The 922,746-nt window shown below is 53.6% G+C and carries 828 protein-coding genes, 21 tRNA genes, 3 rRNA genes, 2 other RNA genes, 7 pseudogenes, 1 riboswitch and 1 other annotated feature (2 of these 863 only partly in view); of the genes and pseudogenes, 416 read left to right on the forward strand and 445 right to left on the reverse strand.

Annotated features, from left to right (window positions below; genetic code table 11):
• The 4 genes from ACUY4S_RS14505 to ACUY4S_RS14520 form a co-directional block, all read left to right on the forward strand.
• On the forward strand, positions 1-259 hold the 3' end of the coding sequence (locus ACUY4S_RS14505; protein ID WP_458022336.1) for a Kdo(2)-lipid IV(A) acyltransferase. 662 nt of this gene lie to the left of the window's left edge; only the last 259 of its 921 coding nucleotides appear in the window; its start codon lies off the left edge, out of view; it ends in the stop codon at positions 257-259.
• Positions 260-409: 150 nt separating this feature from the next.
• Positions 410-1,672, forward strand: a complete 1,263-nt coding sequence (gene mdtG, locus ACUY4S_RS14510) for a multidrug efflux MFS transporter MdtG (protein ID WP_458022337.1) — start codon at positions 410-412, stop codon at positions 1,670-1,672.
• A gap of 164 nt (positions 1,673-1,836) precedes the next feature.
• Positions 1,837-3,219 (forward strand): glycoside hydrolase family 28 protein, encoded by a 1,383-nt coding sequence (locus ACUY4S_RS14515; protein ID WP_312685603.1) that lies wholly within the window; start codon positions 1,837-1,839, stop codon positions 3,217-3,219.
• 187 nt (positions 3,220-3,406) lie between these two features.
• Entirely contained in the window at positions 3,407-3,781 is a 375-nt protein-coding gene (locus tag ACUY4S_RS14520; protein ID WP_312686781.1) for a MysB family protein, read from the forward strand.
• Here ACUY4S_RS14520 and ACUY4S_RS14525 read toward each other — a convergent pair whose 3' ends face one another.
• From ACUY4S_RS14525 to mdoG, 3 genes are all read right to left on the reverse strand, one after another.
• The gene (locus ACUY4S_RS14525) at positions 3,782-3,985 is read right to left on the reverse strand and encodes a YceK/YidQ family lipoprotein (protein ID WP_458024272.1); all 204 of its coding nucleotides are present in this window, start codon (positions 3,983-3,985) and stop codon (positions 3,782-3,784) included. It abuts the gene before it with no gap.
• Between the two features lie 94 nt (positions 3,986-4,079).
• Positions 4,080-6,608 carry a glucans biosynthesis glucosyltransferase MdoH gene (mdoH, locus tag ACUY4S_RS14530; protein WP_312685601.1) on the reverse strand — a complete coding sequence of 843 codons (2,529 nt, stop codon included), beginning with the start codon at positions 6,606-6,608 and terminating at the stop codon, positions 4,080-4,082.
• Positions 6,601-8,136, reverse strand: coding sequence for a glucans biosynthesis protein MdoG (mdoG, locus tag ACUY4S_RS14535; RefSeq protein ID WP_312686779.1), 1,536 nt, complete (start codon positions 8,134-8,136; stop codon positions 6,601-6,603). The genes mdoH and mdoG overlap by 8 nt, the downstream gene beginning before the upstream one ends.
• A 272-nt stretch (positions 8,137-8,408) precedes the next feature.
• Here mdoG and mdoC point away from each other — a divergent pair, with 272 nt between their 5' ends.
• Positions 8,409-9,557, forward strand: coding sequence for a glucans biosynthesis protein MdoC (gene mdoC, locus ACUY4S_RS14540; protein ID WP_458022339.1), 1,149 nt, complete (start codon positions 8,409-8,411; stop codon positions 9,555-9,557).
• Between the two features lie 35 nt (positions 9,558-9,592).
• Here the strand turns inward: mdoC and ymdB are convergent, their stop codons facing one another.
• From ymdB to ghrA, 6 genes are all read right to left on the reverse strand, one after another.
• On the reverse strand, positions 9,593-10,132 hold the full coding sequence (ymdB, locus tag ACUY4S_RS14545) for an O-acetyl-ADP-ribose deacetylase (protein WP_458022340.1): 540 nt from the start codon (positions 10,130-10,132) through the stop codon (positions 9,593-9,595).
• Positions 10,133-10,215: 83 nt separating this feature from the next.
• Positions 10,216-10,512: a YmdA family protein gene (locus ACUY4S_RS14550; RefSeq protein ID WP_458022341.1), complete on the reverse strand. Its 297-nt coding sequence runs from the start codon at positions 10,510-10,512 to the stop codon at positions 10,216-10,218.
• Positions 10,513-10,672: 160 nt separating this feature from the next.
• The gene (locus ACUY4S_RS14555; RefSeq protein ID WP_312685593.1) at positions 10,673-11,155 is read right to left on the reverse strand and encodes a DUF1097 domain-containing protein; all 483 of its coding nucleotides are present in this window, start codon (positions 11,153-11,155) and stop codon (positions 10,673-10,675) included.
• Between the two features lie 103 nt (positions 11,156-11,258).
• A complete protein-coding gene (locus ACUY4S_RS14560; RefSeq protein ID WP_312685591.1) occupies positions 11,259-11,813 on the reverse strand; it encodes a TorD/DmsD family molecular chaperone in 555 nt (184 codons plus the stop codon).
• A 19-nt stretch (positions 11,814-11,832) separates the two neighbouring features.
• Complete coding sequence (locus ACUY4S_RS14565) at positions 11,833-12,570, reverse strand: phosphatase (protein ID WP_458022342.1); 738 nt, start codon at positions 12,568-12,570, stop codon at positions 11,833-11,835.
• A gap of 84 nt (positions 12,571-12,654) precedes the next feature.
• A complete protein-coding gene (ghrA, locus tag ACUY4S_RS14570) occupies positions 12,655-13,593 on the reverse strand; it encodes a glyoxylate/hydroxypyruvate reductase GhrA (RefSeq protein ID WP_458022343.1) in 939 nt (312 codons plus the stop codon).
• A 263-nt stretch (positions 13,594-13,856) separates the two neighbouring features.
• Here ghrA and ACUY4S_RS14575 point away from each other — a divergent pair.
• The 3 genes from ACUY4S_RS14575 (at position 13,857) to ACUY4S_RS14585 (ending at position 14,527) form a co-directional block, all read left to right on the forward strand.
• Positions 13,857-13,944 (forward strand) — tRNA-Ser (locus ACUY4S_RS14575).
• Positions 13,945-14,258: 314 nt separating this feature from the next.
• A tRNA-Ser gene (locus ACUY4S_RS14580) sits at positions 14,259-14,346 on the forward strand.
• 46 nt (positions 14,347-14,392) lie between these two features.
• Positions 14,393-14,527, forward strand: a non-coding RNA gene (locus ACUY4S_RS14585) — RtT sRNA.
• Positions 14,528-15,025: 498 nt separating this feature from the next.
• Here ACUY4S_RS14585 and ACUY4S_RS14590 read toward each other — a convergent pair.
• The 5 genes from ACUY4S_RS14590 to efeU form a co-directional block, all read right to left on the reverse strand.
• On the reverse strand, positions 15,026-15,724 hold the full coding sequence (locus tag ACUY4S_RS14590; protein ID WP_312688733.1) for a hypothetical protein: 699 nt from the start codon (positions 15,722-15,724) through the stop codon (positions 15,026-15,028).
• 173 nt (positions 15,725-15,897) lie between these two features.
• A complete protein-coding gene (gene phoH / locus ACUY4S_RS14595) occupies positions 15,898-16,686 on the reverse strand; it encodes a phosphate starvation-inducible protein PhoH (RefSeq protein ID WP_312688731.1) in 789 nt (262 codons plus the stop codon).
• Between the two features lie 539 nt (positions 16,687-17,225).
• On the reverse strand, positions 17,226-18,509 hold the full coding sequence (gene efeB, locus ACUY4S_RS14600; RefSeq protein WP_458021566.1) for an iron uptake transporter deferrochelatase/peroxidase subunit: 1,284 nt from the start codon (positions 18,507-18,509) through the stop codon (positions 17,226-17,228).
• 4 nt (positions 18,510-18,513) lie between these two features.
• Entirely contained in the window at positions 18,514-19,641 is a 1,128-nt protein-coding gene (gene efeO, locus ACUY4S_RS14605) for an iron uptake system protein EfeO (RefSeq protein ID WP_312688727.1), read from the reverse strand.
• Positions 19,642-19,691: 50 nt separating this feature from the next.
• Positions 19,692-20,525: an iron uptake transporter permease EfeU gene (gene efeU, locus ACUY4S_RS14610; protein ID WP_458021567.1), complete on the reverse strand. Its 834-nt coding sequence runs from the start codon at positions 20,523-20,525 to the stop codon at positions 19,692-19,694.
• Positions 20,526-20,802: 277 nt separating this feature from the next.
• On the opposite strand from efeU, the gene ACUY4S_RS14615 reads away from it, so the two are divergent.
• Positions 20,803-21,987, forward strand: coding sequence for a NupC/NupG family nucleoside CNT transporter (locus tag ACUY4S_RS14615; RefSeq protein WP_312688724.1), 1,185 nt, complete (start codon positions 20,803-20,805; stop codon positions 21,985-21,987).
• Positions 21,988-22,021: 34 nt separating this feature from the next.
• Here ACUY4S_RS14615 and ACUY4S_RS14620 read toward each other — a convergent pair whose 3' ends face one another.
• Entirely contained in the window at positions 22,022-22,447 is a 426-nt protein-coding gene (locus ACUY4S_RS14620; RefSeq protein WP_458021666.1) for a DUF3574 domain-containing protein, read from the reverse strand.
• A gap of 105 nt (positions 22,448-22,552) precedes the next feature.
• Positions 22,553-24,064 carry a sodium/proline symporter PutP gene (putP, locus tag ACUY4S_RS14625; RefSeq protein ID WP_312688721.1) on the reverse strand — a complete coding sequence of 504 codons (1,512 nt, stop codon included), beginning with the start codon at positions 24,062-24,064 and terminating at the stop codon, positions 22,553-22,555.
• 417 nt (positions 24,065-24,481) lie between these two features.
• Between putP and putA the strand changes: the two genes are divergently transcribed.
• Positions 24,482-28,441: a trifunctional transcriptional regulator/proline dehydrogenase/L-glutamate gamma-semialdehyde dehydrogenase gene (gene putA / locus ACUY4S_RS14630; protein ID WP_458021568.1), complete on the forward strand. Its 3,960-nt coding sequence runs from the start codon at positions 24,482-24,484 to the stop codon at positions 28,439-28,441.
• Between the two features lie 70 nt (positions 28,442-28,511).
• Here putA and ACUY4S_RS14635 read toward each other — a convergent pair whose 3' ends face one another.
• The 6 genes from ACUY4S_RS14635 to ACUY4S_RS14660 all read right to left on the reverse strand — a co-directional run bounded on the left by ACUY4S_RS14635 (position 28,512) and on the right by ACUY4S_RS14660 (position 35,290).
• Positions 28,512-29,114, reverse strand: a complete 603-nt coding sequence (locus ACUY4S_RS14635) for an SIS domain-containing protein (RefSeq protein WP_312688717.1) — start codon at positions 29,112-29,114, stop codon at positions 28,512-28,514.
• On the reverse strand, positions 29,111-30,748 hold the full coding sequence (locus tag ACUY4S_RS14640; protein ID WP_312688715.1) for an FGGY-family carbohydrate kinase: 1,638 nt from the start codon (positions 30,746-30,748) through the stop codon (positions 29,111-29,113). The genes ACUY4S_RS14635 and ACUY4S_RS14640 overlap by 4 nt, the downstream gene beginning before the upstream one ends.
• Positions 30,749-30,764: 16 nt before the next feature.
• Entirely contained in the window at positions 30,765-31,718 is a 954-nt protein-coding gene (locus ACUY4S_RS14645; RefSeq protein WP_312688713.1) for an ABC transporter permease, read from the reverse strand.
• A gap of 1 nt (position 31,719) precedes the next feature.
• Entirely contained in the window at positions 31,720-32,709 is a 990-nt protein-coding gene (locus ACUY4S_RS14650) for an ABC transporter permease (protein WP_312688712.1), read from the reverse strand.
• A complete protein-coding gene (locus tag ACUY4S_RS14655) occupies positions 32,702-34,201 on the reverse strand; it encodes a sugar ABC transporter ATP-binding protein (protein WP_458021569.1) in 1,500 nt (499 codons plus the stop codon). The genes ACUY4S_RS14650 and ACUY4S_RS14655 overlap by 8 nt, the downstream gene beginning before the upstream one ends.
• 105 nt (positions 34,202-34,306) lie before the next feature.
• Positions 34,307-35,290 carry an autoinducer 2 ABC transporter substrate-binding protein gene (locus tag ACUY4S_RS14660; RefSeq protein WP_312688709.1) on the reverse strand — a complete coding sequence of 328 codons (984 nt, stop codon included), beginning with the start codon at positions 35,288-35,290 and terminating at the stop codon, positions 34,307-34,309.
• 501 nt (positions 35,291-35,791) lie between these two features.
• Here ACUY4S_RS14660 and ACUY4S_RS14665 point away from each other — a divergent pair.
• Positions 35,792-36,187 (forward strand): lysozyme inhibitor LprI family protein, encoded by a 396-nt coding sequence (locus tag ACUY4S_RS14665; RefSeq protein ID WP_312688707.1) that lies wholly within the window; start codon positions 35,792-35,794, stop codon positions 36,185-36,187.
• Here the strand turns inward: ACUY4S_RS14665 and rutR are convergent.
• The 3 genes from rutR to ACUY4S_RS14680 all read right to left on the reverse strand — a co-directional run bounded on the left by rutR (position 36,184) and on the right by ACUY4S_RS14680 (position 38,174).
• Positions 36,184-36,822 carry an HTH-type transcriptional regulator RutR gene (gene rutR, locus ACUY4S_RS14670; RefSeq protein ID WP_312688705.1) on the reverse strand — a complete coding sequence of 213 codons (639 nt, stop codon included), beginning with the start codon at positions 36,820-36,822 and terminating at the stop codon, positions 36,184-36,186. The genes ACUY4S_RS14665 and rutR overlap by 4 nt on opposite strands.
• A 130-nt stretch (positions 36,823-36,952) precedes the next feature.
• Positions 36,953-37,867 (reverse strand): DMT family transporter, encoded by a 915-nt coding sequence (locus tag ACUY4S_RS14675; RefSeq protein ID WP_458021570.1) that lies wholly within the window; start codon positions 37,865-37,867, stop codon positions 36,953-36,955.
• A gap of 130 nt (positions 37,868-37,997) precedes the next feature.
• Complete coding sequence (locus tag ACUY4S_RS14680; RefSeq protein ID WP_071889987.1) at positions 37,998-38,174, reverse strand: con-10 family general stress protein; 177 nt, start codon at positions 38,172-38,174, stop codon at positions 37,998-38,000.
• 394 nt (positions 38,175-38,568) lie between these two features.
• Between ACUY4S_RS14680 and wrbA the strand changes: the two genes are divergently transcribed.
• Complete coding sequence (gene wrbA / locus ACUY4S_RS14685) at positions 38,569-39,165, forward strand: NAD(P)H:quinone oxidoreductase (protein ID WP_312688698.1); 597 nt, start codon at positions 38,569-38,571, stop codon at positions 39,163-39,165.
• Positions 39,166-39,184: 19 nt separating this feature from the next.
• A complete protein-coding gene (locus tag ACUY4S_RS14690) occupies positions 39,185-39,412 on the forward strand; it encodes a YccJ family protein (protein ID WP_312688696.1) in 228 nt (75 codons plus the stop codon).
• A 36-nt stretch (positions 39,413-39,448) separates the two neighbouring features.
• Here the strand turns inward: ACUY4S_RS14690 and agp are convergent, their stop codons facing one another.
• Positions 39,449-40,687: a bifunctional glucose-1-phosphatase/inositol phosphatase gene (agp, locus tag ACUY4S_RS14695; protein WP_458021571.1), complete on the reverse strand. Its 1,239-nt coding sequence runs from the start codon at positions 40,685-40,687 to the stop codon at positions 39,449-39,451.
• A 170-nt stretch (positions 40,688-40,857) separates the two neighbouring features.
• Positions 40,858-42,243 (reverse strand): diguanylate cyclase, encoded by a 1,386-nt coding sequence (locus ACUY4S_RS14700; protein ID WP_312688693.1) that lies wholly within the window; start codon positions 42,241-42,243, stop codon positions 40,858-40,860.
• Between the two features lie 595 nt (positions 42,244-42,838).
• Between ACUY4S_RS14700 and ACUY4S_RS14705 the strand changes: the two genes are divergently transcribed.
• Positions 42,839-43,432 carry a helix-turn-helix transcriptional regulator gene (locus ACUY4S_RS14705; RefSeq protein WP_312688692.1) on the forward strand — a complete coding sequence of 198 codons (594 nt, stop codon included), beginning with the start codon at positions 42,839-42,841 and terminating at the stop codon, positions 43,430-43,432.
• Positions 43,433-43,643: 211 nt separating this feature from the next.
• On the opposite strand, the gene ACUY4S_RS14710 is transcribed toward ACUY4S_RS14705, so the two are convergent.
• Positions 43,644-44,633: a ShlB/FhaC/HecB family hemolysin secretion/activation protein gene (locus ACUY4S_RS14710; protein ID WP_458024225.1), complete on the reverse strand. Its 990-nt coding sequence runs from the start codon at positions 44,631-44,633 to the stop codon at positions 43,644-43,646.
• A 122-nt stretch (positions 44,634-44,755) separates the two neighbouring features.
• Positions 44,756-45,370 (reverse strand): annotated as a pseudogene (locus ACUY4S_RS14715) (POTRA domain-containing protein); the annotation flags it as partial.
• A 931-nt stretch (positions 45,371-46,301) separates the two neighbouring features.
• Here ACUY4S_RS14715 and ecpA point away from each other — a divergent pair.
• The 8 genes from ecpA to ACUY4S_RS14755 all read left to right on the forward strand — a co-directional run bounded on the left by ecpA (position 46,302) and on the right by ACUY4S_RS14755 (position 54,858).
• A complete protein-coding gene (ecpA, locus tag ACUY4S_RS14720; RefSeq protein WP_458021573.1) occupies positions 46,302-46,877 on the forward strand; it encodes a common pilus major fimbrillin subunit EcpA in 576 nt (191 codons plus the stop codon).
• Between the two features lie 69 nt (positions 46,878-46,946).
• The gene (locus ACUY4S_RS14725; protein ID WP_312688686.1) at positions 46,947-47,615 is read left to right on the forward strand and encodes an EcpB family pilus assembly chaperone; all 669 of its coding nucleotides are present in this window, start codon (positions 46,947-46,949) and stop codon (positions 47,613-47,615) included.
• Between the two features lie 24 nt (positions 47,616-47,639).
• Entirely contained in the window at positions 47,640-50,168 is a 2,529-nt protein-coding gene (locus ACUY4S_RS14730) for a CS1-pili formation C-terminal domain-containing protein (protein ID WP_458021574.1), read from the forward strand.
• On the forward strand, positions 50,158-51,789 hold the full coding sequence (ecpD, locus tag ACUY4S_RS14735; RefSeq protein ID WP_458021575.1) for a fimbrial adhesin EcpD: 1,632 nt from the start codon (positions 50,158-50,160) through the stop codon (positions 51,787-51,789). Before ACUY4S_RS14730 ends, ecpD begins: the two co-directional genes overlap by 11 nt.
• Positions 51,779-52,456: a fimbrial biogenesis chaperone gene (locus tag ACUY4S_RS14740; RefSeq protein ID WP_458021576.1), complete on the forward strand. Its 678-nt coding sequence runs from the start codon at positions 51,779-51,781 to the stop codon at positions 52,454-52,456. The genes ecpD and ACUY4S_RS14740 overlap by 11 nt, the downstream gene beginning before the upstream one ends.
• A gap of 294 nt (positions 52,457-52,750) precedes the next feature.
• A complete protein-coding gene (locus ACUY4S_RS14745) occupies positions 52,751-53,593 on the forward strand; it encodes a winged helix-turn-helix domain-containing protein (RefSeq protein ID WP_458021577.1) in 843 nt (280 codons plus the stop codon).
• Complete coding sequence (locus ACUY4S_RS14750) at positions 53,586-54,077, forward strand: YqeJ family protein (RefSeq protein ID WP_312688681.1); 492 nt, start codon at positions 53,586-53,588, stop codon at positions 54,075-54,077. The genes ACUY4S_RS14745 and ACUY4S_RS14750 overlap by 8 nt, the downstream gene beginning before the upstream one ends.
• Positions 54,078-54,627: 550 nt before the next feature.
• A complete protein-coding gene (locus ACUY4S_RS14755; protein ID WP_312688679.1) occupies positions 54,628-54,858 on the forward strand; it encodes a hypothetical protein in 231 nt (76 codons plus the stop codon).
• A 372-nt stretch (positions 54,859-55,230) separates the two neighbouring features.
• Here ACUY4S_RS14755 and ACUY4S_RS14760 read toward each other — a convergent pair.
• Positions 55,231-55,318 (reverse strand) — tRNA-Ser (locus ACUY4S_RS14760).
• Between the two features lie 143 nt (positions 55,319-55,461).
• Positions 55,462-57,090: an ABC transporter substrate-binding protein gene (locus tag ACUY4S_RS14765; RefSeq protein ID WP_458021578.1), complete on the reverse strand. Its 1,629-nt coding sequence runs from the start codon at positions 57,088-57,090 to the stop codon at positions 55,462-55,464.
• A 271-nt stretch (positions 57,091-57,361) separates the two neighbouring features.
• Here ACUY4S_RS14765 and yccA point away from each other — a divergent pair, with 271 nt between their 5' ends.
• Positions 57,362-58,021 (forward strand): FtsH protease modulator YccA, encoded by a 660-nt coding sequence (gene yccA / locus ACUY4S_RS14770; RefSeq protein WP_312688676.1) that lies wholly within the window; start codon positions 57,362-57,364, stop codon positions 58,019-58,021.
• Between the two features lie 88 nt (positions 58,022-58,109).
• Positions 58,110-58,439, forward strand: a complete 330-nt coding sequence (gene tusE, locus ACUY4S_RS14775; RefSeq protein ID WP_312688675.1) for a sulfurtransferase TusE — start codon at positions 58,110-58,112, stop codon at positions 58,437-58,439.
• Here the strand turns inward: tusE and yccX are convergent.
• Positions 58,436-58,717, reverse strand: a complete 282-nt coding sequence (gene yccX / locus ACUY4S_RS14780) for an acylphosphatase (RefSeq protein WP_458021667.1) — start codon at positions 58,715-58,717, stop codon at positions 58,436-58,438. The genes tusE and yccX overlap by 4 nt on opposite strands.
• A 92-nt stretch (positions 58,718-58,809) precedes the next feature.
• Between yccX and rlmI the strand changes: the two genes are divergently transcribed.
• Together rlmI and hspQ are read left to right on the forward strand one after the other, a co-directional pair.
• Entirely contained in the window at positions 58,810-60,000 is a 1,191-nt protein-coding gene (rlmI, locus tag ACUY4S_RS14785; protein ID WP_312688674.1) for a 23S rRNA (cytosine(1962)-C(5))-methyltransferase RlmI, read from the forward strand.
• A 60-nt stretch (positions 60,001-60,060) separates the two neighbouring features.
• On the forward strand, positions 60,061-60,378 hold the full coding sequence (gene hspQ, locus ACUY4S_RS14790) for a heat shock protein HspQ (RefSeq protein WP_312688673.1): 318 nt from the start codon (positions 60,061-60,063) through the stop codon (positions 60,376-60,378).
• A gap of 25 nt (positions 60,379-60,403) precedes the next feature.
• Here hspQ and ACUY4S_RS14795 read toward each other — a convergent pair whose 3' ends face one another.
• Positions 60,404-60,817, reverse strand: a complete 414-nt coding sequence (locus ACUY4S_RS14795; RefSeq protein ID WP_312688672.1) for a CoA-binding protein — start codon at positions 60,815-60,817, stop codon at positions 60,404-60,406.
• Positions 60,818-60,951: 134 nt separating this feature from the next.
• Here ACUY4S_RS14795 and mgsA point away from each other — a divergent pair, with 134 nt between their 5' ends.
• Complete coding sequence (gene mgsA / locus ACUY4S_RS14800) at positions 60,952-61,410, forward strand: methylglyoxal synthase (RefSeq protein ID WP_312688671.1); 459 nt, start codon at positions 60,952-60,954, stop codon at positions 61,408-61,410.
• A gap of 26 nt (positions 61,411-61,436) precedes the next feature.
• Here the strand turns inward: mgsA and helD are convergent, their stop codons facing one another.
• Positions 61,437-63,491: a DNA helicase IV gene (gene helD / locus ACUY4S_RS14805; RefSeq protein ID WP_458021579.1), complete on the reverse strand. Its 2,055-nt coding sequence runs from the start codon at positions 63,489-63,491 to the stop codon at positions 61,437-61,439.
• 122 nt (positions 63,492-63,613) lie between these two features.
• Between helD and ACUY4S_RS14810 the strand changes: the two genes are divergently transcribed.
• Both ACUY4S_RS14810 and yccS read left to right on the forward strand, forming a co-directional pair.
• Positions 63,614-64,060: a YccF domain-containing protein gene (locus ACUY4S_RS14810; protein WP_312688667.1), complete on the forward strand. Its 447-nt coding sequence runs from the start codon at positions 63,614-63,616 to the stop codon at positions 64,058-64,060.
• 17 nt (positions 64,061-64,077) lie between these two features.
• Positions 64,078-66,207, forward strand: a complete 2,130-nt coding sequence (gene yccS, locus ACUY4S_RS14815; RefSeq protein WP_458021580.1) for a YccS family putative transporter — start codon at positions 64,078-64,080, stop codon at positions 66,205-66,207.
• Here the strand turns inward: yccS and ACUY4S_RS14820 are convergent.
• On the reverse strand, positions 66,201-66,821 hold the full coding sequence (locus ACUY4S_RS14820; RefSeq protein ID WP_312688664.1) for a TfoX/Sxy family DNA transformation protein: 621 nt from the start codon (positions 66,819-66,821) through the stop codon (positions 66,201-66,203). The two genes, yccS and ACUY4S_RS14820, sit on opposite strands and share 7 nt — an antisense overlap.
• Positions 66,822-67,038: 217 nt before the next feature.
• Here ACUY4S_RS14820 and sulA point away from each other — a divergent pair, with 217 nt between their 5' ends.
• Both sulA and ompA read left to right on the forward strand, forming a co-directional pair.
• Positions 67,039-67,548, forward strand: a complete 510-nt coding sequence (gene sulA, locus ACUY4S_RS14825; protein WP_312688662.1) for an SOS-induced cell division inhibitor SulA — start codon at positions 67,039-67,041, stop codon at positions 67,546-67,548.
• A gap of 367 nt (positions 67,549-67,915) precedes the next feature.
• The gene (ompA, locus tag ACUY4S_RS14830) at positions 67,916-68,968 is read left to right on the forward strand and encodes a porin OmpA (protein ID WP_312688661.1); all 1,053 of its coding nucleotides are present in this window, start codon (positions 67,916-67,918) and stop codon (positions 68,966-68,968) included.
• 73 nt (positions 68,969-69,041) lie between these two features.
• Here ompA and matP read toward each other — a convergent pair whose 3' ends face one another.
• Positions 69,042-69,494, reverse strand: coding sequence for a macrodomain Ter protein MatP (gene matP / locus ACUY4S_RS14835; RefSeq protein ID WP_312688659.1), 453 nt, complete (start codon positions 69,492-69,494; stop codon positions 69,042-69,044).
• A gap of 171 nt (positions 69,495-69,665) precedes the next feature.
• Between matP and ACUY4S_RS14840 the strand changes: the two genes are divergently transcribed.
• Complete coding sequence (locus tag ACUY4S_RS14840; protein WP_312688657.1) at positions 69,666-71,426, forward strand: AAA family ATPase; 1,761 nt, start codon at positions 69,666-69,668, stop codon at positions 71,424-71,426.
• Between the two features lie 69 nt (positions 71,427-71,495).
• Complete coding sequence (gene fabA, locus ACUY4S_RS14845) at positions 71,496-72,014, forward strand: bifunctional 3-hydroxydecanoyl-ACP dehydratase/trans-2-decenoyl-ACP isomerase (RefSeq protein ID WP_312688655.1); 519 nt, start codon at positions 71,496-71,498, stop codon at positions 72,012-72,014.
• Positions 72,015-72,083: 69 nt separating this feature from the next.
• Here the strand turns inward: fabA and rmf are convergent, their stop codons facing one another.
• From rmf to rlmKL, 6 genes are all read right to left on the reverse strand, one after another.
• On the reverse strand, positions 72,084-72,251 hold the full coding sequence (gene rmf / locus ACUY4S_RS14850) for a ribosome modulation factor (RefSeq protein ID WP_071889965.1): 168 nt from the start codon (positions 72,249-72,251) through the stop codon (positions 72,084-72,086).
• Positions 72,252-72,506: 255 nt separating this feature from the next.
• Positions 72,507-73,079, reverse strand: a complete 573-nt coding sequence (pqiC, locus tag ACUY4S_RS14855) for a membrane integrity-associated transporter subunit PqiC (protein ID WP_312688652.1) — start codon at positions 73,077-73,079, stop codon at positions 72,507-72,509.
• Positions 73,076-74,716, reverse strand: coding sequence for an intermembrane transport protein PqiB (gene pqiB, locus ACUY4S_RS14860; RefSeq protein WP_312688650.1), 1,641 nt, complete (start codon positions 74,714-74,716; stop codon positions 73,076-73,078). Before pqiB ends, pqiC begins: the two co-directional genes overlap by 4 nt.
• The gene (pqiA, locus tag ACUY4S_RS14865; protein ID WP_458021581.1) at positions 74,706-75,974 is read right to left on the reverse strand and encodes a membrane integrity-associated transporter subunit PqiA; all 1,269 of its coding nucleotides are present in this window, start codon (positions 75,972-75,974) and stop codon (positions 74,706-74,708) included. The genes pqiB and pqiA overlap by 11 nt, the downstream gene beginning before the upstream one ends.
• A gap of 11 nt (positions 75,975-75,985) precedes the next feature.
• Entirely contained in the window at positions 75,986-77,893 is a 1,908-nt protein-coding gene (locus ACUY4S_RS14870; protein ID WP_312688646.1) for an ABC transporter ATP-binding protein, read from the reverse strand.
• Positions 77,894-77,905: 12 nt separating this feature from the next.
• Positions 77,906-80,014 carry a bifunctional 23S rRNA (guanine(2069)-N(7))-methyltransferase RlmK/23S rRNA (guanine(2445)-N(2))-methyltransferase RlmL gene (gene rlmKL, locus ACUY4S_RS14875; RefSeq protein ID WP_458021582.1) on the reverse strand — a complete coding sequence of 703 codons (2,109 nt, stop codon included), beginning with the start codon at positions 80,012-80,014 and terminating at the stop codon, positions 77,906-77,908.
• Positions 80,015-80,114: 100 nt separating this feature from the next.
• Between rlmKL and ACUY4S_RS14880 the strand changes: the two genes are divergently transcribed.
• Complete coding sequence (locus ACUY4S_RS14880; protein WP_312688642.1) at positions 80,115-81,224, forward strand: YcbX family protein; 1,110 nt, start codon at positions 80,115-80,117, stop codon at positions 81,222-81,224.
• Here the strand turns inward: ACUY4S_RS14880 and zapC are convergent.
• The gene (zapC, locus tag ACUY4S_RS14885) at positions 81,221-81,763 is read right to left on the reverse strand and encodes a cell division protein ZapC (protein WP_312688640.1); all 543 of its coding nucleotides are present in this window, start codon (positions 81,761-81,763) and stop codon (positions 81,221-81,223) included. The genes ACUY4S_RS14880 and zapC overlap by 4 nt on opposite strands.
• 168 nt (positions 81,764-81,931) lie before the next feature.
• A complete protein-coding gene (pyrD, locus tag ACUY4S_RS14890; RefSeq protein ID WP_458021583.1) occupies positions 81,932-82,942 on the reverse strand; it encodes a quinone-dependent dihydroorotate dehydrogenase in 1,011 nt (336 codons plus the stop codon).
• Between the two features lie 250 nt (positions 82,943-83,192).
• Here pyrD and ssuE point away from each other — a divergent pair, with 250 nt between their 5' ends.
• From ssuE to ssuB, 5 genes are read left to right on the forward strand one after another with little or no spacing between them, the layout of a single operon-like run.
• Positions 83,193-83,768, forward strand: a complete 576-nt coding sequence (gene ssuE, locus ACUY4S_RS14895; RefSeq protein WP_312688638.1) for an NADPH-dependent FMN reductase — start codon at positions 83,193-83,195, stop codon at positions 83,766-83,768.
• Positions 83,761-84,732, forward strand: a complete 972-nt coding sequence (locus tag ACUY4S_RS14900) for a sulfonate ABC transporter substrate-binding protein (protein WP_312688637.1) — start codon at positions 83,761-83,763, stop codon at positions 84,730-84,732. Before ssuE ends, ACUY4S_RS14900 begins: the two co-directional genes overlap by 8 nt.
• Positions 84,729-85,874, forward strand: a complete 1,146-nt coding sequence (gene ssuD / locus ACUY4S_RS14905) for an FMNH2-dependent alkanesulfonate monooxygenase (RefSeq protein WP_458021584.1) — start codon at positions 84,729-84,731, stop codon at positions 85,872-85,874. The genes ACUY4S_RS14900 and ssuD overlap by 4 nt, the downstream gene beginning before the upstream one ends.
• A gap of 9 nt (positions 85,875-85,883) precedes the next feature.
• A complete protein-coding gene (gene ssuC, locus ACUY4S_RS14910) occupies positions 85,884-86,672 on the forward strand; it encodes an aliphatic sulfonate ABC transporter permease SsuC (protein ID WP_312688634.1) in 789 nt (262 codons plus the stop codon).
• A complete protein-coding gene (ssuB, locus tag ACUY4S_RS14915) occupies positions 86,669-87,445 on the forward strand; it encodes an aliphatic sulfonates ABC transporter ATP-binding protein (RefSeq protein ID WP_458021585.1) in 777 nt (258 codons plus the stop codon). The genes ssuC and ssuB overlap by 4 nt, the downstream gene beginning before the upstream one ends.
• Positions 87,446-87,483: 38 nt before the next feature.
• Here ssuB and pepN read toward each other — a convergent pair whose 3' ends face one another.
• A complete protein-coding gene (gene pepN, locus ACUY4S_RS14920) occupies positions 87,484-90,096 on the reverse strand; it encodes an aminopeptidase N (RefSeq protein ID WP_458021586.1) in 2,613 nt (870 codons plus the stop codon).
• Positions 90,097-90,361: 265 nt separating this feature from the next.
• On the opposite strand from pepN, the gene pncB reads away from it, so the two are divergent.
• From pncB to ACUY4S_RS14940, 4 genes are all read left to right on the forward strand, one after another.
• Positions 90,362-91,564: a nicotinate phosphoribosyltransferase gene (pncB, locus tag ACUY4S_RS14925; RefSeq protein ID WP_312688630.1), complete on the forward strand. Its 1,203-nt coding sequence runs from the start codon at positions 90,362-90,364 to the stop codon at positions 91,562-91,564.
• 159 nt (positions 91,565-91,723) lie between these two features.
• On the forward strand, positions 91,724-93,124 hold the full coding sequence (asnS, locus tag ACUY4S_RS14930) for an asparagine--tRNA ligase (RefSeq protein WP_263097271.1): 1,401 nt from the start codon (positions 91,724-91,726) through the stop codon (positions 93,122-93,124).
• Positions 93,125-93,724: 600 nt separating this feature from the next.
• Positions 93,725-94,819, forward strand: coding sequence for a porin OmpF (gene ompF, locus ACUY4S_RS14935; RefSeq protein WP_312688627.1), 1,095 nt, complete (start codon positions 93,725-93,727; stop codon positions 94,817-94,819).
• A gap of 187 nt (positions 94,820-95,006) precedes the next feature.
• Positions 95,007-96,197, forward strand: coding sequence for an amino acid aminotransferase (locus ACUY4S_RS14940; RefSeq protein WP_312688625.1), 1,191 nt, complete (start codon positions 95,007-95,009; stop codon positions 96,195-96,197).
• Positions 96,198-96,247: 50 nt separating this feature from the next.
• Here ACUY4S_RS14940 and ACUY4S_RS14945 read toward each other — a convergent pair whose 3' ends face one another.
• The 7 genes from ACUY4S_RS14945 to cmoM all read right to left on the reverse strand — a co-directional run bounded on the left by ACUY4S_RS14945 (position 96,248) and on the right by cmoM (position 106,882).
• Positions 96,248-96,895 carry an MBL fold metallo-hydrolase gene (locus ACUY4S_RS14945; protein WP_312688623.1) on the reverse strand — a complete coding sequence of 216 codons (648 nt, stop codon included), beginning with the start codon at positions 96,893-96,895 and terminating at the stop codon, positions 96,248-96,250.
• Positions 96,896-96,922: 27 nt separating this feature from the next.
• Positions 96,923-97,471 carry a peptidoglycan L,D-endopeptidase MepK gene (mepK, locus tag ACUY4S_RS14950; protein WP_458021587.1) on the reverse strand — a complete coding sequence of 183 codons (549 nt, stop codon included), beginning with the start codon at positions 97,469-97,471 and terminating at the stop codon, positions 96,923-96,925.
• Between the two features lie 186 nt (positions 97,472-97,657).
• Positions 97,658-99,460 (reverse strand): L,D-transpeptidase, encoded by a 1,803-nt coding sequence (gene ldtD / locus ACUY4S_RS14955; RefSeq protein ID WP_458021588.1) that lies wholly within the window; start codon positions 99,458-99,460, stop codon positions 97,658-97,660.
• Positions 99,461-99,639: 179 nt separating this feature from the next.
• Positions 99,640-104,088 (reverse strand): chromosome partition protein MukB, encoded by a 4,449-nt coding sequence (mukB, locus tag ACUY4S_RS14960; protein ID WP_312688617.1) that lies wholly within the window; start codon positions 104,086-104,088, stop codon positions 99,640-99,642.
• Positions 104,088-104,792: a chromosome partition protein MukE gene (gene mukE / locus ACUY4S_RS14965; RefSeq protein WP_312688615.1), complete on the reverse strand. Its 705-nt coding sequence runs from the start codon at positions 104,790-104,792 to the stop codon at positions 104,088-104,090. Before mukE ends, mukB begins: the two co-directional genes overlap by 1 nt.
• Positions 104,773-106,095: a chromosome partition protein MukF gene (gene mukF / locus ACUY4S_RS14970; protein ID WP_312688613.1), complete on the reverse strand. Its 1,323-nt coding sequence runs from the start codon at positions 106,093-106,095 to the stop codon at positions 104,773-104,775. The genes mukE and mukF overlap by 20 nt, the downstream gene beginning before the upstream one ends.
• Complete coding sequence (cmoM, locus tag ACUY4S_RS14975; RefSeq protein WP_312688611.1) at positions 106,088-106,882, reverse strand: tRNA uridine 5-oxyacetic acid(34) methyltransferase CmoM; 795 nt, start codon at positions 106,880-106,882, stop codon at positions 106,088-106,090. Before cmoM ends, mukF begins: the two co-directional genes overlap by 8 nt.
• A gap of 118 nt (positions 106,883-107,000) precedes the next feature.
• On the opposite strand from cmoM, the gene elyC reads away from it, so the two are divergent.
• Positions 107,001-107,780, forward strand: coding sequence for an envelope biogenesis factor ElyC (gene elyC / locus ACUY4S_RS14980; RefSeq protein WP_458021589.1), 780 nt, complete (start codon positions 107,001-107,003; stop codon positions 107,778-107,780).
• Here elyC and ACUY4S_RS14985 read toward each other — a convergent pair.
• From ACUY4S_RS14985 to ACUY4S_RS15050, 14 genes are all read right to left on the reverse strand, one after another.
• Positions 107,757-108,650 carry a YcbJ family phosphotransferase gene (locus ACUY4S_RS14985; RefSeq protein ID WP_312688607.1) on the reverse strand — a complete coding sequence of 298 codons (894 nt, stop codon included), beginning with the start codon at positions 108,648-108,650 and terminating at the stop codon, positions 107,757-107,759. The two genes, elyC and ACUY4S_RS14985, sit on opposite strands and share 24 nt — an antisense overlap.
• 136 nt (positions 108,651-108,786) lie before the next feature.
• Complete coding sequence (gene kdsB, locus ACUY4S_RS14990) at positions 108,787-109,533, reverse strand: 3-deoxy-manno-octulosonate cytidylyltransferase (protein ID WP_312688605.1); 747 nt, start codon at positions 109,531-109,533, stop codon at positions 108,787-108,789.
• A complete protein-coding gene (gene ycaR, locus ACUY4S_RS14995; RefSeq protein WP_312688603.1) occupies positions 109,530-109,712 on the reverse strand; it encodes a protein YcaR in 183 nt (60 codons plus the stop codon). The genes kdsB and ycaR overlap by 4 nt, the downstream gene beginning before the upstream one ends.
• Positions 109,713-109,765: 53 nt before the next feature.
• The gene (locus tag ACUY4S_RS15000; protein ID WP_458021590.1) at positions 109,766-110,995 is read right to left on the reverse strand and encodes a winged helix-turn-helix domain-containing protein; all 1,230 of its coding nucleotides are present in this window, start codon (positions 110,993-110,995) and stop codon (positions 109,766-109,768) included.
• A gap of 45 nt (positions 110,996-111,040) precedes the next feature.
• A complete protein-coding gene (gene lpxK, locus ACUY4S_RS15005) occupies positions 111,041-112,018 on the reverse strand; it encodes a tetraacyldisaccharide 4'-kinase (protein ID WP_312688601.1) in 978 nt (325 codons plus the stop codon).
• On the reverse strand, positions 112,015-113,763 hold the full coding sequence (gene msbA / locus ACUY4S_RS15010) for a lipid A ABC transporter ATP-binding protein/permease MsbA (RefSeq protein ID WP_312688599.1): 1,749 nt from the start codon (positions 113,761-113,763) through the stop codon (positions 112,015-112,017). Before msbA ends, lpxK begins: the two co-directional genes overlap by 4 nt.
• A gap of 36 nt (positions 113,764-113,799) precedes the next feature.
• Positions 113,800-116,064, reverse strand: a complete 2,265-nt coding sequence (locus ACUY4S_RS15015; RefSeq protein WP_458021591.1) for a ComEC family protein — start codon at positions 116,062-116,064, stop codon at positions 113,800-113,802.
• A 216-nt stretch (positions 116,065-116,280) separates the two neighbouring features.
• Positions 116,281-116,565, reverse strand: a complete 285-nt coding sequence (gene ihfB, locus ACUY4S_RS15020; protein ID WP_007374142.1) for an integration host factor subunit beta — start codon at positions 116,563-116,565, stop codon at positions 116,281-116,283.
• 175 nt (positions 116,566-116,740) lie between these two features.
• A complete protein-coding gene (rpsA, locus tag ACUY4S_RS15025; RefSeq protein ID WP_017456188.1) occupies positions 116,741-118,414 on the reverse strand; it encodes a 30S ribosomal protein S1 in 1,674 nt (557 codons plus the stop codon).
• Positions 118,415-118,527: 113 nt separating this feature from the next.
• Complete coding sequence (cmk, locus tag ACUY4S_RS15030) at positions 118,528-119,211, reverse strand: (d)CMP kinase (RefSeq protein WP_312688593.1); 684 nt, start codon at positions 119,209-119,211, stop codon at positions 118,528-118,530.
• Positions 119,212-119,375: 164 nt separating this feature from the next.
• Positions 119,376-120,140: a metalloprotease LoiP gene (loiP, locus tag ACUY4S_RS15035; RefSeq protein ID WP_312688591.1), complete on the reverse strand. Its 765-nt coding sequence runs from the start codon at positions 120,138-120,140 to the stop codon at positions 119,376-119,378.
• A 136-nt stretch (positions 120,141-120,276) separates the two neighbouring features.
• Positions 120,277-121,560: a 3-phosphoshikimate 1-carboxyvinyltransferase gene (aroA, locus tag ACUY4S_RS15040; RefSeq protein ID WP_458021592.1), complete on the reverse strand. Its 1,284-nt coding sequence runs from the start codon at positions 121,558-121,560 to the stop codon at positions 120,277-120,279.
• A gap of 69 nt (positions 121,561-121,629) precedes the next feature.
• Positions 121,630-122,715: a 3-phosphoserine/phosphohydroxythreonine transaminase gene (gene serC / locus ACUY4S_RS15045; protein ID WP_458021593.1), complete on the reverse strand. Its 1,086-nt coding sequence runs from the start codon at positions 122,713-122,715 to the stop codon at positions 121,630-121,632.
• Positions 122,716-122,877: 162 nt separating this feature from the next.
• Positions 122,878-123,570 (reverse strand): DUF421 domain-containing protein, encoded by a 693-nt coding sequence (locus tag ACUY4S_RS15050; protein ID WP_312688585.1) that lies wholly within the window; start codon positions 123,568-123,570, stop codon positions 122,878-122,880.
• Positions 123,571-123,707: 137 nt separating this feature from the next.
• On the opposite strand from ACUY4S_RS15050, the gene ycaO reads away from it, so the two are divergent.
• The 4 genes from ycaO (at position 123,708) to pflA (ending at position 130,000) form a co-directional block, all read left to right on the forward strand.
• On the forward strand, positions 123,708-125,468 hold the full coding sequence (ycaO, locus tag ACUY4S_RS15055) for a 30S ribosomal protein S12 methylthiotransferase accessory factor YcaO (protein WP_312688583.1): 1,761 nt from the start codon (positions 123,708-123,710) through the stop codon (positions 125,466-125,468).
• A gap of 405 nt (positions 125,469-125,873) precedes the next feature.
• Complete coding sequence (gene focA / locus ACUY4S_RS15060; RefSeq protein WP_458021594.1) at positions 125,874-126,731, forward strand: formate transporter FocA; 858 nt, start codon at positions 125,874-125,876, stop codon at positions 126,729-126,731.
• Between the two features lie 51 nt (positions 126,732-126,782).
• The gene (gene pflB, locus ACUY4S_RS15065; protein ID WP_312688579.1) at positions 126,783-129,065 is read left to right on the forward strand and encodes a formate C-acetyltransferase; all 2,283 of its coding nucleotides are present in this window, start codon (positions 126,783-126,785) and stop codon (positions 129,063-129,065) included.
• A gap of 194 nt (positions 129,066-129,259) precedes the next feature.
• Positions 129,260-130,000, forward strand: a complete 741-nt coding sequence (gene pflA, locus ACUY4S_RS15070) for a pyruvate formate lyase 1-activating protein (RefSeq protein WP_312688577.1) — start codon at positions 129,260-129,262, stop codon at positions 129,998-130,000.
• A 61-nt stretch (positions 130,001-130,061) separates the two neighbouring features.
• Here the strand turns inward: pflA and ACUY4S_RS15075 are convergent, their stop codons facing one another.
• The 6 genes from ACUY4S_RS15075 to lrp form a co-directional block, all read right to left on the reverse strand.
• Entirely contained in the window at positions 130,062-131,210 is a 1,149-nt protein-coding gene (locus ACUY4S_RS15075; protein ID WP_458021595.1) for an MFS transporter, read from the reverse strand.
• A 298-nt stretch (positions 131,211-131,508) separates the two neighbouring features.
• A complete protein-coding gene (gene serS, locus ACUY4S_RS15080; RefSeq protein WP_312688573.1) occupies positions 131,509-132,801 on the reverse strand; it encodes a serine--tRNA ligase in 1,293 nt (430 codons plus the stop codon).
• Between the two features lie 94 nt (positions 132,802-132,895).
• On the reverse strand, positions 132,896-134,239 hold the full coding sequence (gene rarA / locus ACUY4S_RS15085; protein ID WP_312688571.1) for a replication-associated recombination protein RarA: 1,344 nt from the start codon (positions 134,237-134,239) through the stop codon (positions 132,896-132,898).
• A gap of 9 nt (positions 134,240-134,248) precedes the next feature.
• Complete coding sequence (lolA, locus tag ACUY4S_RS15090) at positions 134,249-134,860, reverse strand: outer membrane lipoprotein periplasmic chaperone LolA (protein WP_312688570.1); 612 nt, start codon at positions 134,858-134,860, stop codon at positions 134,249-134,251.
• A gap of 415 nt (positions 134,861-135,275) precedes the next feature.
• On the reverse strand, positions 135,276-139,124 hold the full coding sequence (gene ftsK, locus ACUY4S_RS15095; RefSeq protein WP_458021596.1) for a DNA translocase FtsK: 3,849 nt from the start codon (positions 139,122-139,124) through the stop codon (positions 135,276-135,278).
• A 120-nt stretch (positions 139,125-139,244) separates the two neighbouring features.
• Entirely contained in the window at positions 139,245-139,739 is a 495-nt protein-coding gene (lrp, locus tag ACUY4S_RS15100; RefSeq protein ID WP_000228469.1) for a leucine-responsive transcriptional regulator Lrp, read from the reverse strand.
• Between the two features lie 553 nt (positions 139,740-140,292).
• On the opposite strand from lrp, the gene trxB reads away from it, so the two are divergent.
• The 7 genes from trxB to ACUY4S_RS15135 all read left to right on the forward strand — a co-directional run bounded on the left by trxB (position 140,293) and on the right by ACUY4S_RS15135 (position 147,241).
• Positions 140,293-141,258, forward strand: coding sequence for a thioredoxin-disulfide reductase (gene trxB / locus ACUY4S_RS15105; protein WP_312688567.1), 966 nt, complete (start codon positions 140,293-140,295; stop codon positions 141,256-141,258).
• Positions 141,259-141,372: 114 nt separating this feature from the next.
• Positions 141,373-143,139 carry a heme ABC transporter permease/ATP-binding protein CydD gene (cydD, locus tag ACUY4S_RS15110; protein ID WP_458021597.1) on the forward strand — a complete coding sequence of 589 codons (1,767 nt, stop codon included), beginning with the start codon at positions 141,373-141,375 and terminating at the stop codon, positions 143,137-143,139.
• The gene (gene cydC, locus ACUY4S_RS15115; RefSeq protein WP_458021598.1) at positions 143,140-144,861 is read left to right on the forward strand and encodes a heme ABC transporter ATP-binding protein/permease CydC; all 1,722 of its coding nucleotides are present in this window, start codon (positions 143,140-143,142) and stop codon (positions 144,859-144,861) included.
• 107 nt (positions 144,862-144,968) lie between these two features.
• Positions 144,969-145,670 (forward strand): leucyl/phenylalanyl-tRNA--protein transferase, encoded by a 702-nt coding sequence (gene aat / locus ACUY4S_RS15120; protein ID WP_458021599.1) that lies wholly within the window; start codon positions 144,969-144,971, stop codon positions 145,668-145,670.
• A gap of 289 nt (positions 145,671-145,959) precedes the next feature.
• Positions 145,960-146,178 carry a translation initiation factor IF-1 gene (gene infA / locus ACUY4S_RS15125; protein ID WP_001040187.1) on the forward strand — a complete coding sequence of 73 codons (219 nt, stop codon included), beginning with the start codon at positions 145,960-145,962 and terminating at the stop codon, positions 146,176-146,178.
• Between the two features lie 158 nt (positions 146,179-146,336).
• Complete coding sequence (locus tag ACUY4S_RS15130; RefSeq protein WP_312688559.1) at positions 146,337-146,780, forward strand: Xre family toxin-antitoxin system antitoxin; 444 nt, start codon at positions 146,337-146,339, stop codon at positions 146,778-146,780.
• Complete coding sequence (locus ACUY4S_RS15135) at positions 146,780-147,241, forward strand: RES family NAD+ phosphorylase (protein WP_409429808.1); 462 nt, start codon at positions 146,780-146,782, stop codon at positions 147,239-147,241. Before ACUY4S_RS15130 ends, ACUY4S_RS15135 begins: the two co-directional genes overlap by 1 nt.
• A gap of 86 nt (positions 147,242-147,327) precedes the next feature.
• On the opposite strand, the gene clpA is transcribed toward ACUY4S_RS15135, so the two are convergent.
• Together clpA and clpS are read right to left on the reverse strand one after the other, a co-directional pair.
• A complete protein-coding gene (gene clpA, locus ACUY4S_RS15140) occupies positions 147,328-149,619 on the reverse strand; it encodes an ATP-dependent Clp protease ATP-binding subunit ClpA (RefSeq protein WP_312688555.1) in 2,292 nt (763 codons plus the stop codon).
• A 31-nt stretch (positions 149,620-149,650) separates the two neighbouring features.
• A complete protein-coding gene (clpS, locus tag ACUY4S_RS15145) occupies positions 149,651-149,971 on the reverse strand; it encodes an ATP-dependent Clp protease adapter ClpS (RefSeq protein ID WP_312688553.1) in 321 nt (106 codons plus the stop codon).
• A 328-nt stretch (positions 149,972-150,299) separates the two neighbouring features.
• On the opposite strand from clpS, the gene cspD reads away from it, so the two are divergent.
• The gene (gene cspD / locus ACUY4S_RS15150; RefSeq protein WP_312688551.1) at positions 150,300-150,521 is read left to right on the forward strand and encodes a cold shock-like protein CspD; all 222 of its coding nucleotides are present in this window, start codon (positions 150,300-150,302) and stop codon (positions 150,519-150,521) included.
• A 64-nt stretch (positions 150,522-150,585) separates the two neighbouring features.
• On the opposite strand, the gene macB is transcribed toward cspD, so the two are convergent.
• Both macB and macA read right to left on the reverse strand, forming a co-directional pair.
• Entirely contained in the window at positions 150,586-152,532 is a 1,947-nt protein-coding gene (macB, locus tag ACUY4S_RS15155) for a macrolide ABC transporter ATP-binding protein/permease MacB (protein WP_458021600.1), read from the reverse strand.
• The gene (gene macA, locus ACUY4S_RS15160) at positions 152,529-153,614 is read right to left on the reverse strand and encodes a macrolide transporter subunit MacA (protein ID WP_312688756.1); all 1,086 of its coding nucleotides are present in this window, start codon (positions 153,612-153,614) and stop codon (positions 152,529-152,531) included. Before macA ends, macB begins: the two co-directional genes overlap by 4 nt.
• A 191-nt stretch (positions 153,615-153,805) precedes the next feature.
• On the opposite strand from macA, the gene ACUY4S_RS15165 reads away from it, so the two are divergent.
• Complete coding sequence (locus ACUY4S_RS15165; protein ID WP_458021601.1) at positions 153,806-154,762, forward strand: VirK/YbjX family protein; 957 nt, start codon at positions 153,806-153,808, stop codon at positions 154,760-154,762.
• On the opposite strand, the gene ACUY4S_RS15170 is transcribed toward ACUY4S_RS15165, so the two are convergent.
• Positions 154,759-156,417: an ATP-dependent endonuclease gene (locus ACUY4S_RS15170; RefSeq protein ID WP_458021668.1), complete on the reverse strand. Its 1,659-nt coding sequence runs from the start codon at positions 156,415-156,417 to the stop codon at positions 154,759-154,761. The two genes, ACUY4S_RS15165 and ACUY4S_RS15170, sit on opposite strands and share 4 nt — an antisense overlap.
• A gap of 379 nt (positions 156,418-156,796) precedes the next feature.
• Between ACUY4S_RS15170 and ACUY4S_RS15175 the strand changes: the two genes are divergently transcribed.
• From ACUY4S_RS15175 to hcr, 3 genes are all read left to right on the forward strand, one after another.
• Positions 156,797-157,696: a LysO family transporter gene (locus tag ACUY4S_RS15175; protein WP_458021602.1), complete on the forward strand. Its 900-nt coding sequence runs from the start codon at positions 156,797-156,799 to the stop codon at positions 157,694-157,696.
• Between the two features lie 150 nt (positions 157,697-157,846).
• The gene (gene hcp, locus ACUY4S_RS15180; protein WP_312688544.1) at positions 157,847-159,499 is read left to right on the forward strand and encodes a hydroxylamine reductase; all 1,653 of its coding nucleotides are present in this window, start codon (positions 157,847-157,849) and stop codon (positions 159,497-159,499) included.
• 10 nt (positions 159,500-159,509) lie between these two features.
• Positions 159,510-160,478: an NADH oxidoreductase gene (gene hcr, locus ACUY4S_RS15185; RefSeq protein ID WP_458021603.1), complete on the forward strand. Its 969-nt coding sequence runs from the start codon at positions 159,510-159,512 to the stop codon at positions 160,476-160,478.
• An 87-nt stretch (positions 160,479-160,565) separates the two neighbouring features.
• Here hcr and ACUY4S_RS15190 read toward each other — a convergent pair whose 3' ends face one another.
• Entirely contained in the window at positions 160,566-160,994 is a 429-nt protein-coding gene (locus tag ACUY4S_RS15190; protein ID WP_312688542.1) for a DoxX family protein, read from the reverse strand.
• Between the two features lie 153 nt (positions 160,995-161,147).
• Between ACUY4S_RS15190 and poxB the strand changes: the two genes are divergently transcribed.
• From poxB to ACUY4S_RS15210, 4 genes are all read left to right on the forward strand, one after another.
• The gene (poxB, locus tag ACUY4S_RS15195) at positions 161,148-162,866 is read left to right on the forward strand and encodes a ubiquinone-dependent pyruvate dehydrogenase (RefSeq protein WP_458021604.1); all 1,719 of its coding nucleotides are present in this window, start codon (positions 161,148-161,150) and stop codon (positions 162,864-162,866) included.
• A gap of 36 nt (positions 162,867-162,902) precedes the next feature.
• The gene (ltaE, locus tag ACUY4S_RS15200) at positions 162,903-163,901 is read left to right on the forward strand and encodes a low-specificity L-threonine aldolase (protein WP_458021605.1); all 999 of its coding nucleotides are present in this window, start codon (positions 162,903-162,905) and stop codon (positions 163,899-163,901) included.
• 10 nt (positions 163,902-163,911) lie between these two features.
• Positions 163,912-165,348: a DUF2867 domain-containing protein gene (locus ACUY4S_RS15205; RefSeq protein WP_458021669.1), complete on the forward strand. Its 1,437-nt coding sequence runs from the start codon at positions 163,912-163,914 to the stop codon at positions 165,346-165,348.
• A 94-nt stretch (positions 165,349-165,442) separates the two neighbouring features.
• Positions 165,443-166,456: a 3-beta-hydroxysteroid dehydrogenase gene (locus ACUY4S_RS15210; RefSeq protein ID WP_458021606.1), complete on the forward strand. Its 1,014-nt coding sequence runs from the start codon at positions 165,443-165,445 to the stop codon at positions 166,454-166,456.
• A 6-nt stretch (positions 166,457-166,462) separates the two neighbouring features.
• Here the strand turns inward: ACUY4S_RS15210 and ACUY4S_RS15215 are convergent, their stop codons facing one another.
• The 3 genes from ACUY4S_RS15215 to ACUY4S_RS15225 are packed head-to-tail and all read right to left on the reverse strand — an operon-like array spanning position 166,463 to position 168,209.
• Positions 166,463-167,023 carry a WG repeat-containing protein gene (locus ACUY4S_RS15215; protein ID WP_458021607.1) on the reverse strand — a complete coding sequence of 187 codons (561 nt, stop codon included), beginning with the start codon at positions 167,021-167,023 and terminating at the stop codon, positions 166,463-166,465.
• A gap of 35 nt (positions 167,024-167,058) precedes the next feature.
• Positions 167,059-167,889: an N-acetylmuramoyl-L-alanine amidase gene (locus ACUY4S_RS15220; protein WP_312688536.1), complete on the reverse strand. Its 831-nt coding sequence runs from the start codon at positions 167,887-167,889 to the stop codon at positions 167,059-167,061.
• Positions 167,886-168,209 carry a heavy metal-binding domain-containing protein gene (locus ACUY4S_RS15225; protein WP_458021608.1) on the reverse strand — a complete coding sequence of 108 codons (324 nt, stop codon included), beginning with the start codon at positions 168,207-168,209 and terminating at the stop codon, positions 167,886-167,888. The genes ACUY4S_RS15220 and ACUY4S_RS15225 overlap by 4 nt, the downstream gene beginning before the upstream one ends.
• 102 nt (positions 168,210-168,311) lie before the next feature.
• Here ACUY4S_RS15225 and ACUY4S_RS15230 point away from each other — a divergent pair, with 102 nt between their 5' ends.
• From ACUY4S_RS15230 to artJ, 6 genes are all read left to right on the forward strand, one after another.
• Positions 168,312-168,827 (forward strand): lipoprotein, encoded by a 516-nt coding sequence (locus ACUY4S_RS15230; protein ID WP_458021609.1) that lies wholly within the window; start codon positions 168,312-168,314, stop codon positions 168,825-168,827.
• A gap of 209 nt (positions 168,828-169,036) precedes the next feature.
• Positions 169,037-169,765, forward strand: a complete 729-nt coding sequence (artP, locus tag ACUY4S_RS15235; protein WP_312688531.1) for an arginine ABC transporter ATP-binding protein ArtP — start codon at positions 169,037-169,039, stop codon at positions 169,763-169,765.
• Between the two features lie 19 nt (positions 169,766-169,784).
• Positions 169,785-170,516, forward strand: coding sequence for an arginine ABC transporter substrate-binding protein ArtI (artI, locus tag ACUY4S_RS15240; protein ID WP_312688529.1), 732 nt, complete (start codon positions 169,785-169,787; stop codon positions 170,514-170,516).
• Positions 170,517-170,522: 6 nt separating this feature from the next.
• Complete coding sequence (gene artQ / locus ACUY4S_RS15245; protein WP_312688527.1) at positions 170,523-171,239, forward strand: arginine ABC transporter permease ArtQ; 717 nt, start codon at positions 170,523-170,525, stop codon at positions 171,237-171,239.
• A complete protein-coding gene (artM, locus tag ACUY4S_RS15250; protein ID WP_312688525.1) occupies positions 171,239-171,907 on the forward strand; it encodes an arginine ABC transporter permease ArtM in 669 nt (222 codons plus the stop codon). Before artQ ends, artM begins: the two co-directional genes overlap by 1 nt.
• A gap of 169 nt (positions 171,908-172,076) precedes the next feature.
• Positions 172,077-172,808, forward strand: coding sequence for an arginine ABC transporter substrate-binding protein ArtJ (gene artJ, locus ACUY4S_RS15255; RefSeq protein WP_312688523.1), 732 nt, complete (start codon positions 172,077-172,079; stop codon positions 172,806-172,808).
• A gap of 54 nt (positions 172,809-172,862) precedes the next feature.
• Here artJ and ACUY4S_RS15260 read toward each other — a convergent pair whose 3' ends face one another.
• From ACUY4S_RS15260 to nfsA, 11 genes are all read right to left on the reverse strand, one after another.
• Positions 172,863-175,190 (reverse strand): FdhF/YdeP family oxidoreductase, encoded by a 2,328-nt coding sequence (locus ACUY4S_RS15260; RefSeq protein ID WP_458021610.1) that lies wholly within the window; start codon positions 175,188-175,190, stop codon positions 172,863-172,865.
• 164 nt (positions 175,191-175,354) lie between these two features.
• Positions 175,355-175,786, reverse strand: coding sequence for an Sbal_3080 family lipoprotein (locus tag ACUY4S_RS15265; RefSeq protein WP_312688519.1), 432 nt, complete (start codon positions 175,784-175,786; stop codon positions 175,355-175,357).
• A gap of 66 nt (positions 175,787-175,852) precedes the next feature.
• Positions 175,853-176,983: a 23S rRNA (uracil(747)-C(5))-methyltransferase RlmC gene (gene rlmC, locus ACUY4S_RS15270; protein WP_312688517.1), complete on the reverse strand. Its 1,131-nt coding sequence runs from the start codon at positions 176,981-176,983 to the stop codon at positions 175,853-175,855.
• A 41-nt stretch (positions 176,984-177,024) separates the two neighbouring features.
• Positions 177,025-177,495 (reverse strand): YbjO family protein, encoded by a 471-nt coding sequence (locus ACUY4S_RS15275; protein WP_312688515.1) that lies wholly within the window; start codon positions 177,493-177,495, stop codon positions 177,025-177,027.
• Positions 177,496-177,569: 74 nt separating this feature from the next.
• A complete protein-coding gene (gene potI / locus ACUY4S_RS15280; protein ID WP_312688513.1) occupies positions 177,570-178,415 on the reverse strand; it encodes a putrescine ABC transporter permease PotI in 846 nt (281 codons plus the stop codon).
• Positions 178,412-179,365: a putrescine ABC transporter permease PotH gene (gene potH / locus ACUY4S_RS15285; RefSeq protein WP_312688511.1), complete on the reverse strand. Its 954-nt coding sequence runs from the start codon at positions 179,363-179,365 to the stop codon at positions 178,412-178,414. The genes potI and potH overlap by 4 nt, the downstream gene beginning before the upstream one ends.
• Before the next feature lie 9 nt (positions 179,366-179,374).
• Complete coding sequence (gene potG / locus ACUY4S_RS15290) at positions 179,375-180,508, reverse strand: putrescine ABC transporter ATP-binding subunit PotG (RefSeq protein WP_312688509.1); 1,134 nt, start codon at positions 180,506-180,508, stop codon at positions 179,375-179,377.
• 139 nt (positions 180,509-180,647) lie between these two features.
• Positions 180,648-181,760, reverse strand: a complete 1,113-nt coding sequence (gene potF / locus ACUY4S_RS15295; RefSeq protein WP_312688507.1) for a spermidine/putrescine ABC transporter substrate-binding protein PotF — start codon at positions 181,758-181,760, stop codon at positions 180,648-180,650.
• 348 nt (positions 181,761-182,108) lie between these two features.
• Positions 182,109-182,588, reverse strand: a complete 480-nt coding sequence (locus tag ACUY4S_RS15300; protein ID WP_312688505.1) for a YbjN domain-containing protein — start codon at positions 182,586-182,588, stop codon at positions 182,109-182,111.
• 86 nt (positions 182,589-182,674) lie between these two features.
• Complete coding sequence (rimK, locus tag ACUY4S_RS15305; RefSeq protein WP_312688503.1) at positions 182,675-183,577, reverse strand: 30S ribosomal protein S6--L-glutamate ligase; 903 nt, start codon at positions 183,575-183,577, stop codon at positions 182,675-182,677.
• 72 nt (positions 183,578-183,649) lie between these two features.
• Entirely contained in the window at positions 183,650-184,372 is a 723-nt protein-coding gene (gene nfsA / locus ACUY4S_RS15310) for an oxygen-insensitive NADPH nitroreductase (RefSeq protein ID WP_312688501.1), read from the reverse strand.
• Between the two features lie 175 nt (positions 184,373-184,547).
• On the opposite strand from nfsA, the gene ACUY4S_RS15315 reads away from it, so the two are divergent.
• A complete protein-coding gene (locus tag ACUY4S_RS15315; RefSeq protein ID WP_312688499.1) occupies positions 184,548-184,811 on the forward strand; it encodes a GrxA family glutaredoxin in 264 nt (87 codons plus the stop codon).
• A 31-nt stretch (positions 184,812-184,842) separates the two neighbouring features.
• On the opposite strand, the gene ybjM is transcribed toward ACUY4S_RS15315, so the two are convergent.
• Complete coding sequence (gene ybjM / locus ACUY4S_RS15320; RefSeq protein ID WP_312688497.1) at positions 184,843-185,220, reverse strand: inner membrane protein YbjM; 378 nt, start codon at positions 185,218-185,220, stop codon at positions 184,843-184,845.
• 280 nt (positions 185,221-185,500) lie between these two features.
• Here ybjM and ACUY4S_RS15325 point away from each other — a divergent pair, with 280 nt between their 5' ends.
• Positions 185,501-187,186, forward strand: coding sequence for an aspartate:alanine antiporter (locus ACUY4S_RS15325; RefSeq protein WP_312688496.1), 1,686 nt, complete (start codon positions 185,501-185,503; stop codon positions 187,184-187,186).
• A 394-nt stretch (positions 187,187-187,580) separates the two neighbouring features.
• Positions 187,581-188,519, forward strand: coding sequence for a hypothetical protein (locus ACUY4S_RS15330; RefSeq protein WP_458021611.1), 939 nt, complete (start codon positions 187,581-187,583; stop codon positions 188,517-188,519).
• 25 nt (positions 188,520-188,544) lie between these two features.
• On the opposite strand, the gene ACUY4S_RS15335 is transcribed toward ACUY4S_RS15330, so the two are convergent.
• On the reverse strand, positions 188,545-188,760 hold the full coding sequence (locus ACUY4S_RS15335; RefSeq protein ID WP_458021670.1) for an ogr/Delta-like zinc finger family protein: 216 nt from the start codon (positions 188,758-188,760) through the stop codon (positions 188,545-188,547).
• Between the two features lie 76 nt (positions 188,761-188,836).
• Between ACUY4S_RS15335 and ACUY4S_RS15340 the strand changes: the two are divergent.
• A pseudogene (locus ACUY4S_RS15340) lies at positions 188,837-189,171 on the forward strand (tyrosine-type recombinase/integrase); the annotation flags it as partial.
• Between the two features lie 123 nt (positions 189,172-189,294).
• On the opposite strand, the gene namA reads toward ACUY4S_RS15340, so the two are convergent.
• Complete coding sequence (gene namA / locus ACUY4S_RS15345; protein ID WP_458021612.1) at positions 189,295-190,374, reverse strand: NADPH dehydrogenase NamA; 1,080 nt, start codon at positions 190,372-190,374, stop codon at positions 189,295-189,297.
• A gap of 113 nt (positions 190,375-190,487) precedes the next feature.
• Between namA and ACUY4S_RS15350 the strand changes: the two genes are divergently transcribed.
• Complete coding sequence (locus tag ACUY4S_RS15350) at positions 190,488-190,892, forward strand: winged helix-turn-helix transcriptional regulator (RefSeq protein WP_458021613.1); 405 nt, start codon at positions 190,488-190,490, stop codon at positions 190,890-190,892.
• A gap of 513 nt (positions 190,893-191,405) precedes the next feature.
• Here the strand turns inward: ACUY4S_RS15350 and ACUY4S_RS15355 are convergent.
• Positions 191,406-191,774, reverse strand: coding sequence for an STY0301 family protein (locus ACUY4S_RS15355; protein WP_458021614.1), 369 nt, complete (start codon positions 191,772-191,774; stop codon positions 191,406-191,408).
• Positions 191,761-192,162: a BPSL0067 family protein gene (locus ACUY4S_RS15360; RefSeq protein WP_458021615.1), complete on the reverse strand. Its 402-nt coding sequence runs from the start codon at positions 192,160-192,162 to the stop codon at positions 191,761-191,763. Before ACUY4S_RS15360 ends, ACUY4S_RS15355 begins: the two co-directional genes overlap by 14 nt.
• Positions 192,163-192,384: 222 nt before the next feature.
• Here ACUY4S_RS15360 and ACUY4S_RS15365 point away from each other — a divergent pair, with 222 nt between their 5' ends.
• Complete coding sequence (locus ACUY4S_RS15365) at positions 192,385-193,686, forward strand: MFS transporter (protein WP_458021616.1); 1,302 nt, start codon at positions 192,385-192,387, stop codon at positions 193,684-193,686.
• Positions 193,687-193,772: 86 nt separating this feature from the next.
• Here ACUY4S_RS15365 and ACUY4S_RS15370 read toward each other — a convergent pair whose 3' ends face one another.
• The 3 genes from ACUY4S_RS15370 to ACUY4S_RS15380 form a co-directional block, all read right to left on the reverse strand.
• Positions 193,773-194,237: a hypothetical protein gene (locus ACUY4S_RS15370; RefSeq protein ID WP_458021617.1), complete on the reverse strand. Its 465-nt coding sequence runs from the start codon at positions 194,235-194,237 to the stop codon at positions 193,773-193,775.
• A 74-nt stretch (positions 194,238-194,311) separates the two neighbouring features.
• Entirely contained in the window at positions 194,312-194,785 is a 474-nt protein-coding gene (locus ACUY4S_RS15375; protein ID WP_312688491.1) for a hypothetical protein, read from the reverse strand.
• Positions 194,782-195,204 (reverse strand): type VI secretion system amidase effector protein Tae4, encoded by a 423-nt coding sequence (locus ACUY4S_RS15380; RefSeq protein WP_312688750.1) that lies wholly within the window; start codon positions 195,202-195,204, stop codon positions 194,782-194,784. The genes ACUY4S_RS15375 and ACUY4S_RS15380 overlap by 4 nt, the downstream gene beginning before the upstream one ends.
• 180 nt (positions 195,205-195,384) lie before the next feature.
• On the opposite strand from ACUY4S_RS15380, the gene ACUY4S_RS15385 reads away from it, so the two are divergent.
• On the forward strand, positions 195,385-195,603 hold the full coding sequence (locus tag ACUY4S_RS15385; protein ID WP_312688489.1) for a DUF7661 family protein: 219 nt from the start codon (positions 195,385-195,387) through the stop codon (positions 195,601-195,603).
• A 10-nt stretch (positions 195,604-195,613) separates the two neighbouring features.
• Positions 195,614-196,339, forward strand: coding sequence for a 2-phosphosulfolactate phosphatase (locus tag ACUY4S_RS15390; protein ID WP_458021671.1), 726 nt, complete (start codon positions 195,614-195,616; stop codon positions 196,337-196,339).
• Here ACUY4S_RS15390 and ACUY4S_RS15395 read toward each other — a convergent pair.
• Entirely contained in the window at positions 196,310-196,879 is a 570-nt protein-coding gene (locus ACUY4S_RS15395; protein WP_458021618.1) for a TetR/AcrR family transcriptional regulator, read from the reverse strand. The two genes, ACUY4S_RS15390 and ACUY4S_RS15395, sit on opposite strands and share 30 nt — an antisense overlap.
• 79 nt (positions 196,880-196,958) lie before the next feature.
• Here ACUY4S_RS15395 and ACUY4S_RS15400 point away from each other — a divergent pair, with 79 nt between their 5' ends.
• Complete coding sequence (locus ACUY4S_RS15400; RefSeq protein WP_312688485.1) at positions 196,959-198,161, forward strand: MFS transporter; 1,203 nt, start codon at positions 196,959-196,961, stop codon at positions 198,159-198,161.
• Positions 198,162-198,195: 34 nt separating this feature from the next.
• Here the strand turns inward: ACUY4S_RS15400 and ACUY4S_RS15405 are convergent, their stop codons facing one another.
• Positions 198,196-199,428: an MFS transporter gene (locus ACUY4S_RS15405; protein WP_312688483.1), complete on the reverse strand. Its 1,233-nt coding sequence runs from the start codon at positions 199,426-199,428 to the stop codon at positions 198,196-198,198.
• 275 nt (positions 199,429-199,703) lie between these two features.
• Between ACUY4S_RS15405 and ybjG the strand changes: the two genes are divergently transcribed.
• On the forward strand, positions 199,704-200,312 hold the full coding sequence (gene ybjG, locus ACUY4S_RS15410; RefSeq protein WP_312688481.1) for an undecaprenyl-diphosphate phosphatase: 609 nt from the start codon (positions 199,704-199,706) through the stop codon (positions 200,310-200,312).
• Positions 200,313-200,377: 65 nt separating this feature from the next.
• Positions 200,378-201,136 carry a DNA-binding transcriptional repressor DeoR gene (gene deoR / locus ACUY4S_RS15415; protein ID WP_458021619.1) on the forward strand — a complete coding sequence of 253 codons (759 nt, stop codon included), beginning with the start codon at positions 200,378-200,380 and terminating at the stop codon, positions 201,134-201,136.
• Positions 201,137-201,167: 31 nt separating this feature from the next.
• Here deoR and dacC read toward each other — a convergent pair whose 3' ends face one another.
• Positions 201,168-202,370, reverse strand: a complete 1,203-nt coding sequence (gene dacC, locus ACUY4S_RS15420) for a serine-type D-Ala-D-Ala carboxypeptidase (RefSeq protein WP_458021620.1) — start codon at positions 202,368-202,370, stop codon at positions 201,168-201,170.
• A 233-nt stretch (positions 202,371-202,603) separates the two neighbouring features.
• Here dacC and ACUY4S_RS15425 point away from each other — a divergent pair, with 233 nt between their 5' ends.
• On the forward strand, positions 202,604-203,233 hold the full coding sequence (locus ACUY4S_RS15425; protein ID WP_312688475.1) for a glutathione S-transferase family protein: 630 nt from the start codon (positions 202,604-202,606) through the stop codon (positions 203,231-203,233).
• 71 nt (positions 203,234-203,304) lie between these two features.
• On the opposite strand, the gene ACUY4S_RS15430 is transcribed toward ACUY4S_RS15425, so the two are convergent.
• Entirely contained in the window at positions 203,305-204,408 is a 1,104-nt protein-coding gene (locus ACUY4S_RS15430) for a PQQ-dependent sugar dehydrogenase (RefSeq protein ID WP_458021621.1), read from the reverse strand.
• Positions 204,409-204,524: 116 nt separating this feature from the next.
• Complete coding sequence (locus ACUY4S_RS15435) at positions 204,525-204,908, reverse strand: biofilm formation regulator BssR (RefSeq protein ID WP_312688471.1); 384 nt, start codon at positions 204,906-204,908, stop codon at positions 204,525-204,527.
• Positions 204,909-205,232: 324 nt separating this feature from the next.
• Between ACUY4S_RS15435 and ACUY4S_RS15440 the strand changes: the two genes are divergently transcribed.
• Positions 205,233-205,856: a glutathione S-transferase family protein gene (locus ACUY4S_RS15440; RefSeq protein ID WP_312688746.1), complete on the forward strand. Its 624-nt coding sequence runs from the start codon at positions 205,233-205,235 to the stop codon at positions 205,854-205,856.
• 222 nt (positions 205,857-206,078) lie between these two features.
• On the opposite strand, the gene ACUY4S_RS15445 is transcribed toward ACUY4S_RS15440, so the two are convergent.
• Complete coding sequence (locus ACUY4S_RS15445; RefSeq protein WP_312688469.1) at positions 206,079-207,128, reverse strand: NAD(P)-dependent alcohol dehydrogenase; 1,050 nt, start codon at positions 207,126-207,128, stop codon at positions 206,079-206,081.
• 111 nt (positions 207,129-207,239) lie between these two features.
• Here ACUY4S_RS15445 and ACUY4S_RS15450 point away from each other — a divergent pair, with 111 nt between their 5' ends.
• From ACUY4S_RS15450 to ACUY4S_RS15465, 4 genes are all read left to right on the forward strand, one after another.
• The gene (locus tag ACUY4S_RS15450; protein WP_458021622.1) at positions 207,240-207,617 is read left to right on the forward strand and encodes a winged helix-turn-helix transcriptional regulator; all 378 of its coding nucleotides are present in this window, start codon (positions 207,240-207,242) and stop codon (positions 207,615-207,617) included.
• Positions 207,618-207,671: 54 nt separating this feature from the next.
• A complete protein-coding gene (locus tag ACUY4S_RS15455) occupies positions 207,672-208,229 on the forward strand; it encodes a hypothetical protein (protein ID WP_312688466.1) in 558 nt (185 codons plus the stop codon).
• Between the two features lie 111 nt (positions 208,230-208,340).
• Positions 208,341-209,021, forward strand: a complete 681-nt coding sequence (locus ACUY4S_RS15460) for a DUF1963 domain-containing protein (protein ID WP_458021623.1) — start codon at positions 208,341-208,343, stop codon at positions 209,019-209,021.
• A 66-nt stretch (positions 209,022-209,087) separates the two neighbouring features.
• Complete coding sequence (locus tag ACUY4S_RS15465; RefSeq protein ID WP_458021624.1) at positions 209,088-209,666, forward strand: hypothetical protein; 579 nt, start codon at positions 209,088-209,090, stop codon at positions 209,664-209,666.
• Positions 209,667-209,678: 12 nt separating this feature from the next.
• On the opposite strand, the gene ACUY4S_RS15470 is transcribed toward ACUY4S_RS15465, so the two are convergent.
• A complete protein-coding gene (locus ACUY4S_RS15470; protein WP_312688462.1) occupies positions 209,679-210,608 on the reverse strand; it encodes an alpha/beta hydrolase in 930 nt (309 codons plus the stop codon).
• 228 nt (positions 210,609-210,836) lie between these two features.
• Entirely contained in the window at positions 210,837-211,499 is a 663-nt protein-coding gene (locus ACUY4S_RS15475) for a DUF2625 domain-containing protein (RefSeq protein WP_458021625.1), read from the reverse strand.
• A 242-nt stretch (positions 211,500-211,741) separates the two neighbouring features.
• On the opposite strand from ACUY4S_RS15475, the gene yncE reads away from it, so the two are divergent.
• Both yncE and ACUY4S_RS15485 read left to right on the forward strand, forming a co-directional pair.
• Entirely contained in the window at positions 211,742-212,800 is a 1,059-nt protein-coding gene (yncE, locus tag ACUY4S_RS15480) for a 7-bladed beta-propeller protein YncE (protein ID WP_458021626.1), read from the forward strand.
• Between the two features lie 10 nt (positions 212,801-212,810).
• Positions 212,811-214,808 (forward strand): TonB-dependent receptor domain-containing protein, encoded by a 1,998-nt coding sequence (locus ACUY4S_RS15485; RefSeq protein ID WP_312688459.1) that lies wholly within the window; start codon positions 212,811-212,813, stop codon positions 214,806-214,808.
• 96 nt (positions 214,809-214,904) lie between these two features.
• Here the strand turns inward: ACUY4S_RS15485 and ACUY4S_RS15490 are convergent, their stop codons facing one another.
• Positions 214,905-215,864, reverse strand: coding sequence for a bifunctional helix-turn-helix transcriptional regulator/GNAT family N-acetyltransferase (locus ACUY4S_RS15490; protein ID WP_458021627.1), 960 nt, complete (start codon positions 215,862-215,864; stop codon positions 214,905-214,907).
• 524 nt (positions 215,865-216,388) lie between these two features.
• Here ACUY4S_RS15490 and rimO point away from each other — a divergent pair.
• Positions 216,389-217,714: a 30S ribosomal protein S12 methylthiotransferase RimO gene (gene rimO, locus ACUY4S_RS15495; RefSeq protein ID WP_312688457.1), complete on the forward strand. Its 1,326-nt coding sequence runs from the start codon at positions 216,389-216,391 to the stop codon at positions 217,712-217,714.
• A 49-nt stretch (positions 217,715-217,763) separates the two neighbouring features.
• On the opposite strand, the gene gsiD is transcribed toward rimO, so the two are convergent.
• From gsiD to iaaA, 5 genes are read right to left on the reverse strand one after another with little or no spacing between them, the layout of a single operon-like run.
• Positions 217,764-218,675 (reverse strand): glutathione ABC transporter permease GsiD, encoded by a 912-nt coding sequence (gene gsiD / locus ACUY4S_RS15500; RefSeq protein ID WP_312688456.1) that lies wholly within the window; start codon positions 218,673-218,675, stop codon positions 217,764-217,766.
• 2 nt (positions 218,676-218,677) lie between these two features.
• Complete coding sequence (gsiC, locus tag ACUY4S_RS15505; protein ID WP_312688454.1) at positions 218,678-219,598, reverse strand: glutathione ABC transporter permease GsiC; 921 nt, start codon at positions 219,596-219,598, stop codon at positions 218,678-218,680.
• 46 nt (positions 219,599-219,644) lie between these two features.
• Complete coding sequence (gene gsiB / locus ACUY4S_RS15510; RefSeq protein WP_312688453.1) at positions 219,645-221,183, reverse strand: glutathione ABC transporter substrate-binding protein GsiB; 1,539 nt, start codon at positions 221,181-221,183, stop codon at positions 219,645-219,647.
• 33 nt (positions 221,184-221,216) lie between these two features.
• Entirely contained in the window at positions 221,217-223,130 is a 1,914-nt protein-coding gene (gsiA, locus tag ACUY4S_RS15515) for a glutathione ABC transporter ATP-binding protein GsiA (RefSeq protein WP_458021628.1), read from the reverse strand.
• Positions 223,099-224,040: a beta-aspartyl-peptidase gene (gene iaaA, locus ACUY4S_RS15520; protein ID WP_312688450.1), complete on the reverse strand. Its 942-nt coding sequence runs from the start codon at positions 224,038-224,040 to the stop codon at positions 223,099-223,101. The genes gsiA and iaaA overlap by 32 nt, the downstream gene beginning before the upstream one ends.
• A 161-nt stretch (positions 224,041-224,201) precedes the next feature.
• Here iaaA and moeA point away from each other — a divergent pair, with 161 nt between their 5' ends.
• The 6 genes from moeA (at position 224,202) to ACUY4S_RS15550 (ending at position 232,192) form a co-directional block, all read left to right on the forward strand.
• Positions 224,202-225,434: a molybdopterin molybdotransferase MoeA gene (gene moeA, locus ACUY4S_RS15525; RefSeq protein ID WP_312688449.1), complete on the forward strand. Its 1,233-nt coding sequence runs from the start codon at positions 224,202-224,204 to the stop codon at positions 225,432-225,434.
• Positions 225,435-225,436: 2 nt separating this feature from the next.
• Positions 225,437-226,189: a molybdopterin-synthase adenylyltransferase MoeB gene (gene moeB, locus ACUY4S_RS15530; protein WP_458021629.1), complete on the forward strand. Its 753-nt coding sequence runs from the start codon at positions 225,437-225,439 to the stop codon at positions 226,187-226,189.
• A gap of 177 nt (positions 226,190-226,366) precedes the next feature.
• Entirely contained in the window at positions 226,367-227,266 is a 900-nt protein-coding gene (locus ACUY4S_RS15535; protein WP_458021630.1) for a glycyl-radical enzyme activating protein, read from the forward strand.
• Positions 227,267-227,270: 4 nt separating this feature from the next.
• Positions 227,271-229,703, forward strand: coding sequence for a formate C-acetyltransferase/glycerol dehydratase family glycyl radical enzyme (locus ACUY4S_RS15540; protein WP_458021631.1), 2,433 nt, complete (start codon positions 227,271-227,273; stop codon positions 229,701-229,703).
• A gap of 210 nt (positions 229,704-229,913) precedes the next feature.
• Positions 229,914-230,729: a Cof-type HAD-IIB family hydrolase gene (locus ACUY4S_RS15545; RefSeq protein WP_312688444.1), complete on the forward strand. Its 816-nt coding sequence runs from the start codon at positions 229,914-229,916 to the stop codon at positions 230,727-230,729.
• Positions 230,730-230,926: 197 nt separating this feature from the next.
• Positions 230,927-232,192 (forward strand): DUF1479 domain-containing protein, encoded by a 1,266-nt coding sequence (locus ACUY4S_RS15550; RefSeq protein ID WP_458021632.1) that lies wholly within the window; start codon positions 230,927-230,929, stop codon positions 232,190-232,192.
• Here ACUY4S_RS15550 and ACUY4S_RS15555 read toward each other — a convergent pair.
• A complete protein-coding gene (locus ACUY4S_RS15555) occupies positions 232,189-233,262 on the reverse strand; it encodes a LacI family DNA-binding transcriptional regulator (protein ID WP_312688440.1) in 1,074 nt (357 codons plus the stop codon). The genes ACUY4S_RS15550 and ACUY4S_RS15555 overlap by 4 nt on opposite strands.
• A gap of 298 nt (positions 233,263-233,560) precedes the next feature.
• On the opposite strand from ACUY4S_RS15555, the gene ACUY4S_RS15560 reads away from it, so the two are divergent.
• Together ACUY4S_RS15560 and ACUY4S_RS15565 are read left to right on the forward strand one after the other, a co-directional pair.
• Positions 233,561-234,862 (forward strand): MFS transporter, encoded by a 1,302-nt coding sequence (locus ACUY4S_RS15560; RefSeq protein ID WP_312688438.1) that lies wholly within the window; start codon positions 233,561-233,563, stop codon positions 234,860-234,862.
• 15 nt (positions 234,863-234,877) lie between these two features.
• Positions 234,878-237,244 (forward strand): glycoside hydrolase family 31 protein, encoded by a 2,367-nt coding sequence (locus ACUY4S_RS15565; RefSeq protein ID WP_458021633.1) that lies wholly within the window; start codon positions 234,878-234,880, stop codon positions 237,242-237,244.
• A gap of 356 nt (positions 237,245-237,600) precedes the next feature.
• On the opposite strand, the gene ACUY4S_RS15570 is transcribed toward ACUY4S_RS15565, so the two are convergent.
• The gene (locus tag ACUY4S_RS15570; protein WP_312688435.1) at positions 237,601-239,193 is read right to left on the reverse strand and encodes an ABC-F family ATPase; all 1,593 of its coding nucleotides are present in this window, start codon (positions 239,191-239,193) and stop codon (positions 237,601-237,603) included.
• 207 nt (positions 239,194-239,400) lie between these two features.
• Between ACUY4S_RS15570 and ldtB the strand changes: the two genes are divergently transcribed.
• Positions 239,401-240,321: a L,D-transpeptidase gene (ldtB, locus tag ACUY4S_RS15575; RefSeq protein WP_312688433.1), complete on the forward strand. Its 921-nt coding sequence runs from the start codon at positions 239,401-239,403 to the stop codon at positions 240,319-240,321.
• A 94-nt stretch (positions 240,322-240,415) separates the two neighbouring features.
• On the opposite strand, the gene ACUY4S_RS15580 is transcribed toward ldtB, so the two are convergent.
• From ACUY4S_RS15580 to mntR, 9 genes are all read right to left on the reverse strand, one after another.
• Complete coding sequence (locus ACUY4S_RS15580; RefSeq protein ID WP_312688432.1) at positions 240,416-241,135, reverse strand: GntR family transcriptional regulator; 720 nt, start codon at positions 241,133-241,135, stop codon at positions 240,416-240,418.
• Between the two features lie 15 nt (positions 241,136-241,150).
• Positions 241,151-242,473, reverse strand: coding sequence for a PTS sugar transporter subunit IIC (locus ACUY4S_RS15585; protein WP_458021634.1), 1,323 nt, complete (start codon positions 242,471-242,473; stop codon positions 241,151-241,153).
• Positions 242,474-242,500: 27 nt separating this feature from the next.
• The gene (locus tag ACUY4S_RS15590; protein WP_458021635.1) at positions 242,501-243,877 is read right to left on the reverse strand and encodes a glycoside hydrolase family 1 protein; all 1,377 of its coding nucleotides are present in this window, start codon (positions 243,875-243,877) and stop codon (positions 242,501-242,503) included.
• 192 nt (positions 243,878-244,069) lie between these two features.
• The gene (locus ACUY4S_RS15595) at positions 244,070-245,116 is read right to left on the reverse strand and encodes an aldo/keto reductase (RefSeq protein ID WP_312688426.1); all 1,047 of its coding nucleotides are present in this window, start codon (positions 245,114-245,116) and stop codon (positions 244,070-244,072) included.
• A 102-nt stretch (positions 245,117-245,218) separates the two neighbouring features.
• Positions 245,219-246,739 (reverse strand): efflux transporter outer membrane subunit, encoded by a 1,521-nt coding sequence (locus ACUY4S_RS15600; RefSeq protein WP_458021636.1) that lies wholly within the window; start codon positions 246,737-246,739, stop codon positions 245,219-245,221.
• 1 nt (position 246,740) lies between these two features.
• Positions 246,741-248,312 carry a DHA2 family efflux MFS transporter permease subunit gene (locus ACUY4S_RS15605; protein ID WP_458021637.1) on the reverse strand — a complete coding sequence of 524 codons (1,572 nt, stop codon included), beginning with the start codon at positions 248,310-248,312 and terminating at the stop codon, positions 246,741-246,743.
• On the reverse strand, positions 248,309-249,406 hold the full coding sequence (locus tag ACUY4S_RS15610; RefSeq protein WP_458021638.1) for an HlyD family secretion protein: 1,098 nt from the start codon (positions 249,404-249,406) through the stop codon (positions 248,309-248,311). The genes ACUY4S_RS15605 and ACUY4S_RS15610 overlap by 4 nt, the downstream gene beginning before the upstream one ends.
• A gap of 100 nt (positions 249,407-249,506) precedes the next feature.
• Positions 249,507-250,616, reverse strand: coding sequence for an anion transporter (locus tag ACUY4S_RS15615; protein WP_458021639.1), 1,110 nt, complete (start codon positions 250,614-250,616; stop codon positions 249,507-249,509).
• A complete protein-coding gene (gene mntR / locus ACUY4S_RS15620; RefSeq protein WP_312688416.1) occupies positions 250,613-251,083 on the reverse strand; it encodes a manganese-binding transcriptional regulator MntR in 471 nt (156 codons plus the stop codon). The genes ACUY4S_RS15615 and mntR overlap by 4 nt, the downstream gene beginning before the upstream one ends.
• A gap of 186 nt (positions 251,084-251,269) precedes the next feature.
• On the opposite strand from mntR, the gene mntS reads away from it, so the two are divergent.
• Both mntS and ACUY4S_RS15630 read left to right on the forward strand, forming a co-directional pair.
• The gene (gene mntS, locus ACUY4S_RS15625) at positions 251,270-251,401 is read left to right on the forward strand and encodes a manganase accumulation protein MntS (RefSeq protein WP_312688414.1); all 132 of its coding nucleotides are present in this window, start codon (positions 251,270-251,272) and stop codon (positions 251,399-251,401) included.
• A gap of 279 nt (positions 251,402-251,680) precedes the next feature.
• Entirely contained in the window at positions 251,681-253,270 is a 1,590-nt protein-coding gene (locus tag ACUY4S_RS15630; protein ID WP_312688412.1) for a phosphoethanolamine transferase, read from the forward strand.
• A gap of 65 nt (positions 253,271-253,335) precedes the next feature.
• Here ACUY4S_RS15630 and ompX read toward each other — a convergent pair whose 3' ends face one another.
• Positions 253,336-253,848 (reverse strand): outer membrane protein OmpX, encoded by a 513-nt coding sequence (ompX, locus tag ACUY4S_RS15635; protein WP_312688410.1) that lies wholly within the window; start codon positions 253,846-253,848, stop codon positions 253,336-253,338.
• Between the two features lie 364 nt (positions 253,849-254,212).
• Here ompX and rhtA point away from each other — a divergent pair, with 364 nt between their 5' ends.
• The 6 genes from rhtA to ybiO all read left to right on the forward strand — a co-directional run bounded on the left by rhtA (position 254,213) and on the right by ybiO (position 260,956).
• The gene (gene rhtA / locus ACUY4S_RS15640; protein ID WP_458021640.1) at positions 254,213-255,100 is read left to right on the forward strand and encodes a threonine/homoserine exporter RhtA; all 888 of its coding nucleotides are present in this window, start codon (positions 254,213-254,215) and stop codon (positions 255,098-255,100) included.
• Between the two features lie 297 nt (positions 255,101-255,397).
• Positions 255,398-255,901, forward strand: a complete 504-nt coding sequence (gene dps / locus ACUY4S_RS15645; RefSeq protein WP_312688406.1) for a DNA starvation/stationary phase protection protein Dps — start codon at positions 255,398-255,400, stop codon at positions 255,899-255,901.
• A 362-nt stretch (positions 255,902-256,263) separates the two neighbouring features.
• Complete coding sequence (gene glnH / locus ACUY4S_RS15650; protein WP_312688404.1) at positions 256,264-257,010, forward strand: glutamine ABC transporter substrate-binding protein GlnH; 747 nt, start codon at positions 256,264-256,266, stop codon at positions 257,008-257,010.
• A 200-nt stretch (positions 257,011-257,210) separates the two neighbouring features.
• Positions 257,211-257,870, forward strand: a complete 660-nt coding sequence (gene glnP / locus ACUY4S_RS15655) for a glutamine ABC transporter permease GlnP (RefSeq protein ID WP_312688402.1) — start codon at positions 257,211-257,213, stop codon at positions 257,868-257,870.
• Positions 257,867-258,589: a glutamine ABC transporter ATP-binding protein GlnQ gene (gene glnQ, locus ACUY4S_RS15660; protein ID WP_312688400.1), complete on the forward strand. Its 723-nt coding sequence runs from the start codon at positions 257,867-257,869 to the stop codon at positions 258,587-258,589. Before glnP ends, glnQ begins: the two co-directional genes overlap by 4 nt.
• 126 nt (positions 258,590-258,715) lie before the next feature.
• A complete protein-coding gene (ybiO, locus tag ACUY4S_RS15665; protein ID WP_458021641.1) occupies positions 258,716-260,956 on the forward strand; it encodes a mechanosensitive channel protein in 2,241 nt (746 codons plus the stop codon).
• Here ybiO and rlmF read toward each other — a convergent pair.
• A complete protein-coding gene (gene rlmF, locus ACUY4S_RS15670) occupies positions 260,946-261,881 on the reverse strand; it encodes a 23S rRNA (adenine(1618)-N(6))-methyltransferase RlmF (protein ID WP_458021642.1) in 936 nt (311 codons plus the stop codon). The two genes, ybiO and rlmF, sit on opposite strands and share 11 nt — an antisense overlap.
• Positions 261,882-261,976: 95 nt before the next feature.
• Here rlmF and ACUY4S_RS15675 point away from each other — a divergent pair, with 95 nt between their 5' ends.
• The 3 genes from ACUY4S_RS15675 to ybiJ all read left to right on the forward strand — a co-directional run bounded on the left by ACUY4S_RS15675 (position 261,977) and on the right by ybiJ (position 263,481).
• Positions 261,977-262,591, forward strand: coding sequence for a flavin reductase family protein (locus tag ACUY4S_RS15675; protein WP_312688391.1), 615 nt, complete (start codon positions 261,977-261,979; stop codon positions 262,589-262,591).
• Between the two features lie 77 nt (positions 262,592-262,668).
• The gene (locus ACUY4S_RS15680) at positions 262,669-262,935 is read left to right on the forward strand and encodes a DksA/TraR family C4-type zinc finger protein (RefSeq protein ID WP_312688388.1); all 267 of its coding nucleotides are present in this window, start codon (positions 262,669-262,671) and stop codon (positions 262,933-262,935) included.
• A gap of 285 nt (positions 262,936-263,220) precedes the next feature.
• The gene (gene ybiJ / locus ACUY4S_RS15685) at positions 263,221-263,481 is read left to right on the forward strand and encodes a DUF1471 family protein YbiJ (RefSeq protein WP_312688385.1); all 261 of its coding nucleotides are present in this window, start codon (positions 263,221-263,223) and stop codon (positions 263,479-263,481) included.
• Positions 263,482-263,594: 113 nt separating this feature from the next.
• Here the strand turns inward: ybiJ and ybiB are convergent, their stop codons facing one another.
• Both ybiB and dinG read right to left on the reverse strand, forming a co-directional pair.
• Positions 263,595-264,560, reverse strand: coding sequence for a DNA-binding protein YbiB (gene ybiB / locus ACUY4S_RS15690; protein WP_312688382.1), 966 nt, complete (start codon positions 264,558-264,560; stop codon positions 263,595-263,597).
• A gap of 25 nt (positions 264,561-264,585) precedes the next feature.
• Positions 264,586-266,727 (reverse strand): ATP-dependent DNA helicase DinG, encoded by a 2,142-nt coding sequence (gene dinG / locus ACUY4S_RS15695; protein WP_458021643.1) that lies wholly within the window; start codon positions 266,725-266,727, stop codon positions 264,586-264,588.
• Between the two features lie 329 nt (positions 266,728-267,056).
• Between dinG and licT (ACUY4S_RS15700) the strand changes: the two genes are divergently transcribed.
• The 5 genes from licT (ACUY4S_RS15700) (at position 267,057) to ACUY4S_RS15720 (ending at position 273,748) form a co-directional block, all read left to right on the forward strand.
• A complete protein-coding gene (gene licT, locus ACUY4S_RS15700) occupies positions 267,057-267,896 on the forward strand; it encodes a BglG family transcription antiterminator LicT (RefSeq protein ID WP_458021644.1) in 840 nt (279 codons plus the stop codon).
• A gap of 121 nt (positions 267,897-268,017) precedes the next feature.
• On the forward strand, positions 268,018-269,856 hold the full coding sequence (locus tag ACUY4S_RS15705) for a beta-glucoside-specific PTS transporter subunit IIABC (RefSeq protein WP_458021645.1): 1,839 nt from the start codon (positions 268,018-268,020) through the stop codon (positions 269,854-269,856).
• Between the two features lie 11 nt (positions 269,857-269,867).
• Entirely contained in the window at positions 269,868-271,340 is a 1,473-nt protein-coding gene (locus ACUY4S_RS15710; protein ID WP_458021646.1) for a glycoside hydrolase family 1 protein, read from the forward strand.
• Between the two features lie 9 nt (positions 271,341-271,349).
• On the forward strand, positions 271,350-272,741 hold the full coding sequence (locus ACUY4S_RS15715; RefSeq protein WP_312688366.1) for a glycoside hydrolase family 1 protein: 1,392 nt from the start codon (positions 271,350-271,352) through the stop codon (positions 272,739-272,741).
• 65 nt (positions 272,742-272,806) lie between these two features.
• The gene (locus ACUY4S_RS15720; RefSeq protein ID WP_458021647.1) at positions 272,807-273,748 is read left to right on the forward strand and encodes an alpha/beta hydrolase; all 942 of its coding nucleotides are present in this window, start codon (positions 272,807-272,809) and stop codon (positions 273,746-273,748) included.
• Positions 273,749-273,848: 100 nt separating this feature from the next.
• Here the strand turns inward: ACUY4S_RS15720 and rhlE are convergent, their stop codons facing one another.
• The gene (rhlE, locus tag ACUY4S_RS15725) at positions 273,849-275,264 is read right to left on the reverse strand and encodes an ATP-dependent RNA helicase RhlE (RefSeq protein ID WP_312688359.1); all 1,416 of its coding nucleotides are present in this window, start codon (positions 275,262-275,264) and stop codon (positions 273,849-273,851) included.
• A 234-nt stretch (positions 275,265-275,498) separates the two neighbouring features.
• Between rhlE and cecR the strand changes: the two genes are divergently transcribed.
• The 5 genes from cecR to ACUY4S_RS15750 are packed head-to-tail and all read left to right on the forward strand — an operon-like array spanning position 275,499 to position 281,136.
• Entirely contained in the window at positions 275,499-276,173 is a 675-nt protein-coding gene (gene cecR, locus ACUY4S_RS15730) for a transcriptional regulator CecR (RefSeq protein ID WP_312688356.1), read from the forward strand.
• A complete protein-coding gene (gene hlyD / locus ACUY4S_RS15735; protein ID WP_458021648.1) occupies positions 276,173-277,168 on the forward strand; it encodes a secretion protein HlyD in 996 nt (331 codons plus the stop codon). Before cecR ends, hlyD begins: the two co-directional genes overlap by 1 nt.
• Positions 277,161-278,897: an ATP-binding cassette domain-containing protein gene (locus tag ACUY4S_RS15740; protein WP_312688351.1), complete on the forward strand. Its 1,737-nt coding sequence runs from the start codon at positions 277,161-277,163 to the stop codon at positions 278,895-278,897. Before hlyD ends, ACUY4S_RS15740 begins: the two co-directional genes overlap by 8 nt.
• On the forward strand, positions 278,890-280,020 hold the full coding sequence (locus tag ACUY4S_RS15745; protein ID WP_312688740.1) for an ABC transporter permease: 1,131 nt from the start codon (positions 278,890-278,892) through the stop codon (positions 280,018-280,020). The genes ACUY4S_RS15740 and ACUY4S_RS15745 overlap by 8 nt, the downstream gene beginning before the upstream one ends.
• A gap of 9 nt (positions 280,021-280,029) precedes the next feature.
• Positions 280,030-281,136, forward strand: coding sequence for an ABC transporter permease (locus ACUY4S_RS15750; protein ID WP_312688348.1), 1,107 nt, complete (start codon positions 280,030-280,032; stop codon positions 281,134-281,136).
• Positions 281,137-281,140: 4 nt separating this feature from the next.
• On the opposite strand, the gene ACUY4S_RS15755 is transcribed toward ACUY4S_RS15750, so the two are convergent.
• The gene (locus tag ACUY4S_RS15755; protein WP_312688345.1) at positions 281,141-281,578 is read right to left on the reverse strand and encodes a YbhQ family protein; all 438 of its coding nucleotides are present in this window, start codon (positions 281,576-281,578) and stop codon (positions 281,141-281,143) included.
• A gap of 132 nt (positions 281,579-281,710) precedes the next feature.
• On the opposite strand from ACUY4S_RS15755, the gene ACUY4S_RS15760 reads away from it, so the two are divergent.
• From ACUY4S_RS15760 to ACUY4S_RS15770, 3 genes are read left to right on the forward strand one after another with little or no spacing between them, the layout of a single operon-like run.
• Positions 281,711-282,472, forward strand: coding sequence for an endonuclease/exonuclease/phosphatase family protein (locus tag ACUY4S_RS15760; RefSeq protein ID WP_312688343.1), 762 nt, complete (start codon positions 281,711-281,713; stop codon positions 282,470-282,472).
• Positions 282,469-283,707, forward strand: a complete 1,239-nt coding sequence (gene clsB / locus ACUY4S_RS15765; RefSeq protein WP_312688340.1) for a cardiolipin synthase ClsB — start codon at positions 282,469-282,471, stop codon at positions 283,705-283,707. The genes ACUY4S_RS15760 and clsB overlap by 4 nt, the downstream gene beginning before the upstream one ends.
• Entirely contained in the window at positions 283,707-284,666 is a 960-nt protein-coding gene (locus ACUY4S_RS15770; RefSeq protein WP_312688337.1) for a lysylphosphatidylglycerol synthase domain-containing protein, read from the forward strand. Before clsB ends, ACUY4S_RS15770 begins: the two co-directional genes overlap by 1 nt.
• Positions 284,667-284,676: 10 nt before the next feature.
• Here the strand turns inward: ACUY4S_RS15770 and ACUY4S_RS15775 are convergent, their stop codons facing one another.
• The 7 genes from ACUY4S_RS15775 to moaA all read right to left on the reverse strand — a co-directional run bounded on the left by ACUY4S_RS15775 (position 284,677) and on the right by moaA (position 288,929).
• On the reverse strand, positions 284,677-285,384 hold the full coding sequence (locus tag ACUY4S_RS15775) for a Bax inhibitor-1 family protein (protein ID WP_458021649.1): 708 nt from the start codon (positions 285,382-285,384) through the stop codon (positions 284,677-284,679).
• 75 nt (positions 285,385-285,459) lie between these two features.
• Positions 285,460-286,167 (reverse strand): Bax inhibitor-1/YccA family protein, encoded by a 708-nt coding sequence (locus ACUY4S_RS15780; RefSeq protein WP_312688331.1) that lies wholly within the window; start codon positions 286,165-286,167, stop codon positions 285,460-285,462.
• Positions 286,168-286,226: 59 nt separating this feature from the next.
• Positions 286,227-286,679, reverse strand: a complete 453-nt coding sequence (gene moaE / locus ACUY4S_RS15785) for a molybdopterin synthase catalytic subunit MoaE (RefSeq protein WP_458021650.1) — start codon at positions 286,677-286,679, stop codon at positions 286,227-286,229.
• A 1-nt stretch (position 286,680) separates the two neighbouring features.
• Positions 286,681-286,926, reverse strand: coding sequence for a molybdopterin synthase sulfur carrier subunit (gene moaD, locus ACUY4S_RS15790; RefSeq protein WP_312688739.1), 246 nt, complete (start codon positions 286,924-286,926; stop codon positions 286,681-286,683).
• Entirely contained in the window at positions 286,919-287,404 is a 486-nt protein-coding gene (moaC, locus tag ACUY4S_RS15795) for a cyclic pyranopterin monophosphate synthase MoaC (RefSeq protein WP_312688327.1), read from the reverse strand. The genes moaD and moaC overlap by 8 nt, the downstream gene beginning before the upstream one ends.
• 3 nt (positions 287,405-287,407) lie before the next feature.
• A complete protein-coding gene (gene moaB / locus ACUY4S_RS15800; protein ID WP_312688325.1) occupies positions 287,408-287,920 on the reverse strand; it encodes a molybdenum cofactor biosynthesis protein B in 513 nt (170 codons plus the stop codon).
• A gap of 19 nt (positions 287,921-287,939) precedes the next feature.
• Positions 287,940-288,929 carry a GTP 3',8-cyclase MoaA gene (moaA, locus tag ACUY4S_RS15805; protein ID WP_312688324.1) on the reverse strand — a complete coding sequence of 330 codons (990 nt, stop codon included), beginning with the start codon at positions 288,927-288,929 and terminating at the stop codon, positions 287,940-287,942.
• Positions 288,917-289,052: riboswitch (molybdenum cofactor riboswitch) on the reverse strand. Its footprint overlaps the gene before it by 13 nt.
• A 227-nt stretch (positions 289,053-289,279) precedes the next feature.
• Between moaA and yvcK the strand changes: the two genes are divergently transcribed.
• The 4 genes from yvcK (at position 289,280) to pmrB (ending at position 293,687) form a co-directional block, all read left to right on the forward strand.
• Positions 289,280-290,188 carry a uridine diphosphate-N-acetylglucosamine-binding protein YvcK gene (gene yvcK / locus ACUY4S_RS15810; protein WP_312688322.1) on the forward strand — a complete coding sequence of 303 codons (909 nt, stop codon included), beginning with the start codon at positions 289,280-289,282 and terminating at the stop codon, positions 290,186-290,188.
• A gap of 111 nt (positions 290,189-290,299) precedes the next feature.
• On the forward strand, positions 290,300-291,937 hold the full coding sequence (gene eptA, locus ACUY4S_RS15815; RefSeq protein ID WP_458021651.1) for a phosphoethanolamine transferase EptA: 1,638 nt from the start codon (positions 290,300-290,302) through the stop codon (positions 291,935-291,937).
• Complete coding sequence (pmrA, locus tag ACUY4S_RS15820) at positions 291,934-292,608, forward strand: two-component system response regulator PmrA (RefSeq protein ID WP_312688316.1); 675 nt, start codon at positions 291,934-291,936, stop codon at positions 292,606-292,608. Before eptA ends, pmrA begins: the two co-directional genes overlap by 4 nt.
• Entirely contained in the window at positions 292,608-293,687 is a 1,080-nt protein-coding gene (pmrB, locus tag ACUY4S_RS15825) for a two-component system sensor histidine kinase PmrB (RefSeq protein WP_458021652.1), read from the forward strand. Before pmrA ends, pmrB begins: the two co-directional genes overlap by 1 nt.
• A gap of 201 nt (positions 293,688-293,888) precedes the next feature.
• Here the strand turns inward: pmrB and uvrB are convergent, their stop codons facing one another.
• Positions 293,889-295,910, reverse strand: a complete 2,022-nt coding sequence (gene uvrB / locus ACUY4S_RS15830) for an excinuclease ABC subunit UvrB (protein ID WP_458021653.1) — start codon at positions 295,908-295,910, stop codon at positions 293,889-293,891.
• Positions 295,911-296,660: 750 nt separating this feature from the next.
• Between uvrB and ACUY4S_RS15835 the strand changes: the two genes are divergently transcribed.
• Entirely contained in the window at positions 296,661-297,383 is a 723-nt protein-coding gene (locus tag ACUY4S_RS15835) for an ABC transporter ATP-binding protein (RefSeq protein WP_312688307.1), read from the forward strand.
• Here the strand turns inward: ACUY4S_RS15835 and bioD are convergent.
• Genes bioD through bioB form a run of 4 tightly spaced genes read right to left on the reverse strand, consistent with a single transcriptional unit; the run spans position 297,325 to position 300,967 of the window.
• A complete protein-coding gene (gene bioD / locus ACUY4S_RS15840) occupies positions 297,325-298,047 on the reverse strand; it encodes a dethiobiotin synthase (RefSeq protein WP_458021654.1) in 723 nt (240 codons plus the stop codon). The genes ACUY4S_RS15835 and bioD overlap by 59 nt on opposite strands.
• Positions 298,040-298,789 carry a malonyl-ACP O-methyltransferase BioC gene (gene bioC / locus ACUY4S_RS15845; protein WP_458021655.1) on the reverse strand — a complete coding sequence of 250 codons (750 nt, stop codon included), beginning with the start codon at positions 298,787-298,789 and terminating at the stop codon, positions 298,040-298,042. Before bioC ends, bioD begins: the two co-directional genes overlap by 8 nt.
• Positions 298,776-299,930, reverse strand: a complete 1,155-nt coding sequence (bioF, locus tag ACUY4S_RS15850; RefSeq protein ID WP_458021656.1) for an 8-amino-7-oxononanoate synthase — start codon at positions 299,928-299,930, stop codon at positions 298,776-298,778. The genes bioC and bioF overlap by 14 nt, the downstream gene beginning before the upstream one ends.
• Complete coding sequence (gene bioB, locus ACUY4S_RS15855) at positions 299,927-300,967, reverse strand: biotin synthase BioB (protein ID WP_312688297.1); 1,041 nt, start codon at positions 300,965-300,967, stop codon at positions 299,927-299,929. Before bioB ends, bioF begins: the two co-directional genes overlap by 4 nt.
• Positions 300,968-301,053: 86 nt before the next feature.
• On the opposite strand from bioB, the gene bioA reads away from it, so the two are divergent.
• From bioA to ACUY4S_RS15885, 6 genes are all read left to right on the forward strand, one after another.
• On the forward strand, positions 301,054-302,343 hold the full coding sequence (gene bioA / locus ACUY4S_RS15860; protein WP_458021657.1) for an adenosylmethionine--8-amino-7-oxononanoate transaminase: 1,290 nt from the start codon (positions 301,054-301,056) through the stop codon (positions 302,341-302,343).
• 69 nt (positions 302,344-302,412) lie between these two features.
• Positions 302,413-303,093 carry a type 1 glutamine amidotransferase domain-containing protein gene (locus ACUY4S_RS15865; RefSeq protein ID WP_312688291.1) on the forward strand — a complete coding sequence of 227 codons (681 nt, stop codon included), beginning with the start codon at positions 302,413-302,415 and terminating at the stop codon, positions 303,091-303,093.
• Between the two features lie 13 nt (positions 303,094-303,106).
• Positions 303,107-303,583 carry a kinase inhibitor gene (locus tag ACUY4S_RS15870; protein ID WP_458021658.1) on the forward strand — a complete coding sequence of 159 codons (477 nt, stop codon included), beginning with the start codon at positions 303,107-303,109 and terminating at the stop codon, positions 303,581-303,583.
• Positions 303,584-304,435, forward strand: coding sequence for a helix-turn-helix domain-containing protein (locus ACUY4S_RS15875; RefSeq protein ID WP_458021659.1), 852 nt, complete (start codon positions 303,584-303,586; stop codon positions 304,433-304,435).
• Positions 304,436-304,486: 51 nt separating this feature from the next.
• Complete coding sequence (locus ACUY4S_RS15880; RefSeq protein WP_312688285.1) at positions 304,487-304,894, forward strand: DUF2000 family protein; 408 nt, start codon at positions 304,487-304,489, stop codon at positions 304,892-304,894.
• Between the two features lie 177 nt (positions 304,895-305,071).
• On the forward strand, positions 305,072-306,355 hold the full coding sequence (locus ACUY4S_RS15885; protein ID WP_458021660.1) for a putative acyl-CoA thioester hydrolase: 1,284 nt from the start codon (positions 305,072-305,074) through the stop codon (positions 306,353-306,355).
• A 130-nt stretch (positions 306,356-306,485) separates the two neighbouring features.
• On the opposite strand, the gene pgl is transcribed toward ACUY4S_RS15885, so the two are convergent.
• The gene (gene pgl, locus ACUY4S_RS15890) at positions 306,486-307,481 is read right to left on the reverse strand and encodes a 6-phosphogluconolactonase (RefSeq protein ID WP_458021661.1); all 996 of its coding nucleotides are present in this window, start codon (positions 307,479-307,481) and stop codon (positions 306,486-306,488) included.
• A gap of 151 nt (positions 307,482-307,632) precedes the next feature.
• Between pgl and ACUY4S_RS15895 the strand changes: the two genes are divergently transcribed.
• Complete coding sequence (locus tag ACUY4S_RS15895) at positions 307,633-308,451, forward strand: pyridoxal phosphatase (protein WP_312688280.1); 819 nt, start codon at positions 307,633-307,635, stop codon at positions 308,449-308,451.
• Here ACUY4S_RS15895 and modC read toward each other — a convergent pair whose 3' ends face one another.
• The 4 genes from modC to ACUY4S_RS15915 form a co-directional block, all read right to left on the reverse strand.
• A complete protein-coding gene (gene modC / locus ACUY4S_RS15900; protein ID WP_312688277.1) occupies positions 308,452-309,510 on the reverse strand; it encodes a molybdenum ABC transporter ATP-binding protein ModC in 1,059 nt (352 codons plus the stop codon).
• Positions 309,511-309,513: 3 nt separating this feature from the next.
• Positions 309,514-310,203: a molybdate ABC transporter permease subunit gene (gene modB, locus ACUY4S_RS15905; protein ID WP_312688275.1), complete on the reverse strand. Its 690-nt coding sequence runs from the start codon at positions 310,201-310,203 to the stop codon at positions 309,514-309,516.
• Positions 310,203-310,976 (reverse strand): molybdate ABC transporter substrate-binding protein, encoded by a 774-nt coding sequence (modA, locus tag ACUY4S_RS15910; protein ID WP_458021662.1) that lies wholly within the window; start codon positions 310,974-310,976, stop codon positions 310,203-310,205. Before modA ends, modB begins: the two co-directional genes overlap by 1 nt.
• Before the next feature lie 173 nt (positions 310,977-311,149).
• A complete protein-coding gene (locus tag ACUY4S_RS15915; RefSeq protein WP_312688272.1) occupies positions 311,150-311,299 on the reverse strand; it encodes an AcrZ family multidrug efflux pump-associated protein in 150 nt (49 codons plus the stop codon).
• 164 nt (positions 311,300-311,463) lie between these two features.
• Here ACUY4S_RS15915 and modE point away from each other — a divergent pair, with 164 nt between their 5' ends.
• The 9 genes from modE (at position 311,464) to gpmA (ending at position 321,036) form a co-directional block, all read left to right on the forward strand.
• Positions 311,464-312,252 (forward strand): molybdenum-dependent transcriptional regulator, encoded by a 789-nt coding sequence (gene modE / locus ACUY4S_RS15920; protein WP_312688270.1) that lies wholly within the window; start codon positions 311,464-311,466, stop codon positions 312,250-312,252.
• 67 nt (positions 312,253-312,319) lie between these two features.
• Complete coding sequence (gene modF / locus ACUY4S_RS15925; RefSeq protein ID WP_312688267.1) at positions 312,320-313,789, forward strand: molybdate ABC transporter ATP-binding protein ModF; 1,470 nt, start codon at positions 312,320-312,322, stop codon at positions 313,787-313,789.
• Between the two features lie 170 nt (positions 313,790-313,959).
• A complete protein-coding gene (locus ACUY4S_RS15930) occupies positions 313,960-314,904 on the forward strand; it encodes a DUF2167 domain-containing protein (RefSeq protein ID WP_312688264.1) in 945 nt (314 codons plus the stop codon).
• 2 nt (positions 314,905-314,906) lie between these two features.
• Entirely contained in the window at positions 314,907-315,602 is a 696-nt protein-coding gene (locus ACUY4S_RS15935; RefSeq protein WP_458021663.1) for a site-2 protease family protein, read from the forward strand.
• 216 nt (positions 315,603-315,818) lie between these two features.
• The gene (galE, locus tag ACUY4S_RS15940; protein ID WP_312688258.1) at positions 315,819-316,835 is read left to right on the forward strand and encodes a UDP-glucose 4-epimerase GalE; all 1,017 of its coding nucleotides are present in this window, start codon (positions 315,819-315,821) and stop codon (positions 316,833-316,835) included.
• A 10-nt stretch (positions 316,836-316,845) separates the two neighbouring features.
• Entirely contained in the window at positions 316,846-317,892 is a 1,047-nt protein-coding gene (gene galT, locus ACUY4S_RS15945; RefSeq protein WP_312688255.1) for a galactose-1-phosphate uridylyltransferase, read from the forward strand.
• 2 nt (positions 317,893-317,894) lie between these two features.
• Positions 317,895-319,043, forward strand: coding sequence for a galactokinase (galK, locus tag ACUY4S_RS15950; RefSeq protein ID WP_312688252.1), 1,149 nt, complete (start codon positions 317,895-317,897; stop codon positions 319,041-319,043).
• Positions 319,037-320,077 carry a galactose-1-epimerase gene (galM, locus tag ACUY4S_RS15955; RefSeq protein ID WP_458021664.1) on the forward strand — a complete coding sequence of 347 codons (1,041 nt, stop codon included), beginning with the start codon at positions 319,037-319,039 and terminating at the stop codon, positions 320,075-320,077. The genes galK and galM overlap by 7 nt, the downstream gene beginning before the upstream one ends.
• 206 nt (positions 320,078-320,283) lie before the next feature.
• Positions 320,284-321,036: a 2,3-diphosphoglycerate-dependent phosphoglycerate mutase gene (gene gpmA / locus ACUY4S_RS15960; protein WP_312688247.1), complete on the forward strand. Its 753-nt coding sequence runs from the start codon at positions 320,284-320,286 to the stop codon at positions 321,034-321,036.
• 99 nt (positions 321,037-321,135) lie between these two features.
• Here gpmA and aroG read toward each other — a convergent pair whose 3' ends face one another.
• Positions 321,136-322,188: a 3-deoxy-7-phosphoheptulonate synthase AroG gene (gene aroG / locus ACUY4S_RS15965; protein WP_312688244.1), complete on the reverse strand. Its 1,053-nt coding sequence runs from the start codon at positions 322,186-322,188 to the stop codon at positions 321,136-321,138.
• 318 nt (positions 322,189-322,506) lie between these two features.
• On the opposite strand from aroG, the gene ACUY4S_RS15970 reads away from it, so the two are divergent.
• Together ACUY4S_RS15970 and zitB are read left to right on the forward strand one after the other, a co-directional pair.
• Positions 322,507-322,872 carry a YbgS-like family protein gene (locus tag ACUY4S_RS15970; protein WP_312688737.1) on the forward strand — a complete coding sequence of 122 codons (366 nt, stop codon included), beginning with the start codon at positions 322,507-322,509 and terminating at the stop codon, positions 322,870-322,872.
• A gap of 117 nt (positions 322,873-322,989) precedes the next feature.
• On the forward strand, positions 322,990-323,922 hold the full coding sequence (gene zitB / locus ACUY4S_RS15975; RefSeq protein WP_458021665.1) for a CDF family zinc transporter ZitB: 933 nt from the start codon (positions 322,990-322,992) through the stop codon (positions 323,920-323,922).
• On the opposite strand, the gene pnuC is transcribed toward zitB, so the two are convergent.
• The 18 genes from pnuC to cydA all read right to left on the reverse strand — a co-directional run bounded on the left by pnuC (position 323,916) and on the right by cydA (position 335,909).
• Complete coding sequence (pnuC, locus tag ACUY4S_RS15980; RefSeq protein WP_312688238.1) at positions 323,916-324,638, reverse strand: nicotinamide riboside transporter PnuC; 723 nt, start codon at positions 324,636-324,638, stop codon at positions 323,916-323,918. The genes zitB and pnuC overlap by 7 nt on opposite strands.
• Before the next feature lie 35 nt (positions 324,639-324,673).
• Positions 324,674-325,717 carry a quinolinate synthase NadA gene (gene nadA / locus ACUY4S_RS15985; protein ID WP_458021672.1) on the reverse strand — a complete coding sequence of 348 codons (1,044 nt, stop codon included), beginning with the start codon at positions 325,715-325,717 and terminating at the stop codon, positions 324,674-324,676.
• A 435-nt stretch (positions 325,718-326,152) separates the two neighbouring features.
• Positions 326,153-326,228 (reverse strand) — tRNA-Lys (locus ACUY4S_RS15990).
• 40 nt (positions 326,229-326,268) lie between these two features.
• Positions 326,269-326,344: transfer RNA gene (locus tag ACUY4S_RS15995), tRNA-Lys, on the reverse strand.
• A gap of 144 nt (positions 326,345-326,488) precedes the next feature.
• Positions 326,489-326,564, reverse strand: a tRNA-Lys gene (locus ACUY4S_RS16000).
• Between the two features lie 3 nt (positions 326,565-326,567).
• Positions 326,568-326,643 (reverse strand) — tRNA-Val (locus tag ACUY4S_RS16005).
• A gap of 123 nt (positions 326,644-326,766) precedes the next feature.
• A tRNA-Lys gene (locus ACUY4S_RS16010) sits at positions 326,767-326,842 on the reverse strand.
• Positions 326,843-327,006: 164 nt separating this feature from the next.
• Positions 327,007-327,810 (reverse strand): cell division protein CpoB, encoded by an 804-nt coding sequence (cpoB, locus tag ACUY4S_RS16015; RefSeq protein ID WP_458023463.1) that lies wholly within the window; start codon positions 327,808-327,810, stop codon positions 327,007-327,009.
• Positions 327,811-327,819: 9 nt separating this feature from the next.
• On the reverse strand, positions 327,820-328,335 hold the full coding sequence (pal, locus tag ACUY4S_RS16020; RefSeq protein WP_090133362.1) for a peptidoglycan-associated lipoprotein Pal: 516 nt from the start codon (positions 328,333-328,335) through the stop codon (positions 327,820-327,822).
• 34 nt (positions 328,336-328,369) lie between these two features.
• Positions 328,370-329,662, reverse strand: coding sequence for a Tol-Pal system beta propeller repeat protein TolB (gene tolB / locus ACUY4S_RS16025; protein ID WP_458023465.1), 1,293 nt, complete (start codon positions 329,660-329,662; stop codon positions 328,370-328,372).
• Between the two features lie 132 nt (positions 329,663-329,794).
• Positions 329,795-331,051 (reverse strand): cell envelope integrity protein TolA, encoded by a 1,257-nt coding sequence (tolA, locus tag ACUY4S_RS16030; RefSeq protein WP_458023462.1) that lies wholly within the window; start codon positions 331,049-331,051, stop codon positions 329,795-329,797.
• A gap of 39 nt (positions 331,052-331,090) precedes the next feature.
• Positions 331,091-331,519, reverse strand: coding sequence for a colicin uptake protein TolR (tolR, locus tag ACUY4S_RS16035; RefSeq protein ID WP_312692529.1), 429 nt, complete (start codon positions 331,517-331,519; stop codon positions 331,091-331,093).
• 3 nt (positions 331,520-331,522) lie between these two features.
• Entirely contained in the window at positions 331,523-332,215 is a 693-nt protein-coding gene (gene tolQ / locus ACUY4S_RS16040) for a Tol-Pal system protein TolQ (RefSeq protein WP_312692531.1), read from the reverse strand.
• Entirely contained in the window at positions 332,212-332,616 is a 405-nt protein-coding gene (gene ybgC / locus ACUY4S_RS16045; RefSeq protein WP_312692533.1) for a tol-pal system-associated acyl-CoA thioesterase, read from the reverse strand. Before ybgC ends, tolQ begins: the two co-directional genes overlap by 4 nt.
• A 148-nt stretch (positions 332,617-332,764) precedes the next feature.
• Positions 332,765-333,058 carry a cyd operon protein YbgE gene (ybgE, locus tag ACUY4S_RS16050; RefSeq protein ID WP_312692535.1) on the reverse strand — a complete coding sequence of 98 codons (294 nt, stop codon included), beginning with the start codon at positions 333,056-333,058 and terminating at the stop codon, positions 332,765-332,767.
• The gene (cydX, locus tag ACUY4S_RS16055; RefSeq protein ID WP_004100325.1) at positions 333,058-333,171 is read right to left on the reverse strand and encodes a cytochrome bd-I oxidase subunit CydX; all 114 of its coding nucleotides are present in this window, start codon (positions 333,169-333,171) and stop codon (positions 333,058-333,060) included. Before cydX ends, ybgE begins: the two co-directional genes overlap by 1 nt.
• A 14-nt stretch (positions 333,172-333,185) precedes the next feature.
• Positions 333,186-334,325, reverse strand: coding sequence for a cytochrome d ubiquinol oxidase subunit II (gene cydB / locus ACUY4S_RS16060; RefSeq protein ID WP_458023461.1), 1,140 nt, complete (start codon positions 334,323-334,325; stop codon positions 333,186-333,188).
• A gap of 15 nt (positions 334,326-334,340) precedes the next feature.
• Positions 334,341-335,909: a cytochrome ubiquinol oxidase subunit I gene (gene cydA / locus ACUY4S_RS16065; RefSeq protein ID WP_312692625.1), complete on the reverse strand. Its 1,569-nt coding sequence runs from the start codon at positions 335,907-335,909 to the stop codon at positions 334,341-334,343.
• A 730-nt stretch (positions 335,910-336,639) separates the two neighbouring features.
• On the opposite strand from cydA, the pseudogene ACUY4S_RS16070 reads away from it, so the two are divergent.
• A pseudogene (locus ACUY4S_RS16070) lies at positions 336,640-336,924 on the forward strand (winged helix-turn-helix transcriptional regulator); the annotation flags it as partial.
• A gap of 171 nt (positions 336,925-337,095) precedes the next feature.
• On the opposite strand, the gene sucD reads toward ACUY4S_RS16070, so the two are convergent.
• From sucD to sdhC, 8 genes are all read right to left on the reverse strand, one after another.
• Positions 337,096-337,965 (reverse strand): succinate--CoA ligase subunit alpha, encoded by an 870-nt coding sequence (gene sucD, locus ACUY4S_RS16075; RefSeq protein ID WP_312692540.1) that lies wholly within the window; start codon positions 337,963-337,965, stop codon positions 337,096-337,098.
• Positions 337,965-339,131, reverse strand: a complete 1,167-nt coding sequence (sucC, locus tag ACUY4S_RS16080) for an ADP-forming succinate--CoA ligase subunit beta (protein ID WP_312692542.1) — start codon at positions 339,129-339,131, stop codon at positions 337,965-337,967. The genes sucD and sucC overlap by 1 nt, the downstream gene beginning before the upstream one ends.
• A 102-nt stretch (positions 339,132-339,233) precedes the next feature.
• Entirely contained in the window at positions 339,234-340,460 is a 1,227-nt protein-coding gene (odhB, locus tag ACUY4S_RS16085; protein WP_458023460.1) for a 2-oxoglutarate dehydrogenase complex dihydrolipoyllysine-residue succinyltransferase, read from the reverse strand.
• A 14-nt stretch (positions 340,461-340,474) separates the two neighbouring features.
• Entirely contained in the window at positions 340,475-343,282 is a 2,808-nt protein-coding gene (gene sucA, locus ACUY4S_RS16090) for a 2-oxoglutarate dehydrogenase E1 component (protein ID WP_312692546.1), read from the reverse strand.
• Positions 343,283-343,655: 373 nt separating this feature from the next.
• A complete protein-coding gene (sdhB, locus tag ACUY4S_RS16095) occupies positions 343,656-344,372 on the reverse strand; it encodes a succinate dehydrogenase iron-sulfur subunit SdhB (RefSeq protein ID WP_039054861.1) in 717 nt (238 codons plus the stop codon).
• Between the two features lie 15 nt (positions 344,373-344,387).
• Entirely contained in the window at positions 344,388-346,154 is a 1,767-nt protein-coding gene (gene sdhA, locus ACUY4S_RS16100) for a succinate dehydrogenase flavoprotein subunit (RefSeq protein WP_312692550.1), read from the reverse strand.
• Positions 346,154-346,501 (reverse strand): succinate dehydrogenase membrane anchor subunit, encoded by a 348-nt coding sequence (gene sdhD, locus ACUY4S_RS16105; RefSeq protein ID WP_312692552.1) that lies wholly within the window; start codon positions 346,499-346,501, stop codon positions 346,154-346,156. Before sdhD ends, sdhA begins: the two co-directional genes overlap by 1 nt.
• Complete coding sequence (gene sdhC / locus ACUY4S_RS16110; RefSeq protein ID WP_458023459.1) at positions 346,495-346,899, reverse strand: succinate dehydrogenase cytochrome b556 subunit; 405 nt, start codon at positions 346,897-346,899, stop codon at positions 346,495-346,497. The genes sdhD and sdhC overlap by 7 nt, the downstream gene beginning before the upstream one ends.
• A gap of 637 nt (positions 346,900-347,536) precedes the next feature.
• On the opposite strand from sdhC, the gene ACUY4S_RS16115 reads away from it, so the two are divergent.
• Positions 347,537-348,823 carry a citrate synthase gene (locus ACUY4S_RS16115; protein WP_312692556.1) on the forward strand — a complete coding sequence of 429 codons (1,287 nt, stop codon included), beginning with the start codon at positions 347,537-347,539 and terminating at the stop codon, positions 348,821-348,823.
• A gap of 51 nt (positions 348,824-348,874) precedes the next feature.
• Here the strand turns inward: ACUY4S_RS16115 and nei are convergent, their stop codons facing one another.
• The 7 genes from nei to ACUY4S_RS16150 form a co-directional block, all read right to left on the reverse strand.
• On the reverse strand, positions 348,875-349,666 hold the full coding sequence (nei, locus tag ACUY4S_RS16120) for an endonuclease VIII (RefSeq protein ID WP_458023458.1): 792 nt from the start codon (positions 349,664-349,666) through the stop codon (positions 348,875-348,877).
• 14 nt (positions 349,667-349,680) lie between these two features.
• The gene (gene pxpA, locus ACUY4S_RS16125; RefSeq protein ID WP_458023457.1) at positions 349,681-350,418 is read right to left on the reverse strand and encodes a 5-oxoprolinase subunit PxpA; all 738 of its coding nucleotides are present in this window, start codon (positions 350,416-350,418) and stop codon (positions 349,681-349,683) included.
• A complete protein-coding gene (gene pxpC, locus ACUY4S_RS16130) occupies positions 350,408-351,340 on the reverse strand; it encodes a 5-oxoprolinase subunit PxpC (protein WP_458023456.1) in 933 nt (310 codons plus the stop codon). Before pxpC ends, pxpA begins: the two co-directional genes overlap by 11 nt.
• On the reverse strand, positions 351,334-351,990 hold the full coding sequence (gene pxpB / locus ACUY4S_RS16135; RefSeq protein WP_312692564.1) for a 5-oxoprolinase subunit PxpB: 657 nt from the start codon (positions 351,988-351,990) through the stop codon (positions 351,334-351,336). The genes pxpC and pxpB overlap by 7 nt, the downstream gene beginning before the upstream one ends.
• An 11-nt stretch (positions 351,991-352,001) precedes the next feature.
• Entirely contained in the window at positions 352,002-352,745 is a 744-nt protein-coding gene (locus tag ACUY4S_RS16140) for a type 2 GTP cyclohydrolase I (protein WP_312692566.1), read from the reverse strand.
• A 9-nt stretch (positions 352,746-352,754) separates the two neighbouring features.
• Positions 352,755-354,167 carry a deoxyribodipyrimidine photo-lyase gene (phrB, locus tag ACUY4S_RS16145; RefSeq protein ID WP_312692567.1) on the reverse strand — a complete coding sequence of 471 codons (1,413 nt, stop codon included), beginning with the start codon at positions 354,165-354,167 and terminating at the stop codon, positions 352,755-352,757.
• A gap of 231 nt (positions 354,168-354,398) precedes the next feature.
• Positions 354,399-354,605 carry a YbfA family protein gene (locus ACUY4S_RS16150; protein ID WP_312692569.1) on the reverse strand — a complete coding sequence of 69 codons (207 nt, stop codon included), beginning with the start codon at positions 354,603-354,605 and terminating at the stop codon, positions 354,399-354,401.
• 344 nt (positions 354,606-354,949) lie between these two features.
• On the opposite strand from ACUY4S_RS16150, the gene kdpF reads away from it, so the two are divergent.
• The 7 genes from kdpF to ACUY4S_RS16185 are packed head-to-tail and all read left to right on the forward strand — an operon-like array spanning position 354,950 to position 363,199.
• Entirely contained in the window at positions 354,950-355,039 is a 90-nt protein-coding gene (gene kdpF / locus ACUY4S_RS16155; RefSeq protein ID WP_020457044.1) for a K(+)-transporting ATPase subunit F, read from the forward strand.
• Positions 355,039-356,715: a potassium-transporting ATPase subunit KdpA gene (gene kdpA, locus ACUY4S_RS16160; RefSeq protein WP_312692574.1), complete on the forward strand. Its 1,677-nt coding sequence runs from the start codon at positions 355,039-355,041 to the stop codon at positions 356,713-356,715. Before kdpF ends, kdpA begins: the two co-directional genes overlap by 1 nt.
• A gap of 20 nt (positions 356,716-356,735) precedes the next feature.
• Complete coding sequence (gene kdpB, locus ACUY4S_RS16165) at positions 356,736-358,784, forward strand: potassium-transporting ATPase subunit KdpB (RefSeq protein WP_458023455.1); 2,049 nt, start codon at positions 356,736-356,738, stop codon at positions 358,782-358,784.
• Positions 358,785-358,797: 13 nt separating this feature from the next.
• Positions 358,798-359,373 carry a potassium-transporting ATPase subunit KdpC gene (kdpC, locus tag ACUY4S_RS16170; protein ID WP_312692579.1) on the forward strand — a complete coding sequence of 192 codons (576 nt, stop codon included), beginning with the start codon at positions 358,798-358,800 and terminating at the stop codon, positions 359,371-359,373.
• A gap of 3 nt (positions 359,374-359,376) precedes the next feature.
• A complete protein-coding gene (kdpD, locus tag ACUY4S_RS16175; RefSeq protein WP_458023454.1) occupies positions 359,377-362,064 on the forward strand; it encodes a two-component system sensor histidine kinase KdpD in 2,688 nt (895 codons plus the stop codon).
• The gene (kdpE, locus tag ACUY4S_RS16180) at positions 362,061-362,738 is read left to right on the forward strand and encodes a two-component system response regulator KdpE (RefSeq protein WP_312692584.1); all 678 of its coding nucleotides are present in this window, start codon (positions 362,061-362,063) and stop codon (positions 362,736-362,738) included. Before kdpD ends, kdpE begins: the two co-directional genes overlap by 4 nt.
• Positions 362,739-362,770: 32 nt before the next feature.
• Positions 362,771-363,199: an EamA family transporter gene (locus tag ACUY4S_RS16185; RefSeq protein WP_458023453.1), complete on the forward strand. Its 429-nt coding sequence runs from the start codon at positions 362,771-362,773 to the stop codon at positions 363,197-363,199.
• 57 nt (positions 363,200-363,256) lie between these two features.
• On the opposite strand, the gene pgm is transcribed toward ACUY4S_RS16185, so the two are convergent.
• Entirely contained in the window at positions 363,257-364,897 is a 1,641-nt protein-coding gene (pgm, locus tag ACUY4S_RS16190) for a phosphoglucomutase (alpha-D-glucose-1,6-bisphosphate-dependent) (protein WP_312692588.1), read from the reverse strand.
• A 24-nt stretch (positions 364,898-364,921) separates the two neighbouring features.
• The gene (seqA, locus tag ACUY4S_RS16195) at positions 364,922-365,476 is read right to left on the reverse strand and encodes a replication initiation negative regulator SeqA (RefSeq protein ID WP_458023452.1); all 555 of its coding nucleotides are present in this window, start codon (positions 365,474-365,476) and stop codon (positions 364,922-364,924) included.
• Positions 365,477-365,658: 182 nt separating this feature from the next.
• On the opposite strand from seqA, the gene ybfF reads away from it, so the two are divergent.
• From ybfF to fur, 4 genes are all read left to right on the forward strand, one after another.
• On the forward strand, positions 365,659-366,432 hold the full coding sequence (gene ybfF / locus ACUY4S_RS16200) for an esterase (RefSeq protein WP_458023451.1): 774 nt from the start codon (positions 365,659-365,661) through the stop codon (positions 366,430-366,432).
• A 131-nt stretch (positions 366,433-366,563) separates the two neighbouring features.
• Positions 366,564-366,845: a LexA regulated protein gene (ybfE, locus tag ACUY4S_RS16205; RefSeq protein ID WP_458023450.1), complete on the forward strand. Its 282-nt coding sequence runs from the start codon at positions 366,564-366,566 to the stop codon at positions 366,843-366,845.
• A 164-nt stretch (positions 366,846-367,009) separates the two neighbouring features.
• Complete coding sequence (gene fldA / locus ACUY4S_RS16210) at positions 367,010-367,540, forward strand: flavodoxin FldA (protein ID WP_312692596.1); 531 nt, start codon at positions 367,010-367,012, stop codon at positions 367,538-367,540.
• Positions 367,541-367,827: 287 nt separating this feature from the next.
• Positions 367,828-368,274 (forward strand): ferric iron uptake transcriptional regulator, encoded by a 447-nt coding sequence (gene fur / locus ACUY4S_RS16215; protein WP_007373881.1) that lies wholly within the window; start codon positions 367,828-367,830, stop codon positions 368,272-368,274.
• Between the two features lie 188 nt (positions 368,275-368,462).
• Here the strand turns inward: fur and ACUY4S_RS16220 are convergent, their stop codons facing one another.
• The 5 genes from ACUY4S_RS16220 to nagE all read right to left on the reverse strand — a co-directional run bounded on the left by ACUY4S_RS16220 (position 368,463) and on the right by nagE (position 377,329).
• Complete coding sequence (locus tag ACUY4S_RS16220; RefSeq protein ID WP_458023449.1) at positions 368,463-371,117, reverse strand: beta-N-acetylhexosaminidase; 2,655 nt, start codon at positions 371,115-371,117, stop codon at positions 368,463-368,465.
• A gap of 46 nt (positions 371,118-371,163) precedes the next feature.
• Positions 371,164-372,561 (reverse strand): chitoporin ChiP, encoded by a 1,398-nt coding sequence (gene chiP, locus ACUY4S_RS16225; protein WP_458023448.1) that lies wholly within the window; start codon positions 372,559-372,561, stop codon positions 371,164-371,166.
• A 453-nt stretch (positions 372,562-373,014) separates the two neighbouring features.
• Positions 373,015-374,682, reverse strand: a complete 1,668-nt coding sequence (glnS, locus tag ACUY4S_RS16230) for a glutamine--tRNA ligase (RefSeq protein WP_458023447.1) — start codon at positions 374,680-374,682, stop codon at positions 373,015-373,017.
• Positions 374,683-374,765: 83 nt separating this feature from the next.
• The gene (locus ACUY4S_RS16235; protein ID WP_458023464.1) at positions 374,766-375,197 is read right to left on the reverse strand and encodes a membrane lipoprotein lipid attachment site-containing protein; all 432 of its coding nucleotides are present in this window, start codon (positions 375,195-375,197) and stop codon (positions 374,766-374,768) included.
• 110 nt (positions 375,198-375,307) lie between these two features.
• Positions 375,308-377,329, reverse strand: coding sequence for an N-acetylglucosamine-specific PTS transporter subunit IIBC (gene nagE, locus ACUY4S_RS16240; RefSeq protein WP_312692608.1), 2,022 nt, complete (start codon positions 377,327-377,329; stop codon positions 375,308-375,310).
• A gap of 330 nt (positions 377,330-377,659) precedes the next feature.
• Here nagE and nagB point away from each other — a divergent pair, with 330 nt between their 5' ends.
• From nagB to ACUY4S_RS16305, 13 genes are all read left to right on the forward strand, one after another.
• On the forward strand, positions 377,660-378,460 hold the full coding sequence (nagB, locus tag ACUY4S_RS16245; protein WP_312692610.1) for a glucosamine-6-phosphate deaminase: 801 nt from the start codon (positions 377,660-377,662) through the stop codon (positions 378,458-378,460).
• A gap of 61 nt (positions 378,461-378,521) precedes the next feature.
• Entirely contained in the window at positions 378,522-379,670 is a 1,149-nt protein-coding gene (gene nagA, locus ACUY4S_RS16250) for an N-acetylglucosamine-6-phosphate deacetylase (RefSeq protein WP_458023446.1), read from the forward strand.
• 9 nt (positions 379,671-379,679) lie between these two features.
• Positions 379,680-380,900 (forward strand): DNA-binding transcriptional regulator NagC, encoded by a 1,221-nt coding sequence (gene nagC / locus ACUY4S_RS16255; protein ID WP_312692614.1) that lies wholly within the window; start codon positions 379,680-379,682, stop codon positions 380,898-380,900.
• Positions 380,901-380,941: 41 nt separating this feature from the next.
• Positions 380,942-381,694, forward strand: a complete 753-nt coding sequence (locus ACUY4S_RS16260; RefSeq protein WP_061494460.1) for an HAD-IIA family hydrolase — start codon at positions 380,942-380,944, stop codon at positions 381,692-381,694.
• A 287-nt stretch (positions 381,695-381,981) separates the two neighbouring features.
• Positions 381,982-383,646 carry an asparagine synthase B gene (gene asnB / locus ACUY4S_RS16265; protein WP_458024226.1) on the forward strand — a complete coding sequence of 555 codons (1,665 nt, stop codon included), beginning with the start codon at positions 381,982-381,984 and terminating at the stop codon, positions 383,644-383,646.
• A 220-nt stretch (positions 383,647-383,866) separates the two neighbouring features.
• Positions 383,867-383,943, forward strand: a tRNA-Met gene (locus ACUY4S_RS16270).
• An 8-nt stretch (positions 383,944-383,951) separates the two neighbouring features.
• Positions 383,952-384,036 (forward strand) — tRNA-Leu (locus tag ACUY4S_RS16275).
• Positions 384,037-384,059: 23 nt separating this feature from the next.
• Positions 384,060-384,134 (forward strand) — tRNA-Gln (locus tag ACUY4S_RS16280).
• A 38-nt stretch (positions 384,135-384,172) separates the two neighbouring features.
• Positions 384,173-384,247: transfer RNA gene (locus ACUY4S_RS16285), tRNA-Gln, on the forward strand.
• A 29-nt stretch (positions 384,248-384,276) separates the two neighbouring features.
• Positions 384,277-384,353 (forward strand) — tRNA-Met (locus ACUY4S_RS16290).
• A 48-nt stretch (positions 384,354-384,401) separates the two neighbouring features.
• Positions 384,402-384,476, forward strand: a tRNA-Gln gene (locus ACUY4S_RS16295).
• Between the two features lie 34 nt (positions 384,477-384,510).
• A tRNA-Gln gene (locus tag ACUY4S_RS16300) sits at positions 384,511-384,585 on the forward strand.
• A 122-nt stretch (positions 384,586-384,707) separates the two neighbouring features.
• A complete protein-coding gene (locus ACUY4S_RS16305; protein WP_458023332.1) occupies positions 384,708-385,292 on the forward strand; it encodes a hypothetical protein in 585 nt (194 codons plus the stop codon).
• Positions 385,293-385,319: 27 nt separating this feature from the next.
• Here the strand turns inward: ACUY4S_RS16305 and ubiF are convergent, their stop codons facing one another.
• Positions 385,320-386,495 (reverse strand): 3-demethoxyubiquinol 3-hydroxylase, encoded by a 1,176-nt coding sequence (gene ubiF / locus ACUY4S_RS16310; protein WP_458023333.1) that lies wholly within the window; start codon positions 386,493-386,495, stop codon positions 385,320-385,322.
• A gap of 170 nt (positions 386,496-386,665) precedes the next feature.
• Between ubiF and miaB the strand changes: the two genes are divergently transcribed.
• The 9 genes from miaB (at position 386,666) to ACUY4S_RS16355 (ending at position 395,878) form a co-directional block, all read left to right on the forward strand.
• On the forward strand, positions 386,666-388,090 hold the full coding sequence (gene miaB / locus ACUY4S_RS16315; protein ID WP_312691377.1) for a tRNA (N6-isopentenyl adenosine(37)-C2)-methylthiotransferase MiaB: 1,425 nt from the start codon (positions 386,666-386,668) through the stop codon (positions 388,088-388,090).
• Positions 388,091-388,232: 142 nt separating this feature from the next.
• Positions 388,233-389,279: a PhoH family protein gene (locus ACUY4S_RS16320; protein ID WP_458023334.1), complete on the forward strand. Its 1,047-nt coding sequence runs from the start codon at positions 388,233-388,235 to the stop codon at positions 389,277-389,279.
• The gene (ybeY, locus tag ACUY4S_RS16325; RefSeq protein WP_458023335.1) at positions 389,276-389,743 is read left to right on the forward strand and encodes an rRNA maturation RNase YbeY; all 468 of its coding nucleotides are present in this window, start codon (positions 389,276-389,278) and stop codon (positions 389,741-389,743) included. The genes ACUY4S_RS16320 and ybeY overlap by 4 nt, the downstream gene beginning before the upstream one ends.
• Positions 389,744-389,847: 104 nt before the next feature.
• Positions 389,848-390,726, forward strand: coding sequence for a CNNM family magnesium/cobalt transport protein CorC (corC, locus tag ACUY4S_RS16330; protein ID WP_312691470.1), 879 nt, complete (start codon positions 389,848-389,850; stop codon positions 390,724-390,726).
• A gap of 5 nt (positions 390,727-390,731) precedes the next feature.
• Entirely contained in the window at positions 390,732-392,270 is a 1,539-nt protein-coding gene (gene lnt, locus ACUY4S_RS16335; RefSeq protein WP_458023336.1) for an apolipoprotein N-acyltransferase, read from the forward strand.
• Positions 392,271-392,647: 377 nt separating this feature from the next.
• A complete protein-coding gene (locus ACUY4S_RS16340) occupies positions 392,648-393,577 on the forward strand; it encodes an amino acid ABC transporter substrate-binding protein (protein WP_312691381.1) in 930 nt (309 codons plus the stop codon).
• 158 nt (positions 393,578-393,735) lie between these two features.
• Entirely contained in the window at positions 393,736-394,476 is a 741-nt protein-coding gene (locus ACUY4S_RS16345; RefSeq protein ID WP_312691382.1) for an amino acid ABC transporter permease, read from the forward strand.
• A 2-nt stretch (positions 394,477-394,478) separates the two neighbouring features.
• The gene (gltK, locus tag ACUY4S_RS16350; protein ID WP_312691383.1) at positions 394,479-395,153 is read left to right on the forward strand and encodes a glutamate/aspartate ABC transporter permease GltK; all 675 of its coding nucleotides are present in this window, start codon (positions 394,479-394,481) and stop codon (positions 395,151-395,153) included.
• A complete protein-coding gene (locus ACUY4S_RS16355; protein WP_458023337.1) occupies positions 395,153-395,878 on the forward strand; it encodes an amino acid ABC transporter ATP-binding protein in 726 nt (241 codons plus the stop codon). The genes gltK and ACUY4S_RS16355 overlap by 1 nt, the downstream gene beginning before the upstream one ends.
• A 41-nt stretch (positions 395,879-395,919) precedes the next feature.
• Here ACUY4S_RS16355 and ACUY4S_RS16360 read toward each other — a convergent pair whose 3' ends face one another.
• Positions 395,920-396,402, reverse strand: coding sequence for a zinc ribbon-containing protein (locus ACUY4S_RS16360; protein ID WP_312691385.1), 483 nt, complete (start codon positions 396,400-396,402; stop codon positions 395,920-395,922).
• A 234-nt stretch (positions 396,403-396,636) separates the two neighbouring features.
• Here ACUY4S_RS16360 and leuS point away from each other — a divergent pair, with 234 nt between their 5' ends.
• The 4 genes from leuS to nadD are packed head-to-tail and all read left to right on the forward strand — an operon-like array spanning position 396,637 to position 401,471.
• Complete coding sequence (gene leuS / locus ACUY4S_RS16365) at positions 396,637-399,219, forward strand: leucine--tRNA ligase (RefSeq protein WP_312691386.1); 2,583 nt, start codon at positions 396,637-396,639, stop codon at positions 399,217-399,219.
• Between the two features lie 14 nt (positions 399,220-399,233).
• Positions 399,234-399,797 (forward strand): LPS assembly lipoprotein LptE, encoded by a 564-nt coding sequence (lptE, locus tag ACUY4S_RS16370; RefSeq protein WP_312691387.1) that lies wholly within the window; start codon positions 399,234-399,236, stop codon positions 399,795-399,797.
• On the forward strand, positions 399,797-400,828 hold the full coding sequence (gene holA, locus ACUY4S_RS16375) for a DNA polymerase III subunit delta (RefSeq protein WP_458023338.1): 1,032 nt from the start codon (positions 399,797-399,799) through the stop codon (positions 400,826-400,828). The genes lptE and holA overlap by 1 nt, the downstream gene beginning before the upstream one ends.
• Positions 400,821-401,471: a nicotinate-nucleotide adenylyltransferase gene (gene nadD / locus ACUY4S_RS16380; RefSeq protein ID WP_458023339.1), complete on the forward strand. Its 651-nt coding sequence runs from the start codon at positions 400,821-400,823 to the stop codon at positions 401,469-401,471. Before holA ends, nadD begins: the two co-directional genes overlap by 8 nt.
• Here the strand turns inward: nadD and cobD are convergent.
• Positions 401,446-402,540: a threonine-phosphate decarboxylase CobD gene (gene cobD, locus ACUY4S_RS16385; RefSeq protein WP_458023340.1), complete on the reverse strand. Its 1,095-nt coding sequence runs from the start codon at positions 402,538-402,540 to the stop codon at positions 401,446-401,448. The genes nadD and cobD overlap by 26 nt on opposite strands.
• Before the next feature lie 99 nt (positions 402,541-402,639).
• Between cobD and ACUY4S_RS16390 the strand changes: the two genes are divergently transcribed.
• From ACUY4S_RS16390 to lipA, 11 genes are all read left to right on the forward strand, one after another.
• Positions 402,640-403,254, forward strand: a complete 615-nt coding sequence (locus tag ACUY4S_RS16390) for an adenosylcobalamin/alpha-ribazole phosphatase (protein ID WP_312691391.1) — start codon at positions 402,640-402,642, stop codon at positions 403,252-403,254.
• A gap of 242 nt (positions 403,255-403,496) precedes the next feature.
• Complete coding sequence (gene rsfS, locus ACUY4S_RS16395) at positions 403,497-403,814, forward strand: ribosome silencing factor (RefSeq protein WP_312691471.1); 318 nt, start codon at positions 403,497-403,499, stop codon at positions 403,812-403,814.
• Between the two features lie 3 nt (positions 403,815-403,817).
• A complete protein-coding gene (gene rlmH / locus ACUY4S_RS16400) occupies positions 403,818-404,285 on the forward strand; it encodes a 23S rRNA (pseudouridine(1915)-N(3))-methyltransferase RlmH (RefSeq protein WP_312691392.1) in 468 nt (155 codons plus the stop codon).
• Positions 404,286-404,314: 29 nt separating this feature from the next.
• A complete protein-coding gene (mrdA, locus tag ACUY4S_RS16405) occupies positions 404,315-406,216 on the forward strand; it encodes a peptidoglycan DD-transpeptidase MrdA (protein WP_312691393.1) in 1,902 nt (633 codons plus the stop codon).
• Between the two features lie 2 nt (positions 406,217-406,218).
• Complete coding sequence (mrdB, locus tag ACUY4S_RS16410) at positions 406,219-407,331, forward strand: peptidoglycan glycosyltransferase MrdB (RefSeq protein ID WP_312691394.1); 1,113 nt, start codon at positions 406,219-406,221, stop codon at positions 407,329-407,331.
• Positions 407,332-407,347: 16 nt separating this feature from the next.
• Positions 407,348-408,553, forward strand: a complete 1,206-nt coding sequence (gene rlpA / locus ACUY4S_RS16415) for an endolytic peptidoglycan transglycosylase RlpA (protein ID WP_312691395.1) — start codon at positions 407,348-407,350, stop codon at positions 408,551-408,553.
• A 138-nt stretch (positions 408,554-408,691) separates the two neighbouring features.
• On the forward strand, positions 408,692-409,903 hold the full coding sequence (gene dacA / locus ACUY4S_RS16420; RefSeq protein WP_312691396.1) for a D-alanyl-D-alanine carboxypeptidase DacA: 1,212 nt from the start codon (positions 408,692-408,694) through the stop codon (positions 409,901-409,903).
• A 103-nt stretch (positions 409,904-410,006) separates the two neighbouring features.
• The gene (ybeD, locus tag ACUY4S_RS16425) at positions 410,007-410,270 is read left to right on the forward strand and encodes a DUF493 family protein YbeD (protein WP_312691397.1); all 264 of its coding nucleotides are present in this window, start codon (positions 410,007-410,009) and stop codon (positions 410,268-410,270) included.
• A gap of 87 nt (positions 410,271-410,357) precedes the next feature.
• Positions 410,358-410,999, forward strand: coding sequence for a lipoyl(octanoyl) transferase LipB (gene lipB, locus ACUY4S_RS16430; RefSeq protein ID WP_312691398.1), 642 nt, complete (start codon positions 410,358-410,360; stop codon positions 410,997-410,999).
• A gap of 305 nt (positions 411,000-411,304) precedes the next feature.
• Positions 411,305-412,258 carry a YbeF family transcriptional regulator gene (locus tag ACUY4S_RS16435; protein WP_312691399.1) on the forward strand — a complete coding sequence of 318 codons (954 nt, stop codon included), beginning with the start codon at positions 411,305-411,307 and terminating at the stop codon, positions 412,256-412,258.
• Positions 412,259-412,468: 210 nt separating this feature from the next.
• Positions 412,469-413,434 (forward strand): lipoyl synthase, encoded by a 966-nt coding sequence (gene lipA / locus ACUY4S_RS16440; RefSeq protein WP_312691400.1) that lies wholly within the window; start codon positions 412,469-412,471, stop codon positions 413,432-413,434.
• A 67-nt stretch (positions 413,435-413,501) separates the two neighbouring features.
• Here lipA and tatE read toward each other — a convergent pair whose 3' ends face one another.
• The gene (tatE, locus tag ACUY4S_RS16445; protein WP_458023341.1) at positions 413,502-413,702 is read right to left on the reverse strand and encodes a twin-arginine translocase subunit TatE; all 201 of its coding nucleotides are present in this window, start codon (positions 413,700-413,702) and stop codon (positions 413,502-413,504) included.
• A gap of 127 nt (positions 413,703-413,829) precedes the next feature.
• Entirely contained in the window at positions 413,830-414,618 is a 789-nt protein-coding gene (locus ACUY4S_RS16450; RefSeq protein ID WP_458023342.1) for a deaminated glutathione amidase, read from the reverse strand.
• Between the two features lie 88 nt (positions 414,619-414,706).
• Here ACUY4S_RS16450 and crcB point away from each other — a divergent pair, with 88 nt between their 5' ends.
• Complete coding sequence (gene crcB / locus ACUY4S_RS16455) at positions 414,707-415,090, forward strand: fluoride efflux transporter CrcB (RefSeq protein WP_312691403.1); 384 nt, start codon at positions 414,707-414,709, stop codon at positions 415,088-415,090.
• Positions 415,091-415,148: 58 nt separating this feature from the next.
• Here the strand turns inward: crcB and cspE are convergent, their stop codons facing one another.
• The 7 genes from cspE to ACUY4S_RS16490 form a co-directional block, all read right to left on the reverse strand.
• A complete protein-coding gene (cspE, locus tag ACUY4S_RS16460; RefSeq protein ID WP_007373839.1) occupies positions 415,149-415,358 on the reverse strand; it encodes a transcription antiterminator/RNA stability regulator CspE in 210 nt (69 codons plus the stop codon).
• 201 nt (positions 415,359-415,559) lie between these two features.
• Positions 415,560-416,123 (reverse strand): lipid IV(A) palmitoyltransferase PagP, encoded by a 564-nt coding sequence (gene pagP, locus ACUY4S_RS16465; protein ID WP_458023343.1) that lies wholly within the window; start codon positions 416,121-416,123, stop codon positions 415,560-415,562.
• A 165-nt stretch (positions 416,124-416,288) separates the two neighbouring features.
• A complete protein-coding gene (locus ACUY4S_RS16470; protein ID WP_458023344.1) occupies positions 416,289-419,408 on the reverse strand; it encodes an efflux RND transporter permease subunit in 3,120 nt (1,039 codons plus the stop codon).
• Positions 419,405-420,859, reverse strand: coding sequence for an efflux RND transporter periplasmic adaptor subunit (locus ACUY4S_RS16475; protein WP_458023345.1), 1,455 nt, complete (start codon positions 420,857-420,859; stop codon positions 419,405-419,407). Before ACUY4S_RS16475 ends, ACUY4S_RS16470 begins: the two co-directional genes overlap by 4 nt.
• Positions 420,856-422,112 carry a TolC family protein gene (locus ACUY4S_RS16480; protein WP_458023346.1) on the reverse strand — a complete coding sequence of 419 codons (1,257 nt, stop codon included), beginning with the start codon at positions 422,110-422,112 and terminating at the stop codon, positions 420,856-420,858. The genes ACUY4S_RS16475 and ACUY4S_RS16480 overlap by 4 nt, the downstream gene beginning before the upstream one ends.
• A gap of 12 nt (positions 422,113-422,124) precedes the next feature.
• The gene (locus ACUY4S_RS16485; RefSeq protein ID WP_458023347.1) at positions 422,125-422,472 is read right to left on the reverse strand and encodes a copper-binding protein; all 348 of its coding nucleotides are present in this window, start codon (positions 422,470-422,472) and stop codon (positions 422,125-422,127) included.
• Positions 422,473-422,525: 53 nt separating this feature from the next.
• Complete coding sequence (locus ACUY4S_RS16490) at positions 422,526-422,882, reverse strand: DUF2946 domain-containing protein (RefSeq protein WP_312691409.1); 357 nt, start codon at positions 422,880-422,882, stop codon at positions 422,526-422,528.
• A 395-nt stretch (positions 422,883-423,277) separates the two neighbouring features.
• Here ACUY4S_RS16490 and dcuC point away from each other — a divergent pair, with 395 nt between their 5' ends.
• From dcuC to uspG, 4 genes are all read left to right on the forward strand, one after another.
• Entirely contained in the window at positions 423,278-424,654 is a 1,377-nt protein-coding gene (gene dcuC / locus ACUY4S_RS16495; RefSeq protein ID WP_312691410.1) for an anaerobic C4-dicarboxylate transporter DcuC, read from the forward strand.
• 123 nt (positions 424,655-424,777) lie between these two features.
• Entirely contained in the window at positions 424,778-425,554 is a 777-nt protein-coding gene (rna, locus tag ACUY4S_RS16500) for a ribonuclease I (protein WP_458023354.1), read from the forward strand.
• Positions 425,555-425,691: 137 nt separating this feature from the next.
• Positions 425,692-426,102: a nucleoside diphosphate kinase regulator gene (rnk, locus tag ACUY4S_RS16505; protein ID WP_312691412.1), complete on the forward strand. Its 411-nt coding sequence runs from the start codon at positions 425,692-425,694 to the stop codon at positions 426,100-426,102.
• Positions 426,103-426,248: 146 nt separating this feature from the next.
• Positions 426,249-426,677: a universal stress protein UspG gene (gene uspG, locus ACUY4S_RS16510; protein WP_312691413.1), complete on the forward strand. Its 429-nt coding sequence runs from the start codon at positions 426,249-426,251 to the stop codon at positions 426,675-426,677.
• 95 nt (positions 426,678-426,772) lie between these two features.
• On the opposite strand, the gene ahpF is transcribed toward uspG, so the two are convergent.
• Both ahpF and ahpC read right to left on the reverse strand, forming a co-directional pair.
• On the reverse strand, positions 426,773-428,338 hold the full coding sequence (ahpF, locus tag ACUY4S_RS16515; protein ID WP_312691414.1) for an alkyl hydroperoxide reductase subunit F: 1,566 nt from the start codon (positions 428,336-428,338) through the stop codon (positions 426,773-426,775).
• Between the two features lie 238 nt (positions 428,339-428,576).
• On the reverse strand, positions 428,577-429,140 hold the full coding sequence (gene ahpC / locus ACUY4S_RS16520) for an alkyl hydroperoxide reductase subunit C (RefSeq protein ID WP_002894394.1): 564 nt from the start codon (positions 429,138-429,140) through the stop codon (positions 428,577-428,579).
• Positions 429,141-429,505: 365 nt separating this feature from the next.
• On the opposite strand from ahpC, the gene dsbG reads away from it, so the two are divergent.
• Entirely contained in the window at positions 429,506-430,252 is a 747-nt protein-coding gene (dsbG, locus tag ACUY4S_RS16525) for a thiol:disulfide interchange protein DsbG (protein WP_458023348.1), read from the forward strand.
• 30 nt (positions 430,253-430,282) lie between these two features.
• Here dsbG and ACUY4S_RS16530 read toward each other — a convergent pair whose 3' ends face one another.
• Complete coding sequence (locus ACUY4S_RS16530; RefSeq protein WP_312691416.1) at positions 430,283-431,443, reverse strand: pyridoxal phosphate-dependent aminotransferase; 1,161 nt, start codon at positions 431,441-431,443, stop codon at positions 430,283-430,285.
• Positions 431,444-431,559: 116 nt separating this feature from the next.
• Here ACUY4S_RS16530 and ACUY4S_RS16535 point away from each other — a divergent pair, with 116 nt between their 5' ends.
• From ACUY4S_RS16535 to ACUY4S_RS16550, 4 genes are all read left to right on the forward strand, one after another.
• On the forward strand, positions 431,560-432,174 hold the full coding sequence (locus ACUY4S_RS16535) for a methylthioribulose 1-phosphate dehydratase (protein WP_312691417.1): 615 nt from the start codon (positions 431,560-431,562) through the stop codon (positions 432,172-432,174).
• Positions 432,171-432,860: an acireductone synthase gene (mtnC, locus tag ACUY4S_RS16540; RefSeq protein WP_458023349.1), complete on the forward strand. Its 690-nt coding sequence runs from the start codon at positions 432,171-432,173 to the stop codon at positions 432,858-432,860. Before ACUY4S_RS16535 ends, mtnC begins: the two co-directional genes overlap by 4 nt.
• The gene (locus tag ACUY4S_RS16545) at positions 432,857-433,399 is read left to right on the forward strand and encodes a 1,2-dihydroxy-3-keto-5-methylthiopentene dioxygenase (protein WP_458023350.1); all 543 of its coding nucleotides are present in this window, start codon (positions 432,857-432,859) and stop codon (positions 433,397-433,399) included. The genes mtnC and ACUY4S_RS16545 overlap by 4 nt, the downstream gene beginning before the upstream one ends.
• A 257-nt stretch (positions 433,400-433,656) precedes the next feature.
• Positions 433,657-434,229 carry a DUF1349 domain-containing protein gene (locus tag ACUY4S_RS16550; RefSeq protein ID WP_312691420.1) on the forward strand — a complete coding sequence of 191 codons (573 nt, stop codon included), beginning with the start codon at positions 433,657-433,659 and terminating at the stop codon, positions 434,227-434,229.
• A 48-nt stretch (positions 434,230-434,277) separates the two neighbouring features.
• On the opposite strand, the pseudogene ACUY4S_RS16555 reads toward ACUY4S_RS16550, so the two are convergent.
• A pseudogene (locus ACUY4S_RS16555) lies at positions 434,278-436,196 on the reverse strand (methyl-accepting chemotaxis protein).
• Between the two features lie 460 nt (positions 436,197-436,656).
• Here ACUY4S_RS16555 and ACUY4S_RS16560 point away from each other — a divergent pair.
• The gene (locus ACUY4S_RS16560; RefSeq protein WP_312691422.1) at positions 436,657-438,195 is read left to right on the forward strand and encodes a methyl-accepting chemotaxis protein; all 1,539 of its coding nucleotides are present in this window, start codon (positions 436,657-436,659) and stop codon (positions 438,193-438,195) included.
• A gap of 152 nt (positions 438,196-438,347) precedes the next feature.
• Positions 438,348-438,800 carry a lysozyme inhibitor LprI family protein gene (locus ACUY4S_RS16565; protein ID WP_312691423.1) on the forward strand — a complete coding sequence of 151 codons (453 nt, stop codon included), beginning with the start codon at positions 438,348-438,350 and terminating at the stop codon, positions 438,798-438,800.
• Positions 438,801-438,848: 48 nt separating this feature from the next.
• Here ACUY4S_RS16565 and melR read toward each other — a convergent pair whose 3' ends face one another.
• Positions 438,849-439,766 carry a transcriptional regulator MelR gene (melR, locus tag ACUY4S_RS16570; protein ID WP_312691424.1) on the reverse strand — a complete coding sequence of 306 codons (918 nt, stop codon included), beginning with the start codon at positions 439,764-439,766 and terminating at the stop codon, positions 438,849-438,851.
• Positions 439,767-440,004: 238 nt separating this feature from the next.
• Here melR and ACUY4S_RS16575 point away from each other — a divergent pair, with 238 nt between their 5' ends.
• Positions 440,005-441,357, forward strand: a complete 1,353-nt coding sequence (locus tag ACUY4S_RS16575) for an alpha-glucosidase/alpha-galactosidase (protein WP_312691425.1) — start codon at positions 440,005-440,007, stop codon at positions 441,355-441,357.
• Between the two features lie 66 nt (positions 441,358-441,423).
• Positions 441,424-442,842 (forward strand): melibiose:sodium transporter MelB, encoded by a 1,419-nt coding sequence (melB, locus tag ACUY4S_RS16580; RefSeq protein WP_458023351.1) that lies wholly within the window; start codon positions 441,424-441,426, stop codon positions 442,840-442,842.
• Between the two features lie 69 nt (positions 442,843-442,911).
• Here melB and ACUY4S_RS16585 read toward each other — a convergent pair whose 3' ends face one another.
• From ACUY4S_RS16585 to ACUY4S_RS16595, 3 genes are all read right to left on the reverse strand, one after another.
• Positions 442,912-443,244 carry an SdpI family protein gene (locus ACUY4S_RS16585; protein ID WP_312691427.1) on the reverse strand — a complete coding sequence of 111 codons (333 nt, stop codon included), beginning with the start codon at positions 443,242-443,244 and terminating at the stop codon, positions 442,912-442,914.
• Between the two features lie 72 nt (positions 443,245-443,316).
• Positions 443,317-444,090 carry a hypothetical protein gene (locus ACUY4S_RS16590; RefSeq protein WP_312691428.1) on the reverse strand — a complete coding sequence of 258 codons (774 nt, stop codon included), beginning with the start codon at positions 444,088-444,090 and terminating at the stop codon, positions 443,317-443,319.
• 2 nt (positions 444,091-444,092) lie between these two features.
• Entirely contained in the window at positions 444,093-444,290 is a 198-nt protein-coding gene (locus ACUY4S_RS16595) for a hypothetical protein (protein WP_312691429.1), read from the reverse strand.
• 219 nt (positions 444,291-444,509) lie between these two features.
• On the opposite strand from ACUY4S_RS16595, the gene leuA reads away from it, so the two are divergent.
• Positions 444,510-446,180 carry a 2-isopropylmalate synthase gene (leuA, locus tag ACUY4S_RS16600; RefSeq protein WP_458023355.1) on the forward strand — a complete coding sequence of 557 codons (1,671 nt, stop codon included), beginning with the start codon at positions 444,510-444,512 and terminating at the stop codon, positions 446,178-446,180.
• Here the strand turns inward: leuA and ACUY4S_RS16605 are convergent.
• The 9 genes from ACUY4S_RS16605 to yiaK form a co-directional block, all read right to left on the reverse strand.
• Positions 446,167-446,931, reverse strand: a complete 765-nt coding sequence (locus tag ACUY4S_RS16605) for an AraC family transcriptional regulator (RefSeq protein ID WP_458023352.1) — start codon at positions 446,929-446,931, stop codon at positions 446,167-446,169. The two genes, leuA and ACUY4S_RS16605, sit on opposite strands and share 14 nt — an antisense overlap.
• Before the next feature lie 131 nt (positions 446,932-447,062).
• On the reverse strand, positions 447,063-447,758 hold the full coding sequence (gene araD, locus ACUY4S_RS16610; RefSeq protein WP_312691431.1) for an L-ribulose-5-phosphate 4-epimerase: 696 nt from the start codon (positions 447,756-447,758) through the stop codon (positions 447,063-447,065).
• Positions 447,752-448,612, reverse strand: coding sequence for an L-ribulose-5-phosphate 3-epimerase (locus ACUY4S_RS16615; protein ID WP_312691432.1), 861 nt, complete (start codon positions 448,610-448,612; stop codon positions 447,752-447,754). The genes araD and ACUY4S_RS16615 overlap by 7 nt, the downstream gene beginning before the upstream one ends.
• Positions 448,612-449,268: a 3-keto-L-gulonate-6-phosphate decarboxylase UlaD gene (ulaD, locus tag ACUY4S_RS16620; protein ID WP_458022502.1), complete on the reverse strand. Its 657-nt coding sequence runs from the start codon at positions 449,266-449,268 to the stop codon at positions 448,612-448,614. The genes ACUY4S_RS16615 and ulaD overlap by 1 nt, the downstream gene beginning before the upstream one ends.
• On the reverse strand, positions 449,265-450,770 hold the full coding sequence (locus ACUY4S_RS16625; protein WP_458022501.1) for an FGGY-family carbohydrate kinase: 1,506 nt from the start codon (positions 450,768-450,770) through the stop codon (positions 449,265-449,267). Before ACUY4S_RS16625 ends, ulaD begins: the two co-directional genes overlap by 4 nt.
• An 89-nt stretch (positions 450,771-450,859) precedes the next feature.
• Positions 450,860-452,179 carry an MFS transporter gene (locus tag ACUY4S_RS16630; RefSeq protein ID WP_458022500.1) on the reverse strand — a complete coding sequence of 440 codons (1,320 nt, stop codon included), beginning with the start codon at positions 452,177-452,179 and terminating at the stop codon, positions 450,860-450,862.
• Positions 452,180-452,230: 51 nt separating this feature from the next.
• Positions 452,231-453,166, reverse strand: coding sequence for a DUF4862 family protein (locus ACUY4S_RS16635; protein WP_458022499.1), 936 nt, complete (start codon positions 453,164-453,166; stop codon positions 452,231-452,233).
• A 24-nt stretch (positions 453,167-453,190) separates the two neighbouring features.
• Positions 453,191-453,658 carry a YhcH/YjgK/YiaL family protein gene (locus ACUY4S_RS16640; RefSeq protein WP_312691437.1) on the reverse strand — a complete coding sequence of 156 codons (468 nt, stop codon included), beginning with the start codon at positions 453,656-453,658 and terminating at the stop codon, positions 453,191-453,193.
• Between the two features lie 10 nt (positions 453,659-453,668).
• Positions 453,669-454,667 (reverse strand): 3-dehydro-L-gulonate 2-dehydrogenase, encoded by a 999-nt coding sequence (gene yiaK, locus ACUY4S_RS16645; protein ID WP_312691438.1) that lies wholly within the window; start codon positions 454,665-454,667, stop codon positions 453,669-453,671.
• Positions 454,668-454,911: 244 nt separating this feature from the next.
• On the opposite strand from yiaK, the gene ACUY4S_RS16650 reads away from it, so the two are divergent.
• On the forward strand, positions 454,912-455,715 hold the full coding sequence (locus ACUY4S_RS16650) for an IclR family transcriptional regulator (RefSeq protein ID WP_312691439.1): 804 nt from the start codon (positions 454,912-454,914) through the stop codon (positions 455,713-455,715).
• Positions 455,716-455,752: 37 nt separating this feature from the next.
• Here ACUY4S_RS16650 and ACUY4S_RS16655 read toward each other — a convergent pair.
• Together ACUY4S_RS16655 and ACUY4S_RS16660 are read right to left on the reverse strand one after the other, a co-directional pair.
• Positions 455,753-455,809, reverse strand: a pseudogene (locus tag ACUY4S_RS16655) ((2Fe-2S)-binding protein); the annotation flags it as partial.
• A gap of 106 nt (positions 455,810-455,915) precedes the next feature.
• Positions 455,916-456,806 carry a LysR family transcriptional regulator gene (locus tag ACUY4S_RS16660; RefSeq protein ID WP_312691440.1) on the reverse strand — a complete coding sequence of 297 codons (891 nt, stop codon included), beginning with the start codon at positions 456,804-456,806 and terminating at the stop codon, positions 455,916-455,918.
• A gap of 207 nt (positions 456,807-457,013) precedes the next feature.
• On the opposite strand from ACUY4S_RS16660, the gene ACUY4S_RS16665 reads away from it, so the two are divergent.
• The 14 genes from ACUY4S_RS16665 (at position 457,014) to ACUY4S_RS16730 (ending at position 470,020) form a co-directional block, all read left to right on the forward strand.
• Positions 457,014-457,556, forward strand: a complete 543-nt coding sequence (locus tag ACUY4S_RS16665; RefSeq protein ID WP_458022498.1) for a flavodoxin family protein — start codon at positions 457,014-457,016, stop codon at positions 457,554-457,556.
• Between the two features lie 20 nt (positions 457,557-457,576).
• Complete coding sequence (locus ACUY4S_RS16670) at positions 457,577-457,750, forward strand: alpha-aminoadipate/glutamate carrier protein LysW (RefSeq protein WP_312691442.1); 174 nt, start codon at positions 457,577-457,579, stop codon at positions 457,748-457,750.
• The gene (locus tag ACUY4S_RS16675; protein ID WP_312691443.1) at positions 457,750-458,604 is read left to right on the forward strand and encodes a RimK family alpha-L-glutamate ligase; all 855 of its coding nucleotides are present in this window, start codon (positions 457,750-457,752) and stop codon (positions 458,602-458,604) included. Before ACUY4S_RS16670 ends, ACUY4S_RS16675 begins: the two co-directional genes overlap by 1 nt.
• Positions 458,605-458,704: 100 nt before the next feature.
• Entirely contained in the window at positions 458,705-459,253 is a 549-nt protein-coding gene (locus ACUY4S_RS16680) for a hypothetical protein (RefSeq protein WP_312691444.1), read from the forward strand.
• Positions 459,250-460,563, forward strand: coding sequence for a DegT/DnrJ/EryC1/StrS aminotransferase family protein (locus ACUY4S_RS16685; RefSeq protein WP_312691445.1), 1,314 nt, complete (start codon positions 459,250-459,252; stop codon positions 460,561-460,563). The genes ACUY4S_RS16680 and ACUY4S_RS16685 overlap by 4 nt, the downstream gene beginning before the upstream one ends.
• Positions 460,560-461,600: an N-acetyl-gamma-glutamyl-phosphate reductase gene (gene argC / locus ACUY4S_RS16690; protein ID WP_458022497.1), complete on the forward strand. Its 1,041-nt coding sequence runs from the start codon at positions 460,560-460,562 to the stop codon at positions 461,598-461,600. Before ACUY4S_RS16685 ends, argC begins: the two co-directional genes overlap by 4 nt.
• Complete coding sequence (locus ACUY4S_RS16695) at positions 461,600-463,459, forward strand: M20/M25/M40 family metallo-hydrolase (RefSeq protein WP_458022496.1); 1,860 nt, start codon at positions 461,600-461,602, stop codon at positions 463,457-463,459. The genes argC and ACUY4S_RS16695 overlap by 1 nt, the downstream gene beginning before the upstream one ends.
• Positions 463,443-464,231, forward strand: a complete 789-nt coding sequence (locus tag ACUY4S_RS16700; RefSeq protein WP_312691448.1) for a thiamine pyrophosphate-binding protein — start codon at positions 463,443-463,445, stop codon at positions 464,229-464,231. Before ACUY4S_RS16695 ends, ACUY4S_RS16700 begins: the two co-directional genes overlap by 17 nt.
• Complete coding sequence (locus ACUY4S_RS16705) at positions 464,218-465,141, forward strand: transketolase family protein (RefSeq protein ID WP_312691449.1); 924 nt, start codon at positions 464,218-464,220, stop codon at positions 465,139-465,141. Before ACUY4S_RS16700 ends, ACUY4S_RS16705 begins: the two co-directional genes overlap by 14 nt.
• Positions 465,138-466,364, forward strand: coding sequence for an MFS transporter (locus ACUY4S_RS16710; RefSeq protein WP_458022495.1), 1,227 nt, complete (start codon positions 465,138-465,140; stop codon positions 466,362-466,364). The genes ACUY4S_RS16705 and ACUY4S_RS16710 overlap by 4 nt, the downstream gene beginning before the upstream one ends.
• Before the next feature lie 5 nt (positions 466,365-466,369).
• Positions 466,370-467,605, forward strand: a complete 1,236-nt coding sequence (locus ACUY4S_RS16715) for an ATP-grasp domain-containing protein (RefSeq protein ID WP_312691451.1) — start codon at positions 466,370-466,372, stop codon at positions 467,603-467,605.
• A 142-nt stretch (positions 467,606-467,747) separates the two neighbouring features.
• Positions 467,748-468,167 carry a DUF2231 domain-containing protein gene (locus tag ACUY4S_RS16720; RefSeq protein WP_458022494.1) on the forward strand — a complete coding sequence of 140 codons (420 nt, stop codon included), beginning with the start codon at positions 467,748-467,750 and terminating at the stop codon, positions 468,165-468,167.
• Positions 468,168-468,177: 10 nt separating this feature from the next.
• Positions 468,178-469,476: a PQQ-dependent sugar dehydrogenase gene (locus ACUY4S_RS16725; protein WP_458022493.1), complete on the forward strand. Its 1,299-nt coding sequence runs from the start codon at positions 468,178-468,180 to the stop codon at positions 469,474-469,476.
• Between the two features lie 61 nt (positions 469,477-469,537).
• Complete coding sequence (locus tag ACUY4S_RS16730; RefSeq protein WP_312691454.1) at positions 469,538-470,020, forward strand: tetratricopeptide repeat protein; 483 nt, start codon at positions 469,538-469,540, stop codon at positions 470,018-470,020.
• 31 nt (positions 470,021-470,051) lie between these two features.
• On the opposite strand, the gene ACUY4S_RS16735 is transcribed toward ACUY4S_RS16730, so the two are convergent.
• The gene (locus tag ACUY4S_RS16735; RefSeq protein ID WP_458022492.1) at positions 470,052-471,326 is read right to left on the reverse strand and encodes an MFS transporter; all 1,275 of its coding nucleotides are present in this window, start codon (positions 471,324-471,326) and stop codon (positions 470,052-470,054) included.
• A complete protein-coding gene (locus ACUY4S_RS16740; protein ID WP_458022491.1) occupies positions 471,323-472,747 on the reverse strand; it encodes a M20 family metallopeptidase in 1,425 nt (474 codons plus the stop codon). The genes ACUY4S_RS16735 and ACUY4S_RS16740 overlap by 4 nt, the downstream gene beginning before the upstream one ends.
• A gap of 166 nt (positions 472,748-472,913) precedes the next feature.
• Here ACUY4S_RS16740 and ACUY4S_RS16745 point away from each other — a divergent pair, with 166 nt between their 5' ends.
• Entirely contained in the window at positions 472,914-473,837 is a 924-nt protein-coding gene (locus ACUY4S_RS16745; protein ID WP_458022490.1) for a LysR family transcriptional regulator, read from the forward strand.
• Here ACUY4S_RS16745 and ACUY4S_RS16750 read toward each other — a convergent pair.
• Genes ACUY4S_RS16750 through ACUY4S_RS16760 form a run of 3 tightly spaced genes read right to left on the reverse strand, consistent with a single transcriptional unit; the run spans position 473,834 to position 476,828 of the window.
• Complete coding sequence (locus ACUY4S_RS16750) at positions 473,834-474,625, reverse strand: ABC transporter ATP-binding protein (RefSeq protein WP_312691458.1); 792 nt, start codon at positions 474,623-474,625, stop codon at positions 473,834-473,836. The two genes, ACUY4S_RS16745 and ACUY4S_RS16750, sit on opposite strands and share 4 nt — an antisense overlap.
• A complete protein-coding gene (locus ACUY4S_RS16755; RefSeq protein WP_458022505.1) occupies positions 474,622-475,650 on the reverse strand; it encodes a FecCD family ABC transporter permease in 1,029 nt (342 codons plus the stop codon). The genes ACUY4S_RS16750 and ACUY4S_RS16755 overlap by 4 nt, the downstream gene beginning before the upstream one ends.
• 59 nt (positions 475,651-475,709) lie before the next feature.
• A complete protein-coding gene (locus ACUY4S_RS16760; protein WP_312691459.1) occupies positions 475,710-476,828 on the reverse strand; it encodes an ABC transporter substrate-binding protein in 1,119 nt (372 codons plus the stop codon).
• 210 nt (positions 476,829-477,038) lie between these two features.
• Between ACUY4S_RS16760 and ACUY4S_RS16765 the strand changes: the two genes are divergently transcribed.
• The gene (locus ACUY4S_RS16765) at positions 477,039-477,467 is read left to right on the forward strand and encodes a hypothetical protein (RefSeq protein ID WP_458022489.1); all 429 of its coding nucleotides are present in this window, start codon (positions 477,039-477,041) and stop codon (positions 477,465-477,467) included.
• A gap of 71 nt (positions 477,468-477,538) precedes the next feature.
• Here ACUY4S_RS16765 and mtnA read toward each other — a convergent pair whose 3' ends face one another.
• Positions 477,539-478,555: an S-methyl-5-thioribose-1-phosphate isomerase gene (mtnA, locus tag ACUY4S_RS16770; protein ID WP_312691461.1), complete on the reverse strand. Its 1,017-nt coding sequence runs from the start codon at positions 478,553-478,555 to the stop codon at positions 477,539-477,541.
• Positions 478,556-478,659: 104 nt separating this feature from the next.
• Between mtnA and mtnK the strand changes: the two genes are divergently transcribed.
• Positions 478,660-479,859: an S-methyl-5-thioribose kinase gene (gene mtnK / locus ACUY4S_RS16775; protein ID WP_458022488.1), complete on the forward strand. Its 1,200-nt coding sequence runs from the start codon at positions 478,660-478,662 to the stop codon at positions 479,857-479,859.
• A gap of 64 nt (positions 479,860-479,923) precedes the next feature.
• Here mtnK and ACUY4S_RS16780 read toward each other — a convergent pair whose 3' ends face one another.
• From ACUY4S_RS16780 to ACUY4S_RS16795, 4 genes are all read right to left on the reverse strand, one after another.
• Positions 479,924-481,168 (reverse strand): LVIVD repeat-containing protein, encoded by a 1,245-nt coding sequence (locus tag ACUY4S_RS16780; RefSeq protein WP_458022487.1) that lies wholly within the window; start codon positions 481,166-481,168, stop codon positions 479,924-479,926.
• Positions 481,169-481,237: 69 nt separating this feature from the next.
• Entirely contained in the window at positions 481,238-482,302 is a 1,065-nt protein-coding gene (locus ACUY4S_RS16785; protein WP_312691464.1) for a sugar ABC transporter substrate-binding protein, read from the reverse strand.
• A gap of 19 nt (positions 482,303-482,321) precedes the next feature.
• Positions 482,322-483,317, reverse strand: coding sequence for an ABC transporter permease (locus ACUY4S_RS16790; protein ID WP_312691465.1), 996 nt, complete (start codon positions 483,315-483,317; stop codon positions 482,322-482,324).
• A complete protein-coding gene (locus ACUY4S_RS16795; RefSeq protein WP_458022486.1) occupies positions 483,314-484,816 on the reverse strand; it encodes a sugar ABC transporter ATP-binding protein in 1,503 nt (500 codons plus the stop codon). Before ACUY4S_RS16795 ends, ACUY4S_RS16790 begins: the two co-directional genes overlap by 4 nt.
• Before the next feature lie 161 nt (positions 484,817-484,977).
• On the opposite strand from ACUY4S_RS16795, the gene ACUY4S_RS16800 reads away from it, so the two are divergent.
• Entirely contained in the window at positions 484,978-486,066 is a 1,089-nt protein-coding gene (locus ACUY4S_RS16800) for an oxidoreductase (protein ID WP_458022485.1), read from the forward strand.
• A gap of 70 nt (positions 486,067-486,136) precedes the next feature.
• On the opposite strand, the gene ACUY4S_RS16805 is transcribed toward ACUY4S_RS16800, so the two are convergent.
• The 3 genes from ACUY4S_RS16805 to ACUY4S_RS16815 form a co-directional block, all read right to left on the reverse strand.
• The gene (locus tag ACUY4S_RS16805; RefSeq protein ID WP_312691468.1) at positions 486,137-486,331 is read right to left on the reverse strand and encodes a CPCC family cysteine-rich protein; all 195 of its coding nucleotides are present in this window, start codon (positions 486,329-486,331) and stop codon (positions 486,137-486,139) included.
• Positions 486,328-498,060: a hemagglutinin repeat-containing protein gene (locus tag ACUY4S_RS16810; protein ID WP_458022484.1), complete on the reverse strand. Its 11,733-nt coding sequence runs from the start codon at positions 498,058-498,060 to the stop codon at positions 486,328-486,330. The genes ACUY4S_RS16805 and ACUY4S_RS16810 overlap by 4 nt, the downstream gene beginning before the upstream one ends.
• A gap of 645 nt (positions 498,061-498,705) precedes the next feature.
• The gene (locus ACUY4S_RS16815) at positions 498,706-499,293 is read right to left on the reverse strand and encodes a TetR/AcrR family transcriptional regulator (protein WP_312691031.1); all 588 of its coding nucleotides are present in this window, start codon (positions 499,291-499,293) and stop codon (positions 498,706-498,708) included.
• A gap of 109 nt (positions 499,294-499,402) precedes the next feature.
• On the opposite strand from ACUY4S_RS16815, the gene ACUY4S_RS16820 reads away from it, so the two are divergent.
• On the forward strand, positions 499,403-500,146 hold the full coding sequence (locus ACUY4S_RS16820; protein ID WP_458022483.1) for an SDR family NAD(P)-dependent oxidoreductase: 744 nt from the start codon (positions 499,403-499,405) through the stop codon (positions 500,144-500,146).
• Between the two features lie 19 nt (positions 500,147-500,165).
• Here ACUY4S_RS16820 and ACUY4S_RS16825 read toward each other — a convergent pair whose 3' ends face one another.
• The 7 genes from ACUY4S_RS16825 to entC form a co-directional block, all read right to left on the reverse strand.
• The gene (locus ACUY4S_RS16825; protein WP_312691029.1) at positions 500,166-500,363 is read right to left on the reverse strand and encodes a YbdD/YjiX family protein; all 198 of its coding nucleotides are present in this window, start codon (positions 500,361-500,363) and stop codon (positions 500,166-500,168) included.
• A gap of 50 nt (positions 500,364-500,413) precedes the next feature.
• Complete coding sequence (cstA, locus tag ACUY4S_RS16830; RefSeq protein ID WP_458022482.1) at positions 500,414-502,519, reverse strand: pyruvate/proton symporter CstA; 2,106 nt, start codon at positions 502,517-502,519, stop codon at positions 500,414-500,416.
• Between the two features lie 176 nt (positions 502,520-502,695).
• Positions 502,696-503,109, reverse strand: coding sequence for a proofreading thioesterase EntH (entH, locus tag ACUY4S_RS16835; protein ID WP_312691027.1), 414 nt, complete (start codon positions 503,107-503,109; stop codon positions 502,696-502,698).
• Positions 503,110-503,865, reverse strand: a complete 756-nt coding sequence (entA, locus tag ACUY4S_RS16840) for a 2,3-dihydro-2,3-dihydroxybenzoate dehydrogenase EntA (protein ID WP_458022481.1) — start codon at positions 503,863-503,865, stop codon at positions 503,110-503,112. It lies immediately after the preceding gene.
• Positions 503,865-504,716 (reverse strand): isochorismatase, encoded by an 852-nt coding sequence (locus ACUY4S_RS16845; protein ID WP_312691025.1) that lies wholly within the window; start codon positions 504,714-504,716, stop codon positions 503,865-503,867. The genes entA and ACUY4S_RS16845 overlap by 1 nt, the downstream gene beginning before the upstream one ends.
• Before the next feature lie 10 nt (positions 504,717-504,726).
• On the reverse strand, positions 504,727-506,337 hold the full coding sequence (entE, locus tag ACUY4S_RS16850) for a (2,3-dihydroxybenzoyl)adenylate synthase EntE (protein ID WP_312691024.1): 1,611 nt from the start codon (positions 506,335-506,337) through the stop codon (positions 504,727-504,729).
• A 10-nt stretch (positions 506,338-506,347) separates the two neighbouring features.
• A complete protein-coding gene (entC, locus tag ACUY4S_RS16855; RefSeq protein WP_458022480.1) occupies positions 506,348-507,523 on the reverse strand; it encodes an isochorismate synthase EntC in 1,176 nt (391 codons plus the stop codon).
• Between the two features lie 177 nt (positions 507,524-507,700).
• Between entC and fepB the strand changes: the two genes are divergently transcribed.
• Entirely contained in the window at positions 507,701-508,669 is a 969-nt protein-coding gene (fepB, locus tag ACUY4S_RS16860) for a Fe2+-enterobactin ABC transporter substrate-binding protein (RefSeq protein ID WP_458022479.1), read from the forward strand.
• Here the strand turns inward: fepB and entS are convergent, their stop codons facing one another.
• Positions 508,670-509,905, reverse strand: coding sequence for an enterobactin transporter EntS (gene entS / locus ACUY4S_RS16865; RefSeq protein ID WP_312691021.1), 1,236 nt, complete (start codon positions 509,903-509,905; stop codon positions 508,670-508,672). It lies immediately after the preceding gene.
• 112 nt (positions 509,906-510,017) lie between these two features.
• Here entS and fepD point away from each other — a divergent pair, with 112 nt between their 5' ends.
• From fepD to fepC, 3 genes are read left to right on the forward strand one after another with little or no spacing between them, the layout of a single operon-like run.
• Complete coding sequence (gene fepD, locus ACUY4S_RS16870) at positions 510,018-511,022, forward strand: Fe(3+)-siderophore ABC transporter permease (RefSeq protein WP_458022478.1); 1,005 nt, start codon at positions 510,018-510,020, stop codon at positions 511,020-511,022.
• Entirely contained in the window at positions 511,019-512,011 is a 993-nt protein-coding gene (fepG, locus tag ACUY4S_RS16875; protein WP_458022477.1) for an iron-enterobactin ABC transporter permease, read from the forward strand. The genes fepD and fepG overlap by 4 nt, the downstream gene beginning before the upstream one ends.
• Positions 512,008-512,805, forward strand: coding sequence for an iron-enterobactin ABC transporter ATP-binding protein (gene fepC / locus ACUY4S_RS16880; protein ID WP_312691018.1), 798 nt, complete (start codon positions 512,008-512,010; stop codon positions 512,803-512,805). The genes fepG and fepC overlap by 4 nt, the downstream gene beginning before the upstream one ends.
• A 43-nt stretch (positions 512,806-512,848) precedes the next feature.
• On the opposite strand, the gene entF is transcribed toward fepC, so the two are convergent.
• Genes entF through fes form a run of 3 tightly spaced genes read right to left on the reverse strand, consistent with a single transcriptional unit; the run spans position 512,849 to position 518,190 of the window.
• Complete coding sequence (gene entF / locus ACUY4S_RS16885; protein ID WP_458022476.1) at positions 512,849-516,736, reverse strand: enterobactin non-ribosomal peptide synthetase EntF; 3,888 nt, start codon at positions 516,734-516,736, stop codon at positions 512,849-512,851.
• On the reverse strand, positions 516,733-516,951 hold the full coding sequence (locus ACUY4S_RS16890; RefSeq protein WP_312691016.1) for an MbtH family protein: 219 nt from the start codon (positions 516,949-516,951) through the stop codon (positions 516,733-516,735). The genes entF and ACUY4S_RS16890 overlap by 4 nt, the downstream gene beginning before the upstream one ends.
• A 27-nt stretch (positions 516,952-516,978) precedes the next feature.
• A complete protein-coding gene (gene fes, locus ACUY4S_RS16895) occupies positions 516,979-518,190 on the reverse strand; it encodes an enterochelin esterase (protein ID WP_458024227.1) in 1,212 nt (403 codons plus the stop codon).
• Positions 518,191-518,445: 255 nt separating this feature from the next.
• Between fes and ACUY4S_RS16900 the strand changes: the two genes are divergently transcribed.
• The 6 genes from ACUY4S_RS16900 (at position 518,446) to ACUY4S_RS16925 (ending at position 525,729) form a co-directional block, all read left to right on the forward strand.
• Positions 518,446-520,698, forward strand: a complete 2,253-nt coding sequence (locus ACUY4S_RS16900) for a TonB-dependent siderophore receptor (protein ID WP_312691015.1) — start codon at positions 518,446-518,448, stop codon at positions 520,696-520,698.
• Between the two features lie 73 nt (positions 520,699-520,771).
• Positions 520,772-521,419 carry an enterobactin synthase subunit EntD gene (gene entD, locus ACUY4S_RS16905; RefSeq protein WP_458022475.1) on the forward strand — a complete coding sequence of 216 codons (648 nt, stop codon included), beginning with the start codon at positions 520,772-520,774 and terminating at the stop codon, positions 521,417-521,419.
• Between the two features lie 131 nt (positions 521,420-521,550).
• On the forward strand, positions 521,551-522,492 hold the full coding sequence (locus ACUY4S_RS16910) for a D-ribose ABC transporter substrate-binding protein (RefSeq protein ID WP_458022474.1): 942 nt from the start codon (positions 521,551-521,553) through the stop codon (positions 522,490-522,492).
• A 12-nt stretch (positions 522,493-522,504) separates the two neighbouring features.
• Positions 522,505-523,113, forward strand: coding sequence for a DUF2291 family protein (locus ACUY4S_RS16915; protein ID WP_458022473.1), 609 nt, complete (start codon positions 522,505-522,507; stop codon positions 523,111-523,113).
• Positions 523,113-524,639, forward strand: coding sequence for a sugar ABC transporter ATP-binding protein (locus tag ACUY4S_RS16920; protein ID WP_312691011.1), 1,527 nt, complete (start codon positions 523,113-523,115; stop codon positions 524,637-524,639). Before ACUY4S_RS16915 ends, ACUY4S_RS16920 begins: the two co-directional genes overlap by 1 nt.
• Before the next feature lies 1 nt (position 524,640).
• Positions 524,641-525,729 carry an ABC transporter permease gene (locus ACUY4S_RS16925; RefSeq protein ID WP_458022472.1) on the forward strand — a complete coding sequence of 363 codons (1,089 nt, stop codon included), beginning with the start codon at positions 524,641-524,643 and terminating at the stop codon, positions 525,727-525,729.
• Positions 525,730-525,803: 74 nt separating this feature from the next.
• Here the strand turns inward: ACUY4S_RS16925 and ACUY4S_RS16930 are convergent, their stop codons facing one another.
• Together ACUY4S_RS16930 and ACUY4S_RS16935 are read right to left on the reverse strand one after the other, a co-directional pair.
• The gene (locus tag ACUY4S_RS16930) at positions 525,804-527,477 is read right to left on the reverse strand and encodes a methyl-accepting chemotaxis protein (RefSeq protein ID WP_458022471.1); all 1,674 of its coding nucleotides are present in this window, start codon (positions 527,475-527,477) and stop codon (positions 525,804-525,806) included.
• A 245-nt stretch (positions 527,478-527,722) separates the two neighbouring features.
• Entirely contained in the window at positions 527,723-528,676 is a 954-nt protein-coding gene (locus ACUY4S_RS16935; protein WP_312691008.1) for a sugar-binding transcriptional regulator, read from the reverse strand.
• Positions 528,677-528,993: 317 nt separating this feature from the next.
• On the opposite strand from ACUY4S_RS16935, the gene ACUY4S_RS16940 reads away from it, so the two are divergent.
• Genes ACUY4S_RS16940 through ACUY4S_RS16955 form a run of 4 tightly spaced genes read left to right on the forward strand, consistent with a single transcriptional unit; the run spans position 528,994 to position 533,745 of the window.
• Complete coding sequence (locus ACUY4S_RS16940) at positions 528,994-529,824, forward strand: transketolase (protein ID WP_458022470.1); 831 nt, start codon at positions 528,994-528,996, stop codon at positions 529,822-529,824.
• Complete coding sequence (locus ACUY4S_RS16945; RefSeq protein WP_312691006.1) at positions 529,817-530,761, forward strand: transketolase family protein; 945 nt, start codon at positions 529,817-529,819, stop codon at positions 530,759-530,761. Before ACUY4S_RS16940 ends, ACUY4S_RS16945 begins: the two co-directional genes overlap by 8 nt.
• 36 nt (positions 530,762-530,797) lie before the next feature.
• On the forward strand, positions 530,798-532,216 hold the full coding sequence (locus tag ACUY4S_RS16950; protein WP_458022469.1) for an L-fucose/L-arabinose isomerase family protein: 1,419 nt from the start codon (positions 530,798-530,800) through the stop codon (positions 532,214-532,216).
• A gap of 20 nt (positions 532,217-532,236) precedes the next feature.
• Positions 532,237-533,745 (forward strand): FGGY family carbohydrate kinase, encoded by a 1,509-nt coding sequence (locus ACUY4S_RS16955; RefSeq protein ID WP_458022468.1) that lies wholly within the window; start codon positions 532,237-532,239, stop codon positions 533,743-533,745.
• A gap of 68 nt (positions 533,746-533,813) precedes the next feature.
• Here the strand turns inward: ACUY4S_RS16955 and ACUY4S_RS16960 are convergent, their stop codons facing one another.
• Together ACUY4S_RS16960 and ACUY4S_RS16965 are read right to left on the reverse strand one after the other, a co-directional pair.
• On the reverse strand, positions 533,814-534,527 hold the full coding sequence (locus ACUY4S_RS16960) for a GNAT family N-acetyltransferase (RefSeq protein ID WP_312691003.1): 714 nt from the start codon (positions 534,525-534,527) through the stop codon (positions 533,814-533,816).
• A 161-nt stretch (positions 534,528-534,688) separates the two neighbouring features.
• A complete protein-coding gene (locus ACUY4S_RS16965) occupies positions 534,689-536,026 on the reverse strand; it encodes an aspartate aminotransferase family protein (RefSeq protein WP_458022467.1) in 1,338 nt (445 codons plus the stop codon).
• 181 nt (positions 536,027-536,207) lie between these two features.
• On the opposite strand from ACUY4S_RS16965, the gene ACUY4S_RS16970 reads away from it, so the two are divergent.
• From ACUY4S_RS16970 to ACUY4S_RS16980, 3 genes are all read left to right on the forward strand, one after another.
• Positions 536,208-536,975 carry an SDR family NAD(P)-dependent oxidoreductase gene (locus ACUY4S_RS16970; RefSeq protein ID WP_458022466.1) on the forward strand — a complete coding sequence of 256 codons (768 nt, stop codon included), beginning with the start codon at positions 536,208-536,210 and terminating at the stop codon, positions 536,973-536,975.
• A 688-nt stretch (positions 536,976-537,663) separates the two neighbouring features.
• Positions 537,664-538,896: an EAL and HDOD domain-containing protein gene (locus ACUY4S_RS16975; protein WP_458022465.1), complete on the forward strand. Its 1,233-nt coding sequence runs from the start codon at positions 537,664-537,666 to the stop codon at positions 538,894-538,896.
• 395 nt (positions 538,897-539,291) lie between these two features.
• Entirely contained in the window at positions 539,292-539,546 is a 255-nt protein-coding gene (locus tag ACUY4S_RS16980; RefSeq protein WP_312690998.1) for a YdgH/BhsA/McbA family protein, read from the forward strand.
• A gap of 71 nt (positions 539,547-539,617) precedes the next feature.
• Here the strand turns inward: ACUY4S_RS16980 and ACUY4S_RS16985 are convergent, their stop codons facing one another.
• From ACUY4S_RS16985 to ACUY4S_RS16995, 3 genes are all read right to left on the reverse strand, one after another.
• Positions 539,618-540,964, reverse strand: coding sequence for a heavy metal sensor histidine kinase (locus tag ACUY4S_RS16985; protein ID WP_458024273.1), 1,347 nt, complete (start codon positions 540,962-540,964; stop codon positions 539,618-539,620).
• Positions 540,965-541,002: 38 nt separating this feature from the next.
• Positions 541,003-541,695 (reverse strand): heavy metal response regulator transcription factor, encoded by a 693-nt coding sequence (locus tag ACUY4S_RS16990; protein ID WP_312690996.1) that lies wholly within the window; start codon positions 541,693-541,695, stop codon positions 541,003-541,005.
• Between the two features lie 120 nt (positions 541,696-541,815).
• Positions 541,816-542,148 (reverse strand): helix-turn-helix domain-containing protein, encoded by a 333-nt coding sequence (locus ACUY4S_RS16995; RefSeq protein WP_312690995.1) that lies wholly within the window; start codon positions 542,146-542,148, stop codon positions 541,816-541,818.
• A 561-nt stretch (positions 542,149-542,709) separates the two neighbouring features.
• Here ACUY4S_RS16995 and ACUY4S_RS17000 point away from each other — a divergent pair.
• Positions 542,710-543,561: a Vmh family MBL fold metallo-hydrolase gene (locus ACUY4S_RS17000; RefSeq protein ID WP_312690994.1), complete on the forward strand. Its 852-nt coding sequence runs from the start codon at positions 542,710-542,712 to the stop codon at positions 543,559-543,561.
• A gap of 15 nt (positions 543,562-543,576) precedes the next feature.
• Here ACUY4S_RS17000 and ACUY4S_RS17005 read toward each other — a convergent pair whose 3' ends face one another.
• A complete protein-coding gene (locus tag ACUY4S_RS17005; RefSeq protein WP_458022464.1) occupies positions 543,577-544,461 on the reverse strand; it encodes a LysR family transcriptional regulator in 885 nt (294 codons plus the stop codon).
• Between the two features lie 166 nt (positions 544,462-544,627).
• Between ACUY4S_RS17005 and ACUY4S_RS17010 the strand changes: the two genes are divergently transcribed.
• Together ACUY4S_RS17010 and ACUY4S_RS17015 are read left to right on the forward strand one after the other, a co-directional pair.
• Positions 544,628-544,861, forward strand: coding sequence for a KTSC domain-containing protein (locus ACUY4S_RS17010; protein ID WP_312690992.1), 234 nt, complete (start codon positions 544,628-544,630; stop codon positions 544,859-544,861).
• Between the two features lie 103 nt (positions 544,862-544,964).
• Positions 544,965-545,063 (forward strand): YoaK family small membrane protein, encoded by a 99-nt coding sequence (locus ACUY4S_RS17015; protein WP_458022463.1) that lies wholly within the window; start codon positions 544,965-544,967, stop codon positions 545,061-545,063.
• Between the two features lie 7 nt (positions 545,064-545,070).
• Here ACUY4S_RS17015 and ACUY4S_RS17020 read toward each other — a convergent pair whose 3' ends face one another.
• Positions 545,071-546,309 carry an MDR family MFS transporter gene (locus ACUY4S_RS17020; protein ID WP_312690990.1) on the reverse strand — a complete coding sequence of 413 codons (1,239 nt, stop codon included), beginning with the start codon at positions 546,307-546,309 and terminating at the stop codon, positions 545,071-545,073.
• A 208-nt stretch (positions 546,310-546,517) separates the two neighbouring features.
• Between ACUY4S_RS17020 and eitA the strand changes: the two genes are divergently transcribed.
• The 4 genes from eitA (at position 546,518) to ACUY4S_RS17040 (ending at position 550,415) form a co-directional block, all read left to right on the forward strand.
• Positions 546,518-547,528, forward strand: a complete 1,011-nt coding sequence (gene eitA / locus ACUY4S_RS17025) for a siderophore ABC transporter substrate-binding protein EitA (RefSeq protein ID WP_458022504.1) — start codon at positions 546,518-546,520, stop codon at positions 547,526-547,528.
• A complete protein-coding gene (locus ACUY4S_RS17030; RefSeq protein WP_458022462.1) occupies positions 547,525-548,565 on the forward strand; it encodes a FecCD family ABC transporter permease in 1,041 nt (346 codons plus the stop codon). The genes eitA and ACUY4S_RS17030 overlap by 4 nt, the downstream gene beginning before the upstream one ends.
• Positions 548,562-549,320: a siderophore ABC transporter ATP-binding protein EitC gene (gene eitC, locus ACUY4S_RS17035; RefSeq protein WP_312690988.1), complete on the forward strand. Its 759-nt coding sequence runs from the start codon at positions 548,562-548,564 to the stop codon at positions 549,318-549,320. Before ACUY4S_RS17030 ends, eitC begins: the two co-directional genes overlap by 4 nt.
• Positions 549,321-549,482: 162 nt before the next feature.
• Positions 549,483-550,415 carry a nucleoside recognition domain-containing protein gene (locus tag ACUY4S_RS17040; RefSeq protein ID WP_312690987.1) on the forward strand — a complete coding sequence of 311 codons (933 nt, stop codon included), beginning with the start codon at positions 549,483-549,485 and terminating at the stop codon, positions 550,413-550,415.
• 75 nt (positions 550,416-550,490) lie between these two features.
• Here the strand turns inward: ACUY4S_RS17040 and ACUY4S_RS17045 are convergent, their stop codons facing one another.
• Positions 550,491-551,072, reverse strand: a complete 582-nt coding sequence (locus ACUY4S_RS17045; protein WP_312690986.1) for a helix-turn-helix transcriptional regulator — start codon at positions 551,070-551,072, stop codon at positions 550,491-550,493.
• An 841-nt stretch (positions 551,073-551,913) separates the two neighbouring features.
• Here ACUY4S_RS17045 and ACUY4S_RS17050 point away from each other — a divergent pair.
• The 5 genes from ACUY4S_RS17050 to ACUY4S_RS17070 all read left to right on the forward strand — a co-directional run bounded on the left by ACUY4S_RS17050 (position 551,914) and on the right by ACUY4S_RS17070 (position 558,925).
• Positions 551,914-552,615, forward strand: a complete 702-nt coding sequence (locus ACUY4S_RS17050; RefSeq protein WP_312690985.1) for an oligogalacturonate-specific porin KdgM family protein — start codon at positions 551,914-551,916, stop codon at positions 552,613-552,615.
• A gap of 73 nt (positions 552,616-552,688) precedes the next feature.
• Entirely contained in the window at positions 552,689-554,398 is a 1,710-nt protein-coding gene (locus ACUY4S_RS17055; RefSeq protein ID WP_312690984.1) for a pectate lyase, read from the forward strand.
• Positions 554,399-554,686: 288 nt separating this feature from the next.
• Positions 554,687-556,639: a putative bifunctional diguanylate cyclase/phosphodiesterase gene (locus ACUY4S_RS17060; RefSeq protein ID WP_458022461.1), complete on the forward strand. Its 1,953-nt coding sequence runs from the start codon at positions 554,687-554,689 to the stop codon at positions 556,637-556,639.
• A gap of 273 nt (positions 556,640-556,912) precedes the next feature.
• Positions 556,913-558,562, forward strand: coding sequence for a methyl-accepting chemotaxis protein (locus ACUY4S_RS17065; protein WP_458022460.1), 1,650 nt, complete (start codon positions 556,913-556,915; stop codon positions 558,560-558,562).
• A gap of 165 nt (positions 558,563-558,727) precedes the next feature.
• Positions 558,728-558,925: a hypothetical protein gene (locus tag ACUY4S_RS17070; RefSeq protein ID WP_458022459.1), complete on the forward strand. Its 198-nt coding sequence runs from the start codon at positions 558,728-558,730 to the stop codon at positions 558,923-558,925.
• A 43-nt stretch (positions 558,926-558,968) separates the two neighbouring features.
• Here ACUY4S_RS17070 and ACUY4S_RS17075 read toward each other — a convergent pair whose 3' ends face one another.
• The 4 genes from ACUY4S_RS17075 to ACUY4S_RS17090 all read right to left on the reverse strand — a co-directional run bounded on the left by ACUY4S_RS17075 (position 558,969) and on the right by ACUY4S_RS17090 (position 562,876).
• A complete protein-coding gene (locus ACUY4S_RS17075; RefSeq protein ID WP_458022458.1) occupies positions 558,969-560,060 on the reverse strand; it encodes an NADH:flavin oxidoreductase/NADH oxidase in 1,092 nt (363 codons plus the stop codon).
• Positions 560,061-560,206: 146 nt separating this feature from the next.
• Positions 560,207-560,995 (reverse strand): phosphate/phosphite/phosphonate ABC transporter substrate-binding protein, encoded by a 789-nt coding sequence (locus ACUY4S_RS17080; protein WP_458022457.1) that lies wholly within the window; start codon positions 560,993-560,995, stop codon positions 560,207-560,209.
• Entirely contained in the window at positions 560,988-561,953 is a 966-nt protein-coding gene (locus ACUY4S_RS17085; RefSeq protein ID WP_458022456.1) for a fatty acid desaturase, read from the reverse strand. The genes ACUY4S_RS17080 and ACUY4S_RS17085 overlap by 8 nt, the downstream gene beginning before the upstream one ends.
• Before the next feature lie 173 nt (positions 561,954-562,126).
• Positions 562,127-562,876 carry an SDR family NAD(P)-dependent oxidoreductase gene (locus ACUY4S_RS17090; protein WP_458022455.1) on the reverse strand — a complete coding sequence of 250 codons (750 nt, stop codon included), beginning with the start codon at positions 562,874-562,876 and terminating at the stop codon, positions 562,127-562,129.
• A 165-nt stretch (positions 562,877-563,041) separates the two neighbouring features.
• Here ACUY4S_RS17090 and ACUY4S_RS17095 point away from each other — a divergent pair, with 165 nt between their 5' ends.
• On the forward strand, positions 563,042-563,950 hold the full coding sequence (locus ACUY4S_RS17095; RefSeq protein WP_458022454.1) for a LysR family transcriptional regulator: 909 nt from the start codon (positions 563,042-563,044) through the stop codon (positions 563,948-563,950).
• A gap of 432 nt (positions 563,951-564,382) precedes the next feature.
• Positions 564,383-566,641 (forward strand): TonB-dependent siderophore receptor, encoded by a 2,259-nt coding sequence (locus tag ACUY4S_RS17100; protein WP_458022453.1) that lies wholly within the window; start codon positions 564,383-564,385, stop codon positions 566,639-566,641.
• Between the two features lie 114 nt (positions 566,642-566,755).
• Here ACUY4S_RS17100 and ACUY4S_RS17105 read toward each other — a convergent pair whose 3' ends face one another.
• Positions 566,756-567,040 (reverse strand): hypothetical protein, encoded by a 285-nt coding sequence (locus ACUY4S_RS17105; RefSeq protein WP_458022452.1) that lies wholly within the window; start codon positions 567,038-567,040, stop codon positions 566,756-566,758.
• 382 nt (positions 567,041-567,422) lie between these two features.
• Between ACUY4S_RS17105 and bamA the strand changes: the two genes are divergently transcribed.
• The 3 genes from bamA to ACUY4S_RS17120 all read left to right on the forward strand — a co-directional run bounded on the left by bamA (position 567,423) and on the right by ACUY4S_RS17120 (position 570,900).
• Positions 567,423-569,846: an outer membrane protein assembly factor BamA gene (gene bamA, locus ACUY4S_RS17110; RefSeq protein WP_458022451.1), complete on the forward strand. Its 2,424-nt coding sequence runs from the start codon at positions 567,423-567,425 to the stop codon at positions 569,844-569,846.
• 61 nt (positions 569,847-569,907) lie between these two features.
• Positions 569,908-570,201, forward strand: coding sequence for a hypothetical protein (locus ACUY4S_RS17115; protein ID WP_312690973.1), 294 nt, complete (start codon positions 569,908-569,910; stop codon positions 570,199-570,201).
• Between the two features lie 294 nt (positions 570,202-570,495).
• The gene (locus ACUY4S_RS17120; protein WP_312690972.1) at positions 570,496-570,900 is read left to right on the forward strand and encodes an H-NS family histone-like protein; all 405 of its coding nucleotides are present in this window, start codon (positions 570,496-570,498) and stop codon (positions 570,898-570,900) included.
• A 37-nt stretch (positions 570,901-570,937) separates the two neighbouring features.
• Here ACUY4S_RS17120 and ACUY4S_RS17125 read toward each other — a convergent pair whose 3' ends face one another.
• A complete protein-coding gene (locus ACUY4S_RS17125; protein WP_458022450.1) occupies positions 570,938-572,512 on the reverse strand; it encodes a carbohydrate porin in 1,575 nt (524 codons plus the stop codon).
• A 201-nt stretch (positions 572,513-572,713) separates the two neighbouring features.
• Positions 572,714-574,600, reverse strand: coding sequence for a beta-glucoside-specific PTS transporter subunit IIABC (locus tag ACUY4S_RS17130; RefSeq protein ID WP_458022449.1), 1,887 nt, complete (start codon positions 574,598-574,600; stop codon positions 572,714-572,716).
• Positions 574,601-575,056: 456 nt separating this feature from the next.
• Here ACUY4S_RS17130 and ACUY4S_RS17135 point away from each other — a divergent pair, with 456 nt between their 5' ends.
• The gene (locus tag ACUY4S_RS17135) at positions 575,057-576,472 is read left to right on the forward strand and encodes a DUF1593 domain-containing protein (RefSeq protein ID WP_458022448.1); all 1,416 of its coding nucleotides are present in this window, start codon (positions 575,057-575,059) and stop codon (positions 576,470-576,472) included.
• A 123-nt stretch (positions 576,473-576,595) separates the two neighbouring features.
• Here ACUY4S_RS17135 and ACUY4S_RS17140 read toward each other — a convergent pair whose 3' ends face one another.
• The 6 genes from ACUY4S_RS17140 to ACUY4S_RS17165 all read right to left on the reverse strand — a co-directional run bounded on the left by ACUY4S_RS17140 (position 576,596) and on the right by ACUY4S_RS17165 (position 582,212).
• Positions 576,596-577,999 carry a glycoside hydrolase family 1 protein gene (locus ACUY4S_RS17140; RefSeq protein ID WP_458022447.1) on the reverse strand — a complete coding sequence of 468 codons (1,404 nt, stop codon included), beginning with the start codon at positions 577,997-577,999 and terminating at the stop codon, positions 576,596-576,598.
• Positions 578,000-578,129: 130 nt separating this feature from the next.
• The gene (gene licT, locus ACUY4S_RS17145; RefSeq protein ID WP_458022446.1) at positions 578,130-578,957 is read right to left on the reverse strand and encodes a BglG family transcription antiterminator LicT; all 828 of its coding nucleotides are present in this window, start codon (positions 578,955-578,957) and stop codon (positions 578,130-578,132) included.
• 238 nt (positions 578,958-579,195) lie between these two features.
• On the reverse strand, positions 579,196-580,857 hold the full coding sequence (locus ACUY4S_RS17150) for a hypothetical protein (RefSeq protein WP_458022445.1): 1,662 nt from the start codon (positions 580,855-580,857) through the stop codon (positions 579,196-579,198).
• Positions 580,858-580,952: 95 nt separating this feature from the next.
• Positions 580,953-581,447, reverse strand: coding sequence for a FlhC family transcriptional regulator (locus tag ACUY4S_RS17155; protein WP_312690965.1), 495 nt, complete (start codon positions 581,445-581,447; stop codon positions 580,953-580,955).
• Positions 581,448-581,633: 186 nt separating this feature from the next.
• Positions 581,634-581,837 (reverse strand): hypothetical protein, encoded by a 204-nt coding sequence (locus ACUY4S_RS17160; protein ID WP_458022444.1) that lies wholly within the window; start codon positions 581,835-581,837, stop codon positions 581,634-581,636.
• A 150-nt stretch (positions 581,838-581,987) separates the two neighbouring features.
• On the reverse strand, positions 581,988-582,212 hold the full coding sequence (locus tag ACUY4S_RS17165; protein ID WP_312690963.1) for a hypothetical protein: 225 nt from the start codon (positions 582,210-582,212) through the stop codon (positions 581,988-581,990).
• Positions 582,213-582,342: 130 nt separating this feature from the next.
• Here ACUY4S_RS17165 and ACUY4S_RS17170 point away from each other — a divergent pair, with 130 nt between their 5' ends.
• The 4 genes from ACUY4S_RS17170 (at position 582,343) to ACUY4S_RS17185 (ending at position 584,283) form a co-directional block, all read left to right on the forward strand.
• Complete coding sequence (locus ACUY4S_RS17170) at positions 582,343-582,723, forward strand: hypothetical protein (protein WP_458022443.1); 381 nt, start codon at positions 582,343-582,345, stop codon at positions 582,721-582,723.
• A gap of 282 nt (positions 582,724-583,005) precedes the next feature.
• Entirely contained in the window at positions 583,006-583,341 is a 336-nt protein-coding gene (iraP, locus tag ACUY4S_RS17175) for an anti-adapter protein IraP (RefSeq protein WP_312691034.1), read from the forward strand.
• A gap of 106 nt (positions 583,342-583,447) precedes the next feature.
• Positions 583,448-583,618 carry a YnfU family zinc-binding protein gene (locus ACUY4S_RS17180; RefSeq protein ID WP_458024228.1) on the forward strand — a complete coding sequence of 57 codons (171 nt, stop codon included), beginning with the start codon at positions 583,448-583,450 and terminating at the stop codon, positions 583,616-583,618.
• Positions 583,619-583,914: 296 nt separating this feature from the next.
• A complete protein-coding gene (locus ACUY4S_RS17185) occupies positions 583,915-584,283 on the forward strand; it encodes an STY0301 family protein (RefSeq protein ID WP_458022442.1) in 369 nt (122 codons plus the stop codon).
• Positions 584,284-585,106: 823 nt separating this feature from the next.
• On the opposite strand, the gene ACUY4S_RS17190 is transcribed toward ACUY4S_RS17185, so the two are convergent.
• The 5 genes and pseudogenes from ACUY4S_RS17190 to ACUY4S_RS17210 all read right to left on the reverse strand — a co-directional run bounded on the left by ACUY4S_RS17190 (position 585,107) and on the right by ACUY4S_RS17210 (position 592,443).
• Positions 585,107-585,547: a GNAT family N-acetyltransferase gene (locus tag ACUY4S_RS17190; RefSeq protein WP_312690959.1), complete on the reverse strand. Its 441-nt coding sequence runs from the start codon at positions 585,545-585,547 to the stop codon at positions 585,107-585,109.
• A 115-nt stretch (positions 585,548-585,662) separates the two neighbouring features.
• Positions 585,663-585,962 (reverse strand): annotated as a pseudogene (locus ACUY4S_RS17195) (Arm DNA-binding domain-containing protein); the annotation flags it as partial.
• A gap of 1,775 nt (positions 585,963-587,737) precedes the next feature.
• Entirely contained in the window at positions 587,738-589,000 is a 1,263-nt protein-coding gene (locus ACUY4S_RS17200; RefSeq protein WP_458022441.1) for a DUF4062 domain-containing protein, read from the reverse strand.
• A 303-nt stretch (positions 589,001-589,303) separates the two neighbouring features.
• Positions 589,304-590,719: a UvrD-helicase domain-containing protein gene (locus ACUY4S_RS17205; RefSeq protein WP_458022440.1), complete on the reverse strand. Its 1,416-nt coding sequence runs from the start codon at positions 590,717-590,719 to the stop codon at positions 589,304-589,306.
• Entirely contained in the window at positions 590,716-592,443 is a 1,728-nt protein-coding gene (locus tag ACUY4S_RS17210; protein WP_458022439.1) for an ATP-dependent nuclease, read from the reverse strand. The genes ACUY4S_RS17205 and ACUY4S_RS17210 overlap by 4 nt, the downstream gene beginning before the upstream one ends.
• 288 nt (positions 592,444-592,731) lie before the next feature.
• Between ACUY4S_RS17210 and ACUY4S_RS17215 the strand changes: the two genes are divergently transcribed.
• The 3 genes from ACUY4S_RS17215 (at position 592,732) to ACUY4S_RS17225 (ending at position 596,413) form a co-directional block, all read left to right on the forward strand.
• A complete protein-coding gene (locus tag ACUY4S_RS17215; RefSeq protein ID WP_458022438.1) occupies positions 592,732-594,174 on the forward strand; it encodes an IS1182 family transposase in 1,443 nt (480 codons plus the stop codon).
• A 790-nt stretch (positions 594,175-594,964) separates the two neighbouring features.
• The gene (locus ACUY4S_RS17220; RefSeq protein ID WP_458022437.1) at positions 594,965-595,954 is read left to right on the forward strand and encodes a glycosyltransferase; all 990 of its coding nucleotides are present in this window, start codon (positions 594,965-594,967) and stop codon (positions 595,952-595,954) included.
• 3 nt (positions 595,955-595,957) lie between these two features.
• Positions 595,958-596,413, forward strand: coding sequence for a hypothetical protein (locus ACUY4S_RS17225; protein WP_458022436.1), 456 nt, complete (start codon positions 595,958-595,960; stop codon positions 596,411-596,413).
• A 79-nt stretch (positions 596,414-596,492) separates the two neighbouring features.
• Here the strand turns inward: ACUY4S_RS17225 and ACUY4S_RS17230 are convergent, their stop codons facing one another.
• From ACUY4S_RS17230 to ACUY4S_RS17270, 9 genes are all read right to left on the reverse strand, one after another.
• Positions 596,493-596,867, reverse strand: coding sequence for a TA system toxin CbtA family protein (locus ACUY4S_RS17230; RefSeq protein ID WP_458022435.1), 375 nt, complete (start codon positions 596,865-596,867; stop codon positions 596,493-596,495).
• A 49-nt stretch (positions 596,868-596,916) separates the two neighbouring features.
• Positions 596,917-597,276 (reverse strand): type IV toxin-antitoxin system YeeU family antitoxin, encoded by a 360-nt coding sequence (locus tag ACUY4S_RS17235; protein WP_458022434.1) that lies wholly within the window; start codon positions 597,274-597,276, stop codon positions 596,917-596,919.
• A 22-nt stretch (positions 597,277-597,298) separates the two neighbouring features.
• Entirely contained in the window at positions 597,299-597,520 is a 222-nt protein-coding gene (locus ACUY4S_RS17240; protein ID WP_032938028.1) for a DUF987 domain-containing protein, read from the reverse strand.
• Between the two features lie 13 nt (positions 597,521-597,533).
• Positions 597,534-598,016 carry a RadC family protein gene (gene radC / locus ACUY4S_RS17245; protein ID WP_122051101.1) on the reverse strand — a complete coding sequence of 161 codons (483 nt, stop codon included), beginning with the start codon at positions 598,014-598,016 and terminating at the stop codon, positions 597,534-597,536.
• Between the two features lie 240 nt (positions 598,017-598,256).
• Positions 598,257-598,736, reverse strand: a complete 480-nt coding sequence (locus tag ACUY4S_RS17250) for an antirestriction protein (RefSeq protein ID WP_458022433.1) — start codon at positions 598,734-598,736, stop codon at positions 598,257-598,259.
• Positions 598,737-598,815: 79 nt separating this feature from the next.
• Entirely contained in the window at positions 598,816-599,637 is an 822-nt protein-coding gene (locus ACUY4S_RS17255) for a DUF932 domain-containing protein (protein WP_458022432.1), read from the reverse strand.
• A 110-nt stretch (positions 599,638-599,747) separates the two neighbouring features.
• The gene (locus ACUY4S_RS17260) at positions 599,748-599,960 is read right to left on the reverse strand and encodes a hypothetical protein (protein ID WP_458022431.1); all 213 of its coding nucleotides are present in this window, start codon (positions 599,958-599,960) and stop codon (positions 599,748-599,750) included.
• 80 nt (positions 599,961-600,040) lie between these two features.
• Complete coding sequence (locus ACUY4S_RS17265; protein WP_458022430.1) at positions 600,041-600,400, reverse strand: hypothetical protein; 360 nt, start codon at positions 600,398-600,400, stop codon at positions 600,041-600,043.
• Between the two features lie 76 nt (positions 600,401-600,476).
• The gene (locus tag ACUY4S_RS17270; protein WP_458022429.1) at positions 600,477-600,941 is read right to left on the reverse strand and encodes a YfjT/YkfB family phage-associated protein; all 465 of its coding nucleotides are present in this window, start codon (positions 600,939-600,941) and stop codon (positions 600,477-600,479) included.
• Between the two features lie 843 nt (positions 600,942-601,784).
• On the opposite strand from ACUY4S_RS17270, the gene ACUY4S_RS17275 reads away from it, so the two are divergent.
• Both ACUY4S_RS17275 and ACUY4S_RS17280 read left to right on the forward strand, forming a co-directional pair.
• Entirely contained in the window at positions 601,785-602,402 is a 618-nt protein-coding gene (locus tag ACUY4S_RS17275; protein ID WP_458022428.1) for an inovirus Gp2 family protein, read from the forward strand.
• 120 nt (positions 602,403-602,522) lie between these two features.
• Positions 602,523-602,744, forward strand: a complete 222-nt coding sequence (locus tag ACUY4S_RS17280; protein WP_458022427.1) for a helix-turn-helix transcriptional regulator — start codon at positions 602,523-602,525, stop codon at positions 602,742-602,744.
• Positions 602,745-603,086: 342 nt separating this feature from the next.
• On the opposite strand, the gene ACUY4S_RS17285 is transcribed toward ACUY4S_RS17280, so the two are convergent.
• The 4 genes from ACUY4S_RS17285 to ACUY4S_RS17300 form a co-directional block, all read right to left on the reverse strand.
• Entirely contained in the window at positions 603,087-604,691 is a 1,605-nt protein-coding gene (locus ACUY4S_RS17285; protein ID WP_458022426.1) for a YfjI family protein, read from the reverse strand.
• A gap of 203 nt (positions 604,692-604,894) precedes the next feature.
• On the reverse strand, positions 604,895-607,108 hold the full coding sequence (locus tag ACUY4S_RS17290) for a KAP family P-loop NTPase fold protein (RefSeq protein WP_458022425.1): 2,214 nt from the start codon (positions 607,106-607,108) through the stop codon (positions 604,895-604,897).
• Complete coding sequence (locus ACUY4S_RS17295) at positions 607,108-608,196, reverse strand: transcriptional regulator (RefSeq protein WP_458022424.1); 1,089 nt, start codon at positions 608,194-608,196, stop codon at positions 607,108-607,110. Before ACUY4S_RS17295 ends, ACUY4S_RS17290 begins: the two co-directional genes overlap by 1 nt.
• A 319-nt stretch (positions 608,197-608,515) precedes the next feature.
• A protein-coding gene (locus ACUY4S_RS17300; protein ID WP_087770335.1) for an IS3 family transposase occupies positions 608,516-609,663 on the reverse strand; the annotation gives its coding sequence in 2 pieces (ribosomal slippage) (positions 608,516-609,426 and positions 609,426-609,663; 1,149 coding nt in all).
• 94 nt (positions 609,664-609,757) lie between these two features.
• Here ACUY4S_RS17300 and ACUY4S_RS17305 point away from each other — a divergent pair.
• Positions 609,758-610,171 (forward strand): HEPN family nuclease, encoded by a 414-nt coding sequence (locus tag ACUY4S_RS17305; protein WP_458024274.1) that lies wholly within the window; start codon positions 609,758-609,760, stop codon positions 610,169-610,171.
• A 10-nt stretch (positions 610,172-610,181) separates the two neighbouring features.
• Positions 610,182-610,970, forward strand: coding sequence for a hypothetical protein (locus tag ACUY4S_RS17310; protein WP_458022001.1), 789 nt, complete (start codon positions 610,182-610,184; stop codon positions 610,968-610,970).
• Positions 610,971-611,058: 88 nt separating this feature from the next.
• On the opposite strand, the pseudogene ACUY4S_RS17315 reads toward ACUY4S_RS17310, so the two are convergent.
• A pseudogene (locus tag ACUY4S_RS17315) lies at positions 611,059-612,152 on the reverse strand (IS3 family transposase).
• A 289-nt stretch (positions 612,153-612,441) separates the two neighbouring features.
• Here ACUY4S_RS17315 and iteA point away from each other — a divergent pair.
• The gene (iteA, locus tag ACUY4S_RS17320; protein WP_222555623.1) at positions 612,442-613,596 is read left to right on the forward strand and encodes an anti-phage ATPase IteA; all 1,155 of its coding nucleotides are present in this window, start codon (positions 612,442-612,444) and stop codon (positions 613,594-613,596) included.
• Between the two features lie 52 nt (positions 613,597-613,648).
• Positions 613,649-615,835, forward strand: a complete 2,187-nt coding sequence (iteS, locus tag ACUY4S_RS17325) for a S8 family anti-phage peptidase IteS (protein ID WP_458024229.1) — start codon at positions 613,649-613,651, stop codon at positions 615,833-615,835.
• 316 nt (positions 615,836-616,151) lie between these two features.
• Here the strand turns inward: iteS and ACUY4S_RS17330 are convergent, their stop codons facing one another.
• Entirely contained in the window at positions 616,152-617,360 is a 1,209-nt protein-coding gene (locus ACUY4S_RS17330; RefSeq protein WP_458022005.1) for a tyrosine-type recombinase/integrase, read from the reverse strand.
• Positions 617,361-617,534: 174 nt separating this feature from the next.
• Positions 617,535-617,611: transfer RNA gene (locus ACUY4S_RS17335), tRNA-Arg, on the reverse strand.
• A gap of 338 nt (positions 617,612-617,949) precedes the next feature.
• Between ACUY4S_RS17335 and folD the strand changes: the two genes are divergently transcribed.
• The 5 genes from folD to ACUY4S_RS17360 all read left to right on the forward strand — a co-directional run bounded on the left by folD (position 617,950) and on the right by ACUY4S_RS17360 (position 622,525).
• Positions 617,950-618,816 (forward strand): bifunctional methylenetetrahydrofolate dehydrogenase/methenyltetrahydrofolate cyclohydrolase FolD, encoded by an 867-nt coding sequence (gene folD, locus ACUY4S_RS17340; protein WP_312690947.1) that lies wholly within the window; start codon positions 617,950-617,952, stop codon positions 618,814-618,816.
• A gap of 1 nt (position 618,817) precedes the next feature.
• Complete coding sequence (ybcJ, locus tag ACUY4S_RS17345) at positions 618,818-619,030, forward strand: ribosome-associated protein YbcJ (protein ID WP_061497011.1); 213 nt, start codon at positions 618,818-618,820, stop codon at positions 619,028-619,030.
• 232 nt (positions 619,031-619,262) lie between these two features.
• Positions 619,263-620,762: a PTS transporter subunit EIIC gene (locus tag ACUY4S_RS17350; RefSeq protein ID WP_312690946.1), complete on the forward strand. Its 1,500-nt coding sequence runs from the start codon at positions 619,263-619,265 to the stop codon at positions 620,760-620,762.
• Between the two features lie 66 nt (positions 620,763-620,828).
• The gene (gene malI / locus ACUY4S_RS17355; protein WP_458022081.1) at positions 620,829-621,845 is read left to right on the forward strand and encodes a Mal regulon transcriptional regulator MalI; all 1,017 of its coding nucleotides are present in this window, start codon (positions 620,829-620,831) and stop codon (positions 621,843-621,845) included.
• 158 nt (positions 621,846-622,003) lie between these two features.
• The gene (locus ACUY4S_RS17360; protein ID WP_312690944.1) at positions 622,004-622,525 is read left to right on the forward strand and encodes a metal-dependent hydrolase; all 522 of its coding nucleotides are present in this window, start codon (positions 622,004-622,006) and stop codon (positions 622,523-622,525) included.
• Between the two features lie 65 nt (positions 622,526-622,590).
• Here ACUY4S_RS17360 and cysS read toward each other — a convergent pair whose 3' ends face one another.
• Positions 622,591-623,976: a cysteine--tRNA ligase gene (gene cysS / locus ACUY4S_RS17365; RefSeq protein WP_312690943.1), complete on the reverse strand. Its 1,386-nt coding sequence runs from the start codon at positions 623,974-623,976 to the stop codon at positions 622,591-622,593.
• 185 nt (positions 623,977-624,161) lie between these two features.
• On the opposite strand from cysS, the gene ppiB reads away from it, so the two are divergent.
• From ppiB to purK, 4 genes are all read left to right on the forward strand, one after another.
• Positions 624,162-624,656 (forward strand): peptidylprolyl isomerase B, encoded by a 495-nt coding sequence (gene ppiB / locus ACUY4S_RS17370; RefSeq protein ID WP_312690942.1) that lies wholly within the window; start codon positions 624,162-624,164, stop codon positions 624,654-624,656.
• Positions 624,657-624,658: 2 nt separating this feature from the next.
• Positions 624,659-625,381, forward strand: a complete 723-nt coding sequence (gene lpxH, locus ACUY4S_RS17375) for a UDP-2,3-diacylglucosamine diphosphatase (protein WP_458022009.1) — start codon at positions 624,659-624,661, stop codon at positions 625,379-625,381.
• A gap of 128 nt (positions 625,382-625,509) precedes the next feature.
• Positions 625,510-626,019, forward strand: a complete 510-nt coding sequence (gene purE / locus ACUY4S_RS17380) for a 5-(carboxyamino)imidazole ribonucleotide mutase (protein ID WP_312690940.1) — start codon at positions 625,510-625,512, stop codon at positions 626,017-626,019.
• Complete coding sequence (purK, locus tag ACUY4S_RS17385; RefSeq protein WP_458022011.1) at positions 626,016-627,089, forward strand: 5-(carboxyamino)imidazole ribonucleotide synthase; 1,074 nt, start codon at positions 626,016-626,018, stop codon at positions 627,087-627,089. Before purE ends, purK begins: the two co-directional genes overlap by 4 nt.
• A gap of 50 nt (positions 627,090-627,139) precedes the next feature.
• Here the strand turns inward: purK and ACUY4S_RS17390 are convergent, their stop codons facing one another.
• From ACUY4S_RS17390 to ybbA, 6 genes are all read right to left on the reverse strand, one after another.
• Positions 627,140-627,799: a methionine ABC transporter permease gene (locus ACUY4S_RS17390; RefSeq protein WP_312690938.1), complete on the reverse strand. Its 660-nt coding sequence runs from the start codon at positions 627,797-627,799 to the stop codon at positions 627,140-627,142.
• The gene (gene sfbB / locus ACUY4S_RS17395) at positions 627,792-628,814 is read right to left on the reverse strand and encodes a virulence-associated ABC transporter ATP-binding protein SfbB (RefSeq protein ID WP_312690937.1); all 1,023 of its coding nucleotides are present in this window, start codon (positions 628,812-628,814) and stop codon (positions 627,792-627,794) included. The genes ACUY4S_RS17390 and sfbB overlap by 8 nt, the downstream gene beginning before the upstream one ends.
• A gap of 57 nt (positions 628,815-628,871) precedes the next feature.
• Complete coding sequence (locus tag ACUY4S_RS17400; RefSeq protein WP_458022013.1) at positions 628,872-629,708, reverse strand: MetQ/NlpA family ABC transporter substrate-binding protein; 837 nt, start codon at positions 629,706-629,708, stop codon at positions 628,872-628,874.
• Between the two features lie 300 nt (positions 629,709-630,008).
• The gene (locus ACUY4S_RS17405) at positions 630,009-631,157 is read right to left on the reverse strand and encodes a porin (RefSeq protein ID WP_312690935.1); all 1,149 of its coding nucleotides are present in this window, start codon (positions 631,155-631,157) and stop codon (positions 630,009-630,011) included.
• 202 nt (positions 631,158-631,359) lie between these two features.
• Positions 631,360-633,774, reverse strand: a complete 2,415-nt coding sequence (ybbP, locus tag ACUY4S_RS17410; protein WP_458022015.1) for a putative ABC transporter permease subunit YbbP — start codon at positions 633,772-633,774, stop codon at positions 631,360-631,362.
• Positions 633,771-634,457 carry a putative ABC transporter ATP-binding protein YbbA gene (gene ybbA / locus ACUY4S_RS17415; RefSeq protein WP_312690933.1) on the reverse strand — a complete coding sequence of 229 codons (687 nt, stop codon included), beginning with the start codon at positions 634,455-634,457 and terminating at the stop codon, positions 633,771-633,773. Before ybbA ends, ybbP begins: the two co-directional genes overlap by 4 nt.
• On the opposite strand from ybbA, the gene tesA reads away from it, so the two are divergent.
• The 7 genes from tesA to ACUY4S_RS17450 all read left to right on the forward strand — a co-directional run bounded on the left by tesA (position 634,428) and on the right by ACUY4S_RS17450 (position 641,166).
• Complete coding sequence (gene tesA / locus ACUY4S_RS17420) at positions 634,428-635,051, forward strand: multifunctional acyl-CoA thioesterase I/protease I/lysophospholipase L1 (RefSeq protein ID WP_505311345.1); 624 nt, start codon at positions 634,428-634,430, stop codon at positions 635,049-635,051. The genes ybbA and tesA overlap by 30 nt on opposite strands.
• 10 nt (positions 635,052-635,061) lie before the next feature.
• Positions 635,062-635,850 carry an SDR family oxidoreductase gene (locus ACUY4S_RS17425; protein ID WP_312690931.1) on the forward strand — a complete coding sequence of 263 codons (789 nt, stop codon included), beginning with the start codon at positions 635,062-635,064 and terminating at the stop codon, positions 635,848-635,850.
• A 59-nt stretch (positions 635,851-635,909) separates the two neighbouring features.
• Positions 635,910-636,764, forward strand: a complete 855-nt coding sequence (locus ACUY4S_RS17430; protein WP_312690930.1) for a co-chaperone YbbN — start codon at positions 635,910-635,912, stop codon at positions 636,762-636,764.
• An 84-nt stretch (positions 636,765-636,848) separates the two neighbouring features.
• On the forward strand, positions 636,849-637,763 hold the full coding sequence (locus tag ACUY4S_RS17435; RefSeq protein WP_312690929.1) for an SPFH domain-containing protein: 915 nt from the start codon (positions 636,849-636,851) through the stop codon (positions 637,761-637,763).
• Positions 637,760-638,221 (forward strand): NfeD family protein, encoded by a 462-nt coding sequence (locus tag ACUY4S_RS17440; protein ID WP_458022018.1) that lies wholly within the window; start codon positions 637,760-637,762, stop codon positions 638,219-638,221. Before ACUY4S_RS17435 ends, ACUY4S_RS17440 begins: the two co-directional genes overlap by 4 nt.
• Positions 638,222-638,245: 24 nt before the next feature.
• Positions 638,246-640,459: a PA5441 family protein gene (locus ACUY4S_RS17445; protein WP_409429821.1), complete on the forward strand. Its 2,214-nt coding sequence runs from the start codon at positions 638,246-638,248 to the stop codon at positions 640,457-640,459.
• Positions 640,429-641,166 carry a DUF3142 domain-containing protein gene (locus ACUY4S_RS17450; protein ID WP_312690928.1) on the forward strand — a complete coding sequence of 246 codons (738 nt, stop codon included), beginning with the start codon at positions 640,429-640,431 and terminating at the stop codon, positions 641,164-641,166. Before ACUY4S_RS17445 ends, ACUY4S_RS17450 begins: the two co-directional genes overlap by 31 nt.
• On the opposite strand, the gene cueR is transcribed toward ACUY4S_RS17450, so the two are convergent.
• Positions 641,120-641,530 (reverse strand): Cu(I)-responsive transcriptional regulator, encoded by a 411-nt coding sequence (gene cueR, locus ACUY4S_RS17455; protein ID WP_312690927.1) that lies wholly within the window; start codon positions 641,528-641,530, stop codon positions 641,120-641,122. The two genes, ACUY4S_RS17450 and cueR, sit on opposite strands and share 47 nt — an antisense overlap.
• Positions 641,531-641,758: 228 nt before the next feature.
• Between cueR and ACUY4S_RS17460 the strand changes: the two genes are divergently transcribed.
• The 6 genes from ACUY4S_RS17460 to ybaK all read left to right on the forward strand — a co-directional run bounded on the left by ACUY4S_RS17460 (position 641,759) and on the right by ybaK (position 648,050).
• Entirely contained in the window at positions 641,759-642,055 is a 297-nt protein-coding gene (locus ACUY4S_RS17460) for an NINE protein (protein ID WP_312690926.1), read from the forward strand.
• A gap of 234 nt (positions 642,056-642,289) precedes the next feature.
• Entirely contained in the window at positions 642,290-642,658 is a 369-nt protein-coding gene (locus tag ACUY4S_RS17465) for a hypothetical protein (protein ID WP_312690925.1), read from the forward strand.
• Positions 642,655-643,116 carry a YqhG/Tai3 family protein gene (locus ACUY4S_RS17470; protein WP_312690924.1) on the forward strand — a complete coding sequence of 154 codons (462 nt, stop codon included), beginning with the start codon at positions 642,655-642,657 and terminating at the stop codon, positions 643,114-643,116. Before ACUY4S_RS17465 ends, ACUY4S_RS17470 begins: the two co-directional genes overlap by 4 nt.
• A gap of 980 nt (positions 643,117-644,096) precedes the next feature.
• Positions 644,097-646,595, forward strand: a complete 2,499-nt coding sequence (gene copA, locus ACUY4S_RS17475; RefSeq protein WP_458022021.1) for a copper-exporting P-type ATPase CopA — start codon at positions 644,097-644,099, stop codon at positions 646,593-646,595.
• Between the two features lie 84 nt (positions 646,596-646,679).
• Positions 646,680-647,489 carry a TraB/GumN family protein gene (locus ACUY4S_RS17480; protein WP_458022023.1) on the forward strand — a complete coding sequence of 270 codons (810 nt, stop codon included), beginning with the start codon at positions 646,680-646,682 and terminating at the stop codon, positions 647,487-647,489.
• Positions 647,490-647,570: 81 nt separating this feature from the next.
• Complete coding sequence (ybaK, locus tag ACUY4S_RS17485) at positions 647,571-648,050, forward strand: Cys-tRNA(Pro)/Cys-tRNA(Cys) deacylase YbaK (protein WP_312689120.1); 480 nt, start codon at positions 647,571-647,573, stop codon at positions 648,048-648,050.
• Positions 648,051-648,057: 7 nt separating this feature from the next.
• Here the strand turns inward: ybaK and ushA are convergent, their stop codons facing one another.
• On the reverse strand, positions 648,058-649,710 hold the full coding sequence (gene ushA, locus ACUY4S_RS17490; protein ID WP_458022024.1) for a bifunctional UDP-sugar hydrolase/5'-nucleotidase UshA: 1,653 nt from the start codon (positions 649,708-649,710) through the stop codon (positions 648,058-648,060).
• A 173-nt stretch (positions 649,711-649,883) separates the two neighbouring features.
• Here ushA and ACUY4S_RS17495 point away from each other — a divergent pair, with 173 nt between their 5' ends.
• Both ACUY4S_RS17495 and ybaL read left to right on the forward strand, forming a co-directional pair.
• Entirely contained in the window at positions 649,884-651,083 is a 1,200-nt protein-coding gene (locus ACUY4S_RS17495; RefSeq protein ID WP_458022025.1) for an MFS transporter, read from the forward strand.
• A 227-nt stretch (positions 651,084-651,310) separates the two neighbouring features.
• Complete coding sequence (gene ybaL, locus ACUY4S_RS17500; protein ID WP_312689114.1) at positions 651,311-652,987, forward strand: YbaL family putative K(+) efflux transporter; 1,677 nt, start codon at positions 651,311-651,313, stop codon at positions 652,985-652,987.
• A 32-nt stretch (positions 652,988-653,019) separates the two neighbouring features.
• On the opposite strand, the gene ACUY4S_RS17505 is transcribed toward ybaL, so the two are convergent.
• From ACUY4S_RS17505 to ACUY4S_RS17550, 10 genes are all read right to left on the reverse strand, one after another.
• The gene (locus tag ACUY4S_RS17505; RefSeq protein ID WP_312689113.1) at positions 653,020-653,166 is read right to left on the reverse strand and encodes a hypothetical protein; all 147 of its coding nucleotides are present in this window, start codon (positions 653,164-653,166) and stop codon (positions 653,020-653,022) included.
• A 157-nt stretch (positions 653,167-653,323) separates the two neighbouring features.
• Complete coding sequence (locus ACUY4S_RS17510) at positions 653,324-654,628, reverse strand: inosine/guanosine kinase (RefSeq protein ID WP_312689111.1); 1,305 nt, start codon at positions 654,626-654,628, stop codon at positions 653,324-653,326.
• A gap of 63 nt (positions 654,629-654,691) precedes the next feature.
• Positions 654,692-655,654 carry a ferrochelatase gene (gene hemH / locus ACUY4S_RS17515; RefSeq protein WP_312689109.1) on the reverse strand — a complete coding sequence of 321 codons (963 nt, stop codon included), beginning with the start codon at positions 655,652-655,654 and terminating at the stop codon, positions 654,692-654,694.
• A 110-nt stretch (positions 655,655-655,764) separates the two neighbouring features.
• Positions 655,765-656,409, reverse strand: a complete 645-nt coding sequence (gene adk, locus ACUY4S_RS17520; RefSeq protein ID WP_312689108.1) for an adenylate kinase — start codon at positions 656,407-656,409, stop codon at positions 655,765-655,767.
• Between the two features lie 169 nt (positions 656,410-656,578).
• Complete coding sequence (gene htpG / locus ACUY4S_RS17525; RefSeq protein ID WP_458022026.1) at positions 656,579-658,453, reverse strand: molecular chaperone HtpG; 1,875 nt, start codon at positions 658,451-658,453, stop codon at positions 656,579-656,581.
• Between the two features lie 108 nt (positions 658,454-658,561).
• The gene (gene recR, locus ACUY4S_RS17530; RefSeq protein WP_458022027.1) at positions 658,562-659,167 is read right to left on the reverse strand and encodes a recombination mediator RecR; all 606 of its coding nucleotides are present in this window, start codon (positions 659,165-659,167) and stop codon (positions 658,562-658,564) included.
• Entirely contained in the window at positions 659,167-659,496 is a 330-nt protein-coding gene (locus ACUY4S_RS17535; protein WP_023478246.1) for a YbaB/EbfC family nucleoid-associated protein, read from the reverse strand. Before ACUY4S_RS17535 ends, recR begins: the two co-directional genes overlap by 1 nt.
• Positions 659,497-659,577: 81 nt before the next feature.
• The gene (gene dnaX, locus ACUY4S_RS17540) at positions 659,578-661,512 is read right to left on the reverse strand and encodes a DNA polymerase III subunit gamma/tau (RefSeq protein WP_312689105.1); all 1,935 of its coding nucleotides are present in this window, start codon (positions 661,510-661,512) and stop codon (positions 659,578-659,580) included.
• Positions 660,181-660,245, reverse strand: a sequence feature (DnaX frameshifting element). Its footprint overlaps the gene before it by 65 nt.
• A gap of 121 nt (positions 661,513-661,633) precedes the next feature.
• On the reverse strand, positions 661,634-662,185 hold the full coding sequence (gene apt / locus ACUY4S_RS17545; RefSeq protein ID WP_312689104.1) for an adenine phosphoribosyltransferase: 552 nt from the start codon (positions 662,183-662,185) through the stop codon (positions 661,634-661,636).
• 152 nt (positions 662,186-662,337) lie between these two features.
• Entirely contained in the window at positions 662,338-662,715 is a 378-nt protein-coding gene (locus ACUY4S_RS17550) for a DUF454 family protein (protein WP_312689102.1), read from the reverse strand.
• 67 nt (positions 662,716-662,782) lie between these two features.
• On the opposite strand from ACUY4S_RS17550, the gene priC reads away from it, so the two are divergent.
• Positions 662,783-663,310 (forward strand): primosomal replication protein N'', encoded by a 528-nt coding sequence (gene priC / locus ACUY4S_RS17555; RefSeq protein ID WP_312689100.1) that lies wholly within the window; start codon positions 662,783-662,785, stop codon positions 663,308-663,310.
• 13 nt (positions 663,311-663,323) lie between these two features.
• On the forward strand, positions 663,324-663,470 hold the full coding sequence (rsmS, locus tag ACUY4S_RS17560; protein WP_312689098.1) for a pleiotropic regulatory protein RsmS: 147 nt from the start codon (positions 663,324-663,326) through the stop codon (positions 663,468-663,470).
• 33 nt (positions 663,471-663,503) lie between these two features.
• Here rsmS and mscK read toward each other — a convergent pair whose 3' ends face one another.
• Positions 663,504-666,848 (reverse strand): mechanosensitive channel MscK, encoded by a 3,345-nt coding sequence (mscK, locus tag ACUY4S_RS17565; protein WP_458022028.1) that lies wholly within the window; start codon positions 666,846-666,848, stop codon positions 663,504-663,506.
• Between the two features lie 124 nt (positions 666,849-666,972).
• Complete coding sequence (gene acrR / locus ACUY4S_RS17570) at positions 666,973-667,626, reverse strand: multidrug efflux transporter transcriptional repressor AcrR (RefSeq protein WP_312689094.1); 654 nt, start codon at positions 667,624-667,626, stop codon at positions 666,973-666,975.
• A 142-nt stretch (positions 667,627-667,768) separates the two neighbouring features.
• Here acrR and acrA point away from each other — a divergent pair, with 142 nt between their 5' ends.
• From acrA to ACUY4S_RS17600, 6 genes are all read left to right on the forward strand, one after another.
• Complete coding sequence (acrA, locus tag ACUY4S_RS17575) at positions 667,769-668,962, forward strand: multidrug efflux RND transporter periplasmic adaptor subunit AcrA (protein ID WP_312689092.1); 1,194 nt, start codon at positions 667,769-667,771, stop codon at positions 668,960-668,962.
• A 22-nt stretch (positions 668,963-668,984) separates the two neighbouring features.
• Positions 668,985-672,134, forward strand: coding sequence for a multidrug efflux RND transporter permease subunit AcrB (gene acrB, locus ACUY4S_RS17580; protein ID WP_312689090.1), 3,150 nt, complete (start codon positions 668,985-668,987; stop codon positions 672,132-672,134).
• 510 nt (positions 672,135-672,644) lie between these two features.
• The gene (tomB, locus tag ACUY4S_RS17585) at positions 672,645-673,019 is read left to right on the forward strand and encodes an Hha toxicity modulator TomB (protein ID WP_312689088.1); all 375 of its coding nucleotides are present in this window, start codon (positions 672,645-672,647) and stop codon (positions 673,017-673,019) included.
• A 23-nt stretch (positions 673,020-673,042) separates the two neighbouring features.
• A complete protein-coding gene (gene hha, locus ACUY4S_RS17590) occupies positions 673,043-673,261 on the forward strand; it encodes a hemolysin expression-modulating protein Hha (protein WP_061497097.1) in 219 nt (72 codons plus the stop codon).
• 75 nt (positions 673,262-673,336) lie between these two features.
• Positions 673,337-673,903, forward strand: a complete 567-nt coding sequence (gene maa / locus ACUY4S_RS17595) for a maltose O-acetyltransferase (protein WP_458022029.1) — start codon at positions 673,337-673,339, stop codon at positions 673,901-673,903.
• 100 nt (positions 673,904-674,003) lie between these two features.
• Positions 674,004-674,483: a YlaC family protein gene (locus tag ACUY4S_RS17600; protein ID WP_312689082.1), complete on the forward strand. Its 480-nt coding sequence runs from the start codon at positions 674,004-674,006 to the stop codon at positions 674,481-674,483.
• On the opposite strand, the gene pdxR is transcribed toward ACUY4S_RS17600, so the two are convergent.
• Positions 674,449-675,897, reverse strand: a complete 1,449-nt coding sequence (pdxR, locus tag ACUY4S_RS17605; RefSeq protein ID WP_312689080.1) for a MocR-like pyridoxine biosynthesis transcription factor PdxR — start codon at positions 675,895-675,897, stop codon at positions 674,449-674,451. The two genes, ACUY4S_RS17600 and pdxR, sit on opposite strands and share 35 nt — an antisense overlap.
• A gap of 100 nt (positions 675,898-675,997) precedes the next feature.
• On the opposite strand from pdxR, the gene ACUY4S_RS17610 reads away from it, so the two are divergent.
• On the forward strand, positions 675,998-676,699 hold the full coding sequence (locus tag ACUY4S_RS17610; RefSeq protein WP_312689078.1) for a GNAT family N-acetyltransferase: 702 nt from the start codon (positions 675,998-676,000) through the stop codon (positions 676,697-676,699).
• On the opposite strand, the gene ykgO is transcribed toward ACUY4S_RS17610, so the two are convergent.
• Positions 676,696-676,836 (reverse strand): type B 50S ribosomal protein L36, encoded by a 141-nt coding sequence (gene ykgO, locus ACUY4S_RS17615; RefSeq protein WP_006818844.1) that lies wholly within the window; start codon positions 676,834-676,836, stop codon positions 676,696-676,698. The two genes, ACUY4S_RS17610 and ykgO, sit on opposite strands and share 4 nt — an antisense overlap.
• A gap of 3 nt (positions 676,837-676,839) precedes the next feature.
• Positions 676,840-677,100 carry a type B 50S ribosomal protein L31 gene (locus ACUY4S_RS17620; protein WP_312689075.1) on the reverse strand — a complete coding sequence of 87 codons (261 nt, stop codon included), beginning with the start codon at positions 677,098-677,100 and terminating at the stop codon, positions 676,840-676,842.
• A 263-nt stretch (positions 677,101-677,363) separates the two neighbouring features.
• Here ACUY4S_RS17620 and ACUY4S_RS17625 point away from each other — a divergent pair, with 263 nt between their 5' ends.
• From ACUY4S_RS17625 to ACUY4S_RS17640, 4 genes are read left to right on the forward strand one after another with little or no spacing between them, the layout of a single operon-like run.
• Complete coding sequence (locus ACUY4S_RS17625) at positions 677,364-678,389, forward strand: isopenicillin N synthase family dioxygenase (protein ID WP_312689073.1); 1,026 nt, start codon at positions 677,364-677,366, stop codon at positions 678,387-678,389.
• Between the two features lie 25 nt (positions 678,390-678,414).
• Complete coding sequence (locus ACUY4S_RS17630; protein WP_458022030.1) at positions 678,415-679,221, forward strand: MetQ/NlpA family ABC transporter substrate-binding protein; 807 nt, start codon at positions 678,415-678,417, stop codon at positions 679,219-679,221.
• Positions 679,218-680,009, forward strand: coding sequence for a methionine ABC transporter ATP-binding protein (locus ACUY4S_RS17635; protein WP_458022031.1), 792 nt, complete (start codon positions 679,218-679,220; stop codon positions 680,007-680,009). The genes ACUY4S_RS17630 and ACUY4S_RS17635 overlap by 4 nt, the downstream gene beginning before the upstream one ends.
• Complete coding sequence (locus tag ACUY4S_RS17640; RefSeq protein ID WP_458022082.1) at positions 680,006-680,665, forward strand: methionine ABC transporter permease; 660 nt, start codon at positions 680,006-680,008, stop codon at positions 680,663-680,665. Before ACUY4S_RS17635 ends, ACUY4S_RS17640 begins: the two co-directional genes overlap by 4 nt.
• A 1-nt stretch (position 680,666) precedes the next feature.
• On the opposite strand, the gene ACUY4S_RS17645 is transcribed toward ACUY4S_RS17640, so the two are convergent.
• A complete protein-coding gene (locus tag ACUY4S_RS17645) occupies positions 680,667-682,037 on the reverse strand; it encodes a PTS transporter subunit EIIC (protein ID WP_312689067.1) in 1,371 nt (456 codons plus the stop codon).
• Positions 682,038-682,314: 277 nt separating this feature from the next.
• On the opposite strand from ACUY4S_RS17645, the gene ACUY4S_RS17650 reads away from it, so the two are divergent.
• Positions 682,315-683,514 carry an enolase C-terminal domain-like protein gene (locus ACUY4S_RS17650; protein WP_458022032.1) on the forward strand — a complete coding sequence of 400 codons (1,200 nt, stop codon included), beginning with the start codon at positions 682,315-682,317 and terminating at the stop codon, positions 683,512-683,514.
• A 3-nt stretch (positions 683,515-683,517) separates the two neighbouring features.
• Here ACUY4S_RS17650 and ACUY4S_RS17655 read toward each other — a convergent pair whose 3' ends face one another.
• The gene (locus tag ACUY4S_RS17655; protein ID WP_312689064.1) at positions 683,518-684,234 is read right to left on the reverse strand and encodes a GntR family transcriptional regulator; all 717 of its coding nucleotides are present in this window, start codon (positions 684,232-684,234) and stop codon (positions 683,518-683,520) included.
• A 99-nt stretch (positions 684,235-684,333) separates the two neighbouring features.
• On the opposite strand from ACUY4S_RS17655, the gene pdeB reads away from it, so the two are divergent.
• Both pdeB and ACUY4S_RS17665 read left to right on the forward strand, forming a co-directional pair.
• Positions 684,334-685,893, forward strand: a complete 1,560-nt coding sequence (gene pdeB, locus ACUY4S_RS17660; protein WP_458022033.1) for a cyclic di-3',5'-guanosine monophosphate phosphodiesterase PdeB — start codon at positions 684,334-684,336, stop codon at positions 685,891-685,893.
• Positions 685,894-685,935: 42 nt separating this feature from the next.
• Entirely contained in the window at positions 685,936-686,481 is a 546-nt protein-coding gene (locus ACUY4S_RS17665; RefSeq protein WP_458022034.1) for a flavin reductase family protein, read from the forward strand.
• 5 nt (positions 686,482-686,486) lie between these two features.
• Here ACUY4S_RS17665 and ACUY4S_RS17670 read toward each other — a convergent pair whose 3' ends face one another.
• From ACUY4S_RS17670 to yczE, 8 genes are all read right to left on the reverse strand, one after another.
• Positions 686,487-686,840, reverse strand: coding sequence for a DUF1428 domain-containing protein (locus tag ACUY4S_RS17670; protein ID WP_312689061.1), 354 nt, complete (start codon positions 686,838-686,840; stop codon positions 686,487-686,489).
• Positions 686,841-686,899: 59 nt separating this feature from the next.
• Entirely contained in the window at positions 686,900-689,974 is a 3,075-nt protein-coding gene (locus tag ACUY4S_RS17675; protein WP_458022035.1) for a beta-galactosidase, read from the reverse strand.
• A 108-nt stretch (positions 689,975-690,082) separates the two neighbouring features.
• Positions 690,083-691,162, reverse strand: a complete 1,080-nt coding sequence (locus ACUY4S_RS17680) for a LacI family DNA-binding transcriptional regulator (protein ID WP_458022036.1) — start codon at positions 691,160-691,162, stop codon at positions 690,083-690,085.
• Positions 691,163-691,415: 253 nt separating this feature from the next.
• On the reverse strand, positions 691,416-691,634 hold the full coding sequence (locus tag ACUY4S_RS17685; protein WP_312689055.1) for a hypothetical protein: 219 nt from the start codon (positions 691,632-691,634) through the stop codon (positions 691,416-691,418).
• Positions 691,631-691,882, reverse strand: a complete 252-nt coding sequence (locus ACUY4S_RS17690) for a hypothetical protein (RefSeq protein ID WP_312689054.1) — start codon at positions 691,880-691,882, stop codon at positions 691,631-691,633. The genes ACUY4S_RS17685 and ACUY4S_RS17690 overlap by 4 nt, the downstream gene beginning before the upstream one ends.
• Positions 691,883-692,116: 234 nt before the next feature.
• On the reverse strand, positions 692,117-692,662 hold the full coding sequence (locus ACUY4S_RS17695) for a GNAT family N-acetyltransferase (protein WP_312689052.1): 546 nt from the start codon (positions 692,660-692,662) through the stop codon (positions 692,117-692,119).
• A gap of 30 nt (positions 692,663-692,692) precedes the next feature.
• Complete coding sequence (locus ACUY4S_RS17700; protein WP_312689050.1) at positions 692,693-693,160, reverse strand: hypothetical protein; 468 nt, start codon at positions 693,158-693,160, stop codon at positions 692,693-692,695.
• Between the two features lie 139 nt (positions 693,161-693,299).
• On the reverse strand, positions 693,300-693,911 hold the full coding sequence (yczE, locus tag ACUY4S_RS17705) for a membrane protein YczE (protein ID WP_312689048.1): 612 nt from the start codon (positions 693,909-693,911) through the stop codon (positions 693,300-693,302).
• A gap of 84 nt (positions 693,912-693,995) precedes the next feature.
• Here yczE and yczR point away from each other — a divergent pair, with 84 nt between their 5' ends.
• Positions 693,996-695,417 (forward strand): MocR-like transcription factor YczR, encoded by a 1,422-nt coding sequence (yczR, locus tag ACUY4S_RS17710; protein ID WP_458022037.1) that lies wholly within the window; start codon positions 693,996-693,998, stop codon positions 695,415-695,417.
• Between the two features lie 3 nt (positions 695,418-695,420).
• Here yczR and ACUY4S_RS17715 read toward each other — a convergent pair whose 3' ends face one another.
• On the reverse strand, positions 695,421-696,014 hold the full coding sequence (locus ACUY4S_RS17715; protein WP_312689045.1) for an SH3 domain-containing protein: 594 nt from the start codon (positions 696,012-696,014) through the stop codon (positions 695,421-695,423).
• A 172-nt stretch (positions 696,015-696,186) separates the two neighbouring features.
• Here ACUY4S_RS17715 and ACUY4S_RS17720 point away from each other — a divergent pair, with 172 nt between their 5' ends.
• The gene (locus tag ACUY4S_RS17720) at positions 696,187-696,597 is read left to right on the forward strand and encodes a GFA family protein (protein ID WP_312689044.1); all 411 of its coding nucleotides are present in this window, start codon (positions 696,187-696,189) and stop codon (positions 696,595-696,597) included.
• A gap of 18 nt (positions 696,598-696,615) precedes the next feature.
• On the opposite strand, the gene ffs is transcribed toward ACUY4S_RS17720, so the two are convergent.
• Positions 696,616-696,712: signal recognition particle sRNA small type (gene ffs, locus ACUY4S_RS17725), an RNA gene on the reverse strand.
• Between the two features lie 166 nt (positions 696,713-696,878).
• On the opposite strand from ffs, the gene ACUY4S_RS17730 reads away from it, so the two are divergent.
• On the forward strand, positions 696,879-697,190 hold the full coding sequence (locus tag ACUY4S_RS17730) for an MGMT family protein (protein ID WP_458022083.1): 312 nt from the start codon (positions 696,879-696,881) through the stop codon (positions 697,188-697,190).
• A gap of 33 nt (positions 697,191-697,223) precedes the next feature.
• Here the strand turns inward: ACUY4S_RS17730 and ACUY4S_RS17735 are convergent, their stop codons facing one another.
• Positions 697,224-697,793 (reverse strand): YbaY family lipoprotein, encoded by a 570-nt coding sequence (locus tag ACUY4S_RS17735; protein WP_312689042.1) that lies wholly within the window; start codon positions 697,791-697,793, stop codon positions 697,224-697,226.
• Positions 697,794-698,010: 217 nt separating this feature from the next.
• Between ACUY4S_RS17735 and tesB the strand changes: the two genes are divergently transcribed.
• Positions 698,011-698,871 carry an acyl-CoA thioesterase II gene (gene tesB / locus ACUY4S_RS17740; RefSeq protein ID WP_312689040.1) on the forward strand — a complete coding sequence of 287 codons (861 nt, stop codon included), beginning with the start codon at positions 698,011-698,013 and terminating at the stop codon, positions 698,869-698,871.
• A gap of 105 nt (positions 698,872-698,976) precedes the next feature.
• Here the strand turns inward: tesB and amtB are convergent, their stop codons facing one another.
• From amtB to ACUY4S_RS17765, 5 genes are all read right to left on the reverse strand, one after another.
• Positions 698,977-700,263 (reverse strand): ammonium transporter AmtB, encoded by a 1,287-nt coding sequence (gene amtB / locus ACUY4S_RS17745; protein WP_312689038.1) that lies wholly within the window; start codon positions 700,261-700,263, stop codon positions 698,977-698,979.
• Between the two features lie 30 nt (positions 700,264-700,293).
• Positions 700,294-700,632, reverse strand: a complete 339-nt coding sequence (gene glnK / locus ACUY4S_RS17750; RefSeq protein WP_002891893.1) for a P-II family nitrogen regulator — start codon at positions 700,630-700,632, stop codon at positions 700,294-700,296.
• A 255-nt stretch (positions 700,633-700,887) separates the two neighbouring features.
• On the reverse strand, positions 700,888-702,666 hold the full coding sequence (locus ACUY4S_RS17755) for a SmdB family multidrug efflux ABC transporter permease/ATP-binding protein (protein WP_312689036.1): 1,779 nt from the start codon (positions 702,664-702,666) through the stop codon (positions 700,888-700,890).
• A complete protein-coding gene (locus ACUY4S_RS17760; RefSeq protein ID WP_458022038.1) occupies positions 702,659-704,422 on the reverse strand; it encodes a SmdA family multidrug ABC transporter permease/ATP-binding protein in 1,764 nt (587 codons plus the stop codon). The genes ACUY4S_RS17755 and ACUY4S_RS17760 overlap by 8 nt, the downstream gene beginning before the upstream one ends.
• A 52-nt stretch (positions 704,423-704,474) precedes the next feature.
• On the reverse strand, positions 704,475-704,933 hold the full coding sequence (locus ACUY4S_RS17765; RefSeq protein WP_312689032.1) for an Lrp/AsnC family transcriptional regulator: 459 nt from the start codon (positions 704,931-704,933) through the stop codon (positions 704,475-704,477).
• A 115-nt stretch (positions 704,934-705,048) separates the two neighbouring features.
• Here ACUY4S_RS17765 and ACUY4S_RS17770 point away from each other — a divergent pair, with 115 nt between their 5' ends.
• Entirely contained in the window at positions 705,049-706,104 is a 1,056-nt protein-coding gene (locus ACUY4S_RS17770; RefSeq protein WP_458022039.1) for a PLP-dependent cysteine synthase family protein, read from the forward strand.
• Between the two features lie 56 nt (positions 706,105-706,160).
• On the opposite strand, the gene cof is transcribed toward ACUY4S_RS17770, so the two are convergent.
• Positions 706,161-706,979, reverse strand: coding sequence for an HMP-PP phosphatase (gene cof, locus ACUY4S_RS17775; RefSeq protein ID WP_458022040.1), 819 nt, complete (start codon positions 706,977-706,979; stop codon positions 706,161-706,163).
• Positions 706,980-707,076: 97 nt separating this feature from the next.
• Between cof and ACUY4S_RS17780 the strand changes: the two genes are divergently transcribed.
• Complete coding sequence (locus ACUY4S_RS17780; RefSeq protein ID WP_458022041.1) at positions 707,077-708,792, forward strand: SgrR family transcriptional regulator; 1,716 nt, start codon at positions 707,077-707,079, stop codon at positions 708,790-708,792.
• A gap of 47 nt (positions 708,793-708,839) precedes the next feature.
• Positions 708,840-709,535: a 7-cyano-7-deazaguanine synthase QueC gene (gene queC / locus ACUY4S_RS17785; RefSeq protein WP_312689025.1), complete on the forward strand. Its 696-nt coding sequence runs from the start codon at positions 708,840-708,842 to the stop codon at positions 709,533-709,535.
• 95 nt (positions 709,536-709,630) lie between these two features.
• Here queC and ACUY4S_RS17790 read toward each other — a convergent pair whose 3' ends face one another.
• The 9 genes from ACUY4S_RS17790 to bolA form a co-directional block, all read right to left on the reverse strand.
• Positions 709,631-710,038, reverse strand: coding sequence for a YbgC/FadM family acyl-CoA thioesterase (locus ACUY4S_RS17790; RefSeq protein WP_458022042.1), 408 nt, complete (start codon positions 710,036-710,038; stop codon positions 709,631-709,633).
• Positions 710,039-710,132: 94 nt separating this feature from the next.
• Positions 710,133-710,513, reverse strand: coding sequence for a helix-hairpin-helix domain-containing protein (locus ACUY4S_RS17795; protein WP_312689021.1), 381 nt, complete (start codon positions 710,511-710,513; stop codon positions 710,133-710,135).
• A 156-nt stretch (positions 710,514-710,669) separates the two neighbouring features.
• Complete coding sequence (gene ppiD / locus ACUY4S_RS17800; RefSeq protein ID WP_312689019.1) at positions 710,670-712,544, reverse strand: peptidylprolyl isomerase; 1,875 nt, start codon at positions 712,542-712,544, stop codon at positions 710,670-710,672.
• 207 nt (positions 712,545-712,751) lie between these two features.
• Positions 712,752-713,024: a nucleoid-associated protein HU-beta gene (hupB, locus tag ACUY4S_RS17805; RefSeq protein ID WP_312689017.1), complete on the reverse strand. Its 273-nt coding sequence runs from the start codon at positions 713,022-713,024 to the stop codon at positions 712,752-712,754.
• 210 nt (positions 713,025-713,234) lie between these two features.
• A complete protein-coding gene (lon, locus tag ACUY4S_RS17810) occupies positions 713,235-715,589 on the reverse strand; it encodes an endopeptidase La (RefSeq protein WP_312689015.1) in 2,355 nt (784 codons plus the stop codon).
• Positions 715,590-715,772: 183 nt separating this feature from the next.
• Positions 715,773-717,047 (reverse strand): ATP-dependent protease ATP-binding subunit ClpX, encoded by a 1,275-nt coding sequence (gene clpX, locus ACUY4S_RS17815; protein ID WP_458022043.1) that lies wholly within the window; start codon positions 717,045-717,047, stop codon positions 715,773-715,775.
• 127 nt (positions 717,048-717,174) lie between these two features.
• Positions 717,175-717,798: an ATP-dependent Clp endopeptidase proteolytic subunit ClpP gene (clpP, locus tag ACUY4S_RS17820; RefSeq protein WP_017458886.1), complete on the reverse strand. Its 624-nt coding sequence runs from the start codon at positions 717,796-717,798 to the stop codon at positions 717,175-717,177.
• Positions 717,799-718,082: 284 nt separating this feature from the next.
• Positions 718,083-719,381, reverse strand: coding sequence for a trigger factor (tig, locus tag ACUY4S_RS17825; protein WP_312689011.1), 1,299 nt, complete (start codon positions 719,379-719,381; stop codon positions 718,083-718,085).
• 350 nt (positions 719,382-719,731) lie between these two features.
• Complete coding sequence (gene bolA, locus ACUY4S_RS17830) at positions 719,732-720,049, reverse strand: transcriptional regulator BolA (RefSeq protein ID WP_312689009.1); 318 nt, start codon at positions 720,047-720,049, stop codon at positions 719,732-719,734.
• A 303-nt stretch (positions 720,050-720,352) separates the two neighbouring features.
• Between bolA and ACUY4S_RS17835 the strand changes: the two genes are divergently transcribed.
• The 8 genes from ACUY4S_RS17835 (at position 720,353) to ACUY4S_RS17870 (ending at position 729,345) form a co-directional block, all read left to right on the forward strand.
• Entirely contained in the window at positions 720,353-720,931 is a 579-nt protein-coding gene (locus tag ACUY4S_RS17835) for a lipoprotein (protein ID WP_312689007.1), read from the forward strand.
• Positions 720,932-720,970: 39 nt separating this feature from the next.
• The gene (gene ampG / locus ACUY4S_RS17840; RefSeq protein ID WP_312689006.1) at positions 720,971-722,446 is read left to right on the forward strand and encodes a muropeptide MFS transporter AmpG; all 1,476 of its coding nucleotides are present in this window, start codon (positions 720,971-720,973) and stop codon (positions 722,444-722,446) included.
• Positions 722,447-723,049: 603 nt separating this feature from the next.
• Positions 723,050-723,997, forward strand: coding sequence for a cytochrome o ubiquinol oxidase subunit II (gene cyoA, locus ACUY4S_RS17845; protein WP_312689005.1), 948 nt, complete (start codon positions 723,050-723,052; stop codon positions 723,995-723,997).
• A 19-nt stretch (positions 723,998-724,016) separates the two neighbouring features.
• Positions 724,017-726,008 (forward strand): cytochrome o ubiquinol oxidase subunit I, encoded by a 1,992-nt coding sequence (gene cyoB / locus ACUY4S_RS17850; protein WP_312689004.1) that lies wholly within the window; start codon positions 724,017-724,019, stop codon positions 726,006-726,008.
• Positions 725,998-726,612, forward strand: coding sequence for a cytochrome o ubiquinol oxidase subunit III (locus ACUY4S_RS17855; RefSeq protein WP_312689003.1), 615 nt, complete (start codon positions 725,998-726,000; stop codon positions 726,610-726,612). The genes cyoB and ACUY4S_RS17855 overlap by 11 nt, the downstream gene beginning before the upstream one ends.
• Entirely contained in the window at positions 726,612-726,938 is a 327-nt protein-coding gene (locus ACUY4S_RS17860) for a cytochrome o ubiquinol oxidase subunit IV (RefSeq protein WP_312689001.1), read from the forward strand. The genes ACUY4S_RS17855 and ACUY4S_RS17860 overlap by 1 nt, the downstream gene beginning before the upstream one ends.
• A gap of 11 nt (positions 726,939-726,949) precedes the next feature.
• Positions 726,950-727,837, forward strand: coding sequence for a heme o synthase (gene cyoE, locus ACUY4S_RS17865; RefSeq protein ID WP_263097803.1), 888 nt, complete (start codon positions 726,950-726,952; stop codon positions 727,835-727,837).
• A gap of 146 nt (positions 727,838-727,983) precedes the next feature.
• A complete protein-coding gene (locus ACUY4S_RS17870) occupies positions 727,984-729,345 on the forward strand; it encodes an MFS transporter (protein ID WP_312688996.1) in 1,362 nt (453 codons plus the stop codon).
• Between the two features lie 36 nt (positions 729,346-729,381).
• On the opposite strand, the gene ACUY4S_RS17875 is transcribed toward ACUY4S_RS17870, so the two are convergent.
• Positions 729,382-729,873 (reverse strand): YajQ family cyclic di-GMP-binding protein, encoded by a 492-nt coding sequence (locus tag ACUY4S_RS17875; protein WP_312688995.1) that lies wholly within the window; start codon positions 729,871-729,873, stop codon positions 729,382-729,384.
• Between the two features lie 139 nt (positions 729,874-730,012).
• Between ACUY4S_RS17875 and panE the strand changes: the two genes are divergently transcribed.
• Positions 730,013-730,924: a 2-dehydropantoate 2-reductase gene (gene panE, locus ACUY4S_RS17880; RefSeq protein ID WP_312688993.1), complete on the forward strand. Its 912-nt coding sequence runs from the start codon at positions 730,013-730,015 to the stop codon at positions 730,922-730,924.
• Positions 730,887-731,480 carry a protein deglycase YajL gene (gene yajL / locus ACUY4S_RS17885; RefSeq protein ID WP_312688991.1) on the forward strand — a complete coding sequence of 198 codons (594 nt, stop codon included), beginning with the start codon at positions 730,887-730,889 and terminating at the stop codon, positions 731,478-731,480. Before panE ends, yajL begins: the two co-directional genes overlap by 38 nt.
• A gap of 48 nt (positions 731,481-731,528) precedes the next feature.
• Here yajL and thiI read toward each other — a convergent pair whose 3' ends face one another.
• Positions 731,529-732,977 (reverse strand): tRNA uracil 4-sulfurtransferase ThiI, encoded by a 1,449-nt coding sequence (gene thiI / locus ACUY4S_RS17890; RefSeq protein WP_312688989.1) that lies wholly within the window; start codon positions 732,975-732,977, stop codon positions 731,529-731,531.
• Between the two features lie 213 nt (positions 732,978-733,190).
• On the opposite strand from thiI, the gene xseB reads away from it, so the two are divergent.
• Genes xseB through ACUY4S_RS17910 form a run of 4 tightly spaced genes read left to right on the forward strand, consistent with a single transcriptional unit; the run spans position 733,191 to position 737,254 of the window.
• Positions 733,191-733,433 (forward strand): exodeoxyribonuclease VII small subunit, encoded by a 243-nt coding sequence (xseB, locus tag ACUY4S_RS17895; RefSeq protein ID WP_312688987.1) that lies wholly within the window; start codon positions 733,191-733,193, stop codon positions 733,431-733,433.
• Complete coding sequence (gene ispA, locus ACUY4S_RS17900; protein WP_312688986.1) at positions 733,434-734,333, forward strand: (2E,6E)-farnesyl diphosphate synthase; 900 nt, start codon at positions 733,434-733,436, stop codon at positions 734,331-734,333.
• Between the two features lie 25 nt (positions 734,334-734,358).
• Complete coding sequence (gene dxs, locus ACUY4S_RS17905; protein ID WP_458022044.1) at positions 734,359-736,221, forward strand: 1-deoxy-D-xylulose-5-phosphate synthase; 1,863 nt, start codon at positions 734,359-734,361, stop codon at positions 736,219-736,221.
• A gap of 58 nt (positions 736,222-736,279) precedes the next feature.
• Positions 736,280-737,254, forward strand: a complete 975-nt coding sequence (locus ACUY4S_RS17910) for an aldo/keto reductase (protein ID WP_458022045.1) — start codon at positions 736,280-736,282, stop codon at positions 737,252-737,254.
• An 81-nt stretch (positions 737,255-737,335) separates the two neighbouring features.
• On the opposite strand, the gene pgpA is transcribed toward ACUY4S_RS17910, so the two are convergent.
• From pgpA to nrdR, 6 genes are all read right to left on the reverse strand, one after another.
• Positions 737,336-737,851 carry a phosphatidylglycerophosphatase A gene (gene pgpA, locus ACUY4S_RS17915; RefSeq protein ID WP_312688983.1) on the reverse strand — a complete coding sequence of 172 codons (516 nt, stop codon included), beginning with the start codon at positions 737,849-737,851 and terminating at the stop codon, positions 737,336-737,338.
• Complete coding sequence (gene thiL / locus ACUY4S_RS17920; RefSeq protein ID WP_458022046.1) at positions 737,829-738,806, reverse strand: thiamine-phosphate kinase; 978 nt, start codon at positions 738,804-738,806, stop codon at positions 737,829-737,831. Before thiL ends, pgpA begins: the two co-directional genes overlap by 23 nt.
• Before the next feature lie 75 nt (positions 738,807-738,881).
• On the reverse strand, positions 738,882-739,301 hold the full coding sequence (nusB, locus tag ACUY4S_RS17925) for a transcription antitermination factor NusB (RefSeq protein ID WP_253378922.1): 420 nt from the start codon (positions 739,299-739,301) through the stop codon (positions 738,882-738,884).
• A 21-nt stretch (positions 739,302-739,322) separates the two neighbouring features.
• Positions 739,323-739,793 carry a 6,7-dimethyl-8-ribityllumazine synthase gene (ribH, locus tag ACUY4S_RS17930; RefSeq protein WP_312688976.1) on the reverse strand — a complete coding sequence of 157 codons (471 nt, stop codon included), beginning with the start codon at positions 739,791-739,793 and terminating at the stop codon, positions 739,323-739,325.
• 89 nt (positions 739,794-739,882) lie between these two features.
• Complete coding sequence (gene ribD / locus ACUY4S_RS17935) at positions 739,883-740,986, reverse strand: bifunctional diaminohydroxyphosphoribosylaminopyrimidine deaminase/5-amino-6-(5-phosphoribosylamino)uracil reductase RibD (RefSeq protein ID WP_458022047.1); 1,104 nt, start codon at positions 740,984-740,986, stop codon at positions 739,883-739,885.
• A gap of 2 nt (positions 740,987-740,988) precedes the next feature.
• Positions 740,989-741,438 (reverse strand): transcriptional regulator NrdR, encoded by a 450-nt coding sequence (gene nrdR, locus ACUY4S_RS17940; RefSeq protein ID WP_054804396.1) that lies wholly within the window; start codon positions 741,436-741,438, stop codon positions 740,989-740,991.
• 153 nt (positions 741,439-741,591) lie between these two features.
• Between nrdR and ACUY4S_RS17945 the strand changes: the two genes are divergently transcribed.
• Positions 741,592-742,143 (forward strand): SadB/YajI family lipoprotein, encoded by a 552-nt coding sequence (locus tag ACUY4S_RS17945; protein WP_312688972.1) that lies wholly within the window; start codon positions 741,592-741,594, stop codon positions 742,141-742,143.
• Between the two features lie 290 nt (positions 742,144-742,433).
• On the forward strand, positions 742,434-743,306 hold the full coding sequence (locus tag ACUY4S_RS17950) for a nucleoside-specific channel-forming protein Tsx (RefSeq protein ID WP_458022084.1): 873 nt from the start codon (positions 742,434-742,436) through the stop codon (positions 743,304-743,306).
• A 58-nt stretch (positions 743,307-743,364) separates the two neighbouring features.
• Here ACUY4S_RS17950 and ACUY4S_RS17955 read toward each other — a convergent pair whose 3' ends face one another.
• The 7 genes from ACUY4S_RS17955 to queA all read right to left on the reverse strand — a co-directional run bounded on the left by ACUY4S_RS17955 (position 743,365) and on the right by queA (position 750,095).
• Positions 743,365-744,054 carry a helix-turn-helix transcriptional regulator gene (locus ACUY4S_RS17955; protein ID WP_312688970.1) on the reverse strand — a complete coding sequence of 230 codons (690 nt, stop codon included), beginning with the start codon at positions 744,052-744,054 and terminating at the stop codon, positions 743,365-743,367.
• 54 nt (positions 744,055-744,108) lie between these two features.
• Positions 744,109-744,474, reverse strand: a complete 366-nt coding sequence (locus ACUY4S_RS17960) for a VOC family protein (RefSeq protein WP_458022048.1) — start codon at positions 744,472-744,474, stop codon at positions 744,109-744,111.
• Positions 744,475-744,634: 160 nt separating this feature from the next.
• Positions 744,635-745,606, reverse strand: a complete 972-nt coding sequence (gene secF / locus ACUY4S_RS17965; protein WP_458022049.1) for a protein translocase subunit SecF — start codon at positions 745,604-745,606, stop codon at positions 744,635-744,637.
• A gap of 10 nt (positions 745,607-745,616) precedes the next feature.
• Positions 745,617-747,464 (reverse strand): protein translocase subunit SecD, encoded by a 1,848-nt coding sequence (gene secD, locus ACUY4S_RS17970; RefSeq protein WP_312688966.1) that lies wholly within the window; start codon positions 747,462-747,464, stop codon positions 745,617-745,619.
• A gap of 27 nt (positions 747,465-747,491) precedes the next feature.
• Positions 747,492-747,824, reverse strand: a complete 333-nt coding sequence (gene yajC / locus ACUY4S_RS17975) for a preprotein translocase subunit YajC (protein WP_312688965.1) — start codon at positions 747,822-747,824, stop codon at positions 747,492-747,494.
• Between the two features lie 21 nt (positions 747,825-747,845).
• Entirely contained in the window at positions 747,846-748,973 is a 1,128-nt protein-coding gene (gene tgt, locus ACUY4S_RS17980; RefSeq protein ID WP_312688964.1) for a tRNA guanosine(34) transglycosylase Tgt, read from the reverse strand.
• 51 nt (positions 748,974-749,024) lie between these two features.
• Complete coding sequence (gene queA, locus ACUY4S_RS17985; protein ID WP_458022050.1) at positions 749,025-750,095, reverse strand: tRNA preQ1(34) S-adenosylmethionine ribosyltransferase-isomerase QueA; 1,071 nt, start codon at positions 750,093-750,095, stop codon at positions 749,025-749,027.
• Positions 750,096-750,187: 92 nt separating this feature from the next.
• Here queA and acpH point away from each other — a divergent pair, with 92 nt between their 5' ends.
• Entirely contained in the window at positions 750,188-750,769 is a 582-nt protein-coding gene (gene acpH, locus ACUY4S_RS17990) for an ACP phosphodiesterase (protein WP_458022051.1), read from the forward strand.
• Between the two features lie 166 nt (positions 750,770-750,935).
• The gene (locus ACUY4S_RS17995) at positions 750,936-751,538 is read left to right on the forward strand and encodes a peroxiredoxin C (protein ID WP_458022052.1); all 603 of its coding nucleotides are present in this window, start codon (positions 750,936-750,938) and stop codon (positions 751,536-751,538) included.
• A gap of 55 nt (positions 751,539-751,593) precedes the next feature.
• On the opposite strand, the gene ACUY4S_RS18000 is transcribed toward ACUY4S_RS17995, so the two are convergent.
• The 7 genes from ACUY4S_RS18000 to phoB all read right to left on the reverse strand — a co-directional run bounded on the left by ACUY4S_RS18000 (position 751,594) and on the right by phoB (position 763,283).
• Complete coding sequence (locus ACUY4S_RS18000) at positions 751,594-752,970, reverse strand: DUF3999 domain-containing protein (RefSeq protein WP_458022053.1); 1,377 nt, start codon at positions 752,968-752,970, stop codon at positions 751,594-751,596.
• On the reverse strand, positions 752,967-755,642 hold the full coding sequence (locus ACUY4S_RS18005) for a DUF2339 domain-containing protein (RefSeq protein ID WP_458022054.1): 2,676 nt from the start codon (positions 755,640-755,642) through the stop codon (positions 752,967-752,969). Before ACUY4S_RS18005 ends, ACUY4S_RS18000 begins: the two co-directional genes overlap by 4 nt.
• Positions 755,643-755,697: 55 nt before the next feature.
• The gene (gene malZ, locus ACUY4S_RS18010) at positions 755,698-757,515 is read right to left on the reverse strand and encodes a maltodextrin glucosidase (protein ID WP_458022055.1); all 1,818 of its coding nucleotides are present in this window, start codon (positions 757,513-757,515) and stop codon (positions 755,698-755,700) included.
• Between the two features lie 593 nt (positions 757,516-758,108).
• Complete coding sequence (proY, locus tag ACUY4S_RS18015; RefSeq protein ID WP_312688950.1) at positions 758,109-759,461, reverse strand: proline-specific permease ProY; 1,353 nt, start codon at positions 759,459-759,461, stop codon at positions 758,109-758,111.
• Positions 759,462-759,545: 84 nt separating this feature from the next.
• The gene (brnQ, locus tag ACUY4S_RS18020) at positions 759,546-760,865 is read right to left on the reverse strand and encodes a branched-chain amino acid transporter carrier protein BrnQ (RefSeq protein ID WP_312688948.1); all 1,320 of its coding nucleotides are present in this window, start codon (positions 760,863-760,865) and stop codon (positions 759,546-759,548) included.
• A gap of 408 nt (positions 760,866-761,273) precedes the next feature.
• Positions 761,274-762,572 carry a phosphate regulon sensor histidine kinase PhoR gene (phoR, locus tag ACUY4S_RS18025; protein WP_312688946.1) on the reverse strand — a complete coding sequence of 433 codons (1,299 nt, stop codon included), beginning with the start codon at positions 762,570-762,572 and terminating at the stop codon, positions 761,274-761,276.
• A 21-nt stretch (positions 762,573-762,593) separates the two neighbouring features.
• A complete protein-coding gene (gene phoB, locus ACUY4S_RS18030) occupies positions 762,594-763,283 on the reverse strand; it encodes a phosphate response regulator transcription factor PhoB (protein WP_007373472.1) in 690 nt (229 codons plus the stop codon).
• A 198-nt stretch (positions 763,284-763,481) separates the two neighbouring features.
• On the opposite strand from phoB, the gene sbcD reads away from it, so the two are divergent.
• Both sbcD and sbcC read left to right on the forward strand, forming a co-directional pair.
• Positions 763,482-764,684, forward strand: a complete 1,203-nt coding sequence (sbcD, locus tag ACUY4S_RS18035; RefSeq protein ID WP_312688943.1) for an exonuclease subunit SbcD — start codon at positions 763,482-763,484, stop codon at positions 764,682-764,684.
• On the forward strand, positions 764,681-767,827 hold the full coding sequence (gene sbcC / locus ACUY4S_RS18040; RefSeq protein WP_458022056.1) for an exonuclease subunit SbcC: 3,147 nt from the start codon (positions 764,681-764,683) through the stop codon (positions 767,825-767,827). Before sbcD ends, sbcC begins: the two co-directional genes overlap by 4 nt.
• 70 nt (positions 767,828-767,897) lie before the next feature.
• Here the strand turns inward: sbcC and mak are convergent, their stop codons facing one another.
• A complete protein-coding gene (mak, locus tag ACUY4S_RS18045; protein WP_458022057.1) occupies positions 767,898-768,806 on the reverse strand; it encodes a fructokinase in 909 nt (302 codons plus the stop codon).
• A 99-nt stretch (positions 768,807-768,905) separates the two neighbouring features.
• Between mak and rdgC the strand changes: the two genes are divergently transcribed.
• Positions 768,906-769,817, forward strand: a complete 912-nt coding sequence (gene rdgC / locus ACUY4S_RS18050) for a recombination-associated protein RdgC (protein ID WP_312688939.1) — start codon at positions 768,906-768,908, stop codon at positions 769,815-769,817.
• A gap of 100 nt (positions 769,818-769,917) precedes the next feature.
• On the opposite strand, the gene ppnP is transcribed toward rdgC, so the two are convergent.
• The 5 genes from ppnP to ACUY4S_RS18075 form a co-directional block, all read right to left on the reverse strand.
• Entirely contained in the window at positions 769,918-770,202 is a 285-nt protein-coding gene (gene ppnP / locus ACUY4S_RS18055) for a pyrimidine/purine nucleoside phosphorylase (RefSeq protein WP_312688938.1), read from the reverse strand.
• A gap of 85 nt (positions 770,203-770,287) precedes the next feature.
• Positions 770,288-770,965 carry an AroM family protein gene (locus tag ACUY4S_RS18060; protein ID WP_312688937.1) on the reverse strand — a complete coding sequence of 226 codons (678 nt, stop codon included), beginning with the start codon at positions 770,963-770,965 and terminating at the stop codon, positions 770,288-770,290.
• A gap of 215 nt (positions 770,966-771,180) precedes the next feature.
• Positions 771,181-771,369: a protein YaiA gene (gene yaiA / locus ACUY4S_RS18065; RefSeq protein ID WP_312688935.1), complete on the reverse strand. Its 189-nt coding sequence runs from the start codon at positions 771,367-771,369 to the stop codon at positions 771,181-771,183.
• A 55-nt stretch (positions 771,370-771,424) separates the two neighbouring features.
• Complete coding sequence (gene aroL / locus ACUY4S_RS18070) at positions 771,425-771,949, reverse strand: shikimate kinase AroL (protein WP_312688933.1); 525 nt, start codon at positions 771,947-771,949, stop codon at positions 771,425-771,427.
• A 271-nt stretch (positions 771,950-772,220) separates the two neighbouring features.
• Positions 772,221-772,682: a YaiI/YqxD family protein gene (locus ACUY4S_RS18075; RefSeq protein WP_312688932.1), complete on the reverse strand. Its 462-nt coding sequence runs from the start codon at positions 772,680-772,682 to the stop codon at positions 772,221-772,223.
• Positions 772,683-772,827: 145 nt separating this feature from the next.
• Here ACUY4S_RS18075 and proC point away from each other — a divergent pair, with 145 nt between their 5' ends.
• A complete protein-coding gene (gene proC / locus ACUY4S_RS18080; protein WP_312689135.1) occupies positions 772,828-773,634 on the forward strand; it encodes a pyrroline-5-carboxylate reductase in 807 nt (268 codons plus the stop codon).
• Positions 773,635-773,668: 34 nt separating this feature from the next.
• Here proC and ACUY4S_RS18085 read toward each other — a convergent pair whose 3' ends face one another.
• From ACUY4S_RS18085 to ACUY4S_RS18110, 6 genes are all read right to left on the reverse strand, one after another.
• On the reverse strand, positions 773,669-775,192 hold the full coding sequence (locus ACUY4S_RS18085; protein WP_458022058.1) for an FAD-dependent oxidoreductase: 1,524 nt from the start codon (positions 775,190-775,192) through the stop codon (positions 773,669-773,671).
• Between the two features lie 180 nt (positions 775,193-775,372).
• Positions 775,373-775,693: a phosphate starvation-inducible protein PsiF gene (gene psiF, locus ACUY4S_RS18090; RefSeq protein ID WP_312688930.1), complete on the reverse strand. Its 321-nt coding sequence runs from the start codon at positions 775,691-775,693 to the stop codon at positions 775,373-775,375.
• Between the two features lie 91 nt (positions 775,694-775,784).
• Positions 775,785-777,200: an alkaline phosphatase gene (gene phoA, locus ACUY4S_RS18095; RefSeq protein WP_458022059.1), complete on the reverse strand. Its 1,416-nt coding sequence runs from the start codon at positions 777,198-777,200 to the stop codon at positions 775,785-775,787.
• A gap of 101 nt (positions 777,201-777,301) precedes the next feature.
• A complete protein-coding gene (gene iraP / locus ACUY4S_RS18100) occupies positions 777,302-777,562 on the reverse strand; it encodes an anti-adapter protein IraP (protein ID WP_312688928.1) in 261 nt (86 codons plus the stop codon).
• 261 nt (positions 777,563-777,823) lie between these two features.
• Positions 777,824-779,014, reverse strand: coding sequence for a multidrug efflux MFS transporter (locus tag ACUY4S_RS18105; protein ID WP_458022060.1), 1,191 nt, complete (start codon positions 779,012-779,014; stop codon positions 777,824-777,826).
• A gap of 170 nt (positions 779,015-779,184) precedes the next feature.
• Positions 779,185-779,868 carry an extensin-like domain-containing protein gene (locus ACUY4S_RS18110; RefSeq protein ID WP_312688926.1) on the reverse strand — a complete coding sequence of 228 codons (684 nt, stop codon included), beginning with the start codon at positions 779,866-779,868 and terminating at the stop codon, positions 779,185-779,187.
• Positions 779,869-779,975: 107 nt separating this feature from the next.
• Here ACUY4S_RS18110 and ddlA point away from each other — a divergent pair, with 107 nt between their 5' ends.
• Positions 779,976-781,076, forward strand: coding sequence for a D-alanine--D-alanine ligase (ddlA, locus tag ACUY4S_RS18115; RefSeq protein WP_458022061.1), 1,101 nt, complete (start codon positions 779,976-779,978; stop codon positions 781,074-781,076).
• Positions 781,077-781,079: 3 nt separating this feature from the next.
• On the opposite strand, the gene ACUY4S_RS18120 is transcribed toward ddlA, so the two are convergent.
• Complete coding sequence (locus ACUY4S_RS18120; protein ID WP_312688924.1) at positions 781,080-781,301, reverse strand: DUF2754 domain-containing protein; 222 nt, start codon at positions 781,299-781,301, stop codon at positions 781,080-781,082.
• Between the two features lie 279 nt (positions 781,302-781,580).
• Here ACUY4S_RS18120 and ACUY4S_RS18125 point away from each other — a divergent pair, with 279 nt between their 5' ends.
• Positions 781,581-781,889 carry a DUF2755 family protein gene (locus ACUY4S_RS18125; RefSeq protein WP_312688923.1) on the forward strand — a complete coding sequence of 103 codons (309 nt, stop codon included), beginning with the start codon at positions 781,581-781,583 and terminating at the stop codon, positions 781,887-781,889.
• On the opposite strand, the gene ACUY4S_RS18130 is transcribed toward ACUY4S_RS18125, so the two are convergent.
• The 3 genes from ACUY4S_RS18130 to ACUY4S_RS18140 form a co-directional block, all read right to left on the reverse strand.
• Complete coding sequence (locus tag ACUY4S_RS18130; protein WP_458022062.1) at positions 781,886-783,001, reverse strand: DUF1615 domain-containing protein; 1,116 nt, start codon at positions 782,999-783,001, stop codon at positions 781,886-781,888. The two genes, ACUY4S_RS18125 and ACUY4S_RS18130, sit on opposite strands and share 4 nt — an antisense overlap.
• A gap of 13 nt (positions 783,002-783,014) precedes the next feature.
• On the reverse strand, positions 783,015-784,235 hold the full coding sequence (gene sbmA, locus ACUY4S_RS18135; RefSeq protein ID WP_458022063.1) for a peptide antibiotic transporter SbmA: 1,221 nt from the start codon (positions 784,233-784,235) through the stop codon (positions 783,015-783,017).
• A gap of 135 nt (positions 784,236-784,370) precedes the next feature.
• Positions 784,371-784,904, reverse strand: a complete 534-nt coding sequence (locus tag ACUY4S_RS18140; RefSeq protein WP_312688920.1) for an isochorismatase family protein — start codon at positions 784,902-784,904, stop codon at positions 784,371-784,373.
• 190 nt (positions 784,905-785,094) lie between these two features.
• On the opposite strand from ACUY4S_RS18140, the gene ampH reads away from it, so the two are divergent.
• The 11 genes from ampH to ACUY4S_RS18195 all read left to right on the forward strand — a co-directional run bounded on the left by ampH (position 785,095) and on the right by ACUY4S_RS18195 (position 797,947).
• The gene (ampH, locus tag ACUY4S_RS18145) at positions 785,095-786,252 is read left to right on the forward strand and encodes a D-alanyl-D-alanine-carboxypeptidase/endopeptidase AmpH (protein WP_312688919.1); all 1,158 of its coding nucleotides are present in this window, start codon (positions 785,095-785,097) and stop codon (positions 786,250-786,252) included.
• A gap of 122 nt (positions 786,253-786,374) precedes the next feature.
• A complete protein-coding gene (hemB, locus tag ACUY4S_RS18150; RefSeq protein ID WP_312688918.1) occupies positions 786,375-787,346 on the forward strand; it encodes a porphobilinogen synthase in 972 nt (323 codons plus the stop codon).
• Between the two features lie 160 nt (positions 787,347-787,506).
• Complete coding sequence (olsF, locus tag ACUY4S_RS18155) at positions 787,507-789,225, forward strand: bifunctional ornithine lipid synthase OlsF (protein ID WP_458022064.1); 1,719 nt, start codon at positions 787,507-787,509, stop codon at positions 789,223-789,225.
• 655 nt (positions 789,226-789,880) lie between these two features.
• Positions 789,881-791,254: an ethanolamine permease gene (eat, locus tag ACUY4S_RS18160; protein WP_458022065.1), complete on the forward strand. Its 1,374-nt coding sequence runs from the start codon at positions 789,881-789,883 to the stop codon at positions 791,252-791,254.
• A gap of 9 nt (positions 791,255-791,263) precedes the next feature.
• Positions 791,264-792,652 (forward strand): ethanolamine ammonia-lyase subunit EutB, encoded by a 1,389-nt coding sequence (locus ACUY4S_RS18165; protein WP_312688915.1) that lies wholly within the window; start codon positions 791,264-791,266, stop codon positions 792,650-792,652.
• On the forward strand, positions 792,649-793,428 hold the full coding sequence (gene eutC, locus ACUY4S_RS18170) for an ethanolamine ammonia-lyase subunit EutC (protein WP_458022066.1): 780 nt from the start codon (positions 792,649-792,651) through the stop codon (positions 793,426-793,428). Before ACUY4S_RS18165 ends, eutC begins: the two co-directional genes overlap by 4 nt.
• 93 nt (positions 793,429-793,521) lie before the next feature.
• Entirely contained in the window at positions 793,522-794,022 is a 501-nt protein-coding gene (locus ACUY4S_RS18175; protein WP_312688913.1) for a hypothetical protein, read from the forward strand.
• A gap of 10 nt (positions 794,023-794,032) precedes the next feature.
• Positions 794,033-794,485: a DUF421 domain-containing protein gene (locus ACUY4S_RS18180; protein ID WP_312688912.1), complete on the forward strand. Its 453-nt coding sequence runs from the start codon at positions 794,033-794,035 to the stop codon at positions 794,483-794,485.
• Positions 794,486-794,588: 103 nt separating this feature from the next.
• A complete protein-coding gene (locus tag ACUY4S_RS18185; protein WP_312688911.1) occupies positions 794,589-795,548 on the forward strand; it encodes a D-2-hydroxyacid dehydrogenase in 960 nt (319 codons plus the stop codon).
• Between the two features lie 192 nt (positions 795,549-795,740).
• Positions 795,741-797,123 (forward strand): D-arabinono-1,4-lactone oxidase, encoded by a 1,383-nt coding sequence (locus ACUY4S_RS18190; protein WP_458022067.1) that lies wholly within the window; start codon positions 795,741-795,743, stop codon positions 797,121-797,123.
• Positions 797,124-797,128: 5 nt separating this feature from the next.
• Positions 797,129-797,947 (forward strand): glycosyltransferase family 8 protein, encoded by an 819-nt coding sequence (locus tag ACUY4S_RS18195; protein WP_458022085.1) that lies wholly within the window; start codon positions 797,129-797,131, stop codon positions 797,945-797,947.
• Positions 797,948-797,983: 36 nt separating this feature from the next.
• On the opposite strand, the gene ACUY4S_RS18200 is transcribed toward ACUY4S_RS18195, so the two are convergent.
• From ACUY4S_RS18200 to ACUY4S_RS18225, 6 genes are all read right to left on the reverse strand, one after another.
• Positions 797,984-798,562, reverse strand: a complete 579-nt coding sequence (locus ACUY4S_RS18200) for a LysR family transcriptional regulator (RefSeq protein ID WP_312688909.1) — start codon at positions 798,560-798,562, stop codon at positions 797,984-797,986.
• 70 nt (positions 798,563-798,632) lie between these two features.
• Positions 798,633-799,412 (reverse strand): heme ABC transporter ATP-binding protein, encoded by a 780-nt coding sequence (locus tag ACUY4S_RS18205; RefSeq protein ID WP_312688908.1) that lies wholly within the window; start codon positions 799,410-799,412, stop codon positions 798,633-798,635.
• Complete coding sequence (locus ACUY4S_RS18210) at positions 799,405-800,400, reverse strand: FecCD family ABC transporter permease (RefSeq protein WP_458022068.1); 996 nt, start codon at positions 800,398-800,400, stop codon at positions 799,405-799,407. Before ACUY4S_RS18210 ends, ACUY4S_RS18205 begins: the two co-directional genes overlap by 8 nt.
• A complete protein-coding gene (locus ACUY4S_RS18215) occupies positions 800,400-801,218 on the reverse strand; it encodes a heme/hemin ABC transporter substrate-binding protein (protein ID WP_458022069.1) in 819 nt (272 codons plus the stop codon). The genes ACUY4S_RS18210 and ACUY4S_RS18215 overlap by 1 nt, the downstream gene beginning before the upstream one ends.
• Positions 801,215-802,267, reverse strand: a complete 1,053-nt coding sequence (locus ACUY4S_RS18220) for a hemin-degrading factor (RefSeq protein ID WP_458022070.1) — start codon at positions 802,265-802,267, stop codon at positions 801,215-801,217. The genes ACUY4S_RS18215 and ACUY4S_RS18220 overlap by 4 nt, the downstream gene beginning before the upstream one ends.
• Positions 802,268-802,376: 109 nt before the next feature.
• Positions 802,377-804,743 carry a TonB-dependent receptor domain-containing protein gene (locus ACUY4S_RS18225; RefSeq protein ID WP_312688903.1) on the reverse strand — a complete coding sequence of 789 codons (2,367 nt, stop codon included), beginning with the start codon at positions 804,741-804,743 and terminating at the stop codon, positions 802,377-802,379.
• A 224-nt stretch (positions 804,744-804,967) separates the two neighbouring features.
• On the opposite strand from ACUY4S_RS18225, the gene ACUY4S_RS18230 reads away from it, so the two are divergent.
• Complete coding sequence (locus ACUY4S_RS18230) at positions 804,968-805,246, forward strand: Rdx family protein (protein ID WP_312688901.1); 279 nt, start codon at positions 804,968-804,970, stop codon at positions 805,244-805,246.
• Positions 805,247-805,579: 333 nt separating this feature from the next.
• Here ACUY4S_RS18230 and ACUY4S_RS18235 read toward each other — a convergent pair whose 3' ends face one another.
• Both ACUY4S_RS18235 and ACUY4S_RS18240 read right to left on the reverse strand, forming a co-directional pair.
• Positions 805,580-805,816 carry a hypothetical protein gene (locus ACUY4S_RS18235; RefSeq protein ID WP_458022071.1) on the reverse strand — a complete coding sequence of 79 codons (237 nt, stop codon included), beginning with the start codon at positions 805,814-805,816 and terminating at the stop codon, positions 805,580-805,582.
• 101 nt (positions 805,817-805,917) lie between these two features.
• The gene (locus tag ACUY4S_RS18240) at positions 805,918-806,094 is read right to left on the reverse strand and encodes a con-10 family general stress protein (RefSeq protein WP_312689132.1); all 177 of its coding nucleotides are present in this window, start codon (positions 806,092-806,094) and stop codon (positions 805,918-805,920) included.
• Between the two features lie 366 nt (positions 806,095-806,460).
• On the opposite strand from ACUY4S_RS18240, the gene ACUY4S_RS18245 reads away from it, so the two are divergent.
• Entirely contained in the window at positions 806,461-806,787 is a 327-nt protein-coding gene (locus tag ACUY4S_RS18245) for a four-helix bundle copper-binding protein (protein WP_312688897.1), read from the forward strand.
• A gap of 62 nt (positions 806,788-806,849) precedes the next feature.
• On the opposite strand, the gene ACUY4S_RS18250 is transcribed toward ACUY4S_RS18245, so the two are convergent.
• Positions 806,850-807,341, reverse strand: coding sequence for a DUF2938 domain-containing protein (locus ACUY4S_RS18250; protein ID WP_458022072.1), 492 nt, complete (start codon positions 807,339-807,341; stop codon positions 806,850-806,852).
• A gap of 75 nt (positions 807,342-807,416) precedes the next feature.
• On the opposite strand from ACUY4S_RS18250, the gene ACUY4S_RS18255 reads away from it, so the two are divergent.
• The 10 genes from ACUY4S_RS18255 to araC all read left to right on the forward strand — a co-directional run bounded on the left by ACUY4S_RS18255 (position 807,417) and on the right by araC (position 818,113).
• Positions 807,417-807,815: a helix-turn-helix domain-containing protein gene (locus ACUY4S_RS18255; protein ID WP_409429811.1), complete on the forward strand. Its 399-nt coding sequence runs from the start codon at positions 807,417-807,419 to the stop codon at positions 807,813-807,815.
• A gap of 78 nt (positions 807,816-807,893) precedes the next feature.
• Positions 807,894-808,400, forward strand: coding sequence for a hypothetical protein (locus ACUY4S_RS18260; RefSeq protein ID WP_312688892.1), 507 nt, complete (start codon positions 807,894-807,896; stop codon positions 808,398-808,400).
• A 213-nt stretch (positions 808,401-808,613) separates the two neighbouring features.
• Complete coding sequence (zinT, locus tag ACUY4S_RS18265; protein ID WP_458022073.1) at positions 808,614-809,258, forward strand: metal-binding protein ZinT; 645 nt, start codon at positions 808,614-808,616, stop codon at positions 809,256-809,258.
• Positions 809,259-809,554: 296 nt separating this feature from the next.
• Positions 809,555-810,982, forward strand: coding sequence for a glycoside-pentoside-hexuronide (GPH):cation symporter (locus ACUY4S_RS18270; RefSeq protein WP_312688890.1), 1,428 nt, complete (start codon positions 809,555-809,557; stop codon positions 810,980-810,982).
• Between the two features lie 2 nt (positions 810,983-810,984).
• Complete coding sequence (locus ACUY4S_RS18275) at positions 810,985-812,526, forward strand: glycoside hydrolase family 43 protein (protein ID WP_458022074.1); 1,542 nt, start codon at positions 810,985-810,987, stop codon at positions 812,524-812,526.
• 245 nt (positions 812,527-812,771) lie between these two features.
• Positions 812,772-813,122 (forward strand): DUF3592 domain-containing protein, encoded by a 351-nt coding sequence (locus ACUY4S_RS18280; protein WP_458022075.1) that lies wholly within the window; start codon positions 812,772-812,774, stop codon positions 813,120-813,122.
• Positions 813,123-813,188: 66 nt separating this feature from the next.
• The gene (locus ACUY4S_RS18285; RefSeq protein ID WP_312688885.1) at positions 813,189-813,734 is read left to right on the forward strand and encodes a hypothetical protein; all 546 of its coding nucleotides are present in this window, start codon (positions 813,189-813,191) and stop codon (positions 813,732-813,734) included.
• A gap of 185 nt (positions 813,735-813,919) precedes the next feature.
• Complete coding sequence (locus ACUY4S_RS18290) at positions 813,920-815,149, forward strand: oligosaccharide MFS transporter (RefSeq protein ID WP_312688883.1); 1,230 nt, start codon at positions 813,920-813,922, stop codon at positions 815,147-815,149.
• Positions 815,150-815,165: 16 nt separating this feature from the next.
• Complete coding sequence (locus ACUY4S_RS18295) at positions 815,166-817,175, forward strand: beta-galactosidase (RefSeq protein WP_312688881.1); 2,010 nt, start codon at positions 815,166-815,168, stop codon at positions 817,173-817,175.
• Between the two features lie 32 nt (positions 817,176-817,207).
• Positions 817,208-818,113 (forward strand): arabinose operon transcriptional regulator AraC, encoded by a 906-nt coding sequence (gene araC, locus ACUY4S_RS18300; protein ID WP_312688879.1) that lies wholly within the window; start codon positions 817,208-817,210, stop codon positions 818,111-818,113.
• A gap of 6 nt (positions 818,114-818,119) precedes the next feature.
• Here araC and ACUY4S_RS18305 read toward each other — a convergent pair whose 3' ends face one another.
• The gene (locus ACUY4S_RS18305) at positions 818,120-818,392 is read right to left on the reverse strand and encodes a hypothetical protein (protein WP_312688878.1); all 273 of its coding nucleotides are present in this window, start codon (positions 818,390-818,392) and stop codon (positions 818,120-818,122) included.
• A gap of 358 nt (positions 818,393-818,750) precedes the next feature.
• Here ACUY4S_RS18305 and ACUY4S_RS18310 point away from each other — a divergent pair, with 358 nt between their 5' ends.
• From ACUY4S_RS18310 to ACUY4S_RS18325, 4 genes are all read left to right on the forward strand, one after another.
• Complete coding sequence (locus tag ACUY4S_RS18310; RefSeq protein ID WP_312688876.1) at positions 818,751-819,887, forward strand: D-alanyl-lipoteichoic acid biosynthesis protein DltD; 1,137 nt, start codon at positions 818,751-818,753, stop codon at positions 819,885-819,887.
• A 129-nt stretch (positions 819,888-820,016) separates the two neighbouring features.
• Complete coding sequence (locus tag ACUY4S_RS18315; RefSeq protein ID WP_458022086.1) at positions 820,017-821,135, forward strand: membrane-bound O-acyltransferase family protein; 1,119 nt, start codon at positions 820,017-820,019, stop codon at positions 821,133-821,135.
• Positions 821,132-822,565 (forward strand): AMP-binding protein, encoded by a 1,434-nt coding sequence (locus ACUY4S_RS18320; protein WP_312688874.1) that lies wholly within the window; start codon positions 821,132-821,134, stop codon positions 822,563-822,565. The genes ACUY4S_RS18315 and ACUY4S_RS18320 overlap by 4 nt, the downstream gene beginning before the upstream one ends.
• A 17-nt stretch (positions 822,566-822,582) precedes the next feature.
• A complete protein-coding gene (locus tag ACUY4S_RS18325) occupies positions 822,583-822,804 on the forward strand; it encodes an acyl carrier protein (RefSeq protein WP_061497358.1) in 222 nt (73 codons plus the stop codon).
• Between the two features lie 109 nt (positions 822,805-822,913).
• Here ACUY4S_RS18325 and ACUY4S_RS18330 read toward each other — a convergent pair whose 3' ends face one another.
• Positions 822,914-823,750, reverse strand: a complete 837-nt coding sequence (locus ACUY4S_RS18330) for a DUF1796 family putative cysteine peptidase (RefSeq protein WP_458022076.1) — start codon at positions 823,748-823,750, stop codon at positions 822,914-822,916.
• Between the two features lie 801 nt (positions 823,751-824,551).
• Between ACUY4S_RS18330 and ACUY4S_RS18335 the strand changes: the two genes are divergently transcribed.
• Positions 824,552-825,103 carry an SMI1/KNR4 family protein gene (locus ACUY4S_RS18335; RefSeq protein ID WP_458022077.1) on the forward strand — a complete coding sequence of 184 codons (552 nt, stop codon included), beginning with the start codon at positions 824,552-824,554 and terminating at the stop codon, positions 825,101-825,103.
• A 24-nt stretch (positions 825,104-825,127) separates the two neighbouring features.
• Positions 825,128-825,691 (forward strand): hypothetical protein, encoded by a 564-nt coding sequence (locus ACUY4S_RS18340; RefSeq protein WP_458022078.1) that lies wholly within the window; start codon positions 825,128-825,130, stop codon positions 825,689-825,691.
• Positions 825,692-825,920: 229 nt separating this feature from the next.
• On the opposite strand, the gene ACUY4S_RS18345 is transcribed toward ACUY4S_RS18340, so the two are convergent.
• The gene (locus tag ACUY4S_RS18345) at positions 825,921-826,112 is read right to left on the reverse strand and encodes a hypothetical protein (RefSeq protein ID WP_312688862.1); all 192 of its coding nucleotides are present in this window, start codon (positions 826,110-826,112) and stop codon (positions 825,921-825,923) included.
• Between the two features lie 346 nt (positions 826,113-826,458).
• Here ACUY4S_RS18345 and ACUY4S_RS18350 point away from each other — a divergent pair, with 346 nt between their 5' ends.
• The 5 genes from ACUY4S_RS18350 (at position 826,459) to ACUY4S_RS18370 (ending at position 832,879) form a co-directional block, all read left to right on the forward strand.
• Entirely contained in the window at positions 826,459-826,785 is a 327-nt protein-coding gene (locus tag ACUY4S_RS18350) for an NIPSNAP family protein (protein WP_458022079.1), read from the forward strand.
• A gap of 912 nt (positions 826,786-827,697) precedes the next feature.
• Positions 827,698-828,609 (forward strand): glycosyltransferase family 2 protein, encoded by a 912-nt coding sequence (locus ACUY4S_RS18355; protein WP_458024230.1) that lies wholly within the window; start codon positions 827,698-827,700, stop codon positions 828,607-828,609.
• A 26-nt stretch (positions 828,610-828,635) separates the two neighbouring features.
• Entirely contained in the window at positions 828,636-830,120 is a 1,485-nt protein-coding gene (locus tag ACUY4S_RS18360) for a hypothetical protein (protein WP_458024231.1), read from the forward strand.
• Between the two features lie 994 nt (positions 830,121-831,114).
• Positions 831,115-832,317 carry a site-specific integrase gene (locus tag ACUY4S_RS18365; RefSeq protein WP_458023538.1) on the forward strand — a complete coding sequence of 401 codons (1,203 nt, stop codon included), beginning with the start codon at positions 831,115-831,117 and terminating at the stop codon, positions 832,315-832,317.
• Between the two features lie 106 nt (positions 832,318-832,423).
• Entirely contained in the window at positions 832,424-832,879 is a 456-nt protein-coding gene (locus tag ACUY4S_RS18370; protein ID WP_458023539.1) for a hypothetical protein, read from the forward strand.
• A 61-nt stretch (positions 832,880-832,940) separates the two neighbouring features.
• Here the strand turns inward: ACUY4S_RS18370 and ACUY4S_RS18375 are convergent, their stop codons facing one another.
• From ACUY4S_RS18375 to ACUY4S_RS18405, 7 genes are all read right to left on the reverse strand, one after another.
• The gene (locus tag ACUY4S_RS18375; protein ID WP_458023540.1) at positions 832,941-833,231 is read right to left on the reverse strand and encodes a hypothetical protein; all 291 of its coding nucleotides are present in this window, start codon (positions 833,229-833,231) and stop codon (positions 832,941-832,943) included.
• A 152-nt stretch (positions 833,232-833,383) separates the two neighbouring features.
• Positions 833,384-834,421 carry a major capsid protein gene (locus ACUY4S_RS18380; RefSeq protein WP_458023541.1) on the reverse strand — a complete coding sequence of 346 codons (1,038 nt, stop codon included), beginning with the start codon at positions 834,419-834,421 and terminating at the stop codon, positions 833,384-833,386.
• Positions 834,422-834,445: 24 nt separating this feature from the next.
• Entirely contained in the window at positions 834,446-834,787 is a 342-nt protein-coding gene (locus tag ACUY4S_RS18385; protein WP_458023542.1) for a hypothetical protein, read from the reverse strand.
• A 668-nt stretch (positions 834,788-835,455) separates the two neighbouring features.
• Positions 835,456-835,854: a hypothetical protein gene (locus tag ACUY4S_RS18390; RefSeq protein ID WP_064165078.1), complete on the reverse strand. Its 399-nt coding sequence runs from the start codon at positions 835,852-835,854 to the stop codon at positions 835,456-835,458.
• A 102-nt stretch (positions 835,855-835,956) separates the two neighbouring features.
• Complete coding sequence (locus ACUY4S_RS18395; protein WP_148720161.1) at positions 835,957-836,505, reverse strand: hypothetical protein; 549 nt, start codon at positions 836,503-836,505, stop codon at positions 835,957-835,959.
• Positions 836,502-837,377, reverse strand: coding sequence for a hypothetical protein (locus ACUY4S_RS18400; protein WP_458023543.1), 876 nt, complete (start codon positions 837,375-837,377; stop codon positions 836,502-836,504). The genes ACUY4S_RS18395 and ACUY4S_RS18400 overlap by 4 nt, the downstream gene beginning before the upstream one ends.
• A gap of 282 nt (positions 837,378-837,659) precedes the next feature.
• Positions 837,660-838,106: a hypothetical protein gene (locus ACUY4S_RS18405; RefSeq protein WP_458023544.1), complete on the reverse strand. Its 447-nt coding sequence runs from the start codon at positions 838,104-838,106 to the stop codon at positions 837,660-837,662.
• 943 nt (positions 838,107-839,049) lie between these two features.
• Here ACUY4S_RS18405 and ACUY4S_RS18410 point away from each other — a divergent pair.
• From ACUY4S_RS18410 to ACUY4S_RS18430, 5 genes are all read left to right on the forward strand, one after another.
• Positions 839,050-839,349 carry a hypothetical protein gene (locus ACUY4S_RS18410; RefSeq protein ID WP_180850317.1) on the forward strand — a complete coding sequence of 100 codons (300 nt, stop codon included), beginning with the start codon at positions 839,050-839,052 and terminating at the stop codon, positions 839,347-839,349.
• A gap of 671 nt (positions 839,350-840,020) precedes the next feature.
• Positions 840,021-840,572, forward strand: a complete 552-nt coding sequence (locus ACUY4S_RS18415; protein ID WP_162263557.1) for a tyrosine-type recombinase/integrase — start codon at positions 840,021-840,023, stop codon at positions 840,570-840,572.
• 18 nt (positions 840,573-840,590) lie between these two features.
• Positions 840,591-840,815, forward strand: a complete 225-nt coding sequence (locus ACUY4S_RS18420) for a hypothetical protein (RefSeq protein ID WP_162263558.1) — start codon at positions 840,591-840,593, stop codon at positions 840,813-840,815.
• A 135-nt stretch (positions 840,816-840,950) separates the two neighbouring features.
• Positions 840,951-841,466 carry a hypothetical protein gene (locus ACUY4S_RS18425; RefSeq protein ID WP_162263559.1) on the forward strand — a complete coding sequence of 172 codons (516 nt, stop codon included), beginning with the start codon at positions 840,951-840,953 and terminating at the stop codon, positions 841,464-841,466.
• A gap of 142 nt (positions 841,467-841,608) precedes the next feature.
• Positions 841,609-841,998, forward strand: coding sequence for a hypothetical protein (locus ACUY4S_RS18430; protein ID WP_162264019.1), 390 nt, complete (start codon positions 841,609-841,611; stop codon positions 841,996-841,998).
• Between the two features lie 85 nt (positions 841,999-842,083).
• On the opposite strand, the gene ACUY4S_RS18435 is transcribed toward ACUY4S_RS18430, so the two are convergent.
• The gene (locus tag ACUY4S_RS18435; RefSeq protein WP_162263561.1) at positions 842,084-842,494 is read right to left on the reverse strand and encodes a hypothetical protein; all 411 of its coding nucleotides are present in this window, start codon (positions 842,492-842,494) and stop codon (positions 842,084-842,086) included.
• A gap of 292 nt (positions 842,495-842,786) precedes the next feature.
• Here ACUY4S_RS18435 and ACUY4S_RS18440 point away from each other — a divergent pair, with 292 nt between their 5' ends.
• Positions 842,787-843,143: a hypothetical protein gene (locus ACUY4S_RS18440; protein ID WP_458023545.1), complete on the forward strand. Its 357-nt coding sequence runs from the start codon at positions 842,787-842,789 to the stop codon at positions 843,141-843,143.
• Positions 843,144-843,156: 13 nt separating this feature from the next.
• Complete coding sequence (locus tag ACUY4S_RS18445) at positions 843,157-843,498, forward strand: hypothetical protein (protein WP_162263563.1); 342 nt, start codon at positions 843,157-843,159, stop codon at positions 843,496-843,498.
• 129 nt (positions 843,499-843,627) lie between these two features.
• On the opposite strand, the gene ACUY4S_RS18450 is transcribed toward ACUY4S_RS18445, so the two are convergent.
• The 4 genes from ACUY4S_RS18450 to proB form a co-directional block, all read right to left on the reverse strand.
• Complete coding sequence (locus ACUY4S_RS18450) at positions 843,628-843,780, reverse strand: hypothetical protein (protein ID WP_191997239.1); 153 nt, start codon at positions 843,778-843,780, stop codon at positions 843,628-843,630.
• 665 nt (positions 843,781-844,445) lie between these two features.
• Positions 844,446-844,521: transfer RNA gene (locus ACUY4S_RS18455), tRNA-Thr, on the reverse strand.
• Positions 844,522-844,632: 111 nt separating this feature from the next.
• Positions 844,633-845,886: a glutamate-5-semialdehyde dehydrogenase gene (gene proA, locus ACUY4S_RS18460; protein WP_312688859.1), complete on the reverse strand. Its 1,254-nt coding sequence runs from the start codon at positions 845,884-845,886 to the stop codon at positions 844,633-844,635.
• Between the two features lie 11 nt (positions 845,887-845,897).
• Positions 845,898-847,001 (reverse strand): glutamate 5-kinase, encoded by a 1,104-nt coding sequence (proB, locus tag ACUY4S_RS18465; protein WP_458023546.1) that lies wholly within the window; start codon positions 846,999-847,001, stop codon positions 845,898-845,900.
• Positions 847,002-847,301: 300 nt separating this feature from the next.
• Between proB and phoE the strand changes: the two genes are divergently transcribed.
• Positions 847,302-848,375 carry a phosphoporin PhoE gene (gene phoE / locus ACUY4S_RS18470; protein ID WP_312688855.1) on the forward strand — a complete coding sequence of 358 codons (1,074 nt, stop codon included), beginning with the start codon at positions 847,302-847,304 and terminating at the stop codon, positions 848,373-848,375.
• 140 nt (positions 848,376-848,515) lie between these two features.
• Here the strand turns inward: phoE and crl are convergent, their stop codons facing one another.
• The 3 genes from crl to gpt form a co-directional block, all read right to left on the reverse strand.
• A complete protein-coding gene (gene crl / locus ACUY4S_RS18475) occupies positions 848,516-848,914 on the reverse strand; it encodes a sigma factor-binding protein Crl (protein ID WP_312688853.1) in 399 nt (132 codons plus the stop codon).
• A 57-nt stretch (positions 848,915-848,971) separates the two neighbouring features.
• A complete protein-coding gene (gene frsA / locus ACUY4S_RS18480; protein ID WP_312688851.1) occupies positions 848,972-850,216 on the reverse strand; it encodes an esterase FrsA in 1,245 nt (414 codons plus the stop codon).
• Positions 850,217-850,324: 108 nt separating this feature from the next.
• The gene (gene gpt / locus ACUY4S_RS18485) at positions 850,325-850,783 is read right to left on the reverse strand and encodes a xanthine phosphoribosyltransferase (RefSeq protein ID WP_214602298.1); all 459 of its coding nucleotides are present in this window, start codon (positions 850,781-850,783) and stop codon (positions 850,325-850,327) included.
• A gap of 259 nt (positions 850,784-851,042) precedes the next feature.
• Between gpt and pepD the strand changes: the two genes are divergently transcribed.
• Positions 851,043-852,500: a cytosol nonspecific dipeptidase gene (gene pepD / locus ACUY4S_RS18490; RefSeq protein ID WP_458023547.1), complete on the forward strand. Its 1,458-nt coding sequence runs from the start codon at positions 851,043-851,045 to the stop codon at positions 852,498-852,500.
• 42 nt (positions 852,501-852,542) lie between these two features.
• Here the strand turns inward: pepD and prfH are convergent, their stop codons facing one another.
• The 3 genes from prfH to dinB form a co-directional block, all read right to left on the reverse strand.
• Entirely contained in the window at positions 852,543-853,157 is a 615-nt protein-coding gene (gene prfH, locus ACUY4S_RS18495; protein ID WP_458023548.1) for a peptide chain release factor H, read from the reverse strand.
• Positions 853,154-854,293, reverse strand: a complete 1,140-nt coding sequence (locus ACUY4S_RS18500; protein WP_458023549.1) for an RNA ligase RtcB family protein — start codon at positions 854,291-854,293, stop codon at positions 853,154-853,156. The genes prfH and ACUY4S_RS18500 overlap by 4 nt, the downstream gene beginning before the upstream one ends.
• Before the next feature lie 208 nt (positions 854,294-854,501).
• Positions 854,502-855,557, reverse strand: coding sequence for a DNA polymerase IV (dinB, locus tag ACUY4S_RS18505; RefSeq protein WP_458023550.1), 1,056 nt, complete (start codon positions 855,555-855,557; stop codon positions 854,502-854,504).
• An 847-nt stretch (positions 855,558-856,404) separates the two neighbouring features.
• Here dinB and dpaA point away from each other — a divergent pair.
• The gene (dpaA, locus tag ACUY4S_RS18510; RefSeq protein WP_312688843.1) at positions 856,405-857,142 is read left to right on the forward strand and encodes a peptidoglycan meso-diaminopimelic acid protein amidase; all 738 of its coding nucleotides are present in this window, start codon (positions 856,405-856,407) and stop codon (positions 857,140-857,142) included.
• Here the strand turns inward: dpaA and ACUY4S_RS18515 are convergent.
• Together ACUY4S_RS18515 and lpcA are read right to left on the reverse strand one after the other, a co-directional pair.
• Complete coding sequence (locus ACUY4S_RS18515; protein ID WP_312688841.1) at positions 857,113-857,880, reverse strand: class II glutamine amidotransferase; 768 nt, start codon at positions 857,878-857,880, stop codon at positions 857,113-857,115. The two genes, dpaA and ACUY4S_RS18515, sit on opposite strands and share 30 nt — an antisense overlap.
• A 152-nt stretch (positions 857,881-858,032) precedes the next feature.
• Positions 858,033-858,614: a D-sedoheptulose 7-phosphate isomerase gene (lpcA, locus tag ACUY4S_RS18520; protein WP_430889293.1), complete on the reverse strand. Its 582-nt coding sequence runs from the start codon at positions 858,612-858,614 to the stop codon at positions 858,033-858,035.
• 240 nt (positions 858,615-858,854) lie between these two features.
• Here lpcA and fadE point away from each other — a divergent pair, with 240 nt between their 5' ends.
• Positions 858,855-861,302, forward strand: a complete 2,448-nt coding sequence (fadE, locus tag ACUY4S_RS18525) for an acyl-CoA dehydrogenase FadE (protein ID WP_458023418.1) — start codon at positions 858,855-858,857, stop codon at positions 861,300-861,302.
• Between the two features lie 118 nt (positions 861,303-861,420).
• Entirely contained in the window at positions 861,421-862,191 is a 771-nt protein-coding gene (locus tag ACUY4S_RS18530) for an amidohydrolase (RefSeq protein WP_312688835.1), read from the forward strand.
• Positions 862,192-862,370: 179 nt separating this feature from the next.
• Here ACUY4S_RS18530 and hpxK read toward each other — a convergent pair whose 3' ends face one another.
• The 3 genes from hpxK to ACUY4S_RS18545 all read right to left on the reverse strand — a co-directional run bounded on the left by hpxK (position 862,371) and on the right by ACUY4S_RS18545 (position 865,923).
• Positions 862,371-863,642 (reverse strand): allantoate amidohydrolase, encoded by a 1,272-nt coding sequence (hpxK, locus tag ACUY4S_RS18535; RefSeq protein ID WP_458023417.1) that lies wholly within the window; start codon positions 863,640-863,642, stop codon positions 862,371-862,373.
• Positions 863,639-864,880, reverse strand: coding sequence for a pyridoxal-phosphate-dependent aminotransferase family protein (locus ACUY4S_RS18540; protein WP_312688832.1), 1,242 nt, complete (start codon positions 864,878-864,880; stop codon positions 863,639-863,641). Before ACUY4S_RS18540 ends, hpxK begins: the two co-directional genes overlap by 4 nt.
• 203 nt (positions 864,881-865,083) lie before the next feature.
• Positions 865,084-865,923, reverse strand: coding sequence for a MurR/RpiR family transcriptional regulator (locus tag ACUY4S_RS18545; protein ID WP_458023416.1), 840 nt, complete (start codon positions 865,921-865,923; stop codon positions 865,084-865,086).
• Positions 865,924-866,040: 117 nt separating this feature from the next.
• Between ACUY4S_RS18545 and ACUY4S_RS18550 the strand changes: the two genes are divergently transcribed.
• From ACUY4S_RS18550 to hpxZ, 4 genes are read left to right on the forward strand one after another with little or no spacing between them, the layout of a single operon-like run.
• Positions 866,041-867,624, forward strand: coding sequence for a gamma-glutamyltransferase family protein (locus tag ACUY4S_RS18550; protein ID WP_458023415.1), 1,584 nt, complete (start codon positions 866,041-866,043; stop codon positions 867,622-867,624).
• Positions 867,625-867,633: 9 nt separating this feature from the next.
• On the forward strand, positions 867,634-867,822 hold the full coding sequence (hpxX, locus tag ACUY4S_RS18555) for an oxalurate catabolism protein HpxX (protein ID WP_312688828.1): 189 nt from the start codon (positions 867,634-867,636) through the stop codon (positions 867,820-867,822).
• Entirely contained in the window at positions 867,819-869,195 is a 1,377-nt protein-coding gene (locus ACUY4S_RS18560) for an AtzE family amidohydrolase (protein WP_458023414.1), read from the forward strand. Before hpxX ends, ACUY4S_RS18560 begins: the two co-directional genes overlap by 4 nt.
• Entirely contained in the window at positions 869,192-869,575 is a 384-nt protein-coding gene (gene hpxZ, locus ACUY4S_RS18565) for an oxalurate catabolism protein HpxZ (RefSeq protein WP_312688825.1), read from the forward strand. The genes ACUY4S_RS18560 and hpxZ overlap by 4 nt, the downstream gene beginning before the upstream one ends.
• A 37-nt stretch (positions 869,576-869,612) precedes the next feature.
• Here hpxZ and cysH read toward each other — a convergent pair whose 3' ends face one another.
• The 3 genes from cysH to cysJ all read right to left on the reverse strand — a co-directional run bounded on the left by cysH (position 869,613) and on the right by cysJ (position 873,965).
• A complete protein-coding gene (gene cysH / locus ACUY4S_RS18570) occupies positions 869,613-870,347 on the reverse strand; it encodes a phosphoadenosine phosphosulfate reductase (RefSeq protein ID WP_312688823.1) in 735 nt (244 codons plus the stop codon).
• 100 nt (positions 870,348-870,447) lie between these two features.
• The gene (gene cysI, locus ACUY4S_RS18575) at positions 870,448-872,160 is read right to left on the reverse strand and encodes an assimilatory sulfite reductase (NADPH) hemoprotein subunit (protein WP_312688821.1); all 1,713 of its coding nucleotides are present in this window, start codon (positions 872,158-872,160) and stop codon (positions 870,448-870,450) included.
• Positions 872,160-873,965 (reverse strand): NADPH-dependent assimilatory sulfite reductase flavoprotein subunit, encoded by a 1,806-nt coding sequence (cysJ, locus tag ACUY4S_RS18580; RefSeq protein ID WP_458023413.1) that lies wholly within the window; start codon positions 873,963-873,965, stop codon positions 872,160-872,162. Before cysJ ends, cysI begins: the two co-directional genes overlap by 1 nt.
• A gap of 355 nt (positions 873,966-874,320) precedes the next feature.
• On the opposite strand from cysJ, the gene queD reads away from it, so the two are divergent.
• Positions 874,321-874,686, forward strand: coding sequence for a 6-carboxytetrahydropterin synthase QueD (gene queD, locus ACUY4S_RS18585; RefSeq protein WP_312689128.1), 366 nt, complete (start codon positions 874,321-874,323; stop codon positions 874,684-874,686).
• A gap of 394 nt (positions 874,687-875,080) precedes the next feature.
• Here queD and queE read toward each other — a convergent pair whose 3' ends face one another.
• Positions 875,081-875,752: a 7-carboxy-7-deazaguanine synthase QueE gene (gene queE / locus ACUY4S_RS18590; protein ID WP_458023419.1), complete on the reverse strand. Its 672-nt coding sequence runs from the start codon at positions 875,750-875,752 to the stop codon at positions 875,081-875,083.
• Positions 875,753-875,951: 199 nt separating this feature from the next.
• Between queE and ACUY4S_RS18595 the strand changes: the two genes are divergently transcribed.
• Together ACUY4S_RS18595 and ACUY4S_RS18600 are read left to right on the forward strand one after the other, a co-directional pair.
• A complete protein-coding gene (locus ACUY4S_RS18595) occupies positions 875,952-876,908 on the forward strand; it encodes a TPM domain-containing protein (RefSeq protein WP_458023412.1) in 957 nt (318 codons plus the stop codon).
• Positions 876,909-877,295: 387 nt separating this feature from the next.
• Positions 877,296-878,405: an SDR family oxidoreductase gene (locus tag ACUY4S_RS18600; protein WP_312688815.1), complete on the forward strand. Its 1,110-nt coding sequence runs from the start codon at positions 877,296-877,298 to the stop codon at positions 878,403-878,405.
• A 56-nt stretch (positions 878,406-878,461) separates the two neighbouring features.
• On the opposite strand, the gene eno is transcribed toward ACUY4S_RS18600, so the two are convergent.
• The 5 genes from eno to rlmD form a co-directional block, all read right to left on the reverse strand.
• Entirely contained in the window at positions 878,462-879,760 is a 1,299-nt protein-coding gene (gene eno, locus ACUY4S_RS18605; protein WP_312688813.1) for a phosphopyruvate hydratase, read from the reverse strand.
• 82 nt (positions 879,761-879,842) lie between these two features.
• Positions 879,843-881,480 (reverse strand): glutamine hydrolyzing CTP synthase, encoded by a 1,638-nt coding sequence (gene pyrG / locus ACUY4S_RS18610; RefSeq protein ID WP_312688811.1) that lies wholly within the window; start codon positions 881,478-881,480, stop codon positions 879,843-879,845.
• Between the two features lie 351 nt (positions 881,481-881,831).
• On the reverse strand, positions 881,832-882,623 hold the full coding sequence (mazG, locus tag ACUY4S_RS18615; RefSeq protein WP_312688809.1) for a nucleoside triphosphate pyrophosphohydrolase: 792 nt from the start codon (positions 882,621-882,623) through the stop codon (positions 881,832-881,834).
• A gap of 64 nt (positions 882,624-882,687) precedes the next feature.
• The gene (relA, locus tag ACUY4S_RS18620) at positions 882,688-884,925 is read right to left on the reverse strand and encodes a GTP diphosphokinase (protein ID WP_312688807.1); all 2,238 of its coding nucleotides are present in this window, start codon (positions 884,923-884,925) and stop codon (positions 882,688-882,690) included.
• A gap of 52 nt (positions 884,926-884,977) precedes the next feature.
• Complete coding sequence (rlmD, locus tag ACUY4S_RS18625; RefSeq protein ID WP_458023411.1) at positions 884,978-886,279, reverse strand: 23S rRNA (uracil(1939)-C(5))-methyltransferase RlmD; 1,302 nt, start codon at positions 886,277-886,279, stop codon at positions 884,978-884,980.
• Between the two features lie 56 nt (positions 886,280-886,335).
• Here rlmD and barA point away from each other — a divergent pair, with 56 nt between their 5' ends.
• Positions 886,336-889,104 carry a two-component sensor histidine kinase BarA gene (barA, locus tag ACUY4S_RS18630; RefSeq protein WP_458023410.1) on the forward strand — a complete coding sequence of 923 codons (2,769 nt, stop codon included), beginning with the start codon at positions 886,336-886,338 and terminating at the stop codon, positions 889,102-889,104.
• A gap of 80 nt (positions 889,105-889,184) precedes the next feature.
• Here barA and ACUY4S_RS18635 read toward each other — a convergent pair whose 3' ends face one another.
• The 8 genes from ACUY4S_RS18635 to syd all read right to left on the reverse strand — a co-directional run bounded on the left by ACUY4S_RS18635 (position 889,185) and on the right by syd (position 897,739).
• Positions 889,185-890,324, reverse strand: a complete 1,140-nt coding sequence (locus ACUY4S_RS18635) for a glycerate kinase (protein WP_458023409.1) — start codon at positions 890,322-890,324, stop codon at positions 889,185-889,187.
• Between the two features lie 88 nt (positions 890,325-890,412).
• Positions 890,413-891,753 carry a glucarate dehydratase gene (gudD, locus tag ACUY4S_RS18640; protein ID WP_312688798.1) on the reverse strand — a complete coding sequence of 447 codons (1,341 nt, stop codon included), beginning with the start codon at positions 891,751-891,753 and terminating at the stop codon, positions 890,413-890,415.
• 19 nt (positions 891,754-891,772) lie between these two features.
• On the reverse strand, positions 891,773-893,113 hold the full coding sequence (locus ACUY4S_RS18645) for an enolase C-terminal domain-like protein (RefSeq protein WP_312688796.1): 1,341 nt from the start codon (positions 893,111-893,113) through the stop codon (positions 891,773-891,775).
• Positions 893,114-893,115: 2 nt separating this feature from the next.
• Complete coding sequence (locus ACUY4S_RS18650; protein WP_312688794.1) at positions 893,116-894,468, reverse strand: MFS transporter; 1,353 nt, start codon at positions 894,466-894,468, stop codon at positions 893,116-893,118.
• Positions 894,469-894,982: 514 nt separating this feature from the next.
• Positions 894,983-895,432, reverse strand: coding sequence for a flavodoxin (locus ACUY4S_RS18655; RefSeq protein ID WP_312688792.1), 450 nt, complete (start codon positions 895,430-895,432; stop codon positions 894,983-894,985).
• A gap of 5 nt (positions 895,433-895,437) precedes the next feature.
• Positions 895,438-896,232, reverse strand: a complete 795-nt coding sequence (gene truC, locus ACUY4S_RS18660) for a tRNA pseudouridine(65) synthase TruC (RefSeq protein ID WP_312688791.1) — start codon at positions 896,230-896,232, stop codon at positions 895,438-895,440.
• Complete coding sequence (locus ACUY4S_RS18665) at positions 896,232-896,561, reverse strand: YqcC family protein (RefSeq protein ID WP_312688790.1); 330 nt, start codon at positions 896,559-896,561, stop codon at positions 896,232-896,234. The genes truC and ACUY4S_RS18665 overlap by 1 nt, the downstream gene beginning before the upstream one ends.
• 632 nt (positions 896,562-897,193) lie before the next feature.
• On the reverse strand, positions 897,194-897,739 hold the full coding sequence (syd, locus tag ACUY4S_RS18670; RefSeq protein WP_312688789.1) for a SecY-interacting protein: 546 nt from the start codon (positions 897,737-897,739) through the stop codon (positions 897,194-897,196).
• 69 nt (positions 897,740-897,808) lie between these two features.
• Here syd and queF point away from each other — a divergent pair, with 69 nt between their 5' ends.
• From queF to xni, 5 genes are all read left to right on the forward strand, one after another.
• Positions 897,809-898,654, forward strand: coding sequence for an NADPH-dependent 7-cyano-7-deazaguanine reductase QueF (gene queF, locus ACUY4S_RS18675; protein WP_458023408.1), 846 nt, complete (start codon positions 897,809-897,811; stop codon positions 898,652-898,654).
• A gap of 90 nt (positions 898,655-898,744) precedes the next feature.
• Positions 898,745-900,109 (forward strand): nucleotide 5'-monophosphate nucleosidase PpnN, encoded by a 1,365-nt coding sequence (gene ppnN, locus ACUY4S_RS18680; RefSeq protein WP_312688786.1) that lies wholly within the window; start codon positions 898,745-898,747, stop codon positions 900,107-900,109.
• Between the two features lie 449 nt (positions 900,110-900,558).
• Complete coding sequence (locus ACUY4S_RS18685; RefSeq protein ID WP_312688784.1) at positions 900,559-901,848, forward strand: HAAAP family serine/threonine permease; 1,290 nt, start codon at positions 900,559-900,561, stop codon at positions 901,846-901,848.
• Positions 901,849-901,906: 58 nt separating this feature from the next.
• Positions 901,907-903,274: an L-serine ammonia-lyase gene (locus ACUY4S_RS18690; RefSeq protein ID WP_458023407.1), complete on the forward strand. Its 1,368-nt coding sequence runs from the start codon at positions 901,907-901,909 to the stop codon at positions 903,272-903,274.
• Between the two features lie 74 nt (positions 903,275-903,348).
• Complete coding sequence (gene xni / locus ACUY4S_RS18695) at positions 903,349-904,137, forward strand: flap endonuclease Xni (protein WP_458024232.1); 789 nt, start codon at positions 903,349-903,351, stop codon at positions 904,135-904,137.
• Between the two features lie 33 nt (positions 904,138-904,170).
• Here the strand turns inward: xni and puuE are convergent, their stop codons facing one another.
• The 3 genes from puuE to ACUY4S_RS18710 are packed head-to-tail and all read right to left on the reverse strand — an operon-like array spanning position 904,171 to position 906,597.
• Positions 904,171-905,112: an allantoinase PuuE gene (gene puuE, locus ACUY4S_RS18700; protein WP_312688779.1), complete on the reverse strand. Its 942-nt coding sequence runs from the start codon at positions 905,110-905,112 to the stop codon at positions 904,171-904,173.
• Positions 905,113-905,143: 31 nt separating this feature from the next.
• Positions 905,144-905,881, reverse strand: a complete 738-nt coding sequence (locus tag ACUY4S_RS18705; RefSeq protein WP_458023405.1) for an aspartate/glutamate racemase family protein — start codon at positions 905,879-905,881, stop codon at positions 905,144-905,146.
• Positions 905,878-906,597 (reverse strand): GntR family transcriptional regulator, encoded by a 720-nt coding sequence (locus ACUY4S_RS18710; protein WP_458023404.1) that lies wholly within the window; start codon positions 906,595-906,597, stop codon positions 905,878-905,880. Before ACUY4S_RS18710 ends, ACUY4S_RS18705 begins: the two co-directional genes overlap by 4 nt.
• Positions 906,598-906,743: 146 nt before the next feature.
• Here ACUY4S_RS18710 and ACUY4S_RS18715 point away from each other — a divergent pair, with 146 nt between their 5' ends.
• On the forward strand, positions 906,744-908,216 hold the full coding sequence (locus ACUY4S_RS18715; RefSeq protein ID WP_458023403.1) for an NCS1 family nucleobase:cation symporter-1: 1,473 nt from the start codon (positions 906,744-906,746) through the stop codon (positions 908,214-908,216).
• A gap of 46 nt (positions 908,217-908,262) precedes the next feature.
• Here the strand turns inward: ACUY4S_RS18715 and ACUY4S_RS18720 are convergent.
• Positions 908,263-908,339, reverse strand: a tRNA-Asp gene (locus tag ACUY4S_RS18720).
• 135 nt (positions 908,340-908,474) lie between these two features.
• Positions 908,475-909,206 carry a DNA polymerase III subunit epsilon gene (dnaQ, locus tag ACUY4S_RS18725; RefSeq protein WP_458023402.1) on the reverse strand — a complete coding sequence of 244 codons (732 nt, stop codon included), beginning with the start codon at positions 909,204-909,206 and terminating at the stop codon, positions 908,475-908,477.
• A 52-nt stretch (positions 909,207-909,258) separates the two neighbouring features.
• On the opposite strand from dnaQ, the gene rnhA reads away from it, so the two are divergent.
• Complete coding sequence (gene rnhA, locus ACUY4S_RS18730; RefSeq protein WP_505311339.1) at positions 909,259-909,726, forward strand: ribonuclease HI; 468 nt, start codon at positions 909,259-909,261, stop codon at positions 909,724-909,726.
• Here the strand turns inward: rnhA and ACUY4S_RS18735 are convergent.
• The gene (locus ACUY4S_RS18735) at positions 909,723-910,430 is read right to left on the reverse strand and encodes a class I SAM-dependent methyltransferase (RefSeq protein WP_458023400.1); all 708 of its coding nucleotides are present in this window, start codon (positions 910,428-910,430) and stop codon (positions 909,723-909,725) included. The genes rnhA and ACUY4S_RS18735 overlap by 4 nt on opposite strands.
• A gap of 33 nt (positions 910,431-910,463) precedes the next feature.
• On the opposite strand from ACUY4S_RS18735, the gene gloB reads away from it, so the two are divergent.
• On the forward strand, positions 910,464-911,219 hold the full coding sequence (gene gloB / locus ACUY4S_RS18740; protein ID WP_458023399.1) for a hydroxyacylglutathione hydrolase: 756 nt from the start codon (positions 910,464-910,466) through the stop codon (positions 911,217-911,219).
• 74 nt (positions 911,220-911,293) lie between these two features.
• Positions 911,294-912,664, forward strand: a complete 1,371-nt coding sequence (gene mltD / locus ACUY4S_RS18745; RefSeq protein WP_312688766.1) for a murein transglycosylase D — start codon at positions 911,294-911,296, stop codon at positions 912,662-912,664.
• Between the two features lie 61 nt (positions 912,665-912,725).
• Here mltD and ACUY4S_RS18750 read toward each other — a convergent pair whose 3' ends face one another.
• Entirely contained in the window at positions 912,726-913,526 is an 801-nt protein-coding gene (locus ACUY4S_RS18750; protein ID WP_312688765.1) for an endonuclease/exonuclease/phosphatase family protein, read from the reverse strand.
• 229 nt (positions 913,527-913,755) lie between these two features.
• On the opposite strand from ACUY4S_RS18750, the gene yafC reads away from it, so the two are divergent.
• Positions 913,756-914,643, forward strand: a complete 888-nt coding sequence (gene yafC, locus ACUY4S_RS18755; protein WP_458023398.1) for a DNA-binding transcriptional regulator YafC — start codon at positions 913,756-913,758, stop codon at positions 914,641-914,643.
• Between the two features lie 33 nt (positions 914,644-914,676).
• Here yafC and dkgB read toward each other — a convergent pair whose 3' ends face one another.
• Together dkgB and ACUY4S_RS18765 are read right to left on the reverse strand one after the other, a co-directional pair.
• A complete protein-coding gene (gene dkgB, locus ACUY4S_RS18760; protein ID WP_312688763.1) occupies positions 914,677-915,480 on the reverse strand; it encodes a 2,5-didehydrogluconate reductase DkgB in 804 nt (267 codons plus the stop codon).
• A 2-nt stretch (positions 915,481-915,482) separates the two neighbouring features.
• The gene (locus ACUY4S_RS18765; protein WP_458023420.1) at positions 915,483-915,758 is read right to left on the reverse strand and encodes a hypothetical protein; all 276 of its coding nucleotides are present in this window, start codon (positions 915,756-915,758) and stop codon (positions 915,483-915,485) included.
• On the opposite strand from ACUY4S_RS18765, the gene ACUY4S_RS18770 reads away from it, so the two are divergent.
• Positions 915,682-916,239, forward strand: coding sequence for a winged helix-turn-helix transcriptional regulator (locus tag ACUY4S_RS18770; RefSeq protein WP_312689125.1), 558 nt, complete (start codon positions 915,682-915,684; stop codon positions 916,237-916,239). The genes ACUY4S_RS18765 and ACUY4S_RS18770 overlap by 77 nt on opposite strands.
• A 166-nt stretch (positions 916,240-916,405) precedes the next feature.
• Positions 916,406-917,680, forward strand: a complete 1,275-nt coding sequence (fabF, locus tag ACUY4S_RS18775) for a beta-ketoacyl-ACP synthase II (RefSeq protein WP_458023397.1) — start codon at positions 916,406-916,408, stop codon at positions 917,678-917,680.
• 90 nt (positions 917,681-917,770) lie between these two features.
• Here fabF and ACUY4S_RS18780 read toward each other — a convergent pair.
• The 6 genes from ACUY4S_RS18780 to ACUY4S_RS18805 form a co-directional block, all read right to left on the reverse strand.
• Positions 917,771-917,847, reverse strand: a tRNA-Asp gene (locus ACUY4S_RS18780).
• Positions 917,848-917,902: 55 nt separating this feature from the next.
• Positions 917,903-918,018 (reverse strand): 5S ribosomal RNA (rrf, locus tag ACUY4S_RS18785).
• Between the two features lie 91 nt (positions 918,019-918,109).
• Positions 918,110-921,015: ribosomal RNA gene (locus ACUY4S_RS18790) — 23S ribosomal RNA — on the reverse strand.
• Between the two features lie 178 nt (positions 921,016-921,193).
• Positions 921,194-921,269, reverse strand: a tRNA-Ala gene (locus ACUY4S_RS18795).
• A 108-nt stretch (positions 921,270-921,377) separates the two neighbouring features.
• Positions 921,378-921,454: transfer RNA gene (locus ACUY4S_RS18800), tRNA-Ile, on the reverse strand.
• A gap of 70 nt (positions 921,455-921,524) precedes the next feature.
• Positions 921,525-922,746: ribosomal RNA gene (locus tag ACUY4S_RS18805) — 16S ribosomal RNA — on the reverse strand (it continues 318 nt past the right edge of the window).
• Together the 16S, 23S and 5S rRNA genes with 3 tRNA genes alongside form the textbook arrangement of a ribosomal RNA operon.

Consider the following 922,746-nt stretch of genomic DNA (forward strand, 5'->3'; position numbering starts at 1 on the left):
CACTTCCGGTACATGGATGCTGGCCCGTATGTCGCAAGCCTGCATTGTTCCTTTTGTTCCGCGCCGTAAACCGGGTGGAAAAGGATATGAACTGATCATGCTGGAAGCTGAATGTTCTCCGCCACTGGATGATGCGGAAACCACTGCGGCGTGGATGAATCGCGTTGTCGAGCGCTGCATTATGATGGCACCAGAGCAGTATATGTGGCTGCACCGGCGCTTTAAAACGCGCCCGGAAGGCGAGCCATCCCTCTACTGACCCCTGACAACCCGCATTGCGGGTTGTTTTCTTTTTGTCACACATAAGGTCCGCGATCGATTGCAGCATCTGTAACCCGGGCGCATAATTAGCAGGCTTACGAATAGTCTAATCACTCTCTGCGTCGCACGTGCGCTGTTACGGAAAGTTATGCCATCCTCTGATGTCCCGATAAACTGGAAACGCAATCTTACGGTTGCCTGGCTTGGGTGCTTCCTTACGGGGGCGGCCTTCAGCCTCGTGATGCCGTTTTTGCCGCTGTATGTTGAACAGCTGGGGGTTACCGGGCACGGCGCGCTTAATATATGGTCCGGGCTGGTATTCAGCATCACATTCCTCTTTTCCGCCTTCGCTTCACCCTTCTGGGGTGGGCTTGCCGACCGTAAAGGCCGGAAAATCATGTTGCTCCGCTCTGCTCTCGGGATGGCCATCGCTATGGCGTTGATGGGCGTCGCGCAAAACGTCTGGCAACTCCTGATTCTTCGTGCATTGCTGGGCATGTTAGGCGGCTTTATTCCCAATGCTAACGCGCTGATCGCAACGCAAATGCCGCGCAACAAAAGCGGCTGGGCGTTAGGGACACTCTCTACCGGCGGCGTGGCGGGTGCGCTTCTTGGCCCGCTGGCTGGCGGTCTGCTGGCAGATGCCTGGGGCCTACGCATGGTCTTCTTTATTACTGCCACGGTACTGTTTATCTGTTTCCTGTTAACCCTGTTCGCCATCCGGGAAAACTTCGTCCCGGTGCCGAAACGCGAGATGCTGCATGCCAAAGAGGTCTTCGCCTCGCTAAAAAGCCCGAAACTGGTGCTCAGTCTGTTTGTTACGACCATGATTATTCAGGTTGCCACCGGTTCGATTGCACCGATCCTGACGCTGTATGTACGTGAACTGGCAGGCAACGTCAGTAATATTGCATTTATTAGCGGCATGATTGCTTCTGTACCTGGGGTTGCGGCGCTGCTCAGCGCGCCGCGGCTGGGTAAACTGGGCGACAGGATTGGTCCCGAGAAGATCCTGATCGCGGCGCTGGTCATTTCCGTCCTGTTGCTGATCCCCATGTCGCTGGTGCAAACGCCGTTGCAGCTCGGCATCCTGCGTTTTCTGCTCGGCGCTGCGGACGGCGCTTTACTGCCTGCGGTGCAGACGCTGCTGGTGTACAACTCCACCAATCAGATAGCCGGGCGCATTTTCAGCTATAACCAGTCTTTCCGCGATATCGGCAACGTGACCGGGCCGCTGATTGGTGCAGCGGTTTCTGCCAGCTACAGTTTCCGCGCGGTGTTCTGCGTCACCGCAGCCGTGGTGCTGTTTAATGCTGTCTACTCATGGTTTAGTTTGCAACGTCCGGCACGCCGCGTGGTGAGTCAGAACGAGAAAAGATCCCCGCGCGCGCCCGTCCAGGCAGATGAGTAAGAATATGGCAATGGACATGCGCCCGAAACACACCCGTTCTGTTGCACAAAAAAATGCCAACCTTTCAGGCAAATGAACCATAATCTGCAAAGCGTGAAGTCAACCGCACAGAAAAGAACTAACAGTGTTATTTTTTAGAAACACCATTTCAATACGGAGTTTCTATGCGACAACGGATCCTGCTCTCATGCCTCGCGACCAGCGTGGTGACCCTCTCTCCCCTCAGCACGAGTTTCGCCGCCAGCAACGTTGCCTTCCCGGAAAAAATTTGTGATATCACACAATACGGCGCGGAAGGTCACCGTTTGCAAATCGATCTTAATACGTCTGCAATTCAGCGGGCCATTGATGATTGCGCCCAGGCCGGCGGTGGCACAGTCCGGGTTCCCCGGGGTAATTACCTGACAAATCCGCTATTTCTGAAAAGCAACGTGCAGTTAAAGCTGGAAAAAGATGCCACGCTTGTAGCCTCCACCGAGATTGACGCCTATCGCGCCAGTGAGCAGACGAAGTACGCTGAAGCGGAGAATGGCTGGCTGCCGTTTATTAGCATCGCGAATGCCCATAATGTTGCCATTACGGGTGAAGGGACCATCGACGGCCAGGGGGCGGTCTGGTGGGAGCGCTGGCGCGAAAACATTCGCGCGACGGGTAAAAAAGGCGGCACCGACAGGCCGCGCCTGGTCTATATTCGCCAGTCCAGCAATGTACTGGTTGACGGGATCACACTGACGCACTCCCCCAGTTTTCATATTGTGATGCGCTACTCCCACGATATCGATATCAACAACACGCGCATTTTATCGCCCTGGCATGCGCCGAATACTGACGCCATCGATCCGATTGATAGCCAGAACATTCGTATTACCAATAACTATATCGACTGTAATGACGACCATATCGCCATTAAGGCCGAGAAACCGGACAGTCGCTTCCCGGACGGCGTTGTCGATAACATCTATATTGCCAACAATACCCTCAAACAGGGGCGCGGTATCTCCATCGGTAGTGAAAGTGCCGGTGGCGTTAATAATGTGCTGGTAGAAAACAATACGTTTGAGGGTTCGATGTACGGTATCCGGATTAAAAGCCCTCGCGGAAAAGGCGGTGAGGTAAAGAATGTGACCTACCGCAATACCACTCTGCATGACGTTGAAGTACCCCTGGTGTTTTCGGCCTATTACAAAGCGGCGCCTATTGTGCAGGACGAAGTGGATAAAATGCTCAAAGCCGGAGGTTTTACGCTTGGTGAGCAGATTTATCCGCCAGACAGTGATGCAAAGCAGCCTTTCGATAAACACACTACCCCACACTTTAGCAATATTACTGTTGAGAACCTGACCTCAACCGGTAAGAGCAAAGCCGCAGCGTTTATCATTGGCACGCCGGAAGCGCCGCTAAGCGGTTTCCATTTCAGCAATGTTAATATCGCGGCGGAACGCGGTATCCGCGTACGCAATGCGGAACTGGCAACGACCGGGCTAAAAATTGAGGTCGCAGAAGGGCCGGCCATTCTGCAAGAGGCCGGGGCGAAAATCAGCCACTAAATAGTGGGGGCGTACTGTGCGTTTGGCAGTACGCCAACCTTCAGCCACCGACTCTTCTCATCGTCACTATTCTCCTGAAATCACAGATAACATTGTTAGCGATTTGACGCTGTCAGTGTCAGCGTCTATAGATTTCTGCATGTCTTTTTTCTTCCATGCAAAGGAGTCTGATATGGCCGAACCTAACCTGAATTTTTATTCGACATTGTCTGAAGCGATTGACGCTGCCCGTGAGGAGTTTCTCGCAACTAATCCTGAACTGGATGAAGAAGACGTGAATGTGCAGCAGTTTAATGTGCAAAAGTACATTCTGCAGGATGGCGATATTGCATGGCAGGCAGAATTTTTTGCCAACGAGGAAGAACCGGGAGAGTGTTTGCCCATGCTCAGTGGCGAAGCGGCGCAGAGTGTGTTTGATGGTGATTATGATGAAATCGAAATCACCCAGGAGTGGCAGGAAGAAAATACGTTGCATGAATGGGACGAAGGGGAATTCCAGCTGGAGCCCCCACTCGATACCGAAGAGGGGCAAACCGCCGCTGACGAGTGGGATGAGCGCTGATTACTCATACGGGCCATGATGGGCATCTATCGGCAGCAAGAGGGTGTCGAAAACCAGCGAAAACGGCAGATCCAGTACAGTAATATAGCGCCAGGCTGAGTCACGAACATCCCATTGCACACCCGGGTAGTACTGATTTCCATGGCCCTGCCCGGGTATGGTGCGGCTGATAATGCTCCCGCAACCGCTCAATACGCACGCCATTATAACAATCAAAACAATCCTCACCTGCCACCTCAGCTATGTTGCATGGGTAAAAAAATACCGGCCTGTGGCCGGTATTTTCCTTAATGTCGGCTTACTTCGCCTTTAACGCCAGCGGATTAAGCTTCAGCGTTTCGTAGTAGCTCACCCAGGAGAGATATCGCTCCGGGGCCGACCACACACGGTAATGCAGGCGTGAAAGCGTGACCGGATCGCTGAGCAGGACCAGACGACGATCGCGATTCAGCTTTTCTGGCGTTTCATTCAGCGCCTGCTCAACGTGACGATCGCGGGCAATTTCCAGGACATGGCTCGCACGGTGACGCGCGGTGGCCATTGCCGTCGCCAGCGCGTTAAAGGACGGGTTAAACACTGCATGCATGAAGCCGTCCTCCAGCGAGCGAGAGCGGTTCAGCTCCAGATATTTGTCCGTCGCCACCAGCACTTCCGGCGGTGAATACTCTTCCGGGATCAGGAACAGTTTCATCCGCTTGGTGCGCAAACCGGTCGTCGCACGGCTGGAAATCACTGATACAAACGGCGACAGGATCAGCGAGAAGACAATCGGCGCAAGCCAGAACAGGAAACGCAAATCCAGCCAGGCCATCCCTACTGCCCACACCAACCCGAGCAATAACTGCGAACCGTGGCGCATAAACGCTTCGCCCCACGGTGTGGAGTCATCATCACGTTGCGGCGAGTTCCAGACCACTTCCCAGCCAAGGAATGCACTGACCACAAACACCGTGTGGAATAGCATACGCACCGGTGCCAGCAGTACCGAGAACAGAACTTCAAGCAACAGCGAGAGAGTCACCCGGAAGAAGCCGCCGTACTCTTTCGGCCCTTTGCACCAGACCAGAATAATACTCAGCAACTTCGGCAGAAACAGCAGGACCATAGTCGATGCGAAAAGCGCTATCGCCAGCTCCGGACGCCACTGTGGCCACACCGGGAACAACTGACGCGGTTGCAGAAAGTACTGCGGTTCCGTCAGTGCATGTACTACCTGCAAGGCCGTTGACAGCGCGAGGAACATAAACCACAGCGGCGCAGACAAATAGGACATCACGCCGGTGAGGAACACCGCCCGGTGCACCGGGTGCATCCCTTTCACCAGGAACAGACGGAAGTTCATCAGGTTACCGTGGCACCAGCGGCGGTCGCGTTTCAGTTCATCCAGCAGGTTTGGCGGCAGCTCTTCATACGAGCCTGGCAGATCATAGGCGATCCACACTCCCCAACCAGCACGGCGCATTAATGCAGCTTCCACAAAGTCATGCGACAGAATAGAGCCGGCAAACGACCCCTCACCCGGCAACGGCGCAAGCGCGCAGTGCTCAATGAAAGGTTTCACGCGGATGATAGCGTTATGCCCCCAGTAGTGGGATTCCCCCAACTGCCAAAAATGCAGGCCGGCAGTGAACAGCGGTCCATACACGCGGGTTGCGAACTGCTGGCAACGCGCATAGAGGGTGTCCATCCCAGACGCTTTCGGCGAAGACTGAATGATCCCGGCATTCGGGTTCGCTTCCATCAGACGCACCAGGCCCGTCAGACACTCGCCGCTCATGACGGAGTCCGCATCCAGCACGACCATATAACTGTACTGGCTGCCCCAACGGCGGCAGAAGTCATCAATGTTGCCGCTCTTACGTTTCACGCGGCGGCGGCGGCGGCGATAGAAGATCTGCCCTTCCCCCTGCACTTCCGCAATCAGTTCCATCCAGGCTTTTTGTTCAGCCACGCAGATATCCGGGTTGTAGCTATCGCTCAGGATATACACGTCGAAGTGCTGTTGCTGCCCGGTGGCTTTTACGGATTCCCAGGTTGCGCGCAAGCCTGCAAAAACGCGATCTACGTCTTCGTTACAAATTGGCATGATGAGCGCAGTACGGTGTTCCGGGTTCAGCGGTTCATCGCCAACTGTCGAGGCCGAGATACTGTATTTATCACGACCAATCAACAGCTGCAGAAAGCCCATCAGCGCCGTCCAGAAACCTGCCGATACCCAGCAGAACAGAACAGCAAAAAGGATCAGGATGCCGGTTTGCAGCACATAAGGCAGCAGCTGCATAAACGAAACCCACAGATCCTGGCCCGCCATATCGGTCGGCGTGATTAACGCCCAGCCCTGATACGGCAGAATGGTTTTCATATACCAGGTGGCGACCACGGTCTGCGCCAGCGTCAGCAGCAACAAGATGTAACGACGGATGGAGCCGACGGTACGCCACTTCTGCTCCTGAACCTGCTCTTCTTTAGTCAGACGCGCAAGGTAGCGCGGCGCCACTTCGCGCCCACGCAGACGATCCCAAAAACGCCCAAGAGGGTTAGTACGCCAGGGATCCGGGAACATAGAAGAGCGCTTCGCCTTCGGCATGGCCTGCAGCTGGGCACGACCTTCGTCATCTTTTAACAACTGACCTTCCGCCAGCGCATCCGGCCAGCTGCCTTGCAGACGCGCCTCGACAGATCCTAACGGCGTGTCATCTTCACGTTTCCAGTCCGTGTGCCCGGTATCCAGCGCCTTATGCACACTCTGGATACTCTCTTTCGGCAGCGCTGCCTTTTCCGCATCCGTGAGCGGCAGCGCGTCGATATACTCGATTGTCTTATTCATTGGCAGGTAGCTGATAGCTCCAGGTTTCACTCAGGGTCTGATCGGCATTGACCAGCGCTGCGCGCATATCCGTCGTTTTCTTCGGATCTTTCACTTTCACGCGCAGCATCAAACGCCAACCTTGCGTAACCGGGTTATAACGAACGGTGTTTTCTACGATTTCACCGTTATCGCCAATGCTGGCTTGCGCTGTGACAGGGGTTTCCTTCGGCAGTTTTTTCATATCCTGGCCGGTGAAATCCACCACGAACGCAAGGGTACCGTCTGGCTGACGGATAAGATTCGACTGCTTAACATCGCCGGTAGAGCGACGCGTCTGCAGAACCCATGCGTTATCTGGCGCATGCAGTTTATCTTCGTCACGGCTAAAGGTGATGGTGTACTTGAAGTTCATCTCTTTACCGGGTTCCGGCAGTTGGTCCGGGGTCCAGTAAGCGACGATATTATCGTTGGTTTCATCGTTGGTTGGAATTTCAACCAGTTCAACTTTGCCTTTGCCCCACTCGCCTTTCGGCGTGACCCACGCGCTCGGGCGCAGATCGTAGCGGTCATCAATATCTTCAAAACGGGAGAACTGACGCCCACGCTGCAACAGGCCAAAACCCTGCGGGTTTTCCATGGCATAGCTGCTGACAGCCAAATGTTTCGGATTGTTCAGCGGACGCCAAATCCACTCGCCATTGCCTGCCAGCATCGACAAGCCGTTAGAGTCGTGCAGCTCAGGACGGTAGTTTGTCGCCGATGACGGTTGCGTCGGCCCGAACAGGAACATACTGGTCAGCGGTGCTACGCCCAGTTTGCCGACTTTATCACGCAGGTAGACTTTAGACTGAACGTCGACCACGCTGTCACGGCCAGGAATGATCACGAAACGATACGCCCCTGTGGCGCGCGGCGAATCCAGCAACGCATAAATCGTCAGGCGTTTATCGGTCGGTTTAGGACGTTCGATCCAGAACTCGCGAAAGCGTGGGAACTCCTCGCCGGAAGGCAGTGCTGTATCGATCGCCAGACCGCGCGCGGAAAGGCCATAGACCTGTCCTGCGCCAATTACGCGGAAGTAGCTTGCACCCAGCATGCTGACAATTTCATCGTTTTTGTCTTTGCTGTTGATCGGGTAAAGCACTTTAAAACCGGCAAAACCCAGATCTTTAACGGTGTCTTTATCATGCTGAACGTTGCCGAAGTTGAAATAGTCCGGACTGTATTTGATTTGGCGCACGGCGGTGCTGGTCACTTCGTTGATGGTCACCGGCGTGTCGAAGTACATACCCTGATGATAAAACTCAAGCTTAAACGGGGTGTTGGTCGCGTTCCAGTAGGCTTTGTCATGGTTAAACTGGATCTGCTGATAGTCCGCGTATTTCATCTCACGGAACACAGAGGGCAAGTTGCTTTTGGGCGCTTCGTAGCCTTTAGAGGCCAGAGATTGTGCCTGTTTTGCGACATCATCAATAGAAAAAGCCCAGCCAGATGACGTATAAAGTGACAACAGTACAGCTGCACCTACCCAACGCATTTTCATCATTCGTAATTTAGGTTTCATAATAACTAAGCACTTCCCCCTTTGTGTGCTTAAATCGATCCGATCCATTTTAATGGAAACTCAAGCAATCCGACAACTGAATCCCCGCATTGTTCTGTATGCGAGCGCAGCGAATAAGCAAATAAAACTAATCCTTTATCGTTTTGCGAGCTATCCTGGAGACAGCTTCGTAGTCATAGTGTAGGGTTACTTTCGAATGTAATCATTATTTGTCTTATGGATAAGACGAAAAGTCTGAGAATGGACAGAGCGCTATGACCAAAGCCCCTGCACAACGTGAATATTTCCTTGATTCCATACGCGCATGGCTGATGCTGCTTGGGATCCCTTTCCACATATCGCTGATCTATTCCAGCCATATGTGGCATGTCAACAGCGCCTATCCATCATGGTGGCTGACGCTGTTCAATGACGCCATACATGCGTTTCGCATGCAGGTGTTTTTCGTGATTTCCGGTTATTTTTCATACATGCTTTATCTGCGTTACCCGATGAAACGCTGGTGGACAGTGCGCGTTGAACGTGTCGGGATCCCGATGCTAACTGCTATTCCGCTTCTCACCTTGCCGCAATTTATTATGTTGCAATATGTGAAAGACAAAACCAGCGAATGGCATACCCTTTCGACTTATGACAAATTCAACACCCTTGCGTGGGAGCTGATTTCCCATTTATGGTTCTTGCTGGTGCTCGTCATATTAACGACCGTAAGCATGTGGTTGTTTAAAAAAATAAAAAACAATGCCGAACGCTTTTTAGGTTCTATTTCCATGGGCAAGCTGACCCTCTGGTTCCTGCTGTGTGGTATTGTCTGGGCAGCGATCCGTCGAATTATTCTTGTTATCTCGCCCGAAATATTACGCGATGCGTTATTTAATTTCACGGTGATGCAGTCTCTGTTCTACATCCCCTTTTTCCTTCTGGGCGCGTTAACCTTCATTAATCCGCGGCTGAAAACCTTGTTTACTACCCCATCAATTGGGTGTGCAGTCGGTTCGCTGTTGGCATTTTCCGCCTATTTGCTTAATCAACGCTACGGCAGCGGAGAGGGCTGGATGTATGAAAACGAAGCCGTAATTACCATGCTGCTGGGGCTGTGGATGGTGAATGTAGTCTTTTCGCTGGGTCACCGGTTACTGAATTTCCAGTCGGCGCGTGTCACCTACTTCGTTAACGCTTCACTGTTTATTTACCTGGTACACCACCCGCTGACGCTGCTGTTCGGCGCGTGGATAACCCCGCATATTCAGTCCAACCTGTTAGGTTTTATTACCGGGCTGGTGTTTGTGGTCGGCATCGCTATTCTGCTGTATGAAGTGCATCTGCGCATTCCGCTGCTGCGGTTCCTTTTTTCTGGCAAACCCCAGGTTACGGACGGGCAGCCTCAGGTTTCAACCCGATAACCGGCTGCCTGCTCCGGTGCGCAGTCGCTCCGGGTTTACCCCGTGGGCTGGTCGCCCAGTTGGGTTATGAGGCGCTGATAGAGATGGGTGTTTTCGTCATCAAAGCAGACAAACCAGACGTGCTGCAACTGAAGGCGTCGGATGAGGTAGTCAGAAACCGTATTCACGGCAATTTCGGCTGCCGCCGCTTTTGGGTAGCCATAAACGCCAGTGCTAATCGCCGGAAAGGCGATGGTGGTGTAACCATTGGCTTCGGCCAGCTGCAGCGAATTCCGATAAGCGTCTTCCAGTAACCGGGCTTCATGTTCATCGCCGCCTCTCCAGACGGGACCAACCGTATGAATCACCGCTTTGGCGCGCAAATTTCCCGCCGTAGTGATCACCGCATGCCCGGGCGGACATTCGCCTTGCTGCCGGACTTGTTTACACGCTTCCATTAGTGCCGGGCCGGCAGCGCGATGGATCGCACCATCCACTCCGCCCCCACCCAGTAACGATGAGTTTGCCGCATTGACTATCACATCAACATCCAGGGTTGTGATATCCCCCTGGATCACCTGTATACGTGGCTGCATATTCGTCCCCTTCAGACTGTCGCCCCTTGAACATCATTAAGTGTATCCTGGCTAACAGGAAATGGCGGAACCCGTCCATGCAATCAGTTATAGGAAACGCCAACCAGCACTTTAGAATATGGCGTATTGAGGTAACGAACCTGCACATTGGCGAGTTGCGAAGCGCCCTGGACCTGTGTGGTGCGCGTCTTAAAATCGATACGCTGATTATCTTCCACACCATCACGCGGGCAGGCAATCGTCAGCGTATGGCTGACTGTCTTCATATTGCAGCCGCCCTCAACAATCTTACCGCGTAGCAGGAGTGCTCCATCGTTAACCATTGTTGCCGACGCAGCAGAGGCGGCAAGAAAGATGCCAGCGAGAGCCAATATATACACGTTGAAAAGCCGCCTATTCACCTTTGAAACCACCTCATATACTGGTATGACCAGGATTAAAATGGCACAGCGGCGAACGTTTTAAAACCAGTGTTTGTGCAAATTTAAGCTAAGCTGCGGAAATGATGCGTAATAACACGAAAAGACTCGTGATTTGCATTTATAAAGGATTTTTTTCTGAAGACAACAGCGCCGCACGCCGTGATGCCAGCCACAGTCCGCTGTTTTTCATGGCATAGCCAAATAACAGCCCAACCGCCAACGAAGGCACAACCAGTCGCCAGTCGCCCTGCCCCGCAAACGAGGTACAAGCGCCAATAAACGTGCCAGGCACAAACGAGAGCAGAACACTTTTCGCCTGTATGCACATTAAGAAGGCGACAATACCGGTCATCATATACCCGACGATCTCAAAATGCGGTGCCAGCGCTGCGCCGTGAATAATCACCTGCGCCCAGACCACTCCGCTCATTAGGGTACAAGCAGAGATCAGCAACCCCTTCACGCCACCCTGCGGGCAAGCGAAGTACGCGGTACAACCAAGGAAACCGGCCCAGCTCAGTAAGCCAAGTGAAACAGCCACCCAGCCCCACAAGCCAGAGAGGATCCCGGTCGTCAGTGCAAGAGAAAAGAGTATGTTCATGGCGCGCATCATAGCAGATACGCGCCCTCTTTATGTGATAGCAATCAGATTATTTGAAACAACAATTATTCCGTTGCATTCAACGCGTGACGATAATCACACTTTATTCTTCTGACTCTTCCTGCAGCTCATCCCACATGGCGGCGATAGCATCACGGGCCAGCGGCGCCATGGTACGCCAGAACGGTGTAGTGGCATGAGCTTCGACTTTACCGAAGAAGGTACCGCACCAGGGCAGCAAATAGTCGGCAAACAGAGTTTCCAACGCTTCGCTCTCATCTTCTGCTGATTGATCTTCCAGCCAGGAAGCCGCCAGCAGCAAGGTGCCAATATGATCGGCAGGCACATCCGTCAGTGGCATGCCGCGACTGGATAAGAAGGAACGAATTTCAGCCTCCGTCGCGCCTTCAACCCACGCGCTGCGAAACGGTGAAACACGGCATTCATCACCCACGAACAGCGCGTTGTAATCTGCCGCCAGCGCCTGCGCGTCACAGTTTTTTTGCAAGCGTTCCAGTAATTCGTCCTGCTCCAGCGGCCAGCTTTCCGCCAGTTTCCCCTCACGGATCAGGGTATACAGCGGCACCAGCAGCGGATCTTGCGGCTGGCGATAAAACAGCGAGCCGAGCACGCGGCAGAGGATTGAAAATTCGTTCATTCAGTTATTCCAGTCAGTATTAAAGTTCTTCAAATTCAGTAATAGGTGCCATGCCGCGGGATTCGAGGAAATTCAGCAGGCGGCGAGGAGAGACATTCAGGATTCGGTCTTCCGGGAAGAAGACCTCATCAAGAATTTTTCGGCACTCGCTAAAGTCACCTAATGTGAATGCGGTATGCGAATCCGATCCCAACGCTACCCAACCGCCCGCATCTCGGACAGCCGCCGCCACTGCGCGGCAGTTTGCTTCACTTCCCTTACGTGAGTGGATAAACGAGGAGTTATTAATTTCCAGCGCGACCTGATATTTCGCCGCAGCGGCAGCAATGGCCGGGATATCCACCGGGAACTTCGGGTTACCAGGATGGCTAATAATATGCACGTTGCCGCTCGCCATGGTGGCGATCATCGCCCGGGTATGCGTCGCTTCATCCTGTGGCGGAAAAACCGGCTCATGAAAACCGGCAATGATCAGATCCAACGAAGTCAGTATTGGTCCGGTGCAGTCGATGTCACCCTCGACGTTTTTGATGTTGGCCTCAATACCGCGCAGGATCCCCACACCCTCCACCAGCCTTGGCCAGATACGCATATTGACGAAGTGCCAGTAGTGCGGCGCATCTGCCATATCGGGACCGTGATCGGTAATGGCAAACAGTTTAATGCCTTTGCGTTTGGCTTCGGCAATATAGTCATGCAGCGTACTGTAAGCGTGGGTGCTGGCGACGGTATGCATATGCAGGTCAACGGGATACATGGCTCACTCCTGTAGTTATTTCTGCAAGGATAGCAGTTATCGTGGTCTATTTTAATGACAAAACCCGGCGTCGCCGGGCTGCTGTCAGTAACCGCGCTGCCTGTCGACCCTGCCAGTGACCGGCTCGCCACGCTCCAACTGACGAATGGTATGGCTAATAAAAGCAACGGCTTCCGTTTTTCGGGTCGTTGCCGCCATATGCGGGGTAATGCCGACGCGCGGGTGCGCCCATAGCACATTATCCTGCGGTAACGGCTCCTGATGGAAAACATCCAGCATCGCCCCTTTCACTTTTCCATTCTTAAGCGCGAGGAGCAGATCACTTTCTACCACATGAACACCACGTGCCAGGTTCATCACGTAACTCCCATCAGCCAGTTGATTGAGCAAGGACTGATTGATGATCCCTGCTGTTTCCGGCGTATTAGGCAGCAGGTTAATCAACACGCGCGTACCGTGCAGAAAAGCACTCAACTCCGAATTTCCGGCAAAACTCTTTACACCGGGGAGCGACTTGCGGCTACGGCTCCAGCTACGTAGCGGGAATCCCCACGGCAGAAGGCTTTCAGCCACTTTGGCACCCAGAACGCCCGCACCAAGAATACCCACAGTGAAGTCGTCTCGCTCATACTCTTCCAGCGGCTGCCATGTGGCTTGCTGTTTCAGCATTTGGTAGTCGTCAAATCGACGGAACCAGTGCAACACCTGGCTTACGGCATACTCCTGCATTTGCAGTCCCATACCCGTATCTTCCAGGCGAAATAGCGGGATTGTTTCTGCCAGCATGTCCGGATGGTTTTTAAGCTGACTGAGAATGGCATCCACCCCGGCCCCAAGCGTAAAGACCCCTTTTAATGCGCGTCCTCTCAGCATTTCAACCGGAGGATGCCATACCAGCGCATAATCTGCGGGTGCGTTATCGCCCGCGCTCCAGACACGGACATTCGCCTGAGGCAAGGCATCGCTCAGGGCGCTAATCCAGTCGTGGCTATCAAACGAGGGGTGATAAAAGAGAATGTCCATATCAACTCCGGCGTTAAACGTGTTGTCTCCGCATGGTCCGCGGAGCTGTTGTGTATGATTTATAAGGGTTAGCAGCATAACAAATTTCTTCCGCGCGGCGCGCAGAAAGTGCCATGACGAGAAAAAAAGCGATTTCAGAACGTTTAAGAAGCATGTTGTTTGAAGTTTGTCTAAACGCGCTGATTTATTGCAAAAGATGATTGACGGCGTTAGCGGTTTTCCCTACATTAGCGCCCGTCCCGACAACATCGGGAAAACAATGTGGTGAGGTGTCCGAGTGGCTGAAGGAGCACGCCTGGAAAGTGTGTATACGGCAACGTATCGGGGGTTCGAATCCCCCCCTCACCGCCATCATTTCAGATAAGAGCCTGTACAAACGTACGGGCTTTTTTCTTTTATATTCCTCCTGCCGGGGGGATGAGAACCCACGACCGGGGTCGACAACCCGAAGTGTCCCGCTAACCTTCCTTATCAGTTGATGACCGGGCTTGATCAGACCGGTTCAGCCAGCCTCAAACATTCGCGCAGAAACCACCCCGTATTGCACATTGCTCAGACCTTAAGCGAACAATCAGCAAAGCCGAAAATCTGCTTGACCGTTTTAGCGCAACTCCCTATAGTAGCGCCCCGTTGCCCACCCCAGCTGGCAGGCAACAATACAATGTGGTGAGGTGTCCGAGTGGCTGAAGGAGCACGCCTGGAAAGTGTGTATACGGCAACGTATCGGGGGTTCGAATCCCCCCCTCACCGCCATCATTTCAGATAAGAGCCTGTACAAACGTACGGGCTTTTTTCTTTTATATTCTTCCTGCCGGGGGGATGAGAACCCACGACCGGGTTCGACAACGGGCTGCAGCCCGTTGGACAGATGACGAGTTCGCGAGGAATCTGCCCGCAGGGCGAGCAAAGCGAGTCAATCCCCCCCTCACCGCCATTATTTCAGATAAGAGCCTGTACAAACGTACGGGCTTTTTTCTTTTATATTCTTCCTGCCGGGGGGATGAGAACCCACGACCGGGGTCGACAACGGGCTGCAGCCCGTTGGACAGATGACGAGCTCGCGAGGAATCTGCCCGCAGGGCGAGCAAAGCGAGTCAATCCCCCCCTCACCGCCATTATTTCAGATAAGAGCCTGTACAAACGTACGGGCTTTTTTCTTTTATATTCCTCCTGCCGGGGGGGTAAGAGCCCACGACCGGGGTCGACAACGGGCCGCAGCCCGTTGGACAGATGACGAGTTCGCGAGGAATCTGCCCGCAGGGCGAGCAAAGCGAGTCAATCCCCCCCTCACCGCCATCATTTCAGATAAGAGCCTGTACAAGCGTACGGGCTTTTTTCTTTTATATTCTTCCTGCCGGGGGGATGAGAACCCACGACAGGGTTCGATAACGGGCGGGGAAGACAAGTCAATTCTCCCACCGCCCGCCCAATGTTATTGCAAAAACTGCTCTTTAATTTCATTAAACTCGCGCAGGCAGTTCGCCATATACGTGCGCGTAACATCGTTCACTTTCTGGTAGTTATTGGCTTCCCACTCTGCCAGCGGCAGTTTTATGGGCTCTGGCGTACAGTTCACACTGGCACCATCGTATTTTTTGGTCGGGTTATCTTTACTGCGGCTAATCATCGTTGAATAGTGCAGTTCATAATTTTCCCCACCGGACAGATTTTCGTAAACCAGCATCCAGACATAAGGTCGGATCTCAATCGGGTGCTGCAATTGCCCCGCCTTTTTCTCCGCCACTGCCGCTTTCAGTGATTCTTCTATCCCGGTGCTAAAAAATGTCACCGATGGGTTGGATAACGTTGTGATGGGCGTTCCGGTCAGTTGATCTTTGGTAAATCCGCTTTCCTGGGCGCCGCCGGCAAAAGCGCCAGCAATAAAGCTCAAGGTCTTTAACGCCACCACTTTGCTGGTATCAGCACGCGTGATGTAGCGTAGCGAGGTATCCGTCGGCGTATGGAAATCGGTTTTGAGTTGTTCATATCCTTCGATTTTTAGCGACGAACCATTGTCCGCTTTAATAATCGTGGTTTGTACTATTTTTTCCGTGGGAGGAAGGGGTTTGTTACTACACCCCGCCAGCATCAGCGGGATAACGAGCGCAGAGAATTTTCCGGGCATTTTCATTGGTTGATATCCTTACCAAAGGGCAATAAAAGTCTGGCGCAAGCGGCAAACCCGCTTAGGCCAAAGCAATTATCGGCAAAGGTATAACCAGACTTTATCTACAGGAAAGACAAATTCCAGGGGGGAGCAAAACCTGGCCCGCCAGCGGCAGGCCAGGTTTTCAGGTTAGCGAATCAATCGTAGGCTTTCAGCGTGCGCTGGCAGAGCGCAGAACGTACGCAATCGTCTTTGTTAAAGCGCACGACGCCGATCATCTCATCTTCCTCAAAACGTGCCAGTGCATCGCTCAGACCCGACTGAACGCCAGACGGCAGATCACATTGGGTAATATCACCGTTGACGATCACCGTCACGTTTTCCCCGAGGCGGGTTAAAAACATCTTCATTTGCGCAGCAGTGACATTCTGAGCCTCATCAAGAATAACCACCGCATTTTCAAATGTACGTCCACGCATATAGGCGAACGGCGCGATTTCCACCTTACCGATCTCAGGTCGCAGGCAGTATTGCATAAAGGACGCGCCCAGCCGTTTTACCAGCACGTCATAAACAGGCCGGAAATAAGGCGCGAACTTCTCGGAAATATCACCGGGCAAGAAGCCAAGATCTTCATCGGCTTGCAGGACCGGCCGGGTGACAATAATCCTTTCCACGTCCTTATGGATCAGGGCCTCTGCCGCTTTCGCCGCACTGATCCATGTTTTACCGCATCCGGCTTCGCCCGTTGCGAAGATCAATTGTTTACTCTCGATAGCATTCAGGTAGTGCTCCTGAGCTTCATTGCGCGCGGCGATGGGCGAGTTATCACGACTGTCCCGCGCCATGCCAATTGCTTCTACGCCACTCATCTGCACAAGCGAGGTGACCGACTCTTCTTCACGTTGTTTATGACTGCGTGAATCACGTCTCAGCACGCGTTTCGCTTCACGACGAGCTTTGATCACTGCTTTCTGTCTTCCCATGGATAGCACCTTGAGTTGTTGGTTTACATCACACGCGTCCTGGTTAACGCGATTATGCGCACAAACGTCTGAGGGTTGGCTTCCTTGTAAGCCATGGCTTGCCTTTGAAAATGACGTAACAGAACGGACAGCAGCATCGTCTGTCACATCGTTGGAAAGGGGAGTAAAAAAAGAAGAAGAAAATTCAGGGGCGAAGAAGTCGCTGCCGGAGGTTGCACCTCCGTGCCGGGTTTTGCGTGGTCTTTTTGATTGTCCGCTAGTGGACCTTACCATCCGCGATCTCCAGGTGACGTCATCACCGCAGGGTCTCAACGCTTTCAATAATTACATCAAAGCTTATCATATTTGCAACATTATTTTTACGTAACCATAACGTGCAAGACCACTGCGTCGTTCAAAAGAGTATCTGCAAGGAATATTACAGAATGATAACAGATACTTTCTAATACAAAAAAATGATATCTGGATGGCAGAAAAAGTATGTCTGAATACTACAGATAATAGATTATCCTGCCCGTTTGCGGGCAGGATAGGATCTTTTACGCTTCCAGCAGCGGTTGGGCAAGATAGTGATTCGACTCTTTTACCCCAGGCAAAACAAAGAAGTACCCGCCACCGATTGGGCGAATATACTCTTCCAGCGCTTCGCCGTTGAGACGTTTTTGCACCGTGAGGAAACCTTTCTCCAGGTCATGCTGATAGCAGACAAACAGCAGCCCCATATCCAGTTGGCCCGAGTTGGTCACGCCTAGCGAATAGCTATAGCCACGGCGCATCATCAGGCTTGACTGCGTCTCTTTGGTGCGCGGGTTGGCCAGCCGGATATGGCTATCCAGCGCAATCACCTCACCATCGGGATCGCTGGCGTAATCCGGAACATCATGTTCATGTTGCTGACCCAACGGTGCGCCAGACTGCTTATCACGACCAAAGATCGTCTGCTGCTCTTTCAGCGGCGTGCGATCCCAGAACTCTACATGGAATTGAATAATCCGCACTGCCTGGTAGCTACCGCCAACGGCCCATGCGGGTTCGCCCTGATCGCCCGTGACCCACACCACTTCGTTCATCAGCGCATTGTTGCTGCTGTCCGGGTTGGCTGTGCCATCTTTAAAACCTAACAGGTTAACCGGTGTCTCTTTACCTTTGCTGCGGGCCGCGTGCTCAGAGATAAATCCTTCACGCTTCCAGCGAACACTCAGTAAATCAGGCGTGTGCTTAATGATGTCACGCAACGCATGAATGACGGTATCCTGAGTATTCGCGCAAATCTGAAGAAGCAGATCGCCATGGCACAATGCCGCGTCCAACGCATCGTTGGGAAAACGCGTCATCTTCTGCAGCTTTTTCGGCATCTGCTTCTGTAAACCAAAGCGAGAATCGAACAGTGACTGACCAACGGAAACCGTCATGGTCAGATTATCTGGCGCAATAAAGGCCCCGAGAATACCGGAGTCCATCGGCGGAAGGCGCGGGTTCGGCGTCTCCGGCGCCGGGCCGCCAGCGGTAAGAAAAGCGATGCGCTGTGTCAGTAAGCGAAACAAACGTTCAAGATCCGCTTTATCTGCGGCCAGAACATCAAAGGCCACCAGCATCATGGAAGCTTGCTGCGGCGTTAAAATCCCGGCCTGATGAACACCGAGAAAAGGCTGCTTTTCCATTCGGGCATCGGGTGACAGCGTACCCGGCGCGCTCTGCGGTTTGACGGCATGCGCTACCGGGCATCCGCCTGTCAGCGCAAGCGCGCCGCCCAGCGCGCCCATTCCTTTTAATAAACGGCGCCGGGAAGGCTCGCTGACGCCGTGGTTATCATGTTGACTCATGGTGTTAGTCCAGTCCGAGCACGCCACGCAACTGGGCAAGATCTTCTGCCAGTGTGGTGATCGGCCCTTTCAGCGCGTTACGATCGGCGTCTGTCAGCTTGTCGTAGGTTTCAAAGCCCTCTTTGGTGCGGTATTTGGCAAGAATGGCATCCACTTTTTTGAAGTTAGCATCCACTTTCGCCAGCAATTCGCTGTTGTTTTTCTGCAACTGCGGACGCAGCAAATCAACAATTTTCTGGGCGCCATCCACGTTAGCCTGGAAATCCCACAAATCGGTATGACTGTAACGATCTTCTTCGCCGCTGATCTTGCTGGCTGCGACTTCTTCAATCAGACCGGCAGCTCCCCCCACCACTTTCGACGGCGGGAAGGCCAGCTCATTAATTCGGGTTTGCAGATCGACCACATCGGTGTAGAGCTGATCAGCATATTTACCCATATCTTTAGTGCTGTTATCGCCAAACAGGGCTTTTTCCAGGCGATGGAAGCCGGTAAATTTCGGATCGGCGGCCTTATGCTCGTAATCATCTTCACGCGCGTCAATACTGCCATCCAGATCGGAGAACAGCTCGGCAATCGGCTCAATGCGCTCATAATGCTGGCGCGTCGGCGCATACAGTGCTTTCGCTTTTTCGATATCGCCTGCTTTCACCGCGTCGGTAAAGGCTTTGGTTCCGGTAACCAACTGTGCCGTTTCGGCAACCACATAGGCTTTATAGTCGGTGATCGCCGTGCTGAGGCTCAGCAACGCGTCGCCTTTTGCCGCATCACCCGTCGCTTCACCTTTAACAATTAATTTGCCTTTCGGGTTGGTTAATAAACCGCAGGTCATGTCATATTCACCCGGCTGCAGGTTGGCGGTCAGTTTCTGGCTAAAACCCGGAGCAATGTTTTCGCGCTCTTCCACCACCATGACGCCTTTCAGGATCTCCCACTCCAGCGCTTTCTGGCTGTGGTTAACAATCACAAATTGCGTTTTGCCTGCGTTCACCGTCAGGTTCATCGGCTCACATTGCTTGTCCGTTACCGTGACTTTAACCTGCGGAACATCCGCAGCCTGCGCACCCAACGCACAGGCGAACAGCGCTGCGATCCCTACCTGTATTGCACTACGACGAAAATGAATCACCATGACCCTTCCCTTCAATAAGTATGTTGTAACGATGCCAACTAATAACGAGATTACGGCGCAGCACGCGACGGCTGCGAACCCGCGCGCGGAGGCCAGACAAACAGCACCAGCGCCGGAATGAGATACAGAAAATAGACGGTGACTTCGCTGACGCTCGGCGTCTCCTGATAACCAAAGATCCCTTCCAGCAACGTACCGGTCAGCGAGTGCGTAGTGAGCACATTGCTTAGGTCGAACGCCACATCCTGAAAGTGATTCCACAGGCCCGCTTCATGGAAGGCGCGGATAGCGCCCGCCGCAAGCCCTGCGGCAACCAGTAAAATAAACAGGCTGGTCCATTTGAAAAAGGCACCAAGATTAAGGCGAACCCCGCCCCAGTAGAGTAAGAAGCCGAGCACTACCGCCGTGGCGAGGCCGAGCAAGGCGCCAACCGGCGGCCAGATGCCCACATCCTGCTGGAACGCCGCCAGCAAAAAGAACACCGACTCTAACCCTTCGCGCGCAACGGCGAAAAAGACCATCATGATCAGTGCCCAGCCGTGGTTGTTCCCGCGCGCCAGCGCGTTATCCACTGCCTGCTCCAGTTGCACTTTGACGTTGCGCGATACTTTACGCATCCAGAACACCATCCAGGTCAGGATCACCACCGCAATTAACGCGACAATCCCTTCGAACAGTTCCTGCTCTCTCTGCGGGAACTCGCCGGTGGTTTCGTTAATAGCAATGCCCAACCCCAGGCAAAGTGCGGCGGCAAGGAAAACGCCGATCCACATCCCCCCAATCCAGCGCCCGCGCTGGGTGCGCTTGAGGTAGCTGGCAATCAGGCTGACGATCAGTGCCGCTTCGAGGCCTTCACGTAACATAATAAGAAATGGAACAAACATGGAGGACGCCCCTACTGTCATGCGCGGTCAAAGGTTGCAAAGAAAAGTAAATTCTAGTGATAGTGATTATCATTACGACGCAAGGAAACTCAAGCGAAATATGATGAGAATGATAAATGGATGTAAATGCGTAGCAGCCTAACTGTAAGGGCTGGCACGTTATGCAGAAGTAATTGAAATATTGCAAAAATCTTGCTTACAAATCTTTAACTTTGTATTTACCCAACGCAGCCGCTATGGCTAAATAAACGCCCTGTTTATCTGCACACATAACGCTATGATTAATTTCCTGCATTTTCTGCTGGCACTGGTAGTGATCCTTGCGCTGGCCTGGCTGGTGAGTTTCGATCGCCGTCAGATCCGTATTCGTTTTATTCTGCAATTAGTGGTGATTGAGTTAGCGCTGGCGTGGTTCTTTTTACATGCTCAGAGCGGTCTGACGCTGATTAAACATGTCTCCGGCTTTTTTGAAATTCTGCTGAAATTTGCCGGTGAAGGGACCGCTTTCGTCTTTGGCGGCATGAGTGAAAAAGGGCTGGCGTTTATTTTCCTCGGCGTGCTGTGCCCGATTGTATTTATCTCGGCATTGATCGGCATTTTGCAACACTGGCGCATTCTGCCACTGTTTATTCGCCTGATCGGCACCCTGCTGTCAAAGCTGAACGGCATGGGCAAACTGGAATCGTTTAACGCGGTCAGCTCGCTGATCCTCGGCCAGTCAGAAAACTTTATCGCCTATAAAGGCATCCTCGCCGATCTCTCCCCGCGTCGTATGTTCACTATGGCCGCCACCGCCATGTCGACCGTGTCGTTGTCGATTGTCGGCGCTTATATGACCATGCTGGATGCGAAATATGTCGTCGCCGCGTTGTTACTCAACATGTTCAGCACGTTTATTATTCTGTCGGTGATTAACCCCTCCCGCCCGGGAACAGAAAAAGAGATCAAACTGGAAAAACTTCACGAGTCGCAGAGCTTTTTCGAGATGCTTGGTGAATACATTCTCGCTGGTTTCAAGGTGGCGATGATTATTCTGGCGATGCTGATTGGATTTATTGCCCTGATCAGCGCAGTGAATGCACTGTTTTCCGCGCTGTTTGGGCTCAGCTTCCAGCAGTTGCTTGGCTACGTCTTCTACCCGCTGGCATGGCTGGTTGGCATTCCTCTGAGCGATGCGCTGCAGGCAGGAAGCATTATGGCGACAAAACTGGTGGCAAACGAATTTGTGGCAATGATCGAGTTGCAAAAAATTTCCGCCAGTATGACGCCACGCGGTCTGGGCATTCTCTCCGTGTTCCTGGTCTCTTTTGCTAACTTTGCCTCTATCGGCATCGTGGCGGGCGCCATTAAAGGGCTGAATGAACAACAAGGCAATGCCGTTTCACGGTTTGGCCTGCGCCTGGTCTACGGCGCGACACTGGTGAGTCTGCTTTCTGCCGCTTTTGCGGGGGCAGTACTGTAAGTTTTTCCCTCTCCCTGCGGGGAGAGGGAAAGCATCAGAACTGTACGCAGACCGGCTGGTCAACACGCATAACCGATTCCTGCGCAAAGCGTGACTTGTAAACCCCGCGCAATGCTTCAATATTCTTCTCGCTCTGTGCATCCGCGCTGTGGATCAGCATCAACGCTTTGCTGGCCTCGCGGGCAACGTGACCGTCATTTCCCAGCCACTGCCCCCTGGCGTCAAACACCGTTAACCCATCGCGAAAACGCGGCGTCACATCACCATCCACAAACTGTTGCCACTCCTGGGCGGTAATGGCCTTGCCCGCCGGACGGTTCAGACCAAAATACAGCGTGGTTTGCTGCATTTGATTTTCTGCTTTACAACTTTGAACGGCGGCCGTGGCCGAGGGTTTGCTGGCAGGTGCGACACAACCGGTCAGCACGCCCGCCAGTATCAGTGCGGTGACCCCTGTCATCAACTTCATAGGTTATCCTCATTGTTATGTGTCGGAAGATAACAGCCTAATTACAGTTATTTAGCAATAAAAAAACCCGCCGAAGCGGGTTTTTGCTTCAATATTTTATTGCTCTGATTGTAAACGGGATGGCGGCGCAGAGTGGTAATGCGCGTCGGCTTCGGCGAAGCGCTGCTGCATGGCCGCAGAAGGCGCTTTGCCCAGCAGGCTGAACACCACAATACCCATGCTACCGAAAATAAAGCCGGGAATAATTTCGTACAGACCCAACCACGCGTACTGTTTCCATACCAGTACCGTTACCGCACCGATAACCATCCCCGCCAGCGCGCCGTTACGGGTCATACGCGACCACAATACCGAGAACAACACCACCGGGCCAAACGCCGCGCCGAAACCAGCCCACGCGTAGCTTACCAGTCCAAGAACACGGTTTTCGGGGTTAGCCGCCAGCGCAATAGACACCAACGCCACCAACAGGACCATTGCACGCCCGACCCACACCAGCTCCGTCTGGCTCGCTCCTTTACGCAAGAAAGCTTTATAGAAATCTTCGGTGATCGCGCTGGAGCAGACCAGCAACTGACAACTCAGGGTCGACATCACCGCCGCAAGAATAGCGGACAACAAAATACCGGCGATCCACGGGTTAAAGAGGATCTGCGCCAGCTCGATAAACACGCGCTCGGCGTTTTGGTTCACCGCGCCAGCGACCGACGGGTTATTACTAAAGTACGCAATGCCAAAAAAGCCCACGGCAACCGCGCCAGCAAGGCACAGTATCATCCACGCCATACTGATACGGCGGGCATGCACAATAGTGTGATGAGAATCCGCCGCCATAAAACGCGCCAGGATATGCGGCTGGCCGAAATAGCCCAGTCCCCAGCCCATCAGCGACACAATAGCGACAAAATTCAGCCCCTTCAGCATATCGACGTTTTCAATGCTTTTCTGTTTGATCACGTCCAGGGAATCGCCGAAGCCCCCGACAGAGATAATCACAATGACCGGCGTCAGGATCAGCGCAAAAATCATCAGGCTGGCCTGTACTGTATCGGTCCAGCTAATCGCCAGGAAACCGCCAATAAAGGTGTAGAGAATGGTCGCCGCCGCCCCGGCCCACAGCGCCGTTTCATAACTCATGCCGAAAGTGCTTTCGAAGAGCCGTGCGCCCGCCACGATGCCGGAAGCGCAGTAGATAGTGAAGAACACCAAAATCACCACCGCCGAGATAATCCGCAACAGGCGGCTGTTATCTTCAAAACGGCCAGTGAAATAATCCGGTAATGTCAGCGCGTTATTGTTCACCTCGGTGTGAACGCGCAAACGCCCTGCCACCAGTTTCCAGTTGATCCACGCCCCCAGCGTCAGGCCGATGGCAATCCAGCTTTCGGAAATCCCGGAAATAAAAATCGCGCCCGGCAAGCCCATCAGCAGCCAGCCGCTCATGTCGGATGCACCGGCAGACAATGCGGTGACCAAAGCCCCAAGACGACGACCGCCAAGAATATAATCGTCAAAGTTTTTCGTAGAACGCCAGGCGATGAAACCGATCAATATCATGCCAAAGATATAAATAAAAAATGTCACCAGCATCGGTGTGCTAATTGCCATGAAGGATTCTCCAGGATTCTTTTCGGCAAAGGATTATTTTGCCGCTTTTATCCACCACCGGAACGGGGTGATGGTGCGTACTTGTTGTTTTAGGCGACCGTATCCTGCCGGAAGGCTCGCTTATGCACAATTGATTTAACACAGCATTTACATCAAATTCATCCCGTGCTTAATATCAAATTTGTATAGGTTGCACTGTGTCACACTTTTAAAGGTTGCACCTTATAAAAGTGTTACCTGCCGCATAAATCCTGGCTTAGCGGCAAGTTATGCCGCGCTTTTCCTTATTACCAACAATTAACAATCCATTCATTTTTGACGTTGCCAACCAGGTCACATTTAACAAGGTTGCACAAAGTTGCAACATGGTAGATATTTCAGCCTGAACCGCAGAACACTGTAAAAAAGGAGCAGAGCATGGGCACCACTACCATGGGGGTCAAGCTTGATGATGCCACGCGCGAAAGGATCAAAGCCGCAGCGGCGACTATCGATCGCACGCCGCACTGGCTGATTAAACAAGCCATTTTTAATTATCTGGAAAAGCTGGAAAGCAATGAACCGCTGCCGGAACTGGCAGGCGCAGCAGGGAGCAACGGCCATGACGATGAACCGCAACTTACTGCCGAAGAGATCCACCAGCCGTTCCTGGATTTTGCCGAGCAGATCCTGCCGCAGTCGGTATCACGCGCGGCGATCACGGGAGCCTGGCGCTGGGCAGAAACCGATGCCGTGCCAATGCTGTTAGAGCAGGCTCGCCTGCCGCAACCCGTCGCGGAAAATGCGCACAAACTCGCATACCAGTTAGCCGAAAAATTACGTAACCAGAAAACGGCCACCGGACGTGCGGGTATGGTGCAAAGTTTATTGCAAGAGTTCTCACTCTCGTCGCAGGAAGGCGTGGCGCTAATGTGCCTTGCCGAAGCGTTATTGCGTATTCCGGATAAAGCCACCCGCGACGCGCTGATCCGCGACAAAATCAGTAACGGCAACTGGCAATCTCATATCGGTCGCAGCCCGTCGTTATTCGTCAATGCCGCGACCTGGGGGCTGCTGTTTACTGGCCGCCTGGTTTCGACCCATAACGAAGCTAACCTCTCGCACGCCCTGAATCGCATTATCAGTAAAAGCGGGGAGCCGCTGATCCGTAAAGGCGTCGATATGGCAATGCGCCTGATGGGAGAGCAGTTCGTCACTGGTGAAACCATCGCCGAAGCGCTGGCCAATGCACGCAAACTGGAAGACAAAGGCTTCCGTTACTCCTATGACATGTTAGGTGAAGCGGCGCTGACCGCTGCCGATGCCCAGGCCTATATGGTGTCTTATCAGCAGGCGATCAACGCCATCGGCAAAGCCTCTAACGGGCGCGGCATTTATGAAGGCCCTGGCATCTCCATTAAGCTTTCGGCGCTGCACCCGCGTTACAGTCGTGCGCAATATGACCGCGTGATGGAAGAGCTCTATCCGCGTCTGAAGTCACTTACGTTACTGGCGCGCCAGTATGACATTGGCATCAACATTGATGCTGAAGAAGCCGATCGTCTGGAAATCTCGCTCGATCTGCTGGAAAAACTCTGCTTCGAACCGGAACTGGCCGGCTGGAACGGTATCGGCTTCGTGATTCAGGCTTACCAGAAACGCTGCCCGTTTGTGATTGACTACCTTATCGATCTCGCCACACGCAGCCGCCGTCGCCTGATGATCCGCCTGGTGAAGGGCGCCTACTGGGACAGCGAAATCAAGCGCGCGCAAATGGAAGGCCTGGAAGGCTACCCGGTTTACACCCGCAAGGTTTATACCGACGTTTCTTACCTCGCCTGTGCCAAAAAATTACTCTCGGTGCCAAACCTGATTTACCCGCAATTCGCAACCCATAACGCCCACACGCTGGCGGCTATTTACCAACTGGCCGGGCAGAACTACTACCCTGGCCAGTATGAGTTCCAGTGCCTGCACGGCATGGGAGAACCGCTGTATGAGCAAGTCGTCGGCAAAGTGGCCGACGGCAAGCTTAACCGCCCGTGCCGGATCTATGCGCCGGTCGGCACCCATGAAACACTGCTTGCTTATCTGGTGCGTCGCTTATTGGAAAATGGTGCCAACACCTCCTTTGTCAATCGCATCGCCGATAACACCCTGCCGCTGGATGCCCTGGTGGCAGATCCGGTCGCCGAGGTGGAAAAACTCGCGGCGCAAGAAGGTCTGGTCGGCCTGCCACACCCGAAAATACCGCTGCCGCGAGCGCTGTATGGCGAGGGGCGCATTAACGCTGCCGGGCTGGATCTGGCCAACGAACACCGTCTGGCTTCGCTCTCCTCTGCCCTGCTCAACAGCGCCGCGCAGAAATGGTACGCCCGCCCGGTACTGGAGGCGGTAGTGATGGAAGGCGAGCCACAGCCCGTTGTAAACCCAGCCGAGCCAAAAGACACTGTCGGTTATGTGGTCGAAGCCAGCCCGGACCAGGTTGAGCAGGCGCTGGACAACGCAGTAAGTCACGCGCCTATCTGGTTTGCCACCCCACCACAGGAACGTGCAGCCATTCTGCAGCGCGCCGCCGTACTGATGGAAGATCAGATGCAGTCACTGATTGGCATTTTGGTGCGCGAAGCGGGTAAAACCTTCAGCAATGCGATTGCCGAAGTGCGGGAAGCCGTCGATTTCCTGCGTTATTACGCAGGCCAGGTCAGCGCTGATTTTGACAACGAAACGCACCGCCCGCTGGGGCCGGTGGTCTGTATCAGCCCGTGGAACTTCCCGCTGGCAATTTTTACCGGGCAAATTGCCGCCGCGCTAGCCGCTGGCAACAGCGTGCTGGCTAAACCGGCGGAGCAAACGCCGTTGATTGCGGCCCAGGGGGTAGCGATTTTGCTGGAAGCAGGCGTACCGGCCGGGGTTCTGCAACTGCTGCCGGGGCGCGGGGAAACGGTCGGCGCGCAACTCACCGCCGATGCGCGGGTACGTGGCGTAATGTTTACCGGATCCACAGATGTTGCGGCCTTGCTGCAACGTAACATTGCCACCCGTCTGGATGCACAGGGTCGCCCGACGCCGCTTATCGCCGAAACAGGCGGTATGAACGCGATGATCGTCGACTCTTCCGCACTCACAGAGCAGGTAGTGGTAGATGTGCTGGCCTCGGCATTTGATAGCGCCGGTCAGCGCTGTTCTGCGCTGCGTGTACTCTGCCTGCAGGAAGAGATCGCAGAGCACACCCTCACCATGCTACGGGGCGCCATGGCAGAGTGCCGGATGGGAAATCCGGGTCGCCTGACAACAGACATCGGCCCGGTGATCGACGCGGAAGCGAAGGAAAACATTGATAAACATATTCAGGCGATGCGGGCGAAAGGCCGCCCGGTCTTCCAGGCCGTGCGTGAACACAGCGAAGACGCAGGCGAATGGCGTAACGGTACCTTTATTGCACCGACCCTGATTGAGCTGGAAAGCTTTGATGAGCTGAAAAAAGAGGTCTTCGGTCCGGTTCTGCATGTGGTGCGCTACCGCCGTCACCAACTGGATCAGCTGATCGGCCAGATTAACGAGTCGGGTTACGGCCTGACGCTTGGCGTTCATACCCGTATCGATGAGACGATCGCTCAGGTCACGGGGAATGCGCATGTCGGCAACCTGTATGTTAACCGCAATATGGTGGGCGCAGTGGTCGGGGTGCAGCCTTTCGGTGGTGAAGGGTTGTCCGGCACCGGGCCGAAAGCTGGCGGGCCGCTTTATCTATACCGCCTGCTGAGCAGCCGCCCGGAAGAGGCAGTACAAAAAACACTGGCCCGCCATGATGCCAATGCACCGCTTGATGCTCAGTTGAAAGCAATACTCCTACAGCCGCTCGAAGCCTTAAGTGCATGGGCGAATGCGCGTCCGGCGCTGCAGACGCTGTGCCGGCAGTTCGGCGAACTTGCGCAAACCGGCACACAGCGTCAGCTGCAAGGGCCAACCGGCGAACGCAACAGCTGGACGCTGGCACCACGGGAACGCGTACTGTGTGTGGCGGATAACGAGCAAGATGCGCTGGTACAACTGGCAGCAGTGCTGGCCTGCGGAAGCCAGGTACTGTGGCCGGATGATGCGCTGCATCGCGACATGGCCTCCGCATTGCCCGATAGCGTCAAACAACGGATCCAGTTCGCCAAAGCCGATGCATTAATGGCGCAACGCTTCGATGCGGTGATCTTCCACGGTGACTCGGATCAACTGGTGGCGCTGTGCGAAAACGTGGCAGCCCGCAGTGGCGCGATTGTCTCGGTACAGGGTTTTGCCCGTGGCGAAACCAATATTCTGCTGGAGCGTTTGTGGGTGGAGCGCTCGCTGAGCGTCAATACCGCCGCTGCGGGCGGGAACGCCAGCCTGATGACCATTGGCTAAGCACGCGATAAGCCGGGTAAGCGGCAATGCCACCCGGCTTATCGCAAAGCACTCGCCATAAAAAAGCGCCTTAAGGCGCTTTTTTTCTCAGGGTAAGCCCGACATCACCGCCGGGGTGCACCGACAATAATGTCTCTTTAGAATAGCCGCTTTCCCGCATCAGGCAGCTGCACGCAGCATCGAAAATCGCCAGCGTCAGCACAATCGAGGTGGTCGCGAGCATATTGAGCGGATCGATCTCGCGCTTCACGCCCGTGGAAATGACCAGCCGTGCAGCACGTGCAATCGCGGAGTCCGGATTTTCTGTGACGCTAATAATCCCAACGCCCTTTTTGGCCAGCCCAGGCAACAGGCGCGTTAACTCATCCGAATTGCCACCGCGCGACAGCATAATCATCAGATCGTGCGGTTCCAGAAAGCCTAAATCGCCATGTGCTGCATCGGTAGCGTTGAGCCAGATCGCCGGGCGTTCCACGCAGGCTAGCATATGGGCAATCTTACGGGCGGCAATGCCCGATGTGCCTACCCCCGTGACCGCAATTTTGCCCCGGCAACCTCGTAGTTCGGCCATCAATGCATTCCACAGAGTCTCATTGAGATGGCTGCTCAGCGCCGCCATCTCCTGACTGTAAATCTGCCAGGCATCGCACGCCTGACGCCAGCCTGTGCTCATGCCTCCTCCTGCATCAGGGTGCGGTACTTCATATGATCCTGATACATCTCATGGAACACGGTGTATTTACGATCGTAATACTGCTTGATGCGGTTGGTTTGTGGCGTCACCGTTTTACCAATGCGGCTCATGGCCGACATCGCTTCCGGGAAGCTGTCAAACACCCCGGCCGCCACGGTGCCCATCATCGCCCCGCCAAGCAGCATCGCTTCACTCTCTTCGGGTAACAACATGGCACAGCCGGTCGCGTTGGCATGCTCCTGAACAAAGATCGGGTTCTTCGTGCCGCCACCACTGGCCATCACCGTATCTATGCTGTAACCGCTCTGATTCATGGTTTCAATAATGTGGCGCGTACCAAGCGCAATCGCCTGGATGGTCGCCAGGTAATGTAGTGCCATATCTTCCGGTGTGCGCGACAGCTTCAGCCCGCTGATCACGCCGGTTAACGTGGGGTTAGCACGCGGCGATCGGTTCCCGTGGAAGTACGGCAGGATATGGATATCACGGGTCAGGAACGCGATGTTTTCCGGCTCACCGGCCATTTTACGCAACAGCGCATTCAGCACTTCGTAAATGGTTTGCCCCTGCGCTTTGGCCTGGCCCAGCAGCGTTTCGTAGCATGGATGTGACTGAATAATGTGATCAATTAACGCGCCCGTGGCCGACTGTCCTCCCTCGTTGAGCCAGTAGCCAGGTAACACCGCCGAATAATACGGCCCCCATACGCCACCAATAAAACGCGCCTGTGGCGAGATAGCCATGTGCCCGGTCGAGGTGCCGCCAATCAGCGCAATGCGACGATCAAAATCCGCCACATCGCCCGACACCCCACTCGCTCCCAGCGTACCGAGCGTGCCGGCATGCGCGTCAATGATCGAGACACTGACAGCCGTGCCAGGCATCAGCCCCATCTCTGTTGCTGCGCGTTGTGTCAGCCCACGGCCTAAAGGCTCGCCCATGGTTTTCACATAACGGCCGATTTTCTCTGCATCATGCTCCAGCAGATCTTCGAGTCCAATCTGGCGGAAATAGCTCGTGTCCCACTTATCTTCGTGCCCCATATAGGTCCACTTGCAGACTGTCGAACAGAGCGAGCGCGTATCATCGCCCGTCGCCCTCCAGGTCAGGAAATCCGGGAGATCAAAATAATACCCGGCATTGGCCCAGGTGTTAGGCATATGCTGTTTCAGCCACAACAGCTTTGGCGTTTGCATCTCCGGCGAAATGATCCCGCCCACGTAATCCAGTACCCGATGATGGGTCGCATTAATGCGTTCAGCCTGTGAAATCGCGCGGTGATCCATCCACACAATAATATTCTGCTCACTGCGTCCGGAAGGACTGATGGTGAGAGGCTTTCCCTCTTTGTCCAGCACCACCAGCGAACAGGTGGCATCAAACCCCAGACCTTTGACCTGAATCGGGTTAATGTCCGCCTGGTTTACCGCATCGCGAACGGCATTACAGACTGCCTGCCAGATGTTGTCGGAGGACTGCTCAACAAAATCCGCCTGCGGGCGATAGATCTCAATCGCCCTGCTTGCCTGGCTGACCATACGGCCGGTCAGATTAAATACCCCTGCGCGGGCGCTGCCAGTCCCGACATCTACACCAATGAAATAGCTCGCCATTCTTTTTCTCCTGACATCAGGCTTTACGATGTTGTAATGCGATAAAGAGGATCAGCACCGCGCCCCAGAGCGCCATGGTCAAATAACTGCTGATGCCTAACAAATTAAAGCCGCTTTCCAGCATCTGTAGCACCACCAGCGCCAGCACCAGACCGAGCACGCGCCCGAAGCCGCCGTCGGGGTTAATGCCGCCGAGTACCGAAGCCAGAATAGTGACCAGAAGATAGGATTCGCCGTAGCCTGCTTTCGCCGAGTTGAATTTCGCCATCATTAAGATGGCCGCAACCCAGCCAAGTATGGCGGAGATGACATATACCGAGATCTGTATCCGCACCGTATTCACGCCGCTGTAGCGCGTGGCCTGCTCGTTAGACCCCACCAGGTAGAGACTGCGCCCCAGCGTAGTATGCTCCAGCAGCACCCACAGCAGTATCGCCACCACAAGAAACAACACCAGCGCTACCGGGATGCCGAGCAGCGTAGCATTGCCCAGAAACTGAATGGCAGCCGGGAAACCAGAGATGACCGTGCCATTTGAGAGCAAAATATTCAGGCCGGAAATCAGCGTCATGGTGCCGAGCGTCGCAAGGATCGGCGACACGCCAATCCACGCCACCAATGCGCCATTAACAACACCAATGGCAACAGCCACCATCAGCCCTGCCAGCAACCCCAGCACCATGAACAGCGGGTTATCGGGGTGCATTACAATGACTGCCGCCATCACCAGTGAGCAGGCATTCGCCCCGGCGATGATCGACAGATTTATACCGCCGGTCAGCATGGTCATGCCCATACCCAGCGCCAGCATGCCAAGGATCGGCAGTTGCGAGCCGATGGACTGAAAGTTAGCCACGCTGAAAAATCGGCTGCCCAGCAGGGCAGAAAAGACCAGTGCCACGACGATAATAATCACGCATTGCAAGCGGATGATGGCGTCACCGGGCAGAAATCGGACGATGGATTTCATCTTAAAGTTCCCTTGCCAGTTTGCGTTTTTCGTTCCAGGCAGTAGCGCTAATGCTCACCAGAATGATCGCGCCGCTCAGTACCGTGTGCCAGTAAGAAGAGACGCCAAGTAATGTCAGGCCATTTTGAAGGAACCCCAGCAGCACAACGCCCAGCAGCGTACCGGTCAGGGTACCGCGTCCACCACTCATACTGGTGCCGCCGAGGACCACCGCCGCCAGCACGGTCAACTCAAAACCGAGTAATGAGTTTGGTGCCACTGACTGTGTAATTTGCGCCTGCACCACCGCCGCCACACCCGCCAGGATGCCCATATAGCCATAGACGTAAAAATGCAGTTTCAGCAGATTCAGCCCCAGACGGGAAGCCGCTTCGCGGTTACCGCCCATGGCATAGATCTGGCGGCCAGGCCGGGTGTGATTCATCAGCACGGCGGTAAAAATGAGGGTGGCGCCCAGGCACAGTAACGGCAATGTCAGGCCATAGTCGTAGCCGTCTGCGGCGGTGAAGGAGAACCAGTTGATGCCGTTCATAAACCAGTCGGGGAAACCATACAACCAGGTGCCTTTGGTGGCGTAAACCAGCAATCCGTAATAGACGTTGAGCGTGGCAATGGTGATGATGATCGCGGGCACGCGTAACCAGTACACCAGAAAACCATTTATCAGCCCGAGCAGCAGCCCCACCGCCACCGACAGCAGCAACGCCACCGCAAAATTACCGCCATGGGCAATGATCCAGCTGGCCATGGCGTATTGGGCTATCGCCGTCATTGCCGGAAACGAGATATCAATACCGCCGGAGATCAGCACCACAAATAAGCCGCAGGCGAGGATCCCGAGAATGGCGTAGCTGGTCGCCACATCCGTCAGATTCCCCAGCGTTAGAAATTCGTCAGTTCCGATGCTCAGTCCAATTGCCAGCGCAATCACCAGCAGACCAAGCCAGAATTCGTGTTGCCCCACGAGGCGAGCAAGGGCTGCGTTACGCATTGACCACCTCCGCGATCTCCTGTTCTGTACAGCGATGGGGATTAAACTCCGCCACCAGTTCGCCCTGACGCATCACCAGCACACGGTGACTGTTGTAATACGCTTCGGGGATTTCATCGCAAATCATCAATACCGCCATCCCCTGCTCCGCCAGATGACGGGCAATTTGGTAGATCCCCTCTTTATTGGCGATATCTACCCCCACGGTCGGCGAGTCGAGAATCAAAATCCGCGGCTGCGTTGCCACCCATTTGGCGATGGCAATACGCTGCGCGTTCCCCCCGGAAAGCGTTTTGACGGGCAGGCTGGGATCAGACACTTTTATGTTCAGTTCACGAATCAGTTCAGCGAACAGTTGCTGCGCCTTGTGGTGATCGAGTAACCCGGCGCGGGTATGCAATTTGTCGAAGACGGTCACGATGGTGTTGTCATAAATGGATTGCTCCATTATTAGCCCCTGCGTCAGCCTGTCTTCCGAAACATAGCCAATGCCATGGCGAATGGCATCGTGGTTATTGCGTAACCTGACGGCTTTGCCATTAATCAGGATGTCGCCATCCTGCGGCCGGGCCATACCAAACAGGCTCATGCACAGTTCAGTACGACCTGCGCCCAGAAGGCCGACAATGGACACGATTTCGCCGCTACGCAGTGCCAGGTTGATATTGCGGTATTTGCCTTTACGGCTGAGGTGACGCAATTCCAGCAGCGGCGGCTGATCCACCGGCGGTTTTTCCGGTAGCGGACTGTAATGAAAACGCTGACCTGTCATCAGATAAGCCAGTTCATGACTATCCAGCTCTTGCGCTGGCCAGGTGCCAATCAGCTTGCCGTCACGCATGACGCTGATGCGATCGGCCACTTCCATCACTTCATCCAGACGGTGGCTAACAAACACCACGCAAATGCCTGCCGCTTTCAGCTCGTTCACCACCCGCAGCAGGCCGTTAACCTCCTGGCGCGTCAGTGAGGCGGTCGGCTCATCCATGATCACCAGCCGCGCATCGGCGGCAATGGCCCGGCAAATCGCCACCAGCTGACGATCGGCTATCGAGAGTTTTTCCACCTTTTTATCCGGATCAAGGCGCACGCCAATTCGCGCCATTGCCGCCAGCGCCTGTGCGCGCATCGCGCTTCTGAGTACCCACAGATCGCCGCCCGGAAGATAACGGTGAACAGCAATATTTTCCGCCACGCTAAAATTGGGGAATAACGAGAGATCCTGGTAAATAACCTGAATGCCGTAATGTGCGGAGAGTTGCGGCGTAAGATGGTGGAACAATTTGCCATCCAGCGCGATGCTGGCACCCTTTTCCGGGTGATAAACCCCGGAGATGACTTTGATGATGGTGCTTTTACCGCAGCCATTTTGCCCGGCAAGGCAGTGCACCTCGCCTTTTTTCAGCGTCAGATCCACGTTATCCAACGCCAGCACGCCGGGGAATCGCTTACTGATATTCTCAAGCGTGATAAATGCGGTGGTGTCTGTCATCGACAATACCCCTGCCTGCGCCCTCGGGGACGCGATAGTTAAACGTACTGCGAAAAGAGCCGGCCTTGCGGCCGGGCTCCGGTTCCCTGATGTGGCCTGAAAAATTCAGAAGCCGAGTGATTGCGCGTTATCTTTAGTAACTTCGAGGATTTTGTTGAAGCGGATGACTTTTTTCTCCATATCGACATCGGCTTTGCCCAGCCCGTCAATCGTCAGATCGGAGGTTACTTCTTTACCCTGCAGCAGTTGATCAGCCACGGTCACCAGCGCGAAGCCGGCATCACGCGGATCCCACAGCAGTGCTTTTTTGATATCGCCACGCATTAAATACGGCGCAGCCTGGCCCGGCATGGCAATGCCCACAACCGCCAGTTTGTCTTTCGCCCTTTTCTTCTGCACGGCCTGGCCCGCGCCAATCGGTCCCAGCGATCCAAAACCAATTACCCCTTTCATTTGCGGATAGGTTTTCATTAGATCGAGGGTAGTGGCATAGGATTTGTCGATGCTTTCGGCTACCGGCAGACGCGAGGTGACTTCAAACATCTCGGGGTATTTCTCTTTTTGATACTTAATAGCGTAATCGGCCCAGGCATTGTGCAGTGGCACCGTCAGCGAACCGACGTAAATGGCATAGCCGCCTTTCCCGCCCATATCTTTTGCCAGCTCATCGACGTTGGCCTGGGCATATTTTTCGCTGTCGATGGTTTCGATATCCCACTGACCAATTTGCTGATCCGGCGATTCATGCGTCAGCACGACGATGCCTTTGTCGCGCGCTTTCTTGAGCACCGGCTCCAGGACTTTCGCGTCGTTTGGCACCACGATAATGGCATTAACATTTTTGGCGATCAGATCTTCAATCACTTTTACCTGCTGCGCCGGATCCGGCGTCGACGGCCCGGTCTGGTAAGCATTCACATCCAGTTTTTTCGCCGCCTCGTTGACGCCGGTTTCCATACGGTTAAACCATGGAATACCGGTCACTTTCGCCACCACGGCGATTTCGTACTTTTCCGCGGCAACAACCTGGCCAGATACCATGCTTGCAGAAATGAGGGCTGCGCTGAGTAATGCGAGTTTGAATTTCATAGTTGTACCTTTCTTGAGGACAGAGGAAAGTCGCGGAAGGGAGGTTAACAACGAAGGGAAGAGCTAAAACAACGTCGTTTTATGAATTGTGATCAATGCCCAAAAATGTAAATTAACAGTAAAATTTTAATTAAATTTAAGTTAAAATTAAAGGTGTTCTCATCAAGAACTTCTTTGTAAATGTTAAAATAAATGCAATATATAACATAATAGAAACAAATCATTATCATTTACACATCACAGCACGTCTCTTTCCGCCCGAACGGTCGTAGTGCCGACAAAATTAATTTACAGATTTGAGAACTGAAACGAGAAAGGTAATCCGGCCTTCCGGTAGCGTTTACCGTCGCGCATTACGGCATGGCATTACCCCGTGTTTAAGGGAGGTTTTAAGCCGTTACCCTTAGTCACGCACCAGCGCTGCGCTGACATTCAGGTGACATCGGACAGGTGCTATGTTAATTAAACGGCTGTACTGACGTTGTTAACAGGGGAACATTGATGAAACGTAGCATGCTGGCGCTGACGGCGCTGTTGCTCAGCAGCGTGGCATTTGCCGACGAGTGTGATAACGCCGCCACGCAATCCGAACTCAATAGCTGTACCGCCGGGCAGTATCAGGCAGCAGATAAAAAACTCAACCAGACTTACCAAACCGCGCTCAAACGCGCGACCCCGGCACAGGCGACACTGCTGAAAAAGGCCCAGCAAAGTTGGATCACCCTGCGCGACAGTGATTGCGCTTTCGTCAGCTCTGGGGTCGATGGTGGCAGCGCACAACCTATGGTGCAAAACCAGTGCCTGGCAGATAAAACCAACGAGCGTGAAGCCTGGCTGGCCTCGCTGTTGCAATGTGAAGAAGGTGATATGAGCTGCCCATTGCCGCCTGCACATTAACGCACGCGGATACCTTCGATAATCATCCGCTGTACGTTGTCAACGGTGCGTAAAAAGAACGCTTCATCCTGTAAGGTCGCACCGGTAACGGCTTCCACCTGGCTGGCGAAATCCGCATAGTGCTGGGTGGAGGCCCAAATCATAAAAATGAGATGGTGCGGATCGACGGCGGCAAGTTTGCCATGGGCTATCCAGTCAGCAATGATGGCTGATTTCTCATCCACCAGCGCTTTTAAATCCCCCGTCAATTCGGCTTTCAATAGCGGCGCGCCCTGCAGCATCTCCTGACAGAACAACTTTGAAGCCTGCGGATGATCGCGGGAAACCTCCAGCTTCAGGCGAATATACTCTTTGATGGCCACCAGCGGTGCAAAGTCGCTGCGGAACGCTTTCAGCGGGGCCAGCCAGATATCGAGGATCTGGCGCAGCACGGCAATATAGAGCGCCTCTTTCGACGGGTAATAATAGAGTAAATTGGTTTTGGAGACGCCTGCGCCCTCCGCCACCTGTTCCAGCCGTGCGCCATGGAAGCCCAGCCGCGAAAAGACCTCCAGTGCGGCAGCCAGAATTGCCTGCCGTTTCTCATTTACTGCTCTGCTGCGTTTACCAGCACCTTTCACTTTACCCTGTGCCATTTATGCTCTCCTTTGGTTGGCTGCAGCATAACAAATGGCACAGGACACCTCGATCCTGCGCCCTGTTTTTACGCGCTCTTACTTAGTGATAAAGACGTTTCCTGCCATGTTTTATGCCAGCAAAACGCGTTTACGGTTTTTCTTCCGCATCCGGCGCGGGCAGCGACGCGTTGTGCTTTTTCAGCTTTAGTTCGCTAACCAGCACGCCCAGCACAATCAACGCGCCGCCCAGCAGCGCCAGCAGCGGCAAGCGCTCTCCCGCCAGGCGACCAAAAACCCCGGCCCATACCGGTTCGCCGGTATAAATGACCGTTGCGCGCGTGGGAGACACGCTGCGCTGCGCCCAGTTCATTACTACCTGAATAATGGCGCTGAAAATCCCCAGCCCCAGCGCTACCCATAGCAAGCCACCGGAGAGCGGCGGCACAAATTCCCCAGTTGGGATCATCGCAAAAAATGCCACCAACGAAGCCGTCAGCAGTTGCACCACCGTTACCCGACGGACATTCACCTTCCCGGCCCAGGCGCTGATCAAAATAATTTCGGCCGCAATCGCCAGTGCGCTGGCAAGCGTAATGATCTCTCCCTTACCCAGTGCCAGCAGATGATCTTCCGGCCCAGCCAGCAGCAGCAAGCCGGTAAACCCCAGCGCGATTCCCATACAGGACATTAATCCCGGCAAACGCCCGAGGCAAAGCCACTGCAGTAGCGGCACCAGCGGCACATACATCGCGGTAATAAACGCCGATTTACTGCTCGGGATAAATTGCAGCCCCCAGGTCTGCAGACTGTATCCCAATGCAATGGCAACACCGATCACTACCCCTGCTTTCACTTCCAGCCAGGTGATGCCACGCAACACATTCAATGACAGCAAAGCCACCGCCAGCGCGGCCGTGGCAAAGCGCAACCCGACAAAGAAAAACGGGCCACTTAGCGATACGGCGTACTGTACAGCCAGAAACGTCCCGCCCCAGAACAGGGTGATCAGGATGAGTAAAGCTTCTTGTGGTTTTACGGAAAAGGCGTAGCGAGAGAAAGACATAGCACAACCAGCACAGGGAAAACGCCATAGTTTGCGGTGAGCGGGCCATCTGCGCAAGGCAATAAAAAACCGCCGGGTTACCCCGGCGGTGAGGCTGGCGACAACGGTTCAGCGTTATTCGCCACCAACGTTAGCTGCTACTGCGGCTACCATGGCTGTTTTTGCCCCCTTTTTTACCTGCTTCAGAAGCGCGCTGAGGATCATTCTTGAAGTTCCCGCCGCTCTGTTGACCGCCTTTACGACCTGCTGCTGATGCTCTTTCACGGTCTTCAGCGAAATTACCTGAACCACCACGATGGTTTGCCATCTCTCACCTCCAGATAAGTGAAATATCAGACATCATACTGCATTCAGTAAAAGAGGATCCTTTCACCTCACGGCGTTAAGGCAGAGCCTTTATCCGCGCCGCGTGAGATTAAGCTTAGTGGATGAACGCCTTTCAGCCAGTCACCGGTAATATTCTGCAACAGGTTAAGTGCCGACTGGCAACGCTTACCGAAGCGAAACAGATAAGTTCTTCTTATGTCTTTAAAAACAGTCGCGAGCCAAAATGTGTCAAATTGCAACGGCAGCGCGCATTCTGTTTATCTGCCATTTATCAAAGAAATGGCGCTCTTACTTGCACTCTTTGCGCCCCGGCATACGCTTAAATGAGTGCAGCGTTATGCGGACTGCTAACGTCAAACCGAGGAGTGACAGAAATGGCTAAAGTGTTGGTGCTTTATTATTCCATGTATGGACACATTGAAACGATGGCGCATGCTATCGCCGAAGGAGCTCAGAAGGTTGATGGCGCGGACGTCGTGATTAAGCGCGTGCCGGAAACGATGCCCGCTGAATTGTTCCAGAAATCGGGCGGAAAAACCCAAAATGCGCCTGTGGCAACGCCGCAGGAACTGGCGGACTATGACGCGATTATTTTTGGTACGCCAACCCGTTTTGGCAACATGTCCGGGCAGATGCGTACTTTTCTCGATCAGACCGGCGGACTGTGGGCCTCTGGTGCTTTGTATGGCAAACTGGCGAGCGTATTTAGCTCCACGGGTACCGGCGGTGGCCAGGAGCACACAATCTCCTCAACATGGACTACGCTTGCACATCATGGGATGGTGATTGTTCCCATCGGCTACGCTGCGCAGGAACTGTTCGATGTTTCACAAGTGCGCGGCGGTACGCCATACGGCGCGACCACCATTGCCGGAGGCGATGGTTCGCGGCAGCCCAGTGCCGAAGAGCTGGCGATTGCCCGTTATCAGGGTGAGTATGTTGCCGGTCTGGCAGTTAAATTGAACGGCTAACTTCTACAGGAGGATACCGATGCCAACTCAAGAAGCGAAAGCGCACCGCGTAGGTGAATGGGCCAGTTTACGTAATACATCGCCAGAAATTGCTGAAGCGATTTTTGAACTGGCGGAGTATGACGAAGTGCTGGCGGAGCAAATCTGGGAAGAAGGCAGCGACGAAGTCCTGCTTCGTGCTTTTGAAAAGACAGACAAGGACACGCTTTTTTGGGGTGAACAAACCATAGAGCGCCAAAACGTGTAGTGCTTCCCTCCCCCGCTGACGCGGGGGAGTCTTACTTTACTTCGCGGCGTCGCGCATAACTGCATTAAACTTCTCGATCGGACAAAATCCCGCGTTATCTACCGGGCATCCTTTCAGCGCCAGCGTAACCCGTTGTGCCGGTGATTTGAGGGTAAGAGGCTGGGTATTTCGCAGTTGTTCGCTGCTCTGATAGACATATTCAATCTTCATCAGATCCCGTTTGCCTGCGGTATCATGCCAGCGCTGGAAGACAATCTTCCCGCCAATCGGCGTGCGCTCATGCTGGTCGTGAAGCTGATAAGGGGTAAAATCCAGCGCCGTCAGTAGCGAAGCAATATTGGAATCATGGCCTACCAGCAAGGTGATTTTTGGTGCGCTCCCGACCTCTTCGACCAGCGTCTTGTCGATATATTTCACCAGCGGTTTTGCTACATTCCGCGCGACGTCCGCTGAGGTAAACAGCGTGTCCTGATAACTGTTTTTCAATTTCGATAACGTTTGCCACTGTTGCTCATTTTTAATTTCGCCCCAGGCAACCTGATCCATCGGCATCCCTTCGTAATATTGCAGGGTAAACGCATCCACCAGGGAATTTCCCACCTTGAGCGGCCCGGAGACACCGGGTTCCTGTTGGTATTTGGCGCTGAAGGTATCTTTGCCCTCCGCCAGCGAGCATTGATGCTTCTCTTTACAGGCGGGTGATTGTGCGTAGTGAACAATCTTCTCCAGCAGCTTATAGCTTTCGCCTAAGGCGTAATGCTGGCGCTGTGCTTCCATCGCGTTTACCGCCTGCTCACTGAACGCCGCAGACTCATCAGTGATCACCGGGTTGAAGGTCGGATCCATAGTACCCATTTTTTCCTGATGATGAACCGGCACATCACAGCCAGGGAAAGCGCCATTGATAAAGAATTGCGCTGTCGCAACAGTACGTTGCAAGCTGTTGGCCCAGGCGTAGACACTTTTTGACTCCGGGCACTCGCCATTCGCGACCAGCTTTTGCTCCGCCAGCCACTCGCGCATGTAGTGCCCCATATACACTTCTAGCACGCCACCTTTCGTGGTGAGTTGCCCGCCAGGTACATCCCATTCCGGCCATTTATTCGGAGTAGATTGTTCCAGCACGCTGCCATTATTTGCCAGCGGCGCGCGCAAATTATGCCGGCTCATGATCAGCACTTGTTGTAACTGATACCCTTGTGGCACGGTTTGCGCCATCACCGCAGGTGTTGCCATCGCCGCGGCGAGCGCACTGAACCAAAAGATCTTTTTCATCCTGTTTCCTCTCTATTTTTGTATCCCGGAAAAAGAGTGTGACACATTTATGACAGCGCACCGTGACACGCGCCACGGAGTGTGGACTGGCGCAAAAAGTGATGAGGCTCAGAACATATAAAAGAGAAATCAATATTCGGCAGATTATGGACGCAACGCATTTAAAGACATTATTCAGAAGGCGCTTTCCATAATTCAACGCAGTTACGCCCGCGTTTTTTTGCTACGTAGAGCGCCTCATCAGCCAGCTGGATCATGCGTTCGTAATCAGGGTGCCCCTGAAACATTGCAACACCAATCGACAACGAAAGCGGGATCGCTTGCCCATCAGGTGCTTTGATATTGGTTTTTTCAACCCGCATGCGAATGCGTTCGGCAATGCGCAATGCGTCAACCTCTTTCACCTCGGTCAGAATAATAAGGAATTCATCGCCACCGTAGCGGAACACAAAATCGCTGCTGCGCACATTATCGTAAAACGCATAGGCCACTTTACTGAGAATTTCATCGCCAGTGTGATGCCCCCATGTATCATTAATTTGTTTAAACTTATCAACATCAATTATTAAAACGGCTAAAGAGATACCGGTACGATTAGCCAGCGAAACTTCCCGCTTGAAAATGGTCGGCAAAAAGCGCCGATTGAGTAATTTGGTAAGAACGTCAATGCCCACCTCATGGCGGGAGACTTCTTCAAAGAGATCACGAAGCAAAGTCACGATTTGCGAGATGGTATTCCTGACCTGAATCATAAATTTTACGCGCTGCGCTTTGTTATTCAGGAAACGCGATGCTTGCCTGGCTGAGCGAAAAACGCCGTCAAATTCCTGTATTAAGTTTGCAATATAACCGACTTCGGCAATGCCACTAAAATAGTGCCGACCTTTATGATTAAACCATAGCCCAAAATCAGACTGACTGAGCGGGACGCTATTACCAAGATCATTATCGAGTGTCAGTTTGTAAACAATTTCAGTTTCCCACGTTAACAGCGCTGCGACCTGGCGTTCTTTTTCCTCTTCTGCATTCTCGAGTAGAGAAAAGATACGATAATTCTCATCTTCCTTTATTGCATTGTGTTCTGTAAAGGTGAAGGATCGGGACATAATCTCCATCACCAGATCGATACTGTTAATAACGTAATGGTAAACTTCCAGTTTGTCTTCAGCGTTCTGAGGGCTGGCATGAATTACCGGATAAATAGATTTCTTAAGGACGCGAAAACCCATTTCAACCAGTTCAACAGGAATACCAATACGGGCATGGACCTCTGCGACATCCTGCTGAACTTTAATAAGCCGATCGATATCCTCCGTGTTACAGGACAGAACATCGATGATCCACTCCTCCAGCGCCTTTTTCAGGTGCCGCTCCACCTGTTCATTAGACAGAAACTCTTCAGCGTGGGTATCTGCCAGCACCGTTTTATAAAATTGCATGCTCAGGTCATACGCATGACTACGGGCAAGTTCAGAGGCCATCAGACGGATCCGTGGAGCAGTCTGCTCAAGCAGCTGTAACCACTCATCTTTCATATTCTTGAAGTAAGTCTCCATCAGTGAGTTCCTTACGCTAGAGTCGGCAGAGCGCTTCATCAGGGCCGATGTCAGGACGTCAGCCCTCTGTGGCGGTTGGTATAAGATAATCCGTACGAGCAATAGAGAGATGAGTTGAACACTCGATCCGCCATGGCTCAGAACGATATCTCGTAAAACAAACGCATATGCATTTTAAATAAATAAAAGACCTGCAAATACAGAATATGAATCCAGATAAGAGCCAGTTTATACAGCACTGAAAATATTATAGACCTATAATCGTTAACATGAAAAATGCACCCATACCGCTACTGACTTGCCCTGCATGGATGACATCAGGATTTACCTGGTGGGATTAATCAACAAGGTGAGTAGTTTTCAGAAGACCGAGATACTGGATGAAACCTTTATGATCATTGTTACAGATTTGTAGCTACTCTGGCAGAGCCTTGAGTTTAACCTGATGATGTCAAGTGCCTAATAAAGCTGAATCTTAAGCTTAGCTCTTTCTTAAGCGTTTATTTCCTTATATAAGACAATTTAATTGCCAGACAGATTTCCGCCAGCATTACAATATAGAGGATCCTTTAGATAATACTGAAACGGATGGCGAATGAATATATATATAATCAGTAATAACATTTATTTCAAAAAAGGCATTATCTCATTAACCCTGCCTAAAGAATGGAATATTATCCCAGTAGAACTTGAAGGTTTAGACCTCGATAACCTGTCGTTGGATGACGTTATCATACTTCATATTGAAGCACAAAATAAGTCATATGCAAAAGAGATTGCACTAATAAGTAAATTAAGCAAAATATTAGTCATCCTTGATGTAAGCAGAAACATTATCATTAATCAAGCGGATGAAGTCCTCAAAGCTAAAGCTTCGTTAGTAGAAATCAAGAATGCTATCAAGCGGGTGGTGAAAAAGAAAAAAATCATCAAGCAAACAGAAAGTTCGCTGAATGCTATTGAGCATACGATACTGAAAGAATCGTTAAAGGGAAAAAGCATTAGCTTTATAGCCAGCGTTATGAATTTATCGCCAAAGCGAGTCTATGCCTATCGTAACAGAGCCTGTAAAAAGCTGGGTGGAAAAAAAATAAACGACCTGCTATTGATCAGTGAAAACCTCTTCGATGATGTCGGTTTTTCTCACCAGCAGGTCTTAAAACCGGAAAGACTGAAACCACACCAATGAACACTCATCATCAAAGCTGCTCCGCCTGATCCTTTCAGGCGGAGAGAAAACTGGCTTATTCCTGCGCAATATTATTACAAAGAGCATGCCGACAGCAGCGCTGGCGTCATTCATTCAAATGAATTTTGATTAATGTAGACAAAGAGTTTCCGTCAAAAGTAGTGTTTATAAAAACCACTTCATCTACCCGATAGCCGCGCAAAATACACCATTAGATTTGATAGGAAAAATTTGCACTTACCGTGAAGCGATCATTTTCAAAAGAGGCATTATTCATTAGTGGCACTGATACAGAAATATCATATCCGAACGATTCAAGGGTTCCTTTTCCACCTATAACCGCGCCTGCAAGTTTGGTGTTAATTCCAGAAACAGACAAATCAGACGTGCCTGATACTTGCCCATAATCTGCGCCCACGTAAAGCAAGGTATCGTGATAGCCTGTAATAAAGTTGAGAGTGTTTCTTATATAACTACCTGAATTGCCATCAACGCCGGTGCTATTTTCAAAGCCACGCACCGTCCATCGGCCACCTACAGAAAATTGATCCTGTAAAGTCAGTGTATCCGGAGAGTATTGTACGCCAATATTCATATTATAAAAAAATGGACGATTTAATATTTCTAACCATTTTGTATAGTCAAGATTCACGGTAATAATATTGCTGTTTGAACTTACCGAACCTGACAACATATCGGGTGTTTTCTTTCCGCCAAATAATCGGCAAAAACGTTGCCAGCCAAGTGCGACATCCAGGGTTGCATCATAGAAGTACTGCTTGTAATTGACCGCAAGCCGAAGATTCCCCATGTTTCGCTCCTGCAAAGCGAGATTGACATCACCAAGGGTATACTTCGCTTTGCGTCGTATGGCCTCAACACTGGTTGAAAGTTTCTTATCTTTATCTCTGAAGAGTGTTCTTGAAGTTTTGAAATTGAAATACTCATTCTTGCCTAAATAATCAAAAGAAAATGCTGAAACATTCACTTTTTGCCGTGAGTGGCTGGTATTGTAGAAGAGGTCGAACGCCCAAAAACCAAACGGCAGGCTATAATATGTACTCACATTGTCATATGCTCCGGTTGTACTTCGCGTGCCTGATAAATAAAAAATATCACTGACTCTGGCCAGATTATAGAGATAGCCAACCCCGCTATACAAATTTTTACCCGTGGAGCCTTCTCCCCAATTGTTATACACAAGCCTGACGTTCCATGTCTTTGCGCGCTCAATTTTAATGATAATATTGCTTTGGTTTCCCCCCCCCCCGGCACAATATCAATCTTTACCTGTGTATAGGGTGTTCTTTGTATATTTTCCAGCCCCTGCTCAATATGCCTTAAATTGAGGATATCGCCTGTTGAAAAAGGCAGGGAATTTTTCGATATGTTTGCATTTTCAATAATAATATCGCCTACTCGCCCCGGCACAATACGCATGATCAGTCTCTTTGATGATAGGTCCTGAGAGGGTATCAGCACACGTGAAGTCACATAGCCGGCCATAATCAGAGCATCTTGTAAAACTTGCGATATTTTTTCAAGCCCTTTTACCCCGAGGCACTTTCCCATGAAGAATTTTACTGTGTTGCTGATCTTCGTTAGGCGAATAAACTGATCCTCAATAATCATTTTATCTATTGGGTAACATAACGCTTCTTCAGGCAATTCAAAGGTTAACTCGCTGTCGTCAGGTAAGTCAGAAAGCACATCTTTTTTATCAATTTTGTTCTCAAAAAGATTACTGTTGTCGTTTTTTCGCTGTTCTTTAACCAACCGTTCCAGTTGAGGTTCGGCAACAGAGTCCAGACTCGTTATCAACACGATAAAAAATGTTACCCGTAGGAGATATCTCTTCATATTGTTCTCAAGCCTGGAACAGGCATGCCTTATAATTTTTCTGTCGGTGTGACTATCCACTGCTGAAAAAGATTTCATGCCTCCGTGTTTACGCGAATGCGCGTAGTCAGCCACTCTGTTCCTGGAGTTATCCCGAGGCGCCTTGTAAATAATCAGTACTTAGTTGGCCCCCCTCTCCTTGTGATTTTTACAAAAAATAACGCCCGCCCCAAATAAATCAAATGAATTCTTCCTTAATCCACATGAAAAATTCATTTCCATAAAATTCTTGTATTGGCTTAGGGAATATACAACTCAGTTTTTTATTCCATGGCTTAATAACTGTTACTACATAGTAAAGAAAAATATGGCATACCCTTATAAGAACATCAATAAAGCTGTTCATGGAAGATCATGTAGATACTATATTCAACCTGCTGACATAAAACATTTTTCAGAAAGATTTTTTCATAACATTAACTTCCTCATAGCAAGCCGAATCAAAACGCTTATACAAGACTTGATATTTTATGCAAGTTATATCTTAAATTATCACATTAATGCTCCCTAATATTTTATCGACTGACTTAAATACCCCAAACAACCCCGTAAAGCGTTAAGCCAAAATGTTAAAGAAACGCTAAAATTGCACAGCAGCACATTGAAAAATAAGATTATTTTATGATAGAAACTTTTAACACTACTAATATCATTTTTCGAACAGCTTTTTTTACTAACTGGCGACTTTTCGTGATGTTATTCTCTCTAACTCAAATTTCCATGATTTTATAAAGCTCAAAAAAGAGAATTATTATCATCGAGCAGTCATGTGAGGACCTTTATATTGATAAGCCTCACCATAATCGATAAGCGTATGATTAAGAATATGTGCAAAACAAATGCCGGCTCATTAAATAAATAAGGAGCAATGTTAACTATTCAACTAAACGTGTAGCGCTCGCATAGTTTACTCAAAAGAGAAGCAGTCGTTTTACTGCAGACATATTTAACTCACTGAGGGTAATTGACAATGAAACATAATGTAACGGCACTCATCCTTTTTTCTGCATTGGGTATTCAGGCTGCACAGGCAGCTGATATAACCGCTCAGGCAGTTGCAAGCTGGCAGGCTACGGCCAAAAAAGACACGTCAGGCAAATTGGCCGTCACGCCTCTAGGAAGTTTATCTTTCCAATATGCGGCAGGGCTAAACGCATTTAACTCGCAAAAAGGACTGTTTGATGTCTCTATTGACGGGGACACCACGGCAACGGCATTCAAACTGACTTCACGCCTGGTCGCCAACACCTTAACCCAGCTTGATGGCTCCGGATCGACGTTAGATGTCGGTGTCAATTATCAGGGAACCCCCTTAGCAAAAGGCACTGATACGACATTAATTGACACGGCAGGCGGGATCATGGGTGGAAATCTTAGCGCGTTGTCAAATGGCTACAAAACCAGTGGCAAATCTTCTGCTCAGGAGAACTTCACCTTCTCCATCATAAGTGGCACGACCAATGGAACGGCGCCCATGTCAGACTTCAGCCAGCTTCCGGAAGGAGTCTGGAGCGGTGATGTTAGTGTTCAGTTCGATGCAACCTAGACCAGTTGAACATAGTGGCGACGAAACAGGAGCATGTCATTGCTCCTGTTTAACCATACGGGTATCTCTATGAAAAAATTCATTACTGCGATGAGCCTGCTGGTAAGTTTTAATTTCCCCACGTGGGCGCTGGATGTTGGAGATATATCTTCATTCATCTACAGCGATAGCGTCATGTTAAGTAAAGAAATCAAAAATACGACGTCATCCGGTCGCCTTATCAATATTGACATAGAAAGAATCACGTCCCCCCTTGCTGAGGGGAAGATCATTCCTATGGAAAATAAAGATGAAATTCTCTACACACCAGGCAGTACTCTTTTGCCCGCACATAGTTCTGAAACAATCCGCTTTTATTATAAAGGACCTGAAGACAATCAAGAGCGATACTATCGCATTATCTGGACAGACCAGGCTCTCAGTATGGAACAACAGAATAAGAGTGTGCGTAGCGCTATGGCAACGGCTTCAGCGAGGATCAGCACGATCCTGGTCGTCACTCCGCGCAAGGCCCACTATAACTACCACTATACCAACGGCAGCGTTTCAAATACCGGCAATGCAACTCTTCGCATAATTGCTTACGGTTCCTGTCAGGAAATTGGGAAGGGTGATCAATGCCATGAAAACTATTTTTTACTTCCAGGGCGCACGCGTAAATTTACCAAAGTAAACATACTGGATCCTGAAAGTCGCATTGCGGCATGGCAAGCTGAACAATTCTTACCAATTAAATAGATAAGTTGTCATGGAGTGACGCTAATGTTCATTATGGATAGAAAAGCCATTTGTTTTTTAATAGCATTCACCACGATGACATTCAATGCAATCAATAATGCCTGTGCCAACAACCAGAATATTATAAATTTTGGCGGCGTGATAATACCCGAGACTTTTAATAAAGCTCTGCATGACGGCATGAATATACCTTTATTTATACATCTAAATAATGCGCATGATAACAAAGATGATCAGCGTATAGGTCGCGCTTTGATATTGATGGATGATAACACGTTAAAGATACGTCGAATTGAACTCGAACGCCATGACGAGAATGCTCATTTGAATGATGAAACAAGCGACAAATTAATCGACCTTACTGACGTCGCTTTTGATCAACACATGGAAATTACACTTAACAATAATGCTTTTCTGCATCTTAATTTTCAGCAACTTACGTTACAACTGGTGATAAAACCTGAGGCGTTAGCAACACTGTTGCAAAAGCATACAGCGCATATGGGCGCATCAAGCGGAAAAAAACTCAGCAGTGCGCTTAACTATGTTCTGGGCGTATATAGCAACCAGACGCCAGACGGAGATAATAATACCTCAAGTTACTTATCTCTTAACGAAGCGTTGGCGATGCGTGAACATCATATCTTTGTCGATGGCACGCTTTATGGTATGGGAACTGCGCACCAACAAACTGCCATGTATAAGGCGATGTATGAACGCGATTTTGCGGGTTACCGCTTCGCGGCGGGCATGCTTGATACATGGAATTTGCAATCTCTTGGCCCGATTACCGCTATTTCCTCCGGTAAGGCTTATGGTTTCTCCTGGGGGAATAATGCAAATTCGACTGTATTTGATTCTTCTCATTCCGTTACGCCGATCATTGCCTTTTTCCCCTCTGCCGGGGAAGCTCTCCTGTATCGCGATAATAAGTTACTGAGCATTCAGAATTTTAATATGGGTAGTCATGAAATTGACACCCGTGGGTTACCGCACGGCATTTATGACATCACTGTTGAAGTGGTAGTTAACGGTAAAACGATCAATAAAAGTATCCAGCGCGTAAATAAAATCTTCTCGCAGAATACCGGGGCTGGCATTGCTACTGGCTGGCAGATATGGGGTGGCCGGATACATATGAATGACTGGTACCCGGAAGAGGGCAATGAAAAAAAAGCACGTGACACTACCATTATTGGCGTCTCTTCCTCAGGCATGTTGAGTAATTCTCGTTGGATGGCGACAGGGTATAACTACAATTCGCTAAGCATCGTCGAAACGAATCTGTCATTGCCAGTCGACGATTTTTTAAACATAAATCTGCAGAATATGGCCTCTTCAGACCGTTCATGGAGCCTAATCAGTAATATGAGCATGGCACTGCCCGGCGGCTTCAGTTCAATATGGGTTAGCCAGGAAAAGACGAACATTGGTAATGCGTTACGTCGCAATAGGGCTAATAACCGCGCGGTTGGTCTTTCGCTAAACGGCAATATGCTGTGGTCAAGGCTCGGTTCGCTAAGTGCCAGCTATAATGAAGATCGTTATCATAAGAGTCACTACTACCTGGTTGATTACGCGCAGCCACTGTATAACGGCGTTTTCGGCTCGTTGGGCTTACGCCTCGGCGTACAACGGTATGAAACGGGACTCTACAGCAACAGTTCAAGTATTCAAAAATACGTGGCGCTAGATTTTTCTCTGCCATTGGGAAACTGGCTTCGTACTGGAATGACGCACCAGGACGGTTACACAGCGGCGAATATTGCAGTACAGAAAACGTATGACGAAGGCATTATTCGTAATGTCGGTGCTGATATTTCTCATGTGGTTTCAGGCTCGGCTCAGGGTCATCGTGCGTTCAGTGGTGGGGCTGGCGTAAGATACGAATCGAGATTGTCCTCTGGTACGGTCAATGTAAATAGTGGTGCTGACGGTTATATCAATGCTAATTTAACCTCCAGCGGTAGTATTGGCTGGCAGGGAAAAGAAATAGTGGCCAGTGGTAGTAATGAAGGCAATGCTGGCATTATTATCCGGACGGATATCGAAGACGAAGGCCAACTTTCAGCAAGGGTTAACGGACGAGCTGTACAATTAACCGGCTCACGTAATTATATCCCCTTGCAATCTTACAATACGTATGAAATTGAAATTCAAAACAGCAAAAACTCGCTGGATAGTTATGATATTTCCAGCGGCAGAAAGAGTTCGCTTACGCTTTACCCAGGCAATGTTGTCATTATTGAGCCGACAATAAAACAGATCGTCACTGTATTCGGTCGCATACACGCAGAAGATGGGACATCACTTGCCAATGCCCCAATCAACAACCATGTCGGCCGGGCACAGACCGACAATAATGGTGAGTTTGTGATGGATGTTGATAAGAAATACCCTGTCATAGACTTTTACTATGGCAATAATAAACGCTGTGAAACGGAGCTGGCTATTAGCGACGCACGGGGGGCTATTTGGGTAGGTGATGTTATTTGCCGGGGTTTAAAATCATATGCCAGTACAACGCCAACGGAGTTTAACCATGCGGGTTAAAGGATATCCTACATATCTCTTTCTTATTTTAATTGCTGTTACTTATCCCGTTTTTTCTGCCGTGACAAAAACAGTATTCAGTGATGCACCAACCCGCGAATATGTTTTTGTTGAAAATGACACCGATGATAGTTTTTTTGTGACTCCTGCAGGCGCACTGGATCCGAGAATGACCGGTTCCAATCGCTGGACCACGCTTAAAGGTTCACTTTATCAACAGAGCCTGGGTTATATCGATAATGGCTATAACACTCTCTTAAACAGCAACTGGAGATTTGACATGTGGCTCGAAAACTCCCCTGTTGCCCACCCGCTCTCGGGTTTACGCTGTATTAGCCATTACTCCGGCTGTGATGCAAATACCAGTTTGATCGAACCAGAAATGACCGATAACCAGGGGTTCTATGGCGTTGTTGTGCCTCCCGGTGGGGCGAAATGGATGCATGGGATGATGTCCGACCAATTTTACCAACAACTTAATAGCATCCCGGTTGGCAGTAACTTTTCAATGACGATTAATGGTTGTCAAACTCGCGAGAGTTACAACGCCAGTCAAGGCGAACGTTGCCAGAATATGGCGACAGGTCTCTGGTATACCCGCAAAGTCTCTTTCACGAAAGGTGCACAATTAAAACTTTATAACACATCAGCTCTGTCTGAAATCTTCATAAACAGTGATGGCAAACCAACATTAGGCGCCGATAGCTCCGGCTGCTTTCTTCAGGTAATAGGCAGAAATAGCGGTGTTGCATGCCGTATGATGAGTTATGTTTTGAATCAAAATGGCCTCAGTAATACTTCCATTCAGATTTTCCCATCCATTAAAAATGCCGCGCTTGAAGCAGCAATATCGTCCGGTGACATGCAGTTCAGCCTTGATGGCCAGTCATGGAAAACCGTTAATGGCATGATAAATTATTATACCTTCAATGATATGAAAGGCTGGTATTCGGTCTTTGTATTTTTATCTTCAAACTTTTTGAAAAAAATGGTCGATCTGGGCATCAGTGATGTGAACTCAAGAGACATCTTCAATTTCCGCCTGCGTAATATTACTGCACCTGAATCAGGCTGGTATGAATTTTCAACATCGAGTCAGCTTATCATTAAACCACGTGATTTTAGCATAAGCATCATTTCCAGCGATGCGGTTGCTAATCCAACCCGACAAGGCAATGTCGGTAACGGAAATCCTTCTCTGGATTTTGATTATACCGTTACCACGAATGGCAAAACCGCTGCAGATGAAGTCATGATTAACGTTTCAGGCCCCACCCAGTCATTACAGGGCCGTTCCTGGTGTATTTTTAGCTCCCCGGACGGCCTGACCCAAGTGCCCTTTCCTGCTTACCTCAGTTTCGCCACCCGTACCGGCGACATGAGAACCTATGATGTTGGCTGTGATGGTCAGTGGCGGGATATGACGGATGCATTCTGGGTGGAGTCTCCCTGGATCGACAGTAATGGCAACAACGGGCTCATGAACAAATCAACAGTGAGGTTTTCTGTGGCAATGGATTCCCCACAGTCCCTTTATTCATTAACGGGGGATCAATGGTACGGTGACGTAAGCGCAGCCGGGGAGATCAGAGTAAAGGCGACGTGGCGAAATGTTCCATAACGCTTTAAAAAATATATTTTTATTGATGATACTCATTCTGCCCAAGCCATCTCAGGCTATTTATGCAGGAAATCTAACTTTTTCGATGGCGCCCGAAAAGTCGGTTGTCAGTAAATATATCGTCAATAATAACGTGTCGGCTCGCCTTTACAGGGTCACTGTGTTTGGCATTGACAAACCTGGCGCAAATGAGATTCGCACGCCAGTATTTCCTGGCGAACTGCTTTACACACCAAAGCAATTGGTACTGCAACCCAGCGAGGGAGATTTTTTTAAATTTCAATACAATGGTCCTCATGACGACAAAGAACGTTACTATCGCGCTATTTTTTATGAAATTTCGCCTGAGAATCGCAATATCGCCCGCACTGCAACCAGCTCCGTAGGTATGATGCCAGTGGTTGTGTTAGATACAGTGCTTGTTGTAAGGCCGCGTAAAATAAATTTTAAGTGGGCGTATAATCGTACTAACGGGACCTTTAAAAATACCGGCAATACCTGGTTCAAACTGCTGATAAAACCGTTTTGCACCTCAACTGAAGAAGAGGGTGAATCCTGGTATCTGCGTCCGGGTGATATTCTTCGCCTCCCGGCGTTAAAACATGCTTCGAGTACAATCATTATCTACGATGAAAGATTCATCAAGACCAATAATTCATGCGAATGACTAACAACATGGCTTCTTACAAAAAATCTTAAACGTTCGCGTAGTTTAATTTAAAGCAATAAAGGGCTTGGACTTTTTTCAATAATTACATAGAGGTATGCACTTCTATTTATTGTAAATTAAATACCGAATAGAAAGCATACCTTTAGATATTAACGTTAAGACACACATTTTCTTGTAAAAAGAATGGTAATTAACACAACGGTATGTTGAAATAAATATCTGGGAAGCTATTAATCAATGAAGATTTTATTCTAAAAGGGACAGCGCCTCCGGCCTCGTCATAATCAATATATGCACTGGATTATCAACGATAACATTGAATTCAGACCGGGATCCAAAAAGCTAATTTCTGCAAATAATCCTGAGGTCAGTGTCACATTAACATCTCCGGCAAGCCGGTGTCTTCTGCTATTGCTGGAAGCCTCACCCAACGTTGTACTTCAACAAGATTTCTTTAAAAAAGTCTGGGAAGAAGAAGGAATGTTGGTGCCCGCCAATACCCTTTATCAAAACATTTCTATCGTGCGCCGTGGCTTACGCGCCGTTGGCGAAACAGACAGAAGACTCATTGCGACGATCCCTAGAAAAGGCTTTCAGATTGATGCCAGTGTGAAGGTTTACAGGCAAGCGGAAGTTATGTCTGAGTTTGTTCCAGACACTGCCAATACAACGAACAACGAGATCCCCACTAACGAAACATTACCTCATAGTACTCCATTGCTTTTGGCTGGAGTGCCGTCAATCAACATTAAAAAGCCTTCTCCGAAACGTCTGCACTGGAAAGCATTCGCTATCGTCATGCTTATTTCTTTCATTATGGGAATGCTGACCACACTACTCTTTCAACATATCAGTGGAGCCCCCGTTTTATTTCATTCGTATCGTTGGATTGAAAAAGAAAAGGGCTGTAATTTTTATGCAAACAATGATGCCTATGATGGCGATAATAATGACGGACACATTAGCAACATAATAAAAAGTACCGGTCTGGATTGCCGCACGCATCCCTGGATTTACGCTTATTTATCCAGAACGTCTCCCACCCTGACGGCATTTTTATGCAAAAATGAACTTTCACCTTCCACTTCGCCCGAATGCACCTCGCTATTTTTTCGGGGGGTGAACGATGACTAAGGGGAAAACGCTCTGCTTCTTAATATTATTTTTCATCACTGGTGCTTGCCTACCTTATTTTTATGACAGGATGAAATTACAGCTTCTCCATTCAGATGCATGCTCAGCGACTATCGTCGTTTTTCACGGTGATGCTCGTGCAGATTTAACGCTGGATTTCATGTACACACCACATGAAAAGAAAGGTGTTGTTTCGGTAAGTGGCACCTATGCACAAGGTGTTCATCAGCAAGGAAATATTCGACGAGATATTTCTTATAGCTGGACTGACAATAAAGACATCTACCATCTCAAATCCAGTGTCATTCACAAATTTGCTAATGTTGAATCATTACCCGATGAGATTATCGCTCAAATGTTACCGGACTTTTATGTTTATCCGCAAAAACAAATAACTTACTCCATTCACAACCTGGGTAATGATGGTTTTGTATTCTCTATCGGTAAGCGGCCTATTTTTTATTGCACCCGTTCACTGCGCTAAATTGCACAGCTGACACCCATTTTCACCCGTACCAGATCGAGTAAGCATTTAGCGGCTTGATCGGTATGCTTCTCTCCCCTGGAAGGTAAGTGAAAAATGGTTCGCGCTGACCGAAGGCGAGAAAATAAAAGGGTTTACTTTCGGTAGCCCTTTTTAATCAGGGATGCCCCCGGAGATTGGTACTCTGAAAGCTTTTGTGCCTTGTGGCAGTATGCAGCCATAACGGCAGACGGTGGCGTCCTTACCTGCACCGCGAACGTCTATGCGAAAACCAGGACACGGATCATCACGGGCATCCATCCCCCCAAAAAAGATCGCCTGATACGGCATGGGCGTTAATTTTCGAACCGGGGTTTTAGTAGCAGAATGGCGTTACCGCACCTATAACCGGCTTCGATGTGTCTTTCGATGGGTCCGGCCCGCTTTGGTCACGGCTTTCTCTGGTGTTATTTGTCTAACTGAACGATAGTAAATATTCATATCGCACAGGTACTCGAGACGGACATTTTTTGTCTGTGGGTGATTGTCATACTGTTCTTAAGGAGAGGTTATGAAGCCAGTAGAAGAAGTGATTAATGATCTTCAGTGTCGTGCTTTAGCATATGAAATAATTTTTCAGTCCATTTGCTCAGAACTGCCTAGAGTGTTTGTAGAAAAAGCAGTGGAGAACATTGAACTTAACTTCAAAGCATTCGAATCTGGCACACATTCCGAAGCGGGGAAAGCAAAACTTGAAGCCGCAAAAGCTGTCGCATCCAGAATTTTAGGCGCGAAGATTTAACCTTCCTGACATGCTCCTGAGGTGGAGGAAAATCAATGATATTTCTCCTCCGCTTCGTTCCCCTGCCAGCAATACTTTTATGATATGACCTGCCATCTGGCTGGTTTGCGCTTTCGAAACGCTAATCCCGCTCTTATCCCACGTGCATTGATAGTAACTGTGTAGCGCAGGGCTCGTTGTGTCGCTGCACGTGTTCTGCAACAAAGCCTATTGGTTCAAAAAAGAGGGCGAGTACAGGTTCGTGAGCGAAAAATGAAGTTGATAGCCATGCTACGACCTGCGGCGAAACAGTCAGAATTTGGAAAGCTTCGATGGATGGACTATAAACCAAAAAAACAAAGGGGTTACCTTTTGGTAACCCCTTGTTTAATCTGGCGGAAGCGCAGAGATTCGAACTCTGGAACCCTTTCGGGTCGCCGGTTTTCAAGACCGGTGCCTTCAACCGCTCGGCCACACTTCCGGAATGAGGCGCACTATAAACATCCCAGTGTCGTCTGTAAAGACCAAGAATGTTTATTTGCCTGAAAAATCATCAAAAGTGTGTTATTCGCCTGAAATATCAGCATTATGATGATTTATTCAACGCAATCGCTGTAAAAACACTCAGTGCTTTTTAATATAAATATCTTTCGTCAGGAAGAAACCAAGAGTGTCGGGGTCAAAGCCACCTACCCATGGTTTGACCAAATGGGTACGCACATAGTGATACACCGGTATGGCCGGGACATCCTGGCCCAGTAGATCTTCCGCCTGCTGGTAATATTTGCCTCGTTCCGCAATATCTTTCGCTTTTGCGGCATTATGCAAGGCTTCGTCATAAGCTGGGTTAGTGTACTGACTGGTATTTTCACTCTCCCCGGTGCGGAAATTATTCAAAAACGTCGCCGCATCATCATAATCGGCAATCCAGGCATAACGTACAACATCGAAAGTACCGTTATGCATGGTATCCAGCATCGTTTTCCACTCCTGGTTCTGCAGTTTGGCTTCAACACCCAGATTTTTCTTCCACATAGAGCTCGCGGCAATGGCAATGCGCTGGTGCGTTTCCATGGTGTTGTAAAGCAGATTAAAACTCAGCGGATGCTGCTCATTAAAGCCCGCTTCATTCAGCAGTTTTTTTGCTTCCGCCAGCCTTTTTTCACGTGGCCACGATGCGTACTCTGGCGGGACGATTTTTACACCACCAATTTCAGGCTGACTGATAACCCATGCAGGACGTTGACCTTGCGCCATCACTTTATCGGCAATGATATCTTTATCCAGCGCCATATTGAGCGCCCGGCGTACGCGCGGATCGTTAAAGGGTGGCTTGGTGGTATTGAACTCGTAATAGTAGGTCGCTAACTGCGGCACTACACTAACCTGATCGCCAAGCGTTTTTTTCAGTTGGGCAAACTGGTTCACCGGGATGGTATTCGTAATGTCAATTTCACCCGCTTTGAAACGATTTACATCTGCGGTTTCCGAATTGATTGGTAGGTAAGTCACTTTATTGATGACCGTCGCTTTGTCATTCCAATAGCGCGGATTGCGCACGGCAACGATACGTTCATTCACGACCCACTCTGTCGCTTTGTAAGCGCCGCTGGTCACAATATGTTCTGGCTTCGTCCACTTGTCGCCGTAACGGCCAATCAGTACCGGGTCCAGCGTTACCAGTGAAGGATGCCCTAACATCGGCAAGAAATACGCCGTCGGTTGCGACAGTGTTACTTCAAGTGTCATGTCATCCAGTGCTTTTACACCCAGCGTATCAGGTGATTTTTTGCCCTGTGCAATATCAACCGCATTCACAATATGCATATTGCCGGGGTAACTGGCGTAAGGGGAAGCCGTTTTCGGATCCACCAACCGCTGCCAACTCCAGACCACGTCTTTCGCCGTAATCGCGGTACCATCAGACCAGGTAATCCCAGGTCGCAGATGAAAAATCCAGACCGTGTTGTCCTTGTTTTCCCATTTTTCTGCCAGACCCGGTTCAATAGAGCCATCTTTTCTGACCGACACCAGTCCGTCGAACATGTCTCTGACAATATTGAACTCAACATCGCTTTCAACTTTATGCGGATCAAGCGATGCAGGTTCACTGCCATTGTTACGTACCAGTTCCTGTTTCTCCGCCAGCGTCGTTCCGGCTGGCACTGTCGCCGCATAAGAGGCAGCAGAGGCGCCCAACATGCTGACAGTCAAAAAAGAGAGTGCGATATGTTTTTGTGTTTGTTTTTTCATGTCCCTTCGCCTTGATAGTTAACATAATGACGATGCCATAACACTCTTAGCGCTCAAATGGTTAGAGGGCAATGGATTTCAGTGACATATAAGACACCAGTATGGATTTGCCTCACATTTATCGCTTGTGGCATCGTCTGCCCGTTTTTACGCAAAAGTCACCGTGCAAACAGACTTGCTTTATGAGTAAAGATGGGTAAAACAACTTTGTCAGGGAACCAGTCTTTTTTAGACTCCACAATTAATTACATCTGTCATAAGAGAGTGACTCATGGATCGTATTATTTCTTCATCGCGTGATCGCACTTCCCTGCTAAGCACGCACAAGGTTTTACGCAATACCTATTTCTTACTGAGCCTGACACTGGCCTTTTCCGCCATTACCGCGACAGCCAGTACCGTGTTGATGCTGCCGTCGCCGGGCTTAATCCTGACATTAGTCGGGATGTATGGTCTGATGTTCCTGACCTATAAGCTCGCCAACAAGCCGACCGGTATCCTGGCTGCATTCGCCTTTACTGGCTTCCTCGGTTATATCCTGGGGCCAATGCTGAATGCGTACCTTTCTGCCGGTATGGGCGATGTGATCGGCCTGGCGCTCGGCGGCACCGCGTTGGTGTTTTTCTGCTGCTCGGCCTATGTACTGACAACTCGCAAAGATATGTCTTTCCTCGGTGGTATGCTGATGGCTGGCGTTGTCGTTGTGCTGATTGGTATGGTAGCGAATATCTTCCTGCAGTTGCCAGCGTTGCATCTGGCTATTAGCGCAGTATTTATTCTGATTTCCAGCGGCGCTATCCTGTTTGAAACCAGCAACATCATTCATGGCGGTGAAACCAACTACATTCGCGCCACGGTGAGCCTGTACGTATCGCTGTATAACATCTTCGTGAGCCTGTTGAGCATCCTCGGTTTTGCCAGCAGAGACTAAGCCGCAAAGAACTGCCTTCAGCCCCGCTTATGCGGGGCTTTATTTTTTGCTACACTCCCGCCGTTGTTGGCTGAGGCAGTGAAAAACAATGTTGATCTTTGAAGGCAAAGAAATCGAAACCGATAGCGAAGGCTATCTGAAAGAGAGTGCACTCTGGAGCGAGCCACTGGCACAGGCTATCGCAGACAAAGAGGGAATTGCTCTCTCCCCCGAGCACTGGGAAGTGGTGCGTTTTGTGCGTGAGTTTTATCTGGAGTTCAATACCTCGCCAGCCATTCGCATGTTGGTAAAAGCCATGGCGAACAAGTACGGCGAAGAAAAAGGCAACAGCCGCTATCTCTACCGCCTTTTCCCAAAAGGGCCTGCGAAGCAGGCAACGAAAATAGCGGGCCTGCCTAAACCTGTGAAGTGTATTTAATAGCGAATACTGAAATCGCCCCATTCCCGGTCTGGTTGACAGGGTTCCGTAAGAACTCTGTCAACACGTGCGCTGCGAGGTCCTCCGGCTTTTAGCCATTCGATCAAACGGTTAACACTTTCGGCCTCACCACACGCGAGAACTTCGACGCTTCCATCATCCAGATTACGGGCGTAACCCGTCAGGCCCTGGCGTTTGGCTTCATGCTGTGTGCTATAGCGAAACCCCACCCCCTGTACCCTTCCATGTACCCAGGCTTTTGTGCAGACATGTGCCATCTTCATTCCCCTTTCCGTACTGGCGCGTTGCATTTACCGGGCGAACCCGAGACAATAGCGCCCATTTTCTTCAGTTTATAGAATAGCCAAATATGAGTGTACGTTTAGTGTTAGCCAAAGGGCGTGAGAAATCTTTATTACGCCGTCATCCCTGGGTTTTCTCCGGCGCGGTTGCCCGTATGGAAGGGAAAGCCAGCCTCGGAGAAACCGTGGATATTGTCGATCACCAGGGCAAATGGCTGGCGCGCGGTGCCTTATCGCCGGCGTCACAAATTCGTGCGCGTGTCTGGACATTCGATAAAGATGAAAGTATCGACATCGCGTTCTTCACTCGTCGCCTCCAGCAGGCACAACAGTGGCGCGACTGGCTGGCGCAGCGCGACGGACTGGATAGCTATCGTCTCATCGCCGGGGAATCCGACGGGTTACCCGGCGTCACCATTGACCGCTTTGGTAATTTTCTTGTCCTACAGTTATTAAGCGCAGGCGCAGAATATCAGCGCCCGGCTCTGCTCTCGGCACTGCAAACGCTGTACCCGCATTGCGCAATTTACGATCGTAGCGATGTTGCCGTACGTAAGAAAGAGGGTCTGGAACTGACGCAAGGCCCGGTACTGGGAGAACTGCCGCCAGCCCTGCTGCCGATTGAAGAAAACGGCATGAAATTGTTTGTCGACATTCAGGGCGGGCATAAAACGGGTTACTACCTCGATCAGCGTGACAGCCGTCTGGCAACACGCCGCTATGTGGCGGACAAGCGTGTTCTGAACTGTTTTTCTTATACTGGCGGTTTTGCGGTTTCTGCCCTGATGGGCGGTTGTCGTCAGGTTGTGAGTGTAGACACGTCGCAAGAAGCGCTTGATGTAGCAAAGCAAAACGTCACTCTGAATAAACTGGATTTGAGCAAGGCGGAGTTTGTTCGCGATGACGTTTTCAAACTGCTGCGCAAATATCGCGATCAGGGAGAAACGTTTGATGTCATCGTCATGGATCCGCCAAAGTTCGTCGAGAACAAAAGCCAGTTGATGGGCGCCTGCCGCGGCTACAAAGATATCAATATGCTGGCGATCCAGCTGCTCAACCCGGGCGGTGTATTGCTCACTTTCTCCTGCTCAGGTCTGATGACCACAGATTTATTTCAGAAAATCATTGCAGATGCCGCAATAGATGCTGGTCGTGATATACAATTTATAGAGCAGTTCCGTCAGGCCGCCGATCATCCTGTGATCGCTACCTACCCGGAAGGGCTGTATCTGAAAGGGTTTGCCTGTCGCGTCATGTAACTTGAATTTTGGAGCTTTGCCTACATATCTCGTGTTATGCAAGGCTCCCGGGAGGTGACAATGATTGCCAGCAAATTCGGTATCGGCCAGCAGGTTCGCCACTCACTGCTGGGTTATCTTGGCGTAGTGGTCGATATCGACCCCGAATATTCTCTTGACGAACCCTCCGCCGATGAACTGGCGGTGAATGACGAGTTGCGCGCACTGCCCTGGTATCACGTGGTGATGGAAGATGATGATGGGCAACCCGTCCATACCTATCTTGCAGAAGCGCAACTGACCAGCGAAGTGACGGATGAACATCCGGAACAACCCTCGATGGACGAACTGGCGCGCACCATTCGTAAACAACTTCAGGCACCGCGCCTGCGTAATTGATCTCACCCCGCTTGTGCGGGGTGTTTTATTTCGCCAGCCCGAGACGCGGGATTTCAATAGCCGGGCAACGATCCATTACCACGTTCAACCCCGCTTCACGCGCCAGCACGGCGGCCTGCTCATTAATAACACCAAGCTGCAGCCACAAGGTTTTTGCACCTACCGCAATGGCATCCTGCGCGACAGTCCACGCGGCTTCGGCGTTACGGAAGACATCAACCATATCAATTTTTTCTGGCACGTCGGCCAGTGTCGCATAACCTTGCTGCCCCAGCAGTGTCGTACCCGCGACTTTTGGCGAAACTGGGATCACATGGTAACCCTGTTCCAGAAGATACTTCATTACGCGATAACTCGGGCGATCGGGTTTATCGCTTGCCCCTACCAGCGCAATAGTCTGAGTTGATTGTAAAATACCTGCGATATCGTTTTCTTTCATGGTTTCCTCCGGGCGAATGCACAAAGTGTAAATCAAACTGTGGAACTCAACCATTTTCAGTTTTTTTTGGCGACTTCTCTTGCAGCAACAAGCGCTTCCAGTAATCTGTAGAAAAATCACTGACGGAAAAAAATATGGAATTAACGACTCGCACCCTACCCGAGCACAAACATATCGCTTTGGTCGCTCATGATCACTGCAAGCAGATGTTAATGAAGTGGGTAGAACGGCATCAATCGGTGTTAGCGCAACATCAGTTATATGCGACAGGCACGACCGGAAATTTGATCCAGCGCGCAACAGGGCTGGAAGTGAATGCCATGCTGAGCGGGCCGATGGGTGGCGATCAGCAGGTGGGCGCGTTAATTTCCGAAGGGAAAATTGATGTCTTAATTTTCTTTTGGGATCCGCTGAACGCCGTTCCACACGATCCCGATGTAAAAGCGCTTCTCCGACTGGCAACGGTCTGGAATATTCCGGTTGCGACGAACTTGTCTACTGCGGACTTTATTATCGCCTCCCCGCAGTTCAATACGCCGGTTGAAATTCTGATCCCCGATTATCAACGCTACCTTTCTGAACGACTGAAATAAGATCGGGCGGCTCGCGCCGCCTGATTTCAGGGTTTTCTTGCTACCGGGACATCCAGCGATTTAAGAATGTCGACAAAGCGCGACGGGTTCTCTTTGTCAAACAACAGCCAGACACGTTTCCGTGCGCGGGTTAACGCGACATACAGCAGGCGCCGCTCTTCCGCATCAGGAAAATCCTCTGGCTGGGGCAACAGCGCTTGTTCCATTATGGATTCGCGGGCTGGCGCAGGGAAACCATCTGTCCCTTCGTGTAACCCTAACACAATCACATAATCTGCCTGCTGGCCTTTGCTGGCATGGATTGTCATAAAATCGAGCTGTAATTTAGGCCAGCGCGTTGCAGCTTTTTCCAGGCTGGTGGGTTTGCCATGATGATAGCGGGCCAGAACAAGGATGCGGTCTTCTGGCGTGGCATAGCCGCTCAATTTATCCAACAGGGCATCCAGGTGATCTTGCCCCAGCAGCGTAACGGCATGCTTATCGCCTGCTGTCAGGCTGTTTAACGGTTTCGCCAGTTGCCATGGATTTTGCTGAACGAAGCGATTCGCCACTTCACCAATCCGCGTATTGAAACGATAAGTGGTATCCAGCGCACAGAGATCGCCCTCGCCAAAATAATCATGGAACGCCGTAGTCAGGGAGAGTTGCGCGCCACTGAACCGATAAATCGCCTGCCAGTCGTCCCCTACCGCAAATAACGTAGTCTGTGAGTTTTGTTTACGCAGCGCCGCCAATAGCAGTGCCCGCTGCGGCGAAATATCCTGAAATTCATCCACCAGGATATGTTTCCACGGGCTGATAAAACGTCCCTTCTCCAGTACATTCACCGCCTGATGAATCAGGCCAGAAAAGTCGACGGCATTTTCCGCTTTTAAGGCCATTTTCCAGGCTTTCAGCAAAGGCGCCATTAACTTAATACGCTTACTAAACAGATCACGTATCTCTTCAGGCGCACTGGCAATCATTTCTGCCTGCGCGCCACCGTGCATACGCATCAGGCCAATCCAACGATCCAGCCGCGGAGCAAGACGCCGTTGTAATTTTTCGTTTTCCCAGAAGTTGCCTTCCGGAACACTCCACGCGAGCTCCTCTTCCAGCCATTGCCGCCAACCTTTAGCCTGCGCTTTCTTTTCACTGCATTGCTGGCACCAGCTTTCGGTTAACAGCGCCAGACGGGCTGATGTATCGCCCTCCAGTTCGCTGATCTGCGGCACTTTTTTACTGCCCTGCTGAATGATATGTAGCGCCAGAGCATGAAAAGTACGAGCGGAGATTTCGTCTGTATGCAGCCGTGCGCGAATACGTTCATCCATTTCCCGTGCCGCCTTGCGACCAAAGGCTAATAGCAGGATCTGATCGGCCGCCGCTTCTCCTCTCGTCAATAACCATCCTGCTCTCGCCACCAGAACAGAGGTTTTACCGCTACCGGCACCAGCGAGCACCAGTAATGCTTGTTCACCATTGACGACCGCGCGCGCTTGCGCAGGATTTAAAGGTGAGGTTTCGATCTGATCAAAAAACGCCGAATACTCCGTCAGCATGGCATCGGTATAAGTCTGGTTATGCTGTGCCCTTCGGCCTTCAAGATCGTTAAGCCATTCCTGACACTGACGCCACAGTTCGCGGCAATTATCGAACTCATACAGGCGGCTGGTCGGTATAGGTAGCGCCGTGAATGCTTGCTGTAATTGCTGCTGAAGACCACTGACCTGTTTGCGCGTTAACCACTTTTTTTGTTCAACGCGACCGGCAATCACATCCAGTTGTCTGGATAAAACGCCTGCCGCAACTTCACTCATTTCCACGCTCCAGTTATTCCAGCGCTCGTAGAGATGGTGATAAAAACGTTGGGTTTCGCTCCATTCCGTACCATGGAGACGAACAACTTTTTTATCCGTAAGCAGGAACTCCATTTCACCCCAGACCAACCCGCGTTTGCACTCTATTGCCAGTAGCTGGTTGAAAGGAATAAGGTATTCATGTCGGTCTCCAGCCACTTTTATGCCTGCATTGAGGATCATCGCGCGATCGTAAGGATGCTGCGCCAGCCGTTTTCCCAATGACGTCGCTTTCAATTCCATGACTTATCGTTCTCAGCTTGTGACAATGTTTGTCAGTTTACCTGCCAGAGAATTGGTGCTCCAGCCAAAAAAATCGTTACAATTGCGGGGATATTTCGCTTACTGCATTGCACTGAGGTTTTATGCGTACCATTCTGAATATTCTCAACTTTGTTCTTGGCGGTTTTGCCACCACCCTGGGCTGGTTAGTGGCAACGCTGGTGAGCATTCTGTTAATTGTTACCCTGCCGTTGACGCGCTCTTGCTGGGAAATCACTAAACTCTCGCTAATCCCTTGGGGTAATGAAGCGATTCATGTCGACGAACTAACGCCTCAGGGTAAAAACGGGCTGCTGAACGTTGGCGGTACCGTGCTGAATATTCTTTGGTTTGTTCTTTTCGGCTGGTGGCTCTGCATCATGCATATCGTTGCGGGGATCGCCCAGTGCATGACCATTATTGGTATTCCCGTCGGCGTGGCGAATTTCAAGATTGCCGCTATTGCATTATGGCCGGTTGGCCGCCGGGTCGTCTCGGTCGAAACAGCCCGCGCCGCGCGCGAAGCTAACGCGCGTCGCCGTTTTCAGTAAACGGATCGTCATTCATTATGCTGAGTCCTTTTATTCGCCGTTACACATGGAACAGTGCCTGGCTCTATAATGTCAGGATTTTTATCGCGCTCTGCGGAACTGCAGTACTGCCCTGGATGCTGCAAGAGGTCAAGCTGACTATCCCGCTTACTCTGGGTGTGGTCGCAGCCGCACTGGCGGATCTGGACGACCGCCTTACCGGGCGGCTACGCAATCTTCTTATTACGCTGCTCTGCTTCTTTATTGCTTCAGCCTCTGTCGAACTTTTATACCCCTGGCCGTGGTTATTCGCCATTGGCCTGGTCAGTTCAACGATTGGTTTTATCCTGCTGGGAGGACTGGGCCAACGTTACGCCACGATTGCTTTTGGCGCGCTGCTAATCGCGATTTATACCATGCTGGGGATATCGCTTTTTGAGCAGTGGTATCAACAGCCCCTGTTACTGCTCGCTGGCGCAATCTGGTTTAACGTTTTAACGTTAGTTGGGCACCTGGTCTTTCCTGTTCGTGCCCTCCAGGACAACCTGTCGCGCTGCTACGAAGGGCTGGCGCACTATCTGGAGCTCAAAGCGCGTCTCTTTGATCCGGATATTGAAGATGAGAGCCAGGCTCCCTTTTACGATCTCGCCCTCGCCAATGGTCAACTGGTCACGACGCTCAACCAGACTAAAGCCACGCTGCTTACCCGTTTGCGCGGCGATCGCGGGCAACGTAGCACCCGTCAAACGCTGCATTATTATTTTGTCGCGCAGGATATTCACGAACGCGCCAGCTCTTCACATATTCAATACCAGACCCTGCGCGAGCACTTCCGCTATAGCGATGTTATGTTCCGTTTTCAGCGGCTACTGTCAATGCAATCTCTGGCCTGCGCCCAGTTCGCCCGCGCCATTTTGCTGCGTACGCCCTATCAGCATGACGCGCGCTTCGAGAGAGCATTTGTTCACCTTGATGCTGCGCTGGACCGCATTCGGGCGAATGGCACGACATCATCGGAACATTTGAAAGCGCTGGGTTTTCTGCTCGACAACTTACGCGCCATTGATGCTCAGCTCGCGACCATAGAGTCCGGGCAACCGCAGTTGCAACAGCCCAGCGACACAGAAGAGCAGCTTGCTGATGATCGGCTGAGTGGCTTCAGCGATATCTGGCTACGGCTTCGCAACAACCTGACACCTGAATCCGCCCTGTTCCGCCATGCTATTCGCATGTCCGTCGTGCTGTGCGTCGGTTACGCTTTTATCCAGGTGACAGGTTTACAGCATGGTTACTGGATCCTGCTTACCAGTTTGTTTGTTTGCCAGCCAAACTATAATGCGACCCGCCATCGTTTAACCCTGCGGGTGATCGGCACGCTGATTGGTGTGGCTATTGGCTTACCTGTTCTCTATTTTGTCCCCTCACATGAAGGACAACTGGTACTCATCGTGATCACCGGGGTGCTTTTTTTCGCTTTTCGCACCATACAGTATGCCCATGCAACCATGTTTATTACGTTACTTGTTCTACTCTGCTTTAACCTGCTGGGCGAAGGGTATGAAGTGGCGGTTCCCCGCATTATTGATACGCTTATCGGCTGTGCTATTGCCTGGGCTGCGGTGAGTTTTATCTGGCCGGACTGGCGTTTTCGCCACCTTTCCAGAATAACAGAGCAGGCTTTCAACGCGAATTGCCGTTACCTCGATGCCATCCTGGAACAATATCACCAGGGGCGGGATAACCGGCTGGCCTACCGGATTGCACGGCGTAATGCATATAACCGAGATGCGGAACTAGCCTCTGTGGTATCGAATATGTCTTCAGAACCGGGCGCCACGCCAGAACTTCGCGATGCAGCGTTCCGGCTCTTATGCCTGAACCATACCTTTACCAGTTACATTTCAGCATTGGGAGCACATCGCGAGCAGCTTACGCAACCGGAGATCCTTCGACTGCTTGATGACGCCGTCTGCTATGTAGATGATGCACTGCATCATTTACCGGGCAGTGAAGGGCGAGTGCAGGCCGCACTCGCCGAATTATCACAGCGTATCAAACATCTCGAACCACGACCGGACAGCAAAGCCCCTCTGGTGCTTCAGCAAATTGGGCTGTTAATCGCTTTATTGCCCGAAGTGTACCGACTGAAACGGCAAATCCTTCAGTAAGCTTTTGCTCCCTTAACCTGCAATTCATTAAGCCACTCAATTAACTCCCGGCGTTTTTGCACCGGGAGTGCTGCTTCATGTAAACCGTTGATTGCCCCTTCCAGCGCAAAAAGAACATTTACGCTAAGATGTCGGTTCACTCTTTTTAGTTTCAGCCAACAGGCCTTCGCCCCAAGCATGCGCAGCGTCTGCACATCGGTTATCCCCACTCCACATAATGAGGTTTCAAGCTGGCATGTCACGTTCGGCAAGTCCCTTAATCGCTTCTGCACAGATCGTTGTAGCGTATCGCGTCGTGCAGCGTTGAGCGACAATTCCCCCAACTGCAATAAGAGCGTCCGATCGCTCCATAAGCCCTCGTTGACGAAATAGTAATTTAACGAGACCTGACGTCCGCGTCTGTTGATGCTCAGCAGAGGTGCGGTACGGGTGATGGCATAGTGTGTACTTTCTTCACAAGCGCGGAGATAAAGTTCGCCTACAGACACCAGAGCGAAGATGGTATTGTCCACCGCCAGGCTATAGCCACCAAAATGTGCGCGATGGCGAATTTCCCCGAGCGAGGACAGGTATTTACACGATTGATGAATCCGTTGGTGTGACAGCTCTTCCATGATTATTCCTTTAAAATCACGTAGTAACGACATTAAGATAGGTAACGGATCCGTTAATCAGGAAAATAGGCAACTGTGGGCAGGACGGCAAGCAAATTTTACTTTGTGAAGCTGCGACAAAACAAAATTGCGAGTTTGTTTCAGAAAATGAGGTTGATCTTTGAACGTCCAAAGGTTACTGTATGTTTATACAGTAACTCAAAGGGCTGGATTGATTATGTACACTTCTGGTTATGCTAATCGTTCAACAACATTCGCTTCCGCACTCAGCACCGTTAAGCGTGTTGAACCCACCAGCGTCACGACAGGGTTGATTAGCGAAGTGGTCTATCGCGAAGACCAGCCCATGATGACGCAACTTCTTTTGCTTCCTTTACTGCAGCAGTTGGGCCAACAATCACGCTGGCAATTGTGGTTAACACCCCAACAAAAGTTAAGCCGCGATTGGGTACAAGCTGCAGGTCTTCCCCTAACGAAGGTTATGCAACTTAATCAGCTATCGCCTGACGTTACTCTGGAATCGATGATTCGCGCATTACGCACCGGTAATTATAGTGTTGTAATTGGCTGGCATGCTGAAGAATTAACGGAAGAAGAACACCGGCGTCTGGCAATGGCCGCAGAAGAAGGTAACGCTATTGGTTTCGTAATGCGTCCCGTTCGTCATGATCCTTTGGCTCCGAGACAGCTATCGGGGATAAAAATTCACTCAAATTTGTATCATTGAGTAAATTTAAGATTTATCCCAGGATATTTTTTATTAATAGTTGGCTTGTACCTTTTCTCTGTCAAATACAGCGACAAAGCTCGTCCAGCCTGCTTTGCGGGTAAATCATATCGACTAAAGCTTAGTCAGAAATGTTAAATAATGTGTACACAAAGCCTTTTTTTTCATATGCCTGACGGACTTCACACTTGTAAGTTTCTAACTACGTTGTAGACTTTACATCGCTAGGGGTGCTCGGCATAAGCCAAGGATATCGGTAAAGATATCTGCTGAGTTATAAATGAGCAATGCCCCCGGTGAAGGATTTAACCGTGGCTTCTCTGAGAGATTCCCATGGCGATTTTTGGATGATAACGAGGCGCAAAAAATGAAAAAGACAGCTATCGCGATTGCAGTGGCACTGGCTGGCTTCGCTACCGTAGCGCAGGCCGCTCCGAAAGATAACACCTGGTATACAGGTGCTAAACTGGGCTGGTCTCAGTTCCACGATGTTGGTAACAACCAGATCCCTAACGATGGCCCGACTCACGAAAGCCAATTAGGTGCTGGTGCGTTCGGTGGTTATCAGGTTAACCCGTACGTTGGCTTTGAAATGGGCTACGACTGGTTAGGCCGTATGCCGTACAAAGGCGATACCGTAAACGGTGCTTTTAAAGCTCAGGGCGTTCAGCTGACCGCTAAACTGGGTTACCCGATTACTGATGACCTGGATCTGTACACCCGTCTGGGTGGTATGGTATGGCGTGCAGACGCTCAGAACAACGCAGGTTTCAAAGATCACGACACCGGTGTTTCCCCAGTATTCGCTGGTGGTGTTGAGTGGGCAGTTACCCGCGACATCGCTACCCGTCTGGAATACCAGTGGACTAACAACATCGGTGATGCAAATACCGTTGGTGGACGTCCGGATAACGGTCTGCTGAGCGTTGGTGTTTCCTACCGTTTCGGCCAGCAAGAAGATGCTGCACCGGTTGTAGCAGCTCCGGCTCCGGCTCCGGCTCCGGAAGTACAGACCAAGCACTTCACTCTGAAGTCTGACGTTCTGTTCAACTTCAACAAAGCTACCCTGAAACCGGAAGGTCAGCAGGCGCTGGATCAGCTGTACAGCCAGCTGAGCAACCTGGATCCGAAAGACGGTTCCGTAGTGGTTCTGGGCTTCACCGACCGTATCGGTTCTGACGCTTACAACCAGGGTCTGTCTGAAAAACGCGCTCAGTCCGTTGTTGATTACCTGGTATCTAAAGGTATCCCGGCGAACAAAGTTTCCGCACGTGGTATGGGCAAATCCCAGCCGGTTACTGGCAATACCTGTGACAACGTGAAACCGCGCGCTGCGCTGATCGACTGCCTGGCTCCGGATCGTCGTGTTGAGATCGAAGTTCGTGGCAGCAAAGACGTGGTAACTCAGCCTCAGGCTTAAGTTTCCGTCTAAAAAACCCCGCCTGTGAGCGGGGTTTTTTATTGCCTGCTATTTGTAAAACAAACAGCACGCGTCATTCTTTGCCTAATAATGCCTGTAGATCGTGCTTTAGCGTCGACATCTGGCTGGCATATTTCTCTTTATGCTCCGCATCTTCTATCAGCTGTACAATCGTTTCTGATAATGTTTTCCCGCGCCTCTGCGCAAGCCCGGCAAGCCGTTGCCAGACAACAAATTCCAGATCGATGGATTTCTTACGCGTGTGCTGATGTTCAGCATTAAAATGCCGCTTGCGCCTGGCCCGGATGGTTTGTTTCATCTTGTTGAGCAGCGCGGGATTCATGTGCTGCACTATCCAGCTATTAACCTGTACCGGCTCATTTTCAAGGGTCAACAATACATCGACTGCTTCTTTAGCAGCACTGGCTTCTATATAGCGCGTGATTAATTCCCCTTCACGATGCTTCTTCACCAGATACTTCCATTTCCAGCCGCTTTCGAGATTTTCCAGTTGTTGATATTTCATTGCGATCTCAACGTTACCGTGTAACTCAGTTCAGAATATCAGTTTTTTGCGGCTCTGCTGAAAAGAAATCATCCACGTTGGATCGTGACCGTGGTTGCGTCGGGTAATCCGTGTGCTGTACCGGTGTTTACGGTATAATCCCCGCTTTTACACCCAACTAAAAAAACGACTTTGACCATTACAAAACTCGAATGGAACGACGTAATTCCTGATACCGATAGCTATCAGGAAATATTTGAATCGTCTGAGCTGGCGCAAGGCACCGACTTTTCACTGGCCGATACGCAACCCCGATTACAGTACGCGCTGGAGCAGTTGCTTTATCCGCTGGCAACGTCGCGCTTTTTATTAGCCAAAGCGCCAGAAGAAGCCGAATATCTCGAGCTTATCGCTAACGCTGCCGATGAAATGAGCGCTGAAGCGCGCCCGCTAACAGGCGGTCAATATCATATCAATGGCGCAGAAATCCGCTTTGAAACTACTGAAGATCCGACGGCTAATTTCGTGGGTCATCAGCGGGTCGTCATTGCTGACTGGGTGGAAGCAGAGCAATTGTTCGGTTGCCTGCGTCAGTTTAACCATGAAATCACACTGCAACCTGGTCTGGTACATCAGGCAAATGGCGGCATCCTGGTGATTTCGTTGCGCACTCTGTTAGCCCAGCCGCTGTTGTGGATGCGTCTGAAAAGCATGATCACTCGTCGTCGTTTCGACTGGGTCTCGTTTGACGAGTCACGGCCATTGCCGGTAATCGTTCCATCGATGCCGCTGGATCTGAAGGTCATCCTTATCGGTGAACGCGATTCTCTGGCTGAGTTCCAGGAGATGGAACCAGAACTCGCTTCGCAGGCCATTTACAGCGAATACGAAGAAACATTGCAGATTGCCGATGCTGAAACGATGGCAGTATGGCGCCGCTGGGTTGAGCAAACCGCGCACTGCGCACAGCTTCCCTGCCCGGCAACGGATGCATGGAAGACGCTTATACGTGAAGCGGTTCGCTATACGGGCGATCAGGAAACACTGCCCCTGTGCCCATTGTGGCTTATGCGGCAACTGCGCGAAGTTGCCGCTATGTCAACCAGCGAGACGTTTAGTGGTGAAGAACTTCAGACCATGCTTGCACAGCGTGAATGGCGGGAAGGCTTCCTGGCCGAGCGTATGCAGGATGAGATCTTACTTGAGCAGATCCTGATCGAAACTGAAGGTGAACGTATTGGTCAGATAAATGCGCTGTCGGTCATTGAGTTTCCTGGTCATCCGCGTGCCTTCGGCGAGCCCTCGCGCATTACGTGCGTTGTCCACACGGGCGACGGCGAATTCAATGACATTGAGCGTAAAGCAGAACTCGGCGGCAATATCCACGCCAAAGGCATGATGATCATGCAGGCCTTTTTGATGGCTGAGCTGGATTTAGAACAGCAACTCCCCTTCTCAGCTTCACTCACGTTTGAACAATCTTACAGTGAAGTAGACGGTGACAGTGCCTCCATGGCTGAATTATGTGCATTGATCAGCGCGTTAGCTGAAGTGCCACTGAATCAAAACCTGGCGATTACCGGTTCCGTGGATCAATTTGGTCGTGCGCAACCTGTAGGCGGACTGAACGAGAAAATCGAAGGCTTTTTCGCCATCTGCCAGCAACGTGGGTTGACGGGTGAACAAGGTGTCATTATTCCTGCGGCGAATGTCCGTCACTTATCCCTGCCACAAAGTCTGCTGGATGCCATGGAGGCGAAGCAATTTTTCATTTGGGCGGTCGATGACGTGACGGATGCACTACCCTTATTAACTGGCCTGTCATGGGATGCTGAAGGGCAGAATAACCTTAAGCAAGCCATCCAGGAACGTATCGCCCAGGCGATGCAACAAGATGCTCGTCATCGTTTTCCGTGGCCGCTTCGCTGGTTAAATTGGTTTAGTCAAAACTGATCGGACTTGTTCAGCGTACACGTGTTAGCTATCCTGCGTCCGAAACTACAAATAAGGCTTACTGAGAACATGGTAGATAAACGCGAATCCTATACAAAAGAAGATCTTCTTGCCTCTGGTCGCGGCGAACTGTTTGGTGAAAAAGGCCCGCAACTGCCGGCCCCTAGCATGCTGATGATGGACCGTGTGGTCAAAATGTCTGAGACCGGCGGTAACTTTGATAAAGGCTATGTTGAAGCTGAACTGGATATCAACCCGGACCTGTGGTTCTTTGGCTGCCATTTCATTGGCGATCCTGTGATGCCAGGCTGTCTGGGTCTGGACGCAATGTGGCAGCTGGTTGGTTTCTATCTGGGCTGGTTGGGTGGCGAAGGTAAAGGCCGTGCGCTGGGCGTAGGTGAAGTCAAATTTACCGGTCAAATCCTGCCGACCGCGAAACTCGTTACCTACCGTATCCACTTCAAGCGCATTGTTAACCGCCGTTTGATCATGGGTCTGGCTGACGGTGAAGTGCTGGTGGATGGTCGCGTTATTTATACCGCAAATGATTTGAAAGTCGGTCTGTTCCAGGACACGTCTGCATTCTGATATTGGGTTTCACTACCCTGTACAGGCGAAACCTCCGCAATGCGGAGGTTTCTTTTTTAAAGAGACAGATCAGGCAATTACGGCCCTGTCCTCCATGGCTTGCCGCCAGCCTCCCAGCCACTCGGACCTTTGATTCAGGGTTTGGTACGGACACATTTCTTTCGGGCGTCCAGTAATACCAGCCTGATAACCACGTTGATGTGCCCGTTCCAGGCGATCTCGTTTTTGTCTCTTCATGCCTCGTTTCCCTCATTATTTGATCTGGTGGAAAAGAAAACAGTGGTCACTAAATGTGCAACCACAGGTTACGAATACCTTGAATCGACTTTGCCGTCAATGCGCAAAATTCACGCCAGTGTCATAAATGTGAACTATTCGATGGTTCATTTGTACAAGAAATGTGATCGAGTACAAGTAACGTTCTGAGGCAAAAGAGATAAAAAAAACCGCCAGGGCTTACGCTTCTGGCGGTCTGTAAACCATTATATTTCGTTATGGCAGACGTTGTATTTCCGTCGCGATACTGGCGGCTTCCTGCTGCCACCCCTGCGCCAGCATTTTCACCATATCATCGTAACCATCCTGCTGCTGCTTGAGCTCAATATGAAATGGCCGTTTCACCAGCTTCCCTTGATGCTTGAGTAACCACTCGCCGCTGATAATAACCCGCCCGTCATAGCGCCCATGAAAGCCCGTTACAGTGACATTCAGCGTATCCTGCTCGCTACCCAGCGGTTGCGACGCCACAACCCAACCCGGTAGCTGGTTACTGAGGTTTGCCACCAGCGTATTGCGTAGCTGTTGATCAAGCGGGCTGGCCCACAGATTATTATTGGCGATAACGAACTGCACATCGGTGGTTTGGTAAACCACCCCGTTGCCCGCCAGATAATCCGGTACGGAAACCTGCTCAACCCACAGCTGGCGGCTTCCCTGTGCCTGCCCTGTGCTGGTCTGTACCGCAGTTTGCGTTGGCGAGGGAAGCTGGTAGTAGCGTTTATTATCGCTACCGCTATTGCACGCCGTCAGCAGCAAGACAATGCCGGTCAGAATGTATTTTTTCATTGTTTCGCCCTCTTTGGCTGCGGATCGTCTTTCCCTTTCGCTTCGAACACCAGCGCATTGCTCTTATCGTTGAGGGTTTTTAGCACTGGTTGAAGCTCTCTCAGAACCTGGTCAAGACGCTGCATATCCGCCACCATTTTGTTATAAGCCGCTGAACCGGGCTGGAAGCCTTGCATACTGCGGTTTAGCTCGCGCAGAGTGCTTTGCATATCTGCAGGCAGTTGCTGCATCGACTGACTGGCCGTTATCTTGTTCAAATTATCCAGCGTCGTTTGCAAGCGTTTAAGCGTCTGCTGACTCTCCGACAAAGTACTGGTTGCTTGTTGGATCATCGGATTCAGCGGCAGATTATTAATTTTATCCAGCGTGTCCATCAGGCGCTGCTGGATCTGCGCTAAACCACCGCTCACCGTAGGGATGATCTGATAACCAGCAAATTCATGCATGCCATTGATGGCAGGCACGTTGTTGTAGAAATCGAGATCGACATACAGTGCGCCGGTAACAATATTGCCGGTCTTCAGAGAGCCGCGCAGGCCGCGTTTTAGCAATTCATTAAGATGCGCGCTCATATCGGGATCTTCACCGAGCTGGTTAATCAAGCGCCCTGGCTCAATGCGCACGAGGATCGGAATGCGATAGTCATCATTCAACGCCTGCCGCATACCTTTAGTGAAGAATGGAACCTTACTGACGGTACCCAGACGAATACCGCGGAACTCAACGGGTGCTCCTGGCTGCAGGCCGCGGATGGAGTCTTTGAAGAACATCAGGTAGTCGATATGATCGGTATAGAGCGACTCCTGGATGCTGCGCTGATCGTCATACAGCGTGAAGGCCGTATTCTCCGCCACCGGCTGACCAAGATCGACGCCCTCCGGTACATCAAAACTCACGCCGCCGCCGAACAACGTGGCCAGCGACCCCATCTCAACCCGCATGCCGGCCGACGTGAGATCCACGGCAATGCCGCTATCTTTCCAGAAACGCACATTGCTCGTCACCAGCCGGTCATTTGGCGCATTAATAAAGAGCTGATAGCTCATAGTGCGTTTTTGCGTATCGAACGTGCTGGTTTCGACAGAACCAACGCGATAGCCACGGAACAGAACAGGATCGCCAGCGGTCAGTTGCCCGGCCTTGCTACTGTCGAGGATCACCCGGATGCCTTTAGCGTCTGGCGGTGCCAGCGGCGGAGAATCCAGTAAATTATACTGTTCCGGCTTGTTTCCTTTTACTCCCGGCTGAAGTTCGATATACGCGCCGGAAAGCAGCGTTCCCAGCCCACTGATGCCTTCGCGCCCCACTTGCGGTTTCACGACCCAGAAGACCGAATCATTATGCAGCAGCTTTTCCATCCCGGAATTGAGTCGCGCTTTAATTTCAACATGGGTTAAATCATCGGTCAGGGTGGTGCTCTCCACCACGCCAACATCCACGCTACGACTTTTAATGGTAGTCTTTCCGCCAACAATGCCCTCTGCATTGGTGGTGATCAGCGTCACTTCCGGCCCCTGATGGCTGTAATGATAAAACAGGATCCAGGCGCCAATCAGGGCGGTGACGATCGGGAAAATCCATACCGGCGACCAGTTTCTTACCTTCTGCACCTTGGCCTCCCCACTCTTATTCTCCATGCTTTAACGACTCCTCATGGTGCGTTTTTGGCGCGCGATCCCAGCTTAAACGCGGATCAAAAGTCATTGCCGCAAACATCGTGATAATAACGACCAGTGCAAACATAATCGCCCCCATCGCAGGATAGATATTCATCAATCCGCCCATACGCACCAGCGCAGACAGTACTGCGATAACAAACACGTCGATCATTGACCAACGCCCGACAAACTCAACCACTTCATAAATCAGGTGCATCCTTTCACAATCGCGTCTGCCGTGCCCCTTCGCATCAATGCATAACCAGGCGATGCCAATCATTTTTAGGGTCGGCACCATAATACTGGCAATAAAGATCACCAACGCCACGGGGTAGGAGCCTTCGCTCCAGAGCAAAATCACGCCGGCGAGGATCGTCGAGGGCATGCGATCGCCTAACAGATCCGTCACCATAATCGGCAAAATATTAGCGGGAAGATAGAGCAGAACGGCGGTGGCCAGTAATGCCATGGTCCACTGGAGGCTATTTTTACGCCGCACACGCCCGCGCGTATGGCAACGTGGGCAAACGGGATCATCCGCCGCCACAATCGCTGTGCAGCACGGGCATGAACGCAGCCCCTGACGAATGCCCGGGACGCCCACATGCAATGTTTGTTGTACAACCGGCGCCGGAGCAATGTCATCCCACAGCCAGTGGCGGTCAACAGACTGAAACGCACGCAATTGCAGCAGACAGAACAGGCACCAGGGAATAAAACTACTGCCAATGCCGACATCGCCATAAGCCATCAATTTCACAAAGCTCACCAGCACGCCAGCAAGAAAGATTTCAGCCATCCCCCAACTTTTCAGCTGAAACAGGATCCTCGCCAGCGCGATTTTCAGGCGAAAATCCATCGTAACGCGGTTGACCAGCAGCAGGATGGTGATCAGGCAGAAAGCTGGCACCAGTTGGACAAACAGCAGAAAAAACGTGCCAAGGCTGGCGTAATCTTCCGAAAACATTACGCCGGGGATCTCAAGCAGTGTGACTTCACTGGTGACGCCCGCGACCTTCATATTGATGAAAGGAAACAGATTGGAGAGCAGCAACATGAATAGCGCGACAATAGCATAAGCAGTGGGACGCTGCCTCGGCGCGTCCCACTCGGTCGTCAGTGTGGTGCCGCAGCGAGGACAAGTGGCTTTATGACCATGTTCCAGCGACGGCAACGCAACCAGCAAGTCACATTGTGAACAAAGAATGTGACGGGTAGCGTGGTGATGTTCACACATACTGACTCCCTTTATGCGCCGTTTTTCAAAGCCTCCAGATACTCCCAGCGTTCAAACGCTGTTTCCAGCGCCTGCTCCGCCGAAGCCATATCAGCCAGAACTTTTTGCGTATGATCATGAGGCTGGCTAAAGAACGCGGCATCCGCCACCTGGGCCTGCAGCGATTCCAGTTCAGCTTCCAGCTGTTCCAGCTTCTGGGGCAACTGTTCCAGCTCACGCTGCAGGTTATAGCTTAGTTTGTTGGCGCTTCGTTTGACAGTTTCTGCTTTGGCAACCGGCGTTTCCGTATTTTTTTTCACCGCGGCCTGCTTCTGCGCCTGGGAAGCAGATTGCTGCCCGCGCGCATCGTGATAACCGCCTACATACTGACCAATCCGCCCTTCTCCCTCGAAAATCCAGCACTCCGTCACCGTGTTGTCCACAAACTGACGATCGTGGCTCACCAGCAGAACAGTGCCCTGGTAGCTGTCGATCAGCTCTTCCAGCAACTCCAGGGTCTCGACATCAAGGTCGTTGGTCGGTTCATCGAGGATCAACAGGTTGCTGGGCTTCAGGAACAAACGCGCCAAAAGCAGTCGGTTACGTTCCCCACCAGAAAGCGCGCGCACTGGCGTCATTGCCCGTTTCGGATGGAACAAGAAGTCCTGCAGATAACCAAGGATATGGCGCGGCTTACCGTTGACCATCACCTCCTGTTTACCTTCCGCGAGGTTGTCCATGACGGTTCTTTCCGGATCCAGCTCGGCACGGTGCTGGTCGAAATAGGCGACTTCCAGTTTGGTACCCACATGCACGCGGCCACTATCTGCTTTCAGTTGATCAAGCATCAGCTTCAGCAGTGTGGTTTTACCGCAGCCGTTCGGGCCAATCAGTGCAATTTTGTCACCACGCTGAACCTGAGTCGAAAAGTCGCGAACCAGCGTTTTCCCGTCAACGGCATAGTTAACGTTTTCCATCTCAAAGACGATTTTGCCGGAGCGGGACGCTTCCTCCACCTGCATTTTTGCACTACCCATCACTTCGCGGCGCTCGCTGCGTTCACGGCGCATAGCCTTCAGAGCGCGCACGCGGCCTTCGTTACGGGTACGACGCGCTTTAATGCCCTGACGGATCCACACCTCTTCCTGCGCCAGTTTGCGATCAAACTCAGCGTTTTGCAGATCTTCCACGCGAAGGGCTTCTTCTTTATCCAACAGATATTGATCGTAATCCCCCGGATAAGAAACCAGTTTGCCGCGATCGAGATCGACAATGCGCGTTGCCATATTGCGAATAAAGGAACGGTCATGCGAAATAAAAATGATGGTGCCACCAAACGATTTCAGGAACCCTTCCAGCCAGTCGATGGTTTCGATATCAAGGTGGTTGGTCGGCTCATCGAGCAGCAGTACCCGCGGGCCGCTGACCAACGCGCGCCCTAATGCGGCTTTACGCAACCAGCCCCCGGACAGTGCCGACAACGACATATCCGCCGTCAGCCCCAATTGCGCCAGAACCTCATTGATCCGGTTTTCCAGCTGCCACAGGCCGTGGTGATCCAGTAACTCCTGGACACGCGCCAGTTCAGCCAGGTTTTTATCGCTGGGGTCGGTCATCACCAGGTGCGAAACATCGTGGTAACGCTTGAGGTACTCGGCCTGTTCTTCAATCCCTTCGGCAACAAAATCGTAGACGCTGCCTGTGACATCGCGCGGCGGATCCTGTTGCAGACGCGCCACCACTAAATCCTGCTCATAAACGATGCGACCATCATCCAGGTTTACTTCCCGGTTAAGGATTTTCATCAGCGTGGATTTACCGGCACCGTTACGGCCGACCAGGCAGACGCGCTCGTTTTCTTCGATATGCAGTTCGGCATTATCGAGAAGCGGCGCGTCGCTGAATGACAGCCATGCGCCATGCATACTGATTAATGACATTTACTTTTCCTTTCAGGCTGCGGTAATCAGCCAGCAGTTATGGATTTGACGGTTACGGGCGAAATCCTGCGACTGCGTTTTTTGGGTAATTTCTTGTGCCTTCAGACCCAGTTTCGCCAGCCCGTCGAGATCCATACGGAAACCGCGTTTGTTATTGGAGAACATAATGGTACCGCCCTTGCGCAGCAGACGCTGGAGATCTTCCATCAAACGCATATGATCGCGCTGCACATCAAAGGAGTCTTCCATACGCTTCGAGTTAGAGAAGGTCGGCGGATCGATAAAGATCAGGTCAAACTGTTCATCCGTCTCGCGCAGCCAGCCAAGGCAATCGGCCTGGATCAGGCGATGCGCACGGCCGCTCAGGCCATTCAGACGCAGGTTACGTTCAGCCCATTCGAGATAGGTGCGGGACATATCTACCGTCGTGGTGGAACGGGCGCCGCCCAGACCAGCATGCACGGTGGCGCTACCGGTGTAAGAGAACAGGTTGAGGAAATCTTTGCCTTTACTCATCTGCCCCAACATGCGACGCGCAATGCGGTGATCGAGGAACAGACCCGTATCCAGATAATCTGTCAGGTTAACCCACAGGCGAGCGTTATATTCGCTCACTTCCATAAAGTCGCCCTTCTCATTCATCTTCTGATACTGATTGTTGCCTTTCTGCCGTTCGCGGGTTTTCAACACCAGTTTATTTGGCGCGATCCCCAGCACATGGATCGTGGCAGCAATAATATCAAACAGACGCTGGCGCGCTTTCTGCGCATCAATGGTTTTCGGCGCGGCGTACTCCTGCACCACCACCCAATCCGCATAGCGATCCACTGCCACGTTATAATCCGGCAGATCGGCATCGTACAGGCGATAGCATTCGATCCCCTCCTGACGCGCCCATTTCTCCAGCTTTTTCACGTTCTTGCGCAGGCGGTTTGCATAATCTTCCGCCATCGCCGGGGCCTTTGCTTCACCCGTATTTTCGGCCAGATGGTAGTTTTTCTGCACACAGTCCAGCGGGCCATTCTTAGCTTTAAACTGCCGCTCAGCGCGCAGCTGCAGACAATTAAGTAAATCGACAGAAGCGCTGAACAGCGACAGATTCCAGCCGCCAAATTGCGCTTTCAGCAACCGCCCCAGCAAGCTATGGAGCGCAATCAACGCCGGCTCGCTTTCAAGACGTTCACCGTAGGGCGGGTTGCTGATAATCGTACCGTATGGGCCTTTCGGCAGCGGGTTAGTTAACTGCGCCACGTCTTTTGCTTCAAAAGCGATCAGTTCGCCCACGCCGGCGCGACGGGCATTGCTACGGGCACGTTCAATCACCCGCGCGTCAATGTCAGAACCGTAGAAGCGCGATGGGTAAGCCGCGATCCCTTCGCGCGCACGGGTTTGCGCTTCGGCTTTAACCTCTTTCCAGATGGCGTCGTCGTGCAGCGCCCAACCGCCAAAACCCCAATGACCGCGATGCAGCCCCGGAGCCCGGTCGGTTGCAGCCATCGCAGCTTCGATCAACAAAGTGCCGGAACCACACATGGGATCCAGCAGCGGCGTCCCCGGCTGCCAGCCAGAACGCATGACAATAGCGGCTGCGAGATTCTCTTTGATCGGCGCAATACCGGTACGATCGCGATAACCACGTAAATGCAGACCTTCACCGCTCAGATCCAGCGAGATATTGGCCGTTTCCTGATTCAACCACACGTTAATGCGCAGATCCGGCATGTCGCGCTCGACGTTTGGACGCGGCAAGTTTTGGCGGGTAAAGCTATCGACAATCGCGTCTTTTACTTTCAATGCACCGTACTGGCTGTTGCGAATTTCTTCATTCAGCCCGCTAAAATGGACGGCAAAGGTCGCGCCAGGATTGAAAATCTCTGTCCACGGGATCGCATGCACGCCAAGGTAGAGGTCAAGGTCGCTGTAAACCTTACACTCACCGAGCGGCAGCATAATACGCGAAGCCAGACGACTCCACATCAGGCTCTGGTACAGGAGCCGCGTGTCACCTTCAAAATGGACACCACCCTGAACCACACGGCACTCGACGGCACCGAGTTTTTCCAGTTCAGTTTTTAACAGCTCTTCCAGCCCGCGGGCCGTACTGGCAAACAGAGAAATCATAATGTCACTTATACTCAACGAAAATTGTTGCGCATTATAGCTAATCTGGCGTTCATGTCATAAAGTTGAGGGCTAATTTTCGTCTGACAGGGGGTAAGACGTGCCGACTCTCTCACGTCTTTTTATCCATCCGGTGAAATCCATGCGCGGTATTGGCCTGACGCATGCTTTTGCCGACATCAGCGGCCTTGCCTTTGACCGCGTTTTTATGATTACCCAGCCCGATGGCACCTTTATGACTGCCCGGCAGTTTCCGCAGATGGTGCGCTTTACGCCGTCGCCGCTCACCGATGGGCTGCATCTGACCGCCCCCGACGGCAGCAGCGCGCTGATCCGCTTTGGCGACTTCGCTCCTGAAGCCTCGCCAACGGAAGTTTGGGGGAACCATTTCACCGCTCTGATCGCGCCGGCGGCGATTAACCAGTGGCTTAGCGGCTTTTTTGCTCGTGATGTACAGCTACGTTGGGTGGGCGCAACCCTGACCCGCCGGGTCAAGCGGCATGAAGCGGTGCCCTTATCCTTCGCCGACGGTTTCCCCTATTTGCTGACCAACGAAGCCTCACTGCGTGATTTACAGAACCGGTGCCCGGCCAGCGTGAAAATGGAGCAGTTTCGCCCCAACCTGGTGGTAACAGGCGCACAGCCCTGGGAAGAAGATAGCTGGAAAGTGCTGCGGGTGGGTGATGTGGTGTTTGATGTGGTGAAGCCCTGCAGCCGTTGTGTTTTCACTACGGTCAGCCCGGAGCGTGGCCAGAAACATCCTTCTGGTGAACCCCTGGCGACATTGCAGAGATTCCGCACTGCACAAGATACGGGTGATGTGAATTTCGGTCAGAATTTAATTGCCCGTAATAGTGGGGTGATCCGTGTCGGTGACGAGGTCGTGGTACTGGCGACCGCACCGGCGAAGCTTTACGGTGCCGGTGAAGTGGAAGAGGCGTTAGAAACGGATATACAGCCGACCAACACGGTAGAAATTAACTGGCAGGGGCAGACTTTCCGCGGCAATAATCAGCAGGTATTGCTGGAGCAACTGGAAAACCAGGGGATTCGCGTGCCTTATTCCTGCCGGGCGGGGATTTGCGGTTGCTGTCGCATACGTCTGGTGGAAGGTGAAGTCAGCGCCATGAAAAAATCGGCCATCGCCGGAGACGGTTCAATTCTCTGCTGTAGCTGTATACCTAAAACAGCGCTTCGGCTGGAGGCTTAAACAGCCTGCTCATAGCGCAGGCTGCTGGCATGCGTTTGCGGTCTCAGGCGATCATTCATGATTTTAATCGCATCGCCGAGCTGCATCGTGCGTCCGGCGATCACCACGCACGGCTGCGCCAGCAGGCAGAGCGCAGCATTTTCGCCTGTCTCAACCACCAGCAGATTTACGCACTCTTGCGTATCGCTCAGCCAGACGCAGGCACCTTCACCGATGACAGGCGACCAGAGATCACCGTGCGCAGTGAAATGCCAGCTTTTTGGCATTTGCGGTTTCAAAAAACGAATCGCTACCAGCGCATTGAGCACCAGTTCCGCTCGCTGCTCATGAGATAAATCTAAATCGCGGCATTTTTCGTCGAAAGAGAAATAGAGCGCGGCGTCATCAACACAAAAACCGGATGGCGAAAAAGCATCGGGCGTCAGCATCTTACGGGCAAAGCGGGAACGAAATAACATGCCATTGGCTAAGTCGAGCATCATTCGATCATGCTCGTCATCAAAATACCAACGCCAATTATCGTCAGGCTTAATTCGCATTTTTCTCCCCCCGTCCCTTAAACATCCTGTTACTTTTTCATCCTGTTCTGCCGCCTCGGTTATTACCCAATAATAAAAGACTATAATGTTTAAATTAGCAACAGTGACGGAATATAAAACAACCAGGGCTGGAAATAAAGCCCTGGTGGTTCAGTAAGGAAAAAAAGATTAGATATGGGTGACGATTTCTTTAATCAGCGGTGGGCCTTTAAAAATAAAACCAGAATAGATTTGTACCAGCGTTGCGCCTGCAGCAACTTTCTCGCGCGCAGCGATAACCGAGTCGATACCGCCAACGCCAATAATCGGCAAGCGGCCATTTAATTCCTGCGACAGACGACGGATTATTTCAGTACTTTTTAATTGCAGTGGACGTCCACTTAAACCACCGGTTTCATCACAATGTTTCATTCCCTGAACGAGCGATCTTTCCAGTGTGGTATTGGTGGCGATCACACCATCAATATTGTGACGAACTAAACTGTCGGCCACCTGGATCAATTCTTCTTCAGAAAGATCCGGCGCGATCTTCACCGCCACCGGAACATATTTATGATGGATGTTTTGCAAATCGCTTTGCTTATTTTTAATCGCGGTCAGGAGATCATCCAGCGCTTCGCCATATTGTAGGGTACGTAGCCCCGGCGTGTTCGGCGAGGAGATATTGATAGCGATATAACCCGCATAGGCATAGATTTTTTCCATGCAAATCAGGTAGTCATCTTTTCCCTGCTCGACAGGTGTATCTTTATTTTTGCCAATATTAATGCCCAGTACACCATCAAAGTGGGCTTTTTTAACATTCTCGACCAGGTTATCCACGCCGAGATTATTAAAGCCCATGCGGTTGATCAAGCCTTCGGCAGCAACCAGACGGAAGATCCGCGGTTTATCATTTCCCGGTTGCGGGCGTGGCGTTACCGTGCCGATCTCAATGGAGCCAAACCCCATCGCGCCGAGTGCATCAATGCATTCGCCATTTTTATCCAGACCTGCCGCCAGTCCCAGCGGATTTTTGAAGGTCAGCCCCATGCATTGAACCGGTTTTTCCGGTACACGCTGACGCACCAGCGCCTCAAGCGGCGTGCCGGTCACACGGCGTAATTGCTGAAATGTTAATTCATGAGCGCGCTCAGGATCGAGCTGGAAAAGGGCTTTACGAACGAAGGGATAGTACATGAACTCTCCTGGATTCCCGGTGTGCAAACCGGGGGCGTATTATCTGCGAAACCCCCGGCAATTGGAATTGACCTGCGGCAAAAAAAAGCGTCTTTGGGCGCAATCGTTTCCCTGCCTGCTTTCTCTTTATGCAATTTTTAGCATTTTTTCTTCAAATAAAGCATTTAGTGGAATAAATCGGCTCTGTCACACTGACATCAATTGTTATGAATGTTACCTAAAAGCAAACAATTGGTTATAAGGAGCTTTTATGCGCGTTGTCACCCTTGCCGGAAGCCCGCGCTTCCCTTCCCGCTCCAGCGCATTGCTGGAATATGCCCGCGAGCATTTGAGTGCTCAGGATATCGACGTGTGCCACTGGCACCTGCATAACTTCGCGCCTGAAGATTTGCTTTATGCCCGCTTCGACAGCCCGGCGTTAAAAACGTTGATTGAGCAATTGAAAGAGGCCGACGGTTTGATCGTCGCCACCCCTATCTATAAGGCTTCGTTTTCCGGCGCGCTGAAGACATTGCTGGATTTACTGCCCGAACGCGCGCTGGAAGGCAAAGTGGTGCTGCCTCTGGCCACGGGCGGTACGGTGGCACATATGCTGGCGGTTGATTACGCACTCAAGCCAGTGCTCAGTGCGCTAAAAGCCCAGGAGATCCTGCACGGCGTCTTCGCCGACGACAGCCAGGTGCTGGATTATCAACACAAACCCGGCCTGAGCCCCAACCTGCAAATCCGGCTGGACAGCGCACTGGAAACGTTCTGGCAGGCGCTGCACCGCCGCGATATTCAGGCCCCTGACTTTCACCGACCACAGGGAGTGGCTCATGTTTAAATTTTTTAATCATCCCGCCCGCTGGCTGACACTGAGCGGATTATTGACGGTGGCGACCTGGACACAGGCGGCAGAACCTGCGCCAGAGGCATTACGCATTGGCTACCAAAAGGGCAGCGTCAGTATGGTGCTGGCTAAAAGCCATGGCTTACTGGAAAAACGCTACCCGAACACCAAAATTTCCTGGGTCGAGTTCCCGGCCGGCCCGCAAATGCTGGAAGCGCTTAACGTCGGCAGTATTGATATCGGCAGCACGGGCGATATCCCGCCGATCTTTGCGCAGGCGGCGGGTGCCGATTTAGTCTACGTTGGCGTTGAGCCGCCGAAACCAAAAGCCGAAGTGATCCTGGTGGCAGAAAACAGTGCTATCAAAACCGTCGGTGAGTTAAAAGGCCATAAAGTGGCGTTACAAAAAGGCTCCAGCTCCCATAATTTGCTGCTGCGCGCGCTGCAACAGGCCGGGCTGAAATTTACTGACATACAACCCGTGTTTCTGACGCCAGCAGATGCCCGCGCGGCATTCCAGCAAGGGAATGTCGATGCCTGGGCAATCTGGGATCCGTACTACTCCGCCGCCCTATTACAAGGTGGTGTGCGAGTATTAAAAGATGGATCCACGCTGAAACAGACCGGCTCCTTCTATTTATCTGCCCGCCCCTATGCAGAAAAAAACGGTGCCTTTATTCAGGGCGTACTGGACACCTTTAGCGAAGCGGATGCCCTCACCCTTAGTCACCGTGATGAAAGTGTCGCGCTGCTGGCAAAAACTATGGGATTACCGCAACCCGTCATTGCCACCTATTTTGATCACCGTCCGCCGACCAAAATTGTACCTGTCAACGAGGCCACGGCAGCGTTACAACAGCAGACAGCCGATCTTTTCTACGACAACCATCTGTTACCGAAAAAAGTCGATATTCGCACCCGCATCTGGCAGCCAACTCAACAAGGAGCGAAGTTATGAGCCTGAATCTGTTCTGGTTTTTACCCACCCATGGTGATGGTCATTATTTGGGCACTGACCACGGCTCCCGGCCTGTTGATCAAGCCTATTTGCAGCAAATCGCCCAGGCGGCGGACAGGCTGGGATTTAGCGGCGTGCTGATCCCGACCGGGCGATCCTGTGAAGACGCCTGGCTGGTGGCCGCGTCTTTGATCCCGGTTACGCAGCGCCTTAAATTCCTCGTCGCTCTACGCCCAAGCGTTACATCAGTCACCGTGGCCGCACGCCAGGCCGCCACGCTGGATCGTCTCTCTAATGGTCGCGCGCTGTTTAACCTGGTCACTGGTAGCGATCCGCAGGAGCTGGCAGGCGATGGTGTGTTTCTGAACCATACCGAGCGTTACGAAGTGTCGTCGGAATTCACACATGTCTGGCGCCGACTGCTGGAAGGGGAAACGGTGGATTTTGAGGGCAAACATGTCCATGTACGTGGCGCAAAGCTGTTTTTCCCGCCGGTTCAACAACCGCGGCCTCCGCTCTATTTCGGTGGCTCATCGGATGTGGCGCAGGATCTTGCGGCAGAGCAAGTCGATCTTTATCTCACCTGGGGTGAGCCCCCTGGAGCGGTGAAAGAGAAGATTGACCAGGTCCGCGCAAAAGCAGCAGCACACGGACGTAAAGTGCGTTTTGGCATCCGTCTGCATATTATTGTGCGCGAAACCAATGCCGAAGCCTGGCAGGCCGCAGATCGTCTGATTTCTCATCTTGATGACGAGACGATTGCAACGGCCCAGGCCGCCTTCGCCCGGCAGGATTCGGTTGGCCAGCAGCGGATGGCCGCCCTGCATAAAGGTCGGCGTAGCGATTTGGAAATCAGTCCGAATCTGTGGGCAGGCGTCGGGTTAGTACGCGGCGGCGCAGGAACGGCGCTCGTCGGCGACGGGCCAACCGTAGCGGCGCGGATTAACGAATATGCCGCGCTGGGTATCGACAGTTTTATTCTTTCCGGTTATCCGCATCTTGAAGAGGCGTACCGCGTAGGTGAATTACTGTTCCCTCACCTTGATGTCGCCATCCCGCAGATCCCGCAGCCTCAGCCATTGCAATTACAGGGCGAGACAGTGGCGAATGAATTTATTCCACGAAAAGTGGCGCAGAGCTAAGGAGCACAGATGGCTGCACAGAACAAAACGCTGTTGCGCATTGCGCCTTGGCTGTTGCCAACCGGGATTGTGATTATCTGGCAAATTGCCTCATCAGCAGGCTGGCTGTCTACGCGTATTCTCCCCTCGCCCGAAGGGGTGCTGGAAGCGTTCTGGACCCTGAGTGCCAGCGGCGAACTGTGGCAGCACCTGGCCATCAGTTCCTGGCGTGCGGCTATCGGCTTTTCCATTGGTGGCAGTATCGGTCTGGCGCTGGGTTTGATCAGCGGTTTGTCTCGCTGGGGCGAACGTTTGCTGGATACCTCCATCCAAATGCTGCGTAACGTACCGCATCTTGCGCTGATCCCGCTGGTGATCTTGTGGTTTGGCATTGACGAGAGTGCCAAAATTTTTCTCGTCGCGCTCGGTACGCTTTTCCCGATCTATATCAATACCTGGCACGGCATTCGCAACATTGATCCCGGACTGGTCGAAATGGCGCGCAGTTATGGTTTGTCCGGTTTTGCGCTGTTCGCCCATGTGATCCTGCCCGGTGCACTCCCTTCCATTATGGTGGGTGTGCGCTTCGCCCTCGGCCTGATGTGGCTCACGCTGATTGTGGCGGAAACCATCTCAGCCAATGCCGGTATCGGTTACCTGGCGATGAACGCCCGTGAATTTCTACAAACCGATGTGGTGGTGGTCGCGATCATCCTTTATGCCCTGCTCGGCAAACTCGCCGATGTCAGCGCGCAGTTGCTGGAACGCCTGTGGCTGCGCTGGCACCCCGCTTATCATGGGAAGGAGGCAAACGCATGAATACGGCAAAGCTGAATCAGGGGATCCCGCTGTTACTGAGTGGCGTAAGCAAACACTATGGCGATAAACCGGTGTTGAATGGGCTTGATCTGCATATCGCCACCGGGCAGTTTGTTGCGGTGGTCGGTCGCAGCGGTGGCGGCAAAAGCACCCTGCTGCGCTTGCTGGCGGGGCTCGAATCACCAAACCGCGGCGAACTGCTGGCGGGCACAACGCCACTGGCCAGCATTCAGAGCGACACGCGCATGATGTTTCAGGATGCGCGGCTGCTGCCGTGGAAGTCGGTTATCGATAATGTCGGGCTGGGATTAAAAGGGCCCTGGCGCAACGCGGCACAGCAGGCGCTGCAGTCTGTCGGGCTGAAACAGCGCGCATCGGAGTGGCCTGCGGCGCTCTCTGGCGGGCAGAAACAGCGTGTGGCGCTGGCGCGTGCGCTGGTGCACAAACCGGGGCTGCTGCTGCTGGATGAACCGCTTGGTGCGCTGGATGCGTTAACCCGCCTGGAGATGCAGGCGCTGATCACACAACTGTGGCAGGAACAGGGATTCACGGTGGTGCTGGTGACGCACGATGTAAATGAAGCGGTTGCCATGGCCGATCGCGTTTTATTAATAGAAGAAGGCAAAATTGGCCTGGACTTGAGTATTGATCTTCCGCGACCGCGTCGTCTGGGATCGGTACGGCTGGCGGAACTGGAAGAGGAAGTGTTGAACCGGGTAATGAAGCGCAGCGGATCGGAAAACACGGTGGTACCGCGAACCCGCCAGGCCTGATCGACAAAAAGGGGCGCGAACAGCGCCCCTCTTCTTTGTTACGCCAGTGCCTTACTGACTTTTTCGTACAAATCGCCAGAGAGGTTCGGCAACGCTTTTAACTGCTCCAGCGCCGCACGCATCATTGCCTGACGTTTGGCATCATAGCGTTTCAGGCGGATCAGCGGCTCAATCAGGCGCGAGGCCACCTGTGGGTTGCGGCTGTTCAGCTCAGTCAGCATCTCAGTCAGGAACTGATAACCGCTGCCGTCCAGCGCATGAAACGCCGCCGGGTTACTGCCGGCAAAGGCGCCAATCAGCGAACGAATACGGTTCGGGTTGCTCAGCGTAAACGAACGGTGTTTCAGCAATCCACGCACCGTCTCCAGTACGTTATCTGCCGGACTGGTTGCCTGCAAAATAAACCACTTGTCCATCACCAGACCGTCATGATGCCATTTGTCGTCGTACTCCTGCATCAGCGTATCGCGGCAAGGCAATTGCGCCGCCACGGCTGCAGACAGAGCTGCCAGCGCATCGGTCATATTATCGGCGTCGTGATACTGCTTACTGACCAGTTTGTCGCCCAGTTGTGCATCGCCAAAGGCGATATAACGCAGGCAAGTGTTACGCAATGCACGTTTGCCAATATCTGCATGCTCAACCTGATAGCTGTCGAGTTTATGTGCGTTATACACGGCAAGGAACTCATCAGCCAGTTCGGTCGCCAGCGTGCGGGTCAGCGCTTCGCGCACCGTGGCAATTGCCAGCGGATCAATCACCTCAAACAGTTCGGCAATTTCATTCGCCGAAGGCAAAGTCAGGATCTCCGCCGCCAGGGCCGGATCGATGGTTTCATCCAACAGGATCGCGCGGAAGGCATCCGCCACATGCAAAGGAAGCGACAGCGCCTGCCCCTGCTGCTGACGCGCCACATTGAGTTTAATGTGCGTCGCCAGCAGGCTTTGCGCCGCATCCCAGCGTGAGAAGTCATTGCTGGCATGGCGCATTAAGAAGGTCAGTTGTTGATCGCTCCATTTATATTCCAGTTTTACCGGCGCAGAGAATTCACGCAGCAACGACGGTACCGGCTGGAAGTAGACATTATCAAACACAAACGTCTGTTCGGCCTGCGTCACATTCAGCACGTGATGCACCGGATGCCCGCCTTTTTGCAACGGGATCACCTTGCCTTCGTTATCGTACAGTTCAATATCGAACGGGATGTGCAGCGGCAGCTTCTCCTGCTGCTCCGCCGTTGGCGGGGTGCGCTGGCTGATGGTCAGGGTGTATTGTTCGGTGTTCGGGTTGTAATCATCCTGCACCGAGACAATCGGTGTGCCTGCCTGACTGTACCAGCGGCGGAAATGAGACAGATCGATATTGGATGCATCCTCCATCGCCTGCACAAAATCGTCGCAGGTCGCTGCGCTGCCATCATGACGCTCAAAATAGAGCTGCATCCCTTTCTGGAAGTTCTCTTCACCAAGCAGGGTATGCAGCATGCGGATCACTTCAGCCCCTTTTTCGTACACCGTCAGGGTATAGAAGTTATTCATTTCGATAACTTTATCCGGACGGATCGGGTGCGCCATCGGACTGGCGTCTTCCGCAAATTGCATGCCGCGCATGGTGCGCACATTGTTAATGCGGTTTACCGCGCGTGACCCTAAATCAGAACTGAACTCCTGATCGCGGAACACGGTGAGCCCCTCTTTCAGGCTGAGCTGGAACCAGTCGCGGCAGGTCACGCGGTTACCGGTCCAGTTATGGAAATATTCATGGCCGATCACGCGTTCGATATCGAGATAATCTTTGTCGGTGGCGGTATCGGTACGGGCAAGAACATATTTCGAGTTGAAGATGTTCAACCCTTTATTCTCCATTGCCCCCATATTGAAGAAATCGACAGCCACGATCATATAAATGTCGAGATCGTACTCCAGGCCAAAACGCGCTTCGTCCCATTTCATGGAATTTTTCAGCGAGGTCATCGCCCACGGTGCGCGATCGAGGTTACCGCGATCGACATACAACTCCAGCGCCACTTCACGCCCGGAGCGGGTCGTAAAGGTGTCGCGCAGAACGTCAAAATCCCCCGCCACCAGCGCAAACAGATAACAGGGTTTCGGGAAGGGATCCTGCCATTGTACCCAGTGTCGACCCTTGTCCAGTTCGCCCTGGTCGACACGGTTACCATTGGACAGCAGGAACGGATAGCGGGTTTTGTCCGCAATCAGTTTGGTCGTAAAGCGCGCCAGCACGTCCGGGCGATCAAGATACCAGGTAATATGGCGGAACCCTTCGGCTTCGCACTGAGTGCACAGTGCTTCACCGGACTGATAAAGCCCTTCCAGCGCAGTATTCGCCGCCGGGCTGATCTCATTAACGATGCGTAGCGTAAAGCGGTCCGGCAGACCGTCGATCACCAGTTGGTTGCCTTCTTCTTTATAGTGGGTCCAGGCAGTGTCGTTAACATGGATGGAAATCAGCGTCAGATCGCCGCCATCCAGACGCAGCGGTACAGGAGAGGCGCTATGGCGTGACACTTTACTCACCGCAGTGACGACGGTTTTTGCAGCGTCGAGATCAAAGGTCAAGTCAATATCGCTAATCAGGTAATCCGGCGCACGGTAGTCGTGGCGGTATTTAGCTTGTGGCTGTTGTGTCATAAAAAACCTTTAGCATCTTCTGTGTGGTTACGACTCCAGTCTATTCCGGTTGCGTAAAACGCGCCACGCAGAATCTTCATCTTTTCAGAGGGAAACGCTCTGTTTGCTACATTTATGCAACAAGAGGCACGAACTGCCATCGACCCATTCTGTGCGATGTGGTGTGATCGGGGTTCAATAAATTGGTAAACAAGGTATACTCCAGCAACTTACCTGCTTTGTTTATTGTACTAAACGCTCCTGTAAGAGGATGCTACTGCGCGCCATGACTCAACTCGCTTTCCCTGGTCTGCAAACGCTGCTGGATACCGACGCTTACAAGTTGCATATGCAGCAGGCGGTGTTCCATCATTATTATGATGTGCACGTAACCGCAGAATTCCGCTGTCGCGGCGACGACCTGCTCGGCATCTATGCTGACGCGATCCGCGAACACGTCGATGCCATGCAACATTTGCGCTTGCAGGATGACGAGTTCCGCTGGCTGTCCAGCCTCCCTTTCTTCAAATCTGATTACCTCGACTGGCTGCGTAACTTCCGTTACGACCCGCAACAGGTCACGATCAGCAACGACAACGGCAAGCTCAACATTCGTCTTTCCGGCCCGTGGCGTGAAGTGATTATGTGGGAAGTGCCGCTGTTGGCGATGATCAGTGAAGTGGTACACCGTTGCCGCTCACCACAGATGGGTGTGCAGCAGGCTCTGCTGCATCTGGAAGAAAAGCTGGCGGATTTTGCTGTAAGAACCGCCGCGCTGGATATGTCCGGCTTCCGTCTGATGGACTTCGGCACCCGTCGTCGTTTCTCACGCGATGTGCAGCAAGCCATTGTGCAACGCCTTCAACAGGAACCCTGGTTTGTTGGTACCAGTAATTACGACCTGGCACGCCGTCTTTCCCTGACGCCAATGGGCACCCAGGCACATGAGTGGTTCCAGGCGCATCAGCAAATCAGCCCAAGCCTTGCCACCAGCCAGCGTGCTGCCCTTGCGGCCTGGCTGGAAGAGTATCCGGGTCAGTTAGGGATTGCGCTCACCGACTGTATTACGATGGATGCGTTTTTACGCGACTTTGGCCCGGAATTCGCGACCCGTTATCAGGGGCTGCGTCATGATTCAGGGGATCCGGTGGAATGGGGTGAAAAAGCCATCGCCCATTATGAAAAACTGGGTATCGATCCGCTGTCCAAAACGTTGGTGTTCTCTGACAACCTCGATCTCAATAAAGCGCTGGATCTCTACAGCCACTTTTCATCACGGGTTAATCTCAGCTTCGGCATCGGTACCCGCTTAACGTGCGATATCCCTGACGTTAAGCCGCTGAATATTGTGATTAAGCTGGTCGAGTGTAACGGCAAACCGGTGGCTAAATTATCGGACAGCCCCGGCAAAACCATCTGCCATGATAAGGCGTTTGTTCGCGCCCTGCGCAAAGCGTTTGACCTGCCGCAGGTGAAAAAAGCCAGCTAATCATCGGGGAGCCAGACGGCTCCCTTCTTTTTGCCGACAATTTATTAATTGTTCCTGCGAATTCTGCTTGTCTGATGGCGTATGCCAGGTAACATAGATATTCCCCCTTATCGGGCGGACAAGTGTTTATTTTTTCCGACTATTAACAGAGAGAATATTATGAGCGTTGTGCCTGTAGCCGACGTATTCCATAGCCGCGTTGCCGTTGACAGCGAAGTCACCGTACGCGGATGGGTGCGCACCCGCCGAGATTCTAAAGCTGGTATCTCCTTCCTCGCCGTTTATGACGGCTCCTGCTTTAATCCTGTACAGGCCGTTATTAATAATTCTCTGCCCAATTACAATGACGAAGTGCTGCGTCTGACCACCGGCTGTTCCGTAATTGTCACCGGTAAAGTGGTGGCTTCGCCGGGTGAAGGCCAGAGCCTGGAAATTCAGGCCACACACGTTGAAGTGACTGGCTGGGTTGAAGATCCGGATACCTATCCGATGGCGGCGAAACGCCACAGCATTGAGTATCTGCGTGAAGTCGCGCATTTGCGTCCGCGAACTAACCTGATCGGTGCCGTTGCGCGCGTTCGTCATACGCTGGCGCAGGCGTTGCACCGTTTCTTCGATGAGCAGGGTTTCTTCTGGGTTTCCACGCCGCTGATCACCGCTTCCGATACTGAAGGAGCTGGTGAAATGTTCCGCGTTTCGACGCTGGATATGGAAAACCTGCCGCGTACGCCAGAAGGCAAAGTGGACTATGACAAAGATTTTTTCGGTAAAGAGTCTTTCCTGACTGTATCAGGCCAGCTCAATGGCGAAACTTACGCCTGCGCCCTGTCAAAAATCTACACCTTCGGCCCGACGTTCCGTGCAGAGAACTCCAACACCAGCCGCCACCTGGCGGAGTTCTGGATGCTGGAGCCGGAAGTGGCTTTTGCCGACCTGGACGATAACGCCCGTCTGGCCGAAGCGATGCTGAAGTATGCCTTTAAAGCCGTCCTCGACGAACGTATGGACGACCTCAAATTCTTTGAAGAGCGCGTCGACAAAGATGCTATTGGCCGTCTGCAGCGCTTTATCGCAGCGGATTTTGCGCAGGTGGATTACACCGACGCGGTAGCCATCCTCGAGAAATGCGGCGAGACTTTCGAAAACCCGGTGTATTGGGGCGTCGATCTGGCTTCTGAACATGAACGTTATCTGGCGGAAAAACACTTTAAAGCGCCGGTAGTGGTGAAAAACTACCCGAAAGATATCAAAGCGTTTTATATGCGCCTTAACGACGACGGTAAAACTGTTGCCGCAATGGACGTGCTGGCACCGGGGATCGGTGAAATCATCGGCGGATCGCAGCGTGAAGAGCGTCTGGATGTGCTGGATGCCCGTATGGCCGAAATGGGTCTGAATAAAGAAGATTACTGGTGGTATCGCGACCTCCGTCGCTACGGCACTGTACCGCACGCCGGTTTTGGACTGGGTTTTGAGCGTCTTATCGCTTATGTCACCGGCGTGCAGAACGTTCGTGACGTGATCCCATTCCCGCGCACACCACGCAGCGCAACGTTTTAATGTTTGCCAAAAGGCCAGCCATCGCGCTGGCCTTTTTTATTCCAGTGCTGGTAACAATCACTAACACCCTCTTCAAACCCTTACACACTTACCTGCGCTGCGCCTTCCGCTTCTCCTGAAATTTCCCCGCTAAATACTTCTTACAGACAATTCACATGGCAAATTATTGCAAGGCGTAAAGGCAAAAGTTCGCACGTTTGGTTAAAAAAGACACGGCTATCTGGATGGCTAAACGTCGTCATAAGAAAAAGCATGATGAGAACGATTCCTGGATAAGAAAAGACATTATCTCAATTAAATATAAGTAATTCATATAAATAGGAAAGGATGTGTTGTTTTTATCAGCAGTCAGTTCTGAATTTTGAGGTGGTTCACAAAGTTCCCCAAAATTAATAAATTCTTACACAATATTTCTTTTTGTTACTGCTTTAAGACATTTGTAGCACTTTCAGGCTAGCGTAACGTGTACATGTTTGGAAAGATGCCTCTCAGACACAGAAAGACACCAAACTCTCATCAATAGTTCCGTAAATTTTTATTGACGGAATTTATTGGCGGCAGTGGCAGGTGTTCAAAAAAAACCAATGAGGGTAATAAATAATGATGAAGCGCAATATCCTGGCAGTGGTTATCCCTGCCCTGCTGGTAGCGGGTGCAGCTAACGCTGCTGAGATCTACAACAAAGACGGCAACAAAGTAGATATCTACGGTAAAGCTGTAGGTCTGCATTACTTCTCTGACAACGATGGTAACGACGGCGACAAAACCTATGCTCGTCTGGGTTTCAAAGGCGAAACCAAAATCAACGATCAACTGACTGGTTATGGTCGTTGGGAATACAACTTCCAGGGTAACAACTCTGAAGGTTCAGATGCTCAGACCGATAATAAAACTCGTCTGGCATTTGCTGGTCTGAAATTCGGCGACGCAGGTTCTTTCGACTACGGTCGTAACTACGGTCTGGTATATGACGCTATCGGTGTGACCGATATGCTGCCGGAATTCGGTGGTGATACCAGCAATAGCGACAACTTCTTCTCTGGCCGTAACGGCGGTCTGGCGACTTACCGTAACACCAACTTCTTCGGCCTGGTTGATGGTCTGAACTTCGGTGTTCAGTACCTCGGCAAAAACGAGCGTTCTGATAACGTAACGCGTTCCAACGGCGACGGCTGGGCGACTTCTGTAAGTTATGACTTCCAGGGCTTCGGCATCGTTGGCGCTTACGGCGCAGCTGACCGTACCAATGACCAGCAGGCTAACACCAATTACGGCACGTCTGGTGAAAAAGCTGAGCAGTGGGCAACTGGTCTGAAATATGATGCGAACAACATCTACCTGGCAGCACTGTACGGTGAAACCCGTAATGCTACCCGCATGAGCACCACACTTCCGGGTGCCAGCGCTTCTACTAGCGGTTACCTGAACAAAACTCAGGACTTCTCTGTTGTAGCACAGTACCAGTTCGACTTCGGTCTGCGTCCGTCCATCGCTTACTACAAATCTAAAGCGAAAGATGTTGCAGGTATTGGTAGCGAAGATTTCATCAACTACATCGAAGTGGGCGCAACTTACTACTTCAACAAAAACATGTCTACCTATGTTGATTACCAGATCAACCAGATCGACAAAGACAACAAACTGGGCATCAACTCTGACGACACCGTTGCTGTAGGTCTCGTTTACCAGTTCTAATCAGTCACCCTCGATTGTTTATATGCATATCAAACAGGGCTTCGGCCCTGTTTTTTTATATGTAAATCAGAAATACCAGCAACTTTTGAAAAGTGTCGCGCTTTTTATCGCAAACGGTTGGCAATTTGTGTCACAGCCGTTAACCTGATAGCGGATTTCCCTTCTGTCATCAAAATGGAACCTCGTCATGTTTGAAAATATAACCGCCGCCCCCGCCGACCCCATTCTGGGTCTGGCCGATCTGTTTCGCGCCGATGAACGCCCCAATAAAATCAACTTAGGGATCGGCGTCTATAAGGATGAAACCGGCAAGACTCCGGTGCTGACCAGCGTAAAAAAAGCGGAGCTTTATCTGCTGGAAAATGAAAACACCAAGAATTACCTCGGCATTGACGGTATTCCTGAATTTGGTCGTTGTACTCAGGAACTGCTGTTCGGCAAAGGCAACGCGATTATCAATGACAAACGTGCACGTACGGCGCAAACCCCTGGTGGTACTGGCGGTCTGCGTGTTGCGGCGGATTTCCTCGCCAGGAACACCAGCGCAAAACGCGTCTGGGTAAGCAACCCAAGCTGGCCGAACCATAAAGGCGTCTTCAATTCTGCGGGTCTGGAAGTATGCGAATACGCTTACTATGACGCGCAAAACCACGCGCTGGATTTCGAAGGGCTGCTGTCCAGCCTGAATAACGCGCAGGCAGGTGATGTGGTGTTGTTCCACGGCTGCTGCCATAACCCAACGGGGATCGATCCGACACTGGAACAGTGGGAAACGCTGGCTAAGCTCTCGGTAGAGAAAGGCTGGTTGCCACTGTTCGACTTCGCTTACCAGGGCTTTGCTCGCGGTCTGGAAGAGGATGCAGAAGGTTTACGCGCCTTTGCCGCGCTGCATAAAGAACTGCTGGTTGCCAGCTCATTCTCGAAAAACTTTGGCCTGTACAATGAGCGCGTGGGCGCCTGTACGCTGGTTGCTGCTGATGCAGAGAGCGCCGATCGTGCTTTCAGCCAGATGAAATCGGTGATCCGCGCCAACTACTCTAACCCACCGGCGCACGGTGCGTCTGTGGTCGCGACGATTCTCAGCAACGATGCCCTGCGCGCCATCTGGGAACAAGAACTGACCGACATGCGCCAGCGCATTCAGCGTATGCGTCTGCTGTTTGTGAATACATTGCAGGAGAAAGGGGCAGATCGTGATTTTAGCTTTATCACGCGGCAAAACGGTATGTTCTCGTTCAGCGGACTGACCAAAGAGCAGGTATTGCGTCTGCGCGAAGAGTTTGGCATTTACGCCGTCGCCTCCGGGCGTATCAATGTGGCGGGCATGACGCCGGATAACATGTCACCGCTGTGTGAAGCTATCGTCGCGGTGCTGTAATAGCCCGTGAAAGTAAAAAGGTCGCCGCGGCGACCTTTTTTGTTGCGGGTTTACCAGACCGGTAATTCGTCCTGCAGGAACGGATTATGCAATCGTTCATTTCCGAGCGTCGACATCGGCCCGTGCCCTGGAATAAAGGTCACATCGTCCCCCAGAGGCAGCAATTTGCGCTTGATCGAGTCGATCAGTTGCGCATGGTTGCCCTGCGGGAAATCGCTGCGCCCAACGCCGCCTTTAAAGACCACGTCACCAGAAACCAGCAAGCGCGACTGCGCATCAAAGAACACCACATGGCCTGGCGTATGACCAGGACAATGCAGCACCTGCAGATTCACCTTCCCGACGCTGACCGTATCGCCTTCATTCAGCCAGCGATCCGGCGTTAAAGGCTGACAATCCTCTAAACCAAACATACGGCTCTGTGCCGGTAAGCCCTGTAGCCAGAACTCATCTTGTTTTTCCGGGCCAATAATTGGCACACCATAGTGCTGCGCCAGTTCGGCTGCCGCCCCGACATGATCAAGATGACCATGCGTCAGCAATATCTGCGTCAGCGTCACGCCCGACGCTTTTACTTCGTCGATGATGCGCTGCGCATCACCACCGGGATCGACCACGGCGGCAAGTTGGGTTTGTTCACACCAGACAAGCGAACAGTTCTGGGAGAACGCGGTAACCGGAATAATGCGATAGTTCATGCTGCTCCTGTAGCTCAGGCCTGAGTTTTACCAGTGCCGTAGCGGCCCGGTATCAATATGCACAAAGTTGCTGCTGGGGTAATATCCTACACCACCAGCGCGCAGAGATAACGCAGCTTTGCGAATATTGCTCAGTGAAATCCCTTCAATATGGAAATCCATAGCCTGTCCTTTGGTGTGATAACTCTTTTTCGCCACACCGCGACTGTGCGCGCGCAGTTCATTATTGGTGTCAACAGAACGATAACCCGAAATGAGCTGTACAGGTTTGCGTGTTCCAAGCAGCCCCTGCAGACGATAAAGCTGGTCGAACAATCCCGGATCGATGCTTTTGACTTTATTCGCGCGATAATCACGGAAAAAATGGTTAAGTTTAGCTAATTCATCCTGAATATAGCCCCTGCCGTCGAAGAACTCGGCTTTAATAGATTCCCCGGTATGGAGATTATTAAGCGTCAGAATACGCGGGCGCGGAGTAGAAAGGGTGGCAAACGCCTGTACTGGCAAGAGGGATGCACCAAGGGCAACCCCACCTAGCGCAAGCAATTTGCGACGATTAGCGTCAAATTTATCCATGGTAATCAGGTCTACAGATAAAACAAAATTGAACGTAATGTATGCACTTTTGCGCACGAGAGGCACCTTACCGGGCATCAAACGCCACGTCAAGGTTGCCTCATCCCAGTAAATACGGGCTCTGTAGCCTGCAAGGCCCGTTTTTCACCTTCTCTTACGACAACGTTATTTTACGAACTGCTTCATTTACCTGATTAATTGTTCGGCTTTTGCCAGGATTTGTGCGCCCGATCGCGCCGTCAGATCATAATTGTAAATATCTGTACGATATTGCGTTCGACCATCACTCCCGACGAATGCCGTCAAATAATAAAGATTGACCGGAATATCGTGGCGAATATTAACGTAGCGGGTATCACCCTGCTTTAACGCGTCGGAAATTCGCGTATCGTTCCAGCCCGCATCCTGCAATAGCATATTCGCCAGTTCAGACGCTTTATTCACCCGTACACAGCCAGAACTCAGTGCGCGCGTCTCTCTCTGGAACAGGTTATGGTTGGGGGTATCATGCAAGTAGATGGCGTCAGAACTCGGCATATTGAACTTATAACGCCCAAGCGAGTTTTGCGCTCCCGGCGCCTGCTGGAAGCGGAAAGGCAGGTTCGACGGCGTAATCGTCGCCCAGTCGACCATGTAGGGATCGATCGCCTCGTTACTGTTCCAGCCGCGCAGCACGGTGTAGCCATGGCGTTCAAGGTATCCCGGGTCGTTCCATACTTTCGGCAGAATGTCTTTCCGTGCCAGTGTCGGCGGCACGTTCCACGGCGGGTTGACGACCACATTGTTCAGGGCGCTGCTCATCATTGGCGTCTTGCGATCCGGCCTGCCGACAATCACCCGTGAAGCCAGCACCGGGTTCCCATTGAGATAGTAAACCAGCGAATATTCCGGAATGTTAACCATAATACCGGTGGCGAGATTACCCGGCAGCAGACGCAAACGCTGGATATTTAATGCCAGCAAGCCCGCACGCTGCGCCGGGGAAACATTCAGCCAGTCACGAGTTGACTGACCAATCACGCCATCCGCATGCAGCCCCTGCCATGACTGAAAACGTTTTACCGCTTCAACCAATTGACGATCGTAGGGCCCACGCGCACTGGCCGTTTTACTCACCGGTTGCGCAGAGGGGCTAACAGCAACGTTATCTCCTGGCAGGGCTATGTTCGACCCGCCATCTAACATCCCCGAGCGTTGCAGGATCTCGCGCAAAGCAGGGATATCGTTGCTCCACTGGCCAGGACGCAGCGAAGCCTTGCCGGTCAGTTGCGGCCACGGGCGGGAATCCGCCACCAGTGACAGCAATGACTGGTGCATTACGGCATACTGCGGATGATGAGGCGCAAGAGTGTTAATAAAGGTGGGCAACGTGCCGTTATCAAGCGCCACTTGCCACTGGTTGATCACGGAAAGCGCCGGTACAGCAAGGGTGTATGGCTTATCGCTATAAAGCCAGCGCTGGCCTTTCGCCTGAATACCGGCCACAAACTGCAGGTAGCCCAGCATGGCATCTGAAAGCACAATATCGCGCGCCTGTCCGGAAACATTCGGATCGGTTAACAGCTCTACCCAGGTTGTAAATTGCGGCTGGAAACCAGCGATAGCGACTTCCGCCAGTTGTTGCTGAAATGCCTGGACGGCGTCGCGGTTGTCCCACATCGGTTTTTGCCCGCGCGCAGCATACAGCGCAGCAAGCTGATTCATATAGACCGGTGTCCAGTTAGCCGGCAATTGCGACTGCAACTGCGCCCGCACTGCCGCCACATCGACACCCGATGGATAAGGCGTGATACCGGCCATCATGGCAGTCGCCGGCGATTGCGCCAGCGGCTGTGGCAACACCGTAGGCTGTTCACCCGGCGTTGCAGAACTGTCGACAGGCACCATTTCAGGCTCATCAGCCTGCACATTAAACAGTGGAGCGAATGCAAATGCCAGACACAAACTCAGCGCTGACATCCGACGACCATACAACTTCTTAAGCAACATCCCTTGCCCCCTGTTTCTCACATTGCGCGTACGAACTTGTCATTCTCTTTCAGTATATAAACACTAAAAAGCATTTGCCTTACCTAATGTAAAGAAGTTTAAAGATAAAACCCGGTCAGGCATAGTCACAAAAATAAAAAAGGGCGACATCGCTGTCGCCCTTTCTGGTTATGCATTCGCTAGGAAGCGTCTGCCGTACCCGGCAATGTTTCCGGCAGCTGCGCGGCAAAACCCCGCAGGCCGACAACATGCACATGCTCGTTATTCTGCACGACTTTACGCACCAGTTTGTAGGTGGTGCCTTTTTCCGGACTGATATTTTCCGGTGCCGCGATGATCAGCTGCATCTCCAGGCGTTCGCAGAGTTCAAACAGTGTGGCGATAGAACGGGCATCCAGACGCGCTGCTTCATCAAGGAACAGCAGACGGCACGGGGAGATATCTTTACCACGCAGGCGACGTGCTTCATCTTCCCAGCTTTGCACCACCATCACCAGAATCGACATACCGGTACCGATCGCTTCCCCGGTCGAGAGTGCACCGGATTCCGCACGCAACCAGCCATCGGAGCCCCGGTTTACCTCTACTTCCATCTCCAGATAGTTGCGGTAGTCCAGCAGCTCTTCACCAATGGTCTGTGGCGTACGTTGCCCCATATCAATCTGCGGATTAAGACGCTGATACAGCTTCGCCAGCGCTTCCGAGAATGTCAGGCGGTTACTATTAAACAGATCCTGATGCTGCTCATGTTGTTCCGACAGCACGGTCAGCAGGGTGGCGTGGCTTTCGCGAACATTAACGTTAAGTCGCACACTGTTAACCTGGCCGAAAGAGACGCTTTGCAGCCCCTGGTTGAGCATACGGATGCGGTTCTGCTCGCGCTGGATGGTTTTACGAATAATATTCGCCACACTGCGAGAGCTGATCGCCAGTTTCTGCTCGCGGGAGGTCAGCTCTTCTGTCAGACGGCTCAGCTCGATCTCCATCTGCTCAATGGCTTCAACGGGATCGTCAGTGCGAATAATATCCTGACGGATACGCTCACGCAGATGCTGGTAGACCGCCACAAAGAACTGGATTTTGCGCTCAGGACGTTTTGGATCCTCAGACATACGCAGAACATCGCGCAGATGTTCGTTGTCTGCCACCGCCAGGCGCAGCGCACCCAGGGCCTTATCCGACATTGAACGCAACTCGTCGCCGGAGAGGTACGCCAGTTCACGTCGGTGCAGGCGGCGTTCCACGCCATTATCTTTCACCATGCGCATGACCGCGCACCAGCCTGCTTTTGCAGTCACCACCTGCTCACGCATTTCGTGGTAATCGCGCTCCAGTTTGCGTAACCGGCGGGTCAGATTGTCCATCTCCGCTTCGCAGAAGGTGAGCGCTTTTTCCAGCTGGTTACGACGTGCACGGTTAGAGGAGAGTTGCGCATGCAGCTCATCGCGGCGAATACGCGCCCGTTCCTCAGCACCGCCATCGGCGCGCACGCCAATGTCCTGCAATTCTTTTTGCAGATCGTTAAGCAGCTCTTTTTTGGTATCAAACGAACTCTTCAGTGAGGCCAGTACCTGGTTGTACTGACCGTACTGCGCGGCGTGGCTGCGCATGGCTTCGCGGGCTTTGGTACGCTCCGCTTCAGCCTGCTCCAGACGCTGGCGCAGCTTCTCGTTCAGATCGTTATTACCATTGAACATCTCCGCCGCATCCGAATAACCGAAATGCGCACGGCGCTGCACCACTTCCGCCAGCACAAAGGCTTGCTGACGCGCATCACGCTGCACTTGCTGCGACGTCGCGTAATCCGCTTTCAACTGCTCAAACTGTTCCGGGTCGCTTTGCAGCACTGACACCACCGGCTCCAGCTTCGCCAGTTGATTGCCAAACTGTTGAACAAAGCGCGCGGCTTCCTGCGCTTCGTCCAGGCGCTCCTGGATTTCGTCCACACGATCGGCCAGTGTGTCGTCCGCCAGCAGGTTGATACGTGGCAGCAAGCGGTTAAGCTGCGCCACGCCCTCTTTCGCCTGTTCGAACTGCACACGGCTTTGCTGGTTGTCGTTTTCGTGGTTATTAATAGCCCGTTCCAGCTCGCCGCGGCGGCTGTTAAGGGTACGGATTTCCGCTTCCGGATCGTCGTCAAATGCCACCGCCAGATGACTGCCAATAAAGCGGCTGAAGGCCTGATGCAGACGCTGTGTTTTTTGCACATCAAAGGAGAGCGTAGCAAAACGTTCCGCCAGCGCTTCACGCTCAGCGTGCAGACTCTCAATGCGGCTTTCACGCGCCGCGCGGCCAAACAGCGGCAGAGCCGGGAAACGGGAGTAACGCCACTGACGGTCGGCGATTTTCACCACCACCGCTTTTTCCAGCTCGTCTACGCTGAACACGCTGTCATCAAAGGATTGCGGATCGCCTTCGATTAAATAGAGATCTTCGGGGCAATCATCCAGCCCTTCCAGCATTTCGGCAATTTGCGACAGATCCGGCACCACAATCGCATGGCGTGATGGCCCATACAGCGCCGAGTAATACGGCGCATCGTCAATGCTGACATCGTCATAAATTTCCGACAGCAGCACGCCGCCAAAACGCTCCGCCAGTGCATTCAGGCGAGCATCTTCGGCCCCGCCCGGCTGGCTTAAGCGCTCAATTTCGTCATCAACCGCACGTTTGCGCGCGCCGATTTCATCACGTTCAACGATAGCTTCACGTTCCCGCTCCAGCAGTTGCTGGAGGTATTCCGTGACATCCTGACCCGATTCAAATTCTTCGCCGCTCTGCTCGCACAGTTGCGTAAGGCTGCTTTGCGCCGCCAGCCAGATGGGCGCGCGTTTGGTCAGCGACTGGATGCGCGATTGTAGCTGTTCCAGTTCCTGACGCATCGCCATACGTTGTTCGCCTGCAACGGCAACGTTATCGGACAAGGCAGCGATTTGCGCTTCCAGCGACTGGTGCAGCGCCTCAAGCTCTTCTGCGTCGTACTGTTTACCCTGGCGCTTACAGAAGTCCGCTAACATGCGTTCGGCATCCTGCTGTTCACGCAGGCGCTGTTCCAGCTCGTTCAGTCGCATACGCAACGGTTGCACCTGTTCTGCCAGATGGCGCTGGTTTACGCCGTCGCGCAGTAATTCACGGGCCACTTCCCAGGCTTCATTACGTGCCAGCGGGCCGTTGATGGCCACAACTAGCTGGTACGCCTGTTCAAACTGGCTATGGGCGGTTTGCGCTACGCTCAGTTTCTGATCCAGCGACAGCAATTTTTCCGTCGCTTCCTGCTCTTTTGCCTGGAATGTTTCCAGCCACTCGTCAGCCGTCTCCGGGGTCAGATCCGGCAGATGGCACAGCTCTTTTGCACGTTGTAAAGCCTGCAGCGCCTGGTTGTACTGGATGGCACGCGTCTGTTGCACATCCAGCGCCTGTTGGTAATCGGCAAGCTGATTTTTCAGCTCATCCACTTCCAGTTCGGCGGCTTCGGCACGCGCTTCGTTTTCTTCCTGACGTTCGGCGGCTTCCGCCACCACTTCATGTTGCTCTTCCAGGCGGATCTGCAACTCGTCGAGATCCGCCTCGTAACGCTCAATTTTTTCTTGCTGGCGCAGCGCCGTCTGCACCAGGTTCAGGTGATCGCTGGCAGCCTGATAATCGGCCTCCAGGTCCCCTTCCGATCCGGCATGCTCGGAAAGCTCCCGCGCCATATCGACATGCTTATACTGCTCCGCAGCCAGTTGCTGGCGCGAGGTAAACAGCTCCCGGCGATACTCCAGCGCTTTATCCAGATGGATCCGCCGCTCGTTGGCATGGCGCATATAATCTGCCGCCACATAGTTAGTGGCTTCGCTGATCAAATGCTTAAACAGATCGCGGTCAGACTGGGTAACACGGATGGCTTCCAGCGTCATGCGGTTTTCACGCAACGCGGCTTCCATATCCTGGAAGGCTTTACGCACGCCGCTGTTTTCTGGCAACAGGTAGTCGCGCAACGAACGGGTAATGGCGCTGGAAATCCCGCCGTATAGCGAGGCCTCAATCAGGCGATAATATTTGCTACGATCCGACGCCGAACGCAGTCGACGCGCCACTATGCCGAGATCGAACATCAGCGCATGGTAATCGGTAATGGAGTTGAACTGCTTAAACTGCACGCCCTCCATCGCATCCAGTTTGTCTTTCACTTCCTGCAACGAAAGCACGCGCGCCTGGCGCTCGTTCAGCGTTTCGGTTAACAGTTGTGTCGGCAGCATGGCCGTCGGCAACCCCTGAATGGCAAAGGGTTTGATATCCACTTTGCGATCGCGCCCGGCGACTTGCTGCAGACGCACCCCCACCAGCACGCGCTGATGCCGGGAGTTAATCACATCCAGCACCGAGTAACAGACCCCTGCTTTCAGTTTCCCGTGCAGGCCCTTATCACGCGAACCGGAGGTCGCCCCGGCTTCGGTAGTGTTACGGAAGTGCAGCAACGTCAGATCCGGAATAAGCGCGGTGACGAAGGCCGCCATGGTGGTGGATTTCCCTGCACCGTTGCCCCCGGAGAGGGTTGTTACCAGCTCATCCAGGTCAAAGGTGCGGGCAAAAAAGCCGTTCCAGTTAATCAGCGTTAGCGAACGAAATTTTCCGCGTTCAATCATTACTCTTCCTCCGAGCTATCCGGCTGATTGTCTTCCGGCTCATCATTGAGCTGCAGGTGGTTTTCCACAGGCATTGCCTCACCGTCGCGGATCATGCGCAGTTGCGCTTCACGCGGATCATCGCCAGAGCGCACATCTGCGCCGAAACGGAACACCGATTCGGTAATGCGGAACTTGCTGCTGTCATTGCCCATAAACCAAATCATGCCCAACCGGCGCAGGCGATTTAATGAGGAACGGACTTTCTCCTGCAATTTTTGTCGATCAAGATCTGAACCGGTCGAACGGTTGTTGACCAGCTTCAGCAGTTTCGGTTCATCCGCCAGCGACAGCAATTCGTCATACAGCTCTTGTTGGGTAAAGATGCCTTCATTAGCCAGACGTTCCGGGCTGAGATAGAGGTAGCAAAGGATTTTTCCGACCATCATATCCAGTTCCGACAGTACTGAGCGCGGAATAAGCGTGGTAGAACGCGGGCGCAGATAGAAAAAACCTTCAGGCGCACGGATCAGCTCGACGTTATAGCGGGCATAAAACTCTTCCAGATACTCCTGGAAATCCATCAAAAAGGCGTGATTATCCAGTTCATCCAGGCCGATATGTCTACCCGCGCGCAGCGCGCTGTCCAGCGCCGGAAAAAGAGGGTTTGCCAGCGCCTGCGCCAGTTTGACTGGCATCACTTGTTCAATATTTGTCGATGACATGCGCCTGTACCTTGGCTCCGTAATCATTAATCGGCTGCCATTTCGGCGGCAGGCCGGTGAAATCTGCTTGCGCTACGCCAAGACGTACCGCCTGATCAACCACAATGCGCGCCACGTCGAAATGACGAACGCGGGGATACTGCGCCAGATACTCGCGAGCAACCAGACCAAGATCCAGCGGCACACCTTTCGTTTTATAGATGGCCAGTTGCTGTTCGATCATTGCTGCAAGTTGCTCTCGGATCTCGTTAAACTCTTCAAATTCCAGATCCGGCGGCAATTCGCCGGTCACTTCCTCATCGCGCAGCGCCATCTCTTCATCGCGCATATCGAGCAAACGATCGGCACTGGCGTAGGTCAGCGCCCACGGCGCATCAAAATAGGACTGCACGGACTGACGCAAGCGCTGGGCGAAGACGCGGTTTTTATCCATATCGATAGCGGTACGAATGAATTTATGTACGTGACGGTCGTACCCGATCCACAGATCGATTGCCTGCTGCCCCCAGCTAACAATACGGTCGAGCTTACTTTGCAGGTTAAATACCAGCTGATCGAGGAACTCCAGGTCAGTGTGCGCCAGGGTTGCATCCTGAATGCGCAACAAGTTGGCCTGCAACTTGTCGCCGGCAGCTTCCAGCGTATCCTGCAGTTCGCGTAATGTACCGGACGTTTCTGACAACAACAGTTCACAACTGGAAATCGCGGCGCGCCAGTCTTTGTTCAGCAACTGGGCGATATCATCCTTCACCTGCTGCTGTTGTTCGTCCATCAGTCGCTGGGTCAGATCGATGCTGTCGAAGATCTCCGCCACCGAATATTTTAACGGCGCATAGACGTTACGGTGCCAGTGAAATTCATCCCCGCCCTCGTCCGCCGCATCGGCCGCGCGTTTTAATTCGCCCGCGACGATGGAAAGCTGCATTGAGAGTCGCAACGTGGAAAATTCACGCTGACGAATATAATAATCCGTGATCCCAATGCCCAGCGGCGTCAGACGGTAGATTGCATTCCCTTCCGTGATTTCGCTGGTGAAGCGATTTAACAGACGCTGACGCACCATATCGTTAATGGCATTGTTGGCGCGCTGGCTTATCGTTTCACTGGTTTGTTCGAACGCATCACTGACGTAACGAAAAGCATCTACCAGTTCACCTTCGCTCATTTCACCATCCAGGCGCTCGCCGTTAAGCGTCGCGACAGCCAGCAAAAAAGAGAGTCTGTCGACCGGCAACGAGATGGAGAAATCATTCTTTCTGGCCCAGGCAACCAGTTCGGGGACTGTCTGGGAAAATTCACTCATCGTTTATCCTTCCATCGATTTGCGGCTTAAGCGCGGTCACGTGAATATAGCGGCCGAGACTGATATACGGCTCCTGACGGCAATAGCGCGTTTCAAGTTCCAGCAAGGCGTCAAAACAGTCGCGCTGCTGGTGCTTTTCACGCAAATAGTCATGAAAAACCCGCACGCCGGTTTTGCTGGTTATCTGCCAGCCAATCTGTTCAAGCCAGCCGTAAACATCCGCAGGAACCCGGGGATAGTCCGGAGAAAGGGTGCGCTTTTTGCGTTTCGGCATGCCTGCCTGCACGTAGTCGAAATTCCCTGCCACCATGTTGTGCATTAACAGCCCGTCGGCATTGTAAAACATCAATGACAGCGCTCCGCCCGGGCGCAGCATCGACCATAAGGTCTGCAATACACTGACGGGTTCTGCGACCCATTCAAGCACAGCATGAAACAATATCAGATCAACCGGCGATTCTAAATGCTGTGATATATCCTGAGCGGCGCATTGTACAAAATGCATGTTACCGCTCACACCTTTCTCATCCGCCGCTGTCTGCGCACGTGCGATCATCTCTTTCGACACATCGCACAACGTCACATGGTGGCCGCGTTGCGCCATACCGATCGCGGTTTGCCCTTCTCCACCTCCGGCATCCAGCACCCGCAAACGGTCTGGTTCCATTGAGGCCAGTAATACGTCCAGATCCTGCCAGAGGATCGCCTGGCGCAACTGACCTTTGGTCGTGCCATAGATATTGCGTGAGAATTTCTCCGCGATGTCGTCGAAGTTTCGATCCGTCATGGCCGCTCCGCGCTTCTGACAAAACCGCTATTTTGTCACAGCCGTACCGATAATGAACCCATCTGATGTAAGATCGGCTGAAATCGCCTGCTGTATGGTCAAAAAGGAGACGGATACGGTGCTTTTTACCCTCAAAAAATACATCGGTGGCATGATGCTGCCGCTCCCGTTTTTACTTTTGTTGATAGGTCTTGGCCTCGTGCTGGTATGGTTCAGCCGCTGGCAAAAAACAGGCAAGGCATTTATCAGTGTCGGTTGGCTGGTTTTACTGCTGTTAAGCCTGCAACCTGTCGCAGACGGTTTGTTAAAACCCATTGAGGATAAGTACCCCACCTGGCGCGGTACGCAGCAGGTGAAATACATCGTGATCCTGGGGGGAGGCTACACCTGGAATGATGACTGGGCACCCAGTTCCAATCTGATCAGCAACAGTCTGCCACGGCTGAATGAAGGGATCCGCCTGTGGCAGGCAAACCCGGGGGCGAAGCTTATCTTTACCGGTGCGGCGGCCAAAACCAATCCTGTCAGCACGGCGGAAGCCGGGGCGCGCGTCGCGGAAAGCCTCGGTATTCCGCGCAGCGAAATCATCACCCTGGATAAGCCCAAAGATACGGAAGAAGAAGCGGCAGCGGTGAAAGCTGCGATTGGCGATGATCCATTCCTGTTGGTGACCTCCGCGTCACATCTTCCCCGGGCGATGATTTTCTTCCAGCATGTTGGGCTGCATCCGCTACCCGCTCCGGCGAACCAACTGGCGATTACCTCGCCGCTCAACCCGTGGGAACGCGTGATCCCCTCCCCGGTCTGGCTGATGCACAGCGACCGGGTGGGTTATGAAAGCCTGGGCAGGGTCTGGCAATGGCTGAAAGGCAGTTCAGGCGAGCCAGGGGAGCAGTGATTTTGACGCAAGGTCGAAGTGGGTGCGGCTAAATTGCCCGGTGCTCACAAGTTGCGCCACTTCGTCCCATAACAGATAGAGCCAGCGTCGCCAGAGGAAGGACTCGGCCACCGGCGCACGCTGCAAATAGTGCCAGAGCAGATCTTCCGCCTGGTTGCCATCGACCAGGCGAAACAGCTCATACTCTCGCGGCGCCCAAAGCATTATACCCGGCCCGACCATTGCCAGCAGTTGATCGCTGCGTGCATCTTTCAGCATGCTGCGTAAATTAAAACTACCGTGCACTAACACGCAGTTGTCGTTAAACCCATCAAAGAGTGCGGGCAGGCATTCACGGGTACGGAATAACACACGCTTATCCTGCATGGTCAGGCCAGTATTATGATACTGGTTAAGGGTCGTCCACAGCACTTCCACCCGCTGGCGATACCAGGATGGCCAGATATTTTCCTGGGTACTGTCGACAGTGCCCACGCAGCCGTGGCTATCCTGCCGGTGCCATGCGAGTAAGCCCTCGACGATTTGATCTTTCAACTGTTCCCAGCGTTCCGGGGTCCGTGCAGGCGCTTCGACGGGCACGCCGCGCAGCCGCTCAATCAGCAACACATCTGGCCCCGGATGCTCTTCGTGGGTCATCACACCATATACCACCGGCATGCGCACCGTACCGCTGCGCGCCAGCATCGAAATCTTCCAGGCCAGCTGTTGCGCCAGACCCGGAGTAGAAAAACTCCGTGCCAGCAATGGCATCGGGTTGCCTTTACTGTCATATAACGACCAGAGTGCCGAGTCAGGTTTCTCGCTGACGCACTCCATACGACTCAGTTTTTCCCCCAGCAGATGACTTAATTCGGCGCGCAGTTGTTCCATAGAAGATTGCCCTCATCAATACTACTGCTTTTATAATGAGCGCCAGGTTGAAAGATGTCACCCTGATGAGATCAAAACATTTTAATAATTTAGCTGTTTAGAGAGAAATCCCCTCCGCAAGGAGGGGATGGAAGGATTAATGCAGTTCTGCGCGCACGCGCTCAAGATCTTCTTGCGTATCCACGCCCGTGCCGGGCACCACGCTGGCCACCGCCACATGAATTTTCTCGCCATACCAGAGCACCCGCAGTTGCTCCAGCATCTCGATCTGTTCCAGCGGACTGGTTTGCCAGCTGACATAACGGCGGATAAACCCTGCGCGATAACCGTAAATACCGATATGGCGCAAAAATGTATCGCCGATAGCGTCACGGGAAAGCGCAAAACGATCGCGGTCCCAAGGAATGGTCGCGCGGGAAAAATAGAGCGCATACCCTTCGGCATCTGTCACGACTTTTACTGCGTTGGGATTGAACGCTTCTTCTGCACTGTGGATCGGCACTGCCAGCGTCGCCATGCCGACATTACGCGCCGCCAGATTCTCTGCAACCTGGCGGATAATGGCGGGTGGGATCATCGGCTCATCGCCTTGCACGTTGACAATGACGGTATCATCGCTAAAGCCGCATTTTTCTACCACTTCCGCCAGGCGCTCGGTGCCAGACTGATGATCGGCACGGGTCATGCAGACTTCGCCGCCGACCGCTTCCACCGCACGCTTAACATCTTCATTGTCTGTCGCCACGATAATGCGTTCGGCTCCCGATTCACGGGCGCGCTCCAGTACATGCACGACCATCGGTTTGCCATTGATATCGACCAGCGGTTTTCCTGGCAGTCGCGTGGAAGCGTAACGCGCGGGAATGATCACCACAAAACTCATGGACGGCTCTCTTCAGCAGTTAACGAACGCGCTTCGTTTTCCAGTAACACAGGAATACCGTCACGCACCGGGAAAGCAAGGCTATCGACTTTGCAGATCAGTTCCTGCTTATCCTGGGTGTAGTAAAGTTTGCCGTTACAAACCGGGCAGGCGATGATTTCAAGTAAACGGTGATCCATTTTTCCTCCTGATGCACCGACGATTAACGGGTTAAGCTTAACATATTCAATTCTTACACCGCGCCTGTTTCCAGGCCTGCGCGCGCAGCCATAAATAACCCCTCCGGCAAGCGGGAGAAGGTCACCCTCTGCGCGCCCTGCCAACGGGCAAAATCTGTTATTGCCCCTTGCAGCCCCTTTTCCAGCGAGGCGCCCGGCTTGATACCGTCTTCAAGATAGAGCGCAATGACCTCCAGTACCCCATCTTTCCGGTGCATTTTGGCGTCCATACGCCCGACCAGACGCCCCCGATGCAACAGTGGCAGGACAAAATAACCGAACTGCCGTTTAGGTGCCGGGGTATAACACTCAAGCCGGTAGCTGAAACCAAATAACTGCTCCGCGCGTTTACGATCCCAGACGACCGGATCAAACGGCGACAGCACAGCGCTGTGCGTGGCGCGAAGCTTATCAGACTGCGCCTGCTCAAGCAGCGGCAATAACCCGGCATGCAGCCAGGCTGGCCCCAGTCGTTCAACCATTACCGGGTAAATCTTCTCTTCAGCCTGCATACGCTCCAGTAAAACAGGCAAAGCGGGCCGACGCAGACGGTAATAATCCGCCAGCCATTGCGCACGAAATATCCCCAGGCTGCGGGCGCTGTTCGCCAGCATGTGGTATTCCGCCTCCGCCTGCGGCAGCAGATCGCGGTCATCGTTCCAGTGCGGCATCACCCGGTGCGTTAAATCATACACCCGCTGAAAATTTCGCCGCTCAATCACCATTACCTTTCCGGCCGTAAACAATCCCTCCAGGTGGCGCTTATGCGGCTTCCACTCCCACCAACCGCTGGTCCCTTTACGCGGGTGTTCAAAATCTGCTGAGCGTACCGGGCCATGCTGCTGAATATGGGCAATCAGTTGCGCGATTTCACCCGCATGCTCTTCCATCCAGGCCTGGCGATATTTCCAGCCCATCTTATCCGGCGACAACATCCGGTGCCGCACAAGGGGAAAATCTTCGCGTGGCAGAAAGCAGGCTTCATGCGCCCAGTATTCCATCAGTTCGCCGCCGCTTAGCGCCTGGTCAAGCCACTGCTGCGGATAGGCACCCAGCCGGCTAAATAGCACCAGATAAGGGCTGCGGGCAACAATGTTGATCGTGTCGATCTGCAATAGCGACATACGCTTAATAGTTTGCAGGATATCGCCGGGCGTTGCCCGACGGGATGGTTTACGCAGCAAGCCCTGGGCGGCGAGGTGTAAATGACGGGCAGCGGTCAATGAAAGGTGCGGCACAGACATGGGGGTTCCTGTTAAGTCAACAGGGCGCAGCCGGTGTGACGATCTTCAGCGCGCCAGAGTGAGCAATTCCTGCAGTAGCTTTTCCGCCTGTTTGCCTTCCAGCTGCGCATCGACAGGCAAATACCACCAGTTATCTTCCGCAAATGCGCGGCACTTAACGGCATCTTTTTCAGTCATGATCAGCGTCTGACCGGGCTGCACCAGCGCGCGAACATCCGCATGCGACAACGCCTGATGATCGGCCAGCGCCACGGTTTTTTCCGGCGTGATGCCGCACTCAGCAAGGGTAGTAAAAAAACGCGGAGGATGACCAATACCGGCCATGGCGACGACATGGGCCAGTGCGCTCACGTTGCGGCGCTCACCCGTTCGCAGGTTGATGGCCATACCGGGGCGCAGGCGCATCGGGATCTCACCGGTTTTCGCTACCCCGCCATTGGTAATAATCGCATTGACCGTCTTCAGGCGTGAAGCGCGCTCACGCATCGGCCCGGCAGGCAGCCACCAGCCATTACCGAAACGCCGGACCCCATCAATCACAACAATTTCAATATCTCGCGCCAGCCGATAGTGCTGTAAACCATCATCAGTAATGATGATTTGCACCGAATGTTGGGCCAGAACCGCATTCACCGCATCGGCACGCACAGGGGACACCGCGACCGGTGCTCCAGTGCGTTGATAAATCAGAACGGGCTCATCCCCGGCCTGGTCGGTTGTGGTCGTAGCCTCCAATAACAGAGGGTAACGCTCCGCTTTACCGCCATATCCGCGTGAAACAACCCCCACGCGGACACCGTGCTGCTGCAGCTGCTCCACCAGCCAGATCACCACCGGGGTTTTACCGTTGCCGCCGGCGGTCAGATTACCCACCACGACCACCGGCACTGGCGCACGCCAGGCCTTTTTCAGACCCAGGCGATAAGCATAACGGATGGCAACGCTCACCAGGCCGTAGAGCCAGGAGAGCGGTAACAGCAGCAGCCACAGTGGCGATTCACCGGACCAGATGCGGGCAATCATTCGCCAAACTGCATCTTGTGAAGTTGTGCATAAACACCGCGATGCGCCAGCAGTTCAGCATGGCTGCCACGTTCAACGATGCGCCCATCTTCCACCACGACAATTTCATCAGCCTGTTCAATGGTGGACAGGCGGTGAGCGATTACCATTGAGGTACGGTTTTTCTGTAACTCATTGAGCGCAGCCTGGATAGCGCGTTCAGATTCCGTATCCAGCGCCGAAGTGGCTTCATCAAGGATCAAGATAGGGCTATCGCGGAGCAGCGCACGGGCAATGGCAATACGCTGACGCTGGCCGCCAGAGAGCAGAACACCGTTTTCGCCAATGACCGTATCCAGCCCTTCATCCATCTTGTTGATAAAGTCGAGGGCATAAGCCATTTTCGCCGCTTGTTCAATCTCCTCGCGGCTGTACTTTTCAGTACGCGCATAGGCAATGTTATTGGCTACGGTATCGTTAAACAGGTGTACATTCTGCGACACCAGTGCGACCTGATCGCGCAAAGAGGTGAGCTTATATTCACGCAGATCGTGACCATCAATGAGGATTTCCCCCTCATCAATATCATAAAAACGCGTGATCAGGCTGGCCATGGTTGACTTACCGGAGCCAGAGCGCCCCACCAGCGCAACCGTTTTGCCCGCCGGAATGGTCAGGTTAATATTTCGCAGCGCCGGCGTTTCACGGCCCGGGTAGGTAAAGGTCACATTACGAAATTCGATATCGCCACGAGCACGTTCGATAACCCGGGTACCTTCGTCTTTTTCCTGCTCGCTATCCAGAATCGCAAACAACGTCTGACATGCCGCCATACCGCGCTGGAACTGGGCATTCACGTTGGTTAGCGATTTCAGCGGCCGCATCAGGGCGATCATTGACGAGAACACCACGGTGATGGTCCCTGCGGTAAGAGTATCCATTACTGCCGGGAAGCTTGCCGCATAGAGTACAAACGCCAGCGCCAGGGAAGCGATCAGCTGGATCACCGGATCGGAGATGGAAGAGGCAGAGACCATTTTCATGCCCTGCAAGCGCATCTTATTGCTGACTTTTTCGAAACGGCTGGTTTCCACTTCCTGACCGCCAAACATCAGTACTTCTTTATGCCCTTTTAGCATCTGCTCCGCACTGGTGGTCACCTGGCCCATCGTGTTTTGCATGTTTTTACTGATATTACGGAAACGTTTGGACACCACCCGGATGGCAATTGAGACAATCGGTGCCAGTACAATCAGGATCACCGACAGTTGCCAGCTGTACCAGAACATCATAATAAACAGGCCGATAATCGACGCGCCTTCACGCACTACAGTGATCAAAGCACTGGACGAGGAGGATGCGACCTGTTCGGAATCATACGTGATCCGTGACAGCAAGGTGCCAGTAGACTGTTTGTCAAAGAAGGAAACTGGCATTCCCATCATATGGCCGAACAAACGACGGCGCATGGTCATTACCACTTTTCCGGACACCCAGGAAATGCAGTAACTGGAGATATAGCTGGTGATACCACGCAGGATCATCAGCCCGATAACCACCAGCGGCATCCACAGCAGCACTGAACGGTCCGTTTTACCAAAACCATCATCCAGTAACGGTTTGAGCAGCGATAGCATAAACGTATCGCTGGCTGCGTTGAGGATTAACGCTATCCCCGACACGATCAGACCCGCTTTAAAAGGCGCAATAGTTGGCCAGAGGCGGCGGAAGGTCTGCCATGTGGAGAGATCTTTATCGTTCTGCATTCAAAAAACCAGCACTTGTTGAAATAGCCGCATATTCTACCTGTTATCGCTGGGGACGCCAAACCACTGATGATACCAACGAGGTAAAAGTTGATCTCGTAAGCTATGGATTTCCCAGCCGCGCGCGGTAAAAGAGACGGTGATCTGCCCCTGATGGGCCGTATCCAACCAGCGATACCCTTGCTGACGGTAGCGTTCAGCCACTTTGGGCGAAGGTAATCGCCACGCGTTATAACGCGATGTCGATACCAGCGCGGCCTCGCCTCCCACACGCTGAATAAACGCCAGCGTCGAGGAGCTATTGCTGCCGTGGTGGGGAACCTGTACCAGTGTAGCTTTAAGATGCTGCCAGTAGTGACTCAGCATGGTCATTTCGCCCTGCGCTTCGATATCACCCGTCAGCAGAATACGATACAGCCCATCATCAACGCTCACCACACATGAACCATTATTCCCCGTTCTTTTTTCGCCCGGCAGCGGCCAATGCGCACGAAAGTTTAATCCCTGCCATTGCCAGTTCTCGCCGCGAAAACAAGGCTGATGATCGCCCCATCCCAACGGACTGCGTATCCACATTGCGGGCCAGGATTTCCGCAAACTTTCAAGGCCCCCCCGGTGATCCAAATGCTCATGGCTCAGGATAACGCCTTCGGGCTCTAATGCTCGCCAACGAAGCCATGGCGCGATCAATTGTTCGCCGCTGTTTCCACCCGGCCAGGCATTCCCGGTATCAAAGAGAAGCGCTTTGCCGTTACGCTCAATCACCATAGCCAGCCCATGCCCGACATCCAGCATATGGACCGACCACTCCCCTGCCCGCTCAGACCGCCAGAAGGGGAATGCCAGAGTGACAAAGCATGCTATGCAGAGCGCGGGAGAATGGCACCACAAGCGAAAACGCGCAGCCGCTAACATAAACCAGGGTGCCCAGGCCAGCCACTGCCAACGCCTGTCTATGCTCAGCCAGCCGGCGGGTAACCCGCGCAGAAACGCAAACACGATCTCCAGCGACCTGTCTGCACCATACCAGCATGCCGTTTCTGCCAGCGACAGCCCCACCCAATGCAGCACCATACCGGCCAGGATCAATGGCACCGTAATGAATGTGATCAGCGGTAGCGCCACCAGATTGGCGATGAGTGAGCTCAGGCTGATCCCGTTGAAAACCGACAACTGGATGGGTAAAAGCAGCAGCGTCATCCCCACTTGTAGGTGCACAAGATTCAGGCATGCGCGCACCCATTTACGCTGCTGCTTCCATGGCGCGGGCACCCACTGATACCAGAACAGCAACGCTGCAACAGCAAAGGCTGAGAGCCAAAGGCTGTCGGAAAGTATCGCCAGCGGATCGGTTGCAATGATTGCTGCAACACAACACAGCCAGACTTGCCATGGCGACCATAACCGGCCAGACAACTTTAAAGCAGCCCAGACGCCAAGCGAAATTGCGGTGCGTAAAGCAGGGGGCTGCAACCCCGTAAGCCAGGCGTAACTCATCGCGCAGCCCACCCCGGTCAACAGAGGCAAATGCCAGCCAATCGCATGGGCGGGAAAGCAGAACTGTGCAACACGCACCAGCAGCCATCCCATCATCGAGGCAAGCGCGATATGCAAACCCGAGATCGCCATCAGATGTGCCGTTCCTGTTTGCCGCATGACATCTTTCACTTCGCCATCCAGTGCGGATCGCTCCCCCATACCCAGCGCCAGTATGACCTGTTGCCAGGAGTAGGAAGCCAGTCGCTCTTTCAGCGACTGTAAATACGCCGCGCGCCAGCTGCAGCGGCTATCCAGCACCTCGGCGTTAATGATCCGCCCATTGAGGGGTAAATGGGACGACAGTGCATAGCGCTGCGAGTCGAATCCCCCCTCATTCAGTTGCCCATGGACAGCCCGCACCCGGACGGTCATTGCCCAACGTTGACCGGCGCAAACTTGCTGCGGCAAATATTCGCCATAGAGCACAATACCCGGTGCCGGAAAGAGACGCTCCCCGTTCAGTCGGATGATTTTCCCCCGGTGTCGGGTCATGTTGTCGGTGTCGGTGATAGTTATCTCAACGCGACGATTGCTTCCGGGCAGGTACTGTGTTGGCCAGAGGGATTGCTGCGCGGCAAGGATCCCCCATGCAAAAAAGATCAGGGTATAGCCGGTGTACCGCAATATGGGCGCGCGGTAACAGGCAAGCACACAACCGAATGCCAGCGCACACCAGACAACGCCAATGTCGGGTAAAACGGGTAACACGAGCAGGGGCAAAATGCCCGATAAAATACAGGCGGCAAGCGCTGGTAACGTCATATCTGACTCCTTGTTGCCGGAGAGTATGTGACGCTACCGTGGTGCTGTCTGGAGTGATTTTAGAGCTTTGCGGCGCAGGCAGAGACTTTTTTGCTGCGTTACATTTTGCGCAAGTATCATTGCGATCAAGGCCGCAGGGAATACCGAACGACAGGAAACAAAAAAGCACCCTGCGGGTGCTTTTTTGCTGTGTAAGTTTTAGCGACTCGCTAAACCTTATTCATAAATATTGGCGCGGTCGCGTAATTCTTTACCCGGCTTAAAGTGCGGAACGTATTTTCCTTCCAGATCCACTTTGTCGCCTGTTTTCGGGTTACGCCCGGTACGAGGAGCACGATAGTGCAGAGAAAAACTGCCGAAACCGCGGATCTCAATGCGCTCACCCTGGGCAAGAGTAGAGGCCATATGCTCCAGCATCTCTTTTACGGCATCTTCCACAGCTTTTGCCGGGATATGAGATTGCTGGCTTGCAAGTCTTTCTATCAATTCTGACTTGGTCATGATTCCTCCGGTTTCCTTCAAGGCAAAAATTCGCTTACTAGCTTTAACAAGGGCGGCCGTAGCCGCCCTTTGTCATTGATTACAGGACGAATCCTGCAATCTGTCAAGTGACTCGTCATCCTTCGGACTGTAGCACGTTAACTTCGTCACTACAGTCCGCGAGGTTGGGAGTAACTTACTCGCCTTTCGCTGCTTTGAAAGCTTCAGCCATAGCGTTAGAGAAGTTGCCTTCTTCCTGTTTGTTGTTAACAGAAGCGATTGCATCTTTCTCGTCAGCTTCGTCTTTCGCACGAACAGACAGGCTAACTACACGGTTCTTACGGTCAACGCCGGTGAATTTAGCTTCAACGTCGTCGCCTACATTCAGAACCAGAGTTGCGTCTTCAACGCGGTCACGGGAAGCTTCAGAAGCGCGCAGGTAACCTTCAACGCCGTCAGCCAGTTCTACGGTTGCGCCTTTCGCGTCAACTGCAGTCACTTTACCGTTTACGATTGCGCCTTTCTTGTTCAGTGCAACGTAGTTGTTGAACGGATCTTCTGCGAGCTGTTTAACGCCCAGAGAGATACGCTCACGCTCTGCGTCAACCTGCAGAACAACGGCTGCGATTTCGTCGCCTTTTTTGTATTCACGTACTGCTTCTTCGCCTGCAACGTTCCAGGAGATGTCAGACAGGTGAACCAGGCCGTCGATACCGCCGTCCAGGCCGATGAAGATACCGAAGTCAGTAATAGACTTGATTTTACCTTCAACGCGGTCGCCCTTGTTGTGGGTTTCAGCGAACTGCTGCCACGGGTTAGATTTGCACTGTTTCAGGCCCAGGGAGATACGACGACGTTCTTCGTCGATATCCAGAACCATAACTTCCACTACGTCGCCAACGTTAACAACTTTGGACGGGTGGATGTTTTTGTTGGTCCAGTCCATTTCGGAAACGTGAACCAGGCCTTCAACGCCTTCTTCGATTTCAACGAAGCAGCCGTAGTCGGTCAGGTTAGTTACGCGACCAGTCAGCTTGGTGCCTTCCGGGTAACGTTTAGCGATAGCAACCCACGGATCTTCGCCCAGCTGTTTCAGGCCCAGAGATACACGGGTACGTTCGCGGTCGAATTTCAGCACTTTAACAGTGATTTCATCGCCAACGTTTACGATTTCGCTCGGATGCTTAACGCGTTTCCATGCCATGTCGGTAATGTGCAGCAGGCCGTCAACGCCGCCCAGATCAACGAATGCACCGTAGTCAGTGAGGTTCTTAACGATACCTTTAACTTCCATGCCTTCCTGCAGGTTTTCCAGCAGCTGATCGCGCTCTGCGCTGTTTTCGGATTCGATAACCGCACGACGGGAAACAACAACGTTGTTACGCTTCTGATCCAGCTTGATTACTTTGAACTCAAGCTCTTTGCCTTCCAGGTGCAGAGTGTCACGGACCGGACGAACATCTACCAGAGAACCTGGCAGGAACGCACGAATACCGTTCAGCTCAACAGTGAAGCCACCTTTAACTTTGCCGTTGATAACACCGGTAACAGTTTCAGCGTCTTCGTAAGCTTTTTCCAGCGTGATCCAAGCTTCGTGACGTTTAGCTTTTTCACGGGACAGCAGGGTTTCACCGAAGCCGTCTTCTACTGCATCCAGAGCAACGTCAACTTCGTCACCAACCTGGATTTCCAGCTCGCCCTGGGCGTTTTTGAACTGCTCAGCCGGAATGGCGGACTCAGATTTCAGACCAGCGTCAACCAGTACTACGTCTTTGTCGATAGCAACAACAACACCACGAACGATGGAACCCGGGCGGGTTTCGATTTCTTTTAAGGATTCTTCAAACAGTTGAGCAAAAGATTCAGTCATGTTTAATCTTCAGGTTTCATATTTAACGTCCACCTGGCTCCATGCCGGATGGGGTTGTTTAACATACCCGCTGTCACTCCATTGCAACGGGGGTACTGCAAATTCGGTCGCAATTATGCGAGGGCCAATTTTTGGCGAGCATATTGTAGCGCTTTCTCAATCACTTGCTCAATGCTTAAACGGGTTGAATCGAGTACTAAAGCATCGGCAGCAGGCACTAACGGCGCAACGGGGCGATTACGATCGCGATCGTCGCGTTCTTTGATCTCGGCCAAAAGGCGTTCAAAGTTAACACTAAAGCCTTTCTCCTGCAACTGCAGCATACGGCGGTGCGCACGCTCTTCAGAAGAGGCGTCAAGGAAAATTTTCACCGGGGCATCGGGAAACACAACGGTGCCCATATCGCGCCCGTCGGCGATCAGGCCCGGCGCTTCGCGGAACGCACGCTGGCGGCGCAACAACGCCTCGCGCACGCGCGGAAAGGCTGCCACCTGCGATGCCGCATTCGCCACTTCCTGAGTGCGGATTTCACCGCTAACATCTTCGCCTTCCAGAATCACTTCCAGGTTGCCATTGGTCGAGACAAAACGCACATCCAGATGCGCGGCCAGCGGAACCAGTACCTCTTCAGAGGTCACGTCAACATGGTGGTGTAACGCCGCTAACGCCAGCACACGATAAATTGCGCCTGAGTCCAACAGATGCCATTGCAACGCTTCCGCCATTGCCTTGCAAAGGGTGCCTTTACCTGCACCACTTGGCCCATCAATGGTGATTACCGGGGCAATTGCTGTCATCTTTTTCTCCTTAATCAAGGCATACCGTTACATAAACGCCGCGCATTATACGCGGCTATGCACACGATAGTTACTCCCGTGTGCGAATAACGGAATATATGAAGCTGAGTGTAGAAGAATTGTGCAGGAAGCGGGCTGATTTGCACCAGCCCGACAGGAGGGACTTATTTCTTATCAGCGGCAATGCGCTCACGGATGTGCTGAGCACGCTCCGCTGAAGGCGGGTGAGAATCAAACATCGACTTCTCAGAACCGGCATCCAGCTTCGCCAGTTTCTCAAAGCTGGTGACTAATCCCTGACGGCTGATATTACGTTTTTTCAGCAAATCATAGGAGAAATCATCAGCAGCGGATTCCTGACTACGCGAGAAAGCGGAGTTAATCATGTTCTCTGCAAGATCACCAAGCTGAGACTGAGAGAGTTGCGCACCCGCCGCACTGCTGGCGGAGATGGCGTCACGCGCAGCCAGTGTCGCATAGGCTGTCTGCATCGCTTTGCGGCTGTGGCCCAGTGCCACGTGCCCCATTTCATGACCCAGCACGGCTTCGACTTCATTGTTGGTCATCATATCCATGAGACCGCTGTAGACGCGAATACAGCCATTCGCCATTGCCCACGCGTTAACCTCTTTGGTCATATAGACTTTGTAGGTCACCGGCGTGCCATCGATATTGTTACCCAGCGCTTTGGCGATTTTGTCGAGGCGTTTCGCATAAGTGCTGGAGGCTGGCGCCACACTGTTCTGCTTGTCCATTTCCGCACAAGACTGCTCAGAGAGCGCCTTCACATCTGCATCACTAAGCGTCGCCGCTTTGTAGGCAGACATACCGGATTTAGCCAGCGCATCAGTGTTGATGCTACCCATGTTTTTACAGCCAGAGACCAGAGTTGCCGCCATCAGGCAGCTGAAAATCATTGTTTTTTTCATAGACAGTCCATGTTTAACGAGTTGAATCGCGGGAAAGAATCCCGGGCGAATAGTAACATGGCGCAAAAGGCGGGCGACACTCTCAACAATAGCGGGTAGATCCTCCCGCCCTGGTCAGGCGGGAGAGAAAAACGTCTCAGGCAAGGGTACTAATGCGGGCCAACTGTTCAAAGTAGTCCGGGAACGTTTTGGCAGTACATTTTGGGTCGAGAATCGTCACCGGTGTGTCCGACAACGCCACCAGCGAGAAGCACATCGCCATACGATGATCGTTATAGGTCCCGATTTGCGCCAGCTGCAGTTTTGCCGGCGGCGTGACGCAAATATAGTCTTCGCCCTCTTCCACCGTCGCCCCGACTTTACGCAGCTCCGTTGCCATCGCAAACAGGCGGTCCGTCTCTTTTACGCGCCAGTTATAAATGTTTCGCAGCCGGGTAGTGCCTTTGGCGAACAACGCCGCCGTGGCAATTGTCATTGCCGCATCCGGGATATGGTTCATATCCATATCAATCGCGTTCAGCTCACCGTGGGTGCAGGCAATATAATCATCGCCCCAGACCACTGTCGCGCCCATTTTTTCCAGCACATCGGCAAAGCGGATATCGCCCTGCACGCTATTGCGGCCAATACCGGTCACTTTTACCGTACCGCCTTTAATCGCGGCGGCTGCCAGAAAATAGGACGCTGATGAGGCGTCCCCTTCCACCAGATACTGACCCGGAGAGTGATATTGCTGGTTACCGCGCACAACAAAACGCTGGTACTGCTGGTTTTCGACCTCAACACCAAAGGTTTTCATCAGATGCAGGGTAATGTCGATATACGGTTTGGACACCAGATCGCCTTTAATCGTTATGACAGTGTCCTGCGGTGCCAGCGGCGCGGTCATCAGCAGTGCGGTTAAAAACTGGCTGGAGACACTGCCATCAACGCTGACATCCCCCCCCGTAAAGCCGCCATACAAGCGCAGCGGAGGGTAATTTTCCTGTTCGAGATAATCAATTTTTGCACCGCCCTGACGCAGCGCATCCACCAGATGCCCAATAGGACGCTCTTTCATGCGCGGCTCACCGGTCAGCACAATATCATTGGCGCCCAGGCACAGTGCCGCCGCCAGCGGACGCATAGCAGTACCGGCATTACCGAGAAAGAGCTCCAGTGATTTAGTCGACTGCAGCAGGCCGCCAACGCCCGTCACTTCGCAGCGGGTGCGATCGGCGGATAAGGTGTAATGAACTCCCAGCGCACTGAGGGCATTCAACATATGGCGCACATCGTCGCTGTCCAGCAGGTTGGTCAGAACGGTGGTGCCACGGGCAAATGCGGCAAGCAGCAAGGCGCGGTTAGAGACACTCTTCGAACCCGGCAGATTGATGGTGCCATCTACCCGCGCGATGGGTTGTAACGTCAGGGATTCCATGAAACTTCACTCTCTACAAAAAGAATAAAACCCCGTAGTCCAACTACGGGGGTACGCTAAACGCGGCGATTAACCGTGGCGACGTTCGAAGTCGACCATAAAGTCCGTCAGTGCCTGAACGCCAGCCAGCGGCATGGCGTTATAGATGGAAGCGCGCATTCCACCAACCACACGGTGGCCTTTCAATGCATGCAGACCTGCAGCGAAAGACTCTTCAAGGAAGAGTTTGTCCAACGCGCTGTCTGCCAGTTGGAACGGAATGTTCATGCGAGAACGGTTAGCCTTCGCCACATCATTACGGTAGAAATCGCTGTTATCGATCACACCATAGAGTAGCTCGGATTTTTGTTGGTTAAGTTTATCCATTGCGGCAACGCCACCCTGCTGTTTCAGCCACTTAAATACCAGGCCGGACAAATACCAGGCAAACGTCGGCGGCGTGTTGAACATCGAGTCGTTTTCGTTCAGCACGGAATAGTCGAGGATAGACGGGCAGGCCTGATGCGCTTTACCCAGCAGATCTTCGCGAACGATCACCAGCGTTAACCCGGCCGGGCCGATGTTTTTCTGTGCGCCGGCGTAAATCACGCCAAAGCGACTCACGTCGATCTGGCGGGACAAAATAGTCGAGGAGAAATCTGCCGCCACCACCACATCACCAAAATTGGGGGGTTCGTCAATAGCGATGCCGTCGATGGTTTCGTTCGGGCAGTAGTGGAGATAGGCCGCGTTACTGCTCAGTTGCCACTCGCGCATGGGTTTAACGCCACGCAGGCCATCAACAGTGATTTTTGCGTCAATGACATTCGGTTGGCAGTATTTTTTCGCTTCTTTTACTGCGCTTGCTGCCCAGTAGCCAGCATCAACGTAATCTGCGGTGGTTTTATCGCCCAGCAAGTTCAGCGGAACGCCGGCAAACTGGCCGCGCCCACCGCCATGACAGAACAGAACCTTATAGTTGGAGGGAATGTTCAGCAGATCGCGAAAATCCTTTTCTGCTTCTTCAGCCACCTGGATAAACGCTTTGCCGCGGTGACTAATTTCCATCACCGATGTGCCAAGCCCTTGCCAGTCGCACAGTTCCTGTTGCGCCTGTTTGAGCACATCCGCCGGTAACATTGCCGGGCCAGAACTAAAATTAAAGACCTGAGTCATTTCCCCTCACCACGCTATAAAGCAATAAGTTATTCCTGTGACATCGGTTTTATCATCCAGCGCCACAGGCCGCAACGGGTAATAGCCGCGGGGAAGAAGTTGTGCGCTAAATCACATAGCAGAAAGTTTTGTATTGCCCAAAGAGTCCCGATAAAAACCCTGTTATGTGATGCGAATTGCCCGGCTGGCCTTCGACCATTCCGGATTTGCACATCGTGGGCAATTTTTCTTTTCATTGGCGCGTAAAGAGACAATCTTACTGCAGCGCACACAGACATATTCTCCGTCTTCAGGCGCCTTTTTAAAACGCTCGCTGCAGCCTTCCGGCAAAATGCACAGGCCGGGCTTCACCTCTTCATCAGCATAATAATAAACACTGAGTTGCCCATTGGTTTCCATAATCGCCAGGCGAACCTGCCCTAGCTGTTCAACGCCATTGGTGCGCAACTCCATAAAAAACTCAAACTCCGTCAGGTTCTCTTCATGTAACTTTTCCCATGCCAGTTCACCCTCTTTCACGATCACTACGGGTTTACCCTCCAGTAAATCTTCCAACTTTTCACTGTGCGACATCAGCCACATTACCAACCGATAAAGCACTGCCAGAGTGATAAACACCACTAATACCGGCAGCATCGGTACATCATCGTAGAAGGCGACATCCCCGGCGGCTGACCCCAATGTCAGGATAATCAGCACCTCAAACAGCGACATCTGCCGCACACCGCGGCGTCCGGTAATTTTGAGAAATAAGAAGACCAGAACAAAGGTATAGAGACTACGCAGCGCGACCTCCCCCAGAAAATCAAAGGGGACCTTGTCAAGCGCCATGCGATGCAGGTCAAATGCTTTCATTTTTTGTGCCTGAACAGTGAGTTATTTTCCATAAGCATAGCCAGAAGTTTTATTTTCGCCGGGCTGGCGTCGAAGATAGCGTCAGTCACGCAAAACCCGTATCATTGCGCGCTTTACGTACGAAAAAAGTGACTGCCATGACTCAAACATTTATTCCCGGCAAAGATGCCGCGCTGGAAGATTCCATCGCTCGCTTTCAGCAAAAGCTCACCGATCTTGGTTTTAACATCGAAGAGGCCTCCTGGCTGAATCCGGTTCCGAACGTCTGGTCTGTGCATATCCGCGATAAAGAGTGCGCGCTGTGCTTTACCAACGGCAAAGGCGCCACCAAAAAAGCCGCTCTGGCTTCCGCGTTGGGCGAGTATTTCGAACGTCTGTCCACCAACTATTTCTTTGCTGATTTCTGGCTGGGTGACGCCGTCGCACAGGGTGAATTTGTTCATTACCCGAACGAAAAATGGTTCCCACTGCCGGAAGACGACAGCCTGCCGGAAGGTATTCTGGATGCTCGTCTGCGCGCCTTTTACGATCCGGAGAACGAACTTGCCGCGGGTATGCTGGTTGATTTGCAGTCCGGTAATGACGCGCGTGGGATCTGCGCCCTGCCGTTCACCCGTCAGTCCGATGAGCAAACGGTCTATATTCCAATGAATATTGTCGGTAACCTGTATGTCTCCAACGGCATGTCTGCAGGCAACACCCGCAACGAAGCCCGTGTTCAGGGGCTGTCGGAAGTCTTCGAACGTCATATTAAAAACCGCATTATTGCCGAGAGCATCAGCCTGCCAGAAATTCCGCAGGAGGTACTGGCACGTTATCCGGGCGTGGTGGAAGCCATCGCTAAACTGGAAGCGGAAGGTTTCCCAATTTTTGCTTATGACGGCTCGCTCGGCGGCAAATACCCGGTGATTTGTGTCGTACTGTTCAACCCGGCTAACGGCACCTGTTTTGCCTCTTTCGGTGCGCACCCCGACTTTGGCGTAGCGCTGGAACGTACCGTAACCGAATTGCTGCAAGGCCGTGGTCTGAAAGACCTGGACGTCTTTACCCCGCCAACCTTTGACGATGAAGAAGTGGCGGAGCATGCCAATCTTGAAACGCACTTTATCGATTCCAGCGGTCTGATCTCCTGGGATCTGTTTAAACAGGATGCCGACTACCCCTTCGTTGACTGGAGCTTTGCTGGCACCACGGAAGAGGAGTTCGCCACCCTGATGGCGATCTTCCAGGCCGAAGATAAGGAAGTGTATATCGCCGATTATGAGCATCTTGGCGTGTATGCCTGCCGCATTCTGGTACCGGGTATGTCCGACATCTATCCGGCCGAAGATCTCTGGCTGGCAAACAACACCATGGGAACGCATCTTCGCGAGACTATCCTCTCTCTGCCGGGCAGCGAGTGGGATAAAGAAGCCTATCTTGATCTTATCGCCCAGTTGGATGATGAAGGTCATGATGACTTTACCCGCGTGCGTGAGCTGCTGGGTCTGGCGACAGGCAAAGACAATGGCTGGTACACGCTGCGCATTGGCGAACTGAAAGCGATGTTAGCCCTGGCAGGCGGTGATCTGGATCAGGCGCTGGCCTGGACCGAGTGGACTATGGAGTTTAACGCCTCGATCTTTAGCGCCGAGCGCGCAAACTACTACCGTTGCCTGCAAACGTTATTGCTGCTGGCGCAGGAAGAAGACCGTCAGCCATTGCAATATTTGAATGCGTTTGTACGCATGTATGGCGCACAAGCCGTTGAAGCCGCCAGTGCGGCGCTGAGTGGTGAAGCACCGTTCTATGACCTGCAACCCGCAGATGGAACATTGCAAGCCTTCCCGGCGCATCAGTCTTTGTTAGCCGCTTACGAAAAATTACAACGCGCCAAACGTGCGTTCTGGTCGAAATAGCGACAAATAGCATGACAATCTGTAGGCTTAATGAAAGGTCTACGCTATATTACGGGGCAATTTTATTGCCCCTTTTTATTTATTTTTTGGCAATGAGCGCCGTATGTAATATTTAAGTTAAAGTTGGGTAAATATTAATATCATCCTAAACTAATATTGTTAATACCTATGGCAATTACTCCATTTTAATTAACTGTTTCCCGGGAGGCGGAATAAAAAAATTCAACTCATTTTGCAATTTTTAAAATTTATTTTTATTTGGATAATCAACAAGTTACTCCGCATTCGTAGAAAAACCACGCTCTTTGCGGTCCTATAAGCCAGGCGAGATATGATCCATATCAAATTCTCTTCTATAATGCTTTGTTAGTATCTCGTCGCCGACTTAATAAAGAGAGAGTTAGTGTGAAAGCTGACAACCCTTTTGATCTTATACTTCCAGCAGAGATGGCCAAAGTTGCCGAAGAAGCTGGTGTCTATAAAGCGACTAAACATCCGCTTAAGACTTTCTACCTGGCGATCACCGCAGGGGTATTTATCTCCATCGCTTTTGTTTTCTATATCACTGCTACCACCGGTACAGCGACGATGCCGTTCGGTATTGCTAAACTGATTGGTGGTATCTGTTTCTCACTGGGTTTGATTCTTTGCATCATTTGCGGTGCGGATCTGTTTACCTCGACCGTGCTGATTGTTGTAGCGAAAGCCAGTGGCCGTATCACCTGGGGGCAGCTGGCCCGTAACTGGATCAATGTCTATGTCGGCAACCTCGTAGGGGCACTGCTGTTTGTACTGCTGATGTGGTTATCTGGCGAGTATATGGTTGCCAATGGCGGGTGGGGCTTAAACGTGCTGCAGACCGCAGACCATAAGCTGCACCATACATTTGTCGAAGCTGTTGCACTGGGTATCCTGGCAAACCTGATGGTCTGCATGGCCGTGTGGATGAGTTATTCCGGCCGTAGTCTGATGGATAAAGCGATGATTATGGTGCTACCGGTTGCGATGTTCGTGGCCAGTGGTTTTGAGCACAGCATCGCAAATATGTTTATGATCCCTATGGGTATCGTAATTCGCAACTTTGCGAGCCCGGAGTTCTGGACCGCAGTCGGTTCCAGCCCGGAAAGTTTTTCTCACCTGACAATAATGAACTTCATCACTGATAACCTGATTCCTGTAACAATTGGGAATATCATAGGTGGAGGATTATTAGTCGGGTTGACATACTGGGTCATTTACCTGCGTGGCAACGATCATCATTAATGGTTGTTTCAGGCAGTAAATAAAAAATCCACTTAAGAAGGTAGGTGTTACATGTCCGAGCTTAATGAAAAATTAGCCACAGCCTGGGAAGGTTTTGCGAAAGGTGACTGGCAGAATGCAGTAAACGTACGCGACTTCATCCAGAAAAACTACACCCCGTACGAAGGCGACGAGTCCTTCCTGGCTGGCGCAACTGACGCGACCACCAAGCTGTGGGACAAAGTAATGGAAGGCGTTAAACTGGAAAACCGCACCCATGCGCCAGTTGATTTTGACACTTCCGTTGCCTCTACCATCACTTCTCATGACGCGGGCTACATTAACAAAGCGCTGGAGAAAATCGTTGGTCTGCAGACTGAAGCACCTCTGAAACGCGCCATCATCCCGTTTGGCGGGATCAAAATGGTTGAAGGTTCCTGCAAAGCGTACAACCGCGAACTGGACCCGGCCCTGAAAAAAATCTTCACCGAATACCGCAAAACCCATAACCAGGGTGTATTCGATGTTTACACCAAAGACATCCTGAACTGCCGTAAATCTGGCGTTCTGACAGGTCTGCCGGATGCTTATGGCCGTGGCCGTATCATTGGTGACTACCGTCGCGTTGCGCTGTACGGTATCGACTTCCTGATGAAAGACAAATATGCCCAGTTCCAGTCTCTGCAGTCTGACCTGGAAAATGGCGTTAACCTGGAAGCGACAATCCGTCTGCGTGAAGAAATCGCTGAACAGCATCGTGCGCTGGGTCAGATCAAAGAAATGGCCGCTAAATACGGTTGCGATATCTCTGGTCCGGCTACCAACGCTCAGGAAGCTATCCAGTGGACCTACTTCGGCTACCTGGCCGCGGTTAAGTCCCAGAACGGCGCTGCAATGTCCTTCGGTCGCGTATCCACCTTCCTGGACGTGTACATCGAACGTGACCTGAAAGCAGGCAAAATCACTGAACAAGACGCGCAGGAAATGATTGACCACCTGGTCATGAAACTGCGTATGGTCCGCTTCCTGCGCACCCCTGAATATGATGAACTGTTCTCTGGCGACCCGATTTGGGCAACTGAATCTATCGGCGGTATGGGCGTTGACGGCCGTACTCTGGTTTCCAAAAACAGCTTCCGCTTCCTGAACACCCTGTATACCATGGGGCCGTCTCCGGAGCCGAACATCACTGTTCTGTGGTCTGAAAAACTGCCGCTGAACTTCAAAAAATTCGCTGCTAAAGTCTCCATCGACACCTCTTCTCTGCAGTACGAGAACGACGACCTGATGCGTCCGGACTTCAACAACGACGACTATGCGATTGCTTGCTGCGTAAGCCCGATGGTTGTGGGTAAACAAATGCAGTTCTTCGGTGCGCGTGCTAACCTGGCGAAAACCATGCTGTACGCTATCAACGGCGGCGTTGATGAAAAACTGAAAATGCAGGTTGGTCCGAAGTCTGAGCCAATCAAAGGCGACGTGTTGAAATTCGACGAAGTGATGGATCGCATGGATCACTTCATGGACTGGCTGGCTAAACAGTATGTCACCGCACTGAACGTCATCCACTACATGCACGACAAGTACAGCTACGAAGCTTCTCTGATGGCGCTGCACGACCGTGACGTTATCCGTACGATGGCATGCGGTATCGCAGGTCTGTCCGTTGCGGCTGACTCCCTGTCTGCTATCAAATATGCGAAAGTTAAACCGATTCGTGACGAAGACGGTCTGGCTATCGACTTCGAAATCGAAGGCGAATACCCGCAGTTTGGTAACAACGACGCACGTGTCGATGACATGGCGGTTGACCTGGTTGAACGTTTCATGAAGAAAATTCAGAAACTGACGACTTACCGCAACGCGATCCCGACCCAGTCTGTTCTGACCATCACCTCTAACGTTGTGTATGGTAAGAAAACCGGTAACACCCCGGATGGCCGTCGCGCTGGCGCACCGTTCGGACCGGGTGCTAACCCAATGCACGGCCGTGACCAGAAAGGTGCTGTTGCCTCTCTGACCTCCGTTGCCAAACTGCCGTTCGCCTACGCTAAAGATGGTATCTCTTACACCTTCTCTATCGTTCCGAATGCGCTGGGTAAAGACGACGAAGTACGTAAAACCAACCTGGCAGGCCTGATGGATGGTTACTTCCACCATGAAGCCTCCATCGAAGGTGGTCAGCATCTCAACGTGAACGTTATGAACCGCGAAATGCTGCTCGATGCGATGGAAAACCCGGAAAAATATCCGCAGCTGACCATCCGTGTATCTGGTTACGCAGTACGCTTTAACTCCCTGACTAAAGAACAACAGCAGGACGTTATTACCCGTACTTTCACTCAGACCATGTAATGGTATTGACTGAAATCGCGAGATAAAAAGCGTACAATAAAGGCTCCACGCAAGTGGGGCCTTTTTAACACCTGAAGTAGGCTCTGTCAGCCATCTATTATTGCTGGATATCTGCCAGAACAGACTTAGTGCAGAAGGAATCAAACTGCGCAGACACAGGCCCCGGATGGGCCATATCTGGAGAAAACACCGCAATGTCAGTTATTGGTCGCATTCACTCCTTTGAATCCTGCGGCACGGTCGACGGCCCGGGCATTCGCTTTATTACCTTCTTCCAGGGCTGCCTGATGCGCTGCCTGTATTGCCATAACCGTGATACCTGGGACACGCACGGCGGTAAAGAAATTACCGTTGAAGAGTTGATGAGCGATGTCGTCACCTACCGCCACTTTATGAACGCTTCCGGGGGCGGTGTTACTGCCTCTGGTGGTGAAGCCATCCTGCAGGCAGAATTTGTCCGCGACTGGTTCCGCGCCTGTAAGAAAGAAGGTATTCATACCTGCCTCGACACGAACGGCTTTGTGCGCCGCTACGATCCAGTGATTGATGAATTGCTGGAAGTGACCGACCTGGTGATGCTCGATCTGAAACAGATGAACGACGAAATCCACCAGAATCTGGTCGGGGTTTCTAACCATCGCACGCTTGAGTTTGCCGAGTATCTTTCGAAGAAAGGCATCAAAGTTTGGATCCGTTACGTCGTGGTGCCGGGCTGGTCAGATGATGACGATTCTGCCCATCGGCTGGGGGAGTTTACCCGCGATATGGGTAACGTTGAAAAAATCGAGCTGCTGCCCTATCACGAGTTGGGTAAACACAAGTGGGTGGCGATGGGTGAAGAGTACAAGCTGGACGGTATTCACCCGCCGAAAAAAGAGACTATGGATCGCGTCAAAGGCATCCTGGAGCAGTACGGACATAAAGTGATGTACTGACAGAACCGGAGACAAAAAAGCCACAACAGCGTGTATGTTGTGGCTTTTTTATTGCTGCCGATCAGGCATGAGCCACCGGCGTCGGATGATGTCCTGCTTTGCGCATCAGCATCATCAGATAGATAAATGAAACGCCAGCAATCATAATAAACAACAGGCTGTCGGAATAACTCTGCATTAGCATCGCTGTCAGGGTCGGCCCCAGCAGACTGCCAATCGTATAGCTCAGCAGCAACGCCTGATTCATTGCCACAAGCTGGTGGTGGTCCACTTTTTCACAAGCCCACGCCATCGCCACCGGATAAAGCGTAAACCCCGCCGTACCCAGCACAAACAGCGCCGGTGCCATTGCCGCATTACTTAACATGGCGAAACAGCCCATGATCACCACAAAAACTTGTACGCGCAGCACCAGCAAACGACCAAAACGGTCGGCCAGGCGGCCAATGGGCCATTGCCCGATGATGCCCGCGCTGACCAGCAACGCCATCCAGAACCCAATGCCCGAATCGCTAATCCCCTGATGTGACAGATAGAGCGGCATCAGGCCGTAAAGCGAGCCCAGAATGATCCCGGAAATGATACAGCCGTTGACACCCAGACGAGCCTGGCGCAAACGCAGCATTGGCCACATTGAGGTCGCGCCCTGCTCTTCACTCTGCTGATTCACAATCCGGGTGAAGAGCAGCGGCAGGATGGCCGCAAGCACCAGCCCGGTGACCCACGGCAGTACGCTCATCAGGTCAGTCGGCAGTTTACTGACCATCAACTGGCCCAGCACTGTACCGACATAGTAAACCATCATATAAGCCGCCAGCAGACGCCCACGGTTACGGGAAGTGCCGCTGCACATCAGGCCGCTCTCAACCACAACCCATATCATGGCGCAGCCAACACCGGCGATAAAACGCCAAATCATCCAGCTCCAGAAGCCCACCATGAGCCCCAGCCCAACGCAACCTGCGGCAAAAATCAGCGAAGCAATGTAGTAGCTACGGTTAAAACCCAGACGGCGAATCAAACGACCGGTTAATAATGTGCCAAGCAGGTTGCCCGTAAAATAGGAGGAGCCGACCATACCGACCTGCCAGGTGGGCAAATCTTCATGAGCGAGCCAAAGGGGCACGAGCGTATTCAGCGTCGCGATCGCCAGCGTCAACAGCATCAGGCCACAGAGCAGAAACAGCACTGGCCGGGTATAGGTGGTCATGGGTAAAAACCGTGAGGAAGTTCAGAAGTCGTGCGCATCATGCCACCGGCAAAAACATTGTCAATCCACCGTTTTTAGGCACTGACACGATTTGCACCACGACGATTGATAAAATTCATCCAGCCCTGACAGCAAACAATAAAAAATCAACTCATCTCATTGATTATGAAAATAAATAGCCACCATATAACGGAAATATCGGTCGAAAAAATTCATGATGAAATTTGCGTAGAAGTCGCTGAATACCGGCCGTAAAAAAGGCGCCCGCAGGCGCCTTCAGATATTTAGCAAAAGCTGATTAACCGATGTACTCAAGACCTTTCATATAAGGTCGCAATACTTCCGGTACTTCGATACGGCCATCGGCCTGCTGGTAGTTTTCCAGCACGGCAACCAGGGTGCGCCCCACCGCAAGACCGGACCCGTTCAGCGTATGCACCAGACGGGTTTTCTTGTCGGATTTGCTACGGCAACGCGCCTGCATGCGGCGAGCCTGGAAATCCCATACGTTGGAGCAGGAGGAGATTTCACGGTAGGTATTCTGCGCCGGAACCCAGACTTCCAGGTCGTATGTTTTGCAGGCGCCAAAACCCATATCGCCAGTACACAAGAGAATTTTGCGGTACGGCAGGCCCAGCAGTTGCAATACTTTTTCAGCGTGACCAGTCATCTCTTCCAGCGCCGCCATTGAGTCTTCCGGGCGAACGATTTGCACCATTTCGACTTTATCGAACTGGTGCATGCGGATCAGGCCACGGGTATCACGACCATAAGAACCCGCTTCAGAACGGAAACATGGCGTATGCGCGGTCATTTTGATCGGCAGATCGTCTTCATCGATGATCTCATCGCGTACCAGGTTGGTCAACGGTACTTCCGCTGTCGGGATCAGCGCATAGTTGCTGCTATCAGCTTCTTCTTCCAGCGGACGAGTATGGAACAGGTCGCCGGCAAATTTCGGCAACTGACCGGTACCGTACAGCGTGTCCTGGTTCACCATATACGGCACGTAGTTTTCTGCATAGCCGTGCTCTTCGGTGTGAAGATCGAGCATGAACTGCGCCAGCGCGCGATGCATGCGGGCGATCTGACCTTTCATCACAACAAAGCGGGAACCGGTCAGTTTTACCGCTGCGGCAAAATCCAGCCCGTTGTGCATTTCGCCCAGGGTAACATGATCGCGCACTTCAAAGTCGAACTGACGCGGAGTGCCCCAGCGACTGATTTCAACGTTGTCGTTTTCATCACGCCCGGCCGGTACGCAGTCATCCGGAATATTCGGAATAGCCAGCGCGATATTGCGGATTTCGCTCAGCAGGGTTTCCAGCTCGGCTTTTGCTGCATCCAGCTCTTCACCCAGCTTGTTGACTTCCAGGCGTAATGGCTCGATGTCTTCCCCGCGTGCCTTCGCCTGGCCAATGGATTTCGATCGCGAGTTGCGTTCTGCCTGCAGATTTTCAGTATTGACCTGCAGGACTTTACGACGCTCTTCAAGCGCACGTAATTTATCTACATCCAGCTTAAAGCCCCGGCGTGCCAGTTTTTCAGCGACTGCGTCTGGCTCGGTACGCAGCAGATTGGGATCGAGCATGCTTTTCCTGTGCTTATCGAATTGAAATAAAAGAGAGTGCGACCGCAGGCTGCGGTCGGCGATATACAGCAGTAACCTTACCGCAACGCCCGCACTAGCGGTAGCGTTTTATAGGGCTTTTATGATCCTGCTCGGCGAGCCAGGCGAGCTTTTCGCCAATCTTGCCTTCAAGCCCCCTGTTCGTAGGGTGATAATAGCGCGTTTGTGCTAACTCCTGCGGGAAATACTCTTCGCCAGCGGCATAGGCATTCGTTTCATTATGCGCATAGCGATACTCCTGTCCGTAGCCCATCTCTTTCATCAGCTTCGTTGGCGCATTGCGCAGATGGACCGGGACATCATAGTCCGGCTTATCCCTCGCATCCGCCAGCGCCGCTTTAAACGCCGTGTAGACCGCGTTGCTCTTCGGCGCACAAGCGAGATAAACAATCGCCTGCGCGATAGCACGCTCCCCTTCTGCTGGCCCTACGCGGGTAAAACAATCCCAGGCGGAAAGAGCGACCTGCATAGCACGGGGATCGGCATTACCGACATCTTCTGATGCAATCGCCAGGCAACGCCGCGCAACATACAACGGATCGCCACCTGCCGTAATGATTCGCGCATACCAGTAAAGCGCCGCATCCGGCGCGCTACCGCGCACCGATTTATGCAGTGCGGAAATCAAGTCGTAAAAACGATCGCCTTTGTTATCGAAACGCGCGCTGCGTTCGCCAGCGATCTCGGTCAACAGTTCCGCTTTCAGTACGCGTTTGCCAGTGCTGCCCAGCTCGGCCATATCGGCCATCATTTCCAGCGTGTTGAGCGCACGCCGCGCATCTCCATTCACCAGCTCAGCAATCGCTCGCCGGGTCTCATCGGGCAGTACAATATCCTGACCGCCGTAACCGCGGGATTTATCTTCCATTGCCTGCGTCAATACTTGCTCAATCTCCTCAGTAGCGAGGGATTTCAGCAAATAAACACGCGCACGAGAGAGCAGTGCCGAGTTGAGTTCAAAGGAGGGATTCTCAGTGGTCGCGCCGATAAACGTGATGGTACCGTCTTCAATATGCGGCAGAAACGCATCTTGCTGGCTTTTATTAAAACGGTGGACTTCGTCAACAAAGAGGATGGTGCGCCGACCGGCATTACGATTCTGGCGCGCGCGCTCAATGGCTTCGCGGATCTCTTTTACGCCGGAGGTGACCGCCGAGATACGCTCCACGTCCGCACTGGCATAGCGGGCTATTACCTCCGCCAGCGTCGTTTTTCCGGTGCCCGGCGGCCCCCAGAGGATCATCGAGTGCAGTTGCCCGGCTTCAATCGCACGCGGCAGCGGTTTGCCTGGCGCCAGAAGATGCTGCTGGCCAATATATTGCGCTAAATTTTCTGGCCGCATACGTGCGGCCAGAGGTTGAAACGCATTATCGGAGAAATCGAGCGACATGTTGCTCATGCGCGCCTCTTACTTACGTTGATCGTCAACCGTTACGCCCTGCGGCGGGGTAAAAGTGAATTTCGAGGCATCAACGGCGCCGTTTTGCTGTGATTTCAATTGATAACTGCTGCGTTGGTCATCCTGCTCAATTGCACTGAACTGGTGGATGGTGCCATCACGGCCAACGTTGATGGTAAATTGTTTCAGATTGCCGTTGCTGCTTTTCGGTGTCAGCACAAAATCGTCGCCATTTTGCGCAATATTGTACTGCTGCCAGTCGCTGGTCTGATTGCGGGCAATCAACATAAACGGCGTGTTACCGGTGGCATCTTTCAGCCAGGTCGCCGTAGCCTGTTCCACAAACGGGTTATAGAACCACAGGGTTTTCCCGTCCGAAACCAGAATGCTTTCATCCGGCTGGGTCATATGCCAGTTAAACAGATTCGGGCGTTTTACCCACAGATCGCCCTGACCTTCCTGTACGGCAGCCCCACTGCCATCCGTCACTTTCTGGGTGAAAGTGGCGTGGAAGCTGCTGACTTTATCGAGCCGGCTTTTCAGATCGCTGGAAGCATCCGCCCAGACATTGCTGGCGGCAAAGCTCGCCACAAGGGCGCAGGTGATGGCAATTTTTTTCATCTTGATTCCTTGAGAATTATCATGCTGCCAGTCAACAGACTAATGTAAATAGCGGTCTTAACTATACCAATTTGGCTACGCAATTTCGCGGTAAAAAACCTGAAAGATCATCTGGCCACAAGGCGTTCTGGCGCCTACTTATTGTTTTTAGGAAATACGTTTTGCAGCATCCGGTACATTTGTTAACCAATTAAATAGCGTGGCAGTAACGTGCCCGCATATGAACGGATCGGAGAGAAGTGACGGTGGGGATCCGCGTTCCTGTTCGCTGCAACACAGATGCGCCTGCGTCAAACACAGGGTAGATCGCATTATTGGAGGTTTACTGAAGACATTAAAGAAAATCGTTCAGAAGCAGAACTGCCTCCCTTTTCGCGTCTCATAAAAAGGGAGGCAGAAGAGCGTGGTTATCGATTTATTCGAACGGCGGCGGCGCAAGCACCTCACGGTTACCGTTGTGCCCCTGCTCGCTGACGATCCCTTGCGCTTCCATCTGCTCGATAATGCGCGCCGCACGGTTATAGCCAATGCGGAACTGACGCTGTACGCCAGAAATAGACGCTTTACGTTTTTCCGTCACAAAATTGACAGCCTGATCGAATAACGGATCGAGTTCCTCACCGCCATCAAAGCCGCCACCTGCGCCACCTTCGCTTTCACTGTCGGAGGTAATACCATCGACATACTGTGGGCGACCACGCGCTTTCCAGTCCTGCACAACAGCATGCACTTCCTGATCGCGAACAAATGCACCGTGTACACGTACTGGCGCAGAGGTGGAGTTTGGCCCGGAATAGAGCATATCACCCATACCAAGCAGGGATTCCGCGCCGCCCTGGTCGAGGATGGTGCGCGAATCGATCTTACTCGATACAGTAAAAGCAATACGGGTCGGAATGTTCGCTTTAATCAGCCCCGTAATAACGTCTACCGACGGGCGTTGCGTTGCGAGCACCAGGTGGATCCCTGCGGCACGCGCTTTCTGTGCCAGACGAGCAATCAGTTCTTCTACTTTTTTGCCGACGGTCATCATCAGGTCGGCAAATTCGTCGACCATTACCACGATGTACGGCAGTTTCTCCAGCACCGGATGTTGGACGTCCATGCTATCACCGGGTTTCCAGTACGGATCCGGGATAGGGCGCCCCATTCGCGCAGCTTCCGCAATTTTATCGTTATAACCCGCCAGGTTACGTACACCGAGCGCGGACATCAGCTTATAGCGGCGTTCCATCTCGTTAACACTCCAGCGCAGCGCGTTGGCCGCGTCTTTCATGTCGGTGACCACTTCCGTCAGCAGATGCGGAATGCCTTCGTAAACAGAAAGCTCAAGCATTTTCGGGTCAATCATAATAAAGCGCACCTCTTCCGGCGTCGCTTTATACAGCATGCTGAGGATCATGGCATTCACACCCACCGACTTACCGGAACCGGTGGTACCGGCCACCAGCAGGTGAGGCATTTTAGCCAGGTCGGCAATCACCGGATCGCCCGCAATATCTTTACCCAGCACCACGGTTAATGGTGACGGGTTTTCGCGGAACTTAACGCAGTCCAGTACTTCTCGCAGATACACCGTCTGACGTTTCTTATTCGGCAGCTCAAGACCGACATACGGTTTGCCCGGAATAACCTCCACCACACGAACGGCCACTGTCGACAGCGAACGCGCAAGATCGCGGGAGAGGTTAGAAATTCGGGCTGCTTTAACCCCCGGCGCCAGGTTCAGTTCAAACCGGGTTATAACCGGGCCTGGCGAGTAGTTCACCACATCGGCTTTGATACGGAAATCTGCCAGACGCGCTTCAACCAGCCGTGCCATTTGCTCGAGGGCAAAGGTGTCTACCGGCTCGATTTCCGCTGGCGGCTGGGTCAGTAGATCCAGCGACGGCAACGGTGTAGTCGGTTTTTGCACCGGCCGGCTGTCGCCATTACGCATCAACAGTGGATGAATCAGGCTTTCCTGTGGCGGCGGTGAGGCCTGCTGAGGTTGCGCCGCAGCAGGTTGCTGATAATGAGGTTGCACCGGCTGTTGCGATTGCGACGCGGCCGGCTGTTGATAATGAGGATGCAACGGCTGCTGCGCGGCAGGTTGCTGATAGTGAGGCTGCACCGGCTGTTGATAAGGGTGCATCTGCTGCGGCGGTTGTTGTTGATACTGCTGCGGTTGCGCAACAGACTCATCAGATTCGGGCATTACACCCGGTGTAAACAGCGGCTCGCTCGGGCTCTCATCCACCAACGCTTTCATCGGCGAAAACGCAAAGTCTTCAGGCATAAATGCCGGCGTCGCGGTAGTCTGCTCTGCCGCATAGCGCTGCTGTTGAGAGGCAGCAAACTGACGTGCCAGTTCAGCTTCTTCAGCTTCATCTTCGCTCAAATGTGGCTGCCGGTGATATTGCGGGATGTCATGCTGATACTCATCGCCATAACGATCGTGCTGGGTAGCCGCAAACTGTCGTGCCAGCTCATCCTGTTGCAGCATATCCGCATCGTCATCCTCACCGTGACGCACTTCTTCTTCGCGGGCACGCTCTTCTGCCATCCGCTGAGACGGCAGTTTAATACCATACGAAGCCAGTTCACGGCGGGTAGGTACGCGCACGCGATTAGGGCGCGGCAGTTGCGGACCAATCCCCTCTTTCACCTGCGGGCGCGGGGCGCCGCCCGTGGCAAGGCTGAACACTGGCCCCGCAGTGGCAGCAGCAGTAGCCACATTGCCAGTGGCCTGCTGAACGCCAGCGGCAACAGGTGCGATAATATCCTGGTCGATAACCGGTGCAGACGGTTTGACTGGCTCTGCCGGTTTAGGCACCGGTGCAGCGCTCGCAGGTTCCGGGATGGGTTGATACCAGGCGGCAAGCTGCTCACGTTCACGAGCGCGTTTTTCCTCCACTTCCTCAAAATAGTAAAGCGGCGGGCGAGTCTGTTTCACTTCTTCGACAGTCGGCTCCGGTAAAGGCTCTGGCAAAGGTTCATGCACAGGGGCAGCCTGCGGCGCGTCCTGCCACGGTAAGGGATCGCTTGCCAGCGGTGCGTAGCGTTCTTCTGCGTGAGGTGTCAGCGAGGCGCCAGGCGATTCCGGCATCCAGGACGTTTCTGCCATGGGTTGCTGCCACTCTGGCGTCGCATACGGTTCAGGCTGGTAAGCTGCAGGTTCTGTATGCTGAGCATGTTGAACCGGCGCGGGTTCCTGCACAGGAACGGGTGCCTGCGCATAGGGCCACTCAACATCCTGTTGCGGCGGAATATAGGGTTCGGATGGTGCCGCATAAGCCTGTGCGGCCGTGGTTGCGGCGGCAGCGGCAACGATCGGTGCGGTGACACTGCGACCATTCAGCAGCGGATCGTACTCTTGTTCGGCTTCAGTCGCGCGATGCCCGGAAAACAGGACGTCATCCGCATCCGCGGGCACACCACGCGCACTGTACGCGATCTCTTCTTCGTCATCGTCCATCCGCTTACCGGAGAACAGTGCTTCGTCGGTTTTTCGGCCCATCGGGTTGGCGAATTTCTCAGCGATCCGTTTGCGGCGGGCCAGTGCGCCCCGCAATATACGTGCACGGCGGGACTCACGCGGCGCTGCAGAAGGTGCTTCGTCGTCCTCTTCTTCATATTCTTCATCATCAACCCAGGTATCGTCGCGTCGCGTACGATTACTGGCAAAGGTGAGAATATTCAGAATGACGCTACCGATCTTCTCGGCAATGGTGACCCAAGACCAGCCGGTGAAGAGCGTTAGCCCGGCAGCCCAGATACAAAGCAGGGCAAGCGTGCCTCCGCTACTGCGTAACAGCGGTTGCAGCGTCGTGCTAAGCAGGCTGCCAATCACGCCGCCGGAAGCAAAATACCAGATATCATCTGCATTGATGGCCGCCAGACCGCATGAGGTCAGAATAAGCGCCAGCGCGCCAATCATGCGCAGCGATACGGCAAAATAATCGATGTAATCTTCACTGGCACGGTGACGCCAGGCAAACCAACAGCCGCCGATGATGATCACCGGAATGGTATAAGCCATAACGCCAAAAATGAAAAACAGCGTATCGGCGAGCCATGCGCCAGGCTGACCGCCCAGATTGTGGATAGGCTCATGCCAGGCGGTTTGCGACCAACTGGGATCCGACGGGTTAAAGCTCAGAAGCGCCGCCATCAACCAAACGGCAAAAAGTGAAACGAGGATCAGCAACGCCTCCAGGAGTCGACGCCCGCTGCTTAATTTGGTAAGTGTGACTTCTTTGTCTTCGGTGTATTCCTGGCTCAAGACAGGCTCTCCAGGTCCTTGATGCTAAAACGGACAACAGCGCCGGGTCTCCCCGGCACTGTTGCTGTATGGATTAACAGGAGTGTAATCAAAAAACAGCGATTGTGCACCTGTTCCGTATTAGCGCGTCTTAATAACCAGACGATTGCTCTGTTTAACTTCTTCCATCACTACATATGTGCGGGTGTCGTTAACGCCTGGCAGACGCAGCAGGGTTTCCCCTAAAAGTTTACGGTATGCAGACATATCCGGCACACGCGTTTTTAACAGGTAGTCAAAATCGCCTGAAACCAGATGACACTCTTGAATTTCTTCAAGTTTTTGCACTGCGGCGTTAAATTGTTCAAACACATCCGGCGCGCCACGATTCAGAGTAATCTCAACAAAAACCAGAAGTGACGCATCCAGATAATGCGGGTTCAGCAGCGCTGTATAGCCCTGAATAAACCCTTGTCTTTCCAGCCTGCGCACACGCTCGAGGCACGGCGTCGGGGAAAGTCCCACTCGTTTAGAAAGCTCGACGTTGGAAATACGCCCATCTTTTTGCAATTCGTTCAGAATATTACGATCGATGCGGTCGAGGTCTTTACCAGGGCGCTTCTTACTATCTACCATTATTATTGTCTCTCTGTATTCCTTCCCTACTCCTGTCTTGACCCTGTGCACTTCACTGTTCAGAGTCTTTGCCCGTCGCGGTACGTCCGCGTGTTTTTAAAATGGCACGGCGCGTAATCCCAGGGGCTATATTAAGAAGACCGTTGCCCGACGGCAGCTATCGATATCACGAATGGCGTCTGTCCACGCCATGCGTAGATTTCACTAGCCCGGTAAAAATGGCATTTACATGCATGAATTAGGGTCACGCGCGAAACACTGCTTTTTTTCTTCCTCAGATGTTTTCGCAAATGCGCAGGGGATTGTCAAAGCAAAACATCTTTTTTTAGTACAACGTGCCAGATATTCATCACCGCCCTTCTCTATTCCTCATTTTATCACCTTATAACTCACCATTTTTCAGTAGAATTTGTTATGTCTCACGTCGATATGAAACCCAGCCATCGGCTATTTCTATTACACATATCGTTAACAAAATCGCCGCACCCTTTTTTTACGCCGTCAAATTCCCTACAATCCAGCCCAATGTCTGCCAAACAATAATGAGGATTTCATGGGTACGGCCAAACACAGTAAGCTGCTTATCCTTGGTTCAGGCCCTGCCGGTTATACCGCTGCGGTCTATGCTGCGCGTGCAAACCTGCAGCCCGTTTTGATTACCGGTATGGAAAAAGGCGGCCAGCTCACCACCACAACTGAAGTGGAAAACTGGCCGGGCGACCCGCATGATCTGACCGGTCCGCTGCTGATGGAGCGCATGCATGAACATGCCACCAAATTTGATACCGAAATTATCTTCGATCATATCAACAGCGTTGATTTGCAGAACCGTCCATTCCGTCTGATCGGCGACAGCGGCGAATACACTTGTGACGCACTGATTATCGCTACCGGTGCTTCCGCTCGTTATCTGGGGCTGGCATCCGAAGAGGCGTACAAAGGCCGCGGTGTTTCCGCTTGCGCGACCTGCGACGGTTTCTTTTATCGCAACCAGAAAGTCGCCGTGATCGGTGGCGGCAATACCGCCGTCGAAGAGGCGCTTTATCTGGCGAATATCGCTTCTGAAGTTCACCTTATTCACCGTCGCGACACCTTCCGCGCGGAGAAAATCCTGATCAAGCGTCTGATGGATAAAGTTGAAAGCGGCAATATCGTGCTACACACCCACCGTACGCTGGAAGAAGTCACTGGCGACCAGATGGGCGTGAGTGGCTTACGCCTGCGTGATACGCAGAATGCGGACAATATTGAGACGCTGGACGTAGCGGGTTTGTTTGTCGCCATCGGTCACAGCCCGAACACATCCATTTTCGAAGGCCAACTGGCGCTGGAAAATGGCTACATTAAAGTGCAATCCGGTATTCACGGCAACGCAACCCAAACCAGTATTCCGGGTGTTTTCGCAGCAGGCGACGTGATGGATCATATTTATCGTCAGGCGATAACATCAGCAGGTACAGGCTGTATGGCAGCGCTGGATGCGGAGCGTTATCTCGACGGACTGGCTGAAAGTAAATAATCTTTACAAGTCAGTAACAAAGGTAAAAAAGGCGACTATAAGTCGCCTTTATTTTTGCCCCGATGTAACATTGCGCAGGCTAAAAATTCGATAACTTCACCTGCAAAGCGCGCAATGAATAAAACCCGTCAACAAGAACTTACTCGCTGGTTAAAACAGCAAAGCATTATTTCCCGTCGCTGGCTGACTGCATCTCGCCTGCTTGGCGTTGTCAGCGGCGTGTTGATTGTGGCGCAGGCATGGATCCTCGCGCGGATTCTCAATCATATGATTATGGAAAACATCCCGCGCGAAGCGCTGCTGCTGCCTTTCATTCTCCTGGTTCTGGTCTTTATTCTACGCAGTTGGGTGGTATGGCTGCGTGAGCGCGTTGGCTTTCATGCGGGTGCGCATATCCGCTTTGAGATCCGTCGCCGCGTGCTTGATCGCTTACAGCAGGCCGGGCCGGCGTGGATTCAGGGTAAACCTGCGGGCAGTTGGGCAACACTGATCCTCGAACAAATCGACGATATGCATGACTTCTACGCACGTTACTTACCCCAAATGGCGCTGGCTGCCAGCGTACCGCTGCTGATCGTGATCACCCTGTTTCCCATCAACTGGGCAGCCGCGCTGATATTGCTTGCCACCGCACCGTTGATCCCGTTGTTCATGGCTATGGTCGGGATGGGCGCGGCGGATGCTAATCGCCGCAATTTTAAAGCGCTGGCACGATTGAGTGGTCATTTTCTTGACCGGCTGCGCGGTATGGAAACACTGCGTATTTTTGGCCGCGGCGCGGCAGAAACCGATAACATTCGTCGTGCTTCGCAGGATTTCCGTAGCCGCACGATGGAAGTACTGCGCCTCGCATTTTTATCATCCGGTGTGCTGGAATTTTTCACCTCACTCTCTATTGCCGTCGTCGCCGTCTATTTCGGTTTTTCCTATCTTGGGGAACTCGATTTTGGCCACTATGGCACAGGCGTTACGCTATTTGCCGGTTTTCTGGCACTGGTTCTGGCACCGGAATTTTTCCAGCCGCTGCGCGATTTGGGCACCTTTTACCATGCGAAAGCACAAGCTATTGGCGCGGCCGACAGCCTGAAAACGTTTATGGAAGCACCACTGGCCCATCCGCAACGCGGCGATATCACGCTGAAAAGCGATGAGCCAATTATGCTCACCGCTTGCGATCTGGTGCTGAAATCGCCCGAAGGCGCCGTGCTTGCCGGGCCGCTGAATTTTACCCTGCCTGCCGGGCAGCGGATCGTACTGGTCGGTCGCAGCGGCTCCGGGAAAAGTTCGCTTATCAATGTGCTTTCCGGTTTCCTGCCTTATGAAGGTTCACTGCGCGTCAATGGCATAGAGTTGCGGGATCTCGACCCCGATGCCTGGCGCGAAGCCATTAGTTGGGTTGGGCAAAACCCGCAATTGCCAGCGACCACGTTGCGCGAAAACGTGCTGCTTTCCCGCCCTGATACCAGCGAGGATGAATTGCAATCGGCGCTGGATAAAGCCTGGGTGAGTGAATTTCTGCCGCTGTTGCCGGAAGGTCTGGAAACGCAGCCTGGCGATCAGGCCGTGCGGCTTTCCGTCGGTCAGGCTCAGCGCGTCGCCGTTGCGCGTGCTCTGCTGGCACCCTGCAAATTGTTGCTGCTGGATGAGCCGTCCGCCAGCCTTGACAGCCACAGTGAGCAACGCGTCATGCAGGCACTGAACGATGCGTCCCGCCAGCAGACGACACTGATGGTGACTCATCAACTGGAAAATCTGAGCGAATGGGATGCTATCTGGGTGATGCAGGACGGGCAAATCATTGAACAAGGCCGTTATGGCGCCCTTGCCACCGCGCAGGGGGCGTTTGCTGACCTTCTTGCCCATCGACAGGAGGAGATCTAAATGCACGCATTATTGCCTTATCTCGCACTCTATAAGCGCCACAAATGGCTGCTGATGTTGGGTGTGATCCTCGCCATTATCACCCTGTTGGCCAGCATTGGTCTGTTGACACTCTCCGGCTGGTTCCTCTCCGCTTCCGCCGTAGCGGGCGTCGCCGGGCTCTACAGTTTTAACTATATGCTGCCTGCCGCTGGCGTGCGTGGCGCGGCCATTACCCGCACTGCCGGACGCTATTTCGAGCGACTGGTCAGCCACGATGCGACCTTCCGCGTACTGGAACACTTGCGCGTGACGACTTTCAGCAAGCTATTGCCGCTCTCCCCTGCCGGTTTAGCCCGTTTTCGCCAGGGCGATCTGCTAAACCGCGTAGTGGCGGATGTCGATACCCTCGACCACCTTTATTTGCGCGTGATTTCACCGCTCGTGGGCGCGCTGATGGTGATCATCGTGGTCATGGTGGGTCTGAGTATGTTGGATGTCTCGCTGGCTCTGTTGCTGGGCGGGATTATGCTGGCCACGCTGTTTATCCTGCCACCGCTGTTTTACCGCGCGGGTAAACCTGCGGGCGAAAACCTGACGTTGTTGCGCAGCGAGTACCGCCAGCAACTCACGCACTGGCTGCAAGGCCAGGCTGAACTGACGATTTTCGGTGCCAGCCAGCGTTACCGACAGGCGTTGGAAAACACAGAATTAAGCTGGCATGACGCTCAGCGTCGCCAGTCCGATCTGACGGCCGCCTCGCAGGCATTAATGTTGTTAATTAGCGGCGGTGCCGTGATCGCCATGCTGTGGTTTGCCTCTGGCGACGTGGGTGGTAACACGCAGCCAGGTGCATTGATTGCGTTATTTGTTTTCTGTGCGCTGGCAGCTTTTGAAGCGCTGGCGCCCGTCACGGGCGCATTCCAGCATCTCGGGCAGGTCATTGCCTCTGCGACACGCATTACACAACTCACCGAATGCCAGCCGGAAGTGACCTTTCCGTCGGGCAATAGCGCTGTGCCAACTCACGTTGCCGTCGATTTCGATGCACTGTCGTTCAGCTATCCAGGCCAGCCGCAACGCGTACTGGAGGCCATATCGCTCTCCGTCGCCGCAGGTGAACATGTTGCCATTTTGGGGCGCACCGGCTGCGGTAAGTCCACACTGTTGCAACTGCTGACGCGAGCATGGGATGCGCAGCAGGGCGAGATCCGTTTGAATGATCAGCCAATCGGTCATTTTTCGGAACCTGACTTACGCAATCTCATCAGTATGGTACCGCAGCGTGTGCACCTGTTTAGCGCCACCCTGCGTGATAATTTACTGCTGGCTGCGCCAGAGGCCAGCGATGAGGCATTGAGTGCTATGCTGGCCCGCGTTGGGTTGGAAAAACTTCTCGACGACAGCGGCCTGAACGCCTGGCTGGGCGAAGGTGGCCGCCAATTATCCGGCGGCGAACTGCGCCGTCTGGCGATTGCCCGTGCGCTCCTGCACGACGCGCCACTCGTTCTGTTGGATGAACCGACAGAGGGTCTGGATGCCTCTACTGAAAGTCAGATTCTTGAATTACTTGCAGAAGTAATGAAGGGAAAAACGCTGCTGATGGTCACGCACCGTCTGCGCGGCCTGGCACGTTGCGATCGGATAATTGTGATGGACAACGGGCAAATAATTGAGCAAGGTAATCACGCAGCGTTAATGGCGAAACAGGGGCGTTATTACCAGTTTAAGCAGCGTCTGTAAGTGAATATTCGTCATTTTGCCGTTCCCGTGGCGGTAACGCTAAAGTGAAACGACCAAAATGACGATATTAAGAAGGGTCCCTGGTCGCGTTGTGGAGCAGAGTTGTCATGCGTCTGGTTCAGCTATCTCGTCATTCTATCGCCTTCCCTTCGCCTGAGGCAGCACTGCGTGAACCCAACGGCTTGCTGGCACTGGGTGGAGATTTGAGTCCGGCGCGTCTGTTGATGGCCTATCAGCGCGGTATCTTCCCCTGGTTTTCGCCGGGCGACCCTATCCTGTGGTGGTCGCCGGATCCGCGCGCGGTACTGTGGCCGGACGCCTTCCATCTCAGCCGCAGCATGAAACGTTTTCATAAAACTTCCCCTTATCGCGTCACGGTAAATCATGCTTTTGGTCAGGTCATTGATGGATGCTCGCAGGATCGCGATGAAGGAACATGGATCACGCCGGATGTGGTGATGGCTTACCACCGTCTGCATGAACTGGGGCATGCGCACTCCATTGAAGTCTGGGAAAATGAGCAACTGGTTGGCGGCATGTATGGCGTAGCGCAGGGGACGCTATTCTGTGGCGAATCCATGTTCAGTCGCCGTGAAAACGCCTCTAAAACGGCGCTGTTGGTGTTCAGCCAGGCGTTCTTGCATTGTGGTGGTCAGCTCATTGACTGCCAGGTGTTGAACAGCCACACCGCCTCGCTGGGTGCGGTTGAAATTCCCCGCCGGGATTATCTCTTGTATGTCGCCGGAATGCGCAAAAAAGCGCTGCCGTCCCATTTTTGGGTGCCCAGAACGCTGTTTTCATCTCTCTGAAGAATGTTTTCGGCACATTTTTTATCAGGGTGTTATAATGGACGCTCAGCGTTGCTTTTGCCTGTTGCCCCGCCTCACCCGGGAGTTGTTCGTATCAGGGATGCCCTTCGTTATATTTCACCGCTCCCCTTATCGACTGCGCTTTTAACGCGTCGTGATGTGTGGCGTGAGGGTAATATGCAAAAGTCGTTTTGCTGTGTTTTATCAGCACAAATCTTTACTTAACAGACGAACTTCGGCATTATCTTGCCGATTCAAAAATTATGGTAGTGATACCCCCGAGGATTAGATGGCCAAAGAAGACAATATTGAGATGCAGGGTACCGTTCTGGAAACGTTACCTAATACGATGTTCCGCGTAGAACTGGAAAACGGCCATGTGGTCACTGCGCATATCTCCGGAAAAATGCGTAAAAACTACATCCGTATTCTGACGGGCGATAAAGTGACTGTGGAACTGACCCCGTACGACCTGAGCAAAGGCCGCATTGTCTTCCGTAGCCGCTAAGATCTTCCGCTGGCACCGCTGAGTGCACCTCTTTTTAAGGCCGGGTTATCCCGGCCTTTTTATTTGCGCCTTATTCATCCCCTCTGCGATTAAACTTTAAACACCTCTGCCAATTGTCTATACTAAGTGCTGACAAATGTCTGCATTCAGGAGGGATCATGAGAACCTGGAGCCCGGATCAAAAACCGGCTGAAAATGCACTCTGGCGTTTTGCGGGTTTTCCCGCTAACAGGGGCATAAAATTAGTCCAAATGCTAAATGAAGGTTTACCTGTCAGCATTCTCGATAATATTCATCAATGGACGGAAATGTCGCGATCGGACATTTTGCGGGTCACGGGTATTAACGAACGCAATGTTGCGCGGCGAAAAAGCGCAGGCCGCACCCTGACACCCGATGAGAGTGAGCGTATAGCCCGGCTGGTCAGAGTCGTAGATGCAGCAGTGCATTTTTTTGGCGATAAAAAAATGGCGTACAGCTGGCTACAAACGCCGGTGCGTGCGTTGGGGGACGTCGCCCCAATTTCGTTGATAGCAACCGAAAGTGGCGCACTGGAAGTGACCGATCTGATCGGCCGACTGGAACATGGGGTGTTTGCGTGATGTTCTACCGTCTGGTTACCCGCCGCTACGCCAGCGAAGCCTGGACCGGTAGCGGCGCAAACCTTTACGGCGGTCGATGGAACCATAAAGGCCATCCGGCGGTGTATGTCGCCTCTTCAATTTCACTGGCTGCACTTGAGATGCTGGTGCACATCCATAGCGACAGTATGTTGCGTCAGTATGGGCTGTTCAGCATAGAGATCCCGGACAAGGACATTGAGTTTCTGGACACGCAATGGCTGCCGGCGGACTGGCAGGAATACCCCGCTCCGCTCTCTACAATGGATCTGGGCACCGCCTGGCTGGAAGCCAACAGCAGTGTGGCGTTGGTCGTGCCTTCCTGCGTGGTTCCACTGGAAAACAATGCCGTTTTAAATCCGCATCACCCAGGCTTCAGTACCCTGCTGAAAACAGTGAAAGAACACCCTTTTGTTTTCGATCCGCGTCTGGCATCCTCCTGACGCATCAAATTTATGCTGAAACCGTAAATAACGGGCGTAAAAAAACCGGGCCTCTCAGAGCCCGGTTTTTACATTAACGTCAGAGATTAATGCGCAGCTTCCGGTTTGTGCTTCTGCGCACTCTGGAAGTCATACTCCAGTTCATTCTTCTCTTTATTCAGCGTCACGGTCACCTGCCCGCCATCTACCAACGAGCCAAACAGCAGCTCGTTAGCCAACGGTTTCTTCAGGTTATCCTGAATAACACGCGCCATCGGGCGTGCACCCATTGCGCGGTCATAGCCTTTATCGGCCAGCCAGTCGCGTGCTTCCTGACTGACTTCCAGCGACACACCTTTCTGATCCAGTTGCACCTGGAGTTCGACAATAAACTTGTCGACCACCTGATGGATAACCGTCGTCGACAAATGATCGAACCAGATAATGTTGTCCAGACGGTTGCGGAACTCCGGCGTAAAGATCTTTTTGATCTCTTCCATCGCATCGGTACTGTTATCCTGGTGGATAAGGCCAATGGATTTACGCTCAGTTTCCCGTACCCCGGCGTTTGTGGTCATCACCAGCACCACGTTGCGGAAGTCCGCTTTACGCCCGTTATTATCCGTTAGCGTGCCGTTGTCCATCACCTGTAACAGCAGGTTGAAGACATCCGGGTGCGCTTTTTCGATTTCATCAAGCAGCAACACCGCATGCGGATGCTTGATCACTGCGTCGGTCAACAGACCGCCCTGATCAAACCCAACATAGCCAGGAGGCGCACCGATCAAACGGCTGACGGTGTGACGTTCCATATATTCGGACATATCAAAACGCAGCAGCTCAATGCCAAGCGCTTTCGACAGCTGGACCGTCACCTCGGTTTTACCCACCCCTGTGGGGCCAGCAAACAGGAAGGAGCCGACCGGTTTATGGTCCTGACCCAGCCCTGCACGGCTCATCTTGATGGCTTCGGTTAAGGCCTCAATGGCTTTATCCTGTCCAAACACCAGCATTTTGAGGCGATCGCCGAGATTTTTCAGCGTGTCACGATCGCTCTGAGAAACACTCTTCTCAGGGATACGCGCAATACGGGCCACAACCGATTCGATATCCGCCACATTGACGGTTTTCTTGCGTTTGCTGACCGGCATCAGGCGCGCACGCGCCCCTGCTTCGTCAATCACATCTATCGCTTTATCCGGCAGATGGCGATCATTAATGTACTTCACCGCCAGCTCCACGGCTGCACGTACCGCTTTAGCGGTGTAACGTACATCGTGGTGTGCTTCGTATTTGGGTTTCAGGCCATTGATAATCTGCACCGTTTCTTCTACAGATGGCTCAGTGATATCAATTTTCTGGAAACGACGCGCCAGCGCACGATCTTTTTCGAAAATGTTGCTGAACTCCTGATAGGTAGTTGAACCCATCACGCGGATTTTACCGCTGGAGAGCAGCGGCTTGATCAGGTTCGCGGCATCCACCTGCCCACCGGACGCAGCGCCCGCACCGATGATGGTGTGGATCTCGTCGATAAACAGAATGCTGTTATTGTCCTGCTCAAGCTGTTTCAGCAGCGCTTTAAAACGTTTTTCGAAATCACCACGGTATTTGGTACCTGCCAGCAGTGACCCGATATCCAGTGAGTAAATGGTGCAGTCGGCCATCACTTCCGGCACATCACCCTGCACGATACGCCACGCCAGACCTTCGGCAATAGCGGTTTTACCCACACCGGACTCGCCCACCAGCAAGGGGTTATTTTTACGCCGGCGACAGAGCACCTGAATAGCGCGCTCCAGCTCTTTGCCACGGCCAATCAGCGGATCGATACCGCCCACGCGAGCAAGCTGATTGAGATTGGTGGTGAAGTTTTCCATACGTTCCTCCCCGCCTGCCTGCTCTTCGCTGCTCGCCTGGCTGCTGCTACTGCTGCTGCCTGCGTCAGATGATGGGCCCGGCTCGTCTTTACGCGTGCCGTGCGAAATAAAGTTCACCACATCAAGGCGGCTCACTTCATGTTTGCGCAACAGGTAAGCCGCCTGGGACTCCTGCTCGCTAAAGATGGCGACCAGCACGTTAGCACCAGACACTTCGCTGCGGCCGGAAGACTGAACGTGAAACACCGCGCGCTGAAGAACACGCTGGAAGCTGAGCGTCGGTTGTGTATCGCGCTCCTCTTCGCTCATGGGCAGAACGGGTGTGGTTTGTTCGATGAAGGCTTCGAGTTCCTGCCGCAGCGCCACCAAATCCACGGAACACGCTTCCAGCGCTTCACGGGCCGATGGGTTACTGAGCAGAGCCAGTAACAAGTGCTCGACGGTCATAAACTCATGTCGGTGCTCGCGCGCTCTGGCGAAAGCCATATTTAAACTGAGTTCCAGTTCTTGATTGAGCATAGGCACCTCCCCCAAGTTTTATTGCCTGAAATCAGGCTCTTTCCAGCGTACACAACAACGGATGTTCGTTCTCCCTGGCATACTTGTTCACCATGGCGACTTTCGTCTCCGCGACCTCTGCAGTAAAGACACCGCAAATGGCCTTCCCGTGATAGTGAACCGTGAGCATCAGTTGCGTTGCACGTTCTACATCATAAGAAAAGAACTTTTGTAGCACGTCAATAACAAATTCCATCGGCGTGTAATCATCGTTCATTAACATTACTTTATACATGGATGGCGGACTCAGCGCGTCGCGCAGTTTCTCTTCCGCCAATTGTTCGAAATCCAGCCAGCTATTGCTTTTACCCATCGTTAGCTTTTCATCTTAGGTTACAGGTTCCGGCGGCGTTTAATCGGCCGATTACATGAGTCTAGATGCATTTTCAATCTACATCAGTTGTCAGATAACTATCATCTATCGTTGCCATCCGCGACGGCTGTCACATTCTTCCTTCATACCGTTAACTGCTTCAAAATTTTGATGCGTCGCCTCCCAGAACCCCAGCCAAACGCTTGACGCGTTATTCGATTTCTCTAAATTGTACTCTCGAGAGTTGGCGAGGTTTTGAACAGCCCCCACACTCTGCCACCGGTTCATTCCATCTTACTTAAATAAGATTTACGAAGGATGTCGAAGCATGGAAACGGGTACTGTTAAGTGGTTCAACAATGCCAAAGGGTTCGGTTTTATCTGCCCTGAAGGCGGCGGCGAAGATATCTTCGCACATTACTCCACCATTCAAATGGATGGTTACAGAACGCTAAAAGCCGGGCAAACTGTCCGGTTTGATGTACACCAGGGCCCTAAAGGCAATCATGCCAGTCTCATCGTGCCCGTCGAAGTAGAGGCTATGGCCTGACGCTTCTTAATTAATTGTGTACATGCCCCGGATAAAATGCCAGCCCAATCGGCTGGCATTTTTATTACTCGCGTGCCAGCGCGTCCACCGGATCCAGTCGCGCCGCATTGCGCGCCGGCAACCAGCCAAACAATACGCCGGTAAAGGTTGAACACAAAAATGCGGTAAACAGGGCCACGGGAGAAAAACCAATTTCCCAGCCGGGCAAAAAAAGCTGCAAGGTAAATGCGATCAGCATCGACAGAACGACGCCCAGCGCACCGCCAACCAGGCACACAAACACCGCTTCGATAAGAAACTGCGACAATACATCGCCCGCACGGGCGCCCACCGCCATACGAATGCCAATTTCACGCGTACGCTCAGTCACGGACACCAGCATGATGTTCATTACGCCAATCCCGCCGACCAGCAGCGAAATCACCGCCACCAGGGTCAGGAACAATTGAAGAGTACGTGTGGTCTTTTCTGCTGTTTTCAAGACGCCGTCCATGTTCCAGACGAAGAAATCCTTCTTACCGTGGCGTAAATTAAGCAGCCGGGTAAGCTGCTGCTCGGCCTGTTCGCTGCTGTAACCGTCATTCACCCGCACGGTGATCGAATTCAACCAGGACTGCCCCATAATGCGCCCGGCGATGGTGCTATAGGGTAACCAGACGCGCAGGATTTTACTGCTGCCGAACATCGACTGTTTCTCTTCCGCCACGCCAATGACCGTGGCGGGCATATTGCCGACAAGAATGACTTCTCCCACCACTGATGCTTTATTAGGAAATAACTGACGCCGGGTATTGCTGTCGAGCACCACCACCTGCGCACGTCCTTTCAACTGTTCATCATTGAAGGAAGCCCCTTCACTGAAGGTCATGCCGTAGACGTTAAAATATTGCCCGCTCACCCCATTAGCACTGGCGGCAACATCAATGTTGTTCGAGCGTAACCGCAGATTTTGCGAGACAGAAGGTGTCGCTGAACGCACCCAGGGCTGTTTCTGAATGGCCACCAGATCGTCATATTTTAACGCCTGCCGATATTGTGGATCGTCATCGCCAAAATCCTTGCCCGGGTAGACATCAATAGTGTTGGTGCCAATCGAACGGATATCCGCCAGCACCAGTTGTTTGGCGGCATCGCCCACCACCACAATCGATACCACCGACGCGATGCCGATAATAATACCGAGCATGGTGAGAAGCGTGCGCATCTTGTTGGCCGCCATCGCCCGCCAGGCCATGGTCAGTGCCTCATTAAAACGGCTGACAAACTGACGCCAGCCGCCTGCCCACATCACACCAGCCTCCGGATACGCTGGCGTTGCAGCTTTCTCCCTCGCGGGGGGATTACTGATAAGCTCACCGTCGCGGATTTCAATCACCCGCTCCGCCTGTGCGGCAACCTGAGGATCGTGGGTCACGATTATCACCGTATGGCCGCGATCGCGGAGCTGGTGCAAAATCGCCATCACCTCGTCGCCTGAGTGGCTATCCAGCGCGCCGGTTGGCTCATCGGCAAGGATGACCTGCCCGCCATTCATCAACGCGCGGGCAATACTCACACGCTGTTGTTGGCCACCAGAAAGCTGCGATGGCTGATAATCGGCGCGTTCCTCCAGCCCCAGACGCGCCAGCAACTCACGGGCGCGAGCCAGCCGGGCTTTACGCTCGGTGCCCGCATACACCGCCGGAACTTCGACGTTTTGCGCCGCACTCAGGTGCGAGAGAAGATGGTAGCGCTGAAAGATAAAGCCAAAATGCTCACGACGCAGCTGCGCCAGTGCATCGCTATTCAGTGTGGAAACATCCGTACCCGCTACACGGTAGGTTCCGCTGGTGGGTTTATCCAGGCAACCGAGAATGTTCATCAGCGTTGATTTTCCGGAACCCGAAGCTCCGACAATCGCCACCATCTCCCCGGCCTGAATAGACAGGCTAATACCCTTTAACACTTCCACCTGCTCGTCACCGGACGGGTAACTGCGACGAATGCCGTTTAACTCAAGCAGCGCACTCATTGCGCCGCCCCCTGTTTCAGCTCACCGATGACCACTTCTTCACCCGCATCCAGCCCTTTAACAATCACCACTTCGGTATCGTTGCGGGCTCCGAGGGTCACTTCACGATCGCGGGTTTCGCCATTGCGTAATACTTTCACCTTATAACGATTGTCACCGACCGGATCGCCCAGCGCCGCCAGCGGGATCGTCAACACATTTTTCTGCCCCATTAGCTGAATATGAACCTGTGCGGTCATATCCAGACGCAGGATACCCTGCGGGTTCGGCACGGCAAAACGGGCGTAATAGAAGATGGCGTCATTGACCTTCTCCGGCGTTGGGAGAATATCTTTTAACACGCCTTCATAACGGGTTCCGGGATCGCCAAGCACGGTAAACCAGGCTTTTTGCCCCGGTTTCAAGTGGATCACATCCGCTTCGGATACCTGCGCCTTGACTAACATGGTGCTCATATCCGCCAGCGTCAGAATGTTCGGCGCTTGCTGCACCGCAATGACGGTCTGCCCTTGCAGGGTGGTGATTTGGGTGACCTCCCCCGCCATGGGCGCGAGAATACGGGTGTAATCAAGGTTAGTTTTGGCCGTGTCTAACGTAGCCTGGTTACGCTGGATCTGTGCGTCAATAGTGCCAATTTGCGCCTCTTTTACCGCGACATCGGTAATGGCGGTATCCAGATCCTGACGTGAGATCAAATTGCTTTTGACCAACTGTTGCTGGCGCGCCAGCGTCACTTTCGCCAGCCTCAATTCCGCCTGCGCCTGGCGACGCTGCGCACGCAACTCCATCAGGGTGGCATTCACTTCTTTAATCTGGTTTTGCGCCTGCTCAGGGTCAATAACACCCAGCAACTGATCTTTTTTTACCTTATCACCAATGCTGACCGACAAAGTTTTTAACTGACCGTTGACTTGCGCGCCCACGTCCACTTTGCGTAAGGCGTCAAGCTTGCCGGTGGCCAGCACACTTTGTTGCAGCTCGCCGGGGCGAACAATCAGCGTTTGATACTGTACGACAGGTGCATTGAGCTTGCCCCACAACCAGAACGCCGCCAGTAAAACCGCTACTGCCAGCACAATCATTCCCGTCCTGCGTTTTCCCTTCAGATTCATAAAAATTCCAGATTGTCGGACTGTGCGTTGTATAGAGACCAATGTTATCTAAACGAAACATCAACGAAACAGAATAATCTTAATTTCTCCATATTTCATTTAACCAGCGTTGAGACAGCCGCTGTTGCAATAACCTCCTCCCGTTTCTTCCGGATTTTATCATGTCTATTTTTGCTGATTTTTCTACTTCTGCGCCCCCTTTCCCCACCAGTGCCTGGCAACTTTTCCGCACATTAACTTCCGGAACACTGACGCCAGGCCTGGCCTGGAAAAACCCCGCCTATCGTCGAAAGTTTTTACTGCGCTCGCTAAGCACACCGATCAGCACGGCCAGCTATCTGACTCGCCTTGCGAGCCTGCCGCAATTGCCGCAGATGCTGCAGGTGCAGCCCGGTTTGCCCTGCCGGTTACACCGCCCGTGGTTGTCGATCAATATGTCCCGCAACGAAGCCAGTCATGCGCTGTGTTGGCACTATGAAAATATGATCCGCCTTTTACCTGCTGCGGTGGTAAACGGTTATTTAAGCAAAACCGGCACCGAGCTGGCAGTACTGAACGGCAAAGATGAACAAACTTACTCGCTGCACCTGTATGCCAACCCGATGCAGGATAAAGAGGGTGAGGCCACGCTGATGATCTGTGATGCCGGGCAAACCACGCTGGCAGAGCTGACCTTCACCTTCTGCCTGGTTGATGGGAAGCGCACGCTTTACATTGGTGGTTTGCAGGGGGCGAAGGCACACGTACCGCACGATCGGATCCAGTCTGCTACCAAGGCCTGCCATGGTTTGTTCCCCAAACGCCTGCTGGTAGAAACCGCGATGGCGCTGGGGCAGTGTCTGGACGTGCAAGCGATTCGCGCAGTCAGTAACGAAACGCACATTTACCGCAGCGTGCGCTACCGCCGGAAAAAACAGGACAAACTGCACGCCGATTACAACAGTTTCTGGGCATCGCTGGGGGCTGAAACCGACAGTCGCGGCGACTTTGTGCTGCCGCTGACCATGCCGCGCAAGCCAATGGAAGAGATCGCCAGTAAAAAACGCGCGGAATATCGTCGCCGTTACGAGTTGCTTGATAGCTTACATTTGCAGGCAACGAGCCGCTGCCAGCGCTAGTCAGCCCGGCCGCGTGCCAGCCACAACACGCGAGAAAACATTTTACGAAACAGATGCGGTACGGCGGAAACGCCCCGTCTGCCAGCCTCCATCGCCACTTCGATAGCCAAATCCGGTTTTGAAGAGCGATGGATGGCTTTGGTGATCACCCGACGCATATTCATCGGCACGTTTTCCGGCAATTGCGCCACACGATGATAGACATCCGCAAAGCCTTCCCGGTACATAAAGTGCTCCATATCCAGTGCGGGCAGCGTCGTTAAATGATCGCGGATCTGGTCATTATCGTTATCCAACAACCCGCGCACCGTGGCCGCATACTTTTTCCCGGCTTCATCGCCATCCACCAAAACATGCCATTCGATGCCCATCCGCCTGGCGAATTTAATCAGCGGTTTTAAACCGGACTGGGCAAATTCAATCACCTTTACCCCTTCGGCATCAAAATGGTGACCACACTGGCGCGCCAGTTCATTGATCACCCAGTTTTCGGTTTCGCCTTCTACCAGTAGCCAGCAGCGGGCAAACAACGAAGAAGGACGGTTTACACGGATGTGAAAAGCAATACGCCGACCATCTTCAGCGCTTAAGCCGCCCGGACCGAGACGCCAGGCCGCTACGCGGGAGGATTCGCGCACCAGCCGACACACTTGTTCTACCGGCGTCAGCGACAGTAATTCCCCCGAATTGGTCGTTGTCACCTGTTGTAATGGCAGCAAGTTCAGCAACTGCCACGCCACGGAAAGCATAATCGGATGCAGCCGTGTTTCCGGATCTTCCACCAGCAGTAAAGGCCGGGCATCACGATCGAGATGCACAGACCCCTTGGCCTGCAACAGGGTAGAGAAAAAGCCCAGCAAGATCACCCGGTACATCCGCCCGCCGGGTTTATCGATCATGCGGTTGATAATGTCCAGATAACGCCAGCTACGCTGCTCATCATGAGAGCGGCGACGCATCAGGCGCTGACGCGATGGACCGCTGCCTTGTTCAGAAAAGTAGTGTTCAAGGAGTTGCACCATGGCTGACAACCCGTGACGGATCTGCCCATCGGTCAGGTTTTGCGGGCGGGAAACCAACTCGCGACTCAAAAAATCAAGCTGGCGGGCCGTGGTTTCCATACCCGGCGCATCGGGGATACCGTCCGTGCGCAGGCGCCGCATAAAACGTGCATCGCGCAGGCGCAGCACTGGCATCAGCCGCACAAGATGGCGCGCCATCTCGTCAATATCCTCCAGCGGCAAGTGTTGCCCCTCGGCATCAAGAAAACCACGCAGCGTCATGACACTGCCATCTTCAGAGAGCTCGCCTTCGTGGCGATAAAACAGGCGGTGAAAACCGTCAGCGCCGGGAACCCAGCAGTCAGCCAGCGGGCGATAACGCCGAACGCGATGTCGGCCCGGCTCCGACTCACGAAAAGTCAGGATAATATGCAGGTGGTGCTCGCGCCCTTGCACATCGCCAGGCGGGAACCAGAAATCATCGCGCACAAAATGGTAGAGTTCGGTTTCGGGTGACAACAGCAGAGTGAGCGCATCCAGCAGACTCGACTTACCCCAGGCATTCTCGCCAATCAGCACATTCTTCTGTTCCAGCATCAGCGATAAACGATTGATGCCGCGAAACCCGACAATATCCACGCGCTCCAGAATCATGCGTCCTCCGATCTTCCCGAGCATTTCAGCATCCAGTGCTTGCAGTATAGCGGGGTAAAAAGCAGCAAATCACGCGCTAAGTACAAAATTTCATTGGTAAAAAGGTGACTTACTGGCAGAGGTGCGCATAAAGAGGAATTGTCACCCTTTACGCGCTCTCCTGGATGTTCCGGATGGGCCATCAGAATAACAGGTTGCCGATCGGCGGAGTGACTGGCCGTACGCGCTGCAGGAAAACGACGATCGCCTTTTTCTCACTGGCGCGAAGTAAGCGAAGCTAATGTGCATAATCTTGCTCGCTTTTCGCTGCTTTACTCATTTCACACCATTCGGTAGTGTGTTACCCGAGTGTTACATTTTGCAAGGATTCGGGCTGTTCATGCTTTCAGGATTGTTAATTATTCTTCTGCCGTTGATTGGCGGCTATCTTATTCCGCTGCGCCACCGCACCACCCTGCATTGGATTAATAAATTATTGAGCTGGATTGTTTATTTGATCCTGTTTTTTATGGGTATTAGCCTCGCGTTTCTGGATAACCTCAGCAGCAACCTGCTGTCTATTTTTCATTACAGTGCCGTGAGCGTAACGGTGATCCTGTTGTGTAATGCGACCGCGTTGCTGTGGCTGGAAAGATCCCTGCCCTGGCAACACCAGCATCAGCAGGAAAAGCTGCCCTCACGCATTGCCATGGCGCTGGAATCCCTGCGCCTTTGCGGCGTGGTGATGCTCGGTTTCGCCCTCGGTCTTAGCGGGCTGGCCTTTTTAGAGCACGCGACTGAAGCCAGTGAATATACATTGATTTTCCTGCTGTTTTTAGTGGGCCTTCAGCTGCGTAACAGCGGTATGACGCTGAAACAGATTGTCCTGAATCGCCGTGGCATGATTATCTCAGTGGTCGTTGTTGTCAGTTCACTGGCGGGCGGCGTGATCAACGCCTTGCTGTTAGGACTGCCAATGAAAACCGGTCTGGCAATGGCCTCCGGGTTTGGCTGGTATTCGCTATCCGGTATTTTGTTAACAGAATCCTTTGGCCCGGTCATTGGCAGCGCGGCGTTCTTTACCGATCTGGCGCGTGAACTGATCGCCATTATGTTAATCCCTGGACTTGTTCGCCGCAGTCGCTCCACAGCGCTGGGTTTGTGCGGCGCCACCTCTATGGACTTTACCTTACCCGTGCTGCAGCGTTCGGGTGGGCTGGAACTGGTGCCCGCAGCCATTGTGCATGGCTTTGCGCTCAGTCTGCTGGTGCCATTATTGATGGCCTTCTTCTCTGCCTGATACTCCTTTGGCGGTAGATCTCTGCCGCTAAACTTGCGCTAAATCAATCTCCCCTTAATTTGCACACAAAAGACCTTTTAAGCCTCCGCACGCCAGCATAATCTTAAACATGCATTTCAAATATAACTTTAACATAATATAGGTGTGACCATGTTCTGTGTGCAATGTGAACAAACCATCCGAACCCCGGCAGGAAATGGCTGTGCGTATGCGCAGGGGATGTGCGGTAAAACCGCCGAAACCTCCGACCTTCAGGATTTGCTGATTGCCGCGTTACAGGGGCTCTCCGCCTGGGCCAGCAAAGCCCGCGATTACGATCTGATCGACCATGAGGTTGATAGCTTCGCTCCGCGTGCGTTCTTCTCTACCCTGACCAATGTCAACTTCGATTCCCCGCGTATTGTGGGTTATGCCCGTGAGGCGATTGCCAAACGTGAGGCGCTGAAAGCGCTCTGCCTCGCGATCGATCCGCAGGCCAGCGTGAACAACCCGATGGCCGACCTGCAACTGGTAAGCGACGATCTGGGTGAACTGCAACGTCAGGCCACCGAATTTACCCCGAACAAAGATAAAGCCGCGATTGGCGAAAATATTCTCGGCCTGCGTCTGCTATGCCTGTATGGTCTGAAAGGTGCTGCGGCTTATATGGAACATGCCCATGTTCTCGGGCAGTACGACAATGATATCTACGCGCGTTACCACAAAATTATGGCATGGCTGGGAACCTGGCCTGCCGATATGAACGCGCTGCTGGAATGTTCAATGGAAATTGGCCAGATGAACTTCAGCGTGATGAGTATTCTCGACGCGGGTGAAACCAGCATGTATGGTCACCCGACGCCAACCCAGGTGAATGTTAAAGCGGTTGCCGGTAAGTGCATTTTGATTTCCGGCCATGACCTGAAAGATCTCTACAATCTGTTGCAACAAACCGAAGGCACCGGCGTTAACGTCTATACCCATGGCGAAATGTTACCGGCGCATGGTTACCCGGAACTGCGTAAATTTAAACATCTGGTCGGTAACTACGGCAGCGGCTGGCAGAACCAGCAAGTAGAATTTGCCCGCTTCCCTGGCCCGATTGTGATGACTTCTAACTGCATTATCGATCCGACCGTTGGCGCATATGACGATCGTATCTGGACCCGCAGTATCGTCGGCTGGCCGGGCGTGAACCATCTGGAAGGTGACGATTTCGCGCCGGTGATTAATCAGGCACAGCAAATGGCAGGTTTCCCGTTCAGCGAAATCGAACATCTGATCACCGTCGGTTTTGGCCGCCAGACCCTGCTCGGCGCGGTGGATTCGTTGATCGATCTGGTAAGCCGCGAAAAACTGCGTCACGTCTTCCTGGTGGGCGGGTGTGACGGCGCGCGCGGTGAACGTAACTACTTCACAGACTTTGCCACCCAGGTGCCGGACGACTGCCTGATCCTGACACTGGCGTGCGGTAAATATCGCTTTAACAAGCTCGACTTCGGCAACATTGAAGGGCTGCCGCGCCTGATCGATGCCGGTCAGTGCAACGACGCCTACTCTGCGATTATTCTCGCAGTAACGCTGGCAGAGAAACTGGGCTGCGGCGTCAACGATCTGCCGCTGTCGCTGGTGCTCTCCTGGTTCGAACAAAAGGCAATTGTCATTTTGCTGACGTTGCTCTCACTTGGCGTCACCAACATTGTTACCGGCCCGACCGCACCTGGCTTCCTGACACCGGATCTGCTGGCGGTGCTGAACGAAAAATTCGGCCTGCGCCAGGTAACGACCGTTGAACAGGATATGCAGCAGTTGCTGAGCGCATAAGGAGTTAACGATGACCATGCCAACCCCTCAATGCCCATGGCGTATGCAGGTTCACCACATCCGGCAGGAAACGCCGGATGTCTGGACGTTGTCGCTGCTGTGCCATGATTACTACCCGTACCGTGCCGGGCAATACGCGCTGGTGAGCATTCGCAACAGCGCGGAAACGCTCCGTGCTTATACCCTTTCATCCACGCCGGGCGTGAGCGAATACATTACGCTGACCGTACGTCGTATTGATGATGGCGCAGGCTCGCAATGGCTGACACGGGAGGTGAAACGCGGCGATTATCTGTGGCTTTCTGCCGCGCAGGGGGAATTTACCTGCGACGATAAGCCAAACGATAAGCTGTTGCTGCTGGCGGCAGGGTGCGGCGTGACACCAATTATGTCCATGCGCCGGTGGCTGGCGAAAAACCGCCCGCACGCGGATGTTCAGGTCATTTTCAATGTGCGTTCGCCGGAAGATGTGATTTTTGCCGACGAATGGCGTGATTTTCCGGTCACGCTGGTGGCAGAAAACAATGCGACCACCGGCTTTGCCGCTGGCCGTCTGAGCCGTGAACTGCTTACCTGTGTGCCGGACCTGGCACAACGCACTGTCATGACCTGCGGCCCGGCGCCTTATATGGACTGGGTTGAACAAGAAGTGAAAGCGCTGGGCGTGAAATATTTCTTTAAAGAAAAATTCTTTACGCCGGTGGCAGAAGCCGCAACAAGCGGGCTGAAATTCAGCAAGCTTTCTCCGCTGAAAACGTTTTATGCCCCCGTCGGTAGCTCCCTGCTGGAGGCACTGGAAAGCAATAAAATGCCGGTGGTTGCCGCCTGCCGCGCAGGCGTTTGCGGTTGCTGTAAAACGCAGGTGATCTCCGGCGAGTATACCGTGAGCAGCACGATGACACTGACAGAACAGGAGATTGCCGACGGCTATGTGCTGGCGTGCTCCTGCCACCCACAAGGGGATTTGGTGCTGGCGTAAGGCATTGATAAAGCAAAACGCCCTTTATAATGAAGGGCGTTTTTTTATGACGTGTGATCAGCGTTAACAAAGATGTGCGGGTTCGCACTACTTCCAGGCTGGCGCCACGGAATAACGGCCTGCGCCAATAAACGCAACAACCAGTGCCCCGATAAAGAAATAAACAATACTTTCAATAGCCCACGCGCCGGTTGCATCCAGCGTCCCGGTTTTGCCTATCCCAACCAGTAACCAGGCCACCACCATGGTAAACGCCAGCACCAGCGCTGACGGGCGGGTAAACACGCCAAGAATGAGCAGGATCGGACACAGCACTTCACCCACCAGCACGCCATAAGCCACAAAGCCCGGGATCCCTTTTGCTGCCAGCATACCGGCGATGCCATCAATACCGCCGATTAACTTGTGCAGACCGTGGAATAACATTAAGCCGCCCACCAGCAAGCGCAGCAATAACTTGCCGAAATCCTCATGCGAAAACATATTATTAACTGAGTTTAACAATGATTTAACCATTTGAAATGATTCCTGTTTTCATCGACCATTGTCAGAATATTCCGAACTATAAGAAAAATAAACCCCTGTTTTATTCAGGGTCAGCGCAATCTCTCACTGTCACGCATTCATTGTCTAAGCTTGTAAGCAAGATCACAAAAAGGAGCGCGTTAAATGAAACAGACAGTGGCAGCGTATATCGCCAAAACGCTGGAACAGGCCGGCGTAAAACGAATTTGGGGCGTGACTGGAGACTCCCTTAATGGCCTGAGCGACAGTCTCAATCGCATGGGCACCATCAACTGGATGCCGACGCGCCATGAGGAAGTGGCCGCGTTTGCCGCCGGGGCAGAGGCGCAGCTTACCGGCGAACTGGCAGTGTGTGCCGGCTCCTGCGGGCCAGGCAACCTGCATCTGATCAACGGTCTGTTTGATTGCCACCGCAACCATGTTCCGGTGCTGGCTATCGCGGCGCATATTCCCTCCAGCGAAATTGGTAGCGGTTATTTTCAGGAAACCCACCCACAGGAGCTGTTTCGCGAATGCAGTCATTATTGCGAACTGGTTTCCACCCCGGAGCAGATCCCGCAGGTACTGGCGATTGCCATGCGCAAAGCGGTACTCAATAAAGGGGTGTCCGTGATTGTGCTGCCCGGCGACGTGGCGCTCAAGCCCGCCCCCGAATCTGCCAGCAGCAATTGGTACAGCGCACCGCAACCCGTCGTTACCCCTACAGAAGAAGAACTGAAAAAACTGGCGCAACTGTTGCGCTATTCGAGCAATATCGCGCTGATGTGCGGGAGTGGCTGTGCGGGCGCGCATGAGGAATTGCTGGCCTTTGCCGGCAAACTGAATGCGCCGATTGTGCACGCCATGCGCGGTAAAGAACATGTGGAGTATGACAACCCTTACGATGTGGGCATGACCGGGTTGATTGGCTTCTCGTCCGGGTTCCATACCATGATGAACGCCGACACCTTAGTGCTGCTGGGCACACAGTTCCCTTACCGCGCTTTTTACCCTACCGACGCAAAAATTATTCAGATCGACATTAATCCTGGCAGTATCGGTGCGCACAGCAAAGTCGATATGGCGCTGGTCGGTGATATCAAAGCCACGCTTGCGGCCCTGTTACCCTTGCTGGAAGCAAAAACCGATCGCCGCTTCCTGGATAAGGCGCTGTCTGACTATCGTGAGGCACGGAAAGGCCTGGACGAACTGGCCAAACCGAGCGATAAAGCGATTCACCCGCAATATCTGGCCCAGCAGATTAGTCGCTTCGCCGATGATGACGCCATTTTTACCTGTGATGTTGGCACGCCAACCGTATGGGCGGCCCGCTACCTGAAAATGAATGGCAAACGCCGCCTGCTGGGCTCGTTTAACCACGGCTCCATGGCCAATGCGATGCCGCAAGCGCTGGGTGCGCAGGCCACCCATCCCGAAAGACAAGTGGTGGCGCTGTGCGGTGATGGCGGCTTCAGTATGCTGATGGGCGATTTTCTCTCAGTGGTACAGATGAAATTGCCCCTGAAAATCATCGTCTTTAATAACAGCGTGCTGGGGTTTGTGGCTATGGAGATGAAAGCAGGCGGTTACCTGACCGATGGCACGGAACTGCACGACACCAACTTTGCCCGCATCGCCGAGGCTTGCGGTATTCCAGGCATTCGCGTGGAGTCCTCCGCCGACGTGGATGATGCGCTGCAACGGGCCTTTGCTACGGATGGCCCGGTACTGGTGGATGTTACCGTCGCGAAAGAAGAGCTGGCGATCCCGCCGCAAATCAAACTGGAGCAGGCCAAAGGCTTTAGCCTGTATATGATGCGCGCCATTATTAGCGGCCGCGGCGATGAAGTGATCGAACTGGCGAAAACCAACTGGCTCAGGTAAAAAGAGGCATGACCCATCGTAAGATAAGGAAATGCCGTGATTGATTTACGCAGTGATACCGTCACCCGCCCGGGGCGCGCCATGCTCGAACAGATGATGGCCGCGCCGGTCGGGGATGATGTGTACGGGGATGACTCGACGGTGAATGAACTGCAACGTTATGCCGCAGAACTCAGTGGCAAAGAAGCTGCCCTGTTTCTGCCGACCGGTACCCAGGCCAATCTGGTTGCCCTGCTTAGCCATTGCGAACGCGGAGAAGAGTACATTGTCGGCCAGGGCGCGCATAACTATCTCTATGAGGCGGGCGGTGCCGCAGTGCTGGGCAGTATTCAGCCGCAGCCGATTGATGCCGCCGCTGATGGTACGCTGCCGCTGGATAAAGTCGCTGCCAAAATCAAAGCCGATGATATCCATTTCGCCCGCACCAAATTACTCAGTCTGGAAAACACCCATAATGGCAAAGTGTTGCCGCGCGACTACCTGCAACAGGCATGGGAATTTACCCGTGAACGCGGGCTGGCGCTGCACGTTGACGGCGCACGTATCTTCAATGCCCTGGTAGAGTATGACTGCGCGCTAAAAGACATTGCACAATATTGTGACTCGTTCACGATTTGCCTGTCGAAAGGCCTCGGTACACCGGTCGGCTCACTGTTGCTTGGCGACAACGCCTTTATTGCCCGTGCGCTTCGCTGGCGTAAAATGACCGGCGGCGGGATGCGTCAGGCAGGTTTCCTTGCGGCAGCGGGGCTGTATGCTCTGAAACACAACGTTGCCCGTCTGAAAGACGATCATCAGAACGCCGCCTGGCTGGCCGCACAGCTGCGCGAGATCGGCGCGGATGTCATGCGCCATGACACGAATATGCTGTTTATCCGCGTGGGCGAGCCGGCGAAGGCGCTGGGCGCGTTTATGCGCGAACGCGGCGTCCTGATTAACGCCTCTTCCGTCGTGCGACTGGTAACTCATCTTGATGTGGATCGTCAGCAACTGGCAGACGTCGTTCGCCACTGGCAAGCCTTTTTACAACGTTAAGGAGCAGCATGTGGCGCAGCGGATCCTGGTGCTGGGCGCCAGCGGTTATATCGGGCAACGGCTGGTCACTGCGCTGAGTCAGCAGGGCCATCACGTGAAAGCGGTGGCGAGACGCCTGAACCGGTTACAAAAACAGTCATTGCCGGGGGTGAGTTTTCACTGTGTTGATCTCTACTGGCCACAAGAGCTGCCCGCACTGTTACAGGATGTCGATACGCTCTACTATCTGGTGCACAGCATGGGTGAACGTGGCGACTTGGTAGCACATGAGCGGCAAATTGCCCTCAATGTGCGTGATGCGCTACGGGAAACGCCGGTTAAGCAGGTGATTTACCTCAGCTCATTGCAGGCCCCGGGCGCGACAGATTCCGATCATTTACTGGCCCGACAATATACTGGCGATCTGCTGCGGGCAGCGGGTACGCCGGTCACCGAGCTGCGAGCCGGGATCATTGTTGGTGCGGGCTCGGCAGCGTTCGAAGTCATGCGTGATATGGTTTTTAACCTGCCGGTGCTGACGCCGCCGCGTTGGGTACGTTCACGTACCACGCCGATTGCGCTGGAAAATCTGCTCTATTATCTGCTGGCGTTACTTAACCACCCGGCCCCGGAACACCGCGTCTTTGAAGCTGCCGGGCCAGACGTGCTGAGTTATCAGCAACAGTTCGCCCATTTTATGGCCGTCAGTGGTGTACACCGTCCGCTGATCCCCATCCCGCTGCCGACACGGCTCATTTCCGTTTGGTTTTTGCATCTGATCACCTCGGTGCCGCCCTCCATAGCGAAAGCCCTGATCCAGGGGCTTAAGCACGATCTGCTGGCGGACGACCGCGCCCTGCGTCGCCTGATCCCTCAAACGCTGATCCCATTTGATGACGCGGTTCGGCGCACGCTGCAGGAAGAGGAAAAACTGGTCAACTCCAGCGACTGGGGCTATGACCCGCAGGCATTTTCCCGCTGGCGCCCGCAGTATGGTTATTACCCCAAACAGGCGGGTTATACGGTACAAACCCGCGCCAGCCTGAGCGCATTATGGGAAGTGGTAAACCGGATCGGCGGTAAAGAGCGTTACTTTTTTGGCAATTTACTGTGGCAGGCGCGTGCCGCGCTGGATCACCTGGCTGGCCATAAACTGCCGCGTGGCCGCCCGGATCGGGCATATTTACAGACTGGCGACGCGGTAGACAGTTGGAAAGTGATCATCGTCGAACCCGAGGAACAACTGGCGTTGTTGTTTGGCATGAAAGCGCCCGGTCTGGGAAGGCTCTGTTTTACCCTTACCGACAAAGGTGATTACCGGCTACTGGATGTCCGCGCCTGGTGGCATCCACACGGTATGCCAGGGCTGGGCTACTGGCTGGCGATGTTCCCGGCGCACCTGTTCATTTTTCGTGGGATGGCGCAAAAAATTGCCCGTCTGGCAGAACAAAATGCAGAAAAAGTCTGACGTTAACCGTTTTTCTTTCATCAATCCCATTGCATAGCGGCGTAATTCACGGAAGAATGCGCGCGATAAATGCCATTCAAACTAGTGGATTGATATGAAGGTTCTGGTCACGGGCGCCACCAGCGGTTTAGGCCGAAACGCGGTCGAATATCTCCGTCAAAAAGGTATCAGCGTCCGGGCAACTGGCCGCAACGAAGCCATGGGCAAGGTGCTGAGCAAAATGGGCGCGGAGTTTGTGCATGCAGATCTGACCGAGCTGGTCTCATCGCAGGCCAAGGTGATGCTCGCCGGAATCGACACGCTGTGGCACTGCTCCAGCTTTACTTCGCCGTGGGGCACTCAGCAAGCCTTTGATCTCGCCAATGTGCGTGCCACCCGTCGCCTGGGTGAATGGGCGGTGGCGTGGGGAGTGCGGAACTTCATTCATATCTCCTCCCCTTCACTCTATTTTGATTATCATCACCACCGGGATATTCAGGAGACGTTTCGCCCTGTTCGTTTTGCTAACGAATTCGCACGCAGCAAAGCAGCCGGAGAAGAAGTGATCGATCTGCTCGCTCAGGCCAACCCCAACACCCGCTTTACTGTTTTGCGCCCGCAAAGTCTCTTTGGCCCGCACGACAAAGTGTTTATTCCCCGTCTGGCGCAAATGATGCACCACTACCGCAGCGTATTACTGCCCCGTGGCGGCGATGCGCTGGTGGATATGACCTACTACGAAAATGCGGTACATGCGATGTGGCTGGCGAGCCAGCAACATTGCGACAACCTGCCATCCGGGCGCGCATATAACATCACCAACGGTGAACCACGCTCGCTACGCAGCATTGTGCAGAAGTTGATTGATGAGCTGAATATTCACTGCCGTATCCGTTCGGTTCCCTATGCGATGCTGGATATGGTGGCACGCAGTATGGAGCACTTCGGCGATAAGCGTTCGAAAGAGCCGGCCTTTACTCACTATGGCGTGTCGAAACTCAATTTCGACTTTACGCTGGACATCTCCCGAGCCAAAGAAGAGCTGGGTTATACGCCGATTGTCACGCTGGATGAAGGCATTGAACGCACGGCGTACTGGCTAAAAGACCACGGCACGTTGCACCGCTAAGACGGGTTAAAACGGCCCTGACTTGATTTCAGAGACGCGCTGGCCGTTTTTATCAATGTAGAACCATTGACCGCCCATCAGAGCTACGTGCTCGCCATCCTTTTGCGGCGCGCAGCCATTGCAGACCAGCGCTTTTCCCGCATTAAACTGCCAGGCATAATCGAACTGCGGTGCAATCCGGTTGCGAAACGTGTCATCCCAGTAGCCAACTTTGCCATTCTGCCGGGAGCGCACCAGCCCTTCGACAAACCAGTCCGGACCGTTATCAAAGTGAACCACTGACAGGTAATTATCCGCGGAACGCACGTAATAATCCGCATCCGGCAATTGCGCATCGCGCGTGTAATCATATAACCCGACCCACGACATACCATCCACATCGTGGCTTTTGGCGAACAGATCCGGCAAGAACACCAGTTTGCCCTCTTTTACTGCTGCGCATTTGTCGAGCTTTTCCAGTGTGTCGGTTTTTTTATTCCAGTAAGAACAACCGTACACCGGCTTCAGCGCAGCCTGCGTTGAAAAAGCCGCCATCAGGAGCATGCCGGTGATGATGCGAAACATCATGTGCGTTGACCTCGTCATTAATAAACCTGCAGCGGTTATCCCGCCTGCCCATATTTTTCCAGTAATGCTTCGGCAATCGCCACACTCTCGGCATCCGCCATCCCATTCCACAATGCAGGGCGGAAATGCATTTGAAACGCCATGATCACCCGTTTCTGTTGCTCCAGCGTCATTTGCGGTTTGACCTCATAGCCATAGCGCGCCAGTAAATCGAGCAACAAAGCGTTATCAACAGCCTGATACGGCGGACGCCCTTGCAGATAAAACGCCACGCGCTCTCGATCCGGCCAGGCCCCGATGCCCTGAACAGCAAGTGCCTGCCAGGGGAACAGTGGCCCCGGATCGTCTTTACGCTGCGGGGCAATATCCGCATGCGCTACCACGTTTTGCGGGGCAATGTTGTAGCGCGCAACAATATCTTTTACCAGTGGAATCAACGCAGTAATTTGCGCTGGCGCAAAAGGCGCGAATTGTTTTCCTTGCGGAGTGTTACGCCAGCCGCGATTCTCCAGTTCAATACCGATGGAGGTATCGTTAATCCGCGTTGCCCCTCGCCAGAAGCTGACGCCAGCATGCCAGGCAAGATCCTGCTCCGGCACAAGTTGCCAGATCCTCGGTTTTCCGCCATGGCGCGGCGGGCTGGCCGGGATCAAATAGTGCGAACTGACCTGTTTATCGGTGAGTGTGGCCAGTGATACATCAAAATCGTCTGCCGTGTAGTGAATAACCAGCACTTTTACCCGGGGGTAAGCCGCCTGTGCCTGCCGTCGGGTATCAAGCTGATAATGGGCTTTATCAATAATGCCTTTTTCGCTCGCGCATCCCACCAGCAGCCACGCCAGCAGTATGACTATCCCTCTTTTCATGGGCGCGTTTTCACCGCCGTACCACTGACGCTGACCATTAACATACTGCCGTCTTTGCCGACAGTTTCATAATCAATATCAATACCGACGACCGCATTTGCTCCCAGCGCTTTGGCCTGCTCACCCAGTTCGTGGAAGGCAATTTCCCGCGCTTTGCGCAGCTCTTTTTCATACGATCCGGCGCGCCCGCCAACGATGTCGCGGATGCCGGCAAAGAAGTCGCGAAAAATATTCGCCCCGAGAATGGCTTCCCCGGTGACCACACCGCAGTATTCAACGATTGGTTGCCCTTCGAGGGTTGGCGTTGTGGAAAATTGCATCGTCTTCTCCTTTTAGTCATCAGTGCGTTACGACACACATTATCAGATCAATACACTATTCTTGAAAGGGAGTGACATCTTAAGAGAAATAAGGAAATCATCATGCGCTATTCCGTTTTGTCTGTTGTAATGCCCTGCGCGCTGTTATTGAGCGCCTGTACCACTGTCACACCGGCATTTAAGGATATTGGTACTCGTAGCGGCCCGTGTGTTGAAGGCGGCCCCGATAGTGTCGCGCAACAATTTTACGACTACCGTATTGCCCATCCCAACAGCAACCTGGACGCGCTGCGTCCCTACCTGAGCGACTCGCTCGCTAAAACACTCGCCGATGCCAGCCGCGACACGCGTAACGCTGCATTCCTGAAAGCTGACCCGTTCTCCAGCCACAGTGTTGCGCCAACCGGGGCGGATGTCGCCAGCGCGTCGAGCATTCCGAATACCGATGCACGAAATATTCCCCTGCGCGTCACGCTGAGCCAGGGCAGCCAGCAGTGGCAAGATGAAGTGCTGATGATCCGTGAAGGCCAGTGCTGGGCAGTGGATGATGTGCGCTATATGGGCGGTAAGATCAATGCTCCATCAGGCACGCTGCGCCAGTCCCTTGCCCATCGGTGACTGTATGCAAGGTGAATAAATAATCCCCGTAAAATGTCTGGCATTCCGCGACGAATGCCGACATTTATGCCTGGTTCCCTCCCGCCCCGGTATTTTGTGCTAACTTTATGTGTGAACTTGGTTTATTTTTAAGTTTTAACGCACAAATATTGCATAACTATTCTGTCAACGTTACTATTTGCGGCCTCAATTGCTATCAGACTGCTTCGATGAGTATTAAATTAAACAGCATCAATTGCTTTTATGGCGCGCACCAGGCGCTGTTCGATATCACACTGGATTGCCCTCAGGGCGAGACCCTGGTGCTGCTCGGCCCAAGCGGTGCGGGTAAAAGTTCGCTGTTGCGCGTACTCAACCTGCTGGAAATGCCGCGTTCCGGCCAGTTAAGCATTGCCGGTAATCAGTTCGATTTTGCCAAAACCCCGTCAGATAAAGCGATCCGTGAATTGCGCCAGAATGTGGGTATGGTGTTTCAGCAATACAATCTCTGGCCGCATCTGACCGTGCAGCAAAACCTGATTGAAGCACCGTGCCGCGTGCTCGGTTTAAGCAAAGATCAGGCACTGGCGCGTGCCGAAAAGCTGCTGGAACGTTTACGCCTTACGCCCTATAGCGATCGCTATCCGCTGCATTTATCTGGCGGGCAGCAACAGCGTGTGGCGATTGCCCGTGCGCTGATGATGGAACCGCAGGTTCTGCTGTTTGATGAACCCACCGCAGCGCTCGATCCGGAAATCACCGCACAGATCGTCAGCATCATTCGTGAACTGGCAGAAACCGGGATTACTCAGGTTATTGTGACCCACGAAGTGGAAGTGGCGCGCAAGACAGCCAGCCGCGTGGTGTATATGGAAAACGGTCACATTGTTGAGCAAGGGGATGCGGGCTGCTTTGCCGCGCCGCAGACCGACGCGTTTAAATACTACCTATCTCACTGAAGAATCGGGAATAATGACAATGAAAAAAGTACTGATCGCCGCGCTACTTGCAAGCATCAGCCTTAGCGCTACCGCAGCCCAGACCATCCGCTTCGCGACCGAAGCGAGCTACCCTCCGTTTGAATCCACAGACGCCAACAACAAAATCGTCGGTTTTGACGTGGATCTGGCTAACGCGCTGTGTAAAGAGATCGACGCTACCTGTACTTTTACCAACCAGGCATTTGACAGCCTGATCCCCAGCCTGAAATTCCGTCGTTTCGACGCAGTGATGGCGGGCATGGATATCACCCCGGAGCGTGAAAAACAGGTACTGTTCACCACCCCGTACTATGACAACTCTGCGCTGTTTGTTGGCCAGCAGGGCAAGTTCACCGGCATCGACCAGCTGAAAGGCAAACGTGTTGGCGTACAAAACGGCACCACGCATCAGAAATTCATTAACGATAAGCACCCGGAAATTACCACCGTACCTTACGACAGCTATCAGAACGCCCGTCTCGACCTGCAAAACGGTCGTATTGATGCGGTATTTGGTGACACCGCCGTAGTGACCGAGTGGCTGAAAGCAGATGCCAAACTGGCTGCAGTAGGCGACAAAGTGACTGATAAAGAGTACTTCGGCACCGGTTTAGGTATCGCCGTACGTCAGGGCAACACTGAACTGCAGCAGAAATTCAACACTGCGCTGGAAAAAGTGAAGAAAGATGGGACTTACCAGACCATCTATAACAAATGGTTCCAGAAGTAATACTTAATGAACGAAATGTTTCCATTAGCGAGCGCCGCCGGGATGACCGTCGGCCTTGCCGTTTGTGCGCTGATCATCGGCCTGATTCTGGCGATGATCTTTGCCGTCTGGGAGTCCGTTAAATGGCGTCCCATTGCATGGATTGGCACGGCGTGGGTCACACTGCTGCGCGGCTTGCCTGAAATCCTGGTGGTGCTGTTTATCTATTTTGGCTCCTCACAGCTGTTACTGGTGCTTTCCGATGGTTTTTCCATCAACCTGGGTGTCGTGCGCATTCCGGTACAGGTACAGATTGAGAACTTTGATGTCAGCCCCTTCTTTTGCGGTGTGATCGCCCTGTCACTGCTGTATGCAGCCTACGCTTCGCAAACGCTGCGCGGCGCGCTGAAAGCCGTACCGGATGGGCAACGCGAATCCGGCCAGGCGCTGGGTCTGTCGAAAGCGGCGATCTTCTTCCGTCTGGTGATGCCGCAAATGTGGCGTCATGCGCTTCCAGGGCTGGGGAACCAGTGGCTGGTGTTGCTCAAAGACACCGCACTGGTGTCGCTGATCAGCGTTAACGACCTGATGCTGCAAACCAAAAGTATCGCTACCCGTACGCAGGAGCCGTTTACCTGGTACATTGTGGCGGCGGCGATTTACCTGGTGATCACCCTGCTCAGCCAGTGGATCCTTAAACGTATTGATCTGCGCGCCACGCGCTTTGAACGGAGACCGGGCTGATGCTGGAATTCTTACCCGAACTGTTCAAAGGCCTGCATACCAGTTTGACGCTGACCGTGGCATCACTGGTGGTTGCGCTGGTGCTTTCACTGGTGTTCACCATTGTGCTGACCCTGAAAACACCGGTACTGACGCTGATTGTGCGCGGTTACATTACCCTGTTTACCGGCACACCGCTGCTGGTACAGATCTTCCTGATCTACTACGGGCCGGGGCAGTTTCCGACATTGCAGAACTACCCGGTAATCTGGCATTTGCTGTCGGAGCCGTGGCTGTGCGCACTATTGGCACTGTCGCTGAACAGCGCCGCCTACACCACCCAGCTTTTTTACGGGGCGATTCGTGCTATTCCGGACGGTCAATGGCAATCCTGCCAGGCACTGGGAATGAGTAAAAAAGAGACGCTGGCGATTTTGCTGCCTTATGCGTTTAAACGTGCACTCTCCTCCTACTCCAACGAAGTGGTGCTGGTGTTTAAGAGTACTTCGCTGGCCTACACCATCACGCTGATGGAAGTGATGGGGCATGGACAGTTGCTCTACGGGCGCACCTACGATGTGATGGTATTTGGTGCGGCCGGTCTGATTTATCTGGTGGTGAATGGTCTGCTGACCCTGATGATGCGTCTGATTGAACGCAAAGCGCTGGCTTTCGAACGTCGCAACTGATTGCATAAATAATAAACACGAGGCGGGTAACGCATTTATTACCCGCCTTTTTTATTGGCCACATAAAATAGTTAAGCATTTTTGTTGCATATAAATTCAGTAGATGGCATTGTTAGCCCATGCCTCAGACACGGCAACAACAATAAGATTGACAGACAGGAGTTCCATAATGAAAAAACTGATACTGGCCGCCCTTCTCGCCACTTTCGCCGCAGGTGCCTCTGCTGCTGATAAAATTAATTTTGGCGTTTCCGCCACCTACCCGCCGTTCGAATCGATGGATGCGAACAACAAAATCGTCGGTTTTGATATCGATCTGGCCAATGCGCTGTGCAAACAGATGCAGGCAGAGTGCACGTTCACGAACCACGCCTTTGACAGCCTGATCCCGGCACTGAAATTTAAAAAATATGATGCGGTGATTTCGGGTATGGATATCACGCCGGAACGTAGTAAACAGGTTGCCTTTACCGAACCGTACTATGCCAACTCTGCGCTGGTTATTGCCAAAAAAGACGCTTTCAAGTCCTTTGAGGATCTGAAAGGTAAACGTATCGGTATGGAAAACGGCACCACACACCAGAAATACCTGCAGGATAAGCACCCGGAAGTCAAAACAGTGGCCTATGACAGCTACCAGAATGCGATTATCGACCTGAAAAATGGCCGTCTGGATGGCGTCTTCGGCGATACGGCAGTAGTAAATGAGTGGCTGAAAACCAACCCACAACTGGGGGTTGCTACGCCAAAAGTGACCGACGCGCAATACTTTGGTACCGGCCTTGGCATTGCGGTACGTCCGGACAATAAAGCCCTGCTGGAAAAACTGAACGCCGCATTGAAAGCCATTAAAGCCGACGGCACGTATCAGAAAATCAGCGACCAGTGGTTCCCGCAGTAATCTGCACATAACCCGATGAGCTTCGACTCATCGGGTTTATTTCCTCACCTTCCTTCACCGCCGCGCCCCGGACGTCACTGACGGAACCTGAACACGCTCCATCGCAACAGGCACGTTTTTATACGCCGGAATACCGCTTTTGGTGTCGTGGCTGTCGAGGGGGACCAGAACATTTGCTTCCGGGTAATATGCGCCCACCGACCCCGGTGCCATATCCAGCACCACAATGGTCAGGTTTTCCATCCGCCGCGACGTCGGGTTGCCCTGCGGATCGAGTGCAACCACATTCACCTGATCACCCACACGTAGCTCACGCTTCTCGGCTTCATCGGCATTAATAAACAGCACGTCGCGACGCCCGGTCACCCCGCGATAGCGATCGTTAAGCCCGTACAACGTAGTGTTGTATTGATCGTGGCTGCGCAGTGTGGTCAGCACCAAATCGTGGCATTTCAGCGATCGCGGATCTTCGTTTATTCCCTGCATCACTTTAAATTCAGCCCGGCCCGAAGGCGTATTCCACACCCGGACGGATGCAGCGTTAGGCAGACGGAACCCGCCAGGTGTTTTTACCCGTTCGTTGTACTGGTGAAAATCGGGAAAGACCGCTTCTATCGCATCGCGAATATTATTGTAGTCGCGCACCATTTTGTCCCAATCGACCACGGTATCCGGCAGGGTTGCTTTAGCCAGAGCTGCAACCAGTGCCGGTTCAGATTTCAGGTGCGGCGAGGCGGGGGTCAGCGTACCGCGCGAGGCATGTACCATCGACATCGAGTCCTCCACCGTCACGCTCTGCGCCCCCGATTGCTGCATATCGGTTTCTGTGCGACCTAATACCGGTAGCAGATAATTGTGTTTCCCCAGCAGTAAATGCGAACGGTTGAGCTTGGTGGCCATATGCACCACCAGATCAAGCTTACGCATCGCCGGAAAGGTGGTTTGCGGATCGGAAATCGCTTCTGCCAGGTTACCCCCCAGACACAACAAAGCGTTGACTTTACCGTCGCGCATCGTCTGGATTGCCGCCACCGCACCGTGACCATGCTCACGTGGTGGCGTAAAACCGAATACATTTTCAATGCGATCCAGCAGTGCCGGAGCGGGAATTTCAGTAATGCCAACCGTGCGATCGCCCTGAACATTCGAGTGACCGCGCAGCGGGCAAATGCCTGCGCCTTGCTTGCCAATGTTGCCGCGCAGCAGCAATAAGTTAGCAATTTGCTGCACGTTTTGCGTGCCATACTGGTGCTGCGTGATGCCCATTCCATAACAAATAATGGTGCGCTCTGCATCGGCATAAAGTCGGGCAATATTCTGAATTTCTTTGCGATCCATGCCGGAGAGCTTAAGAATATGATCCCAGTCAGTGGCGTCGAGATCCGCTTTCAGCGCCTCGAACCCCTGTGTATGTTCGCGAATGAATGCCTCGTCAATCACGCCGGCGTCGCCTTTTGCCTGCGCCTCTTCGTGCATCGACAACAGGATTTTCATCACCCCTTTGAGCATCGCGGCGTCGCCGCCAACCCGCACTTTATAATAGGTGGAGGCCAGTTTGGTAGAGCCTAACGCCAGCATCTCAATGGGGCTTTGCGGCGAGGTAAAACGTTCAAGCCCCCTTTCCCGCAACGGGTTGATAGCAACGATGGTGGCACCGCGTTTGGCAACTTCCCGCAAAGTACCGAGCATACGCGGGTGGTTCGTGCCGGGATTATGCCCAATGCACAGCACCAGGTCACAATGGTCAAAATCGTCCAGTTCCACCGTCCCCTTACCCACACCGATTGACTCCGGTAACCCCACGCTGGTCGGTTCATGGCACATATTCGAGCAATCCGGGAAGTTATTTGTTCCATACTCACGCGCAAACAGTTGCCAGAGGAATGCCGCCTCATTGGAGGCCCGTCCAGAGGTATAAAACTCCACACTATTAGGGTCCTGATAACCTTGCAGATGTTCGCCGATCTCTTGCAGAGCGGTGTCCCAGTCAACGGGTTGATAGGTATCGCTGGCCGGGTCGTACTTCATCGGGTGCGTTAAACGCCCTTCGCCTTCCAGTTCGAAAGCATTCCGCTGCCACAGCTCACTGACGGTGTGAGCAGCAAAGAATTCAGGCGTGGTGCGTTTGCTGGTTGCTTCCCATGACACCGCTTTCGCGCCGTTCTCACAAAATTCAAACGAGGAGGTATGCTGTGGATCGGGCCATGCGCAGCCTGGGCAATCAAACCCTTGCGGCTGGTTAACTTTGAAAAGTGCAATCACGTCCTGTTTGACTGACATTTGGCCGCGGAGTGCGTCCGCCACCGCTTTGAGCGCGCCCCAGCCACCTGCTGAACCGCCGTATGGCGCGATACCAATCGTTGATCGTTTTTGCTCTTTCATTCTGCCCCACATTATCAGTTGACCTGCTAATGCTTAAGCCTGGTATAAAAACCAAAAATTGCGGCAGACAGCGAGAATATAATCTCGCGCAAGCGTAAATAAGCGGCAGAATGCGCGATTTAAAGCAGCCACACCCGGGTAGCGTGGCTGTGGGAGGTGTTGAATCAATCGGCGGCGCCAACCAGGCGGTCAATCACCGGGTTGATTTTGTAGTCTGTTCCGCGCCATTTCATCAGTGACAATCCACCGCCGGCGCGTAAATGGAACTCTGCCGAGGCAATCATCACGCCATCACGATTGATGGTAAATTCGGCAGAGGAGAGATACGGCACCACATCCCAGGTACGACGCGCCGTATAGTTCATGATATAGGGGCAATTATCCGGACGGTTGCCGCTGAACACCACCGACTGGATATGGTTGTACGTCAGCCGTTGCTGCACAACAGGCAACAGATCGCTGACTTTTACCGCATCATTTTTTTGAATACAAATCCGGTTAATGGCTTCTGTTTTCGCTAACGGCGTGACACGGACCGAGGTACATCCCACCAGGCCGAAGAGAATGACCGGCAATAACATTTTTATTTTCATCATTTTATCCATTGTTTATTTACGCCGGAGCATTATGCCACCAGGATCCGGATAGGGCATTGACGAAAATTAAGGATGTCGAACCAGCAACGTCAGCACTTCGTAATGGGCAGTATGCGGGAACATGTCAAACAGCTGCACGCGTTCAACACGGTAGCCCGGCAGACGGCGAATATCACTGGCCATGGTGCTGGCATTGCAGCTGGAATAAACAATGTAAGGCGGTGCCATGCGGCTTAAATAGTCACACAGGGGTGCGCCAATACCACGTCTTGGCGGATTAACCAGCACCAGCGTCGGCACGTCGCCTTGCGCGGTGGCGAACTGCGTGGAATCCAGCGCCTGGAACTGCAGATTTTTCAGCCCCAGCGCCTGGGCAGATAGCGTTGCGCAGGCAATGGCTTCCGGCGCGATTTCAATGCCAGTCAGGCGCATTTCCGGCGTGGCGCAGTGCAGGCCAAAACCACCGACACCGCAGAACAAATCCCACATATGCGCCACCGGCAACGCCCGCACCCAGTCGCGCGCCGTGGCATACAGACAACTTGCTACCGTTGGGTTGGTCTGGAAAAAACTCTGTGGGCGGATCCACAGCGGTACGCCGTTAAAATTTTCCGCCAACGCCTGTTGCGCCGTCAGGAAGATTTCATGCTCCCCTTCCATAATGGCCATATGCACTGGCTGAATATTCGCGGAGATCACTCTCAACTGCGGTAACTGAGCCTGAAGGGCCGGTAGCGCGGCGCGCAATTGCGCGAGTTTAGCTTCCGAGCGCAGAACAAAACGCAGCATCATGTCACCGCCCTGCTGGCTCTCTGTTAATAGCAGGTACTTCAATTCGCCGCGCTTACGCGCCACGTTATAGGGGGTTAATCCAGCCTGCGCAATAAACGGCTTGAGTGCGGCAAAAACCGGGGCAAATGTCGGCGGGTAGAGCGGGCACGCGGTAAGATCTTCCGGCGTACCGTCACGATGCAGCATGCCCAACAGCGGCTTTTCGACGCTGCCGCTGACCACCATTTTGGCTTTATTACGAAACCCCTGTTCCGGACCACTCACCGGCACACACCACTGCGCGACGGGTAATCCATCCAGCAGGTGGCGGAGATGGTCCATTTTCGCGGTGAGTTGCGTGGCGATGGGTTGTTCAATCCACTGACAGGAGTGGCAACGACCAGCATCGTAAAGTGCGCACTGCATAATAAAGCCTTTCGTTTTGCGGGGGCGGGATTGTACCACCGTTATTGCAAACGGAAAAAGCGTCGGCTTGGCGAGGGGATAAACAACAGGAACAGCACCAGCAAATCCGGCAGTTTTTGCATCACCAGCGAGCGAAAAATCTCGCGCCGCGACTCGCCCGGGATACTGAACAATTCCGGATAACCATAGCCCAGCGATGCAGCCCATAAATAGCCGCTGGCAACGACCTGGGCAGCAAGATAGAGCCAGCGCGCCCAGTTGCGTCCTTTCACCACGGAAAACGCACACAGGATCTCAATAAATACCAGCAGCAGGCTGCCCAGGAAAATCAGCGTCAGACTCCAGGTCTGCGCGCTGCGCTGAACAAAATCAATCATCCCGCGCACGCCCAGCACGTTTATGACCATCAGCATATCTACACAGCGAATGATAATAATGGCGATGGCCGCCACCTGCACCAGGGCAGGCACATTCAGCTTCGCATGATGCGCTGTCTTGTTAACGGATCCCAATTCGGTGTTTTCCCTGTGAAAAAATGCCGCGGCAGGCGCGGCATCAGCAACACAATTTCCCGATTCTAATAACTTCAGCCTTGCCTTGCACGCTGGATGTCACGGACACGCTGCTTTTCCGCGCGGGCCATTAAATACCAGGCGATAAAACCCACAATACCGACCACGCCGAGGATCAAAGTAGCCAGCGCGTTAATTTCGGGATTCACACCCATTCGCACGCTGGAGAAGACCAGCATTGGTAAGGTGGTCGCGCCCGGGCCGGAAACAAAACTCGCAATCACCAGATCGTCCAGCGAGAGGGTAAACGCCAGCAGCCAGCCAGAGACAATCGCGGGCATGATCATCGGCAGGGTGATCACAAAGAACACCTTCAACGGCGTTGCGCCCAAATCCATCGCGGCTTCTTCTATTGAGCGGTCCAGCTCACGAAGGCGCGAAGAGATAACGACTGCCACATAAGCCGTACAGAAGGTGACGTGCGCCAGCCAGATGGTTAGCATGCCGCGATCCGCAGGCCAGCCAATCGCATGACCAAGAGCGACAAACAACAGCAGCAGTGACAGACCGGTGATCACATCCGGCATCACCAGCGGTGCCGTGATCATAAAGGCAAAGCCGTTGGAGCCACGAAAGCGGCCAAAACGCACCATGACCACCGCTGCAATGGTACCCAGCACCGCTGCCATGGTGGCCGCACAGGCAGCAATGGTCAGACTCAGCCCCACCGCGCTCATCATCGCATCATCGTGAAACAGCTCGCCATACCAGCGCGTAGACCAGCCCGCCCACACGGTCACCAGTTTTGAGCTGTTAAACGAGTAGATGACCAGCATCAGCATTGGCGCATACAGAAAGGTAAAGCCGAGCACGAGGATCAGAATACGCCACGGCGAGCGCACTACCGGTAAGTTGTTCATGCGTGGCCCTCCCCTTGTTTCTGCTGGTGTTTATGGAACCACATGATCGGCACTATCAGCAGGAGCAGCATGATCACCGCCACCGCCGATGCCACCGGCCAGTCACGGTTATTAAAGAACTCTTGCCATAACACGCGGCCAATCATAATGCTATCCGGGCCGCCCAGCAGTTCCGGGATCACAAACTCCCCCACCGCCGGAATGAACACCAGCATCGACCCGGCAATAATTCCGCCTTTGGTCAGCGGCACAATGACGCTGAAGAAAGTTTTCAGCGGGCGGGCGCCAAGATCCAGCGACGCTTCCACCAGCGAATAATCGATACGCGTCAGCGCGGTATAAATCGGCAACACCATAAACGGCAGATAGGCATACACAATGCCAATATACACCGCCAGGTTGGTGTGCAGGATCGTCAGCGGCTGATCGATAACGCCCAGCCACATCAGGAAGTTGTTCAGCACGCCATTATTTTTCAGGATCCCCATCCATGCATAAACACGGATCAGAAATGACGTCCACGACGGCAGGATCACCAGCAACAGCAGAATGTTACGCGTTGATGGCTTACTGTGTGCCACGGCCCACGCCAGCGGGTAGCCCAACAGCAGGCAACAGAGCGTGGAAATCGCCGCCACCTGCAACGACTGGAGATACGCTTCAAAATAGAGCGGATCATCGGTCAGTTGCAGGAAGTTGCCCAGATTCAGCGTCACGGTCAGCTGACCATCAGCCCATTCAATCAGGTCAGTGTACGGCGGGATCTGCCGCGCCATCTCTGCCAGGCTGATTTTGAAAACGATCAAAAACGGCAGCAGAAACAACAGCATCAGCCAGATGTAAGGCAGCGCAATCACCAGCTTGCGCCCGTGGCGCATTTGCATACGCGCCAGCCACAGTGTCAGACCGCCCGGTTTGGCGACGCGGGACGGTGGTTCCAGTGTACTCATCATCGCTCCTTAAACCGTCAGAACCACACAACTATCCGCATCCCAACAGAGACGAACTTCATCGCCCCATGTCGGTGCGCCTTTACGGTAGCGATGCGCGTTCTGCAACTGGGCGCTGATCATTTGCCCACTTTGCAAACGCACGTGATAAATAGAGAGGTCACCCAGGTAAGCGATATGCACCACTTCACCTACGGCAAAGTTGTAACCATCAGCGGGCGGCTCGTCGCACAGCATGATTTTTTCCGGACGCAGCGCCACATAAACAGGCACGTTATCCACGACGGAAGCATCGGGATCGACTTTCAGCGGATGCACCAGCCCCGGTGACTCGATCACCAGCCCGTCATCCTGGCGGTCTTTTAACAGCCCCTCGAAAACATTCACCGAACCGATAAACTCCGCGCTGTAACGGGTTGTCGGGTGTTCGTATATCTCTTCCGGCTCGCCAATTTGCACAAACTTACCGCGATTCATGATCGCGATACGCCCGGCCATGGTCATGGCTTCTTCCTGATCGTGCGTTACCATTACGCAAGTCACGCCTACGCGCTCAAGAATATCCACCACTTCTAATTGCATGCGGTCGCGCAGTTTTTTATCCAGCGCGCCCATCGGCTCATCAAGCAGCAGCAGTTTTGGCCGCTTGGCCAGGCTACGAGCCAGCGCAACGCGCTGACGCTGCCCGCCCGAAAGCTGATGCGGTTTGCGTTTGGCAAATTCGCTCATGTGCACCAGGCTCAGCATTTCTGCCACGCGGCTGGCGATTTCCGCTTTTGGCAGCTTGTCTTGTTTCAGGCCGAAGGCAATGTTCTGTTCCACCGTCATATGCGGGAAGAGCGCATAAGACTGAAACATCATATTGATCGGTCGCAGATAGGGCGGCACATGCGCCAGATCCACACCATCAAGCATGATCTGCCCGTGAGTGGGCTGTTCAAAACCGGCGAGCATACGCAGCAGCGTCGATTTGCCACAGCCGGATGCACCGAGCAGGGCAAAAATTTCGCCTTTATAAATGGTCAGGCTGACATCATCAACAGCATGCTGGCCGTCGAAGGATTTGGTCAGATTGCGGATTTCCAGCAGCGGCGTCAGATCCTTGCGGCTCTTCGCCTGTGGGCGGGGGATAGCGTCATTCACTCAAGTGCTCTCCGGCAAAAACATCGACCCGTATCAACGGGTTGTCGTACAAATGACTGGACAGAGGGCCAACGCCTCTGTCCATTTGTGGGGCAATTGCACTGCCCCGGTGCAGCAGTTCACCCGTCAGGTGATTGAATTATTTGCCGCTTTTAACTTTAGTCCACGCGCGGGTTCTGACGCGGTCGATTTTCGGATCCTGGACTTTCAGCGTAAACAGTTTGGCGAAAACATCCGGCGGCGGGAAAATAGCCGGGTTATCACGCACTTCGGCGCTGATCAGCGGTACCGAGGCTTTGTTACCGTTAGCGTAGAACACATGATCGCTAATGTGGGCGATCACATCCGGGCGCATCAGATAGTTAAGAAACTGATAAGCCTCGTCTTTGTTTTTCGCATCCGCCGGCATAGCGAAGACATCGAAGAACGCCAGCGCGCCCTCTTTCGGAATGGTATAGGAGATGTTTACGCCATTCTTCGCTTCTTTAGCGCGGTTCGCAGCCTGCCAGACATCACCAGCCCAGCCGATAGCGACACAGATGTCGCCATTTGCCAGATCATTGATGTACTGCGAAGAATGGAAGTAACGGATATTCGGACGCAGCTTCAGCAGCAGATCGGTGGCTGCAACGCTGTAATCATCCGCCTTGCTACTGTTCGGATCTTTGCCGAGGTAATTCAGCACCGTGGCGAAAATCTCTTCCGGTGCATCCAGGAAGGAGACACCGCAACTTTTCAGTTTTTCGAGGTTTTCGGGTTTCAGCACCAGATCCCAGCTGTTCACCGGCGCATCTTTGCCGAGTGCAGCTTTCACTTTATCGACGTTATAACCAATGCCGGTCGTGGCCCACAGATACGGGAAAGCGTATTTGTTATCCGGATCGTGTTTAGCGACCATTTTCAGCACTTCCGGATCGAGATTTTTCCAGTTCGGCAGCTTGCTTTTATCCAGCGGCTGGAAAACACCGGCCGCCAGCTGGCGCTCAAGGAAGCTGGCAGATGGCACCACCAGGTCGAAGCCGGTACTGCCCGCCATCAATTTACCTTCCAGCACTTCGTTGGAGTCAAACACGTCGTAAACGACTTTAATGCCGGTTTCTTTTTCGAAATTCGCGACGGTGTCCGGCGCAATATAATCAGACCAGTTATAAACATGCAGCGTCTTTTGCTCCGCTGCGAGCGTGCTGGCAGAGACAGCCATCAACGCACCCGCAACAAGACCCGATACCCATTTTTTACTCAAGGCGGTCATATCTCATTCCTTCTGGAAAGTTCGTCAATCTACGAACTAAGTGTACGCATTTAAGATATGCAAGAATCATGCATATTTTGTCACTCTGCACAGCACCGGAGCAGAAAACGCTTCCGGCGGACGCCGCATGCTATTTTAAGCACCGCAAGAATAACTGTAGCCAGGGTTTGAGGCTATAGGTCAGATTAAAAAACGCCTTTTATCAATTTTTTATGCAAGAAGTGTCTATGTGATAAGCCGTTACGCGAGGATTGGCGGTGAATAATGCTTTAAGAAAAGGTTAATTGCAGAATAATAATATTTATTATGCAGTCGCTCTGGCAGCGACTGCGCTAATGCGACGACGAGTCAGTGAAGAAAATTGTGCGACTCTTCAGCAGCCGACAGGTCTTCTTCCCCGGAAGTGAATAACAGCTGATGCGCATTGGCTTCCATAATCACCATCGAGATCTGTTCTTCGCTTTGACGAACAAACCAGGCAAACTGCTCAAACGTGACGCCAGGGCCGACCGATAAAGATTGACAGACCACCAGCTTGGGCAGGTTATCATCCTGAATATCCAGAAACGCTTTGACCGTGAGTGAGCTGGCATTAATGGCGGACAGATCGGAGGCCAGCGCGAGCAGCGCAGAAGGCTTGACTTCAGCCATGGCGGTAAAAAGCAGAATGTCATTAACAAGGTCGACTTTGGCATCGAACACGCCGTCAAAATTCTGCATATGCGGCAGGTGCAATGCCTGGCAGTTATCACACTCAAAAAAGGTGATGCCCAGTTCGTCGAGCCAGTGACGAAGCGTGTCCAGACCAGGAACGACGAGTGAATCCATAAAGCAGTGCTCTCTTACTGAAAAAAATTGCCCATAGCTTACGCAAAAAGCGTCAGCCATACCATTAATAGCGCAGGAAAATCGACCTACCCGCCTGTTTTCAGGCAAAACCCCGGCGTGGCATGGCGTTCAATCCACTGGATCATCCGCCCTGCAATATCCACCCCGGTGGTTTTTTCTATTCCTTCAAGGCCTGGGGATGCGTTCACTTCCATCACCAGCGGCCCCCGATTGGCGCGCAGAATATCCACCCCGGCCACGTCAAGCCCCAGTGTCTGTGCGGCCTGCAACGCCATTTCGCGCTCACGCGGCGAGATAGTCGCAACCGTCGCCACGCCGCCGCGATGCAGGTTCGAGCGGAAATCGCCCTCTTTCGCCCGGCGCTCAATCGCCGCCACCACTTCATTACCCACTACCAGGCAGCGCACATCGCAGCCTTTGGCCTCTGCGATATATTCCTGAACCAGAATGTGTGCATTTAGCCCGCGAAACGCATCGATCACACTTTCGGCAGCCTGCCGGGTTTCGGCCAGTACCACGCCAATACCCTGCGTGCCTTCAACCAGTTTCACCACCAGCGGCGCACCGCCTACCATATTGATCAGATCGCTGGTGTCATCAGGAGAGTGGGCAATGCCCGTCAGGGGCAAATCAATGCCCTGCCGCGCGAGCAGTTGTAAAGAACGCAACTTGTCTCTGGCACGGGTAATCGCAACAGATTCATTCAGCGGATAACTTCCCAGCATTTCGAACTGGCGCAGGGCGGCGGTACCGTAAAAGGTGATGGCTGAACCAATACGCGGGATCACCGCATCAAAATGCGGCAGCTGGCGGCCTTTATAGTGAATCGACGATGCCGCAGGACTGATATTCATATAGCACGAAAGCGGATCGAGGATTTCGACGACGTGGCCGCGCTGCATGGCGGCTTCTCGCAGACGTTTACATGAATAGAGCGTTCCATCCCGGGATAATATGGCTATTTTCACCCTGCACCTCGCTAAGAAGACCGGTTAAAGCCCGCGTATAATACACGTAGCGACGTGCAGGATGAACGGGAATTAGCGTGTCGCCCAGCCCTGTTTATGCAAATAATCAAGAATAAACGGACGGCTCTCTTTAATGATGGTCCGCCGAATATGATCGCTCCATGTATCGGTGCGGGTGTTGCTACCACGTGTCTGATAATAGTGCGCGATTTGCCGGTCATACTCTGCCAGTACCGCTTCATCCAGCGGCTGGTAGTGATTTTCATGCACCACCAGTTGAGCAGGCAGACGCGGTTTCTGTCCCGGATCGTCCGCAGGCCAGCCAAGGCACAGGCCAAACAGGGGCAGAACGTGCCGCGGGATCTGCAACCGCTCCCCTACTGCTTCAATATTGTTACGAATGCCGCCAATATACACACCGCCCAGCCCCAGCGATTCCGCCGCCGTAAAAGCATTTTGCGCCATCAGCGCGGTATCAACCACACCTAACAGTAACTGCTCCGCCAGGCCAGGGTTAGCCTCCGGGCAGATCTGAAAATTGCGATGGAAATCTGCGCAGAACACCCAGAACTCCGCCGCCTGCGCTACATGGGGTTGCCCGCCGGTTAACGTGACCAGCTGCTGACGCAGGGCCGGATCGGTCACCCGAATAATCGAGCTGCACTGAAGGAAGCTGGAACTGGATGTCGCCTGCGCACTGGCGATGATCGCCTCACGCTGGGCTTCAGTTATGGGCTGATCGGTAAAATGGCGAATGGAACGATGGGCGCACAGCAATTCAATCGTCGGTGTCATGATGAATAATCCCCCGGATAAACAAGACCTCCAGTATAGGCCAGCTTGCCCGGCGTGTATTACCGTGCGTTGCGCTGAAAGGTTGCAAAAATTAAAGCAACAGGCATAACCTGCTTTCCCTCACCGTCGGTTATGGTCATCATAGCCGGTAGTCAATTAAAGATTGGGAGAGAGCATGTTCGCTGTAATTTTTGGCCGCCCTGGCTGCCCATATTGCGTACGCGCAAAAGAACTGGCAGAAAAACTGACCAACGAGCGCGATGACTTTAATTATCGTTATGTGGACATCCACGCTGAAGGGATCACCAAAGCGGATCTGGAAAAAACCGTGGGCAAACCGGTTGAGACCGTGCCCCAGATTTTCCTCGATCAGCAGCACATTGGCGGATATACCGACTTTGAAGCTTATGCCAAAGCGAATCTTGGCCTGTTTGCCTGATACAAGAAAAACGCCCTCTGCTGAGGGCGTTTTATTTTCTGCTACCGGCCTGAGCGTGACACAGATTTCGCAAAAAATGGCAGCCTAACCCGCCAATGCCGCACCAGAACACCGCACTGAACATCCATGCCACCAGTTGCCAGAACGGGCGAGCCGGGGCTAACAACAGATGAGCCAGTACATAGCAGACAGGCGCAGCCACAACCGCGCCCATCAGCGGCAATATGATATGGCGACGGCGCGAAACCAGGCAGCCCGCCACACCAGGAATGATGAACAGCAGTAGCCCCAATTCAGGATGCGCAGAACCCGGTAATTCAGCGCGCACCTTTAGGATCAGAAAAAGGCAAACCGCAATAAAAAGGATAAAACAGCAAATAAAACCGATCCAACTTTGTCTGTTCTTCAAACAATCCTCCTGAAACTTTCTCTGGCGTACTTATCATTCATTCAAAAAGAACGTCCGGACAGATAAAGCATGGTGGCGATCCTTGCCTAAAAAAGTACCCGAGTGAATACGCGATTCTCACTAGCCGTTGTAATCCAATACGATTAAACTAGCGGCCAGTTTTTGTTTTGTGAGGAAGTTCTGGTATGGCACTGATTTTTTACGTCAGCGCACAAACAAAACACTAGCTTAAATAACCATTTCTTTCAACAGCTTACAAGTAAACAAGAAGTTAGCCTCCGTGAATATAAACGTCGCAGATTTGTTAAACGGGAATTACATACTGTTATTGTTTGTCGTTCTGGCTCTCGGGCTTTGTCTCGGTAAATTACGCCTTGGTTCAGTACAACTCGGTAATTCCATTGGCGTTTTAGTCGTTTCATTATTATTGGGTCAGCAGCATTTCAGCATTAACACCGATGCACTAAACCTGGGCTTTATGCTGTTTATTTTCTGTGTCGGCGTTGAAGCCGGGCCTAACTTTTTTTCCATTTTTTTTCGGGATGGTAAGAATTACCTGATGCTGGCGCTGGTATTAGTCGGCAGCGCCCTGTTGATTGCGTTAGGGTTAGGCAAACTCTTCGGCTGGGATATCGGCCTGACCGCCGGGATGCTGGCAGGGTCCATGACATCAACCCCGGTACTCGTCGGTGCGGGCGATACATTGCGCCACTCAGGCATGGAAAGCGGCCAACTCTCCAGCGCGCTGGATAACCTCAGCCTCGGCTATGCGTTAACCTATTTAATTGGTCTGGTGAGTCTGATCTTTGGTGCCCGCTATCTGCCGAAGCTGCAACACCAGGACCTGCAGACCAGCGCCCAACAAATTGCCCGGGAACGCGGGCTCGATACCGATGCTCACCGTAAAGTCTATCTGCCGGTGATCCGAGCTTATCGCGTGGGCCCGGAACTGGTGGCCTGGGCCGATGGAAAAAACCTGCGAGAGCTGGGGATTTACCGCCAGACCGGTTGCTATATCGAGCGTATTCGTCGTAATGGCATACTTGCCAGCCCGGACGGTGACGCCGTTCTGCAAATGGGTGATGAGATTTCGCTGGTGGGCTACCCGGATGCGCATGCGCGCCTCGATCCGAGTTTCCGCAACGGCAAAGAAGTGTTCGACCGCGACCTGCTCGATATGCGCATCGTTACCGAAGAGATCGTGGTCAAAAACCATAACGTAGTGGGTCGCCGCCTGGCACAGCTTAAGCTTACCGATCACGGTTGTTTCCTGAACCGCGTGATCCGCAGCCAGATTGAAATGCCGATCGATGACAACATCGTGCTCAACAAAGGCGACGTATTGCAGGTCAGCGGTGATGCACGCCGGGTGAAAACCATCGCCGATCGCATTGGCTTTATTTCCATTCACAGTCAGGTTACCGACCTGCTCGCCTTTTGCGCGTTCTTTATTGTCGGCCTGATGATCGGCATGATCACCTTCCAGTTTAGTTCCTTCAGTTTCGGCGTCGGGAATGCTGCAGGCCTGCTGTTTGCCGGCATCATGCTTGGCTTCCTGCGTGCCAACCACCCGACCTTCGGCTATATCCCGCAGGGCGCGCTGATGATGGTAAAAGAGTTTGGTTTGATGGTGTTTATGGCCGGCGTTGGCCTGAGCGCGGGCAGTGGGATTGGTAATGGTCTGGGCGCGGTGGGCGGCCAGATGCTGGTGGCCGGTTTGATTGTTAGCCTGGTGCCGGTGCTAATCTGTTTCCTGTTCGGCGCGTATGTGCTGAAGATGAACCGCGCCCTGCTGTTTGGTGCCATGATGGGGGCGCGTACCTGCGCACCGGCCATGGAGATCATCAGCGATACCGCGCGAAGCAATATCCCGGCGCTGGGCTATGCGGGCACTTACGCCATCGCCAACGTGTTGCTGACGTTAGCCGGTACATTGATCATCATCATCTGGCCTGGCCTCGGATAAGTCTGAAGATGAAAAATATTTCCGTTACGCGCAGAACTTTTTTCTGGGGTGTCAGTCATAACTAGTGCCACTGCTTTTCTTTGATGTCCCCATTTTGTGGAGCCCATCAACCCCGCCACTTAGGTTCAAGGTTGATGGGTTTTTTGTTGCCTGCTATTTTATCCCTTGCAAAACTGCGTGTTAGCCCATCCCTTTTCTGTCAATGGCGATAAAATGGCGGCAGCGCAGAAACCTATGTGATAGTGAGGTATAGCACTTACACACGGGCTCATGCCCTTCAGGGATCACTAAATTTAGCAAGGACAGTTTTTTACTTGTGAATGTTACCTATTAATTTTAAATTGAATTCTATTCCAGAAAATCACCAAGATTATGATGCCCTTATGGAGTGCTAATGTCTATTTTAGAACTTTTCCGTATGAGCGAAGGAAATATTAAGTCACTTCGTGTTCTCAACCAAATAGAAGTCGATAGTATTATATCCAATTGTTCGAAGTTAATTGCTTTTCAACGCCACCATGCATTAATTGAATATGTTATATATAATTACAATGCGCTTAACGACCTTTTTGTAAAAAAAGCAATTCAATATACATCTATTGAACTTAACGATCTAGGCTATCCTTTCGACAATTTATTCCTAGAGTCAAATGCATTAATCCTTAATTTTCTTGCGTCAGCCAGAACTTTTATAGACCATATGGAAGCAAATATAAGAAAAAGCGACAACGAAAAAGGAACGAAAATTTCTTTTTTCAAAGAACTTACAGCTCATGAATTTGACAGTAAATTTTCATACAAATTTATGGGCAAACTTAGGAACTATGTCCAACATTGTGGGATGCCTCCTTTAAACTATACTATCAGTAAAAATCATGAAGATAACAATATACTAAACACTACTTTAAATGTAATGTTCAACCGAGATGCACTTTTAAGAGAGTATGATAGCTGGGGTTCCCATGTCATACCTCAACTCAAGGCACAAACACCAGAGTTTTCCATTTTCATATTGATGAATGAATACATTTACTCATTAATCAAGATATATATCACATATACAAAGCAAGATAATCTTTTAGGAACATTAAAGGCAAAACAAGAAATACTATCTATTATCAATCAAGGCGAAGGATATTACCTTAATGACTATGCTATAGGAAAGATAACACCTCAGGATGAAGGTGTAAAAATAAATCCATCAACGATACCAGCATCTTTATTGAAAAAGATAGACACGTTCTCAAAAATTGAACTTCTTCTTGAAGACCATAAAGCAACAGAGTTTTTTGATTATAATAGCTTAAAAGAAATCATCAAATACAAGCAATAAAAAACCCGCCAGCGGCGGGTCAGAATCAATAAACTAATTGCCCCTGCGTTCCTTTCGGATGAGGCGGAGCTGCACTGATTTTCTGCGGGCGGCATACAGAGCGAACATAGGTTTCATGCGTGACGAAAGTATGCCCGCATTCAATATTCGTGCACTGGTTATATCGTTCCTTGGTTTCACTGGAAACCTGAAAGCTACTGCGGGTATGCGCGGCCTGGCCACGCAGTGGACAATTCATAATTCTCTTTCGCCCTCATTCTTAACCAGTTCGCAATAATGATACCTTATGGTTCTCAGTAGGGAACTAACCGTTCAATTATGAAGAAATCATTGCGCTGGACGGCTTCAAGTTTTTCACGGATTGCTACTTTCAGTTTTTAGCGATGGTGGAGAAAACGTCGATTGTGCTTCCCTTGGGCAGCTAACCCACGCACTGCGCCACGCATTTGCAGCACACTTTATGATGTCCGGCGGCAACATTCTTGCTCTGCAAAAAATACTGGGGCACCACGATATTAAAATGACCATGCGCTATACGCACCTTGCGCCGGATCACCTTGAAACGGCTCTGCGCTTCAATCCCAATACGACAATGCGCAGTGGCGACAGAGGATTGTTTACAATATCGGAATGTATTAACCGGAAGCGATAATTGAAAAGATAAAAAAGCCCCTGCGTCAGCAAGCAGGGGCAACAGGAAGTGTCGACTGGTTATTATTATGGGTTACGTCAAGGGTCTACTTCGGGTCCAGCTTCACTACTTCGGTTTCGCTAATTAACGTTCTACAGTTACATCCAGCGGAGCTGCTGGCAAACGCGGTTGTGAACGTTGCCAGCCGGAGCCGTAGCGAGTGTACTGTGCCGGTACCGGGATCTCGACTTTCAGGTCGTCCGCAGCGGTACGTGCCCAGAAAGGATCTTTAAGCATATCGCGGCCAACCAGTACAATGTCCGCACGCCCGTTCTGAAGAATTTCTTCCGCCTGGCGGCCCGATTCGATCAGACCCACCGCACCAGTTTTGATATCCAGCTCGCGGCGCAGCAGTTCGGCTGCAGGCACCTGATAGTTCGGGTAGGTGTTAACTGGAACCATTGCGATACCGCCTGTAGAACAGTCAATCAAGTCGATACCCTGCTCTTTCATCCACTTACCATATACCAGGAAGTCTTCCGGTCGGTTGCCGCCTTCCACATAGTCGGTGGAAGAAATGCGCAGGAATAACGGGCCCTTCCATTCACTGCGGACCACGTCGATCACTTCACGCACGATACGGTAACGGTTTTCCTGACTGCCGCCATATTCATCGGTACGTTTGTTGGCCAATGGAGACAGGAATTGATTCAGCAGATACCCATGTGCACCATGAATTTCAATAACGTCGAAGTTTGCTTCACGTGCACGCCGTGCGCCCTGACGGAAAGCCTCCACGACTTCTTTAATTTGCTCAATGCTCATCGCCTGCGGTACTCGGGACTCCGGAGTAAATGGGATGGCTGAAGGAGCGATAGATGGCAGGTGATCAATGCCCAGTTGACGACCCGCGTGACCAATCTGTGCCCCGGCTTTTGCTCCGAAACGATGGATAGCCGCGGTGACGCGTGACAGCCCTTCAACGTGGCTGTCGTCCCAGATACCAATATCACCCGGGCCGATAGGACCGTTCGGCAGCACAGCTGCGGTTTCCAGCATAATCAGGCCGGCGCCGCCAAGGGCACGAGAGCCGTAGTGGACGACGTGGAAATCGTTGATGTAGCCGTCGTCAGAGGCAGAGTGCATACACATCGGGGACATAGCAATGCGGTTGCGGAATTCTACACCGTTGATAGTAATCGGTTCAAAAAGTAAGGCTGACATTTCTTCTCCAAAAGGTGTTTCATATTTGACCCGCTAAAAGTAACATATGATGATATTTTGTTTATACGCTAAAAATATGCCCATACTTACAAAAAGGTAACCATACTGAATTTATGAAGAAATTACGTAATTATGACTCGGCCCCCGGTTGCTCGATGGAGGCTGCACTTCACATAATGGGTGGGAAATGGAAAGGAGTGATCCTCTATCATCTTTTCAAGGACGGTACGCTACGTTTCAGTGAACTACAGCGATTTATGACCAGCATTAACCAACGTTTGTTGACCAAGCAGTTACGTGAGCTAGAAGAGGATGGTCTGATTATTCGCCAGATATATCCTGTCGTTCCGCCAAGAGTTGAATATTCACTGAGCGAAGAAGGACGCGAACTCAACAAGCTTGTTCTTGATTTAAGCCTCTGGGGACGAAAGTGGCTGGAGAAGAGAGGCCTCAAAACCGCAGTAGAAGAAGATCTCGACGAGCTGAAAGCAGTACTTGGCAATCCGAAAGATAAATAAAACAGAATAAGGCACGGGCTCATACTTACAGAAATGCACATGTAATATTCCTAAACTATATGAATGTATTCCTGTTATAAAAGTCCGTTTTATTTCATGTCTTAATAAATGATGGGTGTAGATGGGACAGATATTAAGCTAACATTCTTAATTATTTGCCCGTACTTATTATCTTATTAGCAGCAATAACGGATATGCAGCTTAATTTCCCCGCAAACATGCCATCGTCATGGGCAAACCACGTGGATGCTTTTTACTCTATCCTTCGCTGAATATGTAGGCCGTCTGCCAGGCACTGCCACGTTTCTGTATCAGGCCCAGGGTCACCTGGCAAAGCTTTTTTGTCGCGTAAAACCCAACAAAGTGGCGTGTTAAAGGCCCGCTGCGCATTTCAGAGCATCTGACGGCAGGAATAAAAAGTCGGCGTTAGTTGGCACTTTTTTCAGGTCTGCCCCATCTCGATGACAGCCTGAAAGAAGTTGCTCGGTGCGACGGAATCCTTACAAGAAGAGGTTATTCGCAGGCGGCATAAAATTGGTTTTTATTTTCCCCAAACCATGCTGTGCATTGTTTCGCCGACGCAGGAATTTTCAGTGTCGCTGTTTTATCTGTCCCTTTATACCGGCATACCAGGTACATAGCCGTATGCTGTGCTTTTACATTTTGCTGAGATTGTTTTAGCGTCCAGATCATGTTGTCATCGGTATCGGGCATCAAATCGACCAGTTTTTCTGGCTTACCCTCAAAAACGCTAACCATATTCATTCGGTATATTTTACCGCTATCCTTTAAGACCTCAGGACAGGTTATTTTTTCAGCGTAGACGGCTGTAGAAAATAGCGAGATAGCAGAGGCTAAAAGAATTGCCTTACTCCACAACATAATAATTTCCTCCAACGTTTTCAGCACGGTTTTTGGGAGTAAAACTTATTGTTCTTTGGCTTACAGGTTTAGGGACAGCAACCTTTGCACCACTTCTGTCAAAACCATGCCCTACCCACTGATCCAATACCTGTATACCGGTTGAATCTTGTCCCATATATATGGCCGCGTGAGAGCGTCCGTCCGAATGGTTGCCATACTGGCCATTGTCATCAAATGTCGCTATCGCTGTTCCTGGTGCGATATTCATATTTCCTTTAACCAGCGCACCGCGCTTCCAGTTTACTGTACGAGGCATATTGGCTGCTTTTTGTGTAAAAGCCACACATTGACCACTCCCAACAGATTGCCCAATATAAGCTCGGGGCGTTGCTGCGATGTACGCCATTTCCTGCTGATCTCCATAAGGTTTATCCGGTGATATTCTGTGCCGTACTGAAAGATAAGCAAGCTGGGAATGAATACGTTTTACTGATTAAGATAATTCTTAGAACCAATTTTTACTTAACGTAAACAAAGGAATATACCCTACCTTTTCTTGCGGGATGTACGTTACGTTAGCAGGACGTTATGGTGGTATTTATCTCAGTCGACTGGTTTTGAAATCACCATGAAAATCGATGGATTCATGCAACTCGGACGCAGATTTTTCCTGTTACAGATAGGCACAACGCTCAGCCTGCTGACAGCGCATGTGTTCCGTTTTGCGCTGGCGTGGTGGTGTTTACAGGAAACGCATTCCGCGGTGGCATTTTCCTCGCTGATCGCCTTTTCCGTTGCCACTGAGGTTTATCTCAAGCCTTTTTTGGCTGCGTTCGGCGATCAGTTTCATCGCGGCAAATTCATCCTCAGTGGCCAGTGCATTGTTTTCATCGTGATCGTGCTGCTTTCCCTCGCCTGTTCTGCAGGGTATTTTCATCTCGTCGCCGTAACCGCTGGCCTTGTTGTGATCAGTGCTGTCGCCTCGGCGAGGGAACCCACGATCATGGGATTAATACCCGATTTGGTCGCAGAAGGTGAGGTGTCCCGGGCGATTGCCAGCCGTTCCGCGATCAATTCTGTGATTGCGTTATCCGCTCCATTGCTTGTCGCGTCGCTTGTCGGGTTGTTTTCTGCAAGTGTGGCCCTGTATGTTGCTGTGGTTCTGCAGGGGTTTTCATGCCTGGCCTTTGCGTTGCTGATGAAAAGCGCCATGCCCGCGCACCCGGCGCACAAAAGCGCAAGCTGGTTAAGCAAAACACGGGAGGGGTTCAGGGCCATTTATCATGTTAAATCAGAGCGCTATATAGCCCTTATTTCTGCCTTGATTAATTTCACGCTGTTTCCCTTCTTTTCGGTGGCGGTGCCCTACTGGATCATCACACAATTACACCTGTCGCCCTGGTACCTGGGCGCATTTGAGTGTTCATTTGCCCTCGGATTGCTGTCTGGCAGCCTTTATTTCAACCGGGTGCTCAGCACGGGGATGGGCCGTTTTGGCACAGTCATTGTGGGGTTCGTGTGTCTGGGCGGCAGTGTTATGGGTATTGTGGTGGTGGCGAATATGACCGCTTCGATTGCACTGGCTTTTTTCAGCGGTCTGGCGTTTATTTTTATTAATGTCAATCTCAGCACGCTAAGATCAATCGCCACGCCCGGGCATTACCGGGCGCGTATGGCAGCGATGGCGGCCTTCCTTTCAAGCCTCGCCAACCCTTTTGGGGTGATTATTGCAGGCTGGTATCTTCACTGGCTTGGCGTCACGCTATTCGCTGTGGCTTGCGGAGTGGTGGTCATGCTGATGGCGCTCGTCCTGCTTTGGTCATCACATCTGAAAAAAGCGCTGTCGCTCGATGAGAGGGAAATGAAAGGCTATTACCAGAAAACGTACCCGGAGGCCTTTCGCGAAAGGGGTGAGAAACGCCCTGCATAGCGAGGGCATATAACTGATACAAACGCAGACATTGACGTTAAAATCTCAACCTGCGCACAGTGCGTATTGCCAAGGATACTTGCCGGTTAAAATGGCAGGCGGAACCAGATAGCCCACAGCATATAGACGCCGCCCAGCAGGAAGAAAAATCGATACCCCCAGACAATGGCCGACTGCCGGTTCAGGTAAAATTTCACCGGGTTACGGTTCAGGTTCCCGGCGTTATAGGTTTTATGAAAATGCGTCATCTGCTGCGCGCCCCGGCTGACCAGCGCAACCATAAAGCTCACCATAATGACCATCACCAGCACCATATAACTTTTTAACAGTACTGCCATACCCTCACGCAGCCACAGGCTATCGCTCTTATGCAGCACCACCACGCCACGTTTTTTCAGTTCAATGGCGGTAATACTAAGCGCCACGTGTACCACCAGCAGAAGACAAAAATGCTTTGCGTTGGCGGCAAAAGAACGTTTTAGAGTGATGCCGAAGATCCAGGCGAAAAAGATCATCGACGAAATTATCCACATCACTGTATTAACAATCATTCCCTGCCTGCTTATTTTCCCCTAAGGGGTGAAGAAAAAAGGGCCTTTCGGCCCTGGTTACGGCTATTTTTGCACTATTGCAGCAGGAACCGAAAGTTTTTCTCATCCGTCCCTTTGTCTTTGCATAGCAACATTCTGTTGAGTGACTTTTCACTCAGCCGAAACGTTTTGCCCGTGAAGAATACGCCCTGCCCTTGGGTTCCACACTGCATAGAGGCGGAAACATTCCAGGTTTTTTGTTCGTCTGGCGTGAGTGGCGTGCCAAGAATAATAAAAGCGGCGCTCACGTTCTGTTTTGGAAAAGCGTAATGCAAAGGCTGCGCCTCACCGCGGCGTAAAAAGTAGCAAGGTGGAGTCATGTTCAGCACATGCGTTGCTTTCTCTTTACCTGGCGAAGCGATTTCCAACTCACACTTACCCTGCGCCTGCTGCAACACCAGTTGGTGGCCTTGCCAGTCAAAGCTGTCCGTCACGGCAGAGTCGGCATAACTCTGGCAGCTCAGCAGCAGCGCAGCAATCCCGGCGGTATACTGGATTATCCTGGTCATAATAACTCCCAAAACCACACCTCTTTCCCTAAAGCAAAATAATCCGGACTTCCGCCTTTCATCATCATTTTGCTGCCATCCCAGACATCAATATGATCGGTTGAACCCCAACCATCCTGAATAAAGACGATGCCTTTTTTACCGGCATAATCTGACTGGGTAACGGATTTTTTCTTGACGGCCTGGCCGACCAGATCCTTGCGGTTTAAGAGCCAACTGGCCAGTTCCTGTGCACGAAGCACATGTTTGGGGTTATGGCCGAAGCCTGGGTAACACTTCGCCCCATGATAGATGTTGAGGTTAACGCCCGACTTCTCCAGCGCCACGCCCATTCTGATGGCACACTGGTTGACAAAAGAGCTGTCACAGGGGCTGTCCGGATAGGGATGATTATCCCAGAGTTGGCTGAACGATAGCATCACAGTTGTCCTTTATTGAGGGTTTCCCGGAGATTTAACACACCATGCTGTTCATCATTTTTGCCCCCAAAGAATAGGCGGCCTCGCTATAACTGGCGAGAATTTATTCACCATGATGATTGATTTTCGTGACAGTTCCCTCTTTTATTAACAGAACCGCAACCGGAAGGACGGCTCCCTATGCAGATTTATAACGTTTTTGGCCGCTATATAGGTGTTAAGCGCGTTGAGGGCCGCTGGCAGGTCTTTCGCGTCGACAGGAATGAAAATAAATACTCACGCTTGTATGGGATTATCATTCCTGACGATCTCAGTGAAGCCGGGATCCCCGGCTGGCTGGGCGATATTTTCCACGAAGCCGCCAGTGAGCGGCATCCCGATGTCACCCGTGTGGAATAAGAGGCGCATGATGAATGAGACGTGGTACCAACAAAGCCGCTTCGACGTTCGGCTGGAGTGGGGGCAGAACGCCGCGAAACAACTTGCCCGGCATGTGGACTGCGTGGTGATTGTCGATGTGATGTCCTTCTCCAGTTGTGTCAGCATTGCCAATGATAACCAGGCGCACATTTATCCCTGGCCGTGGAAGGATGAAAGCGCCCGGCGCTTTGCGCAGGAAAACGGGGCAGATGTCGCCAGCTTCACCCGCACCTTTGCGGGCGATCGCTACACTCTTTCGCCTGCATCACTGTTGACTATTCCTGCCGGACACCGGCTGGTGTTGCCCTCACCGAACGGATCGACACTCTCTTATCAGGCGCGCGACTGCGGGGCGGCAGTCTTTAGCGGCTGCTTTCGCAACAGAGCCGCCACCGCACGGGCCTGCGCGGCGTTTAAACGCATCGTCGTTATCCCGGCAGGAGAACGCTGGCCAGACGGCAGCCTGCGCCCGGCGCTGGAAGATCACCTTGCCGCTGGAGCGATTATCGCCGCACTGGGAAGAGAAAGTATGTCGCCAGAAGCTCGCGCTGCAATGGCGGCATTTAACGCCTGTCGGCAAGAGGATCTTTACCATTGTTCATCCGCTAACGAACTGGTGGCGCGGGGTTTTGCCGACGATGTTGCACTGTGCCTGGCAATGGATGTCAGCCCGTATGCCTGCCGGTTAAGCGACGGGTGTTATCAGCCTGTCTGACAGGCCGGCGATCCGCCCGACCATGAAACGGATCTCGTCACGGTGCAGCGGTTCGCGATCGGTAACAAAATGCAGTGTCATTCCCTCAATAAACGCATCCAGCGCGCGGGCCGTTACCGGCTCGAACCACTGTTCAAGCGTGGTCTGGCTGGTCCGCATCCAGTTTTGCATTATGCTTTTTAGCCCTGCCTGGCGAGTCGAAAAAGCATACAACTGATACATCAATTCCATATTGCGCACGGTAGTGACCTGCGCGCTATAAATCAGCTCTGCGATCGCATCGCAGGCCCGCCCGGGGCTGTCAACACCGTCGAAAAACGCCTGATATTGCGCAGACATTTGCTGTGTAAAGCAGGTAAAGGCTTCTTCGAGCAGAGCCTCAATACCCGCAAAATAATAGGTCATAGAGCCGAGCGGTACGTCCGCACAACGGGCTATTTTGCGATGCGTTACCGCATGGATGCCATGTTCAGCAATGGTGTCCAGCGTGGCTTGCAGGATGCGGTCTCTCCGCTGTGGATCGTTAGGTCGACGGGCCATAAGTCCTCTCACTCATTTATGTACAAATGTACACTTCCTTGCTAGTGTTGTCTCACCTTTTCTTGTCCGATGTGACGCTATGACTGCAAACGATACCCGCAAAGCCCTGCGAAATCGCCTATGGGCGTTATTCACCTTCTTCTTTTTGCCCGGCTTGCTAATGGCTTCCTGGGCCACACGCACGCCAGCAATTCGCGACATCCTCTCCGTCTCCACCGCAGAAATGGGGGCGGTGTTATTTGGTCTGTCGGTAGGGTCGATGAGCGGTATTCTTGCCTCTGGCTGGCTGGTGAAACGCTTTGGCGCGCGGAAAGTGATCCGCGCCAGCATGTCGGTTGCCGTGCTGGGTATGCTGATCCTCAGTGTGGCCTTGTGGTTTGCATCACCGTTGTTATTTGCCGTTGGCCTTGCCTTCTTTGGCGGCAGCATGGGTTCTGGTGAAGTGGCGATGAACATCGAAGGGGCGGTAGTTGAGCAGGAGATGAATAAGACAGTGCTGCCCATGATGCACGGTTTTTACAGCCTGGGCACGCTGGTTGGCGCCGGCATCGGCATGACATTAACAGCGCTGGGTCTGGCAGCGAACGTGCATATTCTGCTGGCGGCGTTGGTGGCCATCGTACCGATAATGCTGGCCATTGCCGCCATTCCCGACGGTACCGGGAAAGACGCCGCCGGCGATGATGCCAGCGGGAAAAAAGGGCTACCGTTCTGGCGCGATACACAACTGTTGCTGATTGGGGTGATCGTTCTGGCCATGGCCTTTGCCGAAGGTTCCGCCAATGACTGGTTGCCGCTGCTAATGGTCGACGGCCACGGCTTTAGCCCAACGTCTGGCTCGCTGATTTATACTGGCTTCACCCTGGGCATGACCGTGGGGCGTTTTACCGGCGGCTGGTTTATCGATCGCTACAGCCGGGTGGCGGTGGTGCGCGCCAGCGCCATTTTAGGAGCGCTGGGCATTGGGCTGATTATCTTTGTTGACAGCGCCTGGGTGGCGGGCGTGTCGGTTATCCTGTGGGGGCTGGGCGCCTCGCTCGGCTTCCCGCTGACGATTTCCGCTGCCAGCGATACCGGCCCGGACGCGCCTACCCGCGTCAGCGTCGTAGCAACCACCGGCTATCTGGCCTTCCTGGTGGGCCCGCCGCTGCTCGGTTTCCTTGGCGAGCACTATGGCTTACGCAGCGCCATGCTGGTGGTATTAAGCCTGGTGCTGGTTGCCGCGCTGGTCGCCCGTGCGGTTGCCAGACCGGCAACAGAAGCGGAAGCCGAAAGCTGCTGAGACATCAGCGGCATTTGCTAAGGCGAATGCCGCTTTACCCCTCGAGGGAATTTCCTACCCGTTTGTCGCGCAGGAACACCACCATCAGCCCGAGCCATAGCAGGCCATTCACCAGGTTGAAAATGCTGAACAAACCATTGCCACCCGCCAGCCAGGCATGTTTGCTGACTTCGATCCCAACGGTGAAAATAAACATCTGTAGCATCCCCATCGCCGCCGATACCGTACCTTTACTCATCTCGCTGGCAAACAGTGTCAGGCGCACCAGCCCGGCGTTCGCCAGCCCAATACCGAAGGCGTAGAGACTCAACCCGGCGGTCATCCACAAGTAAGCATGCGATGACACCATGGTCGCCACCGCTGCCAGCACCAGCCCGGCGACAATCGGCCAGCCACCCAGGATGATCAACGCCCGCACGGTACGACGTGACGTCAGGCGTGCCAGCACCAGATTACCGGCAATCAACGCACCAAAAATCGGTACCTGCAACAACCCATACTGATAGCTGCTCAACTGTTCGCCGCTGATGATGATAATCGGCGACTGGGCGATCCACGCCAGTAGCGGCAGGCTGACAAACCCGGTTGCCAGCGCTCCGGCAACAAAGCGCAGGTTTTTCATCACCTCGGCATAATCCCGCCACAGCGCTTTGAAGGAGAGCGGCTCACCCAGCCGGGTTGCGGTTTCCGGCATGGCCTTTTGCAGACCAAAAAAGGCAAACGCCGCCAGTAGCGCAAACAGAACAAACATCCCCTCCCAGGGCGCAGCATGCACCCATGCCGCCCCCACCAGGGGGCCAAGCAGAGGCGCGATTAACGCCACATTGGCCATCAGTGCGGTGATCTTAATGCACACCGCCTCTTCAAAGGACTCCTGGATTGCCGCATACCCCACCGCGCCAATAAAACAGAGGCTGATGCCCTGTAAAAAACGCAGCAAAGTAAATTGTTCAATATCCTGCGCCAGTAAAGTCGCCAGACAGGTGACGATAAACCACACCACGCCGGTCAGCATCACCGGGCGGCGCCCGATGCGATCCGACAGCGGGCCAAGCAGCCATTGTAAAAACATGCCGCCCGCCAGGTAGGCGGTCATGGAAGTCGGCACCCATTCGATCCCGGCGTTGTACTGCGCGACCACCGCTAACATACCGGGTTGGATCATATCGTTCGCGATATAGGTCGAGAATTCGTAAAGCACCAGGCAGAGGGGAAATAACAGCGCCCGTCTGCCCAGGCGTTGGCCTGAGAGGGAGTGGTTTTGCATGCAGTCTCTTCATCCTGTGAGAAATCGCGCCGAGTGTAATCAAAGCTACCCGGCGGCGATAGGGAATTCGCAGTCACTGAGTAAATAAAGCACATTTTTGTTCGTTTAAGGTTTGCTTAAGTGCGGGGGAGTAACGTGTTGCTATTCACGGTTTAACCAGGAATCGTCTAACTCTCAGCCGAGTAAGACAAAACCCCTTTACCGTTCACCGCGCCGCTTTTAAGGTGGGCGCTTTCGCATCAATTTGGATTGTTTAATCAAAGAGTAACACGAGTATGCTAGAGAGCCTGAATCACGCCCTGTTCTACTGGATTAACGCCACACCCGACTCCCCTCACTGGCTAATTGCGTTTGCCGACTTCGCGGCCAGCGATCTTATCAGCATCGTGCCGCTGCTGGCGGTGGGCCTCTGGCTATGGGGGCCGCGCAGTCAGGTCACCGCTCAACGCCAGTTGATCATCAAAGTGACAATGGCGATGTTTGTCAGCCTCTGCTGCTCACTGTTACTGGGTCATTTCTTCCCGCACGATCGCCCGTTTGCCGATCAGGTGGGTTATAACTTTCTGCATCACGCGCCGGATAGCTCCTTCCCGAGCGATCATGGCACAGTTATCTTTACTTTCGCCGTCGCCTTTCTTGCCTGGCACCGGGTATGGTCCGGTGCGGTACTGATGGGTATTGGCCTGCTGATCGCCTGGTCCCGCGTATATCTGGGCGTCCACTGGCCGCTGGATATGCTCGGTGCCCTTCTGGTCGGCATGGGCGGCTGCCTGACGGCGCAGATCCTGTGGCAAGGTTTTGGCCCGGCCCTTTATCGCAGCGTGCAGCAGTGCTATCGCCTCTGTTTTGCTACCCTGATCCGCCGTGGCTGGGTGCGTGACTAAGCCCCACGGCAAAGGTAAGATGAACGCCCTGCTCAATGCAGGGCTTTCTTTTATACAGAGGTTTTATGGAAACAAGACGTGACGAACGGATAGGCCAGCTACTGGCGGCGCTGAAGCGCAGTGACAAGCTGCATCTTAAAGAAGCGGCGGCGCTGCTGGGCGTTTCTGAAATGACCATTCGCCGCGATCTGAACGCCAACAGCGCCCCGGTAGTGCTGTTAGGCGGCTACATCGTGCTGGAGCCGCGCAGCGCCAGCCACTATCTGTTAAGCGATCAAAAAACCCGGCTGGTGGAAGAGAAACGTCGGGCGGCGGGTCTGGCCGCAGCTCTGCTGCAACCGCACCAGATGGCGTTTTTCGACTGCGGCACCACCACCCCGTGGATCATCGAAGCCATCCCTGAGGATCTGCCATTTACCGCCGTTTGCTACTCGTTGAATACCTTTCTGGCGTTACAGGAAAAACCCCTGTGCCGCGCTATTCTGTGCGGCGGCGTGTTTCATGCCAGCAACGCTATCTTCAAGCCGCTGAATTTTAAAGAGACGCTGAGTAATCTTCGCCCGGATATCGCCTTCTATTCGGCGGCAGGTGTGCATGCAGAGCAGGGCGCGACCTGCTTTAATCTGGAGGAATTGCCGGTAAAGCACTGGGCGATGTCCAGCGCGCAGTACCATGTGCTGGTCGTGGATCACAGTAAATTTGGTAAAGTGCGCCCGGCCAGCATGGGGCCAATGAGCCAGTTCGACGTGCTGGTCAGCGACTGTCGGCCGGATGAAAGCCTGGTTAACGCCGCCAAAACGCACCACATTAAGCTGGTTTACTGACCGTGCCCCTGGCGGGCACGGCCTGTTAAGGTCAGGAGAACCAGCCGCCGAACCACTGGTGGAACTTCAGTAATACAAAATCCCACATCCGGCCGATAAAGCCCGCCTCGCCTACCGCTTCCATCACCACCAGCGGCCGCTGCTCAATGGTTTTGCCGTTAAGCTGAAAATCGATAGTGCCCACGACCTGACCTTTCGCCAGCGGGGCTTCCAGCTGCGGCTGAGTTAACGTGTACGTGGCTTTCAAATCTTTCAGTTGCCCTTTTGGGAGGGTAATGGCACCGGATTCACCCGCGCCAAGCTTCGCTTCGCTGGCATCGCCAAACCAGACACGCTGATTGACGAAGGCCGCATCCGGTTTGATCGGTGAAACGGTTTCAAAGAAGCGGAAGCCCCACGTCAGCAATTTTTCCGATTCGTTAAAACGAATACGGTCGGTTTTCGCGCCCAATACGACCGAAATCAGCCGCATATCCCCCTGGGTGGCCGACGCAACCAGGTTATATCCGGCACCGTCGGTGGTGCCGGTTTTCATCCCGTCCACATTCATGCTGGTGTTCCACAGCAGGCGGTTGCGGTTAGGCTGGCGAATTTTATTAAAGGTGAACTCTTTCTCTTTGTGAATGGCGTACTCATCCGGCACGTCATGGATCAGTGCCTTGCCCAGCAGCGCCATATCCCGCGCGGTGCTGAACTGCCCCGGCGCATCCAGCCCGTGGACCGTTTTAAAGGTAGTATTGGTCAGGCCAAGCTTTTGCGCGTAGCTGTTCATCAGGCTGACAAACGAGTCCTGGCTGCCAGCTACAAAGTCCGCAATGGCGATACTGGCGTCGTTACCCGACTGGATAATCACCCCTTTGTTCAAATCCGCCACCGACACCTGATCGCCAGGTTTAAGAAACATTAACGACGAGCCGCGCAACACCGGATTACCGGTCGCCCAGGCATCTTTGCCGACGGTAACCGTATCGGTGAGGTGAATTTTTCCGGCTTTTAGCGCCTGTCCCACAACGTAACTGGTCATCAGTTTGGTCAGACTGGCAGGATCGAGCTTCTCATCGGCGTTGCCTTCTGCCAGCACTTTACCGCTGGCGTAATCCATCAGGATCCACGCTCTGGCATCAACTGGCGGCGCACCAGGCGTTTGTTCAGCTGCGTATAGAGAAGGCGTGAAAAGAACCAACAGCGCAGAGCCTGCAACCAGGCTGCGAAGGGATAAAGAGAAATGCTTCATATAGGCCACCCGAGTATCCATTCAAAAAACGTCACAATACCGTGCCGTAAGAAACGGTGAGTAATAGCGCACAAACGAACCGAAAAAAACCATCGCTGGGTAAAGTTTTTAAAGTTTACGCAATAACCGTGCGCCGTGCCCCGTTACGGCACGATTTTTCTAAGTCGTTGCCAGAACGTTAACTTTCACTCACCATAGAGCACGCTGAAACATTCACTGGCAAAGGGGTGAGCATGATAACGCTATGGGGCAGGAATAATTCGACCAACGTCAAAAAAGTACGCTGGATGCTGGAAGAGCTTGAGTTGCCATATGAGCATATTCTGGCGGGCGGGCAATTTGGGCTGAACCACGATGCCGACTATCTGGCAATGAATCCCAACGGTCTGGTGCCGCTGCTACGCGACGATGAAACCCAGGCTGTACTCTGGGAATCCAATACCATTTTACGTTACCTGGCGGCGCAGTACGGCCAGGGCCGCCTGTGGGTGGATGCGCCAGCCTCACGCGCCGTGGGCGAAAAGTGGATGGACTGGGCGCTAAGTACGCTGGCTCCGCAACACGGCCCGGTGCTGATGGGCCTGGTTCGCACACCGCCGGGGCAGCGCAACAACACCGCCATTGAGGCCGCGAAGCAGGCGCTGGACGCGCAGTTCACGTTACTGGACAGCGTGCTGGCGAACCAGCCATGGCTCTCCGGCGACGCCTTCGGCTGTGGCGATATTGCCGTTGGGCCGTTCATCTATAACCTGCATAACATTCCGGGTCTGAGCTGGACGCCGCGCCCCCACTTAGCCCGCTGGTATGCACAATTGTGCGAGCGGCCAGGGTTTCGCAATACGGTGATGATCCCGGTAACGTGAGACACAGGTCAGGCAAAGCAACGCCGCGCTCAGGCCACACTGCCGGGCAGCGGCTTTGCTTACCCGGGCTATTAATTCGGACTGACTTTCCATAATTCGCCATCTGATTCATCGGTTAGCACATATAAGTAGCCATCCGGGCCGGTGCGGACATCGCGGATACGGTGGTTGCGCTCACCGAGAATACGGCCATCTTCGCTGACGCTGTCGCCCTTCACGCTCATAACAATGACCTCTTTTTCTTTCAGCGCGCCGATGAACAGCTTCCCTTTCCACTGTGGGAAGGTCTCACTGCCATAAAATGCCATGCCGCTGATCGCGGGCGACACCTTCCAGTAGAAAAGAGGTTGCTCAGTGCCGGGGACAATGCCGCCTTTCGCTTCAGGGATTTTCAGGCCACTGTAATTAATGCCCCAGGTAGCAATCGGCCAGCCGTAGTTCTTGCCTTTCTGCGGAATGTTAATTTCATCGCCGCCGCGGGGCCCGTGCTCATTCAGCCATACGGTATGGCTCCAGGGGTTCAGCGCCATACCTTGCGGGTTTCGAATGCCGAAAGACCAAATCTCCGGACGCGCGCCCGCTTTGCCAACAAACGGATTATCCTCCGGTACCTTGCCCTGATCGGTTAACCGCACCACTTTGCCCTGTAATTTATCTGTATCCTGCGCTGTCGCGCGTTGGTTGTTCTCACCCAGCGCAATCCACAAATAGCCTTTACCGTCAAACACCATCCGGCCGCCAAAATGGTTGCCCGTCGAGAGCTTTGGCTGCTGGCGGAACACAGTACGGAAATGTTCAAGATGCTGCATATCCTCGCTGAGGCGCCCATAGCCAACTGCCGTTCCCGCTTTATCATCCTCACCGGCTTCGGCATAACTGAGCCAGACCCGTCGTGACTGGGCAAAGTCCGGTGCCAGCGCCACATCCAGCAAACCGCCCTGCCCGTGCGCCCACACCGTTGGCACACCGGTAATGGGATCGGAAAGCCCTTTGCCCTGTAGCCAGTGACGCAACTGCCCGCCGCGCAGCGTGATTAACATGCCATGGTTATCCGGCAAAAAAGCCAGTGCCCAGGGATGGTCGAGTTTGGTTTGCAGCACATTGACGTTCACTGCCGACGGGGCGGCAAACACAGAGGCGCTGATAAAAAGACCCAGCAGGAGGAAATGGCGCATACGGCGCTCCTTTATATTCCATGAACTGGATAAAGGTTAGCCTGTGGCGCGTTGGGCGAATCGGGGTTTACAAAAACTTGAATAACAAAGGGGGAGTCGCCTCCCCCTCTTCAAACTCAGATTTCTTCTAGCGGTGCATGCTCGTTCAAATACTGAATGCAATAATTCAGTACGTTCAAGGAGCGTTCGAGCTTGTCGGCATTTACCGTGATGTAAGTTGGGCAATCCTGCCGTCCACTCATCAAGCAAACTGCCGCAGAGGAGAGCGCCTCCTCTGCGCGATAAAGGGCGCCGCGCGTATCGCGGTCCGGCATCTCGCTGAGCCGTTCTCCCTTATCGCGGATCTCCTGCGCAAGTGCAAAAAAACGTTCGCGCAGACGTTCGGTTTCACTGACCGACATATATCCCTTTACTTTCAGTAACTGGCTATAGCCGGCAAGATCGGTTCTGCACGCAACCAACTTCGTCAATAAACGACGAGTGATGTCGTCAAGGGTCATACAGGTTTCCTCCCTTGTTCGCCTAAGTGGCAAATCATAATATGGTCATTTTTTGTACAAAAGCATGAGGAAGGTCAATAAATAAACAGGACCGATAATCCTTTACACCCTACGCACCAGCCATGCCCGCCGGCCGCCGTAGAGAGAACTCTCCAGGGTACTTCTAAACCATAGCTCTCACCAATGAATCACGCCAGCCAGCACCCGTCTTTCCTTTCAGCATTCGCGTAATAAGCAAAACGGCACAGACGGCCCGTAGCGGGAAAGCATTCTGCTGGTGTATTGTTTTTAAACGATCAATCAGGCGGAATGGACATCAACACGATGCTGAAAATTCTTGGTAAGACAACATCAATAAATGTGCGCAAAGTTCTTTGGACCTGTGAAGAAGCAGGACTGGATTATCTGCAGGAAGATTATGGTAGCGGGTTTGCCTCAACAGAAACCGAGGCGTTTCGCGCGCTAAACCCGAATGCCATGGTGCCGGTACTGATTGACGACGATTTTACCCTGTGGGAATCCAACTCCATTTGCCGCTATCTGGTACGTAAAGCCGGGCGTAACGATCTGCTTCCCACCGAGCCACGGGCCTGCGCGAATGTTGAACACTGGATGGACTGGCAGGCAACCGAGTTTAACAATGCCTGGCGCTATGTATTTCCGGCGCTGGGGCGCAATAACCCGGCATATAACGATCAGCATGCCATCGCTGCTGGCATCAAAGAGTGGAATCACTGTATCGGTATCCTTGAACAACAACTGCAACGAACCGGGGCCTTCGCCGCAGGCGAGACGTTTACCCTGGCGGATGTGGTGCTGGGTTTGTCCGTGAATCGCTGGAAGATGACCCCGTTTGAACACCCGCCGGTACCGGCCATTGAGGCATGGTTCGCGCGCCTTAACCAGCGCCCGGCTTTTTTGCGCCACGGCAATAACGGCATGGTGTAATACAGACGACTGCCCGGGTGATTCGCGATGATATGTCGGCCTGACCCAATCCGCGCATACTGCGCAAAGGAAAATGCACACGCGCCAGCCATGGTGATTTGCAATGGCGCGGTGGGGTGTGGGTCATCTTGCCGTCAGGCAAAGCTGGCTGGACGCCGCAGGAGTGCATCCGCCTGCTTCGTAAAGCGTGAGGGCTGCCGCAACGCACGACAGCATTTTTTTTCACCAGCGGGTTGCCTGCATGTCGATCACAAAACGGTACTTCACATCGCCCTTCAGCATGCGGGCAAAGGCGGTTTCAATCTCCTCTCCGCTGATCATCTCAATGTCTGCGGTGATAGCGTGCTCGCCGCAGAAATCCAGCATCTCCTGTGTTTCCTGAATGCTGCCAATTGACGAACCGCTGATACTCAAACGGCGAAACACCATTGGTGTGATATCTGGCGCGGCATGCGGCTGGTCAGGGATCCCCACCAATACCAGACGGCCGTTGGTTTTCAGCGTGGCCAGGTAAGGATCCAAATCGTGCGGGGCAGCGACGCAGTCAATAATCAAATCCAGCGAAGTCTGGCAGGCCGCCATTTGCGCAGCATCACGCGAGACGACAACCTGGGTTGCCCCCAGGCGACGGGCATCGGCGCCCTTTTCCGGCGAGGTGGTAAATAGCGTGACCTTCGCCCCCATTGCAGTGGCCAGTTTTACCGCCATATGGCCGAGTCCTCCCAGACCGACCACGCCAACCCTGTCGCCCGCCGTGACATTGAAATGGCGCAGCGGCGACCAGACCGTCACCCCCGCACACAGCAGCGGTGCGACACCTGCCAGCGGCAGGTTAGACGGGATCGCCACCACAAAATGCTGATCGACCCTCACGCGCTGCGCGTAGCCGCCCCAGGTGCTGTCGCCGGTGTATTTATCAATGCCGTTATAGGTGGCGGTGAAGCCCGCTTCACAGTATTGCTCTTCATGCTGCCTGCAGAAATGGCACTCGCGGCAGGCATCGACCATTACGCCCACCCCGACGATATCGCCCACGTTAAAATGGGTTACTTCTTCTCCCGCTGCCACCACACGGCCGACGATTTCATGCCCTGGCACCAGTGGATAGCGGCTGACCGCCCACTCATTACGTACCATGTGCAAATCGGAGTGGCACACGCCGCAGTAGAGGATTTCAATGTCGACATCCTTTTTTTGCAAAGGACGCAGTGCTATCTGACCGGATGTTAAAGGGCGTGCCGCGTCGTGTGCGATTAATGCGTTGATTTTCATCGTGCCTCCAAATGAACTGGCTGTGGCTAACTGAAGGCGGCAGACTATAGTCAACATGATTCTATTTTGATAGTAGTCACCATTTGGTGACCATAAACAGAGGACAGAACAATGCCCGCCTGGGTTGACGGTAAACTCTTTTTCTACGCGGATTCACCACCGCGTCGCCTGATGGATCTCTTCTCGGTGAAATGGAGCACCATGGTACTCCACGCGCTCTATCACTGGCCGGATGAACGCGCCCGCACAGGGGAGTTGCAGCGCAGCCTGCAAGGCATTTCGAAGAAGATGCTGTTCCAGACACTGAAAGAGCTGGAACAACGCGGGCTGATCGCCCGCCATGTATATGACGTGATCCCGCCGAAAGTCGACTACCGGCTCACGCCGCTTGGCAGAACGTTTGCCGAACCCATTGAGCAAATGTACCAGTGGGGACTGGAAAACCAGGCCGCGCTGGATGAAATGGAAGCGCATTACCGCGACGGTTAAAGAAAGGTCCGCCAGCGTCGATAACAGGCAAACAGATCGAATCAGGGAATAATCATGCGCGGCGATAATCGGGATTTTATAGAGATTGAAGACTCACTGGATGTTTTTTTAGCGGACGATGTCGTCATTGAAAAGATGCAAATGATCAATGGCGAGATCAACGACTGGGAAAAATGGTTGCAGATTGAATTGCAGTATTACTTTCAGCACCATCCGCTGTTTCAGTGCCAGCGTGAAAAACAGTTTTCTCTGACCCTGCCTGGCAGCGCAATCAGAAGAGTCATGTCTGTCGATTTGGTCTTAAAAAGAGAGACAACCAAAGCGATCCAGGATATTTACGTCGAACTGAAATGTGTGAAACGGCTAAGTACTCTGCGCCGCGTGCTGCAAAAAGATTACGCCAAATTGCACTTGCTGGCGCAGCATCAACCGATGCGTTCTTTCTGGTGTATCGCCTTTTACTGGAATTACGACGAAAGTGATGTCGCTATGGCACCTTTCCTTGCCGGATATAAATATGCCGTGCATAAGGCCATTGATCTCTGCGGCTGCGGCGATCCGCACTGCGAAGAAGCCAGGATGGGATATGTCATTATTGGTGGTAAACGGTAAATACATTCGCGACTGTTTATTGTCCGCCCCCTACTCTATTCCAGCCATTTCCTCTGCGGTGATATGAGGGTAAATTGCCAAGGATCACCTTAACGGCACAAGTAATATCTGATGAGTACCAAAATCACCGCGGAAATCGCACTGGAGCAGTTACGCGAAAATTTACGCCCCGCTTGCGTGGCTACCGTAGGAGGCTTTCGCCCACCGGAAGATCCCCTTACATCATGGTTCTGCCGCGGTGTTGGCTTAGCCGCAGAAGGGCTTCCGCTCTGGCAGGGAGAACCCATGTTTCCGTTGTTGCAGATCCGGGTGGCAGAATTACCCTGGATACCGGAAGCACTAAGCGATATTGCCCTGTTGGTGCTGTTTCATAATTTACGCGAACACCCTTTCGATAATAAACATGGCGACGGCTGGCTTATTCGCGAATATAAAAGCACCGACAATTTGAGCCCCTTACCCGATGTTGCCCACCCGTATAAACCTTTTCCGTTGCGCTGGACATTGCACCAGGATGCACCCGGATGGGAAGACGCATGGGACGTTGTAGACTTATCCGCCGTGAATGCCGATCCCGCCGCCACAGAAATATTTTTCAGGGAATTTAACCGCTACCCGCAGACTAAAGTGGGCGGCTACCCCTATGAAATTCAGCATGGGGTAGGCCTCGATAATTTTGTCTTCCAGGTAGGCTCGGAGGAAAAAGTGAACTGGATGTGGGCAGATAACGGCATCGGTTATTTCTTCCGCTCGCCGCAGGGTGAATGGCGATGGTCATGCCAGTTCTATTAAAAATGGCTCGCGGCCCCCTTGTGATATAGTGCCCATTCGACCCACCAGGCAAGGGAAATAAGCGAATTGAATATCACATTAATACGCCATGGGCAGCCAGAAATTACCGTTCTGCACAGTGCGAAAAGAATCAAAGCCAATGCGATGCAAGCCTGGATAGCCGGTTACGATGCCTCAGATATTGTGGGCGCGCCGACGGCGGAAATAATATCGATGGCCGGACAGAGCGATTATTGTGTTTGTAGTCCACTGCGACGCGCACACGCCTCACTGCTGGCGACAGGATACACGCCAGATGAGATCATTCATAAACTGCATGAAGTCCCTCTTGCTGTCGTGAACGTTCCCTTTCTCAGGCTGCGCCCGCAAACATGGCTGATTGTTTTTCGCCTCTGCTGGATGCTCGGCTTTATCACCGGTTCAGAGTCACGATCCGCCGCCAGAATAAGAGCCGGTGAAGCCGCTGAATATTTGATTAAGCATGCTGAAGAACACGGCTCTGTTTTCAGCATGGGTCATGGTTTTATGAACAGGCTGCTTGCCCGTGAACTGGAAAAGCGTGGCTGGAAAAGAGCAGACAATAAGGGACACAGATACTGGAGTGGCGTGAAATATCGTCATCCGCTCCCGCAAACACCACGTTGAAAGACGCGCGGTTCAGCGAATGCGGGCAGGTTTTTCGTCCTGGCCATTGCCCGCCACGTCTAATAACGCGGCCTCAAATGAACGGGCAAACATGGCGCCGTGCGTCAGACCGGGAAAAAGCCAGTAAGTGACTGGCGCGCCACCAGCACGCAGCGCGGAAGCTGTTTCACGCACGGCTTTCAGTACGTCTGGCACCTTATCCTCTTCCCGGCTTCTCTGCTCGCCATCGCCTTCCATAAACCACAGAGATTTCGTGCGGGTGTTTTGCCGGGTAACGTGCTCGACTGCATGGAGTAATGCAAAGTTATTGCGCCCTAATGACGGAACGGCAGAATAATATGCCGTAAAAAATGCCGAGGAAAGGTAGCTATCCAACACAAATAAGCCGCCGTAAGAGTGCCCCCATAGCGCGCGTTTTTGTGAATCGACAGGGAGATCTTTTTCCACGGCCGGGGCAATGGTCTGCTCCAGCAACTGGCGGAACACAACGCTACCGCCGCCGGTTCTGCCGCGCAAATTCTGCGCTTTCCCGCCGGCCGCCGGGGTGTAGTCCCAGGCCCTGGCATTGAGATCAAACGGCAGCGGTGTCTGATACCCGACCGCTACCAGCACGGGTGCATTACCCTGCGACAGTTTTTGCAGGACGTTATCCGATAACTTATCCATCACCGCATTACCGTCAAGCATATACACCACCGGGTACCCCGCTGCGGGTGGTGTGTTGCCGGGTACGCCGGTCCATACCTTGTAATGCCGTTGCCCATCTGCGGAATCAAACGTGCGAACAGAAAAGTGATAAAACGCGGACCCACGATCGGCAATGTTTGGACCCAGCGGCGTCATATCCGGTCTGGCATAAGCGGTTGTGGAACTCAGCAACAACCCCGACAGCGCCAGCAGGCGCAAACCGTTGAATCGAGACGTCGTCTTTTTTACTTGCATCAAAAACGTACCTCTCGCTGCAAAGGGAAATATTTTTTTGGGGTTATCAGCATCAGTCCTGTCCGGGAAGTGAAATGACGCGCAATAACGTAATGCGAATCATTATTAATTGCAACAGGATAAATGGACTTTCTGCCTATGTGTTCAAGGGGTTATTGGGCTTGAAGAAGTGATACATCGCCAGAGGCCCAGCCCCTACTCCCCCGGCTTTTGTAACGGTTCATGCGATTATTGCGCCAGTTGCTGTTGTAATTCCTGGCAGAGCGCCCAGTGTTCATCAACAGGCACGGCGGTTCTCGAGCGTTGCCCGGCTGTCATTTGCGGCTCAGTCCACAGAAAAGGGTAAAAAGAAAATACTTTGTCGCCCGCCAGCGCCGCAACATCATCCTGCCAGCCGGGCCAGCGCACGGTTTGGTAGAACAAAGCCAGATCGCCGCACAACGTCCACTGCACAAATGCCGAATAACCGACTTCCAGGCTTTCCCAGGCCAGGCTGTCGGGTGCAAAGTAGTAAACATTACCGACTTCTTCACCCAGTCCCCCACCGTTAATGGCAAAAAAGCCACCGCTGGCATCGTCGGCAATCAGCAGTCCGCCAAAAGCTTGCATACCGGCTACCGATTGCGTCCACGCAGCCGGGTCGCGCGGCAGTCTTGAGTGGCCCGAGCCCAGGATACGCAGCCAGCCCCCATCAATCAGCAACCCGCCCGTTTCATACACGACCGCCCCCATGGATGAACGGGTGGTCACTTGCAACTGACAGAGCGCCTGTTCGGCAAGCTGCGGATCTTTTGGCAGGATCTCATAAGGGTTAGTGGCCTCACTTAACCACGTTTCAACGACCACCCAGCCCGGATCCTGCATATCGATTAAGTCTGTTAATGGCTTCACCCTTGCTCCTTTCGTCTCGCTTGTCTGGCTGTTGATCATGGTGCGTTTTTTTGCCAGCCACGCGTCTTCGCCCGTTCTCGCGGGATAACAGTGCCAGTACGACCCGGCAATCTCAACCCGCAACGGGGCATCTTTCTGTTTAGTACTAAAAATGGTAGGTCACTTTTCATTCGACGCAATTGAAAATGATATTTGTTTTCATTAGCATTATCTTTTTGTGAATAACTGTAAAGAAAGATTACATGCCTACCATGAATCCACACAAAACTGCCCTTCGCGTGTTCGCACTTTCCTTTGCGCTCTTTTCCGCGGCTTTATACGCCCAGGAATTTACCGAGAGGGATTTCCAGTCTCAGCCTCTTGGCCACGGGGTGTACGAGCTGGCTTATGACCACGGGCAAAAAACCCTTTTTGCTGCCTCCGCGCCTTCTTTTGCAAAGGACAAAACAGACGGTCTGGTATTCCGCCTGGCAGCCGATTCCCTGAAAATTGATCAGCGCATCACGACGCAACGACGCACTTTTGCCGTCGCCCTGGATGAAGCAAACCATCTCCTGTATTTGGGTAACTCCCTGGAAGGCTCCCTCACTCTGCTGGATACCCGTACGAATAACGTCATCAAAACACTGCAACTGAGTGACGACAGCGACCCGAATAAGAAAGCCCACGTGCGTGAAGTGGTGCTCGATAAGCTGCATCAGCGTTTGTATGTCTCCGGCATTGGCGCCAAAGACAAAGGGTTACTGTGGGTCGTGGATACGCAAAAGCAGGCGCTGGAGAAAACACTGGAGAAACTGGAACCCGTCGGCTTTGCTGTGGATGAAGCCGGCAACAACGTTTATGTGGTGAACGGTAAAGGCGAGCTCATTACTCTGGACGGCGCAACATTGCAGCTCCTGTCGCGCGTGAAAGTCGATCCGGCAGAGCCGAAACACTACTTCCTGAACATTGCTCTTAATACCGCAGCGGGAGTTGGCTACATTGCCGACACCAACACCCCGGATGTGCTGGTCGTCAAACTCGATTCTGGCGAACTTGTTCAGCGTATTCCGACGCCCAACTCGATTGCCGTGCTCTATAACGCCGCGCGCGATGAAGTGTATGTCACGCACCGTAACGCCCGACAAATCAGCATCATTGACGCCAGCAGCTACCGTCTGAAACACACCATTAAAACGACCGCGATGCCAAACAGTCTCGCCCTTTCTGCCGACACCAGTACGCTCTATGCCAGCGTGAAACAGGACGAGAAAGAGACGAAAGCGGACTACGTTCTCAAAATCGATTTAAGCAAATTCTAAGGGATTTTTTGTGAAAACTAAGACACGTTTGTCCGTGGCGATTGCGCTTGCCCTCACGCCTCTCACGACCGTTGTGAATGCTGCAGATAGCGACACCGCAAAAGAAGATGAGCTGGTCGTCACGGCGACCGGTTTCAGCCAGGAACGTCGCGACGCGCCGGCAACGATCTCCGTCGTCGACGAGAAAGGGCTCAATACGCGTTCCAACCAGAACATCACCGAAGCGTTACGAGAAATGCCGGGTGTACTGGTCGGCAATGGCCACGGCACGCTGGCCACGGGCGATATTCAGATGCGCGGGATGGACTCCACGTACACCGCCTACATGGTGAACGGCATCAAACAGGCGACGCGAGAATCACGCCCGTATGGCCACAGCATAGGCACCGAAGCCGCGTTTATGCCGCCACTTGCGGCCATTGAACGGATCGAGGTGATCCGTGGGCCTATGTCCTCGCTCTATGGCTCCGACTCCATTGGAGGGGTGGTCAACGTCATCACCAAAAAAGCCTGGAACCTGGATAAATGGACCGGGGTACTAGAGGATAATTACTTCCTGCAGGAGAAAAGCGAATACGGCAACACGAATCAGACCAACGCTTTCGTGATGGGGCCGGTGATCCCCGGTAAGCTTGGGATCAGCGTCGGCGCAGATTATCTCGATCGCCGCGATGACGATAGCGCAACTAAACAGCGCTTTGTAAAGCACCAGTCCGGCAATCTCGATGCCACGATCTCGATGTCGCCAACCGACACCCAACTTTGGGATCTCAATGCCACGCGTGGGCATCAGGAAAAAAGCCATAACCAGAAAGAGTGGTACTGGGGCTTCGACCGCGAGGCCGTGTCACTGTCACAACATGCCTGGTATGGCGATGATCTGCTGGAAGCAAAAAACTTCATCAGCTATGAAAAAGCCCGTACGGAATATCGGGTACCGGGCATGGATTCACAATTCATTGAACAGCGTAACTTCGAAGCCAACAGCGCGAATACCTTCTCCCTGGGCGATCACAAGCTAACGCTGGGCGTTAACTTCACGCGCAATGAGCTCAATGACACTTTCAGCATCGAAGATAAAATGGCTCCGGGTGTTACGCCCGTGAGTAAAATCACCCGCGATGGGTGGGCGCTATTTGCCGAAGACGCCTGGATGATGGTGCCGGACTTCACGCTGACCACCTCTGCCCGTTTGGATCATGACAGCTATTTTGGCTACCACGTAACGCCAAAACTCTACGGAAACTGGACACTGGATGAGCACTGGGCGCTGAAAGGCGGGGTTTCTGCCGGGTATAAAAAACCGGATCTGCGTGAGAATAACGCGGGTTTCACCAGTGTTTATGGTTCCTATCCCTATTCCGAAATTGGTATTGGTAACGACGATCTGAAGCCGGAGCAGAGTATCAACACCGAATTGGGTGTGTACTGGCAAAAAGAGACGCTGGCGCTGGATGCGACAATTTTCCATACCCGGTTTAAAAATAAAATCAGCGATTACACCATTTGCGAAGCGACGGATACCCAACAGTGCCAGTACAACGGGTATGTGGCGGAAAGCGTCTTCCAGTATTTCAACGTCAGTGATGCCGAGATTTACGGACTGGAGCTAAACGGTGACTGGCAGGTAACGCCTTCCCTGAAGGCCAATGCGAACTATACCTACACGCACAGCGAACAAAAAAGCGGTGAGTATAAAGGCTATGCGCTGAATGATTTTCCGAGCAGTATGGCTAACCTTTCACTGACCTGGAGTGCGACAAACGATCTGGATCTGTGGGCAAGGTCGAGCTGGCGTAGCAAATCGCCAGACCTCGGTAAATCCAGTTCAACGGATGCCTATGCGCTGGTCGATCTGGGGGCGCGTTACCATCTGAATAAACAGATCACCCTGATGGCGGGCGTGTATAACTTGTTTGACGTCAACCCGATATACACCACCTCGAACAGAGAACTGGCGATGCTCGAAGGACGTCGTTATAACCTCGGTGCACGCTACGAGTTTTAAGCATGACAGTGATACCCGCTTGCAATACGCATTAAAGACGAACACCGTTCCGCATGGTTTACCAGGCATGCGGAACGGATACGAGCCGGTGAAACGTTAGCGCTGTTCACTGACTCGGTGGCGGGTGAACTGCTGCTCCAGCATGCTGCTACCCCACTGGTCTCCCTGCCACTCTTTCGCCAGCCTGAAGCCAAAAGATTCATACAGGCGTCGGGCGGCATTCAGGCCGCTGAACGTCCAGAGTTGCACGGCGGAAAACTGCTGCCGATCGCAAAATTGCATGGCACTGGCCAGCAACTGACGCCCGATGCCGGAGCCGCGGCATGCATCATCCAGGATAAACCAGCGCAGATGTGCCTCGTTATTGCCCAAATCCTCACCATCAATCGCCACCGAACCCACTACACGGTCATTCTGAACCGCGAGCCAGATGTGGTTACGTTCACTCTCGAGCCGACCCGCAAATTCAGCCAGACCCGCCGCCACTTTGCTTTCAAAGAAATAGCCAAACCCATAATGTCGCGAGTAATAGTTCGCATGCATTTCGCTGATGCGGCCAATCATCCCCGGCAGGTAACCGGTGATGATTTCCGGTTTCGTCCCCGCAGGGAGCGGCGCATCTTTACGGCACGCTTCCAGTGCTGAAGCATATGCCGCCAGTCCCCCCGCCACCATTTTCTGTCGCTCTGGTGGCAGGTAGTCCATCGCCTTCTGGACCTGTACCTCTCCGTAGTGGTTAATGCGCGCCACGCTCGCTTTTCCCTGGGCGGTCAGTTCCAGTTGTTTAAACCGCCCATCGTGGGCCAGCGGCACCTCCTTTAACTCACCGGCCTGGATAAGCCTGGCCAGCATCCTGCTGACGCTGGATTTCTCCAGGCCGAGCAACACCACCAGTTCTGCAGCGGTAATGGAACCGCGCATGCCCACTTCCAGCAGGGTGTGGACCGCGGAAGGCGAATAATCCGTCGCCGCCAGCGTGCTGTTCATAAATCCCAGTTCACGTACCATCTGCCGCGAAGCAGCACGAATGTCATTGATGAGTTGAGGTGTTGCCATGCGTTTACCCGTTTATAGTAGATAGTTGTGTAATACAACCATCTCTCAACAGGCGTGTCAATCGTCACGGTACAGGCCTCAGCGCGGGCAGTGATCTTCACGCTGCAACCAACCGATGAGTAATGAATACTCCTCAATCCAGAGGCAACGTTAATAGCGCAAAACAGTTCCAACATTTACATGTCCATTGCGGCGCTTTAAGGAACCAACACCGCGTTTTAGCTCCATCTATTTTGAGAGATTCCTGCGGGGGATGTTTAGTGGGTATACGTACTGAGTACTATTTTTCATTGAATCATGCCGTCGTTAATAGAGATTTCCTCGTTCTCCGATCAGTAATGATTGCCGGCACGATGAGCAACCCGTGAAGCCATGACGGTAAGGAGACGATGAGATAAGCAGCTGGCAATCCCTCTCCCCGACGTGCGCTAATCAACGACGTAACAGGCCCCCCCTATAAATCCAGGCAATAGACCTGTACAATCCCTGCCCTGAGATCCTATAACTGATTATTTTTTGAACATATGAGCAATGTGAACCTGCAGCCGAAAATCGGCTTTGTCTCTCTTGGCTGCCCGAAAAACCTGGTGGATTCTGAACGCATCCTCACGGAACTGCGCACCGAAGGCTACGATGTTGTCCCGAGCTATGACGATGCCGACATGGTCATCGTTAACACCTGCGGCTTTATCGACAGTGCCGTGCAAGAGTCGCTGGAAGCCATTGGCGAAGCGCTGAACGAAAACGGAAAAGTTATCGTTACCGGCTGCCTGGGCGCAAAAGAAGACCAGATCCGCGAAGTACATCCGAAAGTACTGGAAATCACCGGGCCGCACAGCTATGAGCAGGTGCTCGAACATGTTCACCACTATGTGCCGAAACCGAAGCACAATCCGTTCCTCAGCCTCGTGCCGGAACAGGGCGTTAAGCTAACGCCCCGTCACTACGCTTACCTTAAGATTTCTGAAGGCTGCAACCATCGCTGCACCTTCTGCATTATCCCGTCCATGCGTGGCGATCTGGTGAGTCGCCCGATTGGCGACGTGCTCGCAGAAGCCAAACGTCTGGTCGATGCCGGAGTGAAAGAACTGCTGGTCATTTCGCAGGACACCTCCGCCTACGGTGTAGATGTGAAGCATCGTATGGGCTTCCACAATGGCGAACCGGTGAAAACCAGTATGGTCGGCCTGTGCGAACAACTGGCCAAACTCGGCGTCTGGACACGTCTGCACTATGTTTACCCTTATCCGCACGTGGACGATGTCATTCCGCTGATGGCGGAAGGTAAGATTCTGCCGTACCTCGACATTCCCTTGCAGCACGCCAGCCCGCGCATCCTTAAACTGATGAAGCGGCCGGGAGCCGTTGACCGCCAGCTGGCACGCATTAAACAATGGCGTGAGATCTGCCCGGAGCTGACTCTGCGCTCTACGTTTATTGTCGGCTTCCCTGGCGAAACCGAAGAAGACTTCCAGATGCTGCTCGACTTCCTGAAAGAAGCGCGTCTGGATCGCGTAGGCTGTTTCAAATACAGCCCGGTAGAAGGCGCAACCGCCAACGAACTGGCGGATCAGGTGCCGGAAGAGGTGAAAGAAGAGCGCTGGAACCGCTTTATGCAGCTGCAACAGAAAATCTCAGCAGAACGACTGCAAGAGAAAGTCGGTCGCGAAATCCTGGTGATTGTCGATGAAGTCGACGAAGAAGGTGCGATTGGCCGCAGCATGGCAGATGCGCCGGAAATCGACGGTGCGGTCTACCTGAACGGCGAAACCCGCGTCAAACCTGGCGATGTGATCCGCGTGAAAGTAGAGAACGCCGACGAGTATGACCTGTGGGGCACGCGCGTTTAACCTCTTTAAAACCCGGCCATCGCCGGGTTTTTTCTTTCTGCCGCCACACTTAACCTTTGATCTTCGGATCCAGCGCGTCTCGCAGGCCATCGCCCAACAGATTAAAAGCCAGCACGGTCAGGAAAATGGCCAGTGACGGAAACAGCGCCACGTGCGGCGCAATTACCATATCTGCCCGCGCTTCATTGAGCATTGCGCCCCACTCCGGCGTGGGCGGCTGAGCCCCAAGCCCGAGAAAAGAAAGGCTGGCTGCAGAGATAATCGATGTGCCAATACGCATGGTGAAATAGACCACAATCGACGACACCGTTCCGGGCAGAATATGGTGGAACAGGATCACCGCATCGCTGGCGCCAATGCTGCGTGCGGATTCGATAAAGGTTTGTTGTTTCAGCACCAGCGTATTGCCACGCACCAGGCGTGCAAAGGCCGGCACCGAAAACACCGCCACAGCGATAATCACATTCGCCATACCGCTGCCCATCACCGCCACCACAGCAATCGCGAGCAGAATGCCGGGAAAAGCAAACAGCACATCGCAGATGCGCATAATAATCCGATCCCACCAGCCTTCGTAATAGCCTGCCAGCAGCCCCAGTACCGTACCCGTCAGCGCGCCAATCAGCACCGCAAACACCCCGGCGGCAAGTGAGATGCGCGCGCCTACCAGCACCCGGCTAAAAATATCGCGCCCCAGAGAATCCACGCCGAACAAGTGCACCAGCGACGGCCCTTCATTCAGGCGGTCATAATCAAAGTAGTTTTCAGCATCAAACGGCACAATCCACGGGGCGAAAATCGCCAGCAGGATCAACAGCAACACAAATAGCCCGGCGGTCATCGCCACCGGCTGACGGCGAAAACGTCGCCAGAATACATCCCACGGCGTGCGTACATGGCCCGGTTTTACCACGGGCATCGCATTCAATACCGCCTGTCGACGCCAGTTAAAAAGTCGCATCCTTACTTATACCTGATGGCTGGATTAATGGCGGCGTAGAGCACATCCACCACTAAATTGATAAGAATAAATTCGAGAGAGAAGAGCAACACTTCGGCCTGGATCACCGGGTAGTCGCGCATTTCTACCGAGTCCACCAGCAGTCGCCCCAGTCCCGGCCAGTTAAAGACTTTTTCCACCACGATCGAGCCGCCGAGCAAAAAACCAAATTGCAGCCCCATCATCGTCACTACCGGGATCATCGCGTTACGCAGGCCATGTTTGAGAATAACCCAGCGCTCACTCACCCCTTTGGCGCGTGCGGTACGCATATAATCTTCGTTAAGCACATCGACGAACGAGGCCCGGGTAAAACGCGCCATAACGGCTGCCACCGCCGCGCCAAGCGTCAGCGATGGCAAAATGTAGTGCTGCCAACTGTCTGCCCCGACGGTGGGCAACCAGCCCAGTTCAACAGAGAAGACCTGCATTAACAGCATACCGAGCGCAAAAGCCGGAAACGAAATGCCGGTGACTGCCAGCGCCATTCCCAGATGATCCGGCCAGCGGTTACGCCACACGGCAGCAGCAATGCCTGCGCCAAGGCCAAACAGCATCGCCCAGAACATACTGGTGAGCGTGAGCAAAAAAGTGGGCAAAAAGCGGCTGGCAATCTCTTCAACGACCGGGCGGCGAGAAGCCATCGACAAACCAAAATCGCCCTGTACGACACGGGTAATGTATTGCCAGAACTGCAACCACAGCGGCTGATCCAGTCCCAACTGGCTGCGCACCATAGCAATGACCTGCGCATCTGCTTCCGGCCCGGCAATCAACCGCGCCGGATCGCCGGGAAGTAAATGCACAAATAAAAACACCAGCACCGCCACGATCAACAGTGTCGGGATCAGGCCGAGCAGACGTTTAATAATATAATTCAGCATCGCGAGTTCCATGCCCCCTGACAGCATACAAGGAGGAATGCGTTATTTATTGCAAATCAGCGTTGTCAAAGCTGAATCCGGTATCGGGCATGATATAAAACCCGGTCAGCTTTTTGTTGTGCGCCGAAACCAGTTTCTCTACCACCAACGGTACCCACGGCGAATCCTGCCAGATAATGTCCTGCGCCTGTTTATACAGACGTGCTTTTGCCTCTGGGCTGGTGGTTTTCAGGGCCTCAGTGAAGTCTTTATCCACCTGCGGATTACGGTAAAAGGCTGTATTAAACTGGGTGGGCGGCCAGTTCCATGACGCAAACAGCGGCGACAGCGCCCAGTCGGCTTCACCGGTCGAGGCCGTCCAGCCGGTATAGAACATCCGTACGCCGCTTGTGCTCTGCCCTTTCCCTTCGACCTCGGCCGCACGTTGTCCGGCATCCATTGCCGTCACCTGCACTTTTATGCCCACCTGCGCCAGTTGCTGCTGGGTAAACTGCAGCACCTTCTGCGCCGTACTGTGGTTATGTGACGACCACAGCGTAGTGGTAAAGCCCTGCGGATAACCGGCCTCTTTTAGGAGTTCACGCGCTTTCGCGGGATCATAGGGCCAGGGCTCATAAGCCTGAGAATAACTGATGGTCGGCGGCACCACCCCCGTTGCGGGCGTGGCAAACCCGGCAAAAGCCACTTTCACCAGCGCCTGGCGGTTAATGGCATAGTTGATTGCCTGGCGCACTTTCGGGTTGTCGAACGGCTTTTGCGTCACATTCATACTGATATAGCGCTGCATGATGGAGGGGCTGGCAATCAGCTCCAGCTTACTGTTACGCTTTAACACTTCCGCCTGTTCATAAGGGATCGGGAAAGCAAACTGCGCCTCGCCAGTTTGCAGCATTGCGGCGCGGGTATTGTTATCTACCACCGGTCGCCAGGTAATGGAGTCCAGCTTCGGTAACCCTTTTTGCCAGTAATCGGCGAATTTCTTCACCTTTACATAATCCGTCTGGTTCCAGGCCTCCAGCACATACGGCCCGGTACCCACCGGGTGGAAACCAATTTCGTTGCCATATTTTTTCAGCGCCGCCGGAGAGATCATCGCCGTCGCCGGGTGCGCCAGAATATTAATAAACGCCGAGAAGGGCTGCTTAAGGGTGATTTTCACCGTAGCCGGGTCGACCACCTCGGTTTTGTCGATATTTTTATACAGGTTATAACGCTTAAGGCTGTTCGCCGGGTTGCTGGCACGATCGAGGTTGGCTTTGACGGCGGCAGCATCAAAGTCGGTACCGTCCTGAAACTTTATCCCCTTGCGCAACGTAAGGGTATAAACCAGCCCGTCCTCGGATACCGAGTAACTTTCCGCCAGCACATTGACCAGTTTCATCTCTTTATCCAGGCCGAACAGCCCCTGATAGAAAGACTTCGCAACCGCCTGTGACAGGGTATCGTTGGCGTCGTAAGGATCGAGTGTGGTGAAATTCGACCCCACCGCGACAACCACGTTTTTCGCGGCAAAGGCAGGCGTCGCGGCCAGCGCAAGCACCACGCTGAAAGCAAGCCGCCCGTTACGTGAAACGAATTGTGTCATGTTGTTCTCCTGAAAATCCCTGCCAGTGCTCAGTTAAAAACGGGATTGCGTGCTGCCAGGCGTCGAGCGGGCAACAAAGTGCCCCGGCCCCACGTTCTGCAACTGCACGCGCTGCATCGACTCGCCGCGTTTGCGGATATTGCTGGGCATATCATCAGATAACAACACACGCTGCGCGTGACGATGCGCAGGATCGGCGACGGGAACCGCCGACATCAACTTGCGCGTATAAGGATGCTGTGGGTTTTCAAAAACCGCACGCCGCGGACCAATTTCGACAATTTGCCCGAGATACATCACCGCAACCCGGTGGCTTATCCGCTCCACCACCGCCATATCATGAGAAATAAACAGAAACGCGATCCCCAGCTCTCGCTGTAAATCGAGTAATAAATTAATGATTTGCGCACGGATCGACACATCCAGCGCCGACACGGACTCATCCGCTACCACTACGCGCGGGTTCAGCGCTAACGCGCGCGCAATGCAGATGCGCTGACGCTGCCCGCCGGAAAACTCATGCGGATAACGCCACGCATGTTCTGGCTTCAGCCCGACCCTTTCCAGCAACCACTCAACCCGCTGCCGCCCCTCTGCTTCGCCCAGCAGGTTATGTACGCGCAGCGGTTCGATAATCGAATCGCCCACCGTCTGGCGTGGATCAAGCGAGGCGTAAGGATCCTGAAAAATAAACTGGATATCCCGCCGTATCAGCTGCAACTTGTTGGCCGATAGGGTATCTATGCGTTCGCCATTAAAAGTAATCGCACCGCTCTGGTTCTCCACCAGCCGCAGCAGCGCGCGACCAATGGTGGATTTGCCACTGCCGGACTCCCCCACCAGCGACAGCGTTTCGCCTGGCCACAAATCAAAACTGACCCCTTCCACAGCATGCACTTCGCGGGTGATACGGTTGAGGATCCCCGTGCGTAACGGAAAGCGGGCGACCAAATCACGCACCTGCAAAATGGGTTCGCCCGGTACCACCGTATCCTGCTCGGTTTCCGCCTCCTGGCGCAGCGGATCTTTGGGGGAAATCAGCGGAAAACGGCGCGGCAGCGAACTGCCATTCATCGCTCCCAGTTTGGGCACGGCGGCCAGCAGCGCTTTGGTATAGGGGTGTTGCGGGTCGCGGAAAACCTGCGCCACGCTGCCGGTTTCCACGGCTTCCCCCTGGTTCATCACCAGCACACGATCGGCAATGTCCGCCACCACGCCCATATCATGGGTAATAAAAATGACGCCCATTGCCATCTCTTTTTGCAAAACGGCAATCAGTTGCAGGATCTGCGCCTGAATGGTGACATCCAGCGCGGTGGTCGGTTCATCCGCAATTAATACTGCCGGCCTGCACGATAGCGCCATTGCAATCATGACGCGCTGGCGCATGCCGCCGGAAAGCTGGTGCGGAAAACGCGATAAGATCGATTCAGATTCAGGAATACGCACCAGATCCAGCATCCGCCGCGCCTCAATGAGCGCATCTTCACGTCCCAGTTTCTGATGCAGGCGGATGGATTCTGCAATTTGTTCGCCGACGGTAAAGACCGGGTTAAGCGAGGTCATCGGCTCCTGAAAGATCATGGCAATGTCGGCACCACGCACGCCGCGCATTTGCGAGGACGAGAGCGTGGTTAAATCCACTTTCTGTCGGTTGCGGCGCGTCAGATACATATGATCGCAACTGACTTCCCCACCGGATTGCTCAATCAGGCGCAGCAGGGACAGCGCCGTGACGGATTTGCCGGAACCGGACTCCCCCACGATCGCCAGCGTTTCGCCCCGTTTCAGTGAAAAAGAGAGATGACGTACCGCCGGGGTGACCTGTTTCTCATCGCGAAAGCCGATCGCTAAATTGCTGACCTCAAGCACAACATCCGCTTCTGATTCTGACCCTTGCGACACCCCACACTCCTTATTCACGATAAATGCCGACGCTTGGCGCATCCCCGGCGTAACCCCAGGCACGATACATCCCTTCACTGTTGAACGGCAATGCCACATTGCCTTCACGATCAATGGCAATCACCCCGCCGCTACCGCCCAGCGCCGGTAACTTTTCCATCACCACTGCCTCAGCGGCCTCATGCAGACTCAGCCCGCCGTAATCCATCAGTGCCGCGATGTCATACGCTGCCAGCGCACGAATGAAGACCTCGCCCGTCCCTGTGCATGACACCGCCACGCTGGCGTTATTGGCATAACACCCGGCACCGGGTAACGGGCTATCGCCCACACGCCCCGGCAGTTTGTTGGTCATACCGCCGGTGGAGGTCGCGGCTGCAAGGTTTCCCTGCTTATCCAGCGCAACGGCACCCACCGTACCGAATTTTTTGCTCTCATCCAGCGGCGCAGAACCGTGGTCGAGTACGGTGTGCCCGGCATCGCGCGCTTCAAGAAGTTGCTGAAAACGCGCCTGGGTGGAAAACAGCCCCGGCGCGACCGGTTCCATGCCGTGCGCGAAAGCAAACTGCTCGGCGCCTTCGCCTATCATCAACACATGAGGGCTGTGTTCCATCACCAGTCGCGCCGCCAGCACCGGGTTACGTAAGCGGCTCACCCCCGCCACCGCGCCCGCGTTTAACGTCACGCCGTCCATCACACAGGCGTCCAGCTCGTGGGTTTCATCACGGGTGAAAACGGCACCAATACCGGCGTTAAACAGTGGGCACTCTTCCAGCAGCCGTACCGCTTCTGTCACCACATCCACCGCGCTTTCGCCCGCTTCCAGCATCCGTTGCCCGGTTTCAACAATGGAAGAGAGCACCTGTGCATAGCGCTGCTCTTTTTCCGGGCTCATCTGCGCGCGGCTGATTGCACCCGCCCCACCGTGTATTGCGATCACCGCTTTAACCATGTTTTTCGCCCGGGTTACTTTGTTTGCGAAGATTTCTGAATATAGGAAGTCGTTACAACGATGTAAAGAGACGTGACTACAATGGGGTAAACGTAAGGCATTCAGGCATGGGCGCTTTTCTGCCATAATGGCGGCTTCAACGCGTTGTGCAGGATATCAATATGGAATCATCAAATGGCCTGATCTCCCTCGAGACGGCACTGTCACAAATGTTGTCACGCATTTCTCCGCTGACCGACAGCGAAACACTGCCGCTGTCGGCCTGTTTTGGCCGCGTGGTGGCGCAGGATATTACCTCTCCCCTGAATGTACCGGGTTTTGATAACTCGGCCATGGACGGTTACGCCGTACGACTGGCGGATCTGCAAAATGGCGCGGTGTTGCCCGTTGCCGGGAAAGCCTTTGCCGGGCAGCCGTTCGATGGCGTCTGGCCGGCGGGCACCTGCGTGCGCATTATGACGGGCGCGCCAATTCCCGCTGGCTGCAATGCCGTGGTTATGCAGGAGCAGACCGAAGAGACAGATGCCGGCGTCCGTTTTACCGCTGAAGTACGTGAAAACCAGAACATTCGCCGGGCGGGTGAAGATATTCAGCAAGGCGCCAGCGTCTTCCCTGCCGGTACCCGTCTGACTGCCGCCGAACTGCCAGTGCTGGCGTCGCTCGGCATTGCCGACATCCCGGTGCTGCGTAAAGTGCGCGTAGCGCTGTTCTCCACCGGTGACGAGTTGCAACTGCCAGGGAACCCGCTGGAAGAGGGGCAAATTTACGATACCAACCGTTTAACTGTGCACCTGATGCTGGCGCAACTGGGCTACGAGGTAATTAACCTTGGTATTATCCCGGATGACCCGCAAAAACTGCGCGACACCTTTATTGCAGCCGACAGCCAGGCCGATGTGGTGATCAGTTCCGGCGGTGTATCGGTTGGTGAAGCGGACTACACCAAAACAATCCTTGATGAGCTCGGTGAAATCGCCTTCTGGAAGCTGGCCATTAAACCCGGAAAACCCTTTGCATTTGGCAAACTGGCGCACAGTTGGTTCTGCGGCCTGCCGGGTAACCCGGTTTCCGCCGCGCTCACCTTCTACCAGTTGGTGCAGCCGTTGCTGGCCAAACTGAGCGGCAATATCGCGCCCGCGCAGCCCTTGCGTTTTCGCGCCCGAGTGGCTGGCCGCCTGAAAAAGACCCCGGGTCGTCTCGACTTTCAGCGCGGCGTACTCAGCCGGGGCGAAGACGGTACGCTGGAAGTACGCACTACGGGTCACCAGGGCTCGCATATTTTCAGCTCGTTTGGTCAGGGCAACTGCTTTGTCGTGCTGGAGCGCGAACGCGGGAATGTTGAAGATGGCGAGTGGGTAGACGTCGAGATGTTTAATCATCTCTTCGGAGGCTAACGATGGTCGAAGAACTCAGCGACGCCGAGATGATGCGTTACAACCGGCAGATTATTCTGCGCGGTTTTGATTTTGACGGTCAGGAGCGGTTAAAAGCCGCTCGCGTACTGGTGGTCGGCCTGGGAGGGCTCGGCTGTGCCGCCGCGCAATATCTGGCGGCTGCGGGCACAGGCCAGATGACGCTGCTGGACTTCGACACCGTCGCCCTCTCCAATCTGCAGCGCCAGACCCTGCACAGCGATGCAGGGATCGGCATGGCCAAAGTGGATTCCGCCCGCACGACGCTCCAGCGCATTAACCCACATGTGCAGTTTACCTCCCTTAATGCGCTACTGGATGAAACGGCACTGTTTGCGCAGATTGCCGCCCACGACCTGGTACTGGACTGTACCGATAACGTCGCTATTCGTAACCAGCTTAACGCGGGCTGTTTCCGACATAAAACGCCGCTGGTTTCCGGCGCGGCAATTCGTATGGAGGGGCAGATCAGCGTCTTTACCTGGGGTGAAAACGAACCCTGCTACCGCTGCCTGAGCCGCCTGTTTGGTGAAAACGCCCTCACCTGTGTGGAAGCCGGCGTAATGGCGCCGCTGGTCGGCGTGATTGGTTCATTACAAGCGATGGAAGCCATTAAGGTATTAACCCACTACGGTACCCCTGCGGCGGGGAAAATCGTGATGTACGATGCGATGACCTGCCAGTTTCGCGACATGAAGCTGCTGCGCAATCCCGCCTGTGAGGTGTGCGGCGGTTAAGGTTTCCGTGCCGGATGGCGAGCTCTTTTATCGGGCCCCCATCCGGTAACCGGCCCACAATGTGACCTTCTCCATACTTTAGGAACCCTGCTGCGCTATATCGCGGTGAGTTGATTTTCATCAAGTAAACTTTCATTCGAAAGTAATTTAATCTTCATACGCAAGATGGAGATGATGATGATTTTCAATATTCAGCGTTATTCCACTCACGATGGCCCCGGCATTCGCACCGTCGTGTTTATGAAAGGCTGCTCACTGGGCTGCCGCTGGTGCCAAAACCCGGAAAGCCGCGCACGGGCGCGGGATCTGCTGTTCGATCCGCGGCTCTGCCTGGCCGGGTGCGAATTGTGCCAGACGGCGGCGCCAGACGTGATCAGCCGGGCGCTGAATGATCTCCTGATTCACCGGGAAAAACTGACTGAGCGCACGCTGGATATTCTGACCCACTGCTGCCCAACGCATGCGTTGAGCGTCTGTGGCGAACAGAGGTCCGTAGAAGAGATCACCGCAACGGTGCTGCGCGACAAAGCCTTTTACGATCGCAGCGGCGGCGGACTTACCCTCTCCGGCGGCGAACCGTTTATGCAGCCTGAACTGGCGCAAGCCCTGTTGCAAGCCAGCCACCAGCAGGGCATCCATACGGCAGTGGAAACCTGTCTGCATGTGCCCTGGCGCTATATTGAACCTTCATTGCCCTTTATTGACCTGTTCCTCGCGGATTTAAAACATGTGGATGAGGCGGTTTTCCGCCAGTGGACTGACGGTAGCGCCAGGCGAGTACTCGATAATCTGCAACGCCTGGCGCAAACGGGGAAGCAGATCGTTATCCGCGTGCCGCTGATCCCCGGTTTCAATGCCGATAAAACTGCGATCCAGGCCATTATCGACTTTGCCGCGCAGACGCTAAAAGTCCGCGAGATCCACTTTTTGCCGTATCACACGCTGGGCATCAATAAGTATCACTTGCTTGGCGAACCCTACACCGCCCCTGACAAGCCGCTCGATGCGCCCGCCCTGCTGGCCTTTGCCAAAGAATATGCCTGCAGCCACGGGCTGAGCGTGACATTACGAGGATAAGAGTATGACGACGCTGCAACTGAACACACTCACTGACCGCATTAAGGCGCACAAAACGGCGCTGGTGCACATTGTTAAGCCGCCGGTGTGTACCGAACGCGCGAGCCATTACACGCAGATTTACCAGCAAAACATGGATAAACCGATCCCGGTACGCCGGGCGCTGGCGTTGGCCCATCACCTTGCGCAGCGCACCATTTGGATTAAACATGATGAACTGATTATCGGTAATCAGGCCAGTGAAGTCCGCGCCGCGCCGATCTTTCCGGAATATACCGTTTCGTGGATTGAAAAAGAGATCGACGACCTGGCGGATCGTCCTGGTGCCGGCTTTGCCGTCAGCGACGAAAATAAACGCGTTCTGCATGACATTTGTCCGTGGTGGCGCGGCCAGACGGTGCAGGATCGCTGCTATGGCATGTTTACCGATGAGCAAAAAGCGCTGCTGGAAACCGGCATCATTAAAGCAGAAGGCAACATGACCTCTGGCGATGCGCATCTTGCGGTCAACTTCCCGCTGTTGCTGGAACAGGGGCTTGATGGTCTGCGTCGGAAAGTCGCGGCGCGGCGCGCACGCATTAACCTGACGGTGCTGGCGGATCTGCACGGCGAGCAGTTCCTGAAAGCGACAGACATCGTGCTGGAAGCGGTCACTCTGCATATTGCGCGCTTTGCAGAACTGGCGCGTACCATGGCGAATGAAGAGACGCGCCAGCAGCGGCGTAACGAGTTGCTGGCGATGGCGGAAAACTGCCAGATCATTGCGCATGAGCCGCCGAAAACATTCTGGCAGGCATTGCAGTTGTGTTACTTCATCCAGTTGATACTGCAAATAGAATCCAACGGCCATTCCGTCTCGTTTGGCCGCATGGATCAATATCTTTATCCTTATTATCGCCGCGATGTGGAGTTGCAGCAGACGTTGCAACGGGAAGAAGCCATTGAGCTGTTGCACAGCTGCTGGCTGAAACTGCTGGAGGTGAACAAAATCCGTTCCGGTTCGCACTCCAAAGCCTCCGCGGGCAGCCCGCTCTATCAGAATGTGACCATCGGCGGCCAGTTGTGGCATAACGGAGAAGCGCAGGATGCAGTCAACCCGCTCTCTTACGCCATTCTCGAGTCTTGCGGTCGCCTGCGCTCCACGCAACCGAACCTCAGCGTGCGCTACCACGCGGGAATGAGCAATGACTTCCTCGACGCCTGCGTGCAGGTGATCCGCTGCGGTTTCGGCATGCCCGCATTCAATAACGATGAAATCGTCATCCCTGAATTTATCAAACTCGGTATTGAACCGGCGGACGCGTATGACTACGCAGCGATTGGCTGTATTGAAACCGCGGTCGGCGGTAAGTGGGGCTACCGCTGCACCGGTATGAGCTTTATCAACTTCGCACGCGTGATGCTGGCAGCGCTGGAAGGGGGCCGCGACGCCACCAGCGGCAAGGTGTTTCTGCCGCAAGATCATGCGTTGTCGGCGGGTAATTTCCAGGCGTTCGACGAGGTAATCGAGGACTGGGATCGACAGATCCGCTATTTCACGCGCAAATCGATTGAGATTGAGTATGTCGTCGACACCATGCTGGAAGAGAACGTGCCGGATATTCTTTGCTCCACACTGGTGGATGACTGTATTGAGCGGGCCAAAAGCATTAAGCAAGGCGGGGCAAAATATGACTGGGTGTCGGGTTTACAGGTCGGTATTGCTAACCTCGGCAACAGCCTGGCCGCGGTAAAAAAACTGGTCTTCGAGCAGGGCATAATCGGGCAACAACAGCTGGCACAGGCGCTGAAAGAGGACTTCGATGGTCTTGCGCACGAACAACTACGCCAGCGGCTGGTGAACAGCGCGCCAAAATATGGCAATGACGACGACAGTGTCGATACTCTGTTGGTGCGCGCGTATCAAACCTATATCGACGAACTGCAGCAGTACCACAATCCCCGTTATGGTCGCGGCCCGATTGGCGGCAAGTATTACGCCGGGACGTCGTCCATCTCTGCTAACGTGCCGTTTGGCGCCGCCACGATGGCGACACCGGACGGGCGCAAAGCCAAAACGCCGCTGGCGGAAGGGGCAAGCCCGGCGTCCGGCACCGATCATCTCGGGCCCACAGCGGTGATGAGTTCGGTCGGTAAACTGCCGGTAGCGGCGATCCTCGGAGGCGTGCTGCTCAATCAAAAACTCAACCCCGCCACGCTGTGCAATGACAGCGACAGACAGAAACTGATGGCCTTACTGCGCACCTTTTTTGAGGTGCATAAAGGCTGGCATATTCAGTACAACATTGTTTCCCGCGAGACGTTGATAGCGGCGAAACAACACCCGGATCAGTATCGTGACCTGGTGGTGCGTGTCGCCGGATATTCCGCCTTCTTTACGGCTCTGTCGCCGGATGCCCAGGACGACATTATTGCCCGCACCGAACACACATTGTGACTTTCCCCCTCCCCCGGCGTTGCGCGTTGCCGGGGTGAGGGAGCCATTTTCCCTCGCCTTTACAGGATGGGGCCCGGGTAAACACAACAGCCACGTTGCCCCCTGCCCCGCCCATTTTTTCGCCACTTACTTTCATTCGAAATAAATTTGTGCATCGGCTCACATTATCTCTAGAATGTTACTCGTCGCAGTAATAACCAGGAGCCAGGTATGACCGTCAAAGTTATCGTCACGGATATGGACGGAACTTTCCTTGATGACGCCAAGCAGTACGATCGCTCACGCTTTATGGCGCAATTCAAACAACTTCAGCAGCGTGGCATAGAGTTTGTGGTCGCCAGCGGCAACCAGTATTACCAGTTGATCTCCTTCTTCCCGGAGCTGAAAGAGACTATTTCCTTCGTCGCCGAAAACGGCGCGCTGGTCTACGAGCATGGTCAACAATTGTTCCACGGCGAACTGACGCGTCACGAAGCGCAGGTGGTAATGGGCGAGTTGCTGAAAGACAGCAGCCTCAACTTTGTCGCCTGTGGTCTGGAAAGCGCCTACGTCAGTGAAAACGCCCCGGCAGAATTTGTCGATTTGATGGCGAAGCACTACTACCGTTTAAAACCGGTGCGTGATTTTCAGCAGATTGACGACACGCTGTTTAAGTTTTCGCTGAATTTGCCAGACAGCGACATCCCACAACTTATCGATGCGCTGCACGTTTCGCTCGACGGCATTATGAAGCCGGTGACCAGCGGCTTTGGCTTTGTGGATTTAATTATCCCAGGCCTGCATAAAGCAAATGGCATCAGCCGACTGCTTAAACGCTGGCAGGTTTCGCCGCAGCAGTGCGTCACCATTGGCGACAGCGGTAATGATGCAGAAATGCTGCGCATGACCGACTTCTCCTTTGCCATGGGCAATGCCGGTGATGCGATCAAAGCGATTGCCCATCACCAGACCGATGACAACAATCATCAGGGGGCGCTGAATGTGATCCAGGCCGTGCTTGATAACACGGCCCCCTTCAACCGCTGATCTTCTGCCGGAGCGCCTGCTCCGGCCTTTCTCTTCTTGCCTTCTCTCTTCTTGCTTTCTCCCTTCCTGCTTTCTCCCTTCTTCTCTCTTCGTTTTCCGCTTTGTGCTCTTCATCAAGTTTTTAAACTTGCATTAACTTATTTTTAACTTAGATTATCGTATGCAATATATATTACTTTCGAATGAAAGAAAGAGAGGTGCACATGGCTTTTACCCATGAGACGCTGCCCGCCGATCCTGCGGCGGCCATCCGTCAGATGAAGCAGGTTCTGCGCGCGCAGATAGGCGATATGCAGGCTGTCTTTGACGGCCTGAGCGCGAAGATTGCCGCTCGCGTCGCGGAAATCAACGCCTTGAAGGCACAAGGCGAGTCAGTCTGGCCGCAAATTCCGTTTGCGGACATTGCTGCTGGCCAGGTCACCGACGCACAGCGCGCGCAGATCAAACGGCGCGGCTGTGTGGTCATCAAACAACATTTTCCGCGAGAACAGGCGCTGGGCTGGGATCGCGCCATGCTGGATTATCTCGACCAGAATCGTTTTGATGAGGTTTACAAAGGGCCGGGCGACAGTTTCTTCGGCACGCTGGAGGCCTCCCGCCCGGAAATCTACCCAATTTACTGGTCACAGGCGCAAATGCAGGCACGCCAGAGCAGTGAAATGGCGGCGGCACAATCCTTCCTGAACCGCTTGTGGCATTTCGACAGTAAGGGGCAACAGTGGTTCGATCCGGATGTCAGCGTGATCTACCCGGATCGCATTCGCCGCCGTCCGCCTGGCACCACCTCTAAAGGCCTTGGCGCACATACGGATTCCGGAGCGCTGGAGCGCTGGCTGCTGCCAGCCTATCAACGCGTCTTTGCGCAGGTCTTTAACGGTAAACCCGAAGAGTACGATCCGTGGGACGCTGCCCACCGCACCGAAGTCGAAGAATACACCGTCGACAACACGACCAAGTGTTCGGTATTCCGTACTTTCCAGGGCTGGACGGCGCTGTCGGATATGATCCCCGGCCAGGGGCTACTTCATGTGGTGCCGATCCCGGAGGCGATGGCCTGGATCCTGTTGCGCCCATTGCTGGATGATGTACCGGAAGATGAACTCTGTGGCGTTGCGCCAGGGCGAGTATTACCGGTTTCGGAACGCTGGCACCCGCTGTTGATGGAAGCACTGAGTAGCATTCCGCCGCTGGAAGCCGGTGATTCTGTGTGGTGGCATTGCGATGTGGTTCACTCCGTTGCCGCTGTAAATAATCAGCAAGGCTGGGGCAACGTGATGTACATTCCTGCCGCGCCGCTTTGCGAGAAAAACCTCGCCTATGCGCGCAAAGTAAAAGTGGCGCTGGAGCAAGGGGCATCGCCCGGGGATTTCCCGCGCGAGAACTACGAAAGCGACTGGTCAGGCCGCTTTACGCTGAACGACCTGAACATTCACGGTAAGCGCGCGCTGGGGTTAGAGGTTTAAACGTCGTACAGCCCTTCATGTTCGACGGCGGTACGTTGCCTGCCGGGACGTATCCGCCGTACCGATTCGCGTACAGTAAGCAGGCCGTTAAGCAGTAAAGAGCCACATGGCGACTGCGGGCGAATCAACCGCTGCTGTAACAGATGCACGGCTTCTACGCCCAGCTCGTCTCGCGGTACGTGAACTGCGGTGAGCGGCACATCCTGGATTGCCGCCAGGTTAAACGCATCAATACTCATGACCGACACATCCTGCGGGACGCGAAGCCCACGCTGCTGTAATGCGCGCATTGTCCCTTCCGCCATGAAGTCGCCGCCCACCAGAAAGGCGGTAGGCGGTGTTTTGTGTGCTGGATCGTCAAGCCATTCCCCCACGCGCTGCTCAGCCTCTTTGGCGCTAAAACTGGGAACGGTGATCAGATCCCGTTTACTGTTAAAGCGCAGATTGAACTGTTGCCAGGCTTCTTTAATGCCCGCCAGGCGTAAATCCATGGTGTAACGGCGCAGACACATCACGTTCACCACGTCCCGGTGCCCCATATCAAAGAGGTAACGCGCCGCAAATTCACCAATGGTGCGGTGATCCGGCGCAATAGACGGCAATCGCATGCGTCCGTCGCGGCAGTTAATCAGTACACAAGGTTTGCCAATGTCAGCCGCCAGTTCATGAATATGCGGATCATCAATCCCCAGCAGGATCGCCGCCTGGGTTTCCGGCGCATTCATTTTGGCGAGGAATTCATTGGCATCGCTGTCGAGTTCCTCCAGCGCACAATAACGCAGACGAACCTCGTGCGGATCCAGCGCTTTATTGATGTTCTGGATCACCCGGTAATAGAAAATGTCCGAGCGTTCATCAAAAGCGCGTTGCGGGGCAAAAACAATCAGATTATTGAGCAGCAACCGCCCGGCGGCTATCCCGTCCATTACGCCCAGTTCACGGGCGCACTCCAGTACCGCAGTTCTGGCTTTTTCACTGGTGTTGGCCTTCCCGGCGAGCACGCGCGAAACGGTGCTGGTCGACAGGTTCGTGCGGCGCGCAATTTCGCTGATTTTGAGCTTTTTATCCATTCTGTGATCTCGCTCCATTTCCATAATGGGAAAATTTTCATGAGACAGAAAGCCTGTTATTCATGGAGTGATAATGATTTTGCCGGATGTGTTGCGCTATTTATGAGAATCCTTGCACAAAATCCGCTATGGCGCGCGATTATTCTCCCCTACCGTAAATGTGTCGTACAACTTCCATACTAGTTGTATGCATGATGGCAGCAAAATTAAACAAAAATCATCACGCGAACCAATCCGGTATAACACGTTACCGATGGCGCGCTTCGACTTCCCTACAAGAAGATGTGCGGAGATAAGAATGAGCCAGGGGATTAATAATGAAATGGCGGCAACAAAAAGCCGTCGGATAGTCAAAAAATTACGCTGGTGGATGCTGGTGCTGTTTTTATTCGGCGTAACGGTGAACTACATCACCCGTAACTCGCTGGGTATTCTGGCACCGGAACTGAAAACAAGCCTTGGGATCACAACAGAACAATATTCCTGGATTGTCGGCGCCTTCCAGCTGGCCTATACCCTTTTCCAGCCGCTGTGTGGCTGGCTGATTGACGTGATTGGCCTGAAGGTCGGCTTTATGGTGTGCGCCATAATTTGGGCGCTGGCCTGTATCTTCCACGCGGGTGCGGGTAACTGGCTGCACCTGGCGATTTTGCGTTTCACCATGGGCGCGTCGGAAGCGGCAGCCACCCCGGCGAATGCTAAAACCATTGGCGAATGGTTCCCGAAATCTGAACGTCCGGTTGCCGCAGGCTGGGCCGGTGTTGGCTTCTCCATTGGTGCGATGCTGGCACCGCCGATCATCTACTTTGCTCACGCCTCGTTTGGCTGGCAGGGCGCCTTTATGTTCACCGGCGTGCTGGCGCTGGTGTGGGTGGTGCTGTGGTGGGCGTTTTATCACAATCCGGAGAAACACCCGAATCTGAGCAAAGATGAACTGGCGTTTATTCAACAGGATAATGAGCCCCCTGCCGTCAAGCTGCCCTTTTTAACGGCACTGAAAACCGTGTCGAAAAACAAACGATTTTACGGTATTGCCCTTCCGGCGTTTATGGCGGAACCGGCGTGGGCTGTGCTCAGCTTCTGGGTACCGCTGTACCTGGCAAAAGAACACGGTATGGACCTGAAACAGATCGCCATGTTCGCCTGGCTGCCCTTCCTTGCTGCCGATCTCGGCAGCGTAGCCAGTGGTTACCTCACCAAACTCTATACCCGCTGGTTTGGCTGCTCCCGCGTCAACTCCGTGGTGGCCAGTTCGGTTACTGGCGCGTTCCTGATGATTTCTTTAGCTATTGTCGCCCTCACCCGCGATCCGTACATCACCATTGTGCTGATTTCGATTGGCGGTTTCGGTCATCAGATCATCTCCTGCATGCTGAGCGCGCTGGTGGTGGAATCGTTCGATAAAGGTCAGATGGCGACCGTCAACGGTATGCGTGGCTCGGCGGCCTGGATCGCCAGCTTCCTCTTCTCACTGTTGATTGGCGTCACCGCCGACAAAATTGGTTTTAATCCGTTGTTTATTGCCATGGGTTTCTTTGACCTGATTGGCGCTATTTTCCTGGTGGCATTTATTGCTGAACGTCGCGCGAAACGCGCATGATTGTGGATGTCTGATATGAAAACCCTGAAGAACTGGACGTTACAAAAGCAGGCCGATCACCATGTTGAACTGTTGGTGGACGGGCAACACACCCTGTGCCTGTATGTGCTGGAGGAAAATCTGTTCCGCGTGCTGCTAAAGCGTAAAGGCGAGCTGGCGCTGGACAGAACCTGGAGCATTGCCCCGAAAGATGACGTGCCGTGGGAAGGCCGTGCACGTGAAGAGTTGTCGGGCTTTAGCCTGCCCGCCTGGTCACTGAGCCAGCAGCAAGAAACATTAACGCTACAAAGCGAGCAGTTGCGGGTTACGGTTCATCAGCCGTTATGGCTGGAGTGGCACTACCGTAATGACGCCGGAGAGTGGCAGTGGCTGGCAGGCGATCGCCCAACCAGCGCTTATCTGGTTAATGCCCACGGCGACGGCGTGGCGCACTATCTCAGCCGTAAAAAAGAGGAACGGTTTTACGGGCTCGGTGAAAAGGCGGGCAACCTGCAACGTAACGGCCAGCGTTATGAAATGCGCAACCTGGATGCCATGGGTTATAACGCTGCCAGCACGGATCCGCTGTATAAACATATTCCGTTTACCCTTACCCGTCGCGATGATATCAGCTACGGTCTGTTCTACGATAACCTCAGCAGTTGCTGGCTGGATCTCGGCAACGAGATCGATAATTATCACACCGCGTATCGTCGCTGGCAGGCAGAAGCCGGCGATATTGATTACTACCTCTTTACCGGCACGCGCGCGCTGGATGTCACCAAAGCGTTTGTGCGTTTGACCGGTAAGACCCTGTTCGGCCCGAAATGGAGCCTAGGTTATAGCGGCTCAACGATGCATTACACCGATGCCCCGGATGCGCAAAACCAGTTAATGAACTTTATTCGCTTGTGCGAAGAGCATGCTATTCCGTGCGACTCGTTCCAGCTCTCTTCCGGCTACACCTCGATCAACGGTAAGCGCTACGTCTTTAACTGGAACTATGACAAAGTCCCGCAGCCGAAAGTAATGACCCAGGCGTTCCACGAGGCCGGACTGAAACTGGCGGCGAATATCAAGCCTTGTCTGTTGCAGGATCACCCACGCTACAGTGAAGTGGCAGAAAAAGGGCTGTTTATTCGCGACTCCGAGGCGGATGCGCCGGAACGCTCAAGCTTCTGGGATGATGAAGGCTCTCACCTCGATTTCACCAACCCGCAGACTATTGCGTGGTGGCAGGAAGGCGTTACCACGCAGCTACTGGAAATGGGCATTGACTCTACCTGGAACGACAATAACGAGTTTGAAGTGTGGGACGGCGAAGCGCGTTGCCAGGGGTTTGGCCGTGACATCGCCATCAAACATATCCGCCCGGTAATGCCGTTACTGATGATGCGCGCCTCAATGGAAGCGCAGCAGCGTTTTGCTCCGCACAAGCGCCCGTATCTGATTTCCCGTTCCGGCTGCGCCGGAATGCAGCGTTATGTGCAGACCTGGAGCGGCGACAACCGTACCAACTGGGATACCCTGCGCTATAACACCCGAATGGGTGTCGGGATGAGCCTGTCGGGTCTTTATAATGTGGGTCACGATGTGGGCGGTTTTTCGGGCGATAAACCAGATGCAGAACTGTTCGTGCGCTGGGTACAAAATGGTGTGATGCACCCGCGTTTCACCATTCACTCATGGAACGATGACCAGACGGTGAACGAACCCTGGATGTACCCGGCTGTCACGCCATCGATCCGCAGCGCCATTGAGTTGCGCTACCGTCTTCTGCCCTATCTGTACACCTTGTTGTGGCAGGCACACGCGGACGACGAACCGATGTTGCGCCCGACCTTCCTTGATCATGAGCACGATGCGCAGACCTTTGAAGAGTGTGATGACTTCCTGCTGGGTCGCGACATATTAGTCGCCAGCGTTGTTGAGCCGGGCCAGCGCGAGCGCCGTGTCTGGCTGCCTGCCAACGATACGGGCTGGTACGATTTTTACAGCGGTAACTGGTATGCGCCCGGTCAGTGGGTGACGCTGGCGGCGCCGCTGGAAACCCTGCCGCTGCTGGTGCGCGCCGGTGCAGGTCTGCCCCTGAGCGAGCGGATCACGCATGTGGACGCAAAAGCAGATAACACCCGCGAATTGCAGCTCTTCCCGGTGAAAGGTACGGGGCGTTCCAGCGGTATGTTGTTTGAAGATGATGGAGAGTCCTGGGGCTATAAAGAGGGTAATGCACTGTGGCTGACCTGGGAAATGGGCTGCACAGGCAGCACGGTGGATTTACGCGTCGAAACCCGCGGCGACTATCGTCCGGCGTGGAATGCGCTGAAAGTGACGTTGCCGGCAGGGGATAAGCGCCAGTTATTGATTAACGGCGTGGCGGCCACCGAATGGGTGTTCGCGTAAAACAAAAAGCCGGATAGCGTTAAGGCTTATCCGGCTCATCAGGCATGCCCACCAATTTACCTAAGTATTTCGCGCCGCAGGAAGGCGGCAAGCGCGAGTATCCCCGGGAGCTTACTCACGTAAGTGACCGGGGTACAAGCGCGCAGCCAACACACCTGCGGCGTGAAAAAATGTTTTGCCCGACAGAACCACAGCCAGGCCTTCTCCGGCTCATCAGGCATGCCCACCAATTTACCTAAGTATTTCGCGCTGCAGGAAGGCGGCAAGCCCGAGTATCCCCGGGAGCTTACTCACGTAAGTGACCGGGGTACGAGCGCGCAGCCAACACACCTGCGGCGTGAAAGACGACGGTAAATTTATTCGATGCCCTGACTGCGCAAATAATCTTCATAATTCCCGCTGAAATCCACCACGCGCTGCGGCGTAATTTCAATCACACGGGTTGCCAGCGAGCTGACAAACTCACGGTCGTGAGAAACAAAGATCAGGGTGCCTTGATACATCTCCAGCGCCATGTTCAGCGACTCAATGGATTCCATATCCAGGTGGTTGGTGGGTTCATCCATGACCAGAATATTCGGTTTTTGCATCATCAGCTTACCGAACAGCATCCGGCCCTTTTCGCCCCCGGAGAGCACCTTCGCCGGCTTTTTGATATCGTCCTGGCTGAACAGCAAACGCCCAAGGATGCTGCGCACCGCTTGCTCGTCATCGCCTTCTTGTTTCCACTGGCTCATCCAGTCAAAGACGGTCAAATCGTTGTCGAAATCCTCTGCATGATCCTGCGCGTAATAACCAATCTGCGCGTTTTCGGACCACTTCACTGTACCGCTGTCGGCAGGCAGTTCCCCCACCAGCGTTTTCAGCATTGTGGTTTTACCCACGCCGTTCGCCCCCAGAATGGCAATTTTCTCGCCCACTTCCAGTAACAGGTTGAAGTTTTTAAACAACGGACCGTCATCAAACCCTTTGGTCAGGGCTTCCACTTCCAGCGCGTTACGGAAGAGTTTCTTGTCCTGCTCAAAACGGATAAACGGGTTCTGACGGCTGGATGCTTTCACTTCTTCCAGCTTGATCTTATCAATTTGACGGGCGCGAGAAGTGGCCTGGCGCGATTTGGACGCGTTGGCGCTAAAGCGGCTGACAAAAGACTGCAAGTCGGCAATCTGCGCTTTTTTCTTGGCATTATCCGCCAGCAGGCGTTCACGCGCCTGGGTGGCGGCCGTCATGTACTCATCGTAGTTGCCGGGGTAGACACGCAGTTCGCCGTAGTCGAGATCCGCCATGTGGGTGCAGACCATGTTCAGGAAGTGACGGTCGTGCGAAATAATGATCATGGTGCTGTCGCGATCGTTCAGCACCTGCTCCAGCCAGCGGATGGTATCGATGTCCAGGTTGTTGGTCGGTTCATCGAGCAGCAGAATGTCCGGATCAGCAAACAGCGCCTGCGCCAACAACACACGCAATTTCCAGCCGGGAGCCACTTCGCTCATCAGGCCATAGTGTTGTTCAACCGGAATACCGACGCCGAGCAACAGTTCACCGGCGCGGGCTTCAGCTGAGTAGCCATCCATTTCGCCATACTGCACTTCGAGGTCGGCAACTTTGTAGCCATCTTCCTCGCTCATTTCCGCCAGCCCGTAAATGCGGTCGCGCTCCTGCTTCACTTCCCACAGTTCTGCGTGGCCCATGATAACCGTGTCGAGCACGCTGAACTCTTCAAAGGCGAACTGATCCTGACGCAATTTACCAATGCGCTCATTCGGATCGATCGAGACGTTACCGAGCGACGGTTCTAAATCGCCGCCGAGGATTTTCATAAAGGTGGATTTGCCGCTGCCGTTGGCGCCAATCAGGCCGTAACGGTTGCCGCCGCCAAATTTGACGGAAATGTTTTCGAACAGCGGCTTGCTGCCGAACTGCATGGTGACGTTGCTGGTAACTAACACGGAAGTATCCTGAAATATGTGACAAACACCATATTATGCCACAAATCCGAATTAGATTCCTGCCCACTGTCAGCCCGCTAAACTGCAAGCAAAGGGAAAAAAGTGTGATTTCGTACACATCTGAATTCCCTGGACGGTGGAATGCACATATAATGCGCTTCCTGCATTCTCAACCCAACGGCCCGTTTGCCAATAATCTTGCATAAGATGAACATGAAATTAACTACCCTTTTTGCGGCAGCCTTTGCTGTCGTGGGATTTTGCAAAAGCGCGTCTGCTGTTACTTATCCGCTGCCGACTGATGGCAGCCGTGTGATTGGCCAGAACCAGGTCGTGACTATCCCGGAAGGCAATACACAGCCTCTGGAATATTTTGCGGCGGAATACCAGATGGGTCTGTCCAACATGCTGGAAGCAAACCCGGGCATTGATGCCTACCTGCCGAAAGGCGGCACTGTGATGAATGTTCCACAGCAGCTGATCCTGCCGGATACGGTTCACGAAGGGATCGTGATCAACAGTGCGGAGATGCGCCTCTACTATTACCCGAAAGGCACCAACACGGTAATCGTACTGCCGATCGGTATTGGTCAGTTGGGTAAAGATACGCCGATTGCCTGGACCACCAAAGTCGAACGTAAAAAAGCTGGCCCGACCTGGACCCCAACCGCCAAAATGCATGCGGAATATGTTGCAATGGGTCAACCGCTGCCGCCTGTCGTGCCGGCCGGCCCGGATAACCCGATGGGTCTGTACGCGCTCTATATCGGCCGTCTGTACGCAATCCACGGTACCAATGCGAACTTCGGTATCGGTCTGCGCGTAAGCCACGGCTGCGTGCGTCTGCGTAATGATGACATCAAGTTCCTGTTCGAAAACGTACCGGTCGGCACGCGCGTGCAGTTTATTGACGAGCCGGTAAAAGCGACCACCGAACCGGATGGCAGCCGCTATATCGAAGTGCATAATCCCCTGTCGACTACCGAAGCCCAGTTCACAGGTGGTGAGATTGTGCCGATTGCGCTGACCAAAGCGGTGCAGACGGTGACTAACCAGCCAGATGTCGATGCCAATATCGTCGATCAGGCGGTACAGAACCGTTCCGGTATGCCGGTACGTTTGAACTAAGTAACATTTTCCTGCCCGGTAGCATGACGCTCACAGGGCAGTGTTAACCGGTCTGCACACCTCGCAGGCCGGTTAACGCCTCGCCATTCGCCAACTATCCCCCGTTATTAACCACGATAACTCCGCCATGATCGTAGCGGTAGTGGCAATGCGCGTACTCAAGCGGCGTGCCGTCTTCCAGATAGATCACTTGTTCCACTTCCAGTACCGGATCGGTGTCATCGCAGTTGAGATAGCGTTTGTCTTCCGTACCCGGCTTTAGCGCACGCACGATGCGATACGATCCCATGATCTTCAGCGCCAGCTCTTCCTGCACATAACGAAAGACGGAGCTTTCAAGATGCCCACGATTCAGCCCAGGCACCAGGCTGACCGGCATCAGGGTAAACTCCAGCGACACCGGTTCACCTTCCAGTAAACGCAAGCGATTGAAGTCATAGACGGGTTCGTCTGGCCCCACCAGCAGCGAAGCCTGCTCTTTTTCCGTCGGGAAACGCAACTCAAAGCGAATGATTTTACTGGTCACTTCGCCAACATTTTCCCAGGTTTTGGTCGCGCCAAAGTAATCGCTGCCCGGTAGATCCCAGCGCGAGTGTTGGAGAAAATTTTTGCGAATAAACGTGCCCTGCCCCTGGCGGGTATAGACCAGCCCTTCGACAATGAGCTGGCGCATCGCCTGCTGGATGGTCATCCGGCTGGAGGCAAACTCGGCGGCCAGCGCAAACTGATCGGGCAACGGTGCATTGGCTGCGTACTGCTGGCTCAGGATCCGCCGCTTAATTTCCCGCGCTATTGTGATATATTTCGCCGCCATCGCCCTTCCTCTGGTTTATTCTTCTATCCCATTGTTTCTTAAGGCCACCCTCTCAGAAATTTTGAGGAAAGGCAGGTAGAAGAATACACCAAAGAGGATGATCAGCAACTGTACCACCACTGCCCGCCAGTCCCCTGCCGTTGCCAGCCAGGCACTGAGGATTGGCGGCGTGGTCCACGGGATCATCACCACACAACGAGACATCCAGCCCAGCGTGGTACAGAGCCACGCAAACCAGATCCCCAGCGCCGGAAGCAGCACAAAGGGGATCATCAACGGGAGGTTAAAGACTATCGGTAAACCAAAAATCACCGGCTCATTAATGTTGAACAAACCCGGTGAGATGGCGAGGCGAGCGACCTGCTTCGACGATTTCTGCCGGGCAAAAATAAAGATCGCCAACAGTAACGACAGGGTACTGCCAGTGCCGCCAATCATGCCGAACGTGGGCACAAAAATGCTGTTAATGATGTGCGGGATCGGCTGACCGTTGGCAAACGCCAGCATGTTCTCGTTGGTGTTAATCAATAAGAAGGGTTCAAGGATCACCCCGTTGACCACCGTCTGGTGGATACCCAGCGTAAACAAGAAGTTACCAAAGCTGTAAATAAACAACGTACCCGGCAAACTGGTATTAATTTGCCGCAACGGTTGTTGGATCAGCGTGGTGATCAGGTGGATCAAATCAGTGTGCAGAAAGTTAGACAGGAGCGCCGCAATGATCGCGAACACAGACAAGGTAATGATAGTTGGGATCAACGCCGAGAACGATTTTCCCACCGCTGACGGGACATTATCTCCCAGTGATATTTCGAATCGCTTCACGCTGGCGACACGGATAAACAACTCCGTGGAGAGCAGGCCGATGATAACCCCGGCGAAAATCCCGGTCGTGCCAATGTTAATAAAGGAGAGCATCTGGCTGACCGTCACGGTGGTTTTGCCGCCTGCCGGCACAACCTCCAGTTGCATGGGCATCATCATAATAAAGCTGCTCAGCGCAATGACCACCGCTGAAACCGGATTATCGAAATTCTTATTGCGCGCCAGCGACCATGCGGTCATGGGGGCAATCAACAACGCGGCAATATTCAACGTGCCGTTGATCACCACTTCACCCCATACCTTAAAGCGCGCCAGCGTTTCCCCTTCCAAAACCCAGGGGAAAATCACGTTATTGATCAGCACTGCCAGCCCGGCAAGAATAAAAATCGGCATCACGGCGGCGAACGCGTCGCGCAGAGAACGCAAATGCACCTGATTCGCCAGACGGGCGGAGAAATCAACAAACTTATCGACAAACGACTGCATATTGGGCGTGATTTTCGTACCAGACATCGTGATGCCTCCCTCAATCCGTCACGTTTACATGTCGCGGCCGTTGCTGCGGATCACCTGTTGCAGCCAGCGGTAGCTCTTTTTCGGTACACGTTGCATATCTTTCAGGTCATGATTGTCGCGGTTGACATACACCACGCCGTAGCGTTTACGCATGTCCCCCTGCGAGCTAAGAATGTCAATCAAGCCCCAGCCGAGATAGCCCAGAACCTGTGCACCATCCTCGAAAATGGCTTCCTGCATCGCTTGCAGGTGATCGCGGTGGTATGCAATCCGGTAGTCGTCATTGATCGGGTTAACGCCATCCCACTCTTCAATCACGCCAATGCCGTTCTCAATCGGGAACACCGGCAAGCGCCAGTCGTTGTAATAACGGGTGATAATGGCGCGAAAACCCAGCGGATCGATTTGCCATCCCCATTCAGTGGCTTGCAGCCAGGGGTTAGCTTTATCGCCCTGTTCCAGGTAGTAATTAACCGGCGTGCCCGGCGCAATAGCGTCGCTATCCAGCGTTTTGCTGGCGTAATAGCTGAAGGCCATAAAATCATTCTTCATGCGCGCTATTTGCCGCAAATCTTCATCGCAATAGATATCGCGGAAACCTTCTCTGTCGACCACGGCCAGCACTTCCGGGCTGTAGCCCTGCCCGGCAAACACCCGCAGCAGGTTCTGATTGAGGAATTCGTCATATTGCGTGGCGCAGAACACGTCGCGCGGTTTGCAGGTCGCCGGGTAGACCAGTTGATGGGCCAGCATACCGCCCATCAATTTCCCCGGTTGCGTATCATGCAAATAATGGGTGAGCAGCACGTGTGACATCATCACATGGTGCTGAATTTGGTACAGCTCGCGTAGCGTTTTCTCGCCCTGTAAATAGCCGCCGACCTGAAACGCCCCCGGCATATGGTAGATATTCTGCTCGTTAAAGGTGAGCCAGTACTTCACCCGGCTGCCGAAGCAGTCGATCATCTTTTTGCCATAGCGTACGAAGGCATCCTGCACATGACGGTCGACAAAACCGTTATATTGCTGTGCCAGTGCCAGCGGCATATCGAAATGATAAAGGCAGATCATGGGCTCAATGCCGCGCGCCAACAAATCGTCGACAAAGCGGTCGTAAAACGCGATCCCTTCCTCATTGAACTCGCCGTCTCCCTGTGGGCAAACCCGACTCCACGAAATCTGGAAGCGGTAACAATTCATGCCCAGATCCTGCATAAGGTCGAAATCTTCCTGGTAACGGTGATACGAATCCGTGGCAACTTTCCAGTCGGAGGCAAACTCACTGGCTTCGCGAATATCGTAGACCGACCTCCCTTTACCACCCTCGTTCCATGCGCCCTCCGTTTGCATGCTGGAAACGGAATTTCCCCATAAAAAGCCGGTCGGTAACGTTTTGTTCATCACTTTTCTCCATGACTAGTCATTTCATACATATGACTAGTCATATAGACAAAGGCGAAAAAGTGGGCAAAAAAGTCAGTGCGTTTTTGTGACGGTTTTCGAAGATTAATGGGTGAGCAGCTTCGCCTGAACCGGCCTGAGAAGAGAAAAGATGGTGTGCCATATTACCCGGCACACCGAGCGACAGAAGAATTAGCGTGACTGCTGTTGCAACTGATGACGACGGTACTCGCCCTGACGCTCCAGCATCCACCCTGGGTATTCACGCGGCAGAGCACTCACCGCATCCAGTTGCTGCAACTCGTCGTCCGTCAGATGAATAGCGGTCGAAGCTATGTTGTCATCAAGCTGAGACTCGCGTTTCGCGCCAATAATCACACTGCTGACCACCGGCTGGTGCAGCAGCCAGGCCAGCGCAATTTGTGCCACCGAAACGCCTTTGCTGTCTGCAATCACGCGCATTACATCCACGCAGTCGAATGCCCGTTCTTTATTCACCGGCGGGAAATCAAACGTCAGCCGACGCGCCCCCGCTTCGCCCTGCCCGTCGCGGCTGTATTTACCGCTCAGCAAGCCACCTGCCAGCGGGCTCCAGACCATTAACCCTACGCCTTCACTTTGCAACATTGGCACCAGTTCGCGTTCCAGATCGCGCCCGGCGATAGTGTAATAAGCCTGTAGCGAGGCAAACCGCGCCAGTCCAAGGCGCTCCGAAATGCCCAATGCTTTGGTGATTTGCCACGCCGCCCAGTTCGATACGCCGATGTAGCGCACATGACCGTGCTGAACCAGGTTATCCAACGCGGCAAGCGTCTCTTCCATTGGCGTCGCGGGATCAAAACCGTGTAACTGAAAGAGATCGATATGATCCAGCTGCATCCGCCGCAGGCTCTCTTTCACGCTATGAATAATGTGGTAGCGGGAACTCCCGCGCGAATTGACCCCGGCAGTGCCGGTTTCGCCAAACGCTTTGGTGGCAATCACCACGTTTTCACGCGGGATTTTCAGGTTTTTCAGCGCCTGGCCGGTCATCTCTTCCGAGCGCCCGTTGGCGTAAACGTTCGCAGTATCAATAAAGTTGATGCCTGCATCCAGCGCTCGCCCCAGCAGGGTGTCGACCTCTGTCTGCTGTAGCTGGCCAATCTGGCCCCACATGCCCTCTTCACCGCCAAACGTCATGGTGCCGAGGCATAATTCAGAAACAAACAGTCCGGTATTGCCCAGTTTTTTGTAGCGCATGTTGGCGTCTCCTTAATCGGTTTCGTTGACGCAGACAGTTATACGCAATCCTCCCGAGGCGCGAATGTGAGGATCCTGCCTGTTTCTTGCCCAATTCTCTGATTATCCGCGAGGTGCCTCACCAAACACTGAATAATCAGGGAGTTGCACATTTTGATAGGGTTCCCAACCGCCGCCGAGCGCTTTATACAGCGCCACCAGGTCAAGGCTGCTCTGCACGCGCGCCTGCTCACGCTGTTGGCTCGCCTGCGCCAACTGGCGTTGAGCATCCAGCACATCGATAAAGCTGGCGATGCCCTTGCGGTAGCTGTCGCTGGCCAGAGAAAAGGCGTTCTGCAACGCGGTGACTGTTTTCTCCAGCCCGGCTTCCCGTCGCTGATCGGTGCGATAGCTGACCAGCGCGTTTTCCACATCCCCCAGCGCCGTTAACACCGTCTGCCGGTAGTTGAGCACAGCTGCGCCCTGCTGCGCCCGCGCCAGCTTGACGCTGGAAACCAGCCGTCCACCCTGGAAAATCGGGATCGACACTTGCGGGCCGAAACTGTAGAAATGGCTGCTCCAGTCGGTCAGCCAGTCGGCATCCGAGTTGCGCAGACCAAACTGACCACTGAGGCTAAAGCTGGGGAACAGCTGCGCCACCGAGACGCCAATCTGTGCCGTGGCGGCATGCAAGCTCGCTTCTGCCTCACGCACATCCGGGCGGCGACGCGCCAGGGTGGAAGGAATACCGGTCGGCACAATTTCTGGCAACGCGGGCAACGGCTGCGGCTGACGCAGTTCACTATCCAGCGCGCCGGGAGCTTTGCCCAGCAAGATCGCCAGGGCATTCATGGCCTGGCGCTCCTGCGCCTGATACTGCGGTAGTTGCGCTTCAAGATTACCCAGCTGCGCACGGGCATTTTCGACATCCAGTTGCGGCGCTAAACCGCCTTTTTGCCGGTTATCGGTCAGTTCGAAAGTTTGCTGCGCGCTGTCGATTTGGGTTTGCAACGTGGCAATAATGCTTTGCGCACCGCGCAATTGTAGCCAGCTGCGCGCCACTTCCGCTTCCAGCGAAACTAAGGCATCGTTACGTTGTTCAATCGCCTGTTGCTGTTGGGCCTGCGCCGCTTCAACCTGACGACGTACCTTGCCCCACAGATCCAGTTCCCATTGGGCATCAAAGCTGCCTTGATAAAGGTTCACAGGCTGCGTTAACGCCCCCAGCGCACTGGTAATCGCCGGATCGGCATTTCCTAACTGACCATAAACATCGTTGGACTTCAGTTCACCCTCAAGCCCCAACTGCTGGCGGGTGCCTTTTAGCGAACCGTTGACCGCAGGCAGCAAAGCACCGCTTGCCTGCGCAGTTTGCTCCCTCGCACCGGCAATACGCAGCACGGTCTGCTGCAAGGATAAATTCCCGGTAATGGCTCTTTCGATCAGGCTGTTCAATTGCGCGGATCGAAAAGTCGTCCACCAGCGGCTATTCACCGCCTGGGTAGAGGTGCGGGACGCGGCTGACCTGTCGCCCGGATCGTTGAAGCGGGCGGGCGTTTGCGGCTTCGCGGGCTGGTAATCCGGCCCGACGGCACAGCCTGCAAGCCACAGAGAGAGAAAGATGACAGAAAGACGCCCTGGCATATTAATGTGCTCCTGCGCTGCCTTCGCTTTTCACTGGCGACAGCAATAAACAAAAGGGGATCAGTATTAACGCCACCACACTCAGCAGCGTAAAGACATCGATATAAGCAAGAAACCGAGACTGTGCGATCATCGTTTTATACATCTGCCCGGTGGCGGTGGCGAGCGGGTCGCCTGCCAGCGTGGTGAAATGGCGAATCGCCTCGGCCGATGACCGTAACGCCTGCTGGAACGACTCGTTGAACGGCGACGTCTGTTCTGACAAATGGGCGCTGTGGGCCTGCGAGCGTTCGGTTATCGCCGCCGTTGACAGCGAGATACCAATCGATCCGGCGACATTGCGGAACATGGTAAACAGCGCTGAAGCATCGGCGTTGAGCTGCCGGGGTATAGTGACAAACGCGATGGTGGTCAGCGGAACAAACAAGAACCCAAGACCGATGGATTGCGCGCTGCGGAACAGCATCAGCGTGGTGAAGTCGATATCCGGCGTGAGCGTGCGCGACCACCAGAACGAGGCCGCCAGGCAGAAGAAGCCGAACGCGATGATCCAGCGCGTCTGTACCACCGGCATCAACTTCAGTACCAGTGGAATGGTCAACACAATCAGGACGGCGCCCGGCGACAGCACCAGCCCGGACCAGGTGGCGGTATACCCCAGGTCCTGCTGCGCCAGTTGCGGGATCACTACCGAACTGCCGTAAAGTACCATTGCCATCCCGGCCATCAGCAAGCTGGAGACAGCAAAGTTTCTGTCTGTCATTGCGCGCAGATCCACCACCGGTTTTTTCGCATACACCAGCCAGTAGATAGCCCCGACAATACCCACCGCTGTCAGCACAGCAAAAATGCGGGTGAAGTCGGAGTTGAACCAGTCTTCATCCTCACCGCGATCGAGCATCACCTGCAAGCAGCCGAGGCCCAGCCCAATCAGGCCAATGCCAGGCCAGTCAATGGTGAGTTTTTTCTTCGATTTACGCTCCCAGGGCGGATCCTCCAGCAACTGATAAATCGCCAGGACCGTGACAATCCCGACTGGAATATTAATAAAAAAGACCCAGCGCCATGAGTAGTTGTCGGTGATCCAGCCGCCAAGGGTTGGCCCCATCACCGGTGCCACAATCACCGCGATCGACGACAGGCCAAACGCCTTGCCGCGATCTTCCGGTTTAAAGTAATCCAGCAGTACCGACTGCTGCGTGGGCTGCAGCCCCCCGCCAAAGAAGCCCTGCAGGATACGAAACAGGATGATTTGCCATAGCTCTGTGGCAATACCGCACAAAAACGAGCAGACCGTGAACATCACAATACAGATCAGGAAAAACTGTTTACGGCCAAATACCCGGCTGAGAAACGCGGAAATCGGCAACACGATACCGTTCGCCACCAGATAGCTGGTCAACACCCAGGTGGATTCGTCATAACTGGCGGAGAGTGACCCGGCGACATGCGGCAGAGCCACGTTGACTATGGTCGTATCGAGGATCTCCATAAACACCGCGAGGGTGACGACCCACGCCACCGCCCACGGGTTACTGGCCGGACGCCAGTTATCGTGGCTGTGATCGGTCATTCCAGCGTTACCTTCGGTTCAACGGAGAGGCCCAACGGTAAGGGTTTATTCGGATCCAGACCCTTATCAATGACGATTTTTACCGGCACGCGTTGCACGATTTTGACAAAGTTTCCGGTGGCGTTTTCCGACGGGAAGGCAGCAAATTTTGAACCGCTGCCCTGCTGAATACTGTCGATATGCCCTTCCAGCTCCCTGTCTGGCCAGGCATCGACTTTCAGACTCACCTTATTACCCGGTCGCATGCGCTCCAGTTGAGATTCTTTGAAGTTCGCGACAACCCACACGTCAGGTGACACCAGTGAGAACAGGGCGCTGCCCGCCTGCACCAGCGTGCCATTTTGCACATTACGTTTAGTGATAAAGCCATCGAATGGCGCGCGCACCTCCGTCCACGACAAATTCAATGACGCGGTTTCCAGCTGGGCTTTCGCCTGCGCCACCTGTTGCTGGCGCGCTTCGACGTTGGTTTCCTGCTGGCGGATCTGCAACTGCACCTGCTCCGCCACCTCAAGCTGCGCCTGAGCGCTGGCAAGCTGGGCCTGAGCGCTACGCAACTGTGCATTGGCGCTGTCGATATTCTGTTGAGTTGTGGCGCGAGGATCGACGCCGCGCTGACGGCGGTAGGCGGCTTCGGCATTGGCAAGGTCGGCTTTCGCTTTCAATACCTGTGCGCGGGCTTCATCACGTTGCGCCGGATATTGCACTTTCGACAGTGCCAGTTGGGCCTGCGCCTGGTGCAATTGCGCAGTAGCCAGGCCTAACTGAGCCTGCGCCTGAGCGTGCTGGGCTTGGGCATCGCGCGGATCGATTTTCACCAGCAGATCGCCCTTTTTCACCCGCTGGTTATCTTTCACCCGCAGTTCGGTGACATAACCGGCCACCCTGGGGGCTATGGTCACTGCATCGCCATCGGTGAAGGCGTCGTCGGTGGTTTCCTGGTTACGGGTTAACAACCACCACACCAGCGCAACAATTACCATCACGCCAACGACAATGGCGAGGATAGTCAGCGGTTTTTTTCCGGGGCGTTTACGGGGGCTTTCGTTGTTATTTTCCTGAACATCGTCAGGATGCGTTGTATTTTCGGCCATATATCGCAACAGTCCTGTCAGGTAACGGTGCCAGAGATGCACCGCTACCTAAAGTTAGGCGGTTGCTATACATTTGCCAGGATAAACTGACAAATCAGCACTATCTGAATAAGAATAGTCCGTAGCCGACCAGCGCTGCCCACACTAAAAGTGGCAGAGAGTAGAGATGAAAACGCCACCAGATACGCCGATCATTGGCCATGCGCAATGCAATCAGGTTAGCCAGCGACCCAGGCAATAAGCCAAACCCGCCGACGTTAACCGCCCACGCTAGCAGGGTGTCTGGCGGCACATAGTTCAGCAGCAGAATAGTGGCAGGAACATTACTGATAAATTGCGACAGACCAATTGCTGTCAGCCACAAACCTGCGGGTGAAAGCTGACTGGTGCTGTTCAGGATCTGGTGCAGCGCAGGGAGTTGGATCAACAAATGCACGTCGATAAACATGGCGATAAACACCAGTAACAATGTCCAGTCAACGCTCAGCACCACCCGCCGCGCCAGCAGCAGGAAACCGACCGCCACAATGGCAAGCCCTGCCAGCTCTTGTTTGAGTTCCAGCGCGGTAATAAAAGCCAGATAAAAGCCCAGGCAACTCCACACCAGGCGCGGCTGCCAGTTCGCCGATTTAGTGCCATTATGGTAACTGAGAGCTTTGTTGGGAAAACAGAACCAGCACAGCACCAGCAGTGTAGCCATCATGGCCAGCGCCAGCGGCGCCATCTGCCCAATAAACGCCAGGAATGACATCCCGGATCGCCCCCACATCAGGATATTTTGCGGGTTTCCAATCGGCGTCAATAACGATCCTGCATTGACCGCCAGCGCTTCAAAAATAATCAAACGGTTGACCGGAATTTCACACAGCTTTTTCAGGGTAATGGTCAGCGGAACAACAATAAATAGCGCCACATCGTTGGTAAGAAAGGTGGAAAGCAGCGCCGCTGCCAGCACCATAAACATTGCCAGACGTCGTTCGCTATGAAAACGCCGTACCATGCGCCGCCCCAGCACATCAAAATAGCCGCTCAGCTCAACCCCTTTGGTGAGCAACATTAACCCGCTCAGCGTGATGATCGTGTGCCAGTCAATCGCCCCTGGCCAGGCTTTTGGCCGGAAGGGAACGAAAAAGCTCAGTGCGATGCCGATCAGCAATAAAAGGTGTAAAAAACGGTCACGCGCCAGCGCGCGGAAAAAGGGCAGTGTCATTCAGGCGGGTGCTCATGTTGCAGAGTAAAGCGGCGGAAACACTCGAGGGTTTCCTGGCTGACGTGGTGCTCCATCCCTTCGGCGTCCCGGCGAGCGGTATCTGCACTGACGCCCAGCACCAATAAAAAGCTTTCCACTATCTGATGGCGTTCACGGCTCTCCTGCGCCAGCCGTTCCCCTTCCGGGGTCAGAAACACGCCACGCCACGGGATTTGCTCGATCAACCCCACGGTTGCCAGCCGTTTTAACATTTTTGCCACTGTCGGCTGTGAGACGCCAAGGCGTGCAGCCATATCAACCTGACGCGCTTCACCCACTTCACGGATCAGATCGGAAATCAGTTCGACATAATCGTCGATCAGCTCGCGGCGATGCGCTTCACGCACCTGACGAAAGCCTTCTACATGCTCTTCAACATTTACCAGCGTCACTTTTTTTATTGTTTGCTTACCTGCGCGACGGTTCATTGTGCTTCCTCTGACAGAGTGACGCCTGTGCAGCATCATAAAAGAGAAGCGCCATTGTAAACCATCCGTGAAACAGTACAAAAAATTAACGTATTAGCCGTAGCTATGTAATATAGCCTGTGCTATATCTGTATGTAATACGTTCACTCTTCATGGATCGAAGGGGATAAACGTAAGGAGGATAAAATGAATGAGTTTAAGAGGTGTATACACGTGTTCAGTCACTCTCCCTTTAAAGTACGTTTAATGCTGCTTACTATGTTGTGCGACATGATTAACGGTAAGCCGCAGCAGAGTCACGATAAAACTTCCCACTAATGCGGCGTCGCGGTACGCCGCTTCATTTTTCTGTCACATTTCCCCGCCATACTGGCTCGTTCATCTAAAAAACTGCGTGTTTTTGCTGGATTTGCAATCATTCTCTCAAAACAACCGGTTACCGGGTGTTGACCTTCTTTGTGCCTCGCTTTATCTTTGCGCAGCCCTGCACAAATTGCGGCTCGCAGATGCGGACCCCCTCCCCTCTTCACACGCACTGTCCGGCAGGTTTTGACCCTTACGCCAGGGTGAGCACATGGCGTTTTCGCGATAGCATCAATGAGCCTAATCCTTAAAGAATCCGTTGCCTTCCGCAGCCAGACGATAAACCCGTGGACGGGTTTCTATTTCCTTCAGTCAATGTTGATTAACTTTGCGCTGGGTTACGAATTTAGCGTGCTTTACGCCATCGTCTTTACCTGCGCATTGCTGGTGCTGTGGCGTCATGCGCCACGCGCGCAAAAAGCAGTCATTGGCATCACTTCGCTGGTCGCGGCTTGCTATTTTCCCTTCGGCCAGGCTTATGGCGCGCCAAACTTTAATACGCTGCTGGCCCTGCACTCGACCAATATGGAAGAGTCGACGGAAATGCTGACCATTTTCCCGTGGTATCACTATGCGATTGGCGTCTTTATCTTTGCGCTTGGTATCGTTTCGCTGCGCCGCCGGGTCACGGTGCCGACAACTCCGTGGCTAAAATGGGACACCATAGGCACCGTTTTTTGCGTGGCCTCTTACTTTATTGGCCCGGTGCAAAACCACTTCCACGGTTATGAATTCCGCTTGATCGATACGGGTGTGCCGGTACTGCGCTTCGTGCGCGACGTAGCGGTTAACCATTTCGAAGTGGTGAAAGAACAAGAGAACATGACGCAACTTTCGCGCATGAAAGACACCTGGAATGTGCTGGCAGTCAAACCGAAATATCATACTTATGTGGTGGTGATTGGCGAGAGCGCCCGTCGCGATGCCCTTGGCGCATTTGGCGGTCACTGGAATAACACGCCGTTTGCCAGCCAGGTAAACGGCACGCTGTTTATGGATTATGTTGCAGCAAGCGGCTCAACGCAAAAATCCCTCGGGCTGACCTTAAACCGCGTGGTCGACGGCAAGCCGCAATATCAGGATAACTTTGTGACGCTGGCGAACCGGGCAGGTTTTCAGACCTGGTGGTTTTCTAATCAGGGGCAGATTGGTGAATATGACACCGCCATTGCCAGCATTGCGAAGCGTGCCGATGAGGTGCAGTTCCTGAAAAACGGGGATTTCGAAGCTAACAAAAACGCCCATGATGAAGATCTGCTGAAAATGACAGCGCAGGTCTTTTCGACCCAACGTACCCAACCGCAACTGATTGTGCTGCATTTGATGGGGTCACACCCGCAAGCTTGCGATCGTACCGGTGGAAAATACAACGAGTTCGTGCAGTCGAAAGAAACCTCATGCTACCTCTATTCCATGACACAAACCGACGATCTGCTTGGCAAGCTCTATTCACAACTGGTCAATACCGGCGAAAGCTTTTCGATGGTCTATTTTTCCGATCACGGGCTGAGCATTAAAGAGCGCGGCAAAGAGGTGCAGTACCTGGCGCATGATGATCACTTCCAGCAAAATTTCCAGGTCCCGTTTTTGGTGCTCTCCAGTGATGACAAAAACCATCGGGTTATCAAAGCGCGCCGTTCCGCAAATGACTTTTTAAGCTTTTTTTCGCAGTGGACCGGTATCGCAGCGGAGCAGATTAAAAATTCTTACCGCTTCATCTCCGAGCAAAAAGCCGGGCCAGTTTACATTACAAACTTTAAGTTACAGAAAGTTGACTACAACCATCTGGGCACGGACCTGTTCGATACCCGCAATAGCCGCTAGATTTTTCTAAACTGCAGGCAAAAAAAATCCGCCACATGGGCGGATTTTTTATATCGCCGAAGCGATTAGAAGCGGTAACCAACACCGGCAATCCAGGTGCCGACGTCTACGTTACGGATACGGCTCTGCTCGTAGGAGAAGTCCAGAGCAACGTTTTCCATCGGGTTGAACTGCAGACCAGCACCGTAGGAGAAGCCATAGTCGCTGGTGTCAGCGGTTTTAGCAACAGCTTCAGTCTGCTGGAATTTGCCGTAGCCCACACCCACTACACCGTAGATGCTTGCCCAGTCGTTGATGCGGTAAGCCGGACCTGCAGTGATGCCGTAGTACTGAGCTTTGTTATAAGCGCCGTCTTCGGTACGATCTTTTTCAGTGTAAGTAAAGGAACCGATAACACCCAGCGGGTTCTGATCCTGCTCGTAGCGGTATTTCAGGTTGAAACCATTGGTTTTGTTAGCCACGCCCTGAGCGTCGCTCTGAGCATAACCACCGGTTACGGTAGAAGTTGCTGCTACTGCAGAACCTGCGGATACCGCCAGAAGTGCGGCCAGTGCTGAAAGACATGCAATTTTTTTCATAAACCACCTCAAATGTGCTTCAAGTAAATCCTACGTCCTACGTTTTTAAATATATCAAAAATAGTTAAGAAACTCTTTGCAGGAAACGATGTCTAAGACTGCATTTCATGTAACAGAACATTTCCACCGCTGACCAACTCTTTCAAAAAACAGTCATTTTCCCGCACAACGTGCCATTATGATGCTTTCAAAGCGGCACGTTCATCCAGATAATTCCTAATTGGACAGGTTAATTAACCATCAGATGTTACCTATTCTACGCAATTTTGGCGGTTTTTTTTCAACAAACTCTCAACCAGCCGCCAGGTAATTCAAGTAGACTGGTTGTTTTACTTTCAGTTGACAAAAATTGACGGGAGAAAGGATGCCTGGGCTGTCTCGTAAAATGCCGGTATGGGTACCGGTGGTGGTGCTTTTAATTGCAATGACCTCGATTCAGGGGGGCGCCTCACTGGCTAAATCGCTGTTTCCGTTGGTCGGTGCGCCGGGTGTAACAGCCCTGCGTCTGGCTCTCGGGACGCTTATTCTGGTGGTGATCTTCAAGCCCTGGCGTTTGCGCTTCACACGCGAGCAACGTTTGCCGCTACTGTTTTACGGCCTGTCGTTGGGCGGCATGAACTACATGTTCTATCTCTCTATTCAGACGGTGCCATTAGGCATAGCTGTCGCGCTCGAATTTACCGGCCCGCTGGCCGTAGCGCTTTTTTCTTCCCGTCGCCCGGTGGATTTTATTTGGGTGATCCTTGCCGTGCTTGGCCTGTGGTATCTGTTGCCGCTGAGTGGCAGTGTCTCGCAAGTGGATTTAACCGGCGCGGCATTAGCGCTGGGCGCGGGGGCGTGTTGGGCAATCTATATTCTCGCGGGCCAACGTGCCGGTGAAGAACATGGCCCGGCAACGGTCGCGTTAGGCTCGTTAATTGCCGCAGTGATTTTTGTTCCTCTTGGCGCACTGCAATCCGGGGAATTATTGTGGCACTGGTCGATATTACCGCTGGGAATTGCCGTCGCGATTCTGTCCACCGCTTTACCCTACTCTCTGGAAATGATTGCCCTGACCCGTTTGCCAACACGAACCTTCGGCACCCTAATGAGTATGGAGCCCGCGCTGGCGGCCATCTCCGGTATGGTCTTTCTGGGTGAAACGCTGGCCATGCAGCAGGTGCTGGCGCTGATGGCTATTGTTATTGCCTCGATGGGATCAACGCTGACCCTACGGCGGGAAACAAGAATTAAAGAAGTTGATATAGGTTAACACTTATTATCCGGCATAAGTTGGCGCTTGTGCCGGATATCCACGCAATAGTACAGAAATTATTTTTTACGTTTACCTTCATTTATTCGCAAATAGAATTATTCTCTTTTTCACTGATCCAGCTTATTTGAATATTCTTATAATTCATTTGATTAGTTGGTACTTCTCAAAAATCACGCCTATATTTTGATTATGCTATCGAACTGATAGGCACAGCCAAAACTGATAAGGTTAATCAGGTGCTATACTTAGTTTCAGTAATTACCTGGGACACAAACATCAAGAGGATATGAGATTATGAGTACCGCTAAACTGGTAAAAACGAAAGCGTCTAATCTGCTTTATACCCGTAACGATGTATCGGATAGCGATAAAAAAGCGACAGTTGAGTTGCTGAATCGCCAGGTGATCCAGTTCATTGACCTGTCGCTGATTACCAAACAGGCCCACTGGAATATGCGCGGTGCAAACTTCATTGCCGTACATGAAATGCTGGATGGCTTCCGGACCGCGCTCGTCGATCATCTCGACACCATGGCCGAACGTGCGGTACAGCTGGGCGGCGTGGCACTCGGCACCACACAGGTGATCAACAGCAAAACTGCATTGAAAAGCTACCCGCTGGATATTCACAGCGTGCAGGATCACCTGAAAGAGCTGGCTGACCGCTATGCCATCGTTGCGAATGATGTGCGTAAAGCCATCGGCGAAGCGAAAGACGAAGATACGGCCGATATCTTTACTGCCGCTTCCCGCGATCTGGATAAATTCTTGTGGTTCATCGAATCCAATATTGAATAATCCATAAGCATCACTGATGACCCTCTCGTTGCCCGACGAGAGGGTTTGCACTTTTATAGTGCACCACTTTGCCCTTCCCCCCTCATAAAGTTACCACTTCGTTACTATCCCATCACAAAATTGTTATTAGCCGATTGTTTTACGCCCGGAATCTGCGCTAAATAAGAGCAAAACAGGTTCGCGTCGCCAAACGCACCAAAACAGTGACTCAAAATGGTGCACCACGACATTATTGCTACACTTATTGTGCAATCGTGTAAAGCTTCGTCTTTACAAAACAATAGGTTGTAAACCTGGCATGATTTTTTCATACTGCGTTCATTCTCGCAGGGGTTCGCTCCCCGGATACAAAAGGAAAAACTATGAAGTCTGTATTGAAATTTTCCCTGGCTGCACTCGCCCTCGCCTTTGCTGTTTCTTCTCAGGCTGCTGACAAAAAGCTGGTCGTCGCAACCGATACCGCATTCGTACCCTTCGAGTTCAAACAAGACGGTAAATATGTTGGTTTTGACGTCGATCTGTGGGCTGCTATCGCAAAAGAGCTGAAACTGGATTACGAACTGAAGCCGATGGACTTCAGCGGCATCATCCCTGCGCTGCAAACCAAAAACATCGATCTGGCACTGGCCGGTATTACCATTACCGAAGAGCGTAAAAAAGCCATTGAGTTTTCTGACGGCTACTACAAAAGCGGTCTGTTGGTAATGGTGAAAGCCAACAACGACGACGTTAAAAGCGTGAAGGATCTCGATGGAAAAGTGCTGGCAGTGAAGAGTGGCACCGGTTCTGTTGACTACGCGAAAGCAAACATCAAAACCAAAGATCTGCGTCAGTTCCCGAACATCGATAATGCCTATATGGAACTGGGCACCGGCCGTGCAGATGCAGTACTGCACGATACGCCGAATATCCTTTACTTCATCAAAACGGCTGGCAACGGCAAGTTCAAATCGGTGGGTGAGTCTCTGGAAGCTCAGCAGTACGGTATTGCCTTCCCGAAAGGCAGCGACGAACTGCGTGAGAAAGTGAACGGCGCGCTGAAAACCCTGCGTGATAACGGCACTTATAACGAAATCTACAAAAAATGGTTCGGTACTGAGCCTAAATAATTATTATAAAATTTAAAGCGTTACACCTCAGGGGCGGTTTTCGCCCCTGATATCAACACAGTGTCTTTTACGTTGCGTCGCAACGGCAAGGCTGCGGCGTCCTGCCAGGTATGCAGTAACAGGCAGAAAGGGTTAAGGTGACTTAACGGCAGCGTGCAAGATGCGGTGTTTTATCACCACGGTATACAGGAATACATATTATGCAGTTTGACTGGAGCGCCATCTGGCCCGCCATTCCGCTTCTGCTCGACGGGGCAAAGATGACCTTGTGGATTTCGATCCTCGGTCTGGCAGGCGGTATTATTATTGGTTTGCTGGCCGGTTTAGCCCGTACCTACGGCGGCTGGATCGCTAACCACATCGCACTGGTGTTTATCGAAGTTATTCGCGGTACGCCTATCGTTGTTCAGGTGATGTATATCTACTTCGCACTGCCAATGGCCTTCCCCGATATCCGTATCGATACGTTTAGCGCCGCCGTGATCACCATTATGATCAACTCGGGCGCGTATATCGCTGAAATTACCCGTGGCTCCGTGCTGTCTATTCATAAAGGCTTCAGCGAAGCAGGCCTCGCTTTGGGCTTATCACGCGTTGAAACCATTCGCCACGTGATTATGCCGCTGGCGTTGCGCCGTATGCTGCCGCCGCTGGGTAACCAGTTGATTATCAGTATTAAAGATACCTCGTTGTTTATCGTTATTGGCGCGGCTGAATTGACCCGCCAGGGCCAGGAAATCATTGCCGGCAACTTCCGCGCACTGGAAATCTGGACCGCCGTTGGGGTGATCTACCTGATCATTACCCAGGCGCTGAACATCGTGCTCCGTCGTCTTGAAGGAAGGATGAAAATCCTGTGATTGAATTTAAAAACGTCTCCAAGCACTTTGGTCAAACCCAGGTGCTACACAATATCGATCTCAACATTTCACAGGGCGAAGTAGTGGTCATTATCGGGCCGTCTGGCTCGGGCAAATCCACGTTGCTGCGCTGCATCAACAAGCTGGAAGAGATCACCAGCGGCGATCTGATTGTGGATGGCCTGAAAGTGAACGATCCGAAAGTGGACGAGCGTCTGATCCGCCAGGAAGCCGGGATGGTATTCCAGCAGTTCTACCTGTTCCCGCATCTGACGGCACTGGAAAACGTGATGTTTGGCCCGCTGCGCGTGCGCGGTACCAATAAAGCGGATGCCGAAAAGCTGGCGAAAGAGTTGCTGGCGAAAGTTGGCCTTGCCGAGCGTTCGCATCACTACCCTTCCGAGCTCTCCGGCGGTCAACAGCAGCGTGTGGCTATCGCCCGTGCGCTGGCAGTGAAACCAAAACTGATGCTGTTTGACGAGCCTACCTCGGCACTCGACCCGGAACTGCGTCACGAGGTACTGAAAGTAATGCAGGATCTGGCCGAAGAAGGCATGACGATGGTGATCGTGACCCACGAAATCGGCTTTGCCGAAAAAGTGGCATCGCGTCTGATTTTCATCGACAAAGGTCGTATTGCCGAAGACGGCAACCCGCAACAGTTAATTGAAAATCCGCCCAGCCCGCGTTTGCAGGAATTTTTGCAACACGTCGCCTGACGCATCAAAGCCCCCCGCAAGAGGGGCTTTTTTTTTCGCCCTCGCCTGGATTTATCCCAATTCTTCAGCGCCTCGTTACGGCATCTATACTTATCTTTTTGCGGGATTTTCTCACCGGAGGAGCCTATGCCGTGGATAGTGCTACTGATTAGCCTGCTGTGCGCGCCGCTACATGCGGCGACTCTGCCCGGCATCACCCCTGCAGCCAACAATGCCCCAGCCTCACAAACCACCGAGCCGGATGTGGAACAAAAAAAAGCGGCTTATGCCGCGCTGGCCGATGTGCTGGAAAACGATGCATCGCGGCAGGAACTGATCGACCAGCTACGCAAAGTGGCAACGGCGCCCACGCAGGAGTCGGTGCCAGCGATCACCCCGCCAGAGGTGAAAGAACAAAAAACCGTGCTGGAGAACATTACTGAAGTCAGCCATTATTATGGCGAAGCGCTGGCGCAGCGCTTTGCCCAGCTGTACCGCAACCTGATGGGATCGCCGCATAAGACTTTTAACCCGCAGACCTTTGTGAATGCAGCGGGATATTTTTTACTGCTGGCCGCGCTGGTGTTTGCCTTCTGGATGCTGGTTCGGCTCTGCGTACTGCCGCTGTACCGCAAAATGGGCGCGTGGGGACGGCGGAAAAACCGCGATCGCAGCAACTGGCTTCAGCTTCCCGCCATGATCATCGGCGCGTTCATTATCGATCTGCTGCTGCTGGCGCTGACACTGTTCGTTGGGCAGTTGCTCAGCGCCGCACTGAATAATGGCAACCGCACTATTGCTTTCCAGCAGAGCCTGTTCCTCAATGCGTTTGCCTTGATTGAATTTTTTAAAGCCATTTTGCGGCTGGTGTTTTGCCCACGCATACCAGACTTGCGCCCGTTCCGCATTGAAGATCATACCGCCCGTTACTGGCACCTGCGCTTGAGTGCGCTCAGCAGCCTGATTGGTTATGGCCTGCTGGTCGCCGTGCCAATCATCTCAAACCAGGTCAACGTGCAATTTGGCGCGCTGGCAAATGTGGTGATTATGCTGTTTATCACGGTCTGGGCGCTGTACCTGATCTTCCATAACAAGAAAGAGATCCAGCACCATTTGATCGCGCTGGCCGATCGCTCACTGGCATTTTTCAGCCTGTTTATCCGCGCCTTTGCCCTGGTCTGGCACTGGCTGGCAAGTGCCTATTTTATTGTGCTGTTCTTCTTCTCGTTGTTCGATCCTGGTAACAGCCTGAAATTTATGATGGGCGCAACCGTTCGCAGTCTGGCAATCCTGAGCATTGCGGCGTTTCTTTCCGGCGTGCTGTCACGCTGGCTGAACAAAACCATTACGCTCTCACCACCGGTACAGCGTAACTATCCGGAGCTGCAAAAACGGCTCAATGGCTGGCTCTCTGCCACGCTGAAGACGGCACGTTTCCTGGTGGTATGCGTGACGGTTATGCTGCTGCTTAATGCGTGGGGACTGTTTGATATCTGGCAGTGGCTGACCTATGGCGCAGGTGAAAAAACGGTCGATATTTTGATCCGTATTGCGCTGATCCTGTTTTTTTCCGCGGTGGGCTGGACATTGCTGGCAAGCCTGATTGAAAACCGCCTCGCCTCTGATATTCATGGCCGGCCGCTGCCCAGCGCACGCACCCGCACATTATTAACGCTGTTTCGCAATGCGCTGGCGGTCGTGATCAGTACCATTACAGTGATGATTGTGCTGTCGGAAATTGGCGTCAACATCGCGCCACTGCTTGCGGGTGCAGGTGCATTGGGCCTGGCGATTTCATTCGGGTCACAAACGCTGGTGAAAGATATTATCACCGGGATATTTATTCAGTTTGAGAATGGCATGAATACCGGCGATTTGGTGACCATTGGCCCGCTAACCGGCACAGTAGAACGCATGACTATTCGCTCCGTCGGCGTACGTCAGGATACCGGGGCGTATCACATTATTCCCTGGTCATCGATCACGACCTTCGCCAACTTTGTTCGCGGTATTGGCTCTGTGGTAGCGAATTATGATGTCGATCGCCACGAAGACGCCGACAGAGCGAACCAGGCGCTGAAAGATGCCGTTGCTGAACTGCTGGAAAAGGAGGATATTCGCGGGCTGATCATCGGCGAGCCTTCGTTCACCGGCCTGGTCGGGTTAACCAACACCGCCTTTACGCTGCGCGTGACCTTCACCACGCTGCCGCTTAAACAGTGGACGGTACGTTTCGCCCTCGACACGATGGTGAAGAAACATTTCGATCTGGCGAACGTGCGCCCGCCAGTGCAAACCTATCAGGTACTGCCCCCGCCGGGCAGCCCCGCACTACAGCAACCCGTGTCAGGCACAGGGCCGCAGCCACCGGCTGAACCTACGCTTTGAAACGCGTCTGTCCCCAGCGGGTGCGCTGATTATCATCAAGGAAGGTCCAGGCAATAAAGCGGCTCTGCTTTTGCCCCTGGGCCATCTCTTTTTTCAGCACTTTCACAGCGCCAGCCCGGGTCAGAGCGCGGTAGAGTTCTGGCAGGTTATCGCCGCGAGAAACCAGCGAGGTAAACCATAACACCTGGCGGGCAAACGACGGGCTTTCGGCAATCATCTTACTGATAAAGGCCACTTCCCCCCCTTCGCACCACAGTTCCTGCTGCTGGCCGCCAAAATTCAGCGCGCCGTCGGCCGACTGCCCAAGATTTCGGCGCTTGCGCTCGCTGCCCGCCTGCGCACTTTGCGCTGAGTCGTGGAACGGCGGATTGCAGATGACCGCATCGTACTGCTCATTCTTATGGATAATGCCGTTCAGGATCGCCGCCGGATCTTTCTGTCGACGCAGGCGCACTGCGCGGGTTAAGCCAGGGTTAGCGTTGATAATTGCCTGCGCGCTGGCAAAGGCCGCATCATTCACTTCGCTACCGGTAAAGCGCCAACCATATTCGTGAGCGCCAATCAGCGGATAAATACAGTTCGCGCCCGTTCCCACATCCAGCACGCTGGCTTGTATTGGAACCTGGCCCTGATTGCTTTCAGCCAGCACATCCGCCAGATGGTGAAGATAATCAGCACGCCCCGGTACTGGCGGGCAGAGAAAACCGTCCGGAATGTCCCACTCGCGCACACCATAAAACTGCGCCAGCAGCGCCTTGTTTAAGGCTTTTACCGCCAGCGGTTGCGCAAAATCAATCGTCGGCTCGCCATTGGGATTAGCAATAATAAAATCATGCAGTGACGGATTGACGGCGCACAGCGCCCCGAGGTCATAGCGGCTATGGTGGCGGTTACGCGGGTGTAAACCCGGCTTCTGGGCATTCATGGCATTCTCCTGTTCGCAGCGGCGTAAGATACCCGTTGACGCTGGCCGGGTAAATAAGTGAGGCTGAAGAAACTTTCTTATCACGTGGACATGCTATGTATTTTTATGAACCGTCGAAGGGCCACGGCCTGCCCCACGACCCGCTCAACGCCATTATTGGCCCTCGCCCGATTGGCTGGATAGCCTCACTGGATGGCGCGGGTCGCCGCAATCTTGCGCCGTACAGCTTTTTTAACTGTTTCAATTATCGCCCGCCGATCATTGGCTTTGCCAGCAGCGGCTGGAAAGACAGCGTGCGCAACATCAGCGAAACCAAAGAATTTGTCTGGAACCTGACGACCCGCGATTTAGCCGTGCAGATGAATGAATCCTCCGCCTCACTACCGCATGGTGAAGACGAGTTTACCCGCGCGGGCCTGACTCCAGTGCCAGGACGCCTTGTTAGCGCGCCACGCGTTGCGGAAAGCCCGGTCAACTTTGAGTGTCGCCTTTCGCAGTGCATTCAATTGACGAGCGCAGCCGGCAGCGCCATTGATACCTGGCTGGTGCTGGGTGAAGTGGTGGCGGTACATATCGACGAGTCGCTTTTAGAAGAGGGCATTTACCAGACAGCGAAAGCGCAACCGGTGCTGCGTGCCGGCGGCCCATCGGCCTATTACGGCATCAGTGAAGCACTGCGCTTTGATTTAACTCGCCCGGATAACCGTTAGCCAGTGTGGCAGGCCGGAACAGCTGTCGACGCCGATCCGGCCTGCGCGACTATACTGTTAATACGGAGGGCAACATTATGGCTTCAGGTTGGGCAAACGATGATGCGGTACAACAACAGATCGACAGTACGATCGAAGATGCTGTCGCGCGTGCTCGCCGCGACATCCCGGCGGGCGACAGTCTAAAAGAGTGTGAGGAGTGTGGCGAACCCATTCCGGAAGCGCGTCGTAAAGCGATCCCGGGGGTGCGTTTATGCGTATCCTGCCAACAGAAGAAAGATTTACATAACTCTACATTTTCAGGATATAATCGCAGAGGTTCGAAAGATAGCCAGCTACGTTGACGTTTCCTGACCTCTGTAACCAGCGCAAGCGGTTGCCTTTACATCCACAGAATGATTCCCGCCACGTAGCAAAATGTGCCGCAAATCTTTCGACGCTTCAACGCGGCCGCTGATACGCGCTCAAATCCTAATAAAAACCTTAAAATACAAAAAGTTGTCTATCGTTCAATTTTTTAGAACAACGCCGTCAATTCTCTTCGATTTTATCTCTCGCGAAAAACCGTGATACTTATCACATCGACGGAACATCGTCTTCCATACAGAATAACCTGCGAGAATTTAACCATGAAAACCATTAAATATGCTGTTGCTGCTATCGCCCTGTCCACCCTCTCCTTTGGCGCGTTTGCTGCACAATCCGTCAGCCCGGCTCAGGCCGAAAATCTGAATAAAATCGGTGTTGTTTCTGCAGACAATGCAGACACGCTGGACGGTCTGGAAGCAAAACTGGCGCAAAAAGCACAAGCAGCTGGCGCATCTGGCTACAGCATCACTTCCGCTAACGGCAATAACAAAATGAGCGGCACCGCGGTTATCTACAAATAACCTGACCGAAGTTTTACCCCCGGCACATAACCCTCTGCCGGGGTGCTCCACCCTCATTGACCCTGTTGTTACCCTGTTTTTGCCCGTCCAGTGATGTGACGGGCTTTTTTTCGTCAAAAACTTTCCGCAACCCGCGCCAGCCCGGCGTCCAGCGAAGCCACTTCTCCGCTCGCCACCAGGCAGCAGGCTAACTGAATCTTCAACGACTCCGGCACCGCTTCGCGACCCGCAATGCAGTGTTCTATCCAGCGTGCGGTACTTTCCGCGTCTTTTGCTACCCCGACGGGGGCGGCCTGCGAAGGCGAATCATTGCGTGCAAATAAAGTACGCTCGCCCTGCGTATCAATAAGGTTGATCTGCGGGCAACGCTGCGGGTTGGCGTATACCTCACCTTCAGTGCCTTGCATCAACAGGCCACGCCCGCCGATATCTGCAAAGAATTTGCCCACACGAGTCAGATATTCCGGGTGTGAAACACTGGATAAGCGCAGCGCCGCTGCGGGTTCAAAGGGCGTGGCCAGTTTCGCCAGCGTGTGCGCACTGTTACGCACCCCCATACGCCAGCGCATCGCCAGCTGTTTTTCCAGCGGCGGGCAAAGCGCGCTCACCGGCATGTAAACCGGCTGATGCCCTTCGAGCCGTGCCTGCGCCTGGCCGGCGTGCAGGGTCGCGTCGATACCGAGTAATTTAAAAATACTCTCCGTTATCACACGGGAAGGATCTTCACTGACGCCGTGCACCAATACCGGAAAACCAAGCTTTGTCAGCAATATGGCCAGCAGCGGTGTCAGGTTAGCCTGCTTGCGTGCACCGTTATAACTGGGAATAACAATCGGCATCGGTTTCGCCACGGGCGGGGTCAGCGTGACGGTGTGCTGCTGCATAGCCTCGTAAAAACCCCGCATTTCCGCTTCGCCTTCACCTTTAATGCGCAGGGCAATCAGAATGCCGCCCATCTCCAGTTCTGGCACCTCGCCATTAAGCATTTGCGTGTACAGCCCGCGCGCGGTATCAACATCCAGATCCCGGGCGTGATTCTTCCCCCGGCCAATCTCTTTAATGATGGTGCGGTAGTCCATGGAAACTCCTTACGTGCTCACATCGTTAACGGCGCCTGCGGCGCTTTTGTTCTGGTTTCTTCACTATAACGTCGGGCATCGCCGGTTGTGAAATAGGAAACACCGGTAGCGCATCAAGCAGGCGTTTACCGTAGCGCTTTGTCAGCAGCCGCTTGTCGTAAATCACTACTTCTCCACGACAACCATGACTACGGATCAGCCGCCCGACCTGCTGGATCAGGTTAAACGAGGCGCTCGGCAGGCTCTGCACTTCAAACGGATAGCGGTTGAGGCTCTTTAACCACTCCCCTTCGGTGATCACCACCGGGCTGTCGATAGGCGGGAAAGCAATTTTATGGATATGTACTTGTGTCAGGTAATCGCCTTTTAAATCCAGCCCTTCAGCGAAGGATTGCAGCCCCACCAGTACGCTGCGTTCGCCAGCATCGATCCGTTTGCGATGCAGCTCCACGAGCCGATAACGCGGTTGATCGCCCTGCACCAACAGTAACAAGCGCAGATCGGTAACATAGGTCAAAAACAGTTGCATTGCCCGCTGACTGGCAAACAGCACCAGCATGCCCGGATGGGCTTTGCTCTCCACTTGCTCGCGAAACCAGGTTGCCATTTCAGCAATGTGCTGTTCCTCGTTTTCTATCAGCGGCTCGTAGCGCATTTGCGGAATAACAATTTGGCCCTGCTCAACATGATTGAACGGCGAGTCCAGTGTCACAAAGCGATCGCCAGCCTTCTCTCGCAGGCCGCTCATCTCCTGTAAACGGCTAAAACTGTTCAGCGAGCGCAGCGTGGCGGAGGTGACGACAATATGCGGTACGCTGCGCCAAAGCAGTTTCTCCAGCTGATCGCTGACGCGGATCCCCACACAGTGAAACTGCAGATGCAACTGGCCATCACGCATGTCTCGCGTCGCCCATTTGGAGACAGGCGCACCCGACGCCTGTACCATCGATGCCAGCCGCCACAACTTGCTCTGGCTTTCAAACATTCCCAGCGCGCGGTTCATTTGCAGGATCACGCGGTGCAGGCGCACGATATCGTGACTGCCCGTTTTCTCACTTAAATCATTCAGGAACAGCTCTGCCAGGCCCCGCAACATCTCCGTCAGTTTCGCCAGACGCTGGCAAATAGCCATCACCTCGTCCGGCAGTTCCCCCATCGCAAAGCGGTGTTCAGCTTCCTGCCCGGCAGGCAGCAGGAGATTAAGTATGTTATTCAGCGAAGCAATCAGCTCATATAACTCTTCACAGTGGGCATTCAGCCGCTCTGGTGTCGCCAGTGGCGGCGTGGTCTTCGGGCGGAATTGTTCCAGACAGGTAGCAATGAGCTTGCTGAACAGATCGAGCTGCAGCCGATACCATGCGGCGGTGATTTCCGCGCTCATTTCCAGCGCATCACGTGCGACATCCGGTAAATGGTGGCCTTCATCCAGTACCAGTAGCAGGTTTTTTGGCTCCGGCAGCACCGCTTCGCTCTCCATTGCCGCCATTACCAGCGCATGGTTCGCCACCACCACTTCCGCTTCCTGAATTTCACGCCGGGCAACGAAAAACGGGCACTCCCGGTAGTAGTGACAGTTACGGTTCAGGCAGCTGGCTTTATCGGTGCTGAGGCGTCGCCACATATCGTCAGTAACGGCTTTGTCCGTATGATCACGCAGACCGTCCCATTTGTAGCTATCCAGATCGGCTTTCAGCGCCGCGCAGAGCTTCTGCTCCTCTTTATTGCCCGGCGTTAATTCATCATCCAGAAAGGCGAGCAGATCTTGTTGATCGGGTTCGGTACTCGCCAGCGCGGCCAGATTGCGCGGGCAAACGTAGCGACCGCGCCCAAAAGCGGCGGTAAAACGTAAGTCAGGGATAATTTTACGCAGCAACGGCAAATCTTTGCTGAAGATTTGGTCCTGCAGCGCAACGTTGGCGGTGCTGACCACCAGCGTTTTTTGCTCTTCACGGGCGATAGCAATACCAGGAATCAGGTAAGAGAGGGTTTTCCCCACACCGGTCGGCGCTTCAATCGCCAGATGCCGCCCCTCATCCCCCGCCAGCGTTTTCGCGACATCAGCAATCATCTGCCGCTGCGGCGCTCGGGGAATAAAGTCCGGGATCTGTTGTTGCAACGCCTTATACCAGGCGGCAATCTGCGCTTTTAGCGCGGCGGTAAGGGCCATGATGAAACCTGAAATACTGTATAAACAGCCATTATTGTGGCATTTTTAGCGCGCCGGGGGTAACGGTTTTTGCAAGGCGGAAGCGGGTACCTAAAAGCGACCGTCCAGTCGCAGATACAGAATATTTTTCGCAGAGCCGATCACAAATTGGCATATCGGGTCATTAATGCGCCTGCCGACGCGTTGATCATTCATCAACGCAATGCTAGTTTTTTACCTGCATTACGCTTGTTACCGAATATCGGGCAAAACCTAAATGCAGACTTAGAGGACAAATCCGTCCGCGGCTGTATTTATGTTTTGCCCGTTTTTGTTTGCAGGAGTTGGCGATGCTGGTCAAACAAATATTAAATAATAACGTTGTCAGCGCTATTGATGATCGTGGCCTTGAGGTTATTCTCACCGGGTGCGGGCTGGGTTTTAATACCCACAGCGGCGCCGTCGTCGACGAGCAAGCCATCGAAAAAATATTTCGTCTGCAGGATTCGCAAATCTCCGCTCGCTTTAAAGATCTGGTCAGCGAAGTGCCGGTAGAAATACTGCAACTGACCGACGATATTGTCGCGCTGGCGCGGAATGCACTGCCACACAAATTAAGCGAAGGGCTGTACGTCACGCTGGCCGATCACCTGCATTTTGCCCTGCAACGTAGCCAAAATAACGATGTGCTGCCCAATCCGCTGGAGTGGGAAGTTCGTCATTTTTATACCGCAGAATATGGCATTGGCCGCCAGGCTCTGGGGATGATAGTGGCACGCACAGGCACGTTATTACCCGACAGCGAGGCCTGTAGCATCGCCCTGCACATTGTTAACGCCGGGCTGAATGACACCATGGGTAAAACCGCGCAAATTACGCGCCTTATTTACCAGCTCCAGAATATTGTTAAATATTTTTTTAGCCTGCCACTCGATGAGCACAGTCTGAACTATCAGCGATTTATTACCCATTTGAAGTTCTTTGCCCAACGGGTGATTGATGGTGTGGTGTTAAATAATGACGACGAAGAGTTATTTGCCATGGTGCAACGTCGTTATCAGACAACCCTGAAATGTGTTGATGCAATTAATGAGTTTGTCGGCAAAAACTATCACCACACCATGAGCAACTCGGAAAAGCTCTATCTGACCGTGCATATAGAAAACGTGGTGCAACGGGCAGAGTCGTAAACCTATTCTTTCCAGGCTTGTTACTGTTAAATCAGGCAAACCCCAGAAGAACAACGCGCCGGTAACTTACCGGTAATTGTTATGACACCTGCAATGCAGGTGGCAGTCTGGAGGAATGACCATGAACTATCAGAATACCGCGCAGCAGATCATTACCCGGATCGGCGGCAAGGACAATATTCTCTCGCTCTTTCACTGTATTACCCGTCTGCGATTTTTACTCAAAGAGAACGACAAGGCCGACCGTGCGGCGCTGGAAGCACTGGATGGCGTCATTGGCGTGAATATCTCCGGCGATCAATATCAGTTGATTATTGGCAACGACGTCGCACCGCTGTGCGAGGCGCTGCAGGCGTTACTGCCGGGCGTTTCGGCAGGTGGGGCGGTGCAGCATGGCAAACGCCACAATCCGGTGTCAGTTGTACTGGAAGGCTTATCCAGTATTTTTTCACCGATCATTCCGGCGATTGCCGGGGCCGGTATCCTCAAAGGTGTACTGGCGCTGCTGGTCGCCATGCACTGGCTGGAAACCAGCAACCAGACCTATCAAATCTTGTTGGCAATCAGCGACGGCGTTTTCTACTTTATGCCGCTGGCGCTGGCCTTCAGCGCGGCCAATAAATTTGGCGCAAACCCCTACGTTGCGGTTGCGCTTGCCGCCGCCCTGTTCCACCCCGCCATCCAGACACTGTTCAAGTCCGGCGCACCAGTGAGCTTTATGAGTCTGCCGGTGCCCACAGTGAATTATGCCTCGACAGTGATCCCCATTTTGTTGGCGGTGTGGTTGCTCAGCCGGGTAGAAAAAGGCATTGACCGCCTCATGCCTGGCGCGTTGAAAACCATGTTTGTGCCGCTGCTAAGCCTGGTGATTGTCACCCCCATCACGCTGATTGCCATTGGTCCGTTGGGCATTTTCGCTGGTAACGCGCTTTCTGGCGGCATTATCTGGCTGGTGGAAAACATGGGGATCGTGGCGGGGGTGGTGGTCGGCGGTACGTTGTCGATGATCATCATTACCGGCATGCATTATGTGCTGGTGCCTATCATGATCAACAACATCAGTCAGATGGGTTTTGACCCGTTCAAAATCCTCTTCTACGTTGCCAACCTGGGCCAGGCAGGAGCAGCTTTTGGCGTGTTCCTGCGTGCCAAAGATAAAAAGCTAAAGTCCCTGGCGCTCACGACCAGCTTCAGTGCCGCATTGGGCATTACCGAACCGGCGATGTACGGCATCAATATTCGTTATAAACGCCCGTTTGCTGCGGCGCTGATTGGCGGTGCCTGCGGCGGCGGCTTCGCCATGGCGATGGGTGTCAAAACCTATGCTTTTGCGCTTAGCGGCTTGCCCGGTCTTCCGGCGCTGGTTGGCCCGACATTTTTATGGGCGTTGGTCAGTATTGCCATCTCCTTCGTGTGTGCTGCGGTGGTTACAGTGGTGCTCGGCTTTGAAGAAACGGTGGTCGCTGGCATGAGTCCGATGCCGATGGCGCGCAGCGCAGAAAAACTGTTTGCTCCGGTCAGCGGCGAACTGAAAGCCCTGAACACGCTCAGCGATCCGGTCTTTGCCGATGAAATTTTTGGTAAAGGCCTGGCGATTTACCCTACCAGTGGCGAGCTGCGTTCGCCGGTCAACGGCAAAGTGGAATCGCTGTTCGACACTCACCACGCACTGGCACTGCAAAGCGATACCGGTGCAGAGATCCTGATTCATATTGGTATCGATACGGTGAAGCTTGGCGGGCGGCACTTTACCCGCCATATCACCGTCGGGCAGGTGGTGGAAGTGGGCGATTTACTGGTGAGCTTTGACCTTGCGGCGCTGAAAGCCGAAGGCATCGATCCCAGCGTGATCGTGGTGGTGACGAACAGCGAACAGTACGGCGACATCAGCCCGGTTAAAGCCAATGGCGATGTCGCCAGCCGGGATGAATTTCTCACACTGACCGCAACAGCGGCATAAGGAGCAGAAAGATGGCATTTTCGAAAGCATTTCCGGAAGGGTTTTTATGGGGGGGCGCCACTGCCGCAAACCAGCTGGAAGGCGCATGGAACGTGGACGGCAAAGGGTTGTCCGTCTCGGATGTCTACACCTTTGATAGCGAACTGCCCCGTGAACGCTGGCTCGATCAGTGGCTGGGCATGACCCACGCGCAGGTCCGTGAAGCGCAGGATCCCAACAGTAAAAAATATTACCCCAAACGCAAAGGCAACGACTTCTACCACCACTTTAAAGAGGATATCGCGCTGTTTGCCGGAATGGGCTTTAGATGCTTTCGCATGTCGATAGCCTGGACACGCATCTTTCCACGCGGCGATGAGACGACACCGAACGAAGCCGGGCTGAAATTTTACGATGAGGTCTTCGACACGTTACTGGCGCACGGCATCGAACCCATTGTGTCGCTCTCGCACTATGAGATGCCACTGGCGCTGGTCACCGATTACGGCGGCTGGCCAAATCGCCAGTTGGTGGAGTTTTACGTGCGCTTTGCGACGACGGTGTTCACCCGCTATCGCAAAAAAGTGAAGTACTGGATGACCTTTAACGAGATTAACTGCGTCAAACATCATCCTTATGTCAGCGTGGGGGTGATCGAAGAAGACAACCCACATCTTGAGCAGGACAAATACCAGGGCGCGCACCACCAGTTTGTGGCAAGCGCCCTGGCGACCAAAGCCTGCCACGCGATCATTCCTGGCTCGCAGGTCGGCTGCATGATCAGCTACCAGATGCTCTATCCGCATACCTGCCATCCGGATGATTTGCAGGCCTGCGAAGAGATGCAGCGAGTGTCGCTGTTCTTTAGCGACGTGCAGGCGCACGGCTACTACCCGGCGTACACCGACCGCATGCTGGCGGAGAAAGGCGTTACGCTGCAAAAAGTGGTCGGTGATGATGAGATCCTGCGCCAGCACCCGGTGGATTTTGTCTCCTTCAGTTACTACATGTCGAGTACCGTCAGCGCGCACCCGGAAAAACTGGAAGGGGCTGAAGGCAATATGATCACTGGCGGCATTCGTAACCCGCACTTGCCCACCAGCCAGTGGGGCTGGCAGATCGATCCGAAAGGGCTGCGCCTGGCGCTTAATCAACTGTATGACCGTTACCAGAAACCACTGTTTATTGCCGAAAATGGCTTGGGTGCGGTGGATACCGTTAACCCGGATGGTTCGATTGATGACGATTACCGTATCGATTACCTGCGCCAGCACGTCGCGCAGATGCAGGAAGCCATTGGCGATGGCGTCGACCTGTTTGGTTATACCTGGTGGGGGCCAATTGACGTGGTCAGCGCAGGTACGGCGCAAATCTCTAAGCGCTATGGGTTTATTTATGTGGACCAGGACGATATGGGCAACGGCACACAGGCCCGATCGCTGAAGAAAAGCTACCACTGGTATAAAAAACTGATCGCCTCTAACGGCGCAGATTTAACGGATTAAGGAGCGGAAATGGCTGTATTCCCGAAAGATTTCTTATGGGGCGGCGCAATTGCCGCCAACCAGGCGGAAGGGGCGTGGAATGAAGACGGTAAAGGGCCGTCTATCGCCGACGTGGTACGGGGCGGCATCGCCTCCGGTCAACATGATGCAGTCGTCGACCCAGGCCGCTATTACGCCAGCCACCAGGCGGTGGACTTTTACCATCATTACAAAGAAGACGTGGCGCTCTTTGCCGAAATGGGGTTCAAATGTTTCCGCACGTCAATTGCCTGGACGCGCATTTTCCCGCGTGGCGATGAAACCACGCCCAACGAAGCAGGGCTGGCGTTTTACGACAGGCTGTTTGATGAGTTGCTCAAATACGGTATTGAGCCGGTGATCACCCTTTCCCACTACGAAACCCCGCTGGCGCTCTACCAGGAATATGGCGGCTGGAAAAACAGACAACTTATTGATTTTTTCGCACGCTATTGCGAGACGGTGTTCCGGCGCTACCAGGGAAAAGTCAAATACTGGATGACCTTTAACGAGCTGAATAACATGAACCGCATGCCATTCGCCACCGGTGCAGTGGATGCCGACGCCAGCGCGCAAGATATCTGGCAGGCCAACCATCACCAGTTTGTGGCGAACGCGCTGGCGAACAAGCTATGTCATGCGATTATCCCCACCGCGCAAATTGGCTGCATGTTATCACTAAGTACCGTCTACCCGGCCACCTGTAATCCGGATGATATTTTCTCTACGATGCAATTACGCCGACGCTCGCTATTCTTTTCCGATGTAATGATGTTCGGCCACTATCCGGCCTACGCGCCGCGTCTGTTCCGCGAATCTGGCGTCGAGCTGGAAATTGCCGACGGCGACCTGCAACTGCTGGCAGATTACCCTTCGGATTATCTCGGCTTTAGCTATTACCGCAGCGTACTGCATCAGGCGGGCGGCCAGTTCCGCATTGACACCGGCGGTACCGCCGGGCTGGATAACCCCTTCCTTGAAAAAACCGAATGGGGCTGGCCTATCGATCCGCAGGGCTTCCGCATTGTGTGCAACGAACTGGCGGATCGTTACCGTAAGCCACTGTTTATTGTCGAGAATGGTTATGGCGGAGTGGATGAGCCGGATGCCAGCGGGCAAATCAACGATCAGGCGCGTATCGATTATGGGCGTCGTCATATTCAGGCGATGGCGGAAGCCATTGAAGATGGGTGCAACATCATGGGTTATACGTGGTGGGGGCCGATTGATATCGTCAGTGCCGGAACCGGGGAGATGAAAAAACGCTATGGCTTTATCTATGTCGACAAAGACAACGAAGGCAAGGGCACACTGAAACGCAGCAAGAAGAAAAGTTTTGACTGGTATCAGCAGGTTATCGCCAGCAACGGCGAAGTGCTGTAAGGTTGCATTCAGGAAGCGCTACGGCGCTTCCTTTACGTTGACCCGCAGACGATAAAGGTTTTCGCATGAGCACATGGCATTTGGTTGATCCTGAGCTTCGCCCCGCTATTCAATCCTGGACACCTTCCTCCCTTGACGCCGCCGACTTTCCCGCCATCCGCCAACAACGCCAGCTAGCCGCGCTGGAGAATATGCACCAGCACGATGGACTGGCGCTGACGATGTCGGAGCACATGGTAGGTCCCCCCCCGGTAAGAGTGCGCGTCATCGCCCCGCAACAACCGCGTGCCGGGCGAATGGGGGTTTTACATATTCACGGTGGTGGCCATCTGTTCGGCAGCCCGGAACAATCGCTGTCACTGACCCGGCCGACAGCAGCCCGCCACGATTGCGTGGTGGTCTCGGTCGATTACCGCCTGTCACCGGAAACACGCTTTCCCGGCTCGCTGAACGATTGCTATGCCGCACTGGTATGGATGGTGGAAAACGCCGACATGCTGGGTATCAACGCCAGTAATATTGGCTTGATGGGTGACAGCGCTGGCGCGGGCATTGCCGCCGGGCTGGCGCTCTGGGCGCGCGATCACCACGGGCCACAACTGGCGTTTCAGAACCTGATGTTCCCGATGCTCGACGACCGTACCGCGACCGCAACTGATGTCAATCCGGTCACCGGGGAGTTTATCTGGACGCGAGAAAATAACCGTTTTGCCTGGCGGGCGCTTCTGAGCTGTGAACCGGGCAGCGAAGGGGTTTCGCCGTATGCCGCCCCGGCGCGGGCTACGGAGGTGACGGGATTACCCCCCACCTGGATTGGCGTTGGCACGCTGGATCTGTTTCTGGATGAAGATGTGGCCTATGCGCAACGGTTGATTCGCGCAGGTGTGAGCGTGGAGCTGAATGTCTGGCCGGGGGCCTGGCACGGCTTTAATTCTGACCCACAGGCAAGCGTGGCGCAGCGTGCGCGGGAAGCCCGCCAGAGCTGGCTGGCACGTTTTGCCGGGTAACCCATCACAACCCCCTGATAAGACAACGCCGCCGGCAGGCATTAGCCCGACGGCGGCGTTCTTCACCGGCTGGCGCATCGCGCCTCCGGTTAATCCTGCATTACTGACCTGCAGAAGGCTTACGTGGACGGCGACGGCGAGCTGAATTTCCTGCCGGTTTGCCCTGGTTATCACGCGGGGTCTGGGCATTTGCCGGGTTACCATCAAGGCGACGGGAGCCACCTTCGCTGCGGCGCGGCGCGCGCGCTTTTTGCGCCTCGCCTTCGTTACGACGCGGCGCAGACTGACTGCGGCCACCGGCCCCCTGCCCGCGACCACTGCCCTGGCGGCCACCACCCTGACCACGACCATTCTGGATCGGTTCCGCTTTGATTGACGGATCCGGCTCGTAGCCTGCCAATGCAATGCGCGGGATCTCTTTTTTCAGCAACCGTTCGATATCGCGCAGCAGTTTGTGCTCATCTACACACACCAGCGACAATGCCTCACCGGTCGCTGCAGCGCGGCCCGTACGGCCGATACGGTGAACGTAATCTTCCGGCACATTCGGCAGCTCGTAGTTAACAACGTGCGGCAACTCTTCGATGTCCAGACCACGGGCCGCAATATCGGTAGCAACCAGTACGCGAATATCACCGGATTTAAAATCCGCCAGTGCGCGGGTACGTGCGCCCTGGCTTTTATTCCCGTGAATAGCCGCGCTAGTGATCCCGTCTTTATTCAGTTGCTCCGCCAGATGGTTCGCGCCGTGCTTGGTACGGGTAAATACCAGCACCTGCTGCCAGTTTCCTTCGCCAATCATCTGCGACAGCAGTTCCCGTTTACGCTTTTTATCGACAAAGTGCACATGCTGTGTCACCTGCTCGGAAGCAGTGTTGCGACGGGCGACTTCGATTTCCAGCGGGTTACGCAGCAGTTTTTCCGCCAGCTGTTTGATCTCATCAGAGAACGTGGCGGAAAACAGCAAGTTCTGACGTTTCGCCGGCAGCTTCGCCAGCACACGGCGAATATCATGAATAAAGCCCATATCCAGCATGCGGTCGGCTTCATCCAGCACCAGGATCTCAACGCTATCCAGTTTCAGTGCATTTTGATGTTCCAGATCCAGCAAACGCCCCGGTGTTGCCACCAGCACATCGACGCCACCGCGCAATTTCATCATTTGTGGGTTAATGCTGACACCGCCGAAAACAACCAGCGAGCGAATGTTCAGGTATTTGCTATAGGCTGCAACGTTTTCGCCAATCTGCGCCGCCAGTTCACGGGTTGGGGTTAAGATCAGCGCACGTACCGGGCGGCGGCCCTTCGCATGCGGTTCGTTCTGAATCAGGCGCTGCAACAAGGGCAGCGTAAAGCCTGCCGTTTTACCTGTACCGGTCTGGGCGCTGGCCATCAGGTCGCGGCCTTGCAACACCGCCGGGATAGCTTGCTGTTGAATAGGGGTCGGCTGAACATAGCCCTGCTCAGCAACAGCACGCAGGATATCCGAATTCAGGCCAAGGGCATCAAATGACATAACAACTCCGCACCGCCCCGACCTGTTACAGGTGTAGTTTTCAGGGAGATAATAATTTGACTGATGACAAAAACCACAATGTCATGAAGGGGCGGAGTGTATCAGCTTTTGTGATCACACGCATAAATTATCCCCCAAAGTACGGCCTGAGCATAATTTGCCCCTTTCATACTGGACAACCTTGTCCCTCCAGCCTAAATTTAATCAATCGATTGATTAATTTTCATCACCACCATGAATACAATCCCAACCACCAGCAAAGGCGAACATGCCAAAAGCCAGTTAATTGCCGCCGCACTTGCGCAATTTGGCGAATACGGGCTGCATGCCACAACGCGAGATATTGCCGCGCAGGCCGGGCAAAACATCGCCGCCATTACTTACTACTTTGGGTCCAAAGAAGATTTGTACCTCGCCTGTGCGCAATGGATTGCCGACTTTATTAATGAGAATTTCCGCCCGCACGCTCAGGCTGCCGAAACGTTACTGGCCCAACCCAACGTTGAAAAAGAGGAAATCCGGGGGCTTATTCATCGCGCCTGTAAAAATATGATCACCCTGCTGACGCACGACGAAACGCTGAACCTCAGTAAGTTTATTTCACGCGAGCAGCTCTCCCCTACCCGTGCTTACCAGCTGGTACATGATCAGGTTATCGCCCCCCTGCATTGCCATCTTACGCGCCTGCTTGCCGCCTATACCGGGCGAGACGCTGAAGATACGCAAACCATTATTCATACCCATGCGCTACTGGGCGAAATTCTCGCGTTTCGTCTGGGGCGTGAAACATTCCTGCTGCGTGCAGGCTGGACCGAGTTTGATGAGCAAAAATCAGCACTGATTTTTCAGGTAATCACCTGTCATATCGATCTGATTTTGCAAGGATTAACCCTCAGGAGCCTGGAGTAATGAAAAAACCTGTCGTCGTCGTGTTGCTGGTCGTTGTTGTTCTCGCCGCGCTGGGCGGTGGCTGGATGTGGTATCAGAGTAAACAGCAGAGCACATTCACCCTGTACGGTAACGTCGATATCCGTACTGTTAATCTCAGTTTCCGCGTCGGCGGGCGTCTCGCCTCGCTGACAGTGGACGAAGGCGATGCAATCAAACGTGGCCAGCCGCTGGGCGAAATCGACAAAGCCCCGTATGAAAATGCGCTGTTGCAGGCCCAGGCCAATGTTGCTACCGCGCAAGCGAAATATTCGCTGGCCACCGCAGGCTACCGGGATGAGGAAATTGCTCAGGCGGCCGCCGCGGTCAATCAGGCACGCGCCGCCTACGATTACGCACAGAATTACTATCAGCGCCAGCAAGGGCTGCTGAAAAGCCGGGCCATTTCGGCAAACGATCTGGAAAATGCCCGCTCGGCACGCGACCAGGCGCAGGCTACGCTGAAATCGGCCCAGGACAAACTGAGTCAGTACCGGGCCGGTAACCGCCCGCAGGAAATCGCCCAGGCCAAAGCCAGCCTGGAACAAGCCGAGGCGGCGCTGGCACAGGCGCAACTCGACCTGCATGACACCACGCTGGTCGCGCCGTCGGATGGCACACTGCTAACGCGTGCCGTTGAGCCAGGTAGCATGCTCAGCGCAGGCAGCACCGTGCTGACATTGTCATTAACCCGCCCGGTGCGGGTACGTGCTTATATTGACGAGCCAAACCTGCATCGCGCAAAAGCCGGTCAGGCGGTGTTGCTTTATACCGACGGCCGCCCGAATCAACCGTTTCATGGGAAAATCGGTTTTGTCTCCCCCACCGCTGAATTTACGCCGAAAACAGTCGAAACCCCGGATTTACGCACCGATCTCGTCTACCGTCTGCGCATTATTGTCACCGATGCTGACGACACGCTGCGCCAGGGTATGCCGGTCACGCTGCGTTTTAGCGATGAGGCAGGCCATGAATGAAGCGACGATTAATTTACGCAGTCTGGTAAAACGCTTTCCCGGCATGGATAAACCCGCCGTCGCACACCTGGACTGTACGATTAACGCAGGGTATGTCACCGGGCTGGTGGGGCCGGATGGCGCGGGGAAAACCACGCTGATGCGCATGCTGGCCGGGTTAATGAAAGCCGATCAGGGCGAGGTGCGCGTGATGGGGCTGGATCCCATTCGCCAGGACGCTGAACTGCATGCCATGCTGGGATACATGCCGCAAAAATTCGGCTTGTATGAAGATCTGACGGTGATGGAAAACCTCAGGCTGTATGCCGATCTGCGCAGCGTTACCGGGGAAAAACGACAGCAGACGTTTGCCCGGCTGCTGGAATTTACCTCGCTTGCCCCGTTCACCAGCCGCCTGGCCGGGAAACTCTCCGGCGGTATGAAACAAAAGCTTGGGCTGGCCTGTACGCTGGTCGGCGAACCTAAAGTGCTGTTACTGGATGAGCCGGGCGTCGGCGTCGATCCCATTTCCCGCCGCGAACTGTGGCAAATGGTGCATGAACTGGCGGGTGAAGGCATGTTGATCCTCTGGAGCACCTCCTATCTGGACGAGGCTGAACAGTGCCGTGATGTGCTGCTTATGAATGAGGGAGAACTGCTTTATCAGGGCGCGCCTAAAGCGTTGACGCAAACCATGGCCGGGCGCAGCTTTTTAGTCTCCAGCCCGCAGGAGAACAACCGCCGACTTCTGCGCAGACTGCTGAAACACCCACAAGTCAGTGATGCGATGATCCAGGGGCGTTCGGTGCGTATGATCCTGCGCAAAGAGGCGCAGGCTGCACAGGTACAGGCGGCAGATAATATGCCCCCGTTGCAGATGACGGAAACGGCACCGCGTTTTGAGGATGCATTTATTGATTTGCTGGGCGGTGCGGCAACCGCCGAATCACCGCTCGGCGCAATTCTGCACACCGTAGAGGGCAACGCGCAGGAAACGGTGATTGAAGCCAAATCGCTGACCAAAAAATTTGGTGATTTTGCTGCCACCGATCACGTGAATTTTGCCGTTAAACGCGGGGAAATTTTTGGTCTGCTCGGCCCCAACGGTGCCGGGAAGTCCACCACCTTTAAAATGATGTGTGGTTTGCTGGTGCCCACGGAAGGCCAGGCGCTGGTGCTCAACATGGATCTTAAAGTCAGCTCCGGCAAAGCCCGCCAGCACCTTGGCTATATGGCGCAGAAGTTTTCCCTGTATGGCAACCTGACCGTTGAACAGAATCTGCGCTTTTTTTCCGGCGTCTATGGCCTGCGCGGCCAGGCACAGCGCGAGAAAATTGCCCGCATGTGTGACGCATTCGGTTTACAGGAGATAGCCAGCCACGCCACCGACGCGCTACCGCTCGGTTTTAAACAGCGACTGGCGCTCGCCTGCTCGCTGATGCATGAACCCGATATTCTGTTTCTGGATGAGCCGACCTCGGGCGTCGATCCGCTCACGCGCCGTGAGTTCTGGTTGCATATCAACAGCATGGTGGAAAAAGGGGTCACGGTGATGGTCACCACGCACTTTATGGATGAGGCGGAGTATTGCGACCGCATCGGCCTGGTGTACCGTGGCAAACTGATCGCCAGCGGAACGCCTGACGCGCTGAAAGCGCAGACGGCCGATGCGGATCACGCCGATCCCACCATGGAGCATGCGTTTATTACGCTGATTCAAAACTGGGATAAGGAGCACCATGATGCGTAAAGCGCTGTGCTGGCGGCGCGTGCGCGCGCTGTGTGTAAAAGAGACGCGGCAAATTGTGCGCGACCCCAGTAGCTGGCTCATTGCGGTGGTGATCCCGCTGCTGTTGCTGTTTATTTTCGGCTACGGCATTAACCTCGACTCCAGCAAACTGCGTGTCGGGGTGTTGCTGGAGCAGCACAGTGAAGAGGCGCTGGATTTCACCCACACGCTGACGGGTTCACCGTTTATTGATGCGACCATCAGCGACAACCGCCAGCAGTTGATCCAGATGATGCAGGCCGGACGCATTCGCGGGTTGGTGGTGGTTCCGGTCAATTTTGCCGCGCAGATGGCGCGGGCGGGCGATAACGCGCCGATTCAGGTGATCACTGACGGCAGCGAACCGAATACTGCGAACTTTGTACAGGGTTATATTCAGGGCATCTGGCAACTCTGGCAGCAGCAACGGGCGGAAGATCGCGGCCAGTCGTTTGATACCTTGATTGATATTCAGACCCGCTACTGGTTTAACCCAGCCGCCATTAGCCAGCATTTTATTATTCCTGGTGCAGTGACCATCATCATGACGGTGATTGGTGCCATCCTCACCTCGCTGGTGGTCGCCCGCGAATGGGAGCGCGGTACGATGGAAGCTCTGCTGTCCACCGAAGTAACGCGGGTGGAACTGCTGCTGTGTAAACTTATCCCCTATTACTTTCTTGGCATGCTGGCGATGTTGCTGTGCATGCTGGTGTCGGTATTTATTCTCGGCGTGCCTTACCGGGGCTCGTTACTGCTGCTGTTTTTGATCACCAGTCTGTTTCTGCTCAGTACGCTGGGCATGGGGCTGCTGATCTCTACCGTCACCCGTAATCAGTTTAATGCCGCCCAGGTGGCGCTGAATGCCGCATTTCTGCCTTCCATTATGTTGTCTGGCTTTATTTTTCAAATCGATAGCATGCCAGCGGTGATCCGCGCGGTAACCTATATCATTCCGGCGCGTTACTTTGTAAGTACCCTGCAAAGCCTGTTTCTGGCGGGCAATATTCCAGTGGTACTGCTGGTCAATGTGCTGTTTCTGGTTGCCTCGGCGGTGATGTTCATTGGGCTGACGTGGCTAAAAACAAAACGCAGGCTGGAGTAAGGAAAAGTCATGTTTCATCGTTTATTGACGCTTATCCGCAAAGAGTTGCAGTCGTTGCTGCGCGAGCCGCAAACCCGTGCCATTCTGGTGTTACCGGTGCTGCTGCAGGTATTGCTGTTTCCCTTCGCCGCCACCCTTGAAGTCACCAACGCCACTATCGCCATCTACAACGAAGATAACGGCAAACATGCCGTGGAATTAACGCAACGCTTTGCCCGTGCCAAAGCTTTTCCTCACGTTTTGCTGCTGAAAAGCCCGCAAGAGATCCGCCCGACAATTGATACGCAACGCGCCCTGCTGCTGGTGCGTTTTCCGGCGGATTTTTCCCGCAATCTGGATACAGGCACCCCGGCGCCTATGCAGTTGATCCTCGACGGGCGAAATTCCAACAGTGCGCAAATCGCGGCTAATTACCTGCAACAAATGGTCAAAGATTATCAGCAGGAATTGATGAGCGGGCAGGTCAAACCCAATAACAGCGAGCTGGTAATTCGTAACTGGTATAACCCCAATCTGGATTACAAATGGTTCGTGGTGCCTTCGCTGATTGCCATGATCACCACCATCGGCGTGATGATTGTCACTTCGCTCTCGGTCGCCCGTGAACGCGAACAGGGCACGCTCGATCAGTTGTTGGTGTCGCCGCTGGCGACCTGGCAAATATTTGTTGGTAAAGCGGTCCCGGCACTGATTGTCGCCACCTTTCAGGCCACCATTGTGCTGGTGGTGGGGATTCTGGCCTACAAAATCCCCTTTGCAGGCTCGCTGCTGCTGTTCTACTTCACCATGCTAATTTATGGTTTGTCGCTGGTGGGCTTTGGTCTGCTGATTTCGTCACTCTGTTCTAACCAGCAGCAGGCGTTTATTGGCGTATTTGTCTTTATGATGCCAGCGATATTGCTCTCCGGTTATGTTTCGCCGGTGGAGAATATGCCGATCTGGTTGCAGGATATTACGTGGGTAAACCCGATTCGCCACTTTACTGATATTACCAAGCAAATTTATTTGAAAGACGCCAGTTTCCCGATTGTCTGGCAAAGTGTCTGGCCGCTACTGGTGATTGCCGCGACCACCGGGTCAGCGGCATATGCCTTATTTCGCCGTAATATCGCCTGAGCCGTTACCGATGTTCGTGGGGATTTGCCGGGTTACGGCCTTGATGCAAACCAAACGGTTTTGCAGGGAGTTTGCGCTCTTTGGTCAACAGTGAGATCACCGCCGGGCCGGCAAGAATGGCAAGCCCGGCCAACGCCAACAGAAGGTTGCTTTGCAACACGCGTGACAGCAGCCAGATAACAATTAACGATGCGCCAAAATACCAGGTGGTAGTTAACTCTTCCAGCACGTCGCCAACCTCACGCCAGCGCTCATCATGGTGACGCTGTAAAAACAGCATTAACAGCACGCTCACGCCATAGACCACGCACAGCCCTAAGCCGACGTGCACCAGCATGCCGCTGGTCCAGCCCATCACCAGCACCGCCACAATCAGCATATGCAACATTATCTGCCAACAACTCAGACCTGTCGCGACGCGAACGCGTTGTTGCCACTTCATGGCCACTCTCCTGGAGGATTTTAGTCTGATTGAAGAGTACTCGCATTTACGGAAAATTCCGTAACCCCGCCGTTTTTTGTGACAGGGACTACAATTTATTTTCATCAGGAGAGTGACGCTGGCAGGAGAATTATGACCCAACAATCGCGACAATTTTCATTGAAAGTGCTCACCATTAACACCCATAAAGGCTTTACCGCGTTTAACCGACGCTTTATTTTGCCTGAGCTGCGTGACGCGGTACGCACCGTCAGCGCGGATATCGTCTGCCTGCAGGAAGTGATGGGTGCCCATGAAGTGCACCCGTTACATGTCGAAAACTGGCCGGACACGACCCACTACGAATTTCTTGCCGACACCATGTGGAGCGATTACGCCTACGGGCGTAATGCTGTCTACCCCGAAGGGCATCACGGTAACGCGGTGCTGTCTCGCTTTCCGATTGAATATTATGAAAATCGCGATGTTTCCGTCGACGGCAGCGAAAAGCGCGGCCTGCTTTATTGCCGGATTGTGCCGCCGGATCTCGGTAGCCCTGTGCATGTGGTATGTGTGCACCTTGGACTGCGGGAAGCTCACCGTCAGGCACAATTAACCATGCTGGCGGACTGGGTCAACACACTGCCAGAGCATGAACCGGTAGTGGTGGCGGGCGACTTCAATGACTGGTGGCAGCGGGCCAATCATCCGTTAAAAATCCAGGCCGGGCTGGAGGAGATCTTCACCCGCGCACATGGCCGCCCTGCCCGGACGTTCCCGGTCAGTTTCCCGTTGCTGCGTCTTGACCGAATCTATGTGAAAAATGCCAGCGCCAGCGCGCCTACCGCGTTGCCGCTGCGTAACTGGCGCCATCTGTCCGATCATGCGCCATTAAGTGCGGAGATCCACCTATGAAAAGTAGCTGGCGAGAAGGGAACCGCATTCAGTTACTGGAAAATGGCGATAACTACTACCCGGCGCTGTACAAGGCGATCAGCCAGGCGCAGCAACGCGTCATTCTGGAAACCTTTATCTGGTTTGAAGATAAAGTCGGCTGTGAATTACAGCGCGAGCTGCTAAAAGCGGCGAAACGCGGCATCAACATTGAAGTGTTGCTTGACGGCTATGGTTCGCCCGATCTGAGTGAATCCTTTGTCAGTGAACTGACCTCCGCAGGCGTGCTGTTTCGTTACTACGATCCGCGCCCGCGCTTGTTAGGTATGCGCACCAATCTCTTTCGTCGCATGCACCGCAAAATCGTGGTAATCGACAACACCGTGGCCTTTGTCGGCGGGATCAATTACTCAGCAGAGCATATGACCGATTACGGCCCGGAAGCAAAACAGGATTATGCCGTGCGGGTTGAGGGCCCGGTTGTGGAAGATATTCTGCAATTTGAACTGGAAAACCTGCCCGACAACGCCCCGGCAAAACGCTGGTGGCGGCGGCGTCGCCATCGCCCGGAAGAGAACCGCAAACCGGGCGAAGCGCAGGCGTTGTTTATCTGGCGTGATAATGACGAGCACCGGGATGATATTGAGCGTCATTACCTGAAAATGCTGGCCAATGCACGCCGCGAAGTGATTATCGCCAATGCCTATTTCTTCCCTGGCTACCGGCTGCTCCATGCTATGCGCAGCGCCGCCCGCCGTGGCGTGACGGTTAAACTGATTGTCCAGGGCGAGCCGGATATGCCGATTGTCAAAGTCGGTGCGGAACTGCTCTATAACTACCTGCTGAAAGGCGGGGTGCAGGTGTATGAATATCGGCGGCGTCCGTTGCATGGCAAAGTGGCGTTAATGGACGATCACTGGGCAACCGTCGGCTCCAGCAATCTCGACCCGCTAAGCCTGTCGCTCAACCTGGAAGCGAATCTGATCATTCACGATCGCCAGTTCAACCATACGCTGCGCGAGAACTTACAGGGCATTATCGACCGTGACTGCAAGCGCGTAGATGAGTCAATGGCACCCAAACGCACCTGGTGGAACCTCGGCAAAAGCGTGGTTGTGTTCCACTTTTTACGTCATTTCCCGGCGATGGTTGGCTGGCTGCCTGCGCATACGCCGCAGCTGGCGTTAGTCGAGCCGCCTGTGCAGCCGGAGCTGGAAACGCAGGATCGGGTAGAAAATTCGGAGGTGAAGTCCTGATGTCCAAATCCCACCCGCGCTGGCGGCTCGCTAAAAAAGTCCTGACAGTGTTGTTCTTTATCGCCGTTGTCGTGCTATTGGTGCTGTACGCCCGCAAAGTCGACTGGGGTGATGTCTGGACGGTGATCAGCGACTATAACCGCACGGCCTTACTGAGCGCCGTGGCGCTGGTGATCATCAGCTATCTGATTTATGGCTGCTACGACCTGATGGGGCGTGCTTACTGCGGGCATAAACTGGCGAAACGCCAGGTGATGCTGGTGTCATTTATCTGTTATGCCTTCAATTTAACGCTCAGCACATGGGTCGGCGGGATCGGCATGCGCTATCGGCTTTATTCCCGGTTGGGGCTGCCGGGCAGCACTATCACGCGTATCTTTTCACTGAGTATTACTACTAACTGGCTCGGGTATATTTTACTCGGTGGGCTGATTTTTACCTTCGGCGTGGTGCAACTCCCGGCGCACTGGTATATCGATGAGCGCACATTACGCATTGTCGGCATCATTTTATTGCTGCTGATTGCCCTCTATATGTGGGGTTGCGCCTTTGCTAAACGCCGCCATGTAACGGTGAAGGGGCATAAACTTGTACTCCCGTCATGGCGATTTGCTATTGTGCAGCTGGTCGTTTCCAGCGCGAACTGGATTGTAATGGGAGCCATCATCTGGTTGTTAATGGGCATGAAAGCGGACTTTTTCTTCGTGCTGGGTGTATTACTGGTCAGCAGTATTGCCGGTGTCATTGTGCATATTCCGGCCGGGATTGGCGTGCTGGAAGCCGTATTTCTTGCTCTGCTGGCAGGGGAGCATGTTTCGCAGGGCATCATCATCGCCGCCCTGCTCGCCTATCGTGTGCTTTACTATTTTCTGCCCTTGCTGCTGGCGCTAATTTGTTATCTGTTGCTTGAGAGCCGGGCGAAAAAACTGCGCGAGAAGAATGAAAGAGCCATGAGCTGAATCGGCAACCTTAACGCGACGTGTTGCTGCCCGATCCCACCAGCGCCAGCAGGTCGACCAGCAAACGCGCCAGCTCAAAAAACGCGGTGATCACCCCAAGATAAATGGCCAGCGCGCCACGTAGCGCGCAACACTGCACGCTGGTGTAGTCCCGTGCATACAACCCGCGTGCCGAATCGGCAATCGACCGGCTTCTGTTAACGCTGACCAGGCTGAACATTAGCACCATCATAACGGAGCCGGTCCACAGCCAGCCGCTACTGCCTTGCAGGCTATTCGCTAACCCCGCCAGCCCCATGCCGGTGAGCAACATCAGAAAAAAATACCCCCCGCCACGAATGCCCAGACGGGCCACCACAGCACTGATGGCAAACATACCGCCCGTTACCGCGAACAGGAGCAGCAGCACCGGCAGTGAAAACAGACTGGCAAAGAGCAGCCCGGTCATCAGGCTCACAGCGGTGAGCCCGCACAACGCCGCCACGCTTTTACCCCGGGGGAACAACAGACTGAGCAGGCCGCCAGTGGCAAACCAGAGGATAATCATCACCGCGATGGCCGGCCCGGGAGTGCGAAACGCGTTAATCGCCATCACGTCCAGCACCCACCATGCTACTGCCGCGCTCAAGAGCATCGCCGCCGCCAGCCACAGGCAGACACCGGTCATGAGTTGTGCCGGCGCAACCTGCGCAGGCCGTAGCCAGCCAAACAGTTTCACCCTGATCCTCCCTGAAAGGCTACTGAAAAAAACGCAAAAAAATCCCGGCATTTGCCGGGATCGCAAAGCGGTCTGTTAACGACGGTTGCCGAAAATACGCAGCAGCATCAGGAACAGGTTGATAAAGTCGAGATACAGCGTCAAAGCGCCAAGAATGGCGGTTTTACGCAGTTGAGAATGATCGCGGAGATCAATTTGTTGACCAATGTTTTTCAGCTTTTGCGTGTCGTAAGCCGTCAGTCCGACAAAGATCACGACGCCGATGTACGTCACGGCCCACATCAGCGCTTCACTCTTCAACCAGAAGTTAACCAGCGACGCGAGCACAATGCCAATCAGCCCCATAAACAGCATATTGCCAAAGCCGCTTAAGTCGCGTTTGGTGGTGTAACCGTACAAGCTCATGGCACCAAACATACCGGCGGTGACCACAAAAGTCGCGGCGATGGATTCGGCAGTGTAGATATACAAAATGCTGGATAACGTCAGACCGGTGAGCGCTGAATAGAGCATAAACAGCGAAGTTGCGACACCGGCGCTCAGCTTATGAATCAGCCCCGAAAGGACAAACACCAGCGCCAGCTGGGCGATAATCAGACCGAAAAAAGTAATTTGGCTGGAGAACACCAGCGCCATCACTTTCTCATTTCCGGCAGCGTACCATGCCACAAAGGCGGTGAGCAGCAGGCCACATGTCATCCAGCCGTAGACCTGCGCCATATAAGTTTGTAGCCCGGTGCGGCTCTGCTGGACGATAGAATCAGAACGAGGATAACGGTCCATAGTCACTCCTGAATAGTAGGTTAATGCCCTATAAGCGTAACACATCCGCACTCAACGCATTACCAACGCTGCGCGGCCTGTTTATCGCTGTCGCGTGCTTCCACCCAGCGTTCCCCTTCCGGCGTGGCCTCGCGCTTCCAGAACGGTGCGCGCGTCTTCAGATAATCCATAATAAACTGACCGGCTTCGAAGGCGCTGCTGCGGTGCGCGCTGGCGACGCCAACAAAGACAATCTCATCCCCAGGCCACAGTTCGCCCACGCGGTGATAGACCGCGACCCGCCCCAGCGGCCAACGGTTGCGTGCCTCTGCGACGATTTCTGCCAGCGATTTTTCGGTCATTCCCGGATAATGTTCCAGCGTTAACGCGCTGACGCTGTCGCCAAGGTTATGGTTACGCACTTTGCCGGTAAAAGTCACGACCGCGCCATCTTCGTCCCGCGCGGCCAGCCAGGTGTACTCGTCACCGACACTGAACGCGGCGGGATCAACACAAATTCGGGTTTCGCTCATCTCAGCCCCCGGTTACCGGTGGGAAAAACGCCACCTCGTCGCCACGGGTCAGAGGATGGTCAAAACTGACCAGCGTCTGATTCACCGCCGCCAGCAACTTGCCCTCTTCCAGCGCCAGTGCCCAACGGTCACCCTGCGCCGCCAGATGCTGACGCAGCGCTTCTACAGAGGGGAATACGGTGTCAGTGGCGATGCTGTCGCAACCGACCAGTTCACGCACCTGCGCGAAAAACAGGACTTTAATCATCACTCTCAACCCTGAAATCACCCGACTTACCGCCACTTTTTGCCAGCAAACGCACCGGCCCAATTACCATATCTTTCTGCACTGCTTTGCACATGTCGTAAATGGTCAACGCCGCCACCGAGGCCGCCGTTAACGCTTCCATTTCCACGCCGGTTTTGCCCGTCAGGCGGCAAAGCGCCTCAATGCGCACCCGGTTACGCTCCGGCTCGGCCTGCAACAGCACTTCGACTTTGCTCAGCAGCAACGGGTGACAAAGAGGGATCAGTTCCCAGGTGCGTTTTGCTGCCTGGATCCCGGCAATACGTGCAGTGGCGAACACGTCGCCTTTGTGGTGGCTGCCGTCGACAATCATGGCCAAGGTTTGCGGCAACATGGTGACAAAGGCTTCGGCGCGTGCTTCACGAACGGTTTCTGCTTTGGCGGAAACATCCACCATGTGGGCTTCGCCATTGGCATTAATATGGGTCAGTTGTGACATAACTTATTTCTTAAGATGGGGATGGAAATTACACGGGCGCGTGCGCGCATCCAGCTGCGGGGCAATAATGTTTTCCCATGCGGTACGGCAGGCTTTAGTCGAACCAGGCATGGCGAAAATCAGCGTGTTATTGGCCATGCCCGCCACGGCGCGAGATTGCAGAGTGGATGTACCAATCTCTTCAAAAGAGAGCATACGGAACAGCTCACCAAACCCCTGGATTTCACGGTCGAACAGCGGCAGCAACGCTTCGGGTACCTGATCACCCTCGGTAAAGCCGGTACCGCCGGTGATGAGCACCACCTGCACATCATCACGGGCAATCCACGCGGAAACCTGCGCGCGAATGGCATAACGGTTCTCTTTAACAATCGCCTTATCCACTACCTGGTGACCGGCGTCATGTGCCTCATCACGCAGCAAATGGCCCGAGGTGTCGTCCTCTTCACCACGGCGGTTTGACACTGTCAAAATCGCCAATTTCACCGGAATAAACTCAGCGCTGACCTGACTCATCTTACTCTCCTTGCGGCGATCACCCGCCGATGTATGAAAGGTTTTGCGTAATACCTGTATTGCCCTGGTGCAGGAAGTGGGTCTGCTTTTTATGCGTTAACGCCGCGGCAATACGCTGTTCCAGCATTGCTTGCTGTGCATCATGCTGTAGCAGGTCGCGCAGATCTACACCGCCATCGCCAAACAGACACAAGTGGAGTTTGCCGACGGAGGAGACGCGCAGACGGTTACAGCTGGCGCAGAAATCTTTTTCATAAGGCATGATCAGGCCAATCTCTCCGGCATAATCCGGATGGCAAAAAACCTGTGCCGGGCCGTCGCTGCGCTGGCGCAACTGGTGGATCCAACCGCGTTGGAGCAGTTGATCGCGCAGCACCATGCCCGAAATATGATGATTGCGGAACAGTTCACTGCCCTCGCCCGTTTCCATCAATTCGATAAAGCGTAGCTGGACAGGGCGCGATTTGATCCACGCCAGAAAGGTGTCGAGTTGGTGGTGGTTGACGTCGCGCATCAGCACCGTGTTGACTTTGACCTTAGCAAAGCCTGCGGCGAAGGCGGCATCGATACCGTCCATCACCTGGCGGAATTTATCCTGCCCGGTAATGGCATGAAACTGGCGGGCATCCAGACTGTCGAGGCTGACGTTAATGGCGGTCAGGCCGGCATCGCGCCATTGCACAACATCACGGGCCAGACGATAGCCATTGGTGGTGACGGCAATCTGGCGGATAGCGCTGTTTTCACGCACGGTGGCGATGATGTCGGTAAAATCGCGGCGCAGCGACGGCTCACCACCCGTCAGGCGCACCTTTTCCGTACCCATGGCACTGAAGGCACGCGTTACGCGGCGAATTTCATCGACGCTGAGAAAGCCTTTATTGTTGACGCCGCCCGGCTTGTAACCGTCCGGCAAACAGTAGGTGCAACGAAAGTTGCACACATCGGTGATCGACAAACGCAAGTAGTAAAACTTACGCGCGAACGCATCGGTAAGTTGTGAGGCCATGTACACCTTTCCAAGTACGGGAGATGCAGTCATTTCTTCCTGCACCCTGGTAGCAGCTTCTGCTACGGCCAGAACACCGTATCTTTCGACGTAGGCGCAAAGGCTTGAGTGTATATATTGTATGTAACGCTAACATTGCTTAGGGCGATAGTAGCGCGATCGCGGAGGTTCCGCCATCACGATCAACGTTATATAAAACAATACATAGCGATATGATCGTGCACTTTCGCTACAGAGTACGTGAAAATGCCGTTTTTGCCTTGATATGTGTCATTTTACCCTCCGCGCAGCATCGTCTTTTGGTGGTATTTACGCTAACGTAGCGGAGTAATTCTTCATAAGGAATCATTATGCGTAATCGCACACTTGCAGACCTGGATCGTGTGGTCGCTCTCGGCGGCGGGCACGGCCTTGGGCGTGTAATGTCTTCGCTTTCCTCACTGGGTTCACGGCTAACAGGGATTGTGACGACCACCGATAACGGTGGTTCCACCGGGCGTATTCGCCGCTCCGAAGGCGGTATCGCCTGGGGAGATATGCGTAACTGCCTCAATCAGTTAATTACCGAACCCAGCGTCGCTTCCGCCATGTTTGAGTATCGTTTTAGCGGAAATGGCGAACTTTCCGGGCATAACCTTGGAAATTTAATGTTAAAGGCGTTGGATCACCTGAGTGTGCGGCCGCTGGAAGCCATCAATTTAATTCGTAATTTATTAAAGGTGGATGCTTTTTTAATTCCGATGTCAGAGCAACCGGTCGATTTAATGGCCACCGACAGTGAAGGCCATCAGGTTTACGGCGAAGTGAATATTGATCAACTGCATGCCCCAATTCAGGAGCTCATGCTGTTCCCCAAAGTGCACGCCACCCGCGAAGCGGTGCAAACCATTGCCGAAGCGGATTTAATTATTATTGGCCCTGGCAGTTTTTACACTAGCCTGCTGCCCCTCCTCCTGCTTGATGAGCTGGCGCAGGCGCTGCGAAGAACGCCCGCACCGGTGGTTTATATTGCCAATCTTGGTAAAGAGCTAAGCCCGGCCGCCGCCAGCCTGAAACTGGGCGATAAGCTGGCAATTATGGAGCAGTACGTCGGGAGAAAAATTGTCGATGCCGCCATCGTTGGGCCAAAAGTAGACACGAGTGGCGTGAGCGATCGGCTGATTATTCAGGAAGTGCTGGAAGCCAGCGATATCCCCTATCGTCACGATCGCCACCTGCTGCGTGCAGCGCTGGAGAAAGCGGTACAGCAACTCGGCTGAGCCACGGGCGGGTAATCTTAACGCCCGCTGACGCTTTCTTAATTTCTTAAGGTTGTCTTAAAAAAACGTTGTCATCCTTCCGTCACACTCATTGCCGGACACGGATTCGCTATGTTTCACTTTCGTCGGCCCGCCTTAAGCCGTCTGCTGTTTATTTTTCTGTTTGCGGTCTATATCGCGTTACCACTGAACAGCGTCTTCTATCACCATGCGTTTATGCTTCTGCCGGTGGATTCACTGCGTAACTGGCTGGTATTTCTTTCCATGCCGCTGGTGGCATTCGCGGTCATTAATATTGTCGTCACCCTGGCGTCGTTTATTTTCCTCGATCGGTTGCTCATTACCCTGTTTGTATTGGTCAGCGCGGCGGCACAATACTTTATTTCGACGTTTGGCATCATTATCGATCGTTCAATGATCACCAATATTCTCGACACCACGCCGGCGGAGAGTTTTGCCCTGCTGTCGACAAAAATGGTGCTGACGTTACTGTTTACCGCCGTGCTGGCTGTGGCTATCGCCTGGTGGATCAAGATTAAGCCCGCCCGTTCGGTACTGCGCAGCGTGATTTATCGTCTTATCAGCGTGGTACTTTCCGCGCTGCTTATCGTGCTGGTCGCGCTGCTGTTTTATAAAGATTACGCCTCGCTGTTTCGTAATAATAAAGAGCTGGTGAAAGATCTCAGTCCTTCTAATTCAATTGCCGCTTCACTGTCATGGTATTCCCACCACAGCATGGCGAATTTGCCGTTAATGAGACTCGGCGAAGATGCGCGCCAGCGCCCGGAAATGCAAAACGGGCCGCGTAAAAACCTGACGATCCTGGTACTGGGCGAAACCTCCCGTGCAGAAAACTTCTCGCTGGGCGGTTATGCGCGCGAAACGAACCCGTTGTTAAAACACGATAATGTGTTCTATTACCCGCATACTGCCTCTTGCGGTACCGCCACCGCCATTTCTGTGCCGTGCATGTTCTCGGGAATGACGCGCGCGCATTACGATGATCAGCTGGCGGCGCACCAGGAAGGGTTGCTGGATATTATTCAGCGCGCGGGAATAAACGTTTTGTGGAATGAGAACGACGGCGGCTGTAAAGGGGCGTGTAGCCGCGTGCCGACGCAGGATATGACCGCGTTAAATTTGCCGGATCTTTGCATTGAAGGCGAGTGTCAGGACGAGATCCTGTTCCACGATCTCGCCAGCTATATTGATAAATTACAGGGCGATGGGGTAATAGTTCTGCATACCATTGGCAGCCATGGGCCAACGTACTACAACCGTTATCCACCGCAGTTCCGCAAGTTTACACCGACCTGCGATACCAATGAGATCCAGACCTGCTCGCAGCAGCAACTGGTCAACACGTATGATAATACGATCCTGTATGTTGACTATATTGTTGATAAAGCAATTAAACTGCTGCAATCGAAGCAGGACAAATTTACCACCAGCCTGGTCTACCTCTCCGATCATGGAGAATCGCTTGGTGAAAACGGCGTCTATTTGCACGGCCTGCCCTGGTCCATTGCGCCGGAAACACAAAAACATGTGCCGATGCTGCTGTGGTTGTCGGAGGATTATCAGCAGCGTTACGGCATTAACAGCCAGTGTTTGCAGAAAAATGCCCGGGAGCAGGACGTCTCGCAGGACAACCTCTTCCCTACCATGTTGGGTATACTGGGTGTCAGCACGAAAGAGTACCGTGCCCAGGACGATCTCTTAACGTCATGCCGGGAGCAGGCTAAATGAAAATTCTGGTAATTGAAGACGACGCTCTGCTGTTGCAGGGGTTAATTCTGGCAATGCAAAGCGAAGGCTATGCCTGCGATGGTGTATCCACCGCGCATGAGGCCACGCTGTGCCTGGCGAACGGCCATTACAGCCTGATTGTTCTGGACCTCGGGTTGCCGGACGAAGACGGCTTGCATCTGCTTACCCGCCTGCGTCGCGAGAAATTTACCCTACCGGTACTGATCCTGACCGCACGCGACACGCTGGAAGACAGGGTTGCCGGGTTAGATACCGGCGCAGACGACTATTTGGTCAAGCCCTTTGCGTTGGATGAACTTAACGCCCGCATTCGCGCGCTGCTGCGTCGACATAACAATCAGGGCGATAACGAAATCACCCACGGCAATCTGACGCTGAATGTTACCCGCCGCCAGGCCTGGCTGGACGGCCAGTTACTGGATTTAACGCCGAAGGAATACGCACTGCTGTCGCGCCTGATGCTAAAAGCCGACAGCCCGGTGCACCGGGAAATCCTCTACAACGATATCTACAACTGGGATAACGAGCCGTCGACCAACACGCTGGAAGTGCATATTCATAATCTGCGCGACAAAATCGGCAAATCGCGGATCCGCACCGTGCGCGGTTTTGGCTACATGCTGGTGCATCACGAGAACCGGACGGAGTAATGGCTATTTTCGACTTCAGGCACTGGAGCATGCGCCGCCGCTTGCTGCTCACCATTGGCGGTATTTTGGTGTTTTGTCAGGTAATTAGCGTGTTCTGGCTATGGCATGAAAGCGAGGAACAAATCCAGCTGCTGGTGCAAAGTGCCATGCACAATCACAACAATCACAAGCAGATCGAGCATGAAGTCCGTGAAGCGGTCGCAAGCCTGCTGGTACCGAGTCTGCTTATTGTGGGTCTGGCGTTGCTGATTTGTATGCAGGCGGTCAAAAACATCACCAGTCCGCTTTCTGAGTTGCAACAGGAACTGGATAAGCGCACCCCGGATAACCTGCAGCCGATTACCCTGAACAACAGCGTCAGTGAAGTTGAGGCCGTCACTTCGGCGATTAACGAACTGGTTTCGCGCCTGACGCAAACACTGGATCGGGAGCGGCTGTTTACCGCCGATGTGGCGCATGAATTGCGTACACCGCTGGCCGGTTTACGCCTGCACCTGGAGTTAATGGCCAAAACCAATGGCCTGAATGTTGATCCGCTAGTGCAGCGCCTTGACCAGATGACGGAAAACATTGCCCAGTTGTTGCAACTGGCCCGTGTGGGGCAGTCCTTCTCAGCAGGGAGTTACCAGCAGGTGATGCTGCTGGAAGATGTGGTGATGCCGATTCAGGGCGAACTGGAACGGATCCTCGCCGGGCGGCAACAGCAGTTGGTGATCCCACTCGATGCACAAGCAATCCCGGTTTCCGGCGATGTGACCCTGCTGCGGGTGCTGTTAAGAAACCTGGTGGAAAATGCCCATCGCTACAGCCCGGCGGGGACCACCATCAGCGTGCGTATAGAAGGGGCTACCTCGCCCGTGCTGGCCGTGGAAGACGAAGGGCCGGGGATCGATGAGAGCCGCAGCGGCGAGCTGAGCAAAGCGTTTGTACGGATGGATAGTGGGTACGGGGGAATTGGGCTGGGATTAAGTATTGTTTCACGCATTGCGCAATTACACGACGCGCAATTCTTTTTGCACAACCGAAAAACGCAGTCAGGCGTGCGGGCATGGGTTAAATTCCACCCTGTCACCCGCTAAGCGCACTTAGTAGCTTAACACCCACATATGACTGAAGCCGATCACCAACGCCAGGACAAAGGCGACAGCGAAAAACTCACGAACACGCATTTGTTGCATCACACTGCCCTCCAGTAAACCGGAGGCCAGTTTGTCAGTGTTGTATTAAGCCAACATTAAGCTGGCCCGGCGGAATCAGCGTAAAGTGTGACAGAGAGCAAGTTATGAAGCGGCAATGAACAGATCGCGCAGTTGATGCAACTGATCGCGAACTTTTGCGGCCTCTTCGAACTCAAGATTCTGCGCATGCTGCATCATTTGCCCTTCCAGCTCGTGGATTTTCTGTTGTAGCGCTTTCGGCGTCAGCGCCAGTTCAGCCGCTTCTACCTGAGCCGGCGTGCGCGATTTACCACGCCCTTTCGCACGCGTTTTCGCCAGCCCTTCGCCCAGTGCCAGAATATCCACTACTTTTTTATTCAGGCCTTGCGGTGTAATGCCGTGCTCTTCGTTATAGCGCTGTTGTTTCTCGCGACGACGTTCAGTTTCACCTATCGCTTTCGCCATTGATGGCGTGATTTTATCGCCGTAGAGGATCGCCTTACCGTTGATATTACGCGCCGCGCGGCCAATGGTCTGAATAAGCGAGCGTTCAGAACGCAGGAACCCTTCTTTGTCGGCATCCAGAATCGCCACCAGCGAAACTTCCGGCATATCCAGCCCTTCGCGCAGTAAGTTGATGCCCACCAGCACATCAAACTCGCCCAGACGCAGATCGCGGATAATTTCCATACGTTCGACAGTGTCGATATCGGAGTGCAGGTAGCGAACGCGCTCGCCGTGCTCTTCAAGGTATTCGGTTAAATCTTCTGCCATACGCTTGGTCAGCGTGGTGACCAGTACGCGTTCGTTAATTTGCACACGCTTACGGATTTCCGACAGCAGATCATCGACCTGTGTTGCCACCGGGCGCACTTCAATCACCGGATCGAGCAGTCCGGTCGGACGCACCACCTGATCAACAACATCATCGCCAGATTTTTCCAATTCGTAATTCCCCGGCGTCGCCGAGACGTAGATGGATTGCGGCGCCAGCGCTTCAAACTCCTCAAATTTCAACGGGCGGTTGTCCAGCGCGGAGGGCAGACGGAAGCCATACTCCACCAGCGTTTCTTTGCGCGCCCGGTCGCCACGGTACATGCCGCCAATTTGCGGGATGGTCACGTGCGATTCATCGATTACCAGCAAACCATCCGCAGGCAGATAATCAAACAGCGTCGGCGGCGGTTCGCCCGGCCCACGCCCGGAGAGATAACGGGAGTAGTTTTCAATACCGGAGCAGTAACCCAGCTCGTTCATCATTTCCAGGTCAAACTGAGTACGCTGGCTAAGGCGCTGTTCTTCAAGCAGTTTATTATTCGCCAGCAGCGATTTACGGCGATCGGCAAGCTCGTCTTTGATCTCCTCCATCGCCTGTACTATCCGCTCACGCGGCGTCACATAGTGTGTTTTGGGGTAGACCGTGAAACGCTGTACGGTAGCTTCCACATGGCCGGTCAGCGGATCAAACAGCGACAGGCGTTCCACCTCTTCGTCGAACAGCTCCACACGCAGCGCCAGATCGTCCGATTCTGCCGGGAAAATATCGATTACTTCGCCACGTACGCGGAAAGTGCCGCGCTGAAAAGCCTGGTCGTTACGGGTATATTGCAGCTCAGCCAGCCGGCGCAGAATCGAACGCTGGTCGATGATCATGCCGATGGTTAAATGCAACATCATCTTCAGGTACAGATCCGGATCGCCAAGGCCGTAAATGGCAGAAACGGATGCCACCACCACTACATCGCGCCGCTCCAGCAAGGCTTTGGTTGCCGACAGACGCATCTGCTCGATATGTTCATTTACCGAGGCGTCTTTTTCGATAAACGTGTCGGAGCTGGGCACATAGGCTTCTGGCTGATAGTAGTCGTAGTAGGAGACAAAATACTCGACGGCGTTATCCGGGAAAAACTCCTTCATTTCGCCGTACAGCTGGGCGGCCAGCGTTTTATTCGGTGCCAGCACCATCGTGGGACGCTGCAGATCGGCAATCACGTTCGCAATGGTGAACGTCTTCCCTGAACCGGTTACGCCAAGTAGCGTCTGGTGGGCGAGACCGTCTTCCAGACCTTCCTTGAGACGACGGATAGCTTCTGGCTGATCGCCGGACGGGCGAAAAGCGGAATTCAGTTTGAACGGTTTACTCATGAACGGCTACCTGATGAAGGAATGAGCGGGCAGGTAACACATTTTACTCACCCTCCGCAGATTTGCCAATAAATAATACTGTATGTAAAAACAGTAGCAAAATCCTTTATGTGCTCTACGCATGCGCCTGGGGTATGTTCCTCGCTAAAATTTCAACGCGGATAAGATAAAACACCAGGTCTTGCAGGTTATCCCCAGAAGATTTTCTCTTTTAACAATTGTCAAGCCAGCCAGTGAAAGTTTTGTGGCAGCCAATGACACTTTTCTTACAGGCATTGATTTTATTTAACGCATTGAAATATAAGTATAATTACAAAAAGCCGCGTTTCGCACCAATTCAGGCGCAAGCCGCGTCCCTTCTCGCTTGCCACGCGTTTTCTAACTCTAATACACAAGGTTATCCACAGGAATAGTGGATAACTGCCGCCAGGCCGTATACCCCGCCTTCCGCCAAATTCCCATGTCGTCCCAAATCAGGGTCGCTAAAAAATTTTTATCACTTCTTTTTGCTGATTTTCAGCTAACGAAGCGCCAGATCCCCGGACGATCCTCCTCACAATTTGCGGTTTTTCTGCACCACAACTCATCACTACAAGCACCGGTAAAGTGCAGCATTTTTTGCTGGGATTGTTCCTCATCACGTTTTAAATGCCAGCGAGATCGGCCATATCCGAAAAAAAAGTCTTTATACCGTTCTGGCAAGCCTTTTGCAGAGTTTGAGTGTCACCCGACCGAGATAAGGAACAGGCCATGTTGAGCTTACGTGCAATTAACCAGTATTACGGTAACCAGCATACATTGTGGAACATCGACCTCGATTTAACCCCAGGCGTCTGCACCTCGGTGATTGGGTTGCCAGGTATGGGCAAAACCACCCTCATCAACTGCATCACCGGTTATCTCCCCGTGGAGAGTGGCAGCATGATCTGGCAGGAAGCTGGCGCGCCGCCCTGTAATCTGCTTAGCCTGCAGGCGGAACACCGGTGCGCCATCGGCATGGGGTATGTGCCGCAAGACAAACGGATATTTTCACAGTTGACCATCGAAGAGAATCTGCACATTGCGATGCTGGCGGGCGGTGAGCCACGCAGCGCCGTAAGCCAGGATATTTACGATCTGTTCCCGGAGCTCTATGCGCTACGAAAAGAGCGCGGCGCGGCATTATCAGAAGATAACCAGCATCAACTGGCACTGGCGCGGGCGCTGGTGACCCACCCGCGCCTGCTGATCCTGGACGAACCGACGCGTGGGCTCGGCCAGGCATTTGTGCATAAACTGGGCAACCTGATTGTGCGCCTCAACCAGGACTTCGGCATGACCGTCTTACTGGCGGAGCAGCAGCTTTCGTTTATTCGCCGTGTCGCCGATCGCTTCTGCCTGCTGCACCGCGGGCGCAGTGTCGCCGGGGGGGATATCAAACAGTTGGATGACCAGATGCTTTCGCACTGGATGACGCCGGGCGCAGGACACTGAGATCAAGAAAGTGGCCTGTGTTTTCCCTTTCCGCTGCATGGGCAAACCACGGGATTTCGCCAATCAACGGTGCCGGGATCATCCGCCGAAGCGTTGCCATATACTCCGCATGGCGCCTGCCCGGCTCGACCACATCGTTGGCTATCCAGCCGGCCAGCGTTAATCCCGCCTGCTGCACCGCCTGCGCCGTCAGCAAGGCGTGATTGATACAGCCCAGCTTGACCCCTACCACGAGGATCACGGGCAACTGTTCCGCCGCGACCCAGTCGGCAAAGGTCAGGGTTTCAGACAACGGCGTGAACCATCCCCCGGCACCTTCCACCAGTAGCCATTCGGCGTCTATTTCCAGCCGCCGCAGCCCGGCAGACATCACCGATGCCTCAATGGGTTGCCCGAGATCCGCACTGACAATATGCGGTGAGGTCGGCTCCGCAAAGGTGTACGGGTTAATGGCATCATAGGCCAGTGACAGGCTGCTGTAGTACTGCAGCGCCAGCGCATCGCTATTGCGCAGCCCTTGCGCCGTCATCTCGCTGCCGGAGGCTACCGGTTTATAACCGACGCTGCGTAATCCACGTAAATTCGCCGCTTGTAGCAAGGCACAACTTGCCACGGTTTTACCGACTTCAGTGTCCGTCCCGGTGACAAAATAACGCTCAGTCACGTGTTAATACTCCCCAAAAAAGATGGTAACTCAGCGGGCATTTACCCTGCTGTTGCGGCCAGGCAAGATGTAAACGCTGCAATTTGCCGCGCGTCAGTCCCTGTTGCCTGCCCGCATGTAAATGTGTTGCGCCAATACCTTTTAGCGAACGCAGCGCGCTGGCGGCATCGTCAAACCAGAGTGTGATTCGCTCCGTCCCGGCATCGAAACGCCAGCCCTGTAACGCCTGTTGGATCGCAGCAAGACTTAAAAAGCGGTTCGCGTGCGGAGCACTGTCGATAGCCTGCCATGCCTGATTCAGCTCCGGCAGAGAATCGTCCACCAGTGTGGTAAACGCCACCCGACCGCCGGGGCGCGTCACGCGGTATAATTCAGCGATCGCCTGATGCAAATCGTTACACCACTGCACCGCAAGATTGCTCCATACCAGTGAAAACGCGGTATCGCCAAAGGGCAGTGCTTCGATATCGCCCGTCACATACTGCTGCGCGCTGTACTGGCGACGCGCCTCATCCAGCATGCTGGCAGAGAGATCCAGGGCCGTGACATCACTGCCCTGCCCGCGCCAGTAACGGCTCATTGTCCCCGGTCCACAACCGGCATCCAGCACGTTATCTGCTGTGTAGTCGCCAAGTTTCGACAGCAGAAGATCGGCGCTCAGGCGTTGTAACGCATCGTGGCGGGCATAACTCTGTGCAGCCCGGCCGAAGGCGGCGGCCACGGCCTGTTTATTCACCGCCATGCAGCACCTCCAGTAAACGATCGATATCCTGAGCCTGATGTTCCGCCGTCAAGGTTAAACGCAGGCGCGCTGTGCCGGGCGGTACGGTAGGCGGGCGGATCGCCGTCACCCAACAGTTCTGCTGCCGCAGGCGTTCGGCAAGGCGCAACGCACGCGCATTCTCACCGACGATCAACGGTTGAATGGCACTCTGTGAACCCGTTACCGCCAACGGTAACTGCGCAGCGCCCTGGCGGAATTGCGCGATTCGCGCCGCCAGACGTTGACGCCGGTCGTCACCTTCCGGGCTTTGGATCACCTGCAAGGCAGCGCGCAACGCCAGCGCCTGTGCAGGCGGCATTGAAGTGCTGTAAATCAGATGGCGGGCGAATTGCAGCAAATAGTTGGCTACCGTGTCGCTGCACAGTACCGCCGCGCCACTCACACCAACGCCTTTGCCAAAGGTAACAATCAGCACATCGGGCTTGATGCCCTGTTGATGGCAACTTCCGCGTCCCTGCTCTCCCACCACACCAATGCCATGCGCATCATCCACCATCAACCACGCCTGCGTTTGCTGCACAGTCTCACTGATTGCACACAGGGGGGCGCTATCGCCATCCATACTGAAAATGCCTTCAGTGACCACCAGTTGCTGACCAGAGAGCGGTTTTGCCAGCAACGAGGCCAGTTGCCGGACGTCGTTATGGGCAAAACGCCGCAGCTGCGCCGGGCTGTGGCTGGCCGCTTCCAGCAGCGAGGCGTGACTGAGCTTGTCGGCCACAATGCGATCCTCTTTCGCCGTTAACGCCGCAATCACCGCCTGGTTAGCCGAAAACCCCGAGATAAAAAGCAGCGCACGCGGGTACCCCAGCCAGTCCGCCAGTTCATTTTCTAATGCCTGATGCGCCACCGTGTGGCCGGAGACATGGCCAGAACCGCCACTGCCGACACCGAACTGTTCGGCACCTTGTTGCCAGGCGCGGACAACGAACGGGTGCTGGCTTAACCCCAGGTAATCATTACTGGAAAAGTTGCAATAGCGGCGATCGCCTATCGTCAGCCAGCGGCCGGCCCCCTGGCACACGACATGCCGGGTGCGCAGAGCCTCTGCCGCGCGGCGTTCGCTCAGCGCGTTGTCGATGCGTTGCTGCCAGTTCACAGGGCAGCCGCGTTGTAATACTGGTCAGTATCGGCATGCAACAGTTGGGCTTCTATCTGCTGTTGTTGCTCATTATCGCCGCTGAGAACCGCAGTCTGTTGTGGATTCAGCCCCAGCTTGCGGAACAACTGCAGATCGTTATCTTCTTCCGGGTTGGGGGTGGTGAGCAGTTTGCAGCCGTAAAAAATCGAGTTGGCCCCGGCCATAAAGCACATCGCCTGGGTTTGTTCGTTCATCTGCTCGCGACCAGCAGAGAGACGAACGTAAGAGGAAGGCATCATGATACGGGCCACAGCAATAGTGCGAATAAAGTCGAATGCATCGACATCCTCATTCTCCGCCAGTGGCGTGCCCTTCACCTTCACCAACATATTGATCGGCACACTTTCCGGCGGCGTCGGCAGATTAGCCAATTGCAGCAACAGGCCCGCACGATCGGTGACCGTTTCGCCCAGTCCGACAATGCCACCCGAGCAGACTTTGATCCCGGCGCCACGCACTTTCTCCAGCGTATCGAGACGTTCCTGGTAAGTGCGGGTGGTAATGATGTTGCCGTAAAATTCCGGGGAGGTGTCGAGATTATGGTTGTAATAATCCAGCCCGGCGTGCGCCAGACGCTGCGCCTGACTTTCATTCAGCGTACCGAGAGTCATGCAGGCTTCCAGCCCCATGGCTTTGACCCCTTCGACCATCTTTTCGAGGTAGGGCATATCCCTGTCCTGCGGGTTTTTCCAGGCCGCGCCCATGCAGAAACGGGTGGAGCCGGCTTGTTTTGCCTGGCGGGCCGATTCCAGCACCTGTTCCACTTCCATTAGCCGTTCCGTTTCCAGACCGGTTTTGTAGCGCGCGCTCTGCGGGCAGTATTTGCAATCTTCCGGGCAGGCACCGGTTTTAATCGACAGCAGTGTGCTGACCTGGACCTGGCGTGGATCGAAATGTTGGCGGTGGATCTGCTGCGCTTCAAACAGCAGTTCCAGTAACGGTTTTTCGAACAAAGCGGTAACCTGCGACATTGTCCAGCGTGCGTGGTGAGCCATCGGGCGTCTCCAAAAGGTGTTGTTAATTCATTATTCGGTGTAGACTTGTAAACCTAAAACTTTTTAATTTGGTTTACAAGTCGATTATGACCCCGGACGATTTAGCCTTTGACCAGCGCCATATCTGGCACCCTTACACTTCCATGACCGCGCCCCTGCCCGTTTACCCGGTGCAATCGGCACAGGGATGCGAACTGCAACTGGCGGGCGGCGAGCGACTGGTGGATGGCATGTCCTCCTGGTGGGCAGCGATCCACGGCTACGGGCACCCTGCCATTAATGCCGCAATGAAAACGCAAATTGATGCCATGTCCCATGTGATGTTCGGGGGAATTACCCACGAGCCTGCGGTCGCGTTGTGCCGCAAACTGGTAGCCATGACCCCGGCGGCGCTGGAGTGCGTCTTTCTGGCGGACTCCGGCTCCGTCGCGGTGGAAGTGGCAATGAAAATGGCGCTGCAATACTGGCAGGCGAAAGGCGAAGCACGGCAACGTTTCCTGACCTTCCGCAACGGCTATCACGGCGACACCTTCGGGGCGATGTCGGTCTGCGATCCGGACAACTCCATGCACAGCCTGTGGAAAGGCTACCTGCCGGAAAACCTGTTTGCCCCCGCACCACAAAGCCGCTTTGACGGCCACTGGGACGAGCACGATATGGTGGCATTCGCCCGCCTGATGGCCGCACATCGCCATGAGATTGCAGCTGTGATCCTCGAACCGGTGGTTCAGGGGGCTGGCGGCATGCGCATGTATCACCCGCAGTGGCTAAAACGCATCCGGGCGATGTGCGACAGGGAAGGCATTTTGTTGATTGCCGATGAAATCGCCACCGGCTTTGGCCGCACGGGTAAACTGTTTGCCTGCGAGCATGCGGATATCACGCCGGATATCCTCTGCCTTGGCAAAGCGCTGACCGGCGGGGCGATGACGCTTTCGGCAACACTGACCACCCGCAAGGTGGCAGAAACCATCAGCAATGGCGAGGCGGGCTGCTTTATGCATGGCCCAACATTTATGGGCAACCCACTGGCCTGCGCGGCGGCATCCGCCAGCCTGGCGCTGCTGGAGAGCGGTGCATGGCAGGCACAGGTCGCCGCGATTGAAGCACAGTTAAAAGCAGAACTGGCCCCCGCGCGCGAGGCTGCCACGGTGGCGGATGTGCGTGTGCTGGGCGCCATCGGTGTGGTAGAAACGCATTCGCCGGTAAATATGGCCGCGCTCCAGCGCTTCTTTGTCGAACAAGGCGTATGGATCCGTCCGTTTGGGCGCCTGATCTACCTCATGCCACCCTACGTTATTACCGCCGAACAACTCTCATGCCTGACCCGCGCGGTCAATGCTGCCGTGCAGCGTCACGACCTGTTCTCTGCCTGATCGCACTCACAGATACCCCGGATGCACTACACTTCCGGGGTGACTTTAGCGATGCATCCGGAGGAAAAGATGGCAATCTTAATGGTACTGACCTCACACGACACCCTTGGCGATACCGGTAAAAAAACCGGCTTCTGGCTGGAAGAATTCGCCGCCCCCTGGTACATATTTCAGGACGCGGGCATTGAAGTCGCGCTGGCTTCACCCGCTGGCGGGCAACCACCGCTCGATCCTAAAAGCGACGAACCTGATGCACAAACTCAGGACACAGAACGCTTTCGTCGCGATAGCAAAGCGCAACACGCACTTGCTAACACCCTGCGGCTCGACGCGATTTCAACGGAAGAGTATGAAGCCGTCTTCTATCCTGGCGGACATGGCCCCCTGTGGGATCTGGCCGGGCACCCGCTCTCTATCGCATTGATTGAGAAATATTGGGCTGAAGGCAAACCTGTGGCCGCGGTGTGCCACGCACCAGGCGTATTGCGCCATACCCATAAGCCAGACGGCTCGCCGCTGGTAGAAGGTAAACGGGTCACCGGATTTACCAACAGCGAAGAAGAGGCGGTCGGGTTAACGCAAGTGGTTCCTTTTTTAGTGGAAGATGCGTTAAAACAAGCGGGCGGCCAATTTGAGCGCACTGAAGATTGGGGCGTGCATGTAGTGACCGATGGTCATTTGATCACCGGGCAGAACCCGGCCTCTTCCGCTGCGACGGCACAAGAATTATTGAAACGACTGCATCGCTAATCAAGGAGCACCAATGAAGTTACTCAGCCATGATTTACGCGACGGAGAAAAACTCCCGCATCGCCATGTGTTTAACGGCATGGGCTATGACGGCGATAACCTTTCGCCGCATTTAACATGGGATGATGTTCCCGCCGGTACCAAAAGCTTTGTTGTCACCTGTTACGATCCGGATGCCCCCACCGGTTCGGGCTGGTGGCACTGGATCGTCGCCAACCTGCCAGCCGATACACGGGTGTTGCCGCAGGGGGCCAGATCGGGCATTTCCCCCCTGCCAGACGGCGCGGTACAGACCCGCACCGATTTTGGTAAGGCGGGCTACGGTGGTGCCGCGCCACCGAAAGGCGAAACTCACCGCTACATCTTTACTGTCTATGCTCTCGATGTGGACAAGCTGGACGTGGATGAAGACGCCAGCGGTGCAATGGTCGGGTTTAATGTCCATTTCCATAAACTGGCCAGCGCCAGCCTGACCGCGCTCTTTAGCTAAATGGCTGCTCAGCGCATGCACTCCGGTGATTGGGTGGACTTTCATCGCGAGCAGGAAACCGGCATTGAAAGCGTCAGCGCCCATTTTACCGGCCATGCTTATGATCCGCACGATCATGATGAGGTGCTGGTCGGTGTAACCCAACAAGGCGTGCAGCGTTTTAATTGCCACCGTGAGTTGCACACCAGCCGCCCCGGCCGCGCTATTTTGATCGAGCCGGGCGCGGTACATGACGGGCATGCGCCCGATAAATCCGGCTTCACCTACGCCATGCTTTACCTGCCTCAACAGTGGGTCACCACCATGTTGCAGCAACGTGGGCAGCACGATGTGTCGCAAATCGAAGCGGCCTTTCGCCATACGCTCACCGACGATGATCTGCTGATCCACGCTATTCAGCAGGCCTTTTTCGCTATCCACCAACAGGAAGGTCGACTCGCGCGCGATCAAAGCCTCGATCATCTGTTGAAGCTATTAACCCGGCATATTGATGGCAAAGCGGTTCAGCCTGCGGATGAAACGGCGCTGCGTATGCAGAAGGTCAGGGAGATGCTGCACGACCGCATGGCCGACGATATCGGGTTGGACGACATTTCTGCGCAGTGCGGCATTGACCGTTTTCGCCTGAGCAGGCAATTTCAGAAAGCCTTTGGCCAAACGCCGCACGCCTGGCTGGTGCGCCTGCGTCTGCGCACTGCCCGTGCGCTGCTGAGCCACGGTATCGAGCCTGCCCAGGTGGCGATACAGGTCGGTTTTGCCGATCAAAGCCACCTTGGCCGCTGGTTTCAGCGCGCTTATCGCCTCTCCCCTGCCGCCTTCCAGCGGCAGTGCACAAACGTTCTATCGCGCTGAACACACTTCTCCGATGATGGTTTTTTTTATGACAGATGGAGAAGAAAACGCATGTTTGATACCAAAGTTGCCCTTGTGGTGAGAGACGATCTGGAGAGCTGGCAACGGTTAAATGTGGTGGCGTTTCTTGCAACCGGGGTGGTGTCTGCCGCGCCCGAGGTGCTGGGCGAACCCTATGTCGATGCCGCCGGGCGACATTACCCGCGCATTGCCGGTCAGCCCATGCTGATTTTTGCCGGGTCGCTCGACGATCTACAGCGTACCCACCGCAAAGGGCTGGAGCGCGATGTGACCCTCGTCCCGTATGTGGAAGCGATGTTCGCCACAGGCAATGATGATGCTAATCGGGCCGTTTTCCTGCAAGAGGATGCAGACGCGCTAAATCTGGTCGGCATTGCCCTGCGCGGGCCGAAAAAAGCCGTGGATAAGGTCATCAAAGGCCTTACCCTGCACCCCTGAAAATCCCCCCCGCCGCCGGCACTGTGCGGCGGGAATATCCGTGTTAAGAACACCGTGGCAATTTTCACCCTTTTACTGACGACTTTTTTCTGTTTTGGCTTCCTGTTTCGCTCAACTTAGTATACAAAAGCAGGCTTTGACGTAACCTTTTCAACTTTGCATAGTCTGGAGCACCCCTTGAACACATCATCGGTTTCCCGTCTGGCGCTGGCGCTCGCTTTTGGCGTGACACTGACCGCCTGTAGCTCAACCCCGCCAGCTGAACGCCCGTCTGAACAAACTGCGCCTGGCACCCCGGCGCGTCCTATTCTTAGCGCGGGCGAAGCGAAAAACTTCGTGGCTGAGCGTTACTTTACCGCCATGACGCCAGACAGCGCGGCATGGAAACCGTTCGCCATCCGCCTGCCGGAGAAAGCCGATTTTGTGGTTGGCCCGGCGGGAACAGCCGGTGTGACTCATACCACTATCCAGGCTGCGGTCGATGCGGCGATCAACAAGCACTCCAGCGAACGTCAGTACATTGCCGTGATGCCTGGCGAATATACTGGTACGGTGTATGTGCCGGCAGCCTCTGGTAGCGTGACCCTCTACGGTACGGGTGAGAAGGCGCAGGATGTGAAAATCGGCCAGGCGATCGACTCCGAAATGGATCCGAACAGCTGGCGTCGTCTGGTTAACCCATCAGGCAAATATATGCCGGGTAAACCGGCGTGGTATATGTTCGATAACTGCCAGAGCAAACGCAGCGCCACTGTGGGCGTGATGTGTTCTGCAGTATTCTGGTCGCAGAACAATGGTCTGCAGCTGCAGAACCTGACCATTCAGAACACGTTGGGCGATACCGTTGATGCAGGTAACCACCAGGCCGTGGCACTGCGCAGCGATGGCGACAAAGTGCAGATCAACAATGTCAATATTCTGGGCCGTCAGAACACCTTCTTCGTGACCAACAGCAATGTGGACAACACCCTGCGTACCGATCGTCAGACCCGCACGCTGGTGACCAACAGCTACCTTGAAGGCGATGTGGACATTGTGGCAGGTCGCGGTGCAGTGGTCTTTGATAATACCGACTTCCGCGTGGTTAACTCCCGTACGCAGCAGGCAGGCTATGTGTTTGCACCGGCCACACTGTCTAACCTTTATTATGGTTTCCTCGCCGTAAACAGCCGCTTTAACGCTGCCGGAAATGGCGTAGCGCAGCTTGGCCGTTCACTGGATGTCGATGGCAATACCAATGGTCAGGTGGTGATCCGCGATAGCGTGATCAACGAAGGCTTTAATGTGGCGAAACCCTGGGCGGACGCCAGCGTTTCTGGTCGCGCCTATGCCGGTAACACAGGCACAGTTGATGATAAAGGTAACGTCCAGCGCGAGCTGAACAACCCGCAGTTTAACCGCATGTGGGAGTTTAACAACCGCGGCGTGGGCAGCAAAGTGGTTGCGGTACCGAAGCAGTAACACGCGACGGGGGCACAACGCCAGCCCGTGATGCTGTTAAAAAAGCCGTAACATCCGTTACGGCTTTTTTTTACGCTTTTTGCCGCCCTGCGGGTGGCCTTTTCGACGCGGCTAATGCCCGTCAGTCGACTTAGTGGGCGTTTACCACCACCCACATCGGCCCCTGTCCTACCGCGTAGCGACCCTTTTCCGTCAGCAGTCCCTGTGCGCCCGTAATTTCATACAGCGCAATATGGTGCGACTTCTGCCCGGCGGCGATAACAAACTTCCCACTGTGATCCACATTAAAGCCGCGCGGCTGGGTTTCCGTTGGCTGGAACCCTTCCACCGCCAGCACGCTACCATCTTCAGAAACGCTGAAAATGGTCAGCAGGCTGGAGGTACGATCGCAGGCATACAAATGGCGGCCATCCGGCGTGATGTGAATATCTGCCGCCCAGCGAACATCGGAAAAATCGGCGGGCATCATATCCAGCGTCTGCACACACTCAATCTGGCCGTGCGCATCATTCAGTTGCCAGACATCGACGGAACTGTTCAGCTCATTAACGCAATAAGCAAAACGTTTGTTCGGATGGAAAGCCATATGACGCGGGCCAGCGCCTTCCACGGTCGCCACTTCTGCCGGTTCCTGCGCGGTCAGTTGACCATCATCGGCCAGCGTGAACAGGCAAATGCGATCCTGTTTTAAAGCAGGCACCCACAACGTGCGATTATCCGGAGAGATATTGGCCGAATGGCAGCCTTCCAGCCCTTCGACCACCTGCACGGTGTCGGTCGGAATGCCATCGTCGAGGCGGGTTACGCTGACGCAGCCAGCATTATAAGAGCCGCTGAACAGGAAACGCCCGCTGTGATCGGTTGAGATATGCGTCGGGCTGCCCGGTAATGGCGCTTCGGCAGTAAAGGTCAGCGCGCCGTCATCCGGGGCGATACGGTAAGCCAGAACGCGGAATTCCGGGCGTACGCCCACATAGAGGTAACGCTTGTCCGGGCTGACGACCATCGGCTGAACCTGGCCGGGAACATCGACCACCTGGACAAGCGTCAGGGTGCCTTCAGGAGCCAAACGCCAGACGTGGATCTGCTGACTTTCCGGACTTGCGGTATAAACGGTTTGTTTCATGAATACTCCTTTCCTCTCTTTTTCTGCGTTATATAACCAGGATAGTCGTTTGCACGTGAATGCGGAAATTCGGCGGCAAATTTTGCGCATCTGCCCGCCCGGTGTACCATCCCCGGACATGAAAATTTCAACATCGACCACGGAATACGATATGACTTCGCGCGTTATTGCACTCGATTTAGACGGTACATTACTTACCCCGAAAAAAACGCTTCTGCCCTCATCCCTCGAAGCACTGGCTCGCGCTAAGGCCGCTGGCCATAAGATCATTATCGTCACCGGTCGGCATCATGTTGCCATCCATCCTTTTTATCAGGCACTGGCGCTCGATACACCTGCAATTTGCTGTAATGGCACCTATTTGTATGATTATCATGCTAAAAAAGTGCTCGCCGCCGACCCGATGCCTGTTTCGCAGGCACAACAGCTTATTTCCCTGCTTGAAGCGCACGCCATTCACGGCCTGATGTATGTCGACAATGCAATGGTCTACGAGAAACCGACCGGGCATGTACTGCGTACTACCAACTGGGCGCAGGCATTGCCGCCGGAGCAACGCCCGGTATTCCAGCAGGTGGACTCACTGGCGGCAACGGCGCAAGAGGTTGACGCCATCTGGAAATTCGCTCTCACCGACGAAGACACGCAAAAACTGAAAAAATTTGGCCGGCATGTTGAACAGACGCTGGGGCTGGCGTGTGAGTGGTCATGGCACGATCAGGTCGACATCGCCCGCAGCGGCAATAGCAAAGGCAAACGTCTGACCGAATGGGTGACGTCGCAGGGGTTGTCGATGCAGGATGTGGTGGCGTTTGGCGATAATTATAATGACATCAGTATGCTGCAGGCCGCAGGCATCGGTGTCGCGATGGGCAATGCCGACGATGAGGTCAAAGCCCATGCAAATGTGGTTATTGGCGACAATACCGTCGATAGCATCGCCGGGTTTATTTATAAAGCATTACTGTAATCAGGCGGTTATCGATACACTTTTGATCTGTGCATACAGCCACTGGCCGGGTTTGATGCTTAATTCGTCTCTGGCCCAGGGGCTGATCCGCGCCCACAAGGTGCGCCCTGCAACGTCCAGTTGCACTTCGACCTGCCCGTCAATATCAAAACATTCAGCCACTTTCGCGCGCAGTAGGTTACGAATACTGGTGCTCCCCGGCGGCTGCAGCACCAGCGACACATCTGTAGCATGAATGCGAATGCGCAGTGGCGTTTGCAGCGGACGATCAACTTTACTCACCCAAAGGTGTTGATCACCTAACGCCAGCGCCGTCATTGCGTAGTGAGGATGATGCTCAAGCACGCTGACTTTCAAAATGCTGCTTTGCTGCTCCTGCGGCAACCACGGGTTCATGACACTGCTGCCCCAGATATCCTCCAGGTTACCGAACGCTTTCACCTCACCGGCTTCCAACACCATTACCTTATCCGCAAGGTGCAGGATCTCTTCCAGTGAATGACTGACGTACAACATCGGAATATTGATCTCCCGTGCCAGGCGCTGCAAATAAGGCAATAACTCGCGCTTGCGGGGAATATCAAGCGACGCAAGCGGTTCGTCCAGCAGCATTAATTCCGGTGCGGTTAACAACGCACGCCCTATCGCCACTCGCTGCTTTTCACCACCGGAAAGGCCGCCGGGCAGACGATCCAGCAGTGACTCAATGCCCAATAACGCTACCAGCTTATCAAACTGCCCGCTCATTGACTTCGCCATGCCGTAACGCAAATTCCCCAACACTTTGTAGTGCGGGAAGAGACGTGCGTCCTGGAAAACATAGCCCACACGGCGTTTTTCCGGGGGGAGGCAAATTTTGCTATTGGTGTCGAACAACACGCGGTTATTTAGCGCAATGCGTCCCTGTTGGGGGTGCGTCAGGCCACCAATCGCATTGATCAGCGACGTTTTGCCCGCACCAGAGACACCGAAGATGGCGGTAATACCGCTGGCGGGCAACGTCTCGGCCACGCGCAAAGTATGGGTACCCAGCGTTTGGGTGAAATTGAGCTCCAGCATGGCTTATCTCCCTGTCCGTTCGCGGCTAATACGCGCCAGCCACTCCGAAATGAGTAACGAAACCAGCGCCAGCACAATCGAAATCACGCACAGCCGCGCCGCCGCCGTTTCGCCTCCCGGCATCTGAATCAATGTGTACATGGCTGAAGGGATAGTGCGCGTTTCGCCCGGAATGTTGGAGACAAACGTAATGGTCGCGCCAAATTCGCCCAGCGAGCGGGCAAATGCCAGCACCGTACCAACAATGATACCCGGAAGGGTCAGCGGTAAGGTGATGGTGAGAAACACGCGCCAGCGTCCGGCACCCAACGTGCGGGCCGCCTGCTCCAGTTTGGTATCAACACCTTCGAGCGCCAGACGGATCGCCCGCACCATCAGTGGGAACGACATCACCGCCGCCGCCAGAACCGCGCCACGCCAGCTAAACGCAAAGGTGATACCCAGCCAGTCGTAGAGCCACTGGCCGATAAAACCGTGTCGCCCCAAGGCAATCAGCAATAAATAACCGACCACGACAGGCGGCAACACTAAAGGAAGATGGAGAAAACTGTCCAGCAGCGCTTTACCCGGAAACGAGCAGCGCACCAGCAACCAGGCGAAGAAGATCCCAAAAGGCAAACTGAAGATAACCGCAAGGGAAGAGACTTTAAGGCTCAGCAGTACCGCCTGCCATTCGGGATCCGTCAATATCATTAGTGCGTCGTAAATCCGTAACGTTTGAATATTTCAGCAGCCTGCGGGCCTTTCAGGTAATCATAAAACGCGGTCACTGTCGCGTTTTTATGCCCCTCAATTATCGCCAGCGGGTACTCCACTTTCTGGTGTGAATCTTCAGGGAATGTGCCAACTACTTTCACCCCTTTACTGGCAACCGCATCGGAACCATAGACAATACCGAGCGGCGCTTCGCTGCGTTCCACCAGCGCCAGTGCGCCACGCACATCTTCTGCTGGCGCCAGTTTCGGCGACAGGGTATCCCATGCGCCCAGTCTGGTCAGTGCTTCTTTGGCATAAATACCGGCCGGGACATGATCCGGATCGCCAACAGCCAGGCGGCCGCCTTTCAGCAAGCTGTTCCAGTCAGTTTTTGTATTCACGGTAATGTCGCTCTGTTTGCTGCTTTTCGGCGCGACCACCACCAGGCTATTGCTAAGCAGCGTTTCCCGTGTTGCGGTGTCGATCGTTTTTTTCCCGACGGCGTAATCCATCCATTTCTGATCGGCAGAGATAAACAGATCGGCCGGTGCCCCCGCCTCAATCTGGCGCGCCAGCGTAGAAGAGGATGCGAACGAGGAAACCACCTCGACGTTTTTCTCTTTTTTATAGGCCGCCGCGATATCCTGCATCGCATTGGTCAGCGATGCCGCTGCAAAAACGGTGATCTTGCTTTCTTCCGCCAGGGCATGCCCGGCAACGGAAAGCGTTAATGTCGCTCCGGCAAAAAAGCGCAACCATGTACGTGCCATTGCTAACTCCTCTGAGTGTCGTTATATATAAAAAAACATAACGATAGTACCAGAGTTTACCGCTCAGAAGATAATACCCATCAAGAATGAGGGGCATATGAGAAAACTATCGGCAGGGAGGGAACGATCTTGAGCGTAAAACGCCCACGAAAGTGGGCGTTTTAGCAAATGGCTTAGCGGTGCTGGCTGGTGCGGTCGCGGCGCCCAACGCCGGAGAAAACGTTAAACACTTCGCCAAGACCATAAATTAATCCCAGGATGATGGCCATCACCACGGGGACCATGATGATGGCAAACAGCAGACTTTTCAGTAACTCTAACATGGTCGACTCCAGATATTGTGGATGACGCATTCTAGCCTGAACCGGCGGGAAAACACTCGCCTTTTGTGCGATTGGAACCGCAGCTTTGCCATCAATATCAAGCCTCAGGCTAGGTTTACAGGTCGTTTTCCTTCACAATAGACTTTTTGCCAGGACATTGTGTAATGCAGGCTGAAATTCTCCTCACTCTTAAACTCCAGCAGCGTCTTTTTGCCGATCCGCGCCGTATCTCGCTGCTGAAACAAATTGCAGAGACAGGCTCTATTAGCCAGGGTGCGAAGAACGCTAACATCAGCTATAAAAGCGCCTGGGATGCGATCAATGAGATGAATCAACTGAGCGACCACACGCTCGTCGATCGCGCCACAGGCGGCAAAGGCGGCGGCGGCGCAGTGGTAACCCGTTACGGTCAGCGCCTTATTCAACTTTATGATCTGCTTGGACAAATCCAGCAAAAGGCCTTTGATGTGCTGAGCGACGACGATGCCCTGCCTTTAAACAGCCTGCTGGCGGCCATTTCGCGCTTCTCTTTGCAAACCAGCGCCCGCAACCAGTGGTTTGGCACTATTACCGCCCGCGATCACCAACAGGTTCAGCAACATGTGGACGTTCTGCTGGCAGACGGCACCACACGTTTAAAAGTCGCGATCACAGCGCAAAGCGGAGAAAGGCTTGGCCTCGACGAAGGCAAAGAGGTGCTGGTGTTGTTAAAAGCGCCGTGGGTCAACATTACCCAGGATACCGCGCTGGCGGCAAAAGCTGATAACCAGCTAACCGGGTGTATTAGTCACATTGAGCGTGGCGAGCAGCAGAGCGAAGTGCTGATGACGCTACCGGACGGCCAGCAGCTCTGCGCTACCGTGCCGTCTGCAGAGGTGGAGAAGTTGCAGGAACAGCACGAAGTGACGGCCTATTTTAATGCCGATCGCGTGATTATCGCTACGTTATGCTAATTGCGTTGACAAACTGAGGTAATGCACGTATCCCTGAACTTCAATGCTGCAAAAAATGGGATACATCATGTCATCATTGCATATTTCGCAAGGCACGTTCCGTCTTAGCGATACCCGCACACTGCATCTTGAAAATTTAACCCTGCGCGCCGGTGAAAGCTGGGCGTTTGTCGGGGCAAACGGCAGTGGAAAATCCGCGCTGGCTCGCGCACTGGCCGGTGAACTGACCCTGCTGAAAGGCACCCGGGAGTCGACGTTTACCCGCCTGACCCGTCTCTCCTTCGAGCAACTGCAAAAACTGGTGAGCGACGAGTGGCAACGAAATAACACCGATATGCTCAGCCCCGGCGAGGAAGATACCGGGCGCACAACGGCGGAAATCATCCAGGATGAGATTAAAGACGCCGACCGCTGCACCCGGCTGGCGGCGCAGTTTGGCATCACATCTCTTCTTGATCGTCGTTTCAAATACCTTTCAACAGGTGAAACCCGTAAGACATTGCTTTGCCAGGCGCTGATGGCCGAGCCGGATTTGTTGATCCTTGATGAGCCCTTCGACGGCCTTGATGTTAACTCTCGTCAACAACTGGCAGCGCTGCTGGCACAACTGAATGCCGACGGTTATACCGTGGTGTTGGTGCTGAACCGCTTCGATGAGATCCCCGCCTTTGTACGCAATGCCGGGGTATTGGTCGATTGTGCCCTGACCGATACCGGGGAGAAATCCGCCCTGTTGCAACAGGCGCTGATTGCCCAACTGGCGCACAGTGAGAAACTCGCTGGTATTGCCCTGCCCGATCCCGACGCGCCCCCCGCGCGGGAAACGCTGACCCCGGGTGCGCCGCTGATCGTGCTCAATAACGGTGTGGTGTCTTATAACGATCGTCCTATTATTAACCAGCTTTCGTGGACCGTGGCCCCCGGCGAGCACTGGCAAATCGTCGGGCCAAATGGCGCGGGCAAGTCCACGTTGCTCAGTTTGATCACCGGCGATCATCCTCAAGGCTACAGTAACGATTTGACGTTGTTTGGCCGCCGTCGCGGCAGCGGCGAAACCATCTGGGATATCAAAAAGCACATCGGCTATGTCAGCAGTAGCCTGCACCTGGACTATCGCGTCAGCACCAACGTACGTAACGTCATTCTGTCCGGTTATTTTGATTCAATCGGCATTTATCAGGCGGTATCGGATAAGCAGCACAAACTGGCGCAGCAATGGCTGGATATTCTGGGCTTTGATGCCCGCACGGCAGACGCCCCCTTCCACAGCCTCTCCTGGGGGCAACAACGGCTGGCGCTGATTGTTCGGGCTCTGGTTAAACACCCAACCTTACTGATCCTTGATGAGCCATTACAGGGACTGGATCCGCTTAACCGGCAGTTAATTCGCCGCTTTGTCGATGTATTGATTAATGAAGGGAAGACGCAGCTATTATTTGTTTCCCACCATGCGGCAGACGCGCCATCGTGTATTACGCATCGTCTGGCGTTTGTGCCGCAGGATGACGGCTATCGCTACGTGCTGGAACCACAATAATTGGGGATGCCTGATATTAAGCAAATATGCTGTAATACGCAGGCTTAATTAGCATCCAAAATACGATTTTTATCTGGCCAGCTGGCAACCCATATTGTCAGTGGCCTTTTTTTATTATGGCAAGTATCAATCCCGACGATGGACGCCGGGAGAAAAATGACAGGACTATTATGACCTCACTCCTCTCTATGACCCGCACCCTGTCGCTGGTGGCGGCGCTCTTCCTTGGCCTGAGTACCTACGCACTTGCTGAGGAGAGTGCCTCCTCTGCGAATAGCGAACAAGATAATCAAATGCGTCAGGCGGTGCAAAATATGCAACGCGCCAGTGTTCACGGCCCGCACAAAATTACATTAGGCGATCAGGCAACGCTGAATTTACCGGCGGGTTTCGCCTGGATACCGCCTAAAGAAGCGGCCGTCTTCATGCGTGAATTGGGTAATTCTGTTAATGATGATGCTTTTTACGGGCTGGTATTTAGCAATGATATTTCCGGGTTTGTTTCTATTGAATATGACGACGCCGGTTATATCAAAGATGATGATGCAAAGGACTGGGACGCGAAGGAACTGCTTAGTAATTTGCAGGAAGGAACCAAAGAAGGCAATAAAGATCGCGCTGAAAAAGGCATCGCGCCGATTGAGGTCATCGGCTGGGTTGAAAAACCAACCTACGATGCGGCAAACCACCGTCTTATCTGGTCTGCCGCGATCCGCGACATTGGCAGTAATGTGCCGGAAAAAGATCAGGGCGTTAACTACAACACTTATCTGCTGGGCCGCCACGGTTACCTGTCGCTGAATCTGGTCACGGATCGCGGCACTGTCGAGCAGGAAAAACCGCTGGCTAAAACCCTGCTCAATGCCACGACCTTTAACGACGGTAAAAAATACAGCGACTTTAATGCCTCGACCGACCACATTGCCAGCTATGGCCTTGCTGCGTTAATCGGTGGGCTGGCGGCGAAAAAACTCGGCCTGCTGGCGATTATCGGTGTCACTCTGCTGAAGTTCTGGAAGCTTGCGCTGATTGCTATCGCGGCTGCCGGTGTCGGCGTGAAAAAAGTACTGTTTCGCAAAAAATCGGCAACCGAAACCGAAAACCACGTTGAATAGCGATGAGCCTGCTGCTTCTGCTGTTTAAAGGTGCAACCCTCGGAAAGTTTATACTCTCCGGGGGGACGATGCTGTTGTCGGTCGCCACGTATGCGCTGCTGTTTGGCTGGCCTTACGCCACAGGTATCGTCGCCATGCTGTTTTTCCACGAACTGGGGCACTACTTTGCCGCACGGCAGCGTTCATTAAATACCGGATTACCGATGTTTATCCCGTTTGTCGGGGCGTGGATCGCACTGAAAGATGCACTCCCGGATGCGGAAACAGAAGCGTGGGTCGGCATTGCTGGCCCGCTGTCAGGATCGCTGGCTGCCCTTGCCTGCTATTATCTGGCGGAATACCTGAACAGTTCGCTACTGATGGCCGTGGCCTATGCCGGTTTCCTGCTTAATCTGTTCAATTTAATCCCGGTGCCGCCGCTGGATGGCGGACGCATTACGGTCGCCATCTCGCGTAAGATTTGGTATCTCGGGGTTCCGGTGTTGTTGTGCTTTTTTTATCTCCACCCGAGCCCGCTGTTGCTTATCGTCTGCTTTCTTGCGGTTTCGCAGATGGTGGCGCGGCGCAATGAAACGCCCAATCTCAGTACGCTGACCCCTGGCAAACGTCTGGAATATTCGCTTTTGTACTTTGGGCTGATTGCCTGGCTGTCGCTGATGACTTATAACCTGCACGAGGCGTTATCCGGCTTACGCTGATAATGTCTGCTTCACTGTACAGCAGTGAAGACGTTTTCGGACTAATACTATTCGCTGGAAATGCCAGGATAATCCTTGTTTTTTCCAGCGGTTACGCGAGAAACCGGCTAGCAGAGAAATCAGTGTAAGCGATTCCACTATTTTATCCCATGTCACAGTTTTCACCTCTCTGTTATGCTAAGGTTTATTCATACCATATGCCTAATGGAGTTAAACATGCGAGTTCTGGTTACAGGTGGTAGCGGTTACATTGGAAGTCATACCTGCGTCCAATTGCTGCAAAATGGTCATGACGTCGTCATCCTCGACAACCTCTGCAACAGTAAACGCAGCGTATTGCATGAAATCGAACGTTTTGGCGGTAAAGCTGCGCTGTTCGTCGAAGGCGATATTCGTGACGAAGCGCTGCTGGCAGAGATCCTGCACGATCACGCTATCGAAGCGGTGATTCATTTTGCCGGATTGAAGGCCGTTGGCGAATCCGTGGCCAAACCGCTGGAATACTACGATAACAACGTTAACGGTACGTTGCGTCTGATCAGCGCCATGCGCGCCGCCAATGTTAAGAACTTCATTTTCAGTTCCTCCGCCACAGTTTATGGCGATCAACCCCAGATCCCGTATGTTGAAAGCTTCCCGACAGGCACGCCGCAAAGCCCGTATGGCAAAAGTAAGCTGATGGTTGAGCAGATCCTGACTGACCTGCAGAAAGCACAGCCGGACTGGAGCATTGCGCTGCTGCGCTACTTTAACCCGGTTGGCGCACATCCATCAGGCGATATGGGCGAAGATCCGCAAGGCATTCCTAACAACCTGATGCCGTACATTGCGCAGGTGGCCGTTGGTCGCCGTGATTCGCTGGCTATTTTTGGTAATGACTACCCAACACCTGACGGCACCGGCGTGCGCGATTATATCCATGTGATGGATCTGGCTGATGGTCACGTTGCCGCCATGCAAGAACTGGCAGGCAAACAAGGCGTGCATATTTATAACCTTGGCGCGGGCGTGGGCAGCAGCGTGCTGGATGTGGTTAACGCGTTCAGCAAAGCCTGTGGCAAACCTATTGCCTGGCATTTTGCGCCACGCCGCGACGGTGATTTACCCGCTTACTGGGCAGATGCCACCAAAGCAGATAAAGAGCTGAACTGGCGTGTCACCCGCACGCTCGACGAAATGGCAGAAGATACCTGGCGCTGGCAGTCCCGCCATCCGCAGGGCTATCCTGATTAAAGGAACCGTAATGACGCAATTTAACCCGGTGGATCATCCTCATCGCCGTTACAACCCGTTGACGGGACAGTGGATCCTCGTTTCACCGCATCGCGCTAAGCGCCCCTGGCAGGGGGCGCAGGAAACACCGGCGAAGCAAACGCTACCCGCCCATGATCCGGACTGTTTTCTCTGCCCGGGGAATACGCGAGTAACCGGTGATAAAAACCCGGATTACGCCAGCACTTACGTATTTACGAATGACTTTGCGGCGCTAATGACCGACACGCCAGACGCGCCGGAAAGCAGCGATCCGTTGATGCGCAGCCAGAGTGCGCGCGGCACCAGCCGGGTTATCTGTTTTTCGCCAGACCACAGTAAAACACTGCCAGAACTGAGCATCAGCGCGCTGGAAGATGTGGTATCAACCTGGCAACAGCAGACAGCAGAACTGGGCCAAACCTATCCCTGGGTGCAGGTTTTTGAAAACAAAGGCGCGGCGATGGGCTGCTCGAACCCGCATCCACACGGCCAGATCTGGGCAAACAGCTTCCTGCCTAACGAAGCGGAACGCGAAGATCGCCTGCAAAAAGCCTACCTGGACCAGTACCACTCTCCCATGCTGGTCGACTACGCGCAGCGTGAACAGCAAGACGGCAGCCGTACAGTGGTTGAGACAGAGCACTGGCTGGCAGTGGTCCCATACTGGGCCGCCTGGCCGTTTGAAACCTTGCTGTTGCCAAAAACCCACCTGCTGCGTATGACCGATTTAAACGCTGAACAGCGTCGCGATCTGGCGCTGGCGCTGAAAAAACTGACCAGTCGCTATGACAATCTGTTCCAGTGCTCTTTCCCTTACTCAATGGGTTGGCACGGGGCACCGTTTAATGGCGAAGAGAATCAACACTGGCAGTTGCATGCGCACTTTTACCCGCCGTTGTTGCGTTCTGCTACCGTGCGCAAATTTATGGTTGGCTACGAAATGTTGGCCGAAACCCAGCGCGATTTGACGGCTGAGCAAGCTGCCGAACGCCTGCGCGCCGTGAGTGATATCCATTTTCGCGAATCCGGAGAATAATAATGAGTCTGAAAGAGAACACCCAGGCCCTGTTTGCTGAGAAATTTGGCTACCCTGCCACCCATACCATTCAGGCACCAGGCCGCGTCAACTTGATCGGCGAGCATACCGACTATAACGACGGTTTCGTGCTGCCCTGCGCCATTGACTACCAGACCGTGATCAGCTGTGCGCCGCGTACCGATCGCCTCGTGCGGGTCATTGCCGCCGATTACGATAACCAAATCGATGAATTCTCTCTTGATGCGCCGATCGTCACCCACGACAGCCAGCAATGGTCAAATTATGTGCGCGGCGTGGTAAAACACCTGCAAAAACGTGACGCTAACGTTGGCGGCGCGGATCTCGTCATCAGCGGAAATGTGCCGCAGGGCGCGGGCTTAAGCTCTTCCGCCTCGCTGGAAGTGGCGGTCGGCACCGTTTTCCAGCAGTTGTACCATCTGCCGCTGGATGGCGCGCAAATCGCGCTGAACGGTCAGGAGGCGGAAAACCAGTTTGTTGGCTGTAACTGCGGCATTATGGATCAGCTGATCTCTGCGCTCGGCAAAAAAGGGAGCGCGCTGCTCATTGACTGCCGCTCGCTCGGGACCAAAGCGGTTTCGATGCCGGCAGGCGTGGCCATTGTGATCATCAACAGTAACTTCAAACGCACGCTGGTCGGCAGCGAATACAACACCCGCCGCCAGCAGTGTGAAACGGGCGCGCGCTTCTTCCAGCAAAAAGCGCTGCGGGATGTCAGCATCGATCAGTTTAATGCCGTTGCCCATGAGCTGGATCCGCTGGTGGCGAAACGCGTTCGTCATGTGCTGAGCGAAAATGCCCGTACCGTCGAAGCGGCAAGCGCGCTGGAGAAAGGCGATCTGCAGCGTATGGGTGTACTCATGGCCGAGTCCCATACTTCCATGCGGGATGATTTTGAAATCACCGTACCGCAAATCGATACGCTGGTAGAGATTGTTAAAGCCACTATCGGCGACCAGGGCGGCGTGCGCATGACCGGCGGCGGTTTCGGTGGTTGTGTGGTTGCCCTCGTACCCGAAGCGATGGTGCCTGCAGTTAAAGAGGCTGTCGCACGTCAGTACGAAGCAAAAACCGGCATCAAAGAAACCTTCTATGTGTGCAAACCTTCACAGGGAGCAGGACAGTGTTAAACGAATCGTCTGCCATAGCCCCGGACGGGCTGCCTTTTCGTCTCATCACGCTGCGCAACCGCGCAGGAATGGTGGTGACGTTAATGGACTGGGGTGCCACGCTGTTATCGGCGCGTATCCCGTTACAGGATGGGTCCGTGCGTGAAGCCTTACTCGGCTGCGCAACGCCGGAACACTATCTGCATCAAACCGCGTTTCTTGGCGCCTCGATTGGCCGTTATGCCAACCGTATCGCCGCCAGCCGTTTTGAACTGGCCGGGCAGACGTACACCCTGCTGCCAAGCCAGGGCGAAAACCAGTTACACGGCGGCCCGGAAGGTTTTGACAAACGCCGCTGGTTGATTGAACGGCAAAACGATAACGAAGTGGTATTCGTGCTGAACTCACCGGACGGCGACCAGGGGTTTCCCGGTAATGTGCATGCAAGAGCGCATTTCCGCCTCGGTGATGATAACCGCCTGGCCATTGAATACCGCGCCACAACCGACAAGCCCTGCCCGGTTAACCTGACCAACCATGCTTACTTTAATCTGGATGGCGAACAGTCGGATGTGCGTAACCATACCTTGCAATTGCTGGCTGATGCCTATTTGCCGGTGGACAGTATGGGCTTGCCCACCGACGGGTTGAAAGCAGTAGCCCGAACCAGTTTTGATTTCCGCACGCCAAAAACAGTGGCGCAGGATTTTCTGGCCGATGCCGATCAGCAGGCAGTAAAAGGCTATGATCACGCCTTCCTGTTGCAAGCCCGCGGTGACGTCAGCCAGCCTGCAGCGCACCTTTGGTCGGCAGATAAGCAACTGGAAATGGCAGTGTATACCAGTGCACCAGCACTGCAGTTTTATTCGGGGAACTATCTTGATGGTACGCCCGCCCGCGGCGGTGTGACCTACAGTGCCTGGCAGGGTCTGGCGCTGGAGAGTGAATTCCTGCCGGACAGCCCCAACCGCCCGGACTTCCCGCAGCCGGACTGCGTTTTACTCCCCGGCGACGTCTATGTCAGCCTGACGGAATATCACTTTATTCCGCACTGATCCCCCGCCCTCCTTCCGGAGGGCTTTTTTTCATCATCTTGCTGAAATAACCGTCAGTTACAGACAAAATCATAACCCCTGGTTCACAAGCACCTTACACTGCGCCACTATTTTCGCTATGGTTAAGGGTAATCGTTGCCGCAGGTCTCTGCCCGGCAATATAATGAGAATTGTTATCATTCAATCAGGCTTACAGGAGTAAGAGTATGGCTGTTACTAAGCTGGTTCTGGTTCGTCACGGCGAAAGCCAGTGGAACAACGAAAACCGTTTTACCGGTTGGTACGATGTTGATCTGTCCGAAAAAGGCGTAGGCGAAGCAAAAGCAGCAGGCAAACTGCTGAAAGAGGAAGGCTACTCCTTCGATTTTGCTTACACCTCTGTGCTGAAACGTGCCATCCACACGCTGTGGAACGTTCTGGATGAGCTGGATCAGGCATGGTTACCGGTTGAAAAAAGCTGGAAACTGAACGAACGTCATTACGGTGCGCTGCAGGGGCTGAACAAAGCCGAAACCGCAGAAAAATACGGTGATGAGCAGGTTAAGCAGTGGCGTCGCGGCTTTGCTGTTACGCCGCCGGCGCTGACCAAAGATGATGAGCGTTTTCCGGGCCACGATCCGCGTTATGCGAAACTGACCGAAGCCGAGTTGCCGCAGACCGAAAGCCTGGCGCTGACCATCGATCGCGTAATCCCTTACTGGAACGACACCATTCTGCCGCGTCTGAAAAGTGGTGAGCGCGTGATCATTGCCGCTCACGGTAACTCCCTGCGTGCGCTGGTGAAGTACCTCGACAACATGAGCGAAGAAGAAATCCTTGAACTGAACATCCCGACCGGCGTACCGCTGGTGTATGAGTTCGACGAAAACTTTAAACCGCTGAAACATTATTATCTGGGCAACGCGGATGAGATCGCCGCAAAAGCGGCTGCTGTCGCTAACCAGGGTAAAGCGAAGTAATAAAAAAGCCGGGCATAAAATGCCCGGCTTTTTGTTTCTGGCCCGTTAGCGCAGCGCATGTGGGCTTTCACCACAGACAACTGCACTCCCTGCCAGAATTTAACCGCGACGCGCTTTCACCGCATTGGCTAGCTGACGCAGAATGGCATCGGTATCTTCCCAGCCGATGCAGGCATCAGTAATACTTTTACCGTAAACCAGCGGTTCACCGCTTTCCAGACTCTGATTGCCCTCCACCAGATGACTTTCAATCATCACGCCGATGATGGCGTTTTCGCCGCTGGCAATTTGCTGGCAAACGTCAGACCCGACTTCCATTTGCTTTTTGAACTGCTTGCTGGAATTTGCGTGGCTGAAATCAATCATTACCTGCGCTTGCAGGCCTGCTTTGTTGAGCCCCGTTTTAACGTCAGCGACATGCCTCGCGCTGTAGTTCGGCTCTTTGCCGCCGCGCAGAATGATGTGGCAGTCCGTATTACCGGCAGTATTTACGATTGCCGAGTGGCCCCATTTCGTCACCGACAGGAAGCAGTGAGGTGCACTGGCAGCGTTAATGGCGTCAATCGCCACTTTGATAGTGCCATCGGTACCATTTTTAAACCCCACCGGGCATGAGAGACCGGAAGCCAGTTCACGGTGTACCTGCGACTCGGTGGTGCGAGCACCAATGGCTCCCCAACTCATCAAATCCGCCAGATATTGTGGGGTGATCATATCCAGAAACTCACCTGCTGCCGGCAGGCCCGAATCATTGATCTCCAGCAGCAGCTTACGCGCAATACGCAGGCCGTCGTTGATCTGGAAGCTATTATCCATGTGTGGATCGTTAATCAGCCCTTTCCAGCCAACAGTGGTACGCGGCTTTTCAAAATAGACGCGCATCACCACTTCCAGCTCGCCTTTTAACTCTTCTCGTAGCGACAGCAGGCGCGAGGCGTATTCCTTCGCCGCAGCAGGATCATGAATAGAGCACGGACCAATCACCACCAGCAGACGATCGTCATTACCGCGCAGGATGTTGTGAATCGCTTTGCGGGCATGAGAAACCGTGTTGGCAGCCGTTTCAGTGGCGGGAAATTTTTCAAGGAGCGCTACAGGGGGTAATAACTCATTGATCTCTTTAATACGTAAATCGTCATTCTGATAATTCATGATCTTTCCAGTGTCGCTGTACTTTTTGTAATGAATGCAATCCTTCCAATCTATCTCGTCAGCCAGGAAGTGTAAACGTGATTTTACACTTCGCACGGATAATTCCTGGAATGAGGCGGAACGCCGCCAGAAAGTAGCGAACAGAGAGAACACGACTACACTTTTTAACTGTAATAACTTTTATTTTGCACTTTGTTAATATTCCATGCTGCCGAAGCGGTTGATAATGGCATGTTTAACCACTGAGCGTGATAATTCGTTCGCGCTGCTTTTATCGGCTTTCTGCACGGTAAAAACGACCAGAACAGGAGCATCATGATGAAAATGAATAAATTAGCGACGCTTTTACTGACCACTTCCCTGACTTTCGCCGGCGGTGCTTTCGCCGCAACGTCCTCCACGTCCGATAGCAGCAACGGCGATGCAAACGCTGCGGCGTCTGCCGGCCAGGTTGCCCCGGATGCGAAACAGAATCTGGAGCCGAATAACGTTGATAACAGCAAAATCAACACTGGCGATCCGGCCACGAATAGCCATAAGTCGTCGCAACATATGACCAAAGATGAAGTCCACAAAAATTCAATGTGTAAAGATGGTCGCTGCCCTGACGAGAACAAAAAAGTGGAAACAGGTAATGGTAATAACACACATGTGAACACCAAAACCGACGGTACCACCCAGTAAGGTATAAAGCCTTAACAAGAGGGAGAGCTACGGCTCTCCTTACTTTTTTCTCACCATACGCTAAAAATCTGCAATGATGTAAGTCGCTCATAATTATGAAGAGGCACGATCCCGACAATGGCGCATTCACATTCACACGCCCCTGCTGACACTAACGCTCGCCGACTATTGCTGGCATTTAGTGTTACCGCTGTCTTTATGTTGATTGAGGTGGTGGGCGGCCTCCTCTCTGGTTCGCTGGCGCTGCTGGCAGATGCGGGCCATATGCTTACCGATGCCGCCGCCCTGCTGTTTGCCTTGTTGGCGGTTCATTTCGCCCGTCAACCGCCCAGCGCCCGGCGGACGTTTGGCTGGCTGCGGCTGACCACGCTGGCAGCCTTTGTGAATGCGCTCGCGTTAGTGCTTATTACTCTCTTGATTGTCTGGGAAGCTTTCCAGCGTTTTTACCATCCGCACCCCGTGGCCGGAGCAACCATGATGGTCATCGCCATCGCCGGGCTGCTGGCTAATGTGCTGGCGTTCTGGTTGTTGCATCGGGGGAGCGAGGAAAAGAACCTCAACGTGCGCGCGGCTGCCCTGCATGTACTGGGCGACCTGCTGGGATCGGTGGGAGCGATTGTCGCCGCGCTAATTATTATTTATACCAACTGGACGCCAGTTGACCCTATCTTGTCGGTGCTGGTTTCTGTGCTGGTGCTGCGCAGCGCGTGGCGACTTCTGAAAGAGAGCGTGAATGAGTTGTTGGAAGGCGCGCCTGGCTCGCTGGATATTGGCGCGCTAAAACGCCACTTGCGACGGGCTATTCCGGAAGTCCGCGACGTACATCATGTACATGTCTGGCTGGTCGGTGAGAAACCGTTGATGACGCTGCATGTGCAGGTGGTACCGCCGCGCGATCATGACAAGCTGCTCGGCGACATCCAGCATTTTCTTGTTCATCATTACGATATTGAACATGCGACGATACAGATGGAGTATCAGCCCTGTAGCGGGCCAGACTGCCATCTCAGCGAGGCGCAGCCTGACCCTCATCCTTCACACCATCATTGAGCTGAAAGCGCGTGAGAACCTCGCTCACGCGCGCTATTCATCCACATGCGGCTGCCGTTAAGTGCGATGAAAGTCAGCAGCATGTATTCAAGCGACATTGCCCAGACGCCCTGCAAGGCAAAAATCACCACGCTGATGATATTAATAACCACCCACAACAGCCAGTTTTCGACATATTTGCGGGTCATCAGGATCATCGCCACAATCGACAACACCATCATGCAGGCGTCCCAGAACGGGAACGCATCGGGTTGCAGATCCGGCATCGCCACATGCATACCCAGCGTTTGCATCACCGCGACAGCCACCCGTGTCAGGAATGCAAATACCGGATCGATAAAGAAGGTCATCAAACCAATCGCGACCACGCAAGTTGCCAGCAGGGTTAATGCTTTTGGCAATGATAGCCAGCGAATTTGTAGGACCGCTTCATTTTGTGAAGTTTGCCGCGACCAGGCGTACCAGCCGTACACATTGGCGGCAAAGAAAAACAGTTGCAGCAGCAGACTGGCGTAGAGCTGAATCTGAAAGAAGATGATAGCGAACAGAGTGACGTTCACCAATCCAAAAGCATAGTTGCTGATCTTTTCCAGACTCGCCAGCCAGATACAAAGCAAACCCGCCAGTGTGCCCGTGGCTTCAATCCATGAAAGATCGTACCCGCCGGCACCAATCGGAATGTGCACCAGAATGTTCTGTGTACTAAAAAAATCCATTCTTTCCCCAGAGCGTAATACTACGCAGTAATAAATTAAGCACGTAGTGTAGCTGCAAAATCGAGCATGCGGTTAAGCGGAAGTAATGCACCCTCGCGCAGTGCAGCATCGACGTGGATTTCGTGGGCCGCTCCGCCGTTTTCCAGCGCTTCGGCAATGGCTTGCAGGCCATTCATTGCCATCCACGGGCAGTGCGCGCAGCTGCGGCACGTGGCCCCTTCGCCGGCGGTTGGCGCTTCGAGTAACTCTTTTTCCGGCACCGCCTGCTGCATTTTATAGAAGATACCGCGATCGGTAGCGACAATAAGTTGCTTATGCGGCAGGCTTTTCGCCGCGTTGATCAATTGGCTGGTCGAGCCTACCGCATCGGCCAGATTAACCACCGACTGTGGAGACTCGGGATGTACGAGTGTTGCCGCGTCCGGGTACAACGCTTTCATCCGCATCAACGCCTGAGTTTTAAACTCGTCATGTACGATACATGCACCTTGCCAGCATAAAACATCGGCACCGGTTTGTTTTTGCACGTAGCTGCCGAGATGGCGGTCCGGCGCCCAGATAATTTTTTCGCCCTGGCTGTCGAGGTGCTCAATTAACTCAACGGCAATGCTGGAAGTCACCACCCAGTCGGCACGTGCCTTCACGGCTGCGGAGGTATTGGCATAAACCACAACAGTACGATCGGGGTGCGCATCGCAGAAGGCGTTAAACTCATCGATCGGACAACCCAGATCCAGTGAGCACTCGGCATTCAGCGTGGGCATCAGGATGGTTTTTTCCGGGCTGAGGATTTTGGCAGTTTCCCCCATAAAACGCACACCGGCGACCAGCAGCGTTGAAGCGGCATGTCTCGCACCGAAGCGCGCCATCTCCAGTGAATCGGAAATACATCCACCGGTCTCTTCTGCCAGTTGCTGAATTTCCGGATCGGTATAGTAATGGGCCACCATCACGGCATTACGCGCTTTCAGTAAGCTTTTGATTTTCTCGCGGTAGAACTGCTTCTCATCCTGACGTAGCGGCGCGGGTTTTGGCGGAAAGGGATATATTGCGGTTTCGGGATCGAACATTACGCTCATCATGCTTACTCGTTTTGCTTGCTTAACTTAATAACCATAACAACGGTTAAGAATGCCAGTATTACGCCGACAACGTTTCATATACTAAACAAGATAGCCGATTGCATAAAAATTGTCGTGGGAAATTTTTGTAGGTGTGGGTAGTGGTCAGCGCGTTGTACGGGGAGGAAGACTCGTTTGCCGTTGCGCCTGTCGTTCTGAAGGCAGAGCTGAGAGCAAAAAGCACCGCCAGCGTCATTTTTTATGCAAAAAGGTAACACGATGGTTCGCTTCACTCGCCCTTCGATCCGAACCTGCTGCAGGTACATTCGTCTCATCCTGAGACTCTCCCTCCGGGCCAACGCTTCGCGTTGTTCAAAATTGTTCCCGACAATTTTGTCGAATCTTTAGCATGCTCAGATAGCAAAAAAGCGCCTTTAGGGCGCTTTTTTACATTGGTGGGTCGTGCAGGATTCGAACCTGCGACCAATTGATTAAAAGTCAACTGCTCTACCAACTGAGCTAACGACCCTTTCGGGATTGCCTTCGAAGTTGACCATCACCAGACAAAGTGGTGGGTCGTGCAGGATTCGAACCTGCGACCAATTGATTAAAAGTCAACTGCTCTACCAACTGAGCTAACGACCCATACGGGTAGTAACTTCGAAGAAAATTCTTTTCAGAACTGCAAAATGGTGGTTCGTGCAGGATGACTCGGCTTTGCGACGCCCTTCGGGCCGTTGCTGCGCAACGTTATCCTTCACGTTTAACATCTCCACCCGGATGTTAAAGTGGTGGGTCGTGCAGGATTCGAACCTGCGACCAATTGATTAAAAGTCAACTGCTCTACCAACTGAGCTAACGACCCGAGTGGTGGGTGATGACGGGATCGAACCGCCGACCCCCTCCTTGTAAGGGAGGTGCTCTCCCAGCTGAGCTAATCACCCGATACTACGCTGGATATAACTTTGTGGTGGGTCGTGCAGGATGACTCGGCTTTGCCTCGCCCTTCGGGCCGTTGCTGTGCAACGTTATCCTTCACGTTTAACATCTCCACACGGATGTTAAAGTGGTGGGTCGTGCAGGATTCGAACCTGCGACCAATTGATTAAAAGTCAACTGCTCTACCAACTGAGCTAACGACCCACTTTTGCGTTGCTTCCGGTTTATGCGATAACCCGTGGCAACGGCGGCATATATTACTGATTTAAGAATTCAGCGCAACAACAATTTCGACGCAAATCACTTAACTGCTTATGATTCATGCGACAAGACCAGAAAAAACGCGATTTCTGGTCATGCGCTATGCATTACATCGAACCAAGGCGTTTTTGTGCTTGTTTCGCGCCATCGGTGCCAGGGTATTTACTGACCACCTGCTGGTAGACCGCTTTCGCTTTTGCACTGTCCCCTTTGTCCTGCATAATCACACCGACTTTGTACATCGCGTCCGGTGCTTTAGGCGACTTCGGGTAATTCTTCACCACGGAGGCAAAGTAATAGGCAGCGTCGTCTTTTTTGCCCTTGTTATAATTCAACTGACCGAGCCAGTAATTGGCATTCGGAATATAGGTTGAATCCGGGTACTTTTTGACGAAGTTCTGGAAAGCCGCGATGGCATCGTCCTGACGAGATTTATCCTGCACCAGCGCAATCGCAGCGTTGTAATCGGTATTCGCATCGCCGCTCTGTACCGGCGCGCCAGAAGTGGCCGCACCTGTATTTGCCGCGCCGTTATCCGCCGCTGGAGCCTGAGCCGCTCCCTGATCGCCCGAGGTTTGCTGTGCCTGACCTGCAGCTGCCCCGCTTCCCAGACTGTCGATTTGCAACAGAATTTGCTTCTGGCGTTCAACCACCTGATTCAACTGATACTGATTTTCCTGGATTTGCCCACGAAGCGTATCAATATCGGCCTGATTATCAGAAAGTTGTTGCTGAAGTTGGGTTAAAAGCTGGCTGTGAGCATTGGAAATACGCTCAAGTTGAGTGACACGGTCTTCGACCGAGCCTGAGCCGACACTACTGATTGGCGCCTGAGCATTAGCGGCCCAGGGGGCCGCTATGCCAACCAGTAACGACAGACTCAACAGATGATGTCTGAAGTTACTGCTCATGCAATTCTCTTAGTAAACCAGTACGGCGCGACGGTTTTTAGCGTAAGCCGCTTCGTCGTGACCCAGTACTGCAGGTTTTTCTTTACCGTAAGAAACGATGGAGATCTGGTCAGCGGAAACGCCTTTACCCTGCAGGTACATTTTAACGGCGTTAGCACGACGTTCGCCCAGGGAGATGTTGTATTCCGGGGTACCACGTTCGTCAGCGTGACCTTCTACGGTGACTTTGTAGGACGGGTTGCTACGCAGGAAATTTGCGTGAGCATCCAGCATCGCTGCGAAGTCAGAACGGATGTCATACTTGTCCAGGTCGAAGTAAACAATGTTGTTCTGCTGCAGCTGTTGCATCTGCAGACGCGCTTGTTCTTCGGAAGACATGTTGCCATTACCGTTCATGCCAGTGCCAGCACCCATCATGCCTTCGCCGCTCTGGTCGCTAGTGTTGTTCTTGTGAGAAGAACATGCAGCGATTGCCATAACAGGCAGAGCCAGCATCAGGCCTTTCAGCACTTTATTCAGTTGCATTTCTTTGATTCCTTTTATAAACATCTATTTATTATCACAGATACGGAGACCAGGCAGGGAATTTAACCTGTCCATCAGTCGCCGGAAGACGCGCTTTGAAACGCCCATCTGTAGAAACCAGATTAAGCACGGATCCCATCCCCTGAGAAGAGCTGTAGATTACCATTGTGCCGTTAGGTGCCAGACTTGGCGTTTCGTCCAGGAACGTTGACGACAGAACTTGTACGCCACCCGCTGCCAGATCTTGTTTAGCAATGTGCTGCTGACCACCGTCAGAGCTTACCATCACCATAAATTTACCGTCGCTGCTCACATCCGCGTCCTGGTTTTGAGAACCCTGCCAGGAGATACGCTGTGCCGCACCGCCGTTAACGCTAACTTTATACACTTGCGGACGCCCTGCCTGGTCAGAAGTGAAGGCCAGGTTTTGGCTATCCGGGAACCAGGTCGGTTCGGTGTTGTTGCTGCGACCGTCCGTCACTTGACGGATCTGACCTGAGCCAATATCCATAACATAGATATTCAGACTGCCGGTTTTTGACAGTGCAAAGGCCAGTTTAGACCCGTCCGGAGAGAACGCCGGCGCACCGTTGTGACGCGGGAAAGACGCCACCTGGCGGATGCTGGCATTCGCCAGAGTCTGAATAACCAGCGCGGAACGACCGCTCTCGAAGGTCACGTATGCCAGTTTGGAACCGTCCGGAGACCAGGCCGGGGACATCAGCGGCTGCGGAGATTTGTGCACCAGGAACTGGTTATAACCGTCGTAATCGGAAACGCGGAGTTCGTAAGGGAACTGGCTGTTTGCCGTTTGTACAACGTAAGCAATACGGGTACGGAACGCGCCTTTAATACCGGTCAGTTTTTCAAACACTTCATCACTGGCAGCATGGGCAGCATAACGCAACCACTGTTTGTTCACCTTAAACGAGTTTTGCGCCAGCACGGTACCCGGCGCACCGCCAGTATCCACCAACTGATACGCCACGTTGTAGCTGCCATCAGGATTCGGGGTGATCTGACCGACAATTACCGCGTCAATACCCAGCGCGGACCAGGCCGCTGGCTGTACTTCTTGCGCGCTGCCCGGCTGCTGCGGCAGACGGGAACGATCGAGTGGATTGAATTTGCCGCTGTTGCGCAGATCTGCTGCAACGATGCCGCCTGCGTCTTCAGGTGCAGCGCCAGGCCCTGCCCACTGGAACGGCACAACGCCAATCGGGCGTGCCGAGTCCACCCCCTGGGTGATCTCGATACGTACTTCTGCGTGCAGCACTGCTGCCCACAGCATCAGAAAACCAAATGCAACACGTAATGCCTGCTTCATCATATCTCCCTTATCCGGGCGGAAAACCCGCGATAATTTAGCAGAATTTTAACAAACTCAATAAGACAAAACTACCCGCGTCAGGACGCCCTTAGCACCTTTTCCCCCGCAAGTAGCGAGGGTAAGTGTACCTTAAGGTTTGAAGTCCAGCGGCGCATTTTTGAACACTTCATATACAGCCTGACTTGGCGGCTTCGGCATTTTTGCCTGTTTCGCTGCAGCGAGCGCAGCCTGGCAAAGCGCCGGATCGCCACCTTCCGACTGAATATCTAACAACATGCCGTCTGGCGCCAGTTTGACACGTAACGTACAGGTTTTTCCTGCATATGAAGAAGCATCATAGAAACGACTTTCGATTGCCGCTTTAATCTGCCCTGCGTAGTTACTGATGTCTGCACCTGAAGCGCCATTATTCTTAGTGTTACCAGAACCTGCGGGCGAAGCGTGGTTTCCTTTCGATCCACCACCCGTTTTCGGCGCATTCTTACCGGAGCTCAGGTCACCAAACAAGTCGTCAACGCCTTCGGCTGCTGCGGCTTTTTCTGCGGCAGCTTTCTTGGCTGCGGCAGCTTTGTCCGCTGCGGCTTTCTTATCGGCTGCGGCTTTTTCTGCCGCGGCCGCTTTTTTCTCTTCTGCGGCTTTTTCAGCGGCGGCGGCTTTCGCTGCGGCAGCCTTTTCTGCAGCAGCTGCTTTTTCAGCTGCTGCTTTCTCGGCGGCGGCTTGTTTTGCCGCTTCGGCCTGGGCTTTCTTCTCAGCATCAGCCTGGGCTTTTTTCGCCGCTTCAGCCTCAGCTTTTTTCTTCGCGTCGGCAGCGGCTTTTGCGGCTTCAGCTTCGGCTTTCTTCTGCGCATCCGCAGCCGCTTTAGCTGCATCGGCTTCCGCTTTCTTCGCCGCATCTGCAGCGGCTTTTGCCTGTGCTTCCGCTTTAGCTTTTGCATCGGCAGCCGCTTTCGCAGCCGCTTCTTCCGCCTGCTTCTGCTGCTGTTGCGCCTGTTTTGCCGCTTCTTCTGCTTTTTTCTGCTGTTCGGCTTGCTCGCGTGCGGCTTCCTGCGCCTGCAGACGTTCTTTTTCCAGCTGTTTCAGACGCTCTTGCTCAGCGGCCTGCTTTTCACGCAGCTCTTCCGCCTGCTGTTGCGCCTGTTTTTCACGCTGTTCTTTTGCTCGCTGCGCGCTAGCTTGTTGCTGCTGCTGGCGATTGTAGTTATCCACCACTGCGCCCGGATCGACCATTACCGCGTCAATCGATGAGCCACCGCCGCCACCCGCAGATGCATCAATATGCTCATCGAACGAACTCCAAATCAGCAGCGCCACCAGAATCACATGTAGCACGGCAGAAATGATTATCGCTCGCTTGAGCTTGTCGTTTTGTACGGTTGCCTTTGACACTCTCGGTTCCCAAAAACTGTCCGCCTGTTAGGCCGGTGATCAGATAGGCTGCGTCATCAAGCCAACAGATTTCACACCCGCGCTATGTAACAGGTTCAGCGCTTTAATGATTTCATCGTACGGCACATCTTTTGCGCCGCCGATTAAGAACACGGTCTTCGGATTGGATTGCAGGCGACGTTGCGCCTCGGCAATCACCTGCTCCGGCGGTAGCTGATCCATACGATCTTTTTCCACCACCACGCTGTATTGTCCGACACCGGAAACCTCAATAATGACCGGAGGATCGTCGTTGGTACTGACGGTCTGCGATTGTGTCGCATCCGGCAGATCGACCTCAACGCTTTGCGTAATGATCGGTGCCGTCGCCATAAAGATCAGCAGCAGCACCAGCAACACGTCCAGCAACGGTACAATGTTGATTTCGGACTTCAGGGCACGACTGCCCCGTCCACGCGATCTGGCCATGGCTTACTCCTTGTTGCTCTCGCTGCTGGCGAATGCCTGGCGATGCAGAATAGCCGTGAACTCTTCCATAAAGTTGTCGTAATTCAGTTCCAGTTTGTTCACGCGCTGGTTCAGGCGGTTGTACGCCATCACCGCCGGAATCGCAGCGAACAGACCGATAGCCGTCGCGATCAGTGCTTCCGCAATACCTGGCGCAACCATCTGCAAGGTGGCCTGCTTCACCGCACCCAATGCAATAAAGGCGTGCATGATCCCCCAGACCGTACCGAACAGACCAATATAAGGACTGATGGAACCAACGGTACCGAGGAAAGGAATGTGGTTTTCCAGGCTTTCCAGCTCGCGGTTCATCGAAATGCGCATCGCACGTGATGCACCTTCGACAATCGCTTCTGGCGCGTGGCTGTTGGCGCGGTGCAAACGGGCAAACTCTTTGAACCCGCTATAAAAGATTTGTTCCGAACCGCTCAGATTGTCACGGCGCCCCTGGCTTTCCTGATACAGACGAGACAGTTCAATACCGGACCAGAACTTATCTTCGAAGGCTTCTGCTTCGCGTCCTGCTGCGTTAAGGATGCGCGTTCTCTGGATAATGATGGCCCAGGATGCGATTGAAAAACCAATCAAAATCAACATGATAAGTTTAACCAGAAGGCTTGCCTTCAGGAACAAATCAAGGATATTCATGTCAGTCACTGCTTAAACTCCGCGACAATAGACTTGGGAAGCGCACGAGGCTTCATTAAGAGTGGATCAACACAGACAATCAGTACTTCAGCTTCGTTCAGCACTTTGTTCTCTGCGTTGACGATCCGCTGCGTAAAAACCATAGAGGTTCCGCGCATTGATGTAACTTCCGTTTGGACTTCGAGCATGTCGTCGAGTCTGGCGGGTGCAAAATACTCCAGCGTCATTTTGCGTACCACGAAGGCGACACGCTCAGCCAGCAGAGCCTGTTGGCTAAAGTGATGGTGGCGCAGCATCTCTGTGCGGGCTCTTTCATAAAAAGCAACGTAGCTGGCGTGGTAAACCATGCCACCGGCGTCGGTATCTTCGTAGTAGACCCGAACCGGCCATCGAAACAGCGTTGTATTCACTTTACATCCCGGTAATGCAAAAAAAGTTAGAGCTTTTAAACTTCGCTACTATACGCGCGGGCAAGGTGCTTTGGAATGGGTTCAAGTAAACGGAGAGTAAAAATTTATGGGCTTTTGCAAGCCCATGAGGATAGCGGATATTTCTTATTCAAAAGAAGAAAAAAATAAGACCAGCAAGCAGAACCAGATCTGCCACCAGCGGACAGAAAATCCCCTGCCAGTGAAGCGCACGCGGGCGAAAACCCACGCCGTGGATTACGCCGGCACACACGGCCCAAATCAGCAGCAGACCATGCCAGATTTCCAGCTCACTGGTTTTGGCAGCAAAACGGGACGGATCCCAGAAAACGCAGCCAGCCAGCAGTAATGCCATTACTAAGGAAAGGGCCCTTAACGGGCCCCTGTCCATTACCGCATACAGTTTTGCGATAATGTTATCCATCAGTGTTCTTCTTTTCCGGCTTTGGTCGCTTCAACGTGCTCCAGCGCCAGCGCGGTGATCACTCCAAAAGCACAGGCAAGAAGCGTTCCTAAAATCCATGCGAAATACCACATATTCTGCTCCTTACTTAGTACATAGAGTGGGTATTGCTTTCAATGTGTTCTTTGGTAATGCGTCCGAACATTTTCCAGTAACACCAGGTGGTGTAGAGCAAAATGATCGGGACAAAGACCAGCGCCACATAGGTCATCAGGTTCAGGGTCAGTTGTGTCGATGTCGCATCCCACATGGTCAGGCTCGCTTTCATCATTGTGCTGGAAGGCATAATGAACGGGAACATCGCGATACCTGCGGTGAGGATGATGCACGCCAGCGTCAGTGAAGAGAAGATAAACGCCCATGCGGCTTTATCCAGACGCGCGGTCAGCACAGTCAACAGCGGCAGCACAACGCCCAGTGCCGGAACCAGCCACAGTACTGGCGTGTTATTAAAGTTGGTCAACCACGCGCCAGCTTGTAGTGCCACTTCTTTATGCAGCGGATTGGAAGCAGCATGGTGATCCATAACAGAGGTCACGACATAACCATCAATGCCGTAAACAACCCATAAACCCGCCAGTGCGAAGCAAACCAGGGTGACCAGCGCAGCAATTTGCGAAGTGGCACGAGCACGCAGATGCAGTTCACCCACGGTGCGCATTTGCAGATAGGTCGCGCCTTGCGTCAGGATCATACCAACGCTCACCACCCCTGCCAGCAGGCCAAACGGGTTCAGTAGCTGGAAGAAGTTACCGGTGTAGAACAGACGCATGTCATTATCGAGGTGGAACGGTACACCCTGCAACAGGTTACCGAATGCCACACCAATGACCAGCGGCGGCACAAAGCTACCGATAAAAATGCCCCAGTCCCACATGCCGCGCCAGCGGTTGTCTTCAATCTTCGAACGGTAATCAAAACCGACCGGACGGAAGAACAGTGACGCCAGTACGAGGATCATCGCCACGTAGAAGCCGGAGAAAGCAGCGGCATACACCATCGGCCAGGCAGCAAACAGCGCGCCGCCCGCCGTGATCAGCCACACCTGGTTACCGTCCCAGTGCGGCGCGATGGAGTTGATCATCACGCGGCGTTCAGTGTCGCTACGTCCCAGAACGCGAGTCAACATCCCCACGCCCATGTCGAAGCCGTCGGTGACCGCAAAACCAATCAGCAGAATGCCAACCAGCAGCCACCAGATAAAACGTAATACTTCATAATCGATCATTTGACGACTCCTGTCTTAGCGTGCCGGCTGAGAAGCCACGGTGGACTGCTCGTAGTGATAGCGACCTGTTTTCAGACTGCTCGGCCCAAGGCGAGCGAATTTGAACATCAGGAACACTTCCGCCACCATAAACAGCGTATAGAGGCCGCAAATCAGAATCATTGAGAACAGCAGATCGCCAACGGTTAACGACGAGTTAGCGACAGCGGTTGGCAGGACTTCACCAATCGCCCACGGCTGACGGCCATATTCCGCGACAAACCAGCCTGCTTCGATGGCGATCCACGGCAGCGGGATACCGTACAGAGCAGCACGCAGCAGCCATTTTTTCTCACCAATGCGGTTACGAATGACGGTCCAGAACGAGATACCGATAATCAGCAGCATCAGCACACCGCACGCCACCATCAGACGGAAGGCGAAGTACAACGGCGCAACACGTGGAATGGAGTCCTTAGTTGCCTGCTGGATCTGCGCATCGGTCGCATCGGTCACGTTCGGGGTATAGCGTTTCAACAACAGCCCGTAACCGAGGTCTTTCTTCACGTTATTAAACTGGTCGCGAACAGACTGATCGGTAGAACCCGCACGCAGCTGCTCCAGCAACTGGTACGCTTTCATACCGTTACGGATACGTTCTTCGTGCTGTACCATCAGATCTTTCAGACCGATAACCGGCGTATCGACCGAACGGGTAGCAATGATGCCCAGTGCGAAGGGGATCTGGATAGCGAATTTGTTTTCTTGCTTGTCCTGGTCAGGAATACCAAACAGCGTAAAGGCTGCCGGCGCTGGCTGGGTTTCCCATTCAGCTTCGATAGCGGCCAGTTTGGTTTTCTGCACGTCGCCCATTTCATAACCGGATTCATCACCCAGTACGATAACGGACAGTACCGCTGCCATGCCGAAGCTGGCTGCGATAGCAAAGGAGCGTTTTGCAAATGCGATGTCGCGACCGCGCAGCAAGTAGTAGGAGCTGATGCCAAGGATGAAGATGGCGCCACAAGTGTAACCGGATGCCACAGTGTGAACGAATTTCACCTGAGCGACCGGGTTCAGCACCAGTTCAGCGAAGCTGACCATTTCCATACGCATGGTTTCAAAATTGAAATCAGAGGCGATTGGGTTCTGCATCCAGCCGTTAGCCACCAGGATCCACAGCGCGGACAGGTTGGAGCCCAGTGCGACCAGCCATGTCACTGCCATGTGCTGTACTTTGCCCAGACGATCCCATCCGAAGAAGAACAGACCTACGAAGGTGGATTCGAGGAAGAAGGCCATTAAGCCTTCAATGGCCAGCGGCGCACCGAAGATATCCCCAACATAGTGGGAATAGTAAGACCAGTTTGTCCCGAACTGGAACTCCATAGTCAGGCCGGTTGCCACGCCCAGTGCAAAGTTGATACCAAACAACTTGCCCCAGAACTTGGTCATATCTTTATAAATCTGTTTGCCGGAGAGAACGTATACCGTTTCCATAATGGCCAGCAGGAACGCCATACCGAGCGTCAGTGGCACAAAAAGGAAGTGGTACATCGCGGTCAAGGCAAACTGTAAGCGCGACAGTTCGACTATATCTAACATCATGACTCCTTGCTCATCGCATGAAGACTCCGAGAGTAAACCCCATGAAAAGGTTCACACGCATGCCCCAATACAAATTAGCTGCACTTTTTTAATCACCGCCTATTCGCTACGGACGGTGAATCAAAAAGTTACAACCAGGTTAAGAAAAAACTCTAATTGATCTCTCGAGTATATTACTCCGCAAAACCCTTACAATAAAAAGGTTTTTATTGGGTTTGTTTTACGTTTTTCGACAGTGATCAATTTATACCGAATTTACCACTTTTTAGCCAATTTGATCGGCGACAATTTAACGATTTTTGGTGCTTTTTCCAAGCTTTTAAATATTGATTTAAATCAATATTATTCACCATTGTTAATTTTGTATACACGGTGAATTCTTAGTAAAAACCATGTTAATGGGATGTTCATTTTAACGTCATTAGCGGTTATCAATCGGCAGGTAAAGATAAATATTAACGAGGTTATTTAACGTTTGCAGGCGAAGTAAAAATTGCCGCAGTAAAAACACGCCAGAACACACAAAATTAATTTACTTCATGGCTTCGATATATTTCACAATTAATTCACCTTTTTAATTAACACACTTAACACCGACCGGTGATTATTGGATAATTACCCCTTCTGCTCTTTTACATTACATCACGGCGGCTGCTCTTCCATGCCAGGTTGAAGACCTGATAACGTAGCTTTTCCTCTAACCCCACTCATTCACTGAGGGCAGCCTATGTCATCACGAATTACCTTCCAGAAACAGCCCTGCCCCGTTGCACGCTCTGTTGATGTGCTTGGCGATCGCTGGGCATTACTCATTGTGCGTGATGCACAAGCAGGTGTAAGGCGTTTTAGTGATTTTCAGCGTGAGCTGGGCGTGGCGCGCAATATTCTCACCGATCGGCTTCGCACGTTGGTGGATATTGGGATTTTCATCACGCAACCTGCAACCGATGGTATGCCGTTCCAGGAGTATGTTCTGACTGAGAAAGGGGAATCGCTTTACCCGGCGATGATCCCGCGCGGCACAGAGGGTAGCGTGCGTAAACTCGGGCCATAAAAAAGGCCGCTACGGGAGCGGCCAACCATGTCGAAATCGTGCCTCTGCAGACGAAGCGTGTGCGTTAATGCTTCCGCACTCTGCCGTATGCAGAGGGATACGCTCCCCTTTTTGAGGAGCAATGAGGTTTTATTTAATGACAGCTTTCAGTGCTTCGCCGATATCGGCCAGGCTACGCACAGTTTTGACACCCGCCGCTTCCAGCGCAGCAAATTTTTCATCTGCTGTGCCTTTACCACCGGCAATAATGGCGCCCGCGTGGCCCATACGTTTGCCTTTCGGCGCAGTCACACCGGCAATGTAGCCGACAACCGGTTTGGTCACGTGATCTTTAATGTACGCAGCCGCTTCTTCTTCTGCGCTACCGCCAATTTCACCAATCATTACGATGGCTTCAGTCTGCGGATCTTCCTGGAACAGTTTCAGGATATCAATAAAGTTGGAGCCCGGAATGGGGTCGCCGCCAATACCCACGCAGGTAGACTGACCGAAACCATAATCGGTGGTCTGTTTTACTGCTTCATAGGTCAGAGTACCGGAACGGGAAACAATGCCGACTTTACCTGGCTGGTGAATGTGACCCGGCATGATGCCGATTTTGCATTCACCCGGAGTGATAACACCCGGGCAGTTCGGGCCAATCATGCGCACGCCAGCTTCATCCAGCTTCACTTTCACTGTCAGCATATCCAGCGTCGGGATACCTTCAGTAATGGTGATAATCAGCTTGATGCCGGCATCAATCGCTTCGAGGATGGAGTCTTTACAGAACGGGGCCGGAACATAAATAACCGTCGCCGTCGCACCGGTCGCTTCTACCGCCTCGCGCACGGTGTTAAACACTGGCAGACCAAGATGCGTGGTGCCGCCTTTGCCTGGCGTCACACCGCCAACCATCTGCGTACCGTAGGCAATCGCCTGCTCGGAGTGGAAAGTGCCCTGGCTACCGGTGAAACCCTGGCAGATAACTTTGGTGTTCTTATCAATCAAAACAGACATTATTTCCCCTCCACTGCGGCAACAACCTGCTGTGCTGCATCCGTCAGACTTTTCGCTGCGATAATATTCAGGCCGCTGTCCGCCAGGCGTTTTGCCCCGAGCTCCGCGTTGTTACCTTCCAGACGCACCACCACTGGTACGTTAACACCCACTTCTTCGACCGCGCCGATAATACCGTCGGCAATGAGGTCGCAGCGCACGATGCCGCCGAAGATGTTAACCAGAACGGCTTTCACGTTCTCATCGGACAGGATGATTTTAAACGCTTCGGTCACACGCTCTTTCGTTGCACCGCCGCCCACGTCGAGGAAGTTCGCCGGTTCGCCGCCGTGCAGCTTAACAATATCCATGGTGCCCATTGCCAGGCCTGCGCCATTCACCATGCAGCCGATGTTGCCATCCAGTGCGACATAGTTCAGTTCCCAGTGTGCAGCCTGCGCTTCACGCGGATCTTCCTGCGACTGGTCGCGCATTTCACGGAGTTCCGGCTGGCGGAACAGCGCATTGCCATCGGCACCCAGTTTGCCATCGAGGCAAATCAGGTCGCCCTGTTTAGTGATAACCAGCGGGTTGATTTCAATCAGTGCCAGGTCGCGCTCAAGGAAAATGGTCGCCAGCCCCATAAAAATTTTGGTGAACTGCTGAACCTGCTTGCCTTCCAGACCGAGTTTGAAAGCCAGATCGCGGCCCTGGTACGGCATCGGGCCCGCCAGCGGATCGATAGCCGTTTTGTGAATCAGGTGCGGCGTCTCTTCCGCCACTTTTTCGATTTCCACGCCGCCTTCAGTGGACGCCATGAACACCACACGACGCGAGCTACGGTCTACCACCGCGCCCAGATACAGCTCTTTATCGATATCCGTTGCCGCTTCAACCAGGATCTGGTTTACCGGCTGACCATTGGCGTCTGTTTGGTAGGTCACCAGACGTTTGCCAAGCCAGTTTTCCGCAAATGCGCGAATATCTTCTTTGCTGTTGACGACTTTTACGCCGCCCGCTTTACCGCGACCACCGGCATGGACCTGGCATTTTACGACCCACGGGCCTGCGCCAATTTTCGATGCCGCTTCTTCTGCTTCACGCGGGGTAGTACAGGCGTAACCAACCGGAGTCGGCAGACCTGACCGGGCAAAAAGTTGTTTCGCCTGATACTCGTGTAAGTTCATGTGTTCTATCCATCCTTCATTTAATTTGTCACGCCGGATGACGGCTTACAAAGCAGGTGTTCGTTATTAACCCGGCAGCGTAGCGCTGCCGGGCAAAGGACACTACACGTCCAGCAGCAGACGTGTCGGATCTTCCAGCAGCTCTTTAATGGCCACCAGGAAACCAACAGACTCGCGGCCATCGATCAGACGATGGTCGTAAGAGAGCGCCAGGTACATCATCGGCAGGATTTCAACTTTGCCGTCAACCGCCATCGGACGATCTTTGATGGCATGCATACCCAGGATCGCGCTCTGCGGCGGGTTGATGATGGGGGTAGACATCAGGGAGCCAAACACGCCGCCGTTCGTGATGGTAAAATTACCACCGGTCAAATCTTCAACGGTCAGTTTGCCATCGCGGCCTTTAACAGCCAGCTCTTTGATTTTCTTCTCAATGTCGGCCATGCCCAGCGTATCAACATCACGCAGAACCGGCGTGACCAGACCACGCGGTGTGGAGACAGCCATACTGACATCGAAGTAGTTGTGATAAACAACATCATCACCGTCAATAGACGCATTCACTTCCGGGTAGCGTTTCAGCGCTTCGACGACAGCTTTTACATAGAACGACATAAAGCCCAGACGGATACCGTGGCGTTTTTCGAACGCATCACCGTACTGCTTACGCAGATCCATAATTGGCTTCATGTTGACTTCGTTAAAGGTGGTCAGCATTGCGGTGGAATTTTTTGCTTCCAGCAGACGCTCAGCCACACGTTTACGCAGACGGGTCATCGGTACGCGTTTTTCGGTACGGCCAGCCAGTTGCGGCGCCGGGCTGCTTGCAGGAGCGGCAGCCGGTTTGCTCTCTTCTTTCGCAGCGGGGGCTTTCGCCAGATGTTTTTCAACATCTTCACGCGTGATGCGACCACCCACACCGGAGCCTTTAATGGCGCTGGCGTCGAGGTTGTGTTCGGCCAGCAGGCGACGGATCGCCGGGCTGAGCGCATCATTGCTTTGCTCTTCCAGCGACGCCTGCTGGCGCTGCGCCGGGGTAGACTCTTTCGCGTCCGACTTGGCGCTGCTCTCTTTGCCAGCACTGTTGCCTTCACGCAGACGACCCAGGATCTGACGAGAAGTCACGGTAGTGCCTTCATCTTCCAGCACCGCATCCAGAATGCCGTCCGCTGCCGCCGGTACTTCCAGTACCACTTTGTCAGTCTCGATTTCCACCAGTACTTCATCGCGTTGGACGCTATCGCCCGGTTTTTTGTGCCAGGTTGCAACAGTCGCGTCGGCAACGGACTCAGGCAGGTCGGGAACAAGAATATCTACGCTACTCATTATTTATCCTTTATTTAATCGACGTTCAGCGCGTCATTAACCAGATCTTGTTGCTGTTTCTGGTGAACGGACAGATATCCCACCGCCGGGGAGGCGGAGGCCGGGCGACCTGCATAACGCAGAGCAGCCCCAAACGGAATCACTTCACGGAAATGATGCTGGCTGCAGTACCAGGCGCCCTGGTTAAGCGGCTCTTCCTGGCACCAGACAAAATCATGCACGTGAGCATAAGGTTTCAGCGCTTCCTGCACAGACTGGTGCGGGAACGGGTACAGCTGTTCGATACGGACGATGGCGACATCCTTCTGGTCGTTTTTACGACGCTGTTCGAGCAGGTCATAATAAACCTTACCAGAACAAAGGATAACGCGTTTCACGCCTTGTGGATCGAGATCGTCCACTTCGCCAATCGCCGGCATAAAGGTGCCATTCGCCAGTTCATCCAGCGTAGAAACCGCCTGCGGATGGCGCAGCAGCGATTTCGGTGACATCACAATCAGCGGACGGCGCATACCGCGCAGCGCCTGGCGGCGCAGCATGTGGTAAACCTGCGCCGGGGTCGACGGCACGCAAACCTGCATGTTCTGCTCTGCGCACAGCTGCAAATAACGCTCCAGACGGGCGGAGGAGTGCTCCGGGCCCTGTCCTTCATAACCGTGCGGCAGCAGCATCACCAGACCACACATACGGCCCCATTTCTGCTCGCCGGAGCTAATGAACTGGTCAATAACCACTTGCGCGCCGTTGGCGAAGTCACCGAACTGGGCTTCCCAAATAGTCAGGGTACGCGGTTCCGCTGTGGCATAGCCGTATTCGAATGCCAGCACGGCTTCTTCAGAAAGCACGGAATCCCAGACGCGGAACTGTCCCTGGCCATTATGGACATGGCTCAACGGAATATAGGTAGAACCGTTGCTCTGGTTATGCACCACCGCATGGCGGTGGAAGAACGTACCGCGGCCAGAGTCTTCACCGGAAATACGAATCGGAATGCCTTCATCCACCAGGGTGGCGTAAGCCAGCGTCTCTGCTCCACCCCAGTCGAACAGTTTTTCACCTGTCGCCATTAACTGGCGATCGCCGTAGATTTTCGCCACGCGCGGCTGCATTTCGATAGCGTCCGGCACCGTACTGATGCGTTTGGCCAGCTCTTGCAGACGTTTCATCTCGACCTTGTTCGGGTAGCTCTCATCCCATTCATGGTTGAGGTACGGTGACCAGGTAAAGGAGTGCATGTTCATCGGACGCCACTCATCTACCACGCATTCGCCCGCGTCCAGCTTATCGCGGTAAAGGTTCACCAGCTCGGTGGCATCTTCCAGGGTGATGGTTTTGTCCTGCTCCAGACGGTCAGCGTAGATTTTACGCGGCGTCGGGTGTTTTTTGATTTTCTGGTACATCAGCGGCTGGGTCGCGCTCGGCTCGTCGGCTTCGTTATGACCGTGACGGCGATAGCACACCAGATCGATAAACACATCGCGTTTAAAGGTGTTACGGAAATCAAGCGCCACGCGGGTAACAAAGGCGACGGCTTCCGGATCGTCCGCATTCACGTGGAAAATCGGCGCCTGCACCATCTTACCGATATCGGTACAGTACGGCGTAGAGCGTGCATCCAGCGGGTTAGACGTGGTGAAGCCCACCTGGTTGTTAATTACAATACGCACGGTGCCACCCACTTCGTAACCGCGTGCTTTAGACATGTTCAGGGTTTCCTGAACCACGCCCTGCCCGGCAACGGCGGCATCACCGTGAATGGTAATCGGCAGCACTTTATTGCTGCTCGGCTCAGCAAGGCGATCAAGACGGGCGCGAACAGAACCGATCACCACCGGGCTAACAATCTCCAGATGCGACGGGTTAAACGCCAGCGCCAGGTGTACCAGGCCGCCTTCGGTTTCCACGTCGGATGAGAAGCCCATATGGTATTTCACATCGCCAGTGCCGAGGTGTTCTTTATGTTTACCGGCAAATTCGTCGAACAGATCCTGCGGTTTTTTACCCAGGACGTTGATCAGTACGTTCAGACGACCACGGTGCGCCATGCCCAGCACCACTTCACGAGTACCGCTGTTACCTGCGTGACGGATCATCTCCTTCAGCATCGGCACCAGTGCATCGCCACCTTCCAGCGAGAAGCGTTTCGCCCCTGGGAATTTGGCGCCCAGGTAACGTTCCAGCCCTTCGGCTGCGGTCAGTTCACTTAAGAAACGTTTTTTCTCTTCGGCGCTAAAGCTGGATTTCCCGGCAGCCGATTCGATGCGCTGTTGGATCCAGCGTTTCTCTTCGGTGCTGGTGATGTGCATATATTCCGCACCAATTGAGCCGCAATAGGTCTCTTTCAGCGCTTCAATCAACTCCCCCAGCGGCATTGTGTCTTTGCCGATGGCGAACGAACCGACATTGAAACTGTTCTGGAAGTCTGCTTCTGTCAGGTCGTGGTAAGCCGGATCGAGGTCTGCGACGCGCTCTTGCTGCCACAGTCCCAGCGGGTCGAGATTCGCATGCTGATGACCACGGAAGCGGTATGCGTTAATCAGCTGCAGGACTTTAACCTGCTTCGCATTGGTGTCCGGATCGGAGATAGAGGAAGAGTAACGTGAAGCATCCTTCGCCAGTTGACGGAAATAATCACGTGTTTTGGAGTGGAATTGATCCGGTTTGACTCCGGTGCCTGGTAACTGCTGGAACATGGAACGCCAGTTAGCATCTACCGAGTCAGGGTCGGTTAAGAAGTCTTCATAGAGCTGTTCTATCCAGCTCTGGTTAGACCCAGAGAGGTAAGAAGAGTCCAGCCAGGCTTTCATTGCGCCGTTCTGCATCGTGATCCCTTAAGCATTGTTATGCTTACTTCGCCGTGGATAACTACGACGTACACTGCTTAGCGCACGTCCCAGGGTTCACTTGCGGGCTCTTAGGTGGCCCGCGAAGGAACCTTTAAAAACTGCCCTAATCTTTGCTGTTTGGGTTGCGACTGCGTTGGCTGCCTTTGCTTACCCAGGTCACATCGTTAACTCTGTTCCCTGGGATGCGCTCAGTTGCCGCCTTGTCTCGCACCAAACATCTCGATTATGTCTACAGTGGCGGTTTTTAAAGATTTCCTGCTTCTTACTCTGTCGCCAGGTGACGCTGCGCTTACCCGGCCTACAAATAGCGTAGGCCGGATAAGCGTAAACGCCATCCGGCAGCGATCACTTATGCACTACGTTGCAACAACATCGACTTAATATGGCCGATGGCGCGCGTCGGGTTCAGTCCCTTAGGACAAACACTGACGCAGTTCATAATGCTATGGCAGCGGAATACGCTGAAAGCATCGCTCAACCCTTCCAGGCGGTTATCGGTTTCCGTATCGCGGCTGTCGATAAGGAAGCGGTACGCCGCCAGCAAACCGGCCGGGCCAATAAACTTGTCCGGGTTCCACCAGAAAGACGGACAAGAAGTCGAACAGCATGCACAAAGAATGCACTCATACAAACCGTCGAGCTTTTCGCGCTGTTCCGGTGCCTGTAAATGTTCTCTGGCTGGCGGATTTTGCCCATTATTCAATAAGTAAGGCTTAATCTTCTCATATTGGGCATAGAATTGCCCCATGTCCACCACCAAATCACGGATAACCGGCAGTCCTGGCAGAGGGCGAATAACAATCTTCTGTTTGCCGTTACCCAGCGCAGAAATGGGAGTGATACACGCCAGGCCATTTTTGCCGTTCATGTTCAGACCATCAGAGCCGCATACCCCTTCACGGCAGGAACGGCGGAACGACAGCGTAGGATCTTTTTCTTTCAGCTGCATTAACGCATCCAGCAGCATCATGTCACGCCCTTCTTCGCCTTCGAGGGTGTAATCCTGCATGCGCGGAGCATCATCCACATCCGGGTTATAGCGATAAATTGAAAATTCGAGTTTCATTTTCCTGTCTCCGCATTAATAAGTACGAATCTTCGGCGGGAACGCCGGACGCAGTTTCGGCTCCATATTGACGCTGCGACGCGTCATGGACTCCGTTTCTGGCAGATACAGGGAATGACACAGCCAGTTTTCATCGTCACGATCCGGATAGTCGAAGCGGCTATGCGCGCCACGGCTCTCAGTACGGAAGTTTGCGGATACCGCCGTGGCATAGGCAGTTTCCATCAGGTTATCCAGCTCCAGGCACTCCACGCGCTGGGTATTGAACTCGGTAGAGGTGTCGTCCAGACGGGCATTTTTCAAACGCTCGCGGATCACTTTCAATTGCTCCAGACCTTTCGCCATCGCATCACCTTCACGGAATACCGAGAAGTTATGCTGCATGCACTCCTGCAGCGCTTTGCGAATAGTGACCGGATCTTCGCCATCACGGTTGTTATTCCAGCGATTAAGACGTTCCAGAGAGGCCTCAACATCGGATTCGCTGGCATCGCGCAGCGCACCCTGCTCAGCAATGGATTCCTGCAAGTGCAAACCCGCTGCACGGCCAAACACCACCAGGTCAAGCAGCGAGTTGCCACCCAGACGGTTGGCACCGTGTACCGATACACAGGCAATTTCGCCCACCGCGAACAAGCCCGGGATCACCACATCTTCGCCCTTCTCGTTTACGGTCAGCGCCTGGCCGGTCACTTTGGTCGGGATACCGCCCATCATATAATGGCAGGTTGGGATCACCGGGATCGGCTCTTTGACCGGATCCACATGCGCAAAAGTACGGGACAATTCAAGGATCCCTGGCAGGCGCGATTCGAGCACCTCTTTACCCAGGTGATCGAGTTTCAGTTTCGCGTGAGGCCCCCACGGACCGTCGCAACCGCGACCTTCGCGGATTTCGATCATGATGGAGCGCGCAACCACATCACGACCGGCAAGATCTTTCGCGTTCGGCGCATAACGTTCCATAAAACGCTCGCCATGTTTGTTGAGCAGGTAGCCACCTTCACCGCGGCACCCTTCCGTGACCAGCACCCCTGCCCCGGCAATCCCGGTCGGGTGGAACTGCCACATTTCCATGTCCTGCACTGGTACGCCTGCCCGCAGCGCCATACCCACGCCGTCACCGGTGTTGATATGCGCATTCGTGGTGGACTGGTAAATACGACCTGCGCCGCCGGTTGCCAGCACCGTCGCGCGGGCTTTGAAGTAAACCACTTCGCCGGTTTCAATACACAGCGCAGTACACCCTACCACCGCGCCATCCTGGTTTTTCACCAAATCCAGCGCATACCATTCCGAGAAAATCGTCGTGTGGTTTTTCAGGTTTTGCTGATAAAGGGTATGCAGCAAGGCATGGCCGGTACGGTCCGCTGCCGCTGCAGTACGCGCCGCTTGTTCGCCGCCGAAATTTTTCGACTGGCCGCCAAACGGGCGCTGATAAATACGGCCGTCATCAAGACGGGAGAACGGCAGACCCATGTGTTCCAGCTCCAGAATCGCTTCCGGGCCGGTTTTACACATATATTCAATGGCGTCCTGGTCACCGATGTAATCGGAGCCTTTTACCGTGTCGTACATGTGCCATTCCCAGTTATCTTCATGGGTATTGCCCAGCGCAACGGTAATACCGCCCTGTGCAGATACCGTGTGAGAGCGGGTTGGGAAGACTTTAGAGAGCAGCGCACACGTCTGGCCGCTCTGGGAAATTTGCAGCGCGGCGCGCATACCTGCACCCCCTGCGCCGATAACAACAGCATCAAATTCTCTGACTGGCAGTTTCATTACACACCCCACACCACAACGAATCCATAAATCACGTAAGCCGCAAGCGCAACAACAATCACCAGTTGCAGAATCAGACGAACAGCCAGTTGCTTAACGTAGTCGGTCAACACCTGCCACATGCCAATCCAGGCATGGATCAAAATCGAAAACAGCGCCAGCAGGGTGAAGACTTTGGTAAAGGCGGAGGCGAAGAAGCCAGTCCAGATTTCCCAGGTCAGATCGCCGGTGACGGCAAAAAAGCCGACCATATAGATGATGTATAACGTCAGAACGATGGCAGTAGCACGGACGAGAATAAAATCATGTACGCCGTTGCGTCCTAATGCGGAGGCGTTGCTTACCATACGAGGACTCCTGCGAGAATTGAAAGCACGACAGTGATCACAAAAGAAAGATTAGCGGAACGTTTCCCTGCTTCGAGGGTTTCTTCCAGGCAGCCGAAGTCCATTAACATGTGGCGAATGCCGCCAACCGCGTGATACGCCAGCGCAGTCAGAATGCCCCAGATAATGAATTTAGCGAAGAAGCTGTCCATGATAGCGGAAGCCGCCAGGAAGCCTTCTTGAGAGGATAGCGACAACCCCAGCAACCACAGCAGAATACCGACAGCCACAAAAGTAATGACGCCCGATACACGGTGGAGAATGGAAGCTATAGCCGTAACAGGAAACCGAATTGTTGTCAGATCCAGATTGACAGGTCTTTGTTTTTTCACATTTTTTATCATGAATAACGCCCACATGCTATTCTTATAGTTTCCTTCCTCCGGTCTGCGTGCGGGTCAGACAGCGTCCTTTTCTATAACTGCTCGTCATGCAAAAAATTAGCTTCCAGATGCTAAACGACAGGTTACAACGCTGGGTGGCTCGGGATTGCAGGGTATTCCGGAGACCTGGCGGCAGTATAGGTCGTTCACAAAATCATTACAATTAACCTACATATAGTTTGTCGGGTTTTATGCAGAACAGTGACGCCCATCACGATAACAACATTATTTTAAATTTTAATCATCTGATTTGACAAAAGTTAAACATTCTTGTTACAAACTACGCCATAAAGGGCTTATAATTCGTAAAAGTTATGGGGTCTGCCTTTCACCTGAGATTTAGTTATGTAACAGTGTGACGGTATTGACCGATGTAATCAGGACAGTTATTAGTGATATACAGGTTTGATAAATTCGGATTGCTAAGACACTGATTTGTTGTTGTTTCGCTGTATTTCAATGTGTACTTGCACGCGCCCATCGCTCTGTACCCTGGTACCTCCTCTTAAACAGAGCTGCGAGCTAAATAACAAACTGGTAACGTTGATGAGCAGGTGAAAACAAATCCGGTGCCGAAGTAGTCTTAAGCAATAAGGCGCTAAGGAGACCGTAAATGGCTGATAAAAAAGCAAACATCACCTATAATGGTGACGCTGCTATTGAACTGGATGTGCTAAAAGGCACACTCGGTCAGGATGTTATTGATATCCGTAGTCTCGGCTCAAAAGGTGTATTCACCTTTGATCCAGGTTTTACCTCTACCGCATCATGCGAATCGAAAATCACCTTTATCGACGGTGATGAAGGCATCCTGCTGCACCGTGGTTTCCCCATTGATCAACTGGCTACCGAATCCAACTACCTGGAAGTCAGCTACATCCTGTTGTACGGTGAAAAACCGACGCAATCGCAGTTCGACGAATTCAAACTGACCGTAACCCGCCACACCATGATTCATGAGCAGATCACCCGTCTGTTCCACGGTTTCCGCCGCGACTCGCATCCTATGGCGGTACTGTGCGGGGTAACCGGCGCGCTGGCGGCGTTTTATCATGATTCGCTGGACGTGAATAACCCACGCCACCGCGAAATTGCTGCCTTCCGTCTGCTGTCCAAAATGCCGACAGTCGCCGCGATGTGTTACAAATATTCTATCGGTCAGCCTTTTATCTACCCGCGCAATGACCTTTCCTACGCCGGTAACTTCCTGCATATGATGTTTGCCACCCCGTGCGAACCGTATGAAGTAAACCCGGTGCTGGAACGCGCTATGGATCGCATTCTGATCCTGCATGCGGATCACGAGCAAAACGCTTCGACCTCCACCGTCCGTACTGCGGGCTCCTCCGGCGCGAATCCGTTTGCCTGTATCGCTGCTGGTATCGCCTCCCTGTGGGGACCGGCACACGGCGGCGCCAACGAAGCAGCCCTGCGTATGCTGGAAGAGATCAGTTCCGTTAAACACATTCCGGAATTCCTGCGTCGTGCGAAAGATAAGAACGACTCGTTCCGTCTGATGGGCTTCGGTCATCGCGTTTATAAAAACTATGACCCGCGCGCTACCGTAATGCGTGAAACCTGCCACGAAGTGCTGCGCGAACTGGGCACCAAAGATGATCTGCTGGAAGTGGCGATGGAGCTTGAGCACATTGCGCTCAACGACCCGTACTTTATCGAACGTAAACTCTACCCGAACGTCGATTTCTACTCCGGTATTATCCTGAAAGCGATGGGCATTCCGGCGTCTATGTTTACCGTTATCTTCGCGATGGCGCGTACCGTAGGCTGGATTGCACACTGGAATGAGATGCACGACGATGGCATTAAAATTGCCCGTCCACGTCAGCTCTACACCGGTTACGAAAAACGCGAATTCAGTTCCGATCTTAAAAAAGATTGAGACCGAAAACCGTATAAAAAAACGCGCCGCCCGGCGCGTTTTTTATTACCGTTAACGCTGACACCCCGGGCACCAGTAAAACGGGCGTGAAGAGAGCGTGGTTTTTTCAATGATCCCACCACAGCGCTCACAGGGTTCCCCAGCCCGATGAAAGACCTTAAAGCGAAATAGCGCCCCGTGGTGGCGATTTTCATCGGCGGTGCCGCGCGTCTGGTACGACAGGCGCGGGATATCCAGCAGCGCATGCGACAGCGCCTCAACCTGTGTATCGTTCAGTTGCGCGGCATTATGCTGCGGTGCCAGCGCGGTGTGCCAGAGGATCTCAACACGCAGATAATTTCCCAACCCGGCAAGAAAAGCCTGATCCAGCAGTAAGCCTGAAAACTGACGACGACGAAAACGCGCCGACAAAAGGCGCGCCTTTACTTGCTCTGCAGTCAGCGTCATGTCGAGCACGTCTGGCCCAACGCGTTGTAAAAAAGGATGCTGCGCTAGTTGCTCCGCCGTTAGCAGAGCAATGTCGGAGGCGCTATAAAGCAGGATCGCTTTATCGGCAGTTTGTAACCTCACGCGCAACACGCGTTTCGTTTCTGGCGTCTCACCGGCATCGACAACTCGCCAGACGCCATAAAGTTGATTGTGGCTGTAGAGCGTCAACCCGCCAGAAAAATGGGTCAGGAGCGCTTTGCCACGCGTTTCGATAGCCACAACATGCTGGCCGACGAGATCAGCGGCATAAGGCTGTAACGGTGGGAGCGCAAACCAGACATCGGTCAGCGGTTTTCCCTGAATAGCGGTCACAAGACGATCGGCCGCTCTGCGGATCTCCGGTCCTTCTGGCATAACAACTCCTTTGATTAGCGGGCGGAAACGGTCACGCCGTGGCGGGCAAACGCCGCATGTAATCGACGGGCGAACAGCAAAGCCTGTTCCCCGTCACCATGCAGGCAAACGGTCTGCGCCTGCACAGGGGCATATTCGCCGCTGACGCTTTGTACCCGCCCTTCCAGCACCATAGACAACGTTTGCGCCAGTGCGGCGTTATCATCCTCAATGAGCGCGCCAGCCTCGCTGCGGGGAACCAGACGACCGTCGCGGCGGTAACCACGATCGGCAAACACTTCCTGGCGCGTGCTCAGGCCGTAGCGTTCACCCGCGCGGATAAGCTCACTGCCCGCCAGCCCCACCAGCACCAGCGCCGGGTCAAACGCATGTACCGCACGGGCAATGGCATCGGCCAGAGCGGCATCGTCCGCCGCCTGGTTATAGAGCATGCCGTGAGGTTTCACATGGCCTAACTGGCCGCCTTCGGCACGCACGATCGCCGCCAGAGCGCCAATTTGGTAAAGGGTGTGCGCATAAACAACATCCGGGGGTAACTGCATGGCCGTGCGGCCAAAATTTTCACGATCCGGGAAGGACGGATGTGCGCCAACCGCCACCCCATTGCGTAACGCCTCGCGCACGCAGGTCTGCATGGTTTGCGCATCGCCCGCATGAAACCCGCAAGCGATATTGGCAGAGGAGACCAGCTGTAAAAGCGCGGCATCATTGCCGCAGCCTTCGCCGAGATCGGCGTTAAGATCAATCTTCATCGCGCAGCCGCCATGCCAGTTGTTCGAGGTATTGATGTTGCTCGCGTCGCGCCGCCAGCGCCTCTTCCAGCGAGCACTGCACAAAATGCACCGGCTGGCCGGGGGGGATTTGCGCCAGGTGATACATATCCGCGTCGATAACACAGGCAATGCGCGGATAACCGCCGGTGGTTTGCGCATCATTCATTAGCACAATGGGCTGACCATTCGCCGGCACCTGCACAACGCCCGGCAGCAAACCATGCGATACCAGATCACGCGCGGTTGTACGCACCAGCGACTGCCCCTGCAGACGGTAACCCATCCGGTTACTTTGTGGGCTTAACTGCCACGGCAGCCGCCAGAATGCCTCTTGCGAGGCTTTCTCGAACTCCTGGTATTCCGGTCCTGGCAGCGCGCGAATACGGTTCCCCCACAGCAGTTGTTTCACTCCGCGCGAGTCATGAAAACGGTGCGCGTCACCGCCGATGGGCAGCGTGTCGCCATCGCGCAATAAACGCCCATCCAGCCCACCGATCGCCGTTTTTAAATCCGTACTGCGCGAGCCCATTACTTCCGGGACAGCAAAGCCCCCTGCGACCGCAAGGTAACTGCGCACGCCATGCTGTGGACGTTTCAGCACCAGTCGTTGCCCACGTTTGACCGGGTAGCGCCAGCCGGTCCACACCGCTTTGCCGTCGAGTTTCGCTTCGCAGCCTGCCCCCGTGAGCGCAAACCCGCTGTCGCGCTGAAATTCGACCTCGCACTGCCCAAACGTGATCTCCAGTGCGGCGGCGTCCGGGGCATTACCCACCAGTGCATTGGCTATCTTTAAGGCCGGCTCATCCAGCGCACCGCAGTAGCTCACGCCAGACTGACGAAAACCCGTGCGGCGGCCTCCCTGTAAGGTGGTATACATTCCGGCGCGGATAATTTTTAACATACCCCCTCCTTGCGCGGAATAAACCGCAGCCGATCGCCGGGACGCAGAAGCACAGGCTCTTTCCTTTGCGGGTTAAACAGCGTGATGTCCGTATGACCAATCAGGTTCCAGCCGCCGGGCGTTTCCAGCGGATAGATGCCGGTTTGCGAGCCGCCAATGGCCACCGACCCGGCGGGAACTCGCACACGCGGCTCAGCACGACGCGGCGTTGCCAGTGCCTCCGGCATCCCACCGAGATACGGAAACCCCGGCTGAAAACCTAAAAACCACACCACATACTCGATAGAGGCATGTAGCCCGACCACCTGCTGTTGTGTCATTCCACTGTGCTCTGCCACCACGCTGAGATCTGGCCCTGCCTGGCCGCCGTACAGTACCGGGATCTCTATCAACCGCGACTCCGGCTCCAGCGCATCGCTCTCTTCCCACCAGCGTTGCAGCCGTTCAAGCGCATCCAGCGCAAGCCGTTCTGGTTCACGCAGCACTACGGTGATGTTATTCATTCCCGGAATGGCTTCTACCACTTCAGGAACCCCGGCCAGACGCTGCGTCAGCCGCCAGATACGCTTTTGCGTCTCCAGCGTCACGGGTGGCTCCAGCTCCAGCACGACTGCCGTTTCACCCAACAAATAACACCGTGCTCGCTGCACTTGCCCTCTCCTTATGCCGGGTTAGGAATATCGATAAACGTCACGTCCAGATCGCTGTTTTCTGTTAACCAGTTGCTCAGGGCGCGAATACCGCCGCGCTCCGTGGCGTGGTGGCCCGCAGAGTAGAAGTGCAGCCCTTGTTCGCGCGCGGAATGAATGGTCTGTTCAGACACTTCGCCAGTAATGAACGCATCTACACCAAAGCTGGCGGCCTTATCAATAAAGCTCTGCCCCCCGCCGGTACACCACGCAACGCGAGTGATTTTCTCTGGCCCGGTATCGCCACACCACAATGGTTTACGCCCAAGACGCGCCTCGATCCACGATGCCAGTTCCAGCCCCGGTACCGGCATCGACAGTTCACCCCAGGGCAGCAGCGATTCGATCTCGCCCATCACCGTAATGCCTAGCAGCTCCGCCAGTTGGACGTTATTGCCCAGTTCGGGGTGGGCATCCAGCGGCAAGTGCCAGCCATAGAGGTTGATGTCGTTCGCCAACAGGGTTTTCAGGCGGTTGCGTTTCATACCGCGAATGATCGGCGATTCGTTTTTCCAGAAATAGCCGTGGTGGACAATCACGGCATCCGCCTGCTGACGCACCGCTTCATCAAGTAGCGCCTGGCTGGCAGTCACGCCAGTGATAATTTTTTGGACGTTTTCCCGCCCCTCAACCTGTAACCCGTTTGGGCCATAGTCGCTGAAAGCCGCACTGTTCAGTTTTTCGTTAATCAGTTTTTCCAGTTCGGTATTGTTCATCAGTGATCCTTACGCTTTACGGGCGGATTCATAAGCCGCCAGGGTGGCGGTTCGCGCCTGTTTATGGTCGACAATCGGACGGGGATAATCCAGGCTACGGCCATGCTTATCGGCCCAGGCCCAGGGCTGGTGCAGCGCTTTTGCCGGTACCAAAGCCAGCTCCGGTAGCCAGCGGCGGATAAACGCGCCGTCGGCATCAAAACGCTCGCCCTGCGTCGTCGGGTTAAAAATACGAAAATAGGGTGCAGCATCGGTGCCCGTTGAGGCAGCCCACTGCCAGCCGCCGTTATTTGCCGCCAGATCGCCATCAATCAATTGTGAAATAAAATAACGCTCTCCGCAGCGCCAGTCGATAAGTAAGTCCTTGACCAGGAAACTGGCGGTAATCATGCGTAATCGATTATGCATCCAACCCGTGGCATTCAGTTGGCGCATGGCCGCATCCACAATCGGGTAGCCCGTTTTACCGTCCTGCCAGGCTTGGAGTTGTTCCGGTCGATCCTGCCACTGCACTTTCTCTGTCCAGCGGATAAAGGGGCGATGCTTGCAGAGCGCCGGATGATACGTCATCAAGTGGCGGTAAAACTCACGCCAAATTAACTCATTAAGCCAGACAGCACCGCTCCCACCTTCCAGCGCCTGCGGCTGTTCAGCCAGCAGACGGTGCAGGCACTGACGCGGTGACAGAGCGCCGATCGCCAGGCAGGCGGATAAACGGCTGGTCCCTTCTATGGCCGGGAAATCGCGCTGTTGCTCATACGCACCTGCTTGTTGCTGGCAAAAATGGCGCAACCGGGCAAGGGCGCTTTTTTCATCCGCAGGAAACAGGGTCTCATCAAATGCCTGCTGTGGATAATTAAGTGTTATCGCGTCGATCTGTATTGCTTCCCCTTCACGCGGGCGCGGCGCAGCGACACATTCCGGAAGATCCTCTTTCAGACGTCGCAAGAAGGCATTCTTAAACGGGGTAAAGACTTTGTACATTTCGTGATTGCCGGTCACCACACTCCCCGGCGGCAGCATTACGCTATCGTCAAATCCCTGGCAGGCGACCTCCGGCAGCGCTTTTTCAACGGCCGCATCACGCTGGCGTTCGTTGAACTCATACTGATAATTGTAAAACAGATGGCTCACCTTCTCGCTGTCGCAGACCTCCGCAACCGCCTGCACGCTGGCAGCAAAATCTGCGACTTCCCGGTAAATAAGGGGAATGCCCTTTTCCGCTAGCGCCTGTTGCAGCGCATTGAGGTGTGCATTGATGTAAGCGGCCTGACGCGGCGCCATATCATGCTGGCGCCACTGTGCTGGGGTAGCAATAAAGAGCGCTTTTACAGGGGCTTGAGGATCACGGCAGGCTGCCGCAAGCGCAAGATTATCGTGCACGCGCAAATCCGCGCGAAACCAGACCAGATGGGTGGTCATAATGCTCCTGGAGTCCGTTATGTCAGCGCAATGCCCTGACCTGAGCAACATCGCGTTGCCCGGCCGAAGACGCGTCGGGAAATAATGTTGCCATATTGTGTTTAAGTCGTAACAGCGACGCAAGCCACGATTGCGGTCGTGAAGCACCCGTTAGTGTAGCCAAAGAGCACAGGTAAAAAAAAACCACCGCAGTGCGGTGGTCGTATCGGTTTGCTGTGTGTAGCCGATAGTTTAATAAAAATCGCAGGTCGCTTTTTCGGCCTGATCCATCCATACCGGTTTTTCGCTGGTTTTTGCCCAGACGCGATGCAGATAGCTATAAAATCGTGCGCGGTCTTTCCAGAATAGCATAACAGGCAACGCCAGCACGCCGGCTGCAATGGCGAAAGCACGACGCATCAACACAATATGTGCCGGAAATTCTTTATACATGTTCATAATCTCTCCCCTTTGTCAGGCCGGTAACATTCACCGGAAAAATATTCGCCGCCACGGAAGCCAGTTACAAAAAACCGGGGCAGCGCTGTAATCTGGTTAAAATAGTACCGCTTTGTTTGTAATTTTACTACTCATCCGACCACTATTTTTGTCATTTTTGGCGTTATTTACATTCACCCAGTAATTAAGTTACAAAACAGTTAAATTAATACTAATCATTAGTTAAATTGTGGATTCTGCCGTCTTTATACTTTTTTTACACCTGCCCCGCCGATTTTTGCGAAATCTTTGCGTCCAAAAAATTACTTTCACTGCACAACCTTAAATCACCCCGGAGGTGAATTGTGAGTGCAGGCGTCGTAATCGGCATCGTGCTGGTTTTCCTGTTATTGGGCTACCTGGTTTACGCCCTGATCAACGCGGAGGCTTTCTGATGGCAGGCCAGGCGTTTCTTCTGATTGCCAGCTTTTTGCTGGTTCTGTTTATTCTCGCGCGCCCGCTGGCATCGCTGCTGGCGAAAATGATCGCCGGGCAACCGCTGCCCGGCCCTGCCCGTTTAGAAAATATCCTCTGGCGCGGGCTGGGGATCGACACCCGTGAAATGAACTGGCGGCACTATTTGCTCGCCATTGTGTGGCTGAATATTTTCGGCCTTATCCTGCTGTTTAGCCTGCTGATGTTGCAGGGATATCTGCCGCTAAACCCGCAGAACGCCCCTGGCCTTAGCTGGCATCTGGCTCTAAACACAGCGGTCAGTTTTGTGACCAACACAAACTGGCAATCGTATGCCGGGGAAACCACCCTGAGCTACTTCAGCCAGATGGCGGGACTCACCGTGCAGAACTTCCTCTCTGCCGCGACCGGTATTGCGGTGGCGTTTGCGCTGATCCGTGCTTTTTCGCGCCGCAGCATGGATACGCTGGGCAACGCCTGGGTCGACATCACCCGCGTCACCTTGTGGGTGTTGTTGCCGCTGTCGCTCATTCTGGCGCTGTTTTTTATCCAACAGGGCACATTGCAAAACCTTGCCGCCTACCAGCCTTACACCTCGCTGGAAGGCGTACAACATCTGATGCCGATGGGCCCGGTCGCCTCGCAGGAAGCCATCAAAATACTCGGTACCAACGGCGGGGGTTTCTTTAATGCCAACTCCTCCCATCCGTTTGAAAATCCCACCGCGCTAACCAATTTTGTGCAGATGCTGGCGATCTTCGTGATCCCCGCGGCACTGTGCTTCGCCTTTGGCGATGCGGTCGGCGATCGTCGTCAGGGCCATGCACTGCTGTGGGCGATGACGCTGATATTTGTGGTGTGCGCGGCCATCGTAATGTGGGCAGAACTGCAAGGTAACCCGCACTTCCTGACGCTGGGCGGCGACAGCGCCATCAATATGGAAGGTAAAGAGAGTCGCTTTGGCATTCTGGCGAGCAGTTTGTATGCCGTGGTAACCACTGCCGCCTCCTGCGGTGCCGTCAACGCTATGCATGACTCTTTTACCGCCCTGGGCGGCATGATCCCCATGTGGCTGATGCAGATTGGCGAAGTGGTGTTTGGCGGTGTAGGCGCTGGTCTGTACGGCATGCTGCTGTTCGTATTGCTGGCGGTCTTTATCGCCGGACTGATGATCGGCCGGACGCCGGAATACCTCGGTAAAAAGATCGACGTGCGCGAGATGAAAATGACCGCGCTGGCGATCCTGGTGACCCCAGCGCTGGTGTTGTTAGGTACGGCGTTGGCCATGATGACTGACGCCGGGCGCAGCGGCATGTTCAACTCTGGCATTCACGGTTTTAGCGAAGTGCTGTACGCCGTCTCTTCTGCCGCTAATAACAACGGCAGCGCCTTTGCGGGCTTAAGCGCAAATACGCCGTTCTGGAACTGCCTGCTGGCATTTTGCATGTTTGTTGGTCGTTTCGGCGTGATCGTGCCAGTGATGGCAATTGCCGGTTCACTGGTCGCTAAGAAGATCCAGCCCGTCAGCACCGGTACACTGCCAACACACAGCGCGCTGTTCATTGGCCTGCTGATCGGCACCATTTTGCTGGTTGGCGCATTGACCTTTATTCCTGCCCTGGCCCTTGGTCCGGTGGCGGAATACCTCTTATTTTGAGACAGGCGGAGACGCGTGATATGAGTCGCAAACAACTGGCCCTGTTCGAACCGAACCTTGTTCGTCAGGCGCTGATGGATTCCGTGACCAAGTTAAGCCCGGCGGTGCAGTGGCGTAACCCGGTGATGTTTATTGTCTGGATTGGCAGCGTATTAACCACCCTGCTGGCGGTTGCCATGGCGACAGGCCACCTCGCAGGCAGCGCGTGGTTCACCGGCGCGATCAGTCTGTGGCTGTGGGTCACCGTGCTGTTCGCCAATTTCGCCGAAGCGTTGGCAGAAGGCCGGAGTAAAGCACAAGCCAATAGCCTGAAAGGTGTGAAAAAAACCGCGTTTGCCCGCAAACTGCGCGCCCCGCAACATGATGCGCAGATCGATCACATTCCGGCGGCAGATCTGCGTAAAGGCGATGTGGTACTGGTTGAAGCGGGCGATATTATCCCCTGCGATGGCGAAGTGATCGAAGGCGGCGCATCGGTGGACGAGAGCGCAATCACCGGGGAATCGGCACCGGTGATCCGCGAATCCGGCGGCGATTTTGCCTCCGTAACAGGCGGGACCCGCATCCTTTCTGACTGGCTGGTGATCCAGTGCAGCGTGAACCCCGGTGAAACCTTCCTCGATCGAATGATCGCCATGGTTGAGGGCGCGCAGCGCCGCAAAACGCCGAACGAAATCGCCCTGACCATTCTGCTGGTGGCACTGACGTTGGTGTTCCTGCTGGCTACCGCCACGTTGTGGCCATTCTCGGTATATGGCGGTACGGCGGTCAGCGTGACTGTGCTGGTTGCGCTGCTGGTATGCCTGATCCCCACGACCATTGGTGGCTTGTTGTCGGCCATTGGCGTTGCCGGCATGAGCCGTATGCTGGGGGCGAATGTCATTGCCACCAGCGGTCGCGCCGTCGAAGCTGCCGGTGACGTTGATGTGTTGCTACTGGATAAAACCGGCACCATCACCCTGGGGAACCGCCAGGCCTCCGACTTCCTTCCTGCCCACGGCGTGGATGAGAAAACCCTTGCCGACGCGGCACAGCTCTCCTCGCTGGCGGACGAGACACCGGAAGGGCGCAGCATTGTGATCCTCGCCAAACAACGCTTCAACCTGCGCGAACGGGATATGCAAAGCCTGCAGGCGACCTTTGTGCCGTTTACCGCCCAGACCCGCATGAGCGGAATTAACGTGCAGGACCGCATGATCCGTAAAGGTTCAGTGGATGCGATCCGTCGCCATGTTGAGGCCAACGGTGGTCAGTTCCCGGCGGATGTCGACGCGTTGGTTGAACGCGTCGCACGCCAGGGGGCTACACCGCTGGTCGTGGCCGAAGGGGCGAAGGTGCTCGGCGTGATCGCTCTGAAAGATATTGTTAAAGGCGGCATCAAAGAGCGTTTTGCCCAGTTGCGTAAAATGGGCATCAAAACAGTCATGATCACCGGGGATAACCGGCTCACTGCCGCGGCGATTGCTGCCGAAGCAGGCGTCGACGACTTCCTTGCCGAAGCCACACCGGAAGCCAAACTCGCGCTGATCCGCCAGTATCAGGCGGAAGGCCGATTGGTAGCGATGACTGGCGACGGCACCAACGATGCCCCGGCGCTTGCGCAGGCCGATGTCGCTGTAGCGATGAACTCCGGCACCCAGGCAGCGAAAGAGGCTGGCAATATGGTGGATCTGGACTCAAACCCCACCAAACTCATTGAAGTGGTGCATATCGGTAAGCAGATGCTGATGACGCGCGGTTCGCTAACCACCTTCAGTATCGCCAATGATGTGGCCAAGTACTTTGCCATTATTCCGGCGGCGTTTGCGGCCACCTACCCGCAACTGAATGCGCTGAATGTTATGCATCTGCACTCCCCCGCATCCGCCATTTTAAGTGCGGTGATCTTTAACGCGCTGGTGATTGTGTTTCTTATTCCGTTGGCGCTGAAAGGCGTGAGCTACAAGCCGCTGACCGCATCCGCCATGCTGCGCCGTAATTTGTGGATCTACGGGCTGGGTGGTCTGGTAGTGCCGTTTATCGGTATCAAAGCGATAGACCTGCTTCTCACGTTGTTCGGCCTGGTATAGAAGGGAAAGAAAAATGGTTTTTATACGTCCTGCATTTCTGCTGTTAATACTGTTAACCCTGATGACCGGCGGGCTGTACCCATTGGTGACGACGGTGCTTGGGCAATGGTGGTTTAACGAACAGGCGAACGGATCGCTGATCCGTGAAGGCGATACGGTGCGCGGCTCGCGGTTGTTGGGCCAGGCCTTTACCGCGCCGGGATATTTTCACGGTCGCCCTTCCGCCACGTCAGACAGCCCTTATAATCCCATGGCGTCTGGCGGCAGTAACCTGGCGGGCAGCAACCCGGAACTGGACAAAGAAGTTGCCGGGCGTATTGCACAGTTGCGCGCAGGGAACCCTCTTGCCGATGCGCATGTGCCGGTCGAGTTGATCACCGCCTCTGCCAGCGGCCTGGATGGTCAACTCTCTCCGTCCGCCGCTGCCTGGCAAATTCCTCGCGTTGCGCAGGCGCGTCATCTGCCGGAACAGACGGTGATGAAACTGGTTGCCGAACATACCACCACTCCGCTGGTGAATTTTATCGGTCAGCCGGTGGTGAACGTGGTTGAACTTAATCTTGCGCTGGATGCGCTGAAGGACAAATAAAGCATGACAGATGAGCCTTTGCGCCCCAATCCTGACCGCTTGCTGGAGCATGCCGCCTCCGCACACCGGGGCAAGCTGAAAATCTTTTTCGGCGCCTGCGCCGGGGTAGGTAAAACGTTCGCCATGCTACAAGAGGCACAGCGGCTGCGGGGGCAAGGGCTGGACATTCTGATTGGCGTGGTGGAAACCCACGGACGAAAAGAGACCGCCGCGTTGCTGGAAGGGCTGGCGACGCAGCCCGCCCGGCGTATTCATCATCGTGGCCGTTTAATTCAGGAATTTGATCTGGACGCCGCCCTTGCGCGGCGTCCGGCGTTGATTTTGATGGATGAGCTGGCGCACAGCAATGCGCCCGGCTCGCGCCATCCTAAACGCTGGCAGGACGTTGAGGAATTACTGGAAGCCGGTATCGACGTGTTTACTACCGTTAACGTCCAGCATCTTGAGAGCCTCAACGATGTGGTCAGTGGGGTGACCGGTATTCAGGTGCGTGAAACCGTCCCCGATCCCTTTTTCGACAGCGCCGACGAAGTGGTACTGGTGGATTTACCGCCGGACGATCTCCGCCAGCGACTGCATGAAGGCAAGGTTTATATTAGTGGCCAGGCGGAACGCGCTATCGAACATTTTTTCCGCAAAGGTAATCTGATTGCGTTGCGTGAACTGGCATTGAGGCGCACCGCTGACCGGGTGGACGATCAAATGCGGGCCTGGCGCGATCGCCAGGGGGAAGAAAAAGTGTGGCACACCCGCGATGCGATCCTACTCTGTATCGGGCATGGCGCGGGTAATGAAAAATTGATCCGTACCGCAGCGCGTCTCGCCGCCAAACTCGGCAGCGTCTGGCATGCGGTCTATGTTGAAACGCCCACGTTGCATAAACTGCCGGAGCCGCAGCGGCGGGCTATCCTCAGCGCGCTGCATCTGGCACAGGAACTGGGAGCAGAAACCGCAACCCTTTCCGACCCGGCGCAAGAGAAAGCAATTTTGCGCTATGCGCGTGAGCACAATCTCGGCAAGATTGTGATCGGTCGTCGGAATAAACGCCCGTGGTGGCACCGGGAGTCGTTTGCCGACAGGCTGGCGCGCCATGCACCGGATCTCGACCTGGTTATCATAGCCCTTGAAGATGCCCCCCTCGCCCTGCCTGCCCGCGCGGGCGACGCCCGGCCTTTTATTGAACGCTGGGGCGTGCAACTTAAAGGCTGCGCGGTTGCGCTGGCGCTTTGCGCGGCCATCACTTTAATTGCCATGCAATGGTTGACGGCATTCGACGCCGCCAACCTGGTGATGATTTACCTGCTCGGCGTGGTGCTGGTGGCGCTATTCTTTGGCCGCTGGCCATCGGCTTTTGCCACGGTCATTAACGTAGTCAGTTTTGACCTGTTTTTTATTGCACCGCGCGGCACGCTGGCCGTTTCTGACGTTCAATACCTGCTGACTTTTGGCGTGATGCTGACGGTCGGGCTGGTGATCGGCAATCTCACCGCCGGGGTGCGCTATCAGGCGCGGGTCGCGCGTTACCGCGAGCAGCGTACCCGCCATTTGTATGAGATGTCGAAAGCGCTGGCTGCCGGGCGTAGTAATCAGGACACCGCCACCACCTGCGAAACCTTTATTCACTCCACGTTTAATGCCCGCAGCAAACTGCTGCTGCCGGATGCTGGCGGGCGGCTCAGTGCGTTAACGCAGGCGCAGGGCATGACGCCGTGGGATGACGCCATCGCCCGCTGGAGTTTTGATAAAGGGCAACCGGCGGGCGCAGGCACCGATACGCTACCCGGAGTGCCTTATCAAATTCTGCCGCTGAAAAGCGACCAGAAAACCCATGGTCTGCTGATTGTCGAACCGGCGAATTTACGCCAACTGATGATCCCGGAACAACAACGCCTGCTGGAGACCTTTACCTTGCTGGCCGCCAGTGCGCTGGAACGCCAGGCGCTGGCCACCAGTGAAGAACAGGCGCGCCTTGCCAGCGAACGGGAAAGCATTCGCAACTCCTTGCTGGCTGCGCTCTCTCACGATTTGCGCACGCCGTTGACGGTTCTGTTTGGCCAGGCTGAAATCCTTACGCTGGATCTGGCCAGCGAAGGCTCGAAACATGCGCCGCAAGCCAATGAGATCCGCCAGCATGTGCTTAACACCACGCGGCTGGTCAATAATCTGCTGGATATGGCGCGTATTCAGTCCGGTGGTTTTAACTTGCGCAAAGAGTGGCTGACACTGGAAGAGGTCGTCGGCAGCGCGCTGAAAACGCTTGAGCCTGGGCTGAGCGGCCGACATATCGCCCTTTCCCTACCCGATCCGTTAATGCTGGTGCACGTTGATGGCCCATTGTTCGAGCGGGTATTGATTAACCTGCTGGAAAATGCGGTGAAATATGCCGGATGGCGGGCGGATATTGGCGTGAATGCTTCCCGTAGCGCCGACCAACTGACGCTGGAGGTGTGGGACAACGGGCCGGGGATCCCGCCGGGCCAGGAACAGGCGATTTTCGACAAATTCGCCCGCGGCAGCAAAGAGTCGGCGATTCCCGGCGTTGGACTTGGACTGGCTATTTGCCAGGCTATTGTGGATGTTCATGGCGGCACCATTAGCGCCCACAACCGCCCGCAAGGGGGTGCTCTGTTCTGTGTTACACTGCCGCTGGAAACGCCGCCCCAACTGGATGAATTATCCGAGGATCTGTGATTAACGTTCTGATTGTCGAAGATGAACAAGCCATCCGCCGTTTTCTGCGTACCGCGCTGGAGGCCGAAGGCCTGCGCGTGCATGAAGCAGAAACGCTGCAACGTGGGTTAATTGAGGCCGCTACGCGAAAGCCCGATCTGGTTATTCTTGATTTGGGCCTGCCGGATGGGGATGGGATCGATTTTATTCGCGATTTGCGCCAGTGGAGCCAGATGCCGGTCATTGTCCTGTCTGCGCGTACTGAAGAGCACGATAAAATTGCCGCGCTGGATGCCGGTGCCGATGATTACCTTAGCAAGCCGTTCGGCATTGGCGAATTGCAGGCGCGTCTGCGCGTCGCGTTGCGTCGCCACGCCGCCAGCAGCCCGGATGAACCGGTGATCGTCTTTTCCGATATCCGTGTCGATCTCGCCAGCCGCCGCATCCAGCGAGGTGAAGAGGAGATCCACCTTACGCCCATTGAGTTTCGTTTGTTGGCGGTCCTGTTAAATAACCACGGTAAAGTGCTGACGCAGCGGCAACTGCTTAGCCAGGTCTGGGGCCCGAATGCGGTGGAGCACAGTCACTACTTGCGTATCTATATGGGTCATTTACGGCAAAAGCTGGAAGTCGACCCTGCCCGCCCCCGCCATTTACTTACCGAAACAGGTATCGGCTACCGGTTTATGCTGTAAGGGCGTATCCTGCTGATTTTTGGGAGGAGAGGATGAGCGCCTGGTTAATCTATGCCCTGCTGTCGGCGGTTACTGCCGCGCTGGTCGCCATTTTTGGCAAAATCGGTTTGCAACATCTGGACGCCAATACGGCCACGGCTATTCGTGCGGTGGTGATGGCGCTGTTTCTGTTGGGTGTGGTAGTGGTTCAGGGGAAATTGTCGCTGGTCGCCACCGTGCTGGCGGATAAAAAAGCGCTGCTGTTTGTGGTGCTGAGTGGCGTGGCGGGTGCACTGTCCTGGCTGTTCTATTTTATGGCCATCAAAAGCGGCAATGTGTCGCGCGTGGCACCGATCGATAAATTAAGCGTGGTGTTTGCGGTGATCCTGGCAGTGGTGCTGTTTGGCGAGAAAGTATCGCTGGTTGCCGCGGCGGGTGTCGCGTTAATTACTGCCGGGGCGCTGATGGTGGCGCTGGGTTAGTTAAACCGCGCAATGCAATGTTAAAAGGCTCCCGCAGGAGCCTTTTATGTCAAACGCTTACGCGTTTTTCAGCACTTCGCTGACAATCTCTACCGCTTCTTTCTCAATCTGCTTACGGTGTTCAGCACCCAGGAAGCTTTCACAGTAGATTTTATAGGCGTCTTCAGTGCCCGACGGACGTGCAGCAAACCAGCCATTGTCGGTCATCACTTTCAGTCCACCAATCGACGCGCCGTTGCCTGGGGCAGCGGTCAGACGTGCAGTGATCGGATCGCCTGCCAGCGTGCTGGCGCTGACCATTTCTGGTGACAGTTTAGACAGCGCGGCTTTCTGCGCAGAAGTGGCGCTGGCGCCCAGACGGTTGTAACTTGGCGCACCAAAACGTGCGGCCAGTTCATCGTAATGCTGCTGCGGGTTTTTCCCGGTGACGGCGGTGATTTCCGCAGCCAGCAGGCACATGATGATGCCGTCTTTATCGGTCGACCAGGGGGTGCCGTCAAAACGCAGGAACGAGGCCCCTGCGCTCTCTTCGCCGCCGAAACCAAAGCTGCCGTCAAACAGGCCATCCACGAACCATTTGAAGCCAACCGGCACTTCCACCAGCTTACGGCCGAGGTCATTCACCACACGATCAATCATGGCCGAGGAAACCAGCGTTTTACCCACCGCGACGTCTTTGCCCCACTGCGGGCGATGCTGGAACAGGTAGTTGATTGCCACTGCCAGGTAGTGGTTAGGATTCATCAGGCCCGCCGGGGTAACGATGCCATGACGGTCATAATCCGGATCGTTGGCAAACGCCAGGTCGAACTTATCGCGTAGCGCCAGCAACCCAGCCATTGCAGACTCAGAGGAGCAATCCATACGGATCACACCGTCTTTGTCCAGGTGCATAAAACGGAATGTCTGATCAACCTGGTCGTTTACCAGAGTCAGATCCAGCTTGTAATGCTCTGCAATGCGTTTCCAGTACTCAATACCGGAACCACCGAGCGGATCGACGCCGAGTTTCAGACCGGCTTTCTGGATAGCGGCCATATCGACGATATCTGCCAGCCCTTCGATAAACGGCTGCACCAGATCTTTTTCGGTCACATGACCAGACACCAGCGCGGCATCCAGTGAAATGCGTTTGACGCCTTTCAAACCATCAGCCAGCAAGGCATTGGCACGATCTTCCACCACTTTGGTGACATTGGTATCAGCCGGACCGCCATTTGGCGGGTTGTATTTGATGCCACCATCTTCCGGCGGGTTGTGGGACGGGGTAATGACAATGCCGTCCGCCTGCGCGCCGCCGTTTTTGTTATGTACCAGGATAGCATTGGAAATGGCAGGCGTCGGGGTAAAGCCGTTGTTTTCCTGCACCACAACATCTACACCGTTGGCTGTCAGCACTTCGAGCACGGAGATAAAAGCAGGTTCAGACAGTGCGTGAGTATCTTTACCCACATAGCACGGCCCGGTAATACCATTTTTCGCGCGCTCTTCAGCAATCGCCTGCGCGATGGCCAGAATATGCGGTTCGTTAAAGCTGTGGCGACCTGCGCTGCCACGGTGACCGGACGTGCCGAATTTCACCGCATGTTCTGAATTACCAATTTCAGGTTTCAGCACATAGTACTGCGCCGTAAGTTGAGCGACGTTAATCAAATCGCCCTGTTGTGCAGGTTGCCCCGCGCGTGGGTGGTTAGCCATTGCCTGGTCCTTTCAATGCAAGGATTAAATTGTGCCGCAAACTTTCTCAATCAATTCCGCCGGGAATTGCATTGACTGCATGATATGTTCGATCATGCTGCATTTACGGCCCGTATTGGTGTTGGTTATGACCCAATAAGGGGTATTCGGCACCTGTTTCGGCTTGGTCTGGTTGCCGCTCTGAAGCAAAGTCTGCTCATTCGCAGCAAAGTATACGCGGGTGCGCCCATGCAGAGACTCGGTGGATTCCGTAAACCCCTTGTCATCCAGTAAGTAGAGTGTAGACAGCACCAGCAGGAAACGATTCACCGCCTTTTTCTGTTCGGCGTACTCATCAGACAGCAGCAGCTCACGCACGGCGCGGACTTTATCTTTGGCGGTGTTTGCCGGTTTAACCCCTTCAACGGTACTGACCGTACGCGTCTCTTTTACCGGCGCAGGCTGTAACTGCGATGGGGACTGGGCAACGGCGGAAAATTTCAACATGCGCCGTAAAATGTCGGATGCACTCTCACCAATATGCTTTGTGTGGCTGGCAATATACGTGTAGAGCTCATCATCAACTTCGATCGTTTTCATCTTAATCCAGTGCGATATCTAATCTGAATACAAGTGTTGGGATTATAAAGTGAAATCTCAACAGCGGATAGCGTCAAACCAGGGTAGCGGCAAAACTCAGACGATTTCTGAACCTTGCAGCAGGGCGGCAGAATGTTCAACATAATAACCTAACCCGCTTGAGTGAAAAAAAGAACTTTGCCATGAAATTGAATACACGCGCGCTAACTGCACAACATCCGCACAACAATTCTCCTGTTGTCCTTGTTCATGGTCTGTTTGGCAGCCTGGATAACCTTGGCATACTCGCCCGAGACCTGGTTCAGGACCATGACGTATTGCAGGTGGATATGCGCAACCACGGCCTTTCTCCCCGCTCAGACGAGATGAACTACCCGGCGATGGCGCAGGATCTGCGAGATACGCTCGACGCTCATCAGATCGAGAAAGCCACTTTCATTGGTCACTCTATGGGCGGCAAAGCGGTAATGGCACTCACCGCGCTGGCGCCAGAACGCATCGACCAGTTGGTGGCAATTGATATTGCGCCCGTTAATTATAACGTACGCCGTCATGATGAGATTTTTGCCGCCATTAACGCCGTCAGCGAGGCGCACGTCACCACACGCCAGCAAGCCACAGCGATAATGCGTGAAGTCATTAACGAAGAAGGTGTGATTCAGTTTCTGCTGAAATCCTTTGCCGACGGGAAGTGGCGCTTCAACGTACCGGTACTGTGGGATCAATATTCGCAGATTGTCGGTTGGGAAAACGTCCCGGCGTGGGAGAAACCCGCGCTGTTTGTTCGCGGCGGCAACTCACCTTATGTGACCGAAGCATACCGCGACGCGCTGCTGGCGCAATTCCCACAGGCGCGGGCGCATGTTATTGCAGGCGCGGGCCACTGGGTGCATGCAGAGAAACCCGATGCGGTTATGCGCGCAATCCGTCGTTATCTCGCTGAAAAGGCAAACTGATTAAAAAGGCGGCGACCGGTCGTTTGAACGCGCCCGGTCGTTGGCGTGCCCGTTGTGCTGATGTATGATGGCGCGCTATTCAGCCCGGGCTACGACCCGATTGCTTGTATTTCCCGTAGTATGCTTAAACCATGGCTAAAGAACAAACGGACCGTACGACCCTAGATCTGTTCGCGAATGAGCGTCGCCCGGGACGACCGAAGACTAACCCGCTCGCGCGTGATGAACAGTTGCGCATCAATAAACGCAATCAGCTAAAACGCGATAAAGTTCGCGGGCTTAAACGCGTCGAATTGAAACTGAACGTTGAGGCGGTAGACGCCCTCAATGAGCTGGCGGACGCCCGTAATATGAGCCGCAGCGAGCTTATCGAAGAGATGCTGCTTACGCAGCTGCAGGCCTTGCGCGAATAACGAATCCTCCGAATCATCACCTTTATTCATACTTTCATGTGGCATACAGTGCAGTCCGTGGCGATAGCAGTTTCCGCGCACTTCCCTGTTCTGCTATGATTGCCCTTATCTGTGGGCTAAACGCCACCACCATACTCATTAAGTTTCAAGAGGTTATTTTACTCATGGCAATTACAGGCATTTTCTTCGGCAGCGACACTGGCAACACTGAAAATATCGCCAAAATGATTCAGAAACAGCTTGGTAAAGACGTTGCTGATGTTCATGACATTGCCAAGAGCAGCAAAGAAGATCTCGAAGGCTATGACATTCTGCTGCTTGGCATTCCGACCTGGTACTATGGTGAAGCGCAGTGCGACTGGGATGATTTCTTCCCGACGCTGGAAGAAGTGGATTTCAACGGCAAGTTAGTCGCCCTGTTCGGTTGCGGCGACCAGGAAGATTATGCCGAATACTTCTGCGATGCGCTGGGCACCATTCGCGACATTATCGAGCCACGCGGCGCAACTATCGTCGGTCACTGGCCAACGGCGGGTTACCATTTCGAAGCCTCTAAAGGCCTGGTGGATGACGATCACTTCGTCGGGCTGGCAATTGATGAAGACAGGCAGCCAGAACTGACCGCAGAGCGTGTCGAAAAATGGGTAAAACAAGTTTCTGAAGAGCTGCACCTGGACGACATCATCAACGCCTGATGATAATGGTGCAACCTGTAGGTTGCACCGTATTAATAGGTAAAAGCGATGGAAATAATTGCTACAAATTTTTAACTTTTTCCTTCATCGCTGTACAATAAGCCCTGCTAAAGTGGCCTCGCCGCAAGGAGTTTGTTGGCGAGACCACGTTTTAAAAGCTTACTTTACTTGAGGGCTTGCAGTTTTCATTTAGGCATGGCAGTTCTATAATGAGACGCATTATCCCAGGTGCATTCCTATAACTTCCGCTAAGGAAGTGAATCGTATAGCAACAGGACAGATTCCGCATGACTGACAACAATACCGCATTAAAGAAGGCCGGCCTGAAAGTCACGCTTCCTCGGTTAAAAATCCTGGAAGTGCTTCAGGAACCGGATAACCATCATGTCAGTGCGGAAGATTTATACAAACGACTGATCGACATGGGCGAAGAGATCGGCCTGGCCACTGTTTACCGTGTGTTAAACCAGTTCGATGACGCCGGGATTGTGACCCGTCACAATTTCGAAGGCGGTAAGTCCGTTTTTGAACTGACCCAACAGCATCACCACGATCACCTGATTTGCCTCGATTGCGGCAAAGTGATTGAATTTAGTGACGATTCCATTGAAGCGCGCCAGCGCGAAATTGCCGCCAAACACGGCATTCGTCTGACGAATCACAGTCTCTACCTTTATGGCCACTGCGCCGAAGGTGACTGCCGCGAAGATGAACACGCGCACGACGCGAAATAATCGTTCTTCTTACTCTGAGCCAACCTGACGGTTGGCTTTTTTTTGCCTGTTAAACGCCCCTGGATGACACTGCGCTTTCCCGACCGGGAAAACGAAACGTAACACGCGGCCTTCACCGGGAACCGTGTTTATGCGGGAATAAAAAAGCCCGACATGCTTTCGCTGCCGGGCCGGATAATAAGCCTCAACTAGGCTTTGATGCTATCCACGCGGCTCGTGCGCTTACCGTCCGGGCTGGTGGTACGCACGCGTATTTCCCCGCTCACCTGCGGACGTGCCTTATCGTTATAACGCAGCCACTGTTTACCCCCGTCGGTAGAGTATTCCACCACCATTCCAGGGAAACTGGTGTTGGCTTCAAGCACGCCACCTACGACGCGCGCGCCAGGTACCGGCAGGCGGTAATGCACACCCGCTTTCTCCATTTTTGCCAGTTCACGATGCCCTAACAGATTAGCAAAACGCATCCAGTCTTTATCCAGTGCTTTCACATCGACAAGGTGTGTCTCACCGCCTTTGTACTCGCGCCCTGCTTTGTAGTCCTGCTCCCATGCAGCACGGTGCCATGCGCGCTCGGCGACAGAAACCAGTCGTGGATAGATCATGTACTCCATCTGAGCGTCGGTACGTACTACCTCACTCCACAACTGCGCAGAAAGGCCATAAGCGCCTGGCCACGGCTTATCGGATTTCGCACTAAACGGATTACCATCACGATCAACAGAGGTTTCTGCGTTTTGTGGCATGTTGTCCGGCGCGAAGCTGAAGATCTTACGCTCATCACTGAAACGCGTGCCCCAGTAATAGCCACTCTCTTGCGGGTTCACTTCATACGGGAAGTCAAGATAGACGTAATCCGGGTTGGAGACAATGACACGGAAGCCCTTGTTGGCCCAGTCATTAACCGAGTCGAACCCGCCCCAGTAGAGCGTATCCCAGAAGTTAACGTTCACATGATCGGTGGCAAATGCCGACGCATTTTTGGCATCTTTCAGTCCATCCTGCCATGCCTGCATCGTGTCGATACCGCGCGCTTTTACCAGCTTGCTCACTTCAACCCCGAAGTAGCTGGAGAGATGCTCCACGTCAGCCACTTTGCCGTCTTTGATCATCGCCTGGCATGCCTGCGATTTTGCCCACGGCTTATCCTGGTTGCTTTGGTCGATGATGCCTTTGCCTGCTTCGGGAGCTTTCTTGTCGGTATAACCGGTGCCAAGGTAAATATTTTTCGCTTCGTCACCCCCAAAGTGCCAGGTTTGCAGCGGCAGCCCGGCTTCTTTATGCATCTGCTGAATTTCACCCAGAACTTTATCCACAAAGTTACGCGATGAGTCGAGGCAAGGGTTCAGATAGCCAGTACGGTTGTAGAACTGCACCCCCGTGGTGTTGGAGGTGTCTGTAGGATCCAGCAGGCGGAACTGATTCGCGGCTTGCTCGTTGCCCTCTTTCATCAACCGATCGTATCTCGCTTCCATGGCAATCACTGCAGCACGTGCATGCGCTGGCATGTCGATTTCCGGAATGACCTCAATCTGCCGCGCTTTGGCATACTTCAGAATGTCGATGTAATCCGCACGGGTAAAGAAACCGCTGCCGGTGTTATTGCTGTCGGGCCCGGATCCAAGCTGCGGCAACAAGCAGGATTTCTCACTCAGGTCATGGCAACGCTTACTGCCAATGTCCGTTAATTCCGGCAGGCCTGGAATTTCGATACGCCAGCCTTCGTCATCGCTGAGATGGAAATGGAATTTGTTCAGTTTGTAGGCCGACATTTGATCCAGCAGACGCAGCACGGCGTCTTTACTGTGGAAGTTACGCCCGACATCAAGGTGAATGCCGCGGTAGTCGAAGCGAGGCGCATCCTTCGCATCCAGCGTGGCCACTTTCAGTGCCCCGTCAGCCGGGATAAGCGACAACAACGATTGCAGCCCATAAAAAACCCCGGCCTGATCGTAACCGGTGATCACCGTCTCTTTTGCACCAATATGCAGTTTATACGCACCGGAAACCGCCTCATCGCCCTGGAAATCACGCGTAGCTATTTCGCTGCGCACCGGATAACTTCCCGCTTGCACGCCCAGCAACGCAAAACGACTTTTCACCGCGTCCTGCGCATCGCTGCTTAACGCAGAAAGATCCAGCTTCACGCCATTGCTCAGGTCGACATCCTGTCCGTGAATGTTTACCGCCTGCGGCGTAGGAATAATCTGGCCACGCAGGGTGTGCAAATTGAGCGTTTTCACATCACTGTTTTTTGCAAAACGCGCTTCAGCCGTCATCAGGATGTTTTTGTCATCCGCCGTGCGCTTCCACTGCTCGCCAGGCAGGGTGACGAACTGCGTCAAATCTTCGGTGTCGGTATTGGCGATCACTTTCGCCGTCGCCCCTTCGGAAGTGACATACCAACGCGGCAGTACATCGGTTATAAACAGCTGCCAGTATTCATTGATGATGGGGATCTCAACAGACTGTTTCGCCGGAAAACCACTGAATTTGTCGGTCGGCTCCAGTTTATGCAGATCGCCCATAATATGAATGACTTTAAACTGGTCGTTCGCCACCTCAAGGATCGGGCGGATGCTGTGGAAATAAATTGCCCACGCTTTATCTGTTACCGCATCGCCATTATTGGTCAGTGTGATAACGGCTTTGTTGCACGACGCCCAGTCAGCGCCAAGCCTGGCGCAATCGACACCCTTCTGCCCGGCATGGTTATCTTTGATCGCATAATTGAGATGAAACTGGCTGATTGCATCGACAGTGCTTTGACCAGCCAGCGCCATTGGGCTGCTCAAAATGCCCAGCACTGTGCTGGCCAGCAGACTTAAACGTACAGTATTCATGACTTATTCCTTGTATTTTGCCGGGTGCGCCCCGGCAAATAACGCATCAAAAAAGAGTAAACGGCGCGATAACCATAAATTTCACGTCACGCTCATCCTGGAAGATGTTGCCGTAACCGCCGGAGTAACAGGGGATATCGGAGTGGTTGTCATACTGTGTGAAGTGGAGTTTGAACATCGTACCTTTAGCGCGGCCATCCTGCAGGGTGTAGATAGCGTCCAGGCTGTAGGCCGACTCTTTCAGACGGTAGTTCGGATCGTACCAGGCATCCGGTGAGGCCATCCTGGCGGGTTTTGCATCCCAGGCATAGGCGTAAGAAGCCCCCACCGTGAAACCAGGCAGATTCCAGTTTTGCAAATCATACATTGCACCGATGAACAGCGCTTTTTCACCGTTGGCGTTAAAGTCAGAGCGGTTATCCCACCAGACATCCAGGCGACCGTTAGAGGAGGCGTAAGTCGGTGTCATACGTTGCAGAAAGTAGCCCTGCTGACCATCGGCTTTAACCCAGGTCCCTTCCAGACGGAGATCAACCTGCCCAACCTTGTAACCAAAGGTCAGCGCCTGCAACCATGCGGTGCCGTCATAGATATCATTTACCCCGCCATCGCTGACTTTATCGCGGGTGCCATAAAACTGATAACTGGTAGAGAATGGGTTGCCTGCCAGATCAAATTTGTAGCTGGCTTTTGCGAAGTACTGATCGACATACCCTTGTGCCTGGCCAAATGCGGCCTCAAGCATAAAGTTATTTTTGAAGTCATATTTCGCGCCAATGGAGTGCAGATAGTCGACTTTGGTTTTTTTATCGTTCTGATAAAACTTATCCATTTCGATATGCCACGGCGCTTTGTACTCATTGGTCCACATGTATGAGAAGCTCAGCGCACCCGCATCGCCGTAGTCGAGATTCGCCCCTGCTTCGGCCCCCTGATAGGTGCCCGGCATAAAACTCCAGTGCGGTGCGAGCAAAGTTTGCCCGGTTGGCTGAATGTAGCCGGCGCGCGCCCATACCGGGCCGGTTTTGAATTTGGCGGCGGCTTTGTACAGGCTGATACCGCTTTTATCACCCGACCAGTCTTCTTTGTAGGCTTTATTGCTGGAAGAGAATGCGATTTCGTTCGGATGCGCACTGTCGCCATTTTCTGCCATTTCAATGGCGGTAAAAGCGGCGATATCCAGGCCGAACATATCTGCCGCGTAACCAGACTGAAAATCCAGACTGCCATTCCAGGTGGAATGCGAAAGGTTGGTTTTATATTTATCGGTCAGTACATCTTTACGGTCACGCTCACGCTGCCAGTAATAAATTCCCCCGGTGAGCGTGGAATCATCGATAAAGCCTGCGGCATGCACTTCCGAAGAGAGTGTCCAGCCCGACATTGCTGTGACACCGGCGATAGCCAGTGCCAGCGCACTACGTTTGCCACTAAAAGTACGCATGAGTATTCCTTCTTGACGGATATAAAACATCGCCGAATATGGCGAAGAAAAAAAACACCAATGAGTGTAGGTAGTTAGCAAATACCCCCGAATTAACTACCGTCTTTAGACTATTTTTCGCGACGCGAATTATCAATGCCTTTTAATGGGAGAAATGCAAGATTATGACGAAGAGCACATAAATAGACGCATTTTGTAATATGTGACAGCATCAATAACATTCGCTATTTTTTATTTATTTATTAATGCGTTAAGGATGAATGGTAGCGATTACATATTATAAAATTACGAAAAAAGGCGTTATCATCCCTGCACATGAGGGAATAAATGGTCAATCTCGAGATACATTAATTCGCGACGCGAATGTTAATGGGGAGTAACATGCTAATCGCTAAGCAAAAAAAAACGCCGCAGGAGGCGGCGTTTAAGCAGGATTGTTTGTGATTGACCAGATCACTCGCCGATTTTAGCCCAGGTATCACGCAGGCCAACGGTGCGGTTAAACACGGGTTTGGACGCGGTTGCGTGGCGGCTGTCGAGGCAGAAATAGCCCTCACGCTCAAACTGGTACGCTTTACCCGCTTCTGCGGCTTTCAGCGACGGCTCTGCGTAACCCTGTTTGATCACCAGCGATTCCGGATTGATAGTGGCCAGGAAATCCTCTGCGCCACCCGGGTTCGGAATACTGAACAGGCGATCGTAAAGACGGATTTCAACCGGCATCGCATGTTGTGCGCTTACCCAGTGGATCACGCCTTTTACTTTGCGACCGTCTGCCGGATCTTTGCTCAGGGTTTCTGCATCGTATGAACAGAAAATGGTGGTGATATTCCCTGCGTCATCTTTTTCGACACGTTCAGCTTTAATCACATAGGCATTGCGCAAGCGCACTTCTTTACCCAGCACCAGGCGTTTGTACTGCTTATTCGCTTCTTCGCGGAAATCGGCACGATCGATCCAGATTTCGCCGCTAAATGGCACATCACGCACGCCCATTTCCGGTTTATTCGGATGGTTAGGCATGGAGACGATTTCGCTGCCACCCTGCGGATAATTCTCGATAACCAGTTTAACCGGGTCGATAACCGCCATCGCACGCGGAGCGTTTTCGTTCAAATCTTCACGAATGCACGATTCCAGCGACGCCATCTCAATGGTGTTGTCCTGTTTTGTCACGCCAATGCGCTTACAGAACTCACGAATGGATGCAGCAGTGTAACCGCGACGACGTAAGCCAGAAATGGTCGGCATACGCGGATCATCCCAGCCTTCAACGTGCTTGTCGGTCACCAACAGATTCAGCTTACGCTTCGACATCACGGTGTATTCCAGATTCAGACGAGAAAACTCGTACTGACGCGGATGAACCGAAATGGTGATATTGTCCAGCACCCAGTCGTAGAGACGACGGTTATCCTGGAACTCCAGCGTACACAGAGAATGAGTAATGCCTTCCAGCGCATCGCTGATGCAGTGGGTAAAGTCATACATCGGGTAGATGCACCACTTAGTACCGGTCTGGTGGTGTTCAGCAAATTTAATACGGTACAACACCGGGTCACGCATGACGATAAACGGTGATGCCATATCAATTTTTGCACGCAGGCAGGCTTTCCCTTCTTCGAAGCCACCGGCACGCATTTTTTCGAACAGCGCCAGGTTTTCTTCAACGCTGCGATCGCGGAACGGGCTGTTTTTACCCGGCTGCGTCAGCGTACCGCGGTATTCACGGATCTCATCGGCAGAAAGCTCATCGACATAGGCCAGACCTTTATTGATCAACTCGATCGCATACTGATGCAGTTGATCGAAGTAATCAGAGGAGTAACAGATGTCACCAGACCAGTTGAAGCCCAACCATTGCACGTCATTTTTGATTGACTCAACGTATTCGATGTCTTCTTTTACCGGGTTTGTGTCATCGAAACGCAGGTTGCACTGCCCCTGGTAATCCTGGGCAATCCCGAAGTTCAGGCAGATGGATTTCGCATGACCAATGTGCAGATAACCATTCGGCTCAGGCGGAAAACGGGTATGGACGGTGGTGTGCTTACCACTGGCCAGATCTTCATCAATGATCTGGCGAATAAAGTTAGTCGGGCGGGCTTCAGCCTCACTCATCACGGGTTCCTCAAAGCGTAAACAACATATAACGGTGCATGATCTAATAAGCGGGCGCAGGAAACAACCTTTACTTATACAAATCAGCGATCCCTGCTGGAAAGGTCATCAGCGTCTGCTTTAGCATCAGGACAGCGCTCCGTTTGCCCGGCAGATGCAAGGATCAACGGACTGCGGATCGCCTCACCAACGCCGCTACGGGGGGTATAGCCCGGCGCTTCAATGCACCAGCTCCAGCGATAAAAGTTGGTGCCGTGGATAAAGAAAATGATCTTCTCCCACCGGGATTTTTTTTCGACGTGGATATGCCCTTGCGCATCCGACTGGAATTGTTCCGGCGGGGGGAAATACCCCGGCGGAGAACGTCCGGTACGCACCCACAGGGTGGCATTGGGGATCGGTTCCCCCTCGCGATTGCGCACATCGACATCGTAGCCAGGGCGAATGGTGGCATAGCGCGGAATACAACCACTCAGTATTAAAATGGCGCACAGAGAAAAAAAGATCCGTTTCATCATCAACCTCCATAAGAGAGGCACGAGTATGGCACTGATTGAGATTGGGGTAAAAAAAAGCGGCGAGGTTTTCCCCGCCGCTTAAGGCATTAATGCTGACTCAGGAGCAACTACTTGCCTTTAATTTCATACAGAGATGTCTGACCGGCCACAACGTGACCCTGCGCTTTCATCACCAGGCCGGAGAAGTCGTCAATATTGCTGACCACGACCGGGCTAATCATTGAACGTGCGTTGGCGTTAAGGTACACCAGATCCATCTCGAGGATCGGTTGACCCGCAGCCACTTCGGCCCCTTCTTCAACCAGGCGAGAGAAGCCCTGACCACCCAGTGCGACAGTGTCGATACCCATGTGGACCACAATCTCTGCGCCCTTCTCTGTTTCCAGGCAAAATGCATGATTTGTGTTGAAGATTTTTACAATGGTGCCCGCAGCTGGAGAAACCACGACATTTTCCGTTGGTTTTACCGCCACGCCATCACCCACTGCTTTGCTGGCAAAGGCTTCATCCGGAACCTGATCCAGTGCCACCAGTTCACCCGTTACCGGCGATACCAATTCAGCGATGGTGGTCGCGTTCGGTACCGCCTGAGGCTTTACCGACGCCACCGGCGCTGCAGGTGCACCTGCCTTGTCTGCTGCAGGCACATCACCTGCGGTTTTCATCGCATCGGCGATTTTTTCCGCCACGAAGCCCACAATAATCTGTACGCCGGTTTTGTTAAGACGGATCACGCCGGAAGCGCCAAGACGTTTCGCCATGGATTCATTTACCAGCGAGGAGTCTTTTACTGTTAAACGCAGGCGGGTAATACAGGCATCAATACCGGTCAGGTTATCGGAGCCGCCAATGGCAGCAATGTACTGACGCGCCAGGCCTTTCATATCCTGCTCGCTGTTCACGCTGACATTCACGTCCTGACCATCGGCCTCATCACCCGCCACCGCCAGTTCACGCCCGGGCGTCAGCAGGTTGAATTTGGTAATGGTGAAACGGAAGATCACATAGTAAATAACGAAGAACACCAGGCCCTGCGGGATCAGCATCCACCAGTGCGTCGCCAACGGGTTACGCGAGGACAGCACCATATCCACCAGACCGGCGCTGAAACCAAAACCAGCAATCCACTGCATGCTCGCGGCGATAAAGACGGAGATACCGGTCAGTACCGCATGGATCACATACAGCACCGGTGCGACGAACATAAAGGAGAATTCCAGCGGCTCGGTAATACCGGTGAAGAAAGCGGCGAACGCCCCGGCCATCATGATACCCAGCACTTTGGCTTTATTTTCCGGACGTGCGCAGTGGTAAATCGCCAGCGCAGCGCCAGGCAGACCGAACATCATGATTGGGAAGAAGCCCGCCTGATAACGCCCCGTGATCCCCACAACCGCTTTCCCGGCTTCGATAGACTGCGCGCCGCCAAGGAAATTAGGAATATCGTTGATACCCGCCACGTCAAACCAGAATACGGAGTTCAGCGCATGGTGCAGACCGACCGGGATCAGCAGACGGTTGAAGAAGGCGTAAACGCCAGCGCCAATTGAACCCAGTTTCTGAATATGTTCACCAAAGCCCACCAGTCCGCTAAAGACTACCGGCCAGATGAACATCATGATGAACGCCACTACGATCATCACAAACGAGGTGAGGATCGGCACCAGGCGGCGACCGCTGAAGAAGGAGAGCGCTTTCGGCAGCTCAACGCTGCTAAAGCGGTTATAAAGTTCCGCCGCAATAATCCCCACCAGAATACCAACAAACTGGTTTTTGATTTTGCCAAACGCCGCCGGAACCTGATCAGCAGGAATTTTTTGGATCATGGCAACCGCAGCAGGCGAACAGAGCGTGGTCAGTACCAGGAAACCCACAAAACCCGCCAGCGCCGCAGCACCGTCTTTATCTTTTGACATACCGTAAGCGACACCCACCGCAAACAGCACGCCCATATTGTCGATAATGGCAGAGCCGGACTGGATAAAGAACGCCGCCAGTGCATTTTCGCCACCCCAGCCAACCGGGTCGATCCAGTACCCGACCCCCATCAAAATTGCTGCTGCAGGCAGCGTGGCCACGGGCACCATCAGTGCGCGGCCAATCTTTTGCAGATAACCTAAAATACTCACTTTTATTCCCCCTATGAACCCGACGAGAGCTCACTGAAACAGTCGTTTTTTATTGTGTAACTAACCTGAAATCACGGCTATTTTCGCACTACACTGCAGAGTGTGTGAAAAATTAATTCGCCTCGCAAATTAAATACGTACTTTTTGTGATAAAAATCACTAAGTATCGTCAATAACCCTCCTTTACACTGGCAAACGAGCAAAACTTATTTTAAGATTCAAAATATCAAGATGGATTGCTTCCTTCTCTGTCACGAAACCAGGTTAGGCTTAACGCTGAGCTCGCATGCATTCCGTCACTGTTTTTCATTTAACTTTCAGAGGTGAATAATGAGACTGATTCCACTGGCGACAGCAGAACAAGTCGGCAAATGGGCAGCCCGCCATATCGTTAACCGCATCAACGCGTTCAAACCGACCGCGGATCGCCCGTTTGTACTTGGCCTGCCGACTGGCGGTACGCCTCTTACTGCATACAAAGCGTTAGTTGAAATGCACAAAGCGGGCCAGGTTAGCTTCCAGCATGTCGTCACGTTTAACATGGACGAATATGTCGGCCTGCCGAAAACGCATCCGGAAAGCTACTACAGTTTTATGCATCGCAATTTCTTCGATCACGTTGATATTCCGGCTGAAAATATTAACCTGTTGGATGGTAACGCGCCGGATATTGACGCAGAGTGCCGCCGTTACGAAGAAAAAATCCGCGCTTACGGTAAAATTCATCTGTTTATGGGCGGCGTGGGCAACGATGGTCATATCGCATTTAACGAACCGGCCTCTTCCCTGGCGTCTCGCACGCGTATTAAAACGCTGACCCATGACACCCGCGTGGCGAACTCACGTTTCTTTGATGGCGATGTCAACCAGGTACCAAAATATGCTCTGACCGTGGGCGTTGGTACTCTGCTGGATGCCGAAGAAGTCATGATCCTGGTGCTGGGCGGCGTTAAAGCGCAAGCGCTGCAAGCGGCCGTCGAAGGCAATGTAAATCATATGTGGACTATCAGTTGTCTGCAGTTGCACCCGAAAGCGGTGATTGTCTGTGATGAACCGTCCACCATGGAACTGAAAGTAAAAACGCTCAAATACTTTAACGAGTTAGAAGCAGAAAACATTAAAGGTTTGTAATTCAGTTACCGCTTCACGAGGGGAAAATCGTGGAGCGGCCTCATTTGTTACCGGGGGTCTTATGTATGCTTTAACCCATTGCCGGATCTATACCGGCCATGAAATCCTGGATGATCACGCGTTAGTGATCGCCGATGGCCTGATTGATCGCCTCTGCCCGCTGGCCGAGCTGCCTGCCGGTATTGAACAACGCTCGCTTAATGGCGCCATTCTTGCCCCCGGTTTTATTGATGTTCAGCTAAACGGCTGCGGCGGCGTGCAATTCAACGATACGGCTGAAGCCGTGACCGTGAAGACGCTGGAAATCATGCAGAAAGCCAATGAGAAATCGGGCTGTACCAGCTATCTGCCAACGCTGATCACCACCAGCGATGTGTTGATGAAACAGGGCGTGCAGGTCATGCGCGACTACCTGGCCAAATACCCGAACCAGGCACTGGGCCTTCACCTGGAAGGGCCGTGGCTGAACATTGTGAAAAAAGGCACCCACAATCCGGAATTCGTGCGTAAACCGGATCCGGCGCTGGTCGACTTCCTGTGTCAAAACGCCGATGTGATCACCAAAGTGACGCTGGCACCGGAAATGGCAGGCGAAGCAGTGATTCGCCAACTGGCAACTGCGGGCATTGTGGTGTCCGCCGGGCATTCCAATGCCACGCTGAAAGAGGCCAAAGCCGGTTTCCGCGCCGGGATTACTTTTGCCACCCACCTTTATAACGCCATGCCATACATTACGGGTCGTGAGCCGGGACTTGCCGGCGCCGTGCTCGATGATGCGGATGTTTATTGCGGCATTATTGCAGATGGTCTGCATGTCGATTACGTTAATATTCGTAACGCTAAGCGTCTGAAAGGCGACAAACTTTGCCTGGTGACAGATGCGACAGCGCCTGCGGGTGCAGATATTGACCAGTTCATTTTTGCTGGTAAAACAATATACTACCGTAATGGACTGTGTGTGGATGAAAACGGAACGCTGAGCGGTTCCTCCCTGACGATGATTGAAGGGGTGCGTAACCTGGTGGAACATGTTGGCATTGCGCTGGACGAAGCGCTGCGCATGGCAACCCTCTACCCCGCTCGCGCAATTGGCGTTGCCAGTTCGCTTGGCAGCCTTGCTGCCGGTAAAGTCGCGAATCTGACCGCATTCACACGCGAGTATAAAATCATCAAGACCATCGTTAATGGTAACGAGGTCGTCACTGAGTAAATAAACGGTATGACATCAGGCGGACAAGCTCAAATCGGTAACGTTGACCTCGTTAAACAGCTTAACAGCGCGGCGGTTTACCGCCTGATCGACCAGCATGGGCCTATTTCGCGCATTCAGATTGCCGAACAAAGTCAGCTTGCTCCCGCCAGCGTGACAAAAATCACGCGTCAACTGATTGAACGCGGACTGATCAAAGAAGTCGATCAGCAGGCCTCCACCGGAGGCCGCCGCGCCATCTCCATTGTCACCGAAACCCGCAACTTCCAGGCGATTGGCGTACGGCTTGGCCGCTACGACACAACCCTGACGCTGTACGATTTGAGCGCAAAGGTGCTGGCGGAGGAGCATTATCCGCTGCCGGAACGCACGCAGGAAACGCTGGAACATGCGCTGCTTAACACCATCAGCCTGTTTATTGAGTCCTGCCAGCGTAAAATCCGTGAACTGATAGCCATTTCCGTGATCCTGCCGGGGCTGGTGGATCCTGAAAGTGGCGTCATCCGTTACATGCCGCATATCCAGGTCGAAAACTGGGGGCTGGTGGATGCGCTGGAAAAACAGTTCAAACTCACCTGTTTTGTCGGTCATGACATTCGCAGTCTTGCGCTGGCAGAGCACTACTTTGGGGCAAGTCAGGATTGCGAAGACTCCATTCTGGTGCGCGTCCACCGTGGTACCGGTGCCGGGATTATCTCTAATGGCCGCATTTTTATTGGCCGCAACGGTAACGTAGGCGAGATCGGTCATATTCAGGTGGAGCCGCTGGGTGAACGCTGCCACTGCGGTAACTTCGGTTGCCTTGAAACCATTGCCGCCAACGCGGCGATTGAGCAGCGGGTGCGCCATCTGCTTGAACAGGGCTACCAGAGTCGCCTCACGCTTGACGACTGCTCCATCAAAGCTATTTGTAAAGCAGCCAATAAAGGCGATGCGCTGGCGTGCGAAGTCATTGAACACGTCGGTCGCCATTTGGGCAAAACCATTGCCATCGCTATCAACTTGTTTAATCCGCAAAAAGTGGTGATTGCCGGGGAAATTATCGAAGCAGAGAAAGTACTACTGCCAGCTATTGAAGGCTGCATTAATACGCAGGTTCTGAAAGCGTTTCGCAAAAACCTGCCGGTGGTGCGCTCAACGCTGGATCATCGCTCTGCCATCGGCGCATTTGCGCTGGTAAAGCGCGCTATGCTGAACGGTCTGCTGCTGCAACGTTTGCTGGAAAGCTAACAGCGTTTATAGTTAACACTTATTTTTTATCCGGACAGTCCATGACCATTCAGAATGTAATCTGTGATATTGATGGCGTGCTGATGCACGACAATGTTGCCGTTCCCGGCGCAGCAGAATTTGTGACCCGTATCCTTGAGAAAGGGATGCCGCTTGTGCTGTTAACCAATTATCCGTCGCAAACCGGCCAGGATTTGGCGAACCGTTTCGCCTCTGCCGGGATCGATGTGCCCGCCAGCGCGTTTTATACGTCGGCGATGGCAACGGCAGACTTTTTGAAACGTCAGGAAGGGAAAAAAGCCTACGTGGTGGGTGAAGGCGCACTGATTCACGAGCTGTATAAAGCTGGCTTTACCATTACCGATATCAACCCCGATTTCGTGATCGTGGGTGAAACGCGCTCCTATAACTGGGAAATGATGCATAAGGCCGCCTTCTTTGTGGCAAACGGTGCACGTTTTATCGCCACCAACCCGGACACACACGGGCGCGGCTACTATCCGGCGTGCGGGGCGCTCTGTGCGGGCATTGAGAAGATCTCCGGGCGTCAGCCGTTTTACGTTGGTAAACCCAGCCCGTGGATTATCCGCGCGGCACTCAATACCATGCAGGCGCATTCAGAGCAGACGGTCATAGTTGGCGATAACCTGCGCACCGATATTCTGGCTGGCTTTCAGGCCGGTCTGGAGACAATCCTTGTGCTATCGGGTGTATCGCGACTCGACGATGTCGACAGCATGCCGTTTCGTCCCTCATGGATTTACCCCTCTGTCGCTGAAATCGACGTTATTTAATCCCGACCACGCCTTTTGGCGTGGTTTCTCTTTTTTACCCCTGATAAAAAATAGAGCATTCAATAAAAAGCGAGATTTTTTGATAATTCATCAATAATGCTGCGCAACAGGTGCTCTTTTTTCAGCATTCCACAATCGCGATTGCGCTTTTTGATTTCCCGACGGTAAAACGCTTGCACCCCCCCGCCCTTTACGGCATTTTTGAAGGCACGCGATAAGACAAAGCGATGACGCAACGTCTGCAACCCCACAACACTGCATGCCCTGAAAGGTTAACGGAGAAGTCTATGTGTTCAATTTTTGGCGTACTGGATATTAAAACCGACGCGGTAGAGTTACGTAAAAAAGCGCTGGAATTATCCCGCCTGATGCGCCACCGCGGCCCGGACTGGTCCGGCGTTTATGCAAGCGACAAAGCAATCCTGGCCCATGAACGTCTCTCCATTGTTGATGTTAACGCCGGTGCTCAGCCGCTCTACAACGAGAAAAAAACACATGCGCTGGCAGTCAACGGGGAGATCTACAACCATCAGGCTCTGCGCGCTGAGTATGGCGACCGTTATGCCTTCCAGACTGGCTCCGACTGCGAAGTGATCCTCGCGCTGTATCAGGAAAAAGGCCCGGCTTTCCTGGACGATCTGCAAGGTATGTTCGCCTTCGCCCTGTATGACAGCGAACAAGACGCTTACCTGATTGGCCGCGATCATATCGGCATTATCCCGCTCTATATGGGGCATGATGAGCACGGCAACTTCTATGTCGCGTCTGAAATGAAAGCGCTGGTTCCGGTTTGCCGTACCATTAAAGAGTTCCCGGCCGGCAGCTACCTGTGGAGCAAAGACGGGGAAATCCGTTCTTATTACCAGCGTGACTGGTTTGACTACAATGCGGTGAAAGACAATGTCACCGATAAAGCAGAACTGCGCCAGGCGCTGGAAGACGCCGTTAAAAGCCATCTGATGTCGGACGTGCCTTACGGTGTGCTGCTTTCTGGCGGTCTGGATTCATCGGTTATCTCCGCGATTACCAAAAAATTCGCTGCGCGTCGCGTTGAAGATCAGGAACGTTCGGAAGCCTGGTGGCCGCAGTTACACTCCTTTGCCGTTGGCCTGAAAGGCGCGCCGGATCTGAAGGCCGCCCAGGAAGTGGCAAACCACCTTGGTACTGTGCACCATGAAATTCATTTCACCGTGCAGGAAGGCCTGGACGCGATCCGCGATGTGATTTATCACATCGAAACCTATGATGTGACTACCATTCGCGCCTCAACGCCGATGTATCTGATGTCCCGTAAGATCAAAGCGATGGGCATCAAAATGGTGCTCTCGGGCGAAGGGTCTGATGAAGTATTTGGCGGCTATCTCTATTTCCATAAAGCGCCGGATGCTAAAGAACTGCATGAAGAAACCGTGCGTAAATTGCAGGCTCTGCACATGTTTGACTGCGCCCGCGCCAACAAAGCGATGTCGGCATGGGGTGTGGAAGCGCGTGTCCCGTTCCTGGATAAGAAATTCCTCGATGTGGCTATGCGCATCAACCCGCAGGATAAAATGTGTGGCAGCAACGGTAAGATGGAAAAACACATTTTGCGTGAATGCTTCGAGTCCTATTTACCGGCAAGCGTAGCGTGGCGCCAGAAAGAGCAGTTCTCCGACGGGGTGGGTTACAGCTGGATCGACACGCTGAAAGAGGTAGCGGCACAGCAGGTTACTGACCAGCAACTGGCTACCGCCAGCTACCGCTTCCCGTACAACACGCCAGCTTCCAAAGAGGCGTATCTGTACCGTGAAGTGTTTGAGGAGCTGTTCCCGGTGCCAAGCGCTGCAGAATGCGTGCCTGGCGGCCCATCTGTCGCTTGTTCGTCGGCCAAAGCGTTCGAATGGGATGAAGCCTTCAAAACCATGAACGATCCGTCAGGCCGCGCAGTGGGTATTCACCAGTCGGCTTACTGATAAACAGTGGTTATGCGTACAGGTCCTGCGGGGCCTGTATTTTTTTTGTGTCTCTGATTTAATGCATAAAATCGTTTTTTGCTGAATAAAGCGTCATGCTGTTCGCAACCTAACCAAACAGTCACATTCCGGCAATTTTCGATGAAAAAGGTATTGACGCTGTAAGGCCCAATACGCATAATGCGCCCCGCAACGCCGATAAGGTAACGCGAAAAAAGATGGCTACGTAGCTCAGCTGGTTAGAGCACAGCACTCATAATGCTGGGGTCACAGGTTCGATTCCCGTCGTAGCCACCATCTTTTTTGCGGGAGTGGCGAAATTGGTAGACGCACCAGATTTAGGTTCTGGCGCCGCAAGGTGTGCGAGTTCAAGTCTCGCCTCCCGCACCATTCCCAGACAGGTGTTGCACGGATGGGGTATCGCCAAGCGGTAAGGCACCGGTTTTTGATACCGGCATTCCCTGGTTCGAATCCAGGTACCCCAGCCATATCTTCTTCGACTCCTGCGTCAATTCGCGTCAGTCGTTGGGGTATCGCCAAGCGGTAAGGCACCGGTTTTTGATACCGGCATTCCCTGGTTCGAATCCAGGTACCCCAGCCAGTCGATGGACTGGGTTAGCAGTAAAATTTGGCTACGTAGCTCAGCTGGTTAGAGCACAGCACTCATAATGCTGGGGTCACAGGTTCGATTCCCGTCGTAGCCACCACATTCAGGGACTGACGCAAAGACTGCGTTAAACCTTAAAAAGAGTTGTTGGGGTATCGCCAAGCGGTAAGGCAGTGGATTCTGATTCCACCATTCCGAGGTTCGAATCCTCGTACCCCAGCCATCTTAAAAGACGTTTGCTTTTGCGAACGCACTTTTGGGGTATCGCCAAGCGGTAAGGCAGTGGATTCTGATTCCACCATTCCGAGGTTCGAATCCTCGTACCCCAGCCACTCAAAACAAAAAAGCTCGCTTCGGCGGGCTTTTTTGTTTTCTGCACTTCCCTGGAGTGGGTAGTGAGTAACGGCTTAAACCGTATGGTAACTTAACGCTCTCTCTCCTTTGAGTCCGCAAGATGAACTATCAAACCACCGCCCTGTTAATATATGCCCCCCTGTATGTGCTCTTTGTTGTCGCCTGCTTCGGCCTCGCCTTTATCGGCCTTTCCGCGCCGATCTTTTATGGTCTCTTTATGGGTCTTGTCTTTCCGGTGTCCATCTCAATGCGTCTGCATACGCTGAGCGAAAGCGGCCAGGCTCTGCTGATGAAAGAAACCACTCACTGGACGGTCTACGTGCAGGGTATTCCGGTGCAGGAAACACGGTCATCGCTGAAAAACCCCTGCTTTCGGACTCCCGAACGCCTGCAGCAATTTCTGTTGCGGGGATTTATCGCCAGGCTCTTTTTGCAAGTCGCTGCCGTAGCCCTGCTTGTGCAGCAGGCCAGTGCGGAACCGCTGTTCAGTTATTACGGGCTGGCTGCCCTCGGCGCATTGATTATTCTGCTGGTGCCGCTTTATCGCACAGTGCAACTGCTGCGTAAAATGCGTAACGGCGCACTGGCGTTACAACAGGTTGAGGGGTTTGAGGGTTATCAGGCCTTTTTTATCGACAAAAAGGGCGCGCACACGGCGCTCGATAAGTTGTTATCCGTCCTTTGAGAAAGGCGGGCACTGCGCCCGCCCGCTTTACAGCCCCAGGGCATATTTGAGCGCCTGGCGTTTTAGTACACCCGCGCGGTCAGCCGCCATCAGGCCAATGTTACGCAGCAGGCGTACCGGGCCAAGCGTGTTGCTGAACCCGGCATAGAACAGATCCATCCCGCTTTGCATAATGAAGTTATCTGCCATACGTCGCATCTGGTAGCGTTTTAAAACTGACAGACTGGCCCAGGCTTCACCGTGGGTACGCGCACTGGCAAGGACATCTAATAGCGCATCCACATCGCGATACCCTAAATTCACCCCCTGCCCGGCCAGCGGATGGATGGTATGCGCCGCATCGCCAACCAACGCCAGTCCAGGACGCACATACTGCAATGCATGCCGACGCGCCAATGGAAATGCAGCCGCCGCAACCGGTTTTACACGCCCCAGCCGTGGCGGGAAATGTCGCGTAATTTCCTGTTCCAGTTGCGCCATACTCATCGCCTGCAACTGGCGAATGCGTGCTGGTTTGTCATACCACACCAGCGATGCCCAGCGGTCAAAGAGCGGTAAAAAGGCATGCGGCCCGTCTGGCGTAAAGTGTTGCCAGGTGCGGTCCCCCGCCTCTTCTTCACACTCCACGGTGATTAACATGCATGACTGATGATACTGCCACGCGTGAATACCAATGCCTGCGGCCTGGCGAACACGTGAATTGCCGCCATCCGCGCCAACCACCAGCTTCGCCAGCAGCGTTGAGCCATCATCGATGGTTAACTGGTGCTGCTCCTTATGGGCGTGCATTGTGCTGAGCGCGGCAGGCGTGCGCAGCGTTACCTGAGGATGCGTTTCCAGCGCCTCCCACAGCGCGCGCTGCAAAACCGTATTCTCAACCATGTAACCAAGCAGAGGAAGTTTGAGATCCCGGGCATCGAATTCAACATGGGCATTTTCCCACTCCCAGGTTTCCAGTCGTCGGTATGGGTGGCAACGCATCGCCTGAATACGATCCCATACGCCCAGGCCGCGCAATAACCCGACAGACGCGGCACTGATTGCCGAGATCCGCACATCCGGGTGTGCGTGCGCCTCAAAAGGCGAAGGGGCCTGTTGTTCAATCACCGTCACTGAAAAACCCTGCTGTGCCAGCCCCAGCGCCAGTGCCCCGCCGACCATGCCGCCGCCGACAACGGCGACCTCAGTGGATTGATTTATCATGGCTCACTATCCTTAAACGAGAATCCGTTAAGTTTACCGGATTTTTTACCCCTTGAGTCGGACAACCGTCAGACTGGTCAGCACGCGACCAAAGCATTACAATACGCGCCCTGCAATCCTGGCTTATATCCGTTATTTTAGGGTATACGAACCTAAGCAAGAGCAAGTCGATGACAAAAAAACTCCACATAAAAACCTGGGGCTGTCAGATGAACGAATACGATTCATCCAAGATGGCCGATCTGCTGGATGCCACGCACGGGTATCAATTGACCGAAGTGGCGGAAGAAGCGGATGTGCTGCTGCTTAATACCTGCTCCATCCGCGAGAAGGCACAGGAAAAAGTATTCCATCAGTTGGGCCGCTGGAAGTTACTGAAAGAGAAAAATCCCGATCTGATTATTGGCGTCGGCGGTTGTGTGGCTTCGCAGGAAGGCGACCATATCCGCCAGCGCGCGCACTATGTCGACATTATTTTTGGGCCACAGACCCTGCATCGCCTGCCGGAAATGATCAACTCCGTTCGCGGCACCCGCAGCCCGGTGGTGGACATCAGCTTCCCGGAAATCGAAAAATTCGACCGCCTCCCGGAACCACGTGCCGAAGGCCCGACCGCATTCGTCTCGATTATGGAAGGCTGTAACAAATACTGTACCTACTGCGTGGTGCCTTACACCCGTGGTGAAGAGGTCAGCCGTCCGTCTGATGACATCCTGTTCGAAATCGCGCAACTGGCGGCACAGGGCGTACGTGAGGTGAACCTGCTGGGGCAAAACGTGAACGCCTGGCGTGGTGAGAACTTCGACGGCAGCACAGGCACCTTCGCCGAATTGCTGCGCCTCGTGGCGGCGATTGACGGCATCGATCGTATTCGCTTTACCACCAGCCACCCCATCGAATTCACCGACGATATCATTGAGGTTTATCGCGATACGCCGGAACTGGTGAGCTTCCTGCACCTGCCCGTACAGAGTGGTTCCGACCGGGTGCTGAATCTGATGAGCCGCACGCACACCGCGCTGGAATATAAAGCCATTATTCGCAAACTGCGCGCCGCGCGCCCGGATATCCAGATCAGCTCTGACTTCATTGTCGGCTTCCCGGGTGAAAGTCAGGATGATTTTGAAAAAACCATGAAGCTGATTGGCGAAGTCAATTTCGACATGAGCTACAGTTTTATTTTCTCCGCCCGACCGGGGACGCCTGCTGCCGATATGGTGGATGACGTGCCGGAAGAAGAGAAAAAACAGCGTCTGTACATTCTGCAGGAACGCATTAACCAGCAGGCGATGGCCTGGAGCCGCCGTATGCTCGGCACCACCCAGCGTATTCTGGTTGAAGGGACTTCTCGCAAGAATATCATGGAGCTTTCCGGTCGTACGGAAAACAACCGCGTGGTGAACTTCGAAGGCACGCCGGAGATGATCGGTAAATTCGTGGATGTGGAAATTGTCGACGTTTATACCAACTCCCTGCGCGGCGTCGTCGTGCGTACCGAAGACGAAATGGGGCTGCGTGTTGTGGAGTCCCCGGCATCGGTTATCGCCCGCACCCGTAAAGAGAATGACCTCGGCGTTGGCCTGTATCAGCCATAATGCAACAGGCCTGCTATTTCTGGCAGGCCTTGCTTTTCCTCGCACTGACCCCAACATCATCCGCAACGCTTGCGACTTCCTGCTATGCCGTGAATAATTCCTTAACAGGCATCGCCCTCGACACACCTAAAAGAGGAACAGTTTGAACATAGATACGCGTGAAATAACCCTTGAGCCGGCGGACAATGCACGTCTGCTTAGTCTGTGCGGCCCGTTTGATGACAATATCAAACATCTGGAGCGGCGACTGGGTATCGAAATCAACCGTCGCGATAACCACTTCAAACTCACCGGACGCGAAATCTGCGTCAGCGCCGCTGCGGATATTCTGCGCAGTCTGTATGTCGATACCGCGCCGATGCGCGGCCAGACGCAGGATATCGAACCGGAACAAATCCACCTGGCGATCAAAGAAGCCCGCGTGCTGGAACAGAGCGCTGAGAGTATTCCGGAGTATGGCAAGGCTATCAACATCAAAACCAAGCGCGGCGTTATTAAGCCCCGCACGCCAAACCAGGCGCAGTACATCGCCAATATCCTCGACCACGACATCACCTTCGGCGTTGGCCCGGCCGGTACCGGTAAAACGTATCTGGCGGTTGCCGCCGCTGTCGACGCGCTGGAGCGTCAGGAAGTGCGCCGTATTCTGCTCACGCGCCCGGCGGTAGAGGCGGGTGAAAAACTGGGCTTCCTGCCTGGCGATCTCAGCCAGAAGGTCGATCCTTATCTTCGCCCCTTGTATGACGCATTGTTCGAGATGCTGGGCTTTGAACGCGTAGAGAAACTGATCGAGCGTAACGTGATTGAAGTTGCGCCGCTGGCTTATATGCGTGGCCGTACGTTGAACGATGCTTTTATCATTCTCGATGAAAGCCAGAACACCACCATCGAACAGATGAAGATGTTCCTTACGCGCATTGGCTTTAACTCCAAAGCCGTGATCACCGGCGATATCACGCAGATTGACCTGCCGCGTAACACTAAATCTGGTTTACGCCATGCCATCGAAGTGCTGGCCAATGTTGACGAAATCAGCTTTAACTTCTTCCACAGCGAAGATGTGGTGCGCCACCCGGTGGTAGCCCGTATCGTGATTGCGTATGAGGCCTGGGAAGAAGCCGAACAAAAACGTAAAGCAGAACTGGCCGCCGAGCGCAAACGCGAAGCCCAGGAGCAGGAGCAGAAATGAGTCAGGTGATCCTGGATTTACAACTGGCATGCGAAGACAACAACGGCCTGCCGGAAGAAGCGCAGTTCCAGAAGTGGCTGGATGCGGTGATCCCGCAGTTCCAGGAAGAAGCAGAAGTCACTATTCGCCTGGTCGACAGCGCCGAAAGCCACGAGCTAAACCTGACTTATCGCGGCAAAGATAAGCCGACCAATGTGCTCTCTTTCCCCTTCGAAGCGCCGCCGGGTATCGAAATGCCGCTGCTCGGCGATCTGATTATCTGCCGCCAGGTGGTTGAACAGGAAGCGCAGGAGCAAGAGAAACTCCTGGAGGCGCACTGGGCACACATGGTCATCCACGGTAGTTTACACCTGCTCGGTTACGATCATATTGCAGACGATGAAGCAGAAGAGATGGAAGGGATCGAGACAGAGATAATGCTTGCTCTGGGCTATGAGGATCCGTACATTTCCGAGAAAGAGTAACCCGTGCGCGACGCAGGTCGCGTACAAACCCCAAAATGCCGTCCGGCGCTGTGTTTACGCGTGACGAGCGACAATTCAACCAACATGAGAACCCACACGACGCCATGAGCGACGATAACTCACACAGTAGCGACAACACCAACAATAAAAAGGGATTCTTTTCCCTTTTGCTGAGCCAGCTTTTTCACGGCGAGCCGAAAAACCGTGATGAATTGCTGGAGCTGATCCGGGACTCCGGGCAAAACGAGCTCATCGACGAGGACACGCGCGATATGCTCGAAGGGGTGATGGACATTGCGGACCAGCGTGTACGCGACATCATGATCCCCCGCTCGCAAATGATCACCCTGAAACGTAACCAGGCGCTGGACGAATGCCTTGATGTCATCATCGAGTCCGCCCACTCCCGCTTTCCGGTGATCAGTGAAGACAAAGATCATATCGAAGGGATCCTGATGGCAAAAGATTTACTGCCCTTTATGCGCAGTGACTCTGAAGCATTCAGCATGGAAAAAGTGTTACGCCCCGCGGTGGTGGTGCCGGAAAGCAAGCGTGTAGATCGCATGCTGAAAGAGTTCCGTTCGCAACGCTACCATATGGCGATCGTTATTGATGAGTTCGGCGGCGTCTCCGGTCTGGTCACTATTGAAGATATCCTTGAGCTTATCGTCGGCGAAATCGAAGACGAATATGACGAAGAAGAGGATATCGATTTCCGCCAGCTCAGCCGCCATACCTGGACGGTGCGAGCGCTGGCGCCGATTGAAGATTTTAACGACACCTTCGGTACCCACTTCAGTGATGAAGAGGTCGACACCATCGGCGGGCTGGTGATGCAGGCGTTTGGTCACCTGCCTGCGCGCGGGGAAGCCATTGAAATTGATGGTTACCAATTCAAGGTCGCGATGGCCGACAGTCGACGTATTATTCAGGTTCATGTCAAAATGCCGGATGATTCCCCGCCACCGAAACTGGATGATTAATGTAAATGGTATTTGCCTCACTGTTTGAGCGTCAGCGCGTACGTTTGCTGCTGGCGCTGTTATTCGGAGCCAGCGGAACGCTGGCTTTTTCTCCTTATGACATCTGGCCTGCTGCGGTTATCTCCCTGATCGGTCTGCAAGGATTAACGTTCAATCGCCGCCCGTTACAGGCTGCCTGGATTGGCTATTTCTGGGGGCTGGGTCTGTTTGGCAGTGGCATCCACTGGGTTTACGTCAGCATCGCGCAGTTCGGTGGCATGCCGGGGCCGGTCAACGTCTTTCTGGTGGTACTGCTGGCAGCCTATATGTCACTGTATACCGGCTTGTTTAGCGGCATCCTTGCGCGTTTATGGCCAAAAACCGACTGGCTGCGTGTGGCGATTGCCGCGCCGGTTGTCTGGCAAATCACTGAATTTTTGCGCGGCTGGGTGCTGACCGGCTTTCCGTGGTTGCAGTTCGGCTACAGCCAGATTGATGGGCCACTCAAAGGTCTGGCACCGATACTGGGTGTTGAAGGCATCAGCTTCCTGTTGATGATGGTCAGTGGTTTGCTGGCACTGGCGCTGATCACGCGCACCTGGCGTCCGCTGGTAGTCGCGATCGTCCTGTTCGCCCTTCCCTTCCCGCTGCGCTATATCCAGTGGTATCAGTTGCTACCGGCACGCACCACCCAGGTATCTATGGTGCAGGGAGACATCCCCCAGGCGCTGAAGTGGGATGAAAACCAACTGCTGAATACGTTAACGATTTACAGCAACGCAACAGAAAAGATGATGGGGAAATCGCAACTGATTATTTGGCCTGAATCCGCTATTCCGGATCTGGAAATCAATCAGCAGCGCTTTTTAAATGCCATGGACGATCTGCTGCGGGCAAACGGCACGACCCTGGTGACCGGGATTGTGGACGCACGGTTGAACAAACAAAACCGTTACGACACGTACAACACCATCATCACATTGGGTAAAGACAGCGCCTACAGTTACAGTTCAACCGATCGCTATAACAAAAATCATTTGGTGCCGTTTGGTGAGTTTGTCCCGCTGGAGTCGATTCTGCGTCCGCTGGCGCCGTTCTTTGATTTGCCAATGTCCTCCTTCAGTCGCGGCGCCTATGTGCAGCCGCCGCTGCAGGCGCATGGCTTTAATCTGACGCCGGCAGTCTGTTACGAGATCATTCTTGGTGAACAGGTACGCGATAATTTCCGTCCGGATACTGACTTCCTGTTGACCATCTCTAACGATGCGTGGTTTGGCAAGTCGATCGGGCCGTGGCAGCATTTCCAGATGGCGCGGATGCGTTCGCTGGAGCTGGCGCGTCCGTTGTTGCGCAGCACCAATAACGGCATTACCGCCGTGATTGGCCCGCAAGGCGAGATCCAGTCTGTGCTCCCACAGTTCACCCGCGATGTGCTTACCGCTCAGGTGACGCCGACCCGGGGGTTAACGCCGTATGCGCGCATGGGCAACTGGGCAATTTGGGGCATTACTGCGCTGCTTGGCTTTGGTGCGCTGGTAATGAGCCTGCGTCAACGCCGTCGTTAATCTTTCTCTGTCATTGGCCCGGTGCTCTCCGGGCCAACAGTTCCTTGCTTTACCTGCCCTTCTGCCACACACCATTATGGCATGCCATTTGCTTATATTTATCAGGTCACTATGAAAGCTGCTTATGCGTTCTGAGATCGCACTGGCAGTGAACATCAGACGCACCAGACTGGTGCAATGTAAGATTTTTGCCTGCTAATGGTGCGGCGCGTCTCGCAAAAATAAACAATGTTGCAGCAAAACCTTTACATTAAGCCATGCTGAATGTAACAAACATACACAACACTGCACGAATATGTAGCAGGCCATAAAAACAACACAACGTACACACAACGGGTATCAACGTGCTTTCGCACTGACGATAAAGGAGTCTGGAAATGCAATTACGTAAACTGGCCGCCGCGATGCTGGTGATGGGACTGTCAGCCGGTCTGGTCCACGCTGAAGATGCTAAACCGGCGGACGCCGCGCCGGCAGAGCAACAGCAATCTACGCTGGATAAAATTGCCAAAAACGGCGTCATCGTCGTTGGTCACCGTGAATCTTCCGTACCGTTTTCTTACTACGACAATCAGCAAAAAGTGGTGGGTTACTCTCAGGACTACTCCAACGCTATCGTTGAAGCGGTGAAGAAAAAACTCAACAAGCCGGATCTGGCTGTGAAGCTGATCCCTATCACCTCTCAGAACCGTATCCCACTGCTGCAAAACGGCACGTTCGATTTTGAGTGCGGCTCGACCACCAACAACGTTGAGCGCCAGAAACAAGCCGCCTTCTCTGACACCATTTTCGTGGTAGGCACCCGTCTGCTGACCAAGAAAGGTGGCTCGATCAAAGATTTCGCCGACCTGAAAGGCAAAGCCGTTGTGGTCACCTCTGGTACCACCTCAGAAATTCTGCTCAACAAGCTGAACGACGAGAAAAAAATGGACATGCGCATTATCAGCGCCAAAGACCATGGTGACTCGTTCCGTACGCTGGAAAGCGGTCGTGCGGTGGCCTTTATGATGGATGACGCACTGCTGGCGGGCGAGCGTGCAAAAGCGAAGAAACAGGATAACTGGGAAATCGTGGGGACGCCGCAGTCCAAAGAAGCCTATGGCTGCATGCTGCGCAAAAACGATCCGGAATTCAAAAAGCTGATGGATGACACCATTGCGCAGTACCAGACTTCAGGCGCGGCGGAAAAATCTTTCGATAAATGGTTCAAAAACCCCATTCCGCCTAAAAACATGAACCTTAGCTTCGATCTCTCTGACGATATGAAAGCGCTGTTCAAAGAACCGAATGACAAAGCCTTGAACTAATTAAAACCATTAGGGGCGGGGTTTCCTGCCCTCTCGATTGTCGAAGCAGCACGGACAGACTATACGTTGAAGGGTCGTTCCCCTTTCAGCAAGAAAACTCGCTCTTCATACAATCTTCGAGGGTAGCGCTGCTACCCTTTTTTTTCCGGAGTAGATTTATGTCCATAGACTGGAACTGGGGAATCTTCCTGCAACAGGCCCCGTTCGGCAACACAACCTATCTTGGCTGGTTATGGAGCGGCTTTCAGGTCACCATCGCACTGTCAGTGACGGCCTGGATTATCGCGTTTCTGGTTGGCTCTCTGTTTGGCATTTTGCGTACCGTACCTAACCGTTTATTGTCCAGTATCGGCACGTGTTACGTTGAGCTGTTCCGCAACGTGCCACTGATTGTTCAGTTCTTTACGTGGTACCTGGTGGTGCCGGAACTGCTGCCTGAAAATCTCGGCATGTGGTTCAAGTCGGAACTCGATCCCAATGTGCAATTCTTCCTCTCTTCAATGATCTGCCTGGGCCTGTTCACCGCAGCCCGCGTTTGCGAACAGGTACGTGCAGCGATCCAGTCACTGCCGCGCGGGCAGAAAAATGCCGGTCTGGCGATGGGGTTAACGCTGCCGCAGACCTACCGTTATGTGTTGCTGCCTAATGCGTACCGCGTGATCGTGCCGCCGATGACTTCCGAGATGATGAACCTGGTAAAAAACTCCGCTATCGCGTCGACCATCGGCCTTGTGGATATGGCGGCACAGGCGGGGAAACTGCTGGATTACTCAGCTCATGCCTGGGAATCCTTCACTGCTATCACCATCGCGTATGTCTTCATCAACGCCATCATTATGCTGGCGATGAACCTGGTTGAACGCAAAATCCGCCTGCCGGGCAATATGGGAGGCAAATAACAATGTACGAATTTGACTGGAGTTCTATCGCGCCCTCCCTGCCCTATTTACTGGCCGGGCTGGTTGTTACGCTGAAAATCACCGTGATCGCCATTGTGGTCGGTATTATCTGGGGAACGCTGCTGGCGGTAATGCGTCTGTCCACGTTCGGGCCGCTGCGCTGGTTCGCCAAAGGCTATGTCAACGTGTTTCGTTCCATCCCGCTGGTGATGGTGCTGTTATGGTTCTATTTGATTGTGCCAGGCTTCCTGCAAAACGTGCTCGGGTTGTCGCCGCAGACCGATATTCGCCTCATTTCGGCGATGGTCGCCTTTTCCATGTTTGAAGCGGCTTACTACTCTGAAATTATCCGTGCGGGTATTCAGAGCATTTCCCGCGGGCAATCCAGCGCAGCGCTGGCATTGGGCATGACCCACTGGCAGTCAATGAAATTGATCATTCTGCCACAGGCGTTTCGCGCCATGGTTCCGCTGCTGTTAACGCAGGGGATTGTGCTGTTCCAGGACACCTCTCTGGTGTATGTCCTGAGCCTTGCGGATTTCTTCCGTACGGCTTCCACTATTGGCGAGCGTGACGGAACGCAGGTCGAAATGATCCTGTTTGCCGGCGCCGTGTATTTTGTTATCAGTCTCAGTGCTTCGCTGTTGGTCAGCTGGCTGAAGAAAAGGACCGTCTAATGATTTCCCTGAAAAATGTTTCGAAATGGTATGGCCACTTTCAGGTGCTGACCGATTGCTCCACCGAAGTGAAAAAAGGCGAAGTGGTGGTCGTGTGCGGCCCGTCCGGTTCCGGGAAGTCGACACTTATCAAAACCGTAAATGGCCTCGAACCGGTGCAGAAAGGCGAGATCACCGTCAATGGCACCATGGTGAACGACAAGAAAACCGATCTGGCAAAATTACGTTCGCACGTGGGCATGGTGTTCCAGCATTTTGAGTTATTCCCGCACTTGTCAATTATCGAAAACCTGACATTGGCGCAGGTCAAAGTACTGAAACGGGATAAAGCCGCAGCGCGGGACAAAGGGCTGAAACTGCTTGAGCGTGTCGGCTTGTCGGCGCATGCCAACAAATTCCCTGCACAGCTATCTGGCGGTCAGCAGCAGCGTGTCGCCATTGCCCGCGCGCTATGCATGGATCCGGTAGCCATGTTGTTCGATGAACCGACCTCAGCGCTCGATCCGGAAATGATCAACGAAGTGCTGGATGTCATGGTGGAACTGGCCAATGAAGGGATGACGATGATGGTCGTTACCCATGAAATGGGCTTTGCCCGTAAAGTGGCCAACCGGGTGATCTTTATGGATGAAGGTAAAATCGTGGAGGACTCCGAGAAAGACGCGTTCTTCAACAACCCGCAATCCGAACGTGCAAAAGATTTCCTCGCCAAGATCCTGCATTAAGCCACGCAATGCCTGCCCTGAACGGGCAGGCGTTTTTCCTTTTACGGTTCAAAAGGCCGACGCTGAAACTGATCATGGCCGCATTTCGGGCAAAGCGGCAACACGTCTGGTGTGTAGACAGCCAGGTGAAAATGGCATTTCTCACAGACCAGATTTCCCAGCCCGACAACCTCGCCGCTGTGATAAACCCCATGGTGATTAAGATCCTGGAATACTTCCCGCCATTCCAGCTGTGTTTTGTCCGTAATATCCGCCAGCTCCTGCCAGATGCTCTCTTTAATCACCCGCATAAACACACTGTCGGCCACTTCTTCCTGGCTTTCGCCGTAGCTGCGGGCGAACTCTTCTAAATCCCGGCGAATGGCCCGCATCAATTCATCAATTTCCGTGCGAGTTAACTCACCGGTCTGCAAGACATGCTGACGTGCCTGGCCGACTAATGCGTCAATATCGCGCTCTCCGTTGCGCAAACGTTCGGTCAACGTGGCGACCAGTTCACGGTAAAAATGAGCAACCTTGTTCATCGTTTCGCCTCCCGGTTAAGTAACCCTCTCTAATGATAGACGTTATTTCTTTGTCGCAGTGTCGACAGCCCGACAGCGTCAACAAAAAGTCACCGTGAAAAAGGCGGGGCTATTTCATCCGCGTCTCGCGGAAAGGCTGTTTTGAGGCGGGCGTTTGGGCTATGCTATGCCTCTTGAAAAACCACGTAACGACGCTACATTCGTAGCGGTATCAAAAACAGGACTACTGGTGCCATGCAAGAGCAATACCGCCCGGAAGAGATAGAATCCAAAGTACAGCTTCACTGGGAAGAGAAGCGCACATTCGAAGTCACTGAAGACGAGAGCAAAGAGAAGTACTATTGCTTGTCGATGCTCCCCTATCCTTCTGGCCGACTACACATGGGCCACGTTCGTAACTACACCATTGGTGATGTGATCTCTCGTTACCAGCGCATGCTGGGTAAAAATGTTCTGCAGCCGATTGGCTGGGATGCATTCGGTCTGCCGGCTGAAGGTGCGGCGGTGAAAAACAACACCGCCCCGGCGCCGTGGACTTACGACAACATCGCCTATATGAAAAACCAGCTCAAAATGCTGGGCTTCGGCTATGACTGGAGCCGCGAGCTGGCGACCTGCACCCCGGAATACTACCGCTGGGAGCAGAAGTTCTTTACCGAGCTGTATAAAAAAGGCCTCGTGTACAAGAAAACCTCGGCAGTGAACTGGTGCCCGAACGATCAAACCGTGCTGGCCAACGAGCAGGTTATTGATGGCTGTTGCTGGCGCTGCGACACCAAAGTTGAGCGTAAAGAGATCCCGCAGTGGTTTATCAAAATCACCGCCTATGCCGACGAACTGCTGAACGATCTGGACAATCTGGACCACTGGCCAGATACCGTGAAAACCATGCAGCGTAACTGGATCGGCCGCTCTGAAGGTGTGGAAATCACTTTCGACGTACAGAACAGCGATCAGAAACTGACGGTTTACACCACCCGTCCGGACACCTTTATGGGCGCCACTTACCTGGCCGTTGCCGCGGGTCACCCGCTAGCACAGCAGGCAGCGGCGAACAACCCGCAACTGGTTGCCTTCATCGACGAGTGCCGCAACACCAAAGTGGCCGAAGCCGACATGGCAACGATGGAGAAAAAAGGCGTCGACACCGGCCTGAAAGCCATTCACCCGCTGACTGGCGAAGCCATTCCGGTATGGGCGGCTAACTTCGTGTTGATGGAGTACGGCACCGGTGCGGTAATGGCGGTGCCGGGTCATGATCAGCGCGATTACGAATTTGCCAGCAAATATAACCTGACCATCAAGCCGGTTATCCTCAATGCTGACGGCAGCGAGCCGGATCTGTCGGCGCAGGCGATGACCGAAAAAGGCGTGCTGTTTAACTCGGGTGAATTTGACGGTCTCGATTTTACCGCTGCTTTCAACGCCATTGCCGACAAGCTGGCGGCCAAAGGCGTGGGCGAGCGTAAAGTGAACTTCCGTCTGCGCGACTGGGGCGTTTCTCGTCAGCGTTACTGGGGTGCCCCGATCCCGATGGTCACGCTGGAAGACGGCACCGTTATCCCAACCCCCGAAGATCAACTGCCAGTGATCCTGCCGGAAGATGTGGTCATGGACGGCATCACCAGTCCTATTAAAGCGGATCCTGAGTGGGCCAAAACCACGGTTAACGGTCAACCTGCACTGCGTGAAACGGATACGTTTGACACCTTTATGGAGTCGTCCTGGTACTATGCGCGCTACACCTGTCCGCAGTACAGCGAGGGTATGCTGGATCCGAAAGCCGCCAACTACTGGCTGCCGGTCGATATCTACATTGGCGGCATCGAACATGCCATCATGCACCTGCTTTACTTCCGCTTCTTCCACAAACTGATGCGCGATGCGGGCATGGTAACTTCCGACGAGCCGGCTAAACAGCTGCTGTGTCAGGGGATGGTGCTGGCAGATGCCTTCTACTACGTCGGTGAAAACGGTGAACGTAACTGGGTTTCTCCGAAAGACGCTATCGTCGAACGCGACGAGAAAGGCCGCATTGTCAAAGCGACCGATCCGGCTGGCCACGAGCTGGTCTACACCGGCATGAGCAAAATGTCCAAGTCCAAAAATAACGGTATCGACCCGCAGGAAATGGTTGAACGTTACGGCGCGGACACCGTTCGTCTGTTTATGATGTTTGCTTCTCCGGCCGACATGACGCTGGAGTGGCAGGAATCCGGCGTTGAGGGGGCAAACCGCTTCCTGAAGCGCGTCTGGAAACTGGTCTACGAACATACATCATTAGGCGCAGTCGCTGCGCTGGATGTGGCCGCACTGAATGAAGATCAGCAAGCCCTGCGTCGTGACGTACACAAAACGATTGCTAAAGTGTCCGATGATATTGGTCGCCGTCAGACCTTCAACACCGCTATTGCGGCGATCATGGAGCTGATGAACAAACTGGCGAAAGCGTCGCAGGAAAGCGAGCAAGATCGTGCGTTGCTGCAGGAAGCGCTGCTGGCAGTGGTGCGTATGCTCAACCCGTTCACCCCGCACGCCAGCTTCACGCTGTGGCAAGCGCTGGGTGGTGAAGGCGATATCGACAACGCGCCGTGGCCAGTTGCTGACGAAAAAGCGATGGTGGAAAACACCACGCTGGTCGTGGTGCAGGTTAACGGTAAAGTGCGCGGTAAAATTACCGTCGCTGTTGACGCGACTGAAGAGCAAGTACGTGAACGCGCGGGCCAGGAACACCTGGTGGCGAAATATCTTGATGGCGTTACCGTGCGTAAAGTGATTTACGTACCGGGTAAACTGCTCAATCTGGTTGTTGGCTAAGCGCGGGAGGAAGCGTGCGACATCTGGCTACATTGTTGTTATCCCTGGTGGTGCTGGTCACCGCCGGATGTGGCTGGCATCTGCGTAGTACCACGCAAGTGCCGGCTGAGATGAAAACGATGATCTTCGACTCCGGGGATCCCAACGGCCCGCTGAGCCGCGCCGTCCGCAGCCAGCTGCGCCTGAATGGCGTTGAGCTGGTTGAAAAAGGTTCGCTGCGTCAGGATGTACCGTCATTGCGCCTTGGCGCGGTGACGTTCTCCCGCGACACGGCGTCGATCTTCCAGGATGGCCGTACTGCGGAGTATCAAATGGTACTGACGGTGAATGCGAGCGTACTGATCCCGGGGCATGACATCTACCCGATCAGCACCAAAGTGTTCCGTTCGTTCTTTGATAACCCGCAAACGGCACTGGCAAAAGATGCCGAGCAGGAGATGATCATTCAGGAAATGTATGACAAGGCCGCAGAACAGCTGATCCGTAAGCTGCCGAGCATCCATACCGCCGATGCTGAGCAAACGCACGCTGCCGGTAAAGCTCCTGCCCCCTCTGTTTCGGCAAAACCGGGTAGCTAATGCTCAGGTTGTATCCGGAACAACTCCGCGCGCAGCTCAATGAAGGGCTGCGCGCGGCTTATCTGCTGTTGGGCAATGATCCTCTACTTCTGCAAGAGAGCCAGGATGCCGTGCGTCAGGCCGCTATCTCGCAGGAGTTTATTGAACACCACACTTTTACGCTGGATGCCAGCACCGACTGGGATGCGATATTTTCCATCTGCCAGGCGCTCAGTCTGTTTGCCAGCCGCCAGACGCTGCTGTTGCAACTGCCGGACAATGGCCCCAATGCGGCAATGAACGAACAGCTTGCAAAGCTGGTCAGCTTGCTGCATAGCGATCTGTTGCTGATTGTTCGCGGTAATAAGCTAACAAAAGCGCAGGAAAACGCAGCCTGGATAAGCCAGCTAAACCAGCATGTCGTCCAGGTCAGTTGCCAGACGCCAGAGCAGGCAAACCTGCCGCGCTGGGTTGCCTCCCGCGCGAAGCAGAACAAACTTGAACTGGACGACGCCGCTAACCAACTGCTTTGCTATTGCTATGAAGGCAATCTGCTGGCGCTGGCGCAGGCGCTGGATCGCCTGGCCCTGCTGTGGCCGGACGGCAAGCTGACCCTGCCGCGTGTAGAGCAGGCGGTCAACGATGCCGCGCATTTTACGCCATTCCATTGGGTCGATGCCCTTCTGGCTGGCAAGAGCAAACGCGCGCTGCATATTCTCAACCAGTTACGACTTGAGGCCTGCGAGCCGGTGATCCTGCTGCGAACGGTGCAGCGCGAACTGCTACTACTGGTCACGCTGAAGCGGCAATCGGCGCATACGCCGCTACGCGCGCTGTTTGATAAACATCGGGTCTGGCAAAACCGTCGCGGTATTACCGGCGACGCCCTCACGCGACTGAGCCTGGATCAGTTACGGCAGGCCGTGCATCTGCTGAGCCGCATTGAACTGGTAGTGAAGCAGGACTTTGGTCAGTCGGTATGGACCGAGCTGGAGGGGCTTTCTCTGCTACTCTGTCATAAGGCACTGGCAGACGTTTTTATTGATGGGTGATATGAATCAGTTGCAGGCATTGTTTGGCGGAACATTTGATCCGGTTCATTACGGGCACCTGAAGCCGGTAGAAGCACTGGCAAATCAGATTGGGCTGTCGAAGGTCATTATTATGCCCAACAACGTGCCGCCGCACCGTTCGCAACCGGAAGCCAGCAGCCAGCAGCGTAAAACCATGGTGGAACTGGCAATTGCCGACAAACCTCTGTTCACCCTTGATGAACGGGAACTCCGCCGGGACACCCCCTCTTATACCGCGCAAACGCTACAAGAGTGGCGGGAAGAGCAAGGTCCACAGCGTTCACTGGCGTTTATTATCGGCCAGGACTCCCTGCTCTCTTTCCCCGGCTGGCACCACTACGAAACCATTCTGGATAATTGCCATTTGATTGTCTGCCGCCGTCCCGGTTACCCGATGACCATGGCGCAAGAAGACCATCAGCAGTGGCTGGAAAAACACCTCACTACCGATGCCGATGCCCTGCACGCGCTGCCGGCAGGCAAAATTTATCTGGCGGAAACCCCGTGGTTTAACATCTCGGCGACGCTGATACGTGAGCGGCTGGAGCGTGGTGAGCGCTGCGACGATTTATTGCCTGCCGCCGTACTCGACTACATCAACGCGCAGGGGTTGTATCGCTAAGTACGGCATGCAGTGCCGCTATCAGCCTATCGTTTTCTTCCCCGCTACGCACCGCGACGCGAAAATAACGCCCATCCAGCCCCGGATAATTTTCACAACTTCGGATCAGAATATAGTGTTCCAGTAAAGCACGCTGGAGCGCGACCGAGGGCGCATCACAACGCAGGAAAAGGTAGTTCGCCTCCCCCGGCCATACCGTTAATGCAGGCAGCGCCTGCAATGCCGTTAACAGACGTGGCCGCTCGGCCGCCAGCCACTGCCAGCTGGCCTGTTGATAGACGTTGTCGTGCAAAATCACTTCCCCTGCCAGCGCCGCAAAGGCGTTGATTGACCACGGCATCTGTGCCGCACGCATTCGCGTCACCGTCTCTGCATCACTGCCGAGCACATACCCCAACCGCAGGCCAGGGATGGCGTAAAACTTAGTGAGCGAGCGCAACACCCACAGATGAGGGTTGCCAGCCAGATGGGGGATAAAACCTGTACGATGAGGGATAAAATCCATAAAGGCCTCATCAAGGATCAGCGCGATGCCGAGCGTTTTACAGCGCGCCACAATCGCATGCAGCAAGGCATCGTCAGGGAGTAATCCGGTTGGATTATTGGGCGTGCACAAAAACAGGCAGTCCAGCGATGGCGTAAGCGCATCCAGCAGACGCGCCGTTATCTGCCAGCCTTCCTCTTCACGCAATGCAAATTCGGTGATGCGGCTCCCGCCCAACGTTAATGCACGGCGATACTCGGCAAAGCCCGGTGTTACCAGCATGGCGTTACGCGGTGCCAGCGCGTTCACCAGCGCGAAGATGGCTTCCGTTTCGCCATTGCCGGCAACCACCCATGAAAGCGGAACCTGATGGTGCTCCGCCAGCACCTGATGCAGACGCGGGTACTCCACATCCGGGTAACGCTCTGCCAGCGACAAATTATTGCCCAGCGCCTGCCTGAGCGAATCCGGCATCCCTGCCGGATTGATATTGGCGCTAAAATCGAGCAGTTGCTCCGGGGCGATACCCAGTAATGCAGCCGCTTCATGTGTATTACCGCCATGCGCACTATGAAACAAAGCCATCTCCCGCTCCGGCTAAAAGCCGTTATCTTAAACGAAAAAGACAGGTGGATTCAGGATGCAGTGTTAAACTTTGCGCAGAAATCGAGACGGGAGAGAACAATGCGACTCTGGCTGGTACGTCACGGAGAAACAGAAGCAAATGTCGCCGGACTTTACAGTGGTCATTCCCCTACGCCGCTGACGGCGAAAGGGGTGCGCCAGGCGCAAACCCTGTGCGGACTACTGCAACATGTCCCCTTCGACTATGTATTGTGTAGCACGCTGGAGCGGGCGCACATCACCGCGCAGCATGTGCTGGAGGGTCGCGAAATGGCTGTTCACACTACCCCGCTGCTCAATGAGATGTTTTTTGGTGACTGGGAGATGCGCCATCATCGCGATTTGACGCACGAAGACGCGGAAAGTTACGCCGCATGGTGTACTGACTGGCAGAACGCCGTTCCTACCAACGGCGAAGGCTTTCAGGCATTTTCTGCCCGCGTTGAACAGTTCATCGCCCATCTCGCCGGACTGCGCGAGCACCCCAACGTGCTGGTGGTGAGTCATCAGGGCGTACTTAGCGTGCTCATTGCCCGATTGCTCAAGATGTCAGCCTCTTCGCTATGGCATTTTCGGGTTGATCAGGGCTGCTGGAGCGCGATAGATATTCATGACGATTTCGCTACGCTACGGGTGCTGAACAGCCGTGCTATCTGGCAGGCTGACGAAACATAGTCTGTTTTTTCCCCTCTCCTCTTCGCGGTGGTGATGAGGTCATTGACACGCCATGGCAGGCTGCTATCCTCCGCGCGCAGAATTGTTTTACAAAATTGGCAATGCAATCGCGCGCGCGTGATGGGATGATAGCCCGCTTTAAAAGAGTGGGATCGGACATTTGTCCCGACAATCCGCGCAGTTCAGGTATAATGTCAGGCCATTTACTAATAGCTCACTTTTTACTCACCCAGGGGGAACACTTGCAGGGTAAAGCACTCCAGGATTTTGTTATCGACAAAATTGATGACCTGAAAGGTCAGGACATTGTTGCCATTGACGTTCAGGGCAAGTCCAGCATCACCGATTGCATGATTATTTGCACCGGGACATCCACGCGCCATGTTATCTCCATCGCGGATCACGTTGTTCAGGAATCCCGTGCAGCCGGAATGTTGCCGCTGGGTGTGGAAGGCGAAAGCGCCGCCGACTGGGTGGTGGTCGATTTAGGCGATGTCATCGTCCATGTCATGCAGGAAGAGAGTCGCCGCCTGTATGAACTGGAAAAGCTCTGGAGTTAATGCGTGAAGCTGCAACTGGTCGCCGTCGGCACGAAAATGCCGGACTGGGTACAGACAGGTTTTAGTGAGTATCTGCGTCGTTTTCCAAAAGATATGCCCTTCGAACTGGTGGAGATCCCTGCCGGAAAGCGCGGCAAGAACGCAGATATCAAACGTATTCTCGATAAAGAGGGTGAACTGATGCTGGCTGCGGCGGGCAAAAATCGGATTGTCACCCTCGATATCCCTGGTAAACCCTGGGATACACCGCAACTGGCCCTTGAGCTGGAACGCTGGAAGCAGGACGGGCGTGACGTCAGCCTGCTGATCGGCGGGCCGGAAGGATTATCTCCGGCCTGCAAAGCGGCGGCAGAACAAAGTTGGTCCCTCTCTGCGCTGACGCTTCCTCACCCGCTGGTGCGTGTGCTGGTAGCCGAGAGCCTCTATCGCGCATGGAGTATTACCACCAACCATCCTTATCACCGTGAGTAATAACACGTCTTGGGCAGATTAAGCAGCGGATGAAATTACAGAATTCTTTTCGCGACTATACGGCTGAGTCCGCGCTGTTTGTGCGCCGGGCGGTGGTCGCCTTCACCGGGATTTTGCTGCTTTCCGGTGTGCTGGTCGCTAACCTTTATAATCTGCAAATCGTCCGTTTTGCGGACTACCAGACCCGCTCCAACGAAAACCGCATCAAACTGGTGCCAATCCCACCGAGCCGCGGCATTATTTACGATCGCAACGGCACGCCGCTGGCACTCAATCGCACCATCTACCAGGTCGAAATGATGCCGGAGAAGGTTGACGATGTGCAGCAAACGCTGGATGCGCTGCGCGATGTGGTCGATCTGAACGATGACGATATCGCCAACTTTAAGAAAGAACGCGCACGTTCACATCGCTTTACCTCCATTCCGGTTAAAACTAACCTCACGGAAGTGCAGGTCGCGCGTTTTGCCGTTAACCAGTACCGCTTTCCTGGCGTGGAAGTAAAAGGCTACAAACGCCGCTACTATCCGTATGGCTCAGCGCTCACCCATGTTATTGGCTATGTTTCCAAAATTAACGATAAAGATGTCGAAAGACTGGATAAAGATGGAAAACTTGCCAATTACGCCGCTACGCATGATATCGGCAAACTTGGGATTGAACGCTACTACGAAGATGTACTCCATGGCCAGACGGGCTATGAAGAGGTGGAAGTAAACAACCGCGGGCGGGTTATCCGTCAGTTGAAAGAGGTGCCGCCGCAGGCCGGGCACGACATCTATCTGACGCTTGATCTTAAATTACAGCAGTACATTGAAACGTTGCTGGCGGGCAGCCGCGCCGCCGTCGTGGTTACCGATCCCCGTAGCGGTAGTATCCTCGCACTGGTTTCCATGCCAAGTTACGATCCCAACCTGTTTGTCGATGGGATATCGAGCAAAGATTATTCGTCGCTGCTTAACGATCCCAACACCCCGCTGATCAACCGCGCGACGCAAGGTGTTTACCCTCCGGCGTCCACCGTGAAACCTTATGTTGCGGTTTCTGCGCTGAGCGCAGGGGTGATCACGCGTAATACCAGCCTGTTCGATCCTGGCTGGTGGCAGTTGCCTGGTTCTGATAAGCGTTACCGTGACTGGAAAAAATGGGGCCACGGCCACCTGAATGTCACCAAATCACTGGAAGAGTCGGCGGATACTTTCTTTTACCAGGTCGCCTATGACATGGGGATTGACCGCCTGTCCGAATGGATGAATAAGTTTGGCTATGGTCATTACACCGGCGTTGACCTTTCGGAAGAGCGCTCCGGCAATATGCCCACGCGCGAATGGAAACTGAAACGCTTTAAAAAACCCTGGTATCAGGGCGATACCATTCCGGTCGGGATTGGTCAGGGCTACTGGACCGCGACGCCGTTGCAGATGAACAAAGCGATGATGATCCTGATCAACGACGGCATCGTCAAAGTCCCGCATCTGCTGATGAGCACGCTTGAAGACGGCAAACAGGTCCCGTGGCAACAACCAGCGCAACCGCCAGTGGGCGATATCCATTCTGGTTATTGGGAAATCGCCAAAGATGGCATGTACGGCGTGGCAAACCGGGCTAACGGCACAGGTCATAAATACTTTGCGAATGCGCCTTATAAAGTGGCGGCAAAATCCGGTACGGCTCAGGTTTTTGGCCTGAAAGCGAATGAAACCTACAACGCTCACCGCATTGCAGAGCGTCTGCGCGACCATAAACTGATGACCGCATTTGCCCCCTACGATAATCCGCAGGTCGCCGTGGCGATGATCCTCGAGAACGGCGGCGCAGGCCCGGCAGTGGGGACCATTATGCGCCAGATCCTCGACCATATTATGCTTGGCGATAACAACACCGATTTGCCGACGGAAAACCCCTCAACATCGGCAACGGAGGACCAATAATCATGACGGATAATCCGAACAAGAAATCGTTCTGGGATAAAATCCATATCGATCCGGCGTTGCTGCTGATCATTCTGGCGCTCCTGTTTTACAGCGCCATCGTTATCTGGAGCGCCAGCGGTCAGGACATTGGCATGACCGAACGCAAAATTGGTCAGATTACAATGGGCCTGATCATTATGGTGGTGCTGGCGCAAGTTCCACCGCGTGTGTATGAAGGCTGGGCGCCCTACCTCTATATTTTCTGCGTTATTCTGCTGGTGGCGGTAGATGCCTTTGGTGCAATTTCGAAAGGCGCGCAACGCTGGCTGGATCTGGGCATCGTGCGATTCCAGCCCTCGGAGATTGCTAAAATCGCAGTACCGTTGATGGTAGCGCGCTTTATTAACCGTGATGTTTGCCCGCCGTCGCTGAAAAATACCGGCATTGCGCTGGTGTTGATCTTCGTGCCCACGCTACTGGTAGCAGCACAACCGGATCTGGGAACGTCCATTCTGGTTGTGCTCTCCGGGCTGTTCGTGCTGTTCCTCTCTGGCCTGAGCTGGCGGTTGATTGGTATCGCCGTGGTGCTGATTGCTGCGTTTATTCCGGTGTTGTGGTTCTTCCTGATGCACGACTACCAGCGTCAGCGGGTAATGATGTTGCTCGATCCGGAAACCGATCCGCTGGGCGCGGGCTATCATATTATTCAGTCGAAAATTGCGATCGGCTCCGGGGGACTGAGCGGTAAAGGCTGGTTGCACGGCACCCAGTCTCAGCTGGAGTTCTTGCCTGAACGCCATACCGACTTTATCTTTGCGGTGCTGGCGGAAGAGCTCGGTCTGGTTGGCATTCTGATTTTGCTGGCACTCTATTTATTGTTGATTATGCGTGGGCTATGGATTGCCGCCCGGGCACAGACCACATTTGGCCGGGTCATGGCCGGTGGTTTAATGTTGATTTTGTTCGTCTATGTGTTCGTAAATATTGGTATGGTGAGTGGTATCCTGCCGGTGGTGGGCGTACCGTTGCCGCTGATAAGTTACGGGGGGTCCGCCCTGATCGTACTCATGGCCGGGTTTGGTATCGTGATGTCGATCCATACCCACAGGAAAATGTTGTCCAAAAACGTATAACGATATGAGGTGCGCAATGCGTAAGCAATGGCTTGGGGTCTGCATAGCAGCAGGATTACTGGCGGCATGTTCAAATGATGATGGTCAGCAACAGACGACCGTAGCGCCTCAACCTGCGGTGTGCAACGGCCCTGTCGTTGAAATCAGCGGCGCGGAGCCTCACTACGAGCCGCTCAATGCGACGGCGAATCAGGATTACGAACGCGATGGCAAACGCTATAAAGTGGTCCAGGATCCCTCCCGCTTCAGTCAGGCAGGTCTTGCTGCCATTTATGATGCCGAGCCGGGCAGCAACCTGACGGCATCTGGCGAAGCATTTGACCCGATGCAGCTAACGGCAGCCCACCCGACGTTGCCTGTCCCAAGCTACGCGCGTATCACTAACCTGGCCAACGGTCGCATGATTGTGGTGCGCATCAACGACCGCGGGCCGTACGGCAACGACCGTGTTATTTCGCTTTCCCGTGCGGCAGCGGATCGCCTGAATACCTCAAACAACACCAAAGTGCGCATCGATCCGATTCTGGTGGCACAGGACGGTTCGCTTTCTGGTCCAGGCATGGCCTGTACCAAGGTTGCACAGCAAACGTATGTCCTGCCGGCACGCCCTGACCTTGGCGGTGGTTTAGGCAGTGCGACTTCTACGCCTGCTCCGGCTGCACAACCACAGAGCAATGTTCAGGCGATCAGCAACGATACCCTGAAAAGCGACGATACTACCGGCGCACCGGTAAGCGGTGGCGGTTTCCTTGGCGCGCCAACGCCGCTGGCATCCGGTGTTCTTGAAGGGAGCGATGCCGCTAGCGCAACGCAAGCTGGCGCAACAACTCCGTCTACCTCGATGACCCAGACTGTGGCTCCGGCCCAGCAATCCGCAGCAGTCATGCAGACCAGCGCACCGGCAACGCGCAACGCACCGGTCACCGCGCCAGGTTCTGTGCAGGGGCATGTTGCAACCAGCACAGCGACAGCCAGCACTGCAGTCGCTGCAGCCAGCGGCAGTTATATGGTGCAGGTGGGTGCGGTCAGCGATCAGGCTCGGGCTCAGCAATATCAGCAGCGCCTTGCGCAGCAATTTTCCGTTCCAGGCCGTGTCGTACAAAACGGCGCAGTCTGGCGCGTGCAGTTAGGGCCGTTCAGTAATAAAGCCGATGCCAGCGCATTGCAGGGGCGTTTGCAAAACGAAGCGCAACTCCAGTCGTTTATTACTAACGCGCAGTAACCGGGTAAGGCGTCTGACTCTGTCAACTTGTGTAAGCAACATTAACAAAGTCATGCGGAAAGTCAGATGCCTGCCGATATAGCTTTTGCTATAGTAAGGCACTTTTTTTAACTCCATCACGGATGTCGTTGTTCGACCATGAAGACCACTCTCTCCGTTCGTTTTGTGCAGCGCCTGGCGCTCACCACAGCGCTGACCGCAGCCACACTTTCTGCCGCTCACGCTGATGACCTGAATATTAAAACCATGATCCCTGGCGTTCCGCAGATCGATGCGGAGTCTTATATCCTGATCGATTACAACTCCGGCAAAGTGCTGGCGGAACAGAACGCCGATGCGCGCCGCGATCCTGCAAGCCTGACAAAAATGATGACCAGCTATGTTATTGGTCAGGCGATGAAAGCCGGCAAGTTCAAAGACAGCGATCTGGTGACTATCGGTAACGACGCATGGGCAACCGGCAACCCGGTTTTCCGCGGTTCTTCGCTGATGTTCCTGAAACCGGGCATGCAAGTTCCGGTTTCCCAGCTTATCCGTGGGATTAATCTGCAATCCGGTAACGACGCCTGTGTCGCTATGGCGGATTACGTGGCAGGCAGCCAGGATGCGTTTGTCGGTCTGATGAACAACTATGTCAACGCGCTTGGCCTGAAAAACAGCCATTTCCAGACCGTACACGGCCTGGATGCGGACGGTCAGTACAGCTCCGCACGCGATATGGCGCTGATTGGACAGGCTCTGATCCGTGATGTGCCGAACGAATACTCTATCTATAAAGAAAAAGAGTTTACCTTCAACGGTATCCGCCAGACTAACCGTAACGGCCTGCTCTGGGATAACAGCCTGAACGTAGACGGCATCAAAACGGGCCATACCGACAAAGCAGGCTATAACCTGGTCGCATCGGCAACCGAAGGCCAGATGCGCCTGATCTCGGCAGTTATGGGTGGGCGTACCTTCAAAGGCCGCGAAACCGAAAGCAAAAAACTGCTGACCTGGGGCTTCCGTTTCTTTGAAACAGTGAGTCCGCTCAAAGCCGGTAAAGAGTTTGCCTCCGAGCCTGCGTGGTTCGGCGACAGCGATCGTGCTTCGCTTGGTGTGGATAAAGACGTGTATCTGACCATCCCGCGCGGGCGTATGAAAGATTTGAAAGCCAGCTACGTGTTGAGTACCAGTGAGCTGCACGCACCGCTGCAGAAAAATCAGGTTGTGGGGTCAATCAACTTCCAGCTGGATGGCAAAACCATCGAGCAACGCCCGCTCGTGGTGCTGCAGGAGATCCCGGAAGGCAATTTCTTCGGCAAAATCATTGATTACATTAAATTGATGTTCCATCACTGGTTTGGCTAAAAATTGAACACTTGAAAGTGTGATCTTCGCCCCCATATACTAGGTATCCTAAAAAACTCCTGCCCTTGTGGCAGGAGTTGTTATTTTTTACGCCGGAGCTGACATGAAAACCAATCTCAAAGAACTGCTTGAATTCCCGACACCCTTTACCTACAAAGTAATGGGTCTGGCGAAACCTGAGCTGGTTGATCAGGTGGTTGAAGTGGTACAGCGCCATGCGCCAGGTGATTACTCTCCGCAGGTAAAACCAAGCAGCAAAGGCAATTACCACTCGGTATCTATCACCATTACTGCCACCCACATTGAGCAGGTTGAAACGCTGTACGAAGAGCTTGGCAATATCGAAATTGTTCGTATGGTGCTGTAACTCTTAGAGACGTTATCCGGAAACATTCGGGTAACGTCTTCCCTATGATATACTTCCCCCACTCTTTTCTCCCCTGGAGATGCCGTTTTGTCTCAGGATACAATCCTCATCCGCAACCTGGGCTTGCAGCCTTACGATCCCGTGTCCCGGGCGATGCATGAATTCACCGATACCCGCGACGACACCACGCCCGATGAAATCTGGCTGGTCGAACACCCCCCGGTCTTTACCCAGGGTCAGGCAGGCAAAGCCGAACATCTGCTCGCACCTGGCGATATTCCTGTGATCCAGAGCGATCGGGGGGGGCAGGTCACTTACCACGGCCCCGGCCAGCAGGTCATGTACGTGCTGATCAACCTTAAGCGCCGCAAAGTTGGCGTGCGCGAGCTGGTGACATTGCTGGAAAACACCGTGATTAACACCCTGGCTACGCTGGATATTGCTGCGCAGGCCCGCGCAGATGCACCGGGCGTTTACGTCGACGGAAAAAAGATCTGCTCGCTGGGATTGCGGATACGTAAAGGCTGCTCATTCCATGGGCTGGCGTTAAATATTGCGATGGATCTCACGCCATTTCTGCGTATCAACCCCTGTGGTTATGCCGGCATGGAAATGACTCAGGTGAGCCAGTTCAGCGCAGAACCCGATAAGGATAAAATAAGGACAATTCTTATCCGTGAGTTTTTAGCGTTACTAAACAATCCACCACATCAATATATGGGCGCTTAATATATGATGTATTACGACCCGCATTTCGTGCGGGTCGTTATTTATTTGACCTGTTAGCGCTTTACAATAGAGGCCATATTCTCTATTTTCAACCTACCTGCCTTGTCGGGTTAATAAGCATTACGATGCTTTCCCGGGCTTCGTATTCATGCTTATGGCCAAACGTCTTTTGAGTGCTTGTCTGCCATCGCGATGAAAAACCTACGTAATGATGATATGAGACAGGACGTTAACTCAAATTAATAATCAACAAAAAAAACAAATTCAACTATCATTCATATTGCGAATGATTACGGAGCAGAAGCGTGGATAATAATAACCTGCCGGCGAAGCGAATAACCGGGCGACCAGAGGACGACAAACCGCAAATCTTCCGGACACTGCGTAATATTGATCTCAACTTATTGACTATTTTTGAAGCAGTATATGTCCACAAAGGGATCGTTAACGCGGCAAAAGTGCTGAACCTCACGCCTTCTGCTATTAGCCAGTCAATTCAAAAATTGCGCTCAATATTTCCCGATCCGCTTTTCATTCGTAAAGGCCAGGGCGTTACGCCGACGGCTTACGCTTCGCACCTGCATGAATATATTAGTCAGGGACTGGAATCTATTCTTGGCGCGTTGGATCTCACCGGCAGCTACGATAAGCAGCGTACTATAACGATTGGGACTACCCCTTCTATTGGTGCATTAGCCTTACCTGTTATCTACCAGGCAATAAAGGCCAGCGCCCCGCACCTGATGATACGCAATATTCCGGTAAAAGATGGCGAAAGCCAACTGAGTCAGTTTCAGACGGATTTAATTATTGACACCCATCTTCCTGCGTCACGCGCGATTAACAGCCATGTGCTGTATACCGATCGCCTGATGCTGGTGTGCCGTAAAGGGCATCCTTGTTTGAACGGGCCGATTAACGAAGAGGTTTTGCAGCAGTATGAGCACACGATGGTGATGCTGGAAGCGCAAAATCTGAGCGGCTTACGTCAACGGGTGCAGGATCTCTTTCCAGAGCGCCAGATCAGTTTCAGCAGTTACAATATGTTTACTATCGCAGCACTGATCGGCAACAGCGATCTGCTGGGATTGATGACCACGCAGTTGTTCAAATTATTCAGCGATTGCTGGCCACTGGTCGAGATCGACTTCCCGCCTGTTAGCTCAGAAAACCTCGATATTTCTGTGTATTACAACAAGTTGAGTCTGCGGGATCCGGTGCTGGAAAACGTTATTGATGTCATCCGACGGGCTTTTTAAAGCCCGTTTTCACCTGTCCATTGTACTTACCCTTTCTGGTCATTCTGCACAAAACAACAACTATTTTACAAATAGGCAGGTTGTCAGGCTGCTTTCCGCCCGCCATCAATGGTATACTGCGCGCACGTTAATTCAAAAATAGTTGATAAATACAACATTCCCTTGAATTGAAATGCTGACTTCGTTACCCGCAACTGGAACACGCACGCTATGAGTAAACCCATTGTGATGGAACGCGGTGTTAAATACCGCGATGCCGATAAAATGGCTCTTATCCCGGTTAAAAACGTGGCCACAGAGCGTGAAGCTCTGCTGAGAAAACCGGAATGGATGAAAATCAAACTTCCGGCCGACTCTTCCCGTATTCAGGGTATCAAAGCGGCCATGCGTAAAAACGGCCTGCATTCTGTCTGCGAAGAGGCATCCTGCCCGAACCTCGCTGAGTGTTTCAACCACGGTACCGCAACGTTTATGATCCTCGGTGCCATCTGTACACGCCGGTGCCCGTTCTGCGATGTCGCCCACGGCCGCCCTGTCGCACCTGATGCAAATGAACCGCAGAAACTGGCACAGACCATTGCCGATATGGCCTTGCGCTATGTGGTTATTACTTCTGTCGACCGCGATGATCTGCGCGACGGTGGCGCTCAGCACTTTGCCGATTGCATTACCGCGATCCGTGAAAAAAGTCCGTCGATTAAAATTGAAACGCTGGTGCCGGATTTCCGCGGTCGTATGGATCGTGCGCTGGAGATCCTGACCGCAACGCCGCCAGACGTGTTTAACCACAACCTGGAGAACGTGCCGCGCATTTATCGCCAGGTACGCCCGGGGGCGGACTATAACTGGTCCCTTAAGCTGCTGGAGCGTTTTAAAGAAGCGCACCCCTCAATTCCGACCAAATCAGGTCTGATGGTAGGTCTGGGTGAAACCAATGCAGAAATCATTGAAGTGATGCGTGACCTGCGTCGCCACGGCGTGACGATGCTGACGCTGGGCCAGTACCTGCAGCCGAGCCGCCATCACCTGCCGGTTCAGCGCTATGTCAGCCCGGATGAATTTGACGAGATGAAAGAAGAAGCGCTGGCTATGGGCTTTACCCATGCCGCATGCGGTCCGTTCGTTCGCTCCTCTTACCATGCCGACCTGCAGGCAAAAGGTGAGGAAGTGAAGTAACACTTGCTTACACCAAAAACAAAAAAACCGGCTTACTGGCCGGTTTTTTTTCGCCTGTCGGGGGCGGTTACTCTTTGTGAGAGAGTTTTTCTGTCGCGACTCCGCCTTCGGCGTCTTTTTTCGCGGCGTCATCATCGTTCATGGCTTTTTTGAAGCCTTTGATGGCTGCACCCAGGTCACCGCCCAGCGTGCGCAATTTCTTGGTTCCGAACAGCAGAACAACCAGTGCCGCCACGACCAGCAGTTTGGTAATACTAATCTCACCCATAGATACCTTCTTTCGTAAAACAGGCTGCATAAAGCACCATTATAACCGGATTTCATTAACGGTCATTCGGCGCGCGCACACAATAGCAATCTGTTACGAGATGAATCAAGCATTGTTTAAAAAAACATCACAGCAATTGCGGTGCAGCGAAACGTCGATTCCGTAAAACGGGTAGTTTCTCTCGTGTTTCTGCCAGTCGCTCCGGGTTGACATCAGCAAAAATCAAAGCAGGTACTTCTGCCGCAGCGGCAACCGTAACACCCTGTGGGTCAATTACCCGACTTTGCCCGATATTTTTATTGCCACACTCGCCAGCTGCCACCAAATAACAGGTGGTGTCGAGCGCCCGCGCCGACAAGAGCGTCGCCCAGTGCTGCTCTTTTAGCGGGCCACGCACCCACGCTGCCGGTAATACCAACACTTGCGCTCCGCCCAGCGCCAGCTTCATTGCCAGCTCCGGAAAACGAAGATCGTAACAGGTCATCAGACCGACTTTGAAACCGTCCACATCAATCAGCGGCGCGACTTCATTCCCTGCATCCACACGCGCGGACTCCTGTATATTAAAGGCATCGTACATGTGCAGCTTGGCATATTGCGCGATGATCTCCCCGCCGCGCAGTACTACCAGCGTATTTACTGCCCGCCCTTGCGTCGACGGTACATGCACGGTGAGTACCGTCGTCAGCCTATTGCGCCGACTTTCATCAAGCAGTACTCGCAGGAAGCCGCCATTAAGCTCCTGAGCGGATTTCACCGACAGATGAGGGTCATTATCGTCCCGCGCCAGTAAAGCCTCTGGCAGAACCAATAGCGACGCCTGACGGGCAGCGGCTTGCGCCATCAACGATACGCAGGTTTGCGCATTGCTTTCCCATCCGGGCGTGACAACGAACTGCCCAGCCGCAACTATCATCTCGTCTCCTCCACGTTTGCCGTCATAGCCATTAAGAGGCCGTAGCGCTAAACTCACACTCTTACTAATCAAATAGCAGGATTTCACGGTGTTACAACTTCTTTTAGCAGTATTTATCGGCGGAGGCACGGGCAGCGTCGCGCGGTGGATGTTGAGCATGAAGCTTAACCCGGCGCATCAGGCGATCCCGCTGGGTACCCTGACAGCTAACCTGCTGGGGGCTTTTATTATCGGTATGGGGCTGGCGTGGTTTAACCGTATGACGCATATTGACCCGATGTGGAAAGTCTTGCTGACCACCGGGTTCTGCGGTGGGTTGACTACGTTCTCGACCTTTTCTGCGGAAGTGGTGTTTCTGTTGCAGGAAGGGCGTGCAGGCTGGGCATTACTCAATGTTGCCGTTAATTTATTGGGTTCGTTTGCGATGACGGCGCTGGCGATGTGGTTATTTTCAGCGGCGAATGCAAACTGAGACCACAAAAAAAACCCGCCTTTCGGCGGGTTTTGAAATTCTTGCTCAACGCAGCTGATTAGACAGGCATTACGTTAGCAGCAGATGGGCCTTTGGCACCGTTAGTGATTTCAAACTCAACGCGCTGACCTTCAGCCAGAGTTTTGAAACCATTGCTCTGGATTGCAGAGAAGTGTACGAACACGTCTTTGCTGCCATCTTCCGGAGTAATGAAACCGAATCCTTTGGATTCATTAAACCACTTAACGTTACCTTTAATCTTAGACATCAAAATTACCTTTACATGAAAAAACGACACAAATGCTGTGTCGTGTATCAGTACAACAATTGTGACGACTTTTGTCCAGTCGTTATTCAAGAAAAAGTGATAAATGTCGCGAAGTTTTTTTCGATAGCGGGTTTATCCCGCGTTTCGCCACTGTCTAAAAACTGTTCGCCACGTCAAATCACTTGCCTCTCGTGGAAAGCATTAAAACTGAAAACGCATCCAGGCGAAGTAGACGTTCCCATTGTTGTACGTACCAGGGATGTAGGTCATCTGGAACGTTGCCGGACCATAGCCAATCGATGCCAGCGGCAAAACCAGCGGAATGGGTATGTACTTCCAGTTATCACGCGCAGTCACACCAGCCGTGTACCCCAGGCCAAGGTGAAAGTTGTCGTCAGCCAGAGGACGCCAGGTTTTCTCCCAACCATAGCCACCAATCGGCTCCCATTTGTTGTAGGAATCTTTAAACACCATCAAATAGAGGCCATGCCAGTTTCCATCTTCATCCCAACGGGACTGACCAAAACCAGCCCCCCAGGGGCGCTCGTTATAACGATCAGTTTTCTCTTTGTCATAGGCAAAACGCGCATGCCAGGTGATGGCGGGCACATAGAGATCGTAATGCTCAGGTTGCTGCCAGGTTTGCTTTACGTCGTCAGTAAAATCAGAAAACCAGCCCTTTTCTGCTGCGTGTACTGTGTTAACCACCGAAAGCTGACAAAATAAAGATAATAAAATACAAAAAAACTTCTTATTTACAGACACTGTAGTTATTCCATATTACGAAACAGGATATATTCTCGGGTATGCTATCTGAATATTCCCTTAACGAAATCGGATTAATACTGAAAAGATTGGTAAGGAATTTATTTTTTAAGTTATTTCTTAATAATAATGGATGAGCGCCCCGATATTGGGGCGCAAATTAATCTACCGTTTTCTATGCAGCAGCAAATACACTGCGGGGATCACAAACATCGATAGCAACGGGGCAGTGACCATACCGCCAATCATTGGCGCAGCGATACGGCTCATCACTTCAGAACCACTGCCACCGCCCCACATAATAGGCAAAAGCCCCGCCATGATGGTCGCGACGGTCATCACTTTCGGGCGTACGCGCAACACTGCGCCCTCATGAATGGCACGCATCAGTCGGCTATTTTCCTCCCCACCGCCAGGCTGCCGGTATTTTTCCAGCGCCTGGTTAAGATACAGCACCATAATAACGCCGAACTCTGCCGCCACGCCAGCAAGGGCAATAAACCCGACCGCCCCGGCAACAGATAAATTATATCCCAGCAGCCATAACAACCACACACCGCCAATCAATGCGAAGGGTAAAGTCCCCATTATTAATAAGGCATCTGACACACGTTTAAAGGTGATAAATAACAGCACAAAGATAATCATTAGCGTTACCGGCAGGACGACTTTTAATTTTGCCGTGGCTCGTTCCAGGTATTCAAATTGACCTGACCACGACAGCGTCACCCCCTGCGGCAGTTGTACCTGCTCCGCAACCCGCTGCTGCATCTCATCCACCGCTGACTTCAAATCACGTCCGCGCAGATCGACATAGATCCAGTTCGACAGCCGTGCATTTTCACTTTTCAACATGGGCGGGCCTTCCGTCACCACAATATCCGCCAACTCACCCAAGGCGATTTGCTCGCCGTTGGCGGTGATCACCGGTAAATTCCGTAGGGAATCAACACTATCACGCACTTCACGTGGATAGCGCACATTAATGGGGAAACGCTCGCGACCATGTAACACCTCGCCAATGTTTTCTCCACCGACCAGGGTTGAAACCAGCGATTGCAGCTCTTTAACTGATACGCCATAACGTGCGGCTTGCTGGCGGTTAATCGTTATATCCACATAACGGCCACCTGCCAGACGTTCCGCCAGCGCGGAAGTCACGCCCGGAACGCGCTTCACCACCTGCTCAATGTGCTGCGCCACACGCTCAATATCTGCAATGTTATTTCCGTTCACCTTTATCCCCACCGGGCTTTTTATGCCGGTTGCCAGCATATCCAGCCGGTTACGGATCGGTGGCACCCAAACGTTAGCGATACCTGGCACGTTGACGGTTTTATCCAACTCTTCCACCAGTTTTTCCGGTGTCATCCCGGCCCGCCACTGATCGCGCGGTTTAAAACGAATGGTGGTTTCCAGCATGGTCAGTGGCGCAGGGTCGGTGGCACTTTCTGCCCGTCCGGCTTTGCCGAACACGCTTTCCACTTCTGGCACGCTTTTGATAAGCCTGTCGGTTTGTTGCAAGAGACGCCCGCTTTCACGGGCAGAAATCCCCGGCAAAGTCGACGGCATATACAGCAAGTCGCCTTCATTGAGGGGAGGCATAAATTCACTTCCTAACTGGCTTAGCGGCCAGAATGTAGCGATCAAAAACGCCAGTGCAACGGCCAGCGTCGTTTTCGGCCATGCCAGCACCCGATCCAGTAGCGGCTCGTAAATGCGGATCAGGAAGCGGTTAATCGGGTTGGCTTTCTCGTCGGGTATATTGCCGCGAATAAACAGCCCCATCAGTACCGGTACCAGCGTGATACCCAGCCCGGCCGCCACGGCCATGGCCCAGGTTTTGGTGAAGGCCAGGGGGGAAAACATGCGCCCTTCCTGCGCCTCCAGCGAAAACACCGGAATAAACGACAACGTGATGATCAACAGACTGCAAAACAGCGCGGGGCCGACTTCAACGGCGGCTTTTTCTGAAAAGCGCCAGTAATCAGCGCCCGTCGGTTGCTGGCCGGGGTTATCATGCCGCCACTGCTCCATCACCTTATGCATGTTCTCAATCATTACAATGGCTGCATCTACCATCGCGCCAATAGCAATTGCAATGCCGCCGAGGGACATAATATTGGCGTTAATGCCCTGATAATGCATCACGATAAACGCACCCAAAATCCCCAACGGCAGAGAGACAATGGCCACCAGCGCTGAACGAAAATGGAACAAAAACAGCGTGCAAACCAGCGCCACGACAAGAAACTCTTCAATCAGTTTATGGGTCAGCGTTCCGACAGCATGTTCAATCAGCGTCGAACGGTCATAGACCGGCACGATTTCAACGCCCGCAGGTAAGGTTTTTTGCACCTCGCGGAGCTTTGCTTTCACTGCATGAAGGGTTTGCAGGGCATTTTTGCCGTAACGCATCACGATGATACCCCCCGCAACCTCCCCTTCCCCGTTAAACTCCGCCACACCGCGACGCAACTCAGGCCCAAGGCGCACCGTCGCCACATCGGACAGCATTACAGGCACTCCGTCGCGACTGGCGATGACTGTCTGGCGAAAATCCGCTAACTGGCGCAAATAACCGGTCGTACGCACCATATATTCAGCTTCGCCCATCTCCAGCAACGCCCCGCCACTCTCCTGATTGGCCGCCTGTACCGCACTGACCAGCTGTTCATGCGTAATAGTGAGCGCCCGCATGCGTGCCGGATCGGCGACGATCTGGTACTGGCGCACCATACCGCCCACGCTTGCCACTTCAGCAACGTTCGGCACCGTTTTCAGCTCAAATTTTAGCGTCCAGTCCTGCAACGCCCGCAAATCCGCCAGATTGTGCTTCCCACTGCGATCCACCAGCGCATACTCATACACCCACCCTACGCCGGTCGCATCCGGGCCCAGGCCGACGTTCACCCCGGCAGGCAGAGAAGACTGGATTTGACTTAAATTTTCCAGCACGCGCGAGCGCGCCCAGTAGAGATCGGTATCATCATCAAACAGGACATAGACATAGGCATCGCCAAACATCGAATACCCCCGCACCGTTTTTGCGCCCGGCACGGACAACATGGCGGTTGTCAGAGGATACGTAACCTGATCTTCGATAATTTGCGGCGCCTTGCCTGGATAGCTGGCGCGAATGATAACCTGCACATCCGACAGATCCGGCAACGCATCCAGCGGTGCGCGTTGTAGCGACCACAACCCCCAACCGGTGAGCACCACGGCGGCCAGCAAGATCAGTAAGCGGTTACGCAGCGATGCGCGAATGACAGCAGCAATCATTTCATTGCCTCCTGCACCGGCATCAGATGCGTGATCACCGCCCCTTCCTCATCATCCAGCGTAAAACTGAACATCACCTTGTCTCCAACGTTGATCGCCGGTTGCGGTGCTTTCATCACAAAATCCATGGTCATCGCCCCCCAGTTGAGCGCCGGTACAGGCTGGTGCGCCAGTGTGATACTGCCGTTATCGATGGCCTTCACTACGCCCGTAGCATCATATTGCTGAACGCTTTTTTCCATTGCAGCCGAAGAGTGCTGAGCCGGCAACGCGCTGCGCAGACTGGCTTCTGAATCAATCAGGAACTGACCCGATGTCACGACACTGTCGCCCTCTTTTAACCCCGACAGAACTTCGACCCAGCCTTGTGCTGTGCGGCCAACAGTGACATTCACAGCCTGGAAATGGCCCTCCCCGGTCGCCAGCAATACTCTGTTGGCCGCTCCGGTGGTAATCAGCGCCTCCTCTGGCATGGCCAGTACTGCGGCCTGCTGCGAGGATTGTGCTGCGGTAACGGTAAGGAACATGCCTGGCTTCAGTTTTTGTTGGCGGTTGTCGAGCACGATACGAGCTTTCAGCGTTCGGGTGGCGGTCTCCAGTTGTGGCAATAATTCACTGACCCGACCGTGGAACTGCTCCCCCGGCCAACTGGCGGAGGTGGCGAAAATTTCACTGCCTGCCGCCAGCGCATATGCCTGCGTTTGCGGGTAATCCACGACCAGCCACACCGGATCGAGGCTCGCCAGTTCAAAAAGACTCTGTGTGGCAACCACCTGCGCCCCTTCACGGGTGTCCAGCTTCACCACATAGCCCTGTTCCCCGGCACGCAGTATCAGGCGGGTTTGTGGTTTCCCGCTGCGCTCAACGGCGCGGATAATTGCCTCCGGCATAAACTGCAAGGCCAGCCGTTCGCGGGCTGCCCGTGTCAACGCGGCATCGCCTAACTGACGCACCGCCAGATATTCCTGCTGGGCCGCCGTCCACTGCGGGATCCACAACTGTGCCAGCGCCTCACCTTTTTTCACCCACTGCTGCGGCGCCCGGACATACAGTTTCTCGACCACGCCTGCCGCTGGCGACGGCACACTACGGACACTGCGTTCATCAGTGGTGACAGTGGCGAAAGCTGAAAACGCGCTACCGAGAGTGCGTTTCTCTACACGGGCGGTGGTCATTCCGAGGTTTTGCTGTTGTTGCGCACTGATACTCACGCCCCCGATGGCGGGTGCCTCATCGGCGTAGCGCGGCACCAGCGGCATATCCATAAACGGGGATTTCCCCGGCTTATCAAAACGCTGATCCGGTACCATCGGATCGTACCAGTACAGCACCTTACGCTCCGGCGCAGGGGCGCCCGCCGTTGCCGGGACAACATGTTGGCGACCCGCAAAATAGCCAATGCCGGCTGCCGCAACGGCAGCAACCAGGAGCGCTAAAATGGTTTTATTCATGACATTAACTCCTGCGGGATCAACCAGCGGATCGCGGCCCACGTCCGTGCCATGGCTTTTTCAGCCTGGTTAGCAGCAAGCTCACCATCGAGAACATTACGCCGCGCTTCCAGCAACTCCGGTAAGCCGGATTGCCCGGCACGATACTGTGACGCCAGCAAACTGGCGCGCTGGCGTAACAGCGGCAGCACCTCATCACGCTGTCGGGTCCACAGGGTTTGAGCGGCATGGTATTCCGCAATCAGCGCGTGCAGTTGCGCCACGTGATCCCGCTCGGTCAGCGCAAGTTGATCGTTGGCCTGCAGCGTCCGGGAAACATCCGCAGCATGATCCTTGTCCTGACGACGGGACTGGAACAGCGGCAAGTCGACGGTAAACATGACTCCCGCCATATCTTCGTACCCCTCGGCACGCCGGCCATACCATACTTCCACTTCCACATCCGGAATGGCCGCAATAGCAGACTCAGCAGAACGGGCTTTGGCGCTGTTGGCGGCACTCGCAGCGGCCATCACATCTGGATGCCGGGAAATGGCCTGTTCCAGCGAGTTTTCATCGGCGGGTAGTCGTTGATAGTGGGGGATCTCACCGGCCACATCCGTCACGTTTTGCCCGGTCAGTTGCAACAGGCGGGTTTGCGCCAGTCGCACATCGCGTTCCGCCAGCGTGACTTTGTCGCGCATGGCGCTCAATCCAACGCGAAAGGCAAGAACACTGTCTGGCGCGGCATCGCCTGCACTCACGCTGGCGTGCTGCGCACCCTGCTGTCGTTCCGTCTCCGCCAGTAACTGGCGCGCAGTGTGTAAGGCCTTTTCCGACAACGCGAGTTCCAGCCAGGCCTGAGCGGTATCACGCTGAAGCGTGGCACGCACTACTGCTGATTTGGCGTTTACGATACGGGCTTCGGCAAGCAGGGTATCGGCTTTGCGATCGCGTTTTTCGGCGCTGACATACTGCTGCATGATGCCCACCCGCTGCATGGTCATGCCTTCTCGGGTTAAACGGCGATCGTTGTTGCCCTGTACCGGGACGTTTTCAATACCGAATTTCAGCTTTGGATCCGGCAGCTGGCGGGCAGAATCCGCCATCGCATCCAGCGCGCGCGCCTCATTGCGATTTGCAGAAAGTTCAGCAGAGTAGCGCTCCGCGGCGGCCAGGGATTGCGTCAGCGTCAGTGGCTCCGCCTGTACGGCAGAGCACATCAACCCGAGCAACACCCCACCAAGCCGCAGGCTCAGTGTGCATCGTTCCATGTCTGCCCCCGGTTACTGTTGCGGCGTCAACGAAACGAGCTGGTAACCGTTCTCGCTTTGCATAAAGGTGAAACTGACATTGTCGCCAGGTTGCACGACGGGCAGGACCTTGCCCTCCGCCAGCGAGAACTGCATCGTCATGGGTGGCCAGTTGAGCGCGGGCACAGCCTGGTGCGCGATAGAAATGGATTGCGGGGTGATTTTTTTCACTACGCCCTGGCTTTGGTACACGTCAATGGGCATGACGTTATGCTGCGACATATCGTGCATGCCGTGCATATCGTGCGGGGTTTGCGCCTGAGCGGCGGAAAAAGAGAACAGCATTGCGCCGGCAAGCGCATAAAGGACATAAGAACGCATAGTAAGACTCCTGTTAATCATAAAATTTTTAAATTCAATGGATTAACAGTTATCTATTCCCGATACCGGCAAAAACGGATCGTTGCCGGCGGGCCTGCGGCGGGCGGGGTTAATGACCATCCCTCTCGGGACATTTCATGACAAACCGGTCTGACGACCGCAACAGAGAGGCTAACCGGCAACGCCACCAGCGGCGGGTGCGGCGTCTCTTTTTGCGCCAGGTCCGGAACACAATGCTTTTCGCACAGCGGCGTTTTCAGGGTGTTTGTTTGCGGCGCGCTGCCTGCCATCATCCTGTGGTCCATATGCTGAACCATAACATTGCCGCTCTGCACGCTTAATGCACAGTCATGGGAAGCGACCGCGACCTGGCTCTGTATCAACAGCCAACCGAATGCTATCAGCAGCATCAAAAGATGCCGCTTAATAAAGCGCAATCGGTATAGCCAGCCTGCGTACATAAAGCACCAGAAGGTGAAAAGAAATTAACGGCGAGTATAAGCAGGCCAATTTTTATTTTTAAAGTTTTTTTTGACAAATTTACGTCCGGCTGCAAACAGAAACCAAATCACCCAAAGCAATTAACCATTTTGCATCATTTAAAAAACAATCACCGTTTTTTAAATCGATGGCCTTTATTGAATGTCTTTTTTTATTTCGTTTCCGGATAATTATTTACCGCGATTATTCCCTCAAAGCGCTGCTTTGTTGATTTTAATCATCTACTGAAAAGGTGTTATTCGGCACATTGCGTTGCTGTTTTTTTACTTACTTATCTTTCGGGCCAACCTGCGGAACCCATAACATGATTTCTATACTCGTTGAACTGCTGATCGGCGTAGTGGTGATTGTCGGCGTTGCACGCTACATCATCAAAGGTTACTCCGCCACCGGCGTGCTGTTTGTTGGCGGCCTGGCACTGTTAATTGTCAGCGCGTTAATGGGGCATAAAATTTTACCCGGTAGCGCCACCAGCACCGGCTATAGCGCAACTGATATTGTCGAGTATGTGAAAATCCTGCTGATGAGCCGCGGCGGCGATCTCGGCATGATGATCATGATGCTGTGCGGTTTTGCCGCTTATATGACGCACATTGGCGCTAACGACATGGTGGTGAAACTGGCCTCCCGCCCGCTGCGTTTTATTAACTCGCCATATATTCTGATGATTGCCGCCTATTTTGTGGCCTGCCTGATGTCACTCGCCGTCTCTTCGGCAACGGGCCTGGGCGTTTTGTTAATGGCGACGCTGTTTCCGGTAATGGTGAACGTCGGTATCAGTCGCGGTGCCGCTGCGGCGATTTGCGCCTCTCCTGCCGCCATTATTCTTTCTCCGACCTCGGGAGACGTGGTACTGGCGGCCAAAGCCGCTGAAATGCCACTGGTGGATTTCGCCTTTAAAACCACCCTGCCTATCTCCATTGCAGCCATTGTGGCGATGGCGGTGGCGCACTTCTTCTGGCAGCGCTATCTGGATAAAAAAGAGCATATCGTCAGTGAAATGCTGGACGTAAAAGACATCACCACCACGGCGCCGACGTTTTATGCCCTCCTGCCGTTTACTCCGATCATCGGGGTGCTGATTTTTGACGGTAAATGGGGCCCGGAGCTGCACATCATCACCATTTTGGTGATCTGTATGTTGCTGGCGGCCGTGCTGGAATTTATCCGCGGGTTTAACACGCAGAAGGTGTTTTCCGGCCTGGAAGTCGCTTACCGCGGCATGGCAGATGCCTTTGCAGGCGTGGTGATGTTGTTGGTTGCCGCCGGGGTCTTTGCCCAGGGTCTGAGCACCATTGGCTTTATTCAAAGTCTGATTTCCATCGCCACCTCGTTTGGCTCAGCGAGCATTATTCTGATGCTGGTGCTGGTGATCCTTACCATGCTGGCGGCCATGACCACCGGTTCCGGTAACGCGCCGTTCTATGCTTTTGTCGAGATGATCCCCAAACTGGCACATGAATCCGGCATTAACCCGGCATATCTGTCGATTCCTATGTTGCAAGCCTCCAACCTTGGCCGCACGATTTCACCGGTTTCTGGCGTGGTGGTTGCCGTCGCCGGGATGGCGAACATCTCTCCGTTTGAAGTGGTGAAACGCACCTCTGTGCCGGTCGTCGTCGGGTTGATAGTGGTGATCATCGCCACAGAACTCCTGGTGCCCGGCGTTGTCGCACATTAAGCCTTTTCACTGATGAAAAAGCGCCTTTACGGCGCTTTTTTTATGGTTTAATAGCCTATGACAATAAGCAGGGCTTACCCATCAGGAATTGAAATGCTTAAAAAGGGACTCGCTATCATCAGCATGGGCATGGTCGCAACGTGGCTTTCCGTTGCTGACGCCGCCCCTCTGCAACCTACACAGTACGGTGACTTTGATCGGTATGTGCTGGCGCTCTCCTGGCAAACCGGGTTTTGCCAGAGTCTGCATGACAGCGGCCGTAGCGAACCCGATGAGTGCCGTCTGCAAAAAGAGCCGGCAAACAAAGCCGATTATTTGACGGTGCATGGCCTGTGGCCGTCGTTACCCAAATCGATTGCCGCCCGCGGTGTCGATAACAATCGCTGGATGCGTTTTGGCTGCGCGACGCGCCCCATTCCCAACATGCCGGAAGCCAAAGCCACCCGAAAATGTGCTGCGGCAGAAACCGGGCTATCGCTGGAAGTTGCCAACAAGCTCAATGCCGTGATGCCCGGCGCGGGAAGCAATACCTGCCTGGAGCGGTACGAATATGCCAAACATGGCGTGTGCTTTGGTTTCGATCCAGACGATTATTTCGGTGCAATGGTACGGATGAACACCGAAATCAAACAGAGTGCACTCGGCGTTTTCCTCGCCGACAACTACGGCAAAACGGTCACCCGCGACGCGTTTAACCACGCCGTGGCACACGCTTATGGCCCTCAGAGCGTAAAAGCCTTCAAACTGACCTGTAACGGCAATCCGGCCTGGCTCACAGAGATGCAGATCGCCATCAAGGCCGATGCCATCAATGCCCCATTAGCCGCAGGCTCACTGTTGCCACAGCCGCATCCGGGTAACTGTGGCGATCGTTTTGTGATCGACAAAGCGGGTTATTAGCACGCAGAAATCCGGCAAATGTGCGCGGGGTCACTTCACAGTACGTCACAGGGTCAGTATCATCACCGGTAGACAAACCCTCGCTGCCCGTCGGCGAGGGTTTTTCTTTGGATCAATCAAATGTCATGGAGTAACAGATGCCCAGACCTGCCATTATTATTAATGAGCGAGACGCTGAGCGCCTCGACAGCCTGCTTGAGCAACCCGCTTACGCCAGCCTGCCGGTCGCGGATGCGCTAAATGAAGAGCTGGATCGTGCGCAGATGTGCGCGCCGGAAGCGATGCCACATAACGTGGTCACGATGAACAGTACGGTGAAGTTTCGCGAGCTGAAAAGCGGTGAAGAACGCGTGCGCACGCTGGTCTACCCGTCGCAGGTGACAGACAGCGCAACTCAGCTTTCTGTGCTGGCCCCGGTCGGCGCCGCACTGCTGGGCCTGCGCGTGGGCGATACCATTCACTGGACATTACCGGGCGGCACCACAGCCGACCTTGAAGTGCTGGCGTTACTTTACCAGCCTGAAGCTGCTGGCGACTTTATGCTCTAATCCCCGCCGCTGCGCTGTTTAGCAGAGGATGCATCCGCATCCTCTTTCCGCTCTCATCCATTCATCATATTTGCCAGCCAGGCAACAAAATATTTCTCCCCTTTATGCTTCAATCAGATGGACATAATCTACAGGGAGAAGCGTTTATGTATCAGACACTCATTATGCCGGTCGATGTTTTCGAAATGGAGTTAAGCGACAAAGCCGTGCGACACGCTGAATTTCTGGTCCAGAGCGAAGGCGTTATTCATCTTTTGCATGTGTTGCCCGCCTCCGCCAGCCTCAGTCTGCACCGTTTCGCTGCCGATTTGCGCCGTTTCGAAGAACATCTGCAACACGAAGCGCAGACGCGCCTGAGTACCATGATCACTCACTTTCATATCGACTCGTCACGCATTCATACCCATGTTCGCTTTGGTAACGTGCGTGATATGGTCAACGAGCTGGCGGAAGAAAAGCATGCCGATATGGTGGTGATTGCCTCGCGTAACCCGTCTATCTCGACACACTTGCTCGGCTCCAATGCCGCCAATATCGTGCGCCACGCGCATATTCCGGTGCTGGTCGTCAGGTAAGCGGTCAAGTCGCCAGACGCGCAGCGTAAAAAAAGAGGCTACCCGAAGGTAGCCTCTTCATATGTGCAGGTAATGCCTTACTTTCTTATTGTGAGTTATGCCGTTTTCGTGCGAATGAGGTAATCGAACGCACTGAGTGAGGCTTTGGCACCCTCACCGGTAGCAATAATGATCTGTTTGTACGGCACCGTCGTACAGTCGCCCGCCGCAAAGACGCCTTTCACGCTGGTTTCGCATTTGGCATCGATAATGATCTCGCCCATGCGGTTACGCTCAATGGCGCCTTCCAGCCAGGTGGTATTAGGCAGCAACCCAATTTGCACGAAGATCCCGGCCAGCGCGACCTGGTGAATATCGCCGTTCACACGGTCACGGTACTCCAGCCCGGTGACTTTACTGCCGTCGCCTTTCACTTCTGTGGTTTGCGCGTTCAGTACGATATCGACATTTTTCAGGCTGCGGACTTTATCCTGCAGAACCTGGTCTGCTTTCATCTCTGGCGCAAACTCCAGCAAAGTGACGTGCTCAACAATACCGGCCAAATCGATAGCCGCTTCAACACCGGAGTTACCGCCGCCGATCACCGCAACACGTTTGCCTTTAAACAGCGGGCCGTCGCAGTGCGGGCAGTAAGTCACGCCTTTAGTGCGATATTGATCTTCACCCGGCACATTCATGTTGCGCCATTTTGCCCCGGTAGCAATGATAACGCTGCGTGCTTTCAGCACTGCGCCAGAGGCGGTTTCGATCTGATGCAGGCCGCCTTCAACGCTTGCCGGCACAAGCCTGCTGGCGCTCTGACTGTCAATCACATCCACTTCGTAATCCGCAACGTGGGCTTTCAGCGCGCCGGCCAGTTTCTGGCCTTCGGTTTTCGGCACGGAAATGTAGTTCTCAATATCGACCGTATCCAGTACCTGGCCGCCAAACCGTTCCCCCATCAGACCGGTACGAATACCTTTACGCGCCGAATAGACTGCGGCTGCCGCACCCGCCGGGCCGGAACCCACAATCAGAACATCGTAAGTTTCGCGTTTGTTCAACGCTTCCGCCGCGCGTTTTTCTGCACCGGTATCGATTTTGGCGACGATTTCCGTCAGCGTCATACGCCCCTGACCAAACTCTTTACCGTTCACGTACACTGCCGGCACGCCCATCACGTTACGATCGGTGATCTCGTTCTGAAAAGTACCGCCATCAATCGCCGTATGTTTGATACGCGGGTTAAGCACTGCCATCAGGTTCAGCGCCTGCACCACATCCGGGCAGTTATGGCAGGAAAGTGAGTAATAGGTTTCGAATTCAAAATCACCGTCGAGATCGCGGATCTGCGCCAGCAGCTCTTGCGCCTCTTTAGACGGATGTCCACCGGTCCACAGCAATGCCAGCACCAGCGAAGTAAATTCGTGACCCAGCGGCGAACCGGCGAAGCGCGGGCCGTTGTTCGAACCTGGGTTAGTGATCAGGAATGAGGGTTTACGCACCGTAAGGCTGTTGTCTTCTTTAAAAGAGACTTTCTCAGACAATTCAGCGATTTCTGCCAGCAGTTCTTTAATTTCTGCCGATTTCGCGCTGTCATCCAGCGTGGCAATCAACTCAACAGGTTTGGTCAGTTTCTCAAGGTACGCCTTGAGTTGCGTTTTCATTGTGGTGTCGAGCATCGTTATTCCCTCTCGTAAAACATCATCATGCAAGCCGACAGTGTGGCTGCACTAATGCAACTTGCATCATGGTGCTGAATAAAACGGGCGCAAAAAAGCACCCGTATCAGAGACAATTTCCAGCAATTTCGCGACAGAGCAAGGCGGCTAGCGGGTAATTCCCCGGGAGCTTACACAAGTAAGTGACCGGGGTGAGCAAGCAACGCCAACAGCGCTATGGCGCGATATGCGCAGAAATTTAGATTTTGCCAACCAGGTCCAGGGACGGAGCCAGAGTCGCTTCGCCTTCTTTCCATTTAGCCGGGCACACTTCACCTGGGTGAGATGCCACATACTGTGCTGCTTTGATTTTACGCAGCAGGTCAGATGCGTCGCGGCCGATGCCTTCAGCGGTGACTTCGATAGCCTGGATGATGCCCTGCGGGTCAACGACGAAGGTAGCACGATCGGCCAGCCCTTCATCTTCACGCATGTTGTCGAAGTTACGGGTCAGGGCGCCAGTCGGGTCGCCGATCATCGCATATTTGATTTTTGCGATAGTCTCGGAGCTGCTGTGCCACGCTTTGTGGGTGAAGTGAGTGTCAGTAGAAACAGAGTAAACATCCACACCCAGTTTCTGCAGTTCTTCGTAGTGATCGGCCACGTCGCCCAGTTCGGTCGGGCATACGAAGGTGAAGTCAGCCGGGTAGAAGAAGAAGACGCTCCAGCGGCCTTCAGTATCTTTCTCGGTTACTTCAATGAACTCACCGTTTTTGAACGCCTGGTTTTTAAAAGGTTTAATCTTGGTATTAATTAAGGACATCTATACTTCCTCCGTGTTTTCGATGGGGTGTAAGGTAACGAACTTTGTTTGATAGGGCTAATGCGTTTGCTTTATCAAATCAATAAGCGTTAGCTAACAACCCGCAACGAACAACCATGTGAACGGCTGGTATGCCAAAAGTAAAAAGGCCACCGCGACGGGTGGCCTCGATACCTGAAATACCCGTGGGTAACTTCAGCGCCAGCAAGCTGGCAAAGTGTTGCGCTCATAACCTTAGGTCATCAAGCCTGATGATTACACCACTGCTGGCCGCCCGCGACAATGCTCTGAGCTGAGGTCTTACCGATGATTGTAATAGGTTTGCCCTAAGTTCATTTTTATCCGTTGATTTAATAAGGATTTTTATGTGTAAACGCCTGTTAATGCTGACACTGCTCCCGCTTACCCTGCACGCCGAAGAGCTGCCCGCACCGGTCAAGGCCATTGAAAAGCAAGGCATCACTATCATTAAATCCTTCGACGCGCCAGGGGGAATGAAGGGCTATCTCGGCAAATACCAAGAAATGGGCGTTACCATTTACCTCACGCCGGACGGCAAACACGCAATTTCTGGTTATATGTACGATGGCGCTGGCAATAACCTGAGCGAGAAACTGATCGCTAAAGAGATCTATGCTCCGGCGGGTCGCGCATTATGGCAGCAAATGGAAAAAGCCGACTGGATCCTTGATGGTAAAAAAGAGGCTCCGCGCGTGGTTTATGTGTTTGCCGATCCTTACTGCCCGTATTGCAAGCAGTTCTGGCAACAGGCTCGCCCGTGGGTGGAAGCCGGCAAAGTACAGATCCGCACGCTAATGGTCGGGGTGATCAAACCCGAAAGCCCGGCAGCTGCGGCCGCGATCATGAGCGCGAAAGATCCCGCGAAAAGCTGGCACGACTATGAGCAATCGAACGGCAAAATGGCGTTAACTCTGCCAAAAAACGTGCCGCCGGAAATCCTGAAAAAGCTCAACATCAATCAAAAGATCATGGACGATCTCGGCGCAAACGCCACTCCGGCTATTTATTACATGAATGAAGACAACGTGTTACAGCAGGAGGTGGGACTGCCGGATGCAGAAAAACTGCACGCCATAATGGGCGAGAAGTAAGGCGGCGCAGGCAGCACCGCCCGAGGCGCATTACAGTTTACAGAGGCGCTCTGCCGCAGCCAGTAGCGTCGACTCCTGTTTTGCGAAACACAGGCGAATCAGTTTGTGCGGGAACGGATCGGCGCAGAATACCGACAATGGGATGGCCGCCACCCCGACCTCTTTGGTCAGCCACTGGCAGAAACTTACGTCATCAAGATCGGAGATCGCGCTGTAATCCGCCAGCAGGAAGTAGGTGCCTTCACACGGCAAAATCTCCAGCTTGCTCTGACTGAGGGCCGCGATCAGCACATCGCGGCGGGCGCGGTAAAACCCCGGCAAGTCGCGATAATGCTGCGGCTCGGCGCGCAGCATGTCTGCTAGCGCCAGCTGTGCCGGGGTATTAACCGAAAAGGTCAGATATTGATGTACTTTGCGCAGTTCCGCGCTGATGGCGGCAGGCGCCACGCAGTAACCCACTTTCCAGCCGGTCATATGATAAGTCTTACCGAATGACGACACCGCCACCGCACGCTCACGCAGTTGTGGGTGCGCCAGCACGCTGGCATGCCCCTCTTCGGCAAAGCAGATGTGCTCGTAAACCTCATCACTCAGCACGTAAATTTCCTGCCCGGCAATAGCCTGCCACAGCGCGGAAAAATCCGCATTTCGCCATACCGTTGCGGAGGGATTATGCGGCGTATTTAAAATTACCAGACGCGTACGCTCACTCAACAGCCCGGCAAATGCCTGCCAGTCGACGCGAAAGTGCGGCGGCTGTAACGCAATGCGCTTCAGCACACCACCGGAGAGCGCCACCGCTGGCGCGTAGCTGTCGTAACTGGGATCAAAGCAGATCACTTCATCTCCCGGACGCACCAGTGCCGTAATCGCCGCATACAGAGCTTCGGTTGCCCCAGCGGTAACGGTAATGTCGCTGTTAATATCCGGTTTATGGCCGTACAGTGCCTCGGTTTTCTCCGCAATCGCTTCGCGCAACGCTTGTACACCCGTCATCGGCGCGTACTGATTCGCGCCCTGCGCCACATGGAAAGCCAGCCGCTCCTGCAAATAGCGTGGACCGTCAAAATCCGGGAACCCCTGCGACAGGTTAATGGCCTGATGCTGCTGCGCCAGTGCGCTCATTTGCGTGAAGATCGTGGTGCCAAGCGAGGGCAGTTTACTTTGTGGAATCAGTGCGTTATTGCTCATTATCAGCTGCCTGGTTGTTATACGCATGTTGCCGCCACTATAACACGATGCTAGTATTTGGCAATCAAGACGCTTAGACGTCTATACGATAACAATATTCCTTATAAGGAAGCGTTATGACCGACAACCTGCAACTCCATGAACTCGTTTCTGCCTGCCACTGGCTGGGGGCAAAAGGCTGGGCCCCCGCAACCGGTGGCAATATGTCTGTACGTCAGGACGCCGACTGGTGCTGGCTAAGCGAATCCGGCAAAGATAAAGGCAGCCTGACCAGCGCAGATTTTTTGCAGGTTTCTATTGCCGACAATCATGCGCCTTCCGGCCGTAAACCCTCGGCGGAAACCGGGTTGCACACCTTGATCTACCGTCTCTACCCCGAGGCCAGCGCGGTGCTGCACGTACATACCGTTAATGCCACCGTGCTTTCGCGAATCGAAAAATCCGCCGCCCTGTTGCTTGATGGCTACGAAATGCAAAAGTCGCTCAGCGGCCAGACCACACACCTGGATACGGTGCCAGTGGCGATTTTCGATAATGATCAGGACATCGACGCGCTGGCAACACGCATTGAGGACTATGCGCAGACCCACGGCTTACGTTATGGTTTTCTGCTGCGCGGCCACGGGCTGACCTGCTGGGGGCGCAATGTCGCCGAAGCCCGCCGTCATCTGGAAGGGTTGGAATTTTTATTTGAATGCGAACTGCAGCGCCGCCTGCTGGAGAGACTATGATCCGCGCTATCGTTACCGATATTGAAGGCACCACCAGTGATATCCGCTTTGTGCATAACATACTGTTCCCCTACGCCCGTGAACGGCTGGCCGGGTTTGTGACGGCGGAGCAATACAAAGAGCCGGTGAGTACCATCCTGAATAATCTGCGTGAAGAAGTCGCGCAACCGGATGCCAGCACCGCCGAACTCATTGATGTACTGTTCGCGTTTATGGATGAAGACCGAAAATCCACCGCACTGAAAGCGTTGCAGGGGATCATCTGGCGCGATGGTTATGTCAACGGCGACTTTACCGGCCACCTTTACCCGGACGTTTTGCCGCAGCTTGAAAACTGGAAGGCGCAGGGCCTTGATCTGTATGTTTATTCCTCGGGCTCAGTGGCAGCGCAAAAACTGTTATTTGGCTACAGCGACGAAGGTGATATTACTCATTTGTTCAGCGGGTATTTCGATACGCTGATCGGCGCGAAACGAGAGGTGCAGTCATACCGCAATATAGCGACGCAACTGGCACTGCCGCCCTCTTCCATCCTGTTCTTGTCGGATATTCACCAGGAGCTGGACGCCGCAGAAGAGGCCGGTTTTCGCACCGTACAACTGATTCGTGACGATGAAGACCCGGCCAGTCATCATCATCAGGTTTCCTCTTTCAGCACCATTAAGCCGGAGCAGATCCCTTCATGAGCGCACTGACAATTTATACCGATAACGATGCCAGCGCACCGGTGTGGCACAGCACCGACGCTGCAGAGATCCAGCAGCAACTGAATACCAAAGGCGTGCGTTTTGAACGCTGGCAGGCCGACCACGATCTGGGTGTGAACCCGACGCCAGAAACGGTGATCACCGCTTACCAGCACGCTATCGAGAAACTGGTCGCAGAAAAAGGTTACCAGAGCTGGGATGTGATCAGCCTGCGCGCCGATAACCCGCAAAAAGAAGCGCTGCGCGCGAAATTCCTTAACGAACACACCCACGGCGAAGACGAAGTGCGTTTCTTTGTAGAAGGCGCCGGGTTGTTCTGCCTGCATATCGGCAACGAGGTTTATCAGGTGCTGTGCGAGAAAAACGATCTGATCTCCGTGCCTGCCGGTACCCCGCACTGGTTTGATATGGGCTCAGAGCCAAACTTTACCGCTATCCGGATTTTCGATAACCCCGAAGGATGGATCGCGCAGTTTACGGGTGATGCGATAGCGGACCAGTATCCAAGGTTGCGCTAATGGTTTAAGCCCTCCCCTCCCTGGATTAATGAGGGGAGTAGCTCTTACGTGACAGACATTTTCATTTAATTATCTGCCCCACTGCGTATGCAAAATCAGGCACGTCGCGCGCCGTTTGCGAAATATAGCAACCTGAACACGCCATTATCAGTCCACTTCACTGGCAATACGTTGCGCGGATTGTCTGCCTCACCCTGGAAATAATCCTCACCCCAGGCAACACTCGTTAAGCCGCTTAATGGGAGAAGGAGCGAAACATGTCGGACGATTTTTACTGGATTAACGCGCCGCAAGTCTGGCGCAAAACGCCGGACGGGCTTAGCGTGGTGACCGATGGCAATACCGATTTCTGGCAAACCACCTGGTACGGCTTTGAGCGCTTTAGCGGGCATGGTTTTGTGCGCGACGTAACGGGGGATTTTACCTTTCAGGTGCGGATACGGGCGCGCTTCTCGGCCCTGTACGATCAGGCGGGCATTCTGCTGGTGGCAGACAACCAGCACTGGCTGAAAGCCGGGATCGAGTTTAACGACGGTGCGCCGGCGATGGGCAGCGTGCTGACGCTTGGTCAGTCTGACTGGGCAACAGGTCTGTTTCCTGGCGATGCCGGGGACTTCTGGCTGCGCCTGAGCCGCAAAGGGGATGCGCTGCGGCTGCAGTACTCCACCGACGGGCAGGTGTGGCCGCTGTTACGGCTTTGCCCTTTCCCACATGCGCAATGCGCCGTTGGCATGATGTGTTGCACCCCCGAACGCCAGGGGCTGGAGGTGCATTTTAGCGATATTGCCCTCACGCCCTTGCTGGAGAAAGATCTCCACGATCTCTCCTGAGCGTGAAGGCGCGCCGTAGCCCGTTAACCGCACGGGCTACGGTCAGGCTCAGAAGGTTTCCCAGTCGCCATCACCTGCGGGTGCCGTCGCCTGCGTCACAGGGCGAGCAGTAACTGCACGCGTTTTTGGCGTTTTATCCACGGTGTCGTTGTTCAGTTTAAACAGCGAAACCAGGCGGCTTAGCTGGCCGGATTGTTGCTCAAGCGAGCCAGCAGCAGCGGAAGACTCCTGCACCAGCGCGGCGTTTTGCTGTGTTGTGGTGTCCAGCTCACTCATGGCTTTACTGATCTGATCAATACCGCGGCTCTGTTCATCGGAGGCATGAGAAATTTCTGTCATGATGCCACTCACCCCTTCCACGGAAGAGACGATCTCTTTCATCGTTTCCCCGGCTTTGTTGACCATTTCCGAGCCGGAGCTGACCCTGTCGACCGACTCCTGAATTAGCCCTTCAATCTCTTTGGCGGCCTCGGCGCTACGCTGCGCAAGGTTTCGGACTTCACCCGCCACCACGGCAAAACCGCGCCCCTGCTCGCCAGCGCGGGCGGCTTCGACGGCTGCGTTAAGGGCGAGAATATTGGTCTGGAACGAAATGCCGTTAATAACGGTAATAATGTCTTTAATTTTGTTAGAGCTTTCGGTGATGTTATCCATCGTCGTCACCACATCCGACACCAGTTTGCCGCCTGCCTGCGCGTTTTTCGCAGCAGTCTGCGCAAGGTTGCTGGCCTCGCGGGCATTATCTGCGTTGCGTTTTACGGTAGAGGTGAGCTCTTCCATACTGGCGGCAGTTTCAACGACCGCCGCCGATTGCTCCTCCGTACGGGAGGCAAGATCGGTATTACCCGCCGCAATCTGCGATGACGCCGACGCCACATTCACCACCGAGGCTTTAATCTGCGAAATCAACTCACGCAGTTTCTCATTCATGGCCGCCATAGCGGCACTCAACCGACCCAGCTCATCGTTGGACTCCGCCTCAATCACGGCCGTGAGATCGCCCTGGGCAATGCTTTCTGCCAGCGTCAGGTTATAACGGATCTGCCGCGTCATCTGTCGGGTAATCAGCCATGCGGTAACCATTCCGACCAGCACTGCGCACACAGTGACCACCAGCAAAATGTAAATCACGTTACCGATTGAAGCATTGCTCTTTTCGGTCTGTAATTTTGCCAGACTCGTGGTGGCGCTATTGAGTTTCTCAGCAATGACCGAAAGGGCATCAGAGGTGGATTTGGCTTTTGCCAGTGCGGCAAAATAGGCATCCACCTGACGATCCAGGTTTTGCAACTGGTTGTGCACATCATCCGCCAGCACGGTGTTTGCCGCCCCTTCCCCCTGCTTCATCAGGGCGTGGAGCGCGTTAGCACTTTGCAGCGCCCCGGCGAACATGCTCTTATCTTCTTTACCGCGAGAGTCGACAATACCGTCTGCATCGGCCCGTAATTCCGCCAGTAACATCACGTAATTGACATCATTTTTTTGCGGCGCCTCACTCCCTTTCACCACGTCGCGGTATTCGGTGAACACCGGGTGATTCAGCGCTGCCAACACTTGCCTGGACTGCTCTGTGGCGGCATTTTCATCTGCCACCAGCTTATCGCGGGCTTCGGCATACTGCGGCAGCGTGGATTTCAGATTGTCGAATAACAGCCCGGTGTCCTGTTCCCAAACGAAATGGCTACCCTGTTCGATACTGGCCAGCATTTTTTCAATGGCGACATGGTTGGCCTCCATCGTTTTCGGGTCATGGCTAAGCTGAAAAACAAGGCGATTGCGTCGGGCGGTATTCAGATCATCGCTAATCTGGGTGACCAGCCGCGCTTTATCGGAGTGATCGCGAATGACTGATAGCTGATAGATACTCCTACGGATGAAAGAATAATAATGGCGAGCAAAACAGAAAAACCGCCAAATAACTTTGCCGCGACGGACAGATTTTTAAAGAGAGTAAGCTGACGTGCCATCTGATGGTTCCTCGACGCCCTGTATGGGAATGATGACGATAAATAAATGCCAACAACACCGAATTAGCCTGCTTAGCATTATCAGGCTAATTAATGGGTGTTAAGACATTACTGCTGTGTGCTCCGGTGCTATATCTACTATCGGCAATCAGAGATGTTTTAATAAGTCGAAAAACGCATAAAAAAATGCCATTTATGTTTTTCATCATTAAATATAACGATGATCACGCTTTATTTTATATGATATATCATCGCCATGAAATCCGAATATATTATATATAAAATTGACAATTATTAATAAATATTACCCGTTGAATTTTAATACTATTTTTCGCCATTTCCTTATAACCCGAACACAGATCAAAAAAGATCTTTTTTTATCTCGTTCCACGTGAAGATTTTAGTTAGGACGCCGATAAAAATAATGTTCACCTGGATATGGATCGCACTTGAGGCCGTTATGACCATTTTAAAAAAACTGACTTTCGTATTTTCAATCACCTTCCTGGCAATGCTGATACTGGGCGGTTTAAGCATTCGCGCTTTAGATCAGGCTCAGGAACGCTTTGATTATGTTATTGATAATAGCCTGCCGAGTATTAGCAAGCTCAGCGAGGCCGTTCAGCATCGCGAAGAGGCAAGGCGGCAAATTTTAATGTCGCTATTGAACAATGACGAAGCCGTGTTTATCAAACATATGACACAGGCGCGCGATGAGCTGAATAAAACCAATGAGATATTTAAGTATTATCGCGAAAATTTGGTCAGCGACTCGACGGATGCTGAGTTACTGAAAAAAACGCAAGACGCGTTTGATGATTACCGGCAAAAAGCCGAATCCATGGTTGGCGTTTATCACAGCGAGGGGGTAGAAGCCGCGCGGAAAATGGTTTCCGATGGCGGTATCACTGCGAATGCTTCGGTCGCACTGAGCGCGAATTTAAAAGAGATGCTGGCGTTAAACTATAATATAGCGAAACGCTATGCTGAAAATAACCATCAGCAATACCTTAATACGTTCTGGCTGTTACTTGGCACCATTATCTTTTTGCTGGCATTAATTGCCGTATTTGCCACCTCTATTCTTAGCTACTTAAGTAAAGGCTTAAAAAGCCTGCAATCCAGCATGGGCGTTATCAGCAACTCACTGGATTTAACGGTAAAAGTTGATCTGACTAAAAACGATGAACTGGGCGCAACAGCCGCCAGTTTTAACAACCTGATGGATAAAATCCGCGCGGTATTAACCAGCGTAAAAGATGCCAGTAATGAAGTGGATACTGCCGCCAGCGAAATTGCCAAAAGTAATGATGATCTCTCGTCGCGTACGGAATCGCAGGCCTCTTCTCTGGAGCAAACCGCTGCCAGCATGAACCAGTTGTCAGCCACGGTGAAACACAACAGAGATAATGCCCATGAAGCAAACACCTTTATTGGCCGTGTTCAGGCTATGGTCAATGAGAGTCATCGTGAACTGAGCGCACTGCAAAAATCGATTGATGATATCTCCGCCTCGTCGGCAAAAATTTCTGAAATTACAGACATTATTGACGGCATCGCCTTCCAGACGAACATCCTGGCACTCAACGCTGCGGTCGAAGCCGCCCGCGCTGGCGAGCAAGGCAAAGGCTTCGCGGTAGTAGCCGGTGAAGTTCGCTCGCTGTCACAGCGTTCTTCCGTCGCTGCGCGAGACATTCGCGGGCTGATTGATGAAGCCATTAAAAATGTCGGCGATGGGGTCAGTTACGCGGCCAACGTCACCACACGGATGAACGAGGCGCTGGGCGCAGTAGACGAAACCACGGTATTGATCAATCAGGTCAACAACTCCTCCACCGAGCAGAGCCACGGTATTGATCAGGTCAATATAGCCGTCAGCCAGATGGAAGGGAACCTGCAGCAAAACGCCGCAATGGTGGAGGAGATGGCCACCGCCGCCAACTCACTCAGCCACCAGGCCGGTAAGTTGCTCAACGATGTTAATGCCTTCCGCTTGTAACCTTCTCTTACCCGGGGGCTGAAAGAACGTTTTTCTGACAGCCGCCCGCTCTGCAACTTACCCGCAGACCAAAGCGAAAAGGAATTGAATTCCCCTCTGAAAGCCGTTCTTATATACCCGGTAAAAATGCGGGTAACGGGACTGACCAACTGATGGATTTCGCAAAAGCAACGGTAATGATTTTGTCGCTGGCAACAGCTAATGCCATGGCGGCAACACTGAATTTGGGGAACGAGGTTAAACATTGCCTCTCTTTGCCAGCCTGGGGTGCAGGCCAGAACCAGGCGCAGTGTAAAGAAGAGGCCATAAAACGCTCGGAAAAATCGTTAAGTGCGACAATCGCCCAACTGCATGCTGTGATCACGCGCGACTACAACACGCCTTATCATCTTAACGATCCGGATGGCGTCAAAATAAACGATATCTTCTGGGAGAAGTTCGCTAAAGCGCAAAAATTGTGGCTCGCATCCCGAGATGAAATGTGCGCGGCCTCCGCCGCTTTAATGGGCGAATGGGCCACCAGCCAGGATGATATTCACACCCAATGCCTTATCGATCAGAATAAAAGCCGCGAACGTTATGTGCATGACACCTGGTTGCAGTAATGCCGCCCGTCGCGGTCATTATGCTACAAAATAACGAGGACGCCCTGTTCAGGACGCGCTCTGCTGCCGACGTAACTGGCTGAGTTTGCGGTATTTCTGCGGCGGCATACCGACATATTTCTGAAAAGTGCTGTAAAAACGGCTGCTGGAACCAAAACCGGCGGTCAGTGCAATATCCAGAATGGTTTTGTCCGTGTCGCTGAGCAGCGCGCGCACATGGTTAATGCGCATAGTGGTGATGTACTGCTTCATGGTGAGTTGCATCACCCGCTGAAAAATCCCCATCGCATAATTTGGATTGAGCTTTACATGCTCAGCGATGGCGTCAATAGTCAGCACCTGATCATAATTCAGCGCAATAAATTCCAGCATCTGGCTAACGTAAAACTGCGCATGGCGCGAGACACTGTTTTTATGGGTCCGCGACGTCTTATTCACCAAAATAGGCTGCCAGCCGGAGAGGCTAAAACGCTTGAGCATGAGCGCAATTTCATCGATCGCCAGTTGCCGTAATTGTTCATTAGCGCTGTTAAGCTCATTCTGCCAGCGCTGCACCTCAAAGGCGCTAAGCTGCTGGGCAGCAAGCGATTTAATCACCATGCCGTGGGTAACATGGTTAATCAGTTCGCGGTCGAGCGGCCATGAGAGAAACAGGTGCATCGGCAGGTTAAAAATCGCCATCTGCTTGCAGTCACCGGGGCGCGTCAACTGGTGCGGCGTACAGGCCCAGAACAGAGTGATATAGCCCTGTTTAATGCGCACCACTTCGTTATTAATCAGGTACTCCACATCGCCGTCGAACGGCACATTGACTTCCACCTGGCCATGCCAGTGGCTGGCAGACATCGCATGCGGCGCGCGCAGCTCGATCTCCATGCGCTGGTACTCCGAATAGAGCGACAGCGGCCCACGGGTGGTCTTCTCATCGCCACTGCACATATCCGCTCTGATCTGCTCTTTTGCCATCCTGCCCTCGTCCTGAATCATCACTTTTCACGCTTCGCTTTGCGCCATCCTGTTCTATTTTAGTTAAAGGTATTGCCGTTAACTCTGCTTAACTGCTTATTTTTTCCTGGAAACTCAGATCCAGCGCGATGCATAGCGAGATCTGAGTTTTCGGGAATGCACCTGCGGGAAGAAGGCAGATGGCAAACAAGGCGCGTGCCACGCTCAGGACGTACAACCACTCTCAAGGAGAACGCACATGTCTGCCGCAAAAATTACCTTTATCGGCGCCGGCTCTACGGTGTTTGTCAAAAACATCCTGGGCGATGTCTTCCAGCGTCCGGCGCTAAAAGATGCGCATGTCGCGCTGATGGATATTGATGCCACGCGGCTGGAGGAGTCGCACATTGTGGTGCGTAAACTGATGGATTCGGTCGGGGCTTACGGCCAAATCAGTTGCCATACCGATCAAAAAACCGCACTTAAAGATGCCGATTTTGTGGTCGTCGCCTTCCAGATTGGCGGCTATGAACCCTGTACGGTGACAGACTTTGAGGTCTGTAAACGCCACGGTCTGGAGCAGACCATCGCCGATACGCTCGGCCCTGGCGGCATTATGCGCGCGCTGCGCACCATCCCTCATTTGTGGCAGATTTGCGAAGACATGACCGAAGTCTGCCCGCAGGCCACTCTGCTCAACTACGTCAACCCGATGGCGATGAACACCTGGGCAATGTATGCCCGTTACCCGCACATTAAGCAGGTTGGGCTGTGCCACTCCGTACAGGGTACCGCAGAGGAGCTGGCGCACGATCTCGATATCGACCCGGCCCTATTACGCTACCGCTGCGCTGGCATCAACCATATGGCGTTTTACCTGTCGCTCGAGAAAAAACAGCCGGATGGGAGCTATACCAACCTCTACCCGGAACTGCACCAGGCGTATGCCGACAAACGAGCTCCCAGGCCGAACCTTCACGGCAACCCACGCTGCCAGAACATCGTGCGTTATGAAATGTTCGAAAAGCTGGGCTACTTCGTGACCGAATCCTCTGAACATTTTGCCGAATATACCCCCTGGTTTATTAAACCGGGACGTGAAGACCTGATTGAACGCTACCAGGTTCCGCTGGATGAGTACCCGAAACGCTGCGTTGAGCAACTGGCGAACTGGCAAAAAGAGCTCGCCGAATACAAAACGGCCGAACGCATCGACATCAAGCCGTCGCGGGAGTACGCCAGCACCATTATGAACGCCATCTGGACCGGCGAGCCGAGCGTGATTTACGGCAACGTACGTAACGATGGCCTGATCGATAACCTGCCGGAAGGCTGCTGTGTCGAGGTCCCGTGCCTGGTGGATGCCAACGGTATTCTGCCAACGAAAGTGGGCAAACTGCCCGCGCACCTTGCGGCACTGATGCAAACCAATATCAACGTTCAAACCCTGCTGACGGAGGCAATCCTCACCGAGAACCGTGACTATGTGTATTACGCAACAATGATGGATCCGCATACCGCTGCCGTTCTGGGTATCGAAGAGATCTACGCACTGGTGGATGACCTGATCGCCAGCCATGGCGACTGGCTGCCGGGCTGGCTGCACCACTAATGCAGACAGCCGGGCATGCCCGGCTGTTGGCGACCTTCCGACACTGAAAGAGGCAATCGGTACCCTATGAGTATTTCAATGACAACAAAGCTCAGCTACGGATTTGGCGCGTTTGGTAAGGATTTTGCGATCGGTATCGTCTACATGTACCTGATGTATTACTACACCGATATTGTCGGCCTGTCGGTCGGTATGGTCGGCACGCTATTTCTGGTGGCGCGTATTCTCGATGCGCTGGCCGATCCGATTATGGGCTGGATCGTGGACTGTACCCGCTCGCGCTGGGGGAAGTTTAAACCGTGGATCTTAATCGGCACCCTGACAAACTCCGTGGTGCTGTACATGCTGTTCAGTGCTCACCACTTTACTGGCACAACCCAATTGATCTGGGTCTGGGGGACCTACCTGCTGTGGGGCTTCACTTACACCATTATGGATGTGCCATTCTGGTCGCTGGTGCCGACCATCACGCTGGATAAGCGCGAACGCGAACAATTGGTGCCCTACCCGCGGTTTTTTGCCAGTCTGGCGGGCTTTGTCACCGCCGGGATTGCCTTGCCGTTCGTTAATGCCGTGGGCGGCGCGGATCGTGGCTTCGGCTTTCAAATGCTGACGCTGGTGTTAATTGCTTTTTTTGTGCTTTCCACTATTGTCACGCTGCGCAATGTGCATGAGGTTTACTCCTCTGACAAACAGCCCACCGCCGACAACACGCCGATGAGCCTGAAACAGATGGTTCAGCTGATTTTTAAAAACGATCAACTGGCCTGTTTACTGGTGATGGCGCTGGCCTATAACACCGCAGCGAACGTCATTGAAGGGTTCGCGATTTATTACTTCACGTATGTCATTGGCAATGTCGACCTGTTCCCCTACTACATGTCTTACGCCGGGGTCGCCAACCTGCTGATCCTCATTTTGTTCCCGAAACTGGTGAAAGTTTTCTCGCGCCGTGTGCTATGGGCTGGCGCATCGGTGTTGCCGATTGTCAGCGGCGGCGTGTTGCTGTGGATGGCCCTTATGGGCTTTACCAACGCCTGGGTGATATTGCTGGCCGGGGTGCTGTTCAGTATTGGCAAAGCGTTTTTCTGGGTGTTGCAGGTGATTATGGTGGCCGACACCGTCGATTACGGCGAATACAAGCTCAATGTGCGCTGCGAAAGCATTGCGTATTCGGTACAGACACTGGTCGTGAAAGCCGGCGCCGCGTTTGCCGCATACTTTATTGCAGTGGTCCTCGGTGTGATTGGCTATGTGCCGAACGTTGCGCAGTCCGCCAGCACGTTAATGGGGATGCAAGTAATTATGCTGGCGCTGCCGGCCTGCTTCTTCCTCATCTCGCTGCTGATCTATTTCCGTTTCTACAAACTCAATGGTGATCTGCTGCGCCGGATCCAAATCCACCTGTTGGATAAGTACCGGCATGTTGACAAACCCACAGCAAAAACCGCCCAGCCGGTAATAGTGGATCAGATTCGCGTGTAAAGGTTGATGATGCCGGGCAAGTCAGCTTGCCCGGCGACTGATGCATCCCTGCCCCCTGCAATCCCTGTTCTAACGCCGTTTCATTGCAATCAGTTTCAAAAACGTCATCGCCACAGGTACAGAAACTTCAATGAGAAACAACACAAGAGTGACGTTAGCGTTACCGTCCCCCCTACGCCAGGTGCCTGACAAGGCTGACACAATAAAAAAAACCACCGCAGAGACAATCATGAACAGGCCATAAAAACGGTTTGCCCGATACCAGATCAGAGGATTGTTTAAAGTGAACGCGGTTCTGACGCCGTACCATCGATTGGGTTTAATTTTTTGTAGCGCAAGAGGAATCGCAATAGCCACCAGGAGCACACTCCCAAAGGTGAGGTAAAAAAAATTCTCGTTCATAGGATCCCTAATTCTCTGTGTGTCTCAATCACGCCCTGGAGTACACCGCTTTTTTAGCCCGGTCAAGAACGGTTATGCCGGGTTTTCATCGGGTCGATTTATTCCCATCGCCATGACCTGGGCAGGATCAAATAACGACAAACTTTCAACCTGCGAGAGTAATAACACTTTGCGAAAATCCAATGCCGAGCGCGGCGTGGAAGACAAGTCGATGTCGTGCGACGCATACCAGGCACTGTAATTGTGCTCAACATGCAGATCGAGTGTGGCGTCATCACGGTAACCGCTCAGCATCGGGATCAGCACAATGTTGTTGGCATCGCCGCTATCAAACGTTGCGGTGTGGATCATGCCAATATAGATGCGCTGCGATTTGAGGGTGATCCAGGCTAAATCGCCCTTTTCCATACATTGATAGATCAGCCCTTCTACGCCATTCGCCCGCGACAAATGTTTATACAACTCCCGGCGACCATTGCTGTCCAGCCGGGCGCTGCCTGCCCAGTTGGAGCGCCAGAGACAGAGAAATACCGCAAAGGCGAGCATGATCACCACCGGCGCCTGGATGCCTAAAAAGCTCCAGTTCATAAAGACCATATGCAAATGGTGATGTTCCGCGCCAAAAAATGACGGCAGCGCATTCATCACCGCAGAGGCGATCAGCAAACCCAGCCACAGCAATGCCGTCGCCAGTATCCCCTGCAGGACAAAGACACAGCCATAAAGGGCCACCAGAAAATAGACATCCCAGCCGAAGCTGCGTTTGAATTTGAATCGCGTGGAGAGATCGTGCGAGGTATACCAATAGCCACATACCATCAACACCATAAAGATAGCTGTTCCCATCGTTAAGCCCTCTTCAGCGCATCAACATGGCGTTTGAAATCGTCCTGCACACGCTGGCAACGAATATTGACCGAGGTATTACCGTCGGCATCCACCAGGATCCGTTCCCCATCTTCTATCGCATCCTGAATCTCGCCGTGGCTCATCACCTGTAATAATCTGTCGGGACTTGCGAACAATGAATACAGCATTTTTTTCATAGCTTACCTCCGCAGCCAAGTATAGAAACCGCAGGCCCGCTATGCGGAACTTTAACCTTTTTCTTACTAACGAAGCGGCGGAGGCAGTCTCGGTTTTGCCTCGTTTTCCACGCGGGTGCACGCACGTTGTCACTTTTACATACGACATTGTCATCTGCGCGTGCGCACGCCGACGCGTCTCTGTGGAAACTGGAAGCCTACCCCAAGGAGAGACGCATGATGTTAACCAACCCTTCTGAAAAATATGCAGGTCATCCCCCTCTGCCACTGCGCGATCGCCGCTGGCCGGATAACACCCTGACGCAGGCACCGCGCTGGCTTTCAACAGACTTGCGCGACGGTAACCAGGCGCTGGCCGAACCGATGGACGCTGCGCGAAAGCTGAAATTTTGGGATTTACTGCTCGCCTGCGGTTTTAAAGAGATTGAAGTCGCGTTCCCATCGGCCTCGCAGACGGACTTCAATTTTGTGCGCCAGTTGATTAACGAGCAGCGCATCCCGCACGATGTCACCCTTCAGGTATTAACCCAGGCACGGGAAGATTTGATCGCCCGTACGTTTGAATCTCTGCAGGGCGTACACCGCGCCACGGTGCATTTATACAATGCGACAGCGCCCGTGTTTCGCGAGATCGTCTTTCGCCAGAGCCGCAACGAGATCGTGGCGCTGGCGGTGAAAGCCGCCACGCAGATCCGCCGCCAGTGCGAGGAGGCAGCAGGCACCGAATGGGTGTTTCAGTACTCGCCAGAAACGTTCTGCTTTACCGAAGCGGAATTCGCGCTGGAAATTTGCGAAGCCGTGGCCGATGTCTGGGCACCCTGCGCGACACGCCCGATGATCATCAACCTGCCGGCCACCGTCGAAGTCAACACGCCAAATGTCTATGCCGATCAGATTGAGCACTTTTGCCGCTATTTCAGCCGCCGCGAACAGGTATGCATTAGCATTCATCCGCATAACGATCGTGGCACGGGCATTGCCAGCGCGGAACTCGCTCTGCTGGCGGGTGCTGAGCGCGTGGAAGGCTGCCTGTTCGGTAATGGCGAACGCACCGGGAACACCGATTTGGTCACGCTGGCGCTAAACCTCTATACCCAGGGGATTGCGCCAGGTCTGGATTTCAGCGAGATGAAAAAAGTCGTGGAGATTGTCGAGGAGTGCAATCAGTTACCCGTTGCGCCCCGCCATCCGTATGCCGGGGAACTGGTCTTCACCGCTTTTTCGGGGTCGCATCAGGATGCGATTAAAAAAGGCTTCGCCGCCCGACAAAACAGCCCGCACGCCTGCTGGGAAGTGCCCTACCTGCCGCTGGATCCTGCCGACATTGGCTGCAGCTACGAAGCGGTGATCCGCGTTAACAGTCAGTCCGGCAAAAGCGGCGCAGCCTGGCTGCTGGAGCAAAACCACGGCCTGACACTACCGCGCAAACTGCAGCAAGCGTTCAGCCAGCTCGTCCAGGAAGCGGCGGACTCAGCGGGAAAAGAGATGTCGCAGATGGCAATCTGGAACCTGTTCCGCCAGCGCTATGGTCTGGTAGAGCAGCCTGCGTTACAGCTGATTGAGTACGCCTGTACCAATCAGCCAGGGCAAAATACGGCGCTGCTGGCCGAGATCCGCTGTGCTGGCAAAACGCTGAAGATCGGAGCAACCGGCAACGGCTTTCTCTCCACGGCCATTACGGCCTTGTGCCGCAATCTGCACATTGAAATCAACATTGAAAGCTACCACGAACATACGCTGGGGAAACACAGCGACAGCCGTTCTGTGGCGTACATCTGTTGTGAAAATAAACATGGCGATCGTGCCTGGGGTGTCAGCATTGATAGCGACATTACCCGCGCTTCGTTGCAGGCCTTGCTAAACGCTGCGGCCCCGTTTACCGCACCGTAAAGTAATCGCCGGGCGAGACACCCATTACCCGGCGAAACATCGCGCTAAACGCGCTCGGGTTGGCATAACCACACTCCAGCGCCACCTGGATGACCGGCTCGCCATGCGCCAGCCGGGTTAAGGCCACCAGCAACCTTGCCCGGCGGACCCACTCACTGAATTGCAGGCCAGTCTGCTGGTAGAAATGGCGCGACAACGTGCGTCCGCTCATATTGACCTGGCGGGCCGCACTCTCCAGCGACCAGGCCCCGGCAGGCGTTTGCCGTACCGCATCACACAGCTGTTTTAAGCGTGGCGATGTGGGTTCGGGTAAACAAAATGGCAGGGTGTTCATCAGACGGATTTCATCGAGGATCAGTTCATAAATACGCTCTGCGCGACTGCCGGCCTGATACGCATGCGGCAGTTCCAGCGCATTAAGGATCAGCGCCCGTAACAGATCGCTGACCTGCACCACCTGGCAAATAACCGGTAAATCCGCCCGCGCCAGCGGTTGAACAAAAACACCACGGGCACGCACATCACCCTCAATATGCAAAGCATGAGAAATGTTCGCCGGGATCCATACGCCCCGCGCGGGCGGCACTACCCACATCCCCTGGCGCGTCTCCACGCGGATCACCCCGCTTAAGGTGAGGATCAATTGATCGCAGGGATGCGTATGCCAGTGCTCATGTTCACCGTGCCGGTAATCATGCGCATAAGGAATCAATGCGCGATGAGAGAAATCTAACGCGAAGGTCTGTTTCACAACGAGGCCGCCCGGGGATAAAAGGTTCTCTTACCTTAAACAGCGCCGCGTTTTCTGTCATCCCTTTGTCTGCGTCGCTGACGGAACGCAGGCCCGGTAAGCGCAGCGCTACCGGGCATGTGGATAAGCCTCTACTGCCCGTAATAGGCCTTTGCACCATGTTTACGCAGATAGTGTTTATCCAGCAGAGGTTGCTGCATATCCGGCAATTGCGGTGCCAGCTGGTGGGAGAACAGCCCCATATACGCGCACTCCTCCAGCACCACGGCATTGTGCACAGCATCGGCCGCATTTTTGCCCCAGGCGAATGGCCCGTGTGAATGCACCAGCACTGCCGGGATCTGCATCGGGTCAATATCGCGCTGCTCAAAGGTGCTGATAATCACCTCCCCGGTTTGATACTCGTAGTCGCCGTGGATCTCCGCGTCGGTCATTAACCGGGTGCAGGGGATCGCGCCGTAGAAATAATCCGCGTGGGTGGTACCCCACGCCGGCAGATCACGCCCGGCCTGCGACCAGATCGTGGCATGGCGCGAATGGGTATGCACAATGCCGCCAATCTGCGGAAAGCGGCGATAGAGCGCCAGATGTGTCGGCGTGTCCGACGAGGGCTTTTTGCTGCCTTCAACCACGTTACCGCTGGCGATTTCCACCACCACCATATCGTCGGCGGTCATCACCTCATACTCCACGCCGGAAGGTTTGATCACCATCAGTGTGCCGCTCGCGTCAACGGCGCTGACATTCCCCCAGGTAAACGTCACCAAATGATGGGCTGGCAGCGCCAGGTTAGCGGCCAGCACCTCAGCTTTGAGTTGCTCTAACATACAAATCCTCCTTCCTGCATACGGGCTTCAATCCAGCGGCGGGCCTGAATAATCTCCAGCACCGGCTCTTTGGCTTTTTCGGTCCACATCTCAATTAAAAAGGCGCCACGATAATTCAGTTGCTGCAGGGCGCGGAACACGCCGACAAAATCGACACATCCTTCGCCAAACGGCACATCACGGAACTGACCCGGGCTTTCTGCGGTGACGGGCTGCGTGTCTTTCAGATGAATAGCGGCAATACGATCGATGCCCAGCGCCAGCTCGGCAGGCACATCATTGCCCCATGCCGTCAGGTTGCCGATATCCGGGTAGACGCTGAACCATGGCGAGGCGAGCATCTCGTCCCACTTTTTCCACTTGCTGATGGAGTTCATAAAGGCGGTGTCCATAATCTCGACCGCCAGCATCACCTGCGCGGCAGCGGCCTGTTCCACGGCCCATGCCAGCCCTTCGGCAAAGCGCTGTTGCGTCCCGTCGTCATGCTCTTCGTAATAAACGTCATACCCGGCCAGTTGAATGGTGCGGATACCGAGGTCGCGCGCCAGGCGAATGGCTTTGGTCATGATCTCCCGCGCCCGTTCGCGTACGCTTTCATCACGGCTGCCAAACGGAAAACGGCGGTGCGCTGACAAGCACATCGATGGAATTGCGACGCCGGTTTCCAGCATTGCCTCGACCAGCGATGCACGCTGCGTGGTGCTCCACTCCAGTCGTGCCAGGCGCTCGTCCGTTTCATCGACCGACATTTCGACAAAATCAAAACCGCAGCTTTTCGCCAGCACCAGCCTCTCTGGCCAGCTCAGATCTTTGGCCAGCGCCTTTTCGTAAATGCCTAACGGATGGGTACGCATCACTTCTCTCCCCAGGTAGCAGCAATCTGATGATGAAATGCAGCGGCAACCTGCTGGGGGTTATCCGCCCCGGACAACGCGCGCCCGGCAATGAATGCTTTTACGTTAATCTCTTTAAACAGCGGTAAATCAGCAGGCGCCAGTCCGCCAGTCACCGACAGTTCAAGACCGATATCCGACAGCGCTTTCATCCGCGCCAGATCCGCGTCTCCCCATTGCTGGCCACTGGCCTGCGCATCGCGACCACGGTGATAAATCGCCTGACGCACGCCAATGCGATACCAGTCGCGTGCGTCGTCAAACGTCCAGTTGCCGAATAACTCCATCTGAATTTCACCGTTGTGCGCCTGCGCAATCGCGTGGCCTTTCTCTACCGTTGCCAGCGGTGCGGCGCAGATAATGGTCATCCAGTTCGCCCCGGCGCTCAGCGCCTCCTGCGCGAGCGTTTCTCCGGCGTCAGCGACTTTCCAGTCCGCGACAATGATCTTTTCCGGGCACTGGGCACGCAGCGCGCGCACCGCATTCAGCCCTTCACTCAGGCACAAAATGGTGCCAGCTTCTAAGATATCCACATGGTCCTGTAACAGCGCCACATCGCGCTGGGCAGCCGCAAGGCTGGTATGGTCGAGCGCCAGTTGCAGTAATGGTCGGCTCATAACGTCTGCTCCTTAATGCGGGCGTGAAAGCCCTGTAGTGCTTCAATCAAATACTGGTAATGGGTGTACTTGCGCTGGTAGGCGGCATGGGCGGTCATGTCCGGTATAAGAGTGTGGATGTCATGCCGTAGCACCTGCTGCGCATGATGGAAGTCGCGATACTCGCCAGTGCCCACCAGCGCGGCCAGCGCCGCGCCGAAACAGCCGGTTTCTTCGACCTGCGGCAGTTCAACAGGCAAACCGCTGACATCGGCCAGCATCTGCATCCATACCGCCGAATGCGCCGGGCCACCGGTCACGCGCAGCGCTTCAACATGGGTAAAGCGCTCCCGCATGCGGTTGAGATGGGTCATGTGGCTGAACACCACCCCCTCGTAAACCGCCTGCAGCAAATGGGCGCGGGTGTGTAGCGCCTGGATGCCGTAAAAACCGCTGGTCATCTCAAGCCCCGCGTTGCTGCCGTACAAAAATGGCAGGAAAAACAGATCGCTACCGGCTTTGGGCACACTGGCAACGGCCTGGTTGATCTCATCGAAAGTGAGCGTGCCCCACTGGGTAGTCAGCCATTCGAGGTTGCCGGACGAGGTCGGGCTGGCCTCGTGCACAATGTACTGGCCATCATTCACGTAGCGCCCGTACACATAGGCATGGGCTTCGTTATCGCGAATGCCATCTGCTATACCGCTGGCGACTGCCCAGGTGCCCATGACGGCATTCAGTCGCCGTTCATCTTTCAGCCCGGCGCAGAGCGCGGTAGAAACCACATCAAACAAACCGCCAACGACAGGTGTTCCTGCCGCCAGACCGGTTATGGCAGCTGCCTGAGCGGTGATTTCCCCGCAAATTTCTGCCGGACCGACAATGGGCGGCAATGCCGCGTCGATTTCGCCTATCCCCAGCCACTGCGACAAGCGCGCGTCGTAATAGCCACGGGACATGTTGTAGAGGTTGGATTCGGAAATGTTGCTCTCTTCGCAGCCTTTGACGCCGGTAAGACACCAGCGCAAATAGTCATGCCCCATCATGACGCAGCCAATTTGCGAATAACGCTGTGGCTGGTTCTCTTTTATCCAGCGCAGCAGCGAAACCGGGTGGCCGGTCCACACTGTCTGGCGGGTGAGTGGGTACAACTGCTGCGGTATGCCATCCTGCTGCCAGCGTCTCACCACCTCCAGCGCACGGCGGTCCGATGACAACATGGCGTTACCCAGCGGTTGATCATGCTTATCCAACAGAAACAGGCCCTTGCCTTGTGCGGAGATCCCGACCCCACGAATTTGCGCGCCCTGCGTTTGCGTGCGTTGCAGCAGGCGTGAAATCGTGTCGGCACAGGCGCGCCACAGAGTGTGCATATCACGCTCGGCATAACCCGGTAGCGGGCTGAGCGTGATCAGCGCGTGGCGTTCAATGCCATGCTCCCTGCCCTGGCTGTCATATAACCCGGCTTTCAGATAAGTACCGCCACAATCGATACCCAGCCAGAAGGTCTCTTTCTCACTCATCGTCATGCTCTCGTTTTATAGCCGGGTAGTGGCAATGCCTTCTCCGGCTGGCTTTGGCCCGGTCGGCGCGATGCCGCCGGGCAGGGTTATCAGGCTTCGCGTTTACGGGTGCTGACCGGGCTGGCGACGGCGTTTCCCGCATCGCATTTCGCGGGGAGCAGCAGTGCCATCAGCGCTGCCAGCGCCAGCGAGATAGCGAGGCAATAGACGCCTGCATCTTTGCTATAGAGGTTGATCAGCACGCCCACCGCATACGGGCCGCAAAAACCGCCGAGGTTCCCCAGCGCGTTGATCACCCCACGTGCGCCGCCTGCCATCTCGGCGCTGAACAGCCGTGCGGGAATGGTCCAGAACACACCCGCCGCCGATTGCAGGAAGAACCCGCAACCCACCAGTGCCGCGTACGACAACCAGATGCTCTCTTTCAGCGCCACGGAGAGGAACATGCACAGCGCAAAACCGAGCAGCGGTACAGAGACGAATAACTTGCGTTTACCGGTACGGTCGGAAAGGGACGAGAAGAGGAACATGCCAGCAATGGCGCCGAGATACGGCAGGATAGCCAGCATGCCCACCTGCCCGATGGTGCTGTGGGTGAGCTCTTTCAGGATGGTAGGCAGCCACAGGGTGTAGCCGTAAATCCCGGTCTGGTAGAAGAAATTGAGAGCAATCAGTTGCCACATGGTCCGGTCAGACAGCACGGCGCTCAGCGAGGCGTTTTTCACCTCTTTACCGGCAATCGCACGCTGCTCGGCAGCCAGTGTCTCCACCAGGTAATTTTTCTCTGCCTCGGAGATCCAACGGGCTTCCTGCGGGCGGTCATAAATCGTCATCGACCACAGCACCAGCACCACCAGCGAGAGCAAACCCTCGATGATAAACAGCCAGCGCCAGTCCAGCGCTGTGATGATCCAGCCTGATAGCGGCGCGGTGACGATACCGGCAATCGGCACGAACATGATCACAATGGCATTGGCGCGGCCACGTTCTTCGTCCGGAAACCAGTTGCTGATCATCGTCAGCACTACCGGTAGCATGCCCCCTTCCGCCACGCCGAGTAAAAAGCGCAGCGCCAGCAGTTGGTACTGGTTAGTAACAATGCCGGTCAGTACGGAAATGACCGCCCAGGCCACCAGCGACCAGCCGATAAATTTCTTGCCGCTACCGTGGACGGCGATTTTGCCGCCCGGCACCTGCAAGAACAGATAACCAATAAAGAAAATGCCCCCGGCGAGACCGGCCATGGAGGCGGAAATACCTAATTCCTGATCCATCCCACCGGGCATGGCAAACGCGATATTTACGCGGTCCATGTACGAAATAATACAAGCGATAAGAATAGGAGGAATTATTCTTAACCAGCGCTGGCGCGGAATATCGGCAGTTGTAGAGTAAGAGGATATGTTCATAATTAGCATCTCGTTAAAAGTAACAGGTATGCGATGTCAGCTATTTTGTATTTATTGTCTGGCTTGATGTAATGCGTTAATGCCGTCGCGCAATATTTCCACGCGATGTTCCACGTTGGCGTTGGCGTCTATTTCAAGTAATTTAATACCGGTAAATAACAGATTTTCGGGTACGGCGGCCTGCAATACCGTTTTGGCGTTATTCACCGTTAACAGGCTTTCGGCGCAAAACGGAGCAAACGGCGCATGCAGATCCTGCCACTCGCCATACGGGCCGCTCTCGCTGGTGCCGGAAAACATCAGACCGCGCAATTTACCAGCCTGTTTCGCCAGTTGGGTATGGGTCAGCGGCAGCGTGGTATTACGCCCTTCGATTGCCGAACGCGCCCAGTTAATGCACACGCCAATCTCATAACCTGCCAGCGTTTCCAGGACGTTATTCAGCGGTAAAAACCCCTTACGCGGCGCAGTGGCATTCATGGCATCACAATGTTCAAGCACCAGTTCACACGCCCAGTCCCAACGGGCTATTTCGCTTATTGAACGGGCAAACGCATCGGTAGCCTGCTCAATGCTGGTATTGCCTGCCAGCGGCGCAGCCTGTATTTCCAGGGCGACGACTTTGCCGGGGAAACGGGCATTCAGCGCGCCGATCTTGTCATGCAGATGGCGGTAGTACGCCACGCACGCGCGACGCTGTTCCTCATCGCTGGAGGCAAGACCAAAACCGCTGTTGCCATTGCTGCGTCGGCGCATGGTTTCCATGACCGCGGTGACCACAATCTGCCACTCGCCCGGCGTATGGGTTAATAACCACTCGTCTCCCAGCGGGTGCAGATGCTCCAGGCAGGGCTGCTCTATGCCGGCAATGTGTGGCGTATCGGCCAGTTGCCGCCAGAACGCACGCTCCTGCAATTCCCCCTGTTGGTGAAAAGAAGGCGCGCAGGGATACGCGCCGATAATATAACCGGCGTTATTGCTGTTCATATTTTGCTCCTGCTAATTGATAAATTAATTCAATGCGGAAACCGCCACCTTAACGACAATTTTACGAATAGGCGTGGCGCGATATTTATTACAGGCGGGACGGTGAACATCCTGCGGGAAAAATATCGCGTAGCTGCCTGGCACCATTTCAAAAAAAGATTCGTTCTCACTCGACTGGTAAAAAATAATATCGCGCTGCTCAAGTAAATTTTCGGCAATAACGTTATTGCCGGTATCAATAGCAACGCCAATCTCTTCTTCACCCCATGCCATAAACTGGATATCCAGATAGTTACGGTGCACTTCCGGTTTTTGCTCCTCGCGTGGCCGGGTGGTGAGATCGAGGATCTGCGCAAAAATGGTGCGCCCTTCGATTTCGACCACACCAGGCTCAAGCGTGCGGAAATCAGTAGTGCGTAAAAAATCGAGCGCTTTTTCAATCGCTGCCGGTAAGCGGCAGGGATTAGGCTGAGCAATATGACCGAATAGCATGATCCGCTCCTTACAACGCCTGGATTTTCGCCCAAACGCTGTCATCTACCGTAATGCCGTCGCGACGGTTCTCCGCCAGCAGGCGCGTAAATTCGTGTCCTGGCAAACGGACAGGCGTGTCTTCATCCGCACGTTCCGCACTGGTGATGTAATCCATAATGCGTTGCAGTTTGGCATCACGACTTGCGCCATCGATCAACTTGTCGACTTCGATGGCAATAAACACCTGCGAAATGCCATATTCATCGCTGTTCTCTTCGGTCACTTCCGCCACGGATGCCCCGTCCGATAACAGGGTGGCGATCATGTCCAGCACGATAGATAAACCGGAACCTTTCCAGTATCCCATTGGCAGAATGCGGCGATTTTTCTCAATCACAGCGGGTTCTTTCGTTAAATGGCCGTCATCGTCGAAGCCACCGTCAACCGGTAGCTCGCGCCCGGCCAGGCGGTTCACTTCCAGCATGCCGTAAGAGAACATCGACATCGACATATCGACCATGGTGATGGGCGTCGACGGGATCGCCACAATCAGCGGGTTAGTGCCAATACGGCACTCTTTTGCGCCCCACGGCGGCATGACGGCAATGGAGTTGGTCCAGCAAATCCCAATATAGCCCTTTTCCGCTGCCTGCCAGCCGTAGCTGCCGCCGCGCATCCAGTGGTTGGCATTTCGCACCGCCACCAGGCCAATGCCATGATCCGATGCCAGCTCAATGGCACGATCCATCATCTTTTTGGCCGTTAAATTGCCAATCGAACGCTGCGCGTCCCACTGCTCAATCGCGCCGAGGTTAGCAATGCGCTTTGCCTGCGCCTGCGGAATGATGTCGCCAGCATCCAGTTGCTGAATAAAACGCGGGAAGCGATTGACACCGTGTGAATAGACACCCGACTCGGTGGTGCGGGCAAACATCTCCGCGCAGGCATCGGCAGTCTCTTCACCCACATGACGCGAACGCAAAACCCGTTTAAAGGCGTGCTTAAGCTCGTCGAAGGTCACCTTCATTTTTTTCTCCTGATTGCATCGAACTTCTGTGTTGTTTTTATACTCCTGAATTTCAAAATACGAAATACCATTCCACATATCAAAATACAGATATGTGATCCCCTCTCCACTTTGAATTTCAAAATACATTATTATCAATGAGTTATAAACTTTGACTGATTTTGTGTTGCCCGTTCCATTTTGCGTTAGTATTGAGGCTGGCAAATTTAACGGTGCCGACACGGCAGGAAGCGAGAGCGCATCAATGCAAGAAGAAAAAGAGAAACCGGCAGGCAGCCAAAGCCTGTTCCGGGGATTACAACTGCTGGATATTCTGAGCAATTACCCTAACGGCTGCCCCTTAGCACACCTTTCAGAACTGGCGCAGTTGAATAAAAGTACCGTGCACCGGTTGTTACAGGGTTTGCAGTCCTGCGGTTATGTCAAACCGGCACCCGCCGCTGGCAGCTACCGCTTAACCACCAAATGCCTGGCCATTGGGCAAAAAGCCCTGTCGTCATTAAATATCATTCATGTGGCGGCCCCCCACCTCGAAGCGCTGAATCTGGCGATCGGTGAGACAGTTAACTTTTCCACGCGTGAAGATGATCATGCGATTCTGATTTATAAATTAGAACCGACTACCGGAATGTTAAGAACCCGCGCTTATATCGGCCAGCACCAGGCATTATATTGCTCAGCAATGGGTAAAATATATATGGCTTTCGGTCAGCCGGAATATGTCGAAGCGTACTGGAAAAGCCATCGCGAATATATTAAACCGCTCACCCGTTACACCATCGATAAACTCGATGTGATGCAGCAGGAACTGCAAGCTATTCGCGCGCAGCAGTGGGCAAAAGACAGAGAAGAGAACGAGTTAGGGGTTTCCTGCCTGGCGGTACCGGTGTTCGACATTCAGGGCCGCGTACCCTATGCCGTGTCGATTTCTCTCTCGACGTCGCGTCTCGAATTATTAGGTGAGGAACGCTTACTGGCTGCCCTGCAACATACCGCCAGAGAAATTTCAGCTGAATTGGGTTATTTACCGGAAGACGCGCCGAAATAACGCGCTAGCCTTTTTTCAGTAACGGGCAATTATGGCACTACTCAACCGGCTGCGAGGCTTTGTAATAAAAACAGCAGGTACGGCGGTAACGTACCGCCTGCCCTGCTGCATTTTTTAGCCATCGCCGCTAAAACCGCGTGAACGGGTTCCACTCCGTGCCAAAAAGGGCGGGGTCTGCCTGGTGCCCCCTGGAAGAAAGGTTATTGCCCGATAAGGTTGGCTTCCGACAGGTGTTCAATAAAGGCAGCAATGGTGGACGGCACGGGACGGATGGGTAAGCGTAACAGATGCATGGGCCGCATGGGCGGGGTGTAATCCGGCAGTACGCGCGTGAGCTTACCGGAGAGAATATCGGCTTCGAGGATCACCGCCGAGTTGAACGCAATCCCCAGGCCGGAGAGCGCCGCCTGGCGCACCGCATCGCCGGAATTCACAATCAACCGCGGAATGATCTCAACCTCATAACGCCCGCCTGGCCCGTCCATCTGCCAGAAGTGGTTCGATTGCCACTGCGTAAAACTGATGCAGTTATGCTTCGCCAGATCTTCCGGCACTTGTGGCGCGCCGTAGGTATCCAGGTAAGCCGGGGATGCGGCCAGCATCATGCGATAAGGCGGCATGGGGAGCGCGATCAGCCCTTCGTCGCGCACGTTACCAATGCGGATGGCAATCTGGAAACGTTCTTCGATGAGATCCACGCGCCGGTCGGTAAGCACCAGATCGATATTCACTTCCGGGTAACGCAACATAAACGGGGTGAGCGTGGGTGTCAGCACGCGGTTGCCGAACGCCACCGGCGCGCTGATGCGCAAATCCCCCGCCACTTCATCATTTAACCGGTGAACAATGGTATCGGCTTCATGCACGGCGGACAGGATCTGAATGCCGTGAGCATAGAAGCGCTGCCCTGCCCCGGTCAGCCCCTGACGCCGGGTACTGCGGTGGATTAACTGGCACCCCAACCGCTTTTCGAGTTCGCGGATGTGTTTACCCACCATTGCAGGAGTAATGCACATCACTTCAGCAGCGGCGGTGAAGCTGCCTTTATCAGCAGAAAGGATGAACGCTTCGACACTCTTCAGGTAGTCCATTTTCGATACTCCAGCCGTCATTACCTGCATGATTATAAACTGTGAGTAATAAATCAATAAAAAGAAAGGCTATTTATCCCCTCCTGGTTTTTGCCTAATAATGCCTGCAGCACAAGACGGCGTGGCGGCTCTTGCCACGGTTTATGTGCCACGCATTCCCATCACGATAATCAGTGATATTCACCGCAGTGGTCCGGGGTAAAGCGCATGAGTAAATTTGTAGTATTTAATGGTAGCTCTCGCTACCCAGGCAATAGCTCAATTATCATTGAAAAAGTGTTTAGTGGTTTCGATGCGGAAGCATTCCGTCTGAAAGATTTTACTATTACCCAATATGAAGATTATCGGGAAACCGATCTTAAATATAAGCCCGTCAGCGATGATTATGATTTTTTGATTAATAAGTTTCTGCAAAGTGACGTGGCGGTATTTATTTCACCGGTTTACTGGTATGGGATTTCCGGGACAATGAAGGTCTTTATCGACCGTTTTTCTGAATCATTAAAGAAAATCCCGGACTTTCGCCAACGCTGTAACGGTAAAAAAATTGTGCTGGTGGTAATCGGCGGCGATAAACCGCAACAAAAAGCAGATATTATCACCACGCAATTCCAATATATTTGCGATTTTCTCGGCATGACGTTATGCCACACCTTTAAAGGCGAGGCCGATCGCGTTGGCGAGATTGAAAATCAGCATGAATTTATGTTGTCGATCAAAAATTACCTTGAAAGCAATTTCACTATTTAGACAAGCGAAAAGGAACCATCATGAAAGAGTTTAAATGCCTGACCTGCTCCTCCACCTTTGAAGTTGTTGACGATGTATTAGTAGGTGAAATCGTTGAATGTGGCGCCTGCGGCCAGGAGCACGAATTAGTTAAGGATGGCAACGACTATCGTCTGGAATTTGCTCCTGAGGTGGAAGAAGACTGGGGCGAATAATGGAAAGTAAGACAGCCGTTTTATTATTCGTCACTAAAATCAGGGAAGAAGAAAAACGCATTGTCGAATTTTTGCAGCAATACGGTGCGGACGTTGAGATTATCTCCGAACAATCATCATGGAACGTGCAGGACGTAAAACACTACGATATTGCGCTGGTGCGCTGTCTTTCGCAGAGCTCGGCTCTGTCGCGCGCCCGATATATTGAAGCTGCAGGTGTTAAAGCCATTAATTCACGCCACGCCATCGAGATCTGTACCGATAAGGGATTGCAATCGGTGCTTTTTTCCCGGCACGAAATACCGGTGCCTGCCTGGCGGGTTGTGCATCAGTATGGCGACCTGCAAGGGTTACTGTCCTCATTCGGCAACCGGTTTGTTATCAAACCGGTAAACGCCTCCTGGGGCCGTGGTGTGACGCTGATTGACGGCCCGGCTAGCCTGGCTGTATGGCTCGCTGCCAGGGAGTCGGTGGATATTAAAGGCCAGCACTTACCGGTGCTGGTGCAGGAATATATTGAGAAAGATAACTTCGATGTCCGGGTCGTGATTGTTGGCGACCAGCCCGTGGCAGCCATTAAACGCGTCTCGGAAGATAACTGGAAAACCAATACGCACCTGGGTGCGCACATTATTCCGCTCGACATCGATGACGACATACTTCGCCTCTCCAAAGCCGTGATCAACGTACTTGGGGCGGGTGTTTACGGGCTCGACTTAATGCTTAACACACGCACAGGACAATATGTGGTTTGCGAGGTCAATCAGAACCCTGAATTTGCCAAATCATGGAAAGTTCACAAGGTTGATGTCGCCGCACTTATCGCCAGATACACCATCAACTCTGTTGAGTAAACAAGGTGGAATTATGCAGTCTCAAGGAACTCATGAATTAGCTACACATCATTTCCAGGTCTCATTCGTTTTAGCGAGAGTGTTAACCTCGGGCGTAATTATGAGTATCGAGAAAAATGAAAGTGAGCTGAAAGGGCTGGAGAACATCTTAAAAAAATCATCCGGCAAGAAATATGCAGTGACTTATAACAGCCTCAGCGGCGGTGTTATTGGCGCCCTCTGGGGGCAGGATATTGTCTACGGCGGGAAAACCAATCAGCGCACCCTCGATGAGCAGCAAGGGAAATTACTGAAATGGCTGGGTATCGGTCACGATAATAGCGTCGCAAGACCCTATCTTTTGCATGACGCCAGTTGGGATAACCTCCACGACATTGGCAAATCATGCAGTAACGACGAGCCGGTCAATATTATTGACTTCGCCGCGCTGGGTTTTGGCCCGTGCGCCGTACTGCTCACTGACTCAGAGAGCATTTATAAGAAAGCGGAACGCCTGAAAATATTCGGCGCTTTCGATCTGCGCACCATGTGGACTCAGCAAGAAACAGAAAAAGAAATTCAGCCGGGCCTGCAATTTAATTTCCGGCTCAGTCCGTTGGTGGGTGCCTGCGTCAAAATGTCGCTGATTAAAATGGGGTTAAACAAATGAAGACCGATTTCATTATGACGCCGCTGGCAATGCCTGAAGAGAGCGTGGTTGACCATCGTCTGGCGCTGGACGGCGACGCGCCGGTCATTCCGAAGGCTAACCGTAAAACCATTTTCCCGAACATCACTAAAGAAGATCTGTTCCAGATGATGATTTCTGTGCAGCAGTCGCCGCAGGACGTGGTGGCAGAGTTCGCAGAAAAATACCGGCAAAAAGTAGGCGCAGCTTATGCAATCCCTACTGCCAGTGGCACCTCCAGTTTGCATCTGGCGCTGGTTGGCGCAGGCGTGAAACCTGGTGATGAAGTGCTGGTGCCTGCCTTTACGTTTATCGCAACTGCGCAGGCGATTGTCGCCGCCAAAGCGATACCTATTTTTGTCGATGTTACCCCAGGCACCTGGTGCATCGACCCGGCTCAGCTGGAGAAAAAGCTGACGCCCCGCACCAAAGCGGTGATGCCGGTGCATGTCCACGGCCTGCCTGCCGATCTCGACGCGCTGACGCATTTCTGCCAGCGCCATAACCTGTTGCTGGTGGAAGATGCCTCGCATGCGCATTCGGCCAGCTGGCAGGGTCGTTACTGCGGCACCTTCGGCGATGCCGCCGGGCAGAGCCTGATGGCGGACAAAAACTTCCCGCTGGGCGGTGAGGCAGGGATTGCCTTTTTTAAAGATCACAGTAGCTACCAACGCGCCTGTGCATTTCTTGAGGAGTCCGGTCTTGATTACAGTATGTCCTGGGTGGCAGCGGCGTTCGGTATCAGCCAGTTGGCACGCCTTGATTACTACGACGAGGTTCGCCAGCGCAACGCGCAACATCTGATCGCCGAACTGGCAACCACGCGCCTATTCCGTGGCCCGGCTATTCCGGAAGGGGCGAAACACAGCTTCAATATGTTCCGCATCACCATCAACAGTGACTTGCCGGAGCTGCAAGGGATTGCGGAACACAAAATTAAACAGGCTCTACAGCAGGCGCTGAATGAAGAAGGTGTTTTTGCCCGCGAATGGCAAAACACCCTGCTGCCTTTCCACCTCCCTTTCCTCAATCAGAAAGGGTTTGGTAAAGGCTTCCCGTTCTTCCTCGCGGAGCGCAAAAACTATCAACATGAGGATTTCCCCAACGCGATGAAAATGCTGCGCAGCACGCTGGTGCTGTGCCGTGAGCTGCGCTCGCCGGTGGAGTACGAAAAACTGCGGTCTTATGTGCTGGCCTTTAAAAAGGTCGATCGCCAGCTTTCACGTATCGCGGAAATCGCCCGGCAGATTGACGATGTCCCGCCTTATGAAAAGGATGCACGACTCGGATGAACACTGTCTACTCTGCCGCCATTTTGGGCGGCTCCGGATTCGTGGGCGGCGAGCTGTACCGCTTGCTCAGCGCGCACCCACAGATAGATGTGCAATTTGTCTCGTCGGAGTCAAAAAAAGGGCTGCCGGTTGAACGCCAGTTGCGTAGCTTCCGCCGCCACAACCACAAACCGGGGCTGAAGTTTTCGTCTGTTCACGAGATAAAAGAACACCATTTTGACCTGGTGTTCTCCTGTCTGCCGAACGGCATGCTGCCGCAGATGATCTCGCTGGTCAGCGAGCATTGCTCGCGTCTGTTTAATGTCAGCGGCGACTACCGTTTCACCGAGCAGACGATCAACGAAATCCATTATCCCGCCACGCCAGGTAGCCTTCCGGCGCAGACGGTGTGCCAGTATTTTGTGCCGGAATTCATCCCCCCCGATCCGGCGGCAACGCTTATCAATCTGCCCGGCTGTATGGCGGTGGCATCGTTGTACGCATTGTGGCCGCTGGTTAATAACCAACTGATTGCAGGCAATATTGTCGTCGATGCGAAAACCGGTTCCAGCGGCGCGGGGAAAAAGAGCAGCGAAACCCATGCGGAACGTTCGCATAATTTTCGGCTGCATAAAGCTTTTAATCATCGTCATGCGCCGGAAGTGGCAAAGCTACAGCAACTGACCGCCGACCCGCTCAATATCACCTTTGCTGCGTTCAGTCTCGACACCGCCAGAGGGATTTACGTCAGTGCCTACAGCACGCTCAAACCGGGCTGCACAGCGGTGGATGTGCGCCAGGCATTTTTCTCGCACTATCAGCACACGCCGTTTGTGCACTACCTGAAAAATGGCCAGGTGCCGATGCTGAAAACCGTCTGCGGCACCAATCATGCCGAAGTATCCACCGTGGTGGAGGGCGATAAGTGCCTGAGTCTGTGCTCACTGGACAACCTGATCAAAGGCGCGGCAGGCCAGGCAGTGCAGGCCGCCAATATCTGGCTCGGCCTGGAGTCGTTCGCCGGACTGGATCATCTCAACGAAGCCGGGTGGCCATAATGGATAATCTCTACGTCATCAAAGCAGGAAGCAGCACCTTATACAGCGGTAGCGGTTTTTTCCGCGAAGTAATGGAGATCAGCCGCGCAGGCGGCAAGGTTCTGGTGGTGTGCGGCGGCGCAGAGGCAATCGAGCGGGAATATCGCCAGCAGGGTATCGAGGTGGCTTACCTGCCGCTGGCTAATGGCGATCGGGTGCGCTATTGCAGCCCCGATCATATGAACGTGATCCTCAAAGCTTACAACGACCGCATTGGCAACCTGGTTAACCTCGCGGCGCAGTCACTGGGCTTCTCAGCCTATTATCAGGTCGCTGGCGACAATCAGCTGGTGACCGGGGCGATGGGCAAGCCGCTGAAAATCACCGAAGAGGGGCGTAGCCGCATTGTTCGCGACTCGCTCTACGGCACCTTTAGCGAGGCGAAAACCGCTGTCCTGCATGCCCTGCTGGAGAGCTATAACATTGTGTTTCTCTCGCCGCCCATCTGGGAAAGCCATGCCCGGCAGTACATCAATATCGATGCCGATATGCTGGCTGCACACCTGGCCGTCGCGTTAAAAGCCAACCATTTGCGTTTTGTCACCAGCACGGCGGGCATCCTGCGCGACGTTAACGATCCCGGCAGTACCCTTTCCGACATTTATGCTGACGATGAGGTGGCCGTTGGCGGGCGAATGAAGCAAAAAGTGCGCGCCTGTCGGCTCGCCTTGCAACACGGCGTGTGCGATATCGCCATTAACGGCCCGCACTCTCTCTCCAGCGCCGCAACCTGGTTCTGGCGCGGCACCGGTGTCAGCGAACCAATGCGCCTGCTCAATATGATGGTCAATATCTCGTCAATTTCCGGCGACGAGTCGGTACTGGCGAACTTTCTCTCCCAGCGTCTGGCGGGGACCGGTATCGACGCGCAAATCGATCCGGCGGGCAACCTGGTGCTGAGTAAAGGCAACGGGCCGAACACCTTGCTGATGCTGGGGCATCTGGATACGGTGCCGGGACTATGGCGTAGCGATGCGGGTGCAGACTTTGTCAGCGGTCGCGGCAGTGTTGATGCCAAAGGGTGTCTCGCTAACTTCATAGAAGTGTTGCAGCAGGTAGACGTGCCTCCCCACGCACGTTTGCTGGTTGTGGGTGCCACGGAAGAAGAAGTCTCCTCGTCAAAGGGGGCGTTTTACGTGCGCGACAACTACCCGGCCAATGCGGTGATCATCGGCGAGCCGAGCGGCGTGATGCACGTTGCCATTGGCTACTATGGCCTGCTGAAAATCACCATCACGGCGCGCAAAGGCATGGAGCACACTGCCGCCCGCGATGCTAAGACCTCCATCGAGCATGTGTACGAGGCCGCTGGCGCGCTGCGCGCGGTGATGAACGACTTCGATAGCAACAATATTTCGAACATTATCGGCATTACCCATCGCCATGCGCTTTCTTACGAGGAGTCGCAGCTCACCATTAACTTCCGCGTCTCACCAGAGGCGCGTCCTGGCTATATCGAGTCGCTGCTCGCCCTCAACAGCGAAGGGCTGAGCGTGGAGATCCTGCGCAGTACGCCAGGCTACAAATCCTCACGTACCAACCCGCTCTACCGCGCGCTCACCCAGGCCTTCAACCACGTGCTAACGGACACCACGCCGCGCCCGGTGGTGAAAAAAGGCACCTGCGATATGAACACGCTGGCTACCACCTGGCGCAATGTGCCGTTTATTGCCTATGGCCCGGGCGATTCCGCGCTCGACCATACCGACAGGGAAGTGAACTACACCAACGATGTGTTGCTGTCGCGGCGCATTTTGCAGGAAACCGTCATCAACTGGATGCGACTGAATCAGGGGGAGAGCAATGGCCTCGCTGGATGAATTACCGATCCTCGCCGCGCAGGCGCGCGGTGTGATCATTGATATCGCCGCCAGCGATGTGGGCTGCCACATTGGCGGCTCGTTGTCGGTGATCGACATTCTGCTCTATGCCCTGAACCGCTATCAGGCCGATGAGCATCACTGCGTGGTGTTGAGCAAAGGCCACGCCGCTGCTGCGCTCTACAGCGCACTGTATGTGCTGGGTTACAGCGAAAATAATCCCGCGGAAAGCTATGGTCGCAGCGATTCGTTATTCACCGGGCACCCGAACCACAAAATTCCGCATGTTCGCTTTTCCACGGGCAGCCTCGGTCATGGCATCGGTTATGCCGCCGGCTGGGCGCTGGCACAGCGCCAGTTGAAGCGTAACGGCATTGCAGTGGCCATTGGCGGCGATGGCGAATTGCAGGAAGGGTTGTGCTGGGAGGTGTTGCAGGTGCTCAGCGCGCAGGAAATCAGCAACTTTATTTATGTGATTGATAACAACGGCGCGCAGAACGACGGTTACGTGCGGGATATTTCGCCCCTTGCCGATATGAAAGCGCGTTTTGCTTCCTACCGGATGGATGTGGTTGAAATTGACGGTCATGACTTCGCGCAGCTGGAGCAGGCCTTTTCCGCCCGCCAGAACCGGGGGCTGGTGATCATCGCCAACACGGTCAAAGGCAAAGGGGTTGCAGAGCTGGAAGGCAACCCATCCTGTCACTACGCAAAACTGAAACTTCACCAGGCGATCAAATGGAAAAGGAGGCTCACCGATGCTGTCAGGTAGAGAGGCGTGCAAAGATGAACTGGTGAAATGTGCCGAAAACGACGCGAAGATCCTCTGTCTGGAGGCGGATCTTGGCGGACGCAATCCCCCTTTTCAGCAGCGTTTCCCGGCGCGTTTTTACAATATCGGCATTGCGGAAATGGCGGCGATAGATATGTGTACCGGGCTTGCCGCCGCAGGGTTCAAACCGTTTTTCACTACCTTTGCGCCGTTCGCAGCGCTGCGCTGTGCCGAAGCGCTCAAACTCTCGCTGGGGTACATGAACCAGCCAATCACGGTGATTGGCGCTTACGGCGGCGTGTCCGGCGGCTGGTTTGGCACCACTCACCACAGCCTGGAGGATGTTGGCGCGGTCAGGCTGTTTCCGGGGATCCGCATCGCCTGCCCTTACGGCGAAGCCGAAACCCGGCTGGTCGTGCGCGAAGCCGCTCAGGGGAATGCTCCGTGCTATATCCGCCTGGGGCGTAACGACAGCTACCCCGATCTTGAACGCAGCAGCGCGTTCGACACGCTGATCATGGAACAGGATTACCACCCCAGCCGCCCTGTCACGCTGGTGTCAGTGGGTGAAAAAGCCACGCAACTCTGCGTGGCTGCCAAAAAAACGTTGGGTGAGGTCAATCACCTGCACTTGTGCTACGTCGACAACGCGTCGTTGCAGCAAATTATGCCGGAAATTGCCCAACTCCCCGGCGTGCTTATCGTGGTGGAAGAGCACCGTCGTGCCGGCAGCGTGGCCGCGGAACTGGCGCTGAGCCTGCCGCACAAACGGGTGGTGGCTTACACCCCTAATGATGAATGGCCACAGTATGGCGGCACGCAGGATGAGGTGCTGGCTGGCCTGAATTTCTCGCTGGAAAGGTTACTCACCACGATAAAAGACACTGTTTATGCCAAGGAGCATATATGAGCACGAGCTTTGCCATTCTCAAAGATCCGCGATTCCGATCGTTTTTTCTCTCTGACATCGTGTCAGGGTTTGGCGTCGGCATGGCGACCATCGGGGCCAACTGGTTTGTGCTGATGAAAACCGGGTCGAACCAGTACGTAGGGATCCTGTTGGCGGTTAACGTCATCGCTGGTTTTGTCGCATCGCTGTTTTCCGGCGTGATCACCGACAAGTACAACCGAAAAACGGTGATCTTTTTCACCCACGCGATCCGCGCCGTCTTTTTGTTGTTGCTGTTCGTGGTGCTGACGAATTTCGATTTCAATATGTACTACCTCTACGCGTTCGCCATTATTAATGGCGTCGGCTGGACGGTGTATATGTCGGCCTCGCGCAGTTTCCTTCAGGAAATTCTCGAAGAAAAAAAATACGTCACCGGCAACTCCCTGCTGGAGATCAGCCTGCAAGTGGGGATGTTTCTTGCAGCGGCGGCATCCGGGTTTATTTATAAATACTTCAGTTTCAACGCCATTCTGCTGGTTAATGCGCTGATGTTCGTTTTCAGCGCCATTGTCATCAACCTGATCAAATACCAGTCTGTCACACGTGAGACTACCGGTGAGAATTACACCCTGATGCTACGCCGCGGCTGGGCGTTTCTCTTCGAGAACAAAGGGATTTTTGTGCTTGGCGTTGTATCGATCGTGCCGCTGATTGTCACCATGATCTTTAACGTGGTGCTACCAGACTATGTCAATAACACCCTGCAACGCGATAGCGTGACCTTTGGCTTTGCTGACATGTCTTACGGCATTGGTGGGCTGTTGTCCGGCATTCTGATGTCGTCGCTGGCGATGAAACTGGATGCCCGTAAACTGATTGCCGGGTTCTTTGTTCTTGCCTGCATCAATTTGCTGTTCCTCAGCCAGAACAGCATCGTCTTTAACTTATATCTGTGCAGCCTGCTGCTGGGTCTGTGCAACTCGTCGCTGCGAATTTTAATGAACTCCCTGCTGATGCACACCGTGCCGAAGGATTACATGGGGCGTTCGATGGCGGTGTGGATCGGGATTTCGCTGATCTGCCAGTGCCTGTTCTCACTGTTTATTGGGTCCTACCTCGATCAGCATGGCGCCATGATTGGCATTGTCATCATGGCGCTGATGATGGGGGCGGGATTCGTCATGTTTGTTCTTAATCAACTGTTGCTCTCAAAAAAGCATCCTGAAAATTTACAGGGGTAACGACTATGTCAGATAAAAAGGTCATCTTTTTGGTCGAGCCGAGTTTCTTCGGCGTCAGTTTTGCACGCGAAGCACACAAACAGGGTTTTTACGTTGTGGTGCTGGTTTCAGCGAAAGACAATCCACAGCTCTATGGTTACGAAGGCGAATACGACGATTTACTGGTCTGCGATATTCGCGACGCGGATTCTATCTACCACGCCATCCACAACAGCAAATATCAGCATGTGGATGCGATGATTTCGGCCACAGATTACGCCATGGCCACCACCGCCGAGGCGGCGCAGCGTTTAAATATTCCCTGCATCAGCCACGAAACCGCAACCCTGGCGCGCAACAAAGACCTCGCCCGCATTCGCTACAGCGAGCGCGGCGTGCCCAGCGCACAGTTCAAAATTGTCCATACCCGTGGCGAAGCCGAAGATGCGGCCTCCACCATTGGTTACCCGGTGGTGCTCAAACCGACCAACACCGCCAGCAGCCAGAACGTCTTTTTTATTAACGATGTGCAGCAACTGCGTGACGCATTCAACGTGCTGGAGAACTTTACCACCAGCTATATGGGCTTCAGCGTCCGTAAAGAGTACCTGGTGGAAGAGTATCTTGAAGGGCCGGAGTTTAGCGTCGAGATCTTCTTAAACCACAATGAGGTGGTGTTCGCCGAAGTGACGGAAAAAGTCACCTCCCCGCTGCCTTACTTTGTCGAAATGTTCCATATTTTCCCCACCTCGATCCTTGAAGATAAAAAACCGCAGATCATTGAGGTCGCTCGTCAGGCATTGCAGGCGATTGGCTTCACCAACGGCCCGGCGCACGTGGAGGTGAAATACACCAAAACCGGCCCGCGCATTGTAGAGGTCAACGGCCGTCCCGGCGGCGATAACATCACCTCAGACCTGATCCCAGGCGCTTACCGCATCAATATTTTCCGCCAGGCGGTGCTGAATGCGCTGAAATTGCCGGTGGACTTCACGGTAGAAAACCCGATGAGTTGCGCTGTGGGGTATATCTGTGCGGATCGCGATGGCGTGCTGGAGTCGATAGAGAACCTCGCCAGCGTGCAGCACGATCATGCAGTGCTGCGTTCGGCAATCAGCGTTCGTCCTGGCGATAATGTGGTGGTACCAAAAAGCTCTGACGATCGACTGGGCTATTTCATCGTTCAGGCCGACACGCCGGCCAACGCAAAAGCCAAAATCATCGAACTTATCGGCAAGTTAAAAATCACTTATCGCAATTAATCTGCTGACGTCGAAGCCACTCAGGGCTTCGACGTCCTTTTCTGTTGTCCCACCATTCTTTGACTACCCTTTAACAAGCACATTTTGTGGCGCGCCTTACGGTCACCGCCTGATGATTTGCCCATCCCAACAGGAAAGGCTTATGCAAAACACCTCCGGACCTTCGCGCGTGGCACTTGCGCTCTATGAACTGCTCAATCCGCTGCCGATCGGCTTTTTCGTTGCCGCCTGGATTTTCGACATTCTCTATCTGAAAACCGTTCAGATCATGTGGACCGACGCAGCAAGCTGGCTTATCGCTATCGGACTGATTATTGCCATCCTCCCCCGGCTCATCAATCTGGTGCAGGTCTGGTTTACCCAACGAACCGCGGCGGGACCCGGGGTGAAAACCCATTTCTGGTTGTCGCTGTGCGCCATCGTGCTGGCTATTGTTAACGCCTTTGTGCACAGCCGCGATGCTTATGCCGTTGTGCCGCTGGGGGTGGTGCTGTCGACGGTCGTCGTGGCTCTGCTGCTGATTGCGAATGTTCAACTCGCGCTGCGCTCTCGCGTCAGCTAAGGGGAAGGCCATGAAAAACTGTCGCAACACACTGCTCACCGCGCTCATGACGACGCTTCTTTTCGGGTGCGATCAGGGAGCCAATATCGATCCGGTAAAACAGGTTGGCCCGGATCCTGAACTGCCCTCCGCACAGAATTTTTTGTTACCGCCCATGCAGGTGCCGGAAGGTGTGCCGTGGAAAAATGGCGAGATGCCGAAAGTCCCGCAGGGAATGAAAATTGAGAAGGTCGCCGACGGCTTGCTGCACCCACGCCAGCTGTATGTCTTACCCAATAATGACATCCTGGTGGCAGAGGCAAATGGCCCGGCAAAGCCGACGACACGCCCCAAGCAGCTGATCATGAGCCTGGTTCAACAGGCTTCTGGTAAAGGGGGACCGGGCGGCAATAGAATCACCCTGTTACGTCATGTCGACGGCAAATGGCAAAAGCACACCTATATTGAAAACCTGCATTCGCCGTTTGGTATTCAGTTGACAGGCAATACCCTATGGGTGGCAAACGCCGACAGTCTGGTCAGGTTTCCCTATCAGGAGGGGGAAACCCGCATAACTACGCCTGGCGAGACGGTCACAGAATTGCCCGGCGGCCCGATCAACCATCACTGGACCAAATCGCTGCTTGCCAGTCCGGATGGCAGCAAACTGTATGTGGGCGTCGGCTCCAACAGTAATATTACGGAAAATGGAATCGGTGCGGAGTATCGCCGGGCGGCGGTACTGGAAGTGGATGCCGCCACGGGTGCCAGCCGTATCTATGCCAGCGGGCTGCGAAATCCCACCGGGTTGCAATGGGAACCGCAAACCGGCGCATTATGGGCGGTGGTTAACGAACGCGATGAAATTGGCTCCGATCTGGTGCCAGATTATCTGACCTCGGTAAAAGAGCATGGCTTTTACGGCTGGCCTTACAGCTACTTTGGTCAACACGTGGATGAACGGGTTAAGCCCCCACGCCCGGACCTGGTGAAACAGGCGATCAAACCCGATTATGCGCTCAGTTCACATGTCGCACCGCTGGGGTTGCTGTTCTATACCGGCGATGATATGCCGCAATACCGTGGTGGGGCCTTTATTAGTGAACACGGTAGCTGGAACCGCAAACCCTTGAACGGATATCAGGTGGTGTGGGTGAAATTCGAAAACGGCAGGCCGGTTGGTCAGCCGTTACCGGTGGTCACGGGTTTTCTTACCGACGATCAAAAACAGGTGCGCGGGCTGCCGGTGGGTCTGGCGATGGATAAACAAGGCGGCGTATTGATCGCCGACGATGCCAGCAACACGATCTGGCGGCTGAGCGCCCGCTAGCTTTACTGCTGCCGCGCTTTAGCTCAATAACGTATAAAAATAATCAAAAGGTTACATTCAAATGGACAACAGGTTATACGACGCCATTGCCCTGCGCCAACAGGGCGAGCATCAACAAAGTCGCCAGCAGTTGCAGGCGCTGACGCAAGTGCCGGAACTGCGCGCCCGCGCATTGTTGAATATGGCCTGGTCTTACGATAACGAAGGTAAAGAGCAGGAAGCAGAACAGCACTATCTTGCGGCGCTGGAAGCCGGCCTGGAGAACGATGACGACAGGTTTGAGGCGCAGTTTGGTCTTGCCTGCACCCTGCGCTGCCTGGGTAAGTATCAGCAAGCGAAAGCACTGTTTGAAGCGATCATGATCGACTGGCCACAGGCGACGGAAGTCAGACCGTTTTACGCACTGTGCCTGTATAACCTGGGCGAATATGAATGTGCAGTCAGCCTGCTTCTGACGGCGGTCGCGCAACATCCCGATCCGCGTACGGCCCCTTATCAGCAGGTGCTGCACTATTATGCCCAGAACCCCAATCAGCGCGGATAAATCTCCCCCACCTAAACCGTGGGGGAAACCTTTAGCGGTGCTGTTTTTGCGTTTGCCACAGCGCAATAACGCTGAGGAACACAGTCACCATCAGATATAAGCCCGGGGCAAAGTGGCTACCGGTCGCGCTGATCAGCAGCGTACAGATAAACGGCGCAAAACCGCCAAATACGGTGACCGCGACGTTATAGCTGATCGACATACCGCTGGCGCGGGTCGACACCGGGAAGATATCTGCCATTAACGACGGAATGGTGGAAAAGTAGATCGATTTCAGTAACGCCATCCAGCCTACCAGCATAGCCAGCGACAGTGGCGTCACGTTCAGGCTGGTCAGCCAGAATGCGGGCAACAAGGTAAAGGCCATCAACACCAACGCCACCCACAATAACCGAACCCGGCCAACGCGCTCTGCCAGCAAACCGCCTATTGGCGTCACCACGGTGAGGATCACGCCGGCGAGCAGCGTCGCGCTGTAGGCGGAAGACGGCGGCAGCCCCAGATTTTTCGTCGCCCAGGTTGGCACATAGTTGAGCATATAGTTGATCGCCGTTGAGACAATCATCAGCCCAATTGCCAGCCCCACCAGCCGCTTTTGCGATCCCAGCAATAACTTCACCGGATGGCGCGGTTTCTCGGCTTCGGCATACGCCGCTGGCTCATGCACATGGCGACGGATCCACATTCCTACCGGGCCAATCACCAGACCAAAGGCGAACGGAATGCGCCAGCCCCAGTCGGAGAGCTGCTCCGGCGTCAGCCACTGCGCCAGCCCCAGGCCAAACGCAGACGCCATCAGCGTGCTGGCTCCCTGAGTAGCGAACTGCCAGCTGGCGATAAAGGCTTTCCGCTCCGGAAAGTGCTCCACCAGAAATGCCGTCGAACTGCCGAATTCGCCGCCCGCAGAGAAGCCCTGAATCAGCCGCGCCCCCAGAATAAGCAACGGTGCGGCTACGCCCAGCGTTGCATACCCTGGCATAAAGGTGATGATCGCCCCGCCCAGCATCATTAAATTAATGGAGAGCAACAGCGACGCCTTGCGGCCATGTTTGTCGGCGTAGGCTCCCAGCACCACCGCGCCCAGCGGACGGATGAGAAACGCCACGCCAAAGCTGCCAAAAGCCAGCAGGAGCGACACCGTCGGGTTGACCGTCGGGAAAAATGCCTGGGCGATATAGCTGGCGAAAAAGCCATACACCGCAATATCAAACCACTCCAGCGCATTCCCAATACAGGTGGCAAACAGCGTCTTGTATAAGCTCGGGCGTACGCCGCTGTCTTCGATGTCCCGCGTGAGGGTACTCATTGTTCACCTCCGCTCTGATGCTGGTGATGGCGAACCAGCAGATCCTGCCCCTGCTCGCCCAGGTCCCAGAACAGCCGGGTCATGATCGCCAGCCCTTCGCGGGCAATCGCCACCGGTAAGTGCTCATCCGGCGCATGCTGGCCGCAGGCCGGATAGGAGTGCGGCACCCACAGCGTTGGCAGGCCTAAAATTCCGGCAAAAACATCATTCGGCAGCGAGCCGCCGAGGTTCGGCAATAGCGCCGGTTTGTTTTCGCTGGACTGCGCCATCACGTCCAGCGCCCAGTGCACCAGCGGATCGGTAGGATCGAAGCGCGTTGCCGGCGTACCCCGCACCTCGCTGACTGTCACCATCGGGAAACCGTGCGCATCCAGGTGGGCACGCAGCGCCTGTTGTAACTGCGACCACTCCGTGCCGACCACAAAACGCAACTGGCACACGGCAGTGGCCTGGCCAGGTATGGCATTCATCGGCTGAGCCGGGTTACCCGTGAGAAACGACAGCACTTCCAGCGTATTCCAGCCAAACAACTTTTCGGCGGCAGATAAGCCCGGCTCGCCCCACTGCGGATCGGTAGCGGGGTCATGTTGACCGCGCGCCGGGGTGATATCCGCCAGAATCGTTTTCAGCGCAGGTGTCAGCGCAGGCGGCTTAAGGGCCGGAATGCGGATTTCGCCTTTGCCATCCACCAGGCTGGCAATGGCGTTTGCCAGCTGCGTGCCTGGGTTACTGAGCAGGCCGCCCCAGTTGCCGGAGTGGTAATCTTTATCACGTGCGTGAATGGTCAGGCGGAAATTCACACAACCACGCGAGCCGAGAAACAGTGTCGGGCGATCCGCGCTCAGACGCGGGCCATCGGAGGCGATAAACAGATCGGCTTTCAGCCGGGGTTTCAGTTGCTGGCAGACTTCCGCCAGCCCTGGCGAACTCATCTCTTCGCCCATTTCGCACAGCCAGACACAGTTGAAGCCTAAGCGTCCGTTGCGGGCGTGGTAAACCTGTGCCAGCGCCGCAAGATTCACCGAGTGCTGACCTTTATTGTCTGCGGTGCCGCGTCCATACCAGTTGCCGTCGCGCTCAACCAGCGTCCATGGCGATAACCCCTCCCCCCAGCGGGCATCATCGCCAAACACCACATCGCCATGCCCGTAACACATCACGGTCGGCAAAGCAGGATCTTCCTCGTAACTGGCGAGCAAAAAAGGGCGAGCGGCATTTACCGGGTTGGCGATGATTTCGGTACGAAAACCCATCTCCCGGAAGGCAGGAATAAAGGCTTCGTGGTAGTAACGCAGGAGTTGATCGTCACGATCGCTGCGCTGACTTTCGCTGGCAATCGCCACCCTGCTGGCGAGCATGTTTTTGAAATGGCCGCTGTCGAACCACGCCAGCGCCTGGGCGATAAGTTGTTGTGTTGTCATGGTGTTTACCCTGTTCAATTTGCTGCCTGTGGCGCAAATGTCTGTTGTTGTCTTTTTGTTCTAAACCAGAACAGAGCCTTGCCACAATAATAATAATTGCAACTAGGCGTTGCCTTTTTGATAAGGGTAAACTGCACAATCTCAGGGCAATGCACAGGAACCCCCCATGCTGACCAATGAACTGCGTTACTTCCTGGCGGTGGCGACATCCGGCTCGCTTAGCACGGCCAGCGAACAACTGTTTGTGGCGGGTTCCGCCATCAGTCGACAGATCCAAAAACTGGAGTCGCGGCTTGGCGTGACGCTGTTCGAACGCCACGCGCGCGGTATGGTGCTCACCGATGCCGGGCAAATTCTTGCTCATCATGTGCGCAAAAGCATGCGTGATATGGAATACGCCCTGGCGGAAATTCAAGGGTTAAAAGCAGTACGTAAAGCGCTGGCGCGTATCGTCTGCACCGACGGTATGGCCTTTGATCTGCTGCCTGGCCTGCTGGCACGCTTTCGTCTGCGCCATCCGGGGGTGAGTTTCGATTTACAGGTGGGTAGCGCAATGCAGGTGGCGGAGTGGATCCGCCGCAGCGAATGCGATGTTGCCTTCCAGTTTAGCCTCGCGCCGGAACGGGAAGTGGAGATCATTGCCGCATGGCCTGCGCCGGTATTGCTGTTACTGGACTCCGCCCATCCGCTGGTGCAACAGCAGAGCGTTGCTATTAGCGATTTACACCACTATCCGCTGGTGCTGCCGGAAACCGGAACCACGCTCCGCCAGCTGTTCGATCTCTCGTGCCGCATGGCGGGCACGTTTCTCGAACCGGCCTTCAGCAGTAATAACTTCTCCGCGCTGTATGACTTTACCCGCCATACGCCGCACGCCATTACCGTGTGCAGTCACTTTAGTGTGTTGTGGCGCGCCGGGCGCGAGGGGATGACGCTGAAAACCATCAATAATACTTCGCTGAGCCAGCGCACGCTGCAAATTCAGGCGCCGGGCAGTAAACATCGCCCGGCGGCGGTGACGGCATTTTTGGAAATGGCGGCCGGGACGCTTAATGAGGAGCACCAGCAGTGGATGGTGCGTATGCGCTAGCTCGCCTGCCGGGTTAAACCGTCGATAATGACCTGTTTCATCCCCTGCGAGCACGGCTCAACGCGCCCGCGCACACCATAGACCTGCGCCAGCGTGGGCGGTGTGATCACCTCATCCGGCTCACCATTGGCGACCAGCGCGCCGTTTTTCAGGATCAGGACATGATCGCCGTGGCGCAGCGCGATATTGATATCATGAACCACCACCACAGTGACGATATTGCGGCGTTGCGTTTCGCGTTTCACCAAATCCATGACGTGGAACTGGTAGTTCAAATCCAGCGCGCTTAACGGCTCATCCAGCAACAGTAACGATGGCTGACGGATCAGCGACTGCGCCAGCCCAACCAGCTGTTTCTGCCCGCCGGAGAGCTGGTCAAGAAAATGCAGTGCCAGATGCTCAATGCCAAGCTGACGCAGCAGCCCCATTACCTCCGCCTGTTTCGCCGCGCTGTGCAGCCCACCGGAAGCGCGTTGCGCCACAATGATCGACTCGAGCACATGCAAATGCACCCCCGCAGGCAAGGACTGGGGCAGATAAACCACCTGCTCTGCCCGCTTCGCAAACGGCTGACTCAGCAGATCACTGCCATCCAGCAGCAGCTCACCCTGCGCGGTATTCAGCCCGGCCATTGCGCGCAGCAGGGTGGATTTACCGCTGCCGTTTGGCCCCAGCAGAATAGTCACCTTGCCGCGCGGTAACAGCGGAATGGAGAGATCCTTGATAATGTGCCGTTTGTGGTAACCGGCGGCAAAACCGCGCAGCGTCAGGCCGCTTTGCTGATTCATACACTCCCCCGGTGGCGCACAATAATGGTGATAAAGAACGGCACTCCCACCAGTGAGGTGACAATGCCCACCGGGATAATGACGCCGGAGATCAGGTTTTTGGAAACAATAGAGGCCAACGACAGCACCAGTGCGCCCAACAATGCGCTGGCGGGCAGATAAAAGCGGTGATCTTCGCCAAACATCAGGCGCGCAATGTGCGGTGCCACCAGGCCGATAAAACCAATTGGCCCCACAAACGCCACAGACAACGCCGACAAAATGCTGATGCGTAAAAGGGTCGCCAGCCGCAAACGGCGGACATTGATACCAAAGCTAATAGCGCGATCTTCGCCTAAACGCAGCGAGGTCAGCTTCCATGAACTGAGCATGGAAAACGGGACGATGATCGCCAGCGCCAGCAGCAGAATACCCAGTTTCTCCCACGAGGCGCGGGCAATGCTGCCCATGGTCCAGAACACCAGTCCCTGCAACGTATCTTCATTGGCGATAAATTGCAGCATCGACACCAGAGCGTTAAAGGTGAACACCAGCGCAATACCAAACAACACTACGCCGGAGGTCGCAACCTGTGTCCAGCGGGTGATGCCATCCAGCAACAACGCCGCCAGTAGCGCAAAGAAAAAGGCATTGGCCGAAATAAACCATTGCGCCGGGATGCCCGGAATACCAATGCCGAGCACAATCGCCAGCGCAGCGCCAAACGCCGCGGCAGAGGAGACACCAAGCGTAAACGGACTGGCCAGCGGGTTATTAAGGATGGTCTGCATCTCTGCGCCTGCCAGCCCCAGCGTCAGGCCAACAATGATCGCCATTAACGCATACGGCAGGCGGATATCCCAGACAATCACTTGTGTGCCGGCATTCACACTGGTGGGATCGACCAGCGTTTGCCACAGCACATCCAGCGGCAGACCGGACGGCCCAAGAGTAAAATCCAGCAGCATCGACGCCATAATCAACACCACCAGCACGACCAGCAGGCTGATGCGTTTGCGGATAATCCCACGGTAACGGTGCATCAGGCTGTCTGCCGGTGCATCAGTTCCCTGCTCATGTGACTCAATTGCAGTACTCATTACGTCTATTCGCCCTGCTGCCAGCTGTACACAAAGTGGTTGTCCGGCAGTTTGGTGAAGTTTTTGATGATGTAATGGTACGTCTCATCCGGGTTCAGAGCCGCAAACGCCTGGGGGTAAATATCTTTCGCCAGGTATTCCATGCCGACAATATTGTAGGGATGGTTGTAGAAATGGTGATAAACGCCATAAACATGTTTCGCCGCGACCGCCGGGATCTGACGGATACCGGTACGTTGCAGCAATACCTGCGCCTGTGCGTTCACCTCTTGCGGTGACACATCCAGCCCCAGCGGCAGCACCTGGCTATTGCCGCGCTTCGAGCCGGTCATAATATAGACATCCGGGTTGACGCTAATCAGCTTCTCCAGCGCAACAAAACCGCTGGCGCCTGGCAGCAGATCGGAGCCGATATTCTTTGCGCCGACAGCTTCAACCAGCCCGCCCCAGCCGCTGTGGCCGTGAGTGAAACAGCAGCTATCTGCATTTCCGGCCAGCGCTTCAACAAACACTTTCGGTTGCGGGCGGATAGCGGCCGTTTTCTGCTCAATGTGATGTAATTGCTGACGATACCAGCTGGAGTATGCCGTCGCATTGCTCTCGCGGTTCACCACTTTTCCTAGCAAATCGATACTGTCGGCCGTGTCTTTCGCCGGATCGACTTCATAATCGATAAATATCACCGGGATGTTCAGCGCGGTGAGCTTACCCAGCACGCCGCTTTCGATCAGCGCTGGTTTGGCGCGCAGCTGCGCAACCATCAGATCCGGTTGTTTCGCCAGCACACTTTCCAGGTCTACGTTGCCTTTATCGCTAAAGCCCATATCCATCACTGTGGTCGATTCGGGCCAGCGGGTTTTCAGCATCTGCCATGTGGCAATATCCTGTTTTTTCGCCAGATTGTTCCAGGCTACCAGCCGTTTAAATGGGTTATCGCGATCCAGTAGCGCCATCGCCATGATGTCGCGGCCGTCCTGCAAAATAATGCGCTGAGGTTCGTGTTCAACGGTGACGTTACGGCCGGCAAAGTCGGTCACGGTAATGGGATATTGCGTCGCATGAGCGAGTAAAGGCACGGCGAAAAAAGCGGAGAGAACGAACCTGACGATGGATTTTGCTGGCATAAACAACCCTGCGCAGAAAGACATGAATGATTTTGATAATTATTATCATGTTAAGCTAAACAAAACATATACAGAAAGCAGAAAACTCTTGTCTGCCCTTCTGCTTAACATCCTGATTCGCTTTATGTTTCTCTGACATAGTTTGTTACGAGTGTTCACCGGCGCGATTGATTATTCTCGTGTTTTGCCTGATTTTCCGGAAGCCTGTCGATGAAATTTTCCCTGCTGTTACTGCTGCTCAGCGCAATCTCTACGGCCCGCGCCGATGATGCCATAAAACTCATCTGCCCGACGCGCGGCGCACTGACGGTATCGTTTTTTAACTATCACCTGATCACCATGAAATGGGGCGACCATTTCCAGGTGGCCTCCGGCAAAGAGCAAAACCATACCAAAGCGGGCGTGCCGTTCTGGAGTACCACCTTTGGCAATGGCGATGACCTCGCCTTTTTTCCGGATTCGGGCCAGTACTATCTTTTTTATGCCGGGGCAGAAAACCCGGAGCGGTGCAGCGAAGTGGGGAGCTATGTCTACCCCGTTATCACCCCGCCGCGCTATGAAAATAACGGCAGCAGCGTTGCGGGGAGCCAGGCAAAACGAACAGACGACGATGTCGTGCTACTGCACCCGGCGGCCTGAACCTGAGAAAACACCTGAGATAACCCCGGGCAGTAGCCACGCCCTGCCCCGGGGTACGACGCGGGCATAACTTACTGGAATATTCCCTGCGCCACATCCGCTGGCGTAACCACGCCGCTGTCGAGTACCCAGCCGCTGATCAGCGCCGCGGGGGTGACGTCGAAGGCCGGGTTATAGACCTGTGCCGTTTCTGGTGCCCACTGAACTGCGCCAAAACTGCCTGCAACGCCAGTAACTTCTGCGGCTGCACGCTGCTCAATAGGAATGGCGTCGCCATGAGGGCAATGCCGATCAAGGGTGGTTTGCGGTGCCGCCACATAAAACGGTACGCCGTGGAATTTTGCCAGTACCGCCAGGGAATATGTGCCGATTTTATTCGCCACGTCCCCGTTGGCCGCAATGCGATCCGCCCCGACCCACACCGCATCCACCTGCCCTTTTGCCATCAGGCTGGCAGCCATCGAATCGGTGATCAGCTGGTAAGGTACGCCCAGCTCCCCCAACTCCCAGGCTGTCAGTCGCCCGCCCTGCAACAGCGGCCGGGTTTCATCGACCCAGACATTCGCTACCCGGCCCTGTTGATGCGCGCGCGCAATCACTCCCAGTGCTGTTCCCACGCCCGCCGTTGCCAGACCGCCCGTGTTGCAATGGGTCAGCAAACGGCTGCCGGGCGTCACCAACGCCACACCGGCACGGGCAATGTCATCACAGAGTTTTTTATCTTCTTCAATAAGCCGCAGCGCCTCGGTAGCCAGCGCGGAGACCCTGTCTTCCTGCGCCAGCGCCAGGCGCATTCTGTCGAGGTTATTCATCAGGTTCACCGCCGTCGGGCGGGCGGCGCGCAGCGTTTCCAGCGCCTGTGCAAGTTGCTCCCGGTTTGCGCCCTGCTCGGCGAGCAACGCCAGGAGAAGACTGGCGGAGAGGCCAATCAGCGGTGCGCCGCGTACGCGCAGGGCATGAATGTGGCCGACCAGTTCTTCTACCGTACTGGCCGGCAGCCAGCATTTCTCCTGCGGTAACGCCTGCTGATCGAGAATAAATAATTGATTTTCGGCGACGCGCAGACTGGTGGTCTGTAATGACTGCATATCGTTAAATCCCTGTTGCGTTGTTGTATCGTATTGTGTCAGGATGAAATCCGGATGTATAGACGTCTAAATGGCTTTATTCGCAAAATAAGAGGATCGAGGCAATGTCGCAATACCATACCTTTACCGCCCAGGATGCGGTGGCTTACGCCCAACAATTTGGCGGTCTGGCAGATCCGACCGAACTGGTTGATGCGCAGGAGGTGGGCGACGGTAACCTCAACCTGGTGTTTAAAATCTTCGATCGTCAGGGCGTCAGCCGCATTATTGTGAAACAGGCCCTGCCTTATGTGCGCTGCGTTGGAGAGTCCTGGCCGCTCACGCTGGACCGGGCCCGCCTGGAAGCGCAAACGCTGGTCGAGCATTATCAACATTGCCCGCAGCATACCGTTCACATTCACCACTTCGACCCCGAGCTGGCGGTAATGGTGATGGAAGATCTCTCCGACCATAAAATCTGGCGCGGAGAATTGATCAACAATACCTATTATCCGCAGGCTGCAGCGCAACTCGGTGAATACCTCGCGCAAACGCTGTTTCATACCAGCGATTTTTACCTCCACCCGCACAGCAAAAAAGCCCGGGTCGCGCAGTTTATTAATCCGGAGATGTGTGAGATCACCGAAGATCTGTTCTTTAACGATCCTTATCAGATCCACGAGCGTAACAATTACCCTGCAGCGCTGGAGGCCGATGTCGCTGCACTGCGCGAGGATGCACAACTGAAGCTGGCGGTCGCGTCTCTGAAGCACCGCTTCTTCTCTCAGGCTGAAGCATTGCTGCACGGCGATATTCACAGTGGCTCGATCTTTGTCGCCGAGGGCAGCCTGAAGGCCATCGATGCGGAGTTCGGTTATTTCGGCCCGATCGGCTTCGACATCGGCACCGCCATTGGCAATCTTCTGCTGAACTACTGCGGCCTGCCAGGGCACCTGGGTATTCGCGATGCGGCCGCAGCACGCGAACAGCGCTTGAGCGACATCCAGACGCTGTGGACCACATTCTCCACGCGCTTTCTGGCGCTGGCCGCAGAGAAGACCCGGGATGCCGCCCTGGCGCAACCGGGTTACGCCGGTGCGTTTTTGCAAAAAGTCTGGGTGGACGCCATTGGCTTCTGCGGCACCGAGCTAATTCGCCGCACGGTGGGGCTGTCTCATGTGGCGGATATCGACACCATCGCTGATGAAGACATGCGCCATGCCTGCCTGCGCCACGCCATTTCACTGGGCAAAGCGCTGATCGTGATTGCCGGACGTATTAACAACGTCGATGAGTTAATTGCACGGGTACGCCAGTATTCGTAGTACGAATTTATTCTGCGCCATAGGGGGACGCCCGATGGCGCGTTAGGTAACCGGCCGACAACACCTATCCCAGGTATTCAATGATCGAAAGCCCGCCGTTGTAATCCGTGCTGTAAATAATGCCCTGTGCATCCACAAACACATCACATGACTGGATCACCTGCGGGCGCCCTGGTCGGGTATCCATCATTTTTGCCGGTGCAGCCGGTACCAGAGCCCCGGTTTCGACCGGGCGGTACGGGTTGGAAATATCGTAAGCGCGCACCCCTGCATTCTGATACGTTGCAAAAATCAGCGTCGAACTGATAAAGCTGCCAGGGCGGTTCTCATGCAGATTATGCGGGCCAAAATGCGCCCCTTTCGCCACGTAATTTCTCTCGTCTGGCTGCGGGAAAGTTGAAATGCTGACCGGGTTTGACGGCTCCCGAATATCAAACAGCCAAATCAGTTTCTCGCCATCTTCCTGATGGTCGAGCACCGCTTCATCCAGCACCACCAGCAGATCGCGATCAGGTAAGGGTAACGCGGTATGTGTGCCGCCCCCAAACGGTGGGCTCCAGTTACGATGGCTTATGAGCTTCGGCTGGGTACGATCTTTCACATCCAGCAGCGTCAGGCCGCCATCGCGCCAGCTACCGTAAGCCGTGTCACCTGCGATAATCGCATGATGCAGCGCATAACGTTTGCCTTCCGGCCATGCGGGCGTTTCTCCTGCTGCCTGATTCATCCCGGGCAGCCACCAGCGCCCGGCAACCTGCGGTTTACGCGGATCGGCCAGATCGATAGTCAGAAAAATATAGTCCGTGAAGCCGTCGATCAGTGCCGAGACATAAGCCCAGCGCCCACCAACATACCAGATGCGGTGAATGCCAATGCCGCTCAGCGACAAAAAGCCGATCTCACGTGGCTTATCGGGCGTGGAGATATCAAATACCCGCAACCCGGCGCTCCAGCCTTTATCCTGCACATCGCTAACCGTGTCACCCACCGAGCGGGTGTAATAGACTTTTTCGTCGGCGAATCGCGCATCGGCGAACAGATCGCGGGCGTTGATCACCAGCAGCAGATCGTCGTGCGCCTGCAAGTGCACATTCCAGGTGCCTGGCGGTGCGGGAACATAGCCTGCGTCTTGAGGGTTTTTCGGGTCGCGCACATCAACAATGGAAAAGCCCTGCGACACCATATGTCCAATGTACGCGAAGCCGCGATGCACCATTAACTGGACGCCATCCGGGCGTCCTCCCTGGTCGCTGTGACCGATCAGCCGCATATTGCGGCTGTATTCCGGGGGCGGAAGTTCAGTTGTCATGAGTCATCCTGTCTTCAGACGCAAAGCGATTCGCAGGCCACTATGTGGCCTGCGGTTTCGCCCTGTGCCTTATTTGTTTTTCGCTTCCAGCGTGGCGAACCACGGCGCGATAAAGTCTTCAGTCTGGCCCCAGCCCGGAATGATTTTACCCAGCGAAGCAACGTTTACCGCACCAGGCTGGCTGGACAGCAGCGCCTGCGGGATCGCCGCCGCTTTAAAGTCATACGTCGCTGGCGTCTGCTCACCGGCAATCTTGTTGGCGATCAGGCGAACGTTGGTTGCACCAATCAGTTTCGGATCCACCGCCACGCTCACTTTCCATGGGCTGTTGGCTTCGCGCATCAGTTGCAGATCCTGGTTAGAGACATCGATGCTGTAGAGTTTGATCTCGGTGCGTCCATTCTCTTTCAGCGCCTTATACGCCCCCTGGCTGAACGCATCCCAGGTGCCCCAGATAGCATCGATTTTGCCTTTCGGGTATTTCGCCAGCACAGCGCCGACTTTATTAGCCGTATCGCCCTGCACATCGGAAGAGACGGCACCAATGGATTCCAGCTCTTTAATACCTGGGTTAGCTTTCAGCAATTCTGCATACGCGGCCTGGCGGCGCTCCATTGGCGGGAAGCCAGCCACCCACAGTTTGATAATGTTGGCTTTGCCGTTGAAGTCTTTCACCAGTTCGCCAAAAGAGAGTTTGGTCAGCGAAGCGTCATCCTGCTGGGTGACGGTCACGCCCGGGATTTCACCGTTCACGGCAGTATCAAACACCGACACTTTAATCCCGGCGGCAACGGCTTTTTTAATCAGATCGGTCGAGTACGGATCGCGCCCCTGCGAGAGAATAATGCCGTCATATTTCTGGCTAATCGCCTGGTTAACGAAGTCCTGGAATTTCGCGTCATCGCCGTTGCTGAGGAATGTGCTGATTTTAAAGCCCAGCTTCTTCCCTTCCTGCAACGCGCCAGAGACAAATTGGGTGGTGTTATCATCGGAACCGAGGTTGCGGATAAGCGCAATACGTACCGGCCCGTTATGATTAGCAATAGCGTCCGGCACCGGTGCAGGCGTAGCCGCGTGGCCCGGTAGCGCGCTCAGTAACCCCAGCGCCAACAGCGAGAGTGCAATTTTTTTCATGTCTGTTTCCCCTGAATAATTAACGACGCTGGAAGTAAGTCAACGCAAGAGCACCGGCCAGCACCAGCCCCTTAATAATGTCCATCGCGTAATACGGCACCGACAGCATCACCAGCCCGTTTTGCAGCACGCCGAGGATCACCGCCCCCACCAGCGTACCCAGCGCGTTAGGTTTGCCGGAGCCTGCCAGTGAAAAGCCGATCCACGCTGCTGCCACGGCATCCATCAGGTAACCGCTCCCGGCGTTGACCTGCGACGATCCAATGCGCGACGCCAGTAAAATGCCACCTGCGCCTGCCAGCAGTGACGAGATGACATAAGCGGCCACTTTGTAGCGCGTGGTGCGAATGCCAGACAGCCGCGCCGCTTCCGGGTTGCCGCCAATGGCGTACATCCGCCGGCCGTGCGTGGTCAGCGACAGCCCCAATTGCGCAACAATGGTCACCACCAGCATGATGATCACAATAATGGGTACCTGACCCAGCAGGCTGAACACGGCCGGGATTGTTCCTTCCGCCATCTCCCCGCTCGGTAACACCATATTTTCAGTAATGGAGCCGCCATAGCTGTAGGTCATCGCCACGCCCTGGATCACAAACAGGCTGCCCAGCGTTGCCAACATGTCGGGAATGCGCAGCACAACGATCAGGAAGGCATTAAACAGCCCGACCAGCGTACAAAGCAGCAGGGTAACGATGATGGCTTCGGTCGTGCCAAAGCCGTGCCAGACAAACAGCGAAATCACCAGCGCATTAGCCAGCGACGCGGTTGAACCGACAGAGAGATCAAAACCGCCAATGGTCAGCGAAATAGAAACGCCAATCGCAATCACCGTCACGATGGCAATCGAGCGCAGAATATTGATGATGTTGAACGGATCGAGGAAGTTGTCGGACGATAAACCGAAAATCGCGACCAGCGCGACCACGGTCAGCAACATGCCCCATTTATACAAAAAATCAAAAAACTGCTGGCGCGGCGAGGCCGCCGCATTGACTGACAGGGCCTTACTCACGGCGCCGTTCCTCCGGTGGAATAATAAAGTAGTGTCTCTTCGCGGGCATCCAGGCCCGGCACTTCTGCCACAATGCGCCCGTCCCACAGCACACAAATCCGATCGCACAAACCCACCAGTTCGGCAAATTCGCCCGAGGCGTAAATCACACCCTTGCCTTCCCGCGCCAGGCCATCAATAAGCTGGAACAGATCGGTTTTTGCTTTGACGTCCACCCCTTTTGTCGGCTCGTCAAAAATCAGCACGTTGGCGTTACCACGTAGCCATTTACCAATCGCCACTTTTTGTTGATTCCCGCCCGAGAGGCGGCGCAGCGCTTGCCCCGGCCCACTGGTGCGTACACCGACGCGGGCAATCACTTCCTGCGCCCAGCGCCAGGCCTGGCGGTGACTAAACAGGCTCCAGCGCGAAAAGCTGTTATCTGCGCTGATGGATAAATTCATGCTGATGGGCTCGTCGATAAAAACGCCCTCTTTGCGCCGCTCTTCCGGTACCAGCGCCAGCCCACGCGTCACTGAATCCGCCGGATCGCGGGGCCGCCACGGCTGGTTGTTCAATTCACCACGGGTTATCCGGCTTTTGCTGGCACCAAACAACGCTTTACAGAGTTCCGTTTTTCCGGCACCGGCTAACCCGGCAATGCCAAGGATTTCGCCTTTACGCAGCCGCAGCGAAATATCTTTCAGCACGCCATCATCGTGCAAACCGTCAATGCTGAGCAGCACCTCATCGCTGTGTGGCGGGCGTGCCGGGGGATAAATATCGCTCAGTTCATGCCCGAGCATCTTTTCAACAATCTGTTCGCCGCTCAGCCCGTCCATCGGACCGGACTCAATCCGTTTGCCGTCGCGCAGTACGGTTAAGGTGTCGCAAATCGCTTTCAGTTCGTGAATGCGATGCGAGATAAATACCACGCCAATGCCTTGTTGCTGCAGGCGTCGGACGACGGTGAATAAGCGCTCACTTTCATGTTGATCGAGCGCTGCGGTAGGCTCATCGAGGATCAAGAAGCGGCAATGATGGGAGAGCGCGCGGGCCAGCAAAATGTGTTGTTTCTCTGCCAGGGTGCAGGTATCAATGATGCGTTTCACATCCATGACCACATCCAGTTGCGCGAGTGCCTGCTGCGCCTGCTGGCGGATGGCGCCCCAACGGTAGCGATGCCCCTCGTCTGCCAGCTTATCGAGCATGATATTTTCAGCAATGCTGAGGCCGGGTATCAGTGCTACATCCACTTCCTGCTGCACCAAATGGATACCGAGCTGTTTGGCATCACGCGGGGAGCGGATCGACACGACCTGGTTATTAATGCTGATTTCGCCTTCGTAGTGATCGTGCGTGCCGCACAACACCGCCATTAACGTCGATTTCCCCGCACCATTGGCGCCGGTTAAGGCATGCACAGAACCGCCACGCAACGTGAAATCGACCTGCGACAACGCCTTAAAGCCGCCAAAGGCCAGGCTTATGGTACGCATTTCGAGATGGTGGTTGCTCATGCTGCGGAAATTCCTGCCATTAATAGGTTGATTTAACGAATTTTTCACAGCCTCGCTTGACTGGCAACGACAGAAAAGGCATAAGATAAAGCGAAATATTATTAGCCATCCGGATGTCCAGACATAACATCGGGTTAGCATTCTGCACAAGGACACCACTCATGAGCAACACAGATATTCGCGTCGTCGCCGGTCCGGCTAACTACTACTCTCACGCGGGCAGCCTTGCGCGATTGCACGACTTCTACACCGCAGAGCAGCTCTCCCGCGCGGTCTGGATCTACGGTGAGCGCGCGTTTGCGGGCGCAAACGCGTTCCTGCCGGAAGGGTTTAACGCACCGGGGGCAAAACACATTCTGTTTAAAGGCCACTGCAGCGAGCGCGATGTGAGCGAACTGGTGCAGCAGGCCGGCGGTGACCGTGCGGTGGTGATCGGTGTTGGCGGCGGCGCATTGCTGGATACCGTCAAAGCCGTCGCACGCCGTCTCGCTTTACCGGTGGTCGCTATTCCGACTATCGCTGCGACCTGTGCCGCGTGGACACCGTTGTCGGTGTGGTACAACGATGCCGGTCAGGCGCTGCAATTTGAGATTTTCGACGACGCCAACTTCCTGGTACTGGTGGAGCCGCGCATTATCCTTAATGCCCCGGCGGAATACCTGCTGGCAGGCATCGGCGATACGCTGGCGAAATGGTACGAAGCGGTGGTACTGGCGCCACAACCGGAAAATCTGCCGTTAACGGTGCGTCTGGGCATTAACGGCGCGCTGGCGATCCGTGATGTGTTGCTTGAGCGCAGTGAAGAGGCGTTGGCCGATCAACAACGTGGGGAAGTGACACAGGCGTTTCGCGATGTGGTGGATGCGATTATTGCCGGCGGTGGGATGGTCGGCGGGCTGGGCGAGCGTTATACCCGCGTCGCTGCCGCACACGCGGTGCACAACGGGCTAACGGTGCTGCCGCAAACGGATAAATTCCTTCACGGCACGAAAGTGGCGTATGGCATTTTGGTGCAGAGCGCGCTGCTCGGCCAGGAGGATGTGCTGGAGCAATTGATTAACGCCTATCAGCGTTTTCATCTGCCGACCTCGCTGGCAGCGCTGGATGTCGACATCACAAACCGCGCCGAACTGGACAAGGTGATTGCCCACACGCTGCGCCCGGTCGAGTCGATCCACTATCTCCCGGTTGAGTTGTCTGCCGACACGTTGCGCGCGGCGTTTGAAAAAGTCGAAACACTCTCGCGGTGATGCCAGGCCCGGTGCTGCGAAGTGCAGCACCGGACGGGATCCTTTCCACCTCAGCGTCCTTGTAGTAACGCTAACTGGATTTCTGCAAAAATTCCCTTCTGGCATCCTCCAGGCTTAATGCATTTGCTCCGCCAGCAAAAGCGGGGTCGGATGATTGAACCGGATCATCCTCCCAGTCACAGACAGGGCAAACCTCATAGCATCCAGGTTCGCTTATTGTTTTGTGGCCACAACATGGGCATGAATTTAAGTCGTCTTCTGTCATTGTTTATTCCAGTATTCCATCGCTTTTTCGGGCCTGAACATGGTTCTGGGCACGCCATTTGCATCTTTAGCGGCAAAAGTATTGCTTGCCGGATTGTAATACAAGGTGTCGCCATTAGGCCGCGTTTTCGTGAGTGTTCCCTCAGGTGGCCTCGTAACAAAATCATGCGTAGCATTCACATATTGGGTTGCGTTTTGGTACTCAGGAAACTCAGATTTGTGTTTATCCCAGTGCTCATACGCATTGGTCACCGGATCGCTTTTTTTAGTGCCAGTCCATATTTGCGTATCTTTATTTTTTCCTGAGGCCTGGGCACTACTCTCCTGCGTATAAGGCAGCCCGTTACCATCATATTTACCTGTCGGATGCTCAACCGTGGTAACGCCATTTTGTGTTTCGCTGTAGTCACCTTTACCGGCTTTCCAGTCACCAGCGCTCAGTTCGGGCTGCGGACTTTCCTCCGGGGGCATGTTTTTACTGCCAGTTTGACTCTCTTTCCCCGACGTGGCTTTGGACGGGCCGCGTTTGCCACCGCCAACCAGGTTCGATCCCCCAGCGTCGGCCATTGCATCCAGCAAGTCTCGCGCCGACCCGCCGTTACGCACGGCCATCAATGTGACCCTTTGCAGATCCGCCCCGGTACTGCGCAAGTACATTAATTCCTGGAACTCGGCATCCGTGAGGTGGCGTCCTTCATGCCAGGCGTTCATCAGTTCTTCGGAACGTTCCGCATAGTCTGATGTGATGTCCTGCATCTCCTTAATTTTTTCCCGGCACTCTGCCCCCTTGCAGTTCGCCACGCTGGCTTCCTGCTCTTTGGAGATTGCCGCATACTTTTTGGTGACCTCTTTGCGGCAAGTGTCATCTTTGCATTCATTGAGTTGCTTGAATAATTCCGTGGCGTCTTTTCTTTTCAGGGCATTATTTTCGACCGTTGTTTGCCCGGCCTTCGCCGCCGCGGCTGCCGTTTCCGTGTTGCCGCCCATCAATCCGCCAGACAGCCCGGACACCAGCGTAGAGAGCGCCGCAACGGTCTGTTTTTCGGTATCCGTCAGCGCGGCAGGATCTTTGCCGTACACCTGCTTCGCCAGCAAAATGCCCGTGGCTTCACCCACTACCGCGCCAGAAGCGCCGACCAGTGCATCCTGACCCTGCACTTTCGCCAGCACAGCATTGACGACCGCATGGGCCATAATCCCCGCTGCGGTATTCTGGTCGGTGATGTTTTTACCGATTTCATTGGCGATATACGGTGCCGCAGCCCCCGCCAACGCCGCATTGATATTGCCGCCCGCCAGCCCGCTGATAGCAGCGGTTGCAGCGGTGATCGCACGCTGCACATCACTGCCGGTACCGGTGTTATCGGCCACCTTTTTGTACTCTGGCGTATTGCGTAATACCGCCAGTTTTTGCAGGCGCTCTTTCTCCGGCAGCCCCTCAAGCGACGTGCCGGTTTTGGCGATCGCCGCTTTCAGACCATCGATATCGCTCTGGGTGCGCACAATATCCGCCACTTGATTGCCAATATCGCTGACCATCTGTACGGCCTGCAGGCGATTCTGCTCCTTCTCTTTGTTAAAGATCGGGCTGATGGCGTCGTTGGCCTGGGTCACATCCCTTTGCAGCCCGCTGACATCCTGCTGCTGGTTCGCCGTATTGCGAACCGTGATTGTGCCGTCTGAAACTGCCGCCTGGGTGGTGCCCTGTGCATGCCCCGAACCGCCCACGCTCGACATCAGCGTACTGGCTGCATTTAATGCAGCCTGCGCCCCCATGCTCGCGGAGGAGCTGAAGCCACCGCCGGAGTGCGAAACCTTGTAGTCCGCTTTGTTGGTGATATTGCTGTAGCCCAGCGTACCGGTATCAAGGCTGTTTTTATCTGCCGTGGCCGTGCTGCCAATAGCCCCGCCATTGAGTTGAGTATGGTTGCCGACCGTAACATCAAAGCCGCCCGCACCGGCAAATATCCCGCTCTGCTCGGCGACACTGTCGAAGGTGCTGTGCATTTTGTCCTGGCTAACGTTGACATAGCCCGAACCCGTCATGCTGCCGAAGGTGAAGCTACCACCTGCGCTGACGCTGCTTTGCTTCGAGTCGTAGTTATTGCTGTTCTGCAGGCTGGTGACGGTCAGGTTACGCCCAACGTCCGCCGTTACCTGGTTACCGCTGACCTGCGCGCCAGTCAGCGATGTATCCTGCCCACTGTGCAGCAACACCTTACCCCCGCTGTCCAGCGTGGTTTCAGTCCAGTCGGTACCGTCGCCTTTTTCATGACCTTTTGCCGCATTGACATTGGCAAAGACGCTGAGACCTGCGCCTCCCTGGCCGACGCCAAAGCTGACGCCCACACCGCCACCGCTGCTGCTGTTACTGCCGGTGGTTTTCTGCGTACTGGCCGCGCCGGTCAGGAGAATATCCCGCGCCGCGTTCAGGCTGGCATCGCCGCCCGCTTTCATGCTGCTGCCAGCAACCAGAATGTCGCCGCTGTTGGCTTCATGATTTTTACCGGTGGCGTTAATCGACAGATCACCGCCGGCATTCAGCGTCGAACCGCTGACCTGATCCGATACCTGGTGCTGCTCAGATTTCGATTTCTGCGTGGTCAGTGAAACGCTGACCCGGATACCGGAATTGGGCTCGCCAGTGGTGTCCGCCATCTCTTTGCCCTGCATAGCCTGATAGCCGGAAAGCACCGATTTGGTGGCCTGCAATGCAGCCAGACGGGAATCACTTTGTTTGCTTGCCGCCTGGGCGGTTGTGACGGCACTGTTGACTGCATCGACCATCGCACCGGTTAGCGCGACTGTCAGGCCACTGCTCTTCTGCTCAAATTTCTGGTCTGTTGTGCGTTTGTCATGTCCCGGATCGATCACCACGCTGTCACCGGTCAGGGTGAGCGCATCTTTGGCGATAACGTCCGAGCCGCCAACGTGTAACTGATTACCGGCAGTGATGCTTACGTCTCCGCCATTGCTGCCAATGGTACTGGTGCTCTGGCTCTGGGTTGTGCCTTTCTGCTTCAGATCCTGCTTCGTTTTACTGCTGCCGATGGTAAAGCCGATGCCGCCGGAACCCATCAGGCCGCTCTTTTTCTTTTCTTTCAGTTGCCAGTTGGCATCGGTGTTGGTCGCCGCCGTAATATCAACGTTGTGACCCGCATTCAGCGCCACATCACTGTCGCCCACCACAGCAGAGCCTTTCACCTGCAGGTCATTACCTGCTTTAACTGTCACGCTGTCTCCGCTCAGCAGGGTTCCTGCTTCGCGTGTGGCGCTCTGCTCTGAAATGGTGTGCGTCGTGCTTTTACTCAGGAAACCTTTTTTGGTTTTGGTCTCTTCTTTGTAGTGGTAATCGCTTTCGGTAGCCGTCGTCAGGTTAACGTCGCGCCCGGCCAGTACACCGATGTTACCTTTTGTTGTCACCTGCGCCGCTTCGGCGTTCACATCCCGGCCAGCAATGATTAACGTGTCAGTACCGCTGGCAATCTCTGTGCCCTGCTGGCGCACCTGCTCATTAATCACGGTTTTCTTTTTGGCCTGGAAACGATGACTTTCGGTTGCCGCCGCAGCCTGCAAATGCACGTCGTTACCCGCAGCAAGGGTAACCGCCTTCTCTGCATTCGCCTTGCTTGCGCTGAGTGTAATGTCCTTGCCCGCTTTAACATTCAGATCGCCACCCGCGAGGATCGCGCTCCCCTGTTGCGAAGCAGAAACATTCCGCACGGTTTTCCCGTAGTAACCGGCCTGGCTGACATTGTTATTCACTTGATTCGCGGTGATGGAGACATCGCCATAAGCGTTTAACAAGAGATCACTACCGGCTGACAATGCGGCGCCTTTCACTGAAATGTCTTTCCCGGCAAGAATGCCCAGCGAATCCTGCGCGACAATGGACGCCGTATTTCCCAGCAGGGTTTCCTTAACGTTGACGGTACGCCCGCCACGTGTGTTGTTCAGTTCAAACTCTTTCGCCAGTGTGACGTTATTCACACTGCCGTTCTGACTCTCCAGGCCAACCGTTTTGCCGTTGATGGTTGAACTGATGTTATTAATATCGCCGATTGCGCTTAAATTGAGGCTCCCGCCAGCTTTCAGCGCGCCGTCACTGAGGTTGTTAATTGCCCCCTGGCTCTCAAGGCTGAGTGCATTTTTGGCAATCAGCGTACTGCCACTGTTGGTGACACTGCCGCCTTTCAGGCTGACATTATTACCGGCAATGACGCTGCCGTTGTTGACCGTCACGTCTTTTGGCGACAGGTAAACTTTGGGGATCATCACCGTTTCGCCGTTAATCGTGGCAGCTTCCCACCACAGAATGCTGTGATCGAGCGAAGCGATTTGATCGGCGGAAAGCGCCACACCAAACTTCAGCCCCAGCGACTGCTGGGCACTGGCGGCGTTATCCATCAGGTAACGCATCTGGTCGAGATCGGTACCGATGCCGTTAAGGTAGCGGCTGCCGGTCTGGTTCAGCACCACGTTACTGACATAACGGGTGTCGAATGCCGCATCGCCGAGGAAACGGTAGTCGTAGTCCGGGTTCAGTTTGATGCGACTCAGCATGTACGAGGAGCCGAGGAATTTTTTCTCGTCGGTATAGGCGCTGTTGGTTTCACGCGGAGCGGACGGCGGGCTGATGCCGAGCAGTTTGTTCAGATCGCCAAACAGGTTCGGGTCAAGCTGCCCGAGGCCGTCGAGTTTCGGGTTAATGGTAATGAGATACGGGCTTTTCGGGTTATCCGACACCACAAAATAGCCGTTATTACCGGACGGCAGCGGATAAGCGCTGGTGTCGACAGATTTACCCTGATGCTGGCTCAGGGCGCCATTACTGATGTTTTTCAACACCGCACTGGTGACGCCCGCACTGGCGAGACTGCCAAGACTGGCACTGCCTTTTTGTTGCGTGCGGATGCCGCCCATCTCCGCCCCGGCAGCGCCGCCACTCTCCAGCGCGCCGCCACCGTTGATGTGTTGCAGGGCGTTGTGCAACTGGTCCTGCCACTGCGGAGAGTTGACTGTCAACACACTGCCGTTATTCAGGCTCTGTTTTTGTACCCCGGAGCCAATGGCCTGATTGCTCAGGCTGTTCAGCGAAGGGGCTGCAATGGCATGGGTTATTCCCCCACCATTTGATGTCGTCGCGGTATTACTGATATTGCTCGAAAAGTTGGCGTTAACCCTACCGCCAGCCTGAATCACCGAGCGAAAAACCTGATCGGTATTATGCGTGTCATACTCCGGTGCACCGTCCAGTGTATACGTCACGACACGGTTTTTATTTTTTACCGAAGTAGGCGTTCCATCGATACTGGATGCTTTGCCTGTTTTCCCGTGGTATCGGTAAGTCCTGTATTCATCCTCTGAATAGCCAAAATAAGACTGGTTATTCAGTGTGGTCCCCGCGAGGTTTACCTCATTGCCAGCCATTAAATTACTGGCCTGGTTATTGAGCGTGGCGGCATTCACGTTAAGATTGTGTCCCGCAGAGATTTGCGAGGCGCCCCCCTTCGCCGTGACGTTAACCACGGTGGAACCGACTAAGTAGCGTTTCACACTGCCTTTGGCCATTGGCACGACATCACCAATCGCACCACCACCGCCCGCGTTATTGATAATCGTAAAAATGTATCCCCATTCGTCCGGGGGAAGATCCCGGACTCTCACCTGGATCGAGCTGGCACCGCCTGCCGCAGGACTCCCTGCCGCCGCCTGATAGCTGCGCGACTCACTGATCCCCTCGCGTTCATTGAGCAATTTCGCGGTGCGGATGGTGATATCACCGTTCGTGGTCTCGATATTGCCGGAGGTGTTGACCACCTCGCTGCTGGCATTGCCCGCTGCGTCCCGCTGCAGCCACAGGTTATTGCCCGCCAGCATGTCGCCGCGCTGGTTGGTGATGCTGCTGGCGTACAGCGCCAGGTTGTTCGCCGCATACAGCAGTGCGGTGTTGATAATCGCCCCCGGCGCACTCAGCGTCAGGCTGCCGCGCGTGCCGGCAAAGCCGTTCGCCGTGATGCTGCCCCGGCTGGCCAGCGTGATATCCCCGCCGCCCTGAAGGGTGCTGTTGCCGTTCAGCACGATGGCGCTGCCGCTTAAGGTGCTCGTGCCGCTGCCGGTGGTGATGCGGCCGTTACTGGTCAGTTGCCCGCCCGCGCTCAGGTTCACCGCCTGGCCCTGCAGCACGCTCTGGTTATCTATCGCCCCGTTGCTGGTGACGCTCAGGGTGTTGCCTGCCGCCAGCGCGGTCCTGGCCGTAAAGGCATTCGTCAGCTGCAGCGTCAGGTTACCCAGCGCCACCACCTGGCCCAGCGCATCCAGGCTGCCGGCCCCCACAAACAGGTCGCCGCCGCTGAACAGTTTACCCCCGGCGGACTGTTCCATCTGCGTGGCGTTCACCGTCAGCTGGTTCTTACCGAGCAGCGTGCCGGTGTTGGTGAGCCGTGTGTAACGGAGCGTCAGGGTATTCGCCTGGGTGGTGCCCTGGTTAGTGAAGCTGTCGCCGGTCAGCGTCATCTGGTCGGCCAGCAGCGTGCCGGTGCCGCCGTTAATGGCGGCGTTGAGAATAAGGTTCGTGGCCTGCAGCCAGCCCGCCCCGGTGTACTGCGGGGTGGTCAGCGTCAGCTGCCCGCCGGAAAGCAGTCTGCCCTCGTTGCGTGCCTGGGTGGTGGCATCAATACGCGACTCGCCGCCGCCCTGAATCAGGCCGTAGTTAAACAGGGACGGCGTGGTCAGGGTCAGCCCCTGCGTACTCACCATCTCACCGCCGGCGCTGTTGGTCAGCGAATTCGCCGTGACCGCCAGCCCGTTCCCCTGAATTTTCCCTGCATTGCCGAGGGAGTCCGCACGCAGGTTCAGCACGCCGTTACTGGCCAGCGAGCCGCCCGCCAGCTGGGTTGCCGTGCCCGTCAGCGCCACGGTCAGCCCGTCGCTGCCGCTCACCGCCCCGCCGCTGGTCAGCGTGGTGCCCCGCAGGGTCAGGTTTTTCGCCGCCCACTGCCCCTGGTTCGCCAGCGACAGCGCCTGCAGGGCCGCCGTGCCTGCGGCGGTGATTTTGCTGCCCGCCGCCGAACTCAGGCTGCCGGTCAGCTGCAGGGTCAGGTCACCCGCGCTCTGAATGGCACCGCGGTTATCCAGCGACTGCGCCGCCAGCAGCACGGTGTTGCCCTGCCAGCTGCCGCGGTTATCCACCGTGCCGGCGGTGATATCCAGCGTTCCGCGGGTTAACAGCGCCCCGTTATCCCCGTTAATCAGCGTCAGTTGCGGAGCGGCCATCGCCATGCGCGCCATCAGAGCGGCGGCGGGCTGTGCGGCGTCCAGTGTCAGGCTGTCCAGCCCGGTCAGTGTGCCGTTGTTGGTCATGCCCGCCCCGTGCGCTGCCAGGGTTTTCCCCTGTACCGTCCCGCTGTTCTCCAGCGTCCCGCCGCTCAGCGTCACATCGCCCTCACTGAGGAGCTGCCCGCTGTTGTGCAGCGTCTGCGCCTGAATATCTGCCGCGCCCTGGCCTGCCAGCGACCCGGAGAGCGTCAGTGCGCCGCCCACCCGGGCGTTAAAATCACCCTGGCTCAGCAGCGAGCCGCCGAGCGTCCAGTCATCCGCCGTGACGCTGACCGTCCCGCCCTGCAGTGTGCCCTGTGTGGACAGTTGCCCGGCTTTAACGGTGAAGCCCCCGCCGCTCAGGGTGCGGGAGCCGGCCCCGGTGGTGAGCGTGTCCCCGCTCAGCGCCAGACCCCGGGTGCCCTGCCACAGACCGCTGTTCGTCAGCGTCGCGGCATGCAGCGCCAGTGTGTCGCCGGTGATGCGTCCGCTGTTACCGAGCGTGCCCGCCTGCAAATCTGTGAGCCCGCCGCTGACCATCTGGCCGCCGTTGACCAGTCTGTCGCTGATCACCCCGGTCAGCCCCTGCAGACCGTTAATCACGCCCTGGTTATCCAGCGCGTTCCCGGTCAGCGCCACTGTACTGCCCTGCCAGGTCCCGGTATTGCTGAAAGCGCCCGCATTCAACGCCAGTGCACCGCCGGAGAGCCATGTGCCGCCGGTCGTGGTGGTGAACGTGTCCGCCGTAGCCTGCGCCCTCCGGGTGCCCTGCACCAGTCCGCTGTTGATCACCGTGGTACCCGATACCGTGAGGCTGTCCGCCGCTATTTTTCCGCTGTTGCCCAGCGCGCTGCCACGCAGGGTCGCGTCCTGGCGGGCGAGCATGACACCCTGATTATCCAGGGCGCCATTCAGCGTCAGATCCAGCGCTCCGGCCTCCAGGTCGCCGCGGTTGGTCAGCGTGCTGGCTTTAAGCGTCAGGGCGTCATTCACAGACAGCAGCCCCTGGTTGTCCAGCGAGGTCAGATCCAGGTTCAGGTCGCTACCGCTGACAAGCTGCCCGGTGCTGCCGTTGACCAGATCCTGCGTGGTCAGGATCAGGCTGTCGTTACCCTGCACGATGCCGTTGCTGGTGATGCGTGGCGCGCTGATACGCAGATCTTTCGCCGCCAGCGTGCCGGTATTCAATACCTCTGTGGCGGTGATATCTGCCAGCGTCTGGCTCAGGATGCTGCCCTGGTTTTCCAGCGTCGTACCGTGCAGCGTCAGGCTGTCGCCGCTGGCCATCTGCCCGCTGCTGGTCAGGCTGCCGCCCTGCCATGCCAGGCTTTCTGTACCCTGTAACAGGCCGCTGTTATGCAGGTCGCCCTGCAGCGTCAGCACTTTTGCCATCAGCGATCCGCTGTTCTGGCTGCTGCCCGCCTCTACCGCCAGCGCCTTCTGACTCAGCAGCCTGCCCTGGTTGGTGAAACGCCCGCTGACGGTAGCGCTGAGGCCATTTTCGCCAAGCGCATTACCGCTGTTGATCCATTCGCCGGTGGCGAGGTTAAGGGTGTCGCCCTGCAGCTGACCGGCGTTGGTCAGGCGATCGTTTTTCAGCACCAGACTGCCCGCGCTCAGCAGTAAGCCGCCCTGCTGGTTGGTGAGCGCTGTACCGGTGGCCGTGAGCGAATCCGTCCCCTGCAGGGTGCCGCTGTTGGTGATGTCGGGGTTATTGAGTTCGAGTTTGGTCGCCGCAATCAGGCCGCTGTTGAGCAGTTGTGGGGCCGTCAGCGTCAGGGCGTTATCCGCAACCAGACGCCCGTCGGCGCGGTTGTTCACCTGCTGCGCCAGCGTCAGCAGCAGCGACGTGGCGCCGAGAGTGCCGCTGTTATCCAGCGTCTGCCCGGTGAGCGTCAGCGCGCCCGCGCTGCGCATTGCTCCGCTGCTGACGGTGGTCTGCGCGGCCAGCGTCAGCACGTCGTCGCCCTGTACGGTGCCCTGGTTGTGCAGCGTCCCGGCAGTGATATCGACAGTTTTCGCCGCCAGCAGACCGCGGTTAGTAATATTGTCCGCCGTCAGGCTCAGCCCGTTATCCGCCAGCAGTCGCCCGCTGTTGCCCAGACTGGCGTAATCGCTGAACAGATTCACACCGTTGATTTCGCCGCCGTTGACCAGCGTGCCGCCACTCAGGCGCAGGTCACGGTCGGTGGTGATGAGTCCGTTGTTGGTCAGCTCCGGAAGGTCGAGTGCCAGGTCCTGCGCGCTGTAGAGGGTGCCGCCGGCAAGGTTATCCAGCCCGCCGGTCTGCAGGTTCAGCCCCTGCGTGCCCTGTAACAGGCCGCTGTTGATAATGTGCGTGCCGCTGAGGTTCAGCGTATCTGCCACCAGCGTGCCGCTGTTGGTGATGCCGTCCGGCGCGGTCAGGGTGATGGCCCCGGCATTTGACTTCCCGCCGTGGCTGAGTGTTGTTGCGCTGACGCCGAGGGTGCCTTTCGCCGCCTGGGTGCCGTTCAGCGTGGCGTGGCTGCCTGCCGCCAGCGTCATGTTACCGCCACTCTGCAGCTGCGCAGTCTGGCGGGTCTGCAGCTCAGCCGTCCTGATGCTCAGCGCCTGGTCAGCATTCAGCCGCCCGTTCAGGTCAGCCGTGTTCTGCGCCGTCAGCGTCACATCTGCTTTACCGGTGATGGACGAATCCGCGCCGGTGGTCAGCGTCCCGGCGTTCACCGTCAGTGTACCGTCGGAGGCCAGCGTACCGTTGTTCTGCACCACATCACCGGACGCATTCAGGGTCTGCCCCTGCAGGGTGCCACTGTTGCCAAGGCTGCCGGCCGTGACGGTCAGCCGCCCTTTTGCCGCCACCGAGCCGTGGTTATCCAGTTTCCCGGCGGTGATGTTCGTCTGTGCGGCAGAGAGCAATGTGCCGCTGTTCTGCACACTGTCTCCCTGAATGTCCAGCGTCTCACCCTGTAGCGTGCCGCTGTTGGTCAGGGCTGAAGTACTGGCGGTCAGGTGACCTTTAGCCGCAGCGGTTCCCTGGTTGTCCAGTTGTCCGGCGGTAATGCGGGTATCACCGGCTGACATCAGCGTGCCGCTGTTTTGTGCCGTCTGGCTGTTAATTTCCAGCGTCTGCCCCTGCAGGGTGCCGCTGTTTTGCAGGCTGTCGCTGGCGGTGGTCAGTTGCCCTTTTGCCGTGATCGTTCCGCGGTTATCCAGAGTACTGGCCGTTATCCGGCCGTCGCCGCCTGCGGACAATTCGCCCTGCCAGTGGAGGTTTTGCGCTTCCAGAGTGGCATGGCGTGTAGCGCTGGCCTGGCTTGCGGCGTCTGCGCTTATCTGTTTTCCACTCAGGGCGATATCGCTGCCGCCGGAGAGCCGGCTGGCGTTGAGCGTGGTGTTACCGTTGCCGCTGAGCATCAGTCTGCCGTCGGCAGCGAGCGTCGCGTTGTTCAGCGCCACATCCTGTGCGGCCTGCACCGCGATATCACCGCCCGCTTTATGGCTGCCGTTCAGCGTCACGCTGTCGCCTTTCGCCGCCAGCGACCCGGCGGCCACACTGTTGCGCACGGTCATTCTGCCGCGGGCATCCAGCGTGATGTCCCCCTGGCGCGCCGTCAGGTTGCCAAGGTTCACCCCGACGCCGTTTTCCGTGGATACCAGATGGATACGGTTGGCGTACATGCCCCCCAGCGCCCCGGTATCCACCGCCACCACTGGCGCTGCGCCTTCTCCGGCCATCGCCGTCGCCTTGCCACTGGCATCCACCCGGCTGGCCCCGACGGTAATGGTTAAATCTTTTGCATGAATGGCGGCATTCACTTCCGTGGCGCGCGAAATCAGCGACAGCGCATCGCTGCCGCTGGCGTCCAGCCCCTGGCCTTCCACCGTCAGGGTGCCTTTTGTGACTTCCAGCGCGGAAAGATTTCCGGCCGCATCAAACTGCGGTTTACCGGTGGTGAGGGTGACGTTCGGCGTGTTGATAAAGCCGCAGCCGTTACAGGTGATGCCATACGGGTTGGCAACCATCACGTTCGCCGCCCGCCCGGCCACTTCGGTGTAGCCCTGCAGCTGCGAGCGGCTGGCGCCGGTCACTTCGTTGATAATGCCGCGCGCTTCCTGCCCGGCACGCAGGTTGGGGTTGTTCTGGATCAGGCCGCCAAGCTGCGTCTGCGTCAGCTGGCCGGTGGCGTTGTTGAGGATCAGCCCCTCTTTGCCGACGTTGTACTCATTGAACTGATTATGGGAAATCCCCGCGCCGTTGGGGGTGGCGATATTGACCACCGGCACGCCGTTGGCGGCCTGGTCCAGGGTGGTCTGCCCGTTCGGAGTGATGGCGGCGGCAAAGGCCGGGGCCACCGGCTGCCAGACCAGCAGCCCGATGATAAACCAGCTGAGCGCACGTTGAGAGAAACGAACCGGTTTATCAGTATTCATCTTCTTATTCCTTTAAAAAGAGACAGCCACGCGCCAGTTAACGCGAAGATCCTCCAGCCTGAGTCAGGCGGAATACGATATGGCTGGCGTACAGCATCCTTGTCTGCCATGAGGAGATGGCGGGGCGATGCACTGCACAAATAATGGAAACAGCGCCAGACAATGCGCGCTTAACACTCACGAAATAGATCAGTAAACAGAGTCGATATATTTGACTTAAGTACAACAAACTCATTACTTATAAATATGGTCTTACGAAAATAATAAAAAAACAAGCTCCCATAAATGGTATAAATCAGCATAAATAAAATTTCACTTAAATCAAAAAATAACTTAATGCTTTGTTTTATGTATTAAAATAATAAAACAAACAGTAAAGAGACGTTTATATTCTGTACTACATAGAGAATTAACTGACCCGGTGTTATAAGCCAGGATGCATTTTAACAAGGCTGCAGAAGGATATATCCGGTATACGATGAGCGAGTAAGGAATAACGAAGAAGAAAGGCGGCTTTTCCAGGGTATATATCAAGCTTGCCGCCTCAAAGGGTATTTCACGTGCCAATAAACAGGCGCGAAGAGCAAAATCTGAACAAAGCGGAATGAAAGCGCCGCGTTTTTCGCTGCCGTCATGATATCTACGTCAGGCAGGCCACAGTGCCATCGCCATTCGGGCGACGCTGAGCAACGTTTCTCTGCTCGCACCATCCCGAGCCTGAATTGACATGCCCTGCTGGATACTGACGTATAAACGGGTCAGTGCCTCAATGTCTGTTTCGGCAGGCAGATCACCCGCCGCCTGCGCCTGCGTCAACCGCGCTTTCAGCAAATTAATGCCGCTACTGCGTAAGTCACGTACGCGTCGGCCAAGCCTGTCGTTGCCTTCGCTGGCCACAGCCGAGAGCGTTACCATACAGCCGTGCGGCATATCGCAACGGGTCAGAGCATCGGCCGAACGTTCCAGCCACTGCGCCACCGCCCGTTTCGTCGAAGGCTCGCTCTCCATCCCCCCCCAAATCAGCGGCGCTACGCACTTTTCGTAATGCTGCAATACCTCTTCGTAGAGATCTTCTTTGCTGCCGAACGCCGCATACAAGCTGGGTGATTTAATGCCCATTGCTGCGTACAAATCGCTCATGGACGTGGCGGTGTACCCCTTTTGCCAGAACACTTTCATCGCGCTGTTCAGCGCATCGGTACGGTCAAATTCCCGTGGTCTTCCCCGGCTCACATCGCCTCCTCGCATTTTGTGCTGATCGGTATATTAATACTATTGACGGCAGAGGGAAAGCACGCTTATTTTAATTATGTGTCGATCAATACATAATTACGGAGCTACCATGTCATATTCACTAGCAGGTAAACGCGCGCTTGTTACAGGTGCCAGTCGTGGTCTGGGGAAAGCCATTGCGCTGACGCTGGCGCAGGCCGGTGCGGATGTCGCCATTACCTGGGAAAAATCAGCAGATAAGGCGCAGGCAGTGGCCGATGGGATCCGCGCGTTGGGACGTAACGGCGTAGCGATCCAGGCCGACAGCGCCAACCCGCAGGCGACTCAGGCGGCGGTTGCGCAGGCTGTGGAAGCATTAGGCGGGCTGGATATTCTGGTCAATAACGCGGGTATCGCCCGTGGCGGGCTGCTGGAAGAGATGTCGCAAGACGATATCGACGCCATGATTAACGTTAATATTCGCGGTGTGGTCTATGCAACGCAGGCGGCCATTCCCCATCTGCCGCACGGGGGGCGCATCATCAATATCGGCAGTTGTCTTTCCGATCGCGTGCCGTTCGGCCAGATTGCCATTTACTCCATGACCAAATCAGCGCTTAACTCACTCACGCGTGGACTGGCGCGTGACCTCGGCCCGCGCGGCATTACCGTGAACATGGTGAAGCCCGGTTCCACAGACAGTGATATGAACCCGGCAGATGGCGAAGGTGCGGAAGCCCAGCGCCAGTTAATTGCGCTGGGTCATTATGGCGAGGCGCAGGATATTGCGGAAGCGGTGGCCTTCCTGGCAAGCCCGGCGGCGAAGCAGATCACCGGGGCGGACATTGTCGTGGATGGCGGCACCAACGCCTGACGGCATCAGACCGGGCGGCTCAACAGCAGCGTGCGCCGCCTTTACCACCGTAACGTGCATCCTGACGCTCGCGGAAAAATGCCTCATACGTCATAGGCGTCTGCTCCGGGTGCGTCACACGCATATGTTCAACGTAATTGTCATAATCCGGTACGCCGATCATCATCTTTGCCGCCTGGCCTAAGTATTTCCCGGCTTTCGACAGGGTATCGAACATGCTTACCTCCTCACTCCGCCCCCTCCCGCCAGGGAGAGGGGGAACGTCATTTAATGAACGCCTTTCGCCTGGCCGACTCTATGTTCTACCGTTTCCGGCATCGGCTCATAAGGCGTCTCTTTCGCCGTCGGCTGATCCACTTTCAGCGCCGCCAGCGCGGTTTTCAGCGAGTAGAGCGCCAGCACGACCACTACCACCATAAAGAAGATGGTCAGACCGGCATCAAGGCGGTTATTGAACACCAGCTGTGCCAGTTGTGACTGCGTGTACTGCGCCGGGATAGTGCCGCTGTCGATCATCGCCTGGAATTTATTGGCAATCGCAAGGAAACCAACTTTATTGTCCGGGCTGAAGGCTTTTTGCCAGCCAGCGGTCAGCGTACAGACCAGCAACCAGGCGGTCGGCAGCAGCGCGACCCACGCATAACGCTGGCGTTTCATCTTAAACAGCACCACCGCGCAGAGCATCAACGCCATGCCCGCCAGCATCTGGTTAGCAATGCCAAACAGCGGCCACAAGGTGTTGATCCCGCCCAGTGGATCGACCACGCCCTGGTGCAGGAAATAGCCCCACGCCAGCACGCACAGCCCCGTTGCCAGCAAGTTTGCAGGTAGCGATTCTGTGCGTTTCAGGTTAGGCGAAATGACCCCAAGTAGATCCTGCAGCATAAAGCGCGCCGCACGCGTCCCGGCATCGACCGCCGTCAGGATAAACAACGCTTCAAACAGGATCGCAAAGTGATACCAGAACGAGACGCTCATCAACCCGCCAATCGCGCCATGCAGAATATAGGCCATACCAACGGCCAGCGTCGGGGCGCCGCCCGCACGCGAAATGATCGACTGCTCTCCCACTTCGTTGGCGATCTGTTTCAACAGATCCGGCGTAATGGTAAAGCCCCAACTGCTGACCACTTGCGCCGCCGAGGCCACTACATCGGTGGTTCCCGCTGGCGCTAATACCGCCATGGGGCTGTTCATCGCAAAATAGACGCCCGGGTCGATAATGCAGGCCGACACCAGCGCCATGATTGCCACAAAGGACTCCATCAGCATGCCGCCATAGCCAATAAAACAGGCCTGCCCTTCGCTGGCGAGCATCTTCGGCGTGGTGCCGGAGGAGATCAACGCATGGAAGCCAGACACCGCGCCACAGGCAATGGTAATAAACAGGAACGGGAACAAATTACCGGTCCATACCGGCCCGGTACCATCAACAAACTTAGTCAGCGCAGGCATGGTCAGCGTTGGACGCATCAGTAAAATGCCGATTGCCAGGCCAATAATGGTGCCGATTTTCAGGAAGGTAGAGAGATAATCGCGCGGTGCCAGCAGCAGCCACACCGGCAGTACAGAGGCAACAAAGCCGTAACCCACCAGCATCCACGTCAGTTGCACGCCGGTGAAGTCAAAGTAAGGTGCCCACGCCGGGCTTGCCGCCACCCAGCCGCCAGAAATAATGGCGAACACCAGCAGCACCAGGCCAATGACCGACACTTCGCCAATGCGACCGGGGCGTAAGTAACGAATATAGATGCCCATAAAAAGGGCCAGCGGAATGGTAAACGCCACGGTGTAGGTTCCCCACGGGCTGTGGGTCAACGCTTTAACGACAATCATCGCCAGTACCGCCAGGATGATCACCATAATCATAAAAGTGGCCACCAGCGCGATGACCCCCACCGTCGCGCCCATCTCCTCTTTCACCAGTTCACCCAGCGACCGCCCGTCGCGGCGGGTAGAGACGAACAGCACCATAAAGTCCTGCACCGCACCGGCCAGCACCACGCCCGCCAGGATCCAGATCATGCCAGGCAAATACCCCATCTGTGCCGCCAGTACCGGCCCAACTAAGGGGCCTGCGCCGGCAATCGCAGCAAAGTGGTGGCCGAACAGCACTTTCTTGTCGGTCGGCACATAATCGAGGCCATCATTGTGCCGTACCGCCGGCGTCATGCGCGTCGGGTCAACCTGCAGCACGGTTTTGGCGATATACAAGCCATAAAAACGGTAAGCGATAAGGTAAATACAGACAGCCGCCACGACGATCCACAAGGCGTTGATCTGTTCACCACGATTGAGTGCGATATAGCCGAGGGCGAACGCTCCGACGAGGGAGAGCAAACCCCAAAGAAGGTATTTCCCTGAGTTGTTCATAGCGGTTATCCGTTGAGAGACAGAGAGATATTACAATTTGTATCTATATCAACTCGTGGGATTTAACAACTTTGAAACAAGCAAAATCTGCCCTGCAACCAGGCATTTACATGATTGTGTTAACGGGATCGCAAGAATCGTCCTCTCCTGCAGCAGAAGAGAACGCACATCTTTCGTTAGCCCAGCACCGCCGTGCTCAACCGACAGGTACAGCAGCGACGCCCTTGCTCATCAAACACAACGATTTCCCAGCTTTGATTCAGCCGGCCAAGATGCAGCGGCTGGCAAACGCCGCGCACTTTCCCCTGTGATACCGGGCGATGATGGGTGGCGCTTAACTCCGTGCCCACCACGCATTCACCGTCACGGGTCATCAGATAGCCCGCCATCGACCCCAGCGTTTCCGCCAGCGCGGCTGAAGCGCCGCCGTGCAACAAACCAAAGGGTTGGTGCGTGCGCGTATCGACTGGCATCTCCGCTTCCAGCAAGTCATCGCCAAGGCGGGTATAGAGAATGCCGAGGTGCGCGACCAGCGTGTCTGTGCTGGTGGCATTCAGTTCTTCGAGGGTTAAATGGCGTTTCCAGATCATTTATGCCCCCAGCGTGGAACCGCCATCCACCACAATATCTTGCAGGGTGATGTGGCTGGCCAAATCGGAAGCAAGGAACAGGATTGTGTTAGCCACTTCCTGTGGACGGGCGATTTTACCCAGCGGAATGCCGAGCTTAAACTGTTCGCCAAAACCGCGAATACGTTGCTGTTCAGCATCATCGCTAACCCACAAGGTGCGTTGCATGTCGGTATCTGTTGAACCGGGCGAAACAATATTGCAGCGCACATGGCTTGCCGCCAGTTCCAGCCCAACAGTCAGCGCCAGGCTTTTAAGCGCCGCTTTGGAGGCGCCATAGGCACTCATGCCAATGCGTGGCGTATGCGCGGCATCCGAGGCGACCGTGACTATCGCCCCGCTCTGCTGACGCCGGAACTGCGACATGGTCAGGCGAAACAGATTAAACGCCCCGCCCACATTCACCGCAAAGGTCTGCTGCCATGCCTGCGGTGAGAGCGCATCCGTTGCCCCCATATGCAAAATTCCGGCGGCGTTCACCAGCACATCCAGCCGATTATGCTGCGCCAGCAAACGCGCACAGGCGGCTTCCGTCTGTTCCGCACTGGCAATGTCCACCACCTCGCAGGCGAAAGGGTAATCGCGCCCGGCAAACGCCAAATCAAACCCGGTGACCTGCGCGCCAGCCTCAACGAACGCCAGCGCGGTGGCGTAACCAATGCCTTTTCCCGCGCCGGTTACCCACACGGTTTTACCGGTAAAATCCAGCGCAGGCATTATTTCACCTCGCGAGAGAGCAGCGCCCACCAGGCATCCAGGGTCGGGTTCTTCGCCAGCATCACAAAATCGATGTCGCCATGGACTTTGCGCCAGCGCGCCGCGAGCGCCATCATGCGCACGGAATCGAGTCCGTAGTCGATCAGATTTTCATCATCGAGCGGCTCGTCGGTCTCATCAAGCAGCGGCAGGATCAGCGCCCGCAACGCGGCTTTGCTCCCCGGAACAGGCAGCACATCCTGCGTCATCACAACACGCCCTGCGCGACCGGCAACATATTTCAGCGACATTAAATGCTCGTCACGGCTGAAATCCGCCAGCGCATCGGCAACCATAAACGGTTTGATATCGCGCATGAACGCATCCGTGGCGGTCGTCATACAGCCAATGTGCGAATAAACCCCGGTGATAAGAAGCTGGTTACGTCCGGTTTCTTTTAGCATCTGCTCCAGTGGCGAGCGGTGAAATGCGCTGTAACGCCACTTCACCAGTACGGTATCTGCCTCATCCGGTGCCAGTGCCGCCACAATGCGCTGCTGCTCCGGCGAACGAGTCAGGCCCGGCCCCCACATGTCATTCAGTAAGGCGCGATCTTCATCGCTCTGCTCTTTCGGCTGCGCCGTGTAATAGACCGGAATATGGTGTTGTTTGCAGAACTGACGCAGGGCAGCAATATTCGCCACCACCTGTTGCATCATCGGGCAGTTTTCACCCCAGAACTGAATAAAGTACTCCTGCATATCGTGGATCAGCAGCGCGGCACGCGCTGGCTCAAAGGCCCAGCTGACTTTGTTTTCCGGGATATCGGCCGCCGTTGGCAGTGCGTAGCCCTGTAATTTTGGAATAGCCATTCTCTCTCCTTTACGCCGGGGCGCGCTGCGCCAGCCACTGACGTAACTGTTTTTTATCGACCTTACCCACCGGCGTCAGCGGCAGTGCATCCACGCACTCCACGCGATCCGGCAGTTTGAACTCTGCAACCCCCTGCTCGCGCAGGAACCGACGGATCGCCACCGCGCGTAACGGCGCTTTCACCACCAGGTAAGCGCAGCTCTTTTCGCCAAGCAGGCTGTCTTCCATGCTGACCAGGGCGGCGTGGATCACCGCTTCATGACGCAGCAACAGGTTTTCGATCTCCTCGGCGGCAATCTTCTCGCCCCCGCGGTTGATCTGATCTTTTTCACGCCCTTGCACGGTGATATAGCCTTCGTCATCGATGGCAATCAGATCGCCGGAGCAGTAAAAACCGTTTTCATCAAACGCGCTGGCGTTGTGTTCCGGGCTGTTGAAATAACCACGGAAGGTGTAAGGGCCGCGCGTCATCAGGCGGCCCACCTCACCACGCGGCAGCGGATTGCCGTTTTCATCCGCCACCCAGACTTCATCGTCCGGGCACATCGGGCGTCCCTGAGTCGCAATAATGCGCTCCAGCGGATCGTCCAGTCGGGTGTAGTTCACTAGCCCTTCCGCCATACCGAACACCTGTTGCAACTGGCAGCCGATTTCTGCCGGAATACGCGCAGCAAGGGTGGTCGACAACCGCGCGCCGCCCACCTGCAATAAACGTAACGATGCCAGTTGCGTGTTGCTCCCCCACTCCTGGATCGCCTGTAACCACAGGCTGACAGCAGGTGGCACCAGCGCTGTGACGGTGATGTGATGTTTTTCAATCAGCGGGAAACAGAGTGTGGCGCTCGGATCGGCGGCCAGTACCACGCAGCCTTGCGCAAGGAACACGCCCAGCGCGCCCGGTGAGCTCATCGGGTAGTTATGGGCTGCCGGCAGCGCGCACAGGTAGCGGGTTTGCGCCGTAAAACCACACACTTCGTTACTGCGCGCAATGCTGTAGTAGTAGTCATTATGGGTGCGTGGGATCAGTTTCGGCGTGCCGGTGCTGCCGCCGGAAAGCTGAAAGAACGCCACTTCATCGGCAGGTGTCGGCGTGGCAATAAAATTATCCGCCGGGCGAGCGATCGCCGCATTCAGCGCATGTTCGCCGTTGTCACCCCGCAGCAGCACCACACGTACCGCATTGTGCTGCGCCACAAAATCGGTTGTAAAATCATCGTTCGCGAACAGCGCATGCTCACGATCGGCAATCAGTAAGGCCGGTTTGAGCTGCGTGGCGTACGCATTCAGTTCACTGCGTTGATGGCTGAACAGCGCATTGACGGGCGCAACGCCTATTTTCAGCAGCGCAAAAAAGGTGATATAGAACTCGGCCACATTGCCGAGCTGCACCAGTGCGGTTTCCCCACGCTTCAGGCCCAGAGCCTGCAGGGAGCAGGCCAGATTGTCGGAGAGCTGATGTAACTGGCGATAACTGTACTCGCGCTCGCCGTCAATCACTGCAGTGACTTCGCTGTGCGCATGGCGAGTGAGAATGTCGGTTAACGGCACATCCTGCCAGTAACCTTTTTCACGGTAGCGGCGAGCGAACGCCTCCGGCCAGCGATTAAAGGGAAGGGTCATTATCTGCTCCTTACTGCAAACCAAACGCGTTTAACATGGTGGTCAGTTTGACGCCGGTTTCACGCCACTCCGATAACGGCGAAGAGGCAGGAACAATCCCGGCACCGGCAAACAGCCGGACATTTTTGTCATGAACACGGGCGCAGCGGATGGTCACCACCCACTCGCCGTTACCTTCGGCATCACACCAGCCGACAATCCCGCCAAACAGTTCCCGATCGAAAGGCTCCAGTTCAGCAATCAGTTTTTTCGCTACCTGGTGCGGAAAACCGCTCAGCGCAGGCGTCGGGTGCAGTAAACAAGCCAGCGTCAAGGCGTTTTCGCCCTCCAGCGCCTCGCCTTCTATCGGCGTTGCCAGGTGCCATAGCGTCGGCGTGGTCACTAACTGCGGCGAGTCCGGCAGGGTCAGCGACTGGCTGCGGGGCGTCAGCACCGCTTTCATCGCCTGCGTCACCAGATCGTGCTCGTGTCGATCTTTTTCCGAGGCGAGCAATTTATTCCCCGCTTCACGATCGAGCATGTCATCTGGCTGGCGACGTGCAGAGCCCGCGAGCGGCAGGGAGCTAAAGTGGCGATCTTCTTTACGCAGCAGCAACTCCGGGCTGGCACCCAGCAACGCGCCACCTTCAGGCAGCGGCACATGGAAGTTGAAACTGGCCGGGTTTTGCGCGATCAATCGCTCCAGCAAGACGCCGCTGTCGATATGCGCATCGGTGGTAATGTCGATCAGCCGGGAAAGCACCACTTTATCCACCTCGGGGGTGGCGGTTTTGGCCGCGCCGCGCGCCACCATCTCCATAAAAACATCCTGATCCGGGAGGTAAGTCTGTGCCTTCACGTTCGGCATCTCGCCTGCGTTGAAGTAGCGGGCAGAGCGCTGTTTCGCCGGGCGGGAAAATGCCTGCCAGGTGATCGGAATAAACAACGCAGAAGGTTGGGTGGTATCAAACGGGATCGCCCCCACCATCACCGGGCTGGCAATACCTTCAGCTTTGGCTTCGGCAAATGCCTGTGCCAGTTTTTTCTGGAAGCGACTGTCCTGGGCATCGCCGCCTGCGGCGGGCTCAGAGAAACGACGAAAACAGCCGGACGTGGTGAAACTACGGTACGGCGACATAAAGAAAAACTGATCCGCGGCCAGCGTCTGCACAGAGAGCTGGATCTCCTCAGCCAGGGACGTATCCATATCATCCTCCAACAACGATAAATGAACTAAGAATGATTATCATTTGTATTATTGCGCAGTAAGATAAAAAGTTATGCACGGCTCTGTCAACAGCAGAATATCTCTCTGAGTGACTGCCCCTTGCATCCTCCCCGCTCAACATTGAAAATGAGAAGCATTAACCTCAACAAAAACAGGATGCGTCTCGTGAAATTTCCCTTTTTGTGCCGTAAGCCCTTAACGTTTTTGGGCATTTTTCTTTTAGGACTATCCTCAGCAATGGCCGCTGACTGGCCCCGCCAGGTAAGCGACAGCCACGGCACACAGCAGATCGCGAGCAAACCGCTGCGCATTGTTTCCACCAGCGTTACCCTCACTGGCTCGCTGTTGGCGATAGATGCCCCGGTCATTGCCAGCGGTGCAACCACGCCCAATAACCGCTTTGCCGATAATCAGGGCTTCTTGCGCCAGTGGGGCGACGTGGCTAAACAGCGCCATGTTGCACGCCTGTATATCGGTGAACCGAATGCCGAAGCCGTCGCGGCGCAAATGCCCGACCTGATCCTGATTAGCGCGACCGGCGGCGATTCTGCACTGGCCCTCTACGATCAGCTCTCCACCATTGCGCCGACGCTGGTCATCAATTACGACGACAAGAGCTGGCAAGATTTGCTGACCCAGCTTGGCCTTATCACCGGCCAGGAAAAACAGGCCGCAGCGCGGATTGCACAATTCAATCACCAACTGGCCGATGTCAAAGCGCGCATTAAATTGCCACCGCAACCGGTAAGCGCGCTGGTTTATACACCAGCAGCGCACGGTGCCAACGTATGGACTGCAGAATCGGCGCAGGGCAAGTTGATGCAACAACTTGGCTTTGCGCTTGCCGGGTTGCCTGCCGGGCTGCAAACCAGCCAGAGTCAGGGCAAACGCCACGATATTGTGCAACTGGGCGGTGAAAACCTGGCGGCCGGGTTGAATGGCCAGTCACTGTTCCTGTTTGCCAGCGACCAGCAGGATGCCGATGCGCTGCTTGCCAACCCTTTACTGGCGCATTTATCCGCCGTACAGAACAAGCGCGTTTACGCCCTGGGCGCAGAAACTTTCCGCCTCGACTACTACAGCGCGACCCGCGTGTTACAGCGTCTCTCTGCGCTGTTTGATTAACTATGCTGCGGGCTGCGTCTGGCGAAAACGGCGCAGCTCGCTGAGCATTACCAAAAGCCCAAGCCCTACCACAGCCAGCACCATCCCGCTGATACTGGCGGAAGCCACTGGCGTCATCATCGATCCCATGGCCCCGAGCAGCGCCGCACCGATCGCGTCGCCAGTGACATTTTGCGCAGTCCACAAGCCATTGATGCGCCCGAGCATCGCCTCCGGGGTCTGGGTTTGTAACAGCGTGTATTGCAGAAGCGAACTCACCGCCGTCAGCCAGCCGCACAGCGCGAGGAATAGCACGCCCAGCGCCCAGTTCGGCATTTGACTGAATAAGCCAATGGCGATAAATGCCCCGACGGTCGTCGTCAGCATAATCACTCCGGGCCGCTCGCTGTGCGCCAGCTTACCGCTGGTCAGCGCGCCGATTGCCGCCCCTAATGGCAGCGCGGCATACAGCAGGCCAATTTCCGCTGCCGACATATGCCAGTTAATGGCCAGCGCCGGATAGAGCACCCTGACCGCACTGGCCATCGTCAACAGGCCGCCAATCAGCGCAATGCCGCCAATCAGTGGGTTACGCAGTAAGAATTGCAGCGCCGTCAGCAGCGATTTCAGCGGGTGCTCGCGCGGTTGCGGCGGCGGAGGCAGTGCGGGTAAGCTCAACAGCGGCAACAAGGTAATAAACGTTCCCACCGCCGCCAGACCGTAGTTCCATACCACGCCGCCAGAGGCCAGCAACAGTCCGCCGCACATGGGTGAAATCACCGATCCCAGCCGCACAGTCAACATTGTGATGGCCCCGGCCTGCATCAGATTTTCGCGGCCCACCAGCGCTGGCGTGGCCGCCAGCAAGGCTGTTACGCCAAGGGCGCCAAAAAAACCATCCCACAGGCCAAGAAGATAAATTGCAGCCAGCGAAGGTTCGGGCAGCAGCGCGTTCAGGCACAGGCCAATAAAACCCACGCCGCACGTAGAGCGTGCAAGTAAAATCAGCTTCTTACGTTCATACCGATCCGCCAGTACGCCGCCCAACATCAGGCCAATAAACATCGCCCCGCCGGTCAGCGTTACCGCCAGACCGACCTGCCAGCTTGAGTGGGTCATGGCCTGGATTTGCACCGGTACTGCCACGCCCAATAATCCCAGCGATAAAATCGAGATGAAACGCGCCAAAAACACCGCGCGGAATGCCGGATGCGTACGCAGCAGGCTGAGATTGAGTAACCAGGATTGTTGCTTCATTACAACGCCTTAAATACACACTTTTTATGTCCATTCGCAGGCTATGCATGGTAACATATCAAAACAAGATCGATAACGATAATTACTATCATTATCAAGTTTGGGACGTTTTATGTCGTTTTCTTCTTTCCCGGCGCGCCCCTTCACCCTCGCCGGGTTATTGATACTGCTTTTTGCCGCCGCTGCACTCAGCCTGTTCGTTGGCGCAAAACCCATGCCCGCCGCCGTGGTGATAGACGCCCTTACCGGCGTTTGCCAGAGCGCGGATTGCACCATTATTCAGGATGCCCGACTGCCGCGAACCCTGGCGGGGTTACTGGCTGGCAGCGCGCTGGGTCTTGCCGGCGCGCTCATGCAAACGCTGACCCGCAACCCGCTGGCCGACCCCGGGCTGCTGGGCGTTAATGCTGGCGCCAGTTTCGCGATTGTGCTCGGCGCGGCACTTCTCGGCGCGACCACCGCCACAGACCAGTTGCTGCTGGCCTTTTGCGGTGCGCTGGCGGCATCGTTACTGGTGGCCTTCACGGGCAGCCAGGGCGGCGGGCAACTCAGCCCGGTGCGCCTGACGCTGGCGGGCGTTGCGCTCGGCGCAGTGCTGGAAGGGCTCTCCAGCGGCATCTCGCTTCTTAATGCCGATGTCTACGATCAACTGCGTTTCTGGCAGGCAGGATCGCTGGATATTCGCACCCTGCAAACCCTGAAAATCGTGACGTTGCCGGTATTGCTGGCGGCAGCAACCGCACTGGCACTCTGCCGCTCACTGAACAGCCTGAGCCTCGGCAGCGATACCGCCACTGCGCTGGGCAGTAAAGTCGCGCGCACCCAGCTTCTCGGTCTGCTCACGATTACCGTCCTCTGCGGCAGCGCGACCGCGGTTGTAGGGCCGATTGCGTTTATCGGGCTGATGATGCCGCATATGGCGCGCTGGCTGGTGGGCGGCGATCACCGCTGGTCATTGCCGGTAACGCTGATTGCCACCCCTGCACTTTTGTTGTTCGCAGACATTGTGGGGCGCCTGATTGTGCCCGGTGAGCTGCGCGTTTCCGTGGTCAGCGCATTCATCGGCGCGCCGGTGTTAATTGTGCTGGTGCGCCGTGCACGTGGAGGCCGCTTATGACCTCTCCGTCTCCGCGTCTGTTGTTAAGCTGCCTGCTGTTGCTGGTCGCCGCGCTGCTATTGACCGTCTGGGGGTTGCGCAGCGGCGCTGTCACTCTCGGGTTCTCTCAGGTCATTGACGCGCTCACCGGCGATGCACCGCGCGCCATGCGGCTGGTGGTGATGGAATGGCGCTTACCGCGTGTGTTGATGGCGTTGCTGATTGGCGCTGCACTGGGCGTCAGCGGTGCCATTTTTCAGTCACTGCTGCGTAACCCATTAGGGAGCCCGGATGTCATGGGTTTTAACGTGGGTGCCTGGAGCGGCGTGCTGGTGGCGATGGTGCTATTTGGCCAGCATATGACCGCCATTGCTCTTGCCGCCATGATCGGCGGTCTTGCCACCTCGCTGATTGTCTGGCTTCTTGCGTGGCGTAACGGTATCGAAACCTTCCGACTGATCATCGTTGGCATTGGCGTGCGCGCCATGCTAATGGCATTTAATACCTGGCTGTTGCTGCATGCGTCTCTGGACACAGCCGTCAGCGCCGGGTTGTGGAACGCAGGTTCGCTGAACGGCCTGACCTGGGCAAAAACCCTGCCTTCTGCGCCCATCATGCTGCTGATGTTTGTGTTTGCCGCCCTGCTCGCTCGCCGTATGCGCCTGCTGGAAATGGGCGATGACACTGCTTGTGCACTGGGCGTGAGCGTTGAACGTTCACGGCTGATGCTGATGCTGGTGGCGGTGGCGCTGACGGCAGCCGCGACCGCGCTGGCCGGGCCGATTTCATTTATCGCGCTGGTTGCGCCGCATATTGCCCGGCGCATCAGCGCCACCGCACGCTGGGGGCTGACTCAGTCAGCACTTTGTGGCGCGGTGATCCTGTTGCTGGCAGACAGCATTGCCCAGCAAGCCTTTACGCCGTACCAGTTACCCGTGGGCGTGGTGACCGTCAGCCTTGGCGGCATTTACCTTATCGCCTTGTTAATTCAGGAGTCCCGCAAAAAATGACCGATACAGCAGCCCGTTTGCGCGGCGAAGCGTTAACCCTGGGTTATGGCAAAAAAATTATCGCCGAGCAACTTAGCGTTGCCATTCCCGATGGCCAGTTCACGGCGATTATCGGTCCTAACGGCTGCGGGAAATCAACCCTCCTGCGCACCTTAAGTCGGCTGATGACCCCGGCCCAGGGGCATGTCTGGCTTGATGGCGAACAGATCCAGCGGTTTGCCAGTAAAGAGGTAGCGCGACGTATTGGACTGCTGGCGCAAAACGCCACGACGCCGGGCGACATCACCGTGCAGGAGCTGGTGTCACGCGGGCGCTACCCGCACCAGCCGATGTTTACCCGCTGGCGCAAGGAAGATGAAGCAGCAGTCAGCCGGGCGATGAAAGCCACCGGTGTGGATTCGCTGGCACACCAGAGTGTCGACACGCTCTCCGGCGGGCAGCGTCAGCGCGCATGGATTGCGATGGTACTGGCTCAGGAGACCGCTATTATGCTGCTTGATGAGCCCACCACCTGGCTGGATATCAGTTACCAGATAGACCTGCTGGAACTGTTAAGCGAGCTGAATCGCGAGCAAGGCTATACGCTGGCGGCGGTGCTGCACGACCTGAACCAGGCGTGCCGTTACGCCACCCATCTGATTGCACTGCGAGACGGCAGAATAGTGGCGCAAGGCGCGCCGAAAGAGATTGTTACCGCCGAACTGATCGAGGCTGTGTACGGCTTGCGCTGCATGATCATTGACGATCCGGTGGCGCATACGCCGCTGGTTGTACCGCTGGGCCGCCATTGTTAAAAAGCCCGGCTGGCGTTTCGCCGCCGGGCCTGCTGAAGGGACTTTACTCTCCCAGCACCTCTCGCAATACCGGGCCAATGCGCTCAAACGCCCTGGGCGAGATAATATCGACATGGGCGCAATCCTGGCGATACACCTCCAGTTCACCAATCCACGGTGCCCAGCAGGTTTGCGGATCGGTTCCCTGCGGGAGGGTGCGTTCGGCGACAAACAGTGTCGCCTTACCATCAAACGGCAGACTGTGTGCGGTGGTCAGCAGACGCACGGCATCCGCATAGTTGCCTTCAATATGTCGGAACAACTCGCCGGACGCCTGCCCCTGCTGCGCCGCCAGAAAAGCCTGACGTTCACGCTCGATTTCCTCCAGCACCGCCGGATCCAGCCCATTGGCCTCTTTTTCCGCCCAGTTCTGCGTTTCCGGCGGCCAGGTGTCCAACAGCCCCAGGAAAGCCACCTCTTCACCACGTTCACGCAAGCGCGCAGCAATGCCCTGCGCCAGCGTACCGCCGAGCGAATAGCCAAACAGGTAATACGGCCCGTGGGGCTGTTGCGCCAGTAGCGTCGCAAGATGCTGTTCGCAGGCCTCGTCTAACGTGGCGGCCTGCTGTAATGGCCCGGCGGGTCGCGGCGACTGAATGCCGGTAATCGACCAGCGTGGCGACAGATAGCGGGACAGCACACTGAACTGCCAGGCAAAGCCGGATGCCGGATGGAAGCAAAACAGCGTCGGCCCCTGACTTTCGCGCAGCGGCAGCAACGTTTCCATCCCCAGCCGCTGTGCCTGTTCTGCAGACAATGCGTGTTCGAGCAGTGCGGCCAGTTTTTCCACCGTCGACGCCACCATAATCTGCCCCGGTGTAACCTGCCGTTCGCATTCGCGACTGAGCTGTGCCGCCAGGCGCATCGCCAGCAAGGAGTGACCGCCCAGCGCGAAAAAGTCTGCTTCGGCGTCGTTCACCTCACAGCCCAGCAGCCCGGCAAACGCCTGCGCTACCCGTGTTTCGTTCCCTTCACGCGGCGCGCGGCCTTTGCTTTTCGCACTCAGCGTGGGCAACGGCAGCGCTTTGCGATCCAGCTTGCCGTTAGCGCTGAGCGGCAACGCGCTCAGTTGCAGCACCTGTACCGGTACCATGTGCGGCGGCAGCTGATCGCGCAGCTGCGCCTGCAGTGCCGCGGTATCCAGCGGCAGGCCAGAAAGAGAAACCACATAACCTACCACCTGGCGGGCATCGCCGCCGCTGGCTGCCGCCTGGTTAAAGACGCAGGCATGCGCCACAGCCTGAGCCACATCCGGCAGTGTGAGCATCGCGCGGTCAATCTCACCGAGTTCAATGCGCTGACCACGAATTTTCAGCTGATCATCGCTGCGCCCCAGGTACTCGACGGCACCGTTTTCTAACCAGCGCGCCACATCGCCCGTGCGGTACATGCGTTCCCCGGCCGCAAACGGATCGGCAATAAAGCGGCTGGCTGTCAGATCCGGGCGCCCCAGGTAACCCTGCGCCAGCTGAATGCCTGTCAGATAAAGCTCACCCGCCACGCCGGGCGGCACCTCGCGCATCATCGCATCAAGAATGCGTAACCCGGTATTCCACACCGGGAAGCCAATCGGCACGCTGTTGCCCTGCACGCCCGCCAGGGCTTCGCCATGCGCCGGATACCAGCTCACGTCGACAGCGGCTTCCGTCGGGCCATATAAGTTGTGTAGGGGCACGCCGGTCAGGTGTTGCCACTCACGGCACAGATCGGCAGGCAGCGCCTCGCCGCTGCAGAACACCTGCTTTAACGTCCGGCAACATTGCGACGCGCTTTCTGCCGTCAGTGAAGCGACAAACGCCGCCAGCATTGACGGAACAAAATGGGTGGTGGTCACGCCAAAGTGCGCAAAAAAGGCTTGTAACGCCAACGGATCGCGGTGCGCGTCCGGCTCTGCCATCACCAGCTGACTACCGGCAATAAACGGCCACCAGAACTCCCACACCGAGACGTCAAAACTACATGGCGTTTTTTGCGCCACCACATCGGTGTCCGTCAGGGGGTAGTGGTTTTGCATCCATAACAAACGGTTGACGATGGCAGTCTGCCCCACCATCACCCCTTTTGGTCGCCCGGTAGAGCCAGAGGTGAAAATGATATAGGCGGTCTGTTCGGGACGCGCCAGCCGGAGCGGTTCGCTACCTTTGGCTTCCAGGGGCGCTTCATAGCAGAAGTGCGCCAGCCCCGGAATGTCGCTAAAGCGCGTGGCCTGGTCTTCGGAAGTAATGAGCAGGCGCGGTTTCGCATCTTCCAGCATCATGCGCAGGCGCTCATCCGGGTAACCGGTATCCAGCGGCAACCAGGCTGCCCCGGCTTCAACAATGCCGTGCAGCGCCAGCGACAGGAACACCGATCGCGGCAGGGCAACCGCCACGCTATCGCCAGGCTGGACGCCAAGTTGACGTAAACGGTGTGCCAGCGCGACCACTTGCTCACGCAGCTCACGGTAATTAAATTGCCAGCGGGCATCCGCCAGCGCAGGGGCGTCTGGCGTTTTCGCCGCCTGGGCGGCGACCAGTTCGCTCAGGGTAGTGGCAGGCAATGCGATACCGGTGTCATTAATCCGCGCCAGTTGCTGTGACTCATGCGCGGCCAGTAGCTCCGCATCGCCGCAGCGCAACGCCGGATTATCGGCGAACTGGTTAAGCAATGCGGGTAAACGGGCGATATGGGTATGCAGCGTGGTCTCGTCGTAGCGCTGGCGATTAGCCAGCACTTCCAGCGTCAGGCCGCCTTCTTCTTCCGGGATTAACGCTATCTCGAGGTCGTTCACGGGCCCGGTCGCCAGGGTATGCGTCACGCCCTGAATGCCGTCGACATCCAGCAGGTAGTCGAACATTTTCACGTTGAAGACCGGGCCAAACAACGGCTCGTCACCTGCGGCACGCCCGGCGTCGCGCACAATCTGTTCCGCGTCATAACGCTGATGGCGGCGCATGGCTTTGAGTGATGCGGCAAGTTGCGTTGCCAGTTCGGGTAAGGTGTGCGCGCCATCAAGATGAACACTTAGCGGCAGGACGTTGAGTACCGGGCCGGTGGCGGTAAGCGCAGCCGACCCCATCCGACGCATAAAAATAAACCCGGCGGCATAATCGGTGCGCCCACACAGACGCCCCAGCCATAACGCCACCAGCGCCAGCGCCAGGTCGGCGGGTTGCTGTTGTGGCGCGGCCTGCGTTAAACGGCGAAACGCCTGATCATCGAGGCGCATTTTCAGGCGCAGAATATCGGTGGTGGCGGCGCGCCCCGGCAACGGTGCCGGAGAAAGAGAAACCGGCGGCGGAAGCTCGCGGCGTTGTTTCGCCCAGAAAGCCGCATCGCGCTGCCAGCCGTCGCTCTGGCGGTAGCGTTGATGCTCTACCACCACTTCAGCGAACGGCGTAAAGGGTGACGGCGGCGTCGGTTCACCGCGTCGCCAGGCGGTGTAAATGGCGGCGATTTGTCGGGTAATAGCGGGGAAACTGAAACCATCAACCACTAAATGATGATAACGCTGATACCAGTACCAGCTGCGATCGCCGGTGCGCAGTAACTGGTGGCATACTAGCGGCTTACCGCTCTCTATTCGCAAATTTTGCCCGAGATCGGCCTGCATGGCGCGCAGTGCTGCGGTGTGCGGATCGCTGGCCTGACGAAGATCGACAATTGACGGCATGGCGAACTGTTGCGATGCATCGACCCATTGCCATACTTCACCATTGTCCTCAACAAAACGGGTTCGCAGGGTGTCGGCTTGTTCCATACCGCTAACAATCGCTTGCGCCAGCAGCCCGGCGTCGATATCACCCTGTAACTCAACGTAGTGCGCCACGCTCCAGGCATTCGGCAGGGAAGAGAGTTGCTCCGCCATCCAGATCCCTGGCTGAGCGGCAACCAACGGTAAACGTGTTTTCATTGGCCACTCCCTGCTTGTACGTAGTGCGCTGGCGTTAAGGTTTGCCAGTGTGCATCCAGCCAGGCGTTGCATTCCGCCTGGGGTTGCGGCTCGCAGACGACATGCCAGCCTTTCGGTAACGTGCACTGCGCAGGCCACAGGCTGAACTGCTGCTGCCTGTTTTGCAGAATGTAAAACCGCCCTTGCGGATTATCGAAGGGGTTAGTGAATTCCATAGCAAACTCCTGTCGTGGAAAGGCGCTTCAGCGAGGGCGGATCAGTGGCTGCCAGAGCGTAATAAGCCCGGCAGTCAGCCCACCCCGCCAGCAAAGCGCATCATGCCCGCCGTCAACCTGACGCCAGAAAACCGACTGCTGTGTGCGTTGTAACAGGGAAAAAAGAGCCTGATTGGCCCGGTAAATGACAGGCTCGCGAACTCCGGCCTCCAGCACAATGCGCAGGCCGTGTGGCGTTAACTCGCCTTTTTCTAATTGTTCAATAAGAATGCCGTTCCGCTCGCCGCCCCGGTGGGGCCACCAGTACGATCCGGACTGGCTGAGCACGCAGCCAAAACGCTGTGGCCAGTGCAGGCCCGCATACAGCGCCGAAAGGCCGCCAAAACTTTGCCCGGCGACCACGGTGCGTTCCGGGCGATCGCTAAACGGCACGATCGCCTTCACCTGCGGCAGCAACTCGTCCTGAACCGCTTGCCAGAAGTTGGCATTACAGGGCAATTCCTGGCTGCGATGCGCGTTATCGATCACGTCGATTAACACATATACCGCCGCTGGCAGTTGGCCTTCGCGGGTGAGCGCCGCCAGCGCGGGCCACACCGGCATGCTCTTCGCCCAGAACTGCCCGTCGAGCAGGATCGCCAGCGGACGTTCGGCCGCCTCAGCATTGCCAGTGGTGTTGACCCAAACCTGCCGGGTGTTATTCAGCCGCGTGCTGTGCCATTGCAGGCGATGCGGCTCATTGAAAGGGGTGTCGGAAGCGTGCCAGCCGGGTTGTTGCGGCGCGTCGGGCATTTCCAGCGCAGATACCGGGTGACCACGGCCGCCGCGCCAGCTTTGTGGATTCAGGGGATCGGCAATTGCCTGCGGCAACAGTTTGCGCCAGCCTTCACGCAGCGCGTGGCGATCCAGCGGCGTGGTGGTAAAGAGTTCTGCCGGGAAATCGTCCTCATGCACTGAAGGGATCAGGCAATAACTGCCGCGCCAGCGGGCGTCAAGCAGCGTGCTCCAGTGCCAGACATCCGTTCCGGCAATGCGCGTGAGCGACTGCGGCAGCGAAGTCTGATGGTGGTCAGTAACCCCGGTAATGTAGATCCATACCCGGCGCACCTTTGAGGTTGCTTCGCTGCCGGCGGGGTCCCGCCACCAGAACGTCACACGGTACTGCCCTTGTGCTTCTTTAACCCATTCCGGTCCCTGTCTGGAGTCCCACCAGGCATCACTTCCCGTTGCTGACGTCACGGCTTTAACCTCGAATTTGCTGTGGAAATTTTTGCTTGCAGATCAAAAAATATCGATAATATTATTGATAACTATTTTCATTTGCAATAGCGTATTGGCGCGCTGTGGGAAGCGCGTCTTTCATACGTTTAATGGCCGCCGTGGGCGAACTTTCTCAGGACTGAGGCCCTCGCCGCGTGTCGGTTTCATCATGCCGCCTCCTCCCCCTGGGGAAAGGACGCACCAGGAGAGCGGCGACGAAAAGCAGGTAATACAATGAACAACAAGATGAAGTCCCTGGCCTTACTGGTCAATCTGGGGATCTACGGTGCTGCGTTGCCCGCAATGGCGGCGGACAAGACCAGCACCACCACCGATAACGATGACACTATCGTCGTCACTGCGGCACAGCAAAACCTCCAGGCTCCGGGCGTGTCCACGATTACCGCCGACGAGATCCGTAAAAATCCTCCCGCCCGCGATGTGTCCGAAATCATTCGCACCATGCCAGGCGTCAACTTAACCGGTAACGCCACCAGCGGCCAGCGCGGTAACAACCGCCAGATTGATATTCGCGGAATGGGGCCGGAAAACACGCTCATCCTGATTGACGGTAAGCCGGTCACCAGCCGTAACTCGGTGCGTCTTGGCTGGCGCGGCGAGCGCGACAGCCGCGGCGATACCAACTGGGTGCCGCCAGAGATGATCGAGCGCATCGAAGTGATCCGTGGCCCGGCAGCAGTACGTTACGGTAATGGCGCAGCCGGTGGCGTGGTGAACATTATCACCAAGAAAAACAGCGCACAGGAGTGGCATGGTTCATGGAACAGCTACTTTAATGCTCCGGAACATAAAGACGAAGGCGCGACCAAACGTACCGACTTTAGCCTGAGCGGCCCGCTGGGCGGCGACGTCAGTTTCCGCCTGTATGGCAACCTGGCAAAAACCCAGGCTGACGCTTGGGACATTAACCAGAATCACCAGTCTGAACGTACCGGCATTTATGCCAATACCATGGCGGCAGGGCGTGAAGGCTCGATCAACAAAGATATCAACGGCGTGGTGCGCTGGGACTTTGCACCGCTGCAGTCGCTGGAGTTCCAGGCAGGCTACAGCCGCCAGGGCAATCTTTACGCTGGCGACACGCAAAACACCAACAATGACAGCAGCACAAACAACTATGTGAAAGAGAACTACGGCAAAGAGACTAACCGTCTTTACCGCCAGAATTACTCGGTCACCTGGAACGGCGGCTGGGATAACGGTGTGACCACGACCAACTGGGTGCAGTATGAACGTACCCGTAACTCACGCCTGGGCGAAGGGCTGGCGGGCGGAACGGAAGGCCTGTTTAATAGCAATCAGTTCACCGATATCGATCTTTCCGACATTACGCTGCACAACGAGCTGAACCTGCCGCTGGATCTGCTGGTTAACCAGACCCTGACGCTGGGCACCGAGTGGAACCAGCAGCGCATGAAAGACATGGCCTCGAACACCCAGACGTTACAGGGCGGGCCGATTAACGGCCTGAGCAGTGTTGATCGTAGCCCCTACTCCAATGCGGATATCTATTCCGTGTTTGCAGAAGACAACATGGAGCTGACTGACAGCACCATGCTGACCCCGGCCCTGCGTTTTGACCATCACACCATTGTTGGCAATAACTGGAGCCCGTCGCTAAACCTTTCGCAGGGTCTTGGCGATGACGTGACCCTGAAAATGGGTATTGGCCGCGCGTACAAAGCGCCAAGCCTTTATCAGACCAACCCGAACTACATTCTCTACAGTAAAGGCCAGGGGTGTTACGCCAGCGGCAGCGGTGTAGGTTGCTATATGATGGGCAACGACGACCTGAAAGCAGAAACCAGCATCAACAAAGAGATTGGTCTGGAGTATAAACATGAAGGCTGGCTGGCCGGGGTGACCTGGTTCCGAAATGATTACCGTAACAAGATCGAAGCGGGTTATTCGCCGCTGAGCCAGACTGCTGTCGGCAAAACCAAAACCGACCTCTACCAGTGGGAGAACGTGCCGAAAGCCGTGGTGGAAGGCCTGGAAGGGACGTTCAATGTCCCGGTGACCGATACGGTGGCCTGGAGCAACAACTTCACCTACATGTTGCAAAGCAAAAACAAAGAGACCGGCGAACGTTTGTCGATCATCCCGGAATACACGCTGAACTCGACGCTCAGCTGGCAGGTCGTGCCGGACGTTTCGGTTCAGTCAACGTTCACCTGGTACGGCAAACAGGCGCCGAAAAAGTATGACTATCAGGGCAAACGTGTGACGGGTTCCGCCACCAACGAAGTCAGCCCTTACAGTATCATTGGCCTGAGTGCGACCTGGGATGTGACCAAAAACGTCAGCCTGACGGGCGGTGTTGACAACCTGTTGGATAAACGTCACTGGCGTGCAGGTAATGCACAGGCCACGGGCGGCTCCACCGGGTACATGTATGGCGCAGGCGCGGAAACGTATAACGAATCCGGCCGCACCTGGTATATGAGCGTTAACACGCACTTCTAAGCCGTACCTCCCCTCCCCTCAGCAGGAAGCCCCCTCTTCCTGCGGGGGGGAGGGACAGGCGAGCGAGGCGATCATGCACACCCTCCACAGCCCCTTTTCTCTCGCCGGTTACACATTGCACCGCATTGATTTTGATCCCACGACGTTTACCGCAGCCGATCTGCTCTGGCTACCGCATCACGCCGGGCTGATGCACTGCGGGCGCAAACGCCAGGCGGAACATCTTGCCGGGCGTGTTGCCGCCGCGCATGCATTGCGTGACGTGGGCATTATCGCGGTGCCTGCGCCTGGTGCGCAGCGCCAGCCCTGTTGGCCGCAAGGGTTGTACGGCAGCATCAGCCACCGGGATAACCGGGCGATTGCTGTGGTGGCGCAACACCCTGTTGGAGTGGACATTGAAGCGCTGTTCAGCCGCGGGTTATGCGCCGAACTGGCAGAGCACATTGTCAACGCTGACGAACAGCAAGTACTCGCACGCAGCGGTCTGCCGTTTCCGCTGGCACTGACGCTGGCGTTTAGTGCCAAAGAGAGTCTGTATAAAGCTTTTTCGCACCAGTGCCTGCCGTTGCCAGGTTTTACCAGCGCCGCGATCGTGGCTGTCGAAAGGTCACAGCTTACGTTACGCATTCTTGCTGAATTTTCTCCTCAACTTGCTGATCGGCAAGTGATTGTACACTGGCAGGCCGATCAGTCTGACGTCATGACGCTGGCGGTTGGTTAACCCCCGGATCGTGATCCTTTTCTCCTTTTAAGAAATTAGCTGCGCAAACCGTAGACAGTTTGTCGCCATCGAATTATCGTTATTTTGAATAATAAATCATTATTGAATATATATTCAATGTGGAGAAAAAGATGAAGAAGACCCTACTGCAATCTGTTGTACTGGCATCAATGATCGCTGCATCCGGCTCACTTTTCGCCGCCGATAGCGGCCTGATCGCGATTATTACTCCCTCACACGACAACCCGTTTTTTAAAGCAGAAGCCGACGGCGCGGCCGCCAAAGCGAAAGAGCTGGGCTATGCCACGCTGGTGGCTTCCCATGACGATGATGTCAACAAACAGAACCAGTTGATTGAAACCGCCATTGCCCGCAAAGCGAAGGCAATTATTCTCGACAACGCGGGCGCAGATGCAACCGTCGGGCCGCTGGAAAAAGCCAAAGCCGCAGGCGTGCCTGCTTTTCTGATTGACCGGGAAATCAATAAAACCGGTATCGCTGTGGCGCAAATCGTCTCCAACAACTACCAGGGCGCGCAACTGGGCGCAGAGAAATTCGCCAGGCTACTGGACGGTAAAGGCAAATACGTTGAGCTGCTGGGCCGCCAGTCCGACACCAATGCCAGCGTACGCTCGCAGGGTTACCACGATGTACTTGACGACTACCCGGACATGAAAATGGTGGCGCAGCAAACCGCCAACTGGAGCCAGACCGAGGCCTTTACCCGTATGGAAGCCATTTTGCAGACCCATCCGGACATTGTCGGGGTGATTTCGGGTAACGACACCATGGCGCTCGGCGCAGAAGCCGCGCTGAAAGCGGCCGGGAAAAACAACGTGATTGTGGTCGGGTTTGACGGTAGCGACTATGTGCGCGACTCCATTATCAACAAGGGCAACATCAAAGCGACAGTGCTGCAACCGGGCTGGCAACAGGCACAAATGGCGGTGGTGCAGGCGGACGCTTTCCTGAAAAACGGTAAAGCCCAGAAAGAGGAAAAACAGTTGATGGACTGCGTGCTGATTGATGACAGCAACGCCAGCAAACTGAAAATGTTCAACCTCAGCAAATAGCGCGGAGGCGATATGTCGTTAAAACAATGGGGCGCCGCGCTAACAGGGTGCGCCGCCCTGTTGCTCACGGCCTGCACCGTGGTGGATCTGGATGAAAACGGCAAGCCGATTATGCCTGCCGATCCGAATGCGAAAGCCAGCTTCGACAAGCTGACCCCACAGCAGATCGCGCAACAAACCTGGCAGGAACGCGTTATCGATGCCGCCCAAAAACAGGCACTGGACGGCGGTGCGTTAACCGCGCAGATGAAGAACAGGGCGACCACGCCGCAAAGCGTATTTGTCAGACTCACCAGCCAGATTGAACGTGTTGACGTCAGCAATGACCGTGAACGGCAACTGGTGATCCGCCTTGGCGGTGAGCCGCTGAACGTGCAGCTCGGCCCGGTCGTGCGCGGCAATGCTATCCGCGATGCCAGCGGCTTTAAATTCGAAGATTTCACTAACCAGGTCCAGTTTGCGCAGCTTTCGCGCGCTTATAACCGTGAAGCCGTGAAGCATTTACCCGCCGTCGACGCCCATTGGGCCGGGAAACCCGCCACCGTACTGATGGCGGTGACCATCAGCGACGGCAAGGCGCAAGACGCCGTCGCGCTGACGCTGAAACAGGAGGCACAGTAATGAGCGAAATCCCTGTGGACGACATAATCCTGCGCACCAAAGGGGTATCGATGCTGTTCCCCGGCACCGTTGCGCTGGATAACGTGGATTACAACGTCTGGCGCGGCAAGGTGAATGTGATTATCGGCGAGAACGGCGCAGGGAAATCCACGCTAATGAAGATCCTCGCCGGAGTGCAGCAACCCAGCCTGGGCCAGATTGAGCTGAATGGCAAAAACGTGCATCTCGCCAACACCCGCGCTGCCGCTGCCCATGGCATCGGCATGGTGCACCAGGAACTGAATCTGTTTGAAAACCTTAACGTCGCGGAGAACATTTTCCTCGGCCGGGAATTGCAAAAAGGAATCACGCCGATTAACGAAGCAGAGCAGGAAAGACGCACCACCGAACTGCTCAAACGCCTTGACCAGCCTATCTCTGCGCGTGAACTGGTGGGCAACCTCAAAGTCGGCCAGCAGCAACTGGTGGAGATCGCCAAAGCGCTGGCGGAAGATGCCGACATTTTGATCCTCGACGAACCGACATCGGCGCTAAGTAAAACCGAAGTGGAGATCCTGTTTCGGGTGATCCGCGAACTGACCCGCCAGGGAGTGACGATTATCTATATTTCCCACCGTCTGGAAGAACTCATGGCGATTGGCGATGTGATAACCATTCTGCGTGACGGCAAATTCCAGGCCGAAGCAAACGTTTGTGATATCGACGTACCGTGGATCGTCCGCGAGATGCTCGGCAGCGATCCGGTGACAAACTTTCTCACACCGGGACGTACTTTTGGCGCGCCGGTTCTCGAAGCCGAGCATATTACCTGCGTAAACGCCAGCGGCGTGACCACAGTCGATGATGTCAGTTTCAACGTTCATGCCGGTGAAATTGTAGGTATTTACGGCCTGATGGGCGCCGGACGCACCGAGCTGTTTGAGTGCATGCTGGGCACGGAACGTAACTACCTGGGAAAATTGTGGCTCGACAGCAAACCGGTACCGCAGCGGCTGACCCCGGCGGAACGTATCCGCATGGGGATGAGCCTGGTGCCGGAAGATCGCAAACGCACCGGCATCTTCCCTATTTCATCAGTGGCGACAAATCTCACTATCGCCAGTTTGTGGCGGCGTTTGCAGCGCGGCTTCGCCATCGCGCAAAAAGATGAGCAAGCCGTGGTGGCCAGCACCATTGGCAACCTGTCGATCAAAGTCTCTTCACCGGAAGTGGAGATTCAGGCGCTGAGCGGCGGCAATCAGCAAAAAGTGGTGATTGGCCGCTCGCTGTTGACCAGTCCGAAAGTGCTGTTTCTGGATGAACCGACACGCGGAATTGACGTTGGGGCAAAAGCCGACGTGTTCCGCATGATGGTCCAGTTGTCCCAACAGGGGATCGCGGTGGTCTTTTCCACCTCCGATCTGAAAGAGATTATGGCGGTGTCTGACCGCATTCTGGTGATGTCGGGCGGCAAACTGACTGCCGATATCGTGCGCGATCGGGCCGAGGAATCGGCGCTGGTAACAGCAAGTGCTCAGGGGTTCTGATATGAAAACAACACAAACTGTCGCGCTGTCGCCACGCGCGGGTGCATCACTGTCTCGTGAAAGCGTGATCCTGTTACTGCTTAAGTTACGCACCTTTATTGCGCTGTTACTGATCGTCGGCTTTTTTACCGCCACTGTGCCGGGTTTCCTCTCCACCGGCAGCCTGGTGATTATGATCAAACACATTGCCATTAATGCTTTTCTCGCACTCGGTATCACCTTTGTCATCATTACCGCCGGTATTGATTTGTCGATCGGCGCCACCCTTGGTCTGTGCGGGATGATCGCGGGTTGGATGATCACGAAAGGCATTGTGCTACCGATGTTCGGCATTGCGATTTTCCCCAGTGTCTGGGTGATCGTCCCCTGTGTGTTGCTGACTGGCGGGCTGATAGGCGCGGTGAATGGCTGGATCATCACTCGCTACAATGTCGCGCCGTTTATTTGCACCCTCGGCACCATGTATGTCCTGCGTGGGGCAGCCATGCTCACCTCAGATGGGCAAACCTTCCCGGGTCTTGCCGGCAACCCGCAACTTGGAAATACCGGCTTCGATGAGATTGGCGCGGGCACCCTGCTCGGCATTCCGTGGGCCATCTGGCTGATGATCGTGCTGGCGGTGGTGATCGCCTATGTCGCTCGTCGCCTGCCGTTTGGTCGTCATGTATATGCCATCGGCGATAACGAACGGGCTGCGGAGCTCTCCGGTGTGCGGGTGAAACAGGTGAAAATCTGGGTCTACACCCTTTCAGGGCTTTGCGCTGCGCTGGCGGGGATTGTGGTGTCTGCCCAGTTGCTGGCCAGCCACCCGGCCAACGGCACCGCCTTCGAAATGAATGCCATCGCCGCCGTGGTGCTGGGCGGAACTTCGCTGGCAGGCGGGCGCGGTACCGTGCTGGGCACGCTGATAGGCGCCTTTGTGATTGGCTTTCTCGCCGACGGCCTGGTGATGATGGGCGTCAGTGAGTTCTGGCAAATGGTGATCAAGGGCATCGTGATTATTGTGGCGGTAATCATTGACCAGATGCAAAACCGCATGCAGCAAAAAGCGGCAGTGGTGGCGCAAAAAGCGGTGATAGAAGGCAAATAGAACCAGCTTGCCCGGGGCATTTCCCGGGTTTTTTGTGTAGGCCCGGTGTGTGCACCGGGCATTTTTTTATCGGATTAGAATGCTTCCCACTCTTTTTCCTGACTGCGCCCTTTTGCGGCCACAGCAGGCCGCGGTGCCGGTTTGCCTGCTTTCGGCGCGGCTTTGGTTGCCGCATTTTGACGCCCGGCATCGCCTGGCAATTTAAACACTGACACAATCTCGGTTAACTGGAAGGCCTGTTGCTCCAGCGAGCTGGAAGTGGCAGACGACTCCTCCACCAGCGCGGCGTTCTGCTGGGTAACGCTATCCATTTGCGAAATGGCTGTTCCTACCTGACCAATGCCTTTGCTTTGCTCGGTAGATGCAGAAGCGATCTCGCCCATAATGTCTGTCACACTGGTGACAGAACGCAGAATGTTATCCATTGATTCGCTGGTCAGCGTCACCTGGTCAAAACCGTTGTTAACGTTAGCCACGGATTCATCAATCAGGGTTTTGATCTCTTTTGCCGCTCCGGCGCTACGCTGCGCCAGGTTACGCACTTCGCTGGCCACCACCGCAAAACCACGCCCCTGTTCGCCCGCGCGCGCTGCTTCCACGGCCGCGTTCAGCGCCAGGATGTTGGTCTGGAAGGCAATACTGTCGATCACATTGATAATGTCGGTAATTTTCTGCGAACTTTCGGTAATGTTCTTCATGCTGGCAATGACGGCCTGCACACGTTCCTCACCTTTATTCACTGCCGCTGAGGCGGTTTTTGCCAGTACGCTGGCTTCGCTGGCGTTATCGGCGTTCTGTTTTACCACCGCGCTCAACTGTTCCATGCTGGCGGCGGTCTGGGTCAGCGCGGCCGCCTGCTCTTCCGTACGGGAGGAGAGATCGGTATTGCCGGAGGCAATTTCACTGGCGCCCTGGTAAATCCCCCCGGCACTGTTACGGATCTGCGTAACCGTCTTCACCCAGTTGTTCTGCATTGTCTCCAGATAGGGAATTAATTGCCCCACTTCGTTGTTACCTAACGGCTGGGTCGGCTTATCCAGCTCCCCGACCGACAGCACCTGCAGATGCTGTTTCACCCACTCCAGCGAGCGCGCCAGCAACAGCGCCAGATAACGCTCCGACATCACCAACATTGCGAGGCCAATTATCATCGCCACAATGATGGTGGTGCGCGTCTGCGAAACCCAACTGCCGATACGATCATTGGCAGCGGCTTTGAGATCGTGGATCTCCTGGTTGTAGGCGACAATGGCCTGCGAGAATCCGCTGCGCAGCGGGCTAAACTGATCTTTCGACAACTGGGTATACGCGTCGATGTTGTTGGCTTTCACCGCCTCGAACATGGGTTTGATCGCCTGGTTAAATAACGTCAGCGAACTGTTATAGATATTGTCCGTGGAGGTGTTGCTGATATTGGCGTGATCGGTGACCTTAAACTGATTTAAGCCACCTTGCAGAAAATCGACATCTTTACTGATGCGCTCCAGCGTTTGCTGATAATTCTGACCATCATTGTTGGATTTATAAACGAAAGCGCGGTCCATCAGCAGCTTAACCTGATAGTAGCGATCGCTGGCATTGTTGATGATATCGCCGTTGACCTGTTGCACGTTAGTGAGCTGGACTTCTTCGGTTAAACCGCTTAATGCATGCAGTGAGAAAAACGACACGCCGCCCCAGAGAACAGTAAAAATGATCAGGATCGCGAGCATCACGAACTTGATCTTCAGATTGCGAATAAATTGCATAGTAGCCCCGGTCATTGCTGTGAAATAAGAAAGTGAAAGGACAGCGAAAACATGGCTGTCTACAATCCCATCGGCGCAATGCGGAGCTTAATTAAGATTAAAAAGAAGTAAGGCAATAACCTTTATTTAAAACAGTGATAACAAAAAAAATTTAATACGTTTTGGAAATGTATTAACCGGACAAGGCCGGAATAGCGGGTGTGCCATCCGGCCTAAACACCGCCGTAACGGTTTTCACGCCGCCGTTAACCGCCTTTCACCAGGCTGCGCGCGGTGGGGTAGTCGGTGATCAACACATCAATGTAATTGCCCTGCAACGCGCCGCGAATGGCGTTGCGTTTCTCTTCACCGCCGGCCAGGGCAATAACATGCGGGCATTGGCGGATTTGCGTCAGTTCCATCCCAATGACCGGATCTTCATCCTCGCTGAGCACCGGATGACCTGCTGCGTCATAATAATGCAGACAAATATCACCCACCGCGCCGCGTTCCGCCAGCAAACGCAGCATGGCTTCGTTGTAATAGTTACCGGAATTTTTCAACAACTGCGAAGGCTCCAGTTCGCCAATACCGACAATTGCCACATCCACTTCAGCAAACTTTTCTACCACTGCCGCCACATCCGGGCTGTTCACCAGACGGGCGCGCTCTTCGACCGAATGCTCAATACTTTGCGACGGTAACAGCCATGACGGGCACCCCAGATGCGCCGCCAGTTGCTGGGTTAAAATGGTCGCCTGTACGTTGCCGTTTGGCCCCACGCCGCCGAGTAACTGGATCACCCCGGCGGCACGAATACTCTGCGGGTGCATTTCATCGACCATACAGCGGATTGTGCTGCTCCATGAGGAGATGCCGACCAGGTCTTCCGGACGCAGACGCGTCTCCACATAGTGCGCTGCCGCACTGCCAATGGCATGTTTGATCTGCGCATTACCGGCGTTTTCCCCCACATCCACCACAATCGCCTGGCGAATGCCATACTGCTGCTCAATGGCCTTTTCCAGCGCAACAAAGATGTTGGTGGGCTGCACAACGGTGATTTTCACCAGCCCCTCTTTCTGGCAGCGGGTCAGCGCACGCGAGACAAAGGATTGCGACAAGTGCAGCAAGGTGGCGATTTCTGACTGTTTTTTATTTTCGTTGTAATAAAGTGTGGCGATCTTCACCAACAACCGCTGTTCATCCTGCTTTGACATACACATCCCCTTTATCTGTTATCGATATTTTTATTCATCATTGAATAGATAACAAGCCGCGGTTTCTGCCCGGTGCCGATCCAAATGTGATCCTTTTCTCCTTTCTTTCAAATTTGCCGATCCACAGCGTAGACAAACCTTACCACAAGGCATATCTTTAACCATGAATAATAAGTCAGTCGTGAATATATATTCCAAGCACGTGTCAAACCCTTGCCTCTGCTTGCAATAACACAATGCAACATCCGCTTTGGATGTGCTTTTTCACCCTGATTGAATATTTATTCATAAAAGATTAAACATTCAAGAGGTGTTCTATGAATCCGTTTTCGCTCTCTGTCGATGAGCTAGAAAAGAAAGCACGTGCGGTACGCCGTCGCATCATCGTGCTGAACGCCGAAAGCCCGGCTGGCGGGCATACGGGGGCAGATTTATCCCAGGTGGAACTGCTTACCGCGCTCTACTTCCGCATTCTGAACTGCTCGCCGCAAACCAAAGAGAGCGCTGAGCGCGATATTTACATTCAGTCCAAAGGCCACGCAGTAGGCGGCTACTATTGCGTGCTTGCCGAAGCCGGGTTCATCCCCGTGGACTGGCTGGCAACCTACCAGCACGCGGACTCCCACCTGCCGGGCCACCCGGTTAAACACAAAACACCGGGCATTGAACTGAACACGGGCGCACTGGGTCACGGTTTATCGGTTGCGGTGGGCATTGCACTGGCGGCGAAACGCAACAACAGCACACGCCGCGTTTTCGTGGTTACGGGTGATGGCGAGCTGGCGGAAGGCAGTAACTGGGAAGCCGCGCTGGTTGCCGCTCATTACCAACTCGACAACCTGATCATTATTAACGACAAAAACAGCCTGCAACTGGCGGGGCCAACCAGAGAGATCCTCAATACCGATCCACTCGACGAAAAATGGCGCGCCTTTGGCATGGCCGTGACCGAATGCCGTGGCAACGATATGGCCGATGTCGTCGCCACGCTCGAAGGGCTGACCCCCGCAGGCAAACCGCATGTGGTGATAGCGCACACCACCAAAGGCGCAGGCGTCTCCTTTATTCAGGGGCGTCCGGAGTGGCACCACCGCGTGCCAAAAGGGGAAGAGATCGCACTGGCGCTGGAGGAACTGAAAGATGAGTAATAGCGAACACCTGGCAACGGTGATGGTTAACGCCTTTATCGATGCGGTAGATAACGGGATCGATCTGGTTCCGGTAGTCGCAGATTCCACCTCCACGGCCAAGATTTCACCGTTTATGCAACGATTCCCTGGCCGCGTGGTCAATGTCGGCATTGCTGAACAAACGCTGGTCGGGGCCGCCGCCGGGCTGGCGCTGGGCGGAAAAATCGCTGTCACCTGTAACGCCGCGCCATTTTTAATTTCCCGCGCGAATGAGCAGATTAAGGTCGATATTTGCTACAACAACACCAATGTCAAACTGTTCGGTCTTAACGCCGGAGCCAGCTACGGGCCGCTGGCCAGTACACATCACAGCATTGACGATATTTCGGTACTGCGTGGTTTTGGCAATATTGAGATTTATGCTCCGTCATCCCCACGGGAGTGTCGGCAGATCATTGATTACGCCCTCGCCCACGTTGGCCCGGTCTATATCCGCCTTGATGGTAAAGCACTGCCGGAACTGCATGACGAAAGTTACCGCTTCACGCCGGGCAACATTGATGTGCTGCGCCACGGCAACGATATCGCACTGGTGGCAATGGGATCGACGGTACATGAAATTGTCGAAGCCGCCACACAACTTGCAGCAGAAGGTATTGATGCCGCTGTTATCAGTGTACCGTCTATTCGCCCCTGCAATACATCCCAGCTGCTGTCGCTGCTGCAAGCCAGCCGCGCCGTCATCAGCGTCGAAGAACACAATATCAATGGTGGCGTCGGCAGCCTGGTGGCAGAAGTGCTGGCGGAAGCGGGCTGCGCGATCCCGCTGCGTCGGCTTGGCATTCCGGACGGGCAATACGCCATTGCCGCCGATCGTGCCGCCACCCGTGCCCGTCATCACATCGACGCGGCAGGGGTTGTAAAACAGACCCGCGCCCTGCTGGCCGCGCGGTAATAACAATAAAAAGAACATCTTACTGGAGAGAGAACAATGTCCCGAATTCCGCAAAAACTGACCATGGCGGTCATTATCGGCAACCGTGGTTTCTTCCCAAGCTACCTGGTGGCTCAGGCACGCGAACAGGCTGTCGCGCTGTTTAACCGGCTGGGTATCCACACTATTATGCTCGATGAGACGCAAACCGAACTGGGCGGAGTGGAAACCCGTCAGGATGCCAAAACCTGTGCCGCGCTGTTCCGCGCGCATCGCGATGCGATCCACGGCGTGGTAGTGCTGCTGCCCAATTTTGGCGATGAGAAAGCCGTGGCGGAAACCCTGCGCCTCTCCGGGCTGAACGTCCCGGTGTTGGTGCAAGCTGAAGAGGACAATCTGGATAAGATGGGTCTGGCAACCCGTCGCGACAGCTTCTGCGGCAAGATCTCGCTGTGCAATAACCTGCGCCAGTATGGCATTCCGTTCACCCTGACGACCCAGCATGTTTGTGCGCTCAGTGGCGAGGTGTTTGCACGCGATCTGCAACGGTTTGAGCAGATCTGCCGGGTCGTCAGCAGTATGCGTGGCGTGCGTGTTGGTGCCATTGGCGCGCGGCCGGCCGGGTTTAATACCGTGCGTTACAGCGAGAAACTGCTCGAAAGGCTGGGGATCGCGGTTGAAACGCTCGATCTCTCAGAGGTCTTTACCCGCATTAAAACCCTGCGTGATGACGATATTCGTGTTGATGAGAAACGCCGTCTGCTGGTGGATAATGCCGACGCCAGCGCTATCCCCGCTGACAAACTGATCACCATGGCAAAACTGTTTGTGGTGATCAGCGAATGGGTGACCGCCAACGATATCGACACCACGGCCATCCAGTGCTGGACGTCGTTACAGGAAAACCTTGGCATTAATGTCTGCTCGATCATGAGTGTGATGTCCGGCCAGCTTATGCCGTCGGCCTGCGAAGTGGACGTTATGGGCGCGCTGTCCATGTATGCGCTTGCCAGCGCCAATATGAGCCCTGCTTCGATTGCCGACTGGAACAATAATTTTGGCGACGATCGCGACAAATGCGTGCTTTTCCACTGTGGTAACTTCGCCTCTGCCAGCCTTGAGACACCGCACATGGGCACGGCCGACATTATCGGCACGGCCGTCGGTAAAGAAAACACCTGCGGGGCAGTACATGGTCGCCTGAAAGCCGGGGCGCTGACCTACTTTCGCTTAAGTACCGACGATCTGACCGGTGAGATCAAAGCATACGTTGGCGAAGGCCAGTCGGTCGATGATCCGCTGGAAACCGTCGGTTGCCGGGCTGTTATTCAAGTGCCGCGTCTGGAAAACCTGCTGTCGTGGATCTGCCGCAATGGCTTTGAACATCACGTGGCGATGAACCACGCCGCCAGCGCAGACGTGCTGCATGAAGCCTTTACCCGCTATCTCGGCGTCGACACTTACCTGCACCGCTGATTGCCAGAGGGAGAAACGGCATGTCGCTGGATAAAGAGATTGTGATTGCTCTCGATGAGGGCACCACTAACGCCAAAGCCGTGGCGCTGGATGCCAGAGGCCAGGTGGTAGCGAAATGTTCACGCCCGTTGACGATCCAGACGCCGCACGAAGGTTGGGTTGAGCAGTCCGGGGAACAGCTTCTCGCAGCCTCGCTGGCGGTGATCCGCCAGGTAGTGGCTGAGGTGGGCGCGGCGCGCGTGGCGGCCCTGGCTATTAGCAATCAACGCGAGACGACGATTGGCTGGTATCGCGCCAGTGGCACACCATGCGGCCCGGCCATCAGCTGGCAATGTTCGCGCACGGCGGATTTTTGCCATGCCCTGCGTGAGCAAGGCCTGGAAGCGGTTATCAAAGCGGTTACCGGGCTGCCGATCGCCCCGCTGTTTTCCGCCACTAAAATGCGCTGGCTGCTGGAGGCGATCCCCCAGGGGCACGCGCTGGCCGCACAGGGTGACATCTGCCTTGGCACTATCGACAGCTGGCTGCTGTGGCAGTTAACCGCTGGCGAGTCGTTCTGCTGCGATTACGCCAATGCCTCGCGCACGCAGTTACTGAACCTGCACAGCGGCGACTGGGATGACGACATGCTGACCCTGTTTGGTCTTCCTCGCGCCGCGTTGCCTGCTATCCGCCCCTCCAGTGGATTATTCGGCCATACCAGAGGGTTGAGCGGCATTCCGGACGGGATCCCGATCCTGGCGATGATTGGCGACTCCCATGCGGCATTGTTCGCCCACGGTCTTGGCGCGACCGGTTGCGTAAAAGCGACTTACGGCACCGGTTCGTCGGTAATGGCGCCGGTGGCCAGTGCGCAGTGCGATGTGAAATCGCTGGCGACCACGGTCGCCTGGCATGATGGCGAGCGGCTGGTCTACGGGCTGGAGGGCAATATTCCCCATACCGGCGATGCCGTGGCGTGGATGGCAGAGAGCACCGGGCTGAGCGAGCTGCCGGAAAATGAACTGGCGCAGGCACTGTGTACCCTGCCCGCCTCCGTTGACTCAACACTTGGCGTCTATTTTGTTCCGGCACTCACCGGGCTGGGCGCGCCATGGTGGGACGAACAGGCGCGCGGTCTGATCCATGGCCTGACCCGGGGAGTGAAACGTGCGCACCTTATCCGTGCGGCGCTGGAATCGATCGCCTATCAAATAGCCGATGTAGTGGTGGCGATGCGTCAGCACGGCGCGTTTTCCCTGCAGGCGCTAATGGTAGACGGCGGCCCGACAAAAAATGACTGGCTGATGCAATATCAGGCGGATTTGCTCGGCTGCCCGGTGATGCGCAGTGATGTGGCCGAACTTTCTGCGATGGGCGCCGCGCTGCTGGCACGCAAGGCGCTTTTGCAGGTCGATAGCGAACAGCTGCGCGCCTGGTTACCCGAACATGTCACTTTCCTGCCGGATATGGCCCGCCATGCTCGCCTGCAAAAACGCTGGGTTGACTGGCAAAACGCGGTTCAACTGGCGCGTGCGCAAAAGCCCTGATCCCGGGGTACGTGGTGAATAGCGCTCAGGATAAAGAGACGGCATCGGGTAAACCGATGCCGGTTTCATCACGGCGATAAGCGCGCAAAAAAAGCGCCGAGAGGCTGTTTTTGTTGGCCTTCATGGTCGAAATTGCTGGCGTCGAGCCAGGCGGTGATGGCGGCATCGCACTGCGACCATTCGCTATCGAGCAGGGAGAGGTAGTCACTGTCGCGGTTACGCCCTTTGCGCACCATGTGCTGGCGAAAACGCCCTTCCCAGCGAAAACCCAGCCGTTCTGCGGCACGGCGCGAGGCCACATTCAGCGCATCGCATTTCCACTCTACACGGCGGTAATCACAGGCAAAAGCATGGCGCAGCATCAGCCACACGGCTTCCGTACCCAGCGTGCTGTTTTTCATCTGTGGCGACCAGGTGACATGCCCCACTTCAACTGTGCCGTTTTGCGTGTCGTTCGCCAGCCAGGCGATGACACCGACCGCATTCCCTGTTACTTCGTCGACGACCGCAAACGGGATGACCGTTTTGTCGATCATTTTGCTAATCACCCAGCGCGCCATGCTGTCGATGTCATCAGGGCGCTGCCCTGCGAGCCAGGTCCAGTCGCTGTCGTTTTCCGCCTGAGAATAGGCGTGCAACAGGTGTGGCGTGTGTACCCGAGCGTCGAGCGGCTCCAGACGACAATAGTGGCCTTGCAATACGCGTCGTGGCAGCGGCTGGACGCCGTTCCAGTGTGGCACTGTGTCGCCGACGTTTTGACCATACTGATTCATTTCCGGCATGTTTCTCTCCCCAGGTATTAAAGATAAATCCAAAAGAGATGTTTTATCAGGAGAACGCTGCGGAATACAGTGCTAATAATCGGGGGGAGTTTATCAAAAAATGCCTTTGAAATCAGAGGACTGACCAGACAAGGCGTCAGGAATGCCTGACGCCAGCAAAATCAAGAGCAAAGTGGGTCAAATTGAGACAAAACACGGTCAAAAATGGCCAAACCGCGCTGCACTTCTTCCGCACTCATGGTGCAGGGCGGCACCACATGGATGCGGTTCTCGACCACAAAACTCAGCACACCGGCCTGGGTGAGCGCCGTTTTAATCGCGCTCATCTCTGCCGCCGCCAGCGGCGTTTTGGTCTGCCTGTTGCTGACCAGCTCCATTGCCTGGAACATGCCGCGACCACGAACCTCACCAATCAGCGGATGTCTGCCCGCCAGCGCTTCCAGCCCCGGGCGCAACACGCCATTGCCGACACGTGCGGCGTTCTCTACCACCTGCTCTTCCTGCATCGCATCCAGCGTGGCAACAATCGCTGCCATCGCCAGTGGGTGGCCGGAGTACGTCAGCCCACCCGCAAAGAAGTGATCGTCAAAGTAGTGCGCAATCGGTGCGGAGATCAGTACCCCACCCGCCGGGGCATAACCGGCATTTACGCCTTTAGCAAAAGTGATCAGGTCGGGCACTATGCCGTCCTGCTCAAACGCGAACCAACTGCCGGTGCGGCCAAAACCGGCCATCACTTCATCCAGGATCAGTACAATGCCAAACTCATCGGCCAGGGCGCGAACACCCTGCATATAGCCGGTCGGCGGCACCAGAATGCCTGCTGTACCCGGAATGGATTCCAGCAGGATCGCCGCAATCGAGGAGGGGCCTTCACACTCAATCATCCGGCGTAAATGCGCCAACGCACGTTCGCACTCTTGCGCTTCTGTTTCAGCGTTAAACTCGCTGCGATAGAGATAAGGGTTAAAGAAGTGTACGTGGCCGCGAGAATATTCATTCGGCACGCGACGCCAGTCACCAGTCGCGGCGATCGCACTGCCGGTATTGCCATGATAGGAACGGTAAGCGGAAAAGATCTTGTCGCGCCCGGTGTACATGCGCGCCATACGAATAGCGTTTTCATTGGCGTCGGCACCCGCATTCGTGAAGAAGACTTTACTGAAGCCGGCCGGCGCCAGTTCAACAATGCGTTTTGCCGCTTCGCCACGCGCGAGGTTGGCGGTAGCCGGCGCAATGGTCACCAGCTCATCCAACTGGGCTTTCATTGCTGCCAGCACGCGTGGGTGCTGGTAACCGATATTCACATTGACCAGTTGGCTGCTAAAGTCCAGGTACGTATTGCCGTCGTAATCCCATAATTCACAGCCTTTCGCCCCGGCAATCACCAGCGGGTTGAGGTTGCCCTGCATCGACCATGAATGAAACACATACGACCGATCCCGTTGACGCACATCGTCATTGGTGATTGCCGTTTCGCGCTGAAGTGCCCATTTCATCCCCTGCTCCTCTCCTGTCGTGGTTGTTGCCTGCATCATGCTGTGGCACGTGCTCCTACAGGTAGAGCCAGTCTTGTTTGCGGCTTGTGACACCCGTGTCACACCCTTGTGGAATAACTGGCTCTGTCTGGCGCGGCGGGAGGTTTTTATAGTGACGCCTCAACCCGCACAGGAGAAGACAATGACAGCAGCGAAAAAAGTGGTGTTTATTACCGGCGCAACGTCCGGGTTTGGCGAAGCGGCAGCGCAGGTTTTTGCCGACGCGGGCTGGTCACTGGTGTTAAGCGGGCGGCGTCTGGCGCGCCTGGAGGGGTTACAGACCCGGCTGCAGAGCAAAGTGCCGGTGCATATTGTCGCGATGGATGTGCGTGATAAAGAGGCGGTTAAAAACACCGTTGCGGGCCTGCCTGCTGCGTTTGCCGATGTGACTACGCTTATCAATAATGCCGGGCTGGCGCTTGCCCCACAGCCCGCCCAGCGCGTGGAACTGGAAGACTGGCAGACAATGATTGATACCAACGTCAGCGGGCTGGTCAATATGACCCATGCGCTGTTGCCAACGCTGATTAAGCACGGTGCTGGCGCAACGATTATCAATATTGGTTCGATTGCCGGACAGTGGCCCTATCCCGGCAGTCATGTCTATGGTGCAACCAAAGCGTTTGTGAAACAGTTTAGCTATAACCTGCGTTGCGACCTGCTGGGTACCGGGGTGCGGGTTACAGACCTGGCCCCAGGCATTGCGGAGACGGAATTTACGCTGGTGCGTACTAAAGGCGATCAGGCCGCTTCAGACACGCTTTATCGCGGCACCACACCCTTAAGCGCACTGGATATTGCACAGCAGATGTTTTACATCGCCACGTTGCCGGACCACATGAATATTAACCGTGTGGAAGTGATGCCGGTGCGTCAGGCCTGGCAGCCGTTTGCGATCGATCGCGACTGAGTACACGCTTTGTCGTCATGGCGAGCGCCAAAAATAAAACGCCCCGGCATATGCCAGGGCCTGTTGTTTTATTTCTTTCCCAAAAGTGCTCAATCTATCTTACCCCGCCCGGCGCTTATCTCCGGCACTCACTTGTTGTGGCGTTAGCTCTGTACTGGGGTAAATTCACAATAGTCTATCGGAATATTCCTGACAACAGATAAATGCAGATCACTTTCAGAATTATGATAGTGATCATGCTTTGCCGTTTTCAGCCCTGACGCGGTGTGCGCATGGTCACGCACGCCGCATGTTGCGGCGATTTATGCCACCTTTCTCACCGTTTTATGCTAATCAACATGACACAGTAACAATGCCGTTTCGCTTAAGCGGATCGCCGATTATGATAACGATACATGTTCTCCGGCAGCGATCCCGCCGCGGCAAAATCGGGTTATTTTTTTGCCGGCATTGCCAAAAGTTACCAATAAATAGCGTAATTGGTTATTATTCCGCAGCGTGGAATTTGACTTAAATTCCTCAGAAGTTTACAAAAGATACGGCCTTCCTTAAGTCCGACTTGCGTCTTCGTCATTTTCGTCCAGGCTTCCATTTTATCCTGCGAAAAAATAACGAAGGTTGACCGGTTCAGGTTAGCGCATTCCCCGGTTTTTTTAGATTTGCAGGCATCTGTGGAGTGGAGTAACGAATGTTCTCGTTTGTCGCCCGCCAGGCGATTTTTGATGAAAATATGAACACAGTCGGTTACGAACTGTTGTTCAGAGACAGTATGACGAACCGGTTTCCCGACGTCACCCCGGAGTACGCCACTGCCCAAATTATTGTCGAGCAATTCCTTGGTGCGCCATTAGGCCGCCTGAAAGAGTACAGCGCTATCTTCGTTAACTTTCCCTATGAACTGTTAGTGCAGGGAATGGCGGAAACCCTGCCGAAAGACCGGGTGATTGTTGAAATTCTTGAAACGGCAGAACCCACGCCTTTGCTGCTTAACACGGTAAAAAAGCTCTATGCCCACGGGTTTCGTATTGCGCTGGATGATTTTGAGTTAGGTGAAACCTGGAATGCGTTTTTACCGTACGTCAGTATCATTAAATTTGATGTGCGCCTGAATACCCCGGATGAGATCCGCAGTTATATCACCAGTAAAGGCGATTTGCTGAAAGAGACGGTATTTCTGGCCGAGAAAGTCGAAACGCAGGAAGAGTACGAATGTTTCCGCGATATGGGCTGCACCCTGTTTCAGGGGCATTTTTTCAGCAAACCGGTGATCCACTCGGCAAACAAGCTGGTTCAGAATCAACTTATAACGCTGAAATTAATGAAAGAGGTGAATGCCGACTCACCGGATTTTGGCAAAATTGAAGCCCTGCTAAAGCAGGATCTCGCGCTGTCATTTAAGATCATGCGCTATGCGCAGAATATTGTGTTCAATGCTCGTGGCATTAAAAATATTCGCAGCCAGTCGCTGAAAGACATTATTTTTTACCTCGGTACCAATGAACTGCGCCGCTTTGTGCTGGTGTCGTGTTTAACCTCGGTGAACAAACAGAAAACCGATGATATCTACCATCAAAGCCTGTTCCGCGCCCGGTTTTGCGAACTCGCCTCGGCCCGCTCGATAAGCCGCCACTCTGCCGATGATGCGTTTATCGTCGGGCTGTTTTCGCAACTGGACAATATTTTTGAAATGCCCATGGCGGATCTGATTAGCCAGATAGACGTATCGACTAATGTCATGATGGCGCTAAGAGAGAAAAAAGGACCGCTATACCCATACCTGCAGCTGATTGAATTATATGAAAATCACAACTGGGAAGAGGTCAGCGCGCTTGGGCACCGGCTGGGGTTCAATCGCAGCGTGGTGGCCGAAATGATTAAACTCGCCACGAAATGGGCCGACGAGATCCCGACCAGCGCCTGACGCCGCTCCCGTATAGATTATTTGCCTGCAGGAAATACGCCGTTAACCGTCTCTTTGCATACCACGAAGCCCAAGTTTAGCCAGGCCGCTACGCGGTATAAGGTTATTTTCAACATCTGCCATGGTAAAACGTTATTCCACTTACGCATGGCCTGGACTATTTCCACACCCAGCAAGCCTTATTTCCACAACGTGCGTACCCTGCCTGCTGATTAAAAGACGCACTCATCTTTCCCGATTTTTTTGCGCTAACGGTGAGTTTATTAAAAGAATTGTGGAGTTTTGTTATCTGACAGCGTCGTTATTTTCTGGTCAGAGAAATGACAGTTACTGGGCGTAATATTGCTACTGTCAGAAGATACTCTGACATTATTCCGAATGAAGAGGTGGTTACGATGAAAAAATTACACGTGCAGATGTTAGCAACCGCGTTGGTTGTTTTCTCGACAGCATCATGGGCTGCCACCGAAGTGACGTCCGATGCCGGGTTGACGCCGGTTGGGAGTGTATCGGTTTCAGGCGCAGGCACACTCGGCGGGCTACAACACCGCCTGGCGCAAAAAGCCGACCAGCAAGGTGCGAGCAGCTATAAAATCATTTCCGCCGGTGGCGACGATAAATATTTTGGCGTGGCCACGTTGTATAAATAACCGTCTGGCTGTGAAAGAAGGCCGTAACGGGTTGCGTTACGGCCTTTTCTTTGCGCCTGAGGGTGCCATCCTCATCCCAGCGACAGGGTAAAACCGAAGGTATTCATTCCGTTCTGGCTGCTGACGAACACATCGCCCCGGTGCATATTGGCAACGGCTCTGACAATCGACAGTCCCAGCCCGTGATGCATATCACTGTGGGTACGCGAGGCGTCTACGCGATAGAAACGTTCAAACAAGCGCTCCAGATGATCAACCGCGATCGCCTCGCCAACGTTCGATACCGCCACCCGGGCATGATTTTCGACGCACTGGAGCCGCACAACTACCGTGCTTTCCGGCGGTGCATGTCGGGCACTGTTTTCCAGTAAATTCGCCAGCGAACGGTGGAATAAACGGCGGTCGATTGAGGCGGTGACATCCCCTTCCACCTCAACGCGCAGATTCTTCTCTGCAAACGAAGGCTCCACGTACTCAAACGTTTTAAAAGTTTCTTCACGCAACGAGACGCGGGTTAACTGCGTGGCATGTTCGCCCGCCTGCGCATGGGATAAGAACAACATATCGTTGACGATAGAGGTCATCCGCTCCAGCTCTTCGAGGTTGGACTCCAGCAGATCCTGCAGTTCGGCAACGGAACGCGGGCGCGACAGCCCCAGTTGCGTCTGCCCTATCAGATTGGTCAACGGCGTACGTAACTCATGTGCCACATCGGCGTTAAAACTTTCCAGTTGCCGCCAGGCAATCTCCTGGCGCTCCAGCGCGCCATTAAACGACACCGCCAACGTTTGCAGTTCATCTGGCAGGGTCCGGGTTTGCAAACGCTGACCATGATTACCCGGCGCAAGATGACGCGCCTGCTCGCTGAGCATATTCACGGGTCGCATGCCGTTGCGGGCAATCAGGTAGCCCAGCAAAGCAATAAACATCACGCCGACAATACTGATCACCACCAGCGTACAGGTGAATTCATACAGCGTGCCCATATACGGTGTCGAGTCAATCGCCACAACATAGCGCAGCGCCGGACGCGCCTCTTTCGCCGGGATCTCGCGCGAGTAAAGAAACAGCAGGCAGGATAATTCCGTCTTACCTGGCGCGGTGCTGAAGCCATCTTTCAGCGACGACCAGTCGACCCCGCTCGGCGGCGGCCCACCCATGGCGAAACGCGGATCGGCGCTGAGCAGCCAGTATTTAACGCGCCCGCCTTCCGAGGTGGAGAGGGTATTGAACTTCGCTTCCAGCGTCGACCAACTCTCCAGGTTATGGTGGTTCTCAATCCACGGCGTCATTAACGACTCGCGAAACAGCAGTTCGTTGTGCATCTGGCTTTCCAGAGAGGTGTACAGCGAGCTTCTGAGCACCACACCAAAGGTAATAACCACAAAGACATAAGCGACGGAGAACAGCAGCGCCATACGCCCGGCAATGGAGCGCTTCACGACCGAGAACGGAATCAACTTGCTTTGCTCTCCTGGCGGGTTTCCAGCACGTAGCCCATGCCGCGTACGGTATGCAGTAACTTAATGGGGTACGGGTTATCCACTTTGGCACGCAGACGTTTGATGGCGACCTCGACGACATTGGCATCGCTGTCAAAATTCATATCCCAGACCTGCTCGGCAATCATCATTTTCGACAAAATCTCGCCCTGATGACGCGCCAGCAGGCTGAGCAGCGCATACTCTTTCGCGGTCAGTTCCAGCCGATCGCCGCCCCGGGTGACACGCCGCGCCAGTAAGTCGAGATGCAGATCATGAATATGCAACTGCGTAATATCCGCGCCGTCGCCCGGCCTGCGGCGCAGCAAAGCCTGAATGCGTGCCACCAGTTCAATCAACGAGAAGGGTTTTGGCAGGTAATCATCAGCCCCATGGCGCAACCCTTTTACGCGCTCTTCAACAGAACCGCGCGCCGAAAGCATTAACACCGGCGTCTTTTTACTGGCGCGCAGCCGCTCGAGGATCTGGTAGCCGTCCATGCCGGGCAGCATCACATCCAGCACGATCGCATCGTAGTCATACTCCTGCGCCATATGCAGCCCTTCGACGCCGTCGCTGACGACATCCAGCGTAAAGCCCTGTTCGCTAAGCGCACGGTTAATATAGGAGGACGTCTTTTCCTCATCTTCGATTAATAGCAGCTTCATGGGTGTGCCCCCTTCTACGTTTCGGCACCTGCCGCGCGCACCACTCTGCTGATGATTCTAGCGCTTGTGCGCTGACATTATGCTGACATTTTGCCGCCTTCATGCAACACCGCGAAAACGTCAGGCCTGGTGTCGCCGCCGCCATACGCCTGGCGGCATATGGTATTTACGGGCAAAGGTACGGGTGAAGGTCTGCTGGGAGTCATAACCGTACTTAGTAGAGATTGTCATGATGGATTGTTGCGTGTTGAGCAACTCCTGCGCGGCGCTCTCCAGCTTTTTATCGCGAATGTAAATGCCGAGCGGCACCCGCATTTCTGCATGAAACAGACGCTGTAAATGCCATTTCGAGTAGCCCGAGCGCATCGCGACATCGCCGATACGCAGTGGCAGGTCAAGGTTGTCATCGATCCATTGCTGGATTTCATGTATTACCGCTTTTTGCATTTCCATCAGTGCCGCCTCCTCGCCAGGGTAACGCCACCTTAGCGCAAGGATGCTGACTCAAAAATGACGCGAAAATGATAATCCTGTCAGCTTTGTTAACAGCAACATGCCCTGACTGCGCGGAAATAAAAAGCCCTGCCAGGCCCGACCTTTCAACGGGAGCGCGCTAAATTAGCGCCGGCGGACTAGTCGCCGCGTACCGCCGATTTTTCGGGCGCGTAATTGTTGAATATGCTTATAAAAAGAAAAAACAATCACCAGTAATAACAATAGAATGCCTACAAAACCGATCATAATTTTATTGCCAACTCTGTTTGCTGTGAGGATTAAAGTAACCCGCGAGACAGCAAATGCTGTCCACCCGCCTATGATAAACCAGGCGAGGCGCTGCGGGTATATAGATTTACGTTTAATTCCCTAAAATACAGTGCTTTACATTTCAACAAGCGCATTAGGGCCGCACACCTGATCGTTTTATGAAACTGAGCATCTCCCGTTTCAGGAATTCTCATGCTCGCCAATCTGCCTACAATGGAACGCCTGCCCCCCGAGAGAAGGACAAAATTCATGAAACGTACCACCCTGAGCATGCTGATGTTACTGGCAAGCGCTCCGGCCTTTGCCGCGCCGTTGAGTCTGCAAGTCTATAACCCGCAGGAAAAAGGCCTCTTCGCCGTCTCGTCTACGCTGGTGTCTGGCCCAACCGAAGCGATTTTGTTTGATGCTCAGTTCAGCACCAAAGATGGCGAAAAACTGGCAAAGATGGTGAAAGCCAGCGGCAAAACACTGAAAGAGATTGTGATTACCTCTGGCGATCCGGACTTCTACTTTGGCCTCGAGCCGTTAGTCGAGGCTTTTCCGCAGGTGAAAGTGGTCGCTTCGGAGACGGTGATTAAGCATATCGAAGCCACAAAAGCGGCGAAGCTGGCTTTCTGGGGGCCGCAGATGAAAGAAGGTGCACCGCAACGCGTGATCGTGCCGCAACCGCTGAATTCACTGCAGCTGACGATTGATGGCGAAACAGTGGAGCTGCGCCACCCGCAAAGCTATGCGGCTTACGTCTGGATCCCGGCTAATAAAGCAATTCTCGGCGGCACAGCCATCTCAAGCGGTATTCACGTCTGGACAGCAGATACGCAAACAACCGCTGCGCGTACGCAATGGCGCGAGATCCTCAGGGAAATGCAGGCGTTAAAACCGCAACAGGTTATTCCCGGCCACTATCTGGGCAACCGCCCGGCGGGTGATGGCGCCATCACCTTCACGGCGAATTACCTGCAACAGTTTGAACAGGCGCTGAAGACGGAAAAAGATGCAGCAGGGGTGGTTAACGCCATGAAACAGCACTGGCCTGCCCTCGCCGAAGAGAGTTCCCTGGAATTGAGCGCAAAAGTGAACACCGGCGAAATGAAATGGTAACCGGCGGGGTTACCGTCAGGTCTGCTGGCGTAACGACTGGGCAATTGCCTGAAGAAACAACGTTAATGCAACATGCTGGTGCGAGCGGGATTGATAAAGCCCATAAATCCCCAGCGGCTGCGGGACGTAATCGGCCAGCACGCTGACCAGTTCGCCGCTGTCCAGCGCGGTGCGGGCCTCCTTCTCAGGAACCAGCGCGATGCCGCACCCGGCGATAGCGGCATCGCATAAGACGGACGAGATACCGGCGCTTAGATTGCCGTTTGCCTGCACGTTAAGCCGATTATTTTCCCGGTCGGTAAAGTGCCAGGTCTGCCCTGCAAAACCGCTGTAATAGAGGCAGTTATGCTGCTGCAGATCTGCCAGGCTTTGCGGTTCCCCGCATCGGCGCAGGTAGTCTGGCGAGGCGCAAAGTACAGAGTGGCACTCGCCCAGACGCATCGCGATGGCGCCTGGCTCAGGATTATTGGTAATACGGATCGCCAGATCGATGCGCTCGCCAATCAGATTGACCGCCTGATGGCTGATATCGACTTCGATTTTCAGCGCCGGGTAACGTGCCAGAAATGCAGGTAACACCGGGCCGACAATGTGGCTGGCAGTAAAATGCGCGCAGGCAATACGCAACGTGCCGGATGGCGCTTCGCGCGTCGACTGTTGTTCAATATCATGAAACAGCGGAGCCAGTTGTCGCGTGTGTTGCAGCGTCTTTTCCCCGGCAGAGGTAAGTGTAAGACGACGGGAAGAACGGTGAATAAGCCGGGCGCCCGCCCATTTTTCCATTTCATCGAGATAGCGGCTGACCATCGGTCGGGAAATACCCAACGCCCTGGCCGCCGCACTCAGGCTCCCCAGTTCGCAGATACGGTTAAACACCACTACCGCCATCACTCTATCCATAGGTCCATCCGATCGTTTTATGCAACTTGCATGGCAGGGTTTCAGAAAAACATCCTACCAAATCTCGTTGGGGTAAATCCTTGCTGCCACTGTAAATATTCATGAAAACCTGCCGATAGGAGAAAAGCATTTTTAACAGTGATGTTTAAGGACAGGATGATCCACCATGAAAAGACACCCACTGAGCTGCCGTGCATTAAAAGCAGCAGGCTACGATCCCAACTCCAGCGTGCTTGAACTCGAACACAGCAACGGGCGCGTTGAACAGTATCTGGGCGTGGCGCCAAAAACCTGGCAAGGCTTTCTGATGAGCCACGATCAGGAAAAATTCTTTCGGGACAATATCGCCAACAGTTACCTGAAAATTATTATCGAGCAGGCGAATTACAGCCGTTTCTAGCGTTTCAGAACGGTCACTTCGCGCAGATTTGTGCTAACGTTGTCTCCCCGCAGACGACGGGGTTTCTTACGGCTTAACGCGGGTCACAGCACAAAGAGGATCTATGAGAATTGGTATTGCGTTCCCCATTCTGGTGTTTATCGTCGCGGTCGCATTCCTGACGTGGTTTATCCTTGGCGGCTATGCCTCACCAGGCGTTTAACGCCTGTTCAGCCGTGACGATGCCTGAGCGGGCGGCAAATCACGACCATCGCCAGCGCGCTGAGTAGCGGCAACAGAGCCAGCCATAGCCACGCAATGCTGGCCTGCGGGGAAGGCGTGAGCGCATTATCGAGCTGCCCACCCAACAGAAAATTCCCCGCCAGCACCGTGACACCGCCCATTGAGGACAACGCGCCATAATGCGCACCAAGGTTCTGATTATTGGCGAAATAGGGCACCAGGTCTTTGCCCACCGGCACAATCAGCATCTGCCCGAGTGTTAACAGCGTGATCATGAAGACCGCGGGAACATAGCGCTGCCAGCTTTCTGGCGCAGGCGTTGCCGCAAACAGCGCAACACTGATAAACGAAGCCGCAAGCAGCGCGAACCCAACAGGTAACATCCGCGCTGCACCAACGCGACGGGCGAGGCGCGCCAGCGGCATTTGTAACGTGATGATCAGTACCGAGGCCAGCATAAACAACGGGCCAAGCGTTTTTTCGCTGCTGCCGGAGCGGGTGAGCTCAACAGGCAGCGCCAGGTAGAGTTGATTGTAACTAAACAGATAAGCGCTCCACGCCAGCATAAAAGCCACAAACCGGCGGTTATGAAACGTTTTCCACCACGGCAGTATATGCAGCGTTTCAGCTTTGCCCGGCGTGCGCGGCAGGGCAAAAAACAGCACCAGCAACGCAATAACGAACACCCCTGCCCCAGCCAGAGCAACCTGCTGAAAACCAAACCCTGCCAGCAACGATCCCAGCAGCGGCCCCAGTACGGTGCCCAGTTCTCCACAGATCGCAAACAGCGCAAACCATTCCGAACGGCTGCGTTTGCCCTCTTTTTCGCTTTGCGTGCCGGCTTTTGCCAGCAGCGCTTCAATAGCAGGAGAAAACAGCGCGCCGCCCACGCCCGTTAAACATGCGCCGAGTACCACCGGCAGCAGCGTATCGCCCATTGCCAGCAGCAGGTAACCACTGATCCTCACCAGACAGCCGCAAAGAATAATGATCCGCGCACCGAAGCGATCGGATAACGCCCCACCCAGCAGGAACATCCCCTGCTGCGAGAACGTCCGCAGACCAATAATCAAACCGATCAGCGCGCCGGAAAGCTGCATGTCATCGCGCAGGTAGATGGCGAGAAACGGCACCACGGCATAAAAGCCGATATTAAAGATAAGCTGACTGCCCGCGAGCAGATAAGGCGATGTCCCTTTTGTCGGGGCAGAAAAATAAGCAAACATGCAAAAACCGTTTAGCGGGTGAGGCGTGCACAAAAGCCACTTTTTACCGGGTTAACAGAGCGCTGGCAACTTTTGTTATTGACTTACAGAGTCTGAGGTTTTGACTTTGCCCTTCCTCATTATTGACAAGGTTTATGCCGCTCGGTATAAGAGCCGGCATTAGAATGATTTTCATTTACAAAATCAATAATCACAAAAGGTCATGATGATGCATTTCGTTAAAAAATCGTTATTTGCACTGGGGATACTGTTTGCCGGTTCCGCGCTGGCAGACGCTACGCATTATCCCCTGACGCTGGATAACTGCGGCGTTCCGATCACGTTCGAAAAAGCCCCGCAGCGCGTGGTCGCGCTGGGCCAAAACACGGCGGAAATCATGCTGCTGCTGGATCTGCAAGACAACATGGTTGCCAGCGCTTTCTGGCCGACAAAAGTCTTGCCGCAACTGGCTGAACGGAATGCAAAAGTTAAAGTCCTGACCGTTGAGATCCCAACGCTGGAGTCAATCATTGCTCAGGAGCCGGACTTTGTGGTTGCGCAGTTACCGATCCTGCTCGGACCGGACAGTAAAGTGGCAAAACGAGAAGATTTTGCCGCCATTGGTGCCAACAGTTACCTCTCGCCGGGCGTGTGTGCCACGAAAAAGGACAACGGCGATATCTACGGGAGCCGTCACAGCCTGTGGGATCCGTCCCTGTTGTATAAAGAGATTGATGATCTGGCGAAAATCTTTGATGTGCAGGCACGCGGTGATGCGCTGATTGCCGAATTTAAGCAACGTGAAGCGGCGCTGCGCAGCCAGTTTGGCCACGGCAAGAAAAATCTCTCGTTTGTTTTCTGGTTCTCCAGTGCGTCTCCCACGGCAGATGCTTATGTAGGCGGTAAAAACAGTGCCTCCGGCTATATTGCCCATCTGCTCGGCGGGCATAACGCCATTACGTCGGAAAGCGAATGGCCGACCCTCGGCTGGGAGAGCATCATCGCGGCGAACCCGGATGTGATCGTGGTATCCAGTCTCGATCGTAACCGCTGGGCACTGGATAACGCCGAAGAGAAAATCAAGTTCCTCAAGAGCGATCCGGCTGTCAGCCAGCTTGAGGCGGTGAAAAAAGGCCATATCGTAGTGATGGATGGCCAGGCAATGAACCCGACAATCCGTACGCTATATGGTGCTGAGCAGGTTGCCGCCCAGTTGAAGACCCTGGGACTGGATAAATGACCACACCGTCTGTTGCTGCGCTGAAAAAGGCGCAGCTTGGGATATTGTTTGTGCTGTCATTGCTGTTATTAGCGCTGGTGATAGCGGTCAGCGTTGGCGTGGGTGAATTGTCGATCCCATTAAGAACCACTTTTTATGCCGTGAGTAACAAGCTGGGGCTGACCCACGAACCGTTGAACCGGATCCACGAAACGGTGCTGTGGGATTTCCGCCTCAGCCGTGCGCTGGTGGCCGCATGCTGCGGCGCAGGCCTGGCCATTTGCGGGACCGTATTACAAAGCCTGTTGAAAAATGCGCTGGCGGAACCCTACGTTTTAGGTGTTTCCGCCGGGGCATCAACGGGCGCAGTCTCGGTGGTGGTGCTGGGGATCGGCGCGGGTGCGCTCTCGCTGTCTGCTGGCGCCTTTCTTGGCGCGTTTGCCGCTTTCCTCTTTGTGGCCGTGTTGACCAACGGCGCGCGCGGCGGCAATGAACGCACCATTCTTGCGGGTGTTGCCGCCTCGCAACTGTTTAATGCCATTACCGCATGGAGTGTCAGCACCTCCGCCAGCGCTCAGCAAGCCCGCGATGTGATGTTCTGGTTGCTGGGCAGTTTTAGCGGTGTGCGCTGGCCGGAATTCCAGCTGGTGCTGGTCGTCGTTATTCTCGGTTTGCTGGCCTGTCTGTATCACGCCAAAGCGCTGGATGCGTTTACCTTTGGCGATGATGCCGCCGCCTCGCTGGGCATCCCGGTGGGCGTGGTCCGGCTGATCCTGTTTTCGGTGACGGCGCTGATCACCGCCACTATTGTCAGCATGGCCGGATCGATTGGCTTTGTCGGGCTGGTGGTTCCCCATGTGATGCGCTATTTCATTGGTCCGCTGCACCGCCGTTTATTGGTGGCCAGCGCGCTGGCGGGTGCCATTCTGATGGTGCTGGCAGATATCGCTTCACGCACGCTGATCGCCCCGCAAACCCTGCCTGTTGGCGTGGTCACCGCGCTGGTTGGCGTCCCGTTCTTTGCCATTATTCTCTATCGCTCAAGGAGGTTTGCATGAGCATTAGCGCAAGCCGGCTCAGTTGGCGGGTGGGTAAAAAAATCATCGTCAATGACGTTTCTCTGGCGGTGCCAAAAGGGCAAACACTGGGGCTGCTTGGTCCCAATGGTTCAGGAAAATCCTCTCTGTTGCGCATACTGGCGGGCCTGCGTCGGCCTGATAGCGGCACAGTGATGCTCGACGGTAGCGACATCGCCACGCTGAAAAAGAAAGCGCTGGCAAAACGCGTGGCATTTGTGGAACAGCACGCTGCCACCGAAGCCAATATCCGCGTGCGTGATGTCGTGAAGCTGGGGCGAATTCCGCATCATTCCCCCTTCAGTGCCTGGTCACATCACGACGACGAGATTGTCAATGCGGCACTGGCCCGCGTCGATATGCTTGAGCACAGCGATCAGGGGTGGCAAAGCCTCTCAGGCGGCGAACGTCAGCGGGTACACATTGCCCGCGCGCTGGCACAGTCGCCCGGTGAGATCCTGCTGGATGAACCGACCAACCATCTCGATATTCATCACCAGATGCAGTTGATGCGTTTGATCAGCGAACTGCCGGTCACCAGTATTATTGCCCTGCACGACCTTAATCATGCGGCGATGTTCTGCGATACGTTGATTGTGATGCAAAAAGGGCAAATCGTTGCCAGCGGTACGCCGGACGAGGTGTTAACGCAAGAGATGCTGGCCAACGTTTTTCAGGTTAACGCCCGAATTGAGATTTCGCCGGATCACGGCAAAAAGCATATTCATTTCCTCTGATCCCCTGCGCCAGAACGGTTTTCACGTTTTGGCGCAGCGTTCGCACGCTCCGCCTTCTGCCACGTCCGCTTACAGAAAATAAGAAAATACAATGGCCTGACCAGGCCTGTCACATTGTTGCCGGGTGTACTATATCGGTGAAAACATTCACCGGAGTCAGTAATGAATATCATTGAAGTCATCATGTCGGCGGGCAAGGTCTCGGTAGATGTTGCGTTGTACACCTTGTTGCCGATCATGGTTGTGATGCTCATCATTATGAAGTACCTGGAAGAGAAAGGCGTGCTGGAGGTGATTGTCCGAATCACTGCCCCGTTACTGAAACCGTTTGGCATAAACGGCATGGGCATATTCGCCCTCATCCAGTTGAATTTTGTCAGCTTCGCCGCCCCGCTTGCCTCGCTGGCGCTAATGGAAAAACGCGGTACTTCTGACCGCCACCTGGCCGCAACACTGGCAATGTTATTCGCCATGGGCCAGGCAAATGTCTTTTACCCGCTGACGCCGTTTGGCCTGCACTGGGGAGTGGCGATTATTATTTCGCTGATCGGCGGCCTGGCGGCATCGACACTGACCTGGTACGTGACAGGCCGAAAACTCTCCGGGGTGAGTCTGCGTAGCGAGGAGGCGGAACTTCACCGCGATAAACCCCGCGCCGGGTTAATTTCAGTGATCAATGGCGCAGGGGCAGATGCCATACGCTTGTCACTCGGGTCGCTGCCGATGCTACTGCTGTCGCTAACCGTGGTCGGGCTGTTAAAAGCAGCCGGCGCGGTGGAAGCCTTAACCGCACTGTTAACCCCCGTGCTCGCTTTCTTCAATATTTCAAGCGTGTATGTATTGCTGACATTAACCAAATGCATGGCGGGCGGCACCGCCTATTTTGGCGTGGCATCGGAAATGGTGCAGCACGGTCAACTCACCGCCGCGCAACTCAATGCCTCGGCGGGGCTGCTGGTGCAAACCCTCGATCTGCCCGGTATCGGCATCTTTTTAGGTATCGCCAGCCGTTTTGTCCGCTTGTTTCGCTTTGCCCTGCCTGGCGCCATTGTTGGCATTCTGATCCGCACCGTGTTACATGCCATGGTGTTTTAAACAGTCACGCATATGGGCATGATCAGTGCCCTTCGCCCACACTGTTTGAAGCGCCGTGGCTATGCCTGTTACCGTTCAGGAAAAACTCACCACGTGGCGCTTAGCGGGGGGGCACTCAGCCCGGGTACGCATCGCTGCATACAGCGAACAGAGTTCCTGCAGACTGCGGGTACCGGTCCGTTTCATCATGCCATTGCGCTGTACGCTGACGGTGGTTGGACTCACGCCACGTATACGGGCGATATCATCCACCGAATGCCCGCGCAGCAATAGCCGCAGAATTTGCTGCTCGGCACTGGTGAATTTCAGCATGCTGTGGCGATAACCCGGCTGCTGGTTCTGCTCCGACAGTAAACTCATCACCTCCAGCGCATGGCGTAATGCATCTGCACGGACAGTTTCCGCCAGGCACAATTTCACCATCCCAGGGAACAGCAGCCTGAGCGAGTCAAAATGGCGTTCCGATGAGATAAAAATAGAATAGTGCGCGGGTGGGCAGGAGAACAATAATGAATACATTTCCACAATATCCATTCCCGTAGCCACATATATTGACGGTTCACCGTGGCGAAACCATCGCCCCTTTTCCTGATTCAGCTCCTTGAGTATTTTCTCAATTCCATAGATGAAAAGGCGATCCTTTCCGTAGATTTTCATGTGGGTACTCCAGAGGTTATGTTTTTATTTTTGCTCTCCCATACGGAAGGCGTTTTCTGTTTTATCCTGAATGTAAGGTAGGTAATCAGGCAGATCAAAGCGCCCGATCTGTCTTGTTTATGTTTAGTTTAAGTTGCAAAGACGTAACGTCGTGCTCATTCCCGTTAGCCCGTTCGGGTGATAAGCCCAGTGTATTGCATTTTTGTCCCGACGTTCATTTTTTATTCCAGGAATAAGTTTATCAGGAAAATTATTTTGCCTGCGAAATAGCTTAATCCTGATCACATACACATCTGCATGTAAACCATGTAACACATTGATATTAAAATAAAATTAAAGAGTAAGATTATCTTTATAAACGGTCTTTGAATAATTTTTACTCTCTCTTTAAAGTTCGATCTCAGTCTCAAAACATCATTTCAAATTGTGTAAAAGTGCGTTCCACTTAATGTCTAAACGAGAGATGAAAACAACCTATTTATCGCTTGTTAATCAGCAATGCATCATTAACAACATATTCTGTGTGGTGAATCCCCCTAAGCGGCGGGGTCAAGCTGATATGAAGAAACCTCAATGAGGTTCCATTTTTATGGACGAATTGTGGAGATCGGCCCGCAATTCACCGGGAGGCACCCGGCACCACACGCCACATTTAGGGGTTAATTAACTGCTGCTTTCGGTGTCAGCCACAGCAGCGTAACTATATTTGGCATAATAATTATGTCTGCTAATTATATCGTTTTGCAATGAGAGAGAATGTCCCATTCCTCTTTGAATAAAACTATCTGCAATTTTGCAGAGGACATCTTGTACCTACTGACTATAAATAATAGGGGATTTTATGTTACGCACGCTTTTATTAGTTACTGTACCTTTGGTGAGTATTGCTGCACAGGCTGTGACATTTGATTATCGCCATGAAATAACTGACAGCGGCGGAAATAATCACAAAGATCGTTTATTAATGTCGCACCGCTTTGCTAACGGCTTTGGTTTATCGCTGGAGGGCAAATGGAAAGGCTCGCAAAATAAAGATAAGGCCTACCATGAAACCGTTAGCAATGGCACAGAAGTGGTGGCCAGTTATGTCTATAAAATTAACCCGACTTTCCAGCTCGAACCGGGTTTTTCACTGGACTCCAGTTCCACCTCTAACAACTATCGTCCCTATCTGCGCGGTAAGGTGAATTTCAGCAGCGATGTGAGCGGTACACTGCGCTACCGCCCGTACTTCAAGCGTAACTCGAGTAACATCGGTACCACGAAAGACACCAGCGAAAACGGCTACAACCTGACCGCTGCGCTGTCGTGGAAACTGTTTGATAATTATCAGCTTGATTACGAACTGGATTACAAACATGCGACCTCTGCTGGCGTGCTGATCGCCGATAATGAAAACTATGACTGGTCACATGATTTTAAATTGACCTACAAATGGGACAAAAACTGGTCGCCGTACGCTGCAATTGGTAACGTATCGGGCAGCAAATATACCGATGAGCGCCAGACGCGTTATCGTGTGGGCATAAAATATAATTTCTAACGATCCGCTTGCGGTATTCCCTCTTCAATAAGGATTTCGCCAGAAATCCTTATTCTTAATGATGAGATGAAATATGACACTTTCCAAATTGGCGCTCGCGATAGGGTTAATAAGTCTGTTTTCTCACACCGCCACCGCGCAGGATAGCCAGCGACTTAGCAGCGTAAAGGCATTTGCTGATACGGTGATTGAAAAAGCCCGGAGCAAACAGCACAGCGACGTCCCGCTGCTGGCTGATGGCGTCGATCCGCGCACTGGCGCTCAGATGACGTGGATCTTTCCGGATGGCAAAACTGCCGTTCTGTCGAATTTCTCGGCTCAGCAAAACCTGATGCGGGTGCTGGTGGGGCTGAGCAATCTGAGCGGTGACACTAAATATAAGCAACTGGCGCAGGACAACGTCCGCTATTACTTCCAGCACTATCAGGACAAAAGTGGGCTGCTGCTGTGGGGGGGCCACCGTTTTATCGATCTCAACACATTGCAACCGGAAGGGCCGAGCGAGAAAGAACAGGTCCATGAACTGAAAAACGCTTATCCCTATTACGATCTGATGTTCGCTGTTGATAAACCGGCCACTGCGCGTTTTATACGTGCTTTCTGGAACGCACATGTTTACGACTGGAAGATCCTTGAAACCAGCCGTCACGGCGAATATGGCAAAGCCATGGGAAAACTGTGGGCCAGCGATTTTGAACAGCAACCGCCTTTCTTTGCCACCAAGGGGCTGAGTTTCCTCAATGCCGGCAACGATCTGATTTACTCCGCCTCCCTGCTGTGGCAATACGAGGGCGAAAAAGGCGCGCTGATCTGGGCCAGGCGACTGGCGGAGCAGTATGTGCTGCCACGCGATAAAAAAACCGGACTGGGGGTTTATCAGTTCACCCAGGCGCTGAAACGCGCCGAAACAACCGATGATTCCGACACCAACTCGAAATATGGCGATCGTGCACAGCGCCAGTTTGGCCCGGAATTCGGCCCGACAGCACTGGAAGGCAATATGATGCTGAAAGGCCGCACCAGTACGCTCTATTCGGAAAACGCATTAATGCAGCTGGCACTGGCGAAATCGCTGGGGCGCGACGGCGATGATCTCAAAAAATGGACGCTGGATGGTCTGAAAGCCTTCGCCAAATATGCCTATGACGAGAAGAGCAATACCTTCCGGCCGATGCTGGCCAACGGTACCGATCTCTCAGGCTATGTCTTACCGCGCGACGGCTATTACGGCAAAAAAGGCACGGAATTGAAGCCTTATCCGGCTGGCAATGAGTTCTTGTTGTCGTATGCCCGCGCCTGGACGCTGGAGCAGGATGCCGATATGTGGAAAGTGGCACGCGGTATTGCTCGCGGTCAGGGTCTGGGTGATATCGGCGAACCGGGAGGGAAAAACAGCCAGCTGAATATGGCGACCACCAATAGCGAACCTTATGCCATTTTTGCGTTGATTGATTTATCCCGTGCCACCGGCGATAAAAACTACCTCTCGCTGGCAGATAACGTGGCGAACAATATTATTGCGCATAAACGCCTGAACGGTTTCTTTGTCGATGATCCTCAGTATATTTACGCCAATGTCGACCATATAGCGCCGTATGCCCTGCTGGCGCTGGAAGCGGCTTATCAAGGGAAACCGGATGCTGTCGCCCCCTTCCTCAACGGTGCGGGTTTCACCGAAGGTGCATACCGGCTGGATGATGGCACCGTGCGCTACTCCACCCGCGATGACGAGCTGTTCCGCTTAAAACCAGGCGAGCAGTTAAAACCTAACGGTAAGAAGTGATCATGTCTGCGCCTCTCGCGGTTCGCCGCGAGAGGTTCTGCGGGAAATCGCTACGCGCCCATGTTTATAATTAAATCCCTGCCGTTAGCAGGCTTATTTATTCCTGCCTTACGACCTTAAGGTTACATTAATCTTTATTTTATGTGATTTTAGCGCCAGAAAAAATATTCAGCGGAATCACATAACTACGCGAATTATCAATAAATTGTCACATTGACAGTAAATAAACTGCGCGCCCTGCCGTTAATAACATTAAGAATCTGCTTAGTTAATATACCAGGGGCACGAATGAGTCTACCTGACGACAGAACGCCCTCTCTGCGGACAGGCGATACACATAGCATCATGAAACAGACCATCCTGATGATGGCGTTACTGATGGGCTTTATTTTTTTCAGTACCCTGTTCGCGCTGACGCTGTTCACCTGGGTCCTGCCCTTGCTGGCAGCGCTGATGATCGGCTCCGTTTTGCTGGCATGGCAGTTGGCACGTAAAGCGCTGTTCCGCGCACGGGTTAACGATGAAAAGATCTTTCTGTTGGAGCAGAGCCGCCAGGCATTGCTGACCAGCGAACGTCGCTTTCGCGATATTGTGGAAACCACCACCGACTGGGTCTGGGAAGCCGATGCGCAACTGCGGTTAACCTGGATTTCAAATCGCTTTCCGGTCGTGACCGGGCATCATATCGGGGAGTGGATCGGACGGCGCTTTACCGACTTTTTCGTCAATAAAGACAACGCATTGATCGCCTGGCTGGCACAACCGTCAGCTGATCACAGCCTGACGCTTTCGCAATGTGGCTACGTCTCGGCACTGGGCAGCCAGCGGTATTGTAATTTAACGCTCAAACGCGTCATGCTGGCGAACGGTCATTTAGGCTTTCGCGCAACCGCATCGGATGTAACGCTTGAAGTACAAGCCAGTGAACGCATCCAATATTTATCCCACCATGATGAGTTAACCGGCTTACCCAATCGCTTAACCATGAAAGAATTCCTTGATGGGAAACTCCTCACTCATGAATCGCAGGCGGGATCGCTGGTGATGATGAGCATTGATATTAATGACTTCAAAGCCATTAACGATATTTACGGACACCTGGCAGGCGATAAAGTCCTGAGCGATGTCTCCGAAAGATTGCGTAAATGCGTACGTAATACCGATCTGGTTGCCCGTCATGGCGGCGATGAGTTTGTTATTATTTCCCCGGATGTAAACAGTGAAGAAGATATCAGGATATTTTGCCAGCGAATTATTAGCGAGATTAATAAACCGTTTTATATTTCTGCTACTGAGGTGTATATCAGCGTCAGTATTGGCATTGCGCAATTACCTAAAGATGCCCTAACCGCTAAGGATTTACTGCGCTACTCTGATATTGCCCTGTATAAAGCTAAAAATGCCGGGAAAAATAACTACCTGTTTTATCAGCCGGATATGGAAAAACAGATCGTGCAACGCCGGGAACTGGAACGAGAATTACGTTCGGCCATCAATGAAGGACAACTGTTTTTGTTATACCAGCCCAGGTACGATCTGCGCACTTCACGCATTACATCCGTTGAGGCATTAGTTCGCTGGCAGCATCCCGGCTACGGTTTACTGATGCCAGATCAGTTCATTCCGCTGGCAGAAGAGACAGGCATTATCGTTGCGCTTACCGACTGGGTGTTGTTCACTGCGTGTCATGAAATTGGTCAACAGTTTGAAAATATGTCGGTTTCCGTCAACATCTCCCCGATGGAGTGTAAAGACATCGCCATGATCGCACGGGTTAAAACGGCACTAACCAATGCGCACTTCCCGGCATCCAGGCTGGAACTGGAGTTCACTGAAAACATCACCCTTAATGGTCCGGACACCACGAAAAAAGTGATGCAAGAATTAAAATCGTTAGGCGTCAAACTATTAATCGATGATTTTGGTACCGGTTACGCATCGCTCTATTATCTGAATAACTTCCCCTTCGATGGCATTAAAATCGACAAGTCTTTTATTTTTGGGATGAACGACTCTGTCACTGCACATAAAATCGTCGAAAAGATCATTGGTCTGGGTAAAGATTACGATTTGGAGGTCACCGCAGAAGGCGTTGAAACGCAAGAGCAGCTGGATCAGCTTAAAACCTGGCAGTGCGATATTATCCAGGGCTATTTTATTAGCCGACCGACAACGCTCGATAAAATTAAACTTAATGCAAATTTCAATGCTTCCACAGAAATCGAAGCAGCGGAAAAGTAGCCGATTAGTTTATTTGCGTTAAAATCTCTTTTTTATTTTTTACAAAGTGATTTCTGTGATCAAATCGTGGGAATTATTTGATTTTGTCTGTTTAAGTATCTTTAAATTGATATAAATCAATTTTCATATAATAAAACGTTTTTTTCAAAAATATAAAAGACCGTTTTATCAACGCCTGAGGCGTTCTGGTCAAAATAACCAGGAGGGTAAGATAGCCGGACAGCTGGGCCAACACCAACCTGAAGGGTAATTTCTATTACCGGGGTAAGCATAATGAAAATACTTCGCGACATCACTATCCGAAAAATGCTGCTGATTATTTTAGCCTTGTTCAGCATTATTTGGGGAATGGCGACCCTCCTGACTTTCCATAACTTTTCCACTATCGAACAACTTCTGGAACAAAACGCCGGGCAAAAAAATGCGTATGCCCTGCTGGTAAAAGGCAACGATCAATATTTTCGCACAGTGACGCGCATGCTGCGGGCAATGGATTTTCAGCAGTCGGGTGATGAGGCAAATGCGGCAAAAACGTTCGAGTCTGCCGGAAAAGCACTGGCCATCACTCAAGATATGCTGGCGAAATTCCGCCAGGCCCCACATCCCGGTGTGGATAAAGCGCTGGTCGACGCGATGGTAAATGACTGGGAAACCCTGCTGAATAACGGCATCGTCCCGATGCTGAGCGCGGCGAAGAGTCAACAAACCGATCAATTCCGCGCGTTGTTTCGTAAAAGCTATCCTCCGCTGAGCGTACAATTTGGCGCCACGGCCGAGAAATATACCCAGGCGATCCAGTCGAATGACCTGCTCGATCAGACACGCGCTGAAGTCAGCTTTAATAAATATGTGCTGATCGGTGCCCTGATCGCAGGTGTCTTCACGCTGTTCCTTACCGACCGTTATCTGGTGAACTTTCTGGTCAAACCGCTGGGCATGATCCAAAAACATCTGGAAACCATGACCGCAGGCAGACTGAACAATGAACTGCATGAATTTGGCCGCAACTGTGCCGGTCAGATGATCCCCTATATCCGCAGCCTGCAAGCGAGCCTACGCACCACTGTTGAAACTATTCAGGACAGCTCCGGCAGTATCTTCCGCAGCACCAGTCAGATCCGCGAAGGAAATGATGAACTCTCCGGGCGTACGGATCAGCAGGCAGCAGCGCTGCAGCAGACCGCCGCCAGTATGGAGCAGTTGACCTCCACGGTGAAAAATAATGCCGACAACGTGCGCGACGCGCGCAAACTGACTGAAGAGGCACAGCGTACGGCCCAAAAAGGTGGCGAGATCACCGCCACAGTGGTGACCACCATGCACGGTATTTCTGAAAGCTCGCAAAAAATTGCCGACATCACCAGCGTGATTAATGGCATCTCGTTCCAGACCAACCTGCTGGCACTTAACGCGGCGGTTGAAGCGGCGCGCGCCGGGGAACAGGGGCGCGGGTTTGCCGTCGTCGCCAGTGAAGTTCGCGCGCTTGCGCAGCGTAGTGCACAAGCGGCAAAAGAGATCGAAACCTTAATTCAGGAATCCGTTTTGCGGGTCAAAACCGGGGCGGAACAGGTACAGGAAGCGGGTGGTGCCATGTCGGTTATCATCTCTTCTGTGGAACAAGTGAATAAATTAATGACCGAAATTTCCGTAGCCTCCGACGAGCAAAGCCGTGGCATCGAGCAAATCGGCCAGGCAATGACGGAAATGGACGGGGCGACACAGCAAAACGCCGTGCTGGTACAGGAAGCGAAGACCAATGCGGTTTCACTGGAGAAAGAGGCTGAGCGGCTGAGCAAAGCGATCGCGCTGTTCGAATCCGGCGTGAAATCTCGCCATCCGGCCAGCGAGTCGCGCAGCAGAAGCGCCACCCAACCGGCAAAACTGGCGCTGGTTTCCTCACAGGATAACTGGCAATCCTTCTGATTTAACATCCTTACGCCTGAAGCCACTGCTTCAGGCGTTTTTACATGTATCAACAAGCCAAAAAAAATAACAACACTCTGATATAAAAGAAATTTCTTGTAAATGGCGAAAACCAACCACTGTGCTAAATTTTCTGGGTGAAGAGAAGAAAACGAGGATGTCAGCATGAAGTTCAATGATGAGCACACGGGACTCATTGGATTAGCCATTGGTGCAGCGGTCATTGGCCTGATTGCAGAGCGAACGCCAATAAACCGGGACAGCATAATTGACGAAATCGAGCGACAAGGCAGGAACCGGGGCGACGGCGTCGAAGAAGATGTTTTCCTGAAAGCGGCAGAGCTGGTACGTAAGGGGCTATAAACTGCCCACCCGCGGTGGGCAGTGTCTGGCGAACCCAATAACGTTATTTAACCGTACCTTTCACACCGTGAGGTTCTGCGCGGCGGTATTGCGGTGCTATCTTCACTGCGCCATGCAGCGCGGCTGCAGCGTGCCATGGCCAGCGGGGATCATAAAGCGCACCGCGCGCGATAGCGATCAGATCGGCATCGCCCTGTTGCAAAATCTCTTCTGCATGCTGAGGTTCTGTGATCAACCCGACGGCAATCACCGGCATACGGGTCTTCTGGCGCAATGCTTTGGCAAACGGCACCTGGTACCCGGCCGTGACCTTGATGCTCTGCAACGGCGACAACCCACCGCTGGAAACGTGAACATAATCGCCGCCCAGCGCGTCGATTCTTTCTGTTAATACGGCGGACTGCGCCACATCCCATCCCCCTTCGACCCAGTCCGTGGCCGAAATGCGAATGCCGACAGCCACCTGCGATGGCACGGCATCGCGCACGGCTTTAAAGACCTCCAGCGTGAAACGCAGGCGATTGTCGAGGCTGCCGCCGTACTCATCGCTGCGCTGGTTGGAAAGCGGGGAAAGGAACTGGTGCAATAAATAGCCATGCGCGGCATGGATCTCGATCACCTCAATACCGAGCGCCACCGCGCGCAGGGCGCTATCAACAAACGCGTGCTTCACTCGCGCCAGATCCTGTTTGCTCATTTCTCGCGGCGCGCGTTCTGCGGGATCGTGCGGCAGGGCCGAAGCCGACAACGTTTCCCAGCCGCCCTCTTCCAGTGCGAGCTGCTTCCCGCCCAGCCAGGGCGCGCTTACCGAGGCTTTACGCCCGGCATGACCTAACTGAATGCCCAGTTTGACCGGCGAATAATGGCGAATATCGTCGATCACTGTTCGTAATGCCTGTTCTGTGCCGTCATCCCATAATCCGAGGTCTGACGGTGAAATCCTGCCCGCAGGCTCGACTGCCGTGGCTTCAATAATTAATAATCCCGCCCCCGATAACGCCAGGTTACCTAAATGGATGCGGTGCCAGGCGGTCGCTTTCCCCTCAACGGCCGAGTACTGGCACATGGGAGCAATCACGATACGGTTATCCAGCTCAACCTGACCAATCTTCACTTCCGAAAATAATTTGCTCATGAGTTTTCCTTCTTCCGGCTTCAAATTGCTGCCCGGACGGCAACTGACAAAACCCTCACTTTCTGCCTTCCCCCCGGCTTTGTCTTTGGCGGTATGTGCCCTTTGCAGGTAACAAATTATGGCAACATGTTGAAAGTATTCACGAATTATAGCCGCGTTACACCACGCGCTGTTGCCGCGTCCCGCCAGTGCAAAAGCCAATCATAATCACGCCGTGTGACAGGACAAAAATCGCCCACTAATGCGGCATCGCATACTTCACGATAACGTCTGTCGCTCACCAGTTGCTGCAGCGCAGCCTGCACCAGGGCGCGGGTTTCCGCATTCGTGCCCTGGGCGGTGATCAGCGGCAATCCTGGTGCCAGCGGGCTTTGCGCAATCACGGTCAGCCCGGCCAACAAAGCGGGCTGATGGCGCTGTAGCAACGCATAAGTGACACAATCAATAGCGGCGATATCGGCCTGCTGTTGGCCCAGCGCCACCAGCGACTGCCGGTGGCTGCCACTGAACAGCAGATGCGAGAAAAAGCGCCCTTCCCCCGGCAACATGGCCGTCATATAGCGCAGGACGTTGTAGCCAGACTGTGAATCGGGGGAATTGCATACCGCGCGGCGATGGCGAAAATCAGCCAGTGCCTTTCCGCTATCGGCCTGGCGCGCCACCAGCAGGCTGCGGTAAAGGTGACCTTCGCACCCTGTCGCCAGATAATGAAAACAGCCCAGCGGCTGAACCGCCATTAAGCGAGTCGCCAGCGGGTAGCCGCAGGTCTGGCTCAGCAACACATCCGGCTGCTGCCAGTGCGAGTCCAGGTCGTCCACCGGAAAGATGGCTTCAGCGGCAAGCCCTCTGGCTGCCAGCAATTCCTGTAACGCGCCCAGTAACGCAACGGTATCCGGACGGTGAAGGTCATACATCGGGTACGCAAGCTTAGTCATGTCGTATGTTGTCGCCGGGGTGGGCATTGACCTCAACGGCTTTCAACAAGAACCGTCGTAACCATTCACTATAGCCGCGAACCAGAAACCCGCTATTGCGCTGCTGCCAGGCGGCTTTGTCACGCAGATACAGCGTGCGCAAACCATACCAGGGGACACCGGGTAAATCATGATGGATTGCGTGGTAGTTGAGATTCAGGAACAACAGCCGCCACGGCAGCGCGGCTTCGTTGATCACCGAACGCGCCAGCGGATCGTCCGCCGCCCGATGTTCCAGAAACGAACGCACTTTGGTTATTGCCAGCGCCGGATAGCTCACGGCCAGGACAAACCACAGCGGCGAAAAATCGCAGTATCTGAACCACAGCAGCAACAGCGCCAGCAGGGCTATATGCACCAACCACATGGCTATCGCTGAACGTTGCCGAAAACGAAACGCCTTAACCATTCCCGCCAGTAGCTGCGCTATATCCAGCAGCGGCGCAATCAGTAAACGCCCCACAAACGTATTGCGCAGATGAATAATGTATTGCTGCCAGCGTGGCAGGCGGTGCCAGTCTGCAGGGGTAAAATAATACGATTCCGGATCCTCGTCCGGCAGCGTCAGCAAATGTGTTCGATGGTGCGCGAGGTGCGCATCACGGTAGAGGCCAAACGGGTACCAGATCGCCAGTGGCATCAGCCCCAGCAACTGATTAAACCGTGGCCAGCGCGTGGGATGCCCGTGGATCAGCTCATGCTGCACCGACAGGTACCAGCAGGTAAACCCGATCAATACCAGGGTTGCGGGCAGTAACCCCAGCGTTTTCCAATACGCCAGGGTGGTAAACCAGCCACCATACACCGTAATAATAACCAGCCAGGTCGGCAGCTCGCTGCGCCATAACCAGGATCGGGAAAGCTGACGAATAACGACACGCTGTTCTTCATGTAAATAGACTGGACCTTGCTTTACCATTCACGCCCACACTCACTGCTTACTGTGCGGCCACGATGTGAGAGAACGGCGGAAATAACAAAGTATTTAAATCGCTTAGCTATTGCCGAAAATGGCAAATCCGGCGCGGCAGCCGGGCTCTACGCCGGGGAAGCGCGCATCCTCTGGTACGGAGAATGCGCCTTCTCTGAGGGTTAGATTTGCGCCATACCGCCATCAACAAACAGTTCGCTACCGTTGATAAAGCTGGCGGCATCAGAGGCGAGGAAGGCCACCGCTTTGCCAATTTCTTCCGGCTCACCAAGGCGGCCAAGCGGTACCTGCGCCGCCAGCGCGTCAAACAACCCCTGCCGATGCTCGTCCGGTACCAGTTCGCCTAAACCCGGCGTGCGTACCGGCCCTGGGCTGACCACGTTAACACGGATGCCGCGATCTTTAAGATCCAGCGCCCATGAGCGGGCAAAATTGCGTACCGCCGCTTTACTGGCGCTATAAACACTGAAGCTGGCGGTGCCTTTAATGGTCACTGTTGAGCCGGTCAGCACAATCGCCGCACCGTCAACCAGCAGCGGCAACGCTTTTTGCACCGTGAACAGAACGCCACGCACGTTGGTGCCAAAAATCCGGTCAAACTGCTCTTCGGTAATCGCCCCCAGTGGCAACATATCTCCGCCGCCCGCATTAGCGAACAGAATATCCAGTCGCCCGGCGCTTTTGGCGATATGGGCATAAACCGCATCGAGATCCGCCAGAACGGAGGCATCTGCGCGAATGCCGGTAATGCCCTGGCCGATTTCTGCTACCGCCGCATCCAGCTCTTTTTGCCGACGGCCAGTGATAAAGACCTGCGCACCTTGTGCGACCAGTTCTTTCGCCGTAGCCAGGCCAATGCCGCTGGTGCCGCCCGTAACCAGGGCAATTTTTCCGCTCAGTGTTGTACTCATTTTTTGCGCCTCAATTTTCATTGCAGTGAATAAGATGCACCTGTGCGTATTGCTTCTCGCCTCAGGTATGGCTGCACTGTACCGTCGGTGTTTTTATTGAAAAATAGCGAAAAATAAAAAGGACTATTTCTGTGTGTGTATAATCAACCCAACAAAGGAGGCGCTATGGACCAATTAATGGCAATCCGGGCTTTTGCCCGCGTGGTGGAAGCAGGCAACTTTACCCGGGCGGCAGACTCGTTAGAGATGCCCAACGCTACGCTCAGTAAGCTGGTGCAGGAGCTGGAAGCCCATCTCGGCGTGCGCCTGCTGCAACGCACTACCCGCCGGGTCACGGTAACGCCGGAAGGACGCGACTATTACGAGAGGACCGCGCGTCTGCTGCGCGATCTGGAAGATATCGATACCTCATTTAACGCTGTGCGCAGTACGCCGCGCGGGCTGTTGCGTGTTGATGTGGGCGGCTCTACCGCACGGGATGTGTTGATCCCTGCTTTGCCTGATTTTCTGGCACGCTACCCGGACATTCGTCTTGATTTGGGCGTTTCGGATCGCGCAGTGGATCTGATTAGCGATAACGTCGATTGCGTGATCCGTGGTGGGCCGCTGGACAACTCGTCGCTGATTGCCCGTCGTATTGGCAGCGCCACGCTGGTGACGTGTGCCACACCGGATTATCTGAAAGCTTTCGGTACACCAGCTTATCCGCAAGAGTTAAAAAACGGCCACCGGCTGGTGAGTTACCTTTCGCCACAAACCGGGCGGGCTTTCCCGTTTCGTTTTGAACGCAATGGCGAAACCACCGACATCAAAATTGAACACCGCATTGGCGTTAATGAAAGTAATGCGCATCTCGCTGCCGGGCTGGCAGGATTAGGGATTATTCAGACCTTCAGCTATGCCCTTGGCCCGTCGCTAAAAAGCGGCGCACTGGTGGAGATCCTCAGCGCATGGCGTCCGGCACCGTATCCTTTCCACGTGGTCTATCCACAAAACCGGCATGTCACGCACCGCTTGCGGGTATTTATTGACTGGCTGCTGGCATCTTTTCCGCAGCGGGTCAGTGGCGAGTGAAGAAAATAAGATTCACCGGATGGTTAATGTAAATAGTGAGTCATGACCAGATTAATTATGGAAATAATATGAACACAGTGTGGTTTATCTGTGTTTTTTAATGTGCATTGTTAAACCCCACTTGTAATTACCAAATTCGCAACAAATTTAAATAATTGATTTATATATAAATTATATTTTGAAATATTTGAATGATTATTATGTTGATAATCAATGCCATTTCCACTAACGTCATTGCCGCATGATTTTACTTGCTAATAACGTCATGTAATGACCTCTCTCGCTTTATTCCTTTTCGCTGGCGCTGGAAAGCACTTACCCGCTTTACGTCTTATTTGCGCAACAGCACAAGGAGGCATCGCTACGTCTGCAAATGATTCGGCAATGGAAAAGCGAGGATCAAGCGTAAAAGAAGAACACAGGGAATATGGCATGAAACACACTTCGCACTACTCACTGGCCATGTTGGTTCACATGGCGCTCTGGGGACTGACGCTTCCGGCCTATGCCGCTGACACCAGCACAACGTCTGACACCAGCCAGAAAACAGATACCACACACAGTGAAGATACCCTGGTGGTTACCGCCGCCAAACAAACGTTACAGGCCTCTGGCGTCTCGACCATCACGGCGGATGAAATCAGCAAACACCCGCCCGCGCGCGATGTATCCGAACTGATCCGTACCCAACCCGGCGTGAACCTGACAGGCAACTCCACCAGCGGCCAGCGTGGCAATAACCGCCAGATCGATATTCGTGGTATGGGGCCGGAAAATACCCTGATCCTCGTTGATGGCAAGCCCGTCACCAGCCGAAATGCGGTGCGCTATGGCTGGCGCGGCGATCGTGACAGCCGCGGCGACAGCAGTTGGGTGCCCGCAGAAATGATCGATCATATCGATGTGGTCCGAGGGCCGGCTGCGGCGCGCTATGGCAACGGTGCCATGGGCGGCGTGGTCAATATCATCACCAAACCGAACCAGAACGAATGGCACGGCTCGTGGAACACCTATCTGAATGCCCCGCAGCACCGTAAAGAGGGGTCAACAAAACGCACCAACTTTAGCCTTAACGGCCCGCTCTCTGACACAGTCAGTTTCAACCTGTGGGGCAACCTGAGCAAAACGCAGGCCGATGCGCAGGATATTAACTCCGGTCATGAGGCCGCACGCACCGGTACTTACGCTGGATCCTACCCGGCGGGTCGCGAAGGTGTCATCAACAAGGATATTCACGGCAAAGTGCGCTGGGAATTTGCGCCAATGCAGGCCCTGGAATTTGAGTCCGGCTACAGCCGCCAGGGGAACCTGTACGCCGGAGACACCCAGAACACGAATACCAGCACATTAGTGAAGAGCAAATACGGCAAAGAGACTAACCGTCTTTACCGTCAAACCTACGGGCTGACCTGGACCGGCGGCTGGGATAACGGCGTGACAACCAATACGTACGCCCAGTATGAACGTACGCGTAACTCCAGGATGAACGAAGGCCTGGCGGGCGGAACGGAGGGGATCTTCTCCAGCGATAAGTTCTCCGATATCGACCTGGCGGATGTGTTGCTGCACAGCGAGGTGAATATTCCGTTTACGCTGGGCGTGGATCAAAATCTGACCGTGGGGACGGAATGGAACCAGCAGCGTATGAAAGATGGCGTGTCTACTGCTCAGTCGCTCTCTTACGGTTCAATTTCCGGCACCGACAGCACGGGACGCAGCCCTTACTCAAGCGCCGAGATCTTCTCGCTGTTTACCGAGGACAATATCGCGCTGACCGACAGTACCATGCTTACGCCGGCACTGCGTTTTGATCATCACAGTATTGTTGGCAATAACTGGAGCCCGTCGCTCAATCTGTCGCAAGGTCTGGCGGAAGACTGGACGTTGAAACTGGGGATCGCCCGCGCCTATAAAGCGCCGAACCTGTACCAGCTCAACCCGAACTATATTCTCTACAGCAACGGTCAGGGTTGCTACAACAGCAGCGCGGCCTGTTACCTGATGGGTAATGAGGATCTGAAAGCTGAAACCAGCGTCAACAAAGAGATCGGTATTGAGTATAAGCACAACGGTTTCCAGACCGGGGTCACTTACTTCCGTAACGATTACCACAACAAGATCGAATCCGGTTATGCCGCGGTCGGTACGGCCAGCAACGGCACGACGAATATCTACCAATGGGAAAATATTCCAAAAGCGCTGGTTGAAGGTCTGGAAGGCACCTTTAACGTTCCCGTGACGGAAACAGTAAACTGGACCAACAATCTGACCTGGATGCTGCAAAGCAAAAACAAGACCACGGGCGATCGTCTGTCGGTGATCCCTCAATTCACGCTGAATTCTGCGCTCGCCTGGCAGGTACGTGATGACTGGTCATTACAAAGCACCTTCACCTGGTACGGCCGACAGAAACCGAAACGCTTTAACTACAAAGGCGCGGCGGTATCGGGCAGCGAACTCAATGAAGTCAGCCCTTATAGCATTGTCGGTCTGAGTTCGACCTGGACGGTAAATAAAAACCTGAGTCTGACGGGCGGCGTAGAAAATATCTTCGATGTGCGTCATTACCGGGCAGGCAATGCGCAAACCACCGGCAACTCCACCACTGGAGCATATTTGTATGGCGCAGGTGCAGAAACCTATAACGAAGCGGGTCGTACGTTTTATGTCAGCGTAAATACGCACTTCTGATGCCTTGCATCGGGCCGGAATATCAAATATTCCGGCTTTTTTATTGCCCGGGGCACAGCCTGTATCGTCTGTTATAGATGATGACAAAATCTTCACTGCTTCTGCATAATCCATTCACGGTCTGAGTATATCCTTAACGCGTTGATGTCGATGGGAATGGATCCGGTCGGCATCAATAATGGCGCAATGCCATTCCTTCATTGTAGTACCTCTTCCCCCCTTCCAAATCCCAACTGCAGCAATGCGGTGAAGGGGGGAAACCTCACGGTCCCGGCCCAGGGATGACCTTAGCGGTAAAAAATGTTCACTGGCTTTTTTATTTTTGAATCCGACGGAATAACTAAAAAAACCACAGCCTTCTGCAAAAATAAACAAAGGCAGCCCCCATAATTTATTCATGCTGGCTCCATTTTATCTGCCGCATTATTCGTTAAAGTTGCTGCGTTCTTTATCATTACCAAAGAACTGTAAACCTAACAAACTTTTCCCCCTTCCCCCCCGTTGAAGGAAGGGGGCTTTTTTATTAAATCCCCACGCCTAACCAGGCATTAAATTAATCGAAGACGCCGTTTTGATGTTTTAATTCAAATTAAGTTCCGTGAGCGAATAAATTTTTTAACCTTCTGGATTATCCATCCTTTCTCCATTGTTTCACCATAATTAAATGTGATTCTGCGTTTTTATTCGGGGTGTTTTGGGTAAATTTGATCGTGGTTCAGGGATCACCCAGAGTTAACTTCGGCAGGCTCTTTATGTCATATTTCTCTTAGACGAAACATTCATGTTTAAAAAACGTAATTTTATCGCTGGCTTATTCCTTTCCCCCTTTGCCCTTCACGCAGCCACCACTTACCGGATAGATGATATCCGCTTCGACGGGTTGCAACGCGTTACCGTAGGCGCAGCCTTACTTAGCATGCCGGTCAGAGCAGGTGAAGAGGTGACCAATGACGATATCAGTGAATCCGTGCGTGCGCTTTACGCCAGCGGTAACTTTGAGAATGTGCAAATCCTGCGTGATGGCAAAACGCTAATGGTAAAGGTGACTGAGCGTCCCACTATCGCCAAAATCAGTTTTTCAGGTAATAAATCGATTAAAGATGAATTACTGAAACAGAACCTCAACGCCAGTGGCATTGATGAAGGGGGATCGCTCGATCGCAATAACCTGGCAAATATAGAAAAAGCACTGCAAGATTTTTATTACAGCGTAGGGAAATACAGTGCTCAGGTGCATGCCGTTGTGACACCACTGCCCCGTAACCGCGTCGATTTAAAATTTGTTTTCGAGGAAGGTATTTCTGCCAGGATCGCTCAGATAAATATTATTGGTAACCACGCCTTTAGTGATGAGACGCTGCTTAATCAATTACAACTGCGCGATCACGTTCCGTGGTGGAATCTGATCGGAGATGAAAAATATCAGAAACAAAAATTAGAAGCCGATATTGAAACACTGCGCAGCTATTATCTGGATCGCGGCTTTGCCCGCTTTGCTATTCTTTCCAGCCAGGTCAGCATGACCCCGGATAAAAAGTCGCTGTATATCACCATGAACATTTCTGAAGGTGAACGTTACCAGGTGGTGTCAACCACCGTTACGGGCGATCTGGCGCAACACAATCAGGAAATCGACGCGCTGGCAGCCTCACTGGACGGCAAAACCTACAGCGGCGCGGCGATCACACACGTAGAGAGTGAGATTAAAAAACTCTTCGGTAAATATGGTTACGCCTGGCCGCAGGTCACCACACAGCCTGAAATCAACGATGAACAGAAAAACGTCAGGCTGCATGTTCATGTCACTGCCGGACGTCGCTACTCCGTGCGCCAGATTCGCTACGAAGGGAATGACATCACACGCGACCAGGTCTTGCGCCGGCAAATGCGCCAGATGGAAGGCGCATGGCTGAATGATGAAAAAGTGCAACAAGGCAAAGAGCGTCTCGATCGCACCGGCTTTTTTGAAACCGTTGATAGCCAGACCGTACCGGTTTCAGGCGTGCCGGATCAGGTTGATGTGATCTATAAAGTGAAAGAGCGTAATACCGGTTCTTTTAACTTCGGTATCGGTTACGGTACGGACAGCGGCATCAGTTATCAGCTTGGCGTCACACAGGATAACTGGCTCGGCACCGGCAACACCGTCAGTTTTAACGGCACCCGCAGCAGTTATCAGTCCTATATCGAACTGGGAGTAACCGATCCCTGGTATACCGTCGACGGCATCAGCCTGGGCGGCAAGATTTTCTACAACAGTTATGACGCCTCAGACGCCGATACCGGTAGCTACAATCAGCAAAGCTATGGACTTGGCGGCAACCTGGGCTTCCCGATCAGCGAAAATAATTCCCTCAATGTCGGCCTGGATTATGTACATAACCATTTAACCAATATGGAGCCGGAATTAACGACATGGCGTTATCTCAACTCGCGTGGCATTTATCCCGACGTGGTCACCAAAGATGGCGACAGCGGCGCGGAATACAGTGCCAACGATGTCTTCGCCAGTCTGGGCTGGAGCTATAACGATCTCGATCGCGGTTTTTTCCCGCGGGCAGGTAACAAAAGCAGCTTAACCGGAAAAGTCACCGTCCCCGGTTCGGATAACAGCTACTACAAGCTGACGTTTGATACCACTCAGTATGTTCCATTAAATGAAGGAAAAAACTGGGTGTGGATGGAGCATCTCCGTGCGGGCTACGCCGGAGGCCTGAACGGTAACGAAGTACCGTTTTATGACAACTTCTACGCGGGCGGCTCAACCTCAGTGCGGGGTTTCTCTTCCAATACTATCGGTCCCAAGTCGGCTTATTATCAGTGCAATGGCACAGAGAGCAGCTATAGCGCTTGCCCGTTAAAAAGCTCGTCTGATGCCGCAGGCGGTAATGCGATGGTGGTGTTGAACAGCGAATTTATTGTGCCGACACCCTTTGTGAGCGACAAATATGCCGACAGCCTGCGCACCTCACTGTTTGTTGATGCCGGTACAGTCTGGAGCACCTCCTGGCAGAATACGGCGCAAACCGAAGCCGCGGGGCTGGCCGATTATAGCGACCCTTACCATATTCGCGTTTCTGCCGGTATTGCCCTGCAATGGATGTCACCACTAGGTCCACTGGTCTTTTCGTGGGCGCAGCCCTTTAAAAAATACGATGGCGATAAGGCCGAACAATTCCAGTTTAATATTGGTAAAACCTGGTAACCGTTATAACGGCCAGGCGTATCCACTGAGCAATATCACGGATCGCTTTGCGAAAAAAATTATGAAGAAAAAGTCACCAAACATTGTTAACAGAGTTGATTTTTTCGACTTCAGATATGAGCTGGAGCGCGCGGTATTGGCAACTGACCAGGAATATTCGCAACAGTGCCTGACGCGCGCCAAATTCCTCAGTTACTTACTTTGCCGACATGTTCAGCATGATATTGTGGAATTATTTAACCAAACATTTAGCAGCGCTGAAATGGCGGTGCAGGCGGATGCAAACCGAAAAGAAAAAACACGTGAATTCAGAAATAATTTTTCCAGACTCAAACACGCGATATATCACGAATAACCCTACCGGCTGTACGCGTCTGTTGACTGAGAAATAATGGCTGCACCCGGCATTATTTCTACCCGCGCAGCCTGATACGTGGATGTTTTGTTGATTAGTAGAATCATTCAGCGTCAGCATTTTTTCAACTATTCCGGGTGAGTGAATTCCTGTCAGGAACTTTTGTATTAAGTTACAGGCTTGCATACAAGGGTATATATTTGCTAAAACAGCGGTTCTCGTATTGATCTTTATGTAGATATCACTAAAAATTAGATGGAAAGATTTTTTAATTCCATCACAAGGAGTGACGTTATGTCAGAAGCCCTTAAATCACTTAATAACATTCGTACGCTTAGGGTTCAGGCCCGTGAAGTTACTCTTGAAACACTCGAAGAGATGCTCGAAAAGTTGTCAGTGGTTGTTGAAGAACGTCGTGAAGAAGATGTCTCTTTACGCAAAGAACTCGAAGAGAAAGAAGCCAAGCTGGCTGCATTTCGTCAGAAATTAATCGATGAAGGCATTGATCCGACTGAACTCCTCTCCTCTCTGAAAGGTCAGACAACGAAGTCAAAATCTGTCCGCGCGCCACGTCCTGCTAAATATCAGTACACTGATGAAGACGGCAGCGTAAAAACATGGACAGGCCAGGGCCGCACGCCAAAAGCGATTGCGAAAGCGCTCGCTGAAGGTAAAAAGCTCGAAGATTTCGCGCTCTGAAAATAAGGGGCGGCGCGATGCCGCCCTCTTTTTTTGCTTAAAAAACCACTTCCGCCTGCACGCCAAAACTTATTTGATAATCTTTCCCATCATTAAACGACTGTGTATCAATCTCGTTTTCCAGCGCTTTGAGCCAGGTACTGTAAAAGCGGATTTCCGGGCGTGAGTTCAGAATACTGGTATCCACTTTGTACACTTGGGCCAGCGTTACCTTATAACCCGACTCGTCGTATGTCATATTGTTGACGCTGTTTTTCTGCGTGAAATAGCCTAACTCCAGCGCGGTCTGCATGTTTTGACTCCAGATCCACGACGGACGAATTACGGCGCGCGCCGTTTCAAAATCGGTATGCGCCCCGGTAAATGTCGAGTAAAGATCGTGACCGCGACCATACACCAGCGCATGCGCCATGATGACTTTCTCAGATAAATAAAACTCACCCTGATTCACCAGCCGCCAGCCAATTCCTCCGCTGTGTATGCCGTAATATGAGCTGTTGTAATCAAAATCCGGGTTGGCGCTGGAAATATTCATAAACTGGCTGGCCAGTGAATTATCTGCCAGCTGCAGCGTCAGTTCATTTGTGCCCTTAAGTAAAGGATTACGTAAAATCGCCTGCGCGAGCCAGGAGGATTTAACCTGGTAATACGCATTGTCGTTTTGCGCTTTTTTCTGTTCATCCGTTTGGTTAGCAAAAGCATATTTTGCGCCCAACTCCAGCGCGACATCATCCGTAACGGGCAGATTTTTATAACGCGCTTCAGCAATATTCACATTGACTTGCGTCGTGTCGCTACAGCTGGAAGAACCCGCAGCACAAACAGTACTGTAATTATCAATGTCGTTACGCGTTAGCGCCATACTTACCGCGCCGACCGGAAATTTCCAGTTCTCTATCCCCACACCTGCACCGGAGAGTGTGCGGTTACTTTTCCAGTCCAGCAGTTGAATTTCGTATTGCGGCAGCGTGTGTTTCCCCACCCATACCGAGGCCTCCGGCGCAAAAGGCAGCAGGCCGTTGCCTTCAACATAAAGTTTGCTGAGCTTGCCCATACCGCCGCCGGACATCCCTTTCTCGAAGGATTCATTACTCTGCGTTAAGCCTAAATCACCTTCAAACTGCACATTGGCCCAGATGGATTTGCCGCCATCGCGCCATGCCCGCTTTTTCAGCGACAAGTTGTACCAGCCATCATATTCATTACCAAAACGTCCCAGCGAACCCACTGCCCATGATTTTGGCCCGCCATTCGTGGTGGTGGCCCAGCCGGAGCGGAAATAGCCTGAATATTTAAAACCGGTATCGTCCTGCACGTAATGGCTGATCTTTTTCAGCGTGGCAGGAGAGAGTTCCGGTTCTGCTTCCGCCGCGGCGATTGTCGTTCCTGCGCCGACGGCGGGCTGCATTGCCGCAGGCTGGGCGACATCGACACGACGCTGCCCGGCTTTCTCTTTATTCTCATATTCCTGTAATTTCTGCTGGGTCACTCTCAGTTGCGCTTCAAGTGCTTCCATGCGCTGCTCTAAGGTGAGTTTCTGCGCTACCGCGCTGCTGCTGGCGCTATAGCAGGACAGTAATGCCAGCGCGATCGCCGTTTTTGTGGCTCTCATTGTTACGTTCATCATTTCCCCTCGATATGGCCCCCCAAAAAAAAGACCCGCAACTGACGGATATTTATTCCGCCAGTTGCAGGTCTCGCCTGAATGAAATCAGTAACGTCCTGTGGGGGTAGCGCTATAACTGATTAACTTTTTAATTTATTGCGCCGACAACGACGCTCGTCGCACACCCACTCCCGTTATCAGGGAGCGTTATACCGATAGCGCCATCACCGGCTCTCCAACACGGGAGTACGGTTGATCGCTTATCTGTAATTTGGGCCAGGCTTCGCTATTGGTGACAATTACCGGCGTCACCGTGTCATACCCTGCCTGTTTGATGGCATTGAGATCGAATGTGAGCAATAACTGGCCTTTTTTAACCGTATCGCCCTCGTTGACCTGCATCTGGAAATACTGCCCCTCCAGTTGCACGGTATTAATGCCGACGTGGATTAATATTTCTGCCCCACCGCTGGAATGGAGACCAATCGCGTGGCCGCTGGCAAAGGTGCTGGCAATGTAACCGTCGACCGGGGCGTACACCTGCCCTTCTTCCGGTACGATCGCGAACCCCGGCCCGACAATCCCGGCCGAAAACACCTTATCATCCACTTGCGCAAGCGGGATCAATGAACCGGAAAGCGGCGCGGCAATCTGCTCACCAGCCGCTGACATCTGTTCCTGCGTTGTACGTTTGTGCGCCATTGCCAGCGGTTCTCCCCCAGGTACTGCCGGAGCAGGCCGGGAATGGGGTTCGTCAAAACCTACAATCAGCGTTAGCGCAAGACTGCCAATAAATGCCACTGCGCAGCCAATAATAAAGCCGACAAACCCTTCGCCGTAGAAAATTGGCAGCGTCAATAAACCCGGCATCCCCATTGAGATCGCGGAACTTTTCGCATATCCCACCACCGCGCCGCCGAGCGCGGCAGCAATTACCGCGCAGATAAAGGGCTTTTTCAATTTCAGCGTGACACCGTAAACCCCCGGCTCCGTGATACCGAACAGCGAGGCAATAAATGAGCTTCCCGCCAGTGCCTTCATCTTTTTATCTTTGGTACGCAGCATCACTGCCAGCAACGCGCCCGACTGGGCAAACACCGAGGGGCTGGACGCCGCTTTCAAAAAACTGTGCCCCATGACCGAAATATCGTTAATAAAAACGGTAACGAAGCCCCAGTGGACACCAAAAATGACCAATATCTGCCAGGCCGCCGCCATTAACGCGCTGGCAATAATGGGGTTAAAGCCATAAATCGATACAAATAACGAGGCGACAAACTGACTGATCGCAATCCCTACCGGGCCAATGGTCATCAGCGTCAGCGGCACCATCACCGTGAGCAGGAAAAACGGAGTCAGAATATTGCGCACGCTTTCATGGATATGGCGATTGAGGAAACGTTCGATTATCGACATCAGCCAAACGCTGAAAATAATCGGGATCACCGTACCGGTATATTTCATCATTACTACGGGCAGGCCAAAAAACGTTACAGCCTGACCGCCGTCGAATAGCCCCTGAATGCTGGGATAAATTAACGCGCCAGCCACCGAGACGGCGACAAAAATATTGGTTTCAAATTTTCGCGCCGAGGTAATGGCCAACAGCAGCGGCAGAAAATAGAACAAGCTGTCTGACGCCGCATGCAAAATAATATAGGTACTCTCTTTGTTGCTCATCCAGCCTGCGGCCAGCACAATCGCCAGCGCGCCTTTTAATACCCCGGCAGCCGCCATCGCTCCGAGTAATGGCGTAAAAATACCCGCGACAAGATCAATCAAACGTCCGAGAATCGAGGCGCTATTCCCCGCTTCAGGCTGATCTTTTTTTGCTTTGTCATCGTCTAGCAGCCCGGAGATGGCACCGAACGCGCGAAAAACTTCTGGTACGCGGTTGCCAATCACCACCTGTAACTGCCCGGAACCATTCACCACAGTAATCACGCCATCCAGCGCTTCGAGCTCCGCCAGACGGACTTTGCTGTGGTCAATGATTTTAAAACGCAGCCGCGTGGCACAATGCACCAGCGTCGCAACGTTGCCCTCTCCACCCACCAGCGGCAGAATATTTTCTGCCAGAACTTTGCTATTCATAATGAGACTTCCCGTTTCACAAACGACAGTAATTGCCAGTTCATATGCGCCCGTTGCCTGTATCCGCTGGCCAGCTGGAAAAAAAGCAAAAAAAAACCTGGATAAAATAGTGTGAAAAATCACACTGCTTTATCCAGGTCTCGCCCAGATTTCTCTGGTGACGTCCTGACGAACGTTCTCTTTCTAACAAGCCCGTTTAAGAATTACTACCGCAACCGCCTGTTTTGTGAAAATTGTCACTAAAAAAAATCCTTCCGCATTTTAAATAGGCGGTAAATACAGAACATTCATCACATTTATCAATTTTATCCATTGCCTGACGCGTCGACGCTTTCTATAACCAAGCCCTCAGGGCGTAACAGAACTTTTTTTGGCGAAACCTGCTTTTCGTTGCTTTTATCGGCAACGGAAAGCAGGTTTTTTTGTTTTTGTCATTCGGCAAACAGGGAATACCTCATGGCCACTTTTAACAAAGTCTTCAGCACGTTGCTGGCGTGTGCGCTAACAACCACCAGTGTAAACGCGCTGGCTGCCCCGCAGCAGAGTGTCGCAGAAAAAACGCGGATCCTGATTTTATCGGACATCGGCAACGAACCAGACGACTCACAATCGCTGGTGCGTTTCCTTGTTTACAGCAATGAGTTTGATGTTGAAGGGCTGATTGCCACCACGTCGACATGGCTACGCGATAAAGTGAACCCGCAGATGATGTATCAGCGCATTGATGCCTATGAACGCGCGCTACCCAATTTACGTAAACATGCGGAAGGTTACCCGAGCGCAGATGCCCTGCGAAACGTTGTGCGGGCGGGCAGAGCCGGTTACGGCATGGAGTACGTGGGTGCGGGCAAATCTACGCCAGCCTCAAAGCTGATTATTCAGTCGGTAGATAAGCAGGACTCCCGGCCATTGTGGATCGACGTCTGGGGCGGTGCTGTCGATCTGGCGCAAGCGCTGTATGACGTACGCGCCACCCGCTCGCCTGAAGACGTGGCGGCTTTTGTCAAAAAGATCCGTGTGTATGCCATTTCCGATCAGGACAATACCGGGGAGTGGATCCGCGCTCAGTTCCCGGACCTGCGCTATATCACCAGTATTCATGCGTGGAACGACTATTTTATTGCCACCTGGATAGGCATGTCTTCAAGCTATGCTGCCGGCAGCGATATGCGCCAGGTGAATAACGACTGGCTAACGAAGAATATCCGCAGCAAAGGCCCACTCGGTGCGGTTTATCCCGCCATTGAATACACAATGGAAGGAGATACCCCCTCGTTTCTCTATTTGCTGCAAAACGGGCTGAATGCGCCTGAACATCCGGAATTCGGAGGATGGGGAGGACGTTATGCCGCCGTGAACCCGGACAGCCGCAGTGGACTGCGGACCAGCACATCCGACACGGTAACTGGTGTGGACGGTAACAATTACCGTACTGCCCCGGCAACTATCTGGCGCTGGCGCGAAGCGTACCAGAACGATTTTGCTGCCCGTATGGACTGGAGCGTGAACAGCGATGTCAAACAGGCCAACCACAATCCGCAACTTGTGCTTAATGGCAAGCCCGGCACGGAGATTGTCACGCTACACGTGAAGGCAGGTGAGAAGGTGAATTTGTCGGCGCAAGGCTCCCGCGATCCGGATAATGACCGCCTGCGCTACCGCTGGTGGCAATACAAAGAACCAACGGCAACAACCATGGGTATTCACTTTGCGCCAGAACTGAAGCTTGAATACAGTGAAACAACCGAAGTCAGTTTTACGGCGCCAGCAGTGAAAACTGCCACACCGTTCCACCTCATTTTGCAGGCGCAGGACGACGGTACACCGTCCTTGTTTGCCTACCGCCGGGCGATTGTGATCGTGATGCCCTGACGCGTGGAGGTAACAGGATACTGGCGATGGACTGCCAGTAGTCTGATGACAGAACCCTGCGGGGGCAATTCCCCCGCAGGGTTTGATTAGCCTCATGACCCTCTTTGCTAAACGCCCCTGGCATCAGAACGCATTGTTTAGCGTCGCCCCATTGCTGCTGATCACATCCCGGTACCAAAAGAAGCTCTTCTTGCGGCGTCGCGCCAGCGTACCGTTGCCTGCATCATCACGATCGACATAGATAAAACCATAACGCTTTGACATTTGCGCTGTCCCGGCGCTGACCAGGTCGATCGGCCCCCAACTGGTATAACCGAGCAGTTCCACGCCATCTTCAATCGCTTCTCTGACCTGCAGCAAATGCGCCTGCAAATACTGAATACGGTAATCATCATTGATCGTGCCATCTGCCGCCTGAACGTCTTTCGCACCGAGTCCGTTTTCCACAATAAACAGCGGCTTCTGGTAACGATCGTAGAGCTCATTCAGCAGGAATCGCAGCCCCTGTGGATCGATTTGCCACCCCCACTCCGAACTCTCCAGATGTGGGTTAGGGATCATTCGCATGATGTTGGTGCGCGAGCTTTGGTACAGATCCGGTTGTGCTGCCGCACAGCCGCTCATGTAGTAGCTAAAGGAGATGAAATCGACGGTTTCGGTTAAATCCACTTTATCCTGCGCGGTAATATGCAGATTGATGCCGTTTTCGCGGAAAAAGCGCTTAATCCAGGCCGGATAGGCTCCTCTCGCCTGCACATCTCCAAAAAACAACCAGTCGCGATTGACGCGCTGCGCCTTTAACACATCTTCTGGTTTACACGTTATGGGGTAGCGGATGCCGCCCAGTAACATACTGCCAATTTTCGCATCGGCAATGATTTCATGGCAGGCTTTTACCGCCCGGGCGCTGGCAACGAGTTGATGGTGTATAGCCTGATAAATGTCTTGCTGATCTCTTTTACCTGCCAGACCAACGCCAGTAAACGGCGCATGCAACGCCATATTGATCTCGTTAAACGTCAGCCAGTATTTCACCTTGTCGCGATAGCGGGTAAAGACGGTTCGCGCATAACGTTCAAAGAGGTCAATCACTTCGCGGCCACCCCAGCCATCGTATTTTTTAACGAGTCCGTAAGGCATTTCATAATGCGACAAGGTAATCAACGGCTGAATACCGTAACGTGCCATCTCATCAAACAGCCGATCGTAAAAGGCCAACCCTTCTTCATTCGGCTGAGTTTCGTCTCCTTCAGGGTAAATCCGCGTCCAGGCAATCGAAGTGCGGAGCACTTTAAAGCCCATCTCGGCAAACAACTTCACATCTTCCGGATAGCGATGGTAAAAATCGATCGCCAGATCTTTGATATTGGTATTGACGCCATCACGTTCCACGACGTCGCCATGGATCCCGGCGGGTTGCAGATCGGAGGTTGAAACTCCTTTTCCTCCTTCATTCCAGGCGCCTTCTACTTGATTTGCGGCAACCGAACCGCCCCACAGAAAACCCTCAGGAAATGTCGTTTGCATTGTTAGTCTCTCCTTTATCATCAGCAGCCTGCCCGTGATGCCCCGGCAGACCAGAAAAAATGCGCAGCATCAGCCTGAAACGCCAATATTGGCCCTGACAGAGCCAGCAGAATGGCAACGCGCAATACACTTAGCCGCCGCTCAGGCGATTGATGTGGATGGTTAAGAACATGATTTCGTCCGTGGTGAGCTGGCAGCCATAATTTTTATCAACATAATCATGGATTTTCATTGCACACGCCCAGGCGGCAGGCATCATCCCGGTGATACCCTGGTAGATCGTATCGTCGCCGTGAGAGACGTTATCGCGTTGCAACAGCCGCAGCGCAAAGAACTTCAGGTGGGTAATAAGGCGCTGATAATCCAGAGAGTCTTCGTCAAAAGTGACGTGCAGATCATATTTCAGGATCGTCAGCACATCTTTAATGATGGTGGCGCTTTGCATCGTATCGTGCATATCGCTGTTGTTTTTCGCGTTCGCCAGGTGTAGCGCAATAAATCCGGCTTCATCCTCCGGCAGGCTGACGGCCAGTTTCTCCTTTATTAGCGCCAGCGCTTCCAGCCCAACGGCAAATTCCGCTGCATAGAAACGTTTGATATCCCACAGCAGAAAATTTTTGATGGTCAGGCCGTTTGCCTGCCGCTGGAGGGCAAAGTTAATATGATCGCTCAGCGCCAGGAACAGTGTATCCTGCACGGTGATCGCCAGACGCTGCTGCGCCAACGCGATAATCTGCTGGCTGACCGCCAGCTGCGGTGGCGGGATTTCCGCAAGTAACTGCGCGAAGACATCCGCCAGCCCGGCTGATTTTTTGACAAACTGGCTCTCAATTTGGCTCTCATCCACCCTATCGCCCGGCTTTCTGCCAAAACCAATTCCCCGTCCAATGGCCACGATCTCTTGTTTGTCTTTCGTGAGCAGGACAGCGTTATTGCTGAGTATTTTTTCTACTTTCATGCCAGCTATCTCACTGTGTGGTGCTGATGTTATCCCCGATGCAGCAAGGTACGAAAAAAAGGCAAAAAAAAACCTGACTCCACTGCAGCCGCGTCCGGCTACAGTGGAATCAGGTTTCGCTCAGTTTTGTCCGATGACGTCCCTAAGGCGTTCTTATAACGAATCATCCTCCGGCTCACAACCCCCCAGGACGGGAACTGTGATGATAATCATGGACCCTGAGCAGCAACGGCAGCGATTACAAACTTAACTGCGGCCCGCTACGCGCATGCCCTTTTTGCTTCAACTGATCTTTGGCGCGGTGATAGTCGTTTCTCAACGCCTGTATTAATTCCTCAACCATTTCATCACCAGAAACAGATATCAGCAGTAAATTTTTCGGCAACAGCCCTGCGCTTCCGCCACCAAGTAGCGTAAGGGCCTCCTGCGCCGTGGTAAACGGCACGCCGATACCGGAATCTGCCTCGCAAAGACCAAACGAAACAAAGCTGGCCCAGTCCCACCCCACACTTTTCACATCCATCCCCAGTCTGCTGGCGTGAATGTCTCTGCCGCTGGCTTCAATTGCCATGCGCAGTTCCGCCGCAGAACAGACGGTTGGCGCAGGCGCACTTAACGGATAATCGTACTGATGATAAAAAAGGTAATACCCCATCGCCGGAGCCAATGTTAATTTCGCCAGTTGATCGGAATGACTGCCGATATCCGCTCTGCCGGCGCGGGTTTTCTTAGCCTGAAATAACGCCGCTTTGCGGCATACCATGCCGCCTATATTCAGATCCACAATCAGACCGATATCTGCCCCGGTGCGCATCTCTTCTTTCGTTCCGGCGGTCATCAGCGTGCCGAAAAAAGAACGGCTCTGCGGATAACCAAATTTGGCAATGCGTTCATTAGCCCAACGGGCCAGCCAGTGATTAACCAGCGCACGGAGCTCGCCAGTGTAGGTATCTTCATTTTGATCGGTATGGGTAATGACATTCGCGAGCGACTGGCCGCACTGAAACATGGCCCAATAAATGGCCCAATGCGCATCGATACGGAATTTTTGCGGAACTATCGTCAGGTAAGAGAGAAATTGCCACTGCTCGGCAACATTGAGATAGCCTGGCGGGCTTTGCCGAAGGGTATTTTTTGCAAGCTGAATGGAGTGCGCTGCGATCTCCCGGTACGCGCTGGTTGCAGGCATGCCGCTTTGTTGTTTAAACGCCTGCTCCCTGAGTAAATTGGCCTCCTTTGCCCAAACCAGATACTGCTCCGGCGTCGGCTTTTTTTGAAAACGCAGCATCGGCAAAAGCTGGCAGGCCTTACGATAATCGTCCTGATGCACCGCCTCTACTATCGCCAGGAAATAGCCCATAAAATCGTGGGCCAGCCACCCCGTACCTTCTGCAGCCCGACAGGCATCTGTTGCGTTACGTTGAAAAGTTCTGGCCAGTGCCAGTTCCGTCAGGCATTCATCCTGCTCTCTTTTAAGCACAGACAGCCGGCTTTTTTCATTGTTGACCCAGTGGGTATGTTCATTTATTTTCAGCTGGCGTTCGGCTATCGGTTGCGGCTCATGCAGCGCATCATTATTTTGTTGATAATATTTTTCCGCCTCGGCATAACGTCGCGAAGCTTTATATAACTTCAGCGGTGACTTCAAACCTAAAAAGCCAGCCCGGGCTTTTATCCGATAATATTCCGCCGTTGCAGCGTCAAGATTATCGCGCACCTCCGATAATGCTTCGAAAATTAACGCATCTTCGTGCAAATAGTCATAACTTTCGATCAATGCAATATCCTGATTGAGCCTTTTCTTATGCAACTCCAGATATTCAATACGTCGTGCAACAGCGTTGTCTAACTGCTCCACAATACCCTTTATTTTTCGCTCAGGATTATTTGCAGGCATCATGCTCTCTCCATGCTTATTGAACGATGCCAGGGTAACAAAAAAAGCAGGAGATCGCAGCTTTAAACCCGCCCGGAGGAGTCCGGGCCGGGGCAGGGTTAGCAGGTAAAACGCCTATTACATTGATATTTAAGATTTTCAGAGGGGATGTCGTGTACAGTGCCCACACAGAACGCGTACACCCATGACTCCAGTTCAGACGCCTCACTGTGGCTACCGAAACAGTTCGCTGGCGCGCATTCGCCTGTATGCTGCGAGCACGCTTCACAGGCCTGTACCAGCGCCCATGCCTGCAGCAATGTTAAGGCGGGGGGAACAGCGAGTTCGCACAGACAATCTTCAGTATACTGGCGATAAGCCTCTAGAATGCTCTTTGTTTCACTTGTATGCCCGGTATCGTTTAATAATTGCCAGGTCACGCAAAAATGGCGGGCATGCATACGGTTTGTCTGGCTTGCGAACCAATCTGTTGTAAAAGGGATTTGTTGAGATTGATTATTATTTTCTGTTAATAATAATGCCTGTGCCCCGTCATTCATCAGCGATAACGCCAATGAAATCAGTTCTTTTTCAATAAAAATTTCATGTGTCATTATATCAGGATAACTTATTGTATTTTCAGCCCAGGGTAATTCTCAAATATACATCCTAAATGAAACTTTTCCAGATATATTTCGCAGACATTATATATGCAATTAATATCACAAAAATATTAGTTACATTAAATAAAAATTAAGGTTTCCTTAATGTTTATCAAAGCTATTCTGTCATTGATGGCTTTAACCCTTTCGCCGTAACGCGTAGCGCTCAGTCGACTCCTGAACATGGTCATCCGGGTTTTCAGCCGTATCGCCCGCCCCTGCGGAGTGATGAAAGAACGAGCCTGATTGATGAGATATTGGCGCGGGTTGCGGCACACTGGCGACCGAAGCCAGAGACAGAAACAGAAAAAACCAGCCTGTTGCTAACGTCTTTCCACGCATAAGGTGTACCTTTCATCCGTTTGATCCAGGCAACATATTTACGAATAAAAAGTCAGGAACCGTCAGCCGTGTTAAAAGCTTTCCCGGCAGATGTAATGAATTCATTGATGCAGGCGGCGGAAAAGCTCCGCCCCCTTCTTCCCTTACGTGCTATGCGTTTGCTTCCAGCGCGTCCTGAATCGCATCCGCCAGCGTGGCGACTTCCTGCGCGACATTGCGCAGATCCATCTGGCTTCGGATACCGCTGTTAGCCGTGGTAGCAGAAACACAAGCTTTGGAAATCTCCAGCGCGGCCTGTACGGCCAGCAAGCGCTTACGATTTTCGACAGCATCCTCACCCGTTGCCCCATCAAGATCGAAATACCCTTCTAACATTGATCGCTCCTTAATTACGCCTGATCTGTCACCCAGCATACACAAGCCACCGGGGCCGAGGGAAATCGAATGAGACATTTCCTCCCCGTACGACCTATACTCCGCCGTGGTACAGCAGGGAGAAAAGACTATGTCAGCGAACGCCGCGTTTACCGCAACCCGTATCCATTACACCGAAGAGGACGATGTTTATATCCTGGGTGTGGGCGATGGCGATGAAGAACCTGAACATTTTTTTATTATCAGCCGTTTTGATGAAGAGGATGAACCGGTGGATAAATGCATCGGTTTTCAAAGCGACGCCACTGAATACGAACTTACTGCGGCAATAGCGAGCATCGTGCTGAGTAATAAAAGCGTTACGGTTACGCTGACTGACAGCGCAGCGCAAGTCACAGGCATTCAACACACCGGGGCTACTTTTAAAGCCGGTTACGATCCCACAGAACTGTGTACCTGGCTGCAGGCGCTCACCGTGGGGAGCACAATCCGGTTGGTTATTGAGGAATAAAGCAGTACACAATCGGGGCAAAGGTAAACAAACGAAAGCGTCCCCTCAGTTACCCATTGTCAGACGCAACGGCGGTGTGTCGATAACAATAAGTCCACTACCGTTAACCGGTACGTTGTACCTCTTTCCTGCCACGTTTTCGTGGCGTGCATGATTTTCGTGAAATACCGGTTCAGTCTAATGCGGATATGTTGCCCGTACTCATAGATGCGTTTCAGCTTCCATGAGTAAAATCTCAGCCATAATATATTCAGGGGTAGTATGGCAAAAACAGGGGCTTTTATGAAAAATTTAATACTCGGTGTTATTGCAAAAATCTCTAAAATGGATGCAGAAGCCAAGCTACTTGCAGCCAGGGTAGAGGCGCAGTCTTTGTTAATCGGCGCGTTGTTGCTGACGCTTGGCAAAAACGGCGGCATGAATGAAATGCTGGATAATGTAAAAAAAGCGATTAACGCAGCGCTTGATGCGACTGATATCCCACTGAAATCTGACGGAGAACTTCTGATGAATGAGTTTAACAACCTGATTCAGTTGACGCAGTTGCTTGAAACGAGCGACGCTGAAATTGATATTCAGTCTTTAAGGGGCGCCCCCGATAAAGATTTAGCTGAATGATTAAATGCGTTAAAAGGCTGGAAAATCAGCCCCCCAGCCTTTAAAGATACGGGCTATATACATAAGGATGGTGTATGGTTGCAGCCCATTCATCAGGAAACAATCTATGCCACAACGCAAAGACTCAAAAAACAATCGCAACTACCTTACCCAATGCACTTGCCCTCACTGCGCTAAGCAGTCAGAACATAGTTTCACCCGCGTCCAGAAAGGCGCTGCCCTTATGTGTCCCCACTGCAGTAAGATCTTCAGCCAGGACAAAACTGCTATAGCGTAATCCCATAAAGTGTTCTGGAAACACCGGTCGGGCTGTCACCGATCGGTTGTTACTTGCTGATGCCCCCACCGCACCGACCAGACACCTCTTCTTGATCTCGTTGGTCGATAGGGGAATTATACCGATGGCAGGCCCCACCCAGCTATTTACCCAGGACTAGTTGCACAGGGGAGCCAGGTTCCAGACCATTGGATGGGATAAAATATCGATAGCCGAGGCGAGAAAGTCATCCCCCCGGCCAGCGAACCATTCGATTTACTCAGCAACCATGCCCGAAAACATCGGAGGAAATGACTATGTCGTGGAGTAATGCACTCTTTTTAAGTAGCGTGGCACTGTTTTTTTCCAGCACTGCTTTTGCCGAAAAAGTAAACTGCCCGGCTTTTATAAAAGACAGCAATAAAACCTACTCCATGAATTTGATTGACGTTTTCGTCGGGCCGCCAGAAGAAAGGGCATCATTATTACCGGATACGGATGAAGAAATGACATGGACCCTCAAGGATTCGCAGGATTATGCAAGAGCGCATAACACCTCCATATTTCTTGTTTGCCGGTACAAGGGGACGAATAAAAAGGCCACAGTAAAAGTGCCGGAAACAGCCCAAAAATGCTCGGGATGGTACGGATACAGCAAAGATGAGTTTTACGCCGCCTGTGAATAAGCCTGTTCAAATTGCCAGAGAAGACAGTGAGAGACGATAGATAATTGCAACCTACAGGGTTCAATATTTCAAAATAACCACTTGTATTTAAATAATAAAAAAATCAGCTTGCAACATACCCAAAAAAATTTGGTTTGTGCGTTTTTTGTGCGTTGAACTGCATTAATCTTCCCGATTTATTACTTTAATCTTGCATACTCGTTCTTATTGTAACGGTGTACGAAAAGCGTCAGGTAAGGCGCGGCGGTGAAACCAGTATCACGATAGTGCGCTACGGTCTGCCGGGCAAATGTGCTGATAATGCAATACCTGGCGAATGCGTGCGGATAAGTGCCCACGCCGATCAGGAATAACCCCAATCAGACATACTCCACTCATTCCCTGCTTGCCTGGAATCAGGCATGTAAAAGAATTTGGGCGCACTCATCCACACAGGAATAAAGGAAACGGCTTGCATAGCAGCAATGCCGCGGGCTTATATCGGTAAATCTGTTGGCAGCGGCCAGTGTGTGGCGTTACACAGAAACGAGAAACGCACCCATTACGTTTTTTTCCCGTACCAATACCGCATGAGGCAGATACAAGGCAAAAACAATCTGCTCTTCGGTGAATCATGATTTTTCATCGGCACCACCTCCGTTCCGGGAGTGTAGATCATGCCGGTATTCTGTTTCTGAATGGCGCAGGATTTTGGGTCAGGGTCACTCGGGCTGCATTTAACAACAAAGCCATCGGGAGTTGATTGGCCGGAACCTGAAATAAAAAAGACCGCCAGTCGGCGGTCTTCGAAAATCTTGTGGTGAATGAGGAGTAAAAAATGATTCTATAAAGCCATTCTGTACCGGACAAAGTCATCGGTAGTTGCCACTTTGTCGTAAAGTTTGCGCGCGGCGTTATTTGTACGGGTAAACCAGTAAACTTTTGACCAGCCTTTAATGACAGCTTCATCATGCAGACACTGTAACATTGCTCGCCCGATCCCTCCGCCACGCAAAGATTCGTGAACAAAAAAATCTTCGAGATAACATACCGGCGTGATGACAAATGTGCCTTCATGCAGCACACAGAGCAAGAATCCGACGATCTGATTATTCAACTCAGCAACGCGACAGAGGACAGGAGAATTCGGATCATTTATACGGTTCCAGGTATGCGTTGTTACTTCGTTGCTTACTTTGCTGCCACCGATGCTGTTATAGGCATCCCACAACACAAGCCAGTCGTTATAGTCATCTTCGTTTACTTCACGAATCAGAATGTCCATGCTCTTACAACTCTCTCAGGCTAAAAATTAAATATACGCTCTGAATTAGCTGAAAAGAAACGGCTTGGTGGCCAACAATGTTATTAAGTCAAGGCGCGGTCATGATCTCCACAGTGATCGCAATCGGCTCAACATTGTTCTGCATAACAACGGTCCTGGCGTTTTTAATGGCCTGTTTCACATCAGACGGATCGCTGCCAGCTGCAATGACACGTTTTACCTCATTACGTTTATTGCGCGCATCAGCCAGGGTGACAGCAAGGTATACACCAAGAGCCAGCAACTTCTCTTTACCTGCATAACGATATTCGAGTCGCCAGTATCGAGAACCATTTGGCTATTCCGCCCCGTCAGAGAGTTAATAGGGTTTGTCCTGAGGTTTAGCGGTGCTTACCTGACGTGCGGTGAACTTCATTCTGGGGTATCCCATTTCATTGAACAGAATACCCCCCCAAATGTCCCCAAACATAACGGTAGATTTCAAGATATGTTAATAGACGACGGTAGACTATAGATTGCTGATAAACAGCGTGAAGTCTGGGTTTTATAGACTTATGGAGACGTGAGTAGAAGGAAGGACCCTACAGGATTCGAACAAACTCCTTTTACCATTTGTTATTACTAGTTTTTTCTTCGTTCGAAAAACGCCGGGGCCCCCAATTAGGCCCCCAAACGCATTTCGCTGAAAACTTAAGCGATTTCGAATCGGTAGAATTGTAGCTACTAATTACCTTACCGCCAACATCCCTGAATAATGTCTGCTGACGATGGCGTTCATCTTCCCACTAACTCAGAGCACTTAAAGGTGGTATGCCCACTATGACTCACTACCCGTTAATTAATACATCGTGATGTTAGTAATAGGTTCATTAGGTGTAAAACTTTTTAGGATTTATCGTTTCCATTCATCGCGGTCCAAAAACTCATAAGTCCTGACTGCTTCGTACCAGGAGCGGACATACCGAATTCTAATAGCGCGGTATAAGAACTATTACCCACCATCCCGGCAAATCTGTTTTCACAGTGGTTGAAAAGTGCTAATTGTTATCTGGCTGGCTCATTCAGTCGATTATTGAAAGAATTAAGCGGTTGTTGAACCAATGTCTTTCACCTAAAACACCACCAGTACCCAGCAGGAAACTCGCTTAACTGACCCTGACCCCGAATATGATCTATGCAAGCGACTGTCGCTGAATCTGCTCATTCTAGCATAGCTTTGCCAGCCTCAAGATTACCACTACAGGAGTGATGACATATTCCCTTCGCCAGCTAGAAGCATACGTGCGGCTTTCTCACTGCTTACTTCTGCTTTACGGTTACCGCCCTGCGCGTCAGAAAACGCTGTCACTATCACGCCAAACTGTGCAGCAATTATTTTTAATAAAATTGCTAACAGCTTTCGAAATCTGTTAACATTTATTTATTGCTAAAATTAGCACCTAGTATAAACAATATGAGCATCGATTGTTTTTAAATTTTATAACTCAACACCTCATTTGCCTGTACCATTATTTTATCTAATATTTCATTAAACACTCTATGAAAAGAGTTAACAAACCAAACTATCGCATCAAGCAATAGCATTGTTTCTTCTCTAGATATAGAGAAATCATTTCTTTCCTTTGGGTGCATTAAACGATTACGTATTTCGAACAGCTTTTTTAGTTTATAAAACTCCCCAGTACCGAAGACATCAGACACATCAATACCATATTTTCTGGCAAAACACTTCAACGACTCTTTGAAATTTTCGGCCCCAGATCCATTTGTGTGCGAACTATTAATATAATTCAACTGCTTATTGCTGTATGCCTCTTGATTAAGTTCGTTGAGTGTAATTTTAAGAGCACTTTTAAGTATATATGAAAAACCATCAATACAAGAACATGAGCTACGAATAGTATTTCGACTAACAACAGATCGTTTTTTATCACCTTATTAAGTATTCTTAGGTTTTCGTCAATATCCTCAAACAAAATTTCAGTATGTATTGTGATATACTGAATCTCTTGATAGGCAGGAATTAATAAATCCCTACCAAACGCAAAAGCCTTTTTCATCTCTACTAACATCTCTTTTATGTCACTCATTTTAACCTCACTGGAATTTTTATTTAAAAAAAGGACCTCAAGCAGCAAAAATGGTCATCAGGTCAAATGTCCAACGCAACAATTCGTTGAGTTTCGCACACTATAACGTTAAAAATTTGTAGACGTCTTCATCGGACGGAGACTCTGCTGCAATCATTTCATTCATATCTGCTATTGGTGAAGGAGGCCGAAGAGATGGCATTACGAACTCTTTTCCGTCCAGATGCTTATGAATCGCTTGACTAAGCAGCACAACATTTGTCCATCGGTCCATTAAATGGAGGAACGGGACGAGACTGGTTGTTTCTATGTCTATAGTGACTCCCGTTTTTCCCCTTCGGTTAGGTGAATTATCAAAAATCACCGATAGCACTTCTGCCTTATTCGCTCGATTAAGGGACCGCATTTCAATCTGAAGCTTAAATAGTGCTTCATATACAGGTGTTTCAACGAAACCGTTAACATGGTGATCGAAATTTAAAAAATAACTGGTCTCAAGTGCCCGGTCGACTATTTGGGTCTGGAATTGATCAGACAACAGGTGAATACCAAACATCGACATTCTAGTCCAATATACACTGCTAATCACCGTTCGTTCGTTATTATGACCTCCAAACGTAAGCTTATGCTCTCTGTGGAAGCTCATAACAGTCTCTATTGGGGAGTGAACGACACCTTCTTCGAATTTCACGAGCCCCAACTTAAGGATCTCTCTCAATTCCCGTGCTAAGAGCTTCCTAAATGCAAGATTATCTACAGGCAACCCTGTTAGAACTTGGGACTGGACAACATCCCAAATATCTCGAAAGTTAGAAAAAGTGTGTATCCAATTACCGGTAGGAAGCGGGGAGCCATTCTCAAGCGCTTTTTTCGTTTCTGCATTTCGGCCAACTTCAGCCATGAAATTCGCGAGCGCCTCTGCATCAGAAGCAAATTTGCTCGGAGAAGTGAGTAAACGATGGCTAAGTTTGGGATCAACAGCCTCCGCCTTCAAAAGCTTCTTCAATTCATTGCGCTGTTCACGGTATTGCCATACTTCGCTCCTAACAAAGTTAAGTATTTTCAATTTCCCTTGCTTGTGAAGCTCGTACGCTTGCCGATATTCCTGTTGGGTAATACTAATTTTGTTGACTTCGTCATACCAACCACCGACACGACTGCCGATCAGAAGGACGAAATAGTCGGCTTTTTGCATGGCTGTCAAACATGCATCGTAGCTATGCTGCTCTAACGGCTTCTGAAAGTCGTTAAACTCGGATGCAAGGACGATTGCCCCTTGCTCCTCTAAACAAAACTTCAATGCCGACCTCAGATCTCTGAAATCGTAAATAGTCGACGAGATGAAAAAAGTAGGACGGCTCATATTTATGCCCAATGTTTATGCGAAGGAAAGATCTGTATTAAAACACAGACGCTTATGCCTTTGTAGATTTCACGCACAAAACACTATATTGCATCTGTATAATTTAAAATAAGTTGTGGGCACATCTGATATTTGTGAACGCAATTAATAAATATTAATCTGTACTAGCAAGTACTGTAGGTGTCCAGATAAGTACAGTGATTATTAGAGTGCTAACAATCTGGCTGAAGAATGCCCGTTCCTTGCTCACAGCGGACCTTATAAACACTAAGGTATGAGCGTCTAGGGGGCAGTCTTGGGCTATTATGGTTTGAACTCATCACGACCCGAGAAGATCGTAACAGACTTAGCCCCCCTTGAGAGCGCAACATACAAATCAGTTGCCCCCATATTTCCCGCATCTAATATCACCGCGTGGTCGCATTCCAGACCTTTCAGAAGAAGAGTTGAGCCTATTGAACGGTGCGATACGCGTCCTTCACCTTGGTATCTACGTTGTTCACGAATAACTGATGCTGACTCTCTAATGCTTTTGTCAGGTGAGCTGATGGACAGATTTATCGCATCTTTTAGAACGTGCAGAGCTCCGGCCCTGAATACGCGCGTCTCTTCCTTCTCCTCGAGCAAAAAAAGTGCCGTTCGAATATTTTGTCGGGTGGGGGCCAGAGCAAGCGCTACCAATGCATTCTCAAGCGAAGAAGGAGCTGTTCTGTTTCGTCCAGCCTGAATAGAACTAATTCTTCGTAAGGTTGTGCTAACGCCAACGTTTGTCATCAACTCAGCTGCTGCCTGTAAAAGCTTTGGCATCACGTTGGTAGCATTAGCATCGTCAAGGGATGTAGCCATTTTTATCACGTCACTCAGATCTACCGGTTCGACAACATCAATGCCATTGATTCGCTGTGCAAATTGATGCCTGGATGAAGCTCTTCGTGAATCACCTATAACTAAAACCGAGTCGTTGGGAAACTGTCGCAGCAGCGCGTAATATTCGCGCTGCTGGCGCTGGATATTGTCATTATGATTTCGTGAAAGAGGTCGAAAACGTACATAGTCAGGACAGGACTTTAAGTCGATACGCTCCCGGCGAAATAATCGATGTCTTTGCTCAAGGATCCACTGGCCCAAATATGGCGTTTGTGCATTTTTCCAACGCCAGGGCGTTTGTAAGGTTGCCAGAGTAGGGAAAAAAGTTTCAACGGTTTGGTTCCAGTCGGGCATAGGGCCGCTAAAGTTGAAGATACACTGCATCGGGTCACCAAAGACTACCGTTGGTAGCAAACGTGAAAGCGCACAAGTCAGTTCATGTTGCTCGCTATTGCAGTCCTGGTATTCATCGACCAGCAAACGCGAATAAGTAGCTGTGATGATTTCGCTAATATTACCGTTAACAACCAGATTCCGTACGGCACGGCGAAGAGAAGGGTAAAAAACGGCTGGATTTTCAGGACCCACACCAAGCGGACACAATCCCGGAAAGCAGCCAGCTATTTTCAGAGCCCATCCATCTATTGTTGTCACAACATAGTTCTGCGGAGGAATTGCAAAACGGCTCAGTCGCTTTTTGAGTGCCGTTACACCTGCGGTTGTATGTGTCAGCACGAGATACGGCTTCCTTTGCGCAAAACCAAGAACTTCAGTAATCAGGTGAGTTTTGCCACATCCCGCTGGCGCTATAATAAGGCCTTTAGTGGCGTTTAAAACGGCATCCACACTCATCGTGGATCACCGTTTTCCGCAGCCCACGCCAGCAGATCTCTTATAAATATTTTGAATGGTTGTGAAAACTGATTGATGACTGGACCCACGATATTCTCCGCCAGATCCTCAGCCTTCCCGATCGTTTTAAACCAACCATACTTGCCAGCAGCGTGAGCCACTGGCGTTCTCATTTCTTCTGTTGGTTCACCTGTGCACGTATCAAAGTTATAAGCCCCTCGGGAGCAGTTCTGAATGTGCTGATCCACTTGTTGTTGGCTGTTCAGATCTGCAGCAAGGAGAACGATGTCACGGATAGTCTCAGCAGGACACCAGGCTAGCAGGGCACCCTCTGTTGAAAAACCATTACCCCATTCAAAAATGGTCACACCACTAGCCCGGCAATGTTCTGTCTGTTGCCTGTGTGCAGGTGTCGTGATATCTGAATCTTTTAATAAGGCAGTTCGATATCCCAGTTGTGCAAAAACCTCGGCGCGTTTGAAATAATTGTCCCCGCCGCCGCCATCTGTAGCAAAGGCCCCCTGATCCTGAAACCCTGTTCTTCCCCTGCATTGTCTGGACAAGTCCAGCCCTCTGATAAAACCAACCTCAGTTCCACCTTCGCCCACAATTACGGCTTTACTGAAAAAGGCTTCAGCGCAGGCCCTTATGGTAGCTTGTTCCTTATCGTCCCCACTTAGTGTCAGGAAATTGTGTGAATGCTCTGGGGCTGGTTGTTCTAGTTTCCGCAACACACAGAGCTGGGTTGCCTTGAGTTCTCTGAGAACATATGGGGAATGGGTGGTGATGAATACCTGCGAAGTGGGTTTATCATCACGAGAACCCAGTTGATTCAAGAGTCGGCTGATCCTGTAAGGTTCCAGTCCGTACTCTGCTTCATCAACCAGTATGATCCCAGGACGCCCAACAGCTTTTTGTAACCCGCTCACCAGCAATCGGGTTGATCCTGTTCCAAGCATTCTCAGTGGCGTGTTATCACTGTTATGTAGGCTGATTGCGCTGTTAGACAGGGAGACGCCATTCACGTCCAGCAGCGCTTTAAGTTCTCCAACCTGAACGCCTAACTCATTTGCAATGGTTCTGACCTCGGTAAGGATGTTATCCAACTGCGGTAGTTGCCGGGCAGCAAAGTTGTGTCGTGTCTGTCGGGACAGTTCGGCCAACGTTAAACTAATATCAAAATCTTGTGCAGATAATTTATTCAGCACTGAGCGGTTGCCCCATGCCAGATGATGATGCGAGGTTGCCCCAAGGCGAGTAGGGCTTAACTGCTCACGGTGCTTCCACAGTAACCTTTTCTCCAGCCCTTCCGCTGTTGCTCGTTCTGAAAATAAGCACCAGTCTGGTTCGAGATCTGCACCGACGACCATTCTCAGTGTGATTACGGTTTCATCTCCTGCTCGGGGTTCATCATGGATCTCCTTTGTTTCGCTATTGAAACCACGAAGATAACGCCCATAGTTCTCAAGGTTCCGAAGCCCGTCATCAAGCTGTCCGAGAGTTACACTGATGCATACTGGATTGGCCGAATTCATGAGATAAAAATCAGCATCACTGAATGTGAACGATCTTCGCGCTCCGAGTACTAGATCAATAGCATCAATAAAGGTCGATTTTCCTGAATCTCCAGGGCCTATCAGGCAATTCATCCCTGAACCTGGAAACCATTCTGCCTGCCGTATTGAGCGAAAATTCTGAATGCTGATGTGGCGGATAACAGCCATGTTTCGTTCCTTCTCAATCCACGAATGTTGTATTTGCGCCGTAATGGCAGGAATTATGGCACACCCTTTCTTATTTAATTGTGATGTTGCGGGTATCCACGCTGACTCAGCAGAGAGGAAACACTTCAATCAAAGGTCCGCTGTTCGCTCAGGCTGTGTGAAAACTCCTGATCACTTTTTGGTCTAAGCGATGGTTTCATATGATCAACCATTCTTGATAAACCCATGCGACGGAATGACTTTTTCATTAAAATTATAAACATACAAATGAATACTGCGGATACCGACATGGTCCATCACATTCAAGGACAAGGCAGGCATCAGGTGACATTGCTCCCTGATGCACTGGATGATTTTGTCACTGAAGATAACCCGGTCAGAGTGGTTGATATATTTGTAGATGGATTAGAGCTTGATTCTCTTGGTTTCAGAAGAGTTGATGCAAAGCGAACTGGACGGCCCGGATATCACCCTGCCACCCTACTGAAGTTGTACATTTACGGATATCTCAACCGAATTCAGTCCTCCCGTAGACTGGAAAAAGAGGCCCATCGGAACGTTGAACTGATGTGGTTACTTGAACGATTAACGCCTGACTTTAAAACCATTGCAGACTTCAGAAAAGATAACGGTGAAGGTATCAGGAATGCCTGTCGGGACTTTATTGGCCTGTGCCGGCAAATGCAAATGTTCACTGATGTCGTTGTTGCCATTGACGGCAGCAAATTCAAAGCAGTAAACAGCAAACCCAACAACTTCACATCCCAGAAAGCCAATGACCATATTGAGCGCGTTGAGCAAAGTATTACTTATTATTTAAACAAGCTGGATGAAGCCGACAAGAATACTGAGCCCGATGCAAACACAAAGTTAACAGCCACTAAACTGGCCTGGTTAAAAAAGCGCTTACGTGAGCTTCAGGAAATTCAACAAGCAGTCGCACAACAGCCAGATAAACAACTCTCTTTAACCGACCCTGACTCCCGGTTGATGAAAACAAATAATATGAACCGGCAAGTTTGCTACAACGTTCAGACAGCTGTGGATACGAAAAACCATTTGATTGTTGCGCATGAAGTCACCAACACAACAGATAATGGACAACTTGGTTCAATGGCAACACTGGCTCAGAAAGCTGTTGGCCGGAAAGACATAACAGTACTGGCCGACAAAGGGTATTACAGTCGCAGCGATATTAAAACAGTTCTGGATAGCGGAGCAGTGGCTTTGGTGCCAAAGGGAGATACCTCTGGTGCTGAACGTAAGGGGCTCTATAACCGCTCAATGTTCAGATATAACAGGGAAAAAGATGTTTATGTATGCCCAATGGGCAATGAGCTTCAGAATCGATTTACCTCAACAGAGGACGGACTGGAGCAACAGTTGTACTTTAACAATATTGCCTGTCGCGATTGCAGCCAGCGCTCCAGATGCACTACATCAAAACGCGATCCAAGGCGTATACGGCGTTGGGTTCATGAAGCTGAAATGGAAGAAATGCATGCGAGGCTTGAGTCATTTCCTCAGGCGGTGGTCATGCGAAAGCAAACGGTAGAACATCCGTTTGGGACAATTAAAATGTGGATGGGTGCAACGCACTTCCTGATGCGGAAATTTAAAAACGTCAGTACGGAAATCAGTCTACATATATTGGCTTATAACCTGAAAAGGATGCTATCGATATGGGGTACTTCAGGATTGATAATTCAGCTGCAGGAACAATACGGCTAACGGTTCCAGCCGTTTTATCCTCCAGTAACAACAGATATCAGGTTCTTCCCCGCAATAAAAACTTCTGAGTCATCCGAATAAAATCACAGATTACCTCGTCAACTTAAACGACATTCTTAAAACACAGATGAGAAATATTGTTTGGCTAATTGAAGCTATGAGTTTTCACACAGCCTGCGCTCATAACAGCCATGCCAAGAGTTAATAATTTTTGTAGATTTTCTCTTCCACATGATGTCGGTTATCGGGAATGGTTTGATTATCCCGCAGGCATAGCGCCCTTTCCAGTTCAACAAACTGATCGCACCTGTAAAGAGAGCAGGAACGCGAGTGGCGTGTAACGCAGAGTAAAAAGATGATCGATTAAACCGATCGATTGATAAAAATTGATCTGCAAAATGAATTATCCGGCCCGGTAGTGTCTGTGATAAATTCCCAAAAAATCATTTAACGTATTGTTTACTAATTTATTTCCTGTCTTCTGGCGGGCGGCCTTCTTTTGTCCTGCGGGCACGGCATGGGAATGCGACAGCAGGTGATGGAATGAAAAGATGTGCCAGATGTAACAAGAAAAGAGGCGTTCTGGACCGGATTTTCGGGCTGGATAAAGAATTCTGCGATGACTGTCTGATGGTGGTTAACCAGGAAATCAGAGAAAAACGGGTGGTATCCACACCAGCACGAAAATCACCTGAACGCTCTTCCTGATAATGTTTCTTACCCGGCAGGTTATTGCCCCTGATGGGGTGACAACTCTGAACCTTCCTTCTGTTTACATTCCCTTAGTGCAATGAAAATCAACATCGATATCAGCGTCATCATTCCTGCCTTCAATGCAGCTGACAGCATCGGAGCTCTGGTCCATACACTGCTTGGCGAAACAACGCTCAGTACTGAAATCATTGTTGTGAATGACGGTTCAACCGACGAAACATGGACGGTACTCAGCGCCATTACAGATGAACGGCTTATTCTCATTCGCCAGGAAAATCAGGGTGTGTATGCTGCCCGTAATGCTGCACTGGCGATTCACCGTGGCGAATGGGTGGTGTTCCTGGATGCGGATGACCGGGTTGCGGCAGATTTTCTGCAGGAGCGGCTGCGCACAGCACGCGAAGCACAGGCCGATGTCGTCCTTTTCAATGCCCGGCATACAGACAGCGCCGGACATCTGCGGCATCCCGTTCACCGCAGACAGCCTTACGGTCAGACGCTGACGGGTCAGCAGTGGATACGCCATTGCGTCAGTCAGAGGGAGTGGCCGCATTACCTGTGGCTGCAGATAATCCGTTCAGCGTATATCCGCGAGCATGACCTGCGATTCCAGGAAGGGAAAAGCCACAAGGACATTCTCTGGACGATACAGCTTGCCGCCGCAGATGGCCGGTTTTATTTCTCTGACAGACAGGATTACCTGTGGGTGAATAACCCGGCGTCAATTACCCACCGCCCGGATTATTACGATATCCGGGCTGTCAGTTATACCGATGTAATTGCGTATATTCTGGCACTCAGCACACAGACGCAGTACCGCTCAGTCAGACGAGCGCTGGTCAGGCATGCGCTGGTGGAAAGCCGTCACTTTCTGGGCCTGTACCGGCGCAGGGTGAGTGACCGGCAGGCGGTCCGGGCGCGTTTTCGTGCGCGGATAGCCTTTCGCCATCTGGTACCCGGCGTGAGCAACCTGAGCGATGTCTTTTTCCTCCTGAAGCTGGTCCGCAATATATATCTGCCCGGTGTCCGCAATACTCCCGCAGCCGTTTCGCAGTTGCGGCGTTAATCCATGGATATCTCAACGCTTCTGGCACGGTCGTGGCAAACTGCGACAACGGGTGATGAATCCATTCGCTCTGCGAGGGATATCGTCGAACGCTGGTATGACAAAGGCGGTGACCTGACCCAGCGGACCCGGCGATTTATGCTGCGGGAATGCCTGTGGATAGCCGCACATTACCGGGACACCGAAGCGGTACTCACCCGGCAGTTTCGCCTGCTGGCCGTGTTACTGTATCTGGGCGGTTATTTTCCGAAAGGGAATGCCGGTGGCATGCTCCCGGAGAAATGTTTCATTTTACTGAACGCCCCGGAATTAAGCCCCCTCCTGACAGACGATGCGGCCCCTGATGTTCTGGTGGCGTCCTGCCGCACCCTCTTCTACTGCAGACAGATATCTCCGCTAAGGTGTTACCGCCATACCCGCTGTCTGAGCGAACATCTGTATCAACTGATAGAGATCTGATAAAAGCACCAGTCGTTGTGCTGGTGCCTGAGGGGCTGATCGCTGACGGTGTCGGCGTCAACGATCAGGGCTAACGTCATTATTTCCCTCCGCTGAATCTGCCACCTGTGATGTCAGTAACGGTTTTATATCCCTTGCGGGTCATCAGCCCGGTAGCCTTCCGGGCGCGGAGCATATCAATGCTGCCGATAAACGGGGACTGCTCTGTCACGCTGAAGCCGCAACGGTCAGTACGCACCAGGTCGTACTTTTCCACGATAAAATTCACCGCGTCACACAGTGAGATTCCCGCATCAATGTGTTTCTGGATCACACTGTCGTTGCCAAACGGTGTGTCGTTGAGGGTAAGGCCGTAGTGTTGCTCCAGCAGATACTCCAGTAATTTTTGCCAGATTTTGACTGATGACAGACGTGACGATGCCGCCCTTTGAAGGGACAGGGATTGTTTTTGCATGGTTTGCGCTCTTTGTTGGCTGGTTTGACGAAGGAAAAGTGTTCGGGGTTTATGCGGTTGTTGCAGATGTCGGATAAATTACGATGTACAAATAACCACAGGAGCCGAGCGTATCGGCCTCACATATCAGCCCTTTTGCGTGGAGCGTGATGCAGCGCTGAATGTGGGGCGTGAGTTCGTTGCTGGTCAGCATGAGCTCCATCTGCTTCATCAGTACCGGAAATGCCTGGTCCAGATGGCGTAAATCTGCGTCATTAAATGTCCCGGCAATGCTGGCGCGGTCAGCAAGGTAATACGGGCGGTTACCCTCCTGTACCAGCCGGGCCCCCAAACACGGCGTGATGTTGCGTCTGAGGCCCCACCAGGGTTCCGCGATGTTATGGTTGATGACACGGGTTGCTTTCTGCATGTAAGTACTCCTTAACGGTGAGTCAGTTCAGGGTAACGCTGCGCAGGATCACATACGGACCGTTGCGGTCCTGTCGGCGTTCAGCAAACACGGCCAGCACCCCCCGGATATCCTGCACTTCCCTGCCGTAGTAATGGCAGATACTGCCGGACCACTTATATTTCCCGGTACAGAAGCGAAACAGCCGGGACTCAGAATGCTGGCGGTATATCGCCATTGCCTGACGTTTGCTGATGATTTTCATCGTTATTCCCTCCCTAAAGCCAGCCACGCTCGGCAAACGAGACAATATCCATGCCTCCCACGACCAGATGGTCCAGCAGGCAGATATCCACGAGTTTAAGTGCCTGTTTCAAGTGGTCAGTGATAAGTCGGTCAGCATGACCGGGTTCCGCATAACCTGACGGATGATTGTGTGAAAGCACAATGGCAGCCGCGTTGTATTTCAGTGCTGCCTTTATCACTTCACGGGGATGTACCTGCGTATGGTTGATGGTGCCGGTGAAGAGCGTTTCATGGGCAATAAGACGATGCTGGTTATCGAGGAAGAGTGCCATGAATACTTCACGCTCCAGCGCGGCGAGCTGCAGACGAAGCCAGTCGCGGACCGCCTGGCTGGAGGTGAATGCCGCGCCGGGCTCGCGTAACTGGCGTTCCAGTAAGGTCAGTGCACGTCTGATGGTGCGCTGTGCAGTGGGAGATATTTCCCCGCTGCCGGGAGGACAAGTGGTGGTATTCATTTGCTTTTCCTGTCTGTTGACGCGTCGGGAGGGGATGTGTTGTACAACTTCACGGCAACGACGAACCCGTCGTGCTGGGATTCGAACCATGCCCATATATGGAAGAGAGGGGTACCCGTCGGGAATTGCAGGAAGGGTTCGTCGGTCACAACATCACCGTCCTCATCCCTGACCGTTGTTTTCCCAAGTGCATCCCACAGGACATTAAGGCGAGACAGTTCATACGGCATGGCGGGACACTCAGTCGATAATGCGCATGATGGCGCTGCATTCTGCGTGGTTCAGCGCATAGTCACGCAGACGCCAGTAATGTTCCGTCATGGCGTCGCATTCTGTGCGGCATGCGTGATGACTGTAAGCGACAAGACAGACTGCAATCCCTGCAGCTTCGGCGCTCATGTCTGCGGCGTTGCCATTCATGGCGTTGAACAGCGGCCAGAAGGCATCGTTGTCCGTTTCCGGAGCCATGAAGGCCCCGCCGTTGCTGAGAGTATAAAAATTCCAGATACCGCCGCTGTAGTCAGCGCAGAACCGGTCCATCCACGCAAAGACCTGCGGTTCAAGGGTTATCCACTGCGGGATGTTGCCAAAGTGCTGCGGCCAGAATCCCACACGCTGTTCGTCCGGTACGGGCGTGGCTGTCAGTGCCGGTGCAGAACCGTTATCGCCAGCCTGCAGAGGTCGCTGATGGTTGTCGTTAAGATTAATAATGTCGGTCATGTTAATTTTTCCTTATGCATGAGTATGTTGAATGGAGCTGTCGGGCCGGGGATTGATTTCGGTGGCGGGGCGCGGGTGATTACCTGCCCAACAGGTCCATCATGTTCTCCGCCATCACCCAGAGCGCACGGTTTAACTTAACGTCGCCATCTATCCCGTTTACTGCGCGTGTATGGGTGCGTTTACCCTGCGCGGTACGGCCACTTAGTCCGCCTTTCAGCAGATTTTCCTGAATGCGCTGGTAAGTGGTCCACAGGTCATCGCTCTCGTCCTGCCAGCGCCGGGGTGCGAGGATTTGCGATTCAGTCACTGGCTGGTACTCTTCCCCAAAACGGTATGTCAGCGCTGCTTTAGCCAGTGCATGTTGTGCTGGTGGCGGTAGTTGCAGGGACTGCATGGCGTCGCGTTTCTCCTCCACCCGGTCAAAGACGCTGAGAATCTCATAGGCCCCCTCAATCACCTTCCCGACAACATCACCCCTGTGCGGCACGCGGATCTCGCCAAACGACTGTCCGCAGACGAGCGAATTGGTGCAGACGCTTCTGAATATCCCCGGCAGCAACTGAAAACTCGATGCACCATCGTGAGAATTCAGAATGATGATTTCCGGCACCTGCTGACCGTTTATCTGACCGGCACGACGCAGGCGCAGCATATGCTTTGTATGTTCCCGTCGACTCTGGTCGCGCACACGTGACTGGCAGGCAAAAAATGGCTGGAACCCTTCGCGTTTAAGATTCTCCAGCAGGGTAATGGTGGGTATGTAGGTGTACTTTTCGCTTCTGGAGTCGTGCTTGTCTTCCCCGAAGACGCTGGGGACATGCTGCATCAGTTCTTCGTGGGTTAAGGGACGGTCGCGGCGAATCTGGTTCACCCGGCCAAAACGGCTGGCTAATCGCATGGTTGATTCCTCATCTGATTAATCTGAAGGCATAAAAGCAAAAGCCCCTGCTCCGTGAGGAGGCAGGGGCAGATATGATGTTCACAATGGGAAAGATAGGGCGGGCGGGACTACAGCGTATCCAGCATCTTCAGTATCTGTGCCATCAGGGCAGTGATAAGCGCAGTGACCAGCAATGTGACCGCTTCCTGGGCTGTATCAATACTGCTGTCATCGTAGCCTGCCTGACGCAGGCGAATTTCAATAAACTGCCGGGCCTGATGTCCGCCGCACCAGGTCAGCGCCTGGCTCAGGGCTGTCACCAGCATTTTCAGAAAGGTCATAGAGTTTGCTCCGGACTGCCAGGTGGCAGTCCTCTGGTGGAGTGAGGATTTATTTGAGGAAGCTGATACAGGAAAGTGGTTCAGTGGTAGGTGTAACGCCATCCCCCCTTGTCTGTGGTGACGACGACTTCTGAAGCCACGCAATTATTATAAAAACTCACTCTGACGGACTGCCCGTAGCGAAGGGTGGCAGGCAGAATGGTTTTCTTATTTTTTGAAGACAGGTACTTCTGGTTATCGATACGACAGTTACCGCGGTTCACGTCTATGTTTTCAACGTTGATACTGTCATCCAGTGAGGTGACCACAACAGTGACGTAGCGTGTTCCGGCAGGGTGAATATTGTTACTGGTTTCCACTTTAATCGGCGGAGCTGATGCAGCCATCACAGGGATGGAGAAGCAAAACAATACGGGCAATAAGCTCAGGTTAATTTTCATATCGGGTTCCTTGTTCAGACGGAAAGATGCGGGAGAGAATGTGTGGGGGGACAGTAAAAAACAGTATCTGCCGCGGTCAGAGTGACGCTTTCGAAACGCAGCCATGAGTGCCGAATTCCGGCAGGACATTGCCTGCACCTTTTAGCGTGAACAGCGCGGGCAGGATGCCATTCCCGGTAACCTGCACCTGCTTACCGGTTTTCAGGGCATTCCAGGCCTGTGCCAGATTGTTATCCCCGCCCCGACTGTCGGACTCACTGATATCAATGGTTTCACCCCCGTCAATCCGGACCTGAAGCGTTTTGCCACTGTCCATGCTGACCTGATGTCCCGTAGTATCTGTGAAGATGATGGTGGCAGGTTGCGTGCCATCGTCCTCACAGGCCAGATAAAGCCGAGACTGGCCTTTCCCCTTGATAACAAACTCAGACACACCCTGAGCCCAGCCACGGGTCCAGGTGGTTTGATTACCGAAGGCCATTGCCACTGCTGGCACCAGCACACAGGTCAGCAGTAAAGGGGGAATCATTTTTCTGCTCATTTTTAAGCACCTCTGGTTTTCGTATAACGCTACCCGGAAAGGGTATATACATGATTTTTAATAGAAGACTGACAGCCATAAGCATCCCGTTGGGATTTTATAGCTGCAAAAATGAAGGGGATAACGATGAAATTCGATCGAACCGATCGACAAAATAGATCGTGGTTCAGCAAAGATTTTTACCGTAAACCTCGTCCGAGTTTATGGATGGTCGGTTTCACTTCAGAAGGGTGATATATACCTGAAAATTCATTGAAAAGGGGTTGATTGTATGCGAGGTACTGGAGGGTTATCGGGGGAGAGCGGCTGGCAGGATTCAGGCCATTTAACACGTGGTCAGATACGGTCATTTTGAATGACTTTTAGCACTGATTATTATATTAGTAATTAGGATTAACTTGAGAGTGGAATAATCGGTTTATTTACCCTGCGAACAGCCTAAATTAATATTTCTTTCTTCTATTGTGATTTTGATGTCATTAAGTCCTTGCTTGTCGGATTGGTAATATAACTATATAGAAGAATATTATTGCAAAGGTATTATTAGCAAGCTATTGCCATTAGGATAAGAAGTGTAATTGAGAGGGTGTTATTCTAAAGTTTCTGTTAGAGAATTATTCTTCTCATTGAGTATGATAGCACGCTGTTTGCCAGGTTCAATTGAAGGGTATTACATTCATAGTATACTCAGGCCTATACGCTCGACAGTCATACAGTGCTCCAGGTGGCCTGGTCACAAATCACCCTCGAATTACCTGCCACATACTCTCGTTATTACTTAAAAGTAATTTATTACTCCAGACTTACATTTTATTGAACATAACTAACATCAGGACATCACTCATGAGTTTCAATATGCACAACCACTATCCATTGAATCGGAACCATGTTAAACGGATTCAGGATACCCTTAATAAATCACTTAATGAATATTCCCGTATATTAGTCCTGCGGGTCGATTTACGCTTACCTGAATTCAATTCCGTCTATTACAATACCGACTCATCGCTAATTACACGGTTCATATCCTCCGTTAAGGCTCAGATTGAAGTAAATTTACTGAAAAGACAGAATGAGGGTAAACGGATTCATCCTTGTCGGATTCGTTATATCTGGACGCGTGAGTTCAGTGACTGTGGTAAGAAACACTATCATGTTGCATTACTCCTTAATCGTGAAAACTATGCGTATCCGGGTAATTACCGGTCAGTGAACGGTGAGTATTCACATAACCTGGCTTTAATGATTATGGAAGCCTGGGTACGGGCACTGGAGCTTAACCATTCGCATTATTACTCACTGGTGGAGTTTCCGGCAAATGGTTATTACCACCTCAGTAAAAAAAGTGCTGATTTTACTACGCAGTACGAAGTGGTGACGAATCGTATTAATTACCTTGCTAAAGAGTACAGCAAGGACTATTCAGACGGACAGCGTAACTTTGGGTGCAGTCAAGACTGATTGCGTGTAAGTATTTTTTTACCAGTACAGCAGATGTTATGACAGAGTGCCGGTGTAAAATTTGACACATTAACTCCGGTGCTCCTGTCTTCCCTTTCAATCAAGACAGAGAATTCCGTTATGACAATGCTGAATAATACTGGCCTGCTGAGCGACAAAATGGTCGATATGGTCTTTATCACTCAATTCACCGGGCTGAGTGACAAATGGTTTTATAAACTGATTTCACTGGGTGAGTTTCCTAAACCGATTAAACTGGGGCGTAGCTCACGCTGGCTTAAAAGTGAAATCGAAGCTTGGGTGCTGGAGCGTATTGCAAACTCTCGTGGTCATGAGGGTTAACATCAGCTTTATAAAATAATGTGTATTTGTCCTTAAATATAACATTTCTGTAGAGTCAGCATCGTCTGACGAATGGAAATATTTTCATTTAAGGCTTTCGATTAGACCTCACACATCCATTTCCCCTGGTTTGCTGCCACAGCCTGCGCCCTCGCATCTGCATACTTTTTAATCTAAACCTGTATTGAGTTAATAAATTAATGATTAAAAATCCGCTAAAGAAGGTGTTTTAGCGGATTTCATAAAATTAATTTACAGGTTTTTAATAAAAAATGGCCATTTTATGTACTGACACTATGCGGCGCACGGATCTTTCATATGAAGTAGCTACGCTTTCGTTTTTTAATTCGTGTTTAACCTGATATCATCAAGGTCAATGTAAAAGCTCGGGGTTACAGGCGTAGAGTCCGCTTCCATAATATTGGCAGACATCTTGTTTCCAGGCATGGGGTAAATGTCTTCATGGTTTCTCGCAACGAGCATGATTGTTCCATTAAGTGTATCCATACGGATTTTTACATCGCCCTGGCCGATTAAATGATTTAACACTGGCGTGAGTTTTTCTGTTCTGCGGAGATTATTAGGGCCTAATTGTTCAATCTCACTGAATGTGATAAAGCGGCTATTCTCGCTTTTAATGCAGCCATTTAAAATAAATCGGTATAACTTTTTAACGTCCTGAATGAAACGAAGGCGTTCTGGCGTGTAAAAGAAGATCCGGTTAATCATCCTCAGGTACCAGTCGATAATTTCCGTGCAGTTTTGAATGATGTCTTCATTGATTTCGTCCGCGCATTCGTTACTCAGATGCTGGAGAATAGCGGCCAATCGTAATACGTTAGCGCTGGCTTTTGCCGCGAAATCACGAATATAATAAAACTCTCCTGTTGGTACCATTTTTAGCAATAATTGCTCCCGGTGTTTTTCCCAGAGTGTCGTTGCTGCAGGGGAGAGTCTCAGTTGTTTTCTGGTTGTAGTTTGTTCATCAATTCTGGTTTTCTTCTTATCCAGAAGGTCATTCAATAGATGGTAGAAGTTATTTATCGCAGGCCAGGTAATTTCAGTGGGAATAGTACCTTCAGCAAAGTGTTTCAGATCGTCAATTCTGGAAAACAAAAATCGCGACAGAAAACCGCTCTCTTTGAAAACGTCGCCGTGGGCTTCCATAAAACCATCAAAGATCGCCGTTTGTGTCATCAGAGAGGCGGTTAAACAGGGCGTAAAATGACAGTCTGTTTTACCTGCACGTCGAAAATGGTAGGGGCTGCCGTCCCAGGCATTGTTTAAAAATCCTATTTTACTTTTTGGCCTGCTGCCAAAATAGGTAATGGCTTCATCAGTAATAAGTCCTGCGTCAGAATACTGGCTGAGCCCCTGAATTAAATCGGTTGCTGAGGTATCGTTATAAATAATCTGAGGAAGTACCGGAGGATGAGGTTTGATTATGTTATGTTTCTCAAGTTCCCATGATTCAGATTCACCAGAATAGTTCCTGTCAATAGCTTTGTTCAGATTCCTGACAAGTGCTTTTCGCTTACATTTCCAGATTTCAAATTTTGCATCAAATGCTGACATTTGTTTGAGGTGCTCAAGCCGCATTTTCTCGTCAAAATCATAAAAGGGTTTCATCACCCTGTTTTTGATTGTTGATTTTCCGGCCCCGGATTCAGCGATGGTAAAAAAATAAAGAGAGCAAGGCTCTGGAACACTGGTATGAGGATGAATCACTTCAATAAGGGACTGGCATGCCAGGGAAGCCGCGCTGAGGATGATATTCCCCGTCAGTTCATCCGGAATACGCGTATTACGGTGTAGTTCCTTAAGCGGCTCAGATAATACCGCAGGGAAAAGATGTTCGGGATAAAGGGGCAACGGCTGCTCATTTGCAAATTCTGAGCGCTCTGGCCGGGGAGAGCGTTTGACCCACTGAAAATCACTTTTCTTCACGTTGTCTTCCTTTCTGAATGGTAAGCGAAGCATAAAGCAAAAAATTACGAGTCGCTAAACCATTTTCAGACTGGATAACGGGAACATAATGTCTCAAGCGGGGTTTATCACGTGACGATCCTGAGCGTGGAACAACTGCATAGGATGGCATCATGGTACATATTTAATGCGCCGACCAGCTGTGTGTAAACTGAAATACGGCATCAGGGCCCCCATCCCCGAGACAATCTGACTGAATTCATAATGTCGTTAGTCATTTCTGGCAGGTACTTTTTTTCATGCAAGGTTTCAAGACGTTGTAGGATGATTTCAGAGCTACCAAGCAGATCACTGAGTCTTTCAAGATCGAGCGAAAGATACGGGCCATGGACGCTACTGTAAGCTTCACCCCTTATGATAAGCAGTAGATTCAAAAAGCCATCATCCTTTGCGACAACTGACCGGATCCAAGTTTTTACCGTCTCTCGCGAATCAATCTCTCCCCAGGCATACAGATAACCGCCAAGGTCATTGCACATGAACAGCTGATTTTTTCGGGCTGAGCTGCTCATTCTGCCACTCAGCATCATCCGCATGACGTCCAGTTCCTTTTTGGCCAGAAACTGCTCATCTGCAGGCCAAGCCCTGCCTCCTCTCATCCCGTGCCCCCAGAGTAAATCCCGCATAAACTGTGCTGGCCATGACCAGGACTGTCCGTGACAAAAAAGCCTTTGAAGTTGTGCCAGGGACTGCCTTCGACGCAATTTCAGCATCCGCCGAAGCAGATCTAAAACCACGGCTTTTCCCGGCGTATCGTGACGATCAAGCCATCGCCCCAGCATTTGAAAACGCCGGACAACATCATCGTTATAGTTAAAGAAATAATGCAGTAATCCCGAACATGATTCATAGCTCAGACTGTTTATCCGACTGGCTGTTAACTCACTCAGGATATGCTCATACCAAGTAAACGAGCTGATGCTGATTTCTTTAATTTTGCTAAGCATTTCAGTTGCCAGAGCTGTAAATTCCCCAGGCTGCGCAAAGCGCAGCAGAAGCCCGTCCAGATATGCCGGAGGTAACACGTTCTGAGGGGCTGAAAACGCAAAGTAGTAACGCCAGTATAGATGAGAACCCAGCCTTTTCTGGTCGGCCATGCTCTCTCTCGCTACGCTATCTCCGGTTTCAAACAACAGTATCTGGTCTTTACTTCCCTGTATTCCTGGCAGCCATTTTTTAAGTTCCCAGGGAGAGGATGCCCTTGTCTTACCATACAGCTCCAGACATTTCTGGAGTGCTTCGCTCATCTTTGATGCATCTTCTTCACTCATGCCTCCCTGTCGGGTAACGACGACGGCATACTCACTGAGATAGTGTTCTATCCAGTCATGAAAACGGGCATTGGTGACCCTGATAAGTTGCAGAAGGCACAGATCAGGAAACCAGACGTAATCCCTTACATCCGGGTAACGAAATCGCAGGGCATTAATTGTCAGATCCACCATGCGGGGAGTGGACAAACATACGCCATAAACAGTTGCGGCAGCAATGATCCCTGAAAGTGTTTTTTCATCCGGCTCCTCACCATTGACTTGTAAGTAGACAGCGATAGCGTCCTGAATAAACGTTTCCTGAAGCCGGAATGTTTCCGGACGGGGCAGACTGAACGGCAGCTGAATGATTTTCTGCAGATAGGCCAGCCCGTCTTCCACCTGAAGAGCCGTACTGAGTGCACTGGCCAGAATATCCCTGTCATAACTCAGGACGTAGCGAAAACGTGGAAAATCGGCAACAGATTTTACCACCCTGATCACTTCTGCCGCCTGCAAGGGTTCGAGCCTGTCAAGATCATCTATCAGTATCACAAAGCTCAGATCCAGCTCTTCTATTCTGCGAGCGATACGGCTGCGCAGTTCGGCGGCTGTGGGTTTTCTACCCGACAAATCAAGTTTACCGAGTGCGCGGGTATAGGCGCTGATGTCAGGCACGCCGGGAATACGTGCAGCCAGCTCCGCAAAGGGAGATGCTAGGCGCGAAGTGGCCTGGATGTACTGGAAAATGGTCAGTGTTGTCTCTGCGATCTTTTTTCGCTTCCGGTATTTGGCAGACTCATACTTTTCAACAATGGCCGCCACGGGAAGCAGCAGCGAACCGACCGGACTGAAACTGTCACCATTTAACCAAGGCGACAGAGTGATGATGTTATCCTTCTCTCCGCAGGATCTCTGAAGTTGCAATTCCAGCAGGTTAAGGAGACTTGATTTGCCAGATCCCCAGGGGGCTTCAATACCAATCACCGCACTGCCTTCCCGGCCAAGACGCAAGACAGACCGGGCAAGATGCCTGGCCACTTCATTCGCACTGTAGCGATCGTCCTCAAATCTGGTTATCGGCTGGCCGAGGCGGATACCAGGCGACATTGCCGATGTCTGGCTCATCAGATATCTCCGTACAGGCAGCGCAGCCCGGTCAGGGCCTCCGCAAGCGGCCCGGTCACTGCAGCAGCGGTCAGCCCGCTAACCAGCGACTCAAAGGCCTCCGCCGGCAGGAAGATGCGCAGCCCCCCGATACCAAAAAATCCCTCCTTCGTGACGTCCCCCGGCGGGGAAAACATCACCTGTTCGCCCTGATGACCGTGAGACAGCGCATGCGGATGACGGGCATACAGCGTGAACAGTCCCAGCAGTTCCGAGAAGACTTCCCAGCTGTACGGCACCACGAAGTCCTGGCCGGTGATGAGCAGGTGCAAACGGGGCGTGCTGTACCAGGCACCGGGGCGCTCGCCAGGGGTCTGCCCCTCGATGCGAATACCAAGGCGCAGCGTACCGGCTTCAATGGTTTCCGTCACGGCCGGGACTACCGGACGCAGCTCATGTGCCAACCCGGTCGCCTTCTCTTCTGTCCAGTCTAGCCCGCGTAGGATCAGCGGGAAAATAGCCTTCAGCCGTGGCAGGGTGAAAATCTCGGCCAAGATGGCGTCCGGAACCTCAGCCAGTGCGAAACAGTCGCTTTCCAGCGGACGCAGGAGATGCTCAGCATAAAGCTGGTCCACGACCGGACGTAGATCCGCCCGGAAGGCATCAAATTCCTCCGTCCAGTTTTCACCGGCCAGGCGGAAGATCCCCTTCAGGTAGTGGCCGTCGACCAGCTGGTCATGTTCCACCTGCCAGGCCAGCAGATCACGGGTGATATCGAGCAGCGTGTTCAGGGCCGGCAGAGTTGCCAGTCTGCCCTGCCCGCGCAGAAAGGCGTCCCTGGCATGAACCAGAATGAAGCGTAGCTCGTCGCGGGAGACCACTGACGTGCCGAAAGTCTGGCCAAGAACGATATGCCGGTACAGTTGCCGGACTGTGGCCTCCGGATCGGCAATCAGCTGAAACCAGCCATCACCGGCAGCGGCCGTTTTCAGTCCATCATCGAGGAAGCGTTCGGCCAGGGCATTGACCGAGGTATTTTCACGACCGGCACGCACTTTCAGCGCCTCGATCAGCTTTTTATGAAAACGCAGGTTAAGCTGGCTGAGCATCCTCGTTCCTTTCATCTTTGTTGTGGCCATTATGCTAACCTAGCATTAATAAATTTCGTATTAATTTATATTCTTTAAATCTGTCATTTATGATGGGTGTAGAACAATTGAAAGTGATGCCGGGGATGCTATACATGTATCTTTATCTTCTCATTTCACCAGAGGTCCGAAAACCCTGAAAGCCGGAAATTCCGTACCTGAACCGCCTGCCAGGCAGGATGGTATAGTGAGCTTTTGAATCGGAACGGGAGGATTTAATGGGAAATTATTCTGATTTTGAGACTGAGTTTGTTCAAAGAACTGAATCGCCACGGATAATCTAGACACTTCCGAGCCGTTGATAATACTGGTTTTCATATTCTGTCGGTGACATCTGATCGCTAGAACCATGCCGACGCTTACTGTTATAAAACATTTCGATGTAATCAAAAATATCGCTGCGGGCTTCTTCCCGCGTTCCGTAGATCTTTTTCTTTATCCGTTCGCGTTTCAACAACTGGAAAAAGCTTTCTGCAACCGCATTATCATGGCAGTTACCGCGACGGCTCATGCTGCCCTCCAGGCCGTGTGATTTCAGGAACGACTGCCACTCATGGCTTGTGTACTGACTGCCCTGATCCGAATGAACCAGCACCTGTTTTTGGGGATTACGCCGCCATACAGCCATCAGCAGTGCGTTCAGGACAATGTCCTTTGTCATCCGGGATTGCATGGACCAGCCGATAATTTTGCGTGAGAACAGATCAACAACCACGGCAAGATACAGCCAGCCTTCGTGGGTCCTGATGTAGGTTATGTCCGTTACCCAACGCTCATCCGGAGCATCCGGGTTGAACTGTCGCTGGAGCCTGTTGGGCGACACGATACTGGCCTCGCCTTTACGTGCCCGCGGGCTCCGGTATCCGACCTGAGCCTTTATCCCGACACGTTTCATCAGTCGCCAGACTCTGTTCACTCCGCACTGTTGCCCGCTGTCCCGCAGATCCAGATGGATTTTGCGATAACCATAGACGCATCCCGATTCCAGCCAGAACTGTTTAATCTGTCCTGTCAGTCTCAGGTCTGCCTGATGGCGTTGTGAATGCGGCTGCTGAAGCCAGGCGTAAAAACCACTGGGATGAACATCCAGCACCCGACAGAGCAGGCGAACAGGCCAGCAACAGGTGTTGTCACGGATAAAGGCGTACCTCAGTCGGACAGCTTTGCGAAGTACGCCGCGGCTTTTTTTAATATGTCCCGTTCGTCGGTAACCCGCTTCAGCTCTTTCTGGAGACGGCGGATCTCGGCCTGAGCATCTGACTCTTCTTTATTAGTGGAAGAATCCGGACCGTACTTCTTTATCCAGGCGTAAAGGCTGTGGGTGGTGATATCGAGACGTGTTGCAACGCTGGCAACAGAATAACCGCGATCAACAACCTGTTTGACTGCTTCAATTTTAAACTCTTCGGGATAACGCTTACCGCTCATGGGCACCTCTCTTTAAGCCATCTTAAATGACTCTGAGGTGTCTGTTAAACCCGTGGCGATTCAAACCCTTGCGCTTATCGAACAGTACAACGTAATGATTGAAAACAAGCCATTCAATGAGCAGTACAACTACACACTTACCCTGAACTGCCTTCTGGGCCTTATCGTTTTGCCGAAGGAGAGAGCTCTGGCTTTCCTTCCCTCTGCTCGTTTAACGCAGGAACTTAAAGCAGATATGGGGTTACACCAGTCACAGCTGCCCGGGCCGGAAATGAACCTCCGACAACTGATCAATAAAATGCGAAATTCTGTAGCCCATTTCAGTGTCCAGGTAGAGTCAGTCAGCGACGCACACCTCGTAGACCGTATTGTTTTTAAGGATGACCAGGGACATATCTATGCTACTTTCAGTGCTCCAGAGCTCTTACCCTTTCTAAAATATTACGCGGCTTTGCTGCTCGCGAATATGAGACGCCACCGGGGCGTCCCCGCTTCTGACGGTGTGTAAGGACTTAACTATGTTTACTCTAGATTGTTCAACACGAGCTCAGGCGCTGCTCACGCTTTCAGCCGGTTTTGGTTGCAGCGTAATGGAGCTAAAGAAGGTGTTGTTATCGCTCGACCTTGAGCAGATTTACGAGACTGATCATTCCATTATGGTCGACTCACAACAGTATCTGAGAGAATACGTATGTACGGAACTGGGTTCTCCAGGTGAGTTCACCACCGCATACTGGTTTCACGGTACCCGCACTTTTACTGACAATACTTTTGAAGAGGGCTTACTTGCGCTGAACCAGTCTGAGTCACTTGTGATGGACATGCTGGTAAATCTGGCACCTGACTCTGAGGTTAAAGAGAAATTACAGGCCTGGAATTTTCATGCTGGCGTACCTGATAAACTTTTCAGAATGCGAACTACAAACAAAATACACTGGGGGCCATACGGGCATCTTGTGCGGGAGGTCCATCTTCATGCCCACAAACTCCGGCTGCATAATTATATGCGGTTGCCGGAACTGGTAGAGGACGTGTGCAATGCTTACCAAAAGAAGCATGGGCAAGATCTTACAGGACATTATCTTAACGTACTGAAACCTTGCATAGTCTGTTTCAGGGGGGATATTGCATATGAAAAAGGTGCGCTTGAAGCAGCGCTGGGTTACGCATACACGTCTGTCAGAGGACTGCCGCCGGACAGCAGTGCTGTGTTCGGTATTGATCGACATGGTATATCCGTTTCTGGAAATGCAATTGTGAACGTTGAATTCACAAATTCGCATGAGATTCATGGCCAAATCTCATAGCGTTAAAGATGTCATCTATACTGAGTGTGTATGTGACAGAATTTATTAAATAAAAGCATTGACCTGCCCCCAGTATTAAACACAATAATCAGTTAGTAATGTCGGTTGATTTACTCCCGTATTCTCCGTTTCGCCATCCCGCTGCAAACTCTGAAGGGGTCTGATAATTCAACGAAGAATGAGGCCGACATTCGTTATAGTCCTGCCGCCATGCGCTTATAATTTCTTTTGCATGAACAACATCGTGGAACCAGTGCTCATTCAGGCATTCATCGCGAAAACGACCATTAAAACTCTCGATAAAGCCATTCTGTGTCGGCTTGCCCGGCTGAATAAGCCGCAGCTTAACATTATGTTCAAAGGCCCACTGATCCAGCGCACGGCAGGTAAACTCAGGCCCATGATCTGTTCTTATCGTCGCCGGATAGCCACGAAACAGCGCAACGCTGTCCAGAATGCGTGATACCTGAACGCCTGTAATCCCGAAAGCAACGCTGATCGTCAGACACTCCTCCGTGAAATCATCAACGCAGGTCAGGCATTTAATCCGGCGACCACTGGCCAGCGCATCCATGACAAAATCCATTGATCACGCCAGGTTGGGATCTGCCGGACGCAACAGCGGAAGCCGCTCAGTTGCCAGCCCCTTACGGCGCCGTCTGCGTTTTACGCCTAGGCCATTGAGATGATAAATGCGGTAGACCCGTTTGTGGTTAACGCAAAGGCCTTCACGACACAGAAGCTGCCAGATACGCCGGTAACCGAAACGTCGGCGTTCCATTGCCAGTTCGGTGATACGTACAGACAGATACGCACCAGTAGCCGGTCGGTGTGCATCATAACGGCAGGTCGACAGGGACAAACCTGTCAGCCTGCAGGCACGCCGTTGCGACAGACCTGTCGCTTTGCACATCACTTTCACGGCTTCCCGCTTCTGGTCTGTCGTCAGTACTTTCGGCCCAGAGCCACCTGTAGTGCCTCTTTATCCAGCATGGCTTCGGCGAGCATCTTCCTGAGGCGGGCATTCTCTTCTTCAAGTGACTTAATCCTTTTTACTTCAGGTACTTCCATGCCGCCAAACTTCTTACGCCACGTATAAAACGTGGCGTCGGAGATGGCGTACTTACGGCAGAGTTCGCGGGCGGAAACACCCGCCCCGGCTTCGCGAAGAATATTGATGATCTGTTCGTCGGAAAAACGCTTCTTGGGTTTGTCCTCATGTTGCTGATGAAGACATTACTAACATCGTCGTGTGTTCATCAACGGGGAGCAGGTCAAGTTAAGGAATGCGCCAAAAACCATGTTAAATACAGGTGAACATTCCTTGTGTTTGTTGGTTTGTGCACTATCCCAGCTCATATAGATTAAAAACCAAAAAAAGCGTATCAAAAACCCAAAAATGCGTTACGATTGTCGTGAATTTTGATTCAATTATCGCTTTTTTTGCCAAATTCTGTGATAGGTGATGTAAATGGACTATCTTTCCGAAGTACTCAAAATAATTGAAGGTGCAACTAAAGCCAATGCGTCAATGGCCAGTAATTATGCTGGTCTTTTGGCTGACAAACTTGAACAAGCTGGTGAAGTTAAGCAGGCAAAAATGGTCAGAGAGCGACTCCTGCGAGCTCCACAAGCTCTGGCTGGAGCGCAGAAGGCGGGAGGAGGAGTATCAATAAAGTCGTTACCGGTAGATATTGATAGCAGACTAAATACAGTAGACGTCAGTTACCCAAAGCTTGATAAAAATGAACTGTTTTTACCTGCGGGCATTAAGAGCCGTGTAGATGAGTTTATAACGAATGTTCAACGATTTGATGAGTTTTTCAAACTAGATGCAGCTCTACCGAGCCGTTTGTTGATATACGGAAAGCCAGGAACTGGTAAGACGATGATGTCCAAGTATATTGCATCTCGTTTGAGTTATCCTTTATTGACAGTTCGTTGCGATACTTTAATTAGTAGCCTTTTAGGTCAAACTAGTAAGAATTTGAGACAAGTATTTGAATATGTGACTCAACAGCCTTGTGTACTATTTTTAGATGAATTTGATGCACTTGCGGGGGCTAGAGGAAATGAGCGTGATATCGGTGAGTTGCAACGAGTAGTTATTTCGCTTCTGCAAAACATTGATGCTGCTTCAGATGATACAATTATCATTGCTTCAACAAATCACGAACAACTATTAGACCCCGCAGTTTGGAGAAGATTTAGTTTCAGGATACCTATGCCTCTCCCAGACCAGTGTCAAAGAGAGTTAATATGGAAAAATAGATTAAAAAATATGATAGGTGATGACCTTGACTTAACAGATCTGGCGAAAAAATCAGAAGGTATGTCTGGTGCAATAATTGAACAAGTCAGTTTGGATGCTCGCCGAGATGCAGTGATTGAGGGTAATAAAAAGATCAGTATCCCTAAACTTTATAGGCGTTTGTATCTTGCACAATCTCTTATTGACGGTGTAAATTTAAGCACTTACGAAGATGAGATTCGTTGGCTTCGCTCCAAGGATCAAAAAGCATTTTCGATCAGGATTCTCGCTAGTTTGTATAAGCTTACGTCAAGAGTGATAACGAACATTCTGAAGGAGCCAAGCGCTTATGAGCAGAAGGGGCACACAGTCTAGTAATGCTAAAGTTTCAAATCCTATACTTAGAATACCTTTTTCACGGAGTGACTTGGGTTCAATAGACGGCGGAGGCGGGGGGGCAAAGGAGTTAGTCGAAGTAACAGCAGAATACAGACAAGAATTAGTCAGTAACTTAACGAGTACAAAAAATTATTTACAAACCAAGCTTTCTGCATTTCCAGGAAGCTTGGGTACAATCGTATTCAAACTTAGAGAACAAGGCATAGCGAAGTCCCACAGGCCAAATAAAGTGACAAAAGAGGCTGGTTTGCTAAATGCAGGCCACGCTAAAATTGATGAAATGCTTGTTGCGGCGCATGCGGGAAGCTTTGATGTGTTAGAGTCTGTAATATTAAATCGTAGAATTAAAGAGGTGGTTGCTAATCTCAGTGCGATTGAAAGCATTGAGCCATGGGATGAATCACGAAAAATCCCAAGCGGACGCGAAGCCCTTTTTGAAGCTCCAAATATACTCGTTAGACTTTTCCAATATACGGGCGAAAATGCGACATACGACAATTATGAAAATATAATCCGTATATTAGAAGATAGTGGAATTGATTACACTTCAATTAGACAAAGGCGTGGGCCTCCTTTGTTGCGTTTGAAAGACCGTTCAACTGTTCACAACTCATTATTGGATATTTTAATTAATCACCCTGGGGTTCGAACTTTAGTACCTGAACCAATTTATTCGGCCTCTCCTGTTAATGCTAGCCTTGTGGAGGGAGCTGCGGTCGATAATTATCCTGCCCCGAATGATGAATTACCTCTTGTAGCTGTTTTTGATACAGGAGTCAGTCCCATTGCTGTAACGGTTAGTCCATGGATAGTCAGTAGAGATACATATGTTATTCCCCCTGATACCATGTACGAACATGGGACGATGGTCTCATCGTTAGTCTCAGGCGCCCATTTCCTAAATGATGGTCATTCTTGGATTCCTAATACAACATCCAGAGTACATGATGTATGTGGTTTGGATGAGGGGGGGTCATACATATCAGATTTGATTTTAAGATTAACAGATGCAGTTACAAAGAGACCTGATATTAAAATCTGGAATCTTTCATTAGGGGGCGGACCATGCAGCGAGCATATATTTAGTGATTTTGCTATCGCGTTAGACAAACTTAGCGATCAATTTGGAATTTTATTCGTCGTCGCTGCAGGTAACTATGTAGAATCGCCAATTCGTACATGGCCAAATCCAAGCTTACTTGGCGGAGCCGATATCGTTTCTTCTCCCGGAGAGTCTGTCCGCGCGTTAACTGTTGGCTCTGTTTCCCATATTGATTCTGCCGGTGCTCTGAGTACTTTGGGCACGCCAACACCTTATACGCGTCGAGGACCTGGTCCAGTTTTCACCCCTAAACCAGATATTATCCATACTGGGGGAGGAGTTCATGCTCCTTGGGCCACGGGGGCCAGCAGCTTAAAAGTTATCGGCCCTGATAATAGGTTATGTACAGGTTTCGGAACAAGCTTCGCTGCTCCAATAGTGGCCAGTTTAGCAGCACATACTTGGCAGAAAATAGCAACAAATCAGGACTTCAATGTATCGCCTTCATTAGTAAAAGCGCTTTTGATACATTCTGCGCAACTTTCTTCTCCCGATTATTCTACGGCTGAGAGACGGTATTATGGCGCAGGAATTCCTGAGGAAGTAGTTGAAACATTGCATGACACGGATGATCGATTCACTTTAATCTTCCAGACATTCCTTGTTCCGGGAATGAGATGGAGAAAGGAAAATTACCCAATACCAGCCTCTCTAATTCACAACGATAAATTTAAGGGTGAAATAATCATCACTGCCGCTTATGCCCCACCGCTAGATCCTAACGCGGGAAGTGAATACGTCCGTGCTAATGTCGAACTTAGTTTTGGTTTGATCGAAAACAATAGCATGAAAGGAAAAGTTCCGATGGAAGGAGAGACAGGGCAATCAGGCTATGAAAGTGCTCAGATTGAACACGGTGGAAAGTGGTCACCAGTTAAAGTTCATCGTAAAGCATTTAACCGCGGAATAGCTTCTGGAGATTGGGCTCTACAAGCAAAAGCTACCCTTAGAGCAAATGAACCGGCTTTAAGTGAACCTCTGCCAGTAACTATAATTGTTACGTTGAAATCTTTAAACGGAGACACCCATGTATACGCTGATGGTGTAAGAGCTTTAATCGCTAACAACTGGGCACATTCACCGCTACCTGTTCGTATACCGGTAACAGTTTAGCTGTGGTTGAAAAACCATACTTTATGACTTTATGCAATATTTAATGCCTATTATATGTCCTCAATATTACATAAACCCGCTACTGAGCGGGTTTTCTACATTGACCTGCCCCTCTAAAATAACATATCGCAATGTAAGAAACTTCCGCTCCTGGCACATAGCTGCCTTTGTATTTGTAAGTATCCAGCTAAACTCTCAGCAAATAGCGGATTGAGAAGTGAAATCATTTATTCGTCTTTGACCAACCCACTTTATACGTAAGAAATTTCAATGCATAAGCCATCCTGGCTGTTAGAAGGCTTATGCATTATTATATTTACCTCGCAATTTCCATTCTTACCACCGCCACACTTTTTCCTAGCTCATCAATAAAATCCGCATACCACTGCAACATCTCCCTTCTCTGCTCCAGGTATTGCGCATGGTTATAAGTGCCGCGAATGGTATTCTTATCCACGTGAGCAAGCTGTAACTCAATCCAGGCAGTGTTATAGCCCTGTTCGTGCAGGATAGTACTCATCGTGTGCCGAAATCCGTGCCCCGTGGCCTTCCCGTGATAACCAATCCTTTTTAAAACCTGATTAATACTCGCTTCACTCATCGGCTTGGTGATGTCGTTACGCCCGGGGAATACCAGCTTATAACGCCCTGTGACTGCTTGAATTTCTCGTAACGTTGCTATCACCTGATCGGAGAGAGGCACCAGATGTGGCCGCCGCATCTTCATCCTCTCTATCGGTACTTCCCATACTTTTTTATCGAAATCAAATTCTTTCCATTCCGCCATACGGAGTTCAATGGTACGAACACCCGTTAGCATCAGAATCCGTGTTGCCAGACGGGTTATTGGGCTGCCAGAATAAGCGGCCAGTGCCTGTAAGAAGGCCGGAAGTTCATCCGCTAACAGATGAGGGTAATGGACGGATTTAGGCGTAGTTAACGCACTTGCCAACTCTGAGGCTGGGTTAGTTTCGGCGCGGCCGGTGACGATAGCGTAACGAAAGACCTGGTTACAGGCCTGGCGAATTTTACGCAGTTTATCCAGCACTCCACGTTTTTCGAGTTTACGAAGCGAACTGAGGATCTCAAGCGGCTTTATCTCTGCGATTGGACGCTTGCCAATATCAGGGAATATATCGTTTTCAAAGGCTTCCATAATGTCTTCAGCGTAACCCTTAGACCAATTAGGGCGTTTGTACTCATGCCATTCCAACGCAATAGCTTTGAAAGTGTTTTCTACATTAGCCTTCTGAGCCAATTTTTCAGCTTTCTTCTCTTCGCTCGGATCGCCACCTAAAGCAACAATCTTGCGAGCTTCTTCGCGTTTCATACGGGCATCTGCCAAAGATATGTCAGGATAAACCCCGATAGAAAGTTTTTTCTCTTTACCCAAAACACGGTACTTAAAGCGCCAGTACTTCGCACCATTAGGCTTTATTAACAGATACAAGCCACCGCCATCGGTGAGCTTGTATTCTTTTTCTTTGGGTTTTGCAGTATCAATCTGTCGTGCATTTAGTGGCATATGGGGCCCCTAATTTCTATTGAACGAGATGAGCCCCCTCAAAGGCCCCCAGATACCACTTGATTTGGGTATAACTGAGTTGACTTCGATAGAACTCGTGACAGAAAAATCCAGTAATTTCAGGGAGTATAAAGGAGAAAAAAAGAATTCAGTAGAGGTGTGTTGACTTGAAAATGGTACGCCCTACAGGGTTCGAACCTGTGACCTACGGCTTAGAAGGCCGTTGCTCTATCCAGCTGAGCTAAGGGCGCATTGCGCGGATGGCCCACCTTTGCGGTGGAAACGGCTGGAATTATACGGTCAGCGCCTGGTGAGTCAATGAATTTTCCGTCGCTTGCTTGCTAAGTGACCGAAAACATACATTTTCAAGGGATTCGCACGATTTTCTGGCTCAAATGCTCACTCCGCATACTTATCTGTCGACTCTTTGCGCCCAAATTCCGCTCTTGCCTGAGGATCATTCGTTGTCATCGCCAGGATGACGCCCAGACGAGCACGAAATCCGCAAACGGTAACTGACAGCACGCCGCGCTTCTGCCAAAATAGCGCCATCCCCCTTAGTTGAATGACAGATGGAATCCTCTCTCTGATGGCAGCAAAGATTATAGATGGTAAAACGATTGCGCAGCAGGTGCGCTCTGAGGTTGCGGAAAAAGTACGGGCGCGTCTGGCGGCCGGAAAACGCGCCCCTGGCCTGGCCGTCGTGCTGGTGGGCAGCAACCCTGCCTCGCAAATTTATGTCGGCAGCAAGCGCAAAGCCTGCGAGGAAGTGGGTTTCATCTCCCGCTCTTACGATCTGCCGGAAACCACCAGCGAAGCCGACCTGCTGGCACTGATCGATAAACTGAATGCCGACGTCACCATCGACGGCATCCTGGTTCAATTGCCGCTGCCGGCGGGCATCGACAATGTCAAAGTACTGGAACGTATTGCACCGGACAAAGATGTTGACGGTTTCCATCCGTATAACGTCGGTCGCCTGTGCCAGCGCGCACCACGTCTGCGTCCGTGTACGCCACGGGGCATTGTAACGCTGCTTGAGCGTTACAACATTGATACCTATGGCCTGAATGCCGTCGTAATTGGCGCCTCCAATATTGTTGGTCGTCCAATGAGTATGGAACTGCTGCTGGCCGGCTGCACCACTACAGTAACGCACCGCTTTACCCGCAATCTGCGTCACCATGTGGAGAATGCCGACCTGCTGATCGTTGCGGTCGGCAAGCCAGGCTTTATTCCTGGCGAGTGGATCAAAGAAGGCGCGATCGTGATTGATGTCGGCATTAACCGTCTGGAAAGCGGTAAAGTCGTCGGCGATGTGATTTATGAAGAAGCCGCAGCGCGTGCTGCATATATCACTCCGGTGCCAGGCGGCGTTGGGCCGATGACCGTGGCCACGCTAATCCAGAATACGCTGCAAGCGTGTGAAGAATATCATGATGTAGAAGGCGCATAAGATGGCAACATTTTCTCTTGGTAAACACCCGCACGTTGAACTGTGCGACCTGCTGAAGCTGGAAGGCTGGAGCGAAAGTGGCGCGCAGGCGAAAATCGCCATTGCCGACGGTCTGGTGAAAGTCGATGGCGCAGTTGAAACGCGCAAACGCTGCAAGATCGTGGCCGGGCAAACGGTCAGCTTCGAAGGGCAAAGCATTACTGTGACGGCGTAACCCCCTTACTGGCCGGGACAGGCGTTGTTGCCCCGGCTTTTTTATTGTTATCTCCCTTCTGCCATCACGGTTAATTACCGATCGTTCTCAAAGAATCACAATCTCATCTGGCTGAATGTAAAAATTCAGTTGCGGGAAATGCATGCCTCACTCACGATAAGTAGAACGTTTTACTAGAACGTTATACTTACAATAACAGCGCTAAAAGAGCGCACTTTCGGGGGAGATCAGCATGAGTCTGATATCGGGTTTTGTTAAATCGTTGTCGAAGTTATCGATGATTGGTCGCGCACTCATGCTGCCAATCTCATTACTGCCAGCCGCAGGCCTGTTACTGGCTTTCGGCGATAAATTCCACCTGCCTTTGATGATGAATGCAGGTGGCGTTATTTTTGACAACCTGCCAATGCTATTTGCTATCGGCTCTGCTGTCGGACTGGCCTCAGAATCCGGTATTGCGGCGCTGTCTGCAGCCGTATCGGTGTTTATTACCAACATTACGATCGGCACTATGTTGAGTATCACACCGGAAATGGCATCGCAGGGCGGTAAATATGCGATGGTGGTTGGTATTCCAACACTGCAAATGGGCGTATTCGGCGGGCTTATTTGCGGGATCCTTGCGGCCTGGTGTTATAACCGTTTCCATACCATGCAGTTGCCCGAGTTTCTTGGGTTCTTCTCCGGTAAACGCTTCGTCGCTATTGCTACCGCCTTTCTCTCATTCGTGCTCGGCCTGCTACTGCCTTATGTCTGGCAACATATTCAGGCAGGCATTGATGCGCTGTCACTGATTGTCAACGGTGATAACCAGGCGGCGTCGACCTTTATCTTTGGCCTTGTCGAGCGTGCGCTGATCCCACTCGGTTTGCATCATATCTGGTATCCCTCGTTCTGGTACTCGTTTGGCGACTACACGACTCAGGCGGGCCAGGTGATCCACGGCGATCAGACCATCTGGTTTAAGATGCTGGAAGAAGGCGTAAAATCCTTTAGTAGCGACACTTACCAGAACGCCGGGAAATTTATGCAGGGTGAATTCCCGCTGATGCTGTTTGCCCTGCCGGCCGCCTGCCTTGCGATGTATCACGAAGCACATACCCGCAACAAAAAAATCGCTTTCGGGATCCTGTTCTCTGCCGCGTTGACCTGCTTCCTGACGGGGATCACTGAACCGGTTGAATTTACCTTTATTTTTGTTGCCCCCATTCTCTACGTCTTTAACGCAATTATGGCCGGTCTGGCCTACATGACGATGTATCTGCTGCATGCGCACATTGCCAAATCGTTCTCCGCTGGCTTTATTGATTATCTGTCATTCGGCATCCTGCCGTCCTTTAACGGCTACCAGACGAATTTCCTCAATGCAGTGATCGTCGGTATTCCCATGGCGTTAATCTACTACTTCACTTTCCGCTTTGTGATCCGCCGCTTCGACGTGAAAACACCGGGGCGGACGGAAGTGACCGCCACCGCGGATGATAAAAGCGATAGCGAACTGGCCACGGAGATTATTGCTATGCTCGGCGGAGCACACAATATCGATTCGGTTGGCGCCTGCATCACTCGTCTGCGCCTGGAAGTGGCAAAAAGTGATGTAGTGGATAAAGATGGCCTCAATGGACTGGGCGCACGTGGCGTGGTGTTCGTCGGTGATAACGGTATCCAGGTTATATTTGGTGCAAGGGCACAATTTATCGCCCAGACCATGTCCACAATGATTGGCAAGTAATAGACTGGCGGCCTGGTGTGTGTCGCACGCATCAGGCTGCATAGCGTGACGTTTCAGGGAGTGAATTTGAAGAAAGTCAGCATCATTGATGTCGCAAAACAGGCGGGTGTCTCGGTTTCTACCGTCTCACTGGTGCTTCGCCAGAAAGGGAAAATTTCTGATGCGACAATCGCAAAAGTCCATGCGGCTATCGAGTCACTCGGCTATGTTCACAACGTCGCCGCGGCTAACCTTCGCGCCAACACCTCCAATCTGATAGGCCTGATCCTGCGGGATTTTGGCGACAGTTTTTCGATTAAAGTCATGGCCAGTATCGTGCTGGAGCTGGAAAAACAGGGTTACATGGTGTTTCTGGGTCAGCCGCTTAACGACGGCGATCATCTGGAACGCTGCCTGCTCTCGTTTAAACAACAAGGCGTGGCGGGAGTGATCTATCTGGCATCGGATACCCGCTCCACCGTTCTGCCTGATCAAATCCGCACCTGCCCGCTGCCGCTGGTGGTGGTCTCCCAATCTTTACTGAACGAAACCTGCAACCTGGTGATGCGGGATAACCGCCAGGCGGCCAGTCTCGCGACACGCTATTTGATTGAGCGCGGCCATCGCAATATTGCTTACGTTGGCGGCATTGAGGGCGATCTTATCCGCCAGCAGCGCCTGCTTGGTTTTCGCAGCACGATGAACCAGCACGGGTTAGTGCTACGGGAAGAGTCAACCCCCGCCTGCAGCGATGGTACGCAGGCCGCGAGCTATGCGGTCCGGCAATTATTAGAAAAGAACAGCACGCTCACCGCCCTGCTCTGCCACTCTCCGGATGCCATCATCGGTTCTATTGCCGGAATTCATCAGACTGGCCATACCGTCGGCAAAGATGTCTTTCTGTCGCAACAAGTGGCGCTGGTTGGCTTCGAAGATATGCTGCATGTCAATCTCACCTCGCCATCGTTTACCTATGTCTCTTCCGCCAGCGAAGAAACAGGTCGTCAGGCGGCAGGCCTGATGATACGCAAGCTGAAAGAACCTGAACTGCAAACACAGCGCATTACATTGTCCGGTCAATTGATTGTGCGGGAATCGGCGTAATGTGTAGCACCCTTTAGAAAATGACCCGGTGAGCAGCTGACTGCTGAAAACAGCATTCAATGTCAGCGCCCGCCGCAGATGATAGGGATTCAGACAACACCGCAGTTCATCGTCATCGGGCTGGCGTTATAATTTCTTTTTACTCAGAGACATACCTCATGCCAACCATTGTCACTCATGCCGCCGTGCCGCTCTGCCTTGGATTAGGGCTGGGCAGCAAAGTTATTCCACGCCGTTTATTGCTGGCCGGTATTGGCTTATCCATGTTGCCGGATGCCGATGTACTGGCATTCAAATTTGGCGTTGCCTACGGCAATATTTTTGGCCACCGCGGATTCACACATTCGTTGTTGTTTGCCTTAGTGGTACCGTTGCTGGTCACCTGGCTTTGCAGGAAACGATTCAAAGCCAGCGTGACACGCTGTTGGGCTTTTCTGACGGTGTCGCTGCTGTCGCACAGTTTACTGGATTCGATCACCACCGGCGGTAAAGGCGTCGGCTGGCTGTGGCCGTGGTCGGATGAACGCTTTTTTGCGCCGTGGCAGGTGATTAAAGTCGCGCCGTTTGCACTATCGCGCTACACCACGCCCTACGGGCACCAGGTGATCATATCGGAACTGCTGTGGGTGTGGTTGCCAGGGGTGGTGATAATGGGATTACTGTGGTGGCGCAGACGTTAACGCTGCGCTTAGCAGCCCTGCGCAAAAGAAGACCCGGTAGCCGTGACGCTACCGGGGTATAAGGGTTATTTACGACGCCACGTCGTGCCTTGCGGGCCATCTTCCAGCACAATGCCCATCTCATTCAGACGATCGCGCGCAGCATCCGCTGCAGCCCAGTCCCTGGCTTTACGCGCATCCAGGCGCTGCTGGATCAATTGTTCAATTTCCGCCACTTCCCCTTCATCGGCTTGCGCGCCGCTTTGCAGGAAGACATCCGGATCCTGATCCAGCAGACCCAGCACCGCTGCCAGTTTACGCAAATGTGAAGCCAGCGCGCTGGCCGCGTGGGTATCTTCTGTTTTCAGACGGTTAACTTCCCGGGCCATGTCAAACAGCACGGAGTAAGCTTCCGGCGTATTAAAGTCATCGTCCATCGCTTCAATAAAGCGGGCTTCGAAAGACGCACCGCCGTCTGCCGCCACAGATTTATCCGTGCCACGCAGTGCGGTGTAAAGACGCTCCAGCGCAGCACGCGCTTGCTTGAGGTTCTCTTCGCTGTAGTTCAACTGGCTGCGATAGTGGCCGGACATCAGGAAATAGCGAATGGTTTCAGGATCGTAGTACTTCAGCACGTCGCGCACGGTAAAGAAGTTGCCCAGCGATTTGGACATCTTCTCGCGATCAACCATCACCATGCCGGAGTGCATCCAGTAATTTACGTATTCGCCATCATGCGCGCAGGTGGACTGTGCGATTTCATTTTCATGGTGCGGGAACATCAGGTCCGAACCGCCGCCGTGAATATCAAAATGCGATCCCAGCTGTTTGCAGTTCATTGCCGAGCACTCAATATGCCATCCCGGACGCCCTTCGCCCCACGGCGACGGCCAGCTCGGCTCACCCGGCTTGGACATTTTCCACAGCACGAAGTCCATCGGATTGCGTTTCACTTCCGCGACTTCAACGCGCGCACCCGCCTGCAGCTGATCGAGATCCTGGCGCGACAGCTGGCCATAGGTCGGATCGGTCGGCACGGAGAACATCACATCGCCGTTATCGGCAACGTAAGCGTGGCCGCGTTCCAGCAGTCGTTCAGTAATTTCGATAATTTCGGGAATATGGTGCGTGGCGCGCGGTTCATCATCCGGGCGCAGAATGTTGAGCGCGTCAAAGTCTTTGTGCATTTCAACGATCATCCGGTCAACCAGCGCGACAAAATTTTCGCCGTTTTCGTTGGCGCGTTTAATGATTTTGTCATCAATGTCGGTGATATTGCGCACATACTTGAGGCGATATCCGAGAAAACGCAGGTAACGGGCGACCACGTCAAACGCAATAAATGTGCGGCCATGACCAATATGACACAGATCGTAAACAGTGATACCACACACGTACATGCCGACTTCCCCGGCATGGATAGGTTTGAATTCCTCTTTTTGGCGCGTCAGTGTATTAAAGATTTTTAACATCGAAGATTCCATGTAGACGTGTGTGGAACGAAAGCCGTAGCGAAAGTGGCTTATATTACCCGTAATTCAAACCCGAAGCAGCACACTTTGCAAGGTGATCCAGCCGCGCGGTTATGCTATAACAAGCGACTATCTCTGGCCCGCAGTCGGGTCCTGGCACCACCCTATCAGAACAGGATGCAATAATGGTTACTTTCCACACTAATCACGGCGATATCGTAATCAAAACCTTTGATGACAAAGCGCCTGAAACAGTTAAAAACTTCCTGGACTACTGCAGTGAAGGCTTCTACAACAACACCATTTTCCACCGTGTAATTAACGGTTTTATGATCCAGGGCGGCGGTTTCGAACCGGGCATGAATCAGAAAACCACCAAAGACCCCATCAAAAACGAAGCCAACAACGGTCTGAAAAATACCCGTGGCACGCTGGCAATGGCGCGCACCCAGGCTCCGCATTCTGCTACCGCGCAGTTCTTCATCAACGTGGCGGACAACGACTTCCTGAACTTCAGCGGCGAGAGCCTGCAGGGTTGGGGTTACTGCGTGTTTGCAGAAGTGGTTGAAGGGATGGACGTGGTAGACAAAATCAAAGGCGTCTCCACTGGCCGCAGCGGTATGCACCAGGACGTTCCGAAAGAAGACGTGATCATCGAAAGCGTGACCGTCAGCGAGTAATCGTGGCGACGCTCTTTATCGCAGATCTGCATCTGCAAACACAAGAACCGGCGATCACCGCCGGTTTTCTGCGTTTTTTAGCGGGCGAAGCGCGCCAGGCAGATGCCCTTTACATTCTGGGCGATCTGTTTGAAGCCTGGATTGGCGATGACGATCCAAACCCGCTGCACCAGCAGGTCGCGGCCGCGATCCGCGCCGTCGTCGAGGCGGGTGTCCCCTGCTACTTTATTCACGGCAACCGTGATTTTCTGTTGGGTAAACGTTTTGCCCGTGCCAGTGGTATGCAACTGCTGCCGCAAGAGCAGGTACTCAACCTGTACGGTCGTAACGTGTTGATTATGCACGGCGATACCCTGTGCACTGATGATGAAGGCTACCAGGCGTTTCGGGCTAAAGTTCATCAACCCTGGCTACAGACACTGTTTCTCGCTTTACCGCTGTTTATCCGTCGCCGCGTAGCGGCAAAAATGCGCGCCGGCAGCAAAGCCGCTAACAGCAGCAAGTCACTTGAGATTATGGACGTCAACGCGCAAGCGGTGGTGGCAGCCATGGAGCAACACCGCGTACAGTGGCTAATTCACGGGCATACTCACCGTCCAGCTATCCATACGCTAACCGCAAATAACGCGCCTGCCCACCGTGCCGTGTTAGGCGCATGGCACAGCGAAGGTTCAATGGTGCGTGTCAGCGAAACTGACGTAGATCTGATCGCTTTCCCCTTCTGATGACGTTTTCGCTGCCGCGACGATCGCCGCTTACATCGCCACGCAACCGTTTTCCTTGGCCGTTTTACGTGCTATTCTCTGTGCCCTCTTATGTAGTCTGAAGCACACCCACAGGAGTTTTGAGACGCATGTCTTCAAGCAACCAACCGGCGCGCATCGCCATTGTTATGGGCTCGAAAAGCGACTGGGCCACCCTGCAGTTCGCCGCCGAAATCCTCGATTCCCTGCACGTTCCGCACCATGTTGAAATCGTCTCTGCACACCGCACCCCGGATAAACTGTTTAGCTTCGCCGAAGAGGCAGAGCAAAACGGCTATCAGGTGATTATTGCCGGCGCAGGCGGGGCTGCGCATCTTCCGGGCATGATCGCGGCAAAAACACTGGTACCAGTATTGGGTGTGCCGGTACAAAGCGCGGCCTTAAGCGGCGTGGACAGTCTGTACTCTATTGTGCAGATGCCGCGCGGTATCCCCGTCGGCACGCTGGCTATTGGCAAAGCAGGCGCAGCCAACGCCGCCCTGCTGGCCGCACAAATTCTTGCTCAGCATGATGCTGCACTGCATCAGCGACTGGCGGACTGGCGTCAGGCGCAGACTGATGAAGTGCTGGATAACCCGGACCCACGAGGTGCGGCATGAAACAGGTTTGCGTACTGGGCAATGGTCAGCTTGGGCGCATGCTGCGCCAGGCTGGCGAGCCGCTGAGCATTGCCGTCTGGCCCGTCGGGCTGGACGCCGATCCGCAAGCCGTGCCGTTTCAGCACAGCGTTATTACCGCGGAAATTGAGCGCTGGCCAGAAACCGCATTAACCCGCGAGCTGGAACGTCACCCTGCCTTTGTTAACCGTGATGTGTTCCCGATCATTGCCGATCGTCTGACCCAAAAACAGCTGTTCGATGAACTTGGACTGGCGACCGCCCCGTGGCAATTACTGGCTGACAAAAGCGAATGGCCTGCGGTGTTCTCGCGCCTGGGCGAACTGGCGATTGTTAAACGTCGCGTGGGCGGGTACGACGGTCGCGGCCAGTGGCGTTTGCGTGAAACAGAAACGGCACAGCTGCCAGACGACTGCTACGGTGAATGCATTGTCGAGCAGGGCATTCATTTTTCTGGCGAAGTCTCACTGGTGGGCGCGCGCGGCCACGATGGCAGCACAGTGTTCTACCCTCTGACCCACAACCTGCATCAGGATGGGATCCTGCGCGCCAGCGTCGCGTTTCCAAAACCAAATGCAGAACAGCAGCAACAAGCCGAAAGCATGTTGTCAGCCATCATGCATAAGCTCAACTACGTGGGTGTGATGGCAATGGAGTGTTTTGTCACACCCGGTGGGTTGTTAATCAATGAGCTGGCACCGCGCGTGCATAATAGCGGCCACTGGACCCAAAATGGGGCATCAATCAGCCAGTTTGAACTGCATCTTCGTGCAGTGGTTGATCTGCCACTGCCCCCGCCCGTGGTCAATAGCCCGTCGGTGATGATTAACCTGATCGGTAGCGATTTAAATTACGACTGGCTGAAACTGCCCCTGGTGCATCTTCACTGGTACGACAAAGAGGTGCGTGACGGGCGTAAAGTCGGCCATTTAAACCTCAATGATGATGATACCGATCGTCTGAGCGCCACGCTGGAAGCACTGGTGCCTCTGCTGCCGCCGGAATACGCCAGTAGTATAGCCTGGGCGCAGTCACTGCTGTCTCGCGGCTAACCCTGACGGATAAAACAAAGCCGCCCGTGGGCGGCTTTGTTTGTTGCGCATTAATGGCGATCGCGTTTATCGGCGCGTTTTGCCAGCCAGTCGCCCAGCACCTGTACAACCTGCACCAGAACAATTAATGCCACCACGGTGGCAATCATCACCTGAGTTTCATAGCGGTAATAACCGTAGCGGATCGCCAGGTCGCCCACACCGCCACCGCCAACGATCCCCGCCATTGCTGAATAACCAATCAGGCTGACCAGCGTAATTGTCAGGCCGCGCAGTAAACCGGCGCTGGCTTCGGGTAATAACACCGTACAAATAATGCGTAACGGACTGGCACCAAAGGCTTCCGCCGCTTCAATAATTCCCTTGTCGACTTCGCGCAGGGCGCTATCTACCAGTCGGGCATAAAAAGCAATCGCTGCGACCGATAACGGTACCGACGCCGCAATCGGGCCGATGGTGTTACCCAGCAGGAACTGCGTTAAGGGCAGCAACAGCACCAGCAGGATCACGAACGGCACCGAGCGGATCACATTCACCAGCACTGAACTCAGCAGATAAACCAGCCGGTTTTGCCAGAACAGGTGCCTGTCGGTCACAAAAATCAGAAACCCCAGCGGCAAGCCGCCAAGGATTGCCAGCACCGTCGAGATACTCAGCATCTGGAAGGTTTCGCCAAACGCCAGCGTCAGGTCTGCAATTAAATCATCCACGGATCACCTCCACCTGCGCGGTACGGTTGCGAATATACGCTACCGCGTCACTGACAAGTTGCGGGTTGTCAGCACAGGTCAGTTGCACCACTAATATTCCCAGCGCCCGTTCGCCAATGTACTCAATTTTACCGTGCAATATGTTCACCGCGACGCCAAACCTGACCGCCGCGTCAGAAAGCACGGGCTGTTCAGCAGAATCGCCAATAAACAGGATCTTCAGCAACTGGCCCGGCAAATGTTGCTGCAGGCGCTCCGGCAGAGTCAGATTCAGCGTGTGCGAAACTAACTGCTGCGTAAAGGCATGTTGCGGGTGAGCGAAGATATCGAAAACCTCTCCCTCTTCCACGACCCTGCCGCCAGACATGACGGCCACCCGATCGCAGATCGATTTGATGACATTCATCTCGTGAGTGATCAGCACGATGGTGATCCCCAGTTGCGCATTAATCTGCTTGAGCAGGGCCAGAATGGTGGCAGATGTTTCCAGATCCAGGGCCGAGGTCGGCTCATCACACAACAGCACATCCGGATGATTGGCTATGGCGCGGGCAATACCCACCCGCTGCTTTTGCCCGCCGCTCAGTTGTACCGGAAAGCGACTGGCTTTATCGCTCAGCCCTACCAGCGCGAGGATCTCCGCCACGCGCGGGGCGATTTTACTGCGCTCCCAGCCTGCGGCTTTCAGGCTGAAGGCCACGTTCTGCGCTACAGTCCGGGTATGCATCAGGTTGAAGTGTTGGAAAATCATACCAATGCGCTGACGTGCCTGACGCAGGGTCGCCCCTTCGAGGGCGGAAATCGCCACGCCGTTAATTTTTACACTGCCCTGGCTTGGGCGCTGTAAGGCATTGAGCGTGCGCAGCAACGTACTTTTGCCAGCACCGCTGGTACCGACAATGCCAAAGATCTCACCCGCGCGAATGCGTAATGTCACCTCCTCTACCGCACGCGTAGTGCTGGCGGCGCCCCGGCCAGCGGGAAAATCGACGCAAACCTTCTCTATTTCGATCATGCAAACCTCAAACGGCAAAAGGCAGGCCGCAGCCTGCCTGTTCATTCCTGTGACGTGTTATTTCTTATCAGCGTTGGTCATCCAGTCGGGTTTCTGAAAAGCGGTAAAGATGTTTTTAGGATCGTCGATCACCGCGCGGTAAGCCGGGGATTTCACCACTTCAACGATATCTTTGGCGAAGGGCTTTTCCGCATCTTCTGTGCGCACCGCGATGATATTTTTCAGGTTCTCATCCAGATGCTCTTGTTTCAGCGCCGCGTTAAGATCCATTCTGGCCGCAATCGCGAAATTGCCGTTTACCAGCGCTGCGGTTGCGCTGTCCAGCGTGCGGGGCAATTGCGCCGCTTCCAGCGGTTTAAACACCAGCCCCTTCGGGTTGCTGGCAATATCGCGCTCGGACGCTTTCGTCGGATCGATATTATCTTTGATGGTGATCAGATTGAGCGCTTGCAGGAAACGCAGCCCACGCGCAAGGTTGGTGGGATCGTTGGACAACGTCACAATGTCGCCCTTTTTCAGCTCATCCAGGCTTTTGATTTTGTGGGAATAAAAACCCATTCCCGCCGTCGGGACGGAGAGCAGTTTGGTTAATTTCAGCCCTTTATCGGCGGTGAATTTATCGAAATAAAGGCTGTGTTGAAACAGGTTGGCATCGATGCTGCCGTTCGACAGCGCCATGTTGGGCTGCACATAGTCACTGAATTCGCGCACGACAACCTTATAGCCTTTCTCTTTCAGCGAGGGGGCAATGGCTTGTTTAACCATGTCGCCATAAGGGCCTGGCGCCACACCGAAGACAATGGTGTGGGGATCGCTACTGGCCTGAGCAAACGGTAAGCCGCATACCAGAAGTAGTGCGCCGAAGGCGGCGCGCAAGCTGAGACGCTGTCTCATAAATTCTCCCTAACGAGTGGGTCTGCTGTGTGACGCGGCGTGCAATGCGACGCGTTCCCTTTTCAGCCTGTGAAGAAGGCTGCCGACTAAGATGGCATAAACGCAACGCGGCGGTAATTGAAATAAATTCAACTTACCGTGAAGTATGTCACTGAATGGAGGGGAGATCCTGGCGGGGTAACACAATGAAGCATAACGAAAAGCCACACGTTTGATGGGCTGTCTGGCTCTCGTTATGCTTTTTATCGCTAAACATTGCCGGATTTAAACGAAGCGATCCGGCAAGTGCGTTGCGCCGGGTTAGAAGTCGTAGCGCAGACGAACGATGTTCATGTCGCCCAGTGACTTATCGGTGCTGTTGGTGAAGACGTGTTCGTAGTCAACACGGAAGCCGTAATCCAGCTGGAAGGTCACACCCAGGCCGTTGTCGATACGCTGATAGTAACGACCGGTCGTGTATTTCAGGCGGTCGCCCATCACGTAAGGCTGAACGTATTTAAGCGCATACTGACCGACCGGAATTTTGTATCCGGCAAAATATTCAATACCCCACGCATCGCCTGCAAAGTAGTCGTGAACATTTTTCTGCCCGGTGGTCAGGAAGTTTTCGTACCAGCCGCCGCCGAAGGAGAAGGTCCAGTTATCCGGCGTCCAGCTCAGCGCGGTACCGTAAATATTCTGGCTGTAAGAATCGGTGTCGCCGCTGGTGCTGTTACGCACATTGGCCTTGGTGTAGTTCCACGCGGTGCCCCAGGTCAGGTCTTTCGCCAGGTGGTAATCCACGCCCAATGAACCGCCGCCATTACGTTTGTAACGCACGCTGTTGCTCAGCAGCAGATCCGTGTCAGCGAACAGGTAAGAAGCATAGAGATCAACGTCACCGAATGTATTTTTATATTTCAGCATTTTGCGTGAACGATAAGAACCGTCGTAGTCGCCTTTCACGCCGTTGCCCGGTGCCTGGGCTTTCATGTCGTAGTCCCAGATATCGGTTTTCGCACCGACCACATCGTAGTAAACGCTGTTCTGCTGACCAAAGGTCAGTGTACCCCAGGTCTTGCTTTTCAGACCGGTGTACAGCATACGGCGCGTCGTATTGTTTGCGCCTTCGGCATAGTGGCTATCCCAGTCAAACAGCGCCGGAACGTTAACGCCCAGTTCGTAGTAGCTTACCCAGCTAATATCATCGAACAGGTAATAATCCGCCGCGAAACGGAAGCGAGTGCCGCCGTCATAACCGTTGCGTTTGTAGGATTTGTTATCTTTGTCACCCATGACATTGTCAAACTGCGGACGGATAGAACCGCCAACGGTGAAATTCAGGCGGCTTAACGGATTACCTGCCTGCGGGTCCTGTTTCAGGACGGTGATTTCAGCCTGAGTTGCGAAAGACGTCAATGCCACTGCTGCGCCAATGGCTGTCGCCAGTGCGCTTGTTTTTATTTTCATGATTAGGGTTTTTCCTTGATGGACAGACACAGCCAATACAATTAGCGGTCAAATAGTAACTTTTATAAGCCGATGTTTTGTGGGGATTTTTTGTTATTTTGTGCTGCTAAACATCTGCCCGGGGAACTTTTACACTTTGAAATAAACGCACACCAATGGAATCATCGGCGTGCGTTTCGTTGAGCAAATATTGATGAAAAGGTTAATGACCAAATTGACGGAACAGCGCTTTTCCTTTAAGCAACCGGCTGCCCAGCCACACACCACAGAAAGAGAGCAACAGGGCGCCGCATAATGGCAGCGTTAGCCATAGCCGCCAGTCAGGCTCCCATGGGAAGTCAAACACCCGGGTCTGCAGCACGGCCAGCGCCGTCTCGGCACCGATGGCCGCCACCAGGCCGGACACCAACCCCAACAACGCGAATTCACACCAAAGTGTTGTGCGCAACAGCCGCTTGCCCGCCCCTAACGTGCGCCAGACGACCAGTTCCTGATGTCGCTGGCGCATGCCAACCTGGACCTGCGCCAGTAGCAGCAGTACGCCACAGGCCGTGACCAGCACAACCATCACCTCTAACGCCCGGCTGACCTGTTCCAGCACCTGGCCAACCTGATTTAAAATCGCACCAATATCCAGCAGACTGACCGTCGGAAAGGCACGGTTGAGCTGCGTTAACATGCCGTTGCCATTCTGCCAACGGAAACTGGTCAGCCAGCTTTGCGGCTGCCCATCCAGCGCGCCCTGCGGGAAAATAAAAAAGAAGTTGGGCCGCAGGCTTTCCCAGTCCACCTTGCGCAGGCTGCTGATTGTGGCGCTAAAATCCTGGGTGTCGCCCCTGAACGTGACGCTATCGCCCAGCTTTAGCCCCAGCCGTTTCGCCAGCCCCTCTTCCACTGAGACCTCACCACGTTTCGGCGGCCAGCTCCCCGCGGTGATCGGGTTATGATCCGGGCGCTGTAACTGCCAGGTCAGGTTCAGTTCGCGGTTCAGCGCTTCATCGGCGTTGCCCTCCGTCGACTGACCGTTCATTTGCGTCAGCCTGGCGCGCACTATCGGATAGAACGCCTCCGGGTTCACCTGATGTTGGGCAAGAAATGCCTTCACTGGCATAACCTGTTCTGGCGCAATATTGATCAGAAAATAGTTCGGGCTTTCTGGTGGTAACTGTTGCTGCCAGCGATCCAGTAAATCACCGCGCAGCACCAGCAACATCGCCAGTAGCATAAAAGAGAGTGAGAAAGCCGAAAGCTGGCTTAAGGTCGACCACGGCTGGCGCAGCAATCGGTTAACGGCAAGCCGCAGCGGCAATGCTTTTAGCGTTAGCCGTTTTAGCACAACGAGCAGCAGCCAGCCGAGTCCGCCGCACAGCAATGCCAGCACGACGGCGCCAGCCAGCACCGACCACAGCAGCATGCTGCCGCCCATCAGCCAGGCAAGCAGCGAAACAGCTACCGCACCGATCACCGGCACGTAATATTTCAGCGGCCAGACATTCGCCACCACATCCCGGCGCAGTACGCGAAGCGGCTGGGTCGCCAGCAGTAAACGGTATGGACGTAACCCCACCAGCAGTGAAATCACTACCATCGCGCCTATCGCCCACAACCATGGCCACAGGCTGGCGGGCGGCAGCGCAGCAGGCAGCACGGGTTTGAGTAACAACATTAAGGTGTATTCAAACAGCAACCCGGTTGCCCCGCCGGCTAACGCCGCCAGCGCCAGCACCATCAGCCACTGTCCGACAATCAGCTTACGCAGTTGCGCACGCCCGGCTCCCAACGTTTTGAGTACCGCCACCAGATCGTAACGACTGCGACAGTAATGCCCCATTGCAACAGCGACCGCCGCCACTGCCAGCAGCAGCGTTAACAGCGCCGACAACAGCAAGAACTGCTGTGAACGTTGCAGCGATTTTCCCAGCGCACCGTCATCCTGCACCAGACCGTACCATCGCTGTTCCGGCGTCAGCTGCGGCAACAGCCATTTTTCATACATAGCCAGTTGCGCAGGCGTACCGCCAAATTTTACCCGCCAGCTCACACGGCTTCCTGGCTGTATCGCACCTGTTCTGGCCACATCTGCGGTGTTCATCAACAACCGTGGCGCCATTTGGAACGGATTAAACCCCGAGTCTGGCTCCTGCAGCACTTCCCCGGCAATCCGCAGCGTCGTGTCTCCCACTTCCAGGGTGTCGCCAGTTTTCAGATCCAGCAGTGCCATTAACCTTGGCGCCAGGAGCACCGTGCCCGCTTGTGGCTTCAGGCCCGCCGGGCGGGTTTGCAACGCGCCGTACATCGGGTAGATATCATCCACGGCTTTCACATTGGCCAGTTGCGGCGTGTCGCCAGCAAAGGTCATGGTGTTGAAACTGATCTGTTCGCTGACGGTAAGGCCGTTTTTTCGTGCCTCATCAAGCCAGGCCTGGGGTACCTCGCGACTGCTGCGTAATGCCCGATCACCAGCCATAAATTCACGGCTCTGCTGGCTCAGCCCTTTCTCCATACGATCGCTGATATTCCCCAGCGCCAGTACGCAGGCCACGGCAAGCGTCAGCGCCAGCCAGACGATCAACAGCGATGGCGATCGCCATTCACGCCAGAACCAGCGGGCGATCATGCTTCCTCCTGCAGAACACCGTTAACCAGGCGTAAACGCCGATCGCAACGCGCTGCCAGTTGCGGATCGTGCGTGACCAGCAGCAGCGTTGTGCCAAATTGTTGGTTCATGGAGAAGAGTAAGTCGGCGATTTTATCCCCGGTTTGCCGATCGAGGTTACCCGTAGGCTCATCGGCAAACAGCACTGCAGGCCGCCCATTGAAAGCCCGCGCCAGCGCCACACGTTGCTGTTCACCGCCGGAAAGCTGAGCTGGCAGATGATCAAGACGTTTACCCAGTCCCAGCTCTTCCAGCAGGGCTTTGGCGCTGTTACGGCTTGCGCCGCTGTTTTCGCCGCGTAACAGCGCCGGTAATTCAACGTTTTCCAGCGCATTAAGTGTCGGAATCAGCATGAAAGATTGAAAAACAAAGCCGATATTTTGCGCCCGCAGTTGTGCGCGTGCCTCTTCATCCATTGCATGCAGCGGTTTACCCAGCAGATTGACTTCGCCGCTGCTGCCGTCATCCAGCCCGGCGAGGATCGCCAGCAATGTCGACTTCCCGGAACCGGATTCGCCAATCAGGGCGAGAGTTTCGGCTGGTTTGACAACAAGCTCAACTCCGGTAAGGATGGAGAGTTCATGCTCCCCCTGACCGACGGACTTCTTAAGATGATGAACTTCAACAATGTTTTCCGCTGGCATTTGCCCTTCCTGTTTTTGCTTTTGTTCACGTTCCGCGCCGCCGCAGCAGACACGTTATTAATTCTTGGCGACAGTCTGAGTGCCGGTTACCGCATGGCGGCCAACGCCGCATGGCCCGCGCTGCTCAACGATAAATGGCAGCAAAAACCGACGGTGGTTAATGCCAGCATCAGCGGAGACACCGCGCAGCAGGGTTTAGCACGCTTGCCCGCGCTGCTGAAGGAGCATCAACCGCGCTGGGTGCTGGTGGAACTGGGCGGCAACGACGGCCTGCGTGGTTTTGCGCCGCAGCAGACAGAGCAGACGCTGCGCCAGGTGATTCAAACAATTAAAGCCGCCAACGCCGAACCGCTGCTGATGCAAATTCGGCTGCCCGCCAACTACGGTCGTCGCTATAATGAAGCGTTCGGCGCCATTTATCCTAAGCTTGCCAACGAGTTGAAAGTCCCTCTGCTGCCCTTTTTTATGGAAGAGGTCTATCAGAAATCGCAATGGATGCAGGATGATGGCATTCACCCAAACCGCGATGCCCAGCCGTTTATTGCCGACTGGATGGCAACGCGACTGGCTCCTTTAGTTAACCACGACTCCTGACCAATCAGGGATGCCTCCAGGTAAAGTTATGCAAAAAACGATCTTAATAACAGGATGTTCCAGCGGTATCGGCCTGGAAAGCGCACGCGAGTTGAAACGCCAGGGCTTTCACATCCTGGCGGCCTGCCGCAAGCCGGATGATGTGGCGCGTATGGATCGGGAAGGCTTTACCGGCATTTTGCTGGATCTCGACGATGCGCAAAGCGTTGAGCGGGCGGCGGATGAAGTGATCGCCCAGACCGGAAATCGCCTTTATGGCATTTTTAATAATGCCGGTTACGGCGTCTACGGCCCCCTGTCGACCATCAGCCGGGCGCAAATGGAACAGCAATTTTCCAGCAACTTTTTCGGCACGCATCAGTTAACCCTGCGTTTATTGCCCGCGATGTTACCGCACGGCGAAGGGCGAATCGTCATGACCTCATCGGTAATGGGCTTAATCTCTACGCCGGGGCGCGGCGCATATGCTGCCAGTAAATATGCGCTGGAAGCCTGGTCCGACGCTCTGCGTATGGAGCTGCGCCATACTGGCATTAAGGTGAGCCTGATTGAACCTGGTCCCATCCGCACCCGCTTTACGGATAACGTCAACCAGACACAGAGCGATAAGCCGGTAGAAAATCCCGGCATTGCCGCGCGATTTACCCTCGGCCCGGAGGCGGTGGTCGCGAAAGTACGCCATGCTTTTGAGAGCAATCATCCCAAAATGCGCTATCCGGTGACGCTGGTCACCTGGGCGGTCTGCGTACTAAAACGCCTGCTGCCAGGGCGCGCGATGGATAAAATTTTACACGGGTGAGTTGAAGGCCAGGCGCCTGTCCCCATGTAGTACTAAACAGTAAAAACAGAGAATTGCACATGTCCGCACAGAATATCGTCAATATTACCGAAGCCAATCTGCAACAGGTTCTGGAGCAGTCCGTCGCCACGCCAGTGTTGTTCTATTTCTGGTCCGATCGTAGCCAGCATTGCCAGCAACTGACGCCGGTGCTGGAAAATCTGGCCGCACAGTACAACGGGCAATTTATTCTGGCGAAAGTGGATTGCGACGCTGAACAGATGGTGGCCTCGCAGTTTGGCCTGCGCGCGATCCCGACCGTTTATCTGTTCCAGAACGGGCAGCCGGTAGACGGGTTCCAGGGGCCGCAGCCTGAAGAAGCTATCCGCGCCCTGCTGGACAAAGTGTTGCCGCGGGAAGAAGAGCTGAAAGCCCAACAGGCGATGCTGCTGATGCAGGAAGGCAAGCACACCGAGGCGCTGCCGTTACTGAAAGAAGCATGGCAGCTTTCGCAACAGAGCAGTGAAATCGGCCTGCTGTTGGCCGAAACCCTGATTATTCTTCACCGCGCGGATGAAGCCGAAACGGTACTGAAAACCGTGCCATTGCAGGATCAGGACACCCGCTATCAGGGGCTGATCGCGCAGATAGAACTGTTGAAGAAAGCCGCCGATACGCCGGAAATCCAACAGTTGCAGAAGCAGGTCGCTGAGAATCCGGACGATGCGCTGCTGGCGACGCAACTGGCGCTGCAATTACATCAGGTTGGCCGCAACGAAGAGGCGCTTGAGTTGCTGTTCAGTCATTTGCGCAAAGATCTTTCCGCCGCGAACGGCGAAGCGCGCAAGATGTTACAGGAAATCCTGGCTGCGCTGGGCACGGGCGATGCGTTAGCCTCGAAATACCGCCGCCAGCTTTACTCCCTGTTGTATTAATTCCGCGGCAAAATTTGGCGATCATGCTGCTTTGATCGCCAATTCCGGCTAAGATGGCATCAAATTAAACAGGAGGTTTTTTTGATGCCAATCGTCATTCTCGTTCTTATCTTCGTCGCGCTGGTGGTGGTCATCTCTGGCGTAAAAATTGTCCCTCAGGGCTTCCAGTGGACCGTGGAACGCTTTGGTCGCTTCACCCGCACGCTGCAACCGGGCCTTAGCCTTGTAGTGCCGTTTATGGATCGTATTGGTCGTAAGATCAATATGATGGAACAAGTTCTCGATATTCCCTCTCAGGAAATCATCTCAAAAGACAACGCCAACGTCACCATCGACGCGGTCTGTTTTATCCAGGTTATTGATGCCCCCCGCGCCGCCTATGAGGTGAGCAATCTGGAGCTGGCGATCATTAACCTGACCATGACCAACATCCGTACCGTACTGGGTTCCATGGAGCTGGATGAAATGCTTTCCCAGCGCGACAGCATTAATACCCGCCTGCTGCATATCGTCGACGAAGCCACCAATCCGTGGGGCGTAAAAGTCACCCGTATTGAAATTCGCGATGTGCGCCCGCCCGCGGAACTGATTGCTTCCATGAATGCGCAAATGAAAGCGGAACGTACGAAACGCGCTTACATCCTCGAAGCGGAAGGGGTGCGCCAGGCGGAGATCCTGAAAGCGGAAGGGGAAAAACAGTCGCAGATCCTCAAAGCGGAAGGCGATCGCCAGTCGGCATTCCTGCAGGCTGAAGCCCGCGAACGTTCGGCTGAGGCCGAAGCCCGCGCCACGCAAATGGTGTCTGAAGCCATCGCTGCCGGTGATATCCAGGCGGTGAACTACTTTGTCGCGCAAAAATATACTGAAGCGCTCCAACAAATTGGTTCTGCGAACAACAGCAAAGTGGTGATGATGCCGCTGGATGCCAGCAGCCTGATGGGCTCCATTGCCGGGATCGCCGAACTGGTCAAAGACAGCGCCAGCGAGCGTAAAAAATGATAGCCGCGTTGCTGCTTGAACATACGCACCTTGCCTGGCTCACGCTGGGCGGGTTGTTGCTCGCCGCCGAGATGCTGGGTGGCAATGGCTATTTGCTGTGGAGCGGCGTCGCGGCGGTGCTCACTGGCTTAGTCGCCTGGGTAATCCCTTTCGGCTGGGAGTGGCAAGGCGTCCTGTTCGCAATATTAACCATGCTTGCCGCCTGGCTATGGTGGCAATGGCTTTCGCACCGCGTTAAGCAACAAAAACCTGCAGACGCGTCGCTTAACCTGCGTGGGCAACAGTTGATGGGCCGCCGTTTTCAGCTCGATACCGCACTAATAAACGGTCGGGGCCATATGCGTGTCGGCGATAGCTCATGGCCTGTGAGCGCCGGAACAGATTTACCAGCAGGCACCCGTGTCGAAGTGATCGCCGTGGAAGGCATCACATTGCATATCAAAGCCATTAGCGAATAACACAACTCTAAGATCACGGGAGCGATCGTGCTAAAAAGCCCTCTTGTGCCGGGTGTATGCCTGGCTTTTGCCTTCAGCGCCCCTGCGCTGGCCTCATTTGATATGGATGACTGCCCGTGGGGCCGCGCGGGCTGCTTTGTTGTCAGCCCGCCGGTTCTGGCCATTGAAACCGATACACGCGATAACCTGCTCCGGCTTATTGATGAGCAGAAAGGGATCTCGCCGCTGCGTCAGCCAGTGCCGCCAGATATTACCCGCAGCCGCGACTTTTATTTCGGCGTGCATATGGCTAACCCGACCAGCCCACCGCCAGAAACCGCGCCCACCCCACTTGTGGAAGATACACTGCACCAACAGATGATCGCACTCGGCCTGGATCCTGAAGCTGCCACCGATGCGGTGCTGCAGCGCATGACGGCGCAAGGCGCAGACCTGCAGGATGCCAGCAACGCGGCGGTGCAACAGGAAGATCTGGAGAACCGTTTTGTCTCGCGCAATGACGACTCGCTGTCAGCTTTTTTCGCCGCCATGCTGGCAGACGACTCGCTAACAGCGGATCAACGCCGGGCACTGGCTAAAGCACGGATGGCAGTGAATGGTACCTCCGACAGCGAGCAGGCCGTCGCGGCACTGAACGTCCCGGAGGGCTCGACGGCCCAGGGATTCCGTTTGTATCTGCAAGGCGCAAATGATTTTTACGCCGGGGATTATGCCGAATCCGGGCGCATTTTTACCGCCCTGAAAACTCACCCTCAACCGTGGCTTGCCGAGACAGCAAGCTATATGTTGATGCGTAACGCCCTCAACGCCAGCACCGAGAATGCTAACGGCGAATACGGCGACTTTGATGTGCGCAAAGTGGATAAAGCCCTCGCACAGCAGGCGCGGGACGCGGCGGAAAGTTATCTGAAAAGCTGGCCGCAGGGCGCTTATGCAGACTCAGCGCAGGGAATGCTGCGGCGTATCAACTGGTATTTGCAGGATAACAATGCGCTGGCGAAACTCTATGAACAGGCGCTGTCGCAGAGCAGCAACGCCGATGCGCTGGTCGCGCTGATCGGTGAAAGCGACAATAAATTAATTAGCCAGGATATCACCTGGGGCAGCGATACCTTCCTGAATGCGCCAGATGCCTCACTGATGACGTTTATTGAGACGTTGCGCCTGATGCGTGATAACAAATGTGATGGCGAGCATCACTGCGTCGATCAGGCATGGCTCGACAGCCTGAAAAGCGATTTTGTGAAAAACAAACGTGAGGATATGTGGAATTATCTGCGCCTGATGCTGGCATGGAGTAAAAAAGAGTACGCCAGCGTACAAAGCGGCATTACCCCGGCGCAAACCTTGCCACCGCATAATATTCTCGCGTTTAGCGAGCAGACGCTCTATGGCGATGCGCTGATGGCGCAAAAACAGTGGCCCGCCGCGCAGCAGCACTGGCTGCACCTGCTCACGCTGAGTAAAGAGGTTGAGCAGCAACAACTCCTTCAGGCCAAACTGGCGGCTACGCTGGTAGAAAGTGATGCACTGGTACAAATTTTTGCCGCTGACAGCCAGATAACCAATCTGCGTTATCGCTCGCTGGTGTTGAAAACCAAAGCCTCGCGGGAGGTCCTGCGTCAGCAGGCGAAACAAGGCCCAAACAAAGAAGAACGCACGATTGCGCTGCACACATTACTGACGCGTGATCTGACCGAAGGGCACTACGGTGACTGGCTGCAGGATATGTCGCTGACCACGGCAATTGCCCCGCCGCTGGCTGAAGAAGCCTTTGATGATGTGAATTTAACGTCGTTTAACTGGCAAGGCACCGAGAAAGAAACGGCATATTTCTGCGCTCCGCTGGACAAAATCGTCACCACCCTGAGCCAGAAAGCACACGATGCCCATGCGCTGAACTGCCTGGGTGAGTTTTTCCGCACCACGCAAACCCGGGTGACGCTGGAGAAGGATCGTGGCGGCAATGACCTGCTCGACGTCGTAACCCACACTGATGCGCGCCCAGGCGTACCGCACCGTCTTGCCCTCTATCAACAGGTAATAGCCGATCCCAAAGCTGAACCCGAAGATAAAAGCTATGCGCTGTATCGTGCCGTGATGTGTTATGCCCCGTCGGGTTACAACGATTGCGGCGGTGCAGACGTCGATAAAGCCGTGCGTAAAGCGTGGTTCCAGCAGCTCAAGAGCCGTTACCCGGGAAGTGTATGGGCCAGAGAACTCAAGTATTACTGGTAATCGCGTTTCTTTGCTCTCTGCTCCCCTCCTCTGCCTTCACGGCGGAGGGCGGGCAGTACTGGCTATGGTCCGGCGTTCGTCCTGGCGCGGCATTGCGTCATGCCGATACCGTTTACCTGCACCAGGGCGATGTGATTCTTCTGGAGGGCAACGTTCAGTTCGAGCGGAAAGGCTTGCCGGTGAATCGCCTGACTTTTCCGCAGATCTGGTTAACGGTTCGCTTTACCACGCTGGATGTACCCGATGAACAGCTGATGCGAATCATCCGGCTGGCGGAACGCTGGCGCGCGGCCGGAAACCAGGTCGTGGGTCTGCAGATAGATTTTGACGCTGCGACATACCGACTCGACGACTATGGGCAATTTTTACGCCGGCTACGGCAACGCCTGCCGTCACACTATGCGCTGAGCATCACGGGGCTGCTGGACTGGGCCAGGACGGGGAGTGTCAACACACTCAACACGTTGCCTGTGGATGAGTTAGTGGTGCAGAGTTATCAGGGACGCAGTACAGTTCACAACTATTCGGCCTATTTGCCGGCGCTGGCCGGGTTGCGCATACCCTTTAAACTCGGGGTAGTGCAACACGGCAAGTGGGACAGCGATGATGCGCGGCGGCTGGCCGCTTCGCCGTGGTATCGCGGGACGGTAATGTTTATGCTCAACCCTTCACAGCGTGATGGCAACAGCCGGAAAGATTATCAATAATCGGGCACTCGGCGCTGTCGTCGCCGGGGCAGGCATCGGCCAGCGCCAGCAACTGGCTACGCATCTGTTGTAATTCGGTAATGTGTCGTTCAATCTCTGCCACTTTCAGCAACGTTCGCGCCTTCACATCCGCACTGTGACGGGCCGGATCGTTAAATAACGTCACCAGCTCACCGCACTCCTCAAGGTTAAATCCCACCTGACGCGCCTGGCGTAACAGGGTTAATTCATTCAAGTGCTGCTGGGTATAACTGCGATAGCCATTTTCACTGCGTAGCGGCGGCGTCACAAGCCCCTTCTCTTCATAAAAACGGATCGCTTTACTGGTCAGGCCGGTTTTTTTCGCGACATCGCTGATATTCACATTTACCCCTTGCAGCCAGAGTGGCAACCATTAGTTCGTGCACCGGTATCATTTTTGGGCGCTTTCATCGCTTTTAACACCCCCGTACAATATTAATGGGCGCTTTATAGCAAAACAAACCTATCTTTGTTGCCAATGCATTTTTTATTTCCCCCTGTTACCGCTTCGCTATAACATACGACGCGATGTTTCAAAAAATGATAAATGATTTACACACAGGAGTTTTTTATGAGTGATATGGCATTTTGCCGTGGTTGCGGAAAGGAAATTCATAAAGAGGCAGTGGCCTGCCCGAGCTGCGGTGCGCCGCAGGCTGCAGCTGGCAAGAAAAGTCGCATTTCGGCCGCATTGTTCGCCTTCTTCTTAGGCGGTTTCGGTGCACATAAATTTTACTTAGGAAAACCTGGCCAGGGTCTGCTTTATCTGATCTTCTTCTGGACCTTTATTCCGTCGATCATTGCCTTTATCGAGTTTATTATTTACCTGTGCAATTCCGATCAGGAATTTGCCCGTAAATACGGCTAACGATCTGCCCGCATCACGCGTCAGGCCTCGCATTATGCGGGGCTTTATTTTTTATATTTTCTAACAGGCCTTTCCCGGCGATAACTTGCGTAGTGACTGAAAAACCTACCAAAAAAAGCAGCCATATTTTGCCACCAAATAAGATTACTCTCATTTTCAGCCTGTTGGCGTGCGGTAGCATGGCTGCGCTTTGTAATACCTTATGTTTTACTCTTTTTCTCCAGAGGGATGTTTATGGCATGGGATAAAGATGCAGCGGTGGCTTATCTGGTGAAACATGCCGGAGCTAAATCGCGATCAGAATGTGCTACTTACACACGTCAGGCAATATCGGCAGGTGGAATTAATCTTATAAGAACAGGCGATGCCAAAGATTATGGTGACTCGCTGTTAAAAGCAGGATTTACAGCATTGCCTGCTTCGGCTACGCCGGAAAAAGGAGATGTTGCCGTTATTCAGCCTTATCCAGGCGGTAATATCAGTGGCCATATGACGATGTTCGACGGCAAAAACTGGTATTCAGATTTTAAACAACGGGACATGTACCCAGGCCCTGGCTATCGCAGATTCCACCCACCGTATGTTATCTACAGGAAAAAATGATGCGTTACGTACTTTCGTTATTGCTGGCGCTTTACCTTCCTTTTGCAAGTGCAAACACCGGGACGGATGTGCAGAAAGAGATCACGGCGTTTTACACCTATTATCTGAATGAATTTGGCAAAACGCCGCCAGATGAACTGATTAAAACGAAAACCATGCAGCAATGGGCATCAAAGAAATTACTGGCGCGAATGGCCGTAATTTATGACATGCCTGAACAGGAATTATTGGGCTCAGATTACTTCACCTATTGCCAGGACTATGACCCGGCATGGATCGCACGCCTTAATGTCTCCCCTGCCAAACCAGATGGAGACAGCATGAAACTGGACGTTTCACTGGGTATTGAAAATAACAAGGCAAAACACCTTCAGGTATGGACGCGAAAGGAAGAGGGCAAATGGAAAATATGGCGCGTTGTTGACGCCGGGAACCATTACGAGCAGAAACTCGATTAACGCAAGCTGAATCCGCCATACGCCCCGCACACCTCGCGGGGCTTTTTTTTGGCGCTTATCTGCAAGCAGCAATGCAGGGCGGATGACAAATCCCGCCTTCTTTACGGATCGCCGTCGGAGCCGAAGTCTCAGGACTCGCGGTTCCCGGAACAGATAAGCCTGTGTTCAACTATACAACCAAGCACTCATATCACGTGAAAAACTGAACGCCCACATCTACTATGTGCTGAAAATGGAATAACGGAATTATCTTTTACGTATCCTCCGTATCGACCATTCAACAATAGCAATAAGTAAAACAGCGACGATAGCGGAGAACAAGAAATACAACAGGATTAAATTGTTATCCAGTCGTTCCGAGTAATCACGCATCTCCCCTAAACCCAGGCTGGTTATAAAGTCAGTAAATGGAACATTGATGCTGTTAACAAGCGGGCGGAGGGAGCCACTCACAGCGACCAGATAGCTGAGCACGAAGAAAGCGACAACCCGTCCCCCCATTTAGTGAGCACTAACATTACAACCCCCTCCTGTGTTACCGGTCACTAATACCTCACCATAAGCCATCAAACCATTGCCACCAGATATAGGCATCTTATGAGTATGTAGCAACTTGATATGATTTTTTTGTAGAAAGCAAAATAGATTACGCGCATTTTTCTATCAGGACAAAATAGACAAGAAATGTTTTTACTTAAAAAAGGAGACTGACAACTCTTTGATAGTATTCCGCAGATCGCTCACTTTAAATAGTATGTAAATGACCACGCCTTATAAGAATTATCTCAACAAATATTGTTAACAGAGCAGTTAAACCCACAGCCATTGGAAATGGCCCATGATCTTCAGTATTACGTCATTGCTAGTGAAAAACCTTTTAAAATCCCGCCTTCTTTACGGATCGCCCTTGACCTTCCCCTTGATGGAAGGTTTAAGCTTCATCACAGTTCCCCTCAGTTTCATCATTAAGGAGAGTGTTTATGTCTCATACCATAGCGCTGGATCTGGATGGCCTGTCCTGCGGCCATTGTGTAAAACGTGTGAAAGAAAGCCTGGAGAAACGCCCGGATGTCGAACACGCCGAAGTCACCATTGAACGTGCCGAAATCACCGGTAGCGCCAGCGCGGACGCGTTAATCGCCACCGTGCAGGAAGCCGGATACGGTGCGAGCTTAAGCCACCCAAAGGCTAAACCGCTGGCAGAGTCATCACTCCCGTCGGAAGCACTGACAGCGGCCAATCCTGAGCTTCCGGCAGCGGATGACCTTGATGACAGCCAACAGCTGCTGATCAATGGCATGAGCTGCGCCAGCTGTGTCTCCCGGGTACAAAAAGCCTTGCAGGCGGTACCTGGCGTCACCCAGGCACGGGTAAACCTGGCGGAGCGCACCGCGCTGGTAATGGGCAGCGCGCCCGCCCATGATTTAGTGCAGGCCGTCGAACAGGCTGGCTACGGCGCAGAAGCCATTGAAGATGACATTAAACGGCGCGAACGCCAGCAAGAAACCGCCCTCGCCACCATGAAGCGCTTTCGCTGGCAGGCTATAGTGGCGCTGCTTGTCGGCGTGCCGATCATGGTTTGGGGCATGCTCGGCGACAACATGATGGTCACCGATGCCAACCGCACGCTGTGGCTGGGGCTGGGTGTTGTCACGCTGGTGGTTATGGTCGTCGCAGGCGGCCATTTTTACACCAGCGCATGGAAAAGCCTGCGTAACGGCAGCGCCACAATGGATACGCTGGTGGCGTTGGGTACTGGCGCGGCCTGGCTCTATTCGATGAGCGTGAATCTCTGGCCGCAGTGGTTTCCCATGGAAGCCCGCCATCTTTATTACGAAGCCAGTGCGATGATTATTGGCCTGATTAACCTCGGCCATATGCTCGAAGCGCGTGCACGTCAGCGTTCTTCCAGAGCGCTGGAGCGCCTGCTTGATTTAACACCACCTACCGCACGCATCGTCACTGACGAGGGCGAAAAGAGCGTACCGTTAGCGGAGGTTCAGCCGGGTATGACGCTGCGTCTGACCACTGGCGATCGGGTACCGGTTGACGGTGAAATCAGCCAGGGCGAAGCCTGGTTCGATGAAGCGATGCTCACCGGTGAACCCATCCCACAGGAGAAAGGTGCCGGAGATAACGTGCATGCCGGCACCGTCGTGCAGGATGGCAGCGTGCTGTTTACCGCCAGCGCGGTCGGCAGCCACACAACGTTATCGCGCATTATCCGTATGGTACGCCAGGCGCAAAGCAGTAAACCGGAGATCGGTCAGCTTGCCGACCGTATTTCCGCCGTGTTTGTGCCGGTCGTTGTCGCCATTGCGCTGCTGAGTGGTGCTATCTGGTACGTTTTTGGTCCGGCACCGCAAATTGTCTATACGCTGGTGATTGCCACCACCGTGCTGATCATAGCCTGCCCGTGTGCGCTGGGGCTGGCGACGCCGATGTCGATCATTTCCGGTGTCGGCCGCGCAGCGGAATTCGGCGTGCTGGTGCGCGATGCTGATGCGTTGCAACGTGCCAGCGCGCTGGACACGCTGGTGTTTGATAAAACTGGCACCCTGACGCGCGGGAAACCTGAAGTAGTCAGGATCATCACGCAGGACGGCGACGAGGCAACAGCGCTGCGCCTGGCGGCTGCGCTGGAACAAGGTTCCAGTCACCCGCTGGCCCGCGCCCTGCTCGACAAAGCGGGCATAGCGGCTTTACCGGTTGTCAGCCAGTTCCGCACTCTGCGTGGGCTGGGGGTGAGCGGTCAGGTAGAAGGACATGATCTCTTGCTGGGCAATCAGGCTTTGCTGGCGAGCCAGCAGGTCGATAGCCAGGCCTTTGCAGATCACATATCCGCACAGGCGAGTCTGGGCGCTACGCCAGTACTGCTTGCGATCGATGGCAAAGCTGTGGCGCTGTTTGCGATTCGCGATCCACTGCGGGAAGAGAGTGCTGAAGCATTGCAGCGTTTGCACCGCGCAGGTTACCGCCTGGTAATGCTCACTGGCGATAATCAGACCACAGCCAATGCCATCGCCAAAGAGGCGGGCATTGATGAGGTGATTGCCGGTGTCCTGCCGGATGGCAAAGCCGAAGCGATTACAAATCTCCAACGCCAGGGCCGTAAGGTGGCCATGATTGGCGACGGTATTAACGATGCGCCCGCACTGGCACAAGCGGATGTCGGTATCGCCATGGGCGGGGGCAGTGATGTGGCGATTGAAACGGCAGCCATCACGTTAATGCGCCACAGCCTGACAGGCGTTGCCGATGCGCTGGCTATCGCCAACGCCACCTTGCGCAATATGAAGCAGAACCTGCTGGGCGCGTTTGTGTATAACGCGTTCGGCATCCCGATAGCGGCTGGTATTCTCTGGCCACTGACCGGCACCTTGCTCAATCCGGTGGTGGCGGGCGCAGCTATGGCGCTCTCCTCCATTACCGTGGTGAGTAACGCTAACCGCCTGCTGCGTTTTAAACCTCGCCAGTGAGAGTAAACCCCGCCAACGTATTGGCGGGGTTTACACCCTCATCACCCACGCGTTAGCATGATGTTTTGCCTTCAGGATGCGCGTATGGCTCTGTTTCACCGCTTAAAAAACGTGGTTCGCGCGCTATTTACGCGCCGTTATAGCTGGCCTGCGCAGGATATTGTTCTTCCCGGCAACCGGATCCTGCATCTTGTGGGCAGTATTCATATGGGCACCCATGGTATGTCGCCATTGCCGGGCGCACTGCTGCAAAAGTTGCGCGAGGCCGATGCCCTGATTGTGGAAGCCGATGTTGCGGGTTCGGATTCCCCTTTTGATAACCTCCCTCCCGCCGCACCGCTGGAACAGCGGCTCAGCGCTGAATGGCTTGGCAAGCTGGATACTATTCTGCAAACCCTCTCTTTACCTCGTGATGAGTTTGACTACCGCCCGGCATGGCATATTGCTCTTGTGTTGCAGGCAACACAGGCGCAACGGCTGGGGTTGCGCCCGGAATACGGCATCGATTACCAGCTATTACGCGCGGCGCAGCAGTATCAGGTGGCGATCATGGAGCTGGAAGGCACCACCAGCCAACTGGATATCCTGAGAGAGCTGCCAGATGAGGGAAATGAACTCCTGCAGGATACGCTGACCCACTGGCATGATAATGCCCGCTTACTGCAGGTGATGATCAGCTGGTGGCTAGAAAATCCCCCTGCCGACGATCAAATGGCGTTGCCGAGCACCTTTAGCCAGCCTCTGCATGACGTGCTGATGTATCAGCGAAACCAGGCCTGGTGCGAGCGCCTGTTCGCACTGCCGCCGGGCCGCTACGTGGTGGCGGCAGGAGCGTTACATTTGTATGGTGATGGCAATTTACCTTCACTGCTGCGCGAGAAAATGGCGCAATAGCGCAAGATGGTACTATTTGCACGGCGGCGCTTTGGCGTATGCTGATGGCGTGAAACGACCAGGAAAGTAAGAAGGATTGCGATGACACCCGCCGTGAAACTGCTCGAAAAAAACAACATCTCCTTTCAGGTACACACATACGATCATGATCCGAATGAAACCAATTTTGGCGACGAAGTGGTGCGAAAACTGGGTCTGAATGCCGATCAGGTCTATAAAACGCTGCTGGTGGCAATTAATGGCGACATGAAGCATCTGGCGGTAGCCGTCACGCCGGTCGCCGGGCAACTGGATCTGAAGAAAGTCGCCAAAGCGCTGGGCGCGAAGAAAGTGGATATGGCCGATCCGATGGTGGCGCAGCGCACGACCGGTTATCTGGTGGGCGGCATTAGCCCGCTGGGGCAGAAAAAGCGCCTGCCAACGCTGATTGATGCACCCGCACAGACGTTTGCCTCAATCTATGTTTCCGGCGGCAAGCGCGGGCTGGATATCGAACTGGCGGCGAGCGATCTGGCGAAAATGCTGGATGCACAATTTGCCGATATCGCCCGCCGCGAGTAAGGACAGGTTACTGCCAGCTCACCTCACCGTTGGGTTCGTAAGCATTCACATCCAGCGGCGAGTTTTTCTGAATAAACTCTTTTAGCGCTTCGGCATCAATAAAGCCGGTGTTCACATAGCCGGTTTTATTGTCGAGGCGCGGGTAGCCATCCCCGCCGGTGGCGTTAAAACTTAATGTCGCCAGACGGTATGTCTTCGCCATGTCGATCGGCTCACCTTTGATTTTCAACTCGCTCAGCTTGCCGTCTTTTGCCACAAAACTGACGTTAGCAAACTGCGGATACGCACCGGAATCCGGTTTTTTCTGCGCGACCGCCGTCAGATACTCCGTCAGTTCCTGGCCGTTAAGATCGACATACACCAGCGTGTTGCCAAACGGCTGCACTTTCAGCACATCTTTATAGGTAATATCACCCGCTTCGATCGAATCGCGTACACCACCGCCGCTCATCACCGCTAAATCGGCATTGGTGCGCGCCATCTGCGCGGCAAGGATCACATGCGCCAGGTTGGTCTGTACAAAACGTACCTTGCTGCGATCGCCTTCCAGATGACCATTGGTTTTGCCGATTTTGACGTCAAGCTGCGCTTTACCCTTGTTCTGGAACGGAGTCAGCAGTGAGAGCATTTGTGGGTTTTCGGCAATTTCCGGCGTGTAAAGCACCCGCTCACTTTGCCCATTGTCGTAAGTGACCTTTTTCTTCAGGTTGACCGGGATAAGCTGATACCGCACCAGTTTCATCTCACCGTTACGGAACTGGAAGTCCGCACGGCCCACATATTTGCCCCACTCATGCGCCTGCACAATCCAGATACCGTTTTGTTGATCCGGCGCGCACGGGGTACCAGGCACGTAATCCACCTGTTTTTTGTTTTCGGATGCCATACATACTGGATCTTGTGAGTGACCACCCACAATCATCGCCAGCGCGCCTTTAGGCAGGCTACGAGCCATCTCCACATCGCCTGGCGCATTAGAACCATGTTCGCCATTATCGTAGTGGCCCATATGTGTGGTCGCGATGATCACATCCGGCTTTTCGTTTTGCTTCAGCTCGCTGATCACCAGCTTCGCTTCATCAGCTGGTTTACGGAATTCAATGTCGGTGAAAAACTCCGGGTTGCCAATTTTCGCCGTGTCGTCCGTGGTTAACCCAATCACCGCAATTTTTAGCCCCTGGCGATTGAAAATCATCCACGGTTTGAAGAGCCGCTCGCCGGTACTTTTTTGATAAATATTGGCCGAAAGGAACGGGAACTTCGCCCATTTTTCCTGCTGACGCAGTACGCTGAGCGGGTTATCGAACTCATGGTTGCCAACGGCCATCGCATCGTAGCCGATCAAATTCATGCCACGGAAGTCAGGCTCTGCGTCCTGCAAGTCCGATTCTGGCACCCCGGTATTAATATCACCGCCGGAGAGCAACAATACGCTGCCGCCCTGCGCCGCCACCTCTTTACGGATGCCATCCACCAGCGTTTTTTGCGCCGACAAACCATACTCGCCGTAATCGCTTCGCCAGAAATGGCCATGATGATCGTTGGTATGCAGGATGGTGACGTTATAGGTTTTATCCTGCTCGTAAGCCTGTGCCTGCCAGCTTGCCATACTCAGCGCCGCCATCAGCGCCAGCGCGACATGCGTCTTTATCAATTTCATGCTTCTCTCCCTGACCCATTAATAAAACCCAGAAATTACCGTGCATGAGGATAATAGACAAATACGTTTTCCGCATTGCGACTTCCGTCAAACCTTTAGCGCAGGTATGTTAGCCAGATAACGATTACAGTTCTGAATACATCAATCCCCTCTCTCAAACATACGTGGTATTTATGGCAATCAGTGAAACGCAGCGGACACCGCCTGTCGCAGGGACATCGTTCGGTATTCTTGGCGCAATCAGTCTCTCGCATCTGCTTAACGACATGATCCAGTCTTTGCTATTAGCAATCTATCCGCTGTTGCAGGCCGATTTTGCGTTGTCGTTTGTACAGATTGGTCTCATCACCCTGACTTTCCAGGTGGCCTCTTCGCTGCTGCAGCCGGTGGTGGGTTACTGGACCGATAAGCACCCAATGCCATGGTCATTGCCCATTGGCATGTGCTTTACCCTGAGCGGGCTGGTACTGCTGGCGCTGGCTGGCAGTTTTACAATGGTGCTGTTTGCCGCTGCGCTGGTGGGAACCGGTTCCTCGGTCTTTCATCCGGAATCTTCGCGCGTCGCGCGTATGGCCTCCGGCGGACGTCATGGCCTGGCACAATCCATTTTCCAGGTGGGAGGGAATTTTGGCAGTTCCCTCGGCCCACTACTGGCGGCGGTCATCATTGCTCCGTACGGTAAAGGCAATGTCGCCTGGTTTGTACTTGCTGCGCTGTTGGCGATTATTGTGTTGTTGCAGGTCAGCCGCTGGTATGCCGCACAGCATCGTATCAATAAAGGTAAAAAATCCGTTTCAGTGATGAATCCCCTGCCGCGCAATAAGGTTGTGCTGGCGGTCTGCGTGCTCCTGATCCTGATTTTTTCCAAATATTTCTATATGGCGAGCATTAGCAGCTATTTCACCTTTTATCTGATGCATAAATTCAATTTGTCCGTGCAAAACGCGCAAATGCACCTCTTTATTTTTCTGTTTGCGGTTGCTGCAGGCACCTTAATTGGCGGGCCGTTGGGCGATAAGATAGGACGAAAATATGTTATTTGGGGCTCTATCCTCGGTGTCGCGCCTTTTACGCTCGTTTTACCCTATGCCACGCTGTTCTGGACCGGTATTTTAACGGTGATTATTGGTTTTGTGCTCGCCTCTGCCTTTTCAGCGATTCTGGTTTATGCGCAGGAGCTATTGCCGGGGCGCATCGGCATGGTTTCTGGCCTTTTCTTTGGTTTCGCGTTTGGTATGGGAGGCCTTGGCGCAGCCGTGCTGGGGCTGATCGCCGATCACACCAGTATCGATCTGGTCTATAAAATATGTGCTTTCCTGCCGTTATTGGGGATCCTGACCATATTCCTGCCCGATAACCGAGCCGGAAGGTAATTTTCTTGCGGTCAAAGTCACGTTTTGGCCGCGCTCCCCTCCTGTTGCTCTCGTGTTTGCATAAGAAGAATTTGCCAGATACCCCCTCCGCATGTTTTTTCCTGTCAGATTGCCGTTTTCTTCATAATTCAACAATTATTCATCAACATAGTGGTTGAAATTGTCATAAACTGTAACGCAGTGACGAGTTATTGACCCTGGGACCCACATTAACGAAAGGAGACGGAATGCATCACGCCACACCGCTTATCACCACCATTGTCGGCGGGCTTGTGCTCGCTTTTATCCTCGGCATGCTTGCCAATAAATTACGTATTTCTCCACTGGTGGGCTATTTGTTAGCGGGTGTGCTGTCCGGGCCGTTTACGCCAGGTTTTGTCGCAGATACGCAACTCGCCCCCGAACTGGCTGAACTGGGCGTGATCCTGTTGATGTTCGGCGTTGGGCTGCATTTTTCTCTGAAGGATTTGATGGCGGTAAAGTCTATCGCCATTCCCGGAGCGATAGCGCAAATCGCCGTCGCCACGCTTCTGGGTATGGCGCTTTCCGCAACGCTGGGCTGGTCTTTGATGACCGGGATCGTATTTGGGCTGTGTCTTTCCACCGCCAGTACTGTGGTGCTACTGCGCGCGCTTGAAGAACGGCAACTTATTGACAGTCAACGCGGGCAGATCGCCATTGGCTGGCTGATCGTTGAAGATCTGGTGATGGTCTTAACGTTGGTGCTGCTGCCGGCCGTTGCAGGCATGGTGGAAAAAGGCGATGTTGGGCTGGCCTCGCTGGCGGTAGATATGGGCATCACCATCGGAAAAGTGGTGGCGTTTATTGCCATTATGATGCTGGTCGGTCGCCGCCTGGTCCCGTGGATCATGGCACGCAGTGCCGCCACCGGCTCCCGTGAACTGTTTACCCTGTCCGTGCTGGCGTTGGCACTGGGCATCGCGTTCGGTGCAGTCGAGCTGTTTGACGTGTCCTTTGCCCTCGGGGCGTTCTTCGCCGGGATGGTGCTGAACGAATCAGAACTGAGCCACCGCGCCGCCCATGATACTCTGCCGCTGCGCGATGCTTTTGCCGTGCTGTTCTTTGTCTCCGTCGGTATGCTGTTCGATCCGAGGATCCTGATTGAGCAACCGCTGGCGGTGCTGGGCACACTGGCGATCATCATTTTCGGTAAGTCCATTGCCGCCTTCTTTCTGGTGCGTCTGTTCGGACACTCACCGCGTACCGCACTGACGATTGCTGCCAGTCTGGCGCAAATCGGTGAATTCGCCTTTATTCTGGCCGGATTGGGCATGGCGCTGGATCTGTTACCGCAGGCGGGGCAAAACCTGGTGCTGGCGGGGGCGATCCTGTCGATCATGCTTAACCCGGTGCTGTTTGCAATGCTGGAAAAATATCTCGATAAAACCGAGACGCTGGAAGAGCAAACGCTGGAAGAAGCCATTGAGGAAGAAAAACAGATCCCGGTGGATATTTGCCATCACGCCCTGCTGGTCGGTTTTGGCCGCGTGGGCAGCCTGCTGGGGGAGAAACTGATGGCACAAGGTATTCCGCTGGTGGTGATCGAAACGTCGCGTACCCGTGTAGACGAACTGCGTGAACGTGGTATCCGCGCCGTGCTGGGCAATGCGGCCAATGAAGAGATCATGCATCTTGCCCATCTGGATTGCGCACGCTGGTTGTTATTGACCATACCGAATGGTTACGAAGCCGGCGAAATCGTTGCCAGCGCCCGCGAAAAGTGCCCTGATATAGAGATAATTGCTCGGGCACACTACGACGACGAAGTGGATTACATTACCGAGCGCGGTGCCAACCAGGTGGTGATGGGCGAGCGGGAGATCGCCAATACCATGTATACACTGCTGCAGAAGCCGCCCGTCGAAGAGGCGGTAGCAAGCTGACAAGTAAAGAAGCAGGCCCGATTCCTGCTGCTTTATAAAACCTGACGACGGGCAGCCTGCGCCAGGCCATCCGGTATTGCTTCGCTAATATGCGAGGGAAATCCCGCCGGGAGCTGGTGGCGCACGCCGCTTATCACCTGCGGGGTTTTATCATGAAACTCCGCTAACAATGCCGCCATGCATTCTTCGCAAATCCCCATTTCCTGGCCGCCAATTAAAAGTGATTTTTACCCTCTGTTTATGGGCATTCACGCACAGAACACACTTTATTCGCGATAACACATAAAAAACCGGCAAGCTACGCTTTACCGGTTTATGTGGACCACAGCCAGGAAATTAACGCTCCCAGTAAGCCTCTTCAAGGCTGTCTTCCCGCTCTGGCAGGCCACGCGTTAAGCGCGGTGAATGTTGATTGAGTACCTGGTAGCTTACGCGATTAGCGTATTTACATACCTGCGCCAGCGACGAATAGGTCAGCCAGTTAAATTTGTGCTTACTGGAGTTCGGCACGTTAATACGGTGATAGTTATTCGCCGTAATATCATGCAGCAATGCGGCCAGCGCACCATCGCCCGCACCGTTGGTGTTCATGATTTTTTCCGGGCCGCCCATATACGGCGCAATATGCGAGTAGATACGCAGCGGATGTTCGCAATCTTTATGGCGCAACGCGCGACTGAACTCATACTGGTTGAATTCAGCAATCGCTCCTGGCAGCAATGGATGCTGCGTTTTACGCTTTGCTTCGTCTTCGGTGAAACCGGCCATATACAACCCGACCGGGCCTGCGGTACAGAGCACCAGATCCACCCAATCCAGCGCTTTATCGGCAGCCATCAGCGGATCGCTCTCACCCGTGAGCGCCAGCCCCTCATCTTCGTTCATCGCCAGAATCGAGACGTTCTCTTTCAGGAAGTCACGCCACCATTGGGGATTATCAGCAATCACATATTTCGTGCCGAGGGTCAGCACCACCGGCACATTGTGCTTTTTGGCATACGCCACCGCTTGCAGGGTGGCTTCCGGCATCGGCTCTCCGGGATTGCAGCGTACCAGATAAGACGAGAGCACCAGCGCGGAAGCGCCCGCGATCACCTCTTCAGGAATACTTTCGGCACGCAGCTGGTTCATCTGACCGGGGCTGATGGCAAAGGTGCGCTCGCCGCTGTCGCTAATCAGCGTAAAGCAGCGACCAATCGCGCCATCGACGCCTTGCAGGTAGTTCAGGTCAGTACGGCTGGAGGTATTGCACAAATAGCGGTAAGCGTAGCTGCCAATTTTTACGTTTTCGCACATCACGCCGAGCAAGACAGAACGGTCATCCGCCAGCACCGAGTAGTTGTGCATGGTGTTGCCAATGGTGCCGCCAGCAAATTGGTGGGAAATGAGATTTTCGCGCACCAACTCCTCATACAACGCTTCGGCAACATCATCGGCGATCACCAGTGAGTGCCCGGCACTCAGGCCATAGCGCGTAATAAACGCATCGTCCACCTTCGCCTCAATGTCGACCAGCGTCTGGTCAATACCCACCACCCAGCACGTGCTGACTTCGCTTTCTGGCTGAATTTGTTGCAATAACGGATCGCGGGCATTGACGGGGAAATAGTGTTTGGATTTACGCTTACCGGGAAATTTCATGGTTGTGATAACTGCTCGACATTCGGGCCGTGAATGGTAGCACATTCACAGCCCGCGAGGCGATCAGCGATATTTGGCCGTTAAATTGACCATCATATCGATATGCTCGGGCGTGTCGTTAAGCGCCGGAATATATTCATATTTCTCGCCACCCGCTTCGAGGAAAAACTCGCGGTTCTGGACAGCAATCTCTTCCAGCGTTTCCAGGCAATCGGCTGCAAAACCGGGAGACATCACCTGAATATGTTTCACCCCTTTCTCGCCGAGCATTTTCAGTGTTTCATCGGTATAGGGGGTTAACCACGGCTCACGCCCGAAGCGGGACTGGAACGTCATCATCACCTTTTCAGGCGGTAAATCGAGCGCTGATACCAGCTCACGGGTTGTATCGCGGCAACGCTGTGGATAATCATCCCCTTCGTCAGCGTAACGCTGAGGAATGCCATGATACGACAGCAGCAGCAGATCCGGCTCACCATGGCGCGCAAAAGAGGCGCGAACACTGTTGGCCAGCGCGGTAATGTAGTCGGCATTATCCGCATAATCGCGAATAAAAGAGATGCCTGGAATATGGCGTTTTTTCGCCAGAATACGCGCCAGCTCATCCCAAACCGCCGCCACCGTCGAGCAGGAGTATTGCGGGTAAAGCGCCAGCACTACAATATGCTCCACATCCTGCGCCAGCAATTCGTCGACGGCGCTTTCCAGCGATGGCGAACCATAACTCATCCCCAGCACCACCGGTACATCCGGCAAACGCGCGGCCAGCGCTTGTTGCTGTCTGCGGCTGTAAACCATCAGCGGTGAGCCTTCTTCCATCCAGACGGAACGGTAGAGTTTTGCCACGCGGGGAGAGCGGATTGGCAGGATCACACCACGCAGCAACGGCCACCAGAGCAATCGTGGTGTGTCGACAACGCGTCTGTCGCTTAAAAATTGCCGCAGGTAACGTTTAACTGCTTCGGGGGTGGGTGCATCGGGGGTGCCAAGATTGGCTAACAAAATGCCCGTTTTCGCCTGACTCATTCGCGCCTCTTAACCATTTAACTGGTTGATAATTGTAGCCGAAAAGCGTGTAAACGGAACCAATTGCAGTGATTGATAGCTCCCCGGCAAGAAAGCCGGGGAGAGAAGGCTTAACCGAGGATTTTTTCCAGTTCAGCGCGGACTTCGTTCACAGCTTTGGTGCCGTCAACTTTGGCGTACTGGGTATTGCCCGCCTCTGCTTCTTTCTGGTAGTAGCCAATCAGCGGCGCAGTCATCTGATGGTATTCCACCAGGCGTTTGCGCACGGTTTCTTCCTGATCGTCTTTACGGGTAGTCAGCTCTTCACCGGTCACATCATCTTTGCCTTCCACTTTCGGCGGATTGAATTTGATGTGATAAACACGACCCGATGCAGCGTGCACGCGACGACCGATAATACGGTCAACAATCAGCTCATCCGGCACGGCGAATTCCAGCACGAAATCAACCGCAATGCCTGCTTCTTTCATGGCATCAGCCTGCGGAATAGTGCGCGGAAAACCGTCGAGCAGGAAACCGTTGCGGCAGTCTTCCTGCGCAATGCGTTCTTTTACCAGCGCGATAACCAGTTCATCAGTCACCAGTTTGCCGGCATCCATGATGTCTTTAGCCTGTTTGCCTAACTCGCTGCCAGACTTAACAGCAGCACGCAGCATGTCACCAGTAGAGATTTGCGGAATACCGTATTTCTCCATGATGAACTGAGCCTGAGTTCCTTTACCCGCGCCCGGAGCGCCAAGCAGAATAATACGCATTGCGAAAATCCCCTCAAATGTCGGTTCAATTTTTCAAAAAGCGCTAAAAGATACCACCAGAACGAATATGGCTCAAGGAAGGCGGAACCGCTGAAACGGTTAATGAGAGTGATTACCTGCAACTGAAGGGAAAACCCTCACCCGTTTGGGTGAGGGTTAAGGCGGGACCTTAAGCTATCAGCAGCGCATTGACGCGTTTGATAAACAGGTTTGGATCTTCCAGCGTACCGCGTTCAGCCAGCAATGCCTGATCCAGTAGCAGTTCGACCCACTCGTTAAACTGGCTTTCATCCTGGGTATCCGCCGCACGTTTAACCAGCGGATGATCCGGATTCAGTTCAAAAATGTACTTCACTTCCGGTGCGCTCTGCCCTGCCGCCGCGAACAGTTTCGCCATCTGGGTGCTCATCTCATCGGCATCGGTCACCACCACCGCAGGGGTATCGGTCAAACGATGGGTAAGACGTACCTCTTTCACGCGCTCACCCAACAGCGTTTTAACTCGCTCAACAAACGGCTCAAGCGCCTTTTCCGCTTCTTTTGCGGTTTCATCAACGTCGTCCGCCAGTTTTTCCAGCGATGCATCGGCTTTGGCCACAGACTGGAACGGCTTACCGTCGAACTCCGTCAGATAGCTCATCATCCATTCGTCGATGCGATCGGAAAGGAGCAGCACTTCAATGCCTTTCTTACGCAGCAGTTCCAGGTGCGGGCTGCTCTTCGCCGCCGCGTAGCTGTCGGCAGTGATGAAATAGATCTTCTCCTGTCCTTCTTTCATGCGCGACACATACTCGTCCAGCGACACGGTTTGCGCTGAAGAGTCGGTGTGAGTGGAGGCAAAACGCAGCAGTTTAGCAATGGCTTCGATATTGCCACTGTCTTCGCCCGTGCCCTCTTTCAGCACAAGGCCAAACTGTTGCCAGAAGGTCTGGTATTTCTCGGCGTCGTCTTTTGCCAGTTTTTCGAGCATTTGCAGCACGCGTTTGGTCAGCGCAGAGCGCAGACTGCGGGTAACGCTGCTGTCCTGGAGGATTTCGCGGGAAACGTTAAGCGGCAGGTCGTTAGAGTCGATCAGGCCGCGCACGAAGCGCAAATAGTTCGGCATAAACTGTTCGGCGTCATCCATGATAAACACACGCTGTACATACAGTTTCAGGCCGTGTTTGTGATCCCGGTTCCACATATCCCACGGTGCCTGCGAAGGAATATAGAGCAGGCTGGTGTACTCTTGTTTACCTTCAACGCGGTTGTGGCTCCAGGTCAGCGGATCGGTAAAATCGTGGGCGATGTGCTTATAGAATTCATTGTATTCATCGTCTTTGATTTCAGCTTTATTACGCGTCCACAGCGCCTGTGCTTTGTTGATTTTTTCCCAGGTGACAACGGTTTCGCCGTCTTTCTCTTCCTGTTTTTCAATTTCTACCGGAAGAGCGATGTGGTCGGAATATTTGCTGATAATAGAGCGAACGCGCCAGTCATTAAGGAAGTCATCTTCCCCTTCGCGCAGATGCAGGGTAATTTCGGTCCCGCGATCGGCTTTGGTGATGTCGGCAACGGTGTATTCGCCTTCGCCGGCAGATTCCCAGAATACGCCGCTTTCAACACTTTCGCCCGCCGCGCGGGTACGCACGGTCACTTTATCGGCAACAATGAAAGCCGAGTAAAAACCCACGCCAAACTGGCCGATAAGCTGGCTGTCTTTCGCCTGGTCGGACCCCATGGATTCAAGGAACGCTTTGGTGCCAGATTTGGCAATGGTGCCCAGATGATCAATCACCTCGTCACGGGTCATGCCGATACCGTTATCGGCAATCGTCAGCGTGCGTTGCTCTTTATCGAAAGAGACGCGTACACGCAGTTCGCCGTCGCCTTCATACAGCGCCGCGTTAGACAACGCGCGGAAACGCAGTTTGTCCGCCGCATCCGAGGCGTTGGAAATCAGTTCGCGCAGGAAGATCTCTTTGTTGGAATAGAGAGAATGAATCATCAGATGCAGAAGCTGTTTCACTTCTGACTGAAAACCACGAGTTTCTTGTCCTTTCATTGGGGAACCTCAACAATGCCATTTACAAGGTAAAAAATGCGTTGAGGGAGAAGTGGGGACAGGGGCGAGAATTTTCAAGCGGAGGCAAAAATTTCTGCCTCCGTTTGATTAAAAACGAATCTTGTGGCGGCCGGCCAGTGAGTGCGACAGTGTCGTACCATCGACCATTTCCAGCTCGCCGCCCACCGGAACACCGTGAGCAATGCGACTGGCTTCCACCCCATATTGCGCACAAAGCTCCGCAATATAGTTGGCGGTCGCTTCGCCTTCCACCGTTGGGTTGGTGGCGAGGATCACTTCCTGGATCGTTTCCGACTCGAGACGTTGCTCCAGGCGATCGAGACCGATGTCATCCGGCCCGATACCATCCAGCGGCGAAAGGTGGCCCATCAGCACAAAGTAGCGACCGGAAAACTGCCCGGTTTGCTCAATGGCGTAGATATCTGCCGGACTTTCCACCACGCAGATTTGGCCGTTTTCCTGGCGTCGGGGATTACTGCAAATGTTGCAGACATCCTGCTCAGTAAAGGTGCGGCAATCGGCACAGTGGCCGATTTCCGACATGGCCCGGGTGAGCGCCTGCGCCAGACGCATGCCGCCGCTGCGATCGCGCTGCAACAGCGTAAAGGCCATGCGCTGCGCCGACTTCGGGCCAACGCCCGGCAGGCAGCGCAACGCTTCCATAAGCTGTGTTAACAGCGGACTGGTCTGCATCAGAACGGCATCTTAAAGCCTGGCGGCAGCGACATACCGGAAGAAACAGAAGCCATTTTTTCTTTCTGAGTTTCTTCGATACGGCGAGCAGCATCGTTAAACGCAGCGGCAACCAGATCTTCCAGCATCTCTTTGTCGTCTTCCAGCAGGCTCGGATCGATCTCCACACGACGGCAATTATGCGCACCGTTAATGGTCACTTTCACCAGACCAGCGCCGGATTCACCGGTCACTTCCAGTTGCGCAATCTCTTCCTGCACTTTCTGCATTTTTTCTTGCATCTGCTGGGCCTGTTTCATCAGGTTGCCCAGACCGCCTTTTCCAAACATAGGCTTCTCTCTTTAGCTGTGGTGACCGACCAGGGTGATAAGTCACGTTCAGGGTTGAAGACAGGTAGCAGTAGCTGCCTGTCAAAGGGGGCGGATACTCTCTTCGTCCAGATCCGCATCGAAAAAACGTTGCAGCGTCTGGATGTTATTATCCGCAATGATCGACTCACGCGCCTGCGCAAGCTTCTCCTCATAGATTGCCTGACGCCACTCCAGCGGCGTACGAACCGCAGGATTATCATCTTCAATGATAGTCAGTTCAATCGTCGAACCATACAATTCGCTAAGCGCACTGCTCAGCGTTTGCTGCGCGCCTTGGGAATTAAGGTGACGCTGCGAACTACGCAGATGCAGAGACACACGATCGCCCTCCTGCTCTTTCCACGCGTTCAGCGCCACTTGCTCCACCAGTTTCGGCAACCTGAGCTGACTGACTTCTTTTGCCCAGGCATCGCGCTCAATAGACTCTTCCGCCAGTTTCTTCGCCAGTTCCGGCGTTTTCTCATGCTCCAGCGCTTTTTTTAGCGCCTTCGGCGTGGCAACTTCTTCTTTGACCTCTTCAACGACGGTCGTTGCCTTCCAACGGTAGGCTTCTTTCTTCGCGGGCGCCTGCTCCAGCGCCGACGGCACCGGGCGCGACTGCACGCGTTCCGTCACCGACGCCAGCCGTTCCAGCGCGGCATTACTCACCGGCCGCGCGCGAGAAGCGGCTGCCGGTTCACTCTTTTTTGCTTTATCGGCTCCCTGCGCGCGTTGCAATTGCCTGCGCGCCGCCAGTACCTGACTGGTGGCGTCCGGCATCGGCACATCCTGTTGCGGGACGGGCGCATGAGATGGCGCGGCAGGCGCGATTTGCTGCGGCGACACAACTGCCGTCGGCGCAACAGGCGCAAAAGAGTGAGGCTGAACCTCAGGCGCGGGCAACGGTGCGCGCGGGTGGAATGCCAGCGCACGCAACAATGTCATTTCAACGCCCATACGGCGATCGGGCGCGAAGGGCAACTCTTTGCGGCCAATCAGTAAGGTCTGATAGTAGAGTTGTACGTCCGTTGGCGGCACGGTGCGGGCCAGCTCACGTAAACGGTGTTCCACGGGCGCCATATCACTGCCCAGCGCAGAAGGCGTCAGTTGCACCATCGCAATGCGGTGCATCAGAGTTTGCATTTCCAGCAGCAGCGCATCCCACTCCACGCCACGTGAGGCTGCATCATTGACCAGCGCCATCACGCGCTCGCCGCTGGCGGCTACCACGGCTTCAATCAGGGATAATGCCTGATCGTCATTCAGGGTGCCCAGCATCGAACTGACGACATCCGCAGAGAGTTTACCGTCGCCGCTGGCGATCGCCTGATCGGTCAGACTGAGCGCATCACGCAGGCTGCCGTCTGCGGCACGCGCCAGCAGTTGCAGCGCTCGCAATTCATGTTCGACGTTCTCTTCGTCGAGAATATGCTCGAGCTGGCTGCGGATCTGATCGACATCCAGCGCTTTAAGGTGAAATTGCAAACAGCGTGAAAGAATAGTGACCGGCAGTTTTTGCGGGTCCGTCGTGGCCAGCAGGAATTTGACATGTGCCGGCGGCTCTTCAAGCGTTTTCAACAGCGCATTAAAGCTGTGACGCGAGAGCATATGGACTTCATCAATCAGATAGACTTTGAAGCGACCGCGCGCCGGGGCGTACTGCACGTTGTCCAGCAGGTCACGGGTGTCTTCCACTTTAGTACGCGAGGCGGCATCAATTTCAATTAAGTCGACAAAGCGGCCCTGCTCAATTTCACGGCAATTATCGCACACGCCGCAGGGGGTGGCGGTTACGCCGGTTTCGCAGTTAAGCCCCTTCGCCAGCAAACGGGCAATAGAGGTTTTCCCGACGCCGCGGGTGCCGGAAAACAGGTACGCATGGTGAATACGCCCTGAAGATAAGCCGTTCGCCAGTGCGGTCAGCACATGCTCCTGGCCGACGACGTCAGCAAAAGTTTGTGGTCGCCATTTTCGGGCTAAGACCTGATAACTCATTGGCAGGCTCTGAGACGCTGGAAGGTGGATTTACGAAGGGATAATGCTAACACAGCATATGCTGTTAATACACTTCATCCCTCAGGCGCGAGCCCGAAGGATGAATGCGCGGGCAAACGGATTAATGCCCCGGGAACGGCACCAGGCTGTAGCAAGAGACGCCCTGGTTTTCCAGACGCTGCTCACCGCCAAGGTCGAACAAATTAATGATAAAGGCCGCGTCGGTCACTTCGCCGCCCAGACGGCGGATCAGCTTCACCGTCGCTTCAATGGTGCCGCCCGTTGCCAGAAGATCGTCAACCACCAGCACTTTGTCACCCGCCTGAATGGCATCGACATGGATCTCTAACTGGTCGGTGCCGTATTCCAGTTCATAACTTTCGGCGATGGTTTCACGCGGCAGCTTACGCGGCTTGCGGACCGGTACAAAACCGACGCCCAGACCCAATGCAACCGGAGCGCCGAACAGGAAACCACGCGCTTCGGTCCCTACTACTTTGGTGATCCCGGCGTTTTTGTAACGCTCAACTAACAATTCAATGCTGAGGGCGTACGCTTTCGGGTCTTCCAGCAAACTGGTGACATCACGGAACAGAATGCCCGGCTTCGGGTAATCCTGAATGCTTTTGATGCTGTTTTTAAGAAATTCAAGCTGCTGAGCAGTCGCTGTCATGGATATTTGCCTGATAGAAACGGTGTTACTCACGGTACGCGCTTTTAAGACTTCATTTAACCACTGGTTAACATTTAACCAGCCGCACCCGTGCTCGAAAACGCTCGAATTTACTGGCTGAGCGCGACAATTGCAACCGACTTCGCTGCGCTTTACGGTTTTTGTTGCTTTGCATCAATCACCGGGATACGCCACATAAAAATCAACAGGCAGGTGAGGATCACCAGCAACAGAATACGCACCCACAGCATCTTCACTAAGTATAATGAAACCGCGAACGTCAGCAGAATAACAGCAATCGCACGCGGCTTTGCGCCGGGCGGCATGGCACGATACTGCTGCCAGTGTCGCAAATAGCCACCGAACCAGGAACGGTACAATAACCAGTGATGAAAACGCGGCGACGAACGCGCGAAACACCAGGCCGCCAGCAGGATAAACGGTGTCGTGGGCAGCAGCGGCAACACCACGCCAAGCGTGCCGAGCACTACCGCCAGCCAGCCAATGATGATTAAAATAGTGCGTTGCATGATGAGAATCGTTATCAAAATTACGGCTAATGTAGCACAGCCTCGGCTATTTACACGGGAGAGATAAATGAAAAGCGCCGTGCTTTTACAGATGCTGGAGCAACAACTGACCGTACTGCGCCAGCAAGCCGCTCCGCTGGCGCAACACACCACCGTCAGCCCGCGCTTTGATCGGCACCTTTTTCGCACCCGTAGTACGAAAATGCAGGCGTATCTTGACGAGATTGCGGGCAATATTACGGCGTTAAGGCACGCTGTTGACAGCGATAATCTTGCCCAGGTGGTCTGGCTTGCGGAACACCTGAGTGCGCAAATGGCCGCGCTCACCCGCGAGTGCGCAGCCTGGTCGCTGCGAGAGTGGGATCATGCTTCGCCATCCGTCGCGCGCTGGCAGCGTAAACGCTTACAGCATCAGGAGTATGAACGGCGTTTGCTTGAGATGAAGCAGGCGCGCGAGCAGCGCCTGAATAGTGTGACCACGCTGGCGGAGCAGCAGCAGTTACATAAAGAAGTCGATGCTTATGCCGCAAGACTCAGCCGTTGTCGCAGCGCGCTGGAGAGAATTGAACGTGTGCTGGCGCAGTTAACGCGTTAAACAAGGAGAAACCATGTCACTGGAAAATGCCCCGGACGAAGTCAAACTGGCGGTGGATTTGATTATGCTGCTGGAGCAGCATGAGGTCGCGCCGGCGCTGGTCCTTAAAGCGCTGGAGATTGTTAAGCGGGACTTTGAGAAAAAGCTGGAAACGGAGTAACCCCCTCCCGCTTAAGGAAGGGGTTACAGGACATTACGCCTGCGCAGGCGTAGGATCGTCACCTTTCAAATCGCGTTTAACTTCGGTCAGCTCATCACCTTTGGTATTGCGCAGGTGCACTTCGAGCTGATTGAAGGCGATATTAATATCGTTCTCACGGCACAGTCTGTCGATGGTGCGGTTAAGCTCATCCACAGTGTAGCTGCGATCGCGCAGTTCACGTACATACAGGCGTAGCTCATGATCCAGCGTGCTGGCGCCAAAGGTTGTGAAAAACACCGACGGTTCTGGGTCGTGCATCACTTTGGGGTGCTCCATTGCCGCTTTCAGCAGGACTTCTTTCACCCTTTCCAGATCGGAACCGTAGGCCACCCCAAGGCGGATCACGACGCGCGTAATGGTATCGGACAGCGACCAGTTGATCAGGCGCTCGGTGACAAACGCTTTGTTCGGAATGATCACCTCTTTACGATCAAAATCGGTAATAGTGGTCGCGCGAATACGAATCTTGCTGACAGTGCCAGAGAATGTACCAATGGTGACTGTATCGCCAATGCGTACCGGGCGTTCAAACAGAATAATCAGACCGGAAACAAAGTTACCGAAGATCTCCTGTAAGCCGAACCCCAGACCTACCGACAATGCCGCCGCCAGCCACTGCAATTTATCCCACGAGACGCCGAGCGAACCGAACACCGTCATCGCACCGACGGCGATAATGACATAGTTAAGAATGGTCGTGACCGCGTAGGAGGAACCCTGGCGCATATTGAGTCTGGACAGGATAAGCACTTCCAGTAACCCAGGTAAGTTGCGGATAAGCGCCCATGCCACCACGAAAACAATCACTGCAAACAGCATGCTGCCTAATGTGACGCTTTTGGTGACCGCCGCACCGGCCTCTGTCCCGTTGTAATGCCACAGCGTTATACTGTCGAGATAGGCAAAGACGGTAATCAGATCGGACCAGATCGCCCAGAACATCACGCCAAACAGAGCAATCATCACCAGCATGGTGATACGCAGCGTTTGCTGGTTGACCTGCTCCAGCGCAATCGTCGGTTCTTCTACCGGCTCTGCCCCTTCTGCGCCCTCTTTCACCATATTCTGCCGGCGAGCCAGCGCACGACGGTAAGCGATACGACGCGCTGCGACACTCAGCCCGCGTAACACGGTCTGATAGAGCAGGTTCCAGATAATCACCAGATAGACGGTTTCAATCCAACGGCCAGAAAGACGCAGCGTGGTATAGAAGTACCCGGTTGCCGTCAGCACCATCAGTGCAATCGGCACAATCGCCAGCACGGTAACAGTCACCAGACGCATGCCGTGCGACTCTTTGTCGCGCCAGCTTTCACGGAAAATCGGCCATACCAGGCAGGTTATCAGCAGCAAATTCAGCAAAATAACAAACTGCCCGACCACATCATCCATCAAATGCAAAGGCGAGAGCTCTGACATGACTGACCAGAAATGCAACGGCAGCAATGCAAGGCTAATGCGCACAATCTGCCGACGCCAGTGGCTGGTCAGTTGTTCAGGCATGTTGAAGTGATTCACCGCAACGCCATTTTTCTCCAGCACTTTCCAGCACAGACCGAATATCAACCAGAACATGGCCAGCTTTTTACTGAATGCCCATAACAGCTCACTGATATTTAGCTGCATGGTAAGCAGGATTAACCCCGTCGCCAGGATCAGCAGGCAGACCGGCAGCGCACGAATCAGGTCGATAAGGATCGCTTTTGGCGTATGCAACTGACTGTCATTACGCAGTTGCCCCACCTGCTCGGCAAGTTTCGCCTGGTAGCTTTTCAGCCAGTTCAACCGCCAGCGAATAAGCCCGGCGATCAACAGCAACGGTAAGCCAGCAAGGAATGCAATCACTACCGCCGGCCAGGCTTTTTCCCAGTTAACGGTAATTTTTGTCGATTTGATCTGGTCATGCAGCGCCTTGGGGAAGGCTTTGAACCAGTCCCAGTCCATGGGTTTGTTGCTGTTAACCCAGAAAATTTGCTGGGTCAGGATTTCCTGCAAATTCTTTGACACGCTCATCAACTGCTGCTGATTCACCTGCAGGTTGATAGCCATCATCAGTTGGTTGCCCAACTGTTTATTCAACTGATCCAGCAGTTCACGACGCATATCCACGACTTGCAGCAGTGCGTCATGCACTTCATCGTTCACGTCGTTCTGATGCCCCTCTTCCAGTTTGGCAACAAAGGTGTCGCTCTGGAACAGAGCATCTCGCTGCTGGTTGACGTCAAACTGTTCAATACGCAAATCCGCAATGCGGTTAGTCATATCTTCCAGCTCGTCTGCGGAGGGCAGCGTCTGCTGTTGCTGGTAGAGAATACGCGACAGCAACAAACTGCCTTTCAACACAGCGATTTGTTCTTTGATATTACGTTCCGACTGCAACGCACGATCCAGCCAGTTTTTCACTTTAATGTTCTGCTGTACCAGCGTGTTGCCGTTTTCCGTGGCCGTGATCAGTTTCTGGCTCAACTGGTGATTGATATCCAGCTCCTGCTTCACCAGTGGATTTTCCTGAATGCGCGCCGTTTCATCCGGCGTAACCGCTTGCTGTGCGGTTTTCTCCGTCAGTGTCAGGCGTTTGTTGTTGACCGCTTCTTGCAGCAACTGAAGCTGATGCTCCAGACGATTGCTGTTGGCATTGGTGTAATCACGCTGCTTTTGCAACGTATCCTGTAACGTGGTGTTGCCTTCAAGACTTTTGCGAAGTTGCTCAATCTGCGCATTGAGAAGCGCCTGCTGCGTTTGTAGCAATGTCTGTTGCGTTGGCCGCAGTGCGCCCTCGCCTGCCGACGTGCCGTTCAGGCGGTTACGGATCTGCTGCAACTGTTGGGAAGCGGAGTACATGGCGTTCTGCACCCGCTCCGGCTGCGTCTGCAACGATACCAACTGACTGTTGTAGCTGGATAAATCATTCTGCGCGGTTTGCAAATCTTCCAGCATTTGCGACATGCGGGATTCAAGCTGACGCAAAGAGAGCGTCGCCAGCGTTTTTCGCGTTTCGTCATCGCTGTCTTTGTCGCTCAGCGCGTTCAACGCATCTGTTGCCTGGCGCATTTTCTCCGGCGCCTGGGCGACTTTCTGCTTCAGCAGCGCGGTTTCTTGCTTTACGCGGTCAATTTTGTCGAGCGTATCCAGCGTCTCGGTCAAATCCTGGATAACCAGTTTGTCCTGTGCCGTGTGATCTTTTTGTTTATTAAGCGTATTAAGCTGGTTTTGCACATCGGTGCGGGAAGGAAGATCGTTGCTTGTGTCCGCCCAGGCTGCGTTACCCAGCAGGGTTGCGATAACAAGAAACAACGCGGCAGCAAAGGCTGCGAACGTGCGAGTGTTGTGCGACATAATTTGCGTGATCGTGTTGTACGGGAAAGGTGGCCGGAATAGCCACGCGCGAAGAATATCACGCAGTTAGGTTACAACCTAGTACAGGAAGAAGCCTCCAGGAGAAATCCTGGCGGCCTCCAATTCAGGCGTTTATCGTGTCCGATTCACTGCGCAGCGTTGGGCAGAGCTGGCACATTTCGATGAGGATCGCCACATAATCACGGGCTTCATTTTTTAGATCAAAGGATTGCGGTGCGAATAGCCAGTTTTCCATTATCCCGGAGATATAAGCGCGCATCAGCACAGCAACCCGGCGGGTTAACAAATTGGCTGGCAGCAATTTTGCCTGTATGCATTCTGAAAGCGTGTGCTCGATGCGATCGTAACTTTCGAGACTTAAGTTGCGCTGCGCTTCTTGCACTACCGCCATTTCGCCAACAAATTCACATTTGTGAAAAATGATCTCCATCATTAAACGGCGCCGCTCTTCAATAACAGTCGCTTCAAGGATATAAACCAATATTTCTCTTAAAACAGAGAGTGGATCGCCAGGGAATTTTGCCCGATACTCAACCTCAAGATCCCCAATACTGGATTCTGACAGTTCCCAAATTTCACTAAACAATTCCGACTTGTTTTTGAAGTGCCAATAGATCGCACCGCGAGTTACTCCCGCCGCCAGCGCGATTTCTGCTAGCGAAGTAGAAGAGACGCCCTGCTGGGAAAACAGCCGCATTGCGACATCAAGAATGTGCTGCCGCGTCTCCAGCGCCTGTTGTTTGGTTTTTCGTGCCATATGTTGGTGAATTTACAGGAGTCAGATTTACATACATTTGTGAATGTTTGTACCATAGCACGACCATAATATAAACGCAGCAATGGGTTTTTGGGCATTTGATCCATTGATCAATTTGAAATCGGACACTCGAGGTTTACATATGAACAAAAACAGAGGGTTTACGCCTCTGGCGGCCGTTCTGATGCTTTCGGGCAGCTTAGCGCTTACAGGATGTGATGATAAACCTGCGCAGCAGGGAGCAGGACAGGCGCCAGAAGTCGGCATCGTCACGCTCAAGTCAGAACCTCTGCAAATCACCACCGAACTGCCAGGCCGAACCACTGCGTACCGTATTGCAGAAGTTCGCCCGCAAGTCAGTGGCATCATCTTAAAACGCAACTTCACTGAAGGCAGTGATGTTGAAGCAGGTGTCTCGCTCTATCAGATTGATCCCGCTACATACCAGGCTGCATATGAAAGCGCGAAAGGCGATCTGGCCAAAGCACAAGCGGCGGCAAACATCGCGCAGATGACCGTTAATCGTTACAAAAAACTGCTGGGCACTAAGTACATCAGCCAGCAGGACTACGATACGGCACAGGCGGATGCACAGCAGGCGAATGCTTCCCTGATCGCGGCAAAAGCAGCCGTCGAAACCGCCCGCATTAACCTGGCGTATACCAAAGTGACGTCGCCAATCAGTGGCCGCACAGGGACATCGACAGTGACCGAGGGCGCGTTGGTACAGAGCGGGCAGACTACGGCACTGACCACCGTGCAGCAGCTTGACCCGATCTATGTCGACGTTACCCAGTCCAGCAATGACTTCCTGCGTTTGAAGCAAGAAATGGCGAACGGAACGCTGAAACAGGACAACGGCAAAGCAAAAGTTGAACTGGTGACGAACGACGGCCTTCAATATAAGCAGTCCGGTACGCTGGAGTTTTCTGGCGTGACCGTGGACCAGACCACCGGTTCCATTACGCTGCGTGCGGTATTCCCGAACCCTGACCACACCTTACTGCCGGGCATGTTCGTCCGCGCTAAGTTGGAAGAAGGCGTGAACCCGAATGCACTGTTGGTTCCACAGCAGGGGGTCACCCGTACACCGCGCGGCGATGCGACAGCGATGGTGGTCGGCGAAGGCGATAAAGTGGAAGTGCGCAATATCGTGGCAAGCCAGGCCATTGGTGACAAGTGGCTGGTTACCGACGGTCTGAAAACCGGCGACCGGGTGATTGTCAGCGGGCTGCAAAAAGTCAAACCGGGTGTGCAGGTGAAAACCCAGGAAGTGACATCTGACAATAAAGAGCAAGCCCAGGCCGGCGGCCAGTCAGAGAAACCGAAGTCTTAACTTAAACAGGAGCCGTTAAGACATGGCTAAGTTTTTTATCGATCGCCCCATCTTCGCATGGGTTATAGCGATTATCATCATGCTGGCGGGGGCGCTATCGATCCTCAAATTGCCGGTAGCGCAGTATCCAACGATCGCGCCGCCTGCAATTCAGATCACCGCGTCTTACCCGGGCGCTGATGCGAAAACGGTGCAGGATACCGTAACGCAGGTTATCGAACAGAATATGAACGGTATCGATAACCTGCTGTATATGTCCTCCACCAGTGATTCCTCTGGTACGGTGCAGATCACCATCACCTTTGACTCCGGTACTGACGCGGACATTGCGCAGGTTCAGGTGCAGAACAAACTGCAACTGGCCATGCCGCTCCTGCCGCAGGAAGTACAGCAGCAGGGTGTGAGCGTTGAAAAATCCTCCAGTAGCTTCCTGATGGTTCTCGGTATGATCAGTACCGATGGCTCCATGCAACAGGAAGATATTGCGGACTACGTTGGCGCAACCATTAAAGATCCGGTCAGCCGTACTTCGGGTGTGGGTGACGTTCAGCTGTTTGGCGCGCAGTATGCCATGCGTATCTGGATGGATCCGACCAAACTGAATAACTTCCAGTTAACTCCGGTCGATGTGATTTCTGCTATCAAAGCGCAGAACGCCCAGGTCGCTGCCGGTCAGTTAGGCGGAACCCCGCCGGTGAAAGGGCAGCAGTTGAACGCCTCTATTATCGCGCAGACCCGTCTGACCTCTGCAGAAGAGTTTGGCAAAATCCTGCTGAAAGTGAATACCGATGGTTCTCAGGTTCGTCTGCGTGACGTGGCGAAGGTTGAGCTGGGCGGCGAGAGTTATGACGTTATCGCACGTTATAATGGCCAGCCTGCGGCCGGTCTGGGTATCAAACTGGCTACCGGTGCGAACGCCCTGGATACCGCAGAAGCCGTGCGCGCGACCATCGCCAAACTGGAGCCGTTCTTCCCGCACGGTCTGAAAGTGGTTTACCCGTACGACACCACACCGTTTGTTAAAATCTCGATTAACGAAGTGGTAAAAACACTGGTAGAAGCGATTGTACTGGTGTTCCTGGTGATGTACCTGTTCTTGCAGAACTTCCGTGCAACACTGATCCCCACTATCGCGGTGCCTGTGGTCCTGCTCGGTACTTTTGCGATATTGGCGGCGTTTGGCTACTCGATTAACACCCTAACCATGTTCGGTATGGTGCTGGCGATAGGCCTGTTGGTGGACGACGCCATCGTGGTCGTGGAGAACGTTGAACGTGTCATGATGGAAGAAGGGCTGCCGCCGAAAGAGGCGACACGCCGTTCTATGGATCAGATTCAGGGCGCACTTGTCGGTATTGCGCTGGTGCTGTCAGCGGTATTTATCCCGATGGCCTTCTTCGGTGGTTCTACCGGTGCTATCTATCGCCAGTTCTCGATTACGATCGTTTCTGCGATGGTGCTGTCTGTACTGGTTGCTCTGGTGCTGACGCCAGCGCTGTGTGCCACCATGCTGAAGCCGGTTGCTAAAGGCGATCATGGCGAAAGTAAAAAAGGCTTTTTCGGCTGGTTTAACCGCATGTTCGAGAAGAGCACGCATCACTACACCGACAGCGTAGGCAACATCCTGCGCAGTACCGGTCGTTATTTGCTGCTCTATATCCTGATCGTAGCGGGGATGGCGATCCTGTTCGTTCGCCTGCCAAGTTCCTTCCTGCCTGATGAAGACCAGGGTGTATTTCTGACCATGGCCCAGTTGCCTGCGGGCGCCACGCAAGAGCGCACGCAGAAAGTGCTGGACGAAGTAACGAAGTACTATCTGGAAAACGAGAAAGACAACGTTAACTCGGTGTTTACCGTTAACGGCTTTGGTTTCTCGGGTCGTGGGCAGAACACCGGTCTGGCGTTCGTGTCGCTGAAAAACTGGGACGAGCGTCCCGGCGAGCAAAACAAAGTACCGGCAATAGCAGGCCGTGCAAGCGGACATTTCGCATCGATTAAAGATGCCATGGTGTTCGCGTTTAACCTGCCAGCAATTGTGGAACTGGGTACGGCGACCGGCTTTGACTTCCAGCTGATCGATCAGGCGAACCTGGGTCACGAAAAACTGACACAGGCGCGTAACCAGCTGTTTGGTGAGATTGCACAGCACCCGGACCTGCTGGTGGGCGTGCGTCCGAACGGCCTGGAAGATACGCCGCAGTTCAAGATCGATATTGATCAGGAAAAAGCCACTGCGCTGGGAGTGTCGATTAGCGACATCAACACCACGCTGGGCGCAGCCTGGGGCGGCAGCTACGTAAACGACTTTATCGACCGTGGTCGCGTGAAGAAAGTCTACGTTATGTCACAAGCGAAGTACCGCATGCTGCCAAACGATATTGGCAACTGGTTTGTCCGCGCCAGCGATGGTCAGATGGTGCCCTTCTCGGCCTTCTCCACCACGCACTGGGAATACGGTTCACCGCGTCTGGAACGTTACAACGGTCTGCCGTCTATGGAACTGTTAGGCCAGGCGGCGCCGGGTAAAAGTACCGGTGAAGCGATGGCAATGATGGAACAGCTGGCCAGCAAGCTGCCGACCGGGATTGGCTATGACTGGACAGGCATGTCCTATCAGGAACGTCTCTCCGGCAACCAGGCGCCTGCACTTTACGCCATCTCGCTGATCGTGGTGTTCCTGTGTCTGGCAGCGCTGTATGAAAGCTGGTCGATTCCGTTCTCGGTCATGCTGGTGGTACCGCTGGGGGTTGTCGGTGCACTTCTGGCCGCAACGTTCCGGGGTCTGAGCAACGACGTGTACTTCCAGGTCGGCCTGCTGACAACGATTGGTTTGTCGGCGAAGAACGCGATACTTATCGTCGAATTCGCCAAAGATCTGATGGATAAAGAAGGCAAAGGCCTGATCGAAGCGACACTGGAAGCGGTGCGTATGCGTTTACGTCCCATCCTGATGACTTCGCTGGCATTTATCCTCGGGGTACTGCCTCTGGTTATCAGCTCTGGTGCAGGCTCCGGCGCGCAGAACGCCGTCGGTACTGGCGTAATGGGCGGGATGATCACGGCAACCGTGCTGGCGATCTTCTTTGTTCCGGTGTTCTTTGTCGTGGTTCGTCGTCGCTTTAGTCGGCGTGGTGATGACATTGAGCACAGCCACAAGGTTGAGCAACACTGATCGAAGTCTCTCTATTAGAAAAGGCCGCGTTAAGCGGCCTTTTTCTTTCTGACGGCCCGACGTTTTGAAAGAAGTTATTGTCAGAATGTTTATTTTATGCAAGCGATATATGACGTATAATTACTGTGTATTTGGCCTACCTCTTACCGCTTAGGTAATATTCTTAATTATCAGCTATAATCACTTTATGTAAGAATTATCCTGGCTAAATTATTCCCACTAGCAGAATAATTACGAATGCGCTAACTTAATGAATCATAAGGAACCATGAATATCTAAGCGCATAAATACAACACGATTTGTCCTTAAACTGCGCTATTATTTCTGCGCCCGACAGTAAAAAGTGGCGATAATTGTAATTTTTCGTAATAGCGCAATGAAATCGGATTAGGACTGTCTTATAGTTATAATCAATCAGCAACATAGCATTAGTCTCTGGTCAGAGCAGAAGTACCCATCCCGAAACCGTGTTCTGTTAGTAAAAAAATGCCACTCAGAAGGGGATGCGTTATGGACGAATACTCGCCGAAAAGGCATGATATCGCACAGCTCAAATTTCTCTGCGAAAGTTTGTATCATGATTGCCTCGCCAATCTTGAAGAGAGTCATCATGGATGGGTTAACGATCCAACTTCAGCTATCAATTTGCAGTTAAACGAGCTGATTGAGCACATTGCTACCTTCGCGCTCAATTATAAGATTAAGTACAATGAAGATAATAAGCTGATTGCGCAGATAGACGAATACCTGGATGATACGTTTATGTTGTTCAGTAGCTATGGCATAAATACACACGACTTGCAGAAATGGCGCAAAACAGGCAACAAACTGTTCCGCTGCTTCGTCAATGTGAGCAAGGCTAATCCTGTTAGTCACTCTTGTTAGTATTTCAACACTAAGGTGAAAGTATGTCCGAAAAACCATTAACAAAAATTGATTATTTGATGCGGTTACGACGCTGTCAGACAATTGATACATTAGAACGCGTGATTGAAAAAAATAAATACGAACTTTCAGACGATGAACTCGCGGTGTTTTATTCAGCAGCAGATCACCGGCTGGCAGAACTGACCATGAATAAGCTTTACGACAAAATCCCCTCCTCAGTGTGGAAATTTGTGCGCTAATTTACCCGGTCTTTATTTGTTTTTTCTATTATGTAACACAGCGTTCAGCCTCATTGACAGGTGTAACCGATCCCGATGAATGAAGAAAAGCAGAAGATGATTGCGGGCTTGCCCTATCTCTCCGCAGACGAAACCTTGCGTGCGGATCGCCTCCGCGCCCGCCAACTGCTTCATCGTTACAACCATTCCAGCCCGGAAGGAAAAGCCGAACGCAAAGCTATACTGGCTGAACTACTCGGTCAGAGTGGAGGGGCATATATTGAACCCAATTTCCGCTGCGATTATGGTTACAATATTTTCCTCGGCAAAGATTTCTACGCCAATTTCGACTGCATCATGCTTGATGTTTGCCCTATCCACATTGGCGATAACTGTATGCTGGCACCCGGCGTGCACATCTACACCGCAACACATCCCCTTGATGCCATGCAGCGCATTAGCGGTGTTGAATACGGTCAACCCGTAACAATTGGGCATAATGTGTGGATTGGCGGTCGGGCCGTTATTAACCCGGGCGTCACCATTGGCGATAATGCTGTCATCGGTTCGGGATCTGTGGTGGTTAGAGATGTGCCTGCGAACACGGTAGTTGTTGGTAACCCGGCCCGAATTATTAAGACGCTCGCCCCTTCGGTTCAGTAACTGTTATCGTTTTTTGGAGCAAAACTGTTACTTTTTTCACACAAGGCGGCAACTTAAAATAGTGTGTCCACCTGCAAAAGGGTATCAGTAAAGGCCTAAGATGACAGAAATACAACGGCTGCTCACCGAAACAATTGAAGAGATCAACCAGCGTGAAAAACGGGATAACCGACCACGCTTCAGCATCAGCTTTATTCGCAAACACCCGGGCCTGTTTGTCGGTATGTATCTGGCATGGCTGGCAACACTTGCAGTAATGCTGCAATCTGAGACGCTTGTCGGCTCCGTCTGGCTGCTGGTGCTACTGTTCGTGGTGCTTAACGCGTTTTTCTTTTTCGATGTCTACCCCCGCTACCATTACGACGATATCGACGTCCTGGATTTTCGCGTCTGTTATAACGGCGAATGGTATAACACCCGTTTTGTGCCGAATGACCTCATCGAGGCCATTCTGCATTCGCCTCAGGTCGACGCCGAGCGTAAAGAGCAGTTGCAGCAGATGGTGGCGCGAAAAGGAGAACTCTCCTTTTATGATGTGTTCACCCTCACCCGCCCCGCTGTTGTACAACCAGGCGGTTAAGGGTTCGTACCGAGGGGCCAAACAGACTGGCAGACGTATTGCCATAACCTAATACCAGCCCGCTGGACGAGGCATCTGGGTGCAGCCAAAAACGGCTTAAAGCATGGGGCGCGAGTTGCCATTTTCGCGCCTCGCGCACCAGCGCAAAATCATCAATTCCCGGAACAGACAGCGTCAAATGCATACCGCCGCCGCCACCATAGATCCTGTGCGCCGTGGTCATTTCTTGATCCAGCACCGCCAGTAAATGCTCCTGCCGCTTGCGGTACAGACGGCGCATCGCCGCCAGGTGGCGGGCATAATGCCCCTCTTCAATAAAACGTGCCAGCGTCAGCTGTTCACCGCGATGACCGCCGCGCAACAAACTGCTGATTGCCGATCCGGCGGCCTGAGCAAGCGCAGGCGGCATAACCATAAAACCGATGCGCAACGAGGGAAACAGCGTCTTACTGAAGGTACCAATGTAGACTACCGGCGCATGGGCGCGCATACCGAGCATGGCCGGGATCGGATCACCAGGAAAGCGGAACTCGCTGTCGTAATCATCTTCCACAATCCAGCTGCCCGTTTGCCGGGCATACTCCAGCAACGCAAGGCGTCGGCTAGCGCTCATGACCTGGCCCAGGGGATATTGGTGTGATGGCGAGGTATAAATAATCCGTGGCGGGATCGCTGGCGCAGGTAAGGTCATGCCTTCATCATCAATTGCGCAGCCGCTGACCTGCAAACCCGCCGATAAAAATGCACTTTTTGCACCGGCATATCCCGGCTCCTCGACCCATGCATGATCACCTTCGTCGCACAGTAAACGAACGCACAGCATCAGCGCTTCTTGCGCGCCTTCGGTGATGACAATCTGATCCGCTTCGCAATCAATCCCTCGCGAAATCGCAAGGTGGCGGGCGATGGCCGCGCGTAAACGCCACTCTCCTGCTGAATCGCCATAATTCAGCAACGTACTGCCTTCATCACGCCAGACGCGTTCAGTTAAGCGCCGCCAGATAGCCAACGGAAAATAATTCACCGCAGGAATACCGGGTGTCAGCGCAAGCGCAGGTGAATGGCGCAGGATGCCAGCAGGCAACTGCTGCATCCGGCTGGCCAGCGTCACCGGCGGTGGCGACGCCCGTTTTTCGTCTGCGCTCGCCAGCTTTAATACCCGCGTCCCCTGGCGGTCACGCAGGACATATCCTTCGACAGCCAGTTGTTCCAGCGCTGCATTCACCGTATTACGCGAGACGCCCAACGCCTGCGCCAGAACGCGGGAACCTGGTAACTGGCTGTGCGGCTTTAAGCGAACGTTGAGCACCATATCGCGCAGTGCCAGATAGAGCGATCGCTGGCGCGTTCCCCCGTCCCGCGCCGCCAGCGCACGATGCAACAACGCATATAACTCGTCATCCGGAATGTTCATTTCTTTTCGCTTCCTTCGTGGCTCCATAAAACCATCTTCTCATGGCTCTTTTTATAGAGCCACGGCAACGTTACGCTGCCTGCACACAAAAGGAGAGCGAATGATGCAACTGAATCACTATCACCAACCCCTCGGTGAAGCACTACCCGACTGGCAGTCGCGTCCGTCACCGCAACGCGTAACACTGGAAGGCGAGTACTGCCATCTGGAGCCATTAACGCCACACCATGCTCCGGCACTGTTTCAGGCACACCAGCTGGCAGGTGACGGTCGTAGCTGGACATGGCTGCTGCGCGAACCCGAAAAAGACGAGGCGGAATTCACCGCCTGGGTCACCCGTGTGAGCACGCTACAGGATCCATTGCACTTTGCGGTGATAGATAAACGCAGTGGCGCCCCGGTTGGCAGCTTATCGTTGATGCGTATTGATGAAAAAAATGGTGTGATCGAAGTGGGCAGTGTTCATTTCTCGCCGTTGCTGGCGCGCACTCCGGCCTCAACCGAAGCGCAGTGGCTGCTGATGCGTTACGCCTTCGACACGCTGGGCTATCGTCGCTATGAATGGAAATGTAACAGTCTGAATGAACCCTCCCGCCAGGCGGCACTCAGGCTGGGGTTTCACTATGAGGGGCGTTTTCGTCAGGCGCTGGTGAGTAAAGGCTATAACCGTGATACCGACTGGTTTTCCATTATTGATAAAGAATGGCCTGAAGTGGATCGCGCATTGCGACGCTGGCTTGCCGCCGACAACTTCACTGCCGACGGCAAGCAGCGTCACGCCCTGGTGTCTCTGCGCACTTAACGTTTTTTCTTTCTGCCCTGTACGGCTTTAAAGCGCGGATTCGATTTACAAATCACATATAAACGCCCCTTGCGCTTGACGATCTGGCAGTCAGGGTGGCGTTGTTTTGCGCTGCGCAACGAATTTAATACCTGCATCGGTTACTCCTTTTTATCGGCGAAGAAACGGCCATAGCGCTGCTGGAAACGCGCCGTACTGCCTTCGTTAGAAATCACTTTCTGCTTGCCGGTGTAGTATGGATGGGAAGCGGAAGAGACATCGATAGTGATATACGGGTACGTCACGCCTTCCAGCTCAATCTGGCGATCCGTTTTAATAGTCGAACCGACTTTGAAGTACTCATTAGCACTGGTGTCGTGAAACACCACTGTGCGGTAGTGGGGATGAATATCAGCTTTCATATCTGGCTCTTTTGTTTTGTTATAACATAACAAAAGTCTATCGGAGTTAGTTGTCCAGTTCAAGCGCTCCGCGTTATGCGTTTTTTGCAAAAGCACGTGATCTGCTTCGGTCATAAATTAGAAAAGAACGTTATTGGTTGAATGCGATGCCATCAGGCAAGCTGTGATCACCCCCGAAAATGAGGACGAAAAAATGCGTTGTTGTTGCCACCGGCCCCTGAATACAAAGCAAAAACCTTTACCTGCCGCCTTCGGAGAACACAATGAACGCCACAACATTACCGATCCTCGATCTTGCCCGTTATCACAGCACTGAACGTGACGCCTTTCTTGCCGATCTGCGCCACGCTGCACGTGATATCGGCTTTTTTTATCTAATCAATCACGGCGTTGACGACGCCCTGCAACAGGCTGTTCAGCACGAATCTACCCGTTTTTTTGCCCTTTCTGACGCGCAAAAACAGCAGGTGGCGATGATCCACTCCCCTCATTTTCGCGGTTATAACCGTGCCGCATCTGAACTGACGCGTGGGCAACCAGACTGGCGCGAACAGTTCGACATTGGCGCGGAACGCCCGGCACTGTTATTAAGTGATGACGATCCCGGCTGGCGGCGTCTGCAAGGCCCGAATTTATGGCCGCAGGCATTACCCACACTGAAACCCGCCCTGCTCGACTGGCAACGGGCAATGACCCGTATGGCCATCGATCTCCTGCGCGCGTTCGCCGAAGCGTTGCAGCTCCCGTCCGATGCCTTTGACACGCTGTATGGCAGCAAGCCCAATGAGCACATCAAGCTGATCCGTTACCCGGGCCAGCAGGAAACACAAAGTTCACAAGGCGTTGGTGCGCATAAAGATTCTGGTTTTTTGAGCTTCCTGTTGCAGGACGATCAAAAAGGGTTGCAGGTCGAAATCGCGCCTGGACGCTGGATCGATGCCGTGCCGTTGCCCGGGAGTTTTGTGGTCAATATCGGCGAATTACTGGAGCTGGCCACAAACGGTTATTTGCGCGCCACCGTGCATCGGGTGGTCTCCCCGCCCGCTAATCAACAACGGCTGTCGATTGCATTTTTCCTCGGCGCTCAACTGGATGCCGTGGTGCCGGTTTACACCCTGCCGCCCGCACTGGCGCAAGAAGCCAACGGTCCGGAGAGCGATCCGCATAACCCGTTGCTGCGCGATGTGGGATGGAATTACCTGAAAGGGCGCCTGCGCTCCCACCCGGATGTGGCGGAGCGTTATTACCGCGATGTGCTGCGCGAGCGCACTGAACAATTGATCGTCTGACAAAAACCACACAGGAACACACAATATGAAACATGCCGCTTTTACTCTGGCAGGGGTAGCACTGTCTCTTTCACTGGTCTGGACATCCGCTCAGGCCGCCGCACTGCGCGTCGCTGCGGACCCGGTTCCGCATGCCGAAATACTTAACTACATCAAAAAAATCGATCCGAAACTGGATTTGCAGGTCGTGGAACTGACCAGCGGCGCGAACGCTAACGAGCTATTGGCCAATGGCGATGTCGATGCCAACTACTTCCAGCACGTGCCCTATCTGAAGGATCAGGAAAAAGCGCTTGGAAAAACATTTGCTGTCGCCGCCACTGTGCATATTGAGCCATTGGGTATCTATTCGCACAAATATAAAGATTTCAAATCCGTACCGGATAACGCTACCGTTGCTGTTCCCAATAACGCCACCAACTTAAGCCGCGCCCTGTTCCTGTTACAGAGCCAGGGCTTAATCAAGCTTGATGCGAAATTCACCGATCCATCGAGCACACTGGCAACGCCAAAGGACATCGCCAGCAACCCGAAGCACCTGAAAATCCTTGAAGTCGAATCGCCACAGATCCCGCGCTCGCTGGATGACGTCGATTTAGCCGTGATCAATGGAAACTACGCGCTGGAGGCGGGTTTAACACCGTCAAAAGATGCGCTGGGGCTGGAGAGCGCCAGCCATAATCCTTACGCCAATATTCTGGTGACTAACCCGCAACTGGCCAACGATCCCCGCATCAAAGAGCTGGCGAAAGATCTGACCTCGCCGCAGGTCGCAGAATTTATCCGTAAGCAGTATAACGGCTCGGTGATCCCGGTCACGCCGCAGTCATGATTGAGGTTGAAGGGCTGAGTAAGATCTATGCCGGAGCAGGCCAGCCGGCGCTGAAAGAGGTGTCGCTAAGTGTGCCCAAAGGCGCCATTTACGGCATCCTCGGGCGCAGCGGTGCGGGCAAAAGCACCCTTATCCGCTGCCTCAATCTGCTGGAGCGGCCGACGACGGGCCGCATTATTGTCAACGGTGTCGATATCACGCAACTGGAAAAGTCAGCACTGCGCCAGTATCGCCTGCGTACCGGCATGATCTTCCAGCACTTCAATTTGCTGCATGCGCGCACGGTGGCCGACAACGTCGCCGTGCCGCTGGAAATCGCAGGCGTCCCTGGGCCACTGCGCCATGCCCGCGTCGAAGAGTTGCTTTATCTGGTTGGGCTGAGTGAAAAAGCCCAGGCTTTTCCCTCGCAGCTTTCTGGCGGGCAAAAGCAGCGCGTGGGCATTGCCAGAGCCCTGGCCGCCAGGCCAGACGTCCTGCTGTGTGACGAAGCCACCAGCGCGTTGGATCCAGAAACCACAGCGTCGGTGCTCCAGTTACTGGCAGACATCAACCAGCGACTGAAACTGACGATTGTGCTGATCACCCATGAACTCGAGGTGGTAAAAACCCTGTGTGACCACGCGGCATTGCTGGAAAGCGGCGAAATAGTTGAGAGCGGCAGAATTGCCGATCTGCTGGTGGCCCCCTGGTCACGTCTGCGCCAGGCATTATTACACGATCCACAAGCAGAGCGGGATTTCCTGGCCCGTCACGGTTTTAACGGGAGGCCCTTATGCGTGGTCGCATGAACTGGGAAGATCTCTGGCCATTACTGGTAAACGGCACGCTGGAAACCCTTTATATGGTCGGGCTTGCGGCCCTGTTTACTGTCCTGATTGGTCTGCCGGTTGGCGTACTGTTATTTATATCCCGCCGTAATGGTCTGGCGCCAATGCCGACACTGAACGCGGTATTAGGGGCAATGATCAACGTTGGCCGTTCGCTGCCGTTTATTGTGCTGCTGATTGCCTTGATCCCCTTTACCCGCCTGCTGATTGGTACCACGCTTGGCAGCACTGCCGCCGTGGTGCCGGTTACTATCGGCGCTTTTCCCTTTTTCGCCCGGTTGACGGAAAGCGCACTGGATGAGGTCGATTACGGGCGCATTGAAGCCATTTTATCAATGGGCGGTACGCTCTGGCATGTGATTGGCAAGGCGCTGTTGCCGGAGGCCTTGCCGACGTTACTGTCCGCCATCACCTTAACCGTGGTGATGCTGATTGGTTTTACTTCAATGGCTGGCGTGATTGGCGGTGGCGGTCTTGGCGATCTGGCCATTCGCTATGGCTATCAGCGATTTAACGATCAGGTCATGCTGGGAACGGTACTGATTCTGGTGGTAATGGTGCAGGCTGTGCAAATGGCTGGAGAGCGTCTGGTGCGCCGGTTGGCGCACCGACGGTAAGTTATTCCTGCATTCCCTTCCCCACCAGCATTGTCGTGAGGACAAATGACAATACCAGCGCCATCGCTACGCCCGAGAGGGCAAAAATAAAGTACGGGCCGATATAAGCCGGTAAGCTGAAAATGCTCGACAGAATATAGCCATACAGCCGTACGCCGAAGAATGCGATAAACGCCGAGGCCAGGGAACTGGCAACGGTTGCAGCGATAAACGCTTTTTTATAACGGGTCAGCACCCCAAACAGTGCCGGTTCGGTAATGCCCAGCAGCGCGGAGATGGCCGCCGACAGTGTGACCGTTTTATCCTCACGGGTTTTGCTCAACCGCCAGATAGCGAACGTGGCCCCGGCAATGGCCATATTGGCCATAAACATCATTGGCATCAGCATGTCGAAGCCATGCTCGCTAAAGTTTTGCAACGCAATAGGCGTCATGGCGTGGTGCATCCCGGTGAGGATCGCAACCGGGCGAATAGCCCCAACAATCAGGCCGGCAAAACTGGCGGAAACCCCGAATAACCCTTCGATAAACAGCGCCAGCCCTTTGCCCAGGTAAATACCGATCGGGCCAATCACCGCCAGCGCTGCCAGTGCGCCAAGAAACAGCGTTAGCGTGGGGGTAAATACCGTTTTCAGCACATCGGGCATAATACTGTCGACCCAGCGGTGAATATAGCTGAGCGCCAGAATTGAGAAAATAACCGGGATCACGCTGGCGGAATAGTTAAACACCGATACCGGAATTGCACCGAGCAACCACAAGGCATTGGTCGCCCCTTCCTGATGCGCCGCGAGCGCTTTCGCGGCCTCAATTAACGACGGATACATCAGGCATGCCGCGATGGCGGCAGCCAGGTATTCATTGGTTTTAAAGATTTTCGCTGCAGACACCGCAAGGAAAAAAGGCAGAAAATAGAAAACACCGCTGGCGATCAAATCAATGATCATCACGGTATCGCTTTTGGCCGACACTACCTTCAACGCAATTAACCCGGCCAGCAGCCCCTTAATCATCCCGGCCCCGGCTATCGCCGGTACTATCGGCCCGAAAACACCGGAAACCGTGTCCATAAACATTGAGACCAGACTTTTACGGCTCTTGCCCTGCGCAACAGCCTGGTCCGGTGCATTGCCCAGCATAGCGAGCAATTGTTCATACCAGTTGTTAACTTTTGGGCCAATTACAATCTGGAACTGATCGCTTTGCAGCTGCGCACCGAGTACGCCCGGCAGTTTTTTTATCTCATTCTGATCGACCTTATTGTCATCAATCAGCGAGAAACGTAAGCGCGTCATACAGTGCCAGACATTATTGATATTATCCCGTCCGCCGACCAGACGAATAATATTGCTGATGGCTTCTTGCGTCCCCATAAAAACTCCTGCCGGATGGTTGTCGTTTTAATCATGGCTATAAAGGGTAAAGAAATCAAAACGCGAAAACAAACCAATAAAATATGAATCTCATCACAATTCGCTACCACAAAGAGCAATAACACAGATAAAACTGCAAATTGGTCTGGTTTTTAATTAAATAAATAATAAATAGCTGACCAAAAATTTTATTCAATAAAAGGGTTTACCTTTCGCCAAAATTAGGGCGAAGATAATAGCCATTGCTTACTCACTTTATGCTATTTAAGGAGTCTCCGTGACGCCGACGCTTATCCAAAATATCGAATGTTTTATTACCCGCCCCGATCGCCATAACCTGGTCACGGTGCGGGTCACTACCGATAAAGGCGTGACGGGGCACGGCTGCGCAACGTTCCAGCAGCGTCCGCTGGCGGTGAAAACGCTGGTCGATGAATATTTAAAACCTCTGCTGACAGGCCGCGACGCTAACCACATCGAAGACCTGTGGCAAATGATGAATGTAAATGCCTACTGGCGTAATGGCCCGATAATGAATAACGCCATTTCCGGCGTAGATATGGCGCTGTGGGATATCAAAGGCCAGCTGGCGGGCATGCCGCTCTACCAGCTGTTGGGCGGCAAATCCCGCGATGCTATCGCCGCATACAGTCATGCCAGTGGAGAAACACTGCCAGAGCTGTTCAGCGCGGTGGATACGCTGGTTGCACAGGGTTATCGCCATATCCGCTGCCAGTTAGGTTTTTACGGCGGGACGCCAGCCAACCTGCACACGCCGGAAAACCCCACTGCCGGGGCGTATTACGATCAGCAGGAGTACATGACCAACACCGTGGAAATGTTTAAAGCGCTGCGTGAGAAATACGGTTTTCGGTTGCATTTTTTGCACGATGTCCACGAACGTCTGTTCCCGCAACAGGCGGTACAACTGGCGAAACAGCTGGAACCGTACCAGCCCTATTTTATTGAAGACATTTTGCCCCCTGCGCAAAGCGCATGGCTGGAACAGGTGCGCCAGCACAGCAGTGCGCCACTGGCGATGGGTGAACTGTTTAATAACCCGGCGGAGTGGCACGATCTGATTGTTCATCGCCGTATTGATTTTATTCGCTGCCATATTTCACAAATTGGCGGCATTACTCCGGCATTAAAACTGGCGATTCTGTGCCAGGCCTTCGGTGTGCGCCTGGCCTGGCACGGCCCCGGCGATATGACGCCGATTGGCGTGGCGGTGAACACCCATCTTAATATTCATCTGCATAATGCTGCGATCCAGGAGTACATCCCCCGTTCCGCCCGTACTGATGCGGTATTCCCCGGCGCACCGCAGGTTAAAGAGGGGTTTGTTTATGCCACCGAAACGCCGGGTATTGGCGTCGGGTTTGATGAACGACAGGCGCTGGCCTGCCCGGGGATTTATCGGCCACATGAGTGGACGCAAAGCCGCCTTGCAGACGGCGCGATCCATACTCCGTAAAGCTTATCCGCCCCCCTGGCGGAACGTCAGGTTTTCGCGGTTATGGGGAATAATGTAGGTGCAGGTGTAATTGATATCGATAATGTCGCTGACCGCATAGACCTGCCCGCCTTCGAGAATGCCGCGGTTGTTAATATGCATTGCCGGGCTCCCTTTTTTACAGCCCAGCAATGTTGCCTGTTCGCGGCTGACGCTCACCGCGCGATAGGTGGTGAGCATGTGCGAAATACGGTAGCCCTTACTCAACACATATTGCTGCAACGAACTTTCAATCACCTGTTGATTTAAATCCGTAAACCCGGCCACTGGCATGCGGGACACTTCGATCTGCACCGCCTGCTCATCCACATAACGCAAGCGGCAAAATTGCCAGATAAAACTGTCATCATCGACGCCAAACATTTGCTGCTCATCGCGATCCGGGCGCTTTTTATGCAGGCTTATCAGGCGAAAGCGGATCTGATCAAAGCGTTTTTCCGTGATCGAGTTATACACCAGCGGGTTGTTGCGTGCTTGCTCGTTAATCCAGATCCCGGATCCCTGCACAATACGCACCACGCCAATACTGGCCAGTTTCTCCACCGCCTGACGGACGGTAAAGCGCGACACACCATACTCCTGAGCAAGCTGTCTTTCAGGAGGGAGTTTACGCGGGCCTGGCTCGCTGATTTGATAAATTTTGCTTAGCAAATCCTGAGTCACGAAATCTTTTTTCTTCATCCATCCGGTCCTGAAAGAAAACAATCACTGCGCCGTGTTATAACATCAGCTGTTTAAAGATACTTTACGTTTATCAGTATCAAAGAGGGATTTTTGGTGATGACGAACCGACAACTGGTGAGTCTTATTACAGGCGTGCTGGTGCTCGCCTTTTTCATGCCCGTAGGGCTGAGTGTATGGGTTACGCACCGTCAGGCTGAAGAAACCTTTATGAATGAGCTGGAAACCTATTCCAGCCTGGCCGACATGCGCACGCAGCGCGTCGTCAACCAGAGCAAAAAGGCGCTACGGCAGCTGGACAGCTTTAACGGCCCCCCTTGTTCACCAGAGCACTTGCTGGCGATGCGCCGTACCTCTTATTCCTGGCGCTATGTGCGCGAAGCGATTTATATGAACGGGCTGCAACCGGTCTGCTCATCGCTGGAGGTAAACAGCCACGTTCCCCCGTTCCCCGCGCCGGAAAAAATCACCGACGACGGCTTCCGCGCCTGGCTGACGCGCCATAACGACCTGGGACTGTCGCAATACATGATAGCCATCGGGACGGAGCATCACGTGGTGATGATCGATCCAATGTCATTTATTGATGTCCTGTCGTTTGGCGCCTGGCCCGTGAATGTCGCGCTGATCAGCACCAAAACCCATCAGATCATTGCTGGCAGCGCAAAACTGGATATGAAAGTGCTGGCCAATATCATGCCGGACGGGCCAAAGACGATGCAAATCGACGGTTCAGCTTACGCTATCCTGCGCGACGCAGACATGGGGCTCGCGATCGTTACCTGGGCTTCGCTGGCACCGCTGACGCAAAACTGGCACCGGTTGTTGATGATCTGGCTGCCGTTCGGTTTACTGATCAGTGTGTTGATTGCCTTGCTACTGTTGCGTGTGCTGCGCCGTTTGCAGTCGCCAACGTCGCAATTGCAGGATGCCATCCGCAGCCGTGAAATCACCATGGTGTATCAACCGATTGTCGCACTGGACAGCGGTCGTATTGTCGGGGCCGAAGCGCTGGCGCGTTGCCAGCAGCAGGATGGCACGGTGCTCACGCCGGATATTTTTATCCCGCTGGCTGTGCACAGCGGCTTGATGCCGCAACTGACACAATTGATCATCGACACGGTGTTTCACGATATGGGGCGCTGGTTACAGCAACACCCGGAACTGCACATTTCAATTAACCTTGAGCCCTCTGATTTACTCAATCCCGGCCTGCCCGCACAACTGGCGCGGCATATTGCCCACTGGCAGTTGGTTCCATCCCAAATTGCCCTTGAAATTACCGAACGCGGTTTTGCCGATCCTTCCGTGAGCAGCCCGGCAATTAATGCGCTACGGGCGGCGGGCCACGCCATTTATATTGATGATTTTGGCACCGGTTATTCCAGCCTGAGTTATCTACAAAACCTGGATGTGGACATCATTAAAATCGACAAGTCGTTTGTCGATGCGCTGGAATACAAGACCGTCGCCCCGCATATCATTGAGATGGCCAAAGCACTGCGGCTGGCGATGGTTGCGGAAGGGATCGAAACGGAAGGCCAGTTACAATGGCTCAAGCAGTATGGCGTGGAATATGGTCAGGGCTGGCTTTACAGCAAAGCATTGCCAACGGAAGCGTTTATCCATTGGGCAGAAAATAACCTGCTGTCCCGCTGATTTGCTACTGTTTAAAGTGGCTTAACACGCGGAGGACGCAGAATGAAAAAGCAATCCTGGCCGCTGCATGACGTCCGGCACTGGCTGGAGCCTGGCCCGGTAGTACTGCTCAGCAGTTGCTGGCAGGGCCAGCACAATATCATGACCTTAGGCTGGCACACGATCCTCGCATTTTCGCCATCGCTGGTCGGCTGCATGATTTCGGCGGGCAATGCCAGTTTCGGGCGCATCCGGCACAGCGGCGAGTGTGTCATTAACCTGCCAGAAGCGAAGATGATCGACACCGTTGCGCGGATTGGCAACAGTACGGGCGAAGAGGTGGATAAATTCAGCCAGTTTGGCCTGACCGCCGAGAAAAGCGAGCAGGTGGTGGCACCTTCGATCAAGGAGTGTTTCGGCCAGTTTGAATGCCGTCTCTATGATGATGCGCTGGTCGATAACTATAATTTTTTTATTTTTGAAGTGGTTGCCGCACGGGTTAATCCGCAGCCCAGCTGGCCGCAGACTCTGCACTACGTGGGTGGAGGCGTGTTCCGTACCGATGGCGATGTGCTTGAGCGCAAGGCGCTGTTTACCAAAGTGTCCTGAAGGATTTATTCGTCGACAATGGGCATGAACCCGCCGTAGATCATGCGTTTGCCGTCAAAAGGCATCTCGTCGCCCAGTTCACGCATGCGGGGATCGGACATGATTTTTTGGTTTGCGGCATCGCGTACCGCTTTCGACGGGTATTCAATCCAGCTGAAGACCACCTCTTCATCCTCCTGCGCCTTAACCGCCCGGCGGAAATCGGTGAGCTGCCCGTCGGGCACTTCATCTGCCCAGCACTCCACGATCCGTGTCGCACCAAACGCTTTAAATAACGGCGCAGCTTTTGCCGCCAGCTGGCGGTAGGCTTCTTTTTTGCCCGCCGGAACGGCAACCACAAAACCATCAACATACTTCATGAGCCAGCCCCCGAGTGACTGTGCAGCGGGACACTCCCGCTGCATCAGGCCCGATAAGTTTAGTCCTGCCGCCAGCAAAAGGCGTAACGCACCCTCTCCTTGCTGAGAATAAACTCCGGCGATACGCTCGGGCTCCACGAATCATCACCGCCGACCCCCATATGGAAGGCATCCAAATGTAACCAGCAGCCCTGCTCTTCACGCAGCAAATGGTGATGTGTGGTTTCGCGTAACTGCTGGTCGCTATAGCGCCCCAGCGAGAAATGGAAATCGCCATTCAACTGGTGCGCGCCATAACGCAGGGATCGCGTCTCGCAGCGCAGACCATTTTCGCCAGGGAAAATGTACGGCGTGTGCAGTGCGGCTAGCGGTAACGTCCACTGCCCCTGGCGCGCCGCCAGCTTACGGTCAGGGTAGTTTTCATGCGGCCCCAGCCCTTGCCAGCTAACGGTAGGGTGGATATCAGCCAGCTGACAAACCAGCCCGATGCGCGCAGGCGGAGGAATATCGCCGGCCACCTGCACCTCCACGTCCCCCTGCAGCACACCATGGCCATCAATACGCCAGATCTTCCGGCTGACAAAAGCGTTCTTCCCTGCGCCAGACCAGCGGTGAACCGTGGTCACAACCACCTCACTGGCCCGTTCTTCAACGGTGCAATCCAGCAGCTCCGCGCGCAAATCATACATCCCGGCGGCTTTCCAGCGCTCAACCCAGGCGTTGGGGTCAATACGCGTGGCTTCGCTCACGCCGATATCGTTATCCAGCGGCGCACGGCTAAAGCAGTCGCTCACCGGTACCAACAGAGTGGGTTGCCCGTCGCGCCACCACTGCACCAGGTTGCCGCTGCGGCGGCAGAACTGCCAGCGCTGGTTTTGATGGCAGATATCATACGTCTGTTCATTCACCTCTAGCTGTGGACGGGGGGCGCTGGCGAGACGCGGCGTGATATAAAGCGGCGTCGGCAACCGCCATTGATCCCAGGCGCAGCGGTGATCAGCGCCGGACCACGACGTGGCCGCTCTCTGGTAAACGTCGACATTCAGCCACACATCGCCCGGCGCGCTTTCAAGTTCAGGAATGGCCAGCGCGATCCGTTGTTTGCCCTGCGGCGCAATATTCAGCACGGTTTCGCCTTGCGCCAGCACCTCGCCCTCTCGCACCACGGCCCAGCGGAGATATTCATTGTCGGTGGCGCGGAACAGATACTCACTCTCCACGTCAATTTCTAGCGGCGTGGTGCTCGCCAGGCTGAACTGGAAAAACTGCTGTGCGCGCTGAGCTTCATACAACGCCGGATGCGGGGTGCGATCCGGGAATACCAGCCCATTCATGCAGAACTGACGATCGTTTGGCGTATCGCCAAAATCGCCTCCGTAAGCCCAGAAAGACATGCCGCTGGCATCGGTTTTGCTGAGCGCCTGATCGACCCAATCCCAGACAAAGCCGCCCTGCAAACGCGGTGTGGCGCGAAATGCCTGCCAGTATTTGGCAAAACCGCCAAAGCTATTGCCCATGGCATGAGCGTATTCGCACAAAATCAGCGGGCGGGTTTCATCCGGCAGACCGATCCATTTTTTGATCGACCATTTGGGCACCGCCGGGAAAGGTTGATCCTGATCGACGCGGGCATACATTGGGCAGACAATGTCTGTCGCTGCGGTATTGGCACCGCCGCCTTCGTATTGCACCGGACGCGTCGGATCGGTGGTTTTCAGCCAGCGGTAGAGCGCATCATGGCTGGCGCCATGGCCGGATTCATTGCCCAGCGACCAGATAATGACTGATGGATGGTTGCGATCGCGTAGCACCATACGCGTTACACGCTCACTCATGGCGGGCAACCACTGCGGATCATCCGACAGCCGGCTCATTGGCACCATGCCATGCGTTTCAATATTCGCCTCATCCACGACGTACAAACCGTACTCATCACACAGGCGATACCACAGCGGATGGTTAGGGTAATGAGAACAGCGCACGGCATTAAAGTTGTGCTGTTTCATCAGTTCGATATCACGCCGCATGGTCGCTTCATCAATAGCCTGCCCCGTTTCCGGGTGGTGCTCATGACGGTTAACACCGCGTATCAGCAACGGTTTGCCGTTAAGTTTGAGTAAACCCTGATCGATTTCCACCTTGCGAAAGCCCACATCACAGGCTTCAGTTTCCAGTAACGCGCCGTGCTCGTCGAACAGGCTTAACGTCAGACGATAGCGGTGCGGCGTTTCCGCACTCCACAGCCGCGGTGAGGCGATCGGTAGCGCCACGCTCAGGCGTTCGTCCCACCCGCCGCGTTCATCTACAATCGCACTGCCCGGGATCTGTTCGGTGTAAGCCACTTTTTCCGCGCCCTGCCACAGAGTAAATGCCACACGGCAACCGCTAAATGCCCCTGCCAGTTGCGCATGTACCTTCAGCCAGGCATGGTTCATCTCTGCGTTCAGTTCAGTTGTGTAATGAAAATCCGCAATCTGCGTGGCGGGCTTATGCTGGAGCGAAACATCACGGAAAATGCCGCTCATCCGCCACATATCCTGATCTTCAAGATAACTGCCGTCACACCAGCGCAGCACCATCACCGCCAGGCGGTTTTCACCGGCGCGCAACGCACCGCTAAGATCGAACTCGGCCGGTAAACGGCTATCCTGCGAATACCCGGCCCACTGACCGTTACACCACAGGTAAAGTGCTGAGTTCACGCCATCGAACACAATTCGCGTTTGCCCCTGCGCCAACGCTTGTTCGCTGACTTCAAATGTGAGCGAGTAACAACCGGTAGGGTTTTCTGCCGGAACAAAAGGCGGATTGACCGGGATGGGGTAGGTCACATTGGTATAAATCGGTGTATCAAAGCCCTGCATTTGCCAATTCGAAGGCACGGGCATGTCTACCGCATCTGCACAATCTTCGGTTATCCAGCTGGCCGGTACCGCTTCCGGCGCTGCAAAAAAGCTGAAACGCCATAAGCCGTTCAGTAGCCGCCGGGCGGGTGATGCTACATTATCACGCGCGCTTTGCTCGTCACGCCAGCTTTGTAACGGTGCATGAGCAGGCAGACGATGCCAGTTTGTGATAACCGGATTTTCCCAGTCGCGGCGGGATAGCAATGAACCGAATGCGGATGCAGACATAAAATCCTCTATTTTTTGCGAAGCGCTCACAATTTAAGTCACAATGCCGCAATATCTATCACAGGTAAAGCGGCTGCGGCGCTGAAAGCGAAAGGGATCACAAAAGCCTTAGCGGCGATCCAGCAAAGCCGCTAACTGCGCCAGTTCATATAAACGCCGGGCAAGCAGTTCACCACTGACCTCTTGCGTTTGCGCCGGGCCACTTGAAAGGCGTTCAACCAGCATCACCGGTAAAAGGATCTGACTGAGCATATCCGTTGGTTCAGGCGCTTTCAGTAACCAGTCCACACTTTGCTCTCCCGCCTGTTTGAAGGCCTGCCGCACGGTGGTCAGCGGCGGCGAAAACCAGGCGCTGTCCGCCGTATCATCATAGCCCACAACCGAGATCTGCCCCGGCACCGTCATCCCTTTTTCCGCACAGGCACGTAATACGCCCAGCGCCATCTGATCGTTAGCCACCAAAATTGCCTGCGGCAGGCTGCCGCCGCTGAGTAAGGTATGCGCTTTCTCATAACCAGATGCCGCACTCCAGTCGCCATGCGCCTCGGCGCAAGGCGCGATGCCGGCTTGCCTGAGCGCGGCCAGCCAGCCGCTGAAGCGCGCCCGGGCAGAGACAGAGCTTTCTGGTCCGCCCAATAGCGCGATACGCTGGTGACCAAGGGAGAGCAGATGTTCAACTCCCAGGCGCGCCCCCTGGCCGGCGTCAAAAACCAGGCTATTGACCGCCGCAGTTTCACTGACATCCAGAAACAGCACCGGCGTCGGCTTTGCCTGCGCTGCCAGTTGCTCCGCCAGTGCGTTATCCAGCGGGAGATTAATCAGTACCCCGTCAACCCGCTGGGCCAGCAGTTCCTGCAATGCGGCTAAACAGCTGGCGGCATCATGTTGGGTCAGCATAGAGATAATGACGCTGGCAGAGGCCTGCCCGGCGCGTGATTTAACCGCAGAGGCAATTTGCGAAGGCGCATGCAGCGCCAGATCGGTGGTCAGCAGCCCCAGCGTTTTACTGCGCTTTCCGGCTAACTGCTGCGCCCCACGGTTCGGTACGTAATGCAGTTCGGCCATCGCCGCCAGCACCTTTTGCCGGGTACGCGCCGAAACGTGCTCTGCATCGTTGATCACGCGAGAAACGGTCTGGTATGAGACGCCGGCCAACGTAGCGACGTCATAAAGGGTAATGGTTTTCATGGCGCATCCTGGCTGCAATGATTTGCGCCAGTATACCTGTTTTGCCCGGCTACGCCTGTGAGAGGCGTCAGTGGAGATAGCCATAAGCGCGAATATATTTATATTTGCCGACAGCAAAAGAAATAGCGGCGAGCCAAAGATGGCTCGCCGTAAACATCGTCCGTAATGTGTTTTGAGATGGTTTTTAATGTAATTGTCGAACCATCGTCACATTTTTCAATGCAAGTTCAATGACGGTTTCATGACAAATAAATTACTGCTGACGCGGAATAGGGAAACCCTTAATGGAAATAATAAAGCTGCTTCCCTCTTTTTTAATTTTTGCACCTGCGTCACACCAGTCAGAGGCGATGCGGAAAAACTCATCGCTTCCAATATTCCAGTCCAGTCGAACTTGTTTTACGTAGCCAGAGCGCAACATGTCGCAGGCTTCACCATAGTTACTGGCCGTTTCGAGCAGTTGTTGAGTCATTTTTTCTTCTTCAGAAGTTTACGTAATGCTTTAATTTCCTTGGGATTTAACGGAGCAGTACTCTCTTCTTCAGTATGTTGATTATCAACATCTTCTTCCGATACTCCCGCCTCTTCTACTGCCTGGAACGCCAGCAGCAGCAGTTTCTCTGTCGCCGTGCTTAAATTTTCACTATTCACTTCGGCATAATGACGAAGTTTTTCTTTTAGCGCTTCATCAATTTTTACGTTTAATACCGCACTGGTCATGGTTATCCCTTCTCGTGTGAATAAGCATGCTAATTAATACACGAACTTATGAAAGTGATCCAGAAATATATTTCAAATTTATAACAACTTAAAAACACCCACAATAAAATTGCCATATTTTTATGACATTTAAATGAAGGTAATATTTCAATTACATGACAGTATAATCTTAAACAAATAAATATAGTGTGCAGCAGCAGGCTTATCCGGCCAGCCAGTTAAGGCTGACTGGTTTCAGCGGTTAATTTTTTGCCACTCGTCACGGGTGATTTCCCACAGTTCTGTTTCTAACTCCCCAGCAACATAGTCCCCTTTCTGAATGCGGATCATCCGCATGCCGCTGCGCTCGGAGATCTTCTTCGAACGGGTGTTCGCCACGGCTTTGGGTGCCCGTAACACCTCCCGATCGAGAACGTTGAACCAATACTCGTTTACGGCACGACAGGCCTCACTCATATACCCCTGCCCCTGCCATTCCGGTACCAGCCAGAAACCCCGATTGTTGTCGGGGTGATCCATCAGACAGATGACTCCCAGTAACACATCAGGCTCCGCTTTTCGCCGCAGCGTCCAGTACCAGCCTTTCCCCTCTTTACTGGCTGCCAGCGCCACATTATCGACATAGTGCTGTGCCGCGCCTTCGGGATAAGGCCAGGGAACGCTGGCGATCAGGTAGCGCACAATCTCCCAGCGCGGGAAGATGCGCTGAATTTGCGCCGCATCTTCCGACACCAGGGGCTTAAGAAGAAGCCGTTCGGTTTCCAGCGGAGGTGTTGCCATACGTGTCGCTCCTTTATACAGGTATGCCTGTCAGTAGGTGTTACATACGGTCTGCCAGCCAATTTTATTACAGTAAGTGGTTTTTGGTGCGGCGTTCTGAATAGCCTGTAAAGATTGATTCAGTTGCTGCTGTTGCTGTAGCGCCAGCTGTTGTTGCTGATACGCCTGCTGCTGTTGCTGGCTGTGTTGAATGACGGAGACAGAAAAAGCGTCACACTGACTTTTTGTCGGCGGTGCTACGGCAGCGCGTGAGGTCATGTTCGCGAATGCGGACTGGTAGGCTTGTGGATCGTAGGCCCAGCTATTCAGAGCCTGAGCGGCAAAATTCTTCGCAGCGGCGGCAACCTGGAAATCCATATACCCCAGTTCAGCACATTTATTCGCGGCGACTTCTTGCGCAGCGATAAGTTGATAGTTCTGAACTGGAATGGTGCGTTTTTGTGCGGCGCAACCCACAAACAGGGTTGCTGCCATCACGATCAGAAAGGGATGTTTCACGTGGCGTGCCTTTTCGGGTAACCAGGAAAATTCTTAAGTCGTACCAGAATCCTTTATCTTTTCAGTAAAGTAAACCGCCCGCTTCACTACGAAATTTAGGGTCTGGACGCTAAGGAATGCACCGTGTTAAACGCACCTTCTAACGAACTGCTTCAGCTTGCGGCTCCGGCGTTGACTGCGGCTTTTGCTGAAACCATGGCAGGCAGATCTGGATCAGCGGGCCAATGGTCAGGGCGTACAACACCGTTCCCACCCCAACGGTACCGCCGAGTAACCAGCCAACCGACAGCACCGAAATCTCAATCGTGGTGCGAATACTCCGCACCGACCAGCCCGTGCGGGCATGAATGCCGGTCATCAGACCGTCACGCGGCCCGGCACCAAACCCGGCGCCAATATACATGCCGGTGGCAATGGCATTCACCACAATGGCTGCGGCCAGCAGCACGCTACGCGCTACCAGCGTATCGGGCTGCGGGAGCAACGACAACGCCGCATCGGCAGCGAGGCCAAGCACAATCACGTTACTGATCGTACCCAATCCGGGACGCTGACGAATCGGGATCCACAACAGCAGCACCAGCACGCCAGTGACGATCATTACCGTCCCGATATCCAGAGACAGCAGCTTCGCGACGCCCAAATGGAACACATTCCACGGATCGGCACCCAGATCCGCACGCACAAACATGGCAGTGGAAACACCGTAAAGGACTAAACCCATATAGAGTTGCAGTAATCGACGTAACATTCTCGTTCTCCGGCTGTTCAGGCTTTCATCTTTACCGGAAATGGCATTATGATTAATGTCCAGTTTTTAGAAAGTGGACTGCATATGTCATCCCGCCGATTTGGTAGCCAGTCACTACAGCGTCTGTTGGGGCACTGGCAACAACCCACTTCACGCACGCCGCTTTGGCGTCAGCTTGCAGATGCCCTGCGTTTGTTGATCCTTGATGGCCGACTGGCCGTGGACAGCCGTTTGCCAGGGGAACGGGAACTGGCTACCACACTTGCCGTGAGCCGTACGACCATCGCCAGCGCGCTGGCGCACCTGCGCGATGAGGGGTTTCTGGAAAGCCGACACGGCAGCGGCTCGCGTGTGATCCTGCCGCAGAGCGGCAGCGTCCCAACGCTCAGTACCGCGGGTAACGCACTGGACCTTTCTACTGCCGCACTCAGCGCCGGGCCGCATATTCACCAGGCGTATACCCATGCCCTCAATGCGATGGCCCCATGGCTTTCGCAAACCGGCTATGGTCAGCTCGGTGTGTTGCCGCTGCGTGAGGCCATTGCCGCACGGTATTGCGAGCGCGGTTTGCCGACGCACGCAGATGAGGTGATGATCGTCAATGGCGCGGTCAGCGGCCTGGCGCTGGTACTGCGCCTGCTCACCGGGCCTGGCGATCGCGTGGTGGTCGAAAACCCGACCTATCCGTTGGCGATCGCCGCGATCCAGGGCGCGTCGTGTAGGCCGGTGGGGGTATCGCTCCCGCAAAATGGCTGGGACAGTGACGGCTTTGCCGCTACGCTGGCGCAAACCGCACCGCGGCTGGCCTATCTGATGCCGGATTTCCACAACCCGACCGGACGCTGCATGGATAGCGCGACGCGGGAAACCATCGCCGCTATTGCCGCCCGGACGCGTACCACGCTGGTGGTGGATGAAACCATGGTTGATCTTTGGTACGACGCCCCGCCACCCCCGCCGCTGGCCGCATTTGACGCGCAAGGCTCGGTGATCACACTGGGGTCGACAGGCAAAAGTTTTTGGGGAGGGTTGCGTTTGGGCTGGATCCGCGCCTCATCGCGCACTATCGCCGCACTCGTGCAGACTCGCGACACACTCGATCTGGGATCGCCGCTGCTGGAACAGCTGGCGACGCAGTGGCTGATGGAAAACGCGCAGACGTTTTTGCCGGATCACCGACGGGTACTGAAAACGCGTCGCGATCGCTGCGCCTTATTACTACGCGAGCACTTTCCGCAGTGGCAGTTTCAGATGCCTGAAGGCGGACTTTCCTTCTGGGTAGAATTGCCTGACAGGCTGGCCACACCGTTTGCTGCGCGGGCAGAAAGCACAGGCATTCACCTTGGGCCCGGCACGCGTTTTGGCCTGTCGGGCGCATTTGAACGCTATTTGCGAATGCCTTTTGCACTGGAGCCAACAACGCTTGAGCACGCATTGCTGCGGCTCAAGCCGCTGTGGATGGCGCTTAACCAGCATCACCCGCAGGTCAAACGGAGCGTGGTGTGACGATCATGGCGCAGGCGGTGTTAGGGGTTTAATCGCACTGTTTTCTACCCAGCCGATGGTGCTTTTACCGCTTTCGCTCACATACTCAATCTGCGTCCAGCCTGACTGGCTTTTCAGCACACCGACCACATCGCCCTGGACAATCCACGCTTTACGCCGCGTGGCGACATCCGGTGAGCTGCTTAAATAGACGCGCTCACCGGAGACTTCCATCATCGACGACCAGTGAGTCTGCCGCGTACTCTGCAGCTCCAGCCCCTCATCTATCAGCGGCACCATCACATTCATGCAGCCATCGTGAGTTTGCCCCTGCGGGATACGTAATATTACGCCTTTGTCCGTTGCGGTAAGGTGCCCCGGCAGCACGTCTGACGACCAACTGCGTATCTCCGCTTCCTGCGACGTGCCTGATTTCCCTGCCAGTGCAAATGCACAGGTACGCGTGACGCCCTGGCCCATGGTTTCAGAATAGTAACCGGTGATATCTCCGGCGGGAGAAACAGCAAGCTGCAGCTCTTCATAGACCCCCGAATGCAAGGTGGCGGCATACGATGCGGTGGACATTGATAATGTTAATACCATCAGAAATTTACGCATTTCCCTTCCTGTTTATCCTGTGCTTTTTTGGTGAACAACGGCGGGCGAAAACGCCACGGCTAACCCTACCCGTTTTTTTTGCGCAGACAAAGCGCAACGCTGTTACAGCCTGGCGCAGCAGCATAAAAAGGCTAAGGTTGAAGCATCTGATGTTCACTAACCAGGAGAAACCATGTCAGAAAGGCTAAAGGCACAATGCCATTGCGGCGCAGTGGTATTTACCGTGCAACTGAGTGATGGGTTTAACACCGTGCGCCGCTGCAATTGTTCATTTTGCCGCATGCGTGGCGCGGTAGCGGTTTCTGCTCCGCTATCCGGAATACACATCATAAAGGGGCAGGAAAAATTAACCGAATATCGCTTTAATACGCAGCAGGCCGTGCACTATTTTTGCTCTGTCTGCGGTATTTACACCTTTCACCAGAGGCGGTCGAACCCGGATCAGTATGGTGTGAATGTCGCGTGTATTGAAGGCGTATCACCGTTTGATTTTTCTGAAGTGCCGGTCTCTGACGGGGTCAGCCACCCTTCAGACGGCGGTTGTCAGGGTACGGTGGGATATTTGCGCTATTCAGCTACGTGAAGCACAAATGGGTGGGGGCCCTGCCAGCTACATCCCGGCACACACGTCTTCTGCCCTGGCTGCTTCCTTCCGGACCTGACCTGGTGAACAGAGTAGCGTTGCGGGAGAACCAACAGAGCCCCCATTGAGAGCGTTGTTAACCAACGCGCTGGCGCATTATCCCTATCCGGGGTGGCAAATGCAAGCCGCGCCCGGACGGATGCTGGTTTCTTGCACAATCCGCACTTCACAGCCTGCGTAACGCTGTTTATGCTGCACCTTCTTCCCTTCAGGAACCGATGATGGATAACGAAGATTCCTTTCCTCAACGCGTCTGGCAAATTGTTGCTGCCATACCGGAAGGCTACGTCACGACTTATGGCGACGTGGCGCGTCTGGCGGGTTCGCCGCGAGCAGCGAGACAAGTTGGCGGCGTACTTAAACGCTTACCCGAAGGCAGCACGCTGCCGTGGCACCGTGTGGTGAACCGCCATGGTTGCATTTCACTAACGGGACCGGATCTGCAGCGTCAACGCCAGGCATTACTGACCGAGGGTGTCATCGTGTCGGGAAGTGGGCAAATCGATATGCAGCGCTATCGCTGGCAGTTTTGACGGCTCCTCTCCACAGGAGAGGAGCACGGGGGATTAATACTGAGTCGGTGCCGGCGTGGCTTCAGACGGGTTTACCTGCGTTGGTGACGTCGAGGGTACCGTGGTCGCCGCACCGCCGCTCTGCTGCAGAGGCACTGCGGTTTGCTGTACGGGCACCAGCGTCAGGTCAACTTTGGTACCGCCCTGGTTGATCACCGGTTTCACGGTATCGGTAATAAACACGATTTTATCGTCAACCGTGATGGCCGCACTCAGCAAAATACGGGCATTCGGCTGGACGTCCGCCGGGTTAAACGGCAGCACGAAGCTGAAAGGTGCCTGTTTGCCTTCTGTGCGCACCGCTTTCTGTGCAATCACTTTGGACGGGGCATCGGCCTGCGACGCATCGGAAACGGTGACAGTAAGTACGGCGTCCGGCGGCAGCGCCACTTTCTGGCGGATCCAAACCGAACCAGAAACATTAGGCTGAGTAATGGCCGGTTTATTGGTCGCCGCTGGCGCGTTCGGATTCGGTGCAGGTGTAGGAATATCCCCGCCGCGTTGGGCGCAGGCAGACAGTGCAACAGCCACTGCTAAACCACTTAACATGTGCACGAGTTTCATTGAGTTCTCCTTATCTTCAATGCACCGGCAGGATCACCCCTGCCAGCATGTGTGTGGTTAAACCATCGTAACGAGAACAAGTGTGGCACATATCCGCGATTTCTTCCTGTAAACCCCCTTCTATTCAGATTATTGCACCCATCGGACCACTTTCATTTCCAGGTTATAATCAACCTGTCATTCGCTTTGTCGGCTGTTATTTATGTTGAGGAAATCTATGAGTCAAGCGCTTACTAATCTGCTGGCATTATTAAATCTGGAAAAGATTGAAGAAGGTCTGTTCCGTGGGCAGAGCGAAGATTTAGGCCTGCGCCAGGTGTTTGGCGGCCAGGTTGTGGGGCAAGCACTGTATGCAGCAAAAGAGACGGTCCCGGTCGATCGTCTGGTTCACTCTTTTCACAGTTACTTTCTGCGTCCGGGCGACAGTCAGAAACCAATTGTTTACGATGTGGAAGTCCTGCGGGATGGCAACAGCTTTAGCGCCCGTCGCGTTGCTGCTGTGCAAAACGGTAAGCCTATTTTCTATATGACGGCCTCTTTCCAGGCACCCGAGCCGGGGTATGAACATCAAAAAACCATGCCACCTGCCCCGTCACCCGATTCACTGAAGTCGGAAACCGAAATCGCCCGCGATCTCTCACATTTGCTGCCGCCTGTGGTCAAAGAGAAGTTCATCAGCGACAAACCGCTGGAGATCCGCCCGGTAGAGTTTCATAACCCGTTAAAAGGCCATGTGGCTGAACCGACGCGCCAGGTGTGGATCCGCGCCAATGGCCTGGTACCGGAAGATTTTCGCGTGCACCAGTACCTGCTGGGCTACGCGTCTGACTTCAACTTTCTGCCGGTTGCTTTACAGCCGCACGGCGTGGGTTTTCTGGAGCGCGGTATGCAAGTGGCGACTATCGACCACTCGATGTGGTTCCATCGTCCGTTCAATATCAACGAATGGCTGCTCTACAGCGTGGAAAGCACCTCGGCATCCAGCGCGCGCGGCTTTGTGCGCGGTGAGTTCTACACCCAGGACGGTGTGCTGGTCGCCTCGACTGTGCAGGAAGGGGTAATGCGTAACCGTAACTGACACCACTGTGGGCAATCATGTCACCCTTGCTGGCAGGGGTGTGGCAGAGAAAGAAAAGCCTCCCGAAGGGAGGCTTTTTTATGCTCAGGAGATAACGCAATGCATTCAGGCGTTGTAGGCGTTTTCGCCGTGGCTGTTCACATCCAGCCCTTCACGTTCTTGCTCTTCCGGTACGCGCAGGCCCACGGTCATATCAGCCAGTTTGTAACCGATAAAGGCCACCACACCCGACCACACGATAGTGATCGCGATACTTTCCAGTTGCACCAACAACTGGTGGCCCATGGTTACGCCAGCGGCGAAGCCTACACCACCAAGAGAGGTTGAGGCGAAGATCCCGGTCAGAATACAGCCCACGATGCCACAGACGCCGTGCACACCGAAGACGTCGCACGGGTCATCAACACGCAGGATACGCTTCAGAGCAGTGACACCCCACAAGCCCGCCAGACCAGCGATCAGACCAATAATCAGCGCGCCGCCAACACCGACATAACCGCAAGCCGGAGTAATGCCAACCAGACCGGCAATCGCACCAGAACAGGCACCGAGCAGCGAAGGTTTACCACGCATAGCCCACTCGCCAAACACCCAGGAGAGGATCGCCGCCGCGGTCGCCACGACGGTATTCACAAAGGCCAGCGCTGCGATTTCGTTAGCAGAGCTTGCGGAACCGGCGTTAAAACCGAACCAGCCGACATAGAGGATTGCCGTGCCGGTGAAGACCATCGGCAGGTTGTGCGGTTTGAAGGCTTCTTTGCCAAAACCGACACGTTTACCAATCAGGTAGGCACCGACCAGCCCGGCGATCGCGGCGTTAATGTGGACAACCGTACCGCCCGCGAAATCGAGTGCGCCATGGGTTGCCAGCAAACCACCGCCCCAGACCATATGCGCAATCGGTACATAAGAGAGCGTCAGCCATACCACCACGAAAATAAGCACCGCAGAGAAACGAATACGTTCCGCCAGCGCGCCCACGATCAGGCCGACCGTAATGCAGGCAAAAGAGCCCTGGAAGGCAACATGAATGTACTGATAGATGCTACCCATCACGGCGGTCAGTTCGATATTTTTCAACATCGCCCAGTTAAAGCTGCCGAAGAAGCTGTTGCCTTCGCCGAAAGCCAGCGAATAGCCATACACCACCCACAGAATGCACACCAGCGCGAACGTTACCGCAACCTGCGTCAGCATAGAGAGGACGTTTTTACCGCGGATCAGGCCGCCGTAAAACAGCGCAATGCCAGGGATTGTCATAAACAGCACCAGTGCGGTGCAGATCATCATAAAGCCGTTATCCGCTTTGTCTGCAACGGCCGGGGCCGCCAGAGCCAGACCTGGCAGCAAGGCCAGTGAAGCGAGCGTTGTTTTTAGTGTTGTGTTCTTCATTTTTCCATCCCTATCACTGTGTGCCAGGTATTACAGGGCCGCTTCGTCGGCTTCGCCGGTACGAATACGAATGACGCGTTGCAGCTCGGCAACGAAAATTTTGCCGTCGCCAATTTTTCCGGTGTAGGCCGCTTTACTGATGACATCGATAACCTCATCGAGCTGATCATCAGCAATTGCCACATCAATTTTCACTTTCGGCAGGAAATTGACGCTATATTCCGCACCGCGGTACAACTCGGCATGACCTTTCTGACGGCCAAAACCTTTCACTTCCGTCACGGTCAGCCCCTGAATACCAATTGAAGACAGTGCTTCACGAACGTCTTCGAGTTTGAATGGTTTAATCACCACGGTAACCAGCTTCATACATCCCCCTCCAGTCGAATTCGATAATGGCCGCAGCTAATACGCAATAGACTTTGCAAGCGGTGTGCCAAAAATGAAAACAGAGAGGATTTCAGCTTGTTAGCGCGTGTAGCCAGAGAAAAGGCGATAAGGGGGAATGAGAGGTTGCCGCTCGGAATGTTCCTGGTCAGAAAAAATGCACCATGACAGTGCATGGTGCGTTATTTTTTTGCACCAACAGCGATGACTGTCACAGGTGCGCTTACTTTTGGTGCATCAGGCGGTAAGAGACTCTTCCCTGGCGCTGGCCGCCAGCTCTTCGCCCGCCAGTTGTAATTGATACATTTGCCAGTAGCGCCCTTTCGCTTCAAGCAGTTGCTGATGCGTACCCCGTTCTACCGCCTGCCCGCGGTGCAGCACCAAAATGGTTTCGGCCTCGACAATAGTCGACAACCGGTGCGCAATGACCACCAGGGTAGTCTTTTCACGCACTGCCGCCAGTGCATGCTGGATCGCCTGCTCGGTACCCGAGTCGATATTCGCCGTGGCTTCATCGAGGATCAGGATCTGTGGCGTTTCCACCAGCACCCGCGCCAGCGCCAGTAACTGCTTCTGCCCCACAGACAGGTTATTGCCCTGCTCACCCAGCCGGGTATGAATACCTTCGCTCATTCCGCGCGCCAGTTCCGCCAGTTGCACCACTTCCAGCGCATGCCAAACCTGCGCTTCGCTGATATCACGGCCCAGCGTCACATTGGCAAAAAAGCTGTCTGCCAGTACCACCGGATCCTGCTGCACCATCGCAACGCCTTTACGCAACGTGCTGTGGCTCAGCGCGGCCAGCGGGCGCCCGTCGAGGCGGATCTCCCCTTGCGTTAAGGGATAGTAGCCCATCAGCAGGCTGGCCAGCGTGCTCTTACCGCTACCGGTGTGCCCGACCAGCGCAACAAAGCTACGCGGCTCTACATGCAACGAAATGTCCTGCAATACCAGTTGATCTTCACGGTAGGCAAACGAGACATTGTCGATGTCAATAGCGCCGCTGCGCAAGGGCGTCTCGTCTTCGCCGTAAGACTGGCGCGGACGATCCATCAGCTCGAACACGCGTTCACCGGCAACCACTGCCTGCTGCAACATCGACTGCTGGGTAGTCAGTTCGATCAAGGGCTCATTCAGACGGCCAAGGTAACTGATAAAGGCATAGAGCACTCCGACTTCCACCGTACCAACGGTAGAAAAACCAAACAGCATGAGCAAGCCACACAGCACCAGCGCAGAGAAAAGGCTCAGCAGCGGGCGCAGTAAAAAACCATCCAGCCGCAGGGTTTGCATCCGCGCCATATAGTGCGAACGGCTGGCCTCGCCGAGTTGCTCGCCAAAGCGGGCCTGTTGGCGGAACTGCTGGATCACGCTCATGCCGTTAATGATTTCGTTAAAGCCATCATTGATATCGGCAAGGTAAGCGCGCATTCTCCGCACAATCGGCGTGCTGTAACGCTGGTAAATCAGCATAACAATCAGCACCGCCGGGAAGATCGCCATCGCCACCAGCGCCATGCGCCAGTCGAGGCTGAACATCGCCACCAGCATCGCGCCAATCAGCGCCGCGCTGCGCAACACCGTTGCCACCACCGTCACGTAGAGATCGCGGATCACTTCCGTATCGTTCGTCACGCGGGAGATAATTTGCCCGACCGGCTGAACATCGAACTCGCTTAAGGGCTGACGCAGCGCGGCATCCATCACGTCAGTCCGCAATTGTTGCACCACACCCACTGCAGCCTGGTTGAACAACAGCGACTGGGAATAGTGCAGCAGCGCCGCCAGAAATTGCAGACCGACGTAAACAGCCGCCAGCCCGGCAACCAGCGCAAGCGGCAGGTTATTTTTTGCCACCATATTGTCGATAAAGTAGCTTATCAGCGCCGGCCCGGAGACCTCCGCGGCTGCCGCGACCCACAACATCACCACGGCTTTCGCCAGCGGTTTACGCCACGGCGAACCGTACTTAAGCAGACGTTTGAGGGTGGGCCACTGCTTACCAAAATTACGCATCGACGGCCTCCTCCGGTACATCATTTAACGCAGCTTCCAGCTGCTGGTAGCGATACATATCGCGATACCAGCCGGGCTGGCGCGCCAGTTGCTCATGCTGGCCGCGCTGGGCAATATGCCCATGCTGCATGACAAGGATTTCGCTGGCTTCTGTCAGCGCCGACAAACGGTGTGCGCTGATGATCACCGTGCGTCCTTCCCCCCACTGGCGAAGGTTATGCAGAATTTGGTGTTCGGTGCGTCCGTCAACCGCAGAGAGCGCATCATCAAGGATTAAAATCTCGGCATTCAGCAACAGGGCGCGGGCAATGGAAATACGCTGTTTCTGCCCGCCGGAGAGCATCACACCGCGTTCGCCGACTTCGGTCGCATAGCCTTGCGGCAGGCGCAGAATATCTTCATGCACGCTGGCCAGCCGCGCCACATGTTCGATCTCTTCCTGCGTGGCACCGGGTTTGCCCAGCGCGATGTTGGCGGCGACAGAGTCAGAAAACAGAAACGGCGTCTGGTTTACTACCGCCAGGCGGCTGCGCCATGCATCCAGTTTCAGCTGCGGCAGCGGCGTCTCGTGAAAACGGATCTCGCCCGCAGTGACATCAAAATGACGTTGGATCAAAGACAGCAGCGTACTTTTCCCTGCGCCAGTTGGCCCACAAATCCCCAGCATCTGACCTGGTGCGAGCACCGTACTGACGTTGTTCAGCGTCGCATTTTCACTTTGCGGGTAGCGGAACTCGCGGATGGCAATCGTCAGGTTGCCGCGCCCTTCCGGCACGGGTTCGCTGCCGTCCGTCACTACCGGCAGCTCCGCCAGCATGTCACGGATCCGGCTGTAAGCTGCGCTACCGCGTTCAACGATGTTGAACATCCAGGCTAGCGCCAGCATCGGCCAGATCATCAGGCCGAGGTACATGGCAAAACTGGTCAGTTGCCCGAGGGTCAAACTCCCGTGCACCACCATCCAGCTCCCACCGCCAATCGCCAGCATATTGGCCATGCCAATGGCAATATAAATAGTCGGATCGAAGCGCGCATCGACCCGTGCCACACGCATGTTTTTTGCCCCGGTATCCGCCGCCTCGCTGGCAAACAGCGCTGACTGACGATCCTCCAGACCAAAAGCTTTGATCATACGAATGCTGGTCATGCTCTCCTGCGTGCGATCGTTTAGGGCGGAAAACGCCGCCTGCGCGAGCTTAAAGCGCTGGTGCAGCTGATCGCCGTAGCGTTTGATTACCACCGCCATAATCGGCATTGGCAGCAACGACAGCAGCGTCAATTGCCAGCTGATTTGCGTCGACATCACCACCAGCACTACACAGCCCATCACCAGCGAATCCACCAGCGTCAGCACCCCTTCGCCCGCCGCGAACACCACCCGGTCAACGTCATTGGTGGCGCGTGCCATTAAATCACCAGTACGGTGGCGTAGATAGAACTCAGGGTGCTGACGGCTGAGCTGGCGGTAGAAATCCTCTCGCAGCTCAACGGCCAGTTGATAGGAGGCACCGAACAGCCAGACGCGCCAGACATAGCGCAACAGGTAGGTGATCACCGCAACAGCGACCAGTAAGCCTACCCACATCCACACCTGTTGTGTGGTGTAATGATTTTTAGTGACGCCATCGACAACAATCCCCACGACTTTCGGTGGGATAAGTTGCAAGATAGCAATGATGATAAGTAAGGCTACTGCGCCGAGATAGCGTCGCCATTCCCGGCGAAAATACCAGCCTAACTGAGCAAATAATCGCACGCGGTTACATCCTGAACGTGATTTTCCGGCTGTCGGTTTACAGCCTGGAGGGTTATTCAATGGGCAAAGCCGTGGTGTATTTTATCTGTTCCATGGCGAAGCTAGAAGTGACATCTGACAGCCCCGGGACGCTATTCACCAGCTTCTTGTAGAAGTCGTCATAGCGTTTCATATCCGCGACCTGTACCCGCAACAGGTAATCATACTCCCCTGCCATACGCCAGAAGCCCAGCACCTCCGGCATTTGCGTTACTTCACTGACAAAGCGGCAATACCAGTCGCTGCTGTGATGCTGGGTTTTGATCAGCACAAACGCCGTCAGATTTAAACCCAGTTTTTCCGCATCCAGCACCGCCACCCGACCGAGCACAATCCCGTCGTCTTCCAGACGCTTAAGACGCTTCCAGCAGGGTGTGGTGGTCAGATTAACGGCATCTGCCAGCGCCTGCAAAGAGAGTGAGCAATCTTGTTGCAACAGGGAAAGCAGCTTACGGTCAATTTTATCTAACATCCCTCACTCCTGGAGAAAATATTTCTCTTTTTAGTCTATATCAAAGGCTAAATGGCAACCCTTTTTTCTTTCGCTTTCGCTAGACTGGGCACAAAATGACAAACGGAAAAGCACCATGAACAGCAGTTGGGTTAAATACGCCATTAATGAGATTAACGCCGATGCGCAACGCTCAGCGGATACACATCTGATCCGCCTGACGCTGCCAGCATTACCGGGAATTAACCTTTATCTGAAAGATGAAAGTACCCATCCGACCGGCAGCCTGAAGCACCGCCTGGCGCGTTCGCTGTTCCTGTATGGCTTGTGTAATGGCTGGATCAAAGAAGGCACAACGATTATAGAAGCTTCTTCCGGATCTACCGCCGTTTCAGAAGCATGGTTTGCCCGTCTGCTGGGTTTGCCCTTTATTGCGGTTATGCCGTACTGCACGGCGAAGCGCAAAGTTGAACAAATTGAGTTTTACGGTGGTCGCTGCCACTTTGTTGACAGCGCGTGTGAAATCTACGCCGAATCTGAGCGCCTGGCGAAAGAGCTGAATGGCCATTATATGGATCAATTTACCTTCGCAGAACGCGCTACCGACTGGCGCGGCAATAACAACATTGCCGACAGCATCTTCCGGCAGATGAAAAACGAACCGCACCCGGTGCCGGATCACATTGTGATGAGCGCCGGTACCGGCGGCACCTCCGCCACAATTGGCCGCTATATTCGCAGCCAGGGCTATAGTACGCAGTTGATGGTCGTTGATCCGGAAAACTCCGTGTTTCTCGACTACTGGCAGCAACGTGACGCCAGCCTGCGTAGCCCGGTGGGTAGCAAAATCGAAGGGATCGGCCGCCCGCGTGTCGAACCTTCTTTTATTGCCGATGTGGTAGATGAAATGCTTCGCGTACCGGATGCAGTCAGCGTTGCGACCGCACAATGGCTGGAGACGCAGTTGGGACGAAAAGTGGGGGCATCTACCGGTACCAATATGTGGGGTGCGCTGCAGCTTGCCGCACGCATGCGTGATGAAGGGCGCAGCGGCTCGATTGTGACCTTACTGTGCGACAGCGGCGAGCGTTACCTTGATACTTACTATAACCCGCAGTGGGTTGCGGCCAACTTCGGCGATATTACGCCGTGGCAGGCGGAAATTGCTGCGCTGGCCCGCCCGCAAGGGTAAGGCGCCAAAAGAAAAAAGCCGGGCTGAAACAGCCCGGCTTGCTGGAAATATCGTCGTCATTCGGGGGAATAAGGAAGATTAGGTGTGTCCAGCCAGTGAGTTAAAAAGTGCGACACCGCCTGATCGCGGCAGTGCCCGATAACCGGTAAAGAGGGTAATGCCTCCAAAAGTTGCGGCATCGCGTTGCCCATAATCATGCCGTAGCCCACGCTTTCCAGCATCTCTCTGTCATTCATTGCATCACCAAACGCCATGCAATCCTGCAACGTAAGGCCCAGCGATGCACTGAGTACGGCCAATGCCGATCCTTTATTGCAGCCCACCGGCAGCACTTCCAGGCAGTCAGTCGCTGAGAAACACAAGTGTGCGCGGTTTCCCAGGGCTTCATTAAGCTGAATACGCAACCGGCAGAGATCCTCATGCTCGCCAACAAAACCGATCTTGGTGACATCATGCGCCGAGAGGCGTTTAAGATCCGCCAGATGATAGGTAAAACCGCTTTGCAGATGCGCTTCCAGCAGATCGGGCAGCGCTTTGTCCGTCAGCCAGCCGGCATCATTAAACACATGTATCGTCGCCTGCGTCTCCCATTTGCTGTGCAGCACAAGATCGGCGACTGCCGGTTCGAGATCCTGGCGATAAAGCACCTCACCTTCACGGGAGTGGATACGGGTACCGTTACCGGTGATAAGGAAGACATCCAGTTCAAAATGCCGGGTAAGCTGACGCATCTCCAGTGCATGCCGCCCGGTGGCAAAGGCGAGCGTAATATCGCGTTCGCGCAGACGCCGTAACGTCGACAGCGTTTTCTCGCCTAAGCGATGGTCGGGCATAAGCAATGTGCCATCCATGTCAAATGCAGCCAGACGCGCCATGTTTCTTCTCCGGTTGTGAGAGGTTCAGTTGCTATTCAGTATTGCCTGATATATACGGAAGTAATACTGAATAGATAAAAATTATTGTTCCGGGTTTATGCGACGCCTTAACCGACTCAATCAGTACCAGCGGCTGTGGCAAACTTCCGCTGGCGAAGACCAATCTGTGAGTGTGACGGCACTCGCCTCGCGCTGTTTTTGTAGCGAGCGGCATATGCGCACGCTGTTGCGCCAGATGCAGGCCTCTGGCTGGTTAAGCTGGGAGGCGCAATCCGGGCGGGGAAAACGTGGCAACTTGCATTTCCATGTTGCGCCGGACTCCCTGCGCAGCCGTATGCTGGAGGAGGCGCTGAATACCGGGCAACAACAGAATGCGCTGGCGCTGGCACAGCTTGATGCGGATGACCTGCGCGCATTGCTGAACCCATTCCTTGGCGGGTTATGGCAAAACGAAACCCCCACGTTGCGTATTCCCTATTACCGCCCGCTGGAGCCGCTGGTACCGGGTTTCCTGCCGGGGCGAGCGGAACAACATCTGGCCGGGCAGATCTTCAGTGGCTTAACGCGTTTTATTACACGCAGCTTTTTGCCTCAGGGTGACCTGGCGCACCACTGGGATGTCAGTCAGGATGGGCTGCAATGGCGTTTTCATTTGCATGCCACACTCCGCTGGCATAACGGCGATGCCGTCACCGCCGGGCAGTTGCAAACGCGCCTGCTAATGCTGCTCGATCTGCCGGCACTGCGTAAACTTTTCGCCAGTGTGGCACGTATTGAAGTCAGCCATCCCTGGTGCCTGACCTTTATGCTGTACCGCCCGGATTACTGGCTGGCTCACCGGCTCGCCAGCTACGGTAGCCGTCTGGCACATCCGCAGCAGCCACTGGTGGGAACCGGGGCTTTTCGCCTGGTGACATTCAGCCGGGAGCTGGTGCGGCTGGAAAGTCACGAGCACTATCATTTGGGCCACCCCTTATTGAAAGCCGTGGAGTACTGGATCACCCCGCAACTGTTTGAGCAGAATTTGGGGACCAGTTGCCGCCACCCGGTGCAAATCGCCATTGGTCAGGCGGATGAACTGCAGCATTTGCAGCCAGTCGGCAACAGCATTAGCCTTGGCTTCTGTTATTTTGCCCAGCGCCCCGGCGCACGGCTCAGCCCGGTACAATCACGCCGCCTGGTCCAGATCATTCACGATACATCGCTACTCCAGACGCTGCCGCTGGATGAAAACTTGATCAATCCGACCCGAGAACTCCTGCCTGGATGGGCAATGCCGGACTGGCCGCAGCAGAATGTTCCGTTGCCCGAGAAGCTGACACTGCTCTATCACTTACCGGTTGAACTGCACACTATGGCGGAGCAACTGAAGCGTTATCTGGCAATGCTTGGTTGCGAATTAACGGTCATCTTCCATGATGGCAAAAACTGGGAAGGCTGTACGCAACTGGCCACTGCCGACTTGATGATGGGCGACAGGCTGATTGGCGAAGCGCCGGAGTATACGCTGGAACAGTGGCTGCGCTGCGATCCCCTCTGGCCAAATTTATTGGCAGCACCGCAATATGCTCATTTACAAGCCACGCTGGATGAGGTTCAGCGTCAGCCCGATCAGTGCCAGCGGAATGCAGCGTTACAGGACGTGTTTGATAATTTGATGCATGCCGCGACCCTCACGCCGCTGTTTAATTACCAGTATCGTATTAGCGCGCCGCCTGGCGTAGAAGGGATCGAACTGAACACACGCGGCTGGTTTGATTTTACCGAAGCCTGGTTGCCAGCCCCTCGCGCTGAAGAAGCTGGTCGCTGTTGACGGCTCGCGCTAACATAGCGCTTTATTTGCGATTGTCAGGAAGAATTATGAAACGTGCCGTTGTGGTATTTAGTGGCGGACAAGACTCCACAACCTGCCTTGTTCAGGCGTTACAGCAGTATGATGAAGTTCACTGCGTCACTTTTGATTACGGGCAACGCCATCGCGCCGAAATCGATGTTGCGCGCGAACTGGCGCTGACGCTGGGCGCACGGGCCCATAAAGTACTGGATGTGACCCTGCTAAATGAACTGGCAGTGAGCAGCCTGACCCGGGACAGCATTCCGGTACCGGACTACGAGCCTGACGCAACCGGTATTCCAAACACCTTTGTACCAGGCCGCAATATCCTGTTTCTGACGCTGGCTTCGGTGTATGCCTACCAGGTGCAGGCTGAAGCGGTGATCACGGGTGTATGTGAAACCGATTTTTCAGGCTATCCGGACTGCCGCGATGAGTTTGTGAAAGCACTTAATCACGCGGTCACGCTTGGTCTGGCGAAAGATATCCGTTTTGAAACACCACTGATGTGGATCGATAAAGCTGAAACCTGGGCGCTGGCCGATTACTGGGGCAAGCTCGATCTGGTGCGCCGTGAAACGCTGACGTGCTATAACGGCATTAAAGGTGACGGATGCGGCCACTGTGCGGCCTGTAACCTGCGTGCTAACGGGTTACAGCACTATCTGGCGGATAAAACCGGCGTAATGGCGGCAATGAAGCATAAGACCGGGCTCAAATAAGCCAACAGACAGTACCGGTAAACAGAGCGCCGCCTCAGCAGGTTGCTGGTGGCGCTCAGGTTTAGGAGCCTGCGGTATGTAACCCGGATTTATTATTAATCCCCTTCGCGGATCATCTTCTCCAGTTTCTCCCGCAGTTCACCTTCCAGCGCCAGCGCTTTTTGCGTTCGCAAATCAATACACACAAACGTAACCAGTGCGTCGGCCACCACCTCTCCTTCAGGGTTCAATGTCACTCTCTGGCTGAGCACGCCACTTTTACTGTTGATTTGCTGTACGTGACTGGTCACCGTCAGTACATCACCCAGTACGGCCGGTCGCCGATAGTTAATATTAATGTTAACCACCACGAAGGCGATGTGATTAGCGGTCATCCACTTAAAACTGTCATTATTTTCAAGCCCATCCCAGCGGGCTTCTTCAAGAAACTCAAGATAGCGGGCATTGTTCACATGCTGGTATACATCGAGATGGAAACCACGAACTTTGATTTGAGTCTGCATAGCGCTTTAACCTTTACCGTTATTGTTATAGAGACAGAGGTCATACTGGTATGACCTCTTTATTCTGGCAAAGATTAGCGACTACGCAAGCGCCTTACAATTTCAGAGACGACAGATTGCGTTCCACCAGCGCGCTCCCCATTCCCGGCACCTGCTTTAAATCCTCCAGAGTTTTAAACGGGCCGTACTCCTCCCGGTAACTGACAATGGCCTGGGCTTTCTTCAGACCGACACCGTTCATCACCTTTGCCAGTTCGGCAGCAGTTGCGTTATTGATGCTGATCCGGGTGCCACCCTCTTCGTCTGCCGTTTTTACCCCCTCTGTTGCTTTGCTCTGGGCCGACGACGTTGCTTCACTTTTGCTCTGCATCAACGGCGGTTTTGCGCCAGCCGTGGGGGCTGCATGCGCGCTGTAACTTAACGCTGAACAGGCAACGGTGAGAGTGATTAAGAGTGCTTTAATTCCATGTTTCATTCTGTTTCTCCTTTATGTTCAACAGCAAAGCCACAATATCCAGGCGTGCGCTTGCCGCCAAACAGCAAAAACAAGAAATGGAAAAGGCCGCGAAAGCGGCCTTTGGGGTTTGCAACACGTTGCAGTCTTTTTGCGTAACGCTTTGCGCCTTACGGCTTATTGCTGCTGCTCAGCAATGGCGCCAAGTTTAATTTTGGCTTCTTTGCGCAGGTTACTCATCAGTGCTTCGAAAGCGATCTGGGCATTGTTCTGCGTGATGCCCTGAACCATGGCTTTTTTCTGCGCATCCGGCATTGTGCCAGCTTTGATTTCGTCCAGCGCGATAATCACAACGTTACCTTGCTGATCGCTGGCGGTGCCAAAGGAGGGTTTGCCCTCTGTCGGCAACGGCAGGTTAAAGGCTGCCTGACTGACCGGATCCTGGCTCACCCGGCCCAGCGTTTTGGCTTCGCCGAAGCTCAGGCCTGCGGTTTTCAGCGCCTCATCGCCTTTGCCCGCTTTGAGATCGTTGACCAGCTTCCCGGCATCCAGCTTCGCCTGCTGTTCAGCCTTGGTATGCTTCACAATGTCGCTGACCTGGGCTTTCACTTGATCCAGCGATTTTACTGCTTCCGCTTTATGCTCGGTAATACGCAGTACAAATGCACGATCGCCATCAACAGTGATGATATCGGAGTTGCTGCCGGGCGCGCCGTTCTGCCCCACCAAACCCCCATTAAAAATCGCCTCGCTGACCGGTTTAAAATTCAGCTCTTCCGGCAGGTTGTCGCGGCCGAACCAGCCTGTCTGCACCGCTTTCGTCCCGGCAGCCTGTTCTGCACCAACCAGCGATTCATTATCGTTGCTTGCGGCTTCACTTACTTTCTGCTGCAACGCATACCATGCATCCAGCGCTTTTTCTTGCTTCACTTTCGCTGCAAGTTCATCACGTACGTCGCTCAGCGGTTTAACCCTTGCCGGCTGGATGTCGTCAAGACGTGCAACCAAGAAGCCCACCGAGGATTTGATTACGCCTGATAATTGCCCTTTTTCTTTCAGGCCGGCGTTTTTCAATTCGTCTGGCGTGGTGGCCTCTTCGAGCCAGCCCATATCGCCGCCGTTACGGGCAGAAATAATGTCGGAGGATTTTGCCTTAGCAACAGCTGCAAAGTCAGCGCCTTTGTTCAGCTCTTCCAGTACCGCTTTGGCTTCGTCTTCCGTTTTGGTCTGGATAACGCTGTAACGATTACGCTGCGGCTGAGTGAACTGATCCTGATGCTGATCGTAGTAAGACTGAATCTCTTCATCGCTGGCATTTTCCTGCATGGCTGCGGCGTCCAGCTTGATGTAACTCACGCGGAACTGCTCCGGCTCGATAAAGCGATTCTTGTTCTGATCGTAGTAAGATTGGACTTCCGCATCGCTTACGGTCTGTTTTGCCGCCAGTGCGTTAACATCAATCACCGCCTGGCGAACAACACGCTGCTGCGCCACCAGCGCCGCCAGTTCGTCTGTCTCGCCTTTCAGCATAAAGTCGGTACCGGCAACTGCGTTAATCAGCTGTTGAGAGGTTAACTGGTTACGCAGCGCCTGCGCGTATTGATCGGCGCTCATGCCCATCTGGTTTACAAGCGCGTTGAAGCGGGTGTTATCGAATTTGCCATTAGACTGGAAAGCCTGAGTGGAGAAAATCGCTTTTTTCACCTGCTCATCGCTAATACCGAGGCCTAACTTTTTCGCGTACTGGTCAAGCAGCGCTTCATCAATCATGCGATTGAGTACCTGCTGACGCACGGATTTCATATAGTTTTCGTTAGCAGCCAGTTCTGAAAACTGATCGCCCAACTGCTGCGCCATGCGGTTACGTTCGCTGGAGACGGCGTTTTCAAATTGCGCACGACCAATTTCTTGGCCATTAACTTCTGCGGCATAATTATTGTTACCGCCAATCAGGTAGTTACCCACGCCAGTCAAAATGAATGACACGATAATCAAACCCAGAATGATCTTGAGCACGACGTGATTTGCCGCCGCGCGTAAATTGTCCATCATGGTGTAACAACACTCCGCTGTAGGTGACTATAGATCTCAGGCAGCTTTGGTTGCCTGCTGCGCGTGAAGCCGTATTCTGACAAGAAAACGGGGCAATTGTTAGTCCGCAACGCGGATAAACTCGCAGAAAATACGTTTGCACAAAAAAAAAGGCACATCTCGCGATGCGCCCTTGATATATAACACCTTCCCCACAGGGGTAAGGGATCAGTTTACTGCGTCTTTCAGCGCTTTACCTGCACTGAATCCTGGAACTTTCGCTTCCGGGATAGTGATTTCTTTGCCGGTCTGCGGGTTACGACCGGTACGGGCAGCACGGTTTTTAACTTTGAAAGTACCAAAACCTACCAGTGCAACATCGTCCCCGGCTTTCAAAGATTCGGTAACGGAAGCAATTAAAGCATCTAACGCACGTCCAGCCGCAGCTTTAGAGATATCAGCACCTGCGGCAATCTTGTCTATCAGTTGAGATTTATTCACTCTTCTCTTCCTCTCTTTATAATTTATATCGCACCTGCATCCTTCACAGCGCGACCGCGCAGCAGTTATATCAGGCCTGTCATGCCCTTACAACAGCAGTTGATAATGACACACCCAACCAGCCATCTAAATTAGCTATACAAAAAAAGGCTGGCAAGTACGAAATCACTTACCAGCCTTGTTTTTATCAACGCTCTTTGCGCGAAATCACTATTTTGCCGTTACAACCTGCATGCCGAAGGGTTCATTCTGCAGCGCAAGGCTGAGAACCTCTTCGATTCGCTTCACCGGATGGATATCCAGATCGGCAACGACATTGTCCGGGATCTCTTCCAAATCGCGCTTGTTTTCGTAAGGGATCAGAACAGTTTTAATCCCGCCACGATGTGCCGCCAGCAGTTTTTCTTTCAAGCCACCGATTGGCAGAACCTGACCGCGAAGGGTAATTTCGCCGGTCATCGCCACATCAGCGCGCACCGGGTTCCCGGTGAGGCAAGAAACCAGCGCGGTACACATCGCAATACCGGCGCTCGGACCATCTTTCGGCGTTGCACCTTCCGGTACGTGAACGTGAATGTCACGTTTTTCGTAGAAGTCGCCATTAATGCCCAGTTTCTCGGCGCGTGCGCGTACCACGGTAAGCGCCGCCTGGATAGACTCCTGCATCACTTCACCCAACGAACCGGTATACGTCAGTTTTCCTTTGCCCGGAACACACGCGGTTTCAATGGTCAGCAGATCGCCGCCTACTTCCGTCCACGCCAGACCGGTGACCTGACCTACGCGGTTTTCGTCGTCGGCACGACCGTAATCGAAGCGCTGAACACCCAGATAATCGTGCAGATTGTCACCATTAATCTCAATGTGCTTCAGTTCCGGATCCAGCAGCAGCTGTTTGACCGCCTTACGGCACAATTTAGAGATTTCACGCTCCAGACCACGCACACCTGCTTCGCGGGTGTAGTAACGGATGATGCCGACGATTGCGCTGTCATCAACCGTCAATTCGCTTTCTTTCAGCGCGTTACGTTCAATCTGTTTTGTTAACAGATGGCGTTTTGCAATGTTCAGTTTTTCGTCTTCGGTGTAACCAGAAAGACGGATCACTTCCATACGATCCAGCAGAGGAGCCGGAATGTTCATGGAGTTGGAGGTAGCAACGAACATGACATCGCTGAGGTCGTAGTCCACTTCCAGGTAATGATCGCTGAAAGCCACGTTCTGTTCCGGATCCAGGACTTCCAGCAGTGCTGAAGCCGGATCGCCGCGCATATCAGACGACATCTTGTCGATCTCATCGAGCAGGAACAGCGGGTTTTTTACGCCCACTTTCGCCATTTTCTGGATCAATTTACCCGGCATAGAACCGATATAGGTGCGACGGTGACCGCGAATTTCAGCTTCATCACGCACCCCGCCCAGCGCCATACGGATGTATTTACGCCCTGTGGCTTTGGCAATAGACTGGCCCAGCGAGGTTTTACCCACCCCCGGCGGCCCCACCAGGCAAAGGATCGGGCCTTTCAGCTTGTTCATGCGACTTTGAACCGCAAGATACTCAAGGATGCGGTCTTTCACACGCTCCAGGCCGTAATGGTCGGTATCCAGGATCTCTTGCGCCTGGCGCAGGTCTTTTTTCACCTTGCTACGGGCATTCCATGGTACCTGGACCATCCATTCGATATAACCGCGCACTACCGTTGCTTCAGCAGACATCGGCGACATCATTTTCAGTTTTTGCAGTTCAGACTCGGCTTTTTCTTTTGCCTCTTTCGGCATTTTCGCCGCGTCGATCTTACGCTTCAGCGCTTCGTTTTCATCCGGCGCGTCGTCCATCTCGCCCAGCTCTTTCTGAATGGCTTTCATCTGCTCATTCAGGTAGTACTCGCGCTGGGATTTCTCCATCTGCTTTTTCACGCGGTTGCGAATACGTTTCTCAACCTGCAACAGATCGATTTCGGATTCCATCATCGCCATCAGATATTCCAGACGTTCGTTAACGTCGGACATTTCCAGCACGGACTGCTTGTCCGCCAGTTTCAATGGCATATGTGCAGCGATGGTATCCGCAAGACGCGCAGGATCATCAATGCTATTCAGCGACGTCAGCACTTCCGGTGGAATTTTTTTATTCAGCTTGATATAGCCTTCGAACTGGCTAATCGCTGTACGTACCAGCACTTCCTGCTCACGCTCGTCAATGGCCGGCGATTCAAGGTATTCTGCTTTCGCAGAGAAGTGCTCGCCATTGTCAGCAAGTGTGGTGATGCGCGCGCGCTGAAGCCCCTCGACCAGCACTTTAACAGTGCCGTCAGGCAGCTTCAGCATCTGCAGAATAGACGCCACGGTCCCGACGGTGAATAGGTCGTTTACACCCGGCTCATCCGTTGACGCTTCCTTCTGTGCAACCAGCATGATTTTTTTATCATGGTCCATGGCCGCTTCGAGACAACGGATAGACTTTTCCCGTCCCACAAATAAGGGAATGACCATGTGCGGATAAACCACCACATCGCGCAACGGCAATACGGGGATTTCAATGCGTTCAGAACGCTCAGGATTCATAGAGCTCTCTCTTAGTTTAAAGTCCGCCAGGTAATAAGGTGACGTGACTGTGCAACACGCACCATTAACATGTAAAGCAGTATATGGGGATGTTTCCCACACATTCAACGGCGGGAATGAGGAAAAATAAAAGGGGAGATAAAATCCCCCCTTCTAGATTAACTGATTGTATGAATTGATGAATTATTCGCCAGACGCCTGCTGCGCTTCCGGCTTGCCGTAAATCAGTAACGGCTCGGTTTGCCCGGCAATGACCGACTCATCAATCACCACTTTCTCGACATCTTCCATTGATGGCAGGTCGTACATGGTGTCCAGCAACGCCGCTTCCACGATGGAACGTAAACCACGCGCACCGGTTTTACGCACCATCGCTTTTTTGGCGATAGCATCCAGCGCTTCGTCGCGGAATTCCAGATCAACACCTTCCAGATTAAACAGCGCCTGATACTGTTTGGTCAGCGCATTTTTCGGCTCTTTCAGGATTTGAATCAGCGCTTCTTCGCTCAACTCGTTCAGCGTTGCTACGACCGGCAGACGACCGATGAACTCCGGGATCAGACCAAACTTGATCAAATCTTCCGGCTCGACCTGCGATAACAGTTCACCTTCGTTAGCTTTCTCAGACTTCGCCTTCACCGTTGCGCCAAAACCAATACCGGAGCCGGTTTCAACACGGTGAGAAATGACTTTATCGAGTCCCGCAAACGCGCCACCACAGATAAACAGAATCTTGGAGGTGTCGACCTGCAAGAACTCCTGCTGCGGATGCTTACGCCCGCCCTGCGGAGGAACAGCAGCAACGGTACCTTCAATCAGTTTCAACAGCGCCTGCTGCACACCTTCACCGGAAACGTCGCGAGTGATCGACGGGTTATCCGATTTTCGCGAAATTTTGTCGATCTCATCGATGTAGACAATCCCGCGTTGCGCTTTCTGTACGTCGTAATCGCACTTCTGCAACAGTTTTTGGATGATGTTCTCAACATCTTCACCCACATAACCTGCTTCTGTCAGCGTTGTGGCATCCGCCATGGTAAACGGAACATCCAGCAAACGCGCCAGCGTTTCCGCCAGCAGGGTTTTACCTGAACCCGTCGGTCCAATCAGCAGAATGTTACTTTTGCCCAGCTCGACGCCATTGCTGGTGTCGCCGTTACGCAGGCGTTTGTAGTGGTTATAGACTGCAACAGCCAGCACTTTTTTCGCCTGTTCCTGGCCAATGACATAGTCATCGAGATGGTGGCGAATTTCATGCGGAGTTGGCAGCGCGCTGCGCTCACGGTGCGGCGCAACTTCTTTAATCTCTTCGCGAATAATGTCGTTACACAGATCAACACATTCGTCGCAGATATACACGGACGGCCCGGCAATCAGCTTACGCACTTCATGCTGGCTTTTGCCGCAGAAAGAGCAGTACAACAGTTTGCCCGAACCATCTTTGCGTTTATCTGTCATGAGTCAAAACCTCTTATCTGTTCTTTGTGCCGCACACGACGACGCAAATGCCAATCCAGGCGCAAAACGTTACTCAGGCATGATGCCGCTTTTACTGAATAGTATAGCGACACATGCGTACTGAGCATTAGTTACGATGGGTTAAAATTGAATCAACCAGCCCGTACTCTACTGCTTCTTGCGCGGCAAGGAAGCGGTCACGTTCTGTATCACGTTCAATTTGTTCTAAAGATTGACCCGTATGATGCGCCATAAGTTCATTCATGCGCCCTTTCACTTTCAGGATTTCACGGGCGTGGATCTCAATATCCGTCGCCTGCCCCTGATAGCCGCCCAGCGGCTGATGGATCATCACGCGTGAATTCGGCAGGCAGAAACGCTTGCCTTTTGCGCCCGCCGTCAGCAGGAACGCCCCCATAGAAGCGGCCTGACCCATACAAATGGTACTGACGTCCGGCTTAATAAATTGCATGGTGTCGTAAATGGACATACCGGCAGTAATCACCCCACCAGGGGAATTAATGTACAGATAAATGTCTTTTTCCGGGTTTTCAGCTTCCAGAAACAACATCTGCGCAACAATCAGATTCGCCATATGATCCTCGACCTGACCGGTCAGGAAAATGACGCGTTCCTTAAGAAGACGGGAGTAGATATCGAAAGAGCGCTCACCGCGCGAAGTCTGCTCAATAACCATAGGCACCAGGGCCATATGGGGTGCAAAGTTATCTCGTTCGCCGCTGTATGACATTTCCGTCTCCTGGATAAAAAAATAAACAAACCTGCTGTACTGATTGTACTTGAGTGAGCGAGGTCTGACTATGACCCCTCACGGACGGATTATCAGCCAGAGTCTTTACTGTCACTATTCCCTTAGTGGGGATGACATTACCTGTTTTCAAGCATAACAATCTTTTGCTGTTACGCTAACACTGAAACGCTCTTTTAGCACACATCTGATAATGGCGATGCGATAAAAAAAGCCCGTCACCAGCGGGTGACGGGCTTATAGCTTTTAGCTATCGCAGAAGTCGATTAAGCCTGCTGGTTCATCAGTTCATTAAAGGAAGTGGCTTTCTCAGTCACTTTCGCTTTTTCCAGAACCGCTTCAACCGCTTGTTCTTCCAGTGCGACGTTACGCATATTGTCCATCAGCTCTTTGTTTTTGCTGTAGAACTCGATAACTTCAGCCGGATCTTCGTAAGCAGAAGCCATCTCTTCGATCAGGCCTTTAACGCGCGCTTCGTCAGCTTTCAGCTCGTTGGTACGGATCACTTCGCCCAGCAGCAGACCAACAACGACACGGCGTTTTGCCTGCTCTTCGAATAGTTCACGCGGCAGTTCCAGCGCTTGTTTCTCGTTGCCACCAAAACGCTGAGCAGCCTGGCGACGCAGCACGTCGATTTCGCTGTCGATCAGGGCCGCAGGGATCTCGATTTCGTTCGCTTTCACCAGACCGTCGATTGCCTGAGACTTAACGCGGTTACGCACGGCGCCTTTCAGTTCGCGTTCCATGTTTTTACGCACTTCAGCACGCAGGCCAGCAACTGAACCATCTTCTACGCCGAAACGTTTGATGAAGTCTTCGGTCAGTTCCGGCAGTTCACGCTCTTCAACTTTCTTCAGATTGATGGCGAACTTCGCTGCTTTACCTTTCAGGTTTTCAGCGTGGTACTCTTCCGGGAAGGTCACGTCGATGGTGAACTCTTCGCCAGCTTTGTGACCTTTGATACCGTCTTCAAAGCCCGGGATCATACGACCCTGCCCCATTGCCAGTACGAAATCAGTCGCTTTGCCGCCTTCAAACTCTTCGCCGTCAACAGAACCGTTGAAGTCGATGGTCACACGATCTTCTGCGTCAGCTGCGCCATCTTTATCTTTCCAGGTCGCCTGTTGTTTGCGCAGGGTTTCCAGCATGGTGTCAACGTCAGCATCGGTAACTTCTACAACCGGTTTTTCAACTTCGATGGTGTCCAGCGCTTTCAGTTCAACTTCCGGATACACTTCAAACTCAACGGAGTAAGTGAAGTCTTCACCCAGTTTGTATTCGCCCGGAACATAGTTCGGTGCGCCAGCCGGATTGATTTTTTCCTGAATGATCGCGTCGATGAAGTTACGGCTCATCAGGTCGCCCAGTACGTCCTGGCGAACAGAAGCGCCATAACGTTGAGCAACGACAGTCATCGGTACTTTGCCCTTACGGAAGCCGTCAATGCGAACTTTCTTCGCTACGTTGACCAGCTCGCTCTTCACAGCGGTCTCGATGCTGTCAGCAGCGATTGTAATCGTTACGCGGCGCCCAAGGCCCTGAGTGGTTTCAACTGAAACTTGCATCTTGTTACCTCAAAAAATCACAGTGCTCGGTCAACTCTACTCTGCGAAGCAAACCTTTTCGCTTTGCAGAACCGGAATGTTCTCTCAAATCAGATATACATTCCCTGTCGTCAGAATCATCCCGGAGACATTCCGAAAAATAAGACGCAGCATTATAGCGGCATCACAGATATGAGTCGAGAACGGGAATGCCGCAATGCTGCGCCATTTTTCACACTTCTGAAGCAATTTCGCCCAAAAAACTGCGTTTCTCGCTCAAAATTCAGACAAAACAAAACGGCCCGCAGGCCGTTTTTACATAATCTGCATGCAACATACTGGAAAAGTTCAGCCTGTTGCAACCTGGTTTTCTAGGCAATGCTCCCGGCACCGCGACAAGGTGGCGAAGCAAAAATGGTATCCTGCAACCCTTCCCACTCTTTCGTCGTGTAGGTATGCAGCGCAAGCGCATGTACCGTTGAAGACAGCTCCGCTGTCAACGTACCGTAAATCATGCGATGACGATTAAGGAAACGCTCGCCGGTAAAACGATCGCTGACCAGGACCACTTTGAAATGACTTTCAGAACCGGCCGGAACATTGTGACGATAGCTCTCATCAACAACCTCCAGGAACAGGGGTTCAAATTCAGCTTTAAGCTTCTCTTCAATTTGTTCACGCATCATCATGATATACACCTCCGACAACGCTGAGATGACAGCCATCTCTTTAAATGTTAGCCGCTTTTACCGTCTCCATAACAAGAAAACAACAAAAAATTAGCGTTCGTCTGATTTTCCCCGTCAAGCGCATGATCTCTACTGAAAGCGCTAGTGGTTTTGCCTTGCTTTCGCGGCAAAGGTCGCTACTGCGCTGAAAAAAAGGACAAGACGATGAATTTACATGCGTTGAGGCCTTCCTCTTGACGGCGGCAATGTTATGATGGCGAGAATTTTTCCCATAAAAGCTTACGATCTCTTGAGAGCATGAACATGTTAAAAAAACTTCTCTTCCCGTTGGTCGCATTATTTATGCTGGCAGGGTGCGCTACCCCGCCATCCACCATCGATGTTTCTCCTAAAATTACGCTGCCACAGCAGGATCCGAGCCTGATGGGTGTGACCGTCAGCATTAACGGCGCCGACCAGCGTCAGGATCAGGCGCTGGCCAAAGTGACCCGTGAAAACCAGCTGGTGACGTTAACCGCTTCCCGCGATCTGCGTTTCCTGTTGCAGGAAGTGCTGGAGAAACAGATGACAGCACGCGGTTATATGATTGGGCCGAACGGCGCAGTCAATCTGCAGATCATCGTTAATCAGCTGTATGCGGACGTGTCTCAGGGCAACGTACGTTACAACATCGCCACCAAGGCCGATATCGCCATCATTGCAACTGCTGCAAATGGCAATAAGATGACCAAAAACTACCGTGCCAGCTATAACGTTGAAGGCGCGTTCCAGGCCTCTAACGATAAAATTGCCAAGGCGGTTAATAGCGTGTTGACCGATACCATCGCGGATATGTCTCAGGACACCAGTATTCACGACTTCATCAAGCAAAACGCCCGTTAATCTTTTCTGGCCCGGGGTTTCCGGGCCAGTCTCTTACTCATGTCCAGTCACTACTTACGCATTTTTACGCAACCCAAATCAGCCATATTGCTGATACTGGGCTTCGCATCCGGTTTACCGCTTGCCTTAACCAGCGGCACGCTGCAAGCATGGATGACCGTCGAGAATATCGATTTAAAAACCATCGGCTTCTTCTCGTTGGTCGGTCAGGCTTACGTGTTTAAATTTTTGTGGTCACCGTTGATGGATCGCTATACCCCGCCGCTGCTCGGGCGTCGCCGGGGCTGGCTGCTACTGACCCAGCTTCTGTTGTTAGTCGCCATTTGCGGAATGGGTTTTCTTGATCCAGCCAACCACCTGCGCTGGATGGCGGCGCTGGCAGTGGTCATTGCCTTCTGCTCAGCCTCACAGGACATTGTCTTTGATGCGTGGAAAACTGATGTGCTGCCGCTTGAAGAGCGTGGCGCAGGCGCGGCGATAAGTGTCCTGGGATATCGGCTTGGGATGCTGGTTTCCGGTGGCCTGGCGCTGTGGCTCGCAGATCGTTTCCTTGGCTGGCAGGGCATGTACTGGTTAATGGCCGCGCTGCTGGTTCCTTGCATCATCGCCACCCTGCTTGCGCCGGAACCGGATGAGGTTATTCCGGTGCCCAAATCGCTTGAGCGTGCAGTCGTCGAACCGCTGCGTGATTTCTTTGGCCGCAACAATGCCTGGCTGATCCTGTTGCTGATTGTCCTTTATAAGCTGGGTGATGCCTTCGCCATGAGTCTTACCACGACGTTCCTGATCCGTGGTGTGGGTTTCGACGCTGGCGAAGTGGGCGTAGTGAACAAAACCCTGGGGCTTATTGCTACCATTGTCGGCGCGCTGTTTGGCGGCGTATTAATGCAGCGGCTCTCATTGTTCCGCGCATTGTTGATTTTTGGCGTATTGCAGGCCATTTCCAACGCGGGATACTGGCTGCTGTCGGTCACGGCGAAAGAGATCACCACCATGGGCGCCGCCGTGTTTTTTGAAAACCTTTGCGGCGGTATGGGAACTGCAGCGTTCGTCGCATTATTGATGTCGCTGTGCAATAAATCATTTTCTGCCACGCAGTTTGCTCTGCTGTCGGCGTTGTCTGCCGTTGGGCGAGTCTATGTGGGGCCGATTGCAGGCTGGTTCGTGGAGACATACAACTGGCCAACGTTCTATCTCTTTTCGATTGCAGCGGCGATTCCAGGCTTAGTGTTGTTGATTGTCTGCAAAAAGACACTGGCCTTTACACAACAAACCGAGCGCTTTATGCCACGTACCGAATACACGGCGGCCTACCGCATAGCATTGCGCATACTTGCAGTTGGCTGTCTGTTGCTGGGTGGCTGGCTGGTCGGGGTGATCATTAACGCTACTGGCCTCGCAAACTGGCAGCATGCAACGCTGTTGCTGGAATGGGGAGCGGCACTGGCTATCACGGGGATTGTCTTTGGCGGCGTGTTGGATTTGCTGGCGCTGCGCAAAACACAGCTGCTTTAACGAAGGCGCCGATGTGCGCCTTTTTTATCTCTTCGTCATTGGTTTTATATTTGGTTAAATAATGCGCGATATATTTTCCAGACAGCCGAAAAAATCACTGTCGGATATTTCGTTGTAAAATCAACGTCAAGGATAACAACGGGTAAAAACAATTCACTACCGTTATTATTACGGCGATTTAATGTCTGAAGTCATAATTACGTTTTAATGCGTTTTAATGAATTTTTCTTAATTATTTTGTGCGCTATAAATTAAAGTCTATTCTTTAACGATTCAGCACTGAAATTAATTTTTTGGTTTCAGATTGGTTCCAATAATGTGCGGTAATTGCTGAATATATGTTAATTGAATGTTTATTTAATTGATTGGTTATACCAATTTACCCTCAACGCTGATCATAACGTAAGCTTTTCGTTATAATCGCAACTTCTGGCTGTGCGAATGCCCGATTTTACAGATTGTTGCATTCCGTGTGACATAAACGGCAGAACCCAGTAACACCTTACTGACACAGAGCCAAGTATGTTTACAGTAACGTAACCTTTCCGTAAAATGCCCGCACACTTTAAGCGCCACCAGATCCCGTGGAATTGAGGTCGTTAAATGAGACTCAGGAAATACAATAAAAGTTTGGGATGGTTGTCATTAATCGCCGGTACTGTATTACTCAGTGGCTGCGATTCTGCACTTCTTGACCCCAAAGGACAGATTGGACTGGAGCAACGTTCGTTGATACTGACGGCTTTTGGCCTGATGTTGATCGTCGTGATTCCCGCCATTTTGATGGCCGTTGGTTTCGCCTGGAAGTACCGTGCGAGCAATAAAGATGCGAAGTATAGCCCTAACTGGTCACACTCCAATAAAGTGGAAGCTGTGGTCTGGACAGTGCCGATTCTGATCATCCTGTTCCTCGCGGTATTGACCTGGAAGACCACCCACTCGCTCGAGCCGAGCAAACCACTGGCACATGACGAACACCCAATTACGATTGAAGTGGTCGCTATGGACTGGAAATGGTTCTTCATCTATCCGGAACAGGGCATTGCCACCGTCAATGAGATCGCCTTCCCGGCGAACACACCGGTGGAATTCAAAGTGACCTCGAACTCCGTGATGAACTCGTTCTTTATCCCGCGTCTGGGTAGCCAGATCTACGCGATGGCGGGTATGCAGACCAAACTGCATCTCATCGCCAACGAAGCCGGTACTTATGATGGCATCTCCGCCAGCTACAGTGGCCCTGGCTTCTCCGGAATGAAGTTTAAAGCCATTGCTACGCCTGACCGCGCCGCATTTGACCAGTGGGTCGCTAAAGCGAAACAATCTTCAAACACCCTGTCAGACATGACTGCGTACGAGAAGCTTGCTGCGCCGAGCGAATACAACAAGGTTGAATACTTCTCCAGCGTGAAACCCGATTTGTTCAAAGACGTTATCAACAAATTTATGGGCCACGGCAAGAGCATGGACATGACCCAGCCTGAAGGCGAGCATAGCGCGCACGAAGGTATGGAAGGCATGGACATGAGCCACGCGGAAAGCTCTCACTAAGGGGCCGAGGAAGAAAACGATGTTCGGAAAACTTACACTGGATTCAGTGCCGTACCATGAACCCATTATCATGGTTACGATCGCTGCGATTATCGTCGGTGGTTTGGCGGTAGTCGGCCTGATCTCTTACTTCGGTAAGTGGTCCTGGCTGTGGAAAGAATGGTTGACCTCCGTTGACCATAAACGTCTTGGTATTATGTACGTCCTCGTGGCGGTCGTAATGCTGCTGCGCGGCTTTGCCGATGCAGTCATGATGCGTAGCCAGCAGGCGCTGGCCTCTGCAGGTGAAGCGGGCTTCCTGCCGCCTCACCACTATGATCAGATCTTCACCGCCCACGGCGTGATCATGATCTTCTTCGTGGCAATGCCATTCGTTATCGGTCTGATGAACCTGGTGGTTCCGTTACAGATCGGTGCGCGAGACGTTGCATTCCCGTTCCTGAACAACCTGAGCTTCTGGTTCACGGTTGTCGGTGTGATTCTGGTTAACATCTCTCTGGGCGTGGGTGAATTCGCACAGACAGGTTGGCTGGCTTACCCGCCGCTATCGGGAATTGAATACAGCCCTGGTGTCGGGGTCGATTATTGGATCTGGAGTCTCCAGCTGTCCGGTATTGGTACGACGCTGACCGGTATCAACTTCTTCGTAACCATTCTGAAGATGCGTGCGCCGGGCATGACAATGTTCAAAATGCCGGTCTTTACCTGGGCATCTTTGTGCGCCAACGTGCTGATCATCGCATCGTTCCCAATTCTGACGGTGACCATCGCCTTGTTGACCCTGGATCGTTATCTGGGTACCCATTTCTTTACCAATGATATGGGTGGCAACATGATGATGTACATCAACCTGATTTGGGCATGGGGCCACCCGGAAGTGTACATTCTGGTGCTGCCGGTGTTCGGGGTATTCTCTGAAATTACCGCCACCTTCTCGCGTAAACGCCTGTTTGGCTACACCTCGCTGGTATGGGCGACCGTCTGTATTACCGTACTGTCGTTTATCGTTTGGCTGCACCACTTCTTCACCATGGGTGCCGGTGCGAACGTTAACGCCTTCTTCGGTATTACCACGATGATTATCGCCATCCCGACCGGGGTGAAGATCTTCAACTGGCTGTTCACCATGTACCAGGGCCGTATCGTTTTCCACTCTTCCATGCTGTGGACTATCGGCTTTATCGTCACCTTCTCCGTAGGTGGGATGACCGGTGTGCTGCTGGCTGTACCAGGCGCAGACTTTGTTCTGCATAACAGCCTGTTCCTGATTGCGCACTTCCATAACGTTATCATCGGCGGCGTGGTGTTCGGTTGCTTCGCAGGTCTGACTTACTGGTGGCCGAAAGCCTTTGGCTACACCCTGAATGAAACCTGGGGTAAACGCGCATTCTGGTTCTGGATCATCGGTTTCTTCGTGGCATTTATGCCGCTGTACGTGCTGGGCTTTATGGGCATGACCCGTCGTCTGAGCCAGCAGATTGATCCGCAGTTCCACGCCATGCTGATGGTGGCCGCGGTTGGCGCAGCGCTGATTGCTATTGGTATCCTGTGCTTGCTGATTCAGATTGCCGTTTCTATTCGCGACCGCGAGAAGAACCGCGACCTGACCGGTGACCCGTGGGGTGGCCGTACGCTGGAGTGGGCAACCTCCTCTCCTCCGCCGTTCTACAACTTTGCCCATGTTCCGCACATTCATGAGCGCGATGCATTCTGGGAAATGAAAGAGAAAGGCGAAGCGTACAAACAGCCTGCGCACTATGAAGAAATTCATATGCCGAAAAATAGCGGTGCTGGCATTGTCATCGCTGCCTTTGCAACGGTATTCGGTTTCGCCATGATCTGGCACATCTGGTGGATGGCGATCGCCAGCTTCGCAGGTATCGTCATTAGCTGGATTGTGAAGAGCTTCGATGAGGACGTGGATTACTACGTACCGGTTGCAGAAATCGAGAAACTGGAAAACCAGCATTTCGATGAGATCACTAAAGCAGGGCTGAAAAATGGCAACTGATACTCTGACCAACGCGCACGCCCACGCGCACGAACATGGGCATCATGATGCAGGGCCGAATAAAGTCTTCGGTTTCTGGATCTACCTGATGAGCGACTGCATTCTGTTCTGCTGTCTGTTCGCGACCTATGCCGTTCTGGTGAACGGCACTGCGGGCGGCCCGACAGGTAAGGACATCTTTGAGCTGCCGTTCGTTCTGGTCGAAACAGCGCTGCTGTTGTTCAGCTCCATCACCTACGGCATGGCGGCTATCGCCATGCACAACAACAACAAAAGCCAGGTTGTCTCCTGGCTGGCGTTGACCTGGTTGTTTGGTGCGGGCTTTATCGGGATGGAAATCTATGAATTCCATCACTTGATTGCCGAAGGTATGGGTCCGGATCGCAGCGGCTTCCTTTCAGCGTTCTTTGCGCTGGTGGGCACCCACGGTCTGCACGTGACGTCTGGCCTGATCTGGATGGCGGTACTGATGTTCCAGGTATCCCGTCGCGGCCTGACCAGCACTAACCGTACCCGCATCATGTGCCTGAGCCTGTTCTGGCACTTCCTGGACGTGGTATGGATTTGCGTGTTCTCTGTAGTCTATCTGATGGGGGCGATGTAATGAGTCATTCTAACGATCATGGCGCTTCCCATGGCAGCGTAAAAACCTACATGACAGGGTTTATCCTGTCGATCATCCTGACGGTGATCCCGTTCTGGATGGTGATGAACGGTTCTGCTTCTAAGTCGGTCATTCTGGGGACGATCCTGGTGACTGCCGTAGTTCAGATTCTGGTGCATCTGGTTTGCTTCCTGCACATGAACACCAAGTCTGATGAAGGCTGGAACCTGACCGCCTTTATCTTTACCGTGATTATCATCGCTATCCTGGTAGTGGGTTCAATCTGGATTATGTGGAACCTGAACTACAACATGATGGTTCACTAAGAGCGGCGAGTATGTTTAAGCAATACCTGCAAGTAACGAAACCGGGCATTATTTTTGGCAATCTGATCTCCGTGATCGGGGGGTTCTTGCTGGCTTCCAAAGGCCACATTGATTATCCCCTGTTCGTCTACACGCTGATTGGCGTGTCGTTGGTGGTCGCCTCGGGTTGTGTATTTAACAACTACATCGATCGGGACATCGATAAAAAGATGGAACGGACGAAAAACCGTGTGCTGGTCAGAGGGCTGATCTCGCCGAACGTGTCGCTGGTGTACGCCGCCTTGTTGGGTATTGCTGGCTTTATGCTGCTGTGGTTTGGCGCCAATCCCCTGGCCTGCTGGCTGGGGGTGATGGGATTCGTGGTTTATGTGGGTGTTTACAGCCTGTATATGAAACGTCATTCCGTCTACGGCACGCTGATTGGTTCGCTCTCCGGCGCTGCGCCGCCGGTGATTGGCTACTGCGCTGTCACCAACGAGTTCGACAGCGGTGCGCTGATCCTGCTGGCTATTTTCAGCCTGTGGCAGATGCCGCACTCCTACGCCATTGCGATTTTCCGCTTTAAGGATTATCAGGCAGCGAACATTCCGGTACTGCCGGTGGTGAAAGGCATTTCAGTTGCCAAGAACCATATCACACTCTATATCCTCGCATTTGCTATCGCCACACTGATGCTCTCGCTGGGCGGCTATGCCGGTTATAAATACCTGGTGGTTGCCGCAGCAGTCAGTCTCTGGTGGTTAGGCATGGCATTACGTGGTTATAAAGTGGCGGATGACAAGGTGTGGGCGCGCAAACTGTTCGTCTTCTCCATTGTTGCCATCACTTCGCTTAGCGTGATGATGTCCGTGGATTTCATGGTGCCTGATTCACACAGTCTGCTGACTTACGTCTGGTGATCCCATTCTGTTTATAAAGGGTGCTTCGGCACCCTTTTTTCTTTCTGCCACCCCGCTTCTCAGGGGTAATATTTGTTAATTAAGCTGTTATTTACCCCGCCCTGCCCCCGCACTACACTATGTCCGGTTTTCAATTTGAGGTGGTAATGAACGATTATAAAATGACACCAGGCGAGTTGCGCGCCACCTGGGGTTTAGGGACTGTATTCTCATTGCGCATGCTTGGCATGTTTATGGTCCTGCCCGTTCTGACCACGTATGGTATGGCGCTACAAGGTGCCAGTGAGGCACTGATTGGCCTGGCAATTGGCATTTATGGGCTTGCGCAGGCAGTCTTTCAAATTCCTTTCGGCCTGCTTTCCGATCGTATTGGGCGCAAGCCATTGATCGTCGGTGGGTTGGCGATTTTTGTTGCTGGTAGCGTCATTGCCGCGCTTTCTGATTCGATTTGGGGAATTATCCTTGGCCGGGCGCTACAAGGATCAGGTGCGATTGCCGCCGCCGTCATGGCGCTGCTCTCCGATCTCACCCGTGAGCAGAACCGTACCAAAGCGATGGCTTTTATTGGCGTCAGCTTCGGTGTGACCTTTGCCATTGCCATGGTGCTGGGACCGGTGATCACCCACCAGCTCGGCCTGCATGCCTTGTTCTGGATGATTGCCGGGTTAGCAACGGTGGGTATCGCATTAACGCTGTGGATAGTGCCGGACAGCAAACACCACGTGCGTAATCGTGAATCGGGTATGGTGAAAGACTGTTTCCAGATGGTTATGGTCAACCCTAAACTTCTGAAGCTCAACTTTGGCATTATGTGCCTGCATATTTTGCTGATGTCGACCTTTGTTGCTCTGCCTGGCCAGCTCGAAGCCGCCGGTTTTCTGGCGCCGGAGCACTGGAAAATTTATCTGGTGACGATGCTGATTTCCTTCGTGTCAGTCGTGCCATTTATCATTTACGCCGAAGTCAAACGTCGGATGAAACGCGTGTTTCTGTTCTGCGTAGCGGTGCTGCTGATTGCCGAAATCGTGCTGTGGGGCGCAGGTCCGCACTTCTGGGAACTGGTGACGGGCGTACAACTCTTCTTTCTCGCCTTTAACTTGATGGAAGCGCTGTTGCCGTCGTTAATCAGCAAAGAAGCGCCAGCTGGCTACAAAGGCACAGCAATGGGTATTTACTCTACCAGCCAGTTTATTGGCGTGGCCATTGGCGGGGCGCTTGGCGGCTGGGTAGATGGGCTTTTTGATTCACAAACGGTGTTTCTGGCAGGTGCGCTGCTGGCGGTAATTTGGTTGCTGGTTGCCAGTACTATGCAGGAACCACCGTATGTCAGTAGCTTGCGTATAGCTATTCCGGAAGGGCTCCCTGTCGATGAGGCACTGCGGCAGCGTTTACTGGCCAAAGAAGGCGTCAGCGAAGTGTTGGTCGTAGCTGAAGAGCGTAGCGCTTACGTCAAAATCGACAGCAAAGTGACTAACCGTTTTGAAGTCGAGCAGGTGGTTGCAGGTTAAAAGAGCGCCTCTCCCTGATGGGAGAGGCCTTTGACATCAGTCGCGGAAGTTTTTGAACTGGAACGGCTGCCCAAGATTGCCGCCACGCACCAGTGCCATCACCGACTGCAGATCATCCCGTGATTTGCCGGTAACGCGGATCTCTTCTCCCTGGATCTGCGCCTGAACTTTCAACTTACTGTCTTTGATCAGTTTAATGATTTTCTTCGCCGTCGGCGCATCAATACCCTGTTTCAGCTTCGCTTCAACAAACCACGTTTTGCCGCTATGGACGAACTCTTCCGGAACATCCAGCGACGCGCCTTCAATACCACGTTTCAGCAATTTGGCGCGCAGGATATCCAGCAGCTGGTTGACCTGAAAATCTGACTCGCTCAGAACCTTGATAGTCTGTTTTTCTTCGTTCAGCTCAAATGTGGCCTCAACGTTACGAAAATCGAAGCGAGTGGCCACTTCACGGGTCGCATTCTCCACCCCGTTCTGGACTTCACGCATTTCAACTTCGGAAACAATATCGAAAGATGGCATCTTTTCTTCTCCCTCTGTATTTGTTGCGTTGCATAATACCCGCAACGATGCATAACTCAACTTGTAATACTGGAAGCTTAGCTGACAGCGCTATAATGGTTGGAGTAACACCTGGCGCAGTTGCAGGTGAGGAGGATAAATGAGAATTACCGTACTCGGATGCGGTGCTTTAGGGCAATTGTGGTTAACAGCGTTGTGCAAGCATGGGCATGAAGTACAAGGATGGTTACGTTTTCCACAGCCGTTTTGCAGTGTGAATGTGGTTGATGAAGACGGCTCCATTTTTAATGAATCCCTGACCGCCAACGATCCCGACTTTCTGGCCAGTAGCGATTTACTGCTGGTAACGCTCAAAGCGTGGCAGGTTTCTGATGCCGTCAAAAGCCTGGTTTCCATGCTCTCCCCTACCACACCGGTGTTATTGCTCCACAACGGTATGGGCACGGTTGAAGAGCTGAAGGCGCTGCCAAATCCCTTGTTGATTGGCACCACCACCCACGCCGCCCGTCGCGATGGCAATGTGATTGTTCATGTGGCCAGCGGCACCACGCATATTGGCCCGGCGCGTCAGCAGGATGGGGAGTTCAGCTACCTGGCTGATATGCTGCAAGGCGTGTTACCTGACGTGGCCTGGCATAACACCATTCGCCCGGCGCTATGGCGCAAGCTGGCAGTGAACTGCGTTATCAATCCGCTAACGGCGCTACACGATTGTAAAAATGGCGACCTGCGCGCCTTCCCCGAAGAGATCCAAAAGATCACCCGCGAAGCTGCCGCCGTGATCGAGCGGGAAGGCCACCATATTTCGCCAGATGATCTGTTATCGTATGTGAATCAGATTATTGAAAACACAGCTGAAAACATTTCGTCAATGCTGCAGGATGTGCGTGCGATGCGCCATACCGAATGCGATTACATCACCGGCTATTTACTGAGACGCGCCCGCGCGCATGGCATCGCCGTGCCGGAAAACGCCCGTCTGTATGAAATGATTAAACGTAAGGAGAGTGAGTATGAGCGCCTCAGCTCTGATATGTCTCGCCCCTGGTAGTGAAGAGATGGAAGCCGTCACCACAATAGATTTACTGGTGCGGGGCGGAATTAGCGTCACGACAGCCAGTGTCGCCAGCGACGGTAACCTCACCATTACCTGCTCACGCGGGGTGAAATTACTGGCGGATGCGCCGCTGGTCGAAGTAGCAGATGGCGATTACGACGTGATTGTGCTGCCCGGCGGGTTAAAAGGTGCTGAGTGTTTCCGCGACAGCCCGCTACTGGTAGAAACGGTGCGCCAGTTTCATCTTTCCGGTCGCATTGTCGCCGCTATCTGTGCAGCTGCCGGCACGGTACTGGTACCGCATGAAATTTTCCCCCTCGGGAATATGACTGGTTTTCCAGGGTTGAAAGAAACGATCCCTGCGGAACAGTGGCAGGATAAACGCGTGGTCTGGGATCCGCGGGTAAATTTACTGACCAGCCAGGGGCCAGGCACCGCTATCGATTTCGGTCTGAAAATGATTGATCTGCTGGTCGGCCGGGAAAAGGCCCACGAAGTGGCATCACAACTGGTGATGGCGGCAGGGATTTATAACTACTACGAAGCATAAAACCGTTATTTTAAGCCGGATAAGCGAGCCGCCTATCCGGCTTTTTATTTACGGGCGGTAAACCTTCACATTCTGGAAGCCCTGCTCACGCAGATAGAGCGCCTGCAGGCGGCTCATCACCCCACGCTCACACCACAGCAGCCAGGTTTTGCTCTGGTCCAGATCGCCGAATTTGGTGCTCAGCTTGTAGAAAGGCAGAGAAACCACATCAATGCCTTCCAGCTGTAATGGCTTATCGTCCTGTTCATCAATAGAACGGATATCCAGCACTACATCGTTCGGGCTAAAACCGCTGACCGTTTCAACCTCAACCACCTCTTGCTGGGTTTGTTGGGCAATCTCGCGGATATCAATATTACTGGCCTGCTCCACAACCTGGTCGAGAATAGCGAAATCGAAATGCGCTTCTTCTGCTTCGATCTTCGCTTTCACGGCCTTAACAGTCGGGCTTTTCGAAATCACACCACAATATTCCGGCATCGTGCGGGCAAAATCTTCCGTACCGATTTCGCGCGCCAGATCGATAATGTGCTCTTTGTCATAAGAGATCAGCGGACGCAGCACCAGCGTATCGGAAACATTGTCGATCAGTCGCAGGTTGGTCAGCGTCTGGCTGGACACCTGCCCCAGCGCTTCGCCGGTCACCAGCGCCTGCACGCCGTAGCGTTCAGCCACTTTTGACGCCGCGCGTATCATCATACGTTTCAGCACGACGCCCATCTGGCCGTCATCCACTTTTTCGAGTATCTCGCCAACCACCGGCTCGAAGTTAATCGCCACAAAGCGCACACGGTGCGAGCTGCCAAAACGGTTCCATAAATAATGGGCGACCTGGCGAACGCCGATTTCATGCGCCGCACCGCCGAGGTTGAAGAAACAGTAGTGCACACGGCAGCCGCGACGCATCAACATATAACTGGAAACACCGGAATCGAAACCACCGGAAATCAGCGAAAGTACATCTTCCTGAGTACCGATTGGGAAACCGCCGATGCCTTCGTAGCGACCTTTAACCAGCAGCAGGCGTTCGTCTTCAATTTCAAGGTTAACCGTCACGTCCGGATGCGTCAGCTTCACGCGCGCAGATTCAACATGCTGGTTCAAACCGCCGCCCACGTAACGCTCCACTTCTATGGAGCTGAACTCGTGCTTGCCGCGGCGTTTAACGCGCACACAGAAGGTTTTGCCTTCAATTTGCTCGCGGTATTGCACCAGCGCTTTTTCAAAAATATCGTGCAGAGAAGTGAACGGGACATCTTCCACTTCCAGAATATGGTGGATACCCGGAATACGGGTCAGCGCATCACGGATGGTCAAACGCTGGTTCTCATCTTTGGCGCGCACTTCAATGTTGTCCCAGTGGCGGACAACCGCGAGCGTCTCGTCGTACTGCTTCAGAACGTTACGAATGTTCCCGGTAAGAATTTTAATAAAGCGCAAACGCACAGATTGGCTTTTGATGGTGATTTCCGGGAACAATTTAATGATAAACTTCATGGCGGCAATGGTTCGTTGGCAAGCCCGTAGGCCTGTGAAGGGAAATAATACAGCAGCCCATACCCGCGGCTGCATCCAGGCGCGCAAGTATACCACCATCGCGAAGTTCTTGTGTAACGCATTACCAATGAGCGTTATTTGCTTAGTTCCGGGACTTCGCTACCATAACGTCATTGAATTGAGTCGTAACCACAGAAGAGTCAGACATTCACTATGCCAAAGAAAAATGACGCACCGGCCAGTTTCGAAACTGCGCTGAGCGAACTGGAACAGATTGTCACTCGTCTTGAAAGCGGCGATCTCCCGCTTGAAGAGGCGCTCAATGAGTTCGAACGCGGTGTGCAACTGGCGCGCCAGGGACAGGTTAAACTTCAGCAGGCGGAACAGCGCGTGCAAATCCTGTTGTCCGACAACGAAGAGGCCCCCCTCAAGCCTTTTGCCGCGGATACCGAGTAAATGGATTTTCATCAACAGCTTCAGGCCTGCGTTGAAAAGGCCAACGATGCGCTGCGCCGTTTTATCGAACCACTGCCCTTTCAGAACACTCCTCTGGTTGAGGCCATGCAGTATGGCGCATTATTAGGCGGTAAACGTCTGCGTCCATTTTTGGTATATGCGACCGGCACCATGTTCGGTGTTAGCCAGCAAACGCTGGACGCGCCTGCAGCCGCCGTGGAGTGCATTCATGCCTATTCGCTCATTCACGACGATTTGCCCGCCATGGATGATGACGATTTACGCCGCGGTCTGCCAACGTGCCATATCAAATTTGGCGAAGCAAATGCCATTCTCGCGGGAGATGCATTGCAAACGCTGGCGTTTTCCATCCTCGCCGATGCGCCAATGACGGAAGTCGCGCCACGCGATCGCCTGAGCATGGTGTCGGAACTGGCCATGTCCAGCGGTGTGGCAGGGATGTGCGGCGGCCAGGCAAAAGATTTAGCAGCAGAAGGTGAGCACATCTCGCTGGAAGCCCTGGAGCAAATTCACCGTCATAAAACTGGCGCGCTGATCCGCGCGGCGGTCAGACTGGGAGCGCTGAGCGCTGGCGACAGAGGCCGCACGGCATTGCCACTGCTCGATCGGTACGCAGAAAGCATCGGTCTGGCTTTCCAGGTTCAGGATGACATCCTGGATGTGGTCGGCGATACTGCGACGCTTGGCAAACGCCAGGGTGCCGACCAGCAATTGGGTAAAAGTACCTATCCCGCATTACTGGGTCTTGAGCAAGCCCGGACAAAAGCCCGTGACCTGATTGACGATGCCCGCCAGGCGCTAAGCCTGCTGTCGGCGCAGTCGCTGGATACAACGGCACTGGAAGCACTGGCGAATTATATAATCCAGCGTGATAAATAAACTAACATGCTATAACGAGTTGCTGATGAGTTTTGATATAGCCAAATACCCGACGCTGGCGCTGGTTGATACCACACAAGAGTTGCGTCTGCTGCCGAAAGAGAGCCTGCCGAAGCTATGCGACGAGCTTCGTCGTTACCTGCTTGATAGCGTGAGCCGTTCCAGTGGGCACTTTGCCTCCGGGCTTGGCACGGTCGAACTGACCGTAGCGCTGCACTATGTTTACAACACACCCTTCGATCAGCTGATTTGGGATGTGGGCCACCAGGCGTATCCGCATAAAATCCTTACCGGGCGCCGCGACAAAATTGGCACGATCCGCCAGAAAAATGGCCTGCACCCGTTCCCCTGGCGCGGCGAGAGTGAATATGACGTTCTGAGCGTCGGCCACTCCTCAACGTCGATCAGCGCCGGGATTGGCGTTGCCGTTGCGGCGGCAAAAGAGGGTAAACAACGCCGTACCGTCTGCGTTATTGGCGACGGGGCGATTACTGCCGGTATGGCGTTTGAAGCGATGAATCACGCCGGGGATATCCGTCCTGATATGCTGGTGGTGCTGAACGACAATGAGATGTCGATTTCTGAGAACGTCGGCGCGCTGAACAACCACCTGGCGCAGCTGCTGTCTGGCAAGCTTTACTCCACACTGCGTGAAGGCGGCAAAAAAGTCCTTTCCGGCGTTCCGCCAATCAAAGAATTGATTAAACGTACCGAAGAGCACATCAAAGGCATGGTGGTGCCGGGTACGTTGTTTGAAGAGCTGGGCTTTAATTATATTGGTCCGGTTGATGGTCACGATGTGCTGGGACTGGTGCAAACGTTGCGCAACATGCGCGACCTGAAAGGCCCGCAATTCCTGCACATTATGACGAAAAAAGGCCGTGGCTATGAGCCGGCAGAAAAAGATCCAATCACTTTCCACGCGGTGCCAAAATTCGATCCCACCAGCGGAACACTGCCGAAAAGCAGCGGTGGCATGCCTTCGTATTCAAAGATCTTTGGCGACTGGCTATGCGAAACGGCCGCAAAAGACAACAAGCTGATGGCCATCACACCGGCCATGCGTGAAGGCTCCGGCATGGTAGAGTTTTCACGCAAGTACCCGGATCAATACTTTGATGTTGCCATCGCCGAGCAACACGCGGTGACGTTTGCCGCGGGCCTGGCGATTGGCGGTTACAAGCCGGTGGTGGCAATCTACTCCACTTTCCTGCAACGTGCCTACGATCAGGTGATCCACGACGTCGCTATCCAGAAGCTCCCGGTGTTGTTCGCTATCGATCGCGCAGGAATTGTCGGCGCCGACGGGCAGACGCACCAGGGCGCGTTCGATATCTCCTACCTGCGCTGCATTCCCGATATGGTGATCATGACGCCGAGTGACGAAAACGAGTGTCGCCAGATGCTGTTTACCGGCTATCACTATGCCGACGGCCCCTGCGCAGTGCGTTACCCACGAGGCAACGCGGTGGGCGTGCCGTTACAGCCGCTGGAGAAACTCCCGCTGGGCAAAGGCGTGGTAAAACGCCGTGGTGAAAAGCTGGCGATCCTCAACTTTGGCACCCTGCTGCCAGAAGCGGAAAAAGCAGCGGAAGCGCTGAATGCCACGCTAATTGATATGCGATTTGTTAAACCGCTGGATGAGGCGCTGATCCTGCAAACCGCTGCCACGCATGAAACGCTGGTGACGCTGGAAGAGAACGCCATTATTGGCGGCGCGGGTAGCGGCGTGAATGATGTGCTAATGGCGCACCGCAAGCCGGTTCCGGTGCTCAACCTTGGTCTGCCGGACTTCTTTATTCCCCAAGGCACCCAGGATGAAGCACGCGCAGAGCTGGGGCTGAATGCTGCCGGGATTGAGTCGCGCATCAAAAACTGGCTCGCCTGACCCTCCCTTTCCGCTCCTGCTATGCTTAAACACAGGTTTTAATAGCAGGAGTGGAACCATGCAATACAACACATTAGGAAAAACAGACCTTAAGGTTTCCCGCCTTTGTCTTGGCTGCATGACATTCGGCGAGCCTGACCGGGGTAAGCACGCCTGGACGCTACCGGAAGAGAGTAGCCGCCCGATCATCAAACGTGCGCTGGAAGGTGGGATTAACTTTTTTGACACCGCCAATAGCTACTCGGATGGCAGCAGTGAAGAGATTGTGGGCCGCGCACTACGCGACTTTGCCCGCCGCGACGAGGTGATCGTCGCCACCAAAGTTTACCACCAGGTGGGTGATTTGGCCGAAGGCCTGTCGCGGGCGCAGATCCTGCGTTCAATTGATGACAGTCTGCAACGCCTGGGCATGGAATATGTCGATCTGCTGCAAATCCACCGCTGGGATTACAACACACCCATTGAAGAGACCCTCGAGGCGCTAAATGATGTGGTTAAAGCCGGTAAGGCGCGCTATATCGGGGCCTCTTCAATGCATGCCAGCCAGTTTGCGCAGGCGCTGTCGCTTCAACAACAGCATGGCTGGGCGCGTTTCGTCACCATGCAGGATCACTACAATTTGATTTACCGCGAGGAAGAGCGCGAGATGTTGCCGCTGTGCTACAAGGAAGGGGTGGCGATTATTCCGTGGAGCCCGCTGGCGCGGGGACGTTTAACGCGCCCGTGGGGGGAAACTACCGCGCGGCTGGTTTCCGATGAATTTGGCAAAACGCTGTACAGCGAAACCGATGAAAACGATGCGCGTATTGCCGAACGGCTGGCGGGTGTGGCAGACGATCTCGGCGCGTCACGCGCGCAGGTGGCACTGGCGTGGCTGTTAAGCAAACCCGGCGTCGCTGCCCCCATTATCGGCGCATCTCGCGAAGAGCAACTGGCGGAGTTATTCGGTGCGGTGGATTTAACGCTCAAACCGGAGCAGATTGCCGAACTGGAAACCCCTTATCAACAACACCCGGTCGTCGGCTTTAAATAACGGCCGAACTGCACGATGCCCGGCTACGCGTCACGTACCGGGCATGTGCGTAAACGCCGCAAGACGTGCAGCGTATCCGGCTTAAATTAGCCCAATTGGCCAGTGGTGACCAATCAGATACAGCAGACCTGCAGCGATGATACCGGCGACAATATCGTCCACCATGATCCCCATTCCGCCGTGGACGTTGCGATCAAACCAGCGGATTGGCCAGGGCTTCCACATATCCAGAATGCGGAACAGCACAAAGCCAACGGCCACCCACTGCCAGTCATTGGTAGGCAGCGCCATCAGGGTGATCCACATTCCTACAAATTCATCCCAGACAATGCTGCCATGATCGTGCACGCCCATGTCTTTGGCCGTCTGGTGGCACAAATAAACGCCAATGGAGATCCCCAGCATCACCAGCAATGAATAGAGCTGCCAGGGTAAAAACGTCATTCCCCACCAGAAAGGAATCGCCGCCAGCGACCCCATGGTTCCCGGTACCACCGGACTGAGACCGCTACCAAAGCCGGTGGCCAGTAAATGCCAGGGATTGCGTAAACTGAGGCGGCTCTTGGCGATATCTTTAGTGCGCGGCAAAATGGTCATATCCTTTCATGTCGAGCGTGACAGCCTTGCCGCCGCGCGTGAAATGCATTGCCTCTATATCCGCACTCATCTGCCCGATACAGGTAAACGGCACGCCCAAATGGCCAATCGCAACGTCCAGCGCCCCGCGATTCAACTCCGGCACGGTGAAGCACAGTTCATAATCTTCGCCACCGGAAAGCGCCCAGCGCAGCCGCTGCTCCGGTTCAACATGGCGACGCAACGCCTCTGAACAGGGCAACAGATCCAGATCGATACGCGCGCCGCACCCGCTGGCTTGCAGGATATGCCCCAAATCGGAAATCAGGCCGTCGGAAAGATCAATCGCAGAACTGGCGAGATGGCGCAGCGTCTGGCCATGCAGTACGCGCGGCGTGGGTCGCAAGTGACGCTGACGCAGGTATTGCGCATCGGCAGAGTTATCCACCACCAGTTGCTGCTGCAAAATAGCCAGCCCGGCAGCGCTGTCACCTGGTGTGCCAGTGACATAGATCCAGTCGCCCGGTTTCGCCCCGGAACGTTTCATCGCACGCCCTGCCGGAACATAACCGTGAATGCCGATAGTCATCGACAGCGGGCCGCGCGTGGTATCACCGCCGATCAGTTGCATATCATAGTAGTTAAGCTGTTCGAAAAGGCTGTCACTGAAGGCTTGAAGCCAGGCTTCATCTGCCTGCGGCAGGGTAAGAGCCAGCGTCATCCACGCCGGATCGGCGCCCACGGCAGCCAGATCGCTAATATTCACCGCCAGCGCTTTATACGCCAGATCGGCAGGATCAATATCCGGCAAGAAGTGGTTGCCCGCCACCAGCGTATCGACACTAATGGCCAGCGTCTGTTTTTCAGGAACATTGAGCAGTGCACAGTCGTCGCCGATGCCGGTTTCTACATCGCGACGGGAATTTCGTACCCGGTCAAAATAACGGGCAATCAGTGAGAATTCGCCGCATGCCATACGTTATGCCTCTGTAGAAAAAAGAAAAAGCCGGATCAAGCGTGCAGTGCGCAACGCTTGTCTCCGGCTTACGGATCATTTTTTGTGGGGGCGGATCGCAGGTGCGGCTTTATCCAGCACGCCGTTAACAAATTTGTGGCTGTCTTCGGCGCCAAAAGTTTTTGCCAGTTCAATCGCTTCGTTGATGGCCACTTTGTACGGCACATCATCACGTTTAGACAGCTCGAACAGCGCGATACGCAATACCGCTTTCTCGACCTGGCCCAGCTCTTCCAGCAGGCGGGACAGGTACGGCTTCATTAAGCCGTCGAGATATGCGCTATTAGTCGCCACCCCGCTCAACAGTTCACGGAAGTACAGAACGTCAACATCTTTAACGTCTTGCTCCGCCAGGAACTGGTATTCAACATCAGCGATGTCGTTCTGGGACAACTGCCAGGAGTAGAGCGCCTGAACGGCACACTCACGGGCGCGGCGACGAGCAGCAGGTTTCACGGAATTCCCCTTACAAAAAAATCAGGCCTTGATGGCCTTCAATACATTAATCATTTCCAGCGCGGTCAGTGCGGCTTCTGCACCTTTGTTACCGGCTTTGGTGCCAGCGCGTTCGATGGCTTGTTCAATACTTTCAGTGGTCAGCACGCCAAAAGCGACAGGGATTTCACTGTCCTGCGCGACGTGCGCCAGGCCGTTGCTTGCGCCACCGGCAACATATTCGAAGTGCGCAGTGCCGCCACGGATCACGGTGCCCAAGGCGATGACTGCGTCATATTGACCGGTTTTGGCCAGCGCGCCAGCTGCCAGCGGCAGTTCGTAAGCGCCAGGTACCCATACGACAGTAATATTGTCATCTTTCACCTGACCGATGCGTTTCAGTGCATCAACCGCGCCTTCAAGCAGGCTATCGTTGATGAAGTTGTTAAAACGCGCGATGGTGATGGCGACGTGAGCGTCTGGAGCAGCAACGTTGGCTTCAATAATGTTCATACATTTCCTTCACAGGTTCAGTTCGGACCCCGCAGGGGGGCGGATTTTATCATAATATTTTACGCGCTGCTTCCCTTTTACAGCAGGCATCACGCGTGGGTAAGATGCAGGCAGACATCCGGGCCGACCTGACGTATCTCATTGAATTTAAACTGCGGCGCATCTGCCAGCGCCGACAACCCCGGCAATAGACACAGACCGCGCGCATCGCTGCCCAGAAGTTTAGGCGCAAGGTAAACAATCAACTCATCCACCAGCCCAGCCTGCAATAACGCACCGGCAAGCTGCGCACCTGCCTCAACCCAGACGCTGTTAATTTGTTGTTTTCCCAGCAGCATCATCAGCGTAACCAGATCCGCATGTCCTTTATGTTCCGGCACAATGATCTCGCGCACACCCTGCGGCCAGACGCGATCATCTGCTTTTGTGCGGGCAAACCAGGTTTCACCTGACTGTTGACTGATCCGGTGCTGCGGCGTCACCCGATTCTGACTGTCGACCACAATGCGCACCGGCTGACGCACATTTTCCTGTGGATAAAGCACCTGAATATCGGCGCTTAATTCGTCCCAACGCACGGTCAGCGCCGGATCGTCCGCCAGCACGGTTGCGCTGCTGGTCAGAATGGCATGACTTTGCGCCCGCAACAGTTGCACATCGCGGCGCGCCTGCGAAGAGGTGATCCACTGGCTCTCACCGCTGACCATCGCCGTACGACCATCCAGTGAAGCGCCCAGCTTAAGTTGCACATACGGAAAACCGGTACGCATACGCTTCAGGAAACCTTTGTTCAGCGCTTCCGCTTCACTCATCATCAACCCATGCTGAGTGTCGACACCTTCCTGTTGCAGCCGATACAAACCACGGCCAGCCACCTGCGGATTGGGATCCTGCATGGCGGCGACTACGCGAGCGACACCAGCGGTGATAAGCGCTTCACAGCAGGGGGGCGTGCGACCATGATGGCTGCATGGCTCCAGCGTGACATAAGCCGTTGCACCGCGCGCACGATCGCCCGCCATACGTAAGGCATGCACTTCAGCGTGCGGCTCACCGGCGCGATAGTGGAAACCTTCACCAACAATCTCGCCATTGTTGACAATCACACAGCCGACACGCGGGTTCGGGTGAGTGGTAAAACGTCCGCGCTGCGCCAGTTTCAGCGCACGCGCCATGTATATTTCGTCCTGCATGCTTAGTCCTGTAGACGGGCGATCTCTTCGCCAAACTCGCGGATATCTTCAAAGCTGCGGTACACGGAAGCAAAGCGCACATAGGCGACTTTATCGAGCTTTTTCAGCTGTTCCATCACCAAATTACCGATCATTTTACTCGGCACTTCACGTTCGCCTGTTGCGCGAAGTTGCGATTTGATGTGATTCAGTGCCATTTCTACGTCATCAGCACTCACTGGGCGCTTTTCCAACGCTTTCAACATGCCGCTACGTAATTTATCTTCGTTAAACGGCTCGCGCACATCATTGCTTTTCACTACACGTGGCATGACAAGTTCCGCCACTTCGAAAGTGGTAAAACGTTCATTGCAGACCAGGCACTGCCGACGGCGGCGGACGGATGAGCCCTCACCCACCAGACGAGAATCGATTACTTTGGTATCCACGGCGAAACAGAATGGGCAATGCATACGGTGTCCTGACGTTAGAGTTAACTGAAATCTATTTTACCCCGAACTGGCATGACTACAAAGGCAGACCGTTTTTGAGATAATGGATCGATGGCAAGCGCGCCGCGGCGATCTACCATTATCCAACGCCTCTTTTTCCAGGAAACAGACACAATGACAAGACGTTACCTAAGAACACTCTTACTGGGAAGCCTTTTTGCCCTCAGTGCCTGCGCCCAGCAAAGCGAAGTGAGTCAGCTGCACAAAAACGTCAGTACGCTCAATAAAGAAATGACCAGGCTGAACCAAGAGACGGTGAAGATCACCCAGCAAAACAGCCTGAATGCGAAATCCGGCAGCGGCGTTTATTTATTGCCTGGCGCCAATACACCGGCGCGGCTGAACAGCCAGATTGGAATGTTGCGTATGTCGCTGCAGAACGTTGCGCCGAATGCTGGCGGTACCCGTGTCCTGCTTCGCATTCAGGGAGAATCCAACGATCCGTTACCGGCGTTCAGCGGCACAGTCGAATGGGGCCAAATCCAGGGGACCACGGAAAATTATCAGGAAGTCAATGTGCAGAATCAGCTAATTAACGCCCCTGCCAGCACTCTTGCGCCAAGCGATGTCGATATTCCGCTGCAGTTGAACGGCATTACGCCAGATCAATTAGGTTTTGTGCGCATTCATGATATCCAGCCTGCCGCTGTGCCAAATATGCAATAAGTTTCAGGGCGACATTGTCGCCCTTTCTTACTTTCTATCACCCTTTCTCTACTTTCCCTGCCTTCTGTCATCACATTCATAAAGTTGCAATATCAATAAATGCCAGTACAATCCCCGTCGTTTATTGCACGCAAACGTGAACGCAATCGATTACGCGTGTGTCAATAATGTGAAACAACACATATTTTTGTGAGCGTGGATACTTATAATAGGCGCCCATAAATATGAAACATTTATGTAATGCGTGCTTTCTTTCACTCCCTTCTGGGATCTCAATCAGTGGCGAAATGATGAAAAAAACTATTCTCGCAGCCGGTGCTGCTCTGGCGCTTTCCGCTTCTTTTACTGTTAACGCAGCGGATAACAGCAAACCCGAATACGTTTCCGACTGGTGGCACCAGAGCGTAAACGTGGTAGGGAGTTATCACACCCGTTTCGGGCCAGTTCCGCGTAACGATACTTACCTGGAATATGAAGCGTTCGCGAAGAAAGATTGGTTTGATTTCTACGGCTACCTGGATGCCCCGGTCTTCTTCGGTGGTAACACCGGTGCGAAGGGGATCTGGAACCACGGTTCGCCACTGTTTATGGAAATTGAGCCGCGTTTCTCCATTGATAAGCTGACCGGCACCAACCTGAGCTTTGGCCCGTTCAAAGAGTGGTATATCGCTAACAACTATATCTACGATATGGGTCGCAACGCTTCTGGCCGCCAGAGCACCTGGTACATGGGTCTGGGTACCGACATCGACACCGGTCTGCCGATGAGCCTGTCGCTGAACGTGTACGCCAAATACCAGTGGCAGAACTATGGCGCAGCCAACCAGAACGAGTGGGATGGCTACCGTTTCAAAGTGAAGTACTTCGTGCCGATCACTTCCCTGTGGGGCGGCCAGCTGAGCTACATCGGCTTCACCAACTTTGACTGGGGTTCCGATCTCGGCGACAGCCGTTACTACGTGAATGGCGAACAGGTACGCACCAACAACTCCATCGCGTCCAGCCATATCCTCTCTCTGGGTTATGATCACTGGCATTACTCTGTGGTTGCGCGTTACTGGCACAATGGCGGTCAGTTTAAAGATGATGCCGCCCTGGGTGGCGATGTCTATGCACGCTCTACCGGTTGGGGTGGTTACCTGGTGGTGGGCTACAACTTCTAATCCGCTGTTAGCACCGTGTGCCAACGCGTCAGAAAAGCCGATCGTAAGGTCGGCTTTTTTATTGCCGTTGACGCTTTTGCAGGGCAATAAATGCCTGCATCGAACGATCTGCCCGTTCAGCAAAAGGCTGGCCGGTGAATGTCACGCTCTTACAGCGATCCAACCGGAAACAGCGGTAATCATTACGCAGCAAACACCACGACACCAACACCCAGACCGCGCCCATAAATGACAAGCCCAGAGGATGGATCACTCGTTCTGAGCTTTCGCCTTTGTCATTTTCATACTGAATATGCAGTTCCTGATGCAGGCGCATTGCCTGATGGATAACATCAAACCACACCCGCACCTGCGGATACCTATTGAAATTCGGTGAAATAATACAGTTACGTTCAGCAGCGATCCGTTTCTCATGCGGCAATACGGCTATCAGTTTTTCTTGCGCCGATCCCGCCGCGCGCGCCAGCACATCGCCGCTCCAGGTTTGCAGCATGCCAATCGCAGCGATCAACGCCTCGACTTCCATACTGGTAAACATCAGCGGCGGCAGATCAAAACCCGGCATCAAACGATAACCGCTACCCGACTCGCCCTGAATCGGTACGCCAGACAACGACAAATCGCGAATATCGCGGTAAATCGTGCGCTCAGACACTTCCAGTCGTTCAGCCAGTAAAGCCGCCGTAACATGTCGGCGCGTTCTCAGTACTTGCACTATCTGAAACAGGCGATCGGCGCGGCGGCTCATGAGGTTCTTCCTGAATCATGTCAGCCTGCGCACAATGCGCAGGCCTGGGATTGGTTATGCAGGCTGGTGCAAACCAACCTGGTTACCTTCACTGTCAATAATTAACGCAATGGTGCCAATATTATGCGGTAATACTTCAGGGCCGAAAACGCACTCGCCCCCTTTGTCACGTACACGCTTAAGCGCAACATCCAGATTCGCTGTGCTCAGGTAGACGATGGCCCCGCCGGTTGCAGATTTGAACATCGGTCCTTTTACCAACGCACCGCCAGTGGCCGGTTTAGTGTGGGGAAAAACCGCCATCTCAATCTGCCCTATCGTTTCGTGACGAAACTCGCCACCCAGAACGTGTTGATAAAAGTCCACAGCGCGATCCAGTTGTTGTACCGGCAGCTCAAACCAGTTGATTAATGTGTTCATGTCCCTCTCCTTTATGTTTAGTCAGCAAGGAGAGTGTGCCATCCCCCTCCTGACAGCATACTGTCAGGAGTGATCGTTTTTTTTATCCACCCGGCGAGAAGATAAAACGCAGGCAAAAAAAACCGCAGCCGGAGCTGCGGTTTCATCAGTAAACAGAATATTACGGCAGAATTGACGGCTGATCCGCCCCTTCTTTCTCAACCTTCTGCTGCAGCAGATGCTCGCGCTTCATACCCAATTTCAGCGCCAGCGCCGATGCAACATAGATAGAAGAAGCGGTACCAATGGAAACACCGATCAGCATCGTCAGCGAGAAGCCTTTCAGCATTGCTCCGCCGAACAGATACAGCATCAGGATCACCACCAATGTCGTGCCGGAAGTGATCAAAGTACGATGCAATGTCTGTGTCAGCGAGATGTTGAAGATCTCGTACGGCGTACCGCGACGGATCTTACGGAAGTTCTCACGAATACGATCAGATACCACGATACTGTCGTTAAGCGAGTAACCAATCACCGACATCAGTGAAGCGACGATAGTCAGGTCAATCTCGATCTTAAACAGCGACAGCACGCCCATAGTGATGATCACGTCGTGCGCCAGCGCGATAACCACGCCCGCAGCCAGACGCCATTCAAAACGGAAGCCGACATATACAAGAATGCTAATCAGCGCGACCAGCAGCGCCATGCCGCCGGTTTGCGCCAGATCAGCACCCACACTCGGGCCGACGAACTCAATACGCTTAACCGAGGCATTCTGGCTGGTCGCTTCGTTAATGACGCTCACCACTTTGCTACCCAGCACCTGCCCGCCGGTTTCACCCTGCGCAGGCGGCATACGCACCATGATGTCGCGGCTGCTGCCAAAGTTCTGCAGCAGCGGATCGGCAAAACCAGCTTTCTCTAAGGCCTCACGCATGAGATCCATGTCCGCCGGTTTTTCCAGCGAAATTTCAATCACGGTGCCGCCAGTAAAGTCCAGACCCCAGTTAAAGCCGCGAACGCCCATCACAGCGATGGAAAGGATCAGCAATCCGCCGGAAATGATGAAAGCCCAGTTGTCCCAGCGCATAAAGTCCCAGACTTTACGGCCGTGGTTCAATTGTTCAACAGTATAATCCTGTGCCACAACGCACTCCTCAGATAGACAGCTTGTTAATGCGTTTGCCGCCGTACAACAGGTTGACGATGGCACGGGTACCGACAATAGCGGTGAACATAGACGTCGCCACACCAATACCAGTGGTGATCGCAAAGCCTTTAATCGAGCCAGTCCCTACTGCATAGAGGATCAGCACTTTGATCAACGTCGTGACGTTAGCATCAAAGATCGAAGAAAACGCGCCCTGATAACCTTCATGGATAGCCTGCTGTACGGAACGCCCGTTGCTCAGCTCTTCCTTAATACGTTCGTTTATCAGTACGTTCGCATCCACCGCTACCGCAAGGGTAAGTACCACCCCCGCAATCCCCGGCATGGTCAGCGTTGCGCCAGGCAACAGCGACATAATACCGACGATCAGCACCAGGTTAGCGATCAACGCCGAGGTCGCAATCAAACCGAACTTCTTATAGAAGAAGATCATGAAGATGATAGAAACCACCAGACCTGCCAGGCAGGCTTCCAGACCCTGGGTAATGTTCTGCGCACCCAGCGTTGGACCAATGGTTCGTTCTTCCACAATCTGAATCGGCGCAATCAGCGCACCTGCACGAAGCAGCAGCGACAACTGGCGCGCTTCGTTCGGGTTGTTAATACCAGTAATACGGAAGCTGTTGCCCAGGCGAGACTGGATATTGGCAATGTTAATCACCTCTTCCTGTTTCACCAGCACCGAGCGACCATTGGCGTCTTTCTTGCCGCTGTCTTTGTACTCCACAAACAGGGTCGCCATCGGCTTGCCGATATTGTCCTTGGTGAAGTTAGACATGATGTTACCGCCACCGCTGTCCAGGGAAATGTTGACCTGCGGCTGGTTGTATTCATCCTGGCTGGACGTTGAGTCGGTGATATGGTCACCGGTCAGGATCACGCGTTTGTACAGCACGACAGGCTGACCTTCGCGGGTCTGTTTCACTTCCGAATCACCCGGCACACGGCCGGCAGCCGCAGCAGATGCATCCACGCTGGTGTTGACCAGACGGAATTCCAGCGTCGCGGTAGCGCCCAAAATCTCTTTCGCCCGCGCGGTATCCTGAATACCCGGCAGTTCGACCACAATGCGGTCAGAACCCTGACGCTGCACCAGCGGTTCGGCTACGCCAAGCTGGTTCACACGGTTACGCAGGATGTTGATGTTCTGCTGAACAGCATATTCGCGAGCTTCGCTGAGACGCGCATCGCTCATCACAGCACGCAGGACATTGTCGCCCTGGTTGGAGATAACCAGATCGCGGTGACGGCTGGTCAGCCAGGTGTTGGCCTGATCGCGCGCCGCACTGTCGCGGAACTGAATACTCAGCCCATAGTTATCTTCCTTACGCACGTTGGTGTAAGGAATGCCTTTGTCACGCAAGTCGCTGCGCAGGCTATCGATATTCTGTTCCTGCAATTTGCTCAGCGCCGTTTGCATGTCCACTTCCATCAGGAAGTGCACGCCACCGCGCAAATCGAGACCGAGTTTCATCGGCTCCGCTTTGATGGCGGTCAGCCAGCGCGGAGTTGCCGGCGCCAGGTTAAGCGCCACGACATACTGATCGCCTAATGCGTTTAGCAGCACCTCACGGGCGCGCAGCTGCGTATCAGTCGAGTCGAAGCGAGCGAGAATGGTACCTTCTTCCAGTGCCACAGACTTCGCGTTGATTTTTTCTTCTTGTAGACTTTTCTGGACCTGGATCAGCGTTTGTTCACTGGCGGCGACACCGCGCGCGCCAGTGACCTGAACAGCCGGATCCTCACCATACAGGTTGGGAAGTGCGTAAAGCAGGCCGACGATAATCACGACGACCAGCATAATGTACTTCCACAAAGGATAACGGTTTAACACGGCAGTTCCCTTTGGGAAAACGGAATATTACAGCGCCTTCATGGTGCCTTTCGGCAGAACGGCAGCTACGAAGTCACGTTTGATGACCACTTCAGTGGTGTCATTCAGCGCGATAGCAATGTAGCCAGTTTCCGCTACTTTAGTTACGCGGCCAACCAGACCACCGTTGGTCAGCACTTCATCACCTTTAGCGATGGAGTCCATCAGCTTTTTATGCTCTTTGGTGCGTTTTTGCTGCGGGCGCAGGATCATGAAGTAAAAAATCAGACCGAACACAACCAGCATCAGGACCAGAGACAGCGGGCTGCTCTGTCCCGGCGCGCCTGCTGCGGCTGCCGCATCAGAAATAAAAAAGCTCATTCAAATTCCCTCATTATTAAATTAATCAACGTTCAAAGGCGGAACAGGTCGACCCTGACGTTGGTAAAAATCCGCTACGAAGCTCTCTAATTTACCCTCTTCAATAGCCTTGCGTAAACCAGCCATTAAGCGCTGATAGAACCGCAGGTTATGAATGGTGTTGAGACGCGCGCCCAATATTTCGTTGCAACGATCAAGATGATGCAAGTAGGCAAGCGAATAATTGCGACATGTATAGCAATCACACTCGGGATCGAGCGGGCCGGTATCGCTTTTATATTTCGCGTTGCGGATTTTCACCACGCCATTGGTCACAAACAAATGGCCATTACGGGCATTACGCGTTGGCATAACGCAGTCAAACATATCGATACCGCGACGTACGCCTTCAACCAGGTCTTCCGGTTTGCCCACACCCATCAGGTAGCGTGGTTTGTCTGCGGGGATCTGTGGGCAGACGTGCTCCAGAATGCGGTGCATATCCTCTTTCGGCTCGCCGACAGCCAAACCGCCGACAGCGTAGCCATCAAAGCCTATCTCTACCAGACCTTTGACGGAGATATCGCGTAAATCTTCGTAAACACTGCCCTGGATAATGCCGAACAACGCATTTTTGTTGCCAAGACCGTCAAAACGGTCGCGGCTGCGTTTCGCCCAGCGCAACGACATCTCCATTGAGCGTTTCGCGTAATCCCAGTCCGCCGGGTAGGGCGTACATTCGTCGAAGATCATGACGATATCGGAGCCGAGATCATATTGAATTTCCATCGATTTTTCCGGATCGAGGAAAATTGGATCGCCGTTGATCGGATTGCGGAAATGCACGCCCGCCTCAGTGATCTTACGAATATCGCCCAGGCTGAAGACCTGGAAGCCGCCGGAATCGGTCAGGATCGGGCCTTTCCACTGCATAAAATCGTGCAGATCGCCGTGCAGTTTCATGATTTCCTGCCCCGGGCGCAGCCACAGGTGGAAGGTATTGCCAAGGATGATTTGCGCGCCAGTCGCTTCAACTTCTTCCGGCGTCATCCCTTTTACTGTGCCGTAAGTGCCCACAGGCATAAATGCCGGCGTTTCAACGACGCCGCGCTCAAACACCAGGCGGCCGCGGCGAGCGCGTCCGTCGGTGGTATCCAGTTCAAATTTCATTTTTTCTCCAGCCAGAAAGACAGTCTGACGTGTTAAACCAGCGCCGCGGACTTATTCCCCGACGCGTTCTGTAAGAGCCTGCGGATTGTACGTGATAAACATCGCATCACCGTAACTAAAAAAGCGATATTTCTCGGCAACTGCGGCGCGGTACGCATTCATCGTGTGCTGATAACCGGCAAAGGCGGAAACCAACATAATCAATGTCGACTCCGGCAGGTGGAAATTGGTCACCAGCGCATCAATAACCTGGTATTCATAACCGGGGTAAATAAAGATTTGCGTATCACCAAAGAACGGGGCAATCAGGGCATCTTTCGCAGCCTGCGCGGCGCTTTCCAGCGAACGCACCGATGTGGTCCCGACAGCGACAACGCGGTTGCCCCGTGCTTTCGCTGCCAGCACCGCATCGACAACCTCCTGCGGGACTTCGGCATATTCGGAGTGCATGATGTGATCTTCGATGCTGTCGACACGCACCGGCTGAAAGGTGCCTGCGCCGACGTGCAACGTCACGAAGGCCATTTCGATCCCTTTGTTACGCAGACGTTCCAGCAGCGGCTCGTCAAAATGCAGCCCCGCGGTAGGCGCAGCTACAGCGCCGGGTTTCTGGCTGTAAACCGTCTGATAAAGTTCACGATCGGCGTCTTCATCCGGGCGGTTGATGTAGGGCGGCAACGGCATATGGCCAATCGCATTCAGAATATCGAGCACCGGGCGTTCGTCATGGAATTCCACTTCGAATAACGCGTCGTGACGCGCAACCATCGTTGCCTGAATGTCCTCCGCGTCGCCCAGCAGTAGCTCAGCGCCGGGCTTCGGCGCCTTGGACGCACGAATATGTGCCAGAATACGTTTATCATCGAGCATACGCTCAACCAGCACTTCAATCTTGCCGCCGCTGGCTTTACGGCCAAACAGGCGCGCGGGAATAACGCGGGTGTTGTTAAAGACCAGCAGATCGCCAGGGTTGAGCTTATCGAGTAAATCGGTGAAAGTACCGTGCGTCAGCGCGCCTGTTGGGCCATCCAGCGACAGTAAGCGGCAACTGCTGCGCTCAGGCTGCGGATAGTGGGCAATCAGGGATTCGGGTAATTCAAAGGAAAAATCGGCAACGCGCATGACACTAACTCGAGACGTAAATAAGAGGCGGGTAGTCTAGTGCTCACGCCTCTTCGCTGCAACCGTTAGCCGCTTTTGGATAAACAATAGAGATGAACTTTTTAGCACACCTGCACCTTGCTCACCTCGCGAAGAGCTCCCTGCCTGGCAACTTGCTGGCAGATTTCGTTCGTGGCAACCCGGAAAACCTCTACCCGGCGGAGATTGTGGCAGGCATTCATATGCACCGGCGCATTGATGTCATGACCGACAACTTGCCGGAAGTCAGAATTGCCCGCGACGCGTTTCGCCCACTCACCCGCCGGGTCGCGCCCATTACGCTGGACGTGATGTGGGACCATTTTCTTTCCCGCCACTGGGCGCAAATTTCGCCGGACTTGCCGCTGGAAACCTTTATTCGCACGGCCCAGTCGCAGGTTACTGCTATCCTGCCAGACTCCCCGCCTCGTTTTGTCAATCTCAACAACTACTTGTGGTCGGAACGGTGGATGGAGCGCTACCGTGAAATGGACTTTATTCAGAACGTGCTCAACGGTATGGCTAACCGCCGCCCGCGCCTCGGGGCGCTGCGCGACTCCTGGCAGGATCTGGAGGCAAATTATGCCCTGCTGGAAACACTCTTCTGGACCTTTTACCCACGTATGATGACGCAGGCAAAAGCGCAGTCGCTGTAAGGTTTGCCTGCGGGTGCGAATGCGCTATTCTGTAGACGCACAACTCCAAAAATTAATAGGCAAAGACTATCACAGCGATTGTCAATGGCGCATTGAGCCACCTGCCCCTGCTCTCTATAATCGCCCGCGTTGCGTTCTATTAACCTTGTAAATCAGAGGACTACTTATGGTACTGGTGACTCGTCAGGCTCCGGATTTCACGGCTGCTGCTGTTCTCGGCAACGGTGAAATCGTTGAAAAATTCAGCTTCAAGCAGCATACCAACGGTAAAGCGACCGTACTGTTCTTCTGGCCGATGGACTTTACGTTTGTTTGCCCGTCTGAGCTGATCGCGTTCGACAAGCGCTACGAAGAATTCCAGCGCCGCGGCGTTGAAGTGGTTGGCGTCTCTTTCGATTCTGAGTTCGTCCACAACGCATGGCGTAACACGCCGGTGGAGAAAGGCGGCATCGGTGCCGTGAAATATGCCATGGTTGCCGATATCAAACGTGAAATTCAGCAAGCCTACGGCATTGAACACCCGGACGAAGGCGTTGCGTTGCGCGGCTCCTTCCTGATCGACAAAAACGGTATTGTGCGTCATCAGGTGGTGAATGACCTGCCGCTGGGCCGCAATATTGATGAAATGCTGCGTATGGTCGATGCGCTGCAGTTCCACGAAGAGCACGGCGAAGTGTGCCCGGCACAGTGGGAAAAAGGAAAAGAAGGGATGAACGCATCTCCGGACGGTGTCGCTAAGTACCTGAGCGAAAACGTCTCCAGCCTGTAACCGGCAGCGTTTTGCAAAAAGGCCCGCAATGCGGGCCTTTTTTGTTGCCGGGAAACTACCGGGGTTTTGCTTCCCGCCAGATGCGCAGTGCCATCCAGGCCAGCGCTGCCACACCGAGCACTAACACGCCCCACACCAGCACCGTTTGCCACATGCCCTGGCGTTCAGCGGGCGACGTCGCCGTTAACCGCATTTCGCCCCCCAGCGTCTCGCGCGCCATCACCTGTACCTGCGGGATAGCCGTCATATCAATTTGTTTGCGTAATGCCTGCGGGATAAGTTGATCGATCGTTACTGCCGCAGGTTCTGCCGCACGGTTCCCCCATGTCAGCATAAACGGCCCTTTGCCTTGTGCATTGAACAACACGGTCTGTAGGTCACGACTGCCGTTCACTTGCGGTAGAGCAGCCGGTAAACGGGCATCCAGCGTTGTGATACGCACCGCCTGGACAAGCTGCCCCGATACAGGCAGTGCAGCAGAAGATTGCCCGTTCAACTGCCACAACACGGTTTTAGTGAGTGGCTGCCAGGGATCATTCGCCGCACTACGCAAGGCAATCTCTACCGGCAACACGCCTTCCCCGTCCAGCGTCACGGAAAGCGCACTCAGCGGTTGCGGCTGTCGCCACTGATATTGCGCCTCGGTGGCAGAAATCCGCTGCGCCTCGGCCGCCATTTGCACCTGCTCCCGCGGTGTAGCAACGCTGCCCAGCGTAGCGTTGACTTGAGTTATCGTCACCGGCAGTTGCGGGGAGTCAAACACCATCAACAGATAGCGCACACCGTCGGAGGACATCGACTGGTTAACCGTAATCTGGTCGAGTTTCAGCCGGTCGTTACCGCTGGAAAGCGCCATCACCGGTGCATCCTGTTGCAGCAATTCCCAGTCACGCATATTACTGCTAAAAAAAAGTGACACTTTTCCCTGCCAGTTTTTTACCGGCTCGTTCCAAACCAGTTTAAGTTGAGCGAGGGTGAAGTTCTCCGGCATCGTCTCGGGTAACGCCAGCAGATAGCTCTGTCCGACGGTTTTTGCCGTCTCGCCTTCAATACGAATATCGACACCGTTTGCCGAGTGTAAACGTACCACGCTCTGCCCTTCACTTGCCGTTTCGACCGGCGAGGTATCAAGAGGAAAAATGCGTAACGGGATCGGAGCCGGTTCTGCAACCGGCGTTTGCTGCGTTTCGAGGGTGAACGGTACCCGCTCACCGTCATGGTTAAACACCCGCACATCGCGCAGATCGGGATGCGTGCTGCCAGTGTACACCTCGATTGGCAAATCTACCCGATACCATGAGGCCGGCTCAGGTAGATCCAGCGCCGCGCCCCAGGCATAATCCTGCGGCGCGTCGGGAATATCGTCGCTGCTTAATGCCGGTAATGCGCAGGCCATTAATGCCGCCGCCAGCAGTGCGTACACGCCTCTCATTGTTGCTCTCCCTTGTTGTGATCCTGCATAGCCTTCGGCGGCAGAGGTGAAAAATAACCCACAATTAATATCAGAACCGCCACGCCAATAAAGGCAACTGCCCGCGCCAGCCCGCCACCGCCTGCGCTGTCTACCAGCATAAGCTTGAGCAGCACCACCCCCAACAATGCGCCGCCACACAACCACTGTTGCCGCGCATGATGCCGGGTGGCATGAATCATGACCACCAGCGCAATCAACATCCAGAACAGGGCAAAACTGGTCTGGATGAGGCGGGAGTGCCACAAATTGTCGCTGCTCCACGTCACCGCGCCATAACAGGCCAGCGCCCGCAGTAACGCGCCATTCAGCCACCAGAAAGTGAGCGCCGCGATCGCCCACGGGCGGGCGCGCCAAAGCGGCGCTGCCACTGCAGGATAGTGCGTTTCGGCAAAGCGGCCGTAAAGCCACAGCCCAAGCAGCGCAAACGCCGCCCCCTCTTCCAGTGGATTAAGTAACGGTAGATAAGTCAGTTCCCGTACCGTCCCTTCTGCCAGGTTGGCAAACAGCAGATAGCCCAGCAGTAGCGGGATCAGCGGCAATAATGCCAGCGCGCCATACAGTGCAGGCCAGGTACGCAGCGGCCACGCACGTCGGCGGATCCCAGCAAGCGTCAGGGCAATAATGATGCCGCCCGCCGCCATTGGCAGACCGTCGCGCCATGCATCCAGTCCCCAGGAGAGCGACCCGACGAACCACCACAGCTCGCTGCCAGACGCCAGCAATAACAACCAGAACAGAGAAATATGCACTCCCTGCGAAACCCTGGCGGGCAGCGTGTTATTGTCCCGGTAAAGTAAAAACAGCGCGGAAGGCAGCGCAACGCACCAGGCCAGATTTTGCCATCCTCCCGCCAGAATATGACCCTGTACGGTGATCTGATACACCACTGCAACCCCCATTGCAGGCCACAGTAACCAGCAGGCATAACCCAGCTCAGGCCACTGCCAACGCTGCTGCGCTGCGCGCCATAGCCACACGGAAATAGCCAGCAGAGCCAGCGTGATAAAGCCCACGTGTTGATGCGAAGCCACGACCAGCGCCGCCGCACCGCTCAGGGCAATGATCCAGAAGAGAATACCGCCAGCCAGCAACAGCCAGCTCCCTTCACGACGTAAGCCGCGCCACAGCATCGCCCCGGCCAGCCAGCAGCCGCTCAACACAGCGAAAATCATGACTGTTCCGAGCGCAGACAACCCGTTCGCGGCCGCCCACAACGCGCTTAGCAGCGCCAGCAGCAACAATGCCGTGCCGCTGTAACTCATGCGCCGCTGATGTTGCTGCACGCCGAGCCACACAATGCCCAGACCTTCCAGCGCCCAGGCCATCGCGGTCCAGCGAGCCGACAACGCCAGCGGGATCGCCAGCGTGGCAAACCCACCGCCCAGCGCCAGTGCCGCCAGTACCAGCGGTTTTGCTGCCGTGGGGTAACGCTTCAGCGCAAGCGCGGCCAGCGCCAGGTAAAAGAGGCCAAAGCCAAGCGCGCTGAACGCCGGACCGTAAGCCCAGTGCTGCGTCATCGCGTACTGCATGCCAAACCCGGCCAGCGGCGGCGCAAATAGCAATACGCCATCAATCACTCTTTCGCCGCGGCGCTGTGCCCGCAGCGACAGCGCCACACTTAGCACGCCAAACAACAGTACGTTCGCCACCAGGAAAAGCTGGCAGCTCAAATAATCGTCCGGGCGGTAGTTCTCCATACCCCATATTGCGGCAACGCCAAAGGTGAAGAACATTCCCAGTAAATTGAGTTCACGCCAGTGCTGCCAGACGCTAATGGCAAGAATGCCTACCGAGAGCAACAGGTAAAAAGAGAACAAAGCGATATGGCTACCACCGCCTGTTGAGAGCAGGATCGGCGCAAGATAACCGCCAAGGCTCGCCAGCAGCGCCAGGCTTAGCGCTTTTTGCAACACGGCCAGCCCGACGCTGGCGGCGCAAATGACAATGAGCAGGCCGAAGGCCAGCGTCATGGGCAGCATCTGCCACAGCCGGAATGCGCCAAACACCGTCAGATAGAGCGCGCCCACGGCACCACCCTGTAAAATTAAGGCAAAGACCGTCTGCTTATGCCGCAATCGCCAGCCCAGCCCCAGCAGCACAATCGCCACCACGGCAACCGCAACCAGGCGCAGCTCCAGTGGGAATAACGCATACTCAACGGTGTAGCGCAGCAGGAATGAGAGGCCGATAAACAGCAGCACAATCCCCAATTTGGCCAGCGGATTGCCCTGCATAAACCAACGTGCCAGCGTGGTGACCACACCCCAGGAGTCATTTTCGGCCTGTTGCGGCGCTGGCAATACAGGGGCTTCTACCGCCCCAGGCACAGGTGCTTTGCGGCCCCACGGGTTTTCCGCAGGCAAAGCGTCCGGCACAACGGCAACGGGTTCGTGTTCGGGGGGATCATCAATAATGGCAGGTTCGGCAACGACCGGCGGCGGTTCTACGGCAAGTGATGCCGGTTCCGCCGCGACCGTCAGCCGCTGTTCGAGCACAACCAGCCGCTGGCGCAGCCGGGTGAGTTCATCCTGGGTTGCCACGCTGCGACGCCAGGCGGTAATGGCTACAATCGGCACTACCACCAGCGCAAATAACAGCACTAACACACCGAAAACTACAAGACCATCCATGTACTTCGCCTTCGCTAAAGGGGAGACGTTAACGCCTCCCTTCTCGCGTTTCGGCTCAGGAGGCAGACCAGACAGAAGCGCTAATCGCAGATAGCGTCAGCACGTCATCCTGTAGCGTACCTGTACCTTCTTTTAGCCGCCAGTTTTTCCCTCTGAGCAGCGGTGAATCTTCCAGCACCACTTCACAGGCTTCACCACGGTTAATCACGACCAGCACGCGTTGTTGTTGATAAACACGCACAAATACCAGCACATCCTCCTGCGCATATACCACCTCGCAGCCGCCATAACGCAGCGCCTGGCTGCGCGAACGCAGCTTCGCCATACGCTGATAAAGCGCCAGCAACCGGCCATCCTGACATGTCTTATCCCAGGGGAAGGGTTTACGGCAGAATGGATCATTGGCCCCATCCAGCCCTACTTCATCACCGTAATAGATGCAGGGGGTGCCCGGCCAGCAGAACAACCACACCACCGCCAGCGGCAAACGAGCAATATCGTTGCCCAGTACCGTTTTAAAACGCGGCGTATCGTGGCTGTCGAGTTGGTTAAACATGCGTATTTGCTGCTGATGCGACAGCCCGGCGCGGTAATTATCCATCCACGCTGCACAGGTTTGCGCATCGATTTTTTGCGGATCGTAAGCGATGTCGGTTCTGGCCAAAAACGCCCACACCGGCAGCGTAAAACCACGGTAATTCATCGCTGCATCTTCAGCATCCGTCTGGAGCCACTGACGTGCATCACCAAAGTGCTCACCTACCACGTAAGCCTGCGGCTGTGTCTCTTTGGCGGCGCGGGTAATGCCAGCAACATGGTGAAGGTTATTACGCGCACCGCCCGCCTCGCCAAGCATATGCACCACATCCAGCCGCCAGCCGTCCATATTCCACGGCGCTTTAAGCCAGTGACGAACAATACTGTCTTCCCCCTGGTATATTTCCTCGACCAGTGACGCGGCGCGATAGTCCAGTTTCGGCAGGCTCGGATACCCCAGCCAGTCGCGGGCGAGCCCTTCATCATCAAAGCTGAACCAGCTCCGCCAGGGCGAGTCCGGATTATGGCAGGCACCGCCCGTGCCTCGATTATGCCGATCAAACCAGGCATGTGAGTCGCCACAGTGGTTAAACACGCCATCGAGGATCAGGCGCATGCCTGCCGCTTGCGTAGCATGACGCAGACGCAACAGCGCCGGATCGCCGCCAAAACGGGGATCAACATGGCGATAATCTTCGGTATCGTATTTATGCACGCTGGGCGCGACGAACACCGGGTTGAGGTACAACGCAGTGACGCCCAGTTTTTTCAGGTACGGCAGTTTTTCGCTGATACCGTCAAGATCGCCGCCGTAAAATGTCGATCCCCCGGCTTCTCCGGTCAGCGGATCGTCCCAGTCGCGCATCACGGTCATCCGCCCCGCGGCATGGTGGTACCAGGCTTCATCCTGTTGGGTTGCGCGTGCCTGACTGCGGGCAAAACGATCGGGGAAGATCTGATAAAACACCTGATCCGCCACCCATTCCGGCCCACCATCGGGGGCATCTATCGCGAACTGCTCCAGTCTGGCAGGGGGAAAACGGCTAAAGCCCTGCGGCGTAAACCAAAGCTGTTTGTCTTCCCACAGCAGTTTAAAGCTGTAGCGGCGACGTGGCTGCCCGCTGCTGATATCAATGGCAGCCCGCCAGAGCGTCTCGCCGCCGGGGCCGGGTTTACGTGCGCGATGCATTGCCAGTGGGATCTCTTCGTTATCAACCTCCACCCGCAGCATCACGCGTGACGGCAGCGACACGCCGCTGAGCCAGAGGGTCACCCTCAACTGATCTTTGTCCTGCTTCACAAATGGCGCAACCGGCAGGTGCCATGCATTCAACATCGACTATCCCCTTCGTTCAAAATGACGCCACTTTTTCATAACCGCCTGCGCCTCACCTCCTTCTTTCGCTTTTTTTCCGGGGGGGAGAGACGGGGCGCAGAGGCGATCTTGCGGGATATTCACCGGGTATATAGGTGAGTTTTTCCGCGCCCGCTTCGTGCTCATGCCCGAAATCGCCCGACGGAGAGATTTTTATACTGATCAAAACTATAGCCTGAGAAGAGAGCCGCCAAGAGCAAACCGGAAAGTCGGGTCTTCATCGCACGCTCCCAGCCAAGGATTAACACGCTCAGACAGTATTTTGTGGCGCATCAATTTTGGCCGCAAGAGACGACAGAATCCTTATTGGCAGAGCACGCACCCCGCATTCGTGGCGCGTGCCCCGTACCGCAAAAGGCATCAGCGTCGGCGCTGGAAACGTTCAGCGGTTTGGGTGTCAGCGTTGAGGCTATCGCTCTGGCACGTAGCCAGGTTACAGGAGGGAAATCGCGGGGTACCGGGCTGGATGAGTGCGAGAAAGAACCGCAAGCCCGCGTACAATGTGCGATGGCATCCTGCCCGCTGGCGCAGTGCCTTGCGGGCAGTCTCCATGCTTATGCTTTACGGCGTTTAAGTACCCAGCCAATCAGCAGCAGCACAATCCATGCAAAACCGACATACAGCGAGATGCGGGTTTCCGGGTGCCAGCCAATCAGGGCGATGATGAACACCAGGAACAGCAGCCCGGCGACCGTGGTAGCGACGCCACCCGGTACTTTAAATTTCAGCGCCTTGATTTCATCGGCTGACAGACGACGGCGGAAGCCAATTTGCGACAGTAAAATCATGATCCACACCCATACGGTGGCGAAGGTCGCCAGCGACGCAATCACCAGGAAAACATTTTCCGGCATGATGTAGTTGAGATACACCGCAAACAGCAATGCGACGGTCATGACCATTACCGTTACCCACGGAATGCCGCGACGCGAGGTCTTAGCAAACATCTTCGGCGCGCTGCCCTGCTCCGCCATACCGTGCAGCATGCGGCCAACGCCAAACACATCGCTGTTAATCGCGGAGAGCGAGGCGGTCAACACCACAAAGTTGAGGATACCGGCAGCAAAAGTGATGCCCATATGCTGGAAGGTCAGGACAAACGGGCTACCGTCTGTGCCCACCTGATTCCACGGATAAATCGACATGATCACAAACAGCGTACCAACATAAAACACCAGGATACGCATCGGTACTGAGTTGATGGCGCGCGGGATCGATTTCTCCGGATCTTTCGCTTCCCCGGCGGTGATACCAATAATTTCGATACCGCCATAAGCGAACATTACCATCTGCAACGCCATCACCGTGCCCAGCCAGCCGTTACTGAAGAAGCCGCCATGACTCCACAAGTTACTGATGCCAGTCGGCTGCCCGCCGTTACCAATACCCCAAATAATGATGCCGAAACCGGCAACGATCATGATGATAATGGTGGCGACTTTAAAGAACGAGAACCAGAACTCCAGTTCACCGAACACTTTCACACTCATCAGGTTAATGGCGCAAATAATCAGCACCACGCTCAATACCCAAATCCAGTGCGGCACCGTCGGGAACCAGACGCCCATATAAATGCCAAATGCGGTAACATCGGCAATCGCGACAATCAGGATCTCAAAACAGTACGTCCAGCCGGTGATATACCCGGCGAGCGGGCCAAGGTTTTCCTGGGCATAGCGGGAGAAGGAACTGGCGGAAGGGTTATGCACCGACATTTCGCCCAACGCGCGCATAATGATGTACGCGGCGACGCCACCAATAATGTAGGCCAGCAATACACTTGGCCCCGCCATTTTGATGGCATCTGCAGAGCCGTAAAACAGGCCGGTGCCGATTGCCGAACCCAGCGCCATAAAGCGAATGTGGCGGGTGCTTAGCCCACGCTTCAGCTTATTCGTACTTTCCATCGTTTCCACTGCCATTATTCAACACAAAAATAAAAAACCACGGAGCACGACACCCCGTGGTTAAACAAGCCGTGTTTGCCGCTGTTAATGCGCGCTGGAGGTCACTTGTCGCCCCGCTGCGCGATCCCAGATTGCCGCCAGAACCACCATCACCAGGCTTGGCATCAACCAGGCCAGTCCCTGCTCCGCCAGCGGTAAACGCTGCGTCCAGGCGGGGAGGTGTTCTGCAAAGGCAGAGGCTTTCACGCCGTCAAGGATACCAAAAAGCAGACTAATGAACATAGCCGGTGCGATAACGCGGGTGGAACTGTTCCAGAAGGAGCGGGTAAAGCTCAGTACCACCAGCACGATGCACGGCGGGTAGATCATCGTCAGCACCGGAATCGAAATCTGGATCAGATGGCTCAGTCCGAGGTTGGAAACCGCCATCGAGAAGATACCCAAGATAAATACCAGCGTACGGTAGGAGAGCGGCAGATACTGGGCAAAGAACTCTGCACAGGCACAGGTCAGGCCAACCGCCGTCACCAGACAGGCAATAAAAATCAGTGCGGCCAGCAGGAAACTGCCCGCGCCACCAAAGGTATGCTGAACATAGGCATGCAGGATCGCCGCGCCGTTAGCAGACTGTTCCACCAGCGTTGAGCTGTGAGAACCGAGACGGAACAGCGCCAGATAGAGCAGCGTCAGGCCAACACCCGCCATCAGCCCAGCCCAGACCGTGTAACGGGTCAGCAGGCGTGCTTCGGTAACACCGCGAGAACGCGCGGCGTTGACAATCACGATACCGAACACCATGGCACCGAGGGTGTCCATCGTCAGGTAACCATTCACGAAACCATTCGAAAACGGTGCAGTCTGGTAGGCTTCCAGCGCGTGGCTGATCGGGCCGGCAGGCCAGACAATAGCAGCGATGGCGAGGATCGTCAGGGCAATAATTTTCAGCGGCGCCAGGAAGTTACCCACCGTATCCAGCAGTTTACCCGGGTAGAGCGACACCAGGATCACCAGCGCAAAATAGATGATGCTGTAAATCAGCAGCGGCATTGCGCCTTCACCGGTCAGCGGTGCGATCCCGACTTCAAAAGAGACTGTTGCAGTACGCGGAGTCGCAAACAACGGCCCCACCGCCAGATAGCACACCGTCGCCAGCAGTACGCCCGCCACTTTGCCAATCGGGGTGCTCAGGCTGTCTACGCCACCACCCACTTTCGCCAGCGCGACCACGGTAAGGACGGGCAGGCCAACGGCGGTGATCAGAAAGCCTATGGCTGCTGTCCAGACGTGTTCACCCGCCTGTAAGCCGACCATCGGTGGAAAAATGATGTTACCTGCGCCTACGAAGAGGGCAAAAGTCATAAAGCCCAGAGCAACAATGTCTCGTGGTTTTAAGTGATGGGTCATATTTTGTTACTGCCTGTGGATGTGGTGTCGTAAAAATGATGTTTTTTTCGCCTTTCCCTACCGAACAATACAACGTCTATATCGCTGAAAGTCAGCGGGAAATGCTTTATGCATTACGTAGCGGAGAATAGTTTTTCGATTTACCACGCAAATACAGTCGGTATAACGATGTACGGGGCGCAATTTAAACGCTTATAACGTTTAAAGGCAAGGTGGGATCGCAAAACCAGATGCATCTACTACAACGGGAATTCTTACCAGTGAATAATTCCAATTATAAGAAAAACACATGGCTGATCATGCGAACAAAAAAGCAGCATGCGTACAAAATACGTTTCAGGATGGAGACAAGGTACGTATGAGCGGTCTGTTTTCACAGACCGCTGGAAAGATAAGCTGACAGCGAGCTCAGGAAGCGGCTTTTTTGGCAACCAGGCGTTCCGGAAGAACAAAACTGAAGCGGGTACCTTTACCTGGCTGACTGACAATATCGAGACGGCTTTCGTGGTGGTTTACCGCATGCTTCACAATCGCCAGCCCCAGGCCACTGCCACCGGTTTGCCGGGATCGGGCTTTGTCCACCCGGTAAAAACGTTCGGTGAGACGCGGAATATGCTCAGCGGCAATGCCCGGCCCGTTATCTTCGACGCTGAACTCCGCCCCCTGCGCCAGGTGACGCCAGCTCACGATAATATGTGTCCCTGCCGGGGTATGGTTGACAGCGTTATACACCAGATTGGAAATGGCGCTGCGGAGTTGCTCTTCATTGCCGAGCACTTTGAGACTGCTGTCGACATCAAAATCAAAGGTGTGCTTTTGCTGACTGAGGGTTTGCGCCTCGCGCTCCACGACCCGCAGCATCATCGGCACATCAATGGTTTCGTTGGGCGGCAATGTCGGCGCCGCTTCAATCTTCGACAGCGTGAGTAGCTGGCGCACCAGACCTTCCATGCGCGAGGTCTGTTCCCGCATGGTATGCAGCGCTTTTTCCCGTGGCGCGCCTTCAAGCGTCTGCTCTTGCATCATCTCCAGGTAGCCCTGCAACACGGTCAACGGCGTACGTAGCTCATGGCTGACATTGGCAAAAAAGTTGCGCCGCGCCCCTTCCAGTTGATGCATTTGTGTCACATCGCGCGCCACCAGCAACAAATGCTCTTCCGTGTAGGGCATCACGCGGATCTCGAGATGGCGACCGTTGTTAAGCACCAGGTGCAAAGGCCGGGTAAACTCTTTTTTCTTCAGGTATTGGGTGAATTCGGGGTAACGCAGCAGGTTAAGGATGTTCTGCCCGCTATCATCTGGCCAGCGCAGCCCCAGCACTTGTTGCGCAAGACCGTTGCACCAGAAAATAGCGCCTTCCTGCGTGGTGAGGATCACCGCATCCGGAAGGGATTCCGCCCCGCTGCGAAAGCGCTTGATCAGGCTACCCAGTTCACGGCGACGCTTTTTGTTGCGCATCTGCATCTGGTGCAACCCATACAAAAGAGGCTCCCAGCTTCCTGTGCCGGGCGGCGGGGTCATACTTTTATCAACCCATAGCCACCAGGAGAGGCGCAATAAATTCCAGAAATGCCAGATCAGTAACCCGGTTACCGCGGCGAGTAAAAACCAGGGCAGATAACCGAACATGACGCCGAGTATTAAGGCGGGGATACAACAAAGGAGGAGCTCCAGCACCAGCCTTTTCCATGACAGCCGTTCCAGCACGCGTCACACTCCTGTCAAATTTCAGAAACGGGTCGAAAAACGGTATCCCGTGCCGCGCACTGTTTGCACCATACGATCGTGACCACTGTGTTCCAGCGCTTTGCGCAGTCGGCGAATATGCACGTCCACCGTACGGTCTTCCACATACACATTGGTTCCCCAAACATGATTCAGCAACTGCTCGCGGCTGTAAACACGTTCCGGGTGAGTCATAAAGAAGTGTAAGAGTTTAAACTCTGTCGGGCCCATATCCAGTGGATTTTCACCGGTCATTACGCGGTGAGACGAGGGATCGAGGCTCAGCCCCTGCATTTCGATGACCTCTTCCACCGCCATCGGCGAAATGCGGCGCATGACAGCCTTGATACGCGCCACCAGCTCTTTTGGCGAGAAAGGTTTGGTAATATAGTCGTCCGCTCCGGTTTCCAGGCCGCGAACGCGATCCTCTTCTTCACCACGCGCCGTCAGCATCATTACCGGAATGTCACGGGTCATGGCTTCACGTTTCAGATGTTTAATAAACTGAATGCCTGAACCACCTGGCAACATCCAGTCCAGCAAAACGAGATCGGGCCAGGGTTCATTCAGTTGATTCACCGCGCTGTCATAATCTTCAGCTTCTACTGGTTGAAAGCCATTTTGCTCGAGCACAAAGCAAACCATTTCACGGATGGGTGCTTCGTCTTCTACGACCAGAATTCGTCTCGCCATAATTTGCCCTGTTTTATTTAAGTCGTCAGTATATATAGCGGCGCCATTATGCGTCAGTTTTATGACAGATTTATGAATAACATGACCGTCAGATGACCCTCTTCAGCACGCGATGACAATCCCTGTTTTTATTCGGATATGTCCCTCATCTGCTTAATGTTTATAATCTGATTTACGTTTTTTCGCCACGGAACCGCTATGCGCATAATTCACACCTCTGACTGGCATCTGGGACAGAACTTTTACAGTAAAAGCCGTGCCGCCGAACACGACGCTTTTCTCGACTGGTTGCTGGAAAACGCCGAAAGCCACCAGGCAGATGCGATCATTGTGGCTGGCGACATCTTTGATACCGGTTCACCGCCGAGCTATGCCCGCGAGTTATATAACCGTTTTGTGGTTAAACTCCAGCGCACCGGCTGCCAGTTAGTGGTGCTGGCCGGCAACCATGACTCCGTGGCCACGCTCAATGAATCGAAAGAGATTCTGGCCTATTTGAAAACGACCGTAGTAGCCAGCGCCGGGGCGGCACCTTTTCTGCTCCACCGCCGTAATGGCGAGCCCGGAGCCGTGTTTTGCCCGGTGCCGTTTCTGCGTCCGCGCGACATTGTCCTGAGTCAGGCGGGTCTGTCCGGCCTGCAAAAACAGCAACATCTGCTCGCGGCTATCACTGACTATTATCAACAGCAGTACCGTGACGCCTGCACTCTGCGTGGCGATAGCGCGCTGCCTGTTATCGCCAGCGGCCATTTGACCACCGTTGGTGCCAGCAAAAGTGACGCGGTACGTGATATTTATATCGGCACGCTGGATGCCTTTCCGGCGCAGAATTTCCCCCCTGTTGACTATATGGCACTTGGTCATATCCACCGGGCGCAAAAAATTGGCGGTGAGGAGCACATTCGTTACTGCGGCTCACCGATCCCGCTCAGTTTTGATGAAACCGGTAAAAGCAAAAGCGTTAACCTTGTGAGCTTTGCCGGGGGGAAACTGGCCGAAGTGACCACGCTTAATGTTCCCACCACACAGGAACTGGCAGTGATCAAAGGTGATTTCGCCGCCATCTGCCAGCAACTGGAACAGTGGCGCGATGCCCCTGCCGACAAACCGGTCTGGCTGGACATCGAAATCGAAAGCCATGACTACCTGGCGGATGTGCAACGCAAAATCCAGCAGGTGACCGAAGCCCTTCCCGTGGAAGTCCTGTTAGTTCGCCGCAGCCGTGAACATCGCGAGCGCATACTTGCTGGCGAGCTGCGGGAAACGCTCAATGAATTAAAAGTCGAAGAGGTTTTTGCCCGCCGCCTGGCGCATGAAGAGCTCGACGAAACGCAAAGCGTGCGTTTACAGGCCTTGTTCAGTGAGGCATTGCAGGCGCTGGATGAGGAGAAAGAGGCATGAAAATTCTCAGTTTGCGACTAAAAAACCTGAATTCATTGAAAGGTGAATGGAAGATCGACTTTAGTGAAGAGCCCTTCGCGAGTAACGGTCTGTTCGCCATCACTGGCGCAACAGGCGCGGGTAAAACCACCCTCCTCGACGCCATCTGCCTTGCGCTTTACCACGAAACACCTCGCCTCAGCACCTTATCGCAGTCACAAAACGATCTGATGACCCGGGACACTGCCGAATGCCTGGCAGAGGTGGAGTTTGAAGTCAAAGGCGTGGCGTATCGCGCTTTCTGGAGCCAGAGTCGCGCCAGAGGTTTAGCCGAAGGCAACCTGCAGGCACCGCGCGTTGAGCTGGCAATGTGCGCCAGCGGCAAAATTCTGGCCGATAAAGTCAAAGACAAACTGGAACTGACCGCCTCACTCACCGGGCTGGATTACGGCCGCTTTACCCGTTCGATGCTGCTATCTCAGGGGCAATTTGCCGCCTTCCTGAACGCCAAACCGCGGGAGCGCGCCGAATTGCTGGAGGAGCTGACCGGCACCGAAATCTACGGGCAAATTTCCGCCATGGTGTTTGAGAAACATAAAGCGGCGAAAATCCGGCTGGAAAAATTACAGGCGCAGGCCGAAAGTGTCGCACTGTTGGACGATGCCCAGCGCCAGCAGCTTGAACAAAGTTTGCAGGCACTTACTGACCAGGAACACCACCTGCTGGCTGACCTGAGCATTCGCCAGGCGCAGGCGAACTGGCTGAACCGGAACGCTGAATTGCGCGACGCTCAGGACCGGGCGCAGGCCGCCTTAGTGCAGGCCCGTCAGGCCCAGGCAAGCGCGCAACCCCAACTGGCAGCGCTAGAACGCGCACAGCCGGCTCAGCAGCTGCGCCCCTTATGGGAGCGCCTTGAAGAACAGCGTAAAACGTTGCGTCGCACCGGTCAGCAGAGTGACGAAGTAAATACTCGCTTACATAACAGCCTGACACAGCGCGCCCGTATTCGCTTCAGCGCCGCGCAGCAACTCGCCACCTTACAGCGTTCCCAAAAAACGCTGGATAGCTGGCTGGCTGAACATGCCCGTTACCAACAGTGGCACAACGAGCTGACCGGCTGGCGGGTGCTATTTAATCAACTGGAAGAAGAAAAAAAACAGTGGCTAAACCTGCAACAACGCATTCAGAGCCATGAATCCAGGCTGAAGACACTGCCAGTCTCAACGCTGGCGCTCAGCATGGAAGAAACCGCCCAGGCCATGCAACGGTGCGCGCAGCAGCGCCCGCAGCGTCAGCAGTTAATCGCCCTGCATGCCCGTTTTGCGCCGCTACGTAAACAGCTAAGTCTTCGCCAGCAGAGCCTGGTCGATCTGAAAAACGAGCAGGAGAAGCTCACTCTCGAGCTGGCACGCAAGCGCGAACTGTATAAAGAAAAAAATCAGTTGCTGGTGGATGTCACCACCATTGTCGAGCTGGAAAACCGCATTAAAGATCTCGAAAGCGAGCGTGCCCGCCTGCAACCCGGCCACCCTTGCCCGCTCTGTGGCGCGACGGAACACCCGGCGGTGGCGCACTATCAAACCCTCGAACCCGGCGTGAACCAGGCGCGACGCAATACGCTGGATCTGGAAGTCCGCCAGGTAAAAGAAGAGGGTGTTGCGCTAAGCGAAAGGCTGAAAGGCCTGGGCGAACGTTACGAGAAAGATGAGCGCGAAGCCAGAGCCTTACAGCAGGAAGAACAGACCCTGCTGCAGTCGTGGGCCAGCGCCTGCGCCGCACTGAATGTGACGCTGGAACCGCACCGGGAGCTGACCAGTTGGCAAAGCGCGCAGGATGCCTACGAGCATCAGCTTTATTTGTTGAATCAGCACCAGACGTTGCAGCAGCAAATTCATGAACTGCGCCAGCAGGGTGAACATTATCAACAGGCGGTTGTCAGCCGCCGTGCCAGCCTGGCCTCAGCCTTGCAACCGCTCGAACTCAGCCTGCCAGAGGAAGGTGAAGAGCACGCCTGGCTGGCGGCGCGGGCGCAGGAAGCGGAGCAGTGGCAACAGCAGCAGCAACAACTGGCTTCGTTGCGCGAAAGCATGGCGCAGCTAACGCCTGTGATTGAAACGCTGCCGGCCGACGATGCTCTTGCGGACGGGCAAACCACTGCGCTGGAAGGCTGGCGTCAGATCCATAACGATTGTGTGTCGTTACAGAGCCAGTGGCAAACGCTGCAGCAGCAACTGGCGCAGGAAAGTGCCACAGAAAATGCGCTGGAAAAACAGTTCGCCAGCGCGCTGAAAAACAGTGTCTTTGCGGATACGGAAGCGTTTCTTGCCGCACTGCTTGACGACGGCGAACGTCAGCGCCTTGAGCAACTGCGCCAGAAACTGGACAGCGACTGCCAGCAAAAACAGGCGCTGGCTGTCAGTGCCGAACAGGCAGTGGCCGCGCACCAGGCGCAGCCGCCTGCCGGAATGGCAAAAGAGATCACCGCCGAAAGCGCCACGCAGGCGCTGGCAAGCGCCAACCACCAGTTGCGTGAAAACACGACCCAGCAGGGTGCATTGCGCCAGCAGCTGAAACAGGATATCGCTAACCGCCAGCGCCAACAGGCGGTGCTGCTGGAGATTGAGCAGGCCACCGTGTGCTGCGACGACTGGGGCCAGTTAAATGCGCTGATTGGCTCGAAAGAAGGCGATAAATTCCGTAAGTTTGCCCAAGGGCTGACGCTGGATAATCTGGTATGGCTGGCCAACAACCAGCTCACTCGTCTGCATGGCCGCTATCTGCTAAAACGCAAAGCCAGCGAGGCGCTGGAACTGGAAGTGGTCGATACCTGGCAGGCCGATGCGGTTCGCGATACGCGCACCCTCTCCGGCGGCGAAAGCTTCCTGGTAAGTCTGGCGCTGGCACTGGCGCTGTCCGATCTGGTGAGTCATAAAACTCGCATTGATTCGCTGTTCCTCGACGAGGGATTCGGCACACTGGATAGCGAAACGCTGGACACCGCGCTGGATGCGCTGGACGCGTTAAATGCTACCGGCAAAACCATTGGCGTGATCAGCCATGTCGAAGCGATGAAAGAGCGCATTCCGGTGCAGATCAAAGTGAAGAAGATCAACGGGCTGGGTTACAGCAAACTGGACAGTAAATTCGCGGTATCTCAGGGCTGATAAACGAAGCGCCACCCTGCATTGTGCCGGGTGGCGCTTCTTACTCGAACGATATTCACATAACGCAGTATTACTCGCCGTGCGGCCACAGCCAGGCCGCGCCGCGCACGCCGCTCGAATCCCCGTGCAGCGCTTTGCGGATCGGGGTTTCACATTCACCGCCAAATACCCAGTTTCGCACCAGTCCGGGCACGGTCTGGTACAAACGGTCCACATTACTCATCCCACCACCGAGCACAATAACATCCGGATCAAGAATATTGATCACATGCGCCAGCGACTTGGCAAGCCGCAACTCGTAACGGCCTAACGCCAGTTCGGCTACGGGATCCTGCGCCTCGGCCAGCCGGATGATCTCGCTGCCTTTTAACAGCTGCCCGCCAAGGCGATGATAATCGGTGGCGAACCCTGTTCCGGAGATAAACGTCTCAATACATCCCTGCTTACCGCAGTAACAGGCGACCTCAGCACGGTAGTGCAGTTCGTCATCGTCCATCCACGGCAGCGGATTGTGCCCCCACTCTCCCGCCGTGCCGTTGCCGCCAATGTGCACCTGTCCATTGATGGCAATGCCGGAACCACAGCCGGTGCCGATGATCACCGCAAACACGGTTTGCGCACCGGCCGCCGCACCATCTACCGCTTCAGATACCGCCAGGCAGTTGGCATCATTTGCCAGCCGCACTTCACGGTTCAGACGCTGGCTTAAATCTTTATCGAACGGCTTACCGTTCAGCCACGTGGAGTTTGCGTTTTTGACCACGCCAGTATACGGCGAAATCGAGCCGGGAATGCCCATCCCCACCGTTCCAGTCTGGCCTGTCTCTTTCTCTGTTAAATCCACCATCGAAGCAATCAGCTCTATGGTTTGCAGATAATCACGCGGCGTAGGCTGACGGTGACGAAACAACGCCTCGCCATTCTCGCCCAGTGCGATGATCTCTGTTTTTGTCCCACCTAAATCGATACCGATACGCACATCAAACTCCTCATAGTGGACCACGCATTAGCAATGCAACGAAGCCGACAATTCGCTATCATGCCCGCTGCATTTAACGACAAGGCCGTGGAAAAAATCATGCTGTGGTTCAAAAATTTAATGGTATACCGTCTCAGCCGCGATGTAGCGCTGCGTGCGGAAGAGATGGAAAAACAGCTTGCCCCACTATCGTTTACTCCTTGCGGTAGTCAGGATATGGCGAAAACCGGCTGGGTTCCACCGATGGGTTCACACAGCGATGCGCTGACCCATACCGCCAACGGGCAGATTATTATTTGCGCCCGCAAAGAAGAAAAAATTCTGCCGACGCCGGTAGTCAAACAAGCGCTGGAAGCGAAAATCTCCCGTCTCGAAGCGGAACAGGGCCGAAAGCTGAAAAAAACCGAAAAAGATTCCCTGAAAGACGAAGTGCTGCATTCTCTGCTGCCGCGCGCGTTCAGCCGCTTCAGCCAGACCATGATGTGGATCGACACCGTAAATGGCCTCATTATGGTGGATTGTGCCAGTGCCAAAAAAGCGGAAGACACGCTGGCGCTGCTGCGCAAGAGCCTTGGTTCGCTGCCGGTGGTTCCGCTGGCGATGGAAAACCCCATTGAGCTGACCCTGACCGAGTGGGTGCGCTCCGGCACCGTGGCGCAGGGCTTCCAGCTACTGGACGAAGCCGAACTGAAAGCGATGCTGGAAGATGGCGGCGTGATCCGCGCTAAAAAGCAGGATTTGGTGAGCGACGAAATCGCAGTCCATATTGAAGCGGGCAAAGTGGTCACTAAACTGGCCCTCGACTGGCAGCAACGTATTCAGTTCCTGATGTGCGACGACGGCTCCGTTAAGCGGTTGAAGTTCTCCGACGAATTGCGCGATCAGAACGAAGATATTGACAGAGAAGATTACGCTCAGCGTTTTGATGCCGATTTTATTCTGATGACCGGCGAGCTGGCGGCGTTGATCCAAAACCTGGTAGAAGGTTTGGGCGGCGAAGCACAGCGCTAATTTCGTGCCCCTGACGAGGCCTGATACGCAACGCGTCATCAGGCCGTTTTTGCCGGATGGCGGTAAACGCTTCCTCCGGTCAGATTCGGTTTAGCGGCCTTTACAGATAGCGGCAGAGATAAGCGCTGGGCTCAGCGACCTGCAAATGGAACTCACTCTGACCTGGCACGTTGAACACTTCACCCGCCGAGTACGTTTTCCACTCCGTTTCACCCGGTAGCAAAACGTTCAGCGCCCCGCTGACGACCGTCATCTCTTCTGGCTGCGCCGTCCCAAAGGTGTACTCCCCTTCAAGCATCACGCCTACGCTGGCACGGCCAGTGCTACTGCTGGTAAAACCAATGGATTTCACTTTACCGGAGAAGTACTCATTACTTTGAAGCATGAACGGGCCCTTTTAAAAATGTATGAAAAAACAATATAGAGGCCGCTGTTTGCTTCTGTCACGCGAAATTGCACGGGACTGTGGACTAGACCAGCAGTTCCGACGCGAGGCGCGCGGCAAGGACATTAGACAATAAAACCGGAACATCCAGCGCTTTCTGGAGTAAATCACGGTGATGCTGATGGAATCCGAGACAATCAAGCATTAACACATCGGCCCCCTGGGCCAGCAAAGACTGCCCCGCACCGATCAGCTCGCTCTCCGTAGCCAGAAAGGGATGCGCCAGCGCATAGTAGGGTTCGTTTTCCAGAACCTGCCATTTACGCCGTTGCTGCGCCATTAATTCCGGGATAGGAACGATCACACCCACCTGGTGCCCATCGACAATTGATGCCACCAGCGGTGGGATAATACGCTGCGGTTCGATGAGAATGGCGTTACGCGCCACCAGCCCGCGAATGTCGGCGGTGCTCATCAGTAAAATCACATCGTAACCCTGATTATCCAGCACTTCGATAACGCTTTGCAGGTCGCGCTCCACTTTTTCGCGCGACACCATGCCCAGTGAATCATCCTGCAAACGCGTCGGGATAGCACTCTCCCCGGCTTCTACACGGTATTCGCGGCGGACTTCATCAGGGTCCATCTTCCCCAGCAAACTGATATGGGTAATCTGCTGTTCGGGCACATGCTCCGCGAGGAGCGGTAAGGTCTCTTCTACCGGCACCACACCAATGGTGAGGATCGCCAAAGTCGCACTCATTTCTGCTTTCCGCCTTTCATTAATGCTTACTTTTTGCGTTAACCACTACCCGGTATGAGCCATGATGCGTAGGGAAAACGAGCCACCTTTGTGTTCAAGTACACTCCAGTAACATGCAAATATAACAACTGAGGGGCATCCATCCAGCCCCAAAATGTGAGGTAAGTCCGTTTCTGCACTCTTCAGGAAATGATCCTGTCGGAGGACGCTATGACTTAGCTTTTATCCGGATCTTCATAGCGCTTTTTCGCGTCCAGCGCTTCCTGCTCGGTGGGATGTTCGCTAATTAATGAATCAGGCTTCGGGTGATCAGCACGTAACTGATACCAGGTCTCTGTCTGACCCGCACCTTTTTCAACGGCGACAACACGGGCTTCACGCGGGTAAGGTGGTTTCGTCGGCATAGCTCTTCCTTTTTTGTCTTTGTCGGTCGAGCTGTAAGTATAGACAAACGTTTCGCTAACTGGCGCGCGCCAGATGTAAAGCTGCCTCAATTTCCGCCACCACCCGCCCGGCGGGCTGCGCGGCATCCACGACATAGTGTGCCGCTTCACGGTATAACGCGTCACGAAGCGCCAACACTTCGCTCACCTCTTCGCTGATGGGTTTGCCGGTCAGCGTGGGCCGCTGCTCCCCTTCCGGGAAAGCCTCCAGCCTGCCCGCCAGAACCGAAACCGGGGCGCACAAATAGATGACGATGCCCTTTTCACGCATAAAACTGCGATTATAGTCGCTCAGCACAATCCCACCGCCTGTCGCAATGACACGGGATGGTGCGGTCACCGCCTCCAGCGCTGCCGTTTCTCTTGCGCGGAATGCTTCCCACCCTTCGTTATCAACAAGGGCCGCAATGCTCTGCTTAACCTCTTCTTGCAACCAGTGGTCAGTGTCAATGAACTGACACTCCTGCGCCAGCGCCAGCGCCTTCCCCACGGTGGTTTTACCGCATCCGCGTGCGCCAATTAAGAAAATGGGTAACGTCATTAGCGGGTATTTCCTCCGGGTCCCTTCATTCATGGGACGGATAATAAGAGCGCGATGATATCACTAAGCTAGTACAATATTCATCGTAAATTTTACGTTACACTTTTATGTCTGCCGTAGCGAAAAAAGGCTAACAAACCAGTTATGGCAAACCCTTTCGCTGTAAAGATTTTGTGGCAACACGTGTGGCGGTAACCTTACTGAATGTAACACAGGCTGGCAAGCCCGCAAGGCGGGGAACATTACCATATCGCGCAGGGTTGTGCAGAATTTACTCTGGCTGGCGGCGTTTGACTTCCAGCAGCCATTTATCTAACTGCGCGGCAAATTGCTGACGATCGCGCTGTGAGAGGCTGTCCGGGCCGCCGGTCTGGATGCCGCTGGCACGCAGCGTGTCCATAAAGTCACGCATGGTCAACTTTTCACGAATGGTAGCGTCAGTATAGCGTTCCCCGCGCGGGTTTAATGCCGCAGCCCCTTTCGCCAGTACTTCTGCCGCCAGCGGAATATCCGCTGTGATCACCAGATCCTCTGCACTGCACAGCCGCACGATTTCGTTATCGGCCACATCAAACCCCGCTGGAACCCGTAATGCGCGGATCACACGTGATGGCGGCACACGAAGATTCTGGTTAGCCACCAATGTCAGCGGTGTCTGTGTGCGCTCGGCGGCGCGAAACAGGATCTCTTTAATCACATTCGGACACGCGTCCGCATCTACCCAAATCGCCATAGCTGCTCCTTATTGACTGCCGCGCATTGTCGCTTTAATTGCCCACAGGGGAAAGTAGAGAGATTACAGAGGAAGCTTTAGCCCTGCGCCGAAATCCACGTTAAGCTATATACCACAAGCAATTACAAGCAGAGGGACAAACGTGATGGAGAAAAAAATCGGTTTTATCGGCTGCGGCAACATGGGCAAAGCGATCCTCAGCGGCTTAATTGCCAGTGGGCAAGTTTTGCCGGGGCAGATCTGGGTTTATACCCCCACTGCAGATAAAGTTGCCGCCCTGCACGATCAGTTTGGTGTTAACGCTGCGCAAAGCGCGCAGGAAGTGGCGCAAATTGCCGATATCGTCTTTGGCGCCGTAAAACCCAACATCATGGTAAAAGTGCTGAGTGAGGTCGCCTCCAGCCTTAACAAAGAGACACTGGTGGTTTCTATTGCTGCGGGCGTCACGCTCGATCAACTGGCGCGCGCCCTCGGCCATGACCGCAAAATCGTTCGCGCAATGCCGAATACGCCTTCGCTGGTCAATGCCGGCATGACATCCATTACACCCAATGCGCTGGTGACCTCAGAAGACACCGCCGATGTGCTGAACATTTTCCGCTGCTTTGGCGAAGCCGAAGTGATTGCCGAAGCGATGATCCACCCGGTCGTTGGTGTCAGCGGCTCTGCGCCCGCCTATGTCTTTATGTTTATCGAAGCAATGGCCGATGCAGCCGTGCTGGGCGGGATGCCGCGCGCGCAGGCATACAAATTTGCCGCCCAGGCGGTGATGGGCTCTGCCAAAATGGTGCTGGAGACCGGCAAGCATCCGGGCGAACTCAAAGATATGGTCTGCTCCCCTGGCGGCACCACCATTGAAGCGGTAAAAGTACTGGAAGAAAAAGGCTTCCGCTCTGCGGTCATCGAAGCCATCGAAGCCTGTATGGCGAAATCCGATACGCTGAGCAAATAATCTTCCCCTCTCCCGCCCGGGAGAGGGTCGCGTTTTACGAGAGCATCTCGCTGGCGGCGTTCATACTTAATGGTTGTTGCATTTTCAGCAGCAACCCTGCCGTTGCGGTGTTTTCACCGCAGCTCAGCACCGCTTTTAACACGCCCGCCTCGCCATACAACACCGCAAAGCGCTTATCCGCAAACGAGCCGAGCATTTTGACGCTGTCCCACTCGCGCGCATAACCCAGGTACTCAAAACGCGTACCAAAATGTGTCGTCCAGAAAAAAGGCACCCGATCAAACACCCGCTGCTCACCCAGCATATTGAGGGCGGCAATGCGCCCTTGCTGCTGCGCCACGCGCCAGTGTTCAATCCGTCGGCGCCCTTCCGGTGCCGGGTAACTGGCAATGTCTCCAACTGCCCAGACATCGGGTGCGGCACTGAGCGTTTCGTCAACACTCAGGCTGCCGTCCTCTTCGTGGCGCAGGTTCAGCGCCAGATCTGTCACCGGGCGCACCCCGGTCGCAAACACCACAACCTGTGCTGGCAGCGTGCGGCCATCCTTCAGGGTGATGCCCGTTACATGGCCGTTTCCTTCCAGCGCCGCCGGCTCGCCAGTCACGAATTTAACGCCGTTTTGCTGGTGCAGATCTTTAAAACGCCGGCCCATCTCTTCACCAAATTGCGGTACAAACGGCAACGCGTGGCGTGACAGCACGGTGACATCAATGTCCTGATTACGCAGTGCCGCCGCCAGTTCCATGGCGATAAAGCTATTGCCAATAATCACCAGCTGCTGCTGTTGTTCGGCATCATTAAGCAGCGTTTGCGCCTGATGAATATCACGCAATACATGCACTCCCGCCAGGTGGTTGCCGGGGATCTCCGGCCACACCGGTTGCCCACCCGTCGCCAGCAGGAGTTTATCGAAATGAAGCTGACGCCCGCTGGCGAGAGTGAGCTGGTGCCCGTCGCAATCCACACGGGTTACCTCCTCCCGCAGGCTCTCTACGCCTGGCTGGCTATAAAAATCGTCGCCCAGCAGATGGGGCACTTCACTGATTTTCATCTTGCCAGAGGGAACAAATTTACTCAGCGCGGTACGGTCATATGGCGCATCGTCTTCTTTATCAATCATGATCAGATGCCCGGTAAAGCCGGCGTCTCGCAGGGTGATTGCCGCCGCACTGCCTGCTGCGCCGGTGCCGAGGATCACTGCCGTTTGTGGGTGATCGCCACGGATCTTTGGTCTGCTGGCGGGCGACAGCGGGCGCGGATTTACCAACACACGATTGTGTTCAATGGTCACCGGGTACTGCTTAAGATTGGTCAGCGCCAGCGGCTCCCGCCACTCCCCATTGGTGATATCAAACGCCGCCTTATGCCACGGGCAGACCAGTTTGCCATCACAAATGGCCCCTTTTTCCAGCGGCCCGCCTGCATGGGGGCATTTGCTTTGAAAGGCGCGAACCTGAGTCAGCGTACGAATAAGGATTATGGCGGTGCCCGCCACATCGACTTTTACCGGCTGATTTTCCGGCAGCGAATTCAAATCGGTAACATACTGATAATTCATAACATTGCTCTCGTGTCAGTGTTGCAAAAACGGGCGTAACGCCAGACAGCGCACAACCACGAGGAAAGGAAACGTAAAACGTCGCTTAGAACATAAGCCTGGCAGAGATTGAACAACGGGCAACCAGGCGGGCGGGGATGTCAGGAGAGGGTGAGCCACTGATGTCGCTCACCCAACGCATCAGCCCTGTTTTTTCAGGCATGCGCTCATAAATTTACTGCGGTCTTCGCCTTTCAGCGATTGTTGCGTGGCCTGCGCATTACATTCGCGCATTCTTTGCTGCTGCGGCGTCAGGCTTTTCTGCCCGGCTTCCATTTTGGTGTTTTTAAGACATTGACTCATATACTGCTTACGGGCATCACCAGCGAGCGTTTGCGCCGTCGCCTGTTGATTACAGAGGGTCATACGTTGTTGTTGTGGGGTAAGGTTTTTTTCAGCGGCGCTCAGCGCCGTGACAAACAGCAGACCGAATACGAGGGTAACCAGGAATGTTATTTTCATCGCACCATCCTTCTGTCAGTGTGGCTCTTTAAGGATGGTTCTAAACCGAAAAAAAACCACCCGGCGACAAAGATTTGCCGCCGGGCAGTGATTATTTGAGGCTCAGCGCCGCTTTCATGGTGTAGAACAGATCGGTCTGATCGGTCAGCCCCACCACGTTGGCCGCGTGCGGACCATAAGCAGCGATACGAATTTGCGTACCGGTATGCTCCATGGATTCTTCTTCAGAGTTGCCGTAAGTCATGGCCATCACCGCACCATCTTTAGTGTTAAGCGCCTGGCTCAACCCAGGTGCTTTGGTATCAGCCGGGATGATTTGGCTGGCATGGGCGTGATCCGCCGTCACGATCACCAGCGTATTGCCATCTTTCTTCGCAAACGCCAGCGCTTTTTGCACGGCTTCGTCGAGATCGACCGTCTCGCCAATCTGGCCACACGGGTTGGCAGCATGATCCTGTTTATCAATCGATGCACCTTCGACTTGCAGGAAGAAGCCCTTCTCATTTTTGCTCAACAATTCAATGGCTTTTTCCGTCATCGCCGCCAGCGTAGGTACGCTGTCAGTGCGTTTTGCGTTTGGCGTACAGGTCACTGCTGGCTTATCCAGGTTGCCATGTAAAGAGGCTTTCGGCCCTTCCCAGCGTACCGGCATGTTGCCCTCCGAGAACAGACCCAACAGCGGTTTACCCTGGTTTGCTTCGGTGATAGCCGCCAGCGTCGAGGCATCGCCGACCAGCTGATACCCGCGCGCCTGTGCCTGTTCACGCAGGGTTTTCCCTTTCCATTCACCGGCCGTAGCGGTTTCGCTGAAGGTTTTTGCCCCGCCGCCCAGCGTGACGTCAGCACGGGCGTTCAGCAATTGTTCGGTAATCGACCCTTTGCCGCCTTTTTCCAGCGCATTCAGCGCACATTTCTCGCTGGTTACCGTCGGGCCATAACAACGGCGAGAGATGACATGAGAAACCAGCGCCGCAGGTGTCGCGTCCTGCAATTCTGCCGTCGAGACGTTGCCGGTCGCCAGACCTGCGGCTTTGGCCATCTCCAGAATAGTCATGTGATCTTTTTCGTGAATATCGACGCCCAGCGCGCCGTTATAGGTTTTAACGCCGGTGCTCCACGCCGTAGCGGAGGCTGCCGAGTCCGTCACGTAGTCCGGTTTGCCGGTTTTCTTGTCCAGCGCATAATGCGTGTACTGGCCCGTCAACGGTAAGGCATCAATACCTTTAAAAAATCCGCCCGCCCCTTCGGCATAATTGCGCGCAGCGGTAATTTCGGAGTCACCCATGCCGTCGCCAATCAGCAAAATTATATTTTTTGCCGGTTTCTCATTTAGCGAAGCACGCAGGGCGGAAGTCTGGTCGCCACTTAAACGGCGTGCGCCGCCGGGCGCGGAAATATCCCCCTGAGCCGCACGGTTTTCAAGCACCGCGCCAGAGGATGTATCAGCATAAATAACAGGGGTAAACAACAGGGGTAATAAGGCGATGAATAATGCGCTCTGTTTCACTTAATATTCTCCATGTACAAATACTTAAAGAAAATAAAACAGAGCGACTATAGGCAGCGCGCATGACAGTTAGATGACACTCCTGTCTGTAAAGCGGGGACTTAACTGCGCGGGTGCCGTAAAAGCTTTTTTACGTACTGTTGCAGCAACTCCGTATCCTGATGGGTGACTTGATCGCCGGGGCGGACCTCTTCCAGCGCGCCTTCGATACTCTGAATAAGCGCTTGTTGTTCCGTGGCAGCCATATGACGCAGCAGCGCTGTCACAACAATTTCCAGCGCTTCTACTTGAGCGACCAGCTCTTTCGATTCCTCTTCTTTTTCGGCAAGCTTTACCAACAACTCAGCAATGAGATTCTTCATAGCGCTATTTCCTTGAGAGATATCCGATGACGTTAGCACTGTGCTCAGATGTTGCAAAGTAGATACATGTATTATTTTTGCGGATTTTTTCACAACTCTGCATTGTATTTTCTGCAGAGCAACTAACGAAACGTTTCTCCTCTCCTTAAGGCAATCTATTTGCAGGCACTAGCATGCAAATATAAAAAGCCCGGAGCGTTCATGGATATAAGAAAAGGTTATCGAAGGGCCGTTAATAACGTCTCCGGCCCGTTAAGCGACTTAGCGACGTGCGCGGCGAAATGCCAGCCCGAGTTGCCAGAGATTAATAAAAACCACAACCGCCGTCGCCGCAAATACCCACCGAAAACCCGCCACCGCAGAAACAGCTGCGCCCATCAGTGGCCCGGCAACATTGCCTAAATACATAAACGACTGGTTGTAACCAAAAATACGACCGGTGACTTGATCGCTGGAATATTTCAGCAGCAGCGTCTGCACCGCAGGGAGCATCGCGCCATCGGCAAACCCCAGCATAAAACGCAGGATCCCCAGCTGGAGCGGCGAAGTCACAAAAGACATGGCAAAGAACAGCACCACCGCGATGATCATCGTCCCCATTAAAATACGCGACGTGCCAATCCGGTCGCCGAGTTTGCCCAGACGTGGGGCGGAAATCAGCGCCGAGACACCGGGTACGGCGGCAATCAGACCGCTAAGAAAAGCAAGATTAGTGGTATGCGGCGAAAGTGACTGGATAAACAGGGCGAGGATCGGCCCTACAGAGCCATTGCACAACTGGATAACCAGCGTCGTGATAAACAGACTGATCACAAGACCAGGGTAAGGCAGCGTCGAGAACACGGCTTTGCCGCTCAGACGCTCCCCCTTTTTCACTTTCGGTCGCCCGCCCTCTTTGATGAGAGACAGCGTCACCAGGAAGCTCACCATCAGCAGCATCGCGGTGATAAAGAACACCATCCGCAGCCCGAGATGGTCAGCCAGAAAACCGCCCATCAGCGGCCCGCCAATCACCCCGCTGATTTGCGCAGTTGATAATGTGCTCAACGCCCAGCCGCTGCGCTCCCTGGGGACCTGCGAGGCCACCAGCGCCATGGCATTCGGTATATAGCCCGACGTCAGCCCCATCACGCCACGCAGCAACAATAACTGCCAGACGTTGGTGGCGAAGGCCTGCAGCAGAATGGCGACTGCCATCCCCAGTGAGGCGCGGAGCAACATCAGTTTTCGGCCTTTACGATCCGCCAGGCTGCCCCACATTGGCGAGACAATGGCGGAAACGAGAAAAGTGACGCTGAACGTCAGCCCGGACCACATCGATAACGCTTCGTGGGACGTCACGCCTAATTGCGCCACATACAGCGGCAGAAACGGCAGAATTTGACTGATCGCGAGGCCGGTGAAAAAACAACCGAACCACACCGAGATAAGATTGACCTTCCAGGATTCCATAAGTGGGCGTAATTATTCAGGTTTTGACAAACAGCGCACAGATTAACAAGAACATGCGCCAGATGAGTCACCAGAGATGCGCTTAAACGAAGTTTGGTGTTTTATCTGCTCACCGCCGCACAGCACGGAGGCCCGACAAAAAAACCCTGCTCATCATGGTGATTTATGCTTTAACGGCACAGACCAAAGCCACGCATCCCCAAATGAAAGTGGTTAGCATGGGCGGCGTTATACTCCGGGCCCAGTCCGTTGCCATAATACCCGCAACTGGCGCTGAGCATGGCCTGCAGCCACGGCTGGGTACGGGCCTGCTGCCAGCCTTTAAGCACCGTCACTTGCTGTCCATTCGCCAGTTGAAAGCCGCGAATATCCAGCGCTTCAGCACTGGCATGCTCGCTACGGCGGGCATCCGCACGGTGATAAATATTCCGGCAGGCGTAACTGCCCAGATGATCGATGCGCACCAGTGCGCTGCCCATAAAGCGCTGGGTTAATGGCCGTGCCTGCTGCTCAATAAACAATGCCGAGCTCAACGCCAGCGGGCAACTGGCCAGAAAACTGCTGTTCAGTTTGACGGTACCAAAATCGCGTACCCGCACCACATCCGTTAACGGGCAATCGCCTGCGCTATCCGCCACCGGCACAGATGAGATCAGCCGCTGCTGGTTAGCCTCACTCAATAATGCGCTACAGGCCTCCGGGGGCAGTCGCCGCAATTTAAATTGAGTGAGGCGGCCGGGCGGATCGGTCAGTTGTAATGGTGCAAACGGGTTGTAGTACGACGGCAGATGACGGTAACCGATGAAAATCAGCGCCAACAGAATGCACAGCACAATCAGGCTTTTTCTCCCCACGACACCCCCTTACGGTCTGTCAAAAACATTATGGCAGAAGGCCGCGAATCGTGCGTTTTGACGTGCTATGGTATGTGCTTTGTGAATCAGTATGAGTGAACGTAGAAATGGCAAAACTGCGGGTGGGGGTCGTCTTCGGCGGGAAATCGGCGGAGCATGAAGTGTCATTGCAATCGGCGAAAAATATCGTCGATGCGATGGATAAATCGCGATTTGAGGTCGTGCTGCTGGGAATTGATAAACAGGGCCAGTGGCACATAAGCGATGCGAATAATTACCTGCTGAACGCAAACGATCCGGCGCGCATTGCGCTGAATCCGTCTGATAACAGCGTGGCGCTGGTACCGGGCAATGAACAACAGCAATTGATTGCAGCAGAAAGCCGCTCACCGCTGCCGGATGTGGATGTTGTCTTCCCGATCGTTCACGGTACGCTGGGAGAAGACGGCAGCCTGCAAGGGATGTTGCGCCTGGCAAACCTGCCGTTTGTCGGTTCCGATGTGCTGGCCTCAGCAGCCTGTATGGACAAAGACGTGACCAAACGCCTGCTGCGCGATGCCGGGCTGGCGATTGCGCCCTTTATCACCCTGACACGCGCCAACCGTGACAACATCCGCTTCAGTGAAGTGGAAGCAAAGCTTGGTCTGCCGCTGTTTGTGAAACCAGCTAACCAGGGCTCCTCTGTCGGGGTCAGCAAAGTGACCAACGAGGCGCAGTACCATGAGGCGGTCCGCCTGGCCTTTGAATTTGACAAAAAAGTGGTGGTCGAGAAAGGCATTAAGGGCCGTGAGATCGAATGCGCCGTGCTTGGTAATGACGATCCGCAGGCCAGCACCTGCGGCGAAATCGTCCTCAACAGCGAGTTCTACGCCTACGACACCAAATACATTGACGATAACGGCGCACAGGTAGTGGTACCGGCGGCGATTGAGCCACAGGTCAATGACAAGATCCGCCAGATTGCCGTGCAGGCATACCAAACGCTTGGCTGCGAAGGGATGGCACGCGTCGATGTATTCCTGACGCCAGAAAGTGATGTGATCATTAATGAGATCAATACGCTGCCGGGTTTTACCAATATCAGCATGTACCCGAAACTGTGGCAGGCCAGCGGTGTCAGCTACTCTGCGCTGATCACACGCCTGATTGAGCTGGCCATTGCGCGCCATCAGGCCAATAGCGCGCTGAAAATTTCCGTTAACGGTTAAGCGTTACTGCGGCTTATCCGCCGTCTCTTCCTCATCGGGGCGGCGGCGGATAATAAAGCCCGCGAGCCAGAAACTGATCACCCATGTTACCAGGCCAACTGCATACGTCTGCCAGCCTTTAGCTTCAAAACCTAACAGCCCCACCACTCCATTCAGAATAAAAATTAATCCAATCGCAAACGCGTAATAGTGCCAGTCACGGCGTATTTTCGCAGGCAGCTTCATGACAACTCCGGCAGTTAAAAAGACATCATCGCATAACCAGTACATTGGATCTGTGTCGTATGCGGTAATTCCGAAATGTTACCAAAGTAATTAAAACGTTACAAAAATGTGAGCGCGAACAAAATTCCCTCACATGGGATCCTTCCCGGGGCGAAATTATCACCATTCTTATGTTGACAAACCGGTACAGCTGTCAAAATTACCGTCAGTTGAGGGCCACAGAGCCTGCTCCTTCCAGTGTAAATAGCGGTTTAAATGTTAAAGAGTACCGGAGGTCTTATGGCTGACTTTACCTTGTCAAAACCCTTTACGGGCGCGAAAAAACGTGACACCTCCAGGCCGGGTAACATTGCATATGCGGTGTTCGTACTGCTCTGTTTCTGGGCGGGAGCCCAGCTACTGAACCTGCTGGTGCATGCCCCTGGCGTGTTTGAACATCTGATGCAGATACAGGACAGCGCACGCCCCCATGTGGAACTCGGGCTCGGCGTAGGCACGATTTTCGGCCTTGTGCCCTTCCTGGCAGGAAGCGCCGTGCTGGGTGTCATCGCGCTTTTCCTGCGCTGGCGACGACACCACCTGCGTTAATTCTGCGCCATGCACGCTGCCCGACGATCGTCGACGCGCTTAGCAAACCATGCCGTTGTCAGGTTGCGGGTGATCTTCGGGCTTTCTAACTGAATGCCCGGCAGCATTTCCCGCGGCAGCGTTTTACCACTTTTCTTTTCCGCCAGGCGATAGACTTCGCGCCACAGCGTCGTCTCTTCCAGCTTCTGACTGTCTCCGCGCTCCAACTGGCGACGAATATCGCGATCGCTCATATTGAGTGTCGGCCCAAGCGTTCTGACAGCGCGCTCAGTCGCGCCTGTATCGTTACTGTTATAAAGGATCAGGTCGCCGTCCAGCGCCAGTTTCATTCCGGTCGCGACGCTCACCGCGTGCTGGAAGGCGGCATTGCGGCTGGCGTATAACCCGGCGTTAAAATCGGCAAAACGGTAAATCGGCGCGCTATAACGGGCGGGATAGTTAAGCAGATGATACGTGCCAAACCACAGTCCGCCACGACGGGTAAACACTTCCTGACGCACGGTCCCCTGCATTTCCCACGGATAACCGTCAGTATGCTGCTGGGCAAACGCCACGCTTATCTGCATCGGCCCGCCGGTACGTACCGGGTTCAGGGAGCCGAACAGTTTCTGCCCCATCGGTACCACGCTGATAAAGTCATCGAAAATGGCGCTCAGTTCTCTTTCCGTCCGGACTTTATCCAGCCTTTCACTGTAGCTTTTACCATTCGGCGACGTAACTTTTAGCGCGGTATGCACCAGCACGGCAGGAATATGCATGCGTTCAGCACGCTTATCGATCTCTTTCCAGGCGATTTTGCTTAACCCCGGAACCACAGGATCGGCCTGATAATTGGATTCCTGCTGCGCCACCGCCAGCACCGAACAGATATTTTCCAGTGTTGGCGCTAACTGCTGGCTACGAAAGGTGGTGGCAATATCCTGCGCCCAGCCATCGCGATCTTTCACGCTGGCCGGTATTTTTTGGCGCACCACGCTTGCCACATCCAGCGGCTTCTCTTTTTCTCGCCCTTTTTCTTTCTCTGCTTCCTGCTGAGAAAGCGGACCTGGTGACGAACAGCCAGCGACGATCAGCACCGCCAGCAACCAGCAAACACGTGGTAGATAAGACATGCCGTTCCTTCTTTTAACCAAAATGATGCGGCACGGGCTGAACCGCCTGCCCATCCAGTTCACGCTCAAAACTGCGCAAACGCTTGTAGATAGACATCAGTTCCACCAGCGTCGTCCAGGAGGAAATCAGATACTGGAACGAACTGCGTACCTGCTCAAAAACGTTAGTGATCTGGCGCATCAGACCGAAGGTGATCGCCCCGGCGGCAATCGTCGGGAACAGCACAATCAGGCCAAACACCACATCCACCTGCAGGTACAGGATACGGGCGATATTGAAATACATATAGTGAAAATAGAGGCGGAAATAGTTACGGCGCACGGCAGCAAACAGCTCGGCAATGGTGTGAGGCCTTGCGCGATGGTGATCGTCTTCGCCGTACACCAGTTCTTTACGGTAGGCAGCTTCAACACGCTGATTTTTAAACTCCAGCCCCGGCAGTTTGATCCCCACAAACGCCAGCAATACCGTGCCGAGGATCGCCCAGCCAATCGCGGCAATCACCAGGCCGTATGCCACATGCCCCACCAACGGGAGCTGTTCGACGTGCGGTGACAATGCCACCAGCACCGGCAAAAACGCGATCAACGTCATCACCGCATTGATAAAACTGGTCCCCATGTCTTCAAGCGTAGTGGCAAAACGCATGGTATCTTCCTGCACGCGCTGCGCTGCCCCTTCGATATGACGCAGATGATCCCAGTGCGCCATGTAATATTCGTTCATTGCCGTGCGCCAGCGGAACACATAATGGCTGACAAAGAAGTTATTCAGCACCGCAACCGTCACCGCGATCAGCGCTATCCACAAAAACACGCCAATCTCGCTGTAAAGCTGGCCAATGCTGACTTTATTGGGCGCGCTCAGCGCCGTCTGAATCAAATCATAAAACGGTTGATACCAGGCATTGATGGCCACATTCACCTCCACCAAAAACCAGGTCACAAAGATGATTAACGCCGTTCCCAGAATGGACCAACGCTGCCAGCGGTGCGGCGAAAAGGTAAACCAGCATGCGGCAAACACCCCGACGCAAAAAGCGTAGTAGGCATAAAACAGCAGATAACCCGGGCTCCAGAAACGCGAGGCGCTGATAGGGACATCCGTTGATGCGCCAGTCAGGCGCATCAACCAGGCTTCGCCGCCCGCCTGCCAGAAAATCACGGCGATGGCGGTCCAGATAAAAGCGGACAAAAAGAACAGTGTTGGCTTCGGAAAGAAGGCTTTAAACATCGTGCACTCCTGCTTATTTCTTATTATTTACGACAAATGCTGTGTACCGCATGGCTACGCTGCGCCATCACGCAGCGATAAAATAGCGCCGCCAGGGCGACGCCGTATCGTTGTTTCTGACCTAAGGGTAACGCCTTAGTTCGTTTGCCATTCGTGAAGAATTGTTTCGACGGGTTTCACCAGTACTGGATTCCCTGGCACGGTGAGCGTGCGCCAGACCTCGTTGTAATGGGCGATGAGCGTGCTGGCTTGCGCAGCAGGACGATTCGCCGTGGTATGCGCATCTTCCGCCATCGTGATGGCATAACCGCGACTGGCGCCGTTTTTGAGGGTGGTGTCCACACAATAATCGGTTGCACAACCGCACATCACAAACGCCGAAATGTCGTGCGCTTGCAGGAGCCCGGCCAGTGACGTGTTATAGAACGCATCGCACGCGGTCTTGGTAACATACAATGCGTTTACCGGTTGAGAGAGTTCTGGCAAAAGCGCAAAGCCCTCGCTGCCCTCTTCCAGCCCTCCGGCTTCCGCATGCTGGATAAAAATCACCGTCTCTGCCGCTGCCGTTAGCTGGTTAATACGCGCGACACACTGTTCACGTTGAATACGCGGAGTGGCAAAGACGCCATTTTGCATATCCACGACCATAACCACCCGTTTGCCTGCCATTGTTGACTCCTGTACGTGGGAAATGAAGAGGTTACCACATGCCCGGGGAGGCTCAGTCATAGGGAAAAAATTTCATTTTTACCCATCGTTACGTATTAGGGCGAAATAATACGCTTATTGCTGCTTTGCAACGGCGTACTAAATAGTATAAATACGCTCTCTCTTTCCCATTTTTATAGGGATCCCTTCGTTGAAACGTTGTTTGCTTTTTTCTGCGATGCTGTGCGCATTGAGCCTGACGACCGCCCAGGCGGCGCAACAATCGCCCGATCCGGTGTTTGCTTCGGATATCGTTGACCGCTATGCCAACCATATTTTTTACGGCAGTGGCGCAACAGGAATGGCGATGGTCGTAATTGACGGTAATCAGCGCGTGTTCAGAAGCTATGGCGAAACCCGCCCCGGCAGCAATGTGCGCCCGCAACTGGACTCGGTCATCCGTATTGCTTCGCTCTCGAAGCTCATGACCAGCGAAATGCTGGTAAAACTGCTCGATCAGGGCGTTGTTCGGCTTGACGATCCCTTAAGCAAATATGCGCCGCCGGGCGCACGCGTACCGACATACCAGGGAGCGCCGATTACGCTGGTGAACCTTGCGACGCATACCAGCGCCCTCCCGCGTGAGCAGCCAGGCGGCGCGGCGCACCGCGACGTTTTTGTCTGGCCTGACCGCGCACAACGCTGGAACTGGCTCTCCACGGCCACGCTGAAATACGCCCCTGGCACGCAGGCCGGCTACTCCAATCTGGCGTTTGATCTGCTGGCCGATGCGCTGGCCCGCGCAGCCGGTAAACCGTATCCTCAGCTGTTTGAAGAGCAGATCACCCGCCCACTGGGCATGAAAGACACTACCTTTACGCCTTCTCCGGATCAGTGCAAACGCCTGATGGTGGCAGAAAAAGGTGCCAGCCCGTGCAACAACACGCTGGCGGCCATCGGCAGCGGCGGGGTTTACTCCACGCCGGGCGATATGATGCGCTGGATGCAGCAGTTCCTCTCGTCGGACTTTTATACCCGTAACAGCCAGGCAGACCGCATGCAAACGCTGATTTACCCGCGAAACCAGCTGACCAAAGTTGTCGGCATGGATGTGCCGGGCAAAGCCGACGCGCTAGGTCTGGGCTGGGTTTACATGGCACCGAAAGAGGGCCATCCGGGCATTATTCAAAAAACGGGCGGCGGTGGCGGCTTTATTACCTATATGGCAATGGTTCCGCAGCACAACGTCGGCGTATTTGTGGTTATTACCCGTTCGCCGTTGACCCGTTTCGTGAATATGAGTGACGGCGTCAACGATCTGGTCAGCGAGCTGAGCAACAACAAACCGCAAGTGGTTCCGTCCTCCTGACAGACACGCCGGGGCTGGCACGCATTGCCTTCGCCCCGGTGTTTAACAGCGATTTTGGTAAAACGGCGCATGCTCTTTTCCGCTACAATGCGCCTTTCTGTTCCACAAATATCAGGCATACCATGAACGATTTAATCACTCGCCCTCGCCGCCTGCGCCAGTCACCTGCGCTGCGCGCTATGTTTGAAGAGACAACACTGAGCAAAAACGACCTTGTGTTGCCGATCTTTGTTGAAGAAGAGCTCGACGATTACAAAGCCATTGACGCGATGCCTGGCGTGATGCGCATTCCGGAAAAATACCTCGCCCGCGAGATCGAACGCATTGCCAATGCGGGGATCCGCTCGGTCATGACCTTTGGTATTTCTCACCACACCGATGACACTGGTAGCGATACCTGGAAAGAAAATGGCCTGGTGGCGCGCATGTCGCGTATCTGCAAAGAGACCGTGCCGGAAATGATCGTCATGTCTGACACCTGCTTCTGTGAATACACCTCTCACGGCCATTGCGGCGTGCTGTGTGATCACGGAGTGGATAACGACGCAACCCTGATCAATCTGGGCAAACAGGCCGTGGTCGCCGCCGCCGCCGGGGCAGATTTTATTGCCCCTTCCGCCGCAATGGACGGCCAGGTGAAAGCCATCCGTCAGGCGCTGGATGCAGCAGGTTTCACCGACACCGCCATCATGTCTTACTCGACCAAGTTTGCCTCTTCGTTCTACGGCCCGTTCCGTGAAGCGGCGGGCACTGCCCTGAAAGGCGATCGTAAGACCTACCAGATGAACCCAATGAACCGCCGGGAAGCGATCCGCGAATCCTTAATCGACGAGGCTGAAGGCGCAGACTGCCTGATGGTGAAACCGGCGGGCGCATACCTCGACATTCTGCGCGATGTTCGCGAGCGCAGCGGTCTGCCGCTCGGTGCTTATCAGGTCAGCGGCGAATACGCGATGATCAAATTCGCTGCGCTGGCGGGTGCCATTGATGAAGATAAAGTGGTACTGGAGAGCCTCGGCGCGATTAAACGCGCAGGCGCCGATCTGATCTTCAGCTACTTCGCACTCGACCTCGCCGAACGCGGCCTGCTCTGAGTCCACGCGTTACCTTCCCTCTCCTGTCGCGGGAGAGGGAATGCCCCTGTTACACCGCAACCCTCCGCCGCACGCCGCATTGTCATAACTTCATTGTAATGAAATGTAAACGTCATGTTCGGCCTTTACTGTCATCGGCAAGACGGGAGGAGGACCAACCATGTTTAGTCTCGACAACGTACTCGATGACCTCTGGCCACAAGCCAGGCCCGCGCCCTGGCAAAAAAATCTGCTCAGGCGGCTGCTTTATGAACGGGAATTCCAGCAGTTTGCTGAACGCCACCCCCACCTGAAAGGACTGGACATGGTGGAACAGGTGCTCGAACACCTGCAAATCCGCTGCACTGTCCCCGCGCATGACCTTGAACAAATCCCTGAACATGGCCCACTGGTGATTATCGCCAACCATCCCACCGGTACGCTCGACGGCCTGGCGCTGATGTATGCCGTGTCGCGGGTGCGCCGAGATGTCAAAGTGGTCACCAACCGCATGCTCAGCCACCTTGAGCCGCTGAGTTCCCTGTTTATCCCGGTGGATAATATGGGCGGTCGCACGCGCCGCACCGCGCTGCAACAGATGGAAAACCATTTACAAGCCGGTGGCGTGCTGATTTTCTTCCCCGCCGGAGAGGTGTCACGCGTGACCCGCAAAGGGATCCGTGACAAAAGCTGGCACACGGGCTTTGTAAAACTGGCCAGCAAGTTCCGCGCCCCGCTACTCCCCGCATGGATTGATGCCCGCAACAGTGCGCTGTTTTATGCCAGCGCCATGGTGTCGGACACGCTGCCGCTATTGTTGTTAATGCAGCAGATGTTTCGCCGCCGCAACAGCAACCTGCCGATCAAAATCGGCCAGCGCATCCCCTGGGATAGCTGGCATACGCCGCAACTCTCTTCTCGCGAGCTGGCCGATAAGTGTCGCCAGCACGTTCTGCGTCTGGGCAAGGGATTGCCCGGCCCCTTTAAAACCGAGTGCGCCATTGCCCGCCCGGAAGAGCGCATCATTCTGCGCCGCGAGCTTAACAAAGCCGAGTGTCTTGGCCGCACGGCGGATGGCAAAGTCATCTATCTCTGGCAGCGCAAGGGGCAGGAAGATGCGCCGCTACTGCGCGAACTGGGGCGACTGCGGGAAATTGCCTTTCGCGCGGTGGGGGAAGGCAGCGGTAAACGTCGTGATACGGATAAATATGACGACGATTACCTGCACCTGATCTTATGGGACGACAGCGATCTGGAAATTGTCGGTGCCTATCGCTTTATGCCTACAGCCCAACAAGTCGAGGCGCGCGGCATTGAGGGACTGTACAGCCACAGCCTGTTTCACTATGACGAACGGATGGCAGATGTGCTACGCCACGGCATTGAACTGGGGCGCAGCTTTATTCAGCCGCGCTACTGGGGACGCCGCGGCCTCGATTACCTGTGGTCAGGGATCGGTGCCTATCTGGCGCGCTATCCGCAATACCGCTACTTGTTCGGTCCGGTATCGATTTCCGGCGGTATGCCGCCCGCGGCGAGGGATCTGCTGGTTGCTTTTTACCGTTTGTGGTTCCCTGCCACCTGGCCGCTGGCGTCGTCGCGCCGCCCGTGGCCAGCCACCATGCCCGATGTGCTGGCGCAATTTACGGGTGAGGATTACATCGAAGATCTCACGCGGTTGAAATCGTTGCTGGGCAACCTTGGCTGCGGCATTCCACCACTCTATAAACAGTACTCTGAGCTCTGCGAAAGCGGCGGTGTGCAGTTTATTGATTTTGGCTGCGACCCGGATTTTAACAACTGCGTGGACGGCCTGGTGCTGGTGGATTTAACGTACCTGAAAGCCAGCCGCTACGAACGTTATATTGCCGCGCATCTGCCCGAGCAGAAAGCGGGCTAAACTCTCCCCTCCCCTGCGGGGGAGGGAAAATTACCCGTGCACCAAACGTAAATTTGCCCGTCGGCTATTAAGTTGCGGATTATGCGTAAAAATGACGTATAAAATAGGACGCCAGGCCATACCCCCTCCTTTATTAAATATAATCCGAAGCGATACTGAATTTTGGGGTACAAAATAAATTGCCTGCCAATTCAGGTCAACCGCTTCCCATGAATTATATTTAACGTCAGGCTCTCGCCTGAATACTCTGCGTATCGGCTCACAAAACCCATTCATTCATATCGTAAAATCAGCATGTTAAGTTAATGTGAAATTATTCTCAAAGAATCGAATCATTAATCTAATTAAAGCTTTTGCTGATGGAAATAACTTAAGAAAATTCGCAATTAATTTCCATTAGCGAACAACAAAATTCCTAAACCCGCTCCGGGTAAATTATTTTTCAAACCCGGTGGAAATAAATTTCACATTAAGCAGCAGGAACCTGATTAGGTGGCGTGCTCACCATCGCGGGGCAGCCGCTGCACCAAAAACACGCCTGCGGCAGCACTATAACGGGTATAAAAAAGTAACCTCATGAATGAAAAGGGTTATTTTTTCTGGCATCCGCTTTGCAGTCTCTCTGCAACGTTATTCAATGGCGAGGCAGAACAGAATGAGTACCACAACACTTAAAAGAACACTGGGCAGCTTCCGTTTGTGGGGCATTGCCGTCGGACTGGTTATCTCAGGGGAGTACTTTGGCTGGAGCTATGGCTGGTCCCAGGCCGGAACAATGGGTTTTTTGATTGTGGCACTTCTTATTGCCGCAATGTATTGCGCTTTTATCTTTAGTTTTACCGAGCTGACCACTGCCATCCCACACGCTGGCGGCCCCTTCGCGTATGCCTACCGTGCATTTGGCCCAACGGGCGGGTTTATTGCGGGCTTTGCCACATTGATAGAGTTTGTTTTTGCCCCGCCGGCTATCGCCATGGCGATTGGCGCCTATCTGAATGTGCAGTTCCCATCGCTGGATCCCAAATGGGTCGCCTGTGGCGCGTACATTATTTTTATGGCACTCAATATTCTTGGTGTCGGCATTGCCGCCACCTTTGAGTTAGTGGTTACCTTGCTGGCCATTTTCGAACTGCTGGTGTTTATGGGCGTGGTCGCGCCGGGCTTTTCGTGGGGCAACTTCACCGCCCATGGCTGGGCAGGCGCGGAGAGCTTTAGCGGCCTTGCGCTGCCAGGGATGTTTGCCGCCATTCCGTTCGCCATCTGGTTTTTCCTCGCCATTGAAGGCGCGTCGATGGCAGCGGAAGAAGCCAAGGATCCGCAACGGACAATTCCGCGCGCACTGGGCGGCGGCATTCTGACCCTGACGGTACTGGCGGTGGGAGTTATGATTTTTGCTGGCGGTGTGGGCGACTGGCGTGCGTTGTCCAATATTAACGATCCGTTGCCGCAGGCTATGAAAGTCGTCGTTGGCAATAGCAGCGGCTGGCTGCATATGCTGGTGTGGCTGGGACTGTTTGGCCTGGTGGCGTCGTTTCACGGCATCATAATGGGTTACTCACGGCAAATTTATTCGCTGGCGCGCGCCGGTTATCTGCCAGCAAGCCTGGCAAACCTGAACCGCAAAACCCGCACGCCGCATCTGGCGATCCTGGCCGGTGGCGTGGTGGGTATCGCGGCGATTTTTTCCGACTCGTTAATTACCATCAGCGGCATGCCACTGACGGCCTGCATTGTGACGATGTCGGTTTTTGGCGCTATCGTAATGTATATCATCTCGATGGCGGCCTTGTTCAGATTGCGCCGCAGCGAGCCGGAACTGGCGCGCCCGTTTAAAGCGCCGCTGTTCCCGTATGCGCCCGCCTTCGCCTTAGGCATGGCCGTGCTCTGCCTGGTGGCAATGGTCTGGTACAACACCCTGCTGGCGCTGATCTTTGCCATCATGATGCTCGGCGGTTATTTGTGGTTCCGTAAAACGGCGCACGCCCGCGAACGCGCCAGCCTGGACCCGCAACTGCGCGCGATTTCCTGAGGAGGGTCAATGTATAAAACCACTCTGGCGCACCGGAGTTACACGTTCGCCAGTCTCAAAGACGTCATGGCAAAAGCCTCCCCGGCGCGCTCCGGGGATGTGCTGGCCGGAGTTGCCGCACAGTCGGCAGAGGAGCGAATGGCGGCAAAAATCGCCCTTGCGGATGTGCCGCTACGCGATATTCTCACCAACCCGTTGATCCCCTACGAGGAGGATGAAGTCACGCGTCTTGTCATTGATACCCACGACGCCGCCGCCTTCACGCTGATTGCACATTTGACGGTGGGCGAGTTTCGCGACTGGCTACTGGCAGACAGCACCGACACGGCAATGCTGAGCCATGTTGCCCGCGCCATCACGCCGGAAATGGCCGCTGCGGTCAGCAAGTTAATGCGCAACCAGGATCTGATCCTCGTCGCCAGCAAGTGCAGCGTAATTACCCGCTTTCGTAATACCATTGGCCTGCCTGGCCACCTGAGTGTGCGTTTACAACCTAACCACCCCACCGACGATGTGAAAGGCATTGCCGCCAGCATGCTTGATGGTCTGTTGTATGGTGCGGGCGATGCGGTTGTCGGCATCAACCCCGCCAGCGACAGCCTGCCGGTGCTGGAAAAACTCAACCATATGATGGCAGACATTATCGATCGTTTTGCCATTCCAACGCAGTCCTGCGTACTGACCCATGTCACCAACACCGTGCAACTTATTGAACGCGGCGCGCCCGTCGATCTGGTGTTCCAGTCGGTTGCGGGTACCGAAGCGGCGAACAGCGGTTTTGGTATTAACCTTGCGCTGTTGCAGGAGGCCCATGAGGCGGCGTTAAGCCTGCAACGCGGTACGCTGGGCAACAACGTCATGTATTTTGAAACGGGCCAGGGCAGTTGCCTCTCCGCCAATGCGCACCACGGTGTCGATCAACAAACCTGCGAGGCGCGCGCCTATGCCGTTGCGCGCCACTTCAACCCGTTGCTGGTCAACACGGTGGTCGGCTTTATCGGCCCGGAATACCTGTATGACGGCAAACAGATCATCCGCGCCGGGCTGGAAGATCACTTCTGCGGCAAGCTGATGGGTCTGCCGATTGGCTGCGACGTTTGCTACACCAACCACGCCGAAGCCGATCAGGATGATATGGATACCCTGCTTACTTTGCTGTGCACCGCCGGGCTCACTTTCCTGATCGGCGTGCCGGGCGCAGACGACATTATGCTCAATTACCAGAGCACCTCTTTCCACGATGCGCTATATGCCCGCCGCCTGCTGGGGCTTAAGCATGCGCCGGAGTTCGCGCAGTGGCTGACCCGCATGCAAATTATCGATGCCCACGGCCAGTTGCGCCTGACCGGTGCCAACCACCCGCTGTTAACCGCCTTGCCACAAGGAGCACACGTATGACCGCGCCCGATGCCTGGACACTGCTGCGCGAATTCACCGATGCCCGCATTGCGCTCGGGCGCTGCGGCGCAAGTCTGCCCACGCAGGAGGTGCTCAACTTCGGGCTGGCGCATGCACAGGCCCGCGATGCCATTCACCAGCCTTTTGACAGTGAAACGCTGGCGCGGCAACTCCATACACTGGGGTTGAAGACGCTGGAGGCGCACAGTGCCGCGGCAGACCGCCACACCTACCTGAACCGCCCGGACCTGGGACGCGTACTCAGCGAAGAGAGCAGGAAAGCGCTGGTAGCCAGCCGCACTGCGCCGCACGACTTACTGCTGGTGATTGGTGACGGTTTGTCCTCCCATGCCGTCCACCGCCAGTCGACGGGGCTGATCAGCGCCCTGCTACCCTACCTGCACACGCTGGGTATTTCTCCTGGGCCGATTGTGCTGGCGCATCAGTCGCGCGTCGCGCTGGGTGATGACATTGGTGAAACGCTGGGCAGTAAAGCCGTGGCGATCCTGATTGGCGAGCGGCCTGGCTTGTCCTCACCGGATAGCCTGGGCGTCTATCTCACCTGGCAACCAACGCGTAAACGCATTGAATCCGAGCGCAATTGCATCTCTAACATTCGCCCGGAAGGCCTGAACTATGAGGCTGCCGCCTTCAAACTGGCGTGGCTGCTGGAGCAGGCCTTTTTGCGCCGCCTGACTGGCGTTCAGTTAAAAGACGAAAGCGACAACCCGGCCCTACACGGGCGCGTCACGCCCCGCATTGCCCCCCGCTTCTGAGCCATCAATCGCGCTTCCTCCGGAGGTGAAGCGCCCTTTCTTTTACGCTCGTCTACACTTTTATCGGTGTGGTGGCGAACCCGTGGAGGAGAGATGGCGCCGAAAACACAGCAACCTTATCCCGTGGCCGATAGCCCCTTCTGGCTGCATGTTGAAACACGCGTGCAAAAGTGGGGAGCACTCCTGTTGGGGGGGATTGTCATCGCTGCATTATGTGGTTTCTTTTCACAAGGCTGGCTGAGTGACCGAACCGTTACCAGCGCCGATAACACGCTCAGCGTGCACTACGATCGTTATGGCCGTTTGATGAGCGATAATGACATGCGGCTCACCGCTAACGCCGGCAGCAGTCAGGTGGTATTTACGCTCGGCGGGGATTTCATGCAGGATGTTGAAATCCGTACGCTGCACCCTCAGCCGCAGAAAATGTACAGCCAGGACGGTCAACTGTTCCTCGAATATACCCGCCCCGATGCCCAACGCCCGTTGACCGTGTGGCTGGGTTTAACCCCTCAGGCCATGGGGACCAGCACACAACGTTTCTCACTCAATGGCGCCCCGGCAATCACCGTAGAGCAATTTATCTGGCCCTGAGGAGAGAAGAATGGACATGGTGTTGCGCGCTGTCGCGATCTATCTGGTGTTGATGGTGGTGTTTAAAATTGCCGGCCGCCGCGCCCTGCTGCAAATGACCTCGTTTGACTTGATTTTACTGCTCATCATCAGCGAGGCCACACAGCAAGCGCTGCTGGGCAATGACTTTTCTGTTACTGGCGCAGCACTCACCATTATCACGCTGGTGGTGGTCGATATCCTCTTTGGCACGGTGAAAAAGTACATCAAAGGCGCCGAGAATTTGATAGATGGCACGCCAGTGGTACTGGTGGAAAACGGAGAACTGATCGTCAGTAAAATGCGTGAAGCGGACATTACGCGTGACGATATTATGGTATCCGCCCGTAACAATCAGGGCATTGTTGACCTGGCGCAGATAAAATTCGCCATCCTGGAGCGTAACGGCCATATCTCTATCATTCCCAAAGAGGGCGCATCATAACGCACAGGCACAGCCCCCTTCATCGTATTTAAGAAAGTCCTTATCACGCGGCTATATATCGACTACGTTGATGGCCAGTTGATAAAAAACACAGGGATAACAGATGAAAATTATTGTGTTAGATGGAGGGGTATTGAACCCAGGCGATCTCGCCTGGCATGCGCTTGAGCAACTGGGAGATGTCACAGTCTACGACAGTTGCAACACTGAGCAGGTCGCCGAACGCCTTGCCGGTGCGGATATTGCCATCACCAACAAAGTGGTGCTCGACGACACCCTCTTCAGCCAGTGCCCGGCGTTAAAAATGATTGCCGTCACCGCCACCGGTTATAACGTGGTGGACATTGCCGCCGCCAGGGCGCGCGGAATTGTCGTATCGAACGTGCCCACTTACGGCACCGCGACCGTCGCACAGTTCACCACAGCGTTAATGCTGGAGTTGTGCAACCGAGTCGGCGAACACGATGCCGATGTCCATGCCGGCGGATGGACGCAGCGCAACACCTGGTGTTACTGGCTGAAACCGATGATCGAAGTGGCAGGCAAGCGCGTTGGCATTATTGGCTATGGCCGTATCGGCCAGGCATTCGGCGCGGTGGCGCAAGCGCTGGGTATGGAAGTGCTGGCCTGTTCCGCACGTTCACGCAGCGACGAAGTGCGCGGGGATGTACGCTTCGTTGACCTCGATACGCTGTACGCCGAAGCAGACGTCATCAGCCTGCACTGCCCACTGACGTCAGAAACCAAAGGCATGATTAACAGTGCCGCGCTGCAAAAGATGAAACCCACCGCTCTGCTGCTGAACGCCTCACGCGGGGAGCTGGTAAATGAAGCGGACCTGGCCGCCGCCCTGAACGAAGGACGCATTGCGGGAGCCGCCGTCGATGTGCTGTCGAAAGAGCCTGCGCAGGCAGATAACCCGCTACTGTCGGCGAAAAATTGCCTTATTACCCCGCATATGGCGTGGGCCTCGGTCGAGGCGCGCGGGCGCATTCTGTCAACCACGATCGATAACGTTAAAGCCTTTCTCGACGGCCAGCCGCAAAACCGGGTTGATCAGTAATACCTTGACCCCACACGCCGTAGAGGTGGGGTCCCTTCTGCCTATGGCAAAGAAAAGCGCTTCTGCACAGGCGATGCCACTCGCCTCTGTTAACCCGATGAGAACTATTGTGAAAATGCCGGGTTCACGCCATACCTTTTCCTGATGGGCTACGCTTGGTTTACAGAGTAAAAACAGAGCGAGGAGCCGCCAATGACCAGCACGCACGCCCTTTTCCCCCGTCGCCAGCCTCAGCAAGACGCCGGGGATCCGCATCTGCTTAACTGGGCAAAAAACGCCACGCTTGCTGCGACCTGTGCGGTAGTGACGCCAGAAAATGAAGCGCAACTGCAGGCCGCGATCCGGGCATGTGGTGGCAAAGTGCGAGTGATGGGCAGCCGCATGTCGCCCGGTAGAATGCTGGCGCTCAGCCATGAGGACGATATTCTGATCGACCTTTCCTGTCTGCGCGGCGCGCTCGCCGTAACCGAAGAGAGCGTGACCTTCGCCGCTGGAACGCCGCTGCATGAAGTGTTTGAGATCCTCACCGCGCTTAACCGTATGTTGCATGCGTCACCCGGTGTGATAGATGCACAAACCCTCGCTGGCGCCATCTCCACCGGAACACATGGCCAGGGGATGCAACAAAGTTCGCTGGCGGACGAAGTGCTGAGCATCCGGCTGATCGATGCCGGCGGCACTATCCACGACATCCCCCGTCAGCACCGATGGTTTGCCGCGGCGCAACTGGGACTGGGCACATTGGGTGCCATCAGCGCGGTAACGCTGCGTACCCGCCCGGCTGCGCTGTTTACCTGTTTTAAAAACGCCAGCAGCGCAGACAATCTGGCACACGATTTGGTGACGTGGAATGAGCAATGGGCGTTCAGCAAGGCATGGTGGTTCCCCGATGAGAATAAAGTCCATACCTGGAACGCCCGCGAAGCGCGTGATGATGAGCAGGCGCAATGGCGCCAGAATCGCGGTGAGCTGGTCGAGTTTGACGAAACCGACACACAGATGAATGCCACGGTGGAGAAAACATTGCAGCACATGCAAGACGATACCCACATTGTGGATGAGAACGGCAAACCGTTTCGCACCGTTACCCGGTTTAAAGATTTCTCCGACGTGACTGGCGATATCTATCAGATCTTTTGTCGGGGTATCGCTACGCCGCAAATCAATATTGAAATCGCGATCCCGATGGATCGCGCACCTGCGGTTATTGCCCGTCTGAAAAAATGGCACACCCAGGCGCACCCGCATATGCATTACCCCATCATCCTGCGCTGCACCGGACCTTCCAGCGCCTGGCTCAGCCCGGCCTATCATCAGGCCACCTGTTTTTTTGGCTTTGTGGTCTATTACGCTGAAGACGGCTCGCTGTCGGATGAGGGGCTGGCCTTTCTACGCGCCGCCGAAAAGCGCCTGGCGGAAGAAGGCGGTAAGCCGCACTGGGGGAAATATTTCGATCCTCAGTTGTATGACTGGCCAGCGCTCTACCCACAGTGGGCGGAGTTCCAGGCCATCCGCCGCCAGCTCGATCCGCAGGGGAAATTCCTTAACGCATTTATGACGGAGCTGATGGCATGAGTCCGATGTATGCGTGGGTTACGTTGCTGACACAGTCGGCTTATTTGCCGGGTATTGAGGCGTTACACCGTTCGCTGCGCGCCAGCGGTTCACCATGGCCGCTGGTAGTGATGGTGACGGCGGCCATTGATGAGCCCAGCCGCCAGCAACTACAGCAAGCGGGTTGCCGCGTGGTGAAGGTGCCGGATATCGGCCCCGATCCGGCGCTGGCACACCATTATGCTAATGCCCGTTTTGCCGAGATCTGGAGCAAACTGGCAGTGTGGACACTGACCGATTACCAGCGCGTGGCGTTTCTTGATGCCGATATGCTGGTGGTGAAAAATATGGATGAGGTTTTTACGCTGCCTTTACCAGAAGGAGCTATCGCCGCCTGTCATGCCTGCCGCTGCAACCCGAATAAGATAGCCAGCTACCCGGCAAGCTGGCAACCGGAAAACTGCTACTACAGCTGGTGTGACGATCCGCAAATGCATGGGCACCCTCCCGCCTCGCTGGACAATTACCTGAATGGCGGCTTTCTGGTTCTCACGCCAGATAACACCGTCTATCAGCAAATGATGCAGCAGCTGGCAGCAAAAGAAGATATCTCGGACTGGGCATTTGCCGAGCAGGATTTTCTCAATGCGTTTTTTCGCGACCGCTGGGTGCCGCTGCACTATGGCTATAACGCCCTAAAAACGCTGCCGTTACAGCACCCGAAAATATGGGATTTCGGGCGGGTAAAAAATATTCATTACATTATTGATAAGCCGTGGGAAAAACGCCCGCAGCGGGGAGATCAAGGGTATGAACTTCATCGATTGTGGTGGCAATACCGCTGATCCGCCAGTGAGCGGGGCGCTTGAATACTACGAGGCCTACAGCGGCTCAACGGAACGGGCAGACAACAGCCAGTCACGGAAGTGCTGACATACGGGTTGCTGCAGGGTGGTTTTGTCGTAGACCAGCCAGCGCCCGTCCGGGAGCGGATGCGACACCCAACCCGGCGTCTCCGGCGCCTGCTCATAGACGGCGAAATCAATCTCTTCTTCATTAAGATCCACGACCCGCCGCGTTGCGTTGATCAGCACCTCTGCCCCCGGTCTGGCGTGTTCAAACTCCGCCAGCCGGGGAAGCAAATGCAAAATGGCAAACTCAGCAGGGCAACTGAACGTGACCCGCTCTACTGTCGCATCGTCAAGAAGCCGCTGCGTGGCCTGCGAGATCTGCCGGAAGGCAGGCTGCACTACGCGCAAATAACTCACGCCTTCCGGCGTTAACGCCAGAAAGCGCGGGCTGCGGGTAAACAGTCGCACATTGACTGCGTTTTCCAGCCGGGTGATTTGCTGGCTGACCGCACTGGCGGTAATGCCCAGCGCTTCTGCTGCCTCTTTCATACTTTTATAACGCGCCACAGCTTCAAAACAGATCAGCGCCTGCATCGGTGGTAGGGGCATCACACATCTCCGCATCAGTGAGTCACACTACACTGTAGCAAAGCCAGGCAAATCCCCGTTGCTGCGTGGGTCAGACCGAAAGAAATACCTGCACAGCGTCGACAGACGGGTGCGGCGCCACACACACCTGCGCGCCGTACCACTGCGCGATAATTTCCGGGCGGATCACTGACGCAGGCGCGCCCTGCACCACCAGTTTGCCGTTGTGCAACAGCAAAACCCGATCGGCCCACAGCGCGGCAAGATTAAGATCGTGCAGCACCGCGCACACATGCAATTTTCCGCTGTGGGTCAGCTGTTTAAGCAAACGCAGCAACTGCTGTTGATGATAAAGATCCAGCGCTGAGGTGGGCTCATCGAGGAACAGCCAGCCTTGCGGGGCATCCTCATGCCACAACTGCGCCAGGCTACGCGCCAGTTGAACCCGCTGCTGCTCCCCGCCAGACAAAGTACGGTAGCGCCGCCGGCGTAGTGCATCGCACCCGGTTAGCGCAATGACCTGGTCTACAATCTCCCCTTCACGTTCAGGCCCCCAGGGGGCCCGCCCCATTGCGACAATGGCTTCAACCGGCCAGTCAAAACCCAGTTGCGTGTTTTGCAGCATCACTGCCCGGCGGCGCGACAGCGCCTGCGGCGTCCACTGCGCGAGAGGGCGAGCGGCTAACAGGCACTCGCCATGATCGGCCGCAAGATACCCCGTGAGCAGACGCAGCAGTGTCGACTTGCCCGCGCCGTTCGGGCCAATCAGCGCGACCCGTTCCCCGCCGCCAAGCGTCAGTGAGACGTTGTCGATGAGCGGACGCGTTCCTGCTTTCAGGTGTAGGTTAACTGCGGTCAGGTACTCATCCATGCGCGGCGCCCCTCTGGCGGAAAATCAAGCCTAAAAACCACGGCGCGCCGAGCAGACTGGTTAACAATCCAACCGGCATTTCGGCGGGGGCAACCACGGTTCGCGCCACGGTATCGGCAATCAACAGCAGACCAGCGCCCACGAGAAAAGATGCCGGTACCAGCGCGCGGTGATCCGCACCCAGCCACATGCGCATCAGGTGGGGCACCACCAGGCCGACAAAACTGATAATGCCGCTGATCGCCACAGCCGTTGCCACCAGCAGCGCACTGCACGCTAATAAGCGCCGCTGAAGTGCCGGGACGTTAACGCCCAGGTAGTGTGCCTCTTCATGGCCCAGTTGCAGCAAATTAAGCGACGACGCCACACGCCAGATCAGCAACGAAGCGGGCAGGATCAGGCTGGCGGCGACCACCAGCGTTGGCCACTCGACTTGCCCCAGACTGCCCATTCCCCATTGTGAAAGCTGGCGTAACTGCGTGTCATTGCTGATCCATGCAAGTAGCCCTACTCCGGCGTTGCAAAGCGCGTTGATGGCGATCCCCACCAGCAGCAGTCGTGATAGCCCGCGATCCCCCGCCTGGCTGAGCAGAAAAATCACCACCATCACCGCCAGGCTACCTATAAACGCCGCCAGCATGGGCGCATAAAGTGCAACCAGCGCAGGCACCGACAGCGGCAACACCAGCCAGCAGGCCACCATTAATGACGCGCCGCCGCTGATACCCAACAACCCCGGATCGGCCAGCGGGTTACGAAACAACCCTTGCATGACACACCCGGAGAGCGCCAGCGCAGCGCCCACCAGCACACCCAGCAGGACGCGCGGCAGGCGAATGGTCAGCCAAATCTGCCGCAATCCTTCATGTCCGGCCGTCCACAGGCTGGCAAACGGCAGCCGCATCGCCCCTTGCGTGGTCGCCAACAATATCAGCCCTAACAACAGCAAGAGCAGCCCCCACAAAGCACGGTATACGCCACGGCTCATCAGGGGTGTTGCTCCGCGTTACGGCGTAATTCCAGTAGCGCCTGCGGCGTGCGCAGGCTGAAGCCAAGTAGCGCCATATCATCGATCACCAGCCGTTGCTTGTTACGCCCGGCGGGCGTTTCCGCCAGCCCAGGCAACCGCCACAGGTTTTCTTCCCCCCCCATACTGCGCAAACCGTCGGCAGAGATCACCACCAGATGCGGCTGACTGGCAATCACCCCTTCCTGGGACATAGCACGATAGTGATCAAAGCCCTGCATGGCATTGTGTAAGCCCGCCGCGCGAATAGCGCCATCGGCTGCGGTCTGCTGCCCGGCCACCAGGGTGCCCATACCGCCGTGGCTGAGAATAAACAGCACCCGTTTATTGATGGGCGTTGTCGGCAACGCGGCGATCTCCGCCGCCAGCTTTTTACGCAGCGCTTCGCCCGCTTCCTGCTGCCCAATGGCCCCGGCAATCACCGCCACTTTCTTGTCGATGTCTGCCAGCGTGTAACCGCCCGGTACCGACACCACCCGGACATGGTTTTGCTGGATGTTTTGCAACACCCGTGACGGCTGCGCCTGCGCGCTTGCCAGTACCACCGTTGGGCGCAGTGAGAGAATACCTTCCGCGTTCATTTGCCGAAGGTAGCCCACATCGGGCAAGGTTTTCACGGCGGCAGGCCAGGTGCTGGTGCTGTCCCGCCCGACCAGTTGCGCTTGTGCACCCAGTCCATAGACGATTTCGGTAACATCGCCGCCAAGGGCAACAATTTTCTCTGCCGCTGCGCTGGCCACCAGCGGTAGCAGAGCCAGCAGTATCAGAAATTTTCTCATGCGGCTTTTCCTTTGTTGGCCAGCGCGTCTGTTTGCATCCGCCACTGTTGTTGCTCCGCATCACCTTCACTGCGTTGACCGTACAGTTGGGCGATTTGGCTGCCGTCCGCGGCAAATAACTCCAGGCTGGTGACATAGCCATCGGCGGTAGGTTTGCGCGTGATCCAGCTTTCATGGATCGCCGCCTGGCGCAGGTGCAGAGTGAACTGTTGATTGAAGATGTTGATCCAACCCTGCATCGGCTTCAGCGTCTCTATCACGCCGGTAAAGATCTGCACGCAGCCGCGGTTGCCGACGAAGATCATGATTTCGTTGCCGTCTTGCAGGACGGTGTCCAGCAAGCGCGGCAACGCGTCATTACTGACGAGACAGGCCAGGTCGTCGCCCACCAGGCGAAATGCCTGCTGGCGCGAAAGGCGGAAGGTCTTTAACAAGCCAAAGAACTGGTGTACATCGGTCATGGCGCGCCATGCCTGATCGACCTCGCGGGCATCGGCAGACGGTGCGTGCTGTTGCACGGGGGCTGCCAGCAGTGTGAGCGGCAGATCCGACGCATTGCGAAAGCGAGCAATCAGCGCCTCCCATGCAGCGCTATCGGTGTTCGCGGTGGTGTAAACCTTCAGCAGCGCGTCACCCTGATGGTCAAAAAATTGAATGCTCTGGCGTTCACCGCGCGGGCTCTGTTCGCGCAGGTAAAAGGCACTGGCCCACTGCTGCATAAAAAGACGTAAGTCGAGCGCCCGTGGGTTGAGTACCAGTCCGGCATGTTCACCAAGGTGTTGATGAGTAAAACGACCGATTTGTTCATGAACCGCCCAGTCATTGCGACAGAGGCTTTTGATCTCACCCACAGACTCCAGCGCCGCGATAATCCCCGCCATGTCGCTTGTCAGGCGTATCGCATCATGTCCAAGACGGGCATGGGTCAGTTCCGCTTCGCTCAACCCCATCTCACTGGCGATATCGCGGGCATATTTCGCTGGTTGCTGCGTTTTGATGGTCTGGTATTGATGCCAGATTTCGGCGACATTTTTTGACGATGCAAGCATGTTTATTTCCTTTAACGGTGTCTTCCCCGGCAGCGATACCGGGGAGAAAGAATGAATTTAACCGCGCCGCATTCGGCCGGTGACGGGCCGAACGAAAGCGCATGTCGCCTTAGAAATCGACGTTCACACCCAGTTGCCATGTCCGGCCCGGCATCACCGCCAGCGCCTGGTCATAGGCATTCTGGTTAGTGGACGTTTCCTGCGTCCGGCTGTTCAGATAATCCCAGTATTTGCGGTCGGTGATGTTATAGACGCCGCCGTTAATTTTGACGTGTTTCGCCACCTGCCAGTAGGCACTCCAGTCCAGCACACCGTAGCCCGGCACCCGCATATATTCCGTGTTGCTGTTACCGAGGGCGCCGCCAGTATTGAGATAAGACTGGCGATTGGTCGCGGTGGCGCGTTTGCCTTTAACAAAGGTGGCGGTCAGCGCGGTGCCGTAACGTTTTGCCGGATCATCCCAGCCGACGCCCACGATCGCTTTCATTGGCGCGACGCTGTCGAGATCAACGTATTTGTCGCCGGAATAACTCGATTTAGACTTGCCCTGGGTATAGCCATATGCCAGCGTGGCGCTCAGTCCGTTCAGCTCGTCGACCCAGCGACCAATGTTAAATTTCGCGCTGATCTCCCCGCCATAAATAAAGGCTTTATCGCGGTTTTCCGCCTGGTAAGTGGTGTAGATGTTCGACGGAACGTGGGTGAATTTGTCGGGGTTAGCCGAACGGGTGTATCGGGTATAAGCAATGAAGTTTTTATAGCTGTTGTAGAACAGCGCGGTACGCAGTGTCACGCCCGCGGCAACGTCGCCTTTCATGCCCCATTCAACATTGTTACTGGTTTCGGTTTTCAAATCGGTGTTGCCGATCAATGCATACTGCCCGCGTCCCGCATAGCTGGAGCCCAGGTTCCATGAGCCATACAGCTGGCTGGCATTCGGGAACTCTGCGCCACGTTTATATTGCAGGTACGTCATCAGGCGCGGCGTGATGTCATACTGGAACGTTAACGACGGCAGAAGCTGGGTATCGCTGTTTTTACCGTACAATGTCGACACCGAGGACTCCGTCAGCACGCTGCTGTTGGTCGTCAGGCTGGAGAGGTTATCCGGCCTGGTTGACTGGTAAACGACGCGCGCGCCGGGAATGATGGCAAAAGCGTGACCGTCAGCGTCGAAATTGATCTGATCCTGGACAAAACCGCCCAGCGTATAGCTGCTGCTGTCGGCTTCGGGCTGCATGATCACACTGAAAGTACTGGGTACAGGTGACTGGTTAAACGGGCGCTGGGTTTTGCTGGTGCTGGCATTGAAACCGGCACTCAGATCGTGGCGGCCAAGGCTTTTTGCCAGTGCCGTCTGCATGCCCCAGGTGTCGGTGTCATAGTTGGAGTAAACCGTCTCCATTGTGGCAGTGGTGCTGTCCGGCATCCAGGTGCGGTCATGTGCTTCTGTATGCTGATAGAAGAGCCTGGTGGACAGGCTGTCCAGCCAGTCGTTCATCGGCGTCCAGTCATCTTTCAGGCTCACGCCCCAGCGGCGGGTCTGGCTGGTCTGCTGTGCCTCGCCCAGAATCGCATTACCGCTGCTGTCCCAACTGTCGTAATGGGTGTGGTTGGTTTTGTGGTAATAGTCCAGCGTAGCGCTCAGTTTGTGCGCCTCATTAGGCTGCCAGATGCCGGACGCCAGCATCGCGTCGGAGTGCCAGTTGGCCGGGTAGGCGTCGTGGGTGCCGCTGTTGTTGCGGGTCTGCTGACCATCGCGGCGGCTGTAGACAAAAATTCCCCGCAGGGTATCGTCCCCTGCTGCGCCCGTCACGCCATTATGCCAGCTGCGATCGGCGGAGTCGTAATCGCTCTGGTAGCCAAAATAACTATCCTTACCCTGATGCAGAAAATCATCGGCGGATTTCGGTTTAAACGAGACGTTACCGCCAATCGAGGTATTGGCGTTATCTGTTGCGGTGGCGCCGGACTGAATGTCGACAGCCCCGTACATGTAAGGATCGATATAGTCGCGGCCAATGCCAAACGTGTTCAGGCCAGAACGACTGACATAACTGCGGCCAGTGGCGTCTGGCTGTGGAATGCCGTCAACGTCAATCCCGACACGGTTGCTTTCCAGCCCGCGAATGTTATAGCCGGTGTAACCCCCCCGATCGAAACCGCTTTTGCCGTTACCAGAACCGCCGCTGGAGCCGGTCGCGCTGATCAACGGTTCGTACCGCATAACAGAGCCGAAGTCTTTGGCGCCTTTGTTTTGCAAATCCTGGGCGCTGACAGCGTGGTGGCTGCCCGCCTTTAATACCGGTGCGGGCGCGGTGACGACCATCTCTTCAGCATTATCCTGAAGGCTGGTTGTGACGGTGGTTGAACCTGCCTCTGCCGCACAGGCGGAGGTGTGATACAGCGCTGCGAGTAATGAAGTCACCAGCATGCTTTTGCTAAAGCGAGGCCGGGAAAGTTGCGATTGAGACATATTTTGCAAGCCTATGAGTTATTAGTATCAGGCTCACCGCTTACTTCCAGTCAGGCGCGGGATTGTGCCGTGTCCGCACCAGACACTGAAGGCCAATCCTCATCGTTATCGGCCAGATAGTAATGATAATAATTATCACTTGCAACAAATTCATAGCAACTTCATATTCCCGACGCACTTTGCTTACAATAAAGACTCTGACAGGCACGCCGACGGTGAAAAAAATGACCAAACCCGCCATTACTCTGCATTACTGCTCACAATGCAACTGGATGCTGCGCGCCAGCTGGATGGCGCAGGAGTTGCTGCATACCTTTAGCACCGATCTGGGTGCTGTCACGCTCGTGCCGGGCACAGGCGGGATATTTGTGATTGATATTGAGGGTGAGGTGATCTGGGACCGCAAGCGGGATGGTGGTTTTCCGGATGCCGCCGAACTTAAACGCCGGGTACGTGATTACTGTTTCCCGGAGAAGCCGCTGGGACATGTAGAAAAAGCGTAAACAGGCAGTAGCAGGGCAAACCATCATGCCTGTTTTGCCACAACAAAAAGGTCGCCGCAGCGACCTTTTTGTTACTTCTTCACCGGTTGCGGCTGTTTTTCACCCGACTCCGGCGCATGGTGTGGATCATCTTTTTCACTTTTCAGCACGGTACCCTCCCTCTCGCCACTCATGTTCTGACTATAGATAAGCGGAAAGAAAAAAAGCCAGGCGGCAGGCGAAAAAAACAGCGCTGAAAACACTATTTTGCTGTTTATTCGGGAATTTTTTTAACGTCTGTGTGAACGTGGTTGCGATAAAATAAACGGAGCAACGACCAAAAAATAATGAACGTTATTTCTGTTTTGCATCGTCGGGGGTGATGTTACGAATTGCCATGCTGTGAATCAGGCGTTTTTGATAAGGGGCGAGAGGTAAATTAACGTCTTCAGATGTATCAATAATTATTCGGGTATGTTTTACGCTACATGATGCTTCAGTGATAATAAAATTGGTAATTTCTACTATTTCCGTATCATCGTCATCATTATTATTTTCATTTTTTTGTCTCATGAGTTCCTCAGTCGACATGATAACATGCCATTTAAAACGAGCCGTCTCCGGCTCGCCTGTTATTAAGACAGCGAAAATTTATTGTCTTAATAAAGTCATATAACTGCAAAGCGCAGCGGTTATTTTTTGCCGCCGCTGTGGCTGTTCTGTCCGCCTTTTTTACCGGCTTCGGATGCACGCTCAGGGTCATTTTTAAAGTTGCCGCCACTGTTCTGGCCGCCTTTGCGTCCTGCTTCGGATGCTTTTTCACGATCTTCTGCGAAATTACCTGAACCGCCTCTATGTTGTTCTGCCATGGTATATCTCCACTTCTCATTATCGACATAATCGGTACGCATATTTCGTTGGCATATCGATCGCGTTAGAGCTTTAAGTCTGGTTGTTTATGAGAATAAGTCAAAGTATAAGCGCCAAATAAATAAAATAAATTGCATAGGGAATGCAACTTACTCATTAACAACGAATAACTGCGCCATATTTCTTTTTATTACCACCCGTAAAAAATTAAAAAAAAGCACAGACAAAAAAGGAGATGTATCTTCTTTATTTTACATGAAACCACTGAATTATCACAGGACGATTAAATTAATACCGCCTGAAAAGTGGCTAAGTGGGATATTTTGTGCACACTTGAATGACACACAAAAAATGTGGAGATAATTATGCATTCCGAACATCAACAATGTGTCGAAACCTGCTACCAGTGCGCTGCGGCTTGTGAACATTGCGCCATTTCCTGCTTGCAAGAAGAAGATGTGCAGACGATGCAAGCCTGTATCCGGCTGGATATGCAGTGCGCCGCCATTTGCCGGGTGACCGGGCAATTCATGGCGCTGGAAAGCGAACATTTAGCCTCTATTAGCCGCATCTGCATTGATATCTGCCGTGCCTGCGCCGAAGAGTGCAGTCGTTACCAACATGAACACTGTCAGCACTGCGCGCAAATCTGCCGCCGCTGCGCCGATGCGTGCCTGCAAATGGCCGCATGATGGATCCCTCAGGCTTATCTCTGGCCTGAGGGTTTCACCTGAGTGTCCTGCTGGGTGCTGCTTCATACGACTCGCGCTATTACCCAGGCAGACAGATATAGCCCGCCGCCATATATCAGATGTGTTAAGACACTGAGCAACCTGGCCCGACCAGGGCGCGGTGTTTTTGCCGCCGCAATGCCAAAACCAAAAGCCGGTTGCATCACCATAAACGGGGCGAACAGGCTTATTATCCCGGCCAGCAGTGCAGGGTATAGCGTCGGTTGCCAGTACCAGTCGCGCCCGGCCAGGCAGAACGGAAGAAACGCAAAAATAGTGCCCGTAAGGTAGTGCATGCCCCAACCTACGCCTTTTTCGCCACTGCACGCGGGCGTCTGCCCTATCGTTTGATGGTAAAATCGCCCGCTGGGCATCCATAAGATCCAACGCCCTACCAGCGCATAATCCAGCGAAGGGATCGCCAGTACATGGCGCTGAAACAGCGACCACACATCCATGCATAGTGTTGCGCCCAACCCCGTGATGAGCAGCCGAATAATCAGGTCTGTGTCCATGCGTTGTGCCTTCTTTACCTTGTCAGTGATAAGCTTGCCAACAGTGTGCAACGTGAAGTGAGGTTTAAGTCAACAATGAAAGAGCTGGATATTGGCGAAGTGGCAGAGCGCGCCGGTATTGCGCCCTCAACCCTGCGCTTCTACGAGAAAAAAGGGTTGATTTGCCCCCTCGGCCGCCACGGTCTGAGAAGGCAATACCGGGAGGACGTCCTCAACCAGTTACAGCTGATAGCCCTCGGTCAGGCAGCCGGATTCACGCTGGATGAGATGGCACAGATGTTTGACCCCCGAGGAAAAGTAACGCTGGATCCGAAGAAAATAGTTAGCCGGGCGCAGGAGATAGACCACACCATCCGTAAACTCCGTCTGCTCAGTCGCGGTCTGAAACACATTGCTGGCTGTAGCGCCCCTGAACACAGCCAGTGCCCGGAATTTCAGAAAATCGTCGCCCGCGGATTGTTCCTCACCCGTTAATCCCTACCTGAAATAAGAGTTCATTTCTGTGCCGTTGCGCCTATCCTGAGTGGACAAAAAACGATAACGAGGAACGGAATGATGAAAAAAATGGTCATCTTGCTACCCGCCCTGCTGGCAGGGTGCACGGTAAGCGATGCGGAAATGCGCCAACGCTATGCCACTCACTACGCCCAGCCAGCAGAGTATGTGCGCGTTTATCAACAAAAAATCCAGACCATGAGTGTTGAAGAGCTGGCGGTACATGGCGCAGAAGCGGATAAAACGCGTATGGGCGGGCAAAAACGGATGAAAATCGGTGAATATCTCTATGTTGAAGATGTGCACCCGCAGGGAAATCGCGTGGTTTTCGACTACTCCCTGACGCCAGACTGGTTTAAACAGTCCAGCACAGCGCAGCTTGAACGTCAGCACAAGATGCAAAAAGATCTGATCTACCGTACCTGTTCGCTGGAAACGGTCAAACTGGCGCAGCAAAAAGGGCTGGAAGAGGAACACAATTATTACGCCCAGTACCCGCAAAAAATTGCTTTTACCCTGCGCACCAGCCGACAGATCTGCCTTCAAAACGGTTTCCCGCGTTAATTCGCAAGCTGTACTCTCTTAGGCCAGCGCCTGATTCAGGCCGTTGGCCGTGGGCTTCCCCATGCCCAGCACGTTCTTCCTGGCGCGCTATCGTCTTGCACCTTTCGTCTTTCACACACTAAACGACAGGCGTCACCCTTTCGCGTGGGTAGCATTTAGTTTTGTTATATTATAACATTTCAATTTGTCACAAACGATAAACAGGGATTACCGATGATCATGAAGAAACAAGCGTTTTTACTCGGCATGAGTGTGTTGCTTGGCAGCGCACAGAGCATGGCGCACGACCACCATCACGGCAAGCCGCTAACAGAAGTGGAGCGCAAAGCCAGTGAAGGCGTTTTCGATAATAAAGATGTAAAAGACCGGACGCTGGCCGACTGGGAGGGCATATGGCAGTCGCTCTACCCTTATTTGCAGGACGGTTCGCTCGATCCGGTGCTGGAGAAAAAAGCCAGACAGGGTGACAAAACCGTGGAAGAGTATCGGGCCTATTACAAAAAAGGCTACGCCACAAACGTCGACATGATCGGTATTGAAAATAACGTGATGGAATTCCACGTGGGGGACAGCGTCAGCAGCTGCCGCTATGACTATGCAGGCTATAAAATCCTCACCTACAGCTCAGGTAAAAAAGGCGTGCGTTACCTTTTCGAATGTAAAGAGAGCCAGTCCAACGCGCCGAAATATGTGCAGTTCAGCGATCATATTATTGCCCCGCGGCAATCACAGCACTTCCATATTTTTATGGGCAATACGTCTCAGGAGGCATTGTTAAAAGAGATGGACAACTGGCCGACCTATTATCCGTACAATATGAATAAAGAGCAGATTGTCGAAGAGATGTTACACCACTAATCTCGCTGCGTCGGGCGGCAATCTGTGCCGCCTGGCGCATGAATCACGCGATAGCGTGTTTAAGCATTTTGCAGTGGGTGGGAAATAACCGCCATATCAGCCCTTTCTAAAGACCATTTATTCCTCTGACAACCCTTTTATTAATCATTCCCCACCGACACCGTGACTCATTATTGAGATAAGCCTCACATTAGCAAAAAAACATAAACCTAAAATCAAAATTTACAAGTGGTATACCTGAAAACAAAAGATAGCATACAAGTTATTCCAATATGCATGACAACTACGAGGCAATTATGTCTGTTTACACTCGTCTGAGTACGATGGAGAAGCTTAGTTTTGGCATGGGTGACGCCGCTTGCGGTATTGTTTTCTCCTCTGTGACCATGTTTCTGACCTATTTCTATACCGATATTTACGGGCTGGACGCCGCTGCGGTCGGCGTAATGTTTCTGGTTACCCGCGTTCTTGATGCGGTTGTGGACCCGGTCACCGGCATGATTGCCGACCGCATTAAAACCAAATATGGACATTTCCGTCCGTGGCTTATCTGGTTTGCCGTGCCGTATGCGGTGATGGCGGTACTGACTTTTACTACACCCGATTTTGGCCATACCGGTAAATTAATTTACGCCTACCTGACTTATACCGGACTGATGCTGGCCTACACCTTTATTAATATTCCCTACTGCGCGTTGGGCGGGGTCATTACAGATAATGATAAAGACAGGCTTTCAGCGCAGTCATGGCGTTTTACATTATCTTCGTTGTCCGGGCTGTTGGTTTCAGTCGGTACGCTAAGCCTGGTGGAGTGGTTCGGTAAAGAAAATAAACAGTTCGGCTATCAGGCTACAATGGCGGTAATGGGCACCATCGCTATAGTGATGTTAATATTGTGCTTCGTGAATACTAAAGAGCGCATTACCCCAGTCGTTGATAGTCACTCATCGATAAAAGCGGATTTAAAAAATCTCTGGCAAAACGACCAGTGGCGGATCGTCGCAATTATTACGTTCTTTTCCAGTATGGCCAGCGTAATGCGCAGTTCCGCAACGCTCTATTACGCCACGTATCTGATGACCGGCGGCAGTAGCGCCGGGAATACCACCATGAAAACCGCTTTTATTACGACGATGGTGGTGGGGACAATTTTTGGCGCAATGGGTGCCGGTTATTTCTCGCAGCGCTATAAATCATTATTTATGTTCCGCACCATTAATTTGTTGTTGGTTTTTGCCGGAGTAATGATGTTTTTTATTCCGCCTACGCTATTGAGCATTATCTTTCCGGTCTATTTTCTGATCGGCTTTTTACACCAAATGTACCAGCCTTTTAAGTGGAACATGATGGCCAACGCCGCCGATTACGGTGAGTGGAAAACCGGTCGGCGTATTACCGGCCTGTCGTTCTCCGGCAACCTTTTTATGCTCAAGCTGGGCATGGCGGTGGCTGGCGCAATGGTCGGCTTTTCATTAAACGGGTTTGGCTACCAGGCTGGATCGGCCACGCAAAGCACTGCGGCGATCACCGGTATCGTCAGCCTGCTGACAATCGGCCCGTCGTTGTCATACCTGATCCTTTATGCGCTCTCCTTCTTCTATAAACTGGATGATGATCTGATGCGTAAAATCCATGATGAGATCGACGCCAAAACCAGCCGCGTTGCCGCGCAACCCACAGGGGACGTATCCGGTGCTGCATTGATTACCGAAGAGGCGAAATAGTCATGGATATGGTATGGCAAGCAGACAATCGCGACGGCACGTATCGCAACCCGGTGATCCACGCTGACTATTCCGATCCGGATGTGATCTGTGTCGAGGGCCAGTACTACATGGTGGCGTCCAGTTTTAACCATCTTCCCGGCCTGCCGTTGCTCGTTTCCGCCGATATGGTGAACTGGAAAATTATTAATCACGTGCTGCCCGAGCTGCCTGGTGAGCATTACAACAAGGTGCTGCCCGGCAAAGGCGTGTGGGCCCCCTCATTGCGCTACCACGATGGATTTTTCTGGGTCTTTTTCAGTATGCCGGACGAAGGCATCTTTATGAGCAAGGCTGAAAACCCCAGCGGCGAGTGGTCGAAAGCGCACTGCCTGCATGCGGTGAAAGGCTGGATCGATCCCTGCCCACTCTGGGATGACGACGGGCGGGCGTGGCTGGTGCATGCCTTTGCCTACAGCCGGGCGAATATCAAACACAAATTGCAGCTCTGCGAAATGTCCCCGGATGGACAACAATTGCTGGATGCAGGGCGGATCATTTTCGATGGCACGCGCTCTCACCCCACGATCGAAGGCCCCAAATTTTATAAGCGCAATGGCGAGTACTACATCTTTGCCCCGGCAGGCGGTGTGGAAACAGGCTGGCAAACAGTGTTGCGCAGCCAGCATGTCACCGGACCTTATCAGGCCAGAAACGTTCTGCACCAGGGAAGCACCCCAATCAATGGCCCACACCAGGGCGGCTGGGTGGAGTCCCCGGAAGGGGAAGGCTGGTTTATACATTTTCAGGACAAGAGCCTGTACGGCCGCATTACCCATCTGCAACCCCTGGTCTGGGACGAAGAAGGCTGGCCGCATATCGGCGCGCAGGATGCACACGCAGACTGTGGCGAACCGGTGCTGCGCAGCAGTAAGCGCTCCGGCAGCGCACAACGTGCGTATTGCGAACCGCAAACCTCCGATAACTTTGTCGGCGGCAAACCGGGCTTACAGTGGCAGTGGCCCGCCAACCCGCAAGCGGGCTGGATAGTGCCCGGCAATAACGGCCTGACGCTGGCCTGTTACCCGATGGGTGCGCATTCGTTGTACGACACGCCGCAACTGCTCCTGCAAAAATTCCCCGCACCTGCCTTTACTGTGGAAACGGAGGTGCAGGCCCGCTTTCGTCATGAGACGGATGAAGCGGGACTGGTTATCTACGGAGAGCGCTTTGCCGCAATCGCACTGGCTTACCAGAACGGGCAATACGGGTTAAAAAGCACCACCGGCTGGAACAGCGATAAAGGGATGGTCGAGGCCGATTCGGTGTTCATTCCTGTTGCTATCACAGCGCCGACCCTGCTGTTTCGTGTCCGCGTCGATCGGGATGGGATTTGCACTTTTGCATGGTCGCAGAGCGGGGGACGCTGGCAGGATATTAGCCCCACGTTTGCTGCTGCGGCTGGAAAATGGATCGGCGCGAAAGTGGGGATTTACGCCCTGTCATCAACAGATAATGTGGAAAAAGGAGACGCGCATTTTCGTTATTTCGACGTTCGCGCGTAACGGCATTGCACAGGCGGCCTTACCCGCCGCCCCTTTCCGGGCGTACAGCGCATGCTGTACGCTTTTCTGTACCGCCAGCGCGCAATCGTGATGGCGATTTCGTGACAGAAAATACCAAAACCGGCGAGCGTTTCATCTGGGTGAGGCGGCCAACACCATGCAGCCTGAAGCATCCGGATTAATATTGAGATATGAAAATGACGGCTTATAATTCCCGGCAATTTATGGATGATTAGGGAACGACCATGTCATTTGACTCCCCCTGGTTTACGGTTTTGCTTATTACGCTGATCGTGCTGGCGCTGGTGGTTTATTGCTACCACACTGGCGCGGTTTACGATAAGTACAAAAAGAACGGCATCCGCACGGAAGCAAACATTGTCAGCAAAGAAAAAATTGGCGCGTCGGGTACCGGTAATACCAAATTCCGCGTGGTGGTTAGCTTCAGTACCGCCAACGGAAGCGTGACCGCAACGACGAAACGTTACTTCACCCCGGAAGATCTCATCAAGGTGATGCGTAACAATACCGTGGTACTTTATTACCTGCCTGAAGATCCGCAGAAGGTACTGCTCATGCCTAACGAGATGGTGTAACGCCTGTCTCCTCCCTGCCATTGTGCGCCGATGCACTGCCTGCCCGTAGAAGTAAGGACCAGAATAATGAAGTCTGTGGGTATTACGCTCTTCAAGTTTTTCGCTTTTTTTATCCTGTTTTTAGCCATCATGTGGGCAGCACCGTTTGAACAACAGGTTTTTGACGCGGTTTCCCGCCACCTGACGTTTGATGACGCCGTGCGTCTCTCGGCGTGGATGGACGGCGAACCGGCACCGGAAGCGATGGAGTCGGTAGTGACCGATGCGTATGGCTTTCTGGTACTGGCGGTCAGTGTCATCCTCTTTAGTCTGTTCACCAGCGGCCTCACTCGCTGGCGCAGCGCGCAGCGGTTTAACGCGATAAATTTCTTCCTGTTATGGGCAGTGGCATGCATCCGACGGGCAAGCAAGCTGCTGACGTTTATTGTGTTAATGTCGCTCCTCTTTCACATCGTGCCCTATGATCGCCTTACCGATACCCACTCGCCGGAGCTGGAACATCCTGTTCTGGCAGCCATATTGCTGTTTCATCTTCTGCTCACCACCGCGTTCTACTGGCTGGTTAAAGGGGTATTTAAAAAAGGCTGCGCCCGCGTTTTTACGGCGCGCTGAAAGCCCCCTCGCGTAACGGTAGCGCACCGGGCTACCCGCAGGCGGAACGTGAGCCACTTCACAGCCGTTTGTGGATAGCAGATTTTTACTGGTCGATAGCGAGAGTTTTATGACTCTCCCCTCCCTGAAAAGGTAATTTGCTGAGGACAAATCCTGTACTCAGGTTCCGATAAGGTGAGGGCATCATGATAGATTCAAATAAAAACTATTATATGAGCTGTCTGTTTTTTCTCTTTTTCTTTATAGGCTGGGGATGTTGTTATCCCTACCTCTCATTATGGCTAACAGAAACGATTGGTATTAATTACGGCGACGTTGGGCTGGTTTATTCCTTTACCGCCGTGGTAGCAGTTTGCATCCAGCCGCTGTTTGGTTTTATTTCCGATAAATTAATTTACCGTAAAAACCTGATGTGGATGCTGGCGATTATTATCACGTTATTCGCACCGTACTGGATCTATATCTTTGCGCCTTTACTGAAAATAAACGTCGTGCTTGGCGCGTTAGCGGGCGGCATCTATATTGGCATGGCTTACGGCGCTGGCTGTGGTGTCTGTGAAGCTTATATTGATAAAGTCAGCCGTGCTTCAGGTTTTGAATTTGGTCGCGCCAGAATGTTTGGTGGCATCGGAGCAGCGATAGGCACCTTTGCCGCCGGGAAATTATACGGCATCGATCAAAACCTGATTTTCTGGACCGCCAGCGGCGCAGGGGTGTGTTTACTCTTTACCGTCTGGAAAACGCAGGTCAGGACCGCCGCGCCAGAGGCACACCACCGGACCAGCACACCGGTGACGCTGGCGGACGCCACCGCCTTGTTAAAATTGAAAAAGTTTTGGTTCTTCGCCCTTTATATGATTGGCGTTGGCGCGGTCTATGAAACCTACGATCAGCAGTTTGCCATTTACTATAGCCATTTTTTTGAAAGCAAAGCGCATGGCGCTGAGGCATTCGGATATTTAACCACCGGGCAGATTTTCCTGGATGCCGTCGTGATGTTTTTTGCTCCATGGTTTGTGAATAAAATCGGCCCGAAAAATGCCCTGCTGTACTGCGGGTTAATTATGAGCCTGCGCATTATCGGTTCTGCGTGGGCTGTGGGGCCAATATCCATCAGCCTGATTAAATTGTTGCATGGTTTTGAAAGCTCAATCCTGCTGGTGGCCGCGCTGAAATACATTACCGCTAATTTTAACCCGCTACTTTCAGCCACCGTTTATCTTATTGGCTTCCAGTTTTCTAAAAGCTTCAGTTCAATATTCCTGTCAACGGGTATTGGTCATATGTATCAAAAACTAGGCTTTGCCGACAGTTATATGGTGCTGGGGTGTATTGCCCTGTTATTTACTCTGGCTTCGTTTATTACCCTCGACAAAGCGCGAACGTTTAACGCCGTTCCTGCAACGTCAATTTGATACCGGGAGATGGTTCATGTCTGCATTATATTATGGCGTCGCCTATTACGACGAATACATGCCGGAAGATCGGCTGGAAAAAGATATCGCCCTGATGCTCGAAACCGGCATCAATGTGGTACGCATCGCTGAATCCACCTGGAGCACGCTGGAGCCGCAGGAGGGGCAATATAATTTTTACCATATTGATCGGGTACTGAACGCAATGCATGCGGCGGGGATCGCCGTGATCATCGGCACGCCAACGTATGCCATCCCTGGCTGGCTGGCACGTAAATACCCGGAGGTGATGGTCACCACGGTGGACGGGCAACAAAAATATGGCCCGCGGCAAATCATGGATATCGTCAATCCGGACTTCCGCCGCCACGCAGAAAATATCATTCGCGTTCTGATGGCGCATGTGCACGATCATCCGGCGGTGATTGGCTTTCAACTGGATAACGAAACCAAGCATTACGACAATATCGGGCGTGATATGCAGCAGGGTTTTATTCGCCATTTACAGGAAAAATACCCCTCGCTGGCGCAACTGAATGAAGACTTTGGTCTTGATTACTGGAGCAACCGTATTGATCACTGGGACGACTTTCCCCCGGTCGAAAATACCATCAATGCCAGCCTGGCGTGCGCATTCAGCCGTTACCAGCGCCTGCAGGTTAGCGAATACCTGGCCTGGCAGGCCAGTATTGTGCGCGAATACGCCAGACCGCAGCATTTTGTCACGCATAACTTTGATTTCGAATGGCGGGGTTATTCGTATGGCGTGCAACCGCGGGTCGATCATTTTGCAGCGGCGAAATGTCTGAGCATCGCCGGGGTCGACATTTATCATCCGGGTCAGGATCATTTAACCGGGAAAGAGATAGCCTTTGGCGGTGCGGTGGCCCGTAGCCTGAAAAAAGGGCAAAACTACTTCGTACTGGAAACGCAGGCACAAGGATTTCCGCAGTGGACCCCCTACCCCGGCCAGCTACGGTTGCAGGCTTTCAGCCATGTGGCGGCTGGTGCGTCGATGGTTTCATACTGGCACTGGCACTCGATCCATAATTCTTTTGAAACTTACTGGAAAGGGTTGTTGAGCCATGATTTTGCACCCAATCCAACCTGGCAGGAAGCCACCACCATCGGCGCTGATTTTAAACGCCTGTCGCCGCAGCTGGCAGGGTTGCAGGCTGAACACGATGTCGCGCTGCTGATCAGCAATGAAGCGATGGATGCCCTGAACCACTTTAAACCTGCCGGTGCGCAGACCAATGTTTATAACGATATCGTGCGCCGTTTCCACGATGCGCTCTACGAACAAAACGTGGCGGTCGACATCATTAATGATATCGATGATAGCGCCGTGCGTTACCAGGCGATCATTGTTCCGGCCCTCTATGCAGCGGATGACGCACTGCTTGAACGCATCAACGCCTATATTGCGCAGGGCGGTCGTGCGCTGATCGGCTTTAAATCTGGCTTTAGCGATGAAAACGTAAAAGTACGGGTGGAGACGCAACCCGGCCGGTTAAGCAAAGCCTGCGGCGTAAGTTACAACCAGTTTACCCTGCCGGAAAATGTCACCGTTAGCGCGGCCATCCCTGAACTGGATTGTCAGGGGCATAACCCTGCCGAACTGTGGATGGAATTGCTGACGCCCGCCGAACAGACGCGCACACTGCTGCGCTACCAACACCCGATGTGGAAGCACTATGCGGCAGCCACCGAAGCGACGTTCGGTAACGGCCTGGCGATGTATGTCGGGTTCCTGCCTGAAAAACCGCTGATCGCCCGACTTTTTGCCTGGCTGACGCGCGGCCTGTCGTTGCGCTCGCGCACGTCGGCTTACCGCTTCCCGCTGGTGGTGAGAAAAATGACCAACGCGCGCGGAAAGACGCTCACCTTCCTCTTCAATTACGCCGGGGAGGAGCAAACATTCTGCAGTGAAATCGACGGTGTTAACCTGCTGCAAGGAACAGCCATCCACCGTGGTGCGCCGTTGCAGTTAGGCCCATGGGACTTTAGTATCATCGAGAGTTAAACAGCGAGCCGGTGGCGATCAACGAGGCAATAATGGAACTGGATATCAATGAACTGATTAACTTTTCTCCATTGATAAAAACCTTCACCTTTAATGCCTGGATCGTCTCCGGCTTTACGCCTATTTCCAGAGGCTCCTCGCTCGATTATTACATTAATCGCCCGCAGGGCATGAAAGGCTATCTGATCAATCTGACGCTACGTGGCCAGGGCCGCGCCAACGTAGGCGAAAGCACCCTGCAATACCAGCAAAATGACCTGTTGCTTTTCCCGCCGGGCGTTCCCCATCAGTATGGCCGCGATGAGCACAGCGAGCACTGGGATCACGTGTGGATTTACTTTATTCCCCGCCCTTACTGGCTTGACTGGCTAAAGTGGGATCAAAACCCGGCAGGGATCGGCAAAATGCGGGTTGAGGATGCGCTAACACTGGCGACGCTGCGCGCGCTTTTTTATGAGGTGATCCGCCATAACTCTGCTGATGCGCCCTTATCTGAAGCGCTGGCAATGAACGCCCTCGAGCGACTGATCATCACCTGTTTTCAGCAGCAGCCCATCAGCAACCGCTACGCGCACGACCCGCGGATCAATGCAGTTTGCGACTATCTCAACGATCATATTGATGAAGAGCTGAAAATCGAAACGCTGGCCAGCATGGTGTTCCTGTCGGCTTCCCGGCTGGCGCACCTGTTTAAAAATGATTTAGGCACCACGATTTATGCCTGGCGCGAAGTGCAGCGCATGAACCGTGCACGTTTGCTGATCCAGTCGACGCGGTTGCCGATATACAAAATTGCGCAGTCGGTGGGTTATAGCGATCCGGTTTATTTCACCAGGATATTCCGCAAACATAACGGTATTCCGCCTGCGGAGTATAAAAAACGCTATGAAAAGATGAACAGCATGGCGGCCACTTCCCCGACAAAACCGGCACACTAAAGGGCTTTAGCGAACGCCATGAACAGTACCGTTACGGGTGCCAATGGCGATACAGCGCCCCTCTACCATGCTGATGTAGTAATACGCCGGGTTAGGCAGGTACTCCATCAACCAGGGCAATTCTGGCGAATATTTAATGTCCATGGTGGAGATTTTCCATACCGGTTCACCGAACAGGGTCATGGGTGTAGCCTCATGGTAGTGCTCATCCCAGCCCCGATTCTGCTCTGCGGCGTAGCGCCTGGCGATCTCTACCGCCTGCTCTTTGATAATCATCACAATACTCCCTGCTTACCGCATCTTTTCAACGGACTGTATGAACAGGTGAAAGATAAAACGAAAGAACGGGGAGGACAACAAAACCCGGCACTTGCGACCTTTCTTAAGTACGTTTAAAAAACGCACTACGTGGTGTGATAAAAAAGCCCCTTAAAACATCTGCATAAGTTAAATATGCACCCGCCAATGAGTACGCGTTATTACGCCAGATCAAATCTGTACATACCGTTACACAGCAACGCTCATCATTCAGCCAGTGGCTGGTATATAGTGTCGAGAACACAGAGAACGGTTTATCTGTAAAGTTAAAACCCAACAAATTTTAAACAAATGAATATCATGTTTTCTTAAAATTATAATGAAACTTAAAAATGCTCTCTGCCTACATATCCTGATGGCGGCCCTCGCCATCCTGTTCCTGAGTGCTCACCCGCTGGTGACAAGCTTCAATCCGCCGCTTAAATTTCAGCCGTTGATTAAATCAATGGAAGGAACGCAAAAAGAACAAGCGGAAAAGATGGCGACTATTTCTCACGCTTTACAGGGTAATGCGATTTTTTTCATTGGCGCTTCTGAAGTCGCCACCTCTGAAGATGAACATTACGCTGTATATAATTATCTGAATAATGATTTGCATCGTCCGGTAGTGGCGTTTGGCGATAGCTTTTATGACAGTATTACACATTTTTTACTGTTCTCACGTTTTAAAAACGACCTTAACGCAAACAGCAAAGTCGTTTTGTTACTGGCACCTGACAGTTTTTATTCTAATGGTGTTCCGCCCGCTATTTTTGCCAACCTTTTCCCGGCCCCAATTTTTAATCCTTTAATGCAGAATGAGCAGACTCGCCCTTTCCTGGTCAATTATTTACAGAAGATTGATAAAAAAGAGGTCAGCCATTTAACGTTTGCTCAAATGAAGATCGCAGGCTGGAGCCTGGACAATATCTGGCAGGAAGTTAGTTTCCAGTTTGCCAATTTCTGCACGTTGATTAAAAACGACTGGCTGGCGTTGCTGCACATTGAGCCCGAGCCTGCACAGCCCTGGCCCCTGCAGCCTGCTACTTCAATAACGCCAGACTGGGATCGCGAACTGGCGCACGCCCGTGAGCTGAACGAGTCCCGTCACGAAAGCGCCGCCACACTGTGGATGGACAAGTCGGTGTATATCCCAGGGGAAAAACCCGAAGTATGGGATGACTCCCCGGTACTGCCAGAACAACTGAACGCCTTCCGCGCCATGATTAACTTGCTGAAAGAGCGTCATGTTCAGGTCGTGGTGATTATCGACGCGATTAACCGGCGTGCGGTGCAAAACCCCGAACTGGTTCAGCCTGCGGTCACGCAGACGACGGCGATCCTCAAAGAAAACAATATCCCCTATCTGGATATGTACTCGATGCCATATCAGGACGGCTGGAACTGGGATCGTCTGCACCCCACGGACCTGGCATGGGTAACGATGGATCGCTTTATTGTTGAGAGTTTTAAATGATGAAATACGCTATCCGGCTTTTTTTCCTTTATCTCTTTCTGGCGGTCACCATCATTGCGTGGTCCTCTGTTGATGAAAGCATGAATATAAAAGTGCATTTTGAGTATCAAAAGTTCTGAGGAATGAATGATGTATAGCTCCGGAACCTTTTTTTTCTTTCTGTTTTCATCCGCGCTGGTCTTTGCGCTGGTTAACCGCGTATTGCGTTTCCGGCTGACCTATTTAGCGGCATTCTCCGTGCTGGCGGCAGTCGGTTGGGGATACATTTTCCAGGGGGATTATGTGGTTCCCGTGGCGGTATTCCTGAGCTTTTATCTTGTGGTGTCCTTAAAAGAGAAAGGCTGGTTAAAAACCTGGCAGGCAGTCAGCCTGACATTGCTGCCGTTGTTTTTAGTGAAGTTACACCTCAACAACCACTGGGGCATGATCGGTCTCTCTTTTATGACGTTCCGCGCAATTGATGTGCTGCTCTACCGCAATAAAAAAGATGACCGCAACATCCTGCACTATTTTTGCTATCTGTTTATGCCGTTTATTATCCTGGCCGGCCCTATGTATCGCTGGCGGACATGGGTAAACGACATTAATAAACCGGTATTTGCACTTAGTCGTGAGCAGTTTTTAACGACGATAGAACAGATTTTCACCGGTATTATTCAGAAATTTTTATTTGCCATGCTGATCGATAACCTGGTGATTGCGTCGTGGGGCCATCGCCCGTTTACGTTTACCGTCGGTGTGGTGATGTCGCTGGCCTACAGCGCTTATCTCTATTTTGATTTTGCGGGTTACAGCAATATGGCGATCGGCGCCGGGCGGTTATTTGGCCTTACTATCCCGGCGAACTTTAACATGCCGATCCTGGCGAAGAATCCGCAGGATTTCTGGCGACGCTTTCATATCAGCCTGTCGGAGTGGCTGCGGGACGTGGTGTTTATGCCGGTGTATATGAATCTGATGAAGCTCAATTTCTTTCGTCAGAACAAAACCCTGGCGCAGAACATCGGTATCTTCTGCACCCTGTTTTGTATGGGGGCATGGAACGGGCTTGAACGACATTATGTTATCAGCGGCGCGCTGTTTGGCGCCATTTCCGTTGCGCATAACATGCTTCAGTGGTCAGCCAAACGCAGCCCGGCGCTCAATACCTGGCTTCAGTATCCGGTTGTGAGCTTTTGCGGGCGTCTGTTAACGCTGGCAAGCGCTGCGGCTTCTCTCTACATTTTTAGCGGAATGTCACCTCTATGAACCTTCATTACGAGCTTCAGGAATTGCAGGATTTCCTGCGTGCGGCATTACTCGATCCCGCCAACCCGCAGCAACTGGCCATTAGCGGCAGCGACCAGGCCCTGACCTGGCTGCAGCTCTCCGCTGCCGTCACCGACTGGTTGCAACGTTACCAGCGTTGCCCTCAGATTGCCGGTGCGCCGGTGGTGTTATATGGGCATCAGCAGGCGGAGTTTGCCGTGGCGATTTACAGCTGTTTGCTGCACAACATTCCGTATATCCCGGTGGATTGCATCTACCCACAGGAGCGGCTGAAAGAAATTTGCCAGCTGGCCAACGCTCCCTGGTATTACGATGTGGCGACCCGCCAGTTTATCGCGACTGGCGAGACTGGCCAGCCACTGGTCGAGCAGGATCTCGCTTATATCATGTTTACCTCTGGCAGCACCGGCAAACCGAAAGGGGTGCAGATCGGGCGGGAAAGTTTGTGGCACTTTATGAAGTGGGTGCGGCAGGACTTTGCGCTGCCGGAAAAACCGGTCCTGATGAACCATGCCGTGTTCAGCTTCGATCTGTCGCTGATACCGCTGTTGGCGAACCTGGCAACCGGCGGGCACATTGTGCTGAATGCAAAAGAAGATATCGCCGCAGACAACTGGCTCGATCGTCTGAAAGACAACGACGTTTCGGTGTGGGTTTCAACGCCCTCTTTCGCCTACCAGAAACTGCTGTCGCCGCAGTTCAACAGCGACTATTTGCCCGCGCTGAATGTGTTTGTGTTTATTGGCGAAGTGCTCAACAAAGCGCTGGTGAAACAACTGCGCCGCCGTTTCCCACAGGCAAAGATCCTCAACTCCTATGGCCCGACAGAAGCGACCATTGCGACCACCGTCATTGAGATAACCGACGCGATCCTGAACAGCGACAATGATCTGCTGCCGGTCGGTGCAATGATGCCAGAGTCACGAATGGAAATTACCGCTGACGGCGAATTGATCATCTGGGGTAAAAACGTCATGCGCGGCTATCTCGGGCTGGCGAAAGAGAATGCAGAAAAGTTACTGCACCGCGAAACAGAGGCCTACCGCGGTTACCGTACCGGCGATCTCGGTTACGAGGACGGGCTGCTGTACTGCCAGGGTCGCAACGACAGCCAAATCAAACTCAATGGCTATCGCATTGAAATCAACGAAATTGAAAACCGCCTGCTGGCCATGTCCGGTATCAGCGAAGCGGTGGTTCTGCCGCTGATGAAATCCGGCGGCGGCGTGCTGCGTATTGCCGCGTTCTGTGTGACAGAACTGGCACCCGAAGTGATTAAACATTCCCTGTCGAAGGTGATCCCGCCCTATATGGTGCCTTCGCAAATCATTATTAAAGACGCATTGCCGCTGAATCCTAACGGCAAAATCGACCGCAAGTTGCTGGATACGCACGCCCGCACTAACTGATTATTCTGGAAAATATTATGGAACAAGAAATTCTCGCGCTGTTTGAAAAGATCTTATCCCGCAAAGTGGGATTCAACGATGAGCTGATCGAATCGGATATTCTCGACTCGATCCTCGCTGTGGATATGGTGCTGGAAGTGCAGGACGTTTACGGCTGCATGATCCCACCGACAGAAGTCGCTACCGTACTGAAAACCCCGGCGGATCTGGCGCACTTTATTGAAGAAAATCGCAGCTGATTTTCTCGGCGTCACGGCGTGCCCACTATGCAAAAAACGCTCCGCTGTCGGGGCGTTTTTATTTCCGTCCTGGCATCCTCATGCCCCGTAACGCGAGACATGCCAGCTGTCATAAAGGCGCTTGCGTGCCTGCTGTCACGAGCGTAGCGCCGGTGTGGCGTGTCTCTGTATCTGGCGCGTAACGATCCACGGTAGTGAACATATCGGCGAAGAGCGCATCATCTTTTTTCGCCCAGAACGTTTCCAAATCATCGCCTCCCCATATCTCATGCGTGTGGCAGACGAACTCCAGTAATCCGCTGTCATGTGGGGTGAAATCGATATGCTTCGCCGACGCCTGAGGAATGATATGTTGATAGAAAAGCACCATTTTGCATTCGCAACCGCCCGTGTTGTACAACGACAAAAATTCATTCAAATGCGCTTTTAAAAGCAGAAGATCCGATTGCTCCGTGATGCGGTGGTGATAAAGAAAAACAAAATTTTTTGTTCCCCGATAGCTGAGCTGACGTTCGATACGACGCTTGAAGGCGCGATGATCTTCCTTAATGTTTAACGGGTCATGGTGCGTAAACTCAAAACCCAGCATATGCCTCTCGCTATAGTGCCCTGTACAACGGTTATAACACGTTGAGCGAACCACTGTATGCGTACCGTCTGGAAAAGGTTGCAAAAATTCCGGTTTCAATAAGTTCCGGTAATCATCTTTTTCCATTTGCAGAATATATTCGATGTTCGATCGCCCCGATGAAAAAACAGAGCTGAACGATTTTCGGTGATGTCGCCGCAGGATATCGTCCGGAAGGCAGTTTTCACCCAGCGAAATCCACAGTACTTCAGAACTGAAATTATTGCGATATATCCATTTTTTATGCAGATTCGAAACCCTCTTTTTTAACGATTTGAGATGGTTTCTGACGCGTTGTTTAATGTGTCCGACCTTCATCACTGACACCTCATATTTTGACCATATCATTCCAAACGAAGCGATAAAAAGATTATCGCCACCTGAATTTTATTGATTTATTAGACTTTATTTGAACAAACTGGCTAGCCGAATAATGTGCACAGCCAAATCACAACGATTAATTAATCGTGAACGTCTCGATTAATAATTGCATTGCGTGATAGTTAACTTCACACACTCAATATAATGGCGTCTTATATAATATATTCTTTGCCGCAAGAATGGATTTATGTGTCGATCGCAAGTAAACGATCTGAAATAGCGGCTAATAGTTGGTTACAGATTGTAGCCTTTATCCTGCAATTCGTAGTCATCAGGAAAATCTTAAAAGCACACGGGAAAAAGAGAAGGCTAACGAGAGGGATTTAAGCGAAATAGCGCAGGGTAACAATAATAATGTCGTAGCTTAAGCCCCATCCGATTGATTGAACAAGGGAAATAAGGTACAACCTGTCAGCGGGACGTCGGTTGATGCGAGGTAGTTTGCGCGCCCCAACAGGGTGGTTTCGTCGTTCTTACTGCCACAGCGCTGTTACACTTTTTGGAGGATTACATGGACACATTGTCATATATCATGCCTAAATTAGCCTGGATTATTCCACTGGTAATCGTCGTTTTTGTAGGGATTGCTGCCCTCAAAAATAAGTCCAATCGCAAGGATAAGTAAGCTATCTTCTGTGCCGATGGCAGGACAAACCGGGCTATAAATAAGCGTGTAAAACGGTTCCAGCGAATGCCTGCCATTTATCGAAAGTCACAAGGGATATTCACACAAGGCAAATGAGCACGTTATTAAAACTGGAACATTATGGCGCATTGCCTGTGCCAATATCCTTTGATACGTTGCAGGAACATCTCAGGGCACTTGAAACGTCAACGGGACACCTTCCTGCGGATTATCGCGCCTTTTTATGTCATTTTGGCGCGACCATCGTGTTTAAAGAGAATGTGCTATTCAAAGCATTACAACCTTCTCCCTGGGCCGATGATAACGGGTATGATTCCCTTTCATCTCTGTACGGCCTGAGTCAATCAGGGAACGAAGAGAGTGTTTTCGGAGCGGCTGAGACCTACCGGCAAGATACTGGTTCGCAATGGTTAGCCATTGGCGCCTCATCGGGTGATAATCAGATCTGCCTGCGCCTGCAGGGCGCGCTTTCTGGTCAGGTTTGGTACTGGGATCATGAGTCTGACCCGGTATACGGTGATGATGTGGTAATTTCAGGAATGACCAAAATAGCAGACTCTTTCGAAGCCTTTATCATGCTGCTTGAGGCTCAGGCTCCGCAAGCTGATGCATCGGGTGTTGTGAGTGTCGATCTGGATTTTTAAATCTGTTATTTATGAGGTTATCCGGTGAGTGATATAAAAAATGCGTTAGAAAAATGGGTTAACACGTGCGAAAAGCATTCACTGACCGGGCATTTTACTCAGGTTAACGATCTGGCGGCCTTCTTCCCGGCCAATGTATTTTGCTCTGCTGAACTGAATTACTTCTATAAAAACTATAACCCAGAAAATCTAATAATTGAAACGGGTTTCACCCCCGTAAAGATTTACGCTGCCTCAGAATTAGTAAAAGGACAAACGGGTTACCGTTATCTCCCGGCAAATGCACTGGTAATAGGCGATGACATAGGTGGCGGAAAACCACTAATCGCCGCACTCGACGAAGAAAATACGCCTGTATACGCAAATTACGACGTGGGCGAACCTTTCAGAATAGCAAACTGTTTTACAGACTTTATCGTTTCACTGGCTGAACTTATCGACCTGGTTTATGGCCGTTATCAAATTTTTGATATCGCCGATGATAATGACGAGGTGAAACAAATTTTCAAAGATGAATTAGCCGCGCGCGTTTCGCCTGTTATTGGCAGCGAGAATTTTAATGCTTTCTACGATTATTTTTATGGGTAACCAGCTTATAAACGGGATTACAAACCACCGAAAATATAAATTATTTCCCTGAGGCTGCTCTAAAAAATGAAAAACAGGGGCTTTTGTTGCTGACAAATAAGGAAGATGTCTTTTGCTATATGTGACGAAAAATAAAGTGACCAGTCCTCCCGAACTGGTCAGTTATTATCTTACCTGCCAGGTTTCCACCCCGGCAATTTAAGTTTAAAATCTTCTCATACACGCAATTTTATACATGAGGCTCAGTGAGTGGCCCTTCAAGCACTTTTACAGTGTCACCATGATGAATGTCATATCCCTCTGTAAGCCGCCATATGCCGGTGAGAGAGGCTACATTTTCAGCTTCTTCAGCTCCATCGCTAGTAAACCAGGCTATCTGCACAATGCCTTCATGCTGGATCCGGTAACAACCGTTTTTCATATCAGCATTTCCTGCATCACAATCGGATCAAGCATGGCACAACTAAGAATATTCCTACGATATATCGTTACCTATTCTCGTTTACTGTTCAAAAAAAGCACGAAATGTCCAATGCGCTCGTGATAATTCACCAATGCGTGCTATTGAAGTCAGCTTTCGACACGTTCTGCTTATCTTTCCGAAGTGAAATGTACCGCTAAACGGGAAGATGACCTTGATCGTCTGAGCCACAGATCAACGCTTCTGTTAACGAACGTAGCCAGATTAGTCGTCGCTTCGTAGCACGATCTGGTTTACTTTATCGTCATCGCCAGGGAAGCCTGAATGTATCGAGGGAGATAACATCTTGAAAACTATTGAGATATTGCAGTACGCATTACGCAAAGACACCGGTACTGCATTTCACACTATCATGCGGGAAGTTAGCGTTCCCCTTCATCAACACCACGGGATTGATGTCGTGTCGTTTGGTCACTCTCTGCATGACCCGGATTGCTACTATCTGATTCGTGCTTTTGAGAGCCCTGAGCAAATGGCTGCTGTTCTGGATGCTTTTTACTCAAGCGCCGACTGGCGCAACGGCCCGCGCGAAGAGATTATTCACTGTATTGAAACCAGTCTAAAAACAGTCGTGAACTTGCCAACGGAAAGTGTCGATGCGCTGCGCATGTAAGCGCAGTTCTCTTTGCCCGGCCAGGGGAATTTATCTGTCACTTCCTTTCCCTGTAAACCAAACCTGTCGCCGTTGAAACCGAGCCAGAACAGCGCTCATCCCTGATAGTGCTTCTGGCTTCAACGAATTTACACACGGCAATGATCGGCTGCTCCGGAAAATGGCGTTACGAGGAACGAACGCCGTCATGTAATGACTTGATGAGTAAAAGAGGGCCTGCTTTATCGGAGCGTTTACCCATGCGTTTCTTTCCGCTTGAACAAACTGCTCATGTTACAGATCAGTATCAATAATGACCTCGTTGGTTAGTCCCCCTCCAGCCCTTTGTGATTTAGCGGATAACAGCAACACCAGCCTATGAATCCCTGCTGACCACAACACAAATTAACTTTTAAAAAACAATCAGTTAAATACTGAACACGATAAGTATTACGAGAACAATGCGGCGCTGTTACCCATGGCCAAACAACTAATGTAGAGATGGATCAATAAGTTTACTCTTAAAGCTTAATCTTTGGTTTAGAGTAATTTATACTTCGTAACCTTAACTCACATTTTCTCCTCATTTTATGCACAACATGTCTATCTCTAACGTATCGCGACCTCTCTTTTTGACATGGTTTTTGGTCATCCCTTCGGTAATGCGTGTGTATAAGTCAGACGCCATAAGGGACTCCTCTGTGGCATTCCATAGTCCTGGTACAAATGTGGCTAAAGTGAGATCCAATTTTTTTAAGATGTTTCATCTGTAAGTGATGAATATGTTTAAACACCCGTCGGCTATCGGTTGGATAACCAGAAAGAAAATAAAAGGCACAATATTTTTTTCGAAAAGAAGTTCATATCTTAATCATTTGGACTTAGCAGATTTTTACTCAAAGATGCAACGCTCACTGCATTTAGGGATGATAAATGAAGATTTCTTTGATTGTTCCAGTTTTTAATGAAGAAGATGCAATCCCAATTTTTTATAACGAGGTCCGAAAATTTGAAGAACTCAAAAAATATGAAGTAGAAATTGTTTTCATTAATGATGGTAGCACTGATGCTACAGAAACGTTAATTAATGCACTTGCTGTTTCTGACGAATTGGTATTACCACTGTCTTTCACTCGAAACTTTGGAAAAGAACCCGCGCTTTTTGCCGGACTTGATTACGCTACGGGCGACGCCGTTATTCCTATTGATGTTGATCTTCAAGATCCTATTGAAGTCATCCCACATATGATTGAGAAGTGGCTGGCGGGCGCAGATATGGTGCTGGCAAAACGCGTTGATCGTTCTACCGACGGGCGGCTGAAACGCAAAACTGCAGAGTGGTTCTACACAATTCATAATCTAATAAGCCGCCCAGGCATTGAAGAAAATGTGGGAGATTTTCGTTTAATGTCACGAGACGTTGTCGAAAATATAAAAAAAATGCCTGAAAACAATCTCTTTATGAAGGGTATTCTTTCCTGGGTTGGCGGTCGCACGGAAGTCGTTGAGTATATCCGTGCCGAACGTGTCGCAGGAAACACCAAATTCAATGGCTGGAAACTCTGGAATCTTGCACTTGAGGGTATTACCAGCTTTTCAACAGTCCCGCTTCGCATTTGGAGTTATATTGGTCTTATTGTTGCAGCCATGTCTTTCATTTATGGAGTATGGATGATTATCGATAAGATATTTTTTGGCAATGAAGTTCCTGGCTACCCTTCAATATTAGTTTCGATACTTTTCCTTGGCGGCGTGCAATTAATTGGAATCGGTGTTTTAGGTGAATACATAGGAAGAATATATATTGAGACGAAGAAAAGACCCAGATATTTAGTTAAAAAATAAACCATAAATTCTCACAAGGCATAAAAATGTTTACGGAAAGACAAAATAAGTTTGTATTATATATTTTGATATCATTGATAACCAGCATAACATTATATTTCTTTTTAATTGCACACCCCACTGTGATTATCTCAGGAGATGACTGGGGGAACTTAATTGTTAAACGAGGCTTATATCCTCAATGGGGAATTGCGAACCCTATAAAGGTTATGCCAGAAGTCTCTTATCCGTTACTTGCAAGAATATCGATATTAATTATTATGCCGTTTGGCTTTGATTTTCTTAGAGCATTCTCAATTCTTACTGCAATATTTATCACCATTTTAATATCCGCTTTCTTCTTTCAACTCTATCTTTTATTAAAAAACACAATAAATATTGATAATGTTAGATCAGCTGTTATAAGTTTCCTTGTTTATATGTTAGTTTTTTCTTTATTCAGAGAATCAGGGAATCATGAGAGCCTATATATGTTGTGGGAAGTTAACATCACCTGCTTCTATCATTATATAGCGCCAGCTTTAATCAACTCCACACTAGTCTTATACATTATTAGAAATGAAAAATCACTCTCTATTAACTCGCTTAAAGAAAGAGGTTTTTTATTCACTACCATTTTGTTTCTGATAACATATCTCTGTATTTTTTCGAGCATGTTCGCAAACATAATTCTGGCAGTTGCTTGCGGTGTTTTTTTATTAATCTCACTCTATAAAAATAAATTCCACCTCTCCAAAACTGTTAGGGAAATGCCTTTACAGATCCTCTCGTTGATAATGTGGATGATCGCGGTCATTTTCGAAGCTAACGGTGGAAGGGCTAAAGGCTTAGGTGGCGGGAAGCTCGATATAAAAGGGTCAATCAATGTCTTCATAGAAACAATTGATAAGATTCAGCCGCTCTATTTGTATGCCTTTGCGGCTTTATTGATTATGGGCTTTGTTATATCCATCCGTTCCTTGAGAGATAACAACAACAAAAACAGTGCACTATTATATTTAATATCTTTGTCTTCTGCGTTGCTAACACTACTCGCTGTTATCCTGTTATCATCCAAGGCTGGAAGTTATTATGCAGCAAGACCTGTTGTATTATGGGGCATATTTTTATATTCAGTGATAGCGGCAACTGTTTCATTTAAAATGATTTTTAAAAGCCATAAGATTAGCACTATTGCCTTGTTATTCGCAGTCATTCCTGTTGCGTATAGTAATACCATGCATGAGTCAACACTTAAGCAATCCATCAACCTTAATCTCGACTACAATACGGCTTCATTGATAAGCCAGAGCATAATTGATCAAGTTGTTAAAGCAGAGAAGGAAAATAAGAAGGAGGTAGTAGTTATTGTTCCTAAAGGTGATAATAACGATAACTGGCCTTTTCCAGTTTACGAGGGGGCATTTATTAGCGGAGCGTTGAAGATGCATAAGATTATTCAGAATGATATCCCTATTAAAATACAACCTGATCCATCGATCAATGAGCGCTTATCAATACCTTTGCAATAATTTCATCATGGTGGGGGCAACCCCACCATGTAAAATAAAGATCTCCACTTGTTTGATACGTTAACTAATCAGCTCTCTGTTGCTCAACATGCCTCAATGTCAGAGGAGGTGCTTCATGCATCTCTGTATCGAAAGTACTGACGAGAGAACAGAAATGGAAAACTGAAGTGTTCATTTGTGAAGAGAGGGATCTGTCGCAACGTTGTACCAATTATCCATTTCAGCCTGCACTTATCAGGCACAGCACCCGCAACTGATGTTCATCTCTCCCGGCATATCCCTGAACTGGCACTGGAACGCAGGCGTTTTAGTTATTGGCAGATATGAAATAACATGATTGACGAATTTTGTCTTGGATAGTGATCCAGCGTAGCAGGAATATGTTTCTTACCCGGGCAGGGCCCAAATTTGCCTGCCAGGCATGAGATCAGTTTGCATTGTATACGGCGTGGAAATGGGAGCAATCCCGCCGGTAAGCCAACACAGGATGTCTTTATTAAAATTTTTAACGGTTGTTGAGGCAAGAAATGTCTTAATGAGCACTGTTTCAGCCTGGTTTTTTATGCAAGAGAAATTATAAGCGCATGGCGGCAGGACTATAACGAATGCCAGCCTCTTCCTTTGTAGGATTAGCCGATGCTTTAGAATGTGCTGTTGGACAGAGAAATGAAGAGATTGTGTGTAAATCAACCGAAATTACTACCTGAGTGCTGTACTAAATCTTCGGGGAAGCTCATTTTCATTCGGAAAAGAATATTTGCCGCAATATTGCCACACACAGCGCGCAAATGTTTAACAAAGCAAAACACCGTACGGGTAACTCTTTGTATTTACGAGAAAAGATGGTGCCGATAATAGGAGTCGAACCTACGACCTTCTATTCCAATGACTGGCTGCGCAAGTCATTGATTCTTCGAATCGAATACGCTGTCACTGATAATCGGTACTAACACAACCAGTAGTAGTTGCCCCTGAATCTTAGATCGGGGTGAACATGAAATACAAGCCGAATTCGTACTTAGTCAGAGAAAGATCATCGTGTTATGCGGTCAAAGTATCTTTGCCGCTTTATATGCGTTCCTTGTTTGGGAATCGAACAGCGTTCATGCGTTCAACTGGCACGACAGATATTCGGGAAGCCCGAGTCATTCGTGACCGTATAATGTATGAATTTTTCACCATCCGTGATCGACTGAAACCAAAGCCACACGGAAATTGTGTTGATCGCGTCCTGAACGAACTACGCCAGGTTGACCAATACGTCACCCAAAATGTGGGGATCGACTTCGCCACTGCTCGTGTGTGTCCTTCCCTTATCCAACTGCGGGATGAATTCATTGTCCAACACAGTGACAGGCGCAAGCTGTCTACTCTGAGCAAGTACATCAAGGCCGTGGAGGTGTTCACGGCGCATTTCAGGTGCAAGGATTTCCGCCTGCACGAGATCAACAGAACGATGGTGACTGACTGGCTCGACAACGCAAAACTTGAACGGGCAACACAGACACTGGCAAATTATTTGGGCTGCTTGTCCCAACTGGTGGCGCTGGCCCAGAACCGCTACCACGATGCGCCAAAAGAGAACGTCTTCACAGCCCATAAGCTGGATGTGCGTCATGATCGTGAGAGTTACGAGCCATTCAGCGGTGATGAACTGGCGCAGGTTGTGGATTTGCTTGATCAGGAGATGAAGGACGTCGCGTTGGTGGGGATGTATACCGGGATGCGGCTTAACGAAATTTGTTCGCTCCAGATAGACAATATCAAGACGGTAGAGGGGATCTGGTGTTTCGAGGTGACAGAGGGTAAGACGCGAAATGCTGCTCGCCTGGTTCCCATTCATAGCGCGTTGCAAATTCTCGTTAAACGGCTTATCCAGAACAATCACAGCGGCTTCCTGTTCTACCATGCCAGCATAACTGAACGTGCTGACGGGAAGCGATCTACGTGGCATACGCAGCGTTTCACGAGGGCCAAACGTAAGGCTTTGGGAGAGGAAGGGACGGAGCGGAAAGTGTTTCACAGCTTGCGGGGAATGTTTATCAACCAACTTGATCGCGGCGGCGTCCCCGAAGACAGGATCGCTCTGATTGTGGGTCACGAACGCGGGAAAACTGAATCATTTCGCACATATAGCAAGGGTGCGGGGATGGAGGAGTTATCAAAATATGTCGAGATGGTGAGTTACAAAATGTAAACAATATGGAAATTGTTACTTTCAATGCAGAATTTAGGAAGACAACGAGGGAATATCATAGTAAATTTTATCATCATGTGAAATTAATATTTAACTGGGAATCGTAATGTTTTCAAAATTATTTGGAAAAAAAGACAAACCTAAACAGTCCCCTCAGGAGTTAATGGCTACATCTTACAACTCGTTAATTAGTAAACTTGAAGTTTTTGTGCGCAATAAAATAGAAGCAAAAGAAATTGCTACACATCTCTATAATGATGGGGTAAGTAATTATATTGAATCCCATTTCAATCAAGGCATTAAAAAAACAATTGACGATATCAATCTTGATTATCTACCGGAGAGAACTGGTCAATTTATTTCGCGTCTAAAGCAGCAACAAAAGGATTTATTCGCAGGAAAAATCGACTTTGATGATTTGATAAAAGACTCTGTCAGCTTAGATTTTGATATTGTAAATAAATTCATTAAAGAATCACTTGGCGATATTGATGATCATGAAATAAAACTTGGCATAACTCTGGCTGTTATAAACAAACTAGTTCACGACTGGGAACTATAAATTATATCAAACGATTAATTTCTTGCACGAAAAAAAACAACCGGACGGTTTCCCGTCCGGTTTAACGTGTGGTATTGGTATTACTTGTGATGCTGGCAGTGCAGGCAGCGAGTAATGCGGCTGCATTTTTCTCTGATAGCGTGGCTAGTACATCCCGCTGCTTTTTGATCGCAGCAAAATGCAAAATTGCCGCTTCGAGTCCCGAATTCGCCACGCGCGAGAGGAATGTACTCCTCTTAACATCTAGCGCCCGACATAGCTGACTGATATTAATGATGCCCGCGTCATCAAGAGTCTTAACGTTCATACTCAGCAACTGCGCGTTGCCCATACCCAGAATCTTCAATTGCATATTTTTACCTCTCCAAGTACAGCCCGCTTGACGCGGGTTAACTTCGTTAACGTCGCCATTGCGACGCTGGGAAAATGACGGAGGGGCCGAGGATGGCCCCCAAAGCCGTTAGCCCCTGGGGTCTTATCCCGTTGGACTGTTACCTCGCCTGATTACGAAGCATCGTTAGTGATGGCAGTTACCAGATCCGGGCGGTAGCAAATCGGCAACAGGCTGAACTCACTTGATAGCGTAATGTTCTTATACGCATCGGTGCTGCTATAGATGCGGAAGTCCACCACGTCAGCAAAGGCGAGTTCCAGGTTGCGGCTTGTCGGGCCTACCAAATTGGTAAATGGTGATGCCTGATCAGCACTTAACGGCTTCTCGAAGACCGGAACCATGAAACCTTGATCTGCCCCGATGCCGTAGAAATCGGTATCGGACATCTCGACCACGGTCACGTTATCCAGGACGTAATAGCTGAATGCCGGGTTGATCTCTTTATTGAATACCAGACCATCAGGATCAAGGACACCGTACTGCACAAGCTGGCGAACCGATGGATTAAAACGCAGCTTCTTGAACAGGTTGGAACCCGCGAACAGGTAGATGCCTTTCAGCAGAGAAGTAAGACCACCCATGCGGCGTTTCATGGCACTGACCTCTTCGGACAGGGATTCTAACGGATCAGCAGCAACCCCCGTGTAGATGATCCCGGTGCTCTGGTCATACCCGAACTCTTCGGACCAATCCAAGGTTGGTCCGTCGGCGGTGTACTGCATATCGGTGACACGATGACGGAACAGGCTTTCAGCAAACATGCGTTCACGAGTCGCAGCAAAGCGTTCATAGTGAGCCAGGCTTTTAGCAGTCACAGCATCCAGCACGCTGGCCTGTAGCGGCGATCCGATTTTACGGAATGGCTGCACGTCTGCTGCCGTGATCACATCCTGCGTAGGGAACAGAGGAAGCTCGATCAGATGGTTAGCTGCTTTTGGCTTCGGTGTGCTTCCCCATTCGCTGGAAAAGCGATTCGCTGCTGGGGCGATGGTGTCAGCCTGAGCATTAAGGATGTCCAGACTGGTTTTAAACTGGTCAGTAACGTCACGCTGGAAAATGTTCAGGTTGGTTAAGATACGGTTGCGAGCCGGAACGTTAGCAAAAGTCGAACTGTAATCGACGTATGAAAAATCTTTTGTTAGAGCCATGTTGTGATTTCCTTATCGGTTGGATTATTTGTCGGCAAGGGCAATACGAACATTGCCGGATTTAGTCAGGGCGGCAATTGCCGCCGCGCCCACGGTCGCGCCCATAACGGCGGTCACCGTTTCAGGTCTGATGTAAATTAAGCGATCGGCCACAATAATGTTGGCATCGTCGCCCGCGCGGTGGTGGCTCAGAACCAGCAGGCAATCATCACCTGAGGTGTAAGCAGTGCCGTCTGACTTGATGCAGGAGCCTGGTTGTACTTCTACGGCCAGGGTTGGGATGTTAATGGTCTTGCGGTCAAAGTTGCCGCTGACGTGACTAGTAATCACATCGTTATACGTGAGTTGGGATTCGCCCATTTTCATAAAAGTCACTCCATAAAGTTGTTGTTTGCTGGCCTGTAGGCTTTGGCCTTTCGGGCCGTATCGTCAGAATTGACGGCGTGCGAGTACAAAAGAGGTCGCCACTGGCGACCTTCCTCTATTTGTTTCTGCATCAGAAAAAAGGCGGGCGGCGAAGATACCGCCCCTGAGGAGCAACGAGGATCTTTATCGTTATTTTTCTGAGAGATGGGAATGTGCAGCGCCCTCTACGGGCGTTAGCTCTGCTAACCCGGCTTTACCGGGCTGGAATAAGGGAGCGACAACGGCGGGAGGCCTCTGAATCCCTACGCCGTGCGCTCGTGCCAGTTATCATCATGGCAAGATGGCCCGGAGGAGAGCCGGGACTTATTGCGGTTGTTAGACCGCTGGCAAACCCCATCGCGGAAGGCTAATACCACGGCAGAGGAATAAGCGGCGCTGGAAAGCAAAGATGGCCCGTGCGAGGTATCAAGGAGCCAGCGCCTGAGAGGAGATTAAATTACGTTCAATTGGCTGTAGTTCGCAGTAGACTCTTTCGAATCTATTAATCACCTTATATATAATTTTAACACGTTATTATTTAAATTGCAATCAGAATTTGCGTTAAATTTGTTGACTTCTAATTTCATCTGTGAATGCAAAGAAGGAAGGCTTCCCTGCCCCCTTTATCATTAGCCCTGTATTATACCCGCCCCGCCCGGTTTATCTTGGTCAGGCAGTGGCTCTGACGGGATCACGTAGGAGTACGCAGCCGGATCGGCGGCGACGATCTCCCGGCATTTGGAGCGAGCACGAGCTAACGCCGCTTCGTCCACAACATGGGGAGTAAAGACACCTGCCCCAGCGCCCAGCGTCTTCATGATACGTTTGGCCTTTTGTTTAGTGTTGGCAACTGGCGCGACTGCTGGCGCTGGCTTCGTTGATGGTTGCCAATAGGGATGGCGGATTAAATAGTCATCCACGGCGTTTTTTACATTCTGTTTGAGCTGTTCGGTTTCCATCTGTTCGATGGTGCGCCCGTTCATGGCTGCGGCTATGGAATCGCGAACGGTTTTGAGCAAGTTTTTCATTTTTGTTTTTATTCCTTAATAGGATAACCAGCCCGTCACGGGCGCAACGATACGCCAGCCATGCAACGGGCAGGTATGGTAAAAGGTCTATGAGGTTCAAGGTCAGGCCGTCGCGGTCTGGCTCGCTGTTGTGGTTTGTTGGCTTTTTCTAACGCGGCGAACAGGATTGATCTGAATAGACCGCGATTTGCTTGTAGCTTTTCGGACCACAACCTGCCGATATTCAACATACAGCGGATCATCGTGCTCCGGCATCCGTGGAGCCATTGCGGCATTGGTAACGCCATTCTGCCGAAGTGACAACACCACTGTATAAAGCGGCAATCCCAGCGCTTGGCAGACCTCCGCGAGCGTTGCGCCTTCGCTCCACATGGTGTGGATTAATCTGCCGTTGTTCGGGTTCGCAAATCGGCGGCAGCGGCTGTTATAGCTGTTTTCGTACAGCTCCTTCACTCGCTCAATCGGCAAACGCAGCAGGCAAGCCACTTTGCCCGGCGGGTAACCCGCTATAAGCATCCGTTTGCATCGCTGCATAACGTCGCCATCGCGGCAACGCCGCTTGTACAATCGCGTTAAATCGGGAAGGGGTTCTGGTTGATCTTCTTCTTGTTCGTTCTGGGTGGCGGTCAGCGCCTTGCGTTTATCAATCAATGTGCCCTCTGCGATTTAAAGTTTTTTTCTGCTTCCGCTTCTCTGATCTTGAGGTGTTCACCAATCAGATTATCAAGGCCAGCGCCTGATACACCCCATATTACGCCGTAGTTGGCAAGGCCATCATCACCAACATACGACCAGTGGCGGAGATCATCGAGTGGAGCTATAACCCGGCCTGCGGTTTCCTCTGGCTCTGGTTTCTCTCGTGGAAACGGTGGATCATCGTTGTATTCTTGGCATTCCTGCTCATCCTGGCTCATCTCATGACCACCATTGGTGAGATCATCGCTGCTACGGTCATTATCAGATTCCACGCTATAGCGCTGTCCAGCAGTAGACGTGGCAGACTCAGAGGCCAGGTCGGGACTCTGATCAGCGGGCGTACCTGCGGGCGCATCAGTGGACGGTGTAGCAGTTGATGGTGCCTGTTCTGCCTGCGTTGCAGCCTCTGCGGCCTTTTCATCGGTTTTTTTGCCCTTTTTGATCACCTTCCGTTTGCCAGGTGAAGGCGGAGTGACACCCAATGTAACAACGGAAGCAGGCGGGACCGCTACGTAATTGCTGGAGTTGACGTTACCGCGAACCTTGACGGTACCCTTTATCACCACTCTCGCAGCATCCAGCGCATTGAGCGCGTCGATCAGCGCCCTTTCGGATATTCCCATTTCCCAGGCGATGACGTTAGTATTGGTATGAATCGGATCATCATTGCCCCTGTTCTCATTCCCCTGGAATGTCCATATGTACGAGTAGATCAGTTTCATCAGAGGCGTGAATTTAATATCCCCTGCAGGGGTATGTAACTTCGTCATCCGGCGGACGCTGGTAGGAACCACGTCGTAATTTTTAGTTTTTGCTGCTGCACTCATTTTCTCTCCCAGTTTTTGGAATTAACGTATTTTCAATTAGCCGAACCAGGTACAGGCCGACTCCGATCCCCTCAGCCGCAGCGTTGGTGCGGATGATGGCGAACAGCTCAGGTGTGAATCGCAGATTAATCATTCAATTTTCCCCCTCCGTTGAGGCATACAGGTTCGCTCCTGCGATCACGGTTGTGCGATCAGGACTCTATCGGCCTGCATGGCCTTGATTTTTGGTTGGTTTGCCCTGTTTGAGGCAATTTGATTGGCCCGGCGTTGCGCCGGATGGGATCACGCTGTCGTAGCTGTCAGGAAGTTGCCCGCAACGCTGTAACCGTGTTGTTCCAGGTTCTCCACACCGTGGGTAGCGGCCAGGAACATGATCACCTGCTCGGGCGTCATATCGAGGTTGAGTTTCTCACGGTACAGGCGGCGGTAACCCTGGAGTACCGGGGCTAATATCTCAGTCAGGGACTGACCGTCAGCGTACTGGCGGGATAACGGCTTGAGGATCACCTTGACCGCACGAGCGCTTTTCGCTTTCCTCCGTTCCTGTTTCAGGATATGAAGTGCAACGGCAAGCTGCGGGTACTTAGCGTGGGCCGCATCAGCTCCACCATTTCTGGAGATGAAAGACCAAAGCGCGGTTTTGGTGTACGTACCGTACATGATGGCGTCTGCGATCTGCTCGCCTGTCATGGTGGCAGGGGTGATGCGTTGGGATTTCGGTTTGTTCATTTGGGTTCCTCCGTAGGATTGAAATTATCGGAGGGTCTGCGTGTACCCATTTAGTCAGGACTTTACACCGGGCGGTGATGACCTTAATTGTTGAAAGCCATGTTATCAGCAATGCAAGCATTTGTCAAGATAATATCACTTCGCCAATCTTACTATACTCTTATTTAAGGTTCAATGTCAAGGTCTTTTAAACGCGCTGTAAGCGATTCTGCGGGCGTCTGCCCCACACCCGCTACCTTCGTATGGTATGAGGTGTTTTAATCGCTCTACGGGCCTCCCGTGAAGCCTCAGATGGGTTGATACGATGAAGTTGGCACGGGATTTGCTTATCAGTCCAGACTTTCGCCCGGCCCCCCTCGCCGCCCCATTGACTCTGCGGGTTACACTCCTCGTGACAATGTTCCAAAGTTACTGCGCGGCTGTAGCCTTGCTGCCCAAAAGGTGGCGAGCCTGTTCGGTCAGAACAGGATAACGAGTCACCGCATGGGCGATGGATATCGCGAAGCGTGAAGCGTAGCGACTGAACAGAGACCAACAAACAGATAGCCATTGTGATGGCGATCTAAAAAGGTGTGGATGTTGACCTTGCGTAAGGTCTTCACGGCCAGGGAAGACCGCATAGGGTTTTACTGATCTAGTCAAAGGTTTTACTGATCTAGTTAATGATCTTAGTATACTGAACTTTCCTCAGTGGTCACCGCTGAACTTTCCTCAGTGGTTAATATGGATTTACCACCGAACTTTCCTCAGTGGTCAACGATGAACTCCGGTGATAATCACCTAGGTTACGCCTGCCATATCACCCACGCCACCCGGCGATCTTTTCTCAAAACAAATGCCATTAAATAGCCTATTAATAATGATCAAGTAGAACTAAATTCGCCGTAACCTGCCCTATTTCGCCCCGTCCAGGTGGCTATCCGCGTGCGGATGAGGTCAAGTTATGACCTTCGCTATGGTGGGAGTTATACAGTGGTATGCCCTGAGCGCCACGGCTGGCGCGGGTTCGTCAATTCTGTCTGCCAATATCGTGGCTTACCTGTGCATCGCGGTGCTAAACCGGATTCATTCACGACGCCCCATTTCGTTGAAAAAAAAATTCCTTCGCCAAAAAACCAGAAACGATGAGAATTGCCTCGCCTTTCAGCCCGATTTTAAGCTCATGGGATGCGTTCTGGAAGGCGCTATGATTGTGGTAATCAAGATTCAGATCGCGACGGCAAACGCCGCTAAGGGCTTCTGATGAAGCGTGGTAAGGGTTGCCGGATGGTGGAAGGGTTGAGGCCGGAAATGTTGTGGGATAAGACAAAGACCAGGGCCCGGAACCGGGACACATCGCCAGCGCTTGGCGTCATATGGGTGGGTAAACCTTGCTTATCAGGTAGAGGGAAAAGCGACGCCCTGAGTTAGGTCACACTATATTCAAGTGTGACCTAAGCAAGAGGACGAACAACCAACTTACTGAATTATAATAACTTTTATCGCATTATCGCCTCTGCCGCCGCCGTACCGTTGTTTTATGCAATCATCATGCGAATAAATATGCAGTAAATTTTAATTAAAATGCAAAAATCCGCATAGATTGACCCAGTTCAGCCAAGCGACTAGGAACCGGGCGAGGACTCGATAACTCAACCACCAAGATATTTTGAAATAATGTTTCATTTTAATTAAGCCAGCCAGACAGGCACTTAACCGTTCTTCGAGTCCAAAGATGCTAACCCTGCTCAGAGTCCGCAGGATGTTTTCCAGCCTACCAGTCTTCGGCATGGCCCTTGTCGGTGTGTCTCTCCGGCGGGGGTGGGTATACTCTCTACTTATTGTGACCTAATAAAAATGATCAAAAAAAACCTTTAAAATTATCATTTTGTGATCAATAATTCATTTGCTGGAACAATTACGGAGAAACAAATCATGGCAAAAACCAACGCGCCAACGCTGGAAGAGGCGGCAGCAATTGAGAAGGTTTTAAGGTATCGCAATGAGACCTACGCAGACGCCTGGGTGCTCAACCTCAACCTGGCGTTACGCATTAGTGATCTGTTGGCACTGACCTTTAAAGACGTTGCCGGGACGGAGATCCGCATCATAGAGAGCAAGACGAAAAAAGCGCGGGTTATCCCCATTAATGAAAAGGCGCGGGAGATTATCAACCGCCGCCGTGCGGCATATCCCGAAGATACTTTCCTGTTTCAGTCCCGATCTAACAGGGTGAAGAATAAGGCGGCAAAGCCAGTCTCTCGTGAGTCAGCCAGCAGGGCATTCAGTGAGGCCGGGGAAATGGTCACGGATAAAAACATCGGGACACACAGCGCCCGCAAGTGTCGCGGGCGGGCGTTGTGGGAACGTGGCGTACCTATCGAGACAATATCCAAAATGCTGAACCACAGCAGCCCGGCGGTCACCATGACGTACCTCGATATTACGCAAGACGAAGTGAATCAGACCTACGATCTGAACATTTAACAACATGGGGACGAGTAGATGAAAAAACGTACAACAACATTAACCTTGTTGGCCCTGCTTGCATGTCAGCCTGTGACAGCACACGCAGGCCGGATCACGATGCAACTCACTGAACAAGAGGAGACAGCAAACGGCAAAACTTTATGCCGCTATGAAAATTCCATTTACTCATTCAGCTATGTGACGAGGAGCAAGCATTGCCTCAGCGTGAAAACATTCGATACAGAGGATTCAGACGAATAAAACATGGAAAATGCCGAGCAAACTAGTATGTACACACGGTTCAATGTCAAGTATGAAAAGTTGCGGAAGCTATTGGCTTACTCCATGTTAAAGGTTATAAAATAGGAGTTATCTTATTAACAAGGTTAGGGAAAAATGAATTTCAAACGTGATGTTTTCGCCATTCTGCTTGCACTATTGCCGCTTGTTTTTGGGTTGTTGCCTCTGGACTATGAGACGAACAAAATCGCCTTTTACCTCGTCCCCTTTATCATAACTTCGATTGTAGTAGTTCTGGACATTTGGCATTCAAAAGAAGGTAAACCCCATGCTTTGATAGGGATAATAATTACACCTTTCTACCTTTGGAAGCGCTCACGGTGGCTTGTTCTGGTTTGGATTCTTGCTTTTGGTGGTGCATGGTTAATGAGTGAGTCCGATGTACAGAATCAGAACTTGGGGATCGCTTGCAATATCGTTTCTCAACTTGCCCATGACAAATATGGTAATCAGGCTGCTCAATGTGTCAGAGTTAAAGTTACTGAAAAAGTAACCAAAGAATTTTGGAAAGGAGTCGCGACTATGGATAACGGCAATGATCTTGATGTGACTATAAAATTCTCTGAGAGAGATGGTAGCCCATATTTATATGTAACTGCGCAAGGTTTATAATCTTTAGCTCTGACGAATACGGTAGAATCCATCCCGCGAACACCCGGCAGCATATTATCGATTCTGATCGCAGGAAGGTAATGCCGTTCACAATAATGGCGGGATGGATATTTGAAATTTGGATAAGGAACTTTGAAAGAATATGGTTAATAAAACAATAAAAAAAATTTGTGCTCAGATATTGATCGCTACGATACTTACATTACCTCAATTTGCTATAGCAAAAAGTCAGACTGAACTCTACAACGGAGCGAATGGAGAGAACGCTAAGTTGTATGGTAACAGCGTTGTTATTAGTGGAGTAGAAGACCTTCCAAGCAAATTTTCAGACCCTTTACGTTGTACAAAAGCTCAAGAGAAGCCACTTGATTCAGGCATTGATGGTCAGGGTCTTGCTTATGATGCATATCTCTATGATTGTGGAAATAACACCCCTATCCTTGTAAAAAGGATTGTTGACGGGCAATATGCTGGAAAGGTGATAGTTATCATTATTCCTAATTTCAGACAGATCTATCTGGGGCGAAAATAATACTGAATCTTACATTGCAGATATATTATTGATATTAATTAGAATGAACAATTAGAAAAAGGGCCAGTATCTGGCCCCTCCTTTTTCAACTTCCTCTGTTGTGAATTTCAACAAGTTTTTCAGCTACAGCCATTTGCTGCTCCATAAACGACGCACCTCGAGCTTCCATAGCCCCGGCATAATGCATTAGATTTCTCTGTAATTCCTCATGAAGCATAAGTTGTGAAGACATGATGATCGGCACACCTTCACGCTCTGCTAACTTCTCTACTCCATAGATAAATTCAGAAATCTTATCTCGATTACCCATCCATGAAGGAAGCCGTCCTCCCCCTGAGGTCACGTCTCTTGCTGACCGGAGCTTATCAGCATGATGCATTCTTGTTTTAGCCTTCATGTAACCTTGAAAAACAAGGAAAGCGATATACGCAACGATTGACAAGCCTGCGGTCGGCCAAGCCAGAACTAAAGCTACGATAAAAAGAATCGCTGTCATGAGAGAACCTTATGCATTACATTGTTAATATAAGAGATATGTCAACAAGTTATATCTGAAAAAAAAGCAATGGCATAGCCCCAAATTTTTGAGGTGCACTCGGGATCATTCTTGAGATTGCGATGCGGGGTATCTCTCGGTGAAGACAAGTTAAATCATGCTTAAAGATATTTGATACATCGATAGAACCAAAGTAAATCAGAAGCTAGACCTCACTCATTGATAAATGGCTCTTTGCTCTTACACATCCCCGCTGTAAAATGTTACTTTCTTTAACACTTCTGGACCATTTATGAAAAAAATACTCATCATTGCGCTTACGCTATTCTCATTGCCTGCATTTGCAGAAGAAGATCAGGGACTTGGAAAATACATTTGTGACATTCGTATCTCCAGCTTGGACACAGCCACCAAAATTCTCTCGAAAGCCGCAACAGTTATGGATAACGGAAACGACTTCATCGTTCAAATGCCTAACGGTGATCAGTTATATTCCCCAGACTTAGAAAGCATTGATGATGGATTGAAACAAAAAGCTGAAAAAGGTGGCGTGACCTTCATTCGCCGTCCAACCTTCGGCGATAGGTTCATTGTGGAAGATGCAAATACAGGGTTCTTCTATAAGATGCGCAACTGTGAGAAGAAATGAGGTAAGTCAGAGAATGAAAAAAATAGCACTGGCTTTACTGTGCCTTCTCCCTGGTCTCGCTTTTGCTGACGGCTATAAAGTTGTAACGAAAGATGGTGCCAGGTCTTTGACCTACTATGCAGGTCAAGCGACATACTCACAGCTCGGTAAAAAAATTAAATGCAAGTTTGATAAATCTCACAAAGGTATAGACAACTGGGGAGATGCTTACAACGTTGACGGTTTTAGCTGCACAAAAGACCTGTTTGTCGTAATTAAACTCTTAGTTGATTCGAATTCGAGAGCAATCATTGAAGTCGATCCTAAAACCGAAAAGAAAGAAGTTTTTCAAGTAGACAGCTATAAGCCGTATTAATATCTCTACTGGCAATTTCAGATAATAGCAATCATTTAGCGCAGTATTGGGCCAGCATAGCAGCGCCGGTTTTTGCGGAAGAAGTTAACGCATGGGCAGGGCGAGTCGGCCCTTTGTGGTTGGCTGCTATCAGATAAATTTTCTGGCCTCTGCGACCATTTTCAATTCCGCCTCTTCGGCCTTCTTCCGTTCAAGCCAGGCTTGCCCCTCTGGGGTCGCCAGGAACTTACGAGCGTGGATTTTACGGTTGTTGCGTTTGGTTGCTGCTGAATTCTTCGCCATGATTGCCTCCAGTTCGGCCCGCAGTTGGGCCACAAAGGCAGGCTATAAAAAAGCGCACTGATAAGTAAACCTGCAAAATGTCACTGAAAACGGGTTCGACACCCAATAGGTGACCATTACGTGCCGTGTTGGGCACATAAGGAAAGGCGGAGCGTAGCGACATCCGCAGTTAGCTCTTTTCCCTTCATAGGGAAGAACCAGCCATATGTGATCCCCTCGCGGGAATGATGATGCCTTGTCATGGCTTCTTATCAGGTAGCCGTTGTGATCCGGTGGCTGAAACCGTGGCAGAGCCGGATTCTTTCCCGATCCGGTTAGTCTTCCCAACATTACGCCTGTTTATTCGCTGCAACGTCATCTCGACGTGTTGCATCATGGAGCGCCGCACGAAGCGCGAGCCACATTGACAAGGGTTCTGGGAGAGGATTAGAGACGCTGGCAACGTCATCGGCTTCAAGTTGTTGGCGAAACGATGCGACGGTTCACACTTTGTACGTGTTTGAGCCTGGAAACGACACGCCGCTATGAGTTAACATCCCAATTGCCACTATTAACCACAGCGGCAACTGCTACTGAAAGAATCACTGAGAAAAAGATCCTATATCAAACAGTATAAAGCAGTGTTTATCACTGGATTTACTGGGTTTAATAGGATTTTGAAGTGTTGGTGCCGATAATAGGAGTCGAACCTACGACCTTCGCATTACGAATGCGCTGCTCTACCAACTGAGCTATATCGGCCCTGCGATGTGTCCACGAACGTGAATCACGGAGTAGAAGGTTAAAACTAAGAGGGGGATGCGTCAATGCCCTTGGGAATCAAACGGCTACTTTTGCATCACCCCTCTTCAATTAAGCACGAATGGTATCGTCGCCAAAACCGATCCACTTATAGGTCGTCAGCGCTTCCAGCCCCATTGGTCCACGGGCGTGGAGCTTCTGGGTACTCACAGCGACTTCCGCGCCCAGGCCAAACTGCCCGCCATCGGTAAAGCGTGTAGAGGCATTGACATAAACGGCAGATGAATCCACTTCATTCACAAAACGATTTGCATTGCTTAACGTCCTGGTGAGGATCGCATCAGAATGCTGCGTACCGTGCTGGCGAATATGCGTAATCGCGTCATCCAGATCGGCGACGATTTTCACGTTCAGATCCAGAGACAGAAACTCATCGTCATACTGTTCCGCTTTTACCGCTTCGACCTTTGCCGGGCCGTTTTGCAGCAACACCAGCGAAGGCTCATCAGCGTGAAGTGTTACCCCTTTTTCCGCCATCTGCTTGCTCAGTTCGGGCAAGAAACGCTGCGCGATGCCCTGATGCACCAGCAACGTTTCAACGGTGTTACAGGTGCTCGGGCGTTGGGTTTTGGCGTTCTCTATAATCTTCAGCGCCGGTTCGATTTCTGCTGACGCGTCCACCACGATATGACACACGCCAATACCGCCGGTGATCACCGGGATCGTTGACTGTTCGCGACACAGCTTGTGCAGACCAGCCCCACCGCGCGGGATCAACATGTCGATGTATTTATCCATACGCAGCATTTCATTCACCAGCGCGCGATCCGGGCTCTCAATCGCCTGTACCGCACCGGCAGGTAAGCCGCACTCTTCCAGTGCCTGCTGGATCACTTTTACCGTCGCAGCATTGGTGCGCCAGGTTTCTTTGCCACCGCGTAAAATGGCGGCATTACCGGTTTTGAGGCACAGCGAAGCGACGTCGACGGTGACATTCGGCCGCGCTTCATAAATCACGCCAACCACGCCCAACGGGACGCGGCGACGTTCGATACGCAGGCCGCTGTCCAGCAATCCCCCGTCGATCACCTGACCCACCGGATCCGCCAGCTTGCAAACCTGGCGCACATCGTCGGCGATGCTCTTTAAACGTGCCGGGTTCAGCGCCAGACGATCGAGCATGGCTTCACTCAATCCATTACGGCGAGCTTCCAGCAAATCCTGCTCATTGGCCTGCAGGATCTCTGCTGACTGCGATTCCAGATAATCGGCAATTTTTTCCAGCACACGGTTTTTTTCGCGGCTGGAGAGCAATGCCAGTTTGTATGACGCTGCCTTCGCAGCGATGCCCATCTCTTCCAGCATACTTCTGCTCCTTAACGGATGATCATATCGTCGCGGTGAACAGCGACCGGGCCATACTCATAGCCCAGAATGGCGTCGATCTGCTGTGAGTGTTGCCCCGCAATACGGCGCAGCGCATCGCTGTTGTAGCGGCTCACACCATGAGCAATGTCACGACCTTCAAGATTACGAATACGGATCACTTCACCACGGGAGAAATTGCCTGTCACGCTTTTAATGCCTTTTGGCAGCAGCGAGCTTCCGCGTTCCAGAATGGCCGCTGTCGCCCCTTCATCAACCGTAATTTCCCCTGCCGGCGGCGCGCCAAAGATCCAGCGTTTGCGGTTTTCCAGCGGCGATTCCTGCGCATGGAAATGGGTGCCCACAGCAATACCTTCCATCACATCGGCAATCACGCCGGGTTTACTGCCCGCAGCAATAATGGTGTCGATGCCGGCGCGGCAAGCCACGTCGGCGGCCTGCAATTTGGTGCCCATTCCGCCCGTCCCCAGGCCAGAAACGCTATCACCTGCAATGGCACGTAGCGCATCATCAATGCCGTAAACATCCTGAATCAGTTCGGCTTCAGGGTTATTGCGCGGATCGGCGGTAAACAGACCTTGTTGATCGGTCAGTAGCAGCAGCTTATCGGCACCGGCCAGGATCGCTGCCAGCGCAGAGAGGTTATCGTTGTCGCCCACTTTAATTTCAGCGGTAGCGACGGCGTCGTTTTCATTGATCACCGGTACGATATTGTTATCCAGCAAGGCACGCATCGTGTCGCGGGCGTTAAGAAAGCGTTCGCGATCTTCCATGTCGGCACGGGTCAGCAGCATCTGCCCCACATGAATGCCATAAATGGAAAACATCTGCTCCCAGAGCTGGATCAAACGGCTCTGCCCTACTGCGGCCAGCAGCTGTTTGGAGGCGATGGTCGCGGGTAGTTCCGGATAACCCAGATGCTCGCGCCCGGCGGCAATCGCCCCGGACGTCACAATTACAATACGATGCCCGGCGGCATGTTGCTGGGCGCACTGGCGCACCAGTTCCACAATATGGGCGCGGTTCAGGCGACGGGAACCGCCCGTTAAAACACTGGTGCCGAGTTTTACCACCAGCGTCTGGCTGTCACTCATGATTCTCTGCCGTTTTTTTAAGGAAATAATAGGAAAACCTGACGTAATCAGACGTTGTAACAGGAGTGAGGGCGCTTGCCAACTGCCAGTGTAAATAGCCCACCGGTTTGTTGCGCGGGATCAGCAAGCGTAGCGGCGCCATTTGACACTTTTATGGCAAACACAAAAAAACACACATATTTAAAAATATTCTGAATTTGTCATAAATCTTTAATTTCGCAGCGTTAAAACCCTTTCTGTTTTTTCACGGGGCGTAAAGGCCCAGCGAATATTAGCGCGTTAGTTAAATCAGGAATCAAAATGAAAAAGAGCACTCTGGCATTAATGGTGATGAGCGTTGTTGCGTCGGCTTCTTCTGTTCACGCAGCAGAAGTTTATAACAAAAACGGCAACAAACTGGACGTGTACGGCAAAGTAAAAGCCATGCACTACTTTAGCGATGATACCAGCAACGACGGTGACAAAACTTACGTGCGTTTCGGCTTCAAAGGCGAAACTCAGATTAACGATCAGCTGACCGGCTTTGGCCGTTGGGAAGCTGAGTTTGCGGGCAACAACGACGAGAGCACCTCTGGTCAGAAAACCCGTCTGGCATTTGCTGGTCTGAAAATCAAAGACTTCGGTTCAATCGACTACGGTCGTAACCTCGGCGTGCTGTACGATGTGGCTTCCGTAACGGATATGTTCCCGGAATTCGGCGGCGACTCTCTGACCCGTACCGACAACTTTATGACCAAACGCACCAGCGGCGTAGCGACTTACCGCAACACCGACTTCTTCGGTGCGGTTGATGGTCTGGATTTCACCCTGCAATACCAGGGTAAAAATGAAAACGGCCGTAGCAGCGTCATCAAGCAGAATGGCGACGGCTGGGGTACCTCTCTGGCGTATGACTTCGGCGGCAGCCCGGTCACTATCGTTGGCGCCTACGCTAACTCTGACCGTACCAACGCCCAGAACACCTCTCTGGCGCTGGGTCGCGGCGAGAACGCCGAAGCCTGGGCAACTGGCGTGAAATACGACGCCAATAACCTGTATATCGCCACCATGTACGGCGTGTCTTACAATATGACCCCGGTCAGCTCGTCTCTGGGTTTTGCGAACAAAGCGCAGAACTTTGAAGCGGTTGTCCAGTATCAGTTCGACTTCGGTCTGCGTCCGTCTGTGGGCTATGTCCTGACCAAAGGCAAAGACATGGAAAACGGTATTGGCGACGAAGATCTGGTGAATTACATCGACGTAGGCGCGACTTACTACTTCAATAAAAACTTCTCTGCGATGGTTGATTACAAAATCAACCAGCTTAAAGACGACAACAAACTGGGCCTCGCAAACGACGACGTCGTTGCCGTGGGCGTGACGTACCAGTTCTAAGTTATCTAACCTGTAACACCCTCGTTATATGGCATGCCCTCCGTTGAGGGCATGTTTTTATCCTGATTGAGGAAAACACTGGACGATGCCAGTGCAGGCCCGATACGCGAGATGCGATCGGGCTTTTTTTATTGGGGGCGTTACGCGGGGAGTTTCAGAGACTCTTTGAAGTTGTCGGCAGGTTCCAGCTTAAGCTCAAGTGACGCCAGTAAGGTACGCGCACGCTCGTGAAAATCGCGCAGCGTTTGCTCCAGGCGGTCGAGGACTTCTTGATCCTTTATCGCTGTCGGTTTCCATTGACCCTCTTTATCAAAAAGGCCGAACTGATAGCGGTAAGTAAAACGGCTTTCCTGCGCTTCCATTTCCATCCACCAGCCCCAGAACTCACGCTTTTCGGGTGCGGGTTTAACGTTGACGCAAACAGCAAGGCAATCGAAGAAAAAACGGTTATCTTCGCACTGCTCTTCGCGGATATAAGGCCCAAGCGCAGTAAACTTCTTAATCAACCTGCTTTTCGGATGTCCACTCGGTAACGTCATTGCGATCTCCTTTTGTGAAGCAACTGTTTTACCAAATCAATAGAATTTATCAATCTATTAACGGAAATGATGGTTGATCCATCCGGTGATTTGCCGCAACGCGCTGTCAAAATTGCGATACACCGGCTTAAACGGGATCTCTAACAGCTTGCCATTGCTGGATGACGAGGTGATTAAGCGCGACTCCTCTTCCGGGCTAAAGGGATCATTCTGCCAGAAGCCGGACAGCATCGGCGTCGGGCAGCGGCGCCCGAGAAGCCCCTGCATTTTTAATGAATAACAGTTCAGTTCTACGCGGAGCGCTTCATCTGACGCATCATGCATGCCCAGGCGGCTGGCGAGAACATCAAGGTACATTTCCGGCACCCGGCTCTGACGCTGCGGCTCATTCAGCAGAGCGTGCACCACCGGCCCAAGACAGGCCACGGCTTTTAAGCGCGGCGCTTCCAGGTACGCCAGGCGTACCGCCACATTCGCGCCAAAACGAAAACCAAATGCCGCAACTCGGGTATGGTCAACCCACGGAATGTTCGGCAGGGCTTTGAGAACATGCTGGTGCAGCAGGCTAGAGTCCTGCGTCAGCTTCCATTTTGAAGAGAAGCCCACCGAGGGCATATCCAGTGTCAGCATTGCCATGCCCTGCGGGGCGAAATAGCGTTCAAACAGGGTGTAATAGTCGCTTTGCAGGCTATCCAGCCCGCCACACATTAGCACGGTGGGGAAAGGGCCCTCACCCGGCGGCATATGTAAGAACCCGGTCACTGGCGAACCACCCGGAATGGCGAACTCCATCTCTTTGATCGATCCTGGCAAACGCTGCGCCGCTTCTTCGTAGGCGCGGTTCGCCAGCGCCTGCGCCTGTTCGGCCAGCGTATCGCCCTTGATGTGCGGGTAGGCGGCAATGCTGTACAGACTGGAAGCATGCAACCAGTGGCGACCGCTCAGCTCCGCCGTCTGCTCCTGCATCGCTTTTTGTTGCCACTGCATCGCCTGTACTGACCATTCGTAGATCCAGTTGCCATTACGGTAACCGACCACCGTATCGTACAGTTCCGGATCGGTGCGTTCCGCCCCGGCCATTACAATGCGTGCCTGAACTTCGAGGATTTCGCGGGCATCAATGCCGCGCCAGATCCACATCAGCCGGTTGAGCATGCGATACCAGTGCGGCACGTTTTTGCCATCCAGCGCGGATTGCATCTGCGGCTGCGCGCCAGAATTAAAACGACGCACCAGCGTCGACGTTTCCGGATGCTTAAAACGGGGTTTGAACAGCGTCTCGCTGAGGTTTGACTGGGACATAGCGCGCAGCCTCCATGTATCTATCACCGGAGGTTATTGTAACCTGTTGCGCCTTAAAATGAACAACGCCCGGCAAAACCGGGCGTTGAAAGAAATGCAGATGAAGCCTCAGCGGCTGCTGATCGGCGGGACGAAGACAACGCCCATATCCCACGGCTGCTCAATCCAGGTATCCTGCGGGATATCAATAACATAATCGTCGACCAGCGGGCGACCAGCCGGTTTAGCGAAAATGGTAACGAAGTGGGCTTTTGGATACATCTCGCGGATTGCAACCGCCGTGCCGCCCGTGTCCACCAGATCGTCGATAACGATAAAGCCTTCACCGTCGCCTTCCGCGCGTTTCAGCACTTTCAGCTCACGCTGGTTATCGTGGTCATAGCTGGAGATGCAAACGGTATCAACATGACGAATGCCCAGCTCACGCGCCAGCAATGCGCCTGGCACCAGACCGCCACGGCTAACGGCGATAATGCCTTTCCATTGTTCAGAAGGCATCAATCGGGCGGCAAGTTTGCGTGCGTGGATCTGCAACATGTCCCAGGTGACGACGTATTTTTCGCTCATGTGAAGTGTCCCAGCCTGTGTTTTATGGCTTAAAAAGTATTCTAGGGGGAAATAGGTTGCGCGAGATTATAGAGATCTGAAGCGCTAAAAACCAGTGTTACCCGGCATTGCAGGTGCTTTTTACATGTTCCTGTGCTCGTAAACAGGCAATAAGTGTTATTCTCAACGCCATCTCGCAAGGCTGTCTTGCGATGCTCGTTAATTTAACCCTGTGGCCTGCAAGGTAATGTTTCGCAGGCGCTTCGTAAGGAGACTCATTGTGTCTGAATTGTCTCAACTATCTCCGCAACCGCTGTGGGATATTTTTGCCAAAATTTGTTCCATTCCTCACCCCTCCTACCATGAAGAACAACTGGCCGAATACATTATGGGCTGGGCGAAGGAAAAAGGGTTTCATGCAGAGCGCGACCAGGTTGGCAATATTCTGATCCGTAAACCGGCAACGACCGGCATGGAAAACCGCAAACCGGTGGTACTGCAGGCGCACCTGGACATGGTGCCGCAGAAGAATAACGACACGGTGCATGATTTCACCAAAGATCCGATCCTGCCGTATGTCGACGGCGAGTGGGTTAAAGCGCGCGGCACCACACTGGGTGCGGATAACGGCATCGGTATGGCGTCTGCACTGGCAGTACTGGCAGATGACCGCGTTGAACACGGCCCGCTGGAAGTGTTGCTGACCATGACTGAAGAAGCCGGCATGGATGGCGCATTCGGTTTGCAGGCTGGCTGGTTGCAGGCCGACATTCTGATTAACACCGATTCCGAAGAAGAAGGTGAAATCTACATGGGTTGCGCAGGCGGTATCGATTTTATCACCCACCTGCCGTTAACCCGCGAAGCTGTTCCGGCGGGCTTTGAAACCTTTAAGCTAACGCTGAAAGGCCTGAAAGGCGGCCACTCCGGCGCTGAGATCCATGTCGGTTTGGGCAACGCCAATAAACTGCTGGTCCGCTTCCTCGCCGCGCATGCCCAGGAACTGGATTTGCGTCTGCTCGATTTCACCGGCGGCACCCTGCGTAACGCCATCCCGCGTGAAGCGATTGCCACCGTGGCCGTACCGGCAGACAAAGCCGCACAGCTGAAAACACTGGCAAACGACTATCTGGCAATCCTGAAAAACGAGCTGGAGATGAAAGAGAAGAACCTGACCGTTCTGCTCGACAGCACCACCAGCGACAAAGCCGCGCTGACCACCGCCTCCCGCGATACGTTTGTACGTCTGCTGAATGCGACGCCAAACGGTGTGATCCGTAACTCCGATGTCGCCAAAGGCGTGGTCGAAACATCACTTAACGTCGGCGTTGTAACGCTGCAGGATGACCACGCAGAGATCGTCTGCCTGATCCGTTCTCTGGTCGATAGTGGAAAAGAGTACGTGGTGAGCATGCTGGAGTCACTCGGCGCGCTGGCTGGAGCCACGACCCATCCGAAAGGCGGCTACCCTGGCTGGCAGCCAGATGCCCATTCGCCAGTGATGGCGCTGGTGCGTGAAACTTACCAGCGTCTGTTCAACAAGACCCCGAACATTCAGGTGATCCATGCCGGTCTGGAATGTGGTCTGTTCAAAAAACCGTATCCGGATATGGACATGGTTTCCATTGGGCCAACCATTACCGGGCCGCACTCGCCAGATGAGCAAGTGCATATCGAAAGCGTGGGCCACTACTGGACCCTGCTGACCGAACTGCTGAAAGCTATTCCGGCGAAGTAAGCGCCATGTCCGCGCCGCCCGGCGCGGACATTTCCTCATCCGTTATTGCGGTTTAAACGCCAGACCTTTAAACGTCCGCGTTGGGTTTCCCCGTTCAATCTGATGGTGAAACAGCCGCCGTTCAGATTTCATCGCCGCGCGCTCCTCCTCTTTTACCTGCTCCAGACGGTGCGCAATTAACAATGTCGCCAGCCGTTTATTGGCATGCTGGCTGCGCTCGGACTGCACTTTAACGCTAATGCCGCTGGCAATGTGCGTAGCACGCACGGCGGAATCGGTTTTATTCACGTGCTGCCCGCCTGGTCCGGACGATCGCAACGTTTCAAAACGGATCTCCCCCGCCAGCGACTGGCTTTGGGCGGTGAACGGCGCGACGCCAATAAACCAGTTTTTACGCGCGTGATGCGGGCGATACGGACTTTGGCAAATCCACTGCACCGTCCCACACCAGCGGGTACTGAGCGCCTGCTCATCATCGCCATCGAGCGATACCAGCACTGAACGGTAAGTCCCCTCGTTACGCCCGTGTTCTGTTTCCACCACATCCAGCGCCACGTTGTGCGCCTGCGCTTCAGCCATTAAGCGGGCTAACGCTTTGCCAACGGCCAGACAGCACTCGTCTGGCCCCTGCGCGGAAGAGAGTTGCAATAACATCATCCGCCTGCCTCCCCGCTCACTTTCACCGTTAGCACCGGGCGTAAACGCGCCACGGGAACCACCAGGCCGGCATCGGTCAGGCAGGCCATAACGCTGTCGATAGATTTATAAGCCTGCGGCGCTTCTTCATAAATCAACTGACGATCGCGGCAAATCACCCGGCTACCCAGACTGGTGCGTGACAGCTGCGCCGGGGAAAATTTGCCCGACAGGCGACCTTTACACTCGGTGCGCATCCATTTGCGCCCGGCACCGTGCGCCAGAGAGAAGAGGCTCTGTTCACTGATCAGCGGTTTGACCAGCCAACTGTAATCCCCACGTGAACCGGGGATCACCACCAGCCCCTGCCCGTCCGGCGTTGCGCCTTTGCGATGCAGCCAGCCGCTCTTGCCGCCAACGGTGCACGGCTCAACAAAGTTATGCGCCACATCCAGCACCGGTGTGCCATCGGCTTTGAGATGGCCGAGAATTCGCCGCGCAATCAGCGCGCGGTTGACGCGGGCAAAGTTCAGCGCGTCATGGTGTTCAGCCAGATAGTCGCGGGCCGCATCGCTGCCCTCTGCCAACCCGGCATGGGAGAATGCATCGACATGACGACGCAGGATCTCCTGACCAAGGCCACGCGAACCGCTATGCGCCAGTAACAGCAAATGCTGAGTGTTAAACCCGCTCTGCGCGAAAAGGGCGCTATCCGCCACGCTGTCGACCTGTTGCAGCTCGGCAAAATGGTTGCCGCCGCCAATAGAGCCGAGCGCCGCGCGGTAAGGATGATCCTGCAACGCCGGCGGGACATATTCATCCAGCCATGCTGATGTCGCGGTATCGCCCAGTGTGCTCAGGCGTTTTTCGTATTTGTCGGCATTATATTTCCGCAGCGGCAGGTCGCTCTGCCACAATGTCATGCCGCAGCCAATATCGTTGCCCACCAGTGCCGGATAAAAACGACCGGTAGAGAAAAATGCCGCGCCAATCGGGTAACCGCGTCCAGGATGCAGATCCGGCATGCCAACAACTCGGGCCATACCCGGTAATGCTGCCGTCGTTTGAAGTTGCTGGATCGCTGAACCTTCGATCCAAAGATTTTCTGAAGCAATATACGAAATAGCGTCAGAGATATGACAAATAGAATTGCCCATATACCAATCCATATGTAGATAAATAAAAGGAATTGGCAGACGAAACCAGGGGCAATATTACAAAGAATTAATCCTGGAAAGGTCTGCAAAGAGAAATCAGGGCATGTTGTGTCATGGTGAACCTCCTTTGCAGTAAATAGGGAATGAATAAGCGCCCGAGATAATAAAGAAGCCGCTGATAAATAGCTACCATAAATTTTAGTAGTTTTTATAAGCCTAATACCAGTTGGCGCTCAAGTTGAGGATCGAGCAACGTCACATGTAAACCTACCAACCGCACGCCACGCCCGCCGCGCCTTTCATTCCAGGCCTGCTGAGCGGTTGCCAGTAAATCCTCTTTATTTAAACGCGGCCATACGTGCTCCTGGGTGGTAAGCTGGAAATCATTAAATTTCAATTTTACCCCCTGGCGGGCAATTAACAGATCGGGTTTAACTTTTGCCAGCCTTTTTTCCAGCTCCGGGTAAAGATGCTCAATAATTGCTTCGCACTCTTCCCAGTGGTGAATATCCTCAATGAGGGTACGTTCTACTCCAACAGATTTACGCAGTCGTTCGCTGCTAATTTCCCGCTCATCAATGCCCTGGCTGCGCTCCCATAATACGCGGCCAAATTTGCCAAAGCGTTTAAGCAGCAAGGCCAAATCGCTGTTCTGCACATCTTCACAGGTACGTAGCCCCATGCTTTCCAGCTTTGCGGCGGAGACTTTCCCCACGCCGGGGATTTTACTGAGCGATAGCGTGCGTAAAAATGCCGGCACTTCCGCCGGTGTAATGACATATTGCCCGTTGGGCTTGTTGAGATCGGAGGCGATTTTGGCGAGAAACTTCACCGGTGCGATGCCTGCTGAGGCGGTAAGTTGTGTTTCGTTAAAAATGGTCTGGCGGATCTCTTGCGCCATTAATGTCGCCGAACCGTGGCAGTAAGGACTGTCGGTAACGTCAAGGTAGGCTTCGTCCAGCGAGAGCGGTTCAATGCGTGAGGTGTAGCGGGAAAAGATATCGCGGATTTGATTCGAGGCTTCTTTGTAGGCGTCGAAACGGCCAGGCAGTAGCGTAAGGTGCGGGCAAAGTTTTAATGCCATCGCCGTTGGCATGGCGCTGCGCACGCCGAACTTACGTGCCGGGTAGTTGGCGGTGCTGATCACGCCACGCTGAACGCGGCTGCCGCCGATGGCAATTGGAATATCGCGCAGCGTCGGGTTGTCGCGCATTTCCACCGCCGCGAAAAAGCAGTCCATATCGACATGTATGATTTTGCGCATGCGTACGCCCTCACAGAACACTGGATAAGTATACAGCACATTCAGGTTAAATGAGAAGCGAGCGCATAAGGTTGCGAAAAACAGACAGAAAAATCCCCCGTCGGCTGTTAATCCGGCGCTTTTAGGATCAAAATACGTCATCTGCAAACGGCAGCATAAACGACGCGGGCAGACTCGATCCCTCGCACTCCGCCCCATAACAGCCAACTCAGAACCAGCGTGAAGGTGAAGGGTATACACAAAATCATTCGCGCTGTGTCGCGGCGGCAAGCATGAGCATCCCCGGTCACTTACATAAGTAAGTGACCGGGGTGGGAAGGCGCAGCCAACAGAGAGACAGCGTGAAGGTGAAGGATATACACAAAATCATTCGCGCTGTGTCGCGGCGGCAAGCATGAGCATCCCCGGTCACTTACATAAGTAAGTGACCGGGGTGAGAAGGCGCAGCCAACAAAGAGACAGCGTGAAGGTGAAGGATATACACAAAATCATTCGCGCTGTGTCGCGGCGGCAAGCATGAGCATCCCCGGGAGCTTACATAAGTAAGTGACCGGGGTGGGAAGGCGCAGCCAACAAAGAGACAGCGTGAAGGTGAAGGGTATACACAAAATCATTCGCGCTGTGTCGCGGCGGCAAGCATGAGCATCCCCGGGAGCTTACATAAGTAAGTGACCGGGGTGAGAAGGCGCAGCCAACAAAGAGACAGCGTGAAGGATGAAGTGTATTGGGGCTTGCGAAAAAATGCCGTAATGCTAATGTGGGCGCTCCAAAACAGAATAGTCTGAATTTTGGGCTTCCTTTGCCGTCCTGGCAATGTGGTATTCGCTTTATCAAGGAAACAAGTAGTATGCGCAAAATCGCATTATTTATTGCGATGCTTCTGATGCCGTGCGTCTCGTTTGCCGGGCTGGTAAGCAGCAATGGTTCAGTCACGCCGGTCAGCAAAGAATTCAAGCAGCAACTGATGGGGTCGCCGGTTTATATCCAAATCTTCAAAGAAGAGCGCACCCTTGATCTCTACGTCAAAATGGGCGAGCAGTACCAGCTCCTCGACAGCTACAAGATTTGCAATTACTCAGGCGGGTTAGGCCCCAAACAGCGCCAGGGTGATTTCAAAAGCCCGGAAGGTTTTTACTCTGTGCAGCGCAACCAGCTCAAGCCGGACAGCCGCTTCTATAAAGCTATTAATATTGGATTTCCGAACAATTATGACCGCGCTCACGGCTACGAAGGCAAGTATCTGATGATCCACGGTGCATGCGTCTCGATTGGCTGCTACGCCATGACCGACTCCAACATTGACGAGATTTTCCAGTTTGTTACTGCCGCACTGGTCTTCGGTCAGCCTAATGTTCAGCTGAGTATTTACCCGTTCCGCATGACCGACGCTAACATGCAGCGTCATAAGTACTCAACGTATGCGGATTTCTGGAAGCAACTTAAGCCTGGCTATGACTATTTCGCCGCCACCCACCAACCGCCGGTCGTTTCGGTTGTGGATGGTCGCTACGTGGTTAGCAAGCCGCTGAACACCTCTGCTCAGCCGCAACTGGCATCAAACTACACGCTCCCCCAGGCAAAATAACGCCCACTCGCCTGGCATGATCTTGTGCCAGGTTTCATTGCCAGTGAGCGGCTGAGTAGCAATCACGGTTACCACATCATTGGGTGTGGTTTCCCGCTGAAAATCAATCTCCACATCCTGATCCAATAACTTCGCCACACCAAACGGCGCGCGACGCGTGATCCAAAAAAGGTTGGTCGAGCAGAAAGCCATGACATAACGCCCGTCCGACAACAGCATGTTAAACACGCCTTTCTTACGCAGTTCCACGGCCAGCTCAGCAATAAACTTAAACACCGCTGTCATATTGCCTGGCGTGCGCGGATAGCGCTGCGTGAGCTTATGTAACAGCCAGCAGAACGCTTTCTCGCTATCGGTTTCACCCACCGGGCGGAAATTGCCCGTTTCCAGCGTCTTATAACCCGTAAGCTGCCCGTTGTGCGCGTAGGTCCAGTTACGTCCCCACAGCTCGCGGGTAAAAGGATGGGTATTTTCGAGGGCCACTTCTCCCCGGTTAGCCTGCCGAATATGGGCCACCACGGAACAGGATTTAATCGGATAGTCCTGCACCAGCCTGGCAATGGGGGAGTTAAAACTGGGTTGCGGATCTTTAAATGTGCGGCAGCCTTTGCCTTCGTAGAAGGTAATGCCCCAGCCGTCCTTATGCGGCCCGGTGCCGCCGCCACGCTGAACAAGCCCGGTGAAACTAAAGCAGATATCGGTTGGCACATTGGCGCTCATACCGAGCAGTTCGCACATACATCCCCCCACATAGCGCCATTACCAGAGAAGGCGAAATTGTTGCAGTCAGTTGGACACGGACAGCGCACTGAAACCGGAGCGTACATGCAGTACATGAGGGTTTCGGGCACTGCCCGGGGTCAAAACGGCAAATAAAATAGCCTTTTAAATTAGGCTTTTACCATCTCTTTTTCGATCAACTGAATCAGGATATGGATCACTTTAATATGGATTTCCTGAATACGATCGGCATAACCGAAATGCGGTACACGAATTTCAATGTCCGCCGTGCCGGCCATTTTGCCGCCGTCTTTACCGGTCAGAGTGATCACTTTCATCCCTTTCTCGCGCGCGGCGGCAATCGCTTTGATCACGTTACCAGAGTTACCGGAAGTGGAGATGCCCAGCAGCACGTCACCTTCACGGCCGACGGCTTCAACATAGCGCGAGAAGACATAATCGTAACCAAAATCATTGCTGACGCACGAGAGATGGCTGACATCCGAAATCGCAATCGCCGGGTAGCCCGGACGGTTCTCGCGATAGCGCCCGGTCAGCTCTTCGGCAAAGTGCATGGCATCGCAATGCGAGCCGCCGTTACCACAGGACAACACCTTACCACCGGCTTTGAAACTGTCTGCCAGCAAGACCGCCGCGCGCTGAATAGCGTGAATATTGGCATCATCTTTCAAAAAGTTCGCCAGCGTTTCCGCCGCTTCATTCAGTTCGTTACGAATCAGATCCTGGTACATGAGGATATCCTTCAGCATAAATGTAAATAACACCGGCAAGTTTACCGGATAGCGTGCCGGGCGAGAAGCTAAAGCCTTACACCGAACCGGGCGTTTTTCGTTATCCGTGCGCAAATTGCCTTCAACAATGTGAACCAGGTTGTAATTATTTTGTAAACACATTGCTAAAAGAATTCGCTTCCACTACAACCATATCATCACAAGTGGTCAGACCTCCTACAAGACAGGGAGCTTTTTTCTATGATGATTTTGAGCCTTATCGCAACGGTTGTACTGCTCGGGGTGCTGTTTTACCACCGGGTTAATTTGCTGCTCAGCAGCCTGATTTTACTGGCGTGGACCGCCGCGCTGGGCCTCTCTGGCCTGTGGTCGATTTGGGTTCTGCTGCCGCTGGCGATCATACTGGTACCGTTTAATTTGCCGCCGATGCGCAAAGCGCTGATTTCTGTTCCGGTATTCCGCGGCTTCCGCAAAGTGATGCCGCCCATGTCGCGCACAGAAAAAGAAGCCATCGACGCTGGCACCACCTGGTGGGAAGGTGACCTGTTCCGCGGCAATCCGGACTGGAAAAAACTGCACAACTATCCCCAGCCGCGCCTGACCGCCGAAGAACAGGCGTTTCTTGATGGCCCGGTCGAAGAAGCCTGCCGCATGGCGAATGACTTCCAGATCACGCATGAAATGGCCGATCTGCCGCCGGAATTGTGGGCGTACTTAAAAGAGCATCGTTTCTTTGCGATGATCATCAAAAAAGAGTACGGCGGTCTTGAGTTTTCGGCCTATGCCCAGGCACGCGTGCTGCAAAAACTCGCAGGCGTTTCCGGCATTCTGGCCATCACCGTCGGCGTTCCCAACTCCTTAGGCCCGGGCGAACTGCTACAACACTACGGTACAGAGGCGCAGAAAGATCACTACCTGCCGCGTCTGGCGCGTGGTCTGGAAATCCCATGCTTTGCACTCACCAGCCCGGAAGCGGGCTCTGATGCAGGTGCCATTCCGGATACCGGGGTGGTTTGTATGGGCGACTGGCAGGGCGAGCAGGTGCTCGGTATGCGCCTGACCTGGAACAAACGTTATATCACGCTGGCGCCGATTGCGACCGTGCTTGGCCTGGCGTTCAAACTCTCCGATCCGGATAAATTACTGGGCGGCGATGAAGAACTGGGTATCACCTGTGCGCTGATCCCAACCACCACACCCGGTGTGGAAATTGGCCGCCGCCACTTCCCGCTGAACGTACCGTTCCAGAATGGTCCGACCCGTGGTAACGATATTTTTGTACCGATTGATTACATTATTGGCGGGCCAAAAATGGCCGGTCAGGGCTGGCGTATGCTGGTGGAATGTCTGTCTGTTGGCCGTGGGATCACCCTGCCGTCCAACTCCACCGGCGGGGTGAAATCGGTCGCAATGGGTATTGGTGCTTATGCCCACATTCGCCGCCAGTTCAAAGTCTCTATCGGTAAAATGGAAGGGATTGAAGAGCCATTAGCCCGCATTGGCGGTAACGCCTATGTGATGGACGCCGCAGCGTCACTTATCACCTACGGCATTATGCTCGGCGAAAAACCGGCGGTGTTGTCGGCGATTGTTAAATATCACTGCACCCACCGTGGTCAGCAGTCCATCATCGATGCGATGGATATTGCTGGCGGTAAAGGCATCATGCTCGGCGAGAGCAACTTCCTTGCCCGTTCTTACCAGGGTGCGCCGATTGCCATCACCGTGGAAGGGGCTAACATCCTGACCCGTACCATGATGATCTTCGGTCAGGGCGCCATTCGCTGCCATCCGTATGTCCTGGATGAGATGGCCGCCGCACAAAATAACGATGCGGATGCCTTTGATAAACTGCTGTTCAAACACATTGGTCACGTGGGCAGCAACACCGTCCGCAGCTTCTGGCTGGGCCTGACACGCGGTTTAACCAGCGCAACGCCAACCCGCGATGCCACAAAACGTTATTACCAGCATCTGAACCGCCTGAGCGCCAACCTTGCGCTGCTCTCAGATATGTCGATGGCGGTACTCGGCGGCAGCCTGAAACGCCGCGAACGTATCTCTGCACGCCTGGGAGATGTGTTAAGCCAGCTTTACCTCGCCTCGGCTGTACTGAAACGTTACGACGATGAAGGACGCCAGGAAGCGGATCTGCCGCTGGTTCACTGGGGCGTGCAGGACGCGCTTCATCAGGCAGAGCAGGCGATGAGCGATCTGCTGGACAACTTCCCTAACCGCTTTGTTGCTGGCGCGCTGAGCGTAATGATCTTCCCGACGGGTCGTCACTATCTGGCGCCGTCCGATAAGCTGGATCATAAAGTCGCGAAGATCCTGCAAACCCCAAGCGCAACCCGTTCGCGTATTGGCCGCGGCCAGTACCTAACCGCCAGCGCGCATAACCCGGTCGGTCTGCTGGAAGAAGCGTTGCTGGACGTGATGGCTGCCGATCCGATTCACCAACGCGTCTGCAAAGAGCTGGGGAAAAACCTGCCTTTCACGCGTCTCGATGACCTGGCACAACAGGCACTGGCGGCCGGGCTTATCAACCAGGATGAAGCCGCACTGCTGATAAAAGCTGAGGCGAGCCGTCTGCGCAGCATCAATGTCGATGACTTCGAGGCCGATGCCCTGGCGACCCAACCGGTGGTAAAAGCGCCGGAAAAGGTGCGCAAGGTGGAAGCAGCCTGATATTGCCACCTCCCGCGCACCCGCGTTAACCCTTCTGCCAAAACCCGCTTATCGCGGGTTTTTTCTCTTTCTCGCCATGCTACAGTGTGAAAATGCTGTCTTACGGGGAGTCGACACTGTGCCGGGTTTAAAAATTACGCTGTTACAACAACCGTTAGTCTGGATGGACGGGCCAGCCAATCTGCGCCATTTTGACATCCAGTTGGAAGAGGTCACCGGGCGCGATGTGATTGTGTTACCCGAAATGTTCACCACCGGCTTTGCGATGGAAGCGGCTAAACAGTCGATGCCAGAGGAAGACGTGGTGGCGTGGATGCAGGAGAAAGCCCGCCAGACCAATGCGCTGGTTGCCGGCAGCGCCGCATTGCAAACCGGGCGTGGGGCGGTGAACCGCTTTTTACTGGTGGAGCCGGAAGGCAAGGTGCACTTCTACGATAAACGCCACTTATTCCGCATGGCGGATGAGCACCATCACTATGAAGCCGGTCACGAGCGGGTGGTGTTTGAGTGGCGCGGCTGGCGTATTCTGCCGCTGGTTTGTTATGACCTGCGCTTCCCGGTGTGGTCGCGCAATCGCAACGATTATGATCTGCTCTTGTACGTTGCCAACTGGCCTGCGCCGCGATCGCTGCACTGGCAATCGCTGCTGGTGGCGCGCGCCATCGAAAACCTCGCATGGGTGGCAGGCTGCAACCGCGTCGGCACTGACGGCAATGGCCACCACTATCGCGGCGACAGCCGGGTCATCAGCCCACAGGGCGAAATCATCGCCACCGCCGAGCCGCACCTGGCCACTCGCATTGACGCTGAATTGTCATTAAGCGCGCTCAATGACTACCGCGAGAAGTTCCCCGCCTGGCAGGACGCCGATCCGTTTACGCTTGGGTAAACCTGTCTTGCATATTCCCCTCTCCCCTGCGGGAAAAGGGGCCTTAACTGGACTGCAACGGCCCGAGAGGGCCTTAGGTGATGATGCGCATTACGCCTAATGCGCTGCGCAGGAAAAGGCGGTACCTTGCGCAGCCATTGCAGGACAGAGCGCGGCAGGTAACTGTCTCCATTACTCTGCTACCCCGGTTGCCTTATCTCGTCACACATCAGTATGCGCCGTTGCACAACATGGCTCATGGCCTGGAGAGCCTGCGCAACATCGCTTGCCACTACGCGCTCTGCCGGATGGTGACTGATCCCTTTTTCACAGCGCACAAACAGCATTGCCGATGGCCAGCGTTCAGCTATAGCAATGGCATCGTGGCCCGCACCGCTTGGCAACTGTAGCGCCCTTCCCTGCACTTTCTGCACCGCGTCGGCCAGTTGTGAACGCAGTAATGCGTCGCAAGGGGTTGCGGCAATAGTGTAAAAAATATCATGGCTGAAACTCAGCCCGCGCCGGGCGGCAATCTCGTTTGCCTGGCTTAGTAAACGATCCAGTAGCGCGTCACGTTGCTCATCATGCGGGCTGCGAATATCGAGCGTCAGCGTCACACTCCCAGGGATAACGTTTACCGCGCCAGGTTCGCACTGCAGCGTGCCGACAGTGGCCACCAGTTCCGGCCCGGCTTGCTGTGCGGCCTGTTCAATAAACGCTATCCACTGGGCGGCGGCAGCAAGCGCATCGCGGCGATGGCGCATAGGAACTGTTCCGGCATGCCCGGCTTCACCCGTAAAACGGCAGGTCAGGCGACGCGCGCCATTGATAGCCGTAACCACCCCCATCGCCAGCTCTTCCTGCTCCAGTACGGGGCCTTGTTCAATATGCAGCTCCAGGTAAGCCGAAAAATCCGCCTGCGGGCGCGCGGCTTCGGCAATACGCGATGCATCCAGCCCGACATTCGCCAGCGCCTGCGTCACCGTGATCCCCCGGGCATCTTCACAATCCAGCCAGTGCGCGGGCCAGCTCCCGGTCAGGCCGCGGCTGCCGAGCAAAGTGATATTAAAACGCGTACCTTCTTCATCAGCAAAGCCCACGATTTCAATCGCCTGGCTGCCACGCAGGTTCGCCTGGTGTAACCCGTCGACAATTTCTATGGCCGTTAATACGCCGAGCATGCCGTCATAACGCCCGGCATTACGCACGGTATCCAGGTGTGAGCCCAGCAGTATTGCCTGAGCCCCCTCCTGCGCCGCTTCATAGCGCCCGCAAACGTTGCCCACAGCATCCTGCCAGGTCTGCATGCCTGCCTGCTGCATCCACTCTGCAACCTGTGCATTAGCCTGCATATGCTCCGGCGACAAATAAACTCGGGTTAACTGATCCGGGGTTTCGCTGATGTGCGCCAGAATGTCGCAACGCGCCAGCACCCGCTGCGCCGCGCGCGCGGCCTGCGCTGCGGTCATCATCCTATTGCTCCGTCGTAGATATCCCACGCCGCCTGCATCCCGGCGCCCTGAACGGTGCGGAATCCTAAACGGTTGAGTACCGCTTCCAGCGCGGTCAGGGTTTGTAATACGCAATCTTTGCGCGCGTTATACCCCATGGTGCCAATGCGCCAGATCTTGCCCTGTAACGGGCCAAACGAGGTGCCAATCTCAATATGGAAATCCTCAAGCAGGCGTTTACGCACTTCCTCACCGTGTACTTCGCGGGGGATCACGACCCCAAGCACATTATTCATTTTGTGTTTGATGTCGCCAAACACGGCCAGCCCCATCCCCTGGATCCCCGCCAGTAAAGCGCGCCCGTGCAACGCATGGCGGGCAATGAGATTCTCCATGCCCTCTTCCAACATAATGCGCGCGCATTCGCGGGCGGCGAACAGCATGCTGGTGGCTTCAGTGTGATGATTCAGGCGCTCCGGCCCCCAATAATCCATCACCATGCCGAGATCGAAATAGTTGGAGTAGACCATCTCGTCAGCACCGTCCTGATGAGCATCGGTACGGATACCCTGCTCGACACATTTGCGCGCGCGGATCACCGCTTCCATCGCCGGGCTTAAGGTGACAGGCGCGCTGCCGGAGGGGCCGCCAAGGCATTTCTGCAACCCGGCGGAGACGGCATCCAGGCCCCAGGCATCGCTTTCCAGCACGTTGCCTCCCAGTGATGCTGTCGCGTCGGTATAAAACAGCACCCCGTGTCGGCGGCAAATCTCCCCCAGTTCTGCCAGCGGTTGCAACATGGTGGTGGAGGTATCGCCTTGCACGGTCAATAACAAACGCGGTTTCACCCTCGCGATGGCGTCTTCAATCTGATCCGGCGTAAATACCTCACCCCAGGGGGCGTCAATAGTGTGCACCTCGGCACGGCAGCGGCGGGCAATTTCACACAGTAAATGTCCAAAGCGGCCAAAAACCGGTACCAACACTTTATCTCCAGGGCGTATGGCAGACACCAGAATCGCCTCAATACCCGCGCGGGATGTGCCATCTACCAACATCGTCCAGCGGTTCTGGGTACGAAATACGCCGCGATAGAGCGCCATCACCTCCTGCATATACCCGGTCATGACCGGATCGTATTGCCCCACCAGTTGGCTCGCCATCGCACGCAGCACGCGCGGATCGGCATTGATAGGCCCCGGCCCCATTAACAAGCGCTGAGGTGGATTGATTTGCGGGAACTGCGGGTAATCGAACATGGGCGCATCCTTTGGTGTGCAATCACACAGACGATGAAACGAAAGATTCTTTAAGTTTATTTCTGCAACTAATGTGCCATAGACAATTACGCAGCACCAGCACCTGCAAGCGCAGAAAGAGTGGGAGTAAAAGGAAACCTGTCGGGGCGAAGAACGCCCCGTTATACGTCAACGACATGGTGCAGACGCACTGTTTTAGTGCTTCAACGCTGTTCTAGTTCGTCCAGTTCATTGTACAGCGCAGCGATGTGATGGATCCGTTGCCGTCCTTCCGTCAGGGTGGTGTGCAACAAGGCATTCGCCAACAGATTGACCAGACTCATGGCACTGCTGTAGCTGTCGAAGGCTGAGACGCTGTCCAGCGGCAGACTAATATGCCAGCGGCACAGGGCTTTTATCGCCGTGGCCTGCGGTTCGCTGATCACCAGCAAGGGTACGCCCTGCTTATGCAGTGCTTCCAGCAGCGGTCGCACCACCCGTGGCCGACGACGAAAAGCCACAACCACCACCATATCGGCAGGGGTGATATCCACCAGCTCTTCTGCGAGGGTCTGCCCTGGCTGCGGCACAATCAGCACCTGGCCACGGCTTTGCAGTAACTGCTGGCGCAGGTGCAGCGCCACCGGCGCACTGTTGCGCAGACCAATAATCACGATCCTTTTCGCCTGCGCCAGCGCGTCGATCACCGCGATAAACTGCCCGCTATCCAGCGCGTTTACCCACTGCGTCAGGTTCGCCATTTCCTGCTTATAGTGCCGCGCCAGCAGGGTATTGCCCTGTACAGCGTCGCGGTTTTCCGTTAACGGCATACCGCTCTGGCGCAAAGTGCGCAGCTCATCGCGCATCACTTTAAACCGATCGTAACCCAGCCGCTTGAACAGGCGGCTAACCGTGGCCTTTGACACCCCGCTCAGCCGCGCCAGCTCGGCACTGTTATAACTCACCAGATCGTCAAAATGATCGATAATAAACGAGGCAACCCGTTGTTCCTGGGGCGAAAGCTGGTCATAGCACGCCCGCAGTCGTTCATCCAGCTGCTGCATAGCTTCTCCTGCAACTTTTGTTTCACGATAAGCTGACACAGTGAAACACATGTCGTCAATCTGGAACGCCTCTTGCTTACGCTTTCCCACTTACCGGAAGAAACAGGAAGCGTAACGATGCAAAGTAATATGGCCCCCTCGGGTATGGCGGTAACACCACACCATCTCGCCAGCGAGTCGGCACTGTCGGTTTTACGCCACGGCGGCGACGCCATTCAGGCGATGGTTGCCGCCGCCGCCACGATTGCGGTCGCCTACCCTCATATGAATGGCATTGGCGGTGATGGATTCTGGCTGATTGTGCCGCCACAGGGCGAAGCGCTGGCCATTGATGCCAGTGGTGCGGCCGGGCAACAGGCGACCCAGGCGCTGTATGCCGGGCATACGCATATTCCTCATCGCGGTACGCTGGCCGCGCTTACCGTCCCCGGTACACTCAGCGGCTGGGATGAAGCATTAAACGTCTCTGCGGCACTGGGCAGCACACCGTTACCGCTCTCACGCCTGCTGGCGGACGCAATCCACTATGCCGCCGACGGGATCCCGGTGACCCATTCGCAGGCCAACGCCACGCAGAGCAAATACCAGGAGCTGGTCGATGTTCCCGGTTTTGCCGGCACCTTTCTCCCTCAGGGCGCTGTGCCGATGGCAGGAAGCCGGTTTTGCCAACCGAGGCTGGCGCGCACACTGACCCGGCTGGCCACCGACGGGCTGGACAGTTTTTATCGTGGAGGACTTGCAGAACAAATAGCCGATGAAATGCAAACGCTGGGCATCCCCATCACCGCCCAGGATCTGGCGATGCACCGCGCTCAGCGCCGCGTACCGCTTAAGCTCCAGCATAGCCAGGGCGACGTGTTCAATATGACGCCACCGACTCAGGGGCTGGTATCGCTGGCGATCCTCGGCATTACCGACCACCTTGAGATGGCGCAGGCCAACGAAGTACAAACCATCCACCGCATAGTGGAAGCCACCAAGAAGGCGTTTGGCCTGCGCGATCGCTATATCACCGATCCCCGTCATGTAACGTTGCCGGTCCAGAGCCTGCTGGAACAGGTGCCACTGGAACAGCTTGCCGCCAGCATTGATGAATATCGTGCTGCGCCATGGGGCGAGGGCAAAGGGCCAGGTGACACGGTCTGGATGGGAGTCGTCGATAAAAATGGGCTCGCCGTCTCGTTTATCCAGAGTATTTACCATGAATTCGGCAGCGGAGTGGTGCTGCCCGACAGTGGCGTCCTGCTGCAAAACCGCGGGGCGGCATTTAGCCTCGATCCCTCGCATTTGCTGGCACTCATGCCGGGCAAGCAACCTTTTCATACGCTGAATCCCGCCGCGGCACGGCTGAAAGACGGGCGCACTATGGTCTATGGCACCATGGGTGGCGACGGGCAACCACAAACGCAGGCAGCCATTTTTACCCGTCATATCCTGCAAGGAATGCCGTTGCAGGCGGCGGTCTGCGCGCCACGTTGGCTACTGGGGCGCACCTGGGGGCAGGCATCCGACAGCCTGAAACTGGAAGCAAACTTTAGTGAACAAACCTTTCTGGCACTGCGTGAGCGGGGCCATGAGGTGGAGTGGCTGCCCGGATTAAGTGAGGCGACCGGGCATGCGGGCGCGATTGTGCGTCATACCAACGGCATGCTGGAAGGGGCGTTTGATCCTCGCAGCAACGGCAGCGCCGCCGGATTTTAAGGAGCAAGCATGAACAACACAGAGATCGACTGGCCGGCGTATATCCGGCTGATGGAGCAATTGCTGTCGGTACCGCTGAATGATGAGCGCCGCGCGGAGCTGGAGGTGCAACTGCGCCGTATTGCCGATATGGCGCAGCCGTTGATGGCGTTTCCCCTGCCACAGCGTCAGGACGTTGCAGGAGAGTACCGGTTATGAGCTTATCGATTGGGGAGATCCAGCGCGGCCTGCGGGCAAAGCACTTCAGCGCCACGGAGTTGGCGCAGCAAACGCTGACGCGCATTGCGCAGCACAACCCGCGGCTGAACGCTTTTACGGAGATCACGGCGCCAAGGCTGCTGGCAGAAGCGGTGGCGATCGATCAACGCCTTACCAGTGGCGAAACGTTGCCCGCACTGGCAGGCGTACCCTACGCCGTGAAAAACCTTTTTGATATTAAAGGGATAACCACGCTTGCCGGGGCTGAGCTGTTCAGCACACAACCGCCAGCAGCGGAGGATGCCTTCGCCCTGCGCCAGCTTCACTGTGCCGGGGCGACGCTGGCAGGGGCACTCAATATGGATGCCTACGCCTATGGTTTCACCACCGAGAACAGCCATTACGGCCCAACGCGCAACCCGCGCGATCCTGAACGCGTGGCGGGTGGCTCATCCGGCGGTTCTGCCGCAGCCGTTGCCGCCGGGATGGTGAACTTCTCGCTGGGCAGCGACACGAATGGATCCATTCGCGTGCCCGCTTCGCTGTGCGGCATTTATGGTCTGAAACCCACCTTTGGCCGCCTTTCGCGCAGCGGCAGCCACCCGTTTGTCGCCAGTCTCGATCATATTGGGCCGCTGGCGCGTAGTACAGACGATTTGACGCGCGTCTACGATGCCCTGCAGGGTCACGATGCAGACGACCGCTGGCAGTCTTCCCGCCCCGACGAAGCAGCGCTACCGCAATTAACAAGCTCAACGACACTACGCTGCGCCGTGCTGGGCGGTTTTTTTTCTGACTGGTGTGATGACAATGCGCGTCAGGCCGTCGCTCGCGTCGCGCAGGCGCTGGGCGCGGCGGATACGCTAACTCTTCCGCAGGCCGAATTAGCCCGAACGGCGGCATTTTTACTTTCGGCGGCGGAAGGCGGAAATCACTATCTTCCGGCTTTGCGCAGTGATGCAGACCGGTTTGAAGCCAACTCCCGTGAGCGTCTGCTGGCCGGCGTGATGACGCCCTCCGCATGGTACCTGCAGGCACAGCGGTTCCGTGGCTGGTTTCGCGATAACACGCTGCCCCTGTTCAACAATGTCGACCTGTTACTGGCGCCAGCGACACCCTGCACTGCCACGCGAATTGGCGCGTCTACCGTGCGCATTAATGGGTGTGATCTGCCGGTTAAAGCCAGTATGGGCATGCTAACGCAGCCCATCTCTTTTCTGGGGTTGCCGGTGGTCACGGTGCCGCTCAATACCGGTAGTGGTTTACCGATTGGCGTGCAGATCATTGGTGCGCCCTGGCAGGAAGTGCACTGTTTACAGGCCGCATGGCGGCTGGAACAGAGTGGGATTCTTTATTTACAGGATGCAGAATGAACCGAGACAATATCAACCGCCCGGCGATCCTCAACGAAGTCACTGCGGCGTTTTACCGTTACGAACAGGCGTTAATCAGTAACGATGTGGATGTGCTGGATGAGTTGTTCTGGGATGACGAACGCACCGTGCGCTACGGCGCAACGGAAAATCTTTATGGCATTGCCGCCATCCGTGATTTTCGCCATGCGCGCCCCTCCGCAGGGCTGGAACGGCAGCTACGCAATACCACCATCACCACATTTGGCGACGATATGGCTGTAGCGAGTACGGAATTCACCCGAGAAAACAGCGAGCGCATTGGGCGCCAGATGCAGACCTGGGTTAAGTTTCCCTGGGGCTGGCGCATTGTGGCGGCGCATGTCAGCCTGATGGGATAAAAAAACCCCTCTTTCTCGTAGAAGAGGGGCATAACGCTTAGCCTTCGTGCAGCCCGCATTCGCGTTTCAGGCCAAAGAAGCGCGTCTCTTCTTCCGCCATACCGGGTTCCCATTTACGGGTGGTGTGGGTGTCGCCTACCGAGAGGTAGCCCTGATCCCACAACGGGTGATAGCCAAGACCATGCTGCTGTAGATACTGATACACCGTGCGGTTATCCCAGTCGATAATGGGCAGTACTTTGAATATGCCGCGCTGGATCGCCAGCACCGGCAGGCTGGCGCGGCTTCCGGACTGCTCGCGGCGCAGACCGGCAAACCAGGTTTGCGCGTGCAATTCCGCCAGCGCACGGTTCATCGGCTCGACTTTGTTGATGTCATTGTATTTCTCAATGCCTTCAACGCCCTGCTCCCACAGTTTGCCGTAACGTGCTTCCTGCCATGCCGGGCTTTGCGCCGCACGGTACACTTTCAGGTTGAGCTTGAGCTTGTCCGTTAACTCATCAATAAACTGGTACGTCTCGGGGAACAAATAACCGGTATCGGTAAGGATCACCGGGATCCCCGGCGCCACCTGGTTAACCAGATGCAGGCTTACTGCTGCCTGAATACCAAAACTGGAGGAGAGAACGTACTCACCCGGCAGGTTTTCCAGTGCCCAGGCGACGCGCGCTTCGGCATTGAGCTTTTCCAGTTGCGCATTCGTTTCGGCGAGCTGAAGCACGCGATCCACTTTCGGCAGCGCGTTCAGCGCATTCAGATCGAGTTTGGACATAAGTTCCTCACTGTGTTCGTTGCCTGATAGCGCATTGCGGATCAGGCCGACAGACTGCGTTAATGGCCTGATAGCACAGCGCTACCAGGCTTGCAGGGGGTTATTCCCAGAAATCCCGCGCCGGATCGCGCACCGGGCGAATGATGCCCGTGCGCACGGTAAAGTCGCCAAAGCCCTCACCCTCTTCGCGCTCTTTCGCCCAGCGGGCGACCAGTTCGTCAATCGATGCGAGGATCTCGGGTTCGGTAATGTTTTCACGGTACATCCGCGGAATACGCGTTCCGATGCGGTTACCGCCAATGTGCAGGTTATAGCGACCCGGTGCTTTGCCCACCAGACCGATTTCCGCCAGCATCGCGCGGCCGCAGCCGTTCGGGCAGCCGGTCACACGCAGGACAATGTGATCGTCACCTACGCCGTGCTTCTCCATTACCGCCTCGACGTTGTCGACGAAAGAGGGCAGGAAACGCTCCGCTTCCGCCATCGCCAGCGGACAGGTCGGGAACGAGACGCAGGCCATGGAGTTTTCACGTTGCGGCTTCACCGCGTCCATCAATCCGTGGGCGCGCGCCAGTTTCTCGATTTTCGCTTTCTGGCTGTCCGGTACACCGGCAATAATCAGGTTCTGGTTAGCGGTGATGCGAAACTCCCCTTTATGGATCTTAGCAATTTCCAGCAGACCGGTTTTCAGCGGGCGGCCTGGGTAATCCAGAATACGGCCATTTTCGATAAACAGCGTCAGGTGCCACTTGTTATCAATGCCTTTTACCCAGCCAATACGATCGCCGCGACCGGTAAATTCGTACGGGCGAATCGGCTCAAATTTGATCCCTGCCCGGCGCTCAACTTCGGCTTTGAACGTTTCAACGCCAACGCGCTCCAGCGTGTATTTGGTTTTGGCATTTTTACGATCGGTACGGTTACCCCAGTCACGCTGGGTGGTGACCACCGCTTCGGCTACCGCCAGCGTATGTTCAATTGGCAGGTAGCCAAACTCACTCGCCGTACGGGCATAGGTTTTCTTATTACCATGTTCGATAGAAAGACCGCCGCCCACCAGCAAGTTGAAGCCCACCAGTTTGCCGTTTTCCGCTACTGCCACGAAGTTCATGTCATTGGCGTGCAGGTCAATGTCGTTCTGCGGCGGGATAACTACCGTGGTTTTGAACTTACGCGGCAGATAGGTTGGGCCAAGGATCGGTTCTTCATCGGTGGTGGCGACCTTTTCCTGATCCAGCCAGATCTCTGCATATGCGCGGGTGCGCGGCAGCAGGTGTTCGGAGATCTTCTTCGCCCACTCATACGCTTCGGCGTGCAGTTCAGACTCGTAAGGGTTGGAGGTGCACAGCACGTTACGGTTCATGTCGTTTGCGGTCGCCAGCGCATCCAGCCCGACGGAGTGCAACATCTGATGCACCGGCTTCACGTTCTTCTTCAGAATGCCGTGGAACTGGAAAGTCTGACGGTTAGTCAGACGAATGCTGCCGTAAATCGTGTTGTCATGGGCAAATTTATCGATCGCCTGCCACTGGGTGGGAGTGATGACACCGCCAGGCAAACGGCAGCGCAGCAGCATGGCATGACGCGGCTCGAGTTTTTGCTCTGCGCGCTCCGCGCGAATATCGCGGTCATCCTGTTGATACATGCCATGAAAGCGGATCAGCAGAAAGTTATCGCCGTTGAATCCGCCCGTCAGACCGTCGTTTAAATCTTCCGCAATGGTGCCGCGCAGGAAGTTACTTTCGAGCTTCATGCGCTCGGCATCGGCCAGTTTGCCTTCGACCACCAGAGGGCCAGGATGTTTTTCGCTCATTAGTAGACATCTCGCTGATAACGGCGCTCAACGCGCAGCTCACTTAAAAATTCATCCGCCGCTTCGGCATCCATCGCACCGAATTCGGCAATCACGTCCAGTAAAGCCTGCTCGACGTCTTTCGCCATACGATTGGCGTCGCCGCAGACATAAATGTGCGCACCGTCATTGATCCAGCGCCACAATTCCGCACCCTGTTCGCGCAGTTTGTCTTGTACGTAAATTTTTTCTTTTTGATCTCTGGACCAGGCTAAATCGATACGGTTCAGCACGCCCTCTTTCACATACCGCTGCCACTCAACCTGATAGAGGAAGTCCTCGGTAAAGTGCGGATTGCCAAAGAAAAGCCAGTTTTTACCGGGCGCTTCATCGGCGGCGCGCTGCTGAATAAAGGCGCGGAATGGCGCAATACCGGTACCCGGCCCAATCATAATCACCGGGGTTTCCGGATTGGCGGGCAGACGGAAGTTATCGTTATGTTCGATAAATACCCGGACTTCGCCCTCTTCTTCCACGCGATCGGCAAGGAAGCTGGACGCGCCGCCAGCACGAGCGCGACCTTCAACGTCATAACGCACAACGCCGACAGTGATGTGAACTTCGCTCTCCACTTCCGCCTGCGAAGAGGCTATTGAATAGAGACGCGGTGTCAGCGGGCGCAGCAGATTAATGAGCGCGGCGGCATCCAGTTGCGCGGGTGAGAAACGCACCATATCCACAATAGGCGTAGTCGCCGCGTAGTGCTGCAATTGCGCTTTATCACCGACCAGCGGCAGCAGTGATTCGCTGCGGGTCAGCGTGGCGTAATTTTCCACAATATTGGCGGTGTTAACTGTCAGTTCAAAATGCCACTGCAACGCGTCAGACAGCGGCAGGGTTTTCCCGTCGACAGTGACCGGTTCGTCACCTTTCAGCCACAGCAGTTCAACCAACTCTTTCACCAGTGCCGGATCGTTTTGATACCACACGCCCAGTGCGTCGCCCGGCTGATAACGCAGTCCTGAATCGCCAAGATCGATTTCAATGTGGCGCACGTCTTTTTCTGAATCGCGACCGGTAATTTTCTGATTGACCGACAGACTCGCGGTCAGCGGTGCTTCTTTGGTATAGGGGCTGGAGAACACCTCGTTCACCGCCCCTGTCGCCGACACCACCGCCTGCGCAGGGGTATCTTTTGGTACGCGAGCTTTAAGTACCTCTACCACGCGGGCGCGCCATTCAGCGGCGGCGGCTTGATATTCGACATCGGCATCCACGCGATCCAGCAAGCGCTCGGCGCCCAGTTCTGCCAGCTTACTGTCGAAATCTTTCCCGGCCTGGCAGAAAAACTCGTACGATGTATCGCCCAAACCGAACACCGCAAAGGCGGTTCCTTCCAGTTTTGGCGCTTTCTTAGAGAACAGGAACTTATGTAACGCCACGGCTTCTTCCGGGGCATCACCTTCGCCCTGGGTCGATGCCACGATCACCAATAACTTCTCATTCGCAATCTGTTTGAATTTATAGTCGCCCGCGTTGACAAGGTTGACGTTAAGTTTTGCCGCCAGTAAATCATCACGCAGCGCTTCGGCTACGCGGCGGGCATTGCCGGTTTGCGAGGCGGAAATCAGGGTAATGGACGGAACCTCAGCCGCCGCAGCCGGTGCGGCAACAGCAGCGCCAGGCTGCTGGTTCAGCACGCCCCAAAAATAGCCGGAAACCCAGGCAAGCTGGGTCGGAGTTAAGTCAGTCGTGGCCGCCTGAAGGCGCGCCAGTTGCTCCGAATTTAACGGGAGCAACGCGGAAGGTGGGGCCTGAGTCGTCATGCGTCGTTATGTTCCAGTAGCAAAAAAATCCCTCTTCGTTTTGCACGGCGCGAGTGAGTTGGCGACAACGCAAAATCCTGCGGGGTTATAATGTAGAAAAACCAAGTGAAACTAAGGTTAACGGTGGGGATAATAACAATTAAAGAAAGGTTGGAAATAATAAATAACCAAAAGAACTAACCTGTTTTAGTTATAGTTATTAACACTAAAAGCGGTTGATTAATCCATTGAATTTTATAGTGAAACCAAAAATTAGCTTCCATACATGCTGTGGTAATCACTTTTGCTGATTTTAATTAATGCTAAAAAAGGTCATTTCCGCTACCATGCGGCGGTTTTTTAAGCCTGAGAGTGCATTATGTCTACCACGTTGTTTAAAGATTTCACCTTCGAAGCCGCTCACCATTTACCGCATGTACCGCAGGGGCATAAGTGCGGCCGTCTGCATGGACACTCTTTTATGGTGCGTCTGGAGATCACCGGCGAAGTGGATCCTTATACCGGCTGGGTAGTGGATTTCGCCGAGTTAAAAGCGGCCTTTAAACCCCTCTATGACCGCCTGGATCACTACTATCTGAATGAGATCCCGGGGCTGGAAAACCCAACCAGCGAAGTACTGGCAAAATGGATTTGGGATCAGATGAAACCGATTATGCCGCTGTTAAGCGCGGTGATGATAAAAGAAACCTGCACCGCAGGTTGTGTCTATCGCGGCGAGTAATCCCGCACTGGCAGTCAGCCCTTCATCGCAAAGGGCTGACGCCGATTCCCTGTCTTTCTCCCGCATCAAAAATCCGCCATCGCTCACGCCAGAATGATGCTTCACATCGCCACGGAGCCAGGAAGAATGATCTCCTGCTAACTGGCCGGCACCCGTTGTGCGTATTTGCCTTATTCCGGTTAACCTGGGTCAGGTGTTCCTTTAAGGGAATACGTTGGGTGAGAAGACAGGGCATGATTAAAAAGACAAGATTTTCCTGAATCCAATTCGATGACAGCAAGGAAAATAACCGACATGGATGATTCAGGAAGGCGGTGAGGATTATCCGGATAATATGTCGCGCAAACAGGACCAGAGTGAAGAAAAAATAAACCCGCCAGTGGCGGGTTTATTGTCAGGCAATATTTAAATATTTGTGCGTCTGCATCGACAATCGCCAGTTACGGGCGATACAGGTTTCGATACATAATCGCGTTGCATCATCTTTCTGGCTGATTGGCTGCAGGGCAATTACCCTGTGCTTGTCATCCGTAAGCTGCGCCAGTAACGCGTCCAGCGCTTCAATATCACGCACCCGGCCAACCGGATGTTTAATTTCATCGGCACGTTCCAGCGCCTGCTGCAGCACATCATAGCCACCGCGCATATTGACCTTGGGCGACACGGTTACCCAGGTGGTGTGCGATGCGCGAACGTCATGGGTGCCACTGGTTTCAATCTGGCAGCTAAAACCGTTTTTCTCCAGCAGGGCGGTGAGCGGAATAAGATCATGAATGCAGGGTTCGCCGCCGGTGATCACCACATGGCGGGCCGTCCATCCCTGACGTTGAATGATGGCGAGCAACTCTTCGCTGTCTGCTGCGCCCCATTTGTCGCTCTCTTTGGTTTTTGCAAGGATGCTAAACAGCGACACTTCCCGATCCGCAAGCTTATCCCAGGTGTGTTTGGTATCGCACCAGGCGCAACCAACCGGGCATCCCTGTAAACGAATAAAAATGGCGGGAACGCCTGTAAAGTAACCCTCGCCTTGAAGGGTCTGGAACATCTCGTTAATCGGGTACTGCATCATCGCTCTTATTGAAGGAGTAAAGAGTTCATTATTACAGATAACCGCCAGGGGATCATGTGCCATTTGCGCCACGCTGCGCGGCTATGCCCCCCAGGGAATGCTTACTGCCAGTTATAGTCAATTGTCATCGATTCCGGATAGCCGCTATTATGCCAGGGTGTTTAGCCCTTTTATCTGCCTTGCAAGGATGATCTCTATGGCACGCTTACTGGCATTATTGCTGGTACTGACCGGTTTTTTCGCCCAGGCTCTGGCTGCTCCGGTTCCCGCGATGCGCGGCTTTGTTAACGATCCTGATGATTTATTAACCTCATGGCAACGCGAGCAACTCTCCCAACAGGTCAACGGGCTGAATGAACGAACCGGAACTCAAACTGCCGTGCTGGTGGTTTCTACGACACAGGGTGAGAATATCGATCGCTTTGCCAACCAGGTATTTAACCAGTGGCAGCTTGGCAATGCGCAACGCAATGACGGCGTGCTGTTACTGGTCGCCTGGCAGGATCGCGCAGTGCGAATTGAGGTGGGCAAGGGGCTGGAAGAGATGCTCACCAACACGCTCGCCAATCGTATTATCTACGAACATATGATCCCCTTTTTCAGGCTCGACGATCTGAGTACCGGCATCATCCGCGGTGTTGAAGGCATCACTACGGTACTTGCCAGTCAACCGCTCCCGGTCGCAGAAACGCCCTCTTTCTGGCAAGAACTGACGGCCTGGTTCTCTCTGTGGAAAACGCTGCCGCTGCTGGTATTGCTGATTGTCTTTCTGACGCTTAAAGGCATGATCCGCGTTTTGGTGACGTTATTTATAGTCTCTTTCCCGCTGGCGTTGGTGCTGCTGTTTATTAGCGACAATGCGCCGTGGCTTATTCCCTGGGTGTGGTTCAGCGCGGCAATACCCGCCTCTATTATGCTGATGGTGTTCGGCGTCTGGCTGATTTACCCGATGCGTCTGACCGCAGCAGGAAGGCAGAAGTACCGTGAAAGCAGGCAAACGAGCACCCTACGCAGCAGTGCGGCAACCTGGAGCAGCACCGACAGCACCCACTACAGCAGTAGCGACAGTACAAGTCACAGTAGTAGCGATAGCGGCAGTTCTGGCGGTGATGGCGGTTCCAGCGATGGCGGAGGCTCATCAGGCAACTGGTGATGTCACGGCCTTGAAAAACCGGGAGATAAATACCCGGTCACTATCAGGCAGGGTTAATGTGATTTCGTCGCAGAAATACCTGCCGGTAACAATTTAAATCTGGCATGAAATGGTGTAACCAAACGTGTTTATTTTTACATGTTGAATTATTTAAAACAGTTTCGACAAATGAAATTAATAAAAAATAAATTATTTAAAAACAGCAAGATAAATATTTAGTTCTCTACCATGGAATTTTTTTAAATCCTTGCATGTCAAAGTTAAATCCCCTTTTGCCGTTACCTTAAAATAAGCTTAAGACCCCTCTTTTCCCGGCGTAATGTTATTTATCTCGCGTTTAGCTTTCTGTGCCTAAAATCCGGCCATCGACCATGTGAGATAGCATTCATGAATACATTATTAATAACTGGCGTTACGGGTTTTCTTGGCGGGGCAGTATTAGAAAAAATCCTCAACAGCAATGAAGCGATGCACTTATTATTACTGGTTCGCGCAGAAAATGCCGAAGCAGGCATCGAACGCGTAAAGCGCAACATGCGCAAATTTAATCTCAGTGAAGAAAAATTGCAGCGACTGACATCTGACCAGATCCTGCTGGGGGACCTGGGTGAACCGGAAAGCTTCCTGGATGATCCGCGACTGGAGTCGGTAACTCAGGTACTGAACTGCGCTGCGGTGGCCTCGTTTGGCAACAACCCGCTGGTATGGAAGGTGAATGTTGAAGGGACGCTTGCCTTTGCCCGCCGTATGGAGCAGGTTGCGGGTTTACAACGTTTTCTGCATGTGGGTACCGCCATGTCCTGTACACCAGAACCCGATTCTTTGGTGCCGGAAAGCGCGGAATTTCGCGAGAATGCCGAGCATCTGGTGGCTTACACGCACTCTAAATCCACGATTGAACAACTGATGCGCAAAACGTGCCCGGCGCTGCCGCTCGTTATTGCCCGTCCGTCGATTGTTGTGGGTCATACCAGTCACGGTTGCCAGCCTTCAACCAGCATTTTTTGGGTGTTCAGCATGGGGCTGATGCTGCAAAAATTTATGTGCTCATTGGAGGATCGGGTTGATGTGATCCCGGTGGATTATTGCGCCGATGCGCTGCTTATGCTGCTCGGTGGTGAAATTGCGCGTGGCGAAGTAGTGCATATTTCTGCCGGTGAGGAGAACAGCGTCCGTTTTGCAGATATTGACCATGCTATGGCGCAGGCGCTGGAGAAAGCCCCGGTCGGCGATAAGTATGCACAGGTCAGTTATGAGACGCTGGTGAAGATGCGCCGCGAGCTGAAAGATATCTTCGGCCCGTGCAATGAGCGTTTAATGCTGAAGGCCATGCGCCTGTACGGTGCTTTTGCCACACTGAATGTCCGTTTCAGTAATGATAAGTTGCTGAGCATGGGAATGCCGAAACCCCCGCGCTTTACTGATTATATTGCCCGCTGCGTCCAGACGACGCGCGGTTTGTCTATCCCGCAACAGATGGAAGTCGACTTTAAATAGTCAAAAAAAATGCCAGTCAAACGACTGGCATTTTTATCAGTATCAATGCTTAGCGATTACGCCTGGCCTTTGATCTCTTTCAGACCGTTGAACGGTGCCTGCTCGCCCAGCGCTTCTTCGATACGAATCAGCTGGTTGTATTTAGCAACGCGGTCAGAACGGCTCATAGAACCGGTTTTAATCTGGCCAGCTGCAGTACCTACCGCCAGGTCAGCGATGGTTGCATCTTCAGTTTCGCCTGAACGGTGAGAGATAACAGCAGTGTAGCCAGCATCTTTCGCCATTTTGATTGCAGCCAGAGTTTCGGTCAGAGAACCGATCTGGTTGAATTTGATCAGAATGGAGTTGGCGATGCCTTTCTCGATACCTTCTTTCAGGATTTTGGTGTTGGTTACGAACAGGTCGTCACCCACCAGCTGGATTTTGTCGCCCAGTACTTTAGTCTGGTAGGCGAAGCCATCCCAGTCAGATTCGTCCAGACCGTCTTCGATGGATACGATCGGGTACTGTTTGGTCAGATCTTCCAGGAAGTGCGTGAACTCTTCAGAGGTAAACGCTTTGTTGCCTTCGCCAGCCAGAACGTATTTGCCGTCTTTGTAGAACTCAGACGCTGCACAGTCCATTGCCAGGGTGATGTCTTTGCCCAGCTCGTAGCCAGCAGCTTTAACCGCTTCAGCGATAACAGCCAGTGCTTCTGCGTTAGAACCCAGGTTCGGCGCATAACCACCTTCGTCACCGACTGCAGTGTTCATGCCTTTCGCTTTCAGCACTTTCGCCAGGTGATGGAAAACTTCAGAACCCATACGGATGGCTTCTTTCACTGTTTTCGCGCCTACCGGCTGAATCATGAATTCCTGAATGTCGACGTTGTTGTCAGCGTGCTCACCACCGTTGATGATGTTCATCATCGGAACCGGCATGGAGTATTTGCCCGGGGTGCCGTTCAGTTCAGCGATGTGCGCATACAGCGGCAGGCCTTTAGAAGCAGCAGCTGCTTTGGCCGCAGCCAGGGACACAGCCAGAATGGCGTTTGCACCGAAGTTAGATTTGTTTTCGGTACCGTCCAGGTCGATCATGATCTTGTCAATGCCAGCCTGATCTTTGGCATCTTTGCCAAGGATAGCCTGAGCGATCGGGCCGTTAACCGCGCCAACAGCTTTGGTGACGCCTTTACCCAGGAAACGGGATTTGTCGCCATCGCGCAGTTCCAGCGCTTCGCGGGAACCAGTGGAAGCACCTGACGGCGCAGCTGCCAGACCTACGAAACCACCTTCCAGGTGTACTTCGGCTTCAACAGTCGGGTTACCACGGGAGTCGATGATTTCACGACCGATGACTTTAACGATTTTGGACATTAGGTTTTCCTCAGTACAAGTTAAACTAAAACTCCAGACAAACAACGCGTACCCTGGGGTACGCGTTGCTGTTGTAACTTTTTTACTTCGCCTGGCGCTTTTGGTACTCGCTGGCGGCTTTCACAAAGCCGGCAAACAGCGGATGCCCATCACGCGGCGTAGAAGTAAATTCCGGATGGAACTGGCAGGCAACGAACCACGGATGATTCGGCACCTCAATGATCTCGACCAACTGATCATCACCGGAACGGCCTGCAACACGCAGACCCGCAGCTTCAATTTGTTTCAACAGCATATTGTTGACTTCGTAACGATGACGATGACGTTCAACGATCGTCGGCTCACCGTACAACTGACGAACCAGACTGCCATCATCAAGCTGGCACTGCTGCGCGCCGAGGCGCATAGTGCCGCCGAGATCGCTCTTCTCCGAACGCTGCTCAACGTTGCCGTCTTCATCGCGCCATTCGGTAATAAGCGCCACTACCGGGTACTTACAGTCTGGCACAAATTCCGTGGAGTTGGCGTTCTCCATCCCGACGACGTTACGCGCAAATTCAATCAACGCAACCTGCATACCCAGGCAAATGCCCAGATAAGGAATATTGTTCTCACGCGCATAGCGTGCGGTGGCGATCTTGCCTTCCACACCACGGTAGCCGAAGCCGCCAGGGATGAGGATAGCATCCAGACCTTTCAGAATTTCGACACCGCGCGTTTCCACATCCTGCGAATCAATCAGCTTGATGTTAACGGTCACGCGGTTTTTCAGGCCACCATGTTTCAGCGCCTCAATCACCGATTTGTAGGCATCCGGCAGTTCAATGTATTTACCGACCATACCGATGGTGACTTCGCCTGACGGATTCGCTTCTTCGTAAATAACCTGTTCCCATTCGGCCAGGTTTGCGTCCGCACAGTTCAAGCTGAATCGTTTACAAATATAATCGTCCAGCCCCTGTGATTTCAACAGGCCCGGGATTTTATAAATGGAATCGACGTCTTTCAGAGAAATCACAGCTTTTTCTGGAACGTTACAGAACAAAGCAATTTTTGCACGTTCATTAGCAGGAACCGCGCGATCGGAACGGCAAATCAGAATATCCGGCTGGATACCGATAGAGAGCAGCTCTTTTACAGAGTGCTGTGTCGGTTTGGTTTTTACTTCCCCGGAAGCGGCCATGTACGGCACCAGCGTCAGGTGCATATAGAGTGTGCGCTCGCGGCCCACTTCTACCGCCATCTGACGGATCGCTTCAAGGAACGGTAAGGATTCGATATCGCCGACAGTACCGCCGATTTCCACCAGCACGACATCATGGCCTTCACCACCTTCGATGATGCGCTCTTTAATGGCGTTGGTGATATGCGGAATAACCTGTACGGTCGCACCCAGATAGTCGCCGCGACGCTCTTTGCGCAGCACTTCAGAGTAAATACGGCCGGTGGTGAAGTTGTTGCGGCGGGTCATTTTGGTGCGAATGAAGCGCTCATAGTGACCCAAATCCAGATCGGTTTCAGCGCCATCTTCGGTAACGAACACTTCGCCATGCTGGATAGGACTCATTGTACCCGGATCGACGTTGATGTACGGATCGAGTTTCATCATGGTGACGTTGAGGCCACGGGCTTCAAGAATGGCTGCCAGGGAGGCTGCGGCAATGCCTTTACCCAGAGAGGATACGACCCCGCCGGTCACAAAAATATAGTTCGTTGTCATGCTGAACCTGAGAAGTTAGGTTTAAAAGACGATGGAATAACCAGGACGGGAAAGCAGTATACCCGAGGATGGCCTGTGCCACAAACTTTCATTGCCCTCTCCTTCGTTCTTCAGGCCGCATCTGCATTGGCTTCCTTCGCGAACCCCCGTCACACTGCCATTCTGTGCATCTGGAGATTCGCCCGGTTGCCGCCTTGCTGCGTCCCGAATTACTCGAAGAGGCGATTCTCAAGGCATTTCAACAAACTTAAGGAGTGTGAAAATAGCCATTTTTGGGTAAATGTTTTTGACGTAAATCAACCGCTTGTTATTTAAAAAACCACACAAACAGCGCTTACCGGAACAAATCCGTTAAAGATCATGTTCCTGGCGTTTTACTTGTTGCCAGACATTTTCCATTGTTTCCAGATCGACACCTGTCATTTCCAGGCCGCGTTCGCCTACAATTCGCTCGACCTCGCGAAAACGCCGTTCAAATTTGAGGTTCGCTTTTTGCAGCGCGACTTCGGCTTTGACACCAAGGTGGCGGGAAAGGTTGACGGTGGCGAACAACAAATCGCCCATTTCTTCTTCCAGTCTGGCTTCATCAACAACAGCCTGTTTTGCTTCGTGCATGACTTCATCGATCTCTTCATACACTTTATCGAGCACCGGTCCGAGCGTTGCCCAGTCGAAACCGACGGTCGCGCAGCGTTTCTGGATTTTATGCGCGCGCATGAGCGCCGGTAGGCTGTGCGGAATATCATCCAGCGCGGAATGTTGCGCTTTTTCCGCCCGCTCTTCGCTTTTGATTTGTTCCCAGCGCGTCAGCACCTCGGTGCTGTTTTCTGCGTGCGCATCGCCAAAGATATGCGGGTGACGGCGTTCCAGTTTGTCGCTGATAGCCGCGCAGATGTCGTTAAAGTCAAAACGCCCCTCTTCCTGTGCCATTTGCGCATAAAACACCACCTGGAATAGCAGGTCGCCCAGCTCGCCGCGTAAATCGTCAAAATCTTCGCGGGAGATAGCATCCAGCACTTCGTAGGTTTCTTCCAGCGTGTAAGGGGCAATGGTGGCGAAAGTTTGTTCCTTGTCCCACGGGCAGCCGGTTTCCGGATCGCGCAGGCGTTGCATAATCCCGAGCAAACGGTCGATTTGAGTCATGAGAAATCCCTGAAATGAAAGTAGTGATCCTCTCCCTATGGGAGAGGATCGAGTGAAGAGAATATCAACTACCGTGCAAACGGCGGGCGTCAATCACGTCGGGCACCTGGTTAAGCTTACCGAGCACGCGGCCCAGCACTTGCAGGTTGTAAATTTCGATATTCATATCGATTGTGGCCAGTTGCTGTTTGGTATCGCTCCGGCTGGCAACGCCTAACACGTTGACCTTCTCATTGGCGAGAATGGTGGTGATATCGCGCAGCAGCCCACTGCGATCGTTAGCGGTGACACGCACGACCAGCGAGTAGCCCGCAGAATAGCTTTCGCCCCACACGGCATCGACAATACGCTCCGGTGCCACTGTGCGCAGCTCTTCGAGCTGATCGCAGTCAGCACGGTGAATAGAGATCCCGCGCCCCTGCGTAATAAAGCCGACGATTTCATCCCCGGGGATCGGCTGGCAGCAACGCGCGATATGGTGCATCAGATTGCCGACACCTTCGACCACCACGCGCCCATTGTCCTTACTGCGAGTTTGCGGCGTGAAGGTTTTTTGCTGCAACTGTTTCAGCGCAGCGGCATCCTGCTCTGCCGCGCTGGGCTTGTTGAACTGCGCTTGCAGGAAATTGACCATCTGATTGAGACGAATATCACCGCCGCCTATTGCCGCCAGTAACTCCTCAATTTCATTGAAGTTATAGCGCGGCAGCAGGTGTTTTTCCGCCTCTTTCAGGCTGATTCCCAGATGCGCCAGCTCGTCGTCGAGGATCTGCCGCCCGGCAAGGATATTTTTGTCGCGATCCTGTTTACGGAACCAGGCATGAATCTTCGAGCGCCCGCGGCTGGTAGTCACGTAACCCAGGTTAGGATTCAGCCAGTCCCGGCTTGGGTTCGGCTGCTTCTGGGTGATGATTTCGATCTGATCGCCCATTTGCAACTGGTAGGTAAAGGGCACAATGCGCCCGCTGATTTTCGCACCGATGCAGCGGTGGCCCACGTCACTGTGAATATGATAAGCAAAGTCCAGCGGCGTGGAACCTGCCGGTAAGTCCACCACATCGCCTTTTGGCGTAAACACATACACCCGGTCGTCGAAGACCTGGCTGCGTACTTCGTCGAGCATTTCGCCGGAGTCGGCCATCTCTTCCTGCCACGCAATCAGCTTGCGCAGCCAGGCGATGCGGTCTTCGTGGGCAGAACGCGGGCTGCCAGCCACCGCCGTGCCCTCTTTGTACTTCCAGTGCGCCGCCACGCCAAGCTCGGCGTCTTCATGCATCTGGCGGGTACGAATCTGGATCTCTACCGTTTTCCCGCCCGGCCCCAGCACCACAGTATGAATCGACTGGTAGCCATTGGGTTTCGGGTTGGCGACATAATCGTCAAACTCATCCGGCAGGTGGCGATAATGAGTGTGAACAATCCCCAGTGCCGCGTAGCAGTCCTGCAAACGTTCGGCCACAATACGCACGGCACGCACGTCAAACAGCTCATCAAAGGCGAGATGTTTTTTCTGCATTTTGCGCCAGATGCTGTAGATATGTTTAGGGCGACCATAAACTTCGGCTTTCACGCCTTCGGTTTTCATCTCGGCGCGTAAATGGCCAACAAATTCATCAATGTAATGTTCGCGATCGATACGGCGTTCGTGCAGCAGCCTGGCAATGCGTTTATATTCCGCCGGGTGCAGGTAACGGAAGCAGTAATCTTCCAGCTCCCACTTCAGTTGCCCGATGCCGAGACGGTTAGCCAGCGGCGCATAGATATTGGTGCACTCTTTGGCCGCCAGCACGCGTTCATCTTCTGGCGCGTCTTTCACCTCGCGAAGATGGGCAATGCGTTCCGCCAGCTTGATGACCACACAGCGGAAATCGTCCACCATGGCCAGCAGCATACGACGAACGTTATCGACCTGTTCAGAAGAGACGGAGTCAGTGTGGGTGGCTTTAAGCTGGCGGATAGCCGCCATATCGCGCACGCCATGGATCAAGTTGACTACCGACGCACCGACGCTTTCACTCAGCACCTCTTCACTGACCACTTCGGCATCCGCCAGTGGGAACAGCAGTGCGGCACGCAGCGTATCGATGTCCATACTCAGCATTGAGAGGATTTCGACCATTTCAATGCCGCGCGACAGCAATATTTCCGCGTGCGGGTGCCCTTGTGTTTGGCGCAGACAATATGCCCAGGTTTCGGTTAAGCGTTCACACGACGGTTGACTGGTAATGCCCAGACTCGCGATCCATTTTCCCGGATCGAATTCACCCGCTTTGTTCAAATGCGCACTGCGTACCGCAACCATTGTCCTCTCCTTTCAGGGACCGGGCCTGCCGAATTCGACAAGCCGAAATTAATCATTGGTGATCCACAAACAATACCATCGATTCCAGGTGGCCAGTGTGTGGGAACATGTCCAGCATCGCTAGCTGCTGGATCTGGTAACCTGCGTTTAAAAGCGCTTCACTGTCGCGAGCAAGCGTAGCCGGATTACAGGAAACGTACACCACCCGCGCCGGTGATAATTTTATAATATGTTGCATCACACCGGCAGCGCCCGCGCGTGCCGGGTCGAGTAAAATTTTGTCAAACCCACGGCTGGCCCACGGCTGCTTTGTGACATCCTCCTCCAGATTTTCGTGAAAGAATGTCACATTCTGCAAGCCATTCTTTTGGGCGTTTTCCTGCGCTTTCGCCACCAGCCCGGCAACCCCTTCGACCCCGACCACGCTGGCTGCATATTTCGCCAGCGGCAGTGTGAAGTTGCCCATTCCACAGAACAGATCCAGCACCCTGTCGCCTGGCTGCACATCCAGCCATGCCAGCGCACGCGCGACCATTTGCTGATTTACCCTGTCATTGACCTGGATAAAATCGCGCGGACTGAACGTTAAGCGTAGCCCGTCCGAGCTGTACCAGGGAGTTTCTCCGTTAACGTGTTCAAGTATCTCGCTTTGTGGTGCGAGATACAGCGCAAGGTCGTGAGAATGCGAAAACTGTTCCAGTTTTTCTTTATCGGCCGAACTTAACGCGCCGGTATGACGCAACACCATCAGCGGCCCGTTATCCGCATCGACCAGTTCGACATGCCCAAGGTGACGCGCGGCTTTTAACTGCGTCAGGCACTCGCGTAGCGGCACAAGCAATGCTTCAAGACGGCGCACCAAAACAGGGCATTGGCGGATATTTACAATCTCGCTGCCTCCGGCATGACGAAACCCCATATCCAGCTGCTGTGTTTTGGGCTGCCAGCTCAGGCTGAGGCGCGCGCGTCGGCGGTAGGCCCACGGCTCGCCGGCAATCACATCGTTCACTTCGTGCTTCATCAGGCGCGCCAGCGCGGCGCTTTTGCTGCGTTGTTGCAGTGCAACGCTGGCGTGCTGCTGCTGGCAGCCGCCGCACATGCCAAAATGCGGACACTGGGGCAAAACGCGCTCGGGGCTGTCGTTCAGGCGACGTTTCACCTCGCCACGGGCAAACTGCCGTTTGTCCTCTTTGAGGACGATTTCTGCCGTTTCGCCAGGCAGAAGAGCGGGAATAAACAATGCCTTACCGTTATGGCGCGCAACCCCTTGGCCAAAAGGATCGAGGTCGTTTACGGTTACGGTTATTTTCTGACTAGTCGTCACGCGTCGTTTTGCAGAGTAGAATTGCGCCATTGCAGGGAATATCTCTATTACAGATTAATGGCCTAATTCTCCCATAACGGAACTCCATGACCAACTACAGCTTGCGCGCACGCATGATGATCCTGATCCTGGCTCCCACTGTGCTTATCGGTGTGCTGCTCAGCATCTTCTTCGTGGTTCATCGCTATAACGACTTACAGCGTCAACTGGAAGACGCCGGAGCCAGTATTATCGAACCGCTGGCCGTCTCCAGCGAGTACAGCATGACGTTGCAGGACAAAGACGCTATCGGTCAGCTTATTAGCGTGCTGCACCGCCGCCATTCGGACATTGTACGGGCGATTTCGATTTATGACGGGCAGAATAACGTCTTCGTATCGTCCAATTTTCAGCTCGATGGCGATGATCTGAAACTGGCGGAAGGGCAGCCTTTTCCACGCAAGCTGAGCGTGACCCGACACGGCGATGTCATGGTGCTGCGCACGCCGATCCTTTCAGAAGGCTACGTTCCGGCGAATACGGCGCTCCCGGTAGATAGTATTACCGGCAATATGCTCGGTTATGTCGCACTGGAGCTGGATCTGAAGTCGGTCCGCTTACAACAGTACAAAGAGATTTTTATCTCCAGTCTGATGATCCTGTTCTGCATCGGCATTGCGCTGATTTTCGGCTGGCGACTCATGCGCGACGTCACCAGTCCAATCCGTAATATGGTCAATACCGTCGATCGCATTCGTCGCGGGCAACTCGACAGTCGCGTTGAAGGCTTTATGCTGGGCGAACTGGATATGCTGAAAAACGGCATCAACTCGATGGCGATGTCGCTGGCGGCCTACCACGAAGAGATGCAGCACAATATTGACCAGTCCACCTCCGATCTGCGGGAAACCCTGGAGCAGATGGAGATTCAAAACGTTGAGCTGGATCTGGCGAAAAAGCGCGCCCAGGAAGCGGCGCGCATTAAATCTGAGTTCCTGGCCAATATGTCCCATGAACTGCGCACGCCGTTGAACGGAGTGATTGGGTTTACCCGCCTGACGCTGAAATCGGAACTCAACCCGACCCAGCGTGACCATTTACTGACCATTGAGCGTTCAGCCAATAATCTGCTGGCGATCATTAACGATGTGCTTGATTTCTCCAAACTGGAAGCGGGCAAACTGATCCTTGAGAGCATCCCCTTCCCGCTGCGCAATACGCTGGATGAAGTGGTGATCCTACTGGCACATTCCGCTCACGATAAAGGGCTGGAACTGACGCTGAACATCAAAAACGATGTGCCGGATAATGTGATTGGCGATCCGCTGCGTTTACAGCAGGTGATCACCAATCTGGTGGGCAATGCCATCAAATTTACCGAGAACGGCAACATTGATGTGGTGGTCGAAAAGCGCGCCATCAGCAATAACAAAGTACAGGTTGAGGTGCAAATCCGCGATACCGGCATCGGTATCCCCGAGCGCGATCAATCGCGGCTGTTTCAGGCGTTTCGTCAGGCCGATGCCAGCATTTCACGGCGTCACGGCGGTACCGGGCTGGGCCTGGTGATAACCCAAAAACTGGTCAATGAGATGGGGGGCGATATCTCCTTCCACAGCCAGCCGAATCGCGGTTCGACCTTCTGGTTCCATATCAATCTTGACCTCAATCCCAACGCGATAAGCGAAATGCCAGGCACGGGCTGTCTGGCAGGTAAACGGCTGGCTTATGTGGAGCCGAACACCGCTGCGGCGCAAAGTACGCTGGATGTGCTGAGCGAGACGCCGCTGGAGGTGATTTACAGCCCGTCGTTCTCTGCCCTGCCGCAGGAGCACTACGATATTTTGTTGATGGCTATCCCGGTTACGGTGCGCGAACCCCTGAGCATGCAGCATGATCGCCTCGCCAGAGCGGCGGCGATGACGGACTATTTACTGCTGGCACTGCCGTGCCATGCGCAGGTGGATGCCGAAACCCTCAAGCAGGATGGTGCCGCAGCCTGCCTGCTTAAGCCGCTGACCAGCACGCGTTTGCTGCCAGCACTGACGGAATATTGCCGCTCCACGCGCATTGCGCAGACCGCGTTAGCGGATGAAAGCAAACTGCCGATGGCGGTCATGGCGGTGGACGACAACCCGGCAAACCTGAAACTTATTGGCGTATTACTGGAAGATCAGGTGCAACATGTCGTCCTGTGTGAAAGCGGCATGCAGGCGATTGAACGTGCAAAACAGCTACAGTTCGATCTGATATTAATGGATATTCAGATGCCGGATATGGACGGGATCCGCGCCTGCGAGTTGATCCGCCAGCTCCCCCACCAGCAGCAAACGCCGGTCATTGCCGTAACCGCCCACGCAATGGCAGGGCAAAAAGAGAAGCTACTCAGCGCCGGGATGAACGATTATCTGGCGAAGCCCATCGAAGAGGACAAACTGCATAATCTGCTGCTGCGCTACAAACCCGGCCCGGACATCAGCACCTGGTTAACGCCGCCTGAACCTTCCACTGCGCCCACCGCGCCGGAGATTAATTCGGACGTGACCCTCGACTGGCAACTGGCGCTGCGTCAGGCTGCCGGGAAAACTGATTTGGCTCGAGAAATGCTGCAAATGCTGATCGAGTTCCTGCCGGAAATTCGCAATATGGTCGAAGAACAACTGGTAGGCGAAGCCCCGCAAGGCCTGTCGGAAGGTATTCACAAACTCCATGGCAGTTGCGGTTATAGCGGCGTGCCGCGGCTGAAAAACTTATGCCATTTGATTGAGCATCAGTTGCGTAGCGGAGTGCCGGCCGAAGAACTCGAGCCAGAGTTTCTGGAATTGCTTGATGAGATGGACAATGTTACGCGGGAAGCACGCCGACTGATTGGTTAGCCAGCCGGGTCGCGGCGCGACGTGATCCGGCCGGCGGGGAGGATATGGCCGGACAGGCGTTAGCGCTATCCGGCACCGGGTTATAAAGTTTGCCCCGCTTTCAGCACAGCGGCCACATTGCGGGCCGTCATGCGCACATTTTCCCCGGCATTCGCCAGCGCATCATCCAGCGAACACACTTTGTAGATGACGCTGAATACCGCATCGATGCCGTGGTGGTGCACAACCTCCACGTCAGCCGTCAGGCTACCAGCGATGCCAATCACCGGGATCGCGTAACGCTTCGCGACTTTCGCCACCCCTACCGGTACTTTCCCGTGCACGGTCTGGCTGTCGATCCGCCCTTCGCCGGTGATCACCAGATCGGCATCGGCAACGTGCTTATCCAGCGACAGCGCATCGGTCACGATCTCTATCCCCTGGCGCAATTCTGCTTTGCAGAACGCGTATAACGCTGCGCCCATGCCGCCTGCAGCACCGCCGCCCGCCAAATGCAGCACATCCAAATCCAGGTCGCGGGCGATAATTTTCGCATAGTGCCCCAGCGCCTCATCCAGTCGGGCGATCATCTCCGGCGTGGCCCCTTTTTGCGGGCCAAATACTGCCGAAGCGCCCTCTTTGCCCGTCAGCGGGTTGGTCACGTCACAGGCCACCTCAATGCGGCACTCCGCCAGGCGTTTATCCAGCTCGCCAATATCAATGCGTGCCAGGGTTTCCAGTGCGGCGCCGCCCGGCGCAATCTGCTCGCCTTTGTCGTCCAGCAATTTGGCGCCCAGCGCCTGCACCATTCCTGCACCACCGTCATTGGTCGCGCTGCCACCAATGCCAATGATGATATGTTTCACGCCCGCATCCAGCGCATGGCGGATCAACTCTCCAGTCCCCCAGGAGGTTGTCACGCGTGGATCGCGTTTCGCTGGCGGAACGATTTCCAGCCCGCTGGCCGCCGCCATTTCAATAAACGCCGACTTTTCATCGCCAGACAGACCATAAAACGCCTCTACCGGCTCAGCAAGCGGCCCTTTTACCGCCACCTTCACGATACGCCCTTCCGTTGCGGCGACCATGGCCTCGACCGTCCCTTCACCGCCATCCGCAACCGGTATTTTTACATACTCCGCAGTGGGGAAAATTTCGCGAAAGCCGCTTTCAATCGCGGTCGCTACATCCAGAGCACTCAAACTTTCTTTATAGGAGTCCGGTGCGATAACAATTTTCATAAGCCATCCTTACGCATAGTCACTGTCGCAAGCATACACCCGGAAGTCAGCGGAAAATGCCAGCCCCCGCAAGGACTGGCACTCCTCATTAACGCACCATGCACGGACGTTTGTTATCAAACTTCCAGTCCGGGATCAGGTACTGCATCCCCATGGCATCGTCACGCGCGCCGAGGCCGTGTTTTTTATACAGCTCGTTCGCTTTCATCACCTGATCCATATCCAGTTCAACCCCCAGGCCGGGTTTGTCCGGCACCTGCACCATGCCGCCTTTGATTTCAAACGGTTCACGGGTCAGGCGCTGGTTGCCTTCCTGCCAGATCCAGTGCGTATCAATCGCGGTGATTTTCCCCGGTGCAGCTGCCGCGACATGGGTGAACATCGCCAGCGAAATATCAAAGTGGTTGTTGGAGTGTGAACCCCAGGTCAGGCCGAATTCATGGCACATCTGCGCGACGCGCACCGACCCCTGCATAGTCCAGAAGTGCGGATCGGCCAGCGGGATATCCACCGATTGTAACGACAAGGTGTGGCCCATCTGGCGCCAGTCGGTGGCAATCATATTCGTTGCCGTTGGCAGCCCGGTCGCACGGCGGAACTCTGCCATCACTTCACGCCCGGAGAAGCCCTGCTCAGCACCGCACGGATCTTCCGCATACGCCAGTACGCCTTTGAGCTGCTTACCGATGGTGATCGCTTCATCCAGTGACCAGGCGCCGTTCGGATCTAACGTCACGCGCGCTTGTGGGAAGCGTTTTGCCAGCGCGGAGATCGCTTCCGCCTCTTCCATGCCCGCCAGCACGCCGCCTTTCAGTTTAAAATCGTTAAATCCATATTTTTCCCAGGCAGCTTCAGCCAGGCGCACCACCCGATCCGGGGTCATCGCCTCTTCGTGGCGTACGCGGTACCAGTCGCATTTGTCATCCGGCTGGCTCTGGTAGGGCAGCGGCGTTTTTTTGCTGTCGCCAATAAAGAACAGGTAACCGAGCATCTCGACTTCGCTGCGCTGCTGGCCTTCGCCAAGCAGAGAGGCGACGTTAACGCCCAGGTGCTGGCCGAGCAGGTCGAGCATGGCAGCTTCTATCCCGGTCACAACATGAATGGTGGTGCGCAAGTCAAAAGTTTGCAAGCCACGGCCGCCCGCATCGCGATCGGCAAAGCAATTGCGCACGGCGTTAAGGACATTTTTGTACTCGCCCAGCGTTTTGCCAACAACCAGTGGGATCGCGTCTTCCAGCGTCTGGCGGATTTTCTCGCCGCCGGGGATCTCCCCCACACCGGTATGGCCGGCATTGTCTTTGATAACCACAATATTGCGGGTGAAGAACGGCGCATGCGCGCCACTCAGGTTCATCAGCATACTGTCATGGCCGGCAACCGGGATGACCTGCATGGCCGTGACCACTGGAGTGGAAGTAGATGTACTCATTTTTTATCCTTTCTATCTATCAATGACGTCCAAAAACGGGGCGTTTTTTGTCAAACGTCCAGCCAGGTATGAGATATTGCATCGGGCCTGCGTCATTACGCGCGCCACCAGGCAACTTTTTGTATGCGGCGTGCGCTTTTTCAATTTGATCCCAGTCGAGTTCGACACCGAGTCCTGGGGCATCGGGTACGGCAATTTTGCCCTGACGGATTTCCAGCGGCTGTTTGGTCAGGCGCGCGTCGCCCTCTTGCCAGATCCAGTGGGTATCAATGGCCGTCGGCGTGCCTGGGGCTGCTGCGCCCACATGGGTAAACATCGCCAGCGAAATATCGAAATGGTTATTGGAGTGACAACCCCAGGTTAAGCCCCAGTCATCGCACAGTTGCGCCACGCGCACCGCGCCGGAGAGCGTCCAGAAATGGGGATCGGCCAGCGGAATGTCGACAGCGTTTAACATCACTGCGTGTCCCATTTCGCGCCAGTTGGTGGCAATCATGTTGGTGGCGACCGGCAAGCCGGTGGCGCGGCGGAATTCCGCCATTACCTCGCGCCCGGAGAAGCCCTGTTCTGCGCCGCACGGATCTTCGGCATAGGTCAGCACATCATTCAACCCTTTACACAAGCTAATGGCCTCATCAAGCAGCCAGGCCCCGTTCGGATCGACGGTGATGCGCGCATCGGGGAAGCGTTTTTTCAACGCCCGCACAGTGTCGATCTCTTTCTCGCCAGGCAGAACACCGCCTTTGAGTTTGAAATCTTTAAAACCGTAGCGATCCTGCGAGGCTTCCGCCAGGCGTACCACGGCGTCGCTGTTCATCGCTTGCTGGTGGCGCAAGTGATACCACTCGTGCTGCCCCGGCGTGGCTTCGAGGTAGGGCAAATCGGTTTTGGTGCGATCGCCCACATAGAACAGATAACCGAGCACGGTAACGGCGTCACGCTGTTTGCCGGGGCCAAGCAGTTCGCATACCGGCACATTCAACGCCTTGCCTAACAGATCCAGCAACGCCGCTTCCAGTGCTGCTACCGCATTGACGCGCAGTTCAAAGGTCCAGGCGCCTTTGCCGAAAGTATCAAAGTCCGCCGCCTGGTTGCCTTTGTGGACGCGCTGCACCACTTTGTTCAGCCGAGCGACTTGTTGGCCAACCACCATCGGCGTGGCGTCCACCAGCGTTTTATAAATCACTTCACCGCCTGGCGCTTCTCCAACGCCGGTGTTACCGGCGTTATCTGTGAGCACCACAATATTGCGGGTGAACCAGGCATTATGCGCACCGCCGATGTTCATCAGCATGCTGTCATGTCCCGCCACGGGAATGACTTTCATCTCTGTGATAATGGGGCTTGCTTGCGTATTCATTCTTAACGTCCTGTGACAGGTTTCAGTACGATGCGTTTGATGTCACCCACCAGTACCAGATAACTCAATACCGCTACCAGCGCATGGATACCGACATAAATCAGCGCACCGTTAAACGAACCGGTAGTACCCACGATATAGCCGATGGCAATCGGCGTGACGATGCCGGAAATATTGCCAAACATATTGAACAGGCCGCCGCTCAGGCCGCTGATCTCTTTTGGCGCCGTATCGGCCATCACCGCCCAGCCCAGTGCACCGATGCCTTTGCCGAAGAATGCCAGCGCCATAAACGCGATAATCAGCGTTTCCGAGTCCGTATAGTTACAGAACACCATGCTCATGGAGAGCAGCATGCCCAGAACGATAGGGGTCTTACGCGCCATATTCAGCGAACCATAACGACGCATTAACCAGTCGGAAATCACACCGCCCAGCACTCCACCTACGAAGCCGCAGATCGCCGGAATCGAGGCGATAAAGCCCGCTTTCAGGATCGACATACCGCGTGCCTGCACCAGATAAACCGGGAACCAGGTAATGAAGAAGTAGGTCAGCGCATTAATGCAATATTGGCCCACATATACCCCGATCATCATGCGCGAGCAGAGGAGCTGTTTGATCTGGCCCCATTTTTCGGAGAATGGAACGCTCTCTTTGGCGCTTTTCTGATCCATGTTGATCAACGCACCGCCTTCGGCAATGTACTCCAGCTCTTTCTTGTTGACGCCTGGGTGTTGATTGGGCTCGTGGATCATTTTCAGCCACAGCAGACTGATGAAAATCCCTAATCCGCCCATAAAGAAGAAGACGTGCGACCAGCCCACTTCGTGGGTCAGCCAGCCCATGATCGGGGCGAAAATGACGGTGGCAAAGTATTGCGCGGAGTTAAAAATTGCCACCGCCGTTCCCCTCTCCTGCGCCGGGAACCAGGCCGCGACAATGCGACTGTTGCCAGGGAAAGAGGGAGACTCAGCCAGGCCGACCATAAAGCGCAGCGTAAAGAGCGCCACAATGATGCCAAAGCCGCTGAACACGTCCACAAAGCCCTGCAGCAAGGTAAACAGGGACCAGGTGAAGATAGACCAGAAATAGACGCGTTTAGAGCCGAAGCGGTCAAGCAACCAGCCGCCCGGGATCTGGCCAATAACGTAAGCCCAGGAAAACGCAGAAAAGACATACCCCATGCCGACCGGATCCAGACCAATGGCTTTGGACATCTCCGAGCCGGCAATCGACAGCGTGGCGCGGTCGCCGTAGTTGAAGGATGTGACGATAAACAGCATCACCACAATCCAGTAGCGTGCGTTTGTGCGCTTCTCAGCGCCGCTCGCCGTCTGGCTAAATGTACTCATGGTTGTACTCCCGAAGCATCAATGTTCATGTACATTCATCCTGTACGGCACAACCTGTAGGGGCAGGCAGGATGATGTCTGTGTTTTTGCAGTTTCCCTGCCGGGTCGCTATCCCATGCGGACTGCATTTTTTTAACTGGCGAGAAAAAGTATAAAAAGCGGCCTGGTAACTCTCACCGTGCAACACCACAACATTCTGTCACCCCTGCCCGGCGGTTTATGGCATTAGCCCAGGCGTATGGGGAGTACCTCACGGAAATGAAAACTGATCGCGTCGCGGAATGGTCAAAAGCCAGGCGGTTTTAAAAAATGTGAAACGGGTCGCTTGACCCCGTGGAAATGCACGTCTTTTTGCCGATGATGAACGAAAAATACGGGGCGTTTGCCTGAAACTTACTCGATTCAGTTTGCGCATAATGAGGTGGCGCTATCACCCTGCGGAGCGCCTGACGACAATGATGGAAGGGTATATATAAATAGGGGGCTTCCCCTCCCTGAAGGGAGAGGAGAATGATTATTTCAGTAGCGTTGCCCAGTGTTCAACCCACGGATTGGCGACGCTCTCCGGCTCGGGATCTTCACTGGCGTCGATCATCAGTACCTCGCCAATGCGCTGCGCACCCTGTTCCTGTAATAGCGCATCGAACTGCTTACCGCCGCCGCAAAAATGAGAATAGGTACTATCGCCCAACGCGATCATACCGTAACGCAGCGCCGGCTGGTGGCCGACCTTATCGCGCAGATGGTGAAACAGCGGCGCGATGCTATCCGGTAAATCTCCTTGCCCGGTGGTCGAGGTCACTACCAGCGCATATCGCCCCTGATTATTGTCCCAGTCCGCCGCCGTAGGATCTTCATATACCGTTGCGTTGTGCCCTTGCGCCGTTAAGATCGCCTGCGCCTCTTCTGCCACCAACAGCGAATTGCCGTACATGGTGCCCACAAAAATGCCAACGTCCGCCATGATTTTCACTCCTTGGATAAGTCCAGACTGCCCTCATCCTGACCGCTCAGCACAGAGAACTCAACCCGTTCATTCTCAGGGAGAAGTCCCCGCCACCCGAACTGCGACAACGCATGCATCCAGATATCATCCAGCCCGGCGCGTAAGGTTAACGGCTCACCAGTAAACGGATGCTTAAGCGTTAACTGACTGGCATGGAGCATTAAACGCTGACAGCCAAAATGCTCAGCCGCACTGCGGTTTTGCCGTAAATCACCGTGTTTACTGTCGCCAATAATCGGATGGCGCAAATGCGCCAGATGCCGACGCAATTGATGCTTGCGCCCGGTTTTCGGCTCAAGTTCTACAAGGCCGTAACGGGTCGTCGGGAACTTGCCGGTAGCGACGGGCATTTCGGTGGTTGCCAGCCCACGGTAATGCGTTACCGCAGGCTGCGGGCCTTTATCAGTGCGGGCGAATTTGTCCGCCACTTTATCCAGCTCTTCAACCAGCGGATAATCCAGCAGCGCCTCTTCCATTAGCCAGCCGCGCACGATCGCATGGTAGCGTTTCTGGATCCGGTGTTGCTCAAACTGTTGTGCGAGCAAACGCCCCGCTTCGCTGGATAACCCCATCAGCAAGACGCCGGACGTTGGTCTGTCGAGACGGTGCGCAGTGAAAACGTGCTGGCCAATTTGGTCGCGCACCGTTTGCATTACCACCACTTTCTCATCGCGATCCAGCCAGCTACGGTGCACCAGCCAGCCCGACGGCTTATTGACCGCGACCAGCCATTCATCCTGGTAAATGATTTCCAGCATCAGGTTTCGTCGTCGTTAAACAAGGCATCGAGCTGCTGCAAGTGGTGCAGCATAACGTCGCGATGAGGATGGGCCGCATCCAGCGCCATCTCATAATAGGGTGCAATAGCGAATGCTTGCGGCAGCGGCTGCCCGCTGTCCAGCAGGGCATGCATGCGCGGGATCAAAACCCACTGCAGCCACTCAAACGGCGCGAGCGTGTCCATGCAAAAGGGTTGGGTACTGGCGAAAGCGCTGGCATCAGGCACGGTGCTTTGCCATAAATCGTGTTCGCGCAACTGGGTTTCAAGAAGCTGGAGCTGCTGGCGCACGTGGTCATGAAGAGTCATATCTCCCCCGATATAAAACAAACTGGCGCGCAGGATACCAAAGAGTGAGAGAAATAAAAAAAGGGAGCACTGTAAAAAACAGTGCTCCCGGTTCGTTTTGCAGCAGTCCAGCTACCTATTGTGCTCCCTGCTCATCCTTGACAACTTTTCCTGTGGTCTCCTGACCAGTTCATCCTTAAACAGCGCATCATGCTCACACCACCCCGATGTGACATAGCCTTATCCTTAAAGCGTGTCCCTGATCTTCCTGATCCGCCGTGCATCCTGATCGGCTCACATTCTCCGTCCTGGAGGTGTCCTTTACGCTTACCTGCGTTTTCCTCTCGCCTCGTTCCTGAGACCTTCCTTGCAGCACCTTCTGGTGTGTCCTTCGAAGCAACATCATCCTGATGTACGCTTCAGCGTCGCACTCCATGTCGACAGAGATAGAATCCCCCATTACGGCCTGTCTTACAAGGAGACTGAACGCAAATAATCCAGTGAAAGAAGCCACTAAAAGCAGGGGTTATAAGATTAATCTACTGATATTAAATAAGTTAATAAGAGATGGCGCAGAGAATAAAAGGGATTAGAACAGGCGATCTCCTACAGGTCGTGTAAGAGATCTCTTACAAGGGGAGTAGTATAGTGGATTACACAACGGGTTCGAGTTGACGCAAAAAATCCGCCAGGGTGGGTGCAAGAACAACCCGTTGCCGCGTTCCCAGCGTTTCTTTGATGACCTCGCCGCTCAGGTTGCAAAGCGAAATCACGTCCCACTCGCTATTGAGCGTGGCAATAAAAAGTGTAGGCGAAAGTTTGAGTCTTTTCTGCGTGACGAGGTGACCAATCAGGTTTTCCTGAACACGCAGGAAGTCCTCTTCACTCCAGGTTTGCAGCAACGTCAGGCTTTCCGTTGCGAAACGCGCCGTCATATCACCGGCAAATTGCGTGGTATAGAACGCGTGGACCGCAGGTTGTATCACAATATCCATTGCCTGTTCAATCGGGTTTACATTTCGCCCAGGCGGGAACGGCTGTGGCTGCCAGAAAACACGATCGGCAGTGGAAGAAATGATGCACGGAGAAGGTACGCCATAAAGCTCCTCGCTCTGTGGCCAACTGCCGTGTTGTTCATGCCACGCGTCACAATAACGTTGGGTAAAGGCTTCGAGGGCCAGCGCCGTCTCTTTTTCCACCGATTTCTCTCTTCACATAAGCCAGGATAAACTCTGTCGCATAGTTTACCTGCAAAATGGCGATGAAACATGTCTTCTTATGATAACCACCAGGCGCTGTCTGGCCTGACGCTTGGCAAAGCCACCGATTACCGCGACATCTACGACGCCACGCTGCTGCAGGGCGTTCCCCGCTCGCTGAATCGCGATCCGCTGGGGTTAACAGCCGATAATCTGCCCTTTCACGGCGCAGATATCTGGACGCTGTACGAACTCTCCTGGCTGAATGCGAAAGGGCTACCGCAGGTCGCGGTGGGCCATGTGGAACTGGATTACGCCAGCCTGAATTTGGTGGAATCAAAAAGCTTCAAGTTGTACCTCAACAGCTTCAACCAGACCCGGTTTGCGAACTGGGATGAGGTACGCGCCACGCTGGCGCGCGATCTGAGCGCCTGCGCGCAAGGTGACGTTACTGTCGCGCTTTACCGTATTGATGAAATGGAAGGCCAGCCGATTGCTCACTTTCATGGAACCTGCATTGATGACCAGGATATTGAAATCGGTAATTACGATTTTGACGCTGCATTACTCCGCGATGCAGCAAGCGGAAAAGTGGTCGAAGAGACGTTGGTCAGCCATCTGTTAAAATCCAACTGCCTGATTACCCACCAGCCTGACTGGGGATCTGTGCAAATCCAGTATCGCGGGGCAAAAATCGACCGTGAAAAATTGCTGCGTTATCTGGTTTCATTCCGCCATCACAATGAGTTCCATGAACAGTGTGTGGAGCGTATTTTCACGGACATTCAGCGGTTTTGTCAGCCGGAAAAACTGAGCGTGTATGCGCGTTATACCCGTCGCGGTGGGCTGGACATTAACCCCTGGCGAACCAACACCGATTTCGTTCCGGCAACCGGGCGACTGGTGCGCCAGTAAAACATTCCGTGCGCGGGTTGTTAAACGTCATAAGCCAGGGCTATTGTAATCATCAGGGAAGATAAAATTTTCGTCCCGTAAGGAGTTCACTTGATTACACATATTAGCCCGCTTGGCTCAATGGATATGTTGTCGCAGCTGGAAGTCGATATGCTTAAACGCACGGCCAGCAGCGACCTGTATCAACTGTTTCGCAACTGTTCGCTCGCTGTACTGAACTCAGGGAGCCTGACAGATAACAGCAAAGAGCTGCTGTCCCGCTACGAAAGTTTTGATATCAACGTGTTGCGCCGTGAACGCGGCGTGAAGCTGGAACTTATCAACCCACCGGAAGAGGCCTTTGTTGACGGCCGGATTATCCGTTCGCTACAGGCCAACCTGTTTGCGGTATTGCGCGATATTCTGTTCGTGAATGGGCAAATCAGTAACGCCGGGCGGTTCCAGCATCTGGATCTGGAAAGCTCAATCCATATTACCAATCTGGTCTTCTCCATTTTACGTAACGCCCGTGCGCTGCACGTTGGCGAAGCGCCGAGCATGGTGGTCTGCTGGGGAGGTCACTCCATTAATGAAACGGAGTACCTTTATGCCCGCCGCGTCGGTACGCAGCTTGGCTTGCGCGAGCTGAACATCTGCACCGGTTGCGGGCCAGGAGCGATGGAAGCGCCCATGAAAGGTGCCGCCGTCGGCCATGCGCAGCAGCGTTATAAAGAAGGCCGTTTTATTGGCATGACCGAACCGTCAATCATTGCCGCTGAACCGCCAAACCCGCTGGTCAATGAATTGATCATCATGCCGGATATTGAAAAACGTCTGGAAGCGTTTGTGCGTATCGCTCACGGGATCGTTATCTTCCCAGGCGGCGTAGGTACCGCAGAAGAACTGCTTTATTTGTTGGGGATCTTAATGAACCCGGCGAACAAAGATCAGGTTCTGCCGCTGATCCTTACCGGGCCGAAAGAGAGCGCTGACTATTTCCGCGTGCTGGATGAATTCATCGTCAATACGCTGGGCGAGGCCGCGCGACGCCACTACACCATTATCATTAATGATGCGGCAGAAGTGGCCCGCCTGATGAAAAAAGCAATGCCGCAGGTGAAAGAGAACCGCCGCAACACTGGCGATGCTTATAGCTTCAACTGGTCGATTCGTATTGCGCCGGATCTGCAGGTACCTTTCGAACCCACGCACGAGAATATGGCGAACCTTAAACTCTACCCGGACCAACCGGTGGAAGTGCTGGCGGCAGATCTGCGCCGTGCCTTCTCTGGCATTGTGGCGGGTAACGTGAAAGAGATGGGCATCCGGGCGATTGAGGAGTTCGGCCCTTACAAAATTCACGGCGACAGCGAAATGATGCGCCGCATGGACGATCTACTGCAGGGCTTTGTCGCCCAGCACCGTATGAAACTTCCTGGCTCCGCCTATATTCCCTGCTACGAAATATGTGCCTGATCGACAAGGGCGACCAATAAGTCGCCCTTATACCTCGGATTTTTCTCTCGCAACAATCAAACGCCTTTATAAGCTATTCGTATATTTCAACTGGCCATAATGTTGATAAATCACTGCAATTGAAGCGTTTAATAGCGGTTTTATCCTCTTTGCTGAGTGAGATTTCGATCGCAAATCTGGCTGACGGACGCCTTCTCACCCATAAATCCCACATGATGATCGTAATCCAGTGAGATGGTCTAAATATATCCACATAAAAGGTAGATTATTGCAATTGCGATCCTGATCACTGATAGAGTCATAACATAAATGTATCTTTCCGCCGCCAATAGTTACGGAAAGAAATTATAAAAAAACCGTAATTGACCAAATTTAATATTACCGTTGACGTTGCTGGTGTTCTTTTTACCCGTGATGACAGCATTTTGCTTTTCCCAGGAGATTTATAAATGGAAACGACTCAAACCAGCACGCTCGCTTCGACAGAAACGCGCAGTTCGTGGCGGAAGACCGACACCATGTGGATGCTGGGCCTTTACGGCACCGCGATCGGTGCGGGTGTTTTATTCCTGCCAATCAACGCCGGCGTTGGCGGACTTATCCCGCTGATAATCATGGCGATTATTGCTTTTCCAATGACCTTCTTCGCACATCGTGGCCTGACCCGTTTTGTGCTTTCCGGTAAAAACCCGGGCGAAGACATCACCGAAGTGGTAGAAGAACATTTCGGTATTGGTGCAGGTAAGCTGATTACCCTGCTCTATTTCTTTGCTATCTACCCTATTCTGCTGGTGTACAGCGTGGCTATCACCAATACGGTCGACAGCTTTATGAGCCACCAGTTGGGCATGACGCCGCCGCCGCGCGCTATCCTGTCGCTGATCCTGATCGTTGGCATGATGACAATCGTGCGTTTTGGCGAGCAGATGATCGTCAAAGCGATGAGTATTCTGGTATTCCCGTTTGTTATTGCCCTGATGTTGCTGGCGGTCTACCTGATCCCGCAGTGGAACGGCGCGGTGCTGGAAACCCTTTCCCTCGGTAGTGCTTCTGCGACCGGTCACGGTCTGTGGATGACCCTGTGGCTGGCGATTCCGGTAATGGTGTTCTCCTTTAACCACTCCCCGATCATCTCCTCTTTTGCAGTAGCAAAACGTGAAGAATATGGCGTTGAAGCGGAGCGCAAATGCTCACGCATTCTGGCATTCGCACACATCATGATGGTGCTGACGGTCATGTTCTTTGTGTTCAGCTGCGTGCTGAGCCTCTCTCCGGCAGATTTGGCCGCAGCGAAAGAGCAGAACATTTCAATCCTTTCTTACCTGGCAAACCACTTTAATGTGGAGCTGATTGCCTGGATGGCGCCGATCATTGCCATGATCGCCATTACCAAATCCTTCCTTGGCCACTACCTGGGCGCGCGTGAAGGTTTCAACGGTATGGTTATTAAGTCGCTGCGTAGCAAAGGCAAAACCATTGAAATTAACAAGCTGAACCGCATTACCGCGCTGTTTATGCTGCTGACGACCTGGGCGGTCGCAACATGGAACCCAAGCATTCTGGGGATGATCGAAACCCTCGGCGGTCCGATTATCGCGATGATCCTGTTCCTGATGCCGATGTACGCCATCGCCAAAGTACCGGCAATGCGTAAATACAGCGGCCATATCAGCAACGTATTTATCGTTATCATGGGTCTTATCGCTATCTCCGCGATCTTCTTCTCCCTGTTCAGCTAATCTTTTTCGCGCCGTCTTTAACGGGCGGCGCGTTCCTCTTTGCAATGGATAATGCGTCATGATCAGCGTATTCGACATTTTTAAAATCGGCATTGGCCCCTCCAGCTCGCATACCGTTGGCCCAATGAAAGCCGGTAAGCAATTCACAGACGATCTGATTGCCCGCAGCATGTTGCACGACGTCACCCGCGTAGTGGTGGATGTTTACGGCTCGCTCTCACTGACCGGGAAAGGGCACCACACCGATATCGCCATCATTATGGGCCTTGCCGGAAACCTGCCGGACAGCGTCGACATCGATGCGATTCCAGGGTTCATTCAGGACGTTAATACGCATGGCCGTCTGCTGCTGGCGAACGGTGAACACGAAGTCGAGTTTCCGGTCGATCAGTGCATGAACTTCCATGCCGATAACCTCTCGCTGCATGAAAATGGTATGCGTATTACTGCGCTTGCCGGCGAGAAGGTACTTTATAGCCAGACTTATTACTCCATCGGCGGCGGATTCATCGTTGATGAGGCCCACTTCGGACAAACCTCCAGCGATCCGGTAGCAGTACCGTACCCGTACAAAACGGCGGCGGATCTGCAACAGCATTGCAAAGAGACCGGTTTGTCACTCTCTGGCCTGATGATGCAGAACGAACTGGCGTTGCACAGCAAAACTGAGCTGGAGCAGCACCTGGCCCGCGTATGGGAAGTGATGAGCGGCGGTATCGAACGGGGCATCGTCACTGAAGGCGTATTGCCGGGTAAACTGCGTGTTCCGCGCCGTGCGGCCGCGCTGCGACGTATGCTGGTTAGCAGCGACAAAACCACCACCGATCCGATGGCGGTTGTTGACTGGATCAATATGTTCGCGCTGGCGGTCAATGAAGAGAACGCCGCGGGTGGCCGTGTCGTTACCGCTCCGACTAACGGCGCTTGCGGGATCGTACCGGCCGTGCTGGCGTACTACGACAAGTTTATCCGTCAGGTTAATGCTAACTCGCTCGCGCGTTATCTGTTGGTGGCCAGCGCTATTGGTTCACTGTACAAGATGAATGCGTCGATCTCCGGGGCCGAAGTAGGGTGCCAGGGCGAAGTTGGCGTAGCCTGTTCTATGGCGGCGGCGGGCCTGGCGGAACTGCTCGGCGGCAGCCCGGCACAAGTCTGTATTGCGGCGGAAATTGGCATGGAGCATAACCTGGGGTTAACCTGTGACCCGGTTGCCGGCCAGGTGCAAGTGCCTTGTATTGAACGCAATGCGATCGCATCAGTAAAAGCCGTGAACGCTGCCCGTATGGCACTGCGCCGTACCAGCGAGCCGCGCGTCTGCCTCGATAAAGTTATCGAGACCATGTACGAAACCGGTAAAGATATGAATGCCAAGTACCGCGAAACATCGCGCGGCGGCCTGGCAATGAAAATTGTGACCTGCGATTAATCCTGCCCGAAATGCCTCGTTTTGCGAGGCATTTTCCCGATCACGCCCCGATTCATAGCGCCGATTTGCTTGCAATGTTACCCTTAGCCCCGATTTTAAGGAGGGTTTCTGTGGCACATCTGTTAATTGTCGACGCACTCAATCTCATTCGCCGAATTCATGCTGTACAGGGATCGCCCTGCGTGGATACCTGCCTGCACGCGCTGGCGCAATTGATTGTGCACAGTCAGCCCACGCATGCCGTTGCAGTGTTTGATGATGAAGCCCGTAATCAGGGCTGGCGTCACCAGCTTTTGCCCGATTACAAAGCAGGCCGCCCGCCGATGCCAGACACACTGCATGCCGAAATGCCCGCTCTGCGCGCAGCCTTTGAGCAACGCGGCATTCGCTGCTGGGCAACCCCGGGTAATGAAGCAGACGATCTGGCTGCTACGCTGGCGGTGAAAATGGCGCAGGCCGGGCAGCAGGCAACCATCGTCTCCACAGACAAAGGCTACTGTCAGCTGCTTTCTCCAACAATCCGTATTCGTGACTATTTTCAGAAACGCTGGCTGGATGCGCCTTTCATTGCAAAGGAGTATGGCGTCACGCCGCAGCAGCTACCGGACTATTGGGGACTGGCGGGCATCAGCAGTTCTAAAATTCCCGGCGTCGCCGGTATCGGGCCAAAAAGCGCCACCCAGCTGCTCAGCCAGTTCCCTACACTGGAGGCACTGTATGAGCACCTGGATGAGGCCCCTGAAAAGTGGCGGCATAAGCTGGCGCAGCATAAAGCGATGGCGTTCACCTGCCGGGATGTAGCGCGATTGCAAACTAACTTGCAGCTGGACGGCAATTTACAACAGCTCCGTCTGGTGCGTTAAACGCCCGCGGCCAGCGGGCAAATGCCCGCCAAATCACCCCTGAAACGGGTGGTGTTGCACCCAGTGTTCGGCAATGTCCTGGCGGCGGCAGATCCACACATCGTCGTGGCTTTGCACATAATCAAGAAAACGCTGTAACGCCCTGAATCGCCCGGGGCGACCAAGCAAACGGCAGTGCATACCAACGGACATCATCTTCGGTGCGCTTTCTCCCTCTTCGTACAGCACATCAAAGCTGTCTTTCAGGTAGGTGTAGAACTGCTCGGCGGTATTGAACCCTTGCGCGGTGGCAAAACGCATATCGTTAGTATCCAGCGTATAGGGGACGATCAGATGGGGTTTGCCCGCTTCAGTGGTCCAGAAAGGGAGATCATCACCGTAATAATCGCTGTCATAAAGAAAATCGCCCTGCTCCACCACCAGCTTGCGGGTATTTGGGCTGTCGCGCCCGGTATACCAGCCAAGCGGCCTTTTACCGAAAAGCGCATGCAGGATCTCAACCGCCTGCTGCATGTGCTGCCGCTCGGTCTGGATATCCATATCCTGATAATGGATCCAGCGCCAGCCGTGGCTGACCACATCGTAGTTTGCCGCTTTGATTGCCTCGACAATCGCCGGGTTGCGTGCCAGCGCCATCGCCACGCCAAAGACCGTTAGAGGCAGACCACGTTTTTGAAACGCTTCATGGATGCGCCAGAAACCGGCGCGGGAGCCGTACTCATAGAGTGAGTCCATCGACATATGGCGTGCCGGGTAGCTGGCAGCGCCAATAATGTCTGACAAAAACTGCTCCGAACCGTTATCGCCATGCAGCACATGATTTTCGCCGCCTTCTTCAAAGTTAAGGACAAACTGAACCGCAATACGCGCTCCGCCAGGCCATTGAGCATGGGGCGGCTTACCCGCGTAGCCTGCCATATCGCGCGGATAGTCAGCGGTAAAGTGCCAGAAAGGTTTGTCCGTTGCTGCTTGCATGCTGATTTGACCTCTTTATACAGGGCCGCTTTCAGCAGAGATTTTCGAAACATCCGGAAAGCGGCTTTTTATTGGGATACGCGAGATCGCCATATTTACTGGTCCCCAGGCCAAGCGCGAGAAGGGATTCCACCATTTTCACCGCTGCCGTGACACCATCAATGACCGGGATCCCCAGCTCTTGGGTCAGCGCATCCGCGAGATCCGCCATACCGCCGCACCCCAGCACAATTGCGCCACTGTTATCTTCCCGTTTCGCTTGTATACAACGTTCGCGTACCTTTTTCTGTGCAAGGCCCGTGCCATCTTCCAGCGCCAGCACAGGTAAATCGATGGCATGCACAGCGGCACAGTGGTGTTCAAAGCCATACTGACGCAACAGATGACGGGCAATGATCACTGTGCGCGGTAGTGTCGTTACAATCGAAAAGCGCGTCGCCACCAGCGTCGCCATATGCATTGCCGCTTCGGCAATGCCCACCACAGGCCCGGTAGCCGCTTCGCGGGCGGCCAACAAACCGGGGTCACCAAAACAAGCAATAACGTGCCCCTGCGCCCCCTGCGCTCTCCCCTGTTTGATCTGCTCTAATACCCCGATGGCAGCAATTGTCTCATCGAAATGGCCTTCAATGGACTCCACACCCTGGGTCGGACAGCTGGCGAGGATTGTCGTGCCGGTTGCCGCCACACGTCGTGCTGCCTGGGCAATGGTCCGGGTCATTTCCGGGCTGGTGTTAGGGTTGATAACTTGTATACAAAACGCGTTCATTCGTGTTCTCCCGGTGTGCCGAACAGGCGGGCAAAATCAGGTAGTGTCTCTCCACTGCGCTCAAAGCGCAGGCTGGACAGAATATTATCGAAGTGATGGGACATGGCGTGACTCAGCGCCGGCAAATCTTTATTACGCAGCAGCGTGATGAGGTGATCATGGTCGTCGCAGCGGCACCCGCGCTGCCAGGGCGCACCCCAGGCGGCAATCACCAGCGAAGAACGCTGTGCCAGCGTGGTAATGATATCGGTCACTACCGCGTTACCGGAAATGGCCTGAAGTTGAATGTGAAAAGCAGCGGAGTGGCGGATTGCTGCCGCGCCATCGTGGCTGTGGTGCGCCTCTTCTTCCTGCGCAATGATCTTCTCCAGCCCGGCAAGATGCGGCGGCTGTAAATGTTCCAGCACCTGCGCCAGGTTTGCGCACTCAATCATCTTGCGGGTGGTAAAAATGGCTTTCGATTCTTCAACGCCTGGGTTGGCGACAAATGCACCACGCCTGGGCGCCATGGTGATCATTTGCACTGTCGCAAGGCGCGTCAGTACTTTACGAATGCCGGTTCGGCTCACACCAAAAACCTCGGCCAGTGCCTCTTCCGGCAATTTGCTTCCCGGTGGTAATTGATGCTCAACAATGGCGGTCATCAGCGACTGCCAGATGAAATTCTCTTTATCTTCCAGATCTGATGGGGTCTGTAGCCCCGCAGGATGATTCATTGCGCCCTTCCTTTATTACTCAGCCGTTCCATTTTTGTATACATCATTAATTTATTTTGTATACAAAAAATTAAAACCTGGCCTGGTTAATGCAACGTGAGCCCACAGACACACCGTCACTATCTGTATGCAGAGGAGCAGAATCCATGCCAAATCTTGAACCTAATTACGATGCACGTTATAGCCCGCGCCTGACGAATGATGATTTGGCGCCGACCCGCAATCAGAACTGGAGCTGGTACAACATTTTCTCTTTCTGGATGTCCGACGTGCATAGCATGGGCGGCTATGTGGTTGCCGCCAGCTTCTTCGCCCTCGGACTGGCCAGCTGGCAGGTGCTGATCTGCCTGCTACTGGGGATCTGTATTGTGCAATTGTGCGCAAACCTGGTCGCTAAACCCAGCCAAATGGCGGGCGTACCTTACGCGGTCATTTCTCGCCAGGCATTTGGCGTATTCGGCGCCAATATTCCTGCCGTCCTCCGTGGCTTAATCGCTTTTGCCTGGTACGGTATTCAAACCTATCTGGCGGCAAACGCGCTGATGCTGGTAATGCTGAAGTTCTGGCCTGCCCTCGCGCCAATGACTCAGGGGCATTTCCTTGGGTTGTCGCATCTTGGCTGGGTGTGTTTCTCCATCATGTGGGTATTACAAGCGCTGGTGTTCTGGCATGGGATGAGTGCGATAAAACGCTTTATCGATGTCGCCGGACCGGCAGTCTATGTGGTGATGCTGGCGCTGGCGGGCTGGATCCTTTACCAAACCGGTTTTGATGGCATCTCATTTACCCTGGCCAGCAAACAGCTGACCGCAGGTGAACAAACCTGGCAGATGATCACCGCAACAGCGTTGGTGGTGTCTTATTTCTCCGGTCCGCTGCTTAACTTTGGCGACTTTTCACGTTACGGCAAGAGCATGCAGGAGATCCGCCGCGGCAATCGCTGGGGACTGCCGTTTAACTTTTTACTGTTTTCGATTGTGACTGTGGTGATCGTGTCCGGCACCCAGTCGCTCTTTGGCAAGATGATCACTGATCCGATTGAAACGGTAAGCCATATTGGCAACAGTCTGGCAATGGCGATTGGCCTGCTGACCATGATCACCGCGACCATCGGCATCAACATTGTTGCTAACTTTGTCTCACCAGCTTTTGATTTTTCTAACTGCTCGCCACAAAAAATCAGCTTCCGCACCGGCGGGATGATCGCGGCAGTCGGTTCAGTCCTGTTGACGCCGTGGAATCTGTTTCAGTCACCGGAACTTATCCACTACACACTGGATGTACTGGGGGCATTTATCGGGCCATTGTTTGGCATTCTGTTGGCAGATTTTTACCTGATCAAACGCGGGAAAGTGTTTGTTGATGATCTTTTCACCGTATCACCGCAAGGCCGCTACTGGTACAAAAATGGCTTCAATCCAAAAGCCATTGCGGCACTGGTACCGGCAGTCATTATTGGCCTGGTGATCAGTTTTATTCCGGCCTTGCATGAGGTGGCCAACTTTAGCTGGTTTATCGGTGCGTTCCTCGGCGCGGGTTGCTATCGCTGGATGGCGCGCCATGAACGTGAGAGGGTAAGCAGCGGATTTAGCGCGCAGCAGGTAGCCGTGAAGGAGTAAAAACGACGAAGGCCTGAATCATTACTGATTCAGGCCTTCTGAATAGTGGCGGAACGGACGGGACTCGAACCCGCGACCCCCTGCGTGACAGGCAGGTATTCTAACCGACTGAACTACCGCTCCGCGTTGTGTTCCCTTCAGGGAACGAGGCGCATATTACGTATTGCGCCATGCGCCGTCAACGCTTTTTCTTTCGTTTTAAATCGTTTGCTGCAAAAATCGCCCATGTCGCGTTTTTTACTGATATTACAATGCGATTCAGCCACGCCACAGGCAACTTCCGCCTTTCTTCTGCACTAAATCGAGGCGGGATTCATGGGCTACTACCTCCTCATCACTGGCAAAAACAACGCGCAACTTACTTGCCTGGCGGACAACACGCTGGATACCCATTTCCCCTGCCTGTGACTGACCTTCGCCTTCCATCGAAAACTTCATCGATGTCTGGCCGCCGGTCATCATCAGATAGACATCAGCAAGGATTTGGGAGTCAAGTAACGCCCCGTGCAGTGTACGTTTGCTGTTGTCGATTTCGTAACGCGAGCAGAGTGCATCCAGGCTGTTGCGCTTGCCCGGGAACATTTTACGCGCCAGCGCCAGGCTATCGGTAACTTTGCAGAAGGTTTCGGTCTTAGGGATCCCGCGATTCAGCTTGCTGAACTCATAGTCCATAAAGCCGATATCAAACGATGCGTTATGGATCACCAGTTCCGCGCCGCGGATATACTCAATAAACTCATCGGCAATATCGGCAAAGGTCGGTTTATCCAGCAGGAATTCGTCGGCAATACCGTGAACGCCGAACGCTTCCGGATCCACCAGCCGATCGGGTTTCAGGTAGATATGGAAGTTATTTCCCGTCAGTCGACGGTTCACGACTTCCACGGCACCGATTTCAATAATTTTGTGCCCTTCATAGTGGGTGCCGATCTGGTTCATACCGGTGGTTTCGGTATCGAGGACGATCTGTCGTGTAATTGCAGTGCTCATAGCGGTCATTTATGTCAGACTTGTCGTTTTAAACACAGGAAGTCTACCAGAGATGCTTAAACAGGTAGAAATTTTCACCGATGGATCCTGCCTTGGCAATCCAGGCCCTGGTGGCTACGGTGCGATTTTACGCTATCGCCAACATGAAAGGCTCTTCAGCGCGGGTTATCGTCTCACTACCAACAATCGCATGGAGCTAATGGCGGCGATTGTGGCGCTGGAAGGGTTAAAAGAGCATTGCGAAGTGGTGCTCAGCACAGACAGCCAGTACGTACGCCAAGGGATCACCCAGTGGATCCACAACTGGAAAAAACGCGGCTGGAAAACAGCCGATAAAAAGCCGGTCAAGAATGTCGATCTCTGGAAGCGGCTGGATGCGGCGCTCAGCCAACATCAAATCCGCTGGGAATGGGTCAAAGGCCATGCCGGGCATCCAGAAAACGAACGTTGCGATGAGCTGGCGCGGGCAGCCGCAATGAACCCAACCCAGGAAGATGTGGGCTATCAACTCGAAAGCTAAGACTGGCGGGTCGCGCCGACCGTCTGCCGGACGTGCGGTTTGTTACGGCTCTGCTTCATCGGATTTAGCGTCAGGGGAATTGTGCGTTTGCGGGCCACAATCAACTGCATGCACCCCAGAGCAGGTAAATGCGTGCTGAGCAGTTTCCCGCCAGATTTGGTCCAGGGCAGCACGCGAAAACCGCTATAATGTAACACCTCGAAATTCAGCAATGATAGCCAGTCCAGCTGGCGCATCAGAGTGAACATCCGGCTTTTTACCGCCGGATTACGGCGCACAAACGGGATGGTTTTGCTGAGCCCAAGCAGGCTGATGGGGTTGAAACCACTCAGCACTACCCAGCCATCATCAATCAATACACGGTCGACTTCCTGTAACAGGCGGTGCGGATCGGTACACCAGGGCAGCGTGTGCGCCAGCAGGCAGGCATCGATCGATTTCTCTTCAAAGGGGAGATGCAACGGATCGGCTCTGACTTGCGCCGGCTCGCCAGCCAGTGAGACATTCACCTGATGGGAAATAGCGCAACTTTCGACATTGATTTCCGCGCTAAGATTACCGATTTTAAGTAAATGAAATCCGTACATTTTTGCCAGCCATGGCTTAAGTTCACCTTCCAGGGACTCGCGGTACCAGGCGCCTTTGGGTATGTCGCCCCAGCTTGCAGGTGCTACGAATGTTCGAGGAGTCCTTGCCGGTTTCATCACAACCTTCCGCTACGCTTTGAGAGGTAATTTATGAATCTTAACAGTATTCCCGCGTTTCAGGATAACTACATCTGGGTGCTGAATAATGACGATGGACGCTGTCTGATCGTTGATCCGGGCGAAGCAGCACCTGTCGTGCGCGCCATTGAAGCGCATAGCTGGCAACCCGAAGCGATATTTTTAACCCATCACCACAATGACCACGTGGGCGGTGTGAAACAACTCTTGCAACGCTTTCCCGATCTTGTGGTATACGGCCCTGCGGAAACACAAGATAAGGGCGCAACTCAGGTGGTTGCTGAAGGTGATTCTGTGGTCGTTTTGGGGCATGAATTTTCTGTCTTTGCCACGCCAGGCCACACTTTAGGACATATCTGTTTCTTCAGTTTTCCTTATCTGTTTTGCGGTGACACGCTTTTCTCTGGCGGGTGTGGCAGACTTTTCGAAGGGACGGCAGAGCAGATGTATCAATCCTTTTGTAAGATTAATGCGCTTCCGGACGATACGGTGATTTGTTGCGCACACGAATACACTTTAGGAAATATGAAGTTTGCGCTGAGCATTCTGCCCCAGGATCGGGCACTTAACGAATACTATCGAAAAGTTAAGGAGTTACGTGCAAAAAATCAAAGCACACTGCCCGTTATTCTGAAAAACGAGCGGCAAATTAATTTATTTTTACGCACCGAAGATGATGATTTAATTGACGTTATTAACCAAGAAACAAATTTGCAACACCCAGAAGCACGTTTTGCATGGTTACGGTCAAAGAAAGATAACTTCTGATATTTCCGGGTTGCCTTTTGAAAACTTCGCCGTTATGATCGCTCGTCTTTTAAGCAACTACTATTGACACACACATGAAGGCAAAAGCGATATTATTCGCCTCTGTCCTGCTCGTGGGGTGCCAGGCCTCCAATCGCGATGGCACGGTCCAACAGCACGCACAGAGCCTTTCTGCAGCTGGTCAAGGGGAAGCTGGGAAGTTTACAAGTCAGGCGCGGTGGATGGACGATGGAACATTTGCCGCCCAGAGTAACAGCGACTTGTGGGCTTCCATTAGCGACGAGCTAAAGATGGGAATTCCGGAAAACAGCCGGATTCGCGAACAGAAACTAAGGTACTTAAGCAATAAGAGCTATCTCCACGATGTAACTTTACGGGCAGAGCCGTATATGTACTGGATAGCAGGGCAAGTTAAAAAACGTAACATGCCCATGGAACTGGTACTACTACCCATAGTGGAGAGCGCTTTTAACCCACACGCGACGTCTGGCGCCAATGCCGCAGGCATTTGGCAGATCATTCCGAGCACCGGGCGTAATTATGGTTTAAAACAGACACGCAGCTACGATGCGCGTCGTGATGTTGTGGCGTCTACGACGGCCGCACTCGACATGATGCAGCGTCTTAACCGTATGTTTGACGGCGACTGGTTATTGACTGTTGCCGCTTACAATAGTGGTGAAGGCCGCGTTCTGAAGGCAATAAAAGCGAACAAAGCGCGGGGTAAACCCACGGACTTCTGGTCGCTGTCGTTGCCGCAGGAAACCAAAATTTATGTGCCGAAAATGCTGGCCCTGAGCGACATACTCAAGAACAGCAAGCGTTATGGCGTGAGTCTGCCAACACCAGATGAAAGCCGTGCGCTGGCACGCGTCAGGTTGAGCAGCCCGGTTGAGGTTGAACAACTGGCGGAAATGGCGGGCATCTCAGTGAACAAGCTGAAAGCCTTTAACGCAGGTGTTAAAGGGTCGACGCTGGGTTCAGCAGGGCCGCAATATGTTATGGTGCCGCAGAAACATGCAGATCAGCTGCGTGAATCGCTGGCTTCAGGCGAAATTGCTGCCGTGCAACCTACGCTGGTTGCTGAGAATACACCGCTGACCACGCGCGGTTATAAGGTTCGCTCTGGCGATACCCTTTCTGCTATCGCAGCACGCCTTGGCGTGACCACGAAGGATCTCCAGCAATGGAACGATCTTCGCGGTGCGAACCTGAAAGTGGGCCAGAGTCTTACCATAGGTGCAGGCACAAGTGCACAGCGGCTTGCCAGCAACAGCGATAGCATTACCTATCGCGTACGCAAAGGCGACTCGTTGTCCAGTATCGCGAAGAGCCACGGCGTGAACATCAAAGATGTTATGCGCTGGAATAGCGATACAGACAATCTGCAGCCGGGCGATCAGCTGACGTTGTTTGTGAAAAACAGCAGCACGCCGGATTCCTGATCCTGACCAATAAAAAAAGCACCGATTCCCCCGGTGCTTTTTTTTCGCCTGTTTGTCGCCGTTACTTGCCCGGCCTGACGGGCGTGAACTCCACCAGCAACGGATTATGGTCAGAGGCCCGGGTAACCAGCACCGATGCTTCCTGCACATTTAAACCGCGGTAAAAGACAAAATCCAGCGGGCGCCCGAAGGCCCGTCGACGATTGTCATCCGTAAATCGTACCTGGCGCAGCGACATATCCCGCGAGAAGCGGTAAAGCGCGTTCATTCTCGGGCGGCTCCAGGCATTGAAATCACCGGCCATAATCACTGGCCCGACATGACGCATAATTTGATCGCCAATCGGCAGCAGTTGTTTACTGTAAACATCCACGCCCAGACTGAAATTCACCGCATGAACATTCACGACCATCAGATTGCGCTGGTCGGGCAGCGGATAAACCGTGACCAGCGCCGATTTTGCCAGTCTCAGAATCGGCTCACGTTCGCGCAAAGGGCAACAATAAACAGGATGCGCAGAGGAGAGTGTCATCACGCCAGAAGGATGTTGCGGTAAAACAAAGGCAGGGACCTGATCGGCAGCCAGATAGTTAGTGGTCGCAAACCTCACCAGCTCAGGCGTGGTCTGTGCTTCTTGCAGGAGAACCAGGTGGGCATCTTTGCCGAAATTCTGAAGTACCGACAGCCACTCAGCACGCTGTTGTTTAAAAATATTCCACACCAGTACACGGATTTTGTCATCGCTGCTCAGCGGTACCCCGGCGGGCAACGCTTTACCAATACTCGCGAAAGACCCCGGCGGTAAAATACGCTCCGCAGGTTGTCCGGCAACATAACGCATGGCATAGGTATTTTTTGGCACTTTCGGCTTCAAACCTCATTGATTTCTGCGCCCTGGTCCCTGGCTGTCTTTCAGTTATAGGGATTGTAGCGCACAGTTTCAACGCCAATAGGGAGAAAAACACTCCGTTGAAGTGAGTAAGTGCTTCATCACTTCACGGTAGCACAGCCCGCGTGGCTTGAGGGTAAGTATCATGGTTAAATAGTCTGAGGATGAATAATAGCGTTGCAATATTGCTACAGAGGCAAAAATGAAAACGACCTCAGAAGAACTGGCGATTTTTGTCGCGGTGGTTGAAAGCGGCAGTTTCAGCCGCGCAGCGGAACGCCTGGGACAGGCCAATTCGGCGGTCAGCCGTGCAGTTAAAAAGCTGGAGAACAAGCTTGGTGTTAATCTGCTTAACCGGACAACGCGCCAGTTGAGTCTCACCGAAGAGGGCGAGCGTTATTTCCGACGTGTGCAAAGTGTGCTGCAGGAGATGGCGGCGGCAGAAACGGAGATCATGGAAACCACATCCGTGCCGCGCGGTACACTGCGAATTGACGCCGCTACGCCAGTAGTATTGCATTTTCTGATGCCGCTGATTAAGCCTTTTCGCGAACGTTACCCACAAATTAATTTATCGCTGTTCTCAAGTGAGACGTTTATCAATTTGATTGAACGCAAAGTTGATGTTGCGATCCGCGTCGGCAAACTTACCGACTCCAGCTTGCGCGCACGCCCGTTATTTAAAAGCTATCGCAAGATTATAGCCTCGCCGGACTATTTAGCCCGCCACGGGACACCAGAATCTGTAGAGGCACTCACTCAGCATATTTGCCTGGGCTTTACCGAGCCGGCTACGCTAAATACCTGGCCGATCGCGTCTGCGGATGGTCAGCTTTATGAAGTCACGCCAGACATTTCGTCTAATAGCGGAGAAACGCTGAAGCATCTGTGTCTGGGCGGTAACGGCATCGCCAGCCTGTCGGATTATATGATCGATAAAGAACTGGCCAGCGGTGAGTTGGTGGAACTGCTGGCAGAAAAACGCCTGCCGGTGGAGATGCCCTTTAGCGCAGTCTATTACAGCGATCGGGCCGTCAGCACACGTATTCGCGCCTTTATCGACTTTATCAGCGAACATGTTCCCCGCTGAACAACGGGAGCTATGCTCCCGTTGTGGTCTCGTTTAGTCCCACTCAGGCGCCAGGCCTTCCGGGCTCACCAGACGATCATTGCAATCCAGTTCTGCAATCGCCGCTTTGTCTTCTGCATCCAACATTAGCGATTGTGCTTCAAGGTTGCTGGCAAGATTTTCACGTTTTGTCGAAGAAGGAATGACGGCGTAGCCTTCTGCCATTGCCCAGGCCAGGATCACCTGTGCCGGCGTGGCAGTATGTTTACTGGCAATGCGGCTAATGACTTCATCTTTCAGTGCCTTGCCATAAGCCAGCGTCATATACGAAGTGATATGAATGCCATGCTGTTTTGCCCAGCCCACCACCTTACGGTTTTGCAGGTACGGCGACAGCTCAATCTGATTGGTGGCGATATTTTCCGCACCGACGGCAGCAATCGCCTGCTCCATCAACGGAATAGTAAAGTTGGACACGCCAATCTGACGAGTCAGCCCCTGCTCTTTTGCTTTCATCAACTGCTGCATAGAAACAGCAACCGGCACTGCGGCTCCCGGCGAAGGCCAGTGGATCAGTGTTAGATCAACATAATCGGTGCCCAGCTTTTGCAGGCTCTCTTTCAGGCTGGGGATCAGCGCCTCTTCACCCAGGTTTTCCGTCCAGATTTTCGTGGTAATAAACAACTCCTCACGCGGGATCCCGCATTGCGCCAGGGCTTTACCAATCGCAGCTTCATTACCATAAATTTGTGCGGTATCGATAACACGATATCCCAGCTCCAGCGCGTTGGTGACAGATGCAATCACCGCGTCATCCGTTAAACGGAAAGTGCCAAGACCAAATGCAGGTACAGACATCATCATTCCTCTTTTTTATCGAGTTTCAAAACAGTGAAGTGATTATCACCACTCGCCGCAGCGGGAAAAAGGGCCTGATAAGCAGAGGATTTTTGCGATGAAAGCAATAATGCACCGTTCTGGCAAAGCCATGTGACTTGCATTTTAAAAGTCACTATGTCACCGTGAGCACAGAAATCATACTGCCACCAGAGATTGATGATGAAAAACGAACCACTTTGCCACGCCCCTTGCCCCATCGCCCGTAGCCTGGGGCGTATAGGAGATAGCTGGAGCATGATGATCCTGCGTGATGCCTGCTCTGGCTTCACCCGCTTTGATGAATTCCAGAAAAGCGCTAATGTTGCGCCGAATATTCTGTCGCGCCGTCTGAAAGAGCTCGTAGACGATGGGTTATTGGAAAAAGTGTGTTATAGCAGCGCTCCGCCACGTTATGAATACCATTTAACTGCCCGCGGGCATGATTTCCGCCCGGTGCTGCTAGCACTGGCAGAATGGGGAAATCGCCATTTTGCACCAGAAGGGGAGCAAATCCATCTGGTAGAGAGTGAAACACAGCGCAGGGTTGAGCCTATCCTGGTCGACAAAGCCACAGGCCAGCCCATCACACCAGAAAAATACCGCATGATCCCCGGCCCTGCAGCATCTCCCCTTATGCGCTATCGCCACGACTATCTGGAACGCAAACGTGCCGGTGATAACGGACAGAAATTCCTTCCGCAACACTACTCAGGTGCAAGCCCTGAGGCCGGGCAGTAAGCAATGAAGGCGCTTTTATGGGCCAAACACACGCCAGAAACGTTCAATTCGCTATATCTGCTGTCGTAGCGAAAAGCCGCACACAGCCGTTCTTAGACACGCCAAAGTCAGTTTTGATGCCGCGCGGTTTGTTCCGCAGGCCAGGTCATAAAGAGGAGAACAGAATATGAGCATTGCGCAAAAACGCATTGTCGTGACAGGGATGGGGATCGTGAGCCCGTTGGGCTGCGGCGTATCGCATGTCTGGCAATCCCTCGTGCAGGGAAAATCCGGGATTTCACGTCTTGCTGACGAGATTGTCGACGATATCGCATGTAAAGTTGCCGGACAGGTTCCTTCTGTCGACGACGATCCGCAGCATGGTTTTGCTCCTTTGGCCGTCATCCCGGCTAAAGAGCGCAAAAAGATGGATCGCTTTATCGAATTTGCATTGGTTGCCGCGCATGAGGCGCTGACCCAGGCAAAGTGGTTCCCGGAGAATCAAGCTGCCCGTGATCGTACTGCCACCATTATTGCGACAGGCATTGGCGGGTTTGGTGAGATTGCCAGCGCGGTGCGTACCACGGACTCGCGGGGACCACGACGCCTCTCTCCTTTTACCATTCCTTCTTTTCTCGCTAACCTCGCGGCCGGGCATGTCTCAATTGCTTATGGTTTTCGTGGGCCTATCGGCGCGCCCGTGACAGCGTGTGCCGCCGGTGCGCAGGCTATTGGTGATGCCGCACGTCTGATCCACAGTGGTGAAGCGGATATCGCGTTGTGTGGTGGCAGCGAGGCTGCAATTCACCGCGTCAGCCTTGCCGGTTTTGCCGCGGCGAGAGCTTTGTCGGGCAGCTTTAATGATGCACCTGAAACCGCCTCTCGTCCTTTTGATCGCGATCGTGACGGGTTTGTGATGGGAGAAGGCGCCGGATTATTGGTTATTGAATCACTGGAACATGCACTGGCGCGTGGAGCGACGCCCCTTGCTGAACTGGTGGGTTATGGCACCAGTGCTGATGCGTATCATCTTACTGCAGGCCCCGAAGACGGTAATGGCGCACGCCGGGCAATGGAGGCCGCAATTCGTCAGGCAGATATTTCAGTAGAAGATATTCAGCATATTAATGCGCATGCCACCTCGACTCAGGTAGGTGATAAAGGTGAACTGGCGGCGATCAAAGGCGTTTTTGGCGCTAACCCGGTGGCAGTAACCTCCACGAAATCGGCGACAGGTCATTTGCTTGGCGCAGCGGGGGGAATTGAGGCCATCTTTACCATTCAGACTCTGCGCGAACAGATAATTCCGCCAACGTTGAACCTGCACAACCCCGATGTTGAAGCAGATGGCGTTAATCTGGTGGCGCTGGAAGCGCGTCAATTGAGCATGCAATACGCGTTATCAAATGGGTTTGGATTCGGTGGCGTTAATGCCAGCCTGCTGCTAAAACGTTGGGAGTGATCGACTAAAAGGGCTTAATTGCCCTTTTATTATATAAACAACGGACGAAAAAAAACCGTATCTCGTGAGAGATACGGTTCTTAAAATAAGTGGCGGAACGGACGGGACTCGAACCCGCGACCCCCTGCGTGACAGGCAGGTATTCTAACCGACTGAACTACCGCTCCACCGAATTTTTCTACTGCCACCGGTTTGTTGCCCCGGTTTACTGCTTAATTTGATGCCTGGCAGTTCCCTACTCTCGCATGGGGAGACCCCACACTACCATCGGCGCTACGGCGTTTCACTTCTGAGTTCGGCATGGGGTCAGGTGGGACCACCGCGCTAGTGCCGCCAGGCAAATTCTGTCATCAACACACCTTCCGGTCTGTCAATCTAATCTGTATCAGCTGAAAATCTCTCTCACCGCCAAAACATCTTCGGCGTTGTAAGGTTAAGCCTCACGGTTCATTAGTACCGGTTAGCTCAACGCATCGCTGCGCTTACACACCCGGCCTATCAACGTCGTCGTCTTCAACGTTCCTTCAGGAGACTTAAAGTCTCAGGGAGAACTCATCTCGGGGCAAGTTTCGTGCTTAGATGCTTTCAGCACTTATCTCTTCCGCATTTAGCTACCGGGCAGTGCCATTGGCATGACAACCCGAACACCAGTGATGCGTCCACTCCGGTCCTCTCGTACTAGGAGCAGCCCCCCTCAATTCTCCAGCGCCCACGGCAGATAGGGACCGAACTGTCTCACGACGTTCTAAACCCAGCTCGCGTACCACTTTAAATGGCGAACAGCCATACCCTTGGGACCTACTTCAGCCCCAGGATGTGATGAGCCGACATCGAGGTGCCAAACACCGCCGTCGATATGAACTCTTGGGCGGTATCAGCCTGTTATCCCCGGAGTACCTTTTATCCGTTGAGCGATGGCCCTTCCATTCAGAACCACCGGATCACTATGACCTGCTTTCGCACCTGCTCGAGCCGTCACTCTCGCAGTCAAGCCAGCTTATGCCATTGCACTAACCTCCTGATGTCCGACCAGGATTAGCTGACCTTCGTGCTCCTCCGTTACGCTTTAGGAGGAGACCGCCCCAGTCAAACTACCCACCAGACACTGTCCGCAACCCGGTTTACGGGTCCACGTTAGAACATCAAACATTAAAGGGTGGTATTTCAAGGTTGGCTCCACGCAGACTGGCGTCCACGCTTCAAAGCCTCCCACCTATCCTACACATCAAGGCTCAATGTTCAGTGTCAAGCTATAGTAAAGGTTCACGGGGTCTTTCCGTCTTGCCGCGGGTACACTGCATCTTCACAGCGAGTTCAATTTCACTGAGTCTCGGGTGGAGACAGCCTGGCCATCATTACGCCATTCGTGCAGGTCGGAACTTACCCGACAAGGAATTTCGCTACCTTAGGACCGTTATAGTTACGGCCGCCGTTTACCGGGGCTTCGATCAAGAGCTTCTCCTTACGGATAACCCCATCAATTAACCTTCCGGCACCGGGCAGGCGTCACACCGTATACGTCCACTTTCGTGTTTGCACAGTGCTGTGTTTTTAATAAACAGTTGCAGCCAGCTGGTATCTTCGACTGGTTTCAGCTCCGTGAGCAAGTCACTTCACCTACGCACCAGCGTGCCTTCTCCCGAAGTTACGGCACCATTTTGCCTAGTTCCTTCACCCGAGTTCTCTCAAGCGCCTTGGTATTCTCTACCTGACCACCTGTGTCGGTTTGGGGTACGATTTGATGTTACCTGATGCTTAGAGGCTTTTCCTGGAAGCAGGGCATTTGTTGCTTCAGCACCGTAGTGCCTCGTCATCACGCCTCAGTGTTAAAGTGAACCGGATTTACCTGGAACACACACCTACACGCTTAAACCGGGACAACCGTCGCCCGGCCAACATAGCCTTCTCCGTCCCCCCTTCGCAGTAACACCAAGTACAGGAATATTAACCTGTTTCCCATCGACTACGCCTTTCGGCCTCGCCTTAGGGGTCGACTCACCCTGCCCCGATTAACGTTGGACAGGAACCCTTGGTCTTCCGGCGAGCGGGCTTTTCACCCGCTTTATCGTTACTTATGTCAGCATTCGCACTTCTGATACCTCCAGCATGCCTCACAGCACACCTTCGCAGGCTTACAGAACGCTCCCCTACCCAACAACACATAGTGTCGCTGCCGCAGCTTCGGTGCATGGTTTAGCCCCGTTACATCTTCCGCGCAGGCCGACTCGACCAGTGAGCTATTACGCTTTCTTTAAATGATGGCTGCTTCTAAGCCAACATCCTGGCTGTCTGGGCCTTCCCACATCGTTTCCCACTTAACCATGACTTTGGGACCTTAGCTGGCGGTCTGGGTTGTTTCCCTCTTCACGACGGACGTTAGCACCCGCCGTGTGTCTCCCGTGATAACATTCTCCGGTATTCGTAGTTTGCATCGGGTTGGTAAGCCGGGATGGCCCCCTAGCCGAAACAGTGCTCTACCCCCGGAGATGAATTCACGAGGCGCTACCTAAATAGCTTTCGGGGAGAACCAGCTATCTCCCGGTTTGATTGGCCTTTCACCCCCAGCCACAAGTCATCCGCTAATTTTTCAACATTAGTCGGTTCGGTCCTCCAGTTAGTGTTACCCAACCTTCAACCTGCCCATGGCTAGATCACCGGGTTTCGGGTCTATACCCTGCAACTTAACGCCCAGTTAAGACTCGGTTTCCCTTCGGCTCCCCTATTCGGTTAACCTTGCTACAGAATATAAGTCGCTGACCCATTATACAAAAGGTACGCAGTCACCCCATAAAGAGGCTCCCACTGCTTGTACGTACACGGTTTCAGGTTCTTTTTCACTCCCCTCGCCGGGGTTCTTTTCGCCTTTCCCTCACGGTACTGGTTCACTATCGGTCAGTCAGGAGTATTTAGCCTTGGAGGATGGTCCCCCCATATTCAGACAGGATACCACGTGTCCCGCCCTACTCTTCGAGCTCACAGCCTGTGTGCTTTTGTGTACGGGGCTGTCACCCTGTATCGCGCGACTTTCCAGACGCTTCCACTAACACACATGCTGATTCAGACTCTGGGCTGCTCCCCGTTCGCTCGCCGCTACTGGGGGAATCTCGGTTGATTTCTTTTCCTCGGGGTACTTAGATGTTTCAGTTCCCCCGGTTCGCCTCATTAACCTATGGATTCAGTTAATGATAGTGTGACGAGTCACACTGGGTTTCCCCATTCGGACATCGCCGGTTATAACGGTTCATATCACCTTACCGGCGCTTTTCGCAGATTAGCACGTCCTTCATCGCCTCTGACTGCCAGGGCATCCACCGTGTACGCTTAGTCGCTTAACCTCACAACCCGAAGATGTTTCGTAAAACATCATCAGTTGCGAAAATTTGAGAGACTCACAGAACAGTTCGCACTGTTCAGTGTTTCAATTTTCAGCTTGATCCAGATTTTTAAAGAGCAAAACTTCGCAGCACACACAGAATGTGTACTCTGAAGTTTTCTTGTTTCAGACAGTAAAGATGGTGGAGCTATGCGGGATCGAACCGCAGACCTCCTGCGTGCAAAGCAGGCGCTCTCCCAGCTGAGCTATAGCCCCATCGTAGTTAATCTCGTTTACCCGTAATTTTTCCTGAGACAAGGCGTGAAATGGCGAAACATACTGACGTATGTGAGTCATTTTGCAACGCAGTATTCAGGGAAAATTTGGTAGGCCTGAGTGGACTTGAACCACCGACCTCACCCTTATCAGGGGTGCGCTCTAACCACCTGAGCTACAAGCCTGCAGAGATTTTTACTGCCCGTTTTTCATCAGACAATCTGTGTGAGCACTACAAAGGCAGGTTCTTTAAGGTAAGGAGGTGATCCAACCGCAGGTTCCCCTACGGTTACCTTGTTACGACTTCACCCCAGTCATGAATCACAAAGTGGTAAGCGCCCTCCCGAAGGTTAAGCTACCTACTTCTTTTGCAACCCACTCCCATGGTGTGACGGGCGGTGTGTACAAGGCCCGGGAACGTATTCACCGTAGCATTCTGATCTACGATTACTAGCGATTCCGACTTCATGGAGTCGAGTTGCAGACTCCAATCCGGACTACGACGCACTTTATGAGGTCCGCTTGCTCTCGCGAGGTCGCTTCTCTTTGTATGCGCCATTGTAGCACGTGTGTAGCCCTGGTCGTAAGGGCCATGATGACTTGACGTCATCCCCACCTTCCTCCAGTTTATCACTGGCAGTCTCCTTTGAGTTCCCGGCCGGACCGCTGGCAACAAAGGATAAGGGTTGCGCTCGTTGCGGGACTTAACCCAACATTTCACAACACGAGCTGACGACAGCCATGCAGCACCTGTCTCACAGTTCCCGAAGGCACCACTCCATCTCTGGAATGTTCTGTGGATGTCAAGACCAGGTAAGGTTCTTCGCGTTGCATCGAATTAAACCACATGCTCCACCGCTTGTGCGGGCCCCCGTCAATTCATTTGAGTTTTAACCTTGCGGCCGTACTCCCCAGGCGGTCGATTTAACGCGTTAGCTCCGGAAGCCACGCCTCAAGGGCACAACCTCCAAATCGACATCGTTTACGGCGTGGACTACCAGGGTATCTAATCCTGTTTGCTCCCCACGCTTTCGCACCTGAGCGTCAGTCTTCGTCCAGGAGGCCGCCTTCGCCACCGGTATTCCTCCAGATCTCTACGCATTTCACCGCTACACCTGGAATTCTACCTCCCTCTACGAGACTCTAGCCTGCCAGTTTCGAATGCAGTTCCCAGGTTGAGCCCGGGGATTTCACATCCGACTTGACAGACCGCCTGCGTGCGCTTTACGCCCAGTAATTCCGATTAACGCTTGCACCCTCCGTATTACCGCGGCTGCTGGCACGGAGTTAGCCGGTGCTTCTTCTGCGGGTAACGTCAATGAATAAGGTTATTAACCTTACTCCCTTCCTCCCCGCTGAAAGTACTTTACAACCCGAAGGCCTTCTTCATACACGCGGCATGGCTGCATCAGGCTTGCGCCCATTGTGCAATATTCCCCACTGCTGCCTCCCGTAGGAGTCTGGACCGTGTCTCAGT

The sequence above is a fragment of the Kosakonia beeri genome (genome assembly GCF_054165705.1).

Coding starts and splice junctions, on each gene's coding strand:
- ACUY4S_RS16795 (WP_458022486.1), bottom strand. CDS start 484,816: ATGAGCAACCACCATCTCGAAATGCGTACCATAAGCCTGGCCTTTGGC.
- ACUY4S_RS16485 (WP_458023347.1), bottom strand. CDS start 422,472: ATGCGTTCTTATGTCCTTTATGCGCTTGCCGGCGCAATGCTGTTCTCT.
- ACUY4S_RS17105 (WP_458022452.1), bottom strand. CDS start 567,040: ATGAATAAATTATGGGGGCTGCCTTTGTTTATTTTTGCAGAAGGCTGT.
- ybiJ (WP_312688385.1), top strand. CDS start 263,221: ATGAAAACCATTAAATATGCTGTTGCTGCTATCGCCCTGTCCACCCTC.
- ACUY4S_RS15745 (WP_312688740.1), top strand. CDS start 278,890: ATGCGTAAAGCGCTGTGCTGGCGGCGCGTGCGCGCGCTGTGTGTAAAA.
- ACUY4S_RS18330 (WP_458022076.1), bottom strand. CDS start 823,750: ATGAAGGTCGGACACATTAAACAACGCGTCAGAAACCATCTCAAATCG.
- cmoM (WP_312688611.1), bottom strand. CDS start 106,882: ATGACGGATCGAAACTTCGACGACATCGCGGAGAAATTCTCACGCAAT.
- ACUY4S_RS14665 (WP_312688707.1), top strand. CDS start 35,792: ATGAAACGTAGCATGCTGGCGCTGACGGCGCTGTTGCTCAGCAGCGTG.
- ACUY4S_RS14645 (WP_312688713.1), bottom strand. CDS start 31,718: ATGAAATCCATCGTCCGATTTCTGCCCGGTGACGCCATCATCCGCTTG.
- ACUY4S_RS17645 (WP_312689067.1), bottom strand. CDS start 682,037: ATGGGGACGCAAGAAGCCATCAGCAATATTATTCGTCTGGTCGGCGGA.
- ACUY4S_RS16530 (WP_312691416.1), bottom strand. CDS start 431,443: ATGAGCAATAACGCACTGATTCCACAAAGTAAACTGCCCTCGCTTGGC.
- mrdB (WP_312691394.1), top strand. CDS start 406,219: ATGACGGATAATCCGAACAAGAAATCGTTCTGGGATAAAATCCATATC.
- nagC (WP_312692614.1), top strand. CDS start 379,680: ATGACATCAGGCGGACAAGCTCAAATCGGTAACGTTGACCTCGTTAAA.
- ACUY4S_RS17690 (WP_312689054.1), bottom strand. CDS start 691,882: ATGACCAGTGCGGTATTAAACGTAAAAATTGATGAAGCGCTAAAAGAA.
- ACUY4S_RS16900 (WP_312691015.1), top strand. CDS start 518,446: ATGAACAACAAGATGAAGTCCCTGGCCTTACTGGTCAATCTGGGGATC.
- ACUY4S_RS18225 (WP_312688903.1), bottom strand. CDS start 804,743: ATGTCTCAATCGCAACTTTCCCGGCCTCGCTTTAGCAAAAGCATGCTG.
- ACUY4S_RS18245 (WP_312688897.1), top strand. CDS start 806,461: ATGCATTCCGAACATCAACAATGTGTCGAAACCTGCTACCAGTGCGCT.
- modF (WP_312688267.1), top strand. CDS start 312,320: ATGTCATCATTGCATATTTCGCAAGGCACGTTCCGTCTTAGCGATACC.
- ACUY4S_RS17430 (WP_312690930.1), top strand. CDS start 635,910: ATGTCCGCACAGAATATCGTCAATATTACCGAAGCCAATCTGCAACAG.
- ACUY4S_RS16845 (WP_312691025.1), bottom strand. CDS start 504,716: ATGGCTATTCCAAAATTACAGGGCTACGCACTGCCAACGGCGGCCGAT.
- pgl (WP_458021661.1), bottom strand. CDS start 307,481: ATGAAACAAACCGTTTATACCGCAAGTCCGGAAAGTCAGCAGATCCAC.
- ubiF (WP_458023333.1), bottom strand. CDS start 386,495: ATGATAAATCAATCCACTGAGGTCGCCGTTGTCGGCGGCGGCATGGTC.
- cpoB (WP_458023463.1), bottom strand. CDS start 327,810: ATGAGCAGTAACTTCAGACATCATCTGTTGAGTCTGTCGTTACTGGTT.
- ACUY4S_RS17165 (WP_312690963.1), bottom strand. CDS start 582,212: ATGTTAGAAGGGTATTTCGATCTTGATGGGGCAACGGGTGAGGATGCT.
- zitB (WP_458021665.1), top strand. CDS start 322,990: ATGGCGCATTCACATTCACACGCCCCTGCTGACACTAACGCTCGCCGA.
- ACUY4S_RS18365 (WP_458023538.1), top strand. CDS start 831,115: ATGAAATACAAGCCGAATTCGTACTTAGTCAGAGAAAGATCATCGTGT.
- loiP (WP_312688591.1), bottom strand. CDS start 120,140: ATGAAAAAAACAATGATTTTCAGCTGCCTGATGGCGGCAACTCTGGTC.
- ACUY4S_RS17765 (WP_312689032.1), bottom strand. CDS start 704,933: ATGTTAGATAAAATTGACCGTAAGCTGCTTTCCCTGTTGCAACAAGAT.
- rlmC (WP_312688517.1), bottom strand. CDS start 176,983: ATGCAGTGCGCACTTTACGATGCTGGTCGTTGCCACTCCTGTCAGTGG.
- ACUY4S_RS17680 (WP_458022036.1), bottom strand. CDS start 691,162: ATGAAAACCATTACCCTTTATGACGTCGCTACGTTGGCCGGCGTCTCA.
- fepD (WP_458022478.1), top strand. CDS start 510,018: ATGTCGTTTTCTTCTTTCCCGGCGCGCCCCTTCACCCTCGCCGGGTTA.
- ACUY4S_RS14615 (WP_312688724.1), top strand. CDS start 20,803: ATGATTAATTTCCTGCATTTTCTGCTGGCACTGGTAGTGATCCTTGCG.
- ACUY4S_RS14725 (WP_312688686.1), top strand. CDS start 46,947: ATGAAAAAATTCATTACTGCGATGAGCCTGCTGGTAAGTTTTAATTTC.
- ACUY4S_RS18255 (WP_409429811.1), top strand. CDS start 807,417: ATGAAAGAGCTGGATATTGGCGAAGTGGCAGAGCGCGCCGGTATTGCG.
- ahpC (WP_002894394.1), bottom strand. CDS start 429,140: ATGTCCTTAATTAATACCAAGATTAAACCTTTTAAAAACCAGGCGTTC.
- ACUY4S_RS17610 (WP_312689078.1), top strand. CDS start 675,998: ATGATGCAACTGAATCACTATCACCAACCCCTCGGTGAAGCACTACCC.
- ACUY4S_RS17460 (WP_312690926.1), top strand. CDS start 641,759: ATGAGTGATATGGCATTTTGCCGTGGTTGCGGAAAGGAAATTCATAAA.
- ybfF (WP_458023451.1), top strand. CDS start 365,659: ATGAAATTGAATACACGCGCGCTAACTGCACAACATCCGCACAACAAT.
- ACUY4S_RS18210 (WP_458022068.1), bottom strand. CDS start 800,400: ATGAGCCGTGGCGTATACCGTGCTTTGTGGGGGCTGCTCTTGCTGTTG.
- ACUY4S_RS18130 (WP_458022062.1), bottom strand. CDS start 783,001: ATGTCTTATCTACCACGTGTTTGCTGGTTGCTGGCGGTGCTGATCGTC.
- rlpA (WP_312691395.1), top strand. CDS start 407,348: ATGCGTAAGCAATGGCTTGGGGTCTGCATAGCAGCAGGATTACTGGCG.
- ACUY4S_RS17735 (WP_312689042.1), bottom strand. CDS start 697,793: ATGAAACTCGTGCACATGTTAAGTGGTTTAGCAGTGGCTGTTGCACTG.
- ACUY4S_RS17170 (WP_458022443.1), top strand. CDS start 582,343: ATGTCAGCGAACGCCGCGTTTACCGCAACCCGTATCCATTACACCGAA.
- ACUY4S_RS16340 (WP_312691381.1), top strand. CDS start 392,648: ATGCAATTACGTAAACTGGCCGCCGCGATGCTGGTGATGGGACTGTCA.
- bolA (WP_312689009.1), bottom strand. CDS start 720,049: ATGATGATGCGTGAACAAATTGAAGAGAAGCTTAAAGCTGAATTTGAA.
- ACUY4S_RS17855 (WP_312689003.1), top strand. CDS start 725,998: ATGGCAACTGATACTCTGACCAACGCGCACGCCCACGCGCACGAACAT.
- ACUY4S_RS15875 (WP_458021659.1), top strand. CDS start 303,584: ATGGCTGCTCAGCGCATGCACTCCGGTGATTGGGTGGACTTTCATCGC.
- ACUY4S_RS17435 (WP_312690929.1), top strand. CDS start 636,849: ATGCCAATCGTCATTCTCGTTCTTATCTTCGTCGCGCTGGTGGTGGTC.
- clpA (WP_312688555.1), bottom strand. CDS start 149,619: ATGCTCAATCAAGAACTGGAACTCAGTTTAAATATGGCTTTCGCCAGA.
- ACUY4S_RS18430 (WP_162264019.1), top strand. CDS start 841,609: ATGGTTAATAAAACAATAAAAAAAATTTGTGCTCAGATATTGATCGCT.
- gpmA (WP_312688247.1), top strand. CDS start 320,284: ATGGCTGTTACTAAGCTGGTTCTGGTTCGTCACGGCGAAAGCCAGTGG.
- cysH (WP_312688823.1), bottom strand. CDS start 870,347: ATGTCCAAACTCGATCTGAATGCGCTGAACGCGCTGCCGAAAGTGGAT.
- ACUY4S_RS16470 (WP_458023344.1), bottom strand. CDS start 419,408: ATGATTGCTGCTGTCATTCGCGCATCGCTGCGTAACCGCTTACTGATC.
- ACUY4S_RS17230 (WP_458022435.1), bottom strand. CDS start 596,867: ATGCAAAAACAATCCCTGTCCCTTCAAAGGGCGGCATCGTCACGTCTG.
- acrB (WP_312689090.1), top strand. CDS start 668,985: ATGGCTAAGTTTTTTATCGATCGCCCCATCTTCGCATGGGTTATAGCG.
- ACUY4S_RS16745 (WP_458022490.1), top strand. CDS start 472,914: ATGCTGACCAATGAACTGCGTTACTTCCTGGCGGTGGCGACATCCGGC.
- ACUY4S_RS14705 (WP_312688692.1), top strand. CDS start 42,839: ATGAATATATATATAATCAGTAATAACATTTATTTCAAAAAAGGCATT.
- mukB (WP_312688617.1), bottom strand. CDS start 104,088: ATGATTGAACGCGGAAAATTTCGTTCGCTAACGCTGATTAACTGGAAC.
- seqA (WP_458023452.1), bottom strand. CDS start 365,476: ATGAAAACGATCGAAGTTGATGATGAGCTCTACACGTATATTGCCAGC.
- ACUY4S_RS15425 (WP_312688475.1), top strand. CDS start 202,604: ATGATAACGCTATGGGGCAGGAATAATTCGACCAACGTCAAAAAAGTA.
- ACUY4S_RS15405 (WP_312688483.1), bottom strand. CDS start 199,428: ATGCAAAACCACTCCCTCTCAGGCCAACGCCTGGGCAGACGGGCGCTG.
- lon (WP_312689015.1), bottom strand. CDS start 715,589: ATGAATCCTGAGCGTTCTGAACGCATTGAAATCCCCGTATTGCCGTTG.
- serC (WP_458021593.1), bottom strand. CDS start 122,715: ATGACTCAGGTCTTTAATTTTAGTTCTGGCCCGGCAATGTTACCGGCG.
- ACUY4S_RS17755 (WP_312689036.1), bottom strand. CDS start 702,666: ATGCGTAATTTTGGTAAGCAGTGGCCCACCCTCAAACGTCTGCTTAAG.
- ykgO (WP_006818844.1), bottom strand. CDS start 676,836: ATGCAGGTATTAAATTCGTTGCGCAGCGCAAAACAACGCCACCCTGAC.
- ACUY4S_RS18280 (WP_458022075.1), top strand. CDS start 812,772: ATGTCATTTGACTCCCCCTGGTTTACGGTTTTGCTTATTACGCTGATC.
- ACUY4S_RS15435 (WP_312688471.1), bottom strand. CDS start 204,908: ATGACCCTTGACGACATCACTCGTCGTTTATTGACGAAGTTGGTTGCG.
- aroL (WP_312688933.1), bottom strand. CDS start 771,949: ATGACGTTACCCATTTTCTTAATTGGCGCACGCGGATGCGGTAAAACC.
- priC (WP_312689100.1), top strand. CDS start 662,783: ATGAAAAGCGCCGTGCTTTTACAGATGCTGGAGCAACAACTGACCGTA.
- asnB (WP_458024226.1), top strand. CDS start 381,982: ATGTGTTCAATTTTTGGCGTACTGGATATTAAAACCGACGCGGTAGAG.
- recR (WP_458022027.1), bottom strand. CDS start 659,167: ATGCAGACCAGTCCGCTGTTAACACAGCTTATGGAAGCGTTGCGCTGC.
- ACUY4S_RS16915 (WP_458022473.1), top strand. CDS start 522,505: ATGTCGTTAAAACAATGGGGCGCCGCGCTAACAGGGTGCGCCGCCCTG.
- ACUY4S_RS18665 (WP_312688790.1), bottom strand. CDS start 896,561: ATGACTCTTCATGACCACGTGCGCCAGCAGCTCCAGCTTCTTGAAACC.
- ACUY4S_RS16355 (WP_458023337.1), top strand. CDS start 395,153: ATGATTTCCCTGAAAAATGTTTCGAAATGGTATGGCCACTTTCAGGTG.
- ACUY4S_RS15720 (WP_458021647.1), top strand. CDS start 272,807: ATGAGCACATGGCATTTGGTTGATCCTGAGCTTCGCCCCGCTATTCAA.
- ddlA (WP_458022061.1), top strand. CDS start 779,976: ATGGCAAAACTGCGGGTGGGGGTCGTCTTCGGCGGGAAATCGGCGGAG.
- yajC (WP_312688965.1), bottom strand. CDS start 747,824: ATGAGCTTTTTTATTTCTGATGCGGCAGCCGCAGCAGGCGCGCCGGGA.
- ACUY4S_RS18315 (WP_458022086.1), top strand. CDS start 820,017: ATGTATAGCTCCGGAACCTTTTTTTTCTTTCTGTTTTCATCCGCGCTG.
- ACUY4S_RS18765 (WP_458023420.1), bottom strand. CDS start 915,758: ATGCTCCAGCTATCTCCTATACGCCCCAGGCTACGGGCGATGGGGCAA.
- frsA (WP_312688851.1), bottom strand. CDS start 850,216: ATGTCCCAGTCAAACCTCAGCGAGACGCTGTTCAAACCCCGTTTTAAG.
- ACUY4S_RS16935 (WP_312691008.1), bottom strand. CDS start 528,676: ATGTCAAAGCAGGATGAACAGCGGTTGTTGGTGAAGATCGCCACACTT.
- moaC (WP_312688327.1), bottom strand. CDS start 287,404: ATGTCACAACTGACCCATATTAATGCCAATGGCGAAGCCCACATGGTG.
- ACUY4S_RS18270 (WP_312688890.1), top strand. CDS start 809,555: ATGTCTGTTTACACTCGTCTGAGTACGATGGAGAAGCTTAGTTTTGGC.
- ACUY4S_RS18285 (WP_312688885.1), top strand. CDS start 813,189: ATGAAGTCTGTGGGTATTACGCTCTTCAAGTTTTTCGCTTTTTTTATC.
- ACUY4S_RS17400 (WP_458022013.1), bottom strand. CDS start 629,708: ATGAGACAGCGTCTCAGCTTGCGCGCCGCCTTCGGCGCACTACTTCTG.
- ACUY4S_RS16950 (WP_458022469.1), top strand. CDS start 530,798: ATGTCCCGAATTCCGCAAAAACTGACCATGGCGGTCATTATCGGCAAC.
- ACUY4S_RS17020 (WP_312690990.1), bottom strand. CDS start 546,309: ATGTTTGCTTATTTTTCTGCCCCGACAAAAGGGACATCGCCTTATCTG.
- rhlE (WP_312688359.1), bottom strand. CDS start 275,264: ATGTCATTTGATGCCCTTGGCCTGAATTCGGATATCCTGCGTGCTGTT.
- entF (WP_458022476.1), bottom strand. CDS start 516,736: ATGAAAACACGTTTACCGTTGGTTGCCGCTCAGCCAGGGATCTGGATG.
- ACUY4S_RS16760 (WP_312691459.1), bottom strand. CDS start 476,828: ATGCCAGCAAAATCCATCGTCAGGTTCGTTCTCTCCGCTTTTTTCGCC.
- ACUY4S_RS17950 (WP_458022084.1), top strand. CDS start 742,434: ATGAAAAAAACTATTCTCGCAGCCGGTGCTGCTCTGGCGCTTTCCGCT.
- dpaA (WP_312688843.1), top strand. CDS start 856,405: ATGCGCAAAATCGCATTATTTATTGCGATGCTTCTGATGCCGTGCGTC.
- rnk (WP_312691412.1), top strand. CDS start 425,692: ATGCCCAGACCTGCCATTATTATTAATGAGCGAGACGCTGAGCGCCTC.
- modB (WP_312688275.1), bottom strand. CDS start 310,203: ATGATATTGACGGATCCCGAATGGCAGGCGGTACTGCTGAGCCTTAAA.
- ybfE (WP_458023450.1), top strand. CDS start 366,564: ATGGCTAAAGAACAAACGGACCGTACGACCCTAGATCTGTTCGCGAAT.
- ybeD (WP_312691397.1), top strand. CDS start 410,007: ATGAAAACCAATCTCAAAGAACTGCTTGAATTCCCGACACCCTTTACC.
- chiP (WP_458023448.1), bottom strand. CDS start 372,561: ATGCGTACTTTTAGTGGCAAACGTAGTGCGCTGGCACTGGCTATCGCC.
- ybaK (WP_312689120.1), top strand. CDS start 647,571: ATGACACCCGCCGTGAAACTGCTCGAAAAAAACAACATCTCCTTTCAG.
- ACUY4S_RS15680 (WP_312688388.1), top strand. CDS start 262,669: ATGGCTTCAGGTTGGGCAAACGATGATGCGGTACAACAACAGATCGAC.
- ACUY4S_RS15545 (WP_312688444.1), top strand. CDS start 229,914: ATGACCGTCAAAGTTATCGTCACGGATATGGACGGAACTTTCCTTGAT.
- ACUY4S_RS15865 (WP_312688291.1), top strand. CDS start 302,413: ATGGCAATCTTAATGGTACTGACCTCACACGACACCCTTGGCGATACC.
- ACUY4S_RS17275 (WP_458022428.1), top strand. CDS start 601,785: ATGAGTTTCAATATGCACAACCACTATCCATTGAATCGGAACCATGTT.
- copA (WP_458022021.1), top strand. CDS start 644,097: ATGTCTCATACCATAGCGCTGGATCTGGATGGCCTGTCCTGCGGCCAT.
- hlyD (WP_458021648.1), top strand. CDS start 276,173: ATGAAAAAACCTGTCGTCGTCGTGTTGCTGGTCGTTGTTGTTCTCGCC.
- ACUY4S_RS17670 (WP_312689061.1), bottom strand. CDS start 686,840: ATGAAGTATGTTGATGGTTTTGTGGTTGCCGTTCCGGCGGGCAAAAAA.
- ssuC (WP_312688634.1), top strand. CDS start 85,884: ATGGCTGCACAGAACAAAACGCTGTTGCGCATTGCGCCTTGGCTGTTG.
- ACUY4S_RS17480 (WP_458022023.1), top strand. CDS start 646,680: ATGGCTCTGTTTCACCGCTTAAAAAACGTGGTTCGCGCGCTATTTACG.
- dinG (WP_458021643.1), bottom strand. CDS start 266,727: ATGGCCCTTACCGCCGCGCTAAAAGCGCAGATTGCCGCCTGGTATAAG.
- ACUY4S_RS14525 (WP_458024272.1), bottom strand. CDS start 3,985: ATGGCGTGCGTATTGAGCGGTTGCGGGAGCATTATCAGCCGCACCATA.
- gsiC (WP_312688454.1), bottom strand. CDS start 219,598: ATGCTGAATTATATTATTAAACGTCTGCTCGGCCTGATCCCGACACTG.
- yccX (WP_458021667.1), bottom strand. CDS start 58,717: ATGGCACATGTCTGCACAAAAGCCTGGGTACATGGAAGGGTACAGGGG.
- mntR (WP_312688416.1), bottom strand. CDS start 251,083: ATGAACCGTCGCGCAGGTAAGCAAACAATAAAAAAAGTGACGCTGGTA.
- fepB (WP_458022479.1), top strand. CDS start 507,701: ATGCGTCTCGTGAAATTTCCCTTTTTGTGCCGTAAGCCCTTAACGTTT.
- acrA (WP_312689092.1), top strand. CDS start 667,769: ATGAACAAAAACAGAGGGTTTACGCCTCTGGCGGCCGTTCTGATGCTT.
- ACUY4S_RS15190 (WP_312688542.1), bottom strand. CDS start 160,994: ATGGTTAAATCATTGTTAAACTCAGTTAATAATATGTTTTCGCATGAG.
- ACUY4S_RS15450 (WP_458021622.1), top strand. CDS start 207,240: ATGCCCGCCTGGGTTGACGGTAAACTCTTTTTCTACGCGGATTCACCA.
- clsB (WP_312688340.1), top strand. CDS start 282,469: ATGAAAAGTAGCTGGCGAGAAGGGAACCGCATTCAGTTACTGGAAAAT.
- artM (WP_312688525.1), top strand. CDS start 171,239: ATGCTGGAATTCTTACCCGAACTGTTCAAAGGCCTGCATACCAGTTTG.
- ACUY4S_RS17495 (WP_458022025.1), top strand. CDS start 649,884: ATGGCAATCAGTGAAACGCAGCGGACACCGCCTGTCGCAGGGACATCG.
- mukE (WP_312688615.1), bottom strand. CDS start 104,792: ATGTCATCGACAAATATTGAACAAGTGATGCCAGTCAAACTGGCGCAG.
- ACUY4S_RS18000 (WP_458022053.1), bottom strand. CDS start 752,970: ATGAGAGGCGTGTACGCACTGCTGGCGGCGGCATTAATGGCCTGCGCA.
- ACUY4S_RS16630 (WP_458022500.1), bottom strand. CDS start 452,179: ATGAACATATCCTCTTACTCTACAACTGCCGATATTCCGCGCCAGCGC.
- ACUY4S_RS17235 (WP_458022434.1), bottom strand. CDS start 597,276: ATGCAGAAAGCAACCCGTGTCATCAACCATAACATCGCGGAACCCTGG.
- kdpC (WP_312692579.1), top strand. CDS start 358,798: ATGGTTTTTATACGTCCTGCATTTCTGCTGTTAATACTGTTAACCCTG.
- ACUY4S_RS16220 (WP_458023449.1), bottom strand. CDS start 371,117: ATGAATACTGTACGTTTAAGTCTGCTGGCCAGCACAGTGCTGGGCATT.
- fabA (WP_312688655.1), top strand. CDS start 71,496: ATGGTAGATAAACGCGAATCCTATACAAAAGAAGATCTTCTTGCCTCT.
- argC (WP_458022497.1), top strand. CDS start 460,560: ATGAACACTGTCTACTCTGCCGCCATTTTGGGCGGCTCCGGATTCGTG.
- sbmA (WP_458022063.1), bottom strand. CDS start 784,235: ATGTTTAAAGCCTTCTTTCCGAAGCCAACACTGTTCTTTTTGTCCGCT.
- yccS (WP_458021580.1), top strand. CDS start 64,078: ATGCTGAGTCCTTTTATTCGCCGTTACACATGGAACAGTGCCTGGCTC.
- ACUY4S_RS15445 (WP_312688469.1), bottom strand. CDS start 207,128: ATGAAAATCAACGCATTAATCGCACACGACGCGGCACGCCCTTTAACA.
- ACUY4S_RS14820 (WP_312688664.1), bottom strand. CDS start 66,821: ATGGAAGAGCTGTCACACCAACGGATTCATCAATCGTGTAAATACCTG.
- wrbA (WP_312688698.1), top strand. CDS start 38,569: ATGGCTAAAGTGTTGGTGCTTTATTATTCCATGTATGGACACATTGAA.
- yafC (WP_458023398.1), top strand. CDS start 913,756: ATGAAAACGACCTCAGAAGAACTGGCGATTTTTGTCGCGGTGGTTGAA.
- ACUY4S_RS18595 (WP_458023412.1), top strand. CDS start 875,952: ATGGCACGCTTACTGGCATTATTGCTGGTACTGACCGGTTTTTTCGCC.
- truC (WP_312688791.1), bottom strand. CDS start 896,232: ATGCTGGAAATCATTTACCAGGATGAATGGCTGGTCGCGGTCAATAAG.
- ACUY4S_RS18085 (WP_458022058.1), bottom strand. CDS start 775,192: ATGAATTATCAGTATGTTACCGATTTGAATTCGCTGCCGGAAAATCAG.
- ACUY4S_RS18440 (WP_458023545.1), top strand. CDS start 842,787: ATGAAAAAAATACTCATCATTGCGCTTACGCTATTCTCATTGCCTGCA.
- nei (WP_458023458.1), bottom strand. CDS start 349,666: ATGCCAGAAGGACCGGAGATCCGCAGAGCGGCCGATCGTCTTGTGACC.
- ybeY (WP_458023335.1), top strand. CDS start 389,276: ATGAGTCAGGTGATCCTGGATTTACAACTGGCATGCGAAGACAACAAC.
- cysS (WP_312690943.1), bottom strand. CDS start 623,976: ATGTTAAAAATCTTTAATACACTGACGCGCCAAAAAGAGGAATTCAAA.
- ACUY4S_RS15230 (WP_458021609.1), top strand. CDS start 168,312: ATGCGCTATTCCGTTTTGTCTGTTGTAATGCCCTGCGCGCTGTTATTG.
- ACUY4S_RS17360 (WP_312690944.1), top strand. CDS start 622,004: ATGCCAACCATTGTCACTCATGCCGCCGTGCCGCTCTGCCTTGGATTA.
- ACUY4S_RS18230 (WP_312688901.1), top strand. CDS start 804,968: ATGACCAAACCCGCCATTACTCTGCATTACTGCTCACAATGCAACTGG.
- ACUY4S_RS15490 (WP_458021627.1), bottom strand. CDS start 215,864: ATGGCAACACCTCAACTCATCAATGACATTCGTGCTGCTTCGCGGCAG.
- moaE (WP_458021650.1), bottom strand. CDS start 286,679: ATGAGCGAAACCCGAATTTGTGTTGATCCCGCCGCGTTCAGTGTCGGT.
- fldA (WP_312692596.1), top strand. CDS start 367,010: ATGGCAATTACAGGCATTTTCTTCGGCAGCGACACTGGCAACACTGAA.
- eat (WP_458022065.1), top strand. CDS start 789,881: ATGAGTACCACAACACTTAAAAGAACACTGGGCAGCTTCCGTTTGTGG.
- ACUY4S_RS18735 (WP_458023400.1), bottom strand. CDS start 910,430: ATGAAACCGGCAAGGACTCCTCGAACATTCGTAGCACCTGCAAGCTGG.
- poxB (WP_458021604.1), top strand. CDS start 161,148: ATGAAACAGACAGTGGCAGCGTATATCGCCAAAACGCTGGAACAGGCC.
- ACUY4S_RS18320 (WP_312688874.1), top strand. CDS start 821,132: ATGAACCTTCATTACGAGCTTCAGGAATTGCAGGATTTCCTGCGTGCG.
- ACUY4S_RS18140 (WP_312688920.1), bottom strand. CDS start 784,904: ATGGCAGGCAAACGGGTGGTTATGGTCGTGGATATGCAAAATGGCGTC.
- ACUY4S_RS16765 (WP_458022489.1), top strand. CDS start 477,039: ATGAAATTTTCCCTGCTGTTACTGCTGCTCAGCGCAATCTCTACGGCC.
- rna (WP_458023354.1), top strand. CDS start 424,778: ATGGGCATGGTCGCAACGTGGCTTTCCGTTGCTGACGCCGCCCCTCTG.
- ACUY4S_RS15705 (WP_458021645.1), top strand. CDS start 268,018: ATGAACTATCAGAATACCGCGCAGCAGATCATTACCCGGATCGGCGGC.
- ACUY4S_RS17240 (WP_032938028.1), bottom strand. CDS start 597,520: ATGAAAATCATCAGCAAACGTCAGGCAATGGCGATATACCGCCAGCAT.
- ACUY4S_RS18405 (WP_458023544.1), bottom strand. CDS start 838,106: ATGAACAAACCGAAATCCCAACGCATCACCCCTGCCACCATGACAGGC.
- moaB (WP_312688325.1), bottom strand. CDS start 287,920: ATGAGTCAGGTCAGCGCTGAGTTTATTCCGGTGAAATTGGCGATTTTG.
- ACUY4S_RS18180 (WP_312688912.1), top strand. CDS start 794,033: ATGGACATGGTGTTGCGCGCTGTCGCGATCTATCTGGTGTTGATGGTG.
- modE (WP_312688270.1), top strand. CDS start 311,464: ATGCAGGCTGAAATTCTCCTCACTCTTAAACTCCAGCAGCGTCTTTTT.
- ACUY4S_RS17675 (WP_458022035.1), bottom strand. CDS start 689,974: ATGTCTGCATCCGCATTCGGTTCATTGCTATCCCGCCGCGACTGGGAA.
- ACUY4S_RS16260 (WP_061494460.1), top strand. CDS start 380,942: ATGACCATTCAGAATGTAATCTGTGATATTGATGGCGTGCTGATGCAC.
- ACUY4S_RS14555 (WP_312685593.1), bottom strand. CDS start 11,155: ATGAACATACTCTTTTCTCTTGCACTGACGACCGGGATCCTCTCTGGC.
- ACUY4S_RS15460 (WP_458021623.1), top strand. CDS start 208,341: ATGAGTACCAAAATCACCGCGGAAATCGCACTGGAGCAGTTACGCGAA.
- sulA (WP_312688662.1), top strand. CDS start 67,039: ATGTACACTTCTGGTTATGCTAATCGTTCAACAACATTCGCTTCCGCA.
- rnhA (WP_505311339.1), top strand. CDS start 909,259: ATGCTTAAACAGGTAGAAATTTTCACCGATGGATCCTGCCTTGGCAAT.
- pqiC (WP_312688652.1), bottom strand. CDS start 73,079: ATGAAAAAATACATTCTGACCGGCATTGTCTTGCTGCTGACGGCGTGC.
- ACUY4S_RS15710 (WP_458021646.1), top strand. CDS start 269,868: ATGGCATTTTCGAAAGCATTTCCGGAAGGGTTTTTATGGGGGGGCGCC.
- ACUY4S_RS16820 (WP_458022483.1), top strand. CDS start 499,403: ATGTCATATTCACTAGCAGGTAAACGCGCGCTTGTTACAGGTGCCAGT.
- ACUY4S_RS15580 (WP_312688432.1), bottom strand. CDS start 241,135: ATGGCGGCGAAATATATCACAATAGCGCGGGAAATTAAGCGGCGGATC.
- ACUY4S_RS18685 (WP_312688784.1), top strand. CDS start 900,559: ATGGAAACGACTCAAACCAGCACGCTCGCTTCGACAGAAACGCGCAGT.
- ampG (WP_312689006.1), top strand. CDS start 720,971: ATGTCCAGTCACTACTTACGCATTTTTACGCAACCCAAATCAGCCATA.
- ACUY4S_RS18540 (WP_312688832.1), bottom strand. CDS start 864,880: ATGTTCGATTACCCGCAGTTCCCGCAAATCAATCCACCTCAGCGCTTG.
- ACUY4S_RS17215 (WP_458022438.1), top strand. CDS start 592,732: ATGGTCCATCACATTCAAGGACAAGGCAGGCATCAGGTGACATTGCTC.
- ACUY4S_RS14765 (WP_458021578.1), bottom strand. CDS start 57,090: ATGAAAAAACAAACACAAAAACATATCGCACTCTCTTTTTTGACTGTC.
- ACUY4S_RS15355 (WP_458021614.1), bottom strand. CDS start 191,774: ATGTTGTGGAGTAAGGCAATTCTTTTAGCCTCTGCTATCTCGCTATTT.
- queA (WP_458022050.1), bottom strand. CDS start 750,095: ATGCGCGTTGCCGATTTTTCCTTTGAATTACCCGAATCCCTGATTGCC.
- radC (WP_122051101.1), bottom strand. CDS start 598,016: ATGAATACCACCACTTGTCCTCCCGGCAGCGGGGAAATATCTCCCACT.
- asnS (WP_263097271.1), top strand. CDS start 91,724: ATGAGCGTTGTGCCTGTAGCCGACGTATTCCATAGCCGCGTTGCCGTT.
- eptA (WP_458021651.1), top strand. CDS start 290,300: ATGTTTCACTTTCGTCGGCCCGCCTTAAGCCGTCTGCTGTTTATTTTT.
- gsiB (WP_312688453.1), bottom strand. CDS start 221,183: ATGACACAATTCGTTTCACGTAACGGGCGGCTTGCTTTCAGCGTGGTG.
- ACUY4S_RS17010 (WP_312690992.1), top strand. CDS start 544,628: ATGAAAAGACACCCACTGAGCTGCCGTGCATTAAAAGCAGCAGGCTAC.
- ACUY4S_RS14690 (WP_312688696.1), top strand. CDS start 39,185: ATGCCAACTCAAGAAGCGAAAGCGCACCGCGTAGGTGAATGGGCCAGT.
- dacC (WP_458021620.1), bottom strand. CDS start 202,370: ATGAAGCATTTCTCTTTATCCCTTCGCAGCCTGGTTGCAGGCTCTGCG.
- ACUY4S_RS17510 (WP_312689111.1), bottom strand. CDS start 654,628: ATGAAATTTCCCGGTAAGCGTAAATCCAAACACTATTTCCCCGTCAAT.
- sfbB (WP_312690937.1), bottom strand. CDS start 628,814: ATGATCGAAATAGAGAAGGTTTGCGTCGATTTTCCCGCTGGCCGGGGC.
- ACUY4S_RS15455 (WP_312688466.1), top strand. CDS start 207,672: ATGCGCGGCGATAATCGGGATTTTATAGAGATTGAAGACTCACTGGAT.
- ACUY4S_RS15175 (WP_458021602.1), top strand. CDS start 156,797: ATGCTTTCAGGATTGTTAATTATTCTTCTGCCGTTGATTGGCGGCTAT.
- ACUY4S_RS17185 (WP_458022442.1), top strand. CDS start 583,915: ATGTCGTGGAGTAATGCACTCTTTTTAAGTAGCGTGGCACTGTTTTTT.
- ACUY4S_RS17640 (WP_458022082.1), top strand. CDS start 680,006: ATGAACTGGGAAGATCTCTGGCCATTACTGGTAAACGGCACGCTGGAA.
- ACUY4S_RS15915 (WP_312688272.1), bottom strand. CDS start 311,299: ATGTTAGAGTTACTGAAAAGTCTGCTGTTTGCCATCATCATGGTCCCC.
- kdpB (WP_458023455.1), top strand. CDS start 356,736: ATGAGTCGCAAACAACTGGCCCTGTTCGAACCGAACCTTGTTCGTCAG.
- ACUY4S_RS15360 (WP_458021615.1), bottom strand. CDS start 192,162: ATGGCGTACATCGCAGCAACGCCCCGAGCTTATATTGGGCAATCTGTT.
- ACUY4S_RS16695 (WP_458022496.1), top strand. CDS start 461,600: ATGGATAATCTCTACGTCATCAAAGCAGGAAGCAGCACCTTATACAGC.
- ACUY4S_RS15050 (WP_312688585.1), bottom strand. CDS start 123,570: ATGAAAGCATTTGACCTGCATCGCATGGCGCTTGACAAGGTCCCCTTT.
- ACUY4S_RS16715 (WP_312691451.1), top strand. CDS start 466,370: ATGTCAGATAAAAAGGTCATCTTTTTGGTCGAGCCGAGTTTCTTCGGC.
- lpcA (WP_430889293.1), bottom strand. CDS start 858,614: ATGTACCAGGATCTGATTCGTAACGAACTGAATGAAGCGGCGGAAACG.
- potH (WP_312688511.1), bottom strand. CDS start 179,365: ATGAGTACACTGGAACCACCGTCCCGCGTCGCCAAACCGGGCGGTCTG.
- ACUY4S_RS16535 (WP_312691417.1), top strand. CDS start 431,560: ATGACCGACAACCTGCAACTCCATGAACTCGTTTCTGCCTGCCACTGG.
- nagB (WP_312692610.1), top strand. CDS start 377,660: ATGAGACTGATTCCACTGGCGACAGCAGAACAAGTCGGCAAATGGGCA.
- ybjG (WP_312688481.1), top strand. CDS start 199,704: ATGCTAGAGAGCCTGAATCACGCCCTGTTCTACTGGATTAACGCCACA.
- maa (WP_458022029.1), top strand. CDS start 673,337: ATGAATGAAGAAAAGCAGAAGATGATTGCGGGCTTGCCCTATCTCTCC.
- cspD (WP_312688551.1), top strand. CDS start 150,300: ATGGAAACGGGTACTGTTAAGTGGTTCAACAATGCCAAAGGGTTCGGT.
- ACUY4S_RS15600 (WP_458021636.1), bottom strand. CDS start 246,739: ATGCCAGGGCGTCTTTCTGTCATCTTTCTCTCTCTGTGGCTTGCAGGC.
- ACUY4S_RS17250 (WP_458022433.1), bottom strand. CDS start 598,736: ATGACCGACATTATTAATCTTAACGACAACCATCAGCGACCTCTGCAG.
- mdoG (WP_312686779.1), bottom strand. CDS start 8,136: ATGATGAAAATGCGTTGGGTAGGTGCAGCTGTACTGTTGTCACTTTAT.
- purK (WP_458022011.1), top strand. CDS start 626,016: ATGAAACAGGTTTGCGTACTGGGCAATGGTCAGCTTGGGCGCATGCTG.
- dxs (WP_458022044.1), top strand. CDS start 734,359: ATGAGTTTTGATATAGCCAAATACCCGACGCTGGCGCTGGTTGATACC.
- cyoB (WP_312689004.1), top strand. CDS start 724,017: ATGTTCGGAAAACTTACACTGGATTCAGTGCCGTACCATGAACCCATT.
- mukF (WP_312688613.1), bottom strand. CDS start 106,095: ATGAGTGAATTTTCCCAGACAGTCCCCGAACTGGTTGCCTGGGCCAGA.
- iteA (WP_222555623.1), top strand. CDS start 612,442: ATGGACTATCTTTCCGAAGTACTCAAAATAATTGAAGGTGCAACTAAA.
- dcuC (WP_312691410.1), top strand. CDS start 423,278: ATGATTTCTATACTCGTTGAACTGCTGATCGGCGTAGTGGTGATTGTC.
- ACUY4S_RS14680 (WP_071889987.1), bottom strand. CDS start 38,174: ATGGCAAACCATCGTGGTGGTTCAGGTAATTTCGCTGAAGACCGTGAA.
- ACUY4S_RS18200 (WP_312688909.1), bottom strand. CDS start 798,562: ATGCCCCTACCACCGATGCAGGCGCTGATCTGTTTTGAAGCTGTGGCG.
- melR (WP_312691424.1), bottom strand. CDS start 439,766: ATGGCAAAAGAGCAGATCAGAGCGGATATGTGCAGTGGCGATGAGAAG.
- ACUY4S_RS16185 (WP_458023453.1), top strand. CDS start 362,771: ATGAGCGCCTGGTTAATCTATGCCCTGCTGTCGGCGGTTACTGCCGCG.
- queC (WP_312689025.1), top strand. CDS start 708,840: ATGAAACGTGCCGTTGTGGTATTTAGTGGCGGACAAGACTCCACAACC.
- ompA (WP_312688661.1), top strand. CDS start 67,916: ATGAAAAAGACAGCTATCGCGATTGCAGTGGCACTGGCTGGCTTCGCT.
- mtnC (WP_458023349.1), top strand. CDS start 432,171: ATGATCCGCGCTATCGTTACCGATATTGAAGGCACCACCAGTGATATC.
- pgm (WP_312692588.1), bottom strand. CDS start 364,897: ATGGCTAACCACCCACGCGCGGGGCAACCTGCACAACAGGGCGATTTG.
- ACUY4S_RS18060 (WP_312688937.1), bottom strand. CDS start 770,965: ATGAGTGCGACTTTGGCGATCCTCACCATTGGTGTGGTGCCGGTAGAA.
- ACUY4S_RS16475 (WP_458023345.1), bottom strand. CDS start 420,859: ATGAATAAAACCATTTTAGCGCTCCTGGTTGCTGCCGTTGCGGCAGCC.
- ACUY4S_RS15300 (WP_312688505.1), bottom strand. CDS start 182,588: ATGGATTCACTCGTCGTTCCTGGTCTGGACACGCTTCGTCACTGGCTC.
- ACUY4S_RS14750 (WP_312688681.1), top strand. CDS start 53,586: ATGACTAAGGGGAAAACGCTCTGCTTCTTAATATTATTTTTCATCACT.
- modA (WP_458021662.1), bottom strand. CDS start 310,976: ATGGCACGTACATGGTTGCGCTTTTTTGCCGGAGCGACATTAACGCTT.
- ACUY4S_RS15165 (WP_458021601.1), top strand. CDS start 153,806: ATGTCTATTTTTGCTGATTTTTCTACTTCTGCGCCCCCTTTCCCCACC.
- yccA (WP_312688676.1), top strand. CDS start 57,362: ATGGATCGTATTATTTCTTCATCGCGTGATCGCACTTCCCTGCTAAGC.
- ACUY4S_RS17085 (WP_458022456.1), bottom strand. CDS start 561,953: ATGGTAAAGCAAGGTCCAGTCTATTTACATGAAGAACAGCGTGTCGTT.
- ACUY4S_RS18435 (WP_162263561.1), bottom strand. CDS start 842,494: ATGACAGCGATTCTTTTTATCGTAGCTTTAGTTCTGGCTTGGCCGACC.
- ACUY4S_RS17665 (WP_458022034.1), top strand. CDS start 685,936: ATGAAAAAGCAATCCTGGCCGCTGCATGACGTCCGGCACTGGCTGGAG.
- ybcJ (WP_061497011.1), top strand. CDS start 618,818: ATGGCAACATTTTCTCTTGGTAAACACCCGCACGTTGAACTGTGCGAC.
- dps (WP_312688406.1), top strand. CDS start 255,398: ATGAGTACCGCTAAACTGGTAAAAACGAAAGCGTCTAATCTGCTTTAT.
- proY (WP_312688950.1), bottom strand. CDS start 759,461: ATGGAAAGTACGAATAAGCTGAAGCGTGGGCTAAGCACCCGCCACATT.
- psiF (WP_312688930.1), bottom strand. CDS start 775,693: ATGAAAATAACATTCCTGGTTACCCTCGTATTCGGTCTGCTGTTTGTC.
- ACUY4S_RS14700 (WP_312688693.1), bottom strand. CDS start 42,243: ATGGAGACTTACTTCAAGAATATGAAAGATGAGTGGTTACAGCTGCTT.
- moeB (WP_458021629.1), top strand. CDS start 225,437: ATGGTCGAAGAACTCAGCGACGCCGAGATGATGCGTTACAACCGGCAG.
- ACUY4S_RS17860 (WP_312689001.1), top strand. CDS start 726,612: ATGAGTCATTCTAACGATCATGGCGCTTCCCATGGCAGCGTAAAAACC.
- ACUY4S_RS17150 (WP_458022445.1), bottom strand. CDS start 580,857: ATGATGCCTGCAAATAATCCTGAGCGAAAAATAAAGGGTATTGTGGAG.
- ACUY4S_RS16670 (WP_312691442.1), top strand. CDS start 457,577: ATGAAAGAGTTTAAATGCCTGACCTGCTCCTCCACCTTTGAAGTTGTT.
- ACUY4S_RS17040 (WP_312690987.1), top strand. CDS start 549,483: ATGAATATCATTGAAGTCATCATGTCGGCGGGCAAGGTCTCGGTAGAT.
- rhtA (WP_458021640.1), top strand. CDS start 254,213: ATGCCTGGGCTGTCTCGTAAAATGCCGGTATGGGTACCGGTGGTGGTG.
- xseB (WP_312688987.1), top strand. CDS start 733,191: ATGCCAAAGAAAAATGACGCACCGGCCAGTTTCGAAACTGCGCTGAGC.
- leuS (WP_312691386.1), top strand. CDS start 396,637: ATGCAAGAGCAATACCGCCCGGAAGAGATAGAATCCAAAGTACAGCTT.
- macA (WP_312688756.1), bottom strand. CDS start 153,614: ATGATTGTGCTGGCAGTAGCGGTTTTACTGGCGGCGTTCTGGTTGTGG.
- ACUY4S_RS16810 (WP_458022484.1), bottom strand. CDS start 498,060: ATGAATACTGATAAACCGGTTCGTTTCTCTCAACGTGCGCTCAGCTGG.
- ACUY4S_RS15370 (WP_458021617.1), bottom strand. CDS start 194,237: ATGATTGTTAATACAGTGATGTGGATAATTTCGTCGATGATCTTTTTC.
- ACUY4S_RS18705 (WP_458023405.1), bottom strand. CDS start 905,881: ATGAACGCGTTTTGTATACAAGTTATCAACCCTAACACCAGCCCGGAA.
- sucD (WP_312692540.1), bottom strand. CDS start 337,965: ATGTCTGTTTTGATTGATAAGAACACCAAAGTTATCTGCCAGGGTTTC.
- msbA (WP_312688599.1), bottom strand. CDS start 113,763: ATGCAGAACGATAAAGATCTCTCCACATGGCAGACCTTCCGCCGCCTC.
- cysJ (WP_458023413.1), bottom strand. CDS start 873,965: ATGACGACTCAGGCCCCACCTTCCGCGTTGCTCCCGTTAAATTCGGAG.
- ACUY4S_RS18295 (WP_312688881.1), top strand. CDS start 815,166: ATGTCTGCATTATATTATGGCGTCGCCTATTACGACGAATACATGCCG.
- putA (WP_458021568.1), top strand. CDS start 24,482: ATGGGCACCACTACCATGGGGGTCAAGCTTGATGATGCCACGCGCGAA.
- galT (WP_312688255.1), top strand. CDS start 316,846: ATGACGCAATTTAACCCGGTGGATCATCCTCATCGCCGTTACAACCCG.
- pgpA (WP_312688983.1), bottom strand. CDS start 737,851: ATGACCATTTTGCCGCGCACTAAAGATATCGCCAAGAGCCGCCTCAGT.
- fepG (WP_458022477.1), top strand. CDS start 511,019: ATGACCTCTCCGTCTCCGCGTCTGTTGTTAAGCTGCCTGCTGTTGCTG.
- cecR (WP_312688356.1), top strand. CDS start 275,499: ATGAATACAATCCCAACCACCAGCAAAGGCGAACATGCCAAAAGCCAG.
- ACUY4S_RS14940 (WP_312688625.1), top strand. CDS start 95,007: ATGTTTGAAAATATAACCGCCGCCCCCGCCGACCCCATTCTGGGTCTG.
- ACUY4S_RS17655 (WP_312689064.1), bottom strand. CDS start 684,234: ATGAAGAAAAAAGATTTCGTGACTCAGGATTTGCTAAGCAAAATTTAT.
- bioB (WP_312688297.1), bottom strand. CDS start 300,967: ATGGCTCACCACGCACGCTGGACAATGTCGCAGGTTACCGCTTTGTTC.
- ribD (WP_458022047.1), bottom strand. CDS start 740,986: ATGCAGGACGAAATATACATGGCGCGTGCGCTGAAACTGGCGCAGCGC.
- ACUY4S_RS18355 (WP_458024230.1), top strand. CDS start 827,698: ATGAAGATTTCTTTGATTGTTCCAGTTTTTAATGAAGAAGATGCAATC.
- cydA (WP_312692625.1), bottom strand. CDS start 335,909: ATGTTAGATATAGTCGAACTGTCGCGCTTACAGTTTGCCTTGACCGCG.
- ACUY4S_RS18235 (WP_458022071.1), bottom strand. CDS start 805,816: ATGTCGACTGAGGAACTCATGAGACAAAAAAATGAAAATAATAATGAT.
- ACUY4S_RS16115 (WP_312692556.1), top strand. CDS start 347,537: ATGGCTGATAAAAAAGCAAACATCACCTATAATGGTGACGCTGCTATT.
- iaaA (WP_312688450.1), bottom strand. CDS start 224,040: ATGGTTAAAGCGGTGATCGCAATACACGGTGGGGCGGGTGCAATCAGC.
- pncB (WP_312688630.1), top strand. CDS start 90,362: ATGACTCAACTCGCTTTCCCTGGTCTGCAAACGCTGCTGGATACCGAC.
- ACUY4S_RS17945 (WP_312688972.1), top strand. CDS start 741,592: ATGACAAGACGTTACCTAAGAACACTCTTACTGGGAAGCCTTTTTGCC.
- ACUY4S_RS18275 (WP_458022074.1), top strand. CDS start 810,985: ATGGATATGGTATGGCAAGCAGACAATCGCGACGGCACGTATCGCAAC.
- ACUY4S_RS17620 (WP_312689075.1), bottom strand. CDS start 677,100: ATGAAAGCTGATATTCATCCCCACTACCGCACAGTGGTGTTTCACGAC.
- ACUY4S_RS17470 (WP_312690924.1), top strand. CDS start 642,655: ATGATGCGTTACGTACTTTCGTTATTGCTGGCGCTTTACCTTCCTTTT.
- ACUY4S_RS14620 (WP_458021666.1), bottom strand. CDS start 22,447: ATGACAGGGGTCACCGCACTGATACTGGCGGGCGTGCTGACCGGTTGT.
- ACUY4S_RS16450 (WP_458023342.1), bottom strand. CDS start 414,618: ATGATAGTTGCGGCTGGGCAGTTCGTTGTCACGCCCGGATGGGAAAGC.
- ACUY4S_RS17160 (WP_458022444.1), bottom strand. CDS start 581,837: ATGCGTGGAAAGACGTTAGCAACAGGCTGGTTTTTTCTGTTTCTGTCT.
- ACUY4S_RS17960 (WP_458022048.1), bottom strand. CDS start 744,474: ATGAACACATTAATCAACTGGTTTGAGCTGCCGGTACAACAACTGGAT.
- tomB (WP_312689088.1), top strand. CDS start 672,645: ATGGACGAATACTCGCCGAAAAGGCATGATATCGCACAGCTCAAATTT.
- clpS (WP_312688553.1), bottom strand. CDS start 149,971: ATGGGTAAAAGCAATAGCTGGCTGGATTTCGAACAATTGGCGGAAGAG.
- ACUY4S_RS17720 (WP_312689044.1), top strand. CDS start 696,187: ATGTCAGAAAGGCTAAAGGCACAATGCCATTGCGGCGCAGTGGTATTT.
- ACUY4S_RS17505 (WP_312689113.1), bottom strand. CDS start 653,166: ATGGCGGCATTGTTAGCGGAGTTTCATGATAAAACCCCGCAGGTGATA.
- ACUY4S_RS16805 (WP_312691468.1), bottom strand. CDS start 486,331: ATGACAGAAGACGACTTAAATTCATGCCCATGTTGTGGCCACAAAACA.
- ACUY4S_RS17290 (WP_458022425.1), bottom strand. CDS start 607,108: ATGAGCCAGACATCGGCAATGTCGCCTGGTATCCGCCTCGGCCAGCCG.
- holA (WP_458023338.1), top strand. CDS start 399,797: ATGCTCAGGTTGTATCCGGAACAACTCCGCGCGCAGCTCAATGAAGGG.
- ushA (WP_458022024.1), bottom strand. CDS start 649,710: ATGAAATTGATAAAGACGCATGTCGCGCTGGCGCTGATGGCGGCGCTG.
- ACUY4S_RS17190 (WP_312690959.1), bottom strand. CDS start 585,547: ATGGACATTCTGATTCGTGAAGTAAACGAAGATGACTATAACGACTGG.
- ACUY4S_RS17630 (WP_458022030.1), top strand. CDS start 678,415: ATGAAACATGCCGCTTTTACTCTGGCAGGGGTAGCACTGTCTCTTTCA.
- htpG (WP_458022026.1), bottom strand. CDS start 658,453: ATGAAAGGACAAGAAACTCGTGGTTTTCAGTCAGAAGTGAAACAGCTT.
- efeO (WP_312688727.1), bottom strand. CDS start 19,641: ATGGTGATTCATTTTCGTCGTAGTGCAATACAGGTAGGGATCGCAGCG.
- ACUY4S_RS17210 (WP_458022439.1), bottom strand. CDS start 592,443: ATGGCTGTTATCCGCCACATCAGCATTCAGAATTTTCGCTCAATACGG.
- ACUY4S_RS15170 (WP_458021668.1), bottom strand. CDS start 156,417: ATGATTCTGGAGCGCGTGGATATTGTCGGGTTTCGCGGCATCAATCGT.
- ACUY4S_RS17465 (WP_312690925.1), top strand. CDS start 642,290: ATGGCATGGGATAAAGATGCAGCGGTGGCTTATCTGGTGAAACATGCC.
- ulaD (WP_458022502.1), bottom strand. CDS start 449,268: ATGAGCCGACCATTACTGCAACTGGCGCTCGACCATACCAGCCTTGCG.
- ACUY4S_RS16360 (WP_312691385.1), bottom strand. CDS start 396,402: ATGAACAAGGTTGCTCATTTTTACCGTGAACTGGTCGCCACGTTGACC.
- ACUY4S_RS18220 (WP_458022070.1), bottom strand. CDS start 802,267: ATGCTTGCATCGTCAAAAAATGTCGCCGAAATCTGGCATCAATACCAG.
- ACUY4S_RS17535 (WP_023478246.1), bottom strand. CDS start 659,496: ATGTTTGGAAAAGGCGGTCTGGGCAACCTGATGAAACAGGCCCAGCAG.
- xni (WP_458024232.1), top strand. CDS start 903,349: ATGTTACCCTTAGCCCCGATTTTAAGGAGGGTTTCTGTGGCACATCTG.
- ACUY4S_RS18335 (WP_458022077.1), top strand. CDS start 824,552: ATGAGCACGTTATTAAAACTGGAACATTATGGCGCATTGCCTGTGCCA.
- ACUY4S_RS17995 (WP_458022052.1), top strand. CDS start 750,936: ATGGTACTGGTGACTCGTCAGGCTCCGGATTTCACGGCTGCTGCTGTT.
- ACUY4S_RS16140 (WP_312692566.1), bottom strand. CDS start 352,745: ATGAACAATACCGAACTGGAAAAACTGATTAACGAAAAACTGAACAGT.
- acpH (WP_458022051.1), top strand. CDS start 750,188: ATGAACTTTTTAGCACACCTGCACCTTGCTCACCTCGCGAAGAGCTCC.
- ACUY4S_RS15365 (WP_458021616.1), top strand. CDS start 192,385: ATGAAAATCGATGGATTCATGCAACTCGGACGCAGATTTTTCCTGTTA.
- entS (WP_312691021.1), bottom strand. CDS start 509,905: ATGAAGCAACAATCCTGGTTACTCAATCTCAGCCTGCTGCGTACGCAT.
- ACUY4S_RS15315 (WP_312688499.1), top strand. CDS start 184,548: ATGTTCGCTGTAATTTTTGGCCGCCCTGGCTGCCCATATTGCGTACGC.
- rimO (WP_312688457.1), top strand. CDS start 216,389: ATGAGCAATGTGAACCTGCAGCCGAAAATCGGCTTTGTCTCTCTTGGC.
- clpX (WP_458022043.1), bottom strand. CDS start 717,047: ATGACAGATAAACGCAAAGATGGTTCGGGCAAACTGTTGTACTGCTCT.
- cydC (WP_458021598.1), top strand. CDS start 143,140: ATGCACGCATTATTGCCTTATCTCGCACTCTATAAGCGCCACAAATGG.
- ACUY4S_RS18190 (WP_458022067.1), top strand. CDS start 795,741: ATGACCAGCACGCACGCCCTTTTCCCCCGTCGCCAGCCTCAGCAAGAC.
- ihfB (WP_007374142.1), bottom strand. CDS start 116,565: ATGACCAAGTCAGAATTGATAGAAAGACTTGCAAGCCAGCAATCTCAT.
- ACUY4S_RS17310 (WP_458022001.1), top strand. CDS start 610,182: ATGTTTACTCTAGATTGTTCAACACGAGCTCAGGCGCTGCTCACGCTT.
- cydB (WP_458023461.1), bottom strand. CDS start 334,325: ATGATCGATTATGAAGTATTACGTTTTATCTGGTGGCTGCTGGTTGGC.
- ACUY4S_RS16490 (WP_312691409.1), bottom strand. CDS start 422,882: ATGCTGCTGATAGCATTCGGTTGGCTGTTGATACAGAGCCAGGTCGCG.
- ompX (WP_312688410.1), bottom strand. CDS start 253,848: ATGAAAAAAATTGCATGTCTTTCAGCACTGGCCGCACTTCTGGCGGTA.
- ACUY4S_RS17910 (WP_458022045.1), top strand. CDS start 736,280: ATGCAATACAACACATTAGGAAAAACAGACCTTAAGGTTTCCCGCCTT.
- ACUY4S_RS16910 (WP_458022474.1), top strand. CDS start 521,551: ATGAAGAAGACCCTACTGCAATCTGTTGTACTGGCATCAATGATCGCT.
- ACUY4S_RS18415 (WP_162263557.1), top strand. CDS start 840,021: ATGGCAAAAACCAACGCGCCAACGCTGGAAGAGGCGGCAGCAATTGAG.
- putP (WP_312688721.1), bottom strand. CDS start 24,064: ATGGCAATTAGCACACCGATGCTGGTGACATTTTTTATTTATATCTTT.
- ACUY4S_RS17260 (WP_458022431.1), bottom strand. CDS start 599,960: ATGACCTTTCTGAAAATGCTGGTGACAGCCCTGAGCCAGGCGCTGACC.
- ACUY4S_RS16685 (WP_312691445.1), top strand. CDS start 459,250: ATGAAGACCGATTTCATTATGACGCCGCTGGCAATGCCTGAAGAGAGC.
- ACUY4S_RS18545 (WP_458023416.1), bottom strand. CDS start 865,923: ATGCAGCAGCTGGATGAACGACTGCGGGCGTGCTATGACCAGCTTTCG.
- namA (WP_458021612.1), bottom strand. CDS start 190,374: ATGTCAGCCTTACTTTTTGAACCGATTACTATCAACGGTGTAGAATTC.
- ACUY4S_RS16955 (WP_458022468.1), top strand. CDS start 532,237: ATGTCGCTGGATAAAGAGATTGTGATTGCTCTCGATGAGGGCACCACT.
- ACUY4S_RS18560 (WP_458023414.1), top strand. CDS start 867,819: ATGAGCTTATCGATTGGGGAGATCCAGCGCGGCCTGCGGGCAAAGCAC.
- ACUY4S_RS16595 (WP_312691429.1), bottom strand. CDS start 444,290: ATGAAAAAAATGCTGTATTCATTGTTCGCAAGTCCCGACAGATTATTA.
- ACUY4S_RS18120 (WP_312688924.1), bottom strand. CDS start 781,301: ATGAAGCTGCCTGCGAAAATACGCCGTGACTGGCACTATTACGCGTTT.
- artP (WP_312688531.1), top strand. CDS start 169,037: ATGAGTATTAAATTAAACAGCATCAATTGCTTTTATGGCGCGCACCAG.
- ACUY4S_RS18655 (WP_312688792.1), bottom strand. CDS start 895,432: ATGGCGGACGTTGGCATTTTTGTGGGCACCATGTACGGCAATTCGCTG.
- iraP (WP_312691034.1), top strand. CDS start 583,006: ATGAAAAATTTAATACTCGGTGTTATTGCAAAAATCTCTAAAATGGAT.
- ACUY4S_RS17125 (WP_458022450.1), bottom strand. CDS start 572,512: ATGAGAGCCACAAAAACGGCGATCGCGCTGGCATTACTGTCCTGCTAT.
- ACUY4S_RS14870 (WP_312688646.1), bottom strand. CDS start 77,893: ATGTCATTAATCAGTATGCATGGCGCATGGCTGTCATTCAGCGACGCG.
- ACUY4S_RS17265 (WP_458022430.1), bottom strand. CDS start 600,400: ATGAAAATTAACCTGAGCTTATTGCCCGTATTGTTTTGCTTCTCCATC.
- ACUY4S_RS16980 (WP_312690998.1), top strand. CDS start 539,292: ATGAAAAAATTACACGTGCAGATGTTAGCAACCGCGTTGGTTGTTTTC.
- ybbA (WP_312690933.1), bottom strand. CDS start 634,457: ATGCCAGCGGAAAACATTGTTGAAGTTCATCATCTTAAGAAGTCCGTC.
- ACUY4S_RS16550 (WP_312691420.1), top strand. CDS start 433,657: ATGTCGGACGATTTTTACTGGATTAACGCGCCGCAAGTCTGGCGCAAA.
- sbcC (WP_458022056.1), top strand. CDS start 764,681: ATGAAAATTCTCAGTTTGCGACTAAAAAACCTGAATTCATTGAAAGGT.
- ACUY4S_RS14675 (WP_458021570.1), bottom strand. CDS start 37,867: ATGTCTTTCTCTCGCTACGCCTTTTCCGTAAAACCACAAGAAGCTTTA.
- ACUY4S_RS17600 (WP_312689082.1), top strand. CDS start 674,004: ATGACAGAAATACAACGGCTGCTCACCGAAACAATTGAAGAGATCAAC.
- ACUY4S_RS18185 (WP_312688911.1), top strand. CDS start 794,589: ATGAAAATTATTGTGTTAGATGGAGGGGTATTGAACCCAGGCGATCTC.
- ACUY4S_RS18215 (WP_458022069.1), bottom strand. CDS start 801,218: ATGAGAAAATTTCTGATACTGCTGGCTCTGCTACCGCTGGTGGCCAGC.
- yajL (WP_312688991.1), top strand. CDS start 730,887: ATGAGCGCCTCAGCTCTGATATGTCTCGCCCCTGGTAGTGAAGAGATG.
- ACUY4S_RS16925 (WP_458022472.1), top strand. CDS start 524,641: ATGAAAACAACACAAACTGTCGCGCTGTCGCCACGCGCGGGTGCATCA.
- rutR (WP_312688705.1), bottom strand. CDS start 36,822: ATGGCACAGGGTAAAGTGAAAGGTGCTGGTAAACGCAGCAGAGCAGTA.
- lrp (WP_000228469.1), bottom strand. CDS start 139,739: ATGGTAGATAGTAAGAAGCGCCCTGGTAAAGACCTCGACCGCATCGAT.
- helD (WP_458021579.1), bottom strand. CDS start 63,491: ATGGAATTGAAAGCGACGTCATTGGGAAAACGGCTGGCGCAGCATCCT.
- ACUY4S_RS15350 (WP_458021613.1), top strand. CDS start 190,488: ATGAAGAAATTACGTAATTATGACTCGGCCCCCGGTTGCTCGATGGAG.
- ispA (WP_312688986.1), top strand. CDS start 733,434: ATGGATTTTCATCAACAGCTTCAGGCCTGCGTTGAAAAGGCCAACGAT.
- yvcK (WP_312688322.1), top strand. CDS start 289,280: ATGCGTAATCGCACACTTGCAGACCTGGATCGTGTGGTCGCTCTCGGC.
- ACUY4S_RS15935 (WP_458021663.1), top strand. CDS start 314,907: ATGAGCCTGCTGCTTCTGCTGTTTAAAGGTGCAACCCTCGGAAAGTTT.
- ghrA (WP_458022343.1), bottom strand. CDS start 13,593: ATGGACATTCTCTTTTATCACCCCTCGTTTGATAGCCACGACTGGATT.
- ACUY4S_RS17770 (WP_458022039.1), top strand. CDS start 705,049: ATGAACAGCAGTTGGGTTAAATACGCCATTAATGAGATTAACGCCGAT.
- queF (WP_458023408.1), top strand. CDS start 897,809: ATGTCTTCTTATGATAACCACCAGGCGCTGTCTGGCCTGACGCTTGGC.
- ACUY4S_RS18380 (WP_458023541.1), bottom strand. CDS start 834,421: ATGGCTCTAACAAAAGATTTTTCATACGTCGATTACAGTTCGACTTTT.
- phoB (WP_007373472.1), bottom strand. CDS start 763,283: ATGGCGAGACGAATTCTGGTCGTAGAAGACGAAGCACCCATCCGTGAA.
- ACUY4S_RS17635 (WP_458022031.1), top strand. CDS start 679,218: ATGATTGAGGTTGAAGGGCTGAGTAAGATCTATGCCGGAGCAGGCCAG.
- ACUY4S_RS18400 (WP_458023543.1), bottom strand. CDS start 837,377: ATGAGTGCAGCAGCAAAAACTAAAAATTACGACGTGGTTCCTACCAGC.
- ACUY4S_RS16940 (WP_458022470.1), top strand. CDS start 528,994: ATGAATCCGTTTTCGCTCTCTGTCGATGAGCTAGAAAAGAAAGCACGT.
- mdtG (WP_458022337.1), top strand. CDS start 410: ATGCCATCCTCTGATGTCCCGATAAACTGGAAACGCAATCTTACGGTT.
- hcr (WP_458021603.1), top strand. CDS start 159,510: ATGACCATGCCAACCCCTCAATGCCCATGGCGTATGCAGGTTCACCAC.
- entD (WP_458022475.1), top strand. CDS start 520,772: ATGCACACCCTCCACAGCCCCTTTTCTCTCGCCGGTTACACATTGCAC.
- ACUY4S_RS16235 (WP_458023464.1), bottom strand. CDS start 375,197: ATGAAACGGATCTTTTTTTCTCTGTGCGCCATTTTAATACTGAGTGGT.
- barA (WP_458023410.1), top strand. CDS start 886,336: ATGACCAACTACAGCTTGCGCGCACGCATGATGATCCTGATCCTGGCT.
- ACUY4S_RS18005 (WP_458022054.1), bottom strand. CDS start 755,642: ATGGATGGTCTTGTAGTTTTCGGTGTGTTAGTGCTGTTATTTGCGCTG.
- ACUY4S_RS16665 (WP_458022498.1), top strand. CDS start 457,014: ATGAGTAAATTTGTAGTATTTAATGGTAGCTCTCGCTACCCAGGCAAT.
- rlmF (WP_458021642.1), bottom strand. CDS start 261,881: ATGAATGCCCAGAAGCCGGGTTTACACCCGCGTAACCGCCACCATAGC.
- aroA (WP_458021592.1), bottom strand. CDS start 121,560: ATGGAATCCCTGACGTTACAACCCATCGCGCGGGTAGATGGCACCATC.
- pflA (WP_312688577.1), top strand. CDS start 129,260: ATGTCAGTTATTGGTCGCATTCACTCCTTTGAATCCTGCGGCACGGTC.
- pal (WP_090133362.1), bottom strand. CDS start 328,335: ATGCAACTGAATAAAGTGCTGAAAGGCCTGATGCTGGCTCTGCCTGTT.
- ACUY4S_RS16780 (WP_458022487.1), bottom strand. CDS start 481,168: ATGACAACTGAACTTCCGCCCCCGGAATACAGCCGCAATATGCGGCTG.
- ACUY4S_RS17270 (WP_458022429.1), bottom strand. CDS start 600,941: ATGAGCAGAAAAATGATTCCCCCTTTACTGCTGACCTGTGTGCTGGTG.
- corC (WP_312691470.1), top strand. CDS start 389,848: ATGAGCGACGATAACTCACACAGTAGCGACAACACCAACAATAAAAAG.
- ACUY4S_RS16635 (WP_458022499.1), bottom strand. CDS start 453,166: ATGAACAGCAATAACGCCGGTTATATTATCGGCGCGTATCCCTGCGCG.
- ACUY4S_RS15330 (WP_458021611.1), top strand. CDS start 187,581: ATGTCTATTTTAGAACTTTTCCGTATGAGCGAAGGAAATATTAAGTCA.
- ACUY4S_RS17795 (WP_312689021.1), bottom strand. CDS start 710,513: ATGAAACATGGAATTAAAGCACTCTTAATCACTCTCACCGTTGCCTGT.
- ACUY4S_RS14755 (WP_312688679.1), top strand. CDS start 54,628: ATGAAGCCAGTAGAAGAAGTGATTAATGATCTTCAGTGTCGTGCTTTA.
- ACUY4S_RS15835 (WP_312688307.1), top strand. CDS start 296,661: ATGTTGAGCTTACGTGCAATTAACCAGTATTACGGTAACCAGCATACA.
- pmrB (WP_458021652.1), top strand. CDS start 292,608: ATGGCTATTTTCGACTTCAGGCACTGGAGCATGCGCCGCCGCTTGCTG.
- ACUY4S_RS16700 (WP_312691448.1), top strand. CDS start 463,443: ATGGCCTCGCTGGATGAATTACCGATCCTCGCCGCGCAGGCGCGCGGT.
- ACUY4S_RS18205 (WP_312688908.1), bottom strand. CDS start 799,412: ATGGATGAGTACCTGACCGCAGTTAACCTACACCTGAAAGCAGGAACG.
- ACUY4S_RS18370 (WP_458023539.1), top strand. CDS start 832,424: ATGTTTTCAAAATTATTTGGAAAAAAAGACAAACCTAAACAGTCCCCT.
- ACUY4S_RS16725 (WP_458022493.1), top strand. CDS start 468,178: ATGAAAAACTGTCGCAACACACTGCTCACCGCGCTCATGACGACGCTT.
- pyrG (WP_312688811.1), bottom strand. CDS start 881,480: ATGACAACGAACTATATTTTTGTGACCGGCGGGGTCGTATCCTCTCTG.
- ACUY4S_RS17140 (WP_458022447.1), bottom strand. CDS start 577,999: ATGCAAACGACATTTCCTGAGGGTTTTCTGTGGGGCGGTTCGGTTGCC.
- uvrB (WP_458021653.1), bottom strand. CDS start 295,910: ATGAGTAAACCGTTCAAACTGAATTCCGCTTTTCGCCCGTCCGGCGAT.
- ACUY4S_RS16675 (WP_312691443.1), top strand. CDS start 457,750: ATGGAAAGTAAGACAGCCGTTTTATTATTCGTCACTAAAATCAGGGAA.
- potI (WP_312688513.1), bottom strand. CDS start 178,415: ATGAACAACTTACCGGTAGTGCGCTCGCCGTGGCGTATTCTGATCCTC.
- ACUY4S_RS18645 (WP_312688796.1), bottom strand. CDS start 893,113: ATGAATACGCAAGCAAGCCCCATTATCACAGAGATGAAAGTCATTCCC.
- ACUY4S_RS15595 (WP_312688426.1), bottom strand. CDS start 245,116: ATGCGCTACAAAAAACTGGGCAATACCGGACTGTTTGTTTCTGAATTA.
- ACUY4S_RS16730 (WP_312691454.1), top strand. CDS start 469,538: ATGGACAACAGGTTATACGACGCCATTGCCCTGCGCCAACAGGGCGAG.
- ycaO (WP_312688583.1), top strand. CDS start 123,708: ATGACTCAAACATTTATTCCCGGCAAAGATGCCGCGCTGGAAGATTCC.
- ACUY4S_RS15015 (WP_458021591.1), bottom strand. CDS start 116,064: ATGACGTTACCAGCGCTTGCCGCCTGTATTTTATCGGGCATTTTGCCC.
- ACUY4S_RS16640 (WP_312691437.1), bottom strand. CDS start 453,658: ATGCTATTCGGTCATATTGCTCAGCCTAATCCCTGCCGCTTACCGGCA.
- modC (WP_312688277.1), bottom strand. CDS start 309,510: ATGCTGGAGCTCAATTTCACCCAAACGCTGGGTACCCATACTTTGCGC.
- rlmI (WP_312688674.1), top strand. CDS start 58,810: ATGAGTGTACGTTTAGTGTTAGCCAAAGGGCGTGAGAAATCTTTATTA.
- trxB (WP_312688567.1), top strand. CDS start 140,293: ATGGGTACGGCCAAACACAGTAAGCTGCTTATCCTTGGTTCAGGCCCT.
- crl (WP_312688853.1), bottom strand. CDS start 848,914: ATGACGTTACCGAGTGGACATCCGAAAAGCAGGTTGATTAAGAAGTTT.
- hpxK (WP_458023417.1), bottom strand. CDS start 863,642: ATGATGACCGCAGCGCAGGCCGCGCGCGCGGCGCAGCGGGTGCTGGCG.
- ACUY4S_RS17450 (WP_312690928.1), top strand. CDS start 640,429: ATGGGCCAGAGAACTCAAGTATTACTGGTAATCGCGTTTCTTTGCTCT.
- dnaX (WP_312689105.1), bottom strand. CDS start 661,512: ATGAGTTATCAGGTCTTAGCCCGAAAATGGCGACCACAAACTTTTGCT.
- mdoC (WP_458022339.1), top strand. CDS start 8,409: ATGACCAAAGCCCCTGCACAACGTGAATATTTCCTTGATTCCATACGC.
- ACUY4S_RS17350 (WP_312690946.1), top strand. CDS start 619,263: ATGAGTCTGATATCGGGTTTTGTTAAATCGTTGTCGAAGTTATCGATG.
- ACUY4S_RS15780 (WP_312688331.1), bottom strand. CDS start 286,167: ATGGACCGTTATCCTCGTTCTGATTCTATCGTCCAGCAGAGCCGCACC.
- ACUY4S_RS17280 (WP_458022427.1), top strand. CDS start 602,523: ATGACAATGCTGAATAATACTGGCCTGCTGAGCGACAAAATGGTCGAT.
- ACUY4S_RS17090 (WP_458022455.1), bottom strand. CDS start 562,876: ATGAGTACAACACTGAGCGGAAAAATTGCCCTGGTTACGGGCGGCACC.
- sdhB (WP_039054861.1), bottom strand. CDS start 344,372: ATGAAACTCGAATTTTCAATTTATCGCTATAACCCGGATGTGGATGAT.
- ACUY4S_RS18250 (WP_458022072.1), bottom strand. CDS start 807,341: ATGGACACAGACCTGATTATTCGGCTGCTCATCACGGGGTTGGGCGCA.
- tatE (WP_458023341.1), bottom strand. CDS start 413,702: ATGGGTGAGATTAGTATTACCAAACTGCTGGTCGTGGCGGCACTGGTT.
- ACUY4S_RS15375 (WP_312688491.1), bottom strand. CDS start 194,785: ATGACCAGGATAATCCAGTATACCGCCGGGATTGCTGCGCTGCTGCTG.
- artQ (WP_312688527.1), top strand. CDS start 170,523: ATGAACGAAATGTTTCCATTAGCGAGCGCCGCCGGGATGACCGTCGGC.
- sbcD (WP_312688943.1), top strand. CDS start 763,482: ATGCGCATAATTCACACCTCTGACTGGCATCTGGGACAGAACTTTTAC.
- ACUY4S_RS16785 (WP_312691464.1), bottom strand. CDS start 482,302: ATGAAAAAAATTGCACTCTCGCTGTTGGCGCTGGGGTTACTGAGCGCG.
- ACUY4S_RS14740 (WP_458021576.1), top strand. CDS start 51,779: ATGTTCCATAACGCTTTAAAAAATATATTTTTATTGATGATACTCATT.
- moaD (WP_312688739.1), bottom strand. CDS start 286,926: ATGATTAAAGTCCTGTTTTTCGCGCAGGTGCGTGAACTGGTCGGTTGC.
- tgt (WP_312688964.1), bottom strand. CDS start 748,973: ATGAAATTTGAACTGGATACCACCGACGGACGCGCTCGCCGCGGCCGC.
- lpxK (WP_312688601.1), bottom strand. CDS start 112,018: ATGATTGCCCGCATCTGGTCCGGTGAATCGCCACTGTGGCTGCTGCTG.
- ribH (WP_312688976.1), bottom strand. CDS start 739,793: ATGAACATTATTGAAGCCAACGTTGCTGCTCCAGACGCTCACGTCGCC.
- ACUY4S_RS17715 (WP_312689045.1), bottom strand. CDS start 696,014: ATGCGTAAATTTCTGATGGTATTAACATTATCAATGTCCACCGCATCG.
- ACUY4S_RS15590 (WP_458021635.1), bottom strand. CDS start 243,877: ATGAACAAAACGTTACCGACCGGCTTTTTATGGGGAAATTCCGTTTCC.
- ACUY4S_RS18165 (WP_312688915.1), top strand. CDS start 791,264: ATGTATAAAACCACTCTGGCGCACCGGAGTTACACGTTCGCCAGTCTC.
- ACUY4S_RS17135 (WP_458022448.1), top strand. CDS start 575,057: ATGGCCACTTTTAACAAAGTCTTCAGCACGTTGCTGGCGTGTGCGCTA.
- ACUY4S_RS16660 (WP_312691440.1), bottom strand. CDS start 456,806: ATGGACTACCTGAAGAGTGTCGAAGCGTTCATCCTTTCTGCTGATAAA.
- pdxR (WP_312689080.1), bottom strand. CDS start 675,897: ATGAACATTCCGGATGACGAGTTATATGCGTTGTTGCATCGTGCGCTG.
- rlmKL (WP_458021582.1), bottom strand. CDS start 80,014: ATGATTTCTCTGTTTGCCAGTACGGCCCGCGGGCTGGAAGAGCTGTTA.
- brnQ (WP_312688948.1), bottom strand. CDS start 760,865: ATGACCCATCACTTAAAACCACGAGACATTGTTGCTCTGGGCTTTATG.
- pnuC (WP_312688238.1), bottom strand. CDS start 324,638: ATGGATTTTTTTAGTACACAGAACATTCTGGTGCACATTCCGATTGGT.
- ACUY4S_RS16960 (WP_312691003.1), bottom strand. CDS start 534,527: ATGCCGGAAATGAATCAGTATGGTCAAAACGTCGGCGACACAGTGCCA.
- ybiB (WP_312688382.1), bottom strand. CDS start 264,560: ATGGACTACCGCACCATCATTAAAGAGATTGGCCGGGGGAAGAATCAC.
- bioC (WP_458021655.1), bottom strand. CDS start 298,789: ATGGCGGTGAATAAACAGGCCGTGGCCGCCGCCTTCGGCCGGGCTGCA.
- ACUY4S_RS15215 (WP_458021607.1), bottom strand. CDS start 167,023: ATGATGTTTCGCATCATCACCGGCATGCTCCTGATGGCGGCTTTTTCA.
- glnP (WP_312688402.1), top strand. CDS start 257,211: ATGCAGTTTGACTGGAGCGCCATCTGGCCCGCCATTCCGCTTCTGCTC.
- cyoE (WP_263097803.1), top strand. CDS start 726,950: ATGTTTAAGCAATACCTGCAAGTAACGAAACCGGGCATTATTTTTGGC.
- ACUY4S_RS18600 (WP_312688815.1), top strand. CDS start 877,296: ATGAATACATTATTAATAACTGGCGTTACGGGTTTTCTTGGCGGGGCA.
- ACUY4S_RS18690 (WP_458023407.1), top strand. CDS start 901,907: ATGATCAGCGTATTCGACATTTTTAAAATCGGCATTGGCCCCTCCAGC.
- mgsA (WP_312688671.1), top strand. CDS start 60,952: ATGGAATTAACGACTCGCACCCTACCCGAGCACAAACATATCGCTTTG.
- entE (WP_312691024.1), bottom strand. CDS start 506,337: ATGACCCTTCCCTTTAATCGCTGGCCGGAGGCGTTCGCTCGCCGCTAC.
- cof (WP_458022040.1), bottom strand. CDS start 706,979: ATGGCGCGTCTGGCTGCATTTGACATGGATGGCACATTGCTTATGCCC.
- ACUY4S_RS18290 (WP_312688883.1), top strand. CDS start 813,920: ATGATAGATTCAAATAAAAACTATTATATGAGCTGTCTGTTTTTTCTC.
- hspQ (WP_312688673.1), top strand. CDS start 60,061: ATGATTGCCAGCAAATTCGGTATCGGCCAGCAGGTTCGCCACTCACTG.
- ACUY4S_RS16945 (WP_312691006.1), top strand. CDS start 529,817: ATGAGTAATAGCGAACACCTGGCAACGGTGATGGTTAACGCCTTTATC.
- eitC (WP_312690988.1), top strand. CDS start 548,562: ATGAGCATTAGCGCAAGCCGGCTCAGTTGGCGGGTGGGTAAAAAAATC.
- lipA (WP_312691400.1), top strand. CDS start 412,469: ATGAGTAAACCCATTGTGATGGAACGCGGTGTTAAATACCGCGATGCC.
- ACUY4S_RS16345 (WP_312691382.1), top strand. CDS start 393,736: ATGTCCATAGACTGGAACTGGGGAATCTTCCTGCAACAGGCCCCGTTC.
- macB (WP_458021600.1), bottom strand. CDS start 152,532: ATGAGTGCGCTGCTTGAGTTAAACGGCATTCGTCGCAGTTACCCGTCC.
- hcp (WP_312688544.1), top strand. CDS start 157,847: ATGTTCTGTGTGCAATGTGAACAAACCATCCGAACCCCGGCAGGAAAT.
- pxpA (WP_458023457.1), bottom strand. CDS start 350,418: ATGAAGATTGATCTTAACGCCGATCTCGGCGAAGGCTGCGGCAATGAT.
- ACUY4S_RS18240 (WP_312689132.1), bottom strand. CDS start 806,094: ATGGCAGAACAACATAGAGGCGGTTCAGGTAATTTCGCAGAAGATCGT.
- ACUY4S_RS17440 (WP_458022018.1), top strand. CDS start 637,760: ATGATAGCCGCGTTGCTGCTTGAACATACGCACCTTGCCTGGCTCACG.
- ACUY4S_RS14560 (WP_312685591.1), bottom strand. CDS start 11,813: ATGAACGAATTTTCAATCCTCTGCCGCGTGCTCGGCTCGCTGTTTTAT.
- ACUY4S_RS15870 (WP_458021658.1), top strand. CDS start 303,107: ATGAAGTTACTCAGCCATGATTTACGCGACGGAGAAAAACTCCCGCAT.
- dkgB (WP_312688763.1), bottom strand. CDS start 915,480: ATGTCTGTACCTGCATTTGGTCTTGGCACTTTCCGTTTAACGGATGAC.
- aat (WP_458021599.1), top strand. CDS start 144,969: ATGCGTCTGGTTCAGCTATCTCGTCATTCTATCGCCTTCCCTTCGCCT.
- ACUY4S_RS15605 (WP_458021637.1), bottom strand. CDS start 248,312: ATGACCGATCACAGCCACGATAACTGGCGTCCGGCCAGTAACCCGTGG.
- ACUY4S_RS16615 (WP_312691432.1), bottom strand. CDS start 448,612: ATGCGTACCCATCCGTTAGGCATTTACGAAAAGGCGCTGGCCAAAGAT.
- ACUY4S_RS18515 (WP_312688841.1), bottom strand. CDS start 857,880: ATGTGCGAACTGCTCGGTATGAGCGCCAATGTGCCAACCGATATCTGC.
- cydX (WP_004100325.1), bottom strand. CDS start 333,171: ATGTGGTATTTCGCATGGATTTTAGGAACGCTTCTTGCCTGTGCTTTT.
- ACUY4S_RS16720 (WP_458022494.1), top strand. CDS start 467,748: ATGCAAAACACCTCCGGACCTTCGCGCGTGGCACTTGCGCTCTATGAA.
- ACUY4S_RS17955 (WP_312688970.1), bottom strand. CDS start 744,054: ATGAGCCGCCGCGCCGATCGCCTGTTTCAGATAGTGCAAGTACTGAGA.
- zapC (WP_312688640.1), bottom strand. CDS start 81,763: ATGCGAATTAAGCCTGACGATAATTGGCGTTGGTATTTTGATGACGAG.
- gpt (WP_214602298.1), bottom strand. CDS start 850,783: ATGAGCGAAAAATACGTCGTCACCTGGGACATGTTGCAGATCCACGCA.
- yaiA (WP_312688935.1), bottom strand. CDS start 771,369: ATGCCGACGAAACCACCTTACCCGCGTGAAGCCCGTGTTGTCGCCGTT.
- malZ (WP_458022055.1), bottom strand. CDS start 757,515: ATGTTGAATGCATGGCACCTGCCGGTTGCGCCATTTGTGAAGCAGGAC.
- sdhC (WP_458023459.1), bottom strand. CDS start 346,899: ATGTGGGCGTTATTCATGATAAAAAATGTGAAAAAACAAAGACCTGTC.
- ACUY4S_RS18410 (WP_180850317.1), top strand. CDS start 839,050: ATGACCTTCGCTATGGTGGGAGTTATACAGTGGTATGCCCTGAGCGCC.
- nagA (WP_458023446.1), top strand. CDS start 378,522: ATGTATGCTTTAACCCATTGCCGGATCTATACCGGCCATGAAATCCTG.
- folD (WP_312690947.1), top strand. CDS start 617,950: ATGGCAGCAAAGATTATAGATGGTAAAACGATTGCGCAGCAGGTGCGC.
- gltK (WP_312691383.1), top strand. CDS start 394,479: ATGTACGAATTTGACTGGAGTTCTATCGCGCCCTCCCTGCCCTATTTA.
- ACUY4S_RS18260 (WP_312688892.1), top strand. CDS start 807,894: ATGATGAAAAAAATGGTCATCTTGCTACCCGCCCTGCTGGCAGGGTGC.
- ACUY4S_RS16590 (WP_312691428.1), bottom strand. CDS start 444,090: ATGGGAACAGCTATCTTTATGGTGTTGATGGTATGTGGCTATTGGTAT.
- ACUY4S_RS16735 (WP_458022492.1), bottom strand. CDS start 471,326: ATGAGTACCCTCACGCGGGACATCGAAGACAGCGGCGTACGCCCGAGC.
- ACUY4S_RS18375 (WP_458023540.1), bottom strand. CDS start 833,231: ATGCAATTGAAGATTCTGGGTATGGGCAACGCGCAGTTGCTGAGTATG.
- glnK (WP_002891893.1), bottom strand. CDS start 700,632: ATGAAGCTGGTTACCGTGGTGATTAAACCATTCAAACTCGAAGACGTT.
- ACUY4S_RS15000 (WP_458021590.1), bottom strand. CDS start 110,995: ATGTCTGTGCCGCACCTTTCATTGACCGCTGCCCGTCATTTACACCTC.
- lolA (WP_312688570.1), bottom strand. CDS start 134,860: ATGAAAAAAATTGCCATCACCTGCGCCCTTGTGGCGAGCTTTGCCGCC.
- ACUY4S_RS17405 (WP_312690935.1), bottom strand. CDS start 631,157: ATGAAAATAAAAACAAGCGCACTGGCGACAGCCATTGGCGCAGCAGTG.
- aroG (WP_312688244.1), bottom strand. CDS start 322,188: ATGAATTATCAGAATGACGATTTACGTATTAAAGAGATCAATGAGTTA.
- ACUY4S_RS18710 (WP_458023404.1), bottom strand. CDS start 906,597: ATGAATCATCCTGCGGGGCTACAGACCCCATCAGATCTGGAAGATAAA.
- ACUY4S_RS14650 (WP_312688712.1), bottom strand. CDS start 32,709: ATGCGTAACGCAGCCCTTGCTCGCCTCGTGGGGCAACACGAATTCTGG.
- ACUY4S_RS17220 (WP_458022437.1), top strand. CDS start 594,965: ATGAAAATCAACATCGATATCAGCGTCATCATTCCTGCCTTCAATGCA.
- cydD (WP_458021597.1), top strand. CDS start 141,373: ATGAATAAAACCCGTCAACAAGAACTTACTCGCTGGTTAAAACAGCAA.
- mtnK (WP_458022488.1), top strand. CDS start 478,660: ATGTCGCAATACCATACCTTTACCGCCCAGGATGCGGTGGCTTACGCC.
- ACUY4S_RS16565 (WP_312691423.1), top strand. CDS start 438,348: ATGGATTTCGCAAAAGCAACGGTAATGATTTTGTCGCTGGCAACAGCT.
- puuE (WP_312688779.1), bottom strand. CDS start 905,112: ATGCAAGCAGCAACGGACAAACCTTTCTGGCACTTTACCGCTGACTAT.
- ACUY4S_RS15740 (WP_312688351.1), top strand. CDS start 277,161: ATGAATGAAGCGACGATTAATTTACGCAGTCTGGTAAAACGCTTTCCC.
- leuA (WP_458023355.1), top strand. CDS start 444,510: ATGTTAACCAACCCTTCTGAAAAATATGCAGGTCATCCCCCTCTGCCA.
- entC (WP_458022480.1), bottom strand. CDS start 507,523: ATGGATACGTCCCTGGCTGAGGAGATCCAGCTCTCTGTGCAGACGCTG.
- ACUY4S_RS15385 (WP_312688489.1), top strand. CDS start 195,385: ATGCAGATTTATAACGTTTTTGGCCGCTATATAGGTGTTAAGCGCGTT.
- ACUY4S_RS17075 (WP_458022458.1), bottom strand. CDS start 560,060: ATGAGCAAATTATTTTCGGAAGTGAAGATTGGTCAGGTTGAGCTGGAT.
- ACUY4S_RS16825 (WP_312691029.1), bottom strand. CDS start 500,363: ATGTTCGATACCCTGTCGAAAGCCGGGAAATACTTAGGCCAGGCGGCA.
- mltD (WP_312688766.1), top strand. CDS start 911,294: ATGAAGGCAAAAGCGATATTATTCGCCTCTGTCCTGCTCGTGGGGTGC.
- ACUY4S_RS14900 (WP_312688637.1), top strand. CDS start 83,761: ATGTTTAAATTTTTTAATCATCCCGCCCGCTGGCTGACACTGAGCGGA.
- proA (WP_312688859.1), bottom strand. CDS start 845,886: ATGCTGGAAGAGATGGGCATCGCTGCGAAGGCAGCGTCATACAAACTG.
- ACUY4S_RS15770 (WP_312688337.1), top strand. CDS start 283,707: ATGTCCAAATCCCACCCGCGCTGGCGGCTCGCTAAAAAAGTCCTGACA.
- ldtD (WP_458021588.1), bottom strand. CDS start 99,460: ATGTTGCTTAAGAAGTTGTATGGTCGTCGGATGTCAGCGCTGAGTTTG.
- moaA (WP_312688324.1), bottom strand. CDS start 288,929: ATGGCCTCACAACTTACCGATGCGTTCGCGCGTAAGTTTTACTACTTG.
- ACUY4S_RS17685 (WP_312689055.1), bottom strand. CDS start 691,634: ATGACTCAACAACTGCTCGAAACGGCCAGTAACTATGGTGAAGCCTGC.
- dsbG (WP_458023348.1), top strand. CDS start 429,506: ATGTGTAAACGCCTGTTAATGCTGACACTGCTCCCGCTTACCCTGCAC.
- ACUY4S_RS17100 (WP_458022453.1), top strand. CDS start 564,383: ATGAAACACACTTCGCACTACTCACTGGCCATGTTGGTTCACATGGCG.
- ACUY4S_RS15970 (WP_312688737.1), top strand. CDS start 322,507: ATGAAAATGAATAAATTAGCGACGCTTTTACTGACCACTTCCCTGACT.
- pflB (WP_312688579.1), top strand. CDS start 126,783: ATGTCCGAGCTTAATGAAAAATTAGCCACAGCCTGGGAAGGTTTTGCG.
- ACUY4S_RS15130 (WP_312688559.1), top strand. CDS start 146,337: ATGAGAACCTGGAGCCCGGATCAAAAACCGGCTGAAAATGCACTCTGG.
- uspG (WP_312691413.1), top strand. CDS start 426,249: ATGTATCAGACACTCATTATGCCGGTCGATGTTTTCGAAATGGAGTTA.
- ACUY4S_RS18195 (WP_458022085.1), top strand. CDS start 797,129: ATGTATGCGTGGGTTACGTTGCTGACACAGTCGGCTTATTTGCCGGGT.
- ssuE (WP_312688638.1), top strand. CDS start 83,193: ATGCGCGTTGTCACCCTTGCCGGAAGCCCGCGCTTCCCTTCCCGCTCC.
- ACUY4S_RS17870 (WP_312688996.1), top strand. CDS start 727,984: ATGAACGATTATAAAATGACACCAGGCGAGTTGCGCGCCACCTGGGGT.
- entH (WP_312691027.1), bottom strand. CDS start 503,109: ATGATCTGGAAACGCCATTTAACCCTCGAAGAACTGAATGCCACCAGC.
- apt (WP_312689104.1), bottom strand. CDS start 662,185: ATGACAGCGACTGCTCAGCAGCTTGAATTTCTTAAAAACAGCATCAAA.
- ACUY4S_RS15555 (WP_312688440.1), bottom strand. CDS start 233,262: ATGGATAAAAAGCTCAAAATCAGCGAAATTGCGCGCCGCACGAACCTG.
- nadA (WP_458021672.1), bottom strand. CDS start 325,717: ATGAGCGTAATGTTCGATCCCGAAACCGCAATATATCCCTTTCCGCCA.
- cyoA (WP_312689005.1), top strand. CDS start 723,050: ATGAGACTCAGGAAATACAATAAAAGTTTGGGATGGTTGTCATTAATC.
- phrB (WP_312692567.1), bottom strand. CDS start 354,167: ATGACCACCCATCTGGTCTGGTTTCGCGCGGATTTGCGCGTGCACGAT.
- lnt (WP_458023336.1), top strand. CDS start 390,732: ATGGTATTTGCCTCACTGTTTGAGCGTCAGCGCGTACGTTTGCTGCTG.
- eno (WP_312688813.1), bottom strand. CDS start 879,760: ATGTCCAAAATCGTTAAAGTCATCGGTCGTGAAATCATCGACTCCCGT.
- mdoH (WP_312685601.1), bottom strand. CDS start 6,608: ATGAATAAGACAATCGAGTATATCGACGCGCTGCCGCTCACGGATGCG.
- gudD (WP_312688798.1), bottom strand. CDS start 891,753: ATGAGTACATCTACTTCCACTCCAGTGGTCACGGCCATGCAGGTCATC.
- glnH (WP_312688404.1), top strand. CDS start 256,264: ATGAAGTCTGTATTGAAATTTTCCCTGGCTGCACTCGCCCTCGCCTTT.
- amtB (WP_312689038.1), bottom strand. CDS start 700,263: ATGAAGAACACAACACTAAAAACAACGCTCGCTTCACTGGCCTTGCTG.
- mazG (WP_312688809.1), bottom strand. CDS start 882,623: ATGACTCAAATCGACCGTTTGCTCGGGATTATGCAACGCCTGCGCGAT.
- ACUY4S_RS16975 (WP_458022465.1), top strand. CDS start 537,664: ATGTTCTCGTTTGTCGCCCGCCAGGCGATTTTTGATGAAAATATGAAC.
- ACUY4S_RS15470 (WP_312688462.1), bottom strand. CDS start 210,608: ATGCAAGTAAAAAAGACGACGTCTCGATTCAACGGTTTGCGCCTGCTG.
- ACUY4S_RS15260 (WP_458021610.1), bottom strand. CDS start 175,190: ATGAAAGAGCAAAAACGATCAACGATTGGTATCGCGCCATACGGCGGT.
- ACUY4S_RS15210 (WP_458021606.1), top strand. CDS start 165,443: ATGAAGGTTCTGGTCACGGGCGCCACCAGCGGTTTAGGCCGAAACGCG.
- ACUY4S_RS18550 (WP_458023415.1), top strand. CDS start 866,041: ATGCAAAGTAATATGGCCCCCTCGGGTATGGCGGTAACACCACACCAT.
- galK (WP_312688252.1), top strand. CDS start 317,895: ATGAGTCTGAAAGAGAACACCCAGGCCCTGTTTGCTGAGAAATTTGGC.
- ACUY4S_RS17255 (WP_458022432.1), bottom strand. CDS start 599,637: ATGCGATTAGCCAGCCGTTTTGGCCGGGTGAACCAGATTCGCCGCGAC.
- ACUY4S_RS16545 (WP_458023350.1), top strand. CDS start 432,857: ATGAGCGCACTGACAATTTATACCGATAACGATGCCAGCGCACCGGTG.
- pxpC (WP_458023456.1), bottom strand. CDS start 351,340: ATGTTAAAAATTATCCGCGCCGGAATGTATACCACCTTACAGGGAGGC.
- potF (WP_312688507.1), bottom strand. CDS start 181,760: ATGACCGCCTTGAGTAAAAAATGGGTATCGGGTCTTGTTGCGGGTGCG.
- eutC (WP_458022066.1), top strand. CDS start 792,649: ATGACCGCGCCCGATGCCTGGACACTGCTGCGCGAATTCACCGATGCC.
- ACUY4S_RS14985 (WP_312688607.1), bottom strand. CDS start 108,650: ATGGAACAACTGCGCGCCGAATTAAGTCATCTGCTGGGGGAAAAACTG.
- ACUY4S_RS16390 (WP_312691391.1), top strand. CDS start 402,640: ATGCGACTCTGGCTGGTACGTCACGGAGAAACAGAAGCAAATGTCGCC.
- ACUY4S_RS17625 (WP_312689073.1), top strand. CDS start 677,364: ATGAACGCCACAACATTACCGATCCTCGATCTTGCCCGTTATCACAGC.
- nrdR (WP_054804396.1), bottom strand. CDS start 741,438: ATGCATTGCCCATTCTGTTTCGCCGTGGATACCAAAGTAATCGATTCT.
- fadE (WP_458023418.1), top strand. CDS start 858,855: ATGATGATTTTGAGCCTTATCGCAACGGTTGTACTGCTCGGGGTGCTG.
- ACUY4S_RS17115 (WP_312690973.1), top strand. CDS start 569,908: ATGAAGAAAAAGTCACCAAACATTGTTAACAGAGTTGATTTTTTCGAC.
- ybgE (WP_312692535.1), bottom strand. CDS start 333,058: ATGGATAACATTATCGCAAAACTGTATGCGGTAATGGACAGGGGCCCG.
- queE (WP_458023419.1), bottom strand. CDS start 875,752: ATGCAGTACCCGATTAACGAGATGTTCCAGACCCTTCAAGGCGAGGGT.
- ACUY4S_RS17155 (WP_312690965.1), bottom strand. CDS start 581,447: ATGACACATGAAATTTTTATTGAAAAAGAACTGATTTCATTGGCGTTA.
- tesA (WP_505311345.1), top strand. CDS start 634,428: ATGAACTTCAACAATGTTTTCCGCTGGCATTTGCCCTTCCTGTTTTTG.
- ACUY4S_RS15750 (WP_312688348.1), top strand. CDS start 280,030: ATGTTTCATCGTTTATTGACGCTTATCCGCAAAGAGTTGCAGTCGTTG.
- pdeB (WP_458022033.1), top strand. CDS start 684,334: ATGACGAACCGACAACTGGTGAGTCTTATTACAGGCGTGCTGGTGCTC.
- ACUY4S_RS18385 (WP_458023542.1), bottom strand. CDS start 834,787: ATGAAAATGGGCGAATCCCAACTCACGTATAACGATGTGATTACTAGT.
- mepK (WP_458021587.1), bottom strand. CDS start 97,471: ATGGATAAATTTGACGCTAATCGTCGCAAATTGCTTGCGCTAGGTGGG.
- fur (WP_007373881.1), top strand. CDS start 367,828: ATGACTGACAACAATACCGCATTAAAGAAGGCCGGCCTGAAAGTCACG.
- ycaR (WP_312688603.1), bottom strand. CDS start 109,712: ATGGATCACCGTTTACTTGAAATCATCGCCTGCCCGGTTTGTAACGGC.
- agp (WP_458021571.1), bottom strand. CDS start 40,687: ATGAAAAAGATCTTTTGGTTCAGTGCGCTCGCCGCGGCGATGGCAACA.
- ACUY4S_RS15930 (WP_312688264.1), top strand. CDS start 313,960: ATGACCTCACTCCTCTCTATGACCCGCACCCTGTCGCTGGTGGCGGCG.
- rdgC (WP_312688939.1), top strand. CDS start 768,906: ATGCTGTGGTTCAAAAATTTAATGGTATACCGTCTCAGCCGCGATGTA.
- ACUY4S_RS15880 (WP_312688285.1), top strand. CDS start 304,487: ATGTTTGATACCAAAGTTGCCCTTGTGGTGAGAGACGATCTGGAGAGC.
- kdsB (WP_312688605.1), bottom strand. CDS start 109,533: ATGAGTTTTGTGGTGATCATTCCCGCGCGTTACGCTTCCACGCGACTG.
- licT (WP_458022446.1), bottom strand. CDS start 578,957: ATGAAAGTAGAAAAAATACTCAGCAATAACGCTGTCCTGCTCACGAAA.
- cspE (WP_007373839.1), bottom strand. CDS start 415,358: ATGTCTAAGATTAAAGGTAACGTTAAGTGGTTTAATGAATCCAAAGGA.
- ACUY4S_RS17120 (WP_312690972.1), top strand. CDS start 570,496: ATGTCAGAAGCCCTTAAATCACTTAATAACATTCGTACGCTTAGGGTT.
- adk (WP_312689108.1), bottom strand. CDS start 656,409: ATGCGTATTATTCTGCTTGGCGCTCCGGGCGCGGGTAAAGGAACTCAG.
- ACUY4S_RS17095 (WP_458022454.1), top strand. CDS start 563,042: ATGGACCAATTAATGGCAATCCGGGCTTTTGCCCGCGTGGTGGAAGCA.
- ACUY4S_RS18500 (WP_458023549.1), bottom strand. CDS start 854,293: ATGGGCAATTCTATTTGTCATATCTCTGACGCTATTTCGTATATTGCT.
- ACUY4S_RS18770 (WP_312689125.1), top strand. CDS start 915,682: ATGAAAAACGAACCACTTTGCCACGCCCCTTGCCCCATCGCCCGTAGC.
- ACUY4S_RS14795 (WP_312688672.1), bottom strand. CDS start 60,817: ATGAAAGAAAACGATATCGCAGGTATTTTACAATCAACTCAGACTATT.
- hemH (WP_312689109.1), bottom strand. CDS start 655,654: ATGAGTCAGGCGAAAACGGGCATTTTGTTAGCCAATCTTGGCACCCCC.
- pmrA (WP_312688316.1), top strand. CDS start 291,934: ATGAAAATTCTGGTAATTGAAGACGACGCTCTGCTGTTGCAGGGGTTA.
- gsiD (WP_312688456.1), bottom strand. CDS start 218,675: ATGCGACTTTTTAACTGGCGTCGACAGGCGGTATTGAATGCGATGCCC.
- ACUY4S_RS14730 (WP_458021574.1), top strand. CDS start 47,640: ATGTTCATTATGGATAGAAAAGCCATTTGTTTTTTAATAGCATTCACC.
- thiI (WP_312688989.1), bottom strand. CDS start 732,977: ATGAAGTTTATCATTAAATTGTTCCCGGAAATCACCATCAAAAGCCAA.
- odhB (WP_458023460.1), bottom strand. CDS start 340,460: ATGAGTAGCGTAGATATTCTTGTTCCCGACCTGCCTGAGTCCGTTGCC.
- tesB (WP_312689040.1), top strand. CDS start 698,011: ATGAGTCAAGCGCTTACTAATCTGCTGGCATTATTAAATCTGGAAAAG.
- ACUY4S_RS16585 (WP_312691427.1), bottom strand. CDS start 443,244: ATGAACGAGAATTTTTTTTACCTCACCTTTGGGAGTGTGCTCCTGGTG.
- ACUY4S_RS16965 (WP_458022467.1), bottom strand. CDS start 536,026: ATGAAATGGGCACTTCAGCGCGAAACGGCAATCACCAATGACGATGTG.
- ldtB (WP_312688433.1), top strand. CDS start 239,401: ATGAACATGAAATTAACTACCCTTTTTGCGGCAGCCTTTGCTGTCGTG.
- acrR (WP_312689094.1), bottom strand. CDS start 667,626: ATGGCACGAAAAACCAAACAACAGGCGCTGGAGACGCGGCAGCACATT.
- ACUY4S_RS17180 (WP_458024228.1), top strand. CDS start 583,448: ATGCCACAACGCAAAGACTCAAAAAACAATCGCAACTACCTTACCCAA.
- yczE (WP_312689048.1), bottom strand. CDS start 693,911: ATGTTACGTCGATTACTGCAACTCTATATGGGTTTAGTCCTTTACGGT.
- ACUY4S_RS17080 (WP_458022457.1), bottom strand. CDS start 560,995: ATGACTAAGCTTGCGTACCCGATGTATGACCTTCACCGTCCGGATACC.
- ACUY4S_RS15540 (WP_458021631.1), top strand. CDS start 227,271: ATGACGACGCTGCAACTGAACACACTCACTGACCGCATTAAGGCGCAC.
- kdpA (WP_312692574.1), top strand. CDS start 355,039: ATGGCAGGCCAGGCGTTTCTTCTGATTGCCAGCTTTTTGCTGGTTCTG.
- tig (WP_312689011.1), bottom strand. CDS start 719,381: ATGCAAGTTTCAGTTGAAACCACTCAGGGCCTTGGGCGCCGCGTAACG.
- ACUY4S_RS15395 (WP_458021618.1), bottom strand. CDS start 196,879: ATGGCCCGTCGACCTAACGATCCACAGCGGAGAGACCGCATCCTGCAA.
- ACUY4S_RS17015 (WP_458022463.1), top strand. CDS start 544,965: ATGAGAATTGGTATTGCGTTCCCCATTCTGGTGTTTATCGTCGCGGTC.
- ACUY4S_RS17030 (WP_458022462.1), top strand. CDS start 547,525: ATGACCACACCGTCTGTTGCTGCGCTGAAAAAGGCGCAGCTTGGGATA.
- ecpD (WP_458021575.1), top strand. CDS start 50,158: ATGCGGGTTAAAGGATATCCTACATATCTCTTTCTTATTTTAATTGCT.
- infA (WP_001040187.1), top strand. CDS start 145,960: ATGGCCAAAGAAGACAATATTGAGATGCAGGGTACCGTTCTGGAAACG.
- ACUY4S_RS18175 (WP_312688913.1), top strand. CDS start 793,522: ATGGCGCCGAAAACACAGCAACCTTATCCCGTGGCCGATAGCCCCTTC.
- hpxX (WP_312688828.1), top strand. CDS start 867,634: ATGAACAACACAGAGATCGACTGGCCGGCGTATATCCGGCTGATGGAG.
- ACUY4S_RS17050 (WP_312690985.1), top strand. CDS start 551,914: ATGTTACGCACGCTTTTATTAGTTACTGTACCTTTGGTGAGTATTGCT.
- ACUY4S_RS18345 (WP_312688862.1), bottom strand. CDS start 826,112: ATGAAAAACGGTTGTTACCGGATCCAGCATGAAGGCATTGTGCAGATA.
- miaB (WP_312691377.1), top strand. CDS start 386,666: ATGACAAAAAAACTCCACATAAAAACCTGGGGCTGTCAGATGAACGAA.
- ACUY4S_RS15075 (WP_458021595.1), bottom strand. CDS start 131,210: ATGACCACCTATACCCGGCCAGTGCTGTTTCTGCTCTGTGGCCTGATG.
- ACUY4S_RS17130 (WP_458022449.1), bottom strand. CDS start 574,600: ATGAATAGCAAAGTTCTGGCAGAAAATATTCTGCCGCTGGTGGGTGGA.
- ACUY4S_RS18105 (WP_458022060.1), bottom strand. CDS start 779,014: ATGGAATCCTGGAAGGTCAATCTTATCTCGGTGTGGTTCGGTTGTTTT.
- hpxZ (WP_312688825.1), top strand. CDS start 869,192: ATGAACCGAGACAATATCAACCGCCCGGCGATCCTCAACGAAGTCACT.
- sdhD (WP_312692552.1), bottom strand. CDS start 346,501: ATGGTAAGCAACGCCTCCGCATTAGGACGCAACGGCGTACATGATTTT.
- ybaL (WP_312689114.1), top strand. CDS start 651,311: ATGCATCACGCCACACCGCTTATCACCACCATTGTCGGCGGGCTTGTG.
- ACUY4S_RS16680 (WP_312691444.1), top strand. CDS start 458,705: ATGAGTATCGAGAAAAATGAAAGTGAGCTGAAAGGGCTGGAGAACATC.
- ACUY4S_RS18650 (WP_312688794.1), bottom strand. CDS start 894,468: ATGAGTACATTTAGCCAGACGGCGAGCGGCGCTGAGAAGCGCACAAAC.
- eitA (WP_458022504.1), top strand. CDS start 546,518: ATGCATTTCGTTAAAAAATCGTTATTTGCACTGGGGATACTGTTTGCC.
- deoR (WP_458021619.1), top strand. CDS start 200,378: ATGGAAACAAGACGTGACGAACGGATAGGCCAGCTACTGGCGGCGCTG.
- ACUY4S_RS18310 (WP_312688876.1), top strand. CDS start 818,751: ATGAAACTTAAAAATGCTCTCTGCCTACATATCCTGATGGCGGCCCTC.
- ACUY4S_RS15135 (WP_409429808.1), top strand. CDS start 146,780: ATGTTCTACCGTCTGGTTACCCGCCGCTACGCCAGCGAAGCCTGGACC.
- ACUY4S_RS15265 (WP_312688519.1), bottom strand. CDS start 175,786: ATGATGAAAATAAAAATGTTATTGCCGGTCATTCTCTTCGGCCTGGTG.
- ACUY4S_RS16710 (WP_458022495.1), top strand. CDS start 465,138: ATGAGCACGAGCTTTGCCATTCTCAAAGATCCGCGATTCCGATCGTTT.
- ACUY4S_RS15630 (WP_312688412.1), top strand. CDS start 251,681: ATGAGCCTAATCCTTAAAGAATCCGTTGCCTTCCGCAGCCAGACGATA.
- ACUY4S_RS15615 (WP_458021639.1), bottom strand. CDS start 250,616: ATGACACTGCCCTTTTTCCGCGCGCTGGCGCGTGACCGTTTTTTACAC.
- mntS (WP_312688414.1), top strand. CDS start 251,270: ATGAATGAGTTTAAGAGGTGTATACACGTGTTCAGTCACTCTCCCTTT.
- ACUY4S_RS15535 (WP_458021630.1), top strand. CDS start 226,367: ATGATTTTCAATATTCAGCGTTATTCCACTCACGATGGCCCCGGCATT.
- ssuD (WP_458021584.1), top strand. CDS start 84,729: ATGAGCCTGAATCTGTTCTGGTTTTTACCCACCCATGGTGATGGTCAT.
- ACUY4S_RS15585 (WP_458021634.1), bottom strand. CDS start 242,473: ATGTCTGGTACGAAAATCACGCCCAATATGCAGTCGTTTGTCGATAAG.
- ACUY4S_RS16890 (WP_312691016.1), bottom strand. CDS start 516,951: ATGGAATTCACTAACCCCTTCGATAATCCGCAAGGGCGGTTTTACATT.
- hemB (WP_312688918.1), top strand. CDS start 786,375: ATGAACGATTTAATCACTCGCCCTCGCCGCCTGCGCCAGTCACCTGCG.
- cysI (WP_312688821.1), bottom strand. CDS start 872,160: ATGAGCGAAAAACATCCTGGCCCTCTGGTGGTCGAAGGCAAACTGGCC.
- efeB (WP_458021566.1), bottom strand. CDS start 18,509: ATGAGTCAACATGATAACCACGGCGTCAGCGAGCCTTCCCGGCGCCGT.
- bamA (WP_458022451.1), top strand. CDS start 567,423: ATGTTTAAAAAACGTAATTTTATCGCTGGCTTATTCCTTTCCCCCTTT.
- ACUY4S_RS14640 (WP_312688715.1), bottom strand. CDS start 30,748: ATGGCGAGCTATTTCATTGGTGTAGATGTCGGGACTGGCAGCGCCCGC.
- ACUY4S_RS16800 (WP_458022485.1), top strand. CDS start 484,978: ATGAGCAACACAGATATTCGCGTCGTCGCCGGTCCGGCTAACTACTAC.
- ACUY4S_RS17205 (WP_458022440.1), bottom strand. CDS start 590,719: ATGAGTGTGGATGCCGTTTTAAACGCCACTAAAGGCCTTATTATAGCG.
- rarA (WP_312688571.1), bottom strand. CDS start 134,239: ATGAGCAACATGTCGCTCGATTTCTCCGATAATGCGTTTCAACCTCTG.
- ybbP (WP_458022015.1), bottom strand. CDS start 633,774: ATGATCGCCCGCTGGTTCTGGCGTGAATGGCGATCGCCATCGCTGTTG.
- sucC (WP_312692542.1), bottom strand. CDS start 339,131: ATGAACTTACACGAGTATCAGGCGAAACAACTTTTTGCCCGGTCAGGT.
- ACUY4S_RS17225 (WP_458022436.1), top strand. CDS start 595,958: ATGGATATCTCAACGCTTCTGGCACGGTCGTGGCAAACTGCGACAACG.
- matP (WP_312688659.1), bottom strand. CDS start 69,494: ATGAAATATCAACAACTGGAAAATCTCGAAAGCGGCTGGAAATGGAAG.
- fabF (WP_458023397.1), top strand. CDS start 916,406: ATGAGCATTGCGCAAAAACGCATTGTCGTGACAGGGATGGGGATCGTG.
- yczR (WP_458022037.1), top strand. CDS start 693,996: ATGTCATCCCGCCGATTTGGTAGCCAGTCACTACAGCGTCTGTTGGGG.
- panE (WP_312688993.1), top strand. CDS start 730,013: ATGAGAATTACCGTACTCGGATGCGGTGCTTTAGGGCAATTGTGGTTA.
- ppiD (WP_312689019.1), bottom strand. CDS start 712,544: ATGATGGACAATTTACGCGCGGCGGCAAATCACGTCGTGCTCAAGATC.
- pyrD (WP_458021583.1), bottom strand. CDS start 82,942: ATGTACTATCCCTTCGTTCGTAAAGCCCTTTTCCAGCTCGATCCTGAG.
- ymdB (WP_458022340.1), bottom strand. CDS start 10,132: ATGCAGCCACGTATACAGGTGATCCAGGGGGATATCACAACCCTGGAT.
- ACUY4S_RS15440 (WP_312688746.1), top strand. CDS start 205,233: ATGCTGAAAATTCTTGGTAAGACAACATCAATAAATGTGCGCAAAGTT.
- artI (WP_312688529.1), top strand. CDS start 169,785: ATGAAAAAAGTACTGATCGCCGCGCTACTTGCAAGCATCAGCCTTAGC.
- ACUY4S_RS18715 (WP_458023403.1), top strand. CDS start 906,744: ATGCCAAATCTTGAACCTAATTACGATGCACGTTATAGCCCGCGCCTG.
- phoH (WP_312688731.1), bottom strand. CDS start 16,686: ATGGGAAGACAGAAAGCAGTGATCAAAGCTCGTCGTGAAGCGAAACGC.
- gloB (WP_458023399.1), top strand. CDS start 910,464: ATGAATCTTAACAGTATTCCCGCGTTTCAGGATAACTACATCTGGGTG.
- ACUY4S_RS16560 (WP_312691422.1), top strand. CDS start 436,657: ATGACCATTTTAAAAAAACTGACTTTCGTATTTTCAATCACCTTCCTG.
- iraP (WP_312688928.1), bottom strand. CDS start 777,562: ATGAAGAATCTCATTGCTGAGTTGTTGGTAAAGCTTGCCGAAAAAGAA.
- ompF (WP_312688627.1), top strand. CDS start 93,725: ATGATGAAGCGCAATATCCTGGCAGTGGTTATCCCTGCCCTGCTGGTA.
- ahpF (WP_312691414.1), bottom strand. CDS start 428,338: ATGCTCGACACCACAATGAAAACGCAACTCAAGGCGTACCTTGAGAAA.
- tusE (WP_312688675.1), top strand. CDS start 58,110: ATGTTGATCTTTGAAGGCAAAGAAATCGAAACCGATAGCGAAGGCTAT.
- rpsA (WP_017456188.1), bottom strand. CDS start 118,414: ATGACTGAATCTTTTGCTCAACTGTTTGAAGAATCCTTAAAAGAAATC.
- ACUY4S_RS16150 (WP_312692569.1), bottom strand. CDS start 354,605: ATGAACATGTATAAAGAATTTCCGGCACATATTGTGTTGATGCGTCGT.
- ACUY4S_RS15430 (WP_458021621.1), bottom strand. CDS start 204,408: ATGCGCCATTTCCTCCTGCTGGGTCTTTTTATCAGCGCCTCTGTGTTT.
- ppiB (WP_312690942.1), top strand. CDS start 624,162: ATGGTTACTTTCCACACTAATCACGGCGATATCGTAATCAAAACCTTT.
- ACUY4S_RS15715 (WP_312688366.1), top strand. CDS start 271,350: ATGGCTGTATTCCCGAAAGATTTCTTATGGGGCGGCGCAATTGCCGCC.
- ACUY4S_RS15400 (WP_312688485.1), top strand. CDS start 196,959: ATGACTGCAAACGATACCCGCAAAGCCCTGCGAAATCGCCTATGGGCG.
- ACUY4S_RS16705 (WP_312691449.1), top strand. CDS start 464,218: ATGCTGTCAGGTAGAGAGGCGTGCAAAGATGAACTGGTGAAATGTGCC.
- ACUY4S_RS16930 (WP_458022471.1), bottom strand. CDS start 527,477: ATGCAATTTATTCGCAATCTGAAGATCAAGTTCGTGATGCTCGCGATC.
- ACUY4S_RS14565 (WP_458022342.1), bottom strand. CDS start 12,570: ATGTATCCCGTTGACCTGCATATGCATACCGTCGCCAGCACCCACGCT.
- pqiA (WP_458021581.1), bottom strand. CDS start 75,974: ATGTGTGAACATCACCACGCTACCCGTCACATTCTTTGTTCACAATGT.
- ACUY4S_RS17695 (WP_312689052.1), bottom strand. CDS start 692,662: ATGGCAACACCTCCGCTGGAAACCGAACGGCTTCTTCTTAAGCCCCTG.
- araC (WP_312688879.1), top strand. CDS start 817,208: ATGGAACTGGATATCAATGAACTGATTAACTTTTCTCCATTGATAAAA.
- ACUY4S_RS16575 (WP_312691425.1), top strand. CDS start 440,005: ATGTCTGCCGCAAAAATTACCTTTATCGGCGCCGGCTCTACGGTGTTT.
- ACUY4S_RS16985 (WP_458024273.1), bottom strand. CDS start 540,964: ATGGCGCTGCTGTTCTCCGTCGCTTATGTCTTTGTGGTTATTACCTTT.
- ybiO (WP_458021641.1), top strand. CDS start 258,716: ATGCCGTGGATAGTGCTACTGATTAGCCTGCTGTGCGCGCCGCTACAT.
- yncE (WP_458021626.1), top strand. CDS start 211,742: ATGCCTACCATGAATCCACACAAAACTGCCCTTCGCGTGTTCGCACTT.
- ACUY4S_RS15610 (WP_458021638.1), bottom strand. CDS start 249,406: ATGGCCGAAAATACAACGCATCCTGACGATGTTCAGGAAAATAACAAC.
- ACUY4S_RS15895 (WP_312688280.1), top strand. CDS start 307,633: ATGACTTCGCGCGTTATTGCACTCGATTTAGACGGTACATTACTTACC.
- ACUY4S_RS17790 (WP_458022042.1), bottom strand. CDS start 710,038: ATGCAGACTCAAATCAAAGTTCGTGGTTTCCATCTCGATGTATACCAG.
- mtnA (WP_312691461.1), bottom strand. CDS start 478,555: ATGCAGTCATTACAGACCACCAGTCTGCGCGTCGCCGAAAATCAATTA.
- ACUY4S_RS18445 (WP_162263563.1), top strand. CDS start 843,157: ATGAAAAAAATAGCACTGGCTTTACTGTGCCTTCTCCCTGGTCTCGCT.
- serS (WP_312688573.1), bottom strand. CDS start 132,801: ATGCTCGATCCCAATCTGCTGCGTACCGAGCCAGACGCAGTCGCTGAA.
- ACUY4S_RS16650 (WP_312691439.1), top strand. CDS start 454,912: ATGCAAGAAGAAAAAGAGAAACCGGCAGGCAGCCAAAGCCTGTTCCGG.
- ACUY4S_RS17425 (WP_312690931.1), top strand. CDS start 635,062: ATGCCTCCAGGTAAAGTTATGCAAAAAACGATCTTAATAACAGGATGT.
- ppnP (WP_312688938.1), bottom strand. CDS start 770,202: ATGCTTCAAAGTAATGAGTACTTCTCCGGTAAAGTGAAATCCATTGGT.
- phoE (WP_312688855.1), top strand. CDS start 847,302: ATGAAAAAGAGCACTCTGGCATTAATGGTGATGAGCGTTGTTGCGTCG.
- ACUY4S_RS14635 (WP_312688717.1), bottom strand. CDS start 29,114: ATGAGCACAGGCTGGCGTCAGGCGTGCGATGCCTGGCAGATTTACAGT.
- ACUY4S_RS18450 (WP_191997239.1), bottom strand. CDS start 843,780: ATGGCGAAGAATTCAGCAGCAACCAAACGCAACAACCGTAAAATCCAC.
- ACUY4S_RS16990 (WP_312690996.1), bottom strand. CDS start 541,695: ATGAAGCTGCTATTAATCGAAGATGAGGAAAAGACGTCCTCCTATATT.
- ACUY4S_RS15220 (WP_312688536.1), bottom strand. CDS start 167,889: ATGAAAAGAGGGATAGTCATACTGCTGGCGTGGCTGCTGGTGGGATGC.
- olsF (WP_458022064.1), top strand. CDS start 787,507: ATGTTTAGTCTCGACAACGTACTCGATGACCTCTGGCCACAAGCCAGG.
- ACUY4S_RS14945 (WP_312688623.1), bottom strand. CDS start 96,895: ATGAACTATCGCATTATTCCGGTTACCGCGTTCTCCCAGAACTGTTCG.
- ACUY4S_RS17295 (WP_458022424.1), bottom strand. CDS start 608,196: ATGCTCAGCCAGCTTAACCTGCGTTTTCATAAAAAGCTGATCGAGGCG.
- artJ (WP_312688523.1), top strand. CDS start 172,077: ATGAAAAAACTGATACTGGCCGCCCTTCTCGCCACTTTCGCCGCAGGT.
- dinB (WP_458023550.1), bottom strand. CDS start 855,557: ATGCGCAAAATCATACATGTCGATATGGACTGCTTTTTCGCGGCGGTG.
- tolB (WP_458023465.1), bottom strand. CDS start 329,662: ATGAAGCAGGCATTACGTGTTGCATTTGGTTTTCTGATGCTGTGGGCA.
- melB (WP_458023351.1), top strand. CDS start 441,424: ATGAGTATTTCAATGACAACAAAGCTCAGCTACGGATTTGGCGCGTTT.
- dnaQ (WP_458023402.1), bottom strand. CDS start 909,206: ATGAGCACTGCAATTACACGACAGATCGTCCTCGATACCGAAACCACC.
- pepN (WP_458021586.1), bottom strand. CDS start 90,096: ATGACACAACAGCCACAAGCTAAATACCGCCACGACTACCGTGCGCCG.
- ACUY4S_RS14655 (WP_458021569.1), bottom strand. CDS start 34,201: ATGACAGACACCACCGCATTTATCACGCTTGAGAATATCAGTAAGCGA.
- ACUY4S_RS17065 (WP_458022460.1), top strand. CDS start 556,913: ATGAAAATACTTCGCGACATCACTATCCGAAAAATGCTGCTGATTATT.
- araD (WP_312691431.1), bottom strand. CDS start 447,758: ATGTTAGAGCAACTCAAAGCTGAGGTGCTGGCCGCTAACCTGGCGCTG.
- kdpD (WP_458023454.1), top strand. CDS start 359,377: ATGACAGATGAGCCTTTGCGCCCCAATCCTGACCGCTTGCTGGAGCAT.
- ACUY4S_RS15380 (WP_312688750.1), bottom strand. CDS start 195,204: ATGCTATCGTTCAGCCAACTCTGGGATAATCATCCCTATCCGGACAGC.
- ACUY4S_RS17550 (WP_312689102.1), bottom strand. CDS start 662,715: ATGCAACGCACTATTTTAATCATCATTGGCTGGCTGGCGGTAGTGCTC.
- ACUY4S_RS15225 (WP_458021608.1), bottom strand. CDS start 168,209: ATGCAATTTTCCACAACGCCAACCCTCGAAGGGCAACCAATCGTTGAA.
- sucA (WP_312692546.1), bottom strand. CDS start 343,282: ATGCAGAACGGCGCAATGAAAGCCTGGCTGGACTCTTCTTACCTCTCT.
- ACUY4S_RS18635 (WP_458023409.1), bottom strand. CDS start 890,324: ATGAAAATTGTTATCGCACCGGACTCCTATAAAGAAAGTTTGAGTGCT.
- ACUY4S_RS18390 (WP_064165078.1), bottom strand. CDS start 835,854: ATGAAAAACTTGCTCAAAACCGTTCGCGATTCCATAGCCGCAGCCATG.
- moeA (WP_312688449.1), top strand. CDS start 224,202: ATGGAATCATCAAATGGCCTGATCTCCCTCGAGACGGCACTGTCACAA.
- ACUY4S_RS15675 (WP_312688391.1), top strand. CDS start 261,977: ATGTATTTTTATGAACCGTCGAAGGGCCACGGCCTGCCCCACGACCCG.
- tolR (WP_312692529.1), bottom strand. CDS start 331,519: ATGGCCAGATCGCGTGGACGGGGCAGTCGTGCCCTGAAGTCCGAAATC.
- ACUY4S_RS17045 (WP_312690986.1), bottom strand. CDS start 551,072: ATGAAAATCTACGGAAAGGATCGCCTTTTCATCTATGGAATTGAGAAA.
- ACUY4S_RS17780 (WP_458022041.1), top strand. CDS start 707,077: ATGCGACGCCTTAACCGACTCAATCAGTACCAGCGGCTGTGGCAAACT.
- ACUY4S_RS15755 (WP_312688345.1), bottom strand. CDS start 281,578: ATGAAGTGGCAACAACGCGTTCGCGTCGCGACAGGTCTGAGTTGTTGG.
- ACUY4S_RS14810 (WP_312688667.1), top strand. CDS start 63,614: ATGCGTACCATTCTGAATATTCTCAACTTTGTTCTTGGCGGTTTTGCC.
- ACUY4S_RS15390 (WP_458021671.1), top strand. CDS start 195,614: ATGAATGAGACGTGGTACCAACAAAGCCGCTTCGACGTTCGGCTGGAG.
- galE (WP_312688258.1), top strand. CDS start 315,819: ATGCGAGTTCTGGTTACAGGTGGTAGCGGTTACATTGGAAGTCATACC.
- ACUY4S_RS17005 (WP_458022464.1), bottom strand. CDS start 544,461: ATGGATAGAGTGATGGCGGTAGTGGTGTTTAACCGTATCTGCGAACTG.
- ACUY4S_RS14590 (WP_312688733.1), bottom strand. CDS start 15,724: ATGAAAATGCCCGGAAAATTCTCTGCGCTCGTTATCCCGCTGATGCTG.
- mrdA (WP_312691393.1), top strand. CDS start 404,315: ATGAAATTACAGAATTCTTTTCGCGACTATACGGCTGAGTCCGCGCTG.
- ACUY4S_RS17875 (WP_312688995.1), bottom strand. CDS start 729,873: ATGCCATCTTTCGATATTGTTTCCGAAGTTGAAATGCGTGAAGTCCAG.
- ACUY4S_RS15565 (WP_458021633.1), top strand. CDS start 234,878: ATGAAAACCCTGAAGAACTGGACGTTACAAAAGCAGGCCGATCACCAT.
- thiL (WP_458022046.1), bottom strand. CDS start 738,806: ATGGCATGCGGCGAATTCTCACTGATTGCCCGTTATTTTGACCGGGTA.
- yiaK (WP_312691438.1), bottom strand. CDS start 454,667: ATGAAGGTGACCTTCGACGAGCTTAAGCACGCCTTTAAACGGGTTTTG.
- ACUY4S_RS16750 (WP_312691458.1), bottom strand. CDS start 474,625: ATGAATCAGCAAAGCGGCCTGACGCTGCGCGGTTTTGCCGCCGGTTAC.
- ACUY4S_RS16740 (WP_458022491.1), bottom strand. CDS start 472,747: ATGACAACACAACAACTTATCGCCCAGGCGCTGGCGTGGTTCGACAGC.
- ACUY4S_RS16995 (WP_312690995.1), bottom strand. CDS start 542,148: ATGGAAATGCAAAAAGCGGTAATACATGAAATCCAGCAATGGATCGAT.
- ACUY4S_RS18420 (WP_162263558.1), top strand. CDS start 840,591: ATGAAAAAACGTACAACAACATTAACCTTGTTGGCCCTGCTTGCATGT.
- proC (WP_312689135.1), top strand. CDS start 772,828: ATGGAGAAAAAAATCGGTTTTATCGGCTGCGGCAACATGGGCAAAGCG.
- dacA (WP_312691396.1), top strand. CDS start 408,692: ATGAAGACCACTCTCTCCGTTCGTTTTGTGCAGCGCCTGGCGCTCACC.
- ACUY4S_RS18325 (WP_061497358.1), top strand. CDS start 822,583: ATGGAACAAGAAATTCTCGCGCTGTTTGAAAAGATCTTATCCCGCAAA.
- ACUY4S_RS18425 (WP_162263559.1), top strand. CDS start 840,951: ATGAATTTCAAACGTGATGTTTTCGCCATTCTGCTTGCACTATTGCCG.
- efeU (WP_458021567.1), bottom strand. CDS start 20,525: ATGTTTGTTCCATTTCTTATTATGTTACGTGAAGGCCTCGAAGCGGCA.
- ssuB (WP_458021585.1), top strand. CDS start 86,669: ATGAATACGGCAAAGCTGAATCAGGGGATCCCGCTGTTACTGAGTGGC.
- nadD (WP_458023339.1), top strand. CDS start 400,821: ATGGGTGATATGAATCAGTTGCAGGCATTGTTTGGCGGAACATTTGAT.
- prfH (WP_458023548.1), bottom strand. CDS start 853,157: ATGATGTTATTGCAACTCTCTTCCGCGCAGGGGCCAGACGAGTGCTGT.
- ACUY4S_RS17305 (WP_458024274.1), top strand. CDS start 609,758: ATGATTGAAAACAAGCCATTCAATGAGCAGTACAACTACACACTTACC.
- ACUY4S_RS17835 (WP_312689007.1), top strand. CDS start 720,353: ATGTTAAAAAAACTTCTCTTCCCGTTGGTCGCATTATTTATGCTGGCA.
- purE (WP_312690940.1), top strand. CDS start 625,510: ATGTCTTCAAGCAACCAACCGGCGCGCATCGCCATTGTTATGGGCTCG.
- relA (WP_312688807.1), bottom strand. CDS start 884,925: ATGGTTGCGGTACGCAGTGCGCATTTGAACAAAGCGGGTGAATTCGAT.
- ACUY4S_RS17055 (WP_312690984.1), top strand. CDS start 552,689: ATGACACTTTCCAAATTGGCGCTCGCGATAGGGTTAATAAGTCTGTTT.
- ACUY4S_RS14745 (WP_458021577.1), top strand. CDS start 52,751: ATGCACTGGATTATCAACGATAACATTGAATTCAGACCGGGATCCAAA.
- ACUY4S_RS15560 (WP_312688438.1), top strand. CDS start 233,561: ATGAGCCAGGGGATTAATAATGAAATGGCGGCAACAAAAAGCCGTCGG.
- fepC (WP_312691018.1), top strand. CDS start 512,008: ATGACCGATACAGCAGCCCGTTTGCGCGGCGAAGCGTTAACCCTGGGT.
- pqiB (WP_312688650.1), bottom strand. CDS start 74,716: ATGGAGAATAAGAGTGGGGAGGCCAAGGTGCAGAAGGTAAGAAACTGG.
- ACUY4S_RS17060 (WP_458022461.1), top strand. CDS start 554,687: ATGAGTCTACCTGACGACAGAACGCCCTCTCTGCGGACAGGCGATACA.
- zinT (WP_458022073.1), top strand. CDS start 808,614: ATGATCATGAAGAAACAAGCGTTTTTACTCGGCATGAGTGTGTTGCTT.
- ACUY4S_RS16625 (WP_458022501.1), bottom strand. CDS start 450,770: ATGAGTGAGAAAGAGACCTTCTGGCTGGGTATCGATTGTGGCGGTACT.
- ACUY4S_RS17070 (WP_458022459.1), top strand. CDS start 558,728: ATGAAGTTCAATGATGAGCACACGGGACTCATTGGATTAGCCATTGGT.
- ACUY4S_RS17200 (WP_458022441.1), bottom strand. CDS start 589,000: ATGAGCCGTCCTACTTTTTTCATCTCGTCGACTATTTACGATTTCAGA.
- gsiA (WP_458021628.1), bottom strand. CDS start 223,130: ATGCGCCAAGCGTCGGCATTTATCGTGAATAAGGAGTGTGGGGTGTCG.
- licT (WP_458021644.1), top strand. CDS start 267,057: ATGCTGGTCAAACAAATATTAAATAATAACGTTGTCAGCGCTATTGAT.
- ACUY4S_RS16970 (WP_458022466.1), top strand. CDS start 536,208: ATGACAGCAGCGAAAAAAGTGGTGTTTATTACCGGCGCAACGTCCGGG.
- rmf (WP_071889965.1), bottom strand. CDS start 72,251: ATGAAGAGACAAAAACGAGATCGCCTGGAACGGGCACATCAACGTGGT.
- proB (WP_458023546.1), bottom strand. CDS start 847,001: ATGAGTGACAGCCAGACGCTGGTGGTAAAACTCGGCACCAGTGTTTTA.
- mscK (WP_458022028.1), bottom strand. CDS start 666,848: ATGTCGCACAACACTCGCACGTTCGCAGCCTTTGCTGCCGCGTTGTTT.
- ACUY4S_RS14660 (WP_312688709.1), bottom strand. CDS start 35,290: ATGAAATTCAAACTCGCATTACTCAGCGCAGCCCTCATTTCTGCAAGC.
- ACUY4S_RS17000 (WP_312690994.1), top strand. CDS start 542,710: ATGAAACGTACCACCCTGAGCATGCTGATGTTACTGGCAAGCGCTCCG.
- ACUY4S_RS16305 (WP_458023332.1), top strand. CDS start 384,708: ATGAACTATCAAACCACCGCCCTGTTAATATATGCCCCCCTGTATGTG.
- rsmS (WP_312689098.1), top strand. CDS start 663,324: ATGTCACTGGAAAATGCCCCGGACGAAGTCAAACTGGCGGTGGATTTG.
- ACUY4S_RS18360 (WP_458024231.1), top strand. CDS start 828,636: ATGTTTACGGAAAGACAAAATAAGTTTGTATTATATATTTTGATATCA.
- nfsA (WP_312688501.1), bottom strand. CDS start 184,372: ATGACACCGACGATTGAATTGCTGTGCGCCCATCGTTCCATTCGCCAT.
- ACUY4S_RS16920 (WP_312691011.1), top strand. CDS start 523,113: ATGAGCGAAATCCCTGTGGACGACATAATCCTGCGCACCAAAGGGGTA.
- ACUY4S_RS15760 (WP_312688343.1), top strand. CDS start 281,711: ATGACCCAACAATCGCGACAATTTTCATTGAAAGTGCTCACCATTAAC.
- ACUY4S_RS16480 (WP_458023346.1), bottom strand. CDS start 422,112: ATGGAACGATGCACACTGAGCCTGCGGCTTGGTGGGGTGTTGCTCGGG.
- ecpA (WP_458021573.1), top strand. CDS start 46,302: ATGAAACATAATGTAACGGCACTCATCCTTTTTTCTGCATTGGGTATT.
- ACUY4S_RS17330 (WP_458022005.1), bottom strand. CDS start 617,360: ATGCCACTAAATGCACGACAGATTGATACTGCAAAACCCAAAGAAAAA.
- hha (WP_061497097.1), top strand. CDS start 673,043: ATGTCCGAAAAACCATTAACAAAAATTGATTATTTGATGCGGTTACGA.
- cobD (WP_458023340.1), bottom strand. CDS start 402,540: ATGGCTTTGTTTCATAGTGCGCATGGCGGTAATACACATGAAGCGGCT.
- ACUY4S_RS14515 (WP_312685603.1), top strand. CDS start 1,837: ATGCGACAACGGATCCTGCTCTCATGCCTCGCGACCAGCGTGGTGACC.
- cstA (WP_458022482.1), bottom strand. CDS start 502,519: ATGAACAACTCAGGGAAATACCTTCTTTGGGGTTTGCTCTCCCTCGTC.
- ACUY4S_RS18125 (WP_312688923.1), top strand. CDS start 781,581: ATGGCTGACTTTACCTTGTCAAAACCCTTTACGGGCGCGAAAAAACGT.
- clpP (WP_017458886.1), bottom strand. CDS start 717,798: ATGTCATACAGCGGCGAACGAGATAACTTTGCACCCCATATGGCCCTG.
- cmk (WP_312688593.1), bottom strand. CDS start 119,211: ATGACAGCAATTGCCCCGGTAATCACCATTGATGGGCCAAGTGGTGCA.
- ACUY4S_RS17730 (WP_458022083.1), top strand. CDS start 696,879: ATGGATAACGAAGATTCCTTTCCTCAACGCGTCTGGCAAATTGTTGCT.
- sdhA (WP_312692550.1), bottom strand. CDS start 346,154: ATGAAACTGCCAGTCAGAGAATTTGATGCTGTTGTTATCGGCGCAGGG.
- entA (WP_458022481.1), bottom strand. CDS start 503,865: ATGCCTGCGCTGGATTTTACCGGTAAAACCGTGTGGGTAACCGGCGCG.
- ACUY4S_RS18075 (WP_312688932.1), bottom strand. CDS start 772,682: ATGGCGATTTGGGTAGATGCGGACGCGTGTCCGAATGTGATTAAAGAG.
- bioA (WP_458021657.1), top strand. CDS start 301,054: ATGACCCCGGACGATTTAGCCTTTGACCAGCGCCATATCTGGCACCCT.
- glnS (WP_458023447.1), bottom strand. CDS start 374,682: ATGAGTGAGGCTGAAGCCCGCCCGACTAACTTTATTCGCCAGATCATT.
- rlmD (WP_458023411.1), bottom strand. CDS start 886,279: ATGGCGCAATTCTACTCTGCAAAACGACGCGTGACGACTAGTCAGAAA.